The following is a 909,333-nucleotide window of genomic DNA, read 5'->3' as shown; positions in this document are numbered from 1 at the left end:
GGCCCGTGTCGCTGGTCGCGGCCCCGACACCTATTCCATCGGCTTCGACGCCGACGGCTTCGACGAGATGGAGTTCGCGCGCATCGCGGCCGGTCATTTCGGCTGCACCGCGCACGAGTATTACGTCACCCCGGCCGACGTTGCCGAGGCGATCCCGAAGATCGCAGCCATCTACGACGAGCCCTTCGGCAACGCTTCGGCGGTGCCGACCTACTTCTGCGCCCGCATGGCGCGCGCCGACGGCCGGACGCTGATGCTGGCCGGCGACGGCGGCGACGAGATCTTCGGCGGCAATGCGCGCTATGCCGATCAGGAAGTGTTCGAGCGCTACGGCCGTGTGCCGGCGCCGCTGCGCGCGATACTGAATGGCGTGCTCGGTCACCTGCCTGACGCGCTGGCGGTGGGCGTGCTACGCAAGGGCCGCAACTACGTGCAGCGCGCGAGCATTCCGCTGCCGGACCGGATGGAAGTGTTCAACCACGTCGAACGCGAGGGCGCGTCGCGCATCCTGCCCGAGCGGCTGCTGCGCGGCATCGACCCGGACCACCCGCGCGCGATCGCGCGCGAGGTATACGGCCGCACGCGATCAAACGCGATGGTCAATCGCATGATGCATCTGGACCTGAAGCAGACGCTGGCCGACAGCGACCTGCGCAAGGTGTCGCGCATGTGCGAACTGGCCGACATCGAGGTGCATTACCCGCTGCTCGACGAGCGGCTGATGGACTTCTCGGCCATGCTGCCGGCCGACTACAAGGTGCGCGATGGTCAGCTGCGCTGGTTCTTCAAGGACGCACTGAAGGACTTCCTGCCGCAGGCGACGATCACCAAATCGAAGCACGGCTTCGGCCTGCCCTTCGGCCTGTGGATGCAACAGGACCCGCAACTGAGCCGCATGGCACACGACGCACTGGACGCGCTGGCGCAGCGCGGCGTCGTGCAGCCCGCCTTCGTCAAACATCTGCTGGAGCGCCACCGCAGCGAGCACGCCTCCTACTATGGCGTGATGATCTGGGTGCTGATGATGCTCGAACACTGGCTGGCCGCGCATCCGAATGCGCGACTGGACGGGTGAGGCGATGAACGCGCCCGACGCCCGCTTTCTGGTCATCACCGAACTGTTCCAGCCCACCAAGGGCGGGACCGCCGTGTGGTTCGACGAGGTGTACCGCCGCATGGGCGGCGCCGGCACGCACATCCTGACCGCCGACGTACCGGGTGCCGAAGAGCACGACCGTGCCAGCCCGAACACCATCCATCGCCTCGGGCTCAAGCGCTATCCATGGCTACGGCCGGAATCGCTGCCGGTCTATCTCGAATTCTTCGTGAAGACGCTCAGCGTGGGCTGGCGCCATCCGGTCACGCAGATCCACGCCGGCCGCGTGCTGCCCGAAGGTCTGGTCGCCGTGCGTGCAGGCAGATTGCTGCGCCTGCCGGTCGTCATCTACGCACACGGCGAGGAAATCACCACCTGGCGTCAGCCGCGCCGGGTCAAGGCGATGCGCGAGGCCTACTGCGGCGCCCAGCTGGTGATCGCCAACAGCGAATTCACGCGCGGCCTGTTGCTCGACATGGGTGTGCAGCCGGAACGCGTGGTCATCATCAACCCGGGCGTGGACACCGAGCGCTTCCGCCCGGGGCTGGATGGCTCGAAGCTGCGCGCCTCGCTCGGCCTGAAGCCCGACGCCAAGCTCATCCTGTCGGTCGGCCGGCTGTCGCGGCGCAAGGGTTTCGACTACGTGATGCAGTCGGTGCCGGAACTGGTGCGCCGCGGACTGGATGTGCATCACGCGGTGATCGGCAAGGGCGAGGACGCCGAATACCTGGCCGGCATCCGTGCCGCATCGGCAATGCCGGAACGCATCCACCTGCTCGGCGGTGTCAGTGCCGAAGACCTGCCCCTGTGGTACGCGGCGAGCGATCTGTTCGCGATGCCCAACCGCGACATCGGCGCCGACACTGAAGGTTTCGGCATGGTCTATATCGAGGCGGCGGCCTGCGGCCGGACCTCGCTGACCGGCATGGCCGGCGGCACCGGCTCGGCCGTGCTCGACGGCGAAACCGGCCTGCGCTGCGACGGCAATTCATTGCCCGCGGTGACCGAGGCGCTGTTCAGGCTGCTCGACCCGACGACTGGCTTCGGCACCGCCTGCGCTGCCCGCGCCGAAACGCGGGCGCATCGGGATTTCTCGTGGGCGGCGGTGATGCAACAGACGGTCGAACACACGCGCGACCTGAAACGCTGATACCGGCCCGCTGGTCAGTGCGCCTGTTGCCAGAAGCGCCCGACGGTCAGGTCCCATTCGTCCGGGCGGAAACGCATGCGCCCGCCCAGCGGTGTGAAGGTCATCTCGCCGAAATAGACCTGTCCGTGCACGTTGTACAGATCGACACGGACGAAATCGAAACCCTCGGACAAGCGGGCACCCACTTCGAGCAAGCGGTCCAGATTGGCCGGTCGCGGCATGTTGAAGTCCTTCTGGTTGTCACGGTAGCGGAAGGGCAGCAACGTCCAGTCCCGATCGTACAAGGCGTTGATACCGTGCCGACAATCGTCGACCTGGACCAGCTGCGGCACGCCGTCGAAACACCACAGCTTGTAGTCGAGCGGACCGTTCTCCTGGCCATCGTCGAGATAGGCCTCGATCACGACGCGCGGCTTGATCTTCGCGTAGTGATACTCGTGGTCGATCCAGTAGTAGTCCTTGCCCAGCCACTCGGTCAGGCGGGCGATCACGTCATCGCGGTCACAGGCACCGTCGATCAGAATATTGCCGCCGGAGCCATTGTTCGTCTTGATGACGCATTTCGACGGCAGCGTGTCGAAAGGAATGCGCCGCGGGTCGGTACCCGACCAGATCAGATCGACCAGGTGTTCCGCACCAACCTTCTCGCGCACATAGTCGCGCACCGCGTACTTGTCGCTGAGGCGCGAATAGAGTGCATTGCCGCGCCTGTTCACGACGAGCATGCGCTGCAGCACCTTTTCGGTGAAACGCTCGACGTGCGCCGGGTCGAAAGGACGACCATGCACCTTCTCGTAACGCTTCATCAGTTGCAGCTCGCCGATCGCGCGTCTGTTCAGTCGACGGCGCAGCGCGCGCCAAGCCGCTTTGATATCCATGTCGTGTCTTCCCGTGTCACCCGGACGAGCCGGATCGCGCTGGATCCGGCTTCGCCTTCCAGGGCCACAGGTGCGGAATGCGGCCGCCAGCGAAAAGCCCGGCCGGTCGCGCGCGGGCCCAGTCGTCATCCGGCAGGCCTGCGAGACGCCGCCTGATCAGCCAGGTCGTCGCGACAACGACCACGATGAGCGTGTAGTAGTAGTCGAAGTAGGCCAGGCCGAGGAAGAGGCCGGCCGTCGCGTAGGCGATGAGACTGACCTGGACCATGCGCATCATGTCCGCCACCCAGGCGATGTCCGGCATCTTGCGCGCCCGGCGGGCGCTCCAGCCGGCGCTGAGCCAGGTGAACAGGCCGAGGGTGAAGAACAGACCTAGCCCGATGTAACCGTGTTCGCCCAGCACTTCGAACACAACGCTATGCACGTCGCGCACATTGGTCGGATCGGGCGCGTACATCGCGAACACCTGTCGCTTCCAGCACTCGAAACCGCCGCCGAAGATGCGGTCGTTCGCCATGTTGAAGCTGGTCCACCATGCGTTGACGCGCCCCTGTGCGGACTTGTCCTCCTCGTGCGTCTCGATCGTGCTCATGCGGTCGTACCACGACTGCGGCATGAAGTTCGCGATCGCGTAGCCGGTCACCGCCAGCAGGAGGGCGGTTTGTATCTTCTTGCGGCTGTTCAGCCAGATGAACACCGTCATCGATGCCATGCCCAGCATCGCGCCCCGCGACTGCGTGCCGATCGCCGCAAAGGCGGTCAGCACCACCCAGGTGGTCAGGAAGAGCTTGAGCAGCGGATTGGCCGCCCGCGACCGCATGAAGTAGAGCAGCGGCACCGTCATCGCCAGCGCGAGACCGATCTCGTTATTGCCGCCGATGAAGGTGCCGGGCGGTCCCTGCACGCGGAACACGCCGCCGCGCAGGATGGTGAAGATGCCGCCCTTGAATCCATAGAAGCCGATCGACGCCGCCGACACCCAGAGCAAGGCCTCGATGCGGTCGAAACTGCGCATGATCATCAGGGCCACGAAAATCATCAGCTGGATCTTCAACACCTTGTCCAGCTGGATCTGCGCGTCGGCCGGGTAGATCGCCTGTGTCGTCGTGATGCACATCCAGATGACGAACAGCGCGAGGATGATGCTTTCCCGCGTCCAGATGATCTTCTTGATCTCCTTCGAGAACAGCAGCGCCACCAGCGTGGTCAGTGCAACGATCATCGCGAACGGAAAGCTCAGCGAAAAACCGTAGGCCAGCCGGTGCGGGTTCATCAGGCTGAGCCACGTGAACACCAGGATGCCTATCCAGGGCGTACGCAGGATGAAGGGCAACATGCCGAATACGGCGATGGTGACGACGATGTCACGCACGGCGCGTCACCTCGATCATGCAGCCACCTTGCTGACGACGTAGCGGAACTTGCCCGAGCCTTCGGCGGCGATCTGCGCGACGTGCTCGACCACGACCTCGACCGATTCGCCGAGCCGCGCCTTCATGCCGGCGCGGATGCGCGCATCGCCGTCGGCCGGGAAGCCGGCCTCGGTCACCACCTTCACCCGGGTCAGATCGAGACTTTCCTGCTCGATGCGGAAGCCGGCCACGCCGGGCATGTCGCGCACGATGTAGATCAGCGCCAGGCCATGCATCACCGTGCCATCCCTGGCGACGATGAAGTCGGTGCTGCGGCCCTGCACTTCCTTCAGCACCGGCAGCGTACGACCGCAGGCGCAGGGCACGTCGTCCGGCGCTGCCAGCACACCGACGTCGCCGGTGCGGTAACGCACGAAGGGGAAATCACGGGTGGCCAGATGGGTGACGACAATCTCGCCGGATTCGCCCGGCGGCAGCACCCGCCCTTCCCGATCGACGATTTCGACGATCACGTCTTCGGCGGTGATGTGCAGCGAGCCGGACGGGCATTGGTGCGCGATGAAGCCGGCGTCACGGCCGCCATAGCCATTGGCCACCGGCGCACCGAAACTCTGTTCGATCAGCGTGCGCTGATGGTCGTACAGGCGTTCCGACGTGACGAACACCACCTTGATGCCGAGATCGTCCAGGCGCACGCCCTGTCGCTGCGCGTGGCGGGCGATGTGGGCGAACGCCGACGGGTAGCCGAACAGCATCTTCGGCCGCAGCGTGCGGATTTCGTCGATGAAGCCGTCGACCTTCGCATCGGACATTTCGAACGCCGGCAGCAGCCGGGTACGCATCAGGCGATCGCGCAGCAGGCGCACGCGGTCCTGCGCGCCCAGTTCGATCGGGCTGCCCCACAGCACGATTTCCGGGTCACCGATATCGACGCCCCACCAGCGCGTGGCCCGCCATTTGGCGGCAACGTCACGACTGACGCGTTCGAGGCCGATGTAGAAGATGAGCGGCACGCCGCTCGACCCGCCGGTATTGAAGCGCGCCAGACCACGTGCGTCGTCGGCTTTCAGCGCATCGGTGTGAGCGCGGATCAGCGGCTTGTCGAGGAAAGGCAGGCGCTGCAGGTCGGTCAGGCTGGACACCGCAGCCGGATCGAAACCGATGCGCGCGAACAGATCGCGGTAGTAAGGAACGTGTGTCGCCGCATGCGTCAGCAGCGCGCGCAGGCGTTGCACGCGCAGCGCTTCCAGCCGCTCGCGCGGCCACCACTGGCTGTCCTCCATCGCGCGGCGGTCGGCCACCGTGCTGTGCTTCTTCAGCCTTTCCTGCAGCGGAAAGACGAGACCGGACACCAGACGGGTACGCAGATCAGGCATGCGTCCCCCGCACGGCGGCGAAGCGCGCCATCAGTTCGTCGCACAACTGGGCCACGGCCGGTTCGACCGGCGGCGGCGCCTTCTTGCTGATCGAACTGGCGAACACCTTGCGCGTGATGAAAGGCGTGAACGGCAGGTCGATGAAGCGGAACGCCGCCTCGCATTCCTCGACCGGGTGCGTTACCAGCGACTCGTAGGACAGCAGCTTCACTCGCGCATTGCGGTCCAGCTTCATCTGGAAGAACAGCAGATTGCGGAAATACCAGATCAGCGCGGCCGCGGTCGCCTCGTTCATGTCCGGACGCCACAGCTCGCGCACTAGGCGCAGCGTGTCGTCTGACATGCCGCCGGCGAACCACTCGCCGTCAGCCTTTCCGCGCACGATGCGGTCGATCTGCTGCGAAAAGCGGCCGAAGGACACCAGCGCGGAATTCACCGCATCGCGGTACTCACGCACGATCCACAGCGCCTTCGACGGCTGGAACTCGCTCATCAGCGCCGGCAGGCGATCGAGTTCGCACAGGCACTTGATGACGAAGTGCGGCGCACGCGACTGCTCGACCAGCCGGCGGATCACCGGCAGCTCGCGCATCATGTAGTTGTCGAAGGCGCGCGGGTCGCGCTCGTGATAGACGTCGGTCAGCATGCTGCGCTCGATCAGGTCCATCAGCATATTGGTGCCCGAACGCTGCATGCCGGCGACAAACACGTGACGGCGTGCGCCGGCGGCACGCGGCAGGCGCTGCACGCACCACTTGGACGCGAGCAGGGTCCGGTACTCGATCTGCTCGCGCACATGCGCCCATTTCGATGCTTCAGCCAACTCGTCTGACTCCTTCGTCGGTGGCGACGACCGCTCCGCTGCGGCCCAGTGCCCTGAACGCGGCGACCAGCATGGCCACCCGTCCATCCCATTCATTGTCCCGCGCGTAGGCGAGGATGGCATCCCGGTCCCAGTCGCGTGCGAGCGCGGCGGACAGCGCCGTCTGCAGCGCGGCGGCGTCGCCGAAGGGTACGACGGTACCCAGTTCGTCGCGACAGACGACTTCCCGGTTGCCGCCGACGTCGGTCGTCACGACCGGCAACCGGCAGGCCATCGCTTCGAGAAACACATTGGCCCAGCCCTCGTTGCGCGTCGCCAGTACGAACACATCGGCCGCCGACAGCGGCTGCTTGAGCGCCTCCGGCGGCATCGTGCCGAGAAAGCGCACGCAGTCCTCCAGTCCGAGTTCGCGCACCTGTTGCCTGAGCTGCGGCCCCCAGTCGCCTTCGGCGCTGGCACCGCCGATGATCAGGAAGAGCAGCTTCGGCACTTCGCGGCGCAAGGCGGGCAGCAGTTCGATCACGCGGTGGAAGCCCTTGCGCTCGGTCAGGCCGCCGACGCTGATCAGCACCGTAGCGTCGGCCGGAATGCCCAGCGCACGCCGGGCCTCGTCGCGGTCGACCGGATGGAACTTGCGCGTATCGACGCCATTGCCCACCACCTGCAGCTTGTCGCGGGCGATGCCGAGGCCGGCGGCGATGTCGGCCAGCGAAGCGGACACCGAGAACACGCGGTCGGCTCGTTCGAGCGCAGCGTGCAGGCGTTCGCGCAGTCCCGGCGTACGCGCGTGGCGGGTTTCCGTACCGCGCAGCGTGATCGTGAACGGCACGCGCAACCAGCGCGCCAGCAAACTGGCCGCATAACCATCGGGATAGCCGAAATGGGCGTCGAGCACGTCCAGACGACCCTCACGCTTCAGGCGTGCCAGCGTGCCGCGCGCGCCGAGCGCAAGCAGCACACCGTCGAGATTCTTGAACAGACCGGGCACCGACAGGAAACGCGGATGCAGCACGGTCACGCCCTGCTGCACTTCGACCCGCGGCACGTCCGGCCGGAAGTGCGGCCGTATCAGTCGAAGCAGCGACTGGAACGGAAACCAGGGCATCGGTGCGACCACGGTGAGCGGCAGTTCGGCGCCGACCCGGAACATGCGCTCGCGAATGAACACGCCGGCCTGCGGCTGCGCGCCGTTGGGGAACAACGTCGAGAATACGACGATGTGCGGCCCACGCTGCGTCATGCAGCCGCGCGGCCGGTCAGCCGGCCATAGACGTCGCGATAGCGCGCGACCGAGTTCGTCCAGTTACGCTCGGTTTCGACATAGCGACGCCCGGCTTCGCGCAGCTGCGGCCAGCGGTCCTGCATGGCCAGCAGGCGCAGCACGCTGCGCGCCAGATCGTCGGCGTCGCCGGCACGGAACAGCATGCCGGTCTCGCCGTCGCGGATCAGTTCCTTGTGACCACCGACGTCGGACGCCACCAGCAGCAGGCCCTGCGCCATCGCTTCAAGCGGCTTGAGCGGCGTCACCAGATCGGTCAGGCGCATCGAGTGACGCGGATAGACCAGCACGTCGACCAGGCTGTAATAGCGCTGAACCTGCGCGTGCGGCACGCGGCCGGTGAACTTCACGTGTTCCTGCAGGCCGAGTTCCTGCGTCAGCTTCTTCAGGTTCTCCTCCTGCGGCCCGCCGCCGGTCAGCAGCAGCGCGATGTCCGGCGCCTGCTGCAGGATGGCCGGCAGCGCACGCAGCAGCAGGTCCAGTCCTTCGTAGGCGTAGAACGAGCCGATGAAGCCGAGCACCCGCTTGCCGGTCAGCCCCAGTTCGGCACGCAGCGCATCATCGCCCGGAACGCCGAAGGCGAAGTTGTCGATATCGACCGCGTTGGGGATGACGGTGATCTTCGACTCCGGCACGCCGCGCGCGACCAGGTCGCGGCGCAGGCCTTCGCAGATCGTCGTGACGGCATCGACCTGTTGCACCGCCCGCGTCTCCATTGCGCGCGTCGCGCGGTAGCGCAGGCTGCCTTCGGTGGTGGTGCCGTGATCGACCGCGGCATCCTCCCAGAAGGCGCGGATTTCATAGACGACCGGAATGCCCAGCCGACGCCCGACGTTCAGCGCCGGGAAGGCATTGAGCACCGGCGAATGCGCGTGCAGCACGTCCGGCTGCAGTTCGCGCGCGACCTCGAACAGACGCGCTTCGAGCGCGCGCATCTGCGCCCGCTCGCGCAGCACCGGTACGCGGTCGACGGCTCCGGGTGTCCACGGCGTGCGATGGAAGGTGAGGCCATCGACCTCTTCCACCAGCGGGCCGGGCGCGGTGTGCTTGACGCTGGTGACGTGGTGCGTGTCCCAGCCGAGCTTGCGCTGCTCGCGCAGGATGGCGGCAGTGCGGAAGGTATAGCCGCTGTGCAGCGGAATCGAGTGATCCAGTACGTGCAGGATGCGCATCGGTATCGGTGTCTCTTTCAGGCGGCGGCACGGATGGCCGACGCTTCCTGGTTGCGCAGGAAGGCGTCGAACATGAGCAGGGTCCACAGCGACGCGCTGTAGTCGCGCAGGCCGGACTGGTGCGCGTCGACCAGGTGTTCGAGATAGGGGCGGTTGAACCAGCCGGTGTCGGCCAGACGGCTGCCGAGCACGGCGTCGCGCACACGCTGTTTCAGCGGGCCGCGGAACCAGCGTGCCAGCGGCACCGAAAAGCCCATCTTCGGGCGGTACATGATGTCGTGGGGCAGGTGCGGTTCGAGCGACTTCTTCAGCAGGTACTTGCCTTCCTGTCCGCGTATCTTCAGCGACGCCGGCAAGGTGGCCAGCCATTCGACCAGCGGATGGTCCATCAGCGGTTCGCGCACTTCCAGCGAGTGCGCCATGCTGGCGCGATCCACCTTGGTGTTGATGTCGCCGACCAGATAGGTGTTCAGATCGAGGTACTGCACCAGCGACAGCGGTTCGTCCGAGGTATGGCGCGCGGCGTGGCGGTGGAACACTTCGACCGCGTTGTAGCCGCCGAGCGCCGCCTTCATCCGCGGGCTGAACAGCTGCGCACGCATCGGGTCGCGCAGGATGGACACCGAGTGGAAATAGGCTTCCACCGAAGTGCGCGCCAGCGATTCGAAGGTGCTCTTGGCGCGGAACACGCGCGGCGCCCAGTCGGCCTTCGGGTAGATCTGGCCCAGCGTGCCGAACAGCGGCTTGCGCACGCCGAGCGGCAGGCGCGAACGCAGACGCTCTTCCATCAGGTGCATGCGGTAGCGGCGGTAGCCGCCGAAGCTTTCGTCGCCGCCGTCGCCGGACAGCGCCACGGTCACGTGCTTGCGCGCCAGCTGGCACACGCGGTAGGTCGGCAGCGCAGAGCTGTCGGCGTAGGGCTCGTCGTACAGCCAGGCCAGCGTGTCGATCAGGTCGAAGTCGTCGGACGCGACCATTTCAACGCGGTGGTTGGTACGGTAGCGGTCGGCCACCTGCTGGGCGAACTTCGATTCGTCGAAAGCCGGATCGTCGAAGGCGATGGCACAGGTGTTGACCGGCGTGTCGGAGGACTGCGCCATCATCGCCACCACCGCCGACGAATCGACGCCACCGGACAGGAAGGCACCCAGCGGCACCTCGGAAATCATGCGCAGGCTGACCGATTCGCGCAGCCGGCGGATCAGTTCTTCCTCGGCCTGCACTTCGTCGATCTGCTCGACGTGGCCGAAGTCGACGTCCCAGTAGCGGCGCGGTGCCGGCGGCGTTTCACCGCGGCGGATGCGCAGGCTGTGCGCCGGCTCCAGCTTGAAGGCGTGGCGGTAGATGGTGCGCGGGTCGGCGACGTAGCCGAGCGCGAAGTACTCTTCGACCGCCAGCGGATCGAGATCAAGGTTCAAGCCGCCGTGCGCGGTCAGCGCCTTGAGCTCCGAGCCGAAGATGAGCTGGCCGTCGGGCAGCAGCGAGTAGAACAGCGGCTTCACGCCGAGGCGGTCGCGCGCGAGGAAAAGGATGTCCTGATTGCGGTCGAACAGTGCGAACGCGAACATGCCGCGAAAGCGCTCGACACAGGCTTCGCCCCACTGCTCCCACGCATGCACGATCACTTCGGTGTCGCTGCGCGTGCGGAAGGTGTGGCCCAGCGCGGTCAGTTCCGGAATCAGCGACTGGAAGTTGTAGATCTCGCCGTTGAACACAACGATGACCGAACCGTCCTCGTTGGCCAGCGGCTGCTGGCCGCTCGCCACGTCGATGATGGACAGCCGGCGGTGACCGAGACCGACGCCGGGTTCGAGATGGAGGTCGCCCTCGTCCGGGCCGCGGTGATGCTGCGCCTCGTTCATCCGGTGCAGCACGTCGCGACCTACATCACGCCGGTTGCGCGTGTCGAAAATGCCAACGAAACCGCACATGCGGGAAATCCTGTCAGGTGGTGGAGCCGTCCGGGCGACCTTGCTTCGCGGACAGCGCAAGATAGGCGTCGCGATAGGCGGCAACCATGGCTTCAATGCTAAAGGAGGCCTCGATTTTCTGCCGTGATGCACTTCCGTGCGCATTCCGCAGCGCAGCGTCGGATGCGTATTCCTGCACGCAGGTCGACAGCGCTGCGACGTCGCCGGGCACGAACAGCCGACCGTTGATGCCGTCGTCCACCAGTTCTGGCGTACCGCCGACGGCGGTGGACACGATGGGCAGGCCACAGGCCATCGCTTCGAGGATGGTGTTGGAAATGCCTTCGCCCAGCGAGGGCAGCACGAACAGATCGAACGCCTGCATCAGCTCGGGAATGTCCTTGCGCTCGCCGGTGAGCCAGGCACGGTCGGCCACACCGGCTTCGTCCAGCAGCGCCTGACAGCGGGCGCGTTCGCCACCGTCGCCGACGATGACCAGGCGCAGGCGCTCGCCACCCGGCCGCCGCGCGGCATCGATGAAGGCGCGCACCAGGGTCGGGTAGTCCTTCACGCCGACCATGCGGCCGACGCTGCCGATCACGAAGGCGTCGCCGCGGAAGGATTCCGGCAGCACGCTGCGAGTGGTGTCGGTGCGCGGGCAGAAGCGCTGCTTGTCCACGCCGTTGTAGATCTGCGTGACGCGCGCCGCATCAACGCCGATGGCCTCGCGCAGCCAGTTCTGCAGGTCTCGACTGACGGTCAGATAGCGGTGGACGAAGGGACGCACCAGCCGGCGCAGCCGGTTGTAGCGCGCGTTGCTGCCGTCGAGATCGAACACGTCGCGCCCGTGCTCGCCGTGGATGCGCACCGGCACGCCGGCCAGCCAGCCGATCAGCACCGCTTCCAGCGCCGACAGATTCCGCGTGTGCAAGATGTCTGGTCGCAGCGTGCGCAGCATCTTCCACAGTCGCAGGTAATGCGCCGGATCTTTGCCCGGCGTCTTCTTCACGTCGTGGAAGGTGACGCGGCCGTCGCGTATGCGCTCGACGAAATGCGAATACCCCTGCAGGCAGACCACGTGGTGCTCGAAGTCACCTGGCGGGAAATTGTTGAACAGGTTCACCATCCCGTTCTCCATACCGCCGGTGCCGAAGTGATGCACCACGTGAACGACGCGCTTCACGGCGCGGTCGCCTTGCCCAGATGCGGTTCGATCACGGCGGCGAACCCAGCCAAGCGCGCACGCGCCGCCGGATCCTCGCCCTGCTGCGGCGTCCACAGCACCACGGCGTAGCCGCTGTCCTCGCCGTCGAGCAGCAGCGACCGTACGAACATGAGCTTGGCGCGCACGCTGCTGACGGTGGGTTCACCGTCGACGACGAACCAGTCGTGAATCAGCAGGCGCAGCGCGGTCGAGCGCAGACGCGTCTCGCGCACCGGATGCGCCGGCGTGTCGATCACGCGCTCACCGACGTTGGACCATACGTCGTGCTCCTGCCGGATCATGAAGTTGCGCGAGTTGATCAGTTCGGCGTCCTGTCGCTGGCGGCCGTACCAGGCCAGATGAAGCACCACGACCTCGTCGCCGCGACGGTACTGCACCGTGCGCTCGCGGTCCGGGTTCTGGAAGGTGGGCCGCCAATCGGTCAGCGCCGGCCCGGCATCGAGCGCCCAGCCGTCGCCGGCTTCGGCCGGCAGCGCCAGTTGTGGCGAGGCCGGCAGTGCGCGCTGCGCCAGTTGTGAGGCGTAGAGCGGTGGCAGCGTGAGCAGCACTGCCGCGGCTGCGGCCGTCAGCGCCGTACGCAGCATCGGGACCGGCCGCAGCGCGATCGAGCCGGCGCCGGGCGCGACATCGTCGGCTTCCTTCTCCTGCCAGAACGAGCCAACCCAGAACAGCAGCAGCATGATGACGCCGAAGAACACCCAGCCGTAGATGATGTGGTCGACACCGGTCGCCAGCTTCATGTCCGAATAGTGCGCGAGCAGCACGATCATCAGCGCGCGGAAGCCATTGGCGACAATGGGCACGACGAAGGACGCAACGATGAAGGCGGCACGGCGCCACAGCGTGCGATAGCTCAGGTAAGCGAACAGGGCGCCGACGGTCAGCGAGGCGATCAGGTAGCGCAGCCCGCTGCAGGCCTCGATCACCGACCAGCTGCCGGACGGCAGTTCGAAGAAAGTGCCTTCGCGATAGACCGGGAAACCGAGCAGTTGCAGCGAGGCAACGGTGAAGTCCGCCGTGTAATTCATCAGCGGCACCATCAGGCCTTCGCCCATCGGTACGCCGAGGAAAAGGAAGGCCAGCGGATAGGCGATAACCCAGGCGACACGCCAGCCGAGAACGGCGACGACCAGCGACGGAATGCTGGCGACGAAGGCCAGCTGGCGCACCACCTGCACGCCGGCGACGTCGGCCACCAGCCAGCCAGCCAGCGACGCGGCCAGCGCGGCCAGCCCCCACACGCTGGGCTGCGGCACGTGCGCCGCCAGCGCTACGCGCTTGCGCCACACCAGCCAGAGGAAGATGGGCGGCACGATGAGGCCGTGAGCGAAGGTTTCCGAACGCCACCAGATTTCCGCCATCGATACGGCGGTGCCCCAGTAGAGCCACAGCAGCAGTGCGAACAGCAGCAGGAATACCGGCCCGGCTGTCCGCCAGGGCGCAGCACTGCGTCCGGTATCAGCCGCGGGCATGGAGGACGTCGGGTTGTACATCGGGCGTGCTTCCGTGTGGGGTTGAACGCGCCGGAGCCGGCGCATCGAGCCAGGCATCGAGCGCGGCCAGTGCGCTGTCCCAGCGATAGACTTTGTCGATCCGAGCACGCGCGGCATCGCCGATCGCCTGCGCGCGTGCAGGGTCGAACAATGCCAGCACGCGCTCGGCGTAGCTGGCCGCGTCAGCGGCGATGAAATCGCGCTCCGGCGACGCGTCGAGGCTGGCGGCCAGCGTGTGCCATACGACCACCGGCCGGGCCATCGCCATCGCTTCGAGCACCTTGTTCTGGATGCCGCGTGCCACGCGCAGCGGCGCCACCGCGCAGGCTGCGTGCGCGACCCAAGGGCGCACGTCGTCGACGCGGCCGGTCACGGTGACGAAACCCGTCTTCTCCAGTTCGCGCACGGCAGGCGCCGGATTCATGCCGACGACGAAGAAATGCGCGGCCGGTTCGACGGCGCGGATGCGCGGCATCACTTCGTTGGCGAACCAGCAGGCGGCGTCGATATTGGGCCAGTAATCCATCGCGCCGGTGAACACGACCGGCTTGACGCCGTCTGCATAGGGATTCGCGCCAGCGTTGGCCGGGTTGAAGAAGTCGACATCGACGCCATTGGGCAGCGCCTCGACACGGCCTTTCTGCGCTGGCGCCAGCGACTCGAACAGCGCGACCTCGGCCGGCGTGACCAGCAGGCTGCGGTCGGCCGCAGCGACAACACGCGCTTCGAAATCGAGCAGCGTGCACGCTTCACGCCGGTACAGCCAGGACATGGGCCAGCGGTGGCGCGGCGCGTACTCCGACCACTTGGCCGAATCGACATCGACCAGATCGACGATGCGGCGCACCTGCGGATGGCGATCGAGGTACTGCGCCATGGTCGAGCAAAACACGACGGCCTTGGTGATGTCGTGACGAGCGATGGTGTCATCGACCCAGCGCTGCATCGCTGCCGACCGGTAATAGACGACGCTGAGCGCCTCGCCGGTCGCCAGCGCGCGCAGCGACAGCAGCTTGCGGCTGCGCGGGGCGATGGTTTCGGTGTGCAGCTGCGCGCACATCGCCTGCAGTGCCGTTACATGCGGCAGATCGGCGGCATCGTCGATGAAGGCACCGACGTGCAGCGCATGGCCGCGCGCCAGATGCTTCAGCAGATGGAAGGAGCGGATCTTGTCGCCCTTGTTGGGCGGAAAGGGCAGCCGATGGGCAAGGAAGAGCAGCGGCTCCACGCCGGTCAGCCCAGGTTGCGGACGATGAAGGGCCCGATCGTGTTCGCGAAGCTGCGCGGCATGCGGCGCCACACTTCGATCATCAGCTTGTACTTCGGGTTCGACGGGTTGTTGCGCGGCAGGCTGTCGCGCTTGTACAGGCAATACTCGTAATGCAGCGGTGTCGGTTCGAAGCCCCAGTTCTTCTTGAACGAGTAGGAACCGGTGCCCTGCTTGCTGCGACCGTAGTCGAACACGCGGATGCCGCGTTCGCAGGCGTGGCGCATCAGTTCCCAGTACTTGAAGTCGTTCGCCGCGAGATCGCGCGCCGCCACCGCATCGCCGGCGTAGTAGGGCAGGATTTCGTCGCGGAAGTAGAAGCTCATGACTGAACTGAGCAACGCGCCGTCCGGACCTTCGACGGTCATGACCGAACAGCGCTCGCCGAAAGTGCGGCGCAGCGTGTCGAAATAGCGGCGCGACATCGCCGGCGTGCCGTGGCGATGCACGTTGTCCGAATACAGTTCGAAGAAGCGGCTGTTGTCGGCGTCGAACACCGCCTTCAGGCCGTTGTTGATGCCCTTGCGCACCATCGCGCGCTGCTTGCGCGGGATGGCTTTCATGTTTTCCTCGACGTCCGGGGAAATCTGCTTGCGGAAGGTGACGTACAGGTCTTCGGTCGGCCAGTCGGTGTGGCGCGCATTCACATTGCGGAATTCGAGGTGATCAACGCCGAGCGACTGCGCGATGCGCTGCGCCTCGGTTTCGAGCGCCAGCGCCGCCTCTTCGTCGTCGGTCGCGACGCCGCCATAGACGCCAAAGGGCAGCGACACGAGGGAATGGCCGAACAGCCGGCTCTTCACCTGGGCCAGCGGCAGCACGCCGCAGATGCGCCCACCCCGTTCGGCCAGCAGGTAGTGCGTAGCATGGCCGAACACGTCGCGCATGATGTCGCGCCACTCGAACAGGTGAAAGAAGCTTGCCGCCGGGCAGGCTTCGACGAAGGCGTTCCAGTTCGCGCGGTCGGCATCGACCGGCGCGCGCACGCTGACTGCAGTCATGAATTCCGCCTCAGGCCGCACGGGCGATCTCCGGAAACACCTCGTCCATCCGGCCCCAGCGGAAATCACTCATCAGGCGCGCCAGCCGGCCTTCGGTGCGGTGCAGATTGATGTAGTGGCGGAAGCGCGACTTGGCGTCCACGCCCTGCACGCGCGGCTGCTCCGCATCGATTTCCCACGGGTGGCAGTAGAACATCGCCGGCTTGCCATCGCGCTTGTTCACCTGGCTCAGCAGCCAGCGCGAGGTGGCGTAGGGCAGCAGACGGAAGTAGCCGCCGCCGCCGGCCGGCAGGTTGCGGCTGCCCATGCGCACGGTGGTGACCGGGACCTCCATCAGGCCGTCGCGCGACGCGAACGGGAAGCGCGGCGCGTCCGGCATGCCATAGTGGTCGTGCTTGACCGGGTAGATGCTGGAACTGTAGCGGTAGCCGGCTTGCGCGACGCAGTCGAGCGCCCACGGATTGGTGTGGCCGATCGAGAAGCTGGGCGCGCGGTAGCCGCGCACCTCGACACCGGTGATGTCTTCCAGCACCTTCTTGGCGCGCGTGATGTCGTCGAGGAATTCGGCTGGCGACTGTTCGGTCGCGCGCAGGTGAGCGGTGCCGTGGCTGGCGATCTCGTGCCCCGCGGCGGCGATGCGCTTCACCATGTCCGGATGACGTTCGGCGATCCAGCCCAGCGTGAAGAAGGTGGCCCGGTTGCCGCTGTCGGCCAGCAGCGCGAGGATGCGGTCCACGTTGCGCTCGACGCGGCACTCGATCGAATCCCAGCGGCTGCGCGCGATGTAGGGCGCCAGCGCCGACACCTGGAAGTAATCCTCGACGTCGACGGTGAAGGCGTTGCGGATGTCGGTCCGGGCGTTCATGTCAGTGCGCGCTCCGCTGCAGCAGCCAGTCGTGCAGGTCGGCGGCGATGCGCTGGGCGGCATTGCCGTCCCAGTACTCGGGCACGCGACCGCGCTTGCCGCCGGTGGCAAGGATGTCGTCGAGGCTGCGCACGAACAGCGCCTCGTCGGCGCCGATGACGGTGTTCGTGCCCTGCTCCACCGTGATCGGTCGCTCGGTGTTCTCGCGCAGCGTCAGGCAGGGCACCGACAGCGCCGTCGTTTCCTCCTGCAGACCGCCGGAGTCGGTGATCATGACGGTCGCGCCACTCATCAGGCCGAGCATTTCGAGATAGCCCAGCGGCGGCAGCAGCGCGATGCGCGGATTGTCGAGCAGCGCACCGAGGCCGAACTTCTCCAGATTGCCACGGGTACGCGGATGGATCGCAAACAGCAGCGGCAGCCGTGCGGCCGCCTGCGTCAGCATCGCGGCCAGCCGCTTCAGCTGTTCGGGGTCGTCCACATTGCTCGGACGGTGCAGCGTCACCACGCCGTAGCGGCCGTCGGCGATCAGCGCCGGGTCGATGTCGTGCTCGGCCAGCGTCTTCGCCGGCGGCACTGCCAGCGCGCGGCTGGACAGCAGCGAATCGATCATCACGTTGCCGGCGAAATGGACCCACGAGGCGTCGACGCCTTCGCCGCTCAGATTGCCAAGCGCGCTGCGCTCGGTGGTGTACAGCCGGTCAGAAATGCGGTCGACCAGGATGCGGTTGATCTCCTCCGGCATCGCGCGATCGCCACTGCGCAGGCCGGCTTCGACATGCACCACCGGCACGTGCTTCTTCACCGCCACCAGCGCGCAGGCCAGCGTCGAATTGACGTCGCCCACCACCAGCACGCAGGACGGTTGGAGCTCATCGACCAGTGGCTCGAAGCGCTTCATGATCTCGGCGGTCTGCACCGCGTGCGTGCCGGAGCCGACCTCGAGATTGTGATGCGGCGTCGGCAGACGCAGACCGCTGAACAGGCGCTCGTTCATCGCGTGGTCGTAGTGCTGACCGGTATGCACCAGCACCCACGGAATCGCCGGCACGTGCTCGTCGAAGGCGCGCAGGATGGGCGCCATCTTCATGTAGTTCGGCCGTGCGCCGACGACGCACAGCACCGGAGCGATCACCTGGGCAGCGCTCATTCCGCCTCCTTGTCCGCCGGCTCGGTCGAGCGCTCGGCGATTTCATACAGCAGGGCCAGTGTCTGTTCGAGCGTACGCTCCATCCGTGACAGGCGTTCTTCGAGATTGCCCGCCTGATGCGCATTCACGTAGTCGCGCACACGCTGAGCAGAATCGGCGTCGAGACGGAACTGCGACATGTCGAGATCGAACAGCGCCGGCGAACTGCGCAGACCGGCGCCGTTGAAAGCGGCGTGTGCCGCGGTGTCGGACGGCATCGGGCCGTCCGGTCGCTTGGCCATCGCCGCGGCCGCGGCCGCGTCACCCGCTTCATCCTTGATTTCGCTGACCACGCCGGCGACGTCCTGCGCGGTGAAGGCGGTCGCACCGCCGAGGAAGCCGGCCAGCATCAGGCGGTCACACAAGGTGTTGATGCGCCGCGGCACGCCCTCGGTCGCCTTGAAGATGGCTTCGTGCGCACCGGACTGGAAAGCGGGCGAACCGCGCCAGCCGACGTGCTTCAGGCGGTGCTCGATATAGGCCTCGGTCTCGGCCGCGTCCATCGGTCCGAGGTGGTAGGACGCGATCACCCGCTGGCGCAGCTGCTCCATGTGCGGGCTCTGCATCGTTTCACGGAACTCCGGCTGACCGACCAGGAAGCTCTGCAGCAGCGCATGCTCGCCGAGCTGGAAGTTCGACAGCATGCGCAGTTCCTCGACCGCGCGCGGCGTCAGGTTCTGCGCCTCGTCGACGATGAGCAGTGCGCGCTTGCCGGCAGCGGTCAGCGACAGCAGGAACATTTCGATCGACAGCAGCAGATCCGCCTTCTTCAGCTGCTTGTTCGGCAGGCCGAACGCGGCAGCCACCAGACGCAGCGTGTCCTCGGCGTCGAGGTGGGTGCTGACCAGCTGGGCCGCCACCACCTTCTTCGAATCGAGCTTCTGCAGCAGGCTGCGCACCAGCGTGGTCTTGCCGGCGCCGATCTCGCCGGTGATGACGATGAAACCTTCGCTCTGATGCAGCCCGTACTCGAGGTAGGCGAGCGCGCGCCTGTGGCCCTTGCTGCCGAAGAAGAAGGACGGATCGGGATTGAGCTGGAAAGGTTTGCCGGAAAGACCGTAGAAGGACTCGTACATGGATCTCGATCGTTGGGTACCCGCCCCTCAGGGCGTCGGTGGCGCTGCACGGTTCTGCAGCATGCGCATCACGGCGCCCGCGTCAGAAGAAGCGTGTACTCACCGTGGCGATCAGTGCATTTTCGTCTACATCGCCGGCGGCGACTGTGCCACGCATCATGCGCAGACCAATGGAGCCGCTGGTGTAGGCACCAAGCGCTGTGGAATATGTCGCATTGAACACGTTGCGCTCGGTCGTCGTGCGGGAGGTCACACGACCACTGGTGTCGAAGGAGTTCAGCGAAAAGTTCAGCGAACTGACCGGGGAGAGCCGGTGCGACAGACCGATGGTCCAGCCCTTCTGGACAATGACCGAAGCCTCGGCGAAATCGCCGGTAAGGGAGCCGCCAACGGAGCCGATTCCGCTGTCGTTGGTCGACTGGTACATCGTGAACGACAGCGTGTTGCGGGCTCCGGTATGCACCACGCCGAGCGACCAGCGCGAGCGCCGGTATTCGCGGTCGGTCAGGATGGGCGAATCGAGCGAACCGTAGCCCGGGATGCGCCCGGCCAGCGCGTCGGCGCGGATCGCGTCGCGCCGTTCGTCCGGATCGGCGATGCTGGCGTAGGGCTCGACGAAGGCCAGCGTTTCGTAAAGATCTTCCAGGCCCGATCCTTCGAGCAAGGTGTCGATCCGGCTCACGATGTTGCGCGTGTAGGCCGCATTGAAAGCCGTCCTCGGCAGTCGGTGCGACAGCTTGTAGTTGGCGGTACTGCCGTACGGCCGCTCGTCGTAATCGAGCGACAGCGCAGTGCGCTGTGACGGACGCCAGTCAAGGCCGCCGCCATAGGTGGCGCCGTCCCGCCGATTGCCTATCGTCGACTTCTCGAAGCCGTAGCGGCCGGTCAGTTCGATCTGGACATCCGGCTTGTAGATCAGCGAGCCGACGATGCTTTCGCGTTCGCTGTTGTTGGCATTGCCCGAGTCGGTCACGCGCGAACTGAGCACGCCCTTCCAGCTCAGCGTCGCCGGAGCGCCCTGCAGCGTCCCGGAGAACGTACGGCTGGTCAGTGCGCCCTCGCGGCGCGACGATTCACTGCGTGCAATGGTGTAGCTGGATTTCCATGTCGCGATATCGCCGAGCCGGACCGTGCCGCGCATCGACGGCGACAGCGAAAATACGCGCGTCTCGGTCGAATCGCCCAGCGTGCTGTTCAGCAGATTGGGCTGGGCATTGAAGACCGATCGCCGACGCTGCGTCTGACTGGCTTTGGCGTCGAGGAAGAAGAGGTCATCGACGACCTCGAACGACCCGTTCGCGCTCATGTTGTTCGCGATGCGCGACGGGAAGGTGTCGTCCGCGTAATACATCATCCGCGGCGAGTAATTGGCGTTGAGCTTCAGGCGCGGGCTGCTGCGCCGCAGATCGATGGTCGGCGTGACTTCGGTCAGCACATCGCTCGACGGCGCCACCGGCGAGAAGTTGATGTTGTCGGACGAGATCACCTGCACCGACGCGCTGGTCGACAGACGCCAGCCTTCGGCGTGCGCCGAACCGAAACTGCTGGCGATGCCCAGGATGGCCAGGGAGATCGGGCGAAGCATCGGTCGTCCTGTCCTCATTCAACCCGCCTTGGCCGTGTCGCGATAACCGGTTTCGGAGCCATAGCCGTAACCGTAACCGTAGTAACCGTAGTAGCCGTCGGTACGGGCATAGCGCGCCTTGTTCAGCACCAGCATCTTGACCGGGCAGCCCTGCACCTTGGCCAGCGCCTGCTTCACCATCGCGTGCGTGGTGCGTCCGGCCTCGACCACCATCACCAGTTGCCCCATCGATTGCGCGAGCACCGGCGCCTCGGTGGTCACCATCAGCGGCGGCGAATCGAAAATGATGATGCGGTCCGGGTAGCGATGCGCCAGTTCAACCAGCAGCGAACGCATCGCACCGCTGGCCAGCAGTTCGGTCGCGTTCTTGTGCGGCATGCCTGCCGGCAGCAGCGTGAGCTTCTCGACATTGGTACGGAGCAGCACGTCGGGCAGACCGACGTCCTCGTCGAGCAAAACGTCCATCAGCCCCTTGGCCGGCGGCAGGCCGAGCAGGTTCAGGATGGAAGGGCGCGCAACGTCGGCATCGACCAGCAGGACACGGTTGTCCAGTTCCATCGCGATGCTCATCGCGAGATTGATCGAGTTGAAGCTCTTGCCCTCACCCGGCACCGAACTGGTCACCATGATGAGGTTGCCGTTATCGACCGGCGCCGCGCCTTTGCCGTGGGCGTTGGCCAGGATGGGGCGCTTGATCACGCGGAATTCTTCGGCGATCTGCGAACGCGGGGCCGACGGCACGACCAGACCCATCCCGTCGAGACGCGCCAGGTCGAGTTCGACGTAGCGGGATGAATCAATGGCGGCTCCGCCCGCCACCTGCACCGGCGCGGCAGCCACTTGCGGCACGGCCTCAGCCGCTGGCGGCACGGCGGCGACGGGCGCCGCAGGAGCGGGCGCAGCCGCTGGCGGCGCCTCGGGCGCTGCAGCCGGTTCCTCGCCGATATCGACGCCCGCCCGCTTCAGATGGGCCATTCGTTCGATTGCTTGTTCGATGATGCTCATGATCTATCCTCAGGCGCTGCGCATCACGAGCGACACGAAAGCCAGCATCGCCACATAGGCGGCCACCAGCCCACCAAGACCGCCGAAGAACACGACGCTGCGGCGACGCTCGTAACGCTTGCGCTCGTTCGCGAGCAGCATGGACACCGAACCCAGCACCGGTACGCCGGCCACTTCGGCCAGCATCCGGCCGTCGTGGAACACCGGTCGCAGTTGCGATACGGCGAACGATGCAGCACCACCGACGATGATGGCCGCCGCCAGTACAACGGTCAGCAGGATGAGCCGGTTGGGCGCCGCCGGCTTGGGATCGACACGCGGCGGCTCGATCAGGCGGAATTCCGCCACCCCGGTCGCGTCCATCTCCTCCGAAATCGAGGCCGATTCGCGACGCGATACCAGGTTGTTGTAGTTGGTCCGATGCACCTCGTAGTCGCGGTTGAGCTGGCTGAACTCCGCCTCCAGTTCCGGCACCAGTCGCGACGACTGCTTCAATGCGTCGAGACGCGCCTGATACTCGCCGACCCGCGCACTCAGCGACGCGACCGAGGCCTCGGCCGACGCCAGTGCGACCTTGATCTGCTGGTACACCGGATTGGGCATCTGCGCGCCGCCAGCCACGGGCTTCGCCTCGGGCTTGGCATCGGCCGGCTTGCTATCGGCCTCCTTGGCCGCTTCGGCCGCGTGCTTCTCGATGATCTGCTTGCGCTCTTCCTCGAGGTTACGGATACGCGCTCGCAGCTGGAGAATGTCCGGATGCTTGTCGGTGTAGCGCTGCAGCAGGCCTTCGACCTCGTTCTTCATGCCGGAGATGCGCATGTCGATCTCGGCAGTCGACGGGCCACCGGGGCCGGAGGGTGCGAAGACCATCGCCGAGTTGTCAGCGCTGATGGTCGGCTCCTCGCCCAGCAACTGGCGCTTCAGCGCGTCACGCGAATTGGTCGCCTCGCGCAGGTCGAGCTGCGCCTGGTTGAGCTGAGCCTGCACCTCGCCCAGGCTGCCGAAGTAGTCCTTCTGCCCGCCGCCCGGTCGCTCGAGATTCTTGAGCTTGAACTCCTTGAGACGGTTTTCCGCCTCCAGAAGCTTGGCCTCGTAGGCCTTGATCTGCTCTTCGATGAACTTGCGCGCCTGATCCGCATCCTGTCGCTTGCTGCCCAGACCCGACTCGACGAACAGCGTCACCATGGCCTGCACCACCTTCTGCGCCCGCGCCGGTTTCTGATCGCGATAGGACACGATGTAGAGGTTGTCGCGGCCGGAACTGGTGAGCTTCACACTGGCGATCAGATCGTCGATCAGCTTTTCGCGCTCGGTCTTGGTCTTGGCCTCGAGATCGAGGTCAGCCATGCGGATCAGCTTCTCGATGTTCGGCCGGCTGATCAGCGTGCGGCTGAGCATGTTGATCTGCTGGTCGAGATTGGGCTGAACGGCCAGACCGGACATCAGCGGGCGCAGAATGGACTGGGTGTCGACATAGATCTTCGCCGACGCCTGGTACTGGTCCGGCAGCACGAGCACCACGCCCATGCCGATGATGCCGACCACCCAGGCGACCAGCAGGCCTATCCAGCGATAGCCCCACGCCGACCTGAGATAGCCAGAAAACTGGCGCAGAAAATCATCCACAGCTACACGATCCTTCCGGCGGACGCCTCATGACTGAGCTGATCAGAACCAGCTCTGCGGAATGATGAGAATGTCGCCCGGCTTGACGTCGACATTGGCCGTCACGTCGCCGCGACGAACCAGGTCCTTCAGGCGCACGTTGTACTGCTTGTCGCCCTCGGAGGTGCGCAGGATGGTGGCCGCGTTGCCATCGGCAAATTCGGTGATGCCGCCAACCGCGATCATCACGTCGAGCAGCGTCATCTTCTGCTTGTAGGCCAGCGCCTGCGGCTTGGCCGCTTCGCCGATCACGCGGATCTGCTCGCTGTAGGGACCGATGCCGCCCGCCACGATGACCGTCACGATGGGGTCACGGATGTACTTCGACAGCACCTGCTCGATCTCGCGCGCAAGCGTCGTGGGGTCGCGGCCAGCCGCCGGCAGATCCTCGAACAGGGTGCCGGTGATCTTGCCGTCCGGGCGGATGGTGACCGTGGACGAGATTTCAGGATTGCGCCAGACGACGATGTTCACCGAGTCACCGGGACCCAGGATGTAGTTGTAATCGTCGCTGTAAGCCTGAGTCGGCGCGGCCGGATAGGGCGACGACGAGCAGGCCGTGAAGGCAAGCGGCACGAGCAGCAGCGCAAGCACGCGCAGTGCGGACATCAGACGGTCAGAACTCAACATTGCATCCTCCACAGGACAGCAGCCAGACAAGCCGCGAATCATAGCCAACGCATCCGGACGCGCGCTCTAATGCGTCACGGCCGGTCAGATGTTGTACCGCAACGCATCGACGATGGGCGTACGCGAAACCTTGCGTGCCGGCAGCAAGGCCGCCACCACGGTCGCGCCCAATCCCACCGTAAAGGCCAGCAGCACGGTTTCGGGCAGCACACGTATCGACGCCGTGTACCCCACGTTCGAGTTCGGCGGCGGCGGCATCGGAATGCCCACCTCGCTGATCGCCAGCGCGACGAGCACCCCCACCACCACACCGATTGCCGCGCCGGTCAGTCCGAGCAGGGCATTTTCGGCGAGCACGAGCCGGAATACGTATCCTCGCGAATTTCCGAGCGCCATCAGCGTTCCGAATTCACCGACCCGCTCGAAGACACTCATGTTTACAGTATTGAAGACGCTCAGCAGCACCATGATCAGCACGATCCATTGCAGCACGCCGAACTGGGTGCGGTAGAGCTCCACGGTCTTCGAATAGAAATCCGAAAGCTGCACCCAGTCGCGGATGTCGAACCCCAGCGACGCCAGCTTGGGCACCAGCAGATCCTTCACCCGCCAGGTGTCGGCCGTCCGGTGCAGCAGGAGCACGATGGCGTTGGAGCCGTCACGCGCAACCAGATTTCGAGCCGCCGCAATGGGAATCCTTACGGCACGGGCGTCGAAATCTTTCGAAAAGCTCTGGAAAACCCCGACCACCGCAAATTCCGTTGTGTTCAATGCGCCGTCGGCAGTGTTCATGATGAGCGTGACGGTATCGCCTGGCGCAAGCGCCAAGGCCTTGGCGACGCCATCGCCGATCAGGATGCCGCCGGTGTCGCTGTCGCGCAGCGCACGGCCGGCGGTGATCCGTACGAAGGTGCCGAGCCGGTTTTCCTTGTCCGGCTCCACGCCCTCGCCCATGACCGCCCAGTCCGCCTTGCCGTTGTTCAGCAGGCCAGTGAAATTGACACGCTGCAGCACCGCATCCGCCTCCGGCATGCGGGCGGCGAACTCGGCGACCTTGTCGGCGTCGTCGATCATGAACTTCTCGGGCGAACGCGCGCCCTGCTCGTAGAAACCGTTGCGGAACACCTGCACGTGGCCGAGCTGGCTGTGTATCGTCGCTTCACCGAGCTGCGTCAGCACATCTGCCACGAAACCGCCGCTCAGGATCAGTCCGGCAACGCCGAAGATGATTGCGGCCAGCGTCATCGCGGTCCGCGATTTCTGCCGGAGGATGTTGCGGAGTGCGAGCTTGAACATGGCGTTCAGCGACTCTGCCGCAGTGCGTCGACGATATTCATGCGCGACGCTCGCCAGGCAGGGTAGAGACTGGACACGAAGGCACTGACCACGGCAATCGCCAGCGCCTTGGCGACGATGCCGAAAGTCAGCCGGATTTCGCCGTTGAACCCCTGTTCCATGCCGGGCGGCGGCGGAAGAGGAATACCGACGGCGGAAATCGCCAGCGCCAGGATGCAGCCGACGACAACGCCCAGCCCACCGCCGACCAGACCGAGCATCACGCCCTCCGACATGAAGATGCGCCGTATCCGCGCCCGCGTCAGACCCAGCGCCATGCAGGTGCCGATCTCACTGACGCGCTCCATCACGCTCATCGACAGCGTGTTGGAAATACTGAGCACGATGATCATCAGGATGATGAACTGCACGACATTGACCTGACTGGCGAACAGATCGCGCGTCTTGTTGTAGAAGTCGGACAGGCGATACCAGGGCACCAGTTCGAAGTTCGCGGCCGGCAGCACCTTGCCCAGTTCGGCCAGCTTGGCGTCGGTCTTGTCCGTGTCGTCGAGCAGCACCAGCCATTGCTGCGCGCCATTCACTCGCACCAGTTGCTGCGCCAGCGCCAGCGGCATGCGCAGCGCCGAATCATCGTATTCCTTGCTGACCGAGATGAAGATGCCGACGACCGGCGCCTCGACTGCATTGACGTTGCCGGCGGCAGTCGTCGTCATGAGCACCACGGTGTCGCCGACATTGACGCCCAGATTGGCCGCCAGGCCGCGCCCCATGATCATTTCGTTGACGCCGTCGGGCGACAGATTGCGCCCGCGCGATATCGTGACCGAACTCGACAGCACCGCCTCCGCCTTCGCCGAGACCCCTTGGCCGAGGAAGGCCAGCGTGTTGTCGCCCTTGCTGGCGAGGCCGTTGAAGCTGAGACGCGGCGCGACGACCTTGACGCCCGCGCCCTGCTCGACCTTCGTGCGCGCCGCATCTTCGCCGTCAATGACGAAACCGAAGGGATCGGAGGTGCCCCGTTCCACATACCCCGGTCGAACCACCTGAACGTGGCCCAGTTGCGACTTGATGGTGGATTCGCGCATACCCTCCATCAGCCACTCGATGAACCCGGCCGACAGGATCATCGCAATCACGCCGAAGCTCACCGCGCCAATGGCAATCAGCGTGCGTCGCCCCTGGCGGAGCACGCTGCGCATCGCAAGCCAAAGGTCGAGCAGCCAAAACTTCATGCGAATTCAAGACTTCAGATGCTAAGGTATTGCCAGCATAACAGTTTTTACCTCACCATCCGATGTCCCGGAAGCGTGCCCCGCAGCCAACGGACATACAAGGCGACGCCATGAGTTCTGCTTTCAATTACGACGAGGCCTTCAGCCGCAACCTCGGCTGGTTCACCGAGGCCGAACAGGCCAGACTTCGGCGCAGCACGGTCGCCATCGCCGGCCTCGGCGGCGTCGGCGGCGCCCACCTGCTGACGCTGGCCCGGCTTGGCATCGGACGATTCCGCATCGCCGATTTCGACACCTTCGGTGTACACAACTTCAACCGGCAGGTCGGGGCCATGATGAGCACGGTCGACCGGCCCAAGATCGAGGTGCTGGCCGAACAGGCGCGTGACATCAATCCCGAGGCCGACATAACCTGCTTTCCGGAAGGTGTGTCGCCGGAGCAGCCGGATGCCTTCCTGCAGGGCTGCGATGTCTATGTAGACGGCCTCGATTTCTTCGCCTTCTCCGCTCGCAGGTCCACCTTCGCAGCCTGCCATCGCCTGGGCATCCCGGCGGTGACGGCAGCGCCGCTCGGGATGGGCGCCGGATTGCTCGTGTTCTCGCCGCGCGGCATGAGTTTCGAGGACTACTTCCAGCTGGAGGGCCACGACGAGACCGAACAGGCGTTGAGATTCCTGGTCGGCCTTGCGCCTGCCGGACTGCATCGCCCCTATCTGGTCGAGCCCTGGCGGATCGACCTCGCAGCGCGCAAGGGCCCATCGACGATGATCGGCTGCAACCTGTGCGCAGGCGTCGCCGCCGCCGAAACGGTCAAGCTGCTGCTCGGTCGCGGCGAAGTCCGCGCGGCACCTTGGGCGCTGCAGTTCGACGCTTACCGCAACCGGATGGTGCGCACCTGGCGCCCGGGTGGAAACCGGCACCCGCTGCAGCGGCTCATTCTCGCCCTCGGTCGGCGCCAGTTGCTGAAACAGATCAACGCCCGCTGAACACGCAGCTCACCGGAGAGACGAATGCGCACCGTAGACAAGATCCTCGACCTCGCGCGCTGGGCGCCGAGCGGCGACAACACCCAGATCTGGCGTTTCGAGGTGCTCGCCGACGATCACGTGCGGGTGCATGGCTTCGACACCCGGCACTGGTGCGTCTATGACCTTGAGGGGCACGCGAGCCAGATTGCGGTCGGCGCGATGCTGGAAACACTGTCCATTGCAGCAACAGCCCACGGCCTTCGCGCCGATATCGCTCGCCGGCCCGACACGCCGGACACGCATCTGCAGTTCGACGTCCGGCTGATCGCCGCCCCATCAGTCGCACCCGACCCGCTGCTCCCGTGCATCACGACGCGCTCCGTGCAGCGACGTGCGATGGGCAGCCGACCGTTGACGGACGAGGAGCGGCAGGCGCTCCAAGCAGCCGTGTTTCCCTACCGCATCGTCTGGTTCGGAAAATTCCGGGATCGCCTGCGCATCGCCAAACTGAATTTCGACAGCGCGCAGATCCGCCTGACCATTCCGGAAGCCTTCCAGACCCACTGCCGGGTGATCGAATGGGGCGCGCGTTTCAGCGAGGACCGCATCCCCGAGGCCGCCGTCGGCGTTGATCCGCTCACCGGCAAGCTGATGCGTTTCGTCATGGCGAGCTGGAGTCGCGTCGAATTCTTTAACAGGTGGCTTTTCGGCACTTTCGCACCGCGACTGCAACTCGACCTGATTCCGGGCATCGCCTGCTCGGCGCACGCCTTCATGATCGCTCCGACCCGCCCCGACCGCATCGACGATCACGTCGCAACGGGCCGTGCCATGCAACGGCTCTGGCTGACCGTCGAAAAACTGGGGCTGCAGTCACAGCCCGAGATGACGCCGCTCATCTTCAACCAGTACGCGCGGGCCGGGCGTCGATTCACGCAGAACGGCGACGCACTCGCCCGCGCCGACGATCTGGCGCAAAGACTGGGCAGCCTGCTGCCGGGAGAGGACGTGGGACGAGCGGTCTGGGCATGCCGCATCGGTCGCAGCCGAAACATCCCCGGCCGCTCACTGCGCCTGCCCCTCGAACGACTGCAGAACCACGAAGCGTCTTGAAACCAGACTGTCGGTGGACTTTACACGCGGCGGCAGAGCGCATCCGCCAACCGCCAGAAACCATCAGGACACAGATTTTTCTTATTTAAATTCAAAGAAGTAAAACGCAACACAAAAACTGGCCCGCCGATTGCTTATAGCCAACCGTGGTTCTCCCAAGCCAACAAACGGAGTCAATGAAATGATCAAGTTCAAGCAAATTGCAGTCGCAGTGGCACTGGCAGGCACTTTCGCTGCCGCGCACGCTGCCCCGGTTTCGATCACCACGCCGAACGGCAACGTGAACGGAATCACCGCCTTCGACTGGGCACCGTCCCCGGTTCTGGCGCAAGGCGGCAACCAAGCCTTCGTCAACTTCATCAACAACCCGGCCGGTGGCACCGTTGAAGGCATGAACGGTGGCAAGGGCTACGGTTTCAACGTGTTCTCGCAAGGCCGCCTGGCCGTGCTGCAGGGCGGCACCGGTGCCGCAGCCAGCAGCCTGTACAACGGCTCGGGTTCGACCGCCGGCAAGTACGAAATCACCTTCGAACTGGCTTACCAGGAAGTCGTGACGACCGCCGTGTCCGTGCCGGGCGCCAACATCGCCGTGTTCGACTTCGCCAAGGTCCAGACCAACAACTACTTCCGCGTCTATGTGAAGGATCTGGATTCCGACGCCGCTGCCAACTACGCGGCCGGCACCGGCTTCAACACCGGCACGCTGGTGTTCGACGGCACGATCGCTCCGGGCAGTGCAGGTTCGGTGTCCAACTTCAACGCGAACACCGGCGCCCTGGGCACGGTCGGCAGCGATGGTCAGCCGCTCAACGGCACTTCGCCGCTGTCGGGCACCCCGTCGGTGACGGGTTCGGGCGCAACGCCTGAGTTCGACCTGCTGACCGTTCTGCCGAACTTCATCGACACGGATTTCTGGAATGAAGAGCTGATCTCCTTCCTGGTGACCAACATCAGCCAGAACCTGCCGTTCCAGTCGGTTGATCCGTCGGCCATCATCGCCGGTCAAGTGCCGAACATCGGCGCGGTGAACGGTGGCACGGTCTGCGGCCCGACGGGTTGCGTTGCAGCCGGCCCGGACATCATCTTCCAGACCGACTTCAACGGTCCGGTGCAGGGCATCCCCGAGCCGGGCACGCTGGCTCTGGCCGGTCTGGCACTCGGTGGTCTGGCTCTGGCCCGCCGTCGCAAGGCCTGATTCAGGTAGTCGAAGCAGCATGAAAAACGGGAGCGAAAGCTCCCGTTTTTCTTTTGTGCGTTCGAAAGCGCACGTTCCGAATCCGTCGTTGCCCGGTCAGCCCGCCTTTATGCGGATACAACCAGCCCGTTCAGAATCGAGCAGGTATTGAAACTGGCGAAGTCCTGCTGGACCGTCTTTGCGGCACGCCTGAAGCCCTCAGCTTCACCCCCGACCATGCGTCTGAGTGCGATCCGCAGTTGTTCGTAGCTCACGCTGCCCGCACGCAGTGAAATCCCCGCACCGGCATCGACCACACGCGACATGGTGAGGAACTGATCCATGTTCGAACACAGACCGACGACCGGCGTGCCGGTCGACAAGGCCTGATAGACCGTCGCACTCCCGCCATTGCAGATGACGAAATCTGCACGCGCAGCGGCTTCGAGCCCCGGCAGATAGTCGGCGACGAAACAGTGCGGTCCGGGCGAAGCCACGTCCGAGCGCCCCGCCGTGGCCGTCATTGCGTTGACCTGCGCGTCGGCCAGCGCGCGAAATACCTCCGGCAGCAGATCGACCCGTCCAGTGGAGCCCAGCGTGACGTAGGCAAGCGGCCCCGGCGGCATCGACGTCCACCAGTCCGGCAGCGGCATCGAGGGCGACCAGATGATGGGCCCGATGAAATGGTGGTTGGGCGGACAGTCCGGACGCACCGGCACCAGACCCGGCGTATCGGCGTAAAGCGTCAGATCGCCGTCGGTGTAGGCATGACGCACGTCGGGAAAACCACTCATGCCGTTCTTCCTGCGTACCGCGTTGAGCGGGCCGGCGTGCAGACGAAAGGCGAGCGGCTGCGCCAGCCGGAAGATCGGCTCAGCGAGTGCCGGCCCGAGCACCTTGGTCAGCGTAATGTCGGGCAAGGGAAAGCGTGAATGGGCAGACCAGGGACTCCAGTGCGCGTTGCACAGCGCGAAGTAAGGGATGCCGACAAGCCGTGCCGATACGCTCAGGGACAGACGGAAATCACCGATCACCACGTCGGGACGTTCGCGCTGCAGCAACGCAACATCGGCCTCGACATAGCGCTCCAGCTCGGCGCGGGTGTAGAGCGGTGCGCCGGCCGCCAGGCGATCGAGAAAAAGCTTGGCTGGAATGCTCTCCAGCCCGAGCCTGCGAAGATCCGTTCCGCGGAAACATAGATCGAAGGCCGGAGCGGTCGCGACCGACACGTCATGATGCGCTGCGAGCCCCGACGCCAGCACGACCGGCCGGGCGACATGCGCGAGGGATACCGCTTCCGCCACGAACAGAACGCGGCGGCGGGTCGACATCAGGCGCCCCCGGCGCGACCGAACAGGCCGAAGCGCGTCAGTTCGGCGACGGTCTGCTGATAGCGATCCTCCGACGGCTGCCCGCCCGCCCAAGCGGCGAATTCCGCCATGCCCTGATCAAGCGTACGCGCCGGCTCATAACCGAGCACTGCGCGCGAGTGCGCCAGATCGGCAACGCATCCGAAGATGTCGCCGACACGGTACTCCCCCTTGTCCTCCATCGTCACCGGCTTGCCGACTGCACGTGCGAGCGCGTTGGCGATGTCGGCGATCGTGCTCGCCTCGCCGGCGCCGACGTTGAACACCGAGCCAGGTGCCACGTCTGCGACCAGTGCTCGCATATTGGCCGCAACGACGTCGGATACATGGACGAAGTCGCGCACCGGCAGGCCGCCCTCGTACACCGAGATAGGCTGGCCGGCGCAGATGCGCGAATAGAAGATCGACACCACGCCGGTGTAGGGATTCTTCAGCGACTGACGCGAGCCGAAAACGTTGAAGTAACGCAGCACGACCGCAGGAATACCGAAGGTGTTCGCCGCGTAGCGAACGTAATCTTCCTGATGCTTCTTCGTGATCGCATAGACCGAGAACGGCTCTGACACCTTGTCTTCCGGCGTCGGCACCGCGTCGAGATCATCGCCGCAGACCGGGCAGGGCATCGCGAACTTGCCCGCCTGCAGGCGCTCGCGCGAACGGGCGCCCGGATATTGGGCGCCATGCTCACGGCAGACATAGGCCCCCTCGCCGTAGATCGCACGCGACGATGACAGCACCAGACGCTTCAGCGCGTGGCCACCCTTGACGATGCCTTCGATCAGGGTGGTCGTGCCCAGACCATTGACCCGCGCGTAATGGGTCATGTCGTACATGCTCTGACCCACACCGGTCAGCGCGGCAAAATGGTAGACCGCGTCGATGCCGTCGAGCGCGCGCGCGACGTCGTCGGCATTGCAAACGTCACCGATCTGCAGTTCCACCTCGGGCGCGAGATAGGCCGGCCGCTGGCGGCTTTCGCCATGTATCTGCGGATCGAGAATGTCCAGCGCACGCACGCTGTGACCAGCGGCCAGCAGCGCGTCCGCCGTATGTGAACCGATGAAGCCGGCACCGCCCGTGATCAGCACTCGCATGTGGCACCTCCGCCCGAATCAGAAGGAGTAGCGCAGCTCGCCGTAGTAGCGGTCCGAGTTGCCGAAACGCCCGAAATAGCCATTTGAATTGCCGCCGAACAGATCCGCACCGAACTGCGCGCGCCAGTTGGACTGCACGCGCCAGATCAGCTTGGGGCGGAACATGTAGTCGTTGCGCACCAGCGACTGCACCCACAGAAGCTCGCCCTCGAGACGTTCGTCGAACTTGTGGTTGTACAGCACCGCCATGCCGTTCTCACGCCGGTTCGCCAGCAGGTCGGGCGCCTTGTCCATGTGCGCCCGCTCGAAGTACTGGAGATTGAGCCGCGACTCGGACATGAAGGGAATGTCGATACCGATCGCATAGTCAACCATGTCCTGACGGACCAGTCCGTCGGGCCGTGTCGACAGCGGCGACACTGGAAGGTAGCGATCGTAGGTGAGCACCGCTTCGGCCTTCAGCAGGAAGCTGCCGAAATCCTTGGTCAGCGTTGCACCATACTGATGAATCCAGTCGTGTCGCGGCGTATAGACCACCGCGGTCGGGGCGACGAACCGACGACTGAAGGTCGGATTCACGTCCAGGCTGCGGTAGTAGAAGGCAGCCAGATCCCAACCCTGTACCAGGGTACCGACGCGCAGGCCGTAGTTCGAGTTGCTGAGCTTGCGGTCCGGCCGCTCCTGCGCGTCGTAGGTCGCGCTGATACCCGGGAGATCGGGTTGCGTCAGATAGAAGTCGCCGCCGAAGCGGCCGATATTGTCGACGCTGACGTAGGGCACCCAGATCAACTCGGCGCGCCAGTCGTTCCTGAAGTACTCGGCGCGGGCCGCCCACTGCGGAATGCGCTGCTGGTCGAATTCCTGCGTGAAGAACTCGCGCATGTCGCGCGCCGACACCACGTCGGCGAAGAACAGGCCGACCATTTCGCCCCACACGATGTGCTGGCGCCCAAGGCGCAGTTCGACATCGCCGACCGGCATGTCGAGATAGACCTCGCGCCACGCGAACTCGCTGCGCCGGTCGTCGCGTACCGCGGCCGGGTAAAAGTCGCTCTCCCAACCGTAGGCGAAGTCGTAATCGACGCGGCCGACAGCCTTCCACTTGATGCCCTGACCGAAACTGCCGCTGCGGCCGAGCTCGTTGCGCCAGCGCGCCTTCGACCAGTGGCTGTTACCGGCAACCGTGCGCGCCAGTTCGAACTGGCTGAAGCCACGCCAGCCCGACATCGACGACGAGCTCTGCTCATCGGCCTTCGGCTTGCCCTGCTCATCACTGGCGGCTTCGGGCGCCGGTTCGACGAACAGATCGTCGAGCGCGTCGGCTGCCGGCGCGGCCCGGACCCCAAGCAGCAGTGCCAGCGTCAGCGCCGCCAAGGGCAGGCGGCGCAGGGCGGAAAGGAAATCGAAGTGCGTCATGAAGCAGCCTGCAGAGTGGCGGATTTCGGGGGTTTGACGTAGGCCCATTCGCCCGGCGATTTCTGTACACCGAGCGCGGTCAGTTCACCGTCCTCGATGCGCACCAGACGGTCGGCCATCGACATCACGCGCTTGTCGTGGGTCGAGAAGATGAAAGTGGTCTTCATCGTGCGGTTGATCTCGCGCATCAGCTCGAGAATCGAATCGCCGGTCTTGCGGTCGAGGTTGGCGGTCGGCTCGTCGGCCAGCACGATGGCCGGCTGCACCGCCAGCGCGCGGGCAATCGCGACACGCTGGCGTTGCCCCCCGGACAACTGGTTGGGCCGATGATGCATCTTCGGGCCGAGCCCGACGATGTCGAGAAAGTACTTCACCCGCTTCGCGCGCTCGTCCTTGCTGACTTCGGGCAACTGCAGCAGCGGATACTCGACGTTCTCGTAGGCCGACAGGACGGGCAGCAGATTGAAGGTCTGGAATATGAAACCGATGGTGCGCGCGCGCAGACTGGCCAGTTGGTCCGGCGTCTGCCCCGACACGTCCTGACCGTTGATCAGGATCTGCCCCGAAGTCGGTGTGTCGATGCAACCGATCAGGTTCAGCAGGGTCGACTTGCCACTGCCGGAGGGCCCCGCAATGGCAATGAACACGCCGTCCTCGATATCCAGCGTGATATTCTTCAAGGCATTGACCTGCTGTCCGCCGAGCATGTAGCTGCGGCTCACATTCCGGATCTGGACGACGTTGTTCATCAGGAAGCCCGGTTCAGAAGACGGGTCATGCGCCCGGTGCTGGAGACAAAAAAATGAATGTTCCGAACACCCCGCTCGGCATGCGCGAAGCCACCACCACCGGCCGATCGTCGCCCCGGCGCAAGACGTTCGCGCGGATCCTTGCAACTGTTGCAGCTCTTGCGGCACCGTTCTGCATTGCGCCGTCCGCCTTTGCCCAAGATGCCGCGAGTATACTTGAAAAGGCCGACACCATTCGCTTCCCGCGGGAGCCCTTCCAGGTCGAGGTCAGCGTCACCTCGACCACGTCCAGCGGCGAAGAATTCCGCAAGTACCGCATCCTGTCCAAGGGTAACGAGAACACCATCGTTCAGACGGTCGAGCCGGCTTCCGAGCGCGGCCAGATCCTGTTGATGAAGGCGCGCGACCTGTGGGTATTCCTGCCCACCGTATCGCAACCGGTGCGGCTGTCGCTGGCGCAGCGCCTGACCGGCCAGGTCGCCAACGGTGACCTGGCGCGCGCCAACTTTTCCGGCGACTACACCCCGAAGCTTCTGCGTACCGAAAAAGTGGATGGCAGCGATCATCACGTGCTCGAACTGACGGCGGTCGATCGCGGCGTGACCTACTCGCGCGTGCTGCTCTGGGTGCGCACATCGAACAACGCGCCGCACAAGGCCGAGTTCTACTCCCTGTCGGACAAACTGCTGAAGACCTGTGTCTATGATGAATACAAGACGCTGGGCGGCAAACTCCGCCCGACCCGTCTGGTCATGCAGGACGCACTGAAGCAGGGCGAGCAATCGACGCTCGAGTACGCATCGATGCAGTTGCGCGACATCCCCGACAAGGTGTTCGACAAGGAATACCTGAAGAAACTACAGTAAGGTCAGCAGGCCACGCACGCGGGATGCACCCGCGGCGTCATACACGGTCGGACAACATCATGTTTCTGCTTGAAGTCGGAAACCTCAAGGAAAATTTCGCCAAGTACTTCGCGGTGGAAGCCGCGGTCGATGAGGCGATGAAGCACGAGGTCTATCGCGTCCGGCACGAGGTGTATTGCCAGGAACTGGGCTACGAAGCCACCAACCCCGACCATGAGGAAACCGACGGTTTCGACGCGCACGCGCTGCAGATCGCGTTGCGCGCGCAGACAAGCGGTCGCATCGTTGGTTGTGTGCGGCTCGTGCAGCCAGACCCGGACGACCTTGCGAAACCGCTCCCGTTCGAACACCTGTGCGAGACGGCAATCGACCGCAGCATCATCGACCCGGCCTGCATCGACCGTCGGCGCATGGTGGAGATTTCACGCCTCGCGGTGCTGTCGGATTACCGCAAACGTAAGGGCGACAGCGGCGGCCCGATCGCCATTTCAGAAGAGGACATGGGAACGCGGGACCAGCCCCGCTTCCCCTACATTCCGGTCGGCCTCTACCTCGGCCTGCTGGCCGCCGCCGAACTGCACGACATCGAACATCTTTTCACGCTGACCGAGGCGCGACTCGCCCGGCATCTGAGTGCACTGGGCTTCCGCATCCACCTGATCGGTCAGGCGGTGGAGCACCGCGGCAAGCGCGTGCCGTCGGTCATCTACCGCAGGGAACTGATGGCGCACCTGCCACCGTTCATGCAGCCGCTGTACGACCAGTTGCTGGAGGAGATGCGAGGGAAGTACCTGGCGCGAAACGCCGCGTGAGCGGATGACGGTTTCGGAGGGAGAAAAACAAAAAGGGCCGCGAGGCCCTTTTTGTTTGCGCGCAGACTGCGCGCGGAGAATTCTGGTGGCCAAGGGCGGAATCGAACCACCGACACGCGGATTTTCAATCCGCTGCTCTACCAACTGAGCTACTTGGCCAAAGAGCCAGCGATATTAGTATCTGATCGCGTTTCTGTCAAAGGTTTTGCGTCGATCATTGCGCGCGCAGCATCGTTTCGGCGACCAGCGATATCTTGGCGATGATGAGTACGAGTTCGACCAGCAGCAGTCCGAAAAAGGCAACGAACGGCAGGTGGCGGTCGGGCACGAAGCGCGGCGTGATGTAACGGAACAGGCGGAAAACGCGCGCACCGACCTGGTTGAATGCGTTGTAGATCAGGTTGCCATGACGACGGCTCCCGGCAAGCAGGTAAAGCGCCGCCTGACCGATCAGCGTCAGCAGCACGATTTCGTTGAGTCCCTTGAGGACGATGACCGCGCGCAGTCCGATATCCAGCATGTCCATGCCTGCCCTCAGACAGGCCACGGCAGCGCCGCGGCGTCGGTCGGAACCTGTTCCACCACGCGCGGAAAGGACACGCGCACGATCAGTCCGCCGTTGCCGGGTGCGTCTAGCAGTTCGACCTCGGCGCGATGCAGCTCCGCGATCTCGCGCACGATGGGCAGACCAAGCCCGGAGCCTTCGACCTGAGTCCCGAGCACCCGATAGAAGCGTTCGAATACGCGCTGCCTGTCTTCGACCGGAATGCCGGGCCCGGTGTCCTCGATTTCCAGGATCGCACGGATGTCTGCTTTCAAGCGCACGGTCACGATGCCGCCGTAGGACGTGTACTTGATCGCGTTGTCGATCAGGTTCTTGAACATTTCGCCGAGCAGCACCGGATTAGCGTCGATGTACAGCGCGACGTGCGCCCGCTCGAAGCCGAGGTCGATGTGGCGCCTGCGCGCAGCCGGCACCCAGTCGGCAATCAGCGATTCGAGCAGCGCATTCAGCTCTACCCGCTCGACCGCGTGCACCTTCTCCGTACTCGCTTCTGCGCGCGCCAGCGCCAGCAGCTGATTGATCAGGTGTCCCGCACCAGTGGCGCTGACCAGTATCTGCTCCATGCAGGCGCGGATCTGCGCCGGATCGTTTTCGAGCAGCGCCAGTTCGGCCTGACTCTTGAGCCCGGTCAGCGGCGTGCGCATCTGGTGCGCCGCGTCGGCGATGAAGCGCTGCTGCGCCGCGAGGTTCAGTTCGAGCCGCAACATCATGTCGTTCAGCGCATTGATCAGCGGGCGCAGTTCCTCAGGCACACGGCGCACGTCGATCGGTGACAGGTCGGTCGGTCGCCGCTTCTCGATCACCGCCTGCAGCCGCTTCAAGGGCCACAGCCCGCGGCCCAGACCGAAATAGACCAGCACGACGGCGATCGGGATGATGACGAACTGCGGCAGCAGCACGCCGGACAGGATGCGCGAGGTCAGCGCCTCGCGCTTGTTCAGCGTCTCGGCCACCTGCACGGTCACGTAGGAACCGGGGATGGTGGTGACCGGCTGGAACATGTAGGCGATGCGCACGTCCTCGTTGTTCACGCGGCCGCCGCGGAAGTAGAGCTCGCCGGCCTTCCACGGCTTGTCGTCGGGCACGTCCGGCACTTCGCTGTCACCGGCCAGCAGCTCTCCAGCACCGCCCAGCACCTGGTAGTAGATGATGTCTTCGCCGTCGATGTGGAACAGATCTCGCATCTGCGGCGGCTTCACGAAGATGGCGCCGACCGGCGTGAAGCGCACCTGCCGGCTCAGCTCATAGACACTGTCGCCCAAGACCTTGTCATAGGGCGCGTGTGCAATGTCGTCCGCCACGTTGTGGATGATGGCGATGCTGATCGGCCACACGAACATCAGCGGCGCGAGCATCCAGTCGAGGATTTCGCCGAACAGCGAGTTGTACTCGCCGGTCCTTTCGCCTGATTTGTCGCGACGGTTCTTCAGCTTGTCACGCGGCGGCATCCGGTCTTTCCAGGCAGTAGCCCAGGCCGCGCAGCGTCACGATGCGCAGGCCGCTGTGCTCGATCTTCTTGCGCAGCCTGTGCACATAGACCTCGATGGCGTTGTTGCTCACTTCTTCGCCCCAGCCGCACAGATGGTCGACCAGCTGTTCCTTGTTGACCAGCCGGCCGGCGCGCAGCAGCAGCACCTCCAGCAACGCGGTCTCGCGCGCCGACAGTTCGATCGCCTGGCCATTGACGCTGGCCACGTGATCGGTCTGATCGTAGGCGAGGCTGCCGATCTCGATACGGGTGGGCATGCCGGTGCCGCGGCGCGTCAGCGCACGCACGCGCGCTTCCAGCTCGGGCAGTGCGAAGGGTTTGCACATATAGTCGTCTGCGCCGGCATCGAGCCCGCGCACGCGGTCGTCGATGCCGTCCTGCGCGGTCAGGATCAGTACCGGTGTCGTGCACTTGCGCGCGCGCATGCGCTTGATCACCTCGATGCCGGACAGCTTGGGCAAACCGATGTCGATGATGGCCAGATCGAAGCCCTGTCCATGCAGCGCCGCGTCGGCCTCACCACCTGTGGCCACGCTGTCCACAGCGTAACCGGCGCGCCGCAGCGCGCGAACCACGGCATCGGAAATGACCGGATCGTCCTCGGCAAGCAGGATATGCATAGCAAATCAGCCTTGCGGCCGCCTCCTCCATGAACGTCTTCTGCGTTCGCATTCGGGTTTGGGGTTTGAATAACCCCACCGGACGTCAGTGTAAGGGAGATGTAAGCGCTCAAGAATAGTCTGCGCAGCGCTGTTCTTCTTTTGGTCCTCGGGGGCAAACCGGTCAGTCCGGCGCGCCCCGGGGAGCACCCTTCCCCTGCACGGGGTGCTCCCCACCCATTTTTCGGGCGCCCGTCCGAATCGCTCCCCCAATCCCGATCGTTCTCGTTGCACCGTCACACATTCGCCGCGACTGCTGCCCGTGGACGAAAAAAGCCCGCACCGAAGTGCGGGCTTTTTTTGTCTGGCAGACCGGGCCCGGTCGCCTCGCGGCGACCGGAGCGGACATTACATGTCCATGCCCATGCCGCCCATGCCACCCATGCCGCCCGGCATGCCGCCGGCAGCCGGCTTGTCTTCGGCCAGCTCGGCCACCATGCAGTCGGTGGTGAGCATCAGCGAAGCAACCGAAGCGGCGTTCTGCAGTGCGGTGCGGGTGACCTTGGTCGGGTCCAGCACGCCCATTTCGACCATGTCGCCGTACTCGCCCGAGGCGGCGTTGTAGCCGAAATTGCCCTTGCCTTCCTTCACCTTGGCCACGACCACGCTCGGCTCGTCGCCGGCGTTGGCGACGATCTGGCGCAGCGGCTCTTCGGCAGCGCGCATGATCAGCTTGATGCCGGCGTCCTGGTCGGCGTTGTCGCCGCGCAGGTCACCGAGGTTCTGCAGTGCGCGCACCAGGGCGACGCCGCCGCCGGCCACGATGCCTTCTTCAACGGCAGCGCGGGTGGCGTGCAGCGCGTCTTCGACGCGTGCCTTCTTTTCCTTCATTTCGACTTCGGTCGCGGCACCGACCTTGATCAGTGCAACACCGCCGGCCAGCTTGGCCTTGCGTTCCTGCAGCTTCTCACGGTCGTAGTCCGACGTGGCGGCGTCGATCTGGGTGTTGATGTTGGCAACGCGTGCGGTGATCGCGTCTTCGGTGCCGGCGCCGTCGATGATGGTCGTTTCTTCCTTGCCCACTTCGATGCGCTTGGCCTGGCCGAGATCCTGCAGCGTGGCCTTTTCCAGCGACAGGCCGACTTCTTCGGCGATCACCGTACCGCCGGTCAGGATGGCGATATCTTCCAGCATGGCCTTGCGACGGTCGCCGAAGCCCGGGGCCTTGACGGCGACGGTCTTCAGGATGCCGCGGATGTTGTTCACCACCAGGGTAGCCAGCGCTTCGCCTTCGATGTCCTCGGCGATGATCAGCAGCGGACGACCGGCCTTGGCGACCTGTTCCAGCACCGGCAGCAGATCACGGATGTTGCTGATCTTCTTGTCGTGCAGCAGCACGAAGGGGCTGTCCAGGACGGCGATCTGGCGGTCAGGGTTGTTGATGAAGTAGGGCGACAGGTAGCCGCGGTCGAACTGCATGCCTTCGACCACTTCCAGCTCGTCGTTCAGCGACTTGCCGTCTTCAACCGTGATGACGCCTTCCTTGCCGACCTTGTCCATCGCTTCGGCGATGCGGGCACCGACCGAGGTGTCCGAGTTGGCCGAGATCGAGCCGACCTGGGCGATTTCCTTGCTGGTCGAGCAGGGCTTCGAAATCTTCTTCAGCTCGCCGATAATGCCGGTCACGGCCTTGTCGATGCCGCGCTTAAGGTCCATCGGGTTCATGCCGGCAGCCACGTACTTCATGCCTTCGCGCACGATGGCCTGGGCCAGCACGGTGGCGGTGGTGGTGCCGTCACCAGCGACGTCCGAAGTCTTGGAAGCGACTTCCTTGACCATCTGGGCGCCCATGTTCTCGAACTTGTCCTTCAGTTCGATTTCCTTGGCGACCGACACGCCGTCCTTGGTCACGGTCGGGGCGCCGAAGGAGCGCTCCAGCACCACGTTGCGGCCCTTCGGGCCCAGGGTCACCTTGACTGCATTGGCCAGCACATTGACGCCGGCGACCATGCGTTCGCGGGCGGAATCACCAAAACGTACCTCTTTTGCGGGCATATCTAACTCCTTGAGTATTCAGAAATTCAGGACAAAGGAGGCGATCAGGCCTCGACCACGCCCATGATGTCTTCTTCACGCATGACGAGGAATTCCTCGCCATCGACCTTGACCGACTGACCGGAATACTTGCCGAACAGCACGCGGTCGCCAGCCTTGACGGCCATCGGGCGAACCTTGCCGTCGTCCAGGATCTTGCCGGCGCCGACGGCGATGACTTCACCCTGGTCCGGCTTTTCTGCGGCTGCATCGGGAATCACGATGCCCGAAGCGGTCTTGCGCTCTTCTTCCAGACGCTTGACCAGCACGCGGTCGTGCAACGGACGGATTTTCATGCAATGACTCCTTGAGATTGAAGGCGCGAACCCAGTCGCGACGTTTGACGATATTCGGGGCGATGCGACACAGCGCACCGCCGTGTTAGCACTCACTGCCAACGAGTGCTAATAGTAGTGGCGGGTTGTTTCGATTTCAAGAGCGCGCGAACAATGACCGGCCGGATCAGCCGTCGGCCGTCTGCGCCTGTTCGCTGACCAGGCGGTTGCGGCCGGCGCGCTTCGCCTCGTAAAGCATGGCGTCGGCGAGGCGGACTGCGGCGTCCTCGTCCTCGTGCTCGGGCTGCGCCATGGCAAGGCCTATGCTCATCGTGACGACGCCGACCGCCGCCGTGGGCGAAGCCTCGACCGCTCGCCGGATCTTCTCGCCGACACGACAGGCGTCGGCGAAGCCGGTCGCCGGCAACAGCAGCAGAAACTCCTCGCCGCCGAACCGGGCAACGAAGTCGCTCTCCCGCAGCGCCGCCCTGAGCACCGCCGCGACGTGACGCAGCACCGCGTCGCCGGCCGGATGGCCATGACCGTCGTTGATCCGCTTGAAGTGGTCGATGTCGGCCACCAGCACCGCATAGCCCTTGCGCGATCGCCGCATGCGGACGAATTCGTCGCGCAGGCGCTCGTTCGCGGCCAGCCGGTTGGGCAGACCGGTCAGCGCGTCGCGTCGCGCCTGGTCGCGCAGCTCGTCGTTCAGCCGCGCCAGTTCTGCCGTGCGTTCGGCCACCTTGTGTTCGAGGTCGCGGTTGCTCGCTTCGAGTGCCTCGCGACGCTGTATCAAGGTCGCCGCCATGCCGCGCAGCGCATCGACCAGATGGCGCAGTTCGACCGCGCCGGCACCCACTTCCAGCGTGACCCCCTCGTCGCCCTTCTCGATCCGGCGCGCCAGCGTCGCCAGCCGCTCGATCGGCTGGCTCAGTCGCGACGCCGCCAGCCAGGACAGCAGCAGCAGGATCGCGACCGCCAGCAGCGCGAACACCAGCACCACCTTGCGCAGCGCCTGCACGTCTTCCATCACGCGATCGAGCGGCTGGCGGATGACGACCTGCCAGCCCAGCGGGCTGGTCGGAACGACCTCCCGCACCGGTACCACAGCCGTTACGTAGGGCTCGGTGCCCGACCAGTTGTCGATGAAGAACCCCGCACGCGCAGGCGGATCGCCCAGGCGCGGCAGCGCCAGCGGGCTGTCCTCCGGAAAGATCACGTCGCCCTGTCCGTTGATGATGAGGATGTCCATGCCCACACGCTCGGCGTTGCTCGGCCGCAGCACCTGCAGTACGGAGCCGGCCCAGTCCCAGTGCACATGGGCGGCCAGCACGCCGCGCACCTGGCCATCCTCACCGGACACCGGCACCGCGATATCGATGAAGCGCATCGGGCCGGCACCCTTCTTCGGCAGCAACTTGGCCAGCAACAGGGCCTCGTGCAGATCGCCGATGAACACCCCGTCGAGCCCGCCGGCAAACCACGGCCTCTGCGCCACGTTCTGACCCAGCAACAGATCGTGTGTGGCGGCCTGCACCACGCCGTCGAGATCGGCAACGCCAATCCACGAATACTGCGGATAGGAGTTCTGCAGCCGCTCCAGGCTGCCGCGGAAGGCGCTGTCGTCCAGCGGTTCGCGACGGAACAGGCGGGTGTCGGACAGCAGTTCGATCTCGCGGCGGCGCTCGTTCAGGCTTTCGGCCAGCACCGCGGACATTGCGGTCGCCAGTTCGTGTATCGCGTGGCCGCGCTCGTTCAGCAACTGTTCCGCGTAGACGTGGTTGATGTACAGATAGGCGGGAAGGCCCACGATCAGCGCCAGGCCACCACACAGCAGCGCAAGGCGGTTGCGGAAACTGCCAGGTATCAGCGTCATCGGACTCGCTGTCTCGTACGTGCGGGAACCGGAACGATACGCCAAGCGGCATGCGTACCCCAAGCGGCATGCTTACCCGAATGCGCGCCGGTAACCGCCGACTCGCAATACACTCCCGGCACACTTGAACACCGCACCGGACCCGATCCCCGACGGAGCCCCCATGACGACCCATCTCGAATCGCTGAAACAGCATTCCATTGTCGTCGCCGACACCGGCGACATCGAATCCATCGCCCGGCTTAAGCCACAGGACGCCACCACCAACCCGTCGCTGTTGCTGAAGTCGGCGCAGGACGCGCGCTACCGGCCGCTCCTGGACGGCGCGCTGGCGCAGGCGAAGGCGGCCGGCGAAGACCTGCACGGCGCGATCGACCGGCTGTTCGTGGCCTTCGGCTGCGAAATCCTGAAGCACGTGCCCGGCCGGGTGTCGACCGAGGTCGATCCGCGCCTGAGCTTCGACACCGAGGCGAGCATCGCCAAGGCGCGCCACCTGATCGCGCTGTACGAAGCGGCCGGCATTTCACGCAGCCGCGTGCTGATCAAGCTCGCCACCACCTGGGAAGGGGTGCGCGCAGCCGAAAAGCTGGAGCGTGACGGCATCCACTGCAACCTCACGCTGCTGTTCGGCATGGCCCAGGCCATCGCCTGCGCCGACGCCGGCGTCACGCTGATCTCGCCCTTCGTCGGTCGCATCTACGACTGGCACTGCGCGCAGCAGAAGGTGGCCGACATTCCGCTGGACCAGGACCCGGGCGTCGCGTCGGTCACCCGCATCTACAACTACTACAAGCAGCACGGCTACCACACCGAAGTGATGGGCGCGAGCTTCCGCAAGGTGGGTCAGGTCGAGGCGCTGGCCGGCTGCGACCTGCTCACCATCGCCCCCGACCTGCTGGACCAGATGGCCGCCCTGCCCGGCGAACTGGAGCGCCGGCTCGACCCGACGCGCACGACGCCGGCCGAGCGCGTCCTGCTCGACCAGAAAGCCTATCAATGGCTGCACAACGAGGACGCGATGGCGGTCGAAAAGCTGTCGGACGGCATTCGCCGCTTCGACGTCGATGCGCGCAAGCTCGATGCCTTCGTTGCCGGCCTGATGCAATGAGCGAGCAGTCGCCGGCCGACGAGCCGGACACGCCCTGCGTCGCCATCTGCAGCACGCTGTTCGACGAGGTGTGCCGCGGCTGCGGCCGCACCGTGATGGAAGTGGCGAACTGGGTGTTCATGACGCCGGACGAGAAGCGCGCGGTATGGACGCGGATACGCGCCGAGGGCTACCCCCGGCGCGACATCCAGGGCCTCACCGACCGGCCGGAGCGCAGATAGCCGCTCAGGTGTGCACGTTCAGGAAGGCCTCGTTCAGCTTGCGGTCGTGATAGAAGATGGCGCGCCCGAGGTCTTCCACCTTCCACGTGATGACCGGCTTGTCCGGATAGTGGATGTAGCCGCCGGCGAACACCTCGTTGCGGTTGCCCGACGGATCGAAGAAGTAGATGGTGGCGCCGCGCGTGATGCCGTGGCGCGTCGGGCCGATGTCCAGCGACACGTCCTTGCGCGAAATGATGTCCGCCGCGCGCAGCACGTCATTCCATGTGTCGAGGATGAAGGAGCAGTGATGGAAGCGCCCCTTCTCGGGGTTGCGGATGAAGGCGATGTCGTGCGGTTTCGTTGAACAGGTCAGGAAGGCACCGACCAGTGCGTCGCCGGCCATCACCTGTTCCGCCATCTTGAAACCCAGCACTTCGGTGAACAGCTTGACGGTGCCATCGACGTCGTCGCCGTACAGCAGGCAGTGGTCGAAGCGGGTCGGCTGTATACCGATCAGGCCATCCGGCCACGGGTCCGGATTCACGTCCGGCAGGCCGTTGCCCACCTTGTCCTTGCTCGCGAACAGCTCGATCGCGTGCCCGGTCGGCACCGTGAAGCGGAAGCGGCGGCCGGTGTGCAGATGTTCGCCGGCGGGAATCCACTGCAGATCGGTCGCCAGCCGGCTGCCTTCCACCTCCGCCGCCAGCCTGTCCAGCGTCGCCTCGCTGTCCACACGGAAGCCCATGTAGTCCATGCCCGGCGCGTCCGCCTTGCGCAGCACCACGCTGTGGTGATCGTGTTCATCCCAGGCCTTGAAGTACACGCGACCTTGCGCATCGCGTCCGGTTTCGATCAGGCCCAGCACTTCTCCGTAATGCTTCACCGCGGCATCCAGGTCGGTCACGCGTAGCGCGACATGGCCCGGGCGCAGCACGCCGGTCATCGGCATATCTCCATCCTCCATCTGTTTGTCGTGGCCCGGTTCGTGACCGGGCACGCAGACAGTGCAATCGCCGTACCAGTCGTCGCACCCCGGACAAGCCCCTGTTTATTCGAAGATTCAATAAAAATCTCGACATTTTCGGGCGCTGATTTCATGATTTGACGAAACCGTACTCGCCGCCGCCTGCGGCTTTTCCGGCAAACCGACGACTGGAATCCGCCATGCCCCGTCCCTCCCGCGGCCCGCTGACCGCCATCACCGACGCCATCGACGACCGCACGCTGGCGAAGAACGTCCATTTCGCGCCGGACAGCGGCCATATCCTGCTGTTCGACCAGCGCATGCTGCTGATGCACGGCTTTTCGGTCGCCGCGCTGCGGCACGAACTGGTCGAACGGCTGGGACTGGAGCGCACGCGCGAGCTGTTCACCCGCATGGGCTATCAGCAGGGCGTCGAGGACGCGCGCTGCCTGCGCGAAACCGAAGGCGGCGACCTGACGCGCACGCTGGCGCTCGGGCCGCGCCTGCGCGAGATCGAAGGCTTCGTGCGCAATCAGGCGGTCGAACGCATGCAGTTCAACACCGACAGCGGCGAGTTCTGGGGCGACTACTACTGGCAGGCGTCGTGGGAGGCCGAGGCGCATCTGAAGCACTTCGGCATCAGCGGATCGCCGGCCTGCTGGATGATGACCGGCTACGCCAGCGGCTTCACCACGACCATGATGGGCCGGCCCATTCTGTGGCGCGAGCTGGAGTGCGTCGCGATGGGCCACGCGCGCTGCCGCGTGATCGGCCGCCCGCTGGAGGAGTGCGAGGACAGCGCCGACGATTTGCGCTTCCTGCGCATCGAGGAATTCGTGTCGGCGCCGCGCGGTCGCCAGCCTGCGGGCGATGGCGCCGGCTCGGGACTGCCCGATCTGGTCGGCGCCTCGGCCGGCTTCAACGCCGTTGCCCACCTGATACGTCGCGTCGCGCCGACCGACGCCACCGTGCTGCTGCTGGGAGAAAGCGGCGTCGGCAAGGAGCGCTTCTCGAAAACGCTGCACGCCATCGGCCCGCGCGCGAAAGGGCCTTTCATCGGCGTGAACTGCGCCGCCATTCCGGCCGAACTGGTGGAAGCCGAACTGTTCGGCGTCGAACGCGGCGCCTTCACCGGCGCCCACGCGTCGCGGCCCGGCAAGTTCGAGCGCGCCCACGGCGGCACCCTCTTCCTCGACGAAATCAGCAGCCTGCCGATGCCGGCCCAGGGCAAGCTGCTGCGCGCGCTGCAGGAAGGCGAGGTCGAGCGGGTCGGCGACACCCGGGTGCGGCCAGTCGATGTGCGCATCGTCGCCGCTGCCAACCGCGACCTGCGCGCCGAGGTGGCGGCCGGGCGCTTCCGCGAAGACCTGTTCTTCCGCCTCAACGTGTTCCCGATCGAGATTCCGCCTTTGCGCGAGCGGCGTGAGGACATTCCGCTGATGCTCAACGTGTTCGTCGAGCGCTACGCCAAACGTTTCGGCAAGCACATCGCCGGCCTCACCCAGCGCGCCGCGGAAGCGCTGTGGGCCTACGACTGGCCGGGCAATGTGCGCGAACTGGAGAACATCGTCGAGCGCGCGGTCATCCTCGCCGACGACGGCGGCAATCTGGACGTGCAGCATCTCTTTTCCGGCGGCGAGCGACTGACCCAGCCGATGTTCAACCTGTCGGCCGGCGGCCGGCTCACGCGCGCAGCCGAGACCACGACTTCATCATCCGACGCACCGCCGGACGGTGTGGATGCGCACATTGCGTCACTGGTCGACGCCGGCCTGCGTTTCGACGAACTGGAACAGCGCCTGCTCGACCACGCGATGACGCGCACCGGCGGCAACCTGTCAGCCGCTGCCCGCCTGCTCGGCTTGAGGCGGGGGCAGTTCGAGTACCGCGCGAAGAAGCGGGAGACAGGGCCCGCCTGATGCCGCGCCGCTGGTCGAGCTGATTCGGTTCTTGTGGGAGCGACCTCTGGTCGCGATGCGGCTTCAACGGGCCGCGGCTTCGCTTCAGGCTGCCATCGCGAGCAAGCTCGCTCCCACCAAAGCCTGGCCGTAGCGGCTTATCAGGTCTGTTCCCGTGGGAGCGGCCTTGGCCGCGATGCGGCCAAGGCACTCCGCCGGCTTCGATTCACGCTGCAGTCGGGGTCAGAAGCCCCCTCCCACAGAACCCCGGCTCCGACCACGGATCAGGCGTGCGTCCTGGGGGAACGGCCTTGGCCGCGACAGGGCTGTCGCGAACCGTGCCTTCGTTTCAAGAGCTGCTGTCGCCAGCAAGCACGCCGCCGTCAGACAGCGACGAGACGCCTGTCACCTCCACCCGATACCCCGCCGCCTGCCAGCCCTCGATGCCGCCACGCAGCGGTCGGGCGTGCCGGAGGCCGGCGGCGTGCAGCTTGAGCGCAGCGCGCACCGCCGACACGTCGTTCGGGCAGGCGCAATAAGTCACCAGCACGCCGTCCTTCGGCAGGCGGTGAGCGTGCGCGTCGATCTGTTCCAGCGTGATGCTCAGCGCGCCGGGAATGCGCACCGGCTCGGCATCGACGATGAGGCCCGAGCGCACATCGACCACCGTGACCAGGTCGCCGCGGTCCAGCATGGCCAGCAGCTCTTCCGGCGCCAGTCGCTCCGACTGCAGCTGGCGCAGCGCGCGACGCCGCTCCAGCCAGCGCCAGCCGATGTAGAGCGCCAGCAGCACGCCGACCAGCGCCGCGGCGTAGGCCCCCAGTTCGGCCAGCGCATCGAGTACCGCTTCGATCTGCGTCGCGAACAGCAGGCCGATCACCAGCGCGGCGCCAGCCCACAGCACGGCGCCCAGCGTGTTGAACAGCATGAAGGCGGACGGCCGCATGCCGAGCGCGCCAGCGAGCGGCGGCGCGATCGTCGACAAACCGGGCACGAATTTGGCGATCACCAGCGTGGCGATGCCGTAGCGGGTGAAGGTCGATTCGCTCTGCCGCACGCAGGTATCGGGCGACAGCGAAATGCGGCACAGCAGGCGCAGCACGCGGTGCCCCTGCAACCTGCCGGCGAGATACCAGGCGACATCGCCTAGGGAGGATGCGGCCACCGCCACCAGCAGCGCGAACACGCCGTACATCGGCTCGTCGGCCACCCGTGCGCCAGCCAGCATGACCAGCGGCATCGCCGGTATCGGCAGGCCCAGCTGTTCCGCCAGCACCACCAGGAAAATCAGCCACAGCCCGTAATGGGCCAGCAATTCGGTCACGCGCTTCTCCGGTATGAATTTCGGCCGTCACGATGACATGGAATCGTGACGGCCGAAAAGTCGTTCCGGTCAGATGAGGGCGATCGCCGGCGATTTCCAGCGCGTAGCCGCGTGGTACCCCGCTTCAGCCGACTGCGCGCAGCGCGCCGTTGCGCTCGGCGTCGATCAGCTTCGTCAGCAGCTTGCGCACGCGCACAGCGGCGATGTCATTGCTCATCAGCACCGGGTTCAGAGAGAAGAAGTCGGTCGTGCCCATTTCATCCTGCGTCGCCTGGATGACCGGGCCGTCCTCGTTCTCGAAGGCGGCGTGCATGGCACGTATCTTCATCGCGTTGTATTCGGCGTTCTCCACGTCGTGATTGCGCCGGGTAGCGAAGTAGTAGTGCGTCTTCGTCGCCGACTCGGGCGTGCAGGTATGCAGGTCGTACTGGCCGGTGCAGTGATCGAGATCCAGCGGCCCCTCGCCCTGGATGGCGCCGACCGACAGCTGGATGTTCGCCGGTGGCGTCCAGGTGATGTCGAAAAAATGCCGCGCCGGTGCGGCCGGGTCAGGCAGGAAGTTCGCGAAGATGAGCATGGCCGGCGTCTGCGACCACTGCCAGCGCGCATTCACGCTGTCCGCGCCCTCCTTCACCGCCGGCACCAGCGGTGACAGCTGGCCGCGGGTGCTGATGATTTCGCTGTGCACATGGTCGATGTGACTCAGGTCCATCACGTTGTCGATGATGAGCTCATAGTTCACGTCCATGCGCATATAGGTATGCGCCAGCGCGTTTGGATGCCCCTCGTCCAGCGGTCCGAAGTCCGGCAGCCGGGTCGGGTCGGCCAGTGCGGCGTCGCCCATCCAGATCCACACGAAGCCGTACTTCTCCAGCAGCGGAAAGCTGCGCACCTTCGCCGCCTTCGGGATCAGGCCATTGCCGTGCGGGTTGTGCGTGCAGGCGCCGCTGCAGTCGAAGCGCAGCGCGTGGTAGGCGCACACCACGTCGTCGCCGATGCGCTTGCCCAGGTGCAGCGGCGCGAAGCGGTGCGGACAGCGGTCGTGCAGCGCCACCGGCGCGCCATCGGCCTTGCGGTAGATGAGCACCGAGGTGTCGAGTATCCGGCGGTGGAACATGCCCTCGGCCGGCACCTCGCTCGACAGCGCCGCGACGTACCAGCAGTCCTTCAGGAACTCGACCTTCTTCTCCAGTGCCTTCGTTTCCATCTTGTTGTCTCCTCCGTCTTGTCGTGATGCGCCCGGCGGACACCGGGCGGTCCTGCAGGCCGGCAGGTGGCGATCAGAGATCGAGCACCAGCACGGCGGATTTCGAGCGCGAACAGCAGGGCGTGAAGCAGTCGTTCGCCGCCCGCTCGGCGTCGCTGAAATACATGTCGCGGTGATCCGGCTCGCCCTCCAGCACGCGGGTGACGCAGGTGCCGCAGATGCCCTGCTCGCAGGACAGCGGCACTTCGACGCCGTGCGCGGCGAGTGCGGCGACCACGGTCTGCCCGGCGGCCACCGGCACGACGCGGCCGCTGCGTGCGAGCTGCACGGCGAAGCCCTGGTCGCCGCTGCGCGCGCCGTCGGTCGCAGCGAAGGATTCGGCGTGGATGTTCGCGTCGGCCCAGCCGGCCGCACGGGCGCTGCCGATCACGTGATCCATGAAGCCTGTCGGCCCGCAGACGTAGAGGTGGGTGTCCGGCGCCGGTGCGGCCAGCACGGCAGCGGCGTCCAGCTTCTGCCGCGGGTCGCCGTCGTCGAAATGCAGGCGTACGCGGTCGGCCCAATGCGCGTCGCGCAGCCGGTCGAGGAAGGCGGCGCGCGCCGGCGAGCGAGCGCAGTAGTGCAACGTGAAATCGGCCTGCCCGTGCGCCAGCTGCTGCGCCATCGCCAGCATGGGCGTGATGCCGATGCCGCCGGCGAACAGCAGCGACCGGCGCGCCGGCACCAGCGCGAACAGGTTGCGCGGTGCGCCGATGCGCAGCTGCATGCCGGCACGCAGATCGTCGTGCGCGCTGCGCGAGCCGCCGCGGCCGGCCGCTTCGCGCAGCACGCCCAGTTCGTACTGCCGCGTCTGCGCCGGGTCGCCGAGCAGCGAGTACTGGCGCACCAGACCGTTCGGCAGTTCGACGTCAATGTGAGCGCCAGCGGTGAAGGCCGGCAGCGGCGTACCGGCCGGCGATTCGAGCACGATGTGGGCAATGTCGTCGGCGACGCGCGCGTGGCGGGTGACGACGACCGGGATGTTCGGCGCGCTCATGCGTCGGCGCCTTCGCTGTGGGCGGGCGACGGGCGCGCGCCATGCGGACAATGCTGCATTCTTCCTCCGGATATTCTTGTGGTGCGCGGGTTCAGCGCCGCGCAGACTCCGGATTTGCAACGACTGTGCCAAGCGGTTTTGAACCGCCAAGCCATTGATTCGATGAAAGTGTTTTGAAACCGACGCGCTGACTCGGGGGCCGCCCGTACCGCTTTCCGGATATCGGAAATCCGGAATTCTTCAAATGCCGAAACGGCGCCGGCGAGTTCGCTGTCGCCGCAAGCGGCAAGGGCGAAAAAAAGCCCCGACACGGGGGGTCCGTGTCGGGGCGTGTCCCGGCTGACCGGGAACGAGGAGTACCGCTCACACCATCGTTGGCCTCACGCGGACACGCGTGAGGGGGCGGGCGTCAGTTGCCGCCGCGCATGTTCTGCACCTGGAACAGGTTGGCCGGGCTCAGCTTGGGATCGACCTTGCCCTTGAACTGGCCGGTCGTGCAGTGCTTGGCCTGCACGTCCACCATCGAGAAGGAGTCGTCGAGCGCGACACCGGTGCCCTTGTTGATCGGCAGGTGGAAGTCCGGGTGGGCCTTGCCGATGGTCCAGCTCTTCCACAGTTCGCCCTTGCGGTCATACACCAGCGTGCGCGACGCGCCATAGACCTGGGCGTCGAAATGCATGATGCGCTTGCCGACCGGATGGTTGCTGTTGACCGGCACCGCCTCGACGACGTGCACCTTGCGCAACTGCCAGGTGATGTCGGGGAAGCACTCGCCCTGGCCGGTGAAGCTCACGTACTTGTAGCCGTCCTCTTCCTTGAATTCGTCCGACAGCTTCATGTCGTTGTGCTTGTAGTAGGGCATCAGCAGGTTCTTCGTGCCGACGAATTTCCACTGCATGTCGGACACACGGCTTTCATAGCCTTCGAAGTCCTCGATCATCAGGTCGGAGCCGAGGAAGGAATCGGTCACCTGCCCTGCCGCCAGCCGGCGCACGCGGCGCTGGAAGCCGAGGTAGAGGTAGGCATCGTCGAACTTGGTGTCGTCCTCGTACTTCTGGATGAGCAGCTGCGTGTTCTTCAGATCCTGCGGCTCCAGCACCTGGGCGTAGATGGCGCGATAGAGGTTGGCTGCGTTCGGCGTTACTTCAGGCGTCGGCGCGTGGTCGGTACGGTGTTTGAAGTTCAGGAAGAAGAAGTTGAACTTCAGCGTCCGCTCGAGCTGGCCGGTCGTCATGTTGCGGTACTTCCAGTAGAACGGGTGGATGGCGGCGTTGTCGCCCCAGTTCGCGCCGTACTTGAAGTTCCACGCCACCTTCTCGCCGGCGCGCGGGTCGGAAGTGCTCGGCTCTTCCGGGAAGGGACGGCCGCCGGCGAAGCCTTCGATTTCGCCCGTCTTGGCGCCCAGCTTGGTCTTGTTCAGGTTCTTGCGGGTGGCCTCGACATAGCCCTTGGGGTTCGGAAAGCTCAGCGTCTCGCCGACCTTGATCTGGTACCAGCCGTTCTTGATCACCATGTACATGCCGGCGTCCAGAGCGTCCTTGAACTGGTCGACGTTGTCCTTGTTGATGGTCATGCCGGCACTGAGGCCGGGGAAGGTCGGAAAGCCCTTCTTGTACGGCTCGAAAGCGCTTTCGACATCGGCTTCGCTGGCGGCGAAGACCTGGGTGCACAGTCCGGCTGCGAGCAGGCCGGCGGCGAGTAGCTTGTTCATTGCGTGCGTCTCCTGTGAAGCCGGGGCGCGCGCCCCGGCACTGCGGTGGATGGTCAGAACTTGTAGCGGAGGGTTGCGTAGATTTCGTCTTCGGCCCAGGCGGCGCCGATCGGGCCGGCGCGGAAGCGGCCCAGCGGTTCCAGCCCGGCGAGGCCGCGCGAGTAGGCTTCGAGCGGATTGCCGCCGTAGTTGCCCGAGGTATTGGGCGGCCACGGGTTGCAGGCCCGGCAGTCGTCGAACTTGTAGCGGTCGTTGTTGCTGCCCAGCTTCACGTTGGCGCCGATGGCGAACTTCAGGTTGTCGCTGAGCAGCCATTCGACCTGCGGCGCGGCAACCGTCGCCTGCGCGCGGAAGTCGTGGGCGAAGATGATCTGCGGACTCAGGCGGTCGTTCTTCAGGAAGGCCTTGATCAGCAGCGTGCCGATCACGTTGTCCTCCCAGTCCGGAATGCCCATCAGGCCGCCCATCGGACCACGCTTCAGATCGTGGTTGAAAATGTGCTGGTAGAACAGCTGACCGGAAATGAGCGTGGTCCGGCGCGGATTGATGAAGGGAATGAAGGTCGGCCGGTCGATGCCGATCACCGCGCGGAACACGTTGTTCTCCGAATACAGCTCGGGCTTGGACGTGTTGGCGAATTCCTCGCCGTCGGTCAGCGCCGCCTCAATGCGTACCGCCGCGTTGGCGGCTTCCCATTCGAAGTCCATCGAGCCGCCGATCAGGTTCACTCGCGGGAAGTGCATGTCGAACGAGATCAGGTAGGGCCAGGCGTTCTGGAACTGTCCGGTGAAGCCGTTGGTGCCGCGCTTGCCGCCACGCAGGCTGGGCAGCTGCGAACGGTAGGTCAGCGCATTGAGCGAGAAGGACAGGCCGCCTTGTGTAACGCCTTCGTACTTCACGCCCAGCTGCGTGTTCTTGAGCTTCCAGCCCGGCAGATGAACCTCGTCCAGACCGATCTGGCCGGGGCCGAAGTCGGTGGCCAGATAGGAGCCAGGCACGCCCGGAATGTTGGCGAAGTTGGCCACCGTGCCGCCGTTGTCCCACAGGTTCTTCATGCCGCGGAAGAAGCAGCCTGCATCCAGGATGACGTTGGCGGTGCCGCACTGGCCAAGGTTGTTCGGGCGGAACTTGTCGAAATTCCACACCACCTGCAGGTTGCGTTCCTGCATGGTTTCGCTGCCGCCCATGCGGTATTCGGCCTGCACCATCCACATCGGGATGCGGATGTCTTCCAGCTCGTCGTAGATGTTGTTGCGCGAGTAGTCGACCGGGTTGATCACGTCGAGCACGCGGAACAGGTCGGTGCGGCCCCACACCACCTGCTGCTTGCCCACCTTCAGGAAGATGGAGCGCTGATCGTCCAGTGCGAAGGTTTTCTTGACGTAGGCTTCGCGCAGGAAGTCGAGCCGCGAATTGAACTCCGGCGATTCCAGTTCCGAGCGCTTCTTGTCGCCATAACCGCCGAAGTCGGCGCAACCGCGATTGTCGTAGTCGCAGGGGCGAACCGGCACACCGAAAGCGGCACCGCCCTCGACGTCGTGCCAGCGGTCACCGAGCACGCGCAGGCCCTCATTCGGATTGCGGTTCAGGTCGAAACCGAGGAAGGGTGTGTCGATCAGGCCGTTGTCGCCGACCACGCCCTGGCCGTGCGGCGTCGAGCGAGTGCCGCCGAATGCTCCGGCCGGGTCGGTGGTGTCCAGATTGATCGCGCCGCCCGCCTCCTTGCCGTACTGGTCGTCGTTGAGGCGATAGACGCCGTCCCAGGTTCCGCGCAGCACGCCGTGCAGTTCCCAGCCGTTGCCCAGATCCTTGTCGGCCTCGACCTGCACCGTGTTGCGGAACTTCGACAGCCCGACCGTGCGCTCGGTGTTGTCCTTGCCGCGGAAGCGGGTGTCGTTCTCGTAATAGACGTCCACCTTCCACTTGCTGTTGCTGCTGCCCAGGTCGGGCAGATTGTCCTGCGCGATCGCGTTCAGTGCGGCGAGTGCGCACAGTACCCCTCCCAGCCCGACACGGGCCGCGAGGTGGCTCCTCTTCTTGTATGTGTCCACCTTGTCCTCCTCCTGTTTGTCCTGCTATCGCACTGCTGACTCTCTCGGTTGCTGCCGGGCGGACGGACACCCGCCCGGCGGGTTGAAGCTTTCGGTCAGGCCGCCGCGCGGGCGACCTCGCGCGGGGCGTCGTCCTCTTCCAGCACGCCGTCTTCGTCGTAGTGGGTGGCCACCACGAAGTGCGGGCGGAACACCACGCACCAGGCCGGCACGATGAGCATCGCGGCCAGCGCATTGACGACCAGCATGAAGGACAGCAGGACAGCGGCATCCGACTGGAAGCGCAGGTCGGACATGAAGATCCACATGACGACGCCGGCGATCAGCGTCGCGGCGGTGAAGGACACCGCGTAGCCGGTGGTGGCGACCGCATTGACGACGGCGCGGTGGATGTTGCGGGTGACCGCCATTTCCTCGCGGATGCGGTCCATGAAGTACACCGCGTAGTCGATGCCGACGCCAACGCCGACCGCGATCACCGGCACCGTGTTCACGCTGATGCCGATGTTGGCCCAGCCCATATAGGCGTAGGTCATGACGGTGGCGAACAGCATGGGCAGCACCATCAGCCAGCCGGCGTGCAGCGACTGGTAATAGGCCATCACCAGGAAGAAGGCCAGCAGCATCACCGCCGGAATGATGATCATGTGATCGGTGTGCAGCGCCTGGTTGGCCGCCGCGGTGACGCCGATGATGCCGCCGCCCAGTTCTATCTTCAGGCCCGGCACCTCGGCCTCGATGCGCGCCTTGCCCTCCTCCGCAAGCGCGACCACCCGGTTGATCGTTTCCGCCTGGTGGTCCTTGTAGAAGAACACCATGTTGGCTTCGTTCTCGTCCGGGCTGATGTACTCCTTCAGCGCACCCGGAATCGGGCTGGACGCCATGTAGGCGAACATCAGGCCCCCCACCTCGTCGGCGTTATCCGGGATCTGCGCCCAGCGCGGATCGTCGTTGTGGGTGAGCTGGTTCACCACCCGCACCACGCCCGGCAGCGCACGCGCGCCGCCCAGCGTCGGATCGGACAGCATGTGCGCCTGGAAGCGCTCGATCGCGTGCATCACCTCGGGTCGCTTGATGCCACCCTTCTCTTCGGTGCGGGCGACGATGTGCAGCTCTTCCGAGCCCGGGAACAGCGTGTTGATGGCCGCCGTCGACACGTTGTAGTCGTGGTCGCGGTTCAGCAGCGGGCTGCCCGGCTCGGACTCGCCGAGCTGCACCTTGGCCACGTACCAGCTGCCGACCACCACGCAGGCAAGCGAGGCGAACAGGATGGCGCGCGCGCCGCCGTCGGTACCGCCGGTACGCGCCATCGCGTTGCCGAGGAAGTTGCGCACGCCCTCGTTAGCGTTCTCCATCGTCTTCGGCTGCGGCAGCACGGTCAGCGCCAGCGGCACCATGAAGTGCACAGTGAAGATGACCGAGAAGCCCCAGAAGCCGGCGGCCAGGCCGAGCTTGTAGTTGAACGGCGCGGCACCGAGCACCAGCACGGCAATGCCCACCGCATCGACGATGATGGCCAGCGAGCCCGGGCGGAACAGCGCATCGAGCGCGTTGCGCGCCGCCTGCCTGCCGTTCTTCACGATGGCCAGTTCTTCGTAGTAGCGCACCACCAGTTGCACGCCGTGCGAAGTGGCGCGGGCCGCGATCAGGAAGGGAATCGGCAGCGACAGCGGTTCGAGGTTGATACCGGCCAGCGCCATGAAGCCGAGGCCCCAGATCGACGACAGCGCGATGCCCAGAAGCGGCAGCGCGATGCCGTACAGCCGGCGGAAGTAGACGATCAGCAGCGTCGCCAGCAGTGCCAGCGTCCACGCCAGGATCTGCACGATCTGGTCGAGATAGGTGTAGACCCAGCCGGTCAGCACCGGATTGCCGGTCACGTGCACCTTGTGGCCGTCGCGCGCCAGCGTGTCGCGCACCTTCTGCAGCGCGGCGAAGGTTTCGACGTAGTCGAGCTCGCTCTCGTTGAGCTGCGCCTTGATCAGCGCCGCCTTGAAGTCCGGCGACACCATCAGGCCGAACAGGTTGGGGTTGGCGATCACGTCGCGCTGCATCTGCGCGAGCTCGTCGGCCGAATAGGTCTTCGCCGGGTCGTAGTAGGGCTGCGACACGAAGCTGCCCTCGGGGCTGAGAAACACCTTGCGCGCGGTGCGGTGGGTCAGCGACGACACCAGGTTGTGGTTCACGCTGGGCAGGTTGTCGACGCCCTGCGTCGCCTCATGCACCAGTTTCAGCGTGTCGTTGTTGAAGATCGTGCCCTGCTCGACCTCGATCGCCATCACGATCATGTTGGCGCCGCCGAAGTTCTCCTTGATGCGGTTGTAGGTCTGGATGTAGCTGTGCTCCTGCGGCAGCAGGTCGGAGAAGTCGGAATAGATGCGCAGCTTGGGCAGCGCGGCGGCGAAGGCCAGCGTGACCAGGAAGATCAGGCTGAGCACGATCTTCGGATTGGCGAAGATCCACTCTTCGGCCTTGTGCAGCGTGTGGGTGATGGACTTGCGGATCGGGGCGATCATTTCGCTGCTCCGGGTTTGGATGAGCCACCGTCGGCGATGGCACGCAGCAGGCCACCCGGCCCGCCGATCAGAAGGGTGTTGTTCGCGGCAACCGAGGTGCCGGCGGCGAGCGGCACCGGTCGGGCGTCCGGGTAGGCCACGGCCACCCATTCCTCGCCCTGCAGACGCACCACCGCGCCGCCGGCGCCGACCGCGTGCGGTGCGCCGGCGTGCATGAAGATGCGGTACAGCGGCGCGTTGGCGCGATTCACCTGCGCGGTCCAGCTGAGGCCGCCGTCCGTGGTGTGCACCACCTGTCCGGCCAGTCCGGTCACCCAGCCTTCGCTGGCCGACACGAACAGCGCCGCGTAGGGATAGAACTCCTCGGGCAGCGCGCCGCGCTTCGCCCAGGTCGCGCCGCCGTCGGTGGTGACCACGACGGTGCCGAATTCGCCGGTGGCAAAGCCGTTCAGCTCATCGACCATCCGCACCGTGGTGATCTGCAGGTCTTCCTGCAGGTCGGTCTTCGCCCAGGTCTTGCCCTGGTCGTCGCTGCGCACGATGAGGGCGCCGCTGCCGGCCACCCACCAGCGCCCCTGGCGGTCGCAGTGCACGGCCAGCGCGGTGTGCGGTGCCTCCAGTGGCTGGGCGGTCCAGGCGGACAGCTGGGCGTCGGCCGTCCATAACTTCCGGTAGAAATCGATGGCAATGAAGCGACCGTCCGGGCACACGTCCATGCCGGTGATCGACGACGGCCCGGCGATGGGCTGTCGATTCCAGCTGCGGCCGCCGTCCGAAGACACCAGCACCGCACCGCTGCGGGTACCGGCAGCGACCTTGTCGCCGTGCGCGGCCAGCGCCTGGATGGCGTCGTAGCGCTGCACCGGCTTCTGCGCCTCGGCGCGCGCGGCCGACAGGTCGGGCGCCTGGGTGCAGCCGGTTGCGAGCGAGGTGAGCGCGGCACAGACGGCCAGCGCCCTGAATCCGTGATGGTTCATGTATTTCTCCTCCTTGCCCGGCTCTGCGGCCGGGTCATCGATCGGGTATGTGGTGTGACGCCGGGTGGCTAGCGCCCGCGGTCCTTGGCGCTGACGCCGCCGATTCCCCAATGCGAACTGGGTACCTCGACGATCATCACGCGCACCGTTTCACGCGGCGCGCCGACCGCCTCGACCAGCGCCTGCGTCACCTTCTCGATGACGGCGCGCTTCTGGTCTTCGGTGCGACCTTCGATCATGTTGATCTGTGCAAATGGCATTTTTCGGTTCTCCTGAAGGGCGAAGGTCGGTCAGACAAAACGGACGCTGGTCGCCCCGAGCGACTGGATGCGCAGCGACACGCTGTCGCCGGCCGCGACAGCCACCGCTTCGGTGATGCCGCCGGACAGGATGAGCGTGCCGGCCGGGATCTCTTCGCCGCGCCGGCCCAGCATGTTGGCCAGCATGGCGATGGCCGCCGCCGGGTGGCCGAGCACCGCGGCACCGGCGCCGAGCGCCACCGGCTGCCCGTTCTTTTCCAGCACCACGCCCAGCGTGCGCAGGTCCAGGCCCTCGACCGGCGTCGCGGTACCGCCGACCACGAAGCGCGACGACGAGCAGTTGTCGGCGACCACGCTCTTCAGGTCGAACTTGAAATCGCGGTAGCGCGAATCGATGATTTCGATGGCCGGAACGACGAAGTCGGTGGCGGCGAGCACGGCGGCGATGTGGCAGCCCGGGCCCTTCAGCGGCGCCTTGGTGACGAAGGCGATTTCCGGCTCGACCTTGGGGTGGATGAGCTTCGTCGTATCGATGTCGCCGCCGTCGGCGACCGCGAAGTCATCGACCAGGAAGCCGAATACCGGGTCTTCGACGCCCATCTGCTTCATCTTGGCGCGCGAGGTGAGTCCGGCCTTCAGGCCGACGATGCGTGCGCCGCGCGCCAGCTTGCGGGCGCGTATCGCGTCCTGCACCGCGTAGGCGTCCTCCCAGTCCATGTCCGGGTGGTCATCGGTGATCTTGGTGGTGTCGCGCGCTTCCAGCTCGCAGTTTTCGAGGCGCTCGGCGAGCAGCGCGATGGTGGTGCGGTCGAGATTCATCGCTCAGACCCCCGCCACAGCAGCGGCGCGCTCGCGCGCCATCGTGATCGCTGTGTCCTCGATCATGTCCTCCTGCCCGCCCACCATGCCGCGGCGGCCCAGTTCCATCAGGATGTCGCGCGGCGCGATGCCGTACTTGGCGCCAGCGCGCTTGGCGAACAGCAGGAAGGAGGAATAGACGCCGGCATAGCCCAGCGTCAGCGAATCGCGGTCGATACGCACCAGGTGTTCCATCATCGGCAGCACCAGGTCTTCGGCCACGTCCATGATGCGGTAAAGGTCGACACCGGTTTCGATGCCCATGCGGTTGGCCACCGCGACGAACACTTCCAGCGGCGTGTTGCCGGCACCGGCGCCCAGACCGTTGGTCGAGCCGTCGATGCGGCTGGCACCGGCTTCGATCGCCGCCAGCGAGTTCGACACGCCCATCGACATGTTGTGGTGGCCGTGGAAACCGATCTCTGTTTCAGGCTTCAGCGCTTGGCGCACCGCGCTGACGCGCGCCGTCACGTCGTCCGGCAGCATGTAGCCGGCGGAGTCGGTCACGTACACGCAGTTGGCGCCGTAGCTTTCCATCAGCTTCGCCTGCGCGACGAGTTTGTCCGGCTCGATCATGTGGGCCATCATCAGGAAGCCCACGGTGTCCATCTCCAGCTTGCGCGCCAGACCGATGTGCTGTTCCGACACGTCGGCTTCGGTGCAGTGGGTGGCCACCCGTATCGTGTGCACGCCCAGTTCGTGCGCCATGCGCAGGTGATCGACGGTGCCGATGCCCGGCAGCAGCAGCGCCGACACCTTGGTGTTCTTCATCGCCGGGATGACGGTGCTCAGATACTCCTCGTCGCTGTGCAACGGGAAACCGTAGTTCACCGAGGCGCCGCCGAGGCCGTCACCGTGGGTGACCTCGATCAGCGGCATGCCCGCCTCGTCGAGGCCGCGCGCCACCGCCAGCATCTGGTCCAGCGTGATCTGGTGGCGCTTCGGATGCATGCCGTCGCGCAGCGTGTTGTCGTGCAGCGTGACCTTCTTGCCCTTGAGATTCATGGTCGTGTCCTTTGCGCTCAAGCGGGGACGGGCTCGAGCGAGAGCGAGCCGTTCAGGATTTCTTCGGCGAACATCTCGGCCGTGCGCGCGGCGGCGGCGGTCATGATGTCGAGATTGCCGGCGTACTTCGGCAGGTAGTCGCCGAGGCCGGCGACCTCCATGAAGATGGACACGCGGTGGGTGTCCATGTCGATCACCGGGCCATTGACCAGCCGGTAACCGGGCACGTAGGCCTGCACCTGGCGGATCATGTCGTGCACCGATTCCTCGATTTCGGCGGCACGCGGCGCCGATTCGGTGATGCAGTGGATGGTGTCGCGCATGATCAGCGGCGGCTCGGCCGGGTTGATCACGATGATGGCCTTGCCCTTGGCGGCGCCGCCGACCCGCTCGATGGCGCCCGAGGTGGTGCGGGTGAATTCGTCGATGTTCTTGCGCGTGCCCGGACCGACCGAGCGGCTGGAGACGGTGGCGACGATCTCTCCATAGCTCACCTTCTGCACGCGGCTCACGGCGGCAACCATCGGGATCGTCGCTTGGCCACCGCAGGTGACCATGTTCACGTTCATTTCGCGCTTGCCGACGTGTTCCTTCAGATTCACCGGCGGCACGCAGAAGGGGCCGATGGCGGCCGGCGTGAGGTCGATCATCATCACGCCCAGCGCATTGAGCTTGCGCGAGTTCTCGGCATGCACGTAGGCGCTGGTGGCGTCGAAGGCGATCTGTATGCCGTCCGCCATGACGTGCGGCAGCAGGCCGTCGACGCCGTCGCTGGTGGTCTTGATGCCCATGTCGCGGGCGCGCGCCAGACCTTCGGACGCCGGGTCGATGCCCACCATCCAGACCGGTTCCAGCACCGGGCTGCGCTTGAGCTTGTAGAGCAGATCGGTGCCGATATTGCCCGGCCCGATCAGTGCGCACTTGATCTTGTTCATGCGGGGATGTCCTTGTCTCCGGCGGCATGCTTGCCGGCCGTCCAGCCGGTGTTCGCGAGCACGCTGCCGGCGGTTTGAAGGGGCTCGGACTCAAGCGTCGTTGCCAGTGAATCGTTCCAGCGGTTGAAGAAGCCGAACAGCGCGATCACGCCGAGCAGCTCGACGATCTGGCCTTCGCTCCAGTGCGCACGCAGGCGGGCGAACAGTTCGTCGCTCACGTCGTTCGGCTGGCTGGCGGCAGCCAGCGCGAAGTCGAGCGCCACGCGTTCGGCATCGGAGAACAGCGGGCTGGTCCGGTAGTCGGCAACCGCCGCCATCTTTTCCGCGGCGACACCGTGGCGCAGCGCGCTGGTGGCGGTGTGCGCGCGGCAGTACAGGCAGCCGGCCGCCATGCTGGCGACGTGTCCGACCAGGCGCTTGAAGCCCAGGTCGACCTCGCCCGCCGGGTCGTACACGCCGCGGCTCAACGCGATCAGGCCCTTCGCCAGCGCCGGCCGCCAGGCCATCGTGCGCAGGCTGTTCGGCACGAAGCCCAGCGTGCGTTCGAAGAAGGCGAAGTCGGCCGCCATGTCCGGCGTGGACTCGATCGGAAGGGGTGCGATGCGTGCCATGGAGTGACTCCTAGACGAAGCGCACCGAGCAGCCGCCGAGGCCGCCGATGGCGATGCGCAGGCTGTCGCCGGCCTTGACCGGAATGAGGGCGGCGAGCGAACCGGACAGGATCACTTCGCCCGCCTTGAGCGGAATGCCGAGACGGCCCAGCGTGTTGGCGAGCCAGACGACGGCGTTGACCGGATGGCCGAGGGCGGCGGCACCGGCGCCGGTGCCGACGATGTCGCCGTTCAGCTCCAGCACCATGCCGCACAGGCCGAGGTCGAGATTGCGCGGCGACACCGCGCGGTCGCCGAGCACGAACACGCCGCACGATGCGTTGTCGGCCACGGTGTCCTGGATGCGGATCTTCCAGTCGGTGATGCGCGAATCGACGATTTCGAAGCAGGGCATCACGCACTCGGTGGCGCGCAGCACGTCGGCGCCGGTGACGCCGGGGCCCATGATGTCGTGCTTGAGGATGAAGGCGATCTCGCCCTCGGCGCGCGGCTGGATCAGCGAGTTGGCAGCGATCGACTCGCCCTCGTTGTAGATCATGCCGTCGAGCAGGTAGCCGAAGTCCGGCTGGTGCACGTTCAGCATGTTCTGCACGACTTTCGACGTAACGCCGATCTTCTTGCCGACCACGCGCTCGCCGGCGTCGAGCCGGCGCGCAATCATGCGCTGCTGGATGTGGTAGGCATCCTCGATCGTGATGTCCGGTTCGCGGCTGGTCAGCGGCGCCACGGTTTCGCGGGTAGTGAGCGCGGCGTACAGCTCGTCGCCGTAGCGCTGGATCTTGTCGGCTTGCATCATCATCTGCTCCATATCGTTATCGACCGCACCGCGCCGCCCGCCGGGCCGCCCCAGGGGCGAGCGCAGCCCCCGTGGGGGGCAGCGAGCGGAGTGAGCGTGGGGGCCTCATTCAGTAAGGAAGTCGCCGACCAGACGCGCGAAGCGCGCGGCGTGCTCGATCTGCGTCCAGTGGCCGCACTTGCCGTACACGTGCAGCTGGGCGTTCGGTATCCACTGGGCCAGCGTGAGCGAGGTATCGAGCGGGATGACCTGGTCCTCGCGGCCGTGGATCACCAGCGTTTCGTGCGGCAGCGCCTTGATGTCCTCAACATTGCTGGCCATGGCATCAACCCAGCGCTGGCGCGGCGCCGGAAACATGGACGCGAAAGACTCCTGGAAGCCCGGGCGGATGGTGGCTTCGTAGCGCAGCTTGGCCAGATCGTCATTCACCAGCGAACGGTCGTAGGCGAACAGGTCGAGCAGGCCGCGCATGGTTTCGATCGACGGCGTGTAGCCCCATACCGCGTCGAGCGCCGGCGTGATGTCGAAGCGCACGCCGACGCTGCCCATCAGCACCAGACGGCGGATGCGCTGCGGGTGACGGATGGCAACCTGCAGCGCCAGTCCGCCGCCGAAGCTGTTGCCCACCAGATCGGCCTGTTCGATGCCGAGCGCATCCAGCATGCCGACGGCCTGGGCGACCCAGGTGTCCATGTCGTAGCGGAGGTCGGGGCGACGCTCGGTGTAGCCGAAACCGGCCATGTCCGGCGCGATCACGCGGGCGCGTTCGGCAAGCTGCGGCATCACCAGCCGCCAGTTCGCCCAGGCGCTGACGCCGGGACCGGAGCCGTGCAGCATGAGCAGCGGAAAGCCGCTGCCCAGGTCGTGGTAGTTGGTCTTGATGCCGGCGGCGACGATGCTGCGGGCGATTTCCGGATTCAGTGGTGCGTTCATGTCGTCGGTCCTCACAGCTTCACGCACACGTTCTTCAGCTCGGTGTAGAACTCGAGCGAATGCACGCCGCCTTCGCGGCCGATGCCCGACTGCTTGGCGCCGCCGAAAGGCGTGCGCAGGTCGCGCAGGAACCAGGCGTTCACCCACACCAGACCGGTTTCGAGCGAGGCGGCGACGCGATGGCCACGGGTGAGGTCCGATGTCCAGACGGATGCCGCCAGGCCGTACTGCGTGTCATTGGCCATGCGGATCACGTCCTCTTCGCGGTCGAAGGGGGCGATGTGACAGCAGGGCCCGAAAATTTCCTCGCGCACGACAGCGGCGCTTTCCGGCAGACCGGTCCAGATCGTCGGCTGCACCCAGGCGCCGTTGGCCAGTTCGCCCTGCATGTCCGGTACGCCGCCGCCGGTGACGACGGTGGCGCCCTCTTCCACCGCGCGGCGGTAATAGGACAGCACCTTCTGCTTGTGCTCGGCCGAGATCAGCGGGCCCATGCCGGTGGCGTCGTCCTCCGGCCGGCCCATGACCAACGCCTCGGCACCCTGCTTCAGCGCGGCGACGAAGCGCTCGAACAGCGGGCGCTCGACATAGACGCGCTCGGTACCGAGGCAGACCTGACCGCAGTTGGCAAAGGCCGAACGCAGCGTGCCGGCGATGGCGGCGTCGAAGTCGCAGTCGGCGAACACGATGGCCGGGTTCTTGCCGCCCATTTCCAGCGACACCGGCCGCGCGCCGCCGGCGGCGGCCTTCATGATGGCTTCGCCGGTGCGCGTCTCGCCGGTGAAGGTGATGGCATTGACGCCCGGGTGGGTGGTCAGGAATTCGCCGGCCGAATCCGGCCCGAAACCGTGCACCACGTTGTAGACGCCGGGCGGCACGCCGACCGCGTTCATCACCTCGCCGAGCAGCGCCGCCGTCTGCGGCGTCTCTTCCGACGGCTTCACCACCACGGTATTGCCGCAGGCCAGCGCCGGGCCGACCTTCCAGGTCATCAGCAGCAGCGGCAGGTTCCACGGACACACGACGCCGACCACGCCGACCGGGCGGCGCAGCGCGTAATTGATCGCGCCGCGGCCGTCCGGCGTCGCCATTTCGAAGAACTCGCCCGGCACGTTCTTGACCACGTCGGCGAAGATCTTGAAGTTGGCCGCACCGCGCGGAATGTCGAGATGGCTGGCCAGGCTGACCGGCTTGCCGGTGTCGGCCACTTCGGCCGCGACGAAGTCGTCGAAGCGGCGGTTGATCTCATTGGCGACCGCGTACAGCAGTTCGGTGCGTTCGGTCACCGTCATGCGACCCCACGGGCCATCGAGCGCGGCGCGCGCAGCGGCGACCGCGGCATTCACCTCGTCGCGTCCCGCTTCGCTGACCGAGGCGATGACGCGGTTGTCCAGCGGCGAGCGCTTGTCGAAGCGACGGCCTTCGCGGCCGGCAACGAACTCGCCGTTGATGAAGTGGCTGATCTGTTTCATCGATCTCTTTCTTGTTGGAGCGGCGCGTCAGCGCGCCGAGGTCAAATCAAGCGCCGCGAGCGCGGCGCGGGCGCAGTCTTCGTCCTGCGCCTCGGAGCCGCCGGAAATGCCGATGCCGCCGATGCGTTCGCCGGCCACCACCAGCGGCAGGCCGCCGCCGAACATGACCATGCGCGGGCGCAGCGGCAGCCCCTGGCGGACTGCGTCGGAATGGGATGAGAAGGCGGCCGCCCAGTCGCCGGTCGGCAGGCCGAAGCTGGCGGCGGTATAGGCCTTGTCGATCGCGATATCGACCGAGTGCAGCGGGGCGCCCGGCATGCGCAGGAAGGACACCAGCTGGCCGGCGCGATCGACCACCGCTGCATTGACGCAGGCGCCGACGGACGCTGCGTGCGCCACGGCCGCGATGACCGCCGCCGATGCCGCCTCCCAGCTCACTGTCGATTGCCGCGCTGCCACGTCCATGTCGTCTCCTCCGCCGGGTCGCTGTGTCGCGACCTCACGCTCATCGATATTCGATGGACTTAACGATATAAAACGATTATCTCGACGTCAACGTTTTTTCTCGAGATTTTTGGCTTTTCACGGAGAAAGTTCGGAACTAGAATGGCGACATGCCCGCCCAACCGGCGTGGGCATTCAGGGAAACATCAAATGGATCAGCTGATTACCGGCGACTTCCAGGTCAACGGCGACGCCTACGAGCCGAAGACACTGGTCGATGGCGCCTACCGGCAACTGCGGCGCGACATCATCGAAGGCCGCCACGCCCCCGGCGCGAAGCTTCGGGTCGAGCACCTGAAGGACGAGTACGAGGTGGGCGCCGGCACGCTGCGCGAGGCATTGGCGCTGCTGGTGAGCGACTCGCTGGTGGTCGCTCAGGGTCAGCGCGGCTTTCGCGTGGCGCCCATATCGCTGGCCGACCTCGAGGACATCACGCGCACCCGGGTGATGCTCGAAAGCGAGGCGCTGCGGCAGAGCATTGCCCACGGCGATGAGGCGTGGGAAGGCAATCTGGTGAGTGCCTTCCACCTGCTGACCCGGGCCGAGGAAAAGCTGGCTGGCGACCTGGATGGCAGCGTGAACGAGTGGGAGGAGCGTAACCGCGTGTTCCACGAAACGCTGATCGGCGCCTGCGGCTCGCGCTGGATCCGCCACTTCCTGGCCATCCTGTACCGGCAGTCGGAACGCTACCGTCGCATATCGGTGCTGAACCGGCCGGTGCCGCAGGATGTGCACGAAGAACACGAACAGATTTTCAAGGCGGCCATCGCGCGCGACGCCGACGAAGCCAGCCGCCTGCTGTCCGGCCACATCTGGCGGGCCTTCCACACGGTGTCCGCAGTTCCGGAGTTCGCGCAGGAATCGGCAAGCCGCAAGGTAGCGAACGGGCGCTGACGGCGGGCGTAGCCGGACCTCGACCGCCCCGTCGCGGCCAAGGCCGCTCCCACAAGAAGCACTCCTTGTCGGCGGCACGAGCAAGCCTCCCGTGGGAGCGAGCTTGCGCGCGATCTCGGCGGCGATCGAAGCACGCGGCGTGCAGCGGCCCTGTCGCGAGCAAGCTCGCTCCCACAGGGCCTCGCCACTTCAGCCCTTTTTCGCCGCCTCCTGCTTCAGCGCCTCGACGCTGCGCGCCATCTTGCCGACCACCTTGAGCCGCAGGTCGCTGGTCGGATAGATGCGGCAGGCAAGCACGCACCGGCGGCCCTCCTCTTCCTCGCTGATCTGGCTGCGGCTCATGACGCCGGCGGTGTAGGTGCCGGACAGCACCTCCACCTTGCACACGCCGCAGCCGCCCTGACGGCAGCCGACCGGGATGCCGCGGCCGCCCAGCGCCTCCATGCCGCGCAGCGCGTTCTGCGTGTCCGCACACAGGTATTCGCGGCCGATGCCGTCGAGCACGATGCTGTACGAACGCCCCATGGTCAGATCTTCCTGAACAGCGGGCTGCGCACCTGCTGCGCATCGGCGGCCGAGAAGAACTTCTCGGTGTAGATGTCACGCTCGAACAGCCGGCCCTGCATCAGCGCGTTGATGCAGGCGTCGATCATGACCGGTGGTCCGCACAGATAGGCCTGGTGGCCGCGAAAATCCTCGCGGAAGTGGGCCAGTGCGGCCTCGTGCGCGTAGCCGCGGAAGCCGGCCCAGTCGCTGCCCGCCGGTTCGTCGGACAGCGCCGGAATGTAGCTGAAGCTCGGATGCGCCGCCGCCAGTGCAGCGAAATCGTCGTGGTAGTACAGCTCGGCCCGGTTGCGCGCGCCATACACCAGCGTGATCGGCTGCGCGTAGCCCTTGGCCAGCAGGTCGAGAATCATCGAGCGCGGGCTCGAAAGCCCGGATCCGCCGGCCATGAAGATGAGCGGTTTCTCCGCCGACGCGCGCACGAAGAAGCGGCCGTAGGGACCGGACAGCTTCACCCGGTCGCCCGCATTCAGCGCCTCGTGTATCCAGGTGGTGCCGCGACCGCCGGGCACGATGCGGATGTTCAGTTCGACCTCGTCGCCGGTGGAGGGCGGATTGGCCAGCGAGAACGCGCGCGACATGCCCGGCTCGGCGCCGATGTCGAGGTTGATGTACTGACCGGCCTGGAAGTCGAGCGGCCGCTCGAGGCGAATGAACAGTCCCTTGATCGTCGGCGTCAGCTGTTCGATGCGGCTCACCGTGCCGTGGAAATCCTCGACCGGAATATTGCGCGCGTCCGGTTCCTCGTCGATGTCCGCCTCTATCGTCACGTCGCTCTGCAGCCGCGCGCAGCAGGCCAGGGTCTTGCCTTCTTCCCGCTCGAAATCCATCAGCGCGAAGTCGGACGCCTCGCCGTGGTCCACCTCGCCGTCGGTCACCTGCACCTTGCAGGTGGCGCACAGGCCGTGACAGCAGGCATGCGGCAGCCAGATGCCCGCCCGCAGGCAGGCATCCAGCACCGTCTGGTCGTCCTCGACCTCCAGCGTCTGGCCGAGCGGTTCTATGGTCAGCGCGTAAGCCATCAGCTGCACGATCCCTTGATGCCGGTCAGGCCGGGCGTACGGAAGCGCAGCGCGTCCTTGTGGCCGATGCCGTTCTCCGCCAGCGTGCGGTTAAAGTGCGGCGTCCACGGCTCGCCGGACTTCATCCACTCGACCTTCGACCAGTCGATCTTCGACCAGTCCGGGTGGTAGCCGTAGGCGCCGGGCAGCACCTTCTCGACGATGTCGCCGAAGCGCAGGGTCGGCGGGAAGGGGAAGGCCAGCGGTGCGGCGAACATCAGGTGATCATCCCAGCCGATATAGACGAGCTGGTTGCCGTGGAAGTTGTCGACCACGTCGCGCGGCACGCCGACGTAGTCCTTCACTGCTGCGACTTGCATGTCTTTGTTCCCCTCAGTCGTTGCGCTTGGCCATGCCGCGCCAGGCTTCGAAGTTGCGATGGTCTTCCGAACCTTCGAACTCGCCGTTGTCGTGGCCGACGTTGAGCCGGTAGTACTCCAGCACGGCGGCCAGCGGATCGAAGCCAGGCGCGGTCGGGTCGGCGCCCTCGGGGAAGCAGTTGCCCTGGTAGATCTGGTGCACCGGCAGCCAGGCCTGTACGTACTTCTCCGGCTCGTTGTCGAAGATGTGCTGGCAATGGTCGGAGCAGAAGTGGTACTTGTTGCCCTTGTAGCTGCGCTCGCGGTAGCAGATCTTCGTCGGGTCGCCGGGCTCGGTGAACAGCATCGGGATCTGGCAGGTCTGGCACAGCATGGGCAGCGTCTTGTTGTAGAAGCGATTGCCCTTTTCCTGCTGTTCGCGCCAGAACTCGAAGCGCGGCCGGTAGTACTTGTCGAAGGTGTCCGGGTACTTCTGAGACAGCCACTGCATTTCGTCTTCGGTCGGCATCCAGGTGTGGAAGTCGGTGGCGCCGCCGTAGTTGTAGAAGGTGGCCCACACCTGGTGCGACAGGTGATCCTTCTCCTGGCGGATCTGTTCGGCGCAGGCCGGCATCTTGATGCCGTAGCGCGCGAGGTCCTTGAACAGCGCGCCGCCGTTTTCCTCGAAATAGATCTCCCAGGCTTCCTTCCAGCTCATGACGCGCTTGGGCAGCATGTAGTCCATCATCATCGCGACGATGGACAGCAGGCGCACGCCGCGCCAGCACCACTTGTCTATCCAGCGCTGCACGATGGGCAGGTTGGCCGGGTCCTGTTCGAGGATGAACTTGATGCACTCAAGACCCAGCGTCATGTGGCGCGCTTCGTCGGACTGCGCCGAGAAGCCGAAGGTCATGGTGCCCATGTCGCCGTTGTAGGCCGCTCCCGACACGAAGGGCACGAACAGCAGGTTGGTCAGTACGTACTCGAAGGAAAAGCCGACCGACACGATGAATTCGAAGGGGCCGGCGGTGATCGCGTCGTCGAAGAAGCTCTTCGGCACCGACAGGTACCAGACGCGGTCGAACATGTGCGGCGCGTCGTGGAAGCCGTTGTAGTACTTGTTGTAGTTCGACAGCGAATGGATCTGCGTCTGCGCGTGGCGCATCTCGTCGATCGCCTGCATCTGGCAGGCCACGCGCGCACCGGCGCCGGGGAAGGCGCGGCCGACGTGAGCGAAACCGCGATGTGCCATGTATTCCAGCGGCGTGACCGCTGTCAGGAAGATCTTGATCGCGTTCAGGTAACGCGCGTCGGTCACGCCTAGATGGCCGTTGCTCTGGCTGTAGGCGTCGATGATGGCGTAGAGCTTGCGTTCCTTCTCCGCCTGATACTTCCAGTAGGCGTCCATGGTCAGCCGGAACGGGTCCTCCCACTTGTCCCAGTCATGAATCTTGATGCCTTCGTAGTCGGCGTACGGATACACCTTCTCCTTGGTCTGATAGGTGGTGTCCCACGCCAGATCACGGGTCATCAGCGTGTAGCGTTCCTTCAGGCCCAGCTTCTTCTTCGGTACCTGCATGTCCATCTGTACTTCTCCTCAATGACAGATCCGGGTGCGGCCGTTCATGCGGCCGTCTGTGTCCCGGGTTCTCGCTCGGCGCGTGCGCCGGAACTCAGTTGTCCCAGTGCAGCGTGAACTCGTCGTCGCTCTCGTCGATATGGCCGGACAGCGATATCAGGTGCGTGTGCAGTTCCTGCAGGTCGAAGTCGCGGCCGATCAGTTCGGAGATCGACTCGCGCTTCACCGTCAGGTGACCTTCGGCGTCGATCTTGATCATCGCCGGCGACTCGACCGGCACGGCGTGCGGGTTGTCGGCGAGGATGGATTCGATGATCGGGCGCGTGTCGTCGTTGGTCTGCAGTGCGATGAATACCTTGGACATGGCGCGACCTCAGGCCGGCACGCCGCACTTGGCGACGCGGGCAGTGAACTGCGTGGCGAGATCGTCGAGCGCCGCGCCGGCACGCTCGCCGAGCGCGCGTTGTGCCAGCGGCATCACGGCCTCCAGCGCGCGCGCCTGCCAGGCGCTGACCCAGCCGCGCACCAGCGCTGCGTTGTCGGGCGACTCGGCGCAGGCGGTCTTCACCTGAGCATCGACCCACTTCGCGGTTTCGGCGTACCACTCGGTCATGAACTGCGTGAGCATGGCGACCGCGGTGCCGCCGCGCAGCGACAGTTCGTCCTCGACGACGGTCTTGTAGAACAGCGGATACACGAGGCCGTCGAGCACGAGGTTCTGCGCAATGAACAGCTCGAACCAGTCCTGCACCACCAGGCAGTCCTCGACGTAGCGGCGCAGGCCCTGCCAGTCGGCGGCGTACAGCCAGTGTTCCTTCGCGGTGGCCAGCGAGGCGGCGTCGCCCAGCAGCAGGCCGATGCGCGTCAGGTACTGCGCGATGGCCAGGTTGTCCATCGCATGGAACATGCAGGGCTGGGTGATGGCCGTGCCGTAACCGTAGGCGCAGATGGCGGAGTTGTTCATGTTGGCGCCCCAGGCCACGTGGCGCAGCGGCAGCAGCAGGTCGAGCGCCTGCTGTCGTACGTCGTCGCTGAGCAGGGCACCGAGGTTGCGCGACTCGACGAAATCGAAATTCGATTCGGCCGTGTCCTGCTGACGCGCGCGCGCCAGCGTCCAGGCACCGTAGTAGTACTGGCGCGGGTCCTTGAACGCGTACCAGTCCCTCATCGTCAGCCGGGTACGCGAGGTGTCGAAGATTTCGCGGTCCGGGTCCCAGGTCGGGCGGTAGTGGAAGTTGGCGGTCGGCTGCTGGTCGAAAGTGCCTTCCTGGTAGCGCGATGCCGGCTTGTCGCCGAAGCGCCGCGCGATGTGGCCATAGGTCTGGCGCAAGGGCTTGATTGATACGGTACGCAGATCGATCTGCATGCCTGTCTCCTCTGATGTGTTCTCGTGCGGCCGCTCAGCGCGGACCGCCGTTCAGGACTTCGTTGAGCCGCGCCGACACCGGCGATGCCGGGTCGGCACCGGCGGCGTCGAGCAGCACCACGTCCTGCGCCGCGCAGAACTCTTCGAAGGCGGCGCGCGTGAGCATCATTTCGGCGAACAGTTCCGGCTCGCCGAGCGCGAAATCGAACTCGACGAAGCCGTCTTCGCGCTCGCCGGTGACGCGCACGTACTTGCGGAAGGGGTCGAATGCCGACGCCATGACGCTCGCCTCAGGTGTACACATTGAGGAAGGCGTCGTTGAGCTTGCGGTCGTGATAGAAGATCGCGCGCCCGAGGTCCTCGGTGGTCCAGGTGATGACCGGCTTGTCCGGGTAGTACTGGTAGCCGCCCGAGTACACCTCGTTGCGGTTGCCGGATGGGTCGAAGAAGTAGATGGTGGCGCCGCGCGTGATGCCGTGCCGCGTCGGGCCGATGTCCAGCGACACGTCGTTCTTCGAAATCAGGTCGGCCGCCCTGAGCACGTCGTTCCACGTGTCGAGGATGAAGGAGCAGTGGTGGAACTTGCCCTTCTCCGGGTTGCGGATGAAGGCGATGTCGTGCGGCTTGGTCGAGCAGGTCAGGAACACGCCCACCATCAGATCGCCGGCCATCACCTGTTCGGCGATCCGGAAGCCCAGCACTTCGGTGAACAGCTTCACCACGCCATCGACGTCGTCGCCGTACAGCAGGCAGTGGTCGAAGCGGGTCGGCTGCATGCCGATCAGGCCATCCGGCCACGGGTCCGGATTCACGTCCGGCAGGCCGTTGCCCACCTTGTCCTTGCTCGCGAACAGCTCGATCGCGTGACCCGTCGGCACCGTGAAGCGGATGCGGCGGCCGGTGTGCAGATGTTCGCCGGCGGGAATCCACTGCAGATCGGTCGCCAGCCGGCTGCCTTCCACCTCCGCCGCCAGCCTGTCCAGCGTCGCCTCGCTGTCCACACGGAAGCCCATGTAGTCCATGCCCGGCGCGTCCGCCTTGCGCAGCACCACGCTGTGGTGATCGTGTTCATCCCAGGCTTTGAAGTACACGCGACCTTGCGCGTCGCGCCCGGTCTCCAGCAGGCCCAGTACCTGTCCATAGTGTTTCACCGCCGCTTCCAGATCCGTCACCCTCAGGGCGACATGACCCGGGCGCAGCACGCCGGTCATTGCCATCGCTTTCCTCCTCCTTTTTGTGGTGCGTGCTGCGGCGCATCAACACCTCGGAAGAAACGGAAGCTGGAGAGCTTTCGCCGAAGCAGCGGATGCAGCCGTCAGCCGCACCCTCTCCTATCCAAGAAGCGTGCCATACTCGATAATCGATAAAAATCTCGATATTTGGCGGTTCTGGACGGGCAGGAGTACAGTCGCCGCGTCCACCGGTTGACGAGGTGGTGAAGCGCCCGAAGAGGTGTTCACCAACTGATGAACGATTCGACCGGAAGAAGACCGGCCACGCCATGCAGCCGGGATCGCGCACGCGGTCCGCTGCAGAAGACGGAGGCCGAACCGCTGTGCAGCGCAACATGAAGCACCGGTCTGGAGGAGGCACGGGCAATGAGTACGTTCAAATACCCGCACAACAGCGATCTGCGTCGACTGGTCAGGTTCTCGGCCGACGACGGACTGATCTGGCTGGCGGAAAATCGCATGCTGCTGATGCATTGCGCCGCGATGTCGGCGCTGCGCACGCAGCTCATCAAGTCGGTCGGGCCGGAATCGGCGCGCCGCATCCTGACCCGCATGGGTTACGAATCCGGCATGCGCGACGCCGAACTGGCGCGCACGATACGGCCGGACCAGAACCCGATCGAATCCTTCTTCGTCGGCCCGCAGCTGCACATGCTGGAGGGCAGCGTGCAGGTGACGCCGGTGCACATCCATATCGACGTGCGCAGCGGCGAGTTCGACGGCGAGTTCCTGTGGGAACACTCGTGGGAAGCGGAATTCCACCTGCGCGAATTCGGTCAGGCCGCCGACCCGGTGTGCTGGATGCAGATCGGCTACGCCTCGGGCTACACCTCGGCCTTCATGGGCCGCATGGTGCTGTTCAAGGAAACCGAATGCGCCTGTTGCGGCGCCAACAACTGCCGCATCATCGGCAAGCCGGTCGAGGAATGGGAGAACGGCGAGCAGTACGCCCGCTACTTCGAACCGGACAGCCGCATCGCCCACCTGCCCTCGGCCGCCTGGGCCGGCGTCGCCCAGATCGACAGCACGCAGGAGGCGCCGACGCCGACCGACCTGATCGGCAGTTCGGCCAGCTTCCGCCGCGCCTATGAACTGATGCTGCGCGCCGCCGGCACCACGGTGACCGTACTGCTGCTGGGCGAGACCGGCGTCGGCAAGGAACGCTTCGCCCGCGTGCTGCACCAGATGAGCCCGCGCAAGGACGCGCCCTTCGTCGCCGTCAATTGCGCCGCCATCCCGCACGACCTGATCGAGTCCGAACTGTTCGGCGTCGAGAAAGGCGCTTTCACCGGCGCTCACGCCTCACGCGCCGGCAAGTTCGAGCGCGCCGAAGGCGGCACCCTCTTCCTCGACGAGATCGGCGAAATGCCGCTGGCCGCCCAGGCCAAGCTGCTGCGCGCGCTGCAGGAGGGCGAGATCGAGCGGCTCGGCGACGAGCGCACGCGCAAGGTGAATGTGCGGGTGGTCGCCGCCACCAACGTCGATCTGGCGCAGGCGGTGAAGGAAGGCCGCTTCCGCCCCGACCTGTACTACCGCGTGCATGTCTATCCCATCCACATCCCGCCGCTGCGCGACCGGCTGGCCGACCTGCGCCAGCTGGTCGATTCGCTGGTCGCCAAGTTCAACCGCCAGCATGGCAAGCACGTGCAGGGCGTGTCGGACAAGGGCTTCCAGGCCCTGCACGCCCATCATTGGCCGGGCAATGTGCGCGAACTGGAGAACGTGATCGAGCGCGGCGTCGTGCTGGCGCCGCAGCAGGGCTGGATCGAGGCGCACCATCTCTTCCTGTCGCTGGAAGCGGTGCTGGCGCGCGAATCCGGCATTTCCGCCTGCGGCAAGCTGGAAGAAGGCTGCGGTGACGCGGTGCGCGAACAACTGGTCGAGCAGATCCTGCGCGCCGGCATTCCACTGGAGGCGCTGGAGCAGCAGCTGATGAAGGTGTGCGTCGATCAGGAGGGCGGCAACATCGCGCGCGCCGCGCGCCGGCTCGGCATGTCGCGGCCCAAACTCAGTTACCGGCTGCAGCGCACCGAGGGCGAAGCCGAAGCGGCTGATTCATAGCGCGTGTTCAGAGCAGCTGGAAAGCCAGGATGGCGACGATGGTCGGCGGCAGCGCGGTCACGAACAGTCCCAGCGGATTGATCGCCTCGTCGTCGAAATGGCCGCGCAGGATGGCGAACCCGGCCGGATTGGGCGCGTTGGCGATCACCGTCAGCCCACCGCCGGTCACCGCACCGGCAACCAGCGAGTACTTGAAGGCCTCGTCTGTGCCTTCGACCAGCGAACCGAGGTAGGTCAGTGCCGCGTTGTCGGTGATCGCGGTCAGCGCGGTGGCACCGAAGTAAAGCGCCGTGCTGTCCATGCCGGCGAGCGCGGCCTGCAGCCACCCCTGCTGCAGCGCCCCCAGCGTGACCAGGCCGGCGAGGAAGAAGCCCACCATCAGGCCCTCGCGCAGCATCAGCCGGTCGTGGTAGTGCCGGTAGGCCTCGGCCACACCGAGGAAGAGCAGGAACAGTCCGACGAACACCACCGGATGGTGCGCGAAGTAAACGATGCCGGCGAGAAAGAACACATGCAGAAGCATCAGTGCGCGCGGCACGGTGCGGTCGCTGCGGCGCGTATCCACGTGCAGCGACTTCAGCTCGCGCGCGAACAGCAGCGTCGCCACACCGGCGTTGACGAACACGGCGATCGCCGACTTCCAGCCGAAGTGGCCGAGCATGTACCACATGTCCCAGTTCCACTTGCCGGCCACCATCAGCACCGGCGGCGCGGCGAAATGACTGAGCGTGCCGCCGATCGACACGTTCACGAACAGCGCGCCCAGAGTGACGTACTTCAGGCGGTGCGAAATCTTCCTGCTGTAGACGTTGTCACGCAGCATCAGCGCCGCCAGCGTCATCGCAGCCGGCTCGGTGATGAAGGAACCGAGCAGCGGAAGCACGGACAGGCAGACGAAATGGAAGGCGACACTGTCGGGCGCAGGGATGTAGCGCGCCAGCGTGCGAGCGCCCGCCTTGCACAGTTCGAGCACCGGCCGGCTGGCCGCCACCACCATGATGACGAACACGAAGGCCGGCTCGGTGTAGTCCAGCGCTTCCAGGTAGCCGGCGGCGCTGCCGGCACCACTGGTGAGCGCCATGAAGGCCAGCAGCACGAAGGCCCAGAAGCCGAACACCACTTCGACCTCGCCGAGCAGATGCCAGATGCCGGCGTGACCGGGCTGCAGATGTGCGAGGTGCTCGAAATATCGGGTCAGGAAGGTGTGTGCGACGGCCACCGCGAACAGCGCAGTGCCGACCGCCTGGAGCGTGCCCGGAGTCATCGGGAATCCTTGCTTCGGCTGGGTTGGAATGAAGGCGGGCGTGTGCGTCGCGCGGTGACGCCGGGAGCTGCCTTCGTCGGGCTGCTCATGCGACGGTGTGCCGCAGCAGCTTGAGGCACTCGACGGTCGAGGCAAGATCGGCGGCGAGATAGTCGTCGTCGGTGCGCAGCAGCGGGTTGGCGCCGAGATCGAGCAGCAGCGCAAGCATCGCGTGCCTGCCGCTGGAGGCGCAGTACATCAGCGCGGTGGCGCCGGTGTCGTTGCGGTTGTCGAGGTCGATGCCGGCGCCGGCCAGCGCACGCACGATGTCGGCGTCGCCGCCGACACAGGCCAGCCACAGCGCGTTGTTGCCGTCGGCGTTGCGGCAGCCGACGTCGGCGCCGGCCGCCAGCAGTTCGTCCACCAGTGCCGCGTCGCCGTCGAGCGCGGCGCGCATCAGCGGCGTCAGCCCGTGCGCGATCGCGCCGTCCAGATTGCGCGGATCGAAGCCATTCGATTCGATCAGCGCGCGCAGCGCCGGTGACGCGTCCGGCGGCAGCGCGCAACCGTCGCGGCCGACCGCCAGCCGGTCGAGCGCGTTGGCCAGCGGTGCGTGGCCACCATCGACGCTGTACACCTCGGGGTAGCGGAAGTCGCTGAAGCGCTCGGCCCAGCTCTGGCTGGCATTGCCGTGGTAACAGTAGATGAGCACCGGCGTCGGCCGAGTCACGGTCTGCAGCACCTCGCCGAACACGGCGTCGCTCAGGTGACGTGCGCCGTCGATGTGGGCACGCTCGAAACTGGCGCGGTCGCGCGTATCGAACAGCGCCAGCGCCGGCAGGCGGCCGCTGCGGTGGCGGGCGATCAGATCGGCCGCCTGGGCGGCGGAAATGCGGTGGTAGGTCGTGCTCACTGTTCAGCCCTCCAGCCGACGCGCCGACGTCCTGATGGACCTCATGCCGCCATCGGCTCCTGTTCGGCGCCCGCGTAGGCAGGCGTGGTTTCGATGCGCGCGTCGTCGACGGCGCGGCCCATCGTGAAGTGATAGATCGTGCGGAAGCGCTCGTCTTCGAGGCCGAGCAGTTCGTGCACCGCGTCGTCGAAGAAGCAGCCGATGCCGGTGCCGCGCAGACCCAGCGCTTCGGCTTCGGTATAGAGCTGCTGGCCGATCAGGCCGGCCTGACGGTGCAGCGCGCGGTAGGCCGCCGGCGATGCATCGAGCGCGGCGTCGAACTCGCACAGCATGCCGAGCGCAAAGCAGGAGGTGGACGCGATGTCCTGGTGGCAGTGCAGGCTGCGCGCCAGCCGCGCCAGCGCCGGCGGCGCCATCGTGGCGAGCAGGCGCAGGTCACTGCGCAGCCCGTCAACGGGCGTCAGCGGATACAGCGCAGCGAGCAGCGGCAGCACCCCGCCCCCGGCCGGACCGCGTGGCAACAGATAGACGCCGGGCGCGAGGCCGTCGACCCGGTGCACGAACAGCAGCAGATCGATGCGGCGGTCGTCGGGCAATGCGTCCCACGGCGCGGCGCGACAGGGCTGCAGCCGTTGCAGCAGGCCGTCGAAGTCGTCGCGCGCCATCAGGTGACGACCGTCGAAGCGTTGCGCGCTGCGCCGGCCGAGCAGCACATGACCGACCGAGCGGCCGCAGGGCGCGGCCACCGCACGCATCGGCGCCGGCAGTTCGCCACGCGGCAAGGCGTCGCGCGTCGCTTCGGCGATGTCGCCGATCACCGGCCAGCGGTACATCGGATGCGCGTCTATCGTGCTCGCCCGCCCGTGCCAGCGCTCGACAGTGCGCACCGGCAAGGGCCCGGGTACGTGGCCGACGCCCACACCGAACAGCAGTTCCGCCTCTTCCACCTCGGTTGCCTGCTCGCGTCGCGCCGGAAAATCCGGCAGACGATCGAGCCCCAGCGCTGCCGCCAGCAGGTCGACGCGAACCGGCTGCACGGCGAGCGACCAGCCGAGCACGGCGGCCGCGTTGCGCAGTGCGGCGGTCGCATGGCCCACGTCGAGCTGGCAGTAGCGGAAGGCGCGCTCGCCGTACTTCCACGCCTCGCGCCACATGACGGAACTGAGCGCGAGGTGCAGCCCGGGCGCACCACCCGGCTCGAAGGCGGCGCGCAGTTCCAGCGCGTGCACTTCGGGCAGGTAGTGCCAGAGGCCGTCCGCCAGCCCCGGCACGCCGACCGCGAACAGCCAGCCCTCGACCGGATGCAGATTGCCGCTCGACGGATTGGCACGCACAGCCCAGCGGTCGGGGCCGGTGGACTTCCAGGCGGTCAGGCCCAGTGCCAGATGCAGCAGCGCACCCAGCGCGGACGGTGTGCAGGGCACCGGCGGCAGACCGGTGTCGAGCATGCGCCAGTCCAGACGCAAGCGCGCGGCGACCGGGCTGTCGTCGTCGGTGGCCAGCGGCAACGCCACCCGCGGCGCGCCCTCGTAGTGACGGAAGGGCGACGGCTGCGCGTCCCAGTCCAGCGTTTCCGGGCCAGCGGCGTAGGCCGCATAGCGGTGCATGGTGCGACGGTGGTAGTCACGCACGCGGCTGCGTGCGCTCACCTCTTCATTCGTCATCGTCGTCGTCGGCACCGTTGCGTCGCGGCACCGTTTCCGGATCGCAGATGATGGGACGATAGATTTCGACACGGTCGCCCGGACGCAGCGCCGCGTCCTTCTTCACCACCTTGCCGAACACGCCCACCTTGGCGTTGTCGATGTCGATGTCAGGGCAGCGCTCCAGAATTCCGGAACGCGCGATGCCATCGGCCACCGTGCAGCCGTCCGGCACCTCCACCTGCATCCACACGCGGTCGGTCGGCCCGACCCACGCCACGCCTATCTTCATCGCGTCGTCCTCATCCGGTCCTCACTGCGCAGCCGCTGCTGGCACGCCAGCCGGCTGGCGCGATTCCGACCAGTGCTGCAGACGGCGCCGCGCGGCGATCAGCAGCCCCAGCACAAGGAAGCCGCCGGGCGGCAGGATCATGAACAGCGCGCCGGCGTCCGCCACCTTCGTTTCGAGAAAGGCGAACTGCGGACCGAGCAGCAGCGACGCACCGGCGAACAGCGTGCCGGCACCGGAGACTTCGCGCACCGCGCCCATCAGCGTCAGCGCCAGCGTGAAACCCAGCCCGGTGGCCAGGCCATCGACCGCCGACAGCGCGACCGCGTGGCGCGACGCGAACGCTTCCGCCCGTCCGAGCACCGCGCAGTTCACGACAATGAGCGCGATGAAGATGCCGAGCACTTTGTACAGATCGTGGAACCACGCGTTCAGGCACAGATCGACCAGCGTCACCATGCCGGCGATGAGCACGATGAATACCGGTATGCGGACCTCGTCGCTGACCCAGTGCCGCAACGACGAGATGAGCGCGTTCGACATCAGCAGCACGGCGGTCGTCGCCAGCCCCATGCCGAGTCCGTTGGTGGCGCTGCTGGTCACCGCCATGGTCGGGCACAGGCCCAGCATCTGCGCGACCACGACATTGTTGTCCCACAGTCCGTCGCGCATCACGGCGCGTGCTGCCGGCTGATCGCTCATTTCCGCTCTCCTTCCACTGTCGCTCCGTCGCCGGACAACACCGCCTTGTGCGCGGCAAAGAACTCAAGACCCTGTCGCACCGCGGCGACCACCGCGCGCGGCGTGATGGTGGCGCCGGCGAACTGTTCGAAGTCGCCGCCGTCCTTCTTCACCGCCCAGCGCGCCGGCGGCGGATCGCCGAGCGTGCGGCCGTCGAAGCTGCGTATCCACGGATTGCGCGCCAGCTCGATCTTGTCGCCCAGACCGGGCGTTTCGTTGTGCCGCGTCACGCGCACGCCGACCACGCGGCCGCTCAGGTCGACCGCCATCAGCAGCACGATGCGACCGCCGTAGCCCTTGCCCGACACCTCGTACAGCACCGCCTTCAGCGTGCCGCCGTGGCGTGCGCGATAGACGGTCATCGGCGCACCGGACGGTCCGTCCAGCTGCAGCGTGTCGTTCAGCAGATTGTTGTCGGCATAGCCGGGCGGCAGGATCTGCGTCAGCAGCTGGCGCGTGTCCTCGGCCTGCGCGTGTTCGATCGCGTCGCGCGTGGCGCCCTGGGCGAAGGCCAGCACGGCGGTCGTGACCAGCATCACCACACCGAGAGTCACGCCCGGAAACCACGGTGCGTCGGGTAGCGGTCGGCTCATTGCAGTGGCTCCTGTGCGCGCCGCGCCGCCAGCGGCTTGCCGCCGACGCGACGGCCGAAGATGCGCGGCCGTGCCCACAGGTCGAGCAGCGGCGTGGCGGCATTCATCAGCAGGATGGCGAACGCCACCCCCTCGGGGTAACCGCCCCAGGTACGGATGAGCCAGGTGAGCAGCCCGGCACCGAGCGCGTAGATCCACTGCCCGAAGGGCGCACTCGGCGAGGTGACGTAGTCGGTCGCGATGAAGAAGGCGCACAGCAGTGCACCGCCGGACAGCAGGTGGGCCCCCGCCGGCATGAAGGCGTGGGGTGCTGCGGCGTGCGCGATGGCGGCCGGCAGACACAGGCCGGCCATGTAGCCGATCGGTATGCGCAGGCCGATCACCCGCTTGAACACGAGGAACAGGCCGCCGGCGACGATGGCCAGCGCCGACGTTTCGCCCAGGCTGCCAGGCCGCGCGCCGGCGAAAGCCTGTTCCGGCGCGAACGCGACCATCGCACCGGCGAGGTCGATGCCGCGCCCGAGCTCGGTCTTCACGTGGCCGAGCAGCGACGCACTGGTCATCGCGTCAGTGGCGACGCCGTGCAGGCCTATGCTCACCGCCTGCGCCAGATCGGTGCCCTGCGCGATCAGCGCCGGGCTGACCCACTGCGTCATCTGCACCGGGAAGGACACCAGCAGCACGGTGCGTCCGACCATGGCCGGGTTGAACACATTGCAGCCCATGCCACCGAACACCTGCTTGGCCAGCACGATGGAGAACACGCCGCCGAGCACGCCCAGCCACCACGGCGCCCAGGGCGGCAGCGACATCGCGAGCAGCCAGCCGGTCAGCGCGGCCGAGCCATCGGCCAGCACCGGCGCCACCGGCTTGCCGGCCCACTGCAGGCACAGCGCCTCGGCCAGCACGCAGCTGGCCACGGTCACCAGCCACAGACAGAAGGCCGGCCAGCCGAACTGCCAGAAGCCGGCCAGCGTGGCCGGCAGCAGCGCCAGCATGACCAGCGCCATGATGCGGCCGCTGGTGCGCTGGGTCAGCGCGTGCGGCGAAGCCTGGACCGGATTGTTCATGCCGAAATCTCCTCGTCCCGGGCCTTGGCCGCCGCTTCCTTCGCCTGCGCCGCGGCGCGCTCGGCCTTGCGTTTCGCATGCGCCTCGGCCTTTTCGCGCGCCTCGCGTTCGACCCGTTCGGCGCGTGCCTCGGTCAGCTCGCGCACGTGATCGAGGCGATGGCGTTCGCGCTCGCGCGAAGCGAGTTCGCCGCGTGCGTGGGCGAAGTACTGGACCAGCGGAATGCGCGACGGACAGACGTAGCCGCAGGCGCCGCAGGTCAGGCAGTCGCGCAGGCCGATGTCCTCGGCCTGACCCAGTTCGCCGGCGTGGATGCGGTTGGCCATTTCGAGCGGCATCAGGCCGACCGGACAGGCGGTGACGCAGCTGCCGCAGCGTATGCAGGCACTCGGCTCGCGCTCGCCCACCTCGGCCGAGGTGAGCGCCAGCACGCCGCTGGCGCCCTTGCCGATCGGCGTGTCGAGGTCGCTCACCGCGACACCCATCATCGGGCCGCCGACCACCATGCGCGCCGGCTCGCGCGTCAGCCCACCGGCGCGTTCGATCAGCCAGTACAGCGGCGTGCCGATGCGTGCGCGTACATTGCGCGGTGCCGCCAGCGCACCACCCGCCACCGTCACCACGCGCTCGATCAGCGGTTCGCCGTGGCGCAGCGCGCGCCACACCGCCGCTGCCGTGCCGACGTTGTGCACCACCACGCCGACGTCGGCGGCACGACCGCCGGCCGGCGGCTCGACCCCGAGCAGCGTGTAGATGAGCTGGCGCTCCGCGCCCATCGGATAGCGGCTCGGAATGCGCACCACCGCCACCTCGGGATACGGATGCGCAGCCACCTTCATCGCGTCGATCGCTTCCGGCTTGTTGTCCTCGATGCCGGCCAGCACGCGCCGCGCGCCGGTGGCGCGCATGATCAGGCGCGCACCCTCGATGATGTCGGCCGCGTTCTCGCGCATCAGCCTGTCGTCGCAGGACAGGTAGGGCTCGCATTCGCTGCCGTTCAGGATGACGGTGTCGATCGCGCTGCGCTGACCGAGCGCCAGCTTGACCGCCGCCGGAAAGGCGGCGCCACCCATGCCGACGACGCCAGCTTCGGCGACCCGGCGGGCGATTTCCTCCGGCGCCAGCCGGATCGGATAGGGTTCGCCGGCACGCTCGATCCAGCGGTCCTCGCCGTCGGGGCGCAGGGTGATCGCCAGCCCGGGCAGACCGGACGCATGCGGCATCGGCGCCTCGCCGATCGCGATCACCGTGCCCGAGGTGGATGCGTGCACCGGCGCCGAAATCGGTCCGGCCGCTTCGGCCACGCACTGGCCACGCAGCACGTGGTCGCCGATACGCACGATGGGACGCGCCGGTGCGCCGGCCTGCTGCGCCAGCGGCAGCACCAGCAAGGGCGGCAGGCCGGCGTCGACGATGTCCAGACCGGCGGCCGGATGCTTGCGCGCGTCCGGATGGATGCCCCAGCGGGTGAGCAGCCGGCGTATCGGTGGAATGACGATGTGTGCCATGGCTCAGGCCGCCAGCGCAGGTTTCGGCATGACCCAGGTGCCGGCGGTCAGCGGCAGCGGCTGCATCGTGATGGCGCCGGTCGGGCATTTCTCGGCGCACTGGTTGCAGCCGGTGCAGGCGTCCTCGAACACGCCGTGCAACTGCTTCATCGCGCCGATGATGGCGTCCGACGGACACAGCCGGTAGCACTTGGTACAGCCTATGCACAGCGCGTCCTCGATCACCGCGATCAGCGGCACGTCGTCGACCTCGTCGGCGTCGAGCGCGATGCCCAGATGCTCGGCAATCGCCAGCGCCACCACCTTGCCGCCGGGCGGGCAGCAGGTGGGCGACGCAGTGCCGGCGACGATGGCCTCCGCCGCACCGGCACAGCCGGGAAAGCCGCACTGACCGCAGTTGGCGGCCGGCAGCATGTCCTCGACTTCCTTCACCCGGCTGTCGCCTTCGACGGCGAAGCGTCGCGCCGCCACACCGAGCACGATGCCGAGCCCGGAGCCGATCGCGGTCAGACTCATGACCGCGGTAATCATCTGTTCCATCGTGCTCTCTCCCCTTCGGTGCGACGCATCAGCCGCCGCCTGCCGGCACCAGGCCGGTGAAACCCATGAAAGCCAGCGCCAGCAGGCTGGCCGTGATGAAAGCGACCGGCGGTCCGGCGAAGGTCTGCGGCACGCGCATCAGCGCCAGTCGTTCGCGCAGGCCGGCGAACAGGATCATCACCAGCGTGAAGCCGGCACCCGAGCCGAAGCCGCCGAGCACGCTCATGCCGAGGCCATGACCGGCCTGTGCGTTGAGCAGCGGAATGCCGAGCACCGCGCAGTTGGTGGTGATCAGCGGCAGGTAGATGCCGAGCACGCGGTGCAGGTCGGGCAGCGTCTTGTGCATGGCCATTTCGACGAACTGCACGACGGCGGCGATGACCACGATGTAGGCGAGGATGCGCAGGTAGCCGAGCCCGAACGGCAGCAGCAAGGCGTGTTCGAGCGCCCAGGCGGCCATTGCCGACAGCGTCATTACGAAGGTGGTGGCCAGACCCATGCCGAAGGCGCTGTCGATCTTCTTCGACACGCCCATGAAGGGGCACAGCCCGAGAAAGCGGACCAGCACCACGTTATTGACCAGCACTAGGCCGATCAGGGTCATCAACACTTCGCTCATGGCGACCTCCTGACCGGCTTCAATGCATGCGCTGTGCCAGATGACGCCGTCACGGGCGGCTGGTGCCCTGCGCGGCGAGCCAGTGCTGTTGTGATCGCACGCGACCCGCCCCCGCGTGTACACGTGCGCACGCATGCGCACACGGCGACCGCGTCGGCAACGCGACAAACTCGACAGGCGCTGTCGCGACAGCCGGACATGCGCCTGTCCAAAATCCACAAGTGGTTGATCCAGATCAATTTTCAAAACCGGCCCGCAACTTGCTGAGAGGGATGCAACCCCCTCATGCAGGAGAAGCCGACATGAATCGCCCGATCTATCTGGACTACGCCGCCACCACCCCGGTCGACCCGCGCGTGGTGGGCAAGATGCTGCCCTGGCTGTTCGACAACTTCGGCAACCCGGCCAGCCGCTCGCACGCCTACGGCTGGGCTGCCGAAGAGGCGGTCGAACTGGCACGCGAACAGGTGGCCGCGCTGGTCGGAGCCGACCCGCGCGAAATCGTCTGGACCTCGGGTGCCACCGAGTCGAACAACCTCGCCATCAAGGGCGCGATGCAGTTCCACGCCGGCCGCGGCAAGCATGTCGTCACCGTGAAGACCGAGCACAAGTCGGTGCTCGACACGGTGCGCGAACTGGAACGCAGCGGTTGCGAAGTGACGCTGCTCGACGTGCAGGAGAACGGCCTGATCGACATCGAGGCCTTCCGCGCGGCGCTGCGGCCGGACACCGTGCTGGCCTCGGTCATGTTCGTGAACAACGAAACCGGCGTCATCCAGGACGTGGCGGCGCTGGGTGCGATCTGTCGCGACAAGGGCGTGCTGTTCCACGTCGATGGCGCGCAGGCGACCGGCAAGGTGGCCTTCGATCTGGACGAGCTGCCGATCGACATGATGTCGCTGTCGGCGCACAAGACCTACGGCCCGAAAGGCATCGGCGCGCTCTACGTGTGCCGCAAGCCGCGCGTGCGCATCGAAGCGCTGATCCACGGCGGCGGCCACGAGCGCGGCATGCGCTCGGGCACGCTGCCGACGCACCAGATCGTCGGCATGGGCGAGGCCTACTGGCTCACCCGCGAGAACATGGGCGCCGAGAACGAACGCATCCGCATGCTGCGCGACCGCCTGCTGAGCGGGCTCAGCGCACTCGACCAGGTGTTCGTCAATGGCGACATGGAACGTCGCGTACCGCACAACCTGAACATCAGCTTCAACTTCGTCGAAGGCGAATCGCTGCTGATGGGCATGAAGGACATCGCCGTGTCGTCCGGTTCGGCCTGTACCTCGGCCAGCCTGGAACCGTCCTACGTGCTGCGCGCGATGGGCCGCAGCGACGAACTGGCGCACAGCTCGATCCGCTTCTCGATCGGCCGCTTCACCACGCAGCAGGAGGTGGATTCGGCAATCGAGCAGGTGTCGACCGCGGTGCGCAAGCTGCGCGAGCTGTCGCCGCTATGGGACATGCACAGCGCCGGCATCGACCTGTCGACCGTGCAGTGGGCTTCTCACTGAACACCTTCCTCCACAACGACTGAACGGAGAACAACCATGGCATACAGCGACAAGGTGCTGGATCACTACGACAACCCGCGCAACGTCGGTTCCTACTCGACTGACGAGGAAGGCATCGGCACCGGCATGGTCGGCGCGCCGGCCTGCGGCGACGTGATGCGGCTGCAGATCAAGGTCGGCGCCGACGGCGTCATTGAGGACGCCAAGTTCAAGACCTACGGCTGCGGCTCGGCCATCGCGTCGAGCTCGCTGGTGACCGAATGGGTCAAGGGCAAGACGCTGGACGAGGCGCTGGCGATCAAGAACACCGAAATTGCCGAAGAGCTGGCGCTGCCGCCGGTGAAGATCCACTGCTCCATCCTCGCCGAAGACGCGATCAAGGCAGCCGTGGCCGACTACCGCACCCGGCAGACCGCCCCCGACACCGTCGAAGCCGCCTGAAAGGACACGCCATGAGCACGCTTGCCGAAAGTACCGTCGCCCCGACCGCCACCTTGCCGCTGCCGTCGCCGATCAAGTTCTGCGAAGCCGCGGCCGCCAAGGTCGCCGACCTGATCGCCGAAGAAGGCAACCCGGCGCTGAAGCTGCGCGTCTATGTCACTGGTGGCGGCTGTTCCGGCTTCCAGTACGGCTTCGCCTTCGAGGAAGGCGTGAACGAGGACGACACGCCCATCGTCACCGACGGCGTCACGTTGCTGGTCGACCCGATGAGCATGCAGTACCTGATGGGCGCCGAGATCGACTTCGAGGACGGCCTGGAAGGTTCGCGCTTCGTCATCCGCAATCCGAACGCGACCTCGTCCTGCGGCTGCGGCAGCTCCTTCTCGATGTGAGGTGACGGACATGACCATCACGCTCAGCGAAGCCGCCGCGCGGCACGTGCAGAAAAGCCTGGTCAAGCGCGGCCAGGGCGTGGGCCTGCGGCTGGCGGTCAAGACCAGCGGCTGTTCGGGCCTCGCCTACGCAATCGAGTTCGCCGACGCGCTGCAGCCCGAGGACATCCAGTTCGCCAGCCACGGCGTCACCCTGCTGGTCGACCCGAAAAGCCTGCCCTTCCTCGACGGCACCGAGCTCGACTTCGTACGCGAAGGCCTGAACGAAGGCTTCAAGTTCAACAATCCCAACGTGAAGTCGGCCTGCGGCTGCGGCGAAAGCTTCGGCGTCTGACGCCGGTCCACGAATCAACCGGAGCACGCCGACATGGCCCTGCTGCAGATCGCCGAACCGGGCATGAGCGCCGCACCGCACCAGCACAGGCTGGCCGTGGGCATAGACCTGGGCACCACGAATTCGCTGGTGGCGACCGTCGCCAGCGGCCTCACCCGCGTGCTGCCGGACGACGACGGCCGCATGCTGCTGCCCTCGGTGGTGCGCTACACCGAAGACGCCGTCGTCGTCGGCCACGCTGCGCAGTCGGCGCAGACCGAGGACCCGCGCAACACCATCGTGTCGGTCAAGCGCTTCATGGGCCGCTCGCTGGCCGACGTCGACGCGTCCGCCACGCCCTACGCGCTGGTCGACACGCCGGGCATGCTGAGTCTGGACACGCGCGCCGGCGTGCGTTCGCCGGTCGAGGTGTCGGCCGAGATACTGCGCACCTTGCGCGACCGCGCCGAAGCGTCGCTCGGCGGCGATCTGGTCGGTGCCGTCATCACCGTGCCCGCCTATTTCGACGACGCGCAGCGCCAGGCCACCAAGGACGCCGCGCGTCTGGCCGGCCTGAACGTGCTGCGCCTGCTTAACGAACCTACCGCAGCCGCCATCGCCTACGGTCTGGACCGTGCCGCACACGGCACCTTCGCCATCTACGACCTCGGCGGCGGCACCTTCGACATCTCCGTGCTGAAGCTGTCACAGGGCATGTTCGAAGTGCTGTCGACCGCAGGTGACTCCGCCCTTGGCGGCGACGATTTCGACCACCGGATCGCCGACTGGCTGCGGCAGCAACTGGCACTCGCAGCGCCTTCCCCCGGCGAGACGCGCATGATGCTGGCGCGGGCGCGTAGCGCCAAGGAGGCGCTGTCGAGTGCCCCGGTCACCAAGATCGCATTGACGCTGGACGATGGCCGCAGCGTTTCCTTCGATCTGTCGCGCGAACAGTTCGAGCTGCTGACCGGCGACCTGGTGTCGCGCAGCATGGCGCCGGTGCGCCGCGCACTGCGTGACGCCGGCGTCGCCGCCGACGAGGTCGACGGCGTGGTGATGGTGGGCGGCTCGACGCGCATGCCGCAGGTGCGCGCCGCGGTGCGCAAGCTGTTCGGCCAGGAGCCGCTGACCGACCTCGACCCCGATCAGGTGGTGGCCATCGGCGCCGCGATACAGGCCGACGTGCTGGCCGGCAACAAGCCGGCCGGCGAAGAGAGCTGGCTGCTGCTCGACGTATGCCCGCTGTCGCTCGGTCTGGAAACCATGGGTGGCCTGGTCGAGAAGGTGATTCCGCGCAACTCGACGATACCGGCGGCACGCGCGCAGGAATTCACCACCTACAAGGACGGCCAGACCGCGATGGCCATCCACGTCGTGCAGGGCGAACGCGAACTGGTGAGCGACTGCCGCTCGCTGGCGCGCTTCGAACTGCGCGGCATCCCGCCCATGGTGGCCGGTGCGGCGCGCATCCGCATCACCTTCCAGATTGACGCCGACGGCCTGCTGTCGGTGTCGGCGCGCGAACAGACCAGCGGCGTCGAAGCGCACATCGAGGTCAAGCCGTCCTACGGTCTCAGCGACGCGCAGATCGCCGACATGCTGATCGACGCCTACGGCAAGGCCGACAGCGACATGGCGGCGCGCATGCTGCGCGAGGCCCAGGTCGAGGCGCGCCGTCTGGTCGACGCCACCGAGGCGGCACTGGCCGAAGACGGTCACGCACTGCTGACGCACGACCAGTTCGTCGCCATCCAGGCAGCGATGTATGCGCTGGCCGAAGCGCTGGAAGCCGGCGACGACAGCACCAAGCTCAAGCTGCTGAGCGAAGCGCTGAACGCCGCCACCACCGAGTTCGCCGGCCTGCGCATGAACGCCGGCATCCGGCGCGCGCTGTCGGGCACCCGCGTGTCGGAGCTGCAGCCGTGAGCACGCTGACCGTACTGCCGCATCCGCAGCTGTGCCCGGACGGCGCCCGCATCGAGGTCGCCGCCGGCACCTCGATCTGCGACGCGCTGCTGGCGCACGACATCGCGATCGAACATGCCTGCGAGAAGGTCGCCGCCTGTTCGACCTGCCACGTCTATGTGCGCGCCGGCGCCGCCTCGCTCAATGAAGCGGACGACGACGAGGAAGACCAGCTCGACGACGCCTGGGGCGTACAGCCCGCCTCCCGCCTCGCCTGCTGCGCCCGCCTCGGCAACGCCGACGTGACGGTCGAACTGCCGCTGCACACGCGCAACCTCGCCCGCGAGTAAGCAGCCCCCTGCCAGCAAGGGTTCTGTGGGAGGGGTCTTCCGACCCCGACGGCAGCCTGGATCAAAGCCGGCGAACCGCACCAGCCGCATCGCGGCCAAGGCCGCTCCCACAAAAAGCATGCCCTGTCGGCGACACGAGCGAGGGTTCTGTGGGAGGAGTCTTCTGACCCCGACAGCAGCCTGGATCAAAGCCGGCGAACCGCACCAGCCGTATCGCGGCCAAGGCCGCTCCCACAAAAGCACGCCCTGTCGGCGACACGGGCGGGGCTTCTGTGGAAGGAGTCTTCTGACCCCGACAGCAGCCTGGATCGGAGCCGGCGGACCGCGGCGGCCGCGTCGCGGCCAAGGCCGCTCCCACAAACGCATGCCCTGTCGGCGGCACGAGCGAGGCTTCTGTGGGAGGGGTCTTCTGACCCCGACGGCAGCCTGGATCGAAGCCGCAGGACTGCAGCGGCCGCATCGCGGCCAAGGCCGCTCCCACAAAAAGCATGCCCTGTCGGCGGCACGAGCGAGGCTCCTGTGGGAGCGAGCTTGCTCGCGATGACGGCCTGTATCGAAACCCCAAGGCAGAACACCTGTTGCAAACGAAACATTCACGACAGCCTCGCCACGGCCGACGGACATGTCGCATGCGCGACATCGCGATGCGCGCGAAACCGCCATCAACATCAATCACTTGCGCCAACGAAGCTCCGTGGCACAGCGCTTGCTGAATGCTCTGCAGGAGGTCCGACGACATGGCAGCCGCATTCATCATCAACGACACCACGCTGCGCGACGGCGAGCAGACGGCCGGCGTGGCGTTCACCGCCGACGAGAAGTGCGCGATCGCCGCTGCGCTCGATGACGCCGGCGTGCCGGAGATGGAGATCGGCATCCCGGCCATGGGTGAGGCCGAGCTCGACGTGATCGAGCGCATCGCGATGCTGGGCCTGAACGCGCGACTGATGGTGTGGGCGCGCATGACGGACAGCGACCTCAGGGCGGCCCTGCGCTGCCCGGTGGACATCGTGCACATGTCGCTGCCGGTGTCGGACCTGCAGATCGCCGGCAAGCTGCGGCGCAATCGCGACTGGGTGATCGAGCAGATCCGTCCGCACGTCGAGCGCGCACTCGACGCCGGTGTCGAGGTCAGCGTCGGCATGGAAGACGCGTCGCGCGGCGACATCGACTTCCTGTGCCGCGTTGCCGAAGAGGCGCAGATGGCCGGCGCCCGCCGCATCCGCATCGCCGACACGCTGGGCATACTCGACCCCTTCGGCACCTATGTGCTGGTGTCGCAGCTGCGCCGGGCGGTCGACCTCGAAATCGAGATGCACGCGCACAACGACCTCGGTCTGGCCACCGCCAATACGCTGGCCGCCTTCCGCGCCGGCGCGACGCATGCCAATACGACGGTGAATGGCCTCGGCGAGCGCGCCGGCAACGCACCGCTGGAAGAGGTGGTGATGGCGCTGCGCCACATTCACGGCATCGACAGCGGCGTCTCGTCGCAGTCGCTGCTGCCGATCTCGCGCCTGGTCGAACGCGCATCCGGCCGCGCCATCGCCGCCAACAAGAGCATCGTCGGCGACGCCGTGTTCACGCACGAATCGGGCATCCACGTCGATGGCCTGATCAAGAACCCGCGCAACTACCAGAGCTTCGACCCGGCCGAACTGGGCCGCGCCCATCGGCTGGTGCTGGGCAAGCACTCCGGTTCGCACGCGGTGCTCGAAGCGTGTGCGCGGCTCGGGCTGTATCCGTCGGACATCGAGGTGGCGCACATCATCGAGCGCATCCGCGCCTACGCGACCGCCAACAAGCAGTCGCCGGACGCCACCCAGCTGAAGGCCTTCTACCTCGAAGCGGCGCAGCCGCTGCCGGAGGCGTCATGAGCGGCGAACAAGGCACGGCGGGCGCGCTGTCGCCGGCGGCAACAGCCGCACCCGGGCTGTTCGCGATGCTGCGCGAGGACGTGAACTGCGTGTTCGACCGCGACCCGGCGGCGCGCAACAAGCTCGAACTGCTCACCATCTACCCGGGCATACAGGCGCTGGTGGCGCACCGCTTCGCGCACGCGATGTGGCGGCGCGGCCTGCGCTATCTGCCGCGACTGCTGTCCTTCCTGTCGCGACTGTTCACCAATGTCGACATCCATCCGGGTGCGCGCATCGGCCGCCGCTTCTTCATCGACCACGGCGCCTGTGTCGTGATCGGCGAAACCGCGGAGATCGGCGACGACGTGACGCTGTATCACGGCGTGACGCTGGGCGGCACGACCTGGAATCCGGGCAAGCGTCACCCGACGCTGAACGACGGCGTGGTGGTCGGCGCCGGCGCCAAGATACTGGGGCCGATCACCGTCGGCGAGAACGCCCGCGTCGCCGCCAACTCGGTGGTGATCGAGGACGTGACGCCCGGCATGACCGTGGTCGGCATCCCCGGCCGCATGGTGCTGCCGAAGAGCCAGCGCCGCATCACCGCCGGCGGCATCGACCTCGACCACCACCAGATGCCCGACCCGGTGGGCAAGGCCATCGCCTGCCTGCTCGAACGCATTGCCGACCTGGAGCGCGACGTCGTGCGCCTGGCCGGCGAACGCAGTACCGCGCAGGGCATCTGCAGCGACTGCGACGACACCTGTTCCCAACCCGCATTCGACGGCAGCACCCACGCGGCCGCCGCACACATAGGAGTGACCCGTCATGGATGATCTGACCCAGCGCCTGGCCAAGCTGTCGTCGGCCGAGGACTTCCTGGAATTCTTCGCGCTGCCCTTCGATCAGGGCGTCGTGAACGTGAACCGCCTGCACATCCTGAAGCGCTTCTACCAGTACCTGCGCAGCGAGAAAGGCCTGGCCGACGGCGACGAGGGCGTGGTCTATGCGCGCTACCGCAACCTGCTGTCGCGCGCCTACGAGGACTTCGTTACCTCGACGCCGGCGCAGGAAAAGGTGTTCAAGGTATTCCAGGAAGCGGACGGACAGCAGCGCGTGTCGCTCGACAGCCTGCGCGCCACGCTGCCCTCGGTCGCCTGATCGGGAGGACGCACCATGCACGACAGCGACATGTTCCTCGCCAGCGTCAACGCGCTCGAAAGCGAAGCGGCGCTGCATTACGAGAAGGCCGCACGACACGCGCTCGATGCCGGCGACACCGAGCTCGAAGCCTTCTTCCAGAATCTGGCCGAACTGGCGCGCATGGAAGCGCACGAGGCGCTGTCCGGCAAGCCGCTGCCGGTGGCCGCCAACCTGCCGCGCATCCGGCCGATCGAGATCGAGAAGCCGCGCACCGCCGTGAAGGTGATCAGCGACGAAATGCTCGACCTGCACATGGCGCTCGAACGTGCGCTGGACCTGAAGCGGCGCAGCCACAGCTACTACGCAATGATGGCCATCCTCGCGCCCGACCCCGGCCTGCGCAAGATGGCGCGCGCCTTCGAGCACGACGACGCGGCCCATCTCGGCGAGATCGAACGCTGGATCGCCCGCCTCACCGCCTGACCCCATCCGGAGAACCGCATCATGCCGAAGCCGCAGAAACACGTTTTCGTCTGTTCACAGCAACGCCCACCGGGCCACCCACGCGGCTCCTGTGCGCACAAGGGCGGCGCCGAAGTGCTGCAGACCTTCTGGGCGGAACTGCAGAAACGCAACTGCTTCGACCGCGTCGCCATCACCTACTCGGGCTGCCTCGGCCCGTGCGACCAGGGCATCAATGTCGTGGTCTATCCGGACGCGGTGATGTATTCGAACGTGAGCAAGGACGACGTCGGCGAAATCTTCGACAGCCACCTGCTGGGCGATGCGCCGGTCGAGCGCCTGCGGGCACCGGAGATGGTCTGGTGAATCTGTTTACCGGCGAAACGTCGGACGAATACTTCGGCGGCACGGTGCCGCAATCGGTGCGCCGCCTGTTCGACGAGGCGGCCGGCGCGCCGCCGCAACGCATCGAAGCACTGCTGTGGACGGCACAGGCAAGCGCACCGGAGTGCCTGCCGGTGTACTACATGCTGTACAAGTTCCACGCCGGCCGTCGCCAGTTCGATCTGGCCGAGAAGGCGGCCACGCGCGGCATCACGGTGGCCGGCCGGCAGGCCGGGCTGGACGCCGACTGGCGCCGCGTGCAGCCGGGTGACGCCGATTTCGCGGCCACCGGGCCGGCGCGCTTCTGGCTGTTCAGCCTGAAGGCGCTGGCTTTCATCTGCCTGCGCAGCGGTCGCAGCGACGACGCGCGCACGCTGGTCGAACACATCGGCCGTCTGGATCCGGGGCACGGTCTCGGCGGCGAAGTGATCGCCTCGCTGCTCGACGGCAGCACCGGCGCACGCTGATCAGCGCGCGAACACCAGACAGCGGTTGTTGGCCGGCATCTCCTCGTCGGCGAACAGCGACAGCCCGGCCAGCCGCGCCAGCGCCTCCACCGTTTCGAAGTCGCGGATGCCGCGATGCGGCGCGCCTTCGCGCAGCGAACGGTCGAAAGCCTCGTTGCTGTCGCTGGTGAAACGTCCGCCATAGTTGAACGGGCCGTAGATGACCAGCGTGGCCGACGGCGCGAGCACCGCCGGCAGGGCGGCGAACATCTTCTCGACTTCGTGCCAGGCCATGATGTGCAGCGTGTTGGCAGTGAATACCGCATCGAAATGCGCGACCGGCCAGCGGCCGCAGACGTCGAGTTCGATCGGCGGCGGCGTGTTCGGCAGCGCCGCGTCGTCCAGCCACATGCGCAGACCGGGCAGCGCCTCGGCGCGCTCGCTGCACTGCCATTGCAGATGCGGCAGCGCGGCGGCGAAATGCACCGCGTGCTGACCGGTGCCGCTGCCGATCTCCAGGACCTGACGACGGCCGGCGAAATGCACGCGCAGGCGTTCGAGAATGACGTCGCGGTTGCGTTCGCAGGAGGGTGCAAAGGGCTTTTCAGGATTCATCTGCGCACTTTCGCATGAAGCAGCACGTCGCGCGGCTCAGGCGACAGATTGGGGTGCAGGATGTAGCGGCCGAGCCGCGCCTCCAGCGGCAGGCCGGCGCGCGCCAGCGTGCGCGACGAGCGCGCGTTGTCGGCGTCGCAGACGGCATCGACGCGGCACACTGCCGCATGACTGAAAGCTTCGTCCACCACCGCCTGCAGCGCCTCGCACGCCAGTCCGCGGCCCCACAGCCGGCGCGCCAGCGCGAAGCCCAGGCGCAGCGCGTGGCCCTGCCCGATCAGCTGGAACAGCCCGCCGGCCTCGCCGTCGTCGGCCAGCAGCACCCAGCTGCGGGCGACGTCGCGCTGCCAGCGCGCCAGGTCGTGCGAAATCTGTCGCCGCGTCTGCGTCAGTTCGGTGTGCGTGGTCCAGCCCAGATAGCGCGTCACCTCGGCGTCGCCGCTGATGCCGGCGAACAGCGCCGGCGCGTCGCCCGGCTGCGGCTTGCGTAGCAGGCAGCGGGCGGTGCGCAGTTCTTCCGGCCATGTGCTCATCGTCGGCTCAATGCGCGCGCAGCGCGCGCTGCAGCACGCAGGCGATGTGCTCGCCCTCGCGCTGCGCGCCGTCGCGTATCTGGTGGCGACAACTGCTGCCATTGGCGATCAGCAGCGTATCGGCATCGAGCGCTCGCACCGCCGGCAACAGCGCCAGCTCGGCCATGCGCATCGACATGTCGTGGTGTTCCGCCTCGAAGCCGAAACTGCCGGCCATGCCGCAACAACCGGATTCGATGACACTGCTGTCCAGTCCGCGGACCAGCCCGAGCACCTTGCGCATCGCCTTCATCGCACCGAAAGCCTTCTGGTGGCAGTGGCCGTGCACCGCGGCGCGCGTGCCGGCGGGCAGTTGCAGATCGAGCGCGAGCCGCTTCGCGTCGTGCTCGCGGGCGATGAACTCCTCGAACAGCAGCGCCGCCTTCGCCACCGGCGCCACGCGCTCACCCAGCCCCAGCGCGTGATACTCGTCGCGCAGCATCAGTAGGCAGGACGGCTCCAGCCCGATCACCGGCATGTCGCGTGCGACCAGCGGCGCGAGTACGTCGAGCAGACGGCCGGCTTCGCGTCGTGCGTCGGCGACCAGGCCCTGCGACAGCCAGGTGCGGCCGCAGCACAGCGGCGCTTCGCCGGCCGCGGGGCGCACCACATGTACGCGACAGCCGGCGGCCACCAGCACATCGACCGCCGCTTCGGCGATCGCCGGATCGATGCGATTGGAGAAGGTGTCGACCAGCAGCGCCACCTCGCGCCCGCCCTCGGCACCGTAAGCCGGCAGCGTATGCGGCGCGAGAAAGGGCCGCGCCGCGATCCGCGGCAGCGAGCGCCGACGGGCGATGCCGCTCAGGCGTTCGATCAGCGCACCCAGCCCGGGCACTGCAGTGGCGAGCTGCCACGGCCGCTGCAGCCAGCGCATCAGCCCCAGCCAGCGCGGCAGCGTGGCGAACAGGCGCTCGCGCAGCGGCACCCGCCCCTGCGCCCGCCAGCGCTGCGCGCGCGCCTCGGTACGCAGCAAGGCCATGTCGGTGCCGTTCGGGCACTCCCGCTTGCAGCCCTTGCAGCCAATGCACAGATCCATCGCCGCCGCCAGTTCGGCGCCGACGAAAGGATGCGTCCCCAGCTCGCCGTTCAGTGCCGCCTTCAGCGTCTGTGCGCGGTGGAAGGTCGAATGCACCGGATCGCCGGTGACGCGAAAGCTCGGGCACATGACGCCGTTGCCGTCGCGCTGGCACTGGCGGTTGCCGATGCACACCGACGCCGCCTTGCCGAAGCCACCGCCCTGCGCCGGCAGCTGCGCATAGGCGTCGCCGGCACCGTAGCTGTCGTAGGCCGACCAATCGAGTTCTGTCTGCACTGTCGCTTCTCCGTTCTTCAACGACCCAGTGCAAGACCGGTGCCAAGCCGTTGGACCCGGACCTGTTCTTGCTTTTGCGGGATATCGATACCGAAACGGAGTCCCTGCCATGCCTCTGCACGACTTTCACTGTCGCAAATGCGACAAGACCTTCGAACGCCTGGTGCGAAGCGACACGCAGATCGTCTGCCCGGCCTGCGGCAGCGATCAGGTGGACAAGCTGCTGTCGGCGCCACAACCGCCGGGCCGCAGCAAAGCCATCATCGCGGCCGGCCGCGCGGCGGCGGCGCGCGAAGGACACTTCAGCAACTACTCGGCGGCGGAGCGGGCGAAGGTGAAGTAGAGGCGGCGCCGGCGGTTCTGGGCGGCCTCGGCCGGCCGCTATCGCGAGCAAGCTCGCTCCCACAACAGCGCATCCGGGCCTCGGTGTCTGTGGGAGCGAGCTTGCTCGCGATGCGGCATGTGCAGGCCTCGCTTCCGAACACCGCCGCTGTCAGGTACTCACTCCTCCGGACCGAAGCACTTCGCGTAGTCGGTGCACACGCCGCAGCTCGGCGCCTTGCAGACACGGATCTCGGCGCGCTCGCACAGCTGCTTGTAGAGGAATTTCTTCCACTTCATGTCCTGCGTGTTGCGTTCGGCCAGCGAGGTGAAGCGGCCGTGCATCAGTTCGGACAGCATGGCGCGCGAGGTCAGGTCCATGTCCTGCCACAGGTGGTCGGCGCCGAGGCAGCCGGTGGCGACCGCGTGCGCCAGCCACACGTGGTCCTGATCGTCGATGGACAGATGCTCGCGCAGCAGCGCCACCACGTCGTCCATCTCGATCGCTTCTGCGAACTCGGCGGGCGTCGTCGCGTGCAGCGCCGGCAGCCACTCGGCACCGGGGAAATGGCGCGCCAGCAGGCGGCGTGTTTCCGACACGTCGATGCCATACAGCGGCAGGCACTGCAGCCCGCGCTGCGTCCAGCTGCGGCCGATGACGCCGGCGAGCACCTGAGGCACCAGATCGTCGGGCCGGCGCGCCAGCTTCAGCAGCAGGCCGCGGAAGCCGCCGGGCCCGGCTGGCAGTGGCCAGTCGGGCCGCAGCGGAGCGGTCGGAAAGAGCGTGGGCATCGCCGTCGTCCCGCGCTCACACCTCGACCGGCGCGTGCGTGTAGCACTTCTTCGGGCAGACCTTGGAACACGCCTGACAGCCCACGCAGTTCACCTGGCGCGAAATGGTCATCACCTTGCGCTCGTATTCCTCGTCGTCGTCCTCGTTGTCCGGATCGACCACGACGATGTCGCCGTCCTCGGTGACGCCGGCGAGCTGCAGCACGTCATTGGCACAGACTTTCACGCAGCGCGCGCAGCCGATACAGGTGTCCTGGTTCAGACTGGACACGAACTTCGGTGTCCAGATTTCGCCGCTGGGCAGCGTGACGGAGAATGCAGCCATGGTGCGTCCTTCCTCAGGCGGTCGCGGCCGCCAGTTCCTTGCGCGCAGCCATCAGGGACTGGTGCGCGTCGTAGGCGACCTGCGCGACTTCGAGGATCTTCTCCCAGTTGGTCGGCAGTTCTTCCGACAGGTCGTGCAGGTCCATCTTGGCCTGCGTGGCCTGCGCGTTGAGCTTCTTGACACGGGTCTTCAGTGCGTCGACGTCTTCCATCGTTTCGTCCTCAGCCCCAGTTGGCCACTTCGTTGTACTTGTTCACCATGCCGACGCCTTCGTCGACGAACTTCTGCCCCGCCTCGGCCAGCTTGGCGTAGGTCGGAAAGCCGAAGCGGTGGGCGTCGCGCAGCTGCTTGTTCACCGCGATCAGGCGACCGGCGATCAGCACCATGCGGCCGAAGCCTTCGTGCGACATCTTCATCATCGGCGTCACCATCACCTTGGTGGCGCGCTCGATCGACAGGCCGACCGCGTTGTAGAACAGCTCGATGCGCCACAGCGTTTCCGGGTCCGGGTCGCCCATGATGGGCAGCGCGCGGCGCGCCTCGGCACTCAGGATGTAGGGTTCGAGCAGCTGCGCGTCGCTCTTGCCTTCCCAGGCGCCGTGCATGTCCTGCGCGCGGTACTGCTTGATCAGTTCGCTCAGGAAGGGTGATGCCAGCGCTGCGCTGTCCTCGGCGCTCAGTTCCAGTGTTTCAGCCATGTTCTTCCACCTCGTCTTCGAAATCGAAACTGCGTGCTTCGTCCTTCTGCAGGGCCTTGCGCAGCCAGGGCGGCGGCGTGCCGCGCAGCACTTCCTGCAGCTTGTCCAGGATGTCCATGATGGGTTCCGGCTGATTCACCTTGATCGGGTGAATCTTGCTGGCGACCACGCGTGCCGCCGCCGAGCCGCCGATGGCGGCGACATAGACGATGGCGACGTCCTTGATCGCGTCCAGCTTGGGCGCGAGCTTGTCCTCGTCGCCGTCCTCGTCCAGCTTGCCGCCGAAGTCGAAGTCCTCGACAAGGTGGTAGCCGGCCTTGTCGATCTCGTACACCGCGAGGTGTTTGGCCCAGCCGAAGTGCGCGTCTACGCGCTGCTTGTCCTGGGTGGCGAAGGCGATCTTCATGCGCTGCTCCTCGGTGGATGGGCGACCGGCTCAGGTGCCGGCCGCAACGGTTTCAGGAATTTCGGCGGACGATGCGCAGCCACAGCCGCCGCTGCCGCAACCGGATGCCTGACTGCCCTCGCTCGCCGCGAGGATGCTTTCCTGCGGCAGCGGCCAGTCCTCGGGCGTGTTCACGTGCTCGTCGGCGAGGAAGGTGTTGGCCCAGCCGAGGATCAGTTCGCGCGTGCCGCGGTAACCGACGCGCAAGACGTGCGCCGCGCCCAGCCGGTCGAACATCGGCAGGCCTTCGCGCAGCAGCGGAATGCCCAGCCGTGCCGCCGACTGCCGGCCGTGCGCGTGCGTGATCAACAGCTCCGCACCGGCCGCCTTCGCGCGCGTTTCCAGATCTTCCAGATCGCCGAGCAGCACTTCGGCACAGGGCACCGCTTCGAGCACACGCGACGGCGTGGTGCTGACGGCGGCCACCACTTCGGCGCCCATTTCGGCGGCGGTGGTCGACAGCGCGTAGAGCAGGTCCGGTTCGGCGCCGATGGCCATCTTCCGACCACCGACCCAGAAGTGGGCGTCCAGCATCACGTCTAGCAACTGGGTACGCGCACGGCGGAATTTCGGCGGCACCGGACGACCGGACAGTTCGGACAGGTACTGCAGGAAGTCGTCCACCGCGGCCAGTCCGGTCAGCCGGTCGAATACGCGGAAGGGCACGCCGCAACGCTCCTCGATCGCGGCTGCCGCCGCGTCCATGCGGGCCCCGACGGCGACCGTGGCGGCCGCTGCGCCGACCCGACGCAGCGTATCGACCCGGGTGCCGCCCAGCGTGGTCGGCGTGAAGTTGTCCGGAATGTGACCGTCGAGCGAGCCGGAAATGTCGGGCAGCACCTGCACGCGCAGGTCGAAAGCCTCGATGGTTTCGCGCAGTTCCTCGATGTCGGCCGGTGTCAGGTGCGCGCCCGGCAGCAGGTTCACCAGGCCGGCGTCGCGGTCACAGGGCTGGGCGTAGGCGTCGATCACGGCCAGCACCGCCTTGCCCCAGCCGTCTTCGAAGGCGCCGACGTAATCGGGCGTCGATACGTAGACGATTTCGGTACCGGTCAGCGCCTCGCCGTGCTTGCGGCGGATCAGGTTCAGGTAACCATCGACGTCGTCGCCCTTGGTTTCGGTGAGTCCGGTCGAAGCGATGGCGATGATGGACGGATTGGCGCGCTTCTTGATGTTCAGCACCGCCTGTTCGATGTTGTCGAGCCCGCCGAGGATGGTGCTCACCTCGTTCATCGCCGTGGTCTGCATCGGGATCGCCTCCTTGAAGTGGCGAACCAGCAGTACCAGGCCGAACGAGGTGCAGCCCTGCGAGCCGTGCATCATGGGCATGCAGTTGTCCAGCCCCATGAAGGCGTAGCACGCGCCCAGCGGCTGGCTCATCTTGAGCGGATTGACCGTGCAGGCCTTCTTCGATTCGATGACGGTGGCCATGGCGTGATCCTCAGGCGGCGACCACGTCCCAGGGCGCCGGCCGGCGCACCTGTTCCCAGATCGGGTTGTACAGCGCCTTGTCGATCTCGCGCACCAGATCGACCATGCCTTCGTAGCCGGCGTAGGCGTGGTGGCGTTCCTGGTTGATGTCCAGCCAGGGCATCTTGGCCTTCAACGCAATGAACTGGCTGCGACCACCTGAAAGCATGATGTCCGCCTTGGCGTCCTTCAGCATCGCGTACATTTCGCGCGGCGTCATGTCGTCGATCATGTGCGCGTCCTGGCCCATCAGCTCCTTGATCTTTTCCTTGTCTTCCTTGGTCGACTTCTTGACGCTGGTGCCGACGATCTCAAGCCCGGCTTCCTGCAGCGCGGCCACCACCGACCAGCTCTTCACACCGCCGGTGATCAGCAGCACCTTCTTGCCTTCGAGCCGCGGGCGGTAGGCAGCGATACGCTCGAAGGCGCGCTTTTCCTCGACCGCGATCAGCGCTTCGGTGCGTGCCTTCAGCTCTTCCGGTGCGCCCTTCTCGACCAGCAGGCGGGCGATTTCGCGCAGCGTTTCCGACATGTCGCCGATGCCGTAGAACGAACCTTCGAAGAAGGGGATGTCATAGCGCTCGTCCATCTTGCGCGCGATGTTGATCATCGACTTCGAACACACCATCATCGCCGCCTTGGCGCGGTGGCTGTAGGCGACTTCCCGGTAACGGCCGTCGCCGGAGATACAGGACAGGATGCGCACGCCGAGCGCGTCGAGCAGCGGCTTCACCTGCCACAGTTCGCCGGCCAGGTTGTACTCACCGATGATGTTGATGTCGTAGGGGGTGACGAAGTCCGGCTCTTCGGTGCCGATCACGTAATCGAGCAGCGCCTCGGCGCCCAGCTTGTTGCCGAGGTTCTTCGGCCCGACGAAGCCCGGTGAATTGACCGGGATGACCGGCTTGCCGAACTTCTCCGAGGCCTTCTTGCACACCGCCTCGATGTCGTCGCCGATCAGCGCGGTGACACAGGTCTGGTAGACGAACACGGCCGGCGGGTCATACTTCTCGATGATTTCCTTGACCGACTTGAACAGCCGCTTCTCGCCGCCGTAGATGACATCCAGTTCGTTGATGTCGGTGGTGAAGCCGGTGCGGTAGAGCTGCGAAGTGCTGGACGACGAGTTGCGGTTGTCCCAGGAGTTGCCCTCACAGGCGATCGGGCCGTGCACCAGGTGAGCGACATCGACGATGGGCTGCAGCGCGACCTTGGCGCCGTCGAAGGCACAGCCGCCGGCGGCAGCGCCCGGAGAGAGCTGCTTGGTACAGCCCTTCTTCTTTTCCTTGGCCGACTTGTTCTGGTTGTGCTCGCAGGCGGGTTCTTCGAACACGTCCTGGATCTTTGCCGATACGCGTGCATCCATGGCCCACCTTCCTTCCTGTCAGGGTCGGCGCGCAAGGCGCTGTCGGAGCTCACTCAGCAGGATTGATGCCAGAGCCGGCGCACAGGGCAGAGGCCCGGGAAATCAGTCATCTGCGGTCCGCCGGGTCGCCTGGGGGCATCCCGGTCCGACAAAGGCTGGTCGTTTTGCGACACGCAATGTCGGGTTTGGCGGACCGCCGCGACGCCGGCGCTACTCGATGCCCTCCATGCGCGCCTTGTTGTGGATGGCCGACTGCAGCCGCTTGGCGATACCCATCGGGCTGGCGTCGAAACTGCGTTGCGCCTCGGTCAGCGCGTCCTGCGCGACCTGCGCTTCTTCCAGCGTCAGTGGAATGCGCCCGGCCACGTGCGTGGCGCCCGGCACCGCTTTGGCGATGGCCTGGCGGTTCGGATGTTCGGACAGCGGAACCAGCCCGCCCGCTTCCGGCTTGCCCTCCAGACAGACCACGCCCTCGATCACCTCGACCCGCCGTCCGTCCATCGTCGTCTTGATCAGTACGCCCATTGCGACCTCCTTCGAATGAATGACGAAGGCGGAGAAGCGAAAGCCATGCCGCGTTTGGAACGAAGCTTGCTCCGGACCTGCTGACGACAGACAGGGAGAACCCTCATGCAGATCGGCGTAGACAGTCAGCGCGCAGTCGAGAACAAGCGCGTGTTCGTGGTCGATGACGACGACGTGGTCGGTACCGCCTTGCAGTTCATGCTGGCCGACGAGATGGAAACCCATGTGTTCGCCGACCTCGCGTCGGCACTCGCGGTGGCCGCGGCAACACCGCCCGACCTGGTGCTGCTCGGCGCCGGACTGCTGGCGGGCGACGCGGTGACGCGCCTGCGGGCGGCGCTGCCGCAGGTGCGCATACTGATCGTCTGCAGCGATGCCGACGACGACGCTGTCCGCCAGGCATTGGCCGCCGGCGCGCAGAGCACGCTGCTGCGTCCGCTCAAGGTCGAGAACGTGCGGCGCAAGGTGGACGCCCAGCTCGGTCGGCGCGCGGCGCTGGAAATTCCGGTCGTCACCCGCTGAGGGCGTGGCGATGAAGGTGACCATAGAGGCGCCGCAGATCGAGTCGATGGCGGACGCCTTCCCCGATCTGGCCAGCCTGCGCGACCAGCTGCAGTACTGCGACAAGGTCGAGGTGCCGGTGTCGCGGCTGTCCATCGACGCGCTGCGCTTCCTCGGCCGGCTCTACGCCGACGCCGGCCCGACCATGCTGGAACGCGCGACCGCGCTGACCACGCTGGCCGATGCGCTGGAAGGCGATGGCCGCCGCTTCGAAGGCAACGATCTCGAACAGCTGGTGCCCGCCCTCGCCCGCCATCTGGCCGAAGGCGCCATCCGCGGCTGGCTGTTCACCGCCAATCAGCTCACCCGGCCGCTGCCCTGGGTGGTGAGCCGGCTCGACTACACGCCGGCCAACAACGAAGAGACCGGCAAGGTTTTCATCGAGCTGAAGGCCAATGTGAAGGCGACGCTGGCGACTTCCGTCATCCGCATCTACGGTGCCGACATCACCGGCAAGACGGTGGGCGAAGTGCTTGCGGCCAAGGGTTTCCTGAAGGAAACGCCGGCGCTGATCGCCGCCTGCGACACCGTGACCGCGCGCTACATCGAGTGGCGCGCGCGCTACGGCGAGCAGTTCTCGGCCAGCGGCACCGGCTTTCACGCCGAAGACCCGAGCGCCACCCACCGCGACACCGACTGGTCGCGCAAGGACCAGGTGGTGCTGTCGGCGAGCGGCGGCATGGCCCGCCTGGTCAATGACGAAGCCATCCTGCCCGCGCGCACGCTGCTGCTCGAAGCGCCGGGCGACATCCTCGGTCCCTATCTGCGCAAGGCGGCCAAGAGCAATCGCTACGAGGCGGAAGACGAGGTCGAGGCCTCGCGTGACGCCATGCCTGACGGCCTGTTCTCGCAGCTGCCGGTGCATCCCTATGTGCTCATGTTCCACCTCGATCTGCACCAGCATCTGTGGGTGCACGTGGACGACATGGCGCCCTATGCCTACCAGCCCGCACTGAAGCAGAAGCTCGTTCTGCCGCCGGAACAGACCGACCTGATCGACATCCTGACCGCCGAGATGGACGTGCTGATGGACGACATCGTCGCCGGCAAGTCGGGCGGCACCACCGTGCTGTGCGCAGGCCCTCCGGGTGTCGGCAAGACGCTGACTGCCGAGGTGTACTCGGAAATCATCCGCCGGCCGCTCTACCGCGTGCATTCCGGCCAGCTCGGGCTGAACGTGGCGCAGATGGAAGGCGCGCTCAAGCAGGCGCTGACGCGCGCCCAGCGCTGGGGTGCGGTGATGCTGATCGACGAGGCCGACGTCTACATCAAGCGGCGCGAGGACGACATGACGATGAACGCCGTGGTCGGCGTGTTCCTGCGCGTGCTCGAGTACTTCAACGGCCTGCTCTTCCTGACCACCAACCGCGTGGACGACATCGACGAAGCCATCGTGTCGCGCTGCATCGCGCTGATCCGCTACCACGCGCCTGACGAAGCCGCGCGGCGTCGCATCTGGCAGGTGATGGCAACGCAGTTCGGGCTCGCGCTGGACGAAAGCATGGTCGAGGCACTGGCCGTGCTGTTTCCCGACGCCTCCGGCCGCGACATCAAGGGTCTGGCCAAGCTGGCGGCGAAGTACTGCCAGCACAAGGCCTGCGCGCCAACGCTGGAGGTATTCCAGCGCTGCGCCATCTTCCGCGGCATGGACGCCGCATACACCTCCCCCGCAACACTCAACTGAATGGATCTGTCATGGCACGCATCGGACTTTTCTTCGGCACCAACAGCGGCAGCACGCGCAAGATCGCGAAGCAGATCAAGAAGCGCTTCGACGACGACACGATGGCCGAGCCGGTCAACATCAACAAGGCAACGGTGGACGACCTGCTCGCCTACGACTATCTGATCCTCGGCACACCGACGCTGGGCGACGGCCTGCTGCCAGGCATCGAGGCGGAATGCGACGACGAGAGCTGGGCCGAAGCGCTGGTCAAGTTCAAGGGCACCAGCTTCGCCGGCAAGACGGTGGCGCTGTTCGGTCTGGGCGACCAGGACACCTACGGTCACGAGTTCGTCGATGGTCTGATCCTGCTGTACGACTTCTTCAAGGACGCCGGTGCAAAGATCGTCGGCGCCTGGCCCACCGACGGCTACGACTTCACCGAGTCGCAGTCGGTCATCGACGACAAGTTCGTCGGCCTGGCCATCGACCAGGACATCCAGCCCGAACTGACGGCCGAACGTGTCGACGGCTGGCTCAAGCTGATCGCTCCCGAGTTCGGTTTGAGCATCTGAGCGCAACAGGGCGTCGGTCGGTATCAGCGCCGACTGACGCCCTGTCGTGGCCAAGGCCGCTCCCACAAGGAACGCGCCCGATCCACCAGCGGAGCCAGAGCCAAGCCCCGGTGGGAGGGGTCTTCTGACCCCGACAGCCGCCTGTAACGAAGCCTGCGGACTGCAAAGGCCCTGTTGCGGCCAAGGCCGCTCCCACACGAACACTCGCTGTCCACGGTCAGAGCCTGCGTTTGTGGGAGCGAGCTTGCTCGCGATTGCAGCCTGAATCGGAGCCGGCGACGTGCCAAGGCAGCATCGCGGCCAAGGCCGCTCCCACGAGGAACGCGCCCGACCTACTGCCCGAGCCGGGGCAGCGGTTCTGTGGGAGGGGTCTTGACCCCGACAATAGCCTGTATCGAAACCTGCGGACTGCAAAGACCCTGTCGCGGCCGAGGCCGCTCCCACACGAACACTCGCTGTCCGCGGTCAGAGCCTGCGTTTGTGGGAGCGAGCTTGCTCGCGATTGCGACCTGAATCGGAGGCGGCGACGTGCCAAGGCCGCTCCCACAAGGAACGCGCCAGAGCTGCTGCCGGAGCCCGAGCCGATGCCTGCCCCCCAAAAAAAACGCCGCGCCGGCACGAGGCGTGCCGGCGCGGCGCGAGAGGACGCTGTATCAGCGGATGATGTCGTACGAGTAGTCGGTCTTGCCCGGAACGATGGTGTTCACGTCGATCGACTCGAAGAACTCGTCGAGCAGCATCACCAGCACGCGCATGCCGCCTTCGTAACCCCAGATCGGGTAGCGATGGTAGTGGTGGCGATCGAAGATCGGGAACACCATGCGGATCAGCGGGGTGCCGGTGTCACGTTCCAGATACTTGCCGTAGGTGTTGCCGATCAGGAAGTCGACCGGCTCCGTGTAGAGCAGCGAACGCATGTGCCACAGGTCGCGCTTCGGGTACACCTTGCAGCCGGCGCCGTAGGGCGAGGCATCCAGCACCTTCTGCACCCGTGCTTCCCACTCCTTCTCGCCATTGGTGGCCAGGATGTGTGCCGGCTCGGCACCCAGTTCCAGCAGGAACTCGGTCAGGCCCAGCATCATGTCCGGGTCGCCGTACATGGCGTAGCGCTTGCCGTGCAGGTGAGCCTGCGAGTCGGCCATCGCGTCGACCAGGTAGCCGCGCTCCTTCTCCAGCACCTCGGGGATGGGCTTGCCGGTGAGGCGCGACAGTTCCATCAGGAACTTGTCGGTGCCGGCGACGCCGATCGGGCTGTTCAGCAGCACCACTTCCTGACCATGCTCGGCGATGAACTTCGCGGTCTTTTCGCAGCAGAACTCCTGGAAGATGACCGTGGCCTTGGCGTTGATCGCGCGCTCGACCGTTTCCTTGGTGGTGCCGCCCTCGTACATGCGGAACTCGCCATCGGTCGGCGTATTCCAGACCTCGGACGGATCGCACAGGATGTTGTAGTCGATCTCGAACAGGTCGAGGATGCGCTTCATTTCCTTCATGTTGCCGACGACGAAGCCGTCGAAGCCGAAGATGAAGTTGATCGACTCGTCCGCCTTGCGCTCGAGCTTGGCGGCGGTGTCGGCCTTGCCGTCCCAGAAGTGACGCAGGATGCCGAGCAGCGCGTTGTCGTAGCCGGTGATGTGGCTGCCGACGAAGGCCGGCGTGTGGGCGAACGGAACGTCGAACTCGGCCGGTACGCTGCCCTTTTCCTTCGAGGTCTTGATGAAGGCGTTCAGGTCGTCGCCGATCACTTCCGCCATGCAGGTGGTCGACACCGCGATCATGTCCGGCTTGTACAGGTTGTACGAGTTGGCGAGGCCGTCGATCATGTTGTTCAGGCCACCGAACACGGCCGCGTCCTCGGTCATCGACGACGACACGCAGGAGGTCGGCTCCTTGAAGTGACGCGAGAAGTGCGAACGGTAGTAGGCGACACAGCCCTGCGAACCATGCACGAAGGACAGGGTCTTGTGGAAGCCGTTGGCGACATAGACGGCGCCCAGCGGCTGGCAGGCCTTGGCCGGATTGACCGTAAGCGCTTCACGGGCGAAGTTCTTCTGCTTGTAGTCCTCGGTCTTGGTCCACTCGACGATCTCCTGGATCTTGGCGTCGGCGTGGTTGAACTCGAACTGGGACTTCTTGTCCGCCAGCATCTGCTGGTATTCCGGTTCGCGGAACAGCAGTTCGTGGTCGAGGATCTTGTCGGCTGATTGAGGCATGTTGAACACTCCTGAGTGTAGGGTGGGCAGGGGCTGCGCCCCGCCCTGCGACACGGATGTCGGGAACGGTGGGTTTCGGTGCCCTCAACCCACCCTACGTTGCACTGCGCTTACTTCTTCCACGGAGCCTTGGTCAGGCCCCAGATCGGCGAGCTGATCGCCATGTCCATGTCACGGGCAAAGATGGCGAAGCCGTCGTAGCCGTGGTACGGACCGGAGTAGTCCCAGCTGTGCATCTGACGGAAGGGCACGCCCATCTTCTGGAACACGTACTTTTCCTTGATGCCGGAACCGACCAGATCGGGCTTCACCTTCTCGACAAACTTCTCGAATTCGTAGCCGGTGACGTCGTCATAGATCAGCGTGCCGTCCTTGACGTAGTGCGTGGTGCGCTGATAGTCGTCGTTGTGGCCGAATTCGTAGCCGGTGCCGACCACTTCCATGCCCAGATCCTCGTAGGCGCCGATGACGTGACGAGGGCGCAGACCGCCGACGAACAGCATCACTTTCTTGCCTTCCAGGCGCGGACGGTACTTGTCGATCACCGCCTGCATCAGCGGCTTGTACTTGGCGATCACCTTCTCGGTGTTCTCCTTGATCTTGTCGTCGAAGTGCGAGGCGATCTCGCGCAGCGACTCCTCGATCTTGGACGGGCCGAAGAAGTTGTATTCCACCCAGGGAATGCCGTACTTCTCTTCCATGTGCCGCGAGATGTAGTTCATCGAGCGGTAGCAGTGCAGCACGTTGAGCTTGGCCTTGGGCGTGTTCTCCAGTTCGGCGATGGTGCCGTCGCCGGACCACTGGGCGATCACGCGCAGACCCATCTCTTCCAGCAGGATGCGGCTGGACCAGGCGTCGCCACCGATGTTGTAGTCACCGATGATGGCCACGTCGTACGGGGTCGACACGAAGTCCGGGCGCTTGTCTTCGGTCTTGTCGAACACCCAGTCACGGATGGCGTCGTTGGCGATGTGGTGACCCAGCGACTGGCTGACGCCGCGGAAGCCTTCGCAGCGCACCGGCACGATGGTGTGGCCGTCGTATTCCTTCGACTTCTTCTTCGACACCGCTTCGATGTCGTCACCGATCAGGCCGATCGGGCACTCGGACTGCACCGAGATGCCCTTGTTGAGCGGGAACAGCTGCTGGATCTCGTCCATGATGACTTCCAGCTTCTTGTCGCCGCCGAACACGATGTCCTTCTCCTGGAAGTCGGAGGTGAACTGCATCGTGACGAAGGTATCCACACCGGTGACGCCGATGTAGTAGTTGCGGCGAGCCGCCCACGAGTACTGACCGCAACCGACCGGGCCGTGGGAAATGTGGATCATGTCCTTGATCGGACCCCACACCACGCCCTTTGAACCTGCGTAGGCACAGCCGCGGATGGTCATCACGCCAGGCAGCGACTTGATGTTCGACTTGACGCCGCAGTCGGGCTTGCCTTCCTCGTGCACGTTGAGGTGCTTGGCGCGCTTCTTCGCGGTCTTCTCGGGATAGGCCTTCAGCACTTCTTCGATCAGCGCTGCGTTCTGGGCCTTCTTTTCGTCTATGGTCATGCTCATTTGATCACTCCTTGTCGAGAGCTGAGGGTAGAGAACCACGGTTGTCGCCGGCGGAGGCCGGGAGCCTGCGGGCGACGCCCGCGGCTCCCGACCCTCGACTCTCGGGTGCTCAGGCGGCAGCGGCTGCCTTGCCGACTTCCGATTCGTCGACCTGCTTCATGATCCCGTGCTCCATCAGCAGATCTTCGAGCTGGTCCATCGTGATCGGCGTCGGAATCGTGCCGTTGCCCGCGTTGGCGTGAACCTTCTGCGCCAGGTCGCGGTACTCGTTAGCCTGCTTGGAATCCGGCGCGTACTCGAGCACCGTCATGCGACGCAGCTCGGCGTGCTGGACGATGTTGTCGCGCGGCACGAAATGGATCAGACGCGAACCCAGCATCTTGGCCAGCGACTCGGCCAGTTCCAGTTCCTTGTCGGTCTGGCGCTCGTTGCACACCAGGCCGCCCAGGCGCACGCCACCCGAATTGGCGTACTTCAGAATGCCCTTGGAGATGTTGTTGGCGGCGTACATGGCCATCATTTCGCCGGACATGACGATGTAGATTTCCTGCGCCTTGTTTTCGCGGATCGGCATCGCGAAGCCACCGCACACCACGTCGCCCAGCACGTCGTAGGACACGTAGTCGACGCCGTCATAGGCGCCGTTCTCTTCGAGGAAGTTGATCGAGGTGATGACACCGCGACCGGCGCAGCCGACGCCGGGTTCCGGGCCACCGGACTCGACACAGCGGATGTCGCGGTAGCCGATCTTCATGACGTCCTCGAGTTCCAGGTCCTCGACCGAACCGGCTTCGGCGGCCAGCGACAGGATGGTGTCCTGTGCCTTTGCGTGCAGGATCAGGCGGGTCGAGTCGGCCTTCGGGTCGCAGCCGACGATGAGGATCTTCTGACCCATTTCGGCCAGAGCGGCCAGGGTGTTCTGGGAGGTGGTCGACTTGCCGATGCCGCCCTTGCCGTAGAAGGCGATTTGTCTGAGAGATGCCATGTTTGATTCTCCTGAGTCGATGAACAGTTGATTGCCGCTGACCAAGCGATCATTGGCCACGTACCGCGCCACCGGATGCAGCCCCTTGTGCCCATTGTTGGTCTTCGTGGTCAGCCATTGGCGGCAAGTCATGGTCGGTGCATGGCCTGTTCAGCAACTGCCGTGCCATTCATCATGCATTCTCTATAAACGGCTTGCAGACGTCGTTTCAGAGATTCACATCGACGTTTCCATGAGTCGCCGGGCGGTACGACAAACGCGACAATCAGCCCAGCGCTGTGAGGATTGACCGGGCTGCGACAGAGCCGACACAGGGCCACATGAGCTGTGTGGTCAATGCGTCATCGGGCGCACCGGCGGGCGTTCCGGCGCGCAGTCAGGCCTGATGCCGGACAAGGACGACGCAACGGGTACGGCACTTGCTGTGGTCACGCATCCGCCCAGCAAAGACACGTCCATGTCCACGCAAGAACCTGTCGTTCCAGTCGCCGCGCCTTCGGTCAGTTCGACCGCAGGTACGCAGAACCCGCACTTCGCCCGCATCGGTGGCGAAGCGGCGATCGTTCAACTGGTCGACCGCTTCTATGCGCACATGAGCGAACGCCCGGACGCACAGGGCATACGCGCCATGCACGGTGTCGACCTCACCGACGTCAAGCGCGTGCTGGTGAATTACCTCGTCGAATGGATGGGCGGTCCGCAGCGCTACTCGGTCGAACGTGGCCATCCGCGTCTGCGGCGCAAGCACCTCGCATTCGCGATCGGCCCGGCCGAACGCGACGCGTGGATGAACTGCATGCGCACCGCCCTGCAGGAAGTCGTCAGCGACGGCGAACTGCGCATGCAACTGGAGCACGCCTTTTTCAAGACCGCGGATTTCATCCGCAACGATCAGGGGAATCACCATGAGCATCACCATCGCTAGCTCCGCCTTTGCCGCACTGGAAAACGAGAAGCGGCTGCTCAACGCCGTGTTCAAGGGACCGACGCACAAGCCGGGTCGTGTCGGCTTCCGCGGCGACATCGCGCTGAAGTTCGCGCAGCAGTTCGCCGACGAAGCCCGTCCGCCCGAAATCAGCAGCGACCAGGTGATGGCTGCGGCGCACGAGGGCGAAACGCACATCGCCTTCCTGACCTGCTTCCTGCTGTCCTTCGAGTACCTGAAGATGCTGGCCGAAGTACTGGGCGATGCGCTGTCGCCGCAGGGCAAGTACATCGTGTTCTGCGACAACATCGACCTGTCGAAGAAGTACCAGGTGCAGTACGGCGGTGCGACCTTCCACGTGCTGCCGATCGACGAAGCCACCGTCTATAACGAGACGCTGGAACTGCTCTATCTGGAGAAGAACGACCTGAAGAAGCTGGACACCGCCGGCAAGCTGGACGCGGTCGTCGACGCCGCGATGAAGTTCACCGGCAAGTTCCCGGAGATCAGCTACGAAGAGGGCCTGAAGCTGATGGGGCCGGTGCGCAATCTGTACGAAAACCGCCCGGTCTGAGTGTGGGCCCCCACGCTCGCAGCCCCCATGGAGGCTGCGCAGTTCCACGGTCGGCTTTGCACAGCCGACCGGTTACGCGGGCGGCGCGTCGCACTGATGGATCGGTGAAATGGCACACATTGTCTTCTTCGAAAAGCCCGGCTGTGCCGGCAACGCGCGGCAGAAGCAGTGGCTGCGCGATGCCGGCCACCAGCTTTCGGTGCGCAGTCTGCTGACCGAGCCATGGACAGCGGCGTCATTGCTCGACTTCCTCGACCCCTTGCCGGTGGCCGACTGGTTCAACCGCGTTGCGCCGCGCGTGAAGAGCGGTGAGGTGCAACCGGAGCAGCTTGGCCGGACAGAGGCGCTGGCGCTGCTGCTGGCCGAGCCGCTGCTGATACGGAGGCCACTGCTGCAGGTGGGCGCGGAGCGGCGGGTCGGCTTCGATCCACCGGCAGTGGACCGCTGGATAGGCCTGACGCCGGACGCCGCGGCACGGCTGCGTGAAACGTCGGAAGGCTGTGCCGCCGGCAGCATGGCTTCGTGCCGCCCGACGGAATGAAAAATCGCCGCTCAGTCCGGCGTCATGTCCGGCTGCAGCACCACTTCGTCGGGCAGCACGCCTCCGTTGCCCAGCAGTTCCAGCGAGCCGAGCGGGGAATAGCCGTCGTCGCCCTCCAGCAGCACGGTGGCGTCGGCCGGCAGCCCCTGCAAGGCCACGATCAACTGTTTCACTGTCATCGACATCCGCTCACCCATGTCCTCGCCATCGCGCTCCCCTTCGCCCTCGACGACCACCCGCTACTTCCTCACCTACCGCGGCGTGAAACTGCCGCTGCAGTTCGCCGAAGAGTTGCAGCCGGACGCGCTGCGCAACCGCAACACCTGGTTCCAGGTCGACTACGACACGGCTGGCCGCATCGTCCGCGCCGAGAAGAAGGTCTACGGTGAAACCGAGATGCGTCACGAATACAGCTGGAGTGCCGACGGTCGCCTGCTGCGTGCCTGCATCGTCATCGGTGACGAAGAACCGCAGGTGGTCGACTTCCCCGCCTGATCGACGCCGCCTCAGCCGGCGAACGCGAACAGCGCCGGCTCGCGCTGGCGGTAGAGCCGCAGCCACATCAGCGTGGCCGGCACCAGCGAGGTGAGGGCGAACCACAGCGTGTCGTCGCTGGCCGGCCCCTGGTCGGGCAGCGTGCGCGTCAGCAATGACCAGCCGGCCCAGTCGATCTCCGGCAGGCGGCGGCTGGCTTCCGCCGGCAGGCCGTTCATCAGCCGGGCGATCACCAGCAGCAACCGGCCCACCTCGGCGCGGGTCAGCCGCGACGACAGAAACTCGTCGCGCTCCAGCCCTTCGCCGAGGATGAGCACGCCGCTGCAGGCCTCGTCCAGCATGGCCAGCGAGGCGGCACTGAACAGCGCTTCGGTCATCGCAGTCGAGCCTCGCGACTCAGGCACCGATGCGGTATTCGTAGTTCAGCCGCGTCATCTTGCCCACAGCGCCGCACTTGACGCAGCGCCAGCCGGCCGAGAAGGCCTGTCCGGTGCAGCTGTCGTCATAGGTCTGGCGGCAGCCGACATGGCCGCATTCGCACTGGAAGGTCTGGCCATTGCACTTGCCGGCTGCGCCGAGGCGGTTGCCGGTACAGAGGCCGCGATCGGCCTTGATTGCGTCGTAACTCATGATGATGTTCTTCCCGTTGTCCGGTTCTTGTCGGGGTGGCGTGGACGCGATCAGACGAAGCTGAGCAGCTCGACCGTCACGTTCTCTTCGCCCATCTGCGCCTGACAGGCCAGGCGCGATTTCGAGCTGACGCCGACCAGCGCGTCGAGCTTCTCGTTCTCGGCGCGCGTCGTCTTCGACAGGCTCTTGCGCCCCTCGTTGACCGCGATGTGACAGGCACCACACTGGGCCTGACCGCCGCACTTGCTGATCAGCTTCTCGCCGGCGGACAGGATGGCGGCGAGCAGGGTGGTTCCCGGTGCGACTTCGAGTGCCGTTCCGGACGGCATGATGGTGAGCTGTGGCATGGCGCTTCTCCTTGTCGGTGTGTGTGTGAAATCGATGGGCGAGGCGCTGCGCTCAGGCCGCCTGCGCCGACACGGCGGCGAGGCTGTCCAGCGGCAGCGCGATGCGGGTGATGTTCTGCTCGGCCAGGAACTTCGCTTCCATCCGCGTCGGCTCGTCCGGCAGCAGCGCCCAGTGACGGTCGCTCGAGCGCTTCATGATCTGGCGCGCGAACGAACGGGTGAGCTGGTCGTTGAAGCGGCAGCCGAGGAAGAGGAAGCTGCGGCCGCTGCGCAGCGCCTGCACTTCCTGCGGAATCGGCGTCTGGATGTCGATTTCGGTCAGCACCTCGACATAGTCGGAATCCGATACCAGGTAGTTGCCAGCCGGGCTGGTCGAGCCGATCGGCTTGTACAGCAGCGTTGCCCAGTCGGGCGCGCGGTCGGGTAGCGGATTGCCGTCGCGGTCGTACCAGCCGGTCCAGCTGCCGAAGTGTTCCGACTGCGACAGGCCCTGCACCTCGCCCCACTTGACGCCGGCCTCGTGCAGCGCGGTCGACATCGCCTCGTCGTACCAGGTGTCGACGATGAGCGGCAGATTCAGGCTGGCCAGCCAGGCATGCAGCGGCGAGGCGGAGGGTGCTGCCGCGAAGGCGTTGTTCATCAGGTCAACCACCGTCTTGCGGTGCTTGAAGTTCTCGATGAACTGCGCCGCCTGGGTCAGCCGGCCGCGTATCTTGTGCGGCACCGACACCTTGGCGGTGAGCAGCGCGACCAGCGCCTCGGGCGTACCGGGCACCGCGTACTGCGGCACCAGCGACAGCATGCCGGGGCCCAGATAGGGCACGACGCGGCCGGCGCGCAGCCCTGCTTCGATCTCGGCCGGCAATTGGGTCAGGGGGGATGTCATGACTCGTCCTCGTAACGCGGTTCAGTAGATGGCGGCGCCAGCGCCGACGTTGGTGGCGGCGTCCTTCAGCGTCTTCACCACGAAGCGCACTTCGTCCTGCTCGATGAAGCCGTGGAAGGGCAAGGCCAGCGAGCGGTCGGCGATGCGGTCGGTGTTGGCGAGCTGGCCGCGCTTGTAGCCGTAGCTCTGGTAATGGAACTGCTGGTGCAGCGGCCGGCTGTAGGCGGCCGCCTCGATCGCCTCGGTGTCGAGATCCTCGATCAGCTGCGCGCGCGCGCTGGCGGTGAAGCGCTTGCCCAGATGCACGACGTAGAGCATCCAGTGCACCTCATCGACGTCCTGCGCCAGATAGGGCGGCTTGATGCCCTCGAAGGTCTGCATCTGCTCGTGGTACCAGACCTCGACCTGCTTGCGCCGCGCGTGGATTTCGTCGATGCGCTCGGCCTGGGCGATGCCGATGGCCGCGGTGACGTCGCTCATGTTGGCCGAGAAGGGCACGCGGCTGCCGACCGACACCGAATTGCGGTCGCTCAGCCCGTGCGCGCGCAGGTAGCGCAGTTCGCTGGCCAGGCGCGCGTCGTCGGTCAGCACCATGCCGCCCTCGCCGCAGTTCAGCGCCAGCGGTTGCGAGAAGTCGAAGATGGACAGGTCGCCGAAGGTGCCGACCAGCTCGCCGAGGTAGCGCGAGCCAATGGCTTCGGTCGAATCCTCGATCAGCGCCAGCCCGTGCGCGTCGGCGATGTCGCGCAGCGGCTTCCAGGCGGCCGGATGACCGTTGCAGTTGTTGCCGATGATGGCGCGCGTGTTCGGCGTGATGCGCGTCAGCACCGATTCCGGCGCCACCGCACCGGACCAGTAGTCGATGTCGGCCAGCACCGGCGTCGCGCCCGCATGCACGATGGCGTGCGCGATGTGGTGCCAGCTGTAGGCGCTGGCGATCACTTCGTCACCGGGGCCGATGCCGAGCGCGCGCAGCGCCATCCAGGCACCCGCCATGCCGCTCGACACGGCCACCGCGTAGCGGCGCCCGTGCAGGTCGGCGAACACCGACTCGAAGGCTTCCACCATCGGGCCGCCCGACAGCCGGCCGGAACGCATCACCTGCTCCACCAGCTGTGCTTCGCGTTCGCCGACGTCGGCGAGTGAAAGCGGTATCCAGTCGCTGTCCATGTTCATCTCCCGGTTCAGGTGTGCTGGGTCAGCACGATGCCGTGCGCTGCCAGCGGGTCGGGCGTGACCGACCAGCAATGTCCGTCGCTGTGCATCAGGAACAGATCGCGGTCGCCGATGCGCAGCGCCGGCGTCTCGCCACGCATGTCGAAGGCATCGACCGCCGAGGCGCGCACGCCGGGCAGAGCGAGGCGCACGCCGGCGATGGCCTCGCCCAGCGTCGGCGCCGCCAGCGCGATGCGGGCGATCTCGCCCAACTGATCTGCACTCAGCGCCACGTCACTCGCGTCCGCCGGTCAGGCGGGCCTCCACCGTGATCGGCAGCCGGGTGTCGGCGGCCATCTCGGGCAGGTCCAGCGTCCACCCGTTGGCGAGCGTGATCTGGCCGCCCCACATGTCCGGGCGCTCCATCTGCACGATGGGTTCTTCCAGGTCCTTCTTCGGCACGTAGAGCGACAGTTCGCCCTTGCTGCTCTTGCGGATCATGACTTTCATGGCGGACTTCCTCGTGGTGACGTGTCGAGTTCAGGCCGCGGCAGCGGCCGTTTCGGATTGCAGACTGCGCAGTACATGGACGGCACGGGCGAGGTGTTCGCCGTCGGTGTCGCGACCGAGCGACAGGCGGATCGCCTCGCGTGCGAGCGTCGGCGGCACGCCCATCGCGGCCAGCACGTGCGACGGCTCGCTGCCGCCGGACGAACAGGCCGCCCCCGACGCAGCGAGGATGCCTTCGCGCTCCAGCCGGCCCAGAAGTCGGTCGGCCGACTGGCCGGCGACGGCGATGAACAGCGTGTTGGGCAGGCGCGGCGCGCCTTCGCCGAACACCGTCAGGCCGGTCAGCGTTTCGCGCAGCGCGTCTTCGAGCGCGTCGCGCAGCGCACCCAGGCGCAGCGCTTCGGCCTGCATCGAGGCGCGCGCATGAGACGCCGCGACGGCAAAGCCGGCGATGCCCGGCATGTTCTCGGTACCGCCGCGGCGCCCGCGCTCCTGCTGGCCCGGCAGCAGCGCCGGCCAGGTCAGGCCCTTGCGTGCGATCAGTGCGCCGCAGCCCTTCGGGCCGCCGAACTTGTGGGCGGACATCGACATCAGGTCGACGCCCCAGCCGGCGAAATCCAGCGGCAGGCGGCCGGCCTGCTGGGTGGCGTCGACATGCAGCGGCACGCCGGCCGCGCGCGCGGCGGCGGCGACCTCGACCACCGGCTGCAGCACGCCGGTCTCGTTATTGGCCGCCATCACCGACAGCAGCGCGGCCGGGCGTTCGAGCGCGGCGTGCAGTGCGTCGAGGCGCAGCACACCGCGCCCATCCACCGGCAACAGTTCGACCTCGACACCGAAGTCGCGCATGCGTTGTGCCGCCTTCAGAAAGCCGGCGTGCTCGACCGCCGACAGCAGCACCCGCGGCGGCACGCCGGGACGCGACAGCGCGCCGGCAAGCACCTGGTTGTTCGCCTCGGTGGCGCCGCTGGTGAACACCACTTCGGCCGGCTGCGCGCCGGCCAGCGCCGCCACCTCTGCACGGGCGGCCGCCAGCGCCGACTTCGCGCGCTGACCGAAGCCGTGCTTGGACGAAGGATTGCCCCAGTCATCGCGCAGGCACGCGGTCACCGCCTCGATCACCTCGGGCAGCGGCGGTGTGGTCGCGTTGTGGTCGAGGTAGATCATGGCCAGAACACCCGGTGCGGGTCGTGCACGATCAGGTCGAGCAGGCGATCGAGGCTGTTCGAGCGCGAGTGCTGCACCCAGCCGCCCAGCAGGTGGTCGCAGGCATAGAGCACCCAGCTCGCGTCCTCGTGGCGGATGCGCGCGATGTCTATCGTTCCGCCCTCCGGATCGACATTGCGCGAACAGCAGGGGCTGGTGATGATCCAGCCGTCGTCGGTGTCGTGCAGCGCCGGATGCACGTAGCGATAGCGCTCGCGGGCAGCCAGCGCGCGCAGCACGCGCCGGCGCAGCAGTTCGGTCTCGGCCACGACCACGCTGCCGACGGGCGCCGGCGCGTTGCGGAGCGGGCTCAGGGCATGGACGTTCATCGCGCGCGCACCGGTCAGACCGGTGCGATCTCCTCTTCGAGCACGCCGATCACGCAGGGGCGCGGCGCGCCATCGACGCCGCTCGGACCGTCGGCGAACTCGACCATATAGATCGGAATGTTGGCTTCTTCGTGGTGGCCGATCTGCACCACCTCGCCGGCCGCACCCTCCGCCACCAGCAGGGCGTCGACCGGCACCTCGGGATGGGAGCCGTCGTTGTACAGATCGATCAGCGCCGCAACGCGCTGACCCCAGCGGAACTTCGGTTCGCGCAATTCAAACACCGTCGCCTCCCACCTTGATGGCTGCCAGTTGATGGACGCGCTCGCCCAGCACCTCGACCACGTGCGGCGGCAGGTTGTCGAGCGACACCAGTTCGCGCCCGCGCATGCCGACCCGGTGGCCGGTGCCGAGGAATTCGACGGCGTAGATGTAGTACTGCTGCAGGAAGGTGCCGATCGAGGTGACGAAGCCGACGTCACCCTTCTTCGCCAGCACCTCGCCGATGTCCTTGCCGCAGTAGGTGCCGTCGTTGCGTATCGTGTAGCGGCTCACCACGCGCTCGCCGTACTTGAATACCGGCGGCGCGGTCAGTTCGACGGTATCGCTGTCGCGACTGATGTCACCCATGTCGATCTCCTTGTTCCCGATCCAGTTCGTTCAGGCGCGCGCACGCTTCGGCGCGCACATCCGCTTCCTCGTCGCCCGCCGACATCTGCAGCGCGAGCGCCCGGCCTGCACGTCCGGCCACGATCCAGCGCACCTCCCACGCGGGGTCGTGCGCCATGCGGTAGAGCTGGGCCGTCGGCAACCGCTGCGCCACGTCCTTGCGTATCGATATCTCCGGGTCGTCGCACATGCGCAGCAGTGCCGGCATGTCCAGCCGCCGCACCGCCTCCAGCCTGACTTCGGGATCGCTGTCGTCGAGCATGCGCGGCAGCAGTGCTGCGGGCAGGCGCTGCGCCACCAGCTTGCGCACGTAGTAGTCCTCGTCGCCGGCCATGGCGAGCAGTTCGCGCCCTTCAAGCCGCATGGCGACGCGGATGCGCACCTCGCGGTGCGGGTCGTCGCGCAACTTCACCACCTGCGTGAGCGGCAGCCGCACCGCCACCGACAGGCGCACCGTCTCGTCCTCGTCGTCGATCAGCGACTGCAGGCGGAACACGTCGGCGCGGCGACAGGCGATGGCGCGCACTTCGAAATAGGGGTGGTGCAGGAAGGTGTCGCTGAGGTCCGGGTTCCAGCGGAAGAAGCGGTCGATGCGCTTGGCGTAGCGGTCCTGCACGCAGGCGTGTCCGCGTTCGCAGCGCGCAGCCAGCGACGGCGCGTCGCACTGAGAACAGTCCAGTTCCTCGCCGCTCCAGGCCAGCGGCGGGATATCGTCCGACGGGTCGTGGGAGGCCTGCGGCAAGGTGCTCATCATGGCGTGACCCCGACCGGTTCCGCGATGTCCGGACAGTCCTCGTAGCCGAGGTCGTCGCGTCCCATGCGCGCGAGCACGTCGCCGATCACCCGGTGACCGACCTTGTCCTCGGGATCCATCACCGCCAGCCTCGCCAGTGCGGCGCGCCCGACGTCGAGTTCGCCCAGGCGTGCGCTCAGATAGGCGTAGCCCTTGAGCGAAAACAGCCAGAAGCGGGGCATCGGCTCCAGCGCGCGAAAGCGCGCATCGGCCTCGACCCGCCGCCAGTCCGCCGACAGGCCGAGCGCCGCCGCCGCACAGGCGATGGCGCGCTCGCCAACGTCGCGCGCGGCACGCAGCCGGTTGCCGTAGAAATGAAAGCGGTAGAGCGCGATCAGCGTCGCAGGGTGCGACGGTGCGAGCGCGTGCGCCTCGTCGAGCAGGGCCTGCGCCTCGGCCACGCGGTTGCGGATCAGGCCGGCGCGCGCAATCAGCGCCTCGGCCTCGGGTGGGAGGCCGCGACCGAGCACGGCGAGGCCGGGGTCGGCCATATCGTCGTGGGCATCGATCGCCTGCATGGCCGCCTCCTCAACCGCGACGGATGGCGTCCAGGCCGACCGTCGCGACGCCGGGCATCGCGTGGCCATGGCCGTGTCCATGCGCGTGCTGCTGCACGCCCGGCGCGCCGGCGGGTGCGCTGCTGCTGCATGCGCACGGTGCCTGGTTCGGGTTGATGAAGGTGAGCCCGCTCTTGGTCGGCGTGTCGGCGAAATCGACCGTCACGCCTTCGAGCAGCAGTCGCGATTCGGCCGGCAGGAACAGCCGTACGCCGGAGGCCTCGACCACCGAGTCGCCGCTCTGTGGCGCCGCCACGACCGAGAACTCGGAGTTCAGGCCGGAGCAGCCGCCGGCGCTGACCAGCAGGCGGAAGCCGGCACCTTCCGGTTCGCCGGAGAAGCGCACCATGCGCTGGATGAATTTCGCCGCAGCCGGCGTCAGGGTCAGTTGGGTCATGTTGTCCTCAGGCAGCCTGGGTCTGGAGTGGGAGGATGCAGTCGTCGATCGGGCACACCGCGACGCACTGCGGGGTGTCGTAATCGCCTTCGCATTCGGTGCATTTGTCGGGATCGATGACAAACAGGTTCTTGAGCTCGCTGATCGCCTCGTTCGGGCATTCCGGCTCACAGGCCGAACAGCCCGTACAGAGGTTGGCAATGATCTTCAGTGACATGGTTCTCTCCTTTCGCTCGGACCGCGGCGCTCGCCGCGGTCCATCCGGAAACGTCAGGCGGCGGCGGTGAAGGCGCCCTGGCGGATCGACGCGTCGCCGCGCTCGGCGTGCGCGATCTCGCCGCGGGCGACCCGCCCGGTGTAGTCGGCGAACCACGACAGCGCGGCCTTCTCGATGAACTCGTCGGCATAGGCATCGACCGGCTCGATGCCCGCGCCTTTCAGCTCGTCGCGCGGGCAGGCGCCGATCTTCGACACCAGCACGGCGTGGCAGTCGTTGATCGCATTGACGATGGAGGGCAGCTGTTCGTCCTCGCCATAGCCGCCCTGGCAATACAGGTCGACCCGACGGTGACCGACGAACAGCGCTTCGCCCGCCGACACCTCGAAGATCTGGAATTCGTCGGCGTGACCGAAGTGCTGGTTTACCCGGCCGCCGCCCGTCGTGGCGACGGCGACCAGCACCTTGATGTCCTTCGCCGCGTCGTTGCCTTCGGTCGCCGCCAGCGCTTCGACCTTGGCGGCGTGCTGGGCCTGACGCTCGGCCTCGACGCGCTCCTGGTAGGTGCGGCGGCGGTCGAGGTCATAGACCACTTCCATCTCTTCGATCTTGTCGAGCGTGAATTCCTCGCTGCGGTCCTCGCCCAGCAGGCCGACCGCGTCAGCGCGGCACTGGCGGCAGTGGCGCATCAGGTTGGCGCCCCCCATGCAGGCGTCCTGGACCGCCTTCAGCTCCTGCGCCGTGGGGCCGCGCTGGCCGGTCAGGCCGAATACGGTGCCGTGCTCGGCTTCGGAAATGAGCGGCATGATGTTGTGCAGGAATGCGCCGCGCGCCTTGACCGCCTTGTTCACCTCGATCATGTGCGCGTCGTTGATGCCCGGGATGAGCACCGAATTGATCTTGGTGAGTACGCCACGGGCCGTCAGCATCTCAAGACCCTTCATCTGCTGTTCGTGCAGGATGCGCGAGGCCTCGACGCCGGTGATGCGCTTGTGGTCCCAGAAGATCCACGGATAGATCTTGGCGCCGATCTCCGGGTCGACCATGTTGATCGTGATGGTCACGTGGTCGATGTTGTACTTGCAGATCTCGTCGACCAGATCGGGCAGCGCCAGACCGTTGGTGGACAGACAGAGCTTGATGTCGGGTGCCTGCTCCTGGAGCATGCGGAAGGTGTCGAAGGTCTTCTTCGGGTTGGCCAGCGAGTCGCCGGGACCGGCCACGCCGAGCACCGTCATCTGCGGGATTTCGCTGGCCACCGCGACCACCTTCTTGACCGCCTGTTCCGGCGTCAGCTTCTGCGACACGACGCCCGGGCGCGACTCGTTCGAACAGTCGTACTTGCGGTTGCAGTAGTTGCACTGGATGTTGCAGGCCGGCGCCACCGCGACGTGCATGCGGGCGTAGTGGTGATGGGCCTCTTCCGAATAACAGGGGTGGTTCTTCACCTTCTCCCACACGTGGGCCGGCATGTCGTCGGGACCGGCGGAGGTACCGCAACTGGCCTTGCCTTCGCCGCCGGAGGTGCCACAGCCGACGTGAGCCGGCGCTTCCGCCGGGGTGGCCAGCACGTTGTGGCTGGACTTCAGGTCAGCCAGGCTGACATAGCTCGCTGCTGCACTTTCCATGACCTACTCCTTGTTCTGCTGACGCGCGATGTGGGCTGGCAAACGAGGGATAGCCATTTCCGTGCCAAAGTGATTTCGTCATTCGATTCATTGACTTGGCGCAATCCGGGCAGGATTCGTCCGGTGGTCGGAAACCTACGCTTGCGACAAAGCACACAAAGCGGCGTCAGCCACGCACCGGCATGCGGTCGATCAGCATCTGGTTCAGCGACTGGGCGAAGGCGCGCCAGGCCAGCGCAAGATCGACACGGATGCGCGCGACGTAATCGGGCGACGGCGCGTGTTCGTCCGGAAAGTTGGAAAGTGCACAGGACGTGCGGTTGTGCTGCAGCGCCTCGCCGACCAGCCAGTCGCTGAAGCCGGAAAAGGGTGCCAGCAGCGATGGCGTCAGCGCGCAGCGGCCGCGCTCGATGGCGACGCCGCTCAGATCGAAGTCCAGCGCATCGATGCGGCGCAGCGCCTCGGCATACACGTGGTCGATCACCGCACACAGCACGGCGTGCGTCATGTCGATGCTGCGCTGTGCGCTCAGTGCGCGCACCACGCTCTGCCGGTAAAGCTCTCCGGCCTGATTGCGCTGCGCGCCCACCCAGTCGACGAAGTCGGCGACGCTGCTGTCGTTGGCCGACGACGGCGGCAAGGCGAGCGGCACCGCGATCAGCCGGTTGGCGACGCGCGCCGCGGCGTCCAGCGCGCCTTCGAGATAGCCGGCACCGCGCGCGGCCGTCTCGCTGCCGGCCAGGTGCAGGCGGCCGGACCAGTATGGCGCTGCAAGCAGCGACACGTCGTCTTCCGGATGTCCGCCGGGCGCGGCCAGGTCAAGCGCGCTGCAGGTCAGCGGCTCGCTTGCCCAGTCGCGCAGATGCAGTTCACCCGCCTCCACCGCCGGGCCGAAAAGCTGCGCGAACTGGCTGCGCACCATCAGTTCGAGCGCCGGTGCGCTGGCCGTACGCAGCGCCGGCGACAGTGCGACAAAGCCGCCCAGCGCGGCTGCTTCGCCGGCGGCGTCGCAGGCATCGAACACCTCGCCGAGCACGGCCTGCGGATGCGACACGAAGGCGTTGCCGGACAAGCCGCCGCGACGCCAGTGCGCGCTGTCAGAGCGAACGAAGGCCTTGGCCTGCGCCGCCATCCAGGTCGGCTGGTCCTGCATGGCCTGCACCAGCGATGCGTCGAGCGCCGGCTCGAACACGATCTGTTCCGCCGCGATCCGCGGCGGCAGCGCTAGCACGACGCTGCGCGCGGCGATGACGAAGGACTCGCCGCCGCCACTGCAATGCACCTCGACGCGGTCGCTGCGCGCGACCAGCCGGCGGACCGTGCAGCCGGTACGCAGGCGGTCGTGCGACAGCCGGCGCAGCAACGCACCGGTCAGCGCCGCCATGCCGCCCACCAGTCGCCGCGCGCCATTGTGTATCGCCTCGCTGCCCAGCGTTTCCGGATCGTCGTCGGGCTGCCGCAGATGCAGCACGACGCCTTCGTCATGCTGGGGAAAGGTTTCCAGCCCCAGATCCGCGATCAGCCGGACCATGCGCGGCTGCGACTGCGGCCAGTACCAGCCGGGGCCGAGGTCGAGGGCGGCGGCACCCGCCGCGGCAGGCACCGTGTCCACACGGCCACCGGCGCGCTCCCGGGCCTCGACCAGCAGCACGCTGCGCCCAGCCGCTTCCAGGCGGCGAGCGATTTCCAGACCACAGAGACCGGCGCCTACGATGAGGGTGTCGAGCATGGGGCGCTCCTTTCGGCTTCAGATCGGTTCATCGGATGGGTGGCGCTGTTCAGCAAACATCGAGCCACCGGCGATCTCGCCCACGCCGCCCCGGCCTCGCCGCTGCCGGCACGACATCCACGTCGCGTTTGTCGCAGATGCAACAGCGTGTCGGCCGACAACCGGCGTGCTGCGAGACCTCCGGCGCATGCGCGCGCACCGCTGGCGGCCGGGCGACGACGGCCGACGGCGGCGCGGGCCGCTGCTTGCCCGATTCTTGCTGCGCACTTCCGCAACCGCGGAACGCCACCATGAATGCACCTTTGCCCACGCCACCGCTGTCGGCGCTCGAATCGCTGCGCCTGAGCAACAGCTACGCCCGGCTGCCGGCCGCCTTCCACACGCGGCTGCCTCCCGCGCCGCTGCCGGCGCCGCATCTGATCGCGGTCAGCGAAGACGCCGCGTCGCTGATCGGACTCGATCCGCAGGAGGCCGCGCGCGCGGAGTTCGTCGAACTGTTCGCGGGCAACCGTCTGCCGCCGGGCGCCGAGCCGCTGGCGGCGGTCTATTCCGGCCATCAGTTCGGCAGCTGGTCGGGCCAGCTGGGCGACGGCCGGGCTCATCTGCTGGGCGAGGTCGATACGCCGCACGGCCCGCTTGAACTGCAGCTGAAAGGCGCCGGCCCGACGCCCTACTCGCGCTTTTCCGATGGGCGCGCCGTGCTGCGTTCGTCGATCCGCGAATTCCTCTGTTCCGAGGCGATGGCCGCGCTCGGTGTGCCGACCACACGCGCGCTGTGCGTGATCGGCTCGCCGCTGCCGGTGCAGCGCGAAAGTACGGAGAGCGCCGCCGTCGTCACGCGCATCGCGCCCAGCTTCGTGCGCTTCGGCACCTTCGAGCACTTCAACGCCGCCGACGACGTTCAACATTTGCGCTTGCTGGCCGACTACGTGATCGACCGCTTCCGCCCGCAGCTGCGCGACAGCGCTCGTCCCCATGCCGCACTGCTGGCCGACGTCGCGCAGCGCACCGGCAAACTGGTGGCGCGCTGGCAGGCGATCGGCTTCATGCACGGCGTGATGAACACCGACAACATGTCGGCGCTTGGGCTGACGCTGGATTACGGACCGTTTGCCTTCATGGATGACTTCGATGCCGGCCGCATCTGCAATCACTCGGACACTTTCGGCCGCTACGCCTTCCGCGCCCAGCCGCGCATCGCGCAGTGGAACCTCTACGCGCTGGCCGATGCACTCGGCCCGCTGATCGGCCACCCCGATCTCACGCGCGCGCTGGTCGACGAGCACTTCCAGCCGGCTTTCGACAGCCGCTTCGCTGCGCTGATGCGACAGCGCCTCGGCTTCGCCGTCGCACAACCGGGCGACGACGACTTCATCGGCGCGACGCTGGGACTGCTGCAGCTGCAGCGCGTCGATTACACCCGCTTCTTCCGCGCGCTGAGCGAGCTGCCGGGGCGCGTCGCGCGCGAGCAGCGCGGCAGCAGCGACGCGCCGTTGCGTGACCTGTTCGCCGACCGCGAGGCATGCGACGCCTGGCTGCTCGGCTGGCGCGCCCGGCTGGCCGGCGAAGGTAGCGTCGATGCACAGCGCCAGCCGGCCATGCGCGCGGCCAACCCCTGCTACGTGCTGCGCAACTGGATGGCCGAGTCGGCGATCCGGCGCGCCCGCGACGGCGATTTCGGCGAGGTGCGGGCGCTGCTCGACTGCCTGCGCCACCCCTTCGACGAACGTCCGCAGTACGCGCACTACAGCGCGCCGCCGCCCGAGTGGGCGGACGGACTGACCGTCAGCTGTTCGAGCTGAACACTTCGATCACCACTCACCGGGAGCTGTCATGGACCTCATCTACAAAACCCGCGTCTTCAGCCAGGGCGGCCGCAACGGCCGCGTGCAGAGCGAAGATGGCCTGCTGAAACTGGACCTCGCCGCGCCCGCCGAAATGGGCGGCAAGAAGGCGGGCGTCAATCCGGAACAGCTGTTCGCCGCCGCTTACGCCGCCTGTTTCGAAAACTCGGTGCGCCACATCGTGCGTGCCGACCGACTGCCGGTGAAGGGCTGCATGGTCGAAGCCGAGGTGTCGCTGTTCAAGAACTTTGAAGAGGCCTACCGCATGGCCATCCGTTTCACCGCCGTGCTGCATGGCATCGACCAGCCGACCGCCGATTCGCTGGTGGAGCGCGCGCTCAAGGTGTGCCCCTACACCGACGCGACCAAGAACAACGTGAGCGTCAGCGCCGCGGCGGTGCTCGAAGATCCGGCGCTGGCGTGAAGGGATCGGTCATGACGTCGGAAACCGGATACTTCATCGACTGGAACGGCAACGCACGCAGCGTGCAGGACGCCGGCGGCAATTTCACGGTCGAGGTCGACATGCCGTCGAAGTACGTGGCGCTCTACTCGAAGAGCGGCACGCTGATGCACGAGGCGACCTTCTACCGGACGCTGGAGGACATCGCGAAAAAGGGCATCACCGCCGAACTGGTGCCCGGCTCACACCCGTGGGGCATGCGCAACGAATGGTGATCAGGCTGCGCGGAAAATGCCCCGCAGCCCCGTCAGAAGCGCCGCACCTCGATGTCGTACTTCTTCAGCGCATAACCCATCTGCCGCGGCGTGATGTTGAGCAGGCGGGCGGCTTTGGCCTGCACCCAGCCGCACTGTTCCATCGCCCACACGAGACGGTCGCGCTCGCCGTCGGGCTTGTCATCGGACGGCGCCGGGCGCGAAACCGGCGCCGCGTCGCCCGGCGGGCTACAGGACTCCACCTCGGCCGCGGCGGAGTCCACCGCCGGCGACACAGCGTCGTCCTTCTTCACGAAGTGCAGCACCTGCGTCAGGCAACGATTGGCCGAACAGGGGAAATCGGACGCCTCGATCGCGTCGTGGTGGGCCATCGTCGCGGTGCGCTCGATGCAGTTCTCCAGTTCGCGCACATTGCCCGGCCAGTAGCAATGCATCATCACCGCCTGCCCGCCCTGGGTGAGCTTCATGTTGCGGTCGTTCTCGCGGTTGAAGCGCTCGAGGAAATGCTGCGTCAGTGCCGGAATGTCCTCGCGCCGCTCGCGCAGCGCCGGCAGGAAAATGCTCACCACATTGATGCGGAAGTACAGGTCGGCGCGGAAGGTGCCCGCCGCCACCATCTTTTCGAGGTTGCGGTTGGTCGCGCAGATCAGCCGCACATCGACCTTGATCGGCTTGCTGCCGCCGACGCGCTCGAACTCGCGTTCCTGCAGCACGCGCAGCAGCTTGGTCTGGAAAGCCGGCGAAATGTCGCCGATCTCGTCGAGGAAGAGCGTGCCGCCGTCGGCCAGTTCGAAACGGCCCTTGCGTTCGCCGGTGGCGCCGGTGAAGGAGCCCTTCTCGTGGCCGAACAATTCCGATTCGAGCAGTGACTCGGACAGCGCCGCGCAATTGAGTTTGATGAAGGGGCCGGACTTGCGCGTCGACAGTTCGTGGATGGCGCGGGCGATCACTTCCTTGCCGGTGCCGCTCTCGCCGCGCAGCAGTACGGTGGACCGCGACGGCGCAACCTGGTGCGCCTCGGCGAACACCTCCTGCATGCGCGGCGAGGCACCGACCACGTTGTCCAGCTTGAAACGGCCGCGCGGGGCGTCGCGCCGTGCCTGCTTGGCCTGATGCAGCAGACGTTCGTGCTCGTCGGTCACCACGCGCTGCAGCGCCACCGACTGCCCCATCAAGTTGGCGGCCATCGACAGCACGCGCACGTCGCTGCCGAAGCCGCCGCGGCGCGATACCACGCGGTCGGCACACAGCACGCCCAGCATGTCGGCACCGGCGCGGATCGGCACGCCGATGAAAGCGATGGTTTCGTCACCGGCGTCGTCGAGCGCGCCGGTGCGGTTCAGGAACAGCGGTTCGACCGAAATGTCCGGCACCACGACCGGCGAGCCGGAGGCGAACACGCGGCCGATGATGCCCTCGCCCGACCGGTAGCGCCCGCTCGACCACTCCTTGACCGACAGGCCGACCGCCGCGGCCAGGCTGAGCGCCTCACCGTCGTCCTCGACCAGCGCGATCATCATGCGTCTGAAGTCGAGGTAGTGCGACAGCACGTTCAGTGCTTCGCGCAGGGTCTTCGTTACGTCCAGCGACGAGCTGAGTATCTTGCTCAGCTCGTACACGGTCACCAGTTCAACATTCGCGCGCGCATTCGTTTCGATGCCGTTCGCAGTCATGACAGCCCCCGATTGCTTCCCGAGGCGATTCCGGTCGTGCCGTTACGCCCTTCCTTTCAGTGGCCCCTGCGTCTTTTCTTATTGTCGGGGATCGGCCGGCAGTGCTGCCGGCCACGGCGGAAATCCGCATGCGCTTCTCCACGCCTTGCAGCATCAAGCAAGGCGCGTACCCAGTGTCACAAAGCGGTCAATCGCAGGACGCCCGCGTAACGGCGCGCAGGAAAGCCGTTTGCGGGCAGGCACTTGGAAACGGAACTGGCGACGCACCGACGGGCGTGTCCGCTTTGGTGCAAGACGTCACAAAACGGTGCCGCGACAGCGCTTGTCGGAGTTGTCGCAAACAGCACAGGACGGCTCCCGCGCCGCGGCAGCGATCAACCGCGGCAAAGGCGCACCGGAGCGGCGTCGACGGCGGCAAGTGGATCGCTACCCGGCGGCTGGCACGAGGATTGCGAGACAGCCGGCGGGAGGGAAGAGACATGACGGTCAGGGATACCCGGGTGGTGCAGGTCGACGGCACCCGCGTCACCGTCGGCGTCGACAGCGCGCCGGCCTGCAGCGGCTGCCGCTCGCAAACCGTCTGTGGCAGCGCGCCGAACACCCTGCACCAGTTCGAACTGCCCTCTGCGCAGGCCGCTTCACTGCGGCCCGGCGATCTGGTTGCGCTCGGCATCGACGACGACGCGCCGCTGCGCGCCGTGATGCTGGCCTATCTGCCGCCGCTGGCCGGCCTGCTCGCCGGCATCGGCGCCGGCAGTGTGGCCGGCCTGCCGGAGGTCGCCGTGCTCGCCTGCGGCGGCAGCGGCCTCTGCTTCGGTGCGGTCATCGCCCGCCTGCTCGCCGGCCACTGGCGGGAGAGCTGGCGGCCGACGGTCTGCAACGGCGTCGAGTGAAGCCCGCGTTCAAGCCAGCGCCGGCGGTCTGATCGACGCGAGAAAGTCCCGCCGCGCTGCCGGATCGAGCTTGGCGCAGGCGCGGTTAAGCCCGCTCAGGATGGCCAGCACCGACGCCGTCACGATATTCCGGTGCATGCCGGCGCCGAAGGTGCTGCCGGGCAGCCCGTCAATGACGAATTCGGCAAAAGCCACCGCCGCCGCGTCTGCGCCGTGGCCGATCGCGCGTTCCTCGTAGTCGTGCAGGCGGGCCGGCACCTTGAGCGCGTCGATCACGGCAGCGATCGGGCCATTGCCGCGGCCCGACAGCGTGCGTTCGACGCCCTCGGCCTTCACCACCAGTTCGATGCCCTGCTCGTCGCCGATCTCGCTCAGATGATGGGTGACATACTCGAACGGAAGCGCTGGTTCGAAGTACTGCTGCGCGAACAGCTTCCAGATGTCGGCCGCGCGCACTTCCTGCCCGCTGGCGTCGGTGAGCTGCTGCACCGCGGTGCTGAACTCGACCTGGAGGCGACGCGGCAAGGTGACGCCGTATTCGCTTTCGAGCAGGAAGGCCACACCGCCCTTGCCCGACTGGCTGTTCACGCGAATGATCGAATCATAGGTGCGGCCGACGTCGGCCGGGTCGACCGGCAGATAGGGCACCTCCCAGATCGCGTCCGGCCGCTGCGCGGCAAGGCCCTTGCGGATCGCGTCCTGATGCGAGCCGGAAAAGGCGGTGAACACGAGGTCACCGGCGTACGGATGGCGGGCGTGCACCGGAATCTGCGTGCACTGTTCGACCGTGCGTGCGATGTCGTTGATGCGCGAGAAATCAAGTCCCGGATCGACACCCTGGGTGTAGAGGTTGAGCGCCAGCGTCACGAGATCGACGTTGCCGGTGCGCTCGCCGTGGCCGAACAGGCAGCCTTCGATACGGTCGGCGCCGGCCATCACCGCCAGTTCGGCCGCCGCCACCGCGGTGCCGCGGTCATTGTGCGGATGCACGCTGAGGATGACCGATGCGCGGTTGCCCAGATTGCGGTGCATCCACTCGATCTGGTCGGCGTAGTGGTTGGGCGTGGCGATCTCCACCGTCGCCGGCAGGTTGAGGATGACCGGCCGCTCGGGCGTACCGCCCCAGGCCTCGACCACCGCGTCACACACGTCTTTCGCGAAATCGAGTTCGGTCGCGGTGAAGGTTTCCGGGCTGTACTGGAAGGTCCACTCGGTTTCCGGCTGCGCGTCGGTGAGGCGCTTGATGAGCAGGGTGCTGTCGACCGCAAGCTGCTTCACCTCGTCGCGGCTCATGTCAAACACGACGCGGCGGAAGGTGGGCGAGGTCGCGTTATAGACATGCACGATGGCGCGCTTCGCGCCGCGCAAGGATTCGATGGTGCGTTCGATCAGGTGCGGTCGCGCCTGCGTCAGCACTTCGATGGTCACGTCGTCCGGGATGTGGCCGCCTTCGATCAGCGTACGCACGAAGCTGAAGTCGGTGTCCGACGCCGACGGAAAGGCGACCTCGATCTGCTTGAAGCCGATGTCCACCAGCATCTTGAACATGCGCATCTTGCGTTCGCCGTTCATCGGCTCGAACAGGGCCTGGTTGCCATCGCGCAGATCGGTGGACATCCAGACCGGCGCGCGCGTGATGGTTGTCGACGGCCACTGGCGATCGGCGAGCGCGATCGGGGTGACGGGACGGTACTTCGTATTCGGCTGCTTCAACATGATGTGCTCCGGCAAATGGGAAGGATGCGTGGCCGGAATGCAGGGCTGTCAGGCGGCCACGGGTTTCCTGGCCTGACAACCGCTGCGCAGTCGCAGCATCGGGAAGGTTTGAAACAGCTCGAACATGATGGGAACGCTCCGGGAAAACGGAATTCACCTCCCGGTCCATCGACCGGAGGCAGGCACTGCACGACAGGAGGGGGAGTTTTATGTGCGCGCGGGGCGCAGCAGCAGACCCGACGCGAGCAGCGTCGAGGAGAGGAACAGCAGTTGGGTCTGGTGCGAGAGCATGGGCTCGACCATAGGCAAGCCGTGAAAAGCTGTCAACCCTGAATTTCGCCGGCAAGCGGCTAGAATTGTGTTCTTTCGCCAGACCGCGGTCTGGCCCAAGCATGAAGCGGGCATCCTGCCGGCTGCCGCTCATGCCCTGGCAACGACACTCATCCTCAGGTTTCTCTGCTGCCCACCATGTCCGAACGCAACGCTACCGCACCGGCTTCAAATTTCCTGCGCGCCGTCATCGAGAAGGATCTGGCCAATGGCACCTACGCCAGCCGCCGCTGGGCGCGCAGCCCGGGCGACGCCGCGCATCACGCCGCCGGCGAGCCCGACCCAGCGAAGATCCGCACCCGCTTCCCGCCGGAGCCGAACGGCTATCTGCACGTCGGTCACGCCAAGTCGATCTGCCTGAACTTCGGCCTGGCGCGCGATTACGGTGGCGTTTGCCACATGCGCTTCGACGACACCAATCCGGAAAAGGAAAGCGTCGAATACGTCGAATCGATCAAGGACGCGGTGCAGTGGCTGGGCTTCGGCTGGGACGCCTTCGGTGCGTCGCAGCTCTACTTCGCCAGCGACTATTTCGACTTCATGTACCGCGCGGCGGAATACCTGATCACCGCCGGCCACGCCTACATCGACCAGCAGACGCCGGACGAGATGCGCGCCAACCGTGGCACGCTGACCGAGCCGGGCAAGGATTCACCGTGGCGCAATCGTCCGGCCGACGAATCGCTGGCGCTGTTCCGCGAAATGCGCGACGGCAAGCACGCTGACGGCGCCATGGTGTTGCGCGCGAAGATCGACATGGCCAGCCCCAATATCAACATGCGCGACCCGGCCATCTACCGGATCAAGCACGCGCATCACCACAACACCGGCGACACATGGTGCATCTACCCGATGTACACCTACGCCCACCCGCTGGAAGACGCGGTCGAAGGCATCACCCATTCGATCTGCACGCTGGAATTCGAGGATCAGCGGCCGTTCTATGACTGGGTGCTGGAACGTCTGGCCGAAGGCGGCCTGCTGGCTCATCCGCTGCCCAAGCAGTACGAGTTCGCACGGCTCAACCTGACCTATGTCGTCACCAGCAAGCGCAAGCTGATGCAGCTGGTGACGGAGAAACACGTCAGCGGCTGGGACGACCCGCGCATGCCCACCATCGTCGGCCTGCGCCGCCGCGGCTACACGCCGGAGGCGCTGCAGCTGTTCGCCGAGCGCATCGGCGTGTCCAAAGCCGATTCGTGGATCGACTATTCGACGCTGGAGGGTGCGCTGCGCGACGACCTCGACGGCCGCGCCGCCCGTGCGATGGCGGTGCTCGATCCGCTCAAGCTCAAGCTCACCAACTGGGATGCACTGTTCGCCGGCAAGGAGGCCGAGCCCTGCTCCGCGCCGGTGCATCCGCACCACCCGGAACGCGGCACACGCAGCTTCAACCTCACACGCGAAGTGTGGATAGAGCGCGAAGACTTCATGGAAGAAGCGCCCAAGGGCTACCACCGCCTGTTCCCGGGCAACAAGGCGCGGCTCAAGTACGGCTACGTGATCGAATGCACCGGCTGCGAGAAGGACGCCGACGGCCGAATCACCGCGGTACTGGCCACGCTGGTTCCGGACACCAAGAGCGGCACGCCAGGCGCCGACAGCGTCAAGGTGAAGGGCGTCATCACCTGGGTCAGCGTGGCCGAGGGACTGGCGACCGAAGTGCGGCTGTACGACCGGCTGTTCACCGAGGCGCACCCGGACGCCGGCGGCCGCGACTTCCTCACCGTGATGAATCCGGATTCGGTGAAATCGGTACAGGCCTTCGTCGAACCCGGCCTGGCCACCGCCGCGGCCGACGACAAGTTCCAGTTCGAACGTCACGGCTACTTCGTCGCCGACCGCGTCGATTCGGTCGAAGGCCGCCCGGTGTTCAACCGGGCCGTCACATTGAAAGACAGCTGGAGTCGTTGAGGTCGGGGCAACCCGGCGGCGGCACCCGGCGCAGCGTCGGTTTTTTTTACATCCGGCTCGACCCGCCCAAGGACCGGATCGGCTGCAAGGCAGGCTGCGCCCCGATGCGTGCCGATGCAGCGATGCAGGCACACGGCTTGCTAACAGTTTTTGACATTTATGAATCCGTCGGCCGGTCCGGCTTGCGACGGGTGACGACAACCTTCGTGCAGGGAGTGTCCCGATGAAATCGATACGCAGCCTCTTCGCCGCAACGCTGTTTGCCACCGCCCTGCCGGCGCTCGCCGTGATCCCCAACGTGACCGACCAGGAGTCGTCAGAGCGCAACAACCTGATAGCAACCTTCGGCCAGAGCGGACTGGCGCAGTCCTTCAAGCAGATGGCAGACAACGTGTCCGGCGCCGGGATCTACCTCCTCCTCGCCAGCCCGGAGGAGTCGGCGAACGTGACCATCGAACTGTGGAGCAAGCTGCCGAACCAGGGCGGCAGCCTGCTGGCCGGCGGCTCGGCACTCGGTCTTGGTCCGGGCTGGGTGGACGTGTTCTGGACGCCCGTAACAGTTACGCCGGGGGACACCTACTTCCTGGTCTTCTCCGGCCCGTCCGCATTGGGTCTGGCGGGCAGCACGCTGAACCCCTACCCGAAAGGACAGACATTCGCGACCTCGGGCTATGCAGGCTTCCCCAACTTTGACTACACCTTCCGCACTTTCGCTGCGGCCGTACCCGAACCCTCGACCTGGGCTTCGATGGTGGGTGGTCTCGGCTTGCTCGCGCTGCTTGCAGCGGCCCGCCGCCGCGCCTGATCCTTCCGGGGAGCGCGCCGCAGCGCTCCCTTGTTAAATGTCGATCCAGGACGTCCCCCTCCCGCAGGCTTACCGGCTGCTCAACCACGGTCCTACCGTGCTGGTGAGCAGCGCAGCCGGCGCGCGCCGCAACGTGATGGCGGCGGCCTGGTGCATGCCGCTCGATTTCGACCCACCCAAGATCGTCGTCGTGATCGACAAATCGACCTTCACGCGCGAACTGATCAGCGCCTCGGGAGAATTCGCGATCAACGTTCCGCCTCGCGCGCTGCTCGACGCCACCGTCGCAGCTGGCAGCGACAGCGGCCGCGACACAGACAAGTTCGCGGCTCTGGGCCTCGTCACTTTCGCGGCGACACAGATCGCCGCGCCGCTGGTCGCCGGCTGCGTCGCCTGGCTCGAATGCAAGGTCGTGCCGGAAGCCCACAACCAGGACCGCTACGATCTGTTCATCGGCGAGGTGGTGGCGGCGCGCGCGGACGGTCGGGTGTTCCGCAACGGGCGCTGGCATTTCGACGACGACGCGCTGCGCACGCTGCATCACGTCGCTGGCGGCGCCTTCTTCACGACCGGTGGGGCGGTCGGCGGCAGCTGAACTTTCGCGCCTGTAGCGCGCTCCCAAGACGGCTGTTCACACAACCCCGTCGATGGAGCCCGCCATGCGCCGCCTGCTCGCCTCCTCCTGCTGTCTGCTGGCCCTGAACGCCCACGCCGGCGGTTCGGCCAGCGAATTCGGATCCGCCTTCTATACCGGCCTGTCGATCAGCGTGGTGCAGGTGCGCGTTGCCAATGAGGCAGGCAAGGGTTTCTTCGGTTCGGGGGTGGTGGTCGCAGAGAACGAGGTGATCACCAACTGTCACGTCACGCGTCAGGGCGTGCGCATCGAGGTTGCCAAGGGCGCGCTGGTATTTCCGGTGTTCGGCCAGAAAGTGGATATGGCCAACGACCTCTGTCTGCTGCGTACCGGGCCAATGCCACTGCGCACCGTCGCGCTGCGCGACGCAGCATCGGTTCGGCCGGGTGAAAAATCGTTCTACTACGGCTACTCGGGAGGGATAGAAGCCTTCTTTGCGCCGGGGCGGGTCGCGACGCTGCATCCGCACGACGGCAGTGCGGTGTTCGAAACGTCCAGCGGTTTCGCGCTCGGTGGCAGTGGCGGCGGGCTGTTCGACGCTGACGGTCGCCTGATCGGCATCACCACCTTCCTCGCCTCCGGCCACTCGGGTGGCTACTTCGCGATGCCGGCCGACCTGATCCACCGGCTGCGCAAGCAACCCGAATCCGACATCGCGCCGATCTCGGGTCTGGCGCTGTGGGAAAAGCCGGACGCGGAACAGCCCTGGTTCCTGCGGGTGGCGCGCCTCGGTGCGCTGTCGCGGTGGCAGTCCGCCGCCGATCTGGCGCTGGAATGGACGCGCGCAGAACCGGACAACGCCGATGCCTGGCATCAGGCCGGCGTCGCGCTGCTGCGCGACCAGCGGCCAGTCGAGGCAAACGAGGCGCTGCAGCGCGCCCGCATGCTGTTGCCGGACCACCCGGACGTGCTCTTCCATCAGGCACTGGCGCTGGCGCGAAGCGGCTCGACCGAGGCCGCCCGCGAAGCGCGGGACCGGCTGGCCCTCGCGGACGCCGAGCTGCTGGGCAAACTGGATCAGGCCTTAGACTGTTCGGCCTACTGCTAAAGACATACAAACGCACTAAACTCCGTCGGATACAAGAACTTGAAGATCGACGGGGTCATCGGTGTCGCCCAGACTTTCCCTGCTGCTCTGCATCTGTGCAGTCCAGTTGTCGTTCGCCGACGCGCGCGCGGAGGAGAGTGCCGACGGCCCTCGCTTCGAGGTGCGCGCCTACTCGCTGGCCGGCGGAACGGTTTTCCGGCCGGGGGAAATCGACGCCATGCTGTCGCCCTACACCGGCGCCGAAGTGGGTTTCGGGCAGCTCGAAGCGGCGCGCGCCGCACTGCAGGCCGCCTACCACCAGCGCGGCTTCGGCGCCGCCCAGGTCAGCATTCCGGAACAGGAACTGAGTGGCGGCACCGTCGTGCTGGAGGTGCTGGAGCCGAAGCTGACCGAAATCACGCTGCAGGGCGCCAAACACCACGACGAAGAAAACATCCGCGCCAGCCTGCCCGCTCTGGCAGACGGTCGCATGCCGAACACGACCGACGTGGCGCGCCAGCTGTCGCTGGCCAACGAGAATTCGTCAAAGCAGACCGATGTGACCTTCAAGTCCGGCCGCAAGCCGGGCGAGATCGCGGCGACGATTTCGGTGGCGGACGACAAACCGCTGCGCCGCTTCGTCACGGTCGACAACAGCGGCACGCCATCGACCGGCACCCACCGCGTCGCCATCGGGCTGCAGCACGCCAATCTGTTCAACCGCGACCACGTCGCGACCTTCCAGTACACGACTTCGATAGAGAGGCCGTCCGAAGTGACCATCTTCGGCCTCGGCTATCGCATTCCGCTGTATAGCAGTGGCAATTCGATCGACCTTGTCGCCGGTTACTCGAGCGTGAATTCGGGCCAGGTACAGGTGCTGAACTCAACGGCGAGCGTGTCCGGCGCTGGCCGCATCTTTTCCGCCCGCTACAACTGGCACCTGCCGCGCGATGGCGAACTGACGCAGCGCGTCAGCCTCGCAGCCGACTGGCGCGATTTCGACAGCAGTTTTGTCCTGGAGAACGTGCCGGGCAGTCTGGTCCCGCGAGTGATCACCCATCCGGTCAGCCTGTCGTGGAGCGGCAACTGGCGCAACGACCTGCGCGAAGCGGGTCTGAACGTCAGCTATGCACGCAACCTGCCCGGCGGCGAACACGGCCGCGACAGCGATTTCGCCGCCTCACGCGGCGGCGCCAACGCGCGCTTCGCGGTGATCCGGGCCGGTGCCTCATGGCTGCAGTTGCTGTCCAGGGACTGGCGCGTGCGCCTGCAGGCACAGGCGCAGTACACCAACGACGAACTGGTTTCGGGCGAACAATTCGGTATCGGCGGCGCCGATTCGGTGCGCGGCCTGCGCGAGCGCGTGCTCGCCGACGACCGCGGCTGGCGTGTCAGTGCGGATCTCGATACGCCGGCCTGGGTGCACGACACCTGGGTGATGCGCGGCGTGCTGTTCGCCGACACCGCCCACCTCTATCGCGTACGGCCGCTGACCGGCGAAGAGGCCAGTCAGGCAGTTTTTTCGGCAGGCGTGGGTCTGCGCGTCAACTTTTCCACGTGGCTATCTGGGCGGATCGACTACGCTCAACTTATTGACGGAGCAGGAAGATACGACTCCGGAAGTCACCGCGTGCACGCAACGTTCAGCCTGAACTTCTGACCGCCTGAAGGCCACCTCCCGGTGGCGCGCGGCCGGTTCCGGCGAAACACCCCGAATCGCGAAAAATTCGCGCATGCAACGTCTGTCTGCGCGACACGAAGCAGCTGCATCACGGGCACCGGACTTTGCGTTGCGAACATACCCGCATCCTGTTTTCGGCCCGTTTCAGCAGAACTTGAGGCCGAAATGAACAAGGGTCGCTACAGACTGGTTTACTCCGACGAACACCGCAGCTATGTGCCGGTGCCGGAAGAAACCTGTGCGCGCGGCAAGAACAGCGGCGGTCGCGCACTGCGCCGACTGGTTGCTGCCATGGCGGCAGCGCTGCCCGGCCTGGTCATCGCCAATCCGACCGGGCACCAGATCGTGCAGGGCCAGGTCGGCATCCAGACCCAGGGCAACACGCTGAACATCACGGCCAGCGACCGCGCCATCATCAACTGGAAGCAGTTCTCCATCCAGCCGGGCGAAACCACCCGCTTCATCCAGCCGCACTCGACCGCCACCGTACTCAACCGCGTGGTCGGGCAGGATCCGTCGCAGATACTGGGCAATCTGATCGCCAACGGGCGCGTGTTCCTGATCAACCCGAACGGCGTGCTGTTCGGCGCAGGCGCCAAGGTCGACACCGCGGGGCTGGTCGCCTCGACACTGAACATCAGCAACGAGGACTTCACCGCCGGGCGGCTGAAGTTCAACGCCGAAGGCGCGGCCGGCAAGCTGCGCAACGAAGGCACGCTGAAGACCACCGGCGGCCCGTTGCTGCTGATCGCCACCGATATCGAGAACACCGGTCTGATCACCGCCGACAACGGCGACATCGTGCTCGCCGCCGGCAAGAGCGTCGAAATCGCCGATCCGCATCAGCCGGCGCTGCGGGTACGCGTCGAAGCAGGCGGCGAGGCGATCAACCTCGGTCAGCTGATCGCCCGTGGCGGCAACGTCGGCATGTTCGGGGCGGCGCTGACCCAGGCCGGCAAGATCAGCGCCACTGGTGCCCACCGCACCGCCGACGGCCGCATCGTGCTGCGCGGATCGAAGTCGGTCACGCTTACCGCACAGTCGGAAACGACGGCAAAGACCGCCGACGGCGCCGGCGGCGATATCGACATCGCCGCACCGGAGGTGAAGGTCGAGGCCGGCGCGCTGGTGGAGGCCAGCGGCACCCAGGGCGGCCGCATCGATATCGCCGCCACGCAGAAGGCAAGCGTCGACGGCACGCTGCGCGCCACCGGCACGCTGCCCGCGGCTCCCGCTCCTGCACCGACCCCGGCAAGCACGGCCGAGGACATCGAACTGCCCGCGACCGCGGCCGGCCCGGCGCCGGTCACGACCCCGGTCGAGACGGTCGGCAAGGGCGGTCAGATCGAAATCACCGCCGACACCGTGCTGGTCGGCGGCACGGCCACGCTGGATGCCTCGGGCGACACCGGCGGAGGCTCTGTGCTGGTCGGCGGCGACTGGCAGGGCGCCAATCCGCAGGTACGCAACGCCCAGGTGAGCTGGATAGGCAGCGGCGCCCGCCTGCTGGCCGACGCGCTGTTCGAGGGCGACGGCGGCAAGGTGGTCGTGTGGGCCGATCAGGCCACCGCCTTCCACGGCAACATCTGGGCGCGCGGCGGCGAGCGCGGCGGCAATGGCGGCCAGGTCGAGGTGTCGGGCAAGGTCGCCCTGCTCTATCGCGGACGTACCGACACCTCGGCGGCGCGTGGTCGCAACGGTGTGCTGCTGCTCGACCCGCTGGCGATGGTGATCCAGGGTGGCAGCGGCGACGGATCGAACGATGGCAGCCTGAGCTTCAACGGCGGCGCACCGGGCACCCTCACCGCCGAGGCGCTGGGCCCGACGGTGATCTACGAAAGCGAAATCGAGGAACAGAGCAAGACCACCGACATCATCCTGCGCGCGCAGCGTTCGGTGACGGTGGGCAACTCGCAGTTCAGTTACACCGGCAGCGGCAACGCCGCCGGCGAAACGACGGGCCAGCTCACGCTGGCCGAAGGCAGCAGCCTGCTGATCGAAACGCGCAACCTCGGCGCGGGAGAGGGCGGCGCCAGCGCCGGCATCGATCTGGTCACCGGCGGCTGGCATGGCGCGGGCCTGCGCGTCGTCACCCAGGGCGACGGCAGCATCACGATGCAGACCGGCTACAGCAATGGCAGCGCCGTCGGCGACCAGCGCGCCGACATCGTCCTGCCGCTGCTACAGGCGGCAGACGGCGGCATCCTGATCCGCGCCGGCGGCACGTCCACCGTGGACCTGCGCGGCAGCAGCTACAGTTCGGGCGCGGGCATCGACATCGAAGCGGGCACCGTCGCCGGCGGTGTCAGCTTCGATGCGACAGACGGCACCCATATAAGCGGCGACTACAGCGCCACGTCGGGCACGCTCAGCTTCAACGGCGGCGCCTCGGCGATCAACGGGCGGCTGACGCTGGCCGCCAACCTCGGTGGCAATGCCGCGCTGACGCTGGGCGGCCTGCTGTGGCAGGGCGGCCAGATGCTGAGCGGTGCGACGACGACGTTGACCGGCAATGGCCTGATCGACAACAGCAGCGCCTACCGCTACCTCGACCGCCGGCTGGATGTCGCCGGCCAGCTCGAGTTCGCCAACAACAACGGCTACGACCTCTACGTGCGCGACGGCGGGCGACTGCACATCAAGGCGACCGGCAGCGTCGGTACCGCGGGCAGCAGTGGCGTCCTGCGGCTCGCCGCATCGTCCGGCACCGCGATGTTCAGCGCCGAAAGCGGCGCCCGCATCACCTTGGGTGACGACACCACGTTCAGCCTGTCGTCCGACAACGCCGCCGGCAACCTCATCGCCGGCAGCTTTACCACCACCGGCAACGGCGTGCTGCTGCTGGCGGCAGGGCGCATCAACACCGGAGCCGATACGACCTTCAGCGGCAGCGGCTCACTGCAACTGGCGAACTCCGGCGTGATCGGCGGCAGCCACGTACTGACGCTGGGCACACTGTTCGACTGGCGTGGCGGCAGCATGGACGGCAGCGGCAGCACGGTGCTGAGCGGTAGCGGCCTGATCGACAACAGCAACGCCTACCGTTACCTGCAGCGCACGCTGCGCGTCGATGGCACGCTGACGCTGGACAACCCGACCGGCTACGACCTGCGCATCGGCAACGGCGGCCATCTGCACATCGGCTCGACCGGCGCACTCGCCACCGGCACGACGAACGGCTTCATCTACATGCAGGCCGGCACCGGCGGCACGGCCACGTTGAGCGCCGATGCAGGTGGCCGGATCGCGGTGGCCGACGGCACACTGCTCACGCTGCGCAGCGACAGCAGCAGCGGCAACCAGCTTTCGGGCACCTTCGATCTCGACGGAGCCGGCGTACTGCACCTCGACAGCGGCGCGCTCAACGTCGACGGCACCGCCACCTTCGGCGGCGACGGCCTGCTGCGCATGAGCGGTGGCGCGACCATCAACGGCAACGGCACGCTGACGATCGCCAGCGATTTCGACTGGCGCGGCGGCCGCTTCGGCGGCAGCGGTACCACCCGCCTGACCGGCGATACGGTCATCGACAACACCTCCGCCTACAAGTACGTGAGCCGCCGACTCGAAGTTGCCGGCAACCTCACCTTCGGCAACTCGACCGGCTACGACCTGCGCCTCGAGAATGGCGGCGCGCTGCATCTGGCGGCGGGCGGACGGCTGACGACCGCCAGCAACGGCCTCATCTACCTGCAGGCGTTCAGCGGCAGCGCGGCTTTCTCGGCCGCCGCCGGCTCGGCGATCACGGTCGGCGACGGCACCACGCTCACCTTGCGCAGCGACGGCAACGCCGGCAACACGCTGGGCGGGCAGTTCGTGCTCGACGGCGCCGGCGCGCTGCACATCGATTCCGGCCTGTTCACGACGGCCGCTGCCAGCACTTTCGGCGGTACCGGCCTGTTGCGCATCAGCGGCGGTACGACCCTGAACATCGATCACGCCTCGACCATTTCGACGCAGTTCCGCTTCGAAGGCGGCACGCTGGGCGGCAGCGGCAATCTGCTGATCAGCGGTCCGATGACCTGGGCGGGTGGCACGCTGGCAGGCAGCGGCACGACCACGGTCAGCGGCACCACAGTCATCGACAACACCTCGGCCTACAAATACCTGTCGCGTCGTCTGGTCATCGCCGGCAACCTCGAATTCGGCAACAGCAGCGGCTACTACCTGCAGATCAACAACGGCGGCACGCTGCACCTCGGCGCCACCGGACGCCTGTTCACCACGGCGGCAAGCGGTCTGATCTATCTGGCTGCGGGCGGCGGCGGCACCGCCACCTTCAGCGCCGACGACGGCGCGCGACTCGATGCAGCGGCCGGCTTCGACATGACGCTGCGCAGCGATGGCAACAGCGGCAATCGCATTACCGGCAGCTTCGAATTGGGCGGTGGTGGCGATCTGCACCTCGATTCGGGCGTGATCGGCACTGGCAGCGCCACCCGCTTCGACGGCGTTGGCCGCTTGCGCCTCAGTGGTGGCGCCACGTTCAACGCCAATCACGCACTGACCATCGATTCCGCCTTCCGCATGGAAGGCGGCACGCTCGGCGGCAGCGGCAACGTCGACCTCGGCGGTGTCTTCACCTGGTCCGGCGGCACGATGACCGGCAGCGGCACGACCACCGTCGGCGGCAGCGGCACGATAGACAACACCAGCGCCTACAAGTATCTGGGGCGGCGGCTCGACGTCACCGGCAGCCTGGTGTTCGGCAATACCAGCGGCTACTACCTGCAACTGAACAACGGCGGCCACCTGCACGTCGCCGCGGGCGGGTCGCTGGGCACCGTCACCAGCACTGGTCTCATCTATCTGGCCGCAGGCAATGGCGGCAACGCACTGTTCAGCGCCGACGCGGACGGCGACATCGTGCTCGGCGCCGGCACCGAACTCGTGCTGCGCGCCGACGGCAACGTCGGCAACCGTTTGGCGGGCAGCTTCGACCTGAATGGCGAAGGACGGCTGCACCTCGATTCCGGCATGCTGAGCATCGATACCGACAGCGCATTCACCGGCGACGGCCGCCTGCTGCTGTCTGGCGGCGGTAACTTGGCCGGCAGCGCGGTGCTGTCGATCGCGTCGGCCTTCGACTGGACCGGGGGCGGATCGATGAGCGGCAGCGGCACCACCCGCCTGCTGCGCGACGTGACGCTGTCCGGCAGCGGTACGCGAATCCTCAACCGCACGCTGGAGATTGCGGCCGGTCGCACGCTGGCCGTCGGCGACGGCGTCACGCTGCAGCGCTCCGTCAGCAACGGTGGCAGCGGCGGCATCGTCGCTCTGGGCCTGTTCACGAAGTCCGCCGGCACCGGCACGGCCTATGTGAACTACCTCGACATCAGCGGCAACCTGTCGGCCAGCAGCGGCATCCTGTCGCTGACCGGCAACACGCAGGGCACCAGCCTCGGCAGCGCGGTGTTCTCGACCAGCGACAGCGGTTCGCTGCGCCTCGACTCGGGCCTGTTCACGCTGACCAACGGTCAGCAGGCCACCGTTTCCGCCGGTAGCCTTGAGTTGCACGGCGCCACGCTGTCGACCGCTGGCAACGCATCCATCGTCGGCAGTGGCACTTTCCGCCAGGTGGCCGGCACGCTGGACGGCGCCGGCACGCTCACCATCGCCTCGGGTTTCGACTGGACAGGCGGCACCATGGCCGGCAGCGGCACCACGCGCCTGGCCACATCGGCCAGTCTCACCGGCAATGCCACACGCACCCTGAACCGCACACTGGAGGTCGCCGCCGGCCACACGCTTCACCTCGGCGACGACGTGCTGATACAGCGCTCGACCAGCACTGGCGGCAGTGGCGGCATCGTCGCTCTGGGCAACGTATCGAAGTCATCCGGCAGCGGCATCGCCTACCTCCGCTATCTTGATCTGCGCGGCAACTTCACCGCAGGCAGCGGCGTGCTGTCGATCTACGGCAACACTGCCGGCAGCAGCATTGCCGGCGCCGTGTTCTCGTCTACCGGCAGCGCACGCGTGCGTGCGGACTCCGGTCTGCTGACGCTGAACAGCGGCGAGTCGGCCAGCATCTCCAGCGGTCTGTTCGAACTGTCGGGCGCGACGCTGAGCACGAGTGGCAACAGCGCGATCAACGGATCGGGTCTGCTGAGCTTCACCTCCGGTGCGATCAATGGTGTCGGCACGCTGAGCGTGAACACCGGATTCGACTGGAGCAGCGGCAGCATGGGCGGCGGCGGCATCACGCGCCTCAATGGAAGCAGCCGCTTCCTGACCACCAGCGCCAAGACGATGTCACGGACGCTGGAAATCGCCGGTACCACACGGACGACCTCGGGCACCAGCGGTCTGCAGATCCAGGACGGCGGCCGCCTGTCCGTGCTGGCGTCCGGCGAGTTCGAGGTCGTCGGCGGCACCGGCTTCACCTTCAGCGGCAGCGGACGCATCGACAACGCCGGCCTGCTGCGCAAGACCGGCACCGCGGCCGTGACACTTGCGATGCCGCTGACCAACAGCGGCACGCTGCGGGTGGAAGAAGGCGTGCTCACCGCCAGCGACTTCCCGGTCAATGCCGGCACGCTGGACGTGTTCAACGGCGCCACGCTGATCGCTGGCGCCTTGCAGAACGACGGCATCGTCCAGGGCAGCGGCACGATCAATCTCGGCGGCGCCACGCTGACCAATGCCGGCACGCTGCGCCCGGGCGGCGACGGCAGCGCCGGCACGCTCACCCTCACCGGCCACTACGCCCAGACCGCCGGCGGCGTCATCGAAGCGGACGTGCTCGGCACGCTCGCCGCCGAGCAGGACCATCTGGTCGTCAGCGGCAACGCCGCACTCGACGGCGACCTGCGCCTGGCGCCAGCCGCCGGTCTAAGCTTCGGCACGCAGGATCGCTACACGGTACTGTCCTGCGGCGCCGACGGTTGCCTCAGCGGCACGTTCGACACTGTGGACAGCGGCACGCTGGGCCTCACGGCCACCAGTTTCTCGAACGCCATCAGCTTCGCCACCGGCAGCATCGCGAGCACCTGGATCGCGCAGTCCTCCGGTTTCTGGGACGTCGCGTCGAACTGGGCCGGCGGCTTCATTCCGGGCGCACAGAACGACGTGGTGATTGATCAGGCAGGCGACCTGACGGTCACGGTGCGCAGCACCTCACCGGCCAGCAACTTCGTCGTCAACAGTCTTTATTCAAACGAGAACATCGTCATCAGCGGCAGCACGCTGACGCTGGTCGACGACTCGGTCATCAACGGCCGCCTGACCATGTCGGGTGGCACGCTGAACATCGGTACCCAGCTGGAAACCGGCGCGCTGACGCTGAGCGGCGGCACCATCGCCGGTGGCCGCCTCATCACCGCCGGCAGCGGCAGCGCGATGAGCGGCGGCACGCTGAGCGCACTGCAGTTGATGCTGGGATCGCAGCTGCGGGCGACCGGCGGCACGATGTCCAATGTCACGCTGTCGCGACTGGGCGGCGCTGCAGATGCCGGCAAGGTACTGATCGCCAACAATGGCGATCTGAACATCGTCGGCGCGCTCACGCTCGACAACGCCGAAGTCACCCTCGCCTCCAGCGGCAACTCGACCTTCCTGCGCGGCACCTCCGGCGCCTGGTCCATCGGCGGCAACGGCTCCATTCTCTTCGGCGGATCGCACAACGCCGTGCGCGCCTCCAACTTCATCGGCTACGGCTCCGGCTCCTACTCGCTCTCCATCGGCGCCGGCGTCACCGTCGCCGGCTCCAACGGCGGCCACATCTATTTCGGCAACAACGGCTCCAACGCCGGCACCATTTCCGCAAACACCGCCGGCAAGGAAATTTCGCTGAACAGCTGGGCCAGCACGGACGTGTGGACCAACACGGGCACCCTGCGCCTGGCCGGCGGCCAACTGCATTCCGGCGACAGCTTCATCAACAGCGGCTCGGTGCGCGGCGCCGGTGCGCTGAACATGGGCAGCACAACGCTGACCAACAGCGGCACGATATTCGCCGAGGGCGGCGTGCTGAACCTCACCGGCAATCTGGTACTGACGGCGAGCGGAACGCTGCGCTTCGACATCGGCGGCGTCGAACGCGGGACGGGGCACGGCGCCCTCGACGTCAATGGCACGCTGACCTTCGGTGGCACGCTGCAGGTCGCCCATACGAACGGCTTCACGCCGGACAGCAACGAAGCCTTCCCGCTGATCCGCTACACCACGCGTTCGGGCACTTCGGAATTCACCGCGCTGAACGTGCCCGCCGGCTTCGGCTACGACAGTTTCTACGGCGTCGGCACCTATCTGCTGGCCACCGGCGAGGCGCTGCCGGGAGAGGTGAACGAGTGGGTGTCCAACAGCAACGGTGACTGGAGTACCGGCACCAACTGGTCGCTCGGCTTCGCCCCGAACAGCGCGTCGATGTCGGTGCTCATCGACCGCGTCGGCTACACGCCCACGGTCACCCTGTCGTCCGGCACCTGGACCGTAGGCGAACTGATTTCGCAAGAACACCTGAACATCAACGGTGGTTCGCTGACGGTAATCGGCGAAACCATGGTCGCCGGCAACCTGACGCTCAACGGCAGCGGACAGCTGATCACGCAGGGGCCGCTCGATCTCAACGCGGTGACGCTGAACAGCAGCAGCGCCTTCACAGCGAACGCAGCCGGTCACATCGCCAGCTTCGTGCAGAACAACGGCACCAGCACCTTTGCCGGCGCCGGGCTGGCGTTCGACGCGATCGACATCCGCGGCGGCACAGTGAACTACAACGCGGCACTCGCGCTGCCCTCGTCTCTGCTGCGCGTGGCCGGCCATACCGCCAATCTGAACGCCGACCAGGGACAGACGCGGATCGAGGTGGTGTCGGGCACCTTGAACCTGAACCTGAGCAGCGTGAGTTCCGACATCGCGCTCAGCGGCGGCACCCTGAACGTTGCCAGCTCGACCGCAGCAAGCGGCGACTTCGACTGGACCGGCGGCAACATCGGCGGTGGCGGTACGCTGACGCTGTCGGGCGTGCTGGACATCGGTGGCGGCAGCGCTTCCTTCGGCTTGAACGACACGACGCTGGTACACACCAATGCCAGCGGCAACAGCCGCATCGCCAAGACCGGCGGCTATTTCTACCTGAGCGGAGGCAGCGAACTGCGCAATGCCGCCGGCGCCGTGCTGACGGTGGATACCAGCGGCGGCAACTTCGGCACCTACTACAGCAGCGGCGCAGGCGGGACCTTGCACAACCAGGGCACGCTGAACAAGACCGGCAGCGGCGCCCTCTACATCTACAACCCGACCCGCCTGCAGCAGGCCGGTCAGCTCAACCTCCTGCAGGGCAGCATCATCGTCCAGGGCGGCAGCGGCCATCTGCTGTCCGGCAACACCACACTGGCGGACGGTACCGCGCTGCAGCTCACCAGTTCGCACGCCAGCACGATCAGCGCCACGGCGCGCTTCTCCGGTGACGGTCAGTTGTTGCACGAGAGCGGTACGCTGACGCTGGCCGATGGCGCCCGCATCGACGTGGACTTTACGCAGGCATCCGGCACGCTGTCGCTGACCGGCTCGGCAACGATGAATGACGACTTCGTCTGGAACAGCGGCACCGTGCGCGCCGCCGATGTCGCCACTGCCGGCACGCTGACGCTGAATGGCGCATTCATCCAGAGCGGCAACACCACTGTCTATCTGCGCGACGGCCTGCAGATGCTGCACACCAACACGGCCGGCGACAGCCGCATCGCCAACGCGTCGAGCAGCGGTTTCAACGTCGAGAACGGTGCCCTGTTCCGCAATACCGGCGTGCTCACGCTGGATACCGCCGGCGTCGGCAGCATCATGTACATCGATCACGACTCGGGCAGCGGCGGTCGCTTCGAGAACGCCGGCACCCTGGTCAAGAGCGGCAGCGGACGCGTGGATTTCGGCAGTTACGGTTCACTCGCCTTCAACCAGAACGGCAGCTTCGCGGTGAACGCCGGCACGGTGGAGTTCGGCGGAACGGCGATCGCGCTCGGCGGCAGCATGACGATCGCCGACAACGCACGCGTTCTGGTGCGCGCCGGGAGCACGACCACCGCCAGCGGCTTCGCCGTCAATGGCGATGGCGTACTGGCCGTCAGCGGCGGCACGCTGGTGCTGGGCCACGGTACGACGGTCGCAACCGACCTCGAACTGAGCAGCGGTACGCTGTCCATCGGCAACGCCAACGCCGCAGAGGTGACTGGCGACCTGAGCTGGACCGGCGGCACGATCAACGGTGGCGGCACGCTGACGCAACGTGGCCGCTTCACGCAGACCGGCAACACGACGGTCTATCTGCGCGACGGCACGCTGCTCGACCACGTCAATGCAAGCGGCGACAGCCGCATCGCCAACACTTCGGGCAGCGGCTTCAATCTCGAGAACGGCGCAGTGTTCCGCAACAGCGGCGTGCTGCGGCTGGACGTCGCCGGCAGCGGCAGCATCACGTACATCGATCACGACTCCGGCAGCGCCGGCAGCTTCGTGAACACCGGCACGCTGATCAAATCGGGTAGCGGTCGCCTCGACTTCGGCAGCTTCGGCCTGGTGGCGCTGACGCAGAGCGGCACGCTGCAGATAGAACAGGGGCGGGTCACGCTGGGCGTGACCAGCACGGGCTCACCGGCCCACCTGCTCACCGGCAGCCATGTCATCGGCGGCGCCGGCAGCCTTGAAATCGTCACCGCGCCCGGCACCACTGTCACGGCCAACGCCGCAGCGACGGCGACCTTCTCGGGCAGCGGTCCGCTGGTGATCAGCGGCGGCACGCTGATGCTGGCCGACGGCCTCGATCTCGGCATCACGGTGCGCCAGAGCGGCGGCTATCTCGCCGGCAGCGGCGACAACGAACTGTCGGGTCGCTACGAATGGACCGGCGGCGACGTGAGCGGCAGCGGCACGCTGACCGTGAGCGGCATCCTGCAACTTTCCGGCGGCAACTCCTTCGGCCTCAACGGGCGCTCGATGGTGCACACCAATGCCTCCGGCAACAGCAGCCTCTACAAGCCGGGCGGCTATTTCTACCTCGGTGGCAACGCCACCTTCACCAATGCGGCCGGCGCGACGCTGTACGTCGATACCGCCAGCAATACCAACGCCGGCGCGTGGTACCAGAGCGGCAGCGCCGGCAGTTTCGTCAATGCCGGCACGCTGGTGAAGCAGGGCAACGGCACCTTCAACTTCTGGAGCCCGGTCCGCTTCATCAACACCGGCAGCTTCACCGTGGCCCAGGGCGCTGTCATGGCCGAGGGTTTCGCGAACAACCCCGGTGTGTTGCACCTGCTGTCCGGCACCAGCTTCAGCACCAGCGGCAGCGCACTGACCAGTACCGGCACGATCGCCGGCCACGGCACATTGATCGTCGGCAGCACCGGTCTGCTCAATCGGGGCATCGTCGCGCCGGGCGGCGCGGACGCCATCGGTACGCTGCGCATCACCGGGCAGTACGTGCAGGCCGCCGACGGCGCGCTGCAGATCGAGCGCGGCAGCGCCGGCACCGACGCGCTGGTCGTCAGTGGCGCGGCCACGCTGGGCGGCACGCTGGCTGTCACCCAGTTGGCCGGCTACCAGCCGACTGCGCTGCAGACCGACATCGTCAGCGCCAACACACTGAGCGGCAGCTTCGCCAGCGTCACGCTGCCATCGGGCTACAGCACGCTGACGGTCGGCAACCGTCACGTGCTCAGCTACGCCGGCGCGATCTGCGGCGGCATCTGCTGGGACGGCGGCGCCGGCACGCTGTTGTGGACCGACGCCGCGAACTGGACCACCGATCTTCTGCCGGGCACCACCGACCTCGTTTTCATCGACCTCGAGAACGGCGTCAACGTGCAGCTCACCGGCGGCACGCACACCATTGCGTCGCTGACGACGACGGCCGGCAACACACTCAGCCTGACCGGCGGCACGCTCACGCTGAGCGGCGGCGCCTCGGGGCAGACGGCCTCCGCGCTGGCCGGTGATCTGGTCATCGGTGGCGGCAGCTTCAATGCGAATGCACAGACCTCGATCGCCCGCCTGCTGCTCTCCGCCGGCAGCTTCGGCGGCAGCGGCGCGGTCACCTTTACCGGCACCGGTTCAAGCTGGACCGGCGGTGACATGGTCGGCAGCGGCAGTTCCATCTTCGCCGCCGGGTCGACCTTCGAATACGCCGCCGGCACGCGCAGTTCGACGCGACGCGTCGACATCCGCCAGGGCGCGACCGTACGCAACGCGAGCGGATCGATGACGCTGACCGGCGGAGCGACCAACGCCGGCGTCATCGACGTCGCGCTCGGTGCCACCGTGCGTTATGGCGGCAGCGCGAACTACCTGCTCGACACGACCGGCCAGTTCGACGGCGGTGGCCGCATCGAATTCGTCGACTCGGCCATGGCCACCGCGGCATCGACCGCACCGGCCATCGCCGACGGCAGCTTCACCGTGCGCGTGCAGGACTCGGCCCGCTTCACGATGACCGCGCCGACCGCGATCGCCAATCTCGAACTGGCGGGCAACGCGCAAGTGATCGCCCAGGCCGGCTTCCAGGCGGCGAACCTGACGCAGACCGGCGGCACGCTGACGGTGAACGCCGCATCCGCCATCGGTCGCTACGACTGGAACGGCGGCACCTTCGCCGGCAGCGGCAGCGCCACACTCACCGGACAGAGCAGCTGGACGCGCGGCACGCTGACCGGCAACCTCGTCATCGCCAATGGCGCCACGCTCACCCTCAGCACCACCGGCAGCGACGACGTGCAGGGCACCAGCTACAAACGCTTCGGCGCCGGTTCGCTGAGCAACTTCGGCACGCTGGCCTGGCAGGAAGGCCACATCGACGTCGTCGGCAACGCCCGCGTCGACAACGCGGGGCTGGTCGACATCACCGGCAACTTCAGCTTCGGCGACCGCTCGGTCGGCGTCGGCACGCTGACGCTGAACAACCTCGCCAGCGGCACCATCCGCAAGAGCGGCGGCGGCGAAACCAGCATCGGCACCCTCGGCATTCCCGGCGGCACGGCGAACTACGCCAACGTGATCAACGATGGCGACATCATGGTGGAGAGCGGCAGCCTGCGCTTCGGCATCGGCTATTCCGGCGCGCCGGGCGGCGGCACCTTCGTGCATAACGGTCGTCTCGACGTGGTCGCCGGCGCCCTGCTCGAATTCGGCGGCAGTCTCACGCATAACGGCAGCAGCTTCATCGACAGCGGTGCGACGCTGCGCCGGATCGGCGGTTTCACCAACGCCGCCAGCGGCCTGATCGAAGGCTTCGGCACGGTGGACGTCGGCGCGGGCAACACCTTGCGCAACGACGGCACGATGCGCATCGGCGATCTGTTCAATGGCGTCTACACGCACGGCACGATGCGGGTGACCGGCAACTACGTGCAGGGCAGCGGCGGCCAGTTGCTGATGGCGGTCGGCGGCAATGCGGCCGGCGAATACGACCAGCTCGCGGTCAGCGGCAGCGCGACACTGGGCGGCGCGCTGATCGTTTCGGAAGCGCCGGGCTACGTTCGCGAAACGGTGGCCATCGACCTGATCACCGCTGGCGCCGGCCTGAGTAACAGCTTCGCCACGGTGACGCTGCCCGATGCCGGCTACGCGACCGCGATTGCCGGCAATGCCTTCAGTCTCAGCTACAACGCGCTCGTGTGCGGCGGCATCTGCTGGGATGGCGGCGCCGGCACCAGTCTGTGGACCGACGCCGCCAACTGGACCGGCGACGTGCTGCCCGGCGTGAACGATCTGGTGTTCATATCGCTCAGCGGCGGTTCGAACGTGTTGCTCGGCAGCGGCTCGCACGCGATCGGCGGCCTGCAGACCGGCAGCGGCAACAACCTGACCATCAGCAACGCTTCGCTCACGCTGTTCAGCGCCGACTCGCTGCTGGAAGGCAACCTGACGCTGTCCGGCAACGCGCGTCTGGCGATGAACAACGGCGTGCAGGCGAATATCGCCGGCACCTTCAACTGGACCGGCACGTCGTCCCTTTCGGGCGCGTTCGGGCTGCTGGCCGGTGCCACTGCACTGATCGACGGGCGCTCGTCCGCCGGTCATCTGGTGCTCGACGGCGCCGCCTTCACCAACGAAGGCACGGTCAATTACGCCGCCGGCACCTACCAGTTGCTCATCAACAACAGCAGCGTGTTCGACAACCGCGGCAGCTTCAACTTCATTACCGACGGTGTGATCAGCGAGAACTCGGGCTTCGGCGGCAACTTCAACAACAGCGGCACCGTCGCCAAGACCGGCGGCACCGGCAGCAGCGGCTTCGCCAGCTTCGCCCGCTTCAACAATCTCGACGGCGGCACGCTGCAGGCCAGCGGTGCCGGCACGCTGCTGCTGCAGACGGCCGGCGTGCACACCGGCACGATGAATATCGTCGGCGACAATGTGCGCATCAGCGGCGCCACGCAGCAGTTCGCCGATGGCAGCGTGATCCACGGCGTGCTGAACCTCACCGGCGGCAGTGCCGTCCTGCAAGGCACCCTGGACATCGCCGACACGCTGCGCTGGACCGGCTCCTCGACGGTGACAGGCGGCGTGCTGACGCTGCGCGCCGGTGCCACCGCGCTGATCGACGGCCGCGCCTCGGGCGGCCATCTGGTGCTCGACGGCAGCACCTTCATCAACGAAGGCACCGTCGATTACGCCGCCGGCACCTATCAGCTTCTGGTGAATAACGGCAGCGTGCTCGACAACCGCGGCCGCTTCAATTTCATCACCGACGGCATCGTCAGCGAAAACTCGGGCTTCGGCGGCAACTTCAACAACAGCGGCACCGTCGCCAAGACCGGTGGCACCGGCAGCAGCGGCTTCGCCACGCACGTCCACCTGAACAACCTGGATGGCGCGACGCTGCGCGCCGACAGCGGCACTCTGCAGATGTCGTCCAGCGGCAGTCATCAGGGCGCGCTGAACATCGTCGGCGACAACGTGCATATCAGCGGCGGCACGCAGCAGTTCGCCGATGGCAGCGTAATCAACGGCACGCTGAACCTGAGTGGCGGCACGGTCGCCCTTGCCGGCACGCTCGACATTGCCGACAACCTGCGCTGGAGCGGGACTTCGACCATCTCTGGCGGCGTGCTCCATCTGCGCTCCGGCGCCACCGCGCTGATCGACGGCCGCGCTTCGGGCGGCCATCTGGTGCTCGATTCCGCCACTGTCGACAACGACGGCACCGTCAATTACGCCGCCGGCAGCTATCAGCTGCTCGTGAACAACGGCTCGGTGTTCAACAACGAGGGCCGGTTCAACTTCATCACCGACGGCATCGTCAGTGAGAACGCGGGCTTCGGCGGCGACTTCAACAACTCGGGTACGGTTGCCAAGACCGGTGGCACCGGCAGCAGCGGCTTCGCCACGCACGTCCGCCTGAACAACCTGGACGGCGCGACGCTGCGCGCCGACAGCGGCACGCTGCAGATGTCGTCCAGCGGCAGTCATCAGGGCACGCTGAACATCGTCGGCGACAACGTCGCCATCAGCGGCGGCACGCAGCAGTTCACCGACGGCAGCGTGATCAATGGCACGCTGAACCTGACTGGCGGCATCGTGGACATCGCCGACGGCGGAGCGCTGAACATTACCGGCACGCTGAACTGGACCGGCAGTTCGACCCTGACCGGCGGCACGCTGAACCTGCTCGCCGGCGCCACGGCGAACATCGACGGCCGCGCGTCCGGCGGTCACCTCGTCCTCGACGGACTTACCGTCAACAACGCCGGTACCGTGCACTACAGCGCCGGGACATACCAGCTGCTGGTCAATAACGGTGCCGAGTTCAACAACAGTGGCCGCTTCAACTTCGCCACTGACGGCAACGTCGTGGAGAACGCCGGTTTCGGCGGCACCTTCAATAACAGCGGTACGGTCGCCAAGACCGGCGGTACGGGCAGCAGCGGCTTCGCGACGCGGGTGCGTCTGGCCGACGACGGCGGCAGCTACCGCGCCGATACCGGCACGCTCAACGTTTCGTCGCTGACCGCCCTGTCCGGCCGCATGGACATCGCGTCCGGCGCACGCATCGTCGCCAGCGCGGGCGGACTGACCAGCACCGGCACCATCGCCGGCAGCGGTACGCTGGATCTGGGCGGCGGCACCCTCACCAACCGGGGCGTTCTGCAACCGGGCGGCGCTGGCAGCGTCGGCACGTTCAATGTCGTCGGCGCACTCACGCAGGGCGCCGCGGGCCGCATCGAGGTCGATTTCAGCGGCACGGCGGCCGGCCAGTACGATGTGGTCGCCGCCACCGGCAGTACGCTGCTCGACGGCGTGATCGCCATCCAGGCGCTGGGCAGCGCGCAGCCCGTCGAAGGCATGCAGCTCGAAGTGGTGAGGTCGGGCGGCACCCTGTCCGTCGACACGCTGCAAGTGAATGCCCCGCTGAGCGGGTACACGACGCAGGCCAGCGGCGGCACATTGCGCATCGGTTTCACCCAATGCACGGTAGGCATCTGCTGGGACGGTGGCGCCGGCACGGGCAACTGGCTGGATGCCGCCAACTGGACCGGCGACGTGCTGCCGGGCCTGACCGATCTGGTGTTCATCAACCTGGCAAGTGGCGCCGACGTGGCGCTTAACGCAGTGCCATCGGTCACCATCGGCGGACTCACGATAGGCAATGGCAACGCGCTGACGCTCACCGGGGGCGTGCTCAACGCACCGACCACCGTGCTCAGCGGCGGCACGCTCACACTCGATGGCGGTACGCTGGACTTCGGCAGCGGGCTGTCCAACGCGGGCACGATCAATCTGAGCGGCGGCGCTCTCATGGGTACGCAGCTGGACAACAGCGGCCTGTTCGCAGTCAGCTCGGCCACGTCGCGGACCGACATTGATCGCTTCATCAATACGGGCACTGTGCGTGTGGATGTCGATGGGGTGTTCACACTGGGCCAGGACGGCGAGTCCTTCGCCAACAACGGTACGGTGGATGTGGCCAGCAGCAGCACGCTGGTGATCGCCGCCGACGATATCGATGGCGCCGGAGCGCAGGGCGATACCGGCCAGTATCTGGTGGCCTCTGGCAGCACGCTGGTGTTCGAAGACGCCGTGCGCGACTTCAACAACGGTTCGCGCATCAGCGGCGCAGGGGATGTGAATTTCGACGGTGGCGACTACGACATCAACGGTATCTACGCAGTCGGTGGCACCACCCGCGTCAGCAGCAACACGCTGGTGAGCTTCAACAGCACGGCCAGCATCGGATCGCTCGAGCTCGCCGGCACCGTCGATGGCAACGGCGCGCTCAACATCGCCAACGACCTGAACTGGACGGGCGGCACGATCGCCGGCACCGGACGCAACGTCAATGTGGGCGGCGACACCACGATGAACGGTTCCGGACTGTCGCTCGCCGGCGCACGCCTGAACATCACGGGCGACGGCGTGGTCGATGCCGGCACCTCGCTCGCACTGAGCGGCGGCGCGCAGGTCATCGTCGGCAGCGGCGCGACGCTGGGCATCGGCTCCGGTGCGTCGATCGGCGGCAGCGGCAGTTTGGTGAACCGCGGCACGCTCGAAGGCACGGTTGGCGGCGGCAGCTCGAACATCGGCGTGCTGCTGTCCAACTTCGGTGAAGTGAGCGCCAGTTCGGGCAATCTGGGCCTGACCGGCGGCATCGCGAATACCGGTGCCGGCAGCTTCGTCATCGGCGCCGACGCGACGATGGAACTGGGCGGCGACCTGCCGCCGGACATCTTCGACCGCATCGGCGGCGCCGGCACGCTCAGCTTCTCGCCGACCTCGCAGCCGGTGATCAACCGCAGTTACGCTGCACAGGGCGGCACGCCATTCAGCTTCAGTCTGCGCTCGGGCGCCGTGCTGACCGGTCTGCCGCAGAACGGCACGGTCGGTGGAGAAGCCGCCGGCTGGATCTATACGGCGAACGCGGGCTTCAACGGCACCGACAGCGCCCGCTTCACGCTGAGCCTGGGCAGCGGCACGGCCGTGTTCAACATCAGTTTCGCCGTCACCTCGGAACCGGCCGTCACGCAACCGCAGGTGCAGGTGATCGCCACCACGCTGCTGCCGGAAGTGTTCCAGCCGCCGCGTATCGTGCTGCCGTCAACGCCGCCGCAGGTCAGTGCCCCGATCAATGTCGCGAGCGTAGACGCGCTGAGCGACATCGCCACCGCGTCGGGCCCGCAATTCGACCAGCCGCTGCGCGATTTCCGCGCCAGCCGCCTGCAGTGCCGCTAAGGAGTCCGTCCATGAACGTCCGCATTCCCAACCCCCGAATGCTCATGCTGGCCGCGGCATTCGTCGCTGCACCGCTGGCTGCGCAAACCACGCCGACGCCGGCCGCCGGCCGCGTCAGTTATCTGTCCGGCACCATGTACGTACAGACGGCTGACAACAAGACGCGCATCCTCGGGCGCGATTCGTCGATCTACACCGGCGACGTCATCACCACCGAAAAGACCACGGTTGCGCGCATCGAATTCGGTGACGGCTCATCGCTGGCGCTGAAGCCACGCAGCCAGGTGAAGATCGACGGCTACGCCTTCGACGAGGCGAAGCCGGAGAAGGACAGCCTGCTGTATAGCCTGGTCAAGGGTGGCCTGCGTGCAGTGACCGGCCTGATCGGCAAGCGCAATCGCGAGGGCTACCGCGCGAGCACGGTGACCGCCACGATAGGCATCCGCGGCACGCGCTTCGGCATGCTGTTGTGCGACGAGAACACCAAGGACGACCCCGCCTGCATCAAGGCGCTGGAGGAGGCAAAGGACGGCAAGCCGGGCGAGCCGGCGCTGGTGTTCGACGTCGAGGAAGGCAGCATCGAAGTGAAGAACGATGCCGGCAGCAAGACCTTCGATGTCGGTCAGGCCGGCGTCGTGTCGAGCAGCAAGTCGGCGCCGCAGCCGCTGCCCGAGAATCCGGGGCTGAACGAGTCGTTGCCCTCGTCCACCGCGGCCCGCCCCGGTCCGGCCGGCATGAATGGCAGCACCGGCCTGGGCAGCGATTCGGACGCCTCCTGCACGGTGCAGTAAGCATCCGGCACGGGGCCGACGGCCCCGCCGGTAGCGGGCTGCCTTACTTCACGCCCGCCATGCGCTTTTCGAGCTGCGCCACCGGCACATAGCCCGGAATGCGCTCGCCATTGCTGAGGAAGATGGTCGGCGTGCCGCGCACGCGATACTTCTCGCCCAGCGCGGCCGACTTCTGCAGACCGGCGGTATCGCACGAAGCAGTTGCGGCGGCCGGCGCGACATTGGCCGTCATCCAGTCGCTCCACGCCTTCTGGCGGTCACCGGCACACCAGATCGCTTCCGACTTCTTCTGCGAATCCGGGCCGAGAACCGGCGTCAGGAAGGTGTAGACGGTCACGTCGTTCAGCGTCAGCAGTTCCTTCGCCAGCTTCTTGCAGTAGCCACAGTTCGGGTCTTCGAAAGTGGCGATGACACGCTTGCCGTTGCCGCGCACCTGCTTGATCGCGACGTCCAGCGGCAGCTCGGCGAAGTTGATCGCCGACAGCTGGTTCACGCGCGCCTGCGTGATGTTCTGGCGCGTCTTCGCGTCGAGGATTTCGCCTAGGATGAGGTAGTTCGCCTTCTCGTCGGTGTAGAGGATTTCTCCGCCGACGCGCACTTCATACAGACCCAGATAGGGCGTCTTCGTCACGCCTTCGACCTTGGCACCGGCGCCCAGCGTGGACTCGACTGCGGCCTTGATCGTGTCTTCCGGCCCCGCCCAGGCGGTGGATGCAGCCAGTGCGCACAGCAGCGCTGCGGTGTGCTTGATGGACATGTAGTTTCCTTGTGAGGGCGCGCATCGTTGCGCGCCGGTTGTGAGTACTCAGCCGAGTGCGTAGCGTACCAGCGCATTCCTTACGACAGGCAGGCGCCGGGTCAGGTTCAGTCCGCTGTTGCGCAACCAGGACAGCGCCGGCCACTGCGGCCGGAACAGCTCGTGCAGCGCGTGCGTGGTGAGTTGCATCGCATTCACCTCTTCCGCCCGCTTGCGCTCGTAGCGGCGCAGCAGACGCACGTCGCCGAGCACGCTGCGGTCGGCGTCCGCCAGCACTTCGGCCAGCACGCGCACATCGGCAAACCCCAGATTGACGCCGTGGCCGGACAGCGGATGGATGGCATGCGCGGCGTCGCCGACCAGCGCCACACCGGGCGCAACCACCTTCGGCACCTGCATCAACCGAAGCGGAAACCCGGCCGCCGGCGTCACCACTTCGAGCGCACCGAGCACGTGATCGCCGGCAGCGGCTACCTGAGTCGCCAGCGTAGCGGCGTCGTATTGCAGCAATTCGCGCGCGGTCGCTTCCGGCGCGGACCACACCATGGACATGTGCTGGTCAGGCAAGGGCAGGAAGGCGAGCACGCCATCGGGCCTGAACCACTGCCAGGCCGTACCCAGATGCGGCTTCTCGCAGCGGAAGTTGGCGACCACACCCTGCTCCTGGTAGTCGGTGAAGCGTGCCTCCAGCCCGCTCTGCGCGCGCACCCAGGAGTTGACGCCATCGGCACCGACCACCAGCGCAGCGTCGAGCACCCGGCCGTCCTCCAGCGCCAGCCGCGAGCGACCGTCGGCGACAGTCAGCGACAGCGGCCGCGCCGGACACAGCAGAGTCACGTTGGCCTGCCGCTTGACGCCTTCCCACAATTCGCGCGCGATCAAGCTGGATTCGGCGATCCACGCCAGTTCGCCGACACCGACGTCGAAGGCGGAAAAGTCGAGCCGCGCGCCGCGGTCGCCGAACACCTCGATGCGCGTCATCGGCTGCAGGCGGCCGCTGTCCAGATGCGCCCAGGCGCCGACCGCATCGAGAAAGCGCGCGCTCGACGGACTGACTGCATACACCCGCGCGTCCCAGCCACCGACCGGCCACTCGGGCATGCGCCCCTCGACCAGCGCCACCGACAGCTGCGAACGGCGCAAGGCCGCGCACAGCGCCAGGCCGGGCAGCCCCGCGCCCACCACAACCACGTCGAACTCCATATCCCGCTGCATCGTGGCGAACCCGCTCAAGTCCAATCAACCCGCGATTGTCCGGCCGCTGCGCCGTCCTTGACAAGTACCGGTGTCTAAACGACAATCCGCGTCCTTTCGCGTGGTGATGTAGCTCAGCTGGTTAGAGCGACGGATTCATAATCCGTAGGTCGAGGGTTCAAGTCCCCCCATCACCACCACTCCGGTTGCAGAAAAAAGCCCGATCCGCGGATCGGGCTTTTTTTCGTCCAGCTGACGCGATCAGGCGCTCAGCACTTCGTCCTGCAACAGACTGTTGGCGTCCGACAGCTCGCCGCGGACCTGGTCGCGCAGCATGTCGTACAGCGCGTCGAGGTCGAGTGCGGACACCAGCGGGCGGTCGCGGCCGGTGATGATGAGACGGTCGAGCCAGCGGAAGCGCCCGGCGACCATGTCGGGTACGGGCCGGACGTCGTTCGGGCCACATTCGGTCACGCTGATCAGATCGTCCACCACCAGCCCCAGACGACCACGCGCACAGTGCGTGACCACGACGTGACCGCGACTTTCGGCGCGCGGCAGCTCGAAGAAGGCACGCAGATTGACGACCGGCACATGTTCCAGCCCGCCCGCGTCGTCGAGCGGCAGCACGCCAGCCACCAGCCCGTCGCCACTGCCGATCCGGCGCACCCGATCGATATCGGCCGCCTCCAGTACTTGGCCCGCGCTGACCGCGAGATGCCGGTCGTCGAGGCGGAATACCGCAAACTCCTCACCCTCGCCCGGGCGCACGCTGCTCTCGGCCTCGCCCATGCCAGCCGCGTTGTCACTGCGGCCCCCGGAGACCTCCGGTAGCGCCAGCGCGACAACGGCGACCAGATCGTTGCGGTAATCGCCGGTGGTCTTGTATTCGCGATAGCCCGCCGACAGCGCGACACCGGCCATATGGCGCACGCCGTCGAAATCGATCAGCGCGTGACGACTGGCGCCGGCGTCGAGACCGACCGCGAGTTCGCCCAGATCCAGCCGGCTTCCCGGCACGAGATCCGGTCGCGTGCTGGCGACGACGCAGCCATCGCGCTCGCAGAAGGCGGCCCACACGCCATCGCGCGCGGGCAGCAGTTCGCTCAGCATGGCCCTGAATTCGCGCGCCGATTCGAACACGATGCCGATGCCGCCAACCACGCGCGTGTCGTCGGCCGGCGCGCGGATGGCCGCATGGTAGATGTAGGTCGGCGCGTCGCGATGCAGCGGACTGGCTGCGAAGGGCGAAACCGCGTAGCTCTGTGTGCTGGCCAGCCGGTTCACCGCATCGACGATGCGGCCGTCGACCTGCCGGCCGACGGTGTCGTCCGCCGCGCCGGACAGCGTGCTGCAGGCCACGATGCGCCCGTCCGCGCCATAGACGAAGAGCCGGTCGTACACCGTGTAGAGCCTGTTGATGTCGTCGAGCAGTGCGCCAAGCGATGCGCCGCCGCGACCACTGGCGAGCGCCTCGCGCAAGGCCGGCGCCAGCGCCCACCAGCGGCAGTCGTTGGCGCGCTCGTACAGATTGCGGTCCATCACGTCCATCATCAGTCGCGACACGAACTGCAGATCCTGCAGCGTCGACGACATGATGGTGTCGGACAGCGCGGCCAGCGCACGCGAGAACACCGCCCGCATGCGCTCGCCGGTTTCGCTGATCTGCTGCAGCATGGACTTCAGCTTCAGCGAATCGCCACGACGACCGCCCGCCATCACCTGACCATTCCAGACGACCCGGTTCAGCGCGTCCTTGATCGCCCCCGCCTGCGCCTCGATAGCCGCCAGTTCGCCGCAGTTCAGGCCTGACGACTGTGCCCCTGCCCCCTGCAGCACGACCGCCTCTTCGCGAAAGGCCGATTCGGCCGGCACCATGACGTGACCGCGCCAGCCCGGACCTGCGTAGCCCTGGTAGCCGGTCGCCTCGCAGGTGCAGGCGACGTATTCGCGACCGCCGAAGTCGATCAGCGCCCCGTCGGCACCGGCAGCGGCCTCCGGCGTGCGGCCAAGCGGCACGTGGTCCGGGTCGCTGCTGGCAATGACATGTCCAGCGGCATCGAGCAGCAGCATGACCGCCCGATCGCGCGGGCGACGGAAAGTACGGAAAATGCCGGCCATTTCGTCGTCGAAACGGAAGGACAGACAGAGCACGCCGAGCGCCCGGCCATCCGCGTCGTCGATGCGTCGCGCGTAAACCAGCGCGCGTTCGCGTCCTGGCAGCAGCGCGCAGTGCCCGAAGTGTTCAACGTAGCCCGGTGCCGCGAGCGCGCGTTCCAGCAAGGCCGGATCGCCGGCCGTCGCGTCGGGCGAGGCACCGATGGCTGCGCGCACCTCGCCGCGCAGATCGAGCACGAAGATGGCGTCGTACACCGAATACTTGCGGATGTACTCGTGCAGACGCGCCTCAAGGCACTCTTGGCCGTGACCGCCGGCGCGCAGGAAGCTGCGGATGTCGCCGTCGGTCGCGAGAAAGCCGACGTCGGCCGTGCGCTCGTACAGGTTGCGCACCACCACATCGACGACCGCGCGCGCCCGTGCGCGCATCTGCAGCACCACCTTGTTCACATTCTCGGCGGCCAGCGCGCGAACCAGTTCGGTTTCCAGCTTCCCGAATGCCTCGCGCGTGCTGGCCATGGCCGGCAGGATGGTTTTCGCCTCGGCCGGGCAGACCATCTTGGCCGTGGTCTCGATCAGTCGCCAGGTGAAGCGCAGTTCCGACAGCTCGCGCTCGCAGGCAAGCACGCTGCGCATATGTGGAAGGAGGGATTGCGGACAGTACATCGGACGCTCCGTTCTGATGGTTTTCAGTTCAGAACGGCAACGAACACAAGAAGTTAAGCGATTGATTGAAAATCACTTTTCCGGTGCATCGATGCACCACTCAGGCGCACCCCCAGCACCTCGAAGGGGCCGCACGCCCCGTTGCAGGGCGAAAAAAAGGGCGGTGCGAACCGCCCTTCTTTGTTCAGGCCCGCGCCGCGGACCTGCCGACCGGCATCACTCCTTGCCGATCTGCCACTTCTCGTCCGACTGCGACACCACTTCGCCAGACTCCGTATCGACTTCCAGCTTCACTTCCTTCCCGTCAGTAGTCTTGATGTCGAACTCGTACGAGCCCTTGCCGTCCGGTTCGATCTCGTACTCGACCTCGACGATCTCGCCCGGCACCTTCTTCAGCGCGATCTCGCGGGCTGCTGCCTCGCTGACCTTGGCGCCGGAGAACTTCGGGTGTTCCTTGGTCACTTCTTCCTCGACCTCGACCACCTTGCCCGACTTGCCCGCGCACTCGACATCCCACGCCTTGCCATCGGGCGTCTCGATATCGAATTCGTAGATGTAACCTTCGCCCGCTTCCTTCTTCAGTTCGACCTTGACGATCTGGCCGGCCTTGGCCTTCAGAGCCGCCTTCATGCACTTTTCGAGGCCTGCCGAGGTCTTCGGCATGTGATGTTCCGCGAATGCCGGTGCGGCGACGCCGGCAGTAATGAGCAGGGTAGCCAGCAGGTGAGCGCTCTTCATGGTGTGTTCTCCTTTTTCGGTATGCCAGAATGGGGTCCGCAGCGTGTTGCGCTGCAGTATCCGAAGTCTAGCCCCGACCCGGGAAAGTTTCCCGGAAGTCATCCGGAAGAGTGACATATTGGGATATTTTCCCGTCGAGATCGGGAAAATATCCCTGTTACCCGGGACACAGTGCTCCCCGGTCGAACAGTGTGCACCCGCACCAATCAATCGCGCCCCCGGCCGTTTCCGTTGCCCGGACCGCCGCCGTGCCCACGACCGCCCTTGTCGGGCTTGCCGCCGCGGTGATCATCGTAGCCGCCACGGTGGTGATCGTCGCGGTCGTGCCGGTCGTAATGCCGGTGCCCGTCGTGATGATCGTGGCGCACCTCACGATAGGCGTGGCGCTCGCGGTAGCGCGGCACATAGACGTCGTTGTACCAGCTGTCCTGCACGAAATAGACCGGGCGGCCACAGGCCTCGTAACGACCGCAGTACTTGCGCCAGTTCTTGGCATGGCCCGGCGGCACATGCATGTAGACCGGCGGCGGCAGATGCGGGCCCGACACGATGACCACCGGCTGCGGGTAGATCAGACGCGGCCGCGGGTAGTAGTCGCCAATGTCGATATGGCCATAGAAGCCGGGCTGTCCGATCGAGATCGACACACCGACGTCGGCGGCCAGCGCCGGCAGTGCGGACAGGGCCAGAGCGGCCGTCATCATCATCTTCTTCATCGTCTTGTCTCCGCATGATTCACAGTGATTCCAACGGGTGCGGAGGGCTGGGCGCAGACGGCCACGTGTAATCGACATGCTTCAAATCGTTACCGGACGCGCGCCAGACAACGGACCCGCTGTCACAGCCTGAATCTTGGTCGCGGGCCGTCGCCCGGCCTGTAGGAATCGACGAAACGGGGCGGAGGTGCCGGCCGACGCGGGTCGTCCGCGTGGCCCGACCGGCAAGGAGACTAGACAGCTGTCAGCGATGCCGCGCGGCGCGGAAACGCGCCAGTTCGCGCGCAGTGTGCGATGTGGCGGCCTGCGGCAGCAGATCGACCGGCGCACCGGCCGCGACCACGCGGCCACCGCCGTCGCCGCCTTCCGGACCGAGGTCGATGATCCAGTCGGCTTCGGCCATCAGATCGAGATCGTGCTCGATCACCACCACCGAATGACCGGCATCGACCAGCCGGTGCAGTACGCCGATCAGCTTGGCGATGTCGGCCATGTGCAGACCGGTGGTCGGCTCGTCCAGCACGTACAGCGTGTGCGGATTGCCGCGGCCGCGCCGCGCATTCGCCGGATCGCTCGCGTCGGCCGGCGACTTGGCCAGTTCGGTCACCAGCTTCATGCGCTGCGCCTCGCCGCCTGACAAGGTCGGGCTGTGCTGGCCCAGCGTCAGATAGCCCAACCCGACCTCCTGCATCAGCTTCAGCGTGTCAGCCAGCTTGCGGTGGGCAGCGAAGAACTCCACCGCCTCGTCCACGCTCATCGCCAGCACGTCGGCGATGCTCTTGCCGCGCCAGATGACGGCGCGCGTCTCCGAGTTGAAACGCGCACCGTTGCAGGCTTCGCACAGCACCCGCACGTCCGGCAGGAAGGACATTTCGATCTGCCGCAGGCCCTGCCCCTCGCACACCGGGCAGCGGCCGGGGCCGGTATTGAAGGAGAAACGCGCAGCGGTAAAGCCGCGTTCGCGCGCGTCCTGGGTGTCGGCGTACAGCTTGCGTATCGCGTCCCAGAAACCGATATAGGTGGCCGGGCAGGAACGCGGCGTCTTGCCGATCGGCGTCTGGTCCACTTCGAGCACGCGGCCGAGCGCACCCCAGCCTTCGACGTCGCTGCAGCCGGTCAGCGCGGCCTTCGGGTCGTTCAGCCGCGCAGCCACGCCGTCGCGCAGCACGTCGCGCGCGAGCGACGACTTGCCGGAGCCGGACACGCCGGTCATCACGACCAGACGGCCCAGCGGCACACGCACGTCCATGCCTTTCAGGTTGTGCAGCGTGGCGCCGCGCACGAGCAGCGAGGGCGTGTCGTCAGTGACCGGCCGGCGCGCAGTGAAACTATGGTCCAGCGGGCGGGCCAGGAAACGGCCGGTGATCGATTCCGGCTGTTTCGCCAGATCGCTGGCGTGGCCTTCGGCGATCACCTCGCCGCCGAGCCGGCCGGCGCCGGGGCCAAGGTCGATCACGTGGTCGGCGCGCAGGATGGTGTCTTCGTCGTGTTCGACCACCAGCAGCGTGTTGCCCTTGTCGCGCAGCTTCACCAGCGTGTCGAGCAGCACCTGGTTGTCGCGCGGATGCAGGCCTATGGTCGGCTCGTCCAGCACGTAGCAGACGCCGCGCAGGTTCGAGCCAAGCTGGGCCGCGAGCCGGATGCGCTGCGCCTCGCCACCCGACAGCGTGGGTGCGGCACGGTCCAGCGACAGATAGCCGAGACCGACTTCGCTGAGGAAGTGCAGCCGGCTGTTCAGCTCCGCGATCACGTCGCGCGCGATCTCGCCTTCGCGGCCTTCGAGCGACCAGCCGGCAATCGCCGTCTGCAGCGCCGACACCGGCTGCGCGCTCAGCTGCGCGATGGACTGGCCGAACAGCTTCACGTTGCGCGCGACCGGGTTGAGCCGCTCACCGTGGCAGGCCGGGCATTCTTCCGGCTCGCCGTCCTGCCACTCGTTCCAGGTCGCTTCCTCGCCAGTCTGTTCCGCGTCGAAGCCCTGCAGCTTCAAGCCGGTGCCCATGCACTTCGGACACCAGCCGTGCTTGGAATTGAACGAGAACAGGCGCGGATCGAGTTCGGCGAAACCGGTGCCGCAGCTCGGGCAGGCGCGCTGGGTCGAGTACACCTCGACGGTGGGCAGCGGTGCGTCCGGCTGGCCCAGTCGGTCCAGCGGCGACATCAGGTGCAGCACGCCCTTGCCGTGTTCGAGCGCCTGGCGCACCGCGTCGCGCAGCGTGCGCTCGTCGCGTTCGTTCACGACGAAATCGCGGATCGGCAGTTCTATCGTGTGTTCCTTGAAGCGGTCCAGCCGCGGCCAGGGCGAGGTCGGCAGGAATTCGCCATCGACCCGCAGATGGGTGTGGCCGTGCGACTTCGCCCAGCGCGCCAGTTCGGTGTAATAGCCCTTGCGGTTGATCACCAGCGGCGCCAGCAGGCCGATGTGCTGGCCGCGCCGCTCACGCAGGATGCGCGCCACCATCGCGTCCTCGCTCTGCGGCGCGATCGCGCAGCCGCAGTCCGGGCAGTGCTGCACGCCCAGCTTCACGTACATCAGGCGCAGGAAGTGGTAAATCTCGGTCTGCGTCGCGACCGTGCTCTTGCGGCCGCCGCGACTGGTGCGCTGGGCGATCGCCACCGCCGGCGGAATGCCGAACACGCCATCGACGTCCGGCTTGCTCTCCGGCTGCACGAACTGGCGGGCGTAGGCATTCAGCGATTCGAGGTAGCGGCGCTGCCCCTCGCCGAACACGATGTCGAACGCCAGCGTGGACTTGCCGGAGCCGGACACGCCGGTCACCACGGTGAAGCGCTCGCGCGGAATGTCGACCTCGATGTTCTTCAGGTTGTGCTCGCGCGCGCGGTGCACGACGATGCTGTGCGCGGCGCGGGCGCGCAGCGCGCTGTGCGCTGCGTCCTGCTGCTCGACCGGCACCGCCTCGTGCGCGGCCAGCGAGAAGGTGTCGGCCAGCCGGTACTCGGCCAGCGCGCGACCGGTATGCGATGCCGCGCAACCGATGACCTGCGCCGGCGTGCCTTCGAATACGAGCTGGCCGCCGTCCTCGCCCGCTTCCGGGCCGAGGTCGATCAGCCAGTCGGCCGCCGAAATCACGTCGAGGTTGTGTTCGATCACCAGCACCGTGTGGCCGGCGTCGAGCAGCTTGGCGAACGCGCCGAGCAGACGTGCGATGTCGTCGAAGTGCAGGCCGGTGGTCGGTTCGTCCAGCAGGAAGAGCTTGCCGCTGTCGGCCTTTTTGTCGGCCCTCGTGCCCGCCTTCGCGCCCTTCACGTTCGCCGCCTCGGCGAGGAAGCCGGCCAGCTTGAGCCGCTGCGCCTCGCCGCCGGACAGCGTGGGCACCGGCTGGCCCAGCGTCACGTAGTCGAGACCGACATCGACCAGCGCCTGCAGGCCGGCCACCGCGTTGTCGGCGTGGCGGCGCAGCTTGGGTTCGAGGTCGGCCAGATCGCGCAGCCAGTCCAGCGCGTCGCGCACCGTCATCGCCAGCACGTCGGAAATGCTGCGGCCGTCGAGCCGGATTTCGCGCACCTCGGCGCGATAGCGGGTGCCGTCGCAGTCCGGGCAGCGCAGGTACACGTCGGACAGGAACTGCATTTCGACGTGTTCGAAACCGGTGCCGCCACAGGTCGGGCAGCGTCCCTTGCCGGCGTTGAACGAGAAGGTGCCGGCGGTGTAGCCGCGCTGCTTCGCCTCGGCCTGCAGCGCGAACAGTTCGCGTATCGGGTCGAAGGCGCCGACATGGGTGACCGGGTTGGAGCGCGCGCTCTTGCCGATCGGCGACTGGTCCACCATGACCACGTCGACGATGTGCTCCAGCCCCTCGAGCGCGTCGTGCTCTCCGGCCGTTTCGGTCGGCCGGCCGTAGTGCTTCAGCAGCGCCGGGTGCAGCACGTCCTGGATCAGCGTGGACTTGCCGGAGCCGGACACGCCGGTCACCGCGACCAGACGGCCGAGCGGGATGGCGATATCGACGTTCTTCAGGTTGTGCGCACGGGCGCCGCGCAGCACAAGGCGCGGCGTAGCGGCATCGACCGGCCGGCGGCTGCCGAGCGCGGCGTCCACCTTGCGGCGACCGGCCAGATAGTCGGCGGTCAGCGTGTCGGCGCCGGCCATGGCCGCCGGCGCGCCGTCGAACACGATCTGCCCGCCGCGCGTGCCTGCGCCCGGGCCGATGTCGAGCAGGCGGTCAGCATGACGCATGATCTGCGGGTCGTGCTCGACCACCACCAGCGTGTTGCCGGCGTCCTTCAGCCGCTGCATCACGCCGATCACCCGCTCCATGTCGCGTGGGTGCAGGCCGATCGACGGCTCGTCCAGCACGAACAGCGTATTCACCAGCGAAGTGCCGAGTGCCGTCGTCAGGTTGATGCGCTGCACCTCGCCGCCGGACAGCGTGCGCGACTGGCGGTCGAGATTCAGATAGCCCAGACCGACCGTGCACAGATAGCCGAGCCGGGTACGGATTTCCGCCATCAGCTCTTCGGTGGCCGAATCGAGCGGCGGCGGCAGGTCGAGGGCGTCCATCATCGCGCGCAGCTTCACCACCGGCCACCGCATCAGGTCGTGTATCGACTGCCCGTCGATCCTCCACAGCGCCGCGTCGGGCTTGAGCCGGCTGCCGCCGCAGGCCGGGCACTCGGTGTAGGCCCGGTAGCGCGACAGCAGCACGCGGATGTGCATCTTGTAGGCCTTGGTTTCCAGCCACTCGAAAAAATGACGCACGCCGTACCAGGTGCCGGGCCAGGACTTCTGCCAGCTCTTCCACTTCGGGTCGCCTTCGAGCACCCACTGTCGGTGTTCCGGCGACAGCTCGTTGAACGGTACATCGAGCGGCACGCCGTACTTTGGCGCCAGCTTTTCCAGATCGGTCTGGCACTCGTTGTAGGACTCGGTCTGCCACGGCTTCACCGCACCACCGCGCAGCGTCTTGCGGCCGTCCGGAATGACCAGGCCGAAATCGATGCCGATGACGCGGCCGAAGCCGCGGCAGGTTTCGCAGGCGCCGATCGGCGAATTGAACGAGAACGTGGCCGGCATGGCCGGGCTGTAGGCGATGTCGCAGTCGGCGCAGTGCAGCGTGTTCGAGAACGCCCAGCGCTCGCCGCCTTCGCTGTCGAGCAGTTGCACGTGCATGCGGCCGTGACCCAGCTTCAGCGCCGCCTCGACCGCCTCGGCGATGCGCGATTCACCGGCGTTGCCGGCGCGGAAGCGGTCCTGCACCACCTGCAGCACATTGCCTTCGCGCGCGTGGATACGGGTATAGCCCTGGCGCTCCAGCCAGCCCTGCACCTCGGCGTCGGTGAAGTTGTCCGGCACCGTCACCGGCGCGGTCACCGCCAGTCGCGGATCACCGGCCGCGGCGGCGCGTTCGGCGATCCGCTGCGCGATGCGGTCGGCGCTGTCGGCCTGCACCGGCTTGCCGCAGCAGCGGCAGTGCAGCGTGGCGACGCGGGCGAACAGCAGCTTCAGATGATCGTTCAGCTCGGTCATCGTGCCGACCGTCGAGCGCGAAGTGCGCACCTGATTGGTCTGGTCGATCGCGATCGCCGGCGGTACGCCTTCGATGCGGTCCACCTGCGGCGCGTCCATGCGGTCGAGGAACTGCCGCGCGTAGGGCGAGAAGGTTTCGACGTAGCGGCGCTGGCCTTCGGCGTACAGCGTGTCGAACACCAGCGAGGACTTGCCGGAGCCGGACACGCCGGTCACCACGGTCAGCTTGCCGAGCGGAAAGTCGACGTCGAGGTTCTTCAGATTGTTCTGCCGCACGCCGCGCAGGCGGATGGCGGCTTCGGGCGCGGCGGCCACGGGACGATAGCTTTTGCGGGACACGATGGACGGAGTTCGGTAAGTTGGTCGCGAGCTTAGCAGCGACGACGGATTCTGCAGGCGCGGCGCCGCCGGCGATGGCCCACCGACCGCGCGTCGCCGGTCGGAACCGCGTGCAATCAGCGTTCCCGCGGCCGCAGGAAGTCCGGCATGTCGGCCGGATCGGCCTTCCAGAACGGCACCGTCTTGGTGGCGTCGATGTCGGCGTCCAACCATTCGATCGGAATCGCGTAACGCTCCTCGCCCGCGGTCTTGGCGACGAAGGCAAGTATGCCCACCAGTTCGCCGGCCACGTTGAACAGGCCGCCGCCGCTGTCGCCGATGGCGAAGGGCACGCTCACCTGCATCACCGGCGCGCCGTCCATGTGGAAGGTCTTGTCCAGCGCGCCGACCAGCAGACGCACATCGACGCCGTAGGCGCCATTGAAACCGAGCAGCCGGTCGCCCGACTTCAGGTCGCCGGCGCGGGCGATCTTCGCCGCCGGTGCCGCCAGTTCGGGCACCGACAGCACGCACAGGTCGCGCCAGTCGTCGCGGCGCAGCACGCTGGCCGGTTTCGCCACGTACTGGTAGCTGGCTTTCAGAGACTTCGCGCCAGCGATCACGTGACAGGCGGTCGCCACGCGCTGCCCCGGCAGCACGACGCCGCTGCCGATCGAGATCGATCCATCCGGCTGCTCCGCCTGCACGCGCACCGTGGTCTGGATGGCGGTGGCGATGTTCATCGCCTGCGCAGGGCCGGCGGCGAAGACGAGTCCAAGAGGGAAGACGAGGGCGGCGATCGTTGTTCTCATGGCGGGCTCCGGTCGGCAGGCTGAAACGCTGGCTGCGTTTCCGACTGCGGCTCACGCACTTGGTTTCATCGGTGGACGCCAATGGTATGGTCGCGAAAAATCGCGGAGAAAAAGCGCATGCGGCTGACGATGAACACGCAAATCCTGCTCGGCGCATTGATCGGCGCCGGTCTTGGCCTTGCCCTCGGCGCACTGCCGGACGATGCCGCGACGCGTGTGCAGGGGCTTTACCTCGCCGGGCTGATCGGCGGCATCTTCATCGCGCTGCTCAAGATGGTGCTGGTGCCGCTGGTGTTCTCGTCCATCGTGGTCGGTGTGGCCCACCTGCGGCAGCACGGCAACATCCGGCGCGTCTGGGTGACCACGCTGCTGTTCTACCTGCTCACCGTCACCATCGCGGTCATTCTCGGCATCACGGCGGCGAATGTCTTCAAGCCGGGAGCAGGCATGCACCTCGACATGTTCGCCGACGCGCTGGCCGGCTTCCAGGCGAAGCAACTGCCCTTCCCCGACTTCGTGCAGCAGTTCCTGACCGGTCTGTTCAAGAACCCGTTCTCCGCGCTGGCCAACGGCGAAATCGTCGCGCTGGTCGTGTTCGCGCTCATCCTCGGCATCGCGCTGGTGCAGGCTGGCGACCGCTACCCGATCATCAATCGCGGCATGGAAGAGATGCAGGACCTGTCGCTGCGCATCGTCGGCGCCATCATGAAACTTGCCCCTTGGGGCATCGCCGCGCTGCTGGCCAGACTGATCGCCACACAGGATGTCGCCTTGCTCGAAACGATGGCCCGCTTCGTCGCGGTCGTGCTCGGCACCACACTGTTCCACGGCATCGTCGTGCTGCCCGGACTGCTGTGGCTGATCACCCGCGTGACGCCGCTGGCACTTTGGCGCGGCGGTCGCGAATCCTTCATCACCGCGTTGGCCACCAGCTCCAGTTCGGCGACGATGCCGATCACGATGCGCGTGACACAAACGAACTTCGGCGTGCGCCCGGCCACGGTCGGCTTCGTCGTACCGGTCGGCACGACGATGAATATGGACGGCACGGCGCTGTACGAGGCGGCCGCCGCGCTGTTCATCGCCAGTCTGGTCGGCATCGAACTGAGCGCCGGCCAGCAGATCGTCGTCTGCGTGATGTCGATGCTGGCGGCGGTCGGGGCGCCGGGCATTCCGAGCGCCGGCATGGTCACCATGGTGATGGTCTTGCAGTCGGTCGGCCTGCCGGCCGAGGCGATCGCCATCCTGCTGCCGATAGACCGGCTGCTCGATGCGGTCCGCACGGTGGTCAATGTCGAGGGCGACATCGTCGGCAGCATCGTGGTCGATCACGTGGCCGGGGGGGGACACCCCCCGGGATCAAGCGAATCTTGAGGTGCGCGCCTGATGCCCGCATTTATGATGCGGTGCACGAACACGCCTTCGCGATGACCGCCATGGACCCGACCCCCGCCACCTCGCCGGGCGCACCGCGCCCCGGCCCGCTCTTCCCCTGGCTGCGCCTGGACCCGGCGCTGCAGTTCCTGCTGATGATCGGGCTGGCGGCGGTGCTGGCCCTGCTGTCCTGGGCCTTCGCCGAGTCGCGCACGCCACAGGCCATGCACCTGGGCCTGCTGGCCGGGCTGGCCGGCTTCGCCGCCACCGCCGTCGGCGCAGCGCCGGCGCTGGGCCTGCGCTCGCTCGGCCAGCGCGGCTCCGACGTGCTGCTCGGTTTCGGCGCCGGCATGATGCTGGCCGCCTCCTCCTTCTCGCTCATCGTGCCTGGCCTGGACGCCGGCGAAACGATGACCGGCTCGCGCAGCCTGGGCGCAGCGGTGGTGGTCACCGGCATGGCGCTCGGCGTCTGGCTGATGATGATGCTCGACGCGATGACGCCGCACGAACACGAGCACTGCGGCAGTTGCGGCCCGGAAACGCGGATGGGCCGCGTCTGGCTGTTCGTGAACGCCATCGCGCTGCACAACCTGCCGGAAGGCATGGCGATGGGTGTGTCCTTCTCGCAGGCCGACATGGCGGTCGGCCTGCCGCTGTCGACCGCGATCGCGATACAGGACATTCCGGAAGGCCTCGCCGTCGCGGTCGCGTTGCGCGCGGTCGGCATGTCGCCGCTGAAGGCGGTCGGCATCGCGGCGCTGAGCGGTTTCATGGAACCGCTGGGCGCGCTGATCGGCGTCGGGCTGTCGAGCAGCTTCGGACTGTTCTACCCCGGCGGGCTCGGCCTCGCCGCCGGCGCGATGATTTTCGTCGTGTCGCACGAAGTCATCCCGGAAACCCACCGCAACGGCCACGAGAAAGCGGCCACGCTGGGGCTGATGGCGGGTTTCATGGTGATGATGGTGCTGGATACGACCCTGGGCTGAGGGCCTTCGTCCAGCCGCGATCGGGCGTGTTTGTTGTGGGAGCGACCTCTGGTCGCGATGCAGCCTCGGCAGGCCGCAGGCTTCGATTCAGGCTGCTATCGCGAGCAAGCTCGCTCCCACAGAGGCTCTCGCTCCGGCCCGCTCAGTTCCCCGGCGTCACACCATTCGGCAGCAGCACCCACATCCTGCCCTGCTGCTTCATCTTGCCCGCCTGGGCGCCGGCTTCCGGTCCGAAACCCCAGAAAAAGTCGGCGCGCACGCCGCCCTTGATGGCGCCGCCGGTATCCTGCGCCATCATGAGCCGGCGCAGCGGCTGGCTGCTGTTCGGGCGCGTCGTATCCAGCCACACCGGCGCACCGAGCGGCACGCTGCGCGGATCGATGGCGATGACGCGGCCGCCGGCGATCGGCACGCCGAGCGCACCGAGCGGGCCTTCGGGCAGGCCGGGCGCCTGCTTGCCTATCGGCAGTTCGCGGAAGAACACATAGCTCGGATTGGCCGCCATCATCGTCGCGACACGCGACGGATTGGCGCGCGCCCACTCGCGTATGCCCTGCATCGACGCCTGTTCGAGCTTCAGCTCACCCTGGTCCACCAGCCAGCGGCCGATCGACTGGTAGGGGTGGCCGTTCTGGTCGGCGTAGCCGACGCGCACGCGACTGCCATCCGGCAGTTCCACCTGCCCGGAGCCCTGCACCTGCAGGAAGAACACGTCGATCGCGTCGGCCGCCCAGAACAGTGCCTTGCGGTCGAGTTCGGCGGCGCGGGCATCCAGTTCGGCGCGCGTCCAATAGGGCACGACCTTGCGACCGTCCAGCCGGCCGCGCAGCCGCATGTTCTTCAGGTCGGGATGCACGCTGGCCAGATCGATCACCAGCAGATCGTCCGGCACGGCATGGATCGCGTACTTGTAGGCGCCGCCGCGCGTGCGGTTCGCCTTCAGCAGCGGTTCGTAATAGCCGGTGACCAGGCCCTGGTCGCTGCCGTCGCCATTGAGCAGCTGCCAGGGGCGGAAGAAGGATTCGTAGAACGCCCGCACCGCAGCGCGGTCTGTCGCATCGAGCATGACGAGCGCGGCACAGGGCTCCGCCCAGCCCGGCTTGTTCGCCACCGCGCTGCATGAGGCGCGCAGCGCCGGCAACGATTCACGCAGGTCATCGTCGCTCCAGCCTTCGAGCGCGGCCCAGTCGGCCGCCACCAGCTTCGGTGGCAGCGGCTTCGCCTCGGGCGCCGGCGGTGGCGGGCACACCGGGCAGGCGGCACAGGCCGGGCATGCCGGACAGCTCTGCGGCACGGGCGGCGGCGCAGGCGGACACACCGGGGCGGCGACCGGCGCCGGCTCCACGCGGGGCGCCGGCTTCGGCGTGCCGGCACAGGCCGCCAACAGCAGCGACACACACATCAGAACACCTGCGCTGCGCAGGCGGATTTGCTGGAACATCGGGATTTATTTAGATTGGTGCGCCCGCGAGCGCCGAGTGCGCAATGATAACGAGCACCCGCCCGACAGGCGGGTGCGACGACAACGAAAGCTTCATTCCCATGTGGTTATTCCTGCTCGAAGCCGGCACCGCGCTGGCGCTTTTCCTGTTCATCCTGTGGTGGACCCTGCCCAAGAAGGAAAAGGACTCCGCCGACGACAGCGGCGCCACCCCGTCCAGCGACAAGGAGGGTGACCGTGAACAGCCGTGATGGTTTCGAAAGCCTGATCGCGCGTGCGCACGCGCTGTTCGACCGGCTGGAGCAGATCCTGCCGCCGCCGCCGGTCGAACCCGACTGGAAGGCGATCGCCTTCCGCTGGCGTCGCAGCAACGGCCGTGGCCGGCTGGAGGCGGTCGCCCATCCGCACAAGCTGCGTCTGACCGACCTGCGCGACATCGATGTGCAGAAGGCGCGCATCAAGGCCAACACGCAGCAGTTCGTCGACGGCAAACCGGCCAACAACGTGCTGCTGACCGGCGCCCGCGGCACCGGCAAGAGCTCGCTGGTGAAGGCGCTGCTGAACGAATACGCGAAGAAGGGCCTGCGCCTGATCGAGGTGGACCGCGACGACCTGACCGATCTGCCGGACATCACCGACCTGATCGCCAGTCGGCCCGAGCGCTTCATCATCTATTGCGACGATCTGTCCTTCGAATCCGGCGAACCCGGCTACAAGGCGCTGAAGAGCATTCTCGACGGCTCGGTGTCGGCGGTGCTCGACAACGTGCTCATCTACGCCACGTCGAACCGTCGCCACCTGATGCCCGAGTACTTTTCGGAAAACCGTGAGGCGAAGCACGTCGACGGCGAGGTGCATCCGGGCGAAGCGATCGAGGAAAAGGTGTCGCTGTCCGAACGTTTCGGGCTTTGGCTGTCCTTCTACCCCTTCGACCAGGACGCCTACCTGAACATCGTGAACCATTGGCTCAAGAGATTCGGCCTGAGCGCGGCCGACATCGAAGCGGCGCGCAGCGCCGCGCTGCTGTGGTCGCTGGAGCGCGGCGCCCGCAGCGGCCGCGTCGCCTGGCAGTTCGCGCGCGACTGGGCCGGCCAGCACGCCGCGCGGGGCAAGTAATGAGCGAACGCAAGCAGGTGGCCGTGGCGGCCGCCGTCATCTTCCGTGACGGGCCTCAGGGCCACACTGAGGGCCGTGAGTTCCTGCTCGGCCAGCGCGCACCCGGCACCTTCTACCCGGGCTACTGGGAATTCCCGGGCGGCAAGGTGGAAAAGGGCGAGGCGCCGGTCGACGCGCTGAAGCGCGAACTGGACGAGGAACTGGGCATCCGCGTCGAGCACTGCACGCCGTGGATCACGCTGACTCACGAATACGAGCACGCCCACGTGCGGCTGCATTTCTTCCGCGTCGAACGCTGGAGCGGCCGCGTGCATGACCACGTGCACAGCGCACTGGCCTGGCAGACGGCCGATGCGCTCACCGTGGCGCCGATGCTGCCGGCCAATGGCCCGGTGATGAAATCGCTGCGCCTGCCGTCGCGTATGGCGGTGACGCACGCCTTCCAGATCGGCACCGCCGCCCAGCTCGACGCGATCCACCAGGCCTGCCGCCGTGGCCGGCTGCTGCTGCAGATCCGTGAGCCGGTGCTCGACGCGCCGGCGCTCGGCTTCGCGCGTGAGGCGATACGGATTGCGCACGAGCATGGCTGCCCTGTCGTGCTGAACGGCAGCATCGATATGGCGAAGGAGCTGGGCGCCGACGGCGTGCACCTGAAGGCCGCCCAGCTGTCGGAGCTCGCCGCGCGGCCCGATTTCGACTGGGTCGGTGCCTCCTGCCACACGGCGGACGAGCTGGCGCTGGCGGTTCGCCTGGGCCTGGACTACGCGGTCGCCGGTTCGGTGCTGCCGACCGCCAGCCACCCCGGGGGCGACACCTTGGGCTGGGACGGCCTCGCGGCGCTGATCGCCGGCAGCCCGCTGCCGGTGTTCGCCATCGGCGGCCTCGACGACAGCCACCTCGCGCGTGCCCAGGACTGCGGCGCGCACGGCATCGCCGCGATACGCGGCGCCTGGGTGCTGTAAACAATGGATCGCCGCCGCTTCCTGCTGCAGCTGGCCGCGCTCGCCGCCCTGCCGTCGCGACTGCGCGCGGCGGAAGCGGATTATTCGCACGGACTGCTGTGGGCGGTGCACAGCGGCGACGCGCCGGTGAGTCACCTGTACGGCACGCTGCACAGCGGCGATCCGCGGGTGCTGGCACGCGCGGCACCGCTGCGCGCGCGCATTGCCGAGGCACGTCTTTTCATGCCGGAACTGGTGACCGACGCCGAGGCGGTGTCCATCTACCAGGCGGCCAGCGTCTATGGCAGCGACGACCTGCCGCGTCGGGTCGGCCGGGCGAAGTGGCCGCGCATCGAAAAGATGCTGGCGCTGCACGGCGTCGATTCGCGGGTTGCCGTGCGCCTGCGCCCTTGGGCGGCGCTGCTGACGCTGCTGCAGCCGGTGGCCGCGCAGCAACCTTCGCTCGACGAAGCGCTGATCTCGCTGGCGCGCGCGCAGAAGGTGGCCGTGCGGCCGCTGGAACAGGTGCAGGAACAGATAGACGCCATCGCGCTGCTGCCGGAGAAGACCCAGATCGCGCTGCTGATCGACGCCGCGCGCCGGCACGACCGCCTGCAAGCCGCCATCGAACCGATGACCGTCGCCTGGCTGGCCGGCGAGGTGGGCGAACTGTCGCGCATCAACAGCGGGCTGATGTCCGAAGACCTGGCGCTGCGCGAGCATGCCCGCCTGTTCATGCAGTCCCTGCTCGGCGCACGCAACGCCCGCTTCGCCGAGCGGCTGCTGCCGGAAATTCAGGTCGGCGGCGTGTTTTCCGCCTTCGGCGCCTCCCACCTTGCAGGCCCCGACGGCGTGCTCGCGCGCCTCGCTGCGGCCGGCTGTCAAATTGAATCAGTGACTTGACGCTCCAGTTTTCCTCAATCGTGCCGTAATCCACACACGATGAATCGTTCGGCCGGGTATTCCGCCCGGCACGGATGCACAGGAGACGAGCCATGATTTCATTCAACCGGATGTCGGTTGTCAGCCAGCTCTCGATATCGATCGGTCTGCTCTGCGCGGTCATTTTCGTCGCACTGATTGCAGTCGTATCGGTCTCAAGCAATCGCGCTGCGATGGAGCAGACACAGAGCGTCCTCGGCGATCAGGCCGACGCGACCGCAAAACTGCTCGATCTGAGCTTCGAGAACGCGCTTGCCAATGCCGCCAAGGGCATGGCTGCCCTGAGGGGCGCGCTGGGCACGGTCACCATCGACGAAGACACGGTGGCCATGGGCAAGTACCCGGCGGTACGCGTGGCGCGTGCGGGCGGCAACGTACTCAACGGCGACGAAGCCCGGATGAAATCGACGCGCGACCTGATCGGCGCCGATCCGGCCGTGATGGTGCGCGTCGGCGACGAATTCGTGCGCGTAGCGACACTGCTCAAGGACGCCGAGGGCCGTTCGCAGGCCGGCGTCGCGATCAAGAACGGCCCCGACACGGCGGCGCTGCTGAAGGGCGACAGCTACCAGGGCGTGGTGATGCGCAACGGCCGCTTCTACATTTCCTCGCTCGAACCGATCAAGGACGCCGCCGGACGCGTGGTCGGTGCGCTGTCCGCGCGGGTCGACGTGCAGCAGGGCATCGACCATCTGTTCGAATCGCTGAAGTCCATCCGCGTCGGCGAAACCGGCTACATCCACGTGCTCCGGCCGGGCGAAAGCGCCGAAGACTCGACCATGCTGTTCCACCCGAAGCACGCGGGCAAGACGCTGAAGGAGATCGGCAACGACACGCTGACCCGCATCATCGGCGAACAGATCAGCAAGAAGAATGGCGACCACATCTACGACTGGCCGAGAAACGACGGCTCGATCGCACCGAAGATCGCAGCCTACCGGCTGTCGGACAAGTGGGGCTGGATCGTTTCTTCCGGCGCTCACGTCGAAGAATTCACGCGCTCGAACATCCAGCTGCGCAATCTGCTGATCGGCATCTGCGTCGCCTCGGCGCTGATGTTCGCCGCCTTGACCTGGTGGCTGGCACGCAGCCGGCTGAGCCGCCTGAACAAGGTTTCTGCCGCGATGACCCGGCTCGGCAACGGCGACTTCAGCCAGCGTCTCGACGTGGTGAGTGGCACGACGCACAACGAACTGGACCTCATCTCGATCCAGATGAACGAGGCGACGCGCAAGACCGCGGCGCTGATCACCGCCACCGCCGAGGCAGCGCGGGCGGTCGGCAATGCGGCGCGCGAACTGCGTGCCGGGTCGAGCGAGGTGGTGAGCGGTTCGACCGAACAGAGCAGTGCGGCCGCCGGCCTGGCCGCCGCCATCGAGGAACTGTCGGTCAGCATCACGCATGTGGCCGACAGCGCCGGCGTCGCCGACGGCATCACGCGCGAGGCACGCAGTGCGGCGACGCAGGGTGAGCAGAAGCTGGCCAGCATGGTCGACGGCATGCAGCGCATCGCCGCCGAGATCGGCGACGCCTCGTCGGCAGTGACCGATCTGGCCGGTCGCACGCGGGAAATTTCGAACGTCGGCCGCATCATTCAGGAAATCGCCGAACAGACCAATCTGCTGGCGCTCAACGCGGCAATCGAAGCGGCGCGCGCTGGCGAATCCGGCCGCGGCTTCGCGGTCGTCGCCGACGAAGTCCGCAAGCTGGCCGAGCGCACCGCGGCGTCGACGCAGGAGATCGCCAATATGGTGAGCAGCGTCCAGGCCGACGCTGACAAGGTGGTACGCCGCATCGGCGAGGTCAGCGGCCAGGTCGGCGCCGGCGTGACGCTGGCCACCGAAGCGGGCGAAGTGCTGCGCGTAATCAGCGAACAGAGCGAGCGCACCGCCGAGGCGATGAAGGAAATCGCCGCTGCCACGCGCGAACAGAGCAGCGCCAGCCAGTCGGTGGCGCAGGGCGTCGAGCGCATCGCCGGCATGGCCGAGCAGAACGCCGACATCACCCGTCGCGCCGACGGCCAGACGCACGGCCTCGAAGTGCTGGCCGGCCAGCTGCAGGACAACGTCGGCCGCTTCGTGGTCTGACGTCCCGCCCGGTCCGCCGCGTCGTGTCCAGCCTGCTTCAATCCAGCCTGCGCCGACGCGGTGTCATCTGGATATTCTGCCTGCTCGTCATCGCGGGCAACTCGGCCTGGGTGCTGCAGAGCATGGACACCCTGGTCGAGGCCAAGACCCCGGTCGAGCACGTACAGAACCGGCTGCGCACCAGCCGCGTGCTGCTGGAAACACTGCTCGAAGCGGAATCCAGCCTGCGCGGCTACCTGCTCACCGGTGACCGCCGCTTCCTGCAGCCTTACCACAGTGCACTGACCACGCTGCAACGGGTGCGCGGCGAGGTGTCGCGGCTGATGCTGGAAGATCCGGCCCACGCACGTCGGGTGCCCGAACTGGACCAGGCCATCGACGACAAGCTGGCCGAACTGGACGAGAAGGCGACGCTGTTCAGCCAGGGTGACCGCGACGCGGCGCTGATGCGCGTGGCCGAGGGTCACGGCCGCGAACGGATGGAACGGGTACGCCGGTTGATGGACGATTACCGGACCGCCGAGCAGGCCATCCTCGACGTGCACTTCGGCCGGCAGGCCGAAGCCATCCGCCATGCCTATCTCACCTTCACCATCTCCACGGCAATCAGCGTGCTGCTGGTCGTGCTGGTTGCCTGGCTCATCCGCAACTCGGCACGCAGCAGCGCCCAGGCGGAAGCTGAACTGCAGTCGCGCAACCATGCCCTCGCTGAAGCACTGGACAGCACGGCACGGCAGAGCACGCACAGCAACGCGCTGTCCGAACTCGGGCGCTTCCTGCAGTCCTCGCGCGACATGGACGAGGCGATGGCGCTGCTCGATCACTACCTGCCCCAGGTCTTCGCGATACCGGCCGGCGCGCTCTACCTCACCGCCGCATCGCGCAATCAGCTGCGACTGGCCTGCCAGTGGGGCGACATTCCGAATGACGAATTCTTCGAGCCGGGCGACTGCTGGGGCCTGCGCCGCGGCCAGCCCTACACGCAGCCCGAGTCCGCCGCACCGACCCGCTGCACCCACCTGCACCGGCCCGAGAACGCCGGCAGCCGCTGCCTGCCGATCACCGCGCACGGCGAGGTGATCGGTCTGATCAGCCTGCATGGCCGCGGTCACGAGCACGCACTCAGCGAAGAACAGCTGGCGCAGACGCTGGAGCAGGTCGCACTGTCGATCGGCAATCTGCAGCTGCGCGAAACGCTGCGCCAGCAGTCGGTGCGCGACGCACTGACCGGCCTGTCCAACCGGCGCTACCTGGAGGAATCGCTGGCGCGCGAATGCGCGCGTGCGCAACGCAAGAACCTGCCGGTCGCGGTGTTCATGGTCGATGTCGATCACTTCAAGCAGTTCAACGACAGACATGGCCACGAAGCCGGCGACGCGGTATTGCGAACCGTCGGCAGGCTGCTGCGCGACCACGCACGTGACTCGGACATCGCCGCTCGATACGGTGGCGAGGAATTCACGCTGGTACTGCCGGAAGCCGACCGCGACACCGCGCTTGCCCGTGCCGAAACGTTGCGCACCGCCATCGAGAACCTCGAACTGAGCTTTCATGGCAACGCGCTAGGCACACTGACCATTTCGATCGGCATCGCACTCTATCCGCGACACGGTCACTCGCCGACCGATCTGATGCGGGCCGCCGATCAGGCCCTGTATGTCGCCAAGCGCAACGGACGCAACCGCGTCCACCTGGCGGAAAGCGGCAACCCGGCCATCGCCGCCTGAGTGTCGGCGGCGCAGCGTATACTCGCGCTCGCCCACACACCGACACGCCATGCTCAGCTACCGCCACGCCTTCCACGCCGGCAATCCGGCCGACGTACTGAAGCACTTCGTACTGGTCGAACTGCTTCAGTACCTGAACCAGAAGGACAAGCCCTACTGGTACATCGACACGCACGCCGGCGCCGGCGGCTATGCGCTGGACAGCGGCTACGCGGCAAAGAACGCCGAGTACGCCGAAGGCATCGGCAAGCTGTGGGCCGCGCCCGACCTGCCTGCCCCGCTCGGCACCTATGTCGACGTCGTGCGCGCCTTCAATGAGGGCGATGCGCTGCGCGCCTATCCCGGCTCGCCGATGATTGCGCGCGCTCTGCTGCGCGAGCACGACCGGATGAAGCTGTTCGAGCTGCACACGACCGACAACAAGCTGCTCAACGCCGCCTTCGCCGACGCCGGCCGCAGCGTGCGCATCGAGAAGCTGGACGGCTTCTCCAACCTGCGGTCGCTGCTGCCGCCGCCGCCACGGCGCGCGCTGGTGCTGATCGACCCGCCCTACGAAATGCGCGAGGACTACCGCTACGCCTTCGAAACGCTGCGCGACGCGGTCACCCGCTTCTCGACCGGCACCTACTGCCTGTGGTACCCGCAGCTGCAACGCATGGAGTCGCGCGACCTGCCGGCCAAGCTCAAGCGCATGAAGATAGACGCCTGGCTGCACGTGTCCCTCACCACGCGCACGCCGTCGCCCGACGGTTTCGGCATGCACGGCAGCGGGCTGTTCATCGTCAATCCGCCGTGGACGCTGCCGGCCACGCTGAAGGCGACGATGCCCTGGCTGACGAAAACGCTGGCAGCCGATGCGAGCGCGAAGTTCGAACTCGATTTCAAGATTCCGTAAGACCCGTCCATGGTGCTGCAGACCTCGATCGACGCCATCACTCACGCCATCGGTCTCGCCGTGGCACCGGTGTTCCTGCTTACCGCCATCGCCACGCTGATCACCACGCTGAACAACCGGCTCGGTCGCATCATCGACCGCCGCCGCGTCGTGCTGGCGCGCGGCGGCCAGCAGTGCGAGGACGAAACGATGAGCAACGCGACCGAGCTGGAACTGCTGTCGCGGCGGGCCCGGCTGGTCTATCTGGCCATCCTGTTCGCCGTGGCGTCGGCGCTGATGGTCTGTCTGGTGGTGTCGTGCGCCTTCTTCGGCGTGCTGTTCACGGTGGTGCTGGCCGACCTGCTGGCCGGCTTCTTCGTGCTTGCCATGCTGGCGCTGATCACGTCGCTGAGCCTTTTCCTGCGCGAAGTGTTTGTCGCGGTCTTCACCGCCACCCACGCCAACCGCTGACACCCCGACACAATCGGTATCTAAAGCCCCCTCGGGCGCCCGCCGTTGACCCTGCACAAGGTCGATGGAGGGCCCCATGGCGATCAACACCTGCTACGGCGTCAGTACGTCGCCCGACCCGGTCCGCGCAGTGGCCGAACTGGCGGCACAGACCGGCAGCACCGACAAGGACGGACTGCTGTTCTTCTGCTCGTCGGATTTCGATCTCGCCGCGCTGGGTCGCGAACTGGCGCGCACCTACAAGTGCCCCACCGTCGGCTGCACCTCGTCCGGACACTTCGGTCCAACCGGCTTCCAGCGCACGGGCATCCTCGGCGTCGCCTTCTCCGGCGGCGGACTGCGCCTGCGCACCTATCCGGTCACCCCTCTGGCCGCCTATGCGGACCAGGTGGGCTGCATTGCCGAAGACATCCGCAGCCGATCAGACGCCACGCCTGATCTGAACCGCTTCGGGCTGCTGCTGGTAGACGGCCTGTCGATGGCCGAGGAGAGGCTGGCGGCGGCGCTCTACCAGCAGGTCGGCGACCTGCCGCTGATCGGCGGCTCGGCCGGCGACAACCTGAAGTTCGAACACACCTTCGTCTATGCAGACGGCCTCTTCCTCGACGACGCGGCCGTCTTCACACTGTTCGAAACGAGCCACCCGGTGGCCGCCGTCAAGACCCAGCATTTCGCGGCCGGGGACATTGAGCTGGTCATCACCAGCGCCGACCCGGAACGACGCATCATTCACGAAATGAATGGCGAACCGGCCGCCACCGCCTATGCTGAAGCGATAGGCCAGCGTATCGAGGCGCTGACGCCGGCCGTGTTCTCGCGCCACCCCCTGGTGCTGCAACTGGGCGGCGATGCCTACGTGCGCTCGATCCAGAAGGTGAACGATGACCTGTCGCTGTCGTGCTACTGCGCCATCGACGAAGGGCTGATCGTATCGATCGGCCGCGCGCTCGATCCGCTGCAGACCATTGCGAGCGCGATGGCCGAACTCCGGCGCGACGTGCCCGAACCGGCGCTGGTGCTCGGCTGCGACTGCATCCTGCGCCGGCTGGAGTTCGAGCAGGCAGCAATCGATGCCGACATGAGCCGCCTGATGGCCGCCAACCTGCTGTTCGGCTTCTACACCTATGGCGAGCAGTACAACGGCCTGCACGTGAACCAGACGCTGACAGCCGTGGCGATCGGAGGATAGACATGCCCACCCTGCCGCAAATCGACATCGAGGCGCGCGTGAGCGAACTTGAGCACAAGCTGCTCGCGCGCGACAAGACGATAGATGCACTGAAGCGGCGCCTCGCCCAGCAGGACGAAGGCATGCGCAACTCGCCGTTCGCGCTGCTCGAACAGAACATCAGTCTGGCCAATGTGGTCGCCCGCAAGACCGGCGAACTGGAGCAGGAAAGACAGGCGCTGCAGAAAACGCTGGGCGAGCTGCGACAGACGCAGACCCAGCTCCTGCAGTCGCAGAAGATGGAATCGATCGGCCAGCTCGCCGCCGGCATCGCGCACGAAATCAACACCCCGACGCAGTACGTGGCCGACAACATGAGCTTCATCGACATGGCCACCACTTCGCTGCTGGCGCTGGCCGACCGCAGCATCGCGGTGATTGCGGCCCTGCGTTCCGGCGAACCGGACCCGGCGCTGCTAGTGGAGTTCGACGCTGCCCTGCGTCGCACCAAGCTCGACTACCTGCGTCGGCAGATCCCGGACGCGCTCGCCCAGTCGAAGGAGGGGCTGGAGCACATCGCACGCATCGTCAGCGCGATGAAGGCCTTCTCGCATCCGTCGGGCGTCGACAAGGTGGCGGTGGACATCCGCGAGGTCATCGCGACCACGGTCACCGTCGCCCGCAGCGAATGGAAGTACGTGGCCGAGATCGAGACGCAGGTCGACGACGATCTGCCCGACCTGCCGTGCCGGCGCGACCTGATCGGTCAGGCGCTGCTGAACCTGGTGGTGAACGCCGCGCATGCGATTGCCGACACGCTGTCCGAGGGCGTGCGCGACAAGGGGCTGATCCGCATCACGGCGACACGCTTCGGCGACAGCCACATCGACCTCAGCGTCACCGACGACGGCCCAGGCATCCCGCCGGACATACGCGAACGCATCTTCGAGCCCTTCTTCACGACGAAGCCGGTCGGCAAGGGCACCGGGCAGGGGCTGGCCATGGTCTACACCACAGCGGTCGACCAGCACGGCGGCGAAATCCTGTGCGAATCCGAGCTCGGTCGCGGCACCCGCTTCACGCTGCGCCTGCCACTGTGCACCGACGAGGACGAGGCGGCGCCATGCAGGTAGTTTTCGTGGACGACGAAAGCCGTGTGCTGGCAGGCATCGAGCGCACGCTGGTGATGCGTGAAACCGACTGGTCCTGCCGTTTCCTCACCAGCGGCCAGGCGGCGCTCGACGCACTGGAGACCGAGCCGGCCGACGTCGTCGTATCCGACATGCGCATGCCCTTCATGGACGGTGCCGCGCTGCTCGGCGCCGTGCGCGACCGCTGGCCGGGCACGCTGCGCATCATCCTGTCCGGCCAGTGCGACACCGCATCGACGCTGCGCATGCTCGACGTCGCCCACCAGTTCGTGTCCAAGCCCTGCGACAACGCTGTGCTGCTGGCCGCGGTCCAGGCCGCGCTGTCGCTGCGTGCGATGTTCCGCGACGCCTCGGTGATCGACGTCATCGGCCGCGTGAACCGCCTGCCGAGCGCGCCGCGCATCTTCGCCGAACTGACCCGCCTGCTTGCCGACCCGGCCAGCGACAGCCGTCACGTCGCCCGCCTGCTGAGCAGCGACCCCGCGCTCAGCGCGCGCATCATGCAACTGGCCGGCTCAGCCTACTTCACGCTGGGCGCGCGCATCACGAGCATCAACGACGCCATCACCCGGCTCGGCATCGATCAGGTGCGGCTGCTCGTGCTCGCCTCGCAGATATTCGCCGACGCCGCCACCGACCCCTTCGTCGACCATCTGCAACGGCGCGCACTGCAGGCGTCCTGCCTGGCCGACCGCATCACCGCCGGCCGCCGCGGCGGCGTCGCCGCCACGGCCGCGTTGCTGGCGCGCATCGGCCTGCTGGTGGAGCCGCTGCGCAGCGAAACGATGCAGGACGCCACCACTGTCTGCGACACGCCGCTGCACGCCGCGGTCGGCGCCTATCTGCTGGGCCTGTGGGGCCTGCCGATGGACATCGTCGACGCCGTCGCGCGGCACACCCATCCGGACCGCGCGGCGGCGAACGGTTTCGGTCTGGCCGGCACCGTGCACGTCGCCGTCGCACTGGCCAATGGCCAGACGCCCGACCTCGCCTATCTGGAGCGCGCCGGCGTGATCGATCAGTGGCCGCAGTGGCAGGCCTTCCACGCAGCACTCACCACGGACCATGACGATGACTGAAGACACCCTGCCTCGCGTGCTGTGCGTGGATGACGAACCCAATCTGCTGGCCGCGATGGAACGCACGCTGCACGGCCGCTTCGACGTCGTGACCGCCAACGGGGGTACTGCCGGGCTGGACGCCATCCAGCTCGGCGAGCCGTTCGCCGTCATCGTGTCGGACATGCGCATGCCGGGCATGGATGGCGCCACCTTCCTCGCACACGCGCGCGAACAGGCGCCCGATGCGGTGCGCATTCTGCTCACCGGCCAGGCTGACGTCGAATCGTCGATCGCCGCCATCAATCGCGGCGCCATCTTCCGTTACCTGTGCAAGCCCTGCCCGTCCGACGTGCTGATCGCCACGCTGGACGACGCCGTGCGCCACTACGACCGCGTGCGCGCCGAGCGCGAACTGCTCGAAACCACGCTCACCGCAGCGGTGAACACACTGACCGAAGTGCTCGCCATGGTGGCGCCCTGGGCCTTCCAGCGCGCCACTTTCGCGCACTCGGCAGTGCAGCACGCGCTGTCGCGGCTGGACTGGTCGGACGGCTGGATCTACAGCATCGCCGCCGCACTGAGCCAGCTCGGCTGCGTCGGCATCCCGCCCGAACTGATGCAGGCCGATGCCGCGCAACGTCATCTCGGTCCCGACGAAAAGAAGCTGCTGCGCGAACACCCTGAGGTGGCGAGCCGGCTGGTCGCAGCGATTCCGCGGCTGGACCTGGCCGCCGAGATCATCCGCTACCAGTCGGACAATCCGCCGCCCGACGCGCCGCTCGAAGTGATCCGCGGCGCGCCGCTGCTGCGCGCTGCGCTCGAACTGGAGCGCGACTGGTCGCGTACCAAGGCGGCGCGCAGCCCGCGTGACGTGCTGCGCACCGTGCAGCCACCGGTGCCCGACTACATCGTCAGGGCACTGGCCGACTTCCGCAGCGAGGTGAACCACCACCGCGCGGCGCGCGTGCGCGACCTGGTGCCGGGCTGGGTAGTGGACGAGGACGTGCGCTGCACGAACGGCATGATGGTGCTGTCGCGCGGCCACGAACTGACCGATACCGCAATCGCCGCGCTGAGCCGCCTGCTCGCCGCGCAGGCCATCCGCGAACCGATACGGGTGCGCAGCCGCGCCGACTGAGGCGCCGGCCTGCCCACACCACGGATCGCCCGCCGGCGCATTAAGAACGGTTAACAAATCATGCGCCGATCGGCGCAGTGCGCCAGCCGATCTGCATCACGGGAATTGAACGCGCGCTGACTACCCTGACGAGCACCTTGTCGTTCGCAAGGCATTCAATCAGGGAGTTCAACCATGCAGCCCCGCAAGCTCGCCATAGCCGCCGCCATTGGCCTGATGGGCGTTTCCGCCCAGCAGGTTTCCGCGGCTGACAACACCTATTTCGACAACTTCACCGCCCTGCCCGGCAACGTCGCGGCCGGCTCGCTGCCGGAAAGCGCGCCGCTGCAGCTGTCGTCGCCCCTCTTTTCGCAGAAGGTGCTGGCCGACCGCGTCACGCAACTTGCCAACGGCCAGTCCAACAGCGGCAACTGGGACATGATCACCGCCAACGAGAACGGCACCGACGCCGGTCGCTACCTGTTCATGCCCTTCGAAACCGGCGCTGGCGGCGTGCAGCGCACCGACCTGTGGACCGGCGTCACCAAGACCATCGTACAGTCGGGCACCCAGGGCTTCGTGGCCGGCGATTTCTCGCGCTGGACGCCTTGGGGCACCTACATGACGGCCGAAGAGTCATGGGGCACCAACAGCACCTACGGTCGCCTGTTCGAAGTGACCAATCCGCTGGCCGACACCTCCAGCGCAAGCTTCATCCACCGCAACGTGGTGCCGCGCGTGTCGCACGAGGGCGGTGCGTTCGACAAGAACAAGAGCTTCTACTTCATCGACGAATTCAACGGCGGCTCGATCTACAAGTACGTGTCGGCCGCGCCGGGCGCCACCACCGGTGACAGCTACTTCGACAAGGGCCAGACCTTCGTGCTGAAGGCCAATGGCGGCAACAACGCCAACGCGGTCGGCGCTGCCAGCTGGGAAGCCATCACCACGGCGACCGGCACCCCGCTGGCCAGCACCGTGAACGCCATGGTGAACGTCGGTGGCGGCACCTTCTCGATGGACGGCCGTGCCGCAGCCGACATGGTCGGCGGCACCAACTACCAGCGTCCGGAAGATCTCGAGCTGCAAGTGCTGGCCAATGGCGACGAAGTGCTCTACATCGCCACCACGACCACCAACGAGGTGTATTCGCTCAATCTGGCCACCAACGAAATGAAGCTGTTCGCCAGCCGCGCCACCTTCGACTCGATCACCGGTGCCGCCGTCGGCAGCGAATTCACCAGCCCGGACAACCTGGCCATCGATGCGAACGGCAACATCTACATCGTCGAAGACCAGCCGGGCGGTCGTGCCGACATCTGGTTCGCGCAGGATGCAGACCGCGACGGCGTGGCCGAATCGCTGAGCCGCTGGGCTTCGCTGTCGACCGAAGGTGCCGAGCCGACGGGCCTGTACTTCGACAAGTTCAACCCGAACGTCGCCTACGTGAACGTCCAGCACCCGAACAGCGGCAACGACACGCTGCTGCAGATCACCGCGGTGCCGGAACCGGAAAGCTACGCCATGTTCCTCGCCGGCCTCGGTCTGCTGGGCATGATCGCGCGCCGTCGCACCCGCGTCTGAGCCTTGCTGCCGGGGTCGGCCGACACCCGATCCATGCGTCGCACGCGGAGGAACGCGGCGTGAGGCAAGGACCGGACATTGGTCGATCCCCGCACGCGGGACATGGGGAGGGCTTCGGCCCTCCCTTTTTTACGCCTTCAGCAGATCCTCGCGCCCGGCCAGCCAGCGTTCGAGATGACGATCGGCGGCCGCGACGTGGTCACGCAGCAGCGTGTCGGCCGCTTCGCGCGCCAGCTCGACCAGTGCCTCGTCGATCACCAGGTCGGCGAAGCGCAGCAGCGGCTGACCTGACTGACGGCTGCCGATGAATTCACCGGGCCCGCGCAGCTTCAGGTCCTCGGCGGCGATCATGAAACCGTCGGTATAGGCGTGGATGACGCGCAACCGCTCACGCGCGGTCTGCGACAGCGGGCCTTCGTACAGCAGCACGCAGGCCGATTCGCGGCTGCCGCGGCCGACCCGGCCACGCAGCTGGTGCAGCTGCGACAGGCCGAAGCGCTCGGCGTGTTCGATCACCATAAGGCTGGCATTGGGCACATCGACACCGACCTCGATCACCGTGGTGGCGACCAGCAGATGGGTGTCGCCAGCGACGAAGCCGGCCATCACCGCCGCCTTCTCGTCCGGCTTCATGCGGCCATGCACCAGCCCCACCTTCAGTTCCGGGCAGGCGGCGAGCAATTGCGCGTGGGTGTCGATCGCCGTCTGCAGCTGCAGCGTTTCCGACTCCTCGATCAGTGGACACACCCAGTAGGCCTGGGCGCCGGCGGCACAGGCGTCGCGCACGCGTTCGATCACCTGTTCGCGCCGTGCCGCGGAGATGAGCTTGGTCAGCACCGGCGTGCGGCCGGGCGGCAGTTCGTCGATCACCGACACGTCGAGGTCGGCGTAGAAACTCATGGCCAGCGTGCGCGGTATCGGTGTCGCGCTCATCATCAGCTGGTGCGGGCTCACGTCGCCGGCCTTGGCGCGCAGCGCGAGCCGCTGGCGCACGCCGAAGCGGTGCTGTTCGTCCACCACCGCGACGCCCAGGCGCGCGAAATCGACCGCGTCCTCGATCAATGCGTGCGTGCCGACCGCGATCGGTGCCGCACCGCTGGCGATGGCCTCCTTCATCGCCCGCTTGTCGCGCGCCTTCAGGCTGCCGGACAGCCAGGCCACCTGTATGCCGAGCGGGGCCAGCCAGTCGGCAAGCTTGCGGAAGTGCTGCTCGGCGAGGATTTCGGTCGGTGCCATGAAGGCGGCCTGGTAGCCGGCCTCGACCGCACGCAGGCAGGCCAGCGCCGCCACCACCGTCTTGCCGGAGCCGACGTCACCCTGCAGCAGCCGCTGCATCGGATACGGCTGCGCGAGGTCGGCGGCGATTTCCGCCCAGGCGCGTGCCTGCGCGCCGGTCAGCGCGAACGGCAGCAGCTGCAGGAAACGGGCGATCAGCGAACCGTCGGTCTGCGCGGGCTGCGGCAGCACCGGCGCGTCGCGGCTGCGCCGGGCGGCGTGCGCGCGCTTCAGGCTCAGCTGCTGCGCCAGCAGTTCGTCGAACTTGATGCGCCGCCAGGCCGGCGCCAGCCGCTCGTCGAGGTCGCGCAGCGATTCGCCCGGCCGCGGCCGGTGCAGCGCCTGCACCGCGGCACCAAAAGGCACCAGCGCGTAGTGGCGACGCAGCGCGTCGGGCAGGCTGTCGGCGAGGTCGGTACGTTCCAGCGCGTCGTCGATGGCACGGCGCAGGCTGGCCTGCGACAGGCCGGCGGTGGCCGGATAGACCGGCGTCAGCCGGTCCGGCAAGGGCGTGTCGTCGCCGACGTTGCGCACCCGCGGGTGCAGCATTTCGGCGCCGAAAAAACCGGGGTTGATGTCGCCGAACAGGCGCACCCGTTTTCCGGGCACCAGCTGCTTCTGCTGCGACGGGTAGAAATTGAAGAAGCGCAGCGTGACGGTGCCGCTGTCGTCGGCGGCCGTCACCACCAGCTGGCGGCGCGGGCGGAATTTCACTTCCGCCTGCGTCACCTCGACCTCGACCTGCACCGGCTGGCCGGCGCGCGCCAGCGCCACCGGCGTGATGCGCGTCTCGTCCTCGTAGCGCAGCGGGAAATGCAGGACGAGCGCGGCATCCGAGCCGAGGCCCATCTTGTCGAGCGCGGCCGAGAGCGCTTCGCTGCGGGTACTCATGCGGAGGGAATGATGGCCGGGGCGGGCCCGGCCAGAATATGTCAGTTCCGCACGGCCGTTCCGAAGGAACTGACCTCCCCCTCGGGGGGAAACGAGCGCAGCGAGTAAGGGGGCTGTTTCATTTCAGTCGATCACCAGCACGGCATCGACCTCGACCAGCGCACCGCGCGGCAGTGCGGCCACGCCGACCGCGGCGCGCGCCGGGAAGGGCTGGTTGAAGTAGCGGGTCATCGCCTCGTTCACCTTGGCGAAGTTGCCGAGGTCGGTCAGGAACACGTTCACCTTCACCGCGTTGTCCAGCGTCGCGCCGGCGGCGGCGGCCACCGCCTTCAGGTTGTCGAACACGCGGGCGATCTGCGCGTCGATGCCGTCGGCCATGGTCATGGTGGTCGGATCGAGGCCGATCTGGCCCGACATGTAGACGGTGTTGCCGACCTTGACCGCCTGCGAATAGGTGCCGATGGCGGCGGGTGCGTCGGGGGTCGAAACAATGGTGCGCAACATGCGAAGTCTCCGGAAACGTTGTGGGTGAATGCTGGGCGGCACACCTGCCATCGAGAGCCCGTGTGCCGGACGTCGCCGGATTATCGCGGATTCGGCGCCCGCGGTGGCGGGCGCAGTCGATCAGGCGTGAGCGTGTCCCTCGGCGGCGGCATCGCTCATGCGGTCGAGCTCGCCGATCACGTCCAGGCTCAGCGTCTCCATCCGTGCGATCGCCGCCAGCGCCTGTTCGTGACGACCGTCGCGCGCATGCTGCAGCGCCTCGATGCCGACCCGGTGGAAGGCCTCGTGCGGCGCATCCAGCTCGCGGAAACCCGGCAGATGGCTGTGGCAACGCCGGCCTTCGCCCTCGTGATACCACTTGCCCAGGCGGCAGGCGGTGTGCGAGGCGAAGCTGTCGGGGGTGCGGTCGGAATGGCCGGACACCACCTGGTAGATGTCCATCTTGTAGGCCAGGTGGTCGACCTTGGCCAGTTCGGCGAATGCACGCAGCGAGGTGGCCGCCATGTGCTCGCCGTTGGCGCTCGCCTGCTGGCTGAGCGCGTCGAGCCGAGCGCTGGCACCGAGACCGTCCTGTGAATAGCCGGCCGCATCGGCGGCATTCGTCTGCATGCGCTCGGTCGCCTGACCGGTGTCCTCCTGGATGCCGCTCACCAGCGTCGCGATCTCCGTGGTCGCGGCACCGGTACGCTCGGCCAGCTTGCGCACCTCGTCGGCGACGACCGCGAAGCCGCGGCCCTGTTCGCCGGCGCGCGCCGCCTCGATCGCCGCATTGAGCGCCAGCAGATTGGTCTGGTCGGCAATTTCACGGATCAGGCGCACGATGCCGCCGATGCGCTCGGCGCGGTCGCGCAGCGTGTCCACGCTGTGCGCCGTTTCGGTCAGGCGGCCGGAATACGCGGACAGATTGCCGGCCACGGCCCGACTGTCGCGCGCCGTCGCGGCGCAGCGCTCAGCGGTTTCGGCCGCACGCCCGGCCTCGGTGGTGACGATTTCCGCCAGTCCGGCGAGGGTCGTGCGGAAACGCTGGAAGGAACTCGCGTAGGCGGTGAGGCTGGACAGCAGGCCGGCGTTGAAGGCACAGCGCTTTTCCGTCTGCTGGCGCGCATCATCGAGTGTGCGGCACTCGTCGTGCAGTCGCGACACATCGGTGCGCAAGGCACCGACCTCCTCCTTCAAGCGGTCACGCTCCGACGCCAGTGCGTCGAATTCCGCTCGGCTCACCCACCCCATGAAGGCCATTTCGCGACTCCGGTTCTTGTGTGTTTGGATCACACATAACGACCGGGCACAGACGTCTCTTGAGCAGGATCAGCGCTGCACCGCGGCAGGTTTCAGGGCGGTCGGCGGGGCGCTGTCCATGCCGAGCGCGCGCAGGCGCTGGCGCGCCTGATCGGCCTCGGCGCGCGACTTGAACGGGCCGATGTGCACGCGCGCCTCGATCTGCGACGGGATGCCGTTCAGCGCAAGCCGGGCGCGCACTTCTTCGGCGTTGGCGACGTTGCTGAACACGCCCACCTGCACGACGTAGCCGGCGCCGGCAACCGCCGGCGAACGGGCGATGGCCGGTGCCGGCCGCGGCGCTGCGTCGGCCGGGGCGGGCGCCGCCGCGGGGCGGGCGGGCGCTGCAGCGGAGGGCGCTGCGCGGGGCGGCAGCGGCGCGTCCGGTCGGGCGGTCGATTCGGGTACCGCCGGGGCCGACTGCGCCGCAGGGGCGGGCTCGGCGCCCGCCGCCGCATCGGGCAGCGGCGGCGGCGCGTCCTGCAGCGATGCCGTCGAGGCATCGACCGCCGGGGTTTCCTCCGGCGGCAGCGTGGGCAAGGGCGTCGCCTCCTCGGCCGCCGGCGTCTCGGCGGGCGGCGGCGTGACCGCGGCCACCGGTTCGTCGTCGGGCTCGGGCGCGCGGCGGCTGGCGTCGAACAGGGCCAGGCCGCCGATCAGCATCGCGATCAGCCCGCCGGCGACAATCACCCGGCGCAGCAGCGCGTTGCGCTGTTCGGCCGCCTCCTCGTTGCCATGCACGGTCACGCTGTCGGTCGCACTCATGTCCTGTCTCCCATGCCACGGCTTTGCGCCAGCGTACGTACCAGTTCGGCTTCGCCGACCGACATGTCGCACTGCTCGGCGATGTCCTCGGCACTGAGGCCGCGCGCTGCCAGCGACAGCGCCTCGCTGTACTGCGGCGCCACCGGTGGCAGCTGATTGACGGTTTCGAGCCGGCGGCTGACGCCATCCAGCCTGTCCTCGATCAGATCAAGCCGCGTTTCCAGCGCCTGCATCAGCGGCGCCAGCCGGGCGTCGAGCAGCATGTCGAGTTCGGCCTGCAGGTCGACCGGTGGCGCCTGCACCTCCGCCGGCGCGGGCGGGGGCGGCGCGACGGGCGCGGCTTCGGGTGTGCGGCGGGCATTGAGCATGGACAGGCGCACCAGCGCATAGCCCATGTAGGCGGCGAGAATGACCAGCGCGAGCAGCGCCGCTTCCTTCCAGCCGAGTGCCGACAGATCGATCAAATCCCCGCTCCGTGTGGTCTGCGCGCGCGTCCTGCGCTTGCAGCGTGCATGCAACGCCGCCGTGCGGCGTGTTGGCCCGGATAATAAGGCTTTTTCACTGGCACGCGCCCATGCCGAGTTCTCTGCTGTTCCTGCTGAAGAAGACCGTGTCGGTCGTGCTGCTGCCGCCGACCAGCCCGCTGCTGATGGCCGTGCTCGGCCTGCTGCTGATGCGCCGCTACCGCCGCACCGGCATGGCGCTGGCCGCCACCGGCGTACTGACGCTGTATGCGCTGTGCCTGCCGGCGCTGGCCGGTTGGCTGGAGCGCACGACCTATTACAGCGGCCCGGCGCAGCCATTGACGGGGGCCGGCGCCATCGTCGTGCTCGGTGCCGGCACCGCCGACAACCTGGTCGACTATGACGGCCAGACGGTGAATGGCTGGGCGCTGGAACGCGTGCGGGCCGGCGCGCGGCTGGCCAAGGAGAGCGGCCTGCCGGTGCTGGTCAGCGGCGGCGTGGTGTGGGACGGTCGCCCGGAAGGCGAGCTGATGCGCGAAGCGATGAGCGAGTTCGGCGTGGACGTGCGCTGGGTCGAATCGGCCTCGCGCGACACCGCCGACAACGCGCGGCTGTCGGCGCTGCTGCTGCGCGACGCCGGGATCACCCGCGTCGCACTGGTAACGCATGCGATGCACATGCGTCGCTCGATGGAGGAATTCCGTCGAGCCGGGCTGAACCCGGTCGCGGTGCCGACAATGATCCGCCGCCCGGCCGCGTGGTCGTTCAGCGACTTCGTCCCGTCGTCGCGCGCGCTGCAGCAGTCCGGCTGGGCGCTGCACGAGTGGCTGGGCTGGCTGGCGCAGAAACTGCGCCCCAGCCCCTAATCCCTAATCCCAAGTCCCTGACTAAAGCTTCGTCCCGCCGCTGACGTCGATCACCTGACCGGTGGTCCATGCGCCATCCGGCCCGACCAGGAAGGACACGACGCCGGCCACGCGGTCGGGCGTGCCCACGCCGGCCAGTGCCTGCATCGACTGCACAGCCTCCGCGCCGCCGTTTTCCAGCAGGCCGGTGGTGAGCCGAGTTTCGATCACGCCGGGCGCCACCGCATTGACCGTGATGCCGCGCGCGCCGAGCGACGCCGCCAGTTGCAGCGTCAGCACATCGACGAAACCCTTGGTCGCCGAGTAGGCCGGTATGCCGGGGAAGGCGGTACGGGCAACGATGCTCGACAGGTTAACGATGCGGCCACCGTCACGCAGCTTGGGCAGCAGATACTTGGTGACGAAGAACACCGAGCGCATGTTCACGTTCGACAGGCGATCGTAACTGCCCTCGCTCATGTCCTCGATGGCTTCGAAAGGCGCAATGCCGGCGTTATTCACCAGCACGTCGATGTGCGGCTCGGTCAGCGTATCCGCCAGGTACTGCGGCCCGTCGGACATCGACAGATCGGCCTGCAGCAGCGAAGCGCTGCCGCCTGCGCGCTCGATCGCCGCGCATACGTCGCGCGCCTCTGCGGCACCGTGGGCGTAATGAACGATCACATGAAAGCCGTCGCGCGCCAGGCGCTGGGCGATCGCCGCGCCGATGCCGCGCGAGGCGCCGGTGACCAGCGCAACGCGGCGCTTCTTCGATGCAGACATGGTGACTCCTCCTTTATTGGTTATTGAATGAGGCCGGTCTGCGGCGACGAAGCCGCGGCCCGGTAAGGCAGCTTTTCCATGCGGCCGGCGAGGAAGGCTTCGCGGCCGGCGATGACGCCGTGACGCATCGCCGCGGCCATGCGCACCGGGTCGCGCGCGTGCGCGATGGCGGTGTTCATCAGCACGCCGTCGCAGCCCAGTTCCATCGCCACTGCGGCGTCCGACGCGGTGCCGATGCCGGCATCGACGATGACCGGCACCTTGGCGTCATTGATGATGATTCCGATGTTCCACGGGTTCAGGATGCCCATGCCGGAACCGATCAGGCTGGCCAGCGGCATGATGGCCACACAGCCCATGCTCTCCAGCACGCGCGCCTGTATCGGATCGTCCGAGCAATAGACCATGACGCGGAAGCCGTCGCGGATCAGCGTTTCGGCAGCGCGCAGCGTTTCCGGCATGTTCGGGTAGAGCGACTTCGGATCGCCCAGCACTTCGAGCTTGATCAGGTCGTGGCCGTCGAGCAGTTCGCGCGCCAGGCGCAGCGTGCGCACCGCGTCGTCGGCGGTGTAGCAGCCGGCCGAATTGGGCAGCAACGTGTAGCGTCCGGTCGGCAGCACGTCGAGCAGACCGGGTTCGCCGTTGTTGCGGTTCAGCGGCGTGCGCCGGATCGCCACCGTGACGATGTCGGCGCCGCTGGCGTCGAGCGCACGGGCGGTTTCGTCCAGCGTGCGGTACTTGCCGGTACCGACCAGCAGGCGCGACGCAAAGGGCTGACCACCGATCACCAGCGGATCGGTCAGCGGCGTATCAAGGGGTGCATTCATGGTCTAGCCGCCTCCGACGGCGATGACGATTTCGACGCGGTCGCCCGGGCTCAGCGCCGCATGGTCGAACACGCTGCGCGGCACGATTTCGCCGTTGCGCTCGACCGCGATGCGCTTGCCGCGCAAGGCCATGCGGTCGAGCAGATCGCCCACCGTGCGCGCGTCGTCGAGCGGCTCGTGCTGGCCGTTCACGATGACGGTGTGGGCGCTGGCGTCAGCCATGGTTCTCATGCGCGGCGTGCAGCACGTCGGCACGATAGGACGAGCGCACCAGCGGGCCGGCGGCAACTTCGCTGAAACCCAGTTCGAGCGCGATGGCACGCAGCGCGTCGAAGCGCTCCGGCGTGATGTACTCGATCACCGGCAGATGGGCCGGCGACGGACGCAGGTACTGACCCAGGGTCAGCAGGTCGCAGCCGTGGGCGCGCAAGTCGCGCATCACTTCGACCACTTCCGCCTCGGTCTCACCGAGACCCAGCATCAGGCCGGTCTTGGTCGGCACGCCGGGGAAGCGCTGGCCGAAGTCGCGCAGCAGCCTGAGCGAACCTTCGTAGTTCGCGCCCGGCCTGACCTCGCGGTACAGGCGGGGCACGGTTTCCATGTTGTGGTTGAACACGTCCGGCGGCGACACCGCCAGCGCGTCCAGTGCGGCCGCCTCGCGACCGCGGAAATCGGGGGTGAGCACCTCGATCGTGATGTCGGGGCTCAGTGCGCGGATGTCGGCCATGCACTGCGCGAAGTGCGCAGCACCACCGTCGCGCAGATCGTCGCGATCGACCGACGTGATGACCACGTAGCGCAGCTTCATCGCCGCCACCGTGCGCGCCAGTCGTTGCGGTTCGTCGGCATCGGGCGGCAGCGGCCGGCCGTGCGACACGTCGCAGAAGGGGCAGCGGCGCGTGCAGATGGCGCCAAGAATCATGAAGGTCGCCGTGCCGCGGCCGAAGCACTCGCCGATGTTCGGGCAGGCCGCTTCCTCGCACACGGTGTGCAGCGCGTGGTCGCGCAGCACGCCCTGCAGCGCGCGCACCGCCGGCGTGTCCTGATCGCGGCCGCGCAGCCAGGCGGGCTTGGTCGGCGAGGCGACATCCTCGCGCACCTTGACCGGAATGCGGGCGAGCTTGTCGCGTCCGCGCAGGCCTTCGCCTGCAACAGCTGTGCTCATGATGGAATCCGTAAAAATGGCCGCCGCAGGAGAGGCTGCGGCGGCCGGTGGTGCATCAGCCGATGAACTCGCCGATCAGCTTGTTCACTTCGCCTGCCGCTTCGAGCTGGACCATGTGGCCCTGGCCCGGCATCACCTTCACGGTCGCGCCCGGGATCGCCGTAGCGTGAGAGGACGGGATGACACGGTCGTTTTCGCCCCAGATCACCAGCGTCGGCTTGCCGGCCGCGGCCGAAGCAAGCTGCTCGGCCTGACGGCCGCCGGCAAACAGGCCGCCGGCCAGCGTGGCGAGCGCGCTGTCGACACCTTCGAGGCGCTTGAACTTGAGCATGTCGTCGATCATCGAGCGAGTGACCAGCGACTCGTCGGAGTACAGCTGCGCCAGCACCGGCTTCAGCGCGTTGCGCGAAGCGGCGGCGACGAAGCCGTCGATGTAGGCACCGTTGATCTCGTTGCCCAGACCGGCACTGGCGATCAGCGACAGCGACTTCACCTTGGTCGGCGCGCGCTTGGCGACCGCCAGGCAGACGCCACCGCCCATCGAGTGGCCGGCCAGGTGGGCGCATTCGAGACCGACGGCGTCCATGAAGCCGATCACCACTTCGGCCAGACCGTCGAGCGAGGCGATGCCGGTCACCTTGGTGGTGCTGCCGTGACCCGGCAGGTCGAGCGCATACACGGCACGCGACTCGGACAGCGGCGAGTGGTTGAACAGCCAGTTGTTCAGATCGCCACCGAAGCCGTGGACCAGCAGCAGCGGGTCCTTGCCGGCAACGTCCTCACCCAGCTTCAGGTAACGCACTTCGACGTTGCCGACCTTGACCGTCTGCGTCTGCGGACCGGAGTCGGCGTCGTCGGCGGACGGCGGCACGAACTCGGCCTGGAAGCGGGCAATCACCGCGTCGATGTCGTCATCGGACGCGCCCTTCTCGGCGACGATGCCGAGCAGCGCGCCGACCGGCAGCACTTCGTCCGGCTGGGCAACCTGACGGCGCAGCACGCCCGACACCGACGCCTCGACGGCACCGGAAATCTTCTCGCTCTCGACCTCGATGATTTCCTCACCCGGGTCGATCGTGTCACCGACTTCCTTCAGCCACAGGTTGACCTTCCCCTCCTGCATGGAAAGGCCCCACTTGGGCATGGTGACGGTATGGATTGCGGACATCAGCGATACTCCTTGACCTTCATCACGGCTTCTTCAATGCGTGCCGGACTGGGGATGTAAAGATCTTCAAGCGAAGCGGCGAACGGCACCGGAACGTGCGGTGCAGTCACCATCTGGATCGGCGCCTTCAGTGCGCCGAAAGCTTCCTGGGCAACGAAGCTGGAAATGTCCGACGCCATGCTGCAGCGCGGGTTGGATTCATCGACGACGACCAGACGGCCGGTGCGCTCGACGCTTTCCAGAATCGTGTCGGTGTCGAGCGGCGAGGTCGTACGCGGATCGATGATTTCGCACTGGATGCCCTTCTTGCGCAGGTTGCCGGCGGCTTCCTTCGCGTAATGGACCATGCGACCCATGGCGACGATGGTCACGTCGTCGCCTTCCTGCACCACGGCGGCTTCGCCGAAGGGGACGATGTAGCTCTCGGCCGGCACGTCGCCTTCCATCGTGTAGAGCGCCTTGTGCTCCAGGAAGATGACCGGGTCGTTGTCGCGGATCGACTGGATCAGCAGGCCCTTGGCGTCGTACGGGTTCGACGGGATGACCACCTTCAGGCCGGGGATGTGCGTGAACACGTTGTACAGGCACTGCGAGTGCTGGGCGGCGGCACGGAAGCCGGCGCCGTACATCGCGCGGATGACGACCGGAGTCTTGGCCTTGCCGCCGAACATGTACTTGAACTTGGCGGCCTGGTTGAAGATCTGGTCGAAGCAGACGCCCATGAAGTCGATGAACATCAGTTCGGCGACCGGGCGCAGGCCGTTGCAGGCGGCACCGACGGCGGCGCCGACATAACCCGATTCCGAGATCGGCGTATCGAGCACGCGGCCCGGATGCTTCGCGTACAGGCCCTTGGTCACGCCGAGCACGCCGCCCCAGGCGTCCTGCTCGCCGGGCGAACCCTCGCCGCCGGCGACGTCCTCACCCATGATGATGACGCTCGGGTCACGCGACATTTCCTGATCCAGCGCCTCGTTGATGGCCTGCTGGTAAGTGATCTTTCTTGCCATTCTGTTTTCTCCTGTCGGCGTATGGCGCGGGTTCAGTACGAGATGTAGACGTCGGCCATCAGGGCCTCGGGCGGCGGCAGCGGGTCAGCCTTCGCCTTCACCACCGAGTCGTCGATCATCGTCTTCACTTCGCGGTCGATGGCTTCGATGTCAGCCATGGTCAGTTCGCCGCGCGAAGTGACGCGCTTGGCGAACTGCATCAGGCAGTCCTTGGTTTCGCGCAGCTTCTGCACTTCGCCCGGCGCGCGGTAGGTCTGCTGGTCGCCTTCGAAGTGGCCGTAGTAGCGCGACAGCTTCACTTCGAGCAGGGTCGGACCGCCGCCTTCGCGGGCGCGCTTGATCGCCTCGCCGGCCGCTTCGTAAACCGCGAAGAAATCGAAACCATCGACGATGACGCCCGGCATGCCGAAGGCGCTCGCGCGGTCAGCGATGTTCTCGACAGCCACCGAGAAGTTGCTGGAGGTCGCTTCGGCGTAGCCGTTGTTCTCCGCCACGAAGATGACCGGCAGCTTCCACACGGAAGCGAGGTTCATCGCTTCGAAAATGGTGCCCTGGTTGGACGCGCCGTCACCGAAGAAGCACACGCCGACGTTGTTCTCGCCGCGAATCTTGGACGCCAGCGCGGTACCGCAGATCAGCGGGCCACCGCCACCGACGATGCCGTTGGCGCCGAGCATGCCCACCTCGAGGTCGGCGATGTGCATCGAGCCGCCCTTGCCCTTGCAGGTGCCGGTGGCCTTGCCCCAGATCTCGGCCATCATGCCGACGGGATCAACACCCTTGGCGATGCAGTGGCCGTGACCGCGGTGGGTCGAGGCGATGTAGTCCTTGCGGTTGAGGTGCATGCAGATGCCGGTCGCCGAAGCTTCCTCGCCTGCATACAGATGGACGAAACCGGGGATTTCGCCGGTGGCGAAATCAACGTGCACGCGCTCTTCGAAATCGCGAATGACGCGCATGGTCCGGTAAGCCTGCAGAAGGGCTTCCCTGTTCAAAGGACTGGTCATGAGTGCTCCTCTTTGTTGTGGACAGAAATGCCCGCGGTTCTCCGGCAGCTGCGGGCGGATGGCTGATCGAGCCTGGGGCGGAGCGCGGCGCCGCCGTTGGCGCCGGCTCCGTGGAGAGCGATGAGCGGGAGCGCGCGCGTCATGCGGCACCTCCCGCGTAGTGGCGCAGCAACCGGTGCTGCGCCGCATGGGTGAGCGTGGCGGCGACGTCGATGGTCTGCGGGCCGTTCGGGTCGAGGCTGATTTCGATGCGGCTGCCGGTGTGGAACTCGATCTCGCGCTCACCATCGAGCGCGATGGTTCCGCTGCGACCGGTCAGCACCACCGGCTCGTGTGGCGACAGATGCGCGTAGTCGCGCACGCCGACTTCGGCCACCAGGCCGGGTGCGATCGCCGCATGCACGCGGCGCGGCGTGTCGTCGGTCGGCGCGCAGCGCACGTGCAGGCCGTGCGGCGCAGTGCGCGTGACCGGTTCGAGCTGGCCGGCGATGGCCGACAGGCCGATGCCGTCGGCGGCGGCGAAGGTGACGAACAGTTCCTCGACCAGCGCGCTGTCCCAGACGGCGCGCGAGCCCACGTACTCATGGCCGGTGAAACAGGCATCGACCAGCGCGATGTCGTCGCGCTCGTCGCAGCGCACGCGCAGCAGCTTGTTGCGGCGCAGGCCGGCCGCGGCCGGCACCGCGCCGGTGGCGATCAGGCCGGCGGCCAGCCCGGCCACCGTGGCCTCACGCATCTCCGGAAAGGCGTTGTTGGTGCCGGTCGACAGCGCCAGCAGCGGCACCTGGCCGCAACGCTTGGCCACCGCGCGATGGGTCCCGTCGCCGCCGAGCACGATGATGGCGGACACACCCGCCGCGCACATCGCCTCGGTGGCATGCAGCGTGTCGTCGATCGACTCGGACACGGTCATGTCGATGAAGCGCACGCGACGCCCTTCGGTCGACCGGCCGTCGAGGCCGAGCGCGCGATACACCAGGCCGGAGATCGAGCCCTTGTCCGGCATGAGCAGCACGTGCTCGACGCCGGCCGCTTCGAGGCCGGCGATGGCGCGCACGATCATGCTGGCCTTCTCCGCGTTCGGGAACACCGAAGCGCGTGAGGTCAGACGACGGATGTCCCTGCCCGATGCCGGGTTGGCAATGATGCCGACGCTGACCGGGGGGGAAGAACTGGGCGACACGACGATGCGACTCCTGAACGAGGTTTGAGCCCTCATTGCATCTGTCGTGCCAGCGCCTCGTCGCCAATCGGTGTTTCGGCGACAAGCCGATGATTCGTAAGAGGTCTGTCACGCCCATCGTCATAGGCCGTCGTTGAACGACCGGCACGCGCCGGCCGATGAGACGCCGGACACCCGGCGCACTGAGACAGCTGTCTCAGTTTTCGGAGACATTCGTCGCGTTGCTTTCGGACGCCGCAGGGCCTAACCTCACGCAACAAAAAGGAAACCTTCCCGCGTACGGCAACAGCTGGCGACGGGGGGTTCGAAAGTCCACCACGGAGGAGACGGACATGAGACACGGTCGAGAAATCGCCGACCATGTCGGACGCGTGATGAACATCGTCGAAGGACGATCGCGCCCGGCACAGACTGACCCGGCTTACGAGCGCCTCGCGCGCTCCTGGCGCAGGTCCCTCAACAAGCACTCCATCGACCCGGGCCTGTCATCGGTCCCCAAGGTCGTCACCGCCTACGAACTGCGCGAGCACCGCGAGCGCATCGAAACCTTCATGCGCATCGCCCGCGAGGGCGTGGAGCGGCTGCACCACGAACTGCTGCCGGCCAACTACTGCGTGCTGCTGACCGACGCCACCGGCGTCACCGTCGACTACCGCACGGTGCCGGCGCTGGAGAAGGAGTTCAAGGACGAAGGCTTCCGCAACGGCACCTGCTGGGCGGAAGAGCACGAGGGCACCTGCGGCGTCGGCACCACGCTGGCCGACCGTCAGCCCACCCTGGTCCACCGTGGTGAGCACTTCCGTTCGCACAACACGCAATTCACCTGCAGCTCGGCGCCCATCCTCGGCCTGCAGGACGAGCCGATCGCCGTGCTCGACGCCTCGGCGCTGTATTCGCCGGACGCGCGCGAAAGCCAGCTGCTGGTGTTCCGCATGGTGTGCGACAAGGCGCGCCTGATCGAGGACGCCTACGCGCATTACAGCCTGCGCACCTACTGGACGCTGCAGCTCGGCCAGGTCGCCGAATTCATGCCGGTCGAAACCGACTACCTGATCGCCTTCGACGACGACGGCCGCATCGTCGGCGGCAACCGTCGCGCGCGCCAGGAACTGATCAATCACAACGGTCGCCACGCCGAGTTCCTGCACGACCTGTTCGAGTGCACCGCCAGCGACATCATGGTGTCGGCGCACGCCAGCCCGGGCACGCCCTTCCCGCTGCGCATGATGGCCACCGGGCGCCGCCTGTTCGCCGTGCTGCGCGCGCCGAACGCTCGCTCGCTCGCCCAGGTCACGCAGGCCAAACCGGTCATCACCGCCGACGACGTGACCGCACCGCGCGGCTTCCGTCACCTGGCGCTGGGCGATCCGCGGGTCAAGGCCAACGTGGCCTGTGCAGTGAAGGTGGCCAACCGCGACATCCCGGTCATGCTGCTGGGCGAGACCGGCACCGGCAAGGAAGCGTTCGCGCGCGCCATCCACGACTTCAGCGACCGCGCCAAGCAACCCTTCGTCGCGCTGAACTGCGCAGCGATTCCGGAAAGCCTGATCGAGAGCGAACTGTTCGGCTACCGCGACGGCGCCTTCACCGGTGCCCGCAGCAAGGGCGCCAAGGGCAAGATCCTGCAGTCGGACGGCGGCACCCTCTTCCTCGACGAAATCGGCGACATGCCGCTGTCTCTGCAGAGCCGCCTGCTGCGCGTGCTGGCCGAAGGCGAAGTGGTGCCGCTGGGCGCCGAACAGCCGACGCCGGTGAACCTGCACGTGGTCTGCGCCACCCACCAGGATCTGCCGGAACTGGTGCGACAGGGCCGCTTCCGCGAAGATCTTTTCTATCGTCTCAACGGCGCCAGCTTCATGCTGCCGCCGCTGCGCAACCGCGAGGACAAGCGCGAGCTGATACAGCTGGTGCTGCGCGAAGAGTGCGCCGCGATGGGCCGCGAAGAACTGCGCATACCGGAAGAGACGATGTCGCGGCTGCTGAGCTACGACTGGCCGGGCAACATCCGCCAGCTGCGCCACGCCATACGCTACGCCTGCGCGATCGCCGACGGCACGCAGGTCACCATCGAGCACTTCCCGCAGGAACTGCGCACCAACAACCACAGTCCGCGCGTCGCCCTGCAGCCGCCACCGCAGCAGCAGATTCCGCAACCGGCACAGCAGCAGACGCCCGCGATAGCGTCACCGCATCCTGCCGCGCCGCGCAGCGTCGGCAGTGCAGTGCCCGATCCGTGCGAACTGCGCGACGGCGAGCCGCTCAACGAGGCCTGCCTGCAGCTGCGTCAGAAGATGCTCGATGCGCTGCGCCGCAATCACTGGCGCGTGACCGAAACGGCGCGCCAGCTCGGCATGTCGCGCGCCACCTTCTACCGCAAGATGGCCCGGCTGCGCATCGTCGCGCCGAACTATCTGGACGGTGAGGAGCGGATGGTCGAGAACGGCTGAGTCCGCGGCATGGACAAGAAAAGGGGCGCATCAGGCGCCCCTTTTCTTTTGCATCTGGGTGAGTAGCGCCTCACTGCTTCATGCGTCAGAGGACCGCTCCAGCATGACATCCGAGTTGGCGGACGTGCTCCTGTGGGAGCGGCCGTGGCCGCGATGCGGCGATTGCGAGCCGCCGGCTTCGGTATTGGCCGCATTCGGGGTCAGAAGACCCCTCCTACAGAATCCTGACCAGGGCTCCGGTCGCGGATCAGCGGCGACCCCTGTGGGAGCGGCCTTGGCCGCGATGCGGCGCTTGCGGGCCGCAGTCCTGGATGCCGCGCGCTGTCGGAAAACCGTCCGCAGATTCGGCGACCGCTTCCACAGGTTCTCGCGTTCCGTGAACGCCGGCGATTACTGCGTGCCGAGGAATTTGATGTAGGCGACCAGTTCCCAGATCTGGTCCGTCGAGAAGGCCTGACCCCAGGGCGGCATGATGTCGGAGCCGCGACGACCGTGGAAGATGGTCTTGAATGCCTCTGCGTCCGGCAGGTCCTTGCGGCCCTTGAAGTCGGGCGCCCGCCCGCCGACGCCTTCGGCGCCGTGACAGTAGCCGGCACAGGTCTTGTTGAAACGCTTCTTGCCGGCGGCAATGCGCTCGGGATCGGTCAGTTCGAACGACGGCTGCGGCAGCGCCTCGGCGGCACCTTCGGCATTGGCGAGCACCGGTGCACTGCTGACCTGCAGCACGAGGGCGCTACCGACGAAGACGAGCGCCCGCACACCGGCGGAGATGGAGAAGGCACGGGTCGTGCCGCTGAGCTTGCGTGTAGTCATGGTTCTGCTTTCCTGCCCGGTTGAAACAATGGTTCTGATTTTCATGCGCACATTGAACCCACCCGTCCCGAAGCCGGGATGCGCCATCCGCTCGAACCTGTCTGCAGGCTCAACGCGCGGAACGGCGGGAGGGTTGAATCTGGGCATGCGACGAGGGAGTCTGCACAAAAAAAGACAGGCGGTCACTCCCGTTACCGCCCGTAAATGAGGAGACTTACAACACCCCGCCGTGTGTCCGCACGACGGGGTGGGTGACGCACTTACTTCCTTACTCCAGCGTGAAGGCCACCATCGCCGCACCGCCCGGCAGATCCTTGATCTGCGGGAAGGCGCCGGCCAGGAAGCCCGGGGCATGCGAACCAAGACCGGTCGGGAAGACGATGTACTGCTTGCCCTTGACCGAGTAGCTGACCGGGCCGCCACGCAGGCCGGAGCCGGCGTTGAAGGTCCAGAGCTCCTTGCCGGTGTCGGCGTCGTAGCCGTAGATCTTGCCTTCCATGTCGCCGGTGAATACCAGGCCACCGGCGGTGGTCAGCACCGACGACAGCGGCGGCAGGTCGTACTTGATCGACCACTTGCGCTTGCCGGTGATCGGATCACGCGCGTCCAGACGACCGTGCGGCTTGCTGCCCGGAGGCGACACCAGCTTGATCGACTCGATACCGAGCGACAGCGAGGACACGGCCTTCAGGTTGTCCGGGTCGTCCTTGCCCGCGACCACTTCGTTGCACACTTCCATCGCGTGCGAGTACCACAGGCCGGTGCCCGGGTTGTAGGCGCCGTGGTTCCAGCTGCGCGCCCCGAGCAGGTTCGGGCAGAAGGTCTTGGTCTTGTCGATTTCCGGGTAGATCGGATCGATCAGCGCACCGGTCTTCGGGTCGATGCCCTTGACCCAGTTCACGTTCTCGGCGAACTGCCACACGTTTTCGAGCTTGCCGTCCTTCTTGTCCATCACGAACACGAAGCCGCCCTTGTTCAGGTGCACGATGACGTCCTTGCCGTCCTTCTGCACCACCAGCGCTTCGTACGCCGAGTCGTAGTCCCACGAATCGTTCGGCACTTCCTGGCGATGCCACTTCACCTTGCCGGACTTCGGATCGAGTGCCAGCAGCGTCGCGGTATAGAGGTTGTCGCCCTTGCGGTCGTAGTTGTAGTAGTCGGGTGCGGCGTTCGACGTACCGATGTAGATGGTGTCGGTCTTGGCGTCGTAGGTGCCCGGCATCCAGGCGCTGCCGCCGCCGACCTTGCCGCTGTCGCCCGGCCAGCTCTTCGGATCGTTCTTGATCACGTCGAAGGTCCACACCGGCTTGCCGGTGTCGGCATTGACCGCGTAGATCTTGCCCGAGATCGGCTGGTCGCCGCCGGTGGTGCCGCCGAACAGCACGTTGCCGGCCAGCTGCGGCGGCGCCGAGAACAGCGCGCCGTACTGGTTCTTCGGATCGGTCAGCTGGGTCGACCACACTTCCTTGCCCGTCTTCTGGTCGAGCGCGATGAAGCGGCCGTCCAGCGTGCCGACGTACACCTTGCCGCGACCCACGGTCACGCCGCGGCTGGCGGCGCCGTAGAACACCTGGTCGACGATCTTGTCGAGCTTGGGCGCGTATTGCCAGATGGTCTTGCCAGTGGCGGCGTCGATGGCCCACACATTGTTGTTGGCCGAGATCGAGTACATCACGCCGTCGATCACGATAGGCGTGGCCTGCAGACCGTGCGTGATGGTGCCCGGCTGGTGGATCCACGCCACCTTGAGCTTCTTCACGTTGTCACGGTTGATCTGGTTCAGCGGGCTGAAACGCCAGGCGTTGCTGGTGCGGTGGTACTGCGGCCAGTTGTTCGGGTCTTCGAAGCCGGGGCCGCTCTGCGCAACGGCCGGGCTCACTGCAAACACCGACAGCATCGACGCAGCGGCTACGGCGGCGGCGGATGCGGTCAGGCGGAACTGCTTGCGAATCGAATTCATCGATCAGGTCTCCTTGGTTTTTAGAATGCGGCGGCGGGCTTCCACACCCTGCCGCCGTTTACTGCAGACGCGAGCGTCTTAGAACATGAAGTTCAGACCGACGTTGAGCAGCGTGCTCTTCTCACCCGCCGTCACGCCCGCTGCGACGATGCTGGTGCGCAGGGTTGCGCCCGGGTCGGCATCGGCGAAGGCGGCCTGAATGTACAGCGTGGTGTCGGGGCGCCACTGGTAGTCGTTGCTGATCACGATGAACTTGGTTTCATCGCTCTTGTTGGCGTCGTCCTTGTTGAGATAGAAGGCGAGCGTAGCCGAGTTCTTGGCGCTCCACTTCCAGTCCAGACCGGTACCGAAGCCATTCACGTCGAACAGCTGGTTGCCCGCCGTGTTGTCGTTCTTGGCGTTCATCCAGTTGTTCTTCCAGGTGAAGTCGCCGAACGGAATGGCGAAGCCGAGCGAGGTGTGATCGACCACCTTCTTGCCCGACTGCTCGTCGTGGAAGGCCTGGTAGGAGCCGGACAGCGTGATCGGACCGTTGTAGGTCAGGCCCAGCGCGTAGGCGCTGTTGTCCTTGAAGTCGCCAGCCTGGCCGCCGAAGGAATACAGCACACCCATGGTGACCGGACCCCAGGTGTTGCGGTACTGCACGGCGTTGTTCATGAAGATGCCAACGTCGTTGTTCGTGTTGCGACCGCTGCCGTTGTTCGGGTTGAAGGTCGTGAACAGCTGACCGTAGGCCCAGGCGTACAGGTTGGAGAACTGTTCCTTGAACGCGCGCGGTTCGGTGCCGATGTGGGCCAGCAGCGCCGGGCCGTATTGGCGGCCGAGGGTCAGGCTACCCCAGTCGCCGCGCACACCCAGGTTGGCCTGACGACGGAACAGCGGGGTATTGACGCCGCCGGGGCCGGTGCCGTTCGCGTCGCCGGTGCCGTGCAGGAAACCGTTGTTGGTGTCGAAGTGCGATTCGAGGTTGAAGAAGGCAGTCAGGTTCACGTCGAGCTCGCGCTCGCCCTTGAAGCCGATGACCGTCTGACGCAGGCCGCTGGTTTCCATCGACGTCTTGCTGTCGCCGGTCGCGTTCGCATCGCTGTTGTAGAGCATGCCGACGTCGATGATGCCGAACATCGACAGTTTGGTACCGCCAAATTCGCCGATGACGATGTCGGCCATCGCCGGCGTCGACATCACACAGAGTGCGGCCACGGCGGCAGCGCCGGCCGTGAGCTTACGGGTTTGGGTAAAGGTGCTGTTCAGCGACTTGCGTCCAGTTCTTGTCATGTTCCCCTCCTAGGTGATGCTGTTGATTGGTCCTGGTTGAATGCGGCGCCTGCATGTTCGGGTCACCGTCGGAGGGCTTAAGGCAGCATTCATGCCACTGAAGCAATTGCCCGCAAACCCGCATGGATACTGGGGTTATGCCCTGGAGATCGCGGAGGGCTGCGACAGATGTACGGGTGAGACGCCGGAAAGCTGCGACAGCTGTCTCGACATCGGGAGGGGTGGCGGTGAGATAGTTGAGACAGCCGGCGCACGCGCCGCAGGCTGGGGCTTACGGGCACGACCGCCCGGTCACGTTGCGTGGCCTGGAACTTGCGTTGTCGTTCCGACGAAGTGCGATCCACGCACCCCTCGCATACCCAGACGAAGAAAACCGGACTGCAGCAAGAACAGGAGTTTCAATGAACGCCAAAGACACCTTCCTCGCCGACCAGGCACACGTGGACGAAGCGGCGATCGCGCCGCTGCCCAACTCGCGCAAGATCCACATCGAAGGCTCGCGCCCGGACATCCGCGTGCCGATGCGCGAAATCTCCCAGGCCGATACGCCCACCGGCTTCGGTGGCGAGAAGAACCCGCCGGTCTTCGTCTACGACTGTTCCGGCCCCTACACCGACCCCAAGGCCTCGATCGACATCCGTCGCGGCCTGCCCGCGCTGCGCGCCCGCTGGATCGAGGAACGCGGCGACACCGAACAGCTCACCGACCTCTCGTCCGAATTCGGCCGCATCCGCGCAGCCGACAGCACGCTCGACGACCTTCGCTTCCCCGACCTGCACCGCCACCCGCGCCGTGCCAAGGCCGGCCGCAACGTGACCCAGATGCACTACGCCCGCCAGGGCATCATCACGCCGGAGATGGAGTTCATCGCCATCCGCGAAAACATGAACCGCGCCGCCTACGTCGAGAGCCTGCGCGCGACCGGCCCGACCGGCGAGAAGATGGCCAAGCTGCTCACCCGCCAGCACCCGGGCCAGAGCTTCGGCGCGTCGATCCCCGCCGAAATCACGCCCGAGTTCGTGCGCTCCGAAGTCGCCCGCGGCCGCGCCATCATCCCGAACAACATCAATCACCCGGAAAGCGAGCCGATGATCATCGGCCGCAACTTCCTGGTGAAGATCAACGCCAACATCGGTAACTCGGCCCTCGGCTCCTCGATCAACGAGGAGGTCGACAAGATGACCTGGGCCATCCGCTGGGGTGGTGACACGGTGATGGATCTGTCCACCGGCAAGAACATTCACGAGACGCGTGAGTGGATCATCCGCAACTCGCCGGTGCCGATCGGCACCGTGCCCATCTACCAGGCGCTGGAAAAGGTCGACGGCAAGGCGGAAGAGCTCACCTGGGACATCTTCAAGGACACGCTGATCGAGCAGGCCGAACAGGGGGTGGATTACTTCACCATCCACGCAGGGGTGCTGCTGCGCTACGTGCCGATGACCGCCAACCGCATGACCGGCATCGTCAGCCGTGGTGGTTCGATCATGGCCAAGTGGTGTCTGGCTCACCACAAGGAAAGCTTCCTCTACACCCACTTCGAAGAGATCTGCGAAATCATGAAGGCCTACGACGTGGCCTTCTCGCTGGGCGACGGTCTGCGCCCGGGCTCGATCTACGACGCGAACGACGACGCGCAGCTGGGTGAGCTGAAGACGCTGGGCGAGCTCACCGACATCGCCTGGAAGCACGACGTGCAGGTGATGATCGAAGGGCCGGGTCACGTGCCGATGCACCTGATCAAGGAGAACATGGACCTGCAGCTCGAGTACTGCAAGGAAGCGCCCTTCTACACGTTGGGCCCGCTGACCACCGACATCGCCCCGGGCTACGACCACATCACCAGCGGCATCGGTGCGGCGCAGATCGGCTGGTACGGCACGGCCATGCTCTGCTACGTGACGCCGAAGGAGCATCTGGGGCTGCCGGACAAGGACGATGTGAAGGAAGGCATCATCACCTACAAGCTGGCTGCCCACGCCGCTGACCTCGCCAAGGGTCACCCGGGCGCGCAGATCCGCGACAACGCATTGAGCAAAGCGCGCTACGAGTTCCGCTGGGACGACCAGTTCAACCTCGGCCTCGATCCGGACAAGGCCAAGAGCTTCCACGACGAGACGTTGCCGAAGGAGTCAGCCAAGGTGGCGCACTTCTGCTCGATGTGCGGCCCGCACTTCTGTTCGATGAAGATCACCCAGGACGTGCGCGACTTCGCCGCCAAGCAGGGCCTCAACGAGGAGGACGCGCTGGCCAAGGGGATGGAAGTGAAGGCGGTCGAGTTCGTGAAGTCGGGCGCGGAGATCTACCAGAAGGTGTGAGGCGGAGGGCCACCGCTGCGAGAGCGAGCTTGCTCGCGATGCAGCGGTGATCGCAGGCGCCCACTCCGCTTCAGGCCGCTATCGCGAGCAAGCTCGCTCCCACAAAAACGGGCTCCGGTGACGGGTCTCGAGCGATCCTCGTGGGAGCGGCCTTGGCCGCGATGCGGCCACTGCGGTCCGCGGGCTTCGGTACAGGCTGCTGTCGGGGTCAGAAGACCCCTCCCACAAAATCCCGGATCCGGCCAAGGATCGGGAGCGCTCGCACCTGCGAACCAGCAGCGATGGCGAGGCGGCCTGATACAGACGAGACAGGTCGACCGGTCAACTGTCTCACCGGCGTCTCTGTCTCAACCGGGCGCACAGGCCCGGCGAGGTGTGCGATCGCTTACTGCAGCGCCTTGATCTGCTCCGGCGTCAGTCCTTTCAATGCGTCCGCGGCCGACTTGCGGGCGAGGTCGCGGTCGGTTTCGATGATGGCGTGCACGGAATTCATCACCTTGTCATTGGCCGCTGCGGCCTCTTCCTTGGTGATCTGGCCTGCGGCCAGGCGCTCGCAGGTGCGGTACAGCGATTCGCGCAGGAAGGACAGCATCTGCGCACGCTCGGCCAGGCGGACGACATTGGCATCGACCTGCCCGTTGCCCGCGGCCTTGCCGGAGGCTTCCAGCTGCGCGATCAGCTTGAGCGTGCTGTCGGTGCCGGGTTCCGTGCAGCCAGGCCCCATGCGTGCGGCACGCGAAGCGGCGACCGTCTTTTCGTCGGACGTACCGCCGCCGCCAAAGAGAGGCTTGGATTCGGACGAGGCGGGCATCGAGCTGCGGGAGTGTTCGTACTTGGCCCAGTAATTCTTGTGGGTCTCCGTCGAGTTGTCGCGAGCCTGCGTCGACGCCAGGCCGGAACAGCCTGCCAGCAGCACGGCGACACAGCTCGCGGTCATCAGCGAAGATTTCATGGTGACTCCTTTGTTTTCGAGTAATAGGTAATGTGACCCGTCGCCGGCCTCAGGCCGCTTGCCGGAACGCTCCTCTACGTCACGGCAGGCAACGCGTCGATCACTACCTGCAAGATGCGGGCCAGCAACCCGGTCATCGCAGGGCAGCGTTGGCAGTGCAGAATGCGCACCTGATCGACATTCCGCGCCCGTCCTCCTGCTGCCGATGACCCCGTCCCGCCCCGCCAGCATTCCATTCCGCGAAGCCTTCATGTTCTGGCTCAAGCTGGGTTTCATCAGTTTTGGCGGACCGGCCGGCCAGATTTCGATCATGCATCAGGAACTGGTCGAGAACCGGCGCTGGATTTCCGAGCGCCGCTTCCTGCACGCGCTGAACTACTGCATGGTGCTGCCGGGCCCGGAGGCGCAGCAGCTCGCGACCTATATCGGCTGGCTGATGCATCGAAGCTGGGGCGGCATCGTTGCCGGCGCGCTGTTCGTGCTGCCTTCGCTGTTCATCCTGATCGCACTGTCCTGGGTGTACATCGCCTTCGGCGACGTGCCGCTGGTGGCCGGACTGTTCTACGGCATCAAGCCGGCGGTCACCGCCATCGTCGTGCAGGCGGCCTGGCGCATCGGCGGGCGGGCGCTGAAGAACCGCACGCTGTGGGCGATCGCCGCCGCGTCCTTCCTCGCCATCTTCGCGCTGAACATTCCCTTCCCGGCCATCGTCGCCGGCGCCGCATTGATCGGCTACATCGGCGGCCGCGTCTCGCCGACGACTTTCCGCACCGGCGGCGGACACGGCGCGGCGCACGCCTCCTACGGCCCGGCACTGATCGACGACGACACACCGACGCCGGAACACGCGCGCTTCCGCTGGACGCAACTGGCGCGCGTCGCCATCGTCGGCGCGCTGCTGTGGGCGGTGCCGATGAGCCTGCTGGCGGGCCTGCTCGGCTGGTCGCACACGCTGACGCAGATGGGCTGGTTCTTCACCAAGGCCGCGCTGCTCACCTTCGGCGGCGCCTACGCGGTGCTGCCCTATGTGTATCAGGGCGCGGTCGGCCACTACGGCTGGCTGACGCCGACGCAGATGATCGACGGCCTCGCGCTCGGCGAAACCACGCCCGGTCCGTTGATCATGGTGGTGGCCTTCGTGGGTTTCGTCGGCGGCTATGTGAAAGCGGTGTTCGGACCAGACAGCCTCTTCCTCGCCGGCGCCGTCGCGGCCACGCTGGTGACCTGGTTCACCTTCCTGCCCTCCTTCCTGTTCATCCTCGCCGGAGGGCCGCTGGTCGAATCGACGCACGATGACCTCAAGTTCACCGCGCCGCTCACCGCCATCACCGCCGCCGTGGTCGGCGTCGTGCTCAATCTCGCGCTGTTCTTCGGCTACCACGTGCTGTGGCCGCAGGGCTTCGGCAGCGGCTTCGAGTGGATGTCGGCGCTGATCGCCGTCGGCGCTGCCGTCGCGCTGTTCCGCTTCAAGGCGAACGTGATCCATGTGATCGGCGCCTGCGCGGTGATCGGTCTGCTGCTGAGGCTCACCGTCGGCGGCTGACGAGCCCTTTGTGGAAAGCAGCCCTGGCCGCAACAGGGCTGCTGCGGTCTGCCGGCTTCGATACAGGCCACTGTCGGGGTCAGAAGACCCCTCCCACAAACCCCTGCCTATAGCTTCGGCGGGCGGATCGAGCGCACGCCTTGTGGGAGCGGCCCTGGCCGCGACACGGCCACTGCGGTCCACTGGCTTCGATACAGGCCGCCGTCGGGGTCAGAAGACCCCTCCCACAAAACCCTGGCTCTCGCTTCGGCGACGGATCAGACGCACTCCCTATGGGAGCGGCCTTGGCCGCGACACGGCCTCTGTAGTCCGCCGGCTTCGATACCGACTGCTGTCGGGGCCAGAAGACCCCTCCCACAAAACCCTGGCTCGAGCTTCGGCGGCGGATCGAGCGCACTCCTTGTGGGAGCGGCCTTGGCCGCGACACGGCCCCGGCGCGCCGCGGACTTCAAGTCCTGCCGCCGTCGCGAACACGCCCTGCTTGCTCAGCCAATGTGAACGTCCCGCTGCACGCGCATCCCGTTTGCGCTGCATCAAACCGGCGCGCCGTCCGCCTTCGTACAGTGGCACGCAGACCCTATCCGCCCGGAGTGCGCACGCCATGACCGCCGACGACGACAACCTGCGATTCTTCCGCGCACGTCACGCGACCTTTTCACAGATCCTGGCGTCGCAACGCGACGACGACGCGCTACTCGCGCAATTGCTGGGCGAAGCCTTCGACAATTTCGAAGCCGCGCTGCAGGCGCGAATGGACGCCGGTGCGCCAGTGGCCTGCGACCGCGGCTGCGCGACCTGCTGTACGGTGCGTGTCACCGCCACCGCGCCCGAGGTGCTGCACATCGCACGCCATCTGCGCGAAGCCGACCCCGCCGTCTGCGCGCGGCTGGTACGTCGTCTCGCCGCCGCCGACGACGACACGCGCGATGCCGATGCCGACGACCGCGTTGCGCTGCGGGCAACCTGCCCCTTCATCGACGACGACGGTGCCTGTGCGATCTACGCGGTGCGCCCGCTCGCCTGTCGCGGCCACGCCTCGCACGACCGCGCCGCCTGCGACCGCGCAGCCTGCGGCGAGATCGACGACATTCCGTACTCGGTCGCCCACCGCATGGTGCGCAGTCTGGTGCAGAACGCGCTGCAATCGGCGCTGCGCGACGCCGGCTGCAGCTGGGCGTCGTACGAACTGAACCACGCGCTGATGCTGGCGCTCGCCGCACCGGAATCGGAAGCCGACTGGCTGGCCGGCGACGACGTGTTCGCCGACTCACAGGTGAACGACGTCAGCCCGGCCGAGATGGCGCGCACCTTCGACTGGCTGAAAACGCCGGGCGTACGCATCCCGGCCGGCTAGTTTCGTCCGCGCAAGGCTTTGCCGAGCGGCGCCGCTTTGTTCATCATGTGCGGGCGATACGCCATCGCACCTATCCAACGGGAGAGATCGACATGAACAAGATGATCATCGCCGCACTGACCGCACTGCTCGCCTGTGGCAGCGCTCTGGCCGCCGACGCCAGCCCGAACGCCGCTGCCGACGCGAAGTGCGAAGCGGCCGCCATCGACAAGAACGGCAAGCCGCTGGTCGGCGCCGCCAAGTCCTCCTTCATGCAGAAATGCCACCGCGAAGCGATGCACAAGACCGACTGCGAAGCGCGTGCGCTGAGCAAGGACGGCAAGCCGCTCGCCGGCGCAGCGAAGAACTCCTTCATGCGCAAGTGCGAAGAAGACATGAAGCAGGGCGCACCGGCCGCCCAGTGAGCATCGATAGACGTCCGAGCGGAGCCATCACACAGTGAGCGAACAGAAGAAACCGGGCGTGCAGGTGCGCCGTGAAGTCATGGGCGACGATTTCGTCGACCGGGCATTGGGCAATGCAACTGAATTCAACCAGCCCCTGCAGGACTTCATCAACGAACACGCCTGGGGTGCGGTGTGGAACCGCGACGGCCTGGATCGCCGCACCCGCAGCCTGGTCACGCTGGCCGCGCTCACCGCGCTGAAAAGTCCGCACGAGCTGAAAGGCCATGTGCGCGGCGCGCTGAACAACGGCTGCACGGTCGAGGAAATCCGCGAAACGCTGCTGCACTGCGCGGTGTACGCCGGCGTCCCCGCCGCCGGCGAAGCCTTCCGCGCGGCGCAGGAAGTGCTGGATTCGTATCGGCTGTGAACCGCTGAGGTCTGATCGACCGCCCGCTCGCGAGCAAGCTCGCTCCCACAAAAGCGCTGCTCCGGCGACGGTCCGGGAGTGCTTCTCGTGGGAGCGAGCTTGCTCGCGATGCGGCCGTTGCAGTCCACAGACTTCGATACAGGCCGCTGTCGGGGTCAGAAAACCCCTCCCACTGAACCCTTGCCGTGACACCGGCCGTGACCCCTGTGGGAGCGAGCTTGCTCGCGATGCAGCCGCTGCAATCCGCCGGCTTCGATACAGGCCGCTGTCGGGGTCAGAAGACTCCTCCCACAGAACCTTGGCCCTGGCTCCAGCTGCGATTCAGCGCAGCGCCGCAGCCGGCAGGATCAGCCCGCCGCTTCGATCTGTTCCGACACCTCGAGCCAGCGCATTTCCTGCGCTTCGAGTTCTTCGTCCACCTTCTGCAGTTCGACGCCGACTTCGCCGATTTCCTTCGGCGGCAGCGCGCTGGCGAGCTTGGCGGTCAGTGCGTGCTTCTTCGTCTGCAGTTCGAGGATGCGCTGTTCGAGCTTGCCCAGTTCGTTCTTCAGCGCCTTGAGGTTCACCGGCGCCTTCTTCACCGGCGCGGCGATCGGCGCTGCCTGCACGACCGGCGCGACCTCGGCTGGAGCGGCCTTCATCGAATCCTTCAGCACTTCGCGCGCGCGCTTGGCTTCGTCCAGCAGGTAGCGCTGGTAGTCGTCGAGGTCACCGTCGAACGGCTCGATGCCGCCGCGCGAAACCAGCCAGAATTCGTCGCACACAGAGCGCAGCAGCGAGCGGTCGTGGCTCACCAGCATCACCGTGCCCTCGAACTCGTTCAGCGCCACCGCCAGCGCCTCGCGCGTGGCGAGGTCGAGGTGGTTGGTCGGCTCGTCCATCAGCAGCAGATTGGGGCGCTGCCACACCAGCATGCACAGCACCAGGCGCGCCTTCTCGCCGCCGCTCATGGTGCCGACCGCCTGCTTCACCATGTCGCCGCTGAAGTTGAAGGTGCCGAGGAAGTTGCGCAGGTCCTGCTCGCGGCCGCTCTGCCCGGCCGGCAGGCCTTCGCGCGCCATGCGCGTCATGTGTTCGAGCGGATTGTCCTGCGGGCGCAGCACGTCCAGTTCCTGCTGCGCGAAATAGCCGATGGTCAGACCCTTGCCTTCGGTCACGCGACCGGCGATCGGCGCCAGCGCGCGGGCGATGGTTTTGACCGCGGTCGACTTGCCCTGACCATTGGCACCGAGTATGCCGATGCGCTGGCCGGCCATGACCGACTTGTTCACGTTGCGCACGATCACCGTCGGCGGCGTGCCGGCGGGCGCGTCGGCCGGCGGCGGGTAGCCGAAGCTGGCGTCTTCCATCACCAGCATCGGGTTGGGCAGATTGGCCGGTTCCTTGAACTCGAAGTTGAAGTCGGCCGTGGCCAGCATCGGCGCCAGCTTTTCCATGCGGTCGAGCGCCTTGACCCGGCTCTGCGCCTGCTTGGCCTTGCTCGCCTTGGCCTTGAAGCGGGCGATGAATTTCTGCAGGTGGGCGATCTTGTCCTGCTGCTTCGCGTAGGCGTTCTGCTGCAGCTCCATCTGCTGCGCGCGCATGTCCTCGAAGGTGCTGTAGTTGCCGCCGTAGCGCGTGAGCTTGCCGGCGTCGATATGCAGCGTCACGTTGGTGATGGCGTCGAGGAATTCGCGGTCGTGGCTGATCACCACCAGCGTGCCCTCGTAGCGCTTGAGCCACGATTCCAGCCAGACCAGCGCGTCCAGATCCAGGTGGTTGGTCGGTTCGTCGAGCAGCAGCAGGTCGGACGGACACATCAGCGCGCGCGCCAGTTGCAGGCGCATGCGCCAGCCGCCGGAAAAGCTGTTCACCGGATTGCACATCTGGTCGGCGGTAAAGCCCAGGCCGAGGATGAGCGCCTGCGCCCGCGACTGCGCGTCGTGCGCGCCGGCGTCGTGCAGCGCCATGTAGGCGTAGGCCATGCGCTCGCCGTCGTCGGTCGCTTCGGCAGCGTGCACTTCCTTCTGCGCGGCGAGCAGCGCGGTGTCGCCCTCGATGACGAAATCGGTGGCCGGCTGGTCGGTTTCCGGCATGTCCTGCGCCACCTGTGCCATGCGCCACTGCGCCGGCATCACGAACTCGCCGCCGTCCTCGTGCAGCGTGCCGTTGAGCAGCGCGAACAGCGTGGATTTGCCGGCGCCGTTGCGGCCGACCAGGCCGACCTTCTCGCCGGGGTTGATGGTGGCGGTGGCGCCATCGAGCAGCACCTTGGCGCTGCGGCGAAGGACGACGTTTCTGAGCGTGATCATGCGGGTGAAACTCCAGCGGGTTCTCCCGCAGGGCAAACGGCGGCAGGACGTGGGGATGAGCGGATGCGCGGGCGGCCCGGCGCGGATCGCCGGCTGCCGGAGCAGCGGCGGGGCGACGCATATATATATGGCGTCACCGGGGGCGGAGTATCGGGGGCGGCGGGGGTGGCCGTCAATCGAGGGGCGGCCTGCCCGCTCAGGCCAGCGACACCCCGATCAGCGCGCCGGTGCCGTAGGTGACGCCGGCCGCCGCGGCGCCGATCAGCACCTGACGCAGCACCGAAAACAGCGGCCCGCGCCCGCTGAACAGCGAGGTCGCCAGCCCGATCGCGGCCAGTGCGGCCGCCGACAGGCCGGCGCTCCACAGCATGCCGGGCAGGCCGGCGGTGAAGAAGAAGGGCAGCACCGGGAACAGCGCGCCAGCGGCGAACAGCATGAAGGAGAAGCCGGCCGCGCTCCAAGGGTTACCACCCAGTTCGGCCGGATCGATGCCCAGTTCCTCGCGCATCAGCGTATCCAGCGCCGCTTTCTTGTCGCGCATCAGTTCGGTCGCCACGCGTTGCGCGTCGTCACGCGCCAGCCCCTTCGCCTGGAAGATGAGCGCCAGTTCCTTGCGCTCGGCCTCCGGCGTCTCTTCCAGTTCGGCCGCCTCGGCTGCCATCTGCGTCTGCGCGAACTCGCGCGAATTGGTGACCGACAGCCACTCGCCCAGCGCCATCGACACCGCACCGGCGATCAGCCCGGCCAGCCCGGTCAGCAGTATGGTCTGCGCCGGCGCACCGGCGCCGGCCACGCCCATCACCAGGCAGAGGTTGGACACCAGACCGTCGTTGGCGCCCAGCACCGACGCGCGCAGTTCGTTGCCCGAGCCGCCTCGGTGCCAGCGCTCGCCCTTGGCGATGGCCGCGCCGCTCATGCCGCGCGACTTGCCTGCAGCCGCCTCCAGTACCGCCGCGTGCGAACGCTCTTCCGCCGACAGCGACGCGGCGTCGGCCTGACCGGCGTACTTGTCGCGGTCAGCGAATTCCGCGGTCGCCACCGAAGGCAGCACGAAGGACGGCCCGAAGCGCTTCGCCAGCGCCGCCAGCACGCGCGTGCGGAAGCTGGGCCGGAAGGCTTCGGGCCTGACACCGGCGGCCTCCAGCTTGCTGCGCCACAGCTGCGCGTGCGCCGCCTCGGCTTCCGCCAGCTGGCGGAACAGGTCGCGCCGCACGGGGTCTTGCTCGGCCTCGGCCAGCGCGGCGTACAGCGCCGCGCCGTCGAGTTCGTCGCGCAGATTGGACTGGTAGCGGTCAGCGGCAGCGGTCATGGCATGCGAAGCGGAAGCGAAGCCGCGATGGTGCCCGATCCGCGCGCCGGTGTGCGGCGCAGCGGTCGCCCCGGCGGCGGGAACCCGGACAGGCGCGCGCCCGTCAATGCCGCGTAACGCGTGGCGCCGGCGGCAGACGACCTTCGCCGCCTCCGCGCCCAATCACCCGGAGGAACCGCCTTGAACGCGCCCGAACCGCCGGACACGCTGACCGTGCTCTACGACGGCGGATGCCCCTTGTGCCGGCGCGAGATCGCGCACGTGAAAGGACTGGCAGACCAGCGGCCGGAGAGCGCGCTGTGCTTCGTCGACATCAGCACCGACGCCCCCGCCGGCGCCGCTTTCGCGGCCGACCGGACCGCCCTGCTCGCGCGCTTCCACGTGCAGCGCGCCGACGGCTCGCGGCTGGACGGCGCCGCCGCCTTCGTCGCCATGTGGGTCCGCCTGCCCGGCTGGCGCTGGCTGGCCCGACTGGCGCGGCTGCCCGGCATGCTGCCGCTGCTGGAATGGGCCTATCGCGGCTTCCTGCGCGTCCGCCCGTGGCTGCAGGCGCGCGCCCGCCGTTTCGATCCGGCAGCGGCGCAGGCCTGCTCATCGGGATGTCTGCCGCGCACCGACGCCACGCCACCGGGTCCTGCGTCGCCCGGGAAAGCGCACGAGGGACACCGCCGTGCTTGAAACGGTCAGTCTGCTCACGGTGGCGCTGCTGTTCGGCGGCATGACGCTGTACACCTTCGGCTTCGCCGCGGTGCTGTTCGCCGCCCTGCCGGTCGACATGGTCCGGCTCACCCTGCGTCGCGCCTTCCCGCACTTCTACCTGTTCGTGATCGCGACCGCCGCCGCCGGCGCGGCACTGCTGTGGTCGCAGAACCGCGGCTCGGCGCTGCTGCTGGCGCTGGTCGCGCTCAGCACGGTGCCGACCCGGCAGTACCTGATGCCGGCCATCAACGCGGCCACCGATGAGGGCCGGCACACGCGCTTCAAGGCATTGCACGGACTGTCGGTGCTGGTGACGCTGGCGCACATCGCGCTGTCCGCCGTCGCGCTTGCGCGCTTCATCTGAGCGGCGCTGAAACGCCGAGCCCGTCGATCAGGTCGGCCTGATGGCGGCCGTGCGTGGAACTCATGCTATGTTCATCGCGCAAGGCGCCCGACGGCAGGGCACTGCGGGCGGGCGAGCATGCATGCGCCGCTCACCGCCATCGGCCGCGAAACCGGGAGCGCGCGACCGAACCGTCACGGCCATCCGCAGTCGACCTGCATGCAGACGGTGCGCCCCGTGGCCGCAATGCCCGACACCCATCCCCTTCAATGCATGCTTGCATTGACTCACCCGACCGGAGAACTTCATGGCCCACACCCCTGGCAGCACCTTCAGAGCACGATGTCTGGTCGCCGCGCTTGCGGCACTGACGTCGGCAGTCGCCCTCGCCGCCGAGCCGAACAGTGCGGAACCGCCCGCGCAGCGCACCGGCGCCGTGCTGAAGGAGATCACCGGCCTCACCATGCCGGAATCGGCGGTCGCCCACCCGGACGGCCGCATCTTCGTGACCGAGATCGGCGAATTCAACAAGGCGGGTGACGGCAAGGTCACCGTCGTGCATCCGGACGGCCGCACCGAAACGCTGGTCGGCGGGCTGAACGATCCAAAAGGCATGGCCCTGTCCGGCGAACACCTCTACGTCGCCGACATCGACCGCGTGCTGCGCATCGGCCTCGACGGCACGGTGACCGAACTGGCAAAGCCCGGCGACTTCCCGCACAAGCCGGTGTTCCTGAACGACGTCGAGATCGGCGGTGACGGCGTGGTCTATGTGTCGGACAGCGGCGACGACAAGGGCCAGGGCGCCGGCATCTACGCCATTGCGCCGGACGGCGGCATCCGCACCGTGCTCGGCGCGAATGCCGGCATCGTGCGCCCGAACGGCCTGCTGGTCGACGGCGCCGGCGCGCTGCTGGTCGCCGACTTCGGCACCGGCAAGCTGTACCGTCTGGTGATGAAGAAGGCCGGCGGCAAGCCGGCGCTCAAGCTGCTCTACAGCGGCTTCGGCGGCGCGGACGGACTGGTGCGCGATCGCGACGGGGCGCTCTACGTGAGCGACTGGAAAGGCGGCAAGGTGTGGCGCCTGAGCACGCCGCGGTCAGCGCCGCAGCTCATCGCCGAAGGCCACAAATCGTCGGCGGACATCGCGCTGTCGGCGGACGGTAGCTACCTGCTGATGCCGGACATGATGGCCGGCAAGCTGGTGTTCCTGCCGCTGAAGTGACCGCGCTGCTGGTCGCTCAACGGCCGCGGAACGGCTCGCAGCCGATTCCGTCGCCGTCACGGTCGAGGTGCGGGCCGTAACCGGGCTCGCCAGCGCGCACCGGACAGCCAGCGGACGGAACAGGGGAGGCAAGGCATCACTGCGCCACGAGAAGGAATGGACCGCCACAGTCTAGCCGCCTGTGCAGTGCCTGATGTCCTGGCGCCGCGGCTCAGGCCCGCCGCGCCCGCACCGCGTCGCGCGAGCAGGCTGGGCCAGTGCGCCGACGCAACGATGCAGGCATCCGGAAACGCCGCCACCGACGACGGACAGAAGGCCCGCTTCAAGTGGCTGCACGGCCTGTCGGTACTGGTGTCGCTGGCACATGTCGCCGCCTCAGGCGTGGTGCTCGCGCGCTTCGTCTGAAATCGCACGGAGCGCTATCCGCTGCGCATGCGGACTGCTTTAATGGATGCACTTTGCGTGCTGCGCGAAGCCGGCCGCCCGGCGTCCGCCCCGATGGCCGTCACCCACTCGACAGGGAGATTTCCATGCGCGTTCCGACACCGTTCCGCCCCGTACTGATGGCCGCCTCCGTCGCGCTTGCGCTGTGCGCAGGTCAGGCGCAGGCGGGTTTCGACTACTTCCTGAAGCTGGACGACATCAAGGGCTCAAGCACCGCCGAGAAGCACGAGAACTGGAACGAGATCGATACCTTCAACTGGGGCTTCGGCATCGAAACGATCAGCGGCGGCCCGACCAGCGACATCACCATCCGCCGCCCGGTGTTCCGCGACTTCGAATGGACGCAGGCGCTCGACACCAGCGTGGCCAAACTGTTCGAGCGGGCCAGCCGCGGTGACGCGCTCGACACCGTGACGCTGCACGCGACGACCGACATCGAAGGCAGCCGCGCCACCTTCTTCGAGATCGTGTTCACCGACGCCTTCGTCACCACGCTCGACCTGACCGGCAGCAGCGGCAGCGCTCCGGCTCTGTCGGCGGCCCTCGAATACCGCACCGTCACGCTGAAGTACATCACCCTGAAATCGTCCGGCGCCGTCGGCGAAGAATTCGTCAGCAGCTACGACCTGTCGACGCGGACCGGCTCGGCCGACGCGCTGGCCGCGGTCTATGCGATGGGGCTGTCCGGACCGACTGTGCTCATGGTGCCCGAGCCGGAAAGCTGGGCGCTGCTGCTCGCCGGCTTGGGGCTGACCGGTTTCGCCGCGCGGCGGCGGGGCGCTGGCGGCGCGGCGACTCAACGGCCGCGGTAAGGCTCGCAGCCGATGCCGTCACCGTCGCGGTCGAGGTGCGGGCCGTAACCCGGTTCGCCTGCGCGAACCGGCGCGGCGCCCGCTGCACGCGCTTCGGCACAGTTGAGGAAGGCGCGTCCGGTCGGCACCGCAGCCGCCTCTTCCGTCGCTGACGATGACGTGCGCGCCGGCGCGCCGCGATGGCAGTGGTAGTCCCCGGTCTTGCGGTTGTTGTGGCAGCCCTCGGCGTTCAGGCCGCCGGGGTGCGCAGCCACCGTCGCGGCGGCCGCCAGCGACAGCGCGCCGTAAAGCCATCGAGCGGAACGGGGACAGCAACGCATCGCGAAGGCATGGAAGAGGATCGAGCACCCAGTCTAGCCGGCGATGCGGGCGTTGACGCCAGCGCGCAGACGCTCCGTGCGCGCACCGCACACTGCCTTACTTGAGTTGGACAACGACCTTGCCCCTGGCGCGCCCCTGGGCGAGATAGTCGAGCGCCTCTTTGGCCTGGTCAAACGGAAACACCTTGTCGATCACCGGCCGGATATGCCCGGATTCGAGTAAGGCGGCGATTTCGGACAACTGAGCGCCATCGGCGCGCACGAACAGAAACGAGTAACTGACATCCCGCTTGGCAGCGAGCCGCGTGATCCTTCGGCTCATCAGGCTGAAAACAAACTTCAGGACGAAATTCAGTCCGCGCGCACTGGCGAACGCAGCGTCCAGCGGTCCGATGAGCGAAACGATCTTGCCTCCGGGCTTGAGAATGCCGATGGACTTCTCGATCTCCTTGCCCCTCAACGTACCCAGCACCAGGTCATAAGCGCTCAGCACGTTCTCGAATTGCTGCGTCTTGTAGTCGATGACCTCGTCCGCACCCAGACTGCTGACCAGCGGAACGTTGCCCGTACTGGTCGTCGTGCCGACCTTCGCACCAAGATGCTTTGCCAGCTGGATCGCGAAAGTACCGATCCCGCCTGACCCGGCAGGGATGAATACCTTCTGCCCCTTCTGGACTTTCGCGCGTTCCTTCAGGGCTTGCCAGGAGGTCAGCGCGACCATCGGAATCGAGGCTGCCTGCACGAAGTCCAGATTGGCCGGCTTGTGGGCCGCAACACGTTCCGGCACCGCGGCGAATTCGGCAAGCGAGCCGGTGCCGAGGTCGAAGAGGCTGGCGAAAACGGCATCTCCTTTCTTGAAACGCGTCACCCGGCTACCGACCGCAATCACCACGCCCGCCAGGTCGCTCCCCATCGTGGCCGGCAGCGCGAACTTCAGGACCGGCTTGAACAGGCCCGTGGGAATCATGTTGTCGATCGGGTTCACGCCCGCGGCATGAATTTCGACCAGCAGTTCGTCCGGCTTCAGCGCCGGCATGGGGAGGTCCGCGAACCCGACCCCGGGAGACTTGCCGTAGCGCTTGAACGTAAGTGCTTTCATGTTTTTCTCGTTCCGAGGTGGGTCGGGCCATCCAGGATGCGCAGTCGGGGATTGCGTCAACTGAGCTGTGAATCGTGGCAGTGCGTTCTCCCGCATACCTCAGCCCAGACCGAATTGCCTGTGCAGCACCTTGTCGAAAAGACCACGAGGAAGAAAGCGTCGAGCGAATGCTCCCTGACGCGCCACCTTGCCGGAGGGATAGCGCAGGCGCGGCGTCCTGTCGGTGGCAGCCAGAACGATGGTTTCGGCCACGCTATCGGCGCTGTCCGCAACAGCGATCACGCGCTCGTATGCGCTGAGGTACTTCTGGCGGCTCGCGTGGTGCATGCGCGACGCTCGACACTCATGCAGTGCGGTAGCGTTCTGCGGCATGCGCCTGCCGGATATCGGCAAGCAGGCCGTGGCGCGCACCTTCCAGCGCATCCCAGCGCTCGGCGACGTGAAGCGGCGGAATCGTGACCAACTCGCGCCGGTCGAAGCCGGCCAGCGCCGCGTCGACCAGTTCGCCCACCTCCATCACTTCCGGCAGGGTATTGACGTCAATGCCGGCACGTTCCCAGATCTCGGTGCGGGTCGCCGCCGGCAGCACCGCCTGTACGTAGACGCCCTTGGACGACAGTTCGAGGTGCAGGCCCTGAGACAGGAACAGCACGAAGGCCTTGGTGGCGCCGTAGATCGACATGCCGAACTCGGGCGCGAAGCCGACGACCGAGCCGATGTTGACGATCGCGCCGCTACCGGACCGCACGAAGCGCGGAGCGACCGCGGCGGCGAGTCGCGTCAACGCCGTGGTGTTGAGCGCGATCAGAGCGTCGATGCCCTCCGCGGTCTGCTGCAGAAAACCGCCGGACTGCGCCATGCCGGCGTTGTTGATCAGAATGCCGATCTTTTCGTCGTATCCGAGACGGGTTTCCAGCGTGGCGAGATCGGAGAGCTGCGTCAGGTCGGCAGGCAGTACGTCGACGGCCACTCCGAAGTCTTCGCGCAGGCGCGCGGCCAGCGTGTTCAGGCGGGCCTCGTCGCGTGCGACGAGCACGAGGTCGTGGCCACGGCGGGCGAAACGCTCGGCGTAGGTGGCGCCGATGCCGCTGGAGGCGCCGGTGATGAGGGCAGTCGGAAGCGTGGTCATGCGTGTTTTCCTTTGATCGAGTCGGTTTGGTCGGCCGGTCCGCCAGGCTCGCGCCCGGAGCGTGTCTCCCGGTCGTCAGGCGCTGGCTCCAGACCTTGGAGGCGAAACAATGATGTCGATCATAATCTAAACTGTCAACAATTTGATTACGGTCGTAATCAATATATAGTCCGCCTTTCACGCAGGCACAGCCTCACCATGGAAGAGACATGAAGGTCAGCAAGGCACAGGCGCAGGCCAACCGGGCGCGCGTCGTCGAAACGGCGGCAACCCTGTTTCGCGAGCGGGGTTACGACGGGGTGGGTGTTGCCGATCTGATGGCCGCCGCAGGCTTCACGCACGGCGGCTTCTACAAGCACTTCCGCTCCAAGGCCGATCTGATGGCGGAATCTGCGGCGTGCAGCATCGCCCAGACCGCTGCACTGTCGGCTGGCGCTGACATCTCGGATTTCGTGAAGGCCTATCTGTCACGCGCGCACCGCGACACCCGCGCAAGCGGCTGCACGATGGCGGCGCTGGGAGCCGATGCCGCGCGTCAGCCGGAAGCCGTTCGGGCTACGTTTGCGGCCGGCATCGAAAGCCTGCTGGCTGCGCTGAGTACCGCGAGTAACTCGCCGGATCCGGCAGACGCGGGTGAAACGCGGGCCAGATACCTCGACACGCTGGCGCACGCGGTCGGCGCCATTGTCATGTCGCGAGCCTGTCCGGACGATTCGCCGCTGGCCGACGAAATCCTGGCGATCTGCCGCGACAGGATCCTTGCCTCGCTGAATGCGTCCGCAACGGAGCACCCGCCTGTGCAAGACCGCGGCAGCACTGACGGCCAGCATCCGTAAGACGTACAGCGATCGGGCCCGACGAGGCCACGACGGCATCAAGGAGGTCCATCCAGGACGTCGAGCCGACCATGCGGCTCATCACGCGACCACCCGGCCGCTCAGTGCGCCCGCCGCGCCAGCACGTCGTCGCGCGGGCCGGCGTCGACCACGCGGCCGGCCACCACCACCACCACGGTGTCGAAGCGCGCGAGCAGGCTGGGCCGATGCACCGACGCAACGATGCAGGCCTCCGGAAACGCCGCCACCATGCGGTCGAACACGCGGCCTTCGGCCTGCGGGTCGAGCGCGCTGGTGGGTTCGTCGAGCAGCAGCAGCGAACTGCCCTGCGCCGCCAGCGCGCCGCGGGCCAGCGCCAGGCGCTGCCGCTGACCGCCGGACAGATTGCCGCCGCGTTCGCTCAGACCACTCTGCAGCCCGTCCGTCAGGCGCTCGAGCACTTCGTCGAATACGCCGGCGTGCATCGCCGACTGCAGCGCCGCCGGGTCGGCTGGCTGGCCGAAGGTGAGGTTCTCTTCGACGCTGGCTTCGAACACTTCGGCTTCCTGCGGAATCAGTGTGGCAAGCGTGCGCAGTTCAGCCCACGGCACCGGCACGCCGTCGCGCAGCAGTTCGCCCTGCTGCGGCCGGTAGAGGCCGGCCAGCGTGCGCAGCAGCGTGCTCTTGCCGCCGCCGCTCGGGCCGATCAGCGCGACACGCGAGCCGCGCCGCAGTTCGAGATCCACGCCTCGTAGTCCCCCCCGCTCGCCACCGCGCGCGTCGTCGCCGTAGCGCAGCGTCGCACCGCGCAGTGACAGCGTCTGCCACGACGCGTCCGCCTGCACCGCGGGCACTTCTGCATCCGGCTCACCGGGCGCGGCCCAGATGGGCTCGGCGCTGCAGTAGTCGGTGTGCATGCGCGCGAAGCCCTGGAAGTTCGACGCCAGCGAAGCCACCACGCCGGCCGCCTGCTGCGCGTACTGGTAGATCATGAACACCGTGCCCAGCGCCACCGCCTGCCCCGGCGTGCGCACCTGCATGACATACACCACCACCAGCACCCAGGTGAGCCCCATGCCGAGCAGATCCACCGCGAACCACTTGCCCTCGTTCACCATCACCGCGCGCCGCAGCGGCGCCATCACCGCCTCCATGCGCCTGCCCAGCAGCACGCGCGACGCGGCCTGCAGCCGCAGCCCAATCACCGTGCCGGCGTTGCCGACGAAATCGAGCAGCGCCGCGGCATAGCGGCGGTCGGCATCGTTCTCGGCGCGCGCGAGCTGCATCAGCGTGCGGTCGAAACGCAGGATGATGAGCGCGATCACCACATAGCCGCTCACCGCGATCGCCCCACTGGTGCGCGACAGCAGCGCCAGCGCCACCAGCGGCCCGACAAAGTTGAACGCGCTCTGCAGATAGTCGAACTGGTTCTGCGCGAAGTCCGACAGCGCCCTGCTCGCCTGCATCACGCGGTGCTGCAACTCACCCGAATGTCGCCCGTCCCGCCACGCCAGGGGTGCTGCCGCGATGCGCGCATACAGCGCATCCGCCAGCCGCACGCGCACCCGCACGCCGACATTGCGCTCCAACACCCGCCCCGGCCCGTGCAGCAGCCAGGACAGCAGATAGATGCCGACCAGATAAAGAATCCACCGCCCCGCCGTCGCCATGTCGCCCTGCTGCAAGGCATTGATCGCCTGCGCGGCGAGCCAGGGCATGGTGAGGCGCAGCAGCTGCGCACCCGACAGCAGCGCAGCCGCGCCGACCATCTGCGCGCGTGCGCCCTGGGCGTGGAGCCAGAGGGCGCGGTAGAGGTCGCGGGCGGCGGAGGGTAGGGTGATTCTGTGGGCGGTCGAGTCTGTCATACGATCATTGCAGCGTCGCCCCGAAGCGGCGGGAGCCCGATGTCCACGATATGTTTGCCGAGCGCACGAAAGCTCGCGTGCTCAAAGCGCCGGATCATCATCGGATTCGGCACGCAACAGGCTTTCGTAATCCCGACCGCCATAGTAAATGCCGAGTATGCACACCTGCTAGACATCTACTGCGAACGCAATCACTGCCCCCTTGCGGTAATGCGTGATGCGCAATCGAAGGCGGACGTCTCTCGCCACACACCATGGTTCAGAAACACATTCAGACTTTCGCAGGACGCGGCGATCAAATCCATATGGAATAAATCGTTGCGTGGAGACACCACGCACGCGATGTATGCGTAGAGGTCGCGAAGCTGATCGGCGGCCTCCGGCGGAAGTATGGGAGTTGAACGCATCCCGTCTGCGAGTGTTCGACCGGCTGTCTTGCGGGAACCGCTCAGGTCCGATCCGTGCTCCCCCGGATGCGATAAACGGCGCAATTTCCCGTTTTACGGGCGTTGCGTGTGTGCTTTCGCCGGGGTCATCCCATTAGCGCCGGGCCACAGCACTTCTTGAACTTCTTGCCTGAGCCGCAAGGGCAAGGCTCGTTTCGCCCAATACGTCTACGCGTTTTGATCGCCTTCTTAAGCCGAGCTCTCCTAAGAACCTCTCCCTTCGCTTGATATGCCGGCAGTTCGAAGACCGTGATGTCTGCGCTTCGCAAGAAGTGCCATTCGGCATCATGGACTGCCCCAGCGTCATCGTAGGAGAGCGCAAGTAGTACCCGATCCGGTTCTTCATGCATCACCATGATTGCCCTCACGTGATCGCGCATCTTGTCTGCTGACGGACATGTACGCCCGGGCGCACATGCGAACGCAGTCAGGCGCACCTCTCCATACGTCGAAAAGGGTCGTGGTGGCTCCGCGCCTGACTGTCTCGCCTCTTGGGCAAACATGTTGAACAGGCTATCTCGCCATTCTCCGCTCAAGTCGAGAAGGTAGGCTGCGATCGCTGAGCGACCGGTCTTTCCGCTTAACGTCAAGAACTCCAGCAGGGCCGCCATGCCCGTAGGCATCCTTTGACGGAGAGGCGATGGGAGCGCTGGGTCCGCCAATCGCGCAGCGAAAAACCTGTCAATCTCTTGTCGGTAGCCGATGAACTGGAGGTGCGCCTTTGCTCCGCCGTGAAGTTCGTCCGCGTATTTGGGGTAGTGATTGTGTTGAAGGTATAGCCCCAAATGGTCCAGTTCGTCGTCGAGTTGCACGATGTCCGATTTGAGCGCTCTCGTGCGCACCTGGACGTAATGAAGGAACTCAAGCGGATTCACAAAGACGTCTGAGTACACGCGCAGGTCGTCAAGAGACAATGACCACACGGGTACATCCCCCACGTCAATGCCGATAGGCGATAGATGCTGAACCTGAGCGGCGATCTCCGTGAAAGGATCAAGGGTGATAGCGCAGATCGTGACTTGACGATAGTCACTAAGTCTCAGGCGGGCAGTCTCATTACCAGAGTGGTCGAGCAACGGCACCTCATCGGCTGATTGCAGGTATCGAAGGAACCGGTTGCCTTGTTTGGCGGGCGCGGAAACGAGGTTCTTGATCGACTGTACGTGCGCATCGACATCGGTCGCGGGTGACGTATATGTAAACGAACCTGACTTGATTTCGACGATGAACAGGTGATCGTCAATCACAAGTACTCCGTCCGTTTCATACCGAGCAGCGGCAGTCCCAGCCTCGCCAAGCCAGTAGTAGATCTCCTTAAAGCAGATTGCGCCAGGCAAGAGCCGTTGCATGTACACGAACGGTAAGGTCTCGGTGACCTCCTTGCGGGCTTCGATCCACGCTTGCTTGAGGCGTTGGCCCTCAGCGAACATGCGCTTTTCGAGCTGCCTGTAGAAATGGTCGAATAGGCCGCTCAAATCGAAGCAGTAATACCTTCCGTCCAGCTTGATAAAGGGCCGCTTAAATATGGGCCACACACGCAGCGGCCACCCTTTGAAGGGTCCTTCGGCAAAGAACTCTTTATCCTGGCCCGGCGCCCAAGAAAAGTCGTCAAGGAACGCAAGCGGCAGGTCCGTCACCTTCTGCAGGTCAAAGAGGTCGTAGAAAAAAAAGAGGCCGACTGCCCGGTTATGTTCAGCTTCAAGCTCATGACGGACGAGTGATTCGTTAAATAACTCCTCTAGCTCGCCGTCTAGTACGACCCCAGCATTGATGTCTGCGTCCAGCGCTGCCAGAGACTTTAGTCTGAACGCATCCATGGCATCAAAGGCATCGAAGATGCCCTTGGTAAGTGAGTGCCAAATCTTCTCCAGCTCGTCGCAGAGCTGAGCGCTACTCAGCCCATAGAGTTGTTGGAGCGCATCGGTCTGTGGTGCTAGTAGCTCGCGGAGTGCTTGGACGTGATGGTTCTGATACTGCTCTCCCCTGACATTGCACCAATAGAGCTGAGTCAGAAAGTGAAACTCCTCGAATGCGCTGTCAACTTCTGCGCCGCTCTGTCGGCGCTTTGCTGTAGTGCATAAGAAGTACTCCGAGTTCAGCTTCTGAAAAATGGCCTCAACCAACTGTTGGAGATTGTTCCAAGCTTCGTCGGTCAGCTCGTTTGGTGGGAATGCGATAGGCGGCGTTCCGGCAACGAGGCTCTGAACGTAGTCGAGCATTCGCGCAGCCTGCGCATGCTCTGGCCCTAGCTCGACCTCACTATCAATCCCAATAGTAGCTGCGCTTCTCTCCCACCATGCGCGGTGCAAAATTGCCAGCGGGTCTAGAGTTGCGACCAACGCCGAAGCGTCGGCTATGTCTCGGTCAATCGCTTGCACAACTGAGTCATAGTCCGCAACGAGGCGTGCCTGAAATTTGTCGAACTCTTTAGGTGACCAGTCGGTCTGCGAAACGAGGTGGCGCCCGAAGCGCATCATGCGAAAGGGGCCGAAGCTGAAAGCCTCATCGGGACGTTGAACTGCATTGCGAACACGAAGTCCCTTTTGCTTACCGCGTTTCATATGTTGACGTTCAACGCATGTCTTTCGAATATTTTCCGTTGGACAGGCCGAACGAGCTCTACGCCAGCACTTGCTGCTGAGCCGAGGTCCAGTCCTTGGGTGTGTCCTGCAGGCCAGTCCACGCTGGCTGACACCCGCTTTAATGATGCCAGTGGGATAGCAAAGTTCTATCTCTGCGATGTGACAATAGCAAATTGCTGTCGCAGCTGAACACCATTGCAATGCGGCCCAGCAACGTATCCGGCACGCAGGCGTGCGAAATCATCTCGACCTCGGCTACCAAATGCACGACGAAGGTCAAACGACTGACTCCGATGACAAGCGTCATTCCAAAGCCCTGAGTATCGGCCGCAGCCTGTCCAAAGCGGCCCCAGATCTAGAGCTGGTACCTGCGGGTTGCCTATCAGGACGCAGAGGCTCATTAGTCAGAATAGCCCGTTCACTCTCACTGATTGGAAAACGCCCAACCGACTTCATTCTTCACCGGCTGACTGTATTTGTGTCAGTCATTTACTATGGACCGACTCACTCCACCGTCACGCTCTTCCCCAGATTCCGCGGCTCGTCCACATCGTTGCCCTTCACCAGCGCTGCGAGGCAGACGAGCAGCTACAGCGCACGACGTGCAGCACGGGTGACAGTCGGCCGTAGTTTTCCGGGATGCTCAGGATGTGGGCGCCCCCGCCTTCGACCATTTCGGTGCCGGCGTCGGCGATGACATAGAGCTCGCCGCCGCGGGCGTGGACTTCCTGGATGTTGCTCTTGAGCTTTTCGATTAGCGCGTCGTTCGGCGCGAGCGCGATGACCGACATGTGGCTGCCGACCCGTGCCTGCGAACCGTACTCAAGCGCGGCACTACGTGATCAGACTGCAACTCAGCGACGCCGTTGCTCTGCGCTCAACTTCCCGCCGGCCAAAGCCCCGCAAAATCGAACGACAACTGCCGATGGTGGCGGATGGTGAGGAGGTAGACCGTCGCCAATTCGTCGACCACGGTGTAGAGCATGAGGTAGTCGCCGTGCAGATACTCGCGAAGGGAATCGGCGGCCGCTGTCGGCATGGCGGAAAGCAAGCTGAGCGCTTCGGCGGATTGGGGCGGGTGGTCAAGGTAGCGCCGACCGATGCGAGGAAAGCGGGCCAGATTGGGGATGACCGTGCTGCGCAACTGATCGAGCAGGTCGTCGAAGGCCGCGCCCGCATCGGCTTCTATCAGAAAGGTTTCGATGGCTTCGAGGCGCGCCAGAAAACTGTCGGTCAGCTCAACCCGGTGCAGGGTTTCAGCCATGTGTCTTCGCGCGACGCTTCTGGAGACTGGCGATTGCGGCATCAGCCGGCTGGGTCCGGCCTGCTGCAATGTCGTCCAGACCGCGACGGGCGTCTTCAAGCAGAAGCAGATGGATGCGTTCGCGTTCCAGCCGGTGGTAGTAGTCCAGCCGGTCGGCGTCGATCAGCGCGACATAGCTTTCGCCGTTCTTGGTGATGATCTTTTCGGCGCCAGCCTTGGCCTGCTCGGCCAGCTCCGAAAGGTTGGCACGTGCCTGGGTGAAGGGCACCACGTCGCGCGCTGAAAAACCCATGGCAGGCTCCCGATGGAAGGTGACAGAATTCTGTACAGTCTATCGAGTCAAGTGCGGTGACGCTACAGGGGTCTGTTCATCTGCTGCGAGCGTGCGATGCATGGACGCAAATACGGAGGCTGATCCGCGAACCGGCGGATAGAACAAGGCGCTGGTCCATCTCCGTGCTCTGAAACAGCACCACGTCAGGCAGACGTGTTCAAGATACGCATGGGAGAAATTGCAGAAAAAGTGCCGAAATTTTCAAGATATTTTTCCTTGATCCATATTTCAGGCGTTTGTTCTGACTGAACTTTTCTCGCTCTATTGAAGATACCAAGATCGTCGATTACAGATAATCTACGGCTTTGCCCTCACTTCGGCACAGAGGCCGCTCATGCCTGCCTTCCGCCATCATGATCTGAGTCTGCTCAACACCACCTTCGACTCACCCCTGGTCGATGTGGTGACCGAGCTCGAACATCTGCGCCGTCTCCGGCTGGAGGGCAGCACGCCCGCGCCGGTGTTCTTCCAGCTCAAGCAGATCTTCCACATGCTGGAAAGCCTGGGGTCGGCCCGCATCGAAGGCAACCACACCACGCTGGCCGACTATGTCGAGAGCCGGCTGGAAGACGTTGCGGCAAGCGTGAGTGACACGCTGCGTGAAATGGCCAATATCGAAGAGGCCATGGCCTTCATCGAGGCGCATTTCGCGCCCGGCGACGACATCACCGAACATCTTGTGCGCGAGTTGCATGCGCTGACGGTGCGCGACCTGCAGCGGGAGGGCGACGCCACCCCCGGCGCCTACCGCCAGGGGTCGGTGCGGATTTCGCAGTCCGACCACCTTCCACCCGAGGCGCTGCAGGTGCCGCAGTACATGAGCGAGCTGGTGGCCTTCATCAATCAGCCTGACCCGCCCAAGTACGACCTGATCAAGGTCGCGCTCGCCCACCACCGCTTCGCGTGGATACACCCCTTCGGCAACGGCAACGGGCGTGTGGTCCGGCTGCTGACCTATACCTTGATGATCAAGTACGGCTTCGACGTCAGGGCAGGCGGGCGGGTGCTGAATCCGACCGCGGTGTTCTGCAACGACCGCGACCGCTATTACGCCATGCTCAGTCAGGCGGACACCGGCACGCAGGAAGGACGCGAGGCGTGGTGCATCTACGTGCTGTCCGGCGTGCGCGACGAACTGGACAAGGTGGCCCGGCTGACCGATCAGGGCTATCTCATCGACCGCATCCTCACGCCGGCCTTGCGCCATGCGCGCGAGCGCGAATCATTGACGCAGATGGAAGAGCGGGTGCTCATGGCGACGGCCCACACAGGGATCGCCAAGGCGGGCGACCTGAAAGCGGCGATGCCCGGGATGACGGAAGCCCAACGCACCTACCAGATCCGCAAACTGGTGGAGCGCCGGATGCTCGTACCGATCCACGACGGTGCACGTCAGTACACCGTGGGTTTCAGCAACAGCGTGCTGCTGCGCGGCGTGATCCGCGCACTGACGGCGGAAGGGTTCATCCCCGAGGCGTTGAACCGCCCCGGTTGATCGACATTCAAGCGCGCGTGGTGCGCCCTCACTCCACCGTCACGCTTTTCGCCAGATTCCGCGGCTTGTCCACGTCGGTGCCCTTCACCAGCGCCGCGTGGTAGGCGAGCAGTTGCAGCGGCACGACGTGCAGTACCGGTGACAGCAGGCCGTAGTTCTCCGGCATGTTCAGGATGTGCACGCCTTCGCCTTCGACCATTTCGGTGCCGGCGTCGGCGATGACGTAGAGCTCGCCGCCGCGGGCGCGGACTTCCTGGATGTTGCTCTTGAGCTTTTCGATCAGCGCGTCGTTCGGGGCGATGGCGATGACCGGCATGTCGCGGTCGACCAGCGCCAGCGGGCCGTGCTTCAGTTCGCCGGCCGGGTAGGCTTCGGCGTGGATGTAGGAAATTTCCTTGAGCTTGAGCGCGCCTTCGAGCGCGATCGGGTAGTGCTGGCCGCGGCCGAGGAAGAGGGCGTGGTGCTTCATGGCGAAGCGTTCGGCCCAGGCCTGGATCTGGGGCTCAAGCTCGAGCACGCGTGTGACCGCGCCCGGCAGGTGGCGCAGCGCGCCGAGGTATTTCTCTTCCTGCGCGACGCTGAGCGTGCCGCGGGTCTTGGCCATGGCCAGCGTGAGCAGCGCGAGCGCGGCGAGCTGAGTGGTGTAGGCCTTGGTCGAGGCAACACCGATTTCCGGGCCGGCGCGGGTGATGAAACGCAGTGACGATTCGCGCACGATGGCCGATTCCGGCACGTTGCAGATCGCAAGCGTGCGGGTCATGCCGAGCGACTTGGCGTACTTCAACGCGGCCAGCGTGTCGGCGGTTTCGCCGGACTGCGAAATGGTGACGACCAGCGTGTCGGGGTCGGCCACCGGCTTGCGGTAGCGGTATTCGCTGGCGATTTCGACCGAGCATTCGATGCCGGCGATGTCTTCCAGCCAGTAGCGGGCGACCAGACCGGCGTGGAAGCTGGTGCCGCAGGCGAGCACGAGCACGCGGCGCACCGAGCGGAACACGTTGTCGGCTTCGACGCCGAACAGGTTGGGCGTGATCGAGCGCGCCTGGGCCAGCATTTCGAGCGTGTTCGACAGCGCGGCCGGCTGCTCGAAAATCTCTTTCTGCATGTAGTGGCGGTAGCTGCCCAGTTCGACCGCGTCGGCCGACAGCTGGCTCACCTGCACCGGGCGGTCGACCGGCGTGCCGTCGAGACGCATGACGCGCATCGAGTTGCGGGTGAGTTCGGCCATGTCGCCGTCTTCGAGGTAGATCATGTTGCGCGTGACCTGCAGCAGCGCCGAGGTATCGGAGGCGGCGTAGTTGCCGTTGTCCGACTGGCCCAGCACCAGCGGCGAGCCGTGGCGGGCGACGACGATGCGCGAGTCTTCGCCTTCGGTGACGATGGCGATGGCGTAGGCGCCGATCAGTTCGCCGCAGGTGGCGCGCACGGCGTCGAGCAGGTCGGGCGTGGTCTTCAGATGGTGGCGCACCAGGTGGGCGATGACCTCGGTGTCGGTTTCCGACGTGAAGGTGTAGCCAAGGCCGGTGAGGCGGGCGCGCAGCGGTTCGAAGTTCTCGATGATGCCGTTGTGCACGACGGCCAGACCGTCGCTGATGTGCGGGTGCGCGTTGCGCTCGGACGGCACGCCGTGCGTGGCCCAGCGGGTGTGGGCGATGCCGATGGCGGCGTCGAGCTGCTGTTCGCTGGCCTGGGTGGCCAGTTCGGCCACGCGGCCGACCGAGCGCAGGCGGCGCAGTTCGGTGCCGTTGGCGCCATTCAGCACGGCGAGGCCGGCCGAGTCATAGCCGCGGTATTCGAGCTTGCGCAGCCCTTCGAGCAGTACGGGAACGATGTTCTGGCCGGCGATGGCCGCGACGATGCCACACATGGGAAATCCTTTGCCGTTGCGATGCGTTGTGTGTCGGTTACTGCCCGGTCATTTCTTTTTCTTCACCGGCCGGGTCCAGCCGGTGATGGTGGTCTGGCGCACGCGCGAGATGGTGAGCTCGCCCGGCGGTGCGTCCTGCGTCAGCGTGGTGCCGGCGCCCAGCGTGGCGCCACGGCCGACGGTGACCGGCGCAACCAGCTGGGTGTCGGAGCCGATGAACACGTCGTCTTCGATGATGGTGCGGAACTTGTTGGCGCCGTCGTAGTTGCAGCAGATGGTGCCGGCACCGATGTTCACGCGGCTGCCCACGGTGGCATCGCCGACGTAGGCTAGGTGGTTGGCCTTGCTGTGGGCGGCGATGTCGCTGTTCTTCACTTCGACGAAGTTGCCGATGTGCACGTCTTCCGCCAGGTTCGCGCCGGGGCGCAGACGCGCGTAGGGGCCGAGCTGGCAGCCGGCGCCGACCACGGCGTCGTCGAAATGGCAGAAGGGCGCGATGACGGTGCCGGCGGCGACGGTGACGTTGCGCAGCACCGAGTGCGCGCCCACCTTGACGCCGTCGCCCAGTTCGACGCGACCTTCGAAGATGCAGCCGATGTCGATCTCGACGTCGCGGCCACAGACCAGCTCGCCGCGCACGTCGATGCGTGCCGGGTCGCGCAGCGTGACGCCTTCGGTCAGCAGTCGCTCGGCGTTTTCGCGCTGGTGGATGCGTTCGAGTTCGGCCAGTTGCGCCTTGTCGTTCACGCCCAGCGTTTCCGACACGCGGGCCGGCTGCGTGCTCACCACCGGCACACCGTCGCGCACTGCGGCGGCGACCACGTCGGTCAGGTAGTACTCGCGTTGGGCGTTGTCGTTCGACAGCTGGTCGAGCCAGCCGGCGAGCTTGCCGCCGGGCACGACCATGATGCCGGTGTTCACTTCGCGGATGGCGCGCTCGGCCTCTGAGGCATCCTTCTGCTCGACGATGCGCACGATGCGGCCTTCGCCGTCGCGCACGATGCGGCCGTAGCCGGTGGGTTCGTCGAAGCTGACGGTGAGGATGGCGAGCTTGTCGTTGCCGGCCGCTTCGGCCAGCTTGACCAGCGTGTCGGCGCGCAGCAGCGGCACGTCGCCGTAGAGGATGAGCACCGGCTCGTCGCGCGACAGATGCGGCAGCGCCTGGCGGACCGCGTGGCCGGTGCCGAGCTGTTCGGCCTGCAGCGCCCAGTCGACCGCGAGATCGGGGAAGGCCGCGCGCACTGCGTCGCCACCGTGGCCGTACACCACGCAGGTGTGCGACGGGTTCAGAGACGCTGCGGTGCGCAGCACATGCCCGAGCAGCGGGCGGTCAGACAGGGGTTGCAGCACCTTGGGCAGGGCGGAGCGCATGCGCTTGCCTTGCCCGGCTGCCAGAATGACGATCTGCATCGGACACCATATGGCGGAAAACCGCGTGGATTCTAGCATTCGGGGTACGACGGCCTGCTGCGCAGCAGTTCTCGCCCACCGCGTGTTTGCAACCTGCCGACGTGCGCGTTGCCATAGATTTAACAATTCAACCGGGAGGTCTACGACATGAAAGCCGCCGCCCTTTACGCCGCTCTCTGCATGCTGCCCGTGACGCTGTTCGCGGGCGACACGGTTCACCGCTGGGTCGATGAACGCGGCGTCGTGAATTACGGCGACGCACCGCCAGAGGGGCGCAAATCGACGCCGATACGCACGGTCGATCCGCTCACCGTGACCGGGTCACCGTCCCCGGCCCGCGCCGCGACACCGCCAAGCCCCGCCAGTGGCATGGCAGACCGCGACGCGGTACAGCGCGAGGTTGAATCGGCGCTGCAGCGGGAACGTACGTCGGTCGCGCAAGAGAGTGCGGCAAGGCAGGAGGCGGCGATGGCGGAAGCACGCAAGCGCTGCCTGGAACAGCGGCGTGTGGATTGCGACGATCCGGCGGTGCTGGACGACACCCTGTACGGCGTACCGCCGCGCATCATCCGTCGCCACCCTCCCCTGTACCCGCCGATCGCCCGTCCGCCCGCACCGCCGCCGGAGCGGCCGATGCTGATGCGCAAGTTGCCGTAGGTGGATTGCTCAGAAGGACGCGCCCTATCCGCGGCCGGAGCTCGGTGCCGGGCTTTGTGGGAGGGGTCTTCTGGCCCCGACTGCGGCTTGGATCGAAGCCGGCGGACTGCAGCGGCCGTGTCGCGGTCAGAAGACCGCTCCTACAGGAGGGGCGCGCCCTATCCGCGGCCGGAGCCCGGTGCGGGGTTTTTTGGGAGGGGTCTTCTGACCTCGACTGCGGCCTGAATCGAAGCCGGCGGACTGCAGCGGCCGCATCGCGGCCAAGGCCGCTCCCACAGGGGTGGTGCGCCTGATCCACGGCCGGAACCTGGGGCGGGATTCTGTGGGAGGGGTCTTCTGACCCCGACAGCGGCTTGGATCGAGGCCGGCGGACTGCAGCGGCCGCGTCGCGGTCAGAAGACCGCTCCTACAGGGGTGGTGCGCCCGATCCACGGCCGGAGCCTGGAGCGAGGTTTTGTGGGAGGGGTCTTCTGACCCCGACCGCGGCTTGGATCGAGGCCGGCGGACTGCTGCGGCCGCGTTGCGGTCAGAAGACCGCTCCTACAGGGGTGGTGCGCCGGATCCACGACCGGAGCCTAGGCGAGGATTCTGTGGGAGGGGTCTTCTGACCCCGACAGCGGCTTGGATCGAAGCCGACGGGCGGCAGAGGCCGTGTCGCGGCCAAGGCCGCTCCCACAGGGGTGGTGCGCCTGATCCACGGCCGGAGCCTGGGACGAGGTTTTGTGGGAGGGTTCTTCTGACCCCGACTGCGGCTTGGATCGAAGCCGGCGGACTGCTGCGGCCGTGTCGCGGTCAGAAGACCGCTCCTACAGGGGTGGTGCGCCTGATCCACGGCCGGAGCCTGGGCGAGGATTCTGTGGGAGGGGTCTTCTGACCCCGACTGCGGCTTGGATCGAAGCCGGCGGAGCGCAACGGCCGCGTCGCGGCCAAGGCCGCTCCCACAAAGGTCGCGTCTGACCCGTGGCCCGAACTGCGCATTTGTGGGAGCGAGCTTGCTCGCGATTGCGGCCTCACTGCAACACGGGCCGTTGTTCGCCCCTCTTCCCGCCTGTGAGCGGTCAGAGAGGAGCGGAACGATCAGCGCGGCAGGGTGGTGGAACCCATGAGGAACTGGTCAACTTCACGAGCGCACTGACGGCCCTCTCTGATCGCCCACACCACCAGCGATTGCCCGCGGCGCATGTCGCCGGCGGCGAATACCTTGGGCACGTTGGTGGCGTAGCAGCCTTCACCGTCGGTGGTGGCGCGGGCGTTGCCGCGGCCGTCCTTCTCGACGCCGAAGCTTTCGATGATGCTGCCGGCCGGGCTGACGAAGCCCATCGCGAGCAGTACGAGGTCGGCCTTCAGCAGTTGCTCGGTGCCGGCCACTTCCTGCATGCGGCCGTCCTTCCACTCGACGCGCACCGTCTTGACCTGGGTGACCTTGCCGTTCTCACCGATGAATTCCTTGGTGGCGATCGCCCAGTCACGCTCGCAGCCTTCTTCGTGGCTGGACGAGGTGCGCAGCTTGATCGGCCAGTAGGGCCACACCAGCGGCTTGTTCTCGGCTTCCGGCGGCTGCGGCATCAGTTCGAACTGGATGACGCTGGCAGCGCCGTGACGGTTCGAGGTACCGACGCAATCGGAACCGGTGTCGCCACCGCCGATCACGACCACGTGCTTGCCGGTGGCCATGATCTGGTCGGGCACGGTGTCACCGGCAACGACGCGGTTCTGCAGCGGCAGGAAGTCCATCGCGAAATGCACGCCGGCCAGCTCACGGCCCGGCACCGGCAGGTCGCGCGGCTGTTCCGCACCACCGGCGAGGATGACGGCGTCGAACTCGGCCTTCAGCTGCTCGGGGCTGACCACGGTCGCGGCATCGCTGTGCACCGGCGAACCTTCGGGCAGCGGACCGACCTGCACACCGGTGCGGAAGGTCACACCTTCGGCTTCCATCTGCGCGATGCGGCGGTCGATGTGCGACTTTTCCATCTTGAAGTCGGGGATGCCGTAGCGCAGCAGACCGCCGACGCGGCTGTTCTTTTCGAACACGGTCACGTCGTGACCGGCGCGCGCCAGTTGCTGCGCGGCGGCCATGCCGGCCGGGCCCGAACCGACGACGGCGACCTTCTTGCCGGTCTTCGTCGCCGGCGGCTGCGGCACGACCCAGCCGTTTTCCCAGGCCTTGTCGATGATGGCGTGCTCGATCGACTTGATGCCCACCGCGTCGCTGTTGATGTTCAGCGTACAGGCGGCTTCGCACGGCGCCGGACAGATGCGGCCGGTGAATTCCGGGAAGTTGTTGGTCGAGTGCAGCACCTCGATCGCCTGCTTCCAGTCCTGGCGGTAAACCAGGTCATTGAAGTCGGGGATGATGTTGTTGACCGGGCAGCCGCTGTTGCAGAACGGGATGCCGCAGTCCATGCAGCGCGCGCCCTGGATCTTCGCCTCTTCGTCGCTCAGGTGGAGCACGAACTCCTTGTAGTTGCGCACGCGCTCGGCGACCGGCAGCGAAGCTTCGGACAGACGCTGGTACTCAAGAAAACCGGTGGACTTTCCCATGTTCGATTCTTTTCCTGTTACTTGGCCATCGCTGCAGCAGGCGCATCCGCCTTGGCAGCCATTTCACGCAGCGCGCGGCGGTACTCGACCGGCATCACCTTGACGAACTTGCCGCGGGCATTCGCCCAGTCGGCGAGGATGTCGGCAGCGCGCTTCGAGCCCGAGAAGGCGGCGTGACGCGCGATCAGGCGACGCAGAATGGCTTCGTCGCTCATCGTCAGGTGGTTGATCGCCGCCTCGCCGATGATGTGATCGTCGGCGTCGTTGGCCAGATCGCCACTGATCGTGTCGAGTTCGACCATCGACATGTTGCAGCGCTTGGCGAAGCTGCCGTCCTCGTCATAGACGTAGGCGACGCCGCCCGACATGCCGGCTGCGAAGTTGCGACCGGTCTGGCCGAGCACGACCACGGTGCCGCCGGTCATGTATTCGCAGCCGTGGTCACCGGTACCCTCGACCACCGCGATGGCGCCCGAGTTGCGCACGGCGAAACGCTCGCCGGCCACGCCGCGGAAGTAGCACTCGCCTTCGGTCGCACCGTAGAGCACGGTGTTGCCGACGATGATGTTCTTCTCCGATGCGCCGCGGAAGGCGTCCGACGGCTTGATCACGATGCGGCCGCCGGACAGGCCCTTGGCGACGTAGTCGTTGCCCTGGCCGGTCAGTTCCAGCGTGATGCCGCGCGCGATGAAGGCGCCGAAGCTCTGGCCGGCGGTGCCGCTGAGCTTCACCATGATGGTGTTGTCGGGCAGGCCCTTGTGGCCGTAACGCTTGGCAACTTCATGCGACAGCATGGTGCCGGCGGTGCGGTTCACATTGGTGATCGGCGATTCAACGACGACCGACTTGCCGGTTTCGATGGCGTCCTTCGCCTTGGCGATCAGGCTGTGGTCGAGCGCGCGGTCGATGCCGTGGTCCTGCGTTTCGCTGTGCAGGCGCGACACTTCGGCCGGAACCGGCGGCATGTAGAAGATGCGCGAGAAGTCGAGGCCACGCGCCTTCCAGTGTTCGATGCCGGCGCGGGTGTCGAGCAGGTCGGCGCGGCCGACCAGATCGTCGAACTTGCGCACGCCCATCGAGGACATCAGTTCGCGCACTTCTTCGGCGACGAAGAAGAAGTAATTGACCACGTGTTCCGGCTGGCCGGTGAACTTCTTGCGCAGCACCGGATCCTGGGTGGCGACGCCGACCGGGCAGGTATTCAGGTGGCACTTGCGCATCATGATGCAGCCCTCGACCACCAGCGGTGCGGTGGCGAAGCCGAATTCGTCGGCGCCGAGCAGCGCGCCGATCAGCACGTCGCGGCCGGTCTTCATCTGGCCGTCGGCCTGCACGCGGATGCGACCGCGCAGGCGGTTCAGCACCAGGGTCTGCTGGGTTTCGGCCAGGCCGAGTTCCCACGGCGTGCCGCAGTGCTTGATCGACGAGATCGGGCTGGCACCGGTGCCGCCGTCATGGCCGGCGATCACCAGGTGGTCGGCCTTGGCCTTGGACACGCCGGCGGCCACGGTGCCGACGCCGATTTCCGACACCAGCTTGACCGAGATCGAGGCGGTCGGATTCGAGTTCTTCAGGTCGTGGATCAGCTGCGCCAGATCCTCGATCGAGTAGATGTCGTGGTGCGGCGGCGGCGAGATGAGGCCGACGCCCGGCACCGAATGGCGCAGGAAGCCGATGTATTCCGACACCTTGTGGCCGGGCAGCTGACCGCCCTCGCCCGGCTTGGCGCCCTGGGCCATCTTGATCTGGATCTGGTCGGAGTTGGCCAGGTATTCGGCGGTGACGCCGAAACGGCCGGACGCGACCTGCTTGATCTTGGAGCGCAGCGAATCGCCCTTCTTCAGCGGCAGCGCGACTTCGACGCGCGACGAGCCGATGAGCTTGTCGAGCGTGGTGTCTTCGGTCACCGGGTTGAAGCGGATCGGGTCTTCACCGCCCTCGCCGGTGTTCGACTTGCCTCCAATGCGGTTCATCGCGATGGCCAGCGTGGTGTGCGCTTCGGTCGAGATCGAGCCGAGCGACATCGCGCCGGTGGCGAAGCGCTTGACGATTTCGGTCGCCGGCTCGACTTCCGACAGCGGCACCGGTGCGCCCGCCGGCTTGATGTCGAACAGACCGCGCAGCGTCATGTGACGCTTGGTCTGGTCGTTGATGATGCGGGCGTATTCCTTGTACGTGTCGTACTTGTTGGTGCGCGTCGAGTGCTGCAGCTTGGCGATCGCGTCCGGCGTCCACATGTGCTCTTCGCCGCGGATGCGGAAGGCGTACTCGCCGCCGGCATCGAGCGCATTGGCCAGCACCGGGTCGTTGCCGAAGGCCTGGGCGTGCGTGCGCAGCGCCTCTTCGGCCACTTCCTGCAGGCCGATGCCTTCGACCTGGGTGGCGGTGCCGGTGAAGTAGCGGGCGACGAAGGCCGAGTTGAGGCCGATCGCTTCGAAGATCTGCGCGCCGCTGTAGGACTGGTAGGTCGAAATGCCCATCTTGGACATGACCTTGTTCAGACCCTTGCCCACGGCCTTGATGAAGCGCTTCGACGCGTCCTTGGTCGACAGACCGGACGGCAGCTCATTCGAGATTTCGGCGATGGTGTCGAACGCCAGCCACGGACAGATCGCTTCGGCGCCGTAACCGGCGAGCAGCGCGAAATGGTGGGTTTCACGCGCCGAGCCGGTGTCGATGACGAGACCGGTCAGCGTACGCAGGCCCTTGCGCACCAAGTGGTGATGTACGGCCGAGGTAGCGAGCAGCGCCGGGATGGCGACGCGATCGCGCGAAGCGGCGCGGTCGGACAGGATGACGATGTTGAAGCCGTCGGCCACCGACTTTTCGGCTGCTTCCTGCAGGCGCTTGATCGCCCCTTCGCAGGCCGCGGCGCCGTTAGCCGCCGGGTAGGTGATGTCGAGCACCAGCGAACGGTACTTGCCGCCGGTCAGGCGCTCGATGTCGCGCAGGCGCAGCACGTCTTCGTTGGTGAGCACCGGCTGGGTGACTTCGAGGCGCGGCGTCAGGCCGTCTTCGTTGTCGGCCACACCCATCAGGTTCGGGCGCGGACCGATGAAGGAGGCGAGCGACATCACGATCTCTTCGCGGATCGGGTCGATCGGCGGGTTCGTGACCTGGGCGAACAGCTGCTTGAAGTAGGAATACAGCGGCTTGTTCTTGTCCGACAGCACCGGCAGCGCGGAATCATTGCCCATCGAGCCGATGGCTTCTTCGCCACCGGCCGCCATCGGCGCCAGGATGAACTTGATGTCTTCCTGCGTGTAGCCGAAGGCCTGCTGCGTATCGAGCAGGGTTTCGCTGCGCTCGGTGGCGTACTTGATCTCTTCCAGTTCGGTCAGGAAGAAACGCGAATCGGTGATCCACTTGTCGTACGGGTATTCGGTGGACAGCTCGTGCTTGAGCGCGGCGTCTTCGATGATCGCGCCCTTTTCCAGGTCGATCATGAACATCTTGCCCGGCTGCAGACGCCACTTCTGCACGATGCGCTCGTCCGGAATCGGCAGCACGCCCATTTCGGAGGCCATCACGACCATGTCGTCGTCGGTGACCAGGAAGCGGGCCGGGCGCAGGCCGTTGCGGTCCAGCGTGGCGCCGATCTGGCGGCCGTCGGTGAAGGCCACGGCGGCGGGGCCGTCCCACGGCTCCATGATGGCGGCGTGGAATTCGTAGAAGGCGCGACGCTCTTCGTCCATCAGCGGATTGCCGGCCCAGGCTTCGGGGATCAGCATCATCATGGCGTGGGCCAGCGAGTAGCCGCCCATCACCAGCAGTTCGAGCGCGTTGTCGAACGAGGCCGAATCGGAGCCGCCTTCGACGATGAGCGGCCACAGCTTGTCGAGATCGTCGCCGAGCGCGGCCGACTTCATCGACTTCTGACGCGCCTTCATCCAGTTGATGTTGCCGCGCACGGTGTTGATTTCACCGTTGTGGGCAATCATGCGGAAGGGGTGGGCCAGATCCCAGGTCGGGAAGGTGTTGGTCGAGAAGCGCTGGTGTACCAGCGCCAGCGCGGACTGCGCGCGCGCGTCCTGCAGGTCGAGGAAGTATTCACCGACCTGGTGCGCCAGCAGCATGCCCTTATATACAAGGGTGCGCGAGGACAGCGACGGAATGTAGAACTGCTTCACGTCGGCCAGCTTCAGCGCGCGCACTGCGTGCTCGACACGCTTGCGCACGACGAAGAGCTTGCGTTCGAAGGCGGTCTGGTCGGCCACGGTATCGGGGCGGGCGATGAACACCTGGCGCATCTGCGGCTCGATGGCTCGCGCGGCTTCGGCCAGGATGCTGCTGTCGCGCGGAACGTCGCGCCAGCCGAGGAAGGTGAGGCCTTCTTCGTGGATGATGCGCGCCACGACCGACTCACAGGCGGCACAGCCATTGGCCGATTGCGGCAGGAAAACGGTGCCACAGGCGTAATCGCCAGCGGGCGGCAGCGTGATGCCGATCTTCTCAGCCTCGGCACGCAGCAGCGCGTCGGGCATCTGGATCAGAATGCCGGCGCCATCGCCGAGCAGCGGGTCGTAACCGGTTGCGCCACGGTGATCGAGGTTCTTCAGGATCAGCAGACCCTGTTCGATGATGTCGTGCGATTTGCGATTCTTGATGTTCGCAACGAAACCCACACCACATGCATCACGCTCGTTTTCGGGGTCGTACAGACCCTGAGTATGGGGAAGACCCATTGCTTTCGTCCTCGAAACTCGTTTGCCAACCGCGCGCGGCATCGCTCTGATCGCTCGCCACTGCGGGAATTCGCACCGCCGCATCCACGAAAAAGCCGGTTTCCGCGGTCATCCTCTAAAGGGGATTTGGCGGGCACCGGCTCGGGTGGCCTCGCCGACTCGTCGGTGAGACCGGCACAGGCACTTTGGGGGTGGACGACGGAGTATAAAACCTTGATCCGCTGCGTACAACACCCGTGCGGCGGCGCATCAAACAGCGCCCACCGAAGGGATCAGATCTCGCCGACCGCGAACAGGCGGCGATGCTCGCGCATCGCGTAACGGTCAGTCATGCCGGCGATGTAGTCGGCGATGGCACGCGGCTTGTCGTCGCGGGCCATGAGCTGATACTGCGGCGGCAGCAGGCGCGGATCGTCCATGAAGGCGCCGAACAGTTCGGCGATGATGCGGCGCGCCTTGGCCGTCATGCGCAGCACCTGATAGTGGCGGTAAAGATTGTCGCGCAGGAACTGTTTGAGCTTGAGCTGCTCGGCCCGCATCGTTTCGCTGTAGGCAACCAGCACCGGGCCGGCACGCACGTCGTCGATGGAGCGCAGCGCGGCGGCTTCGATGCGACTCGTCGTTTCCCCCACCAGATCAATCACTTGCGCATTGATCATGCGGCGGATCGCCTCGTGGATCAGACGCCGGCCGGCGATCTGCGGGTACAGATCGACCACCTCGCGGCGGAAGCGGGCGAAGATCGGCACCTCTTCCAGCTGTTCCAGCGTGATCAGGCCCGAGCGCAGGCCGTCGTCGACGTCGTGATTGTTGTAGGCGATTTCGTCGGCCAGATTGCAGATCTGCGCTTCGATGGTCGGCTGCGTGCGGTCGAGGAAGCGCTGGCCCAATTCGCCCAGTTCGCGCGCACGCGCCGGCGAACAGTGCTTGAGGATGCCCTCGCGCGTTTCGAAGGTGAGGTTCAGGCCGTCGAAAGCGCCGTAGCGCTCTTCCAGCAGATCGACCGTGCGCAGGCTCTGCAGGTTGTGCTCGAAACCGCCGTAGTCGCGCATGCATTCGTTCAGCGCGTCCTGACCGGCGTGGCCGAAAGGCGTGTGGCCGAGGTCGTGGGCAATCGACACCGCCTCGGCCAGATCCTCATTCACCCGCAGGGCACGCGCGATCGAGCGCGCGATCTGCGCGACCTCGATGCTGTGCGTGAGCCGGGTGCGGAAGAGATCGCCTTCGTGATTGACGAAAACCTGGGTCTTGTACTCGAGCCGGCGGAAGGCCGTGCTGTGCACGATGCGGTCGCGGTCTCGCTGGAACTGGCTGCGCCCGTGCGGCGAATCTTCCGGAAAGCGGCGTCCGCGCGAATTCTCGTCGCAGGCGGCGTAGGGTGCGAGCTCAGGCATTCGCGCAGCAGTGCTCGATGGAAGCAGCGATGTCGGCCGCCGGGGCATCGCCGTACACGACCGCCTCGCCGATGCGCTTGAGCAGCACCAGCCGCAGCTTGCCGGCTTCGACCTTCTTGTCGTGCGACATCAGTTCGAGATAGCGATCGACGCCCAGCTTCGGCCCGCGCAGCGCCAGGCCGGCGGATTCGTGGATGCGGCGGATGCGGGCGATATCGTCGTCGTTCAGCCAGCCGAGCCGACGCGACAGTTCTGCCGCCATCAGCGTGCCGGCCGCTACCGCCTCCCCATGCAGCCATTCGCCGTAGCCCAGCCCGGTTTCGATGGCGTGGCCGAAGGTATGGCCGAGGTTGAGGTGGGCGCGCACGCCGGCTTCGGTTTCGTCCTCGATCACCACCTCCGCCTTGTTGCGGCAGGAGCGCTCGATGGCGAAGGCCAGCGCTTCGGTGTCGCGCGCCAGCAGGCGCGGCATATTGACTTCCAGCCAGTCGAAGAATTCGCGGTCGCGGATCAGACCGTACTTGATCACTTCGGCCAGACCAGCCTTCAGTTCGCGGTCAGGCAAGGTGTCCAGCGTATCGATGTCGGCCAGCACCAGTTTGGGCTGGTAGAAGGCGCCGATCATGTTCTTGCCGAGCGGATGGTTGATCGCGGTCTTGCCGCCGACCGACGAATCGACCTGGGACAGCAGCGTCGTCGGCACCTGGATGAAGGGCACGCCGCGCTGGTAGGTCGCCGCGGCGAAACCGACCATGTCGCCGATGACACCGCCGCCGAGCGCGATCAGCGTGGTCGAGCGCTCGACGCGGGCGCCGAGCAGCGCGTCGAAAATAAGGTTCAGCGTTGCCCAGTCCTTGTGCGCCTCGCCGTCCGGCAGCACGACCAGCTGATGGGCGACGCCGACCGAATCCAGTGCATCGAGTACGCGTGCCGCGTAGAGCGGCGCAACGATGTCGTTGCTGATGACCACGGCGCGCTTGCGCTTGAGCACCGACGCGAAGAGGTCGCCGCGGTCTATCAGGCCGCGACCGATATGGATGTCGTAGGCGCGCTCATCGAGCGCCACGTTCAGGCTGCGCATCGGTTCAGGTATTCCCGTTCAAGTTTCCGCACGATGGACAGCGGGCTGCCCTGGCCACTTTCGGCGATGAAATCAGCGACCTCCCGGTACAGAGGGTCGCGCAGGCCGTGAAGTTCGCGCACGCGGGCGCGCGGATCGTCGACCTGCAGCAGCGGCCGATTGCGATCGCCGCGGGTACGCGACCACAGTATGTCGGGCGGCACGTCGAGATAGACCACCCAGCCACCGGCCTTCAGGTTCTGTCGATTCATCGGATCGAGCACCGCACCGCCGCCGGTGGCCAGCACCAGCCCGGTTTCGTGCGCCAGCGCTTCGATGGTCGCCGCCTCACGCCGACGAAAGCCGGCTTCGCCCTCGATCTCGAAGATGGTCGGGATGCTGACGCCGGTGCGCGCCTCGATCTCGTGATCGCAGTCGACGAAGCGCTTGCGCAGCCTGCGCGCGAGCTGACGCCCGACGGTCGTTTTGCCGGCGCCCATCATGCCGACCAGAAAAATGTTGTCGCTATGTTCCACCGGCCGGATTCTAGCAGCGCAAAAAGAAAGCGGCCCCGTCGCCGGGGCCGCCCGATGCCAAGTCGATGAGGTCGCTCAGCGCAGCGTCAGGTTGTCGCTGACGATGCGCGGCGTCACGAAGATGAGCAGTTCGGCGCGGTTGTCGCGGGTTTCCGTGCTGCGGAAAAGGAAGCCGACGTAAGGCAGGTCGCCGAGGAAAGGCACGCGCGTCTGCGTGCGGCGCTCGTCCTGCGTGTAGATACCGCCGATGACCACCGTGCCGCCGTTTTCGACCAGCACATCGGTCTTGACGTGCTTGGTGTCGATCGCGACGCCCGAGCCGGTAGACAGCTGGGTGTTCGGCGTGTCCTTGTTGATATCGAGCGCCATCTGCACCCGACCGTCCGGCGTGATCTGCGGCTTCACCTGCAGCTTGAGGTTGGCCTTGCGGAAGGACACGCTGGTCGCACCAGAACTGGTTGCCTGCTGGTAGGGAATTTCGACGCCCTGCTCGATCAACGCCTCGTTCTGGTCGGAGGTCATGACACGCGGGCTCGAAATCACCTTGCCCTTGCCGTCCTGTTCCAGTGCCGACAATTCAAGGTTCAGGAAACGCGTCGCCGCCGAATTGAACAGCACGAAGGACAGCTGACCCGGCGTACGCGGCGTGATGTTGTTTGCACGCAGATTCGTGCTGAGGGAATCGGTCAGGAAGTTCGGCTGGGTCTGCACCTGACCGGTCTGAAAACCGGTCGCTGCAGCCGATCCGCCGATGTTCAGGCCGGCGCGGCCAAGTTGCACCGAACCCGCCGCCGACTGATTGATACCGAGACGCGCGCCGAGGTTCTTCGCGAAGTCCTCGTTCGCTTCGACGATACGTGCTTCGATCAGGACCTGGCGGGTCGCCACGTCGAGCTCGATCAGGATGCGGCGGATGTCTTCAAGTCGCGACGGGATGTCGGTCACGATGAGCTTGTTGGTGCGCGTGTCCATCACGATCGATCCGCGCTTGGACAGAAAGCGCTTGTCCTTGTCATCGAGGATGGATTTGTACAGGACTTCCGCCTTGTGATAGTTCAACTGGAAGGTTTCGGTGCGCAGCGGCTCAAGCTCGCTCACCTGCTGCTGGCTTTCGAGCGCCAGCTTTTCCTTCGCCGTCAGCTCGTCGCGCGGTGCGATCCAGATGACGTTGCCGGTCTTGCGCTTGTCCAGACCCTTGGCGTCGAGAATGATGTCAAGCGCCTGGTCCCACGGGACGTCCTTCAGTCGCAGCGTGAGCGAACCACCGACGGTATCGGAGGTGATGATGTTGTTGTCGGTGAAGTCGGCAATCACCTGCAGCACCGAACGCACGTCGATGTTCTGGAAGTTCAGCGACAGCTTCTCGCCCTGGTAGCCCGGCTTGCTGCCCTGAACCAGCTTGTTCGGATCCTCGACCAGACGCTTAACTTCAAGAATGAACTGATTCTCGCTCTGGTAGGCGTTGTGCTCCCACAGACCGGTCGGGGTGACCGTGAGGCGGGTGTTGGCACCCGAGCGCACGACTTCCATCTGCGTGATCGGGGTGCCGAAGTCGGTCACGTCGTAACGCTTAAGGAACTCTTCGGCCACCGAGGCGCGCAGGAATTCGACCACCAGCTTCGTTCCCTGCTGGCGGATGTCGATGCCGGTGTTCGGATCCGACAGTTCGACCACGACGCGACCTTCACCGTCCTTGCCGCGACGAAAGCCGACGTTACGCAAGGTCTGCGTACCTTCGTTCGCAGTCGGCTCGGCGAATCGGGACGTCTTGTCCGATTGGGCGACCGCCTCGGCATTCGTCGGCATCGCCAGGCTGATGTAAAGGTCACGCCCGGACAGCCGGGTATTGAAGGTGGACAGCTTGTTGAGGTTGAGCACCAGCCGCGTGCGGTCACCGACCTCGACGATGTTGAAGCTGCGCAGGTGCGCTTCGTTCAAGGTCTGGGACGAGCGGCCGAGCGCATTGCCGGTCGCCGGGAAGTCAAAGGCGATGCGCGCCGGTGAGGCAACGCTGAAGTTGGCGGGTACCCCTGCAAGTTCGGACTTGGTCGTCACCTTGACGAGCACCTCCCCTCCCTGCTGCGACACCAGGATGGACTCGATGCTGTTCGGCTGCGCCTGTGCGACGGCAAGTGCCGGTATCGAAGCGACGGCGAGCGCGCACAGCAGGCCGGCGAGTTTGCGGACGAAATTCATTTCTTTGCCTCCTGCTCCTGCAACTGGAGCGTACTGGTACGTTCGACCCATTCGCCGTCCGCGTCCTGAACGATTTCCTTCAAGGTGATGCCATCGCCGGATATCGACGTGATGACACCGAAGTTCTGACCCATGTAATTGCCGCTGCGCACGCGATGCAAGGTCGTGTCCGCCTTGATCAGCGCATAGGTGACCCGCCCCTGCTCGAGCAGACCGACCATGGCCAGCGTGTCGAGCGGGTACTGCTCCAGCGGCTCCTTGCGCCGGTCGAGGTCGGGCGTGATGCCACCACCGCCACCGCCACCCTTCTTCCGCTCCGGTTCGATCTTCTGCACGCTGAACGGATCGAGCAGATTGCCCGCTTCGTAGGCAACGATGATCGACGGCTTGATTTCCGGCAGCGGCTTCACCTGCCCCTTCAGGCCCTGCGTGTTCTCTTCCATCCAGGCCCGGAGATCCTCGTGGTTCTCGCCGTCGCAGCCCGCCAGCGCCAGCGCGGCCGCCAGCATCGTCAGGAGGCGCTTCATTTGTTGCCTCCCTTGGCCTTGTCGGCCTTCGCCTTCTTGATGCGGGCGATCTCTTCGTCGTCGAGATAGCGGTAGGTCGTCGCCACGGCATCCATCTTCAGACCGTCCTTGGTGGAATCGATGACGATGGAACCGAGTGTCACGATGCGCGAGAGCTTGGCGACGTCACCAGCGAAGTTGCCGAGGTCGTGGTAGCCGCCGGTGACGCGGATGGTGATCGGCATCTCGGCGTAGAAATCCTTGACCGCTTCGCTGCCCGGCTTCCAGGTTTCAAACTGCAAGCCACGGCTCAGGCCGGCCTGGCTGATGTCGACCAGCAGCGACTCCATCTCGGCCCTGTTCGGCAACTGCTTGAGCAGCGCACCGAAGGACTTGTCGATGTCAGCCAGCTGCTGCTGGTACTGCTCGAGATTCACCGCCTGCTGCTTCTTGTTCAGCCACTCATCCTTCAGCGTCTGTTCCTCGAGCCGCTTCTGCTCGAGCTCGACGCGCAGCGGATCCCAAAGGAACCACCAGCCCGCGGCCAGGGTGGCGACCAGCACACCCAGCAGGACCGCAGCTTTCGGCGCGGTGGCCCAGTTGCCGACGTCCTTCGGGTCGAGATTCTTGAAATCGTCCGCGATGCGCGTGAAATCGATCTGGGGCATCTGGATCTGCTTCATGTCTTGCGCCCCTTCGCCGTCTTGCTGTCGGTCTCATCCGCCGCACGCGTGATGAACAGATCGAGGCTGAATTCGTTCATGCGGCGCTTGTCGACGGTGGCGCCCTTGATTTCGATGAGGGTCGGGCGCTCGAGCAGCGGCGACGACTCCAGATTCCGCATCAGGCTGGACACCCGCGCATTCGATTGGGCATACCCGACCAGATTGATCTTGTTCGCCTGCTGCGAAACCTTCTTGATGTAGACGCCTTCCGGCACGTTCTTCGCGAGTTCGTTGAACAGGCCGACCGCCTCTGACCGGTTGCCCTGCAGCGACTCGATCACCCGCTTGCGCTGCAGCAGCGCGTCAGTCTGCTCGCGCAGCCGCTTGATCTCGTCGATCGACTTGTCGAGGGCGGCGATTTCGGTCTTCAGGAAGGCGTTCTTCTCGTCCTGAGCGGACACGTAACCGCTGATGATGCCGTTGCCCAGTGCCACGATCAGCCCGCCGAGCACCAGCGTCAGGCCGGTCAGCGCATAGAACTGCTGGCGCCGCGCCTTGCGCTTCTCCTCGCGATGGGGAAGAAGGTTGATGCGTATCATGCGTCGAACCTCCTGAGCGCAAGGCCGCAGGCCACCAGCAGCGACGGCGCGTCCTGACTGAGACGCTTGGCGGTGACCGTCTGCGACAGCTGCATGTCGACAAAGGGGTTCGCGATACGGGTTTCAACCTGGGTGCGGTTGGCAACCACTTCGTCCAGACCGGGGATCACCGAGCACCCGCCGGCGAGCACGATGTGGTCGACGCTGTTGTACTGGGTCGAGGTGAAGAAGAACTGGAGCGCACGCGACACCTCGAGCGCGAGGTTGTCCATGAAGGGGCGCAGCAGGTCGTTCTCGTAATTCTCTGGCAACGTGTTGGTGCGCTTCGCGGCTTCCGCTTCTTCCGGGCTCATGCCGTAGTTGCGCATGATGTCCTGGGTCAGCTGGTAGCCGCCGAACGCCTGCTCGCGCGAATAGACTGGCTGGTCGTTGCGCAGGATGATCACGTTCATCACGTTGGCGCCGACGTCGACCAGTACGATGTTGGTGTCCTTGCCGCCGTCCGGCAGCTGCTTCTCGACCAGTTCGAATGCCGCCTGTGCCGCGTAGGACTCGACGTCGACCACGACCGCGCGCAGGCCGGCCGCTTCAGCCACCGCAACGCGGTCCTCGACCTTTTCCTTGCGCGACGCGGCGATCAGCACCTCGACCTCGTCCGGGTTGCCGGGCGCCGGTCCGACCACCTGAAAATCGAGATTCACCTCGTCGAGCTGGAAGGGGATGTACTGATTGGCTTCCGACTCCACCAGCACCTCGAGCTCCTGCTCGCGCTGATTGGCCGGAACGATGATCTTTTTCGTGATGACAGCCGCCGCCGGCAAGGCCAGCGCGACATTGCGCGTCGATGTACCCATGCGCTTCCAAGCCCGTCGCACGGCGTCGGCGACGTCCTCGAGTTTGGCGATGTTGCCATCCACCACCGAATCGCGCGGGAGGTTCTCGATGGCGTAGCGCTCGATGCGGTGCTCGCCCTTCGCTGTCCGGGACAGCTCGACCAGCTTGACCGCCGAGGACGACACGTCCAGCCCCATCAGGGGACGCGCTCCCGGGTTAAATACCGACAGGTCGAAAGCCAAGCTTTTTCCTTTTAAGACAGTGAATTAGGCCCAATACGCACAAATTACATTAAGATGCTAGCAGCAAGGTATCGACAAGTAAACAAATTTTGGGTAGGCGTAACGAGAAGCTTCACACGGTCGGCCGGCTATACTTTCGGCCTCAAACCCCCTCCGGAAACCCATTCTCTTGCTCTCCAAATTCCGCTGGCTGCTCTACCCGTTGACCGCCCTCACCGGCCTCGCACTGATCGGCGCGGCCCTCGCGCTGATCGTCGTACTGCTCGCCTACCCGCAGCTGCCGTCGCTGGACATCCTGACCGACTACCGTCCGAAGATCCCTCTTCGCGTCTATAACGCCGACGGCCAGCTGATCGGCGAATTCGGCGAAGAGCGCCGTTCGGTCGTGCCGATCGAACAGGTGCCGGACGCACTCAAACACGCCATCATTGCCGCCGAGGACGAGCGCTTCTATCAGCACTCGGGCATCGACTACATGGGCATTGCCCGCGCCGCACTGGCCAATCTGACCAGCGGCGGCCGCAGCCAGGGCGCCAGCACCATCACCATGCAGGTGGCGCGCAACTTCTTCCTGTCGAGCGAACGCACCCTGCGCCGGAAAGTCTATGAAGCCCTGATGGCGTTCAAAATCGAGAACAGCCTGACAAAAGACCAGATACTCCAGCTCTACATCAACCAGATCTATCTCGGTCAGCGTTCCTACGGGTTTGCTGCCGCCTCCAGAGCCTATTTCGGCAAAAACCTGAAGGACATTAGCGTCGCCGAAGCGGCGATGCTTGCCGGCCTGCCGAAAGCGCCTTCCAAGTACAACCCGGTAGTCAACCCGAAGCGCGCCGCGCTGCGCCAGTCCTACGTACTGCGGCGCATGCAGGAGCTGGGCTACATCGACGAAGCGACGCGCGCTCGCGCGGTCGAGGAAGAACTGGTCGTGCGTCGCGACAGCAGCAGCACCGCCAGCGGGCCGAAACCAGCCGATTTCGTCGCCGAGATGGCGCGCCAGATGGCGGTCGAACGCTTCGGCGAAAACGCCTACTCGCTCGGCCTGCGCGTGGTCACGACGATACGGCGCGCCGACCAGGACGCCGCCATCGAGGCCGTCCGCAAGGGCGTGTTCGACTACGACCGTCGGCACGGCTATCGCGGTGCGGAGTCCTTCGTCGACATGAAGGACGTCGGCGCCGACGACGACGAACTGCTCGACGACCTGCTGCAGGACGTGCCGGACGCGGTGGGTCTGCACGCAGCGGTGGTGCTCGCTGCGAGTCCGACCGCGGTGAAGGTGTACAAGCGCGGCGGCGAAGTGCTCAATCTGGGCGCCGACGCGATCAAGTTCGCCAAGGCGATGCTGGACGACAAGGCGCCGCCGGCGCGCAAGCTGCGACGCGGCGCGGTGGTGCGCGTGATGCAGGACGCCAAGCTCGGCTGGACGCTGGCGCAGATGCCCGAGGTCGAGGCGGCGCTGGTCGCCGTCGACAGCGACGACGGCGCCGTGCGCGCACTGGTCGGCGGTTTCGACTTCAATCGCAGCAAGTTCAACCACGTCACCCAGGGCTGGCGACAGCCCGGTTCGGCGTTCAAGCCCTTCATCTACTCGGCAGCGCTGGAGAAGGGTTACGGGCCGGCTACCGTGGAAGAGGACACGCCACTGGTGGTGTCGGCCGGCGAAACCGGCAGCCAGAGCTGGCAGCCAAAGAACTACGACGGCAAGTACGACGGCCCGATCTCGCTGCGCACCGCGCTGGCGAAATCGAAGAACATGGTGTCGATCCGCATGCTGCGCTCGATCGGCCCGCGCTATGCGCAGGACTACGTTTCACGCTTCGGCTTCGACGCTGCGCGCCACCCGCCCTACCTGACGATGGCGCTCGGCGCCGGTTCGGTCACCCCGTGGCAGATGGCATCCGCCTACGCCGTGTTCGCCAACGGCGGCTACCGGGTCGAGCCTTATGTGGTGAGCGAGATCACTGACAGCGAGGGACGCGTGCTGGCGCGCTTCACGCCGCGCAAGGCCGGCGATGAAGGTTTGCGCGTCATCGACGCGCGCAACGCTTACCTGATGGACAGCATGATGCAGGACGTCGTGCGCCGCGGAACCGCCACCCGCGCGCTGGCCCTCAAGCGCGGCGACCTCGCCGGCAAGACCGGCACCACCAACGACTATCTCGACGCCTGGTTCTGCGGCTACCAGCCCTCGCGCGTTGCCGTCGCCTGGATAGGTTTCGACAACCCGCGCACCCTGGGTCGTGGCGAAACCGGTGGCTCGGCGGCGCTGCCGATGTGGGTGGATTACATGCGCCACGCACTGAAGGACGTGCCCGAACAGCGGCTGCCACTGCCCGACGGCCTGATCAGCATCGATGCCGGCGAGGACAGCAAGGGCAACCCGCGCACCGATCTGATGTACGAGGAACACCTGCCACCGCCGCCCGAATCGCTGCCGGAAGAGCCGGAGACGCCGGCGTCGGAGGGCGAACTGCAGCCCGGCCCGCCGCCGCAGTCGCCGGCACCGATTCCGACACCGCCGCGCTCGCCGACCGGACATATCGTGCCGAGCGAGTCGCGGCTGACGGTGCCGGATACGCTCAGCCGCGCAGCTTCACCGGCTCGCCCGCCTGCTGGCTGAGCAGTTCTTCCAGTGCCTGCATCAGTTCCTTGCCGTCGCGCGTGCCTATCCAGCGGCCGCCGTCGGCACGGAAGTGGAAGCCGCCCGAGCGCGCCGCCACCCAGATTTCCTGCGCGACGCCGTGCCGGTTGATCACCATTTTCGAACCGTCGTCGAACTCCAGTTCCAGCACGCCGCCGGCCTGCAGTTCGTAGTCGATTCCGGCGCCGCTGCGTTCGATGGCCTGCTCGATCGCAGCCAGCGTCGCATCGGCCAATTTGTTAAATTCACTCTCGTTCATATTCCGGCCATCCGACATGTTTTCCAGCCCGCTCGTGCGCATCGCCGCACTGACCCTGACGCTCGCAGCCTGCGGCACCAAGGGACCGTTGACGCTGCCGCCCAAGCAGGGCGCCCAGCCGGCGGCCGCGAAGCCCGCGCCCGCACCTGCTCCGCAAGATACTAACAAGGCCGACAAGCAATGAAGCATTTCGAAACCCGCGACGGCGCGCTGTACGCCGAAGGCGTCGCACTCGAGCGCATTGCCGCCGAGTACGGCACGCCTACCTTCGTCTACAGCCGTGCGGCGCTGACCGAGGCGCACGCTGCATACGCCGAAGCATTGTCCGGCCACGACGCCATGCTGTGCTACGCGGTGAAATCGAATTCCAACCTGGCGATCATGAATGTGTTCGCGCGGCTGGGCACCGGCTTCGACATCGTGTCCGGCGGCGAACTGGCGCGCGTGATCGCCGCTGGCGGCGACCCCGGCAAGGTGGTGTTCTCAGGTGTCGGCAAGACGCGCGACGAAATGCGCGCCGCGCTGACCCACGGCATCTATTGCTTCAACGTCGAATCGGAAGCCGAGCTGCACCGTCTGGCCGAAGTGGCGGCCAGCCTGGGCAAGCGCGCACCGATCGCGCTGCGGGTGAATCCGGACGTCGATCCGAAAACCCACCCCTATATCTCCACCGGCCTGAAGTGCAACAAGTTCGGCGTGCCCATCGCCGACGCACACCGCATTTATCTCGACGCGGCAAAACTGCCGCAGCTGGAGATCCGCGGCATCGCCTGCCACATCGGCTCGCAGCTGCTGGACCCGGCGCCGGTCGCCGAAGCGGCCGCCAAGGTGGTGGCGCTGGCCGAGGCACTGAACCGCGACGGCATCGAACTGCGTCATCTCGACCTCGGCGGTGGCCTCGGCATCCGCTACGACGACGAAGAGGTACCGGCGACGCGCGACTACCTGGCACCGCTGCTGGCCGTGCTGGCCGGCCGCAAGGAAAGACTGCTGCTCGAACCCGGCCGCTCTCTGGTCGGCAACGCCGGCGTGCTGCTGTCCAAGGTCGAGTATCTGAAGCGTGGCGAAGAGCGCAATTTCGCCATCATCGACGCGGCGATGAACGACCTCGCCCGCCCGGCGCTGTACGACGCCTACCATCGCATCGCCGAAGTGCGGCCGCGCGGCAAGGCCGACACCTACGACGTGGTCGGCCCGGTGTGCGAAAGCGGCGACTTCCTCGGCCGCGCACGCGAACTGGCGGTCGAGCCGGAAGACCTGGTCGCCATCTTCTCCGCCGGCGCCTACGGCATGACCATGAGCTCGAACTACAACACGCGGCCACGCGCCGCCGAAGTGATGGTCGATGGCGACAATGTGCACCTGATCCGCGCACGCGAACGCATCGCCGACCTTTACGCCGGCGAACGCCTGTTGCCGTGAGCCACGAGGACGACGCCGCGCGCGAACGGCTGCGGCTCGACAAATGGCTGTGGGCGGCGCGCTTCTTCAAGACGCGCACGCTGGCGTCCGACGCCATCGACGCCGGCCGCATCCAGCTGAACGAGGCACGCGCCAAGCCGTCGCGCGAAGTGCGCATCGGCGACCGGCTGGACATCCAGACCGGCGAAGTGCGTTACACGGTGATCGTGCAGGCGCTGTCCGGCAAACGCGGCCCGGCCGAAGAGGCGCGCAAGCTTTACGAAGAGACCGCCGACAGCATTGCGCGGCGCGAAGCGGAACGTGAACGGCGCCGACTTGCTCCGGAACCGTCACACATGCTGCACGGACGGCCGACGAAGACGCAGCGGCGTGAAATCGACCGCATGCGCGCTAAACTTCGCGGCGGCTGAGCCCTGCGCGCCAACGAATTGAAAACACTGTCAAAAGGAATCGAACCATGTCCGAACGTATCGTGATGAAGGTCGGTGAAGCCACCGTCTTTGCCAAGGAAGGTCAATACACCGACGCCATGCCGGAAATCGTCATCGGCTCGATCGACGGCCCGGTCGGCCAGGCCTTCGCCCAGATGATGGGCCAGACCGCCGGTCACACCCGCATGCTGGCCGTGCGCGACTGCAACCAGATGGCCAAGCCGGCCACGATGATGGTGCCCAAGGTCACGATCAAGAATTCGCGCACCGTCGAACTGCTGGGCGGCGTGGTGCAGTCGGCCACCGCTGACGCCGTCGTCGACTGCGTGTCGGAAGGCATCATCCCGAAGGAACTGGTGGACGAACTGGTCATCATCGACCTGGTGTGGCTGGACCCGAACGCGGTCAAGGACCCCAATCTGGACATGAAGGATCTGTACCGCACGAACTACGAAGCAACCAAGATCGCGATACAGCGCGCAATGACCGGCAAGCCGACGATCGACGAGCTGATCGCCAACCGCCACAAGATCAAGCACTGCATGTACGACCCCGAAGCCTGATCGCAGCGCAAAGCCACAGCCAAAGCCCCTGCCAACCGCAGGGGCTTTTGTTTTTGGTGCAATCGCAACGAAGGGCAACACAACCTTGTGTCGATGCAAGGCGCCATCCAGAATGAATGAGCCCGGAATATGTGCGGGCTCATGGAGGATGGCCGATGGATATCCGCGCCGAGGGTACGGCCGGGCACGACGCCCCGCCGATGCCGCAGATGAACGACGACGCCTTCCGTCGCGTCGTCGAGTACGCCCCCAGCGCGATGGTGCTGGTCGATGGCCGCGGCATGATGGTGCTGGTCAACGAACAGACCGAAAGGCTGTTCGGCTACCCGCGCTCCGAACTGATCGGCCGCTCGGTCGATATGCTGGTGCCGTCGGCCGCGCGCGCGCACCACGCCGACTTCCGTCACAGCTTCCTGTCATCCCCCAGCCCTCGCCCCATGGGTGGCGGTCGCGATCTGTTCGCCTGCCGCGCCGACGGCAGCGAGTTTCCGGTCGAAATCGGTCTGAATCCGATGGACACCGGCGAAGGCGTCATGGTGCTGGCATCCATCGTCGACATCACCGAGCGACGCCGCGCGCAGCAGGTGCTGGAACAGGCGCTGCAGGAAAAGACGGTGCTGCTCAACGAGGTCCACCACCGGGTCAAGAACAATCTGCAGGTCATCACCAGCCTGCTCAATCTGCAGGCCAACAATGTCGACGACCCGCGCGTGCGCGACATCCTGAACGAGAGCCAGAACCGCGTGCGGGCGATGGCGCTGACCCATCAGCTGCTGTACGAGCGCAAGGATTTCTCGCGCATGGATCTCGGCGACTACCTGGACCGTCTGGCCCAGTTGCTGCGCGGTGCCTATCGCAGCAGCGCGAGCGGCGTCGAGTTGCAGCTCGAACGCCCGGAGCGGCCGGTGTACCTCGATCTGGAACGCGCCATCCCGTGCGGGCTGGTGGTGAACGAACTGGTCACCAATGCGTTCAAGCACGCCTTCCCTGGCCAACGCACGGGCATCATCACCATCGCGCTGTCCAGCGGCAGTGACCGGCTGACCCTGGCCGTGCGCGACGACGGCGTCGGCCTGCCCGAGGGGTTCGACTTTGACAACGTGAAGTCGCTCGGCCTGCAACTGGTGCCGCTGCTGGTGGATCAGCTGCACGGGACACTGCAGATGGTGCGCGACGGCGGCGCACACTACCTCATCACCTTTCCGGCAATGTTCAACGTACGAGGCACGCCATGAACGCTCCGCTCCCGATCAACCTGATGCTGGTCGAGGACGAACGCGTGATCGCCTTCGACCTGAAGAACCAGTTGCAGTCCTTCGGCTACAAGGTGGGCGCGGTGCTGGCCAGCGGCGAGCAGGCGGTGCGCCGGGTCGGTGAGGTGGCGCCCGACCTGGTGCTGATGGACATCCACCTCGAGGGTCCGCTCGATGGCATCGATGCGGCGCTGCAGATCCAGTCACTGCATCGCGTACCCGTGGTGTTCCTGACCGCCTACGCCGAGGACGACACGCTGCGCCGTGCGCTCGACTGCCGGCCCTTCGGCTATCTGGTCAAACCCTGCGAAGCGCGCGAACTGCATGCGACGATACAGATGGCACTGGCGCGCCGCGAGGTCGAGGTGCTCGTGGAGCGCAGCGAGCAGCTGTTCAAGCAGGCGCTCGATGCCGCCTCGCTCGGCGTACTCGAATGGCAGGGCGATTCGATGCAGCTGCACGGCGACGGCCACTTGCGCAGCCTGTTCGGCGACCGCCCGGTTCCACTGGACGAATCTTGGAATCTCTTTCTGTCACGCGTCGATGCCGGCGATCGCGAGCGCGTGTCGGCGGCGCTGAACGCGGCACTGCAGCGCGGCGATCCGGTGCGCATCGAATTCCGCACCGCAGGCAATGGTGGCGCACGCAATCTGGAAGCGCACGCGCGCGCTTATGGCGACCCGGCGGGCGAGCAGCGCATCGTCGGCATCCTGCAGGACGTGACGCAGCGCCGGCGCGACGAGGAGCGCCTGCGCCAGTCCAGCGTCGTGTTCCACACCACGGCCGAAGCCATCGTGATCGCGGATGCGCAGCGCCGCATCGTCGCCGTCAACGCGGCCTACACACGCATCACCGGGCACGACGAGACCCAGGTACTTGGCCTTGACCCTGACGCGGTGCTGGGAACCGGCCACGGCGACGATTTCTACGCGGCGCTGATCGCTCCCTCGGGTACCGGCTACTGGCAGGGCGAGGTGCTGTGCCAACGCGCGTCTGGCGACAGCTTCCCTGCCTGGGAAAGCATCAGCGCCGTGCGCAACGACATCGGCACGGTCACCCATTTCGTCGCCGCCTTCTCCGATTTCAGCGCCATCCACCAGGCAGAGGAGAAGCTGAATCATCTGGCGCATCACGACGCGCTGACCGGCCTGCCCAACCGCCTGCTGTTCGACGACCGTTTCGAGCGCGCGATCGAGCAGGCGCGTCGTGCGCAGCAGCGCTGCATCCTGCTCTTCCTCGACCTCGACAGTTTCAAGGGGGTGAACGACACGCTGGGTCACGGCATGGGCGACGAACTGCTGCGCGCAGTGTCGGTGCGCCTGCGCGACACGCTGCGCCGCAGTGACACGCTGGCCCGCCTCGGCGGCGACGAATTCGTCGTACTGACCGGCAGCGCGCAGCCTGAAGACGCCTCGCACCTGGCGATGAAGCTGCTCAATGCACTGCGCGATCCGTTCGCGCTCGGCGACGAGCAGATACGCATCACCGGCAGCATCGGCATCGCTGTCTTCCCCGATCACGGCAGCGACCGTACCGTGCTGATGCGTGCCGCCGACATCGCGATGTACTCGGCCAAGTCGCAAGGACGCAACCGCTATCAGTTCTTCACGACCGACATGTCGGAGCGCACCCAGGAACGCATGCAGATGGAACAGGGCCTGCGTCGCGCGATCGACAACGACGCGCTGGAGGTGCATTACCAGCCGCAGCTCCGGCTGTCCGACGCGCACGTAATCGGCGTCGAGGCACTGGTGCGCTGGCCGCATCCGGAACTGGGCATGATCTCGCCCGCCCGCTTCATCCCGGTCGCCGAAGAGAGCGGCATCATCGAAACGCTGGGCATGTGGGTGCTGCGCCGCGCCTGCCACGACATCGTCGGCCTGCCGGACAACGACGGGCGACAGATGCGCCTCGCCGTCAACGTGTCGGTCAGGCAGTTCATGCGCGAGGATTTCGTCGCCCACGTGCTGGAGGTGCTGACCGAAACAGGCTTCCCGGCCGAATCGCTGGAGCTCGAAATCACCGAGTCCACGCTGCAGGTAATCGAACACAGCGCCGGCATACTCGACGCGCTGAAACGTTTGGGCGTCTCGATCAGCATCGACGACTTCGGCACCGGCTACTCGTCGCTGAGCGTACTGCGCGGCCTGCCGATAGATCGCATCAAGATTGACCGTTCATTCATCATCGACCTGACAGAGAGCGACGACGCTCGTGCAATGATAGAGGCCATGCTGGCGCTGGGTCGCTCGCTGCGCATGACCACCATCGCCGAGGGCATAGAGCTGTCGGAACAGGCTGAACTGCTGTTGCGGCTCGGGTGTTCGGAGGGTCAGGGCTATCTGTTTGCCCGCCCGATGTCGGCAGACCAGTTGCGACAGTCGCTGGTGCATCCGTCCGAATAGCCCGGGCGCCACGCATCATGATGCCGGTCTCTGCAGGACGACGTGATCAGCGTCGCCCCATCCGCAGGATGTGCCGTCAGCTGACGACGGTCTCGATCGCGTCTGCCGGCAGCCCTTCGAGGTGGCGGCGCAGGATGCGATAGTGGTCGTAGTCGAAGCGCGCGTCGCGCTGCGGTGGCGCAGCGTCGTCGCTGCCCTCCGGCGCGCTGCCGAGGTAGCACCAGTGCGCCAGCCAGTGTCGATCACCGCGTTCGGCGCCCGGACGGCGCTCGCGCACCGCCACGGCGTCGGGCCACGGCCAGTCGGGCATGCGCAGGCCGTCGAGCGCACTCATCAGCCGCATATCGTGCTGCCGCGGGTCTTCGCGACCGCAACAGACACCGCGGCAGCGCTTGATCTGCACATTGACGCAGGCGGCGGTGCGCCGCTCGTAACCCTGCAGACCGATGCGCTTCGGACACAGCTGCCAGGCGGTCGCCAGTTCGCGCAGCGTGGTCAGACAGTCGCGGCGGGAACGGAAGGGGCCGTACAGCCCCGCCAGCTGACGCGGCGTGACGCGGTCGAGATCGACCAGCGTCAGCGCTGCTTCGCCGGCCGCCACCTCGTTACCGGGGCCGCCGCGCAGCGCCAGTGCCACCGCGGGGCCGCCGGCCCGCAACTGCTTGTTGTAGAGCGGCTGCAACTGCTTCACCAGCTTCGCTTCGAGCAGCAGAGCACCGAGTTCTCCCGCTGTCTCGACCCAATCGACGCGCTTCGTCTCGCGCAGCATGCGCGCCGCCTGTCCGCCCTTGTGCGAACCGGTGAAGTGCGCCAGCACGCGCGAACGCAGGTTACGGCTCTTGCCGATGTAGAGCGGCAGCTCTGCCGGCGCCGGCAGCAGATCTGTCGACTCCGGCGCGGCACCGTAGAACAGGTAGACGCCGGGCGCCTCCGGCACGTCGTCGAGCGCGCCCGGTGTCATGCCGGGCGGCGCAGCCGCGGTGCGCCCGGCCTTCTCCATCGCCGGAGCGATCACCGCCGGCGGAAAGTCGCGGGCGACGATGTCGAGAAAGTCGCGCACCAGTCGCGCGTCACCGATGGCGCGGTGGCGAGCGTCGCAGACCAGCCCGAAGCGCTCCATCAGCGCGTCCAGCCCGTGGCGCGAAAAGTGCGGATAGAGCGCGCGCGACAGCTTGACCGAGCAGAGCACACGCGGCGCGAAATTCAGGCCGACGCGGGCGAACTCGTTGCGCAGGAAGCCGTGGTCGAAGCGCGCGTTATGCGCCACGAACAGGCGGTCGTGCAGCAGCGCCGCCAATTCCTCCGCGATCTCGGCAAAGCGCGGCGCGCGGGCGACCATGTCGTCGGTGATGCCGGTGAAGCGCTGGATGGACAGCGGAATCGGCACGCCCGGATTGACCAGGCTGGACCACTCGCTCCGCTGCGGCCCGTCGATCAGCACGACGCCAACCTCGGTCACGCGGTCGGCGCGCGGGTCGCCCCCTGTTGTTTCCAGGTCGACGATGGCCAGCGGCTGATCGAACACGCTCATGCGATGGACACCACCCTGCGCGCCGGCTCAACGGCGCGGCGCACAGGGCGGTCGAAGGAAGGACGGTGCAGCTTCAGTGCGCGTCGGTGGGCGTCAGGTCGGTCTGGTAGGGATAGGCCTTCTGCGCGACGCGTGCTTCGTTGAAGCGGCGCTGCGCTTCGAAGTCCTGCGGCTTGTCCCACCACAGCGCGCGACCGCGACGCTGCTCTTCGACCTGCTCGGGATGCTTTTCGAGGTACTCGCGCATGAAGCGCGTGTGATCGGATTCGTAATCAGCCAATTGAAACTCCGTTGGAAACGACTCAATGTGTCTTGCCGCGCGACTCGTCGGCCTTGTCGCAAGCCCGCACACGGGCAATGCGCACGACTTCCGGCACGCGGCGCAGGCCCTTCATGATGCGCGCCAGATGGACGCGATCACTGACCTGCAGCGTGAAATGGATCTGCGTATAGAGGCTGCCGTCCTCTTCCATGCCGACATTCTGGATGTTGGCGCCGCATTCGGCGATCTCGAAGGCGACCTTGGCCAGCACGCCGGGACGATTGGCAGCGATGACGCGGATGCCCACCTCGAACACGCGGCTGTTGTCGCGCTCCCACTCGACATCGACCCACTGGTCACCGTCCTTGCGGTTGCGGCGCAGCGTCGGGCAATCGTGCGCGTGGATCATCAGGCCGGAACCGACGCGCAGCTGGCCGACGATGGGGTCGCCCGGTATCGGCTGGCAGCAACGTGCGATCTGCACCGCCATGCCCTCGGAACCGCGGATCAGCAGCGCGCTCTCCGGCGCCGGCAGCGGCGTGCCCTGCTGTTCGCTGGCGGTCTGCAGCTTGAGCAGGCTGCGCGCGACGAAGGTGGCCGAGCTCTTGCCCTGGCCGATGTCGGCCAGCGCTTCCTTGCGGCTCTTCACTTCGGCGGTCTCCAGCCACTGCGCCCACGAGGCGTCACCGATCTCGTCCGGCGTGACGCCGAACTGCCGCAGCGCCTGGGTCAGCAGCCGTTCGCCCAGCTGCGCAGATTCCTCGACCTGCATGGTCTTCAGGAAGTGGCGGATCTGCGCGCGCGCCTTGCCGGTCTTCACATAGCCCAGCCAGGCCGGGTTGGGGTTCGGGTGCGAGGCGGTGATGATTTCGACCTGATCACCGCTGCTCAGCTCGCTGCGCAACGGCATCAGTTCCTGGTTGATGCGACAGGCCACACAGCAGTGGCCGACGTCGGTGTGCACCGCGTAGGCGAAGTCGACCGCGGTCGCGCCGCGCGGCAGCGACATGATCTTGCCCTTGGGCGTGAACACGTACACCTCGCCCGGGAACAGGTCGATCTTCACGTGTTCGAGGAACTCGGCCGAATCGGGCGCCGAGCTCTGCAGTTCGAGCAGCGACTGCAGCCAGCGGTGGGTATTGGCCTGCAGATCGTCGAGCGACTGTTCGCTGTCCTTGTACAGCCAGTGCGAAGCCACGCCGTTCTGCGCGATCTGGTGCATTTCGGCGGTGCGAATCTGCACCTCGACCGGCGTACCGAAGGGGCCGATCAGCGTGGTGTGCAGCGACTGGTAGCCGTTGGCCTTCGGGATCGCGATGTAGTCCTTGAACTTGCCCGGCACCGGCTTGTACAGCGCGTGCAGCGCGCCGAGGGCCAGATAGCAGGCCGCCACGTCCTTCACCACGACGCGGAAACCATAGATGTCGAGCACCTGCGAGAAAGTCAGGTGCTTGTCGCGCATCTTGCGGAAGATCGAATACAGGCTCTTCTCGCGGCCGAACACGTCGGCTTCGATGCCGCGCTCCGGCAGGCGGGTGCGGATCGCCTCGGTAATCTTGCCCACGACCTCGCGCCGGTTGCCGCGCGCCGACTTCATCGCGCGTTCCAGCACGCGATAGCGCATCGGGTGCATGGCGTGGAAGGACATGTCCTGCAGTTCGCGGTACACCGCGTGCAGGCCGAGGCGATTGGCGATCGGGGCGTGGATTTCCAGCGTTTCGCGGGCGATGCGGCGCTGCTTGTCCGGCCGCATCGAACCGAGCGTGCGCATGTTGTGCGTGCGGTCGGCCAGCTTGATCAGGATGACGCGCACGTCGCGCGCCATCGCCATCAGCATCTTGCGGAAGTTCTCGGCCTGCGCGTCTTCCTTCGACTGGAACTCGATCTTGTCGAGCTTGGACACGCCATCGACCAGCTCGGCCACCACCTTGCCGAAGCGTTCGGCAATCTCCGCCTTGGTGATGGCGGTGTCTTCCATCACGTCGTGCAGCAGCGCCGCGCACAGCGCCTGCGAATCGAGCTGCCAGCCGGCGAGGATTTCGGCGACCGCCAGCGGATGCGACACGTAAGGCTCGCCGCTCATGCGGAACTGCCCGGCGTGCGCACTGGCCGACAGCGCATACGCGTCGCGCACGCGCTGCACGTCTTCGTCGCGCAGATAGGTGGAGATGTCGGCGATCAGGCGTTCGAGATCGGCGACCGTGGAACAGGGGGGCGCCGGCGTACCGGCGTCGGGGTCGTTGTCAGCCGGGCCGAGGCTGACGATGGGCTGTGCAGGCGTAACGTGGGCGACCGGGGTGGGCATGATGAGGTCGTCCACCGGTCGGTTCATTCAGTTCAGCGCTGACAGCCCGGCCTCATCAGGCCTGGCCTCGATTCAGGATTTCCAGACCGACCTTGCCGGCGGCGATTTCACGCAGCGCGACGACGGTGGGCTTGTCCTTGTCGCCATCGACCTGCGGCGTGCTGCCGGCGGAAAGCTGGCGGGCACGGTAGGTGGCAACCAGCGTCAACTGGAAACGGTTCGGAATGCGCTTCAGACAATCTTCGACGGTAATGCGTGCCATATCAGTTAACACCCAGGGAATGGAAAAATTCGGGATGTCGGGCCATCTGGCTCGAGCGGAGCAGCCGCGCAGCGCGTGCGACGGTGACCATTTCGTCCAGCGCCTGACTCAGTATGTTATTGATTATAACGAAATCAAACTCGCGAAGATGACTGATCTCTTCGCGTGCCGCGGCCAGCCTTCGTTCTATCACCTCCGGCGCGTCCGATCCGCGGCCGGTCAGGCGCTGCGCCAGTGCCTCGAACGACGGCGGCAGGATGAAGATGCTCACCGCCTCCGGAAACAGCGCACGCACCTGCTGGGCGCCCTGCCAGTCGATTTCCAGCAACACGTCATGGCCGGCATTGAGCCGTTCTTCGAGCCAGCGACGCGAGGTGCCGTAGTAGTTGCCATGCACGTGCGCCGACTCGATGAAGTCGCCGGCCGCGCGCATCGCGTCGAAGGTGTCGATGCTGACGAAGTGATAGGCAACGCCATCCACCTCGCCCGGCCGCGCCGCCCGGGTAGTGTGCGACACCGACAGTCCGATCTGCGGGTCGCGTTCGAGCAGACCACGCACCAGCGTGGTCTTGCCTGCACCGGACGGTGCGCTGACGATGAAAAGTACGCCGCGTTTAGCCATGTCTTGCAATGAAAAGGACGAAATACGCCGGAACCGCGTCAACGGCAGGCCGGCGTGAATCTGGAGCTGCCAAGCGACTCCCGCGGGCTCACTCGATGTTCTGCACCTGCTCGCGCATCTGTTCGATCAGCAGCTTGAGCTCCATCGCGACGCCGCCGACGTCCTGCGCGACCGACTTCGAGGCCAGCGTGTTCGCCTCGCGGTTCAGTTCCTGCATCAGGAAGTCGAGCCGTTTGCCGGCGCTGCCGCCCTTGGCGAGGATGCGCTCCACTTCGTCGAGATGCGCCGACAGCCGGTTCAGTTCCTCGGCGACGTCGATGCGCACCGCGAACAGGCCGACTTCGGTACGGATGCGTTCGTCGTCCGCGCTGCCGATGGCTTCCTGCAGCTTCTGCACGAGCTTGGCCTGGTATTCGCGCACCACTTCGGGCACACGCGGCGTGACCTGAGCCACCAGTTCGCGCATGCGGGTGACGCGCTCCATCAGCATGCCGGCCAGTCGCACGCCTTCGCGGCTGCGCGACGCGGTGAGGTCGGCCAGCGCCTGCCGCACCGCACGTGCGCCCGCTTCGGTCAGCGCCTCGGCCGGTATCGTGTCGTCGCCCAGCATGCCGGGCCAGCGCAGTACCTCAGCGACCGACAGCGAGGCGGCCTGCGGCAGTGCCGCGCGCACGCCGGCTTCGAGTGCCACCAGCTGGGCCAGCAGCTGCGGGTTCAGCGCCAGTTCGCGCGCCGATTCGCCGCTCGCCTGCAGCCCGGCACGGCAATCGACCTTGCCGCGCGACAGCGCGCCGGTGATCTGCTCGCGCAGCACGGGCTCGATCACGCGCAGTTCGTCGGGCAGCCGGAAATGCAGGTCGAGGAAACGCGAATTAACGGTTCTGAGCTCAAGGTTCAGCGTCGCTGCGCCGACACTGACTGCAGCCGTCGCGAAACCCGTCATGCTGTGTATGCTGCCTGCCACGCGTTCTTCCCCTGTTGATCCATCGGTCATCAACGCGTGCAAACGCCGCCGACAGCACCTGTCGGGCAGCTTTACAGCCTGTGGGCAAACGCCCAGAATCGCGCCGAAACAAGGATCATAGCGGCCCGCAGAATGCCCCCACAAGTCAATTGCGCCCTGCCGCCGGGCTTTGAACTGGACCAGTACCGCATCCACAGCCAATTGAGCCTGGGCGGGTTTTCCATCGTCTATCTGGCGCACGACCGCGACAACACGCCGGTCGCGATCAAGGAATACCTGCCGAACGCGCTGGCGCTGCGCGAGGAAGGCCATATCCAGCCGAAGATTCCCGAGGAATTCCTGCCCGCCTTCCGCTACGGCATGAAGTGCTTCTTCGAGGAGGGGCGCACGCTGGCCGGGCTGAATCACCCGAACGTGGTGCGCGTGCTCAACTTCTTCCGCGCCAACGACACCGTGTACATGGTGATGCGCTACGAACGCGGACGCACGCTGCAGGACTACATCACGCGTCGCCGCGGCGAAATCCGCGAGAGCTTCATCCGCTACGTGTTCACACGCCTGCTCAACGGCCTGCGCGAAGTGCATTCGCACAAGCTGCTGCACCTGGACATCAAGCCGTCGAACATCTACCTGCGCAACAACGGTTCGCCGGTGCTGATCGACTTCGGCGCCGCGCGCAACACGCTGATGGTCGACACGCCGATGCTGAAACCGATGTACACGCCCGGCTTTGCCGCCCCCGAGCACTACCGCAACCGCGATCTGCTCGGCCCGTGGAGCGACATCTACAGCATCGGCGCCAGCATGTACGCCTGCCTGTCGGGCGGACCGCCGCAGGCGGCCGACCAGCGCATGGAGAACGATACGGTCATCCTCGCGTCCGAGCGCTGGATAGGCCAGTACTCGAAGCAGCTGCTCGAAACCATAGACCTGTGCATGCAGCTCAATCACCTGAAGCGGCCGCAGAGCGTTTTCGCCCTGCAGCGGTCGCTGGCCACCTGGGACCGCGAGAACGAAGAGGCGGAACTGGCGGCCGCCGCCGCTGCCGCCGCCAGCACAAGCGCTTCCGATCACTGGCTCAACCGCGTGCGCGCACAGTTCAGCCGCTTCAGCACCTGGATGAGCAAATGAGATTCACCATCTTTCAGGACAGCCGCGTCGGCAAGCGCAAGTCCAATCAGGACCGCATGGCCTACTCGTATTCACGCGACGCACTGCTGTTGGTGGTGGCCGACGGCATGGGTGGCCACTTCCAGGGCGAAGTAGCGGCGCAGATCGCGGTGCAGTACCTGGTCGAGTCCTTCCAGCGCGAAGCCAAGCCGCGGCTGAACGACCCTTTCCTGTTCCTGTCGCGCGGCCTGACCAACGCGCATTGCGCCATCCTCGACTACGCCGACGAGCGCGACCTTGAGGACGGGCCACGCACCACCTGTGTCGCCTGTGTGATCCAGGATTCGGTCGCCTACTGGGCGCACGCAGGCGATTCGCGGCTGTACGTGCTGCGCGCCGGTCACGTGATGACGCAGACGCGTGACCACTCGCGCGTGCAACGCATGATCGATCGCGGCCTGCTGGACGAGGACGGCGCGATGACCCACCCGCACCGCAACCGCATCTACAGCTGTCTCGGCGGTCCGATCGCGCCGCAGATCGAGTATTCGCGCAAGACGCCCCTGCTCGCCGGTGACACCGTCCTGCTGTGCAGTGACGGCGTGTGGGGCCCGCTCGGCAATGACGTGCTGCTGAAGACCTTCGAGAACCCGGACGTGATGACAGCGGTGCCGCGCTTGATGGATCAGGCGGAGGCCGCGGGTGGAGAAACCGCCGACAACCTGACCACGGTGGCGATCAATTGGCACGACAACTACGCCGACGAGCCGCAGGGCTCGGTCACCACCCGCACGCTGCCGCTCGACCGTCACACCACGGTGATCGAGAGCTTTGGTGACCGCGCGTCGATGCGCGAGGAGTGGGATGAATCGGCGATCGAATCCGCCATCGCGGAAATCAATTCCGCGATCAACAAGTACTCGAAGGGACAATGACGTGACACGACCCAGCGGCCGCCGGCCCGACCAGGCGCGCGACCTGCGCATCACCCGTAATTTCACCTGCCACGCCGAAGGTTCGGTGCTGATCGAGATCGGCAACACGCGCGTGCTGTGCACGGCCAGCGTCGAAGAGAGCGTGCCGCCTTTCCTGCGCGGCAAGGGTCAGGGCTGGGTGACCGCCGAATACGGCATGCTGCCCCGCTCCACCCACACGCGCAGCGCGCGCGAGGCGGCCAAGGGCAAGCAGACCGGCCGCACCCAGGAAATCCAGCGCCTGATCGGCCGCAGCCTGCGCTCGGTCACCGACCTCGCAGCGCTCGGCGAACGCCAGATCACGCTGGACTGCGATGTACTGCAGGCCGACGGCGGCACCCGCTGCGCCTCGATCACCGGCGCCTGCGTCGCGCTGCACGACGCGCTGAGCGGTCTGGTGAAGAAGGGCCTGCTGCCGGCGAACCCGTTGCGCGAACTGGTCGCCGCGGTATCGGTCGGCATACACGAAGGCACGCCGGTGCTCGACCTCGACTACGATGAGGATTCGAACTGCGACACCGACATGAACGTCGTCATGACCGCCTCCGGCGGCCTGTGCGAAGTACAGGGCACGGCCGAAGGCGTGCCCTTCACCCGCAGCGAACTGAACGCGCTGATGGATCTGGCCGAAAGCGGCATCAACGGGCTGATCGCCGCCCAGCGCCGCGCACTGGAGATCTGATTCCGATGCCGATCGAACGCCTGGTACTCGCAAGCAACAACGCCGGCAAGCTGCGCGAGCTGTCGGCCATGCTGGCGCCTCTGGGCATAGAGGTGGTCACCCAGAGCTCGCTCGGCGTCAGCGAAGCCGACGAGCCGCACGCCACTTTCGTCGAGAACGCGCTGGCCAAGGCGCGCCACGCTGCGCGCGAAACCGGGCTGCCGGCACTGGCCGACGATTCCGGCCTGTGCGTGACGGCGCTCGGCGGCAAGCCGGGCGTGCTGTCGGCGCGCTACGCCGGCGAGCCGAAATCCGACCTCGCCAACAACGCCAAGCTGATCGCCGATCTGCATGGCGTCGACGACCGTCGCGCCCACTTCTATTCGGTCATCGTGCTGGTGCGCTCGGCCGACGACCCGCAGCCGCTGATTGCCGACGGCGAATGGCACGGCGAAATCATCGAGCAGGCGCGCGGTGACGGCGGTTTCGGCTACGACCCGCACTTCTTCGTGCCGTCGCTCGAACAGACCGCCGCCGAACTTGCATCCGAACTGAAGAACACGCTGTCGCATCGCGCAGCGGCGATGCGCCACCTGCTCGACCGGCTGAAGAGCGCCGCATGACCCGCGTCATCCCGCTGAAGCCGGCGCGCGCCGCGCAGCCGGTGGCGGCGGGCGCCACATCGCCGGCCAACACGAACTCGCCGGCATTCACCGTTTCACCGCCGCTGTCGCTGTACATCCATTTCCCTTGGTGCGTACGCAAGTGCCCGTACTGCGACTTCAACTCGCACACGGTGCGCGACGGCATTCCCGAAGCCGCCTACATCGACGCACTGATCGCCGACCTGGAATCGTCGCTGCCCGACATCTGGGGCCGCCGGGTGCAGACCATTTTCTTCGGCGGCGGCACGCCCAGCCTGATGACACCTGAGGCGCTCGACCGCCTGCTCACCGCGGTGCGCGCACGGGTAAATCTGTCGCCGGAAGCGGAAATCACGCTCGAGGCGAATCCGGGCACGGTGGAAGCCGACCGCTTCAAGGGTTTCCGCGACGCTGGCGTGAACCGTCTGTCGATCGGCGTGCAGAGCTTCGACGACCGCCAGCTCGCCGCACTCGGCCGCATCCACGACACGCGTGAAGCGCAGCGCGCGATCGAGCTCGCGCTGCACACCTTCGAACGGGTGAACATCGACCTGATGTACGCGCTGCCGCAGCAGACGCTGGCCGAGGCGCTGGCTGACCTCGACACCGCGATCGCCACCGGCGTGAGCCATCTGTCCTGTTACCACCTGACGCTGGAGCCGAACACGCCCTTTGCCGCGCAGCCGCCGGAATTGCCGGACGACGACGTATCCGCCGACATGCAGGAGGCGATCGAAGCGCGTCTGGCCGACGCCGGCTTCATGCACTACGAAACGTCGGCCTTCGCAAAACCGGGCCAGCAGTGCCTGCACAACCTGAATTACTGGCAGTTCGGCGACTACCTCGGCATCGGCGCCGGCGCCCACGGCAAGCTGAGCTTCCACGACCGCATCCGGCGCGACATGCGACACAAGCATCCCAATGCCTACCTCGAAGGCGCGGCGCGCGGCGATTTCGTGCAGGAATCGCGCACGGTGGGTGCCGACGAACTGCCCTTCGAATTCATGATGAATGCGGCGCGGCTGAACGACGGTTTCCACGTCGACCTGTTCGCCCGCCACGCCGGCCTCCCGCTTGAACAGCTCATGCCGCGCCTGCTCGAAGCGCGCGAAGCCGGTTTGCTGGAACTGGACAGCGGACGGGTGAAGCCGACGCCGCAGGGGCGGCGCTTCCTGAACGAGCTGCTGCAGCGTTTTCTGGACTGAGCTGCCTGCGGGCGGGCGCTCCGCCTGCAGCTGGTTACGCCTCAGCCCCTGCGCCGGAAGATCACATCCCACACGCCGTGGCCCAGCCTGAGGCCGCGCGCTTCGAACTTGGTCAGCGGACGATAGTCCGGCCGCGGCGCGAAGCCGTCGGCGGTGTTTTCCAGCAGCGGCTCGGCGCTGAGCACGTCCAGCATCTGCTGACCATAGTCCTCGATGTCGGTCGCGCAGTGCAGATAGCCGCCGGGTGCGAGCTTGGTGGCGAGCTGGGCGACCAGCGGCGCCTGGATCAGGCGGCGCTTCAGATGGCGCTTCTTCGGCCACGGGTCGGGGAAGTACACGTGCACGCCAGCCAGCGAGCCATCGGGAATCATGTCGCGCAGCACCTCGACCGCGTCGTGCTGGATGACGCGTACGTTGGCAAGCTGCTGTTCGGCGATCAGCTTGAACATATTGCCGACGCCCGGGCCATGCACCTCGATGCCGATGAAATCGGTGTCCGGCCGCGCGGCAGCGATTTCGGCGGTGGTGAAGCCCATGCCGAAGCCGATCTCCAGCACTACCGGCGCGCGGCGACCAAATGCCGCGGCGTAGTCGATGGCCTGCGCCGCGTACGGAATGCCCCAGCGCGGCATGCCTTCTTCGATGTTGCGCACCTGGCCGGGCGACATGCGGCCCTGTCGCAGCACGTAGCTGCGGATGTGGCGTTGCGGGCGCGCGTCGTCGGCGCCCTCCGAGGTGTCCGGCGTGTTGTCGTCGTTCATGCGAAAGGTCCTGCTGCGCGACGCATCAGGCGCCGCGCGAAGTGGGTTCAGCCGGTGATCAGGCCGCTGGTCGGCGAACTGGGCGCGCCGCTGTAGAGCTTGCGCGGCATGCGGCCGGCGAGGAAGGCTTCGCGGCCGGCCTCGACGCCCTTCTTCATCGCGCTGGCCATCAGCACCGGATTCTGCGCCTTGGCGATGGCGGTGTTCATCAGCACGCCGTCGCAGCCCAGTTCCATCGCGATGGCGGCGTCCGACGCGGTGCCGACGCCGGCATCGACGATGACCGGCACGCGCGCGTTGTCGATGATGAGGCGCAGATTCCACGGATTCAGGATGCCCATGCCGGAGCCGATCAGGCTGGCCAGCGGCATCACCGCGACGCAGCCGGCCTCTTCCAGCCGTTTGGCCATGATGGGGTCGTCCGAGCAGTAAACCATCACGTCGAAGCCGTCCTTGACCAGCGTCTCGGCCGCGGCCAGCGTCTGCGTCATGTCCGGGAACAGCGTGTCGGCGTCGCCCAGCACTTCGAGCTTGACCAGGTTGTGGCCGTCGAGCAGTTCGCGCGCCAGCCGCAGCGTGCGCACCGCGTCGTCGGCGGTGTAGCAGCCGGCGGTATTGGGCAGCAGGGTGTAGCGGTCCGGCGGCAGCACTTCCAGCAGGCTGGGCTGGCCCGGCTCCTGGCCGATATTGGTGCGGCGGATGGCAACGGTGATGATTTCGGCGCCAGAGGCCTCGACCGCTTCGCGCGTTTCGTCGAAGTCGCGGTACTTGCCGGTGCCGACCAGCAGGCGCGACGAGAACTCGCGCGCGCCTATCTTCAGGATGTCCTTGCTCATGGGAATGGTCCGGTTTCAGCCGCCGCCGACGGCGACGACGATTTCGAGGCGGTCACCAGCGCTCAGCACGGTCAGCGCATGCGCCGCACGCGGCACGATCTCGCCGTTGCGCTCGACCGCGATGCGTTTGCCGGTTAGCGCCAGCCCGGCAACCAGATCGGCCACGGTCTGACCGGGGGCGATCGGATGCGGCTGGCCGTTCAGATGGATGGATAAGTTGGATGCGCTCACCCCGGAAGTTTACCGGTATTGCGGCGCAACGCGCGCCGACCCGGGCAGAGGCGCCGCCGCGGCTCGGGATTTAGTCCCTTAACAATTAGCGCACTACTGATCATAGTCGCGGCGCGCTCGACGTCGGCCCCATGCACCCGCAAGAAGGTGCGCCCGGGCGCACAACAAAGCCACCCCGTGCCGTCTGCCGGTGCACTCGCATGCACAGGCGTTCGCGCGCGACAACGGAGAAATCAGAGACGTGAGAACCAGAAGAATCGCGAGGAGCCCCGCCCCCACCCTGATCGCGCTGGCCATCGGCTGCATTGGCGCAACCGCCCATGCCCAGAGCAGCCCGACCGCGCTGCCTGCGATCACCGTGATCGAAGCGCTGCCCGACCGGCTCGAAGCCATTCCCGGCTCGGTCCATGCAATCGGTCCCGAACAGCTCGAAGCGCAGCGCCCGCTGTCGATCATGGAAGCGGTACGCGAAGCACCGGGCGTGCATGTGGTCGGCGAGGACGCCTTCGGCCTGAACCTGAACATCGGCGTGCGCGGCCTCGATCCGCGCCGCAGCAGCCGCACGCTGCTGCTGGAGGACGGCGCCCCGATACAGCTCGCGCCCTACGCCGACCCGACCACGCACTACCACACGCCGCTGGAGCGCATCCGCCGCATCGAAGTCATCAAGGGCTCGGGCCAGATCGTGCACGGCCCGCAGACGGTGGGCGGCGTGATCAACTTCGTCACCCAGGACGTACCGCGCACCTTCCAGGGCTCGGTGCAGGCGTCGGCCGGCAGCCGCGACTTCTACGGTCTTTCAGCCAGCGTCGGTACCGGCGGCGACTGGGGTGGCGTGCTGCTCAGCGCCACCCAGAAGGAAGGCGACGGCACCCGCCGCGGCAACGAGCACAAGATGACCGACGTTTCGATCAAGGCGCTGCTGAACCTGAATGCGCGCAACACGCTGATGCTGAAGTACGGCTACTTCGAGGAAGACTCGAAGTTCGGCGAAGCCGGCCTCGATCAGGCCCGCTACGAGCGCGACCCCTACGCCAATCCCTTCCGCGACGACCGCTTCAAACTGGAACGCAACGCCGCGCAGGCGGTGCATACCTTCCAGATCAACGAGGAGGCGAAGCTGACCACCAATATGTATTACAGCAAGGTGGATCGCGCCTCCTACCGCCAGCTCGACGCCATCGCCGAAGAGGACGAACTGGAAACGCTGCGTGACGGCGATCCGGTGCCGCTGTCCGGCGCCTGCCCGGCGAACATCGATTACACGGTGCCGAACGGCTTTGAGGATTTCGCCCGCCTGTGCGGCAACAACATGCGTCCGCGCAGCTACGAAACCTTCGGCATCGAGCCGCGGCTGGACCTGAAGCACACCACCTTCGGCATCCAGAACGAACTGGTGATGGGCGTGCGCCTGCACTGGGAAGACGTGAGCCGCAAGCGCTACAACGGCGCCTTCTCGACCGCGCGCGAGAATTCGATCGGCACGCTGCTGCGAGACGACTTCCGCATCAAGACCGACGCGCTGTCCGGCTATGTGCAGAACACCTTCTACGTCGGCAACTGGTCGCTGACGCCGGGCGTGCGTTACGAACAGTACCGGCAGACCTTCAGCGCCTCGACCGAGGACTTCAACCCGGTCAATGCCCGCCTGTCCGACAAGAACGACAAGGTGCTGCCCGGTTTCGGCGTGACCTGGTTCGGCCTGCCCGACACCACGGTATTCGCCGGCGTGCATCGCGGCTTTGCGCCGCCGCGCCCGGACGCCACGCTGTCGCCGTTCGACGCCGACTACGTGGCGGTGAGCCCGGAGCTGAGCACCAACTACGAGCTGGGCATGCGCTCGGCGCCGCTCAAGGGTGTGCAGCTCGAAGCGACGCTGTTCCGCATCGACTTCAAGAACCAGATCGTGCCCGGCCAGTCGCTCGGCCTCGGCCAGACCTTCGCCAACGGCGGCGAAACCCGCAAGGAAGGCCTGGAACTGGGCGGCCGCATCGACTTCGGCCGCATGAACGGCAGCGCGCACAACGTCTATCTGAAGGGCTCGTACACGCATCTGTGGACGGCGCGCTTCGAGAACGACGTGCTGAACACCGTTTATGACGCCGCGCGCAACGAAATCGGCGAGGTCAATGTCAATGGCAACCGCACGCCGTACGCGCCGCGCCACCTGCTGGCGGCGGCGATCGGCTACGAGCACGCGTCCGGCTTCGACATGCGGCTGGGCGTCGAGCACATCAGCGAGCAATACACCGACGGCCTGAATTCGAAGACGCCGCTGCCGGACGGCCAGTCGGGCGAGATCGATGCGCAGACCATATTCAACGCATCGGCCAACTACCGCCTGAAGCCGCAAGGCATGACGTTGTTCCTCAGTGCCGCCAACCTGACCGACCGCACCTATATCGTGAGCCGCGTGAACGGCATCCACGTGAACCGGCCGCGGCAGGTGATCGCCGGCGTGCGCTGGGACTTCTGATCCAGTTCCGTCACGGTCCGGAAATGCCCGTCCGCGCGAGCGGACGGGAACTGCCTGCGCTGGCACGACTCTCTGCGACAGTCCATCCACGGAGTGCCCGATGAACCGATACTGCATCGCCGCCGTACTTTTCCTGTCGCCGCTTGCCGCCCTTGCCGCCGGCGATCTGGGCAAGCAGGAAGCGACGAACGTCACCATCCAGATGGGCATCGACAAGGGCCAGCACCGCTTCACGCCGGACACGCTGACGCTCGAAACCGGCCGCCTCTACGCCATGCGCATCGAGAACACCGGCAGCGAGCCCTATTACTTCGGCTCGAATGGTCTGGCCGATGCCGTCTACACCCGCAAGGTCGTCGCCAAGGACGCCGCCGGCAAGGTGGTGGCCGAAATCTACGGTCCGATCCGGCGCATCGAGGTGGCACCCGGTCACAGCGTCGAGTGGTGGTTCCTGCCGATACGCACCGGCAAGTTCGACGACGTAATGTCGAAGCGCTCGCAGGCCGAAGCAGGCATGCGAGCGACCATCGAGGTGAAGTAGACACGCATCCGGCGTACAATCCGCAGCGCTCCGGCACCTGCCGGAGCAGCGATGCGGGTGTAGCTCAATGGCAGAGCTGAAGCTTCCCAAGCTTAAGACGAGGGTTCGATTCCCTTCACCCGCTCCACCCCACCTCTGCGATCCCCGCTTCCCCTTCTCCTACAGCCGTATGGCAGTTGCGCCGCTAGACTGGCTTGCCTGTTGAACCGCACCCCCTCGTAACACCCCCGCTGTAACGGATCGCCTGATCCATCCATCGCCGCCGGCCGACGCCGTTCGCCGGCATGCACGCCACACAATCCGGGAGAACCCACCATGCGATTGCGCCGCCTGCCGCACTGCCTTTCCATCCTGATTCCGGCGCTGCTCGGCGCCACCTCCGCCAGCGCCGACGAGGTGCTGCTCGCCAACGGTGACCGCCTGAGCGGACGCATCGTCAGCAAGGCGGACAACGAACTGATCATCGCCACCGAATATGCCGGAGAGGTGAAGCTGCGCTGGGACCAGGTCACCAGCGTGCGCACTGACGAAGCGCTCACCGTGATGACGCGCGACGGCGACCTGCTCAACAAGGCCCAGCTGTCACCGAGCACGCCGGACAAGGTCGAGGTGTCGAGCGCCACCGGCAGCGCGCCGGTGGCACGCGACGACATCGCCTACATCAATCCGACGCCGGAACAGTCGGGCAACGGCGTGAGCTACAACGGCCGGGTGAACCTGTCGGCGGCCATGGTGCGCGGCAATTCAGAGAACGACCGGGTGTATGGTGACGCCGGCCTGAATGCGCGGGCCAAGGGCTACGCCTGGGGACTGGGCATGAAGGTGGACCGGCGCAAGGACCGCGGCGTGCGGACCGCGCAGCAGTGGCTGTTCGACGGCAACTATGACCACTTCGTCGATGACGACAACTTCATCTACGCTCGCCTGTCGCTGGAACAGGACAAGTTCAAGGACATCCAGCTGCGGACGACGACCGGTGCCGGTTACGGCTGGCAGCTGTACAACGACGACACGACGAGGCTGTCGCTGCGTGCTGGTCTAGACCACGTCAATCTCGATCGCGACGTCGGCATGGACGAGGACTATCCGGCCGCCGGCTGGGGCGTGCGCGCCTCGCACTGGGTGTTCGACCGGCGGGCCGAACTGTTCCACGACCAGGACGGCTTCTGGAGCCTGTCCGACGACGACTTCCTGACCATCCGGACCAAGACCGGCGTGCGCCTGCCGATCGCCGGTGGCATCACCGCCTCGGCCCAGCTCAACGCCGACTGGGAACGCACGCCGGCGCCCGGCCGCAAAGCGACCGACTCGACGCTGCTGCTGGGTCTGGGCTACGTCTGGTGATCAGGGCTGGCGGATGCCGCGGTAGCCGCCACCGAAATACAGCAGCGGATCGCCCGCGCTGCGCTCGAAGCGCTCGACGCGACCGACGAAGATGAGGTGGTCACCGCCGGCGTACTGGATGTCGTTGCGGCATTCGAAGCGCGCCAGGCAGCCTTCGATCAGCGGTGCGCCGCCAAGGCCGTCGGTCGTCTGTACACCGGCGAAGCGCTGTTCGCGGCTGCTGGCGAACTGACGCGACAGCGCCTGCTGGCTTTCGCCCAGCACATGCACCGCGTAGTGCGAGCAGGCGCGGAACGCCGCCTCGCTCGGCGAACCGAGCGACAGGCTCCACAGCACCAGCGGCGGATCGAGCGACACCGAGTTGAAGGAATTGACGGTCAGGCCTACCGCTTCGCCGCCCGGCGCGCGCGTGGTAACCACCGTGATGCCGGTCGCGAACAGGCCCAGCGCATCGCGGAAGGCACGGCTGTCGTGCGCGGGATTGCTCATCGCACCGCTCCATGCGGACGAACGGAGACGGGCACCGGACGGCGCGGGACGGGGACGGCGGGAAGATTCATCGGGCGGGCTGCATGCAAGTGAGCACGGATTATCGCCGCTTTTGCATCACGGCCTACAATCCGCGCCCATGAATACTCCCTCAGAGGTAGCCGTCAGCGACGATTTCGCTGCCACGCTGGTGCGCTGGCAGCGCCTGCACGGCCGGCACGACCTGCCCTGGCAGACCGGCGACGCCTACGGCGTCTGGGTGTCGGAAATCATGCTGCAGCAGACACAGGTGCAGACGGTGATCGGCTACTACGGCCGCTTCATGCAGCGCTTTCCGACGCTGGCCGCACTGGCGGCCGCCGACGAAGCGACGGTGATGGAGCACTGGAGCGGCCTCGGCTACTACGCCCGCGCGCGCAACCTGCACCGCGCCGCGCGCGAGGTGATGACGCGCTTCGGCGGCCGCTTTCCCACCACCGTCGAGGACATCGAAAGCCTGCCCGGCATCGGCCGCTCGACCGCCTCGGCCATTGCCACCTTCTGCTTCGGCGCGCACGCACCGATACTCGACGGCAACGTGAAGCGCGTATTCGCCCGCGTCTTCGGCATCGACGGTTTCCCCGGCACGCGTGCAGTCGAACAGCGCATGTGGGGACTGGCGCACGCGCTGATGCCGACGCGCGACGGCGGAGTCTATACGCAGGCGCTGATGGATCTGGGTGCCACCGTATGCACGCGCAACCGGCCGCGCTGCGAGGCCTGTCCGGTCGCGGCGCGCTGCGAAGCGCGCCTGCAGGGCCGACAACGCGAACTGCCGTCGCCGCGCCCGGCGAAGCTGCGTCCGCAGCGACTGCGCCACGCGCTGCTGGTGACGACACCGGACGCGGTGCTGCTCGAACGCCGGCCCGGACACGGCATCTGGGGCGGCCTGCTCAGCCTGCCCGAACTGGCTGCGCAGACCTTGCCCGAAGCGCTGAACGAAGCGGCGCAATGGCTGGCGTCGCACGGCATCGCCGGACGCGCGGTGCAGACGATGGCGCCGGTGATCCACGGCTTCACCCACTTCGAACTGCATCTGGTCCCACTGCGCGTCGAGGCCGACGCGCGCAGCGCCTTCGTCGCGGACTCGTCGCTGCACTGGCAGCCACGCGCCGACGCTACCTCTGCGGCTTTGCCGGCGCCGGTGCGCCGCCTGCTGGAGGCGCTCGATGACTGAGGTGCTGCGGTGCCGGGACGGCTGTGGCGCCTGCTGCATCGCGCCGTCGATCTCCAGCCCCATCCCCGGAATGCCGGACGGCAAGCCGGCCGGCGTGCGCTGCGTGCAGCTGACCGAAGACCTGCGCTGCGCCATCTTCGGTTCGCCCGAGCGCCCGGCCTGCTGCGGCGGGCTGCAGGCGTCGGCGGAGATGTGCGGAGGCGACCGCGTGCACGCGCTGCACTGGCTGCAGAAGCTGGAAGAAGCCACCCGCAGCTGACGCCAAATCGCGGGAATGCGGGTCATTGCGCGCGCTAATCGTTGGCTGCGCCCGCCGCGTCTCGGCTACTGTAAGGGCATCGACTTCCCGCACGGCGGCCTCGCTATGCACCTGTTCCGCGCCCTCGCCATACAGCTCGTGTCCTGGATCGTTGCCGTGTTCGCGCTACGCTACACGGTAACGCCACCAGCCGGCATCGGCGCCATCGTCGTCATGCAGGCGGGCATCGCGGCCGCCTTCGCGCTGACCCTGAAGGCACCGCGCTGGTGGGTGGTGATCCACCTGCTGTTCTCGCCGCTGGTGGTCGGCGCCCGCATGCTGGACATCGCACCGGCCTGGTATCTGTTCGCCTTCCTGCTGCTGTCGGCGGTGTTCTGGTCCACCTTCCGCAGCCGGGTGCCGCTGTTCCTGACCAACCAGGCGACCGCCCGCGCGCTGCTGCAGGCGCTGCCGCAGGAGCGCGCCATCCACCTGGTCGACCTCGGCTGCGGTACCGGCGAACTGCTGCGCCGGCTCGCCATGTCGCGGCCCGACTGCCATTTCACCGGCGTCGAGAACGCGCCGCTGCCCTGGCTGATCGCCCGCTGGCGCAACCGCCATCTGCCCAATGTGACGATACGGCGCGACGACCTGTGGTCGGTGCCGCTCGGGCAGTTCGATATCGTCTATGCCTTCCTGTCGCCGGTGCCTATGCCTCGGCTGGGTCGCAAGGCGGCGCTGGAAATGAAGGCGGATGGGCAGCTGATTGCCAACAGCTTCGAAATTCCCGGCATGGCGGCCGACCGCGTCATCGACGGCGATCCGGCCGCGCGTGCGCTATATGTGTACACATTTGCCGGACGACGCGGCAAGAATGGCCGCCCGGTCGCGGAAATGGAACCGGTTTCGACTGCAGTTCCCGCCGATGGCGCACGCCTGATCGCGGAATAATCGTTGCTCGAACCCCGGTAGGTGGAGAACACGAAATGGCTGAAATCATCTGCGTGATCGGCAACAAGGGCGGCACCGGCAAGACCACGCTTTCACACATGCTGTGTCAGGGTCTGGGGCTGCTGAACCAGCGCTCGGTCTGCGTGCTGACCGACATCGGTCGCGAGCCGCTGGACCCGGAAGGCCGCCGCTATCTGACCGCCGACGCGCGTTCGCGCGATGCGCTGGCCAAGGTGGTGGACAAGATACGCGGCCTGAACAAGTGGATAGGCGTGATCGACGGCGGCGCCAACCGCAGCGAAATGGACCGCCACCTGTACGGACTCGCCCATCTGGTGCTGCTGCCCTTCCGCGACTCGCACGAGGACATCCGCACCGTGCAGCAGGATCTGGAAACCTTCCCGCGCGCACTGGCCATCCCGACCCAGTGGCCGACCAATCCGTGGGCGCGCGAAGCGGCCGACAAGCTGATCGAAAGCCAGCTCGGTCAGTACCGCACTCGCATCCTGGAACCGGTGTTCGCGATCTCGTCGTCGAAGCAGCTGCTGCAGAAGCGCATCCCGGACAGCCTGCCGTCGCCGCTGGCCAACGCCTGTCGCCGTGTCGCCGCACCGGTGCTGGACATCCTGCGCATCGACCACGAAGAAGTGGATATCGACGCCGAGGACGCGATGGAACATGCGCTGCCGGCCCAGTCACGGAGCAGCGTCGAAGCGACGATGGGCAGCACCACCACACACTGAACCGGTCGCTGCGGGACGCGCCCTGCGTGCGGCCCGCGCTCAGTTCTCGCGGCGCGTACCGCGCTGTGCCAGCGCGATCAGTACCTGCGCACGAGACGTCACCTTCATCGCCTTGAAGATGCGCGTCACGTGCACCTTGACCGTACCTTCGGCCAGGCCGAGCGACTCGGCGATCTCGCGATTGGAACGCCCCTCGGCCAGCAGGTGCAGCACCCGCGTCTGCGCCTGTGTCAGACCGTAGTCGTCGGCCGGACTCGGGCGTATCGTCGCCGACGTGCGCCCGGCCCGCGCGTTGGGCGGGCGACGCTCGGGCGGGGTATAGAGGCCGCCGTCGAGTACCAGGCGGACCGCCTGTACCAGCTGGTCGCCCGAATCGCCTTTCGACACGAAGCCCGACGCGCCCTGGCGCATCGCACGCGACACCGTCGCCTTGTCGCTCAGCGCGGACACCACCACCACCGGCAGCGACGGATCGCGTTCGCGCAGCGTGGCGAGCAGAGAAAAGCCGTTCATGCCGGGCAGCATCAGGTCGGTCAGCACCAGATCGACCTCGGCACCGCCGTCGATCACGGCCAGCGCCTGCGCCGCGTCGGACGCCTCGATCACGCACCACTCCGCACCCAGCCGCGCCAGCGTCTGGGCCATGCCTTCGCGCACCAGCGCATGATCTTCGACGATGAGCAGACAGCCCAAACAGCACCTCCCGATGACGTGTCGATGTGCTCCGCCTCGGCACGGTGTGAGCCAGCGGCGGGCTGCCTGAGTGTAATTGCGCACCGTCGCGGTGCAGTTCATCCAAGCGGACTACGACTAAAGTAATAATACAGATCCCGAGTTGCGCTACTTTCCGCCATCATTGACGTCTCCGATGCGCGAAGCACTTTCAGGCGCTGACGATGTGATGGCCCCGGACACCCATGAAGATACTGATCGTTGACGATCACCCGCTGATACGCGAAGCGCTGCGCCACGTGCTGCCGGGCCTTGCGGCCGACATCCGTCTGTACGACGCGCCAGATTGCGAAGGCGGTCTGCGGCTGGCCGACGAGCACCCCGATCTCGACCTCGCCCTGCTCGATCTGACGCTGCCGGGCTGCCGCGGCATGAGCGCGCTGCAGACCTTCCGCGGCGCACATCCGGCGCTGCCCATCGTCGTACTGTCGGGTTTCGACGATTCGGACACGGTTCTGGCGGCGCTCGACGAGGGCGCGATGGGCTTCATTCCGAAATCGAGCACCAACGAAGTACTGCTCGGCGCGCTGCGCCTGGTGCTGTCCGGCGGCGTCTACGTGCCGCGCCAGGCCATCGTCGGCGAACTGGGCCTCGGTGCGCCGCGCCAGGAAGAGGCGCCACGGCGACCGCAGACCGCTTCCGACATCGGCCTGACCGAGCGTCAGGCGGAAGTGCTGACTCTGATGGTGCAGGGCAAGCCGAACAAGGAAATCTGTCGCGAACTGAATCTGGCCGAAGGCACGGTCAAGGTGCACATCACCGCCATCCTGAAGGCGCTTGGCGCCAGCAACCGCACGCAGGCGGTGCTGGCTGCGAGCCGCATCGGACTGAAGCTCGGAACGCCGGGCTCGACACCATGAGCCAGATGACGCCTCCGGTCGTGCTGCCCGAAGACACGACCATCGAGTCGCTGACGCGCGAGCGCGGCGACGCGGCGGCGCGGCTGGAGCCGGGCGAACAGGCCCAGCTCGACCGTCAGGTCGTGGCAACGCAGATCCAGATGCTGTACGCCAACCTGGGCACTGCCTTCGGTGGTCAGATCCTCGGCACGCTGCTGGTCGCCTGGACGGTATATGACACCGCCCCGCTATGGACGGTCGCACTGTGGTTCGTGCTGTCGATGGCCAACCAGGTGTCGCGTCTGGTGCTGCTGCGCCAGTACAGACGTGCCGCACCGGACGCCGCCAGCGCGCCGCGCTGGGGCACCTACTGGCTGATCGGCGCCGCCATTTCCGGCGTGCTGTGGAGTTCGACGCTGTGGCTGTTCTTCAGTCCGGAAGCGCCGGAACAGCAGATCGTGCTGATGTCGCTGCTGGTGTCGGTGTGCGGCGTCGCGGCCGCGCTGACCTCGATGCACCTGCCCAGCTACTACACCTTCCTCGGTGCCACGCTGCTGCCGGTGATCGCGCGCTACATCTGGGAGGGCAGCCGACACGACCTGCTGGTAGCCTTCATCGTGTCCGTGCTGATGATCGCGCTGTGGCGGGTCGGCAAGAATTTCAACGCACTGATCGAGCGTGCGCTGCGCAGCCGTTATGCCAACGAGGTGCTCAGTCGCCGCCTTGAGTCACAGAACATCGAGCTGTCGGAAGCACGTGACCGCGCCGACCAGGCCAGCCGCGCCAAGAGCCAGTTCTTCGCCGCGGCCAGCCACGACCTGCGCCAGCCGCTGCACGCGATGGGCCTGTTCGCCGCCGCGCTGTCGGCCAAGGCGCACGAGCCGGAGGTGGCGAATCTGGTCACCAGCATCAGCAGTTCGGTCGAGGCGCTGGAAGGACTGTTCAACGAGCTGCTCGACATTTCGAAGATCGACGCCGGCAAGGTGAAGCCGGAAATCACCGATGTGTCGGTCAGCGCCCTGTTCGACCGGCTGCGCATGGATTTCGAACCGGAAGCCTTCGATCGTGGCCTGGCCTTCCGCATCCGCTCGCGCGCCGCCTGGGTGCGCAGCGACCCGGTGCTGCTCGAACGCATCCTGCGCAACCTCATTTCGAACGCGATGCGCTACACGCCGGCGGGCGGCGTGCTGGTCAGCACGCGCGTGCGCCGTAACGGACTGCGTTTCGAGGTGTGGGACACCGGCATGGGCATCGCACCGGACGACCAGAGCCGCATCTTCGAGGAGTTCGTGCAGCTGGCCAATGCCGAACGCGACCGGCGCAAGGGCCTGGGCCTCGGCCTGTCCATCGTGCAGAGATTGTCGGCCCTGCTGGGGCATCCGGTCAGCCTGGCGTCGCGCCCCGGTCGAGGCACCGTGTTCCGCATCGACGTACCGATGGGCCGCGCCCCGGTAGTCCGCGCCACCGCAGTGCGCACCGAGCGCAGCCAGGCCGACCTCGGCGGTCGTTGCATCCTGGTCATCGACGACGAGGCCAGCATCGTCAATGGCATGGCCGCGCTGCTCGGCAGCTGGGGCGCGCAGACGCTGATCGCCAGCAAGCACGAGGAAGCGATGAACAGCGTGACCGAACGCGGCACACCGCCCGACCTCATCATCGCCGACTACCAGTTGCGCGACGGCGAAGTCGGGCCGGATGTGGTGGCGGCGGTGCGCCGGCATTTCGGCGTCGACATTCCGGCCATCCTGGTCACCGGCAGCGCAACACCGGAGCGCCTGGAAGAGGCGAAGGACCTCGGCCATCACCTGCTGCTCAAGCCGGTGATGCCAGCCAAGCTGCGCACGCTGATCCAGTTCAAGCTGAAGGAGCAGGTCGCTTCGGCTTAAGCCGAACGGACGATTGCCGCTGCCAGCGCCGCTGCACAAGAATGAAGGCGTTGTGCACGTTGTGTCTCCCTTCACGCGGCCCGCAGTGGCCGCGTTTTCTTTTGTGTCCCCCGGCGAGGCACGGCGCGCTATGCTTGGCGCACACAGACCGACACAGGTGATGCCATGGCCAGCGACTCCTCACAGTACGACCCGATGGAATTCCTGCGTTCCGTATGGGGGCAGATGCCCTTCCCGGTACCCGGTTTCGTCACCCCGACGCTCGACGTCGGCGAACTGGACAAGCGCATCACCGACCTGAAGGCGGTCGAAGGCTGGCTGCGCATGAACCTCAGCATGCTGCAGACCAGCATCCAGGGCCTGGAGGTACAGCGCGCGACGCTGGCCACCATGCAGGCGATGGCGGCCAGCGCCACCAGCGCAGCGGCCGCTGGCGCAGCGCATGCACAGGACCCGGCACAAAACCCGATGCAGGCATTCGGCAACGCCGCCATGTGGCCGTGGACGCTGATGCAGAACGCGGGTGCCGCACATCCGTCGTCGACCGCAGCGGGCGACGACACGCCGCCGCCCTCCGGCGGAGGCTGAGGTACTGCGGATGGCCCGATTCGCTGCCAGTTCGGCCTTCCACGAAGACTGGCCGGTCGCGATGGACCTGGCACTGTCGGCGCTCGACATGCCTGAGGACGCCAACCTCGGCTTCGTCTACTTCGCCGATCACTACGGCGGCGACCTGCAGGAAATGTTCGAGCGCCTGACCCGGCTCACCGGCATCGAGAACTGGGTCGGCACCAGCTCGGTCGGCGTCATCGGCCGCGCCATCGCGGCACAGGACCGGCCTGGCCTTTCGCTGCTGGTGGGCAGCCTGCCGGAGGGCAGCTTCCGCGTGTTCTCAGGCCGCGAGCGCCTGCCCAACGCGCTGGGCACCGACGCCGCCCCCGAGCAGCCCTACTTCGCCGTGGTGCACGCCGATCCGGCAACGCCGGACATGGCGGATCTGGTCGCCGACATGGCCACCAAGGTGTCGAGCGGCTTCGTCACCGGCGGGCTGGCGCTGGCGCGCGGACAGGCACCGATGATCGCCAACGGTGCCCTGCGCGGCGGCATCAGCGGCGTCGCCTTCAACGAGCAGGTTTCCATCATGACGCGCCTGACGCAGGGCTGCTGCGCGGTCGGCGAAACCCATGTCGTCACCGCCTGCGACCAGAACGTCATCACCGAAATCAACGGCCGCCCCGCGCTGGACGCCTTCCTCGAAGCGGCCGGCACCTCGCTCGGCCAGGATCTGCGGCGGGCGGCGCGCTACATCCTGCCCGGACTGGGCGTGACTGGACGAGACGAGGCCGAATTCCGCGTGCGCAACGTGATCGGCCTCGACCCCGGCAACGGTCTGATCGCCATCAACGACACGGTCGAGGTTGGACAGAGGCTGCGCTTCTACCGGCGCGACGCCGACTGTGCGCGCGCTGACATGCAGCGCATGCTGAACGACCTGCGTGCGACACTGGAGCAGCCGCCGCTCGCGGCGCTTTACATCTCCTGCGCCGCACGCGGCGCGCACATGTTCGGCGACGACAACACCGAGCCCGAGATGCTGGAGGAGGCATTTCCCGGCATGCCGGTAGCCGGTTTTTTCGCCGGCGGCGAAATTTCGCACGACCAGCTGTATGGCTACACCGGCGTGCTGACGCTCTTCCTCTGATCCCATGCCCCGCCAGCGGCCCGATCTCCACACCTTGCCGGAAGTCGCCGGCGGCGGCCTGCTCGATCGCCGGCTCTTCCTGCGTCGCGGGCTGGCACTGGCAACGGCCGCGGCTGCGGCGGAGACGCAGGCCGCTGACGAGCTTCCCTGGCTGCACACGCCGGGCGCACCCTTCACGCCCTATGGCCAACCCTCATCGCACGAGCGCCTGACGGCGCGACGCATCGGCGCCAATCGCGCGGTCGCCGGCAACGGCGTGTCCTTTACGCCACTGGAGGAACTCGAAGGCATCATCACGCCGAACGGCCTGCATTTCGAACGCCATCACAACGGCGTGCCGCAGATCGACCCGGCGCGCCACAGACTTGTCGTGCACGGTCTTGTGCGCCAAGCGCTGAGCTTCGACGTGAAATCGCTGCTGCGCTACCCGATGCGTTCGCAGATGCTGTTCATCGAGTGCGGCGGCAACAGCAACGCAGGCTGGCATGGCGAGCCGATACAGCGATCGGCCGGCTCCGTGCATGGGCTGCTGTCCTGCGCCGAATGGACCGGCGTGCCGCTGTCCATTCTGCTCGACGAGGCCGGTGTCGATGCCGGCGCGTCGTGGGTGATCGCCGAAGGTGCTGACGCGGGTGCGATGAACATGAGCATCCCGCTGACCAAGATACGCGACGACTGCCTGATCGGGCTGTACCAGAACGGGGAACGGCTGCGTCCGGAGAACGGCTACCCGATGCGCCTCATCGTGCCTGGCTGGGAGGGCGTGCTGCACGTCAAATGGCTGCAGCGGCTCGAAGTGACCGACCAGCCGGTGATGTCGCGCAACGAAACGTCGAAGTACACCGAATTGCAGCCCTCCGGCAAGGCGCGCCAGTTCACCTTCACGATGGACTGCAAGTCGCTCATCACGTCACCGTCGCACGGCCAGACACTGCCGCGCCCCGACGTCTATCAGGTGAGCGGGCTGGCGTGGAGCGGACACGGCCGCATCCGGCGGGTCGAAGTGTCGGCGGATGGCGGCAAGAGCTGGGCCGACGCCGCGCTCGAATCGCCGGCGCTGCCACGCTGCCTGACCCGTTTCCGCATACCGTGGCGCTGGGACGGCAAACCTGCGGTGCTCAAGAGCCGCGCCACCGACGAGCACGGCAATCTGCAGCCGGAGCGCGCGGCACTGGTCGCCGAGCGCGGGCGCGCCGGTTATTTCCACTACAACGCAATCGTTGCCTGGGCAGTCGAGGACGATGGGCTGGTCACGCACACATACTGAACGCGCAGCAGCACTGCTGTCGTCGCTGCTGCTGAGTGCCTGCGTCGCGACGCCGAACGCGGTCGAGGCGCCGCGGCTCGGGCAGGCGGTCGACGGCGCCGCACTCGCCCGGCAGCAACTGAACGTATTCCCGGACGGTCGCGGCCTTCCGCCCGGCCGCGGAACGGTGAGCGAGGGCGCCGCGCTGTTTGCCCGCCACTGCGCTGCCTGCCACGGCAAGGACGCGCGCGGCGGCAGCGCCGAGGAACTGGCAGGCGCGACACGCCCGCTGAACACACCGGCGGCCGACAAGACAATAGGCAGCTACTGGCCCTACGCAACGACGCTGTTCGACTTCATCCGTCGCGCCAAACCAATGACCGCGCCCGGCACACTGAATGCCGACGAGGTGTATGCGCTGAGCGCCTGGCTGCTGCACATCAACGGCGTGGTTGGCGCAGACGCCGTAATGGACGCGCGCACCCTGCCGGCCGTCCGGATGCCGAACCGCGACGGCTTCATCCGCATCGAGGCTGAGTGACGTCCGGCGGCGGCTCGCTCAGCGCACGCGGGCGCGCATCGCCATGCCGCCCAACAGCAGTGCTGCCAGCGCGAGACTGGTTCTGGATTCCGAAGGATTTTCGAACAGGTGCGCCAGCGGATAAGCGGACCGCGCATGCGCCGCACACGACTCCGCAGCCAGCGGATCCTGGCTGCTCGCACGGCAATCGGGTGCTGCCGACCAGACAGTCAGCGGTTGTGTCAGCGCGCAGGCGACGACGAAAAGGAGTGGTCGAATGTTGCAACGCATGATGCCCTCCCAGCTTCAATAACGAAGTCAGTGATGCACTATGCAATATCCAGACCAACGACCTATTGGCGACAAACCGTTGTTTTAAATAGATTCAGGCATGCATCCTATCGTCGGGCCTGCGTCACATCGGGGCACGAAGCCGACAAAGCACTATTGCAGTGCAATATGCCCTTAGTCGAAGCCCGAGATCAACTCGACAAGAGAGTCGCCGTAGCGCTCGACCTTGCGTGCACCAAAGCCCGGTATGTCGGTCAGGTCATCGAGATCGGCCGGGCGTTTGCGCGCCAGTTCGATCAGCGTGCTGTCGTGCAGGATGACGTAGGCCGGAACCGATTGGGTTTTCGCCTCGTCCAGCCGCCACGCTTTCAGCGCCGCCAGCAGATTGGCGTCGACGCCGTCCATCGACACCGGGGTGACGCTGCGCGTGCGCCGCGCCACCGATTCACGGGCCTTCTCGGCGATGCGCCGCATCATCACCGGCTGTTCGCCGCGCAGTACCGGGCGGGCGGCCTCAGTCAGCACCAGTGCACCATAGGATTCGTGATCGACGCGCGCCAGTCCGAGCGCGACCAGCTGACGGAAAACGCCGCGCCACAGGTTGTCGTCCTCGGCCTTGCCGACGCCATGCACGCTCAACTTGTCATGCCCCCATTGACGGATGCGCTCGGTGTCCTTGCCACGCAGCACGTCGATCAGGTGGGTGACGCCGAAGCGGTTGCCGGTGCGATAGATCGCTGACAGCGCCTTCTGTGTGGCCACCGTCGCGTCCCAGGTTTCGGGCGGCGTCAGGCAGTTATCGCAGTTCCCGCAGGGTTGTCCCTGCTCACCGAAATAGGCAAGCAGATGGACGCGCCGGCACTGAGCGGTTTCGCACAGGCCCAGCAGCGCGTCGAGCTTGCTGCTTGAGATGCGGCGGAAGGCTTCGCTGCCCTCCGACTGATCGATGAATCGGCGCTGCTGCACGACGTCGGCCAGACCATAGGCCATCCAGGCGTCGGCGGCGCCGCCATCGCGGCCGGCACGTCCGGTCTCCTGGTAATAGCCCTCGATCGAACGTGGCAGATCGAGGTGGGCGACGAAGCGTACGTCCGGCTTGTCTATGCCCATGCCAAAGGCGATGGTGGCAACGACCACGATACCCTCCTCTCGCTGGAAGCGGGCCTGATGCGTTGCACGCGTCGCCGCGTCCATGCCGGCGTGGTAAGGGAGCGCCTTGATGCCCTGCGCGAGCAGCCATTCCGCCGTCTCGTCCACTTTCTTGCGCGACAGGCAATAGACGATGCCGGCATCGTCCGGATGCTCGTTACGGATGAAGCGCAGCAACTGCTTGCGCGCGTCGTCCTTGTCTACGATGGTGTAGCGGATGTTTGGCCGGTCGAAGCTGGACACGAACACGCGTGCGTCGTGCAGCGCGAGACGGTCGATGATTTCGGTGCGCGTCGCCGGATCGGCGGTGGCGGTGAGCGCGATGCGCGGCACTTCCGGGAAGCGCTCGTGCAGCACGGAAAGCTGCAGGTACTCCGGACGGAAGTCGTGCCCCCATTGCGCGACGCAGTGCGCCTCATCGATGGCAAACAACGCCGGCCGGATATGACTCAGCAGATCGAGGCAGCGCGGGGTGTTGAGCCGCTCAGGGGCGACGTAGAGCAGATCGAGCGCTCCATCGAGCAGGCTGCGCTCGACCGCGCGCACCTGATCGAGATCGAGCGTGGAATTGAGGAAGGCGGCGCGTACGCCCAGTTGGGTCATCGCGGCGACCTGGTCCTGCATCAACGCGATCAGTGGCGACACGACGACTGCCGTACCTGGGCGCAGCAGCGCCGGCACCTGGTAGCACAGCGACTTGCCGCCGCCTGTCGGCATCAGCACCAGGGCGTCGCCACCGGCCGCGACGTGCTCGACGATCTCGCCCTGCGCACCGCGGAAACCGGGATGGCCGAAGACGTCCTTCAGCACTTTCAGTGCATCGTCACGCACGCGGTCGCCCCTAGCCCTTCATGCAAATGGCGTGATGTTATCGCTGTCCGCTGCGGTTGCGCGAGAACAGCGCCGGCTGTTGCGGACGTCGCGCCTCGTTGCCGCGCGGCATCACGTTGCCATTGACCTCACGCGGCGGCTTGGCCGCCGGCTGGATGCGATTGCCGCGATTGTCGTCGTCATCGTCGTGCGAGCGCACCGGCGCGCGGTTGCCGTTCGCAACGTTGCCATTGGCGCCGCCACTCCTGCTCTGCGGGCGGCCCGGATTGCCGTTGCCACGTGCAGCCGGCTTGTTCTGCGGAGTACGCGCCGGACGATCACCGGCAGGCCGCGGTTGCTGACCCTGACGCGGCGGCTGTCCGTTGCCTGATGCCGGCTTGCTGCGTGCCGCGCCGTCTCCACGACCACCTCGCCCCTGCGGACGGGGGCCGCGATCCGGCTCCTCGCTGGCGCCGGCGACCGGCACGAAACCCTCAGCCGTCACGCGCGGAATCGACTGCCGGGTCACCTTTTCGATGGCTGTCAACAGCTTTACTTCTTCGCGATCGACCAGCGACACCGCGGCGCCGCTGGCGCCGGCTCGACCGGTGCGACCGATGCGGTGCACGTAGTCTTCGGGTACGTTCGGCAGTTCGAAATTCACCACGTGCGGCAGCTGGTCGATGTCCAGACCACGCGCCGCGATATCGGTAGCGACCAGCACGCGCAGCGTATTCGTCTTGAAGTCAGCCAGCGCTTTGGTGCGGGCGTTCTGGCTCTTGTTGCCGTGGATGGCAGCGGCGGTGATGCCCTGTTTGTCGAGCTGTTCGGCCAGACGGTTGGCACCATGTTTGGTGCGCGTGAACACCAGTACCTGTGACCATTCGCCCTTGTTGATCAGATGCGCCAGCAGATGACGCTTCTGCTTCTGCTCAACCATATAGACGCCCTGATCGACGCGCTCGGCGGTGGTGTTGCGCGCCGCAACCTCCACCTCGGCGGCATCGTTCAGCATGCCGTGCGCGAGTTCGCGGATCTCGGGCGAAAAGGTCGCCGAAAACAGCAAGGTCTGGCGCGCCTTCGGCAGCGCAGCGATCACCTTGCGGATGTCACGGATGAAACCCATGTCCAGCATGCGATCCGCTTCGTCGAGCACGAAGATTTCAACGCCGGACAGATCCAGCGTCTTCTCGCCAAGGTGGTCAAGCAAACGACCGGGCGTGGCAACCAGGATGTCGACGCGCTGCTTCAGCGCCTGCAACTGCGGGTTCATGCCCACGCCGCCGAACATGACCATGGAACGCAGCTTGGCGTGCGCGCCGTAGGTGCGGACCGACTCCTCGACCTGAGCCGCGAGTTCGCGCGTCGGCGTAAGGACCAGTACGCGTGGCCGTCCCGCCGGAATGCTGGCCGGACGGTTGATCAAGGTGTGCAGGATGGGGAGGGTGAAACCGGCGGTCTTGCCGGTGCCGGTCTGTGCGGCAGCGAGCAGGTCGCGCCCGGCCATCACGAGCGGAATGGCTTTCTGCTGGATCGGTGTGGGCTGCGTATAGCCTTCTTCGGAAATGGCGCGCAGCAGGGGCTCGGCCAGGCCAAGCCCGGCGAAATCGACTTCAGTGTTCAAACAGTTCTCCAGCGACGGCCCGTCGCTCAAGCTGAGTGACACCAATACAGGCAGACAGGGTGTGGATTCCGGAAGGGAGGCTCATGCCTCCTCTTGTCAGGGAGACAAGGGAAAGCGCCTATTGGCACGGCGCAGGCGCAGTGTAGCGGTGTTTCCGCTTGAAGTGTTGCGCTCACTGTTTCAGCAGATGTTCTATCGCGCGTGCAGCCAGCGCGAAACCGAAGCCGGCTGTGACACAGACGCTGGAACCGTAACCAGCGCAGTTCAGCCCCTGTGGCGCGGCGCCCGCATCGCAGGCCTCCGCCACCGGCTTGCGCATCGCTTCCGCCGAATAGACGGCTTCGATACCGAAATGCTCTTTGCGCGACACGTTCATCCGCGCGTTACGGCGCAACAAAGCGCGCACGCGTGCGAGCAATGCATCGCCCTGAGTGGCGCCGAGATCGGCGTGACGGATGCGCGTCGGATCGGTACGTCCGCCTGCGGCTCCAGCCATGAACAGCGGGATGCCCGCCTGATGACAATATTCCGCCATCGCCACTTTCGCTGCCGTCCGATCCGTGCAGTCGATCACCGCATCGGGTTTCGACGACAGCAAGTCGCCTGCATTGTCCGGCGTCAGGAAATCCTCGACGCATGCCACGCTGGATTCCGGATTGATCAACGCGATGCGCTGGGCGATGGCATCGACCTTGGCCATCCCGAGGGTCGATTGCAGGGCCTGCAACTGCCGGTTGATATTCGACTCGGCGACGTTATCGAGGTCGATGATATTGATGTTTTGTATTCCGTGTCGTGCGATGGCTTCGGTGGTCCATGAACCGACGCCGCCGACACCGACGATGGTGATGCTGGATTTTCTGAGTTTTGCGTAGGCGCCGTTGCCGTACAGCCGGTCGATACCGGAGAAGGCGCGTGGTGTGTTTTGGTCGGCCATGTGACGGATTGTGGTCCGGATTTGGTCGTTTGAGGGGTTGTTGGGATGTACGGGAGTGAGTCTGGAAGCACAAACGCCCGATCACTGGGGTGTGATCGGGCGTTGTGTTGTGGGGTAGCCTGGCGCTGACCTACTTTCGCGAGCGAGGTGCTCACTATCATTGGCGCGGCTGCGTTTCACGGTCCTGTTCGGGATGGGAAGGGGTGGTTCCACAGCGCTATGGGCACCAGGCTGAAGCTTTTCATGCAGGCGCGAGGTGCATCGGGCCGACATGTGGAAGAAGTAAAGGATATGGGGTGATTGTGTGCGCGAGGCACTTGGATCACACCGGTGCTGATTCAACGGTTCGTTGAGCACACGGTTATAGGGTCAAGCCGCACGGGCAATTAGTACTGGTTAGCTTAATGCATTACTGCACTTCCACACCCAGCCTATCAACGTGGTGGTCTTCCACGACCCTTCAGGGGGATCGAGTCCCCGGGAAGTCTCATCTTGAGGCGAGTTTCGCGCTTAGATGCTTTCAGCGCTTATCTCTTCCATACTTAGCTACCCGGCGATGCCACTGGCGTGACAACCGGTACACCAGAGGTATGTCCACTCCGGTCCTCTCGTACTAGGAGCAGGCCCCCTCAAACTTCCAGCGCCCACGGCAGATAGGGACCAAACTGTCTCACGACGTTTTAAACCCAGCTCACGTACCACTTTAAATGGCGAACAGCCATACCCTTGGGACCGGCTACAGCCCCAGGATGTGATGAGCCGACATCGAGGTGCCAAACTCCGCCGTCGATGTGAACTCTTGGGCGGAATCAGCCTGTTATCCCCAGAGTACCTTTTGTCCGTTGAGCGATGGCCCTTCCATACAGAACCACCGGATCACTATGTCCTGCTTTCGCACCTGCTCGACGTGTCAGTCTCGCAGTCAAGCTCGCTTTTGCCATTGCACTTTAGGTACGATGTCCGACCGTACCAAGCGAACCTTCGAACTCCTCCGTTACCTTTTAGGAGGAGACCGCCCCAGTCAAACTGCCTGCCATGCACGGTCCCCGACCCGGATTCACGGGCCTAGGTTAGAACCTCAACGACACCAGGGTGGTATTTCAAGGATGGCTCCTCGTGATCTGGCGACCACGTCTCACAGCCTCCCACCTATCCTACACAAGTCCCGTCAAAGTCCAATGCAAAGCTACAGTAAAGGTTCATGGGGTCTTTCCGTCTAGCCGCGGGGAGATTGCATCTTCACAAACATTTCAACTTCGCTGAGTCCCAGGAGGAGACAGTGTGGCCATCGTTACGCCATTCGTGCAGGTCGGAACTTACCCGACAAGGAATTTCGCTACCTTAGGACCGTTATAGTTACGGCCGCCGTTTACCGGGGCTTCGATCAAGAGCTTGCACCCCATCACTTAACCTTCCGGCACCGGGCAGGCGTCACACCCTATACGTCCACTTTCGTGTTTGCAGAGTGCTGTGTTTTTATTAAACAGTCGCAGCCACCGATTCTCTGCGACCCCGTTCAGCTCCATCCGCGAGGGACTTCACCTACTAAGGGCATACCTTCTCCCGAAGTTACGGTATCAATTTGCCGAGTTCCTTCTCCTGGGTTCTCTCAAGCGCCTGAGAATTTTCATCCTGCCCACCTGTGTCGGTTTGCGGTACGGTCAATCCATGACTGAAGCTTAGAGGCTTTTCCTGGAAGCGTGGTATCTAGCACTTCAGAGCACGTGGCTCCTCGTCATCACATCTCGGCTAAGCCGCGCGGATTTGCCTACGCAGCACGCCTACCTGCTTAAACCGGGACGTCCAACACCCGGCTGCTATAACCTTCTCCGTCCCCCCATCGCATCATGGATTGGTACAGGAATATTGACCTGTTTCCCATCGACTACGCCTTTCGGCCTCGCCTTAGGAGCCGACTCACCCTACGCCGATGAACGTTGCGTAGGAAACCTTGGGCTTTCGGCGAGCGGGCCTTTCACCCGCTTTATCGCTACTCATGTCAGCATTCGCACTTCTGATATCTCCAGCATCCGTTACCAGACACCTTCGCAGACTTACAGAACGCTCCCCTACCATATGTCTTACGACATATCCGCAGCTTCGGCTCGTGGCTTGAGCCCCGTTACATCTTCCGCGCAGGACGACTCGACCAGTGAGCTATTACGCTTTCTTTAAAGGATGGCTGCTTCTAAGCCAACCTCCTGGCTGTCTATGCCTTCCCACCTCGTTTTCCACTTAGCCACGCATTGGGGGCCTTAGCTGGCGGTCTGGGTTGTTTCCCTCTTGACGATGGACGTTAGCACCCACCGTCTGTCTCCCATGCTCGCACTTCTCGGTATTCGGAGTTTGCTATGGCGGGGNAGATCGCAATGACCCCCCCAACCATTACAGTGCTCTACCCCCGAGAGTGATACATGAGGCACTACCTAAATAGTTTTCGGGGAGAACCAGCTATTTCCAGATTTGTTTAGCCTTTCACCCCTATCCACAGCTCATCCCCTAATTTTTCAACATTAGTGGGTTCGGACCTCCAGTACCTGTTACGGCACCTTCATCCTGGCCATGGATAGATCATCTGGTTTCGGGTCTACGCCCAGCAACTGAATCGCCCTATTCAGACTCGCTTTCGCTACGCCTCCCCTATTCGGTTAAGCTCGCTACTGAACGTAAGTCGCTGACCCATTATACAAAAGGTACGCAGTCACCCCTTTCGAGGCTCCCACTGTTTGTATGCATGCGGTTTCAGGATCTATTTCACTCCCCTCCCGGGGTTCTTTTCGCCTTTCCCTCACGGTACTGGTTCACTATCGGTCGATCACGAGTATTTAGCCTTGGAGGATGGTCCCCCCATCTTCAAACAGGATTTCACGTGTCCCGCCCTACTTGTCGCACGCTCAGACCCGCCATCTACTTTTCGCATACGGGACTATCACCCTGTATCGTCGGACTTTCCAGACCGTTTTGCTAAGTAAATGGTTTAGTCGTGCAGGCTACTCCCAGTTCGCTCGCCACTACTTTGGGAATCTCGGTTGATTTCTGTTCCTCGAGCTACTTAGATGTTTCAGTTCGCTCGGTTCGCCTCCTCTGGCCTATGTATTCAGCCAGGGATGACCCTTACGGGCCGGGTTTCCCCATTCGGACATCTGCGGATCAAAGCTTCATTGCCAGCTCCCCGCAGCTTTTCGCAGGCTTGCACGTCCTTCATCGCCTGTGATCGCCAAGGCATCCACCACATGCACTTATTCACTTGACCCTATAACGCTGTGCTCGACTTGCGTCTCACACCGCACTACAGGATAGTTCTCAAGCGCTCGCGCTATCTATCCCACCGCTGGTTCAAAGAGGTGGGACGATGCAATCACTACCCATGAGATGCCGACGCGGTTGAAACGCCGACATCCCTTTACTTCTTCCAAATTTTTAAAGATCAAACTTCGCACCCTTGCGGGTGAGGTCTGGGCAGCATCTCTGCACCCCACGCCTCACACTCAAAGCTACGGCAACAAGAACAACCGACGTCCCATCAAAGGAAGTGGTGGAGGATGACGGGATCGAACCGACGACCCCCTGCTTGCAAAGCAGGTGCTCTCCCAGCTGAGCTAATCCCCCAAAGACTGCACTTACTCATGCAGGCAATCTGGTGGGTCTGGTTGGGTTCGAACCAACGACCCCCGCCTTATCAAGACGGTGCTCTAACCAGCTGAGCTACAGACCCGGTCCTTCCAGGGTCGGGTGCTCAACGCGGGCTCGTCATCGCTGACTTGCCCGAGCTCCTTGCCCTTGTTGCTTCTTTAACAGCCGATAGGTTGTGGACACGACCTGATTGTGACTCTAGAAAGGAGGTGATCCAGCCGCACCTTCCGATACGGCTACCTTGTTACGACTTCACCCCAGTCATGAATCTCACCGTGGCGACCGCCCCCCTTACGGTTAGGCTAGCCTCTTCTGGTGAAACCCACTCCCATGGTGTGACGGGCGGTGTGTACAAGACCCGGGAACGTATTCACCGCGGCATGCTGATCCGCGATTACTAGCGATTCCGACTTCACGCAGTCGAGTTGCAGACTGCGATCCGGACTACGATCGGCTTTCTGGGATTGGCTCCACCTCGCGGCTTGGCAACCCTCTGTACCGACCATTGTATGACGTGTGAAGCCCTACCCATAAGGGCCATGAGGACTTGACGTCATCCCCACCTTCCTCCGGTTTGTCACCGGCAGTCTCATTAGAGTGCTCTTGCGTAGCAACTAATGACAAGGGTTGCGCTCGTTGCGGGACTTAACCCAACATCTCACGACACGAGCTGACGACAGCCATGCAGCACCTGTGTTACGGCTCTCTTTCGAGCACCCCCACCTCTCAGCAGGGTTCCGTACATGTCAAGGGTAGGTAAGGTTTTTCGCGTTGCATCGAATTAATCCACATCATCCACCGCTTGTGCGGGTCCCCGTCAATTCCTTTGAGTTTTAATCTTGCGACCGTACTCCCCAGGCGGTCGACTTCACGCGTTAGCTGCGGTACTCAATGAGTCTCCTCACCGAACACCTAGTCGACATCGTTTAGGGCGTGGACTACCAGGGTATCTAATCCTGTTTGCTCCCCACGCTTTCGTGCATGAGCGTCAGTATTGGCCCAGGGGGCTGCCTTCGCCATCGGTGTTCCTCCACATCTCTACGCATTTCACTGCTACACGTGGAATTCCACCCCCCTCTGCCATACTCTAGCCGTGCAGTCACAAGCGCAGTTCCCAGGTTAAGCCCGGGGATTTCACACCTGTCTTACACAACCGCCTGCGCACGCTTTACGCCCAGTAATTCCGATTAACGCTCGCACCCTACGTATTACCGCGGCTGCTGGCACGTAGTTAGCCGGTGCTTCTTCTTCAGGTACCGTCATTAGCGAGCTATGTTAGAGCTCACCGTTTCGTTCCTGCCGAAAGAGCTTTACAACCCGAAGGCCTTCTTCACTCACGCGGAATGGCTGGATCAGGGTTGCCCCCATTGTCCAAAATTCCCCACTGCTGCCTCCCGTAGGAGTCTGGGCCGTGTCTCAGTCCCAGTGTGGCTGATCATCCTCTCAGACCAGCTACAGATCGTTGCCTTGGTAGGCCTTTACCCCACCAACTAGCTAATCTGACATCGGCCACTCCAATCGCGCGAGGTCTTGCGATCCCCCGCTTTCTCCCTCAGGACGTATGCGGTATTAGCACTTCTTTCGAAGTGTTATCCCCCACGACTGGGCATGTTCCGATGTATTACTCACCCGTTCGCCGCTCGCCGCCAGTCCGAAGACCGCGCTGCCGCTCGACTTGCATGTGTAAAGCATTCCGCCAGCGTTCAATCTGAGCCAGGATCAAACTCTTCAGTTTAATTCCCAAAACTCGTCAGAATTCACAGGTATAAGCTTTCGCTTAAAACCTTTGATTCGTATGAGCACTTCAATTTAGTTGTCATGCGATCAACCACCACCCCAGGAATCCCTGAAACGACAGCTGCTCGCCGTTACAACCACGCCGTGCCCACACCTATCGGCTGTTTGTTTTGTTAAAGAACGTTCGCTGCTGAGCAACGAGAGGTGCGCATTCTACGGATAATTTCGAGGTGGTCAACACTTTCACCAAAGATTTTTTAAGTTTTTTTGGCGCACCTCTTTCAAGCGACTGCGGGAAAGTACGAATGAATAAAAACATCCCGAAAAATCAAGCTCGAGACGAGCACCTCTCAACGCACGACGAGGCGAGAAAATTTTCGCTTGCCCACCTGCGCCACGGCTGTCGTGCCTGCCGCGAGCACAAGCCCGCGATCGGAAACCTTGTCACCATCGAGCCGAACCCCGCCCTGATCGATCATCCTCAAGGCCTCCGAGGTGGTGGCGGTGAGGCCAGCCGCCTTCAACGCCTGCGCAATACCGATACCTGCCCCCGCACTGTCGAGCACCACCTCCTCGATGTCCTCCGGGATGCCGCCCTGACGGAAACGCGATTCGAAGTCGACCAGCGCTGCTGCCGCTGCCGCCGCGCCATGAAAACGACCGACGAGTTCCTGCGCCAGCATCACTTTCACGTCTCGTGGATTGCGCCCTGCGGAGACTTCTGCACGCAGGCCCTCGATCTCGTCGAGTCCGCGGAAGGACAGCAGTTCGTAGTAACGCCACATCAGTTCGTCGGACACCGACATGACCTTGCCGAAAATTTCGTTCGGCGGCTCGGACACGCCGATGTAGTTGCCCAGTGACTTCGACATCTTGTTGACGCCATCCAGTCCCTCCAGCAGCGGCATCATCAGCACAACCTGTTGCGCCTGGCCGTACTGCTTCTGCAGTTCGCGCCCCATGAGCAGATTGAAGCGCTGATCCGTGCCGCCGAGCTCGACGTCGGCCTTCAGCGCAACCGAGTCGTAGCCCTGGCACAGGGGATAGAGGAATTCGTGGATGGCGATCGGCTGGTTGCTGGCATAGCGCTTAGCGAAGTCGTCGCGTTCGAGCATACGGGCAACCGTGTGTCGGGACGCCAGCCGGATCATGCCGTCTGCGCCGAGCTGGTTCATCCAGGTCGAGTTGAACACGACCTCCATGCGCGAGGGGTCGAGGATCTTGCCCACCTGTTCGCGGTAGGTTTCAGCGTTCTGCAGCACCTGCTCGGGCGACAGCGGCGGCCGGGTCACGTTCTTGCCCGACGGATCTCCGATGGCGCCGGTAAAGTCGCCGATCAGGAAAAGGATCTGGTGACCAAGATCCTGGAAGTGCTTCAGCTTGTTCAGCAGCACGGTGTGACCGAGGTGCAGGTCCGGTGCGGTAGGATCGAACCCCGCCTTGATGCGAAGCGGTCGCCTCGACTTGAGTTTCTCGACCAGATCCGCTTCGGGGAGCAGTTCTTCGACCCCCCGCTTGATCAACGCCAACGCCTGTTCCACTTCAACCATGACCGAACCCCGAATACACGCGCCTCGCGCAGGCAGGTGCCACGCGACGACCGACAAAGCGCTCGATGTTAGCGCAAGCGGGTCGGCAGGCAGAAGGACGAGCCGATGAGCGCGCTGTACATCGGGCTGATGTCGGGCACCAGTCTGGACGGAGTGGATGCGGTGATTGCGGACCTGGCCCGCCCGCGACCGCAGGTGGTGGGACATGCGCACCTGGCCTTTCCAGCCGCCTTGCGGGAGGAATTGCAGGCGCTCTGCTCAAGCGGCGACGATGAAATACACCGGTCGCAGGTCGCGGCGATCGAATTGGCGCGCGTCTATGCAGGGCTGGTCCGCACGCTGCTGAACCAGACAAGTGTTGCGGCAACTTCAATCAAGGCCATCGGTTGCCACGGACAGACTGTCCGCCACATGCCCGCCCACGGCTACACCGTTCAGCTGAATGCACCAGCCATCCTGGCCGAGGAGACGGATATTTGCGTGGTGTCGGATTTCCGCGCGCGCGACCTGGCGGCGGGCGGACAGGGCGCCCCTCTCGTCCCGGCGTTCCACGCGAGCCTGTTCGGATCGACGGACCGGGCGCGCGCGGTACTGAATCTGGGCGGAATGGCGAACCTGACGCTACTGGAATCCGCTCGTCCCGTGCGCGGCTTCGACAGCGGTCCCGCGAACGTGCTGATGGACGCCTGGATCGCGCATCGTCGCGGCCTTGACTACGACAGGGACGGCGCCTGGGCGGCGAGCGGTCAGGTCGACGCGGCACTGCTTGCGAAACTGCTTGCACACCCCTTCTTCGCCGCGCCGCCCCCGAAAAGTTGCGGGCGCGAGCAATTCAATCTGGAGTGGCTACTCGAACTGCTGCCGGAGCAGATCCGCGACGAGGACGTCCAGGCCACGCTGGCGGAGCTGACCGCGCAGTCGGTCGCCGACGCACTGAACACCGGGGGTTTTCGCCCGGACGATGTCGCGGTGTGCGGCGGGGGCGCGTTCAATCATCACCTACTGCAGCGGCTCGCCTTGCACGTCGGGCGCCCGGTGCGGAGCTCGGCCGATGAGGGCGTACCGCCCGAGCAGGTGGAGGCGCTGGCATTCGCGTGGCTGGCACAGCGCACGCTCAACCGCGAGCCGGGCAACCTGCCGGAGGTGACCGGGGCACGCGGCTTGCGCGTGCTCGGCGCGGTCTGGCCCGCCTGAGGCAGCGATCGATCAGACCGAGAACGACGATCCGCAGCCGCAGGTCGAGGTCGCGTTCGGGTTCTTGATCACGAACTGCGCACCTTCCAGGCCTTCGCTGTAGTCGATCTCTGCTCCGACCAGATACTGGTAGCTCATCGGGTCGATAAGTAGCGTTACGCCATTCTTCTCGAGCGCGGTGTCGTCCTCGTTGGTCACTTCGTCAAAAGTGAATCCGTACTGGAAGCCGGAACAGCCACCACCGGACACAAAAACGCGCAGCTTCAGATCCGGGTTGCCCTCTTCGAGGATCAGTTCCTTCACCTTGTTGGCGGCGCTTTCGGAGAAGACCAGCGGAAGGGGCATTTCAGTCACTGCATTCATGAGTATGTACTCCTGGTTGACGCTTCGCCGGCATCAGCTTCCGCTGGCCAGCTTCAATTCGACCGCGCGCGGCGCAGTCTCCTGATGTTCGAGTTGCCCCTTGACGATGGCGCCGAGGTGCACCTCCAGACGGTTATAGACCACGTCACCGGAAATTCGTGCCTGGGGCTGCAATTCCAAGAACTCGGTCGATACGATCGGACCTTGTACGGCCCCGTTGATCATCGCATGAGTCACGGTGACCGCACCTTCGATACGCGCATGCTCGCTCAACACCAGCGTACTCGGCGCGTTGTCATCAGCACGTACGTTGCCGATCACCTCGCCATCGACACGCAGGCCGCCGCGGAAATGGATGTCGCCATTCACGCGCGTGCCTGCACCAATCAGGCTGTCGATGCGCTTGCTGGGTTTCTCAGACTTCTTGCCGAACATGTCCCCTCCGATTCCGGCAACCGTCACAAGGATGCGGTCGCTCTTGCCCTGATCTGTCCATCCTGCAGGAAGCGAGCCTCGATGGAGAGCAACCTCGCCTCCTTCGGCACGGCAAGCACGCCGTCGACACGCTGGAAATGCCGGAAAGTCAGCCGACTGTTCTCGGCACCCGAATCCGGCGGGAAAGTGATGGTAGCACCCTGACCGGCACGGTCAATCGACGCCACGATCTGGTAAGAACCCTTCGTATCTGCATCGGCCTTGCCTCCTTGGCGGACGATGAGCATGCGATAGCGGTACCGCCCCGCCTCTCCGTCCGGCTCCAGCACCAGCCGATTTATCTTGAAACCCTGCTCGATACCGCTGGAGCCCGCCCCAGCCAGGCTTTCGAAAATCAGAGCGTCTTCCCGCAAGCGTGCGTTCTCGCTCTCCAGCGAACGTATCCTGGCTGCCAGCTGTTCCTGTGCCGTACGTTCGATCTGCAGGCTGCTGTGTGCGGAATCCGCCTGCTGTCGCATGCTCGCAAGTTCGGCATCGACCACGGCCAGACGTTCACGCAACGAAACGACCTCGGCTTGCATGTCATCGACGTCCAGCCCGACCCAACCTCGCCCCGCGTCGTAGATTCCGCGGGCAGCCGCCAGCGCCAGTGCCATGACGCCGGCCGCGACGAGAAGCTTGAGCCACCAGGGCGCGTGCGAACGGATCGCCACCTGCCGGGCGGCGATACCGTGGCGAAAACGCCAGCGGCGCGCCCTCAGGGCAAGACCGGAACGAGTTCTAGCCCACACGACTCGTCAAATCCGAACATCAGATTCATGTTCTGCACCGCCTGCCCGGCAGCCCCCTTGACCAGGTTGTCGATCACCGACAAGACCACGACCGTGTCGCCGCCCTGCGGACGATGCACCGCGATCCGGCAAGTGTTCGACGCACGCACCGAACGCGTCTCCGGATGGCTGCCGGCGGGCAGTACATCCACGAAGCGCTCACCACGATAGCGGCTCTCGAACAGGGCCTGCAGGTCGCAGTCCTTGGTCAGTCGCGCGTAGAGCGTCGCATGGATGCCGCGGATCAATGGTGTCAGATGAGGCACGAATGTCAGACCCACATCGGCGCCGGCCACGGCGGCCAGCCCCTGGCGTATTTCGGGCAGATGCCGATGTCCGCCGACACCGTAAGCCTTGAAGTTGTCTCCAGCCTCGGCAAACAAGGTGTGCACTTCGGCCTTGCGACCGGCGCCGGACACACCCGACTTCGCATCGGCGATCAGTGTCGCGCGGTCGATCACCCCCGCCTCGATCAGCGGAATGAATCCGAGTTGCACCGCCGTCGGATAGCAGCCGGGATTGGCCACCAGCTGCGCCGAGCGCACCTGCTCACGATTGACTTCTGGCAACCCGTAGATCGCGGTCTTCAGCACGTCGGGACAGGCGTGCGGCATGCCGTACCACTTTTCCCATGCCGCTTCGTCCTTCAGCCGGAAATCCGCGGCCAGATCGACCACTTTCACCCCGGCGTCGAGCAGCGCCGGTACTTGTTGCATTGCGATGCCGTTCGGCGTGGCGAAGAAGACGACGTCGCAGCTCTCCAACCCGGCTTGGGCCGGGTCGGAAAAAGCGAGATCGACGTGACCGCGCAGACTGGGGAACATGTCCGCCACCGGGCGCCCTGCATCGCCGCGCGAAGTGATGGCCGACAGCTCGACCTCCGGGTGGCGCGCCAACAGGCGCAGCAATTCGACCCCGGTGTAGCCGGTTCCACCAACGATACCCGCCTTGATACCCACTTCGCCCCTCCTCCGCTCAGCCGCACCGACCCTGCCGGATCGATCACGGAAAAAGCGGAATGATGCCAGAAATGAAAAAAGCCGCCCGAAGGCGGCCTTTCCCGTACGCCGGAGCGCGGTGTATCAGCGCTTCGAGAACTGCTTGCGACGACGCGCCTTGTGGAAGCCGACCTTCTTGCGCTCGACTTCACGGGCATCGCGGGTAACGAAACCAGCCTTGCTCAGCGCCGGCTTCAGCGTCGCGTCGTAATCGATCAGCGCGCGGGTGATGCCATGACGCACCGCACCGGCCTGACCCGATTCACCACCACCGGTGACATTCACGAGGATGTCGAAGGTGCTGACGTGTTCGGTCAGCTCAAGCGGCTGACGGACGACCATGCGGCCGGTTTCGCGCGAGAAGAACTCGTCCACCGGCTTGTCATTGACGACGAAGGCGCCCTTGCCCGGACGCAGGAACACGCGGGCAACTGCAGTCTTGCGACGGCCGGTGCCATAGTAATAATCAACTTTGAATGCCATGACCGTTCCGTCCTCAGATGTCCAGAGCCTTGGGCTGCTGCGCGGCGTGCGGATGCTCGGCGCCGGCGTAGCACTTCAGCTTCTTGATCATCGCGTAACCGAGCGGACCCTTGGGCAGCATGCCCTTGACGGCCTTCTCAAGCACGCGCGCCGGGAAGCGCTGCTGCAGCTTGGTGAAATTGGTTTCGTAGATACCGCCCGGGTAGCCCGAATGGCGGTAGTACTTCTTGTCCTGCGCCTTGTCGCCGGTCACACGCAGCTTCTCGACATTCACGACGACGATGTAGTCACCGGTATCCACGTGCGGGGTGAAGACAGGCTTGTGCTTGCCGCGCAGACGGCGTGCGATCTCACTGGCGAGGCGCCCGAGTACCTTGTCAGAGGCATCGACAACGTACCAGTCGCGCACGACTTCATGCGGCTTGGCTGAAAAGGTTTTCATCTCGAACGTCCTGTGATTCTGGGCGATCTCGCCCAAAAGCCCGCGAATTTAACTCGCGAGTTCGAGCGTGTCAATCCCTGATAGACAACAAAAAAAGCGCGACTCCTGGGAGTCGCGCTGAATCCACACCAAAGGAGGAGGGTGGAGGAGACACCTGCGGCAGACGTCGCACTGAACGACGCCCGCGAAACCTGACTTGATTATTGATCACGCTCAACACAAAGGCAAGGATTTTTTGCATCGCACAAAGTTTGCGTCGCCGCCAAACCCGGCTTGTTCGTCGGAGAGTCCACAGCAAACAACCATTCAAATCATGTGGATAAGAAAAACACTTGCGTCGTTCTCCCAGAAAGCCCGCCGGTCTCGTCGGCACACACGCGTTCAGCGATCGCACAAGTGCCGCAGCGCACCAAAGCCAATCAACGGCGCGCCGGCCGACACCTGATTACAATCGCGCATCACTGAAGGGAGTGCGCAATGGACTGTGTGGTGAAGTGGGTGGACAACATGAGCTTCCTGGCCGAGACCGGCTCGGGACACATGATCAATATGGATGGCGCACCCGAAGCAGGCGGCCGCAACCTGGCGGCGCGCCCGATGGAACTGCTGCTGGCGGGCACGGGCGGCTGCACCGCATTCGACGTCATGCTCATCCTGAAGAAGAGTCGTCAGCAGGTCACGGGTTGCGAGGTTGCGCTGAAGGCGGATCGCGCGAGCGAGGACCCCAAGGTATTCACCCGCATCGGTTTTCACTTCAAGATCAGCGGCCGCGGCCTCAAACCCGAGGTGGTCGAGCGCGCAATCCACCTGTCGGCCGAGAAGTACTGTTCGGCGTCCATCATGATCGGCAAGACCGCGAAGATGGAGCACACATGGGAGATCGTCGAAACAGGCGGCTGACGCCGCCTGTTCAGACGTAATAGGCGACGCCGGTCATGACCCGGGAGGCTGCCCGCATCGCGAGTCGGACGGGCGCCGGCAGTTGCGCGGCGCCGAGACGTTCGGCCGTGTGTGCGTGCTCGCGTTCGTCCTGACGCATCTGTTCCAGTATCCGCCAAGATTTCTGATCGGCCGGCGGCAGGCGATCGAGGTGCCCTTGCAGGTGAGCTTCGACCTGCTTCTCGGTCTCGGCAAGGAAGCCCAGATTCCACTTGTCGCCGACTAGCCCGGCTGCGACACCCATCATCAGCGCACCGCCGTACCACAGCGGGTTCAACAGGCTGGGACGACTGCCCAGTTCGGCCATGCGCGAAGCCGTCCAGCTCAGGTGCTCGGTTTCCTCGACAGCCGCACGGCGCAGGGCGTCGCGCACGGCGGGTTCGCGGCAAGTCAGGGACTGCCCCTGGTAGAGCGCCTGAGCGCAGATCTCGCCGACGTGGTTGATGCGCATCAACGCACCAACATGACTGCGCTGCGTCTCGTCGAGTTCGGCCTCGGGCAGGTCGCCGCCGGGCAACGGCCGTCCGGTGCGCGCGGGTGCGGCCAGCGTGCGCAAGGCGCGGTCAAGTTCGGTAATCAGGCGGTCGAGCATGGATGCCTTCGATGAAAGTCGGGATGTTCAACGATAGCCGGTGAGCGGCGTGCCGGTGCGTGAATTGAAGCTGTTGGCCAGCATTTCGAGCACCTTCTTCGGCTGCAGCGCGAATCCGTCGGCGCACATATAGTCCGAGTAGAGCATGAAAGGGTATGAATTCAGACGGTTTCCGCCGCCGATCGGAATCCAGCGGCTGCCGCGTGTCAGCGCCCACTCGCGGTTCGAACGCAGGGTCGCGTACACCTTGCGTTCGCCGGTGCCGCAGCGCAGTGCCTCGGCCGCGATGTTCTCGGTCCCGCTCGGCGCGACGACGCGGGATATGTAGCGGATGGCGCCGTCCTTGCCGACCGTCAGCGGTGCGCGTGCGATGTAGTAGCGGTTGCGGGTCGACGCGTTCAGGTAGAACTCCTCCCACTCGACCTTCTCAGGAAGCGGCGGCACCTCGTAATCGTCTTCGGTCACCTTGGCCGCGGGATCGACGGTTTCGCCACGAAAGGGCTCCGGCTTCTGCCAGTCGGTGATCTGAGCCGGGGCTGCAGACACACCCGCCAGGAAGATCAGGCCGGTCAACAAACGGCCGACAGAAAAAAACGGCATTTCAATTCACCAGGTCAGCGCACAGCGAAGCCCGCAGCGCTGCCGGCACGGGCGACACCCCCGCACTGTAATGCGGATGGTCGACGCCCACCGACAGGGCCGCGCCCTCGGCGAGCGCGTGTTTCATTTCGGCAGTCAGCTCGAAGCGGAGGAAATGCACCGCCGACGTCTTGACCGCGTTCTCGCGTTCAAGATCCTCGTCGGCAATCGCAGTTACCGGAGAGTATCCATCGACACGTACCCATACCGTGTCCTCGATGCCGATCAGGCGGGCGAGGCTCTGCTTGCGCTGGTGCTCGTCCGGGTACTCGATCAACATTGTCGCCTTGAAGTTACTGCCATCGGGGATGAGCGGATTGTAAGCGCCCAGTTCGTCGAGAATGCCCGCTTCCTCGAAAGTGCGTTCGATCCGCAGCATTTCCTGCACCTGATAGCGGATGGTGAGCTCGTCCTCGAACACCAGCGTCACGTGTTCGCCGAGGTGAAGCGTGCGCTCGCGCTTGTGCGCGATCACGCGCGCGCGGAATTGCGGGCGCTCGCGTGCGTACTGTTCGAGACTCATCAGACTGTCGCGTGCGATCGCCGGCATGTTCATCCCTCCTCAGTCCAATCCGTAGGCGATGCACAACAGCGTCAGCGGATGCGCCTTCTGCGCGCGCGTGCCGCCCTGACTGTCGGCGATGCCCTGCATGATGTGCCGACCGGCGATCGGGCAGTCCGAACTGACGAAGTCGGGGTCGCTGACTTGCATCTGCCGGAACACCGGCCTGCCGATCTTCATCGACAGATCGAAGAACTCCGCCTTCACGCCCCAGGTGCCGTCGTGACCTGCGCAGCGCTCGACCGTGCTGACCTGCGTGCCGGGCACCAGTTGCAGCGCCTCGCGCGTTTTCTGGCCGACGTTCTGCACGCGCGAGTGGCAGGGGATGTGATAGGACACGCGACCGAGCTCGCGCCGGAAATCGTTCTTCAGCAAACCGTCCCGGTGTCGCAGCACGAAGTACTCGAACGGATCGAACATCGCGTCGGCCACCGCGCGAACATCGGCGTCGTCGGGGAACATCAGCGGCAGCTCCTGCTTGAACATCAGCGTGCATGACGGCACCGGCGTCAGGATGGCCCAGCCTTCGCGCGCCAGTCGCGCCAGCGGAGGAATGTTGATCTCCTTCAGCTTTGCCACTTGCTCCAGGTCGCCCAGTTCGAGCTTGGGCATGCCGCAGCAGGCTTCTTTCTCGATCAGTGTGGCCGGAATCTCGTTGTGGGCCAGCAACTTGAGCAGATCGACGCCGATACCCGGTTCGTTGTAGTTGACGTAGCAGGTGGAGAACACCGCCACCTTTCCGGGTGTACGCTGTCCGTCACGCATGGCGAAACCGTCGGCTGGCTCCGCGATTCCGCGAAAGCGGTACGGTGCATAGGGCGGCAGCTGACGATCCTTGTGCACGCCGAGCACTCGCTGCATCAGCGAACGCGCGGCGCCGTTGCCGTTCACCGCGTTGACCGTCTGCGCCACCACCGGAATGGCGGCCAGCTTGCCGATGGCGTCCGTGCTGGTCAGCAGGCGATCGCGGAAGCGCGTCTCGCCCTTCCTGAACTTGATCGCCTTGGCTCGCAGCATCAGATGCGGGAAATCTAGATTCCACTGATGTGGCGGCACGTAAGGACACTTGGTCATGAAGCACATGTCGCACAGATAGCACTGGTCCACCACCTCCCAGTACCGGTGCTTCGGGATCGCATCCACTTCGCCGCTGTCGCCCTCGTCGATCAGGTCGAACAGCTTGGGGAAGGCGGTACACAGGTTCACGCACCGGCGGCAGCCGTGGCAGATGTCGTAGGTGCGTTCGAGTTCCTGCATCAGCGCCGCCTCGTCGTAGTAGGCGGCGCTTTTCCAGTCTATCGGGTGGCGCTTCGGTGGCTCCAGACTGCCTTCGCGAACGGTCATCGCACATCCTCCGGTCGACGCACGGGGTGGCGGACGCGGGCTGGTCCCGCGCCCACCTTGTCGGAGCGGTGCCGGCCCAGGGCCGGCGCGCACTCAGTCGAGCAGTCCGTCTAGCGCCTTCTGGAACCGATTTGCGTGCGAGCGCTCGGCCTTGGCCAGCGTTTCGAACCAGTCGGCAATCTCCTCGAACCCCTCGTCGCGAGCGGTCTTGGCCATGCCCGGATACATGTCTGTGTACTCGTGCGTCTCGCCAGCGATCGACGCCTTCAGGTTGTCACGCGTACCGCCAATCGGCAGACCGGTGGCGGGATCGCCACAGGCTTCGAGATATTCCAGATGCCCGTGTGCGTGACCTGTCTCGCCCTCGGCCGTGGAACGAAAGACGGCGGCGACGTCGTTCTGTCCCTCGACATCGGCCTTGGCCGCAAAGTACAGATAGCGGCGGTTCGCCTGCGACTCTCCGGCAAACGCACACTTCAGATTGTCCTCGGTCTTCGAACCCTTGAGTTGCATGGACGCCTCCTTCAACAATGGGTGAGGGATGCCCCGGAGGGCAGGGCCGCGCCGGCAACAGGCGAAGAATCGGTGCGGCTTAGACCCAGTATAAACAGGCATTCAGCCGCTTCAAGGACGACGGGGCGGAGGCGTCGCGCGGTCAGGATGACGAGTGCAGAGGATCCTGCAGCGCACCAGAACCCGGGAGGACGTGTTCGCCTGCATCGCTGCCATCCGGCTGACGCATCGCACCACGCGGGCGCGGCGGTCGGAAAGCCAGCCGCGCGAGTTCGGTCAGCGCCTGCTGATAGACCTGGCGCTTGAACTCGATCACCGAGTCGAGCGGAATCCAGTAGTCGCTCCACCGCCAGGCGTCGAATTCCGGGTGGTCGGTGGCGCGCAGGCAGACGTCGCAGTCGCGACCGACCATGCGCAGCAGATACCAGATCTGCTTCTGGCCGCGATACGCGCTGCGCCATTCGCGCCGCACCCAGTTGCGCGGCACGTCGTAACGCAGCCAGTCACGCGTGCGGCCGACGATGCGCACATGCTGCGGACGCAGCCCCAGTTCTTCCCAGAGCTCGCGATACATCGCCTGCTCCGGCGATTCGCCGTGGTTGATGCCCCCCTGGGGAAACTGCCAGGCGTGCTCGCCTATGCGCTTGCCCCAGAAGACCTCGTTGCGCCCGTTGATCAGAATGATGCCGACGTTCGGGCGGTACCCTTCCCGGTCGAGCATGGTTGAACCTGCTGTGTAAGATTTTCCGTGGATTCTTCCACATTTCGCCGCCGAATTGAAGCAAACGACCCGGCGCGGGCCGATCCGCGCGAAACGGCTAGAATCAGAGGTTTATTGACCGATCCGCAGCGGATTCCACACCCTCCATGTACGCCAGCAAATTCTTCATTTCCACGCTCAAGGAAGCCCCCTCGGACGCCGAGGTCGTGTCGCACAAGCTGATGACCCGCGCCGGCATGATTCGCAAGCTCGCCGGCGGCATCTACAACTACATGCCGATGGGGCTGCGGGTGATCCGCAAGATCGAGGGCATCATCCGCGACGAGATGAACCGCGCTGGCGCCATCGAACTGCTGATGCCGCTGATCCAGCCGGCCGAGCTGTGGCAGGAAACCGGCCGCTGGGACAAGATGGGTCCGGAAATGCTGCGCGTGAAGGACAGGCACGACCGCGACTTCATCATTCAGCCGACGTCGGAAGAGGTGGTGACCGACATCGCCCGCGCCGAAATCCACAGCTGGCGCCAGCTGCCGAAGAATTTCTATCACATCCAGACCAAGTTCCGCGACGAGCGCCGACCGCGCTTCGGCGTCATGCGCGGCCGCGAATTCACGATGAAGGACGCCTACTCCTTCGACCGTGACGAAGAAACCGCCGGCCGCAGCTACGACATCATGTTCGACGCCTACATGCGCATCTTCCGCCGCCTGGGCCTTGAATTCCGCGCCGTCGCCGCCGACACTGGCGCCATCGGCGGCTCGCGCAGTCACGAATTCCAGGTGATCGCCGACACCGGCGAAGACCTGATCGCCTGGTGCCCGGATTCCGACTACGCCGCCAACATCGAACTGGCGCAGGCCACCGCGCTGATCGCCGACCGCGCAACGCCGACCCAGGCGCTGGAAAGAGCCCCCACACCGGGCACCGTGCGCTGCGAGGACGTCGCCGCCCTGCTCGGCTTGCCGATCGAACGCACGGTCAAGTCCGTCGTGCTGGCGACCGATAGGGAAGGCAAGACCGAACTGTGGCTGCTCATGCTGCGCGGCGATCATGAACTGAACGAGGTGAAGGCATCCAAGCTGGCCGGCCTGAAGGACGGCTTCCGCTTCGCCACCGAAGCCGAGATCGTCGAGCACTTCGGCTGCAAGCCGGGCTATCTGGGTCCGGTCGGACTGAAGAAGCCGGTGCATGTGATCGCCGACCTGACGGTTGCCAACATGAGCGATTTCGTCACCGGCGCGAACGAGGTGGACGCCCACCTGACCGGCGTTAACTGGGCGCGCGACCTGCCGGAACCCGAGGCCGTCGCCGATCTCCGCAACGTGGTCGAGGGCGATCCGTCACCCGACGGCAAGGGCCGGCTGTCGATACAGCGCGGCATCGAGGTCGGACATGTGTTCTTCCTCGGCACCAAGTATTCGGAAGCAATGAACTGCACCTATCTCGACGAAACCGGCAAGCCGCGCACCATGGTCATGGGCTGCTACGGCATCGGCGTGACCCGTCTGGTGGGTGCCGCGATCGAACAGAACCATGACGAGCGCGGCATCATCTGGCCGCAGTCCATCGCCCCCTTCGAAGTAGTCATCTGCCCGGTGGGCTGGAGCAAGTCGGAACAGGTGCGCGCGACTGCAACGCAGCTTTACGACGAGCTGTCTGAGGCCGGCTTCGACGTCATCCTCGACGACCGCGACGAGCGCCCGGGCGTCATGTTCGCCGACTGGGAACTGATCGGTGTGCCGCACCGGATCACGGTCGGCGAGCGCGGCCTGAAGGAAGGCGTGATCGAGTACCAGAACCGGCGCGACGCGGCGGCGCAGAAAGTGGCGCCCAACGCTGTGCGCGCACTGATCGGCGAGCCGGTCTGACGATGAAGCGGCTGGCTGCGCCCCTCGCGCTGACGCTGGCCCTGGCGGCCGGCGGCGCACGCGCGTCGCAGCAGTACGAGCCGCTGGCGGACAGCGTGCGCGCGGCGCTGCATCTGGCCATCAGCGACCGCGCAGCCCCCGACCTGCCCGCGTTCTCTTCGCCACAGAAGCAGTTGTGGCTCGGCACGATGTCGGAACGCCTCGCCAAGCGCATGCCGGACGAGGCCGGGCGCATGGAGTTCCTGAAGACGGTGCATTACGAAGCCACGCGCGCCGGCCTGGACCCGCAGCTGGTGCTGGGCCTGATCCAGGTCGAGAGCGGCTTTCGCAAGTACGCGGTCTCCAGCGCGGGGGCGCGCGGCTACATGCAGGTGATGCCGTTCTGGGTGAAGCTGATCGGCAGCGAAGAAAGCAACCTTTTCCACCTGCGCACCAATCTGCGCTTCGGCTGCACCATCCTCCGTCACTATCTCGACATCGAGAAGGGCAACCTCTTCCGCGCGCTCGGCCGCTACAACGGCAGCCTGGGCAAGGCGGAATATCCGAACATGGTGCGCGGCGCGTGGGAGCGCCACTGGTCATGGCCAGCCATCACGTCGGCCAGCAACCCCTGATCAGACCGACTCCGACAGCACCCGCCACTCGGTCACGCGCGCGACCAGTTCGGCCAGCGACGCAGCGCGCATCTTGTCCATCACGCGGGCCCGGTGCTGTTCCACGGTTTTCGCGCTGATGCCCAGTTCACCGGCGATACCCGCGTTCGACAGGCCGCGCAAGACACGGTCGAGTACCTCGCGCTCCCGCGCAGTGAGACTCGCCAGCGCGTCGGCGACCTGCTGCACGCGCTGGCGCCGCGCGTCCGCAGCGGCGGCACGAGCCAGCGCTTCGGCGACCCGCAAGCGCAACACCGCTGCTTCGATTGGCATCAGCATGAAATCGAGTGCGCCGGCACGCAGCGCGCGCACGGCGACGGTCACGTCGCAGGGACCGGACACGAAGATGACCGGCGCACGACTGCCGACTACCCGCAGGCTGGACTGCAGGTCGAGCCCGCTGATGCCGCGCAACGCGGCGTTCAGCAGCACGCAGGCGGCACGCGACAGCGCCTCGCGGTCCTGAAGCAACACCCCGGCGCCGGAAAAGCCCTGCACATCCGCGTCGACCCCGGTCAGCGCCTGGCACAGCGCACGCCGCATCGCGGCGTCGTCATCGACCACGCAGACCAGCGGACGCGTCATCGGATCGCAGGCGACTCAGCGCATGCCGGGCAGCATGCCCTTCATGCCGCGCATCAGCTTCTGCATGCCGCCCTTGGAGAACTGCTTCATCATCTTCTGCGTCTGCTCGAACTGATTCAGCAGGCGGTTTACCTCCTGCACCGAGGTACCCGAACCCGCCGCGATACGACGCTTGCGGTTGGCCTTGATCAGTTCAGGCTTGGTGCGCTCGGCCGGTGTCATCGAGTTGATGATGCCTTCGATGCGGCGGATCGCCTTTTCGTCCTGCCCGCCCTGCAACTGCTGCGCCGCACCGGCGAACTGCGCCGGCAGCTTGTCCATCAGCGCCGACAGTCCGCCCATCTTGCGCATCTGCGCGATCTGCGCCTTGAAGTCGTTCAGATCGAAGCCCTTGCCGCTCTTCAGCTTCTGCGCGAATTCCTTGGCCTGGTCTTCGTCGACCTGGCGACGCGCTTCCTCGACCAGGCCCATGATGTCGCCCATGCCGAGAATGCGCGACGCCATGCGCTGCGGATGGAACTCCTCCAGCCCGGTCAGCTTTTCGCCGACGCCGGCGAACTTCAGCGGCGCACCGGTGACGTGGCGCACCGACAGTGCAGCGCCACCGCGCGCATCGCCGTCGAGCTTGGTCAGCACGACGCCGGTCAACGGCAGCGCATCCTTGAACGCCTTGGCGGTATTGACCGCGTCCTGGCCCAGCATCGCATCGACGACGAACAGCGTTTCGATCGGGTTGAGCGCCTGATGCAGCGCGCGAATCTCGTCCATCATCGCCTGATCGATCGCCAGCCGGCCGGCGGTATCGACCAGCAGCACGTCGAAATAGCGCGTCTTCGCGAATTCGACAGCGGCGCGGGCGATGTCGACCGGCTTCTGCTCCGGCGTCGACGGGAAGAACTCGGCGCCGGCCTGGCCGGTGACGGTACGCAGCTGTTCGATGGCGGCTGGACGATAGACGTCGCAGGACACCGTGAGCACCTTCTTCTTCTGCGTTTCCTTCAGCCATTTGGCCAGCTTGCCGACCGTGGTGGTCTTGCCGGCGCCCTGGAGACCGGCCATCAGCACGATGGCCGGCGGCTGCGTCGCAAAGTTGAGGCTGGCGGTGGCGCCGCCCATCAGCGCCGCCAATTCGTCGTGCACTACGCCGACCAGGGCCTGGCCCGGCGTCAGCGAGCCGACGACCTCCTGGCCGACCGCCTTCTCGCGGATGCGGGTGACCAGTTCCTTCACCACCGGCAGGGCGACGTCCGCTTCAAGAAGCGCCATGCGCACTTCGCGCAGCATGTCGGAAATGTTCTCGTCGGTCAGTCGCGCCTGTCCGCGCAGCGTCTTGACGACCTTGGCGAGCCGTTGGGTGAGGTTATCCAGCATGAAAGAGCGGCGTGCGCCTTGGGTTAAACTGAAGCCGATGATTCTAATCGAACTGCTTCCTTCCGCCCTCTACGCCGCGCTCGCCTTCTGGTTCATGCGCCCGGCGCGGGCAGGCGCACACACCGCGGCCGGTGGCGTGCGCCCGGCAGCACTGGCCGCAGCACTGCTGGTGCACGCCGCCGTGCTGTCGGTACAGATCTTTCCGGAGGGCCGCATGCGCTTCGGCGCAGGCGACGCGCTGGCGGTGATGACCTGGCTGGCGCTGGTGTTCTACTGGATTGAAAGCCTGTCGTCGCGACTCGATGGTCTGCACATGCTGGCCCTGCCGGCCGCAGCCCTGTGCGCCGCGGTGCCGGTCATCTGGCCCGGCCGGCACGACATCGGCAACGCAGACAACCTTCTGTTCCGCGCCCACTTCGTGATGGCGATGACGGCTTACAGCCTGTTCACGCTGGCGGCACTGCACGCGATGCTGATGTCGGCGGTCGAGCGCAACCTGCACCGCGGCCGCCTGATCCGTCTGCTGGAGAACATGCCGCCGCTGCTGGTGATGGAAGGTCTGCTGTTCCGCCTGATCACCATCGCGTTCGTGCTGCTGAGCGCCACGCTGATCACCGGCATCGCCTTCTCGGAACAGGTGTTCGGCAAGCCTCTCGCGTTCAGCCACAAGACGGTGTTCGCCATCCTTGCGTGGGTGGTTTTCGGCACCCTGCTGGTGGGGCGTCACTTCCGCGGCTGGCGCGGACGGCTGGCGCTGCGGTGGACGCTCGGCGGCTTCTTCGTCCTGCTGCTCGCCTATATAGGTACGCAATTCGTGCTCGAGGTCGTGCTCGGCCGCGCCTGACCGATGGATTCGATCCCACTTTCCACCCAGCTGATCGTGCTGGGTGTGCTGCTCGTGCTGTCCGGCTTCTTCTCGATGGCCGAGACGGCGATGATGGCCTCCAACCGCTTCCGCCTGAAGGCAGCTGCCCAGAATGGCTCGCGCGGCGCGCAGCGCGCCCTCGATCTGCTGGGGCAAACGGACAAGCTGCTCGGCGTCATCCTGCTGTTCAACAACCTGGTCAATGCCGCGGCCGCGACGCTGACCGGAGTGATCGCGATCAATCTTTTCGGCGAGGGCGAACTGGCGCTCGGGCTGGGCACCGTGCTGATCACCTTCCTGATCCTGGTGTTCTCGGAAATCACCCCGAAGGTGGTGGGCGCCGGCTACGCGAACGCGATCGCGCCCGTGGTGGCCTTCGTGCTGACGCCGCTGCTCAAGGTGTTCTATCCGGTGGTGTGGACGGTGAACCTGTTCGTATCGGCGCTGCTGCGCATCACACGGCTGCAGCCGGGCAACACGGACGAGGGGCAGACGCTGTCTGCCGAGGAATTGCGCGCGCTGATGACGGAATCCGGCCACTTCATCCCGGCCGCCCACCGGCGCATCCTGATCAATCTGTTCGAACTGGAGGACGTGACGGTCGAGGACGTCATGACGCCGCGCAACCAGATCGAGGCCATTGATCTGGAGCAACCGCTGAACGTGATCCAGCACCAGATCGCCACCAGTCATCACGGCCGCGTGCCGGTGTTCGAAGGCGACCTCGACCGCGTGCTCGGCGTGCTGCCGCAGCGGCGTGTGGTCAGCGCGCTGTCGGCCGGCGAACTGGATCAGGACGAAATCCGCGGCCTGCTGACCCGGCCCTACTTCGTGCCATCAGCAACGCCGCTGTACAGCCAGCTGCAGTTCTTCCAGGAGAACCGGCAGCGTCTGGCGCTGGTGGTGAACGAGTACGGCGAGGTCGAGGGGCTGGTCACGCTGGAAGACATCATCGAGGAAATCGTCGGCAAGTTCACCACCGGCGTGCCGGGCAGCGGACAGTCGCTGAGCTGGAACGGCGACAACAGCGTCATCGTCGACGGCGGACGCAGTCTGCGCGAGCTGAATGGCAAGCTCGGGCTGGCCCTGCCGCTGGACGGACCGAAGACCTTGAACGGCCTGCTGCTCGAACACCTGCAGGACATTCCGGAATCCGGTCTGTCGGTGCGGATCGGCACTGTCGCGATGGAAATCCTGCACACCGAGGACCGCATGGTGCGCAGTGTGCGTCTGTTCAAACCACAGGACGCAGCCTGAGCCGGCGCTCAAGATACGCCGGCCACAAACCGTTTACAGATCAAGCCTGAATCGTCATCATCGAAGACGACACTTCAACACCGCTCGCTGATTCCCCCTAATGCGCCATGGCCGCCACCGCTAAGAATGCACTGTCGGGTCTTGCCCGCGCGCTGGCGCAGAGCGGGCGGCTGACCGAGACCGAAGCTGAGAGCCTGACACGCGAGGGCGCGCAATCTGGCCACGGTTTCATCGCGCAACTGGTCGCCAGCGGCAAGATGAGCGCACGCGACGCAGCCGCCTTCGCCTCGGAAACCTTCGGCTATCCGCTGCTGGACCTCGCGCAGTACGACCCGGACCAGTTCCCGGCGGACGCGATCGACAAGAAGCTGATGCGCACCCACCGCGTGCTGGCGCTGAAGAAGCGCGGCAACCGGCTGGCGGTGGCGATCGCCGATCCGTCCAACCTGCGCGCCATCGACGAGATCCGCTTCCAGACCGGTCTGGCCGTGGACCCGGTCGTCGTCGAGACCGACAAGCTCGCCACCCTCGTCGACAAGCTGTCGGAAACCGTTGAGAAGGCTTTGGAATCGATCGCTTCGGTCGACTTCGATTTCGACGGTGAAATGGCGCCTGAGGAAGACGCCGCCGCCAGCAACGACGCCCAGGTCGAGATCGACGACGCACCGGTGGTGCGCTTCATCCAGAAGATTCTGCTCGACGCGATCAACGAAGGCGCCTCCGACGTCCACTTCGAGCCCTACGAGAAGTACTACCGCATCCGCTACCGTACCGACGGCGTACTGCGCGAGATCACCCAGCCGCCGCTGGTGCTGCGCGAGAAGATCGCGTCGCGCATCAAGGTCATTTCCCGGCTGGACATTTCAGAGAAGCGGGTGCCGCAGGACGGCCGGATGAAATTCGTGCTGTCCAAGACCAAGGCGATCGACTTCCGCGTCAGTACCTTGCCGACGCTGCACGGCGAGAAGATCGTCATGCGTATCCTCGACCCGAGTTCGGCCATGCTGGGCATCGACGCGCTCGGTTACGAGCCCGAGCAGCGCGCCTCGCTGATGCATGCGATCGAGCGCCCCTACGGCATGATTCTGGTGACCGGTCCGACCGGCTCCGGCAAGACGGTGTCGCTCTATACCTGCCTGAACATCCTGAACAAGCCGGGCGTCAATATCTCGACCGCCGAGGATCCGGCCGAAATCAACCTGCCGGGCATCAACCAGGTCAACGTCAACGACAAGGCGGGCCTCACCTTCGCTGCCGCACTGAAGTCCTTCCTGCGGCAGGATCCGGACGTGATCATGGTCGGTGAAATCCGCGACCTCGAAACGGCCGAGATTTCGATCAAGGCCGCCCAGACCGGTCACCTGGTGCTGTCGACGCTGCACACCAACGACGCGCCGACCACGCTGGACCGCATGCGCAACATGGGCATCGCCGCCTTCAACATTGCGTCCAGCGTCATTTTGATCACTGCCCAGCGACTGGCGCGCCGGCTATGCTCCTGCAAACAGCCGATGGACATTCCGGTCGAGGCGCTGCTGGAGGCCGGATTCACCGAAGCGGACCTCGACGGCAGCTGGCAGCCCTATGCGCCGGTCGGTTGCGAGCGCTGCAAGGGAAGCGGTTACAAGGGTCGGGTCGGCATCTATCAGGTGATGCCGATCTCCGACGAGATTGCGCATATCATCATGACCAACGGCAATTCGATCGACATTGCCGCGCAGGCACGGCGCGAGGGCGTCAAGGACCTGCGCCAGTCCGGTCTGCTGAAGGTCAGGCAGGGCGTCACTTCGCTGGCCGAAGTGCTCGCCTGCACCAACGAATGAGCGACGCCGCGCACGGCGTCGCCGCATGAGCGGACTCACCCCGCAAGGAGCTTGATTTGGCCACCGCAACCCGCCCCGTACGCAAGGACAGCGGTTCCAAGGAAACGGTCTTCAACTGGGAAGGCAAGGACAAGAGCGGCAAGCTGGTGCGCGGCGAAATGCGCGCCGGCGGCGAAGCCATGGTCCAGGCCACGCTGCGTCGCCAGGGCATCCTGGTTACCAAGGTCAAGAAGCGCAGCTTCGGCCGTGGCGGCAAGGTGACCGAAAAGGACATCACGCTGTTCACCCGGCAACTGGCGACGATGATGAAAGCGGGTGTCCCCCTGCTGCAGGCCTTCGACATCGTCGGCAAGGGCGCCGGCAATCGGGCGGTATCGAAGCTGCTCGGCGACATCCGGCTTGAGGTCGAATCCGGCTCCAGTCTGAACCAGGCTTTCCGCAAGTATCCGCAGCACTTCGACCAGCTGTTCTGCAACCTCGTTGCCGCCGGTGAGCAGGCCGGTATTCTTGACGGCCTGCTCGACCGTCTGGCCACGTATCGCGAAAAGATTCTGGCCATCAAGGGCAAGATCAAGTCGGCGATGTTCTACCCGATCGCGGTCATCGTGGTGGCCATCGTGATCACCGCCGTGATCATGATTTTCGTCATTCCCGAGTTCAAGAAGGTGTTTTCGAGCTTCGGTGCCGACCTGCCGGCGCCGACGCTGTTCGTCATCGCAATCTCCGACGCCTTCGTCGAGTACTCATGGCTCATCTTCGGCGGGGCCTTTGCGGCAATCAGCGCCTTCTTGTACATGCTGAAGCGATCGGTACCGCTGCAGATCGCCGTGGACCGCCTGTCGCTCAAGCTTCCGGTTCTCGGCGAAATCCTGCGCAAAGCCACCATTGCGCGCTGGGCGCGCACCTTGTCGACGATGTTCGCCGCCGGCGTACCGCTGGTCGAGGCGCTCGACTCTGTGGGCGGCGCGGCCGGCAACCACATCTACAAGACGGCGACGCGACAGATCCAGAACGAAGTCAGCACCGGCACCAGCCTGACCGTCGCGATGCAGAACACCAATGTGTTCCCGGTCATGGTGATCCAGATGGCGTCAATCGGCGAGGAATCCGGTCAGCTCGATTCGATGCTGTCCAAGGTGGCCGACTTCTTCGAACAGGAGGTCGACGATTCGGTCGACGCGCTGTCCAGCCTGCTCGAGCCCATCATCATGGTGGTGCTCGGCACGCTGATCGGCGGTCTGGTGGTCGCCATGTATCTGCCCATCTTCAAGGTCGCCCAGTCGGTCTGACACCGGAATCGTGAGCGGACTCGAATCGCTGGCCGAGAGCGGCCTGCTGCTGCCGCTGGTCGGCCTGCTCGGCTTGGCCGTCGGCAGCTTCCTGAACGTGGTGATCCACCGCCTGCCCATCATGATGGAGCGGGAGTGGGCGGCACAGTGCGCCGATCTGCGCGGCGAACCGGCGCCGGAGTTCGAGACGCTGTCGCTGCTGGCGCCGCGTTCGCGCTGTCCCAAGTGCGGCCACGGCATCGGTGCGCTGGAGAACATCCCGGTGCTGTCATGGCTGCTGTTGCGCGGCCGGTGCAGGGGCTGCGGTACCGGCATCAGCGTCCGCTATCCGCTGGTCGAACTGCTGACCGGGCTGCTGAGCCTGGCCTGTGCCTGGACATTCGGACCGACACTGCTGCTGATCGGCGCCCTTGCGCTGGTATGGGCGCTGATCGCGCTCACCTTCATCGATCTCGACACCCAGCTGCTGCCGGACAGCATCACGCTGCCGCTGATCTGGGCTGGGCTGCTGCTCAATCTTGTCGGCGGCTTCACCGATCTGCAGTCGGCCGTCGTCGGTGCCATCGCCGGCTATCTGGTGCTCTGGAGTGTTTACTGGGCGTTCAAGCTGGCCACCGGCAAGGAGGGCATGGGCTACGGCGACTTCAAGCTGCTGGCCGCGCTCGGTGCTTTTCTCGGCTGGCAGATGCTGCCGGTGATCATCCTGCTGTCGTCGCTGGTCGGTGCGGTGGTCGGCATCGCGCTGATCGTGCTGCGCTCGCACGGTCGCGACGTGCCGATTCCGTTCGGGCCCTATCTGGCCGCCGCCGGCGTGATCGCGCTGTTCTTCGGCGCCACGATCAACCGCACCTATCTGGGGCTGATGTAGGCATCGGCCGGGGCTTGAATCCCCAGAATGGGCGCCCCATTTCTCCAGCGCAGCGTCCATTTCGCGCACCCGCTCCCGCCATGCGCAGGGCTGGCGATTTCCTGGCGCGAAATGTGCATGTGCAACAATGCCTTAGTCTATAATTTCGCGTTTTCTGGAGCTCGACATGCCGATCTACGGTTACCGCTGCTCGTCCTGCGGTTTTGAAAAGGACGTGATGCAGAAGATCAGCGCCGCGCCGCTGACCGATTGCCCGTCCTGCGGCGCATCGACCTTCACCAAGCAGTTGTCCGCAGCCGGCTTCCAGCTCAAGGGCAGCGGCTGGTACGCCACCGACTTCAAGGGCGGCGGCTCGGGCAGCAGCACCACGACGCCGAAGGCGGACACGTCCGCATCGACCGCGTCCTCGTCTTCCGGTGACAGCGCCGCCGCACCCTCGACGCCCTGTGGCGGCTCTTGCGCCTGCCATTGATGAAGCGTTACTTCATTACCGGGCTGCTGATCTGGATTCCGCTGGCCATCACGATCTGGGTGCTGGCCTGGATACTGGGCACGCTGGACCAGACCATGCTGCTGGTGCCCTGGCAGTGGCGGCCGGCACAGCTGTTCGGCTTCGACGTGCCTGGCCTGGGCGTCATCCTGACCGTGCTCATCATCGTGGTCAGCGGCATCATCGGCCACAACATCATCGGCCAGCGCCTGCTGCGTTACTGGGAGGGCCTGCTGTCGCGCATCCCGGTCGTGAAGTCGATTTACAACGGCGTGAAGCAGGTGTCGGACACGCTGTTCTCCAGCTCCGGCGAAGCCTTCCGCAAGGCGCTGCTGGTCCAGTATCCGCGCCAGGGCAGCTGGACCATTGCCTTCCTGACCGGCCAGCCGGGCGGAGACGTGGTCAATCACCTGCCCGATCACGTCAGCGTCTACGTGCCGACCACGCCGAACCCGACCTCGGGCTTCTTCCTGATGCTGCCGCGCAGCGAGGTAATCGAGCTCGACATGACGGTGGATGAAGCACTCAAGTACATCGTGTCGATGGGCGTCGTCCCGCCGGCCAGAAAACCGAAACCGCATGCGGCCGCCGTGCCCGCACTCGACAACTGAACCGGGGTTTCCGACCCCGCACTTTCCCGGAATCACACCATGCGCACGCAATACTGCGGCCTGCTCGACGCGGGCTATCTCGACCAGACCGTCACCCTGTTCGGCTGGGCTCACCGTCGTCGCGACCACGGCGGCGTCATCTTCATCGACCTGCGTGACCGCGAAGGTCTGGTGCAGGTGGTGTGCGACCCGGACCGTGCGGAAACCTTTGCCGTGGCCGAGTCGGTGCGCAACGAGTTCTGCCTGAAGGTGACCGGTCGCGTGCGCCGTCGCCCGGAAGGCACGACCAACGCCAACCTGGTGTCGGGCGAGATCGAAGTGCTGGCCCATGAAGTCGAGGTGCTGAACGCCTCGGTCACGCCGCCCTTCCCGCTGGACGACGACAACCTGTCGGAAACCGTGCGCCTGACCCACCGCGTGATCGATCTGCGTCGCCCGGCGATGCAGAAGAACATGATGCTGCGCTACAAGACGGCGATGGCTTTCCGCCGCTTCCTCGACGGCCAGGGCTTCATCGACATCGAAACGCCGATGCTCACCAAGAGCACGCCGGAAGGCGCGCGCGACTACCTGGTGCCGAGCCGCGTGCACGACGGCCAGTTCTTCGCGCTGCCGCAGTCGCCGCAGCTGTTCAAGCAGCTCTTGATGGTGGCCGGCTACGACCGCTACTACCAGATCACCAAGTGCTTCCGCGACGAGGATCTGCGCGCCGACCGCCAGCCGGAATTCACCCAGGTCGATATCGAAACAAGCTTCCTGAACGAGCACGAAATCACCGCGATGATGGAAGACATGATCCGCTATGTCTTCAAGGAAGCGCTGTCGGTCGAGCTGCCCGCGCCCTTCCCGCGCATGAGCTACGCCGAGGCGATGAGCCGCTTCGGTTCGGACAAGCCCGACCTGCGCGTGACGCTGGAACTGGTGGACGTCGCCGACGCGGTCAAGGACGTCGCCTTCAAGGTGTTCTCCGGCCCGGCCAACGATCCGGCCTGCCGCGTCACCGCGCTGCGCGTGCCTGGCGGCGCCTCGCTGTCGCGCGGCGAGATCGACGGCTACACCGAATTCGTCAAGATCTACGGCGCCAAGGGCCTGGCCTATATCAAGGTGAATGACGTCACCAAGCTGAACGAGGAAGGCCTGCAGTCGCCCATCGTGAAGAACCTGAGCCCGGAATCGCTGGCCGCCATCATGGCGCGCACCGGTGCGCAGAGCGGCGACGTGATCTTCTTCGGCTCCGACAAGGCCAAGGTGGTGTCGGACGCGCTCGGCGCGCTGCGCCTGAAGATCGGTCACGAGAAGGGCTATGTGACCGGCGACGCCTGGCGGCCGCTGTGGGTGGTCGACTTCCCGATGTTCGAGTACGACGAGGACGAGAAGCGCTGGAACGCCTGCCACCACCCCTTCACCAGCCCGAAGGACGAACACATCGCGCTGCTCAAGACCGATCCGGGCAAGTGCCTGGCCAAGGCCTATGACCTGGCGCTGAACGGATGGGAAATCGGCGGCGGCTCGGTGCGTATCCACCAGGCGGCGGTACAGGAAACCGTGTTCGAAGCGCTCAACATCGGGCCGGAAGAGCAGCAGCTCAAGTTCGGCTTCCTGCTCGACGCGCTGAAGTACGGTGCACCGCCGCACGGTGGCCTCGCTTTCGGTCTGGACCGCATCGTCACGATGATGACCGGCGCCGAATCGATCCGCGACGTGATTGCCTTCCCCAAGACCCAGCGCGCCCAGTGTCTGCTGACCCAGGCGCCGAGCCCGGTGGACGAGCGTCAGCTGCGCGAACTGCACATCAAGCTGCGCAATACGCCGAAGGCCGACGCCGGCGCCTGAGTCCGTGACGACCCGTCTGCTCCCGGCGCCACTGCTGGCGCCGATCCTGGCCCTGTGGCTGTTGCTGACCGGTTTCGCCTCGCCCGAGGTGGAGCTGGCGCAACTGCCGCCGGAAGCGGCGCAGACGCTGGCGCTGATCCGCCAGGGCGGGCCTTTCCCGTACAAACGCGACGGCGTCGTGTTCCACAATCGCGAACGCCGTCTGCCGATGCAGAAACGCGGCTATTACCGCGAATACACGGTGCCCACACCCGGCCTGAACCACCGCGGCGCCCGTCGCATCGTCGCCGGCAGCGGCGCCGACGGCGACGTGCGCAGTTCCGGCGAATACTGGTACACGGCGGATCACTACCGCAGCTTCCGCCGCATCAAGGAATGAACGATGTCCGCACTGCCCCCTGATTCGATGCAGGCACGCCTCGGCGACGCCGCCCGCAGCGGCGTGTTCTCCGCCCAGCCGACCGCCGCCGCGCGCGCAGCACGCTTCGCCGAGCCGGCCGGCCTGCTGCTGATCGGCCTCGACCTGAAAGACACGCGCGACCAGGCGTCGCTGCTGCAGCTGTTCGCCGAAACGATGGGCTTTCCCGACACCTTCGGCCACAACCTCGACGCGCTCGGCGACTGCCTCGGCGACCTGTCCTGGTTGCCGGCCAGCGGCGGCTACCTGCTGCATCTGAGCAACTGCGCCAAGCCGGTCGAGCGCTGCAAGGACGATTTCGACGCGCTGGTGGCCGTGCTGAACGACACCGCCGACGAGTGGCGCGGCCGCGGCACCCCCTTCTGGGTGCTGATCGACCAGCCGCACACCCGCGCCCGCCCCTTCATGGCCAGCGCATGAAGCGCCCGCAGTCGGTCCTGGTGCTGATCCACAGCGACGGCGGCGACATCCTGCTGATCGAGCGGGCAAAACATCCGGGCTACTGGCAGTCGGTGACCGGCAGCATCGAAGCCGGTGAAACACCGGAACAGGCGGCGCAGCGCGAAGTCGAGGAAGAGACCGGCATCGTCGCGCCAGCCGCGGCCTTCGACCGCTGGCACCACAGCAGCCGCTTCGAAATCTATCCGATCTGGCGCCACCGCTATCCACCGGGCGTTACCCACAACACCGAGCACGCCTTCAGCCTCTGCGTGCCGCGCGACACGCCGATCCGGCTGGCGCCGGACGAACACCGCGACTGGCGCTGGCTGCCCTGGCGCGAGGCACTCGATGCGGTGTTCTCATGGACGAATCGCGATGCGATCCGGATGTTGACCCAGCGCAAGCGCCTGAACGGGCGGTCTTGAAATCGTTTTTTTCCAACCCTAGTTTGGGTGTACGCGGATACCCGCACCCGACATGGAAAGGACGAAACGATGAATCAAGTGACCCGCTGGGACCCCTTCGAAAATCTGTTCAAGGACTTTCGCGGCCTCGTGCTGCAGCCGGTCGATCTCGCCGGCAACCCCGACGTACCGGCGCTCAAGGTCGACGTGAAGGAAGACAAGGACGCCTACACCGTGCACGCCGACCTGCCTGGCGTGGCGAAGGACGACATCCACGTGAACATCGAGGGCTCTGTGGTGTCGATCAGCGCCGAAAAGAAGCGCACGGTGGAGAACAAGGAAGGTGAGCGTGTGCTGCGTTCCGAGCGCCACTACGGCAAGGTGTCGCGCAGCTTCCAGCTCGGCCAGGACATCGACGAAGCACGGGCCCAGGCCCGTTTCGCCGACGGTGTGCTGGAACTGACGCTGCCGAAGAAGGTTGTCGCCGCCTCGAAGAAACTCACCATCCAGTAAGCCGTTCGCACCCCGGCAAAAGCGGACACCCTGCCGGTGTCCGCTTTTTGTTTGTGCGGTGCAAGGCTAGAATCCGGCCTCATCCTCACACCTCGCGCGAGCCCGGAAAATGCCCCTGACCTCTGACCTCACCTCCGGTATCACGCCGCACGCCAAGGCCGCGGTGCTGTCCGAGGCGCTGCCCTACATCCGCCGCTTCCAGGACCGCACCATCGTCGTGAAATACGGCGGCAACGCGATGACTGACCCGGCGCTGAAACTGGGCTTCGCACGCGACGTGACGCTGCTCAAGCTGGTCGGCATGAACCCGGTAGTGGTGCATGGCGGCGGCCCGCAGATCGACGACCTGCTCAAGCGCGTCGGCAAGCAGGGCACCTTCATCCAGGGCATGCGCGTCACCGACGAAGAGACCATGGACATCGTCGAAATGGTGCTCGGCGGTCATGTGAACAAGGACATCGTGAACCTGATCAACCAGGCCGGCGGCAAGGCCGTGGGCCTGACCGGTCAGGACGGCTCATTCATCCGCGCCACCAAGCTGATGATGCCGAACAAGGACAAGCCGGACGAAATGCTCGACATCGGCCTCGTCGGCGACATCGTGTCGATCGATCCGACCATCATCAACTTCCTCGACAGCGGCGACTTCATCCCGGTGATTGCGCCGATCGGCGTCGGCCCCGACGGCGAGAGCTACAACATCAACGCCGACGTGGTCGCCGGCAAGCTGGCGGAAATCCTGAAGGCGGAAAAGCTCGTGCTGCTCACCAACACGCCGGGCGTGCTCGACAAGGAAGGCAATCTGCTGACCGGCATCACGCCGCGCGACGTCGACGCGATGATCGCCGACGGCACGCTGTCCGGCGGCATGCTGCCGAAGATCGGCTCCGCGCTGGACGCGGCGCGCAGCGGCGTCAAGAGCGTGCACATCATCGACGGCCGCGTGCCGAACGCGCTGCTGCTCGAAGTGCTGACCGACGACGGCGTCGGCACGCTGATCAAGAGCAAGTGAACGTGCCCCCTGGGCCGGGCGACGCCCGGCCCGTCCCCCGGAGGGGGTAAAACATCAGCCACCCGATTCACGCGCGACGCCCGGACACGGGCAGGCAGCCAGTCTGGATCTTCGATCTGGACAACACGCTGCACGACGCCAACCCGCACGTCTTTCCGCATCTGAACCGGGCGATGACCGCATGGTTGATGACGGAGCTGGGGCTGGCGCACGCCGAGGCCGACCGTCTGCGCGAGCACTACTGGCATCGCTACGGCGCCACGCTGCTCGGCCTGATGCGGCACCACGGCACCCGCCCCGCACACTTCCTGCACGGTACGCACGACGTCGAGGCACTGCGCCCGGGCATCGTGTTCGACCGCGCGCTGCTGCACGTACTGCGCCGCCTGCCCGGCCGCAAGATCGTGTTCACCAACGGCCCACTGCACTATGCCGAAGCGGTGCTCGACGTGATGGGCATGAGCGCGCTGTTCGACGGCATCCACGCGATCGAGCACTCGCGCTATGCGCCGAAGCCGCGGCTGAAGGGCTTCCTGCACCTGCTGCGCGACTACCGGCTCACGCCCGCACGCTGCATCATGGTCGAGGACACGGCGGCCAATCTGCGCACCGCCAAGCAATTAGGCATGCGCACGGTGTGGATCAGCCGCGACGCCGCCCATCACGGCTACGTCGATCTGCGGCTGAGTTCGGCGCTGCAGCTGCGCCGCGCGCTCAAGCTTCTTTGAGCCAGCGCGCCGCGTCGAGCGCGTAATAGGTGAGGATGCCGTCGGCGCCGGCGCGCTTGAAGGCGAGCAGCGCTTCCATTGCAGTGGCGCGCTCGTCCAGCCAGCCGTTGGCGACCGCCGCCTTCAGCATCGCGTACTCACCGCTGACCTGATAGGCGTAGGTCGGCACCGCCAGTTCCGCCTTCACCCGGCGCACGATGTCGAGATAGGGCATGCCCGGTTTCACCATCACCATGTCGGCACCTTCGGCGATGTCGAGTGCGACTTCGCGGATCGCCTCGTCGCTGTTCGCCGGGTCCATCTGGTAGGTGTACTTGTTGCCCTTGCCGAGGTTGCCGGCCGAGCCGACCGCGTCGCGGAAGGGGCCGTAGAAGGCCGACGCGTACTTCGCCGAGTAGGCGAGGATGCGGGTGTGGATCAACTGATGCGCGTCCAGCTCGAAGCGGATGCGGCCGACCCGGCCGTCCATCATGTCGGACGGTGCCACCACGTCGGCGCCGGCCTGGGCGTGGCACAGCGCCTGTTTCGCCAGCGCCTCCAGCGTTTCATCGTTCATGACGTAACCGGACGCGTCGATCAGGCCGTCCTGGCCATGGCTGGTGTAGGGATCGAGCGCGACGTCGGTGATCACGCCCAGTTCGGGAAAACGCTGCTTCAGCGCACGCACGGTGCGCGGCACCAGACCTTCCGGGTTCCACGCTTCGGCCGCGTCGTCGGTCTTCAGACCAGCGTCGATGACCGGGAACAGCGCCAGCGCCGGCACGCCCAGCGCCACCGCCTGTTCGGCCACGCCGAGCAGCAGATCGACGCTGACCCGATTGACGCCCGGCATCGACGCCACCGCCTCGCTGCGGCTCGGCCCGTCGAGCACGAACACCGGGTAGATAAGGTCGTCGGCGCTGAGGCGGTTCTCGCGCATCAGGCGGCGCGAAAAGTCGTCGCGGCGCATGCGGCGCATGCGGGTCGAGGGGAAGTGGCTGGCGGAAGAGGACATCGTCTGGACCTGCGAAAACGGAAGCCGCGATGATAGTACGCGGCGCCCTCCCGCTCGCTCCGCCGCCACTTCAATTCGCGCACGAAGAGAACGGAACTTTGAAAAAGCGCCCCCGGTCAGAGCGTGCGACGGTGCGAGCCGTCACCCGCTTCACCTCCCTGAGCGGGTGCCTTGCGTGCGAGGCGTTTCGAGCCCACGGCTTCATCCCCTTTAGCCGTGGGCTTTTTCTTTTTTCAGGCCGCGGGCGTGTCGGGCGCCGGCAGCGCCGCGTTCAGCCACGGCGCGACCACCTGCTCGACCTCGTCGACGCCGGTCTTCTTCAGGCTGGAGAACAGTTGCACCGTCACCTGCTCACCCATCCCCGAAAGCTGGCGGCGCACGTCGGCCAGCGTGGCCGCCTGTGCGCTGCGCGTGAGCTTGTCGGCCTTGGTGAGCAGCACGTGCATCGGCTTTCCGCTCTGCGAGAACCACTGGATCATGTTCCAGTCGAGTTCGGTCAGCGGGTGACGCGAATCCATGATGAGCACCAGCCCGACCAGACTTTCGCGTTCCTTCAGGTAACGCTCGATCAGCCCCGCCCAGGCGCGACGCACCTCGACCGGCACCTGGGCGAAGCCGTAGCCCGGCAGATCGACCAGGAAGCCACCCTTGACCAGCTTGAAGTAGTTGATCAACTGAGTGCGGCCCGGCGTCTTGCTGACGAAGGCCAGTCGCGTGTGACCGACCAGCGTATTGATCGCACTGGATTTGCCGGCGTTCGAACGCCCGGCGAAAGCGATCTCCGGGCCGATGGGCGCTGGCAGGCCGGATGGCTTGGCAACGGAGATATGGAAGGAGGCGCCGCGGAAGAGAGAGGACAAATCAGAATCGCGCAATGCGCGCCCGGGAAAACACGGTAAAATGAGGAGTTTAGCGTATCACCGAAATTTTCCCGGACCTTTGCCCGGCATCACCGCTCAAGGAAAGTCATGCGCCACCTCACCGCTCTTGGTTTCGCCCTGTCCCTGACCCTCGTTTCGGCCAGCGCGCTGGCCTCCGAAGAAAAAGCAGCCCCGAAGGCCGACGCAGCCGCGGGCAAGACCATTGCCACCCAGGTGTGTGCAGCCTGTCATGGCGCCGATGGCAACAGCGCCATCCCGGCCAATCCGAAGCTCGCCGGCCAGCACCCGGAATACCTGTACAAGCAGCTGATGAACTTCAAGGCCAAGGACGGCAAGCCGGCCGAGCGCGTCAATGGCGTGATGGCCGGCATGGTGGCCGGCCTGTCCGATCAGGACATGCGCAACCTCGCCGCCTACTACTCCAGCCAGAAGCCGACCGGCGGCGAAGCCAAGGGCTCGCGTGAAAGCATCGAACTGGGCCAGAAGCTGTGGCGCGGTGGCGACCAGAGCAAGGGTCTGCCCGCCTGTGCCGGCTGTCACGGCCCGGCCGGCGCCGGCCTGCCGGCGCAGTACCCGCGCATCGCCGGTCAGCACGCCGACTACACCGAAGCGCAGCTGAAGACCTTCCGCGTCGGCGAACGCGCCAACGACCCGGCCAAGATGATGCGCATGATCGCGGTGAAGATGACCGACGCCGAAATCAAGGCGGTGGCCGACTACGCAGCCGGCCTGCGCTGATTCGCCAGCGTTTCGATCTCGCTCTCGGAAAAGCCCGCCTCCAGGCGGGCTTTTTCGTTGACCGGCGGCTGCAGCCGCGGCGCATCGAAGGTGTTGAACAAGTGCAGGAAGGTCGCCTCCGGCGCCAGCCCGCGCTGCGCGCACAGGTGACGGAACCAGCGGTCACCGACCGCCACGTGGGTGATTTCGTCGCTCAGCACGATGTCCAGGATGTCCAGCGCCGCCTGATCGCCGATCGCGCGCAGCTTGTCCATGATGGGCGGCGTCGCGTCCAGCCCGCGCGCTTCGAGCACGCGCGGCACCAGCGCCATGCGCACCAGCGCATCGTGCGCGGTGCGGCGCGCCATGTCCCACAGACCGGCGTGCGCCGGAAAATCGCCGTAGTCGTAGCCCAGCGTACGCAGATGGGCACGCAGCAGCCCGAAGTGACGCGCCTCGTCGGCGGCGACACGCAGCCAGTCGCCCAGATAGTCGTCCGGCAGTTCACGGAAGCGCCAGGCGGCGTCGAGCGCCAGATTGATGGCGGTGAATTCGATGTGGCAGATGGCGTGAATCATCGCGCCGTGGCCCTCGCGGCTGCCGATGCGGCGCGAGCGCAGGGCCGACGGTTCGACCAGTTCGGGCCTGGTCGGCCGGCCCGCGTCGTCGATCGCATGCGGCGGGGCGGCCGCCCGGTCGAACACGGCGCCGGCCTGCCAGTCGCGCCACAGGCTCGCCACCTGTGCGCATTTGTCCTCGGGGTGGGCGCACATCAGCGCATCGTGCAGTGCGTCGAAAATCTTTCTGCTCATTTGCGGTCTTCGGTAAGGTCTGGCGACCTGACACGGTCTGCACAGACATGAAGCCAGGAGTGTACCCATGCTGATCAAACGCCAGACGGACATCGTGCCGTCCGAAATCACCCCGCGCGCGCTGTTCGACAGCCGCCGCGACTTCATCCGCGCCGCCGGTCTGGGTGTCGGCGCCGCGCTGCTCGGCGCCGGCCTGTCGGGCGAGGCGCGCGCCGCCGGCTACGGCGGCCAGTCGCTCGGCCCGCTGCTGAAAAGCCCGCTGTCGACCGACGAAAAGCTGAACGACTACAAGGACATCACCAGCTACTGCAATTTCTACGAATTCGGCACCGACAAGAGTGACCCGTCGCGCAACGCGCACCGCATGTCGACCCGACCGTGGACGGTGAGCATCGAAGGCATGGTGCAGAAGCCGAAGACGCTGGCGATCGAGGACGTGCTGAAGCTGGCGCCGCTGGAAGAGCGCATCTACCGGCTGCGCTGCGTCGAGGCGTGGTCCATGGTGGTGCCCTGGGTCGGTCTGCCGTTGTCGGCGCTGCTGAAGCAGGTCGAGCCGCTCGGCGGTGCGAAATACGTCGAGTTCACCACGCTGGCCGATCCGAAAACCATGCCCGGCGTGCGCAGCGCCGTGCTCGACTGGCCCTATGTCGAGGGCCTGCGCATCGACGAAGCCATGCACCCGCTGACGCTGCTCGCGGTCGGCCTGTACGGCGAGGTGCTGCCGAATCAGAACGGCGCGCCGATGCGCCTCGTCGTGCCATGGAAGTACGGCTTCAAGAGCGCGAAATCGATCGTGAAGATCCGCTTTACCGACAAGGAGCCGCTCAGTTCCTGGACCCGCGCCGCCGCCCGCGAATACGGCTTCTATTCGAACGTAAATCCGGAAGTCGATCACCCGCGCTGGAGCCAGGCGCGCGAGCGGCGCATCGGCGAATTCACCAAGCGCAAGACGCTCATGTTCAACGGCTACGGCGAGCAGGTGGCATCACTGTATGCCGGCATGGATCTGAAGAAGCACTTCTGACGATGCGCGAGCGCGGCTTCACCCCCGACCGTCTGCAGTTCGCCTGGATCTGGCGCGCGGTCTGGGCCGCCTGCCTGCTGCCGCTGGTGCTGCTGGTCGCGGGCGGTCTGCGCGACGCGCTGGGCGCCAATCCGATCGAATACATCACGCGCGCCACCGGCGACTGGACGCTGCGCCTGCTGCTGCTCACGCTGGCGGTGACGCCGCTGCGCCAGCTCACCGGCTGGCACTGGCTGGTGCGGCTGCGCCGCACGCTGGGGCTGTACGCCTTCTTCTACGGCTGCCTGCACCTCACGACCTATGTCTGGCTGGACCAGTTCTTCGACTGGCCGGGCATCGTCGCGGACATCGTCAAGCGCCCCTTCGTCACGCTGGGCTTCGCCGCCTTCGTGCTCATGCTGCCGCTGGCGATCACCTCGACCAACGGCATGATCCGTCGCCTCGGCGGCCGCGCCTGGCAGCGCCTGCATCGCGCCGTCTACGCGGTCGGCGTGCTCGGCGTCGCGCACTACTGGTGGCTGGTGAAAAAGGACCTGACCGAACCCATCACCTACGCGCTCGTACTGGCTGCGCTGTTCGCGCTGCGACTGTGGCACGGCCACCGCATGCGGCGCACGCTGGAGGTACAGACCGCCTGAGACGGATGCACGCAGGCCGCCCGCCGGGCGCCGGTATCATGGCGCCCGATCCATTCACGGAACGTTCCGGGTGAACATCTTCTCTCCGCTGTACACACGCGCCATGCAGTGGGCACGCCACCGCCGCGCACCCTGGTTTCTCGGCGCGATGAGCTTCGCCGAATCGTCCTTCTTCCCGATCCCGCCCGACGTGATGCTGGCGCCGATGAGCATGGCGGCACCGCGGCGCGCGATGTTCTACGCACTGATCACGACGCTCACCTCGGTGGCCGGCGGCCTGTTCGGCTATCTGATCGGCGCCTTCGCCTTCGACCTGATCGAGCCCTGGCTGCGCGAGAGCCGCTACTGGGCCAGCTACGAAACAGCGCAGCAGTGGTTCGGCGACTGGGGCTTCTGGGCCATCTTCGTCGCCGGCTTCTCGCCGATTCCGTACAAGGTGTTCACCATCGCCGCCGGCGCCATCTCGATGGCGCTACTGCCCTTCACGCTGGCCTCCTTCATCGGTCGCGGCGCGCGCTTCTTCCTGGTGGCCGGGCTGATGGCCTGGGGTGGCGAAAGGATGGAGGCGACGCTGCACCGCTACATCGATCGCCTCGGCTGGGCCACCGTGCTGCTGGTGGTGATCGGTGCAGCGGCCTGGAAGATGACGCGCGGCGCCTGAGCTCAGGCGCGACGGCGGGCGCTGGCGACGATGACGCCGAGGCCGCCGAGCAGCAGCGCCCAGCCCGACGGCTCGGGTACCGGCGTAATGCTGAGGTTGTCGATCGCCAGTGCGCTGGTCGCCGTGTAGTCGCCGACATCGACGATGCCGAAACCGAGGCGGACCGCACCCGACTGCGTGAACACGTATTCGAAGGTCGACAGGTTGCTCTCGCGACGGAAAGGCGTGGTCGGCGGAAACGGCGCGTCCGACTCGTCGGCGATGCGGATGACCTGATCGCCGACCAGCAGGAAGGCGTAATCCGGCAGCGGATTGACATAGGGCTCGGAGGTGGCGAACAGCCAGTCGAAGCGCAGCGTGTCGCCGGCGCTCACCGTCAGTTCGCGCCACATCGCCGAACCTTCGTAGGCGAAGCCGTCGGCGGTATCGAGAGCCCCGGGAGCGAGACCGATGCGGCTTTCCAGCCCGTCGGCGACGCCGACCTCGACCGCAGTGACGCCGGAGAAGTTGAACACGCCGGCGGGCAGCGGATCGTCGTCCACCTCGGTCAGCGAGGCGGTGGTCAGGGCGATGAAGCCGCCGGCGTCGGCCACATCACCTGCGGTGAACCAGCCATTGAGGCCGCTTTCGAAATTGTCCGCGAAGGCGGCGGCGCTGGCAGCGCCGCTCGCCAGCACGAGGCCGGCCGCGATCAGGTTGCGCACGAGGGCGTGGGTTTTCATGCTGTGTCTCCTGCAGGTATTCGGGAAAGGACTCAGTAGGCGAAGTTCTGGCCGCTCAGTTGGCCGGGCTGCACGCCGCTCAGCGTGACCAGCGTGCGCGGCACACCGGCGCCGGCGAAGCCGTCGCTGTCGATCTGCACCAGCGTGCCGGCCGCGTTCGCAACGAGGCGCAGGTGGCCGGACTGCCGCGGATCGCCGACGACGCCCAGGCCGGCCAGCAACGCACGCAGATCCAGCACGTCCTGCGCTGGCGCGAAGTCGGTGATGACATCGGCCGCGTCGCGCATCGACTGATAGACGAAGGTGTCCGCACCGGCACCACCGGTCAGCGTGTCCGCACCGGCGCCACCGGTGATCACGTCGTCACCGGCGCTGCCATTCAGGCGATCACGGCCGGCCGTGCCGGCAATCTTCTTCTGCAGCGACAGACCGATCACCACCGGGTCGTGATCCGACGAGCGGTAGGCGTGCGGCGCGTACAGATCCTGCGGCTTGAACTCGGTGTTGTAGTCGATGACGAAGGGCTCGTCGGTATTGATGTGCCAGTGCGCGACGCCGCTGGTCCTGGTCGCCAGCGCCGGCGTGGCCAGCGCGTGGTCGAGCGCGCCGCTCTCTCCATCGAAGGTGTAGCTATAGGCCAGATCGATGCCGGCCGCCAGATTCACCATGCCGGCCGCAGTCAGCGCATTGACCGGGTCTTCCTTCCCGTAGGCGTTCAGATCGCCGATCACCAGTACGTCGGCGGCGCCACTGCTCGTCGTCAGTTGCTGCACGAAGGCGCTCAGCGCCGCGGCCTGCTGCACGCGCAGCGGATTCCAGCAGCCCTGACCGTCGCCCTGGTCGGCCTCGACACCGGCCGCGTCGCCGCAGGACTTCGACTTGAAGTGATTGACGACGACGCTGAAGCGCTCGCCGTTGGTGGCGGCGAAGGTCTGCGCCAGCGGCGGGCGGTTGTGGATGGCGGCGGTATCGCTGATCGCCGCGCCCACCGTCGCCACGCGCGCCGGCTTGTAGATCATCGCCTGGCGGATGGCATCGCCGCCCCTGCCGCCGACCGGCACGCCGACCGCGGCGTAAACATTGGCGCCGTAGGTCGCGTTCAGCGCCGACACCAGATTGTTCACCGCGGTCTGGCCATTGTTCTCGATCTCGATCAGCCCGACCACGTCGGCGTCGATGGCGCGCAGCGCGGCGACAATCTTGGCCTGCTGGCGCGAAAATTCGAGCGCGCTGTCGGCACCGCGGCAGTCGCTGCGCGTGCCCGACGGGAAGCAGGACGCGCCGGCCTGATCGACTGTCGTGAAGTAGTTCAGCACGTTGAAGCTGGCCACCTTCACGTTGCCGCCGACCGGCGCCGGCGCGGCGGTACGCGGGTTGCTGCGCTCGAACACCGGGGCGACGGTGGGGTGGATCTTGTAGTCGCGCGGGCCGTCGCCGGCAGCGGTGATCAGGCCGTGGTCGATCACGCCGGTCAGCAGCTGCACCGTATCGCCGGCGCGCAGCGTGTCGTCGGCGCCGATGAAGGGAATCGGATTCGGATTCTGCGCAGTCGAACCGTCGTCGAGCACGATGCGGCGGCGTGCATTGGCGTCACGCAGGGCGAGCGCTTCGGCGCTGCCGGCGACGTGGCGGTTGGTCGGAATTTCCAGACGCCCCTCGGCGGACAGCGTCACCTGGCCGTAGCGCCCCTGGAAGTAGTTCTGCGACACGGTGAGCGGCGACACGATGCGCACCAGCATGCCTTCGTAGCGCTCCAGCTCGCCGTCGAACGCTTCCGGCAGCACGACGTCGGTCGGCTGCACGCTGACGCCACTGCCCAGCACCTGAACCGCGGTCGGCGACACCAGTTCGGTCACCGTATTGAACTCGGTCACGCCGGCGCTCAGGCGCAGCCGCTGACCGACCTGGGCTGTGTTGCCCGGCGCGTAGACGAAGATGCCGTCCGAGGTAGCGACGTCGCCGTCGCCCGCTTCGTCCTGCAGGTAGTAGCCGGACAGGCCGGGAAACACGGCTGTGACGACGCCCTCTGTGGTGACCGTCTGACCGTTCAACGGACTGGCGTTGCCGCTGCCCTGGATGGCCGGAATCGGCGTGATCGCCGCGGCTGTGGCGACGGTGATGTTGACCGTGCAGTCGGCGCTCTGTGCATCGTCATTGGCGAAACGCAGGCCGATGGCATAGCTGCCGGCGGCGGTACCCGCAGCGACGGTGACGCTGGCCGACGCGCTGGCGCCGTCGCCGGCGGCGGGCGTCAGCGCGCCGAGCGTGATGCCGGCCGGCAGGCTGCCGTTCAGGCTCAGCGCATTGACCGTGCTGTCGGCGTCGCTGGCCGACACATTCACGCTGCCGCCTTCGCCCGCCTGCAGGCTGAGCGCCGGGCAGCTGGTGACGATGGCCTGATTGACGCCGCCACCGTTGCCACCATCGACCACGATGTTGTCGATGCCCACCCATTCGTCGTTGCCCACGGCGTTCGTCGTGATGATGCGCAGCTGCAGCAGCGGCTGGTTGTCGGCCGCAGCCGGCAGCGTCACCGACACCGGCGTCACCTTGCCGGCCAGCGACGGACCTTCGGTCGCATCGGCGACGAAGGCGGCCGGCACATTGACGAAGCTGCCGCTGTTGCCGACGCGGTACTGCAGCGCCACCGGCTGGACCGCGTTGTCGGTCGAACCGTCGAGGTCGCGCAGGTCGTAACGCACCGTGATGCCGCTGCGGCCGCTGGTGTCCAGCGACAGCAGCAGGAAGGGCGCGTCGGCGGTGCCGGAACCGGTCAGCGCGAGCACCGGATCGGCCAGGTGAAATTCGGTCACACCGCCGGTGGTGAAGGTGTCCGGACTGGTCTGGTTGGCATTGACGTCGATCGGGGTGCTGCCACCGTCGGCGACGAGGGTCTGCGGATCGGTACCGGTGGCGCCGGTCAGACCGTCACCGCGGTAGCCGGCGACGCCCGGTACGGCCGACCAGTCGTCGTTGCTGACGACGAGGCCGATGTCCGACCAGTCCTGAGCAAAGGGCAGCGTTTGCGGCGTGCTGTCGGCGAGTACCGGCTGGCTCAGCAGACCGGCGGCGGCAAGCGCGAGAACGAGGGTGCGCGGCAGCGCCGGGCGTACACTTTTCGATGACATGTGGAAATCCGGTCGAGATGTCTAGCGTAGCCCAAGCACCCGCGACATGCGGACCCTGGACACGGAAGGACATCAGACTAGAGCGCCAGCATGACCGTCGCGTGGCTGCGAAAGCCCGCTGAGATGATCCGAAGGAACTACGCCGACCGGCGTCCGAACATCGCCCACAGCAGACAACCCGCACCCAGCGTGCCAAAGCCGAACATCCATGCCAGCGGGACCGTCGTACCGCCAGCGAGATCGAGCGCGGCACCGAATACCAGCGGCGCGACGAAGCCGGCGCCGAAGCCACCCAGCGAGTACAGCGCCATCGCCGCACCGCGCTGCGCCACCGGCGCGGCGTGCACCAGCCCTGCGGTCAGCGAGGCCGAATCGGCCATCACGGTCACGTTGTAAAGCGACAGCAGGATGAGCAGCAGCCACCACGGTCCGCCGGCCGCGGCCCCGGCGACCCAGCACATGAGGCCGGAGGCGATCATCATCCAGACGATCCAGCGCTGGCGACCGATGCGGCTGGCCGCCTCGTTGCCCAGTATGCTGGCCGGCTGCCCCAGCAGCATGACCAGCGCCGCCGCCTCGGTCGGCGAAAGCCAGGGCGCGCTCGCCGACAGCGTCCAGCCAAACGCGATGAAGGCGACCAGCCAGGAGCGCAGGCCGAACAGTTCCCAGCAATGCACGGCATAGCCGCTGACCAGGCTGCGCACGCGCGGATGCGCCAGCACCGGACCGAAGCGCGGCAACCAGCGCGCCTCGTGAGCGGCCGGCGGCGCGACGTGACCAACGCGCAGCCAGACCAGCGCGGCCGCCAGCAGCGGACCGATCGCCATCAGCGCCACCGCGATGTGCCAGCCGAAGTGACGGCCAAGCACGCCGGCCAGCAACAGCGCCGCGCTGGTGCCGATGCCGAAGCTCGACGTGTAGAAGGCGATGTGGCGGGTACCGGCGTCGTGCGGCACCCGGTCGGCCAGCACACGCAGGCCCGGCATGTAACAGCCGGCCAGCCCGGCGCCGCTGAGCGCCTGGAAGAAAGCCGCGCTCCACAGCCCGTGCGCGGCGAAGGCGAAGCCGATCATGCCGAGCGCCATCAGCAGATTGGACAGCACGAACACCCGGCGCGCGTCGACGCGGTCGGTCGCGCCGGACAGGAAGGGTACGGCCACCATGTAGCCGAAGAAGAAGGCACCGCCGATGAAGCCGGCCTCGGCGCCGCTGAGCGTCCACAGCGCCGACAACTCGGTCAGGAAGGACGGATAGGCGGCAAGGCTGGTCATGCCCAGCACCTCGGCCGCGCACATCAGCAGCGTCAGGCGCGCGGTGCCGGCGGTCGCACTCACTCGTCGCGCGATTTCAGCCAGGCCACCTTCTGGCGGGCACGGCCGGCCTTCTTGTCGGTGCGCGCGTGCTCGCCGCCCTTGCGCATCAGCGCCGCCGTGGCAAGCGGGTTGCGCGGCTTCAAGGTGCGCCGCTTGCTGCTCAGCCGGGCAGCCGACTTCTCGTTCATCGCCGGCCTCCGCGCTCGAACTTGATGATGGCGCGCCCGTCTTCGGTCTGCTTCGGCTCGCCGCGCCAGGCGTGTCCGTAGATGATTTCCATGGTCGCCGGCAGACGGCCGTCGTCGAGCCGGCGCAGCAGCGCCGCGTCCAGCTTCTGCCGCGCGCGCGGCGTCAGCAGACCGCGCGGGCGCGCGGCCAGCGCGGCCAGGCTGCCGGTGTCGACCAGATCGCGATAGAGGTCGGCCGGCGACGCGAAGGTGAGCGTGATGTGCTCCATGTCCATCACCGGCTCGGCGAAGCCGGCCTCGACCAGCATGTCGCCGACGTCGTGCATGTCGATGAAGCGATGCGCCCGCCCGGGCAGTCCCGCCTCGACCAGTGCCGCGCGCAGTTCCTGCAGCGTGTCCGGGCCCAGCATCGAGAACATGAACAGGCCGCCGACGCGCAGCGTGCGCTGCACCTCGCGCAGCGCGCCCGGCAGGTCGGGCAGCCAGTGCAGCGCCATGTTGGACCACACCATGTCGTGGCTGCGCGGCGCGATAGGCAACCGCGCGATGTCGGCCTGCAGCACCGCGGTCTGGCTGCCGCCGAGCACGCCCGGCAGCCAACGGCGCCAGCGTGGCGTGCGCACCGCCGCCTGCGCCAGCATCGCCGCCGAACGGTCGAGACCGGTCATCAGCGCGTCGGGGTAGCGCGCCCGCAGCGGCTGCAGGTCGGCGCCGCTGCCGCAGCCCAGATCGAGCAGGCGCTGCGGTTTCAGCGTGACCAGATCGAGCCGCTCGGCCATCCGGCGCGCGACTTCCCGGTGCAGCACCGCGGCGCTGTCGAAACGTCCGGCGGCACGCTCGAAACCGCGCGCAACCGCGCGGGCATCGAGCGCGAAATCAGGCGGAACGGAGGTGATTGCCGACTCCCGATCAGACGGAACGTATGCCCAGCCGCTCGAACAGCCTGCGGTCGTTCTCGGCTTGCGGGTTGCCGGTGGTGAGCAGCTTGTCGCCGTAGAAGATCGAATTGGCGCCGGCGAGGAAGCACATCGCCTGCATTTCGTCGCTCATCAGTTCGCGCCCGGCCGACAGGCGGACATAGCTCTTCGGCATCGTGATGCGGGCGGCGGCGATGGTGCGCACGAACTCGAACGGATCGAGGTCGGGCGTATCGGCCAGCGGCGTGCCCTCGACCTTGACCAGATTGTTGATCGGCACCGATTCGGGCGGCGTGTCCATCGACGCCAGCGTGGCGATCAGGCCGGCGCGCGCGCGGCGCGATTCGCCCATGCCGACGATGCCGCCGCAGCACACATTCATGCCCGCTTCGCGCACCGCTTCCAGCGTATCGAAGCGGTCTTCCTGCGTGCGCGTGCCGATCACCTCGCCGTAGTAGTCGGGCGCGGTGTCGATGTTGTGGTTGTAGTAGTCGAGACCGGCTTCCTTCAGCTTCTCGGCCTGCCCCTCGCGCAGCAGACCGAGCGTGGCGCAGGTCTGCAGGCCGAGGCCCTTCACTGCCGAAATCATTTCGGCCACCTTCTCGACGTCGCGGTCCTTCGGGCCGCGCCAGGCCGCGCCCATGCAGAAGCGGGTGGCACCCGCGTCCTTGGCCGCGCGGGCCGCTTCGAGCACCTCGTCTATCGGCATCAGCTCCTGACTGGCGACGCCGGTGTCGTAGCGCACCGACTGCGGGCAGTAGCCGCAGTCTTCCGGACAGCCGCCGGTCTTGATCGACAGCAGCGTCGACCGCTGGATGGCATTGGCATCGAAGTTCTCGCGATGTACCGTCTGTGCGCGGAACATCAGATCGGCAAACGGCAGTGCGTACAGCGCCTCGACCTGTTCGGTGGTCCAGCGCTGGGGCGCTTGCGAACGGGAGGACGGCGGCAGATGGATGACCTGGGTGTGCATGAGTACAAGACGGGCGCACGCGAATGCGCCGGAACGGCGAAGCCGCCATTTTCTTCGAAAACAGGCCCTTCATGTTGCAGCGCGTAATCGGTACCGCGACCGGTCGTGTGCTCGACCTGCTGCTGCCACAGGACTGCCGGCTGTGCGGCCTGCCCGCCGGCAACGCACTGCTGTGCCCCGGCTGCCATGACGATCTGCCGCGGCTGCCGGCCGCGCACTGCCCGGTGTGCGCGCTGCCGGTGCCGACCGCGCAGGTGTGCGGCCGCTGCCTGAAGCACCCGCCGGCCTTCGACGCGACGCTGGCCGTATGGGCCTACGCCGAGCCGGCGGACGGGCTGATCCACGCGCTGAAGTTCCGCGCCCAGCTGCCGCTGGCCGGGCTGTTCGCCGACGCACTGCAGTCGCTGGGCCTGCCGCCGGCCGACCTGCTGCTGGCGATGCCGCTGCATCCGCGGCGGCTGGCCGAACGCGGCTTCAACCAGTCGGTCGAGATCGGCCGCGTGCTGGCTCGGAATGCAGGGCTGCGCTTCGACGCCTTCGGCCTGGAACGCCTGCACGACACGCCGCCACAGCGCGACCTCGCCTGGTCGCAGCGCCGGCGCAATGTGCGCGGCGCCTTCGCGCTGCGCGCCGAGGTCGCCGGACTGCATGTGGCGGTGATCGACGACGTGCTCACCACCGGCGCCAGCCTGCACGAGGTCGCCCGCGTGCTGAAGGCGGGCGGCGCGCTGACGGTGACCAATCTGGTGCTGGCGCGCACGCCCAGACTGCGCGGGCGCTAGCGGACCGTCAGAGCCTGCCGTGAGGACACGCTAGCGCGCCTCGTTGGCCTGCTGGAAGTAGTCGATGAAGGCGCGCAGGCGTTCAGGCATCTGCGCCCGGCTCGGGAAATACAGGTGTATCGCCGACATCGGCATCGCGACGTCGCTCAGCACCGCGCGCAGCGTGCCGCGCGCGAGATCGTCGGCGACCAGCGAATCCAGTGTCTGCACCATGCCCAGGCCGCGGCGCGCCAGATCGATTTCGGCGTCGGCGTCGTTGACGATGTAGCGACCATCGACCTCGACCTCGAGCGGCCGGCCGTCGCGCTGGAATATCCAGCGCATCGTGCGACCGCTGGACGCGTAGCGGTAGCGCACGCATTCGTGGCGACCGAGATCGTCCACCGACAGCGGCGGCGGACGCTGCGCCAGATAGTCCGGCGCGGCCACGGTGATCATGCGGTTGGGCCCGCCGATGCGCACCGCCACCATGTCGGCCTCTATCGTGTCGCTCATGCGCATGCCGGCGTCGAAGCGCTCGGCCACGATGTCGGCCAGGCCATCATCGAGCGCCAGTTCCAGTTGCACGTCCGGATGACGCACGGCGAATCCGGCCAGATGCGGCGCGATCAGCACCCGGTAGGCCGGGCGCGGCATATTGATGCGCAAGGTGCCGGTCACCCGGCCCTGCGACTGGGCCAGGCTGTCGAGCGCCGCCCCCAGTTCATCCAGCCCCACGCGCACGCCGTCATAGAAGCGCTCGCCCTCTTCGGTCAGCGACACGCTGCGCGTCGTGCGAGTGAGCAGGCGCACCCCCAGCCGCTGTTCAAGCGTGCGCACGCTCTGCGACAGCGCCGATGCCGACACGCCCAGTTCGGCCGCCGCCCGGGTGAAGCTCGCATGCCGCGCGACGCATTCGAAGGCGCTCAGCGCCGGCAGCATGGCCGGCTCCAGTTTGAAGTTCTGCTTCATATGGCTTGAAAGATTACCCAGTCGATCTAAAAAAACAAAGCGACTATGTTTCGCACTGTGTCGTGCGCAAAGCAAGCGCACACCCTGCCCCGGTGAACGAGCGCAACGACGCCTCGCTCCGATGCGTCGCTCGATTCGCCCGCGGGCTTCCGCGGTACGGAGGGATCCCCATGAACATGATTGCCCCCAGCACCGGCCTGAGCCGGCGCAGCTTCCTGAAGCTGGGCGCGGCCGCCGGTGGCGGCCTGCTGATCGAACTGAGCCTGCCGGGCGCACGCGCGCTGGCCGCCGACGGTGCCCGTTTCGAGCCGAATGCCTTCATCCGCATCGATCGCGACGGCGTGGTCACGCTGGTGATGCACAAGGTCGAAATGGGCCAGGGCACCTACACCGCCATTCCGCAGCTGATCGCCGAAGAGCTGGACGTGCCGCTGGACGCGGTGCGACTGGAGCATGCGCCGCCCGATCCGAAGTACGCCGACCCCATCATCGGCGCCCAGATCACCGGCGGCTCGACCTCGATACGCGGAGCCTGGAAGCCGATGCGCGAAGCGGGCGCCACCGCGCGCACGCTGCTGGTCCAGGCCGCCGCGAAGAAATGGAATACCGACGCCGCGAAACTGCTGGCGCGGGACGGCGCGGTGATCGACAGCGCCGGCGCCCGCCGTGCCGGCTACGGTGAACTGGTCGATGTCGCGGCCACGCTGCCGCTGCCGACGGCGGTCACGCTGAAGGACCCGAAGGATTTCCGCCTGATCGGCAAACCCGTGCGCCGCATCGACGCCGCCAGCAAGGTGAATGGCAGCGCGCGCTTCGGCATCGACGTCGTGCTGCCCGGCATGAAGGTGGCCACCGTCGCCGCTTCGCCGGTGTTCGGCGGCACGCTGGCCGGTGCCGACGAAGCGGCCGCGCTGAAGGTGAAAGGCGTGCGCCAGCTGGTGAAACTGGACAATGCCGTGGCGGTTGTGGCCGACCACATGTGGGCCGCCAAGCAGGGCCTCGCCGCCTGTGCGCCGCGCTGGAAGGACGGCGCGCACGCCAAGCTCGATACCGTGCAGATCTTCGCCCACCTTGAGAAATCGTCGGAAGGTCCGGGCGCGGTCGCTCACAAGACAGGCGATGCGGCGGCCGCGATGAAGAGCGGCGCCCGGCGCATCGACGCCATCTACCGCCAGCCCATGCTGGCGCACGCGACGATGGAACCGATCAACTGCACGGTGGACCTGAAAGCCGACGGTCTGGACGTCTGGGTCGGCACCCAGGTGCCGGGCATCGCGCAGGCGGTGGCCGCGCAGACCGCCGGCCTGAAGCCGGAACAGGTGCGCATCCATAACCACCTGCTGGGCGGCGGTTTCGGCCGCCGGCTCGAAGTCGATTTCATCGCCCAGGCGGTGGCCATCGGCAAGCAGGTGCGCGGCCCGGTCAAGGTCGTATGGACACGCGAGGAAGACATCCAGCACGACATGTACCGCCCGCCCTATCTCGACCGCATCAGCGCCGCGGTCGATGCGAAGGGCACGCCGGTGGCGTGGACGCACCGCATCGCCGGCTCGTCCATCATGGCGCGCTTCTTCCCGCCGGCCTTCAAGGACGGCGTCGATCCCGACGCGGTCGATGGCGCGGTCGAACTGCCCTACGCCATCCCGGCGATGCAGGTCGAGTACCAGCGGGTCGAGCCGCCCGCAGTGCCGACCGCCTTCTGGCGTGGCGTCGGACCGACCCGCAACGGCTTCGTGGTCGAAGGCTTCATCGACGAGTTGGCCGCTGCCGCCGGACAGGACCCGGTGGCCTATCGCCGCGCGCTGATCAAGGACGCCCGCACGCGTGCCGTGCTCGACCTGGCGGCACAGAGGTCCGGCTGGGGCACGCCGCTGAAGGCGGCCGCCGGAGCGCGTGCCGGCCGCGGCGTCGCGCTGATGCACGTGTTCGGCAGCCGCGTCGCCCAGGTGGCCGAGGTCGAGGTGAATGCCGACAACGAAGTGCGCGTGCGCCGCGTCACCTGTGTCATCGACTGCGGCTTTGCGGTCAATCCGCTCACCGTTGCGGCGCAGATGGAGGGCGGCATCATGTTCGGCCTCACCGCCGCGCTGTGGAACGAGATCACGCTGGCCGACGGCCGCGTGCAGCAGAGCAATTTCCACGACGTGCGCATGATGCGGATGAACGAAGCGCCGCAGATCGACGTCCACATCGTGCCCAGCGCCGAGGCGCCCGGCGGCGTCGGCGAACCCGGCACCTCGGTAGCGATTCCGGCCGTGGTGAACGCGGTGTTCGCCGCCACCGGCCAGCGCGTACGCACGCTGCCGATCGCCGGGCAGCTGAAGACCACCTGATTTCCATTTGAACTGCGGGCGCCGCCCGCGCATTCCAACCACCACCGGCGGCCCGACCGCCATCGATGAGGGCTCAACCATGGCAACGATCAACCTGAATGGCCGCGACGTCGCGGTCGACCTGCCCGACGACACCCCGCTGCTGTGGGCGCTGCGCGACGGCCTGAACATGACCGGCACCAAGTTCGGCTGCGGCATCGCCATGTGCGGCGCCTGTACGGTGCACGTCGACGGCCAGGCCACGCGCTCCTGCGTGACGCCGATCTCGGCCGTCGCCGGCAAGAAGATCACCACCATCGAATCGGTCGGTGAAGCCAAGGTCGGTGCCGCCGTGCAGGCCGCCTGGCAGAAGCTGGACGTGGTGCAGTGCGGCTACTGCCAGTCCGGCCAGATCATGTCGGCCACCGCGCTGCTCGCTTCGAACCCGACGCCGACCGACGCCGACATCGACGCCGCGATGAGCGGCAACGTGTGTCGCTGCGCCACCTATGTCCGCATCCGCGCGGCCATCCACGAAGCCGCCAAGTCCCTGGCCTGAGGAGCGCACAGATGAATTTCCGCATCGAGAATGCATTCCAGACCACCCGCCGCGGCTTCCTCAAGGGCGGCGCCGGATTGGCGCTCGCCATCGTCGCGCCGACCGTCGCACTGGCCGAGGTCGGTGGCCCCGGTCACGCCGGCAGCGCGATGGTCGATGGCGAGTTCTCGCCGAACGCCTTCCTGCGCATCGGCACCGACGGCACGGTCACCGTGGTGTCCAAGCACCTCGAAATGGGTCAGGGCGTGTACACCGGCCTGGCCACGCTGGTGGCCGAGGAGCTGGACGCCGACTGGTCGCGCGTGACGGTCGAGGGCGCACCGGCCGACGCCAAGCGTTACAGCAATCTGTTCTGGAAGGCGCAGGGCACCGGCGGCAGCACCGCCATCGCCAACTCCTACGAACAGATGCGCCGCGCCGGCGCCACCGCGCGCGCCATGCTGGTTTCAGCCGCCGCGCAGCAGTGGAAGGTCCCGGCGTCGCAGATCACGGTGAAGAACGGTGTCGTGTCGCACGCCGCCAGCGGCCGCAAGGCCGGCTTCGGCGAACTGGCCGAGGCGGCGGCGCAACTGCCGGTGCCGGCCAACGTGAAGCTGAAGAATCCGAAAGACTTCACGCTGATCGGTCGCAGCGCACCGCGCGTGGACAGCGTCGCCAAGACCACCGGCCGCGCCACCTTCACCCAGGACGTGAAGCTGCCCGGCATGCTGGTCGCCGTGGTCGCCCACCCGCCGCGCTTCGGCGGCCGCGTGAAGTCGGTCGACGACAAGGCTGCGCGTGCGGTCAAGGGCGTGAGCGACGTCGTCGTCATCCCGAACGGTGTCGCGGTGCTGGCCGCCGACTACTGGACCGCGAAGAAGGGCCGCGACGCGCTCAAGGTCGAGTGGGACGAATCGCAGGCCTACCGCGGCAGCAGTGATGCCATCGTCGCCGACTACCGCGAACGCGCGAAGACGCCCGGGCTGAACGCGCGCAACGACGGCAATGCCGAAGCGGCGCTGGCCAAGGCCGGCAAGGTGATCGAGGCGGAATACGTGTTCCCCTATCTGGCGCACGCGTCGATGGAGCCGCTGAACTGCGTCATGAAGCTGGAGAACGGCCAGTGCGAGGTATGGAACGGCGAACAGCTGCACACGGTCGATCAGTTCTCGCTGGCCAAGACGCTGGGCATCGAAGCCGACCGCGTGAAGCTGAACATGGTGTATGCCGGCGGCAGCTTCGGTCGCCGCGCCAATCCGCAGTCGGACTATCTGCTCGAAACCGCGCAGATCGTGAAGGCGATCAACGGTCGCGCGCCGGTCAAGCTGGTGTGGAGCCGTGAGGACGACATGCGCGGCGGCTTCTACCGCCCGATCTACCTGCACCGCGTGCGCGCGGCAGTCGACGCCAAGGGCATGCCGGTCGCCTGGCAGCAGCGCATCGTCGGCCAGTCCATCATCGCCGGTTCGCCGTTCGAACCGATGCTGGTGAAGGATGGCGTCGACATCACCTCGGTCGAAGGCGCGTCCACGCTGCCCTACGCCATCCCCAACCTGAACGTCGATCTGCACACCACCAATGCCGACGTGAAGGTGCCGGTACAGTGGTGGCGCTCGGTCGGCTCGACCCATACCGCCTACGCGACCGAACTGTTCATCGACGAGCTGGCGCTGAACGCCGGCAAGGACCCGGTGGCCTACCGCATGGCACTGCTGAAGAAGCATCCGCGCCACGCCGGCGTGCTCAAGCTGGCCGCCGACAAGGCCGGCTGGAACAAGCCGCTGGCGCCGGCCGCCGACGGTGCGAAGCGCGGCCGCGGCGTCGCCGTGCATGAGTCGTTCAACAGCTTCGTCGCCGAAGTGGTCGAGGTGACGGTGCAGAAGGACGGCAGCTTCAAGGTCGACCGCGTGGTCTGTGCCGTCGATTGCGGCGTCGTCGTGAATCCGGACGTGGTCAAGGCGCAGATGGAGGGCGGCATCGGCTACGCGCTGGCCGCCGCGCTGACCGGCGCCATCACGCTGAAGGACGGCGTGGTCGAGCAGTCCAACTTCAACGACTACCCGGTGCTGCGCATCAACGAAATGCCGAAGGTTGAGGTGCACATCGTCAAGTCGGCCGCCGCGCCCACCGGTGTCGGCGAACCAGGCGTGCCGCCGCTGGCGCCGGCACTGGCGAGCGCGCTGCGTGCGGCGACCGGCAAGGTGATCCACACGCTGCCGATCGGCGAACAGCTGCAGGCCTGAGCGAAGCATCGCCCCGCGGGCGGCCGCTCAGGCGCGCCGTCCGCGTCATGAAGGAATGACATATGGACAGCCTTGATCTCGAAGTACTGACCCGCGCCCGCGACTGGTTGCGCGACGGCCACCGCGTCATGCTGGCGACGGTGGTGCGCACCTGGGGCTCGTCGCCGCGCCCGCCCGGCGCGCTGCTGGCGCTGCGTGACGACGGCCGCGCGGTCGGTTCGGTGTCCGGCGGCTGCATCGAGGACGACCTCATCTTCCGGCTGCGCCGCGACGGCCTGCCGACCGAGGCACACGCGGTGAGCTACGGCGTCACCGCCGACGAGGCGCGCCGCTTCGGCCTGCCCTGCGGCGGCACGCTGCAGCTGGTGCTGGAACCGCTGGCCGATGCCGGTGCGCTGGACGATCTGCTGACGCGACTGGGTCGCGGCGAACTGCTCACCCGCCGCCTCGACCTTGCCAGCGGCCGCGCCGCGCTGCACGCCGGCCACGCCGACCAGGCGCTGCATTTCGACGGTCACACGCTGATCAGCGTGTTCGGCCCGCGCTACCGGCTGCTGCTGATCGGCGCCGGCCAGCTGTCGGGCAGCCTCGCGCGTATCGCCAGTTCGCTCGATTTCGCGGTCACCGTGTGCGACCCGCGCGAGGAATACAGCGAGGAGTGGAGCGTGCCCGGCACCACGCTGACCCGCGACATGCCGGACGACGTGGTGATCGCGATGCAGCCGGACGCGCGCACCGCGGTGATCGCGCTGACGCACGACCCCAAGCTGGACGATCTGGCGCTGATGGAGGCGCTGAAGTCGCCCGCCTTCTACGTCGCCGCGCTCGGCTCCCGCCACAACAACGATGCACGTCGCGAACGGCTGAAGGAATTCGACCTCAGCGAGGCGCAGATCGACCGCCTGCGCGGCCCGGCCGGGCTGTACATCGGCAGCCGCACACCGGCCGAGATCGCGGTATCGATCGCCGCCGAACTGGTGGCGATGAAGAACGGTGCCGCCGCCGACACGCTTCTCAATGTGCGCGAGGCCAAGGTCGCGCTCGACATCGCGGCCGACACGCTGTCGTCGTGCGTGCTCGGCCCGAACTGAATCTCGCGCCCGCCACCGCGGGCGCGACCATGAACGGCGTACGGCCGCCGGGCAGACGACACCCCCCTCCGTCGTCGGTCCGGCGCGCCGGCACGCCGTACCCCGGCCATCCGCCGATCAGGCAATGATCCAGGGCATCCTGCTCGCCGCCGGCTACGGCCGGCGCTTCGATCCGAGCGGCCACAGCAACAAGCTGCTGGCCACGCTGCCCGACGGCCGCAGCGTCGCCTGGCACGCTGCGCGTGCACTGTGCACCGTGCTGCCGGGCAGCATCGCGGTCATCCGCCCCGGCCATGAAGCGCTGGCGGCGGACCTGCGCGACGCCGGCTGCCGAGTGCTGGAAAGCCCCGACGCCGAAGCGGGCATGGGCAGCGCGCTCGCGCATGCGGTAGGCGACAGCGCCGGCGCCGATGGCTGGCTGGTGACGCTGGCCGACATGCCCTGGCTGCCGGTCGACGCCATCCGCGCGGTCGCCGCCGCCATCGACCGGCCGGAGCGCATCGCCGCCGCGGCCTTCGCCGGCCAGCGCGGCCACCCGGTCGCTTTCGGCGCCGCACACGGCGCGGCACTGGCTGCGCTGCACGGCGACAGCGGTGCGCGCGAGCTGCTGCGCACGCATCCGGTACAACTGATCGAAGCCGGTGACGACGGCGTGCTGCGCGACATTGATCTGCCGGAACATCTTCAGCGCGTGCGCTGAAACAATTGTTCATACCCACAGCCGCATGACAGATGCACAGCGCACGGTGTAGGCTGCGCACGTCGACGCGCACACGACGCGCGGCAGACCCAGACGACGAACGAGAACGCGGCGCCAAGGCCACCGCGCATTCCGGAGCACGGCCATGAACGACACGGTTTCATTCGAAACCCTGGATGACGACAGCGGCGGATCGCTGACCGCTCAGATGCAGTGGTTGCACGCGCGCGTGCGTCAGCATCACCCGCAGGTGCACCGCATCGCCATCACGCTGTACGACGCGCGCCACGACGTGCTGAAGACCTATGTGAACAGCAGCGACGTGGACGACCCGCTGTCGCTGTACGAGCGGCCGCTGGCACAGGTGCCGTCGCTGCTCGAACTGGCCGGCAAGCGCGAAACGCGCGTCATCCATGATTTCACCCAGCTGCCGCTGCCGCACGGCGAACACACCGCATGGCTGCTGGCGCACGGCTATCGCAGCAGCTACACGGTGCCGCTCTACCAGTCCGGCACGCTGCTCGGCTTCCTGTTCTTCGATTCGCGCAAACCCGGTGCTTTCGACGGCCGGCTGCCGGGCGAACTGCAGATCTACGTTCAGCTGTGCCGGCTGTCGGTGCTGAACGTATTCAGCCTGTCGCACGCAGTCGAAGGCATGGTCAAGGTGGCGCGTGGGCTGGCGCATCTGCGCGACATCGAAACCGGTCGCCACCTCGACCGCATGTCCAGCTACAGCCGGCTGATCGCGCAGCGCGTCGCGCCGCACTTCGGCCTTGGCGACGAGTTCGTCGAACACGTGTACCTGTTCTCACCGCTGCACGACATCGGCAAGGTGGGCATTCCGGACAACGTGCTGCTGAAACCCGGCCGCCTGACCCCGGACGAGCGGCTGAAGATGCAGGGCCACGTGGAACTGGGCGTGCAGCTGATCGACGAGGTGATGCAGGAAGCCGGTCTGGCCGAAACGCCCTATCTGTCCATCCTGCGCAACATCGTCAGCCACCACCACGAGTGGCTGGACGGCAGCGGTTACCCGCGCGGCCTGCGCGGCGCTGCGATCCCGCTCGAAGCGCGCATCGTCGCCGTCGCCGACATCCTCGACGCGCTGACCTCGGAGCGACCGTACAAGAAGCCCTGGAGCAACGAGGACGCGCTGGCCGAACTGCGTCGCATGGCCGACGATGGCAAGCTCGACCCGGTCTGCGTCGATGCGCTGGCGCAATCGGCCGAGGAATTGCGCGCGATCCAGGCCCTTTTCGGGCTGGACGACTGACGACGGAGCGGCATCAGCGTCACCAAGCCGGCATAGAATCCGGCCATACATTCAGGGACCGGACCGGATGAAAACCTCCACTAAACATCGCCGCCCGGTCGCACAGCGACTGTTGCGCGCCCTGGTCGCCGGCATCGTCGCGGCCGTCACCCTGCTGGTGCTGCTGATCGCCATTGCCTGGCTGCTGCCGGACGCCACGCGCAGCGCGCCCGCGCAGGCCCTGCTCGACGCGCCCCCCGCCATCGGCGGAAGCGGCAATGGCGCGCTGCTGCTCGAAGGCCTGCGCGCGCCGGCCGGCAGCGACAGTGCGGCCTTCGGTCGTGCGCGGCTGGCGCACGCGCGCGAACACTTCGCCCGCGCCGACGCCGGCCCGTATCAGCCGCCCGAACTGCCGGCCGACGCCTTGCCGCTGCCCGACACGCAGGCGCTGTGCGACCCGGCGCACGGCGCCTGCGTCGAGCGCTGGCTGGCCCAGGCGGCGCAGATCGTCGCACTGTCCGACGCGCACCGCGCCGCACTCGACCGGCTCGACACAATCGTCGCGCAGCCGCGCTTCCAGGCGCAGATGCTGGCGCACCCGGACGCCCCGCTCACCGCCTACGGTCCGCTGGCCGGTCTGCTGCGCCTGCGGCTGGCCGAAGCGACGGTGGCGATGGAGAACGACGACAGCGCACGCGCGCTCGACATCCTGGCCGCACAGGCGACTTTCCTGCGCCGTCTGCTGGCCGTCCCCGACGCTTCGCTGATCCAGAAGATGGTCGGCACCAGCCATCTGCGCATGCACCTGACGGTGCTGGGCGAATGGCTGCACCGCTGGCCCGACGCGGTGAAGGACGCGCCGCAGCTCGCTGCGCTGCTGGCGGATGCCAGCGACGCCGAGCTCGACTTGCGCGGCGCCATCCGGCAGGAAGCCGGCTGGATGGCCGCCACGATGAACACTCTGCGCAGCGGCCAGGCGAACGCCGTGTTCGCCGACGGCAACTCGCCGTCGCTGCTCGAACAGCTGCTGCTGCCTGCCTTCTACAAGCGCGATGCGACGCTGAACGACTGGGCGACGCACGCGGCAGCGCTCGACGCTGCGCTGGCCGGTCCGCACGACGCGCGACTGGCGGCGCTGCAGGCGCAGAACCGCGCCTTCCTGCAGGGCGCTGCCGACTACGGCGACCTGTCGCGCGTGCTGTACAACCCGGCGGGCCGGCTGCTGCTGACCCTGGCGGTCGCCGACTACGGCGACTACCTGCTGCGTCTGTACGACACGCAGGCGGTCGGTCGCATGGTGGCGCTGCAGGCCGCGCTGATCCGCGACGGCGCGCGTGCAGACGACATCTCCGCACGTCTCGTTGTCGGCACGCCGGCTTCGCCGCAGCGCATCGGCTACGACGCGAACGCGCACGCACTGACCTGGGCGCCGCTGGGCAGCCAGGGCATCGTGCAGAAGCTGGACGGCGGCCTCTACATGGCCCGGCTGCCGCGCTGATCAGCGCGGCGCACCGCCCGCGCGGGCCAGCGCCTGTTCAAGCGTATCGCGCGCCTCCACCGCGTCCGGCTCGCGCGCCAGCCACAGCTGCGCATGCTGCGCCAGCGCATCCCAGCGACCTTCGTGTTCGTACTGCACCGCCTGCAGGAAGGGCAGACGCGCGTCGGTGGCGTCGGCCCAGAACGGACGCGCGTCGGCCGTCTTCGGTTGCACGCCGCGCGCCAGCACCTCCGGCACCCAGTCGGCCGGAATGGCGAAGAACATGCTCTTGTCGGCGCTCAGCTTGTAGAAGGTGAGGATGCCGACCAGCCGCCCTTCGGCGTCGAACAGGCCGCCGCCCGAGGCGCCAGCGGCGAAGGCGGCGCTGCCGCGCAGCACGCGGCTGCCGTCCATCGCGTACAGCTGGCGTACCTCACCCAGGTCGTAGGCGAAGCGACCGCCGGTGAAGCCGAGGCTGAACACGGTGTCCTTCTTGCGCACCTGGCTGGCCGGAATCAGCGGCGCCGCGCGCGTGGTAATGATGTCCGACTTCAGGATGCACAGGTCGCGCCGCCAGTCGGCGGCAACCAGCGCCACCTGCAGCGCCTCGCCGGTCTGCACCACCACCGCGTGCGTGGCGTCGTTCAGCACGTGGCAGCTGGTGGCCAGCAGACCGGGCCCGACCATGACCGCCGAACCGCTGGCGGTGCCGCGCTCGCTCTTCGCGTACAGCTGGAACACGGTGCGCGCCGCCACCGGCACGCGGTCGAGCAGGCCGGGCGGCGTGTCGTCGTCGGCCGCGGCCGGCACGGCACAGAAGGCGAGCAGCGCCAGCAGCGGCGCGCACAGTCTGCAGGCAGGGGTCGGTCGGCTCATCGAAGCTCCTTGCAATCACTTTGGCGTCGGCGTTCGGCACACGTCGTGCTTTGTGTCGGCAAAGCGGTGGCCGGTTCCGGCCGTGCCGCGATTTTTGACACGTCCTCATGCACACCCCGACACCAGACGCCGGCAGCGACGCCGGCTGGCAAGCCCGCATCGCGCTCGGCTACCGCGCACTCGACGGTCGCACCGTGCTGGCGCGGCGCGAACACAGCGGCCCGCTGCGCGTGCAGAAGCCGCTCTACCCGGAGGGCGACGCGGTCTGCCACACGCTGCTGCTGCACCCGCCCGGTGGCATCGCCGGCGGCGACGCGCTGCAGGTCGAGCTCGACGCCGGCCCCGGCACGCACGCGCTGATCACCACGCCGGGCGCCACCAAGTGGTACCGCAGCGCCGGTCCGCTCGCCCGCTCGGACCTGCATCTGCGCGTCGGCGCCGGCGCCGTCGTCGAATGGCTGCCGCAGGACGCCATCGTGTTCGACGGCGCGCGAGCGTGCGCAAGCAACCACATCGACCTGACGAGCGACGGTCGCTTCATCGGCATGGACCTGTGGTGCCTGGGCCGCACCGCCAGCGGCGAGCGCTTCGAGCGCGGCGCGCTGGCGCTGGACAGCCGCATCACCCGCGACGGCCGCACGCTGTGGCTGGAACAGGCGCGACTGGCTGCCGGTGCGCCGCTGCTCGCGTCGGCCGCCGGACTGGCCGGCGCCCCGGTGTTCGGCACGCTGGTCGCCGCCGGCATCGACGCCGACGCGGCACTGCTGGCCGCCTGTCGCGCGGTGCCGGCCCCGCCCGGACACTCCGGCGTCACGCGATTACCCGGCGTACTGCTGGCACGCTACCGCGGCGACTGCACGCAGGCGGCGCGGGCATGGTTCGTGCATCTGTGGGCGCTGATACGCCCGGCCATGACCGGGCGACCGGCGCAGACGCCGCGCATCTGGAACACCTGACGAGCACACAAAACAAAAATGGAACTGACACCGCGCGAGAAGGACAAGCTGCTCATCTTCACCGCCGCCCTGCTGGCCGAGCGCCGCCGGGCCCGCGGGCTCAAGCTCAACTACCCGGAAGCGGTCGCCTACATCACCGCCGCCATCATGGAAGGCGCGCGCGACGGCCGCAGCGTGGCCGAACTGATGAGCCACGGCACGACGCTGCTCAGCCGTGACGACGTCATGGAAGGCGTGGCCGAAATGATTCCGGACATACAGGTGGAAGCCACTTTCCCGGACGGCACCAAACTGGTCACCGTTCATCATCCGATACCCTGAAAGCCGCCCGTGAGTGACGACGACATGGAACTGGCGCGCCGCCTCGCGCGCTTCAAGCTGGGCGTGCGGCGCAGCCTCGGTGAGTCGGTGAACCTCGACGCGCTGCGCACCGATCTCGATTACCGCACGCGCACGCTGGCCGACATCGAAGAGCGCGCCGACGACGAAGAACTGCTGGTCAGCCTGCTGCTGGTGCGCGAAATGCTCGATCGCCGCAGCGACGCCGACGTGACCGGCGATGGCACCAAGCCCGGGCGCGATTACCGTTTTGGTGCGCGTTCGGGCTGACCGGCACGGGAAGGAACACGATGATTCCAGGACAGATGCAGGTCGCCGACGGCGACATCGAACTGAACGCCGGCCGTGACACCGTCACGCTGGACGTGCGTAACAGCGGTGACCGGCCGGTGCAGGTCGGCTCGCACTACCACTTCGCCGAAACCAACGACGCGCTGCTGTTCGACCGCGCCGCGGCGCGCGGCTTCCGCCTCGACATCGCAGCCGGTACCGCGGTGCGTTTCGAGCCGGGCCAGATGCGCACGGTGACGCTGGTCGCACTGGCCGGCGAACGCAGGGTTTTCGGATTCAAGGGACGGGTACAGGGCCCGCTCGATACACAGGGAGAACAGCAATGATGCAGGCACTGATGACTTTGGCACTGGCATGGAGCAGCGTCGCGTGGGCCCATCCGGGCGAGCACCACGGCAACGTCGGCGACGCTTTGCTGCATCTGGTGAGCGAGCCGGACCACGTGGCGCTGCTGATCGCGGCGGCGGTGATCGGCGGCCTCGGCGGGCTGATGATGCGCCGTCGCGCGAAGGCCGCGCGCCGCATGTTCAAGGACTGATGGACGCATGAGCACGCGCATCAGCCGGCAGGCCTATGCGGAAATGTTCGGCCCGACCACCGGCGACCGCGTGCGTCTGGCCGACACCGAGCTGTGGATCGAGGTCGAGCGCGACTACACCGTCTATGGCGAGGAAGTGAAGTTCGGCGGCGGCAAGGTGATCCGCGACGGCATGGGCCAGAGCCAGCGCTGCGCGGCGGAGGTGATGGACACCGTCATCACCAATGCGCTCATCGTCGACCACTGGGGCATCGTCAAGGCCGACATCGGCCTGAAGAACGGCTTCATCGCAGCCATCGGCAAGGCCGGCAATCCGGACATCCAGCCCGGTGTCGGCATCGTGATCGGCCCGGGCACCGAAATCATCGCCGGCGAAGGCATGATCGTGACCGCGGGCGGCATCGACAGCCACATCCACTTCATCTGCCCGCAGCAGATCGAAGAGGCGCTGATGTCCGGCGTCACGACCATGCTGGGCGGCGGCACCGGCCCGGCCACCGGCACCTTCGCCACCACCTGCACGCCGGGCCCGTGGCACATCCACTCGATGCTGGCCGCGGCCGACGCCTTTCCGATGAACCTCGGTTTTCTCGGCAAGGGCAACGCATCGCAGCCGGCACCGCTGCGCGAACAGATCGAGGCCGGCGTGATCGGCCTGAAGCTGCACGAGGACTGGGGCACCACGCCGGCGGCGATCGACACCTGCCTGTCGGTGGCCGAAGAGATGGACGTACAGGTCGCCATCCACACCGACACGCTGAACGAATCGGGCTTCGTCGAAACGACGATGGACGCGTTCAAGGGCCGCACCATCCACACCTTCCACACCGAAGGCGCGGGCGGCGGTCATGCGCCGGACATCCTGCGCGCAGCCGGCCTGCCCAACGTGCTGCCGTCATCGACCAACCCGACCATGCCCTACACGGTGAACACCATAGACGAGCACCTCGACATGCTCATGGTGTGCCACCACCTCGACGCCGCCATCGCCGAAGACGTCGCCTTCGCCGAGAGCCGCATCCGGCGCGAGACGATCGCCGCGGAGGACATCCTGCACGACCTCGGCGCCTTCTCGATGATGTCGTCCGACTCGCAGGCCATGGGCCGCGTCGGCGAGGTGATCATCCGCACCTGGCAGGCGGCGCACAAGATGAAGATCCAGCGCGGCACGCTGAGCGACCCGGACGGCCGCTCGCCGGCCGCCGACAACTTCCGCGTGCGCCGCTACATCGCCAAGTACACGATCAACCCGGCGATCACGCACGGCATCGGCCACATCGTCGGCTCGGTCGAGCCGGGCAAGCTCGCCGACCTGGTGTTGTGGCGCCCCGCCTTCTTCGGCGTCAAGCCCAGCTTGATACTCAAGGGCGGCATGATCGCCGCTGCCGCGATGGGCGACCCGAACGCCTCCATCCCGACACCGCAACCGGTGCACTACCGGCCGATGTTCGGCAGCTACGCCGGCGGCCTGAAAACCTCACTCACCTTCGTGTCGCAGGCCGCGCTGAACAACCCCGCCGTGCGCGACCTGGGGCTGAGCAAGCGCCTCGAACCGGTGCGCAACACGCGCGCCATCCGCAAGTCCGACATGGTGCTGAACGGCTGGCAGCCGCAGATCGACGTCGACCCTGAAACCTACGAAGTGCGCGCCGACGGCGAAGCCCTGGTCTGTGAACCGGCCGAAGTGCTGCCGATGGCGCAGCGCTATTTCCTGTTCTGAAACTGCGGGCCGCGCCCGCACACGACATGCTGCTGATCGAAACCTTCGCGCCGGCCGACGCCGTGCCGGCCGATACGCTGACGCTGAGCTTCGAACTGCGCGCCAAGTGCAGGCTGCGCACGCGCCTGGATTCGGGCGAGGAGGTCGGACTGTTCCTGCCGCGCGGCACGATACTGCGCGGCGGTGATCGGCTGGCCGGCAAGGACGGGCGCGTCGTTGCCGTGCGCTCGACGCCGGAGACGGTGATCGAGGCACGTAGCGCAGACGCGCTGCTGATCGCGCGCGCCGCCTACCACCTCGGCAATCGCCACGTCGCTGTCGAGGTGCAGCCCGGCCTGCTGCGGCTGGCGGCCGACCACGTGCTGGCTCAGATGCTGGTCGGCCTCGGCTTGGACGTGAGCGAGACGCAGGCGCCGTTCGAGCCTGAAGCCGGCGCTTACGGCGGCCACCCTGCCCACCACACGCACGCGCACACCGAGGACACCGGCGCGAAGCTCCACCTGTTCGCGGGCAGCGCATGAATCCGCTCGCCCTCGTCCGCCTGCTGCAGCTGGCGAGCCCGACGCTGCCGGTGGGTGCCTTCAGCTATTCGCAGGGGCTGGAGTGGCAGGTCGATTGCGGCGCCATCCGGACCGAAGCGGACGCCGGTGACTGGATTGCCGCAGTGTTCGACGCCGGCATCGCCTCCTTCGAGTTGCCGCTGCTGGCGACGCTGATGCGTGCCTGGGCGGCTGACGACGTCGCGGCGATACTCGAACTGAACGACGACTACCTGGCCAGCCGCGAAGCGGCCGAACTGCGCGCCGAGACGGTGCAGATGGGCTATTCCTGCCTGCAGCTTCTGAAGGCGCTGCCCGAATGCGGCGCGGTCGCGGCGCGGCTGGCGGACGGCGGGGACATGGCTTACCCGACCGCGTGGTCCGGTGCCGCGGTGGCGCTCGGCGTGCCGGTCGAACCGGCGCTGACCGCCTGGGCCTGGGCCTGGGCGGAGAATCAGGTGATGGCGGCGATCAAGGCGGTGCCGCTGGGCCAGACCGCCGGCCAGCGCCTGCTGATGACGCTGGGCGCCGCCATCCCGGCGCGCGTAACGGAGGCGCTGACACTGCCGCGCGCGGACTGGAGCAATTTCGCGCCCGGCCTGGCGATCGCCAGTTGCCGGCACGAAACGCAGTATTCAAGGTTGTTCCGCTCATGAAACGCCGCTCTGGGAGCGCGCGCCGCTCGCGATGCGGCGGCGAACATCCGCCGGCGACGGCACTCCGCAAATTCGCGAGCAGAGCCCGCTGCCACGGGGCCGCGCGCAAATGCCTCGCGCATCCGCTGAACTCACCACTGAAAGAAGGACGATGACGACATCCACTCCCCGCCCGCCGCTGCGCGTGGGCATCGGCGGCCCGGTCGGCTCCGGCAAGACCGCGCTGACGCTGGCGCTGTGCCGCGCGCTGCGCGACCGCTACAACATCGCCGCGGTCACCAACGACATCTACACCGAGGAGGACGCGCAGTTCCTGGTGCGCAACGAGGCGCTGCCGCCGGAACGCATCATCGGCGTCGAAACCGGCGGCTGCCCGCACACGGCAATCCGCGAGGACGCGTCGATCAACCTCGAAGCGGTGGCGCGGCTGAGCGCACGCTTCTCCGGACTGGAAATCATCCTGATCGAATCCGGCGGCGACAATCTGGCGGCCACCTTCAGCCCGGAACTGTCCGACCTGACGCTGTACGTGATCGACGTCGCCGCCGGCGACAAGATTCCGCGCAAGGGCGGGCCCGGCATCTGCAAGTCCGACCTGCTCATCATCAACAAGATCGACCTGGCACCGATGGTCGGCGCCTCGCTCGACGTGATGGAACGCGACGCGAAGAAAATGCGCGGCGAGCGGCCCTTCCTGTTCTCGAACATGAAGACCGGCCACAACCTCGACGCCATCATCGCCTTCATTGAGCGCGAAGGCATGCTGGGCGCCGGCTGACGCGTATCGTGTTGCGGCGCCACACTTGACGCTACACTTCCGCGACTTTCCACAGCGGGCAGGCGCGTGAAGATCATCATTCTCGGGGCCGGACAGGTCGGCTCCTCGGTGGCGGAAAACCTGGTGTCGGAGGCCAACGACATCACCGTGGTCGATACCGACATCCCGCGCCTGCAGGCGCTGCAGGACCGGCTCGACCTGCGCGTGGTGGCCGGCAACGGCGCCAGCCCGGCGGTGATGCGTCAGGCGGGCGCCGACGACGCCGACCTGCTGATCGCGGTCACCGCGTCCGACCAGACCAATCTGTGCGCCTGTCGCATCGCGCAGACGCTGTTCAACCTGCCCACCCGCATCGCCCGGCTGCGCTCGATCGACTACGCCGACTATCCGCAGCTGCTCGACGACGACAATTTCGCCGTCGATTTCTCGATCTGCCCGGAACAGGAGGTCACCGACTACCTGAAGCGGCTGATCGCCTTCCCGGAAGCGCTGCAGGTGATCGAGTTCGGCAAGGGCCGGGTGAGCATGGTGGCGGTGCGCGCGGTCGGCGGCGGGCCGCTGGTCGGCCGCCAGATCAAGGCGCTGCACGAGCATCTGCCGGACATCGACGCCCGCATCGCCGCCATCTACCGGCGCGACACCGCCATCATCCCGGATGGCGACACGGTGATCGAGCCGGGCGACGAAGTGTTCTGCGTCGCCGCGACCGAGCATATCCGCGCCGTGACCGCAGAACTGCGCCGGCTGGACAAGCCGATGCGCCGCATCATGATCGCCGGCGGCGGCAACATCGGTTACCGCCTCGCCTCGTCGCTGGAAAACCGCTACGAACTGAAGCTGATCGAGCACTCGCGCACGCGCGCCGAATTCCTGTCCGGCAGCCTGCACAAGACACTGGTGCTGGCCGGCGACACCACCGACGAAATGCTGCTCGAAGCGGAAAACGTCGACGACATGGACCTGTATCTCGCGCTGACCAACGACGACGAAAACAACATCATGTCGTCGCTGATGGCCAAACGTATGGGTGCGCGTCGCGTGGTGGCGCTGATCAACCGCCGCGCCTACGTCGATCTGGTGCAGGCAGGCACCATCGACATCGCCATCTCGCCGGCCCAGGTGTCGATCGGTTCGCTGCTGGCGCACGTGCGCCGCGGCGACGTGGTGGCGGTGCACAGCCTGCGCCGCGGCGCGGCCGAAGCGCTCGAACTGGTGGTGCACGGCGACCGCAAGACATCGAAGGTGGTCGGCCGGCGCGTCGACGAGATCAAGCTGCCCGAGGGCGCGATGATCGGCGCCATCGTGCGTCACTCGGACAAGCCGATCCGGGTCGAGGTGACCGAGCTCGCGGTGCGCGAGACGCACGAGCAGGTGATCATGCCGCACCACGACACGGTGATCGAGCCGGAGGATCACGTGATCGTGTTCTGCTCGACCAAGCGGGTGGTGGCGCGGGTCGAGAGGCTGTTCCAGGTCGGGTTCGGGTTTCTCTGATGCTGGCCGTACTGAATGTGCTGGGCCGCCTGCTGGCGGTGTTCAGCCTGACCTATCTGGCGCCGATCATCTGTTCGCTGGTGTTCCACGACGGCATGCTGTGGCATTTCATAGACAGCATGGCGATCAGCGCGGCCGGCGGCGTGCTGCTGTACATGGCGACACGGCGCCATTACCGGGAACTGAAGCCGCGCGACGGCTTCCTGCTGGTCACGCTGTCCTGGGTGCTGATGTCCACCATCGCCGCCGTACCGCTCATGCTGTCCTACGACACGATGAGCTTTACCGACGCCTTCTTTGAAACGATGTCGGGCCTGACCACGACCGGTGCCACGGTCATGACCGGTCTCGACCACGCTCCGCAGTCGATCAATCTGTGGCGCCACCTGCTGAACTGGATAGGCGGCATGGGCATCATCGTGTTCGCAGTCGCCATCCTGCCGCTGCTCGGCGTCGGCGGCATGCAGCTCTACAAGGCGGAAACGCCGGGGCCGATGAAGGACGGCAAGCTCACCGCACGCATCGCCGACACCGCCAAAGCGCTTTACCTGGTCTATTTCGGCATCACGGTCGTGTGCGTGCTGTCGCTGCGCGTCGCCGGCATGGACTGGTTTGACGCGCTCTGTCACGCCTTCGCCGCGATGGGTCTGGGCGGACTGTCCACACGCGACGCCAGTATCGGCGCCTTCGATTCGCCCTGGATCGAGGGCGTCCTGAGCTTCTTCATGCTGGTCGCGGCGATGAACTTCGCCACCCACTTCCTGGCCTTCCGCGGCCGCTCGTTGCGCGTCTACACGCAGGATTTCGAGGCCCGCGGCGTGCTGATCGCCTGTATCGGCAGCAGCGTGCTGCTGGCGGCCTATCTGGTCGAACAGGGCACGTACGCCAGCTACTGGACGGCCCTGCGACACGTGAGCTTCAATCTCATCTCGATTGCGACCGACTGTGGTTTCGTCAGCACCGACTACGCGCAATGGCCGTTGTTCGTGCCACTGTGGATGCTGTTCCTGTCCAGCATCACGGCCAGTTCGGGATCGACCGGCGGCGGCATCAAGATGGTGCGCACACTCATCCTGATCGGTCAGGCGCGGCGCGACATGCTCAAGCTCATTCATCCAAACGCCGTACGGCCGCTCAAGGTCGGCACCACGTGCGTGTCGGGCACGGTCGCCCAGTCGGTGCTTGGCTTCATCTTCCTGTACTTCATGAGCATCGTGCTGCTCACCTTCGTACTGCTGCTGTCCGGCCTGGACTTCATGTCCTCGTTCACCGCGGTCATCGCGATGATCAACAATGCCGGCCCCGGTCTCGGCGTGGTTGGCCCGGCTGGCAACTACCAGGGGCTGTCCGACTTCCAGACCTGGGTGGGCAGCTTTGCCATGCTGCTCGGCCGCCTGGAGGTGATGTCCATCCTCATCATCCTCACCCCGGGCTTCTGGCGCAAATAGGCCCGATCGTCGCCTGCCCGGGCAGGCAGCGGGGCGCATCGGCTATCCTTGCGCCCTGCACTTCAAGGATTCCCCATGTCCGCACTCCGCAACGACACCTTCCTGCGCGCGCTGCTGCGCCAGCCCACCGACTACACGCCGATCTGGCTGATGCGCCAGGCCGGCCGCTACCTGCCGGAGTACTGCGCGACGCGCCGCCGCGCCGGCAGCTTCCTGCAGCTGTGCAAGTCGCCGGCCATGGCCTGCGAAGTGACGCTGCAGCCGCTGGAACGCTTCCCGCTCGACGCCGCCATCCTGTTCTCCGACATCCTGACGGTGCCGGACGCAATGGGTCTGGGCCTCTACTTCGCCGAAGGCGAAGGCCCGAAATTCGAGCGCCCGCTGCGCTCGGAAGAGGCGATCCGCGCGCTGGCCGCCCCCGACCCCACGGCCGAGCTGGGCTATGTCATTGACGCGGTGAGTGAAATCCGTCGCGCACTGGACGGTCGGGTGCCGCTGATCGGCTTTTCCGGCAGCCCATGGACGCTGGCCTGCTACATGGTCGAAGGCGGCGCCTCGGACGACTACCGTCACCTGAAGACGCTGATGCTGGACCGTCCGGAACTGCTGCACCACATGCTGTCGGTGACTTCGAAGGCGGTGACCGATTACCTGAACGCCCAGATCGAAGCAGGCGCGCAGGCGGTGATGATTTTCGATTCCTGGGGCGGCGCACTGTCGGCGCACGGCTATCGCGAATTCTCACTCGCCTACATGCAGCGCATCATCGCCGGCCTGACGCGGGAAAGGGACGGCCAGCGCGTGCCGGTCATCATGTTCACCAAGGGTGGCGGTCAGTGGCTGGAGGCGCAGGCCGAAGCCGGCGCCGACGCACTCGGCCTGGACTGGACCACCGATATCGGACTGGCCCGCCAGCGGGTCGGCGACAAGGTCGCGCTGCAGGGCAATTTCGACCCGACCGCGCTGTTCGCACACCCGGAAGGCATCCGCGGCGAGGCGCGCCGCATCCTCGACAGCTACGGCAATCATCCGGGCCATGTGTTCAACCTCGGCCACGGCATTTCGCAGCACACGCCGCCCGAACACGTGGCCGCGCTGGTGGACGAAGTCCATCGCCACAGCCGCGCGCTGCGGGCCGGCTGACATGAGCGGCCGGCACGCGCGGCCGGCCTTTTTTGCACAGATCGCATGCCGCAGGGGGTTGACTTATGCACAGTCGGCCGCTCAGGCCGACTACAAGCCGAAGGGCCGGTCCACTACAAGAGCCCTCCGCGCAAGTCACTGATAAGCAAGGAAGTATTTTTTTCTTGACGCCTGCCGGAAAATTTGGTGGCCGTTGATGTCAGGTTCGTGACGAACGGACACGAAGTTTCCCACAAAGTTATCCACAGCTTTTGTGGCACTCAAAACCTTGCCGGATGAGTGCGTTGCGGACACAAGCAGCCAGTCTTGTTGAACGAGATGCCGCAAGTCACTGAATCCATTAAAAGCCCGCATCAGAGCTTGGAAAGCACCGCAGCAATTCTGCCGTCGCGTCTGTTGCAGGTCGCGCTTTCGCGACCGATTCCCACGCTGTTCGACTATGACGCCTCGGCCTTCCCCGATGTCGAACCGGGACAGCGCGTGCGCGTGCCCTTCGGCCGCAGCGAACTGTGGGGCATCGCCTGGGGCTGGCGCGAAGCGGGCGACGTCGACGCCGCACGCATCAAGCCGCTGCTTGCCGTCGATGCCGGCAGCCCGCCGCTGCCGGCCAGTTGGCGGGCGCTGGTCGAGTTCGTCGCCCACTACTACCAGCAGCCGATAGGCGAAGTAGCGGCGATGGCGGCCCCACCGGCGATCAGCGCCACCCGCGCCGAGCGGGCCAACCGGCGCTTCCGCGCCACCCCGGCCGGCACCGCCGCGCTCGATACGCTGCCGGCGCGCGACGTCCGGCGCAAGCTGATCACCGCGCTGACCGAGGCCGGCGACCTGAACGAGGCGGAACTGCGCGCGCTGTCATCGCGCGCCGCCGTCGCCCTCGAACGCCTGCTGACCGACGGTCTGATCGAGCCGGCCCTGCCTCAGGCGCCGGCCGAAGCCGCCCACGTGCTAAGCGCCGATCAGGCGGCGGCGCTGGCCGCACTGCACTCGACCGCGGGCTACGCCGCCAGCCTGCTGCACGGCGTAACCGGCAGCGGCAAGACCGAGGTCTATCTGCGACTGATCGAGGATCAGATCGCCGCCGGCCGGCAGTGCCTGCTGCTGGTGCCGGAGATCGCGCTGACGCCGCAGTTGCAGGCGCGGGTTGCCGCCCGCTTCCCGCGCGCCTGCCTGCACGTGATGCACAGCGAAATGAGCGACGGCGCCCGCGCGATGGCCTGGGCGGCGGCGCAGTCGGGCGAGGCGGACATCCTGCTCGGCACCCGGCTGGCGGTGTTCGCGCCGCTGCCGCGTCTGGGCTGCATCGTGCTCGACGAGGAACACGACCCCTCCTTCCGCCAGACCGAAGGCGTGCGCTATTCGGCGCGCGACGTCGCCATCTGGCGTGCGCGCAACGAAGACGTGCCCATTGTGCTGGGCAGCGCCACGCCGTCGCTGGAAACGCTGCGCCACGCGATCGACGGCCGCTATCGCTGGCTCAGACTGACCACGCGCGCCGGCAGCGCCCGCCTGCCCGAGGTACATCTGGTCGACACGCGGGTGTTCCGCGCCACCGACGGGCTGAGCCAACCCATGCAGCGGGCCATCGAAAGCCGGCTGGCGCGCGGCGAACAGACGCTGCTGTTCATCAATCGCCGCGGCTACGCGCCAGTGCTGAGCTGTCCGGCCTGCGGCTGGGCGGCCGGCTGCACGCAGTGCACCGCCAATCTGGTGCTGCACGCCGCCGACCGCCGGCTGCGCTGCCACCACTGCGGCGCCGAAGGGCCGGTGCCGCAGGCCTGCCCGAAATGCGGCAACCAGGACATCCAGGGCTACGGCCGCGGCACCCAGCGGCTGGAAGAAACGCTGGCCAGCCGCTTCCCGACCGCACGTCTGCTGCGCATCGACCGCGACAACGTGCGCGGCCGCGAACACTGGCAGGAACAGCTGGACCTGATCCGCCGCGGCGAGGTCGATCTGGTGGTCGGCACCCAGTTGCTGGCCAAGGGCCACGACTTCCCCGGCATCACGCTGGTCGGCGTGATCGGCGCCGACGCCTCGCTGCACGCCGCCGACTTCCGCGCGCAGGAACGGCTGTTCGCGCAGCTGATGCAGGTCGGCGGCCGCGCCGGTCGGGCCGATACGGCGGGCGAAGTGCTGATCCAGACCGCGCAACCCGAACACCCGCTGTTCGCCGCGCTGAAGGCGCACGATTTCGACGGCTTCGCGCGCAGCCAGCTGGCGGAACGCGCCGCGCTCGGCCTGCCGCCACACGGCTTCCAGCTCATGCTGAGCGCCGACGCGCCGGAACTGCAGGCTGCCCTCGACTTCCTCGAAGCGGCGCGGCGTGCCGCGCTGGCACTGAACGTGGACGGCGTGCAGATCTACGACGTCGTGCCGATGCGCATGGTGCGTCGCGCCAACCGCGAACGCGCCCAGCTGGTGGTCGAATCGCGCAGCCGTCCGGCCCTGCGCACGCTGCTGCTGCCCTGGGTCGCCAACCTCTACCGTCTGCGCATCGCCCGCGGCCTGCGCTGGCATGTCGACGTGGATCCAGTCGAGGTGTGACCGGGCGGTGACGTGCTGGCGTTGCGGCCGATCGGCTGTCGCGAGCCCGCTCGCTCCCGCAGCACCCCATCCTGCGCCGCGCACGGCCCTCCGTTGCCGTCGGGGTCAGAAGACCCCTCCCACAGAACCCCGGCTCCGGCGACGGTTCGGGCGCACCCCCTGTGGGAGCGGCCTTGGCCGCGACGCGGTTGTCGCTGGCCGGCGGCTTCGATCAAGGCCGCTATCGCGAGCAAGCTCGCTCCCACAGCACCCATCCGGCGCCGCGCACGGCCCACCGCTGCTGCGGGCGTCGACGGGCTATCCCACACAGTCACCGCCCCGACGAAAAGCTCGGCCGAGCTTGCAGCGCCCGCCTTTCTCGGTTCTCATCCGCGCTCTTCCCTCGCCGAACCCCCATGAGAGCCGACCAGACCCTCGTTGCCCGCAATCTCGCCCGCTCCCGCACCGTTGCCCAGGCGCTGATCGCGGCCGGGCGGGTTCGCGTCGCCGTTGGCGCTGGCTGGACGGTGGTGACCAAGCCGGCCCAGGACATCCCGGACGGTGCCGAGCTGCAGGTCGAGCTGTCGGACGACGACCGCTATGTGTCGCGCGGCGGGCTGAAGCTGGCCGGGGCGCTCGATCGGGCCGGGCTGGACGTCGCCGGCCTGAGCTGCCTCGACGTCGGCCAGAGCACCGGCGGCTTCACCGACTGCCTGATCCAGCGCGGCGCCGCGCGCGTGGTGGGCGTCGAGGTCGGCCACGGCCAGCTGGACCCGCGGCTGCGCGGCGACCCGCGCATCGTCTGCATCGAACACCTCAATGCGCGCACGCTGGACGCCGCCACGCTCGGTATACATATGGCGGCCGGCGGCTTCGACCTGCTGGTGTGCGACGCCAGCTTCATTTCGCTGACGCTGCTGCTGCCGCAGTGGCCGGCGCTGCTGGCCCCGGGCGGACGCGTGCTCACGCTGGTGAAGCCGCAGTTCGAACTGGGCCCGGATGCACTGGGGAAAGGCGGCATCGTGCGTGATGCGGCACAATACCCGGCCCTGGAGGTGCGCATGCGGACGTTTGCCGAAGCGAACGGTCTCAACGCACTGGATTACTTCGACAGCCCGATCAAGGGCGGCGACGGCAACCGCGAATTCTTCCTGTACGCGGCCCGGCGCGACGCGACCGACCACCATGACAGACAACCCCACGCGCATCTGCAGCGTCGAATTCTTCCCGCCGGCCACCGAAGAGGGGGCCGAAAAGTTGCGCGCCACCCGCCGTCAGCTGCGCCAGCTCAACCCGTCCTTCTTCTCGGTCACCTACGGCGCCGGCGGCACCACGCGTGATCGCACGCTCGAAACCGTGCTCGAAATGAAGGCCGAAGGCCTGAACGCGGCACCGCACCTGTCCTGCATCGGTTCGACCCGCGACAACCTGCGGCAGACGCTGGAGCGCTACAAGGAGGAAGGCATCCACCACATGGTGGCGCTGCGCGGCGACCTGCCCTCGGGCGTGGTCGACCCGGGCGATTTCCGCTACGCCAACGAACTGGTGGAGTTCGTCCGACAGGAAACCGGCGACTGGTTCCACATCGAAGTGGCCGCCTACCCGGAAGTGCATCCGCAGGCGCGCAACGCCGCCAAGGACCTGCAGAACTTCGTGCGCAAGATGAAGGCGGGCGCCGACTCGGCCATCACCCAGTACTTCTACAACACCGACGCCTACTTCGCCTTCGTCGACGACGCGCGCGCGATGGGCGTCGAGGCGCCGATCTACCCGGGCATCATGCCGATCGCCAACTTCTCGAAGATCGCGCGCTTCTCGGAAGCCTGCGGCGCCGAAATCCCGCGCTGGATGCAGCGCAAGTTCGAAGGTTTCGGCGACGACGCCGCCTCGGTCAAGGCCTATGGCCTGGACGTCGTGACCACGTTGTGCGAGCGCCTGCTGGCCGGTGGCGCACCGGGTCTGCATTTCTACACGCTGAACCAGGCGGGGCTGACCTCGACCATCTGGCAGCGGCTCGGTCTGTAATTTCACCCGCCCCTTTCCCGGAGAACGGCATGCGCATCTTTTCCGTCCTCGCCCTGCTGCTGGCGCTGTTCGGTGGCTACACCTGGCTGGTGCTGAACTGGAGCTATTCCACCGGCGAACGTGCCGGCTACGTGCAGAAATTCAGCAACAAGGGCTGGTTCTGCAAGACCTGGGAAGGCGAACTGGCGATGGTCACCATGCCCGGCACGCTGACCGAGAAGTTCGAGTTTTCGGTGCGTGACGAGAAGGTGGCGCAGAAGCTGAACCAGAGCATGGGGCAGCGCGTGTCGCTGCACTACGCGCAGCACATCGGCGTGCCGACCTCCTGCTTCGGCGAGACGCAGTATTACGTCAGCGACGTGCGCGTGGTCGATGTGCCGGACGCCGAAAAGCGCGCCCTCGAAGCACTGCCGGCGGTACCGGCCGTCGCGCCGCCGCCCGCGGCCGCGCCCGCCCAGTGAGCCGCTCACCGCGCAGCCTGGCCTTCCTGCTGGCGGGCCTGTCGGCCATCGGTCCGTTCGCGATCGACACCTACCTGCCGGCTTTTCCGGCGATCGGCGCCGATCTGGGCGCGACCAAGCTGGAAGTTCAGCAATCGCTGACGATCTATCTCGGCTTCTTCGCGTTGATGACGCTGTGGCACGGCGCCGTCGCCGACGCGCTGGGCCGGCGGCGCGTCGTGCTGTGGTCGCTGGTCATGTTCTTCCTGACCTCGGTCGGCTGCGCGCTGGCGACGCAGATCGAGCACCTGTGGATCGCCCGCGCGCTGCAGGGCATGTGCGCCGGCGCCGGCATGGTGGTTGGCCGCGCCGTCGTGCGCGACCTGTTCGAAGGCGCCGAGGCGCAGCGGCTGATGAGCACGATACAGCTGCTGTTCGCGCTGGCGCCGGCGGCCGCCCCCATCATCGGCGGCTGGGTGTTCGGCCTGTTCGGCTGGCGCGCGGTGTTCTGGTTCCTCGCCGCCTATTCGGCGCTGATGTGGCTGCTCTGCATGCTGCGCCTGCCGGAAACGCTGGACCCGGATCACCGGCGCAGCCTGCATCCGGTCAAGCTGGCGCGCGACTACGCCCACATGTTCGCCCGCCCGGCCCTGCTGGCGCTGGTGATCGCGGTATCGATGAATTTCGCCGGTTTCTTCCTTTACGTGATGTCGGCGCCGGTGTTCCTGATGGAGCACCTGGGCGTGTCACCGCAGGGTTTCGCCTGGCTGTTCGGCCCGACCGTGGCCGGCATGATGACCGGCTCCTGGCTGGGTCGCCGGCTGGCCGGCAAGATGGCGCCGCAGCTGCAGCTCAAGCTGGCCTACACCATCATGCTGACGGCCGCCTTCGGCAACGTGCTACTGAACGTGCTCACGCCGGCCAGCCTGCCCTGGGCGGTACTGCCGATCGCGCTGTACAACATCGGCCAGGCGCTGGCCATGCCGATACTGTCGCTGTTGGCGCTGGAGCTGTTCCCGCGGGCGCGCGGCATGGTGTCGTCCTGCCAGGGTTTCGCGCAGTCGCTGACCAATGCGATGGCCGCCGGCCTGGTGGTGCCGGTGCTGTGGGGCGAACCGCTGCATCTGGCCGCCGGCATGGCCACTTTCGTCTTCGTCGGCTGGCTGGCCTGGCTGCGCTACCGGAGCATGCACGCATGAGCGACAAGCGCTACCAGGTACGCAGCCGCAGCGAGCACAACTTCTGGCTGCACGAGGTGTTCGACAGCACGACCGGCCAGGCCGTGCTGGAACCGAACACCGACCTGTCCTGGTGTTTCGACGGCGCCGCGCTGCTCGAATCCGGACTGAGCATCGACGAGACGCTGGAACTGCTGGCAGTGCGACCGGTGATCCGCCAGTGCGGCTGCTGAAGCGCCGGCCCGCCACGCCTACCCATTAGGGATTACTCCCTCCTGAGAATTGCCGCTCGCCGTGGCCGCCCCGAATAATGCACAGGCCGGCGCACCGACGTGCGTCACCTATCGGGAGAGAACAATGAAAGTGGTGGTGGCCTACGACGGTTCGAAACACGCGCACAAGGCGATCGATCAGCTGCAGATCCTGAACGGTCCGCTCGATGCGGTCATCGTGTCGGTGGTACGCGGCCCCGCGCTGGGCATACGCGGCACCGCGGTGGAAGTGGACCAGGCCGAGATCGACCACGCGCGCGCGGCGCTCGACAAGGTGGCGGCCGAACTGGCGGCCCGCGGCGTGACCGCACGCACCCGGCTGGCGATGGGCGAACCGGCCGACGTCCTGGTCGATATCGCGGAAGAGGAGAACGCCGAACTGATCATCCTCGGTACGCGTGGCCTGAGTCTGGCCAAGCGCATCGTGATGGGATCGGTCAGCAGCAACGTGCTGCACCACGCACCGTGTGCGGTGCTGGTGGTGCGCTGAACCGGCAGGCGACTCGCGGTCGTGGTCGCGGTCTGCTGACCGCGGCCACTTGAACCCGCCGCGGCGCCGACGCCCGCTCAGACCAGATCGAGTCCCGAGGTCACGTTCAGGTTGCGGTCCTGCGCTTCCTTGCTGTTCAGCTTGATCTGCAGGCGCAGATCGTTGACCGAATCGGCATTGCGCAGCGCGTCCTCGTAGTTGATGCGGCCGGCTTCGTAGAGGTCGAACAGCGCCTGGTCGAAGGTCTGCATGCCCAGCTCGCGCGAGCGCTTCATCACGTCCTTGATCTCGCCGACATTGCCCTTGAAGATGTGATCGGCAATCAGCGGCGAATTCAGCATCACCTCGATCGCCGCCGCCCGGCCCTTGCCTTCCTTCAGCGGCACCAGACGCTGGGAGATCATCGCCCGCAGATTCAGCGACAGGTCCATCAGCAGCTGTTCGCGCTTGTTTTCCGGGAAGAAGTTGATGATGCGGTCGATCGCCTGATTGGAGCTGTTGGCGTGCAGCGTAGCCAGGCACAGGTGGCCGGTCTCGGCGAACTGGATCGCGTGCTCCATCGTTTCGCGGTCGCGGATTTCGCCCATCAGGATGACGTCCGGCGCCTGCCGCAGCGTGTTCTTCAGCGCGATTTCCCAGTCAGCGGTATCGAGTCCGATCTCGCGCTGCGTCACCACGCAGTTCTTGTGGTCGTGCACGTACTCGATCGGGTCCTCGATCGTGATGATGTGGCCGTAGCTGTTGGTATTGCGCCAGTCGACCAGCGCGGCCAGCGAGGTGGTCTTGCCGGTGCCGGTACCGCCGACGAAGATGACGAGGCCGCGCTTGGTCATCGCCACGTCCTTCAGCACCGGCGGCAGGCCCAGTTCGTCCAGCGTCGGAATCTTGGCGTTGATGGTGCGCAGCACGCAGCCTATCTTGCCCTGCTGCACGAAGGCATTGACGCGGAAGCGGCCGATGCCGGCCGGCGAGATCGCGAAATTGCACTCCTTGGTCGCCTCGAATTCGGCCGCCTGCCGGTCGTTCATGATGGCGCGCGCCAGTTCGGCCGTGTGCTGCGGCGTCAGTGACTGGTTGGACTGCGGCACGATGCGGCCGTCCACCTTGATCGCCGGCGGAAAACCGGCAGTCACGAACAGGTCGGAACCGCGCTTGGTCACCATCAGGCGCAGCAGGTCGTACATGAATTTGAGGGCCTGATCTCTTTCCATCTGCGCTCTCCGCGGCGGTTGTCGTTGTCAGTGTAGCGGCAGGCGCGGCACTCAGCCGGCGAACATGTCCTTGTTTTGCGCACGGGTGCGCGCTTCGGCCGGCGAAATGACGTTGCGGCGCACCAGTTCCTGCAGGTTCTGGTCCAGCGTCTGCATGCCCATGCTCTGACCGGTCTGGATGGCCGAATACATCTGCGCGATCTTGTTCTCGCGGATCAGGTTGCGGATGGCCGGCGAGCCCACCATGATCTCGTGCGCGGCGACCCGGCCGGTGCCGTCCTTGGTCTTCAGCAGGGTCTGCGAAATGACCGCGCGCAGCGATTCGGAAAGCATGGCCCGCACCATTTCCTTTTCCTCGGCCGGGAACACGTCGACGATACGGTCGATGGTTTTCGCCGCGCTGGAGGTGTGCAGCGTGCCGAACACCAGGTGGCCGGTTTCGGCGGCGGTCAGCGCCAGCCGTATCGTTTCCAGGTCGCGCATTTCACCGACCAGGATCACGTCCGGGTCTTCCCGCAGCGCCGAGCGCAGCGCGTTCGAGAAGCTCAGCGTGTGCGGGCCGACCTCGCGCTGATTGATCAGGCAGCGCTTCGATTCATGCACGAACTCGATCGGGTCCTCGACGGTCAGGATGTGGCCGTACTCGTTCTCGTTGATGTAATCGACCATGGCCGCCAGCGTGGTCGACTTGCCGGAGCCGGTCGGGCCGGTCACCAGCACGATGCCGCGCGGCGTGTTGGCGATGTCCTGGAAGATCTTCGGCGCCTTCAGATCCTCCAGCGTCAGCACCTTGGACGGAATGGTCCGGAACACCGCACCGGCGCCACGGTTCTGCACGAAGGCATTGACCCGGAAACGCGCCAGGTTGGGCACCGCGAACGAGAAGTCGGCTTCAAGGTGCTCTTCGTACACCTTGCGCTGGGTGTCGTTCATGATGTCGTAGATCATGCCGTGCACATCCTTGTGCTCCATCGGCGGCAGATTGATCCGGCGCACGTCGCCATGCACGCGGATCATCGGCGGCAGACCGGCCGAGAGGTGCAGATCGGACGCCTTGTTCTTGACGGAAAACGCGAGCAGTTCGGTAATGTCCATGACGGGCCTCGGGCAATAAATGGGGTGTTGTGCCGAATATAATTCGAAGAAATTCAGGGCATTATGATGAGCATTTCAGACAACCTGCAAGCAATTCGCCACCGCATCGCCGACGCCGCCCGCGCCTGCGGCCGCGACCCCGCAGACATTCTTCTGCTGGCGGTGAGCAAGACCAAGCCGGATGCGGACATCATCGCCGCGCATGCCGCCGGTCAGACCGCCTTCGGCGAGAACTATGTGCAGGAAGGCTGCGACAAGGCGCAGCGCCTCGGTGAAGCCGGCATCACGCTCGACTGGCATTTCATCGGACCGCTGCAGAGCAACAAGACGCGCCAGGTCGCGACCTGGTTCGACTGGGTGCATTCGATCGACCGCGAGAAGATCGCCGCGCGACTGTCCGAACAGCGCGACCCGCATCGGCCGCCACTGAATGTGTGCCTGCAGGTCAACGTCAGCGGTGAAGCGTCGAAGAGCGGTGTCGCACCGGAACAGGTCGCGGCGCTGGCCGACGCCATCGCGGCGCTGCCGCGACTCGCACTGCGCGGCCTGATGGCCATTCCCGAACCGACCGATGATGTCGCCCTCCAGCGTCGCCGTTTCGCTCATTTACGGCAGTTGAAGGACGATCTGAACGCGCGCGGACACCGTCTCGACACGTTGTCGATGGGCATGTCACAGGATCTTGAAGCGGCGATCGCCGAAGGTGCCACCATCGTGCGTGTCGGCACGGCGCTGTTCGGGGCGCGGAACTGACATCGCATGCCCGGCACGTCACGTGACGTTCGTGGTGCCCTGGCAACATGTCGCCCGATCACTCCAGACCCTGCCTCTCTCGCCATGCTCCGAGCCACCCGAATCGCCGCACTGATCCTTCCCACCGTCGTGCTGGCCCCGACGACGCACGCCGCTCGGCCGATGGTGACCGACGATGCGCGCATCGTTGATCCGCGCAGCTGCCAGCTGGAAACGTGGACCCAGCGGACTTCAAGCGCAGCGGAGTACTGGCTGCTGCCGTCGTGCGCCATCGGCAGCAATTTCGAGCTGATCCTGGGCGGCGCCCGCACCGGTGGTGACGGCGCAGCGCATGCGACCAGCGACCGCGTCGTGCAGGGCAAAACCCTGCTGCGCACGCTCGCCAACGATGGCTGGGGGCTGGGTCTGGTGGCGGGCGGCAATCTGCGCCCTACGGGCGGAGATGACGCCTTCGCCTATGTTCCCGCGACCTTTGCTTTCGCCGACGGCACGCGTCTGCTGCACCTGAATGCCGGCTGGCTGCACGACGGTACGAGCCGGCGCAGCCGTGCCACCTGGGGCATAGGCGGGGAAGTACAGGTCAGCGACCGCCTCTGGCTGATCGGCGAAAGTTACGGCGAAGGCAGCAACGACCGCTACTATCAACTCGGGCTGCGTCTGTGGCTGATACCGAATCGGGTACAACTGGATGCCACCCACGGCAATCGCTGGAACAATCCCGAGGGAGAGCGCTGGATATCGATCGGCCTGCGCCTGCTGTCGCCGGCCTTCCTGCCTTGAACCGCCGCGTCCGTACATCTGCCAATGATTCACGTCTACACGCTGCAGGACGGCCGACTGACCCGCACGGCCGAAGAACACCACGACACGGTGCCCGATCAGGACATCGCCTGGATCGACGCGCTCGATCTCGATGGCGACGAGAAGGCCTGGCTGCGCCAGCGCTTCCGCATCGACGTCGAGGCGCCCGATGACGATGCCGACATCGAAGCGAGCGCGCGGGTGTTCGTCGATGCACAAGGCAATCTGAACCTGCGTGCCGATTTCCTGATCGGACGCGGCCACGAGTACGTGACCGAGGCGCTGCGCTTCGTGATCGGCCCCAACATGCTGATCAGCCTGCACGATGACGAACTGCCCATCATGCGCCTGCTGCGCATGCGCAACCGCGCACAGCCGGGCAAGCTTGCACAGCCGACCGACATCCTGATCGAACTGTTCGCGCTGGACGTCGAACAGTCCGCCGACGCGCTGGAGCACATCTACACCGAACTGGAATCGGTCAGCGCCAGCGTGCTGGGCGAGCAGCGCGGTTCGGACGACGCAGCGGCCGACAGCATCACCCGCATCGCCCGCAACGAGGACCTGAACGGCACCATCCGGCGCAATCTGATGGACACGCGACGCGCCCTGTCCTGGCTGATGCGCGAACACCGGCTGGGCAAGGCACAGACCGACAAGGTGAAGCAGATCCTGCGTGACATCGAATCGCTCGACGGCCATACCGCCTTCATCTTCGACAAGATCAACTTCCTGATGGACGCCATCATCGGCTTCATCAACCTGAATCAGAGCAAGGTGGTGAAGATCTTCTCGGTCGCATCGGTCGCCATGCTGCCGCCGACGCTGATCGCCAGCGTCTACGGCATGAACTTCGCGCACATGCCCGAACTGGGCTGGCGCTGGGGCTACCCGTTCTCGCTCGGCCTGATGGCACTGAGCGTGGCGCTGCCGTTCTGGTACTTCCGCCGCAAGGGCTGGCTCAAGTAGTTCGCCGGGCGACGGCAAAGCTAAACTGTCGGACTGCGTATCCACCACTCCTCTCCCGTGCCCCTCCACGACTACCTGATCCACCCCACCATCTCCCCGATCGCCTTCAAGATCGGCCCGCTGGCCGTGCGCTGGTACGGACTGATGTATCTGGTCGCCTTCGTCGCCTTCATGCTGCTCGGCCGCGTACATGCGAAGCGGCTGGCGGCCGCCGGTGCGCCATCGCTGGATGCAAAGCAGATCGACGACCTGCTGTTCTACGGCGTGCTGGGCGTGGTGCTGGGCGGGCGGCTGGGCTATGTGCTCTTCTACAAGCCGGCCTACTACCTCGAACACTGGACCGAAATCCCGGCCATCTGGTCGGGCGGCATGAGCTTTCACGGCGGCTTTCTCGGTGTGCTGGTGGCCGTCGCGCTGTTCGCGCGGCGCGCCGACTGGCGCTTCTTCCAGCTCACCGACTTCATCGCGCCGCTGGTGCCGCTGGGTCTGGCGGCCGGGCGCATCGGCAACTTCCTGAACGCCGAACTGGTGGGCCGCGTCACCGACGTGCCGTGGGCGATGATCTTCCCGACCGTGGACATGCTGCCGCGCCACCCGTCGCAGCTCTACCAGTTCGCCGGCGAGGGGCTGGGGCTGTTCGTGCTGCTGTGGTGGTTCTCGCGCCGGCCGCGACCGATGGCAGCGGTCAGCGCGATGTTCCTGATCGGCTATGGCGGCTTCCGCTTCCTCGCCGAATTCGGCCGCGAGCCGGACGATTTCCTCGGCCTGCTGGCCGGCGGGCTGTCGATGGGCCAGTGGCTGAGCATGCCGATGATCCTCGCCGGCATCGCGATGATGATCTGGTCCTACCGACGCAACACAGGAGTGAACACATGAGCCGTCCCTTCCGCATCCTCGGCCTGCAGCAGATCGCCATCGGCGGCCCCGACCGCATGAAGCTGCGCCGCCTGTGGGTTGAGCTGTTCGGCCTCGGCCTCGAAGGCGACTTCACGTCGGAGCGCGAGAACGTGGTCGAGGACATCGCGGTGCTGGGCAGCGGCCCGCACCGGGTCGAGGTCGATCTGATGCAGCCGCTCGATCCGGCGAAGAAGCCGCGCGTCGACGAGCCGCCGCTGAACCACATCGGCCTGTGGGTGGACGACCTGCCGACTGCGGTCGAATGGCTCACCGCCCAGGGCATGCGCTTCACGCCGGGCGGCATCCGCCGCGGCGCGGCCGGGCACGACATCGTGTTCATCCACCCCAAGGGCAACGAGGTTTTCCCGCTGTGCGGCGAAGGTGTGCTGATCGAGCTGGTACAGGCGCCGCCGGAGGTGATTGCGGCGCTGGGGTGAATCGGCGCCCGGGTACATCGACGCAGTCGTCTGGAACGGGAGAGCGTCGCGGCGATGCACGGGCCGCATCGCGAGCAAGCTCGCTCCCACGGACGTCGCGGCGGCTCTGCAGCGCCGCCCCTTATTCCAGCAGCGCGTTGACCGCCTCGATTTCCGGCTCTGCCAGCTGGCCGGCCGCCGCCTTCAGGCGCAGCTGGGCGAGCAGCGTGTCATAGCGCGCCTTGGCGAGGTCACGGCGGGTGACGTAGAGCTGCTGCTGCGCGTTGAGCACGTCGATGTTGATGCGCACGCCGACCTCGTAGCCGAGCTTGTTGGCATCGAGCGAGGACTGTGACGACACCTGCGCGGCGCGCAGTGCAGCAGTCTGGGCGATGCCGTTGGCCACGCCCAGCCAGGCCTGCCGCGCTTGCTGCGCAGCGTTGCGCCGCGCGAAATCGACTTCGGCGCGGGCGCGGTCGAGCAGGTGGGCCGATTCGCGCACGCGCGATTCCTGCCCCAGGCCCTGGAACAGCGGTACCGACACCTGCACGCCAACGGTACCGGTCGTGCTCTCGTTGTTCAGCGGCGCACCGGCGAAAGTGATGACCGTCTTGTTCTGACCGTAGGTCGCGACCAGATCGACCGTCGGGTAGTGGCCAGCGCGCTGACGCTCGATTTCGCGGTTGGCGATTTCCTGGTTCGCCAGCTGCGCCAGCACCGTCAGGCTCTCGGTCTGCGCGCGATCGACCCACTCCTCCATGCGCGCCGGCTCCGGCAGCGTGAACGCGACTTCGCTGCGCAGACCGCGCAGCGCCTCGGGTGCGCGGCCGGTGATCACCGCCAGCGCGTGCCGCTTCACCTCGATGTCGCTGCGCGCTGCGATTTCCTGCGCGGTGGCGAGATCGAAGCGCGACTGCGCCTCGTGCACGTCGGTGATGGTGACGGTGCCCACCTCGAAGCTCTTGCGCGCCAGTTCGAGCTGCTCGGAGGCGGCTGTCTTCTGCGCGACGATGGAGGTGAGCACGTCCTGCGCGTACAGCAGGTCGAAATAGGCCTGCGCCGCACGCAGCAGCGTGTCCTGCCGCGCCTGCGCGAGCTGCGCGTCGGCCGCGGCGACCTGCAGCTTGCCCTGTTCGAACTGCACCCAGTTGGCCCAGCGGAACAGCGGCTGGGTCAGCTGGAAGCCGAAGTTGTGCGAGTTGTACTGCGTGCTGCGATCAACCGGCTTGCTGATTTCGACGTCGTTCCACTGCGTCGTACCGTTCAGCGTCAGGCTGGGCAGCAGTCCGGCGCGCGCCTGCGGCAGCTTTTCCGAAGTCGCCTCGCGCTGAGCACGCGCCGACTGGAACTGGGCATCGTTGGCCAGCGCCGCTCGCGCAACGGCCAACAGGTCTTCAGCCGCCAGCGTGCCGGTCGATGCCAGCAGGCCGGCGATCAGTGCAGCCGTCCGCGAAAGGCGCATCGCTCAGTACCGTGCCATCGTGTTGTCGACCTGCAGCGCCCAGGCGTCCACGCCGCCGCTGAGGTTGAATACATTCGAGAAGCCATTGCGTTCGAGGAAGATGGCGACCTGCATCGAACGGCCGCCGTGGTGACAGACGCACACCAAAGGTCGCTCCGGATCGAGTTCCTGCAGCTGCGCCGGCACCGTGTTCATCGGCATCAGCTGGCTGCCCTCGATGCGGCAGATGGCCCACTCATGCTTCTCGCGCACGTCCAGCAGTTGCGGTTTCGGACGGCTTTCGTCGGCCAGCCAGGCGGCGAGGTCGGTCACGCTCAGTTGCTGCATCGCGCCCGCCTCAGAACACGAAACGCTGCGCGCCGCGCGCGTTGCGCAGCGTCGGCACCACCGTTTCGAACAGCACTTCCTGCGACTGCGTGCCGTCGGCGTTCAGCTTCACCAGCACGCAGTTCATCAGCGGTTCTTCGCCGATGAAGGCGATCAGGCGACCGCCCGGACGCAGCTGGGCGACCAGCTCCTGCGGCAGCACCGGCAGGCCGCCGGACACCACGATCACGTCGTAGGGCGCGTGCGTGGCCCAGCCCTGGGCGGCATCGCCGACTTCGACACGCACATTCAGCGCGCCGGCAGCGACCAGATTCTGGCGAGCCATCTCGGCCAGCGCCGGTTCGATCTCGACCGTCGTCACCTGGCTGGCACGGGCGCCCAGCAGGGCCGCCATGTAACCGGAGCCGGTACCGATTTCGAGCACGGTATCGGTGCTCTTCAGCTTCAGTTCCTGCAGCACGCGCGCCTCGATCTTCGGCTCCAGCATTGCGGCGCCGTGGCCGAGCGGGATCGCCGTGTCGGCGAAAGCGAGCTGGCGCAGCGGCGCCGGGACGAAGGTTTCGCGCTTGACGACAAACAGCAGGTCGAGGATGTCCTGGTCCAGCACGTCCCACGGCCGGATCTGCTGTTCCACCATATTGAAGCGCGCCTGTTCGATATCCATTTTTCGGTCCCCTGAAAGAAGCGGCGATTGTACCGTGATGCAGTGCGTCAGAAACTTGAGCGAAGTCGTGTGCGTGCAGTGCGCGGGCGCATGCAGGCGATGTAGAGGGCGGGCATCACGAACAGCGTGAGCACGGTGGCGACACCGAGCCCCCACACGATGGCGCCGGCCACCGGCCCCCACAGCAGCGAATAGCCGCCGATGCCGGCGGCCAGCGAGAACAGTCCGCCGACGGTGGTGCTGGTGGTGATGATGATGGGCACGACGCGGCGGCGGGCGGCGTAGATCGCTGCGTGCAGCACGCTCATGCCGGCGGCCAGACGCTCGTTGGCGGCGTCGATCAGCACGATGGCCGAATTGACGACGATGCCGGTCAGCGCGATTACGCCGTACAACGTGTACAGCGACAGCGGCGAACCGCTGACCAGCAGGCCGAAGGCGACGCCGGTAAAGGCAAGCGGCACGGTGACCAGAATCATCAGCGGCTGCCAGTAGCTGCGGAACTGCGCCGCGAGAATCAGGTAGATCAGTCCGACACCGAGCAGGAACAGCACCTTCATCGCCTGCAGGCTTTCCTCGACGTCTTCCAGTTCGCCGGAGAAGTCGAGGTCGGTGCGCGGGAAACGCGTGCGCGCCTCTTCCCACGCCGCCTTCAGCGCGTCGGTCACCTGCAGCGCGTTCAGCTTGTCCTTGTCGAGGTCGGCCTCCACCGTGATCGTGCGGCGCAGGTTGTAGTGCTTGATCACGCCCGGCCCACGCGTGGTGTCGGCGGTGACCAGCGCGCGCAAGGTGGTGGCTGCACCGCCGGGCAGCGCGATCGGCGCATCGAGCACACGCATCACGTCGTCATCCGGGTGGCCGGCCGCGGCGACACGCACTTCGAGCTTGGCACCCTGGTCGCGCGTGATGGCAACGATCTCGCCCTCCACCTGCAGGCGCACCGCGCGCGCCACCTGATCGGCGGTCAGGCCGGCGTCGCGCAGCGCGTCGCGGTCGAGCTGCAGCGCCAGCTGCGGCCGGCCCGGAATGTCGTCGTCGACGATGTCGCGCGTGCCGTCGATGGCGCCGAGGATGCGTTTGACCTCGGCGCTGGCGGCGCGCAGTTCGACCAGATCGTCGCCGCGCACCCGCACCTTGACCGGCTTCTGCACCGGCGGCCCGCCGGACAGCTGGGTGAAGCTGATCGTGCCGGCGCCGGGCAGCCCGACGACTGCTGCGCGCATGCCGTCGACGATGGCACCGACCTCGCGCCCCTCGTCCGAGCGCGGCAGCAGCGCCACCACGACCTGGCCGTAGGCGTCGCCGAACAGCGCCTCGGCGTCGGTGAACTTGGCGCCGGCCAGCGCCGCCACGCGCCGCGCCTCGCCGTCCTGCAGATGGCGGCGTACCTCGCCCTCGATCTGCTGCACCCGCGCCAGCGTCGCCGACAGCGGACTGCCGGCCGGCATGTCGATGTTCACGTAGAAGATGCGCATCGGGTCGAAGGCGAAGAACTGCACACGCACCAGACCGGTCGCCATCGCGCCGACCGCGCCGGCGACCAGCGACAGAACTATCACGCACAGCACGATCCAGTGGCGTACCGCGAACGCCAGCACCTTGGCGTAGCGATGGCGCAGCACGCGGGTGAAGCGGGTGCGCGTGGCCTGCAGCCGCGACGGCCGCTCGGCCTTACTGCCCATCGACAGCACGTGGGCGGGCAGCATCCAGTAAGCCTCGATCAGGCTGATCGCCAGCGCCAGCGTGACGACGAAGGGGATGACGAACATGAACTTGCCGACGATGCCTGGCAGCAGCATCAGCGGCAGGAAGGCGGCCATCGTCGTCGCCACCGAGGCCAGCACCGGTGCCCACACCTCCTGCACGCCGCCGACCACGGCATCGAGCGTGGCGGCGCCGCGCTGCAGCCGGTAGTAGATGGCCTCGACGATGACCACCGCGTCGTCGACCAGCATGCCGAGCGCGATCACCACACCCAGCAGCACCGATATGTTCAGCGTGAAGCCGGTCGCATGCAGGATGGCGAAAGTGCCGGCCAGCGAGAACGGAATGCCGAGGCCGACCAGCAGTGCGATACGCGAGCCGAGGAAGACCCAGCACAGCAGGATGACCATGATCAGACCGACCAGCGCATTCGATTCCATGATGGCAATCGCCTCGCGCGTCGGCACCGTCTGGTCGTCCATCAGTTCGAGCTTGAGCCCCTGCGCCGCCAGCACCGCGTTCTTGCGCTCGACGTATTCATTGACGCGCTCGATCAGCGCCAGCGTGTTCACGCCCGGCTTCTTGGCCAGCGAGAACAGCACGCCGGGCTGGCCGTCGGACGACACCTGCTGCGTCGGCCGCGCGCGGGCGCGCACCACGGTCGCCACCTCGTCCAGCTTCACCATGCTGCCCGGGCGAGTCCGCGGCGCAACGCCGACGTCGGCCAGCCAGCCGGGATCGGCGTCCTGGCCGACCACGCGCACCAGCCACTCCTGCTCGCCGGCGCGCTGCCGGCCGGCGAACACGTCGCGGAACCAGGCGCCGACGCCGTCGGCGATGTCGGTCGGAAGCAGACCGCGCGCCTGTGCCGCCTGCGCCGAGTATTCGACGCGCAGTTCGGGGTCGTGCAGACCGAGCGAGAACACGCGATCTACGCCCTTCATGCGCTCGAGGTCGGTCTTCATTTCCCGGCCGAGCGCGCGCAGCACCTCGTCGTCGGCGCGGCCGGTGAGCAGGATCTGCGCGGTCGGAAAGCCGTTCGAACTGGTGATTTCGATGATCTGCGCTTCTTTCGCCTCGACCGGCAGCTCGGCGCGCGCCTTGTTCTGGATTTCGCGCCGCAGGTCGTTTACGCGCTTGTCGAAGGTGCTGACCGGCACTTCGTCGAAGCGCACCAGGATGCCGGCCAGACCGTCGCGTGCGGCCGACGAGATGAAACGGATGTCGGACACGTTCTGGATCGCGTCCTCGAGCGGCTGCAGCACCCGCTTCTCGACGTCCTCGGGCGAGGCGCCAGGCAGCGCGACGGTGATCTGCACCCAGTTGAAGTTGATTTCCGGGTCCTGTTCGCGCGGCAGGCCGAGATAGGCCATCAGGCCGAGCAGCAGCACCACCATGAAGGTGATGTTGGCCAGCGGATGATTGCTGATGAAGCGCGAATAGAACTGCATGCGGTGCTTCATTTCAGCGACTGTCCGTCGACCAGGCTGTTGCGGCCGTCGACCGCGATGCGCGTGTCGGCCGGCAGGTCGGTACGCGCCGGGCGGCCCTCCTGCGCGCCGTCCAGCGGCATGAAGCGGGCGCTGCCTTCGCGTACGACGAACACGCCGAGCGCAGGACCGCGGCGCACCAGCAGTTCGCCCGGCACGTGCGGCGCCGGGTCCTGCCACACCAGCCGCCCCTCGGCGCCCGAGGGCGCACGCTCTCCGGTGAACACGGCGCGCACCTCGTGCGTACGGGTGGCGTCGTCGATCGCCGGCGAGACGCGGGCGATGCGCAGCGGCTGGCGGCCGGCCGGCGACACGAAGGCAAGTTCGCGGGCGGCGCGCAGCGCGTCGAGATCGCGCGGCGCCACGCGCGCCGACACCTCCACCTTGCGTGCGTCGTCCAGCGTCATCAGCAGCGTACCGACGCCGGCCAGCGAGCCGGCCGAAGCCTCGCGCGTGCGCACCACTGCGTCATAGGGCGCGCGCAGCACGCACTTGTCGACATTGCGCCGAGCCAGATCCACCGCGTTGGCGGCGACGGCCACATCGGCGCGGACCACCTCGACTTCGGTCTCGCGCTGCGTCAGCGCTTCCGGCGAAACGAAGTTCTGGTCACGCAGGGCACGCGTGCGATGCAACTGCGCGTCGGCCTGCGCCAGCCGCGCCTGCGCCGCGGCGAGCTGCGCCTGCGCACGCTCCAGCGCGAGCTGGTAGTCGCGCGCATCGAGGCGAACCAGCACCTGCCCCTTCTTCACGTACTCGCCCGGTTCGGCGTGCGTGGACGCGACGCGCGCACTCAGTTCGGCGGCAAGCTGGGTGCGGTTGAGCGCCACCGCCTGCGCCGGTGCATCGCGCTGCGGATAGATGGCGATTTCGGACAGCGGCTTGAAGCCGACGGCGGGCGGCGTCTGCGCCGATGCCGGCAGGACCGGCAGCAGCGCGGCGAAGCAGAACGCGAACAGCTTGATCATGGGAGCAGGGCCTGAATGGAGAATTCGATGCGGAAACGGATGTCGTCGGCTTCGGAGCCGCCACGACAGGCGTCGGCAATCGAACCGAAGGAATGTTTCATCAACACGTAAAGCAGCAGCGGTGCCATCACCGCGTCGACGGTGCGCGCGTCGCCGGGCGAGCGGAATTCGCCGCGCGCGTGACCGTAGTCGATCGCCCGCGCGACCAGCGCGCAGCCGCGCTGCATCACTTCGCGGTGGTAGAGCTCGGCGATGTCGGGAAAATTGCGCGCCTCGGCGATCATCAGCTTGGGCAGGCCGCCGAGCGGCGTCTCGCCGATCAGCTGCCACCAGCCGGCCAGCAGCTGGCGCATCAGATCGGGACCGCTGCCAGTCCAGCCGGCCACCAGCGTCTCGCCTTCGGCCAGCGCCGGCACCAGACCTTCGCGTACGACGGCGGCAAACAGCGCCTGCTTGGAATCGAAGTAGAGGTAGAGCGTGCCCTTGGACACGCCGGCCGCGTGCGCCACGTCCTCCAGCCGGGTGGCGGCGTAGCCGTGCTCGACGAAAAGATCGAGCGCGCAGCGGATCAGCGCGGCCGGATCGACCAGCGCGGGACGCCCGCGGCGAACCGGAGCGTTCATCGTGCGGTCATCCTGTCAGGGGCGGAAAGGCTCACTGTCACGGCAGACAGGACATGCAGTTTTTAATGACCAGATGTTCAGTTAATAACTTTCCGTCGTCAAGGCGCAACATCGGTGTCGTCGACGCGTCGACCGCTGTTGTTGCATGGCATCATGCGCGCCCTTGCCCGCCCACCCGGCGGGCCGGACACGCGCCATGCGCCGGTCACCCTCCGACCGCACGGCAGGAAAGGATCCAATGATGGACACCCCGAACACCGCGGCCCTGCGCCGCACCCAGTTTCATCCGCTGCACCTGGCCGCGGGCGCGAAGATGGTCGCCTTCGCCGGCTGGGACATGCCCATCCAGTACGCCCCGGGCATCCTGCAGGAACACCTCCATACGCGCGCCCACGCCGGCCTGTTCGACGTGTCCCACATGGGGCAGATCGAAGTCAGCGGCCCCGGCGCCTGCGCCTGGCTGGAATCGCTCACCACCGCCGACCTGGTGGCGCTGCCGGACGGCCGTCAGACCTACTCGCTGCTGCCCAACACCGCCGGCGGGCTGATCGACGATCTGATGATCCAGCGCATGGGCGACACCTTCCACGTGGTCTGCAACGCCTCGCGCCTGGCCGACGTGCTCGCCCAGTTCGATGCCCACCCGCCCGGCAACGACTGCAGCTGGCGCCTGCGCGACGACCGTGTGCTGCTGGCGCTGCAGGGCCCGGACGCCGAAGCGGTGCTGCAACCCTACGGCGACCTGACCGGCATGCGCTTCCTCGACGTGCGCGAATTCAACGACGGCGCGCGGGTCAGCCGCAGCGGCTATACCGGCGAGGACGGCTTCGAGATTTCGCTGCCGGCCGAAACCGGTCCCGCCTTCGCCGAACGCCTGCTCGAACATCCGCACGTGCGCTGGATCGGTCTCGGCGCGCGCGACACGCTGCGGCTGGAAGCCGGCATGTGCCTGTACGGCAACGACATCGACGCGACGACGACGCCGGTGTCGGCGGCCATAGGCTGGGCGGTCGCGCTGGCGCGGCGGGCCGGTGGCGTACGCGCTGGCGGCTTCCCGGGGGCGGCGGTCATCCTCGGCGAATTCGCCGCGCCGCCGGCGCGGGTGCGCGTCGGCCTGCTGCCGGAAGGCCGCGCGCCGCAGCGCGCAGGCGCCGTAGTGGTCGATGCCGACGGTCGCCAGATCGGCGTCATCAGCAGTGGCAATCACAGCCCGACGCTGGGCCGGCCGATCGCGATGGCCTATATCGAGCGTGCCGCGAAACTGGCCGGCACGCCGCTGTTCATCGAATCACGCGGGCAGAAGGTGCCGGCCGCACCCGCCACCATGCCCTTCGTACCGAACCGTTACAGGCGCTGACGCCCGACCGCACACAGCGACGCTTCTTTTTTCTGCTGAACCTCGACTCCGGTCAGACGTCGACATGACGCGAGACCGGTACCTTCACCAAAGGACCGCCAGAAGCGGCCCGGAAAGGACTGTTGAACCATGGACAAGCGTCCCTCCCTCGAAGCGCTGGAAGACCGCGGCGACTTCATCCGCCGTCACATCGGCCCCGACGAACGCGACCTCGCCGTCATGCTGGCTGCGCTCGACGTCGCCAGCCTGGACGAACTGATCGCCCAGACCATACCCGCCGACATCCAGCTCGACGCGCCGCTGAACCTGCCGGCGCCGCGTTCGGAACGCGTGGTCGACGACGCGCTGCGCCGCATGTTCGCGCGCAACGAACTGCACACCAGCCTGATCGGCATGGGCTATTACGACACCATCACGCCCAATGTCATCAAGCGCAACGTGCTGGAAAACCCGGGCTGGTACACCGCCTACACGCCCTACCAGGCCGAGATTTCGCAGGGACGTCTGGAAGCGCTGCTGAACTTCCAGCAGATGGTGATCGACCTGACCGGCCTGCCGGTGGCCAACGCCTCACTGCTCGACGAAGCCACCGCCGCCGCCGAGGCGATGACGATGGCGCACCGCATTTCGAAGGTGAAGACGCCGCGTTTCATCGTCGATGCCGACACGCACCCGCAGACGCTGGCGGTGGTGCGCACGCGCGCCGAGCCGCTGGGCATCGAAGTGGTGGAATGCGATCCGTGGGCCGGCATCGACGGCGAGTACTTCGGCGTGCTGCTGAGCTATCCCGGCTCCAGCGGCCGGCTGCGCGACCCGTCGCCGGTGATCGCGGCGGCGCGCGCCGCTGGTGCGCTGTCGGCGGTGGCGGCCGACCCGCTGGCGCTGGTGCTGCTGAAGGAGCCCGGCGCCATGGGTGAAGTCGGCGCCGACATCGTGTTCGGCAGCGCCCAGCGCTTCGGCGTGCCTATGGGCTACGGCGGCCCGCACGCCGCCTTCTTCGCCTGCCGCGACGAACACAAGCGGCAGATGCCGGGTCGCATCATCGGCGTATCGACCGACGCCAACGGCCGGCCGGCGCTGCGCATGGCGCTGCAGACGCGCGAACAGCACATCCGCCGCGAAAAGGCGAACAGCAATATCTGCACGGCGCAGGTGCTGCTGGCGGTGATCGCGTCGTTCTACGCGGTCTATCACGGCCCCAAGGGTCTGCGCACGATTGCCGAGCGCACGCACCGGATGGCCGTGCTGTTCGCGCAGGGCCTGCGCGAACTGGGCTTCGACGTCGTGCATGAGCGCTTCTTCGACACCGTGCAGGTGCGGGTGCCGGGCATCGCCCGCCGCATCGCCGCCCGCGCGCGTGAAGCCGGCTTCAATCTGCACGTGATCGACGCCGATCACCTGTCGGCCGCCTTCGACGAAACCTCGCGCCGCAGCGAGCTGAAGCGCCTGCTCGCCTGCTTCGCCACGCGCGCCGACAGCGTGCTCGACCTGGCGGAGATGGACGGCCGCGTGGCCGACTGCATCCCGGCGGAGCTGCGCCGCGAGTCGGCCATCCTGACCCACCCGGTATTCCAGCGCTATCACTCGGAAACCGAAATGATGCGCTACATGCGCCGGCTGGCCACGCGCGACATCGCGCTCGACCGGGCGATGATTCCGCTCGGTTCGTGCACGATGAAGCTGAACTCGACCACCGAAATGACGCCGGTCACCTACCGGCTGTTCGCCGCGCTCCACCCCTTCGTGCCGCTGGAACAGGCACAGGGCTACCAGCAGCTGTTCGAGGAGCTGGAAGAGCGGCTGTGCGAAATCACCGGCTTCGCGGCGATGTCCTTCCAGCCGAACGCCGGCTCGCAGGGCGAGTACGCCGGTCTGCTGGTGATACGCAAATACCACCAGACGCGCGGCGAAGGCCACCGCAACGTGTGCCTGATCCCGGCCTCCGCGCACGGCACCAATCCGGCGAGCGCGGTGCTGGCCGGCATGGAAGTGGTCGTCGTCGCCTGCGACACGCTGGGCAATGTCGACTTCGCCGACCTGAAGGCCAAGGCGGAACAGCATGCCGACCGACTGGCCGCGCTGATGATGACCTACCCGTCCACGCACGGCGTGTTCGAGGAAGGCGTGCGCGACATCTGCGCACTGATCCACGCGCACGGCGGCCAGGTCTACATGGATGGCGCCAACATGAACGCGATGGTGGGCCTGGTGCGTCCGGGCGACATCGGCTTCGACGTGTGCCACCTGAACCTGCACAAGACCTTCTGCATCCCGCACGGCGGCGGCGGTCCCGGCATGGGCCCGATCGGCGTGGCGCCTCACCTCGCGCCCTTCCTGCCGGACCACCCGGTGGTGCAGGGCGTGAATCCAGTGGCCGGCCCGGCCGGCACCATCGGCGCGGTCTCTGCCGCGCCCTGGGGCTCGGCCAGCATCCTGCCCATCGTGTGGGCCTATATCGCGCTGATGGGCGCAGCCGGTCTGAAGCGCGCGACCCAGGTTGCGATACTGAATGCCAACTACATCGCGCAGAAGCTGGCGCCGCACTACCCGGTGCTCTATACCGGCAAGCACGGCCGCGTCGCGCACGAGTGCATCGTCGACCTGCGACCGCTGAAGGACGCGAGCGGCGTGACGGTCGAGGACGTGGCCAAGCGGCTGATGGATTACGGCTTCCACGCACCGACCGTGTCCTTCCCGGTGCCGGGCACGCTGATGATAGAACCGACCGAGAGCGAGAACCGCGCCGAGATCGATCGCTTCTGCGACGCGATGATTGCCATCCGCGCCGAGATCGCCGACATCGAGGCGGGCCGTGCCGACCGCGAGAACAATCTGCTGAAGCACGCGCCGCATACGCACGAACTGCTGATCGCCGACGAGTGGACGCGCCCCTACAGCCGGCGCGCCGCCTTCTTCCCGAGCGAATCGGTGGACCGCGACAAGTACTGGCCGCCGGTCGCGCGTGTCGATAACGTTGCCGGCGATCGCAATCTGGTGTGCACCTGCCCGCCGCTGTCGGAGTACCAGTAGGCGCGGGCTGCGTCCGCGACGGGGCGGTCGATCGGGCGCCACCCTGCCTGCAGGGCGGCGCCCGATTGCAAAACTGTGTCATGTCATCGCGGCGTAACCTTGTCGAAACATCCTGTTGCTGTGATTGCGCGTCCGCAAGACGCGTTTCGCCCAACAACAACAGGAGTTCGTCATGGTCAGAAAAATCACCGCCGCGGCCATCGCCGCGCTGTTCGTTCCGGTCGCCCAGGCAGCCGATGCCGTCAGCTGGGAAAAGCTGTGGACCTTCACCCACGGCGCCGCTACCAGCGTCGCCGGGCAGACCTCGGAAATCGTTGCCTTCGACAGCCTCAACAACGAACTGTGGGTGGCGGGCCTGAAAGGCATCGACATCCTGAGCGCAGCGACCGGCAGCTTCGTGCAGCACATCGACACCACCGCATGGGGTGAGCTGAACAGCGTCGCCGTCCGTAACGGCGTGGCCGCCTTCGCCATCGCGGCACCGGTCAAGACCGCCGCCGGCACCGTGCTCACCTTCGACACGACCAGCCGCAGCATGCTCAACAGCTACTCGGTCGGCGCCCTGCCGGACATGGTCACCTTCACGCCCGACGGTCGCATCATGACCGCCAACGAAGGCGAACCGCTGGCGCTGACCGCCTCCACCACGCAGGAAGCACGCGGCTCGATCAGCATCATCGACACCACGCGCGATGCCGTCACCACGCTGGGCTTCAGCGCCTACGACGGCACCACCGGTCTCGGCCGCATCGTCACGCCGGGCAGCAAGCCCTCGCTCGACTGGGAGCCTGAATACATCGCGGTGGCGAAGGACGGCAAGAGCGCCATGGTGACGCTGCAGGAGGCGAATGCGGTGGCGATGGTCGACCTGACGACGAATTCGATCACCCAGGTGAAATCGCTCGGCCTGAAGGACTTCAGCCTGCCGCAGAACGCGATCGACACCTCGGATCGCGACGGTGCCGGCAATACGGCACTGACCGGCAACTACCGCACGGTGCCGGTCAAGGGCCTGTACATGCCGGACGCCATCGCCGCCTACAGCAGCGGCGGCAAGACCTATTACGTCACCGCCAACGAAGGCGACTCGCGCAACCTCGCCGACTTCGTCGATGGCGCCTTCAACGAGGAAGTGCGCGTCGGTTCCGGCAGCTATGTGCTCGATCCGACCGTCTTCCCGGACGCAGTCGACCTGAAGAAGAACGCCAACCTCGGCCGCCTGACCGTCACCACCTCAGGTGGCGACCTCGACGGCGACGGCGATTACGACGAAATCCACACCTTCGGCGGTCGCTCCTTCTCCATCCTGGACGACAACGGCAACCTGGTGTTCGACAGCGGCAACCAGCTCGAAGCGCTGTTGCTGGCCCAGTTCCCGGCGCTGATCGACGACGGTCGCAGCGACAACAAGGGCATCGAACCGGAAGGCGTGACGCTGCTCGAAGTCGGCGAGCGCACGCTGGCCTTCATCGGCTTCGAACGTTCGCTGCAGAGCGTGATCGCGATCTACGACGTGACCGACCCGACCGCCGCCACCTTCCTCGACTTCATCGTCGACGCCGACTCTCTGTCGCCGGAAGGCCTGAGCGCTTTCGAATACGACGGCAAGCTCTTCCTCGCCGTTGCCAACGAAGTGTCGGGCACCACGTCCATGTTCTCGATCAGTGCCGTGCCGGAACCCGAAACCTACGCCATGCTGCTGGCCGGCCTCGGCATGATCGGCCTCGCCGCGAAGCGCCGCATGCGCTGATCGCCTGGCGCCCCGAGTCGCGGCCTCGACCGCGACTCGGCCGCTGCAGTCCGCAGTCAGGCCGCGGTCGGGGTCAAGACCCCTCCCACAAAACCCCGGCTCTGGCCGCGGATCTGGCGCGATCCCTGTGGGAGCGGCCTTGGCCGCGACGCGGCCGCTGCAATCCGCAGGCTTCGATTCAGGCTGCAGTCGGGGTCAGAAGACCCCTCCCACAGAACCCTCACCCGAGCCCGGGCCGTGGGTCTGGCGCACTTTACGGATGGGAGCGGTCTCGGCCGCGACGCGAGCGTCGTCATCCGGTGACCGGCTTGACCTTGCTCAAGCCGGCTCCGCCGGCGGGCGGCTATGGTGTCGCCCACACTCCGCCGGTCCGTACACCATGATGCAGTCCCCTTCCGAAGTTTCCGCCGTCACGTCGGCGGCCTCTCCGCACGCCGAGCAGTTCGCCCGCAGCGGCCTGCAGCCGTTGAAGCTGGGCGGCCGTACGCTGCTGCCCATCGTGCAGGGCGGCATGGGCGTCGGCGTGTCGGCACACCGGCTGGCAGGCACCGTGGCCCAGCACGGCGGCGTCGGCACCATTTCATCGGTCGACCTGCGCCGTCATCACCCGGACCTGATGGAACGCACGCGCGGCCTGCGCGGTGAAGACGCCAAACAGCAGATCAACGCCGCCAACGTCGAAGCCCTGCAGCGCGAGATCGCCGCAGCAAAGGAAATTTCGGGTGGTCGCGGCATGCTGGCGGTGAACGTGATGCGTGCCGTCAGCGCCTACGCCGAACATGTGAAGACCGCACTGCAGGCCGGCATCGACGCCATCGTCGTCGGCGCCGGCCTGCCGCTGGACCTTCCCGAGCTGGCGCGCGAACACCCGAAAGCGGCGCTCATCCCCATCCTGTCCGACGCGCGCGGCGTGCAACTCATCGTGCGCAAGTGGGAGCGCAAGCAGCGCGCACCGGACGCCGTGGTGCTCGAACATCCGGGCTGGGCGGCCGGCCACCTCGGCGCCGCCAAGGTCGAAGACACCAGCGACCCGCGCTTCGATTTCGAACGCGTGGTGCCGGAAACGCTGGAAGTGCTGCACAAGGCCGGTCTCGGCGGACAGGTGCCGGTCATCGTCGCCGGCGGTCTGCGCACCCACGAGGACATCCGACGCATGCAGGCGCTCGGCGCCTCGGCCGTGCAGTTCGGCACCTCGTTCGCGGTGACCGAGGAATGTGACGCCGACGACGCCTTCAAACGCGTACTGGCCGAGGCGCGCGACGAGGATCTGGTCGAATTCACCAGCGTGGCCGGTCTGCCGGCGCGCGCGGTGCGCACGCCCTGGCTGCAGAAATACCTGTCGCTGATCGACAGGACGCAGGCGGTGGCACACGCCAAGTCGCGCTGCGCCAAGAGCTTTGACTGCCTCGCCCAGTGCGGGCTGCGCGACGGCCTGATCGGATGGGGCCAGTTCTGCATCGACCACCAGCTGGCGGCCGCGCTGAAGGGTGACCTGAAGACCGGTCTTTTCTTCCGCGGCCGCGGCACCCTGCCCTTCGGCAACCAGATCCGCAGCGTGCGCGCGCTGTTCGACTACCTGCTTACGCCGGCGACCGCGGCCGCGTAAGCAGCGCGTGGATCGCCATGCCGGCGATCATCGCGGCCACGAACACCACCGCCGTCATCGACCCCATCGTCAGCGACACCAGCGCCGGCCCCGGACAGTAGCCGGCCAGCCCCCAGCCGACGCCGAATGCGAGGCTGCCCAGTAGCAGCGGCGCGTCGATGCGCGTCGCTGTCGGCAGCGCCACATCGCAGCCGGCCCAGCACTGCCGGCGCGCCTTTGCCAGCGTGAATGCCGGCAACGCGGCACCGATCGCCCCGGCCATGACCAGCGCCAGCGACGGATCCCAGTTGCCGGCCAGGTCGAGAAAGCCGACCACCTTGGTCGGGTTGGCCATGCCGGACATCAGCAGGCCGATGCCGAACAACAGCCCGGCGACGAGTGCGATCAGCGCTTGCATGATCAGGCTCCCAGCAGGTGGCGAACGACGTAGACCGTGGCGAAACCGGCGCCCATGAAAGCCAGCGTCGCCACCAGCGAGCGCGGCGACAGGCGCGACAGGCCGCACACACCGTGGCCGCTGGTACAGCCCGAACCGTAGCGCGTACCGATGCCGACCAGCAGTCCGGCGACGACCAGCATGCCGCCGCCGGCCACCGGCTGCGCCTCGGGCAATGCGGCGAACAGGCGCCACAGCAAGGGCGCGACCAGCAATCCGCCGAGGAAAGCCAGTCGCCAGGTCGTATCTGGACCACCCGGCTTGAGCAGGCCGCCGACGATGCCGCTTATGCCAGCCACCCGCCCGCTGCCCAGTATCAGCAGGGCGGCCGACAGGCCGATCAGTACGCCACCGGCCAGCGAGCTCCAGGGCGTGAAGGCGTCCCAGGCGATGCTCATCGTGTTTCTCCGTCAGGGTGGGCGCAGAAGCGCGCGTGCAGGGTCTGCATGACCGCCAGCGCGTCGTCACTGGCAATGCGGTAGTGGATGTACTTGCCGTCGCGCCGCGTATCGACCAGCCCTTCGCGGCGCAGCACGCCCAGCTGCTGCGACAGCGTGGGCTGGACGATGTCCAGCGCCTGCGCCAGCTCGCCCACCGTGTGCTCGCGCTCGGCCAGCCGGCACAGCAGCACCAGCCGGTCTTCGTGCGCCAGCACGCGCAACAGCGCGCAGGCACGCGAGGCAGAGATACGCAGGTCGTCGAGCGTGGGTGTGTCCATGGCTAACAATATATCCTTTGATATATTGTTTTTCAATAGAACGTCAGCGTCGACCCTGCGCGGGGTACTCAGCCGCCGGGCAGGTTGCGCTCGATCTGCTCGCGCAGCCGGTCCTCCTGCGCGCGCAGTTCGGGCGTCATCGCATCGCCGAAGTCGTCGGATTCGAAAATCTGCCGGATCTCGATTTCCGACTCGCCCGGCATCGGGTTGGGACAGCGTTTCACCCAGTCGATGGCCTCCTGCAGCGATGCGCATTGCCACACCCAGTAGCCGGCGATCAGCTCCTTGGTCTCGGCGAACGGGCCGTCGGTCACCTCGCGCGCGGTGCCGGAGAACCGCACGCGGGCCCCGCGCGAACTCGGGTGCAGCCCTTCGCCGCCCAGCATGACGCCGGCCTTGACCAGTTCTTCGTTGAAGCGGCCCATCTCGGTCAGCAGCGCCTCGTCCGGCATCACGCCCGCCTCGCTGTTCGCGTCGGCCTTGATCAGCACCATGAATCGCATGTCGGTCTCTCCTTCAAGTGGGTGATTGAGGGGTCTGTCGGGACGACGAAGCAGCCGCGCAGGAATCGACAACGCCGGCGCATCCGGTGAACGACTTATTGCCGGCGTCGGCCGGCGCGCCGAGCATCCGCTCATTCCTCACTTCCCCGGGCGCCACCATGATCACGCTCCGTCAGCTCTACCGCTACCCCGTAAAGGGCCTTTCCGCCGAACCGCTCGAGCGCGTCGAGCTGCGCGCCGGCGAGGGCATGCCGCTGGACCGCCTGTACGCGCTCACCAACGGCAGCTGGGACTTCGATGCCGGCAGCTACCAGCCCCGCCCGAAAACCGACTTCATCGCGCTGATGGACCACCCGGCGCTGGCCGCCCTCACCACTCACCTCGACGACGATGCGCGTCGCCTCACCGTGCGCACGCCGGATGGCCGCACGCTGCGCATCGACCTCGACGACGGCGATGCCTGCGGCTGCTTCGCCGACTTCGTCGCCCGCCACCTCGACGCCCGTTTCGAGGGCCCGCCTGCCTTCGTCGCAGGCGAGGGCTTCCGCTTCACCGACGTGAGCGTGCTGTCGCACGGCATGATGAACGCGGTATCACTGATCAACCTGGCCACGGTGCGCCGGATGAGCGAGGAATGGGGCGTGGACATCGACCCTATGCGCTTTCGCGCCAACCTCTATATCGACGGCGCCGAGCCCTGGGCGGAAGCCGGCTGGCTGGATCGCGAACTGACCATCGGCAACGTGCGCCTGAAGGCGGTCATGCGCACGCCGCGCTGCGCCGCCACCGGCGTGAACCCGCTGACGGCCATCCGGGACATGACCATTCCGGCGACCATGATGGAGCGCTACGGGCACCGCGACCTCGGCGTGTATCTGGAGGTCGTGGCGGGCGGAACGCTGGCGCCCGGTGCGGAGCTGATCGTGCCGTAGCGGCGCCAGAGCCACGGGGCTTGCGTCCGGTCAAGGCGGCGGCGACGATTGCAGGCATGCTTGCGTTATCTGCCCTGCCTGCGGAGCCCCGGACGCGATGACCGATTCCTACGAGATGCGCCTGCGTAACGCACTGCCGACGCAGCGCGCCCTTGCCTTGCTGGACGACAGCGCCCGCGACGCGCTGGCCGCTGCTGCCCGTGTCGTCGCCCTCGACGGCGAGGCGGCGGTCGATGCCGACGCGCTCTACCTGCTGCTCGACGGCCACATCGACCTGATCGATGCCGACCACGGTGGGCGCGTCGCGCTCGCGCCGGGCGAACTGTTCGGTTACGGCACCGCCGCCCGCGTACCGGAGCCGTGGACTGTGCGCGCCGACCGCGGTGCCACGGTCGCCCGCTTCGCCGCCGCCGACATCGACGCCGCCTGCGCCGCCCACCCGGCGCTGCGCGCCTTCATCGTGCCGGGCGGCAGCCCCGGCGCCGCGCCGCGCAGCAGCGACCCGCACCTGAACCTGATGACAACACCGGTGCGGGCACTGGTCAAGCGCGCGCCGATCACGCTGGCACCGGACACCACCATACGCGCGGCGGCGCAACTGATGCGCGAACAGCGCGTGTCCTCGGTGCTCATCGTCGACGAAGCCGGCCATCTTTACGGCCTGGTGACCGACCGCGACCTGCGCAACCGCGCCGTCGCCCAGGGGCTGGACATCGAGCGCCCGGTGATCGACATCGCCACCGTCGCACCGATGACGATGGACGTGCGCAAGCCCGCCTTCGACGCGCTGCTGCTGATGGCGCGCCACAACATCCACCACGTGCCGGTGGTGGACGGTGATCGCGTGGCCGGCATGATCACCGCCACCGACCTGACCGAACAGCACAGCACCTCGGCCGTCTATCTGGCCGGCGACATCTACAAGCAGACCACCGTCGAAGGACTGGCCGCCGCCGCCTCGCGCGTGCGCCAGCTGCAGCAGAACCTCGCCGCCGCCGGCGCCACCGCCTACAGCACCGGCCACATCATCACCGCGGTGACCGATGCCATCACCTGCCGGCTGGTGCAGCTGGCCGAGGCGAAATTCGGCCCGGCGCCGGTGGACTACGTGTGGGTCGCCGCCGGCTCGCAGGCGCGCAGCGAACAGACCGCGAAGTCGGATCAGGACAACTGCCTGGTGATCGACGACCGCTACGACGCGGCACTGCACGGCGACTACTTCAAGGCCTTCGCCACCTGGGTATGCGACGGCCTCGACGCCTGCGGCTACATCCACTGCCCGGGCGAAATGATGGCGATGACCGACCAGTGGCGGCAGCCGAAGGCGCGCTGGATGCAGTACTTCCGCAAATGGGTGGACCAGCCGGAGCCGAAGGCGCTCATGCTCACCTGCGTGTTCTTCGACCTGCGCGCCATCTACGGCAAGAGCGCGCTGCTCGACGAACTGCGCCGCGACGTGCTGGCGCACACACGCGACAACCGCATCTTCCTCGCCTACATGGTGGGCAATGCGCTGAGCCACACGCCACCGCTGGGTCTGTTCCGCAGCCTGTCGACGATACGCAGCGGCGACAACAAGGGCACGCTGGACCTCAAGCACAACGGCATCGTGCCTGTGGTCGACCTCGCGCGCGTCTATGCGCTGGCCGGCGGCCACGACGCGGTCAACACGCACGACCGTCTGGCCATCGCCGCCGCCAGCGGCGAAATCAGCGAACAGGCCGCACGCGACCTGCGCGACGCACTCGAATTCATCGCCACGCTGCGCATCCAGCACCAGGCCCGCCAGTTGGCCGCGGGCCTGAACGCCGACAACTTCCTGCGCCCGGACGAGCTGTCGAACTTCGAACGCAGCCAGCTGAAGGACGCCTTCAGCGTCGTGCAGTCACTGCAGAACGTGCTCGGGCAGCGCTATCAGGCGGGGCGATTCTGAACGTTACTCGAGGTTAGGTCCGCTATCCGCGGGGCGACGAAGGATCAGCAGCGGCGCGTCCAACGACGAACTGCATTTACTTGCGACCAACGTAAAGCCACGAGTACGCCAGAACCCCTCCGAACTGCGTGGAGCGCACTTGACCTCAATGAATTCGGCGCCCATCGCAAACAACCGTTGGGTGACATCGTCGGCTAGCAACTTGCCAAAGCGGCGCCCACGCAGATCGGGCCTGACTTCGAGAAGATCTATTGCAGAGCCGATCTGTTTTCGGTTGTGCACAACGAACCCGGCAACCTCGCCCTCACTGAGCGCGCAGTAGACTTCCCCATCCTGAAATGATGAGGCGATTACATCTCGGTGACAGTAAAAGCCTTCACCGAACCGCTCCTCCTCGGCCCGGAGCCAATCTAGTACTTCCGCAAGATGCTCTTTCCTAGCTTCAACGATCTTAATGTTCAATGTCTATGTCCCTGCTTCGCTTAAATGATCAGTACTTGATCCGCGCGTAATACGTTTCCTGCGCCGCCTCCATCGCCTGCCCCAGCGTGTGGATGCCCTTCTCGGCGAGCAGCGGTATCAGCTTCAGGAAGACTTCGGCGGTGACGATGGCGTCACCGAGCGCGGTGTGGCGGCCGATCACGGTGATGTTGAAGCGCTCGGCGATGGCCTCAAGCCGGTGCGACTCCTGGTTCGGGTGCACCAGCGCCGACAGCAGCAGCGTGTCGAGCACCGGCTGCTCGAAGCGCACGCCGGTGCGCGCCTCCTTCAGCTGCAGGAAACGCATGTCGAAGGCGGCGTTGTGGGCGACCAGCACGGTGTCCTGGGCGAAGGTGTGGAAGGCGGGCAGCACGCGGTCTATCGTCGGCTGGCCGGCCACCATGTCGGGCGTGATGCCGTGGATCGGGATCGATGCCGCCGGAATGCCGCGCTGCGGATCCACCAGCTGTTCGAAACTTTCCTGTCGCAGCAGCTTGCCGTTCACCACGCGGGCGGCGCCGATCTGGATGATTTCGTCGCCCTCGCCCGGGTTCAGGCCGGTGGTTTCGGTGTCGAACACGGTGTAGGCCAGTTCGGTCAGCGGACGGTCGGCCAGTTCGCGGCTCGATTCGGTGGCGCGGAACAGGTCGAAGTCGTAGTACTCGGGCCGGCTGCCCTGCGGCACGAAGGTCGCAACGTCGAGCTGTTCGCGTTCGCTGGCCAGCGGCAGCAGGAAGCGGAAGAAGGCGCGGTGGCGCACCCGTTCGCGTTCCAGCCAGAACTCGCCGCCGTGCCGCTCGACCACGTCGCGCACCGACAGCGGCGAGCGCTCGCCGCCGGCCGTCATCGCATCCATCTGCCAGCTCATGACGGTTTCGGTACTCATGGTCTGACCCTGCCAGATCAGGTCGAGGTGGGCGCGGTTGTCCTGCGGCGCGGCGGCCAGCCTGAGCATGACGACGCGGATGTCGTACTCGTCGGCCAGCCGCTCGGCCAGACAGGCCAGCGCCTGCAGCAGTGAAAAGCTGTCGACCTTGAGCCACAGCGTCGTGTCGATGTCGTCCAGTTGCACGCGCGGACCCTTCACCGCCTCGATGCGGCGCATTGCCGCCGACAGCAGATCGGCGCCCAGCATGTCCTCCAGCGGCCAGCGCGCCTTCAGACCGCGCGTCGCTTCGTCGGCCAGATCGCGGATGCGCTGGCTCATCGCACCGACCTCGTCGCGGATGACGCCGTGGAAGCGCTCGCGCATGGACGGCTCTAGGTCGGGGTAGTCCAGCATGTCGATCGCCGCCTGCATATTGGCGAGCGAGGCGCGACTGCCTTCGGTCAGCCCGAGCAGCAGGCGGTCGCGCACGGAATCCTCCTCGAAGTCGCGCGTGATGTTGTCCAGCATCAGCACGAAGCCGCTGATCGCACTGTCGCCGTCGTCGCCGCTGCGCACCGGCGTCATCTGCGCGCGCAGCAGCTGGCCGGCACGCGTGGTGGTGACGAACTGCGCCGACGGACTGGCCACCCCGCGCTGCATGCGCTGGCCGATGTTCTCCAGCGCGTGGGCCACCAGTTTGCGGTCGAACACGGTGTAGATCGAGCGGCCGAGGCCGATCAGTTCGGCGCCGTCGGCCAGGCGCGGCGCATCGGACAGCGCACGGAACTGCAGCCGCGCGCGGTTGTTGTAGAGCAGGATGCGACCGTCGAGATTGCACACGACGACCGACTGCGTCAGCTCCGACATCAGCGCGGCGAGCCGGCTGCGTTCCTGTTCGACGTTGCGGCTGGCGGCGCGCACCTGTTCGGCGATGTCGGCGCGCAGCCGCGCACGCTGCTCGACAAAGCCGGCGATGACGTCGGCCAGCGCACGATTCTCGGCGTCGCCCTGCGGCGTCAGCGTGCGTTCGGCATCGGTGCCGAGCACGATGCGCGCCTCGTCCACCAGCCGCGCCGGCGCGACGATGTAGCGGCGGTAGAGCTGGTTCAGCCCGGCCGCGGCCAGCATCAGCACGAACAGCAGCGTCATCAGCGCCAGCGGCATGCGCCCGCCGAGCAGGGCCAGCACGGTGTCGCGTTCGGCGGCGTCCAGCGTGGACAGCAGCAGCAGACAGGTCACCACCGCCCACAGCAGCAGCAGGCCGGCCAGCGCCGCCAGCACCTGCCAGAAGCGGCGGTCGGGACGGCGGTTCGGATTCATCCGAGCATCTCGCGCACCTTCTGCACCAGTTCCCGCGTGGAGAAGGGTTTGGTCATGTAGGCGTCGGCGCCGAGCGCGAGGCCCTTGGCGACGTCGGTGTCGCGCCCCTTGGCCGTCAGCATCAGGATGCGCACGCCGCGCAGCGCGTCGTCGGCGCGCACTTCCTGACACACTTCGAAGCCGCTCTTGCCGGGCATCATCACGTCGAGCAGTACCAGTTCGGGCTGCTGTTCGCGGATGGCGGCCAGCGCCTCGACGCCGTCGCGCGCCACGCTGACGTCGAAGCCTTCGCGCTTCATCAGGAATTCGAGAGAGACGAGGATGTTCGGCTCGTCGTCGGCAATCAGTATCTTGCTGCTCACTGGGGAGCTCCTCCTTGCTGTCCGCCCTGCACGGGGTTTGCGGTCGGATTGTCGGGTGCCTTCGGGCCCTCTTGTATCTGCCACGGTAGATGGAAGGCGAAGCAGGCGCCTTGGCCTGCATCAGATTCCAGCCACATTCTGCCGCCGAAGTGCTCGACGATCTGCCGGCTGATCGGCAGGCCGAGCCCGGTGCCCTGCGGCCGGTTCACCCCGTCGCCGCCCTGACGGAACTTCTCGAACACCAGCGCGTGCTCGGCCACCGGCACACCCGGACCGTTGTCGCGCACTTCGACCGTGATACCGCTCTCGTCGCTGCGCATGCGCACGTGGATGCGACCGCTGCCGCGCGGCACGAACTTGGCGGCGTTGGACAGCAGGTTCAGCAACACCTGGGTGAGTCGATCGGGGTCGGCCCGCAGCGTCGCCACGGCGGCTGGTGCCTCCAGCGTCACTTCGGCGCCGCGCTCGCGGAACACCTCGTGCGTCGTTTCGATCGCCTTCACCACCAGCGCCCGCAGATCGACGTCGGCGGTATGCCATTCGGCGTGGCCGGATTCGATCTTGGCCATGTCCAGCACCTGGTTCACCAGACGGCTCAGGCGCTCGGTCTCGGCCACCACGATGCCGAGGAAGTGCTGGCGCTGCGCGGTGTCCATCTGCGGGTCGTCCACCATCAGTTCGGACAGTGCGCGGATCGAGGTCAGCGGCGTGCGCAGTTCGTGCGTGACCGAGGACATGAAGTCGTCCTTCAACCGGTCCAGGCTCTTCAGCTGCTCGTTGGCGGCGCGCAGTTCGGCGGTAGCGCGCTCCAGCGACTGCGACTTCTCCTCCAGCGCATGCGAATACGCGCGAAGCTGCGACGCTTCGTCGAGGATGCGCATCACGTCGTCGAGGTCCAGCGCCTCTTCCTCCACCACCGACGCGACCATCACGCGCGCAGAGGCGCTGCCGATGGCGCCGGCGAGCTGGGTTTCGACGAACTGCACGAGGCGCGCATCCGGCTTGATCTCGTCCACGCCGGCCACGCCGCTGGCGGCGGCGTAGTCCTCGAACAGCTTCTGCGCGCGCGCCGCACCAAGAAAGCGCGCGACCAGCGGCAACAGGTCGGCCACCTGCGCGCGCCCGCGCCAGAACACCGGCCGGCTGCCTTCGGTCCGTTCGAACACATCGACGAACAGCAGCGCCTGGCTGGTTTCCGCCGCCGACGGCGTGCGCCACAGCGACACGCCGACATAGGCGCCGATATTGGCGAGAAGGCTCCAGAACAGCGAATGCGTCAGGTTGTCGAGGCCGGCCAGGCCGAACAGCTGTTCCGGCTTCAGCAGCTCGATGTCCCACGGACCGTGCGCGATGAACCCTGCATCCATCCAGCCGGACTTGGCGATGGACGGCAGCATCAGCGTCCATGCCCACAGCGCGAAACCGGCGGTCAGCCCGGCGAGCGCGCCGCCGCGAGTGCCGCCCTTCCAGTACATGCCACCGAGCGCGGCCGGCGCGAACTGCGCCACCGCGGCGAAGCTGATCAGGCCGATGCTCACCAGTGCGTAGGCCTCGCCGGCGACGTGGAAGTAGATGTAGCCGAGCAGCATGACGCCGACGATGGCTGCGCGCCGGATGCCGAGCAGGATGCCGGTGAGGTCACCGGCGGCGCGGGCGCCGAAGCGACGGGTGCGCAGCAGCAGCGGCATCACCAGGTCGTTGCACACCATGGTCGACACCGCGGTGGTTTCGACGATGACCATGCCGGTCGCCGCCGACAGCCCGCCGATGAAGGCGAACAGTGCGAGCGCGTGCCAGCCGCGGTCGAGCGGCAGCGACAGCACGAAGCTCTCCGCATTCATGTTGCCGGCGCCGAAGTGCAGCAGGCCGCCGAGCGCGATCGGCAGCACGAACACATTGATCAGCAGCAGGTAGAGCGGGAATACCCACACGGCGCGGCGCAGGTGGCGCTCGTTCACATTCTCGACCACCATCACCTGGAACTGGCGCGGCAGGAACACGACCGACAGCATCGACAGCACGGTCAGCGCGAACCACTGTTCGTAGGCGAAGGGGCGGCCCTGCTGCTCCAGACCGAGCAGCGGCGCGAGGTCCGGGTTGTCGAGTGCGCGCCCGAACAGGTCGGCCGGGCCGTCGAACAGCGACCAGCAGACGAAGCTGCCGACGGCGATGAAGGCGATCAGCTTCACCACCGATTCGAAGGCAATGGCCGCCACCATGCCCTCGTGACGTTCGGTGGTGTCGAGGTGGCGGGTACCGAACACCATGGTGAAACCGGCCAGCGCGAGCGCGACGTAGAGCGTGCTGTCGCGCCACCAGTCGGACGGGCTGCCGACCGCCTCGCCCGGCACCGTGGTCATCACCGCGTAGCCGCTTGCGATGGCCTTCAGCTGCAGCGCGATATACGGAACGATGCCGACCACGGTGATCAGCGTCACCAGTCCGGCCAACGTCGGGCTCTTGCCGTAGCGACTGGCAACGAAGTCGGCGATCGACGTGATGCGGTAGCTGCGCGCGATGCGGATCATCTTGCGCACCACCATCCAGGCCAGAATCATCGCCAGCGTCGGGCCGAGATAGATGGGCAGGAACCACACGCCTGAGGTCGACGCGCGGCCGACGCTGCCGAAATAGGTCCACGCGGTGCAATAGACCGCCATCGAGGCGGCATACACCCAAGCGTTGTCGATGACCGAGCGCCCCTGTTGCGCGCGGTGGTCGCCGTACCAGGCGACCGCGAACAGCAGCAGCAGGTAGGCGAAGGACGCACCGACCAGCAGCGGCGCAGACAGCACGGCTAGCGCTCCGTGCGCTCGATCACCAGCGCGAGCAGCGCGATCAGCGCACCCCACACCAGGAACAGCGCGGTCGGGAACAGCGGCAGGCCGAACAGCAGCGCGTGCCGGTCCCACAGTGCCAGCAGCGGGAAGTTGAACAGCAGCAGGGCCGCGGCGAACAGCCCGATCAGTCGCTGCGAACGGATCGGCGTGTTCATGGCAGAGCGGCTCAGACCGCCTTTTTGGTGCCGTTCATGTGTGCGTGCCGGCCCAGTGCGAAACTCGTGAAGAACTTGCACCAGATGGTCGTGCCAGCGATGGCGCTCCACTGTTCATAGCTCAGCGTGCCGGTGACGACGCCGCCGATGACGAACAGGATGACGATGCCGCCGATGCCGTTGATCGTCAGCTCATAGGGCGCCCAGCGGGCTGCGTCGGGCGGCGGTTCGCCGCGCTTGAGCGCGACCTCTGAAAAATCCCGCTTGACCAGGATGCGCCAGCAGCGGCGCAGCCAGAAGAAAGCGATCGGGAACAGCGCGAGAAAAAGTATCCACGTCATTGCGACGCCGATGTCGAACACCATGCTGTGTCTCCTCCCCCGCCTCTGCCGCGCGCAACGGCACGACGGGTGTATCAGTGAAAAGGCCCCGCCAGAACGGCTGGCAGGGCCTCTCATTAAACCACCGGCGCGGCGGCGCCGCGCCGGTTTGTGCTGCGAGTGGTCGGAACTCAGTGAGCGCCGTCCACCACCTTCGAACCGCGCGGGATGCGCACGGATTCGACCATGTGCTGGATGTGCTCCGGCGGCTCCTTGGTCACCTTGTCGACCAGGAAGGCGACGATGAAGTTCACCAGCGCACCGACCGCACCGAAGGCTTCCGGCGTGATGCCGAAGAAGGCATTCGCGCCACCGATCATGTCGACGAAGTCCGTGCCCTTGATGAAGAAGATGCCCTTGTGCGCGAACACATAGAACAGCGTGACCGCGAGACCCGCCAGCATGCCGGCGATGGCGCCTTCCTTGTTCATCTTCTTCGAGAAGATGCCCATCATGATGGCCGGGAACAGCGACGATGCCGCGATACCGAAGGCCAGCGCCACGGTACCTGCCGCGAAGCCCGGCGGATTCAGACCGAGATAGCCCGAAATCACGATGGCCACCGCCATGGCGATCTTGCCCGCCAGCAGTTCGCCCTTCTCACTGATGTTGGGATTGAACACGCCCTTGACCAGGTCATGCGACACGGCGGACGAAATCGCCATCAGCAGACCGGCAGCGGTCGACAGTGCGGCAGCCAGACCACCGGCAGCCACCAGCGCGATCACCCAGTTCGGCAGCAGCGCGATTTCCGGATTGGCCAGCACGATGATGTCGGCGTTCACCGTCAGCTCGTTGCCCTTCCAGCCGGCGGCTTCGGCCTTGGCCTTCGCCTGGTCGCTCTTGGTCTTGTCGTCGTAGTACTGGATGCGGCCGTCGCCGTTCTTGTCTTCCCACTTCAGAAGACCGGTCTTTTCCCAGCGCTTCATCCAGTCCGGACGGTCCTCGTTCTTGATGCTGGACTCGACGGCGTACAGGTCGCCATTGGTCTTCACCGCGGTATTGACCGTGCCGTGCAGGTTCATCTTGGCCATCGCGGCAACGGCCGGAGCGGTCGTGTAGAGGATGGCGATGAACACCAGCGCCCAGCCGGCCGACGAGCGTGCGTCCTTGACCGTCGGAACGGTGAAGAAGCGCATGATCACGTGCGGCAGACCGGCGGTACCGATCATCAGCGACAGGGTGTAGACGAACATGTTGAGCGTCGAGCCCGCTGTGGTCGTCGTGTATTGGCCGAAGCCCAGTTCGGTCACCACCTGGTCGAGCTTGGCCAGCAGCGACACGTCGGTGCCGCTCAGCGTGCTGCCCAGACCCAGTTGCGGGAGCGGGTTGCCGGTGAACTGCAGCGAGATGAAGATTGCCGGGATGGTGTAGGCCAGGATGAGCACGATGTACTGCGCCACCTGGGTGTAGGTGATGCCCTTCATGCCGCCGAACACCGCGTACAGGAACACGATGGCCTGGCCAACGTAGATACCGGTGTCGCTGGACACGTTCAGGAAGCGCGAGAACGCCACACCGACGCCGGTCATCTGACCGATGATGTAGGTGGTCGAGGCGGTCAACAGGCAGATCACGGCCACGGTCGAGGCCGACTTCGAGTAGAAGCGGTCGCCGATGAACTGCGGCACCGTGAACTTGCCGAACTTGCGCAGGTACGGCGCCAGCAGCATGGCCAGCAGCACGTATCCGCCGGTCCAGCCCATCAGGAAGAGGCCGCCGCCGTAACCCATGTTGGCGATCAGGCCGGCCATCGAGATGAAGGACGCAGCCGACATCCAGTCGGCGGCGGTTGCCATGCCGTTGGTGATCGGATGCACGCTGCCGCCGGCGGCGTAGAACTCGCTGGTCGAACCGGCACGCGCCCAGATGGCGATGCCGATGTAGAGCGCGAAGCTCAGACCGACAACGATGTAGATGGTTGTTTGAAGGTCCATGTGATCAATCCTCGTGAACGTCGAACTGGCGGTCGATGTCACCCATCTTTTTCGCGTAGTAGAAAATCAGCGCGATGAAGATGTAGATCGAACCCTGTTGGGCGAACCAGAAGCCGAGCGGGTAGCCGCCCAGGTGGATGCCGTTGAGTGCGTCAGCGAACAGGATGCCTGCGCCGAACGAGACTGCGAACCAGATGATCAGGATCCTGGTCAGCAGTCCCAGCGTGGCTTTCCAGTAGCCTTGGCTGTTACTGTCCATGGGTACTCCTCCTCCTGTGTTTATGAACAACCCGGTTTATCCAGCCTGCCGGATGGTGTCCGGCAGCCCCGCGCCCGGGCGCCTTGAGTGCAGCGTGGCGGATGCTAGGGAGCGAACCTTACGGCAAGCTTATAAATGCACCGCCCGCAGCCGCTTATTTTTTGTGCACCGCAACCTGCGAGCCGCGTCGGCGCTGGGTTCCGCGCCACCCCTCGAATACGCCGCGGAATACGCACGTCATCAAGGCAGCCCTCTTCCCCTCAGGCAGGCCGCTGTTATCGATGCGACGAGGCGACGGCGACCTTGCGGCCGCGAAGATGTCCGGCGTGCCGACGGAACGACCGCGCGCGCACTTGTCCGAAGTCATGTGCAGTGCAACAGGAACGCCGTAAGATTGGTCGCGTAAGGTTTCCCGTTCACCCGAAGTGCTTCCGGCAAGGCCATGACCGCATACATCCCTCCGCTCTACGGCAAGAAAGGCCTCGTCGTCGGTCTCGCCAACGATCGCAGCATTGCCTGGGGCTGCGCCCAGGCGGCGCACGCCCAGGGCGCCGATCTGGTGCTGTCCTGCCTCAATGACAAGGCGGCGCACTACGTTGCGCCGTTGGCCGACCGGATCGCGTCGCCGCTCTTTACCTGCGACGTGGAGAAGGACGGTGACCTGGAAGCATTGGTCGCCGCCACGATCGACCACCTCGGTCGCCTCGATTTCGTCATCCACTCGATCGCCTGGGCGCCGCTGCAGGACCTGCACGGCCGCGTGATCGACAGTTCGAGCGCCGGCTTCGCGCGGGCGATGGATATTTCCTGCCACAGCTTCGCCGCCCTGGCCCGCCTGTGCGCACCGCACATGGGCGCTGGCGGCAGCCTGGTCACGATGTCCTATCTCGGCGCCGACGAGGCGGTGCCGAACTACGGCCTGATGGGGCCGGTCAAGGCCGCGCTGGAATCCATGGTGCGCTACATGGCGATGGAACTCGGCCCGGCCGGTATCCGCGTGCATGCGGTGTCGCCCGGCCCGATCCTGACGCGCGCCGCCTCGGGCATCGCCGACTTCGACGAACTGATGGACAGCGCCGTGCGCAAGTCGCCGCTCGGCCGCCTGGTCACGCTGGAAGAAATCGCCGGGCTGACCACCTTCCTGTGTTCGGACGCCGCCTCCGGCATGACCGGGCAGACTCTCTACGTCGATGCCGGCTATCACGCCGTCGACTGAACCGCCATCCGACAGGGCTTCCGCATGGACACCGCACAGCACGACACGCCGCAACCCGAGTGGATCGAGAACATCACCTACGACGAACTGACGATAGGCCAGAGCGCGCGCCTGCTGCGCACGCTGACGCTGGCCGACATCCAGGCCTTCGCCGCGGTGTCCGGCGACACCAACCCGGCCCACATGAATCCGGAATACGCCGAGGAAACGCTGTTCCACGGCGTGATCGCGCACGGCATGTGGGGCGGCGCGCTGATTTCGGCGCTGCTCGGCACGCAGTTCCCCGGCCCCGGCACCATCTACCTCGAACAGGTGCTGCATTTCACCAAGCCGGTGCGCATCGGCGACACGCTGGCGGTGACCGCCACCGTGATCAGCAAGGACGACGCAAAGAAGCGGGTCGAGCTTGACTGCCAGGTGGTTAATCAGAAGGGTGACCGTGTGCTGCATGGCACCGCCCGCGTGCTGGCGCCGACGCAGAAGGTTCGGCTGGAGCATGTGCGCGCACCGCAGATCCGGCTTTTCGATCCGGAAGCGCGCTTCCGCGAACTGCTGGCGCTCGGCGACGGCATTCCGCCGGTGCGCTGCGGCGTGGTGCATCCCTGTGACGTCGAGTCGCTGAGCGGCGCGATGGACTCCGCCCGCCACGGCCTGATCATTCCGGTACTGATCGGGCCGGAGGCGCGCATCCGCCACATCGCGGCCGAAGCAGGCATCGACCTCAATGCCGCCGAGATCGTTGGCGTGCCGCACAGCCACGCGGCCGCCGACAAGGCCGCCGACATGGCGGCGGCGGGCGAGGTCGACATCCTGATGAAGGGCAGCCTGCACACCGACGAAATGATCCACGCCGTGCTGTCGCGCCCGGCGCTGCGCACCGGTCGCCGCATGTCGCATGTGTTCCGCTTCGATGTGCCGCTGTACAGCAAGCCGCTGCTGATCACCGACGCCGCACTGAACATCCGGCCGTCGCTGATCGAGAAGGTCGACATCGTGCAGAACGCGATCGACTTCGCGCGCATCCTCGGCGTGAAGCAGCCCAAGGTGGCCGTGCTGTCGGCGGTCGAAACAGTCAATCCGAACATCCCGTCGACGCTGGACGCCGCCGCGCTGTGCAAGATGGCCGACCGCGGCCAGATCACTGGCGGTCTGCTCGACGGTCCGCTGGCTTTCGACAACGCCATCTCCGCGCGCGCGGCGCAGGTGAAGCACATCCAGTCGCCGGTCGCCGGTGATGCCGACATCCTCGCGGTGCCGGATCTGGAGAGCGGCAACATGCTGGCCAAGCAGCTGGAATACCTCGGCGGCGCCAGCGGCTCGGGCCTGGTGCTCGGCGCCCGCGTGCCGATCGCGCTGACCAGCCGCGCCGACGGGCCGATGACCCGCGTCGCCTCAGCACTGCTGGCGCTGCTCGCCGCCCACAACGCGCGTCGCGACCATCCGCGCGAAGCGTGGTCGCAACACTGAGCGAGGCAAGCACGATGGCCATACTGTCGGTCAACGCCGGCTCGTCCACGCTGAAGTTCTCCATCCACCCGCTGCGCGACGGCGAGGTGCAGGCCAGCCTGCTCACCGGCAGCATCCAGGGTCTGGAGCCTGGCGGCACGCCGGACATGGGCTGGACGCTGAACGGTCAGCGCGACCGGCGTTCGCTTGAGGCCAGCGACGCGCCCTTCACCGCCGCGCTGGCCGGGCTGCGCGAGCTGCTGGACGGCGAAGCCGGCCTCCCGGCGATCGAAGCGGTGTCGCACCGTGTGGTTCATGGCGGGCGCGATTTCCGCGACAGCGTCGTCGTCACCGACGACATCCTGGCCCGGCTGAGCCGGCTCGATTCGCTGGCGCCGCTGCACCAGCCGCACAATGTCGCCGGCATCCGCGCTTTCCGTGAGGCCTTCCCGACGCTGCCGCAGATCGCCTGCTTCGATACCGCCTTCCACGCCGACCTGCCCGAGGTGGCCAGCCGCTTCGCGCTGCCGCGCGCACTGCACGACGACGGCGTGCGCCGCTACGGCTTTCACGGCCTGTCCTACCAGTACATCATGGGCACGCTGCAGCGGCACTCGCCACGCGCAAGCGGCCGCGTGCTGATGGCCCACCTCGGCAACGGTGCCAGTCTGTGCGCCGCCGTCGGCGGCCGCAGCCAGGCCACGACCATGGGCTTCTCTGCACTGGACGGTCTGATGATGGGCACACGCAGCGGCGCGCTCGATGCCGGCGTGCTGCTCTATCTGATGGAACAGGGCTGGGACCACGACCGGCTGCAGTCACTGCTGTACCGGCAGAGCGGCCTGCTCGGCGTGTCCGGCCTGTCGGCCGACATGCGCCGGCTGCGCGCCGACGGCGGCACGGCTTCGCGCGAGGCGGTCGAGCTGTTCACCTACCGCATCGTGCGGGAAGCGGGCGCGATGGCCGCCTGCATTGGCGGCCTCGACCTGATCGCCTTCAGCGGCGGCATCGGCGAACACGACGCGACGCTGCGCGCCGACGTGTGCGCCGCGCTCGCGTGGATGGGCGTACGCGTGGATGACGGACGCAACGCCGCGGCCACCGGCGACGCGGTAAGGCGCATCGACACCGGCGACGGCGGCATCGAAGTGTGGGTCGTGCCGACCGACGAAGGCCGCGTCGCCGCACAGGCGGCTGCGGCCCTGATCGCGGCGCGCTGACTCAAGAAAACGCTGGGCCGCTCCCGAGTTTTCTTGCCCCCCTCGGGGGGCCTGACGCGAAGCGGCAGGTCTGGGGGCGCTCAGCCGCGCTGGCGGAAGGTGACGTAATAGACGCCGGCCACCAGGATGCTGCCGCCGACGATGTTGCCCAGCGTGGCGGCTAGCAGGTTGGACAGCATGCCATCCACGGTGAGGCCGGACAGGTCGACACCCGCCGGCGCAACGCCGCCGGCATGCAGCAGCATGCCCATCGGGATGAAATACATATTGGCGATGCAGTGCTCGAAACCGGCGGCAACGAAGGCCGACACCGGAAAGACGATGGCCAGCACCTTGTCGGTCACGCTGCGCCCTGCGGTAGCGAGCCACACGGCGAGGCAGACCAGCGCGTTGCACAGGACGCCCTTCATGAACACGGTGGTGAAGGAACTGCCGGTCTTGCCGGCCGCCACCTTCACATAGGCTTCGGCCACCGCGCCGCCATTCATGTCGGTGTGGTGCGACAGCATCACCAGCGCCACCATGCCCAGCGCACCGACCGCGTTCGTCACGTAGACGATGGCCCAGTTGCGCGCCAGCAGGCTGAACGGAATGCGCCCCTCGGCCCAGGCCATGACCAGGAAATTGTTGCCGGTGAACAGTTCGGCGCCAGCCACCGCCACCAGTATCAGGCCGAGCGAGAAAGCCAGGCCGCCGAGCAGCCGGGTCAGCGCGAAGCCGAGCGAGGCGTCGCTGGCGACCAGCGTGAAATAGAGCGCGCCGAAGCTGATGAAGGCGCCGGCCAGGATGCCCAGCATGGCCATCGTGCGCAGCGGCAGATTGGCCTTGACGACGCCGATGTTCTCGACCTTTTCCGCGATCTCCTTCGGCGAGTACAGATCGATACCCAGATTGCTGGCCATGCGGATGCTCCTCTCTGTTGTTCTCTGTGCGTTCTGACCCGTCTCCTGCGGGCAGCCGACAGTGTAGGATGTGGTCCTTGCTGCCGGTAGAGCCGGCAGTCGTGGACAGCCCGTCTGTACCGCGAGCGGAACACCCTCCAGCCGAATCAGCCTGACGCACAGTGCGCGCGAACAACCTTCCGCGCCTGCGCCCCGCCGGACCACCCGTCACGGCCAAGCGTCGCCGGGGAATCGCAATACCGCGTGCGCACGCACCGGGATTCCTCGTCAGCCCAAGAACCTGACGGAGACAACCGAATGAAGAGCCGCCTCACCCTCACGCTCGACGACGCGAAGCAGATCGCTGCCGCCGCCGAGGCCGAAGCACTGAAACGCAACTGGCCGGTCACCATTGCCATCGTCGACGACGGCGGCAACCTGATGTGGCTGCAACGGCTCGACGGCGCACCGCCGATGAGCACCCAGATCGCCCCCGAGAAGGCCCGCACCTGCGCGCTGGCGCGCAAGCCGAGCAAGGCAATCGAGGACGTCGTGAACAGCGGCCGTCTGGCCGCGCTGCGCATGCCGGTACTGCCGCTGGAAGGCGGCGAAATGATCATTGTCGATGGGGAATGCGTCGGCGGCGTCGGCGTATCCGGCGTCAAGTCGAGCGAGGACGCCATCGTCGCCCGCGCCGGCATCGCCGCCATCGGCGCCAGCTGGGAAATTCCGCTCTGACCACCGGGCGCTGGCCCGCCGGCCCCACGGCCGGGCGTCAGCGCCCGAGCAGGCCCTTCAGCTTGTCGCCGACCTGCTGCTGGACCTTCTCCTTCGCCTTTTCCTGCAGCTTCTGCGTCTGTTCCTCAACCTTGGCGCGCGCGGCGTCCTTGACCAGATCGCCGAACTCGATCTTGTAGTCCAGGCTGGCGAACGGCCCGTACAGGCGCACCGGCACGGTGACGCCCCTGAGGTCGGCCGCCGCCTTGCCGTCCTGACCCTTGCTGGTTGCCGCAAGCGTCACCTTCGCAAGGTAGTCGAGACTGGACTTCGGCAGGTCGATGGTGCCGGCACCGGCCAGGCGCAGGAAGGGCGAGCTGGCCGTCAGATCGTCATTGCGTGCGATGCCGTCCTTGATGCGGAAGCTGGCGCTCATTTCCGAAAAATCGGTCTTTTCGGTCGTGTTCGCCTTCTGCGCCGCCGACGTGCCGCCGCCCAGCGCCGCCTTCGCCTCGCGCAGACTTTTCGCCAGATTGATGCCGCGGATGGCGCCATCGCGCAACTTCAGCGAGGCGCTGCCGTCGAGCGCCTTCTTCAGCGCACCGACCGTGCCGCCGGCCGTCACCAGATCGAGCGACACGTTGCCGCGGCCTTCCAGCAGGTCCTTGTCCGCCGCATCCTTGAGCAGCGGATGGATGTCGATGTCGGCCAGGGTCTGCTTCAGCGCAATGCGGTTGCCGTCGGCGTTCAGGCTCAGCGCGCCGCTGGCGGTGCCGCGGTAGAGCGCCGCCGACAGCGGTGCGACATCGACCTTGCCATTGGCCGCCTTCACGGTCAGCCGCACATTCGTCATCCGAACGCCGGACACCTGCAGTTCGCCCACCTTGACGCTGCCGCTGGCGTTGAGGTCGCGCAGCGCCGACAGGTCGACCGGCGTGTCGTCGGCATTGCCGGCCGGCTTGGCGTCCGCCTTCGCCGGCGGCAGGTAGCGGTCGACATCGAGGCGATCGATGTCGACATCGAAGTTCAGCGCCAGCGGATCGAACCGGGTGGCGCCGAGCTTCAGCTTGATCTGGCTGTCGTCGAGCCGGGTGGCGAGGTCGAGCGCCGCGATCTGCTTGCCGACGTCGGCCTGCAGCGCGCCCTTGACCGGCAGCTTCACCGTCTTCATCGGCAGCGCCGGGTGGGCGACATCGACGGTGCCGTCCAGCGCCGGCAGATCGATGGCCGGGCCATCGATGCGCACGTTCAGAGGCGTCTGCAGCGAGGCCTTGACGGTGGCGTCGTTCATGCGCGCATCGACGTTCAGCAGCAGACCGCTGGCGCTGACCGCCTCCGCGCTGCCCTCAAGCCCCTTGAACTGCAGCGCCAGATCCGCGGCGCGCGCCTTCGATTCGAGCCGCGCGCTGAAGCTGACATCGCCGCCGCGCAGTGTGCCGTCCGCCAGCTGAACCGCCGGCGCCGCAAGCTTGGCGCTCAGCGCCTCGCCATCGCGGGTCGCCACGGCGTCGAGCTGCAGCTTCTGCAGCTCCAGCTGTCCTTCGCCCGCCAGCGCGATGCGGGAAGCACCCAGCGTCGCCTTCAGCGCCTGCAGATCGAGCGCTTCGCCATCGACCCTCGCGCTCAGATCGTCGAGCGCATAGCGCTGGGCCGGCAGATCGTAATCGTAGGTGGCGGCCAGCACGATGCGGCTGTCGATGGCCGGTTGCGTGGACTTCAGGTGCGCCGCCAGATCGAGTTTTCCGCGCGCGGCATTGGCCAGCTTGCCGAGCGACAGTTCGATCTCTTCCAGCTGGTGCGCGGCACCCGAGGCCTCATCGCGGAAGGCCAGCGCGGAACGCGACAGTTTCAGTCCGGCGACGTCGAACCTGACCGGCGAACTGTCATCGCTGTCGTCGGACAGCAGGTCGCTGAAGTTGAAGCTGCCGTCCTTGTGCCGCGTGATCTGGATGTAGGCCCCTTCGATGCGGATTTCGTCCACCACCAGTGAGCCCGACAGCAGCGGCATCACCGCGACCGACACGCGTGCAGCGTCGACCTGTGCGAAACGTTCGGTATTGCTGTGCTCTGACAGCGTGGTGCGACCCAGACGTAGACCGAGATTGGGGTAGAAGGACAGGTCGACATCACCTTCGATGTCCAGCGTGCGCTGCTTCTGCTCCTGTACGACGCGCTTCAGTTCGTCCTTGAGCTTCGCCGCATCGAACGTGATGGCGACGTAGAGCACGACGGCGGCCAGCAGCGCTGCAATACCGCCCAGCGCGAATGCTGCGTATTTCAGTACTTTCATGCCTTCTCCATGCGAAACAGGCGGACCGGGGTCGCCGACCTCCGGCCACGCCGCGGCGCGCGCCGCCAGGCGGGCGCACTTCAGGACATGGCAGGCGAATCAGGTAACGACGAACCGCGGCGCGCGATGGCGACCGTTCAGGATGACAGCGCCCGAGCGGACACTCGATGAGCACGATGGTCCGCGAGCGTAACAGAGAAGCCTGCGCGCCGGCCGGGGCGCAGCGCACACAGTCGCCTGTGCTATCTTCGCGCTGGCTGCATACGTCAGACATCCCCACCGAAAGAGGAGAACCGCATGAGCTTCATGTCCGAATTCAAAGCCTTCGCCATGAAGGGCAATGTGGTCGACCTGGCGGTCGGCGTCATCATCGGCGCAGCCTTCGGCAAGATCGTCGATTCGGTGGTCGCGGACCTGATCATGCCCATCGTCGGCGCCCTGTTCGGCGGCCTCGATTTCAGTCAGTTCTTCATCGTGCTGAAGGACGTGCCGCCGGGCGTGCCGGAAACACTGGCCGAGCTGAAGAAAGCTGGCGTGCCGGTGTTCGCCTGGGGCAGCTTTCTCACCGTCGCACTGAATTTCGTCATCCTCGCCTTCATCATCTTCATCATGGTGAAGCAGATCAACCGGCTGAAGCGCGAGGAGCCCGCCGCGCCGGCGGCGCTGGCCGAGCCGCCGGAAGAGGTCGTGCTGCTGCGCCAGATCCGCGACTCGCTGCAGAAGTAACAGGCGGTCATCAAAAAGAAAAAAGGAGCCGCGAGGCTCCTTTTTTTCTTTGGTGCGCCTAGGGCTCAGGCAGCCGGCTGTTCTTCCGCCCGCTTGCCGTCGTCGGCGACGCGCTCCAGCCGATAACCGTAGTTGTAGGTGGAGGCGAGGCGGTAGCCATTCTCCGGCCGCAGCGCGAGCTTGGAGCGCACGCGCGACATGTGGGTGTCTACGGTGCGCGTCGGCACGTCGCCCTTGCGGCCCCACAGCGATTCAAGCAGGTGGCCGCGCGACACCAGGCGACCGACGTTGCGGAACAGGAAAACGGCCAGTTCGAACTCGCGCTCGGTCAGGTCTATCACCTCGCCGTTGAGGCGGGCGGTGTGCGAATTCATGTCGAACTGGTAGGGCGCGGCGTCGATCACCGGCTGATCGGCCGGCGGACGGCTGCGTCGCAGCACGGCTTCGATGCGGGTGAGCAGTTCCATGCGCCGGGCCGGCTTGACGATGTAGTCGTCGGCGCCGGCTGCCAGCGCGGTCACGATGTCGTTCTCGTCCTGCCGCGCGGTGACGAAGATGACCGGGGTCGTCAGCCCGCGCTCGTTGCGCAGCCAGCGCAGGACATCTGCGCCAGGCAGATCGGGCAGCTCCCAGTCGATCAGCAGCAGGTCGTAACTTTCCCGCACGGCTTCGCGCATCAGGTCGCGCGAGCGCATGAAGGTGTGGATGTCATGGCCGGCGGCACGCAGCCAGCTGCCAAGGATTTCGACCTGTACCGGGTCGTCTTCGAGCAATGCTATTCGGGCGGTCTGCACGGCGATTCTGTATCCGTAGGAAATAACCGGTTCAGAAAGCGTTCACGGCACGCGCAACGCGGACTGAAGGGTGACTGTGTAATTTCGTGACCTCCGGCCTGCAGGGCAGTATGCCCCAGTACGCGGGTCAGCGCATCCGTTCGCCATCGAACAGACTGTGCATCCAGTCCAGCCAGCGCCGCGCCGGCTCGCCCTCCGCCGGTGCCCAGGTCGCGAATTCCGCCTCGGTCAGCGCACGGTAGGGTCCGGCTTTCGCCTCGAACATGACAGAACCGGGTTCGAGTGCCACCAGACTGTGAAATTGACCGTGCGCGATATCGACACCGAAGCGCTCGCCATCGGGCGCCAGCACGCAGGTTTCCTGCACGGCACCGCTGTCGTCGAAAAGGATGCAGCCCAATCGACCCTTCACGCACAGGATGGTTTCATCCTTCAGCGGATCGAGATGTCGGTGGGGTCTGACATAGCTATCGGGTTCGATCGCATTGAGCAGGCGGTGCGCCGGATGATCGTCGTGTGGATGGAAGTTGCGGTTCATCCGCCGGCGCGGGCTGCGCTGCGCCTCGGCTACCACGGCGTCGAGCAGTGCCCGGTCGAGCCAGCGCGCGCTCATGCGACGGCCCTCCGGTCACTGCGTGACCACCTCCCCGAGGGAGGACGAGCGCCCTCTTCGGGCGGCCGGGCGAGGGCGCTCATAAACCGGCACTCATGCGTAGGCCACCGATACCGCGTCGGCCGGCAGCCAGTCGCGCAGACCGTCGAACAGCGCGTCGTCGAGCCTAACCCGCCACGGATCGCCGAAATCGAGCGGCGCGACGGCGTCGTCGCTGCGGTAGTGCAGGCGAACAGCGCAACCGCTTTCGGCGCGGAAAGGTTCGAGCAGACTGCGCAGCCGCGCGCAGGCGGCGTGCGCGCCGAGCGCGGCCACTTCGCCGTTCAGCTTCAGTTCGAGCCGGCGCGCGAAGCGGGCACGCGCCTCGCCGGCACTGAGCAGGCTGTCGGCCACCACGCGCATCGAATTCGAATATTCATCGAACTGCGCCCTACCCTCGACCACCAGCACCTCGTCCTCGCGCAGCTTGTTGCGCGAGGCTTCGTACAGTTCGTTGAACACCGACACCTCGATCTGCGCCGTGCCATCGTCGAGCGCCACGAAGGCCATCTTGCCGCGACGCGTCATCTGCACGCGCGAACTGACGACCAGGCCGGCGACCACGGTCGGGTCGCGCGACGATTCGAGTTGGGCCAGCTTGCGCCGGGCGAAGCGCGAGAATTCCTGCGCGTAGCTGTTGTACGGGTGGCCGGACAGATAGAAGCCGAGTGCCTGCTTTTCGTTGGCCAGTTTTTCGCGCTCGCTCCACGGCTTGACCTGCACATACTCCGGCGCGCGCGCGCCGGTGCCGCTTGGGGCGTCGTCGAACAGGCCGCCCTGGTGCGCGTTGGCCGCCGCCTGTTCGGCCGCTTCCATCGCCAGCGCGACGCTGCTCATCAGCGTGTTGCGGTCGTGCGGCGTGCCGGCGATGGTCGCGTCGAAGGCGCCGGCGCGGATCAGCGCCTCGATGGTGCGGCGGTTCACCATGCGACGGTCTACGCGCAGGCAGAAATCGAAAATGTCCTTGAACGGCCCGCCCGACTTGCGCGCTTCGAGGATGCAGTTCACCGCCTGTTCGCCGGTGCCCTTGACCGCGCCGAGGCCGTAGCGGATTTCGCTGCGCGACACCGGCACGAAGCGGTATTCAGACTCGTTGACGTCCGGCGGCAGGATGGTGAGCCGGTTCTTCTTCGCGTCGAGGTAGAAGATGTTCACCGTGTCGGTGTTGTCCATGTCGGACGACAGCGACGCGGCCATGAAGGCGGCGCAGTGGTGGGCCTTCAGCCAGGCGGTGTGGTAGGTGACGACGGCATAGGCGGCGGTGTGCGACTTGTTGAAGCCGTATTCCGCGAACTTGGTCATCAGGTCGAACAGCTGTTCGGCCAGTGCCGGGTCGTAGCCCTTCTCCTTCGCACCGGCGGCGATGGTTTCGCGGTGCTTGGCCATCTCCTCGGGCTTCTTCTTGCCCATGGCCCGGCGCAGCATGTCCGCGCCACCGAGCGTGTAGCCGCCGATGATCTGCGAAATCTGCATCACCTGTTCCTGGTACACGATGACGCCGTAGGTCGGCGACAGGCAGGCTTCCAGGTCCGGGTGAAAATAGTCGATCGCCTGCTGGCCCTTCTTGCGCAGGATGAAGTCATCCACCATGCCCGAGCCGAGCGGCCCCGGGCGGTAGAGGGCCAGCACGGCGATGATGTCTTCGAAGCGGTCGGGCGCGAGCTTGCCGAGCAGCTTCTTCATGCCTTCCGATTCAAGCTGGAAGATGGCGGTGGTATTGGCGTCCTTCAGGATCTGGTAGGCGGCCGGATCGGTGAAGGGCAGGCTCAGCAGGTCGGGCCGTTTGCCGGTCATGCGCTCGATGTAGTCGACCGCCAGCTCGATAATGGTCAGGTTGCGCAGGCCGAGAAAGTCGAACTTCACCAGGCCGATGGCTTCGACGTCGTCCTTGTCGAACTGGCTCACCGGCGAGGCGTCGTCGCCGTCCTGTTGGTAGAGCGGGCAGAAGTCGGTCAGCTTGCCCGGCGCGATCAGCACGCCGCCGGCGTGCATGCCGACACCGCGGGTGAGGCCTTCCAGCGGTTCGGCCAGGCGCAGCAGTTCGCGCACCTCCTCTTCCGCCTGTTCGCGCTCGGCCAGCTGCGGCGCCTGTTCGCGCGCCTCGGCCAGCGACAGCGGCTTGTTCTGCACCACCGGGATCAGCTTGGACAGCTGGTCGCAGAAGTTGTAGCCCATGTCGAGCACGCGGCCGACGTCGCGGATGACCGCGCGCGAGGCCATGGTGCCGTAGGTGGCGATCTGGCTCACCGCGTCGGCGCCGTACTTCTGGCGCACGTACTCGATCACCTTCCAGCGGTTGTCCTGGCAGAAGTCGACGTCGAAGTCGGGCATGGACACCCGCTCCGGATTCAGGAAGCGCTCGAACAGCAGCGCGTAGGCCAGCGGATCGAGATCGGTGATGCCGAGCGAATAGGCGACCAGCGAACCGGCGCCCGACCCCCGTCCGGGGCCGACCGGCACGCCGTTCTTCTTCGCCCAGTTGATGAAGTCGGCCACGATCAGGAAGTAGCCGGGGAAGCCCATCTGGATGATGGTGTCGCACTCGAACTTGAGCCGCGCCTCGTATTCCGGCCGCTTCTGTTCGCGCAGCGTCTCGTCCGGATAGAGCTGGGCCAGCCGCATTTCCAGGCCCGCCTTCGCCTCGGCGATCATGAACTCGTCGATGGTCATGCCGGGCGGCGTCGGGAACTGCGGCAGGTAGTTCTTGCCCAGGGTCAGCGTCAGATTGCAGCGGCGCGCCAGTTCGACCGCGTTGTGCAGCGCTTCCGGAATGTCGGCGAACAGCGCCGCCATTTCGGCCGAGGTCTTGAAGTACTGCTGCTCGGTGAAATCACGCGGCCGGCGCTTGTCGCTCAGTACATAACCCTGGGCAATGCAGACGCGCGCCTCGTGCGCCTTGAAGTCGTCCGGCGACATGAACTGCACCGGATGCGTGGCCACCACCGGAATGTCCATTTCGGACGCCAGCGCGCAGGCGTCGGCAATATAGGTTTCGGTGTTCGGGTGGCCGGCGCGCTGCAGTTCGATATGGAAGTCGCCATCGAACAGCCGCAGCCATTCGGCCGCCGCACGGCGTGCCGAATCCATATTGCCGGCCAGCAGCGCCATGCCGACGTCGCCCAGCATGCCGCCGGACAGCGCGATCAGGCCGGCCGTGCCCTCGCCGTCGCGCTCCAGCCACTCGCGGCGCAGCTCGGCGCGGCCGCGGTACTTGTTTTCCAGGTAGGCACGGGTGAGCAGCCGGCACAAGGTGCCGTAGCCCTCGCGGTTGCGCGCCAGCAGCAGCAGGCGATGCGGCTTGTCGCGCTCGGCGTCGTTGCTGACATAGACATCGACCGCGCAGATCGGCTTCACGCCCTTGCCGCGCGCCGCCTTGTACAGCTTGACCAGGCCGAACACGTTGGCGAGATCGGAAATGGCGATCGCCGGCATGCCGTCCTTCGCGGCGGCCTTGACCGCTGCATCGACGGTGACGATGCCATCGACCACCGAGTACTCGCTGTGGATGCGCAGGTGGACGAAAGGTGTGGGGGCCTCGGCGGCCGGGGAGAGGGTGGTGCTGTCGGAGCTCATCCCGCGATTTTACTCGGCCACGCCGAACGTAACGACTGCAGGGGTGACTGCGCTAGCATCGTCGCTTTCCGTCACCGCCGGACACCATGCGCCGCCACCTCCTGACCCTCGCGCTGCTCGCGCTCGCCCTGCCCGCCGCCGCACAGAAGGACCGCGACTGGCCCACCTTCGGCCTCGACCACGCCAACACGCGACTGGCCGACGTGCCGGCCATCACGCCGAAGACGGTGAAAAAGCTGTTGCCGAAGTGGATCTACCAGAGCGGCGTCGCCGCCACCTTCCAGGCGACGCCTATCGTCACCGGCGGCAGGATGTATGTGTCGCTGCCCGGTTCGCACGTGGTCGCGCTGGATGCGCGCAGCGGCGCCGAGCTGTGGCGCTATACGCACCGAAAGCGCACGGAGAAGCTGTGCTGCGGCCCGGCCAATCGCGGCGTCGCGGTGGACGACGGCCGCGTGTTCGTCGCCACTGTCGATGCCCGCCTGGTGGCGCTCGACGCGGCCACCGGCAAACCGGTCTGGGACATCGAACTGGCGCGGCCGGACGAAGCCATCACCGAAAGCGGCGAAGGCATCAAGGGCGAAGTCGGCGGCGGTTCAGGCGTCGGTGCGGCCGCGGCGCCGCTGGTGGTGGACGGCAAGGTGATCGTCGGCATCAACGGCGTCGGCTACGGCCTGCACATCGACGCCCAGGGACGCGCCGGCCAGCTGGCGGCGGTGGTGGGCATCGCCGGCAAGTACGGCGGCATCGGCTTCCTCGCCGCCTTCGACGCGAAGACCGGCAAGCGCGTGTGGCAGTTCGACACCGTGCGCAAACCTCAGGACGGCGGCTGGGAGGGCGATTTCGTCGAGCGCACCGCCGATGGCCTGCCGCTGAACCGCAATATCGCCGAGGAACGCGCCAATGCCGGCAAGTACGCCGACGCCTGGGAATACGGCGGCGGCTCGGTGTGGAACGCGCCGGCCTACGACGCGAAGACCGGCCTGCTCTACTTCGGCACTGGCAACCCGAGCCCGCAGATCAATGACAGCACTCGCCCGGGCGACAATCTCTATACCGCCTCGCTGGTCGCCATCGACGCGAAAACGGGCCGCCACGCCTGGCACTTCCAGCAGATTCCGCACGACAAGTGGGGCTACGACGTGGCCAGCCCGCCGCTGCTGTTCGAGCACCGCGAGGCGGACGGCCGCGTCGTGCCGGCGGTCGGCCAGGCGTCCAAGCTGGGCTGGTTCTACGTGCACGACCGGGCCAGCGGAGCCCTGCTCTACAAGTCCGACGCCTTCGTGCCGCAGGACAATCTGTTCGCCGCCGCCAGCCGCGAAGGCACACGCATCACACCGGGCGTGGCCGGCGGCGTGAACTGGTCACCGGCCGCGCTGGACACGCAGCGCGGTCTGGCCTTCGTCGCCGCCATGCACATGCCGATGCGCTACTGGATCAAGGAAAGTGCGGCCACCGCCGACAAGCCGGCGCAACGCTACGACAGCATGGAACCGGCGGACGAGGCGCAATGGGGCGTGCTGGCGGCGATCGACCTGAAGAAGCGCGGCCGGCTCAAGTGGACGGTGAAGACCGGTCAGCCGCTGATCGGCGGCGTGCTGGCGCTGAAGTCCGGCGTCGTGTTCACCGGCGAAGGCGACGGACATCTGTCGGCCTTCGACAGCCTCTCGGGCAAGCGGCTGTGGCGCTTCCAGACCGGCGCCGGCGTCAACGCGCCGCCGATCGCCTACGTGCTCGACGGCAAGCCCTACGTCGCGGTGGCCGCTGGCGGCAGCGCGATCTGGGGCTACCGCCAGGGCGACGCGGTCGTCGTGTTCGGGCTGCCCGACTGACCGCGCCGCGCAGGCTCAGGACGTCTTGAGCAGACGCCTGAGCGCCGGTGGATCAAGCCGCATCACGTACTCCAGCCCGTCGACCTCGTCGATGAAGGAGGCGATGCGGCGGAAACCGGTGCTGGCCAGCAGCGAGCACGAGGCGAGATTGTCCGGCCGCACCGAGGCGATGAAGCGCGGCACGCCCTGATCGAGATGTGTCCAGCGCAGCAGCGCGACCAGCGCCTCGCGCCCGTGACCGCGGCGGCGGTGCGGCGGATAGATGGTGTAGCCGGTCTCGACGCCATCCGGCGCATAGGGCAGCAGATATTCCGGCGCCGGCCGCGTGTGGAAGCCGGCGTGACCGATCATTTCACCGCTGTCGCGCAGGGCGATGGCGCGCACCGACCACGGCGCGTAGTCCGGGTCGGCTTGCAGGTCGGCCAGGCGCAGTGCCGCCAGATCGGCCTCGGCGAGCCAGTCCTCGGCCACCGTCAGACCGATCAGCGCCGACAGGTGCGGCACCCCGCAGCCGTCGGCCGACGCCTGCAGGAAATCCGCGCTCATCGGTCGCAGCAACAGTCTCGGGGTCAGGATATCCACGGTCGGGCAGCATCGGACGTTACGGGGCGAAGAAGATAGCCGGTCTGACGACGCCCTTCCAGCCCGACTGGAAATGGTGCATTGCGTTCACAAATTTTTCCCCTAAAGAAACTTTCTTGATCGTCGTCAACCCCTTCTCACTCCAGAACGAGGTCGATCATGAATCTGCACGCCCTGAGTCTGCGCACCAAGCTGCTGGCATCCACCGTCATCACCGTCCTGCTCTGCTTCTCGGTCACGCTGGGTGTGCTCGCCTGGCGCAGTCACCAGGCGGTGCTGGAACAGGGTCTGGCGCGCGCCGAAAGCGTGGCGGCCTCGGTCGCCCACGACGTCGGCGCCGATCTGGACGAAGCGATGGCGGTGTCGTCCACGCTGGCGCTGTCGCTCGAAGGCCTGCACGCCAAGGGCACGCCCGACCGCGACGCGGTCAGCCGTCTGCTGCGTCGCACGCTGGAAGGCCGCCCGGCATTGCTGGGCGTCTACACCGGCTGGGAAGCCAACACCTTCGACGGTCGCGACGCCGACTTTGCCAGCAGCCCCGGTCATGACGCCAGCGGCCGCTTCGTGCCCTACTGGAGCCGCAGCGGCGACAAGCTGTCGGTCGAACCGCTGGTCGATTACGACAAGCCGGGCGCCGGCGACTACTACCAGCAGCCGAAGAAGACCGGTCGCGCCTATCTCGCCGAACCGTACGAATACGTGGTCGGCGGCAAGAAAATGCTGATCACTTCGCTGGTCAAGCCGCTGGCCGTCAACGGGCGCTTCGCCGGCATCGCCGGCGTCGATATGGCGCTCGGCCAGCTGGCCGAGGATCTCGGTCGCATCAAGCCCTTCGACGTCGGTACCGTTGCGCTGTATGCGCCGTCCGGCCTCGTCGTCGCACACGCCGACGCCGCCCGCATCGGCAAACCGGCCGCCGATCTGCCGGCCGACGCACTGGCCGCACTGGGCGAAGGTCGCAGCCTGCAGTGGCGCGACGCCGCCGGCGTGCGTCATTTCCTGCAGCGCGTGTCGCTGAGCGACGGCGACGCCTGGTGGGGCAGCGTGGTGTCAGTGCCGGAAGACGTGATCACCGCATCGGCCAACGCACTGCGCAACACCGCCATCGTCATGGGCATCGTCAGCGTGCTGCTGACCGCCGGCGTGCTGTTCGCGCTGCTCGGCGCGATGACGCGGCCGCTGGAAACCCTGGCCGACGCGATGCAGGCGCTGGCCAGCGGTGAAGGCGACCTGACGCGCCGCCTGCCGGAGACCGGTAGCCGCGACGAGCTGGGTCGTGTCGCCACCTCGGTCAACGCCTTCCTCGGCAGCCTGCAGCGCATGTTCATCGAAGTGCGCGACCAGAGCCACACGCTGGTCGGCGGCATCCGCGAAGTGTCGGACGCCACCAGCCACATCGCCGGCAGCTCGCGCTCACTGGCCGGCACCACCGGCGACAACGCGGCAACGATCGAGGAAATCACCGTGTCGATCGGCCATATCGCCAGTCACGCCAATGACGCCAATGGCGTCATGCTGGACACGCACACCGCGTCGCAACGCAGCGGCGAGGCAGTGCGCGGCATGCAGACGCATATGCGCGACATCGCCGGCAGCATGGAAACGTTGGCCGGCTCGCTGACCGGCCTGGCCGAACGTTCGGTGCAGATCAACGGCATCGTGCAGGTGATCCGCGAGATCGCCGACCAGACAAATCTGCTCGCGCTCAACGCCGCGATCGAAGCCGCCCGCGCCGGCGAACAGGGCCGTGGCTTCGCCGTGGTGGCCGACGAGGTACGCAAGCTGGCCGAGCGCACCAGCAACGCCACCACCGAAATCCGCGACATGATCGCTGCCATGCACAGCGAAACCGACCGCGCGGTGGAGAGCATGAACAGCACGCGCGAGGCGGTCGAATCGGGCGTCGAACGCGCCGCCCGCGTGGCCGAGGAAATCGGCGGCATCGAAACCGGCATGCAGCGCGCCGCCGAACGGGTACGCGAGATCGCTGAAGCGACGCAGGAACAGTCGGCCGCCACCACCGCGCTGGCGCAGTCGGCGGAACAGGCGTCCGAAGTGGTGCAGAACACCGACGAGGCGATACAGCGCACCTCGGCCACGTTGTCGCAGATCGGCCGCGCCTCCGATCACCTGGGCGAACTGGTCGGGCGCTTCAAGCTGTAATCCACGGCGCGGGCGGGAAGATATCCCGCCCGGGTCGGCGCAGGACTACGCTGTCCTACGCCGGACACCCACAGCCCTCATGGCAGCGCACACCTAGGATGAGGACTCGGCGGCAAGTCGCCGCACTCATTACCGAGGAGACGTCATGAGCAATCGCACTGTCATCGAAGTCCTGAACACCCTGATCGAAACCTGCAAGGACGGCGAGTACGGCTTCAACGAATGCGCCGAACACGCCCAGGCCGGACAGCTCAAGGCGCTGTTCAGCAACCGCGCGCTGGAATGCCGTGCGGCCGCACTCGAACTTCAGCAGATCGTTGCCGCGTCCGGCGGCGAACCCGATACCAGCGGCACCGTGAGTGGCGCCCTGCATCGTGGCTGGGTGTCGCTGCGCAGCGCATTGCCAGGCGACGACAACGTCGCCATGCTGAACGAGGCCGAACGCGGCGAGGACAAAGCGCTGCAGCGCTACCGCGAAGCGCTGTTCCAGCCGCTGCCGTCCGACGTGCGCATCGTGGTGCAGCGCCAGCTGGCCGGTGTGCAGCGCAACCACGACCAGATCCGCATGCTGCGCGATCAGTACCGCGCCGTGGCCTGACCGGCCGCGTCCCCCGCAACGGGGACCGCCTGCGGGCGGTCCCGCTTACCACCTCTTCCATCCCCTTCCGCAGCAGTCAGCGCTTCAGCATCGACCGCGGCGTAGCGGTTCTCAACGCGACAGCATGGTCGCCAGCGCGATGACGACGAACACCAGCAGCCCTGTCCCGGCGATGGTGATGACGCTGACGCGCAACCTGAGCGCACCGATCTCGCCCACCAGTTGCGCGTTCTGTTCGGCCAGCGTGCGGATGAGCTGGGACGAGGCGAGCGCCTCCTTCTGCAACTCCGTCACCGCCTGTTCCAGCGCAGCGATGCGCACGTCGTCGCTGGCGCCGGGCGGCGCGACGACGGATGGCTCCTCACCCTTCTTCCGCTTCTTCGCGACACGCTCCCACAGCGCGTTGGCGCCCTGTACGACAGACGGTGCGGCGGCAATGACGTCGCCCCAGGGGACCGCCTTGACGGCGCCGAGCAGACTGATGGACATGGATGGACCTCGACGGATAGCTGGAGCGTCAGCCTACGTTCACCACTTCGCCAGATCAATGCCGAAGGTGAACATGACGCCGGCGGTGCCGAGCAGCGCCACCTGTGCATTGAAACGGTCGACCTGATAGCCGAGCGCCGGAATGACGGCGAAGGCAACGCCATTGTGGTTGAACGGAATCTTGTCCTCGTAACGGCCGGTGTAGCCGAGCAGTGCACCGGCGGTCACCTTCACATAGAGATTGGAGCTGATCGAATCCAGATCCCAGCGCTTGCCGGCGTAGTAGTACTCGGTCGGCTGGTCGAAGGAGTTGCGCAGGAAGGAGGCGCCGGCCAGCCACTGCGACGGCGCCATGTATTCGAGGCCGATCAGGCCGGGCGTGTTCTTGTGGTCCGGATCGTGGTCCCAGTGGTGAACGTAGGGACCGAGCTGCAGGCTCAGCACATGGTTGCCCTCGTCGGCGAAAGCCGGTGCGGCAACGATCAGACAGGCGCTGGCGAGCAGCGCGTACCGCGTATTTTTTTTCGATTGCACGATGCCTTGCCCTGGATGGAATATGAATGGGGCAGGCATGGTGCCGGTCATGTTCCCGCAAACGATGAACGCAATGTTGCCGGATGTTTCACCGCGCGTCGCGCCGACGGCCGATCCAGTGATCAACCGACAGCATGCCCGGTCCGAAGGCGAGCACCGCCAGCAGGCCGGCACCCCACCACAGGTGCGATTGCACCGCGGCCGGGCAGTCGAAGGCCCACAGCGCAGGGTATGCCAGCAGCGCCATCGCGTTCACCACGGTGAGGCCGAGCGCGGCGAAGCGTCCGGCCAGTCCGATGGCGAGCAGCGGCGGCAGCAGCAGTTCGCCGGCCGTACCGAGGAAAGCGGCCAGCGCCGGCGGCAGCAACGGCACCGAATACTCCTCGGTGAACAGGAAGAGCGTGGTGTCCCAGTCCTCGATCTTGGTCAGACCTGCCTTGAAGAAGATCGACGCAATGTAGAGCCGCAACGCGAGCAGCAGCAGTGGGCGCCCGAAATCGGCCAGACGTGCGAACGGCGCGGCAAAGTCGTAGAGGCGGATGACGGCATTCATGTGGGCTCTCCCTGAGCGTCGGGTGCGCGCAGCCAGCCACAGGCGATGGCCTGCGACACGGCGGCGGCGAGGTTGAATCGAAAGTCGCTTGCGCTGGCAGCAGCCCAGGCTTCGCCGAAGGGCATGTCATCGAGCACGGCCTGCCAGAGCGCATGCGTGGCCGGGTCCAGTGCACAGACGCGCACGCGGTAGCCGTCGCGCCAGACGGCAGCGCACTGCGGCCGGCCGAGATCGATGTCGAAGGTGTCGCCGGCGTCCGCCTGGTGCTGCAGCCAGATGTCGGCCACCGGCCAGCGGCTGGCCTGCAGCGCGAAACCCGGCGTCATGTGCAGGCGCAGGTCGGCCAGTGCCTCAGTCGCCAGTCCGGCGAACAGTTCGCCGCCGGCCGGCCGCACATCGGCGGCCATCGTCGCCTGGTGCACCAGCCATTCGAGGCGGGCGACGTCGGGCAGATAAGGCAGTTCGCGCACCGGTTCGAAATCATCGAGAAAGTCAGCGAAGCGCTCGCCGTAACGGTTCAGATCGCCGTCACGCGACGGCTGATCGTCGCGATAGCGGCGCGCCAGCGCGTCGAAATAGTCGTCGCCGGTGATCAGTCGGCAGACCGGATAGGCCAGCCGCAGCGCCGCCGTGACGTTGGCGATCGAGGTGGCGCGGTAGATTGACAGCAGCGCGAGATTGCGAACGTCGTTGCCCGCCAGCAGCGGCAGCGCATCGTGCTCGCCATCGACCGAAGACAGCGCGGCGCCGAAGCGGCGCTGGACTTCAAGCAGCGCGGGCACGAGGGTGCTCCGCATGATGGCCACCGATGAGGTCGGCCTGTGCCGCCTCGGCCAGCAGCACGTCGAGATCGGGCAGGTCGGTGTCCCACTCGATCAGCGCCGGCGCGATAACGCCGCGCGCCCGCACGTCGCGCAGCAGCGCCCATACGTCATCGCAGACGCGGCTGCCGTGGGTGTCGATCAGGCCGTGTTCGGTCACTGCGTGACCGGCCAGATGGATTTCGCCGACCGCGTTCATCGGCAGGCGGTCGAGCGCGTCCAGAGGGTCGCCGCCGAAGTTGCGCGCATTCACGTACAGATTGTTCAGATCGAGCAGCAGACCGCAGCCGGTCAGGCAGACCAGCTCGGCCAGGAAGTCGGCTTCGCTCATCGTGCTGTCACGGAACTGCACGTAGGCGGACAGGTTTTCGAGCAGCACCTGCCGCTTCAGCCTGTCCTGCAGCGCGGATACGCGGACGGCAACCAGCGCCAGCGCCTCGCTGGTGTAGGGAAAGGGCAGCAGGTCGTTGTAGTGACGGCCGTCGATGCGCCCCCAGCACAGGTGTTCCGACACCAGCGCCGGCTCGAAGCGATCCACCAGCGCGGCCAGCCGCTCGACGTGCGCATCGCCGCCGCCGTCGGCCGACGCCAGCGCCAGACCGACGCCGTGCAGGCTCAGCGGGTAGCACTCGCGCGCTCGCTGCAGCACCTGCAGCGCAGCGCCGCCGTCGTGAAAGAAGTTCTCGCTGTGCACTTCGACGAAGCCCAGCGGTGGGCGCTCTTCGAGCACACGTGCATAGTGCGGCTGGCGCAGGCCGATGCCGGTTGGGGAGGACATGATCATGATCGACTGCCGGCGCGGCGGGCGCGCCGGCTGCGCTCCGATTACTTGCCCGGCGCCATCGTCTTGCCGCCCATCTTCTCGCAGGTGCCGGCGGCGACGAACTTCCATTCGTTCGGGTCGTTGTCCATCTTGGCCTGTCCGGCGCAGCTGTGGCTGCCGTTGGCCGACGCGCAATCGTTGGCGCCCTTCTTGGCGACGCCGTAGCACTTCTCCTTGCCCTTGTCATCGGCGGCGAAAGCCGGGTTGGCGACCACGCCCAGTGCGAGGACGGAAGCGAGTGCGGCATGCAGTGCGACGGATTTGCTCATTGATGTACTCCTCTGAAGTGACAGGCTTTAAGCCGCCTGAATGGCTTTGCACGGCAGTAGACCTGCGGCCGGCGACAACCTTACCGCCGCCGTCGTGAAATATTTCGCGGTGCGCTCACCACAGCCAGGCAGCACCGCGCACGCCCGACGAATCGCCGTGCAGCGGCGGCCGCAGACGGGTGACGAAGCGGTCGGAAAACACATGCGGCACCCACATCCGCGGCACCTGTTCGTACAGCCGCCCGATCGAGGACAGGCCACCGCCCAGCACAATCACGTCCGGATCGAGCAGATTGATGAGACCCGCCAGCGCCCTCGCCAGCCGCGCTTCGTAGCGCTGCAGCGTCGCCTCGCAGGCGGCGTCGCCGTCTGCCGCGCGGGCGACGATGTTCTCCGGCGTTGCCGTGTCGCCGCTGATCCGCAGATGATCGGCCGCCAGCGCCGGACCGGACAACCAGGTTTCGACGCAACCGTGGCGGCCGCAATAGCAGGCCGGCGCCAGACCACCGGTGTCGTCGCCCGGCGGCAGCGGGTTGTGCCCCCACTCGCCGGCCACGCCATTGGCACCCTGCAGCACGCGACCGTGGACCACGACGCCGCCCCCGACGCCGGTACCGAGGATGACGCCGAACACGACGTCGGCACCACGGCCAGCGCCATCGACCGCCTCGGACAGCGCGAAACAGTTGGCGTCGTTCGCCAGCCGCACCTCACGACCGAGCGCCGCTTCGACGTCCTGCTTCAGCGGCTGGCCGTTGAGACAGGTCGAATTGGCGTTGCGCATGCGGCCGTCGACTGGCGACTGCGAACCCGGTGTGCCGATGCCGACGCTGGCGCGCACGCCCAGTTCGCGCTCGGCCTGCGTCACCATCCCGGCTATCAGCGCCACCGTCGCCGCGTAGTCGCCGGCAGGTGTGGGCGCGCGCCGGCGCAGGCACACGGCGCCGTCATCGTCGATGGCGATCAGCTCGGTCTTGGTACCGCCGAGATCGACGCCTATGCGCATGGCGCCGCCACCGCTTTCCGCGCGACAATCGCGTTCGCCTTCAACAGGATTCCCGCTCTCATGATCATCACTTTCAAGTCACGTGCAACCGCCGACACCCTCATGTTCGGCGACAACGCAAAGCAGCTGCTGTCGCTGATGGGCAAGTCATTCGACACCAAGGGCATTATCACGCTGGAGCAGCTGCCGGCCGCGATCGATGCGCTGAAACAGGCCGCCGCCGCGAGCCGGGACGCCGAGCGCGCCCAGCCGCAGGACGACGACGGCGCCGACGAAAAGCCGCCGGCCATGGTGATGCCGGTGTCGCTGGCGCAACGCGCCGCACCGCTGATCGAACAGCTCGAACGTTCGCTGAAGGCGAAACAGCCGGTGATCTGGGAAAGCTGAGGACACTCAAGGCGCGGCGGCGCCGGTCGTTGATGTGTGCGATACCGACTGTTCACCCGACGACACCCTCAGCACATCATGCCGACCACCACAGCCCCCCCGGTACTCGACGACGCACGATTGGCCGAATTGCAGGACATGCTCGGACCAGTCATCGGCGAAGTACTGCGTGCCTGGCTGAACGACACGCCGCGCACGCTGCAGACCGTGCGCCGGGCAATGCACGACGGCGAACTCGGTAACGCCATCTGCGCCGCGCATGCGCTGAAAGGCAGTTGCAGCAATGTGGGTGCGGCCAGCCTGTCGGCGAGCGCCCAGGCGCTGGAATGCGCGCTGCGAGAGGGCGGCGCCGATTGCAGCGCAGCAACGATCGCACTGGCGCAGCTCGACAGCGAGTACGACAATGCGGCCCGTCTCATCACCGCCCGTTTCCGCCTATGACCGAAATGCTGTCGGCTGCATCGCTCGACGAGGATGTCGCCCCCGTTCCGCCCACCATGCCGATGGACTCCGAGTGCTGCGAATCCGGTTGCGAGCGCTGCGTATGGACCGTCTATCAGGAAGAAAAGCTGGAGTACGAACGCCGCTACGCAGCCTGGCTGCAGCGGCATCCGGAAGAACGCCCGCGCCTTTAAGCGGCGCGGGCGCAGGTTGGATCAGCCCTGCGGCGACCCGATGGTGGTCTTGTTGATGAATACCGCCCGGTCGATCGGCACCACCCAGACCAGACCGTCGCCGGTCTGGCCGGTGCAGGCAATGCTGATGATGCGACGCACGATGTCGTCGACCTTCTCGTCGGGCGCGACGATTTCGATGCGCACCTTGGCGGAGTAGTCCGTCAGCTCCTCCTTGATGTTGTGCGGCGTGTGTTCGCTCGGCGCACCGAAGCCCTCGACCTTGCTCACCGTCATGCCCGGAAAGCCCGGCATTTCACGCAATACGGTGCGCAGTTTCGGCAGCTTGTTCGGCCGGATGATGGCGCGAATTTCCTTCATGTCGTCTCTCCGTCTTCGATGTTCGCTCAAGCTTCAAACGGCTTGTCGTCGAACCAGGTGTACAGCGCCGGTACCACCACCAGCGTAAGCAGCGTGCAGGTGATCAGACCGCCGATCACCACGATGGCCAGCGGACGCTGGACTTCGGAGCCGGGACCGGTGGCGAACAGGAAGGGCACCAGGCCAAGCAGTGCAACGGTGGCCGTCATCATGACCGGCCGGAAGCGCATCTTGGCGCCCTGCACCACCGCCTGCATCAGCTCCATGCCCTCGTTGCGCAGACCGCGGATGTAGGACACCAGTACCACGCCGTTCAGCGTCGCGATACCCCACAGCGCGATGAAGCCCACCGACGCCGGCACCGACAGGTACTCGCCGCTGACGAACAGGCCGATCACGCCGCCGATCGAGGCAAAGGGCAGCACGGTGATGATGAGGGTGGCGAAACGCAAGGACCCGAACAGCAGGAAGAGCAGGAAGAAGATGGCCGCCACGGTGATCGGCACGATGACCGACAGGTGGCCGAGCGCGCGTTCCATGTTCTGGAACTGGCCGCCCCATTCGAAGTAGTAGGCCTCCGGCAGCTGCACCTGGTCCTTCACCTTCTGCTGCAGTTCGGCCACGAAACCGCCGAGGTCGCGGTTGGCCACGTTGATGCCGATGACAATGCGGCGCTTGCCGGTTTCGCGCGAAATCTGCGCCGGGCCATCGCGTACGTCGATGGTCGCCAGGCTGGACAGCGGGATGGCTGCGCCCTCCGGCGTCGGCACCAGCATGTTGCGGATGGCCTCGATGTTGTCGCGGAAGCGCTCCGGCAGACGCACCACCGCGGCAAAACGCCGCTCGCCCTCGAACACGTCGGTCACGTGACGGCCGCCGATGGCCGCTTCGATCAGGTCGTTCACGTCGCCCACATTGAGGCCGTAGCGAGCGATGGTCGGGCGGTCGATCTCGACCGTCAGATACTGCTGGCCGGTCACGCGTTCGATCTTGATTTCGCTCGCGCCCTGCACACCGCGCGCCACGCGCGCGATCTCGTCAGCCTTCGACTTCAGCAGGTCGAGGTCGTCACCGAAAATCTTCACCGCGACGTCGGCGCGTACGCCGGTCACCATCTCGTCCACGCGGTCGGAAATCGGCTGCGCCATGATGATGTTCACCCCGGGCAGCGCCTTCAGCTTCTCGCGGATCTGCTCCTGGATGGTTTCCTGCGTCCAGCCCTCTGGCCACTCGTCACGCGGCTTCAGCGACACGATGGGCGTCGACTCGTTCTGCGACTGCGGATCGGCCGGCGACTCGCCGCGACCGACACCGGACACCGCGGACTTCACACCCGGCACTTCCATCACCAGGCGCATCGCCTCGCGCTCCATGCGCAGCGATTCCTGCAGCGAAATGTTGGGCACGCGGTCCATCGCCGGCACCACCGAACCTTCCTTCATTTCCGGAATGAAGGCGGTACCGAGGAAGGGCAGCAGCAGGATTGCGCCGATGAAGGCCGCCACTGCCAGCGACACCGTCTTCTTGCTGTTGGCGACCGCCCACTCGAGCATCGGCACATACGGCTTCTTCATCATGCGGATGAGCCAGGTGTCGTGATCGGCACCGCCCTTGAGCAGATAGCTGGACAGCACCGGCGTCAGCGTCAGCGACAGCACCAGCGACACGAACAGCGCGATGGCGATGGTATAGGCCAGCGGCGCGAACATCTTGCCTTCCATGCCCTGCAGCGTCATCAGCGGCAGGAACACCAGAATGATGATGCCGATGCCGAAGATGACCGGTGTCGCCACCTCCATCACCGCCGACAGGATGACGCGGATGCGGCTTTCGCCTTCCTCCTTCGCGTGGCCGAGGCGCTCGAAGGCGTTCTCGACCACCACCACCGAACCGTCCACCATCAGACCGATGGCGATGGCCAGACCGCCCAGCGACATCAGGTTGGCCGACAGCCCGAGCTGGTTCATCGCCATGAAGGTGACCAGCGGCGTCACCACCAGCGTGGCGATCACGATGACCGACGAACGCAGGTCGCCGAGGAAGAGGTAGAGCACGATGACGACGAAGATGACACCTTCGATCAGCACCTTGATCACCGTGGCCAGCGCCGCATCGACCAGTTCCGAGCGGTCGTAGTAGGGCTCGATCTTCAGGCCGCCGGGCAGCATGTTGTTGTCGTTGATGTCGGCCACCTTCTTCTTGATGTCCGACACCACGGCCTTGGCGTTGCCGCCGGCCATCATCATGACGACGCCGCCGACCGCTTCGGTGGTGCCGTTCTTCACCACCGCGCCGACGCGTACCGCGTGACCGAAGGCCACCTCGGCGACGTCGCGGATGAACACCGGCGTACCGTTGATCTCCTTGACGACGATGAGGCGGATGTCGTCCAGATCCTTCACCAGACCAACGCCGCGGATCAGGTACTGCTCCGCGTTCTGCGGCAGCACGCCGCCACCGGCATTGGCGTTGTTGCGCGCCAGGGCCTCGTACACGTCCTTGACCGTGAGCTGGTAGTGACGCAGACGATCCGGATTGACCAGCACCTTGTACTGCTTCTGGTAGCCGCCCTGCGAGTTGATTTCCGCCACGCCGCGCGTCGAGCGCAGCAGCGGACGCACCACCCAGTCCTGGATGGTGCGGCGCTCGGTCAGTTCGGCCTGCGTCAGCTCGCGCTCGCCGTCGTCCGGACGCACCAGCGTGTACTGATAGACCTCGCCCAGACCGGTGGACACCGGGCCGAGCACCGGCACCACGCCGGACGGCATGCGGTCACGCACTTCGAGCAGCCGTTCCATCACCAGCTGGCGCGCGAAATAGACGTCGGTCTTGTCGGTGAACACGAGCGTGATCAGCGACAGGCCCGGCTTGTTCAGCGAGCGCATTTCGGTCAGGCCGGGCAGACCGGTCATGCCGATTTCGATCGGCACGGTGATGAAGCGCTCGACCTCCTCCGGCGAACGGCCGGTGGCGTCGGTGGCGATCTGCACCTGCACGTTGGTCACGTCGGGGAAGGCATCCACCGACAGCTTGCGCGCCGCGTCGAGGCCGAAGGCCAGCAGACACAGCGCGACGACGACGATGACGAGGCGCTGTTTGAGCGCCCCGCGCACGAGGGATTCAATCATGGCGTCTCCAGTTCATCCGTTCAGCGTTGGCGCGAAGTCGTGCGGTTCTCATTCGAGTTCCTTGCGCTTGCGCTCGTTGTTCAGATGAAAGGCGCCCTCGGTCACCACCTTCGTGCCTTCGGCCACGCCGCCCAGCACCGGCCGCATGGTGCCGATCGCCGGGCCGAGCGCGACTTCGGTCAGCTTGAACTGCTGCGGACCGACCTCAACGAACAGATAGTCCTTGTTGTTCTCGCGCACGATGGCGGTGTCGGGCACGACCAGACGCGCGGTCGGCCGTCCCTGGATCAGCACCGTCGCCAGCATCGCCGGCTTCAGCGAACGGTCGCTGTTGTCCAGCTCGCTGCGCACCATGATGGTCCGCGTCATCGGATTGACGGTGTCGGCGATGAAGATGAGCTTGGCCGTCAGCTGCTGGCCGAGCGCCGGGATCTCGACCTGGATGGTCTGGCCCGGCCGCACCGCAGCGGCCTGCTGTTCAGGCACTTCCGCCTCGACCCAGACGCGCGACAGGTCGGCCACCGTGAACATGACCTCGCTCGGCTGCACCACCTGACCCTGGGCGACCAGGCGTTCGACCACGGTGCCGGCCATCGTCGCCACCACCGGCGACACCGAATTGATGGCCCCGGTCGACGTGAGCTTCTCCAGCGACTTCGACGACACGCCGAGCACGCGCAACTGGTCGGCGGCGGCGCGCATTTCGGCGCGCGAAATCGACAGTTCGCTCTCGCGGCGCTGCAGTTCGGCGCTGCCGATCACGTCGGCGGCGAACAGCTGCTGCGCGCGCTCGACATTGCGTTCGTTCAGCTGCGCCTGCGCACGCGCCTTCATGTAGGCGAGCTGGGCGGCACCCAGCTCGGTGCTGTTGAGCACCGCCAGCGTGTCGCCCACCTTCACCTGCTGGCCCAGCATGGCGGTCAGTTCGGTCACCCGGCCGGTCACCGTGGCGCCGATGCGGGTCACGCGCTGTTCGTCGAAATCGACCTGGCCGGCCACGCGCAGCGTGTCCGACAGCTCCATGCGGCTGACCGTGCCGAGCTTGATGATGTTGCCGAGGTTGTCACCGGCCTGGACCAGATTGGGGTCGACCGGCGCCGCGGCGGCCGTCGGTGCCGCGGTATCGGATTCTTCGGAGCAGGCGCCGAGCAGAAGGGAAGCGCCGAGCAGTCCGGCGCACAGCAGGGGACGTTGGATAAGTTTCATGACGGATCGGAATGTGGATGAATTCGTTGTGCGTGAGCCGGATCAGCGCAGGGCGCCAAGGCGTTCGATTTCGGCGACGGCATTGATCAGTTCGTAGCGGGCGCTGATCAGCTCGTTGCGGACGGCGCGGAAGGTGCGCTGCGCATCCAGCACTTCGAGGATGCCGCGCTCGCCGAACTTGTAAGCCGCCTCGGCCACCTTCAGCGCCGCCTCGGCCTGGCGCACGATGCCGCTCTCCAGTGCCGACACCTGGGTGCGCGACAGGTCGTACTGCCGGTAGGCGGCGTCAAGCTGCTGCTGCAGTTCGAACATGCGCCCTTCGAGTGCCATCCGATTGCGTTCGCCGATCGCGCTGGCCTGGGCGATCTGTCCCTGGCGGCGGTCGAACAGCGGAATGCTGACGGCGACGCCGATGCGGTTGGCTTCGTATTCCGGATCCTGATCACGACCGAGCTTGAACGACAGCTCCGGCATGCGGCGCAGTTTCTCCAGTTCGATCTGTTCCTTCGCGCGCTCGATCTCGGCGCGCAGACGGGCGATCTCCGGATTGCGCGTCAGCATGTCCTCGCGCAGCTTTTCCAGCGGCGGCAGCTCGACGTCGTTCACCAGGTCGCCCTGCAGTTCGTAGTCGAGCGGCAGCACGCCGCCGACCAGTCCGCGCAGCCGCGCCTTGGACTGCGCAATGCGCAGCTCAGCCGCGTCGGCGTTCTTCTGCGCGCTCAGCAGTTCGGTATCGGCGCGGATCAGTTCGTAGCGCGGTGCTTCCCCGGTATTGACCCGCACCTCGACACGGTTGCGGATGGCCTTGGCCAGTTCGAGGTCCTCGCGAGCGGCGCCCAGTTCGCGCTCGTGGCGAATGACTGCATAGAAGCTCTGCTTGAGGCGGGTCAGCAGATCCACCTCGTATGCCTGGGCACCCGACATGGCCGACGAGATGCCCGCTTCGGCCACGCGCAGGCGGGCGTCGCGCTGCGACGGGTAGTCGAAGCGCTGCGACAGCGTGATCGAACCGAGCGAACCCGGCGCCAGATTGGGACCGCGCGAATTGCGGTCACCGCCCATCACTTCGAGTTCCGGATTCGGATAGGCGCGGGCGGTCAAGGTGTCGGCGCGGCTGACATCGACGTCGGCACGTGCGGCGCCGAGCGATGCGTTGGACTGCAGGGCCAGCGTCTGCAGCTGGCCCAGGGTGTAGCGCTCGGCGGCCCCTGCCGCGTGCGCACACAGGCCGAGGGCGGCCAGAAGGGCGATGGCTTTTGTTTTCATGAGTCTGATGCCCTGACGGGAACGATGAAACAGGCGAACACGCCTGCGCGCACGGCATGCCGCGCAGGTCGTGAAGAAACGGATATGGACGGCGCCCGCGATGACGGGCGGCCGCGCCTCAGCCCAGCCTGGGCGGGCGCAACGGAACCCGGTCGGGCTCGGGGTCCTGCAGGACGAGGGCAGAGGCGATCTGTTCGGGGCGCGCCTGACCGCGCGCGCGCTGCGGCACTTCGGCGACGAAGGGGTCCGGCGGATCGCCCGCCAGGTCCAGACGGTGCATCAGCGCACCGTAGGCATCGGTCGGGGTCGCGTCGGGAAATTCGAAAGACGCACAGCTCACGCACTGTTCCGGTGCATCGGCGAGCGCACGCTGCCCGGCCCATAGGGCAGACAGCGCAAACAGCAGGACACCGATCAACAGGAAGGCTCTGGCGGAACTCATGAGGCGTTCGGACGCGCGGCACAGAATTTAAGTTCCCTTTCATGAAACCACTGTTTCAACTCGCGGTGCAACATGAAACATCACGAAGCAGCTTCCATGCCGGTGGCCGCCCCTGCTTTGGTAGACTGCGCACGCTGTTCTGACCACCGGTAACTTTCATGCTCAAGCTGTTGCGCTGCACCGCGCTTCTCGTGTCCGCCGCACTTCCGTTCGCCGCTTCCGCCGACCTGATCCCGCCACCCCAGCCCGACGCCAAGGCCTGGCTGCTGATCGACCACGAATCGGGCGCCGTGCTGGCGCAGTCGCGCCCGGACGACAAGGTCGAACCAGCGTCGCTGACCAAGCTGATGACCGCCTACCTGACCTTCAAGTCGCTCAAGAGCGGGCAGTTGAAGCCCAACCAGGCGGTGCCGGTCAGCGTCGCCGCGTGGAAGACCGGCGGCTCCAAGATGTTCATCGCTCCGGACAAGCCGGTCACCGTCGACGAACTGATCCGCGGCATGATCATCCAGTCCGGCAATGACGCCTGCGTTGCACTGGCCGAGGCGATCGCCGGTTCGGAAGCCGCCTTCGCCCAGATGATGAATGCCGAGGCGAAGCGGCTGGGCATGTCGGGCACGCAGTTCCGTAACTCGACCGGCCTGACCGAGGACGGCCACTACACGACGGCACGCGATCTGGCCATCCTGGCGCGCGCGCTGATCCACGACTTCCCCGAGTACTACCCGCTGTACTCGACGCTGGACTACACCTACAACGGTATCAAGCAAGGCAACCGCAACCGCCTGCTGACGATGGACCGCAGCGTGGACGGCATGAAGACCGGCCACACCGATGCGGCCGGCTGGTGCCTGGTGTCGTCGGCCAAGCGCGAAGACCGCCGCGTCGTGTCGGTACTGCTCGGCGCGCCGAACGAAAAAGGCCGCATTGAATCGTCGGCCACACTGCTGAACTACGGCTTCAACGCCTGGGAGAACGCCCGTCTCGCCAGCGCCGAGGAAGTGCTGGCCACGCCTGCCGTCTACAAGGGCGCGGCCGCCAGCGTGCAGGTCGGCGCCGCCGAGGACGCGGTGGTCACCGTGCCGCGCGGCCAGGCCGGCAAGGTGACGCGGGAGATCGTCATCACCACGCCGGTGATCGCGCCAATCGCCGTCGGCCAGCAGCTCGGTACGCTGAAGGTGGCGATCGACGGCAAGCCGGCCGGCGAATATCCGCTGGTGGCCAAGGTCGCTATCGACGAAGGCGGTTTCTTCCGCCGCATCTGGGACACGATCCGGCTCTGGCTGGGTCTCTGAGGAAAAGGCCCCCACGGGGACTGCGTCATCCGCGGTCGGCTTTGCACAGCCGACCGGTTACGCGGGCAGCGAGCGGTGCTCGCTGAAATCCCCGCTCCACCCCTTGGGGTGGCCCGGCGGGTGGCGCGTGGCGCACTGGAAAACTGAAATGATGCACGCCAAGGACGAATCACATGGCCGCCGATCAACGTAAGGACACGCTGCTCGAGTTTCCGTGCGACTTCCCGCTCAAGATCATGGGCGAGCGCCACGACGATTTCGCCCAGGTGGTGGTCGAGGTGGTGCTGCGCCACGCGCCCGACTTCGATCCGGCGACGCTGGGCATGCGCCCGTCGTCCGGTGGCCGCTACATCGGTCTGACCGCGACGATACGGGCGACCTCGAAGGATCAGCTCGACGCGCTGTACAGCGAGCTGAGCGGCCATCCGATGGTGAAAGTCGTCCTGTGACCGCACTCGTCCGCGCGCTCGGCCGGGTGGACTACACGCCGGTCTGGCAGGACATGCAGGCCTTCACGGCGGCGCGCGGCGCCGACACGGCGGACGAGTTCTGGCAGGTCGAGCATCCGCCGGTATTCACGCTGGGCCTGGCCGGCAAGCGCGAACACCTGCTGCGCGACGTCGGCGTGCCGGTGGTCGACAGCGACCGCGGCGGCCAGGTGACCTACCACGGCCCGGGCCAGGTCGTCATCTACACGCTGATCGACCTCAAGCGCGCCGGCCTCGGCGTGCGCGAAGTGGTGAACCGCATCGAACAGGCGGTGATCGACCTGCTGGCGACGCACGGCGTCGACGCGCAGCGACGCCCCGGCGCGCCCGGCGTCTATGTCGGCGCGGGCGACGACGAAGCGAAGATTTCCGCGCTCGGCCTGCGCATCCGCAACGGTCGCACCTACCACGGCGTTTCGCTGAACGTCGATATGGACCTGACACCGTTTACCGCGATCAACCCCTGCGGTTACAGTGGGCTGCGCGTCACACAGACGCGCGATCTGGGCATCGCACTCCCACCGGAGGCGATCTGCCTGCAACTGACCGGCGCGTTACAGCGCGCCCTCTACGAATAGGTAAACAGCAGCCATGAGCGACACCGCCTACGACCCGACCGAAAAACAGAAAGGTTCGCTGAAAACCGCCCGCATCCCGATCAAGGTGGTGCAGGCCGAAGCCCTGCGCAAGCCGGACTGGATACGCGTGCGCGCCGCGCGCCACGACAGCCGCTTCGGCGAAATCAAGCAGATCCTGCGCGACAGCGGCCTGCACACCGTGTGCGAGGAAGCCAGCTGTCCGAACATCGGCGAGTGTTTTGGCGGCGGCACCGCCACCTTCATGATCATGGGCGACAAGTGCACCCGCCGCTGCCCCTTCTGCGACGTCGGCCACGGTCGGCCGGACCCGCTGGACGCCGGCGAGCCGGAAAAGCTGGCGAAGACCATCGCCGCGCTGAAGCTGAATTACGTGGTCATCACCAGCGTGGACCGCGACGACCTGCGCGACGGCGGCGCCCAGCACTTCGTCGACTGCATCCGCGCGGTGCGCGAACACTCGCCGCGCACGCAGATCGAGGTGCTGGTGCCGGATTTCCGCGGTCGCCTCGACATCGCGCTGTCGATACTCGACGCCGCGCCGCCGGACGTCATGAACCACAACCTGGAAACCGTGCCACGGCTGTACAAGATGGCACGCCCCGGCTCCGACTACGCGCACTCGCTCGACCTGCTGCGCCAGTTCCGCGCCCGCCACCCGGAGGTGCCGACCAAGAGCGGCCTGATGCTGGGGCTGGGCGAAACCGACGACGAAATCCTCGAAGTGATGCGCGACATGCGCGCGCACGACGTGCAGATGCTGACGCTGGGTCAGTACCTGCAACCCTCGGGCGGTCACCTGCCGGTGCTGCGTTACGTGCATCCGGACACCTTCGCCATGTTCGAACGCGAAGCGACGGCAATGGGCTTCAGCCACGCCGCATGCGGCCCGCTGGTGCGCTCCAGCTACCACGCCGACCGCCAGGCGCACGCGGCCGGGGTCGCCTGACGGTTCCCGCAGCGGCGGCGGCACGGCGGACCTCGCCGGCGCCGCCGCGCCTCAGTCGTCCTTGAGTTCCGGGTGGGCCGACACGAAGGCGCGCAGGATGGTCAGCGCCTCGGGAAACTCGAAGGCCTCGATCAGGCGGGTCAGCGGATGCACCGCCGCTTCGCCGAACTGCGCCACCAGTGCCGGCTTGAGTTCACGCCAGACGGCGCCCGACTTCATGTCGTCGTGTTCGAGCAGCAGGCAGAGCTGGCTGACCAGACTGCGCACGCGCGCGGCCGGCAGGCTGACTGCATCCGCCGCGGCGCGCGGCAGCACGCGTATCTCGTCGCACACCGCGCCTATCTGCACCGCGCAGGCGGCGATGTCGTCGGCGATGGTCTGCACCGGCGCGCCGGCATGCAGGGCCTGTTCGAGCGCGAGCGCACGGTCGCGCAATGCGTGCGCACCGATGGTCGCCGCGACGCCTTTCAGGGTGTGCGCGACGCGTTCGGCGAGCACCCTGTCGCCGTCCGCGATCGCCTGTCGCAGCCGATCGATGTCGCCGCTGTGGTTCTTCAGGAACATGTCCAGAATCTGACGGTAGCCGTCGGCATCGCCACCGAGCGCGCGCACGCCGACGTCGCGGTCGATGACGGCGGGCACCGCCGGCGTCCTTGGCGATGCGGCGGCATGTTCGCCTTCCGGAATCCACTGCGCCAGCGCGGCGAACATGCGCTCCGGATCGACCGGCTTGACCAGGTGACCGTTCATGCCGACCTCTTCGCAGCGACGCCTGTCCTCCTCGAAGGCATTGGCGGTCATCGCCACGATGGGCAGCATGCGTCCGGCGTCGGTCGCGCGGATGCGGCGTGTCGCCTCGACGCCGTCCATCACCGGCATCTGCATGTCCATCAGCACGATGTCGTAATGCGAGCGGGCGACCTTGTCGACCGCCTCGGCGCCATTGGCGGCGACATCGACCATCAGCCCCGCGTCTTCGAGCAGTTCGCGCGCCACCTCCTGGTTGATCGCGTTGTCCTCGACCAGCAGCACGTGAGCGCCAGTCCGCACGCGACGCCGGGGAGCGATCGGTTCCGGCGGCTGCGCGGCATCGCCGCGCCGCAGGCGCACGGTGAACCAGAAGGTGCTGCCTTCACCCGGCACGCTGGTCACACCGACGTCGCCGCCCATCAGCCGTGCCAGGCGACGGCTGATCACCAGGCCCAGCCCGGTACCACCGTACTTGCGCGTGGTCGCCGCCTCGGCCTGTTCGAAGGCCTCGAACAGCCGTGCCTGCTTCTGTGGCGCGATGCCGATGCCGGTGTCTTCGACCTCGAAGCGCAGCACGACCGCGGTCGGCTGCTCGGCCAGCACCCGCACGCGCAGCGTAATGCTGCCGCGTTCGGTGAACTTCACCGCATTGCTCAGGTAGTTGATCAGTATCTGACCGATGCGCATCGGGTCACCGAGCAAGGACAGACCGGCCAGACGCGGATCGACGTCCTCCTGCAGCAGCAGCCGGCGGGAGGCGATGCGGTCGGCCATCATGCTGCGCACGCGGTCCAGTGTCGCCAGCACGCTGAACGGTACCTCCTCCAGCAGCAGGCGCTCGGCCTCGATCTTCGACAGATCGAGCACGTCATTGATGATGCCGAGCAGATGCTTGGCCGAGCCGGCGATCTTCTCCAGCTTGTCCAGCTGTGACGGCGCCGTCAGTTCGCGCCGCAGCAGGTGGGTGAAGCCGATGATGGCATTCATCGGCGTGCGGATTTCGTGGCTCATGTTGGCGAGGAAGGTGCTCTTCGAGCGGCTTGCCGCCTCGGCGTCCATGCGGGCGCGCTCCAGTTCGGCGGTACGGCTGCGCACCAGTTCCTCCAGGTGGTGGCGGTGCGCATCGAGTTCCGCCTCGGCCGCCTTCTTCGCCGTGATGTCGCGGGTGACGCCCTGCAGGAAGGTGATCTGTCCGTCGGCGCCGGTGCGCAAGGTGGTCACCACCTCGGTCATCACGACGCGCCCGTCGCGACAGGGCTGCTCGATTTCCAGCGTCTGCGTGCGCATCGATTCGTCGCCCGCCCTGAAGGCGGCAAGTCGCGCTGCGAACGCCTCGCTGACGCGGCGGTAGCTGTCCGGCGTCATGGTGTCCTGCATGCTCTGCCGGAGCACCTCGTCGACGGTATAGCCGCGCAGCCGTTCGATCGCCTGGCTGACATAGACGAAGCGCTCGGCGCGCAGGTCGTACAGCCAGATCACGTCGCTCGAATTTTCCGACAGCAGGCGGTGACGCTCCTCGCTCTCGCGCAGCCGCCGCTCCGCTTCGCGACGGTCGGTGACGTCGCGCAGCACGACGTGCAGCAGCGCGCGCCCGTCGTGCTCGATCGCGGTGGCCAGCACCTCGGTCGCCAGCATTTCGCCGTCGGCGCGCTGCATCAGCCACTCGAACTGGTGCGAACCACCGGCGTCCAGCCGGTGCATGATCTGCTCGAAGGCCTGCGCCGAGCGGACGCCTTCGGACTGGAATTCGGGCGCGACATCGACCGGCGAGCGCCCGATCAGCTGCGTCGCGTCCTGCATGCCGAGCAGGTCAAGGGCGGCGCGATTGACGTCGATGAAACGCCCCGCTTCCATCAGCACCACGGCCTCGCGCGTGTCCTCGAACAGTTTGCGGAAGCGTGCCTCGCTCTCGCGCAGGCGTTCTTCCGACTGCCGGCGCTCGGTCACGTCGATATGGGTGCCGCTGATCACCAGCGGGCGCCCGTCCAGCGTGCGCTGCGTCACCCGCCCGCGATCGGCGATCCACACCCAGTGGCCGTCGCGATGACGCATCCGGACGTCACACTCGTAATAGTCGGTTTCACCCGCCAGATGCCGTGCGAGTGCTTCGTTCGCCCGCCGCAGATCGTCCGGATGAACGAAGCGTTCCCAGCTATCGACGGTGAAGGGTTCAAGCTCGGTCAGCGCGTACCCGAACATGCCGGCCCAGCGCTCGTTGAACACCGCCTCGCCGGTCTGCAGATTCCATTCCCAGGTGCCGGCGTGGGCGCCGTCGATGATGTCCTGCAGCCGCTGCCGCTCGCGGTCGAGCTGGGCCTGCACCTTGGAACGATCGGTCACGTCCCACCAGATGTCCGATACATAGACCCGCCCCTGCACACGCACCGGCTGCACGCTGACCCGCACATCGGTCTGCGATCCGTCCTTGCGCCGGCGGCGGGTGTCGAACTGCGCCCCGCCACGCGCGACCACCTGGCGCATGGTCGCGAGCAGCGCATCGCGGTCGAGGTCGGCGTTGATGTCGGCCAGCGTCAGCGACGCGAACTCTTCGCGCGTGTAACCCAGACCATTGCAGGCCGCGTCGTTGAATTCGACGAAGGCCAGCGTTTCGGCGTCGATCAGCGTGATCGAATCGGACGCCTGAGACACGATGGCGCGGTAGATGTCCTCGCGCTGCGTCGCCCGCGCCTCGTCCTCGCGGCGGACGATGACGCTGGCGATGCGGTCGGCCAGCGCCTCCAGCAGCATGCGCTCTTCGTGCAGGAAGGGACCTTCGTCGCGCGGGGGCATGGCGGTCCGGTAGGCGACGCAGATCCGCCCGCGCACTTCGCCGCGCAGCAGCAGCCGTGCGTGGATGGACTGCACCGTGCCATCGAAGCCGGCGGTGGCGACAGTGTCGCCATCGAATTCGATGGCGGCCTCCGCCTCCTCCACATGCATGAAGCCGCCGGGCAGCAGGCCCACCACTTCGCGCAGCGTGTCGGGCAGCGGCCGGCGCAGGTCCTCGGTGGCGCGGAACACCGCGTACAGGCAGCGCTGTTCCTTCACCCGCTCGGCCAGCGCCCGTTCGATCTCGCGCATCGACGTCACTTCGCGCGCCAGACCGAGCACGCCGACCAGCTGTCCGGCGCTGTCGGTGACCGGCGTCTTCGTGGTCTGGAAAAGACCCTGCTGGCCGCCGGTGCGGAAAGTGAGCCATTCCTCGTTGATCAGCGGCCGACCGGCATCGATCGCCGCGCGGTCGTGGGCGCGGAAGAAGTCGGCCAGTTCGCGCTCGACGAAGTCGTAATCGGTGTGTCCGATCAACTGCGCTTCGGTCACCCCGTACAGTTGCCCGAAGCGGGGGTTGCAGAAGCGATAGACGCCGTCCGCATCCTTCAGCCAGACGAGGTCGGGAATCGCGTTCAGCAACATGCGCAGGCGACTGCGCTCCTGCTCAAGTTCGGCCGCATGGCGGTCGGCCAGTTCGCGCGCGCGACGCAGACGCCCGGCGTGTCGCCGCTGCAACAGCAGCAGCGCGCACACCAGCAGCAGGCTGATGCCGAGCACCAGCAGCAGAACACGGTGGTCACGCCACAGTCCGGACAGCCCGGCGACAGGTTCGTCCTGGGCGATTGCCGGCGCGGCGCAGGACAACAGACAGGCGATCCGGGTGGCCGACCGCAGCACACGCGCGGCAGCGCGATTCAGGACGGATATCATCTTCGGCAAGGTTCAGACGATCGCATTCGGGGTCGGTGCGGCCAGATCGGCGTAGCGCGCGGCGATCGCGGCGAACGCGTCGAGGTGGGCGACATAGGCGTCGACGACGTCCGGATCGAAGTGCCGGCCACGCCCCTCGATGATGATGGCGGTCGCCTGGTCGAGCGGGAAGGCCGGCTTGTACGCGCGCTTGCTGATCAGCGCGTCGAACACGTCGGCCAGTGCCATCAGGCGCGCCGGCAGCGGAATGGCCTCGCCGGCCAGACCTTCCGGGTAGCCGCTGCCATCCCACTTCTCGTGGTGGTAGTGCGCGATGTCCATCGCGATGTAGAGGAAATCCAGCGCTTCGCGCTCCTCCTGGTCGCAGATGGCGCGCCAGATCGCGTCCGCCCCCTGCCTGGCGTGGGTCTTCATGATTTCCCACTCGTCGGGCGTGTGCTTGCCCGGCTTGTGCAGGATGTGGTCGGGAATCGCCACCTTGCCGATATCGTGCAGCGGCGCCGCCTTCGTATAGGTGTCGACCAGCGCCGGCGTCAGTTCGCCGGCGTAACGCGGCATCGTCGCCAGCGCGCACGCCAACACGTTCACGTAAGCCTGCGTGCGCAGAATGTGATTGCCCGTCTCGTCGTCGCGCGCCTCTGCAATGCTCGCCAGTGCGCGCATGCTCACGTCCTGCACCACCTGGTTCTGCCGCATCCGGCGGGCGATCTCGGCTTCCAGCCAGGCGTTCTGGTCGCGCATGCGATCGCGCGCCTCTTTCAGTTCGAGCTGGCCGCGCACACGCGCCAGCACGATGGCCGGACGCACCGGCTTGGTGATGTAGTCGACGGCACCCAGTTCGAGTCCGCGCGCCTCGTCTTCGGTACTGTCGAGCGCGGTGACGAAGATGACCGGCAAGTCGCGTGTGCGTGGGTCTTCATGGAGACGGCTGATCACCTCGTAGCCGTCCATCTCCGGCATCATCACGTCAAGCAGCACCAGATCCGGTCGCGGATCGGTGATTGCGGCCGCCAGCGCACGTGCCCCCGAGCTGGCGACGCGGACGCGGTAGTGGGGCATCAGGATTTCGCCGAGCACGGTCAGATTTTCCGGCGTGTCGTCGACCAGAAGCAGGGTCTTCTGCGGGGTGGTCGCCGCGCCCTGGTGTGGGTTCACTGGGTGTCTCCCGTGTTGTGTCCGGGGCGCAGGCACCGGTCGGACGCCCGCGCCACTTCTGCCGATGATCTTACTCCGGCCCCCTGCGGCCGACAGCAAAACAGTGTGCCGGCGCGGCTTTGCGGCGCGTACGACGACGAGGACAAGACGATGAAGGCCATACTGACCGGTCACACCCACGGACTGGGCGAGGCGCTGGCCGCCACGCTGCGCGCACGCGGCATTCCGCTGCTCGGTCTCGCACGCGGCCGGTCGCCGCAGCCCGACGACGACGGCTTCACCCAGGTCGCGCTCGACCTCGCCGACGCGGCGGCGCTGGCGCGCTGGCTGGCGAGTGACGCGCTTGCGCGCTTCGTCGCCGCGGCCGACCGCGTGCTGCTGATCAACAACGCCGGCACGCTGGGACCGGTGGCGCCGGCCGGCCGCCAGGGCGCGGCGGCCATCGCGCAGGCGGTGGCGCTCAATGTCGCCGCCCCGCTGGCGCTGACCGACGCGCTGATCGCCGTCGCGGCGCACGCGAGCGAACGGCGCATCGTGCACATTTCGAGCGGCGCCGCGCACACGCCCTATGCCGGCTGGTCCATCTACTGCGCCACCAAGGCCGCGCTGGACCAGCACGCCCGCGCGGCGGCGCTCGACGCCCCGGCCGGCACGCGCATCGTCAGCCTGGCGCCGGGCGTCATCGACACCGCGATGCAGGCGCAGATCCGCGCCACGCCGCTGGCGGACTTCCCGAACCGCGCCCGCTTCGAGGCACTGCAGCGCGACGGCGCACTGCTGTCGCCGGCCGACTGCGCGCGCCGCCTGGTCGACTACCTGCTGTCCGAGCGCTTCGGCCTCGATCCGGTGGCCGACCTGCGCAGCGCTCTGCCGTAATCGCGCGTCGCCGTCACCCGTCCATGCGCACTGCGCGCACGGCGTCGATGGCGAGCGCGCGGCGGGCACCGATCAGTGCGGCGACGGTGGCGGCCGCCAGCATGGCCAGCACGATGCCGGCGAGCAGACTCCAGGGCACCACCCAGTCCATGCTCCAGTGGAAGGACTGCCGGTTCACCACTTCGATCAGCAGCGCGCTCATCGCGAAGCCGGCAAGCAGACCGAGCAGCAGGCCAGGCACGGTCGACAGCAGGCCCTCGGCGGCGAGCTGCGCAGCAATCTGCCGGCGCGTGAAACCGACATGGCGCAGCAGGCCGAATTCGCGCACGCGCGCCGCGGCCGACGCGGCGAAGGCGGCGGCGATGCCGGCCAGACCGATCAGCGCCGACGCCGCCTCCAGTGCGTAGGTGGCGGCGAAAGTGCGGTCGAACACACCCAGCGACAGCCGGCGGATGTCCTCGCTCGACGTGAGTTCCAGCGCATCGCCGGCGCCGCTGGCGTCGCGCAGTGCCGCGGCGACCGCGCTCGGGTCCGCGCCGTCGGCCAGCCAGAGGCCGAAGTCGTCGGCCAGGCGGTCGCCGGTCAGCGCGCGATAGCGTTCGAGGTCGATCACCAGCGCGCCGTGCTGCCGCGCGTAGTCGCGCCACAGGCCGGCCACCTGCACACGCAGCGCGCGCCCGGCCAGCGGCAGTTCGACCTCGCTGCCGGCACGCCAGCCGTACAGATCGGCCATCGCCTCCGACGCCCACACGCGCGGCAGGGCGCCCGGCGGCGCCACCGGTCCGACGCGCGGCAAGGTCCGTCCGGCGTCCTCCGGCAGCGCGCGCGCGATCAGCGCCACCGGCGGCAGGTCGGCGCGCAGCAGCAGCGACTGGTGGCGCAGTACGTCGACGCGGGCGACGCCGGGCACCGTCGACAGGCGCCGCTCGATGTCCTCAGGCCACGGCCGGTCGCGGTCGCCGCGGATGTAGAGCTCGGCCGGCAGCACGTCGCCCAGCCAGCGATCGACCGACGCGCGGAAGGACGACACCATGACGGCCATCGCGACGATGAGCGCGCTGGCCGCCAGCACACCGGCCGCGCTGCGCGAGGCGAAACCCGGCTCGGCGCGCAGCCGCGCCGCGGCCAGCGTCAGCGGCAGGCGGCTGCCTTCGGGCAGCGCCCGCGCCAGTGCCGCGGCGAGCGGCGGCACCGCCAGCACCGCACTCGCCAGTACGCAGCCGATCGCCAGATAGCCGCCCAGAGGCAGCCCGCCGATCGCCGGCTGTGCCGCGGCGACGGCGCCAAGCCCGAGCAGCGCCAGCAGGCCGACGGCCCGGCGGCGGTTACCCAGCAGGCGCAGCGGCGGCGTGAACACCCCGCCGCGCAGTGCCTGCGCCGGCGTGATCGCCAGCGCGTCGCGCGCCGGCCACGCCGCGCCGGCCGCCGCCGACGCCACGCCGAGCAGGCCGAAACCGACGCTGGCGGCGACATCGAAGCCGAGCTGTGGTGCTACACCGGCGATCAGGCCGGCACCGAGGTCGCTGCCGATCAGGTGCAAGGCAAGTGCCGCCAGCGCGTGACCCAGCGCGATGCCGATGGCGGCACCGGTGGCGCCGAGCAGCGCGCCTTCGCCGATCAGCAGCCGCATCAGCTGGCCGCGCGTCAGCCCGGCCGCGCGCAGGAAGGCGATCTCCGACACGCGGCGGGCGATCGCCGCCGCCTGCGTCGCCGCCACCAGAAAGCTGCCGACCGCCAGCGCGATCAGCGCCAGCAAACCCAGGTTGACGCGATAGGCGCGCGACAGCCGGTCAGCGCGCTCCAGCGCCTGCGCCGGCGTCTGCAGCGTCACGTCGGCCGGCAGTGCGGCGGCGATGCGCGCGATCGCATCGGCGCGCACCACGCCCGCGTGCAGGCGCAGCGCGACGCGATGGATGCGGCCGGCGCTGCCCAGCCGCCACTGCGCGTCGCCGATGTCGGTCACCGCCAGCACCGCGCCCTCGCCGGCCGCCGGCAGCCAGCCGGCAACGCGGAAGGCATGACCGCGCAGCGTCAGCGTGTCGTCCGGCTGCAGGCCGAGTGCGCGACCGGCCGCATGGCTCAGGTAGAGCGTGCCTGGCTGCATCAGGCGGCCGATGCCGTCAGCCGGCGGCAGCAGCGTCGGCTGCACCGCGGCAGCGCGGAAGGCGTCGATGCCGATCACGCGCAGCTTCAGCGTGCGACCGGCGCGTTCGACCTCGATCTCGCGCTCGACCAGCGGACTGGCCGCCGCCACGTCGGGCAACGCAGCCAGCCGCGGGTAGAGCATTTCGTCCATGCTGCGCGGCGCCACCGCCTCGACGTCGGCGCTGCCGGACACGCTGCGCAGGCCGGATTCGAACTCGTCCAGCGCCGCCCGATGGATGGCTGACACGGCAACACCGAGCGCCACACCGAGGGCGATGGCGAGCAGCGCCAGCGCGCTTGCACCGCGCCGCGCCGAACGCCACAGCAACTCAAGCATCGTGCAGCCGACCGTCGCGCGCCAGCCGCAGCACGCGGTCAGCGCTGGCCGCCATCGCCGCCGAATGCGTCACCAGCAGGCCGCAGGCGCCGCTCGATTTCACCGCGTCGCGCAGCAGCGCGGCGACGCGCTCGGCGTTGTCGGCGTCGAGGTTGCCGGTCGGTTCGTCGGCCAGCAGCAGGCGCGGGCGATGCACCAGCGCACGGGCGATGGCCACCCGCTGCAGCTCGCCGCCGGACAGCCGGGTCGGGCTGTCGCCGGCGCGCTCGCCCAGACCCACCGCGTCGAGTTGCGCGCGGGCGCGGATTGCGCGCTCGCGAGCCGGCAGGCCGGCCAGCGCCAGCGGCAGCGCGACGTTGTCGGCCAGACTGAGCCAGGGCAGCACGTGGAAGGACTGGAACACGAAACCGACCTCGACCCGCCGCCACAGCGTGGCCGCGTCGTCGTCGAGCGCGGACACCGCGTGCGCGCCGAAATGGACGCTGCCGGCATCCGGCCGGTCGAGGCCGGCGACCAGATTGAGCAGCGTCGACTTGCCGGCACCGGATTCGCCGATCACGGCGACGTATTCGCCCGGCGCGACGCTCAGGTCGACAGCGTCGAGCAGCAGGCGCGGCGGCGTGCCCGGCAAAGTCTTGCGGAGTGAATGAAGGGTGAGCACGGCCGATGGACTGCGCGCCGCGCGCCGGGTTCAGCCGCGCGTGGCGAGGAAGTGGCGGAACTCGCTGGCGTCCATAGGCCGCGCGTACAGATAGCCCTGCGCGATCTCGACGCCCTGCTCGCGCAGATAGTCCGCCTGCTGTTCGGTTTCGACGCCCTCGGCCACCATGTGCAGGCCGCGCGTGCGAGCGATCTCGGCAATGTGCGGCACCAGCGGCGCGTGCGGCGTTTCGGAACCGATGGTGCCGACGAAGGCGCGGTCTATCTTCAGCGCATCGACCGGCAGGTCGTGCAGATAGGACAGGCTGGAATAGCCGGTACCGAAGTCGTCCAGCAGCACCTTGTGGCCGGCTTCGCGCAGCCGCGCCAGCACCGCGCCGGCCGAGCCGGCCTGGATCAGGTTGCGCTCGGTCAGTTCGAGTTCGATCTGGCTGCGGCGGATGCCGTTGCCGTCCAGCGCGTCGGCCAGCAGTTCGGTCAGGTCGCCGCGCTCCAGATCGTGCGAGGCAAGGTTGAGCGACACCGTTAGCTCCGGCCGGCGCTGCAGCAGGTCGCCGATTTCGGAAATGGCGGTGCGCAGCACGCGGGCGGTGATTTCGTGCTCGAAGCCGGAATGCTCGGCCAGATGCACCAGGTCGTCGGTGCTCATGACCGGCTCGTTCTGATCGGGCCAGCGCACCAGCAGCTCGGCGCCGACGCAACGACCGTCGGACAGCCTGATCTGCGGATGGTAGGCCACGCGCAGTTCGCCGCGACGTATCGCCGACAGCAGCGCGCTGGCCGGCGAGAAGTATTGACGCGCGAAGCGGCGCACCGCCCACATCAGCATCGTGCTCACCAGCACGCCGAGCAGCGTCATCATGACCAGCGGCTCGGTCCATGCGGCCATCAGCTGGGCGCGCGACTGCGCACCGACGGCGACGATGGGCAGCTGCGCCGACTGCGCGACGGCATACAGACGGTCGCCCTGGATGCGCTCGCGACCGGTCACCGCGGTATCGATCATGCTGGGCAGCAGCGGCTGGTCGAGGTGGGCGAGCGGCAGCCAGTCGGTGGTGCTGAGCACTGCCAGCTGGGTGTCGCCGACCGCGCGCGCCTGGAAGTGGCTGGCGTGGATCAGTGCGATATGGCTGCCGCGGCCGATGGCCACCGACGGTCTGACGTCGTCCAGCGTGTGCGTGACGCGGAACCAGATCTGCCGCCCCTTGCCGTCCGACCAGTCGGCCGCCGGCAGCACGCGGTGTGCGTCGCTGCCCATGCTGCTGCAGGCGATCTGGCCGTTCTCGACATAGGCGATCTCGCGTACGAAGGGCGTGCAGTAGGCGATCTGCCGCAGCCGCTCGATATGGGCCGGCGAGCAGGCTGGCTGCGGGAAACTCTGCAGGCCGCCCAGTTCGGACTGCGCGTCGTCGAACACCTGCTCGGCGCGTGCCAGCGCCTGCTGCGCCAGCGCATCGAGGTGCTGGGATTCCACCCGCAGCGTGTAGGCCCAGGAGAAATAGAGCGCGGCCGCCACCGGCAGCAGCCCGGCAAGCAGGGCGGCCACGGTCAACAGCGTGGTCAATGCGCGACGTCGCATCGGAAGCGTTCTTCGATTATGGCGGCCGCTCGGGCGACCTTATTCTTGATGTGCACAGAAGCGGAAGTTTAAGCGCTTGCGACCCGGTCGCAGCGCGCCGACGGCGCAATCTTCGTGCTTTTTTGTGAATGCCCGGCGTCAGCGCAGGGTGAGCAGCAGTTCGACGCGTGCCTGCACCGGCGTCAACGCGCCGGCCGACGGCAGCGCCTGCGCCGTCGTCTCGACGATGCTGCCGCGGCCGATGCGGGTGGCGCGCAACACCGCGACGCCCGCCGCCTGCGCGCGCAGCAACGCGCTTTCGAGCGCAGCGGACAATGTGCCGTTGCCGGTGCAGGCGGCGACGATGCCGCGCGCGCCGAGCGCCACCAGCGCATCGACCAGTGCGCCATCGACCCCTGCCGCGCTGACGACGATGTCGACGCGCGGCCAGTCCTCGCGCTGCGTACAGGCCAGACCGAGCGCCTCGCCCGCCGGCCAGTCGCGCAGTTGCCGCAACCGTCCCTCTTCCATATGGCCGAGCGGGCCGGCGTCACCGGAATCGAAGGCGTCGGTGCGGTAGGGGTGCACCTTGCGCACGTCACACCCGGCATGCACCGCGCCGGCGACGCAGGCGAGCACGCCACGCGCGCCCGGCAGCGCGGCGAGCCGCACCGCGTCGAGCAAGTTCTGCGGTCCATCGGCCGCCAGCGCGGTGGCCGGGCGCATCGCCGCGGTCAGCACCACCGGCTTGGCAGGTGCCAGCACGCGATGCAGGAAGTAGGCGGTTTCCTCCAGCGTGTCGGTGCCGTGCGTGATGACGACACCGGCCACCTCGTCGCGCGCCAGGTGATGCGCGGTGCGCTGCGCCAGCGCACGCCAGATGGCGAAGGACATGTCCTTGCTGTCGACCTGCGCCACCTGTTCCGCTTCCAGCGCGAAGCCGGCCAGTGCCGGTATCGCCGCCAGCAGGTCGCCGACGGCGATCTGCGCGGCGGTATAGCCGACGTTGTCGCCGGCCTGCCGGGCCTGACCGGCGATGGTGCCGCCGGTGCCGAGGATGACGATGCGTTTCATCGTGTCGGTTCGCGAGTGAAGTTGCCGCATTCTCGCGGAGCGCTCGCGGCACGCGCAAGCGCGCGCGTGGTCGAAGCCGGCGACGCGGCTTCACAGGTCGCCGCCGCTTCGGACACAATGCAGGCCGCCGGGCACCCGCGGCGGCTTGCCCGCCGCCGGCGCTGCGCCGCCTCTCACTGGATCTCATTCATGCGCGTACTGTTCTTCTTCGCCGCCCTCGGCTTCGCCATCGTCGGCATGTCCGGGGTGACGCTGAGCCTGCTCAACCTGATCGACGAAAGCCAGACCGGCGGCTGGCCGCTGTGGCAGTCGCTGATCATGACCGCGGTCGGCGTCGCCGGCTTCCTGTTCTGCCTGATCAAGGTGATACGCGGCGTGCGCGAGGAAACACCGCCCGCGCCGCCGAAGCAGGTCGACTGACACAGCGCCCGCACGGCGGAGGACGACGGCATGGCCCTGGACGTAATGGCGGTCGTGCTGTTCGCGGCACTGCTGCATGCCGGCTGGAATGCGCTGGTGCGCAGTTCGCAGGACACCTTCGGCGACACCGTGTTCATGGTCGGCGGCGCCGCGCTGTGGGCGGCCTGCCTGCTGCCGCTGCTGCCCTTGCCGGCGCCGGCCAGCTGGCCCTGGCTGAGCGCCTCGGTGCTGATCCATGTCGCCTACTTCTCGCTGGTGGCACTCGCCTACCGTGGCGGCGAACTGGGTCTGGCCTATCCGCTGATGCGCGGTTCGGCACCGCTCCTGACCGCACTGGCGGCGACGCAGCTGCTCGGCGAACGGCTGTCGCCGGGTGCGTGGACCGGCATCCTGCTGATTGGCGGCGGCATCCTGCTGCTGGCCGGCGACGCCCGGCGCCGCGGCCACCTGCACCTGGGTTCAGCAGCGCTGGCGCTGGTCAACGGCGCGGTGATCGCCGGCTACACGCTGATCGATGGCCGCGGCGCGCGCCTGTCCGGCTCCGCCTTCGGCTACACCGCGTGGATGCTGCTGCTGACCGGTCTGGCGCTGGCTCTGATCTTCTGCCTGCAGCGTGGTCGAACCGGCCTGGCCCGGCTGCACGGCAGCGGCCGGCGCGCGCTGATCGGCGGCGCCGGCACGCTGGCGTCCTACGCGCTGGTGCTGTGGGCGATGACGCGCGCGCCGATCGCGCTGGTGGCGGCACTGCGCGAAACATCGGTGGTGTTCGCGCTGCTGATCGCCGCTCTGGTGCTGAAGGAGCCGGTCAGCCGGACGCGCGTCATCGCCATCGTCGTCGTCGGCACCGGCGCAGTGGCGCTCCGGGTGCTGCAGTAAGCGGGCGCTAGCCGCGCGCCGCGCGCAGCTTGGCTGGCGTGGTGCCGAGCCGTGCGCGCAGCACGCGCGTCATGTGCGCCTGATCGGAAAAACCGCAGCTGGCCGCCACCTCCTTGACCGCCAGGTCGCCGGCGGCGAGCAGCTGGCGCGCGCGTTCGACACGGCGGTCGATCACGAAGGCATGCGGCGCCCGCCCCTGTGTCTCGCGGAAGCGGCGGTGGAAGGTGCACACGCCGAGGCCGGCCGCCTCGGCCATGTCCTCCAGCGTCAGCGCCTCGTGCAGGCGGCTGTCTATCAGGTCGAGCACGCGGCGCATCTGCGCCGGCGACAGGCGGCCGCCCGGCAGGTCGTGGCGGAAGGTGACCTGGGCGTACTTGCGCAGCAGGTGCACCGCCAGCTGCGTGCCCAGCGTTTCGGCATACAGCGGGCCGCCCATTTCGGGCTGCACCGCCTCCTGCGTGATGGCATCGGTGATCGCGAGCAGTGTCGGGTCGCGCGCGCACAGCACGTCGTGCAGCCGCACCTCGGCCACCGGTCTGTCCATCACCTCGCCGGCCACGCGCGACATTAGGCCGTTCGACAGATAGACGTGCGACACGTCGATCTGCTGGGTCCAGTGCCAGTGCGAGGCCTCCGACATGGTGAGCAGCGAGGCGTCACCCGGACGGCAGTCGGCGCGCGACCAGCGCTGGTCGAAGCAGCGATCCATCGGCGTCTGGCCGGCGGCGTAGCGCACGACCATGAAATGATCCAGCGGCGGGATCGGCACATCCAGCCCGGCATAGCGATAGGAGCGGTGGCCCACGCCCTTCCAGCCGAGGTTGTCGCTCGACGAAAGCACCTCGCCGGGCACCCACTGGGGCAGTTCTTTCGGCGTGATGATGTTCGGCATGTCGTTCTCCCCCGACGAGAAGGCCGGACGCGGTCCGCTGCGCCGCCGGTCACGCCTGCCGGCACAAGCCGGCAGGCAGGGGCAGCTTAGCAGAGCGTCCGGCGCGCCGAGGTTGCAGCGCAGCGAAACCGCCACGCGCTCAGCCGGCAGGCGTGGCGAGCAGCTCCGCGAGGTGGACATCCACCTGCGCCACCATCGCCGGGTCGGTGCCCAGCAACGCGAAGTGGCCGTCGATGCTGTCCAGCACGCGCAGTTCGCTGCCGGCCACCAGACGCTGTTCGCGGCGGCAGTCCTCGGGCGGGAAGAACATGTCGTGGCTGATCGGCATCACATACATCTTCGCGCGCACGCGGGCGAGCGCGGCCGCGAGATCACCGCCGGCGTGGCGGCTGACGTCGCCGCGCTGCCACTTCCACGCCATGCACAGCAGGTCGTTGGCATCCATCGGCCCGAAGTAGCCGACCATGAAACGATCGACGAAATCGGCGACCGACTCGAAACCGAGCACGCGGTGCCGCCCTTCGCGGAAGAAGTCGACACTCCAGCCCATCACCGTCCACAGCTTGGCGTGCCGGCGCAGGCCGTCGATCACGTCGTACGAGGCGGCGTAGCGACCGCCCTTGAAGTTCGGATCGGTGACGATGGCCTCGATCAGTGTCTCGGCGAACAGGTAGTCGTGTTCGCTGTTCTTCGCCGTGCCGGCCAGCGGCGCCGCGCGCAGCACGCGGTCGGGAAAGCGCACCGCCCATTCCCAGGTCTGCTGCGCGCCCATCGAACCGCCGACCACCAGCGCCAGCTTCTCGATGCCGAATTGCTGCGACAGCAGGCGCTGCTGCGCACGCACGTCGTCGCCGATGCGCACGCGCGGAAAGCGCTCCATCGCGATCGCGCCATCGCTGTTGTGCGGCGAGCTCGACAGCCCGCTGCCGATCTGGTTGATCTGGACAATGAAGTACTTGTCCGGATCGAGCGCGTGGCCCTTGCCGATGTAGACCTGCTCGATGATCTTGCTGGTGCCCGAGTACCAGGTGGGCACCAGGATGGCGTTGTCCTTGCGCGCGTTCAGCGTGCCGTGCGTGACCACGGCCAGCCTGCAGTCGGGAATCGTGCCGCCCTCTTCCAGTTCCAGCGCACCGATGCTGATGAGCTCGTAAGGGCCGTGCATGTCCTGGCTGTAATAGTCGTTCTGGATCATCTTCCTGCTCCTCCGTCGTCGCCGTCACCGGGCGGTGCGGCGCTGTGTCCGGGTCCGGCCGGCGATGCCGGCCGGGTGCATCGCCGATCAGGCGAAGGTGAAGCCGCGATAGCCGCTGGCCGCGACCTCGTCGCACTTCTGGCGGTAGGTGCCGACGCCACCGATATAGGACAGCAGACGGCGCGGCTTGCCCGCGACGTTGGTGCCCATGTACCAGGAGTCGGTCTTCACCACGAGCGTCCTGTTTGCCGTCTCGTCGTGGTGGGCGACCCACTGGTCCTGCAGCGCCTTCGACGGCTCGATCACCTGCTGGCCCTTGTCGCGCATCGAGCGTATGCAGGCGGTGATCCAGTCGACCTGCTGCTGCAGGCAGGTGGTCATGTTGCACAGCGCGGCCGACGGCGCCAGCGGCGCGCCGGTGGTGAACATGTTGGGATAGCCGTGCACCTGCAGGCCCATCGTGGTGCGGATTTCCTGTCCCCACTCCTCCTTCAGCGAACGGCCGTCACGGCCGCGGATGTCGATGCGGGTGAGCGCGCCGGAGCCGGCGTCGAAGCCGGTGGCGAGCACCAGAATGTCGAGTTCATGCACGGTGCCGTCGGCGGTCATGACGCCCTCGGGCACGATGCGTTCGATCGGCGCCTGCTTCACGTCGACGATGTCGACGTTCGGCTGGTGGAACACCTCAAGGTAATTGCTCTCCAGCGGCACGCGGTGGGTGCCGAAGCCGTAACTGGTCGGGATGAGTTTTTCGCACAGTGCCGGGTCCTTGATGCGCGCGCGCATCTTGTCGCGCACGAATTCGGACACGACGTCGTTCACCTTCTCGTCGAAGAACATTTCGGCGAAGGAGGCCAGCCACAGCGCCAGCGAGCCGTCGGCCCACAGCCGCTCCAGCACCTCGGTGCGCTGCGCCGGCGTGAGGTCGGCCCAGGCGCCGTTCTCGAAGTCGTACTCGAAGCCGGAAAAGGTGCGCGCCACGCGGTCGCGGATCTGCGCGAAGCGCTCACCCTGCCTGGCCCAGTCGGCCGGGCTGTACTTCGGGTTGCGCATCGGTATCACGTACTGCGGCGTGCGCAGGAACACCTTCAGGTGGCCGACCTGCGGCGCGATGGTCTGGATCACCTGGATGCCGGTGGCACCGGTGCCGACCACGCCGACGCGCTTGCCGACGAACTCGACCCGTTCCTTCGGCCAGCGTGCCGTGTGGAAGATCTGCCCGCGGAAGCTGTCCTGCCCCGGAAACACCGAGGTCAGCGGCGCCGACAGCATGCCGGTGCAGCAGATCAGGAAGCGCGCCGTCACCGTATCGCCGGCGTCGGTAGTGATCGCCCACTGCCGCTTCGCTTCGTCGTAGCGCGCCGCGGTGACGCGGGTGTCGAAACGGAAGTGCTTGCGCAGGTCGGCACGGTCGGCGACGTAGTTCAGCCAGCGTTCGGTTTCCGGCTGCGCCGGGAAGCGCTCGCTCGGCTGCCAGTTCTTGAACATGGCCTCGTCGAACCAGTACTGGTAGATCTCCGCCTCGGAATCGAAGCGCGCGCCCGGATAGCGGTTCCAGTACTAGGTGCCGCCGACGCCGGAGCCGGCTTCGAAGCCCTGCACCGACATGCCCATCTCGCGCAGCCGGTACACCTGGTACAGCCCGGCCACGCCGGCGCCGATCACCACCGCGTCGAAGGTGTTCGCGCCCTCGGTCGCTCCCGCCGCTTTTGCGGCCACAGTTGCTTCGCCCATCTTCCCCTCCGTCATTTTGACTGTGTGCAGAACCCGGAATGTCCCCGCGCGGGGCGGGACCATCTGGCGCTGACTGTAGGGATGGACGAACGGACGGGCTTGAACGATTCCGGCGATCTTTTGAATGAAACCGGAAGACCGTCAGGGTGCGAGGTTGACGAAGGGGATGGCGTCAGACCCTGACCACGATCTTTCCGACCTGACCGCCCGATTCCATGTATCGGTGAGCGTCGGCGATGTCGGCGAACTCGAACACCCTGTCGATGACAGGCGAGAGAGCGCCCGACGACAGCCCCTCCGAAATGAACAGCTTCGCAGCGGCAAGTCGCTCCGGTACGGTCGTGATCTCGAAGAGTTCGTAGCCTCGCAAGGTCAGATGCCGCGACAGCACGTCCATAACCGGTACCGGAATATCCGCAGCACTCAGAGCCCCGTACTGATAGTAGATGCCTTGATCGGCCATCGCACTGAACAACGCACGCGCTCCAGGGCCGCCGACGGGATCGAATACCAGACGCGCACCCTGACCACCAGTGACTGCCCGGATCTTCTCGGGCAGTTCGGGATCGCTGCTGGCAAACACGTGGGCCGCGCCGGCAGCCCTGAGCTGTTGTTCCTTGTTGAGGGTGCGCGTCAATGCAATCGGCGTCGCACCCACCATGTTCGCCATCTGGATTGCGGCGAGGCCGACACTGCTGGTCGACGCGCCCAGCACAACCGTGTCCCCGGCACGCATCCCACCCATGGATACGAGCGCGCCATAGGCGGTGACGAACTGCATCCAGGTGGCCGCAGCCTGCTCGTAGGAAATGCCGTCCGGAATCTTGACCACGGCATGGGCCGGCGCATTCACCCGCTCGCCGTACATGCCGTAGTCGGCGAACGAGAAGGCTGGAATGACGCTCACGCGATCCCCGACCCGGACTTCGGTCACGTCGGATCCGACTGCCAGCACGTCCCCTGCCGCCTCATAGCCAAGGGTCGCGGGGAAGACAGGGTCGATGACATATTCGCCGTTGCGGAACATGATCTCCGCCCGGTTGATGCCCAGAGCCCTGACGCTGATCTGAACCTCGCCAGCGGTGGGGGCGGCAACATCGACCTCCGCGAACTCGAGCACCTCTGCACCACCCGTGCGGTTGAAATGAATGACTTTCGACATGAAACGAATACCTCCAGGAAAGCGGGAAATCGCAAATGCGCGATGTCGCAAATCTAGGAGGCCCCGGCGATCTCAGATAGCCGCCCCGGGTTAATTCACTGTTGCCGCTCCAGTAACAGTCACCCGGCGCAGGACTTCCCGATGAGCTCGGTCAGCCACTCGATGAACACGGTCGTCTTGCCCGGTAGGTGTGTGCGGTGCGGATAGAGAATCGAGATCGGCTTCGGGGACGGCGGCAGGTGCGGCAGCACCTCGATCAACCGGCCCGAGTCCAGGTAGGGCTGGAGCGACGGACGAACCCCCTGAATGACGCCCATCCCGGCCAGGGCACATGTCAGCAGTGAATCCGAACTGTCCGTCACGATCGCGCTGGGCAGTCTCAGCCGGGTCTCGCCCCTGCGCTCGTTGAATGTCCAGTCGACAAGACGCCTGCTTCGTCCACTGACGAAATTGATGGCCTTGTGCGCCCGCAACGCGTCGATCGTAAGCGGCATTCCGTGCTGCTCGATATAGCGACGTGACGCGCACGTGACCATGCGGACCTGTCCGACGCGCCTGGCCACCGCGCTCGAATCATGAAGCTCACCCAGGCGGACAACGCAATCGATACCGTCATCGAAGATATCGACCGGCTGGTCCGAAACACCGAGGTGAATTTCGATCAGCGGATGAGCGCGCTGAAAATCGGGCAGAGCGGGAATGACGATGGATCCGGCGATCGTGGCCGCCAGACTGACCTTGAGCTTTCCCGTCGCGCTGCGTTGGGCACCCGAGTAGCTGGCAAAGATGTCTTCGATGCCGGAGAGAAGCTGCACGGTCTGCTGATAGAAGTACTCGCCTTCGTCCGTGACGCTCAACTTGCGGGTCGTGCGGTTGAGCAGCCGGATTCCGAGCTCGCGCTCCAGACCCTGGACTGCGCGCGTGGCAACCGGTCTGTGGAGCTGCAGGTGCTCTGCCGCCGCGGAAAAGCTCCCCTTCTCGACAACCTGCACAAAGATGCGCATCGCCTCTATACGATCCATATTGCCGCCCTCCTTTTCGGCGTTGCGTCGGGCCGCCAGGCCGGTAACGGAACGCACAGTGCGGCAGGTCCGGAACCGAAGCAAGCGATGGGCCCTTGCGTGGTCACGGGGTCAGAACTCGATGACCATCTTTCCGAAGTGCTTCCCCGCTTCCATGCGCTGGAATGCCTCTGCCGCGCGTTCAAACGGCGTCACCGAATCGATGACCGGCACGATGTCATGCGCCTCGATCGCCCGATTCATCGCCTCGAACTGATTCCTCGATCCGACCGCGATGCCCTCGACGCGGATCATTCTTTCAATCATCGGCACGATGCCGACCGTTGCCGAGAACCCGCCGAGAAATCCGACGACACCCACGAATCCGCCGAACGCGACCGCCTTCAGTGATTCGGACAGCGTGTTGCCGGCCGTCTCCACCACGATGTCGACACCGCGACCATCGGTGGCCGACATGACAGCGGCCGCCCACTCCGGCGTGGTGCGATAGTCGATGACGTGATCCGCACCCAGTGAAACTGCACGAGCGGCCTTCTCCTCATTCGAAGTCAGCAGGACGACGCGCGCGCCCATGCTCCTGGCGAGCTGCAGTGCGAACAGAGACACGCCCCCCGTACCCTGCACCAGCACCCAGTCACCGGCCTTGATGTTCCCGGCGCGCAGAGCGGACCACGCAGTCACCCCCGCAATCGACAGCGTCGACGCCTCGAAATGGTTCAGGTTTCGCGGTGCGAGGACGGCGTCATCGGCCGGCACGACGATGAACTCCTGAAGCACCCCGGTTCGCGGCCAGCCAAGCGTCCAGTTCGCTCGACGCTCCGGGATGGGGAGTCCGCCGTACCATCCCTGAATAAAGGTGGGAATCACGCGATCGCCCACACGGAAACGGGAAACCGCAGAGCCGACCTCGGCGACTTCTCCGCTCGCATCCGACAGCGGCACGAAGGGAAAACCGATGTCAGGCTTGTAGACGCCCTTCATCACGACGAGGTCGCGATAGTTGATGCTTGCCGCCTTTACCCGTATCAGTACCTCATCCGGACCCGGTCTGGGCACGGCGAGGGTGGTCATGTGCAGATCGGCAAGACCGGCCGAGTTGAGCGTGATCGCACGCATGGTGGTGGATGTCATTGAACTCCCTTTCCGGTGGACTTTTCGCCGTCTTCAGGCAACCGTGTAGCCACCATCGATCACCACGCCCTGACCGCTGAAGAAGGTGGCGCGAGCGGACGCCAGGAAGAGCACGAGATCGGCCACTTCCTCGCTCGTCCCGATGCGACCGGGCGGCGTGCTCTTCGCAAAGCCCTGCTTGGCCTCCTCGCTGCCCCAGACGCGATCCTGGAAAGGTGTATCGATGATGCCCGGGCACACGGCATTGATCCGGATGCCCTTCGGGAAGTACTCGAGCGCAGCGGTGCGCGTCAGTCCAAGTACGGCATGCTTGCTCGCGATATAGGGGGAAAGGTTCTGGAATCCGATGAATGACCCCATGGACGCGTTGTTGACGATGGCGCCACCACCGGATTCGAGCATCGCGGCGATTTCATGCTTCATGCTGAAGAAGACACTCTTCACATTGGTGCTCATCACCCGATCGAAGTTGTCGATGGGCTGTTCATGCAGGGGCGCGGCAAGCCCTTCTGTACCGGCGTTGTTGAAGGCGACATCCAGCCGGCCGTAGCGCTGGACGGCCTGATCGATGACGCGACGGACGTCCTCTTCGCGTGTCACGTCTGCCTGGACGAAGACGGCCTCGGCTCCGAGCGCGCGTGCGGCCGCGGCCACTGCTTCGCCTTCCTCGCTTCGGCGAGCCGCCAGGACCAGGCGTGCTCCTTCGCGTGCAAAGGCCAGCGCAGCTGCCCGGCCCATGCCTGACGAAGCTCCGGTAATGACAACTGATTTGTTCTGCAGATCAAAGGTGTTCATTTCGCTCTCCTGAGTTGATTAGGAACGGGTGAGCGAAGTATGAAAATCAGAATTGGTCCCGTATATGGATCAATATGCGTTTTAAAATTACAAAATATGGAATTATTGGATCAAGACTCGCGAGGCGGCTTGAAATGGAACGTCTGGAACTGCTGAAGGTACTCTGTGCGGCGTCGGAATCGACCAGCTTCCGAGGCGCGGCGATGAAGCTCGGACGCTCGCCTCAGGACATCACACGCGCCGTACAGGAGCTGGAGCGGGAGCTCGGTGAGGTGCTGTTCCACCGGAGTACCCGCAAGATCCAGATCACGCAGTTCGGCGAACGGTTCGCGATGCGAGCCCGCGATGCCCTGGCGGCAGTTGACGGGTTGTTCGACACACGGGTGTCCGCACCCGATTCGGACATGCAGGGGCGCGTCCACATTACTGCGCCGGGTGCGATCGGCCGGCGATTCCTGGCACCCGTGATATCGCGCCTCGCCGGCGCGCACCCCGGCCTGATCATCGAACTCAGCCTCAGCGAAAAGGTCGCCGACGTGGTAGACGAGCGAATCGATATCGGGATTCGAATCGGGTTCATGCGTGACCAGCGCTTCGTCGCACGGCCGGCCGCGCGGATCGGTTTCGAGGTCGTTGCGGCGCCTTCGTTGATCGACGAGCATTCCAGACCGGAATCGATCACCGACCTGCAGGCCCTTCCCGTCACCGCGCTCATGGACATCAATTCCGGGAAGGCGTGGCCGTGGCATTTCAAGAGTGGCCAGCAATTTCTGCCCCACCGGGCAAACTTCATCACCGACGACCCCGAAACCGAGTGTGAGGCGGTGCTGAACGGAATGGGCTTCGGGCAACTGCCGTGGTATCTGGCCCTCCCCCATATCCGCAGCGGACGACTTGTGCCGGTGCTGCAAGTACATGCGCCGGACCCGTGGCAAATCTGCGTCTATCGGCCCCAGCGATCGCCAGTACCCAGGAGAGTCCGCATCGTCTTCGACGAAATCATGCGCACCCTCTCCGATGACACGCTGTTCCCCCAATCAGGACCCGCGGACGAATCACGCTGAGCCCAGGATGCCGGCAGAGCGCCGGGTGAGAAGGACGGAAGCCGGCGGTCAATAGTGCCCTGCTTGATGCGCGACTTCTGATGTTGACGCCGGCGCCCCCCCCGGACCAGTCGATCGAGCGGATGACGCGACTGATCGGGGGAAGTAGGCGAGATCCAGGCCACACGCACGTTGCGACGCCGCAAAAAGAAAAAGGCCAGTTCCGGAGAACTGGCCTTTTGCTCAATGCATCTGGTGGGTTGTGAGTGGCTCGAACACTCGACCTACGGATTAAGAGTTGATCCACCCAGGCCTTCCGGGTACTTGCCGGGGTTTTCAACCCCTTGTTTCATCAGAAGTTTCTCCGAACTCGTCCGAAGTGCTCCGCAGTCAGACGCGGGCCTCCGAACACTTCAATGCTACCACTTGCGCTAACACCATTTGTCATAAAACGTGGCGACAAAAGGTTGAAGCGCGTCTTGGCATCAAGCCGATCCCGCGCCGAACTGATCTGAGGCCGGGGTTTCGCCGATCACTCAGCGGCAAGCCATCAGCGGGCGTCCGTCGCTCCGCGCCCCAGCCAATCACTGCCTTGCGCACCTGATCCCGGTATGGACAAGCGCGCTGCGCTTTTTGGGAGAGAGGACTCGCTCGTATCAACATGAGTCGACGTGACAGCTGACTCGCTAGACCGGTAAAGCAGCGTTCAGCCTGCACACGAAAAGAAAGTTTTCTTAAAACGTGTACTTTCAAGTGAAAGATTTCTATATTCACACCTGAAACCGAAGATAGCTTGCGCGACTGCTCACTGGTTTCTGTTGAAATCAACCGCGCTGAAATGGAGCGAACTACATGACCACCAATGAAGAAGTAGTATCCGCCGCCGAATTAGGCCGGCACCTGATGCAGGTACGTGAGCGCAGCGGCATGAAGCAAGCGGAACTCGCTAAGCGCGTCTCGCTTAGCCCTGCGGTGCTGTCGCGCATCGAGAGCGGCGACCGTACTGTCACCCTCCAGGAAGTCCAAGACATCCTCGACCAGCTCGACACGCCCGAGGCAGCAGAGCTCGCGAAGGCGCTCCATCGGACGTGGCAGGTGCTTCCAAGACCCCCCCTAGACCATCCCAACCAAGACATGCTCTGGGAAGCCGAGCAGGTTGCTCGTGAGCTCGCGCAACTCCGAGATCAGCCTGACACGCCGCATGCCTTTGAGCGTCGGCTGTCGGAGTACACCGACGAGCTGAACCGTGGAGCGGCGATGCTGCTTAAACGTGAGCACCAGATCGCCTTCATTGGCAGCATCGGCGTCGGCAAGTCCACGGCCATCTGCAAGATGACTGGCCTCGAAATCCAGAAAGAGGATGGGTCGATGACGCCAGTCCTTGAGGTCGGTGGCGGAGGCATCACGGTGTGCGAAGTTCATCTACGCACAGGCCCCCAGTTTGGCCTCATTGTGGAGCCCAAGGACGACAACGAATTACGGCAGGACGTCTTGGATCTGGCTGACAGCATTCTTAAGGGGGCCGTCGCTTCCGAAGAGGAGGGGCCTACTGGCCAAGAATCGCAGGGCATCTCCAAGGAAGTCGCCCGGGCACTGCGCAACATGGCCGGCCTCGCCGTCCAACGTACCAAGGGCCCAGACGGCAAGCGAACGACGACAGACCCCGCCAAACAGCTGGCGCAGGAGTTCCCCACGCAGCGCGAATTCGCAGTCGAGTTTCTCAGCCGCATGAACCTGCATCGTCGTGACAAACGGGACATCTGGTATGACAGTGCCTGTGGCAAGTCACCAAAGGCTTGGTTGCGCGACATTTTCAGCGCCATCAACAACGGACGGAGCCCCGACTTCACTCTGCCGCGCCGCATCGAAGTTGTGGTCCCTGAGAGGTTGCTACAGGTGGCGGACCTTACGGTGCGCTTCATTGACACCAAGGGGATCGACCGGAACGCCGCGCGCGAGGACATCGAAGTCCACTTCGATGACCCACACACGCTGGCTGTCATGTGCTCTTACTTCAACAATGCCCCCGGCGCGGAAGCACGGCTCCTGCTCGAACGAGCGAAGGATGCCGGCGTTCGCACATTGGACACAAACGCAGCCCTTATGGTGCTGCCTCGTCCAACCGAAGCACTCGCAATGAAGGACGACGCCTCAAGTGCCCCTGTCGAGAGCGTCGAGGAGGGCTACGAGCTGAAGGCCGAGCAGATCGCCCTTGCTCTCGAACCCCTCGGCCTGCAAACGCTAAGCGTAGCCTTTTTCAACGCCAATGAAGACGCGGCGTCATCAGCGCAGGCGTTTCTGCTCGAACGACTGACGCGCGCGCGCGCGGCGTTCTGCACACGCCTTGGCGAGGCCATTAACGGTGCGCGCACTTTGCTACACAATCACGGCGAGGAACGCATACAGGCGGTACTTCGGGACGCTGGCGAAACAATGCACACGTGGGCAGCACAGAACGCCACTGTTCCGCCTCCACAAGGCCACGTCCAGGAGAGCCTGCTGGCACAAATTCAAGTCGCCTATGCCAGCACAGTGCGGGCGGCTGTGCGCCGCGAGGGCGAATGGCCGCAACTGAGCTATGCGCACCATATTGGCTACAGCGCCAGACGCCTCGCTGTAATGGCCCTCGAAAAGCCAGTGCAGCAGTTTACGGGTCACTGCAAGCTCTTGGCAGCAACACCGCGATATGCAGAGGCAGCAGAGCTGCTGGCTCAAGCTGAGCGCGTGCTGACCGCCTCCTACGAAGAACTGCTGCGAAAGGTCCAGTTGATGGCCCAAACAGTTTTCAGGGATGCGCTGAAGGCGGACCCCTTTCTGTGGCAAGCCTGCATGGACGAGTGGGGTCAAGGCCCTGGTTATAAGAGCCGCGTCGCCGAGCACAATCGCGAGTGGTTCGGAAATGAGGCCCGACTGAAGCTGGAAGACGAGCTTAAGTCTCTCATCGCACGCGAATGGGCACGGGCCTTGGCGAACGTAACCACGTTGCTCGAACCTCAGCAGACAGCGGCCAGGTGATTCCCGTTATCGAAATCGAGGGCGATAATCGTAAAGGTTGCCTTGCGTGCTCCGTGTTTGACCTGAGGACGCCATCGACCAGCGCGCGCCGGGCACCCAGCGGTTGGTCCTTCGTCACGCGCTGCTCTAGGAGCGCGTCGTGGAACATCGACGCCAACGGCTTTACTGGCTGCGCACGAGAAATTGGGAAAGTAGGAAGGACTCCTATCTGGAGTCCCCCCCGAACCCTAGGCCGAGACCACTTGCGCCACCGCTTCTCACACGGTGATTCAAAGCCAAGAAGAGCCAAAGTAAAAATACTACTGCTCAGCATTGCGCAAAAATACCTTAGCCTTGCCAACTTTGACATGACTGTCTGCACCGTCCGGTGCCGGGTAAGGAAGCGACGAAGGACGAGCCAGGACAGATACTGATCCTTGATGAGGTGGCTGCCTACCTGAAGGTGGGCAAGCGCACAGCCTATCGCTTGGCTGCTGCCAAAAAATCCCTGCCTTCAAAGTGGGAGGTGCTTGGCGCTCTCCCGCGCGGGCTTAGACGGCTGGATAAGGCAGCAGTCGGCGCAGACATTGGGTAACGGCTCGTGGTCAGCATGGCACCGGAGAGCTCAGGGCTATTCGCCAGTGATATTGCTGCCTTTTTTATGGACAACTGCTCAACAGGGGCGCAATGCGGATTTTGGGAATGTTGTAAATGGCCGTGTCAAAAGCAATTCGACGAAAGATCGCCCGGCTCAGGGGAGGAAATCCGCCACGGTTTATGGACCTGTTCGCCGGATGTGGCGGCATTTCGCTTGGGTTTGCCACGGCAGGCTTTGAGCTAGCTGCCTCAGTAGAGCTGGACCCATGGGCCGCCGAGTCCCATGGGGCCAACTTCGCGGCGATCAGCCAAGGGAATAACCTGCAAGCCCACTTCAAGGCCCGCGACATAACTCAGGAGGATCCCGGCTCCATCTTCCGGGACCTGGGCATCGCCGGCCGAGTCGATGAGCAAGTGGATGTGCTCGTGGGCGGACCGCCCTGTCAGGCCTTTGCGCGTGTCGGGCGCGCGAAACTTCGTCACGAGGCTTACCGCCGCGACGAGGATGACGCGGACATTGCATTTCTGGTCGACGGCCGGGTGAACCTCTGGCAGCGTTATCTGCACTACGTCCGCGAAACAAAGCCTCTCGCTCTTCTGATGGAGAACGTGCCGGATATCCTGAATCACGGGGGTAAGAACGTCGCCGAGACCGTGGCCGAGCACCTCCGCGAAGAGGGCTATGTGGTCCGCTACACTCTGCTCAATGCTTCGTGGTTCGGCGTCCCCCAGACAAGGGAGCGGATGTTTCTGATTGGTGTTCACGAAAGCCTGGATGCTGACGTCGTGTTTCCCACTCCCACTCATTTTACGGTGCTGCCCGCTGGATATGAGGGAACCCGCGCGACGGCCCGGAAGCTGATCCCGCAGCACACTAGGCACAGCCGGGAGGTCGAGCACAGCCACTGCTGGATTAGCGATCCGTCCGAAGAGGACGGCCTGCCGCCGGCTACCACTGCTGGCGAGGCGCTCGCCGACCTGCCCCCGATCTTCGCCATGGATCTGTTAGAGCGCGGACAGATCGCGCGCGGCCGGAAGGATCCTGCCGAACCCGTGTTCTACACCTCCCGTCAACCGACCACCGCCTGGTCCCGATTGATGCGGCAATGGCCGGAATTCGGCACTACCGATAACACCACCGGCCACGTCATCCGCTACCTTCCCCGCGACTACAAGATCTTCCGCATGATGGAGGAGGGCTGGCAATACCCGGAGATCTGGCGCTTCGTCGAGGAAAAGCGCCAGCAACTAATGAACAAACGGTGGCGGTCGGGCGAAAGCAGAGGAGCTGACGCTGACGAGATGCAGGCCTTCATCAAGAATTGGACGCTGCCCTACGACCCCGGGAAGTTTCCGAACAAGTGGTGGAAGTTGTACCGAGACAAGCCCGTGCGCACGCTAATGGCGCACCTCGGCAAGGACTCCTACAGCCACATTCATTTTGACAGCGAACAGGCGAGAACCATTTCGGTCAGGGAGGCGGCGCGGCTGCAGTCCTTCCCTGATGGGTTCGTGCTGCGTGGAAGTATGAATCCTGCCTTCAAGCAGATTGGCAATGCCGTACCACCGCTCGTTTCCTACGCAATCGCCATTGAGATACGCTCGATGATCGGCTGCCAGCCGATTCCGGACATGCGCAGGGAATTGATGGGCTTGAAACAGCAGCCGGCAGTGATCGCCGAGAGGAGTGAAAAGAAGAAATGCGTTTCCTGATTCTGCGAGTCCTTACCCACAGCGAACTAGGGATGTTCCACGAGTACCGCCGCCAGGGGAAGGAGGGGTCCAAGCAGAGGGCCGTGAATTTTGACTGGGACGTGGTTGACCGGGTCTTCCCGGCCGCCAAGGATTCCGATCAAGTCGAAATGGACCTGATGTACGACACGGACAGCGGGGTGCACACGGCGAGGCAGTGGCTGAAGCGCCAGGAGAAGAACTGGCGCCTTGAAGGCAACTGCCCGAAGGACAAGCTCTACCAGTTTGTAGCTCCTGGTTGCCTGTTCGCCATGGAGATCGAGGCCGGAGCGACCCCTGCCTCCGGCTCATGGGCGGTGTTTCCGAAGGACGACCCGGTAACCCGCGCGATTCTGGCGGACGGCGAGAGCAGCAAGCTTGCAAACTCGGGCATGATTGCGCTGCACGGCGAGGAGGGTGAGCGGACTTGGCGAATCCTCAGCGAAGCCCGCCCGGATCTATTCTTGGCTCCCCGGGAGGGAGCTGGGACTGCTCCGGCCTCGTTCATTGCGAGACCGAATGGTGTAGAACTGCCCCCCAACCCCGCCCGGCTGGTGAATATCCTGGCCGCGGTGGGCCACACGATGTCCTCGGCTGTCGCTGACCTAGTGGACAACGCTATCAGTGCCGATGCAACCCGGATTGATATCACCTTCGGGCGGCCGGACGGCGGGCACGGCCGGTGGATGAGCATCGCCGACAATGGTTGTGGAATGGAGCGAGCCAGATTGGCCGAGGCCATGCGGATCGGCAGCGATTCCGAGTACGAGGACAACAGCCTCGGAAAATACGGCTACGGCCTGAAGGGCGCCTCCTGGTCCCAGACCAGGGTCTTCACAGTTGTGAGCAAACGCGATGGGGCGCCAGCACACCACCTGACCTGGGACGCCAAGGATATGGAGGGATGGATTGCCAAGTCCGACCCTCTGGAACCATGGGAGGAGGAGGCGACTGTGCTCGGAAACCAGGGGACGGTGGTTCTCTGGAAGGACATGCGTCCGCCGCAGAGCATGCCGAACACCCGTGGGCTGGACCCTTTTTCGTTTGAGGTCATGCTTCTGGAGCGTCATCTCGCGCTGGTCTTTCACCGCTTCCTGGAAGGTAAGGCGGCAGGCAGGAAGCGGGTCAACATCACCATCAATGGCAACCACGTCGAGCCGAACAATCCGGTTGGCCACCCGTTGGCCGTCGCCTACGACGAGAAGACAGTTCGCATCCCCACTGAGGCGGAAGATGGCAAGGTTCTGGTGCAGGCCTATCTGCTGCCGACCGAGGACGAGATCGCGGCATATCACGAGGCCGACGGTGCCGATGCCGCACGACGGGCACGTGAGCTGATCAGTCTGCACGGCAATTGGAACGATACTCAGGGGCTCTTCATTTACCGCCACGACCGCCTTATCAAGTGGGGCGGCTGGCATCAGATGTGGAAAACCAACGACGAGAAGACCAAACTCGCCAGAGTAATCGTCGAGTTCGACAGGGCGCTAGACGACGCCTTAAAGATCAACATCAGCAAGCAGATCGTCCAGCTTCCCATGCAGCTTCAGACCGAGATTAAAAGTCTCGCCGATATTGTTCGCAAAGACAGCCAGAAGAAGTACCGCAAGCCACGGCAGACACTAGCCACTCCGCCGGTGCCGTCTCCTGCCAGCGGCAGTGCGGGAGCCAGCAGCGCCGCAGGGAATAGCACCCGAAAAGCGCCCGCGCCCGCTGTATCACCTGCCGGGTCGACGAGGGAGGCGCCCGCTCCAGCGCCGCGGATCGGGGTGAAGGAGGTAAAGACGGACAAGTTTTTGTGGAAGGTGACGAAGGGGCTGACCGGTTCTCTCGACATTCAGGTCAGTGAGCTCAACCCGGGCCTGTCCGCCCTGGTGAGGCAGATCCGCTCCGACCCTCATGCCCTCGCGCACTTGGCAGACTTTCTCTGTGGCCTGGATGAGATGGAAGTCCAGAAGCACCTGATGGCTGAACGAGACAACTGATGGAGACAGTCCGTATCGTTGGGGCGGTACCGCCGAAGCCGGTCTGGACGGATCGCCTCATCACCGGATCATGGACCCATTGGGGCCGCCTGGATGCGCTGCTACGCGCCGACCCAAAGTGGGAACCGCAGCAGGTCGACTCGGTGGCCGCCGAGTCACTCAGAGTTCTGCGTCATCTCCCGGATCCACAGCAGGGCTCTCCGTTTCAGGGACGCGGTCTGGTCGTCGGTTATGTCCAGAGCGGCAAGACAGCGAACTACACCGCTGTCGCGGCGCGTGCTGTGGACGCGGGGTACCGGATGGTAATCGTCTTGTCCGGCATCCACGATTCCTTACGGAGCCAGACGCAGAACCGCCTGGAACGGGAGCTGATCGGGGCGCAGGCGGACGGTCTGCCGGGGGAAAGATGCGGAGGGGAATGGTGCACGCTGACAACGCCCACCGAGGACTTCACATCGCAGGATGAGCACGTCCTCCAGTTCCCGGGACCCTTTCTTGCTGTCGTGAAGAAGAACGTCGCCGTCCTGCAGAAGCTGGATCGCTGGTTGGAGTCTGCCTCGAGTTACCTTGATGACATGGCCGTGCTGGTCATCGACGATGAGGCGGACCAAGCGTCAATCAACACGAAGGGTAACCGGCCGTCGGACCCAGCCGTCGGCGAGGACGACGACAACGATGAGAATCTGGCGCCATCCAAGACCAACGCCCTGATCCGCTCGATACTAACGCGGGCAGCGAAAGCGGCCTACATCGCCTATACGGCCACTCCGTTTGCCAATGTCCTGATCAACCCGGAGGCTGTCGACCGGAGGGTTGGCGTCGACCTCTTCCCCAAGGATTTCGTCATCCAGTTGCCCCGTCCGAAGGGCTACACGGGAACCGAGGAACTCTTCGGAGTGACCGCCCAGGGGCGTGATGTGCTCCGCACGGTGTCAGAGGCGGATGTGAAGGCGTTGCGGGGTTCCCGCAAACGCAGAAGGACCGAGATCGTCCTGGGCTTCGCCAGAGACACGCTGCCGGATTCGCTCGCCGACGCCCTCATCTCGTTCTGTCTTGCCGGTGGCGTGCGGAACCTCCGCGGGTTCGCCGGAAAACCCCACACCATGCTGGTGCATGTGAGCCAAAGGACGGATGACCAGAGGCGCATCGCCGATGCCATCCGTGAACAGTTGGATTTGTGGCGCGAGGCCGAGCGCCAGGGCCAACGGATCGAGATGATCTTCGGCCCGGTATGGGAAAACATAAAAACCGGCGTCGATATTCCCGCGAACGACGAGACCGTGCTAAAAGCCGCCGTTGCAGTGCTTCGGGAGCTCGTGGTTCTCGAGCTCAACAGTATCAGCGGTGAGAACCTGGAGTATGACGAGAAGCCCGGACGGCATATCGTAGCGGTAGGCGGCAACCGGCTGTCCCGGGGGTTGACGCTGGAGGGGCTGACGGTCTCCTATTTCCTGCGCACCGCCTCCATGTGCGATACCCTGCTGCAGATGGCCCGCTGGTACGGCTTCCGTCGCGGTTATGAGGATCTCATCCGTATCTGGACCACCGACGGGATCGCCCGATGGTTTTCAGAACTTGCCCTTGTCGAACAGTCGCTGCGGGATTCCATCATCGCACTGGCCCACGCCGGACGCAGACCGGATCAGATGGCCATCCGGCTCCGCGCGCACAGCGATCTTCTTCTGACGGCACGTAACAAGTCCCGCACTGAACAAGCGCGGCAGGACTCCTGGTCGGGTGAGCACCCGCAGACCGTTTTGCTTCCCCTGTCCGATCCGTCGAAATTGCAGGCCAACTTCACCTTGACGGACCGCTTCATTGCAGAAGTTTCGCCCAGTGTGCAGCGCAACGGGGGACTACTGGCGCGCGACGTTGCTCCAGAGACCATCGCGACATTCCTTCGTGGCTACCGAATCAACGAGGACATTGTCGTCTTCCGCAACGATCTACTGGCCGACTGGATCATGGAACGGGCCGCAGTTGGGGAACTGACCGACTGGTCTGTATTTGTTGCGTCGCCCGGTAGCGAACGAACCATTTCCCTTGGCGGTAGAGAGGTCGGCCTTGTCCGCCGTAAGCGTGTCAGCAGCGAGAGCATCGGCATTCTGACTGACCCCGCTCATGAAGGAGTAGACCTGCCAAACGGTCCGGATGCCTACAAACGGGACAGTGGCGCCTACGACGCAGAGGCCATGCGAGCCGCCAGACCGTCGACCCAGGGGCTTCTTATCGTCTATCCGTTGGATCCTGAGTACCTCGATGTTCCGCACGCAAAGCCCGTGATCGCCTTGGCTTTGAGTCTGCCGCAGACGACGGACGCGGGGACAACATGGATTGTGAACAGCATGGTGTCCAATGATTGAAGGCATCACCCCAATGCATTGGGCTCAGCTCCGTTCCATGCGGCCGCAGAGCGAGGACGCTTTGGCCACCATACCGGTCAAGGTGAACGGAAGCGGTACTTCACTGTCTTTAGCCATGGACCAAGGCGGCCACCTGCACCTGTTGATCCCTGTGGACCATGGTCCGACTGGGGCTCCACCGTCTGATCTGAACGGACTCAAAGTACGACACCGGAGCCTTGAGCCGGGAGAAGTGCTTGCACTCTCGGCACCGCCGTCGCATGAGCAGGTGTTCACCCCCTTCTGCAGGGATATTGTGGCTGCGGTTGTGCAGGAGGCACGGGAGCCTTGGAAGGCAGTGGCTGCGACGATCCGAGCGTGGCAGTCGGCGTGGAAGCCGGTGCGTCCAGCGATGGACAAGACCGTCCAGATCGGACTCTTCGGTGAATTGCTGGTGCTGCGCTCCTTGATGATTCCGGTGCTCGGACCGTCCGCCGTCGACCATTGGAGCGGGCCGGATGCGGAGCGCCACGATTTCGTCGGTGAGCGGTTGCGTATCGAGGTGAAGACGACACGCAAGAGCCGCCCCGAACATGAGATCTCACGCCTGGATCAGCTTCGGGCGCCTGCCGGATGCCAGCTGTTGTTCGTCTCTGTCCAATTGGAGGAGAGCATCGCAGGCGACGAATCGTTGGCGACTCAGGTGGATGCGATCGTCGACCTACTTCGCACCGATGCTGCGGCGTTGGACTGGTTCATGACGAAGATGGCGAACCTGGGGTGGTCTGAGGAGGTGCGGAGCTCTGGAGAGCTTCTGCGCTTCCTCGTGCGGGGTGCGGAGGTATACGTCGTCGACGAGGAGTTTCCCCGAATACCTGACGACTTCCTGCCCCCATCGGGCGTAGTGTCGGTGAAGTACACGGTTGATCTTGCAAATCTCCCCTCACTTGGGCTGGACGAGGTAACCAGTGTCATCAAGAGCGCAACCCGGTGCAATGAGTCCTGATCAGCGCGGCTCAGATCCGAAAAGCACAGGACGGAAGCGGCGGAACCCCAAGACCGGACCGCTGACGCGATCTGAGAATATGTCCAGGATACGTGGCAGGGATACGAAGCCCGAACTAATAGTGCGCCGTGCGCTCTGGGCTTCCGGGCTCCGTTATCGCCTATATGACGGGCGACTGCCCGGTCGCCCCGATCTGGTTTTTGCTGGGCCACGCATGGTGGTTTTCGTTCACGGCTGCTTCTGGCATTGTCATGAAGGATGCATTAATTTTCGCATCCCGAAGACCCGCTCGGAATGGTGGGCTGCAAAGCTGGCAAGAAACAAATTGAGGGATGCCAAAGTCCGGGCCGATCTCGAGGCGGGGGGATGGCAGGTGATAGTGATTTGGGAATGCGAAGTGGAGAATCAGGCAGTTCTCGCTTCGATCGCCAAGGCATTGAAATCTTTTCCCAAGCTTCTAAGGCATCGCGTTCGGGAGTCAGCTATCGGATAGTGCTCCGCCGAGGAGTTGGTTCTTTACGAGAGATCCGATTGATCCAGAAAAGGTCAATACAGTTTTCTTGAGCAAAAACGAGATTTGTTATTCAAAGGTACGTTGATAGCCGAGCGCGGACGTTTAAGGCACCGCCCCCGAGTAGATATAAAAAACTGAGTCCACGAGAAAAGTGATGTACGGCGCCCAACCTTCCCGTTAGCAATGCAAGTGCATCGAGAATTGAGGCGCTGACGCTTCAGCGTTTGCCACCATTATAATTTCGGACAAAAACCCATGGAATTTCATACGGTATCTCCTGACAAAGTAATCTCAGGATACGTGGTAAATGCAACAGCCACTTATGCGGAAGCCCTGGAGCATTTTTTTCCCTTGATAGGGCGCCTCGACATGCAGCGAGATCCCTTACAAACCCGGTTTTACTCGCGCCTTGAAGACGACATCGTTCGAGGCTGCGTGATGCCCCCGATAACGATAGCTCTGATCCATCGAATGAGTGACGAAACTGCGGCATCAATTGAAAACGCTGCCAAGTACATCTCTGACCACATTCACCATGGATTCGTACTCGACGGAATACAACGCCTGACTACGCTCGAGCGCGCCTCGCGAAAAGCCGAGTTCAACTCTTGCCGCCCTATCCATGTCAGCTTTGTACTTACTGATTCGCGAGACCGGCTTTTGTACCGGATGATTACCCTAAACAATGGCCAACGCCCTATGTCGGCGAGACATCAAATTGAGGTTTTAGCCGATTCATTTTTTGACTTTGGGGCTCTCGACATTAACTTGATCACAGAAAAAGGCGCGGGACGGGTGCGTGCGTCAAGTTCATTCAAAAAAGGGGATTTCGTTAAGGGGTATGTTGCTTACTTAAGCAATTCCGTGAACATTGACAATCAGAAAATCATCGAAGAAAAAATGGATGAGCTGATCGCAAGTAGAATTATAGAATCAGACATCCCAACAACAAACATTGAATTTTCAGACGTCGTAGAGCTCGTCAATTTTTTGAGCGAAGATCCGGAGCTCGGGATTTGGCTCCGGGTACAGAATAACTTCATCGGATTCTGCGTCGGCATCAAATCATCTCTGCACGCTATCGAGTCCGCCACGCTGGGTGAATTTGCAGCGGCAGTCAGAACTTTTGAAGCCGCCTTTTCTTCAATTAATGTCAGCAAAGTAAATCTTGGGAAACTTCGACGAGAGCTCGTGTCTAAATTCATTGGCAACTACGGCGAGCTGAAAGAACTTGAGGAATACGCCCTTCTAGATCGCATTACCGACTGGATCTAGACATGCCGATAACGGTTTCCGGGATCGACTACACCTTTGACACCAGGCTACCAACCGGTGCTGATCGATCGTACCAATACCTCCTTATAAAGACACTGATCGGCTCGAGTGCTCTGACGTACCGCGGGAAACAATTACGCCAAATTGTGAACTACTCTGTACTTCCTCAGAGCACACGTACGAAACGCGGGCGCGACGCATTCGCTGACTTTCTTCGCAGATTCGGCGTCGACCTCAATGAGAGAGAGTTTATTAGAAAAACAATTCCGCTGAATCGAAACTTCTATCAAGACATTCTGATCGAGTTTTCACACTACTTTTTACAAACCCACCGTAATTGCCATGCCGCCGCTTTCACTCATCTTTATCGTCTCCTGGAAAGGATAGCATTTAGCGCCCCACTCTTATACTGCCGATCCTCCTCCGATTACTACGGCACATTCGACGACCTCAAGACTCTCTTTGCCGGAAACGACAAGACCGGAGAAATGGGCTTCCTTAAGAAATTCGTCGCCCAGGGAAAGTTCATTGACGCAGTACTACTTGACTTTGTGTACCGGCTCGACTTCTCCTCGTACACGGACAAGACTCTTCATTGGAGCTCTCTTTCCAATCACTTCAACGGATTTACTACAAAAGACATCGCAACCCACCAATTCGACATCAGGTTTCGTGACATTTGCAGTCTAACGACTACGATTCGCAATCGTTTTTTTCATTCACGCACTGGAGACGGCCAGAACAACATTTCCATTCAAAGCCTTGGCGATCCAAACGATTTTTTTTCCGAGATAAACAAGGTCGCGAGCAGCTTTATCGCCATGCTGTCTCTGCATTGCGCAGCGCAAGCATAACTACACCATTCAATTGAATGAAATTATTTTGTGATTACGTAGCCGACCAGTAAATCGCGGTGGCCTACCCTGTTTCTTAGGATCGCAACCCTGTGGCGTGCCGTATCAGTGCCGAGGCGGTCCGGTGAAATCGGTTGATCGGCCAGCACGATCCGAATGTGCTGCTTTCCGCCTGCCGACAGCCTTCATTCGGTCGAACCCGTCGGAAGCTTTACATTGGCTTGTCCTCCCGAGTGATCATTCAGGCGCAGCCCTCCGCTTTCCGGTAGGCATCCGACAACCGACGTGTTGTGCGTTCGCATTCAGCGTGGCGCGTTGATCCCGTCGGCGACTTCGCCTTCGTCCCATGCGCAGCCAAATGCATCAGGCGCGCCATCAGATGCTTAATGCACCGATCATCCATGTCTTCCGGGTCCGAGCCCTCCTTGCGACCGTCACACACTGGCCGCCGCCGCCCCAACTCCGGCTGATCAACGCGGAAACACGCGTCCTACCGTTGCCAATCGTTATCACCGGCCTTCCCGATCAGATCGATCTTGCAAATCCAAAGTGCCACAACGCCACATCCGGCGATCGCGCCCCCCGTGCAATTACAAATTTTCAAAATGGGAGCCCGGACATCTTCTCAGCCTGAATCAACGGGTTGCAATAGGTTCTGCTCCTTGAAAAAAATCAAGATTTAAATTGGTTTAAATTGACGAGAAAATTTGCAATTAAATTGCAAGCTTGACTCGGCAGCTCATCATCCAAGACGAGGTTGCCGACCACGGTATTCTTGACTACATTTCGTAGTTTTGTACAGAGAAACCATGGAGCAAACCTCCCCTCTCGAACACTTGAGTAAGGATGAGTTGTCGGATCTGATTCGTCGCTACTACTCGGGTGAGAACGTCTTATCGCTGATACGCGAGTTCAATATCCATTGCCATGTCAGCATGTTGCATCAATTCTTTCCGCCGCAGCCAACCAACGAGTCGTGCCGTCGATGTGGTTCGGCAATGGTGCGACAGTTGCTCAGCAAATCTCGGCTAGTACGTGAGAGGTTGTGTTGTATCGCCTGCAATCACGAGGATACGCCCTCTTGCGGCTGCGCCGGATGCCTAAAGGCCGCTTCGGAGAGCAACGCGAGGCTTGTTCGCGAGAGAAGGAAAAGAGCGGTTGAGTTTTGTTCAGAAAATTGGAGCTATTCACCAACTCATGTTGAACCCCATAACCTGTCCGTCCGCACAGCCGTATCACTTTTGACTCTCGTGCGTTGTTGCGGATGGATCGACGATCGCCGGCTGGGCGGGATTACCTCTTCGGGAATACGTTTTGCGCCAGGAGGCGCCGACTACGAATACCGCCTAATTAAATGCCTGATTGACCTGGGAATAATTTCTCCAGACCCAGAATACTTTCCATATGAACTAACTCAAAAAGAACTGCTTTTTATTGGAGAACATCTAACACGTGTACGATGGACTTTAAGAGTTCCCAGCGCGCCAGAGTTCATCAGGAAAACAGAGGAAGTAATGCGCTCAGCCGCTCGACCAGCCGGGTGGAAGGCCGAGTGCATCGAATTTGCGCGCGAACTTGCGTCCGAAGAATGCAAGGAGTTCTTCATTCATGCAGCAAGTGAACGCCGCTTCGGCACCCCGAGTTTAAGATCGCTCGAATCTCTTATCGATAACTTACTCAAAGAGTATTCAGTATCTCAGTGCTATCAAATAATCCTGACCGGTGGGCGTATGGCATCCGATCGTCGTACAACCAAGGGGATGTGCTCGCCTCACGCAGCCAACTACATGGTCGTGGCGTGCCAAACGCATGCTGACCGGGCACGTGTAGAAGGATGGTCAATAAAAGGCTATCGCAGACCGCCTCACCTTGAGCGCACTCAGATCAGCCATGTGTTACACGATGTCTTAATGGGCGACGGGGATTCAGGTGCGTTTTATTCGACCATTCCAAAACAGGCAACGTGATTTCCCATTTTTAAAGGCCACGTCGCATCTTCAGGCCTTCGGCGGCCGGAGCACTACCATTCGGTATATCTATGGCCAATCACGCATTTACACCAGTCCGCGACTTTGTAGACCTGTTGGACCACCTGCGCGACAAGGAAGCAGGCCCGACGGTGCTCTCAACAATCCGATTCTGCGAGCTGCTGGGTATTGACGCCGAGCGGCTCGCCGAGTTGGCCGCGGTTTACGGCAACGCCACAGGTATGGTGTCAGCTTCGGAGGGGGCGCAGTGCCTCATTCGAGCTTCGCTGCGTGTATTACAGGCCGCCAGCGACTTGAACGGCGACCTCGGACGGACAATCCTCTGGTTCCGTAACGAACCGTTGGCACCCTTCGGCCACCAGACGGCCGAGCATTTGGTGGCAGAAGGGCGTGTCGAGGACGTGATTAGATATCTCATGGCACTCGAAGGAGGCGTCGCAGGGTGAATTCGATTCGGCAGTCGGTGGCGGTAGTGGCCCTGACCGCCCTTGCTTCTTCAGCCAACGATTCCACATGCTCTCCGTATCGGTGCCACGGCTGTCTGGCTAACGCTGTTGATCGGCCAGCACAATCCGAAGGTGGTGCTTCCTTCCAGCCGACAGCCTCCATTCTGCGGCCCCCGCCGAAAGCGTTACATCCGCTTGCCTCACCGGCTCTCCATCAAGACGAAGGCCGCCCCCCTCAGCGAGCCGGCGAGCGGCACTTCTCGAGTTCGCGAGCCCGCCTTCGACCGCCAGTTCAGCGAGGGAGACACCGGCGACCAAGCGCTCATGACTCAGCAACACGGTTGGGAGACCCTCCGCATCGTCGGCTTGGCCAAAGACACCACCGGCCGCACGTGCTGCCACCCCGGCCGCCTCCGCCCCGTGAGCCAAGCTGGTCGCTTCGTTTGCGAGAACGACCTTTGCTTCGTTGAGTTCGGCACCCTGTAGGGCAGACAGCCTGCGGACGTCATCGATCGGTAGCTCCGTGAAGAGAGCGAGGAAGCGACCCACATCGCGGTCATCCGTATTTCTCCAGAACTGCCAGAAGTCGAACGAAGTGAGCCGCTCCGCGTTCAGCCACACCGCCCCCTGTGCTGACTTTCCCATCTTTCGGCCGTCAGCGGTGGCCAGCAGCGGCATCGTGAGCCCGAACAACGCTGGTCCTCCCTTGCGCCGAGAAAGCTCGATGCCATTGATGATGTTCGCCCATTGATCGGCCCCTCCCACCTGCAGTGTGCAGCCATGCCGCCTCGCGAGCTCGGTGAAGTCGTGAGCTTGCAGCAGCGTGTAAGCGAACTCCTGGACGGACAGCGAGTGCTCGAGCCGGGAGCGGATCGCATCGAGACCGAGCAACCGATTGACGGTGAAATGTCGGCCGACTTGATCCAGGAACTCGAGGTAACCGAGGCCGTCCAGCCACTCCTCGTTGTTCACGACGAGCGCTCCATTGGCACCGCCATCAAACGTGAGGTACCGCGTGAAGGCGCTCGAAATGCCCCGAATGTTCGCCGCGATCGTTGCCGCATCAAGCATAGGGCGACTGCTGTCCCGGAAGCTCGGATCGCCGATCCGGGTGGTGGCACCACCGATGAGCAGGATGGGACGGTGGCCCGCGCGCTGAAGCCAGCGCATCAACATCAAGCCCTGCAAATGACCCACATGGAGGCTGTCGGCGGTTGCATCGAAGCCCAGGTACGCGGTCAGGGTGCCCGAGGCGAAAGACCGACGAAGTCCTTCAACGTCGGTACATTGGTGGACGAAGCCGCGCTCTTCGAGCAGCTGAAACAGGTCTGAAAAATTGGGGGGCATTGCAGTCTCCTCGAGGGGGCAAAAGCCCGAGGGAGACTGCGTTTTCAACGTCCCAGTCCGCCTCGGGCGGAATGGACGCGCGTGCGCCTACCGCCTGGGAAGGCAGTAGCCGCTATACGAGACGCGATTGACGAAGTGCGAGCACATAGTGTTAGCGTAGCAGAGTCGAGCAGCCCCGTGCGCTGCAACGATGCACGCAAGGGGAGAGCTGTCGTGATTCGGAAGGCGAAGAATTCAGTAGATCGGTGCCGGAACATCCAGCGCTTCCAGGAAGCGAGTGCCGCAAGCTGGGGCGAACTGGCGGTTGCGGTCCACCAAGGGATCCCCGCGAAAGAAGTCGAGGATTTGGCGGCTCTGCTTGGCCTGCCGTTTGACGAACTCTGTCGTGCGCTAGGCTTGCCCCTCTCGACGATCCGCAGAAAAGCCAAGAACCAGGAACTGCTGCCGGCGGTTCAAGGCGAACGCGTACTGGGCTTGCAGCGAATCGTCGGGCAGGTCCAGACGATGGTCGAGGAGTGCGGCAATCCGACGAACTTTGACGTGGGCGTCTGGATCGGAAACTGGCTGCTCAGCCCGCAACCAGCACTCGGCGGAGGCAGCGGCATGGACTTTCTGGGGACAGTCACCGGCGAGCAGCTTCTCTCTGACCTGCTCATGAGAAACGTCAGCGGCGCATACTCTTGAAGAGCACAAAGTGCGAAGGATCCGCCCCCCCGTTGCCTGCGTCAGCCGCTCGTCCAACTGCCTCGATCTACCCCTGGGGTTCGATGCTTCAGCATTCTCCTTTTCCCCGCAGCCGCCATCCGTCGACACCGTGAATTGACCCCTGAGCGAAACGACGAATCGTCCCCTTTTCCCGGCGAAATCCTTCCGTCCGGCTCCGCCACATACAGTGCGTCGCGAGTTCGGTAGATCCTCCTCGACAATCCCTATTGCACGGGGCTTTCGCACCCGGTCGGCCGCCACTTTTCCGTAGATCAGCGGCACAGTCTCGCGACTCGCGGAGTCGCTTCGATGCAATCTGCAGGCGAGCGAGTTGAGCGCTCCGAGGAGAGAAAAACCTCTCATCCGCGACACCGATCTCAAGCGCAACGGGTGCCGCGAAACGGGGACAAGGGCCGGCGCCCGCAGTCCCACCAGCCCCACGGGCTGGTGCAGGGGGGAGCCGGAAGCGTAGCGCCGGACAGGACGCATGCGTCCGTCGTCCGAGCGCAGGCCGCGCCCACGCGGCCGTAGCTTCTGGGGGGCGAAGCCCCGGGCGCCGAGCAAAGCGCGGCTACCCGCTTCGTGCCCCGCAGGGGTGAGGCCGAACGGCCGAAGGTCGAGCAGGGCCCCGCAGTCCGAGCCGCGAAGCGGGCGGGCTGAGGGCAAGCGAGAGCGCGCAGCGCCGATCGAGCGCACCGGGCAGCGCCCGATGCGTGAGAGAAGCCCGCGAAGCGGGTAGCCGCGCTTTGCGCGCGCCCCCGCGAGGTGACGGCACGTCACCGCTGCAGCCCGCCAGGGCGGGAAGGCAAGGTCCGGGAGGCAGAGGCGGCGTCCAGCCGCGTCAGGCAAGGGAATCGGCCCCAGCCGACGCTCCGCAGGAGCGCCTTGCCGGTGCCTCTCGGGCCGCGCAAGCAGTCGCCCCCGACTGCTGCAGCCCGTCACCGACATCGTCGGTCCCTTCGTACCCATCCGGACGAAGGGACCGACGATGCTCACCCAACTCCAAAGCCCCCCTCAAGCCAGACGCAGCCCATTGGCAGCGCCTCACCCATGCCTACCCACAGGGCCTTAGGGACCGATAAATCGGGGCACTACATCGAGAACACCACCTCACTTTTGGAGAACTCGATGACACAACACCCCGCATCCCCCGTCACCAGGAAAACACCGAGCGCCGCCGAATATTTGAACGGCCAAAGCCCTCGCGCACGCGGCGAAGAAAAGCGCAAAGCCGCCCTGGAATGGATCTACCTGAACGGCTGGACAAGTGCCGACCTGCTGCGCAAGGTCGTTGGACAGGCCGCGGGCGGTTACGCCGCAAAACTCGTACGTTCCGGACTCCTGGTTGAGACCCGAACTCAGTCCGGCGGCGTGCAGAAAGGCGTACCGAAATCAGTACTGACTTTGAGCAGGATCGGGCTCGAAGAAGCGGAACGATTCCGTACCGAGTCGTACCCTTACATTGAGATCAATCCGCTGCGCATCAGCCAGCACCTGATCCGGCACAACCTGCTTGCGCAACAGCTCACGCTCACCGCCCTCCAATCCGGTCACGCGAGTGCGTACTTTACGGAGCGCATGCTGCAGCGTGCTGGCGACAAAAAGGATGAGAAGAAGCCGGACGTCGTATGGAAACTGTGCTCGTCCGGAAACCTGGCGGCGGTCGAAGTCGAACTGAGCGGCAAATGGGGCCGGGATCTGGACGATTTCATACTGAAGATCTGCATCGCCCTTGATGATCGGAAGGGACCGCCACGGTACGACAAGTTCTTCATCTTCTCAGACAGCCCGGCGATCGTCGCCAAGTATGAAAAAGCGCTCGCCCCGGGATCAAGGTACACGCTCTGGCGATCCGATCCGATTGCGCGGAAGTACTATGAAGACAGGGCTTTGACAGTCCCCGATTACGTGCGTAACCGTATCCAATGCTCGCTTCTGAGGGACGCATGAAACGCGTCGCATTGATCCTCGCCGCGTTACTCGTTGCGGCTTGCGAGGCCCCCCCGCCGCCAGACCCTCGGCCGCCCGCTCTTCTGGCTGAACTTGCAACAACGTGGCCTGCAGAAGCGAACCTTCAGCGACTGGCCGAGGCCGCCGCACAATGTGATCAGAAGGACTGGGCGGGCTGTTACCTGATACGTGAGCGACAGGCGCAGGTCTCGAGATCGGTTTCCGCGTGCTGGGACGACGAACGCAGGATGTGCTTCGCCCTGCGCAAGCACGTTCTTCAGGTCGCAAATCCGGCGAAACACTTTCCGCTCGATAGCCAGGTTTTGCTCCCTGAGACGCCCTTTTACTGGCGTTTAGACAATCCCTATCTCGACCAGCTCTCTGACGTGCATTCGTACCGCATCGAGGTCGCAAAAGCATGGTTTGGCCGGATCTACTGGTACGTTGCCCTGGCTGTGCTCTGCACAATGGTCTTGTCGCTGGTTTTTGAGCGCATCTGGCGCTGGCTTCGTCAGTTCAACGCGATCAATAACCTCGTTCGGCGTCTGCGCGGAGAGAAGCCCGTCAAAGTGCTCAAGTTGGGTGGGCGGCGCGCACGATCTGCAGCGACCCGCGAAGAGGCCACCGTCACTGACTCGAACACGTCGTCCCGAGCGGATACGAACCAATTGGATCGCCCCTTTCAGCCGGAAGTCCGGTGCGCGTCGCACGTGGAAAGCGAGGCGGCTCAGACCTCCTATACGCCCGAGATGGAACCTGAAATCGCACCCGGCTCAGACACCGCGTTGAACGTGGCCGACTCCACCCTGACTCATTCGACTGACTTCGAGGAGTTGGCGCAGGCGGCGCCACCGGATGAGAAGACTGTGCGTGCTCCGGTACGAAAAAATTACGATGAAGATCCGGATCTCAAAGCGCTTACCGAGCTGTTTTCGGGACGACCGAAGCAAATTAATGCGTCTATGCGCGCGCGAGCTCACGAATAGAGCTTTCGCCGGTGCGCAGGGCGAATTTACGCCCAAAAGCGTCCCGGTCCAGTTGCGGGCGCGATCCCGGCGGCGGGACGGCGCGGTCACGATGTCCAGCCCCTGCCGCTCATCTGATTTGTGTCGATCAACCGCAAACCACCAGTCAGAAAGGCTCTCTGGCGTAGGCACTGAGGATTTCGTCGACGAGTCGCTCTTCGATCACGTCCTTCAGCGCGTCGGCAGTGAGTGCTGGCGAGACAAAATCGTACCGATCAAAGCCGTTGCTCGAGATACGCAGAACAGCGACCTGACCGATCCGCTGGTGCTCGATCTTGAATCGGAGGTCCAGTGCCGGGGTGTTCGCCGTCCAGCGACCGCGCCCCTCGTCCCGAAGCGTGAGGCTGGTACGAAAGGCCCGCTGGTAATCCCAAGTGTCTGTCGTCGCGGTCAGCATCTCTCTCCGCCTTTGATTTCTCTGTGCATCGACCGACGAAGGCTAGCGCGCGCGATTTCGCGGCTTGTCTCCATTGGGACGACCGCTGCGGCTACTTTTTCAGTCTAGTCCATGTGCGGTTACGCGATAAACGGGCTCGCTAAACCTTGAACACCATTTTCGACGTACCGCGATGCAAATTAAACTTCTGACCAAAGCCGAGGTGGCGGCACAACTCCGTATCAGTGAGCGCCAAGTTGAACTGATGGTTCGCTCGAAGCGCCTGCCCCACGGCGTGAGGATGGGAAAGCAGGTCTTCTGGGATGCAGCCGTGGTCGATGCGTACTGTCGATCCCTTTTCGCGCACCAGGCTCGATGGCTGGCGGCACGCGAGGCAAAAGGGCGACCGAGACTGCCTGCCTCGAAAGACAATACCCCATCGCCCTGAAAGCCATCCTTCGACCATTGGGGCGCCTACCCGCCATCTTGCCCGGGCAGGCGCCCGAGTCTCGCTTACGAGGCGCGCGCAATCCGACGAATCTGGGCAACCCCACTACGCCTCAAACATTTAACAGAGCTTTGCGAAGAAAGGCCGAAATCTGGGCATATCCAAACGCGGGGCGCTACACCGTTTAGCAGGTTGGTGAGAAACCCCGCGCCCAGAGCAGGGGACGGGGTTTCTCACCAACCTGTCAGAGGTCGTCAATGTCCACTTCGATGGCGCAGGACTTGTCGGCCAGCCGACTCGCTGCCTTGCGGTAGAGTTCTTGGTGGGCAAGCTCGTCCATCAACGCCTCGAACAGACGTGGTTCGACTATGTAGAAGGCGGCGCGATTGTGATTGAGCACCACCACCGGGCGGTGATTGGCCTCTCTGAGCACTGCCGCCGGGTTCTTCTTGAACTCGGACATGCTCACGGTGACTTCAGCAAGAATGACTTCGATGATCCGCTCCAACGTCGGAGCCCAATACAGCTACAAGCCTGCCGAGCGTAATTGTGCAATCTGCCACCGGCCCAGCTGCACTGACGTGCGACCGGCGCCTCGAGAGAGATCCCGCCATTTCTGGCTCACGATGGATCTCCGAAACCGAGTCGTGCTTGGCGCATCTTGTACCGTCAAGTCAAGTTCGGGAGAGCCGGCGAGGACGGCGCGCAGTCATCGCTTCTGGTGCTCGACATCACGTTTGGAATCGCCAACTGTAATGGCTTGGGTCTGTGGTCCATTGCGCAGAGTCTCCCGGCTTTAGTGGTCAGACCATGCGACGGCGAGCGACGGCGCCGATCAGGCCGAGGCCGGCGGCGAACAGGGCAAGGGTCTCCGGTTCCGGTACGGCTGTGACCCGAAAACTTACTGCGCGGTCCTCATAGCGCGTTTCAATGGACCACCCGGAAGGCGCGACCACGTCGGCGAACTGCCCGTTGATCTTGCCGACAGCCGCCCACATTCCCGTGTACCAAACGCCGATCTCCGGCGGCGCGTCGAACATCAGTTCGGCCGTGCCGTCGAGTGTCGCGTCATAAACGCGCATGATGCCTTGGTCGCTCGGCACGGTGTCGTCGAAGTGGAAGACGAGCCGGCCGGCTGCGGTCTGCACAAAGCTGCCGCGGGTCGTACTGCCAACATAGAGGCCCCATGCGCCGTCCGAGTCTGTGATGTCCATGATGCCTTCGTTGACAACGCTCTCGGCGTTGATGGTCAGACCATCGCTTCCAGTACCGGCGATGAGTCGCCCCTGATTGACGACGTTCTCCGACGTAATCCCACCATAGCCCTCGAGCGTCGTGCCATTTGCGAGCGTAAGCGTGTACCGGTCCCCAAGCGTCTGGACGATCCGTCCACCTACCAGGCGGTAAGTACCGCCGCCATCGAGCTCGAAATCGCTGGCGAATCTCAGTTCCGAAGCGCCGCCGACGCCGTAGATGGTCATCGAATCTTCGACGGAGAGGCGATCCCGCATTGTGGCGCTGGTCGAACCTTTCCTGATTTCCCAGTCGCCTGAGAATCGGGCATCAGCCAGCGTGCGACCGGAAAAGCTTGCCGTGCCACCCGAGGCGACGAAATGCTGGCCGGAGATGATCTCATCACTGTCCAGTCTGAGCACGCCGCTGGACTCGACTTCGATCGCCTTGCTGCCGCTGGCGATGTTGCCGACGTTGAGCGAGAAGTCGGTACCCGACGCCACAAGCAGACGACCGTTCTGCTGCAGGATGCCGGAGACGGTGAGGCTGGGGCCCTCGGCCCCCTGTGCACGATAGTCGCCACGGATGTTCAAAGCCTGGAATCGTGTGAAGCCCTCATTGAACAGGGTGACGCCAGCGCCCAAGGTAATCTGCTCGCCAACAAAGCTGTTCGAACGATTTTCGATTGCGCCTGACCCGGCGATGGCGGAAACACCTGCGCGCATGCGGAAAGAACTCAGGTTTCTAAGCGTGCCGCTGACCGTAAGCGCGTCGTAAAGGGTCAGCGTGCCAGCAACGACCTCCACGGTATCGCCCGAGTCGATGAAGAGCGACGAGGCCGACTGATTGTTATCGAAGCGATCGATCCGTACCTGAACCAGAGACGCGACGCCATCTTTGCCGCCATCGACGAACACGACCGCAGCGTCATCGTCCGGGGCGCCGGTACTGGTCCAGTTCAATTCGTCCCAATAGCCGTTACCCCCTCCCCAAGTAAAGGTTTCTGCGACGGCATGGCTCGAGACAAGCGTGAGCGCGATCAAGGCGGAGAGTGGAATCAGGCGGCTGCAGGTGGGGGCTGGCATGACGAAGGGCTCCGAAGATGGTGTCTGGCTTGAACGTCGCAACGAGCGAAATCGGGTTATGGAAACACGGCTTTACCTTTGGCTGACCATGGAGGCTACTGAGGTCACTCGGCGTCAGACGCAGAGGCCATATTCACCCATCGTGGATATCGTGCAGCCGAAATATGACCAGCGTCTTGCAGGCCGGTCAAGCACTTCGCATCAGCGTTCTCACGAAGCAGGGAGGCAGGTGGACTGGGACAATGCTGTCAACTGAGCATCCCCACTCATTGTGTCCGACGTCATGGGAGCTGGCAGCCGGAGCACGCATCCTTCGGCTTGACGTTGCAGCCTTGGTGGAGGCTACCCGATCAGCCGGGGTTGGACACTCGCCGCTCCGGATTGGACATAAACACCCTTATGAGCCGAGTCCGCCGCCGAAGGGTGTTGTACTCACATGATGCTAGCGCGGCAACCGCAGAGGTGCTCCGCAATGGCCGCCAGGTCAATCGCAAAACGGAGGTTGTCCTACATGCGAAAAGCTCCTTATCGACTAAGGATCTGCGGATTAACAGTCCGCAGACGCGAGCGCACCTGCAGGATGCTGGCGAAGCGACTGATCATCGGATTGGCCGATGTGTCAAACAGAACTCAAACACGGCACTGACGTTTGACATGAGAGGCGCTGACCGGCTTGCCGGGCAGCGTCCTCTCGATGGAAGGGTTAGGGCGCTACCCGAGAAGACTCTGCATGTCTTCCTGGTACGCCGCGAACGACAGCCAGCCGAGTTGCTCAACAACGGCTAGCGCCAGATTTTCTCCTGCTCGTGAGTTGAGCAAGGCTGCGTTGCCACTGTTGTGTCCCATACGATGCAAATAGTCCTGCGTCTCGTCGTTGATCATTCGAGGCTCTTCATAGTGAAGCGCCTGATTGCGACCAGCCCAGATCACCCACTTCAGAGGCACACCACATACGGCCCGCCCATCTGGACAACTCGCCGGATGTCGCCGCACTACCGAAATGCCTTGTTTGCCGATTTGAAGCAATGCGCTGGCAAGAGCTGAAAGGGAGAACTTCTTGTCTAGGAGTCGCGCTTCGATCCGAGCGATCTCTGAATCTAAAGCGTTGCGTTGGCCTTGCGCTTCTCGGAGCTGACCATACCAATAGTTGGCCGAGGGGTGCATTTGCCGCTGCATGAAAGCAATGTCGAAGTAGGCCTCTTTAGAGAGAGCGGCAGCTTGCTCAGCTTCAAGTTGAGCGAGTTCTGCTCGGTCGGTGACTAGCGCCGCAGTAAGGTGTGAGACTGCGAACTCGGTGTCTGAGATGTATGAATGCATCAGTAGCGCTCTAACGTTTGAACTGAGCCGCGAGCGCCACGCCGGTGCGAGTCGGCTCGAGCGAAAGGTTAGGCGTCACGGCACTTGACTCGAGTCTCCGTAGCGACAGTACGGTGGGCCCTGCTCGAATGGAGGGTCTACAACTCCTTCCGTTACGAGGTATGCCCGATACGCTGGCCACGCCATGTTCGGATCGTACGGGCGCAGGTACTTCTCGGGAAGGACGCGAGGTAGCTTGTTTGCGCGTTCCGTGGCGTTGTCTCGCCAAGGACCTGCCCCGCCCAGATTGACGCCTTGGTAGACAGCGAACTCGTCAAACTTCCCGACGTTGCTCTCCTTCATTGCGATAAGGAGAAGTCGGTCTGACTGTTCCCGCGTGCAACCTTGCGCCCAGTAAAGGTAGTCGTGAATAACTGCCGCCCGACTGTACTGCCCGTGAGGGCTCAATCCGAGTGACCATAGTGACTGTGGAATTGAAGCAAAGTCAGTGACGAAGCCCTGCGGTACGACGATGCGATCGCTCGTCTTGCCAATCACATACTCCAAGGGCTCTACAATGACCCAGAACTTGTTGTCTCCAAATGGTCGAACCGTTGGGGCGGGAGGGGCTTGGCACCCACCGAGAATTGACGCTGCAGCAAGCAGCTTAAAGAGACCCTTCGCGGAACTCATGCGCATTCTCCCCATGTGACGACTAACGGCAGATGAAGTGTTTACTCTCGGCGATATGCGACAGCAAAACCGGACAGAGCATGCTTGCGTTCCAGCCACATGCATCGACGCAGTGCACTGTTCATGATGCCATTTGCGTGCGCGACTATAGACCGCCGCAGCGCGACTTGGAATCCCTCGCAAACTCCAGATCGATCTCCGCTGCATACCGCGCATTGACAGACGGGGACAGGTGCGCATAGCGCCGTACCATCTCGGCCGACTTCCAGCCGCCCAGCTCCTGCAGGACGAACAGATGCACACGACGCTGTGCCAGCCAGCTCGCCCAGGTGTGGCGCAGGTCGTGCCAGCGGAAGTTCGTGATGCCGGCGCGCTTGAGGGCCTTGCGCCAGCTTCTGGGTTTGAACATATTCCAGACGCAGACTCCTGCTCCTCGAAGATCACTCGGCTGAGTTGCCACCACAGCGGCCTTGACCCGCTCTGCCCGCCGCCCATATTGCGATAAGGCAGACGCCCTCTTGGCAGAACCAGTTTGTTGGAACGGAGATGAGCGCGCGTTGAGCCTGCAAATCGCCCCCCCCCCGGTTTCTCGCGATGGTGACGTTTCGCCTGTGAGCCGAGCGATTCGTCAGCCGATCTGGCTCATCCGTCGTCTGGCGGCAATTGAATGTCGAGTTCTACCGAGACGCCGCTGACCAGGGATTGAACACTTCGCACGAGTTCGGCAGTGATGGGCTGCAACCTTTCAGGGTGCACGATGATGTCTCGATCAAGGTGATCCAGAACCGCCTTCTCGACCACACTGATGGCTGCAGTCTCTTCGTCGTCGACATCATCAATCATGCATTTTCCCCCGCTAGAGACTCAATCAGTAACCGGCTAGTGCCACGCCCGCCTGAGTCCGATTTGCGCAGCACACCTCACGCAAGCAGATCTTTGATGTCGCGCGGCGCTGTGTCTGGCGAAGACTAGGAAGTGGCCGCCCACTTGCTCCCCGTGAGCTTACCTTCGAAGCCATCGAGCACGCATTTGAGTAGCCTCATCTGACGCTCGTTAAGGGGGGGGCCGCTCGAGACTGCCACGGCACACCTCGGTCAGATCAGTGCCCAGAGCCTGTTGCGTCTGATCGACGGTGCGATGAGGGGCGTGCCCAGGAACTTGGCGAACCGCTCGATCACCCCCCTCGACCGTTTCGGAATCCTTTCCTGAATGCCAGAGTAGGCCGAGCACTCCCGCTGAATCTGCGCCTCCTGACTGCGGGAGCGCCAGGCTGTCGGCCCGCGCCGGCAGCAGCAGTTGGCCAAGGGCACGAGCGGTACAGTCACCGTCGAATGGAGGCCCAGTTACGAACAAAAGATGCCCGGAACCAGCGTACTCAGCGTCAGCTCGCCTGATGCGCTGAGGAGCCAGTCCGGGAATCGACCTCTTTCAGCCGCCTGCGGCCCGCCGGACGCGCGCTGCTCCAAACTGGACATGCACGACGTTGTCAGCCGACTCCGGCGCTGACGCGGCATCACTCTCACCCGGGGCCAGCGTGGCGTCTGAAACGCGCCCTCCACCATGCTTGCCGCGGGCCTCCGCCTGGTGGGTATTGACAGCACTTTGCGGCGCCTGCTCAACGGCAAGTTCGGCATCCGACACGGCGTTCTCGTTGTCACGCCGCTTTCCATCGACGAGACGAATCGTTTTTCTCGTCTGCCGGGCTTTCAGTGCGTCGGCGGCATTGCGCGGCGGCAACTCAATGATGTCGCCGTCTCGCTGCAATTTGTCGAGTTCACCATGCATGTCATGCTGGGTGAGATTGATGTAGATGTTCGCCATCGTTGAGGTCTTGTGCTGGAGGAAGCGGCGCAGGAACTCGCTCGATGCGCCCTTCTTTGCCAAGTCCGTCGCGGCGATGTGCCGCAGATCTCGAAACTGAAGATCGGGGCGCCCGATCTTTTCGCGCACACGCTCCCAGCACATGTTTACGGCGTTACCGCTGATCGGGAAGACAAACCCCTTGCTTTGATCGCCAGGAACACTTTTCAGCACGTCGACGAGCGTCTGGCTCATGGGCACTGTGATGAACCCGGTTTTCGAACCCACGCGGGCAACGCGGTGCTCGAAGTCGATCTGCTCCCAGCGCAGCGAGAGCAGGCTCAGGCGGCGCAGAGAAGTGAGGAGAGCCGTCTTGATCAGCGGCCAGAAGTAGAGGTTGTCGCACTCCGCCAGTGCCTTGAACAAGGCTTCGCGCTCGTCCCTGGACAGAATGACGAACCGGGGGACGGACCCGCCAAGCTTGATGCCCGCGCAAGGATTCTTGAATGTCGTCCACTCCCACTCCTCGATGGCCTTGTTGAACATCGCTTTGATGAGGGCGATTTCCTTCTGAATGGTGCTTGCCGAGAGCCCCTCCTGAGCCATGGTCGCCATGAACGCACGAATATCGGCTTTGGCGATTCGGCCGCAGGGCTTCCGAGCAAGCTCCGCGAGTTGTGCGTAGGTCTTGGCGCGCTTTTGCGTCCGTTCTTCCCGATGCGCGGCGAAAGAGCGCGGCAGGGCGCGACGTGGCTTGGGCGCGATCCTGAAACCGCCCTCCTCCCTCACGAGTTGCAGCGGTTGCAGCCCACCGGCCTCGAGATAGTGATTGATGCGGGTGAGTTCAGCCGGAGCCCCACCCTTGAGGATCGTATAGAGGTGTGCGTAAAGCTCGAGGGCCTGCGCAAGCGTGGCTTGTGTCGGACCGCCCAGTTGTGGCTCGTGCGCCGAGTCGGCATTGGCGCGCTGCTCCGCGAGCCAGCGCACCGCTTCGTCGTGTTGCCCGACCGGAAAATCGCGGGTCAGGCGCTGCCCGTTTTTCAGGGTCAGTTGGGCACGCCACTTCTCGCGGTACTTGAAGGGTTTTGCGGGCTTAGCCATGGCGGCCTCCCTTCGCGCAAAGGGGGACCGCGGCAAGCCAGCAGGGGAGGTGCGCCGAGGTAGCCATCAGGCCGGGCGCAAAACGCAGGGTGTGACGCATGGGCAAAGCTCCTTGTCGTTTGGTGACAAGGGGTGTAGCCCCGGCAGTTATCCCGTCAGCGCGGTCGTTTTCGTCTGTCCGGACGCATTCTGGTGGTGTTCTGGCAGGATGACCGTCGTGCGCACATCGCTACCATTTTTGCTACCAGAGCACGTCCCGGGGACGTAAACGACAAAGGCCTTCCGAAGAAGGCCTTTGTTTTCAACTACTTGAATCTGGTGGGTTGTGAGTGGCTCGAACACTCGACCTACGGATTAAGAGTCCGCTGCTCTACCAACTGAGCTAACAACCCGGAAACCTGCTTCGCATACTGCTTCGGCCCACCGAGTGGTGGGTCGGGCGAGACTCGAACTCGCGACCAACGGATTAAAAGTCCGCTGCTCTACCGACTGAGCTACCGACCCTCGCCTTGCGAAGACCGCGGACTATAGGTGAGCGAAAGGGCTCTGTCAACCCGGAATTTTCCGCCCGGTGCCGCGCGCAGCTCAGTCGCGCATCAGCCACCACATGGTCGCCTTCATGGTCAGCGCCGAGCCGGCGATGATGGCGAGCAGCGCAATGGCCGAACCCAGCGCCAGCGTCGATACGCCGGTGATGCCCTGACCGATGCTGCAGCCGGAAGCGAGCACGCCGCCGATGGCCATCAGCGCGCCGCCGATGCCGTGACGCACGACGTCGGCGGTGCCGCGGAACCACTCGACGCGGAATTTTCCGCTGGCAAGGGCATGGATGAAGGCGCCGACAACGACACCGGCCAGCGCCATCAGGCCGAAATTGAGCAGCGCGGTATTGGTCGGATCGAGCAGCCAGCGCGCACCGTCGGCCATCGGGCCGACGAAGGTGTAGGACTGCGCCTCGACCCGGCTCGGCACGACGTCGGCGAATTCGGCCCACTCCTTCCACGCCGCGGCGCGCGGGCCGGCGGTCAGCCACCAGCCGGCCAGCACCGCCAGACCGAAGCCGATGCCGCCGGCCACGTGGTCGATGTTGCGGCGGAAATCGGCCGAGGCGAAAGCCCACACGGCCAACGCAGCGGCGATGATCCAGGCCAGGGCACGATTCAGCGTGGCGGCGTCGCCGCCGACTGCACCGGCGACGACGGAACCGAGCGCCTGCGAGTCGATGCCGCGGGCGTCAAGCGACAGCGTCCAGTCGTTCATCCAGCCGAAGGCGCTGGCGTAGAAGTCGGTGAAGATCATCAGGTAGGCGAACACGGCGCCGACCGCCAGCACGAACAGCGACTTCAGGTTGCCGCCGCCAATGCGCACCAGGGTCTTGTTGCCACAGCCGCTGGCCAGCGTCATGCCGACGCCGAACATCAGGCCACCGACGATGTAGCGCAGCCAGGCGAGCTGCGGCGTGCGGTAGGGCGGATAGGTGGTGCTGAGGTCGACCACGCCGGCCGATTCGAGCCCGACCAGGCCGGCCATCGCCGTGGCAATCGCCAGCATCCACGAGCGCATGCGGCCGAGGTCGCCGATATTGATCCAGTCGGACACCGCACCCATGGTGCAGAAGCCGGTGCGCGAGGTGAGCGCGCCCAGCGCGACAGACAGCGCGAACACGGCTGCCAGTGTTTCGGTGTGGATGTTCAGTTCCATCGTCGTTCCGGAGCGGTAACGCCGCCCCGGAATGCGGGACGACGGTTCAGCGGTAGCGCGTCGGGTCCGCCACCCCGGCTGCCGCGAATCCCTCGCGCCGCAAGCGGCAGGAGTCGCACACACCGCAGGCGCGGCCTTCGTCGTCGGCCTGGTAGCAGGACACGGTCAGCGCGTAATCGACGCCGAGCTGCGCGCCGGCACGGATGATACCCGCCTTGGTGAGGCTGATCAGCGGCGCGTGCACGGTGAGCCGCGCGCCCTCGACCGCTGCCTTGGTCGCCAGGTTGGCCATCGCCTCGAAAGCCTTGATGTACTCCGGGCGGCAGTCGGGATAGCCGGAGTAGTCCACCGCATTGACGCCGCAGAAGATGTCCTGCGCGCCAAGCACTTCGGCCCAGGCGAGCGCCAGCGACAGCATGATGGTGTTGCGCGCCGGCACGTAGGTGACCGGTATGCCCGGCGCCACGCCGCCGGTCGGCACCTCGATCGCGCTGTCGGTCAGCGCCGAGCCGCCGAAGGCACGCAGGTCGAGCGCAATGGTGCGATGGCCGGCCGCACCGAGCGCCTTGGCGACGCGCTCGGCCGCCACCAGCTCGGCCCGGTGACGCTGGCCGTAGTCGAGCGACAGGCAGTAGCAGTGCAGCCCCTGCGCACGCGCCATCGCCAGCACGGTGGCCGAATCCAGACCGCCGGACAGCAGAACGACTGCGGCCCTGCCGCCCGCACCCTGCCCGCTCACTTCTTCTGCGCTGCCTGCTTGATGCGCTGGCGCGCCACGTCGGCCGATGGCGTGCCCGGATACTGGGCGATCACCATGTCCAGCGTCTTCTTCGCGCCCTTGGCGTCACCCTGGATCTGCTGCGTGTTGGCCAGTCCGATCAGCGCTTCCGGCGCCCGCACGTCGGCCGGCCACTGCGCATGCACCTGCTGATAAAGCTCTGCGGCACGCGAGTAGGCCTTGGTCTGGAAGGCGGCGCTGGCGGCCCAGTAGTGGGCAGCCGGCTGGAAGCTGCTCTTCGGCCAGCTCTTGATGAAGGCTTCGAACGCCAGCTGCGCCTCGGCGTACTTGCCGCCCTTGAGCAGGTTCAGCGCCGCCTCGTAGTCGCGCGGCTCGGCGGCCGGATCGACCTCGGGCTCGGCTGCGGCGACCGGCTTGGTTTCCAGCGCGCGCAGTCGGGTGTCGAGATCGAGGTAGAAGTCCTTCTGCCGCTTGGTGGACGCCTCCAGCTCGTAGGTGAGCACCTCGACCTGGCCGCGCAGCTTGGCGATTTCGCCGCGCAGCGTCTCGATCTGGTTGCTCAGATCGAGTTGCGTGCGCTGCGACTGTTCGAGCTGCGTTTCGAGCTTGCCGATGCGCGCCTTGGTATCGGCGCGCAGGTCCTCGATGCGCTGGCGCGCGATCTCGTCATCGAACAGCGCGGCCCGCGCCGGAGCCGCGACGATGAACAGCGCGGCGAGCGCCGCCGCGACCCCGTTGCGGGCCTGCATCAGAACTCACCCGAGTAGAGCATTTCCGAACGACGGTTCTCGGCGTACGACGCTTCGTCGCTGCCCACCATGCGCGGCTTCTCTTCGCCCAGGCTGACCGACTCCAGCTGCGCTTCCTGAACGCCCAGCAGCATCAGCGCGCGCTTGACCGCTTCGGCACGCTTCTGGCCCAGCGCCAGGTTGTATTCGCGTGAACCACGCTCGTCGGTGTTGCCCTGGATGAGCATCTTGAACTTCGGGTTGGCGGTCAGGAACTTGGCGTGCGCCGAAATCAGGCTGGCGTAGCTGTCCTTGATGACGTAGCTGTCGTAGTCGAAGTAGATGATGCGCTTGGACAGCGGGCTGTTCGGGTCCTTCAGCTGGGCGAGCAGCGCCTCTTCGGCGGTCATCTTCTTGCCGTCGACCGACGGCGGCGTGACCGGCGAAACGGTGGGGCCGGTCGGTGCGGTCGGGGACTTGTCCTCGGTCGGCGCGGCGGGTTGCTCCGGACCGGTGGACGAGCAGCCGGCCAGCACGGCCAGCGTCAGGGCTGCGATGGAAAGCTTGGTATGGGTGCGCATGGTGTTGGCCTCTCTGGTTTCGCTACTGCGTGGGGTTGTGACGGTACTTACGGTTTGTTGAACGGGCCCCAGGCCGGCTCGCGGACATCGCCGCCAGCCTGCCCGGACAGTTTCTGCTTGACGCGGCCGTCGGCCGACACCGCCGACAGCACGCCGCGTCCGCCAATCTCGGAGGCGTACAGGATCATCCGGCCGTTCGGCGCGAAGGACGGCGACTCGTCGCGCGACGAGTCGGTCAGGATCTGCGTCTGCCGCGTCGCCAGATCCATTGCCGTGATCTGGAAGCGGCCGCCATTGCGCGACACGTAGGCCAGCGTCTTGCCGTCCGGCGACAGGCGCGGCGTCACGTTGTAGCTGCCTTCGAAGGTGATGCGCTCGGCGTTGCCGCCGCTGGCCGGCACGCGATAGATCTGCGGGCTGCCGCCGCGGTCGGACGTGAAGTAGATGTACTGGCCATCGGGCGAAAACTGCGGTTCGGTGTCGATCGAGCTGGAACCGGCCACGCGCGTCAGGCCGCTGCCGTCGGCGTTGATCGTGTAGATCTGCGACGAGCCATCCTTGGTCAGCACGACGGCCAGACGCTTGCCGTCCGGTGCCCAGGCGGGCGCCGAATTCGAGCCTTTGAAGTTGGCCACCACCGAGCGCGAGGTCGTGGTCAGCGAATGCACGTAGATGATGGGCTTCTTCGCCTCGAAGGACACATAGGCGAGGCGCGTGCCGTCCGGCGACCAGGTCGGCGAGATGATGGGGTCGGCCGAACGCAGCGCGATGCGCGGGTTCTGCCCGTCGGCGTCGTCGATGGTCAGTTCGAAGCGTGTGCCCTTCTTCACCACGTAGGCAATCTGCGTGTTGAATACGCCGCGCTCGCCGGTCATCTTCTCGTAGATGAAGTCGGCGATGCGATGGCCGGTTTCCCGCACGGTAGCCGGCGCGAACACGAAAATCATGCCGTCCGGTTTGCCCTGGCGCGCGATGTCATAGAGGCGCATGCGCACTTCGTAGCGACCGCCCGGCACCGGCAGGATGCTGGCCAGCGCCAGCGCGTCGGCACCGCGTTCCTTCCACTGGTTGAGGTCGACGGCGGCGTCCTGGTGCACCGGGCTCGAGCCCGGGTCGACCAGCTTGAACAGACCGCTGCGCTCCAGGTCGGCGCGCACGACGCCGACCAGCGCCTGCGGCAGCAGGCCCTCGCCGGCGAAATTGGCGATGGCGATCGGAATGCGGTTGGCACCGGCACCGGTGATTTCGACCGTGAGCTGGGCGTGGGCCAACTGCGCGGCGAACAGCAGCGCGGCGGCCATCAGTCTGAAGAGCTTGATCATCGGATCCTTTCCGTAAAGTGTCTGCAGGCGCCGGTCACTCGGCCAACGGCCGGAATTTCAGTTCCAGGTTGCGCTCGAATACGGCCGGGTCTTCCGGCTTGGGCAAGGGCGACGACTTCACGATGGCGCGCAGTATCGCCGCATCCAGTGCCGCATTGCCGGTCGACTGTCTCAATCTGGGCTCGCCGACCACCGAACCGTCGGGCAGCAGCGAAATCGCCACCACCGCTTCCGGATTGCCGGACACGCCGGGCGGCACCACCACGTTGGGCTTCACCTTGGCGCTGATGCGGCCGGCCCAGGTTTCGCGCGCCTTGCTGCGCGCGCCGTCGGCTGCCAGCTTGGCCATCAGATCGGCTTCCTGCGCGGCCTGGCGGCGCATCTGGTCGGCGCTTTCGCGCGCCAGCGATTCCTTCAGCAGCTTGTCCTGCAGCTCCTGCTCCAGCCGGTTGTCCGGCTTGGGCGGCACCTTGGGCTCCGGTTTCTTCTCGACCTTGGGCTCGGGCTTGGGTTCCGGTTTCTTTTCCACCGGCTTGGGCACAGGTTTCGGCTCGACCTTGGGCGGCGTCTTCGGTTTCGGCGGCTCCTTGATCGCAATGTCCGGCTTGGGCGGCGGCGGAGGCGGGGGCGGTTCCACCACCGGCTCCGGCTGCTTCTCGACCACCGGTTCCGGCGGCGGCGGGGGCGGACGCACGGGTGCCTCGATCGGCGGCAGGCTGCCCACCAGTTCGACCTGCACCGCAGCCGGCTGGCTGGTCTGCCAGCGCACGCTGTAGAACAGGAACAGACCGAGCAGCAGGTGCATGCCGGCGGCCAATGCGGCCGACTGCCACTTGCCGGGCTGCGGACGGTTCAGGGCGAAATCACGCATCAGCGGGCCGGTTTCGCGTTCTGCCCGGTCTGCACCAACAGGCCGATGCGGGTGAAACCATTGCCCTGCAGCGTATCCATTACGCGCAGGATTTCCTCGTAGCGCACCGCCTTGTCGCCGGCCACGACCAGCGCGCGACTGGCGTCGCCACCCTGCATGTCGCGCAGGCGGCTCACCAGCGTATCGCGCGTGACCGCCTCTTCCTTGCCACCCTTGTCGCGGTCGCGCAGCGCGAGCTTGCCGTCCGCCTTGACCATCACCTCAATCGGCTGCGCCGGCGTCTGCGAGGCCTGGCCGACGCTGGGCAGTTCGATGCTGCCAGTCGGCGTGGCCTGCGGCGCGACCATGAAGATGACGAGCAGCACCAGCATCACGTCGATGTAAGGCACGACGTTGATCTGGTTCATCATGCGGCGCTGTCTTCTCATCGCGGCTTACCGGGCCTGACGCTGCAGGATGTTGGAGAACTCTTCCATGAAGCTCTCCCAGCGGATGGAAATGCGGTCGATGTCGTGCGCGAAGCGGTTGTAGGCGACCACCGCGGGAATGGCGGCGAACAGGCCGATCGCGGTCGCGACCAGCGCTTCGGCGATGCCCGGCGCCACCTGGGCCAGCGTGGCCTGACCGACGTTGGACAGGCCGCGGAAGGCATTCATGATCCCCCACACGGTGCCGAACAGACCGATGTAGGGGCTGACCGAACCGGTCGAGGCGAGGAAGGCGGTGTGCGATTCCAGCTCGTCCAGCTCGCGCTGGTAGGTGGCGCGCATCGCGCGCCGGGCGCCGTCCACGGCCGTGGCGGTGTCGATGTTCTGCCGCCCGCGCAGCTTGGTGAATTCGCGGTAACCCGCCTCGAAGATGCGCTCCATGCCGCCAGCGTTGTGGCGGTCGTTGGCCGCGCTCTGGAACAGCGCATTGAGGTCGCCACCGGACCAGAACTCAAGCTCGAACTTGTCCGAACTGAGGCGGGCCGCGCGGATGGCGAAGGACTTGCGGAAGATCCAGTACCAGCTCATGAAGGAAATGCCGACCAGCAGCGCCATCACCAGCTTGACCAGCAGACTGGCGTGCATCACGAGCGAAATGATCGAGAGGTCTTCGGAAAGATTCATGTGAGGGTGGAGGCGGAAGGCTGGATGGAAGGAAGCAGACGCTCACGCAGCGCCGCGGGCAGCGATACCGGACGGTTCTTCGCCATGTCGATCGACACCACACGGACCGTGCCGTCGAACAGCAGTTCGTCGCCGCGGTAGAGGCGCTGCACGAAATCGACCGCGGCACGGGTGGTCGACGCGATGTGGCTGCGTACTTCGAGCATGTCGTTGAAGCGGGCCGGTTTCAGGTATTCGCCCTGCACCGAACGCACGACGAAGCCGACGCCCTGGGCCGCCATTTCGACCTGGTCGAAACCGAGCGCGCGCAGCCATTCGGTGCGCGCTCGTTCGAGAAAGCGGAAGTAGTTCGCGTAGTACACCACGCCGAAGCTGTCGGTATCTTCGTAGTAGACGCGTACCGGCCACGAAAAGCCGGCAACGTGCTGCGCTGGTGAAGTCATGGCGCGGGATTTTACCCGACCCGCGCCCCCGGCTTTGCGCAGGGCAGCAAATTCGCTTGGAAAGGGGATGTAACAGCCTGGCGGCGGAGAGACCTGCACCCTGGAATCGGGCCCGACGGCGGCATGGAGCGCTTCTGTGGGAGCGACCTCTGGTCGCGATGCGGCTTCCGCGGGCCTCGAACTCCGATCAAGGTTGTCATCGCGAGCAAGCTCGCTCCCACGCAACCCCGACCCTGCCAGATCGGCGCGTCCGGCAAGAAACCTGCTCCGAGCCGTGACCGGGAGCACTCCTGTTCCTAGCGGGAAGGACCTGTCAGCCGCATGCTCACAGATCGTCGAGCTTCTCCAGCATCTGCCGGGCGCGCTCGCCTATCGCCGCCCGCTCGGCCGGCGCGAGCTTCTGCAGATTCTTCGCCATCAGTGCGGTGCGCGGGTTGGCGGCGAATTCGGCCTCGTGGCGGTCGAGGAAATGCCAGTACAGCACGGTCACCGGACAGGCCGCCTCACCGCTGCGCGCCGACGGGCTGTAGCGGCAACCGTCGCAGTAGTTGCTCATGCGCTGGATGTAGGCACCGCTGGCAACGTAGGGCTTGCTGGTGAAGCGGCCGCCATCGGCGTACAGCGCCATGCCGGCCACGTTCGGCAGTTCCACCCACTCGACCGCGTCGACATAGACCGCCAGATACCAGTCCTCGACCTGCCGCGGGGCAATCTCCGCCAGCAGCGCGAACTGGCCGGTCACCATCAGGCGCTGGATGTGGTGGGCGTAGCCGTGGCGCAGCGTCTGGCCGATGGCGGCGCGCATGCAGTTCATGCCGGTGTCGCCGGTCCAGTACCAGCGCGGCAGCGCGCGGGCGTGGCCGTAGTGATTGGCGTCGCGCAGGCGCGGCATGTCCAGCCAGTACATGCCGCGGATGAATTCGCGCCAGCCGATCACCTGGCGCACGAAGCCCTCGACCGACTGCAGCGGCAGGCCGCGCTCGCGCCAGGCGGCCACCGCGGCGGCGATCACTTCGCGCGGCGACAGCAGCTTCAGATTCATCGCCGCGCTGATCCGCGCGTGCCAAAGCCAGGGCTGGCCGGTCCACATCGCGTCCTGGTGGTGGCCGAACAGTTCGAGCCGGTGCTCGACGAAGTCCGACAGCGCGGCCAGCGCCTGTTCGCGCGTGACCGGCCAGTCGAAGGCGTCGGTCGAGCCGGGATGACCGGCGAAACGCGCCTCGACCTCGGCGATCACCTCGCGGGTGATCGCGTCGGGCTCGAAGCGCAGCGGCGGCGGCACCAGCCCGGGCCCCTTGCGGCCGAAGCCGCTGCGGTTGTCGGCGTCGAAGTTCCAGCGGCCGCCCGCCGGCTCGCCGCCTTCCATCAGCACGCCGTGGCGTTCGCGCATCATGCGGTAGAAGAACTCCATGCGCAGCTGCCGGTACTTCTTCGCCCAGTCGGCGAAGCCGGCGCGGGAGATCATGAAATGCAGGTCATCGCGCTGGTCGAGCACCACCCGCTCGCGTTCGCACAGCGCGCGGATGGCCTGTTCCAGCCGCCATTCGCCCGGCTCGACCAGCACCACCTTGCGCGGCGCGTAGCGGCGCAGCCGGGCGGCAAGGATGTCGACCAGATCCTCGCTGTCACCGTCGCCCAGCGCGCGGTAATCGACCGTCCAGCCGCGGCCGCGCAGCCCGTCGGCGAAGTGGCGCATGGCCGACAGGAAGAGCGCGCTGCGCGCCTTGTGGCTCCAGACATGGGTCGATTCGCCCGCCGCCTCGATCATCAGCACGCGATCGCGGGCCGGATCGAAGCCTTCGAAGGCGGCCGACGCGTGATCGAGCTGGTCGCCGAGCACCAGAACCAGATGGCGGACATCAGTCATCTGCGCATCCTTTGCGGCGGCAGGCCTCGGAGCAGTACTTCACCTCGGCCCAGTTGTTCCGCCAGGCGCGGCGCCATGTCATGTCGCGGCCGCAGACCGCACACGGCTTGCTTGGCAGGAAGGATTTGTTGCCCTTGTGTCGGGACTTCATCGACGTTCTCGCGGTCTTGGTGCCCGCCTCTGGACAGTCTGCCCGCCTGCGGGTTTCATCCGCTGCGCCCGTAACCGGAATTCACTCAAGCGAACCGTACACCTGCCCGATAGAGCGTTGATGAAGACAGCCCCTTTCCCGGATGACGAGGCGCAACGCCTGCAGGCCTTGCGCGACCTGTGCGTGCTCGACACGCCACCCGAACCTGCCTTCGACGCGCTGACCGCGCTGGCCGCCCAGCTGTTCGACATGCCGGTGGCGCTGGTAAGCCTGATCGACGAGTCCCGCCAGTGGTTCAAGTCGGCACACGGACTGTGCCTGCGGGAGACGCGGCGCGATGCCGCGCTGTGCACGCACACCATCGTCTCGCCACGGGGCCGCATGGTGATCGAGGACACCCTGCGCGATCCGCGCTTTGCCGACAACCCGCTGGTGGTCGGCGAGCCGGGCATCCGCTTCTATGCCGGCATTACCCTGCTCAACCCGGACGGTCTGCCACTGGGCACCTTCTGTCTGATCGATTTCAAGCCGCGCAGCCTGGACGTCCGCCAGATGGACCAGCTGGGCGCGCTGGCGGCACAGGCGGAGGCGCAGCTGCACCTGCGCATGCGTGTACAGCAGCTGCATGCGCTGACGCGGGAACTGCGCCAGCAGCACGAACTGCTGGAACGCCAGCGGCAGGCGTTGCAGACGCGCTGCGATGAACTGGCGACCGAAGTCCATGTGGACGCGCTGACCGGCAGCGGCAACCGCCGCGCCGGTGAAGCGCGACTGGGCGAGGAGTTCGCGCTCGCCAGCAGGCTGCAACTGCCGCTGTCCGTCTGCCTGATCGACGTCGATCACTTCAAGGACGTGAACGACAGCTACGGCCACCCGCACGGCGACGAGGTGCTGCGTCGCGTGGCCCGGCTGATCGGCGAGGCGCTGCGCGCCAGTGACTACGTCGCGCGCTTTGGCGGCGAGGAATTCCTGGTCGTGCTGCCGGGCGCCGAACCGGCGACCGCGCGCGCCGTCGCCGAGCGCATCCGCACGCACGTCGCCGACGCGCCGTGGGAGCGCCCGCCTGTGCTCACCATCAGCGCCGGCGTAGCCAGCCGCAGTTCGACCACCACGTCGCCCGAGCACCTGCTGCAACAGGCGGACAAGGCGCTCTACCGCGCCAAGGCCGGCGGGCGCAACCGGGTCGAATGCGGGCCGGCGCCGGCCAGCACGCACGGCGACTGAGGCCCGGTCTGCCGACCGGGCGGCTTCAACGCGCCGGCGCGGCCGTGCGCTGCACCATCTGCGGCGTCATGTCCACCGAACCGTCGGCATCCACCCGCAGCGCCATCGCGATGCCCATGCGTTCCGCCAACGCGCGCCAGCCGTCGCGGCCGACGATGAACAGCGGCTTGCTGTCGGCGTCGGAACGGGCGCCGGCGTGCGGGCCTGCCGGCATCAGCACGGTCAGCGACTGGGTGTGACGCACCGGCTCGCCGCTGCGCGGGTCGATCAGGTGGCACAGGCGCTCGCCGTCCAGTTCGAAGAAGCGCTGGTAGTCGCCGGAGGTGCCGATCGCCTCGCCGTCGTGTAGTTCGACCGTGGCCAGCGCCTCCGGCTTGCGCGGGTGCTGGATACCGATGCGCCACGGCGTGCCGGCCTTGCTGCCGAGCGCCATCACGTTGCCGCCGATGTTGACCAGCGCACAACAGACGCCGCGCGCGCGCAGGATGGCGGCGGCGCGGTCCAGCGCATAACCCTTGCCGTAGCCGCCGAGGTCGAGCTGCACCGCCGGGTTGCGACTGGACACCGTGGCGCCGCCGTCCGGCCGGGGGGTAATCACGAGATCGGCCATGCGCGGTTTCGCTGCCACCAGCGCGTCGCGTCGTGCCGCTTCGGGCCGCCTTGGCACGAACTCGTCGGCATGGAAGCCCCAGGCCTCGACCAGCGCCCCGGCGGCCGGGTTGAACAGATCGTCGCCACGCGCCGCTGCCGCCTGCACATCGACCAGCAGCGCGGCCATTTCGGCGTCGACGTCGGCCGGCTGTCCGGCCGCGAAGGCGGTGTTCAGCCGCGTCAGGTCGGACGGCTGCCAGGCGTGCAGTTTGTGATGCAGGCGGTCGAACTCGCGCAGCACCTCGCCCAGCGCGTCGCGTGCCTGCGCACGGTCGAGGCCGTACACGACCACCTCGACCCGGGTGCCGAAAACGAAGGACTCCTGCCGCTCGATCCGCTCCCCTGCCCCACAGCCGGCGAGCAGCGCAAGCAGCAGCAGGGCGGCGGCGAAACGCTCAGCGCGTCGTCGCACGTTCGAGCGCATCGACGAACATGGCGGCGACGTCGAAGCCGGTCTGTTCGGTGATCTCGACGAAACAGGTGGGGCTGGTGACGTTGATCTCGGTCAGCCGGTCGCCGATCACGTCCAGCCCGACCAGCAGCAGACCACGCGCGGCGAGGATGGGCCCGAGCTTGCGCGCAATCGCGAGGTCAGACTCGGTCAGCGGCTGGGCGACGCCGCGACCGCCGACGGCCAGATTGCCGCGCGTCTCGCCGGCCTTCGGGATGCGTGCCAGGCAGTAGGGCATCGGCTCGCCGTCGATCAGCAGCACCCGCTTGTCGCCCTGCGCGATCTCCGGGATGAAGCGCTGCGCCATCAGCGTGCGCGCGCCGTCCTCGGTCAGCGTTTCGATGATGACGTTGCGGTTGGCGTCGTCAGCGCGCACGCGGAAGATGCGCGAACCGCCCATGCCGTCGAGCGGCTTCAGGATGCAGTCGGCGTGCGTGTCGATGAAGGCATTGATGGCGGCGACGTCGCGGCTGACCAGCGTCGGCGTGATCAGCTCCGGAAACTCGCAGATCGACACCTTCTCCGAGTGATCGCGGATCGCGCGCGGATGGTTGAACACGCGCACGCCAGCGGCGGCCGCGCGCTCGAGCATCCAGGTGGCGGTGATGTACTCGAAGTCGAAGGGCGGGTCCTGACGCATCAGCACGGCGTCGAATTCGCGCAGTGCACGCGGCTGCGTCTCCAGCGCAACGTACCAGGGCACGTCGCTGCGCTGCGGCTGGATGCGGGTCGCGGTCACCATCACCTCGTCGCCGTGCAGGCTCATGCTCGGGCGCTGGATGGTCCAGATTTCGTGACCGCGCCGCGCCGCCTCGCGCATCATCGCGATGCTCGAATCCTTGGCCGGCTTGAGCTTGTCGAGCGGATCGACGATGAAGGCGAGGCGCAGGTTCATGTCCGCTTCAACCCCTCAGTTCCGCTTCGAGCGCCTCTTCCGCCGCACTCATCGGCAGGCCGCGCTCGAGTTCCAGGCTGGCCGCGACCAGCGCGAGGCGGGCCACCACGCCGTAGGCATAGAAGCGGTTGGGCGGCGCGTCCGGCGCGCAGCCCGGGTCCGGCATCGAGCAGCAGGACTCGAAAGCCAGCGGCTTGAAGTGCATGCCCGGCGCATTCAGGTTCTCGTCGATGCCACGCTCGCCATGCACGCGATAGAAGCCGCCGACGACGTAGCGGTCCATCATGTAGACCACCGGTTCGGCCGCGCCGCCATCGACGCTTTCGAAGGTGGGCACGCCTTCCTGGATCAGCACCGAGCTGACTTCCAGCCCCTCCTTCACCACCGCCATCTTGTTGCGCTGCTTGCGGTTCAGGCCGACCACCTCGGACGGGTCGCGCACCGTCATGATGCCCATGCCGTAGGTGCCGGCGTCGGCCTTGACGATGACGAAGGGCTCGTGATCGACGCCGTGCTGCTGGTACTTCTCGCGGATGCGGGCGAGCAGCGCACCGACCCGGGTCGCCAGACATTCCTCGCCGCTGCGTTCCTGGAAGTTGATGTCGCCGCACACGTCGTACAGCGGGTCGATCAGCCACGGATCGATGTCCATGACCGACGAGAAGCTGCGTGCGACTTCGCTGTAGGCGTCGAAGTGCTGCGACTTGCGGCGCGTCGTCCAGCCGGCGTGCAGCGGCGGGATGAAGGTCTGCTCATTGACGTTCTGCAGCAGCTCGGGGACGCCGGCCGACAGGTCGTTGTTGAGCAGGATGGCGCACGGATCGAAACCGGCGACGCCAATGCGGCGACCGCCGGGCAGGCGGATCAGCGGTTCGACCGTCAGCGTCTGGCCATCGCCGAGGTCGAGCGGCGTCGGGCCGGCGAGGTCGGGAATCAGGCTGCCGATACGCACGTTCAGACCGGCCAGCTTCAGGATCTGCGCCAGCCGGGCGACATTGCGCAGATAGAACAGGTTGCGCGTATGGTTTTCCGGCACCAGCAGCAGGTTGCGCGCTTCCGGGCACAGCTTTTCGACCGCGGTCATCGTCGCCTGCACGCACAGCGGCAGGAACTCGGCGTTCAGGTTGTTGAAGCCGCCCGGAAACAGATTGGTATCGACCGGCGCCAGCTTGAAGCCGGCATTGCGCAGATCGACCGAGGCATAGAAGGGCGGGCTGTGCTCCAGCCACTGCGAACGGAACCACTGTTCGATATCGGTCTGGCGTTCGAGAAATCGGCTCTCCAGCGCGAGCAGCGGGCCGGTGAGCGCGGTGGTCAGGTGAGGCACCATGGGCGTGAGCGGGCGCGATCCGCAATGAGGTTCAGGCGCGCGGATTCTACACCCGCAGCCGGGGTCGCCTCCCCGGTCCGGTACAATCCCGGCTTCTTGCGCATCCGCGCATGCCACACCCTAGTGAATTCCATGCTGTCCGCTTCCAACATCACCATGCAGTTCGGCGCCAAGCCGCTTTTCGACAACGTCAGCATCAAGTTCGGCGACGGCTATCGCTACGGCCTGATCGGCGCCAACGGTGCCGGCAAGTCGACCTTCATGAAAATCCTCGCCGGCGTGCTCGAACCGACCGCCGGCAACGTATCGATCGACGCGCACGAGCGCATGGCCTTCCTGCGCCAGGACCAGTTCGCGTTCGAGGACCAGCGCGTGCTCGACGTGGTCATGATGGGCCACGCCGAAATGTGGACCTGCATGAAGGAAAAGGACGCGATCTACGCCAATCCGGACGCGACCGAAGAGGACTACATGCGTGCCGCCGAACTGGAAGGCCAGTTCGCCGAATACGACGGCTACACCGCCGAGGCGCGCGCCGGCGAACTGCTGCTCGGCGTCGGCATCCCGACCGAACAGCACAACGGCCCGATGAGCCAGGTCGCCCCCGGCTGGAAGCTGCGCGTGCTGCTGTGCCAGGCGCTGTTCGCCAACCCGGACATCCTGCTGCTCGACGAACCGACCAACAACCTGGACATCAACACCATCCGCTGGCTCGAACACACGCTGAACGAGCGCAACAGCACGATGGTCATCATCAGCCACGACCGCCACTTCCTGAACCAGGTGTGCACCCACATGGCCGACCTGGACTACGCCACCATCCGCCTCTACCCGGGCACCTGGGACGACTACATCGAGGCGTCGACGCAGGCGCGCGAGCGGGCGTCGGCAGCCAACGCGAAGGCGAAGGAACGGGTGGCCGAACTGCAGAGCTTCGTGCGCCGCTTCTCGGCCAACAAGTCGAAGTCGAAGCAGGCGACCTCGCGTCTGAAGATGATCGACAAGATCAAGATCGAGGAATTCAAGCCCAGTTCGCGCCAGTACCCGTGGATACGCTTCGACTACGACCCGAAGGAGAAGCTGCATCGGCAGGCGGTCGAACTGGACAACGTCGTGTTCGGCTATGACGGCGGTCCGCAGATCCTGAAGGGCTTCACCGCCACCTTCGACGGCGGCGACCGCGTCGCCATCATCGGCGAGAACGGCGTCGGCAAGACCACCTTCCTGAAGCTGCTGGTCGGTGAACTGACGCCGCAGCACGGCTCGATCAAGTGGGCGGAAAAGGCCCGCCTCGGCTACTTCGCGCAGGACCACTCCGCCGATTTCGACAGCGACGCCAACCTGACCGACTGGATCAGCGGCTATGTGCGCGAGGGCGGCTACGAGGGCGACGACGCGATCACGCTGATCCGCGGCACGCTCGGCCGTCTGCTGTTCGGTGGCGACGACGTGAAGAAGGCGGTGCGCGTGCTGTCCGGCGGCGAACAGGGCCGCATGATGTTCGGCCGGCTCATGCTGCAGCGGAACAACGTGCTGCTGCTCGACGAACCGACCAACCACATGGACATGGAATCGATCGAGTCGCTGAACGCCGGCCTCGACGCTTTCGACGGCACGCTGTTCTTCGTGTCGCACGACCGCGAGTTCGTGTCCACGCTGGCCACCCGCGTGCTCGAAGTCCGCGGCGACGGCGAGATCGTCGATTACCGCGGCGGCTACGAGGACTACCTCGCCAGCCAAGGCATCGACGACTGAGCCTGTCTGTGAGCAATACGCCGAACGCCTGCCCCATCTGCGACGACGCGCCCGGCCATCACTGGCTTTGGCGCGACGACCGCCTGCGCGTGATCGACGCGCGCGACGCCGATCACCCGGCCTTTCTGCGCGTGATCTGGAACGGTCACGTGCGCGAAATGACCGACCTCAACGACGTCGACCGCGATCACCTGATGCACGTGGTGTGGCAGGTCGAGCGCTGCGTGCGCGAGATCGCGCAGCCGGAAAAGATCAACCTCGGCAGCCTCGGCAATATGGTGCCGCACCTGCACTGGCACGTCGTCGCGCGCTGGCAGGACGACGCCCACTTCCCCGGTTCGGTGTGGAGCACGAAGCAGCGCGACGGCGCGCCTCGTCCGCGCGTACCGGCGGCGCTGTGGCGCGCCACGCTGCTGGCCCGCCTTGGCCTGCCGACGGTGGCCGTCAGCGACGCGCTGACCGGCGCCTACGAGGGCACCGACTACGCCGTGGCCCTGCCCGACGGCGAAACGACACTGCATGTCGGTGCGCCCTCGCCGGCGCTGGACCGCTGGCTGGCGACGCAGAACGCAACACAGTGGGCGCTGCTGGCGGCCGCCAATCCGTGGTCCGCACGCAGCGACGACGACGCCAACCGCGCCGCCCACGCTGCACTGCGCGCGTTGCTGACGCAGCGCGGCCTGCCGCTGCTCGACGCCGAGAACCGCACGACCGAAACCGGCTGGACCGAACCTTCGCTGCTGTGCGCCGGCCTGACCGCCGAAGAGGCGCTGCGCATCGGCGCCGCCTTCGGCCAGAACGCGGTGCTGACCGGCGATGCCGGCGGCACGGCCCAGCTGCGCTGGTGCGTGCGCCGGCAGGCCGACTGACTCAGCGCCCCTTCATCCGTCTGCGCGCCACCGCGCCGACCGCCGCCAGCCCGGCCAGCAGCATCGCGGCGCTGGCCGGTTCCGGCACTGCTGCGGTGATGCCCAGCCGGTAGCTCGCGTCGGCCAGCGTGTTGTCCACGCCATCGACGGTCACCAGGAATTCGGTGCCCGTGGCGAACGGAAAGGTGCTGCCACCGCCGGTGAAAGGTCCCCACGCGAAGGTGAGATTGCGGCCGAAGGTGCCGACGATTTCGTTGCCGTTCAGGAACACCGACAACGAGGCACGTGACCCCAGCCCGAGGTTGGAGAAATCGAGCGTGAAATCGACCGGCTCACCGACGGTGAAGCTGAAGCTGTCGGCGAAGTTGCCGAGCTGCTGTTCGAAGCTGAAGGACTGGCCGGCGACCAGAGTGCCGAGATCGACGCTGGCGGCACTGGCGTGCGCGGCGGGCAGGACGGTCAGCGCGGCGATCAGTGCGGTGCGGATGGAAGTGTTCATGACGGACTCCGTAGGATGAATGAAGGATGAAAGCGTCTGCTTTCATTCGTCATCTACGGAGCCCGGGCCTCAGCGGAGACAGCCGGGCGACGAAGGACTTGCCGGCAGCGTGACGGATGTCACCGTCGCTGCTGCAGAACCGTCAGATCACCACAGCTTCACGCAGTGACCTCGCAGCAGGAAGTCGCCCGACGGCTGCGGTGCAGTGGCGCCGACCGGCTCGATCGACACCGCCAGTTCGCCCACCGCGGACAACAGCGCTTCCGACGTGCCGGCCATCGTGATCACCTGTTTGGCGTCGGTGCGCAAAACGCCGAGCCGGAAGGGCGCTGCGTCTTTCGGAAGTGCCCACAGCACCGCCTGGGCACCCTGCGGCACGACGAGCGGCTGCAGCAGCTTCACGCTCAGTTCCACCCCGTGCCGGCGCGACGACGCGAGTGCGGCCGGCTTGCCGGCGGCATCCAGCATCAGACCGACATAGCTGGCGGGCAGTACCGCGTGCTCGGGCAGGTCGGACGGCAGCACCCACTGCGGCTGCTCGCGCACCACGCCGACGGCCACCAGCAGGCCAAAGGCGAAGCCGAGCGCCGGGCGCAGCCAGTCGCGCCAGCGCCGCTGCGTCACCGGCCTGACACGCGGCGCCCCGCCGGTGCGCTGTTCGATCTCCGCCCACACCGCGGGCGAGGGCTGCACCGGCGGCACGGCCGCCGCCAGCGCGGCACCGTGCATTTCCCAGGTGCGCAGCGCGCGCGCCGCCGCTTCGCTCGACCGCACCAGCCGTTCGAAGCGGCGCCGCGGTAGCCGGCCCAGCGTGCCGAACACATAGGCGGCAGCCAGTCGGTCGAGCAGTTCCGGGTGGTCGTACTTCATGTCAGCCGCTCCATGCAGCGGCGCAGCCTGTCCAGGCCCCGGCGCAGCCACACCTTGACGCTGCCGATCGGCGAGCCGAGGTGTTCCGCCAGTTCCGAGTGCGACAGGCCGTGGTAGTAGGCCAGCGCCAGACACTGGCGCTGCGGCCCGTCGATGTCGTCGATGCAGCGGCGCAGATGCAGCGCGTCGGCCGCCTGTTCGAGCAGACCGAGCGGGCTGGGACGGTCGTCGCCCAGCGCGGCGACACCGCCCTGCCCGTCTTCGTCGTCGTCCAGCGACTCGGTCCGCCGTACGGACTCCGCGCGGAGCAGGTCGAGTGCCCGATTGCGCACGATCGAGGTGAGCCAGGTCATCGGCTGACTCGCGTCGGCACGGTAGCTGTCGGCGCGGTGCCACACGCTGGTGAAGGCATCCTGCAGCACGTCTTCGGCCAGGTCGCGCCGGCGCAGCAGACGCAGCGCGACCCCGAGCAGCTGCGGCGCGCAGGCATCGTAGAGCTGACGGAAGGCCTGCCGGTCGCGCAGTGCGACGCGCGCCAGCAGCCTTTCAAGCTGGACCGGATCGAGCATCGCCGCATGATGCCATGCTCATCGACGGGTCGCAGCCCATCAGTAGTCCCGCGGCCGGTAGCTGCCGGCCTCGGCCGGCGCTTTGCCGCTGTCGCGCACGACATGCCAGACGCCGCCGCGCCCGTCGCCGGTGGTCTGTCCGGCTTCGCTGTCGCCCACGTAGTAATAGAGCGGCTTGCCGCGGACCGCCCATTGCCGGCTGCCGTCGCTGCGCGTGACCAGCGTGTGCTCGCCCGACGCACGCGCATCGGCCGCTGCGACGAAGGGCGGCCACAGCGCGGCGCACTGCTCGTAGCAGGCACTTTTCCCGTCGCTGTCCTTGTCGAAGGTGTACAGCACGCGGCCGGCGGCGTCGGTCAGCAGTCCTGCCGAACCGACGACAGACTGGGCATGGACAGCGCAGCAGACCGCACCCAGCAGCGCGGCACAGAGGGCATTCCTGATCATCGTGATTCTCCTTCCTTGCAGAGGTTCGACACCCGGATATCGTGTGTCCGGATCGATATACGGACGGATGAGCACATCGGAGACAGCGCCGGCTGAAATTTGCTGTCAAAAAGAATGTCCGCCGTGCCGGCCTGCCGCGCGCAAACTGCGGCGTACACATAGAATTGGTTACATTGGCTTACATCGCCCCCCGCTTTCATGCACGCCTTCGCTCTGCCCGCCATCAGCCACAGCACGCACCTGCCGGAGTTCTCCGACGCGCGGGCTGCACGCGACTGGCTGCAGGACATCGACAACACGCAGCCGCTCGCCACCCAGGCGCGTCTGCTCGGCCAGCTCAATCTGCTGAATCGCTGCGGCATCGGCGCCGGCGAGCGTCTGCGCATCGCCGAAGAGCTGCGCGACACGGTGCTGGCGGTGCAGGCCGCCACCGCCAACCGTTTCGTCGGCCGTCCGCTGCCGCTGTCCGCCGGCGAACGTGCGGCCTTCGATGCCAATCAGGGCATGTGGGATACCCTGGTCACGGCCTATCTGCATTCCCTGTCTGCGGCACTCGACGGCGACGGCGCAGTGGTCGGCCAGGCCGGCCTGATCGCCCATCGCGCGCTGAGTGCGCTGGCACTGATGCAGCTCGACGCGCTGCGCACCGCGCATCTGCCGCCGCCCGGCTACTGGCGACGCGTACACGCCTGCTATGACGCCGCCGCCCGGCTCGGCGCGGCGGAGCGCAAGTTCCGTGACGACGCGATCCATGACGAACGTCCGACCAGCGTGCGTGCCGCCTACGTGCTGTGCGTGCTGCTGCACACCTCCAGCCCTTTCGGTCTGACCCACCGCCAGCTGCGCGTGCTGCACCGCTGGCTCGGCAAATGGGCTGGCAAGGTGGCGCTGTTCGATACGCCGGTGCCGCACAGCGCGCTGCCCCCCTTGATGCTGGACCTGAGCACCGACGAGCCGGTCGCCCGCACACCACAGCCGGACAGCCGCCTGCGCTGGCTGGTGCTGGACGAGTTCTCGCACAGCGTGCGCAAACGCATGGCGCTTCTCGCGCAGGGCGAAACCCCGCTGGCACTGCGTCTGGGCGACGAACTGAGCCCGGCCCAGGCGGACCGCCTGCTGCGTCACCTGCACGCGCACTGCTGCCGCGGCGGCCTAACCCGCGCCGAAGCGCGCCGGCCGCTGCAGCAGAACGCGTCGGTAGTGATCGGCATGGGCGCGGTGCAGCAGTTTCTCGGCGGCGCCGAGGGCGACGTCGGCGATGCCGGCAACCGTCCGGAAACGCTGGCAGCCGGCTATCTGGTCGAAGACTGGCGCATCCTCGACGACAGCCCGACCGGCCTGCGCCTTGGCCGCCGCGCCAGCACGGACGGCGCGCGCATCGGCAACGGCATGTTGCTGGCGGTGCGACCCGACAACAGCCCGCATTTCATGCTCGCCCACGTGTGCTGGATCATGGCGGTCGAAGGTGAGTTGCAGATGGGCATCAGCATGCTGGCGGGCGCGCCGCGTCTGGTCGATCTCGCGCGTGCGCCGGACGGCAGCGGCGAACACGAGGCGCGCGGCGTGCTGATGCCGGAAGTGCCGCGCATCGGTCAGCCGGAATGCGTCGCGCTGCCCAGCGGCTGGTACCGCAAGGCACGCGACATCCTGCTCACCGCCGACGACGGCAAGCGACGGGTGCGGCTGGTCGAATCCATCGAACGCGGGGCCGACTTCGACCTCGCCCGCATCGAGCCGGCGGCATGAACGCGCCTGCCCCCACGCCCGGCATGCTGAACTACCGCGACGCGCAGCAGTGCCGCGCGCTGATCGCCGAGCTGCCGCTGACCAACGTTCCGCGCGTGCGTGACACGCTGACGCGCATGCTCTACGGGCTACGGCAGACGCCGCCGCGCAGCGCAGATTACCTCGACGTGCTGGAGGCGATGCGCGCGCCGCTGCACTTCCTGCAGGAAAGCCTGGGCAAGCGCTACAGCAGCCGGCCGGTCGCGCCGGGCAGCACCGAGGACGGCGTGCTGCGTCAGGTGGTCGCGCTGTGGATGGCCATGGCGCAGGCGTACGCGCAGGCGGCCGAGAAGGCCGACCTGCACCCGCTCACCGACGCCCAGCTGGCGCTGGTGTGCCAGCGCTGCGTGCTGTACGCGAGCCGCGCGGTGATCGAGTATTTCCGCGCCCGGCGCACGCTGCCGCGCGGCCTCTGGCTGGAGCTGCACGGCTACTACAGCACGGCCGAGGAATGGGGCTTCGCCACCCAGCCGGTGGCCGACAGCCTGAAGGAAGGCGGCTACCCGCAGAGCGCGGCCGAATCCTACTGCAGCGTGCTCTTGGTCGATCTGGCCAACCCCTACGGCCGCAGCCCGCGCGAATTCGAGTGGGTGTGCCGCTGGGCCGACCAGTACGCCGGCCTGACCGAAATCATGCCGGTGTTCGGCGGCACCGACGCCCGCACCTATGCCGTCGATCTGAATCTCGATAGCGGCGCCAAGCCGCTCGAAGTGTTCGCCCGCACGCCCAATCTGCGCCGGCTCGGTTCGGCCCGGCTGGCCAGCGAAATCGAGCGCGTGGTGGCCGGCCTGAAGCAGGGCCTGTCGCCGGAAACACTGGGCCTGGGCGCCGACTGCCACCCGGTTTCGGCCGGACGCCTGCTGCTGCAGCTGTACAAGCCCTGGTGCCACGCGGCCAACCCGCGCCGCTTCCAGCGCCGCAACGGCGACGGCGAGATCGACATCGCGATCAGCCAGGAGGCGATGCACTACCTGATCGCCGGCGAAGAATTCGTGCAGCCGCCGCCGGCACGCATCTACAGTCACAGCGACTTCGTCGACATCGCCACTTTCGGCGAACGGGCGACCGACGGCGCCGGACTGGCTGTGCGTCAGGCCAGCGCGCGCGCGCAGTACCCGACCCAGCACTGGGCGGTGCTCGATCACAGCGTGATGGGTTATCGCCTGCGCGCCCCGCGCGAAACCGGCGCGATCGAGTATTCGCAGATGCTGGCGGTGTTCGGGGCGGATTCGGAACACTGGCGTCTGGCGCGCGTGTCCTGGCTCATGTACGAGCACGATGGCCACCTGCTGACCGGCCTGCACGTGCTGCCGGGCACGCCGCGTGCGCTGTCGGTGCGGCCGCTGGCCGACGAAGGCATGCCGGCCGAGCGCTTCAGCCGCGCCTTCCTGCTGCCGGCGGTGCAGGTGATGGGCGAAGAAGCCTCGCTGGTGCTGCCGCGGGGCTGGTTCCAGGCCGATCGCAGGCTGGAGATCTATCTGAATGGCACGCTGCGCGCTGTGCGCCTGACCCGGCTGATCGCCTTCGGCGTCAATTACGAACGCGCCGCCTTCAGCGAGGACGCACCGGCAAACGGCGTCTGAGCGACGCCGCTCAGAGTGCGGGCAGCGTGCGGCGGGCGGGAAAGCGGACGGTGAAGCGGCTGCCCTGACCGGGCTGGCTGTCGATCTGCAGCGTCGCCTGATGCCGTTCGAGCACGTGCTTGACGATGGCCAGGCCGAGACCGGTACCGCCGGTCTCGCGCGAGCGGCCGCGGTCGACGCGGTAGAAGCGTTCGGTCAGTCGCGGAATGTGCTGGGCGTCGATGCCGATGCCGTTGTCGGTCACCGAATACTCGCCGCAGCCATCGACCACGCGCCAGGCGAGCTTCACGCTGCCGCCGTCCGGCGTGTAGCGCACCGCGTTGCTGGCGAGGTTGCCGAGCGCGCTGCGCAGGTCGCGGGCGCAGCCGAGCAGCGCACCGGGCGCACCGTCGACGTCCAGCGTCACCGTGTGCCGGCCGGACGACAGGGCCCGCGTCTCGACCAGCACGATGTCCAGCAGGTTGCGCATGTCCACCGGCTCTTCCGGTGTCGGCGTGTCGGTCTCCAGCGCCGACAGCGTCAGCAGGTCATCGACCAGGCGCTGCAGGCGCACCGACTGCTGCTGCGCCATGCGGATGAAGGACAGCGCCTGCTCCTGCGGCAGTTCGGGCAGCGCATCTTCCAGCGTTTCGAGGAAACCGTGGATCACCGTCAGCGGCGTCTTCATTTCGTGCGACACGTTGGCGACGAAGTCGCGCCGCATCGTTTCGAGCTTTTCGAGCTGGGTGATGTCGCGCGTCAGCAGCAGCTTCTGGTCGTCGCCGAAAGCCACCACCCGCAGTTGCAGCGTGCGGCCGGGCTGACGCGGTGAGGGCATCGACAGCGGCTCGCCGTAGTCGCCGGACTGCAGGTATTCGGCGAACTCGGGCTGGCGCACCAGGTTGAGGATGGGCATCGCGATGTCGCGCCGGCCGTCGAGCCCGAGGTGTTCCTCGGCCATCGGATTCAGCCACTCGATCAGTTCGTCGCGCGACATGATGAGCGTGCCGTCGGGCATCGCGCGGCTGGCTTCGCGCATGCGCTCCAGCCGGCTGCGCAGGTCCTCGCGCTGCTGGCGGGCGTTGCGCTCGCGCCGCGCCAGCTTGGCGAACAGGAATTCCCACTGGCCGGCACCGTCCGGCAGTTCGGCGTCGCTGGTCGAATTGAGCCAGCGGTCGAAACGGCCGATCTCGTACTGGTCGCGCAGGCTGCCGGCGAGCAGCAGCGCGCAGGCCAGCGTCAGCGCCGGCACCAGCGCGTCGGCCGCCAGGCCGATCAGCACGCAGACGAGGATGAGCGCGACGCGCAGGGCGGCGCGGAACCAGAATTCACGCATGGAGTACGCAGCGGGTGTTCACGGCGCCGGATTATGGGCGCTCACGCGCAAAACGGCTCACTCCTTCTGGCAGGACAGGCGATAGCCGCTGCCGCGCACGGTCTGGATCAGCGCGTCGTGTCCGCTCGCTTCCAGCGCGCCGCGCAGGCGGCGGATGTGCACATCCACCGTGCGCTCCTCGACGAACACATGGTCGCCCCACACGCTGTCGAGCAGTTGGGCGCGCGAATGCACGCGCTCGGCGTGGGTCATGAAGAAGTGCAGCAGGCGGAACTCGGTCGGACCCAGCACCACCGCCTGGCCGCGCGCGGTGACGCGGTGGGTGGCCGGATCGAGACGCAGACCGTCGATCTCGACCGGGTCTTCGGTCGCCTGCGGCTTCTGCCGGCGCAGCACGGCCTTGATGCGGGCCGCCAGTTCGCGCGGCGAGAAGGGCTTGGTGACGTAGTCGTCGGCGCCGGTTTCCAGACCGGTCACCTTGGACTGTTCGTCGCCGCGCGCCGTCAGCATGATGATGGGCACGCCACGCGTGCGTTCGTCGGCGCGCAGCCGGCGCGCCAGATCGATACCGCTCTGGCCGGGCAGCATCCAGTCGAGCAGCACCAGATCGGGCAGTTCGGCCTGCAGCAGGCGCAGCGCGGTTTCGGCGTCCGGCGCGCGCAGCGGATCGTGGCCGGTGCGGGTGAGCGTGACGCTGATCAGTTCCTGGATGGACGGTTCGTCCTCGACGACGAGTATGCGGGCCATGACGGTATGCGAGCGTGGGATGACGGGAACGCGACGCAGTCTATTTCAGTATGGTGACGGTTTAGTGACAGCGCCTCCGGTCTGTCCACAGGGCCATCCTGACGGGCGCGGGGTATCATTCCGGACTCTTCGCAGCGGACACGGCACATCATGGCAGGACTGGACAAGGACACCCCCATCCCCACCGAGATCAAGGTGCAGCAGAAGTCGAAAGTGATGGAAGTCAGCTTCGACAACGGCCGCAGCTTCAGCTTCAGTTTCGAGTTCCTGCGCGTATGCTCGCCGTCGGCCGAAGTGCGCGGCCACGGGCCGGGACAGGAAACGCTGCAGATCGGCAAGCGCGACATCGACATCACGCGCGTCGAACCGGTTGGCGCCTACGCGATCAAGCCGGTGTTTTCCGACGGCCACGACAGCGGCATCTACTCGTGGGACTACCTCTATCTGCTGGGCGAGAACCAGGAAGCGCTGTGGGCCGACTACCTCGCCCGCCTGAACGCCGCGGGCGCCAGCCGCGATCCGGCCCTGGTGCCGCCGCCGGCCGCCAAGGGCGGCTGCGGCAGCGGCGGTTGCGGTCACCACCATTGAGCCTGCGATGAGCGACAACTCCACCGATTTCGGCTTCGAGCGCGTACCCGAAGCGGCCAAGGCCCGCCGTGTGGCGAGCGTGTTCTCGTCGGTTGCGCGCCGTTACGACATCATGAACGACCTGATGTCGGCCGGCCTGCACCGTGCCTGGAAGGCGTTCGCGATCGAAATGGCTGGCGTGCGCCCGGGCCAGCGCGTACTCGACGTCGCCGCCGGCACCGGCGATCTGACGCTCGCCCACGCGAAGCGCGCCGGCGCCAGTGGCGAGGTGTGGCACACCGACATCAATCCGGACATGTTGCGCGAAGGCCGCGACCGCCTGCGCGACGCCGGCTTCGTGCTGCCCAGCCTGCTGTGCGACGCCGAGAAGCTGCCTTTTCCAGACAACCATTTCGACTGCGTCACTGTCGCCTTCGGCCTGCGCAACATGACGCACAAGGACCGCGCGCTGGCCGAGTTCCGCCGCGTGCTGAAGCCGGGCGGCCGCGCGCTGGTGCTCGAATTCTCGCGCGTCGCCAAGCCGCTCGAAAAGGCCTACGACCTGTATTCGTTCAAGGTGCTGCCCTGGCTGGGCAAGCGCGTCGCCAACGACGAGGCGAGCTACCGCTACCTCGCCGAATCGATCCGCATGCACCCCGACCAGGAAACGCTGGCCGGCATGATGCGCGAGGTCGGCCTGGGCCGCGTCGAGTACTTCAACATGAGCGCCGGCGTGGTGGCGCTGCATCGCGGCTTCAAGCTCTGAAATCCAGGTGGAGAGGCGAACGATCCGCGCATATCGCGGTCAATTCGTGTGCTAAGTTTCGCTCTCGTCGAATTTTCGCTCTCGCGTTTTCGCCCCACCTTTGATGGAGACATATAGATGAAGAATTTCCTGTGCGCGCTGTGCGTGGCCGTCGTCGGCCTCGGCGGTGCCATGCATGACGCCGAAGCCGCCAAACGCATGGGCGGCGGCAAGTCCTTCGGTTCGCAGCGTGATTCGACCACGATGCAGCGCGATGCCACGCCGACCGCGCCGACCCAGAACGCCACCACCGCCCAGCGCCAGGCGCAGCCTGCAGCGTCCGCTGCCGCACAGCCGGCCAAGCGCTCGTGGATGGGCCCGCTGGCCGGTCTGGCCGCCGGCATCGGTCTGGCCGCACTGGCGTCCCACCTCGGCTTCGGCGAGGAAATGGCGTCCTTCATGATGATCGCGCTGCTGGTCATGGCCGCGCTCTTCGTCTGGCGCATGTTCGCCGCACGCCGCAGCGCGCCGCAGCAGCAGCAGGGCATGCAGTACGCCGGCGCGACCGCCGGCCCGGGTACGGCCCCGCAGCGCTTCGAAGCAGCGGCCCCGCTCGCCGCCTCGGCGGCACCTGCTGCGGCAGCGGCGAGCGCCGGCAACATCCCGTCGGATTTCGACGTCGACGGTTTCCTGCGTCAGGCCAAGCTGAATTTCGTGCGCCTGCAGGCAGCGAACGACAAGGGTGACGTCGAGGACATCCGCCAGTTCACCTCGCCCGAGGTGTTCGCGGAAATCCGCATGCAGCTGCAGGAACGCGGCGGCGAAACCCAGCACATCGACATCGTTCAGCTCGACGCAGCGCTGCTCGATCTGGTCACCGAGAACGACCAGTACATCGCCAGCGTCCGCTTCAGCGGCCTGCTGCGCGAAGAGGTCACTGCCGCGCCGGCGCCGTTCGACGAGGTGTGGCATCTGGCCAAGCCGGTTTCCGGCAACCGCGGCTGGGTGATCGCCGGTATCCAGCAACTGCAGTAATCATGCTCTCGACGGCCGCGCTCCCGCTACTGAACCACCTGCTTGATCAGGCGCCGGGCGCTCACGCCCGGCTGGCCCGGCATGCGGGCGCGCAGGCACGGCTGGAACTGGGCGCGCTCGGCGTCGCCTTCAAGGTTGGCGAAGACGGCCGGCTGGGCGCGGCCTCCGATGAGCCCTTGGCGGTCACGCTGCGGCTGCCGGCGGATGCCGCGCTGCGGCTGGCACATGAAGGCGACGCGGTGCTGCGCGATGCGCGCATCGAAGGCGATGCGGCGCTGGCCGAGACCCTCGGCCAGGTGCTGCGCGGCCTGCGCTGGGACGCTGCGGAAGACCTGAGCCGGCTTATCGGTGACGCGGCCGCCGAACGTGTGGTGGGCGGTGCACGTGCGGCATGGGCCGGCGGACGCGACCTCGGCGCGCGGCTCGCCGCGTCGGCCAGCGAATACGCGGCTGACGAGGCGCAACTGCTGGTGCGTCCGGCCTCAATGACGGCCTTTGCCGACGAGGTGGATACATTGCGCGACGATCTGGCGCGCCTGCAGAAGCGCATCGAACTGCTCGAACGCAAGGCTCAGCCGATACGCTGATCCCCCCACCAGCGCGCGAAGGTGTCGCGCTGCGCAGCACTCATCCCGACCCCGCATTTCGTACGGCGCCACAGCACGTCGTCGGCGTTGTGTGCCCATTCGTACTGTGCGCACCAGCGCGCTTCCGCCTCGTACAGCCCGCCCCCGAAATCGCGTCCGGGTCCGCCTGTTCGCGCCACCTGTTCGAGCAGCCGCGACGTCGTGCTGCCGTGGCGCCCGACCAGCGCAGCGATCCATCCTGACGGCAGTGCGGGATGGCGCTGCGCCAGCCTGCGCACGAGTTCGGAACGCTGTGTCGGGCCGGCGGCCTCGGCGCCCGGCAGCAGACGATCTGCGGTCACGCTGCGTGCATTCGATCCGAGGAATGAGGCCAGCCTGTCGACCGCCCGTTCGGCGAGGCTTCGATGCGTGGTGAGCTTGCCGCCCTGTATCGACATCCAGCCGCGGCCGCCGCGCTCGCCGTCCATCGTCATCCGGTACTCGCGGCTGGCCGTGCGCGCGCTGCCGCCGCCGTCGATCAGCGGTCGCATACCGCTGAACTCCCAGTGAATATCGTTCTCGACCGGCGCGCGCCGAAAGGCACGCCGCAGGGCGTCGAGCAGGTAGCGACGCTCCGCCGCCGTGGCGCCCAGCCTCTCGGGCGAAGGCAGATCGGTTTCGGTGGTGCCCACGAGATGGAAATCGTCGGCGAACGGAATGACGAACACGACGCGGCGGTCCGGCTGCTGCAGCAGCCAGGCGTCGTCGCCGGCGTGCAGGCGCGGCACGACGAGGTGTGTGCCCTGCACCAGACGCACCGGTGCCGCCGCCGCACCGCGCAGGGCCTCGACCGCGTTCATCCATGGCCCGGCGACATTGACGACGCAGCGCGCGAGCACCGTTCGATTGCCCACCGCGCAGCGCCAGTGCGCACCTTCGGCAGCCACCGCGCTCAGCGCGCTCTGCGGCAGCACGCGTGCGCCGTGCGCCTGCGCGTCGAGCAGGGTGCATAGCGTCAGCCGCGCATCGTCCACCCACAGGTCGTAATAGGCGTGCGCCGCGCTCACTGGCGGCTGCATCTGCTGCAGCAGGGGACAGTCGGCGCGCAGACGCCGCGATCGCGGCAGTGTGCTGCGCCCGGCCAGCAGGTCATACAGCAACAGTCCGGCAGCGAGCATCCAGGCCGGCCGTTCACCCGTGTGCGGCACGACGAAGCGCTGCGGACGCACAAGGTGGGCCGCGATGCGGCCCAGTGTCTCGCGCTCATGCAGGGATTCCCTGACCAGGCCGAAGGCGCCCTGTTCGAGGTAGCGCAGCCCGCCATGGATAAGCTTGGTGGAGGCTGACGAGGTGGCGCCGGCGATGTCGCCGCGCTCACAGACGATGACGTCCAGACCGCGCAGTGCGGCGTCGCGGGCGATGCCGGCACCGTTGATGCCGGCCCCGACGATGAGCAGGTCGCAGGATTCCCGGTTCATGGGCGGATTCTGCGCCGGGCGCGCCAAAAACAAAAAGGCACGCCGAGGCGTGCCTTTCCGGACCTGCTCGAAACTGCGCTCAGTGACGCTTGCGCAGCTTCTGGATTGCCGCCAGCTGGGCGATGGCCGAAGCCAGTTCCGCCTGTGCTGCAGCGTAGTCGACACCTGCCTGACGGTTGGCCAGTGCTTCTTCGGCCAGACGCTTGGCTTCGTTCGCCTTCGCTTCGTCCAGGTCGGTACCGCGGATGGCGGTATCCGCCAGCACGGTCACCAGACCCGGTTGCACTTCCAGCAGGCCGCCGGCCACGAAGATCAGCTCATCGGCCGCCTGATTCGGCAGCTTGATGCGGACCTCGCCCGGGCGGATGCGGGTGATCAGCGGCGTGTGGCCAGGCAGGATGCCCAGCTCGCCGCTCTCGCCCGGCAGCGCGACGAATTCTGCGAGCCCGGAGAAGATCTTCTCTTCCGCGCTGACAACGTCGACATGTACGGTCATAGCCATGATTACTCCGTGAATGCTGCCCGCGAGCCGCGCCGGACCGGAGTCCGTCACGGCTCACGCTTGCCGCGTCACTGCAGCGTCTTCGCCTTTTCGAACGCTTCCTCGATGCCGCCGACCATGTAGAAGGCCTGTTCCGGCAGGTGGTCACATTCGCCATTGACGATCATGTTGAAGCCCTTGATCGTGTCCGCCAGCGGAACGATCTTGCCCGGCGAGCCGGTGAAGACTTCAGCCACGTTGAACGGCTGCGACAGGAAACGCTGGATCTTGCGGGCGCGAGCCACGGCCAGCTTGTCTTCCGGCGACAGTTCGTCCATGCCCAGAATCGCGATGATGTCGCGCAGTTCCTTGTAGCGCTGCAGCGTCGATTGCACCTTGCGGGCGACCGCGTAGTGCTCTTCGCCGACGATCAGCGGATCCAGCTGACGCGAGGTCGAGTCGAGCGGATCGACCGCCGGGTAGATGCCCAGCGAAGCGATGTCACGCGACAGCACGACGGTTGCATCCAAGTGCTGGAAGGTCGTGGCGGGCGACGGGTCGGTCAAGTCATCCGCAGGCACATACACAGCCTGGATCGACGTGATCGAGCCGACCTTGGTCGAGGTGATGCGTTCCTGCAGGCGGCCCATTTCGTCGGCCAGCGTCGGCTGGTAGCCCACGGCGGACGGCATGCGGCCCAGCAGCGCGGACACTTCGGTACCGGCCAGCGTGTAGCGGTAAATGTTGTCCACGAAGAACAGGATGTCGCGGCCTTCGTCGCGGAACTTCTCGGCCATGGTCAGGCCGGTCAGCGCCACGCGCAGACGGTTGCCCGGCGGCTCGTTCATCTGGCCGAACACCATCGCCACCTTGTCGAGAACCTTCGACTCTTCCATCTCGTGGTAGAAGTCGTTGCCCTCACGGGTGCGCTCACCCACACCGGCGAACACGGAGTAACCACCGTAGCTCTTCGCGATGTTGTTGATGAGTTCCATCATGTTCACGGTCTTGCCCACACCGGCGCCGCCGAACAGACCGATCTTGCCGCCCTTGGCGAACGGGCAGATCAGGTCGATCACCTTGATGCCGGTGGGCAGCAGGTCAACCGACGGGCTCAGTTCGTCGAACTTCGGTGCCTTCTGGTGAATGGCACGACGTTCTTCGGTGGCGATGTCGCCCGCTTCGTCGATCGGACGGCCAAGCACGTCCATGATGCGACCCAGCGTGGCGGTGCCGACCGGCACGCTGATCGCTGCGCCGGTACCCTTCACCTTCATGCCGCGGCGCAGACCGTCGCTGGAACCCAGCGCAATCGTACGCACCACGCCGTCGCCCAGCTGCTGCTGGACTTCGAACGTCAGACCCGCTTCGGCCGTGTGCGAACCATCGGCCTCGTCGAGCTGCAGCGCTTCAAACACTTTCGGCATCGAGTCGCGCGGGAACTGGATATCCACCACGGCGCCGATACACTGAACGATGTTTCCGGTATTCATCGTCTATCCCCAATACAAAAATTCGTTTGCGCGATCAGACTGCCGCGGCGCCGCCGACGATCTCGGACAGTTCCTTGGTAATCGCCGCCTGGCGGGTCTTGTTGTAGACCAGCTGCAGTTCGCCGATGACATTGCCTGCGTTGTCAGACGCGGCCTTCATCGCCACCATACGTGCGCTCTGTTCGGACGCCATGTTTTCGGCGACCGACTGATACACCAGCGCTTCAACGTAACGAACGAGCAGCTCGTCGATCACCACCTGCGGGTCCGGCTCGTACAGGTAATCCCAGGTGCCTTCCGGCGTGCCCAGACGATCGCCCGTGAGCGGCAGCAGTTGCTCAAGCACCGGCTCCTGCTTCATCGTGTTGATGAAGCGGGTGAAGGACAGATAGACCGCGTCGAGCTCGCCGGCCTGGAAAGCGTCGATCATGACCTTGACCGGTCCGATCAGCTTTTCCAGATGCGGCGTATCGCCCAGCTGCGTCACCTGCGACACCACCTTGGCGCCCATGCGCTGCATGAAGCCCAGACCCTTGTTGCCGATGGCGGCAACGCGGATTTCGGTGGCGCCCTTGCCTTCCCACTCCTTCATCGTGTTCAGCGCCAGACGCAGCACGTTGGTGTTCATGCCGCCGCACAGACCTTTGTCCGTGGTGACGACGATGATGCCGACGCGCTTGATCTGACCGACGGTGGCGAGGAACGGGTGCTTGTAGTCGCTGATCGTGGCGGCAGACAGGTTGGCAGCAAGACGGCGGATCGTGTCGGCGTAGGGCCGGGCGGCCCGCATCCTGTCCTGCGCCTTGCGCATCTTGGATGCAGCCACCATCTCCATCGCCTTGGTGATCTTCTTCGTGTTTTGCACGCTCTTGATCTTGGAACGGATCTCTTTTCCGCTGGCCATGGTTATCTCCTGTCCGCGCGCTTACGCCCAGCTCTTCTTGAACTCGGCCACCGCGGCAGCAAGCGTCTTTTCCGATTCACCGTCGAGGTCCTTGGAGGACTCGATCTTGTTCATCAGATCGGAATACTTCTGCTGCAGGAACTGGTGCAGGGCCGATTCAAAAGCGAGCACGCGGGACACTTCGACGTCGTCGAAGTAGCCGTTGTTGGCGGCGTACAGCGAAACACCCATCTGGGCGACCGACAGCGGCGAGTACTGCGGCTGCTTCATCAGTTCGGTCACGCGGCGGCCACGCTCGAGCTGCTTGCGGGTCGCTTCGTCCAGGTCGGAGGCGAACTGCGCGAACGCAGCCAGCTCACGGTACTGGGCCAGTGCCAGACGGACACCGCCGCCCAGCTTCTTGATGATCTTGGTCTGAGCCGCACCACCGACGCGGGACACCGACACACCGGCGTTGATAGCCGGGCGGATACCTGCGTTGAACAGGTCGGTTTCCAGGAAGATCTGGCCGTCGGTAATCGAGATCACGTTGGTCGGAACGAAGGCGGACACGTCGCCGGCCTGCGTTTCGATGATCGGGAGCGCGGTCAGCGAACCGGTCTTGCCCTTGACTTCACCGTTGGTGAACTTCTCGACGTAGTCGGGGTTCACGCGAGCGGCGCGCTCGAGCAGACGGCTGTGCAGGTAGAACACGTCGCCCGGGTAGGCTTCGCGGCCCGGCGGACGGCGCAGCAGCAGCGAAATCTGACGGTAGGCAACGGCCTGCTTCGACAGATCGTCATAGACGATCAGCGCGTCTTCGCCGCGGTCCCGGAAGTATTCGCCCATCGTGCAACCGGCGTACGGTGCCAGGAACTGCATGGCGGCCGAGTCGGAGGCGGTGGCGGCGACGACGATGGTGTATTCCATCGCGCCGTACTCTTCCAGCTTGCGCACCACGTTGGCGATGGTCGAGGCCTTCTGGCCCACCGCAACGTAGATGCAGGTCATGTTCTGACCCTTCTGGTTGATGATGGCGTCGACGGCGACCGCGGTCTTGCCGGTCTGACGGTCACCGATGATCAGCTCGCGCTGGCCCCGGCCGACCGGCACCATCGAGTCGATCGACTTCAGGCCGGTCTGCACCGGCTGCGAAACCGACTGACGTGCGATCACGCCCGGAGCGACCTTTTCAACCTTGTCGGTCAGCTTGGCGTTGATCGGGCCCTTGCCGTCGATCGGCTGGCCGAGCGAGTTCACGACGCGACCGATCAGCTCGGGGCCGACCGGCACTTCGAGAATGCGGCCCGTGCACTTAACGGTCTGGCCTTCGGAAATGTGTTCGTAGTCACCCAGAACCACGGCGCCGACGGAGTCGCGCTCGAGGTTCAGCGCCAGACCGAACGTGTTGCCTTCGAATTCCAGCATTTCGCCCTGCTGGACATCGTCCAGGCCGTGCACGCGCACGATGCCGTCGGTCACCGAAACCACGGTGCCCTCGGTGCGCGCCTGCGACGACAGCTGCAGGTTCTGGATCCGGCTCTTGATCAGGTCGCTGATTTCAGACGGATTGAGGTTCATCAAAAAACTCCTAGTTCTGTAGCGCAGTGGCCATGGCGGCAAGCTTGCCGCGGACCGAGGCATCGATCACTTCGTCACCGACCGCAACCTTCACACCGCCGATCAGTTCGGGATCGAGCGTGACCCGGGCTTCCAGGCGACGGCCGAAACGCGGCTCGAGGTCGGCCAGCAGGCGCGACACGGTGGCGTCGTCCATCGGGAAGGCGGAACTGATATGGGCGACGGCGCAGCGCTCGTGCTCGTTCTTCAGCTCGGTGAAGAGCTCCGCGATTTCGGGCAGCACGGCCAGACGGCCGTTCTGCGCCAGCACGCGTGCGAAGCTGCGATGCGCCTCGGCAAGTTCGCCGGGCACTGCGGTGAGGAAGAGGAAACCACGGTCGGTCGAGGTGCGGGTCGGATCGGCCAGCAGCTTCTTGACCTGCGGCTCGGCGGCAGCGGCGGCCATCAGACCGAGGGCGTCAGCCCAGGCTGCCAGCGAGTTGCCTTCCTTGGCCAGCTGGAACGCGGCTTCGGCGTAGGGTCGCGCGATGGTGACGTTCTCTGCCATGGTGTCAGCTCAGTTCCTGCTTCAGGTTGGTGAGCAGATCGGCGTGGACTTGGGCGTTGATCTCGCGACGCAGGATGCGTTCTGCACCCGCGACCGCCAGCGTGGCGACCTGGTCGCGCAGGGCATCTTTCGCCTTCTGCGCTGCAGCCGCAGCTTCGGTGGTCGCTGCTTCGCGGGCCGCCGCGACGATGCGATTCGCTTCCGCGCGCGCATCCTCGACCAGCTTGGCCGCCTGCTTCTCTGCACCCGAACGGAGCTCGGCCGCGGACTCGCGCGCTGCGCGCAGTTCCTCGATCGACTTCTTCTCCGCGTTGGCCAGATCCGCCTTTGCCTTGTCCGCAGCCGCCAGCCCGTCAGCGATCTTCTTCGCGCGTTCGTCGAGAGCCTTGACGATCGGCGGCCACACGAAGCTCTTCGTGAACCACACAAAGGTCAGGAACACGACGATCTGGATGATGAGCGTTGCGTTCAGATTCACGGCAACTTTCCCTTCAATAAATCGGTGTTGGGGCGGATGCCGTTCTTACTTCAGGAAGGTCGAAGTGGCGAACCAGAGGGCGATACCGGTACCGATAATGAAGGCGGCGTCGATCAGGCCGGCCAGCAGGAACATCTTGACCTGCAGCGCGTTCATCAGCTCCGGCTGGCGAGCCGAGGCTTCGAGGTACTTACCGCCCATCAGCGCGATACCGATACAAGCACCAATTGCACCCAGACCGATGATCAGACCGCAGGCGAGGGCGACGAGACCGAACACTTGTTCCATAACAGCTCCTTAGATTTAAAAGAAAAACGAAAACAACAAACCGGACTGCAACTGCAAACTCAGTGACCTTCGTGTGCCTGACCGATGTACACCAGCGTCAGCATCATGAAGATGAATGCCTGGAGCGCGACCACGAGGATGTGGAACACCGCCCATGCGAAACCCGCGACGATGTGGCCGAACGCGAGCAGGAAGCTCGGCGCGTTGGCACCCGTCCAGGCGGCACCCATCAGCGCGATCAGCATGAAGATGAGTTCGCCGGCAAACATGTTGCCGAACAGACGCATGCCGTGCGACACGGTCTTGGCAAGGAATTCGATGACGTTCATCGCGAAGTTGAACGGCGCCAGGATGAGCTTGTCGCCGAACGGCGCCGAGATCAGTTCGTGCGCCCAGCCGCCGGCGCCCTTGATCTTGACGTTGTAGTACAGACACACCAGCAGCACGGCGATCGACATGCCCATGGTCGCGTTGATGTCGGCGGTCGGCACGACACGCATGTAGGCATGGTGCGGGTCATGACCGGCGGAGGCGTAGATGCCTTCCCAGATGCGCGGCAGCAGATCCAGCGGCAGGAAGTCCATCGCGTTCATCAGGAAGATCCAGACGAAGACGATGAGGGCGAGCGGTGCCACGGTACGGCGCGACTCTTCGCTGTGGATCAGACCCTTGGCCTGATCGGCGACCATTTCGACCAGAATCTCGACTGCGGCCTGGAAGCGACCCGGCACGCCGGACGTCGACTTCGCCGCAGCGCGGTAAAGCACGAACAGCGCGAGGACGCCAAGCAGCACCGAATAGAAGACGGTATCGAGGTTGACCAGATTCCAGTTGATCAACTCGACCTGCTTCTCGCCGGTGTTGTTCAGGAAAGTCAGATGGTGGGCGATGTATTCGCCGGGGGTCGGGCCGTGGGCCACTTCAGTCGCCAGTTCGGTTCCAGATGCCATGTCAGTGTTTGAACAAGAAAGCAAAAAAACCTGCCTGCAGCGCCGCGCCCAGACCTCCCAAGAACCAGCCCCACGACAATCCGGGCACGAGGTAGTGGCACAGCAACAGCAGCCCAATCGTCGAGACGACCTTGATCGCCTCGCCGAGGAAGAATTCAAGCGGGTACGACACCGCGGCCTGCGCCCCAGGGCGCGCCAGACGACCGAGACGTATCGCGAACAGGAGACTCGGCACCGCATAACTCAGGCCACCGAGCAGAGCGGACAGTCCAGCCATCCAGCCCCCGACGAACAGCGCGATGCCCGTCACCACGAGCACCAGCGAAAGCTGCAGCATGATCGCTTTCAACATGCAGCAGGCCTTCCACGCATCCGTACCACCCAAAGTCCGCGAACCTCGAATCTTCTATAAGACACAAGTGTTCGCACTGCGACGAGCTGAACCGGCACAGCTTCGCGCGCAAAGCCCTTGACGATACATACGCTTACAGCCGCCGTCAAGAAGTTCCCGGATTTTGCCCCGGAACAGTGCGTGTGCATCGGATCGGGCGAAAAGAAAACATTTCGCACGTTCCGCTCGCGGACGACGCTTGACCTCGACTCAAAAATAGTCGATATTTTTCGACATGAGAAACGACTACGCCCAGACCATTCCTGCCGACTGGCAGGACTACTCCCGTCTGTTCGCCGCGCTCGGCGACCCGGAGCGGCAGCGCATCCTGCTCACCTTCGAGCCGGGAGAAAGCCTCAACGTGACCGAATTGACCCGCGCCTCCTCACTGAGCCGGCCCACCGTGTCGCATCACCTGAAACTGCTGTGCGAGGCCGGCGTGCTGGAACGAACGCGCCATGGCCGCGAAATCCACTTCCGGCTGCAGGCCGACACGCTGATACAGCGGCTGCAGACCGTCATCGACTACCTGGACGCGCACCGGTGAGCAGGCCCGCTCCCCGACTCGCGGCAGACGAACTGTCGGCGCTGGCGCAGCGCGCCGGTCGCACCCCCTTCTATGCAATCGACCGCGCTGCCGTAGACGCCCGGATCGACGCCTTGCGCGCCGCGCTGCCCGCCAGGTTGCAGCTGTGCTACGCGGTGAAGGCCAACCCCCTGCCGGCGCTGTTGCAGTGCATCAGCGCTCGGCTCGACGGCGCCGACGTCAGTTCGGGTGGAGAACTGGCGCGCGCGCTCGACGCCGGCTTTTCCGCGGCGCACATCGGCTTCACCGGTCCGGGCAAGCGTGACACCGAACTGGCGGCCGCGATCGAAGCCGGCGTGCGCATCTGCGCCGAATCGGTCGGCGAAATCGAGCGCATCGCGCGCATCGCCAGGCAGCAGGGACGCCAGGCACGCGTCGCGCTGCGCGCCAATCCGGACTTCGCGATCGCCGGCTCGCGCGTGCGCATGAGTGGCGACAGCTTCTTCGGTATCGACAGCGCGCAACTGGGTCGCGCCATCGCGGCCGTGCGCGGACACGGCCTCGAGTTCGGCGGCCTGCATTACTACTGTGCCTCACGCATGCTGGACGCGGCCGAGATCGTCGCGCTGCACGCCCGCTGCTTCGCCGAAGCCATGCAGATCGCCGACGCGGCCGACATCGCACTGCCCTGGCTGAATCTGGGCGGCGGCTTCGGCGTTGCCATCGCCGACGACGAACGGCCACTCGACTTCGCGCCGGTGGCGGCCCATCTGCACGCGCTGGACGAGGCGCTGCGGGCGCGTCATCCGCAGGCCCGGCTCGCACTCGAACCGGGCCGCTACCTGGTGGCCGAGGCCGGCATCTACGTCTGCAGCGTGATCGAACGCAAGACGGTGCGTGGTCGTACCTGGCTCATCGTCGATGGCGGCGCGCACCAGCACCTGCACGCGACGCTGCAACCGGACCGGCTGCAGCCGGCGAACTTCCCGATGACGCTGCATCCGCAGACGCCGACCGACGCGGTCGAGCGGGTGAGCATCGCCGGCCCGCTGTGCGCGCCCTTCGACGTGCTGGCGCGCGACATCGACCTGCCGCGCGCGCAAGCCGGCGATCTGCTGGTCGTGCATTGCTCCGGCGCCTACGGCGCCAGCGCCAGTCCGCTCGACTTCCTCGGCCATCCGCATCCGGCCGAACTCCTTTTCTGACCTCGCGGAGCGTCCATGCTGCGTAGCCTTGTCCGTCCCCTGCTCACCTTCGTCTGCCGACTGCTGTTCCGCATCAACCCGCCGGCGTCGCTGCCCGGGCAGCACGAGCGCCTGCTGGTGGTCGCCAATCACGAGTCTTTTCTCGACGGCCTGCTGCTCGGCCTCTTCCTGCCCATCGATCCGGTGTTCGTGGTGCATACCGGGGTCGCTCGCAACCCCTTCTTCAGGCTCCTGCTGTGCATGGTGGACTACCTCGCGGTCGATCCGACCAGCCCGATGGCGATGAAAAAGGTGATCCGCCTGCTCGAATCGGGACGGCCGGTCGTCATCTTTCCGGAGGGGCGCATCACCACCACCGGCAGCCTGATGAAGGTGTACGACGGCCCCGCCTTCGTCGCCGCGAAGACCGGTGCCACCGTGTTGCCGGTACGGCTGGACGGCGCCTCGCGCAGCTATTTCTCGCGCGTATCCGGGCGCTACCCGAAGTCGCTGTTCCCCCGCATCGCGATCACCGTGCTGCCGACCACGAAGATCGTCATGCCGGAAGCGGGCAGCGCGAAGGAACGCCGTCGCCGCGCCGGTGAAGCGATGCGCCGGCTGATGCAGGAAATGATCTTCGCCTCACGCCCGCAGCAGACGCTGTTCGGCGCGCTGTGCGACGCCGCCGAGATCCACGGTCGCAACCGTCGCCTGGTCGAGGACATGAAGCAGATCGAGTATTCGTATGGCGACCTGCTGAAGATGGCGCTGGCGCTCGGTCGCATCGTCGCCCGCATCACGCGGCCGGACGAGCGCGTCGGCGTGCTGCTGCCCAATCTCGCACCTACGCTGGGTCTGGTGTTCGGCCTGAACGCGCACCGCCGGGTGCCAGCCATGCTCAATTACACCGCCGGCGTCGACGGCATGCAGGCCGCCTGCACCGCCGCCGAACTGCGCGTCATCGTCACCTCACGCGCCTTCGTCGACCAGGCCAAACTCGGCGACAAGCTGGCCGCGCTGCAGGGTGTCGAACTGCACTACCTGGAAGACCTGCGCGAACGCGTCACGCTGGCGGACAAGCTGTGGCTCGTGCTGTGGGCGCTGCGGGCACCGCGGCTGGCGGCCGAAACCGTGTCGCCGGAGGCGCCTGCGGTGGTGCTGTTCACCTCGGGCTCGGAAGGCAAGCCCAAGGGCGTCGTGCTGTCGCACCGCGCGCTGCTCGCCAACATCGCGCAGATCCGCGCGGTGATCGACTTCTCTGTCGACGACAAGATCCTGAACGCGCTGCCGCTGTTCCATTCCTTCGGCCTGACCGCCGGCGGCCTGCTGCCGGTGCTGACCGGCGCCAACGTATTCCTCTATCCGTCGCCGCTGCACTACCGCGTCATTCCGGAACTGGCGTACGACCGCAACTGCACCGTGCTGCTCGGCACCAGCACCTTCCTCGGCAACTACGCGAAGTTCGCCCACCCTTACGACTTCTACCGACTGCGCTACGTCATCGCCGGCGCCGAAAAGCTGTCGGAATCGGTGCGCAGCGCGTGGTTCGAGAAGTTCGGCCTGCGCATCTTCGAAGGCTACGGCGCCACCGAAACCGCGCCGGTGCTGGCGGTGAATACGCCGATGGCCTATCGCAGCGGTACCGTCGGCCAACTGCTGCCGGGCCTGCACGCGAAGCTGATGCCGGTGGCCGGCATCGACCGCGGCGGCGTGCTGCATGTGAGCGGCCCCAACCTGATGAGCGGCTATCTGAAGTGGGACAGGCCGGGCGTGCTGCAGGCGCCGTCGTCGGAAGCGGGCGAAGGCTGGTACGACACCGGCGACGTGATCGAATTCGACGACGACGGCTTCGTGCGCATCGTCGGCCGCGTCAAGCGCTTCGCCAAGGTGGCCGGCGAAATGATCTCGCTGGAAACGGTCGAGAAACTGGCCACCGCCGCCAGCCCGGTAGCGCAGCACGCAGCCTCGACCCAACCCGACCCGGCGCGCGGCGAAACCATCGTGCTGTTCACCACCGACGCTGCGCTCGGCCGCGACGCGCTGCAGGCAGCCGCCCGCGAGCGCGGCGCGCCGGAAATCGCCGTGCCGCGCAAGATCGTCGTCGTCGATGCGCTGCCGCTGCTCGGCACCGGCAAGACCGACTACGTGACGCTGAAGCGGATGGCGGAGTCCGCATGACCATGGATGCCCGTCGTCGTCGCCTGCTGAAGACCGGCCTCGTGCTCGGCGGTGCCGCGGCCGGCGGCTGGGCACTGAGCACGGTCGCGCGCAGCCAGCTGATGAACCCCTGCCTCGCCGCGCTGCCGCCTGAACTGGCCGGTCACGAACTGATCGCGCAGACCTTCGACGGGCTGGACCCGACGCTGCTGCGCGACGTCCACGTGCACCTTGCCGGCACCGGCGATTCCGTTCGCGGCATCGAAATGACGCCGCGCATGCTGAGCCCGCTGCATCCGGCCGAATACGTGCAGCGCCTGTTCTATCTGAACGCCGGCTGTGCGCACGAAGACCCGGGCCGCGTCGATGCCAGTTACGTCGACCGCCTGCACAACCTGGTCGAAGCGCTGCCGGCCGGCTTCAAGCTGATGCTGTTCGCCTTCGAGCGTGCTTACGACGAAGCCGGACGCCACCTGCCCGAGCACACCGCCTTCCATGTGCCGGACGCCTACGCGCGTGACGTCGCCCGCGGCAACCCGGACCATTTCGAATGGGTGTGCTCGGTCCATCCCTACCGCGAAGACGCGGTCGACGCGCTCGAAGCGGCGGCACGCGACGGCGCCCGCGCGATCAAGTGGCTGCCGCCGGCGATGGGCATCGACCCGTCCTCGAAACGCTGCGACCGCTTCTACGGCGCGGCCGCCCGACTCGGCCTGCCGCTGATCAGCCACGCCGGCGAGGAGAAGGCCGTGCATGGCGCGGGCGGGCAGGAGCTGGGCAATCCGCTGCGGCTGCGCCGCGCACTCGAGCATGGCGTCACCGTCATCGTCGCCCACTGCGCAACGATGGGTCGCGACGTCGATCTCGACGCCGGGCGGAACGGACCGATGCGCAGCAGCTTCGACCTGTTCGCGCGACTGATGGGCGAGCGCCGCACCGGTCGTCTCTACGGCGACATTTCGGCGATCACGCTGCGCAATCGCGAGGTCGAGGTCGTCCGCGCGCTGCTGCGCCGCGAGGACTGGCACGACCGCCTGCTCTACGGTTCCGACTATCCGCTGCCGGGCATCCTGCCGCTGATGTCGCCCGCCTCGCTGGCGCGCGACGGCCTGCTCGATGCGACCACGGCACCGGTGCTCGAACAGGTGCGCGACCACAATCCGCTGCTGTTCGACTTCATGCTCAAGCGCCTGCTGCGCGACGGCCGCCATCGCTTCGCGAACAGCGTGTTCGAAGCAGCGCGCGCCTTCCCCACCATCTGATCCACTGTCCCGACCGACTCCACAACGCATGCGCATTCCCGCCGCCCTCCTTACACTGGCACTCATGACGAGTGCCCTTCCCACGCACGCTGCACCGCGCGACGCGCTGGCCGACAGCCGCGTCGGCCTGTACGCCGGCAGCGACTTCCGTCTCACGACCGGACGCTGTAACGATTGCCCGGCGCCAGCGCAGGCGCTGTGGTACTTCACCGACGACACCGTCGCCGTGCCGCTGGCCGACGCCGCGGGCTTCGTCGCCACACTGCCGGCGCAGGACGACGTGCGGCAGTGGGCCTACGCAAACGAATGGCAACCGGACGCGCAGAAGCCTGCGCTGATCTGGCTCGGCTCGCCGCTGATCGCGCACGACGCCCGGCTCGACGCCGACGGCCGCACGCTCAGCTTCGCCGACGGCACGCGCGCCAGCTTCACGCTGGTGCCGCAGTTGCCGTCCAATGTGTCCTGGTTCAATGCCGACAGCACCGCCTGGCTGCAGGGCCAGCGACTCGCGCTGCGCGGCGCGCAGTCCAGCGACAGCTTCACCGCGCGCACGGTCTGGCCGTCGTCCTTCGACATCGACCTCGCTGCACTGACGCCGTCGCCGCTGCAGGACGGCGAAACGCTGGCCACACTGGTACGCGCCGACGACGGTGGCGCACGCACGCCGGCGTCGACGCGACTGCTGTGGGAGCGCACGCCGGGCGCTGCGCGCACGGCCGCCGGCAAGCCGGTTCTGGCCATCATGCTCAATGGTGCGCAGGGCGACGATGACGAGGCGCACGGCGGCCACTTCGCGATCGCCACCGGCCTGATGGGCGCGCGCGGCGAATGGAGCGACTGGCTGGTCGCCAACTTCTACAACCTCGACGCGCACAGCGAAAAGGGCATCGTCGCCTCGATGCTGACGATGGACGCCTACCTGACCGACCTCAACGGCGGTCAGAGCTGGTACCGCCCGTCCTACATGCTGGTCGCGGTGCTGCGCGAGGACCGCGCGGCGCGACTGTACGACCAGGGCATCGCACGCGTGTTCAACCACTTCTACCGGCACGATTTCAGCTACCGCCACGCCAGCGCGAACTGCGCCGGCATCAGCCTGGACACGCTGCGCTCACTCGGCTGGAGCATCCCGACGCTGGGCCCGACCTCGAAGGCGAAGGCCTGGCTCGGCCTGCCCTACATGGCGATCAAGGACATGAGCGTGAACAGCGGCCTGCAGGCCTTCGACTACATGATGGCGGAGCGCAGCGGCCTGTTTCCCTTCGTCGCCTTCAACGTCGCCGGCAGCGACCTGCTCGGCCGGCTGACCCAGGGCAAGGTGATGGACCAGGGGCTGGAACGCCTGCTGGCCGACGACGTCGAGTCCCTCCTGTTCGTGCGCGTGCCGCAGATCCCGTCCTCGCGCGCCTTCGGCAGTGCGCCGGTCGCCAGCTACGAGGAATACATGGCGCGCGTGCCGGCCGACCGCAGCCAGTGGGTGGTGCGCCCTGCACCGCCGCGCCCCTTCCCCGACGAACTGCGCGACCCGCAGGCACCGAGGGAGCCGCTGCCGGCGTCGCGTCGCGCGCTCATCGTGTGGCTGGTCGGCGCCGCCGCGGTGATCGCCTTCGTCGCGTACCGGCTGCTGGGGAGGACGTCATGAGCTCGCAATTCCACCTGCTGAAGGAAACGCGCTTCCGCCCCTTCTTCCTGACCCAGCTGCTGGGCGCGCTGAACGACAACGTGTTCAAGACCGCGCTGATCACGCTGCTCACCTTCCGCGCCGGCAGCATCACCGACGTATCGCCGGCGCTGCTGGCCACCGTGCTGCCCGGCGTATTCATCCTGCCCTTCTTCCTGTTCTCCGCCACCTGCGGCCAGATCGCCGACAAGTACGACCGCGCGATGCTGGCGCGGCTGTCCAAGGTGATCGAGATCGCGGTGATGGGCCTGGGCGCCATCGGCTTCGTCGCCGCCAGCCTGCCGGCGCTGGTGCTGGCCCTCTTCCTGATGGGCACGCAATCGACGCTGTTCGGACCGGTCAAGTACGCCTACCTGCCGCAGCACCTGCACGACGGCGAACTGGTCGGCGGCAACGGCCTGGTCGAATCGGCCACCTTCGTCGCCATCCTGCTCGGCCAGATACTCGGCGCATGGCTGGTCGGCGTGACCGACGCCTGGGGCCTGTCGGCCGCCGTGCTGCTGCTGGCGCTCGCCGGCTGGTGGACCAGCCGCGGCATTCCGCGCTCGCCGGCACCGGAGCCGGCCATGCGCATCGACTGGAATCCCGCCCGCTCGACCCGCGACAACCTGCGCTTCGCGGTCGGCAACCGCACGGTCTGGCTGTCGCTGCTCGGCATATCGTGGTTCTGGTTCTACGGCGCCACGCTGCTGGCGCAGTTCCCGGTCTATGCGTCCGACGTGCTGGGCGGCGGCGAGAACGTGTTCATCCTGCTGCTGGCGGTGTTCTCGGTCGGCGTCGGCACCGGCTCGCTGCTGTGCGAAAAGCTGTCGGGCGGCCGCATCGAGATCGGTCTGGTGCCCTTCGGCGCCATCGGCCTCACGCTGTTCGGCGTCGATCTGTTCTTCGCCACGCCGTCCGCACCGCTGCCGGGCGACGGCAGTGTGAGCGCCTTCCTGCAGCACGCGGCGCACTGGCGCATGCTGATCGACATCGCGCTGCTCGGCGCCGCCGGTGGCCTCTACATCGTGCCGCTGTACGCGCTGATCCAGACCCGCTGCGAAAGAAGCCACGCGGCACGCGTGATCGCCGCCAACAACATCCTGAACGCGGGCTTCATGGTCGCCTCCGCCGGCGTGAGCCTGCTGCTGTTCGAGGCCGGGCTGAACATTCCGCAACTTTTCCTGGTGGCCGCGCTGTTCAACGCCGCGGTGGCGGTGTTCATCTACACGCTGGTGCCGGAGTTCCTGATGCGCTTCATCGTGTGGTTGCTGGTGCACACGGTGTACCGGCTCGACACGAAAGGTCTGGACAACATTCCGGCCGACGGCCCGGCGGTCATCGTGTGCAACCACGTGAGCTTCGTCGACGCGCTGGTGATCACCGCCGCCTGCCCGCGGCCGATACGCTTCGTCATGCACCACGCCATCTTCCGTCTGCCGGTGCTGCGCTTCGTGTTCCGCACCAATCGCTGCATCCCGATCGCATCGGCCAAAGAGGATCCGAAGCTGCTGGAGCGCGCCTACGACGACATCGCTGCCGCGCTGAAGGCGGGCGAACTGGTCGGCATCTTTCCGGAAGGACAGATCACCGACACCGGCGACATCCACCCCTTCAAGCCCGGCATCACGCGCATCGTCGCGCGCACGCCGGTACCGGTGGTGCCGCTGGCGCTGCGCGGCCTGTGGGGCAGCTTCTTCTCGCGCAAGGATGGTCCGGCGATGACGAAGCCGCTGCGTCGCGGGCTGTTCAACCGCATCGAACTGGTCGGTGCGCCGGCAGTGACGCCGGAGGCGGCGACACCGGACGCACTGCAGGCCATCGTCGCCGGCCTGCGCGGCGACCGCCGATGAACGCCCCCGGCCACGACGGAGCGCGCCAATGCTGACCGCCATCCTCTGTGTTCTCGGTCTGATCGCGGGCGCCGCGCACGGCGAAATCGAAGCCTTCTTCGGCGCCCTTGCCGGTCTGGCTGGCGGCCTGTGGGTGTCGGCGCGCGCCGCCGCGCGCGAACGCGCAGTGCAGGAACGGCTGCGCGAACTCGACGACAAGACACGCTGGCTTTACGAGGCACTGAAGAGCCGGCCGACAGCACCGGCCAGCGCCGATGTCACGCCTGCAACCGCCAAGACGGACACAACGCCGTCCGCGACGGAACCGCCGCCGGCCGACGCCACGCTGACCGAACCGCCCGCGGTCAGCACGCAGGCCGCACCGCTCGATGCATTGCACGCGGAAGGCGTACGCATCGCCGCTCGACCGCAGCCGTCGGCGGCCGAGCGCGACGACATCACCCGGCCGCTCGCCACGCTGTGGTCGCGCCTGATGGGCAGCAATCCGCTGGCGCGCATCGGCGTCATCGTGCTGTTCTTCGGCGTCGCGTCGGCGCTTCGCCTCGCCGCCCAGGCCGGCTGGCTGCCGCCGGAGCTGCGGCTTGCCGCCGCCGTCGCCACAGGTGCGGCGATGATCGGCTTCGGTCTGCGCCTGCCGGGCGACGGGCCGCGCCGCATGTTCGCGCTGGCGGTACAGGGCGGCGGCTTCGCGCTGCTCTACCTGGCGGTCTATTTCGCGCTGGCGCGCTACGGCTTCATCGGGCCGGCCCCCGCCTTCCTGCTGTTCGCCGCGCTCGGCGTCGCCTGTGCGGTTGCCGCCGCGCGGCAGAGCTCGCAGGTGCTGGCGCTGCTCGGCCTGTCCGGCGCCTTCGTCGCACCGATGCTGGCGTCCAGCGGGCAGGGCCAGTACGTCGTGCTGTTCAGCTACTACCTGCTGCTGGACGCCTTCATCATCGCGCTGAGCTGGCGGCGCGCCTGGCGCGCACTCATCTTCGCCGGCTTCCTGTTCACCTTCGCGGTCGGCGCCGGCTGGGGCCTGCGCAGTTATGTGGCGGACGACTACCTCGTGGTGCAGGGCTTCCTGATCGCCTTCTTCGTGCTGTTCACCGCCACCCACGTCGCGCAGACCGTGCTGCGCGCGCCGGGCGCGGCCGGCTGGCAGTCCGGCAGCCTGCTGTTCGGCCCGCCGCTGGCGGCCGGCGTGCTGCAGGCGGCACTGGTCCAGCCCTATGAATACGGCGCGGCGATCAGCGCCGCGCTGGCCGGCGTTTACTACCTCGGGCTGGCCAGCCTGCTGCGCAGCCGCGCACCCGACGAAGTGCTCACCTTCCGCGCCCATGCCGGCATCGGCGCCGCGCTGCTGACGCTGGCGGTGCCGCTCGCCTTCGATCTGCAGATGACCGCCGCGATCTACGCGGTCGAAGGCGCGGCAGCGCTGTGGTACGGCTGCGCCCGCGCCTCCCGCCTGACGTTGTGGGCAGGTGCTGCGCTGCAGGTCGCAGCCGGATTCTGGCTGGCCGCCTCGCTCGATACGCTGACCGTCGCCTGGCCGCTGCTCAACGGCCGCACCCTGGGCTGCCTGTTGCTGGCCGGCGCGGCGCTGTCCTCGGTACGCGTGCTGCGGCAGAGCGGCGCTGGCGCCGACTGGCTGCCTAAGGCGCTCACGCTGTGGCTGGCCGGCTGGTGGCTGTTCGGCGGTCTGGCCGACATCGATGACTTCGTGCCTTACAACCTGCAACCGGCGATCGCGCTGCTGTTCGGCGTGGCCAGCGCCGCCTTCGCCGAACAGCAGGGCCGCACGCGCGACTTCATCACCGCCCGCGCGCTGGCCGCGCTGACCTTGCCGGTACTGTGGGCCGGCAGCCTGCTGGCCTGGGACCAGCACGACCATCTGCTGTACGGCGCGATGGCGCTCGCGTTGCCGCTGGCCTGGGCGACCCATCTGTGGGTGCTGCGCCGGCAGGACGAGGACGGCGCAGCGCTGCTGAACACGCCGCGCCACATCGCCACCGCGTGGACGCTGCTGCTGTCGGTCGGTATCGAAGCCGGCGGCTGGCTGGCCGACTGGCTGCCCGCACAGGACCTGTGGGGCTGGCTGGTGTGGATCGCCGTCTGGCTGGCGGCCGGCCGCACGCTGCAGGCGGCGCTGTCCGCCGACGGCGAGCGCACGGATGCCTGGCCTTGGGCTGCCGCACCCGAGGCCTACGCGCGCGCCGTGCTGTGGCCGGTTGCCGGCCTTTTGCTGCTGACCGTCGTCGCGCTGCAGTTCGGCCACGACGGTGGCTCCGCCCTGCCCTACCTGCCGCTGGCCTCGGCGCTCGATCTGGCCAGCATGGCTGCGCTGCTGTGGCTGGCGCGCAGCCGCCTGCTGCCGCGACCGCTGGTCGGCGCGGCCGGTCTGCTGTGGGTGTCGGCACTGGCGGCGCGCGGCGTGCACCACCTCGCCGGGGTGGCGTGGTCGGCCGCCGCCATGTTCCAATCCACGCTTCTGCAGGCGACGCTGTCGCTGACCTGGGCGCTGACCGCGCTGGCGCTGATGGTGTACGCGACACGAAGCGGTGCACGCACGCTGTGGTTCGCCGGTTTCGCGCTGCTCGCCGCCGTTGGCGCCAAGATGCTGATGATCGACCTGGCCGGTGCCGGCACGGTCGAATGGACCGGCTCGCTGCTCGGCATCGGCGCGCTCATCCTGATCGCCAGCTACGTCGCACCGGTGCCACCCGGCACGCTTCCAGATGAAGAGGACACCCGATGAAAAGACTGCTCGTTCCTGCCGCACTCGCGCTGGCCGCACTCGGCCCTGCGCACGCCGCCGACATCAAGCCCGGCCTGTGGGAATTCAAGTCGGCGATGAGCATGCCGGGCATGCCCGACATGTCGGCGCAGATGGCGCGCATGCAGGAAGAAATGAAGAAGATGCCGCCGGAAGCGCGCAAGATGATGGAACAGCAGATGGCCGCGCAGGGCGTGGCCATGGGCAGCGGCGGTGCGGTCCGCGTCTGCATCACGCCGGACGACGCCAAGCGCAGCGACATCTACTCCGGCAAGAACGACGGCAGCTGCACCTACAGCAACGTCACCAACACCGCGAAATCGGTCAAGGGCAAGATCAGCTGCACCAACCCGAAAGCCAGCGGCGACTTCGAGGCAGTGATCGACAGCCCGACCCATTTCACGTCGAAAATGAACATGCAGTCGGCCGAGGGGTCGATGAAGGCTGATACCGATGCGCGCTGGATCGCCGCCGACTGCGGCGCGGTCAAACCGACCGCCCGCTGACCCGCCGACTGTCCGACCCGACGCTTCACCCGATTGCAGACCCAACGCTGAACAGGAATGAAGGATTCACTGCTGCGGACGCCACTGGCGGACGCGACCGGACAGCCCGCCCGTCCGCAGCCGCCTGAACAGCCCATGCACGCCGCACACCCCGAACACCCGCGCAACCGCCGCCGGGCCGACAGCCTCGCACCGTTCTCGCTGAGCGTCGAGACCAGTCCGCTCGGCGACACCAGCCTGCACTTCCGCGTCCGCCCGAGCGGTCTGATCGCCCTCGTGCTGGCGCTGCTGATCCACGCGCTCGCGCTGTGGTGGGTGATGCGGCCGAAGGCGGAGCCGGAACAGCCGCTCGGCGCCAACCAGCCGATCAGCGTACGCATGATCGCGCCGGAGGCGCCGCGCCAGGCGGCGTCGGAACCACCGCCCGCCGCGGCGCCGACACCCCCGGCACCGCGACCGAAAAAGCAGCCGCCGAAGAAGCAGCGCGAAAAGGCTCGCAAGGCGCCACCGCGGCCGACAGAACCGCCGGTCGCCCGCGTGCCGGTGCCCGAACCCGCCCCTGCACCCCCGCCGCCCAAACCAGCCGTTGCACCGGACGCGCCCACGGACATGGCGTCCTTCGTCGCCGCCCAGCGCGAAAAGCGCCGTCTGGCCGAAGAGGCCGCCGCCGGTGAGAACGCCGCCGCACGCGCCCGCGAACAGGGCCCGTCGGCCGACGACATCGCAGCCGCCAACATCAAGCGCAACCTGCAGCAGCCGGGCACCAACGGCGTGTTCCAGATCACCCGCAAGAGCGTGCGCACCGCCGCTTTCGTGTTCCGTGGCTGGACCACCGACGCCGGCAATGCGCGACGCGAGTTCATCGAGGTCGACGCCGGCCTGAACGGCGACATCGAGCGCGCCGTCGTGCAGCGCATGATCGAACTGATACGCCGCTACTACAGCGGCAACTTCAACTGGGAATCGCTGCGCCTCGGCCGCACCGTCATCCTGTCGGCACGGCCGGAACACCAGAAGGAACTGGAGGATTTCCTGATCAAGGAGTTCTTCCGCGTCGGTGCGCAATACCCGCCGTAGTCGCGCCGAGCGCATGCCGTGCCGCAGCGCAGCTTGGTGACGGCATGGCGGACGCCCGATAATCCGGGCGCACACGGAGGATTTCACGATGCCGCGCCACCCCGCACTGCCGGACGACGACGAGAACGGAATGACGGACGCCGAACCTTTCCGCGGTCTCGCCCGCTATGAACGGCAGATGCCCATCCACCAGATTTCCTACTATCTGTGCGGCGAAATCCGCGAACCGCACCACTACACCGACCTGTTCTACACGCTGCGCACCGCGGCCGAGACCGACCTGATCTATCTGCACCTGAATTCGCCGGGCGGCGAGTTCGACACCGGCCTGCAGATCATCAACAACATCCGCGCCTCCGAGGCGCATGTGGTCACCGTACTCGAAGCGCGCGCCTTCTCGATGGCCGCCTTCATTTTCCTGAGCGGCGACGAACTGGTGGTGCACGACAACTGCCAGCTCATGTTCCACACCTATTCCGGCAGCCTGGACGGACGCGGCAGCGAACAGCAGGCACAGGTCGCGGCGGTCAGCAGCTGGTTCGAGAAGATGATGACCCGGCTCTGCTCACCTTTCCTCAGCGACAGCGAAATCAGCCGCATCCTGAAGGGCAGCGACGTGTGGATGGATTCCGACGGCGTACGGCAACGGCTGATGCGGATGCAGCGCGCGCAGGCGCAGGCTGCGCGGCGCAGGGTGGCGAAAAAGGACTGATCGGCGGCCCGAGCGCAGGTAGTTGCCCTAAGGCAACGCGCCTGAAGATGGGTCCTGGTCTGAATGCTGGGCTGGCACGCGAATCAGGGGAGACTTGGCGTGCCGGTCTCGGTCTACGTGCCATGCAAGGGGCCGTGGCGAGAAGGCGACGGCGCGGCTGCTATGGTTCAGTGCATAGCCCGATGCCAAAGGAGCTTTTCCGTGAAGCCCTCCAGCCTTGAAGCAATTGAGGCAACCCTGATGCAATTACCGCAGGCGGACCGCGTCGATCTTGCCGAACGTCTGCTGGCCAGCCTCGACGAAGAGGATGAAACCCTCGCCGAGTGGTTTGCAGAGGCGGAGCGTCGCGCCGATGCCCATGATCGCGGTGAAATCGGGGCGATCAGCCTCGAAGATGCGCTGACCCGCTTGCGAGCTGGCCTTCCCGGTCAAGCCGCCGGGTGAAGGTCATCCTGCTTGAACCCGCACTGCACGAACTCACCGAGGCACGCGATTACTACCTGAAGCAGGCCAGCGCACGCATCGCGTGCCGCCTTCGTGGAACAGTTCGACAGCACGGCCTCCCTGATTCTGGCGCATCCCAAACTGGGTAAGCCGGTTTCCTCGCGCGTGCGCGCCCTGCCGATCAGCCGTTTTCCGTATTCGGTCATCTACCGCATCACGCCCGAAGCGATCATCGTGCTGGCGGTCGCCCACCAGCGCCGCCGCCCTGCCTATTGGGCGCAGCGACGCTGACCCACGGTTTCACCCGCGGCCGAACACCCTCTCCAGCGCCGGCTGCAGCATCGCGCCGTCGTCGCCCAGCCAGATCTGCCCTTCCTGCACGATGCACTGAAGGTCGGCACCGCGCTGGGCGAGGCTGGCCAGCGCCTGGCTGTCGGCGGTGGACAGGCGGTAGACGGTGAGATTGGCCAGCTTGGCCAGCGTGCCCTTCGACTGTTCCCACCACTGTCCGGCGGTGCGGCCGTAGTTCAGCACCACCACCTGGTCGGCGCGGGCGGCGGCCTTGCGCACCAGGCGCTCGTCCGGCAGGCCGACGTCTATCCACAGCCGGATGGCGCCGGTCAGGTCCTGGGCGTACAGGTCGGCTTCGTCCTCGGTGCTGAGGCCGCGGCCGAAGCGCAGGTCTTCGTCGGCGTGCAGCGCGAAGGCCAGCACGCGCACCATCATGCGTTCATCGCTCTCCGACGGGTGGCGGGCGACGGTCAGGGCGTACTCGCCGTAGTGTGGCCGGTCCATGTCGGACACGTTCAATTTGATCTTGTAGATGGTGGATTTCAGGGCCATGGCCGACAATGTGCGCGATTCGAAAGACCGCACAGGATACCGACGTGAAGAAAACCGATCTGTACAAGAATGAAAGACTAAAGGTGGTGGCACAGATGAAGCACGCCGCCGGGGCAAAAAGCGCACTGGGCGCTGCGCCGGTCGTGGACCGCAAGGAACAGCGCCGGCTCGACGCCGAACGCGGCCTGGTGCCCTTCGCCGTGAAGATTCCGGCCGAACTGGCGGCGCGCCTGCGCGACCTGGCGACCGAGCGCCAGGTGTCGCTGAACGATCTGGTGGACGAGCTGCTGCGCAAGGCGCTCGACTGACGCGGCCGTGCTGCGCGCCATCTTCGTCCTCAATCTGGTGACGGTCGGGCTGTTTTATCTGCCCGGCTGGCTTGCGCTGCGCGTGCTGACGCTGGGCCGCTACCCGCCGCCGCGTGGCGAGCCGCACAGCGAGGAGGCGGTGGCGCTGTTCGGCTTCTTCGTCGCGCTGGCACTGCTGCTGTGGTGGCTGGCGTGAGCATGACGCCCGCCATCTGGGTCGATGCCGACGCCTGCCCGGCACCGGTCAAGGACATCCTGTTCCGCGCCGCAATGCGCACCAGCCTGCAGCTCACGCTGGTCGCCAACAAGCTGCTGCGCGTGCCGCCGTCGCCGCACATCCGCGCGGTGCAGGTGGCGCACGGCTTCGACGCGGCCGACCGCTACATCGAAGAGGCGGTGGGCGCCGGCGACCTGGTGATCACCGCCGACATTCCGCTGGCGGCAGCGGTGCTGGCGCGCGGCGCACACGCGCTGGAACCGCGCGGCGAGTGGTTCGCGCCCGGCACCATCCACGAGCGGCTGCAGATGCGCGCGCTGATGAACGATCTGCGCGACAGCGGCGTCATGAGCGGCGGGCCGGCCGCATTCTCGAACGCCGACAGCCGCAGCTTCGCCGCCGCGCTGGACGGCTTTCTCGCCCGGCTGAAGCGGCGCTGAGCGGCTGCACGCCGCCGCTCCGCAGCGCGTCCGGCATAAGCCGAACGCAATGCACGGCGCAAAAAATCAAATTTCAAGTCGCCCGGTCGCTTTCCTAGAGTGATTCAGCATCCGTGTCCGCGGATGCCGAAACCGGGGGAGATCGACATGACAACAAAGAGCTGGGCAGGCATCGCGGCGGTGGCCGCATCGACATTCATGTTCGCCGGCAGCGTTCAGGCGGCCGAAGGCGACTGGCTGGTGCGCGTGCGCGCGCTGCACATGGACCCGTCGAACGACAACTCGACCACGGCGGTGGTACCGGCGCTGGGCGAGGTGAAGGCCGAGGACAAGCTGTTCCCGGAAGTCGACATCAGCTACTTCTTCACGCCCAACATCGCCGCCGAACTGATCCTGACGGTGCCGCAGAAGCACGACGTCGAACTGGGCGGTGTGGACATCGGCTCGGTCAAGCACCTGCCGCCGACGCTGACCCTGCAGTACCACTTCAATCCGGCCGGCACGATACGCCCCTACGCCGGCATCGGCCTGAACTACACGCGCTTCTCCAGCGTGAAGCTGGACGCCGGCACGGTACTCGGCGGCAGCGTGCCGCTGAGGGTGGACCGCGGCAGCTTTGGCTGGGCAGCGCAGATCGGCGTCGACATCCAGCTCGCGCCGCAGTGGTTCCTGAACCTCGACGCCAAGTACGTGAAGATAGACACCGACATCGCGGTCAAGGGCGCCGGCATTCCGGTCACCAAGCTGGATATCGACCCGCTGCTGCTGTCGGTCGGTCTGGGCTATCGCTTCTGATCGGCGCCGGCCGCGTCGAGGCAGGCTTCCAGCGCGGCCAGCCCGTCGGTCAGCGCAGCGATGCCCGGCGCCAGGATCAATGGCGACTTGATCTCGTACAGCCGGTCGTGCGCGACCGCCGGCACGTCGGCCCAGCCCGGTCGCGCACGCAGGTGATCGGGCTGGAATTTCTTGCCGCACCACGAGCCGATGATGATCTCCGGAGCGCGGGCGACCACGGTCAGCGGGTCTTCGATGCGCCGCTCCTTCGCGCTGTGGCGGCTGGCGAAATCGGCGAACACGTCCTCGCCGCCGGCCAGTTCGATCAGCTCGGACACCCAGCGGATGCCGGAAATGAGCGGTTCGTCCCACTCCTCGAAATAGACGCGCAGCCGGCGGCCGTGGCGGGCGACGCGCGCTTCGCCGCGAACACGCGCGTCATCGAGCCCGCGCCGCAGACCGGCTACCAGCGCCTGCGCCTCGGCCGCGCGGCCGACCAGCGCACCGGTCGTCACGATCATGCGCAGGATGCCGTCTATCGAACGCTGGTTGAACACATGCACTTCGACACCGGCGCGCACCAGGTCGCGGCACATGTCGGCCTGCAGGTCGGAGAAGGCCAGCACCAGATCCGGCTCGACCGCGAGAATGCGTTCCAGCTTGCCGGACGAGAAGCCGCTGATCTTCGGCTTGTCGCGGCGCGCCTCCGGAGGCCGCACGGTGAAACCGGAAATGCCGGCGATGCGGTCGGCCTCACCCAGCGCGTACAGCACCTCGACCGCCTCGGTGCACAGGCAGGCGATGCGTTCGGGATACAGCCCGCCTGCGCTCACTTGCGGCCTGCTTTCTGGCGCGCCTGTTCCAGCTGCTCGCACAGCTTCTGCGCACCGTCGAGGATGCGCGGCGTGTGCCGCTGCAGGATTTCCGGCGGAATGAAATAGAGGTTGTCGCCCTTCACCGCCGGCAGAGCGGACCAGCGCCGCCAGGCGTCCAGCCACTCCGGCCGCGACTCGCCCATGCCGCTGGCGACGATGACTTCGGGTGCCGCCGCCAGCACCGCCTCCTCAGTCACCGTCGGCGCCAGTATCGGCAGGCCGGCGAACACATTGCGGCCGCCGCACAGCGCCATCACGTCGGAAATCAGGTGCTGGCCGTTGATGGTCATCAGCGGCTTGTTCCAGATCTGGTAGAACACCGCGACCGGCGGCCGCGCCGCGTACTGCTTCGCCAGCGCGTCGCGCCGCGCGCGGAAGGCGCGCGCCGCCTCGTCCGCCTCGCGCGGCGTGGCAGCGATGCGGCCGAAAGCTTCGATCGCGCGCGCCACGTCGTCCAGACTGCGCGGCTCGTTCACGAACACCGGTATGCCCAGCTTTTCCAGCTTGTCGTACTGCTGGTTGCGGTTGCCGCTCTTCCAGACGATGACCAGGTCCGGCTTCAGCGCGACCACCGCTTCCATGTCCACCGAGGTGTAGCCGCCGACGCGCGGAATCGCCTTCGCCGCGTCCGGGTAGTCGCTGTATTGGGTCGCGCCGACCACCTTGGCGCCGGCACCGGCGGCGAACAGCAGTTCGGTCACGTGCGGCGCGAGACTGACGATGCGCTGCGCCGGCGCGGCCAGCACAACGGTGCGGCCGGCGTCGTCGGTCAGCCGCAGTTCGGCTGCCGCGGGCAGCGCCAGCGCGGCGAACAGCAGAAACAATGCCTTCTTCATTCCTTGATTCCTCATCTACCGCACAGGAGCGGTCGGAAGACCACGCCTACTGGACTGCTCTTCGTATTTCGTCGATCGCCTGTTCCAGCCTCTGCCACTGCGCCTCGTCCGCCGGCAGGCCGAAGCGCAGCGCGGCCGGGGCGTCGAAATGGCGCAGCAGGATGCCGCGCCGGCAGAAGGCGTCGTTCAGCGCCGCGGCCTCGGCGGTCAGCACGCGCTGGAACAGCGCGCAGCCGCTCACTTCGCCCCAGCCGGTGGCGCGCAGCAGCGCTTCGAGCCGTAGGCTTTCGGCCGCCAGCCGCGCACGCTGCTGCGTCTGCCAGTCGCGGTCAGCCAGCGCGCGCTGCGCCACCCAGCGCGACGGGCCGGCCACCGGCCACGGCCCGAGCCGCGCCGCCAGCGCGTCACGCAGCGACTGTTCGGCGAACATGAAGCCGACGCGTGCGCCCGCCAGGCCGAAGAACTTGCCGAGCGAGCGCAGCACGATCAGACCGGGCCGGCCGGCGTGATGCACCACGCTGGCGTCCGGCGTGGCGTCGATGAAGGCTTCGTCCACGATGAGCGTGCCGCCGCGCGCCGCCAGCCGCGCCTGCCAGTCCATCACCTGCGCCGGCGGAAAAAGCGTGCCGCAGGGGTTGTTCGGCTGCACCAGCAGCAGCACGTCGGCATCGCCCACCGCCGCCTCGACCTCGGCCGGCGCGACCGCACGCACGCTGTGCCCGGCCTGGGTCCAGCCGTGCGGGTGCTCGTTATAGGTCGGCGAAAGAATGGCCACCCGGCTGTGCGGGAACAGCACCGGCAGCAGCTGTATCGCCGCCTGCGAGCCAGCGAGCGGCAGCAGCGCGTCGCAACCGAAATAGGCCGCCGCAGCGTCCTCCAGCCCGTCGCCCTCCTCCGGCAGCCGCTGCCACACCGATTGCGGTACCGGCGGCACCGGCCAGGGTTGCGGATTGATACCGGTGGACAGGTCCATCCAGTCCGGCAACGCAATGCCGTAGCGCTCGGCGGCGACCCGCAGACGGCCGCCGTGCAGCGGGCGGGCGGGTGTCATGACAGATGCACGCCGAGCGCGAGCAGCAGCGCCACGGTCAACCACAGGCGCAACGCGGCGGCCACCAGCGCGACCGCGCGGTCGATGTCGGCGGCGCCCGGCGCCGCCCCTTCGCCCAGCGGCGGACGCTGTTCGACTGCGCCGTGATAGACCGCCGCGCCACCGAGCGACAGATGCAGTGCGCCAGCGCCAGCGGCCATGACCGGGCCGGCGTTCGGGCTGTCCCAGGCGGGCGCCTGCGCGCGCCAGCAGGTGAGCGCGCTGCGCGTGGCGCCGCACAGCGCATAGCTCAGTGCGGTCAGTCGCGCCGGCACGAAGTTGAGCACGTCGTCGATGCGTGCGGCCGCCCAGCCGAAATAGCGCAGGCGCGGCGTGCGGTAGCCCCACATCGCGTCCAGCGTGTTGGCCAGCCGGAACAGCAGCGCACCCGGCCCGCCCAGCAGCAGGAACCAGAACAGCGCGCCGAACACCGCGTCGTTGCCGTTCTCGAGCACCGATTCGGTGGCGGCGCGCGCCACACCCGCTTCGTCCAGCTGCGAGGTGTCGCGGCTCACCATCCAGCCGACGCGCCGCCGCGCCTCGACCAGATCGCCAGCGGCCAGCGGACGCGACACCGCGTGTGCGTGCTCGCCCAGGCTGCGCGCGCCGAGCGCGAAGTAAAGCAGCAGCAGGTCGGTCGCCACCTGCCAGAGCAGGCCCAGGCTGCGCAGCCACAGCGCCAGCGACAGCAGCGGCAACACCGCCAGCGCCCACGCCAGCAGGCCGCTCAGCCGGGTCAGCGGATGGCCCTGACGTGCGATCACATTCATGCGCGTCTGCAGCCAGCCGGCGAGGTGGCCAAAGCCGACCAGCGGATGCAGGCGGCGCAGCTCGCCGAAACGTCGGTCGAGCATGACGCCTGCACAGGCGCACAGCGCCAGCACGACGAAGGGGTGCAGCGTGTTCACGGCGCGCGTTCCGGCCACACGTTGTCGCCGATCAGCAGATCCTCGGGCAGCCGGCTGGCCCAGCCTTCGAGTTCGAGCATCGGCGCTTCGTAGAAGGCATCGACGTGGCCGATGCACAGCACGGCCAGCGGTCGCGCGCCGTCCGGCATCTGCAGCAGCGCCGCCAGCTTCAGCGGGTCGAAGATGGACACCCAGCCCATGCCCAGCCCTTCGGCACGCGCCGCCAGCCACATGTTCTGTATCGCGCAGGCGCAGGAGGCGACGTCCATGTCGGGCATCGTGCGGCGGCCGAACACGTGCTGCTCGCGCCCGCCGCACAGCGCGACCACCAGCAGTTCGCCGCTGTCGAGCACGCCTTCGACCTTGAGCCGCATGAATTCGTCCTCGCGCTCGCCGAGCGCGCGCGCGGTGGCCAGCCTCTCCTCCTCGACCAGTCCGTGGATGGAGCGGCGCAGCGCTGGGTCGGTGACGCGCACGAAACGCCAGGGCTGCATGTAGCCAACGCTGGGCGCGTGATGGGCCGCCCACAGCAGGCGCCGCAACACCGCCGGATCAACCGGATCGGGCCGGAAATGGCGCATGTCGCGCCGCTCGGCGATGGCGCGGTAGAGCGCGTCGCGGGCGTCGTCGGGGTAACGGTGGGCGTCGTTCGTTGCAGTCATGGTTCAGCGTCCGAACAGCGCGGCGACCGCGGCCGGAGCGGACGGGAAATAGAGGTGCAGATAGCTCGCAGTAAGCCGTCCCCGACGATACACCGCCTCGCCCTCGCGGTCGTACGCGGTGCGGGCGCGCGCCAGCGGCGACAGCGGCGTATCGGCGGTTGAATAGTGGAAAGTGTGGCCGCGCAGCCGGCCTTCGGGCAGCTCGACCTGCTGCAGGCCGAGCGCGGCCAGCCGTGTCTGCATGCGCACCGCGCCCGGCAGCAGGCCGGCGCCGGCGTGGCTGACGCCGGCCTTGTCGGTCAGCGTGTCGAACAGGCTCATCATGCCGCCGCACTCGGCCAGCAGCGGCCGGCCGGCGTCGACGTGGGCGCGCAGCGCGGCGTGCATCGCGGTGTTGGCGGCCCAGCGCGCGGCGTGCAGTTCGGGGTAGCCGCCGGGCAGCCAGACGGCATCGCAGGCGGGCAGCGCGGCGTCATTGAGCGGCGAGAACTCGACCAGCTCGGCGCCGAGTGCGCGCAGGCAGTCAAGGTTGGCCGGGTAGATGAAACAGAAGGCGTCGTCGCGCGCCAGCGCGATGCGCACGCCGTCGAGCAGGCGCGGCGGCGGCGTGCGCTCGACCGGTGCGAACGCCACCGCCGGCGGCAGGTCGGCCGCGGTCGATGCGCCGAGCAGTTCGGCAGCGATGTCGAGCCGGGCGTCCAGCCCTTCGATCTCGGCCGCCGGCAGCAGGCCGAGGTGGCGCTCCGGCAGCGCGATGCGCTCGTCGCGCGGCAGGCCGCCGTACCAGGCGATGTCGGCCGGCAGGCTGTCGCGCAGCATGTCGATGTGGCGGGCCGAGCCGACGCGGTTGGCGATCACTGCCGTCAGGTTCACGCCGTCCCGGTAGTGCTTCAGGCCGTGCGCCAGCGCGCCGAAGGTCTGCGCCATCGCGCGCGCGTCGATCACCGCCAGCACCGGCAGATTGAAGCGACGCGCAATGTCTGCACTGGACGGGCTGCCGTCGTGCAGGCCCATGACCGACTCGACGAGGATGAGGTCGGCTTCGCCCGCCGCGTCGTACAGCCGCGCGGCGATGTCGGCGTCGCCGGTCATCCACAGGTCGACATTGCACACCGGCGCGCCACTGGCCAGCGCGTGGATCTGCGGATCGAGGAAGTCAGGCCCGCACTTGAACACGTGCACGCGGCGACCGCGCGAACGGTGCAGCCGTGCCAGTGCGGCGACCACCGTGGTCTTGCCCTGACCGGACGCGGGCGCGGCTACCATCAGCGCCGGACAGCGACGGACTGCGGAAGACAGGCTCACCACTCCAGCCCCGGCATCGCCTTCACGCCGGCCTTGAAGGCGTGCTTCACCATGGTCATGTCGGTCACCGTGTCCGCGACCTCGACCAGCTCCGGCGGCGCCGCGCGGCCGGTCACGATGACGTGCTGCATGGTCGGCCGCGCCTGCAGGTCGGCGATGACGGTGGCGACGTCGAGGTAGTGGTACTTCAGCGCGATGTTCAGTTCGTCCAGCACCACCAGGCCGATGGCCGGGTCGCGCAGGAAGCTGCGCGCCTGTTCCCAGGCCGCTTCGGCGGTGGCGACGTCGCGCGCGCGGTTCTGCGTTTCCCAGGTGAAGCCCTCACCCGACACATGCCACTGCACGTCCGGCTGACGGCGATAGAAGGCTTCCTCGCCAGTGTCGGAACGCCCCTTGATGAACTGCACCACGCCCACCTTCATGCCGTGGCCGAGCGCGCGCGCGACCACACCGAAGGCGGCGCTGGACTTGCCCTTGCCGGTGCCGGTATTCACCACCAGCACACCGCGCTCGACCTGCGCCGCGGCAATGGCCTGGTCCACCACGTCCTTCTTGCGCTTCATGCGTGCTTCATGGCGTTCGTCAAGATCGCTCATCACATCCTCCACTCATTCTGTCCTCACGCCGGCACGAAGTAGCGCCGGCCATCGTCGCGCAATTCCTTCAGCGGATGGCAGAAGGCGCGCGACAGCACCTCCGCCTGCAGTACCTCGTCGACCGGCCCGCATACCCATTCGCCGCCGCCGGTCAGCAGCAGCGCGCGGTCGGCGAAGCGCAGCACCTGGTTCAGATCGTGCAGCACCGCCACGACTGCCCGCCCTTCGTCGCGCGCAAGTCGTGCGAACAGCTCGAGCGTTTCGATCTGGTAGTCGAGATCGAGGTGGGTGACCGGTTCGTCCAGCAGACAGACCGGCGCCTGCTGCGCCAGCAGCGCGGCGATCGCCACGCGCTGCCGCTCGCCGCCGGACAGCGTGCGCACCTCGCGCAGTTCGAAGCCGCGCAGCGACACCGCCGCCAGCGCGGCCAACGCGATATCGACATCGGCGTCGCTCTCGTCGGCCCAGCGGCCGATGTGCGGATGCCGGCCGACCAGCACGGTGTCGAGCACGGTGGAGGCGAAGTGGTCCTCCTGCGACTGCGCCAGCAGCGCCCGCCGCTTCGCCAGATCGCGCGCAGGCCAGTCGGCGAGCGCGCGGCCGGCCAGCGTCAGCGTGCCGGCGGCAGGCGGACGCAGCCCGGCCAGCGTGGTGAGCAGCGTCGACTTGCCGATGCCGTTGCGGCCGACGATGGCCAGCAATTCGCCCGAACGCACATCGAGGTCGAGCCCGGTGCACAGCGCGCGCCCGGCCACCGACACATCGAGTTCGCGAGCGCGCAGGATGGCGTTATCGCTCATCGGTGGCGGTTCAGCAGGAACAGGAACACCGGCACGCCGAGCAGCGCGGTCAGCACGCCGACCGGTAGCTGGGCCGGCGCGATCACGGTGCGCGCCGCCGTGTCCGCCAGCAGCAGCAGCGTGGCGCCGGCCAGTGCACTGGCCGGCAGCAGCAGGCGCTGGTCGTTGCCGAAAGCGAGCCGGATCAGGTGTGGCACGACCAGACCGACGAAGCCGACCGACCCGACGGTGGTGACCGCGATCGCGGTCAGCGCCGACGCTAGCAGATAGACGACCAGACGCAGACGCGCCACCGGCACGCCCAGCACCTGGGCCGTGCCATCGCCGCGCGCCAGCAGGTTGAGGTCGCGCGCCAGCGGCGCACAGGCGACCAGGCCGGCGACCAGCGCGCCAACCGCGACGCCGGGACGGCTGGCCGTACTGGCGTCGCCCATCAGCCAGAACAGCATGCCGCGCAGCGATTGTTCGCTCGCCACCGCGAGGATGAAGGACACCGCCGCGCCACAGCCGGCCGACACGATGACGCCGGTCAGCAACAGACGGGTCGGCGTGCGGCTGCCCTCGCCGTGCGCCAGACCGAACACCAGCGCCATCGCCGCCAGCGCACCGGCGAAGGCCGAAAGCTCGAGCAGCAGGCCGGCGGCGCCGACCAGCATGGCGAGCAGGGCGCCGACCGCGGCGCCGCCGGAAATGCCCAGCACATAGGGATCGGCCAGCGGATTGCGCAGCAAGACCTGCATCAGCGCGCCGGCCAGCGCCAGCAGGCCACCGCAGGCGGCCGCCGCCAGTGCGCGCGGCAGGCGCAGCGAGCGCACGATGTCACCCGCCATACCGGCGTCGCCGCCGGTCGCGATCTGCCACAGCTCGGCCGCGCTCACCGCCACGCTGCCCACCGCCAGCGCCAGCGCGAAGGCCGCGCCCAGCGCCAGCAGCAGCGCCGGCAGCACCCAGACACGGCGCCGCTGCGCGCGCAGTGCGACAGGCGACGGCAGGGTGGTGGCGGGCGGGTGGCTGCTCATCGCGTGAGTTTACCGATCAGCTCGGCCGCGTTCAGAACTGCGGCGTGTAGCGCAGGCCGGCGAACACGCTGCTGCCGGCCATGTTGTAGCCGAACACGGTGGTGTAGTCCTTGTCGGTCACGTTGTTCACGCGCGCTTCAAGTGCCACCTCGGGTGACAGCTTCCAGACGGCGAACAGGTTTAGCAGCGTATAACCGCCGAGCCGGCGCGTTTCGTCGGCGTTCGAGTAGCGGTCGCCGGTGGTCTGGATCTCGATGCCGACGCGGCCGCGCATCATGTGCTGGATGACGCGCAGCTGGCCGGTCTGCACCGCGCGCCGCTGCAGCCGGTCGCCGGTGTCCTGGTCGGTCGCGTCCAGCAGATCGATCGAGCCCTGCAGCTCGGTATGGCCGAACAGATAGGTCGAGCCGTCGAAAGTCAGGCCGCGCAGACGCGCTTCGCCGACGTTGCGGGCTTCGGACACACCGGGCGACACGGTGACCGTGTTGATCAGGTTGCGCACCTTGTTGTCGTAGGCGGTCAGCGCCGCGCGCGAGCCCTTGCGCTGCCACACCACGCCGGCTTCCTTGTTGCGCGACGACTCCGGCGCCAGATCCGGATTGCCGAAGCCGGGGAAGAACAGCTGGTTGAAGGTGGGCAGGCGGAAGGCGGTGCCGTAGCCGCCGTGCAGCCGCCATTCATCGGTCAGCCGGTAACCGTAGGCGACGTTGCCGGTGGTCTTGTGCTGCGAGCTGGTGCTGTAGCGGTCGTGGCGGGTGTTCAGCTGCAGGCTGTGGCGGTCGATGGCGCCGGACCAGCCGAGCTGCAGCGAATCGATCTTGCGTTCGGTGTCGATGTTCACCGCGGTCGGCGTGGTCGACAGCACGTCCTGCTCCAGCCGCTCGACACTGCCGAACAGCGTGCCCAGAGGCAGCTTCACGCGTGCTTCGAGCGCGTGGCTGTACTGCTCGGTGCGGAAGTGGTTGCCGAGCGGCGAAGTGCGCGCGTAGCTGATGAAGTCCTCGACCGAGCGGCCGCTGCGCAACGTGGTCGACACGGCGTCGTTCCACGCGTGGGTCAGGTAGACGCTCGCGCTGTCGTTGTCGAAATCGTTGCGCGTGTTCGGAAAGCTCAGCCCGGAATCGAATTCGTTGTAGCCCTTGCTGGCCAGCGCACTGACGCCGATCTCGGTGCCGGCGTGCGGCGTGAAGCTCAGGCTGCCGCTGAAGTTCTGGTTCAGATAACCGTCATGGTCCGGGTTGTAGGCGCGACGCGCCACCGACACGCCTTCGTTGATGCGTGGGTTGGTCGAACTGAAGCCGCGGCTGCTGGTCACGCCGGCACCCAGCGCGAAGCGCCAGCGGCCGTCGCCGCCGCGCAGGCTGGCGCTGCCTTCGGACGTGCCGTAACTGCCGCCGCCGGCGAACACCTCGCCCTGCAGGCCGTCGTCGCCGCGGCGGGTGAAGATCTGGATCACGCCACCAATGGCGTCGGCGCCGAACACGGCAGAGGCCGGACCGCGCAGCACTTCGATGCGCTCGATCTGCGACAGCGGCAGGTACTGCAATGAAGCCGTGCCGCTGGAACCCGAGCCGACGCGCACACCGTCGATCAACACCACGGTCTGGCGCGAGTCGGTGCCGCGGATGAAGTAATCGACGCTGGCGCCGGCACCGCCGTTGCCGCTCATCTGCACGCCCGGCTGGCGCGCCAGCAGTTCGGTCAGCGTGGACTGGCCCGCCGCCTCGATCTGTTCGCGATCGATGATGCTGACGTCGGACAAGGTGTCCGACACGCGCTGTTCGACGCGGGTGGCGGTGACGACGACCGGCTCCAGCTCATGCGTCTGGGCGGAAACGGAGGAGGAAAGAAGGCCGGCGCCGGCAAGCAGCGCGGCGACCGTGGTACGGCTGTGCATTGTTATGTGCTCCCTGCAGCCATCGCCCGTCCCCGAACGACGGCAGTCTCATGAAGTCATGGCACAGGGGACAACAACGCAGGCAGCCTGCAGCGGGCCGCATCCGTCGCGATGCCGCACCCCGGGCATGACCGCTCGTGCATTCGTGGCCGGTATCCGGGCTCGCAGCTGCGACGACGGGCGGAGTGCCGCGTGTCGCGATGCACGGCCTTCCCAGGCGCGGGGCCCAGTGGCATGAACGTGCATCGAATCTGCTTACCGTTGCGGGGGCAGCGCAGGCCTTGCGAGCGGGGCTCGCTCACCTGCTTCCCGTTTAACCCTGAACCGCGGTACAGGGCACCTCGAACGCAGTGCCGCAGCAGCGGCACCGGCGCGCACGATACCACCGGGCGGCGGAAGGCCCAAACCGTCGGGCGGTATCGAGATCCAGAGCAGGTTTCGGCCGCATCGCGGCCACGGCCGCTCCCGCAGAAGTCAGGCGCGCCAACGCTGAAGACGGGGTGTCCCGACCTTGGGAGCGTTCAGCGGAAACCGCACATCCGGTCGACGTCGATCTCCGCCTCGATGCAGTCGGCCAGCCGGTCGAGGCTGGTTTCGCGCAGCGCCTGCAGGTCGAGCGGCTCGGCCGCGTCGAGGCCGGCCCAGGCGAGCAGTGCGGCGCACGCTTTGGGCGCGTCGAACAGTCCGTGCAGATAGGTCGCCATCAGCTGCCCGTCGGCCGAGCGGGCACCGTCCGGGCCATGCGCCAGTTCGACCGCCGGCCGCGCCAGCGCCGGGCCTGTGCTCACGCCCATATGGATTTCGTAGCCGCGCACCGGCTCGCCGCCCGGCTGCAACCGGCCTTCGACGACGCGCAGCTGCTTCTCCGCCTCCAGCGTGGTGTCGTAGTCGAACAGGCCGAGGCCGGCGACGCTGCCCGGTGCGCCTTCCAGACCCTGCGGGTCGTGCAGCGTGCGGCCCATCATCTGCATGCCACCGCAGATGCCGAGCACCCGGCCGCCGTAGCGCAGGTGGCGGGCGATCTGCGCATCCCAGCCGTGCGCGCGCAATGCGGCGAGGTCGCCCTGCACGCTCTTGCTGCCAGGCAGGATGACGAGGTCGCAGGCGGGCAGCGGTCGGTCCAGCGGCACGAACATCAGGTCGACCTGAGGATGCGCGCGCAGCGCGTCGAAGTCAGTGTGATTGCTGATGCGCGGAAATACCGGCACGGCCACGCGCAAGCTTGCGGCCTCACCCGCAGCAATCTGCTGCGTCTGTATCGCGTCCTCGGCGTCGAGGTGCAGACCTTTCAGCATCGGCAGCACGCCGAACACCGGCAGACCGGTGCGCTGCTCCAGCCACTCCTCACCGGAGCGCAGCAGCGCGCGGTCGCCACGGAAGCGGTTGATGACAAAGCCGCGCACCAGCGCGCATTCGTCGTCGGACAGGCAATCCAGCGTGCCGACCAGGTGGGCGAACACGCCGCCGCGGTCGATGTCGGCGACGATCACGACCGGACAGCGGTTGGGCAGCGCGAAACCCATGTTGGCGATGTCGCGATCGCGCAGATTGATTTCCGCCGGACTGCCGGCGCCCTCGACCACGACGAAGTCGTACTGCGCGGTGAGCCGCCGCCAGGACTGCATCACCGCGTCCATCGCGACGCGCTTGTAGTCGTGGTAGGCACGCGCTTCCATATTGGCCAGTGCGCGGCCATGCACGATGACCTGGGCGCCGGTGTCGGAATTGGGCTTCAGCAGCACCGGGTTCATGTCGGTGTGCGGCGCCAGCCCGCAGGCCTGCGCCTGCAGCGCCTGGGCGCGGCCGATCTCGCCGCCGTCGGCGGTGACCGCGCTGTTCAGTGCCATGTTCTGCGGCTTGAACGGCGCCACCCGCACACCGCGCCGGTGCAGGCTGCGGCACAGGCCGGCGGCGACAGTGCTCTTGCCGGCGTCCGACGTGGTGCCCTGGATCATCAGCGCGTGGGGTGTCGCCGCGCTCACGGATGCGCACCCAGCTTGTCGCGCAGCTGCGCGGCGGCGCGTTCGCTCGCCACCAGCACCAGCTTCATCATCGCCCGCGTGGCGCCGACGAAGAGCTTGCGCAGCGTGCGCTCGTCCAGCGTTTCGAAATCAATTTCGGCGAGGATGACCGCGGGCGCCGACTGCCCCTTGAAGCGGTACACCGATTCGATCAGCACCTCACCGCCCGAATACTCCGGCTGGCCGAGCAGATCGTACTGGCCGGTGAAGCTGCGCAACGCGTTGGCGCCGAGCCGGTCGTGACGCAGCAGTTCCGACTGTTCGCGGCCGCGCCAGCTGATGATGGCGACGTCCTGCGCATGGAAGCCGGCGGCGAAGCACAGCCGGATCGCTTCCTTGACCCGCGTGGTCAGCGGATGGGCCGCGTCGTAGCTGAGCAGCTCGACCTCGTCCGCCTCGAACGGCGACGCCGCCTCGATATGCTCGGCGGCCGGCAGCAGCGCCTGCAGCATGCGCACCACCGGTCGCGGGCTACGGAAATTGCTGTGCGCGCGCAGCGTCACCCAGCCCGGCAGCTCGATAGGCGGGCGCGCATACAGATTCTGCATCGGGTCTTCGAGCCAGATGCGGCGCGCGTCGTCGTCGGCGTGACGCCACAGCTGCTGCGCCCAGTCGGCGGAGAAGTCCTGACCTTCGTCGACGATGATGGAATCGAAGCGCAGGTCGTCCGGTACGTCGAGCTCGCCGGCGCGCGCGATCAGCGCGTCGAAGGCATCCGGCTTCGCGTAGTCCGGCCGCTCGCCGTGCGCCGCGAGCACGCGTTCGCACAGGTGGTGGAAGGTGCAGGCGAGGCCGCCTTCCGGCGCGATGTGCGCGAGATGGTCGGCCAGCGGGCGGTTGAAACAGACGTAGAGCGGGCGGCGGCCTTCGGCGATGGCCGCGCTGTATTCGGCCAGCGCCAGCTGGGTCTTGCCGGAGCCTGCGGTGCCGACCACACGCAGCCGGTAAGGATCGAAATCGAGCGCACGCGCCCACTGCGACAAGCCGCCGGCAACGCGCGTGATGCGCTCGCGCGCGATACCCAGCCGCGCGGCAACGTCCGGCTCCAGCTTGATTTCGTCGCGCAGGAAACGGTGCACCTCGGGCGCGTGCCCGCTGTGCTCGCCCGGCGGCAGGATGGCGCGGATGCGCGGTATCAGCTGGTCGCGCACCGCGGCGTCGACGATGCGTTCCGGTTCGATGCCGGCGGTATGCGCCTGCCGCACGAAGTAATCGGGGCAGTACAGCAGGTATTCGATGCGCGGCGCCGGCCCGCCCAGACGCGCGGCCAGACGCGCCTGCAGCGCAGTGCGCGAGCGGGCGATGCCGACCGCGACATTGCGGTCGCGACCACGCCGGCGCGAACTGAGACCATGCGGGCCTTCTTCAAGAAAGCCGCTGCGCTGCTCGATGGCCAGCAGCTCGCCAGCGGCATTCACCACGACGAAATCGATGTCGCCGTAGATCGAGAAGCCGCCCTCGTCGAGCCGCGTCCAGTGCACGCCGTGATAGACGGTATAGGCCGCGGGCAGCCCGCGCTCGAGCAGCGCCAGTGTCGCCAGTTCGCGTTCGGCCGCGCCACCGGCCTCGCCCGCCGCGAGTTCTCGCCAGCCGTCGGGAATGACTTTCGCCACTGCAGGATCCTGGATCGGAAAGCCGCGAGCTTACACGGCCGGCGCGCTGTTCTTATCCACAACATCTGTGGACAAGATGCATCGCGTCGTCACGACAGCCGCACTGGCAGAGGGTGTCAATAGGGTTGCCTCATTTTTGGGCAGGCAGGCCGAAGCCGGGGGATTCTCCTGCGGCGGCATCGCGCAGCGATGACCACGACATGGATCGAGGCTCGCTGCGTTGCGTCATCCACAGCATCTGTGGACAAAGGTGTGAGCGAAAGATGTATAGACGCCGCAATCGCCCGGCCGGGGCCGGTGTCAACGGTGTTGCCTGTTTTTTAGGCAGCGGTAACGAAATAGTTTTTCGCGCGCTGCGTGGATATCAATCCGGGCCGCGCGCACCGAGCAGTTCGTCGTGGTTCTCGGCCACCATTTCCTCGTAGCCGGTGAGCGGGTCGACCTCGCGCCGGATCTCCCAGCCGCTGGCGATGCCGAGCACCAGTTCCATCGTCGTGCGCACGATGCTGCCGGCAAGCAGATGACCACCGGTCACCTGGCCGTCGGCGTCGGCCACCGACAGGTGCAGATGCGCGCCCTGCGCACTGATCGTCCCGGACAAGGTCAGCAGTTCGCTGTCGCCGTCGATCACCGTCGGGGTGTCGCGCCCGGCCAGCCGCAACATGGCCGGCGACAGGCTGCCGACCGCCGACAGCACGAAGGCGGCACCGAGGTCCTGCCGCTTCGCCCAGGTTTCGAGGCTGCGCCGCAGGTCGTCACCCGGACGCAGGCGCTCGATATGTACGGTCATCATTGCCGTTCTCCTCAGCCGAAGGGCCGCACGCCGATCAGCGGGCCGTGCAGCCAGAACGCGAACGCGGCCCAGCCAGCGATGCCGGCCAGCACCACCTTCAGGTCACCGGCGGCCGAACCGGGCGGCACCGGCAGATGCGCCTCGCGCCGACGCAGCAGCGTGAAGGACAGCACCGCCCACACGAGGAAGCTGCCGAACATGAGCAGGTCGGCCAGCGTGCCGTTGGCCAGCAAATGGGCGAAGGCCCAGATCTTCACCGAAGCCGCCAGCGGCTGGCGCAGCCGGGCGGCGATGCGCGAGCCCGGCAGCAGCGAAGCCGCCAGCAGCACGAATGAAGGCAGCATCAGCAGCGCAGCGGCGTGGCGCGACCACACCGGCGGTATCCACAGCCACACCGGCTCCGCCCGCGCCTCGCCGTAGCCCCAGATCAGCAGCACCAGGCCGACCAGCGAAGCGCCCGAATGCAGCAGGCGCCAGCGCATCGCGCCATGGCGCGCAATCACCCGCTCGCGCAGGCCGGGCGCCACCAGCCGCAATGAGTGCACACCGATCACCAGCAACAACCCCGCAATCAACCAGATCATGTCCGTCCTCCTCGACCAGACGCGAGGGTAACTGAAGCGCGCCTGCCGGATTTGTCCTACACGCGCCCACCGCGACGGATGACAGGCGCACACGCACCTGCTGCCCATACTGGGCTCGTGTCATGCAGACGGAGATAGCCACCATGACGGGACGCATGCTGATGTCGGCACTGGCCGGCGCACTGACCGTGATCGCCCTGCTCGCCGCCTATGAACTGGGGCGCACCGGACGTATCGACGCGTCGCCGTCTGGCGCCGCCGTCGCGCTGTCGGCGCTGGATGGCCGCGAAGTGTTCGACACCGAGGGCGCGACCGTCGGCGTGGTGGAACAGACCATTTCGGCCCGTCACGGCGAGCGCTCCGCCCGTTACGCCATGGTGCGCATTTCGCGCGGCAGTGACGCCGGTCTGCGTCTGGCGGTGCCGGATTACCGGCTGCAGCCGGTCGAGGACGGCCTGATGCTGACGCTGGACGTCGATGAAGAAGGTGACTTCCAGCCGACGGTTGCACAGCTGCGCAACCGCACCTGAATCCCACCACACCGAACGACAGGAGACGACCATGAACAGACTGATCACCCTGATGCTGATGTGCGCCGGCCTCGCGCTGGCGGGCTGCAACACGATCGCCGGCGCCGGCAAGGACATCGAATCCGGTGGCGAGAAGGTTCAGGACACCGCACGCGACGTCCAGCAAAAGATGTAGTCCTGCTGTTGATGCTGTTGAAGTAGCTGCTCCGTTTCACTCCTCCTTGCGCTCGCCCGGTCCGTTCGCGGAACCGGGCGTTTTTTTGTAAACGCGCGGTCAGCGGAGAAGACGAGTGGCGGTCGGTGCGACGCCGGACTCCTGGTACTCGACGTCGCCGTCCTTCGCCCACACCCAGTGCGGCACGCCGGCCGGCGCTTCGTAAATGGCACCGGCCGGCACCGCCACCACGGCGGTCTCGTCGACGCGTTCACCGAAGCCGACGTACAGCGTGCCGCTGAGCACCGTCGTGTAGCGGGTGTCCGGATGAGTGTGCGGCGGGAAGCGGCCGCCTGCCACAAGGCGCACGCGCAGCAGATAAGGGCCGGCCGCCTGTTCGGCGCCGACCAGCCAGGCGGCCCGCAGCGCCGGAACCGCCGGTGGACTGAACCAGCTGGCCTGTTCCGGCAACAGCGGCTGCGGCTGAACCTGTGCCGCAACGAAGCCGCTCAGCACGAAGCCACCAAGCATGGCGGCGGTGAGCGCGATCATCGACGTACGCATGGGCGCGCGTTTCATTGCTGCGCGCGATCGGTGCGGAGCGGCGTGTGAGCGCTGTGCCGGGCGCGCTCGCTCTCGGCCGCATCGAGTGCCGCGGCCGCCAGCCTGCGGCCATAGTCGATCAGCGGCGCAGCCAGATGGAATTCATGGAACTGGCAGGTGTTCTTCGGCACGCTGATGACGACGTCCGGCCAGAACACCGCGAGGTGCTGGCGGGTGATCGCCGCCTGCATGGTTTCGAGCGAGCGCATCAGCACGTCGGACATCGCCAGACCGGTCTCGACCGGTTTCGCATCGCCGTTGCCGCCCGGCAGATAGCCGCGCAGCCGCGCCAGCAGCCCGGGAGACACTTCGGCCGGCAGCTTCTGCAGCGGCGGCGGCTCGACCGATTCGCCATTCAGGTCGACCACGACGGTGAGATCGGTCAGCGTGCGCTGGGTCGGCGCCACCGGCACCGGATTGAGCAGGCCGCCATCGACCAGCGTGCGGCCGCGGTAGGCGTGCGGCGTGAAGATGGACGGCACGGCGAACGAGGCACGCATCGCTTCGAACAGCGGGCCGTCGGTGAACCACACTTCACGCCCGCGTTCGATGTCGACCGCCACCGCGGTGTAGTCCAGCGGCAGGGTTTCGATGTCGCAGTCGCCGATCAGCTCGCGCAGCCTTGTCATCAGCACGGTGCCGCGGATCAGGCCGCCGCCGGAGAAGGTCCAGTCGAGCAGGCGGAACACGTCGGACTGGGCAAGGCCGGTCACCCACTGTTCGTAGGCGTCCAGCCCGCCGGCGGCATGGACGCCACCGACCACCGCGCCCATCGACGAACCGGAAATGGCGCGGATGTCGTAGCCGCGCGCCAGCAGTTCGCGGATGACGCCGATGTGCGCGAGGCCGCGGGCGCCACCGGAACCGAGCACGAGGGATACGGTTTTCTTCAGTTCGCTCATCGGCCGCAGTGTAGCGCCGCGCGGCTCACCGGCTACGCGGACTTGCCGGCGATATCGAGGCAGGTCAGATGCAGCCGCAGGTCGAACTCGTACTGGTGGTAGCGCGGCTCCATGTGCTCGCACAATGCGTAGAAGCTCTTGTCGTGCTCGCGCACCTTGAGGTGGGCCAGTTCATGCACGACGATCATCTTCAGGAACTCCGGCGCGCAGTCGCGGAACAGCGTGGCGACGCGGATTTCCCGCTTGCTCTTGAGCTTCGAACCCTGCACCCGCGAAATCGTGGTCTGCGTGCCGAGCGCCTTCGCCACCAGTCCGAGGCCGCTGTCGTAAGCGACCTTGGCGACCGGCGGCGCGGTGCGCAGGTGGCGGTTCTTCAGTTCGAGCACGTAGTCGTACAGCGCGGAATCGCTGCGTACGTCGTGACGCTCCGGGTAGCGCACGCGCAGGGTTTCGGCCAGCCGGTCCTGCTCGATCAGCGTGCGCACCTGGTCCTGGATGTGGGCCGGATAGGCTGACAGGTACTTCAATGTCGTCATCAGGCGACCTGGTTGGCCGCGGTGCGCGGGCGCTCGGCCGCCAGCACGCGCTCGGCGTCGAGCGACGAGATGGCGATGCGGGTGTCGGCCGGTATCGCACCGGCCAGCTGCAGCGCCATGTAGCGGCCGCAGCACACGCGCAGGAAGGAGGTGAAGTTGGCCGGCAGCAGGTGGGCGCCGTCGCCACCGCCCGCCTCGGCCAGTTCGTCGTACAGCTTGGAGATCAGACGCGGCAGCGTCAGGCCGTCGCGTGCGCCGATCTCTTCCAGCACGTCCCAGAACTGGTTCTCCAGCCGGATGCTGGTGGCGACGCCGCGCAGCCGCAACGAACGGCTGCGCATCACATAAAGTTCGGGGTCGGCGCGAATGAAGATCTGGCACATGGGTGACACCTCCTGCGCCTATTGTAGACAGCGCGGGGCGCGCCGGCGCCCCGCGTCGTTCGCTTATTCGATGCGCGTGCCGAGCACCGTGAGGAACTGCGAGATCCACGCCGGATGCGCCGGCCAGGCGGGCGCGGTGACGAGGTTGCGGTCGGTCACCGCGCCGTCGATGGCGATGTCGGCATAGCGGCCGCCCGCCAGTTCGACCTCGGCGCGGCAGGCCGGGTAGGCCGAGCACAGGCGCCCTTCGAGCACCTTGGCGCCGGCCAGCAGCTGGGCACCGTGGCAGATCGCGGCGATCGGCTTGTCGGCCAGCGCGAAGTGACGGACGATGGCCAGCACCTTGTCGTCCATGCGCAGGTATTCAGGCGCGCGACCGCCCGGGATGACCAGCGCGTCGTAGTCCTCGGCCTTCACCGTATCGAACGTGGCGTTCAGCGTGAAGTTGTGGCCGCGCTTCTCGGAATAGGTCTGCTGACCCTCGAAATCGTGAATCGCGGTAGCGATCTGGTCGCCCGCCTTCTTGTCCGGACACACCGCGTGCACGGTGTGGCCCACGGCCAGCAGCGCCTGGAAAGGCACCATGATTTCGTAGTCCTCAACGAAATCGCCGGCCAGCAACAGGATTTTCTTCGCCTTCATGTCCGTCCTCCTCACGTGGATGCGCGCGGTGCGCGCAGGTCGCTAACGTGCTACGGACGGAAGGGTTCGGGGTGGTATTCGGTTAACACATGCGGGGCGGCGGGCAATGTCTGATCGCCGGCCGGGTCGGGGTCGGAAGACCCCTCCCACAGTACCCCGACCCAAGCGCAGGGCGCATCACCCCTGTGGGAGCGGCCTTGGCCGCGACGTGGCCGCGGCAGTCCGGAGGCTTCGATTCAGGCTGCTGTCGGGGTCAGAGGACTCCTCCCACGGAGCCCCGCGCCGGGTTCCGGCGGCGCCTCAGTCCTTGAACGCCTCGACCGGGATGTTGATCACCACGGTGTCGCCGATGCCCGGCAGGTACTTGGTCATGCCGAATTCCGAGCGCTTGAGCGTGGTCGAGATGTCGGCGCCGCACAGCGCCTTCTTGTTGATCGGGTGGGTGCCGCAGGCAAAGCCCTTCACATCGAGGCGCACCGGCCGGGTCACGCCGAGCAGCGTGAAATCGCCTTCCGCGCCGACCAGCTTGTCGCCTTCGTAGATCAGCTTGGTCGACTTGAAGGTCATGTTCGGAAACTTCTCGACGTTGAAGAAATCCTCGCCGCGCATGTGCTTGTCCCAGGCTTCGAGGCCCATGTCGACGGAGGCGCTGTCGATCGTGACTTCGATGCTGCCGCTCTGCTGCGACGGCACCAGCATGATCTTGCCGGTCACGTTGTTGAAGCGGCCGCGCTGGGTCGAAAAACCGAGATGGTTCACCTCGAACACCGGATAGGTGTGGCGGCTGTCGATGGTGAAGCTGTCGGCGGCCATCGCGCCGGCGGTCATGGACAGGCCGGCGAATGCGCCGAACAGGGCAACAGCGATCTTCTTCATGCAGCAACTCCTTCTTATTGATGTTCAGGTGCGCCCCGGGGCGCGCCCGGAGACTTACTTGCCGGCGACGGCGAGCCGGAAACGGATCTGCACCTCGTCGGCGACCACCGAGGTGTCACCCCAGGCACCGGTACCGACCCCGTAGTCGAGGCGCTTGAGCGGGAAGCTGCCTTCGAGCACCGCACCGGCGCCTTCCGGCTTCAGCGTGAAGGGTGCCGCCACTTCGTGTGTCTTGCCCTTGATGCTCATCTGGCCGCGTACTTCGTACCTGTTGTTGCCCAGCGGCTTGACCGAGGTGGACACGAAGCGCGCGGTCGGAAACTGCTTCACGTCGAACCAGTTCTTGCCCTTCACTTCGTCGTTGGCTTCCGGTCCGCCGGCATCGATCGAGGCCAGTTCGATGTCCAGCGTGGCCTTGCCGGCCTCGGGTTTCGACGGATCGAAATCCAGCGTGGCGGCGAACTTGCGGAAGGTTCCGTCGACCGACACGCCCATCTGCTGCGACACGAAGGCCAACGTACTTTTCTCTGGCAGCACGCGGCTGTAGGTGCCAGCCGCCAGCGCCGGCAAGGCCAGCGCCAGACCTGCGGCGATCACGGTCGACCGGCACGCGGCCGTGAAATTCGGAAACGTCATGAGCTCTCCATATAAGTCGCACATCGTCGTTGATGCGCGGAGGCGGGAAAAATTCCGCGGCGGCGGTCAGCCCTCGCGCTGGGCCATCCTGCTTTCGAGCTCGGCGACGCGCGCCTCCAGCGCTTCGAGCTGGGCGCGGGTGCGGGCCAGCACCTCTTTCTGCACGTCGAATTCCTCGCGCGTGACCAGATCGAGTCGGGAAAACATGGCACTGGCCATCGCCTTGGCGTTCTTTTCCAGATCGCGGGCCGGGCTGGCGGCGATCAGTTCGGAAAAACGGCTGGACAGCTCTTCGAGCATCTTGGGATTGAGCATGGCGACCTCCTGCAGTTAGGAATTCAACGCGGCGCCCCTGCGGGACGCCGACGCGACGTACGTTCGCCGCGCATTGTGCCGGCAAGCAGCAGCCGGCGCGACCATCGCGGCGGCGTCATTCATGACATCGCGGTGCATTTCCGGGCATGCGGGCACCGAATTCGCGCACGGAGTGTAAGGCCATGTATTCACGCACCGACTTGGTGCGAGTCGGATTTGTCGCGCGTGAACTTGGGGCAAGGCCGTTGTATGGATCACGGCATCGCCGTGGGACACGATCGCAAGCCATTGAAATTATTTATGTTTGACTGCTGGCACGGTCCGTGCAATGGAGGCTGAGCAGTTTTCCCTAACATCAAGGAGTGAACACTCATGCAAAAGACTCTGATCGCCGCCGCCCTCGCCAGCGCGCTGGCCGTGCCCGCCTTCTCCGCCCACGCCGAAGAGCCCGCCAGCCCGCACACCTTCACCGGCAACGTCGGTCTGTTCAGCCAGTACGTGTTCCGCGGCATCAGCCAGACCAACGAAGACATCGCACTGCAGGGCGGCTTCGACTACTCGCACGCCAGCGGCTTCTACATCGGCACCTGGGCATCGAACATTTCGTGGCTGAAGGATGCGCCGGCAGGTGTGGATCCCGCCTACTCCAGCTCCAGCATGGAAATCGACGTCTACGGCGGCTACAAGTTCGCAGTAACCGAAGACATCGGCATGGATGTCGGTATCCTGCAATACATCTATCCGGGCGACCGAAACCCCGGCATAACCAAGGCCGACACGACCGAAGTCTATGTTGCCGCCAGCTGGAAGTTCCTGTCGGCCAAGTACTCGTACAGCCTGGGCGACACCTTCGGCGTGAACAACGCCGACGGCACGTGGTATCTGGACCTGCAGGCCAACTACCCGATCACCGACGCGCTGACGCTGAACCTGCACTACGGTATCCAGGAATTCGACGGCTCGAACGCTGGCGTCAAGAACGACTCCTTCGCCTCGTATGAAGACTGGAAGATCGGCCTGTCCTACGCGCTGCCGCAGAGCTTCACTGTCGGCGCCTTCTATACCGACACCAGCATGAACAGCACGGAAAAGGCCTTCTACACCAATCTGAAGGGCAAGTACCTCGGTGACGACCAGTACGTCGTATTCGTTTCCAAGACCTTCTGATTTACACAAACGCTTCGCGGCATCTGCCAGGGGAATGTCATGAAACTAGTCACTGCCATCATCAAGCCGTTCAAGCTTGACGAAGTGCGTGAGGCGCTGTCCGCCATCGGCGTGCAGGGCATCACCGTCACCGAGGTCAAGGGTTTCGGTCGTCAGAAAGGCCACACCGAGCTGTACCGCGGTGCCGAGTACGTCGTCGATTTCCTGCCGAAGGTGAAGATCGAAGCGGCGATCAGCGACGAGCTGGTCGACAGCGTCGTCGAAGCCATCGAAAAATCCGCCAGCACCGGCAAGATCGGCGACGGCAAGATTTTCGTATTCGATCTCGAACAAGTCGTCCGCATTCGCACCGGTGAAACCGGCGTCGATGCGCTTTAAGGGAGAACGGGAGATGAAGCGCTTTTTGAGCATCCTGTGCGCAACGCTGGCCATCGGCCTGGCAGCGCCTGTCATGGCAGAAGACCCCCCGGCAGCGCCGGTCGCGGCCGAAACGGCCGCGCCGGCCGCCGACGCCCCTGCAGCGCCCGAGGCGGCACCGATGGCAGCCGAAGCCGCACCGGCTGAAGCGGCACCGGCAGAAGAAGTGAAGGCCGAAGTCCATAAGGGCGACGTGGCCTGGATGCTGGTATCCACCGTCATCGTGCTGTTCATGGCCCTGCCCGGCTTGGCGCTGTTCTACGGCGGCATGGTGCGCGCAAAGAACATGCTGTCGGTGCTGATGCAGGTGATGGTGGTGTTCTCGCTGATCGGCGTGCTGTGGGTCATCTACGGCTACAGCCTGGCCTTCACCGAGGGCACGCCCTTCATCGGTTCGCTGGACAAGCTCTTCCTGAGCGGTGTCTCGGTCGAATCGCTGGCTGACACCTTCAGCCCGGCGGTCAAGCTGCCCGAGTACGTGTTCATCATGTTCCAGCTGACCTTCGCCGGCATCACCGCCGCGCTGATCGTCGGTTCGTTCGCGGAACGCGCCAAGTTCTCGGCCGTTCTGCTGTTCTCGGTGCTGTGGTTCACCTTCTCCTACATCCCGATCGCCCACATGGTGTGGGGTGCTGGCGGTTACCTGCTGGGTCACGGCGCGCTCGACTTCGCCGGTGGCACGGTGGTGCACATCAACGCCGGTGTCGCCGGTCTGGTGGGTGCCTACATGGTCGGCAAGCGCATCGGCTACGGCAAGGAATCGATGGCCCCGCACTCGCTGGTACTGACCATGGTCGGTGCGTCGATGCTGTGGGTGGGCTGGTTCGGCTTCAACGCCGGTTCCAACCTCGAAGCCAACGCCAACACCGCACTGGCCGCCATCAACACGATGATCGCCGCCGCCGCCGCGACCGTCGCCTGGATCGCCGCCGAAGCCATCTTCAAGGGCAAGCCGTCGATGCTGGGTGCCGCCTCGGGCTCGATCGCCGGTCTGGTCGCCATCACCCCGGCCTGCGGTACCGTCGGCCCGATGGGTGCGCTGGTGATCGGTCTGCTGGCTGGCGTGATCTGCCTGTGGGGCGTGAATGGCCTGAAGCACATGCTCGGTGCCGATGACTCGCTCGACGTGTTCGGCGTGCATGGTGTCGGCGGCATCGTCGGCGCCATCCTGACCGGCGTGTTCACCGCCCCGTCGCTCGGCGGCACCGGTGCCGAAGACTTCGCGATGGGTGCCCAGGTCGGCATCCAGGCGATGAGCGTGGTGATCACCATCGTGTGGTCGGGCGTCGTGTCCTTCATCGCCTACAAGCTGGTCGACATCTTCATCGGCCTGCGTGTGCCGGAAGACGAAGAGCGCGAAGGTCTGGACGTGACCGCCCACGGCGAAACCGCCTACCGCCTCTGATACGAACACTCCTCCAGCAATGGTTCGGGCGCCTTCGGGCGCCCGTTTTTTTTGAGCGTGCGCCCTGTCACCGAAGCCCCGGTTGGCGCGTGCTGCCCGTCGCCAGCCAGGCTGACGCGTTGATCGATCTCGTGCCCGACCCGCGGTTGCGGGTTAGCATCGGGGCCCCTGCCGCCATCGGCGCCGCAGGGGACGGCAACGAGGGCGCCCGCCGAGGCGCCCCGGACTGAACGAGGACACCGCACGTGAACACCTTTGCCCTGCGCAGCATGGCTGCGCTGATCGCCCTGAGCGCGAGCACCTTCGCCGCTGCGCAGGAGGACAGCTTCCCCGCGGAGGAGCGCGCACGGCTGCGCGACCAGGCCGCTGCGCTGAAACAGCAGGCGCGTACGCAACAGGAAGCCGCCCGCATCGCGCGCGACGAAGGCTATGCCGCCTGCTGGCAGCGCACGCTGGTGTCGTCCTGCATCGAGGACACCGACGAGGCCTATCGCCGCAGCCTCGGAGAGGCCCGCAAGCTGGAAATCCAGGCCAGCGACATTGAGCGCGACATGCGCACCCGCGCCGCCGAAGTGCGCCGTGCGGAAAAGCAGCGCGCGGCCGAAGCGCGGCGCGACAAGTCGATCGAAATGAGCGTCAAGACGCGTGAACAGGAGGCGCAGCGGGCGCAGGATGCCGCCGCCCGTGCCGACAAGGACGCCGAAATGGCGACCCAGGCCGCGGCGCGTGAACGCGCTCAGGCCGAGCGCGACGCCGCACAGGCGGCCAAGCGCAAGCGCGAAGACGCGCGGGCCGCCGAGCGCGCCGCCGAACAGCGGCGCAAGGCGGCGAAGATCGACGAACGCGTGCAGAAGCGCGAAGAGCAACGCGCCCGCCGCGAAGCCGAGGCGGCAGCGAAGCAAGCCGCAAAGGACGCCAAGGAAGCGACCGAGGCGGGCGCGAAGCCCTGATCAGTTCGGCGTGTGGTGACTGCCGGGTGCGGCGTGATGCGTACCGGACGCGGCATGGTGATGCAGCATCGCGTGATCCGGTTCGTGCGGCAACCGGTGACCCACCCACTGCGGCAGCAGCGAACCGGCCACCATGCCGACCATGCTGACGGCCAGACCGATCAGCTGCGGCGGTACCAGACTCGCTTCACCGACCAGGATCTCGATCAGCAGCCAGGACATCAGCCCGCCGATGATGGCCGCCAGCGCGCCCTGGGTGGTCGCGCGCTTCCAGAAGGCGCCGAAGAACAGCGGCACGAAGGCGCCGGCCAGCGTCACCTTGTAGGCGTTCTCGACCATGCCGAAGATGCTGGTTTCGGAATTCAGCGCGACCAGCAGCACGACGCTGGCGAAGCCGACGATGGCGCCGCGCATCACGAACAGCAGCTGACGGTCGCTCATGCGCGGGTAGAAGCCCTTCACGATGTTCTCCGCGAAGGTGACCGAGGGGGCCAGCAGCGTCGCCGACGAGCAGCTCATGATGGCCGACAGCACGGCGCCGAAGAACAGGATCTGCGCGATCAGCGGCGTGTGCTGCATCACCAGCGTCGGCAGCACGCGCTGCGAATCCTCCTCGATCAGCGCACCGAAGGTGGCCGGGTCGATCAGCGTCGCCGAGTAGGCGATGAACATCGGCACGAAGCAGAAGCAGAAGTAGATGGTGGCGCCGAGCACCGAGCCGCCGACGGCCACCTTGGCGCTCTTCGCCGAGGTGACGCGCTGGAACACGTCCTGCTGCGGAATCGAACCGAGCATCATGGTTAGCCAGGCACCGATGAAGGTGATCCACAGCCAGGGGTCGGCCGGCGGGAAGAAATCGAGCTTGCCGGCCGCCGATGCGTGCTCGATCACCGGCGCCACGCCGCCGGTCAGGCCGCTGATGATGTACGCGATGTAGAGCAGGCCGCCCATCGACACCGCCATCTGCACGAAGTCGAGAATGGCCACCGAAAACATGCCGCCGAAGGTGGTGTAGGTGAGCACGATGACCGCGCCCAGCACCATGCCCGCCTCCTGGCTCACGGCGCCGTTGGTCACCATGAAGAAGATGAGGCCCATGGCCTTGATCTGCGCCGCCACCCAGCCGAGGTAGGACACGACGATGCACATCGAGGTGATCGCCTCCACCGTGCGGTTGTAGCGCATGCGGTAGTAGTCGCCGACGGTCAGGATGTTCAGCTTGTACAGCTTCGAGGCGAAGAAGAAGCCGGCGATGATGAGGCACATCGACGAGCCGAAGGGGTCGGCGACCACGCCGCCCAGACCTTCGGTGACGAACTGCGCCGACACGCCGAAAACCGCCTCGGCGCCGAACCAGGTGGCGAACACGGTGGCGGTGACCACCGGCAGCGGCAGGCTGCGCCCGGCCACAGCGAAGTCCTTCGCGTTATGAACGTTCTTCGACGCGTACAGGCCGATGCCGACCGACACCATCAGATAGAGGACTACGAACCAGATCAGCATGAACGCCCCGGTGGAACATTGCGCGGCGCGGCACGACGCCGCGCGAGCGCAATGATAACGGCGCGCAAACGCTGATGGGCAAAGGAAAGCGGCTGTTTTTCGATCAGGCCGAAAGTGGATAGGGCGAGGCGGCCGGCAGCGCCGTGTCGGCCACCATTTCGAGCACCACACGCCCTTCGACCCGCAGGCCGGACAGGTGGATGTGCAGGTGGGTGACCAGCGCGTTCTGCAGCGATTCGTCGACGCCGAAGCCGCAGTCACGCGACGACAGCGCGACGCGCGGTTGCGTTGCTTCGACCTTCCAGCCGAAGGCGCCGGCGAGGCCGCCGCTGCAGGCATCGATGACGATGCTGCCGGCTTCGGCCAGCGCGTCCTGCTCGAGTTCGGTCAGTTCGTCGGAGACGTCGGCCAGACCGAGCATGCGCCGCACGATGAGCAGCGCGCCCTCCTCCGGCAGCGCCAGCAGCGCTTCGGCCGCCTGGCCGTCGGCGGTGCGCATGCGCTGCGCGACCACGCACAGGCGGCCGCCGCTGAACTCGTCGAGCGCGCACAAGCTGCGCTGCAGCGACTCGCGGTCCGCCAGCGCGACATGCGACACCGACATGCCGACGCGTTCGGACACGATCTGCGAAAAGGTCATCGCCGCGCCGCGTACCGAGCGGGTCATCGACCCGGCCAGCGCGCCGAGGCGTGTGGGGTGCGTCGGCGTCATCGCGCGTCCTCCCGGTGGGACGCCGTGCAGCCGTGATGCGTATCTACCGTGGTCGTTTTCATCGTTGTGATCTCGCGGCATGAAGGATCACTAACGACGGCTGGGGCGCCGACTTGAGGGCGCCCTTTCGGGCGTTTTTCCCTACAGGCCGGCGGCGATGCGCCAGATTTCGAGGCCGATCAGCACGGCGACCAGTGCGCTCAGTATGCGCAGCCAGCGCAGCTGGCGACGGCTGCGTCGCTCGATGATGATGGGGTCATGCAGCGCATCGTGCGCAGCGGCCTGACTCAGCACGCGGTGCGCCAGTCGGGGCAGCTCGGGCATGGTCAGCGCCCAGCCCGGCGCCTCTTCGACCAGCTTGCGGCGCAGCGCGCGCCAGCCCATCTGTTCGCTCATCCAGCGTTCGAGGAAGGGCTTGGCGGTCTTCCACAGATCCAGTTCCGGATCGAGCTGCCGGCCCAGGCCTTCGATGTTGAGCAGCGTCTTCTGCAGCATCACCAGCTGCGGCTGGATTTCGACGTTGAAGCGGCGCGACACCTGGAACAGGCGCAGCAGCGTGCGGCCGAACTCGATTTCCTTCAGCGGCTTGTCGAAGATGGGTTCGCAGACGGCGCGGATCGACGCTTCGAATTCATCGACCCGGGTACCGCGCGGCACCCAGCCGGCGTCGACGTGGGCCTGCGCGACGCGCTTGTAGTCGCGCTGGAAGAAGGCGAGGAAGTTCTGCGCCAGGTAGTTCTTGTCGACGTCGGTCAGCGTGCCCATGATGCCGAAGTCGAGCGCGATGTACTGGCCGTCCGGCGCGACGAAGATGTTGCCCGGGTGCATGTCGGCATGGAAGAAGCCGTCGCGGAACACCTGGGTGAAGAAGATTTCGACGCCGGCGCGCGACAGCGCAGCCATGTCCACGCCTTGGGCGCGCAAGGCATGGACCTGCGAGATCGGCAGGCCGTACATGCGCTGCATCACCATGGCGCCGGGACCGCAGTAGTCCCAGTACACCTCGGGCACCGCGAGCAGCGGCGAATCGCGGAAGTTGCGGCGCAGCTGCGAACAGTTCGACGCCTCGCGCATCAGGTCCAGCTCGTCGCCGAGATGCTTGGAAAACTCCGCCACCACCTCGCGCGCCTTCAGCCGGCGGCCTTCCGACCACACGCGTTCGAGCAGCGTGGCGGCGGTTTCCATCAGCGCGATGTCGTTGGCGATGACGTGCTCGATGCCCGGTCGCAGCACCTTGACCGCCACGTCCTCGCCGGTCGGCAGCACCGCGAAGTGCACCTGGGCGACCGAGGCGGAGGCCACCGGCTGTGTTTCGAAGCTGCGGAAAACCTGCGCCAGCGGCTTGCCGTAGAAGGCTTCGAGGCGGGCGATCGCCTGCTCCGACGGGAAGGGCGGCACGCGGTCCTGCAGCTTGGCCAGCTCGTCGGCCAGATCGGGCGGCAGCAGGTCACGCCGCGTAGAGAGCATCTGGCCGAACTTGACGAAGATCGGGCCGAGCGCCTCCAGCGCCTGGCGCAGACGGACCGCCCGCGGCGCGTCGAAGCGGCGGCCGAGCCGGGTGACGCGCAGCAGACCGGCGAAGCGCAGCTTGCTGCCGGCGTCGATCAGCATCTGGTCGAGCCCGAAACGCAGGCTGACGGTGACGATCTTGAGCAGTCGCAACCAGCGCATCGGTTCAGCCCTTCACCGCGGGCAGCGGATCGGCAGGGGTCGGACGGGCGGCGTGAAACGTCATGTTGCTCAATTCGGCAGCGGCGCGGGAGCGCGCACTGTACAAGAAGGCCTGCCGCCCCGGAAGCCGCGCGCGGCGGGCCTCCACGGGCTCGCGTTATACTTCGCGGTCTTCAAATGCTTCTGCGCTTCGCGCCCTCGTTCCATTCATGACCCCCGAACTGCGCCAGGAACTGACCCGTCTGCTGCATGCCTCGCTCGCCAGCGTGGCACCTGACCTCGCCGCGCCCGACATCATTCTCGATCGCCCGAAGCAGGCCGCGCACGGCGATCTCGCCTGCAACGTCGCACTGCAGCTGGCCAAGGCGCTGAAGCAGAACCCGCGCGTGATCGCCGAACGCATCGTGCGCGAACTGCCGCCGTCCACCGTGATCGAGCGCGCCGAGGTGGCGGGTGCCGGCTTCATCAACTTCTTCTTCAGCGCCTCGGTGAAGCAGGCCATCGTCGGCCGCATCCTCGCCGAACGCGAACGCTACGGCCGCTCGGACAGCGGCGCCGGCCGGAAGGTGCAGATCGAATTCGTGTCGGCCAATCCGACCGGCCCGCTGCACGTCGGCCACGGCCGCGGCGCAGCCTACGGCTCGGCGCTGTCGAATCTGCTGGAAGCGGCCGGCTATGCGGTCACCCGCGAGTTCTACGTGAACGACGCTGGCCGTCAGATGGACATCCTGGCCGTGTCGGTATGGCTGCGCTACCTCGAAACCCAGGGCACGGCGGTCAAGTTCCCGGCCGACGGTTACCGCGGCGACTACGTGCGCGACATCGGCTCCGAACTGTTCGTGCAACAGGGCACCCGCCTGAACCGCCACACGGCCGACCTGCCCGACGCCTCGGTACCGGGCGACACCGCCGACGCCATGCTCGACGCGCTGATCGCCGCCGCCAAGAAGACGCTCGGCGACGACTGGTGGACGGTGCACCGCTTCGCGCTCGACGCGATGCTGGCCGACCAGCGCAACGACCTCGGCGAATTCCGCGTGCACTACGACGTCTGGTACTCGGAGCAGTCGCTGCACACCAACGGTGCGGTCGATCGCGCGGTGAAGCGCCTGCAGGACGCCGGCCACATCTACGAACAGGACGGCGCATTGTGGTTCCGCTCCACCCATTTCGGTGACGAGAAGGACCGCGTGGTCCGCCGCGACAACGGCGCGTACACCTATTTCGCGTCCGACATCGCCTATCACGCCGAGAAATTCGCCCGCGGTTTCGATCTGGTGATCGACGTCTGGGGCGCCGATCATCACGGTTACATCCCGCGCGTGAAGGGCGCACTGGCCGCACTCGGCGAGAATCCGGACAAGCTGGAGATCGCGCTGGTGCAGTTCGCCGTGCTCTATCGCGGTGGCGAAAAGGCGGCCATGGGCAAGCGCTCGGGCGACTTCGTCACGCTGCGCGACCTGCGCGCGGAAGTCGGCAACGACGCCGCCCGTTTCTTCTACGTGCTGCGCAAAAGCGACCAGCACCTCGATTTCGACCTCGATCTGGCCAAGTCCGAATCGAACGACAACCCGGTCTATTACATCCAGTACGCGCACGCGCGCATCTGTTCGGTCATCCGCGAGGCGGTCGCCAACCATGCGCTCGACCTGTCCTTGCTGCAGGGCGTGCCGGTGGACAGTCTGTCCGGCGAGAAGGAACTGCTGCTGGCACAGCGCCTGGCCGAATTCCCGGACGTGATCACTGCGGCGGTGGCCGACCGCGCGCCGCACTCGGTCGCCTTCTACCTGCGCGACGTGGCGTCCGATTTCCACGCCTTCTACAACGCCTCGCGCATGCTGGTCGACGATCTGGCCGTGCGCGAAGCCCGCCTCGCACTGGCAGCGGCCACCCGGCAGGTCATCGCCAACGGCCTCGCCCTGCTCGGCGTGTCCGCTCCGGAAACCATGTAAATGGCCAAGGCCCCAGCGAAGAAATCATCTGCACGCAAGAGCCGCGGCGGCACCGTGGTCGGCATCTTCATCGGCCTGGTGCTCGGTGTGGTGCTGAGCGCCGGCGTCATGTGGTACATCAACGGCTCTTCGCTGCCGCTGCAGGTCCGCGGCAGCGCGCCGCCGCCGGCGCAGCCCCCGGCCGAGCCGGCCGCACTGCCGGGCAAGCCTGGCGACAAGGCCCCAGCGAAGCCACGCTTCGACTTCTACGAAACGCTGCCCGGCAACACGCCGGCGCCACCCACCGCGCCGGAAGCGAAGCCGGCTGCTGCCGCGGAGCAGCCAGCGGCCGCCCAGCCGCCGGCCTCGCTGCTGCTGCAGGCCGGAGCATTCTCGTCGGAAGAAGAAGCGGACAACCTGCGCGCCCGTCTTGCGTTGATCGGTCTGGAATCTTCGGTGCAGAAAGGTACCGTGCCCGGCAAGGGCACGCTGTACCGGGTGCGCTTGGGCCCCTTCGCCAACGCGGAAGACATGCAGCGCGTACGCGCTGACCTTGCACAGAACGGAATCGACGCCTCGATTGTCCGATGACGTCGATTCAGAATAAGGAGACAGCATGAAATTCGGATTCAAAGCCCTTGCCGCGCTGGCCGTCGCCGGCTTCATGTCCATCGGCACCGCCACCGCCGCGCCGCTGACCGACAAGGACTACCGTGAAATCAAGCCGGCGCAGTCCACCGAGCCGGGCAACAAGGTCGAAGTGATCGAGTTCTTCTGGTACGGCTGCCCGCACTGCTTCGACCTCGAGCCGACGCTGAAGAAGTGGCTGACCAAGCTGCCGGCCGACGTCACCTTCAAGCGCGTACCGGCGATCTTCCGCCAGTCGTGGGTGGCCGGCGCGCAGACCTACTACACGCTGGAAACCATGGGCGAGCTGGATCGCATGCACGGCAAGGTGTTCGACGCCATCCACGTCGAACGTCAGGCCTTCAATGACATCGGCACCATTGCGACCTGGATGGGCAAGAACGGCATCGACGGCAAGAAGTTCGAAGACACCGCCAAGTCCTTCGCCGTGTCCGGCAAGGTGCAGCGTGCGCAGCAGATGAGCGCCGCCTACCAGCTGACCGGCGTGCCGGCGCTGGTGGTCGATGGCAAGTACATCGCGCTGGGCAACACCTTCGACGGCATGCTCGCCAACCTCGACGCGCTGATCGAGCGCGCCCGCGCCGAGCGCGCTGCTGCCGGCAAGAAGTGAAACCGGACGTTTCGACGATGACGACGGGTGCCCGCGCGGCACCCGTTGTTTTTTTGACCGGCGCATCGACCGGCATCGGCGAGGCGCTGGCGCGCCATTACGCGGCACAGGGCGCCACACTCGGTCTGGTCGCGCGCCGCGCTGAGCTGCTCGAAAAGGTGACGGCCAGCCTGCCGGGCCAGCACCTTCATTACACCGCCGACGTGCGCGACACCGACGCGCTGCGCGCCGCGGCCGAAGATTTCATCGCCCGCGTCGGCGTGCCCGACATCGTCATCGGCAACGCCGGCGTATCGGTCGGCACGCTGACCGGCGAGCAGGAAGACCTGCCGGCCTTCGAAGCGGTATTCGACATCAATGTGCTGGGGCTGGTGCGCACCTTCGCGCCCTTCGTGAAGCCGATGCAGGCGCGCGGCTCGGGCACGCTGGTCGGCGTCGCCTCGGTCGCCGGCATCCGCGGTCTGCCCGGTGCCGGCGCCTACAGCGCATCGAAGGCGGCGGCGATCAGCTACCTGGAAAGCCTGCGCGTCGAACTGCGCGGCAGCGGCGTGCGGGTGAAGACGCTGTGCCCCGGCTACATCGACACGCCGATGACCGAGAAGAACCCCTACCCGATGCCCTTCATGCTCGAAGCGGCCGACGCCGCCGAACGCTTCGGCCGCTTCATCGACGGCCCGCGCAGCTACGCCGTCATCCCGTGGCAGATGGGCATCGTCGCCAAGTTGATGCGGCTGCTGCCCAATGCGGTGTATGACGCGCTCGCGGCGAAGTCGGGGCGCAAGCCGCGCGGCACGCTGTAGGGCTGATTCAAGATTCAGACTGCAGGATTCGAGGGGACGGCGTTGCCGCCGGGGCGAAGCGTCGGCCGGTTATTTCCACAGCGCGTGAAAGTGATGAACCGGCCCGCGTCCAGCACCGACGTCCAGCTCACCGGCTGCGGCCAGCGCCGCATTGAGATAATCCTTCGCCCGGCGCACCGCGCTCACCACTTCGTTTTCCGCCAACAACGCTGCCGCCGCGGCAGCAAGCGTGCAGCCGGTGCCGTGATCGCGGGTGGTGTTGATGCGCTGCGCCGGCAGTTCGAGCACGCCATCCGGACCGCCCAGCAGATCGGTGCTGTGCGGCGCACGCAGATGTCCGCCCTTCAGCAGCACCCACTGCGGCCCGAGCGCATGGAGCGCTTCCAGCATGGCGCGCATGTCGTCCAGCGACTGCGGCGGCGGGCAATCGAGCAGCACCGCCGCTTCCGGCAGATTGGGCGTGATCAGTGTGGCCAGCGGCAGCAGTTCGTCCCGCAGCGCGGCCACCGCGTCCGGCAGCAGCAGATGGTCGCCGCTCTTGGCCACCATGACCGGATCGACCACCACCGGGCAGCGCGCATGCCGGCGCAGCCGGTCCGCCACCACGCGGGCGATCGCCGCGTTGGCGATCATGCCCACCTTCACCGCATCGACCCGCACATCGTCGAACACCGCGTCGATCTGCGCGCCGACGAAATCCGGCTCCAGCGCCACGAAGCTGCGCACGCCGCGGGTGTTCTGCGCCACCACCGCGGTGATCGCACTCATGCCGTAGGCGCCAAGCGCGGAAAAGGTCTTCAGGTCGGCCTGTATGCCGGCGCCGCCGGTCGGGTCGGTACCGGCGATGGTGAGGACGTTGGGAATCATGTGGCGAGTTTCTGCGAGGGTACGGTCATGATGGCGCAAGCGAGGCGCAGCGGCGACCAGTGCGTATCTCGTGCTGGCTGTGGGACGGTTTTCGTGGAGAGTGCCCCCCCATCGCCAACGGCGACTTCCTGATCGAGCGCACACGCCAGAATCAGTTGGCACGCATCCGTTGTAAGTCTTGTCCCGCTCCATTGCCCAATCCCGTCTCGAGTCAAAGTCGGGGCGCGAGCCGAGTCGGCGCTGCAAGCGGCGAGCCAATAGCGCGCCCATCCATGCCGGGGCGCCGGACCGGCGTGTCCTCGTGGTTCACAAAGTTTCACAAGTCATGCCTGCCTATGTGAGCCGGGTACTCATGTCATACTTGAAATGAATGCGACGCATCGACTGCCGTCGCCATCACAACAAATAGATGACCGTTTCGACATGATGAATTCAGTCCGCGTTTGGCTGTCGGCTTCTGCTCTGGGTCTGCTGGGTGCAGGCTGCGGCAATTTTCCCGCTCCTCACTACACGGGTTCGATCGAGAACGTCCAGCGTCTCAAGGCCATTCCATTCTCCGCCAAGGTTGGCCGCGTCGACGCGCCGGTCACCAAGGCTGCGCCCTATCCAATCACCCTGCGGGCCTCTCCGCTCGTGTCGCCGTACGAGAACTCCTTCGGCAATTACCTCGCCGAGGCGATCCGGACTGAATTGAAGCTGGCCGGCCGTCTTTCACCGGACAGCGAGGTCGAAATCACTGGAACGGTGCTGCGGAACGACGTAGACGTCTCCGGCTTCAGCGTCGCTTTCGGCGATATCGAAGCGCGATTCGTCGTGAAGAAGGGTACCGATGTCCGTTATGACCAGGTGAAATCGGTGCATCACGAGTGGGAGTCCGCATTCGCGGCCGCCATCGCGATTCCCCAGGCAGTCAATGAGTACCCGCGTCTGGTGCAGAAGCTGCTCGCAACGCTCTACGCGGATAGCGCCTTCCTGGCCGCTCTCCAGTAATCCTCGTCCCCCTCACTTCCCAGTTCAAGGAACCCCCTCATGGGCCACACTCGCCTGCTGACCGCCCTGCTGTTCGCTCTCGTTCTGGGGGCCTGCAGTCACCCCATCGTGATCACGCCCGATGCCGACAAGATTTCGGCCGTGTCCGACGACAGAAAGATCAACAAACGCGTCGGCTATTACATGACGCTGGCGCAACGGGATGCCCCCGTCGTCACGCCCGGCGGTGGCGGTGATTCGATCAAGTACTACCCCTATCGCGACATCGAAGGCGGCTTCTACCGCGTGCTGAGCAACGTCTTCAGCGACGTCACGCTGCTCAAGTCAGCCAGCGATCAGGAGGCTCTGGACAAGTACGAGGTTGTATTGATCATCAAACCGGAGATCCGCACCACGTCGCAGTCGTCCAGCATCGTCACCTGGCCGCCGACCGACTTCTCGGTCGAGCTCAGCTGCCAGATCACCGACCGCTCGGGCAAGGAGGTCGCCGCAACGCGGGTCACCGGCCAGGGCAAGGCCGAATTCAGCGAATTCGTCTCCGATTTCTCGCTTGCCGGGAAACGGGCGTCCTTCGACGCTCTGGTGAAAACGCAGGATGCATTGCTGAACCTTCAGGAACTGCGCGCAGATCGCTGAGCGCAAGGGGTTGAACCCCTTGCGAGCGACACTCAGGCGGCAACGCGTACAAACGCCGATCGGGCCTTTTCCACCGTCTGCGCCACATCGTCCTCGCTGTGCGCACCCGACACGAAGCCGGCTTCGAAGGCCGATGGCGCGAGGTAGACGCCGGCGTCCAGCATGGCGTGGAAGAAGCGGTTGAAGCGCTCGCGGTCGGACTGCATCACCTCCGCGTAGCTCGCCGGGCAGCCGTCGCGGAAGTAGAGGCCGAACATGCCGCCGACCGACTGGGCGGAGAACGTGACGCCGGCGTCCTTCGCGGCGGCGACCAGGCCGTCGCAGAATTGCTTGGTGCGGGCGGCGAGGCGGTCGTGGAAGCCGGGGGCGTTGATCAGTTCCAGCGTTTTCAGGCCGGCGGCGACGGCGACCGGGTTGCCGGACAGCGTGCCGGCCTGATAGACCGCGCCCAGCGGGGCGATCGCGGACATGATGTCGCGCCGGCCGCCGAAGGCGCCGACCGGCATGCCGCCGCCGATCACCTTGCCCAGCGTGGTGAGGTCGGGCGTGATGCCGAACAGGCCCTGGGCGCCGACCGGGCCGACGCGGAAGCCGGTCATCACTTCGTCGAAGATGAGCACCGAGCCGTGCTTCGTGCACAGCGCGCGCATGGCGTCGATGAATTCGCGGCTCGGCATGATGAGGTTCATGTTGCCGACCACCGGCTCGACGATGACGCAGGCGATGCGCTCACCGTGGTTGCGGAAGCAGTCTTCGAGCTGCTGCACGTCGTTGTAGTCGAGCACCAGCGTGTGCTTGGCGAAGTCGTCCGGCACGCCGCCCGAACTGGGGTTGCCGAAGGTGAGCGCGCCGGAGCCGGCTTTCACCAGCAGGCTGTCGGCGTGGCCGTGGTAGCAGCCTTCGAATTTCACGATGGCGTCGCGGCCGGTGAAGCCGCGCGCCAGACGGATGGCGCTCATGGTCGCTTCGGTGCCGGAGCTGACCAGGCGCACCTGCTCGATCGACGGCACGCGGGCGCACAGCGTTTCCGCCATCAGGATTTCCGCTTCCGTCGGCGCGCCGAACGAGAGGCCGCCGACCGCCGCCTCCTGCACTGCGCGGATCACGTCCGGGTGCGCGTGGCCGACGATGGCCGGGCCCCAGGAGCCGACGTAGTCGATGTATTCCGCGCCGTCGGCGTCCCACAGCCGGCTGCCCTGGCCGCGGGTGAAGAAGCGCGGCGTGCCGCCGACCGAGCGAAAAGCGCGCACCGGCGAATTGACGCCGCCCGGAATGCTGCGCTGGGCGCGTTCGAAAAGTTGTTCGTTGCGGGTGCTCATGGGGAATTCCTTCAGAAAAGCTTGGCGTAGGCGCGGGCGCGCGCCGCGATGTCGGGCGCGTCGAACAGGTCGGACACCACGGCCAGCAGATCGGCACCCGCGGCAATCAGTTCCGGCGCGCGCGCCAGCGTGATGCCGCCGATGGCGCAGCACGGCAGTCCGAGGTCGGCCACTTCGGCGAAACGGCCAATCGCGGCCGGCGGTGCGGCGGGCTTGGTGCTTGAGGCATACATCGAGCCGAAGGCGACGTAATCGGCGCCGTCACGCGCGGCGGCCCGGGCCAGCGCCGGGTCGTCATAGCAGGACACACCGATCAGCGCGTCGCTGCCGAGCGCCTTGCGCGCCTGCGCCGGCCCGCCGTCGTCGCGACCGACGTGCACGCCGTCGGCGCCGCAGGCCTTCGCCAGTTCGATGTCGTCGTTGATGACGAACAGCGCGCCGCAGACGGTGGTGATGGCGCGCAGCGCGTCGGCGTCGGCGCGCCTTCGTTCGATGTCGGTGGATTTGTTGCGGTACTGCAGCACGACCGCGCCGTTGCCGCAGGCGGCCTCGGCGGCACGGTAAAGCGCAGCGCCGCTCAGCGCTTCCGGCGTCACCGCGTACAGGCCGCGCAGCGGCTTACGCGTCATCGTCGGACTCCCGATCGGCGGTCGCGGCATTGTGTTCGCGCAGGAAGAAGAAGCGGTCCGGCAGGTGCTGGCCCATGCCCGGCCGGAAACCGGCCTGTAGCGTGCGCCATGTGTACTCCTGCGCAGCGTGCGCCGCTTCGCCAACGTCGAGGCCGTGCGCCAGCCAGGCGGCGAGCGCAGACGCCAGCGTGCAGCCGGAGCCGTGGTAGCTGCCGGGCAGGCGATCCCACTCGTCGCGGCGGACGACACCGCTGCGCCCGTACAGCACGTTGGCGACGCGGGTGGTCGATTCATGCGTGCCAGTCAGCAACACGTGACCGCAGCCGGCGGCGATGAGCTGACGCGCGCACTGCTCCAGCGTCGGCGCTGCAGCGCCTGCGTCGTCGTCCTGCTCGTCCTCGTCGTCGTCGCTTTCGTCGTCCTCGTCAGCGAAATCGTCACCGTCGTCGTCCTCGTCGTCGGTCTGCGCCAGACGCCGGGCTTCGAGGCTGTTCGGGGTCAGCACGGTGGTCAGCGGCAGCAGCAGTTCCTGCAGCGCGATCACCATGTCCTCGTCGGCCAGTTCGTCGCCGCGGCCGGACGACAGCACCGGATCGAGCACGACCGGCACGTCGGGGTAGTCGGAAATGATTTCGGCGATGGCCGCGATGTTCTCGATGCTGCCCATCACGCCGATCTTGAACGCCGCGACCGGCATGTCGGCGAGCAGCACGCGCGCCTGGTCGACCAGCAGGTCGTCGTCCATCGGCACGACCTCCTCGACGCCCGCGCTGTCCTGGACCGTGACAGCCGTCACGACCGTCAGCGGATGACAGCCAAGGGCCGACAGCGTCATCAGATCGGCCTGCATGCCGGCCCCGCCAGTGGGGTCGGTCGCCGAAAAACACATGACAAGCGGAGGATGCGCCCGCACATCAGAATTGACCATAAAGCGCGCGCCCGGATTGTCGTTACAGATGGTTAATTACGGTAATATCGACCGGATTCTAACAAACCAACCTGCCATGAGTTCCACTGTCACGGCCGAATTCCAGACTTACATGTGTCTCATCTGCGGCTTCATCTACGACGAAGCCGCCGGTCTGCCGGAAGAGGGTATCCCCCCCGGCACCCGCTGGGCGGACGTTCCGCCCAACTGGACCTGTCCTGAGTGCAGCGCACGCAAGGACGATTTCGAGATGGTCCAGATCTGAAACACGCATCGGTCGCGGACCTGTCGGGCCGGTGCATCCGCCTCATGAAGACCAACCGGATGCCGTCGCCGCGCAGTCCTGCGGCAGAGCGGTGTGCGGACAACAGGGGAGAACATCTTGGCTGAATCGGGTGGCAATACCGGCGTCAAGGTGATGGTGATCGACGACAGCAACACCATACGCCGCAGTGCCGAAATCTTCCTGGTCCAGGCCGGGTATCAGGTGGTCCTCGCCGAGGATGGCTTCGACGCTCTGTCGAAAATCAGCGACCACCACCCCCAGGTCATCTTCTGCGACATCATGATGCCGCGCCTCGACGGTTACCAGACCTGCGCGCTCATCAAGAAAAACCCCCGTTTTGCCGCTACTCCCGTCGTGATGCTTTCGTCACGCGACGGCCTGTTCGACCGCGCACGCGGCCGGATGGTCGGTTCCGACGAGTACCTCACCAAGCCCTTCACGAAGGACAGCCTGCTGCAGGCGGTGTCGCGTCACGCGCGCAACGGCGCTGACTGAGACGCCTTACACCGTATCCACCGAACGCGGAGCCGACGATGGCGATCAAGCGCATCATGGTGGTGGACGACTCGCCCACCGAACGCCATGTTCTGAACGACTTCCTGACCCGCAAGGGCTTCGAGGTCATCATCGCCGAGAACGGCGAACAGGCCATCGAGAAGGCCAAGGCCGAAAAACCCGACCTCATCCTGATGGACGTGGTGATGCCGGGCATCAACGGTTACCAGGCCACCCGCACGATCACCCGCGACGACAGTACGCGCGACATCCCGGTGATCATGTGCACCAGCAAGGACCTGCCGACCGACCGCATCTGGGGCATGCGCCAGGGTGCGCTCGACTACATGGTCAAGCCGGTCAATCTGGAAGAACTGCTTGGTCGCATCACCCAGCTCGGCGCGGCGAACAACGATGGCTAAGCTTTCGCTGCGCGAGTTTCAGGAAGAACTGGCCCGCAAGCTGTCGGACACCTCCGGCGCCACCGGCACGCGGGCACTGCTCGGCCTGCAGTCTGGCGCCGAGCTGTGGCTGATCGATCTGGCCGAGTCCGGCGAAATCCTGCCGGTGCCGGCGCTGACACCGGTGCCGCTGGCCACCGGCTGGCTGCGCGGCGTCGCCAACGTGCGCGGCGTGCTGTACGCGGTCAGCGATTTTTCCGCCTTCCAGGGCAATGCGCCGACCGCAGTGACCGGCGACGCCCGGCTGTTGCTGCCGCACGCCAAGTTCGGCTGCAACAGCGCACTGCTGGTGTCGCGCGTGCTCGGCCTGCGCGCACTCGAAGATTTCGAACCCGCCGACGCGGCGCCGGATCCGCGACCCTGGGTTTCCGCGCAGTTTTCCGATACCCAGGGCCGGCTGTGGCGCCGCTTCGATCCGCGCAAGCTCTATACCGACGCGCGTTTCCTCGACGTCGCCGCCTGATTGCAGCAGAGGCTGACAGCACACCGTCCTCCAAGAACCGAACAGCCCTCCAGGAATAGCTCCGATGGCACTGAACATCCCAGGACTGAAGTCCGCCCGTCCCGCCGACGGCGGCAGCGCACCCACCGCGCCGCGCGGCACCCTCGGTTTCCTGCGCGGGCGGCTGCCGCTGATCGGTCACCTGCCGCTCGAACAGCAGGTGCGCGTACTCGGTACGCTCTTCCTGTTCTTCATAGTGATCGCCGCCTTCCTGGTCTGGCAGGACTTGCGCATCACCCGCTACAACGCGAGCTACGTGTCGGCTGCCGGGCAGATGCGCACGCTGAGCCAGAGCATGGCCAAGTCAGCCCACCAGGCGCTGGCCGGCGAATCGGCCGCCTTCGCCGAACTGGCTGCCTCGCGCGACGCCTTCTTCCGGCTGCTCGACCGCGTCACCCAGGGCGGCGAGATCGACGGTGTCGACGTGCCGGCCAGTTCCGGTGCGGTGCAGGGTTCGCTGCAGCAGCTCGACGCGGCCTGGTCCGGTTTCGATCAGAACGTATCGTCCGTGCTGGCGCAGGAGAAGGCGCTGCGTGCGCTGGGCGACGCCGCCCGCGCGCTCGACCAGCAGGCGCCGGCGCTGGCCGCCGCCGCGGCGCAGACTGCCGTCGTGCGGGCCGGCAAGGACGGCAACCTGTTTCACGGCTTCGCCACCGTGCTCAGTCAGGTTCAGGCCGGCACGCACGCGACCGCAGCCGACGCGCCGGCGACGCTCGCCCGCAACGTGCCCGCGCTGCGCGACGCCGCACAGCAGATCGAGACGCTGGCCGAAGGCGCGGCGCGCGACACCTTCAGCAGCGCGCGCGCGGTCATCGACGGCCCGCTTGGCGTGCTGGCCGGTGAGCTCGACAAACCCGAAGCGCTGGCCGGCGCACGCAAGGCCGGAGCCGCCGTGATCGCCGAGGCGGCGACGCTGTCGAAACTGACCGACGAACTGGGCGCCGGCTATGTCGCCGAGCGCGAAGGGCGGCTGGCGCTGGCCGGTGCCGGCGCGCTGTGCGTGCTGCTGGCCCTGATCAGCGTGTTCCTGATGGTGCGCGCCTACAACGAGGACCAGAACGAACAGCGGCTGCAGGCCGAAGGTTCGCGCGAGGAAGCCAAGCGCGAGAAGGACATGACGCAGCAGGCCATCCTGCGGTTGATGAACGAGATGGGCGACCTCGCCGACGGTGACCTGACCGTGCGCGCCACGGTGTCGGAAGACATTACCGGCGCCATCGCCGACTCGGTCAATTACACGATCGAGGAACTGTCGGTGCTGGTGAAGCGGATCAACGACGCCGCCGGCCGCGTGACCGAGGCGTCGGAAACCGCGCAGCGCATCTCGACCCAGTTGCTGACGGCGGCGGAAAAGCAGTCGCGCGAAGTGACCGAATCCGGCCAGTCGGTACTGGCGATGGCGCAGTCGATGAACACGGTATCGCAGGAGGCGACCCGCTCGGCGCAGGTGGCGCGCCAGTCACTGGCCGCCGCGCAGAACGGCTCGACCGCGGTGTCGAACTCGATCCGCGGCATGAACGACATCCGCGAGCAGATCCAGGAAACGTCGAAACGCATCAAGCGGCTGGGCGAATCCTCGCAGGAGATCGGTGAAATCGTCGAGCTCATTTCCGACATTACCGAACAGACCAACGTGCTGGCGCTGAACGCCGCCATCCAGGCAGCGAGCGCGGGCGAGGCCGGCCGCGGCTTCACGGTGGTGGCCGAAGAGGTGCAGCGGCTGGCCGAACGCTCGGCCGAGGCGACCAAGCAGATCGCCGCCATCGTCCGCACCATCCAGACCGACACCCAGGACGCCGTGGCGGCCATGGAAAATTCCACCCGCGGCGTGGTCGAGGGGGCACGCCTGTCAGACGCCGCCGGTCAGGCACTGGGCGAGATTTCGACCGTGTCGTCGGAACTGGCGCAGCTGATCGAACGCATTTCGTCGTCCGCCCAGGTGCAGGCGGAACAGGCCACACGCGTGGCGCAGGGCATGCAGGGCATCCTGCGCATCACGGAGCAGACCACGGTCGGCACCAAACAGACCGCGGTGTCCATCGGCCAGCTGGCGGACCTCGCCGCTGAACTCAAGGGCTCGGTCGCGGGCTTCAAGGTATGAGCACCTCCACCAGCGAACAGGATCTGGGCCCGCTGATCTGGGTCCGCGGCGAGATCGACCTCGCCCTCGTGCGTGCAGCAGAAGCGCTCGGCGACGGGCAGCACGGCAGCGGTGCAGAGGCGCTGAAATTCGCCCAGACCCATCTGCACCAGGCGCGCGGCGCACTGGCCATCGTCGGCCTCGACGGCCTGACCCATTTCTGCGACGCGCTCGAACAGACGCTGGCCGACTGGCACGGCGGCCGGCTGGTTGATACCGGCACCGCCGGCGCCGTCGCGCAGCGCGCGATCGCCGCCATACGCACCCACCTGGACGAACTGGTGGCCGGCGGCAGCGACCAGCCGATGCGACTGATGTCGCTCTACCGCGACCTGATGGCACTTCGTGGCGAAGCCGTGGTGGCGCCGTCGGAGCTGTTCTTCCCCGATCTGACACTGCGCCCGCCGCCTGCCCCGTCGGCTGCCGCCGCATTGTCGCCGCTGGACCGCGCGCGCGCATTGCGCAGCGCGCGCAGCCAGTTCGAACGTGGCCTGCTGCGCTTCCTGCGCGACGACCGCGACGGCCTGCTGCAGATGCGCCAGGCCGTCGGCGCGATCGAACAGACGCAGACCGCACCGGCCACGCGTGCCTTCTGGTGGGTGGCCGGCGCGCTGTTCGACGGCATGGCGCAGGGCGCCATCCAGAGCGACTTCTTCATCAAGCGGCTGTGCGCGCGCATCGACGTGCAGATGCGCCGCCTGCTCGAAGGCTCGCGCGGCGTGGCCGAGCGGCTGATGCGCGACTCGCTGTACTTCATCGCCACCGCCGAGCACCCGACGCCGGCGCTGCGCGCGGTGCGCGACACCTACCGGCTGGACGCCCTGGTGGCCACCGACGCCGACGCGCGCGACGACATCGCCGCGCTGCGCCCGGCGCTGGCCGCACTGCGCGAGTCGCTCGGTCAGGCCAAGGAGGCGTGGACGCGCTTCTCGTCCGGCGCCGCCGTTGCGCTGCCGCAGTTCCACGAACAATGTGAATCCATGGTCGCGTCGGCGGCGCGGGTCGGCCAGCCCGACCTCGCCCGGCTCGCCGCGGCACTGCTCGACCTCGGACAGTGGCTGCGCCGCGACCCGCTGCAGCACCAGGAGAACCTGGCGATGGAAGTCGCCACCGCACTGCTGGTGATGGACGCACTGGTCGAACAGTTCAGCCGCGCCCAGAGCGATGACCTGCCGGCCCAGGTCGATACGCTGATCGACCGACTGACGCGCGCCCGGCGCGGCGAAACGCTGCCGGCGATGCAGATTCCGCTGTTCGACGAAATGTCGCGCCGCGCCCAGGAGCGGCTGTTCATGGGCCAGGTCGCGCGCGAAATCCTGGCCAGCCTGACCGAGGTCGAACAGCAGCTCGACGCCTATTTCCGCAACCCCGCCAAGGCCGCCGAACTGGCGGCGCTGGCTGCGCCGCTGAAGCAGGTCGAAGGTGCCCTGAACATGCTGGGCCAGGACGCCGCGGTGTCGCTGGTGCGGCGCTGCACGCAGCAGATCGCCCGCATGGCGCAACCTGACCACATCGCCGCCGACGGCGAATTCGAGGCGCTGGCGCACCAGCTGTCCGGCCTCGGCTTCTTCGTGGACAAGCTGCAGTACGGCCCGGCCGATCTCGACGCCATCCTGAACCCGCGTGGCAGCGCACCGGCGGCCGGCGACACGCCGATCGAGGCGGACGAAGCCAGCGTCGAGTCGGAACTGGCGGCGCGGCGAAACGAGGCGACCCAGCTGCTCGACCGGCTGGCGCACGGCGACGCCGACGAGCGTACGCGCGACGAGCTGCGGCAGTCGCTCGAAACCATCCGCCAGGACGCCAAGCTGCTGGCTGACGAAAAGCTGGAAAAGCGAGTCGGCGAAGCCCTCGCCGCATTGAAGGCCGGCGACGACGCGGTTGGCGAGGCGGTACAGGCACTTGCCGAAACGCCGATGGAGTCGCTGGCGCCGTCGGCCGACACGGTACGTCTCGCCGAAGCGAGTCAGGAAGAATTCGATGCCGAACTGCTCGAAATATTCATCGAGGAGGCGCGCGAAGTCCTCGACAGCATCGCCGCCGGCACCGCCGCCGCACGTCAGGCGCCGCACAGCCAGGAGCTGCTGACCGCGCTGCGCCGCGGTTTCCACACGCTGAAGGGCAGCGGCCGCATGGTCGGCCTGCGCGACCTCGGCGAAAGCGCCTACGCGATCGAGCAGGTGATGAACCGCTGGCTGTCCAGCGAGCGCGACGGCACGCCCGAACTGTTCGACCTGCTCGACCGCGCGCGCGACCTGTTTGCCGGCTGGGTCGAACAGCTGGCCGACGGCAACACCGCCACGCCCGAACACGGCTGGCTGCCGCCCGCCTGCGCGGCGCTGTTCGGTGGCGAGCCAGACGACAGCGAAGCCGCCCCGGCCACGCCGGTCGCCATCGAGGCGGCGGCCGCACCGGACGATAGCGCGCTCGACATCGAGCTCGACATGGACCTCGATTTCAACCTCGACGAGGCCGACACACCGTCCGGCGTCATTGAACTGGACGAGGCGCCGCAGGTGGTCGAGGCGACCGCGCCGGATTTCGATCTCGATCTGGACCTCGGCCTGCCCGTCGCCAGCGAAGCCGAGGCCGTCATCGACAGCCCGGAAGCAATCGACATCACGGCTGACATCGACGCCGAGGACCTGGCGCTGGACGCCGGCACCGACCGCACGCTGTTCGACCTGTTCGTCGCCGAGGCGCGCGGACATCTGGCGACGCTGCGGCGCGAACTTGCCCGTCTGCACCTGAACCCGTCGCTGCTGCCGACGCAGGACAGCCTGATCGCCGCACACACGCTGGGTGGCATTTCGCTGACCGTCGGCCAGCCCGACATCAGCGCGCTGGCAAAGGCGCTCGAGCACGCACTGAGCCGCTGCGAAGCGCACGGCGAGCCGCCGGCCGACCATGAGTCGGCGCTGCTGAACACGGCCGCCAGCACGCTTGAAAGCCAGGTCGGCGCGATCGCCGACGGTGGTCAGGCGCACGCCGCGCCGGCCCTGGTCGAACAGCTCGACGCGCTGTTCTTCCACACCCGCCCGGCCGTCGAGTTGCCGGTGCTGGAGATGCCGGCCGGCAGTCACGACATCCCTTCCGCACCGGATCTGGACGTCGGCACCGCCGACATCGACGAAATCACCCCGGCCGACAGCGGCGCCCGTTCGGTACTGAGCGACCGCGACGGCTTCCGCTGCGGCCTCGACGCGGACGGCAACACCCAGCCCGAGCCCGAACCGGCTCCCGAGACGACCGACGACGACGTTCTGGCGGTCGAAGCCCCGCTGCTCGAGGAACCGTCGCTGGAACTGCCGCCCGAGCAGGCGGCAGAGGACATGACGGTCGCAGACGACGAGACCGAGCTTGGCCAAGCGCTGACGGACGACGACATGCGCTTCGAGAAGGTGGCGCTGCCGGACGAATACGTGCTGCCGCAGACCAGCGACCTGCCGCCGTCGGCCGACATCCTGCGCGGCGCAGCGCCGCGAAACACGGCCGAGGCCGCGGACACACCGCGCGTCGCCGACGACATCGACCCGCAGCTGCTGCCCATCTTCATCGAGGAAGCGCACGACCTGCTGCGCGACATCGGCCACGAACTGCGCGCATGGCGCGAACAGCCGGAGCAGCTGTCGGCTTCCGACATGCTGCGCCGCCAGCTGCACACGCTGAAGGGCAGCGCGCGCATGGCGGGCGTCATGCGCTTCGGCGACCTGGTGCACAGCATGGAGGGCGTGATCGAAGCGCCCTGCAGTGCGGACGAACGCCCGGCCGTGCTCGACGAACTCGAAATGGCCTACGACCGCTGCGAAGAACTGGTCGCCCGGCTGGAACGGGGCGAGACCAGCGAGCCGCAGGAAGCCCTGTCAGCTGGCGACGGCGCTGCGCAACCCGCGCCGGCGGCCGGCGACGACGAGGCCGGCACCGTGCGCGAGCGGCCCACCGTGCGCGTGCGCTCCGACATGGTCGACCGCTTCGTGAACGAGGCCGGCGAAATGAGCATCGCGCGCACCCGCATCGAGGGCGAACTGCGCGCGCTACGCGGCTCGCTGAACGACCTGACCGAGAACGTGCAGCGCCTGCGCGGCCAGCTGCGCGAAATCGAGATCCACGCCGAAAGCCAGATGCAGTCGCGCATGGCGGCGGCCGAAGCCCATCACGAACAGTTCGACCCGCTGGAAATGGACCGCTTCACGCGGCTGCAGGAACTGTCGCGCCTGATGACCGAAAGCCTGTCCGACGTCACCACCGTGCAGTACAACCTGGTGCGCAACCTCGACGCCGCCGACACCGCCATACAGTCGCAGGCGCGCCTGAACCGCGAACTGTCGCAGGCGCTGATGTCGGTGCGCATGGTGCCCTTCTCGACGCTGGAAGACCGGCTCTACCGGGTCGCCCGGCAGTCGGCCAAGGAGCTGGGCAAGAAGGTGAACCTCGAACTGCGCAACACGCAGATCGAACTGGACCGCGAAGTGCTGGAGCAGATGACCGGCCCGATCGAGCACCTGCTGCGCAACGCGGTGGCGCACGGCATCGAGTCACGCGAAGCACGCGCGGCCTCCGGCAAGTCGGAAACCGGCGAGATCGTGATCACGCTGACCCAGCAGACCAACGAAGTGGTGATCGAACTGGCCGACGACGGTGCCGGCCTCGCCTTCGACCGCATCCGCGCACGCGGCGTCGAGCGCGGCCTGATCGCGCCGGACGAGGTGGTCGACGAACGTCGCCTGACCGGGCTGATCTTCGAACCGGGCTTCTCGACCGCGGCGGCGGTGTCCGAGCTGGCCGGCCGCGGTGTCGGCATGGACGTGGTGAAGAACGCGACCACCGCGCTCGGCGGCCGCATCGAAACCACCAGCGAATCGGGCCAGGGCACGCGCTTCCGGCTGTCGCTGCCGATGACGCTAGCGGTGACGCAGTCGGTGCTGGTGAGCAGCGCCGGCAAGACCTACGCGATTCCGTCGTCGATGGTGCAGCACGCACGCGAACTGAAGGGCGACGCCGGCGAGGCGCTGCGCGAGGCGGGCGGACAGGAGTGGCTGGGCACGCATTACCGCTACCAGTACCTGCCGCGCCTGCTCGGCGACGGTCACAGCCAGCCGGTGCCCGGCAGCTGGGCGCTGCTGATCAACAGCGGCCACGAATTCATGGCGCTGGAGGTCGATGCGCTGCGCGGCAACCAGGAAGTGGTGGTGAAGCCGGTCGGCCCGCAGCTGTCGAAGCTGGTCGGCATTTCCGGTGCCACGGTGCTGCCCGACGGCGAAGTGACGCTGATCATCAACCCGGTGGCGATCGCTGCGCGCAACCGCAGCGAACTGCTGCGCGCGACCTCGGCCGACGAGCCGGTGCGCACGATGGCACCGGTGGCGCAGGCGGTGGAAGCGCCGCTGATCATGGTGGTCGATGACTCGCTGACCGTGCGCAAGGTTACCAGCCGTCTGCTGGAGCGCGAGGGCTATCGCGTGGTGACCGCGAAGGACGGCGTGGACGCGCTGGAAAAGCTGATCGACACCGAGCCGGCGGTGATGCTGGTGGACATCGAAATGCCGCGCATGGACGGCTTCGATCTGACGCGCAACGTGCGTGCCGATGCGCGCACGAAGGCCATCCCCATCATCATGATCACCTCGCGCACGGCGGAAAAGCACAAGACCTACGCGCGCGAGATCGGCGTAAACCACTACCTCGGCAAGCCCTACAACGAGGCCGAACTGCTGGAACTGATCACCGGCTACGCCCCGCCGCCCGAGACCCTCTGATCAGGCGCCATCGCTGTGCGAGCGGCCCTGGCCGCGACGCGGCGGTTGCTGGCCGCCGGCTTTGATCCAGGCCGCAATCGCGAGCAAGCTCGCTCCCACGGTTTCTGCTCCAGGCCTGAGCGAAGCGGCCACTGAGGGAGGCAGCGATTGCTGCCGACAGAGCCCGAAACCGGCGCCCCGCCCTACCCACCGCCGTAGTCGGGGTCAGAAGACACCTCCCACAGAACCTTCGCCCGGGCACAGGTCGTGGATCGGGCGCTCCACCCCTGTGGGAGCGGTCTTCTGACCGCGACGCGGCTGTCGGAATCCGCCGGCTTCGATCCAGGTCGCTGTCGGCGTCAGAAAACCCCTCGCACAAACCCGCCTCCGGCGACCGCCCGGGCCCGTGACCTGCACGCGCAGCGTCGGCTTCAGGCCCGGTCAGGCGCGCGGCAACGCGATCACTTCTTCATCGTGTCCAGGCGCAGCTTGGCAAAACGGCCCGGCGCGTCTTCGAGCGGCTTCAGCTTGCCCTTCGCCGGGTCCCGTGCCGGCACGGTGTCCGCGTCCTGCGCGGTCACCCATTCCTGCCAGTCGGTCCACCACGAACCCGGGTGCTGGGTGCAACCGTTGAACCACTCGTCGGCGTCTCCCGCCAGCTTCACGCCGGGGTTGGTCCAGTAGCCGTACTTGTTGGCGGCCGGCGGATTGACGATGCCGGCGATGTGGCCGGAACCGCCGAGCACGAAGCGCACGGGGCCCGACACCAGCTGGGCGCCGAGATAGGTGCTCTTCCACGGCGCGATGTGGTCCTCGATGGCCGACACGAAGTACACCGGCACCTTGATCTTGCGGATGTCGATCGGCTCGCCCAGCACGGTGATGCCGCCCGGCTCGCGCAGCTTGTTCTGGATGTACATCTGGCGCAGGTAGAAGCTGTGCATGCAGGCCGGCATGCGGGTCGAGTCCGAGTTCCAGTACAGCAGGTCGAACGGGAAGGGTTCGCGACCCATCAGGTAGTTGTTGACGACGAAGGACCAGATCAGGTCGTTCGAACGCAGCATGTTGAAGGTGCCGGCCATTTCGGTGCCTTCGAGGTAGCCGCGCTCGAACATCTTCTTTTCCAGGCCCTCGACCGCCTTCTCGTCGATGAACACGCCCAGTTCGCCCGGCTCGGAAAAGTCGATCAGCGTGGTGAAGAAGGTCGCGCTGGCGATGCGCTTCTGCTTCTTGCCGGCCAGATAGGCCAGCGTGGTCGCCAGCAGCGTGCCACCCAGGCAGTAGCCGGCGGCGTTCACCTCGGTCTCGCCGGTGTGCTTCTCGATCATGTCGAGCGCAGCCAGCGGGCCCTGATGCACGTAGTCTTCGAAGGTGAGCTGGGCCAGCTTCTCGTCCGGGTTCACCCAGGAAATGACGAACACGGTGTGGCCCTGGTCGGTGGCCCACTTGATGTAGCTGTTCGATTCGCGCAGATCGAGGATGTAGTACTTGTTGATCCACGGCGGCACGATGAGCAGCGGACGCTTGAATTGCGTGTCGGTGGTCGGGTTGAACTGCAGCAGCTGCATCAGTGCGTTTTCGGCCACCACCTTGCCCGGCGTTGTGGCGACGTTGCGGCCCAGTTCGAAGGCCGAGGTGTCGGTCATGCGCACGCGCAGCTGGCCGTCGCCGTCCTCGATGTCGCGCAGCAGGTTGTTGAAGCCGCGCAGCAGGTTCTGGCCGTGGCTGCGCACGGTTTCGCGCAGCACTTCCGGATTGGTCAGCGCGAAGTTGCTCGGGCTGAAGGCGTTGATGGTCTGGCGGGTGAAGAAATTGACCTTCTGCAGCGTGTGGTCGTCCATGCCCTCGACGTTGCTGACCACGTCGTGGATGTGACGGGCGGCGATCAGGTAGCTCTGCTTGAAGAAGTCGAACAGGAAGTGGCTTTCCCATTCCTCGCCACGGAAGCGGTTGTCGCCCTTGACCGGAGTGACCACCGGCGCGGCGTCGACACCCATGAACTTCAGCATCGACTGCTGCCACAGCGTGTAGTAATCCCACACCAGGCCCATCTGCGCCTGCGCCAGCTTGTACGGGTTGGACAGCAGACGCGAGGTCATGTCCATGAAGGCCTGGGCGATGCCCAGTTCGTCGGCCGGCGGCGTCACGCCACGCTTCAGTTGCCGCTGCACGTGTTCGCCGAGCAGCTTGCTCGCGCGCTCGGCCACTTCGGCGTAGGTCTTCGCGACTTCGGCCGGGTCCGGCAGGGTGGCGGGTTCTGCGGGCTTGGCGTCTTTGGCGGCTGGCTTGTTCATGGTCTCCCCCTGGGCTGGTTCAAGGCTGGGTAAATCGGATCACGCCGTCCTGCCCGGGCAGGCGGCGCAGTTGTCCGGCTTGCCACAGATGGTTCAGGTGAGCGATCACCTCTCCCATGGCAAACCGGGTCTGGAAACTGTCGAGTTCGCGCTTGAAAAGGCGCGGCAGCAATTCGAAGGCGTGTCTCGGCTCTTCGCACAGCGCGGCGATCTGCGCCAGGCGCTTGTCGTGATGCAGGCGCAGCGCCTCGACCCGGGCAACCACGCCGCGATACGGGTCGCCGTGAGCCGGCAGCACGACGGTGGCCGCCGCGAGCGAGCGGAAACGTTCGATCGAATCGAGGTACTGACCGACGGCGTCGGTCTCGGGTTCGAAAGGCAAGGTCGGCGTGTTCGGCGAAATGGTGGGCAGCAGCATGTCGCCGGCGATCAGCACCGGGTCGTGCGCGCGATAGAAGGACAGGTGCTCGGGCGAATGCCCGTGGCCAACCAGTGCCTCCCAGGCGTCGTCGCCGATGGTGATCACCTCGCCCGGCAGGATGCGGCGCATCGCCACCGGCACCGAACCTACGGTGCGCCGATAGCGCCGGCCTTCGAGCTGCATCGCTTCGGTCTGCGCAGGCGGCAGACCATGCTGACGGAAGAAATCGGCCATCAGATCGATGCCGGATGCCGGCGTGTCACCGAACCAGGCCTGCGCGGTCAGGTACTCGCCGAGCGACATCCAGATGCGGGCGCCGGTCTGTCCGGCGAGCCAGTCACCGAGACCAAAATGGTCCGGATGGCAATGCGTGATCAGGATGCGCCGCACCGGGCGACCGGCCAGATCGCCGGACAGCGCCTGCAGCCAGTTTGCGCGCGTGGCGTCGTCAGGGAAGCCGGCGTCGACCAGGGTCCAGCACGGGCCGTGCTCGTCCTGGTCCTCGATCGCCCAGACATTTACATGACCGGGCGCGAAGGCGACCGGCATGCGTAGCCAGTGCACGCCGCGCACCACCGGCGCGAGCCGGCCGGGTTGCGGCGCGGTTGCGGGATGCGGTTCGAGAACGGGATCGTGGGCGGACACGGCGGTCGGTCTGGGCCAGGATGCTGAAGTCCTTGAATGGTAACCCGAAACGCGGGTCATTGTGCAGTGCAATATCAAGGGCGACGTCAGCCTGTTGCTACACTCGCGCGTCGGCGGCGGAACGCCCGGTGCGTTACCGCATCACAGACCCATGAGCCGATAACGGAGGAGACCCATGCGCGCTGCGATCACCCTGCTGGCCTTGCTGATGACCCTGCCTGTGCGGGCAGAGGATGAGGATCCGACCAAGTTCGTCACCTTCAGCCAGGATTTCGCCGCCAGCTGCGTGTCGCGCAATTCGGTGCAGTTGCTGGTCGGCAACAGCCACCCGAGTCGCACCGTGATGGTGTGGCTGGACCGCTACCACATGGGCGTGGGCACCGGCGACCGCTCCAAGACCGAAATGAAGCCGGGTGCCGAACCGGTGCCGCTGGGCTGTTCGCGCACGCTGGACGGCCCGCAGGAATGGCGCGTCGTGAAGGCGAAGTTCATGGACTGAGTCATCGAGCGAAGCGGCAATCCACCCTGCCCGTACGCGCGCCGCGCGTGCATACTTCGCTCTCCCGATTTCCGACTTCCGGTTGCACACATGCGTGTCTGTGTCTTCTGCGGTTCACGCAGCGGTGATTCCCCGATCTACGCAGAAACGGCGCACATCCTCGGCACGCTGCTCGCCGTGCGTGGCCTTGGCCTGGTCTATGGCGGCGGCAACATCGGCCTGATGGGTCTGATCGCCGACGCCGCACTCGACGCCGGCGGCGAGGTGATCGGCGTCATTCCGCAGCATCTGCTCGAACGCGAGGTGGCGCACGCCAACCTGACGCAATTGCACGTCGTCGACAGCATGCATACACGCAAGGCGTTGATGGCCGATCTGTCCGATCTGTTCATTGCCGCACCCGGCGGCTTTGGCACTCTGGACGAACTGTGCGAAATTCTCACCTGGGCGCAGCTCGGGCTGCACCACAAACCCTGTGGACTGCTCAACGTGGCCGGCTATTTCGATCCGCTGCTCGCCATGTTCGACCAGGCGACCCGCGAGGGCTTTCTCAGCGCGCCGCACCGGCAGCTGATCATTTCAGACGAAGATCCGATCCGCCTGCTCGACCGGCTGGCGGCCGGCGTGACGACCGGGAGTGAAGCCGCATGAAGTCTGACTGGAACCGCCCGCTGCTGACCTGCATCGCCGCGCTGCTGCCGTGCACCGTCCATGCTGCAGAGCCGACCGCCTGGTTGCGGCCGGTCGACCTGATCGAGGCGGTACCGTTGCTCAACGAAGGCGGGCGTGCAGGTTACGGTCGCTTCCTGCAGGTCACGCTGCGCCCGCGCGCGTTTGCGCTGAACATGAATGGCGACTGGGCGTGGAACGCCGGCGATGACGCGGCCAGCGAAGCGATCGCCGCCTGCGAGGCACAGGGTCTGCCTTGCCAGCTGTACGCGGTCGACGACGAGGTGGTCATGCCGGGCTTCGAACTGGGTGCGCCGCTGCGCGCACTCGGCGGCCATCTGGTGCAGGGTGCGGCGCCTTGATGCGGGACCCGAATGCGCTGGTGCTGACCGAAATCGTCGACGGCATCGGCATCGTTACGCTTAACCGGCCGGACCACCACAACCTGCTCGATGCGTCGCTTGCCGAATCGCTGATCGCGGCTATCGACGACATGGTCGCGCATGCCGACGTGCGCCTGCTGGTGCTGTCGGCGCTGGGCGACAGCTTCAGCATCGGCGCCGACCCGATGGAACTCGAACGCAGCGGTCTGATGGCGGTCGAGCCTGCGCTGGCGGCGCGGCTGATGCGCACGCTCAGCGAGTGCATACGCCCGGTGGTGGCCCGCGTGCAGGGCCCGGCAATCGGACTCGGGGCCGGTCTGATCGCCGCCTGTGACGTCGCCATCGCCAGTTTCGACGCGCACTTCGCCTTCGACGAGGTGCGCACCGGCCAGGTGCCGGCGGTGATCGCGCCCTATGTGATGGCGGCCATCGGCCCGGCACGGGCACGCCGCTACTTCCTGACCGGCGAGCGCTTTTCCGCGTCCGAGGCCTACCGTATCGGCCTGCTGTCGGAAATCGTCGCCTCGGCCGAACACCTGGACGACGCGGTCGGCGAGGTGGTCGACGCGCTGCTGCTCGGCGGCCCGCGTGCGCAGCAGCAGATCAAGCTGCTGGTGCGCGCACTCGGCCGGCCGCGCGCCGACGAAAAGACGCTCGATCACGCCGTCGAGATGGAAAACCGTATCGATACCGGCGCCGAGGCGCAGGAGGGGCTGGACGCGCTGTTCGCACGCCGCCGTCCCGGCTGGGTGCCGGCCGGACCCGCGTGATGGGCTTGTTGCCCGCGCGCGTGCGCATCGTCGAGGTCGGACCGCGCGACGGTCTGCAGAACGAGCGCGTCGCACTGTCCATCAACGACCGGCTGACACTGATCGCGAAACTGACCGACGCCGGCCTGGTCGATATCGAAGCCGGCGCCTTCGTGTCGCCCAAGCGCGTGCCGAACATGGCAGGCAGCGGCGAACTGATGAAGCGTCTGCCGCGCAGCAATGGCGTGAGCTACCCCTGCCTGGTACCGAACGACACAGGGCTGGACGCCGCGCTCGAAGCCGGCTGCCGCGACATCGCCGTCTTCGCCGCGGTGTCGGAAACGTTTTCGCAGCGCAATACCGCCTGCAGCATCGCCGAATCGATGGCGCGCCTGCGTGCGGTAGCCCGGCGCGCGCTGGACAGCGATGTGCGGGTGCGCGGCTACCTGTCCTGCGTGATCGGCTGTCCGTACGAAGGGCCGGTCGCCGCCGGCATCGTTGCCGACATGGCGCTGCAGCTGATCGACATGGGCTGTCACGAGGTCAGTCTGGGCGACACCACCGGCATCGGCACACCGGAGCAGATCCGGCGACTGATCGACGCGGTGTCGGCGCGGGTGCCGGTGCATCTGCTCGCGGGTCACTTTCACGACACCTGGGGCATGGGCGTGGCAAATGTTTACGCCGCGCTGCAATCCGGCGTGGCGGTATTCGACGCCTCGGTCGGCGGACTGGGCGGTTGCCCGTTCGCGCCAGGTGCGAGCGGCAATGTGGCGACCGAGGACGTGGTGTATATGCTGGAGGGTGCCGGTGTCGATACCGGCGTGGATCTCGGGAAGCTGGTCGGCGCTGCGCGCTGGGTCAGCGCCCGGCTGGACAGACAGGTGGCGTCGCGCGTTGCGCGCGCCTACAGGACGGAATAGATGGTTGCTTCACCTTGCACCGGCGTGTGCACACTCGACCGACAACTCGGCATCTGTGTCGGCTGCCTGCGCACGCGCGACGAAATCGCCTGCTGGGGCTCGACCACTGATGAAGTGCGGCTGCAGATACTCGAGCGCATCCTCGAACGCGAAGCGCAGGGCCACCGGCGCGTGGCGCCGGCAGCAGAGTGAGCGACAAACCGACCCTCAGTTTTCGCGTCGCCGCCGCGGCTCGCTGGTGCTGCCGTCGGGCGCCGGCGCATCGCGCGAACCCGGAGCCCCCTGGGCCGGCTGGGAGCGCGACTGGAGTGCGGCTCGCTCGGCTTCGCGCTCGGCACGGCGACGGTTGGCCTGGCTGCGCTGGAGTCTGAGATATCGCATGATGAACACCTCCGGTCGGATTGCCCTGCTACACGCCACATCCTGAATCGGATGCAGTCGGGCAGCACATGAGGCAGCATTCGGATGCTGCGTGCCGTCGGACCGCACTCATTCAGCGTAGTTTCCACAGACCCAGTGTCAACTATGTTGTTTGCATGAACACGCTTTTTCGCAGGTAAGCCACGTGAATGAAACGCGACGCGGCGCAATGCGCCTGGTACTGATCAGCGGCATGTCCGGCTCGGGCAAGAGCGTTGCGCTCAACGTGCTGGAGGACGCCGGATTTTTTTGTGTCGACAATTTGCCGGCTCCCCTGCTGCCGCAACTGGTCGGCCATCTGCGTGACGCCGGCTACAGCCGCGTCGCGGTGGCGGTCGACGTGCGCTCGGGCAAGAGCATGAGCGCTCTGCCGCCGATGATGGGCGTGCTGCGCAACGGCACCGAACTGCAGACGCTGTTTCTCGACGCGCGCGACGACGCACTGATCGCGCGCTTTTCCGAAACGCGGCGGCGCCACCCGCTGGGCGACGACCAGACCTCGCTGGCCGAAGCGATCCGCCGCGAACGCGATCTGCTCGAACCCATCGTCGCGCTCGGTCACCGCATCGACACCAGTGACCTGCCGTCGGCGGTGCTGCGCAAATGGGTGCGCGAGCTGGTACAGATCGACGAGGGCTCCGGCCTGACGCTGATGTTCGAGTCCTTCGGCTTCAAGCATGGCATCCCGCTCGACGCCGATCTGGTGTTCGACGTGCGCTGTCTGCCCAATCCCCACTACGACCCGGTTCTGCGTCCGCAGACCGGCTGTGATCAGCCGGTGATCGACTATCTGGAGCGCAGTCCGGACGTGCTGCGCATGCGCGACGACATTGCGCGTTTCGTGCACGACTGGCTGCCCTGCTACATCAAGGACAGCCGCAGCTATCTGACGGTGGCCATCGGCTGCACCGGCGGCCAGCACCGTTCGGTCTACATGACGCAGTGGCTGGCCGAACACTTCCGCAAGGAAGCCCGCGTGCTGTTGCGTCACCGTTCGCTGGCTTCGAGCGGCAAATGACGCGGCTGCGGCCCGGTGACTGGCTGATGATCGCAGCCGGCCTGGCCGCAACTGTCGCCACCACGGCGGCGCAGTGGGGCCGGGCCGCGCCGACGCTGGCTCAGGTGCGCCTTGATGGCCGCATCGTCGCCGAAATACCACTGAACGGCACGCATCGCGTCGCCATCGCCGGCGCGCTGGCCGCGCAGGGCGAAACCGTGATCGAAGTCGAACCGGGTCGCGCGCGGGTCGCCGCCGACCCAGGCCCGCGTCAGTACTGCGTACACCAGGGCTGGCTCACCCGCGCCGGTGCGGTCGCCGTCTGCGCACCCAGCCACATTTCGCTGCAACTGGCCGGACCGGACAGCGCGCAGGACACGGTGGCGTTCTGATGAACGCCGCGGTCGACGTCGAGCCGAGTGCACGCGACCGCCGCCTGGCGCGCTATGCCGCCGCAGCGATCGCCGCGTCGCTGATCGAGGCGGCGATTCCGAGCCCGCTGCCCGGCGTCAAGCCGGGGCTGGCCAACATCGTCATCCTCATCGTGCTGGCCCGCCACGGCTGGCGCGACGCCGCCTGGGTCAGCGTGCTGCGGGTGATCGCCGGCAGCCTGCTGGCCGGGCAGTTCCTCGCGCCCGGCTTCTTTCTCGCCGCCACCGGCGCCGTGACCAGCCTGGCGGTGCTCGGCGCACTGCAGACACTGCCCTGGCGCTGGCTGGGGCCAGTCGGCCGCTCGGTCGCAGCGGCCTTCGCCCACATCGGCGGCCAGCTCGTGCTGGCGCGGCTGTGGCTGGTGCCGCACGACGGCCTGTTCAATCTGGCGCCGGTGTTCTTCGCCGCCGCGCTGGTGTTCGGCATCGTCAATGGCGTGGTCGCCGACCGGCTGTTGCGGGACAATGCGGCATGACCTCGACGCCCCGATCACCCACCATACTCGTCGCGCTGACCGGCGCCTCCGGCATGCTTTACGGCCTGCGCCTGACCGAAATGCTGCTGGCCGCAGGTTGCCGCGTCTGGCTGGTGTACTCGCAGGTGGCGCAGATCGTTGCCCGACAGGAAATGGATGTCGTGCTGCCGCCCAATCCTCAGCAGGCGGCGCGTGAGCTGTCGGCGCGCTTCAACGCCGCACCGGGCCAGCTCGAAGTGTTCGGCCGTGAGGACTGGAACTGCCCGCCGGCCTCCGGCTCGAATCCGCCCGATGCGATGGTGGTCTGCCCCTGTTCGATGGGCACGCTGGCGTCGATCGCGCACGGTCTGGCGTCCAACCTGATCGAACGTGCCGCCGACGTGGTCATGAAGGAGCGCCGCACCCTCATCCTGGTGCCGCGCGAAACGCCTTTCTCGACGCTGCACCTGGAAAACATGCTGAGCCTGTCGCGCAACGGCGTGGTCATCCTGCCGCCCTCGCCCGGCTTCTATCAGCAGCCGCGCGAGATCGGCGACCTGGTCGATTTCGTGGTCGCCCGCATCCTTGACCAGCTGCGCGTTCCACACACGCTGCTGCCGCGCTGGGGCGAATCGCGCGATGCCGACTGACGCTGTCACACGCCTGACATGCAGATGAAACAAGCTGAAGGGCTTTCCGGTCGTGCCGCCGCAGGCGACCGGACACCTCGGGAGCACGCACATGAAGATGGACAGCCAGCCGCTGGACGGCGGCATCACCCTGATCCGGCTCGACGGTCGCCTCGACATCGAAGGCGCGGAAACGCTGGACCAGCCGCTCACTTACGCCACCAGCACGCACCCGGCCAAGATTGCGGTCGATCTGTCGGAAGTGAGCTTTCTCGCCTCGATCGGCATCCGCACGCTGCTGTCAGCAGCGCGCGGCCAGGCCTCGCGCGGCGGCAAACTGGTCATGTTCGGTGCGCAGCCGATGATACGGCGCGTGCTGCAGACGGCCGGCGTCGACCAGCTGCTGACGCTGTGCGACGACCTCGACGCCGCGCGCAAGGCGCTGGCCGACTGAACGCCGGGGCAGATCTCCGCGGAGTGCGCGGTGCATAGCGCACACGCACGCCGCAGCCTGCGCCTGATCAACGACAGCGGCGCCATTTCCGCTGCGAGCGCCTGGTTGCGCACGCTCGGAGACAGCTTCGATCTGGGCAGCGAGCTGGTGTTCCGGCTCGACCTGTGCGCCTCGGAACTGGTCGCCAACATCGTCAGCTACGCCTTCGACGACGAGGCGCCGCACACCATCGCGCTCGACCTGATCCTGGAGCCGCAGTCGGTCAAGCTGGTGGTGGCCGACGACGGCCGCGAATTCGATCCACTGGAACTGCCGGAGCCAGTGACCCCGGCCACGCTGGAAGAAGCCAGCGTCGGCGGACTGGGCGTGCACCTGGTGCGCCAGTTCGCCGATCAGGTCAGTTACGAGCGCGCCAGCGGCCGCAACCAGCTCACGCTGGCGTGGACCCGACCGGGCCGCAGCAGCCCGAGCGGCAGCCGCACCCCGGTGCGCCGCGGCGTCGAGCGCCGGCGTCGCCAGGCCGCCGTGTTCCCGCTGATCCGCGCCGACGGCCGTCGTGTCAGCCACGACGCACGCGTCAGTGGCGAGCGCCGTGCCCTCGGTTTCATCTCCCGGCTGGATCTTTTCCGCGACGTGCCTTACGCGCTGATCGAAGGCCTGCTCGCCCACTGCGCCCAGCGCGACTACCCGGACGAGTACGTGGTGCTGGCGCCGGGCATGCAGAACGATCACGTCGCGCTGGTGCTGGCCGGACGGCTGCGCGTGCACCTCGACGATCCGGCGGGCGAGAGCCCGGGTGGCTACACGGTGATCGGCAACGGCGAGTGTGCGGGCGAACTTTCGATCATCGACGGCGAACCGGCGTCGGCATGGGTGGTGGCCGAACCCGGCACACGGCTGCTGCTCATCGACGCCCACACCTTCTTTTCCGAACTGCTGCCGCTGCCTCAGGTCGCCCGCAACCTGCTGCGCCTGATGGCGGCGCGCATGCGCCAGGCCAATCACCAGGTGGTCGAACAGGTGCGCCGCTCGCTGGTACTGGAGCGCCTGCAGTCGGAACTGCGCACCGCGCAGGAAATCCAGTCGGGCATGTTGCCGCTGCGCTCGCCGATGTTCGCCGAACACCCGGAAATCGAGTGCGAAGCGAGCATCCAGCAGGCGCGCGAGATCGGCGGCGACTTCTTCGACGCCTTCTTCATCGACGAGAACCGCCTGTTCGTCGCCATCGGCGACGTTTGCGGCAAGGGCATGCCGGCCGCGCTGCTGATGATGCGCACACTGACCACGCTGCGCGCCGAGGCGGCACGCAAGCAGGGGCAGAAGGGGCATCTGGAAAGGGTGCTGGAACGCACCAACCGCAAGCTGGCGCTGAACAACGAACGCCTGCTGTTCGCCAGCCTGTTCATCGGCCTGCTGGACACCCGCGACGGCAGCTTCCGCTACGCCAACGCCGGTCATCTGCGGCCGGTGCTGCTGCGTCGCGGCGACGCGCCGGTACTGCTCAAGGTGCCGCGCAACCCGATCGCCGGCATCGACCCGACCATCGATTACGCACTCGGCGAAACGCGGCTCGGCACGGGCGACCAGCTGCTGCTCTACACCGACGGCGTGACCGAGGCGCTGAACGCACGCGGCGAACTGTTCGGCGAAACGCGGCTGCTGGCGACCTTGACCGGGCTGCGTGCGGGTGCTGCCGGCGCCATCGAAGCGGTGCGTGACGCGATGCGCCTGTTCTGCGACGGTCAGGCGCCGTCGGACGACGTGACGCTGCTGGCGCTGCGCTACATCGGCCACGCGTAGGCACGCCTGCATCCTCCGTGCCCTTTCGGGACGCGGAGGATGCCCGGGCACTTACTGCACCTTGGCCTTCGACATCAGCGATTCGATGTGGCTCTGCACAGCCTGCTGCTGCATCGATTCGATCACGCGGTCCTTCACCTCCTCGAACTTCGGCGCTTCGGCGCGACGGATGTCGTCGAGCTGGATCACGTGGAAGCCGTAGGCGGTCTTGACCGGCTCGGTGGTGAACTGGCCCTTCTCCAGCTTCTGCAGCGCGGCGTCGAATTCCGGCACGAAAGAGCCCGGGCGTGACCAGCCCAGCTCACCACCGCGCTCCTTGCTGCCGGGGTCGTTCGATACCGACACCAGATCTGCGAACGGCGTGCCGGCCTGCAGCTTGGCGATGATGTCGCGTGCGGCCTCTTCCGAATCGACCAGGATGTGACGCGACTGGTATTCGTTCGGGCCGCCTTTCGCGACCACGCGCTCGTACTCGGCGCGGGCCGCCGCCTCGGTCACCGGGTTCTTCTCGACCCAGCGCTCCAGATAGGCGTTGGCCAGCAGCTCGCCGCTGGAATAGGCGATGCGCTGCTGCACCTCGGGCACCTTGTCGGTACCGGCCTTGCGTGCCGCCTGCAGCAGCACCTCGCGGCGCACCAGGTGCTCGCGCACGCGGGTGCGCAGTTCTTCGTTGTCCGGCGCGCCCTGGGCGACCTGCTCGCGCACCAGCAGATCGGCCAGCGCGGCGGGCACGGCCACGCCATTGACCTTGGCCAGCGCGGCACCGGCTGCCGGCGCCTTGGTTTCGGCCAGCGCAGAGGTGGCAACACTCATCATCAGGGCGGCAGCGAGCGCGCCGATACGGTGGTTCATCAGTACATCCTCGTGGGTTGTGTGGGGCTCGATCGAGCGGAATGCTTATACCGCCCTTTTGGCCGGCGTGGCGAGGGCCGCTGTAACCGTGCTGTCGCCGCGACGTCATATGTGCTGAACACGCGCTGCATATCTTGAAGCAGGACCCTTGATGGAGACGGGAATGCTTCAGATCGATTCGGCACGCGAACGGCGTGCCCAGCGCAACCTCAGCGTCACGCTGGCGGCCTGCGAATCCGAGGTGCTGGCGGCGCAACAGCTGCGCTGGCGGGTGTTCGCCGACGAGCTCGGCGCACGGCTCGACAGCCCGGTGCATGGCGCCGACATCGACCGCTTCGACGCCCACTGCGAGCACCTGATCGTGCGCGACGAAGACAACGGCCGCATCGTCGGCTGCTACCGCATCCTGCCGCCCGAGGCCGCACGGCGCACCGGCGGCTACTACTCGGAAACCGAATTCGACCTCGGCCGGCTTGACCATCTGCGGCCGCAGATGGTGGAGATCGGCCGTTCCTGCATCGACGCCGACTACCGCAACAACGCGGCGGTGATCGCGCTGCTGTGGTCCGGTCTCGCGCGCTACATGCTGGACAGCGGCCACCAGTACCTGATCGGCTGCGCCAGCATCGGGCTGGCCGACGGCGGCCACAACGCAGCGGCGATCTGGGCCGGGCTGAGCGCGCACATGGCGCCGGCCGAATACCGCGTGTTCCCCAAGGTCCGCCTGCCGCTGGAACGGCTGACGCCGAACGCCGCCAGCGTCGTGCCGCCGCTGGTCAAAGGCTATATCCGCGCCGGCGCCGAAGTGTGCGGCGAACCCGCCTGGGACCCGGACTTCAACACCGCCGACCTGCCGCTGCTGCTCACCATGGCCAAGCTGGACGCGCGCTACGCGCGCCACTTCGTGCAGCGCGCCGCCTGATCCGCGAACCGGGGAGGACGTAAGATGTCTGTCATCAGTCTGTTTGCCGACCTCGATCTTCCCTTGTCGCATCCTCATCCGCACCACCCCGTGGCGGCACGCGCTGCCGCGGCCACGCACCACACATCCGGTCTGCGCGCACAGGCGCGCATGAGCTGGCGCATCGCCCGGCTGGCCCTGCATCTGGCCGCAGGCTGCTCGCGCGTCGCCCTGCTCTATCCGCTGGTCGGCGAGCGCACGCAACGCAAGATGCGCGCACGCTGGTCGCGCCAGCTGCTCGGCGTGCTCGGCGTCGAACTGCAGGCGCAGGGACCACTGCCGCGGCCCGGCCAGCTGCTGGTGAGCAACCACATCTCGTGGGTGGACGTGTTCGTGATCAACGCGATATCGCCGCTGTCCTTCGTCTGCAAGGACGAGGTGCGCAGCTGGCCCTTGCTCGGCTGGCTGGTGGCGCGCAACCACACGGTGTTCATCCGCCGCGCCAGCCGCAGTTCGGCGGCCGAGGTGCGTGACCGGCTGGTCGGTTCGCTCAGCTGCGGACGCAGCGTGATGGTGTTCCCGGAGGGCACGACCACCGACGGCCGCAGCGTGCTGCCCTTCCGCGCCGCGCTGTTCCAGGCAGCGATCGACGCCGGCCGTGCGGTCAAACCGGTGCGCCTGCGCTATGTCGATCATCGCGGCGAGCACTCGGACGCGGCCGCCTACATCGACGACGTGAGCTTCTGGCAGTCGGTCTGCATGCTGGCGCGCGCGCCGCGCACCGTCGCCCGCGTCGAACTGCTGCCGGCCCTGCCCTCGCACGGCCTGACGCGGCAGGATCTGGCGCAGGTGACGCACGCCCAGGTGAGCGCGACCGCCTGAACAGTTGATTCGGATCAACGGCCGCGCAGCACGGCGGCGTACCGTGGAATCGGAGGCTGCGGCACGGTGCCGCAGACCGGACGGTACGAGGAGAACCGCATGATCCGAGAAGTCACCGGCGACATTCTATTTACGCAGGCCCAGGTCATCGCGCACGGTATCGCCGTGCGCGAACGCTTCGACCACGGTCTGGCGCTGGCGCTGCGCGAGCGCTGGCCGTCGATGGCGCGCGACTACCGGCACGCACAGCACGGCCGCCACATGACGCCGGGCGAGGTGTGGTCGTGGGCCGGCGTCGATAACGACGGCAGCACGCGCAACATCGTGAACATGCTCACCCAGGACATGGTGGGCGAAGGGCCGGCCGCGAAACCGGGCAAGGCGACGGTCGAACACGTGCATCACGCGCTGAAGGCACTGGCCCGTCACCTGCAGGCGATCGGCGCCACCAGCGTGGCCCTGCCGCGGCTGGCCACCGGCGTCGGCGGTCTGGACTGGGCCGAGGTGAAGCCGCTGATCGAACAGCATCTGGCGCCGCTGGGCATTCCGGTCGTCGTCTACGAAACCTATCGCAAGGACGTGGTGGCGGACGAGAAGCTGCACTGATGCCGTCGGCGCGGCGGGTTTCAGCGTCCGTCGCGCAGGCTGTCGATCAGCGCCATATTGTGTTCGAGCAGGCGATTGCATTCGTCGTCGTGCTGTGCGAACGCGTCGTCCAGCCCCTGCGCCTGCGCCGGGTCGGCGCGGCGTTCGGCCAGCGCCTTGCGCTCGCGCGCCAGCACGGCCGCGACCTGCGGCCGTTCGCCCAGGCGCATGGCCAGCGACAGATAGTTCTTCGCCGCGTACTGGACACGCACGGTGCGGCTGGCTTGCGGATGGGCGGCGGCGATGTCGCCGTAGATGGCCGAGCAGGCGGCCAGCCGGTCGGCCAGCGTCGACCGGTCGAGCACCTGCGCCGGTGCGCTGGCAGCGACCAGCGCCACAGTGATGCCGACTGCTGCGTGTTTGATGATCATGTAAGCGCCTCCATGTCCGGCCCCGCAGCGTAGACAGCACGCGGTCGCCGCTGCAGCGGCGATGACGCGATGAGGACGAGCGCCCCGCACGATCGGGGATGGGTCCCCGCCTCCGCGGACGCCGACACCCGTGTCGGCGGGTAGACTTCCCTCTTTGTGCCTAGGTGTGAAGAGTCAAGAGGTTGTTCTGCGAATTTGAGAGACGGGACATAGGGACGTTGCAAGCGATGCCGTGATGAGGTCGGTGCCAGTTGTAGAAGTGGTTCCAGAGAGGCAAAGCGGCTTTGCGCAGGTCGGAGTTGGGATAGGAATGGCCGTAGGCCCACTCGCGCAGAGCTGACTGGATGAAGCGCTCGGCCTTGCCATTGGTCTGTGGCCGATAGGCTCGTGTGAACTTGTGTTTGATCCCCAGCTCGTTGCAGGCCTGAGCGAAGGCGAACGAGTGGAAGGCGGGTCCGTTGTCGGTGAGCACGCGCTGTACGGTGACACCGAGCGTTGCGTAATAGGCGACGGCATTTCGCAGGAAGCTCACGGCGCTGTCTTTGCGCTCATCGGGGTGCATGTCGGTGAAAGCAATGCGCGAATGGTCGTCAATGGCCACAAACAAGTGTTCCCAGCCTACGCCGCGGGTGCGCTTGCGATAATCGGCCGTGATTCGATGACCCACAGCGGTGAAGCGGCCCAACTTCTTGATGTCGATGTGGAGCAGTTCGCCGGGCGTCTGGCGCTCGTAGCGCTGTATGGACTCAGTCGGGGCCAGATCGCTGAACCTTGAGAGGCCGGCTCGTCGGAGCACCCGGCTGACCGTTGCTTTGGATACGCCGGTGTAGGAGGCGATCCGGGATTGAAGAAAGAGTTTGCGGCGCAGCTCGATGATGGTCAGCGCGACTTCTGGGGCAATGCTTCGGGGAGAACGGGCGGGACGGGACGACTTGTCTGCAAGTCCAGCCGGACCTTCGGCCAGGTAGCGCCCCAGCCATTTGCGGGCAGTGACACTGCTGACGCCGCTACGCTTCGCCGCATCAGAGGCCGACAGACCTCGCTCAAGCATGTCCAACACCATTTCTAGGCGACGAAGGTAGGTCAATCGGGCATTCTTGTGGGTGTTCATCCGGAATCCTGTTCGAGAGAGCTTGGGGGTTTGGCGATTTCCAGTCTCTCAGAACTTCTCCGGGTGAACACCCGAAACAACCTATTGAAGCTTCACACCTAGGGCAGCAGCCGCTCGCGCAGGAAAACCGGAAAGCGCGGCTGCCCGCGCGGTGTCAGCTCGCGATAGCGGTAGGTGACGACGGCACCGATGGCTGGCGGCGCCGCGCGCTGGGCGTCGGTAAAGCCGCTGCCGATGCGGAAATGCCGACCCGCTGCATCGACCACCTCGAGCGCACCCAGCCGGCCGCGATGACGGCCCTTGCCCGGCAGGTGGGCGAGCACGGTCGCTTCGGCATCGAGAAAGGGCGTGAGCTTGAGCAGTGCGTCGCTGCGACCGGACGTCCAGTGCGCGTCGACCCGGTGCAGCATCAGGCCCTCGCCACCACCGGCGACGACCGCGTCGAACAGTGCCTGCAGCGCGGCGCGGTCGGCGAGTCGCTGCTGCGGCACTGCGCGTATCCAGTCGACACCGATCACCTCGACCAGCTGCTGCATGCGCGTCAGCCGCTGCGAAAAATCGCCGTCGGCATCCGGCAGGTCGAACAGCATGTAGCGCACCGCGCGCCAGTCGGCGTCGGTCGAGCGCTCACGGCGAACGATGCCTGACAGTTCATCGAAGCGGCCGCGCCCCAGCCACAGCTCGCCATCGAGCGGGTATCCGGGCAGCGGCGCGACGAACCACGCCGGCGCGGCGATGGCGGCACCATTGCGCAGGCGCAGCGCCTGCCCGTCCCAGTGCGCGCGCACGCCATCGAGCTTTTCGCTGACCCAGTAGGGCGTGGGGTCGATGTCCGCGGGCGCGCGCTGCGCCAGCATCGGCGGCAGCGGGTCGGCGAACGTGGAGGACGACAGCAGAACGCAGAGCAGGAGCAGCAAGGCGCGCACGGCGGAACTCCGATGACGGAGCCGCGATTATCACGCGCAATGACGATGGCAAGAATCGAGACGCCGGGCCGACGCGACCTTCAGCGTGCTTCGCCGGCTTTTTCGCGCTCGCGTCGGTAACGTTCGTACTCGAGGTTCGCGGTTTCGAGACAGCGGCTGCGCTCGGTCGCATCGACGATGCGGTCGCATTCCTGCTGCCGCCAGCTGGCAGCGCTGTCATAGAGCTGCCGGCTGCTGCACCCGACCAGTCCGCAGGTCAGCGCGATGATGACAATAAGATGGCGGATCACGGCTTCACTCCCCCAGATAGGCGGCGCGCACCGCCGGGTTGTCCAGCAGTTCGGCCGCCGGTGCGGTCAGCGTTATTTCGCCGCCATCCATCACGCAACCGCGATCGCACAGCGACAGCGCGAGCCGCGCGTTCTGTTCGACCAGCAGCAGCGTGACGCCTTCGCGCGCGACTTCGCGGATCACGTCGAACACGGTATCGACCATGATGGGCGACAGGCCCATCGACGGCTCGTCCAGCAGCAGGATGCGCGGCCGGCTCATCAGCGCGCGGCCGATCGCCACCATCTGCTGTTCGCCGCCGGACAGCGTGCCGGCGGTTTGGCCGGCGCGCTCCTTCAAGCGCGGCAGCAGGCCGAACACGCGCTCGATGTCGGCTTCGATCGCCGCCTTGTCGTCGCGCACGTAGGCGCCCATTTCGAGGTTTTCCAGCACCGACAGCCGGGCGAACACGCCGCGACCTTCCGGTACCAGCGCCAGACCCTTGCGCACCAGCAGGTGCGGCGGCGCCTGCTCGATCGCCTCGCCACCCAGCTTGACGCTGCCGCGCGCCGGCAGCATGCGGGCGATGGCTTTCAGCGTGCTGGTCTTGCCGGCGCCGTTGGCACCGATCAGCGCCACCTTCTCGCCGGTGGCGACATCGAGGTCGACGCCGCGCACGGCGCAGATGCCGCCGTAATGCACTTCCAGTCCGCGCACCTCAAGCATCGACCGCCTCCGTGCCGAGATAGGCGGCAATCACGCGCGGGTCGCGCCGCACCACGTCCGGCACGTCCTCGGCGATCTTCTCGCCGTAGTCGAGCACCGCGACGCGGTCGCACAGACCCATCACCAGTTTCACGTCGTGCTCGATCAACAGCACGGTCAGGCCATCGCCGCGCAGCTTTTCGATCAGCGCACGCAGACCGGCGGTTTCGGTCGCGTTCATGCCGGCGGCAGGTTCGTCCAGCGCCAGCAGCTTCGGTTCGGTGGCCAGCGCGCGGGCGATTTCCAGCCGGCGCTGATCGCCGTAGCTCAGGTGGGTAGCCTGCTGGTTGGCCAGCCGGTCGATGCCGACATAGCGCAGCAGCGCATGCGCGCGCGCCTCGGTGTCGGCCTCCTCGCGCCGTGCCGCCGGCGTGCGCAGGATGGCGCCGAGCACGCCGGTACGCAGCCTGATGTGGCGGCCGACCATCACGTTCTCCAGCGCGCTCATCGCGCCGAACAGCCGGATGTTCTGGAAGGTGCGGGCGATGCCGACGCCGGCGATGCGGTGCGGCACGCCCAGCGGCAGCGGCTGGCCGTTGAAGCGCACCTCGCCCTGGTCGGCGCTGTACAGACCGGTCAGCACGTTGAAGAAGCTGGTCTTGCCGGCGCCGTTCGGGCCGATCAGGCCGTACACCTCGCCGGCGCGGATAGCCAGCGACACGTCGCGCAGCGCCTGCACGCCGCCGAAACGCTTGCTGACGCCGCTCGCTTCGAGCAGGGGCGTACTCATGCCGCCTCCCCGTGCGCCGCCAGTTCGCGCTTGCGCAGCGCCGACGGCCACAGCCCGGCCGGCCGCCAGCGCATCACCACCACCAGCGCGATGCCGAACAGCAGCAGACGCAGCGACTCGGGGTCGATCAGCACCTTGCCGAACAGCGTCTGCTGCAGCGGCACCGCGCCCCAGCGCAGCGCCTCGGGCAGCAGCGCCAGCAGCACCGCACCGAGGATGACGCCGGCGATATTGCCCATGCCGCCGAGCACCACCATGCACAGCACCATGATGGATTCGAGCAGGCCGAAGGATTCCGGGCTGACGAAGCCCTGGAAGCCAGCGAACAGTCCGCCGGCCACGCCGCCGAAGGTGGCACCGAGGCCGAAGGCCAGCAGTTTCACGTTGCGCGTATTGATGCCGCAGGCGCGCGCCGCCACCTCGTCCTCGCGGATGGCGACCCAGGCACGACCGAGCCGCGAATCCTGCAGCCGTACGCAGACGAAGATGACGAGCAGGGTCAGCGCGAGGAAGAAGTAGTACTGCAGGTACACGCCGGGCAGCGTGACGCCGAACAGTTCCAGCGGCCGGTTCAGCGCGTGGCCGCCGATCTGCGCCGCAGCGATGTTGTTGATGCCTTGCGGCCCGTTGGTGATGTTGGCCGGCGCGTTCAGGTTGTTCAGGAAGATGCGGATGATTTCGCCGAAGCCCAGCGTCACGATGGCCAGGTAGTCACCGCGCAGCTTCAGCGTCGGTGCGCCGAGCATGACGCCGAACAGCCCCGCCACCAGCGCGCCGAGCGGCAGCACGGCCCACACCGGCCAGCCGGGCGCGGCGGCGAAAAGCTGCGGAAAGGCGATCGCCAGATGCGGGCTGGACAGCAGCGCATACAGATAGGCGCCGACCGCGTAGAAGGCGATGTAGCCGAGGTCGAGCAGGCCGGCGAAGCCGACCACGATGTTCAGCCCGAGCGCCAGCATGATGTAGAGCAGCGCGAAATCGATGATGCGCACCCAGGAATTGCCGAAGCCGGCACCGACGACGAAGGGCAGCACCGCCAGTGCCACGCCGATCAGCACGACGCCCAGCCTGGCCTTCAGTTTGGGATCGACGCTCATGCCCGCTCCGCCACCTTTTCGCCCATCAGGCCGGACGGCCGGAACACCAGTACCAGGATGAGCACGAAGAAGGCGAACACGTCCTTGTAGTGGCTGCCGAGGAAACCGCCGGTCAGATCGCCGATGTAGCCGGCGGCCAGGCTTTCGATGATGCCCAGCAGCAGCCCGCCCAGCATGGCACCGCCGAGGTTGCCGATGCCGCCCAGCACCGCCGCGGTGAACGCCTTCAGCCCGAGCATGAAGCCCATCGCGTAGTGCGCGATCGAGTAGTTGGCCGCCACCATGACGCCGGCCACCGCCGCCAGTGCCGAGCCGAGCACGAAAGTGAAGGAAATGACGCGGTCGACATCGACGCCCATCAGCCGTGCCACCGCCGGGTTCTCGGCGGTGGCACGCATCGCGCGGCCGAGCCGGGTGCGGGTGATCAACCAGACCAGCGCCGCCATCAGCGTCGCTGCCGTGGCGATGATGATGATCTGCAGATCGGTGATGGCGGCACCCAGGAACTGGTGCGGTGCTGCCGGCAGCAGCGGCGGGAAGGTGTGGTAGTTGCGGCCCCAGCCGATCATGGCCAGCTGCTGCAGCACGATGGACACGCCGATGGCGGTGATCAGCGGCGCCAGCCGCGGCGCGTTGCGCAGCGGCCGGTAGGCGACGCGCTCTATCGTGAAGCCGACCGCCATGCACACCGGAATCGCGATCAGCAGACCGCCGAGCACGACGGCGGGGCCGGGCAGGCCGCTCGGCACCAGCAGGCCGATGGCGGTGAGCGCGGTCAGCGCGCCGATCATCACCACTTCGCCGTGGGCGAAATTGATCAGACCGAGGATGCCGTAGACCATCGTGTAGCCGAGCGCGACCAGCGCGTAGATGCTGCCGAGCACCAGACCGTTGATGATCTGCTGGATGAAAATGTCCACGTGGTGTCGAGGGAAGCCGGGAGAAGGTGGAGGCGCCGATCAGGCGCCGGCGGTGCGCGCCGCCCGGCCCGGGGCCGGCACGGACGCGCAAGACTGCATTGTGCCGCTCAGTTGGCCGCTCAGCTCAGCGGGCTGATCGGTTGTGCCGCTCAGTTGTTCGGCTTGCCGCCCATGGTTTCGAGCGCCGACCAGGCGCCGCCCTTGGCCTGATAGAGCGTGACCGCGCCGTCCTTGATGTCGCCCTTCTCGTCGAACTGGATCTGCGCGCTCAGGCCCGGGTAGTTCAGCGCCGCCAGCGCAGGCAGGAATTTCGCCGTTTCGGTCGAGCCGACCTGCTTCATCGCCTCGGCCACCACGCGTACCGCGTCGTAGGCGTAGGGCGCGTAGAGCTGGATGTCGGTGTTGTACTTCGCCTTGTAGCGGTCGCGGAAGGCGGTGCCGCCGGCCATCTGGTCCAGCGGCACGCCGGGCAGCGAGCAGTAGTGGCCTTCGGCGCCCTCGCCTGCCAGCTTGTGGAATTCAACCGTGCAGGCGCCGTCGCCGAACAGCATCGGCGCGCTGATGCCCAGCGTCTTCAGCTGACGCGCCATCGGACCGGCCTGGGTGTCCATGCCGCCATAGAACACGAGGTCGGGCTTGGTCGACTTCACCTTGGTCAGGATGGCGGCGAAGTCCGTTTCCTTGTCGGTCGTGTATTCGCGGGTGACCACCTCGGCACCGGCCGCCTTGGCCGCCTTCTCGAATTCGTCGGCGAGGCCCTGACCGTAGGCAGTGCGGTCGTCGATGATGGCGATCTTCTTCGCGCCCAGCTTGCTCATGGCGAAGCTGCCGAGCACGCTGCCTTGCTGCACGTCGTCGGCGAACACGCGGAACGCCGTCTTGTAGCCCTGCCGCGTGTAGGTCGGATTGGTGGCGGACGGCGACACCTGGACGATGCCCGCGTCGTGATAGATGCGCGACGCCGGAATCGTCGTGCCGCTGTTCAGGTGACCGATCACCGCATGTACGTGCGCATCGGCCAGCTTCTGCGCCACCGTGGTGCCCTGACGCGGATCGGCCTGGTCGTCCTCGCCCAGCAGTTCGAACTTGGCCACCTTGCCGCCGATCAGGATCTTCTCGGCATTCAGGTCGTCGATGGCCAGCCGCGCGCCATTCTCGTTGTCCTTGCCGAGGTGGGCCTGCGGGCCGGTCAGCGGCGCCACATGACCGAGGCGGATGGTGATCGTCGCCTCGCCGGCATCGGCGGTCACGGCCGGCACGGCGGCCTCTTCCTTCGGACCGCAGGCGGCGAGCAGGCAGGCCGACAGGGCCACGAGTGCGGACAGCGGGCGCGACGGGGTGATCAGGGTCATGTGGAATCTCCGCGAGGGACTGAAAAGGTTGTCAGCCCCGGATTTTGCGGGCGGGCGCGCGGAGCGTCAATTTGCCGGGCCCGAAATGACGACGCCGGCGTGCTGAGGCAGGCCGGCGTCGTCGGGTGACATCGGAAAACCGCGATCAGCGTGCCCGACGGCGGCGCGCCGCGGCGATCAGGCCAAGGCCGGCGAGGAACATGGCGTAGGTTTCCGGCTCCGGCACCGGCACCGTCACGACGATGGGGTTCTGCGACATCGACACCGGGCCGGTCTCGCTGAAGGTCAGGCCGGTCACGAAGGCGGTCGGGTTCAGCGGGTCGAGTGCTGCGCCCTCTTCGATGCCGAGGATGCGGAAGCGGGTGACCGCCTCGTCGAAGGTGAAGGTGACGCCGCCGCTCAGCACGTCGCCACTGGCCACCCAGGCGTCGCCGTTCCACAGCCACAGGTCGTACAGGCCGTCGCCGAAGGTCGGCAGCAGTACCGAGGTGATCGACGGACCGCTGTTGACGATGTAGTCGTAGCCGATGGCGATGTCCGGATCGATGAACACCGGCGTACCGGCGACCACGTTGAAGTCGAAGTTCCAGCCTTCGTCGCTGGCCACCGGCATCAGCGGGTTGGACGCCGACGAACCGGGCAGCTGGCCGTTGCGGATCGCGAACGACCACAGGCCGGCTTCGCCGCCTGCCACGTTGGTGGTGTTCTGCAGGTTCAGCACGTCGCCGGTACGCGAACCGGGCAGCGTCAGGTAGTTGACGCCGTCGCCGGCGTCATAGCCTGCCTGTGCCGGAATGCCGCCCAGGCCGTTGGCACCGTCGCTAGCGTCACCGGTCGTCCACTCCAGGCGCTCGTAGCGGAAGTCGACGTCGAAATTGCCGCCGCCCTGGTTGCGCAGCACCAGCTGGAAACTGTTGGTCTTGTCGGTCGCGGAGCTGTAGTAGCCGACGGCATCCCAGGTGACTGCAAGCGTGTTGGCGTTCGGCGAATGGATCCACACATTGCCGGTGCCGCGCGTGTCGACGTCACCCCAGAAGGGCGCAATCATCGGCTGGCTGGAGATCGGAAAGGGGTCGGGCGTGTAGGTGCCGATCGCCGACAGGAAGCTGATGTTGCCGTTGTTGTTGACGAAGAAATTGCTGAAGGTCTGACCGAAGAAATCGATGTCGAACGGCAGCGGCAGCTGGTTGGTCGAGCCGTCGTCGTTGGCGGCCAGAAACTGCGTACCGTAGCCACGGTCGCCCACGCCGAAGTCGAGCATCGAAACAGCCTGCGCGCCGCCGGACAGCGTGGCGATCAGCGCGGGCAGGAGAAGGGTGCGGAATTTCATCTGTAACGCTCCGGTAATGTTCGTCCGGGCGTCAGCAAGTCATGTGCCAAAACATATGACTTTAGTATTAGTCCTTTCGGATCATCGACCTACGATAGGTGGCGGCGGCACGCCGTTTCAGCGGTGTAAGGCCGGCCGACACGACCGTCCGGAAGTGCCTAGCACAACACCGCTCGAAACGGCCTGATGTGAGCTGAGGCGATGCGTGATGCGGGTCACGGCTGACGCATTGTGCGTGATCGCTCAGCTGCGCACCTTGTCGCCGGCCGGCAGCGGGCTCAGCCCGCCCTCTTCGCGCACGTCGTCCGGCAGACGTTCACGCAGATCGCTGATGATGCCGAGTGCGGCCATCGCCTTCAGGATGTAGAAGGTGACGTCGATTTCGTACCAGGCGAAGCCGGCACGCGCGCTGGCGCCGTAGCGGTGGTGGTTGTTGTGCCAGCCGCCGCCGAAGGTGAGCAACGCCAGCAGCGGGCGGTTCACCGAATCGTCGTCGGTGTCGTAGCGGCGGTAGCCGCCCGGCATGAAGCGGAAGTGACCGACCGAGTTGACCATGGACACCGTCTGGACGCCAAGCGCGGTGGGCAGGAAGAAGCCCCACATCAGCGCCGCACCGCCGCTGACCGTCGGGCCGAAGGCACCGGCCTGCGCCAGCAGCCAGATGAAGAAGGCGCCGGACAGCATGAGCAGCGTGTAGTGCTTGTTCACCCAGAGGATTTCCGGGTAGCGCGCGAAGTCGGGCACGACGTCGAGGTCGGTGTCCTTGTAGCGCTCGCACCAGACCCAGCCGACGTGCGAATGGAACAGGCCATGCTGGCGCGGCGAGATCGGGTCGTCCGGCGTTTCGACGTTCTGGTGGTGGTGGCGATGCACCGACGCCCACCACAACGGACCGTGCTGGCCGCACTGCGAGGCGATCACCGCGAGGATGAACTGCACCGGGCGCGAGCACTTGAAGGCGCGGTGCGAAAAGTAGCGGTGGTAGATGCCTTCGACGCCGAACATGCGCAGCGCGTAGCTGGCCAGCGCCAGCCACACCAGCGGCCAGGTCGGCGGATAGACGAAGGGGGTGGCGATCGCGGCAGCGAACAGGATGACGTAGCGCACCCGTGTCTGGTTGATCGACTCGGTGACCTGCTTGCCGTACTGGGTGCGGGACGCTGTTGCGCTCATGCTCGACCTTCTCCGGGAATGGGGATGCCCGGCGCGAGTCTAGCAAGCGGGGTATTGCAGCCGATGCGTCGAATACAGCCCGTGCCTGGCCTCAATTCGACCGGTGAACGAAAAAAGCCGGCCATGCGGCCGGCTCTTCCCGTGCGCGACAGACTGCTTACTTGGCGCCGCCGAGCACCCAGGCAGCCAGCGTCTTGGCGTCGGCGTCCGACAGACCCGGCTGCGCCGGCATCGGCATCGGGCCGCCCCAGGACGGCTTGGTGCCGGCCGGCGTGCCGGCCTTGATGAAGGCGGCGAGCTTGGCTTCGGCGTCCTTCTGGCCGGCGTACTTCTTCGCGACTGCCTGGTAGCCCGGGCCGATCTTCATGTCGGTGCCCTGCGAATGACAGGCCAGACAGCCCTTGGCGGTGGCCAGGTCCTTGCTGGCGAAAGCCGGCGCGCTCACAAGCGCAGCGGCGCAGACGACGGCGGAAATCAGGGTTTTCATGGTGTTCCTCGACGGAGTGGTTGATCCAACGTTCAGTGGGTCGCGGGGCCGGGCAGATCCGGCGCAGGCTCGGCGGCGCGGCCCGCAAGTCTAAGCCAGCCGACAGCGGGTGAACAAGAGTGCGCCGTGCAGCCTGCCCCGGATACAACGGTGGCTCGCCGCCGCACGTTGACCGGGATCAGCGCCCGGACGTTCGCCGCCAGCCGAGGCTGAGTGCCGTACCGACAAGGATGACGACGGTGCTCGCCAGCATGGCCAGCGTCGGCCGTTCGTCGAACAGCAGATGGCCCCACAGCATGGCGAAGGGCGGGATCAGGAAAGTGACGCTGAGCGCCTGCGTCGCCCCCATGCGGCCGACCAGGCGGAAGTACAGCGCATTGGCCAGCGCGGTGGATACCAGACCGAGCACGGCGACCGCCAGCAGCGCGCGGCCGGACGGCAGATGATCGGGCAGCGACGTCAGCGCACACGGCAGCAGCAACAGCGCCCCGACCAGCGAGAATCCGGTCGCCACCGCCGATGCCTCGACATCGTGCAGGCGGCGCTTCACCCACTGCACGCACAGACCGTAGGACGCGGCGCCGGTCAGTCCCAGCGCCACCGCGTCCATGCCCACTCGCAGCGTGCCCACCTCACGCAGCGTGGCCAGCACCGCCACGCCGGCAAAACCGAGCAGCAGACCGAGCTGCTTTGAGCGCGACACCGCCTCGCGCCATACCCACACGCCCAGCAGCGCTGAGAACAGCGGCGAGGTCGCATTCAATACCGCGGCAAACCCGGCGCTGGAGCGCATGACGGTTTCGGCGAACAGTACGAACGGCAGCGCAGTGCTGCCGGCGCCAGCCAGCAGCAGCCAGAACAGCACGCGACCGCGTTCGGGCGGAGCGACCGCCCGCAGCGGCCAGCCGAACACCGCAAGCAAGGCCGCCGATGCCAGCGCGAGGCGCAGCCCGACCGTCAGCGGCAGACCCAGTTCAGGGATGGCGACACGGTAGAGCGCGAAGGACGCGCCCCAGATCAGCGCCAGCAGCAGGAATTCGACACGGGTACGCACGGCGGGGCGAGGTCGAAGCGGGCCGCCATTGTCGCCGGCCGGCGTCCGGTCCGCCAGCCGGCTAAACTGCCGGCCTGCATCTGCCGCCGCCGGAACATCATGACGCCCCGCTTCGACCTCGCACTGCCCGCCCCCGACCTGTCCGCCGTGCTGCAGGCCTGCCTCGACAACAAGACCAAGCCGCTCGGTGCGCTCGGCCGGCTGGAGGCCCTGGCGCTGCAGGTCGGACAGGTGCTGGGTTCGACCGCACCCGAGCCAGGGCAGGCGCACCTGCTGGTGTGCGCCGGCGACCACGGCACGCTGCGCGACGCGCGCGGCCGCGGCCTGTCGGCCTACCCTGCCGACGTGACCTGGCAGATGGTCGAGAACTTCCTCGCCGGCGGCGCCGCCATCAACGTGCTGGCGCGCGAGGGCGGCATGGCGCTGCACATTGCCGACTGCGGCGTGGCGCACGACTTCGGTCCGCGCGACGGCCTGATCGACGCCAAGATGGCGCACGGCACCGCCAGCTGGTTCGACGGCCCGGCGATGACGCCGACGCAGTGCGCGCAGGCGCTCGGGAACGGCGCCCGCATCGCCCGCGACATCGCGGCTGGCGGCGCCCGCGTGCTCGGCTTTGGTGAGATGGGCATCGGCAATACCGCGTCCGCCTCGCTGATCACCCACCTGCTGACCGGCGCTGCGATGGACGACTGCGTCGGCCGCGGCACCGGTCTGGGCGACGCCGCGCTGGCCGACAAGAAACGCGTGCTGGCCGGACTGGCTGCCGGCTATGACGGTCCGCGCGACGCGTTCTCCGTGCTGGCCGCATTCGGCGGCTTCGAGATCGCGACCATGGCCGGCGCCATGCTGGGCGCCGCACAGTCGCGCATGCTGCTGCTGATCGACGGCTTCATCAGCTCGGCCGCTGCGCTGGTCGCGCAGGCGCACGCACCGGCGCTGCGTCACTACTGCGTGTTCTCGCATCGCTCGCAGGAGCGCGGCCACGCCATCCAGCTCGAGCACATGCAGGCGCTGCCGCTGCTCGATCTCGACCTGCGCCTCGGCGAAGGCACCGGTGCCGCGTTGGCCTGGCCGCTGGTGCGCGCGGCCGCCGCCATCCTGCGCGACATGGCCAGTTTCGAATCGGCCGGGGTGTCGAAGGCGTGAGCGGCGGACAGCGGTGACGCAGCGATGATCCGCCGCGAACTCGAACTGTTCTTCAACGCGCTGCGCTTCTTCACGCGGCTGCCGGTGCCGGCCTGGGTGGGCTGGTCCACAGACCTGATGAACGCCAGCGCGCGCTGGTTTCCGGCGGTCGGCTGGCTGGTCGGCGCCGTCGGCGCCGCCGTGCTGTGGACCACCGGACAGCTGCTGCCGGCGGCACTCGCCGCAGTGCTGTCCACCGCTGCGACGATAAGGCTGACCGGCGCCTTCCACGAGGACGGCTGGGGCGACGTGTGCGACGGCTTCGGCGGTGGCTGGTCGCGCGAACAGATCCTGACCATCATGAAGGACTCGCGCATCGGTGCCTACGGCGCGATCGGCATCGTGCTCATGCTGGCCGGCAAGCTGGCGGCGCTGTCCGCACTGCCGCTGGCGAGCGCGGTCATAGCACTCCTGGTCGCGCACCCGCTGTCGCGGCTGTGCGCGACCGCATTGATCTACCTGATGCGCTACGCCCGCGACGAGGACCCGGACGGCGTATCGCGCGCCAAGCCGCTGGCGGTGAAGCTGTCGGGCGGCGGCATGCTGTGGGCAGCACTGTGCGGTCTGGCACCGCTGTCACTGCTCGCACCGGTACAGATTGTCGCAGTGATCGCGCTCGCGCTGCTCGTCACCGTCGTCGCGGCCCGCCACTTCCAGCGCCGCATCGGCGGCTACACCGGCGACTGCCTGGGCGCCGTGCAGCAACTGGCGGAGCTGGCGGTATATGTCGCGCTGTGCGCGCGGATCTGACCGCGGTTCGGCCTGGTGGTGGTGAGCTTGCTCGCCCGAGTAGCCTGAACCGAAGCTTGCGGCCCGTCGCCGCCCTGTCGCGGCCAAGGCCGCTCCCACAGGAGCGGGCGCCCGATTCACGGCTGGAGCCAGTTTTTGTGGGAGCGAGCTTGCTCGCGATAACCGCCTGCATCGAAGCCCGCGGACCAAGGCCGCGCTGACGAGCTTGCGTCAGCCGCGCAGCCGCGCGATCAGGCCATCCAGCTGGTCGAGGTCGTTGAAGCGGATGACCAGCTTGCCGGCGCCGCGCGCGTTGGCGGCGATCGCCACCGGTGCGCCGACGATGTCAGACAGTTCCTCTTCCAGTCGAGCCAGATCGCGCGAAGGTTCGGCTTTTGCCTTGGTACCCTGTTCGGCCAGACCGCCGCGCGCCACCAGCTTTTCGGTGTCGCGCACGGTCAGGCCCTGGGCGACGACACGGTTGGCGAAGGCTATCTGATCGGCCTTGGGCAGGCTCAACAGCGCGCGCGCGTGGCCCATATCGAGGTCGCCGGTCACCAGCTGTTCCTGCACCGGTTCGGCCAGCTGCAGCAGGCGCAGCAGATTGGTGGTGGCCGAGCGCGAACGGCCGATGGCGTTGGCCGCCTGTTCGTGCGTCATGCCGAATTCGTCGATCAGGCGCTGCACGCCGGCCGCCTCTTCCAGCGGATTCAGATCCTCGCGCTGGATGTTCTCGATCAGGCTCATCGCCAGCGCGGCGTCATCCGGAATGTCGCGCACCAGCGTCGGCACTTCACTCAGGCCGGCCAGCTGCGCCGCGCGCCAGCGTCGCTCGCCGGCGATGATTTCGAAGCGCCCGCCGCCGACGCTGCGCACGATGATGGGCTGCATGATGCCCTGCGACTTGATCGACTCCGCCAGCTCTTCGAGCGAGCCCGGATCCATGCGGGTGCGCGGCTGGTACTTGCCCGGCTGCAGCACGCCGACTTCCAGCGTGCGCAGTTCGCCCGAATTGCCGGATTCACCGGTGTTGCCGGCCAGCAGCGCATCGAGGCCGCGGCCGAGGCCCTTGAGTTTGGGAGGAGTCATGGCGTTCGGTATTGTTGTCGTGGGTCGATCAGAAGCTCTTCACGCGCTCGATCATTTCCTGTGCGAAGGCGCTGTAGGCCTGCGCGCCCTTGGCGTTCTTGTCGAACAGCACACCGGGAATGCCGTAGCTGGGCGCTTCGGCCAGCCGCACATTGCGCGGCACCAGCGTACGGAACACCTTGTCGCCGAAATGCGATTCGAGCTGGCCGGACACCTGCTGCGACAGCGTGCTGCGCGGGTCGAACATGACGCGCAGCAGGCCGATGATTTTCAGGTCGCGGTTCAGGTTGGCGTGCACCTTCTTGATCGTGTTCACCAAGTCGGACAGACCTTCGAGCGCGTAGTACTCGCACTGCATCGGGATGATGACGCCGTGCGCCGCGCACAGGCCATTCAGCGTGAGGAGGCTGAGGCTGGGCGGGCAGTCGATCAGCACGAAGTCGTAATCGGCTGCGTGCTCGGCAATCGCCTTTTTCAATCGATTTTCCCGATTCTCCAGCCCGACCAGTTCGACTTCGGCGCCGGCCAGATCGCGGTTAGCCGGCAGCACATCCAGCCCGGCATGCGGACTGGTCACGCGCGCGTCGGCCAGCGAAGACAGGCCAACCAGCACCTGATAGACGCTGGACTTGAGCGTGCGCTTGTCGACGCCGGCGCCCATCGTGGCGTTGCCCTGCGGATCGAGGTCAACCAGCAGCGTGCGCTGGCCGGCCTGACCGAGCGCGGCGGCGAGGTTCACGCTGGTGGTGGTCTTGCCCACCCCGCCCTTCTGGTTGGCGACTGCGAAGATGTACGGCATGCCGGCTCAGCCGTCCGACTGAAGTTCGCGCGCGAGCCACAGCAGGTGGCGCGCACCCTCGACACCGGGCACCTGCAGCTCTTCCGAGCGCAGCAATGCCCAGCCCTTCGGGATCGCGCGCACTTCCTCGTCCGGGTAGACGCCCTTCATCGCCAGCATGTGGCCACCCGGCTTCAGCAGATGGCCAGCCACCTTGATGAAGTCGGCGAGGTCGCCGAAAGCGCGCGAAATGATGAAGTCGCACCCTTCCGGCAACGTCACCTGCTCGGCACGCGCCGTCTGTACGTCGAAATTCTCCAGGCCGAGGTCGATGCGCACCTGCTGCTGGAAGGACGCCTTTTTCGAGTTCGGCTCGATCGACACCACGTCCAGATCGCTGCGGGCGATGGCCAGCGGAATGCCGGGCACACCGCCACCCGAGCCGATGTCGGCCAGCTTCGCGCCTTCCGGCAGGAAGCGTTCGACCGACAGCGCGTCGAGCAGGTGGTGGGTGAGCATGCGGGATTCTTCGCGTATCGCGGTCAGGTTGTAGACCGCGTTCCACTTGGCCATCAGCGCGATGTAGCGCAGCAGACGGGTACGGGCTGTCGCGGTGAGCGGCAGGTCAAGTGCGGCAAGGCCGGCGTCGAGTTCGGTTTGCAAGGTCATGGGCGGATGGTTTCCGGGTGCTTCGAATCTGTCCGGCCTGGCGGCCGGGGTGTTCAGGCGGCGCTGCGCACGGCGGCGCGCTTCTTCAGGTACACCAGCAGCAACGAAATTGCCGCCGGCGTGATGCCCTGGATGCGCGACGCCTGGCCCAGCGTTTCCGGCCGGTGCAGCGTGAGCTTCTGCTGCACTTCGCGCGACAGGCCGCCGACCGCAGCGTAGTCGATGTCGTCCGGCAGGCGCGTGTCTTCGGTCGCGCGCAGCTTGTCGACCTCGTTCTGCTGGCGGTCGATATAGCCCTGGTACTTGGCCAGGATGTCGAGCTGTTCGATCGCCTGTGCATGCTCGATCGGCGCCGGCGCGCCGGGCAGCGTCATCAGGGATGCGTAGCTCACGTCGGGGCGGCGCAAAAGGTCGAACAGCGTGTATTCGCGCTCGATCGCCTTGCCCAGCACGCGCTGCGCGTCCTCAGCCGGCAGCGTGTCCGGACGGATCCACGTGGAACGCAGTCGCTGTTCCTCGGCGGCGATGGCGTCGCGCTTGCGGTTGTAGGCATCCCAGCGCTGGTCGTCGATCAGGCCCATGGCGCGGGCGACGTCGGTCAGGCGCAGGTCGGCGTTGTCTTCGCGCAGGCTGAGGCGGTATTCGGCGCGCGACGTGAACATGCGATAGGGCTCGGCCACGCCACGCGTGATCAGGTCGTCGACCAGCACGCCCAGATAGGCTTCGTCGCGGCGCGGGCACCAGGCGTCCAGCCCCTTGGTCTGCCGCGCCGCATTCAGTCCGGCGAGCAGGCCTTGCGCCGCCGCTTCTTCGTAACCGGTGGTGCCGTTGATCTGGCCGGCGAAGAACAGGCCGTCGATCGCCTTGGTTTCGAGCGACGATTTCAGGCCGCGCGGATCGTAGTAGTCGTACTCGATCGCATAGCCCGGGCGCAGGATGTGCGCGTTTTCCAGACCGGGAATGCTGCGCACCAGATCGACCTGCACGTCGAAGGGAAGCGAGGTCGAAATCCCGTTCGGGTACACCTCGTGCGTGGTCAGGCCTTCCGGTTCGAGGAAGATGTTGTGACTGTCGCGGTCAGCGAAGCGGTGGATCTTGTCTTCGATGCTCGGGCAGTAGCGCGGGCCGACACCTTCGATCACGCCGGTGTACATCGGCGAGCGGTCGAGGCCACCGCGGATGATGTCGTGCGTGCGCAGCGTCGTGTGGGTCATCCAGCATGGCAGCTGACGCGGATGCATGTCGCGCGAGCCGATGAAGCTGAACACCGGCACCGGATCGTCGCCCGGCTGCGCCTGCATCACCGAATAGTCGATCGTCCGTCCGTCGATGCGCGGCGGCGTGCCGGTCTTGAGCCGACCCTGAGGCAGCGCCAGCTCTTTCAGCTTTTCCGCCAGACGGATGGCCGGCGGATCCCCTGCCCGACCCGCCGAATGATTCTGCAGGCCGACGTGCACGCGCCCATTCAGGAAGGTGCCGGCGGTCAGCACGACCGCCTTCGCGTGGAAGCGGATGCCCACCTCGGTCACCACACCGGCGACGCGCTCGCCTTCCATGATCAGGTCGGCCGCCGCCTGCTGGAACAGGTCGAGATTCGGTTGATTTTCGAGCCGGCTGCGGATCGCCGCCTTGTAAAGGATGCGGTCCGCCTGGGCGCGCGTGGCGCGCACGGCCGGACCCTTGCTCGCATTGAGAATGCGGAACTGGATGCCGCCCTCGTCGGTGGCCAGCGCCATCGCGCCGCCCAGCGCATCGACCTCCTTCACCAGGTGACCCTTGCCAATACCGCCGATCGACGGATTGCAGGACATCTGGCCAAGCGTTTCGATGTTGTGCGTCAGCAGCAGCGTGCGCGCGCCGACCCGTGCGGCAGCGAGCGCGGCTTCGGTGCCGGCGTGGCCGCCACCGATGACGATCACGTCGTAACGGGTCGGGAAATCCATGTTCGCTGCAATGCAAAAGAAGCCGAAGGGGCTGAATGATACGACCTTGGGCGCGCAACATAAAGGCAGAAAGGTTGACACCGTTTCACTGACTTACAGTTGCTTACGGCGCAAAGTGTTTCCGCAATCTAGCCTTGCAGCGTGTTCCCCACACGAGAATGATCATGAAAGCGCTTGGCACTGCACTGGCTGCACTGACGCTGGCCTTCAGCGGCAACGCGATGGCAGATCGCGACGATCACCGACGCCACGGCTATCACGGTGGTCATCACCACAAGCATGGTGGTCACTGGAAGCACCGCGATCGACACCATCACCACCATCACTACCATGGCCCGAGCGTGCGCTACGGCTACTACCCGGCGCCGGTCTATGCGCCCGCACCCTATTACGGTTACGCGCCACGCCCGCACTACCGTCACCACGATGGCGTGACCATCATCCTGCCACCGGTGCGCATCGGCTTCTGAAGTCGTGATGTTCCACGTGGAACATCACGATGTTCATCCGGCAAAGGTGTCCCACACCAGTCGCGCGATCAGTACCGACACAACGACGATGAATACACGGCGCACGAAAGCTGCGCCGTTCTTTATTGCGAGGTGGGCACCGACCCAGGCGCCCGCGAGATTGGCAACTGCCATCGCCGCAGCCACCTTCACCATGATGGCGCCGACCGGTACGAACCAGGCCAACGCTGCAAGGTTGGTGCTGACGTTCACGACCTTGGCCGCCGCCGATGCGCGCAGGAAATCCCAGGCGTAACAGCGCACGAACAGGAAGATCAGGAAGCTGCCGGTGCCCGGCCCGAAGAAGCCATCGTAGAAACCGATGAGCGCGCCGAGCACCAGCGCGAGTATGGGCTTCGGGCGATGCGCCGCCGCCTCGGCACGAAGCACACCGAAATCCTTCTTCTTCAGCGTATAGGCGAGTACCGCAACCAGCAGCACGATCACGACCGGCCTCAACATCTGCGGCGGGAACATGCCGACCGCCGCCGCGCCGGCGAACGACGCAACGAAGGCGGCAAGCGCTGCGCGCCACAACACCTTCCAGTCCATCTCGACCCGGCCCAGATAGCGGCGCGCGGCAAAGGTCGTCCCGACGATGCTGACCGCCTTGTTGGTGCCGAACAGTGTTGCCGGTGCGGCCCCTGGAAAGACGTTGAACAGCAGCGGCACCTGCACGAGGCCACCGCCGCCGACCATGGCATCGACGAGCCCGGCGAAGAAGGCGCCGGCGCACAGGATGACCAGTTCGGTCAGCATGACGCTTCCTTGCGATGTTTCACGTGAAACACCTCGGCCTCAATTTGCTGAACAATCAATGACGTGATGCTATTCTGCGGCGACATTAGTTAGAACGCTCTCACCAGCATGGTTGATCAAAAGACCGATAAGCTGTCGTCAGAAATTACCGATTACCTGCAGCGAAAGCGGGGAACCAAGGGCGGCCTGACAGAGGCCGCATGCGGCCTTCGCCACAAGACACTCCCCCGAATAATCGGATCCACACAAAGCCTAACGTTCCTCGGTGTAAGCGCACTATTGCTAAGACTGTCCATGTTCCTCGGAACCGCAAGTCTTCCTGTGCTTGTCAGGAAGTTAATTGCACCGAGCAAAGCACAAGCCGCAGATAACGCTCACCCAAACCTCGGGCCATCCGTTGCCAGCAACGATATCGAACACGCTTACAAGCTGCTGGAATCCCTAGACATTGTTGATCTGACCTTGATCGGCCTAATAGCGTTTCTGACCGGTATGCCAAAGCTGATGGATGCAATGGCGAAAGCCCGGGAAACGTCAGTCGATCGCACACCGCACTCCGATCTGGACGCAGCGATCCGCTTCATGCCCAGCCTAGTTGCAGAGCACTCCGGCACCGGGCGAACAGAAGCCCTACGGCACTGTCTCACGGCACTCAAGCTTGAGATTAGCCATCTCATCGGAGAGCGCGCTCACGATTCGGTTACAGAGGTCACGCTTCTTCAGTTCTGCCCACCTGACGGATCGACTATGCAAGTCGTTGCTAGGACAACCACGGAAGCGACACACCGACCATGTGAATCACGAAAGTTCTTCGCTTATCACACTGCGATGACTGGTCGTTGGTTCGCTGAGCACGACTTCCAAGACAAAGAAAACCCGTGCCCGAAGACAAGGCTTACAGTCCTTGGGAGTGAAGCCGTTAATTATCGCAGTGTGCTCTATCTACCGATTTTCACGTCAAAGGAAGAAGTTGGACCTGGACTCCCTGGAGGCCAGCATGGCGCTACGAAACTCGTGGTGGACTACTGCATCGGCGTGATCTGTGTTCATAGCCCCAAGCCATACAGGTTTTGGCGATGGGGCGACCACAGGAAGGTTGCGACTAGTTCATCTCAAACGGGGATGGGAGACTTTGCGTACAAGCGTTCCCTACCCTATATTTCGCTCATTACGCGTCTTATTGAACATGACGCTACCCGAGTACAACTGGGGGTGATATGAGTCAGTTCAACAACGTAGCAAAGCACGGATCCGATGATAGTAAGGATGAAATTGATTCTCTGACCAAGACTATCGAGGATATTGGTTTAGCGCGTTTCATTGGGCGCATCAATGCAGGCGTTGTGGATCCAGATGCTGGACTAACGGCCCTGAATAGCTTCGTCGAAAAGGAAGCAGCCCGTCCGCTGATAAGCCGGGTTGCGCACTTTTTGCTGTGTAAAGAAGATTCTTATAAGAATCAATAGGATACTTACTTTCCAATACAGAAGCGCGAGAAGATTTCGCCGAGCAGATCGTCCGGTGTGAACTCACCGGTAATGTCCCCGAGCGCGCGGTGCGCCAGCCTCAGTTCCTCGGCGAACAGATCGAGCTGGAGCACCTCGCCGGCAATGCAGCGCGCCGCCATATCCAGATGTTCAACCGCCCGATCAAGCGCGTGCAGGTGACGGGTGCGTGCGGCCAGCGCATCCTCAGCCCCGCCGTGCCAGGCGACCCGATCGAGCAGCGCGCGCCGCAGCAGATCGAGACCTTCACCGACGCGCACCGACAGCCAGACCGTCAGCACGCCGGCCTGCTCCTCCGCCCTCGCCTGCTCGCCGGTCAGATCGATCTTGTTGAACACGCGGATGCGGGGAAGACCCGCAGGCAGCGCAGCATCGATCGCCTGGGCTTCGGCATCGAAGCCGCTGCGCGCATCGACCAGATGCACCACCGCGTGTGCGCGTTCGAGCTCGCGCCGGGTGCGGGCGATGCCCGCCTGCTCCACCGGGTCGTCGGTCTCCCGCAGGCCGGCCGTATCGATCACATGCACAGGCACGCCATCGATGGCGACCAGCTCGCGCAAGGTGTCGCGGGTGGTGCCCGCGATGTCGGTGACGATGGCGCGATCCTCACCGGCCAGCGCATTGAGCAGACTGGACTTGCCCACATTGGGCGCACCAGCCAGTACGACGGTCAGCCCTTCGCGCAACACCGCGCCGCAGCGGGCGCGCTCGCGCAAGGCAGTGAGCGCAGCCATGACCTCAGCAAGCTTGTTGCGTGCGCCGGCCTGTTCGAGGAACTCGACATCCTCTTCCGGAAAATCGAGCGTCGCCTCGACGAACATGCGCAGATTGACCAGCGCATCGCCGAGCGCGTGCACGTGGCGCGAGAACTCGCCGTCGAGCGAGCGCATCGCCGAGCGCGCGGCCGAAGTCGTCGTCGCCTCGATCAGATCGGCCACCGCCTCGGCTTGCGCGAGATCGATGCGATCGTTGAGGAATGCGCGTTCGGTGAATTCACCCGGTCGCGCCGGTCGCGCCCCCAGTTCGAAGCAGCGGGAGAGCACCGCCTGCAGCACCGCTGTTCCGCCGTGACCGTGCAGTTCGAGCACATGCTCGCCGGTATAGGACGCCGGCGCCTCGAACCACAGCGCGATGCCATGATCGATGATGGTGCCATCCGCCGCGACGAACTTCGCGAAGGTCGCGTGCCGCGCCTCGGGCAGGCGTCCGAGCATGCCGCGGGCGACCGCCGCCGCCCCCTGCCCGGACACCCTGACCACACCGATGCCACCGCGACCCGGTGCGGTAGCGATGGCGGCAATGGTGTCGGTCGGGCGAGCGGACATGGCGATCGGTCAGGTCAGGTTTTCGGGGCGCTGTCGTGGCGAGGGCGCCGCCCCTGCGGCGATCCGGCCATCATCATCGCCGGAATTCCGCAGGAGCGGCGCCCTCGCCGCAGTACAGCCGTCAGTCAGGCGGATGTCAGGCCTTGGCCGTCTTCCCGCTCTCGATCATGCGCGTGATCTGCCACTGCTGGGCGATCGACAGGATGTTGTTCACCGTCCAGTAGAGCACCAGACCGGCCGGGAAGAACAGGAACATGCCGGTGAAGATGACGGGCAGGAACAGCATCACCTTGGCCTGGATCGGGTCCGGCGGCGTCGGGTTCAGCTTGGTCTGCACGAACATCGTCACGCCCATGATGATGGGCAGCACGAAGTACGGGTCCTTGATCGACAGGTCGGTGATCCAGCCTATCCACGGCGCGTTGCGCATTTCGACGCTGCCCAGCAGCACCCAGTACAGCGCGATGAACACCGGAATCTGGATCAGGATGGGCAGGCAGCCACCGAGCGGGTTGATCTTCTCGGTCTTGTACAGCTCCATCATTTCCTGCTGCATGCGCACGCGGTCGTTGCCGTGGCGCTCCTTGATCTGCTGCATGCGCGGCGTGACCAGGCGCAGCTTGGCCATCGACTTGTAGCTCGCGGCCGACAGCGGGAAGAAGATGGCCTTGATCAGGATGGTGAGCAGGATGATGGCCCAGCCCCAGTTGCCGACCAGCGCGTAAAGCTTTTCCAGCACCCAGTGCATCGGCGAGGCGATGATCTTCAGCCAGCCGTAATCGACCACGTGATCCAGGCCCGGCGCCATCGCGTCGAGGTTGGACTGGATCTGCGGGCCGGCGTACAGCGGTACATCGACGGTGGACGTCGCACCGGCCGCCGCAGCCGGGACCGGCACGATGACGCCGGCCGTGTACAGATTGTCACCGACCTTCTTCGCGAAGAACTCGCGCTCGACGCCAGCAGCCGGTACGAAGGTGCTGACGAAATAGTGCTGCACCAGCGCCACCCAGCCGTCCGGCGCCTTGGTGACGAACTTGGCCTTGCCCTTGTCGATGTCGCTGAAATCGACCTTCTGGTACTTGCCCGCCTCTGTATAGAAGGCTGGGCCGGTGAAAGTGCTCAGCATGCTGGTGCCGGCCGATACCGCCTTGCCGTCACGCAGCAGCTGGAAGTAGGCGTGTGCCGCAACCGGCGCGCTGCCGTTGTTGGCGATTTCGAAGCGGGTGTCGATGCGGTAGCTGCCGCGGGTGAAGGTGAGCACCTTGGTCACCGCCACGCCGTCCGGACCGGCGGCGGTCATGCGCAGTTCGACCTTGTCCTGCCCGTCGGCCAGCTTCAGCTCGCCCTCCGGAAGCTGATACACCGTCTTGTGCGTCGGCATGCCGTCGCCGATCAGACCGCTCTGTGCGTGGTAAAGATTGGCGCCACCGTTGTCCAGCAGCACGAAATTGCCTTCGGACTCGGGACCGGCGTGATGCTTGAGCAGTTCGAGGCGGATGATTGAACCGCCCTCGGCCGACACGTCAGCGATGAACAGATCAGTCACGACACGCGCGGCAGCGGTCTGCGCGACAGCCGTCGTCTGCGGCACGTCGGCCGGTGCGGCGGCGCTGCTGACTGTGGGCACCGGCGCCTGGGCGCCGGCCGACAGCGCAGCCGTCGCGTCGGTCGCCACGGCCGGTGCGGCCGGCGGCTGGTTGAAACGCTGCCAGCCGTCCCACAACATGAACAGCGAAAACAGGAAAACGATCAACAGGGCGGAGCGTTGGGTATCCATCGTCGGAATCGTCTTGAAAGTAATTGAGGGTGTGCGTGCTCAGGGCACCGGGTCGTAACCGCCCGGATTCCATGGATGACAGCGCAGCACGCGGCGCAGCGCGAGCCAGCCGCCGCGCACGCTGCCGTGGCGGTGGATGGCTTCGCTGGCGTATTCGGAACAGCTCGGCATGAAACGACAGTTGCGGCCGAGCATCGGGCTGATGGCGTAACGGTAGACCGCAATCAGTCCGAGCAGCAGGGATTTCATCGTCCGGTCTCCGCGGCAGGCGCTGCGGCGCGTCGCACGCGGCCGAGCAGTGCGTCGATCTCTTCGCGCAACACGCGGCGGTCGAGCACGGCCGGCCGGGCGTTCAGGCGCAGGATGATGTCGAGCGGCTTGAGTTCCGGACGCATGTGGCGGAAAGCTTCGCGCGCCAGGCGCTTGACCAGATTGCGGGTGTTCGCCCGCTTCAGGAAGCGCTTCGCGATCACGACGCCCAGACGAGCGCCATCGCAGCCAGACGGACCGTGATGGATCACGAAATGTCGACTGCGCTGGGTACGCCGCAAAGCAAAAACGGATGAGAACTCATCCGTTTTTCTGAGCCTGTATTCAGGTCGGAAAGCAAAGCGGCCGGCGGGCTGCGCGGCGATCTGCATTCCGGGCCGTGTCTCGGGGTTCACCTTCGGGGGTTCCCCTGCCAACCGGCCGGAAAAACTGCTGTCTGCGTCAGACGGCCAGACGGGCACGGCCCTTGGCACGACGGGCGCGGATGACTGCACGACCACCGCGGGTGCGCATGCGCTCGAGGAAACCGTGGGTGCGGGCGCGGCGGATCTTCGACGGCTGGTAAGTACGCTTCATGGCCTGCTCACTGTGTATTGGCGAAAACGCGCGATTACAGCGTAAAAGGCCCCGCCTGTCAATCGCCGCCAGGCTCCGCGCCGATGTCCAGACGGCACGCCGAAAAAATATTTCGCTGGCGTGAATACGTGATCACAGCGCGAAACGAGCGCCAAGCCGGCCTGCCTTGCGGGTATGCGTCACCGCCTCGGCGGTGGATAAGAGGGCCTGAAGTCGCTAGAATCGAGTCCCTAAAAACAGCACATAAAGCTGCTCCGACCCGGCGCCCCCGATCACGCATCGGTCCACGCGCGTCAAATTCTGGGTCAGGACGCATCCCGCTACGCTGTCCCGCAACCTCACGACATCGACCCGGCGACCACGCAGACCATGATGCAACAGTTTTGGGAAGTCTGCCTCAGCCGCTTCGAACAGGAACTCCCCGCACAGCAGTACCAGACCTGGATCAAGGGTCTGCGCATCGGTCAGAGCGACGACGATTCGCTGGCGCTGGTCGCGCCGAACCGGTTCGTGCTGCAGTGGGTCCGCGAGCGCTATCTGGCGCGTATCGAAGCACTGGGGCTGGAGTATTTCTCCCAGCCGCTGTCGGTCAGGCTCAGCCTGCCCGACCCGGCAACGAAGGCCGCAGCCGCCGACGACACCCCGATGGTCGCTGCCCGCAACGGCACGCCGGCCGACAACGACGGCGAACGTCCGGCCCGTGCCGCACTGCGCGCCGCCGGCGAGCCCGACAGCACGCGCGTTGCCGCGCCGGCACTCATCGTCCGTCCGTCTGCCGGCAACAACGGTGGCGAACGCGACCGTTCACGTCTGAACCAGAGTTTCACCTTCGACAATCTGGTCACCGGCCGCGCCAACGAACTGGCCCGCGCCGCCGCGATACAGGTCGCGCAGAACCCGGGCATGTCCTACAACCCCATCTTCATCTACGGTGGTGTGGGCCTGGGCAAGACCCATCTGGTGCATGCGCTTGGCAACGAGGTGATGAAGCACAATCCGGATGCGGTCATCCGTTATGTGCACGCCGACGACTACTACGCCGACGTAGTGCGCGCCTACCAGCAGAAGAGCTTCGACGCCTTCAAGCGCTACTACCGCTCGCTCGACGTGCTGCTGATCGACGACATCCAGTTCTTCAACAACAAGACGCGCACGCAGGAAGAGTTCTTCTACGCCTTCAATGCGCTGACCGATGCGAAGAAGCAGATCGTCATCACCTGTGACACCTATCCGAAGAACATCCAGGGCGTCGAGGAACGCCTGACGACGCGCTTCGGCTGGGGCCTGACGGTGCAGATCGAGCCGCCCGAGCTGGAAATGCGGGTGGCCATCCTGAAGAAGAAGGCCGAGATGGAACGGGTGAAGGTGGGCGAAGACGTCGCCTTCCTGATCGCCAAGAACATCCGCAGCAATGTGCGCGAGCTCGAAGGGGCGCTGAAGAAAGTGATCGCCTTCGCCCACTTCCACACGCTGCCGATCTCGCTCGAAGTGGCGCGTGAGGCGCTGAAGGACCTGCTCGGTGCGCACAACCGGCAGATCACGCTGGAATTCATCCAGAAGACCGTATCCGACTACTACAAGATCAAGGTGTCGGAGATGTATTCGAAGAAGCGGACGCGCGCGATCGCGCGGCCGCGGCAGGTGGCGATGTGGCTGGCCAAGGAACTGACACCGGAGAGCTATCCGGCCATCGGCGAATCCTTCGGCGGCCGCGACCATACGACCGTGCTGCACGCCTGTCGCACGATCGCCGACCTGCGCCTGAAGGACGAAGTGCTGAACCATGACCTGCACGTGCTGACGCAGACGCTGCGCAAGTAAATAGAGGTCGGTGCAGAAGCTGTTGAAGCTGTATGGATAAACAGGCCGGCAAATCTGTATGAACACTGTGGATAACCAGGGCTTTTTCCACCTGGTCGACTTTCACCCACATTTGTTCATGCGTTGACCAGGCCCTTATACAGACAACGATACATACTGCAGGTCATTGAAGTTCATTGTTTTTTTGATGTTCTCCACAGAAATCGGTCGACGTTAACGGTTTACAGAGGTTTATAAAATGCTCTTAATGAAGATAGAACGCGAACAGCTGCTGCGACCGCTGCAGTCGGTCAGCGGCATCGTCGAGAAGCGTCACACCCTGCCCATCCTGTCCAACGTCCTGATCGAAACCGAGGGCGATGCGCTCACCCTGCTCGCCACCGACATCGAGATCCAGATCCGCACCCGTTCGACCGGCAGCATCAGCGGCGCCCAGCCGGCGGCCCTGACCGTCGCCGCCCGCAAGCTGCAGGACATCCTGCGTGCGCTGCCCGAAGGCCAGGAAGTCAGCCTCGACGCCGACGACCGCAAGCTCACCGTACGTGCCGGCAAGAGCCGCTTCACGCTGCAGACCCTGCCGGCGCAGGACTACCCGCGCATGCAGCTGGCCGACGGCGAAACCGTCAAGCTCAGCCTGTCGCAGAAAAAGCTGAAGCGCCTGCTGTCGCTGGTGCAGTACTCGATGGCCCAGCAGGACATCCGCTACTACCTCAACGGCCTGCTGCTGTCGGTTGGCAACGAGGAACTGCGTCTGGTCGCCACCGACGGTCACCGCCTGGCCTACGTGTCGGAAGCGATGCCCGGCGTGACCGACAAGCTCGACGTCATCCTGCCGCGCAAGACCGTGCTCGAACTGGCCCGTCAGCTGGCCGACATCGACGACCCGGTCGATATCGAACTCGGCTCCAACCAGGCCCGCCTGCGCTTCGGCGCGGTCGAGCTGATTACCAAGCTGATCGACGGCAAGTTCCCCGACTACGAACGCGTCATCCCGAAGGACCACCCGAAGGAACTGATGCTGCAGCGCTCGACCTTCCTGCCCGCACTGCAGCGCGCCGCCATCCTGACCAACGAGAAGTTCAAGGGCGTGCGCGTCGTGCTGTCGGCCGGCACGCTGAAGCTCATCTCCAGCAACGCCGAGCAGGAAGAGGCGGTGGAAGAGCTCGAAGTCGATTACGACGGCGACGGCCTCGACATCGGTTTCAACGTGAGCTACCTGCTCGACGTGCTGAACAACGTCGGCGGCGACACGCTGAGCCTCAGGCTCAACGACGGCAACAGCAGCGCGCTGATCACCCTGCCCGGCACCGACGCCTTCAAGTACGTCGTGATGCCGATGCGCGTGTAAGCCGCGTCGCCCGCACGACCGCCCGGCCTGCGCGCCGGGCTTTCTGCTTTTTTGATGGACCCCGCGCACAGCGTGCGCAGCACCGGAATACGCCATGTCTGACGAAGCACAGAGCCCGAATACACCCAACCCCGACGCTTACGGCGAAGGCAGCATCCAGATCCTCGAAGGTCTGGAAGCCGTCCGCAAGCGGCCGGGCATGTACATCGGCGACACCTCGGACGGCACCGGTCTGCACCACCTGGTGTTCGAAGTGGTCGACAACTCGATCGACGAAGCGCTGGCCGGCCACTGCGACGACATCGTCATCACCATCCACACCGACAACTCGATTTCGGTCACCGACAACGGTCGCGGCATCCCGACCGGCATCAAGTTCGACGACAAGCACGAGCCCAAGCGTTCGGCCGCCGAAATTGCGCTGACCGAGCTGCACGCCGGCGGCAAGTTCAACCAGAACTCGTACAAGGTGTCGGGCGGTCTGCACGGCGTCGGCGTGAGCTGCGTGAACGCGCTGTCGAAGTGGCTGCGCCTCACCGTGCGCCGCGACGGTCAGAAGCACTTCATCGAATTCGAGCGCGGCGTGCCGCTCGACCGTCAGATCGAAGTGCAGAACGGCGTCGAAGTGTCGCCGCTGAAAGTGATCGGCCCGAGCGAGAAGCGCGGCACCGAAGTGCACTTCCTCGCCGACGAAACGATTTTCGAGAACATCGAGTTCCACTACGACATCCTGGCCAAGCGCCTGCGCGAGCTCTCCTTCCTGAACAACGGCGTCAAGATCAAGCTGATCGACCAGCGCAACGCCAAGGAAGAGGACTTCGCCTTCGCTGGCGGCGTAAAGGGCTTCGTCGATTACATCAACCGCAACAAGACAGTGCTGCACCCGAACGTGTTCTACAGCGCCGGCTCGTCGGTGCTGAACGGCGTGCAGATCGACGTCGAAGTGGCGATGCAGTGGAACGACAGCTATGCCGAACAGGTGCTGTGCTTCACCAACAACATTCCGCAGTCCGACGGTGGCACCCACCTGACCGGCCTGCGTGCGGCGATGACCCGCATCATCAACAAGTACATCGAAGAAAACGAGATCGCGAAGAAGGCCAAGGTCGACATCACCGGCGATGACATGCGCGAAGGCCTGGCCTGCGTGCTGTCGGTGAAGATGCCGGATCCGAAATTCGCGTCGCAGACCAAGATGAAGCTGGTGTCGTCGGAAGCGCGTCCGGCGGTCGAGGAAGTGGTGGCGCAGAAGCTCGCCGACTTCCTGCTCGAGCGCCCGAACGACGCCAAGACCATCTGCGGCAAGATCGTCGAAGCCGCGCGTGCGCGCGACGCCGCCCGCAAGGCGCGCGACATGACGCGGCGCAAGGGCGTGCTCGACTCCTTCGGCCTGTCGGGCAAGCTCGCCGACTGCCAGGAGAAGGACCCGGCCAAGGCCGAGCTCTACCTGGTCGAGGGTGACTCCGCCGGCGGCTCCGCCAAGCAGGGCCGCGACCGGAAGTTCCAGGCCATCCTGCCGCTCAAGGGCAAGATCCTGAACGTCGAGAAGGCGCGCTTCGACAAGCTCATTTCCAGCCAGGAAATCGTCACGCTGATCCAGACGCTCGGCACCGGCATCGGCAAGGACGAATACAAGCCGGAAAAGCTGCGCTACCACCGCATCATCATCATGACCGACGCCGACGTCGACGGCGCCCACATCCGCACCCTGCTGCTCACCTTCTTCTACCGCCAGATGCCCGAGCTGGTCGAAGGCGGCCACATCTACATCGCCCAGCCGCCGCTGTACAAGATCAAGCACGGCCGCACCGAGCTGTACGTGAAGGACGACCACGAGCTGAACCAGTACCTGCTCAAGCTCGCCTTCGACGACGCCAGCCTGCTGCCGCGCGCCGGCGCCGAGCCGCTGTCCGGCAGCGCCTTCGAAGAGATGGCGCGCGAATACCTCACCGCCGAAGCCATCGTCGAACGCCTGGCCGAATACGCCGACGGCGAACTGCTGCGCACCCTGCTCGAACACAACATCGCGCTCGACCTGACCGACGAAGCTGCCGCCCGCGCCAGCGCCGCCCGCCTCACCCAATCGCTGCCGGCCAACGTCACGCTGGCCGCCGAGTACAACGACAAGACCGAAAGCTGGCAACTGCGCGTCGAGCGCATGCACCACGGCAACCGCAAGGTCGGCCACGTCGACGTCGAATTCCTGCTGTCCGGCGACTACCAGCGCATCCGCCACGCCGCCGAACTGGTGGCCGGCCTGATCGGCGAAGGCGCCACCGTCAAGCGCGGCGAGAAGTCACAGGAAGTGAAGTCCTTCTCCGAAGCGGCCCGCTGGCTGCTGAACGAAGTCGAACGCAACCTTGGCAAGCAGCGCTACAAAGGCCTGGGCGAAATGAACCCCGAGCAGCTGTGGGAAACCACGATGGACCCCACCGTGCGCCGCCTGCTGAAAGTGCAGATCGACGACGCCATCGCCGCCGACGAAATCTTCACCACGCTGATGGGCGACAACGTCGAACCGCGCAGGGCATTCATCGAGAGCAATGCGTTGAATGCACGGAATATTGACGTGTGATCGTGTGGGATCCCGCCATTGTCTAGATTTTTCCTAAAAGTCTAGATCTCGGAGGGTCGTTCGCAAAAAAAGGCTACTCGTTTAGGGTGGCTTTTTTGATTCCATGGGTCAAGTTCAGCTGGCTTCTACTCGGCCTGACCTGACCGTCGCTGACGGAAATTTTCTGGGGCTCCTTCCCAGGCGAACCCGCCGTTCAGGCGCTACTTTGCCACCGCTGGCAGACCTATCAGATCTTCGACCGCTCCGCATTGGATAGTGCGGCGTCGACTGTTCAATGCTGGTGTGCTCTTTGGACGAAGCGGTGCGGTGCGTCCAATGTCTTCGGGAGTGTCCGTGCTTGCGGATGGGCCGGAAGCTTCCTATGCTTTTCTCATTCTCTATGCGAAGTTCTGGAGGGGGCGATGAGAAGAGTCCGTCACGACGTCAATCAGGGTGGGACAGTCTGGAACGACACCCTGATCTGGTACGCCAAGGCCGTTGAACGCCTTTACGCCCGACCCATTACAGACCGGACCAGTTGGCGCTACCTAGCGGCAATTCATGGCATCGACCAGCTAGGGTGGGTCCAAGCAGGAATCTTAGAGACAAGCGATCCCGTTCCGCCCACCTCTGAGACCACCGAGACGTGGAACCAGTGTCAGCATGGCACTTGGTATTTCCTGCCGTGGCACCGGGGCTATCTTGCGGCGTTTGAGGCGATTGTCGCCAAGGCAGTGAAGGATCTCGGTGGCCCGGACGAGTGGGCCTTGCCCTACTGGAACTACCTAAACGCCTCTGACCCTACTGCGCGGAATATTCCAAAGGCTTTCATGGAGGAGAATTTACCCGATGGATCGCCAAATTTCCTCGCGAAAACGTTTCGAAATGGCGAAATTCGGCTCGGTCCCACGTTGGACGTTCCGCGAGACATCACCCTCGATTGCCAAAGCCAGCATCGATACACAGGCGCTCCGGGCACGCTGAGCTACGGTGGCGGCGAAACTTTATTTTCCCACGGTGGCAACAGGGCCGGTGCCAATGAAGGGAACCCACACAATCTGGTCCACGTCATGGTGGGTGGGATCAAGCCACCTTACGGATTCATGTCTGATCCGAACTATGCTGCCCTCGACCCGATTTTCTGGGTCCATCATTCCAATATCGATCGGCTTTGGGCCGCGTGGCTGACGAGTCCAAAGAGTATCCAAGAAAACAGTGCGGCGTGGCGCGGCGGACCGGTCGGTCGTGGCTTTGTCATGCCGGACACCTACGGACAGCTTGCGTCATTTACACCAGACGAGACACTTTCTGGAGGACCGTTGGAGCCGGCTTACGACAATCTGATAAGCGGAACTGGGATTTCCACGCTCGCTGTCGGGGCTAAGAGCATCACCCTGGAGGTAGCCATGCCCGCCATATCTTCGGATAGCCAGCCACCTGAGTCGCGTGTCCTTGGCTCCAATGCCGAGAAAATCATAGTGGGTCAGACAGCAAGACTGACCACCATTTCGATAGGCGATTTAGACGCCGGCTTATTAGCGGATCTGAAATCGCGTGTGTCGCGACCCCAGCGCTATTTTCTCAACCTGGAAGGAATCCGTGGTGAAGCCCCAAGCGGCGTGCTTAAAGTTACCGTTAGCTCGGAAGGCGGCCAAACACAGATGGCCGACTCGGTTGCGCTTTTCGGCCTAGCGAAGGCTTCTGCAACCGACGGGCCGCACGGTGGAAATGGGCTGGGTGCAACGATAGATATCACCCAAGCTACGCAAGCTATCCTTGCCGCTGAAGGCAACTTGGAAAAGTTGACTGTAAGCATCGAGCAACCTGGCGCTGGCCCCGGGAGTGAGATCATGGTTGAACGTGTGAGTTTGGTGGCGCAGGACGGCGAGTAATGCATGTACTCGCTAGTGAGGGAACTCAGGACTAAGCCGGCGCCCTCTCTGATGGCGCTGTCAGCGGCAGGATTCACTATCCTTGCGATAACGAGCCCGCCCGACGCGCCGGGCTTTTCGCTTTGTGGCTCGCTTTCGTCCGTCACGCGAGCCGACCTGCATCTGCTGGTGCCAGACGGACGGACACTAAGCATTTTAACCGTAGCGTGGCTGGTAATGGTCGCAGCCATGATGCCGCTGCTTATCGTGCAGCAAGTGCGCCATGTCATGCAGTCGAGCATCGCCAGGCGAAGTAATATTGCAGCACTCCTATTTTTGGCTGGATACGGTTTGATCTGGATGGTGGCGGGGCTAGCGATGATCCCCATTGCTGCCGTAATCCACGCCTTCGGTTCACCTTCCATAGCAATCATTGCTGTCGCTATCGCGTTCGTGTGGTCCGCTTCGCCGGTCGGGGGGTGGGCGCATAATGCCTGCCACAGGCTCTACTCCGTGGCTGCCAGCGGCCCCACAGCAAACCAGGATTGCCTGGTCCATGGCGTACGAACGGGAATGGCCTGCACCGTCGCCTGCTGGCCTTGGATGATTATGTCATTCGGGTTTCCTGTAGCATTGCACCTTTCCGCCATGGCCACCGCAACGGTTGTCCTTTTTTTCGAGCGCCTTGGGCCAACGCTGAAGCCCGCCTGGCGCATGCCGTATGTGTTCCGATTAGTATTTCGCGGTAAGCCCCACAGGTCGCTTGGTCGTCCATAGGAGCCACAGTGGTGGCAATGAAAGACCGCAAACACCTCACCGCGCTCGAGGTCGAGCGCCTGATCACGGCCCCCCCGCGGCAGCCGCACCGAGCTACGCGACCGCTGCCTGATCCTCTTGATGTTCCGCCACGGACTGCGGGTATCCGAGACCTGCGCACTGAAGTTGCACCAGGTCGATCTCGAGAGCCGGGTGCTGCACGTGATCCAGCTGAAGAAGGGTGAATCGCCCTGAGTTTTCTAGACGGTTCTTCTGTTGTTCAAAAAGTATTGCCGTTCGAACTCTATCGGGGATAGCAGGCTGGTGCATCCGTGACGATGTTTCGGGGTGTAGATCATTTCGATGTAGTCGAACCCCTCCGAGTGCCTGAGCGCGCGCTTTCGGAGAACTGCAACGGACCCACTACCGATGTTGAACGCGTTTCCTCACAAGCCAGCGCCGCAATCAGGTTGACGATTTCTATAGTTTATATAGGTTGTCAACCTGGGAGGCCGCAATGATCCATGACCGCATCCGCCGTGCCCGTGTGCTCCGGGGTTTGAGCCTCGAACATCTTGCACAGAGGCTGGGCGATATCAGCAAGCAGGCATTGAGCAAGTTCGAGAAGGGCGCCGCGGTGCCGAATTCGGCGCGCCTGCTGCAACTGGCACGAGCGTTGGACGTGAAGCCCGAGTACTTCTTTCGTCCGGACGCCGTGACGCTGGCGCCGCTGGAATTCCGCAAGCTTGCGAAGATGCCGAAGTATCGACAGCAACAGGTCGAGGAGCAGATGCGTGAGCACCTGGAGCGTTACATCGCGCTGGAAAGATGCTTCGACGCGGCACATATCGCATTGGTCCCCGTTCCTGCTCGCTCCATACCCGTCACGTCCGTTGATGCCGCCGAGGATGCGGCCCGGAAGCTCAGGGAAGATTGGGCCATCGGTGGCGATGCGATCGCCAATCTGACCGAACTGCTCGAAGACCATGGAATCAAGGTCGCGCTGCTTGACGGGCCGGATGACTTCGACGGCGCTTGCGCCGCTACCCAGGACGAGCAGCACGTGCTGATTGCCCTGAACCGCACCCGCCCCGGCGAGCGCATGCGCTTCACCGCAGCGCATGAGCTGGGGCACTGGATCATGGCACTGCCGGACTCGATGCCGGAGAAGGACAAGGAGTCCTGCTGCCATCGCTTCGCCGGCGCCTTCCTGTACACCCGGGACCAGGTCGTCCTGGATTTCGGCAGCCATCAGCGCTCCAGGGTTCACATGATGGAATTGCTGAACGCAAAGCGGCGTTACGGCGTGTCCATGCAGGTCGCTCTGCGTCGGCTGAAGGATCTGGATCTGCTGAGCGACCCGGGCTATCGGTCGGCGTCGATCCAGTTCAGCACGAATGGCTGGCGTTCTTCCGAGCCGGAACCTCTGCTCGCCGAGCAGCCCCGCCGCTTCGAATCTCTGGTGTTCTGGGGTTTGGCCGAGGGGCTATTCACCCCGTCCCGCGCGTCCGAATTCCTGCAGCGGCCGATCGATCAGCTTGAGCCCACGATGGCGGTGTAGGCCGTTTCCGCATGAGCCGGATCTACATCAGCGGCACCAATATCTGGATTGATTTCAACAACGCTGGCCTGCTCGACGAGTTGTTCCAGCTGCCGTTTGCGCTCTGCTGTACCGATTTCGTACTGGAAGAGCTCAAGGACTTCGATCATGCCGCCCTGCTTACGCGAGGCCTGATTGTCGAGGGGATGGACGGAACGGCAATCGTCGAACTGCACAGCATGATGATCGCGCACAACAACAGTTCCCTGCCTGATGTCTCCTGCTACTTTCTGGCTCGGCAGACCGCGCGACCGCTGCTCACCGGTGATGGCCGACTGAGAAAGCAGGCACAGAAGGACGGCCTGGAAGTGCACGGCGCCCTATGGCTTCTGGATCGTCTGGTCGAGCACGCGGTGATCCCGCCGGCTCGCGCCGCGGACGGGCTCGAGCACATGTTGCGGAGGAACGCGCGTTTGCCCCATGTCGAATGCCAGACTCGACTGAAGCAGTGGCGAGAGTAGATTGAAAGCCGGTTTTCTATACACGTCGCCAGAACATGTATAGAAAACGGCGATTTTCTATACATGTCGCGCATTGAGCTGACGGCAATGATCGCCGCTGAAGCGGCACGGTGAGTGCAGCAGAACGCATACCGCAGAAAACATCATGAGCGAACTGATTCTCTACGCCACCGAAGACGGACGCAGCCAGATCAGGCTTTGGGCCGAACAGCAGACGGTCTGGCTTACGCAGCTGGAAATGGCCGAGTTGTTCGATGCCACGAAGCAGAACATATCGCTGCACCTGAAGAACGTCTTCAAGGAAGGCGAGTTGATCAAGGAATCAGTTGTCAAGGAATCCTTGACAACTGCGGCTGACGGCAAGCGGTATCGGACGCAGCTCTACAACCTCGACGCCATCCTTGCCGTCGGCTACCGGGTGCGCTCACCGCGCGGGGTGCAGTTCCGCCGCTGGGCGTCCACGGTGCTGAAGGAATACCTGCTCAAGGGCTTCGTGCTGGATGACGAGCGCCTGAAGAATCCGGATGGCCGGCCGGACCACTTCGATGAAATGCTGGCGCGCATCCGGGACATCCGTGCCTCGGAGAAGCGTTTCTACCAGAAGGTGCGCGACCTGTTCGCCCTGAGCAGCGATTACGACAGGACCGACCAGGCGACGCAGACCTTCTTCGCCACCGTGCAGAACCTGTTGCTGTACGCCGTGACGCAACAGACCGCAGCCGAGCTGATCACGGCGCGCGCCAACCCGGACGATCCGCACTTCGGCCTGCTGAACTGGCAGGGCGCCCGGGTGCGCAAGCAGGACATCCTGGTCGCCAAGAACTACCTGACCGAAGACGAAATCGACACCCTGAACCGTCTGGTGGTGATCTTTCTGGAAACGGCCGAACTGCGCACCAAGCGCCGCGAGGAAATCCGCATGAGCTTCTGGCGCCAGAACGTGGATCAGATCATCGCGAGCAACGGCTTCCCGGTGCTCGCGCATGCGGGCACGGTGAGCCACGCACAGATGGAGCGCAGCACGAGCGCGCTGTACGACGACTACGACCTGCGCCGCCGACAGGAGGAAGCACGTCAGGCCGACGCGCAGGACGATGCCGAGTTGAAGGCGCTGGAGAACGCCCTGAAGAAACGCGCGAAGCCGTGACTGAAACCGGGCAACCGGCCGCAGTCGGATCCAGTGGGGCAATGGAATCCTGCGAAGCGGCGGAGCACGCGGCTTCCGATCATCTTCGTGGCGTCACGAAACTGATCGAGCCGGGCACGGTGCCTGTGTTGAGCGGAACAGAACAGCGCTGCCGCAACATCGTGCCGATGTACGCGCCGTAGGCGCGGTTCAGCCGACCGGGCCCCCACCCTCACGCATGCACGATCCCGAAGATCATGTAGTAGATCATCGCCGCCATCAGTGCCGAGGCGGGTACGGTGACGATCCAGGCGGCGGCGATCTTGAACAGGGCTGAGCGCTTCACCAGTTCGTGCCGGTGCGTGCGCTTGATCGCCTTGCGCTCGTGCTTGGACAGCTGCGCCTGCGCGGTGTGCGCCTTCAACGCGTCGAGCATCGCGCGCTTGCCCTTCTTGTCGGCTTTCTCGAAGTCGTTCAGGAAGGCTTCGACGACTTCCTTGTCGGCGCCCTGGTGGTGGCTCTTGATCTCGGCAAGGGTCTGCGCGTAGCTGGTCTTGATGTACTCGCGCAGGAAGCCGACGCCGAACACGCCGCCCAGCGCGATGTGGGTCGAACTGACCGGCAGGCCCAGTTGCGAGGCGATGATGACGGTGAGCGCGGCCGCCATCGCGATGCTGAATGCGCGCATCGGGTCGAGCTCGGTGATTTCGTGGCCGACGGTGCGGATCAGCTTGGGGCCGTACAGCGCCAGACCGATGGCGATGCCGATGGCGCCGATCATCATCACCCACAGCGGCACGGCGGCCTTGGCGGACACGGCGCCGTGCAGCACGGTGTCGGTGATCGCGGCGAGCGGGCCGATGGCGTTCGCGACGTCGTTGGCGCCGTGGGCAAAGCTCAGCAGCGCGGCGGCGAACACGAGCGGCAGGCCGAACAGGGAATTGATGCTGGCCTTGCTGTTGTTCAGCCGGTGCGCGGTGCGCTGCAGATGGGCGCGCACCAGCAGCCAGGTGACGATGCCGAGGCCGGCACCGATGGCACAGGCGGTGGTGAAGTCGACCTTCCACACCTTGTTCAGCCCCTTCAGGATGAGATAGGTGGAGAAGGACGCGGCCATGATGCCCATCAGTACCGGCACCGTGCGCTGCGCGGCGGCGACCATGTCGCTGCGGTAGGTGATGGCGCGCTTGATCCAGTACAGGAAGCCGGCCGCCACCAGACCGCCCAGCACCGGCGACACCACCCAGCTGGCGACGATGCCGCCCACCATGTCCCACTTGCCGGCCGCCATGCCGCCGGCGGCGACGCCGGCACCCAGCACCGCGCCGACGATGGAGTGCGTGGTCGACACCGGCGCGCCGACCGCGGTGGCGATGTTGAGCCACAGCGCACCGGCCAGCAGCGCGGCCGTCATCACCCAGACGAAGCGGTTGCTGTCGGCGATCGCGGCCGGGTCGATGATGCCGCCGCGTATGGTCGAGGTGACGTCGCCGCCGGCGATCAGTGCGCCGGCCACTTCGAAGATGGCGGCGATGACGATGGCGCCGGTCATGCTCAGCGCGCGCGAGCCGACCGCCGGGCCGACGTTGTTGGCGACGTCGTTGGCGCCGATGTTCATTGCCATGTAGCCGCCTATCATGGCCGCCACCACCAGCATGATGCCGCCCGGGCCCTGCAGGCCCACGCCGAGCGCGGCGTAGATCATGGTGCCGACGACGAACAGCAGGCCGATGCCCAGACGGAGGATTTCGCGGCGGCTGCGCTGCACAGCCTTTTCAATATCGGAATAGTTTTCGAGTTCCATGCGCTTTCGGGGCGGTCTGACCGCCAGATCCGGAGGCACTCGCGGCGATTGCCGGCGAGGGCGGATTCCGGGGAGCGCGAAGTTTATTACACGTCACATTCGCACCCCGGCCTGTTTGCGCAAACTTCGGTCAGGCCGCATCGCGGCCCAGTTGCAGTGCGCAACGCACCCCTTCCGTGCGCTTCCCTGGCATGGAGCCATTGATTTTCAAGGCTTTTCCTTCCGGCACGATTGATGCACCGCCGCACGCGGTGTTTCACATCCCCACTGACCAGAAGGAGAACGCCCCATGTCTGCCTGCACCCATCCCGCGCACCAGCACTGCAGCTTCTGCGATCCGAACGGCCGTCTGACGGTGAAGGTGGACGGAAACGGCGAGCCCGAACTGCGCACGCCAGCGCCACCCGATCCGGCGAGGCGCGGTCTGCTCAAGGGGTCACTGGCGGCGGGGTTCGGTACGCTGAGTGCCGGCTGGGTCGGTCAGTCGATGGCGCGCGAGGCCGACGGCTCGATGAAGACGCGCAACCACTATTACATCGCCGCCAGCGCCGACACCGTGCACTGGGGCTATTTCTCGAAATCGCTGAAGCCGCAGGTCGAAATCAACCCGGGTGACTTCGTCACCATCGAAACGCTGACCCACCACGCCGGCGACGATTACGAACGCATGATAAAGGGCGACCCCGGCGCCGAAAGCGTCTTCTACTGGGACAAGAAGAAGAAGGGCGTCATCCGCCGTGGTGCCGGTCCGATGGACGCCAGCCTGTTCGGGCGCGGCGCCGGCGAAGGCCTCGGTGTACATATATGCACCGGCCCGGTGTACGTGAAGGGCGCCGAAGAGGGCGACGTGCTCGAAGTGCGCATCGTCGACGTCGCACCTCGGCCGAGCGCCAACCCGAGCTACAAGGGCAAGAGCTTCGGCGTCAACGCGGCCGCCTGGTGGGGCTTTCACTACAAGGACCTGATCACCGAGCCGAAGAACCGCGAAGTGATCACCATCTACGAAATCGACGCCGGGCTGGACCGCAACTGGGCGCAGGCGGTGTACAACTTCCAGTGGACGCCGCAGACCGACCCCTTCGGCGTCGTGCACAAGACCATCGACTACCCGGGCGTCGTCGTCGACCACTCGACGGTGAAGGAGAACCACGGCGTGCTGAAGAACATCCGCGTGCCGGTGCGGCCGCACTTCGGTGTCGCCGGCGTCGCGCCGAAGGAGGCGGACATGGTCGATTCCATCCCGCCCAGCTACACCGGCGGCAACATCGACAACTGGCGCATCGGCAAGGGCGCCACGATGTACTACCCGGTCGCGGTCAAGGGTGCGCTGTTCTCGGTCGGCGATCCGCACGCCGGCCAGGGTGACTCCGAACTGTGCGGCACCGCGATCGAGTGTTCGCTGACCGGCACCTTCCAGTTCATCCTGCACAAGAAGGCCGACCTCGCCGGCACCTCGCTCGCCAAGCTCGAATACCCGCTGCTCGAAACGCAGGACGAGTGGGTGATCCACGGCTTCAGCTTCGCCAACTACCTGGCCGAACTGGGCGACAAGGCGCAGAGCGACATCTACGCCAAGTCCTCAGTGGATCTGGCGCTGCGCGACGCCTTCCGCAAGAGCCGCGCCTTCCTGATGGACACCCAGGGCCTGACCGAAGACGAAGCGATTTCGCTGCTGTCGGTCGGCGTCGACTTCGCCGTCACCCAGGTGGTCGATGGCAACTGGGGCGTGCATGCGGTGATCAGGAAGGCACTGTTCTCCGGCGGCAGCCTGTAGCGGCTTCGGCGCCAGGGTCTGTTGTGGGAGGCCGCGCGAGCTGCCGACAGAGCCTGGGCCGGGCGCGATCCCTGTGAGAGCGGCCTTGGCCGCGACGCGGCTGCCGCAGTCCGCCGGCTTCGATGTACGTCGCTGTCGGGGTCAGAAGGCCCCTCCCACAGAACCCCGGCTCCGGCCACCGTTCGGGCGCAACCCCTGTAGGAGCGGTCTTCTGACCGCGACACGGCGGAGGCAGGCCGCTGACTTCGATACCCGCCGCTGTCCGGGCCAGAAGACCCCTCCCACAAAACCCCAAGTCACCCGGCACGGTCGGGCACTCGTGATGCGCTGCGCATGTCATCGCGCCCTGCCCGCTTCATCATGCGCGGCTGCCGACAACTGCCTCGCTCCATGTCCTCCCCTTTCCCGCTCGACACCTACCTCGCACGCATCGACTGGACCACCGCTGCCCCGGCGTCCTGTGACGCTGCGACACTCGATGCGCTCATCCTCGCGCACACCATCGCCATCCCCTTCGAGAACCTCGACCCGCTGCGGCGCAAGCCGGTCGCCGTGGATGCGGCAACGGTCGCCGCGAAGCTGATCGACGCCCGCCGCGGCGGCTTCTGTTTCGAGCACGGCCGGCTGTTCGCCGATGCGCTGCGCGCGCTGGGCTACCCGGTGCGCGAACTGGCGGCGCGCGTCATGTGGATGCAGCCGGACGACGCGCTGACGCCGCAATCGCACATGCTGCTCGATGTCGATACGCCGGACGGCGCACGACTGGTCGACGTCGGCTTCGGTGGCCTCACCGTCACCGCCGGTCTGCGCTGGGAAGACGGGCTGGAGCAGCGCACGCCGCACGGCGCCTACCGCCTGCTGAAGCGCGACGACTACTGGTGGCTGCAGTCACTGATCGCCGGCGAGTGGAGGAGCCTGTATCGCGTGCGTCGCGTCGACATGCACGGCTGCGACTACGAGGCGTCCAGCTACTTCCTGTCCACCCACCCGCAGTCCCTCTTCACCGGCAACCTGATGCTGGCGCGCGCCGGTGTCGATCGCCGGTGGACGCTGTTCAACCGCGACCTGTCCGAATATCGTGCTGACGGCAGCGTGGCGCGCCGCACGCTGGCCGACGGCGACGCGCTGATCGCGACGGTGCAGGATCTGTTCGGTCTGCCGGTCGCCGACCAGCCCGACCTGCTCACCCCGCTGCGCGCAGTGGCCACGGACTGAGCCGACCGCGCGATCAGCCGTTCGAGGTCCGGCTGCCGCCGACCAGCCCGAAGGCGCGCGAGAACTGTTCGGCCGACAGCGCCTGCCCGAACAGATAGCCCTGCCCGTGCACGCAGCCCTCGCGGAACAGGCGTATGCGTTGCACGTCACGCTCGATGCCTTCGGCGATGCTGTCCAGCTCGAAGCTGCGCGTGATGTCGAGTATGGCGCGCACGACCGAGGCGTCCCGCTCCGACTCCAGCATGCCCTCGACGAAGGAACGGTCGATCTTGATCCGCGTCAGTGGGTAGCGCTTGAGCAGGCTCAGCGACGCGTAGCCGGTGCCGAAATCGTCGAAGGACACGCCGACGCCGAGCGCCCGCACGCGCTGCAGCGTGTCCAGCACCAGATCGTCGTGGTCGAGCACGATGTTCTCGGTCACTTCCAGTTCGAGCGCTTCCGGCGGCAGGCCATGCTTGTCGAGCGCCGCCTGCACCTGCGCGGCCAGATCGCCGACGCGGAACTGGGCGCCGAACAGATTCACCCCCATGCGGAAATCCGGCGCGCCGTTGCGTCGCCAGTACGCTGCCTGCGCGCAGGCCTCCTCCAGTGCCCAGGCGCCGACGGTGGCGGCGAGCGGCCCACCTTCGAGCGCCGGCAGGAAGGCGGCCGGCGACAGCAGACCGCGTTCCGGATGCAGCCAGCGTATCAGCGCCTCGGCGCCGGTCAGCGCACCGTCGTACAGCCTCACCTGCGGCTGGTAGAACAGCAGGAACTCGCCGGCGTGCGCCGCCCGGTGCAGCTCCATGCTGTACAGCCGGCGCGCCACCGCCTCCATGCGCAATGCGGGCTGGAAGGTGAAGCACTGCGCGCGGCCTATGCTCTTGGCCTTGAACAGCGCGAGGTCGGCATTGCCTATCAGTTCCAGCGCTTCGTCGGCCTGCTGCGGCGCCACCGCAATGCCGCAACTGGCGGCGACACGCACCTCGTGGCCGTCGGCGACGATGGGCATCTCGATCGCACGCAGCACGATCTGAGACACCATCGCAGCGCTTTCCGGGTCATCGGTGCCGGCCAGCAGCAGCGCGAATTCGTCGCCACCGATGCGCGCCGCGAAGCCCTGCATGCCGGCGACCGCCTCCAGCCGGCGGCCGACTTCCTGCAGGATGTTGTCGCCGATCGCGTGGCCCAGCGTGTCGTTCACGTCCTTGAAGCCGTCGAGGTCGATCATGATGACGGCGGCGGGCAGAGGTCGTGCCAGCGTGTCTTCGACGCGGCGGAAGAAGCCGGCGCGGTTGGCCAGGCCGGTCAGGCCGTCGGTGCTGGCCATGCGGCGCAGCGCGTTCTCCCGCTCGCGTCGTTCGGTGCAGTCCTGCAGGTGGGCGCTGAAGGTGACGCCCGCTGCTTCGCGGTGCATGAACAGCGTCAGCCCGAGCAGCAGTTCGACGCCGTCGCTGCGCAGTCCGATGATGTCCTTCGGCACGTCCAGCCCTTCGAGCGAGCCCTGTGCAACGGCGCGGGCGAGCAGGTCGCGGAAGGCGGCCCGGTCGCGTTCGGGCAGCAGCGCGTCGACCGGTTCGCCGAGGCCTTGCGTCGGCGTGCGGCCGAGCAGCGCGGCAGCGGCGCTGTTGCAGCCGATCAGCTTCGCTGTCGCGTCGAAGGCGATCAGCGGGTTCGGTGCGTTGCGGGCGAAGTCGTCGAAAGCAGGGCGGCTGTGTTCGGGTGACACCTCGATGCGGCGCAGTTCCATGCGGTCGGCGGCCATCTTCGCCAGTTCGCGCAGCCGCTCGCAGTCGTCATCGGTGAAATCGTCGTGCGGCCGGCTGTCGATCACGCACAGCGCGCCGAGCGCGTGGCCGTCCGGCGCCAGCAGCGGCACGCCGGCGTAGAAGCGCAGACTCGCGCTGCCGGTGACCAGCGGATTGTCGTGGAAGCGTTCGTCCAGAAGCGCATCCGGCACCACCATCACGTCGTGCTGATTGATCGCGTGCGCGCAGAAGGACACGTCGCGCCGCATATCGACCGCTTCGTCGATGCCGGTGCTGGCGGCGAAGAACACGTGATCGCTGCCGATCAGGTTCACCGCGGCGACCGGCATGCCGAACATGCGTGCGGCGATGCGCACCACCGGGTCGAGGCTGGGTAGCTGGTGGTCGCTGTCCAGCCCGTAGGCCGACAGCGCTTCGAGCCGCTCGGGCTCGGTCGGAAAAATCGAAGGGCATTTCATCGACACCTCCTGCAAGGTACCGGGGCCGTGGGGCATGACGCGTACGCAATGCCACGGCGAGACGGGTCCGGCATGGACGACCCGTTCAGGGCGCCCTGCTTGATGCGATCACAGTGAATGGAAATTGTTTCATCGAATGCGCCGGCATCGCCGTGCTGAAATTGCCGATTACATATATGCAAAGCGAAAGCGGGAAATCATCACAGCTCGTTGGCGCGCGCATCTGTACCGCACAATCTGTACTTGCTGTGCCGGTCCGTCGGTTCAGGTCGCTGCAGTTTTCGACAAGACAGGCCGGCACCGGCGGCTGCAGACTGCGTTCTTTGTTCTGTCAGTGACGCCGTGTCCGCGCTGTTCGCACCTGCCCTCTTCGTCCTCGTCTGGTCCACCGGTTTCATCGTCGCGCGGGCCATCGACGGCGTGGCCGACCCGGCCCTCTTCCTGCTCGCCCGCTTCACGCTGACCACGCTGCTGTACAGCGCCATCGCGCTGGCGCTGCGCGCAGCCTGGCCGGCGCGCGAACAGTGGCCCAAGCACCTGCTGGCCGGTGCCTTGCTGCAGGGCGTGTATATGGGTGGCGGCTACTGGGCAGTGGCGCACGGGCTGTCGCCGGCGGTGATGGCGCTGCTCGCCACGCTGCAGCCGATGTTCACCGCGCTGATCGCGCAGCGCCTGTTCGACGAACCGCTGGGCCGCCATTTCTGGGGCGGTCTGCTGGCCGGCGCGCTCGGTGTCGTGCTGGTGCTGGCGCCACGGCTGGCCAGCGTCGGCGCGGAGGCGTTGTCGCCGCTGGTGGTTGGCGTGGCGCTGGTGGCGGTGGCCGGCATCACCGCTGGCACGCTGGTGCAGAAAAGCTCGATCGCCGCCGCCGACCTGTTCAGTTCGAGTGCCATCCAGAACGCCGGCGGTGCGCTGGTCTGCCTGCTTATCGCGCTGGCGCTCGGCGAGTCGCTGTGGGTACCCGGCCTTGCGCTGTGGGCGGCGCTCGCCTGGGCGGTGTTCGGCCTGTCGGCCATCGGCAGCACCTTGCTTGTGTGGATGGTGCGTCGCGGTTCGGCGGCGAAGGTGAGCGTGCTGGTGCTGCTGGCACCGCCGCTGGCCGCGGCGCAGGCGGCGCTGCTCTTCGGCGAGCGGCTGGCGCCGTTGCAGATGGCCGGCTTCGCGCTGGCGCTGGGCGGCGTGCTACTGTGCCGGCGTCGCTGAAAGTCATGTCATGCACGCTGCCGATCCCAACGTCGATACCCGCTGCTACGCGGCCGAACCGGCCGGGCACGCGCACGACTTCCACCAGGTCGTGCTGGGCGGCGACGGCGGTACCGAGCTGGAGCTCGACGGTCACTTGCACCGGGTCGATGCCGGCGCCGGGCTGCTGATTCCGGCCGGCACCCGGCACGACTACCGCGGGCTGGACGCGGCCAACCGCCAGCTGGTGGTCGACCTGCCGGCAGCGTCGGTCGCCTTGCCGGCGTCGCTGTTCCGCCGTCCGCGCGCTTTCGCCATCGACGCCGCGCTGCGCCGGCGCGTGCAGCCGCTGCTCGGGCTGGCCGGAGAGCGCGTGTCGCGGCCGCGTCACTGGCTGCTGGCGACCCGTTTTGCCGACGATCTGGCGCAGCGTCTGCACGCCGCACCGACCGACGACGACGCGCGCCGTTTCCCGGTTGCCCGCATCGACGGCTGGCTGCGTCGCCACGCCGGCGACGCACCGCCGCTGAAGGAACTGGCAGCCCGCTTCGGCTATGGTCCGCGCCGCTTCCACGATCTCTTCGTCGACGCCTTCGGCGAGCCGCCGCACCGCTACCTGATCCGCCTGCGCCTGGATGCCGCGCTCGCGCTGCTCGACGACAGCACGCGCGCACTCGGCGACATCGCGCTCGACACCGGCTTCGCCGACCAGTCGGCGTTCACCCGCCGTTTCACCCAGCGCTTCGGCCTGCCGCCCGGTCACTGGCGACGCGCCGCCGGCCGCAGCGCCCGCTGACCCTGGCGCCGCCACGATGACCGACCTGCCCAAGCCCGCCGACACCGACGCCCTGATCGCACGCGCCCACATCGAAGGCGTGGACGAATCGACCTGGCTGGACGTGATCCAGCGCATGGACGAGGTGTATTCGCAGCTGGTCAGCGACGAAATCGCGCTCGAACAGAAGAACGTCGAGCTGGAGCAGTCGCAGCAGTTCATCTTCAGCGTCATGTCCGCGATGTCGGACGTGCTGCTGGTGTGCAACGAGCGCGGCGAGATCGAGGAAACCAACGCCGCGCTGTGCGAACTGGTCGGCCGCAGCGACGACGAACTGCGCGGCACGCCGGTGTTTGCGCTGCTCGCCGACGACGACAGCCGCGCGCGCATGCGCAGCGTGCTCGACGACGCCAACCCGTCGCGCCGCGGGCAGGCGGTCGAACTGAATCTGCGCGACGGCGAGGGCCGCCCGGTGCCGGTCGACACCAATCTGACGCCGCGTTTCGCACGCAACGGCAAGCGCGCCGGCACCGTGTTCGTCGGCCGCCCGACGGCCGAACTGAAGCGCGCCTACCACGAGCTGCGTGAGGCGCACGAGGCGCTGAAGCTGGCGCAGCAGCAACTGCTGCACTCGGAGAAGATGGCCTCGCTCGGCCGTCTGGTGGCCGGCGTTGCGCACGAACTGAACAACCCGATCAGCTTCGTGCTCGGCAATGTTCATGCGCTGAAGAAGTACAGCGAGCGCATGGGCCGCTATATCGACGCGGTGCATGCGGGCGCTTCCGACGAGGAACTGGGTGAACTGCGCACCAAGCTGCGCATCGAGCACCTGCTGAAGGATCTGCCCTCGCTGATCGAAGGCACGATGGAAGGCGCGCAGCGCACCGCCGACATCGTGAACGGCCTGAAGCGTTTCTCGGCGGTGGACCCGGAAGGTCGCACCGCGGTCGACCTGAATGCCGTGATCGAGCGCGCCATCCACTGGATACGCAAGGGCACCACCGCCGCCGTCGACATGTACTGGGATGCCGGCGCGCCCTGCGTCGTCATGGGCAGCGCCGGCCAGCTGCAGCAGGTGGTGATGAACCTGCTGCAGAACGCCTGCGACGCCGCCGGTGCCGACGGCCGCGTCGCCGAACTGTCCATCGATTGCGGCGTCGCAGGCGACCGCGTCCGCATGACCCTGCGCGACAACGGCCCGGGCATTCCGGACGAATACCTGTCGCGCATCTTCGAACCCTTCTTCACCACCAAGCCGGTCGGCAAGGGCACCGGCCTCGGCCTGTCCATCAGCTACGGCATCGTCGAACAGCACGGCGGCACACTGGTCGCCCGCAACCACCCGGACGGCGGCGCCGAATTCGTGCTCGAACTGCCGGCGGCTGCCTCGCTTACCTGATCGCGCTTGCATCGATGTCGGAAGGGGTTTTCCGACCCCGACTGCATCGTGGATCGAAGCCGGCGGACTGCGAGGGCCCTGTCGCGGCCAAGGCCGCTCCCACAGAAAGTGCGCCCGACCCGCGGCCGGGGTTCTGTGGGAGGGGTCTTCTGACCCCGACGCGGCCTGTGATCAAGCACCGCCTCCCGCTCATGCGCCGCGGTCGCGGTCAGAAGACCGCTCCTACAAGGGGTCTGCTCTCGACCCGCGGCCCGAGCCTGGACCGGGGTTCTGTGGGGGGGGTCTTCTGACCCCGACGCGGCCTGTGATCAAGCACGGCCTCCCGCTCAGGTGCAGCGGTCGCGGTCAGAAGACCGCTCCTACAAGGGGTCTGCTCTCGACCCGCGGCCCGAGCCTGGACCGGGGTTTTGTGGGAGGGGTCTTCTGACCCCGACGGGGCTTGTGATCGAGTGCTGCCTCCCACTCAGGCGCCGCAGTCGCGGTCAGAAGACCGCTCCTACAGGGGGCGTGCTCTTGTTCCGCGGCCCGAGTCTGGACCGGGGTTCTGTGGGAGGGGTCTTCCGACCCCGACGCGGCCTGTGATCAAGCACGGCCTCCCGCTCAGGCGCAGCGGTCGCGGTCAGAAGACCGCTCCTACAGGGGGTCTGCTCTCGACCCGCGGCCCGAGCCTGGACCGGGGTTCTGTGGGAGGGGTCTTCCGACCCCGACGGGGCTTGTGATCAAGCACCGCCTCCCGCTCAGGCGCCGCAGTCGCGGTCAGAAGACCGCTCCTACAGAGGGCGTGCTCTTGTTCCGCGGCCCGAGCCTGGACCGGGTTTTGTGGGAGAGGTCTTCTGACCCCGACGGGGCTTGTGATCGAGTGCTGCCTCCCAGTCAGGCGCCGCGGTCGCGGTCAGAAGACCGCTCCTACGAGGGTGTGTTTTCGCGATGATCAGGCCGCCTTGCGCAGTACGATGCGCCCGGCCATGCCGGCGCAGCCGAAGGCTTCGAAGCGTTCGATGCAGAGGTCGCGGGCGGCGGTCATGGCGTCCTTCATGAACTTGCGCGGGTCGAACTCGGACGGGTCCTTCGCCATCGCGCGGCGCATGGCGCCGGTCATGGCGAGGCGGATGTCGGTGTCGATATTCACCTTGCGCACGCCGTGGCGGATGCCTTCCTGGATTTCCTCGACCGGTACGCCATAGGTTTCGCGGATGTCGCCGCCATGCTCGCGGATGATGCCCAGCCAGTCCTGCGGCACGCTGCTGGAGCCGTGCATGACCAGGTGGGTGTTCGGGATGCGTGCGTGGATGGCCTTGATACGGTCGATGGCGAGGATGTCCCCGGTCGGCTTGCGGCTGAACTTGTAGGCGCCGTGGCTGGTGCCGATGGCGATGGCCAGCGCGTCGACGCCGGTGGCGGCGACGAAGTCGGCCGCCTGTTCCGGGTCGGTCAGCATCTGTTCATGGGTGAGCACGCCGGCCGCACCCACGCCGTCTTCCTCGCCGGCGGTGCCGGATTCCAGCGAGCCGAGGCAGCCCAGTTCGCCTTCGACCGACACGCCGACCGCGTGCGCGATGTCGACCACGCGGCGGGTCACGTCCACGTTGTACTCGTAGCTGGCGGGCGTCTTCGCGTCCTCCATCAGCGAGCCGTCCATCATGACGCTGGTGAAGCCGGAGCGGATGGCCTGCACGCACACCGCGGCGCTGGCACCGTGGTCCTGGTGCATGACGACCGGGATGTCCGGATACATTTCAGCCGCCGCTTCGACCATCTTGCGCAGGAAGGGCTCGCCGGCGTACTTCCGCGCGCCGGCCGAGGCCTGCAGGATGACCGGCGCATTCACCTTCTGCGCCGCCTGCATGATGGCCTGTATCTGTTCCAGGTTGTTGATGTTGAAAGCGGGCACGCCGTAGCCGTGTTCGGCGGCGTGGTCGAGCAGCTGACGCAGGGAAATCATGGGCATGGTCTTTTCCTTAGGGGCTAGGGATTGGGGATGAGGGGCTGGGGGTCAGAGGCGGTGCATGGCGCGGGCGGTGTCGACCACGCGGTGGGCGTAGCCGAGGTCGCCGCGGTAGCCGGCGCACACTTTGACGACGCGGCCAGACACCTGGGTCCAGCCGGATTCGAAGATGCAGGAGCGGGTGTCGCGCTCGGACAGCGCGGTGGTGAAGGGCGTGTCGCCGTAGCGCACGATGTCGGCCCAGTCGCCGAAGGCGGCAGCCTGCATCAGCGTGTTCACCTCTTCCACCGAGGTGGTGCGCTCGGCGACGAACACCATGCCGATCAGCGACGCGTGCACGCCGGGGATGCGCATCGGTTCGGTTTCGTCGAAGCAGTGGTCCAGCTCCGGCAGCACGCGGTGCAGGTGTTCGGCCGCACCCGTGCGTTGCGGCAGGCCGCCCGCATCCACGTCGTGCGGCCGGCTGTGTACGGCGGTCAGCATCGCGTTGGAAATGCCGAGCGCATCGTGCAGCACGCGTGCCACCGGCGCGATGCAGTGCGTGGCCCGGCAGGCGCTGTGCACGCGCCGGTGGCTGTCGCGCAGCGCGCCGTGGTTGATGCCATAGACGACGGTGGCGTCCGCCGCTGCCCCGGCCGGCGCGCAGCTCAACACCTTGCGCGCGCCGGCCTGCAGGTGCGCCCGTGCGTCGCCGCCGGCACAGTCGAGCACGACGTCCACCGCGTGCCGCTTCCACGGCAGGCGGCGGGTGTCGCGCTCGCGCAGTCGCGGAACGTCGGCACCCCCGACGTCCGCATCGGCGTCGCTGCTGCCGGGCGGCGCGTTCAGCGCGACCAGTTCGAAATCGTCGCGGCCGGCCAGCGCGCGCAGCACGCTGGCGGCGAGACGGCCGCTGCCGTCGATGGCGATGCGGGTCGGCGTCACGATCAGCCGGCCGTCAGCGCTTCGCGCTCGGCGTGCGCCGCGCCGTGCGCCGCCACCAGTGCGCGGGCGCGCGCGGCCACCGCTTCCGGCGTGATGCCGAAGTGCTTGAACAGCAGGCCGGCCGGCGCCGACTCGCCGAAGCGGTCGAGGCCGACGACGTCGCCGCTGACACCGGCCTCGCCGACATACTTCCACCATTGCGCGGTGCAGCCCGCTTCGATGGCCAGCCGCGGCAGCTGGCGCGGGATGACCTCGTCGCGCCAGCGCGCGTCCTGCCGCTCAAAAGCCTCGACGCAGGGCATGGATACCACGCGCGCCGCGATGCCTTCGGCCGCCAGCAGTTCGGCGGCCAGCAGCGCGATGCCGACCTCGGAGCCGGTGGCGATCAGGCACAGCTGTTCGTCGCGCGGCTGGCGCAGCACATAGCCGCCGCGCGCGATGTCGTCGATGCGCACGCTGCCGTCACCGGCGTGCGGCAGCGCCTGGCGCGACAGCAGCAGGCAGGCCGGGCCGGGCTGCGTGCTGGCACCGCGGCGAAGCGCCTCGCGCCAGGCGACCGCGGTTTCGGTGGCGTCGCAGGGCCGCCACACGTCGACGTTCGGAATCAGGCGCAGGCTGGCCGCGTGCTCGACCGGCTGGTGGGTCGGGCCGTCCTCGCCGAGGCCGATCGAGTCGTGCGTGAATACATAGGTGACCGGCAGATGCATCAGCGCCGACATGCGTATCGCGTTGCGCGCGTAGTCGGAGAAGGTGAGGAAGGTGCCGCCGTAGGGCCGGTAGCCGCCGTGCAGCGCTACGCCATTCATCACCGCCGCCATGCCGAACTCGCGCACGCCGTAATGCACGTGGTTGCCGGTACCATCACCCTTCAACGGACGGTTGCCCTTCCAGTCGGTCAGGTTGGAGCCGGTCAGGTCGGCCGAGCCGCCGAGCAGCTCGGGCATCGCCGGGGCGATGATGTGCAGCGTGTCCTGCGAAGCCTTGCGTGTGGCCACCGAGGCGGCGCGCGCCTCGGCCGCTTCGCAGGCGGCTTCGAGCGCGCGCAGCGCGGCGGACGACAGCGTGGCGTCGCTCTTCAGCCGGCGACGCAGCTCGGCCGCCAGTTCGGGGAAGGCCTTGGCGTAGTTGTCGAGGCGCTGCTGCCAGCTGCGGTGTGCCGCGGCGCCGCGCTCTCGCGCCGACCAGGCGGCCTGCAGCGCGGCGGGAATCTCGAACGGCGCGGCGGTCCAGCCCAGCGCTGCGCGGGTGAGCGCGATCTCCGCCTCGCCCAGCGCCTCGCCGTGCGCCTTGGCGGTGCCGGCGCGATTGGGCGAACCCTGGCCGATGCGCGTTTCGCAGCAGATCAGCACCGGCTTGTCGCTGCCGAGCGCGGTTTCGATCGCCGCGTCGAGTGCGACCGGTCTGTGGCCATCGACGTTGCGGATGACCGTCCAGCCATAAGACTCGAAGCGCGCCGGCGTGTCGTCGGTGAACCAGCCGCTTACGTCGCCGTCGATCGAAATGCCGTTGTCGTCATAGAACACGACCAGCTTGTTCAGCCTCCAGGTGCCGGCCAGCGAGCACACTTCGTGACTGATGCCTTCCATCAGGCAGCCGTCGCCGACGAAGGTCCAGGTGCGGTGATCGATCACGTTGTGGCCGGGCCGGTTGAACTCGGCGGCGAGCAGCTTCTCGGCGAGTGCCATGCCGACCGCGTTGGCGATGCCCTGGCCGAGCGGGCCGGTGGTGGTTTCCACACCCGGCGTGATGTCGACTTCCGGGTGGCCCGGCGTGCGCGAATGCAGCTGGCGGAAGCGGCGTAGTTCGTCCATCGGCAGGTCGTAGCCGCTGAGGTGCAGCAGCGCGTACAGCAGCATCGAGCCGTGGCCGTTGGACAGCACGAAGCGGTCGCGGTCCGGCCACTGCGGATCGGCCGGGTCGTGCTTCAGGTGGTGGCGCCACAGCGCCTCGGCGATGTCGGCCATGCCCATCGGCATGCCCGGGTGACCGGAGTTGGCGGCCTGCACGGCGTCCATTGCCAGTGCGCGGATGGCGTTGGCGCACTGGGTGCGGAGAAAGAGGTTCGCGTCGTTCATGGGAAGTCCTCGGAATCTGTCAGGCGGCGCGCAGCTGACGGCGGCGTTCGATCAGGCGCAGGATCATCGGCGTGAAGATGAGCTGCATCGCCAGTTCCATCTTTCCGCCCGGCACCACCAGCGTGTTGGCGCGCGACATGAAGGAGTCGTGCAGCATGCTGAGCAGGTAGGGGAAGTCGAAGCCGCGCGGGTTGGCGAAGCGGATCACCACCAGGCTTTCGTCGGCGGTGGGTATCGTCCGCGCGATGAAGGGGTCGCTGGTATCGACCACCGGCACGCGCTGGAAGTTGATGTGGGTGCGCGTGAATTGCGGGCAGATGTAATGCACGTAGTCGTGCATGCGGCGCAGGATGACGTCGGTCACGGCTTCGGTGGAATAGCCGCGGGTGCTGCGGTCCCGGTGGATCTTCTGGATCCACTCGAGGTTGATGACAGGCACCACGCCGATCAGCAGATCGGCGTACCGGGATACATCAACATGTTCTGTCTTCACGCCGCCGTGCAGGCCCTCGTAGAACAGCAGTTCGCTGTCCGGCAGCGGTTCCCAGGGCGTGAAGGTGCCGGCCGGCTGCTTGAACGGTGCGGCCTCTTCGTCGTTGTGCAGGTACTTGCGGCTGTGGCCGGTACCGCTTTCCGAGTAGTCGCGGAACAGCTGTTCGAGCTCGGCGAACAGGTTGGCGTCTTCGCCGAAGTGGCTGAAGTGCGGACGGCCGCCGGCTTCCGCTTCGGCCATGGCCTTCTTCATTTCGGCGCGGTCGTAGCGGTGGTAGCTGTCGCCTTCGATGATTGCGGCCGACACGTTCTCGCGGCGGAAGATGTTCTCGAAGGTGCGGGTGACCGACGAGGTGCCGGCACCGGACGAACCGGTGATGGCGACGATGGGGTGTTTCGCGGACATGGAAAACCTCGCGGAAGGATGCGGAATCGGGTGTGCGTTCAGACGATGTCGGCGAACAGGCCGCGCTTGCCGAACAGCGGCGACTGGAAGCTGTCGGGCGGCGGTTCGCGGTGGTAGGCCTCGATGCGCTCGACCTCGTCGGCCGAGCCGAACACGAAGCCGATGCGCTGGTGCAGCGCGTCCGGCTGCACGTCCATCAGCCGGCTGCGGCCGGTGCTGGCGCGGCCGCCGGCCTGTTCGATCAGGAAGGAGATCGGGCTGGCTTCATAAAGCAGGCGCAGGCGGCCGGGCTTGGCCGGATCCTTGTTGTCCTTCGGGTACAGGAAGACGCCGCCGCGCATCAGGATGCGGTGGGTTTCCGCCACCAGCGAGGCGATCCAGCGCATGTTGAAATCGGCTTCGCGCGGGCCGGTGCGGCCGGCCAGGCATTCGTCGACGTAACGGCGTACGGCAGGCTCCCAGAAGCGGCTGTTCGACGCGTTGATCGCGAATTCGCGGGTGGCCGAAGGCACCTTCAGGTCCGGGTGGCTGAGCACCCATTCGCCGAGCACCGGGTCCAGCGTGAAGCCGTGCGTGCCGCTGCCCAGCGTGATCACCAGCATGGTGGACGGGCCGTAGATCGCGTAGCCGGCGCACACCTGCTCGCGGCCCGGCTGCAGGAAGTCGGCGGCGGTCGCTTCGCGCGCCGGATCGGGCGCGCGGGTGATCGAGAAGATGCTGCCGACCGACACGTTCACGTCGATGTTGGACGAGCCGTCGAGCGGGTCGAATGCGAGCAGGTACTTGCCGCGCGGGTACTGGCCCGGCGGCAGCGATATGTCGTCCAGCTCCTCCGACGCCATCGCGGCGACGTGGCCACCCCATTCGTTGGCGCGCAGGAAGATCTGGTTGCTGAGCACGTCCAGCGTCTTCTGTTCCTCGCCCTGCACATTGCCGCTGCCGGCCGAGCCAAGAACGCCGGCCAGGCCGCCGAAAGCCACCTTGCGTGAGATCGCCTTGCAGGCGAGCGCCACGTCGGTGATCAGCGCGTTGAGGTCGCCGGTCGCCTCCGGATGACGGCGGCGTTCTTCGATCAGGTACTGGACCAGCGTGGTGCGTCCGCCTGTGGGCATGAGACTCTCCTCCCTTGATGTGAATGCGTGGATGCGTGCGCCGTCTGTGCGGCGCTGCGCCGGTATGCCTGTGTTGCCTATTCGGTCTCTTCCTCGAAGCGCGCGCTCATCTGCGCGAGCAGCTGCGACGGCGAGCCGACCGGCCACGGCGTGACGCCGGGTGCGCTGGCGTGCGCCCCGTAGCCCCAGCCGACCAGCGCCACCGGGCAGCCGGCGGCCTGCGCCGCCAGCAGATCGGCTGCGCTGTCGCCGACCATCAGCAGTTGCGCCGGCTTCACGGCGAGGCGCGCGGCGGCGGCGTCGAGCATGGCCGGCGAGGGTTTGAGCAATTCACTGCGGTCGCCGCCATACACCGCGGACATGAAGGGCAGCAGGCCGGCGGCGGCGAGTACCGCGCGCGCCAGCGGCGTCGGCTTGTTGGTCACCACGACCAGCGGGCAGATGGCGTACAGGCCCTCGACCATTTCCTCTATGCCGTCATAGACCATGCCGTGATCGAGCGGCGCCTGCAGCGTGGCGCGGTCGAAGTCGGCGCGCAGACGCGCGTGCAGCGTGCCGTCGCTGTGCGCGAGGCCGAGGTGGTCGATCGCGCGCGAGATCAGCTTGTCCGGCCCGCCGCCTATCCAGCCGCGCACGGTGACGAGGTCGACATTGGGCAGGCCGGCCTGCGACAGGCCGAAGTTCAGCGCGTGCCAGATGTCGGCGGCACTGTCGACCAGCGTGCCGTCGAGATCGAAGGCGATGGCGTGGATGCGGCTCAGGTCGGGGATGTTCTTGTCAGGCATGGGAGGACTCGTGGGCGAAGGTCTGCGCGCGGCCGGCGAGGGCGCGTTCGCGCAGCGTGCGGATGGAATCGGCATAGCGGCCGCCGGTGAATACGGCGGAGCCGGCGACCAGCGTGTCGGCGCCGGCGGCAGCGACGCGGTCTGCGTTGTCGGCATTGACGCCGCCATCGACTTCGAGCCAGATGTCGCGGCCGCAGGCGTCGATGCGCCGACGCACCGCCTCGATCTTCGGCAGTGCGGACTCGATGAAGCGCTGGCCGCCGAAGCCCGGGTTCACCGACATCAGCAGCACCAGGTCGAGCTGATCCAGCACATGGTCGAGCACGCTGAGCGGCGTCGCCGGGTTCAGCACCAGCCCGGCCTTCACGCCGTGGCTGCGGATGAGCTGCAGCGTGCGGTCGATGTGCTCGCTCGCTTCTGGGTGGAAGGAAATGATGGAAGCGCCGGCGTCGGCGAACATCGGGATCAGTGCATCGACCGGCTTCACCATCAGGTGCACGTCGATCGGCACCGTGGCGTAAGGTCTGATCGCGTGACACACCAGCGGCCCGACCGTCAGGTTGGGCACGTAGTGGTTGTCCATCACGTCGAAATGGATGAGGTCGGCGCCGGCTTCGATGACCGCCGTGACCTCTTCACCCAGCCGCGCGAAATCGGCCGACAGCAGGCTGGGTGCGATGCGCAGTCCGCTCATGACAGCGCGCCTTCGCGCAGACCGTTCAGTTCGCCGAAGGTGAGCCAGGCGCGTTCGCGCAGCCGCGTGCCGGGTTCGCCGGCCAGCGGCGTCGTCGGGTCGCCCAGCTGCGGCAGCAGCAGTCCGGCGTCGTCGAAGTTGTGGTCCTCGGTCCAGAAGGTGGGCGTGACCACGGTCCACAGACCGGCCGCCGTCGCGGCGCGCAGGCCATTGGCCGAATCTTCGAAGGCGATGGCGTGGTCGGCGCGCACGCCCAGGTGCTGCAGTGCCAGCAGGTAGATGTCGGGCGCCGGCTTCTTCGCGGCCACCTGGTCGCCGCAGGCGATGACGCCGAACAGGTCGAGCGCCCGCCCGCCCAGCGTGGCGTGCAGCAACGCGTCGATATTCACCGCGGTGGTGGTGCTGGCGATGGCCAGGCGGCAGCCGGCTGCCGCCGCTTCGTCGAGCAGCCGTGCGATGCCGGGGCGCAGCGGCACCGCGCCGTCGCGCACCACCGAACTGTAGAAGCGGGTCTTGGCCGCGTGCAGCTGCGGAATGCGCGCGATCAGTTCGGCGCGCTCGCCGTCGGTCAGGTCGAGCGAGGCGATGTGGCGCGCGATGCGTTCTTTGCCGCCGGTGGTCGACAGCAGACGGCGGTAATCGGTGCGCGACCACTTCCAGCCGGTGCCGAGCTGTTCGAAGGCGAGGTTGAAGGCGGTGCGGTGGGCTTCTTCGGTGTCGGCCAGCGTGCCGTCGACGTCGAAGATGAGGGCATCAAGACGCATGGAAATCATCCTTTCCGTTGGCGGCGAAAACGCGGCTGGCCAGCACGTCGCCCGCTTCCAGCGTGCACAGCGCGTCGCGCGTCGGCGCCGCGTCGAGATCGAACAGCCGGGTGGCGTGGCGCAGGCGGATGCGGTCAAGCGCGTTGCGCACCGAGCGCGCGTTGGCGAAGTGGGGCTGCTGGCGGCGCAGCCGCACGTAGCGCGCGAAGGCCTCGTGCGCCTCGCCGTCGAAGCGATAGTTCAGGCCGGACAGCATCAGTTCGGCGATGCGCATCAGCTCGTCTTCGCTGTAGTCCGGGAAATCGATGTGGTGCGCGATGCGCGAGGCCATTCCGGGGTTGCTGGAGAAGAAGGTGTCCATGCGGTCGCGGTAGCCGGCGAGGATCACCACCAGGTCGTCGCGGTGGTTCTCCATCACCTGCAGCAGGATTTCGATCGCCTCCTGTCCGTAGTCGCGTTCGTTCTCCGGCCGGTAGAGGTAATAGGCCTCGTCGATGAACAGCACGCCGCCCATCGCCTTCTTGATCACTTCCTTGGTCTTGGGCGCGGTGTGGCCGATGAACTGGCCGACCAGGTCGTCACGCGTCACGGCGACCAGATGGCCCTTGCGCACGTAGCCGAGCTGGCGCAGTACCTCGGCCATGCGCAGCGCGACCGTGGTCTTGCCGGTGCCGGGGTTGCCGGTGAAGCACATGTGCAGCGACGGCGGCTGCGACTGCAGGCCCTGCTGCGCGCGCAGCCGGTCTATCAGCAGCAGCGCTGCGATGTCGCGGATACGGCCCTTGACCGGCGCCAGCCCGACCAGCTCGGCGTCGAGCTGTTCAAGCAGCGCCTGCACGCCGGACGAGGCGAACATCGAACGCGGCGAGCTGGCCGCTTCGAGTCCTTCCGCGGCGGTGGCGAGGGTGGCGGTGTCCATGGTGTCTGCCTCTCAACTCAAGAAGTGCGGGTCCGCGAGCGCGGGAAGGCGCGGGCCTTCCGCGGCGCTGCGGATGCATGCAGCGGCGCTCAGTAGCGCGCGCCTTCCGGGTGCGCCTGCACGGCGTAGCTCTCGATCGAGTAGCGCACGGTGCGGCCCGGTTCTTCGGTACGGATGAGACGGAAGCCCGGCTCGGCGTCCGGGCGATTGACGATGAAGGACAGCACGACCGACTCGGTGCCGTGCGTCGAGTCGAAGGCGGTGACGCGGATGTAGCGCTGCGGGAAGGTGTCGCGGCAGGCCTTCACTTCCATCATGATCGCCGCCGCGTCATGCACGTCGAACATGGGATTGCCGAACATGTCCCAGAAGGTGTTGCGCGGGTGCGGATCGTCGGTGTACTCGATGCCGATCGCCCAGCCGTTGGCCAGGCAGTACTCGACCTGGGCGCGGATCTGCGCGTCGGTCAGGTCGGGCAGGAAGGAAAAGGTGCCTTGGGTGATGCGCATGGTATTTCTCCTGAATTCGGTGACGTAGCGGTTCCGTGGGAGCGCGCTCTGCTCGCGATGCGGTCGGCATCGATCTTCCGGCGGCGATTCGAGGCCGGAATCGCGAGCAAGCTCGCTCCCACAGGGGAGGGCGGGTCAGACGACGGACGGCGTCGGCACGAAGTCCGAGGTGTCGGTCGAGGTGTAGTTGAAGGTGATGTCGCCCCAGGTATCGAGGGCGGCCGCGAGCGGCGTGCACCACTTGGCTGCGTCGCGCAGGATCTGCGGGCCTTCGGCCTTGATGTCGCGGCCTTCGTTGCGCGCCAGCACCATCGCTTCCAGCGCCACGCGGTTGGCGGTCGCACCGGCCTGGATGCCCTGCGGATGACCGATGGTGCCGCCGCCGAACTGCAGCACGACGTCATCGCCGAACAGGTCCAGCAACTGGTGCATCTGGCCGGCGTGGATGCCGCCGGAGGCCACCGGCATCACCTTGCGCAGCGCGCCCCAGTCCTGGTCGAAGAAGATGCCGCGCGGCAGGTCGACCTTGGTGTGGGTGTCGCGGCACACGTTGTAGTAACCCTGCACGGTGAGCGGATCGCCTTCCAGCTTGCCCACGGCGGTGCCGGTGTGCAGGTGGTCGACGCCGGCCAGACGCAGCCACTTGGCGATGACGCGGAAGCTGACGCCGTGGTTCTTCTGCCGCGTGTAGGTGCCGTGACCGGCGCGGTGCATGTGCAGCACCATGTCGTTCTGGCGGCACCAGTGCGACATCGACTGGATGGCGGTCCAGCCCACCACCAGGTCAACCATGACGATGACCGAGCCCAGTTCCTTCGCGAATTCGGCGCGCCGGTACATCTCTTCCATCGTGCCGGCGGTGACGTTCAGGTAGGAACCTTTCACCTCGCCGGTCGCGGCGGAGGCCTTGTTCACCGCGTCCATCACGAACAGGAAGCGGTCGCGCCAGTGCATGAAGGGCTGCGAGTTGATGTTCTCGTCGTCCTTCATGAAATCGAGACCGCCCTTCAGGCCTTCGTACACCACGCGACCGTAGTTGCGGCCGGACAGACCCAGCTTGGGCTTGGTGGTGGCGCCCAGCAGCGGGCGACCAAACTTGTCCAGGCGCTCGCGCTCGACCACGATGCCGGTCGGCGGGCCGGAGAAGGTCTTCACGTACGAGACCGGGAACTTCATGTCCTCCAGCCGGGCGGCCTTCAGCGGCTTGAACGAGAACACGTTGCCGATGATGGAGGCGGTCACGTTGGCGATCGACCCTTCCTCGAACAGCGACAGGTCGTAGGCGACGTAACAGAAGTACTGACCCGGGGTGTTGGGCACCGGATCGACCCGGTAGGCCTTGGCGCGGTACATGTCGCAGGCGGTCAGGCGATCGGTCCACACCACGGTCCAGGTCGCGGTGCTCGACTCGCCGGCCACGGCGGCGGCGGCTTCGATCGGGTCCACGCCGTCCTGCGGCGTGATCCGGAACAGCGCCAGGATGTCCGTGTCCTTCGGCTGGTAATCGCCGTCCCAGTAGCCCATCTGCGCGTATTTCAGGACGCCGGCCGAATAGCGCTTCTTGGCGTCGGTGATCTGCTGCGGCGTGTTCATGTCGCCCATGTCTTCCTCCTGTTGGATGCGGTCGTTGGCCGGTGGGAGCCCGGCTTTGAATCCAGTCTGGGGAAGGGTTATGGATAAGAAAAGTTTGTTTTTTTCCTTGTTCGATTAAGTTAGGCTTATGTCAGACGGGGGCTGGAAAGTGGATGCTGCGCTGCCGCATCGGTCGCGTTCACTGCAAGCGCCGCTTGCGGTGCGGGGCTGCGGCTGCAATGCACGTTGTCGGGCCGGCCCGCTGCGGCGCTGCCGCAGTGCATATATCAGCTTTTGTTTATCAATGACTTGGCATTCATGAGGCGCACTTTTGCGCGCCCGTGACCAGGCTGGCGCGCAACTTGTAATGGTCCGGATGTCCCTTTCCGGCCCGCAGGAGATTGCCCATGCTCAAGAACGCCACGCTACGCCAGCTTTCAGCGCTGCACGCGGTCGCCCGTCTGGGCAGCGTGTCGCGCGCGGCCAGCGAAATCCACCTGACCCAGCCCGCGGTGTCGATACAGCTCAAGCTGCTGGAAGAATCCGCCGGCACGCCGCTGCTGGAACGCGAGGGGCGTGGCATCCGCCTGACCGGCGCCGGCGAGCTGATGGCCGAGTACGCTGCGCGCATCCTCGACCTGTGGCGAGAGGTGGGCGACGAAATGGCGGCCTATCGCGGCGTGGTGTCGCGCCGCTTGCGCATCGGCGTGGTCACCACCGCCGAATACCTGGTGCCGCGCATGCTCGTCGTGTTTGCGCGCGAACAGCCGAATGTCGAGGTGAAGCTCAAGGTGGGCAACCGCGACGAGATCGTGCGCCTGCTCACGATGCAGGAGGTCGATCTGGTCATCATGGGTCGGCCGCCGAAGGACCTGAAAACGGTGGCCACGCCCTTCGCCCGCCACACCATGGCCTTCGTCGCCGCACCGACCCACCCGCTGATGGCGCGCAAGCGGCTGGTGCTGCGCGATCTGGCGAAAGAGGATCTGCTGGTGCGCGAACGCGGCTCCGGCACCCGCACTACGCTGGAGCAGCTGTTCCGCGAGGCGGATCTGAGTCTGCGCATCGGTTCCGAGCTGTCGAGCAACGAGGCGATCAAGCAGATGTGTGCCGCCGGCTTCGGCCTCGCCTTCATGTCGCAGCACATCTGCCGGCACGAACTGGAATCGGGCGAACTGGCGCTGCTGCCGGTGGCCGGCAACCCGATAGAACGCGAGTGGTATGTGATCCGGCTGGCGTCGCGCCAGCTCACCCGCATCGGCCAGGAATTCGAGCGCTTCCTGATCGACCACGGCCAGCAGCACGTGCAGGACCAGCTTTCCCGCGCACCGGGACTGGCGATGCAGGTGTGTGCGGCAGGTGCCGGGGCGGACCTTCCGCCTCTGTCGGGCTAGGGACGGTCCAGCCCCGCGACCCGGAAGTGCTTGTGTGGGAGCGGCCTTGGCCGCGATGCGGCCGCCGCTGTCCGCCGGCTTCGATGCGGGCCGCTGTCGGGGTCAGAAGACCCCTCCCACAGAACCCCGGCCCAGACTCAGTCGTGGATCGGGCGCATTCCCTGTGGGAGATTCTATGTTCCGCCGCAAGCGTTTTCATGCTGTTTCGGGACATAGTCGGCAGCGTTCTTCATCAGTGAGAAGGCAACGCGCGCGAGCTTTCGGGCCAGCGCAACGAGCGCCTGGGTGCGGCTGAATCCGCGCTCGAGCATGCGCTGGTAGAAGGGCTGCCAGGTCGAGGACCGGCTGGCCGCCATGGCGGCGTTGTAGAGCAGGCGACGCATCTCCGAATCGCCCTTCTTGCTCAGCGCTCGGCGTCCGGTCTTCTTGCCCGAATCGCGCACGCTGACGTCCAGGCCGAGGAAGGCGATGAAGGCGTCCGCGCCGCTGAAGGGAGCGCGATGGAAGGCCGCGCACAGGCCAGCGGCGGTCAGCGCGCCAACACCTTCGATCTTCAGGATGCGCCGGTACGGCTCCGTCCATCCGCTTTCGTTGATCAGCGAGGCGATGCGCTGTTCGAACCGTTTGATCAATGCGGTGAGCCGCGCCAGGGCCACGCGCACTTCGCGACCAAAGCCGGGCAGATCTTCCATGCTCTGACGGATGCGACCCAGGCTGCGCACTACGGTTGCGCGCCGACGCAGCAGGCTGCGCAGCGCGGTGACCGCGGGCGCCGGGAGCGAGAACGGGCGCAGATCCGTGCCCTCGTGCGCGAGGTAGCGGGCGATTAGGCGTGCGTCGTGCCGATCGGTCTTGGCGCGCTGGCCCACGGTGTCGCGGTACCGGGACAGCTTGAAGCCGTCGATCAGAAACACCTGATGTCCGGCGCCGATGAGCAGCTCGACGAGCGTGCGGTGATAGGTGCCGGTCGATTCGCAGGCGATGCGCTGGCTGCCTTTCGGTAGCGTACGCAACCAGCCGCGGATGGCCGCAGCCGTGTTGTCGATGCGCGTCACCTGCGCGCTGGGGTGCTCGGCGATGTCCAGCCAGTGCTTGGAGATATCGATGCCAAAGCACACTGCCTCGTTCTGACTTGTCACGATGGGGCCCTCCCGACTAAGGTTCAAAAGGCTTGTCGGGATTCACCACAGCACTGGCTTGCAGGGTATGGACGGTACCGCGGCAACACGGTCCGATGGATTCCTGATCGGTGCTTGGGGTGAGGGCGGGACATCTCTCCCACTGTCTGTACGTACTTGCCGTCAGATCCGGACTCGGTCCCTCCGCCCGACAAGCTATTCCTACGCTTGCCACGGCAGAACATACAAGCGGCCTTGGCCGCGACACGGCCGTCGCTGTCCGCCGGCTTCGATGCAAGCCGCTGTCGGGGTCAGAAGACCCCTCCCACAGAAGCCGGCCTCGCCGGCTGCCGGGTTCTCAGCCGGCGACCTTGTCCAGCGCCGCCTTGAAACTCTGCACGGTGCGCTCGACGTTCTGCAGTTTGTCCAGACCGAACAGGCCGACGCGGAAGGTGCGGAAGTCGGCCGGTTCGTCCACCTGCAGCGGCACGCCGGCGGCGATCTGCAGGCCCTGGGCGGAAAACTTCTTGCCCGACTGGATATCCGGATCGCTGGTGTAGCTCACCACCACGCAGGGCGCCTTGAAGCCTTCGGCGGCAACGCTGTCGAAGCCCTTGGCTTCCAGCAGCGCACGGATCTGGCGGCCCAGTTCGATCTGGTTGGCCTTCACTTTGTCGAAGCCGTAGCGCTCGGTTTCCAGCATCACGTCGCGCAGCTTGGTCAGCGCGTCGGTCGGCAGCGTCGCGTGATAGGCGTGGCCGCCGTTCTCGTAGGCTTCCATGATCTGCAGCCACTTCTTCAGGTCGGCGGCGTAGCTGGTGCTGGTGGTGCCGTCGATGCGCGCACGGGCGCGTTCCCCCAGCATGACCAGACCGGCGCAGGGCGAACCGCTCCAGCCCTTCTGCGGAGCCGACACGACGATGTCGATGCCGAGCGCGCCCATGTCCACCCACAGCGTGCCGGCGGCGATGGCGTCGACCACGAACAGGCCATCGACCTCGCGCACCGCGGCGGCGACTTCACGCAGGTAGTCGTCCGGCAGCAGCATGCCGGCCGAGGTTTCGACCTGCGGCGCGAACACCACGGCGGGCTTCTGTTCGAGGATGGCGGCGACGACTTCCTTGACCGGCGCCGGCGCGAACGCCTTCTGCGAACCCGGCTCCGGCTGGCGCGCCTTCAGCACGATCTGCTCCGACGGGATGCGGCCCATGTCGAAGATCTGCGTCCAGCGGAAGCTGAACCAGCCGTTGCGGATCACCATCACCTTCTGGTCGGTGGCGAACTGGCGCGCCACGGCTTCCATGCCGAAGGTGCCGCTGCCCGGCACGACGACGGCCAATTTGGCGTTGTAGACCTGCTTCAGTACGCGCGAAATGTCCTTCATGACGCCCTGGAAGGCGGCGGACATGTGGTTCAGCGCGCGGTCGGTATAGACGACCGAATATTCGAGCAGTCCTTCGGGATCGACATTGGGCAGAAGGCCGGACACGGTGATCTCTCCGTTTCAGTGGGGTAGACGACAGATTTGCACCCCCGCTTGTGGCGGCGGCTGGACAGAACCTGCGGGTGTTCCGGGCGGACGGGTCCGTTCGGAGGGTCGGGATTCTAATCCACCCAGGCAACTTGCCGGTATGTCGGGTTTCCGCTGTCGCCGCTTGGGCATGGATTCTGTGGGAGGGGTCTTCTGACCCCGACAGCAGCCCGCATCGAAGCCGACGGATTAAGGCGGCCCTGTCGCGGCCAAGGCCGCTCCCATAAGGGCTGCGCCCGACCGTCCCGCGGCCGGTGGAAGCGTGCTTGCCAGACGCGGGCGGAAATCGGCAGATGTGCTTGCACCACGGTTCGTCGACGCACCCGCGCCCCACCCTCGCTTCGCATATCTTTTCCGATGCAGATCAATGCCTTGATCTACATCAATATTTTTGCTGCGGCGCAGAAAACCCGGCTGGCCCGCAACTTGTTAGTAGCCACCACCCACCCGTGCGAATCGACGGTTCGTCCGCGGTGTTTCGAGGTCCGTGAGCACACGGCTCGCCGGAAACATGGCGTGCGGCGCAGGCGAGGGGCCCAAGACAACAAGAAGCACAGGAGAGAGACCAGGATGGAAACCTTCTATGAGGTGATGCGCCGGCAGGGCATCTCGCGCCGCAGTTTCCTGAAGTACTGTTCGCTGACGGCCACCTCGCTCGGCCTCGGCCCGGCCTTCGTGCCGCAGATCGCCCACGCGATGGAAACCAAGCCGCGCACCCCGGTGTTGTGGCTGCACGGTCTGGAATGCACCTGCTGTTCCGAATCCTTCATCCGCTCGGCCCACCCGCTGGCGAAGGACGTGGTGCTGTCGATGATCTCGCTCGACTACGACGACACGCTGATGGCCGCCGCAGGGCACCAGGCCGAGGCGATCCTCGAAGAGATCATGACCAAGTACAAGGGCAACTACATCCTGGCGGTCGAGGGCAACCCGCCGCTGAACCAGGATGGCATGAGCTGCATCATCGGCGGCAAGCCCTTCATCGACCAGCTCAAGCACGTTGCCAAGGACGCCAAGGCCATCATCTCCTGGGGTTCCTGTGCCAGCTGGGGCTGCGTGCAGGCGGCCAAGCCGAACCCGACGCAGGCCACCCCGGTGCACAAGGTCATCTTCGACAAGCCCATCATCAAGGTGCCGGGCTGCCCGCCGATCGCCGAGGTGATGACCGGCGTCATCACCTACATGCTCACCTTCGACCGCATCCCCGAGCTGGACCGCCAGGGCCGGCCGAAGATGTTCTACAGCCAGCGCATTCACGACAAGTGCTACCGCCGTCCGCACTTCGACGCCGGCCAGTTCGTCGAAGCCTGGGACGACGAGTCCGCGCGCAAGGGCTACTGCCTCTACAAGGTCGGCTGCAAGGGCCCGACCACCTACAACGCCTGCTCCACCGTGCGCTGGAACGAAGGCACGAGCTTCCCGATCCAGGCTGGCCACGGCTGCATCGGCTGCTCGGAAGACGGCTTCTGGGACAAGGGTTCGTTCTACGACCGCCTGACCGACATCCACCAGTTCGGCATCGAAGCCAACGCCGACCAGGTCGGCGCGACCGCCGCCGGTGTGGTCGGTGCGGCCGCGGTGGCGCACGCCGCGGTATCGGCGATCAAGCGCGCCTCGCACAAGCACGACAACGGCTCGACGACGACGGTCGATCACTGATCGCGAACCCTGCCCCCGCGCCAGCGCTGAGGGCTGGCGTCGATGAGGGCAGTCCCTGCTCCAGCAAAGGATACGAAGATGGGTGCTTACGAAACACAGGGTTTCAATATGGACAATTCGGGCCGGCGCATCGTCGTCGACCCGGTCACCCGCATCGAAGGTCACATGCGATGCGAGGTGAATGTCGACAGCAACAACGTCATCCGCAACGCGGTGTCGACCGGCACCATGTGGCGCGGCCTCGAAGTGATCCTGAAGGGTCGCGATCCGCGCGATGCCTGGGCCTTCGTCGAACGCATCTGCGGCGTCTGTACCGGCTGTCATGCGCTGACTTCGGTGCGCGCGGTGGAAGACGCGCTGGGCATCAAGATTCCGCTGAATGCGCACCTGATCCGCGAAATGATGGCGAAGACGCTGCAGGTGCATGACCACGCGGTGCACTTCTATCACCTGCACGCGCTCGACTGGGTGGACGTGGTGTCGGCGCTGAAGGCCGATCCGAAGAAGACCAGCGAACTGCAGCAGATGGTGTCGCCGTCGCACCCGCTGTCCTCGCCCGGTTACTTCCGCGACATCCAGAACCGGCTGAAGAAGTTCGTCGAAAGCGGCCAGCTTGGCCCCTTCATGAACGGCTACTGGGGCAGCAAGGCCTATGTGCTGCCGCCGGAAGCCAACCTGATGGCGGTCACCCACTACCTCGAAGCGCTCGACCTGCAGAAGGAGTGGGTCAAGGTGCACACCATCTTCGGCGGCAAGAACCCGCACCCGAACTACCTGGTGGGCGGGGTGCCCTGCGCCATCAACATCGACGGCGACGGCGCGGTCGGTGCCCCGATCACGATGGAACGCCTGAACTTCGTCGAGGCGCGCATCAAGGAGATGATCGAGTTCAACAACAACGTCTACGTGCCGGACGTGCTCGCCATCGGCACGATCTACAAGCAGGCCGGCTGGCTGTATGGCGGCGGCCTCTCCGCCACCAACGTGGCCGACTACGGTACCTACGAGAAGGTGCCCTACGACCACAGCACGCACCAGCTTCCGGGCGGCGTCATCCTCAACGGCAACTGGGACGAGATCCACGAAATCGACCCGCGTGACCCGGAGCAGGTGCAGGAGTTCGTCAATCACAGCTGGTACAAGTACGCCGACGAATCCAAGGGTCTGCACCCGTGGGACGGCGTGACCGAGCCGAACTACGTGCTCGGCGACAAGACCAAGGGCAGCCGCACCAACATCGAGGAGATCGACGAGAGCGCCAAGTACTCGTGGATCAAGTCGCCGCGCTGGCGCGGCCACGCGGTCGAGGTCGGCCCGCTGTCGCGCTACATCCTCGGCTATGCGCACGCCGCCAAGGGCAACAAGTGGTGCCAGCGCGTGAAGCAGCAGGTCGATGAGTCGGCAGTCGCCATCAACAGCGCCATCCCGAAGGCGCTCGGCCTGCCGGAAACCAGCTTCAGCGCCAAGCAGCTGCTGCCCACCACCATCGGTCGCACCCTGGCCCGCGCACTGGAAAGCCAGTACGCCGCCGAAATGATGATGGACGACTACAAGCAGCTGATCGGCAACATCAAGGCCGGCGACACCAGCACCGCCAACGTCGAGAAGTGGGACCCGAAGACCTGGCCGAAGGAAGCCAAGGGCGTCGGCACGGTGGCCGCGCCGCGCGGCATGCTGGGCCACTGGATCCGCATCAAGGACGGCCGCATCGAGAACTACCAGTGCGTCGTGCCGACCACCTGGAACGGCAGCCCGCGCGACACCAAGGGCCAGATCGGCGCCTTCGAGGCCAGCCTGATGAACACGCCGATGGTGAACCCGGAACAGCCGGTCGAAATCCTGCGCACGCTGCATTCCTTCGACCCCTGCCTCGCCTGCTCGACGCACGTGATGAGCGAGGACGGCCAGGAACTGACCACGGTGAAGGTGCGCTGAAGCGCGCACCACGACAACAACACATCCGGAGGAAACACTGTGAATACGAAAATGCTCCGTCGCGGCGCTGCCGTGGCTTTGATGCTGGCAGCCGGTGCGGCCCAGGCGCATGAAGGTCACGGCGCACACGGTCTGGCGGCGGGTCTGGCGCATCCCTTTGCCGGTGTCGATCACCTGCTGGCGATGATTGCGGTCGGCGTGTGGTCGGCGGCGGCCCTGCCGGCCGCGCATCGCCTGGCCGGCCCGGCCTTCTTCCTGCTCGCATTGCTGGCCGGTGCCCTGATCGGCGTGCAGACCGGTGCCGGCGCTTTCGTCGAAGCCGGTGTCGCACTGAGCGTCGCGCTGTTCGGCGTGCTGCTGCTGGCACGTCGTCAGCTGCCCGCAGTCGCCGGCTTCGCGCTGCTTGCGGCCGCCGGTGCGCTGCACGGCGTGGCGCATGGCGCCGAGTGGGCGGCAGGCAGTTCCTTCGCTGCCTACGCTGCGGGCTTCATGTTCGGTTCGGCCCTGCTGCACGCGGTCGGTCTGGTCGCCGGCAGCTGGCTGGCGCGCGTGCCGGCCTGGGTCTGGCGCGTGCAGGCGGCAGGTGTCGGCGCCGCCGGCCTGTTCATGTTCGCGTCGCGCATCTGAAGCACCCAACCGCGGGAGACGACAGATGTCCGCAACTACTGAAAAGCTGTCCCACGCCACCGGTATTGACGAGGGGGCGGTTGCCCACGGCCGCTCGATCAAGTCGGTCTACGTGTATGAAGCCCCGGTGCGCATCTGGCACTGGATCAACGCGCTGGCGATCACGGTGCTCGCGCTGACCGGCTACTTCATCGGCTCGCCGCTGCCGACGCAGCCGGGTGAAGCCAGCGCCAACTTCCTGATGGGCTACATCCGCTTCGCCCACTTCGCCGCCGGCTACGTGCTGGCGGTGGGGCTGCTCGGCCGTACCTACTGGGCCATCGTCGGCAACCACCACGCACGCGAGCTGTACTGGGTGCCGCTGCTGACCAAGGCCTACTGGGTCGAAGTGCTCGGCATGCTGAAGTGGTACGCCTTCATGAGCCCGCGTCCGGGCCGCTACGTGGGTCACAACCCGCTGGCGCGCTTCGCGATGTTCTTCGGCTACCTGGTGCTCACCGTGTTCATGATCTGCACCGGCTTCGCGCTGTACGGCGAAGGCGCGCAGATGGGCTCGTGGCAGGAGCGGCTGTTCGGCTGGGTGATTCCGCTGATGGGCCAGTCGCAGGACGTGCATACCTGGCACCACCTCGGCATGTGGGCGCTCATCGTGTTCATCATCCTGCATGTCTATGCGGCCATCCGCGAAGACATCATGGGCCGCTCCAGCGTGGTGAGCACGATGATTTCCGGCCACCGCACCTTCAAGGACTGACGCCATGTCCGCCGCCACCTCGCTCGCAGCACGCGCCGCAGCGGCGGACATGCCCACCGCCTCCTCAAGCGAAAGCAGGCTCGTTGTGCACCCCTTGCGTCCCGGACTGTCACCGCTGCAACGCGTACCCGCCGGCATCCCGGTGCGTGCGCCGTGGCATCCGGGACGATTTCTTTCGCGCAATTTCCTCGAACCGCTCGGCATGTCGCAGAGCGAAGCTGCTCGCGCGCTCGGCATGTCGCGCCGCCGTCTGCACGAGATCGTGCACGGCCAGCGCGCGATGACGCCCGACACCGCCATCCGCTGCGCACTGCTGTTCGGCACCGACGCCGCCTTCTGGCTGGCGCTGCAGTCCGCCTGGGACAGCTTCCACGCCTGGAAGGCGCTGCGCGCCGCTCCTCACGCCACGCTTCCGCGCGGCGCTCACTGATTTTTTCCGAAGGAAGGTCCGACCATGAACCCGAATCCGTCCGGATGCAGCTGTCACCCACTCCGTGACAGCATCGTCGTGCTCGGCATCGGCAATGTGCTGTGGGCCGACGAAGGCTTCGGCGTGCGCTGCGTCGAAGCGCTGCAGCAGCGCGTCGAGTTCGACGACGGCGCCGCTGACGCCCCGGAAGTGCAGCTGATCGACGGCGGCACCCAGGGCCTCTATCTGGTGCAGCACGTGCAGGCGGCCGACTGCCTGCTCATCTTCGACGCCATCGACTACGGCCTCGAGCCGGGCACGCTCAAGTGCATCGCCAACGACGACGTGCCGCGCTTCATGGGCGCGAAGAAAATGAGCCTGCACCAGACCGGTTTCCAGGAGGTGCTGATGCTGGCTCAGCTGACCGGTCAGTACCCGCGCGAAGTGCTGCTGATCGGCTGCCAGCCGGAAGAGCTGGAGGACTACGGCGGCAGCCTGCGCCCCTCGGTGCGCCGGGCGATGGACGAAGCGCTGGCGCTCGGGCTGGACACGCTGCGTCGCTGGGGCGCCCGGCCGGTGCCGCGCACCACGCCGCTGACCGAGCGCGAGTGCATCACCTTCGCCGAGCTCGAACTGACGCGCTACGAAGGCGAGCGCCCGCCGGAAGACGTCGCCTGCCGCAGCGGCGATGCCCGCTTCTTTCCGTCGCTGGAGGGCTGAGCCGTGTGCCTGGGCATTCCAATGCAGGTGATGGCGGTCGAGGCCGGGCACGCGCAGTGCGTCGGCCGTCTCGGCCTGCGCCGCGTGCGTACCGCGCTGGTCGGTGACGTGGCGATCGGCGAATGGCTGCTGGTGTTTCTCGACAGCGCGCAGGAACGCATTGCGGTCGAGCGTGCGCGCGAAGTCGACGCCACGCTGGACCTGATCGAAGCCGTCATGCAGGGCGAAGGTGGCGACGGCGCTGCCGCCTTCGCACTGCCGTCGGCGATGAGCAGCGAACAACTGCGGGCGCTGTCCGGCGCCCGCCCGGAAGTGCAGGACAACTCGCACGACAACTCGCACGACACCACGCAGGGAGAAATCGCATGAGCATCGAAGCCGCATCATCCGAAGCGCTCGTCACACTGCCGGTCGCCGCGCCGGCAGCGGTGTCGCCGCTGATCGACCGCCTGGTCAGCGCGCACGGCGCGACCTGGCTCACCGCCGACAACGTCGCCGACTGGGCGGCCGCCGGCGGCGACCGCGTCATCCTGCTGGCCGGCGACCCGGTGCGCTTCCCGGAAGCGCTCGACGTCGCGGTGGTGCTGCCCGAACTGCGCCAGCACTTCGCGCAGCGCTTCGCCGTCGGCGTCGCCGTCCGCGAACACGAGGACGCCATTGCCAAACGCTACGGCTCGATCCGCTGGCCGGCGCTGGTGTTCGTGCGCGACGGCCAGTACGTCACCGTGCTGTCCGGCATGCTCGACTGGGACGTCTATGTCGAGCGCGTCGCCGAAGCGCTGGCGATGGCCGCGTCGCGTGCGCCCACCATCGGTATCCCGGTGCGCAATGGCAGCGCATCCGATTCTTCCTGTCACTGAGCGGAGTACAGCACGTGAAAGAATTTCCCGCATTCCCGATTCCGGTCGCCGTCATCGGCCCGGGCACCCAGGTCGAGGACGAAACGCTGCAGTACATCAACATGCCGCAGGGCATGGAAACCTTTCGTCCGCCCATCCTGCCGGAGCCGGAAGAGCTGGTCGGCCACGAACAGGCGCATCTGGCGCTGCGCGACGTGCTGGCCTGTCTCGATGCCACCCGCAACGACGGCCGCAACCGTAGCATCGACCTGACCCGGCTGCCGCCCGAGGACCTGAAGCTGATCAACCAGGTCATGGGCGAGGGCGAAGTGAGCGCGCAGGTGCGCACCGAAGGCGACGCCGCGCACCACGTGGCGGTGCAGGAGTCCGTGTTCGCCGGCGTCTGGCGCGTCATCGTCAGTGACGACGGGCGGGTGGTGTCCGACACGATGGAGGTCGGCGCGATACCGCAAGTGCTGCGCACCTCGGCCGCCGACGACCTGTGGTTCACCGTGCCGCGCTGGCAGGGCGCGCTGCCGCCCAATGTGCAGAACGCGCCGGCGCTGCTGGCCGAGATCGAGGACCAGTGGCGCGGCTGGAAGCCGGGCAAGCCGGCGCACGTCGTGAATCTGACCCTGCTGCCGATGTCGAACGAGGACATCGGCTTCATGGACCACCACCTCGGCACCGGCCGCGTGCTCATCCTGTCGCGCGGCTACGGCAACTGCCGCATCACCAACACGCGCGTGCCCAATACCTGGCGCGTCGTCTATTACAACTCGCAGGACGTGGTCATCCTGAACACGGTCGAAGTGACGGCGCTGCCGGAGGTCGCGATGGCGGCGAAGGAAGACCTGGAGGATTCGTTCGAGCGCCTGACCGAGGTGCTGGCCTGGGTGGAAGGCAACTGATCATGCCGGCGAACGCGCGCTTCGAAGGCAGCTATCTCGGCGATGCCGGCAAGTTGCCGGACAATGCGAAGCTCGAATGCAAGATCTGCTGGTGGGTGTACGACCCGCAGCAGGGCGACCCGGTGTGGCAGATCGCGCCGGGCACCGCGTTCGCCGACCTGCCGCCGCACTGGCGCTGCCCGCAGTGCGACGGCGATGCCGACCAGTTCATGGTGATCGACTGAGGTCGATCGCCTCACGAGACCAGCAGACATGACCGACCCGATGCTCGCCTACCGCCTCAGCGCCCTCGAAGCGCTGTTCCGTCAGATCGCCGACACCCGCATGGCCGGGCTGCCGATCATGAACGCGGCGCTGCGCGTCGAGCTGGTCGGTTTCGAGCTGTGCGCATCGGAACCCGATCTGCCGGCGGCCGCGAGCGGCGTGCTGGTGACGCCGTGGTTCATGAATCTGTTGCGCCTGCCGCTGGCGCGCGAGGACGACTTGGGGCGCGTCGGCGTCACGCGCCGGCTGGCACTCGGGCGCGAACGCTTCGATTTCATCGGCGCGCACGAAGCGGCCATCGGCACCTTCGATGCCTGTTCGCTGTTTTCGCCGATGTTTGATTTCGCGTCGCAGGACACCGCCGTCGCCACCGCGCAGGCGGTGCTGGCGCGACTGCGCGAACCGCTGCCCGAGGTGGCGAAGGATGTGGCCGAACAGCCGGAACGCCCGGCCCGCCGTGGCTTCCTGTTCGGGCGGAGCCGCACGCCATGATGTCGCTCGACGCACTGGCCGGTGTGCTGCGCGTGCATCCGGGTGCGCCGCGCCCGGCCGCGTTGAGCGGCCAGCGTCCGGACTGGGCGGCGCGTCTCGCCACTGGTCGCCCGGCCGCGTCGCTGCCCGATCTGCTCGGCGCCGTGTTCAGCCTGTGCAGCCACGCGCACCGGCTGTGCGCCCGCGCCGCGGTCGACGCCGCGCAGGGCCGCGATGCGCCGCTGCCGGACACCTTGCGCGGCGAAACGCTGCGCGAGCATCTGCGTCGCATCCTGCTCGACTGGCCGGCGCTGCTGACCGCCGAGCCGTCGGCCGATGCCGCGCGCGCGCTGGCCGCCTGTCCGGTGCTGCGCGACGACGCGTGCACCGACAACATGGCGGGCTGGATGGAGTGCCACCTGCTCGGCGTCGAACCGGCACACTGGCTGGCCGCCTTCGAGCGCGCGCCGCAGCAGGCCTTTGCCGACTGGCGCGACGCGGGCCAGACCTGGCTCGCCCGCGGGCTGCGCGACAGCGCCGCACTGACCGATGCACCGATCGCCGCGGCGCCGGCGCTGCACGTGCATGCCAGCGAAACGGCACTGCGCGAACTGGCCACCGCGATGACGCAGGACCCGGCCTTCACCCGTCGCCCGCGCATCGACGGGGCCTGTGCCGAAACCGGCTGCTGGACGCGGCTGGCCGATTCCGCGCCGGAGCGCTCGGCGTCCGATCGCTTCGCCGCGCGGCTGGCCGAACTGGTGCGTCTCGCGCTGCCGGGCGGCGAAGGCCACCTGCGCAGCGGCCGCGTCGCGCTCGGGCCGGGCGAAGGTCTGGCCTGGGCGGAAATGGCGCGCGGCCTGCTCGTGCATCACGTGCAGCTGGACGGCCAGGGTGACCACGCTCGCGTCGCCGCCTGCCACGTGCTGGCGCCGACCGAATGGAATTTCGATGCGGAAGGTGCGGTGGCGGCCGCGCTCGAAAGGCTGGACCCGACGGCGCCCGATTGCGCGCGCCGTGTCGCGCTGTTGATGGCGGCTTACGACCCCTGCGTGCGCTACGAGGTGGTCGGCATCGGGGAGGTGGCGCATGCATGAAGCCAGTCTGGCCGGCGGCATCCTGCAACTGGTCGAACGCACCGCCGAACGCGAGCGTTTCGCCCGCGTCACGCATCTGCGGCTGGAGGCGGGTCAGCTGGCCGGCGTCGAGTCGCGCGCGCTGCGCTTCGCGCTCGAAGCCATCGCCCCCGGCACGCTGCTCGACGGCGCGCGCATCGATATCGACGAACCACCGGGCGAAGCCTGGTGCATGGACTGCAGTCTCACCGTGCAGATCGCGCAGCGCGGCGACGCCTGCGCGCATTGCGGTGGTTACAGGCTGCAGCCGACCGGCGGCACCGAACTGAAGGTGATCGACATGCAGGTAGAGGATTGAGAGCCGGTCTGGATTCTGTAGGAGCGGTCTTCTGACCGCGACCGGGCGGTTGATCATGAGCCAACTGCCGCTCCGTCGCCGCAGTCGCGGTCAGAAGACCGCTCCTACAACAAGGTTGGCGCGCGGGCGATCGCGCGGAGCAGGATTGCATGACCCGGCTCAGACCGGGCAAGGACTGAGGAGACCGATATGTGCGTAGTGTGTGGATGTGCCGGTGACGGCAGCCAGGTGACGATGGAGGGGCATGGGCACGCCCATCCGCCCAGCCCCTATTCACCCGCGGCGCGCCGGGTGAAGCCCGGTGCGCCGGCGATCCGCCGGACGGACGCGGTACAGGCCGAGGCCTCGCACGTCGCGGTCGACCCGACCAGCGGCGACCTGCATTTCGGCGCCGGCGCGGCGAAGGTATCGGTGCCCGGCATGAGTCAGGCGCGCGCGATACGGCTCGAAACGGACATCCTCGGCGAGAACGACCGCGTGGCCGCGCAGAACCGCGCGCACTTCGCCGCGCACGGCGTGACCGCGCTGAATTTCGTGTCCAGCCCCGGCTCCGGCAAGACCACGCTGCTGTGCGCCACCATCGAGGCACTGAAGACGCGGGCGCCCGGACTGCCGGTGGCGGTGATCGAGGGCGACCAGCAGACCTCTTTCGACGCCGACCGCATCCGTGCCACCGGCGCGCCGGCGCTGCAGGTGAATACCGGCAAGGGCTGTCACCTCGACGCACCGATGGTGGCCGAAGCCTTCGCCCGCCTGCACCGGCACGATCACGAACGCAGCCTGCTGTTCATCGAGAACGTCGGCAACCTCGTCTGCCCGGCTATGTGGGATCTGGGCGAAGCGGCCAAGGTGGCCATCCTGTCGGTGACCGAGGGCGAGGACAAGCCGCTCAAGTACCCGGACATGTTCGCCGCCAGCACGCTGATGCTGTTGAACAAGATCGACCTGCTGCCCTACCTGAACTTCGACGTCGAGCGCTGCATCGACTTCGCGCGGCGCGTCAATCCGGCCATCGAGGTGATCCGCGTGTCGGCCACCACCGGCGAAGGCATGGGCGACTGGCTGACCTGGATCGAAGCGCGACTGAAGGCCGACGCCGTGGCCGGTCTGAGTGCCGGCATCGACGACGTCGTGCGGAGCACCGCGTCATGAGCCCCCGGCTCCCCACCGTGCTGGCGGCCGGCGCCTGGCTGAAGAACGCCGCCTGCCTGTTCGAGGACGGTCGCGCGGTCTGGTCGCCGATGCACGGCGACCTCGGCGACCCGGCCGCCTGCGTCGCGCTGGAACAGTCGCTCGACCAGCTGCGCGCGCAGTCCTGTACGCCGATCGAAGCGATCGCGCATGACCTGCACCCCGATTTCTACAGCACGCAGCTGGCGGTCGCGCTGGCCGACCGACTGCGCGTGCCGGCCGTCGGCGTGCAGCATCACCACGCGCACATCGCCGCCGTGATGGCCGAGCACGGCCTGACCGAACCGGTGGTCGGGCTGGCGCTGGACGGCGTCGGCCTCGGCACCGACGGCGTGGCCTGGGGCGGCGAACTGCTGTGGGTGGCGCCCGGCGACTGGCGCCGGCTCGGCCACCTGTGGCCGCTGCGACTGGCCGGCGGCGACGTCGCCGCGCGCGAGCCCTGGCGCATGGCCGCCGCGGCGATGCAGACGCTGGGTCGCGGCGCTGACATCGAAGCGCGTTACACCGCGGCGGTCGGCGCCCAGGCCGCACGCACCGTCGCCCGCATGCTGGACAGCGGCCTGAACAGCCCGCCCACCACCAGCACCGGCCGCTGGTTCGACGCCGCGGCCGGCGCGCTCGGTTTGAGCGTGCGCCAGTCGCACGAGGCCGAAGCCGCCATCGCGCTCGAATCGGCCGCCAAGCGCTGGTTTGCCGCGCACGGCGAGCCGACGCTGGACAGCGTCGTCGAGGTCGCCGGCGACAGCATGCTCGACCTGCGTCCGCTGCTCGCCCGCCTGCTCGACTGGCCGGACGGCAATGCCGACGAAGCCGCCGCCTGGTTTCATGTGGCGCTGGCCGACGGCCTCGCGCAGTGGGCGATCGCCGCCGCGCAGGCCACCCAGGTCGATACCGTCTGCCTCGGCGGCGGCTGTTTCATGAATGCGCTGCTGACGCGCCGCGTCACACTGCGGCTGCAGAGCCGCGGCCTGCGCGTACTGCGGCCGCAGGCCACTTCCTGTGGCGATGCCGGTCTGGCCCTCGGCCAGGCCTGGGCGGTCGCGCAGCAGATCCATCTCGCACCCGGCGTGCTCACGGAGTCCCTGTCATGTGTCTAGCCATCCCCGCCAAGCTGGTCGAACTGCGCGAGGACGAACGCGCGGTGGTGAACCTCGGCGGCATCCGCAAGGAAGTGTCGATCGAACTGGTGCCCGAGGCGCAGGTCGGCGACTACGTCATCGTCCATGTCGGTCACGCCATCGGCATGATCGACCCGGAAGAAGCCGAGCGCACGCTGGCACTGTTCGGCGAAATGTCGGCGGCGATGGCCGCGACGGAGTCGGCGTCATGAAGTACATCGACGAGTTCAGGGATGGTGATGTCGCCCGCAAGATCGCCGACCGTCTGGCCACTGAAGCGCGTGGCGACCGTCAGTACAGCTTCATGGAGTTCTGCGGTGGCCACACGCACGCCATCTCGCGCTACGGCGTGAGCGAACTGCTGCCCACGAATGTGCGCATGATCCACGGCCCCGGCTGTCCGGTCTGCGTGCTGCCGATCGGCCGCGTCGACATGGCGATCAAGCTGGCACTCGAACACGACGTGATCGTCTGCACCTACGGCGACACCATGCGCGTGCCGGCCTCCGACAGCCTGTCGCTGACGAAAGCGAAGGCGCGTGGCGGCGACATCCGCATGGTGTATTCGGCGGCCGACGCGCTCACCGTCGCCCGCGACAACCCGGAGCGTCAGGTGGTGTTCTTCGCCATCGGCTTCGAAACGACGACGCCGCCGACCGCGCTCGCCATCCTGCGCGCGCAGCGCGAGGGGCTGAAGAATTTCAGCGTGCTGTGCTGCCATGTGCTGACGCCGTCCGCCATCACCCACATCCTGGAATCGCCGGAAGTGCGCCAGTACGGCACGGTGCCGATCGACGGCTTCATCGGCCCGGCGCACGTGAGCATCGTCATCGGCGCCGCGCCCTACGAGCATTTCGCCGAGGAATACCGCAAGCCGGTCGTGATCGCCGGCTTCGAGCCGCTGGACGTGATGCAGGCCATCCTGATGCTGGTGCGTCAGGTGAACGACGGCCGCGCCCACGTCGAAAACGAATTCACCCGCGCGGTCGACCGTGACGGCAACCTCGCCGCGCAGCAGAAGGTGTCCGAGGTGTTCGAGCTGCGGCCCAGCTTCGAATGGCGCGGTCTGGGCGAAGTGCCGTACAGCGCGCTGAAGATACGGCCGGCCTTCGCCGAGTTCGACGCCGAGCGCCGCTTCGACGTCGGCTACAAGCCGGTGGCCGACAACAAGGCCTGCGAGTGCGGCGCCATCCTGCGCGGCGTCAAGAAGCCGACCGACTGCAAGATTTTCGGCACCGTGTGCACGCCGGAAAACCCGATCGGTTCCTGCATGGTGTCGAGCGAAGGCGCCTGTGCGGCGCATTACGCGTATGGAAGATTCAAGGACATTCCGGTGAAGGTGAGCGCATGAACGCGAGAGACGACAGCAAGGGCGGCACCGTGCGCGCCGGCTATGTCCGGCCGCTGGACATCCGCAACGGCCGCATCGACATGGGCCACGGCGCCGGCGGTCGTGCCGCGTCGCAGCTGATCGAGGAAATCTTCCTCGCCGCCTTCGACAACCCCTTCCTGCGCCAGGGCAACGACGGCGCATCGCTGGCCATTCCGCAGGGTAGCCGCCTGGTGATGGCGACCGACGCGCACGTCATTTCGCCGCTGTTCTTTCCCGGCGGCGACATCGGTGCGCTCAGCGTGCACGGCACGGTGAACGACGTGGCGATGATGGGCGCCACGCCGCTCTGGTTGTCGGCCAGCTTCATCCTCGAAGAGGGCTTTCCGCTGGCCGACCTGAAGCGCATCGTGCAGTCGATGGCCGCCGCCGCGCGCGAAGCCGGCGTCGCGGTGGTGACCGGCGACACCAAGGTGGTGGAGCAGGGCAAGGGCGACGGCGTGTTCATCAGCACGACCGGGGTCGGCGTGGTGCCGCACGGCATCGACGTATCGGGCGCGAACGCGCGGCCGGGCGACGTCATCCTGCTGTCGGGCACGGTGGGCGACCACGGCGTGGCGGTGCTGTCGCAGCGCGAATCGCTGGAGTTCGAAACGACCATCGTGTCGGACACCGCGGCGCTGAACGGTCTGGTCGCCGACATGCTGGCGGTGTGTCCGGCCATCCGCACGCTGCGCGATCCGACGCGCGGCGGTGTGGCCACCACGCTGAACGAGATCGCCCGCCAGTCCGGCGTCGGCATGCTGCTCGACGAAGCGGCGATCCCGGTCAAGCGGGAAGTCGATGCGGCCTGTGAACTGCTCGGGCTGGACCCGCTCTACGTCGCCAACGAGGGCAAGCTGCTGGCCATCGTGCCGCCGGAGCACGCCGACGCGGTACTCGCCGCAATGCGCGCGCATTCGCACGGCGCCGACGCGGCACGCATCGGTGTCGTGCAGGAGGACGCGCACCACTTCGTGCAGATGAACACCCGCTTCGGCGGCCGGCGCGTGGTCGACTGGCTGAGCGGAGAGCAGCTGCCGCGCATCTGCTGAACCCCGATGAGCGCCGACCGCGTCTATGCCAAGACCGACCAGGGCCGCGCCGAACTGCTGTCGCGCACCGGCACGCTGCGCGGCCGGCTGCGCGCGGCGCTCATCGTCGTCAATGGCCAGGCACCGCTGTCGGCGCTGCAGGAGGTGATCGGCGACGGCGCAGCCGATCTACTCGAAGAACTGCGCACGCTGGGCCATGTCGAGGCGGTCGAACCGGCAGCGCTTCCGGCCGCCAACGACAGAACAACGCCGGCCGACGCGCTGCTCGAAATGCGCCGCGCCGACGCGATGCACAGGCTGGCACCGCACTTCGGCCCCGACGTCGCGCTGGTCGCACGTCCGATGCTGGCGGCCGAAGACGCGACCGCCTTCAACCGCGCGCTCGACGCGATCGAGAGCAAGCTCGCGCTCTACATGGGCCGCCGCGACGCCGCGCGCACGCTGGGCGGACTGAGGCTGCCGACATGACGGCGCCACTGCGCATCCTGCTGCTGTGCCACAGCTTCAACAGCCTGAGCCAGCGCCTGTACGCCGAACTGACGGCGCTCGGCCACACGCTGTCGGTCGAGCTGGACATCGCCGACGCGGTGACCGGAGAGGCGGTCGCGCTGTTCCAGCCTGACCTCGTGCTGGCGCCCTTCTTGAAGCGGCGCATCCCCGAGTCGGTGTGGCGCACCGTGCCCTGCTTCGTCGTGCACCCGGGCCCGCCGGGCGATCGCGGTCCAGCCGCGCTCGACTGGGCCATCGTCGAGGGGCAGCGCGAATGGGGCGTCACCGTGCTGCAGGCGGACGGCGATTTCGACGCCGGCCCGATATGGGGGGCCGCCACCTTCCCGCTGCGTGCGGCGTCCAAGGGCGCGATCTACCGGCGCGAGGTGACCGAGGCGGCGGTGGCGGCCACGCTGCAGGCGCTGGCCCGCTTTACTGCCGGCGACGCGCCGCAGAGAAGTGTGCCCGCCGCCGACGGCTGGCGTGGCGTGCTGCCGCAGGCGCGTCGCGCCATCGACTGGTCGCGCGACGACAGCGCAACGGTGCTGGCGAAGATACGCGCGTCCGACGGCCAGCCGGGCGTGGTCGATGCGCTGTTCGGCCAGCCCTGCCGGCTGTTCGACGCGCACCCCGCGACGCTGGAGGCGCTGGCCGGTTTCGGTGGCGCGCCGGGCGACGTATTGGCGCAGCGCGACGGCGCGCTGCTGCGGCGGACCGTCGATGGTGGCGTCTGGATAGGCCGCGTGTCGGTCGCGCTCGGCGACGCCGCGTCGCCGATCAAGCTGCCGGCGACGCAGGCCTTTGCGGCGGAGGCAGCGACGCTGCCCGAGCGCGCGGTGCCGCTCGCGCGGGCAGCCGACGAGTGGGGCGAGCTGCGCTACGCCGAACACGGCGAGCACGGTGCCCGCGTCGGCGTGCTGAGTTTCGACTTCTGCAATGGCGCGATGTCCACCGCGCAGTGCCAGCGCCTGCGCGACGCGCTGGTCGAGGTGAAGCGGCGCGACACGCAGGTCCTGCTGATAGCCGGCGGCGACGGCTTCTTCAGCAATGGCATCGACCTCAACTGCATCGAGGCGGCGGCGCACCGCGACGGCGACAGCGCGGCCGACGAATCGTGGCGCAACATCAACGCGATGAACGACGTCGCGCTGGAAATCATCACGACGACCGACCGCCTCACCGTGTCGCTGCTGCGCGGTAACGCCGGTGCCGGCGGCGCCTTCCTCGCGCTGGCGGCGGACGAGGTGTGGGCGCAGCGCGGCGTCATGCTGAACCCGCACTACAAGAATATGGGCAATCTGTACGGCTCCGAGTACTGGACCTACCTCGCGCCGCGCCGGCTCGGCGCCGACGGCGCGCGTGCGCTGATGCAGAGCCGGCTGCCGCTGTCCGCACCCGAGGCATTGCGCATCGGCTTCGTCGACCGCTGCCTCGACGTGCCGGCCGGCGATGCCCTCGATGCGGCGGTGCAGGAAGCCCGGCTGCTGGCCGCGTCGTACAATCTGCGCGATCGCGTCATGCGCAAGCAGACCGAGCGCGCGGCCCACGAAGCCGAACGACCGCTCGCCGATTACCGCAAGGAAGAACTGTCCCGCATGCACCGCAATTTCTACGGCTTCGATCCCAGCTACCACGTCGCGCGCCACCACTTCGTGCACAAGCTTCCGCATGCCTGGACGCCGCGCCACCTGGCCGTGCACCGTGAGGTGGCTGCGCGATGAACGCGAGCCTGCGCGTGCCCACCGTGCTGGTGGTCGATGACGAGGTCCGCTCGCAGGACGCGATGCGCCGCACGCTGGAAGAGGACTTCACCGTACTCACCGCCAGCGGCGCCGACGACGCGCGCCAGCAGCTGGAGCGGCACGAGGTGAATGTCATCCTGTGCGACCAGCGCATGCCCGGCCTGACCGGCGTGCTGTTCCTGAAGGAGGTGCGCGAGCGCTGGCCCGACGTCGTGCGCATCGTCATTTCCGGCTACACCGATTCGGAAGACATCATCGCCGGCATCAACGACGCCGGCATCTACCAGTACATCCTGAAGCCCTGGGTGCCCGACCACCTGCTGGCCACCGTGCGCAATGCCGCCGAGGCGCAGACGCTGCAGCAGGAAACCGCCCGCCTCGACCTCGAACTGCGCACCGCCACACCCGTGCTGCGCCAGCGCGCCGCGCACAAGCTGGAGCGCGCGCGTCGCACCTTCGGCTTCGATCGCATAGAGCGCTCGACCGGCAGCCCGCTCGATTCGGTGTGCGAAATGGCCGCGCGTGTCGCCCGCTACGACCTGTCGGTGCTGGTGCTCGGCGAATCCGGCACCGGCAAGGAGTTGCTGGCGCGCGCCATCCACTACGCCAGTCCGCGCGCCAATGGCGCCTTCGTCGTCGAGAACTGCGCGGCGATACCGGAAACCCTGCTCGAATCCGAACTGTTCGGCCACAAGCGCGGTGCCTTCACCGGCGCCTACGAGGACCACATCGGCCTCTTCCAGCGCGCCGACGGCGGCACCGTATTCCTCGACGAGATCGGCGAAACCTCGCCCGCCTTCCAGGTGCGCCTGCTGCGTGTGCTGCAGGAAGGCGAGGTGCGCCCGGTCGGCGGCACGCGCGCGGTACCGGTGGACGTGCGCGTCATCGCCGCCACCCACCGCGACCTCGAACAGCGGGTGCGCGAAGGGCTGTTCCGCGAGGATCTGTATTACCGCATCGCCGGCGCCACCTTCACCGTACCGCCGCTGCGCGAGCGCGTCGGCGACATCGAGCCGATCGCCCGCCGCGTGGTCGACGAGGTGGGCATCGAACTGGGCCGCCCCGGCGCCTCGCTGACCGACGAGGCGATGGCGTGTCTGATGGGCTATCCGTGGCCCGGCAACATCCGCGAACTGCGCAACGAACTGGCGCGCGCACTGGCGCTGAGCGACAGCGAACGGATCGAGGCGCAGTCGCTGTCGCTGCGCGTGCTGCACGGTCAGGCCGGCCTCACCGCCACCGCCAGCGCCACCCCGTTGCCGGCGAGCGGCACGCTGGCCGAGCGGCTGGACGCGATCGAAGCCATGGTGCTGCGCGAAACCCTGCTCCGCCACCGCTGGAACAAGACGCGCGCCGCCAAGGAACTGGGTCTGTCCCGGGTCGGTCTGCGTGGAAAGATGGTGCGCTTCGGGCTGGAGGGGTGATGGTCGATGCTGCGACAGTCGCGGGTGGGGTCGATGCGGTGCTCGGCCGCTGGCAGCGCGATCCGCACGCGCTGGTGCAGATCCTGCGCGAAACGCAGGCGCTCACCCACTGGCTGCCGCGCCCGCTGCTCGCCCACATCGCCGCCGCACTCGGTCTGACGCTGGCCCACGTCGAAGGCGTGGCCGGCTTCTACCGCTTCTTTCACACCCGTCCGGTCGGCCGCACGCGAGTGCTGTTCTCCGACAACATCACCGACCGCATGCTGGGCAGCGAAACGCTGCTGGCGCAGCTGTGCGCACGCCTCGGCGTCGCACCGGGCGAGGTCGACGCGCAGGGCCGCTTCAGTGTCGACCGCTGTTCCTGTACCGGACTGTGCGATCAGGGGCCGGCGCTGCTGGTCAATCACCACCCGGTCGTCACGCGACTGGACGCAGCGCGCGTCGATGCGCTCGCCGATCTGCTGCTCGCCGACACGCCGGTGGAACAGTGGCCGGCGGCGTGGTTCGACGTGATCGACGGTGTGCAGCGCGCCGACGTGCTGCTGAGCGGCCTGGCCGCCGACACGCCCGCCTTGCCGGCGGTGCTCGCGCAGTCGCCGCAGGCCCTGCTCGACGAGGTGGCGACATCCGGCCTGCGCGGCCGCGGCGGCGCGGGCTTCCCGACCGCGCGCAAGTGGCAGGCCTGTCGCGACGCGGCAGGCGACCTGCGCGTCGTCGTCTGTAACGCCGACGAGGGCGAGCCCGGCACCTTCAAGGACCGCGTGCTGCTGGCGAGTCACGCCGACGCCGTGTTCGACGGCATGACGGTGGCGGCGCGCGCGGTCGGCGCGCAGCAGGGCTTTCTGTATCTGCGTGGCGAATACCGTTTCCTGCTGCCGCAGCTCGAACAGGTGCTCGCGCGCCGCCGCGCGCAGGGCCTGCTCGGCCGTGACGTGGGCGGCGTCGCCGGCTTCGGTTTCGACATCGCCATCCATCTGGGCGCCGGCGCCTATGTCTGCGGCGAGGAATCGGCGCTGATCGAATCGCTCGAGGGCAAGCGCGGCACGCCGCGCATCCGCCCGCCCTTTCCGGTGCAGGCTGGCTACCTCGGCCGACCGACCGTGGTGAACAACGTCGAAACCTTCTGCGCGGTCGCCCACATCGCCCGCCGCGGCGGCGCCTGGTGGGCCGGCATCGGCACCACGCAATCGACCGGCACCAAGATCCACTCGGTGTCCGGCGACTGCGCGCGACCCGGCCTGTACGAATATCCGCTGGGCACGCCCATCGCGCAGATCCTGGCCGATTGCGGCGCGCGCGACGTGCAGGCGGTGCAGGTCGGCGGGCCGTCCGGCGCCTGCGTGCCGGCGTCGGAAGCGGGCCGCGCCATCGCCTTCGAGGACGTGCCGAGCGCCGGCGCCTTCATGGTGTTCGACCGCACGCGCGACCTGTTCGAGGTGGCGCGCCACTTCGCCCGCTTCTTCGCGCACGAGAGCTGCGGCCTGTGCACGCCCTGTCGCGTCGGCACCGAACTGGTGGTGCGTCGGCTGGACAAGCTGGCGCACGCGCGCGGCGCCGGCAGCGCGTCCGCCTTCGACATCGACCGCCTGCACGATCTCGATACGGTGCTGCACAGCGGCACCCACTGCGGCCTCGGCGCCTCGGCCTGCAATCCGCTGCGCGACACGATGCGTCATTTCGGCGCCGCCTACGCGCAGCGCGCGACCGCGCCGCAGTTCCAGCCGGATGTCGACCTCGACGCCGAACTGTCGTCGGCGCGCCGCGCCACCGGCCGCAGCGACGCCGGCGCGCATCTGCACACGGACACGCCGGCATGAGCGCTGTCGATCCGACCTTCGACCTCGACGGCCAGCCGGTCGCGCTGCAGCCGGGCGACACGATACTGAGCGCCGCCGCGCGCGCCGGGCTGGACATTCCGCACCTGTGCTGGAGCGAAGAGGTGTCCGGCAGCGCGTCGTGCCGGCTGTGCACCGTGCTGGCCGAAGGCCGCCCGGTGGCCGCCTGCGTGACGCCGGCGGTGGCCGGCCAGAAGGTCGAGTGCCGCACGCCGTCGCTGGCTACGCAGCGGCTGCGGCTCTTGCAGATGCTGTTCGTCGAGGGCAATCACTTCTGCCCCGGCTGCGAAAAGAGCGGCAACTGCCTGCTGCAGGTTCAGGCTGAACGCGCCGGCATGACCGACCTGAACTTCGAGGTGCTGAACCCGGAGCGTCCGGTCGATGCCAGCCACCCGGACGTGCTGTTCGAACCGAACCGCTGCATCCTGTGCCAGCTCTGCGTGCGCGCCAGCGACGAGATCGACGGCAAGCGGGTGTTCGCCATCGGCGGCCACGGCATCGCCACCCGGCTGCTGATCGACAGCCCGAGCGGCCGCCTCGGCGACAGCGCGCTGTCGGTGGACGACCGCGCCGCCCACATCTGCCCGGTCGGCGCACTGCTGCCCAAGCGGGTCGGCTTCGCGGTGCCGATCGGCCAGCGCCGCTTCGACACAGAGGACACGCGCGGATGAACGCGAGCTCCCCGTCGCCGCGCAAGCTGCGCGTCGCCACCGTGTCGCTGGCGGGCTGTTTCGGCTGCCACATGTCGCTGCTCGACATCGACGAGCGGCTGTTCGATCTGGTCGAGCGGGTCGACTTCGACCGCTCGCCGCTGACCGACATCAAGACCGTCGGCGAGCACGACCGATGCGACATCGGCCTGGTCGAAGGCGGCCTGTGCAACGCCGAGAACGTCGAGGTGCTGCGTGCCTTCCGCGCCCGCTGCACCGTGCTGGTGGCGGTCGGCGCCTGCGCCATCACCGGCGGCCTGCCGGCGCTGCGCAATCATCTGGACGTCGGCGACATCATGCAGTCGGTGTATGGTCGGGTGCCTGACGACCCGGAACTTCCGCTGCCGCTGAACCGCGTGCTGCCGATACACGAGGTGGTGCGCATCGACCACGCGCTGCCCGGCTGCCCGCCGCCGGCCGACGCCTTCTGGCAACTGCTGCAGGACCTGATGGCCGGCCGCACGCCGGTGCCAGCGCCCGGTCTGATCCGCTACGACTGAAGCCATGGATACGCGCCCGCTCGAAACCGCTGCAGACTCCAAAGGATTGCGTCGCATCGCGATCGACCCGCTGTCGCGCGTCGAGGGCCACGGCAAGGTGACGCTGCTGCTCGACGACGACAATCGCGTGCGCCAGGCGCGGCTGCACATCGTCGAATTCCGCGGCTTCGAGAAATTCATCGAAGGCCGGCCCTACTGGGAAGTGCCGGTCATGGTGCAGCGGCTGTGCGGCATCTGCCCGGTGTCGCACCATCTGGCCGCGTCGAAGGCGTTCGACCGCGTGGTCGGCGGCTGGCCGGTGCCGCCAGCGGCCGACCGCATCCGCCGGCTCATGCACTACGGCCAGATCGTGCAGAGTCACGCGCTGCACTTCTTCCACCTCGCCTCGCCCGACCTGCTGTTCGGCTTCGACGCCGAGGTCGACCGCCGCAACATCGTCGGCGTGGCCGCCGCCTTCCCGGACGCCGCGCGTCAGGGCGTCATGCTGCGCAAGTTCGGGCAGGAGGTGATCCGCATCACCTCGGGCAAGCGCATTCACGGCACCGGCGCTATACCCGGCGGCATGAACCGCGCGGTCGATCCGGCCGAACGCGACGCGCTGCGCGCCGAACTGCCGCAGGTGCTGGCCTGGGCGCAGGACGCGGTGACGCTGGCCCGCCGCCTGCACGAAAGCCTGCCGGCGCGCTACGCCGACTTCGCCGACACGCCGGCGGCCATGATGTCGCTGGTCGGCCGCGACGGCGCGATGGAGCTGTACGACGGCGTGCTGCGCTTGCGCGAGGCCGACGGCCGCATCGCCATCGACGGCTTCGACGACCAGCGCTACCGCGAACTGATCGCTGAAGCGGTCAAGCCCTGGACCTATATGAAGTTTCCCTACCGCCGCGACCTCGGCGTCGATGACGGCTGGTACCGCGTCGGCCCGCTGGCGCGCGTGCAGAACTGCGATTTCATCCCGACCCCGCGCGCCGAAGAGGCGCGCCAGGCCTTCGTCGCCGCGCACGGCGGCCGGCCGGTGCACGCGGTGCTGGCCACCCACTGGGCGCGCATGATCGAACTGCTGCACGGTGTCGAGACAGTCGCCGCGCTGCTCGACGACCCACTGATCACCGGCGGTCCGCTGCAGGCCGAGGGCACGCGCCAGCACTCGGGCGTCGGCATCATCGAAGCGCCGCGCGGCACGCTGATCCACGAATACGAAGTCGGCGACGACGATCTGGTCACGCGCTGCAATCTGATCGTGTCGACCACGCACAACAATCAGGCGATGAACGAGGCCGTGCGCGCGGTGGCGCTGCGCTACCTCGACGGCGAAACGATTACCGAAGGTCTGCTCAACCACATCGAAGTGGCGGTGCGCGCCTACGATCCCTGCCTGTCCTGCGCCACGCACGCGCTCGGCCAGATGCCGCTGGCGGTGAGCCTGCGCGCCGCCGACGGCCGCGTGCTCGACCACGTACTGCGCAGCTCGACCGGCGAACTGCTGCGCGACGGCCCGACGCACGACGCCGAGGCGGCGCAATGACGGCGCCGCTGCTGGTGCTGGGCTGGGGCAACCCGAGCCGCGGCGACGACGCGCTGGGCCCGATGCTCGTCGATGCGCTGGCGGCGTATGCGGGGCGCGCCCTGCCCGCCGGCAGCGTGGACTGCCTCAGCGACTACCAACTGCAGATCGAGCACGCGCTCGATCTGGTCGGCCGCGAACGCGTGCTCTTCGTCGACGCCGCGCGCGGGCTGGATGCCGCCTGTCAGATGCGCAGGGTCGAGCCGCAACGCGAGCGCCGGATCACCAGCCACGCGCTGTCGCCGGAAGCGCTGCTGCAGGTATTCGTCGATCTGCAGCAGCGCGAACCGCCGCGCTGTGATGTACTGGCCATCCGCGGCCGCCGCTGGGAACTGGGCGAGCAGCCGGATGCGCAGGCCGTGGCCGATCTCGAACAGGCGCTCGTCCGGGCGCGCGAATGGCTGCACGACGCCGTCGCTCGCGGCGCGCACACCGAAGGAGTAAATGCATGAACATGCTCTGGTTGCAGTCCGGCGGCTGCGGCGGCTGCAGCATGTCGCTGCTGTGCGCCGACACCGACGATTTCCACGGTCAGCTGCGCGACGCCGGCATAGCTCTGCTGTGGCATCCGTCGCTGTCGCTGGACAGCGGCACTGAGGTGACCGCGCTGCTCGGCCGCATTCTCGACGGCGATCTGCCGCTGGACGCGCTGTGCGTCGAAGGTTCGCTGCTGCGCGGGCCGAATGGTACGGGCCGGTTCCACATCATGGCCGGCACCGGTCTGCCGATGATCGAATGGGTGCGCAAGCTCGCCGCGAAGGCGCGCCACGTGATCGCCATCGGCAGCTGCGCCGCCTGGGGCGGCGTCACCGCCGGCGGCGACAACCCGACCGACGCCTGCGGCCTGCAGTACGAGGACGACGTGCGCGGCGGCCTGCTCGGCGGCGACTTCCGTGCTCGTGGCGGCCTGCCGGTGATCAATATCGCCGGCTGTCCGACCCACCCGAGCTGGGTGCTCGACACGCTGATGGCGCTGGCCGCCGACGGCTTCACCGAAGCCGACCTCGACACGCTGGGCCGGCCGCGCTTCTACGCCGACCAGCTGGTGCACCACGGCTGCACGCGCAACGAGTACTACGAATTCAAGGCCAGCGCCGAAAAGCCCTCCGACCTCGGCTGCATGATGGAACACATGGGCTGCAAGGGCACGCAGGCGCACGCCGACTGCAACACCCGGCCGTGGAACGGCGAGGGCTCCTGCACCCGCGGCGGCTACGCCTGCATCAGCTGCACCGAACCCGGCTTCCAGGAACCGGGCCACCCCTTCCACGCCACACCCAAGCTCGCCGGCATCCCGATCGGCCTGCCGACCGACATGCCCAAGGCCTGGTTCGTCGCGCTGGCCTCACTGTCGAAGTCGGCGACGCCCAAGCGGGTGAAGGTGAACGCGGTGTCCGACCACGTGGTGGTGCCGCCGGTGGCGAGACGGACGAGGTTGAAGTGACGGTGAGAAGATGAATGTTGCGGTAGCCATCGAGCTTTTCGCTGCTTCACTCGGATTGTTTAGCAGCGCTTTTTTCTGTGTTGGAGTCCTTCACTTGAAGGACTCCACCCTTGAGTCGATTGCAACACGTATGTGGGGCAAGGGCGAACTAATCGCGGTCGAATTGGCGCAACAGAAATCAGATTTTGTGTTCGGTGCATTGCTCCTCTTTTCGGCATTCACGGCGCAGTTCGTGGCTAGACTCGGCCCCCCAGAAATGTCTTCTCATCGGGTTGCGGACTCTGTAGTCGTGGGCGCTCTTGGAGCATTCGGTCTTGCCGGTCTGTTCGTGCTCTTGCTGTACTTCCCATATCGCCGTCACCGCAGAATCGCAGTCGACCGATTAAATAGGTCTACTGAGGGCAAGCTGTGAAAGGGGCTTACGCATGACCCGCCTCCTCGTCGGCCCCTTCAACCGCGTCGAGGGCGATCTCGAAGTGACGCTGGACGTCGCCGACGGTCGCGTCGCATCGGCGCACGTCAATGCGCCGATGTACCGCGGCTTCGAGCAGATCCTGCGCGGGCGCGAGCCGCATGACGCGCTGGTGTATGTGCCGCGCATCTGCGGCATCTGTTCGGTGTCGCAGTCGGTGGCGGCCGCGCGTGCGCTGGCCGATCTCGGCGGCATCACGATGCCGGCCAACGGCCAGCACGTCACCAATGTGATTCTCGCCACCGAAAATCTGGCCGATCACCTGACCCACTTCTACCTGTTCTTCATGCCGGATTTCGTGCGCCCGGTGTACGCCAGCCGGCCCTGGCATGCCGAGGCGGTGCGCCGCTTCACGCCGCAGACCGGCGAACGGGTACGCGCCGCGATCGCCGCGCGCCAGCGCTGGTTCACGCTGCTCGGCACGTTGGCCGGCAAGTGGCCGCACACGCAGAGCATCGACCCCGGTGGCTCGACGCGCGCCATCGACGCCGCCGAACGCGTGCGCCTGCTGGCCCGCGTGCGCGAATTCCGCCGCTTCCTCGAAACCCACACCTATGCCGCGCCGCTGGAACAGGTGGCCGCGCTCGATTCGGAAGCCGCGCTCGACGCCTGGCACGCCGCCGACCCGCTGAACGGCGACCTGCACTTCTTCCTGACCGTCGCCCGCGACGCGACGCTGGCCACGCTCGGGGTTGGCTCCGGCCGCTTCCTCAGCTACGGCGCCTACCCGCAGCCTGAGGGCGGCACCGCGCTGGGCGCAGGCGTCTGGCACGCCGGCGCGCTGTCGCCGCTCGACCCGGCCGCCATCCGCGAAGACGCCACGCACGCCTGGCTGAGCGATGCCGGCGGCCCGCAGCATCCGCGCAGCGGCGTCACGCGGCCGGAACCGGACAAGGCGGGCGCCTACACCTGGAACAAGGCGCCGCGGCTGGCCGGCGAGGTGGTCGAAACCGGCGCCATCGCGCGCCAGCTGGCGAGCGGCCATCGGCTCATCGTCGATCTGGTCGGCCGTTACGGCGGCACGGTCTACACCCGCGTCGTCGCCCGCCTGCTCGAACTCGCGCGCGTCGTGCTCATGATGGAAGACTGGCTGCGCGCCGTGCGGCCGGGCGAACCCTTCTGCACGCCGGGCCGGTTGCCGGACGAAGGCAGCGGCGCCGGCCTCGGCGAAGCGGCGCGCGGCAGTCTGGGTCACTGGATTTCGGTGCGCGATGGCCGCATCGCCAACTACCAGATCGTCGCGCCCACCACCTGGAACTTCTCGCCACGCGACGCCGCCGGCCGCCCCGGCGCGCTGGAGTCGGCACTCGAAGGCGCGCCGGTGCGCGAGGGCGAAACGACGCCGGTGGCGGTGCAGCACATCGTGCGGTCTTTCGATCCGTGCATGGTGTGTACGGTGCACTGAGTCGTTGGCGGCAAGCGGCGCGTATCGAATCGCGCCATATCCCGGTTGGCGCGATATTGCTTTTTGTGCCAATATTGTGGCGCGATAATTGAATTGCGCCACTGAAATGACCCGGCCCCGCTCATCCATCGATCCGCACACGCTCGCCGCACTGATCGCCCGCCACGCGGAGGGCGTCGGTGTGGATGGTTTGATGCGCGCGCTCGGCGAAGGGGTGGCGCGGCGCACGTTGCAGCGCCGGCTGGCCGAGCTGGTCGCTCAGGGGCGTGTCCTGACGCGAGGCGAGGCGCGGGCGCTGAAGTATTTCCCGGCGCCTGCCGGCTCCGTGCTGGCGGCGATGGAGCCTCTGCCGGCCGCCGCCCCGGCACCCTATGTGACGCTGTCCGCCGAGGGCGCCGAGCTGCGCGATCTGGTGCGCCGGCCGCTGCATCTGCGTCGCCCGGTCGGTTACGACATCGGATTCGTCGAGCGCTATCGCGCCAATGACACCTTCTATCTGCCAGAACCGCTGCGGGCGCAGCTGCATGTGCTCGGTCGCTCACCGGTCGGCGAAGCGGCTGCGGGCGCTTTTGCCGGCGACATCCTGAACCGGCTGCTGATCGACCTGTCCTGGGCCTCGTCGCGGCTGGAGGGCAACACCTATTCGCGGCTCGATACCGAACGCCTGATCGAACTGGGCGAAATCGCCGAGGGCAAGGACGCGCTCGAAACGCAGATGATCCTGAACCACAAGGCGGCCATCGAGTACCTGGTGCATGGCGCAGGCCGCATCCGCGTCGATCGCGAAACGCTGCTGTCGCTGCACGCGCTGCTGTCGGACGGCCTGCTGCGCGATCCGCAGGCCGGCGGCCGGGTGCGCAGCCGGGCGGTCGAGATCAGCGGCAGCGTGTATCGGCCGCTGGCGCTGCCGCAGCAGCTCGACGAACTGTTCGGCATCGTCACCGACATTGCCGCCGACATCGAAGACCCGTTCGAGCAGGCCTTCTTCCTGATGGTGCACCTGCCCTATCTGCAGCCCTTCGAGGACGTGAACAAGCGGGTGTCGCGGCTGGCCGCCAACATTCCGCTGATCCGCACCAATCTGTGCCCGCTGTCCTTCATCGATGTGCCGCAGCAGGCCTATGTCGATGCGATGATCGCGGTCTACGAGCTGAACCGCATCGAGCTGCTGCGTGACGTGTTCGTGCAGGCCTATGCCCGTTCGTGCCAGCAGTATGTCGCCGTTACGCAGCAACTGGTGCCGCCCGACACCTTCCGCCTGCGCCATCGAAAGGCGCTGACCGAAGCGGTACGCGCCATCGTGCTGGGCGGGCTGCCGGCGAATGCATCAACGGCACGCACGGTGATGCCGGCCGCCGTGGCGGAAGCCGACCAGGCGCGCTTCGCCGAGCTGGTGCTGCAGGAGTTCCGCTCGCTGCACGAAGGAAACGCCGTCCGCTTCGGACTGCGCCCGCTGGAATTTGCCGACTGGCTGGCCGCGCACGGCGGGTCGATCAACACGAGCTCATCGGAGTCATGACATGCAGCGTTTCACCATTTCCCTCGACGACCAGCTGGCCGCCCAGTTCGACGACTGGATCGCGCAGCGCGGCTACGGCAACCGGTCGGAGGCGGTGCGCGACCTGTTCCGCGCCGAACTGGACCGCACGGCACAGCAGACCGGCAAGGCGACGCACTGCGTGGCCTGCCTGTCCTACGTGTTCAACCACCACGAACGCGACCTGGCCGAGCGCATCATCAGCCTGCAGCACGCGCACCACGACCTGACGGTGTCGTCGATGCACGCCCACCTCGACCACGACTACTGCCTCGAAACCGTCATCCTGAAAGGCGAGATCGCCACCGTGCGGCAGTTCGCCGACGCCGTTTGCGCTGAGCGCGGCGTGCACCACGGGCAGATCAATCTGATCAGCGTCGAACTGGACGCCGGCCATCATCACGCCGGGCCGGGCGGCCATCGCTACACGCGGCGGCACGAGCGCGGCGGCCACGGCCACGTGCACATCAAGCCCAGCACCTGACGTCAGCACCGCAGCCGCAGCATTGATCGAAACGGCAGCGCACTGACCACCGTGCAGCCGGCCGTCGCGCCGGAACGCTTGCCCGGCTTAGCGCCCTGGCTGGCACGCTTCTCGCGTATGAAGACTGTTCCACCTCTTCATACAAAAAGATGAACACGAAAAAAGGCTGTTCAGGGAAGGTGCTGCGGGCGCCGTCGTCGTCCGTGTCAGGACTGCTGCCGCTGCTGTGCGTGCCCGTCATCGGGGCGTCGGGCACCGCGCTGGCGCACGAAGCGGCGCCGTCGGCCCACCATCTCGACGCGGTGACCATCGAGGGCCACTACGACAACGCGGTCGGCACGTCCGATGCCGCCAGCCAGGGCCGCGTCACCGCGCGGCTGATCGAGAACCGGCCGACGCTGCGTCCGGCCGAGGTGCTGGAGTTTGTGCCGGGCGTCATCGTCACGCAGCACAGTGGCGGCGGCAAAGCGAACCAGTACTTCCTGCGCGGCTTCAACCTCGACCACGGCACCGACTTCGCCACCTATATAGATGGCATGCCGGCCAATATGCCGACGCACGCGCACGGCCACGGCTACACCGACCTGAACTGGCTGATCCCGGAGCTGGTCGGTCGCATCGACTACCGCAAGGGGCCGTACTACGCCGAAGAAGGCGATTTCGCGTCGGCCGGGTCGGCGCGGCTGCGGCTGGTCGACCGGCTCGATTACGGTACCGCCGAAGTGACCATCGGTCAGGACGGCCACCGACGCGGCCTGCTGATGAATTCGCACGCGCTCGGCGCCGGCACGCTGCTGTACGCGCTCGAAACCTCGCGCAGCGACGGCCCCTGGGACAACCCGGAAGACTTCCGCCGCATCAACGGCGTGCTGCGCTACACGCTGGGCGAAGGCGCCAACCGCACCGCGCTGACCGCGATGGCCTATACCGCGCGCTGGGACTCGACCGACCAGATTCCGCTGCGCGCCGTGCAATCGGGCCTGATCGGCCGCTACGGCACGGTGGACCCGACTGACGGCGGCAAGACGCAGCGCTACAGCCTGTCGGTCGATCACCAGCGCGCCTACGACGACGGCGCCTTCCGCTTCAATGCCTACGCCATCCAGTCGGAGCTGGACCTGTGGTCCAACTTCACCTACTTCCTCGAAAACCCGGCCGACGGCGACCAGTTCCGCCAGTCCGAACAGCGCACCGCGCTCGGCATGGCGATGAGCCGCAGCTGGGACAGCCAGTTCGCCGGCCGGCCGATGACCAATACGCTGGGCGTGCAGCTGCGGCACGACAGGCTGAGCCCGGTCGGGCTCTACTCGACGGTCGCGCGCAGCACCACCGGTGTGATCCAGCAGAGCCGCGTGCGCCAGACCAGCGTTGGCCTGTACGGCGAGAACAGCGTGCAATGGACGCCCTGGCTGCGCAGCCTGGCCGGGTTGCGCCTCGACCGCTACGACTTCGACGTCGCCAGCTCGATCGCCGCCAACAGCGGCGACGCGTCCGACCACATCGCCTCGCCCAAGCTGTCCTTCGTGTTCGGGCCGTGGGCGCGCACCGAATACTTCGTGAACTACGGCTACGGCTTCCACAGCAACGACGCCCGCGGCACCACGGCGCGCGTCACCGCCAAGGGCGGGCTGCCGGCCGATCCGGTCGATGCGCTGGTGCGCACCAAGGGCGGTGAAGTCGGCGTGCGCACCGAGTGGGTGCCTGGTCTGCAGAGTTCGCTCGCGGTATGGACGCTGAAGCTCGATTCGGAACTGCTGTTCGTCGGCGACGCCGGCGAAACCGAACCCAACCGCGCCAGCAAGCGCAGCGGCATCGAGTGGAACAACCGGTGGACGGTGCGCCCCTGGTTGCTTCTGGACCTCGACGTCGCCGCGTCGCGCGCTCGCTTCACCGAGGACGACCCGGCCGGCAATCACGTGCCGGGCGCCGTCGACCGCGTCGTCGCTGCAGGCCTCAGCCTGACCGAAGACAACCCGCTGGCCAGCGGCTGGTTCGGTCACCTGCAGATCCGGCACGTCGGCCCGCGCCCGCTGGTCGAAGACAACTCGGTGCGTTCCGACTCGACCACGCTGGCCTACCTGCGCATCGGCCACCGTCTCACCCGCGACCTGCGGCTGATGCTGGATGTGTTCAACCTGTTCGACAGCGGCGACAACGACATCGAGTACTTCTACACCTCACGCCTGCGCGGCGAAGCGGCAGGTGGCGTCGATGACCGTCACTTCCATCCGGTCGAACCGCGCAGCGTGCGGCTGACGCTGAATGCACGGTTCTGAGCCCGATTCGCGGGCTGAGCTTGGGCGGGCTTCTGTGGGAGGGGTCTTCTGACCCCGACAGCGGCCTGAATCGAAGCCGAGCAGCCTGCCAACGCCGCATCGCGACCAAAGGTCGCCCCCACAGGGACTGAGCCCGATCCGCCGTCGAAGCCTGGGCGGGGGGCTGTGGGAGGGGTGTTCTGACCCCGACGGTGGCTTGAATCGAAGCCTGCGGACTGCCACGGCCGCGTCGCGGTCAGAAGACCGCTCCCACAGGGGGGTGCGCTTGATCAACGATCCGAGCCCGGGCCCGGGTTCTGCAGGAAGAGGTGTGCCCGATCCGCGGCTCGGGCGGGGCTTCTGTGGGAGGGGTCTTCTGACCCCGACAGCAGCCTGAATCGAAGCCGGCGGACTGCAGCGGCCCTGTCGAGGCCAAGGCCGTTCCCACAGGGGCTGAGTCTGATCCGCGGGCTAAGCCTGGACGGGATTCTGTGGGAGGGGTCTTCTGACCCGACAGCGGCCTGCATCGAAGTCGGGCGGTTTGCCAACGCCGCAATCGCGACCAAAGGTCGCTCCCACAGGATCGCACCCTGTTCGCCGCCTGAGCCGGGTTTTGTGGGAGCGAGCTTGCTCGCGATGCAGCCAGTACCGTACGCGCCTACTCCTCGACCAGCTTCACCTTCACATACCGCCCCTTCACCATGCCGCCATCCAGCCGCAGCACCGCCTCCTTCGCGATGCTGCGGTCGACGGCGACGAAGGTGAGGTAGTCGGTCACGTCGATGCGGCCGATCTGTTCGCGGGTGAAGCCGGCGTAGGCGGTGAGCGCGCCGAGTACGTCGCCGGGGCGCATCTTTTCCTTGCGGCCGCCCAGTATCTGCAGCGTGGCCATCGGCGGTACCAGCGGGGCGTCGCTGCTGGCTTCGAGTTCGGCCAGCGTGCCCCACTCCAGCGGGCGACCCTGCGCTTCCTCGATGCGCTGCGCGCGCACCTTCTCGAACGGGGCCGCCAGTGCCCATGCGGCACCTTCGGCGTCGCCGCGACCGGTGCGGCCGATGCGGTGCACGTGCACCTCGGGGTCGGGCGTGACCTCGACGCTGATCACCGCGTCCAGCGCGTCGATGTCCAGCCCGCGCGCGGCGACGTCGGTCGCCACCAGCACCGACACGCTGCGCTGGGCGAAGCGCAGCAGTGCGCGGTCGCGGTCACGCTGTTCGAGGTCGCCCGACAGCTCGATGGCCTCGATGCCGGCTTCACGCAGTGCCGCCACCACCTCGCGGCAGCGCCGCTTGGTGTTGCAGAAGGCGATGGTGCTGACCGGCCGGTAATGGCGCAGCAGGCGCAGCACGGCCTCCGGTCGTTGCGCCTCGTCGACCTCGAAGAAGCGCTGGCGGATCTTGTGTTCGGCGTGCTGCATCTCGACCGTGATGCGCTCGGGCTTGCGCAGGAACTGCGCCGCGAGGCGCTCGATGCCCTCGGGAAAGGTGGCCGAGAACAGCAGCGTCTGCCGCTCGCGCGGGCACTGGCGCGCGACGTGCGTGATGTCGTCGAGGAAGCCCATGTCGAGCATGCGGTCGGCTTCGTCGAGCACCAGCGTATTCACGCCACGCAGGTCGAGCGTGGCGCGCTCCAGGTGGTCGATGATGCGGCCCGGCGTGCCGACGATGACGTGCGCGCCGTGCGACAGGCTGTCGACCTGCGGGCCGATCTTGCTGCCGCCACACAGCGTGAGTACCTTGATGTTGTCGGTGCCGCGCGCCAGGCGGCGGATTTCCTTCGCCACCTGGTCGGCCAGCTCGCGCGTCGGGCACAGCACCAGCGCCTGCGGCGAGAACCAGCGCGGGTTCAAGCGGGCCAGCAACGGCAGCGCGAAGGCGGCGGTCTTGCCGCTGCCGGTCTTGGCCTGCGCGATCAGATCGCGCCCGGCCAGCGCCACGGGCAACGCGGCGGCCTGCACCGGCGTCATCGCGTCGAAACCGAGCGTGCGCAGGTTGGCGAGGGTGTCGGGCGACAGCGGCAGGCTGTCGAAGGCGGTATCGGGGGAGGGGGAAGCGGCAGAGGTCATGCCGGATTATCCGCGATCCGGCGCTGTGGCGCCCCTGGTCAACTGTCGCAGCCCTGCCTCATGCGGCCGGGCTGCGACCCAATCAGCGGCAATGCGGTTCAGCGAATCACGCCGCAGGCCACGCGCGCGCCGCCGCCGCCGAGCGGGGCTGGGTGGTCGGCGTGGTTGTCGCCGCCTGCGTGCACCATCAGCGAGCGCCCGGTCAGGTCAGCCGTCTTCAGGCGCGGTGCCAGCACCGGGTTGGTCGCATTGCCCGACGCATCGACGTAGAGCGGCGGCAGATCGCCCAGATGGCCGTCGCCCCACGGCGTGCCGTGCTTGTTGCTGCCCGCCGGATCGTAATGGCCGCCCGCCGCCAGCGCCGGCACCTTCTTGCCATCCTTGTCCATCGGCTCGCAGCTCGGGTTCTGGTGCACGTGGAAACCGTGCAGTCCGGGCGGCAGGCCCTGCAGCGCCGGGGTGAACACCAGGCCGTAGCGGCTTTCCGAAATCGTCACATTGCCGACTGGCGTGCCGACGCCCTTTTCATCAACCACGCTGACCGGCACCACGACATCGGCGCTGGCCGCGCCGCTCGCGGCCATCATCAACGCAACAATCATCTTTTTCATTTGACATCCTCCTTGAGCTCGTCTTTCGGATGCGACGCAATCGCGCGCGCGTCGTGCGACAAGCATATCGTCATCACGCCGCAAGGCGGACGACAATCTTTCAGGCGCGGCCGGCGACGATGTCGGCAAAGCCCGCCGCGGTGAGCGAGCGCGCCTGCGCGAAGCCGCCGACGAAGCGCGCCGACAGCACTGAAATCACGAACAGCGAAAAGTCGCCGAAGGAGAACAGCTCTTCGCTTTCCGGCAGCCGTGCCAGATAGGCGGCGCGCGCCACATCGTGGTCGGGCGCGCCGACCGGGCAGACCTCGGCCCGGCCGCGCACGCTCAGCCGCGGCAGCGCCAGCGGCGACTCGCCGGCCGCCAGCGGCGCGGTGATCAGCAGCGCGACCTCGGGGTGGTCGCGCATGTCGGCGGTATGGCTCGCCAGCGCGCTGACGTGGATGACGAAGCGCCCGTCCGGCAACAGCGCACAGGGCACCATCGAAACGGCCGGCTCGCCCTCGTGCAGTGTCGCCAGCGCTGCCACCGGCTGCCGGGCGAGCAGATCGCGCAGTGCCTGGGCCTGTTCGGGCGTCATCGTGTTCAGGCGCGCCAGGGCAGGTTCATCACCGTGCCGTCGGGCAGCGTGACCGTGTCGCCCAGCGGCATCGCCGATACGAACTCGCTGTCGCATTCGGCGAAGATCTGGTGCACCGCATTCGCCGGCAGGATGAGCGTGTCGCCGGCCGTATAGCGAACCTCCTGCCCCTCGACCGTCGCCCGCCCGCTGCCGCTGAGGATGAGCACCACCTCTTCGCCGCTGTGGCGGTGCGGCGGTGTCGCCGCGCCCGCTTCCATGCGCCCGCGCCACATTTCGATCTGCCGCGCGCCGCTGGCGGGTGTGGCGACGCCCGCGATGTGGTTGCCCTGCATCGAGTGGGTCTGGTTCCGAGCGAATGAAAAGACGGCCACGGCGGTTCTCCGTAAGTGGGGCGGGAAAGCGGCGCCAGTGTGCCCCTCGGCGACCTGCGCTGCCGTGAAGCTCGCCACGCCCCCGATCAGGCCGGGCGCCAGGGCTGCACCTTGTCCTGTTCCGCCGGGTCGTTGCGCGCCACCACCGCGCGCGCCGGCTGCGTCGCGCTCAGGTTCACCGCCTCGTGCGGCACGCCCGGCGGCACGAACAGGAACTCGCCGGCCCGGCTGATCACCTCGTTCTCCAGCGCCTCGCCCCAGCGCGTCAGTACCTCGCCCTCCAGCACGTAGATGCCGGTCTCGTAACCGACATGCAGATGCGGCTCCGAGCGTGCGCCGGGCGGAATCACCACCAGGTGCATCGACAGGCCGCGGGCGCCGACGGTTTGCCCGGAAATGCCGACGAAGTAGGGCAGGCGCTGCGCGGTGGACACCTCCGTCGTCGGTGTGACTGCGTGTACGCGCGGGTTCTCTGCGGCGTGCATGGCATGCTCCTTCCGTGTGCCGCTTCCGGTAGTGCGCGGCGAATGGCGCCGAGCGGCGCCGGTCGTCGACGGCCCGTCGCTAGCGATAGCGTGCGGCGGTGATGAACTGGTTGAAGGTTTCGCACCACACGATCACCGATGAATAGTCGGACGGGTTGATCGAAGCGGGCACTGGCACAACGAAGTTGCGGAAGGTGCGAACGTCGCCGACCCTCACCATGCGGTCCTTGAGTCGCAGGAAATCGGCTTCGGTCTCGACGAACTCCGGCGACAGGTAGAGCTTGTAATCCGGGCCGGGCGCCAGCTCGCCCTCGAACACGATGGCTTCCGCGCCGATCGACACCTTGCCTTCGCCCCAGTGCAGCGCATCGCTGTCCTTCAGATCGCGGCGGAAGTGAGCCTCATGGCTTGCCGCCGTCGCCTGTGCGGCCACCTCTTCGCCAGAGGGTGCAGGCGGCGCGATCAGGATCGGCAGCGCGTAGATGCCGAGCGCGAAGCCGACGGCGGCCGACAGGGCATGCGTCAGGGCGAGGAGCAGCGATTTTTTCATGGCGTGTCCGTCATCAGGGCGGCGGCGTCACGGAGCCGTCAGCGGCGTCAGCGCCCGCAGCCGCATGGCGTGCGGCCGCGGCCGTTACAGAAAGAGCAGGGCACGAACCGGCCGAGCACCAGGCCGGCGCTGCCCGGCCCTTCTCCAGAGCCATGGCAGGCGCCGCAGAGGACAGAGCCGCTGTTGCCGCAGCGCGTGCAGTTCGGGGCGCCGACTGACGCGCTGCGCCGGCGGCGGCCGGTCTGCGTGCGCTCGCCGAGCCGCAGGCCAAGCTTCTCGGCAATCAGGCCCAATACCGCCAGCAGTGCGACGGTGAGTACGCCCTTCAGCCAGACGGGCGGCATGTCGGCCGACCAGATCAGTCCGAGGCCGCAGAACGCTGCGCAGACGATCAGCAACTCGAGCAGGGTGCGCCAGAACAGCAGGATCAGGCACGCGCCGACAAGGGTGAGGACGACGAGGGCTTCGGGCGTCATGATGACCTCCGTCAGGGAACGGGTCGCGTGGCGGGCACGCTGCGCTATTCGTCCTTCGTCGGCTCCAGCACGAACACCATGCCCAGTGCCCCCACCGATACCGTGCGCTCATTCACCGTCGTGTAGGACGCGATGCCCAGGGGATGATGCGTCGACGTGAACGCCGTCAGCGCCCCGATGCCGAGCACGCTGGCCAGCGGGCTGCGTTCGGCGATGACCTCCTTGATCTTGGCGCGGTGCTGCTCGGGCGACGGATTGAGCAGAAACGCGGCGGCGGTCACTGCCGTCGCGACCACTGCGGAAATGACTGCGGTCTTGGCCATGGCGTAATGGGCAGAAAGTGCCTGACGATTGAGAGGAAGGGGCAAGGCAGTGCATCGACCGGTGAGCGCGTGCAGGGTCAGAAACAGCGCGGAAGAAGCGAACGAGCGCTCGAGTCACCTCCGCTCCGGTGCTCTGGTTTGCGGCACTGCATGCCGGTGAACCTTACCGCGCAGCTGATCCGGTGTCTCCCCTCACACCGTCCGCCGATACCGACGGCTCGACGACTGGCGTTCCCGGGGGGGCGCCGCTGCAATCGGGCACTACCGCCGGAAAGAAGGCCCCGCTGGCGCCCTTGCCCGGGCGCGGACTTCTGCCGCCTCGACGCCGCCGCTCACCCGCGGTCCGGTTGCCCCGAAGGGGCGGGGGTCGCCGCGGCGGAAACGACAGTCACACGGCAATTCACGTCGAGCGCCTTGCGCACCACGCATGGACGAAACCTGCCTGGTAGAACCGGACAGGAGGGCTGAAACCACCGCGTCCGATAATGGCTTCGACCTCGCCCGGCGGGAGAATGGCCACGTCCTTCGCCCATGCCGCGTGCGTCCTTTCGATTGCGTCAGCGGGCACCTTGGCTGCGTGGAGCATGCTCACCCATGCTTTCAGCAAGGTGTCGTACTCGGGTGAGCCCACCGTCGACGACAGATCCGCGCTGGCCAGAATACCCCCGGGGCGCAACCTCGCAGCGATGCACCGGAAAAAGCGGGCGCGTTCGTCCTGATCAAGAAAGAACTGCGAAACCATGAAGCAAGTGGCTGCATCGTGAGGCTCGATGTCGGGTAAGGACTCCAGATAGCCTTCGTGAAACGTGCAGCGCGAGGCGAACGACTCCTTCTCCGCTCGCTGGCGACAGACATCGAGCATCGCGCCGGAAGGCTCCACTGCCGTGAAGCGCCAATGCGGAAACTTCCTGGCCAGGTAGGAAAGCTCCGCGCCCGCGCCCAATCCGACACACAGTATCCGGGCACTGTCAGGCAGCTCGGAAAATATCCATTCGAGCTGAAAATGAAGGCCTTCGTGAACAGGCGCAAGTTTCCTTTGCTGATGTTCATAGCCGGAAGCCTGCCGATCAAACACGGCTTTGAGTTCGTCCTGGTTCATGCGCGGGGGCCCGATAAAGTCTGACGACGCTACAGAAACACCCCGTCGCGAGGCAAGTGATTGCGTCCGGCCTTCGCCGGCACGAGGTTGTTCACCGTCTGACAGATGGGTTGGGCCTGGAGAAGTTCATCGTCCACGCGGGAGATGTCGGGTGCGTGACAACGCCGTGCCGCGCCCACCGAGCCCGCGAAGGCGGGTTGCGCATGACGAAGCCGTTGCCCTCACCGTTGATCTGAACTGAACCAGGCCAGCGGAGCTTGCAACGGCCCACGCCCTCAATGTCCCGAAAAACCAGCACACGGGCATGACGCGACAAGGGGCTGTCCCACGCGTGAGCGGAGTGCGCAGCGACTGCTACCGCTGCCCGCTGCATTCGCGGGTTCGTGCGCCGGACGCCGGCTTGGGCCGCCCGCCAGAATCACAAGAACCGTCGCCTGGAGTCCATTGTCGGGCGGCCGGCTAATCGTTGCATGCCCACGGCGTTGATTCGGTGCGCTGGCAAATAAGCCAGGCCGGAGCAGGGAACGCCAATCCGAAATCTTTCGTGCCGTTCAGTCGGTAGGTAAAGGGGATCTCGTAAAGAGCAGACATGGTGCTGTGTGGGATTTCCGTGAGGTACTTCGGCACTAGCTCGCGAAGAGAGTCGGGGTAGCGGTTGTGCTCGGCGCGAAAAGAAGACAGAGCGGTCACAATCACGTCGCCGCGACGGAAGCTCTCGGCTTTGCGATGGGTGCCCTCTACCCGCACAACCAGAGCGGTGAATACAACCAAGGCGAGCGAATACACACCAGCGATTAGCATGGTGCGACGTCGGCCGAAGAAGCCCCAGAGAAGTGCCCCAATACCGAAAGCGGCAAAGGAGATTAGCGTGAGACCCAGTAGTGCTGCGGCGCCAACACCGAACGACCACTCGAGGTAGGCGAGCGAGAAAGCGGTTGTGCTGATTACGAGCGCGGGGACTAGGCGAGGGTCGATCCAGCGGAGGGTGCTCATGCCTTCCGGCCGCCTAGCGTTTGACGTGAGTGGCGGCCGCAGCCGAAGGCGCAGGGAACCCAAAGCGGAGCTCTTGGCGGTCCCTGCTGATGGAGGAGTTAGGCCTTAGAGGCATGCTGAAGCAGAGGTAGCGCAACCGCCGTGATGACGCCAAGAGCGAGAACGAGCCCGTATACGACAAGCGCAAGTAGCGCTCCGCCTTTGAACTGCAAAGAGACGCCCTCAGGAGACTTCGCTCGAGGCCCCAGATACCAGCCACCAAGCAGCAGGGGAACAGCAAGGCTGAGGAGGAGAGTAAGAGGTACTGGAAAAGGATGCCCGGCCAACAAATTGAGGACCGCGCCAGCCCCGCTAACCAAGAACACTAGGAGGCCAAACACCAACGCATGAGGCCAACTCAGACGCGTTCGACGGAACAAGAATGCCGCGGCCTTCGTGAGTAGTGCATAGAGCAGGGGCGCAAGAAGCAGGGGCAGGAACTGAAGAATCATCGGACGTTATCCGCGTGAGGTCGGTAGGAGGTGGGTAAAGGCCTAACGACGCTGTAGAAATACCCCGTTCCGGGGAGAGCGGTTGCTTCCGGCGCATGCCGGCTCGAAGTCGTTCATCATCGTTTCAGCCTTCCGATCTTCGCTTCATCATCGTCCCCTGACGTCAGCGCCGGCCGCTGCCCGGCGCGCTCGAAATGGCGCCGGCCTCTCCCGCCAGCTTACCTAATTCGCGTATCCATGGTGCCCGAGCTTTTCGATGTTGTGCACCTGGCGGTACAGCTTCCATTGCCCATCCACCTTCTCCCGCCCGCGCAGCGTGAAGCGGGTGAGCCGCTTGTTGTGCCGCTCTTGGCCTTCGACGCGTTCGACGGCAGCTTCACGCCGTCGATGGCGAAGAGCTCGCGCTCGATCAGTCCCTGGCGGTCGCACACCAGCAGCACCTCGGTGAAGAGCGCTTGGGCCTCATTGCCGAGACTGCTGATGAAGTGCGCGACGGTGGTGAAGTGCGGCGCACTGTCGCCGGAGACGGCCATGAACAGCACGTTGGTGCGGCAGGCGGTGGCGATGGAGCGGGAGCTGATCAGCCCGCGCGAGTAGCCGAGCAGCACGATCTTGAGCAGCACGGCCGGATCGAAGGCCGGAGCGCCGCCAGCGTCGTTGGCGTAGCGGGCACGCAGTGCAGTGAGATCGAGGTCGTGGTCGACCAGGTGGCAGAGCGCGAACTCGAAGGTACCGGGCAGCACCTGCTGCGCGAAATCGACCGGGATGAGCTTCAGGCCGTAGTCAGGTGTCTTGAATCGCGCCATCGCAGGGCTCCGGAGAGGCGATGCGGAATCATAACAACGGCATGTGAACGAAGGTGGGGAGGGGTTTTCTACAGCCTCAACACCTGAATTAAGCCGCGCCGCGAAGCGGCGTCGGCTTGAATGAATTGTTAGCTCCCCTGCGAGGAGAGCGGGATGACAACGCTCGAAACTGTGGAGGTCTCACTACTGACTTTGGCCGATCGCAAGCTGTGAAAGACAAGATTGATGCGAAAGCGATCAGTCTCGATCTCAGCCTCGTACATGGGGCAGCCTAGCCGAGTAGCCCAGGCAGCGGCCTTGGCGGATGGCTCAATTGCCCGAATGCCTGGCCATGCCAGTGACCAACAAGTACCCCACACATAACCGTCCGGCTCGCCGGCATCTAGCCAGGACTGATAGTCAACAAACGCCTCGCCCCATGATCTTGCCCAGACGTCGTCGGCTACGGCCGTGGCGTAACTCAACTCGACTACATGGGTGAACTGCACTTGGTGCCGCCCCGGATCTTTGCCTATCGAGGACTCGACCAAGAAGGAATAGTCCCTGCCATGAGGGATGAAACCATGATCCATGACTCCGAAATCGCAATCGGGTAGCCAGTCAAGGAGGGCGATCAGAGGATGCATGTGGGGAGCTAACGTTGAAGCTCAGCGGGCAGCGTAGCCGTCCGCTGCAGCGACTGGTTAGGTATCAGTCGCCACCTCGTCCCATGGAGAGCCCCCGTAGCCGATGGCCCAATTTATTCCATGGTGACGCTCCTGGATGATGCCGATATGAACCTCTGGACATTCACGGCCATTGATTGACGCATCACGCGCCTCCCAGTGCAAGTTCAGAATTTCGTCTGCCATTTCCACCAAGACCTCATCCGATCTTCTTCGGGCGGACGCAATAAATTCGTTCACCGACACCGACGTACGCGGTGGAAGGAGGTCCCGGAACAACGCTGGGTTGCAAGTTTCAGAGGGGGCGGGAATGGCTTCCACCAAGCCAAGCGACCACAGCAGAAGCAAAAGTGCTTCACTCCGCCACGAAGCGTTGAAAACCTGCCGTTCACTAGGCGTCTCTGACGTTATGAAGTCCAGTTCTTCCGGCGAAAGCTCGGCCCATAAGTCCTCCGCTCGCAGCCAATCAATCAACTTCTGCTTGTCGTCGCCGAACGCAATTGAAATGACGGCGAACAGCGCCAGCGCCCGTCGCGCAATGGCACCGGCATCTCGGATTTCGTCTTCCGGTCCTTCGTCGAAATAAGGTTCTTCCATTTGATATCTAACGTTCAAGGTCACCGGACGCTGGCAAGCGCAGCTTGCCGGAGGTCCGGTGGACCGGATTGTTGGGCGGCGCGGTCATTTAGTGCGATAGGCGATACCATCACTGCCGCTCATTTTCAAGAAGGCGCAGAAATTCGTGATACGCCTCCCGTTCGTATTCCAAGACACGGTCCAGCAAAGAATTGGCTAACAGAAGGCCATGGAACACTCCGTTCATAGCATTTGCGGTTCTGTGGAATACGAAGTGCGCACCGAGTTGAGCGTCAATCACTTCTGCTTCAGTCTCGCAGATCACGTTGAGCGCAGAGTCTACGTGGTTCAAGCAGCAGAAATAGGTACGGTCAGCGTGCCAATAGACTCCGAACACCTCAAACACGTTACCGTACTGCTTCTCGCGGACCCTCATTGGGAACCTGCCCCCAGTGACGCCCAACGTTGTAGGTAAGGGGCGCTGCGCGGCGGTTTATCGCGCAGCGTCCAGCGACCGGAGGGAGCGGCCTTGACTGCAGGGTTGGGCCTCACCGCGCTCAGCCCGTTGATAGAAGCAGAAAACAGTTAACTGCCGCAGCCAATAGTGCGAGGCCAACCAAATAGAATGCATATAGGCGATCGATCACCTGTCGCTCGTTTGCCAAGGCTTTCTTGATGTTCTTCCGCTCATCAACAGCGAAGACGATCAGGACGATGGTTCCCATCCAGCCAAGAAAAGAACTCCAACCCCACAATGGGGAAATGGCCAGAACAAAGTTCAAGCCCATACCCAGTGCAAAGAGCGAGAGAACGAGGGCTTGGACCGCCGGTGGCAAGTTGAAAGTTTTCCTCATCGGTTCAGCGAACTCTCGCTTGTGCGGCCCAACGTTTGAATTCAGCGGACGGTGAAATGCGCAGCATTCTGCCGGTCCGCTGGAATGATTGGTTCGGCGTCATGAGGACAGCGTCTTCCCGTGCACGAAAGTGATGACGTCGTGGACAGTTTTGGTGTCTTCCGCCTCCTTGTCCGAGATCGCAATTCTGAAGCGCTTCTCAAGTGCTTCGACAAGGGCGACGTCAACCATTGAGTCGGTGTCCAAGAGGAACCGTAAGTTACGCGAGAAGTCATCACCGGGGATCATCCTGGACACATCACCTTGGAGTTCGTCTGCAAGGACTTGCCGTACTCCGGTTACTACCTCGCGAGACATGCCAGAGTCTTGATAAAACGCTGCATAGAAGTCGTCATCCGATAGCGACTCTCTACCGCGAAACGTGTTTTGGAACTCCGTATCCACTCGTCGCTTCTCAAAGAAGAACCAGACCCCAACAGTGAGAGCGAGGACGGCAATTCCGAGTGCAGTATTCATGACGCCGAACGTCGTAGTTGTGCGGACGCCGGAGCGGCGCAGCCGCACAGGGTACCCAAGGCGCAGCTTTGGGCGGTCCGCTCGAACGCAGTGTTGGACGACACCGAGACCGTCAGCGAAGGCAGGTTGTGCATGACGAAGCCGTTGCCCCTCAAAGTTGATCTGAACTGAACCAGGCCACCGGCGCTCGCGATGGCCCGCCGCCCTCAATGCCCCGAAACACTAGCACAAGAGCATGGCGCAACAAGGGGCGAACTCACGCGTGCGCCGAGTGCGAAACGACCACTCTCGCTGACCGCCGCAGCCGCTAGCTCGGGCGCTGCACGCAGGCTTGGACCGCCCGCCAGAAACACCAAGAACCGGTGACGTTCAACGCCGATGCTCAGCCGCGGATCCGCCGAAGGCGGATACGTCGGCTGGAGCTACTTGTTGGGCGACAACTACGGGACAAGAGACCACTTGAACTGCTCCTTGAAGTCTCGGAAGCACTCAGGACATATCCAGTGATACCTGTCCTCTGTGCAATATCCATTTTGGATTGAATCCTTGGTGCGAGGCGACGCGAGCTTTGCCCAGCAGAATTCGCAGTGATCATGATCGTTGTCAGGATGCCTCGGTTCCCACTGCATATGGCTCAGCGTTACGCCCTGCAGGTAACGCTCTTGACCAGAAAGCCGCCAGTCGTTTGCTGAGACAGAGGCCATATTCTTTTACGCCCAACGGTTGAGTTGAGCGGCGCGCACGCCGGCAATTGCGAGTGTCACTTTATATCTCACGCGTCCGCTCGAACGAGGTGTTAGACCGCATTCCACTAGCCAACCACCTTGATTTCGCCGCCAAACTCGCGCTCAGGCAACTCAACGCGCCTATCGGCACCGCAGCTGGAGCAGACGAAGCTCGAACCGGCACTCCGAGCGAGGATCGTCGATGCCTCAAGTTGTTCGAGGAGCCGATAGAAGTCTGCGCGGCAAGCCAAGGATGCAGTCGGGAACGACCATGGAAGGTCGGAGCACTCTGGGCAGGGAGCCAAGAATTGAAGTCTCTTCCGCGCGATTCCGCGATCTCCATGTTTGAGCTTGAGTAGCTCCCCACGACTTGTGGCAGCTTCGATTGAAGCTGAGTGCAACTCGCACCATTGAGAAAATGCGGCTTGGTCGCCACCGGCGAGAAACGTGCGCAAATGACGAACGAGGGATGAGCTATCCATGCGGTCTAACGTAGAGCTAACCGGCGCTGCGCGGCCTTATCGCGCAGCGTCCAGCGACCGAAGGAAGGGAGGTTGAGCGCCGGGTTAGATTTACTCATTCGCAGGCTTTTGATGGCTAGAAATGAAAAACAGAATGCTCGCCCAGATAACCCAAGCTCCCCATAGGAAAATTGTTACGAGTAAGACGGCAAATGATATTTCATCGCCCTTGCGATCACATGGTGCGTAACCGGATAGATAGCTTGAAAAGAACGCAAGGCAGGAGAATAGAAAAATTATTGACGCGACGAAAACAGACAACACTCGGACAGACCGATTGACGGAAGCGAAGTACGAAACAACCCCAAGGGACAGTATTGGCATGGCTATTTCTAGTGCGAGCTTCAAGCCCTTTTCATGGCTGAAAACCCAAGAGTAGTCCGGGCCACACCCAGTGGATGCTCGCAATTCATTGAAGTAAGCGTTGGAACCGCCAAGCACAGCGCTGATAGTTAAAAGGCAGAGAGTGACGATGCGCAGCATGCAAATCTAACGTTCGACATGAACGGCAGTTGGCGGCTTGCCGACAACGGTCCGCTCGATGGAGGGGTTAGGCAGCTCAAGGGCGCCAAACATTGAGTTCCCCCGAAGGGGCAACAGAAACCAGGAGCATCTGGGAGCGCCAGTCAACGAGGATGAGCTTGTACGCCCTATTCAGCGTTGTGAACGCTCGAGTAAGTTGCGTGTCGTCACCACCACGCTCAACCATCGCGGCCAATACGCCGACGCCTCCATCGTTGGTGAGCCCGTAAAGAAATACGCCCCCGTTGAGCCCGAGTGTGAAGCCACCTTTGACCTGCCCAAGAGGCCGAGAGGTAGTAGTGAGGATCGGCGCGGGATTTCGCTTACCCCCGACGGCCTGCTCGACCTGCGCCAGTGCGCCTTTGCCAGATATGACATTCGAATAGCCGAGGCGCCTCGCGTAGATTTCTGTCCATCCGTTTGGAGTGCGATGAGCTCGCTCGAACACCTTGTACTCGGACAGCTTCTGCTTGATTTCCGCGAGCCTCTCCGCTGGAAAGAACTCCAACTGTCGCCATTCATCTTCGTGGAACTGAGGAGACCCATCGAAGGACTCCTTCGTTGGCATGACGAACTCGATTTGATCCGCGGCTACCGTCGGCATCGTGAAGCGAATGGACTTCACGTCGACGGTCTCGACCTGCGCGGCTTGCGCCGAGGACGCCACGCCAAGCGCCGCAAGAGCTGATGTGATGAGCTTTTTCATTGAATATGCGTAAGGGGCCTAACGTCTGAAATGAGCAGCCTCGCGCGGCTTTATGCGCGATGTCCGCTCGATTGATGGGTTGGGCGGGCGGCTACGCATGGTATGACAACGCCAACACCGCAGGCTCACCCTGCTGAATGCGACGCCAGTTAACAAACGCCGAGCACTCAACAATTGCAGCGTATTGCTCGGGACATCTAGCCATAAACGGTTTGACGTTCTCAAGCTCAACGGTCAGAACCGTACCCGGCTCACAGTGTATGGAAGTCATTTCTTCTTCGGGCGCATCAAGACTCGACTGCAGTCAATCCACGCATTCATGTTTCGTCCATAGAACGCCGGAAACTGAAACACGCGGTTGAATTCGTCGTGGAATGACGGCCAGTCGGTGATTCGGTCGCATTCGATCTTTGCGAGAGCTACGAGCATCTTCGTTAAGCCGCCCAACGTCGTAGTTGTGCGGACGCCGGAGCGGCGTAGCCGCGCAGGGCACCCAAAGCGCAGCTTTGGGCGGTCCGCTCGAACGCAGTGTTGGACGACACCGAGACCGTCAGCGAAGGCACGTTGTGCATGACGAAGCCGTTGCCCCTTTAAATTGATCTGAACTGAATCAGGCCAGCGGTGCTTGCCACGGCCCGCCGCCCTCAATGCCCCGAAACACTAGCACATGGGCATGGCACAACAAGGGGCGACCTCACGCGAGTGCGGAGTGCGAAGTCGCCACTCTCGCTGGCCGTTGCAGTCGCTGGCTCGGGCGCTGTACGCCGACTTGGACCGCCCGCCAGAAACACCAAGAACCGGTGACGTTCAACGTTGAAGCTGAGCCGCGAGCGGCGGCTTGCCGACGCGAGTCGGCTCGAGCGACTGGTTAGAGCGCATCTTGTGCACGCGCCTACCTAGCCTGACGTTCAAGCTGTTCTAGCCCCGCACCAATGGCAGATTCGAGTGACTCATAGATCGCCGGTCCCTCCCAGCCGCACCATTTGCCATCACGGCTCTCGTAGGTGCTCAGCCGAAAGAGCCCGTCGTGCGCTTGAACCACTCTGGACATTCGTCTCGAATTTTCAGAAATCTGGACCCATCGCTCAGGCCACTTCAGATTGGTCTCCAGGAGCACGGCCTCGCCAATTTCAATCCATGCCTCGTACTCTCGGGAGTCGACGCGTTCTTAGCCATAAGCACGCGGATCGACTTTACCTGCGCGTCGCTCGGCTAGGCTCGCACTCAGCTCCAGCAGCCACCGTATTGGATTCATGCGCTCTAACGTTTGAGATGAGAGGCTTGACCCGGCTTGCCGGGGCAAGTCCTCTCGATTGAGGGGTTGGGCGTCATGTGGCACGGTTGAAGAGGCCAGATGCACGATACGACGCATAGAAGCTTAAGGCAGCCAAGACACCAAGCCCTCCTACGGCGAGGACAACAAAGATTGCCTCTGGCCCGGCTCTGCTGGCAGCTAGTGCGGCTTGGCACTCAGAGTTTGACTGGCAAACAAGGCTCAGGCTTGGCTCAGTGACCCACTGAATGAGCAACAGACTTGCCGTCGGAAGCACACCGATTGAAAAGCCAGCCGCAGCTAAAGAACCAAAGGTAAGAAGACCGGTTCGGTGAAGCACGAATGCGGCAGGAAGCCCCAGTGCCACGGTATGGCACGCAGACACGAGAAACGCACCGAAGAAGTTGAGGATGAAGAGCTTGAACGTAAGGTTCTGATCAAGCAGTGGTGATACCAGCGCAAAGGCCGCTGCTGGCGCAGCAGAAGCTAGGAACACTGACCGAGCTAGCACCCAGGCTCTGTTCATGACGCCCAACTTTGTTTTCTGGCGCAGTTTTGCGCCATAAACACGGAAGCTGCCGGGTAAACAGGCTGGGGTGATGGCCCGGAAACAGCCTTGCCATAGGGGTTTCGTCGACCTATGCTATATATTCATACAGCATTAAACGGCGATGAAAAACCTTACCCCTTCGCTTCCGCCTCTGAAATCCGTTCGCTTGCTCGATCAGCTACGCGAGCGGATACGCTACCTTCATTACACCATAAGCACCGAGAGGACATATGTTCATTGGGTGAAGGCCTTCATCCGGTTCCACCGGCTGCGTCATCCGTCCACGATGGGGCGGGCGGAGATCGAGGCTTTTCTGTCCTGGCTCGCCAATGAGCGCAGTGTCGCGGTATCGACGCACAAGCAGGCGCTATCGGCGCTGCTCTTTCTTTACAAGCAGGTCCTCGGCATTGATCTGCCGTGGATGAATGAGATCGGACGGCCGCGCACGACGCGCCGCCTGCCGGTCGTGCTGTCGCCTGACGAGGTAAAGCGTCTGTTCGCGCTGATGGAAGGAGAACATCGCCTCTTCGCCCAGCTGCTGTACGGCACCGGCATGCGGCTGACCGAGGGCTTGCGGCTGCGGGTGAAGGATGTCGACTTCGAGCACCTCACGCTCATCGTGCGTGAGGGCAAGGGGCGCAAGGACCGCGCACTGATGTTGCCGCAGTCGCTGGTATCGCCGCTGCGCGATCAGATGGCGCGTGCACGCGTGCTGTGGGACGAAGACCGACGATCCGGGCGGGCGTCGAGATGCCCGATGCACTCGCCCGCAAGTATCCGCGTGCGGATGCGTCGTGGGCGTGGTTCTGGGTGTTTCCGCAGGCCGAACACGCGGTCGACCCGCGTACTGGTGTGGTCCGCCGCCATCATATGTATGACCAGACATTCCAGCGCGCCTATCAGCGCGCGAGTAGGAGGGCGGGCCTGCACAAGCCCGCCACGCCTCATACGCTGAGACACTCCTTCGCCACGGCGCTGCTGCAGTCAGGCTACGACATTCGCACGGTGCAGGAGCTTCTCGGTCATGCGGACGTGTCGACCACGATGATCTATACGCATGTGCTCAAGGTCGGTGGGGGTGGGGTGCGCAGTCCGCTCGACGCACTTCTTTCAGCGGTGTGAGCGGGAAGGCGTGCGCCTGATCCGTTGCGATGCTGCATGCGCAGCGTCCCCGATGCGGACGACGGGGCGCGCGGGCAGATCTTCGTGCAGCGAGCGGTGCGTCCCCTGCGCCTCGACTGCCACTGTGCGCCACCCTCACCCGCTGACGCGGGTGAGGGCAAAACCGCGCTGCACCTTACTCAGCCGCCCAGCTTCTTCTTCAGCAGCTCATTCACCTGCGCCGGGCTGGCTTTGCCGCGGCTGGCTTTCATCACCTGACCGACCAGGGCGTTGAAGGCCTTTTCCTTGCCGGCGCGGTATTCCTCGACCGATTTCGGGTTGGCGGCCAACACCTCGTCGATGATGGGTTCGATGGCTGAGGCGTCGGTCACCTGCTTCAGGCCCTGCGCGTCGATGATGGCGTCGGCGTCCTTGCCTTCGCCGTTCCACAGCGCGTCGAACACCTTCTTGGCGATGCTGTTCGAAATCGTGTTGTCGGCGATGCGGGCGACCAGACCGGCGAGCTGGGCCGGGCTGACCGGGCTTTGCGCGATGTCGCGCTCTTCGCGGTTCAGGCGCGCGGCCAGTTCGCCCATGACCCAGTTGGCGAGCGGTTTAGCCAACTGAGTGGCCTGCGCCGCGCCAGCGATGGTGAGCGCGTCGGTGAAGTACTGGGCGGTTTCGCGGCTGGCGGTGAGGCCGGCGGCGTCGTAGGCGGAGAGGCCGTAATCCGATTGCAGGCGCGCGGCCAGCGCGGCCGGCAGTTCGGGCATGGCGCGGCGCACTTCGTCCACCCACTCGGCGGCGATCACCAGCGGCGGCAGGTCGGGGTCGGGGAAGTAGCGGTAGTCGTGCGCGTCTTCCTTGCTGCGCATCATGCGGGTCTCGCCGGTGTCCGGGTCGAACAGCACGGTGGCCTGCTGGATCTTGTGGCCGTCCTCGATCTGTTCGATCTGCCACTGGATCTCGTAGTCGATGGCCTGCTGCAGGAAGCGGAAGCTGTTCAGGTTCTTGATTTCGCGGCGGGTGCCCAGCGGCTCGCCGGGGCGGCGCACGCTCACGTTGGCGTCGCAGCGGAAGCTGCCTTCCTGCATGTTGCCGTCGCAGATGTCGACCCAGCGCACCAGCGCGTGCAGCGCGCGCGCATAGGCCACCGCTTCGGCGCTCGACGACATGTCCGGCTCGCTGACGATTTCCAGCAGCGGCGTGCCGGCGCGGTTCAGGTCGATGCCGGACATGCCATGGAAATCTTCGTGCAGGCTCTTGCCGGCGTCTTCTTCGAGGTGGGCGCGGGTGAGGCGCACCACTTTTTCGTAAGCCTTGTCGCCCTCGCCGACCCGTATCGTCAGCGTGCCGCCCTGCACCACCGGCAGTTCGTACTGGCTGATCTGATAGCCCTTCGGCAGGTCCGGGTAGAAGTAATTCTTGCGCGCGAAAACTGAGCGCGGCGCGACGGTGGCGCCGATGGCGAGGCCGAAGCGGATGGCGCGCTCGACGGCGGCGCGGTTCATCACCGGCAGCACGCCGGGCAGCGCCAGGTCGACCGGGCTGGCCTGCGCGTTGGGCGCGGCGCCGAAGGCGGTCGAGCTGCCGGAGAAGATTTTCGACGCGGTGTTCAGCTGGGTATGCGTTTCCAGCCCGATCACCACTTCCCAGTTCGATCTGCTCATGGTGCGTTCTCTCTGTGCTTTACCGGCAGTTGCCGGTCCTGCGACTCACCAGCGTGGGCCACAGGTAATCGTGCGCGCCGGGCGTGCAGTACGCGGCGCAGTTGCGGTAGGACACCGTCACTTCGTCCTTCTGTTCCCACATGCTGATGGTGCAGGCACCGGCGACCAGCGTGGGCGTGTGATCGAAACTCGTCTGCCGGAAGGCTGCCAGGTCGAAGCTGCAGCGACCTTTGCTGCCCATGTTCACGTCGGACGCGAAACGTTCGACCTTCGAATTCTTCACTTCCAGCTGCAGCCGGCCTTCGGTGCCGACGTCGTCGCGGTAGCTGCAGTCGGCCTTCGCCTGCAGCGGCCGCGCCGGGATGGGCAGCGGCTTGGTGCTCTTGATTGGCGGCTTAGGGCGCCCCGCTTCCGGCATCTGTGCCGGCGGCAGCGGTCGCTGCGGCGCCGGCGTCTGCTGCAGCGGTGCGCAAGCGGCCAGCAGTGCCAGCGCCGCGATCAGCGGCAGCGCGAAACGAAAGGTCAAAGCAGTTCGTCCCGCTTCTTGCGCAGACCGTCGGGCATCTTCAGCGAGGCCTTGTCCCAGCCCTCGATATCGAGCACGCGGTCGAGCGCCTCTTCGAGCAGCGCGTGCGCACGGAAAACGGCGTCAGCGATGGTGCGATGGCTGTCGGCCATGTCAGGCATTTCGCTCATGCAGTTCATCTGGTACTGGTGCAGGGTGCGCAGTTCCATCATCTGCGCGGCCAGCTGGGCCGGGCAGGCGCACATGTAGATGCCGGCCTCGTCGAGTATCAGTTGCAGCTGCGTGCTGCTGTAGCGAAATGTCTGCATCGTGTCAGGTCTCCGGTGTGCGCAGGTGCCAGTCGGTCGCCTGCTGGAACTGGTGGGCGGCGCCCAGCATGCGCGCCTCGTCGAACCAGCGGCCGACGATCTGCAGGCCGACCGGCAGGCCGTCGGCGCCGAAGCCGGCGGGAATGCTCATGCCGGGCAGGCCGGCCAGATTGATCGACGTGGTGTAGATGTCGCCGAGGTACATCGCCAGCGGGTCTTCGTCGTTCTGGCCGATGCGGTAGGCGGTGTTCGGCGTGGTCGGCCCCATGATGAGGTCGCACTGCGCGAAGGCCGCTTCGTAATCTTCGGCGATCAGCCGACGCACTTTCTGCGCCTGCAGGTAGTAGGCGTCGTAATAGCCGTGCGACAGCACATAGGTGCCGATCAGGATGCGCCGCTTCACCTCGGCGCCGAAACCCTGGGCGCGGGTCTTCGCGTACATGTCGTCGAGGTTGCCGTAGTCCGGTGCGCGGTAGCCGTAGCGCACGCCGTCGAAGCGGCTGAGGTTGGAGCTGGCTTCGGCCGGCGCGATGACGTAGTAGGCCGGCACCGCCATGCCCGAACGCGGCAGACTCACCTCGACGGTGACCGCGCCGAGCGTGCGGAAGGTGGCGAGCGCGGCCTCGACCGCGGCGCGCACGTCGGCCGACATGCCGTCGCCGAAGAACTCCTTCGGCACGCCGATGCGCAGGCCGGCCAGCGGCTGCGCCAGCGCGCGGGTGTAGTCCTCGGCCGGGCGCTGCAGGCTGGTCGAGTCGCGTTCGTCGAAGCCGGCGAAGGCGTTCAGAAGCAGTGCGCAGTCTTCCGCGGTGCGCGCCATCGGGCCGCCCTGGTCCAGGCTGGAGGCGTAGGCGATCATGCCCCAGCGCGACACGACGCCGTAGGTGGGCTTGATGCCGGTGATGCCGCAGAAGGCGGCCGGCTGACGGATCGAGCCGCCGGTGTCGGTGCCGCTGGCGGCCGGCGCCAGACCGGCGGCGATGGCGGCAGCCGATCCGCCGCTGGAACCGCCCGGCACGTGCTCCATGTTCCACGGGTTGCGCACCGCGCCGTAGTAGCTCGATTCATTGGTCGAGCCCATCGCGAACTCGTCCATATTCGTGCGGCCCAGCGTCACCAGCCCGGCGGCGCGGGAACGCTCGATCAGGCCGGCGTCGTAGGGCGCGGCGAAGCTTTCCAGCATTTTCGAGCCGCAGCGCGCATGCCAGCCGGTCTGGCAGAAGATGTCCTTGTGCGCGATCGGCACGCCGGTCAGCACGCCGGCCCGGCCTGCGGCGCGCAGCGCGTCGGCGCCGCGGGCTTCGGTCAGCGTCTGGTCGTCGTTCAGTTCGACATAGGCGTTCAGCGTCGCGTTGGCGTCGCGGATGCGCGCCAGGTAGTCCTGCGCCAGCTCGACGGCCGACGCTTCGCCTGCCGCCAGCTTTGCGGCCAGCGACTTCACGGTTTCGGGGGCGCTCATACGATCACTCATTCGATGACTTTGGGCACGAGATACAGGCCGTCCTCGACCGCCGGGGCGACCGCCTGATAGGCGGCGCGGCGGTCGCTTTCGGTCACGCGGTCCTCGCGCAGGCGCAGCACCAGATCGGTCGCGTGCGCCATCGGCTCGACGCCGGTGGTGTCGATGGCCTGCAGCTGCTCGATCAGGCCGAGCATGGAATTGAGGTGGCTGCGCGTGCGGTCGAGTTCGGCGTCGGGCAGTTCGATGCGCGCCAGCTTCGCGATGTGGCGGACTTCTTGGTCGGTCAGGGACATGGAATGCAGATCCGGGGTGTCGGGCGCCAGGGGCGTCCGCATGCAAAGATGTTTCGGTTCAAGGAGCTTATGCACTGTTGGGTTATCATTATGAACCATTCAGGCTGCCCGCCCGGCAGCCGGCCCGAACGTCCGGCCGCCATCCGCGGCCCGGGTCCGACGAAAGCTGCCGCCGGGTCGCCCGCCGCAACACCGCTGCTGACCACATCCGACCCGATTCCTGTTCCGGCCGCTGAGCGGCCGCTTTCATATAAGACCATCCATGTTCGGTTTCCTGCGTTCCTATTTTTCCAATGATCTGGCCATCGACCTCGGCACCGCCAACACGCTGATCTACGTGCGTGGCCAGGGCATCGTGCTGGACGAACCTTCGGTTGTCGCCATCCGCACCGAAGGCGGCCCCAACGCCAAGAAGACCATCCAGGCCGTGGGTCTGCAGGCCAAGCTGATGCTCGGCAAGACGCCGGGCAACATCACCGCCATCCGGCCGATGAAGGACGGCGTGATCGCCGACTTCACGGTGACCGAGCAGATGCTCAAGCAGTTCATCAAGAAGGTGCATGACTCGCGGCTGTTCTCGCCTTCGCCCCGGATAATCATCTGCGTGCCCTGCGGCTCCACCCAGGTCGAACGTCGTGCCATCCGTGAATCGGCGCTGGGCGCCGGTGCCAGCCAGGTGTACCTGATCGAGGAACCGATGGCCGCCGCGATCGGCGCCGGCCTGCCGGTGTCGGAAGCCACCGGCTCGATGGTGGTCGATATCGGCGGCGGTACTACCGAAGTCGGCGTGATCTCGCTGGGCGGCATGGTGTACGCCGGCAGCGTGCGCGTCGGCGGCGACAAGTTCGACGAAGCCATCATCAATTACATCCGCCGCAACTACGGCATGCTGATCGGCGAAACGACCGCCGAGGCGATCAAGAAGGAAATCGGCTCCGCCTTCCCCGGCTCCGAAGTGAAGGAGATGGAAGTGAAGGGCCGCAACCTGGCCGAAGGCATCCCGCGCAGCTTCACCATTTCGTCGAACGAAATCCTGGAGGCGCTGACCGAGCCGCTGAACCAGATCGTGTCGGCGGTGAAGAGCGCACTCGAACAGACCCCGCCGGAACTGGGCGCCGACATCGCCGAACGCGGCATGGTGCTGACCGGCGGCGGCGCGCTGCTGCGCGACCTCTACCGTCTGCTGATGGAAGAGACCGGCCTGCCGGTGGTGGTGGCCGACGACCCGCTCACCTGCGTGGTGCGCGGCTCCGGCACCGCGCTGGAGAAGATGGACCAGCTCGGCAGCATCTTCGCCAACGAGTGATTTCCGGCTGATGTCACGGTCACAGGTTGCGCCCGGCTTTGTGGGAGCGGCCTTCGGCCGCGATGCGGCTTATGCCGACCGCGGAGCTTCGATGCAGGCAGCTATCGCGAGCAAGCTCGCTCCCACAAACCACCCGGCTCTGGCCGCGGATCGGGCGCCTGCTCCTGTGGGAGCGGCCTCTGGCCGCGATGCGGCTCATGCCGACCTTGGAGCTTCGATGCAGGCAGCTATCGCGAGCAAGCTCGCTCCCACGAAGCCGGCGCGGGCCTGGTGGGAGCGGCCTATGGCCGCGATGCGGCGGTGGTGCGGCGCAACGCGGGCGTTACTTGCTCCCGTACGGCAGCACGGTTCCCGTCTTCCTCTTCGACAAGCGATTTCCTGATTCATGGCTTCACCGGTCGCCGGACATTCCCCACCGCCGTTCTTCCGGCGCGGCCCGGCGCCGCTCGTGCGCCTCGTACTGCTGGCCAGTGCCTCGCTCACGCTGATCGTGGTCGACTACCGGCTGCACTACCTCGAACTGGTGCGGCAGGCGCTGTCGGTGGTGACCACGCCGCTGCAGGTCGCCGCCGGCATGCCGGTGGCCGGCGTCCGTTCGGCCGGTGAGTACTTCGCCGACCTCGCCCGGCTGCAGGCGGAAAACGCGCAGCTCAGGCGCGAACACACCGAACTGGCGACGATACGGCTGCGCCAGGAGCAGCTGGACCAGGAAAACACCCGCCTGCGCGCGCTGCTCGACATGCGCGATCGGGTGAAGGTCGATGCGCGCGTGGCCGAGGTGATCTACGCGGTGCGCGACCCGTTCTCGCGTCGCGTCGTCGTCGACAAGGGCCTCACCCACGGCATCGAGCCGGGCAGCCCGGTGGTGGACGACGTCGGCGTGATCGGCCAGGTCACCCGCGTCTATCCGCTCAATGCCGAGGTCACCCTCATTTCCGACAAGGACCAGGCGCTGCCGGTGCAGGTCGCCCGCACCGGCGTGCGCGCCGTCATGTTCGGCGCCGGCAGCGGCACGCTGGAACTGCGCTACCTGGCGGCCGACGTCGATCTGCGCGAAGGCGACCGCATCGTCACCTCCGGCCTCGACGGCGTGTTCGTGCCGGGCCTGCCGGTGGCGCGCGTGAAGTCGGTGGACCGTGACGGCGACGGCGGTTTCGTGCGCATCCTCTGCGTGCCGATCGCCGGCGTCGAGGCGCATTCGGCCGTACTCATCATGGCGCCGGGCAAGCCGGTGCAGCCGGAGAGCGTGCTGCCTGCCGACGCTCTGCCGCAGGAGGCGAAGAAATGAACCAGCCCTCCTTCAGTTCGCGTCGCATCCTGCGTCCGGTCCGTCCGTGGTTTGTCTGGCTGTCGCTGCTGGTGGCGCTGGTGCTGAACCTGATGCCGCTCGGCCGCGCCTTCTGGCTGCCGGACTGGGTGGCGCTGGTGCTGTGCTTCTGGTGCGTGCGTGAGCCGCTGCGCGTCGGCATGGGCAGCGCCTTCGTGATGGGCGTCGTGATGGACGTCGGCTACGGCAGCCTGATGGGTCAGCACGCGCTCGCCTACGTGCTGCTCGCCTATGCGGCGACCACCTTCTCGCGCCGCATCCTGTGGTTCGGCCCGCTGCGCCAGTCGCTGCACGTGCTGCCGATGCTGGTCGGCGCGCAGTGCGTGATGCTGCTCGTGCGGCTGGCCGGCGACGCCGAATTTCCCGGCCTCGAATACTTCGCCGGCGCGCTGATCGCCACGCTGCTGTGGCATCCGATCAGCTTCGTGCTGCTGCTGCCGCAGTACCGGCCGGAGAACAAGGACGAGAACCGGCCGATCTGATGAATGTGCCTATGCTCACTTCCTGCGCACATATCGGACCACGTAGCGTCTCCCTGACCGGTCGGCGCCGCGCGTCGACCTTCGCGGGCTGGTCGGCGCCATGACCGACCTGAACAGCCCGGAACTGCAGCTCGTCCGCTTCCGCCGCCGCGTGTATTTCGCCGGCGCGCTGGTGCTGGTGTGCTTCGCGCTGCTGTTCTCGCGCTTCTTCTGGCTGCAGGTGGTCCGGCACGACTATTACGCCACCCGCGCCGAGGACAACCGCATCGCGCTGCTGCCGGTGACGCCCAATCGCGGTCTCATCGTCGACCGCAACGGCGAGGTGCTGGCGCGCAACTACTCCGCCTATACGCTGGAAATCCAGCCCTCGCGCGTGGACGACCTCGAAGCGACGATAGACGAGCTGGCGCAGCTGGTGAATATCGAGGCGCGCGACCGTAAGCGCTTCCGCAAGCTGATGGACGAGTCGCGCAACTTCGATTCGCTGCCGATACGCACCCGGCTGACCGACGAGGAGGTGGCACGCTTCATCGCCCAGCGCTACCGCTTCCCCGGCGTCGAGGTGCGGGCGCGGCTGTTCCGCCAGTACCCGAACACCGAACTGGCGTCGCACGTGCTCGGCTACATGGGCCGCATCAACCGGCGCGACGCCGAGCGCATCGACGAAGCCGGCGTGGCCGACAACTACCGCGGTACCGACCACATCGGCAAGAGCGGGCTGGAGCTGTCGTACGAGAATGACCTGCACGGCGTCACCGGCTTCGAACAGGTCGAGGTGACCGCCGCCGGTCGCGCGGTGCGCGTGCTGTCGCGCACGCCGCCGCAGAACGGCAACAATCTGCGGCTGACGCTGGACGCCGGCCTGCAGCGCGTGGTCGAGCAGGCCTTCGGCGAGCGGCGCGGTGCGCTGGTGGCGATCGAACCTTCGACCGGCGGCGTGCTGGCGCTGGTGAGCAAACCGACCTTCGACCCCAATTTGTTCGTCGATGGCATCGACAGCGCCAACTGGGAGGCGCTGAACACCTCGGCCGACCATCCGCTGCTGAACCGCGCCATCTATTCCGCCTACCCGCCCGGCTCGACCTTCAAGCCCTTCATGGCGCTCGGCGCGCTGACCGCCGGCAAGCGCACGCCGCAGTTCGCCATCGCCGATCCCGGCCACTTCGACTTCGGCGGTCACCGCTTCCGCGACGACAAGGTGGGCGGTCACGGCTCGGTCGACATGCACAAGTCCATCGTCGTGTCGTGCAACACCTATTACTACCGTCTGGCGGCCGACTGGGGCATCGATGGCATCGCCGGCTTCATGGCGCAGATGGGCCTGGGCAGCCGCACCGGCATCGACATCGAGGGCGAGGCGACCGGCGTGCTGCCGTCGCCCGAGTGGAAGAAGAAGCGCTTCAAGAAGCCGGAGCAGCAGAAGTGGTACGCGGGCGAAACGATTTCGGTCGGCATCGGTCAGGGCTACAACGCCTACACGATGCTGCAGATGGCGCATGCGGTGTCGATCCTGGCGGCCGACGGCGTCGTGTACAAGCCGCATCTGGTGAAGCAGGTCGAGAACGTGCGCACCGGTGCGGTGCGGCAGATCGAGCCGCAGCCGACGCGGCGGGTGAACCTGAAGCCGGAGCACATCGCCGTGATCAAGCAGGCGATGGAGGACGTGAACAAGGCCGGCACCGGCGCCCGCGCCTTCGCCGGCGCGCCCTATGTCGCCGCCGGCAAGACCGGCACCGCGCAGGCCTTCTCGCTGCGCGGCGCGCAGTACCGCGGCGGCAAGCTGGCCGAGAAACTGCGCGACCACGCGCTGTTCATCGCCTACGCACCGGCCGACGACCCGAAGATCGCGCTCGCAGTCATCGTCGAAAACGCCGGTTTCGGTGCGCAGTCGGCGGCGCCGATCGCGCGCCAGGTGTTCGATTACTACCTGCTGGGCAACAAGCCGGCGGGCCCTGCACCGGAGGATGCCGATGCAACTGACAGCGAATAGGTGGTCGGCGCTGCGCGAGCGCATCTTCGGCCTGCTGTCGGCGCTCGACCCGCCGCTGCTGGCGATCACCGCCCTGCTGCTGTCGCTGGCGACGCTGGTCATGGCCAGCGCCACCGCGGACTTCTCCTTCCGCTTCGACGCCCACCTGGTCAATCTGGCGGTCGCCCTCGGCGTCATGCTGGTGGTGGCGCAGATTCCGCCGCTGCGCCTGATGCAGCTGGCGCTGCCCTTCTACGTGGTCGGCGTGGTGCTGCTGATCGGTGTCGAACTGTTCGGCGAAACGTCGAAGGGCGCGCAGCGCTGGCTCAACATCGGCTTCACCCGGATACAGCCGTCGGAAATGCTGAAGATTTCGGTGCCGCTGATGCTGGCCTGGTATTTCCACCGGCACGAGGCGCAGCTCAGGGTGCGCGACTTCATGGTGGCGCTGGTCATCCTGCTGATACCGGTCGCCCTCATCTTCCACCAGCCGGACCTCGGCACCGCCATCCTGGTGCTGGCAGCGGGCGTGTTCGTCATCTTCTTCGCCGGCCTGTCGTGGAAGCTCATCATCCCGGTGCTCGCCATCGGCGTCGTCGGCATCGCCACGCTGGCGGTCGAGGGCGACGCGATGTGCGCCGAGGGGGTCGAGTGGCCCGGTTTCAAGGCCTACCAGCGGCAGCGCGTGTGTACCCTGCTCGATCCGACTTCCGACCCGCGCGGCAGCGGCTTCCACATCATCCAGTCCAGCATCGCCATCGGCTCCGGCGGCGTGTTCGGCAAGGGCTGGAAGGAGGGCACGCAGACCCATCTCGAGTTCGTGCCGGAGCGCCACACCGACTTCATTTTCGCCGTGATGGCCGAGGAGTTCGGACTGGCGGGGGCGGTTGTGCTGCTGCTTATATATATGGCGATGATAGGGCGCGGCCTGATGATCGCCGCCCGCTCGCCACTGCTGTTCGGTCGCCTGCTGGCCGGCGCGATTTCGCTGTCCTGCTTCACCTATGCCTTCGTGAACATGGGCATGGTGACCGGCGTGCTGCCGGTGGTCGGCGTGCCGCTGCCCTTCGTGAGCTACGGCGGCACCGCGCTGGTGACGCTGTGCATCGGCCTCGGACTGCTGATGTCGATCGAGGCGCACCGGCGCCGGCGGCGGGAGCGCTGATCGTGCGCATCCGTGGCCTGCTCGCGCTGCTGTCGGCCGCCGCGGCGCTCGTCGGCTGTGCCGGCGCGCCGCCGGTGACCGAGATCGAGCCGGATCCGGCGCCCGTTGTGCGCACACCGCCGGGCGAACCGGTTCGCCCGGCGCCGCCGGCGACCCGGCGCGGCGGCGGCTACTACCTGGACGACGGCCCGGGCGACAACGCGCCGGACGCCGCCACGCTGGCCGCCATTCCCGATGCCGTGCCGCGCGACGAACCGCTGCACCGCTTCGCCAACCGGCCGTACTCGGCGCTGGGCATGCGCTTCGTGCCGATGACCGAGGCGAAGCCCTTCCGCCAGCGCGGCCGCGCTTCCTGGTACGGCCGCAAGTTCCACGGGCAGAAGACCTCCAGCGGCGAGGTGTACGACATGTACGCGATGACCGCTGCGCACGCGACACTGCCCATCCCGAGCTACGCTCGCGTCACCCACCTGGCCAGCGGCCGCTCGGTCGTCGTGCGGGTGAATGACCGCGGTCCGTTCAAGCCGGGCCGGGTGATCGACCTGTCATGGACCGCCGCCGCCAAGCTCGGTTACGTGAACGACGGCAGTGCCGAAGTCGAGGTCGAGGCGGTGTTCGCCGAAGGCAGCCCGGGCGATCTGCTGGCGCGTCGTGCCGCCGGTCGGCCGGAAGTGCAGCGCACGCCGCCGGTCGAGCGTGCCGCCGCCGATCGGGATGTGATCGCCGCGCTGTCGACCGAAGCGGCGCCTGCCGACGCCGGTCACTGGCTGCAGCTGGGCGCATTCTCCGGCCTCGACAACGCGCAGGCGCTGAGCCGTCGCGTCGTCGACGGGCTGGTCGAACTGGCCGACCGCGTGCGGGTGAACAGCGACGGCAGTCGCCACCGCGTGCAGGCCGGCCCCTTCGCCAGCCGCGAAGCGGCCGAATCGGCCGCCCGCCTGCTGCGTGACCGGCTCGGGCTGGACGCGCTGCTCATCGCGCGCTGAGCGCGCACACCCGGGTCCATTGCGTCTGCGCCGGCCACTGGCCGCGCGCACTGGCGCGTCCGTCCTTGATCACCACCCAGCCCTGCTGACCGTAATGCGGCAAGGCGCGCCGGGCCGCCGTCAGCGCGTCGGCGTCGCGTGCGGCGACCAGCGCCAGCGTGCCGCCAGCGGCGCTGCGTACGGCCCACGCGACGACGTCGCCGTCGCGCGGGCGGGCCGGCAGGCCATGCCGCGACAGCCAGCGGTCGATGTCGGCACCGCGGCCGATCACCATGCGGGCGCTGCGCCCGGGTGCGACGTCGGCGGCGAGCCGCGGCGGCGGTGCGTCCAGCCAGTCGCCGACCAGCGCGTCGGCCGCCGCAGTGAAACGCGCGTCGCCGCCGTCGAGCACGGTCAGCGCCAGCGTGCCGTCCAGCGTCGCTTCGCGCAGGATGGGGGGTGCCTCGCCCGGGCGCAGTCGGCGCGCGGTGCGGAAATCCGGGTCGAGCGTCAGTTCGACGCAGCCCTGCAGCGGCAAGGTGAAGGACTGCTGCGGCCGGTCGAGGGCCAGCGTTTCGACGCGCAGCGCTCCGCTGTCCGGGTCGCGCAGGTGCAGCGGCAGGGCGGGCAGATAGGGCGGTGCCGGCTGCGCCAGCGTCAGCGTGACGCTGTCGGCGCCCGGCGTGACCGCGTCCAGCCGCGGCTCGGCCAGACCGCGGCCGTCCACCCATTCGGCGAAGAAGCGGCGCAGGTCGCGGCCGGACGCCTGCTCGAAGGCGGCGCGCAGATCGTTCCAGCCGGCGCGGCGGTGACGGTGGGTGGACCAGAAGGTGCGCAGTGCGCGGTCGAAGGTGGCCGCACCCAGCGTGTCGCGCAGCATCAGGAACAGCAGCGCCGCCTTGTGATAGCCGATGGCCTGCGACGCGTCGTGCGTGCGGCCGCCGAAGTCGGCCAGGCTGTCGTGCGCCGACGGCGCCAGCGCCGACAGGCCGCGCAGCCAGTCCAGGCGCAACGTGCGCGCCGCGTCGTCGCCCTGTGCTTCGCGCTGGGCGTAGTCGGCGACGAAAGTGGTCAGGCCTTCCGACCAGTTGCCGCTGTCCAGCGCCAGATGCACGCCGTTGCCCCACCAGTTGTGCGCGATCTCGTGCGGCAGCGAGGTGTGGCGGATGAAGGGCAGGCGCAGCACGTCGATGCCGAGGTAGGTCAGGCCGGCCATGCCGAAGCCGGTCGGCGTCGGCGACGAGGCGATGCTGAAGCGGCTGTACGGGTAGTCGCCGAAGCGCGCCTCGAACTGCGTCAGTGCCTGCGCCGCGGCGTCGAGATAGCCTTCGGCTTCGGCTGCCAGCTGCGGATGGAACAGCGTGACCAGCGTCAGCGTGCGACCGTCGCGGGCACGCAGCGCGCGCGTCGTCTGCTGCCACGGGCCGGCCATCAGGTCGGCGCCCTCGCCGTCCTGGCGCGCGTCGAAGCGCTGGCTGCGCCGGCCGTCGCGCACCGTGTCCTGCGTCAGGTCGCCCGGCGCCAGCGCGCGTTGCGTGGCGGGCAGGTCGACGGTGAGCGCGTAGCGGTGCAGCAGCGGCCCGGCGCTGTCGTAGGGCAGCGGGTACCAGGCGCCGCCAGCCGGCAGGAAGCTGCCTGCTTCGCCGATCTGCGGCGCGAAGGCGGTCAGCGTGTCGCGGTGGCGGGCGGCGCTGTCCGGGGCCTGCGCGCGGATCTGCCAGCGCAGTTCGAGCTGGCGTTCGCGCGCGGCGGCCGCGAGGTCGATGCGCCATTGCCCGCCGTCGCGCGCCGCGGCCAGCGGGCGGCCGTCGAGCTGCAGCGATTCGATGCGGTGGGCGCCGTCCATGCGCAGCGCCACTGCTTCGCCGGCCGGCAGCACGATGCGGGCGGAGGCGTCCAGCGTGCCGCTGGCCGGCGCAAGGCGCGCGGTGATCGCGTACTGCGGTGCCGCCAGCGCGCTGCCGCAGCACAGCGTGCAGGCGACGGCCAGCCAATGCGGCGCGCGCATCAGCGCCGCGTGTCCTGCACCGTCGGCACGATGCCGAACACGGCGTCGGCGACGCCAGCGACCAGATCGGCGCAGTCGGCATCGCTGTCCCACGGCAGCAGGCTGCCGACGTCGGCCACGCCGAGCGCGCGCAGCTGGTGTTCGACGCCGTGGCCGTGGATGACGTGGCCGCTGCCCATCAGCCCGACCACCAGTGCCTGCGGGTAGTCACGCGCCGCGGCCACCAGTGCCTCGGCCATCGCGCGGTCCCACAGCAGCTGGCCCTGCATGAAGCGCACGAAAGCCTCGTTCGACGCCGCCTGCGCCTGCGGCATGTGATCGCTCCAGATCTGCTTGAGCCAGTTGCGGTAGTTGTCGGGGGCGTCGGCCGGGTCGCCGACGCCTTCGCGCCGGGCGGGTGGCACGCCGGCAAGACCCAGCTTCGACACCTCGCGCACCACCTGGCGTTCGATGTTCAGCGCGCGCATCGGCAGCCGGTGCTCGCGCGCGAAGCGGAAGATGCCCGCGTACAGCGCCGGCGGTACGCCCCAGGTGCGCGTCCAGCCGGTGCGCTCGAACAGCGCCGTCTCGTCGAGGTCGCCACGCACCCAGGCGTCGAGCACCGGCTGGGCGTTGCGCGGCAGCATTTCCAGGCCGATCACCATCTGCGGGCGCCGTGCGTGCAGTGCGCGCAGCGTGTCGAGCTGCCAGTCATGGTGAGCGGCGACGTCGTGCGTTTCGCCGAGCAGCAGCACGCTCTGTGCGCTGGCGCGGGCGAGCACGCGGCCGGCGTCGAGTTCGCCCTTGCCTGGCGCGATCCAGCGGCCGGGTGGCACGCACTGGGCGGCGAGGGCGGGTTGCATCAGCGCGGCGAGGATGAGGCCGAGGCGTATCAGGCGTGTCATCGTGGTCGACGAGGGTTGACGGGCTGGGCGGTGGACGCCGCGCCGCGTCCATCGTTCCTTGTGCCGATAGGTCGCGGCGCCGGAAGAACGCTAAGATGCGCCGACCATTCACTGCCGCAGCATATCGTGTCTGCATCTCCGCGCGCCTCGTTGCACCCGCTCCGCTACGTCGCCAGCGCGGCGGCCTGTGCACTGGCGACCCAGGTCGATCCGCTGCTCGGCCTGTCCGAGGGCCAGCCGCCGGTGCTGCAGATCGGCCTTGGCGTCGCCTTCGCCGTGGTGTTGCTGTTCGGCCTTGCGCACGCGGTGCCGGTCATGCTGGTGACGCTGGTGCAGGGTGTGCTGGCCGGGCAGACGCCGCTGGCAGCGACGCTGAATGCGGCACTGACCGGCGTCCTGGTCTGCGTCGGCACGCAGGTGCTGCGCACCTTCCCGCTGCAGCCCTACCCGCGCATGCGCGCCGACCACTACGCCTGGTTCATTGGCGTCGCGCTGCTGTTGGCCGTGGCCCGTGGCGCCAGCGACGCCTGGTCGTCCGGCGCGCCTTTCTACCTGTCGGACTGGACGCTGCACGCGGCCGCCCATTTCGCCGGCACGCTGCTGGTGGTGCAGCTGGTCGCCGGCTGGATCGGTCGCCTGCAACTGCAGCGACTGGTGGCCGACCTGCTGACCGTGCTGCCCTGGCTGCTGCTGACGCTGGGCGTGACGGCCGCCCTCTTCCTGCGCCTGCTCGATGGTCCCGAGCCCTACATGCTGGTACTGCCGGCGGTGCTGGTGTGGTCGGCGATCCGCCTCAAGGTGCGCTGGATGAGCCTGCTGCTGGTGCTGATGAACGGCGTCGCGCTGTACGGCACGCAGACCGGCCTCGGCCCCTTGGGCAGCGAGACGCCGCTGCGCGCGCTGCTGTTGCTGCAGGCCTTCGTCATCACGATGTCGATCGCGCCCTATTCGCTGTCGATCACGCTCAATGAGCGCGCCGCCGCGTCGCGCCGCGCGCGCACCCGCGAGGCACAGCTGCTCGACCTGTTCGACGGCTCGATCCAGGGCATCCTGATCCACCGTCAGTTCCAGCCGCTGTACGCCAACCGGCGCGCGGCCGAACTGCTGGGCTTCCAGTCGGTGGCCGACCTGATGGGGCAGCACTCGCTGGCCGACATGGTGGTGGCCGACGACCTGCCGGTCATTTCCAGCGACAGCAACCGCCGCCTGCTGGCGTCCGGCCGGGTGCTGCCGATGCAGCTCGACGTGGTGCGCACCGACGGCCAGCGCCGCACGCTGGATTCGGTCATTCGCCAGGTCAGCTGGGACGGCGCCCAGGCCATACAGGCCACCTTCATCGACGTGACCGACGATCTGCGTGCGCGGCGCGAACAGCGCGACCGGCTCGAACGGCAGGACGGCCAGCTGGCCGCCGTCATGCGCCTCAGCGTCGATCATGCGCTGTCGGCCGGCGACGACGCGGCGCTCGCCACGCTGACCGAAGTGGTCGCCGACGCGCTGTCGGTGAGTCGTGCCAGCGTCTGGCGGCTGGACGTCGACACCGGCCGGTTGCGCTGCATGGACCTGTACGACCGCCGCCGGATCGACGTCGATCGCGGCCATGTCTCCGGCGCCGTGCTGGCGGCGTCCGCCTTCCCCGACTATTTCGCCGCGTTGCGCAGCGGCCGCACCATTGCCGCCGCCGACGCGCGCCGCGATCCGCAGGTGCGCGAATTCACCGGTGGCTACCTCGACGCCGAGGGCGTCAGCGCCATGCTCGACGCGCCGGTCTTTCTCGACGGCCGGCTGGCCGGTGTCGTCTGTCTCGAACACACCGGCGACGTGCGCGAGTGGGCGCACGACGAGCAGCGCTTCGCCGGCGAGGTGGCGACGCTGCTCGGCCGCTTCCTGGTCGCGCGCGAGCGCCACCGCGCGCAGGCGGAGCAGGTCAGGCTGTCGGCCATCCTCGACGCGACGCCGGACTACGTGTCAACGGTGGACACCGATCTGCGCATCACCTACCTGAACCTGTCCGCGCGGCGCACCGTCGGCCTGACCGGCAGCGCGCTGCCCGACAATCTGCTGGTCGCCGACCTCTATCCGCCGGACGCCTATCGCCATTACCTCAAGGTCGAACTGCCGGCGGTGATGACGGACGGCATCTGGGTCGGCGAGACGCGGCTGCGCGCGGCGGGCGGTAGCAGCGTGCCGATGTCGGCGGTGCGCGTCGCGCACCGCGGCGCCGATGGCGAGGTGCAGTTCATTTCCAGCGTGCTGCGCGACATCAGCGACATCAAGCGCAACGAACAGGCGCTGCGCGTGGCCAACGAAACGCTGGAACAGCGGGTGAGCGAACGCACCGCGGAACTTGCGCAGGCCAACGAGCGCCTGAAGGATCTCGACCGGCTCAAATCGATGTTCATCGCTTCGATGTCGCACGAACTGCGCACCCCGCTCAATTCCATCATCGGCTTCACCGGTGTGGTGCTGGCCGGCATGGCGGGCGAACTGAACACGCGCCAGCACGACCAGCTGACCCGCGTCTATGGCTCGGCCCGGCACCTGCTGGCGCTGATCACCGACGTGATCGACATATCGAAGATCGAAGCCGGCTTCATCGACGTGTTCGAGGAGCGCTTCGAGGTCGAGGCGGTGATCGACGAGGCGGTGCAGTCGGTGCTGCCGGCGGCGCGCGAGAAGAAGCTGGACATCGAGGTGCGCGTGCCACCGGGCATCCTGGTCCAGGCGGACCGTCGGCGGCTGCTCCAATGCATACTGAATTTCGTGAGCAACGCGGTAAAGTACACCGTCGAAGGAACCATCACTGTGGAGGCGAGCGTGCGTGGCAGCTGGCTCGACATCAGCGTCGAGGATACGGGCATCGGCATGGACGATGCCGGACTGTCCCGCCTTTTCCAGCCCTTCGAACGCATCGATTCCCACCTGCGCGTGAAGACGCCCGGCACCGGGCTCGGCCTCTACCTGACGCGCAAGATCGCCACCGAACTGCTGTCGGGCAGCGTTGACGTGCAGAGCACGCCGGGCGTGGGCAGCCGCTTCACGCTGCACCTGCCGCGCGAAGGCTCGGGCCGCGCGACGGAGGGCGGCCGCCCGTGAAGACCGCGCTGGTGATCGAGGACAACGAGAACAACCTCGAACTGATCACATTCATCCTGCACGCCGGGGGTTACGGTACGCGCTGTGCGATGACCGGGCTGGAGGGGGTCGCCGAGGCGCTGCGCGAGCGCCCGGATTTCATCCTGCTCGACATCCAGCTGCCGGACATCGATGGCATCGAAGTCGCCCGTCGCATCCGCGCGGCCGAGGGCTGGCCGCCGATTCCGATGGTCGCGATCACCTCGTTCGCGATGGCCGGTGACCGCGAGCGCGTGCTGGCCGCCGGCTGCAACGGCTACATAGAAAAGCCCATCGACCCGCTGCGGGTGATGAAACAGATCGAAGACGTACTGGCCCAAGCCTGATGGACATCCTGATCGCCGAAGACGACGAGAACTCCCGCCTGATGCTCAGTGCTGCGCTGGAATCGCGCGGCCACGCGGTGCGGGCCGCCGCCGACGGGCGCGCCGCGCTTGAACTGGCGAAAGCGCAGCCGCCCGACCTCATCGTGTCCGACATCCTGATGCCGGAACTCGATGGCTACGGCCTGTGCCGCGCGGTGCGCGCCCACCCGCAGCTGGCCGCCATCCCGTTCGCTTTCTATACCGCCACCTTCACCGACCGCCGCGACGAGGAGCTGGCCTACCGGCTGGGCGCCGACCGCTTCCTGGTCAAGCCGTGCGAGATCGGCGCCCTGATCGCCGAGCTGGAAGCGCTGGGCAGCCGCGGCCCGCAGCGGCCGGTGGTCGGCGACGCCGACGCGCTGTACGCCGAGCGGCTGCGCGACAAGCTGGACAAGAAGATCAATGAGCTCGAAGCCGAACGCACGCGGCTGCGCGATTTCGCCGAGGCGGCGGCCGACTGGTTCTGGGAAACCGATGCCGCGCGCACCATTGTGTACACGTCGGACGGCGCCTGGCCGTTGCGCGGCCTGTCGCTGAACGCGCTGTTCGCGATGCGCCGGCCCGGCCCGCAGCGGCACGACGACATCGCGCTGCTGACGCAGGAATTCCGTCCCTTCCGCGACATCGTGATCGACTGGCGACAGCAGGACGGCGGCGTGCGCATCATGGCGCTGTCCGGCCGGCCGTGGCGCGATGCCGCCGGCCAGATCGCCGGCTACCGCGGCAGCGCGCGCGACGTCAGCCGCCAGGTCAAGGCGGAGGAAGACCTGCGCGCGCTCAACCACGAGCTGGACGAGCGCGTGCGCAGCCGCACTTCCAGCCTGAAGGCGGCGTTCGAGGAACTGGAAAGCTTCAGCTACTCGGTGTCGCACGACTTGCGCGGCCCGCTGCGCGCCATTCACGGCTTCGCCAGCGTGCTCGAATCGGAAATGACACGGCCGGACGTGAGCGGCCTGGGCAAGGCGAGTTTCGACGCGCTGTCACGCATCCTGCGCGCCGCGTTGCGCATGGAGCATCTGGTCGACGACCTGCTCGAACTGTCGCGCGTGACGCGGATGCCGCTGCAGCGCCAGCCGGTCGACCTCAGCGCGCTGGCGCAGGAGATCGCCGACATGCTGCGCGCCGGTGATCCGCGGCGCGACTGCACCTTCGTCATCCAGCCCGGCATGCTGGTGGCTGGCGACGTCGGCCTGCTGCGCATCGCACTCGACAATCTGCTGCGCAACGCGTGGAAGTTCTCGTCGCCGGTACCGCACGGCAGCATCGAGGTCGGCGCCGAAGGCCGCGGTCAGCAGGCGGTGATCTACGTGCGCGACAACGGCGTCGGCTTCGACATGGCGCACGCCGACAAGCTGTTCAATCCCTTCATCCGGCTGCATCGCGAAGGTGAGTTCGAAGGCACCGGCATCGGCCTGGCGCTGGTCCAGCGCATCATCCGTCGCCACAATGGCCGCGTCTGGGCGCGCGCCGAGCCGGGCAAGGGCGCCACCTTCTGTTTCACGCTGGGCGAGAGCGACGCCGAACTGCCGCCAATCGCTGCCTGAGGCCGCCTGAGGTTCAGCTTTTGCCGTCCAGCGGCAGCGCCTCGACACCCAGCGCGCGGATGCGCTTGCGCCAGCCGCGGAAGGCTTTCGCGCCCAGCGGCACCACGTGCAGCGAGACCGGATAGTCCGCCGCCGCTAGCGTGCGCGCCAGCTTGCCGAGTGCCTCTTCGCTGCGCAGCCAGCGTCGTGTCATGTCGAAAGCCAGTACGTAGGCACGCGCCCGCGGGTCGGCGGCGATCGGCCGGCGCAGCAGGAAAACGCGGGCCAGACGATCGGCGTGCGGCAGCACGGCGCGCACGATGTCGGCCTCGACCTCCGGCGGCAGATCGTGCCGACCGAGTTCGCACTTCGGGTCCAGCGTGTCCATTTCGTGCTGCACGCCGGCCAGGTGTGCCTGGCGTTTTTCCCAGCGTTCGCGGTACAGGTCGGCGCGCACCGGATCGCGCGTGCGCAGCCAGCGCCAGATCGTTTCGCAGCCGGCGAGTATCGCGTCGGCGTCGGCCTGCATCACCGCCTCGATGTCGTCGATGCCGCCGGCGTCGTCGGCGTCCAGCTTCAGGTCACCGAGCGCGAAGCGGGCCGCGAGGTGGTCCGGCGCCCGCGCGAGCAGCGCCTCGACGGCCGGGCGACGGTCGACGTCCGGCTCCAGTTCGGCGGTGAGTTGCAGCAGCATCCACTCATCCTCGACGCTGCGTTCGCCGTTCTCACGCAGCGTCTGCAACTGCTGCAGACGTTCGGCCAGATAGCTGTTGCGCTCCTGCCAGCGCGTGCGTACGTCGTCGCGCCAGCGCGTGTCGAGTACGCCGGCCAGCCGCGGCAGCGCGTCGCCCAGCCAGCGCTCGGCCGCCGTCGTGCCGACCGCCGGCAGCACGGGCGACGGCGTTTCGCCCAATGCGCGCAGGCGGTCGTTCAGACTGGGGTGGGTGTCGCCGTAGCCGGTGCTTTCCTGCAGGACCTCGTCGCGGTAGGCGCAGGCGCGCGCTTCGTCCAGCGACGACAGCGCGCGTCGCCATTCGCCGCTGAGTGCGGCCGGCGGCTCCGCCTGTGCGCGGGCCAGGCGGTCGATGCCCGGCCAGAAGTCCTGCGCCTCGAAGCGTGCGGCGATGCCGACCCGCTGCAGCGCGCGGGCAGCCGCGGCGGCGCCGACCAGTTCGGCCGACGAGCGGTCGGCCTGGTATTCGTTGGCGCGCGCCATCACGAAGGAGTAGGCGTTGAACCAGGGCGCGTACCAGCCGAACAGCCGGGCCACGAGGCGGCTGCCCCAGTCGTCCCAGGTCTGCGCCATCGCCTGCATCTGGCCCCAGGCGCCGCGCAGCCGGTAGATGAAGGCACCGAATCGGCCGTGGTTGCCGGCCAGGTGCCCGTATTCATGGGCGACCACGGCCAGCGCTTCGTCCTCGTCCAGCGTCTGCAGCAGCGGCAGGCCCAGTATCAGGTAGTGCCGGTTCCAGCCGAACAGGCCCAGCCGCGGGTGCTGCACGACGGCGGCATTGAGCTGGTCGACCAGCAGCACGTGATGGAAGGCGGGCCCGTTCATCCGTCGCTGCATGTCGTCCAGCCGTTCGAACAGGCGAGGCGCATCCGCGCGCGTGATCTCCAGGCCCTCCGGTGCCGGAAAGCGCGCCAGCAGCATGCGGAAAGAGGTCTTCAGCAGCAGCCACAGCGGCAGCGCGAGCAGGATGAGGGCCTTGCCCAGCTTCAGCGCGATCAGCGCGACCACACCACCGCCCTTGAACAACAGCATCACGACGCCGGCCAGCGCGCCGACCATCAGCAGGGCCATGCCGAGCACGACGGCCAGGATGACGAAACCGAGCAGCGCCACCGCGGCCACGCGCGCCCGATAGCCTGACGGGTTGCGCGCGGCCACCGCTTCGAGGCGGTGGATCAGCTGTTCGAAACGCGATACGTCCATCTGTGCATCCCCGTACCCGGAAAAGGGGATGAAATTAGCATGGCCCTGTTTTTCTGCCGTGACCGGCTTCTCAGCGCCGCCCCACCCAGAGCACACCGGCGATCACCAGCACGGTGCCGGCGATCTGCAGCGTCGACACCGGTTCGGCCAGCATCCACCAGGCGAGGAAGACGGTGATGACCGGACCGGTGCTGCCGACCAGTGCGGCGGTCTGTGCGCCCATGCGGCGGATCGCCGCCGACTGCAGGAACACCGGCAGCACGGTCGAGAACAGCGCCATCGCCACCGCCAGCCACAGCACCGGCGCCGGCTGCGCCAGCGCGTCGAGCGGGCGCACGGCGACGAAGTGCAGGCTGACCGCCACCGTCGACACCAGCGTGGCGAGCGCCGAAAAGCGTGTCGCGCCGAGCTTGCGAATCGGCGCCGCAGCGCCGGTCAGGTAGATGGCGAAGCTGAGCGAGGAGCCGAACACCAGCGCGCAGCCCAGCGCAATGACCGCCGCCTCGCCGCTCACCTCGATGTCGTGCACCACGGCCAGCGCGATGCCGCCATAACAGAGCAGGCTGGCGACGATTTCGCGCCGCGTGATGCGCCGGCCGTGCGCCATCCAGCCGATCAGCAGCGTCAGTGTCGGGTAGGTGAACAGCACCAGCCGTTCCAGACCGGCCGAAATGTAGAGCAGGCCGTAGAAGTCCAGCATGCTGGCGCCGTAGTAGCCGAACAGGCCGAGCACGCTGACGGTCGCCCAGTCACGCGCGGTCAGCGGCGCGCCGCGCCGGGCTTCGCGCCAGGCGACGACGACGAATACCGGTGCGGCCAGCAGCATGCGCAGCGCTACCAGCGTGACCGGATCGACGCCGTGCGGATAGGCGAGCTTGGCCAGGATGGCCTTCAGCGAGAAGCCGGCCGAGGCGATGACCGCGAGCCAGATGCCGAGGCGCGCGTCGGCGGCCGGTGCGGACATCGCTATTTCCGTCGTCCGCCGAGGATGGAACCGAGCACGCCACGGACGATTTCGCGACCGACCGAACTGGCGATGGTGCGCGCCACCGTCTTGGCGGCGGTCTGGGCCAGACCGTCACGCTGGCCGCCGCGCGGGCCGGTCGAACCGAACACCAGATCCTGCAGCCCGCCGAGCAGGCCGCCGTCACCGGCCGGCGCGTCGGTGGCACCGGGCTGTGCGCCCGGCACCGGCTTCCCGGTGGCGACCGGATTCGCATTCACCGCCGCGGCCAACATTTCGTAGGCCGATTCGCGATCCAGCGTCTGTTCGTAGCGGCCGCGCATCGGCGAGTGCTGGATCGTCGCGCTGCGTTCGTCGGCGGTCAGCGGGCCGAGGCGGGACGCCGGCGGCAGCACGAAGGCGCGCTCGACCATCGACGGCCGCCCCTTTTCGTCGAGGAAGGAAATGAGTGCTTCGCCGGTGCCCAGTTCGAGGATGGCCTGTTCGGCGTCGAACTTCGGGTTCTGCCGCATGGTCTGGGCAGCGGTCTTGACCGCCTTCTGGTCGCGCGGCGTGAACGCGCGCAGCGCGTGCTGAACGCGGTTGCCGAGCTGGGCGAGCACGGAATCCGGCACGTCCAGCGGGTTCTGCGTCACGAAATAGACGCCGACGCCCTTCGAGCGGATCAGCCGCACCACCTGTTCGATCTTCTCCAGCAGCGCCGGCGGCGCCTCGTTGAACAGCAGGTGGGCCTCGTCGAAGAAGAACACCAGCTTGGGCTTGTCCATGTCGCCCACTTCCGGCAGCTGTTCGAACAGTTCGGCCAGCAGCCACAGCAGGAAGGTGGAGTAGAGCTTGGGCGAGTTGTACAGGCGGTCGGCGGCCAGGATGTTGATGGTGCCGCGGCCGTGCTCGTCGAAGGTCATCAGGTCGGCGATGTCCAGCATGGGCTCGCCGAAGAAGCGGTCGGCGCCCTGCTCCTCCAGCTGCAGCAGGCCGCGCTGGATGGCGCCGATCGATGCGGTGGAAATGTTGCCGTACTGGGTCTTGAACTGCGCCGCGTTGTCGCCGACGTGCTGCACCAGCGCGCGCAGGTCCTTCATGTCGAGCAGCAGCAGGCCGTGGTCGTCGGCCACCTTGAACACGATGGTGAGCACGCCGGCCTGCGTTTCGTTCAGGCCGAGCAGACGGGAAAGCAGCAGCGGCCCCATGTCGCTGACGGTCGCGCGTATCGGGTGGCCGGACTCGCCGAACACGTCCCAGAAGCAGACCGGGCTCGGGTAGGGCACGAAATCGGCGATGCCCAGCATGTCGAGGCGCTGTTGCAGCTTCGGGCTGACGGTGCCGGCCGCCCCCATGCCCGAGAGGTCACCCTTCACGTCGGCCATGAAAACCGGTGTGCCGATATAGGAAAAGCGTTCGGCCAGCGACTGCAGCGTGACCGTCTTGCCGGTGCCGGTGGCGCCGGTGATGAGCCCGTGGCGGTTGGCCATATTGGGCAGCAGGGCGAGCGAGAGGTCGCCGGCGCGGGCGACGTGGAGCGGTTCGGCCATGGCTTCTTCCTCGGAGGGGATGGCGCGATGCTACCAGCGCGGCGCCCGCCGGGCAGTGCGGAAAACCGACCCTAGGATGCGAAGCGGTACTGCGACTTGCCGGCGCGCTTGGCTTCGTACATTGCCTCGTCGGCACGGCGCATCAATGCGTCCGGTGCGTCTGCTCGCGAGTCGGTGTAGGCGATGCCGACGCTGGCGCCGATCTGCACCAGCTGGTTGCCGCCGGCGTCTATCGGCCGCGCCAGTGCGCTGACGATCTTGGCGGCGATGAAGCGCGCGGTGTCGGGGCTTTCCAGCGCGCACAGCACGACGACGAATTCGTCGCCGCCCAGTCGCGCGACCAGATCGGTGCGCCGCACAACCGCTTCCAGCTGTCGCGCCACCCAGCTGAGCACGCGATCGCCGGCCTCGTGGCCCTGCGTGTCGTTGACCTGCTTGAAGCCGTCGAGATCGACCAGCATCAACGCCAGACCACTGCCGTGCAGGTTTTCCAGGGCGCTGCTGAGCCGGTGCTCGATGCCGCGCCGGTTCAGCAGACCGGTCAGCGGGTCGCGCTCGGCCATCGCCAGTGCGCTCGCCTCGGCCCGCTTGCGTTCGGTCACGTCGTTGGCAATGCCCTGCAGCAGGCCGTCGGGCAAGGGGTTGAGCACGACGTGCAGCCAGAGCACGCCCGATTCACCGTACTGCACGCCGAAATCGGCCGAGGTCGGCCGCTGGTCGCTCAGTGCGCGCACCATCAGCGTATCGAGCCGCGACGAGGCGTCGCCGAGCAGGGTGCCCAGCGCATAGCTGCGATCGCTGCCCTCGCGTGCCGGCAGGCCCAGCTTGGCCGCCAGCCAGGGGTTCCAGTCGTGCAGGCGACCGGCGTTGTCGACGGTGAAGATACCTGTTTCCGCGCTTTCGAAGATGAGCCTGAACTTGCGCTCGGACGCTTCGAGCTGCGCCCGCGTGTCGCGCTCGGCGGCGAGCAGATCGTCCATCCGCGTGATCAGCGTGTTGACGTCGCCGGCCAGCCGGCCGATCTCGTCGCCGGCGTGGCCGGTCGGCACCGACACATGCTTGCCGACGCCGATTTCGAGGTGATGCAGGTCGTCCGACAGCTTCTTCACCGGGCGCGTGAACACGTTCAGCACCACCCAGGCCACCGACAGCACGACGAACACCAGTTCGATCAGCAGGATGATGGCGATGAAGCGTGAGTAGGAACCCGCGGCCTGCGCGATCTTCGAACTGGCCGGCCACACCCTCAGCTCGCCGACCTGCTGGTCGGGCGAGAATGGCGAGGTCAGCGGGCGTGCCAGCACCGGCAGCCGCAGCACGCCGGCCTCGTCGTCGGCTTCGCCCACCGAAGCCAGCACGTGGTCGGTTTCGGTGATGACGACGCGGGCGACCGCATCGTTGAGCAGCAGGCCCTGGGCTACCTCGTGCGCCAGTTGTTCGTCGCGCGCGAAGGCGGCGACGCTAGCGGTGCGTTCGACGGTGGCCATCAGTTCCACCAGCTGCCGCTGCATGCGGTTCCGCTCTTCCCGCCCGACCATGACGGTGCTGACCAGCGCGACCAGAACACCGACCAGCCCGCCGAAGAAAAGCATCAGCAGCATGGTCCGCCAGACCACGCTGGTCTGCAGCCGACGTGGCGAGTGCGCTGCGTCGGGTATGCCGGGGGGACGGAAAGCCGGTTCAGTACTCAAGGAGCAGCACCACCCGGACGCGCTTGTCCACCCGCGCAGCGTCGACGTAGCCGATCGCGCCGCGCTCGGCCGCGACGCGACGCAGCACCGACTCGGCGTCGTCGATCTGCTCCGGCGGCTGGGTCCGTCCGGAGAACTTCAGGCGCGCCCAGTAGGCGCTGATCTCGTTCATTTCGCGATTGACCAGTGCGCGGTAGAAGTCCGCGCGCAACGATTTCGTATCCAGAACGACGGCGGGCGTGCCGGACGGCAGGTGCTTGATGCGACCAAGGAACAGATGGCTCACTTCCTCCCTGCTCAGGCTGTCCACCCCGCTCGATGGGTGAACGATGACCGCCAGCGCTTCCGCACGCGCCCATCCGCTCACGAACGCGAGAACGAGCGTGAGCAAGGTCCGTCGGGTGAACAAGTGCATCAGCGGCATCAGAAAACGAAATCCAGCACGACGGTGAACAGCGTCAGACTGGCATCGCGGACCGGCAGACCGCTGGGGGTGATCAGTATCGACGACGATGAGGCATTGATCTTTTCGATTTGTACCTTCAAGGCGTAATCGGTGGCGAAGTCATAACGCACACCGGCGCCGAAAGTGCGCTGATTCATCGTCAGCCGGTCGACGACGCGGTCGTAGACGACCTGCAGTGCCGCTGCCGGCGCCGGCAACGTCAGCGCACTGTCGTCCGGCTCGAAGGAGATGCGTCCCCAGGTCAGATAGGGCTTCCACGCGCCGATGCGATAGCCGGCGACCACGCTGGAACCCCAGCCCGAATAGCGCGGAAACTGAGAGAAGGTTTCCCGCGCGAGAATGCCCTGCAGCGACCACGGACCGTTTTCGTAGCGCGCGCTGAGGCCGGCGAAGGTGATGTGGTGCGAAGTCTGTATCTGCGACGCCCGCAGCTGGGCCTGGGCCAGCGGCACCGAGGCCAGTGCGTCGCGCAACTGCACCAGCGACAGATCGCCGCGCGCGTGGATGTCGGCCCAGGCCGCCTTCAGCGTCAGCGTGTCGCTCATCCACTCGATCGTCGCGCCCACGGTGGTCGCGTCGTCCTGCGTCACCCGCTGGCCGTACAGGTAGAAGTCGCCGCGCGACTGTCCGCCATAGAACTTGATGCTGCCCAGCCCGTCGCCGACGGGTGCGCGCAGCGTGAGGTCGGCGCCGTCGAAGCGGTCCTGCGTCACCACGCCGTACACCTCGGTCGGCGGTCGCGCCGCGGTGTAGGCGTAGCCGACGTGGCGCGAGTCGCCTTCGAGATAGATGTCCGCACCCAGCCGGCCGGCACGCAGTTCCAGCCAGTCGGTCGGGGCATAGCGCACGAAGCCCCAGCTCAGCATCGGCGTCCAGTTGCCTTCGCTGTTCAGGCGGCTGACCGCCTGTATCGTCGTCGACCAGCGCGGATTGAAGCTGGCGCTCGCTTGCAGACCGATGCGGGTGTCCAGACGGAAGCCGAGCTTGTCGCCCTCGATGCCTCCGGCCTGTTCGAGGTCACGCCGATAGACGACGTTCTCCTGGCTGTGATAGCCGGCGCCCAGCGTTCCGAAGCCGCCGAACTGCCACAGCTGTTCGGTGGCCGGGTCGTCCGCCAGGGCGCCGCTGCTGGCGCTGACGGCCAGCAGAGCGATCAGAAGTCTTGTATTTGTCACGATTGCATTCACCCGCCGGCCACGGGTGCCGGAAAATTCCCATTCGGAATTAACGGAGCCGCGCGCGACGCTCTTGAGCCCGTCATCGGCGCTCTCGATTAAAATCGTGGCTTGCACATTTCCAACGGAAGCACTCTTTCATGGCCGGTCATTCCAAGTGGGCCAACATCCAGCATCGCAAGGGGCGTCAGGACGCCAAGCGGGGCAAGGTGTTCACCAAGCTGATCAAGGAAATCACCGTGGCGGCCCGCATGGGCGGCGGCGACCCCAACTTCAACCCGCGCCTGCGCATGGCGGTGGACAAGGCGAAGGGCGAAAACATGCCCGGCGACAACATCGATCGCGCGGTCAAGCGCGGGACCGGTGAGCTCGACGGCGCAAGCTACGAGGAAATCCGCTACGAAGGGTACGGCATCGGCGGTGCCGCTGTCATGGTCGACTGCCTGACTGACAACCGTACCCGCACCGTGGCCGACGTGCGCCATGCCTTCTCCAAGTATGGCGGCAACCTCGGCACCGACGGCTCCGTGGCCTTCATGTTCAAGCACTGTGGCCAGTTCATCTTCGCCCCCGGGACGTCCGAGGACGCGCTGATGGAAGCGGCGCTGGAAGCCGGCGCCGAGGACGTGCTGACCAACGACGACGGCTCGATCGAGGTGCTGAGTCCGCCGGCCGATTTCGTGGCGGTCAAGGACGCGCTGGAAAAGGCCGGCTTCAAGGCCGAGTTCGCCGAAGTGACGATGAAGCCGCTGAACGAAAGCCCGCTGGCCGGCGACGACGCCGCCAAGATGCAGAAACTGCTGGATGTGCTGGACAGTCTGGACGACGTGCAGGAGGTCTACACCACCGCGGTGATGGACGAAGAGTAAAGTTGCCGGGGTCAGGTCGCCAGGGTCTTTCGCCCAGGTTGTTTCGCATATTCACCGGAGAACGCCAATGCTGCTCACCACCACGCCCACGCTCGAAGGCCGGCCCATCCGCCAGTACCACGGCGTGGTGACCGGCGAAGCCATCATCGGCGCCAATATCTTCAAGGACCTGTTCGCCAGCATCCGCAACGTGGTCGGCGGCCGCGCCGGCGCCTACGAAAGCACGCTGGCCGACGCGCGTGACGCCGCGATGCAGGAAATGAGCGAGGCGGCGGCGAAGCTGGGCGCCAACGCGGTGGTCGGCATCGACATCGACTACGAAGTACTGGGCGCCGACAACGGCATGCTGATGGTGTGCGTGAGCGGTACGGCGGTCAGCACGTGACGCGCCGCACGATTGACAAACCCGCCTGATTCGCCAGAATGCAGGCAGTTTCCCCTGTTTCATGGCGCCGATTTGTCTCAGCTTGCGGGCGCCCGGGTTCCTCCGGCGGTGTGCTGCCGGATCTCCCTTACAAATTCGGCTAAAGCGAGGGCGAACCCGGTCCTGGCTTTGGTCAACCGGGTTTTTTCATGGCCAACGAAATATCCATTCCTGAAGACAGCGTCGGCATCGTCAGCCCGCTGTGCGCGCGCTTCGACACGCCGCTGACGCTGAAAAGCGGCGCCGTGCTGCCGGGTTTCGAGCTGATGTACGAAACCTACGGCGAACTGAACGCCGCCCGCTCGAACGCCGTGCTGGTCTGTCCGGCGCTGTCCGGTCACCATCACGCGGCCGGCATCCATGCCGACGCGCCGAAGAACACCGGCTGGTGGGACAACCTGATCGGCCCGGGCAAGCCGCTCGATACGCGCAAGTTCTTCGTCATCAGCGTGAACAACCTCGGCGGCTGTCACGGCTCGACCGGCCCGATGAGCACCAATCCGGAAACCGGCAAGCCCTGGGGGGCGGATTTCCCGGTGGTGACGGTGGAGGACTGGGTGGCGGCGCAGTCACTGCTGGCTGATCGCCTGGGCATCGACTGCTGGGCGGCCATCATCGGCGGCAGCCTGGGTGGCATGCAGGCGATGGCGTGGTCCATCCACCTGCCGGCGCGCGTGCGCCATGCGCTGGTGATCGCGTCGGCGCCCAAGCTGACGGCACAGAACATCGCTTTCAACGAAGTGGCGCGCCAGGCCATCATCACCGACCCGGATTTCCACGGCGGCCACTTCTACGAACACAACACGCTGCCGCGCCGCGGTCTGCGGCTGGCGCGCATGCTGGGCCACATCACCTATCAGTCGGACGATCTGATGGCCGAGAAATTCGGCCGCCGGCTGCGCGAAGGCGGCCGCAAGTTCAGTTTCGAGGTCGAGTTCGAGGTCGAGTCCTATCTGCGTTACCAGGGCGACAAGTTCGCCGGCAGCTTTGACGCCAATACCTATCTGCTGGCCACCCGCGCGCTCGACTACTTTGACCCGGCGCATGACGCCGGCGGCGATCTGGCTGCCGCCTTCGCGCCGGCCACCGCCGACTACCTGCTGGTGTCCTTCTCGACCGACTGGCGCTTCGCGCCGTCGCGCTCGCGCGAAATCGTCGATGCGCTGATGCGCAAGGGGCGCAACGTGAGCTACGCCGAAATCGAATCGTCGGCCGGCCACGACTCCTTCCTGCTCGACGACCCGCACTACCATGCGGTGCTGCGTGCGTATTTCGACAACATCACGGTGTGAGGCTGGGTACCGACATGACTGCACTGGACGGACGCATAGACTACGACGTGATCGCCGGCTGGGTGAGCCCAGGCGCGCGCGTGCTCGACCTCGGCTGCGGCGATGGCGCGCTGCTGCGCCACCTGAAGGACAGCCGTGGCGCCAGCGGTTACGGCGTCGAGATCGACATCGAGCGCGTGATCAGCTGCATGCGCAACGGCATCAACGTGCTGCAGATCGACCTGGAGAAGGGGCTGTACGACTTCGTCGACCAGAGCTTCGATCTGGTCATCATTTCGAACGCGCTGCAGACCCTGCACCGCACCGAAAAGCTGCTGACCGAAATGCTTCGGGTGGGCCGCGAGGCAGTGGTGAGCTTCCCCAACTTCGCCTTCTGGAAGCACCGCATGGCCATCATGGACGGCCACATGCCGGTGTCCGACCGCCTGCCCTACCAGTGGTACGACACGCCCAACGTCCGCTTCTTCACCATCGCCGACTTCGAGGCGCTGTGCGAAAAGCTGGGTATCGAAATCCGTGAGCGCCTGGTGCTCGACGATGCCGGCCAGCCGGTGAAGGAAGAGCCCAATTTCCTCGGCAGTTTTGCGCTGTATAGATTGGGAGGGGCTAGAGGCTAGGGGTCAGGGGTCAGGGGAAGCATGCGGGCGGCTTCGCCGCCCGGAATTCGCTAGCCCCTGGCCCCTCCTCCCTGGTCCCTGCCCCTCGCCCGCCCCGCAAGCAGTACCAGCCCCAGCACCGGCACGCCGAGCAGCGCGGTGGCGGTGAAGAAGGCTTCGTAGCCGTGGGCGTCGACATAGACGCCGGAGAAGCCGGCGATGAACTTCGGCAGCAGCAGCATCAGCGAACTGAACAGCGCGTACTGGGTAGCCGAGTAGGCCACGTTCGTCAGCCCTGACAGATAGGCGACGAAGGCCGAAGAGGCGATGCCGGCCGACAGGTTGTCGGCGGAGATCGCGAAGATGAGCCCGTTCACGTCGTGGCCGCGGCCGGCCAGCCAGACGAACAGCAGATTGGTGGCCGACGACAGCGCGGCGCCGAGGAACAGCGTCTTCATGACGCCGATGCGCGCCGTCAGCACGCCGCCGATCACTGCGCCGACGATGGTCATGCCGACGCCGTACACCTTGGCCACATTGGCCACTTCGTCCTTGGTGTAGCCCATGTCCACGTAGAAGGCATTGGCCATGATGCCCATCACCACATCGGAGATGCGGTAGGTGCCGATCAGCGCCAGCAGCAGTACCGCGTGCCAGCGATAGCGGCGGATGAAATCGACGAAGGGCGACACCACCGCGCCATGCACCCAGGCGGCGGCGGCCAGCAGCGGGCCGTGTAGCCCCTCGCGCGCCAGCCACTCGCGGGTGCGCGCCTCGCGCTGCACGGTGTCCGCCGACACCGGCGCATCCGGCTCGCGTATCAGCAGCGTGGTAAGGATGCCGACGCCCATGCTGGCCGCCATGATCAGGTAGGCGAAGCGCCAGGGCGCGTGTTCGTAGGCGGTATCGGTGGCATCGACCGAGGCGGCCAGCCACAGCACACCGGCCGAGGCGGCAATCATCGCGATGCGGTAGCCGCCCTGGTAGGTGGCGGCCATTGCGCCCTGAAGCCGTTGCTCGACCGCTTCGATGCGGTAGGCGTCGAGTGCGATGTCCTGGGTGGCGGAGGCGAAGGCCACCGCCAGTGCGCACCACACCATGCGTTCCAGTGCCTGCGCCGGGTCGGTGTTGGCCATGCCGAACAGCGCGCCGGCGATCGCCAGCTGCGACAGCAGCAGCCAGCTGCGCCGACGCCCGAGCAGTCGTGTCAGGCCGGGCAGCGGCAGGCGGTCTACCAGCGGAGACCATACCCACTTGAAGCCGTAGGCCAGTCCTATCCAGCTGAAGTAACCGATGGTCGAACGGTCGATGCCGGCCTCGCGCAGCCAGTAGGACAGCGTGCCGAGCACCAGGATGAGGGGCAGACCGGCGGAAAAGCCGAGGAAGAGCATGCCGACGACGCGCGGGTGCGCATACACCTTCAGGCTGTCGAGCCAGCCGGCGGCAGGAGATGTGGGGATCAAGGGCGGACGGAGTGAGACGGCAGGTAAGCGGGAAGATACCAGTGCCCGCGCCTTCCGTCCGGTCTGCGACGGGTCGCGATGCGCCGATCAGGCGACTACGCGTACTCGGAGAAGAACAGCCCCATCACCGCCGCCAGCGAGCTGCCCGCTTCGGCGCAGGCGCCTTCGAAGGCCTGCGGCTCCAGCCGGGTGATCTGCCAGGCGGCCGGCGAGGCCGAGGCGACGATGCGGGCCGAATCGATCAGTTCCGCGTCGTAGCCGACCGCGTGCCGCGCCAGATGCAGCAGCGAAGCTTCGAATTCGTGCGGCGCGCCGTGCGCCGGATCGATCTGGGCGCCGATGGCGACAGCAAAGCTGCGTGGCAGCCGCCATTCGGTCAGCAGGGCTTCGCCCACTGCGGCGTAGTCGCAGCCAACGATTTCGCGTTCCAGATGCTCGATCGGTGCGCCGGTTGCACGGCTGTCGACCAGCGCCTGTTCCGACTCCTGCGGTGTGTGCATGTACATGACCATGTGGCCGATGTCGGCCAGCATGCCGCCGACAAACAGCCGCTCGGCGTCGAGCAGGCCGCAGCTCTTGGCGGCCGCGCGCGACAGCAGGCCGCGCATCGCCGAGGCCCGCCAGAAGCGGGCGACATCCATGCGTTCCGGGCGCATGCCGGCGAATACGGCGGTCACCGTCGTCGCCAGCACGATGTCGTGCACCTGCTGCATGCCGAGCACGCTCACCGCGCGCTGCATCGTTTCGATCTTGCCCGGGAAGCCGTAGAACACGCTGTTGACGACGCGCAGCACGCGCATCGTGATGCCGGGGTCGGCGGCCACCACCTTGGCCAGTTCGATCACCGAGCCATCCGGGTCGTCGATGACCTGCTTCACCCGGTGGTAGATGGCAGGCAGCGTGACCAGCTCGGTCGTTCTGCGCGCCAGTTCCTGTGCGGAGTGTGTGGTCATCGGAGGAGCGGGGATTCGGTGGTAATGAGCTGAATTCGGCGTCCTGCCGGAAAACTTGAGCGCCCGTCGCTCAGCGGGAGGTCAAGCGGTGCTGCAGCGTGCCGAGCAGCCGCCAGGCCCCCCACAGCCGCAGGCCCCAGCGCCAGACGCGCCGCGGGCGCACGAGCGCGAACCCGACCAGCGCAGCCGCCAGCGCCTCCGGGTGACCGCGCACCCAGGCGGCTCCAGCGCGGATCTGATCGCCGACGTTCAGGACCGGGTCGAGAACCGCCGATTGCGTTGCCGCTTCGACGCGCAGACGGCGTGATCGTTCGACCAGCCGCTCTCGCGCAAGGGCCAGACGCAGGCGCCGTTCGTTCATCGGCCCAGCGCGTCGCGGTCGCGCTTCAGCTCGTCAAGCGTGGATGCGAACAGCCGCGTGCCTTCGGCCATGCGCGCGCGGGCGATGACCGCGGCGACCACGCCCAGCGTAATGAACAGCGTCGAAAACAGCGTCAGCACCAGCAGACGGTGGCTGTCCCACAGCAGCACCGTCAGCAGCACCGCCAGGAAGGCGATGCCGAAGGTGAGGAAGGCGATGGCCAGCGCGCCATAGACCAGCAGTTCGGTCAGGCGCAGCGCTTCGTCGCGCGCTTCGACGGTGATCAGTTCCAGCCTGACGTGAACGATCTCGATCAGGCTGGAAACGAATCCCTTCAGCGATACGGCGAGGCGCTCAGGCCGGGGCGATGCGGCCATCGCGAGCTCAGCGGCGGCCGATCAGCAGACCGACCAGCAGACCTACGCCAGCGGCGACGCCGATCGACTTCCACGGGTGTTCATGCACGTAGTCGTCGGTGGCGCGGGCCACTTCGCGCGACTTTTCCTTCAGCGCCGCTTCCGCATCGGCCAGTTTGTGACGTGCGGAGGTGAGATTTTCCTGCATGCGCACGCGCAGTTCGCCCACCTTCTCGCCGGCCTGGTTGGCGGTCACACGCAGCAGTTCTTCGGCGTCGGAGATGACCACCTTCAGGTCTGCAACCAGCTTTTCCTTGGTGACGGTGTTCTGATCGATCAGTTCGGACATTGCTCTTCTCCTTTGCGAGTGAAGTCATTTCGGGGCAGACCCCGAAGTTAGCCGTTCAGGTTGCGGGCCGCAACGCAACGGTGTCGTCGGCCGGGCGCTTCCACTGTAGGCGACGGGCTACACCGAGCAGGCTCAGGCCGGCCAGCAGCATGGCCCAGCGCTCTGCCTCCGGAACCAGGGCCGCGGCGAGAAACGCGGTCGCCACGGCCTGATGACCGGCCGTTGTGATGTGGACGTCGTCCCAGAACAGATAGCCCGCCGGATTGGCCGGGCAGCCTGCCAGTGTCTGGCAGGGTGTATCTATATTGGTGAAGCCGTACTGACTGGGATCAAGCGCCACGTCATTGAGCAGGCCCGATACGTCGACCGTGCGGAAGCGGGCATCCGCCAGATTCAGGTCGAGCTGCTCGAGCATCAGCGCGAGCGCGGCGTTGTGGGCGGCCGACACCGAACTGGCCAGACCGGCCGCCAGCGGACCTTCCTCGACAAAGGAGGGCGTCAGGCCGAGGTCGGGCATGTTGGGAATCAGGAAATCACGTGCGCCCGCCGCGTACAGCGAGGTGATCGCCGTCTGCAGATTGCCCACCGCATTGCCCACGGTGGCGGGCGTGGTCAGCGAGGCGGGCAGGAAATAGTCGTTCGGGCCACCCCAGATGAAGTAGAGCTTGTCGGCGCCACCGCCGCCTCCGGCTACGTAGTCAACCACCTGGGCGCTGATGCCGGTGCCGTTCAGCCAGCCCGGAGATTTCTGCAGCAGGCTTGCAAGCTGTGCGCCCTGGCTGGTGTCCTCGACATAGTTGTCGGAGCCGCCGCCAGTCGGCGTGCCGGTGCGCGCGCCGCCCACCGCATGGTTGTCCAGCGGCAGGTTGAGCCAGGCGGCCAGGTACTCGACCGCCACCGGGCCGTTGGAAAAGCGCCCCGGCGCGTAGCCGAACAGCGCGGACGGGAAGAGACCGGAGCTCAGCGTCTGGAAGTTGCCAGTGTCCGACAGGCTGTCGCCGAACACGACCAGTTCGTTCCATTCAGCCGCGGCCGGCAGCGAAAGACCCAGAGCGGCGGCGAGAGCGAGACTGCGCAGAGCTTTCATGACGGTCCTTTCGACGGACGGGCGATGACTTCGGGATTCACGCGATATCGACATCGTAGTCGACAATGAGTGGAGCATGATCGCTGAAGCGTACGTCCTTGTAGACGCTTGCCGCACGGGCCTTTGCCGCGATGCCCGGAGTGGCGATCTGGTAGTCGATGCGCCAGCCCACGTTCTTCGCGCGGGCCTGGCCGCGATTGCTCCACCAGGTGTAGCAGTCGTCGGTGGCGTCCGGGTGCAGCGTGCGATAGACGTCCACCCAGCCGCCCGCGCCCAGCAGCGCGGTCATCCAGGCGCGCTCTTCCGGCAGGAAGCCCGAGTTCTTCAGATTGCCCTTCCAGTTCTTCAGGTCGATTTCCTGGTGCGCGATGTTCCAGTCGCCACACACCACGATCTCGCGCCCACTGGCCCGCAGCGCGGCCAGATGCGGCTGGAAGCGGTCGAGGAAGCGGAACTTGGCCTCCTGGCGTTCGGGCGCACTGGAACCGGAGGGCAGGTAGAGCGAAATCACCGTCACATCGCCGAAGTCGGCCTCGACGTAGCGGCCTTCGTTGTCGAATTCCTCGACGCCGAAGCCGGTGATCACCCGCGACGGCTGTCGCCGCGCGTACAGGCCGACGCCGCTGTAGCCCTTCTTTAGCGCATAGTGGAAATGCCCGTCGCGACCGCCCATCGCCACCGGTGCGCGCATCGACGCATCGAGGTCGGCCTCCTGCGCCTTCAGTTCCTGCACGCACAGCACGTCCGGCGCCGTGCCGGCGACCCAGTCCCACACGCCCTTGGTGGTGGCCGAGCGGATACCGTTGAGGTTGAGCGACACGATACGTAACATGGCCGGTTTGTCCGTTCTGATTGGAAAAGCCCGTGGATTCTAGACGTGAATTCGTGAAGTTCGCCGTCGATACCGGCGTGCTGCGCTTCGGCAGCTTCACCACCAAAGCGGGGCGCGAATCCCCCTACTTCTTCAACGCCGGGCTGTTCAACAGCGGTGCTTCGGTGCTCAAGCTTTGCAGCTTCTATGCCGATACGATCATCAGTCGTGCGCCGCAGTTCGACATGCTGTTCGGACCGGCCTACAAGGGCATCGTTCTGGCCGCAGGTACCGCGATGCAGATCGCGCAGCACGGTCGTGACCTGCCCTTCGCGTTCAATCGCAAGGAAGCCAAGGACCACGGCGAAGGCGGCACGCTGATCGGGGCGCCGCTGAAGGGACGGGTGCTCATCATCGACGACGTGATCAGCGCGGGCACCTCGGTGCGCGAGTCGGTCGAACTGATCCGCGCCGCCGGCGCCGAACCGGCCGGTGTGGCGATTGCCCTCGACCGCATGGAGCGGGGCACCGGACAATTGTCAGCGGTTCAGGAAGTGGAACGTTCTTACGGCATGCCGGTGGTTGCCTGCGCCACGCTCGACGATCTGGTCGGCTATCTGCAGGAAAGCCCGGGCATGCAGGGCAATCTCGACGCGGTGCGTGCCTACCGCGCGAAATATGGAGTGAATGGCTGAAGATGAAACCCGGGAATCTGCGTCACCTCGTGCCGGGCCTGCTTGCGCTGGCCCTGCTGCACGTGCCGGCGAGCGAGGCGCGCGTCTATTGCTGCAAGGACGCGCGCGGCCAGCAGGTGTGCGGTGACGTGCTCCCGGCTGCCTGTGCCGACCGTGGCTATCGTGAGCTGAACAGCCAGGGCGCGACGGTCAAGCAGGTCGAGGCGCCGATGACCGAGGCGCAACGGGCCAAGCGCGATGCCGAGGCGAAGAAGGCGCGCGACGAGGACATGGTGCGCCAGGAGCAGCGCCGCCGCGACACCACGCTGCTGAACACCTACACCAGCGAACGCGAGATCGATGCCGCGCGCGACCGTCGTATCGCCGATATCGAGGAACTGCTGGCCCGCCTGCGCGAACAGCAGCAGACCTTGAGCGAGCGCCAGAAGAAGCTGGAAAAGGACGCCGCCGGATTCACCGCGAAGAGCAAGCGCGTGCCGTCCGGACTCAAGGACAGGCTGGACACCAACGGCGAGGATTTGCGGCAGATCGGCGAGAACATCGCGCAGAAGGAGCGCGATCTGGCCGACACCAAGAAGCGCTTCGAAGAGGACCGCGTGCGCTTTCGCGAGATCGCCGGCAACCGCTGAGCGTCCGCCCTCACCCGGCCGGTGCGTCGAGCGCGCGCCGGAACTGCACTGCTTCGGCGACCTCGTTCGCCGCAATCACTTCCCGGCCGTTCAGATCGGCAATCGTCCGCGCCACCTTCAGGCAGCGGTGATAGGCCCGCGCAGACAGCCTGAGGCGATTCATCGCCTGCGCCAGCAAGGCGCGCGCCGCGTCGTCCAGCGGGCAGTGACGGTCGATGTCCGCCGCCTCAAGCCGCTGGTTCGACTTTCCCTGACGCTGCTGCTGCAGCGCGCGCGCCGCGCACACCCGCCGCCGCACTTCGGCACTCGCCTCGCCGGGGCCGGCGCGCAGTTCGTGCTCCGACAGCGGCGGTACGACCACCGTCAGGTCGATGCGGTCGAGCAGCGGTCCCGACAGGCGTCCGCGGTAACGCGCAATCTGGTCCGGCGTGCAGCGACAGCGCGCCGACGGATGGCCGAGGTAGCCGCAGGGGCAGGGATTCATCGCCGCGATCAGCTGGAAACGGGCCGGAAACTCGGCGCGGTGCGCGGCGCGCGAGATGGTCACGTGGCCGGTCTCAAGCGGCTCGCGCAATGCCTCCAGCACGCGGCGGTCGAATTCGGGCAGCTCGTCGAGAAACAGTACGCCGTTGTGCGCGAGCGATATTTCGCCCGGCCGCGGGATGGCGCCGCCGCCGACCAGCGCCGCTGCGCTGGCGGAGTGGTGCGGGGCGCGAAAGGGGCGGCGGCCCAGCGCCACCGGGTCGAACAGGCCGGCGCCTGACAGCACCGCGGCCGTTTCGAGCGCCTCGGCTTCGTCCATGTCCGGTAGCAGGCCGGGGAAGCGGGCGGCCAGCATCGATTTGCCGGTGCCCGGCGGCCCCGACATCAGCACCGAATGATTGCCGGCGGCGGCGATTTCCAGTGCGCGGCGGGCGCCGAGCTGCCCGCGCACGTCGGCCAGATCCGCGCAGGCCGCCCGCTCGGGCGCGCTGGCCGGCTCCGCGCGCGGCAGCGTCGACTGCCCACACAGGTGTGCACAGACGTCGAGCAGCGAGGTCGCGGCGCGCACGTCGATGCCGCCGGCGATCACCGCTTCCGGCGCCGACGCGGCGGGCAGCACGAAGGTGCGGCCGGCGGCGCGGGCGCCGAGCGCCATCGGCAGCGCGCCGCGCACCGGGCGCAGCGCACCGGTCAGCGACAGTTCGCCGGCGAACTCGATGCCGTCGATGTCCGTTGCTTCGAGCGAACCGGCGGCGATCAGGATGCCCAGTGCGATCGGCAGGTCGAAACGGCCGGATTCCTTCGGCAGGTCGGCCGGCGCCAGATTGACGGTGATGCGTCGCGCCGGAAAGTCGAAGCCGGAACTGAGGATGGCCGCCCGTACCCGGTCGCGTGCCTCGCGCACTTCGACGTCCGGCAGGCCGACCAGCGAGAACGCGGGCAGGCCGTTCGACACGTGGACTTCGACCGCAACCTCCGGCGCCTGCATGCCGGCAAGCGCACGGCTGCGCAGGATGGCGAGAGACATCTCTATGTCATGGAATGGGACGCCACGAAGTCTAACGGCAAATTCGAATGGCATGTTTGCATGTGCTGCAAGGGCATGCCGCACCGGATCGGGCACACCACCCCTGTGGGAGCAGTTTTCTGACCGCGATGCGGCCTCTGCAATTCGCCGGCTTCGATACATGCTGCTGTCGGGGTCAGAAGACCCCTCCCACAGAACTCCACCCCAGCTTTGGGTCGCGGATCTGGCGCGCAGAGGCAGGGCCGGGCCAGGTCGCGCTCGCCGCGTGGCGCGCCTCAGTCGTGGTGTTCGCCGCGCCGTCCGATCGGCAGCCCGAGCTGCTTCAGCTTGCGGTACAGATGGGTGCGCTCCAACCCCGAGCGTTCGGCCAGGCGGGTCATGTTGCCGCCCTCGCGTTCCATGTGGTGTTCGAAGTACATGCGCTCGAAGGCCTCGCGCGCTTCGCGCAGTGGCTGGTCCAGGCCGGGCAGCACCGGAGTGCCGGCCGGGCGCAGCAGCGCGCGCAGCGCGCTCGCGTCGACCTCGTCGTCGAGCGCGGCCAGCGCGGCCGAGCGCAGCACCGATACCAGCTCGCCGTAGCCGCCGGGCCAGCCGTGCTGACGCAGCAGCGGGCGTGCCGACTCGGCCAGACGCCGTGCCGGCACCTCGCCCGCCTCGATCAGGTGCTTCAGCACGTCTTCGGCCAGATCGGCCACTTCGTCACGCAGTTCGGCCAGCGCCGGCAGCGGGAGCACGATTTCGAACAGTCTGGCCAACACGCTCTCGTCCCAGCCGGCGGCCTGCAACTCCGGTGCGCTCTGCGCACAGCAGCCGACCAGGCGCGCGTCGAGGCGGTCGAGCCGCTCCAGCGCGAAGGCGAGGTTCTTCTGCTGCATGCGCGACAGGTGACTGATGTCGCCAGTGTGGATGACGCCGCCGCGGGCGGCATCGAGCTGCTCCTGCGTGATCGGTCCGCTGATCGATGCAAGTTCGAGCCAGCGCCGGCCGGGTGCGGCCAGCGTGCGCGCCGCCAGTTCGCCGAAGCTGGACGGGCCGCAGCGCAGCAGGACAACGCGCGAACGGGCGGCCATCTGTTCTATCTTGCGTCGCAGGTCGCGCAACGCGCCGCTGCGTCCGACCGCGCTCAGTGACGGTGCGCTCGGCCGCTGCTCCGGCGAGGCGCCGCGCGCCAGCGCGCGCTTGACCGCGCTCAGCAGCTTGGCCAGCGCGATCGGCTTCTCGAGGAAATCCATCGCGCCGATGCGGGTCGCCTCGACCGCCGAATCGATGGTGCCGTGGCCGGACATCATGATGACCGGCATCGTCAGCTGTCCGCCCGAAGCCCATTCCTTGAGCAGCGAAATGCCGTCGGTGTCGGGCATCCAGATGTCGAGCAGCACCAGATCGGGCCGCTGCGCCGTGCGTGCAGCGCGTGCCGCTGCAGCGTTCTCGGCGAGCGTCACGTCGTGCCCTTCGTCCCGGAGGATTTCCGACAGCAGTTCGCGGATCCCCATTTCGTCATCTACGACCAGTATGCGAGCCATTCTTCCCTGATTCCTTCATGCCGCCAGTGGCAGCGAGATGCGGATTTCCGCGCCATGCGGCGCGACGTTCTCTATTTCTATGCGTCCTTCGTGCTCATCGACGATCTTCTTGACGATGGCCAGTCCGAGCCCGGTGCCACGCGCCTTTGACGTGACATAGGGTTCGAAGGCGCGCGCCAGCACCTGCGGCGGAAAGCCGCTGCCGTTGTCGCGCACCGCCAGTTCCGCTCGCCCCCCCCGGCGCCGCGTCTGGATCTGTATGCAGGGTGCGTCGGCCTCGGCAAGCGCGTCCTGCGCGTTCTGCAGCAGATTGTGGATCACCTGCCGCAGCTGTCCGACATCGCCGGCCACGTCGGGCAGGTCCGGCGACAGCTGGCGCTCGATGCGCGCGGCCGATGTTTCGTACAGGCCGAGCACTTCGTCGACCAGCCGGTTCAGGTCGAGCGGCGCCAGTGCCGGCGCCGGCAGTCGCGCGTAGTCGCGGAAGGCGTTCACCATGTTCTTCATTGCCTCGACCTGGTCGACGATGGTCGAGGTGGCGCGCGCCAGCATCTTCTGGCCGTCCGCGTCGAGCTTGTCCGACAGCTTGAACTGCAGCCGCTCGGCCGACAGCTGTATCGGCGTCAGCGGGTTCTTGATTTCGTGCGCCAGTCGCCGCGCGACCTCGCCCCAGGCGGCGCTGCGCTGCGCGGAAATGAGCTGCGTGATGTCGTCGAACACGACGACGAAACCGCCGCCGCCGGCCGCCGGCAGTTGCGAGCCACGGATCAGCAGCGTCTTGCCCGGACCGAAGGGGTCGGGGATGTCGATCTGCCGGCTCCACGATTCCTGCGCCTCGTCGATCGCGGCGACGATGGTGTCGCGCAGTTCGGCGTGCCGCGGCCACTGCGCCAGCGTCAGCGTTTCCCACCCCTCCAGCGTGTCGCCGAGGATGGCCATCGCACCCTGGTTGGCGGCGCGCAATTTCGTCGACGGGCTGAAGGCCAGCACGCCAGTCGACAGGTTGCCCAGCACGCCTTCGAGATAGGTGCGCGCCGCTTCGGTTTCGGCGCGGCTGCGCTCGGCCTGCGCGCGCGCTTCGTTCAGCTGTTCCGTCATGCGGCGGAAGGACTGGGTCAGCGTGCCCAGTTCGTCGCGCGAGGCGACCGCCGGGATCGGGCTGAAGTCGCCCTGCATCACCGCGTCGGTGCCACGCGCCAGGATGGACAGCGGCGCCGACATGCGCCGGCTTATGACGAAGGCCACCGCCAGCGCCGACAGCAGCGCGAGCAGCAGCGCCAGCGTCAGCGTCAGCGCGAAAATGCGCTTCAGCCCGGCGCGCGCCAGCGACAGCTCTTCGTAGTCGCGGTAGGCGCTCTGCACCGCTTCGGCGTTCTGCGCGAGCGACGCCGGCAGCGGTTGCGTCAGTTGCAGCACCGGGGCGTCGGAGGCGAGCGCGCCGCTGCCGACGAACACCAGCGCGCGCACCGTCAGTCCGGCATCGACGTCGCTTTCGACTGCGGCGAAACCGGCGCCCTGGCGCGCCTGGCGCAGTTGCGACGGCGACGGCAGCGGCGGCACCAGCCGGGTGGCGGCCGAACTGGTCGACAGTACGCGGCCGGCGGACGAGAACAGTGTCGCGCTGGCCGCGCCCGACTGTTCGCGCAGCTCGTCCAGCCGCGCGCTGCGCCGGATCAGCGGCGTGTCGCCCAGTTCGCGCGCCATCGCGCGGGCCTTTTCCAGCAGGTCGGCGGAGACATAGTCCAGCGTGTTGCGGCCGAGGTTGAGGCCGCCTTCGAGCGCCTGTTCGATGCGCACGTTGAACCAGGAATCGACCGAGCGCGACACGAAGTTCACCGACAGCACGTAGATCAGCGCGCCCGGCGCCACGGCGAGCGCGGCGAAGGCGGCGAACAGCCGCAGCTTCAGACGGGAGCCGAACACGGCGGCGCGGTGCTCGCGCAGCAGCTGCGTCACCAGCCAGGCGACCAGCGCCAGCAGGCCGACCGCGACCGTGATGTTCATGCCAAGCAGCAGCGGGTAATTGCGCGCGAACAGTTCGGTGTTCTCGCTGGCCAGCGACAGCAGCAGCAACAGCACGCCACTGATCGCCGTGGTGGCGACGATGAAGGCCCTCATCGCGCCTCCTGCGGCTGTGCGGTGAAGCCCCAGCGCTGCCATTCCGATTCCAGCGTCCAGTCGCGGTTGCTCATCGCGCTGAGCTGGAAGGGCTTGGGCAGCTGAGTCACGTCGAGGCGCAGGCGCAGCGCGGCGACATAGCTTTCGCCCGGCGTGAGGCGGCTGTAGTCGACCACGTGCCAGTTGCGCAGACGGCCGATCAGCTTCAGCGCCTCGTCCAGCGTGTCGAAGCTCTGATGCAGCGCGCCGGTCGATACGCGGTATTGACGCGTCAGCGCGTGGTAGCTGACGCGATAGGTCTGGCTGCGTTCGACCACGTCTTCGTCCAGCCAGTACCAGCGCGGGCGGCTGATCTCGAACTCCAGCACGAAGTACAGCGCGACGCCGCGCGTGACCGCCTCGGCCAGCCGCGGCGACAGCGTGACCGCAATGTCGGTCGACAGCTGGTAGCCGTCGTCGCCGTGATCGAGGCGCACGTCGCGCATCGTGACGCCGGCGGCCGACGCGTGGCCGGCCAGCGTCGCGATCAGCAACGCCAGCAGCAGCGCGCGCGCGCGCTCAGCCAGCGTGCGGAGACTTCTGCAGCAGTGCGTAATAGAAGCCGTCATGCTCGGCGGTCGGCAGCAGTTGCAGATCGGGCGCACCACATGGGCTCAGGCGTAGGCAGTCGGGATGGCGGGCGGTGAAGGCGGTCACCTGATCCTGATTTTCGGCGCGGAACACCGAACAGGTGGCGTAGAGCAATTTACCACCCGGAGCGAGCACGCGCCAAAGCGCATCCAGTATCGCGCGTTGCTGGGCGGCGAAGCCGGCGATGTCCTGCGGACGGCGCAGCCATTTCGCGTCCGGGTGGCGACGCACGACGCCGGAGGCGCTGCACGGCACGTCGGCCAAGATGCGGTCGAACGGCGTGCCGTCCCACCAGTCGTCCGGCCGGGCAGCGTCGCCGACCGCGATCCGGCCGCGCAGCCCCAGTCGCTCGAAGTTTTCGGCGATGCGTCGGGTCCGTGGTTCGCTGTGGTCCAGAGCCAGCAGGTCGAGCTCGGCACGTTCGAGCAGGTGCGACGCCTTGCCGCCCGGTGCGGCGCAGGCGTCGAGCACACGCTGGCCCGCAGCGACATCGAGCAGTGCGGCCGCGCGCTGGGCGCCGAGATCCTGCACCGACAGCTCGCCGTCGGCGAAGCCGGGCAGGCGCGACACCGGGCAGGGTTTGTCGAGCAGCAGGCCGTCTTCGCCGCGGATCTGCGCCACGATACCGGCCGCCTGCAACTGCGCCAGCGCCTGTTGTGGCGTCGTGCGGCGGCGGTTCGCGCGCAGCGCCATCGGCGGGTGGACATTGCCCTGCGCGGCGATGTCCTGCCAGTGGTCGGGATGGTCGTGACGCAGCATGTCCAGCCACCACTGCGGGTGCTGCAGCCGGGCGGCCGGGTCGGCGGCCACCGCCGCGTCGAGTTCGGCATGACGGCGCTGCGCGTTGCGCAGCACCGCATTCATCAGCCCGCCGAAGCGATCGCCGCCGAGCGCGCGGGCGGCCTCGACCGCCTGGTTCACCGTGGTGTGCGCCGTGTCGGGCCGCGCTTCGAGCCGGCACAGCGCGACCAGCAGCAATGCGCAGCGGTCGGTTTCGCGCAGCGGCTTCGGCACCAGCACGGCCAGCCGGCGTTCGATGCCGGCGTGAGCACGCAGGCACTGGTATGCGAGGTCACGCACGGCGGCGCTGTTGGCCGACTGTGCGGCGACATGGCCGAAGGCGTCGTCGAGCGCTTCGCCCTGCAGCACGCCGGCTACGGCGAGCGCAGCGTCGAGCAGCGATGCTGCGAGCGAATCAGCAGGAAGCGTCCTGGTAGGGCGGGAAGTGGAATTCAATCTTGGATGCGGAGGATGGCCGGGCGCGGGAGCGCGATTGTAAGCGCTGTGCTCAGCCCGCCCACGCATGGGCCTTCAATGCGTCGAGCGGCGCATGGCGCAGAGCCGACTCGTGCGTGGCGACCAGCACCACCTGCGGCGCCTGGCCTGCCTCGTAGGCCTCGCGCCAGCGCATCGCGCACAGGCACCAGCGGTCGCCGGCGCGCAGACCGGGGAAGTCGTACTCGGGGCGCGGCGTCGACAGGTCATTGCCGCGCGAGCGTGAGAAGTCGAGGAAGGCGTCGGTCATGACGGCGCACACGGTATGTGAGCCGAAGTCGTTCTCGTCGGTGTTGCAGCAGCCGTCGCGGAAGAAACCGGTGATCGGCTTGAACGAACAGGGCTCCAGCGGTCCTCCGAGTACGTTGCGCGCGCCGCCGCCGCCGTTCCAGCCTCGATCCATGTCGGGATCTCCACGTTGTGCCGATGAAAAACGAAACCCGCAGCGCGCGCCGGGAAAGTGGCGCGCGCTGCGGGCATGATGCCGCAATGACGAAGGTGTGTGTCAGCGACCGGTGGCGAGTGCGCGCAAGCGCGCGATGCGTTCCTCGGTCGCCGGGTGGGTGCTGAACAGGCCGCGCAGGCCGCCGCCGGACAGCGGGTTCATGATCATCATCTGGCCGGTTTCCGGATGCGCTTCCGCGGTCGGCATCGGAATCCCGCGGGCGTAGGCGTCGATCTTGGCCAGCGCGCTGGCCAGTGCTTCCGGGTCGCCGGAGATGGCCGCACCTTCGCGGTCGGCGCCGAACTCGCGGGTGCGCGAGATCGCCATCTGGATCAACATGGCGGCGATCGGCGCCAGGATGGCGACGGCGATGCTGAGCACCGGATTGGCCGGGCGACCTTCCGAGTCACGGCCGCCGCCGAAGAACATCCCGAACTGCGCCAGTGCGGAAATCGCGCCGGACACCGTGGCCGAAATGGTCGAGATCAGGATGTCGCGGTTCTTCACGTGCGCCAGCTCGTGCGCCATCACGCCGCGCAGTTCGCGTGCCGACAGCATCTGGATGATGCCGGTGGTCGCGGCTACCGCGGCGTTCTCCGGATTGCGGCCGGTGGCGAAGGCATTGGGCTGCGCTTCGTCGATGATGTAGACGCGCGGCATCGGCAGCTGCGCGCGCTGCGCCAGCTCGGCCACCATGTTGTACAGGTAGGGCGACGAGGCGGCGTCGACTTCGCGCGCGTTGTACATGCGCAGCACCATCTTGTCGGAGAACCAGTAGGCCCACAGATTGGTGGCGCCGCCGAACAGCAGTGCGATCAGCATGCCCTGCTGACCGCCGATGGCCGCACCGACGACGCCGAACAGCGCGACGATGCCCGCCATCAGTATCGAGGTCTTGAGCCAGTTGCCGAACATTCGAATACCTTTCAGTAAGGAAGGATGCGCACTATAGATCGTGCGCGAAGCAAGAAATTCAAGCGGCGCTGCCGGTGAAAACTACGCTTACAAGGAAACGTCAGCGGACATGACCTTGCCTGCGGGTCAGACGTCCGCCTGTTGCCCCACCGCCAGCGGGTGCCCGTGCAGGAAATCGGCGGCGGCCAAGCGCTTGCCGCCCGGCTTCTGCAGTTCGGTCACGCGCAGCGCGCCCTCCCCGCAGGCGATCACGACACCGTCGTCGCCGACCGCGAGGATGCGCCCGGGCTCGCCGCTCGCCGGCTCGACGCGGGCGCGCCACAGCTTGATCGGCGTGCCCTCCACCGTCATCAGCGCGCCCGGGAAGGGGTTGAAGGCGCGGATCGCGCGGTCGAGTTCGACCGCCGGACGGCGGAAGTCCAGCGCCGCCTCGGCCTTGCCGATCTTTGCCGCGTAGCAGGCGCCGTCGGCCGGCTGCGGCACCGGTCTGATGCGCCCGGCCAGCAGCTCGGGCAGCGTGTCGATCAGCAGTTGCGCGCCGGTCGCCGCCAGCCGGTCGTGCAAGGTCGCGGTGCTGTCGTCGGCGGCGATGTCGACGCTGCGCTCGGCCAGCATCGGGCCGGTGTCCAGGCCTTCGTCCATCTGCATCAGCGTGATGCCGGTGCGGGCGTCACCCGCCTCGATCGCGCGATGAATCGGCGCAGCGCCACGCCAGCGCGGCAGCAGCGAGGCGTGGATGTTGATGCAGCCGAGGCGCGGAATGTCGAGCACGGCGCGCGGCAGCAGCAGGCCATAGGCGACCACCACCAGCAGGTCCGGCGCGGCCTCGACCAGCGGCGCGCGCAGTTCGGCCGTCTTCAGCGTGTCCGGCTGGGCAACGTTGAGTCCGTGCGCCAGTGCGCGCTGCTTGACCGGGCTGGGCATCAGTTTCATGCCGCGCCCGGCCGGCCGGTCGGGCTGGGTCAGCACCAGCGGAATGTCGCAGTCGAAGCCGGCCAGCGCGTCGAGCGTGCGGGCGGCAAATTCAGGGGTGCCGGCGAAGGCGATGCGCGGCCGCATCAGGCGGTTTCGCGCGCCTGTTTCGCGAGCTTGGTCTTGATGCGGGTCTGTTTCAGCTGCGACAGGTGGTCGACGAATACCTTGCCCTGCAGGTGATCCATCTCGTGCTGGATACAGACCGCCAGCAGGCCGTGCGCGTCGATATCCTGCTCGCTGCCGTCCAGCGTCAGCGTGCGCACCTTCACGTGTTCGGCGCGGGTCACCTTGTCGTAGATGCCGGGCACCGACAGACAGCCCTCTTCATAGACCTGTTCGCCGTCGCGTTCGACGATGCGCGGGTTGATCAGCGTAAGCAGGCCGGACTTGTCTTCGCTGATGTCGATCACGATCACCTGCTTGTGCACGTCTACCTGTGTTGCGGCCAGCCCGATGCCCGGCGCGGCGTACATGGTTTCGGCCATGTCGGCGGCGAGCCTGCGGATGGAATCATCCACCGCGGTGACCGGCGCCGCCTTCTTGCGCAGGCGGGGGTCGGGGAATTTCAGAATCGGGAGCAGGGCCATAAAAGTCGTGCTGATTTAATGGATTAGCGGTGAATTTTCATGCAGACTGTCATTACATGACGCCGCTTGCTACACTTCGGCATGCAGTTGGCGTGCCGCCTTGCCAAGTCACCGCTTCGACGGTGCAGGGCACTCAAGGTGGAGCCGGTTCGTAACGATATTGAAAGGCAAACCCCCGGCAGGTTCCTGCATGCGCAGGCGCTGCCCGTGCGAGGCCACACCATGCGCAAGATTATATGCTCCCTGCTGGTCGCCCTTTCAAGCGCGACCGCCTTTGCCCAGTCAGCGCCGCCGGCCATCGCCGGCAACGCGCCGGACCGGCACGTCGTCAAGCCGGGCGACACGCTGTGGGGCATCGCCGGCCTCTTCCTGAAGGAGCCCTGGCGCTGGCCCGAGGTGTGGCGGCTCAATCGCGAGCAGATCCGCAATCCGCACCTGATCTATCCGGGCCAGATCGTCTATCTCGATGATTTCGGCGGCTCGCCGCGGCTGCGCGTCGGTCAACCGGTCAAGCTGAGTCCGCAGATCTACGAGGAGCCCGTCAAGGAGCCGATCGCTTCGATCCCGCACAAGGCGATCGAACCCTTCCTGACCAAGCCCATTGCGGTCGAAGCCGGCTTCAACGAGACTGCGCCGCGCATCGTCGGTACCGAAGAAGGGCGCGTCTATCTGAGCGCTGGCGATACCGCCTACGTGAGCGGCGTCACCGAAAACAAGCCGCTGTGGAATGTGTACCGCCCGGCCGCACCGATCCGCGATCCGGAAACGAAGCAGGTGATCGGCTATGAGGCCGAATACCTCGGCGACGTGAAACTGGTACGCGAGGGCGAACCGGCCACTTTCCAGGTCGTGTCGGCGCAGTTCGAGATCGGCAAGGGTGACCGTCTGGTGCCGGCACGCCTGCCCGAGGTCGTCGCCTACGCTCCGCACGCCCCCGAACAGGACATCCAGGGCAGCGTTGCGCGCATCGTCGGCGGCGTGGCGTCGTCCGGCCGGCACAATGTCGTGCTGCTCAACCGTGGCTCCAACGACGGCGTCGAGATCGGCCACGTGTTCGCCGCCTATCTGGCCGGGACCAAGGTCGATATCCGCCAGGATCAGAAGATCGACACCTACCAGCTGCCGGACGAACGCTCCGGCCTGGTGTTCGTGTTCCGCGTCTACGACAATATTTCCTACGCACTGGTGATGGACGCCAAGCGTCCGATCACCGTCGGCGATCGTTTCCGCAAGCCGTAAGGCGTGCCGGTCGCCAGTGACGCCTCGACCGCAGCCTGGCTGCGGCTGACGCTGACCCGCGGCGTCGGGCTGGAAACGCAGCGCCGTCTGCTGTCGGTATTCGGCCTGCCCGAGCACATCTTCGCCGCGTCCGGCACCGCCGTGCGGGCCGCCGTCGGTGAGCGCGCGGCGCGCGCGCTGGCTGCCTTCGACAGCGACGAACAGGTCGCGCGTACGCTGGCCTGGGCGTCACAGCCGGGCAACCATCTGATCACGCTGGCCGACGCGGCCTACCCGCAGGCCCTGCTCGAAATCGCCGATCCGCCGACACTGCTCTACGTGAAGGGACGGGCCGAGCTGCTGAACAATCGGGCCCTCGCCATCGTCGGTGCACGCAACGCCACCGCGCAGGGTGCGTCCAACGCCGAGCAGTTCGCGCGTGAGTTGTCGCGCGGCGGGCTCACCATCGTCAGCGGACTGGCGCTGGGCTGCGATGCGGCAGCCCACACCGGCGCGCTCGACGGCGTCGGCAGCACGGTGGCCGTGGTCGGCACCGGCGCCGACCGCATCTATCCGCCGCGCAATCAGGAACTGGCGCGGCGCATCGCCGAGCACGGCGCCATCGTCAGCGAATTCCCGCTCGGCACGCCGGCGCTGCGCGACAACTTCCCGCGCCGCAACCGCATCATTTCCGGCCTTGCGCGCGGCGTGCTGGTGGTCGAGGCGGCGGCGCGCAGCGGCACGCTGATTACCGCCCGGCTGGCCGGCGAACAGGGGCGCGAGGTGTTCGCGATTCCCGGCTCCATCCACTCGCCGCTGTCCAAGGGCTGCCACCAGCTCATCCGCCAGGGCGCCAAGCTGGTCGACGATGCGCGCGACATCCTGTCCGAGCTGCAGCCGGCGCCGCCGCCTGAAACTGCCGTGGAAGCACCCTCCGACGACGGCGACCCGTTGCTCGATGCCATGGGATTCGACCCGGTCGGAATCGATGTGCTGTCGCAACATACCGGCTTGACGGCGGACACCCTCTCCGCCATGCTGCTCTCGCTGGAACTCGAAAACCGGGTGGCGCTGCTGCCCGACGGACGCTACCAGCGCATCAGGTAGTACGGCAGTGCGCGTCGCGCGCTGCCGGGTTACAAACCCGCCGGTAGGCACGCCTGCCGACCGGCTCGCGCGGAGCCGAATCATGATCGACGTTCTGGTCTATCTTTTCGAAACTTACGCGCACCTGGACAGTTATCCCGAGCCCAACCAGCTCGCACGCAAGCTCTCGGCCGCCGGTTTCGAGCAGGACGAAATCGAGGAAGCCATGGGCTGGCTGTCCGGTCTCGAAAGCGCCGGTGGCGCCGAGAAGCCGCTCATCGCGGCTGAAAGCCGTTCCATCCGTCTGTACTCGGCCACCGAGCAGTCGCGCCTCGATACCGAGTGCCGCGGCTTCCTCGCCTTCCTCGAAGAGGCCGGCGCGATCAACGCGCTGACCCGTGAAATCGTGGTCGAGCGCGCGCTGGCGCTGGAAGACGAGGAAGTGTCGCTGGCCCAGCTCAAGGTGATCGTGCTGATGGTGCTGTGGAACCAGCAGGTCACGACTGACACGCTGGTGCTCGAAGAGCTGCTGTCGGACGACGACGAGCCGCGCGCGCCGCACTGACAAGTGCGGTCCCGCTGCCGCGGCGCAGGGCCTGCCCGGCCGGATGAATCGCAGTCCGCGTTTCGTCCGCCGGGTCAACTTGTCTTGCCTGTTCGGATTTTTTGTCCCTATCATGCGCCGCTTTCACGCCGCTTGAACCGGCGCGCATCCTGCGCGCGCAAGCCGGCGGCAGGTATCGTGCAGGCATGGGCAAGAAACTGATCATCGCGGAAAAGCCGTCGGTCGCGCAGGACATTGCGCGTGCCGTGGGCGGTTTCACGCGCGAAGGCGATTACTTCGAGAGCGAGGACTACGTGCTGTCCTCGGCGGTCGGCCACCTGCTCGAACTGGCAGTGCCGGAGGAATACGAGGTCAAGCGCGGCAAGTGGTCGTTCGCGCACCTGCCAGTCATTCCGCCCCGCTTCACGCTGAACCCGATAGACAAGACCGCCGAGCGGCTGCGTCTGCTCACCCGGCTGATCAAGCGCAAGGACGTCGACGGCCTGGTGAACGCCTGTGACGCGGGGCGCGAGGGCGAGCTCATCTTCAATTACATCGTCGAGCACAGCAAGACGAACAAGCCGATCGAACGGCTGTGGCTGCAGTCGATGACGGCAACCGCAATCCGCGACGGCTTTGCCGGTCTGCGTTCGGCGCAGGAAGTCGAAGGCCTGCGTCAGGCGGCGATGTCGCGCGCCGAGAGCGACTGGCTCATCGGCATCAACGGCACGCGGGCAATGACCGCGTTCAACTCCAAGACCGGCGGTTTCCATCTGACCACGGTCGGTCGCGTGCAGACGCCGACGCTCGCCATCGTGGTACGCCGTGAAGAGGAAATCCGCCGCTTCAAGTCGCGCGACTACTGGGAAATCGAAGGCCGCTTCGGCGTCGCCGCCGGCGAATACCCCGGCCGCTGGTTCGACGAGAAGTTCAAGAAGCCGGAGGGTGACGAACACGCGCGCGCCGAACGGCTGTGGGACGAGGCGAAGGCCAAGGCCATCCAGGCCAAGTGCGCCGGCAAGACCGGTACGGTCGAGGAAGAAGCAAAGCCGTCGACCCAGCTGTCGCCGCTGCTGTACGACCTCACCTCGCTGCAGCGCGAAGCGAACGGCCGCTTCGGCTTCTCAGCCCGCGTGACGCTGCAGATCGCACAGGCGCTGTACGAGAAGCACAAGGTGTTGACCTACCCGCGTACCGACGCGCGCGCGCTGCCGGAGGACTACCTGCCGACGGTGAACGACGTGCTGGCCCGCCTGCCGCAGACCTACGCGCCGCACGCCAACGAAATCGTCAAGCAGGGCTGGGTGCGCCCGAACAAGCGCATCTTCAACAACGCCAAGATTTCCGACCACTTCGCCATCATCCCGACCGGCACCGAGCCGAAGTCGCTGTCCGAGGCGGAAGCGAAGATCTACGACATGGTCACCCGCCGCTTCCTGGCGGTGTTCTTCCCGGCGGCCGAATACCGCATCACCACGCGCATCACGCGGGTCGAGGGCGAAGCGTTCAAGACCGAAGGCAAGGTGCTGGTCAATGCCGGCTGGTTGGCCGTGTACGGCAAGGAAGCGGCGATTGCGGACGACGAAGGCAAGGAAAAGGGCGAAACCGCGTCCGCCAGCCTGGTGCCGGTCAAGCCGGGCGAAAGCGCCCGCGTCAATGACATGATCGTCAAGGCGCTGCAGACCAAGCCGCCCGCGCGCTACTCGGAAGCGACGCTGCTGACCGCGATGGAAGGTGCGGGCAAGACGATCGACGACGAGGAACTGCGCGCCGCGATGGCCGGCCGCGGCCTCGGCACGCCGGCGACGCGCGCGCAGATCATCGAGAACCTGATACTCGAGAACTACATGCTGCGCGAGGGCCGCGAGTTGATTCCGACGGCCAAGGGCTTCCAGCTGATGATCGCGCTGCGCGGCCTGAAGATCGACGAACTGAGTTCGCCTGAGCTGACCGGCGAATGGGAGTACAAGCTGTCGCAGATCGAGCGCGGCGAACTGTCGCGCGATGCCTTCATGCGCGAGATCGCCGACATGACGCAGCACATCGTGCATCAGGCGAAGAGCTACGAAAGCGACACCATTCCGGGCGACTTCGCCACGCTGGACGAGAAGTGCCCGCGCTGCGGCGGCGTCGTGAAGGAGAACTACAAGAAGTTCCAGTGCCAGAGCTGCGACTTCTCGCTGTGGAAGATCGTCGCCGGCCGTCAGTTCGAGACGCACGAGATCGACACCCTGCTGCGCGAGCGCCAGGTCGGCCCGCTGACCGGTTTCCGCAACAAGATGGGCCGGCCGTTCAACGCGGTGATCAAGCTGAACGACAAGCTGGAACCGGAATTCGATTTCGGCCAGCCGCGCGAGGACGAGAATGCCGAGCCGGTCGATTTCTCGCAGCAGACACCGCTCGGCCCCTGCCCGAAGTGTTCGGCGCGGGTGTTCGAACAGCCGATGTCCTATATCTGCGAGAAATCCGTCGGGCCGGAGAAGAGCTGCGACTTCCGCTCCGGCAAGATCATCCTGCAGCAGCCGATCGAGCCCGAACAGATGCAGAAACTGCTGGAAGCGGGCCGCACCGACCTGCTGAAGGGCTTCGTGTCGTCGCGTACCAAGCGCAAGTTCTCGGCTTTCCTGGTGCGCCAGCCGGACGGCAAGGTCGGCTTCGAATTCGAGCCGCGCGCAGCGAAGCCGAAGGCGGGCGCGAAGACGGCCAAGGCCGCGGCAGCCGACGCTGCGCCGGAGGCCGAAGCCGAGGCGCCGGTGAAGAAGGCGGCGGCGAAGAAGAGCACTGCGGCCGCGAAGAAGCCGGCTACCAAGGCGACGGCGGCGCGCAAGAAGTCGGCCTGATCAGGTCCGGTCGGTGGCCACCCGGGCTTCGTCGCCCGTGTGGCCGCCGTCGGCGCCTGTCCTAGGCTGATGAGCCGTCCAGCCACACCTCCAGCCCCTGCGCATTCAGTTCGATGTCCAGCCCCCACACGTCGACCGCCTGGTCGTGCGTGAGGCGGCTGCCGTGGGCGCGCAGTTCGTCGATCAGATAGGCGGTCAGCGCCGCCAGCAGGGCCTGTTTGCGGCCGTCACCGGCCGTCGCGGCAGCCTTCGCGATGGCGACGTGGGCGTCGATGCGCGACAGCAGCGCACGGCCCAGCGCCGGCACGCCGGTCACCTTGCCGTAGTGCGTCAGGAACATCGCTTCCGGCTGCCGCGACAGCAGGCGCTCGACCGACGCGCGCATGGCCACCGGGTCGAACTGCACTGGCGAGGTGGTCGGGAACACGAAAGCGCGTCCATCGACCGTGCATTCCGGATAGGCCAGGCCGAAAGTGTCACCGGTGAACCAGCTTTTCGACTGCGCGTCCCAGATGCAGTGGTGGTGCTTCGCATGGCCCGGCGTATCGATGAATTCGAGCGGGCGGCCGTTGAAGTCAAGCACGAAGCCGTCCTGCGTTTCGATAACGCGCGCCGCGTCGACCGGCAGGATGTCGCCGTACATCTCGGCCATCGCCTGTTCGCCATAAACCGCGGTGGCGCCGGCGATCAGTTTTGACGGATCGATCATGTGGCGCGCGCCGCGCGGGTGCACCACCAGCTGCGCGTTCGGGAAGGCGCGCATCGCCGCACCTGCGCCGCTGGCGTGGTCCAGGTGCACATGGGTCAGGATGATGTAACGCAGCGCCTCCGGCGCGATGCCCTTCTGCGCCAGCGCCGCCTGCACGTTGCGCAGCGAGTGGCCGGTGCCGCAATCGACCAGCGCCGCCTGGTCGCCGGCGCGGACGAGATGGATGGACGCCATGCCGTGGCGGATCAGGTCGGCGTCGATGGCCGAAATGTCGTGGTCGTAGTCGATCATGCAGCGCGCTCCGGGTGGGACTCGGTGCACAGTATGACGCACGGCCGCAGACGATTCCGCCGCCGGGGTGCTCAGGGGCGTCTAGGCGCCGCGGCCCGCCTTGGCCTGCTCTTCCTGCATCAACTCCTCGAAGCGGGCATCGAATTCCCTGCGCAGCTGGCGCCGCACCTGAGCGGCGGTGTGACGCCGTTGCTCGTCCGGCGTTGACGGTGTCAGCGTCGGCACCGGGCAGGGCCGGCGGTCGGCGTCCATCGCCACCATGGTCAGGTAGCAGGTGTTGGTGTGGCGCGTCGTGTGTTCGCGGATGTTCTCGGTCACCACCTTGACGCCAACCTCCATCGACGTGGTGCCGGTGTAATTGACCGAGGCGAAGAAGGTGACCAGCTCGCCGACGTGGATGGGGCAGCGGAAGATGACCTGATCGACCGACAGCGTCACCACGTAGGACTGCGCGTAGCGCGCCGCACAGGCGTAGGCGACCTGATCGAGCAGCTTGAGCAGTGCGCCGCCGTGCACGTTGCCGGAAAAATTGGCCATGTCGGGCGTCATCAGCACCGTCATGGTGAGCTGGTGTTTGGGCAGTTCGTTCATCGTTGTCTACCGTGCGCCGGCGAGGCCGGCGCGGGGGATGTCCGTCGGTGCCCGCGACCCTGTGTGACGTTCACTCGCGCCGTTCGATGCGCCAGCCCGGTCTGTCGTAGTCGCGGACGTTGCTGTAGGGCACGGTCGGATAGACGCTGGTACCGTACGCATCTTCCTCGATGCGTACGCCGGGTCTGGAGTAGTCCCGGATCTGGGTGCCGCGCAAGGTCGGGTAGACGTCGGTTGTGCGGCTGCGCGCGTTGGGCCGGATCAGCTCGCGCGGGTGCTGTCCTATCATGCCGCCGGGGCTGGCGCCGATGCCCTGTCCGTATGGATTGCCGCCGATGGGCGACACCGGTACGTGACCGCTGCCGCCACCCAGTGCGAGGGGCGAGGCGAGCAGTGCGGACAGTGCGAACAGGGTGCGGATATTCATGGCGACCTCCCGGTCCTGCGACATGAGTGAACGTTTTGAGTGTAGTGCGAAAGCGCCGCCGCGCAGCGCGCAGCCCGACACGGCCCGGTACATCGTGACGGAGTGTGGATTGGACGCCACAGCCTGCGACGCCAGCGTGAACACCGTGCCGGCTTGTGGAATGATGCAGCCATGACGACCGACGACCGCAATCCCTTCGAAGCCACCCCGCCACCGGGCGGCAACACGACCGCTCCCCTCGATGGCGGCGAGCCCAATTCGCGCAGCGTGGCGGCTGGCCAGGGCGTCGAGTGGCTGCGCCAGGGCTGGCAGGCCTTCATGGCGGCGCCCGGCGTCTGGGTGGTGATCACGCTGCTGTGGGTGGTCGCCGTCGTGGTGCTGAATCTGGTACCGCTGTTCGGCATGATCGCCGCCACGCTGCTGGCGATGGTGACGGTGGGTGGGCTGATGGGCGGCTGCCGTGCGCTGTCACGCGGCGAGCCCTTCGGTGTCGCCCATCTGTGGGCCGGTTTCGGCGAGCGCATCAATCCGCTGCTGGCGCTGGGCGGCTGGTATCTGCTGGCTTCGCTGGCCATTGGCATGCTGGTCGTGCTGCTGTCGGCGATCAGCGCCGGCCTGGCCGGCGTCGCCGCAGTCGCGGGTCTGGCGGTGCTGATGGCCGCCATTCCGGCCATGCTCATCATCGCCGTCATGCTGATGGCGCCGGTGCTGATGGCGGTCTGGTTCGCGCCGGCCCTGGTGGTGTTCCACGACATGAAGGCGCTGGACGCGATGCGCACCAGTTTCTTCGCCAGCCTGCGCAATGCGCCGGCCTTCGTCGTGTTCGCGCTGCTCTACGTCGTGCTGGCCGTGCTGGCTTCGATCCCCGCCATGCTGGGCTGGCTGCTGCTGCTGCCGGTCACCTTCGGCGCGATGTACGCCAGTTACCGCGACGTGTTCGACCAGCGCTGATCAGCCCTCCAGCGCCTCGCCTGCCCCCTTCACCACCTTGAAGCGCGCCAGCGTCGCCTCGCGCGCCGCGGCGTGATCGACGATGGGCGTCGGGTAGTCGCTGCCGATCACGCAGCCGGCCATCTTCTGTTCCAGCGGCGTCGCCAGCCAGGGCGCGTGGATGCGCTTCTTGTCGAATTTCGCCAGTTCCGGGCAGTAGCGGCGGATGAACTGGCCGTCGGCATCGAACTTTTCCGACTGCGTGACCGGGTTGAAGATGCGGAACCAGGGCTGGGCGTCGCAGCCGGTCGAGGCCGCCCACTGCCAGCCGCCGTTGTTGGCCGCGAGGTCGAAATCGTTGAGCTGGCGGGCGAACCAGTGTTCGCCGCGGCGCCAGTCTATGCCCAGGTCCTTGGTCAGGAAGGAGGCGCTCACCATGCGCAGCCGGTTGTGCATGTAGCCGGTCTGCGCCAGCTGACGCTGCGCCGCATCCACCAGCGGATAGCCGGTGCGACCTTCGCACCAGGCGCGGAACTTCGCTTCGTCGTCTACCCAGCGCACCGCGTCATACTCGGGCCGGAAGCTCGCGCCGACCACGTGCGGGTTGTGCCACAGGATCTGGAAGTAGAAATCGCGCCAGATCAGTTCCGACAGCCAGGTTTCGGTACCGGCGCCGCCGCGCGCGTGCGCCTCGCGCGCCAGCCGGCGGATCGATATCGTGCCGAAGCGCAGATGCACCGACAGATAGCTCGGGCCCTTGGCCGCCGGAAAGTCACGCAGCACCTTGTAACGGTCGATGCGGTCGAGGAAGGCGTCGAACAGCGTGTCGGCGCCGCTCATGCCGGCCGGCAGCTTCAGTGTCGACAGGTTGGTGGGGCGGAAGCCCATGTCGGCCAGCGACGGCATGTCGCCTGCCGGCAACGCTGCCAGCGCGCCCACGTAGGTGTGCACCGGATAGGCCTTCAGGTGGAAGGGCGTGAGCTTCTTCAGCCAGGCGTTCTTGTAGGGCGTGAACACCGAGAACGGCTTGCCGCCCTGGGTGAGCACCTCGTCGCACTCGAACACGACCTGGTCCTTGTACGTGTCGAAGGCGATGCCGTCGCGCGCCAGCGCGTCGTGCACCGCGCGGTCGCGCGCAAATGCGGCGGGTTCGTAGTCGCGGTTGGCGACGACGCCGGCCACGCCCAGTTCGCGCGCCAGTTGCGGGACGATTTCGCGGGCGCGGCCGTGGCGCACGATCAGTCCGCCGCCCAGCGTGCGCAGCGCCGCATCCAGCTCGGTGACCGAGGCATGGATGAATTCGACCCGGCGGTCGGCGTTCAGGCCTTCGGCCAGCAGTTCGTCGAGGATGTCGGTGTCGAACACGAACACGCACCACACCGGGCCGCCGGCGCGCAGCGCGTGGTACAGAGCGGCGTGGTCGTCGATGCGCAGGTCGCGGCGGAACCACACCAGGCGGGATGAAGGACGGTCGGGCATGCGGGATTTCCGTCAAAAAGTCGGCGCTTTGAGCGTGATGTCGCGCCGCGGTTCGCGGCCGGCGTCCAACACGGATAAAATCATCCCATGTCCGCACACGCCATGACCCCTTCGGTCGACCTGACCGGCCATTTCCTGATCGCCATGCCCGCCATGGCGGACAAGAATTTCGCGCGCACGCTGACGCTGGTGTGCGAGCACAACGAACAGGGCGCGCTCGGCGTCATCGTCAACCGGCCGATCGACATGTCGCTCGAAGACCTGTTCGAGCGCATCGACATGTCGCTCGAATCGCCGCGCTTCCAGGGCCAGCCGGTGTATTTCGGCGGCCCGGTGCAGACCGACCGCGGCTTCGTGCTGCATCGCCCGGTCGGCGACTGGCAGTCCAGCATCGACGTCGGCAACGGCCTCGCGCTGACCTCGTCGCGCGACGTGCTGCAGTCGCTCGGCCACGACGGCGAACCGGACGACGTGCTGGTCACGCTCGGTTATGCCGGCTGGCAGGCCGGCCAGATCGAGTGGGAACTGGCGCAGAACGCCTGGCTCACCGTGCGCGCCGACCCCGAAATCATCTTCGGCCTGCCGCCGGAAGAGCGCCTGATCGCCGCAATGCAGCTGCTCGGCGTCGACTTCGCGTCGCTGTCCGACGTGGCCGGGCATGCCTGAGCCGGTCGCGCTGCCCGCGCGCGGCACCGTGCTGGCTTTCGATTTCGGCGAGAAGCGCATCGGCGTCGCTGTCGGCGAGTGCGAACTGCGCAGCGCCTCCGCACTGACCACCTTCGATGCCGAGACCAACGACGCCCGCTGGTCGGCGATCGGCCGCCTGCTCGACGAATGGAAACCCGCATTGCTGGTGGTCGGTCTGCCGCTGTCGCCGGACGGCGAGGCGCACGACATGACCGCCCGCGCGCAGCGTTTCGCCCGTCAGCTCGAAGGTCGCTACCGGCTGCCGGTGGCGCTGCAGGACGAACGATTCACCTCGGCCGAGGCCGACACGCAGCTGCGCGACCGCGGCCAGCACGACTGGCGCGAACGCAAGAAGCACCTGGACGCACACGCGGCCCAGCTCATCCTGAAGGACTATTTCGATGTCACTGCCTGACGCAGAAGAACTGCTGGCCGATCTGGCGGCGCAGATGCGCCCGCAGGTCACGCCGGACACCGCGCTGGTCGGTCTGCATACCGGCGGCGTATGGCTGGCGCAGCGCCTGCATGCGCTGCTCGGCCTGAATCAGCCGGCCGGCTCGCTCGACGTGAGCTTCTACCGCGACGACTATGCACAGCGCGGCCTTTCGCGCGACACGCGCTCGTCCAGCCTGCCTTTCGACGTCGAAGGACGCCACCTCATCCTGGTCGACGACGTGCTGCACACCGGCCGCACGATACGTGCCGCGCTGAACGAACTGTTCGACTACGGCCGCCCGGCGAAGGTGGAGCTTGCGGTGCTGATCGATCGCGGCGGCCGCCAGCTCCCGGTGGCGCCGACCTACTGCGCGACGCGGCTGGATCTGCCCGAGGGCTCGCGCGTCAAGTTGGCGCAGGACGGCGAGCGGCTGGCGCTGCGTCTGCTGCAGGAGCAGGAGTGACCATGGCCCGCAATCCTCAACTGAACAAGCACGGCGAGCTGCAGCACCTGCTCACCACCGAAGGCCTGCCGCGCGACGTGATCACGCGCATCCTCGACACCGCCGAGCCCTTCGCCGGCGTAGCCGAGCGCGAAGTGAAGAAGGTGCCGCTGCTGCGCGGCAAGAGCGTGTTCAACCTGTTCTTCGAGAACAGCACGCGCACGCGCACCACCTTCGAGATCGCCGCCAAGCGGCTGTCGGCCGACGTGATCAACCTGAACATCGCGACCAGTTCGACCAACAAGGGCGAAACCCTGCTCGACACTGTCGACAACCTCGCCGCGATGCAGGCCGACATGTTCGTCGTGCGCCACGCCTCCAGCGGCGCGCCCTACCTGATCGCGCAGCACCTCGAAGCGACCGGGCGCGACCACATCCACGTCGTCAACGCCGGCGACGGGCGCCACGCGCACCCGACCCAGGGCCTGCTCGACATGTACACCATCCGCCACTACAAGCGCGACTTCACGCAGCTGTCGGTGGCCATCGTCGGCGACATCCTGCATTCGCGCGTCGCGCGCAGCCAGATTCACGCGCTGACCACGCTGGGCGTACCCGACCTGCGTGCCATCGCGCCGAAGACGCTGCTGCCGCACGACATCGAGCGGCTCGGCTGTCGCGTCTACAACGACATGCGCGAAGGTCTGCGCGGCGTCGACGTGGTGATGATGCTGCGTCTGCAGAACGAACGCATGCAAGGTTCGCTGCTGCCCAGCGCGCAGGAGTATTTCAAGTTCTTCGGCCTGACCGAAGACAAGCTCGCCGTGGCCAAGCCGGATGCCATCGTGCTGCACCCGGGGCCGATGAACCGCGGCGTCGAGATCGACTCGGCGGTGGCCGACGGCCGCCAGGCGGTCATCCTGCCGCAGGTCACCTTCGGCATCGCGGTGCGCATGGCGGTGATGGCCATGCTGGCCGGAGGAAACGCATGAAGATCCACATCAAGGGCGGCCGGCTGATCGATCCGGCGCAGGACATCGACGCGCCGACCGACGTCTATATCGCCGCCGGCAAGGTGGTCGCGCTCGGTGCGGCGCCCGACGGCTTTCACGCCAACCGCGTCATCGACGCCAGCGGTCTGGTCGTCGCGCCGGGTCTGATCGACCTCTGCGCGCGGCTGCGCGAGCCCGGCCTCGAATACCGTGCGACGCTGGAATCGGAAGTGGCGGCGGCGGTGGCGGGCGGCGTCACCAGCCTGGCCTGCCCGCCGGATACCGACCCGGTGCTCGACGAACCCGGCCTGGTCGAAATGCTGAAGCACCGCGCGCGCATGCTCAACCTCGCCCACGTCTACCCGCACGGCGCGCTTACCGCCGGCCTGAAGGGCGAGCGGCTGACCGAAATGGGCGAACTGCACGATGCCGGCTGTATCGCCTTCTCGCAGGCCAACGTTCCGGTGGCCGACACCCAGGTGCTGTTCCGCGCGATGCAGTACGCGGCCACCTTCGGCTACACCGTGTGGCTGCAGCCGACCGACATGCATCTGGCGGCCGGCGGCGTGGCGCACGAAGGCGAAGTGGCGGCGCGGCTTGGCCTGACCGGCATTCCGGTGCTGGCGGAGACGCTGGCCATCGGCCTGATGCTGCAACTGGCGCGCGCCACCGGCTGCAAGCTGCATCTGGCGCGCATTTCCAGTCGCGCCGGCCTGATGCTGATCGACCAGGCGCGGCTGGACGGCATGCAGGTGAGCTGCGACGTCGCCATCCACGCGCTGCATCTGTGCGACGTCGACATCGGCTATTTCGATCCGCAGTGCCGCACCGTGCCGCCGCTGCGCGCCCAGTTCGACCGCGAGGCGCTGCGCGCCGCGCTGGCCGACGGCCGGATCGACGCGCTGTGTTCCGACCACACCCCGGTCGATGACGACGCCAAGCAGGTGCCGTTCGCCGAAGCCGAGCCGGGCACCACCGGTCTCGAGTTGCTGCTGCCATTGACGCTGGCCTGGGCGCGCGAAATGCGCCTGCCGCTCAAGGTCGCGCTGGCGCGCATCACGAGCGACGCCGCCCGCGTGCTCGGCCTGAACGCCGGCCATCTGCGGGTGGGCGGTGCGGCCGACGTGTGCATCTTCGATCCGGAGGCGCCGGTGCGCATCAGCCGCGAATCGCTGCGCAGCCAGGGCAAGAACACGCCCTATCTGGGCCGCGAACTGCCGGGCCGCGTCAGCGCGACGCTGGTGTCGGGCCAGGTGGTGTACGAGGCGCCGGCCCGCCATTGAGGCCTTCGGGTGCGGCGTCGAGCCGCACCTCGAATTCGACCGACTGCAGCTGCAGTCCCTGCGCGTCCTCCAGTGCCAGCCGGTGACGGCCGAGGCGCGGGCTCCACAGCGCGCGCCCTTCGACCGCCGGCAGGCGCTCGTCGTTGATCACCCAGTGCAGGCCCGGCCAGCCCGGCCGCGCTTCGAACAGCATGGTCTGGCGGCCGGCCGGAAGCGCGGCGCTGACCAGCTTCACGCCTGTCGTCGGCTGCACGATGCGCGGCCGGCCGAACAGGTCGCGCACGGTCGCGTCGGCGAAGGCCTGTTGCGTGCCGGGCAGGAAGTACTCTTCGCGCTCGGCCTCGATGTCCGGTTCGAAACGCAGGCGCACGCCTTCGAGCCCGGGCGGCGGCGGGGGCGCCTCGGCCGGAATCGGGTCGATGGCGGCGGCGACCGACAGCCAGGTGGCCGCCACCGGGCGCGCTGCCCGCAGCGCGATCGTGTAGCGGCGCGTCCAGCCGACCGACCAGTGCGTCGTACGGTCGGTCGAGCGCCCGTGCATGACGGCGTGCCAGTCGTACGTGTCGCGCGTCGTGCGGGTGGACAGCAGATCGCCGGTCAGCCAGACCACCGGCGACGACCACAGCCGCTTGCCGCTGCGGTCCACGCTGCGCCATTGCGAGGTTTCCAGCGCCCACGGTGTCCAGACGCCCTCGTTGGCCAGCGTGCGGAAGGCGTTGGCCATGTCGGGCAGGCTGGCGCGGCTGCCGTTGGCTGCCGATGCGTCGATACCGTGTGCACGCAGCAAGGCCACCAGCGCGTCGTCGCCGACCAGCGCGCGCACGCGCAGTGCCGGAATCTCCGCCGCCTGCGCCAGTGCCGCGCGCGTGCTGAGCGGCTGGCCACCGCCCTGCAGGCCGGGGGGCAGTGGCCGGGCGACGAAGGCGGGGCTGTCGTCGAACACCGACGCCGCGCTGATCCAGCGCTGGTCGAGGGCGAGCCCGTACAGGAAAGGTTGCAGCGTGCTGCCGGCGGGCAGCCGGCGCACCGCCGCATCGGTGTCGTCCGGGCCGCCGGCCCACACCAGCGCCTCGCCGCTCGCGTTGTCCAGCACGACGACAGTGACGTCGGCGCGTTCGCGGCCGAGTGCGTCCAGCGTGCGTCGTTGCAGTCGCCCGTCCAGCGTGGTGGCGCGCTGTTCGCCCGGTTCGCGCAGCAGGCGGCGGGCCAGCGGCTGTGCTTCGGTCCAGCGCGGTTCCAGCCGGTAGCGCTGGGTGAGCACCTGATTGGCGAGGGCACGCAGTTCGCTGCAGGCGGGCGCCGGTTTGAGCTTCAGCGCCACCGCGCAGGCACGTTGCGCGACCCGTTCGGCCGGCGCGTTCGGGCCGCGCAGCAGTGCGGCCAGCAGCAGCGCCTCGCGCGCATCGACCGTATCCGGATCCTTGCCGAACAGGCCGCGGGTGGCGGCCGAAATGCCGCGCAGCTCGCCGCGGAAGGGGGCGAGATTGAAATAGGCTTCGAGGATCTGCGCCTTGTTCCAGCGGCGCTCGATTTCGCGCGCCGCGGCCGCCTGGTCCCATTTCTGGCCGACGCTGCGACGGGTGCCCTGCAGGCGCAGCGCCGGGTCGATCAGACCGGCCAGCTGCATGGTCAGTGTCGATGCGCCGCGCGGTCGGCGGCCCTCCAGCGTGCGCCACAGATTGTCCCAGGTGGCGCCGGCGAGCGCGGTCCAGTCCACGCCCGAATGTTCGAGAAAGCGCTTGTCCTCGGCGATCAGCAGCGCGCGCACCAGTGGCGGCGACAGCGTGCGCGCGCCGACCCAGTCGAGCCGGCGCTCGTCGAAATCGACGCGCACCTCGGCCAGCGGCTGGCCGTAGCGGTCGAGCAGGCGCGCTTCCGACGAGCGCCAGCTGTCACGGACGGTTTCGAATGATGGCGCCTGGGCGTGGGCGGCGAACGCGCCGAGCAGTGCGAGACAGGCCAGCGCGTGACGTGCGCGCTTGCCCATGCTCGCCTTCATCGGCCGCCGATGCACGCGCGTGTCAGCTCAACACGCACTCAAGGTGCATTTGTCGCCCGAGGCCTGACGCTCGACCGTCACCCGCGCCAGCTGAGGCAGCTGCGGGGCGAGCTGTCGCCACAGGTAGTGGCAGAGGTTCTCCAGCGTGGCCGGGCCGATGCCCTCGACCTCGTCGAGGAAGCGGTGGTCCAGCTTCTCGCGGACTCCGGCCAGTGCGGCACGGAACACCGCCAGATCCAGCAGCATGCCGCTGGCCGGGTCCGGCTCGCCGCGCAGCGTCACCTCGGCGTGATAGGTGTGCCCGTGGATGCGCAGGCTGGATTCGGTTTCCACCTTGCGGCGCAGGGTGTGGGCAGCTTCGAAGAAGAAGCGCTGGCTCAGTTCAACAACCATCTCGATACGTCCAAAAAGGGCAGCCCGCGGAATGCGACGCTGCCCTGGGTCAGCGACGGTCAGCGTATGCCGACCGCCTTGTGCGTCTGGAAGCTGAGCCGCCAGCGCGGGTGCTGCATGCACCATTCGATCGCCCAGCGGGCGTTGTCGGCCGCAGCCGCATTGTCCATCGGCTGCACCAGGAAGTGCTCGAAATCCCAGTCTTCCATCGCGGCGAGATCGAGGCCGGCCTGCGGCACGACCACTTTCAGTTCCTGACCGCGGCGCTGCACCACCGCGTTGCCGGCTTTCGGGCTGACGCACACCCAGTCCAGCCCGGCCGGCGCTTCCAGCGTGCCATTGGTTTCGACGGCGATTTCGAAGCCGCGTGTATGCAGCGCGTCGATCAGCGCGGCATCGACCTGCAGCAACGGTTCGCCGCCGGTCAGCACGACGAAGCGTGCACCGCCGGCGCCGGTCCAGCTCGCCGCAATGGTGTCGGCCAGCGCGTCGGCGCTGTCGTAGCGGCCGCCCAGCGTGCCGTCGGTGCCGACGAAATCGGTGTCGCAGAAGCGGCACTGCGCGCTGGCGCGATCCTGTTCGCGGCCGCTCCACAGGTTGCAGCCGGCAAAGCGGCAGAACACCGCGGCGCGACCTGCGTTCAGGCCCTCGCCCTGCAGCGTGTAGAAGATTTCCTTGACCTGATAAGCCACGACAGATGCCAGTAACGGCGAAAAACACGCTAGGGTATCGCGTTTGAAGGATTTTTCCACCTGATGAGCGACGCCACCACCCAGCAGCCTTACGCCGATCTGAACCCGGACACCGTGCTCGACGCACTTGAAGCGGCCGGCTTCGTGGTCGATGGTCGTCTGCTGGCGCTGAACAGCTTCGAGAACCGCGTCTATCAGGTCGGTGTGGACGACGGTCCGCCGGTGATCGCCAAGTTCTACCGGCCGGCGCGCTGGAGCGACGACGCGATCGCCGAGGAACACGCCTTCTGCCGCGAACTGGCCGAGCACGAGATTCCAGTCGTTGCGCCGCTGGAGCTGCCCGGCGGCGGCACGCTGGCCCGTCACGCCGGCTACCGTTTCGCGGTGTTCCCGCGCCGCGGCGGCCGTGCGCCGGAGCTGGACCGCAGCGACACGCTGGAATGGATAGGCCGTTTCATGGGCCGCATTCACGCGCTCGGCGCGGTCAGACCGTATGAACACCGGCCAACGCTGGACATTGCCAGTTTCGGCGACGAACCGGCCGCCTATGTGCTCGATGGCGGCTTCGTGCCGCCGGAACTGGAGAAGGTCTATCGCGGCGTGGTCGCGCAGGCGCTCGACGGCGTGCGCGCCGCCTTCGAACGCGCCGGCGAGGTGAAACGCATCCGCACGCACGGCGACTGCCACGTCGGCAACATGCTGTGGGTCGACGGCCAGGGGCCGCACTTCGTCGACTTCGACGACAGCCGGATGGCGCCGGCCATCCAGGATCTGTGGATGCTGCTGTCGGGCGACCGCGCCGACCGCGCGCGCCAGCTGGGCGACGTGCTGGCCGGTTATGAAGAATTCTGCGACTTCGATCTGCGCGAACTGCACCTGATCGAAGCGCTGCGCACGCTGCGGCTGATCCACCACAGCGGCTGGATCGCCCGCCGCTGGCAGGATCCGGCCTTCCCGGTCGCATTCCCGTGGTTCGACACGCCGCGCTACTGGGAGGCGCGCATTCTCGAACTGCGCGAACAGATCGCGGTGATGGACGAAGCGCCGCTGTGGCTGGTGCCGGGCATGCGCTGAGACGCAGGCGCTACGGCACCTGCGAATAGTGCATGCGCCCGGCGATGCGCGCCGCGTGCGCGGCCAGCCGCGGGCCGAAGGTCTTTTCGTACTTGCGCGGGTTGGGCAGCATGACGGCCAGCCGCGCCGCCTGGTCGGGGCCCAGCTTGGCCGCCGGAATGCGGTAGTAGCGCTGCGCCGCCGCCTCGGCGCCGAACACGCCGTCGCCCCACTCGACCACGTTCAGATAGATTTCGAGGATGCGCCGCTTGTCCATCACCGCTTCCATCATGAAGGTGATGGCTGCCTCCTGTGCCTTGCGCACATAGCTGCGGCTGGGGCTGAGGAAGAGGTTCTTCGCCAGCTGCTGGCTGATGGTCGAACCGCCGGCCACCGCGCGGCCCTTCTTGCGGTTCTTTTCCATTGCCTTCTGGATGCCTTCCCAGTCGAAGCCTTCGTGATCGACGAAGCCGTCGTCCTCGGCGGCGATGACGGCGCGCTTCAGGTGTACCGAGATGCGCTCGTACGGCACCCACTGGTGACGCAGCTGCGCATCCGGCTTGCGCTCGCGCATCTCGTCGAGGCGCAGCGACATGAAGCGGGTCTGCGACGGATTGAACTGCGTCCACCACAGCAGGTGGCCGAACACCCACACCTGATAGGCGAGCACCAGCAGCACCGCACCGGCGAGCAGCCACTTCAGCGTGCGCAGCACACGACGCATCGGGCGCTCCGTTTCAGGCCAGCGGCGGCAGCGCGGCGCGCAGCGTCGCGCGCACGGCGGCGGTGTCCGGCCGCACACCGCGCCACAGCGCGAAGGCCTCGGCCGCCTGCTCGACCAGCATGCCCAGGCCGTCGGCCAGTCGCGCCGCGCCCTGCTCGCGCGCCTGCTTCAGATACGCGGTGAGGCCGCGGCCATAGACCATGTCGTAAGCCAGGCTGTCCGGCGCGTACAGGCCGGCCGGCAGCGGCGGCGCCTCGTCGCTGAGGCTGGCGCTGGTGGCGTTGATCACCACGTCGTAGGGTGCGTCGGCCGCGTCCTGCCAGCCGCCGGCGGCGAGGGCGCCGCGCCTGTCATGGCTGGCGAACTGCGTCTGCAGCGCGCGCGCCTTGTCGGCGGTGCGGTTGGCGATGAACAGCCGGGCGACGCCGGCGTCGAGCAGAGGCAGGATGACGCCGCGCGCCGCGCCGCCGGCGCCCAGCAGCAGCACGCGCGTGCCCGTCAGCCGGCAGCCCAGCGTTTCGAGGTCGCCGACCAGCCCGGCGCCGTCGGTGTTGTCGCCCAGCACGTCGTCGCCGAACACGAAGGTGTTCACCGCGCCGGCCAGCCGCGCCCGCTCGGTCAGCCGGTCGGCCAGGCGCCAGGCCTCTTCCTTGAAAGGTACCGTGACGTTCATGCCGCGCCCGCCACCGGCGCGGAATGCGGCAACCGCGTCGGCGAAGCCGTCGAGCGGCGCCAGCAGCGCCTCGTAGCTCAGGTCCTGCGCGGTCTGCGCGGCAAAGGCGGCGTGGATGGCCGGCGACTTGCTGTGTGCGATCGGGTTGCCGATGACGGCGTAGCGGTCGGTCATGGGGGTATCAGCGTGATTCGAGCTGGTCGCCCTGGGTGAAGCTCCAGGTGCGGGTGATGGACAGGATTTCGTATTCGCGCCGGATGTCCGGCGGGAAGGCGGCGTAGGGTGCGGCCATGCGCACGATGCGGATGGCGGCGTCGTCGAGCACCTTCTGGCCGGACGAGCGGTTCAGGTCGATTTTCTCGATCTCGCCGTCGGCGCGGATTTCGACCGTCAGCGTCAGATTGCCGTAGAGCTTGCCGCGCGCCGCCGGCGGGTAGTTCAGGTTGCCGATGCGCTCGACCTTCTGCCGCCAGTCCTCGATGTACTGCGCGAAGCGGTATTCCTGCGTGCGCGCGCCGACGAACTTCTTGCGCGGACGCTTGTTGTAGTCGTCCACGTCGCGCGCGATTTCCGCTTCCATGCGCGCCATCGCCATTGCCCTGGCGGCGAGGTCGGCGCCGCTCAGGGCCTGCAGCGGCTGCGGCGACGGGTCGGGCTGCTCCAGCCGTCGTTCTTCCGGACGCAGTTCGGTCTTCGCCTGCAGTTCGGCCAGCAGTTTCTGCTGCTGCGCCTCCATCTCCTGCACGCGGCGCTGCGTTTCGACCAGCTGGTCGCCGGCCTTGTCGCGCCGGCTGGCCGGCAGCGGCGTCTTCGCACGACGGTCCTGGTCGGTGTTGCCGCCGCCGTCGAGGTTGGCCTGGGCCAGCGCCTGCGGATCGACCGGTTTCTGCTTGCTGCGCGCATTGACCAGCACCACTTCGAGCGGCTGGTCCTTCGCCTTCTGCTTCGGTTTCAGGTCGGGCGCGAAATTGATCGCCAGCACGAAGGCGTGGATCAGGATGGACAGCGCGATACCCAGGGCCAGCGGCGGTACGCCGGCGGGGGCTGCCGACACCATGGCGCCGGCGGCCGATGGTGCGGACGCTGCGGCAGCAGGGGGACGGGCACGGACGGCGGCGCTTTTCTTCGACATGGCGCGGGATTTTACAGGCGGGCGGTGAAATACCGCCGCCCGTGCGCTAATCTGCGCCGAAGGCAGACCGGAGCCGTCATCGACGTCGCCTATACTCGGGCGCCTGACCTGTTTCGCTGCACTGCAACTTCATGGATCTGCTGCTGATCAAGGCCGTCATCCTCGGCATACTCGAAGGGCTCACCGAATTCCTGCCGATCTCGAGCACCGGCCACCTCATCATCGCCGGCAGCCTGCTCGGCTACACCGACGAAACCAGCCGGGTGTTCAAGATCGTCATCCAGCTCGCCGCCATCCTGGCGATCTGCTGGGAATACCGGCGCAAGCTGATCGACGTGACCGCCGGCCTCGGGCGCGAGCCGGCAGCCAACCGCTTTGTGCTGCACGTGCTGGTCGCCTTCATGCCGGCCGCGGTACTGGGCTTCCTGTTCCACGGCATCATCAAGACCTATCTGTTCAACCCGCTCACCGTGGCCGGCGCGCTGATCGTCGGCGGCGTCATCATCCTGGTGATCGAGCGGCGCAATCACACGCCGCGCTACGAAACCACCGACGACCTCGACTGGCGGGCTGCGCTGAAGGTGGGTTTCGCGCAGGCCATCGCGATGTTCCCCGGTGTGTCGCGCTCCGGAGCGACCATCATGGGCGGCCTGGTGTTCGGCCTGTCGCGCCGCGCCGCCACCGAATTCAGCTTCTTTCTCGCCATCCCGACCATGATCGCGGCGACGGCCTACGACGTGTACAAGAACTGGGCGCTGCTGCGCGTCGAGGACCTGCCGGTCTTCGCGGCCGGCTTCGTGTCCTCCTTCCTCGCCGCCTTCTTCAGCGTGCGCTGGCTGCTGCGCTACATTTCCAGCCATACCTTCGAGCTGTTCGCCTGGTACCGCATCGTATTCGGCCTGTTCGTGCTGGCGAGCGCCTGGTTCGGCTGGGTGGACTGGGCCGATCACTGATGCAGAAACTGCTGTACTTCCACGGCTTCCGTTCCGGACCGCAGTCGGTCAAGGCGCAGCAGTTGCGCGCCCACCTGGTCCGACAGGGGCGGGCGGACGATCTGTGGTGTGAACAGCTGCCGCCCGGGCCGCAGGACGCGATCGCGCTGATCGAATCGGTGCTGCGGCCGGCGCTCGACGCCGGCACCGAGGTGGCGTTGGCCGGCTCGTCGCTGGGCGGCTTCTACGCATTGCACCTGGCCGAGAAGTACGGCCTGCGCGCCGCGCTGATCAATCCCGCCGTGGTGGCACCGCTGTCGCTTGGCGATTACGTCGGCGAGCACACGCATATGTATACCGGCGACAGCTTCCTTTTCGAACAGCGCCACGTCGATGAACTGCGCGCGCTCGACGTGGCCGCGGTGACGCGGCCGGAGCGCTATCTGCTGCTGCTGGAAACCGGCGACGAGGTGCTGGACTGGTGGCAGGCGGTGCTCAAACTGCGCGGCGCCAACATGATTGTTCACGCTGGCGGCGATCACAGCCTGCAGAGCTTCGCGACGGAACTGCCGCGCCTCACCGACTTCCTGCTGCCCGAGCCGGGCAGCAGCGGGGTCAGCGGAAGTCGCTGACGCGGAAGCGGGCGAGGTCGAAGTTGGTGCCGCGCTCGATCAGTTCGACCGGGTCGAGCCGCACATGGCGGCCGTTGATCGACGCGTGCAGCGGGTACTCGGCCGAATAACCGGTGCCATTGATGGCCAGGCGCACCACCGCGCCGCTGACCGGATCGTCGAGCGCCACCGCTTCTCCGCTCTGTCTTTCGGAAAAGACTTCGAGCGGGCGGGCGGTCGTCGACAGCGTTTCGATGCCTACCGTGCCGCGCGCATCGCGCCCGCGCAGATAGCGGCGCACGACACCGACCAGCCAGTTGTCGCCGCCCGAGGGCTGCATGCCGACCAGCGAACCGACGCGCACCCATTCCGCACTGGCGGTCGGCGCGGTGGCCCCGATGCCGCCGAGGCTGGCGTCCGACATTTCCCAGCGGTAGATCACCGCCTCGTCGCGCGCGCCACGCAGCACGTGGTGCAGGTGCTTGATGCCATTGGCCACCGCCAGCGCGCCGCCGAGCGAGTGGCGACGGTACTGGCGGGTCGGCGGGTCGAGCGCCCAGTTCATCGCCAGATGGCGCAGCAGCTTCGCCAGCTGGTCGCGCTCCGGCATGTCGTCGAGACTGAGCGCGTCCGGCAGGTCGCCGCCCTCGACGCGACGGGCCAGCGCCAGCGCCGCGTCGGCCGCGGCGATGCCGGAGAAGAAGCGGATGCCATCGACCTGCTGTGGCGCGCGCACCAGACGCAGCGGCGGTGCCGGTTGGTTGGCGTCGAGCCAGTGCGTGCTGCCCCGTTCGATGGTCGGCGACATCGAGTAGCGCGCGGCGAAATAGCCGGTCAGCTGTTCGGCCAGACGGACGCTGTCCGGTACCAGACCTTCCGGCGCTGCCACGTGCAGTGCGATGAGTCGCAGGTATTCGCGTTCGACCGAGGTCGGCACTTCGTCGGCCGCATTGACCACCTCGCGCGCCTCGGCACCGGAGGCCTGCGCCAGCAGATAGGCCTGGCCGGCCACCTGCCACAGTCCGGCGTCGACCGGACCGTTGTGATAGACGTCCCACTTGAAGCGCTGGCGGCAGGCGCGCACCGTGCGCGAAGCGAGACGCGACAGGCCGCTCAGCACCGACGCATGCGTCGGGTCGGAAATGTAGCGATCGAGCGCCACCTCGTAGGCGGACGACAGGATGGACCAGAAGTCGCGGCCGGTGCGCCACACCACGTCCTTGCCTTCAGGGTCGTCGGCGTAGATCTGGTCGAGTTTGCGCAGATGAGGCTGGGCGCTGGAATCAAACTGGTAAAGCAGATTGACGTGGTGCGCCAGATCGATATTGGTGGCGTCGCCGACCGATTCGACCCAGCCGGTCAGTTCGTTGATGGCCAGATCCGGCTGGGCGGCGGCGATTTCGGCCAGCACGCGACGAAGCTCGGCCGGATTGCCGAGCACGCTTGCCGGGGATGAAGAGAACACGCCGAACATACCTGCCACCTCCGCCACTCAGGGCTGTACCTGACTGACACCTGTATGAATGTTTTGTGCCGCGCGGCGATCCGCTGCCGCCGCGTCACGGGATGGCCGACCGGAGTGGTCTAGAATCCCGACCCTGTAGCGTAACGCGACTGCGCAAACTTTGCCATGCAGCAATATCTCGATCTCATGCGACACGTGCTGGAACACGGCACGGTCAAGACCGACCGCACCGGCACCGGCACCCGTTCGGTGTTCGGCTGGCAGATGCGCTTCGACCTCGCGCAGGGCTTTCCGGTGCTGACCACCAAGAAACTGCACCTGCGTTCCATCATTGTCGAACTGCTGTGGTTCCTGCGCGGCGACACCAATATCGCCTGGCTGAAGGAACACGGCGTCAGCATCTGGGACGAATGGGCCGACGAAAACGGCGACCTCGGTCCGGTCTACGGCGCCCAGTGGCGCAGCTGGCCGACGCCGGACGGCCGCCACATCGACCAGATCAGCGAACTGCTGGCCGGCCTGCGCAACAACCCGGATTCGCGCCGGCACATCGTCAGTGCATGGAACCCGGCGGAAATACCGTCGATGAAGCTGCCGCCCTGCCACGCACTGTTCCAGTTCTACGTTGCAGACGGTCGATTGTCCTGCCAGCTGTACCAGCGCAGCGCTGACATATTTCTCGGTGTGCCTTTCAATATAGCGAGTTACGCGCTGCTGACGATGATGGTGGCGCAGGTGTGCGGCCTGCAGCCGGGCGAATTCGTCCATACGCTGGGCGATGCCCACCTCTATTCGAACCACCTGGAACAGGCCCAGTTGCAGCTCACGCGCACGCCGCGGCCGCTGCCCACCATGTGGATCAACCCTGAAGTAAGCGATCTGTTCGCCTTCCGCCCGGAAGATTTCCGGCTCGACGGCTACGACCCGTGGCCGCACATCCCGGCGCCGGTGGCCGTATGAAGCTGTCGCTGATCGCCGCACTGGCCGCCAACGGCATGATAGGTCGCGACAACGGCATGCCGTGGCACCTGCCGGAGGACCTGAGGCGCTTCCGCGCACTGACCATGGGCCACCCCATCATCATGGGGCGCAAGACCTGGGACTCGCTGGGCCGGCCGCTGCCCGGGCGCACCAGCATCGTGGTGAGCCGGCAGGACGGGCTGGACATCGCCGGCGCGCGGGTGGTGCCGTCGCTCGACGCGGCGGTCGAGCTGGCGGCGACGGTGGAGGGCGGCGACGAAGCGTTCGTGATCGGCGGCGCGCAGCTTTACGCGCTGGCGCTGCCGCGGGTCGATCGTCTGCTGCTGACCGAAATCGCCGACGCCTTCGACGGCGACACGCGCTTCCCCGACTACGACCACAGCGCCTGGCAGGAAACGGCGCGCGAAGAAGCGGTCAGCGCCGCCGGCCTGCGCTACGCCTTCGTTGATTACGCGCGGCGCACGGCGCAGCCGCGCTAGGCGCGTCGCCGATCGCCTTCAGTCGCGCACGCAGTCGACCGCGTAATCCAGCGCGTCGCCTTCGCCGGTCCCGACCAGACCGTGGATGTCGGTTTCGAAGCCGGGGAAGGCGCGGTTGAACTCACGCGCGAAGCGCAGGTAATTGACGATGGTGCGGTTGAAGCGCTCGCCCGGAATCAGCAGCGGGATGCCCGGCGGATAGGGCGTCAGCAGCACGCTGGTGATGCGGCCTTCCAGTTCGTCGATGGCCACGCGGTCGATCTCGCGGTGGGCCATGCGTGCCCAGGCGTCGGCCGGCTTCATCGCCGGCTCCATCGGCGACAGGTACATTTCCGTGGTCAGGCGCGCGATGTCGTGCTTCTTGTACATCTCGTGGATGCGCACGCACAGGTCGCGCAAGCCGACCCGCTCGTAGCGCGGGTGGGCGGCGACGAATTCGGGCATCACGCGCCACAGCGGCTGGTTGTTGTCGTAGTCGTCCTTGAACTGCTGCAGCTCGGTCACCATGGTGTTCCAGCGGCCCTTGGTGATGCCGATGGTGAACATGATGAAGAAGCTGTACAGGCCGGTCTTCTCGACGATGATGCCGTGCTCTGACAGGTAGCGCGTCAGGATGCCGGCCGGGATGCCCCAGTCGGCGAAGTCTCCATCGACGTCCAGGCCCGGGGTGATCACCGTTGCCTTGATCGGGTCCAGCATGTTGAAGCCGTCGGCCAGGTCGCCGAAGCCGTGCCAGCGTTCGCCGGCGCGCAGCGTCCAGTCCTCGCGCGTGCCCAGACCCTCGTCGGCGAGGTGGTCAGGGCCCCACACCTTGAACCACCAGTCGGCACCGAATTCGGCGTCGACCTTGCGCATCGCGCGACGGAACTCGACCGCCTCGGCCAGTGACTCCTCGACCAGCGCGGTGCCGCCCGGCGGCTCCATCATCGCTGCCGCCACGTCGCACGAGGCGATGATGGCGTACTGCGGGCTGGTCGAGGTGTGCATCAGGTAGGCCTCGTTGAACACGTCGCGGTCGAGCGAGCGCGTCTGCGAGTCCTGTACCAGGATCTGCGAAGCCTGCGACAGGCCGGCCAGCAGTTTGTGCGTCGACTGGGTCGAGAAAATCATCGACTCCTTGCAGCGCGGACGGCCTTCGCCGATCGCGTGGTAGTCGCCGTAGAAGTCGTGGAAAGCGGCGTGCGGCAGCCAGGCTTCGTCGAAGTGCAGCGTGTCGATCTCGCCATCCAGCACATCCTTGATCGCCTCGACGTTGTACAGCACGCCGTCGTAGGTCGATTGCGTGATGGTGAGGATGCGCGGCTTCTTGTTCACCGCCTCGCGCGCGAACGGGTTGGCTTCGATCTTCGCGCGGATCACGTCCGGGCTGAACTCGGACTGCGGGATCGGGCCGATGATGCCGTAGTGGTTGCGGGTCGGCGTCAGGAAGACCGGAATCGCGCCGGTCATGATGATGGAGTGCAGGATGGACTTGTGACAGTTGCGGTCCACCACGACGATGTCGCCCGGCGCCACGGTTGAGTGCCACACCATCTTGTTCGACGTGGACGTGCCGTTGGTGACGAAGTACAGATGGTCGGAATGGAAGATGCGCGCCGCGTTGCGTTCCGATGCCGCCACCGGGCCGGTGTGGTCGAGCAGCTGGCCCAGTTCCTCGACCGCGTTGCAGACGTCGGCGCGCAGCATGTTCTCGCCGAAGAACTGGTGGAACATGCGACCGACCGGGCTCTTCAGGAAGGCCACGCCGCCGGAGTGGCCGGGGCAGTGCCACGAATAGGAACCGTCCTGCGCGTAGTGGGTGAGTGCGCGGAAGAAGGGCGGCGGCAGCGAATCGAGGTAGGCACGCGCCTCGCGCACGATGTAGCGGGCGACGAACTCCGGCGTGTCCTCGAACATGTGGATGAAGCCGTGCAGCTCGCGCAGGATGTCGTTCGGAATGTGGCGCGTGGTGCGCGTCTCGCCGTACAGGAAGATGGGGATGTCGGCGTTGCGGCGGCGGATCTCGGCGACGAAATCGCGCAGATTGGTCAGCACCGCCTCGATCTCGGCTTCGCTGCCGCTGCCGAATTCCTCATCGTCGATCGACAGGATGAAGGTCGAGGCCCGGCTCTGCTGCTGCGCGAACGAGGTCAGGTCACCGTAGCTGGTGACGCCCAGCACGCCCGGACCTTCCTTCTCGATCGCTTCGGCCAGCGCGCGTATGCCGAGGCCGGAGGCGTTTTCCGAGCGGAAGTCCTCGTCGATGATGATGATCGGAAACTCGAAGCGCATGGCACCCAACCTTCAAAGTAAAAGAGGGCACCCGACTCGGCGCCCCCGGACTGCAGCAGGACTGCAGGCTTGAAGCGCGCGATGGTATCAGTTCGAGATTGCAAAACAATCGGGGCCGCACAAGGCGGCCCCGCAGGGTGAAACAAGGTGTAAGGCGTGCTCAGCCGATGCGGCGGCGTGCAATCGCGCCGACCACCGCCAGACCGGCGACGATGAGCGCCCACGACTCGGGTTCCGGCACTGCCGCGACCGCGTAGCTGTCGAGGAATTCGACGCGCACGCCGGTGGCGTTGCCGACCTTCTGCGCGATATTGCTGACGAAGAAGTCCAGCGTGTTCACACCGTTCAGGAAGCCGGCGGTGGCCGAGAAAGAGGTCCAGGAATCCAGCGCCGATCCGCTCGAAATCGTCGTGCCGTTCAACTGGATGTAGCCATTGTTGTCGGCGGCCCAGCGGCCGGTGATCCAGGCGGAGGTGATGTCCAGACCCGTCAGGTCGAAGGAGATGGACCACTTGTACAGGCCCGGCTCGGTCGGGTCGTAGCTCTGACGTGCATTGGCGGTCGGCGTCAGCCACTTCGAGTCGGCGGTGTTGTCCAGCCAGGCGTAGAACATCGAGTTCAGGCCGGTCTGGCGGGTGGTGACGCCGTGGCCGTCGGTACCGACGGCGGTGCCGCTGATCGCTTCGAAGCTGTAATGCGTGTCGATCTTGCCGGAGGCCAGGCCGGCGCCGGTGTTGTAGAGGCCGTCGATCTGGTTCGACTCGACCGCGGCTGCGCCGAAGGACGCCAGCGCGATGCCCGACGCCACGAGAATGCTCTTGAACATGTGAATCTCCGCCTGAAATCTGAAAGTGAGGCGGAGTGTAGGCAGGGGCGCGGTGCACGACCGTTCATAAAGTCACGCTTTCGCCGGCCCCCGGCGGACGCTCTTTGCTGCTATGCACACAAGTCCTTGAAAGCGCGGGACTTGACCGATTTTTGCAGACCGCTCGCGCGGTCGATCGAGACAATCCTTAACAGTCAGATCTTGGGCAGCGTCACACCGGTCTGGCCCTGATACTTGCCGCCGCGATCCTTGTACGAGGTTTCGCACGGCTCGTCCGACTCGAAGAACAGCATCTGCGCGACGCCTTCGTTGGCGTAGATGCGCGCCGGCAGCGGCGTCGTGTTCGAGAACTCCAGCGTCACGTGGCCTTCCCATTCCGGCTCCAGCGGCGTCACGTTCACGATGATGCCGCAGCGCGCATAGGTGCTCTTGCCCAGGCAGACCACCAGCACGTTGCGCGGAATGCGGAAGTACTCGACCGTGCGCGCCAGCGCGAACGAGTTCGGCGGGATGATGCAGGACTCGGCGTCCATCTCGACGAAGGAGTTCGGGTCGAAGGTCTTCGGGTCGACGATGGTCGAGTTGATGTTGGTGAACACCTTGAATTCGGACGCGCAGCGCACGTCGTAGCCATAGCTGGAGGTGCCGTAGGACACGATGCGCCGGCCGTCGATGTGGCGCACCTGACCCGGCTCGAACGGGTCGATCATGTGGTGCTCCTGCGCCATGCGGCGTATCCAGCGGTCGGACTTGATGCTCATCTGCGTGCCCTCGATTGCGTGCGCGGCCCCGGCAAGGGCCGCAAAAGGACGCAATTGTTGCAAGTTCGGCGCTGAAAAGCACGCGCTGCCTCGCCCCGTCGGCCAGCACAGGGCGGGCTGCCGCTCAACGCCCGTGTGCGGCGGTTGGCGTAGGACCGGACTCGGTGATCGGGTTCAGCGTGGTCATGAAGGTCGATTGGCGCAGACCTTCGTCGACCCAGCGCTGGTGTTCGCCGGTCAGCGTCTTCAGGAAGGCGACCAGTGCCGCCTTCTCGTCGTCGCCCAGATGCAGCGGCGCGATCAGCGGACTCTGGTCCGGCGCGCCGCCGCCGCCGCGGTCGTAGAAGTCCACCACCGCTTCGAGCGTCGATAGCGAGCCGTCGTGCATATAGGGTGCGGTCAGCGCCACGTTCCGCAGCATCGGTGTCTTGTAGGCCCAGCGGTCGTCCGGGTCGAGCGTGATTTCGAAGCGACCGACGTCGTTCGGTACCTTTTCGCCGATCGAATCGATGCGCTCGGCACTCATCGTCGTGCGCAGGCCGGGAATCAGCTGGACCTCGACCAGCGGCTGCGGCAGTCCGCGCAACCAGCCGATGCCGGTGTTGTGGTAGCGGAAATCGGAGAACAGCGCAGATTGCTCGCCCATCGTGTGACAGGTGGTACAGCGTCCCTTGCCGGCGAACACCGCCAGCCCCTGTTGCTCCTGCGCGGTCAGCGCCGTTGTGTCGCCGCCGTAGCGATAGCGGTCGAAGCGGGAATTGGCCGACACCAGCGATCGCTGGTAGCTCGCCAGCGCCTGGCCCACGGTCTCGACCGTCGGTCCGCGGCCGTCGAAGGCGCGTTCGAACGCGCCGCGGTAGTCGGGCAGCGCGCGCAGCTTGTCGAGCACGTGGCCGATCGACGGGTTGGCCATTTCGTTGTGCGCGAGGAAAGGCCCCCACACCTGGGCTTCCAGTTCGCCCTCGCGGCCGTCGTGGAACAGGCGCGGGTGATAGCCCACGTTGAGCACGGTCGGCGCATTGCGCCTGACCGTGGCGCCCTCGTTACCGATCGCCATGCGCAGCTCGTTGGCGGTGAAGCCGTGGTCAGGCACGTGGCACATGCCGCAGGACATGGTGCCGTTGAAGGACAGCCGGCGGTCGAAGAAGAGCTTGCGCCCCAGTTCGATGCGCGCCGCGGTGGGCGGGTTGTCCGGCGGATGCGGCATCACGGGAAGGCCCAGCGGCACACTGACGGCCGCCGTGACCGCATCATGCGCCACCTCGCCGGCGCAACCGCTCAGCGCGAGCGCTAGCGCAAGCGCGTGTTCAGGGCGCACGCGGCGTTTCGAGGAGGAGTGTTTCGATGTCATTGAACATGACCTCAGGCATCAGGAAGGCGGTGGTGTAGATCTCGCGGACACGGCCGTCGCGATCGATCAGGAAGAGCTTGAGCATGTGGTTGAGTACCCGCGTCGGCCGCCCTCGCGCGTCCAGTTCGACCGACACGTCCTGGCCGAGGTCGTCGAGCATCGGCTTCAGATCGGCGACCGAGCGCGTGGTGAGGAAATGCCAGCGCACCGGGCTCTTCGGATCGGCCAGTGCGCCGGCATACATGCGCATCGATGCCGCATCGTCGTGCGACGGATCGAAGGACAGGCTGACCAGCCGGACCTGGCGCGCCAGATCGGGCCGGCGCAGCAGGCGCTCGCGCAGCTGCGTCAGCGTCGCGTAGGCAAGCGGGCAACCCACCGGATCCACGCAATAGGTGTACATGAAGGACAGCAGCGTGACGCGATCCCGCGTGTAGCGGGCGAGCGCGTAGGTACGGCCGTCGATGTCCACCACCCGCCCGTTCGGCGCGTGCTGGATCGGCGGCAGCCGGTAGCTGCCCGGGGCGGGGGCGACGAAATCCTGATGCGGCGTGCTCGGCGCGAGTTCGGCATTGGATGCGCCCTGCGAGCCATCGGCCAGCAGGGCGCCCAGCACCAGCGCGGTCGCCGCCGCACGGACGCGGCGGAGGATCGGCATGTGCCTGTCTCGTCTCAGCGGTTCGAGGCGAGTTCGGCGAAGCGCTCCTTCAGCCCGGCGGTGTTCGCCGGCTTGGCCGAGAACTTCATGTGGTGCGCACGACCGAGCTTGAGCGCGTAGAAGTCGATCGAGAACTTCTCGCTGAGCGCCTTGCCGTCCCAGTGGAACAGCTTCAGGAACTGCTGGTCGTCGCCGCCCTTCTTGTCCCAGTTGCCGAGCAGACTGGTGGTGAAGTAGACCCGCTTGCCGTCCCAGCTCTGGCTCACCATATTGACCTGCGAACCGATCACCTTCTGGTACACCTCCTTCGGCGCCTCCGGATTGGAAATGTCGAAGTAGCGCGCGGTGCCGTCGAGGAAGGTGTTTACCCACAGCCCCTTCGCATCGGCGGTGATCGAAATGTCGACCGGCAGCGGCACCTTGGACGGGTCACCGACCGTACCGACCTCCTTCGCCTGCCACTCGCCCTTCGCGTCCTGCTTGATCAGCACGAGTTTCGAGGTGAGCGCGGTGGCCGTGTAGGCCCAGTTGTCGCCGTTCTTCAGCGACCAGCGGATCTCCAGCGGTGCGCCGGGCACGTTCATCACCTTCTGCGGCTTCATCGACTTCAGGTCCCACATGACCATGGTGTTGCCGAAGTGCTTCATCGCATCGGCATCCTTCACCATCTTGCCGAAATCCATCATGTAGTTGTTCCAGCCGGTGAAGCTGGAGGTGAGCAGTGCGTTCTTCTGCGGATTGATGCCGATGTCGTAGCCGTAGCCGTCGGCCATCACGTCGCCGTGCTTGCCGGTCGGCATGTCGTACTTTTCGACGAACTCGCCCTTGTTGTTGTAGATGACCAGCCCGGTACGGCCGCCGTGGTCCTTGTCGTTGGACAGGGCCTGCACCATCATCCGGCCGGGCAGTGCGTAGAAGGTGTGCGGGCCGACGTAGCCGGTCTTCTGCGTGAAGTCGGTAATCGTGTGCACCAGCTTCGGCTTCGCCGGATCGCTGGCGATGTCGAACACGAAGATGCGGTTGTCGTCGAGACGGCCTGCCCACAGGAAGCGGCGATCATCGGTGAAGCCGGTGTGATGCGCCTCGCCGCGGCCACCGACCGTCACGGAGTGGACCACCTTGCCGTAGTCCTTCGACTTCGGATTCACGTCCACCGTAACCAGCTTGTCGGATTCGTCACCCATCCCCTTCACGCCCAGCGTCCACACATGGACGAAATCCTCCTGCCCCTTGATCAGATTCGTCGTGTAGGGCGAATTGCAGGTTTCGTCGGCCCGCGCTGGCAGTGCGCCGCCGAACGCGGCGGCAAGGGTGAGTGCAAGTACGGCGGCTTTCATCGTTTTCATCGGTTTCTCCATCCTCTGGCTATCGGTGCGCACCGCTCCGCAGCATGGCGTCGCGCATTTTTTTTGCGCCCGACATGCGGCATTTTGACGCACCATTTGGTATGTTTGCATTCGCGACAAAGGCGAACGCGCATTCCTGCGACAACGTCATCGTTCCGCTGCAACGCAGCAGCCCGGAGCACTGGATCAGCCACCATGAAGATTGCCGATCACCGTTCCACCCCGGCCACCCGACAGTCCGATGCGGCCTTTGCTCCGGAGCGGACTCAACGCTACCGGCGGTACGGCGGCGCGACCATCCGGACGAACTCCGGCGCAAGCGAGGGATTTCCCTTAGCTGACGGTGAAAGCGGGGTTGCCCGGACATGAACGCGCTGAGCGGCATCGCCCTGCTCGCCCTGCTGGCGACGGCAAGCTCATCGATCTGGGCCTTGCGTACGCACAGGCAGCAACTGGCAGAGGCGACGCGGACGATACGTACGCTGCAATCGGAGCGCGATGCGCTGGTGACGGCGCACGGCGAGGCCGAGGCGCGCCTGACCTCGAGCGAGCAACGGCTGCGTCTGCTGCTCGAATCCGAGCCGGAATGCGTGAAGCTGCACACCTGTGACGGCAGCGTGCTGGAAATGAATCCGGCGGGTCTCGCCATGATGGACGCGCGCTCCGCCGATCAGGTGATCGGTCGCTCCATCTTCTCCTTCATCGCCGAAGAGCATCGTCAGCCCTACATCGAACTGACCGAGCGGGTTTTCCGCGGCGAAAGCGGTCGACTGGAATTCCGGCTCAACAGCCTGCAGGGGCGTGCGCGCTGGATGGAAACGAGTGCGGCACCGCTGCGCGACGAGAATGGCGACATCATCGCGTTGCTCGGCGTGACCCGCGACATGACCGAGCGGCGCGCCGCCGAGGAGCAGGATCGGCAACACCTTTCTGCGCTCGCCCATGTCGTGCGTACCTGCACCATGGGCGAGATGGCCACCAATCTCGCACACGAGCTGAACCAGCCGCTGGCGGCCATCGTGAACTACACGCGCGGATCACTGCGTCGCCTGCGCACTCAGGCCGCCGCCGCACCCGAGGTGCTCGAATCGCTCGAACATGTGTGCACGCAGGCGGAGCGGGCCGCCGGCATCATCCGCAATCTGCGCACCTTCCTCGGCAAGCGTGAACCGGCGCTGACCGCGCTCGATCTGAACGACATCGTACAGACCACCAGTGCGCTGATCGGCTCGGAAGCGCGCGCGCACGGCGTCAGCATCCTGTTCTCGCCGGCCGCCGATCTGCCGGCTGCGCGCGGGTCGCGCATCGAAGTCGAGCAGGTGCTGCTGAACCTGATGCGCAACGCGATCGAGGCGATGACGACCGCCGCATCGCCGTGCCGCGAAATCCGCGTGTCCACGGGTCACGGAGACGATGGTTTCGCCTTCGTGGACATCGCCGACTCGGGGCCCGGCATAGACGGCGCCGACCCCGCACGCATCTTCCAGCCCTTCTTCACCAGCAAGGACGAAGGCATGGGCATGGGTCTGCCGATCAGCCGCTCCATCATCGAAGCGCACGGCGGACAGCTCTGGCTCGCACGAAACAACAACGACGGCGCGACCTTCCGGTTCACGCTGCAAACGGGGGAGACACTGCATGGACGGAAGCGGACCGACGGTCTACGTGGTTGACGACGACGACGCGGTGTCGTCGTCGCTGTCCTGGTTGCTGGAGTCCATCGGGCTTCGCGTCCGGACCTATCGCAACGCGCTCGACTTCATCGCCGCGATGGACCCCGATCCATGGGGCTGTCTGGTGCTCGATGTGCGCATGCCGGGCATGAGCGGCCTGGAACTGCAGCAGCGCTTGCGTGATCGCGATGTCGGGCTGCCGGTCATCTTCATCACCGGTCACGGTGGCGTGGCCAACGCGGTGAAGGCGATCAAGGCCGGCGCCTTCGACTTCCTGGAAAAGCCTTTCGACGACCAGACCCTGCTCGACCGCGTGCAGCAGGCCATCGGGGTCAACAGCGAAACGCGCCGCTGCCGCAGCGCCCGCGCAGCGCTGCTCGACCGCTACGCCAGCCTGACGCCGCGCGAGCGCGAGGTGATGGAACTCGTGGTCGAGGGCCGGCCGAACAAGGTGATCGCACAGGTGCTCGGGCTGTCGAGCAAGACGGTGGAGGCGCACCGCGCGCACGTGATGGACAAGATGGCGGCGCGCTCGCTGACCGAACTGGTGAAACAGTCGCTGTGCATCCAGTCGCCTGATTCCGGTTGGATCAGCACCGGCCCTGGCGCGCCGCACGGCCGTGCGGGAAACCCCTTGCCGGAGCGGGGGATCGACCGGATTTCCGCCTCCCGTGCCGCTCGGCCATAGTGGCGACATCCCGCGACCGAGCGCCCGGCCCTCCGCGCCGGTCGCGGGCACAAGAGTCGCGGCTCCGGTGCGTGCGTGCCCGCACCTGCCGGCCGACCGCACCGTATCGCGCGCCGCGCCGCCCCCGCGTGGCGTCGCATCTCGACCGGGAAGAAGGGGAAACTTCCGCGGCGCGTGCGCCATTTCGCTTCCGGTGGCGCACGCCCCTGTTTTCGCCGCGGCACCCGCCATGTGGCCGGGACCGCCACGCGGTCGCGTCTCGTGCTAGAAAGCGCTTGTCTCCGCAATCCGCGCCGCCCGCATGAGCCGCCCCTCCCGCAAGAACGAACTGCTCGACACCGCTCGCGACCTGGTCATGCGCAAGGGCTTCTCGGCGACGTCGGTGGATGAGATCTGCACGCTGTCGCAGATGACGAAGGGCGCCTTCTTCCATCACTTCAGCGACAAGGAAGGGTTCGGCCTGGCCCTGCTCGACCATTTCGAACAGGAGGGCCGGCTGCGCATGCAGGCCCATCTGCCCCTGCGCAAGCGCAGCGCACGCAGCCAGTTGCACGCCTACCTCGACCTGCTCGGCGACATGTACGGCGAAGACGCGCGCTTTCGTGAAGGCTGCCTGTTCGCCATCCTCGCCTACGAGTCGTCCGATCCATCCTCACCGCTGAGGCGGGCCTGCGCAGCGGCGCTGGAACGCTGGATGGAGGGCGCCCGCGCACAATTCGCGCAGATCATCACGCTGCTGGACACGCCACCTCCGGTGCGCGCCGAAGATCTGGCCGAGCACCTGCTCGTGGTGATCGAGGGCGCGCTGGTCATGGGCCGCGTCCGCGACCCCGCCGTCGCGATCGCACGCGCACTGGCGCAGTTCCGGTCCTACGCCGAAGCCGTGCTCGGTCTCGGCGGGCGCTGAGTTCAGGCGCCGCGCGCACTGCGCGCCACCGCGGCCAGCCAGTGCAGCGCATCCTGAGTGTCCGGTCGTATCAGCAGCCGGAACAGCGAAGCCGTTCCACCGGAGGACGCAGTGCCGGCGGCGCGCACCGACCCGTCGTTCAGGGCCTGCAGCAGCGTCAGCAGAGCAGAGCGCTCCAGTCCGTCGTCGCGCGATGCCGCGCGCTCAAGACGATCGAGCAGACGGACCACGCCCGGACTGTTCAGCAGATGCAGCAGGCGCAGTGCGCCGCCCGCCAGATCGGCGGCGTCGGACACCATGTCGGGCGTGAAGCCGTCCTGCAGCAGTTCGAACACCTGCTGCAGGCCGTCCGCTTCTGCCTGCGCAGGCACATAGTCGGCAGTGGGCCGGGCGGCGTGCTGCCGCCAGACGCGGACCGCGTCGGCCGCCAGTCGATCCAGCGCACCGCTGCGCGCCATGTCGGCCAGTATGCGAGGGGCCTCGGTCAGCCCGGCGCGTTCGCACCAGTCCTCGAGCGCGCGCCAGTCCTCTTCGCGGATGCTCACGGAAAACCTCTCAGCGACGACCAGTAAAGACGGTGATAGAAGGTTTTCGCCATGTGAATGGCGCGGCTGGGTGCGCGCGGGCGTGGCGGTTCCGCGTAATTGAAGGCGGCGTAGGTAGCGCGGTCACGGCTGGTTTCGATGAAGCACAGCACCTTGCCATCGTAGCCGTGGGTGTCGCCGCCACCGCGCACGCGCGAGGCCAGGTTCGCGGCGATCACCTCGGCCTGGAAGCGCGCCGTCGAGCCCGCCTTGCTCACTGGCAGGTTGGTGGTGTCGCCGAGCACGAACACGTCGTCGCGCCCCTGCATGGTGAGCAGCCGCCGATGCGTCGGCACCCAGCCGCGCGGCCCCAGCCCGCTGCGTTCGATCGCCTCGGCGCCACGGTGCGGAGGAATGGCGATCAGCAGATCGTAGTCGACGCTCAGCCCTTCCTCGCTGTGCAGCGTACGTGTGGCGCCATCGACCGACGCGATGTTGAAATAGGTTGCGCTGCGTATGCTGCGGCGGGCGAACTCGACGCGCGCCCACTCGGCCACTGCCTCGATCGAATGCAGGCGGCCGATCGGGTAGGTGTAGAGCAGGTCGACGCGCGGCGCGATGCCCCGGCGCACGAACAGGTCATGCAACAGAAAGGTCATCTCCAGCGGTGCCATCGGGCATTTGTGCGGCACGCCGGTGGTGACCACGACGCGGCCGCCGTCGAAGTTCTGCAGTGCCCGCGCCAGCCGGAGCGCCGCCGCCTCGGTGTAGAAGCCGTGTGCATGCTCGGCCAGGCCCGGCACCTCTTCCGGCGTTACCCGTGATCCGGTGGCGATGACCAGCCAGTCATAGCTGTAGGCATTGCCGCTGGTGCCACGCACCTGCTTCGAGTCCGGCGCGAAGGCAATCACCTCGTCGATCAGCAGTGCGACGCGCGGGTCGAGCAGCGTGCGCGGGTCGCGATGAAGCGCGTCCACCGTGGTCTGTCCGAGCGCGAGATGCAGCAGGCCGGGCTGGTAGAGATGGGTCCGTGACGCGGACAGCACCACCACATCGACCTCGCCGCGCTGCAGCTCCGGTGCCAGCAGTCTTGCCAGCCCGTTGGCCAGTATCGTGCCACCGATACCGGCGCCGACGATCATGATGCGCATGCAGTCCGCTCCTCCGGCGTCGCCCCGCCTTGATCCGGACGCATCGGGATGCGCGCGCGGCCCGCGATCCAATGGCAACACACCCTAGCCACGTGTCTTCTCGACCATGATGTGCAGAATCCCCTGCTCGCTGCGGGTGGATACGTGACGTTGCCCCACCTTGGACAGCCACTCGGGAATCTCCCGCGCCGAACCCGGGTCGTCCGCCAGCACCAGCAGGAAGTCCCCGCGTCGCGCGTGCTTGAGTGCCACGATCAGTTCCATCAGCGCACCGGGGCAATGGCTGCCCCGCGCGTCGACGACGACGGCCACGCCGTCTGGCACCGGAGGGTCATCCTGCATGGCCGTCGTCGCCGCTCAGAAGCGCATGCCGAACGCAAGACTGAACACGTCGGGATCGAGGCCGAGGCGTTCCACGCGGGCGGGCGCTCCGGAGAAGCGCACGTCGGTTTCCAGATAGAACTTCTTGTAATCCAGGTTGATGAAATAGCGCTCCGACACCGACCAGCTGACACCCGCCTGCAGCACGAGGCCGGTATCGGACTTGAAGCGGGCGAGCTGGTCGAAGACCGGGCCTTCCTGGTCGAAGAACAGCGTGTGGTGGACGCCAACGCCGACATAGGGACGGAAGCGTCCTTCGGGCAGGAAGTGCCACTGCGCCACCAGATTCAGCGGCGCCATAGAAGCCCGGCCCAGCGTCGCGCCGCCGAGGCTGAAGCGATGTCGCGCAATGCCGGCAGCGGTATTCAGCGCGATCTGACGGGTCAGGAAATAGCTTGCGTTGATCACCGGCGTGACCCGGTCAGAGGCGTCGACGCCCAGCACCGGCGAATCCATGTCCGCGTTGACCGACATCAGTCCCAGACTGAGCTCCCAGTCGCCGGCGGCCGCCTGCACCGCCACCGGCAGCGCCAGTGCGACGACCGCCATCGTCCGCTTGATTACACGGCTCATTCATCTTCCTCCTTGTCCTTGTTGTGGGCATGACTGCCTTGTTGTCCGTCGCGCGTGCGCCGCTGCGGGCGCATCGCGTGACGACGACAGTTCTACGCGGCGAGGAGGACGGGGAAAATCCGGACGAGCACGCCCGGCATCGAGGGTTTCTACCCGGTCAGGAGCGGGATCGCGGAGGACGACGGGACATGAAAAAGGGGCGGCTCCCCGTTTCGGAGAGCCGCCCCCGGCAGGGGAAGAAGTCGCGATCAGGTGAGCATGTCGGCCCAGATGTTCTTCGCCCAGGCCAGCGCGAACTTGCCTTCCATCTCGGTCGGGCCCGCCGACAGACCACCGGCGCCCTTCACCGGTTGCGGCTGCTTGGTTGCGGCATCGAATGCATGCACCGACGCCACGTGCACGACATTGGTCGCATCGACGAAGCTGTAGCAGGTGTTCATCACCAGCGGCGCGTCCGACGGCGGCTGGCCGGCCATCAGGTTCACGATGGCGGCTGCCGCCAACTTGGCGTGCTGATTCGCCATGTGGCCCGACTTCGGCATGGTCGGTGCCGGGAAGATGGCGTCGCCGAGCACGTGGATGTTCGGCGTGCTGGTCGATTCCATCGTCAGCCAGTTGATGTCCACCCAGCGGTTGTTGATCAGCTTCAGCCCCGACTTCGCGGCGATGTCACCGGCGCGCTGCGGCGGCACCACGTTCAGCACGTCCGCCTTCACCTGATCGAATTCCAGGATGGCCGTGCGGTTGGCCGCATCGACGTCGCGCAACTCGTTCTGCGGCCGGTACTCGATGATGCCCTTGTAGTTGTCGGCCCAGGCCTTCAGGAACAGGCCCTTCTTCGACACGATCTCCTCGTTGGCGTCGAGCACCAGCACCTTGGACTTCGGCTTCTTCGTCTTGAAGTAGTGCGCCACCATGCAGGCCCGTTCGTACGGACCCGGCGGGCAGCGGTAAGGCGCCTTCGGAATGGTCATCGCGAACACGCCGCCATCGGGCATCGCTTCGAGCTGCTTGCGCAGCGCCACCGTCTGCGGACCGGCCTTCCAGGCGTGCAGGATGGACTGCTGCGCCGACGCCGACTGCAGTCCGGGCAGGCCGTCGTACATGAAGTCCACGCCCGGTGACAGCACCAGCCGGTCATAGGCGAGATCGCCGCCCTTGGCCAGCTTGACCACGCGCTTGTCGGCATCGACCGCGGTCACTTCGTCCTGCACCACCTTGATGCCGTACTTGGCCAGACCTTCGTAGCCCACCGTGATGTCCGACAACTGCTTCTCGCCAGCCAGCACCAGATTGGAGATCGGGCACGACACGAAGGCGGCGTTGCGCTCGACCAGCGTCACGCGGATGCCGCCATTGCTCCACATCGAAATGTACTTGGCGGCGGTGGCGCCACCGTAGCCGCCACCGACCACCACCACGTGACCCTTGCCCTTGCCGGCACCGGCGCAACCGTAAAGTGCCGCCATGGCCGACACGCCGAGCGTGCCCTGTATGAAACCGCGACGTCCGATGCTCATTTGCCACCTCCGGTCGGCGTGCGCGACGAGAAATAGTCCGCGATCAGTTCCAGCTGAGCGTCGGTATAGCCCTTCGAGATCTGGTGCATGATGGTCGCCGGCTTTTCGCCATTGCGGAAAGCCTTCAGCGAATTGAGCATCTTGCCCTTGGGCATGCCCGCGAGCACTTCCATGCCGCCGACACTGTTGCCGTCGGTGCCGTGGCAGTTGGCACAGGTCGCCGCAAGATTTCGGCCCAGATTAGGGTCCGCTGCATGCACTGCAGTCGCGCTCAGCGACAGCAGTGCCAGAGCCAGCCCTGGCATTGTCTTGTTCAAGATTCTTTTCCTCCTCGGTATCTGCACTGGGGGTTCCGTTGCGTCCGTTCTGGCGCAGGCGCTCGTTGCGGACTATCGACACGCTAGACAAAAAAGCTCGCACCCTCAAGTCAAAAGATCGATAAATTTTTTCTTGCAGATATGCGCAATCGCGCATATGCTCAATTCAAACGATATGAGGAGCAGCGATGGAACACGATCCGGAGCTGGACAAGGTATTCGAGTCGGTGGCCGATTACTTCGGACTGCTGGCCGAGCCGGCAAGGCTGAAAATCCTGCACTGCCTGTGCGATGGCGAGCGCTCTGTCGCCGACGTCGTCAGTCAGTCCGGACTGAGCCAGACCAACACGTCCCGCCATCTCAACATGCTGTACCGCGCCGGCATCGTCGGCCGCCGCAAGGACGGCAGCATGGTCTTCTACAAGCTGATCGACCCCAACTTCCCGTCGATCTGCCGCACCGTCTGCATCCAGATCGCGTCGGGCAGCGCACTCAATCTGCCCAGCAAACCCAGCAAGGCCTCGCTGAAGAAGGTCGGCCGCGCGCTCGAAATCGCGTCCGAATAGTCACGGAGAAGACATGTCCCAGCCACCCGTCCGTCCGGGGCGCATCCGTCGCGCACCCGAAGGCTTTCTCACACCCGAACAGATAGGCGAGGTCGCCGCCGGTCGGCGCGATTTCCTGCGCAACGCCTTCGTCGCCGCGACTGCGGTGGCGGCCGGCAGCGGCGTTGCGCGCGCTGCCGACGGTGATCCGGCCATCCTGACCCTGCCCGAGCACAGCACCACACTGGGCCGACCGGTGGCCGAGCGGCCTTACGGCACACCGTCGCAGTACGAAGCCGGACTGAAGCGTCGCGAAAGTCCCGGCCTGACCCGGGTGGCTGCCGCATCGGTGTCGTTCGCGCCGCTGCAGGGTCTGTTCGGCATCATCACGCCGTCCGGCCTGCACTTCGAGCGCCACCACCAGGGCTGGCACGACATCGACCCGGCACGTCACCGCCTGATGGTGAATGGTCTGGTGAAGGAAGCGCGCGTCTATACGATGGACGACCTGATGCGCCTGCCTTCGGTGTCGCGCATCCACTTCATCGAGTGCGGTGCCAACACCGGCATGGAGTGGGGCAATGTCGCGGTGCCCACCGTGCAGTACACGCACGGCATGCTGTCCTGTTCGGAATTCACCGGTGTGCCGCTGTCGGTGCTGCTCGACGACTGCGGCATCGACATGAAGCGCGCGAAATTCGTGCTGGCCGAGGGCGCCGACGGTTCGAGCATGACGCGCACTATTCCGCTTGACCGCGCGCTCGACGACGTACTGGTCGCCTGGGGTCAGAACGGCGAAATGCTGCGCCCCGAGAACGGCTACCCGCTGCGCCTGGTGGTGCCGGGCATCCAGGGCGTGTCCTGGGTCAAGTGGCTGCGCCGCATCGAGGTGGGCGACCAGCCCTGGGCGGCCAAGGACGAAGCCATCCATTACATCGATCTGCTGCCGGACGGTACCCACCGCCAGTACACGTCGATCCAGGAGTGCAAGTCCGTCATCACCACGCCGTCCGGCGGCCAGACCCTGCTCGACCGTGGTTTCCACAACATTTCCGGCCTCGCCTGGTCGGGTCGCGGAAAGATCAAGCGGGTGGACGTATCGACCGATGGCGGCAAGAACTGGCGCACCGCACGGCTGGAAACGCCGGTGCTGTCGAAGGCGCTTACGCGCTTCAACATCGACTGGGTGTGGGACGGCAGCCCGGCCATCCTGCAGTCGCGCGCGATGGACGACACCGGCTATGTGCAGCCCAACTATGCGCAGCTGCGCGAGGTGCGTGGCACCCGTTCGATCTATCACAACAACGCCATCCAGTCGTGGAAGCTGGCGGAAAGCGGAGACGTGAGCAATGTCCAGGTTTACTGAACTCGCCCTCGCTGCCGCACTCGCCCTGAGCGCCGGCGCCACCCTTGCCGCCGGCAAGTACGAAGGCATCGGCCGCAGCGCCACCCCGGCCGAGGTGAAGGCCTGGGACATCGACGTGCGCCCCGACTTCACTGGCCTGCCGCCCGGTTCCGGCTCGGTCGATCGCGGCATGGAGGTCTGGGAGAGCAAGTGCGCGTCCTGTCACGGCACCTTCGGCGAAAGCAACGAGGTGTTCACGCCCATCGTCGGCGGCACGACGAAAGAGGACATCGAGAAGGGCCGCGTCGGCGCCTACATCCGCGGTGATGCACCGCAGCGCACGACGCTGATGAAGGTGGCCACGGTGTCCACGCTGTGGGACTACATCCATCGCGCGATGCCGTGGAATGCGCCGAAGTCGCTCAGCGCCGACGACACCTATGCGGTGCTCGCCTACATCCTGAATCTGGGCGAGATCGTTCCTGCAGACTACGTGCTGTCGGACAAGAACATCGCCGAAGTGCAGAAGCGCATGCCCAACCGCAACGGCATGACGACGAAGCACGGGCTGTGGGACGTCAAGGGCAAGCCGGACGTGAAGAACGTCGCCTGCATGAAGAACTGCAAGACGCAGATCACGCTCGGTTCCAGTCTGCCCGACTACGCGCGCGACGCGCACGGCAACCTGGCCGAGCAGAATCGCGTGGTCGGCCCGGTGCGCGGACAGAAGACAGGGGCGCCCGCAGCGCCTGCCGCCAAGCCGCATCCGGCGCTCGAACTGATGAAGAAACACGGGTGCAGTGGCTGTCACGGTGTCGGCAGCAAGATACTGGGGCCGGCCTTCCGCGACGTGGCGCAGCGCTACAAGGGCGACAAGAGTGCAGAATCGGGCCTCGCGGCCCGCATCAGGAACGGAGGCAGCGGCGCCTGGGGCGACGTCCCGATGCCGCCGCAGGCGCAGGTCAGCGATGCCGACGTCGATGCGTTGGTGAAATGGATCTTGTCGGGTTCGCCCGAAAACTGAGGAGGAAGTAGATGAACTCGCAGCGAAGAGAAGCCCTGAAGTCGGGGGGCGCACTGGGATTGTTCGGCGTGCTGGTCGCCGCCGGCCTGATCACGCCGGAAGTGGCGCAGGCTGCCTGGGACAAGGCGGCGTTCGACGCCAAGACGATGGACGACGCGCTCAAGGCACTGGGCGCAGGCAAACCGGCCGACTCGAAGGACGTGCAGATCAATGCGCCCGACATCGCCGAGAACGGCGCCGTCGTGCCGGTCGCCGTCAAGAGCACGCTGCCGGGCACCGAGTTCATCGCCATCCTGATCGAGAAGAACCCGAGCATGCTGGCCGCCAGCTTCACGCTGCCTGAAGGCACGGCTGCCGACGTCAGTACGCGCGTCAAGATGGGTCAGACCTCGAACGTGTTCGCGCTGGTCAAGGCAGGTGGCAGCTTCTACATGACCACCAAGGAAATCAAGGTGACGCTGGGCGGTTGCGGCGGCTGAGCCCCGGACGTCCCCAACACCCGTACATTCAAGGAGCAAGACATGGCAGCAGGTCCGATGCGCATCCGCGCCGCCAGCAATGGCACCGAAACCGAAGTGAAGATCCTGATGAGCCACGACATGGAAACCGGCCAGCGCAAGGACGCGTCCGGCGCCCTGATTCCGGCCCATCACATCACCGAAATCACCGCCACCCACAACGGCCGCGTCGTGCTGGCCGGTCAGTTCGGTCCGGCAGTGTCGAAGAACCCCTATCTGCAGTTCAAGTTCAAGGGTGGGGCCAAGGGCGACAAGGTCAGCGTGAGCTGGGTGGACAACAAGGGCGAAAAGCGCACCGACGAAGTCGTCGTGTCCTGACGCTCCGCCCGGCGCGACGCCACCAAAAGACAGGACGACCTCACGAAGGTCAGTCCCGCACACAGTCGAGTCATCACACGCAGGACTGGAGGAAGAGATATGAATGGCACCCGATACGCCGCATGCGTTGCCGCATCGGCCCTGGCGCTGATGCTGCCGGCGATGCCGGCAGGCGCTGACGCCACCGCCGAAGGCATCGCCAAGTACCGCGAGGCGCTGGCTGACGGCAATCCCGCGGAACTGTGGGAAATGCAGGGCGAGGAACTGTGGCGCACCGCGCGCGGCCCGAAGAACGCCTCGCTGGAAAAGTGCGACCTGGGTCAGGGCCCGGGCGTGGTGAAGGGGGCCTTCGTCACGCTGCCGCGTTACTTCGCCGACACCAAGCGGGTGCAGGACCTCGAATCCCGACTGCTCACCTGCATGGAAACGCTGCAGGGCATCCCCGCCGACGAAGTGGCGAAGACGCCCTTCGGCAAGGGCGAGCAGAAGAACATCGAGGCGCTGGTGGCGTGGATTTCCGCAGAGTCGCGCGGCATGAAGTTCAACGTGCCGACCTCGCATCCGGAAGAGAAGCGCATGTACGAGATCGGCAAGCGCGCCTTCAACTACCGCGGCGGTACGCACGACTTCGGCTGCGTCACCTGTCACGGCGAGGACGGCAAGCGCATCCGCCTGCAGGATCTGCCCAACCTGACCAAAGGCCCGGATGCCGCGCGTGGTTTCGGCGCCTGGCCGGCCTACCGCGTGTCCAGCGGCGAGCTGTGGAGCATGCAGCGCCGGCTGAACGACTGCTTCCGCCAGCAGCGCTTCCCCTATCCGCTGTATGGCTCGGACGTGACCATCGCGCTGTCCACCTATCTGGGCGTGACCGCCAACGGAGCCGGCGAGAGCACCGCGCCCGCGATCAAGCGCTGAGGAGACGACGACATGAACAGCACCTTGCGCAATACCGCACTCGCTCTGGCCGCCCTCGCCACCGTCGCCGGCTGTGCCGGTGGCCGCCCCAGTGCAGAACAGCAGGCGGCGTATGACCGCGACACCGCCGAAGTGATGGCACGTTCGTTCCGCGAACAGGGCATCGTCAAGACCGACCGCCTGCAGCAGGACGAGGTGATGACCGCCTGCTCCAAGCACGGTCACCACATCGACGACGATCTGCGCGACCGCATCCAGGAAAGCGCGATGGCCGCCATCAAGTGGCCGTCCGACGGCAACTACCTCGGTGACTGGAAAGAAGGCGAGAAGATCGCGCAGAGCGGTCGCGGCCTGACCTGGAGCGACAAGCCGGGTGATCCGAACGGCGGCAACTGCTACAACTGCCACCGCATCACGAAGAAGGAAATCTCCTTCGGCACCATCGGCCCCAGCCTCTACCAGTACGGCAAGCTGCACGGCAACACCGAAGCGACGCAGAAGTACGTGTGGGGCAAGATCTGGAATCCGAACGCGTACACGGCGTGCACCAACATGCCGCGTTTCGGCGCGCACGGCATCCTCGACGAGAAACAGATCCGCCACATCGTGGCGCTGCTGCTCGACCCGAAGTCGCCGGTCAACGCGGAGTGATGCGCCGATGAGCATGCACCGCCGCGAATTCCTCCAGTTGCTGGCGCTGGCCGGCGCTGGCGGAATGACCTTGCACAGCGACTTTGCCCGCGCCGCGGCTGCGGCCGGGCAGATGTACGAGTTGCCGCGCTTCGGCAACGTGAGCCTGCTGCACATGACCGACTGCCATGCGCAGCTGATGCCCATCTACTTCCGCGAACCGGACGTGAATCTGGGCATCGGCGACATGGCGGGCCGCGCGCCGCATCTGGTGGGCGACAAGCTGCTGAAGCAGTTCGGCATCGCGCCCGGCACGGCGCAGGCACACGCCTTCACCTACCTCGACTTCGCGCAGGCGGCGAAGACCTACGGCAAGGTCGGCGGCTTCGCCCACCTTGCGACGCTGGTCAAGCGCATGAAGGCCAGCCGGCCCGGTGCGCTGCTGCTCGACGGCGGCGACACCTGGCAGGGTTCGGGTCTGTCGCTGTGGACGAAGGGCCAGGACATGGTCGATGCCTGCAAGCTGCTCGGCGTCGACGTGATGACCGGCCACTGGGAATTCACCTACGGCGCCGAGCGCGTGAAGCAGATCGTCGACGGCGACTTCGCAGGCAAGATCGACTTCGTCGCGCAGAACGTGAAGACCACCGACTTCGGCGACCAAGTGTTCCCGCCCTTCGTGATCAGGCAGATCAATGGCGTGCCGGTGGCCATCGTCGGCCAGGCCTTCCCCTACACGCCGATCGCCAATCCGCGTTACTTCACGCCGGAGTGGAGCTTCGGCATCAACGACGAGTCGATGCAGGAGCATGTCGACGCCGCCCGCGCCAAGGGCGCGCAGGTGGTGGTCGTGCTGTCGCACAACGGCATGGACGTCGACATCAAGATGGCTTCGCGCGTGCGCGGCATCGACGCCATCATGGGCGGCCACACGCACGATGGCGTGCCGGCGCCGGTGATCGTGAAGAACGGCGGTGGCCAGACGCTGGTGACCAACGCCGGCTCCAACGGCAAGTTCCTCGGCGTGCTGGATTTCGACGTCAAGGGCGGCAAGGTGAGCGACTTCCGCTATCACCTGCTGCCGGTGTTCTCCAACCTGATTCCGGCCGACGCCGACATGACGGCGCTGGTGAAGAAGATGCGCGCGCCGCATGAGGCCAAATTGAACGAGAAGCTGGCGGTGACCGAGGGCCTGCTGTATCGCCGCGGCAATTTCAACGGCAGCTTTGATCAGCTCATCCTCGACGGGCTGATGAAGATGAAGGATGCCGAGATCGCGTTCTCGCCGGGCTTCCGCTGGGGTACCAGCCTGCTGCCGGGCGATGCCATCACGATGGAAAACCTGCTCGACCAGACCGCCATCACCTATCCGTACACGACGCTGACGCCGATGACTGGCGAGTTCATCAAGACGGTGCTGGAAGACGTCTGCGACAACCTGTTCAACCCGGATCCCTACTACCAGCAGGGCGGCGACATGGTGCGCGTCGGTGGGCTGCAGTACCGCTGCGATCCGACCGCGAAGATGGGCAGCCGCATCAGCGGCATGACGCTCAACGGCAAGCCGCTGGAGGCATCGAAGACCTACCGCGTCGCCGGCTGGGCGCCGGTGTCGGAAGAGGCGAAGAACGCCGGCGGCGAACCGATCTGGGATCTGATGGCACGCTATCTGAAGGACGTGAAGACGGTGAAGCCGGTCAAGCTCAACCTGCCCGAACTGCAGGGCGTGGCCGGCAACCCGGGGATGGCCTGACCATGCGCCCGCTGCGTCGCCCGCCGCTCCGGCAGCTGCTTGCAGCCTGCGCACTCCTCCTCGCGCAGTTCGCAGCGGCGGGCGACGCACCCGCCTTGCGTGCGGCGTTGAAGCCGGTACAGGTGGGCACGCACAGCTGGTACGTGCAGGGCGAATCCGGCCCGGCCAGTCTGGCCAACGAGGCGTTCAACTCGAATGCCGGCTTCGTCGTCACCGGTGACGGCGTGGTCGTGATCGACGCGCTCGGCACACCTGCGCTGGGTCAGGCGCTGATCGCCGCGATCCGTTCCGTGACTGACCAGCCGATCAAGCGCGTGCTGGTGACCCACTACCACGCCGACCACTTCTACGGCCTGCAGGCCTTCAAGGCGATCGGTGCCGATGTGTGGGCGCATCGCGCAGGACGCGAGTACATCGAGGGCGAAGAGGGGCGCGCACGGCTCGAACAGCGGCGGCGCGACCTCGACCCCTGGGTAGACGCCAACACGCGGCTGGTCGCTGCCGACGTGTGGCTGGAGGGCGACACCAGCTTCCGCATGGGCGACATCACCTTCGAGCTGGTCTATCTCGGCCCGGCGCACGCGCCGGACGACATGGTCATCGTCGTGCGCGAGGACCGCGTCATCTACTCGGGCGACATTCTGTTCATCGGCCGCATTCCGTTTGTCGGCGACGCCGACAGCAAGCGCTGGCTCAGCACGATGGAACAGCTGCTGGCGATGAAGCCGGGCACGCTGGTGACCGGTCACGGTCCGGCCTCGACCGACCCGGCGCGCGATCTCGGCATGACGCGCGACTACATCGCCTATCTGCGCGAACAGATGGGCCGCGCGGTGGCCGATTTCATGCCTTTCGACGAAGCCTACGCGCGCACCGACTGGAGCCGCTGGGAAAAGATGCCGGCCTTCGATGCCGCCAACCGCATCAACGCCTACGGTACCTTCCTGCGCATGGAACAGGAGGCGCTCGGCAAATGAAGTGGCGCGCCCTGATTGCTGCCGCTGCGCTGGTCGTCTGCCCGGCGCTGGCCGCCAAGCCCGCGCGCACGGCCGGCGCGGCGCTGCCGGTGCTGGTGCACGCGGCGAACGACGCGCGCGAGGCGGCCAACCCGGGTGTGGTGTTCGTCGTGCTGTTCTCCTTGCCCGGCTGCCATTACTGCGAAGAGGTGCGCAGCCACTATCTCGCACCGCTGGCGCGCGACGCCGCACAGCGCGGCCGGCTGGTGATCCGCGAGGTCGATCTGAACAGCGCGCGTGCGCTGACCGATTTCGACGGCTCGGCCACCACGCAGGCCGCCTTCGCGAAGCGGCTCAAGGTGCAGTTCGCACCCACCGTGCTCTTCCTCGACGCGCGGGGCCAGCAGGTCGCGTCGCCGCTGATCGGTGCCGGCAAGGCGGATTTCTACGGCGCCTACCTGGACGACGCGATCGCCACCGGGCTGAAGGCTGCTGCGCGATGAACGGTCGGGCAAAGACGCACTGGGAAGAGGTGTATGCCCAGCGGACGCCGGACAGCGTGAGCTGGTTCCAGCCGCATGCCGAACACTCGCTGGAACTGATCGCCCGCGCCGGCCTCGCGCGCGATGCGGCGATCATCGACGTCGGCGGCGGCGCTTCGACCCTGGTCGACGATCTGCTGGCGCGTGGCTATCACGACCTTACCGTACTCGACCTGTCCGCTGCCGCACTCGCTGCGGCGCAGACGCGGCTCGGCGACAACGCGCAACGGGTGAGCTGGGTCGAGGCGGACATCACCGCCGTCGATGTGTCGCGCCAGCGCTACGACCTCTGGCACGACCGCGCGGTCTTCCACTTTCTGACCGATGTGGCGCAGCGGCGAGCCTATGTCGAACGGGTGCTGCAGTCGGTGAAGCCGGGCGGTCACGTCATCGTCGCCACCTTCGCCGAGGATGGGCCGGATCGCTGCAGCGGACTGCCGGTCATGCGCTACGGCGCCGACGCGCTGCACGCCGAATTCGGCGCGCCCTTCGAACTGCTCGAACACAGCCGCGAAACGCACCACACGCCGGGTGGCGCCGTGCAGCAGTTCGTCTATTGCTACTGCCGGCGTTCGGTGAGTTGAACCAGGGTCTGTAGCGCCTATCTGAACTTGTAGAAGCGCTTGTTCAGATAGGCGACGACGTGCGCCTCGTCTTCCGGGAACCAGCCGGTATTGAGTTGCGAATTGCATACGCTGACCTGGGTGGCCAGCTGCGCCAGTGAATTGACGCGGCGGTCGCTGCGCAGGTAGATCTGGGTTCCGTCGCCGCCGCCGTAACGATCGTCGTGGCAGCTTTCGCACTGCGCTTCGGTCACCAGTTCTCCGCCCTTGACCGGGTCGGCCGCCTGCAGATAGGCGGGCAGCGCGCTACAGGATGCAAGTACAAGCAGTTTCAGCAGCTTCATCCGGACTCTCCCCACGCGACCGCCCGGCGGGCGGCTCGATCAGGTGTTCTGCACGACGATGCTCGGGAACTTGGCCGTCATGTCCTTCGCCTTGTCGGCGATCTTGACGGCCACCTTGCGTGCGATGTCGCGATAGATTTCGGCGACGCGGCCGTCCGGGTCGGACACCACGGTGGGCTTGCCGGAATCCGCCTGCTCGCGGATCTGCATCGCCAGCGGCAGCGAGCCGAGCACGTCGAGGTCGTAGTCGGCCGCCATCCGCGCACCGCCGCCCTCGCCGAAAATGTGTTCTTCGTGGCCGCACTTCGAACAGGTGTGCAGGCTCATGTTCTCGACGATGCCGAGGATGGGGATGCCCACTTTTTCGAACATTTTCAGACCCTTGCGCGCATCGAGCAGCGCGATGTCCTGCGGCGTCGTGACGATGACGGCGCCGGTCACCGGCACCTTCTGCGCAAGTGTCAGCTGGATGTCGCCGGTGCCCGGCGGCATGTCGATCACCAGATAATCGACCTCGTCCCAGCGGGTTTCGGTCAGCAGCTGTTCCAGCGCCGAGGTCACCATAGGGCCGCGCCACACCATCGGCGTTTCAACGTCGATCAGGAAGCCGATCGACATCGCCTGGATGCCGTAGGCCGTCATCGGCGCCAGCGACTTGCCGTCCGGCGATTCGGGACGGCCGGTGATGCCCAGCATCTGCGGCTGCGACGGGCCGTAGATGTCGGCGTCGAGCAGGCCGACGGTCGCACCTTCGGCAGCCAGCGCCAGTGCCAGGTTCACTGCGGTGGTGCTCTTGCCGACGCCGCCCTTACCGGAGGCGACGGCGATGATGTTCTTGACGCCGGGCAGCAGCTTCACGCCGCGCTGCACCGCGTGCGACACGATCTTCTGTGTCACGCTGACGCTGACGTTGCCGACACCCGGAATCGCGCGCAGACAGGCGATGGCGAGGCGGCGCAGGTGGTCCATCTGACTTTTCGCCGGATAGCCCAGTTCGATATCGACCGACACGTCGGCGCCGTCGATGCGGATGTTCCGCGCGCTGCGCGTGCTGACGAAATCCTTGCCGGTATTCGGGTCTATCAGTTCCTTGAGCGCGCTCTGGACCTGGGCTTCGGTGATGGACATGGACAACTCCGTACGCTGGGTAGCCGCCGTCGCGCCTCGTGCGCGCCTGTCGCGGAATACCCGATCAATTTACTAAAGTATAACCGATACACCCGCGCACCGTGGCGCAGCCGCGTGCGGGCAGTAGAATTGCGGGTTTCCCCGCTTTGGCTGTCACTTCGCCCTCCATCATGTCCCGCCGCCGCCTGCTCGTCACCAGCGCCCTGCCTTACGCCAACGGCGCCATCCACCTCGGCCATCTGGTCGAATACATCCAGACCGATATCTGGGTGCGCTTCCAGCGCATGCGCGGGCACGAGGTGCATTACGTCGGCGCCGACGACCAGCATGGCACGCCCATCATGCTGCGCGCCGAGAAGGAAGGCATCACGCCGCGCCAACTGGTCGAGCGCGTGCTGCACGAACATGCCCGCGACTTCTTCGGCGGCCTCGACGTGCAAGCCGCGTGGAAGAAGGGCGCCGGCGAACTGGGCGGCTTCCTGGTCAGTTTCGACAACTACCACCAGACCGATTCCGACGAGAACCGCGCCTTCTGCGAAGACATCTACGCCAAGCTGAAGGCCGGCGACCTGATCGCCCAGCGCTCGGTCGAGCAGTTCTACGACCCGGTGAAGGAGATGTTCCTGCCGGACCGCTTCATCAAGGGCGAGTGCCCGAAGTGTTCGGCCAAGGACCAGTACGGCGACTCCTGCGAAGTGTGCGGCGCCACCTATGCGCCGACCGAACTGAAGAACGCCTATTCGGTGGTGTCGGGCGCGGCGCCAGAGCGGCGTGCCAGCGAGCACTACTTCTTCCGGCTGTCGGCCCCGCAGTGCGAGAACTTCCTGCGCGACTTCACCCAGGGCTCGAACCGGCTGCAGCCGGAAGCGGCGAACAAGATGAAGGAATGGCTGGGCGAGCCGGGCGACAACCGCCTGTCCGACTGGGACATTTCGCGCGACGCGCCCTATTTCGGCTTCCGCATCCCGGGTACCGATAACAAGTTCTTCTATGTCTGGCTGGACGCGCCGGTCGGCTATTTCGGCAGCTTCCGCAACTACGTCGCTAAGCAGAAGGCGCTCGGCCACGACATCAGCGAGGCGGACTTTCTCGACGCCGCGGGTGCGAAGGCGGCGGGCACCGAAATGGTCCATTTCATCGGCAAGGACATCCTGTACTTCCACGCGCTGTTCTGGCCGGCCATGCTGGAGCACTCCGGCTACCGCACGCCGACCCAGATCAACGCGCACGGCTTCCTCACCGTGAACGGCGAGAAGATGAGCAAGAGCCGCGGCACCTTCATCACCGCGCAGAGCTACCTCGACCTCGGCCTGAATCCGGAATGGCTGCGCTATTACTATGCCGCCAAGCTGAACGGCTCGATGGAAGACATCGATCTGAACCTCGACGACTTCGTCGCGCGCGTCAATTCGGATCTGGTCGGCAAGTACATCAACATCGCCAGCCGCTGCGCGGGTTTCATCACCAAGCGCTTCGGCGGCGTGCTGTCGGCGCCGACCGTACCGTTTCACTGGCACGAGGCGTCGATCCGCGACGCCTACGAGTCGCGCGACTACGCGCGTGCGCTGCGCGAGGTGATGGCCTGCGCCGACCAGGCCAACGTGTTCGTGAACGACCACGCCCCGTGGGTGCTGGCCAAGCAGGACGGGCAGGACGACAAGCTGCAGTCGGTGTGCAGCACCGCGCTCGAACTGTTCCGCCAGCTGTCGGTGCTGCTCAAGCCGGTGCTGCCGCACCTGGTGGCCGAGGTCGAGCGCTTCCTGAACATCGCGCCGCTGGGCTGGGACGACTTCGGCTCGACCCTCACGGCCGGTCACACCATCAACGAATACAAGCACCTGATGACCCGCATCGACCCCAAGCAGGTGGTCGCGCTGGTCGACGCCAACAAGGAATCCCTGGTGAACACGCAAGCCCCCGCTGCCGCGCCGGCCAAGACCGAAGCACCGAAGAAGGTTGAAACCCCGGCCGCCGACGCCGGCGCACACATTTCGATCGACGATTTCTCCAAGGTCGAACTGCGCATCGCGAAAATCGTCGCCGCCGACCATGTCGAAGGTGCGGACAAGCTGCTGCGTCTGCAACTGGATATCGGTGAGGAAAAACCCCGCCAGGTGTTCGCCGGCATCAAGTCGGCCTACGACCCGGCGGCGCTGGTCGGGCGGCTCACCGTGATGGTGGCCAACCTCGCGCCGCGCAAGATGAAGTTCGGCATGTCGGAAGGCATGGTGCTGGCCGCCTCCGACGACAAGGGCGAAGTGCCGGGGCTGTTCATCCTGTCGCCGGATTCCGGCGCGCAGCCGGGCATGCGCGTCAAGTAAGCGCGCGGCGATGGACGAGAGCGAGGTCGAAGCCCTGCATTTCGCGATCAGCGGTCGCGTGCAGGGCGTGTTCTTCCGCGCGTCCATGGTCGAGCAGGCGCGTCGCCTCGGACTGACCGGCTGGGTGCGCAATCGCCGGGACGGCTCGGTCGAGGCTTATGCCGTCGGTCGTCCGGCGGCACTCGATGCACTGGTGGCGTGGGCCGAGACCGGCCCGCCGGCCGCCCGTGTCGACGCCTGCGTCGTGTCGCCGGCAGAGGCCGACGCCGCACTGCACGACTTCACGCAAGCCGCCACGGCCTGAGCTTTCGCCCGCAAACCACCCGGCAAACCCGCGCCACTTGGTGCACTGCCGCCATGGCAGCGCGTCATGACTTCCTTTCCGCACAGGTCTAGCTTTCACATCAGGCGCGCACATGGACGCGACCCACACATGTGGAGGAGACAACCATGCTGCCAACGGAGGAAGCGTGTTTCCGCGCTGTGTTGCGCGCCTGCCAGGATCACGCCGACGCGATGCTCGCGTGCGGCAGCCCGCCGCGACCGACTGCGCTGATGGCGCAGCTGGATCACGGGCGCATCACCGACGCCGCGCTGGCCCGCATGGACATGCTGGACGAGGCGTCGGTGGTGCGTTTCGTGCAGGAAACCATCGCCGAGCCGGGCATCGACCTGATCGGCCTGAGCTGCGTGCTGCGGCTGGCCGAGTTCGACGATGACGCGCCGGATTCGCCGCCGGTCACGCGCGACGTGGTGCTCATCTACCTGGTGTCCAAGGAGCGCGAAACCTGGGTCGCCAACGACATCGACGGCGACAGCCGCCGCCTCGCCCGCGGCACGCTGGACCTCAGCCGCGGCAGCAACACCTTCATTGCAGCACCGGTGCTGATGCACTGAGTGCACGCGGTCTGCACGGCATCCGCCATGAGCGCGGGTGCTCATCTGCCTCGCATGTTCTCTTACCCTGCGGCGCCCGCCGCAGCGGCCGTAAATCTGTGTATCCGCCCGGAAAGTGAAGCGCACGCGCGGCTGACGCCCTGCCTCGCGCAGGGTGCGGCGATACCGCCCGACTTGCTGTCAGGTGCGACGCTGCCAAGCCGCCCGATGGTCGGTACGGACGCTTGCAGGCACGCCTGCAAGCGTCGCCGACTGCACGTGGGCACGTGCGCGCGCTTCACTTTCCGGGTGGCACATCGAGGTCAGAACCCAGGAGGCACAGAACCGTGAAGGTCGCCGCCAGCACCGTACAGCTTGAGTCCTCGCACGCCGAATCGCGGCGTCTGCAGGTATCCGAACGACTTGAAATGTGGACCGGTGAGCGTCGCCGCCCGCCCACCGACGGCCCACCCCCGTCGCGCAGCGAAGCGCGCATCAGCCTGTCGCCAGCGGCGCTCGCCGCACAGCAGGCCGATCCGGTCGAGGCGCCGGACGGCATCGAGGAGGCCGTACGCAACGATCCCCGGCTGTCGCTGCTCATCATGATGATAGAGAAGATCACCGGCCAGCCGGTGCGCTGGCTGCGCAGCGCGGACATGCCGACCGAAGCGCCGCCCGCTTCGTCCGGTACTGCGGCTGCGGCGCAGTCGCAGGCGCCGCAGCGCGCCGGCTGGGGTATCGAGTACGACTACCACGCCGAATACAGCGAATCGGAAACCACGCGCTTCGCCGCCGAAGGGACGGTGCGCACCGCCGACGGGCGCGAGATCGCCTTCAAGCTCGAAAGCGAGATGTCGCGCAGCTTAAGCATGAGCGTCAGCGAATCCTTCCGCGCCGGCGACGCCGTGCTGAAAGACCCGCTGATGCTGGACTTCGCCGGTCCGGCGGCGGCGCTGTCCGACGTCCGCTTCGCCTTCGATCTCGACGCCGACGGCAGCAAGGAGCAGGTGCCGTTGGCCGGCGGACGCGGCATGCTGGCGTTCGACCGCAATGGCAACGGTCGCATCGACGACGGCCGCGAACTGTTCGGACCGACCACCGGCAATGGTTTCGAGGAACTGGCCGCGCTGGACGAGGACGGCAACGGCTGGATCGATGAAGCCGACAGCGGCTTCGCGCAGCTGCGGCTGTGGCGCCCGGACGCGGAAGGCCCCGGCACGCTGCAGACGATGAAGCAGGCCAACGCCGGCGCCTTCTATCTTGGCCGCGTCGACACGCCGTTCAGCCTGCGCAATGCCGCCAACGAAACACTGGGCGAAATGCGCGCGACCGGCGTCTACCTGCGCGAGGACGGCACTGCGGGTAGCGTGAGCCAGGTCGATATGAGCGTCTGAACGCGTTTCCGCCGCTTCGGCGGCGGCGTCAGACCAGCAGGCCGAACAGCTGCCGCGACAGCGCGTCGATCAGGTAGAGCACGATCTGCAGGATGAGGATGAGCACCAGCGGCGACAGGTCGACGTTGGCGATCGGCGGCATCACGCGCTGTATCGGCTGCAGGAAGGGGCGGGTCAGCGCGTTCATCATGCTGCCGATCGGATTGCCCGGCGACACCCAGCTCATCACCGCGGAAATGATGAGCACGATGATCAGGAACCACACCGACAGCCGCGCGATTTCGATCACGCCGCGCAGCAGCGCGAGCGGTATCAGACCGTCGGCACCGATGCTGCCGTGCAGCAGCGCGCCGACCAGGATCAGCGCCACCTGGATCAGCCAGGCGACCACCAGCGTCGCCATGTCCAGTCCGAACATCGCCGGTATCACGCGCCGAGCCGGCAGTACCGCCCAGTCGGTGGTCTGGATCACGAAGGCGCCGATCTGGTTGCGGAAGCTCACGCGCGCCCACTGCATGTAGAAGCGGGCCAGCAGCAGCGTGGTGATGAAACTGGCGACGGCGTTGAGGACGAGCAGGGTCAGGTCGGTCAGCATGGGTTCGTGTCGTTGTCGTATCGCGTGAAGACAGTGTTGGCCGGGCGCCGGTTCAGGCGGCGCCGAGCTGGTCGCCCAGTTCCGCGCCGCGCGCGGCAGCGGCGGCCAGCGCACGCACGATGGCGTCGCCGACGGCGTCGGCATTCATCGACTTCAGTGCCGCTTCGGTGGTGCCGCCCTTCGACGTGACGCGCTCGCGCAGCGTGGCCGGCGATTCGGGGCTCTGTGCCGCCAGCGCCGACGCGCCGGTGAAGGTGGCGATGGCCAGCTCGCGCGCCTGATCGGCGGTGAGCCCCAGTGCCTCGCCGCCGCGCACCATCGCCTCGATGAAATAGAACACGTAGGCCGGGCCGCTGCCGGACACCGCGGTGACGGCGTCGATCAGCTTCTCGTCGTCCACCCACACCGTACGGCCCACGGCCGACAGCAGCTCTTCGGCGCGGGCGCGTTCGGCGTCACCGACCGATGCGTCGGCATACAGGCCGGTCACGCCGCGACCGATCAGCGCCGGCGTATTCGGCATTGCACGCACCATGCGCGCCCGCCCGCCGAGCCAGCGACCGATGTCGCTCGCGCGCAGGCCGGCGGCGATGCTGAGTACCGTCTGTCCGTCGATCAGAGGCGCAATGCTGGCGCACACTTCGCGCATCTGCTGCGGCTTCACCGCCAGCACCAGCAGGTCGCAGCCGGCCGCACTGGCGTCCAGCGCCTCGACCGCACGCACACCGAATTCGCGCGCCAGCCGGTCGCGACCGTCGGCCTGGAGTTCGACCACGGCAATGTCGGCAGCGATGGCGCCGCGCTTCAACATGCCGCCGATCAGCGCGCTGGCCATATTGCCGCCGCCGATGAAAGTGATCCGCATCAGACTGCCCCACAGAAAGTTGACCCGCACGTCGGGTCGCAGGGCGCTATGGTAACCGCGCGAGCCGTACGGACGCCGGATGCTCAGCGCACGACGAAGTTCTTCTTCTTTTGCGCGGCCTTGACTGTCGTCAGCAAGAGATTCGCCGGGCGCACACTGCCGACGGTCGGCTGCGGCGTGATGACGCCGCTCCAGCCCCAGGGCACGGTGCAGGCGTAGGCGCCCGTGCGGCCGCTCGCGGTGCAGGTCGCGCCATCGGTTGCGCTCATCGTGACGTTCGCAAGCGGCCTGCCGCCGCGCGAGATGGTGCCCGATACCTGATAGCTGGTGGGCACCGTCGTCGACCGCCATGACGACACCGCCGCGCGGTTGTTGCTCAAGGCCTGGGCGTTGTGTGCGCTGGCCGGATCGGTGACCGGAACGCCACAGGCGAAGCTGCCGCCACAGTCCGTCAGATCCGGGTTGGAGAAGCGACCGATCACCGGCGAGATGTAGCTCATGATGGAGCCGAAGCTTCCGCTTCGGCCGTGACCGAAGGCGTAGGGGTGGCTGCCGCTGCCCCCGCCCTGGCGCGCGACCGTAGCGCGATCGTGCATCAGGCCCATGTTGTGGCCGAGTTCGTGGGTGAAAGTGTAGTCGGTGCAGTAGTAATAGCTGCCGGCCATGTCACGGCCGTCGCTGACCACGGAGTATGCGTAGTTGCCGTAGTAGGCAATGTTGCTGCCGTTGTAGCCGCCGACGTAGCCCACGCCGCAGCTGCCACCCTGTGCCGTCATGTAGAAGGGGCGCACGACGGCGACCAGATCGGCGCCATACTTCTTGCGCAGTGCCGGCACCGTCCTGTAGGCGCCGGTACCGCGCGCCAATGCGGACAGGGTGGTCGAATTGCTGGTGGTGTCGCTGTCATTCACCTGCGCGCTGGCGACGAGGCGCAGACGCATCGGCACACCGCTGTCGACGTAGGCTTGATTGGCCAGCGCGACCAGTTGGGCGATTCGTGTGCCGAATACGCTGCCGTGCTTCTTCTTGAAGCCCGGCGTATAGAGCACCAGCAGATCGATCGTCGTTTCGCTGCCGTTGGCCGCGCTGCCGCTGCCGGCCGTCGTGGTGCCAGTGGTGCCCGCATCCGCCGCGGCCGAGGTGCCGCCCATCGCCGTAACGCCACCGGCTGCTGCAGGTACATCCTCGCCCACGGCGTCGGCATGCTCGGATTCGAATTGCGACAGTCCGGAGCGCACCGGGTCGACCAGCCATTGCGTGCCACCGCTATCTACCAGCATCAGTTCGCCAGAGGGCGTCAGGATGTTGCCGACACTGCCGTTCGGCCCAGACGTGACGATGACGCGGAATTCGCTGCCGTAGTCGGCCAGATGGCCGACCCAGGTCGTGGTGTCGGCATCGCCGGCATCGGTACGGTCGTAGCGAACGCGATAGTCACCGTGCTCTGGGATCGACAGCGTCACGTTCTCGCCCGGCTCAAGTGCTGAAAGCGCGACCAGATTGAAGCTGACCGGATGGGCGACATCAGCCGGCCGACGTGCGGCGCGCGCTTCGGGGCCCTGCGTGCTGTCGTCCGGCGTCACGCTGTCGGCGCTCAGGAACATCGAAGGCAGACCATCCAGCGCAACGGGATTCGCTGCCGCCGACAGATCGGGACCCATCAGTTGAGCGCCGTCCACGTGGCCCAGTACGAAACCGCCGTCTGGAGTGCGGATGACCCCTGCGGCCAGTTCGCCATCGATGCGCAGCCGCACCGCGTATTGCCTGCCGGCGGTGTGGTGACCGATCCACTGCAGGCCGTCGGTGCCACCCAGCGTCGAATCGAACACGACGTCGACATGATTGCCGTCGGGCAGCGCGAACCGGAGCACTTCGCCTGGCTGGGCTGAGCGCAGGCGTGCCACGTCCAGCCGCACGGGCCACATGCCACCCTCGGCTCCGGACGTCGGCAGCGGCTGCATCACCGATACCGCTGTTCCGGCCGCCGGCAGCGCGCGCGGGGAAGCGGCAGCAGGGGCTGCCGACAGCGCGAATGCGCACATCAGTGCGGTGCAGACGGGGGATGCGGCGTGGCGCAGGGCGATCATCGTGAAACTCCGGCTCGGATGTCTGTCGTGTCGTCACCGTCTGGCGCGCCCCGGACCTGCATCGAACAGGAGGGAACTGGCGGCCCCGCCGTCATCCCGCGTGCGCGGATTAGACCGGTGACTTTGCGTCCCCGCCTTTCGGACGGGTTTGCCTTTTTTCAGCTTCGCCGGTGTTAGCGGCAAACCGCCGACGGAGCTTGAATGTGCGCCAGCATGTTTCGTGATGTGAGTCACAAAACATGCTGGCGCACAGTGGGGTTATGCTTTTTCACTGTGATGCATAGAGGACTCATCACATGCAGACCCAGAGCACGACCCCGAGTGCATGCAGTAGATCCGGTGAACTGCCTGGCGACCAGATGCTTTTCGCCATTCGCGACAGCGTGGCGAGCTCCGCTCCATTCGAGCATCTGTACATGCGAGAGGTATTTTCTCCAAGGTTCTATTCAAGGCTTCTGGCCATGATGCCGGCGCGCGACCGTTTCCACGAGCTGCGTCACAAGGATGCGATGCGTGCCGACGGCAGCAGCGCGCGACTGCGCATGTACCTGTATCCGGAACAGCTTTGGCGCTTGCCGGCCGAGCAGCGCGCAATGTGGACGGCCGTATCGCGCACACTGCGTTCGCGGGCGTTGCAGGACGCGTTCAAGCAGAAGTTCCGGCATTCGCTCGAAACCCGCTTCGGCTGTTCCATCGGCCAGCTGGATTTCTATCCGATTCCCATCCTGGTCCGTGACCAGCCGGGCTATCGCATCGGCATTCATGCCGACGTGCCGGCCAAGGCGATCACCGTGCAGTTCTACCTGCCGCGGGACAGCGCGCAGCGCCACCTCGGCACCGTGTTCCACCACGGGAGGAGCGGTCCGGACGCGGAGCGGACGGTGGCCATGGATTTCATGCCGGCCAGCGGCTACGCCTTTGCTGTCGTCGAGAAGGAAAGCTGGCACAGCGTGCGTCAGACCACCGAAGCCGACGGCGAGCGTGTGTCCATCATGCTCACCTACTATGTGCAGGACACGCCCAGGGCCTGGTTCAAGCGCCGCTGGGACCGTTTCCGCAGTTTCTTCGGCGTGGGGCCGAAAGGCTGAGCGGAGATGTGACAGGCCCTCGGGTACTGCCGTGATCGGTGGGAGCTCGCTCGCGATAGCAGCCTGAAGCGGAGTCGGTGCCTGTGATGACCGCCCCGTCGCGGCCAAGGCCGCTCCCACGAGGTTCGCACCCGACCCGTGGCCGGAGCTGGATTCTGTGGGAGGGGTCTTCTGACCCCGACAGCGGCCTGCAGCGAAGCCGGCGGACGGCGACGGCCTTGTCGCGGCCAAGGCCGCGCCCGCAGGGCCGCTCTCACAGAGCAGAGAGGCGGCCCTCCGCCTCACACCTTCTGATAGATCTCCGCGCCCGACTTCACGAACTCGACCGCCTTCACTTCCATGCCCTTGGCCAGCGCCTCGTCCTCGTTGAGGCCCTGCTTGGCGGCGAAGTCGCGCACGTCCTGCGTGATCTTCATCGAACAGAAGTGCGGGCCGCACATCGAGCAGAAGTGCGCCACCTTGGCTGACTCCTTCGGCAGCGTCTCGTCGTGGAAGCTCTTGGCCTTGTCCGGATCGAGGCCGAGGTTGAACTGGTCGTCCCAGCGGAACTCGTAGCGCGCTTTCGACAGCGCGTTATCACGGATCTGCGCGCCCGGGTGACCCTTGGCCAGATCGGCGGCGTGGGCGGCCAGCTTGTAGGTGATGATGCCTTCCTTCACATCGTCCTTGTCCGGCAGCCCCAGATGCTCCTTGGGCGTCACGTAGCAGAGCATGGCCGTGCCGTACCAGCCGATCTGCGCCGCACCGATGCCGCTGGTGATGTGGTCGTAGCCCGGGGCGATGTCGGTGGTCAGCGGGCCCAGCGTGTAGAAGGGCGCTTCCTTGCAGTACTCGAGCTGCAGGTCCATGTTCTCCTTGATCAGGTGCATCGGCACGTGACCCGGCCCTTCGATCATCACCTGCACGTCGTGCTTCCAGGCGATGTCGGTGAGCTCGCCCAGCGTCTTGAGCTCACCCAGCTGCGCGTCGTCGTTCGCGTCGTAGATCGAACCCGGACGCAGACCGTCGCCCAGCGAGAAGGCCACGTCGTAGGCCTTCATGATTTCGCAGATCTCTTCGAAGTGGGTGTAGAGGAAGCTCTCCTTGTGGTGAGCCAGACACCACTTGGCCATGATCGAACCACCACGGCTGACGATGCCGGTCATGCGGTTGGCGGTCATCGGCACGTAGCGCAGCAGCACCCCTGCGTGGATGGTGAAGTAATCCACCCCCTGTTCGGCCTGCTCGATCAGCGTGTCCTTGAAGATGTCCCAGGTGAGCTCTTCCGCCTTGCCGTCGACCTTTTCCAGCGCCTGGTAGATGGGCACGGTGCCGATCGGCACCGGCGAGTTGCGGATGATCCACTCACGCGTCTCGTGAATGTTCTTGCCGGTGGACAGATCCATCACCGTGTCACCACCCCAGCGGATGGCCCAGGTCATCTTGTCGACCTCCTCGTTGATCGAGGAGCCGAGGGCCGAGTTACCGATGTTGGCGTTGATCTTCACCAGGAAGTTGCGGCCGATGATCATCGGCTCGCTTTCCGGGTGATTGATGTTGTTCGGGATGATGGCGCGGCCGCGGGCGACTTCGGAGCGCACGAACTCGGGCGTGATTTCGGCGGGGATCGACGCGCCGAAGCTCTGGCCCGGGTGCTGGCGGGTGAGCAGCTTGGCCATCTTCTCGCCGGTCGGGCCGGTCGCGCGCAGGCTCTCGACGTAGGCGGCGCGGTTCATGTTTTCGCGGATGGCGATGAACTCCATCTCCGGCGTGATGATGCCCTGGCGGGCGTAGTGCATCTGGGTCACGTTGCGGCCGGCCTTGGCACGGCGCGGGTGGCGGTGCAGGTCGGGGAAGCGAAGGTCGTCGAGCGTGCTGTCGGCTGCGCGGATGCGGCCGAATTCGGACGAGAGGTCGGTGAGCTGTTCGGTGTCGCCGCGTTCCTCGATCCAGCGGGCGCGCAGCGCGGGCAGGCCGCGACGGATGTCGATCGAGGCCTTGGGGTCGGTGTAGGGGCCGGAACAGTCGTAGACGAAGACCGGCGGGTTCTTCTCGCCGCCGAAGCCGGTGGGCGTATCGGCCTGGGAGATTTCGCGCATCGGCACGCGGATGTCCGGGCGCGAGCCTTCGATGTGGATCTTGCGCGAGTTGGGCAGCGGCGCGATCGCCGCTTCGTCCACGTGTGCCTGGTCGGCGAGGAAGGTGTGCAGGGGGTCTTTGGCGTTCATGGAAGCTCCTGTGCTTGCAGCGTCGGCGCGGGGAACGCCGGCTTCCATGTCGAGAAGTCGCCCGTTTCCCTACGCCGGCATGATCCGGATCAGGTGTTGAGGGTGTGTCTCAGCCGGCTGCCATGCTTCAGGTCACCGGCACCCCTAACGTGTGCATCGCCACGGTAACCCGCCCGCGACGGCAACGCAAGGCGTGCCGTTCAAGCCAACGGGCCCCTCTGCCGTAGACCGGTCATCGCCCGGATGCGGGCAGAGCCTGAACGAGACCGGACATGACGCAGCTTTCCATCTTCCGACCGACCTTGATCGCGCTGGCGATCGGCTGCGCCTGTGGCGCGGTGCAGGCGGCCGACTGGCACACGATTTCGACCGACCGCGGCAAGAAGATCGAGATCGATCGTGACAGCGTGCTGCGCGCCGAGGGCGGCAAGAAGGTGGCCTGGGGCCGTCTGGTGCTGACCGAGGCCGACGCCGAAAAGACCGGCTACGCGATGGTGCAGGCGCTCAACCGCTACGACTGCCAGAGCCTGCGTTTCGCCACCATCAAGCGCGTCTATCTCGACGCCAACCAGAAGATCCTGCGCGAGGAGCGCACTGGCTCGGACAGCGAGATTTCGTTGCTGCCGGGCACGCTGGACGAAAAGCTGTTCCGCGAAGTGTGTCAGCCGCCGGCCGCCGAAGAACTCCGTCAGGTGGCCGAACAGGCTGGCCGCGCTGCGCGCACCGCCGCCAACGCGGGCGATCTCGGCAAGGTCGAGCGCACCGAAATGGTGAACATCAAGCCCGATCTGCGCGAAGCCGCGGCACAGGCGCGCGAGGAAATGAGCAGCGCGAAGAAGCCTGCAGGCGCTGCGGGCAAGCCGGAGGCGGCGAAGGCTGAGGCCGGCAAGGCCGAGCCGGCAAAGGTGGCCGATGCCGGCGCGAAGAAGCCGGACACCCACGACGCCGCGCCGGCGGCGACCAAGCCGCCGGTGATGCGCAGCGAAATCCCGTTGCCGCCGCCGGCTCCGAAGCCGCGGCCGCGCCCGGTCATGGCCGCCGTGGCGCCGACTGCACATGCTGCGCCGAAGAAGCCGGCGGTTGAGGCTACGCCCGTCGCGCATGCGCACGGCGACATCCACTGGAGCTACGAGGGCGAATTCGGCCCGCAGAACTGGGGCCGGCTGAAGCCGGAATGGACGAAATGCGCGACCGGCCAGACGCAATCGCCGATCGACATCCGCGACGGCATCAAGGTCGATCTGCCGCCGATACAGTTCGACTACCGGACCACCTATTTCACCGTCGTCGACAACGGCCACACGGTGCAGGTGAATGTCGGCGAGGGCAGCACGATCACGCTGGTCGGCAAGCGCTACGAACTGGTGCAGTTCCATTTCCACAAACCGGCGGAAGAGCGCGTCAACGGCAAGACCTATGACATGGTCGCCCACCTGGTGCACAAGGATCTGGACGGCAATCTGGCCGTGGTGGCGGTGCTGCTCGACCGCGGGACCGAACATCCGTTGTTCAATACGCTGTGGGCCTACCTGCCGCTGCAGAAGAACGTCGAGTCGCGCCCGGACGTGAGCATCGATCTGGCGAAACTGCTGCCGGAGAAGCGTGACTACTACACCTATATGGGTTCGCTGACGACGCCGCCCTGCTCGGAAGGCGTGACCTGGCTGGTGATGAAGGAGCCGCTGCAGCTGTCGCCGGAACAGATCGGCATCTTCGGCCACCTGTACCGGAACAATGCGCGGCCGGTGCAGGCGGCCAACAGCCGCCTGATCAAGCAGTCGCGCTGATTCGCAAAGACGCAAAAAAAGGCCATCCCGCGGGATGGCCTTTTTCATTGGCGCGACCCGAGGGGCGCGCCAACCGCGAACCGGACACTCAGTAGCGGTAGTGGTCCGGCTTGTACGGGCCTTCCTTCTGCACGCCGATGTAGCGGGCTTGCGCGTCGGTCAGCTCGGTCAGCTGCGCGTTCAGCTTCTTCAGCTGCAGGCGCGCCACCTTCTCGTCGAGGTGCTTGGGCAGCGTGTAGACGCCGACCGGGTACTTCGAGGTTTCGGTGAACAGCTCGATCTGCGCGATGGTCTGGTTGGCGAAACTCGACGACATCACGTAGGACGGGTGGCCGGTGCCGCAGCCAAGGTTCACCAGGCGACCCTTGGCCAGCAGGATGATGCGCTTGCCGTCGGGGAAGATGACGTGATCGACCTGCGGCTTGATCTCTTCCCACTGGTACTTCTCGACCGAGGCGACGTCGATCTCGTTGTCGAAGTGGCCGATGTTGCAGACGATGGCCTGGTCCTTCATCTTCGCCATGTGATCGTGCGTGATCACGTGGTAGTTGCCGGTGGCGGTGACGAAGATGTCGGCGTGTTCGCAGGCGTAGTCCATCGTGACCACGCGGTAGCCTTCCATCGCCGCCTGCAGCGCGCAGATCGGATCGACCTCGGTCACCCACACCTGGGCCGACAGCGCGCGCAGCGCCTGCGCCGAACCCTTGCCCACGTCGCCGTAGCCGGCGACCACGGCCACCTTGCCGGCCACCATCACGTCGGTCGCGCGCTTGATGCCGTCGACCAGCGATTCGCGGCAGCCATACAGGTTGTCGAACTTGGACTTGGTGACCGAATCATTGACGTTGATGCCGGGGAAGGCGAGGCGGCCTTCCTTGTGCATCTGGTACAGGCGGTGCACGCCGGTCGTCGTTTCTTCGGTCACGCCCTTGATGTGCTTGATGCGCTTGGAGTACCAGTTCGGGTCGCGCGCCAGCGTGGCCTTGATCGCGTTGAACAGGCAGATTTCCTCTTCGCTCGCCGGGTGGTGCAGCGCGGTCGGATCGGTTTCGGCCTTGGTGCCCAGGTGCAGCAGCAGCGTCGCGTCGCCGCCGTCGTCCAGGATCATGTTGCTGTAGCCGCCGTCCGGCCATTCGAAGATGCGGTGGGTGTAGTCCCAGTACTCCTCCAGCGACTCGCCCTTGACCGCGAACACCGGTGTGCCGGCGGCGGCGATCGCGGCGGCGGCGTGGTCCTGGGTCGAGAAGATGTTGCACGAGGCCCAGCGGACTTCGGCGCCGAGCGCCTCCAGCGTCTGGATCAGCACGGCGGTCTGGATGGTCATGTGCAGGCTACCGGTGATGCGGGCGCCGCGCAGCGGCTGCTGCGTCGCGAATTCCTCGCGGATCGCCATCAGGCCGGGCATTTCGGTCTCGGCGATGGCGATTTCCTTGCGTCCCCAGTCGGCCAGCGACAGGTCGGCAATGACGTAATCCTTCAGTTCGGCGGGTGCATTCATTACGGGCTCCTTTTGATGCGGCAGGCGGTGTCTCACCTGCCATCCGCGGCCGGATTGCTGCCCGGGCGGCGGGTTCAGGTGAGCGCCGTTGCAAAAGTGCCCGCGACCGTGACGGTCTGGCGGGGTCCGAGCCTGGGGGCCTTGCGGCACCTTGCAGCGCTCCTCGGAAGCTTTGGATTATAGCGTCGCGTCCCGCGTCTGCCGGGTGAAGTACCCGGTTTCACGTTCAGCGCCCGTTACAGAGTGCGGCAACGGATAATCCGTTCCCGACCTCCGCACGATTTACGGCATCCGACGATGGAACTGGAACCGACGCCACCCCGCTCGCCTCTGGCCGACCTCGCCCGCAACCTGGGCGCCGGTCTGCGCGCTCTGCTGCTGTGGAAGGCCGCGCCAGCACTGCGCGCCGGCGCGGCGGCCTGGATCGCGCTCGAACTGCTGTCGCTGGCGCTCGATTTCGGTTTCGACTTCGCGAGCGCCGGTCCGGATGGCCGGTTCATGGCCGACGCGCTGGCCGGCAAGCTGTTCCACCTGCCCTGGCTCATGCTCGCCGTGTGGGCGGCTGCCCGTCTGGCCGGCCGTCCGGAGGCCTGGCTGCGTGGCGTGGTCGGCATGGCGGCGCTGTGGATCTGGCTGTCGCTGCTGTGGAATGCGCTCGCGCTGCTGCCGGCCGAGGTATGGGCGGAACTGGGCGATGCGGTGACGCTCGTCTGGTGGGCTCCGGCCGCCTGGGGGCTGATCGCCTCGGCCGTGCTGCTGGGCGAGGTGTTCGACGCGAAGCCGGCGCGGCGGCTCGGCATGCTGGCCATCGTCGGCCTGTGCTACCTGCTGCCGACCGCGATGCTGGGCACGCAGATGCCGCTGTGGGTGGCGACGCAGACCGATGACGACGACGCCGAAACGGCGCGCTGGCAGGCCGCCCGCAGCGAAGCGCTGATCTACCGCCAGCCCTTGCTGCTGACCGAAGCGATCGCGCGCGTCGAGCCGGGCGAAGCGGGGCGGCCGGAACTGTTCCTGCTGGCCATCGCCGGTCACGGCGCGCAGGACGTGTTCCTGCGCGAGGTGGACAAGGTCGAACGCCTGTTCGCCGAGCGCTTCGGCACCGGCGGGCGCAGCATCGTGCTGGCCAACAACCCGGCCACCGTGCTCGACCGGCCGCTGGCCACCGTTAGCGCGATGGAAGCCAGCCTGCGCGCGCTCGGCGAGCGGATGAACCGCGAAGAGGATGTGCTGTTCGTGTTCCTGACCTCGCACGGCGCCGAGGACCACCGCTTCGACCTCAGCCTGTGGCCGTGGGAACTGGAACAGCTGACGCCGCAGCGCCTCGGTGCCCTGCTCGACGCGGCCGGCATCCGCCACCGCGTCATCCTGGTGTCGGCCTGCTATTCGGGTGGCTTCGTCGGGCCGCTGGCCGGGCCGGATACGCTGGTCATGTCGGCGGCGCGCGCCGACCGCAGTTCGCACGGCTGTTCGCACGAAGCCGACTGGACCTTCTTCGGTCGCGCCTTCTTCGACGAGGCATTGCGTGAAACACCGTCCTTCACCGAAGCCTTCGCCCGCGCCCGCGCCGCGGTCGGCACGCGGGAAGCGGCGGAGGGGCTGGAGCCGTCGGAGCCGCAGATCGCCGTCGGCGAGGCGATCAAGGCGCGGCTCGATGCGATGGTCGCCGACTGGCCGCGCACGCTGCAGGCGCAGCAGGGTGGTGACGCACTGCGGCCGGCCGACGCCGCGACCGCGTCGTCACCGTGCAGCGCGGCGCGCTGCTGAGCCCGCCGTTCAGACGCCGCTGCTGAACCACCACCAGCCGCCGGCCGCGAACACCGCGATGACGACGGCGATGGCGATGTTCCGCTGCAGCGGATAGCGCTCCAGCTTCACCAGCGGCGTGCGGTAGGAAATGTAGAGGAAGCCGCCACCGAACAGCGCCAGCACGGCCAGCAGCGACCAGCGGTTGCCGGTGCGCGCGGCCAGCCGCAGCAGCGTGCCGCAGACCAGGATGAGCGCGAAGTAGCCGAACAGCGACAGCGGCGTGATGCCGGTGCACGAGCGCCCGCCGCATTCCGGACACACGGCCGGCGCCTTGGCGCGGGCGGTCAGCTTGATCAGACGCGCGATGGTGTCCCGCCCGCAGTGCGGGCAGCGGTTCATGGCTGCCATATCACTTGCCGGCGAGGAAGGCGGCGCGCTGCACCGGGTCGGGGATGTCGCGCGACAGCTCGTCGAGCAGCGCCTGTTCGTCGCTCACCCGCTTCAGCGCGCGGCCGACCAGGATGCGCGCCATCGGCCCGATGCGCCGGGCCAGACGGTGTTCGATGTCAGCGATCAGCGCGTCGTCCAGCGGCCGCGGGCCGAACGCGCTGCTGCGCGAAGTGGTGGTGAGCGGTGCGCTGCGGCGCGAGGCGCTGACCGTGTCGATCGACGCGCTGCGCACCGTCGACGACACGCCGGTGGTGCCGGCGATGTGCCGCTTGGCCTCGATCAGGAAACCGGCGCGCTGCGCGTCGCCCGGAATGTGCGTCGCCAGCTGTTCGATCAGCAGCACCGGGCTGGCCACCTTGGGTCCGATGCGCGTCACCAGCACGCGCGCCATCGGTCCGATGTGGCGGGCGAGCAGCGCTTCGAGCACCGGCGTCAGCGCGTCCTGCGCCAGGCCGGGCTGGGCATCGTCGACGCGGCGGGTGATGCCGCTGCGCGCATCCAGTTCGAACACCTCCTGGCTGCGCGAGGCGATTTCCGCGCGCTGGCCGGTGGCGTGCAGGCCGACCGGCGCGCCGCTGCCCAGCGCCGACACCGTTTCGAAATAGGCGCGCGACACCAGCACCTGACCGGCGCGCGCCAGACTGGCCAGCGTGCGCGCGGCATCGAGGCCGTCGCCGTGCACGTCGAGCGCGCCGGTGCCGGCGCGGGTCACCCGCACCGGACCCAGATTGATGCCCTGGCGCAGGCCGCCGCCCTCGTCGCCGAGATCGAGCGCGCGCAGCCGCTGCGCCACCACGCAGGCGTCCTCGGGCTGGCCGAGCAGGCACAGCGCGGCGCCGTCCTCGGTGTCGTGGATGAGTCGGCTGTCAGCGTCGACCGAGCGCGCGGCGCGCGCCAGTGCGTCGTCCAGCTCAGACTTGCAGGCCAGCCGCTGCGCCGTATCGAGATCGACGCTGCGGTCGATCTGCGCGTACAGCACGCTGCAGACGATGGTGCGCCGCTCTTCCGACGCGCCGCTGGCGCGCACCGCCGGCGCCGGCGGCGTGCCGGACGCAAGCGGGCCGCGCGCCGCCGGCACTGGCATGAACACGCGGCGGAAGTCGGCCACGCTGCGCGGGCGCCGGGTTTCGTGCGGTTCGAGCGCCCAGTCGATGGCGCGCAGCAGCGAAGCGCCGAAGGTGGCTGCGTCGGCGGCCTTGGCGGCCGGCCGCAGCGGATCGTTGTGCACGCGGGCGGCCGATTCGACCGGGCGCTGTCCGGTCACCAGCCAGTACATGACGGCGGCCAGCGAGTAGATGTCGGTCCACGGCCCCTGATTGCCGTGCGAGTGGTACTGCTCGAACGGCGCGAAGCCGGGCGTCACGATGGCGGTCAGCGTGTGCTCGGTGTCGTGATAGCGGCGCGCCGCACCGAAGTCGAGCAGCACCGGCGTGCCGTCGTCGCGGATGCAGATATTGGCCGGTTTGATGTCGCGGTGCAGGAAGCCGCCGTCATGCACCACCTGCAGGCCGTCGAGCAGCGGCTTGACGATGGCCAGCAGTGTCGTGCGGTCGATCGCGTCGTTGCGCTCGCGCACCCACTGGTTCAGCGTGCGCCCCTGCACGTAGTCCATCACCATGTAGGCGGTGCCGTTGGCTTCGAAGAAGCGGCTGACGCGCACGATGTTGGGGTGACGGAAGGTGGCCAGTGCGCGCGATTCGTCGAGGAAACGGCGCAGGCCCTGCTCGAACATCTCGACCGCCGGCCCCGCCCGAGGCAGCACGCGCTGCGCGTCGCCGCGCACCGCGATGTCGGTGGGCAGGAACTCCTTCACCGCGACCTTGCAGTCAAGCAGCGTGTCGTGCGCCAGATAGGTCAGGCCGAAGCCGCCGCCGCCGAGCAGCGATTCGATGCGGTACTCGTTCAGCGCCCAGCCGACCGGCAGCGCTCCGGGGCTGGCGTTGGCCGTCGGCAGAAAGCCGCTGCCGGCCAGCACGTCCGAGTTCACGCTGTCTTCGGTGAACGCCTCGTCGTCGTCGCCGAAAGGAGTGGAGCTCACGCCGCGCTCAGCTATCTATCATGCGCATCGCCGTTTCCAGGCTGCGTCGCATGCGGTTGAAGGAGGCGCCGAGCACCGATACCTCGTCGCGCCCGCCGTCGCCGAATTCCGGCACCGAGAAGTCACCGGTGCTGATGCGGTCGGCGGCGGCCGACATGCGCGCGACCGGGCGGATGATGAGCCACTCCAGCATCAGGTTCAGCGCCACCATGACGAACACGAACACGCCCACCAGCGAGGCCATGAAGGTGGTGAAGGCGCGGTCGGCGTTGCTCACCGGCACCGTCATCGGCACCGACACCACCTGGGCGCCGATGATTTCGTTCAACTTCCAGCCGAAGCCGTTCGCTTCGCCATACACCTTGACCATGCTCGGCGGCGCGGTCGCCGGCGTGTTGTGGCAGGCGAGGCAGGCCGGATTGGTGATCTGGATCGGCCGCGCGATATACATGTGGCGACCGGTCGGCGTGTCGCGCTCGCCGGTCAGCTCCTTCACGTCCATCGCGTTGCGGAAGCTGGCCACCAGGTCGGCTTCCCAGTCCGACGCGCGGTCGCGCGGGTTGGACGGGTTCAGCGTCGCTTCCTTGTAGGCGTATTCCGGGTGGTTCTTGCGCAGCTCGTTCAGCGTTTCGGTCGCCGCGTACGCCGGCACCGTCTGCGGCAGGAACTGCTCGGCCAGCATCGGATCGAGGTGGGGCTTGATCTGGCTCACCGTGTAGGCGCGGATGGCGAGCGCGGTTTCCATCATCAGCCGGGCGTTGCGCTCGACCTCGGCGCGCGCGTTGTCATGCAGCAGCCGGTGCGACAGCGCCGCACAGGCGGCCAGACCGATCGCGAACACGCCGATCAGCACGAGGTTGAATTTGAGTCTGAGTCCCATCGCAGGCACCGGTCAGTTTTTTGCCGCGGCCTCTTGCGGGGCCGCTCTGATTGCGGCCCGATTGTAAGTCATTGACGGGATTGCAAGGAATTGTGTCAGCGCAGGCCGGCGCAGCCTGTCACGCTGCCGGGCTCCGGTTCATCCACCACCAGGCGATGGCGGCGATCGATGCCGCCCACAGCAGCAGGATGAAGATGCCGGCCGCCCAGTTGGCCGGCAGCTTGCCGGCGCGGGCGCGGGCGCGGGCCGCCTCCATCACGTCGGGCGGGATCATGCGCACCGCCAGCCAGATGCCCAGCGGCAGCAGCACCACCTCGTCCAGCATGCCGAGCACCGGGATGAAGTCCGGAATCAGGTCGATCGGGCTGGCCGCGTAGGCGAGCAGGAAGAGCAGCAGGATCTTCGCGCGGCGCGGCGTGCGCGTGTCCTGCGCCGCGACGGCGAGCGCCATCACTTCGAGCTTGATCGCGCGTATGCGCTCTTTCAGTCCGGATCCGGTCATGATGGCCTGCGATTTGTTGTGATCGATTTGCATTCAATCAGACCACAAAAACGCCGTGTCCGTCAGCCTCGCGTTGTCACGCGACGGCCGCGCTCCCGGGACTCAGAGCAGCACGATGTCGAACTGCTCCTGCGAATAGCTCGACTCGGCGTGCAGCGAGATCGGCTTGCCGATGAAGTTGGACAGCATCGCGAGCCCTGCAGGCTACTGAGATAGCTCCGGTTGCTCTCATGGGCGAAAGGATGAGCTCCTGCGTTCAACGCACAACCTACCGCGGCCAGATATCTCATCGGCAATAAGAACGCCACACAGAACGCCACACTTGCTTACGCCAAGCAACTCACTTGACATCTCGCAGCAGTGGTCTAGGTATATAGCATGATGGCTTTACAATTTCTCACATTTTGACGGTGCCCGTGTACCGAGCTCTACTCGAGAGGAGTCACGCGATGAAACGGAAAATCTACGCATCGGTTCTCATGGTGGCACTGACGGTAATCAACAAGAGTTTCGTATATGGAGCTGAGTCCGACGATACCTCAGCAGCGTCAAATATTGCCAACAGGACAACATCGGCATTGGCTACTGACGAAGCGCTACGAGCAGCAATCGAAAACTGCAAGACGGTTGTCAATCGATATGAAAAGCGAGCAAGCGCAGCGGTACAGTTCTCTTTCTGGACAGCAACTACAGGAGCAATTGCGGGACTGCTTGGGTCTGCGCTGTCGGGGCATACGTCTGCCGTTACGACTGCTCTGCTCAGCGGCACCGCAGGTGTTATGAATACCGCCCAACAACAACTTGTGGGCGTTGGGTACGATTATGCGGGGCAACAAAGAACGCGCAATGAAATAATCGACAATACGTCAAAATATCTGAACGATTACATTGCTGCAGGAGGCGATCAGGCCAAAAGAGATGCGGCGATAACGCGAATAATATTCTCTTGCGAGCTATACAAATCCGATGACAAAGGTACAACGGGACAAGGAGGTCAGGAATGAGGGCGCTAAATGCGATTCCTGGCGTGCCGGGACGGAGAGAACGATTTCGAAAGCGCATTCTTAAGCATGCGGTAGTGCTTTTGATGTTTGTGACTTTCAGCCCTGCGAATTCATACGAATTGCACCCAAAGCCATCTGATACGGAAGTGCGGCGAGCAAAAAGCTACGATATATCCTTTAGGTCGCACTTTCCTGTGTTCGATCTCGGGGTTCACCTTTATTCAAGTCCTGTGCATGAGCAATTAAGCGCTCACGCACATGGGTGCGATTTCAATCTTTGCTCAAGAAGCGACGTGTCCGCGGCGATTTTGGCCGGCGTAGTTTGGAATGACGATCCACCGTTCTCTTTCGACGAGTCAAAGAATAGCTACATTTATCGAAACGATCACAAGGCATGCAGAAGAAAAAAAGATAGAGAGGGCAACTTTGTTCCTGTTGGGACAATCAGCTTCTCGTTGGCGCCTGACTGCTGGATTGCCCACTTTAAACACGTTCAAAAAGTCGCCAAAAAGTCCCCTCTTGCATACTCCGGTGGCAAGGGGTCATTGCTAGCAAGAAGTCATTTTGGCGATCTTCAATTTTTACACTCAATGGCCACGAGAAAGGACGAGGCGGCGGAGGAAACACGTGGAAAAATATTAATGTGGGCAGAGCTTATGTGGAGAATTGACGGAAGATCTCCCGATGACTGGAAAGTAAGCCGAGCAGATAGGTTGTCCGCGGTAAAAATCGTCGGAATCAACGATCACTTTCGGCTGGGGGAATCGCGCACCATAGAAGAATTATTTGCATTGGGGCGTCCTTGGTTTAGGAATAATATGGATATCGAAGACATGGCATTTGGCAGTCTTCTTCACATGGTTCAGGATAGCTTTTCTGGGTCTCATGCGATTCGAGAGGGAGAATCAACTGACGACTCCGATATGAATTGTCGAACCAATCCAATCAGGGAATTCCAGACGTATGCAGGTCAAAAATCACATACCCATTCGCTGTATGACCAACGCGAACAAGCGAGAACATCGCTGGAAAAGATCCATATGGCCACTCAAAAACTTATTAACCTGCGATCAGAGAGGGCGAGTTGGGAACAGGTCGAGATCTTTTTGAAAAAATGTGTTTTTCCGCTCTCGAACCAAGTGCAACCAGCCGGCAAGACGGATTTGGCCCCACTGAGAACGGCGCATGAGCAGCATCTTTATTAGCTATTCGCTCTGACTCGTCTCTCGATTTCTATAGCAGCACGATGTCGAACTGTTCCTGCGAATAGCTCGATTCGGCGTGCAGCGAGATCGGCTTGCCGATGAAGTCCGACAGCATGGCCAGCGCCTGCGACTCTTCTTCGAGGAAGAGGTCGACCACCTTGGGGTGGGCCAGGATGCGGAATTCGCGCGCACTGAACTGGCGCGCTTCACGCAGCAGTTCGCGCAGGATGTCGAAGCTCATGGTCTGCGCGGTCTTCACTTCGCCGCGGCCGCCGCAGGTCGGGCAGGGTTCGCACAGCACGTGGGCCAGCGATTCGCGGGTGCGCTTGCGCGTCATTTCGACCAGGCCGAGCGAGGTGAAGCCGCTGACCGAAATCTTCGTGTGATCGCGGCCGAGCGCCTTGTGCAGTTCGGCCAGCACCTGGGCGCGGTGTTCCTCGCTTTCCATGTCGATGAAATCGATCAGGATGATGCCGCCGAGATTGCGCAGGCGCAGGTGGCGGGCGATCTGGTGCGCCGCTTCGAGGTTGGTCTTGAAGATGGTTTCGTCGAAATTGCGCGAGCCGACGAAGCCGCCGGTGTTCACGTCTATCGTCGTCATCGCTTCGGTCTGGTCGAAGATCAGGTAGCCACCGGACTTCAGGTCCACGCGGCGCGCCAGCGCCTTCTCGATTTCCTCCTCGACGCTGTGCAGTTCGAACAGCGGGCGCTCGCCGGTGTAGTGCTCCAGCAGCTTGGTCAGCTGCGGCATGTATTCCTCGGCGAAGCTGCGCAGTTTCACGTAGTTCTCGCGCGAGTCGACCTGGATGCTCTGCGTGTCGGCGCAGGCGAGGTCGCGCAGCACGCGCTGCGCCAGCGTCAGGTCCTCGAACACCAGCGTGGGCGGTTTGGCGGTCTTGGCACGATTGCGGATCTCCTGCCAGGTCTTGCGCAGGTAGGCGATGTCGGCTGCCAGTTCCTCGTCGCTGGCCGACTCGGCCATGGTGCGCACGATATAGCCGCCCGGGTCCTCCAGCGGTAGCAGCGCGTGGATGCGCGCGCGCAGCGCCTCGCGTTCCTCGGTCGATTCGATGCGCTGCGAAATGCCGACGTGGCGGTCCTGCGGCAGATGGACCAGCAGCCGGCCGGCGATGCTGATCTGCGTCGACATGCGTGCGCCCTTGGTGCCTATCGGATCCTTCAGCGCCTGCACCAGCACGCTCTGCCCTTCGGTCAGGATGCGTTCGATCGGCTTCGGCGGCTCGCCGTTCTGCCGCGCTTCCCAGATGTCGGCGACGTGCAGGAAGGCGGTGCGTTCGAGGCCGACGTCGATGAAGGCCGACTGCATGCCGGGCAGCACGCGCACGACGCGCCCGAGATAGATGTTGCCGACGATGCCGCGCGCGCTGCTGCGCTCGATGTGCAGTTCCTGCACCGCGCCCTGCTGCAGCAGGGCGACGCGCGTTTCCTGCGGCGTGAAGTTGATGAGGAACTGGTCGTTCATGATGCGGACCGGAAAGTGGGAAATCGGATCAGATGTCCATGCCGAAGCGGCGCAGCAGCTGCCAGGTTTCGTTCAGCGGCAGGCCGACGATGCCGGTGTAGGACCCTTCGAGGTGTTCGACGAAGGCACCTGCGCGGCCCTGTATGCCGTAGGCACCGGCCTTGTCCATCGGTTCGCCGCTGAGCACATAGCGTTCGATGTCGCGCGGTTCGAGTTTCGCGAAGCGCACGGTTGAAATGGACAGCGCGTGCTCCAGCCGCCGGCCGTCGCTGACGGCGACCGCGGTCAGCACGCGGTGCGTGCTGCCGGACAGGCGGGTGAGCATGGCGGTGGCGTCGGCGGCGTCGGCCGGCTTGCCGAGGATGTCGCCGTCGATCTCGACCGTGGTGTCGGCCGACAGCACCAGCCCGGCCGACATGCGCCGCCAGGCCAGACGCTGTTCGCCGCCCAGCGCCTTGGCACGGGCGACACGCACGACATAGGTTTCGGCGTCCTCGCCGTCGCGCACGTCTTCCGACACGTCGATGTCTTCGCGCGGCAGGCCGCGGAAGGGAAGCATCAGGAAGCTCAGGCCGATCTGGGTGAGCAGTTCACGCCGGCGCGGGCTGCGCGACGCGAGATAGAGGACGGGCGGAACGGTGTTCGAAAGGCTCATTCGCGGTGATAGGGGTGATTTGCTTCAAGGCTCACCGCACGATACAACGCTTCGGTCAGCAGCAGGCGGGCCAGCGCGTGCGGCAGCGTCAGGCTGGACAGGCGGATCAGCTCGTGCGCACGCGATTTCAGCGCCGGTGACAGGCCGTCCGGCCCGCCGATGAGGAGCGCCACGTCGTCGCCCTCGGCGCGCCAGCGGCGCAGCCGCGCGGTCAGTGCGACGGTGCTCAGGTCGTCGCCACGCTCGTCGAGCGCCACGATGCGGGCACGTGGCGGAATCGCCTGTTCGATGCGTGCGCGCTCCGCCTCCATCAGCACCTCGACCGGCTTGCCCTGGGTGCGCGGTTCGGCTTTCACTTCGACGATCTGCATGGCCGAGTCGCGCGGCATGCGGCGGGCGAACTCCTGCACGCCGGCGTCGACCCAGTCGGGCATGCGGTGCCCGACGCAGATCACCAGCAGTTTCAACGCGCCGCCGTTCCGCGTGCGCGGGCTGCAGCCGACTTGTCGGTCGACGGCTTGGCCGAGCCCGACCACAGCTCTTCGAGGTTGTAATAGGCGCGTACCGCCGGCTGCATCACGTGCACGACCAGGTCGCCGAGGTCGACCAGCACCCATTCGCCGGTGTCCTCGCCCTCGACGCTGATTACCGTGCCGCCGGCTTCCTTCACCTTTTCCTGCACGTTGCGCGCCAGTGCGCGTGTCTGCCGGTTGGAGTCGCCGCTGGCGATGACCAGGCGGTCGAACAGCGCGTTGAACTTCGAGGTGTCGATCACCTCGATGTCCTTCGCCTTGATGTCTTCCAGCGCGTCGATGACCAGCGCCTGCAATGCATTGATATCCATGTAAAACCTTCAGTAGAGCCGGTTAAGGCGGATGTATTCGAATACCTGGTCGGGCAGCAGATAGCGGCAGCGCTCGCCGCGCGCCAGCCGCGCCCGGATGTCGGTCGCCGACACCGCCAGCGGCGTCATGTCGAAACGTACGATGGCGCCGGACGGCCGCTCGCGCAAGACCTGCGCATCACGCCCGCCGCGCGCCGCCAGTTCGGCCGCCAGCGCCGGATCCAGCGCCGCGGCATCGACCGCCTGACCGGCGCGGGTCGCCAGGCCGATATGGGCCAGCGCGAACAGATCACGCCAGCGGTGCCAGGTGTGCAGCAGGCTGAATGCGTCGGTGCCCAGAATCAGCACCAGCGGCAGCGCCTCGCCCAGTTCGGCGCGCAGCGCGGTGAGCGTATCCACCGTGTAGCTCGGCCGGCCGGACGCGACTTCGCGGCCGTCGACCTCGAACGCCTCGTTCGATGCCACCGCCGCCTCGACCATGGCCAGCCGGTGCGTCGGCGAAGTCCGCGGCGCCGCGCGGTGCCAGGGCTGACCGGCCGGAATCCAGCGCACGCGACCGAGCTGGAGTGCCTCGCGCGCCTCTTCCGCCAGTCTCAGGTGGCCGACATGCACCGGGTCGAAGGTGCCGCCGAACACGCCGAGCGGCAGCGCTTCACTCATCGGCGGGCTCGGGCGCCGGCGCTTCGTCCGGCGCGAACACCTGGCGGAAGCTCACGTACAGGCTGGCGGCCAGCGTCGGCACCAGCACGAACAGCAGTGCGATGCGCAACAGGAAGCGCAGCGCACTGGCCAGGCTGCCGTCGCCACCGAGCGCCTGCACCACCAGCATCGGCAATCCGACACCGAGCAGCGCCGCGCCGGCGAAATAGACGATGAAGGCGCCGGCGTTGCGCAGCACGGCGACGGCGCCGAAGAACAGCGACTTGCCCAGCGGCATGTTCTGCGTCGCGATCAGATAGGGCGGGAACCACATGATCAGGATGAGCGGCAGCACCAGCGGCAGCAGCTGCATCAGCGTGCGCATGAACAGCTCTTCGTCGGCGTCGGCCGCTGTGCCCTCCGGCATCTGGAAGATGAGCGTGTGGATCAGCACCACCACCAGCGACCCACCGAGGTGCACGAAACCCAGTTGCACCAGCGTGCGCGCGTTCGCCATCAGCCCCTGCTTGAGGCCGGCGGCGTCGATGTCTCGCTTCTCGTCGAGGATGCGGGCACCGTTGAACACGATGACCGACATCACCGGCAGGCACACCGCGACCAGCACTGGCCCGAGCAGCGGCACGATGTTCAGGAACACCATGACCAGCAGATAGGTCATGGTGAGCGCCGTCATCAGCGGCGGGTTGCGGCGGAACAGCGCGAAGCCGCCGCTGATCCACGACCAACCGGCGAGTGCGGGCAAGGTACGCGCCTGCAGGCTCACCGCCATGGCAGTGCGTCACCGGCGCCGATGCGCGCGCGCAGCACGTCGCGGAAGCGGGCCGGATCGTGCGTGTGCACCATCTCGCCGCCGCGCGGCATGTGGAAGTCGTACAGCCGCGACATCCAGAAGCGCAGCGCAGCGCCGCGCAGCATCGCCGGCCAGGCACGGTGCTCGGCGTCGGACAGCGGGCGTTCGGCGTGGTAGGCCTTGATCAATGCGTCGGCCTTGTCCGCCACCAGTTCGCCGGAGGCGTCGGAACACCAGTCGTTCAGCGTCACCGCGAGATCGAACAGCAGGTAGTCGTCGCCGGCGAAATAGAAATCGATGATGCCGCCGATGCGTTCGCCATCCATCAGGCAGTTGTCGCGGAACAGGTCTGCGTGCACGACGCCGAAGGGCAGGTCGCGGCACAGCCCCTGTTCACGGGCTTCGCGCTGGAAGGCGATTTCGGTTTCGAGCAGCGCGCGCTCGTCGTCCGGCAGGAAGCCGAGCAGCTTGGGCGCCGTCTCGAGCCACCAGCCGTAGCCGCGCGGGTTGTCGAAGCGGCGGCCGTAGCTCTGGCCGGCCACGTGCATGGTGGCCAGCATGCCGCCGATGGCGGCGCAGTGCGCCGCGCCCGGTTCCATCTGCGAGCGGCCGGCAAGCCGGGTGGCCAGCATGGCCGGCTTGCCGTGGATCGTGCCGAGGTATTCGTTGTCACGGTCGGCGATCGGCGCCGGACAGGGAATGCCGTGGCGTGCCAGATGCGCCATCAGATGCACGTAGAACGGAAGTTCGGTGCGCGTCAGCTTCTCGAACACCGTCAGCACGTAACGACCGTGCGAGGTGTCGACGAAGTAATTGGTGTTTTCGATGCCGGCCGGAATTCCCTCCAGCGACACCAGATGGCCGATGGAGTAATTCTTCAGCCAGTCGCGCAGCTCATCTGCGGTGACGGTGGTGAAGACGGACACGAGTCAGAACGGATGGTTGGGCACGCGCCGGCGGCGCGCGCGGGTCAGTCGAACGAGAAGATCACCCACTTCGGCACGCGCAGGCCCGAATCGAGATCGTCATAGCGCGTCATCGCGCCGGAGCCGTTCTCGTCCATCAGGTAGTAGGGCACGCCGTGACGCGGCGTCACCTTGATCATGTAGAGCTTGCCGTTCACACGGTGCTCTTCCACCGTTTCCTCACCGCGCTGGATGATGGTGATCTGCGGCTCGACGGCCACTTCGCCTTCCAGCGGCTCGGGCGGCGGCGGCGGTTCGGGAATCGGCTGCAGGTCAGGCGGACGACCGGCCTGGGCATACACCGCAGGCGCCACACTGCCCAGCGCGGCTGCGAAAACTGCTGCAAAAAGTAGCGGACGCATCGAAAATCCTTCGTAATTCCGGCAGTTTAACAGAGGCAGGGCGGGGGGCAGCGAGGCGGGGGCTAGAGGCTAGGGGTCAGGGGCGAGCGAACAGGCGCGGCGGTCGCCGCGCGAGATTTTCGCTAGCCCCTAGTCTCCAGCCCCTAGCCCCTGCTCCTCAAAGATTCAACATCGCCTCGTGTTCCTCAGGCAGCGGCATGAAGCTGCGGTTCTCGTAATGCCGGAATATCGCGTCCACGATCTGCGCCGGGTCGTCGATGATCTGCACCAGGTCCATGTCTTCCGGCGAAATCATGCCTTCGGCCACCAGCGTGTTGCGGAACCAGTCGATCAGGCCGGCCCAGAACGGCGTATGCACGAGGATGACCGGAATGCTGCGGCTCTTGCGCGTCTGGATCAGCGTCAGTGCTTCCATCAGCTCGTCCACCGTGCCGAAACCGCCGGGCATCACGACGTAGGCGGCGGCGAAGCGCACGAACATGTACTTGCGGGCGAAGAAGTGCTCGAAGGAATGCGAAATGTCCTGGTAGACGTTCGCGTGCTGTTCCATCGGCAACTGGATGTTCAGGCCCACGCTCGGCGACTTGCCGTGGAAGGCGCCCTTGTTGGCCGCTTCCATGATGCCCGGGCCGCCGCCTGAGATGACCGAAAAACCGGCGTCCGACAGCTCGCGCGCGACGCGTTCGGTGAGTTGGTAGTAGGGGTGGTCGACCGGCGTGCGGGCGCTGCCGAAGATGCTGACCGCCGGCCGGATCTGTTGCAGCCGCTCGGTCGCCTCGACGAATTCGGCCATGATGCCGAACACGCGCCAGGCCTCGCGTGCGCTGCTGGTACGTGCCGCTTCGCCCGGGTCGATCATGCCCGGCAGTTTGTCTTTTGCGCTCATGGGGAAAAGTATCCGGTGATTGTGACGGCCGGGAGCGGGTGCGGCGATAATCGCGGGCCGACTGAATGTCCCCACGCGGAATCCGCCATGCCCACGCTGCTGCTCGTCGATGGATCGTCCTACCTTTACCGCGCCTTCCATGCGATGCCGGATCTGCGCAACGCACAGGGCGAGCCGACCGGCGCGCTGCGCGGTGTCATCAACATGCTAAGGCGGCTGGCAAGCGACTACAAGGCGGACTATCGCGCTGTCGTGTTCGACGCCAAGGGCCCGACCTTCCGCGACGACTGGTATCCGGACTACAAGAGCCACCGGCCGCCGATGCCGGAAGACCTGGCGGCGCAGATCGCGCCCATCCACGAGGCGGTACGCGCGCTCGGCTGGCCGCTGCTGATGGTCGAGGGCGTGGAGGCCGACGACGTGATCGGCACGCTGGCCGCGCAGGCGACCGAGCGCGGCATCGACTGCGTCGTATCGACCGGCGACAAGGACCTCGCCCAGCTGGTGAACAAGCACGTGACGCTGGTGAACACGATGAGCGAGGAAAAGCTGGACGAGGCCGGCGTGCTGGCCAAGTTCGGCGTGCCGCCGTCGGCCATCGTCGACTACCTCGCACTGATCGGGGACAGCGTGGACAACGTGCCGGGCGTGGACAAATGCGGCCCGAAGACCGCCGTGAAGTGGCTGCAGCAGTACGGCGGCACGCTGGATTCCGTCGTCGCCAACGCGGCCGACATCGGCGGCAAGGTGGGCGAGAACCTGCGCGCCCACCTCGACTTCCTGCCGCTGGCGCGCAAGCTGCTGACGGTGAAGTGCGACGTCGAACTGCCGCAGCCGCTGGAATCGCTGACCTCGGACGGCGAGAACGCTGAGGCGCTGCGCCCGCTCTACGAGCGCTACGGTTTCAAGGGCCTGCTCGACGATCTGGCCAAGGGCCCGCGCAAGACGGTGAACGCACCGGCGCCGGCCGAGGACGCCGCGCCGTCGACCGCACCCGAAGGCAGCCACCGCGCCGACTACGAAACCCTGCTCGACTGGGCGGCCTTCGATCGCTGGCACGCGAAGCTGATGGCGGCGCGGGTGGTGTCGCTGGACACCGAAACCACCAGCCTGGAGCCGATGGAAGCGCAGCTGGTCGGCATGAGCTTCGCGCTGGAACCCGGCGTGGCCGCCTACCTGCCGCTGGCCCACGTCTATCCCGACGCACCGGCTCAGCTGCCGCGCGACGAGGTGCTGGCGAAGCTCAAGCCCTGGCTGGAATCGGCGACGCACGGCAAGCTCGGCCAGAACCTGAAGTACGACCGCCACGTGTTCGCCAACCACGGCATCCGGCTGGCCGGCGTGGTCGATGACACGCTGCTCGAAAGCTATGTGCTGGAGGCCGACCGCAACCACAACCTCGACACCCTGGTCACCCGCCACCTCGGCCTCAAGGTGATCAGCTACGACGAGGTGACCGGCAAGGGCGCGGCGCGCATCGGTTTCGAGCAGGTGGCGATCGATCGCGCCGCCGCCTATGCCGCCGAGGACGCAGACGTGACGCTGCGCGTGCACGAAGTGCTGGCGCCACGCGTCCAGGCCGACAGCAAGCTCGCATATATATATCGCGACATCGAACTGCCGGTGTCCGACATCCTGTTCCGCATGGAGCGCACCGGCGTGCTGCTCGACAGCGCCTCGCTGGCCGCGCAAAGCAACGAGCTGGGCCAGAAGATGCTGGAACTGGAACAGCGCGCGCACACCGCCGCCAAGCAGCCGTTCAACATCAATTCGCCGAAGCAGCTGGCGGAAATCCTGTTCGAGCGGGAGAAGCTGCCGGTGATCAAGAAGACGCCGTCCGGCACGCCGTCCACCGACGAGGAGGTGCTGTCGCAGCTGGCGCTGGACTACCCGTTGCCGGCGCTCATCCTCGAATACCGCGGCATGGCCAAGCTGAAGGGCACCTACACCGACAAGCTGCCGCGCATGGTGCGCGCCGACACCGGCCGCGTGCACACCAGCTTCGGTCAGGCGGTGGCGGTGACCGGCCGGCTGTCCTCGGTCGATCCCAATCTGCAGAACATTCCGGTGCGCACCGCCGAAGGCCGGCGCATCCGCTCCGCCTTCATCGCGCCGCCGGGCCACGTGCTGGTCAGCGCCGACTATTCGCAGATCGAACTGCGCATCATGGCCCACCTGTCGCAGGACGCCCGCCTGCTGCAGGCCTTCGCCGACGGCGAGGACGTGCACCGCGCCACCGCGTCGGAAGTGTTCGGCGTGCCGCCGGACGAGGTGAGCAGCGAACAGCGCCGCTACGCCAAGGTGATCAATTTCGGCCTGATCTACGGCATGAGCGCGCACGGCCTGGCGAAGAATCTGGACATCGAGCGCAGTGCGGCACAGAGCTGGATAGACCGCTACTTCGCGCAGTACCCGGGCGTCGCCCGCTACATGGACGAAACGCGCGCGCTGGCGCGCGAGCAGGGCTATGTCGAAACCGTGTTCGGGCGCCGGTTGCAGCTGCCGGACATCCGCGCCCAGCAGGTCGGCCGTCGTCAGGGCGCCGAGCGCGCCGCGATCAACGCGCCGATGCAGGGCACTGCGGCCGACCTGATCAAGCTGGCGATGATCGCGGTCGACGGCTGGCTCACCGCCGAAGGCCTGAAGACGCGGCTCATTCTGCAGGTGCACGACGAACTGGTGCTCGAAGTGCCGGAGGCCGAACTGGCCCTCGTACGCGAGCGTGTGCCGGCGCTGATGGAAGGTGTGGCGCAGTTGTCGGTGCCGCTGAAGGTCGAAGCCGGCGTCGGTCGCAACTGGGACGAGGCGCACTGAGCACCTGCGGCGTGGCGGGCATCTTGCCCGCGCGGCGCTCCCTATCATGGATGCACGCGCACGTTCGATGCGCCGGCGAGCTGGTCCGCCCGGTTCGCCGCAATCCAGCCGAGGAGAACCGCCATGACTTCCCTGTATTCGGACCATCATCGCGCACTGCAACAGGCCTACGGCACCACCGGTCTGGCGGAGATGCTCGACACCGGCTGGGTGCATGAGCAGATCTCGGATGCCGAGCGGGACTTCATCGCGTCGCGCGACATGTTCTTCCTGTCGACGGTCGATCCCGACGGCAACCCCACGGTGTCCTACAAGGGCGGCCCGACCGGTTTCGTCAAGGTGCTCGACGCGCAGACGCTGGTGTTTCCGGGCTACGACGGGAACGGCATGTTCTACTCGCTGGGCAATATCGTCGGCCAGTCGCGTGTCGGCCTGCTGTTCATCGATTTCGAGAACCCGCACCGCGTGCGCGTGCAGGGCGTCGCCGAATTCCTGGCCGAGCACCCGCTGCTGGCCGACTATGACGAAGCCAAGTACCTGGTGCGCGTGACGGTCAGCAAGATCTGGGTGAATTGTCCGCGCTACGTGCACCGGTACCGCAAGCTCGAACAGTCGAAATACGTGCCGAAGGCGGAGTGCGTGACGCCGCTCGCGTCGTGGAAACGGCTGGACATGGTGCAGGACGTGCTGCCGGAACACGAACGCCGGCAGGCGATGCAGGAAGGTCTGATGGATCTTGCCACCTACGAGGCGAAGGTGGCGCGCGGCGACGGCTGACGCTGCCGGTCTTGAATTCGGGGCAGCGGCGTGCACAATGCCGGGCTTCGCCCTGGAATCCCCCGCAATGTACGCCCCGACGGCCGGCACCGATGCCCGCTTACGCGCCGACCGACGCGACGACACGTCGCGCCTCGCGGCGTTCGACACGCTGAAGGCGGTCGCGTCGCAGCTTATCGTGCTGCATCACCTGGTCGCCTACGGTCCGCTGGCCGATGCCTTCCGCAGCCGCTTCCCCAAGCTGGCCGACTGGCTCTACTACGACGGGCGGCTGGCGGTGCAGGTGTTCTTCGTCATCGGCGGCTTCCTCGCCGCCCGCGCGCTGGCGCCGGCGCTGCAGCCGCGACCGCTGTCGCTGCCGGCGGTGCTGTGGAAGCGCTATCGCCGGCTGGCGCTGCCCTGCATGGCAGCCGTGCTGATCAGCGTCGCCTGCGCGGCGATCGCGCGCGCGCTGATCGACGATCCCAGCCTCCCCGCCGAGCCCTCGGTCGGTCAGCTGCTCGCGCACGCACTGCTGCTGCAGGACATCGTCGGCGTCGAGGCGCTGTCGGCCGGTGTCTGGTACGTGGCGATCGACTTCCAGCTGTACGCGATGGCGGCGCTGCTGGTCTGGCTGGCCTCGCGCACCGGCCCGCTAAGGGCTACCGCGGTGCTCGCCGCGATCACCGCCGGTGTCGCGGCCGCGTCGCTGTTCGTGATCAATCGCGACACCGGTTGGGACGTCGCCGGTCCTTACTATTTCGGTGTCTATGCTCTGGGGGCTGCCGTCTGCTGGCTGTCCAGACCAGGCCGCTCGCTGCTGTGGGGCGTGGCGGTTGCCGCCGCCGTGCTGCTGGCGCTGACACTCGAACACCGCGAACGCGTCGCCTTCGCCGGCTGCGTGGCGCTGCTGTTGTGGGGCGGGCTGCGCAGCGGGCTCCTGGCGCGCTGGCCGGACATTCCGGCGCTCGCCTTCCTCGGCCGGATTTCGTTTTCAGTTTTCCTGATCCACTACCCGGTGGCCATGCTGGTGAACGCCGTCGTCACCCGTCTGTGGGGCGCTACGCCGGACACCGCGCCAGCGGCGCTTGCCTTCGCGTGGGCGGCCAGCGTGGCGGCCGGTGCGCTGTTCCATCGCCAGGTCGAACAGCGCTGCGCCGGATGAACCGCCGCCGCGCCGCCGCTGTCTTCGTTTCGGCGCGGCGCCGGGGCAACACTGCGCAGCCCGGCCGTGCGCTGCCATGCTTCGCCTCCGTGCCCACTTCGATATGGATTTCATGACCGCCGCCGCCCCGGAACACGATGACGTCGTTTTCGACGGTCGCCCGCTCGACATCGAGGCGATCGCCGCGATCGCCGAGGGCGGGCGACGCGCCGTGCTGTCGACCGAGACAGCCTTCCGCGCCCGCATCGACGCCGGCGCCCGCGTCGTGCTGCAGCTGCTCGCCGACGACGGCGTGATCTACGGCGTCACCACCGGCTACGGCGAGTCGTGCACGGTGGCGGTGCCCGCCGCGCAGGTGGCGGAGCTGCCTCAGCACCTCTACACCTATCACGGCGTCGGCATGGGGCGCCTGCTGGAGGCCGACGAGACACGCGCGGTGCTGGCCGCGCGGCTGGCCTCGCTGTGCCAGGGCATGTCCGGTGTGCGCTACGAACTGCTGCAGCATCTGGCGGCGCTGCTGGAGCACGACATCCTGCCCTGCATTCCGGCCGAAGGCTCGGTCGGCGCCAGCGGCGACCTGACGCCGCTGTCCTACGTCGCCGCCGCGCTGTGCGGCGAGCGCGACGTGCGGTGGCGCGGGCGGCGCATGCCGGCGCGCGAGGCGCTGGCCGCAGCCGGCATCCAGCCCCTGTCGCTGCAACCGAAGGAGGGGCTGGCCATCATGAACGGCACCGCCGTCATGACCGCGCTGGCCTGTCTCGCCTGGCAGCGGGCGCAGCGCTGCAGCCGGGTCGCCACCCGCCTGACCGCGCTGAACGTGTTCGCGACCGCCGGCAATCCGCATCACTTCGACGCGCTGCTGTTCGCCGCCAAGCCTCACCCCGGACCGCAGGCAGTGGCCCGCCGGCTGCGTCGCGACCTCGCCTGCGACGCTGGCGCGGCACGCAATCCGGCACGGCTGCAGGACCGCTATTCCCTGCGCTGCGCGCCGCACGTGATCGGCGTGCTCGAAGACGCGCTGCCCTTCACGCGGACGCTGATCGAGAACGAACTGAACAGCGCCAACGACAATCCGCTGATCGACCCGGACAGCGGGCGCGTGCTGCATGGTGGACATTTCTACGGCGGTCACGTCGCGTTCGCGATGGACAGCCTGAAGACCGCGGTCGCCAATGTGCTCGACCTGCTGGACCGCCAGCTCGCGCTGCTGGTGGACAGCCGTTTCAGCCAAGGCCTGCCGGACAACCTGAGCGCCGCAACCGGCGAACGCGGCGCACTGAACCACGGCCTGAAAGCGCTGCAGATCGCCGTGTCGGCGTGGACCGCCGAGGCGCTGAAGACCACCCTGCCGGCGTCGGTGTTCTCGCGCTCGACCGAATGCCACAACCAGGACAAGGTGAGCATGGGCACGATCGCCGCGCGCGACTGCCTGCGCGTGCTCGAACTGGGCGAACAGGTGCTGGCGGCGATGCTGGTGTCGGCGCGGCAGGCGGTCGCGTTGCGCGGCCGCATCGACGCTGGTGCGCTGCCGCCGGTGCTGGCGCACACCCAGTCGTGGCTCGAGTCCCGCATTCCGCTGGTGGTCGAGGACCGCGCGCTGGACCATGAACTGACCCGGCTGGTGGGCGTGCTGCGCGCAGGCAGCGCAGGCGACGTGCTGGAGTCGGACGGATGAGCGCCCCTTGGCACGCCGACGGTCCGGCGCTGGAACGCGTGCTGGCCGACCTGATCGCCGACGAGGTGCGACGGCTGCGGCCCGGTGGCTCGCCCTTGCCGCCGCCGCCGTGGCCGGCTTCGATGGCGTTCGACGACAGCGGTTTCGGACTGGATTCACTGGAGCGCTACACGCTGGCCGCCGCCATCGCCGAACTGCTGCAGCTGCACGACAGCACGGTGATCGACGCGCTGCCGGCGGCAAGTACTTTCGGCGAGTACTGCGCGCTGGCCCGCGAAGGGCTGGCGCAGGACGGCCGCCGCCTGACCTTCCGCACGTCAGGCAGCACCGGCACGCCGAAGGCCTGCACACACGCGCTGGCCATGCTGGAAGAGGAGGCCGATGCGCTGGCCGCCCGCATCGGGCCGCGCCGGCGGGTGCTGGTCGCGGTGCCGGTCCATCACATCTATGGCTTCATCTTCGGCGTCCTGCTGCCGCCCCGTCTGGGTACATGCGATGTCGTCGATGTGCGGCCGCTGCCGCCGCAGGCGCTGGCCGCCCGGCTGCAGCCGGGCGACCTGCTGGTGAGTCACCCGGCGCACTGGTCGCTGCTCGCCCGCTTCGGTCCACAGCTGCCGGCCGACATCATCGGTACCAGCTCCACCGCGCCCTGCCCGGATGCGCTGGCCGACGCGCTGGTTGCGCAGGGGTTGGCGCGATTGCTGCAGATCTACGGCAGTTCGGAGACGGCCGGCATCGGCTGGCGCGACACCGCCGGCGCGCCCTACACGCTGATGCCGCACTGGCGCCGCGCGGTGGCCGACGACGCGGCACTGGTGCGCCCGACGGCGGACGGTGGCGAGTGTCGAGCTGCATTGCAGGACGTGATCGAGTGGTTGCCCGACGGGCGGTTCCGGCTGGCCGGACGGCGCGACGAAGCGGTGCAGGTGGCTGGCGTGAACGTGTTTCCGGCGCGGGTGCGCGACGTGCTTCTCGAGCACCCGCAGGTCGAGGCGTGCGCGGTGCGCCTGATGTCGCCGGCCGAAGGCGAGCGGCTGAAGGCCTTCGTCGTGCCGAGCGCCGGCATCCCCGCGTCAGCACTGTTGCCGCAGCTCGAAGCGTGGGTAAGGGAACGTCTGTCGGCGCCCGAATGTCCACGCGCCTGGTCGTTCGGCGACCGGTTGCCGCTAGACGCCCGCGGCAAGTCCGCCGACTGGCCGATCTCGCCCTGAGCGCCTTCTCAAGTTCGCGGGCGCATGTCCCGATAACTGCTTCGTCATCCGGAGTGTCCACTGCCTCCGCCTTGCCATCCGGCGCACCTCAGGGTGTCCGTTGATACCGACCCAGGGAGCCCCATGAACACGGAACAGACCATCGCTTATTCCGACGCCGCACTGTTTGACTATCTCGACCGCGCCAGCGACGCCGAACTCGACAGCCTCGACTTCGGCGTCATCGCCATGGACGACGCGACCCAGGTCCGGCGTTACAACCGCTTCGAATCGGCCGCCGCCGGCCTGTCGCCCGATCGGGTGATCGGGCACGCGCTGTTCACCGTGGTGGCGCCGTGCATGAACAACTTCATGGTTGCCCAGCGCTTCGAGGACGCGCAGCAGGACGGCAGCGTGCTCGACGACACCATCGACTACGTGCTTACGCTGCGCATGCGCCCGGTCAAGGTGAAGCTCAGATTGCTCGCCCGACCCGGCAGCAGCTTGCGCTATGTGCTGGTCCACCGTCAGACCTGAGCCGGAGCAGGCATGAGCGCACCGGTCGAAGAGGAATACGAAGCGCTGTTGCAGTTCATGTACATGGCGCCGATAGGCCTTGTACAGACGCTGGCGGACGGCGAGATCACGATGATCAATCCGCTGTGCGCGCAGCTGCTGATGCCGCTCTCCCCGGACGGCCAGCTGGCCAATCTGTTCACCGCGCTGGAAGCCGTGGTGCCTGACCTGCGACAGCGGGTGCAGGATTTCCCGGACGCGCACGGTACGGTGTGCGACGCGCTGCAGGTGCCGATCGCGACCGGTCAGCCCGGTCGTCGGCAGAGCCAGGTGCTGGCGCTGACGCTGCTGAAGCTCGACGCCGAGCGGCTGATGGCCGTCATTTCCGATGTCACGCAGTCGGTCCGCCGGGACCGCGAACTGCGCCAGAGCCAGGCCTGGATCAACACGCTGGCGATCGGCCTGACCGACTACGCCCTGGTGTCGCTCGACCACCGCGGCTGCGTGCAGGACTGGAACCCGAGCATCGCCCGCATCACCGGCTTCACCGAGGAGCAGGTGAGCGGCCGCAGCCTGTCGATGTTCTACCCTGAAGACGCGATTTCCGAACAGCGCGTGCTCGACCGGCTGCACGAGGCCGACCGCACCGGCTGGAGCCTGGACGAAGGATGGTGCGTGCGCGCCGACGCCGGTCGCTATTGGGGCAGCTGCCTGATCGCGCCACTGCATGACCGCGATGGCGAGCTGTCCGACGAACGTGCCTACAGCCTCATCATCCGCGACGTGTCCGACCGGCGCGAGGCGGCGGAAGCGCTGCTGAAGGCGGTGTCCTGCGATCACCTGACCGGCCTGCTGAACCGCCGCGCCTTCGTCGAGGCGGTCGAGCTGGAGATGCAGCGCTGGGCGCGCTTTCCGCGGCCGCTGTCGCTGGTGATGATCGATGCCGACCACTTCAAGCGGATCAACGACCAGTACGGTCACGCCGCCGGCGACGCCGTGCTGCGTCATCTCGCCGCCGGCATGACCGCGACCTTCCGTGCGATGGACGTGCTGGCGCGCTTCGGTGGCGAGGAATTCGTCGTGCTGTTGCCGGACACCACGCTGGAGGGTGCTGCGGTCGTTGCCCAGCGCCTGTGCCAGCTGCTTGCGACGCAGGCGGTGGAGGTCGGCGGCCAGGCCGTGCGCTACACCGTCAGCGCCGGCGTCGCGGCGATGGACGCCGACGTGAGCGATTTCGACGCGCTGATGCAGCGTGCCGACGAGGCGCTGTATGCGGCCAAGGCGGCAGGACGCAATCGGGTCGAGCGCTGGCAGCCCGCGCCGCAGTCGGTGGCCGCCCGATGAAGCCGGACAGCGACCCAGAGGTTCTGCAGCCGCCCGCCTACGAGGCGCTGATCCAGTTCCTCTATCAGGCGCCGATCGGCCTGCTGCAGGTGCGGCCCGACGGCACGGTGACCATGCTGAATCCACGTTCGGCGCAGTTGCTGATGCCGCTGGCGCGGCAGGGCAATCTGGACAATCTGTTCGAGGTGCTGGCCGAGGTGGCGCCGGATCTGCGCGCCATGGCTGACGCTGCGGTCGAGCCGGGTGCGCTGGTGTGCGAGGGGCTGCGCATGCCGGTGCGCTCGACCGCCGGCGGCAGGCGCGTGCTCGGCATCAGTCTTCTCCGGCTCGACCCCAACACCATCATGGGCTGCGTCAACGATGTGACGCACGAGGTCGAGCTGGAACAGCAGCGCCTGGCGTCGCGTATGCGCGACGCCTCGCGCACCGACAGCCTGACGCTGATGCCCAACCGCTCCGCCGTGCTGGAGCGGATACAGCAGGCGCTGGCGCGCCCCGATGCCGGCGGAGCGCCCACCTTTGCCGTGCTGTTCATCAACTGCGACCGCTTCAATCGCGTCAATCTGACGCTCGGGCAGGCAGGTGGCGACCGGCTGCTGCGCATGGTGGCCGAGCGGCTGAATGGCACCGTGCGTCAGCGCGATGCCGTCGGCCCTGCGCAGGAGCCGCTGCACACGACGGCCCGCCTCGGCGGTGACGAATTCGTCGTGCTGCTCGACGGCCTGCGTGGGAGCGAGGACGTGCACAGCATCGCGCAGCGGCTGATCGACACGCTGTCCCGCCCCTATCTGATCGATGACGTCGAGGTGCACATTTCCGCCAGCATCGGCGTCGTCGCCGGTGTTCATGCCGCCGCCGAGGCGAACGCCGTGCTGCAGGACGCGAGCCTCGCCATGCAGGAGGCGAAGCGTGCCGGCGGCGGGCGCCACGTGCTGTTCACGCCGTCGATCAAGGACATCGCGACCCGTCGCGGCGCACTCGAACTGGAACTGCGGCGGGCGCTCGAACAGGGCGAACTGTTCGTCGTCTACCAGCCCATCGTCGAGCTGGCCGACGGTCGCGTCGCCGGCTTCGAGGCGCTGGTCCGCTGGCAGCATCCGCAGCGCGGTCTGGTATCTCCGGTCGAATTCATCGAAATTGCTGAGGAGTGCGGCCTCATCGGCGCCGTCGGCGAGTTCGTGCTCGATTCGGCCTGCCGGCAGCTGGCTGCCTGGCAGCGCTGTTTCGGCGCACAGGCGCCCGGAATGATTTCGGTCAATCTGTCGCGCGCACAGTTGCAGGACGCCGCGATCGCCGCCCAGGTCGCGCGCGTGCTCGAATCGAGCCGTCTGCCGGCGCAGGCACTGCAGCTGGAGGTGACGGAGAGCATGGCGGCCCAGGGCGACGACATCCGCGCCCGCCTGCTCGAACTGAAGGCGCTCGGCCTCGCGCTCGCGCTGGACGATTTCGGCACCGGTTATTCCTCGCTGGCCTGTCTCGGCCAGCTGCCGATCGACACGGTCAAGATCGATCGCTCCTTTGTCGCCGACGCGGAGAGCAATCTGCACAAGCGGGTACTGATAGAAGCCACCGTGCGCGTTGCCCGCAGCCTCGGCATGAGCACGACCGCCGAAGGCATCGAAACCGAAGGCCAGGCGGCGCTGCTGGCGACGCTGGACTGCAACAAGGGTCAGGGCTATCTGTGGTCGCGCCCGCTGGCCGCGAACGACGCCACGCAATGGCTCGCGGAACGCATCGGGGCGACCGACCTGCTGTCGGACCAACCCCATCCTTCCGCCGCGCCCTTGCGCGCCGCCGCCGGCTTCCCGGGCTGACGGCTGCTTCGTCCTGTCACTGCGGCGCGCTTCGCCCCCTAACAGCGACCGGCGCACATTAGCCGGTCGGCTGGCCGCCAAGCTTCAGCACGGCGCGATCCCGTCCTCCGTGCTTCGCCTCGTAAAGTGCCCGGTCGGCACGCAGGAAGGCCGATTCGAAACTGTCGTCGCCGGCACCGAGCACGGTCGCACCGATGCTCACGGTGATGTTCAGCGTATGGCCGTCGTGTTCGATCCGGCGCTCGCGTACCGCCTGCAGCAGTCGCTCGCCGACCTCGTGCGCGCCGGTGGCATCGGTTTCCGGCAGCACGATGCCGAACTCCTCGCCGCCGAGACGGCCGAGCACGTCGCTGGTGCGCAGCGCCTGTGCGAGCGTGAGCGCGAGCGCCTTCAGCACGGCGTCGCCGGTCGGGTGGCCGAACACGTCGTTCACCTTCTTGAAGTGGTCGGCGTCGATCACCATCAGGCTCAGCGGCCGCCCGTGGCGCAACGCGACCGATATCAGCCGCTCGCTTTCTGCGGTGAAGGCGCGGCGATTGAGCACGCCGGTCAGACCGTCGGTCGACGCCTGTCGCTGCAGTTCGCGCTCCATGACCTTGCGTTCGCTGATATCGCGAATGATGCCGACGTGGACGCTCTGCGGACCTTCGCCTGCGCTGCCGACGGTAACGTCGATCGGGAATTCGTGGCCGTCCTTGTGACGGCCCGTCACCTCGCGCCCCCGGTTCATCGCGCGCGCGTCGACCGATGCATTCGCCGCCTGCACATGCTGGCGGTGCGCCGGCGCCTGGGCGGGCGGCATCAGCATGTCGAGACGACGCCCCGCGACCTCCTCTGCGCGATAGCCGAACAAGGCTTCGGCCGCGCGATTGAACTCGACGATGCAGCTGTTGCTGTCGATCACGACGACGGCATCACGTGCCGTGTTCATGAAGGTCCGAGCGCGATCTTCGCTGCGTCGCAGCTGATCCGTGCGGCGGGCGACGCGGTTCTCCAGTTCCTGGTTTGCATCGGCCAGTTGCTGCAGCGCCAGTCGGCGGCGCCGGAACTGACGGAAGGCGAACCAGGCCAGCCCCGCGAACGCGAGGTTGCTCGCTGCCGCCAGCGTGACGTAACTGCCCAGATTGCGCCGCCACGACTGCAGCAGCACGCGCTCATCCGCGGTCGCGGCGACGATGATTCCATAGGCATTGGAGGTGGCGTAGGCAGCCGGACCGGCGGGCTCGTCGAGCAGGCGCTGGCGCGCGAACAGACCGTCGGCGGCTGCGGGCAGAAGCGTGCGGAACAAGGGCGTGTCGGCGGCTGTGCTCTCGACGCAGTCGGCGCGGCGAGGCAGGCAGGCAAGTCGATGCCCATCGCGCAGGAAGACCGACAGCGTGTAGCCGGCCGGCAGTCCCTGCTCGATCAACAAGGTCGTCAGCAGTTCCGGATCGACGGCAGCGGCCGCTACGCCGAGAAAGCGGTTGCCATCGTTCTCGACCCGCCGGCTGAGCGGAAAGATGTGCCTGCCGGTCAGCTTGCTGATGATGGCCGGCCCAACGAAAAGGCGGTGCTCGTCGGCGCCCGATCCCGATTGCGCCTGAAAGTAGTCCCGCGCCGATACATCGAGTTGCGGTGCCGGAAAGCTGAGCGACATTGCTGCCACGGTGCCGTCGTGCCGCACCAGGAACAGCGACCGCAACTCCGGATTGAGGGCGTGTCGCCTGACCAGAAGCCGGTGCAGGGCAAGATCGGGGGCGGTCGACATGCCGCCGTGAAGCCGGACACCCTCGGCAATGCCGGACAGAAGCCGGTCGTAGGTGGCCAGGTGCTGATCCATGCGCCGCGCGACCACTTCGGCGCTCACGTGCAGCGTATCGAGCGCGCGCTCCAGCGTTTCCGTGCGTGCCGCATCGACGAACATGAAAAGCCGGATGTCGAGCACGCAGACAGCGAGCAGCGCGAGCAGGATCCACCGCCCTCCCGAGAGGCCCTCTTGGCTGCCACTCATTCGTATCCAGACTCCGTTCTGAAGACCCGTCGCCCGGATGGTAGCGCACGCGTGTGGCGCGCCATCGGCGACGCCGTGCGCCGACTGTGTCCGCCAGACCGACTTGCCCTCGCCTTGGCGAGGGGCGGTGGACACAGTCGCTGACAAAGTTCCGACCGCGACGGCCGTAAATCGCGTCAGGCCGGTGAGCGCCTGCACCCTCGATGAATCGCAAATGCGTTCGGTTCGCCCTGTTCATGATGGCCCGGCCGTCTTAGCGTAGTGTCCGTATTAAGCAGGGCCCCCTCCGCCCACTTCGTGGCCGTAGCACGCATTCGCCTTACTGACCGATGAAAGCAGCCCCTCCCGCCAACGAGTCGGCGCGTATCCGTGCTCTGTGCGAACTCGATATCCTCGACTCGCCGCCGGAGGCGGCGTTCGACAACATCACACGCCTGGCCGCCGAGCTGTGCGGGACGCCGGTCGCCCTCGTGTCGCTGGTTGACGGTACGCGCCAGTGGTTCAAGTCGCGCGTCGGCATCGAGGTTACGCATACGTCGCGCGACATCGCGTTCTGCGCCCATGCCCTGCACGCCCCCGATCTGCTGGAGGTCACTGACGCGACGCTCGATCCGCGCTTCGCCGACAATCCGCTGGTCACCGGCGAGCCGGGCATCCGTTTCTACGCAGGTGCTCCGCTGCTCACGCCCGATGGTGAGGTGCTGGGTACGCTGTGCGTGATCGACTGGATGCCTCGCCGCCTCGATGACCGTCAGCGGCGTGCGCTGCGCACGCTGGCTGACCAAGTGATGACGCAGATGCGGCTGCGCCGCCAGCTGGACGTGCAGGCCCGGACCGAAGCCGCACTGAAGGCGCTGGAGGAGCGCTGGCAGTTCGCCCTCGAAGCCAGCGACGAGGGTGTGTGGGACTGGAATCTGCTGACCGACGAGGTGTACTTCTCCGACCGCTGGTGCACCATGCTCGGCCACGCGCCGGAGGACATTCCACACACGCTGCAGGCCTGGTCGTCGCGCGTGCACCCGGATGATCTCGAACCGACGCTGCACTGCGTAGGCGAGCACCTGGCGGACCGCACTCCTTTCTACGAAGCCGTGTTCCGGATGCGGGCAAGCGACGGCAGCGATCGCTGGATACTCGATCGCGGCAAGGTAATGGTGCGCGATGCCGAGGGCAAGCCGCTGCGCATGGTCGGCACACATACCGACATCACCGTCCAGAAGTGTGCGCAGCGTCAGGCGGAGCGCATGCGCGTTCAGCTCGATGAGGCGCAGGCGATCGCCTCCATGGGCAGCTGGGATTTCGACTTGGCGAGTGGCCGCCTGACCTGGACGCAACAGACCTGCCGGCTGTTTGGCATCGCACCCGAGGCGTTTGCCGGGACAATGGATGCCTTCCTCGAGATGGTGTTGCCCGAAGACCGTGCACGCGTGGCCGGCGCGAACACGGATGCGACGCCCGAAGCGCCGGTGATCGAGAACACCTATCGCATCCGCCGCCCCGATGGCGAAATCCGCTGGATGTACGAGCGCGGCAAGGTGCTCTTCGACGTCGAAGGTCGCCCCGAGCGCCGGCTTGGCATGGTGATGGACATCACCGAGCGGGAGCGTGCGCGCGAGGCGATCGCGGCGACCGAAGCACGCTTTCGCAAGGTGTTCGAGGACGCCGCGACCGGCATCGCGATCACCACACTGGAGGGCCGCTTCATCGCCACCAACGCGGCGTACCGGCGCATGCTGGGGTACAGCGAGGAGGAACTGCAGGCGCGCACCTTGTTGTCGATCACGCACGCCGACGACCTGGCACGCAATCGTGCGCTGATGGACGAGGTTCATGGCGGCGTGCGTGACAGCTTCGTCATCGAGAAGCGCTGCATCGCCGCCGATGGCCGTATCGTCTGGGTGCGCATGAGCGTGTCCATGCAGCGCGACGCGGACGGTACCGCGCACAGCATCATTGGTGTCGCAGAAGACATCACACAGCAGCGCGAAGCCGAGGCGCGGCTGCGGCAGAGCCAGGCCCTGCTGGCGATGGCCTCGCGCGTCAGCCGGATGGGTGCGTGGACGATAGACGTACCGGGCCTTGCGATGATCTGGTCGGACGAGGCGCGCGACCTGTTCGGGCTGCAGTCGTCGCAGATGCCGGTGGCGGCCGAGGGGCTGAAGCTCTACGTCCCCGAGCACCAGCCGCGGATCCGCGAGGTGTTCGAGCGCTGCATGCAGACCGGCGTGCCGTTCGACGTCGAGCTGCAGGCGGCCGGCCGCGACGGGCAGGTGCTCTGGGTGCGCACGATAGGTGAGGCAGTGCGCAACGAGCGCGGCGAGATCGTGCGTGTGCAGGGCGCCTTCCAGGACATTTCGGAACGCAAGCGGGCGGACGAAGCGCTGCAGGAAAGTCGGCGCGAAATGCTGACTCTGATGAGCAACCTGACCGGCATGGTCTATCGCTGCCGACCCGATGCCGGCTGGACAATGGAATTCGTCAGCGATGGTGCCCATGCGCTGACCGGTTATGCGCCGGCCGAACTGGTCGGCATCGAGCACAGGCGTTACGTTGAACTGATACACCCGGCCGACCGCCTGCGGGTCCAACAGGACGTGTCGCGCGCGCTGGACGAGCGCCGGGCGTTCGAACTGACCTACCGCATCTTTGCCGCCGATGGCGGCGAACGCTGGGTGTGGGAACGCGGGCAGGGGATACGCGATACCGACGGCCAGGTGCGGAGCATCGAGGGCGTCATTTTCGACGTGTCGCAGCGGCACAAGGACGAGGAGCAGTTGCGCCTGCTCGAAATGTGCATCGCGCGCATGGGTGACATTGTCATGATCACCGGCACCGATGGGATAGGCACGCCGGACGGGCCGCGCATCCACTTCGTGAACGAGGCCTTCGAACGCATCACCGGTTTCACGCGCGAAGAGGCGCTCGGCATGACGCCGCGCATGCTGCAGGGGCCGGCCACCCAGCCCGAGGTGCGCAGCCGTCTGCGCGATGCGTTGGCGCAATGGCAGCCGGCACGCGAGCAGGTGATCAACTACCGCAAGAACGGCGAGATGATCTGGCTCGAGCTGGACATTGTGCCGATCACCGACGAACACGGCTTCTATACGCACTGGCTGGCGATCGAGCGCGACATCACCGAGCGCAAGATGACCGAACAGGCGGTGCGCGACAGCGAGGAGCGCTTCCGTCGGCTGTCGCGCGCGACCAACGATGCCATCTGGGACTGGGATCTCCGCTACGACACGCTGTGGTGGAACGACGGTTTCGAGAAGCTGTTCGGCTACGACCTTCTGACGATCGAGAAGGCCATCTCGTCGTGGACTTCGCGCATTCACCCGGATGACCTCGATCGGGTAACCGAAGGTATTCATCGTGTGATCGACGACGGCGGTGAGCGGTGGTCGGACAGCTACCGTTTCCGCCGCCTCGACGGCAGCTACGCCTACGTCGTCGATCGCGGCTACGTCATCCGCGACCCGGACGGTCATCCGACGCGCATGCTGGGAGGCATGACGGACATCAGCGAACGCAAGCGCGTCGAGGACGAGCTTCGCACCGTCGCCACGCGCCTGAGCCATTACCTGAGCGTGAGCCCGGGCGTTACCTATGCGCTGGCGGTCGAAGGCGAACGGGTAGAGCCGGAGTGGGTGAGCGACAACATCGAGTGGCTGTTCGGCTACTCGGTCGAACAGACACGCACGCCGGACTGGTGGCGCGGGAATGTGCACCCGGACGATCGCGAAGCAGCGATTGCCCACACGCGAGAGGTGTTGCGCACCGGGCACGTCGTGCACGAGTACCGCTTCCGCGGCGCTGACGGGCGCTGGATCTGGATTAACGATCACATGAGGGTGGAGCGCGACGCCGACGGCGAACCGATGCGCATCGTCGGTGCGTGGACGGACGTGACGAGCCGGCATGAGGCGGAGAACGAGGTGCTCCGCTACAAGGATCACCTGGAGGAGCTGGTGGTCGCTCGGACCGCCGAACTGCGCGTCGCCCAGCAGCAGGCGGAGGAGGCAAGCAGGGCAAAGAGCGCCTTCCTCGCCAACATGAGCCACGAGATCCGCACACCGATGAATGGTGTGCTGGGCATGCTGGAGGTGATGGCGCATAGCCCGCTCACGGCACAGCAGGCCGACATGATCCGCACCGCACGCGAGTCCGGCCAGACCTTGCTGGGGCTGATCGACGACATCCTCGATTTCTCGAAGATCGAGGCTGGGCGGCTGGAGATTTTGTCCGAGCCGCTGTCGGTGGTCGATCTCGCCGAGGGGGTGTGCGATGCCTTGCTACCGCTGGCCGAACGCTCCGGAGTCGAGCTCCGCGTGATCGTCTCGCCCGAGGTGCCTGAGTGTGTGCTCGGTGATGCGGTGCGCCTGCGCCAGGTGCTGTACAACCTGGTCGGCAATGCGATCAAGTTCTCGGCGGGCCGAAGTGCGCCGCAGGGGCAGGTCGCATTGCGGGTGACGCGGGCCGAGGCGTCGCCGCTTCGGCTGGCGTTCACCGTGGTCGACAACGGCATCGGTATGACGCCGGAAACGTTGCAGCAGCTGTTTCGTCCGTTCAACCAGGGCGAGAATTCGGCCTCGCGCCGCTACGGCGGGACCGGTTTGGGACTGACCATCTGTCGGCGACTGATCGAGCTGATGGGCGGCGACATCCAGGTGGTCAGCGCACCCGGTCGGGGCTCGACCTTCGTTGCCTGTCTTCCTTTCCTGCTGCCGCCGGAGATGCCGGCGCCGAACTATCCAGACCTGCGCGGCACGCACTGCATCGTTGTCGACCGGGTGCTGAACGACCCCGGCTTCGCCGACTACCTGCTGCATGCAGGAGCCCGGGTGGACGATGTGGCCGACGAATCCGAAGCCGTGCTCCGGGCACGCGACGGCGGCCTGGACGTGGTGGTCGTCCGGGCGGTCGAGCGAGCGACCCTTCCGCTGGACGTCGGCGATGGTACGAAGACGAAGGTGCGTCAGCTCCTGATCACCCGCGGTCGTCGCCGTCGTGCGCGCATTGCGGACGCCGACAAGGTGAGTCTCGACTACTCGGCGCTGCGCAGGCGCTCGCTGCTGCAGGCGGTGGCGATAGCCACCGGCCGGGAGTCGCCCGAGGTGCTGCACGAGCAGCAGGCCAGCGGCGTGCCCGACGCACCTGCGGCGCCGACGGTCGAGCAGGCGCGTGCCAGTGGCGAGCTCATCCTGGTGGCCGAGGACGATGCGACCAGCCGCAAGGTCATCTTGCAGCAGCTGGCATTGCTCGGGCGAACGGCCGAGATCGCGCAGAACGGCGCCGAGGCGCTGGCGATGTGGCGGCGTTCGCGCTACGCGATGCTGTTGACCGATCTGCACATGCCCGAGATGGATGGTTATGCCCTCGTGCGTGCGATCCGTGCCGAAGAGGCGGCGGCCGGGCGAGATGCGCAAGGAGGGCGCATACCCATCATTGCGCTGACCGCGAACGCATTGCGTGGAGAACACGAGCGTGCACGGGCGGTGGGCTTTGACAACTATCTGACCAAACCGCTCAAGCTCGAACAGTTGCGTGTGGCGATCGAACAGGTCATTGTGGGCACCGAGCCGGAATCGGATCAACCGGTCGACTTGCCGGTGTTCGACGTGGATGCGATGCGCGCCATCATCGGCGACGACGACGAGTCGATCCGCGACCTGCTCGCCTTCTATCTCGATACGACCTTGCCGCAGTGGGGCGAGCTTCGTCAGGCCTGCGAAGTGGGAGATTGCGCGCGGGCTGCACATGTTGCGCACAAGCTGAAATCGTCCGCCCGCTCGGTCGGTGCGCTTGAGCTGGCCGAGTGCTGCGGTACGTTTGAGCGGGCAGCGAGGAGCGGGCGCATCGCTTACCTCAAGCAGGGCGTGAAGCGACTGGATTCGATCCAGGCTCGCGCCGAAGAGGCAATACGCAATCACCTCGACGACACACTTTCGGGGAGGCCGCAGGCATGAGGGTGCTGATCGTCGACGATGACCGCTTCACGCTGCGATTGCTGACGCGCCAGCTGACCCAGCTGGGGGTTGATGGGGTGCTTGCCTGTGAGAGCGCGAGCGCCGCGCTGACGCTGATAGACGGGCAGATCGACAGTGTGGATGTGCTGTTCTGCGACCTCAACATGCCGGGCATGGATGGTGTCGAGTTCCTGCGCCACCTCTCCCGGCACGGCTATCGCGGTGGTCTGGTCCTGATCAGCGGCGAGGACGTGCGTGTGCTCGATTCGGTCCGTCGCCTGGCGAGCGCACGTCAGCTACAGGTCTTGGGCACGCTGCGCAAGCCGGTGGCGCTGGAATCGATCCGCGCGCTGCTGCAGCCGGCGGCGGCCGGTGCCGCTCGGGCCGAGCCCGAGTTTCGCAAGCGCTATGAGGCGGCCGAACTGCGTCAGGGCGTGCGGCAGGGACAGCTCGTCAATCACTACCAGCCGAAGGTCGCCTTTTCCGATGCACGGGTGGTGGGCGTGGAGACGCTGGTGCGGTGGGCGCATGCGCAGGATGGGCTGGTGTTTCCTGACCAGTTCATCGCGGCGGCCGAGAGCGGCGGCGTTATCGAGGAGCTGACCGATGCCGTGCTGCACGTTGCGCTGCGCGACACGCGCTCGTGGAATGAGAGCGGGCTCGATCTGCGCTGCGCGATCAATGTGTCGATGGACAATCTGGTCGCGTTGGACTTCCCCGACCGGGTGGCCGGTGCCGCCGCGCGCGCCGGCGTGCCGATCGCGCAACTGGTGCTGGAAGTGACCGAGAGCCAGTTGATGCACGACACGCTGTCCTTGCTCGACATCGTGTCGCGGCTGCGCCTGAAGCGCATCGGGCTGTCGATCGACGATTTCGGCACCGGCTTTTCGTCGCTGGCGCAACTGCGGGACATTCCGTTCGACGAACTCAAGCTCGACCGTAGCTTCGTGCGTGGCGCCGGCGAGAACGCGGAGCTGCTCGCCATTCTGCGCGCGAATCTGGGCATGGCCCGCCAGCTCGGCCTTCGCAGTGTGGCGGAAGGCGTCGAGACGGCGGGCGACTGGGCTTGTCTGCGCGATCTTGGCTGCGACGTCGCGCAGGGCTATTTCATCGCACGACCGATGCCCGCCGATCGCCTGCCGGAATGGATGGCCGAATGGGAGGCTCGACGAACGCACCTGGTGAACAGATCTTGAACAAGGAAGACGTCCGCATTCTGGTGGCGAGCGATATCGTCAGCGACGCCGAACTGGTGCGCAGGCTGCTGCGCGACGAGTTCGAGAAGATATTCCTGTCGACCGATCCGGACCGCAGCATCGAGGACTTCGAGCGGATCAAGCCCGACGTGCTGCTGCTCGCGTTCAACTCGTTGGAGAAAGCCGAGCGCTATTACCTCGGCCTCTATCGCCTGAGCACGGTGGTGCAGGCGATTCCTCACCGCACTGTCATCCTCTGTGACAAGGACGACCTGAAGCGGGTCTACGAACTGTGCAAGCGCGAGTACTTCGACGACTACATCCTGTTCTGGCCGCTGACCCACGACACGCCGCGGCTGCCGATGTCGGTCTTCCACGCGCTGCGCCAGATCGAGTTCGAGCGTTCGCTGCCGATCAGCCAGAGCGAGCTTGCCGAGCACATGCGGCGCATCGCGGAACTGGAAACGACGCTCGAACGTTACATGTCGCGCGGACAGGACCAGATGAGTCAGGTCAGGCGCTCGCTCGACGAGGCGGGCGACCGCATCGGCGCCGCGCTGGCGCGATTCCCGAAAACGCTGGCCGACAGATCGGTCATCCAGGCGGGCGACATCCCGAAGGTCGCGCACGAGGTCGATCAACTGCGCAGCGAAGGCATCGACCCGCAGTTGCGCAGCGCTACCGAAACGATGGGGCAGGCGGTGGATTGGGTGACCGAGTACAGGCAGGCGCTGTCGCCGCAACTGGAGTCGGCGCAGGTCCTGTCCGAGGTCATCGGTCAGCTTCGCCCGGTCGTCCTGATCGTCGATGACGACGAGTTCCAGCGCAAGCTGATCGGCGACTGGCTGGTCAGGAACGACATGCAGGCGCTATTCGCCGCTTCCGGACCGGAGGCGCTGGGTATGGTGCACAGACATCATCCGGATCTCATTCTGATGGATATCGAACTGCCCGGTCTGAGCGGCATAGAGGCCATGCGCCACCTCAAGTCCGTCGAGCAACTCGCGGGCATTCCGATTCTCGTCATGACCGGGCACAGCGAGCGCGGCATTGTGATCCAGTCGAAAGAGGCCGGTGCGCTTGACTTCATCGTCAAACCGGTCGATCAGGCACGCCTGCTGGCCAAGGTGCGTCGCTGCCTCGATCCCGCCGCCGAAGCGTCGTAGCGCAGGTGTGAAGAAGGGTGATGGTCTCCGCTGGCAGCGTATCGCGGCGGTTCTCGGTAGGTGACCTGTGCGTTTCGGGCGGCCGCGGCGCGACGGGCGAGAGGGCGGTATCCGTCGGTCCGGCGCAAACGGCGCCCGGGCAGCCGGCCGGCCCAAAACAAAAGGGCCGGATCGAGGTGATCCAGCCCTTTCGGAGAATTGGCGCGCCCGGCGCGATTCGAACGCACGACCCCTGCCTTCGGAGGGCAGTACTCTATCCAGCTGAGCTACGGGCGCATTGCGGGCGGTGAAACAGCCCGCAGGCGGCGAAGGATAGCCGCTTTGGGCCCGCGCGTCCATGCGGGCCGTGCGTTTGGGGCGCAGGCGGCGCCGGCTGCCGCTATAATGGCGCGTTCTGTTTTTCCAACCCTATCCAGGTCATCAGAGGAAGGCACCATGTCGGACGCGCACGAAGAGCACGAAACTCTCATCAAGACGCCGCAACAGCTGATCGCGGTGGTCGTACTGTCATTTGTGGTGTTTGTCGGTCTGGGCGTGCTGGTGGCCCAGTACGTGTCGTCCGGCTATAAGGGCGCCAGCAATCCTGATCCGGAAGTGGTGTCGCGTGCGATCCAGCCGGTTGCGCAACTCGCGCTGGGCGAACCGGAAGCCAAGGGCCCGAAGACGGGCGAGCAGATCTACAAGGGTGCCTGTGCCGCCTGTCACGACGCCGGCATGGCCGGCGCGCCGAAGCTGGGCGACAGCGGCGCCTGGGCCAGCCGCATTGCCACCGGCCTCGACGCGCTGGTGAAATCGGCGATCAACGGCAAGGGCGCAATGCCGGCCAAGGGCGGCAACGCCTCGCTGAGCGATGAAGAGATCACGCGCGCGGTCGCCTACATGGGCAACAAGGCGGGTGCGAACTTCGCCGAGCCGAAGGCGGCCGATGCAGCCGATGCCGCTGCTGAGCCGGCTGCCGATGCCGCCGCTGCTCCGGCTGCGCCGGTCGAAGCCGCCGCCATCGCAGCGCCGGCTTACGAAGAGAAGAAGTAAGCGCAGCGCTGCTGCAATGAAAAAGCCCGCCGATCGGCGGGCTTTTTTTCGTCCGTGGCGGACGATATGAGCGGATAGCGGTGCGCCAGGCCCACGACCGGAGCCCTGTGGGGAGGGCGCCTCCGACCACGGCAGCGGCCCGTATCGAAGCCTGAGAATGGCAGCGGCCGTGTCGCGGTCAGGAGACCGCTCCCACAGGGGGGGCGCCGGATCCACAGCCCGGGCGTGGGCCGGGCTTCTGTGGGAGGGGGCCTCCGACCACGGCAGCGGCCCGTATCGAAGCCTGAGAGTGGCAGCGGCCATGTCGCGGTCAGAAGACCGCTCCCACAGGGGTGGTGCGCTCGATCTACGGCCTTAGCCTGCGCGCGGGTTCTGTGGGAGGGGTCTTCTGACCCCGACAGCGGCCTGGATCGGAGCCGGCTGTCTGCAGCGGCCGCGTCGCGCGCGAGATGAGCGCGACGCCGCTCAGCCGCCCGCCGGGCCCTTGCCGGCCAGCAGTGCCTTCATCGCCTCCAGCCGCGCGACGTTGGTGGCGCGGTCTTCGGCGGTCGGGGCGGCACCGTCCTTTTTCGGCCGCTGCACGTCCTCGCCCATTTCGGAAATGAAGCGCGACGGCTCGCAGTCGCGCGATTCGCGGCCGCTCTTGCGGCGCTCGCAATGGCTCAGCGTGAGCGTGCGCTGCGCGCGCGTGATGCCGACATACATCAGCCGCCGCTCTTCCTCGATCTTGCCGCCGTCGATGGATTCGCGGTGCGGCAGGATGCCTTCCTCCAGGCCGATCAGGAACACGTGCTTGTACTCCAGGCCTTTCGACGCGTGCAGCGTCGACAGCTGCACCGCGTCGCGTTCCTCGCCGTCGTCGCGCTTGTCCAGCATGGTGATCAGCGCAACGGTCTGTGTCAGTTCCAGCAGCGTCTTGCCGTCTTCCTCGCCCTTGCGGCCCATCCAGTCGACGAACTCGCGCACATTGTTCCAGCGCGCTTCCGCCTCTTTCGGCTCGAACTGTTCGAACAGCCAGGTTTCGTAGCCGATGCCGCGCAGCAAATCCTCCAGCAGCAGGCGCGGTGCCTCGGTGCGGGCGCGCCATTCGAGCCGGTTGATGAAGTCGCCGAATTCGCGCAGCGGTGTCAGTGCGCGTGCAGGCAGCGCGTGCTCGGCGCCGGTTTCGAACATCGCGGCGAACAGCCCGATGTGGCGCTCGCCGGCGTAGCGGCCGAGCGCTTCCAGGCTCATGCCGCCGATGCCGCGCTTGGGCGTCGTCACCGCGCGGATGAAGGCCGGGTCATCGTCGCCGTTGGCGATTAGCCGCAGATAGGCCATCACGTCCTTGATTTCGGCGCGATCGAAGAAGCTCTGGCCGCCACTGATGACATAGGGAATCTTCTGCTCGCGCAGCGCCGTTTCGATCACCCGTGCCTGGTGATTGCCGCGGTAGAGCACTGCGTAGTCGCTGAACTTTCCGCGGTGTTCGAACTTGTGCGAGGCGATGCGCATGGCCACGCTCTCCGCCTCGTGCTCGGCATCGCGCGCGACGAACAGCGTGATCGGGTCGCCGCGCCCCATGTCGGACCACAACTTCTTGTCGAACAGCTTTTCGTTGCGCGCGATCAGCGTGTTGGCGGCCGACAGGATGCGCTGCATCGAACGGTAGTTCTGTTCGAGCTTGATCACCTTCAGCTTCGGGTAATCGGTCTGCAGATTGCGCAGGTTCTCGACGTCGGCGCCGCGCCAGGCGTAGATGGCCTGATCGTCGTCGCCGACCGCGGTGAAGGCGCCGCGATGGCCGGCCAGCAGTTTGACGATCTGGTACTGGCAGCTGTTGGTGTCCTGGTACTCGTCGATCAGCAGGTAGCGCAGCCGGCGCTGCCAGCGTTCGAGCAGTTCTTCGTCGCTGGCGAGCAGGCGCGCCGGGATGCCGATCAGGTCGTCGAAATCGACCGCCTGGTAGGCGCGCAGCGTGCGTTCGTACTCTTCATAGACGCGGGCGGCCAGCGCCTCCATCTCGTCCGCGGCGTGCGAGGCGGCGGCCGACGGCGGCAGCATTGCGTTCTTCCAGCCCGATATGCGCGACACCAGCGCGCGCAGCCGCGACTTTTCGGTTTCCTTCGAAATGTCGGACACGATGGCCGTCGCATCCGACGAATCGAGTATCGAGAAGGCGGGCTTGAGCCCCGCCGCCTTCGCTTCGGTGCGCAGCATCTTCACGCCCAGCGCGTGGAAGGTCGAAATGTTGAGCTGCTTGCCGGCGCGCCCTTCGAGCAGGTGCGAGGCGCGCTCCTGCATTTCCTTGGCCGCCTTGTTGGTGAAGGTGATGGCGGCGATGTTGCGCGGGTCGAAGCCGCACTCCTGCACCAGATAGGCGATCTTGCGCGTGATCACGCGCGTCTTGCCCGAGCCGGCACCGGCCAGCACCAGCAGTGGGCCGTCGAGATATTTCACCGCCTCGCGCTGAGGCGCGTTCATGTCGGACAGCATGTGGATCGCGGCATCGCGCGGACGGCGATGCCCAAGAAAGGTCAGGCCGCATTTTACCGGCTTGCGGCCGCCGCCTCGCGTGGGTATGGTTCGCGCCTCCCGTTGTCCATCCTGCCCGCTTCAAATGCTCCCACCGATCGAACAGCGGCTCGCCGCAGAACTGGGCGCACGCCCGCAACAGATCAACGCCGCCGTCGCCCTGCTGGACGAAGGCGCGACCGTGCCCTTCATTTCGCGCTACCGCAAGGAAGCCACCGGCGGCCTCGACGACACGCAACTGCGCCTGCTGGAGGAACGGCTCGGCTACCTGCGCGAGCTGGAAGAGCGCCGCGTCGCGGTGATCGCCAGCATCGACGAACAGGGCAAGCTCACGCCAGCGCTGCGCGCCGAGATCGAGAACGCCGACAGCAAGCAGCGGCTGGAAGATCTGTATCTGCCCTACAAGCAGAAGCGTCGCACCAAGGCGCAGATCGCGCGCGAAGCGGGCATCGAGCCGCTGGCCGACGCGCTGCTGGCCGACCCGACACTGACGCCGGAAGCCGAAGCCGCGAAGTTCCTGAACGCCGAAGCCGGCTTCGCCGACGCCAAGGCGGTGCTCGACGGCGCGCGGCAGATCCTGATGGAACGCTTCGCCGAGAGCGCGGAGCTCGTCGGCGCGCTGCGCGACTACGTGACCGAGCATGGCGTGGTCGTCGCCACGGTGGCGGACGGCAAGGACAACGACGCCGAAGCGGCCAAGTTCCGCGACTACTTCGCCTACCGCGAAAAGCTGGCCGACATTCCGTCGCACCGTGCGCTGGCGCTGTTCCGCGGTCGCAACGAAGAGGCGCTGCGGGTGAAGCTGGCGCTCGATACCGACCCGGAAGACGGCAGCCGCTCGCCCGAGCCCAACCCCTGCGAACGCCGTGTCATGACGCATGCCGGCATCCGCGACCAGGGCCGTGCCGCCGATCGCTGGCTGGTCGACACCGCGCGCTGGACCTGGAGCGTCAAGCTGTCGGTGCACATCGAGCTCGACCTGATGGGTGAGCTGCGCAGCCGTGCCGAACTGGAAGCGATCCGCGTGTTCGCCAAGAACCTGAAGGACCTGCTGCTGGCCGCACCGGCCGGCCCGCGCGTCACCATGGGCCTGGACCCCGGCATCCGCACCGGCGTGAAGGTGGCGGTGGTGGACGCCACCGGCAAGCTGGTCGATACCGCCACCATCTACCCGCACGAGCCCCGCCGCGACTGGGACGGGTCACTGCATGTGCTATCCGCACTCGCGCAGAAGCACGGCGTGCAGCTGATCGCCATCGGCAACGGCACGGCCAGCCGCGAAACCGACAAGCTGGCGGCTGACCTCATCAGGCTGAAGCCGGAACTGGCGATGACCAAGATCGTCGTGTCGGAAGCGGGGGCGTCGGTGTATTCGGCGTCGGAACTGGCGGCGAAGGAATTCCCGGGCCTGGATGTGAGCCTGCGCGGGGCGGTGTCCATCGCCCGCCGGCTGCAGGACCCGCTGGCCGAACTGGTGAAGATTGACCCCAAGGCCATCGGCGTCGGTCAGTACCAGCACGACGTCAGTCAGACCAAGCTCGCGCGCTCGCTCGACGCGGTGGTCGAGGACTGCGTCAATGCCGTGGGCGTCGACGTGAACACCGCGTCCGCCCCGCTGCTGGCGCGCATTTCCGGCCTGAACTCGACGCTGGCGCAGAACATCGTCGCCCATCGCGACGCGCACGGCGCTTTCCCCTCGCGCAAGGCCCTGCTGTCGGTGCCGCGCCTGGGCGACAAGACCTTCGAACAGTGCGCCGGCTTCCTGCGCATCATGAATGGCGACAATCCGCTGGATGCTTCGGCGGTGCATCCGGAAGCCTATCCGGTGGTCGAGCGGATACTGGCCGATGTGCAGAAGAGGGCGCGCGAGCTGATCGGCGACGCCGCCACGGTGAAGAAGCTGTCGGCGCAGAAATACACCGACGAGCGCTTCGGCCTGCCCACCGTGCAGGACATCCTGCGCGAACTGGAAAAGCCGGGCCGCGACCCGCGGCCGGAGTTCAAGACGGCCAGCTTCCGCGACGGCGTAGAGGACATGAAGGACCTCGAACTGGGCATGCAGCTCGAAGGTGTGGTGACCAACGTGACCAACTTCGGCGCCTTCGTCGACATCGGCGTGCACCAGGACGGGCTGGTCCACGTGTCGGCCATCGCCAACCGCTACGTGAAGGACCCGGCCGAAGTGGTGAAGGCGGGCGACATCGTCAAGGTGAAGGTGGTCGAGGTCGACCTGGCGCGCAAGCGCATCGCGCTGACCATGCGGCTGGGTGACGAGGTGGTGAAGAAGCCGGCCGGCGGAAGCCGCGACAACCGCGGCGCCCGCCCCGACTCGCGGGCGATGGCAAAGGCCAAGGAAGCACCGGCCGCCAACAACGCGCTGGCCGCAGCATTCGCGAAGGCCGCGAAACGCTGAAGACGTCGCCGGCGCGTCGTCCGAGAGTGCAGTCTCGATCGAAGCCGGCGGACTGCGGCGGCCGTGTCGCGGTCAGAAGACCGCTCCCACAGGGGCGGTGCGCCCGATCCACGACCTGAGCTCGTGCCGGGGTTCTGTGGGAGGGGTCTTCTGACCCCGACAGCGGCGGGGGATCGAAGCCAGTGGTCTGCGACGGCCGCGTCGCGGCCAAGGCCGCTCCCACAGGAACGGCGCCTGTCGCTCATCAGGGCAAGCGTTCTGTGGGAGGGGTCTTCTGACCCCGACAGCAGCGGGGATCGAAGCCAGTGGTCTGCAACAGCCGCGTCGCGGCCAGGGCCGCCCCCTCTCGGCAGATGCGCCCGATCCGCCATCGGGGTGGGGTTTCGTGGGAGCGAGCTTGCTCGCGATAGCAGCGTCGAGCGAAGCCGGCGTTGGGCGAATGCCGCATCGCGACCAGAGGTCGCTCCCACGGGTCCGCCCGGACCGTGCCTAGCGCAGCGCGCCGAACACCTTCTTCGCCAGGCTGCCGGCGGCGCCGACCGGGTTCTTGCGGATCGCCTTCTCTTCCTCGGCCACCATCGTGAACAGGCCGTCGAGCGCCTTCTCCGTCACGTAGTTGTCGAGGTCGGCGTCTTCCTTGCTGATCACGCCGTACTTCGCGCCCTTGGACGCGAACTTCTCGTAGGTCTTGGCCAGCCCTACCTTGTCCATCGCCTTCTGCACGATGGGCTTGAAGCGTTCCCTCAACTGGGCCGAGGTCTTGCCCTTGAAATACTCGGTGCCGGAGGTGTCGCCACCGGTCAGTATCTTCTTCGCGTCGTCGACGCTCATGTCCTTGACCGCGCCGACCAGCAGTTCCTTCGCTTCCGGTACCGCCGCCTCGGCGGCGCGGTTCATCGCGGTGATCAGTTCGTCCGCCTGCTTCTTCATGCCGAAGGTGCGCATCAGCTTCTCCGCCTGGCGCAGGCCGTCGGGCATCGGAATCTTCACCTTGGCGTTCTTCAGGAAACCGTCCTGCTTGCCCAGCAGATCGACCGCCTTCGATGCGCCCTGGGTCAGCGCCTCCTTCAGGCCACCTCCGGCGTCCTTGTCCGACAGGTCGGACAGTGACAGTGCCCAGACCTGGGTGCACATGACAAGACACGCCACAAAACCGACAATCGCACGCATGGTCGAAGCCCTCTGTGTTTGAACGAATGAAGATTATGGATCGCAAATGGGTATCACCGTTAGTGTTGCTGGCGCTGATTGCAGTGGTGTGGCTGCTGCGCGGCACCGGTCATCCGGAGCAGGTGCCGGCGCTGCAGGTCGCGCTGCTGGACGGCGGCCGCATCGACTTCGGACACGCCGACGGGAAGGTGCGCCTGGTGAACTTCTGGTCGACGTCCTGTGGCCCCTGCATCCGCGGCATGCCGGGCCTGGCCGATACGCACCGCCGGCACGCGGCGCGCGGTTTCGAGGTGGTGGCGGTTGCCATGTCCTACGACGCGCCGAGCCATGTGCAGGATTTCGCGCAGCGCGAAAAGCTGCCGTTTCGCGTAGGCTTCGACCCGGTCGGCGAGCTGGACCGCGGTTTCGGCGGCATCCGGGCGACGCCGACCAGCTTCCTGGTCGACCGCGATGGCCGCATCGTCAAACGCATCATCGGTAACCCGGATCACAGACAGCTCGACGCGCTGATCGACACACTGCTCCCGCCCGCTTCCTGACCCCTTCAATGAAAACCCGTCACCTGATCGCACTGCTGCTGGCCGCAGCGGTGCTCGTCGCATGGCTGTTCTGGCCACGCGGCATCGCCGTCGATGTCGTCAAGGTCGAGCGCTCGCCGCTCACCCAGAGCGTGGTCGCCACCGGCCGCATCGCCACGCCGTCGCGCATCGAACTGGGCACGCAGATCACTGCCATCATCGACGAGGTGACCGTGCGCGAGGGCGCGGCGGTCAAGGCGGGTGACCTGCTGGTGCGACTGCGCGCGACCGACGCCGACGCGGCAGTCGAACAGGCGCGCTCGCAGATCGCCGAAGCGCAGGCGCGTTTCACCCAGCTCGATGCGGTCGGCCTGCCGGTGGCCGAACAGGCGGTGAAGCAGGCCGAAGCCAATCTGCGCGTGGCCGAGGCCGAGTATCAGCGTGCACAGGCGCTGGTGGCGCAGCAGTTCTTCTCGCCGTCGAAACTCGACGAGGCGGCGCGCCAGCTCGATACGGCGCGCGCCCAGCTGCGCACCGCGCAGGCCCAGCGCGACGCCAACACGCCGCGCGGTGCCGAACGCATCAGCGCACAGGCGCGGCTGGCGCAGGCGCACGCCGCGCTCGAATCGGCACAGGCGCGACGCGACCTGCTGACGCTGCGCGCGCCGGTCGATGCGCTGGTGATTGCGCGCGACGCCGAGCCGGGCGACGTCGCCCAGGCCGGCCGCGCGCTGCTGACGCTGGCCGAGAATGGCGAAACGCGCATCTACGCGACGCTGGACGAGAAGAACCTGCGCTATCTGCGGCTCGACGCCCGCGCGCAGGCGGTGGCGGACGCTTTCCCCGGTCAGCCCTTCGACGCCGTCGTCTATTACCTGTCGCCCGCCATCGACGCCCAGCGCGGTACGGTCGAGGTGAGGCTGCGCGTGCCCGAACCGCCGGCCTTTCTGCGGCCCGACATGACGGTGTCGGTCGAGGTGGTGATCGGGCGCAAGGATCAGGCGATGTCGCTGCCGCTGGAGGCGGTGCGCGAGGTCGACAGCGCCGCGCCCTGGGTGCTGCTGGCGCGCGACGGCGTGGCGGCGAAGGTGCCGGTGAAGGTCGGCCTGCGTGGCGTTGGCCGCGTCGAGATCACCGACGGGCTGAGCGAGGGCGACGTCGCCATCATGCCGGCCGGCGGCGCGCTCGACGGCGACCGCATCCGCATCAAGCCGGCGCGCGGCGCGCCGGGCCCGACGCCCAATCTCGGTCGTTGACGATGGCGCGGCCCAAGCTTCCATTCGAATTCCTGGTCGCGCTGCGCTTCCTGCGCGAGGGCCGCATGCAGACCGCGCTCATCCTGCTCGGCGTGACCGGCGGCGTCGCCGTCATCGTGTTCCTGTCGCAGCTGATATCGCAACTGCAGGCCACCATCATCGACCGCGTGCTGGGCAGCCAGGCGCACGTCGTGATGCGCCCGCTGGAAGAGGTGAATCTGCGCGCCTCGACCGACCCCGCCAGCTCCGTGCTGATCGAGCCGCGCGCGCAGCGACTGCGCTCGATCGACCAGTGGGAAGCGATGGTCAAGCTGGCCGAAGCGCAGCCGCGCGTGGTCGCGGTGTCGCCGGTGGTCAGCGGCCCGGCTTTCGCGTTGCGCGGGCGGGCCAGCAAGTCGGTCGCGCTGGTCGGCGTCGAGCCCGACCGCTATCGCCGCATCGTCAAGATGGATACCTATATGACGCGCGGGCAGTTCCAGGTCGACGGCACGAACGCCATCATCGGCATCGAACTGGCCAAGGACCTCGGCGTCACGGTGGGCGACAAGATGTTCCTGCGCGCTGCCGGCGGGCGCGACGAACTGCTGCAGATCACCGGCCTGTTCGACATCGGCAACAAGGACCTGAACCGGCGCTGGGTGTTCACGACGATGAAGCTGGCGCAGTCGTTACTGGACCTGCCGGGCGGTGTGTCGAACATCGACATCACGGTGGCCGACATCTTCGACGCGCAGGAGGTGAGCGAACGTCTGCAGGCCGGCAGCGGCCTGACGGTCGACAGCTGGATGACCACCAACTCGCAGCTGCTCGCCGCCTTGCGCAACCAGACCGTATCGAACAACCTGATCCGCGGCTTCGTCATCGTCATCGTTGCGCTCGGCATATCGAGCGTGCTGGTGGTGAGCGTGGTGCAGAAGCAGAAGGAGATCGGCATCCTGCGCGCGATGGGCACCAGTTCGAACCGCGTGATGGGCATCTTTCTGCTGCAGGGCGGGCTGGTCGGTTTCGTCGGTGCGCTGTCCGGCGTTGGCCTCGCCTGGGGTCTGCTGCAGTTCTTCTCCAGCGTCTATCGCACCGGCGACGGCGCGCCCTTGTTCCAGCCGCAGCTGGACACCGGCATCGCGGTGTCGGCCGCGCTGATCGCGCTGGTGGTGGGCGTGCTGGCGGCGCTGATTCCGGCGCGGCGGGCGGCCAAGATGGACCCGGTGCAGGCGATTCGTGCATGAGGAGCGGCGCATGAACGCCATCGTGTCGCTGCGTGGTCTGCGCAAGTCCTATGGCGTCGGCACGCCGGTCGAGACCGAAGTGCTGCACGGGCTCGACTTCGAACTGGCCGAGGGCGAGTTCTGTGCGCTGATCGGACCCAGCGGCTCGGGCAAGAGCACGCTGCTCAATCTGATCGGCCTGCTGGAGCGCCCGACCGCCGGCGATCTGGCGATTGCCGGCACCGAAACCCGCGGCCTGAGCGAACAGGCGCTGACCGTGCTGCGTGGCCGTCATATCGGCTTCGTATTCCAGTTCCATCATCTGCTGCCGGCCTTCAGCGCGCTGGAAAATGTCATGATGCCGTCCATCATCGAGCACGGTGTCGCCACCGCGCAGGCCGAGGCGGTGGCTTTCGACCTGCTGGACCGCGTCGGTCTGAAAGGGCACGAGCACAAGAAGGCCAACCAGATGTCCGGCGGCCAGCAGCAGCGGGTGGCGATCGCGCGCGCGCTGTCGCTGTCGCCGCGGCTGATACTGGCCGATGAACCGACCGGAAATCTGGACACTCACACGGCGGATGATATTTTTGCGCTGCTGCGCGAATTCAATCGCGAACGCGGCAGCGCCTGCCTCATCGTGACGCACGATCCGCGTCTGGCGGCGCGCTGTGACCGCCGCATCGAACTGGTCGATGGCCGCATCGCCCGCGGCGACTGAACGCCGCGCGGGGCGGTGCGCCGACCCCGATCCACATTCCGTTTTTCCGCTTCAACCATGACGACACATAGCACTGCCTACGTCGCCGAACTGACTGCGCTGCTCGAAGAGGTGGCGCGCAACACCAACGACACGTCCGGCGAGCGGCTCGCCCGGCTGATCGCGCTGATGCGCCCCGGACGCCGCGACGGCGTCGAGGTCGCCGAATCCCGCTTCCGCGCGCTGCTGCGGCTGCTGGGCACGCGCGCCGAACTGGCCGCTGCGCTGTCCGCGCACCTGAACGCGGTGCTGGCGGCGCGCATGCACCGCACGCTGTATGCCGAGTCCGGCGTGCTGGCCAACCAGGGCTTCTTCAGCGGCCTGAGCAGCCGTCTGCTCGGTCGCATGCTGCCGCCGGCCGTCGACGATGACTTTCTGCGCGACCTGTTCAGCGAGGTGTTCGACGATGCCGGCGACGGCGCCTGGATGAATGCCATCCCGGCCGAGGACTGGCAGGCGCTGCTCGACGCGCTCGCCGTCGAGGGCGAAGCCTTCGCCCCCGCCCGCCGGCAGATGCGGCACGAGCTGTACGAAGGCATGCGTATGGCCTCGCACCGTCTTGCCGCGCTCGGCATGGAACCGGCGCTGCTGCGCTACCAGCCGGCGCTGGCCCGGCACGAATCGCCCTTCCTCGCGCAGAGCGACGAGGTGCGCGCTTTCATCGAGCGCCACAGCCACGGCGAGGGCCTGCAGCCGCACGATGGCCACCTCGAGGTGCTGCTGGACCAGTGCGTGAGCTATGTCGATACCATCCGTCGTCGTTCGCGCGAGGCGGGCGTGGGCGTGAACCTGGTGTTCCTGCTCGCGCGCATCGAACAGATCGTCGCCCGCCTGCGCCTGCTGCGCATGCTGGTGCTGCCCGATCCGGCGGTCGATGCGCCAACCTTGCGCGCCCGCGCGATCGATTTCTTCCTCTGTCTGGTGCGTCAGGAAACCCGCCGCAACAGCGTACGCGACCTGTTCTCGGGCACCACCGAACTGCTGGCGCGGCGGGTGACCGAACAGGCCAGCAAGTCCGGCGAGCACTACGTGACCGAAAGTCGCGGCGAGTTCTTCGGCATGTTCCGTGCCGCCGCCGGTGCCGGCCTGATCATCGGTTGCATGGCACTGATCAAGATCGTGACCGGCAAGCTCGGCCTGCCCCCGGTCTGGGAGGCCGTGGTGCACAGCCTGGACTACGGTCTGGGCTTTGTGCTGATCCACATCCTGCACCTGACGGTGGCGACCAAGCAGCCGGCGATGACCGCCGCCACGCTGGCCGCCGCGCTCGACGGCAAGCAGAACCGCGACGCGCGACTCGGTGTGCTGGCCGATCTGGCGGCGCAGGTGAGCCGTACGCAGTGGATATCGATCGCCGGCAACGTATTGATCGGCTTCCTGACCGCGATGTCGATCGCGATGGTCGGCGGCACCTTCCTCGACTGGCACCCGGTCGATCCGGTCAAGGGTGCACACCTGCTGCACGACCTGCATCCGCTGCTCAGTCTGGCCATTCCGCATGCGGCGATCGCCGGCGTTTTCCTCTTCCTCAGCGGTCTGATCTCCGGCTACTACGACAACCAGTCGCTGTACCACCGGGTGCCGGAACGCCTGCGCCGCGTGAAATGGCTGCGTTCGCTGCTCGGCGAGACGCGACTGAACCGCTTGTCCGACTACATCGAACACAACCTCGGGGCGCTGATGGGGAATTTCCTGTTCGGCTGCATGCTGGGCTGTACACCGATCATCGGCCAGTTGCTGGGCCTGCCGCTCGATATCCGCCACGTCGCCTTCGCCTCGGCCAACCTCGCCTACGGCACGCACGCGCTCGGCTTCGACCTCGACTGGCACGCCATTGCCGTCGGCGTGTTCGGCGTGATGCTGATCGGCCTGACCAACCTCATCGTCAGCTTCAGTCTGGCGATGAAGGTGGCGCTGCGCTCGCGCGGCATCGAGCCGGAAGATACGCGCGGGCTGTCGGTCAAACTGGCTCGTCGCTTCCTGACGCGGCCGCGCGACTTCTTCTGGCCGCCGCGGCAGGACCCGGCCGCAGAGGAAGAAGCGCGCGGCTGAGGCGGGCGCTCAGGACTGCGGCGCTTCGCCTTCCGGTTTGCGGGTGCGGCTGCGGCGCGGTGCCCGCGGCTTGGCGGGCTTGACCTCGGTTGACTCGACCGCCGCTTGCACGGCAGCGGCGGGCGTTTCGGCCGGCGCGGGCGCCACCGTCTCGGCGGCCGGCTTCGTCTTGCGTTGCGGGCGGCTGCGGCGCGACTTGGCCGGCGCCTCTGCCGTCGTTTCGGGCGCGCCGTCCGCTGCCGGTTCCGGCAGCAGTTCGAGTTGCTTGTCGGCCGCACGCTCGATCAGCTGCACCTGCGCCTGACCGTTGTCGCCCTTGCGCAGGCGGAACAGTTCCGGATGGCTTTCGAGCAGGCCGGACAGGCTGGCGTGGCCGTAGTCCTTGTGGCTGAAGCCGGGTTCGTATTGGCGCACGATCTGGCCGACGCGGCCGATGCCGGCCCAGCCGCTGTCCTCGTCGGTCGCCGAGCGTATGCCTTGCGACAGCAGTTCGAGGATCTGCGCGTCCGGCTGCGTATTGCGTGGCCGGCGCGGCGTCTGTTCGGGGCGTGCGGCGGCGCTGCCGGACGATGCCGCAGGTTTCTTCTTCTGCGCCGAAGCCGGCGGTGACGCACGCATGTCGTCGGTGAACACGAACTCCTCGCAGGCGCGCTGGAAGGCGACCGGTGTCGTGCGGCGGCCGACGCCCATCACGAACAGGCCGCTTTCCTGGATGCGGCGTGCCAGCGAGGTGAAGTCGGAGTCGCTGGAGACGATGCAGAAGCCATCGACCAGGCCGGAGTGCAGCAGGTCCATCGCGTCGATGATCATCGCGCTGTCGGTCGCGTTCTTGCCGCCGACGATGCGGAACTGCTGGATCGGCCGGATCGAGTGATCGAGCAGGTGCGCCTTCCAGCTGGTCATGTTGGGCGAGGTCCAGTCGCCGTAGATGCGGCGCACGGTGACGCGGCCACGCGAGGCGGCGGCAAGCAGGACGGGCTGTATCAGAGAGGGCTGCGCGTTGTCGGCGTCGATGACGAGCGCGAGGCGGCGCGGCTGGGAGGAGTCGTTCATGCGGGATGCGATGCTGGACGGGAAAGCGGCATGCTACGCCAATCGGCACCCGGCCGTCGCGCGTGGGCGAGGTTCTGTGGGAGGGGTCTTCCGACCCCGACAGCGGCCTCAATCGAAGCCTGCTTAGTGCAGCGGCCGAGTCGCGGCCAAGACCGCTCCCACAGGGAGTGCGCCGGATCTGCGACCTGAGCCTGGGCCTGGGTTCTGTGGGAGGGGTCTTCCGACCCCGACAGCGGCCTTTATCGAACCCTGCTTACCTCGCGGCCGAGGCCACGCCCACAAGAGCGCGCTCAGCCCTCGATGGTCAGATACACCAGCGTCTGGTTCAGCAGCTGGTAAGCCACTTCGCCGAAGGTCATCGGGCCGAGCATGGCCGGTACGCGCTTGCCTTCGAGCTCGCTGTACAGATAGTTCAGCACGCAGTTGCAGCTGAAGCCTATCGGGCCGGTCTGCCCCGGCAGCGCGGTGTGGAAGGCGCTGACGTAGTCCGGCACCGGCGCGGCGAAGCGGTACTCGATGTCGTCGAACACCGGCGCGTAGAAATCGACCGTGCCCTTGCCGGCATCGACCGACTTGATGCTCACGTTGATCATCGCGCCGCTGTAGTCGGCGACCAGCGGCAGCTTGGTGTCGATCGCGCGCGAACTCACGTACTGGGCGAAGTTGCCGGGCTGACCGTTGATCAGGCATTCGGTCGCGCTGAAACCCTTGGCCGGGAAGCGGATGCGGTCGCCTTCGCCTTGGGTGAACAGGTTGATGATGTCGATCTGCGCGTACTTGTTCTCCGGCAGCGGCACATGCATCACCAGCGCACGCTCGCCGTCGAATTCCAGCGTTTCGCCATTGACCACCAGCGGGCTGGCGCGGCCGAGATCCGACAGGTGAATGCCGGAAATCCAGCCGACCAGCGGCTTCAGGTACATGTCTTCGTAGCCCGGCGCGTTGCGCGCGAACAGCGAATGCACGGCCGAGAAGGCAGGCATCACGATGATGGAAAAACCATTCTCCGGCGCGTCGGCGCAGACGCGTTCGAGGCTGATCTGGTCGTAGAAGCGGATCATCGGCAGGCCGTTGATCACCGGCACCTGCGCGACATAGAGCTGGTCGCGCGTGGTGACACCGCCGTCCTGGCCCATGAAGTAGGGAATGGTGCCGCCTATCCAGTGGCCGCGCGGCAGCTGGCGCAGCAGCGCCTCGTCGCCGGCGACGCTGAAGTGACCACCGCCGCGGATCAGGGCCGTCGCTTCGGACAGCCCCATCATGCGTCCGCTCACCGCGGGCGTGTTCTGAGTCGTCATGTAAGTCCGTCCGGGAATCAGTGCGTGCGCAGTTGCGCCAGTTCGTGACCGAGCATGCGGGCGTTCTTGACGAAGTAGCGGTGCAGCTCGCGCAGCTTCAGCATGCGCACCTCGTCGTCGGTGATCACTTCCATCTGGCTGCGCAGGCGGGTCATCAACAGCTTCAGGCTGAGCGCACGGATGTCGATGTCGCGCTGGCCTTCGATCAGCTGCAGCCAGACCGGATCGGCCACGTCGGGAATGTCGTCGTCGGACGCCGCTGCGGGCGGCGCACCGGGATCAGCGGCGGGCTGCATGCTTGGCGTGGCGGAGGCCTTCGACGGTTCGGCGATCGCCGCCTTGCCCTGGTCGAGCGCGAACTTGAACTTCCACAGTTCCTGCAGCGGAATGCCGGTGATGGCGCAGATGCCGTTCAGCGAAACACCTTCGTTGAACAGTGCGAACACCTGTTTGGACAGTGCCTGCGAGAAGGGCATGTCGGCCGGGCCGGCCCACGGCAGCGAGCTGAGATCGGCGTTGGGCGGCGCCAGCACGCGCAGATGACAGCGCCAGCCGGCAAGATCGATGTGACGCCAGACGCGCTCTGCCGCCTCCGGCTCCTGCTTGCGCGCCAGACCGAACCAGCCGCGCTGAACTTCGAGCCCTATCCATGCGTCGATGCGGCGGGCACCCGGGTCGAAGCGGAAATCGCGTACCGTCCACGGTTCGTTCAACTGCAGCAAGCGTCCCAGCAGGACCTTGTCCAACGCCATCGCTGTCTCCTTCTCCGACCTCGTCCGCCTCCTGCTCGTAGTCAGGAAGTCTTGATTTGGGTTGATTGGCTCGGAATTGCGACGCGCATAGTAGCAAAGCGCGTGGAACGGCAGCAGCGCACTGCAGCACGGAAGGCTGCGGGCAATTTGAATGACATGAAACAATCCCGATCCGGACGGTTCGGGATGCGCACCGGAAGGTGCTGAAGGTGTGGTGCGCGGAGAGAGACTCGAACTCTCACGCCTTGCGGCACTGCCCCCTCAAGACAGCGCGTCTACCAATTTCGCCACCCGCGCACTTGGGTAGGGGCGCGAATATACAACAAAAAGGATGATTCTGCGTGAGTGATTTGAGTCGTGCCAGGCAGGTGATGTGGGAACTTGTGAGGCCGCACCGCGGCCGTCTTGCGCTGGCGGCGCTCGGGCTGGTGCTCGCTGCCACTTCGGCGCTGGCGCTCGGCCAAGGCCTGCGCAGCGTGATCGACCAGGGTTTTGCCGCTGGCGACCCGCAGTGGCTGGACCGCGCGCTGGCCGGCACGCTGGGGCTGGTCGTGCTGCTCGCTGGTGCCACCTGGCTGCGCTTCTACAACGTGTCCTGGCTGGGCGAACGGGTGGCGGCCGACCTGCGCACGCGGGTGTATGCCCACCTGCTGACGCTGCCGCCCTCCTTCTTCGAAGCCGGTCGCACCGGCGAGGTCATTTCCAGGCTGACCAATGACACCGCGCAGATCGAGAACGTGGTCGGATCGACCCTGTCGATCGCGCTGCGGAACACGCTGATGCTGGCCGGCGGCTTGGTCATGCTGGGGCTGACCAGTGGCCGGCTGACGCTGCTGGTGCTGGCCGGCGTGCCGGTGGTGGTGGCGCCCATCGTCATCTTCGGCCGCCGCGTGCGCGGGCTGTCGCGTGAGCGACAGGCACGGGTGGCCGACCTCGGCACTCATGTCGATGAGAGCGTGCACGCCATCCGCATCGTGCAGGCCTGCGGTCACGAGGCGGCCGACCGCACGCATTTCGCCGCGCTGGTCGAGCGCAGCTTCGACACCGGCGTGCGCCGCTATCGCCATACGGCAGTCATGATCGTCATGGTCATCCTGCTGGTGTTCGGCTCGGTCGCGCTCATCCTGTGGGTGGGCGGTCATGACGTGCTGGCCGGGCGGCTCAGCGCCGGCGAGCTGTCGGCCTTCGTGTTTTACGCCGCCATCGTCGCCAGTTCGGTCGGTGCGCTGTCCGAGGTGTGGGGCGAACTGCAGCGCGCCGCGGGCGCCACCGAACGGCTGATCGAACTACTCGATACCCAGCCGGACATCGCCGCCCCGGCCGACCCGCAGCCGCTGCCGCAGCCGTCGCGCGGCGACATCGCCTTCCGCGGCGTGCGCTTCTGCTACCCCAGCCGGCCGGACATTCCGGCGCTGGACCGCTTCGACCTGACGGTGCGTGCTGGCGAGACGGTGGCGCTGGTCGGCCCGTCCGGCGCCGGCAAATCCACGCTGTTCCAGCTGCTGCTGCGCTTCTATGACCCGCAGGCCGGCAGCGTCGAGATCGACGGCGTGCCGCTGGCGCAGGCCGACCCGGCCGCCGTGCGCGCGCGCATCGCGCTGGTGCCGCAGGAGGCGGTCATCTTCGCCGCCAGCGTCGCCGACAACGTGCGCTACGCGCGACCGGAGGCGAGCGACGAGGAAGTGCGCGCAGCCTGCGAGGCCGCTTTCGCCGACGCCTTCATCCGTCAGTTGCCCGGCGGCTATGACAGCCCGCTCGGCGAGCGCGGCGTGCGCCTGTCCGGCGGCCAGCGCCAGCGTCTCGCCATTGCCCGCGCCATTCTCGCCGACCGCCCGATATTGCTGCTGGACGAAGCCACCTCGGCGCTCGACGCCGAAAGCGAACGCATGGTGCAGGCCGCGCTGGCGCCGCTGATGGCCAGCCGCACTACGCTGGTGGTGGCGCACCGCCTGGCCACCGTGCAGCGCGCCGACCGCATCGTCGTGCTCGACCACGGCCACGCCATCGAATCCGGCACGCACGCAGAACTGCTGGCGCGCAACGGGCTATACGCACAGCTGGCACGGCTGCAGTTCATCGACGACGGCGCTTGAGAAAAAATGGAGCGCACGCGGCGCTCCATCAAACACCGGGCCGCGCCCGGGTCAGTGGGGCACTTGGGCGTGGCCGGCACGAGGACGTCGGGTGTTCAGCCGCTGGCGGTTGCCGGCTTCAGGTAACGCTCTGCCTCTCGATATCGCGCCACGCGGCTCAGGTGCGGCACCAATGCGTCGGTCGACAGGGGCGGCGTCGCCGGCGCAGCGCCGGGCAGGGAGCGGTAGGCGGTCTGCATCGCCTCCAGCGCGGCGAGCATGCCGTGATGTCCGTCGAGATGCAGGCGTGCGCCGTGGCTCGCCAGCGTGTCGAGCCTTGCCGGATCGGAGCCTGCGTAGCCGATCAGCAACCATGGCAGGCGGATGTGCGCGGATATCTTCGCCAGCCGTTCATCATTGTCGGAGCCGACGATGCACAGCGCGTCGACACCGGTGTCGGCGTAACGCGTTAGGCGCTCGATCAGTTCGTCGTCCGATCTGCAGGCGCGCGCCGAGGTGCGCGCGAATAACACGAAGGACGGATCGCGCCGCGCGGAAACCGCGGCGCGCAGCTTGTCGGCCGCCTCGTCTATCGGTATCAGCGGGTCGGTGTGCCGGCCGTAGGCCTGCGGCAGCCAGCTGTCCTCGATCGACAGGCCAGCGGCGCCTGCTGCCTCCAGCTCGCCCACCGTGCGCATCACATTGAGCGCGTTACCGTAGCCGCCGTCGGCATCGACGATCAACGCGACGTCGCTGGTGTCGGTGATGCGGCGCGTCAGCCCGCTCAGTTCGGTCAGCGTGATCAGGTTCAGGTCGGGCAGACCGAGCAGGGTCAGCGCTGCCGCCGAGCCGCCGAGGATGCCGATACCGAAGCCGGCAGCCTCGGCCAGTCGTGCCGACATCGGATCGAATACCGACGGGCAGTTCAGGCATTGCGTCCCGGCGAGCGCGTTGCGCAGCCGCGTGCGGCGGGCGCTCATGCCGGAAAAAGCCATGGTTCGAGCGTGCACCGCCGCTGCTCGTAGGCGCGGATGTCGTCCGCCTGCTGCAGCGTCAATGCGATGTCGTCCAGACCATGCAGCAGACAGTGTTTTCGATAGGCGTCCACCTCGAAGCCCAGCCGTTCGCCATCTGGCAAACGCAGCGTCTGTTCTGCCAGATCGACCGTCAACCGGTAGTCCTCGCGTCCGTCGCCGACGTCGGCGAACAGGCGGTCGATCTGTGGGGTCGGCAGCACGACGGGCAGCACGCCGTTCTTGAAGCAGTTGTTGAAGAAGATGTCGGCGAAGCTCGGCGCCACGATGACGCGGAAGCCATAGTCGGCAAGTGCCCACAGCGCGTGTTCGCGGCTGGAGCCGCAGCCGAAGTTGTCGCGTGCGAGCAGGATCTGCGCGCCTCTGCAGGACGGCCGATTGAGCACGAAATCCGGTTCGGGTTCGCGCGCCGATTGCGGCTTGCCGGGATAGCCCGGGTCACGGTAACGCCAGGCGTCGAAAAGGTTGTCGCCGAAGCCAGTGCGCGCGATCGACTTCATGAACTGCTTCGGAATCAACGCGTCGGTATCGACGTCGGCGCGGTCCAGCGGCGCGACGTGCGAGGTCAGTGCGGTGAAAGGCTGCATGTCAGGCCTCCGCGCCGATATCGACGAAGTGGCCGGCCAGTGCCGCGGCGGCAGCCATTGCCGGGCTGACAAGATGGGTGCGGCCGCCGGCGCCCTGGCGACCTTCGAAGTTGCGGTTTGAGGTCGAGGCGCAGCGCTCGCCGGGCTGAAGGCTGTCGTCATTCATGCCCAGACACATTGAACAGCCAGGCTCGCGCCACTCGAAGCCGGCCTCGATGAAGACGCGATCAAGCCCTTCTGCTTCCGCCTGTGCCTTGACCAGACCGGAGCCGGGCACCACCAGCGCCTGACTGACCGAGGCTGCGACGCGGCCACCGCGCGCGATGGCTGCAGCCGCGCGCAGATCCTCGATGCGCGCATTGGTGCAGGAACCGATGAATACGCGGTCGGGCCGGATATCAGTGACGGCGGTGCCCGGTTCGAGCGCCATGTAGTCAAGTGCGCGCTGCATCTGCGCGCGGCGCACCGGGTCGGCCTCGTCGCGCGGGTCCGGCACGCGGCCGTCGGCCGGCACCGTCTGCGCTGGCGACGTACCCCAGCTCACCATCGGGCGCAGCGTGCTGGCGTCGATCTGCAGCCGCGCGTCGAACACTGCGCCATCGTCGCTGACCAGCGTGCGCCAGTATGTGCAGGCGGCGTCCCACTCGGCGCCGCGAGGTGCCAGCGGCCGGCCTTCGAGGTAATCCAGCGTCACCGCGTCGACCGCCACCAGCGCGACGCGCGCACCGGCCTCGATCGCCATATTGCACAGGGTCATCCGGCCTTCCATCGACAGCCCGCGCACGGTGTCGCCGCCGAACTCGATGGCACAGCCGGCGCCGCCCGCAGCGCCGAGGCATCGGATCAGGTCGAGCACCAGGTCCTTTGCGGTCACGCCACGTGGCAGCGTGCCGCTGACATCGATGTACAGCGTCTTCATGCGGTCGACCGGCAGGCACTGCGTAGCCAGCACGTGCTCGACCTCCGATGTGCCGACGCCGAAGGCCAGCGCGGCGAAGGCGCCGTGCGTGCTGGTGTGCGAATCGCCGGCTACCACCGTCATGCCGGGCAGCGTGGCGCCCTGTTCCGGCCCGATCACGTGGATGATGCCCTGCCGGCGGTCGCCGAGCGGGAACAGCGTGATACCGAACTCACGACAGTTGTGCCCGAGCTGCTCGACCTGCGCGCGCGACAGCGGGTCGCGGATCTCGCCGGCGTGCGAAGTGGTCGGCACGTTGTGGTCGGCCGTGGCCAACACCGTGTCGCGACGCCAGGGCGTGCGACCGGCAAGCCGCAGACCCTCGAAGGCCTGCGGGCTGGTCACCTCATAGACCAGATGACGATCGACGTAGAGCAGCGCCGTGTTTTCGCCGCGCATGGCGACGACGTGGCGCGTCCAGAGTTTGTCGAACAGAGTGCGCGGCTGCATCAGCGCGTCGCCGCCTGGGCGGCTTCCATGTCGCGGGCACGGGCGATCAGCGCCGCGTCCTTCTTCAGCAGATGCTTGGCCACGCGCTGCGTCGGTGTCTTCGGCAATGCATCGGCAAACACCAGGTAGCGCGGCACCTTGATCGCCGCCATGTGGGCGTGGCACCACTCAATCACCGCCTCGTGCGTCGGCGTGGCGCCGTCCCGCGCAACGAGCACTGCCAGGATGTCGTCCTCGCCCAGTTCGGACGGCACCGCGATGGTCGCCGCCTCCGCCAGCTCCGGATGTCGGCCCAGTAAGACGTCGAGCTCGGCGCCGGATATGTTTTCGCCGCGCTTGCGGATGATGTCCTTCTTGCGCGCAACGAAATAGAAATAGCCGTCGGCGTCCATGCGCACCAGATCACCGGTGGCGAACCAGCCGTCGCGGAACGCCTCGGCGGTCTGCTGCGCATCGTTCAGGTAGGCAACGAACAGGGTCGGTGTCTGCACCAGCAATTCACCGGCTTCGCCCACCTCGACGTCGCGGCCGTCATCATCGACCACGCGCAGCTGTGCAAACGCGCCGTCGAAGCGCGGATGCACACCGGCGCGGCCGATGCTTCCGGGCTTGTGCGGCCCTTCGTAGGGGTTGCTGCAGGTGGACGGAATCTCCGACATGCCGTAGCCCTCGATCAGCAGCGGCACGCCGAATTCCTGCTGGAACAGCCGGAACATGTCGACGCTGATCGGACCGCCGTAGATCTTGCGGATGCGGTGCGCCGGATTGAATTCGGAACGCGGCCGCAGGCCGAGGATGGAGCCCAGCGCCGCCAGAATGTTGAGCTGGGTGGCACCGGTGTCGACCGCGGTCTGCCAGAAGGTCGACGCGCTGAATTTCGCCGCGGTGATGAAGGTGCCGCCGCAGGCCAGCGCACCGGCGAAGGAATAGAACAGCGCGTTGACGTGGAACAGCGGGAACACCGTGAGCATGCGCTCGCGCGGCTGCAGCCTCAGCCGGCCGACAAAAACCTCGGCCGACCACACCACCGTGCGCTGACTGTGCACCACGCCCTTCGGGAAGCCGGTGGTGCCGGATGTGTAGATGACCACCGCCGGATCATCTGGCGAGGGCATAGGCAGCGGCGGTGCGTCGGCCGGCGACTCGCCGGCAATGCATGCCAGCGCGGCGGCGGCGCTGGCCGCGTCGAGTCCGCAGGGCTCCAGCGGTGCCACGCGTGCCGGGCGGGCACACCGGGTGGCGATCTGCTCGACGCGCGCGCACAGCGACTGTGGCGCATAGGCGGCGACGGCCTGCGAGTGCTGCAGTTGGTAGTGCAGCTCGTCGTCGGTCAGCGCCGGATTGAGCGGTACGAACACGGCGCCGATGCGCGCCAGCGCCAGGAAGAGCAGGACGGCCACGTCGCTGTTCGGCGCCACGTGCGCGACCAGGTCGCCAGCGCGGATGCCGTGTGCGTTCAGCGCGGCGGCCAGCGTCTCCACCGCTTCGCTCACCTGGCGGTAAGTCCAGCTGCGCGTCTGGAAAAGCACGGCTTCGGCATCCGGCATGACGGCGGCGCGCGAGGCGAGGAGCGAGGGCAGGGTGTCGTCGTGCTGCGGGAAGAGGGCAAACACCTGCGCCGGCGTCAGCTCGGTCGCGGGTTCTGCGGGCAGTTCGTCTGGAATCATCGTGTCCGGCATTCAGAGATCGATCACCAGCAGCGGGCTCAGCGAGCGCGAGCAGCAGGGCGTGAACTGGTCGTTCTTCGTCTGTTCCGCCGGGGTCATGTACATGTCGCGGTGGTCAGGCGTGCCGTCAATGACGCGTGTCAGGCAGGTGCCGCACACGCCCTGCTCGCAGGACACCGGCAGATCGACGCCAGCCGCGGCAAGCGCCTGCGCCACCGTCTGTTCGCGCCGCACCGGAATGACACGGCCGGAACGGGCCAGCTTCACGTCGAAGTCGGCGTCGGCGTCCGTCGTCACCACGGTCGCCCCGAAGAACTCGTAGTGGATGCGGTCTTCCGGCCAGCCCTGCGCGCGCGCGGTCGCCAGCACAGCGTCCATGAAACCCCTGGGGCCGCATACGTAGAGATGCGTGCCCGGCTCGGGGGTCGCCAGCACGCCCTTCATGTCGAAGGACTGGGATGCGTCGCCGTCGTCGACGTGAATCTGCGTACGCGCCGCCCAGCCGGCGGACGCGATCCGCGCGCGGAAGGCGGTGCGATCGAGCGAGCGGGTGCAGTAGTGCAGCGTGAAATCGGCGCCGTCGGCCGCCAGCTGCTCCGCCATGCACAGCAGCGGCGTGACGCCGATGCCGCCGGCCAGCAGCAGATGGTGGCGCGCATCGGCCGCCAGTTCGAAGTGGTTGCGCGGCGCGCTGATCGCAAGCGTGGCGCCCTCTGCCAGCGCGTGCATCGCACGCGAGCCACCGCGCGACGCCGGGTCAAGCAGCACGCCCAGCTGGTAGCGGCTGCGATCGGCCGGATGGCCGCACAGCGAGTACTGCCGGGTCAAACCGTCGCCCAGCAGCACATCGACATGGGAACCCGCGGTGAAGGCGGGCAGTGGTGCGCCGTCCGCACTGACCAGCTCGAAGCGGGCGATGCCCTCGGCCTCGGCTTCGCGACGCGCGACGCGCACCTGCAGCGTCTGGACCGTAGCCATCAGACCGCCTGTTCCTTGCGGATGAGACTTTCAAACAGCCGCCGTCCGCGCACGCAGGTGGCATCGGCCTTCAGCAGCACCTCCGGCGGCGTCGTGCCCAGCGTGGTGAGCATGGACTCGATTTCGCGGGTGGCCAGCATGTCCTCCTCGATCACCGCATTGAAGCTGGCCAGCATGGCCTTGCCGAAAGCGTCGTCGTCCTGCTTGAACGTGCGGCCGTAGGCGAAGAAGTAGTGGGCGGTGTTCTTCGTGGCGGGCGTGATCGCGTGATAGACGCGCACCTTGCCAAGCACGGCACCCGGGTCGTCGCTGTCGGTCCTGGACTTGCACAGGAAGTCGTAGCCGGCATGCAGCGAAGGCAGGAAAAGTTTCATGCCGAAAGCGCGGTCGACCTTGCCCTCGTAACCGAACACCTGCGCATAGAGCGGCGGGCACTGGATATTCGGGAACTCGCGCTGGCTGCTGATCCAGTTGTCGCCGTTGTCCCGCTGCTCGTCGACCACGCTGTAGTCGCCGGCACCGATGCTGGTCTGATGCAGGAAGCCGAGGTGGGTGAGGTCGAACAGGTTGTCGTGCATCAGCATGTAGCGGCCGGGCACTGCGTGATAGGTGCCGGACTCGACCGTGAAGGCCGGGTCGGTCAGACCGATCTCGTGGTGATCCGGAATCAGCGATTCGTCGGCCAGCGCCGGATCGCCCATCCAGATCCACAGCCACTTCCAGCGCTCGACCAGCGGATAGGCCTTCACCTTGCAGCTGGCCGGCACCATGCCCTGCGACGGGATGCGCACGCAGTCACCCTTCGGCGAGAAGGTGATGCCGTGGTACATGCATTCGATGTTGTCGCCGATCAGCCGGCTCTTGCCGAGCGGGAAGTGGCGGTGCGGGCAGCGGCCTTCGAGTGCGACCGCGCGACCGTCTTCGGTGCGGTAGAAGGCAATCGGCTCGTTCAGGATCCAGCGTTCCATCGGCTCGCGCCTGATCTCGTCCGCCCAGGCGGCGATATACCACTGGTTGCGGGGGGCGAAGCAGCCTTCGGGTAGCGGGTACATGGTGTCTCCTCTGATGTTCTGTATGGTCTTGCTCAGCCTTGCCGCGCGACCGCGCGAGCGGTGCGCCGGCAGGGCGGCGGATCGGTGATGAAATCCAGCAGTTCGCGAGTGAAGCGCGCCGGGTCGTCGCGGAAGGGTGCATGGCGTGCACCGGCGTGGATCGATGTGCGGCTGTCGGGCAGCAGTTCGCGGAACACTTCGGCACGCGAGGCCAGCACGATGTTGTCGTGCTCGCCGTTCACCCACATCAGCGGTAGGTCGAGGCCGCCGATCAGTGCGTCGTAATCCAGCCCGCGCTGGCGCATCCAGCGCCGGTGCTCGACCGGACAGCGCGCCGCGACCGCGGTCAGCGCGGCGAAGTCGGCGCTGTCGCGCGGCACGCCCAGCACGTCGCCGATGAAGCGCGCGGTCGCGTCGGCAACAGTGGTTTCGTCCTCCGAGCACAGCGCCTCGAGAACGACGTGATCCGGTCCTGCCGAGGCGAAATGCGCGAGACTGGCAGCCGCGACGAACTGGATGCCGTGCAGCCCGTCGGTGCCGTAGCGGCGCGCATAGTCGAGCACACTGCGACCACCGAAGGACCAGGCGACCACGCTCGGCTGCACCACGCCCGAGGCGCGGATGACGGAGTCCAGGTCGGCTGCCCAGGCGTCGCCTGAGGTGTAGTGGGCCGCTGTTTGCATGCGGTCCGATGCACCGTGACCGCGTAGATCGGGCATGACCAGGTGGCAGCGTTCGAGCAGTGCCGGCTGCGCATAGAGCGGCGCCCACACCGAGTGGTCGAGCGCGAAGCCGTGCAGCAGTACGATCGGAGATCCGTCCGGATTGCCGGCCGACCACCAGGCGATCCGGCATCCGTCCTCGGACACGCAGTCGTGGCGCAGGAAGGCCGGGCGTGGGGTGTGTTGCGTCATGTCATCCACCGTCGGCGCTTCAGGCCTTCGCGGCCTCGCCGAAATGCTGTGCGCGGATCTTCTTCCACTGCGCCATGTCGGCATCGACCGACTGATACTTGTCGGCGAAGAAGCGTTCGGTCACCGTCACGTTGGTGGCGAATTCGACCCGCATGCCGTTCGGATCGTAGAAGTAGATCGAACGGCAGTAGCCATGGTCGATTTCCAGCACGTCGATGCCTGCGTCCTGGAGCTTCTTCTTGTAGCCGTCTATGGTTTCGTGGCCGCCGCTCACTTCCATCGCGATGTGGTGGCCGAACTGGTCGACTTCGGGAAAGTCTTCCGGCCTGAAGTGTGCCGGGTAGTCGAAGAAGGCCAGTGCGCTGCCATCGGCCAGTTCGAAGTACAGGTGCATGTAGGGTTTGGGCTCGTTGGTCAGCGGATCGATGGGCTCGATGCAGGCCGCCACCAGCGGAAAGCCGAGGATGCCCTCGTAGAAGGCGCGCGTCTCCTCCGCGCTGCGGCAGCGGAAGGCGTGGTGATGCAGCATCTTCACCTTGTTTGCGGCACGCCGCTCGCTGGCGACTTCGCGTGCGCGGTCAAGATCGATTTCGCTCGGGGTCCAGTTTTCAAGACTCATGGTGTGCTCCTCCTCGGTGGGGCGATGTTGGTACGGTCAGCAGGTGGCGGGGGTGGCGGGCGATGCGGCAGGGGGCGACGCATCGGCGGCGCGGGCATTGCGGGCCGACTCGTCGGCAATGAGCTTGGCCAGCACGCGACGGGCGCGCACGCCTCCCGCGTCGCCCGCCAGCAGCACCGGCTTCAGTGACCAGAAATCGGCGCCCTTCATCATTGCGGACTGGGCTGCGATCATCGGCTTGTCCTCGTTCTCGAACGCGGCTTCGAGACCGGCCTGGATGGCTGCTGTCAGTGCGGCGTCGTCGCGGCGGTAGTTGCGGCAGTTGGCCCAGAAGTACAGGGTGCTGTCCGCGGTTTCCGGGGTCATGATGTGGCAGCCCCTGTCCGTCCATTTCGCCGTTTCGCGGCTGCCGCCGACCTCATCGACGTACAGCGTCAGTTCCATCGACGCCGGCGGGTCCCAGCGCACATCCACCCACCAGTCCAGGCGGCGCCCTTCGAGCTGCTTGATCGCGGCATGCAGGGGCGACAGTTCCGAGTCGAGGCTGGCCACGTTGGACCACACCGTACTGCCCCGCTGGTAGATGTCCCGCGGACCTTGCGTGAAGGCGGGCGCACCCAGCCCCGGATGCAGGAATTCGGCATGGCCCAGATCCATGATGTTGTCGCTGTACAGCTCGTAGTGACCGGCCCCGCGCAGCGTGCCTCTGTTGGTCACCAGCGCCGGATCGGACAGGAAAGCAAAGTCCGGAATGAGGGTGCTGTCCGCGCGCGCCGGATCACCCATCCAGATCCACACCAGCGAATGCCTTTCCTCCGTCGGGTAGCTGCGCAGCACGGCTGCCTTCGGAATGGCGCCGTCGCCGTGCGGGTTATGCACGCAACGGCCGTCGCCGTCGAACTGCAGGCCATGGTAGGGACACTGCACGCGGTCGTTGCACAGGGTGCCCATGTGCAGCGGCGCGAAGCGATGCGGGCAACGGTCGCTCATCGCCCGCACCCGGCCGGCGCTGTCGCGGAAGAACAGCAGCGGCTGGTCGAGCAGCGTGAGCGGCTTCATGTCCGCGCCGAAGTCGTCGCTCCAGCCCGCGGCGTACCAGGTGTCGAGCAGGTAGGGGGTCATCGTGGTCTCCTCAATGTTCCGGTCTCAGGCGGCGAGGCTGTGCTCGACCGGCGCCGGTTGGTGTGCGGCATCCTGCTGGACATCGCGGCGCAGCAGGAAGTAGGCAAGGGCGGGCAGCAGGATGAGGGCGCCGAGCATGTTCCAGACGAACATGAAGGCGAGCAGCACACCCATGTCGCCCTGGAACTTGATCGGCGAGAAGGCCCAGGTGGCGACCGCGATGCCCAGCGTGACGCCGGTCAGCACCACCACCTTGCCGGTGAACAGCAGGGCGCCGTAGTAGGCCTGCGACAGCGTGCGGCCCGCCTTCAGATTGGCCAGCGTCACGCTGAGCACGTACAGCGCGTAGTCGACGCCGATGCCCACGCCCAGCGCCACCACCGGCAGCGTGGCCACCTTCACGCCGATGCCCAGCGCCACCATGAGCGCCTCGCACAGGATGGAGGTGAGCACCAGCGGCACCACGGCGCACACCACGGCACGCCAGGAGCGGAAGGTGACGAAGCACAGCACCACCACCGCGGCGTACACCATGGCCAGCATTTCGCGGTTGGCCTGCCGCACGACGATGTTGGTGGCGGCCTCGATGCCGGCGTTGCCGGCCGCGGACAGGAACTGCGCATCCGGGCCGTTGTACTCGGCACCGAAGGCATCGACCACCGATGACACGGCATCCAGCGTGTCCGCCTTGTGGTCGCGCAGGAAGGTCTGGATGGTGAGGAAGCTGCACTGCGCGTCCAGCGTTTCGCGCGGTGCGTACTGCGTCACCGAGTTGATGCTGGCCTGGTCGCGCGACAGTTCGTACCACTTCGGATTGCCTTCGGCGAAACCCACCATGCCGCTCTTGGCCGTACCGACGAAGGACACCGTCGACTCGACGCCGGGCAGGGCGCGCAGCCGGGATTCCAGTTCGTTCACCCGCAGCAGCGTGCCGTACTTGGAACAGCTGTCCTTGGGCGTCGGAATCATGACCGTATAGACGTCGCTGCTGGCGGCGTAGTGGCCGATCACGTAGGCGTTGTCCACGTTGTAGCGTGAATCGGCGCGCAACTCGGGCGCCCCCGGATCGAGATCGCCGATCTTCAGGTTCAGGCTCACCACGAATCCGGCCACGCCCAGCACCGCCGCACCGATGACGGCCCGCGTCGCCCAGCGACGTTGCGTGAACAGATCGAGGAAGGCCCAGAACGCGTGCTTGTTGCCGTCCTCGCCGGCCTGTTCGGCGCGCAGGCTGCGCGCTGCGGCAACCGGACTGACGCCGGTGTAGGACAGCAGCACCGGCAGCAGCACCAGGTTGGTGAAGATGAGCACCGCCACACCCAGACTGGCGGCCAGCGCCAGATCCTGGATGACCGGGATGCGGATGATCATGAGCACGGCAAAGCCCACCGCGTCCGCCAGCAGTGCGGTCAGTCCGGCGAGGAAGAGACGGCGGAAGGTCAGTCGCGCCGCCACCCACTTCGGCGCACCGCGACCGATGTCCTGCATGATGCCGTTCATCTTCTGCGCGCCGTGGCTCATGCCGATGGCGAACACCAGGAAGGGCACCAGTATCGAGTACGGGTTCAGTTCGAAGCCGAGCAGCGGGAGCAAGCCCAGCAACCACACCACGGCGACCAGCGAACAGGCCATCACCAGCCCGGTACTGCGCACGCAGCGCGTGTAGCCATACAGCACCGCACTGCAGATGCCGATGGCGACGGCGAAGAACACGAGGATCTGCCGCATGCCGTCGATCAGGTCGCCCGCGACCTTGGCAAAGCCGGTGATGTGGATGTGAATGCCGTCGGATGCGTACTTCGCACGCAGATCCTCCAGCTTCGCGTTCAGCGCCTGGTAATCCAGCGGCCGTCCGCTGTTGAAATCGCGATCGATCAGCGGCACCTGCAGCACGCTGGACCGGAAGTCCGCCGCCACCAGCTGACCGATCTGCCCTGACCGTTCGATGTTGCTGCGCAGCTCCGCCAGCTTGTCCGGAGATCCGTCGAATCCGTCCGGCATGACCGGCCCGCCCTCCAGCCCCTGGTCGGTCACCGCCACCCAGCGCACCGCCGACATGTACAGCGACTTCATGTAGGCGCGATCGACACCGGGCAGCAGATAGACCTCGTCGTTGATCCGGCGCAACGTGTCCATGTAGGCCGGATCGAGAATGCTGTCGCCTTCGGTGGCCACCACGATGCGCAGCACGTTGCCGGAGCCGGCGAGCTGCTTCTCGTGGGCACGGAAGTTCTGCACATACGGGTGATCCGTCGGCAGCATGCGCTCGAAGCTCGCCGCCAGCTGCAGGCGCGTGGCCTGATAGCCGAGCAGCAGCGTGGCCAGCGCGCACAGGGCGATCACCAGCAGCCGGTTGTTGAAGAACAGGCGCTCGGCCCAGCTGCCGGACTGCGCATCGAAGCCCTGCCCGGTCGCGTCGAAGGCGACCGCATCCTGCGGAGGCGTCGGCATCACGGTTGTTCACTCCCCTGTGTGGCCGCAGCCGTTTCGATCACATGCACGCCACGCGGCCCCACCGCCACCAGCCGCCCGTCCGGACCGGCCGCCACCGCTGACAGCGGCGGTTGTTTGCCCGTCCATCCGTCAAAGCGTCCGCCTGCCGCCTGCTGCAACCGGACGTCGCCCGCCTGGCCGACCAGTACCATCCGGCCATCGTCCAGCGTGGCGCCACCGGTCCAGGCGCTGCTGCCGTCGCCGCCCACGTCGTTCCAGTGCACACCGTGATCGGTCGACACGAAAGCCCGCCCCTGCAGCCCGAACACCACGACGGCACCGTCGGCGTTGCCGGCAACGCCGAAGAAGCTGCCTTCATACGGCGTCTTCAGCGCCTCGAAGCGCGCGCCGCGGTCAGACGACACGAATACCGCGCCGCGTTCGCCCACCACATACAGGCGGTCGCCGATCAGGCGGATGCCGTACAGGTGATTGCCATCCGGATTGGGCAGACGTGCGGATGCCCGCGTCCAGTGCGCACCGCCGTCGGCGGTGTGCAGGAACAGTCCGAACGCACCGATGGCGAAGCCTTCGTTCGCATCGAGGAACAGCACGTCGAGCAGCGGATCGCCCGCATTGGGCAGCAGTGGCGGATCGCCATCGTCCGCGCCTGCGGCTGCTTCTTCCGGCAGGCCGGCGATGGCACGGCCATCGAGCTGACGCGTCCAGGTCCGGCCGCCATCGGTGGTGGCCAGCACCACACCACTGTGGCCGACAGCCCAGCCCCGTTCCGCATCCGCGAAGCTCACTGCGGTCAGCGTGACGCTCACCGGCACCGCAGCCTGCTGCCAGTGCGCAGCCGCGTCGTCGCTGAACAGAACGATGCCGTTCTCACCGGCGACGATCACACGCTGATCGGCACGCGTTGCGGCAATCAATACGGAAGCCGGCGCGTTCGGCACCACGGCGGCCTTTCGCGACAGCGGATCAAGCGGATCGAGCGAACCGGCCGCGTTTCCCGCCGTTGCCTGGATCGCCGCACCGGCGCCGGCAATCAGCGCCAGCAGCGCGCAGCCGCCTGCGCCGCATCGCACTGCCGTGCGGAGAAAACTTCCGTTCATCGATGCTCTCCTGAACCGGCGGTCCGCACGGCATCGAGATGCTCCACATACTCGACCACCAGGCCGTCCGGATGCTTCATCACCATCACCTTGCCGGTGACCACGTCCGTCAGCGCTTCGAGTGTTTCGCACCCCTGTGCGCTCAGGGCTGTCCGGAAGGATTCGATATCCCGGACCAGATAGACGGCGCCTGCCATTGAGATCGCGGACGCGATCTGCGGGTGATAGCCCACCAGGACCATCTTTCCGACCTGCACGACGCGCAGCCGGCCGTCCAGCAGATCCAGATCCAGTTCGACCGGCGCGGCAAGCAGACCGCAGTAGAAGTCGACGGCCGCCGCCAACCGGTCAAGGGTCATGTTGTGTCTGACCAGAATGTCCAGAACCTTCATGTGCTCTCCCGCGCACTGAACGCGTGCCGTGCGGAACCGGTGCTCATGCCGCGCATCCGCTGACTGGCCGGAACCACTGTTCGAGGTAGCCGAGCATGGCCGCCGCCTCCTCCGGCACGCAGCTCATGCCGACATACAGGTCCGGGCGAACCAGGATGAGCCGGCCTTCGGGACCGATGCCATAGCGCGCCAGGATTTCGCCCGTTTCGTCACATACCCGATGGTCGAAATCGAATCCCGTGTCATCGCCACGGCCTTCCGGCGAGACCGTCGCCTTGGTCGCCCGGTCGGGGTCCGGATGCTCGGACATCCGTGTGTTCCCCTGCGGAACCAGGCAGGCCACGACCTGGGACGGATAGCGCCGCTCCAGTTCGTCGCGCAAGGCACGCCCGGCGGACAGATGGCTGTCCACATCAGCGCCCGGCACCACGAGCAGGGTGAATCGCGGATGTCTGAACACGTCGTAAAGGCGCTTCCGAGGTTCGCTTACCAGCAGTGCGTCCGGTGCCCGCTCGCCTGCCCGGGGGCCTGCCACGGCATGAATCACCGGCGGCACGAGCGCCACGTCGCGGTAGTTGTGCGACAGCCCGGACACGAGCTGTATCGTGCGTGCCTCCCAGCCGGGTTCCTGCGTGTAATGCAGGCGCTCCTCCGGTGCGATGCCGAAACCCATCACGATTTCGTGCGTCGCCATCGCCCCTTCGGTGATCTGCTCACCGATCGGTTTGCGCTCGCGCTCGTAACTGTCGAGCACGGCTTCGGCCGCCAGCCCCTTGAAGACGGCCGCAAGCTTCCAGCCGAGGTTGAAGGCGTCCTGCATGCACCCGTTCATGCCCTGGCCACCCGAAGGCGAGTGCACATGCGATGCATCGCCGCAGATGAGCATGCGACCGTTTCGATAGCGGTCGGCGATGTTGTTCCGGATCGCCCAGGCCGTCGCCCACTCGGGCTCTCCGATCTTCATGCCGATGCCCAGCCGGTCCGCCACGGTCTGAAAGGCGGCGCGTGCATCATCGGCATGGACCAGCGCACCTGTCGGCTCGCTCATGTAGATGCGCCAGCACCGGCCCGGCAGCTTGGTGCAGTTCATGAACAACTCCTCGTCAAAGAAGTAATTCATCCAGTGGTCGTCAAAGTTCACGTCGGTGAGCTCGACGTCCATCATGGCCATTGCGGCCACTTCTTCGCCGGGGAAGTCGATGCCGGCGGCGCCGCGTACGAAACTGCGTACGCCGTCGCAACCGACAACCCATGAATGCCGGCGGGTGTCGACCGTTCCGTCCGGCCGCATGATCCGGGCTTCAACCGACCCTGCATCCTGGCTCAGCCCCACCAGCTCCGTCCTGTACTCCGGCTTCAGGCTGTACTGGGAGAACAGGTGCTCGCGCAGGACCTGTTCGAAGTCGTTCTGGTTGATCTTGTAGTAGAACGCGAAGCGCGTCGGCAGCACGCGGTAGTCAGTGCGCGGCTGCTCGCTCTCCGGCAGATGGGGAAAGTGATAGATGTTGCCCGGGCACTGGAGGCAGACCTCCTCGAGTCGGTGCGCAATGCCCATGTGCTCGAACATTTCCATCGAGCGCGCGTGCACCGTCATCGCCCTCGTCGTGTGTGAAGGCCCCTTTCTCTTTTCGATCAGGCGTACCGGCACGTTTCGGCGCAAAAGTTCATGCGCAAGGATCAGGCCGGTCGGTCCTGCCCCGACGATCAGAACGGATTCTTCAATGCTGCTCATGTTGCACTCCCCGGGTCGTCACTTGTTGTCCTGTTCCACAGCCGCCCGGCGACCGTAACCCTCCTGCAGACGGGCCGACCGGTCGCGGGCATGGCCGGCTCGCCTCACCGCACTCCGCGGCGAGACAGCGATTCCGGCGTGTAGTAGCTGGGAGGAAGTGGATCGATGACCTGGATCTGGTTGTGCTGATCGCTCATCGTCGTGTAGGAGTACGTGCCCTTGATAAGGTCCAGCGTCGTGTAGGTTTCCTGACCGACAGCCGGTATCTCGTACTGCATCCACGGGAAACCATAGCTGGTGTGCCACAGGGTTCCCTGTGCATCCCAGGTGTTGCCGATCGCGGCGATGTACGTGTCCTCGTCGAGGTAGAGCCGGCGCTTCGGACGCACGTCACGCTTGCCGGGACGGACGGTCCCTTCGAGCACCCAGACGCGGTGAACCTCCCAACGGACGAGCTCGGGATTCACGAAGTGCTTGCTCATCGCGTCCTCCGGCTTCGATGCAACGAGCCGGTTGTTGTTGTAGGGAATGATCAGTTCCTTCTTGCCGGCGATCTTCCAGTCATAGTTGGTCGCAGGGCCGAACCAGACGAACACCTGATCGAAGAAATCGACACCGGAGGCCACGAAATTCGGTGTGTCGCAGCAGATGGTCGGCGCGCGACGGACACGGCGCTGACCGACGAGGTACTGCCAGGCCGGTCGCGTGTTGTCCAGCTGGTCGTAGTACATCAGCATTTCCCCTGCGCGGATCGAAGGCGATTCGACCGACTGGAGGTTCTGGTAGTACGCGCCACCGTTGTTCTTGATGTGCTCCGGGGACAGACCTTTCGTGTAGTACGGAATCGTCACCTCGTTCACCGCGCCGCTTGCCAGCGAAGAAGTGCCGTTCGTATCGATGGTGTAGGTACGGAAGGCCTGGCGATAGCCCTGCGAACGCACGCGCAAGGAGTGATTCCACAGCAGCTCCGCGCCGGTTTTCGGAATCGGGAAAGGAATGCCGCCGTATGCATCGATGACCGAATCGCCATCCATCTTTGCGCGCGTGGCGTTCTTGAACGTTTCGTCATACACCCATTGCGGCGCGGCCGCGCTCCGGTGCGTGGGGTAGACGTTGATCTTGTAGTCCGGGTACTTCTTGAGCAGGTATTGCTGCCCTTCGTCCAGCTTGTCCGCGTACTGCGCCATATTGGCCGCCGTCACGGTGTACAGCGGCTTCTCGTCGGCGAACGGATCGGGCCGCGGCTGGCCGCTCTTGTAGCCGGCCGGAACCTTGGTGTAGCCACCGTTCCACGCAGGAATGCTGCCGTCCTTGTTGCCCGCCTTCTCTCCGCCCAGCGGTGTCAGTTCCGACTTGAGCTTTGCGGCTTCATCGGCGGTCACGGCCGCCCAGCCCGTACTCGCCAGCGATGCGGCCACCAGCGCGGCCGCGAGGGTTTTCATCGAAATCATGTGCCGTCTCCGGTGTTCTTAGAAGGTGCGCTGCAGCGAAACCGAGATGAAATCGCGGTCCGCGTAGTTCTGTCGGAAGGTGAGGTTGGCGTCGGTGCCCAGTGCGTTGCCGGCACGGCCGATGTAGTGCGTGTAGTTGATGCCGCCGCGCCACACCTGCTGATAGACACCCTTGACGCCAATCGACACGTCGCCGCCGTGCTCGACGCCGCCGTTGAACAGCTGCACCACGGACGAATTGCCCTTCGGGTTGTAGCCAAGGCCGATGGGCATCGACAGATCGAGGCCCGGCGCGGCCTGGAACCACTGCGGTTCGAACACGAAGCGCAGACCCCAGGCGTCACGCGAGGTGTTCGGGTCCAGCTCGGCAGCGTTCTTCGTGATGCTGGTACGCCGGTTCCAGGCGATTTCGCCCACCAGCGAGGCGTTGTCCCAGAACTTCGACCGGTTCAGGAAGAAGATGGCCGACAGGTTGGCGTGTGCGGAATTGCCGATTGCATAGAGCGCATTGCTGTCGTTGTCGGCCACACCGGTCGGGCTCATGTCGACCACCGGCCCGCTGACCAGCGGCGTGTTGCGGCGGACTGAAAACTCACCTGCAAGATTGAAGTCGGCGATCTCTGTACTGAAGCTCACACCATAGGCGCGCACGTCCTCCGGATAGACCATCTGCAGGTCGCCGGCGACCGGGCGCAGATACACCTGGAAGTTCTTGTCGTGGTAACGCACGGCGTAGAAGCCGAACTCGATGTCCGTGCCTTCCGGACGCCAGCGCAGCTGCACACCGCCCTGTCCGGAATCCGGCGCATTGCCGTCTTCGACACGCGGCACACCGACGCCCGGTGCAAACAGGAAGCGCTCGGTGCCCGACCCCAGCACGTCGGCGCCGGAGAAGTAACTGCCGACACCCGGAATGCGGTTCTTGCGGAATTCGAACTGGTAGTAGGCGCCGAGCGAAACCGTGTCGGTCAGCTGGATCTGGCCGGACACCTGGTTCACCGGCAGGATGATCTCCTTGAACTGCGAGTTCGGTACCGACAGCAGTTTCACGATGTCGGTCGGCGATTGCGCAGCGGCAATGCCGTTGGCGCCGAAGAACAGCGTCTCGCCGTACAGGATGGAGTGGCGGCCGAGACGGACGTTGCCGCGCTCGCCGTTGGCATAGACGAATGCATCCAGCCATTCGGCGCGGCCGCCGTGCAGGTCGCGTGTCGCGTCGACGAACTCGTCCGACGGGCGCGATAGCTGGTTGATCGTAGCCGGCGAATTGTTGTCGTTCGAGCGCTGGTACACCGTGTCGTACCAGCCGGCGCCGCTCAGCCGCAGGCCGTAACTGCCCTTGTAGCTGAGGTCGAATTCCGACAGCAGGTCGATACGGTTGGAAATCAGGCCGCGGCCGAAATTGCGGTTGCCGTCGTCCTGGTTGATGTCGCTGGTCAGCGTGCGCGAGCGGTCTTCGAGGCGCCAGGCATTCGAGTACTTCACCGTGTTGTCCCAGCGCATCTTCACGTCCGGATTGCCGGACTCGATCTCGAACGCCACGGCCGGCGCCGAGCCGCCCAGTCCGGCCATGGCGGCGATGGCCAGCGGCAACGCCTTGCGGCATGAGCGCCTGTTCCTGCCCGGCTGCGGTGCGTGTTTCTTTTTCATGTCTCCTCCTTCTTGGCATGTGCGGCTCCGGACGAGCGGGGCCTTGCGTCGTGTGTCTGCCTTCCTTCAGTCGCTGCCCTTGTGCGACGGGCCGTCGTCGTTCTGCTGCAAGCTCTTGCGGATGTCGTCGGCGTGCTCGTCGAGCAGCGGCGGCGGCTGCACGTCGAAGGCGCGACGGCCGTCGAAGGACACCGGGAAGCGGATGGTCCGGAACGGGCCCATCTGCGGATGGCGCGCGCTGACCTCGAGTTCGAGATGGCGCACCTGCGGGTCGGTCAGCACTTCGTCGGTGTCGTACATCGGCGCGTGCGGCACGTCGCGCTCGGCCAGCCGTATGCACCAGGCGGCACGCGTGTCGGTCGCGAAGATTTCGCGCATCAGCGCGATCAGTTCTTCGTAGTGATTGATGCGCGCCTCGCGCGAGCAGAAGCGCGGGTCGCTGAAGATGTCCGGCCGGCCCATGGCGTCGGCCAACCCCTGCCAGAACTTCTCCGGCGAAGACATGTGCAGCGCCAGCCATTTGCCGTCACTGCAGCGCATGACGTAGGACTGGGAGACGCTGGGGCGGCTGAACGGCCCCATCACCTCGCCTTCAGACAGCAGGTGGGTGAAGGCGTCGAGATTGAAGTGGCACATCGCCTCCAGCATCGACACCTCGACCGTGCGGCCGATGCCGGTGCGTGCGCGCTCGTACAGCGCGCCGAGGATGCCGAAGGCGGCGTAGTAGCCGGTCATCGCGTCGGCGACGGCCGGCCCCACGACGCGCGGATCCGCCGGGTTCACCAGCAGCTTCAGATATCCGCTTGCAGCCTGGGCCACCGTGTCATAACTCGGCCGTTGTGCAGCCGGGCCGGTCTGCCCGAAGCCACTGATGGCGCAATAGATCAGTCGCGGGTTCAGTGCCCGCAGTCGGGCTTCGCCGGCGCCCAGACGCTCGGCGGCACCCGGACGGAAGTTCTGGATGTACACGTCGGCGCTGCGGATGAGATCGTCGAATACCGCAAGGTCGTCGGCGTTCTTCGGATTCAGCGCAATGCTGCGTTTGTTGCGGTTGTAGGTCTGGAAGTGCGGGCTGTAGAGGCCGCCCTTAAAGGCGCGGAAGGGGTCACCCGATTCCGGCTGTTCGACCTTGATCACGTCCGCGCCCAGATCGCCCAGAATCATCCCGGCTGCGGGGCCGGTGATGAAAGTACCCTGTTCGATCACGCGCACGCCGGACAGCACGCCGCTCATTCCGCTGCTCCGTCGCGTGCCGGTTCGCCGTCGTACTGCGCTTCGCGCGTCGCCTGGTAGGACAGCGCGAAGCCGATCGAGCGCTGCAGTTCTTCGGTCAGGTGGGCGATCAGCCCGGCGGTGCGCGCCAGTATCGGCACGCCCTTCAGCGCGTCCAGCGGAAAGCCCACGCCCAGCAGCAGCGCCGGAATGGCGGCCGACACGTTGAGCTTCAGGTCTTTGCCGATGACATCTGGAATCGCCCGCTCGACCGCTTCGGCGATCGCCACGTAGCGCAGGTCGATGGCCTGCTCACGCGCCACTGCGAACAGTGCATCGACGCGCGGGTCGCGTGCCTTGTGCTGCGGATGTCCGTAACCCGGAATCGCATTCTTTGCCGCGCGCCATTCCTGCACCACCTCGCGCGCCGCGACGTCGATGTCACCACCGGCTGCGTGCTGCTCGATTTCATGGAACAGCCGACCGGCTGTTTCCGACGCGCCGAGGATGACCGAGCCGCAACCCAGGATGCCGGCCGCTACCGCGCCCTGCAGCGCATCGGGTGCCGCGGCCAGCGTCATCCGGCTGGCCTGCACGCTGGGCACCAGCCCATGCTCGGCGATGGCGACCAGCGTCGCGTCGATGATGGCGGTCGCTGCCGGTGTGGCGCGGCGGCCGGTCACCAGCAGATGGAAATACTCGGTGAAACCGATGCGGCCGATCAGGTCCGCGCACAGATCGGCACCGCGCACGGTGATGGAGTGCTCGTCCGAGGTCGAGATTGCCGTTCTCGGAATCACTTCCTTGCCTATCTTCATTGTTCTGTCCTCGTGAGGCCGCACCGAAGCGCGGCGGACGCCTACCCCGCGAGCGGGGCGAGGCGGAAGTCGTAGTGGGCCGACCAGTAGGGCCGGTCGAGCAGGCGGCCGTCCGGTGCTTCGCCCGGCCCGTGCGCGTCGAAATCGACGATCAGGCTGTCGCGCACACCAAACACGGCGTCGGAATCGAGATAGAGGCTGTCTGCGACAAAGAGATGGGTGGTCACCGGCACGAAGCCGGTCGCTGACACCTTCATGTGGATGTGGCCGGGGCGGTTCGGATGGCTGCCCATGCGTTCGAGCATGCGGCCGACCGGGCCGTCCATCGGCACCGGGTAGTGGCCCGGACGGATGGACCAGAACCAGTAGCGGCCCTGGTCGTCGGTGCGGAAGCGGCCGCGCGCCGGCATGCCGCGCCGTCCACCGGCCGCCATGTCGTACACCCCTTCGCCGTCGCCGGACCAGACGTCGAGCAGCGCACCTGCGATCGGATTGCCCTCGGTGTCGGTGACGCGGCCGGCGTAGAAGGTCGGCTCGCCTGCAAGGCCCTCGCCGATGTCGGCGCCCAGGGGGCGATCGGGTGCGCAGTCCAGGTAGTAGGGGCCCTCTACCGTCGCTTCGGTCGCCTCCGTCGCGCCCCGGCCACTGCCGATGGCACGCGCCTGCTGCAGTGCCACCGCGAGCATGGACGCGCCGAGGGTGTCCGACAGCAGGATGAACTCCTGACGCTGCGCGTCGCACGCCCGTCCGGTCGCAGTCAGGAATTCGATGCCGGCCATCCACTCCTCGGGCGTCAGGTCGACCTCGCGCATGAAGGCGTGCAGGTGCGCCACCAGCGCACTCATCACTGCCTTGAAGCGCGGGTCGCTGCAGCTGTCCAGTCGGGCCAGCACGGCCTGTGTCAGGTCCGCGCCCACGGGGTGGGTCATCTCTTCTCCTCCGGTTCCTGTGCGTCATCCGCCTCGGTTGCGGGTCGGTGACGCTTTGTTGAGTGGAGGATAGAGAGCGCTTACAAGATGTAGAAATGATGAATTTTCATCGTTACCATCTATGGCATCGATAGTTGTGTGCGAGGTACCTGAGCATGGAGTTGAGACATCTGCGCTACTTCGTCACCCTCGCCGAATGCCTCAATTTCACCCGGGCGGCTGAGCGGGTTCATGTCACGCAATCGACGCTGTCGCACCAGATCCGCCAGCTGGAGGAGGAACTGGACAAGACGCTGTTCGAGCGCGTCGGCAAGAAGGTGCTGCTCACCGACGCCGGCGAACTGTTCCTCGAATACGCCAGCCAGGCGCTGGGCGCGGTCGACCAGGGCATCGGCGCGCTGAAGGAGGCGTCGGGTGACCTGGCCGGCGAGGTAAGGGTGGGTGCCACGCACACCTTCAATCTCGGTTTCATACCGGAGTGCGTCGCCATCTTCCTGACCCGTCATCCGACCGCGCGCGTCATCGTCGAGGAACTGTCGGCCGACGACATCAGCGCCAAGGTGAAGTCGGGCGAACTGGACCTGGGCATCGCCTATCGCCCGGCGGCGCCGGACGATCTGTGGTTCGAGCCGCTGTACAACGAAGAAATGGTGCTGGTGGTCGCTGATGATCACCCGCTGGCCAACCGCAAGAAGGTACGGCTGGTCGAACTGCACCGGCAGCAGCTGGTGCTGCTGCCCAAGGAGTTCGCAACCCGCGTGATGCTCGACGAGTGCTTCCGCGCCTGCGGCGCCGAACCTCAGGTGGTGGCGGAGATGAACACGATCGCTCCGATGCTGGGCCTCGTGGCGCGCACGCAGATCGGCTCGGTCGTCGCGGCGAACGCGGTGACGCCGCAGTCAGGGCTGAAGCGTGTGCTGCTGGAAAGTCCGACACCGATCCGCACGCCGGGCATCCTGTGGAAGCGCGGCAGCCGGCAGCAAGCAAGCCAGATGCGTTCCTTCTCGTCCATCGTGCGCAAGCTGGCGCTGAGCCGCAGCCTGAAACCGCAGCTGACTGCGCGCTGAGCGGCCGGCGCTCAGCGCCGACGCTTCGCCGCGTACATCGCGGCGTCGGCGATCAGCAGCAGATCCTTCGCGCTGTCGCCGTTTTCCGGCCAGCGGGCGATGCCGATGCTGGCGCCGACGGTGAGTTCGTGGCCGTCCATCGTCACGGGTCGTGCCAGCACTTCGCGGATCTTGTCGGCCACCGTCTCGGCGTCCTCCATGCGGCGCACGTCGGCCAGCAGCACGACGAACTCGTCGCCGCCGATGCGCGCCACCGTGTCGGCCTCGCGCACGCACAGGCGCAGGCGCTGCGCCACGTCATGCAGCAGCACGTCGCCAGCGGCGTGGCCCAGTGTGTCGTTCACTTCCTTGAAACGGTCGAGGTCGAGGTAGAGCAGGGCGAGCCTGCCCTTGGTGCGCCGCGCGGCGGCGATCGCCGTTTCGATGCGGTCATGCAGCAGCGCTCGATTGGGCAGGCCGGTCAGGCCGTCGTACTGCGCCATGCGGCGCAGCCGCGTCTGCAGTTGCATGCGCTCGAGCGCGGTGGCGATCTGGGTGGCGACGAAATTCAGCAGTTCGCGGTCGCGTTCGGTGAACACTGCGGCGCCCGGGGCGCGTTTCAGCGCCAGCGCGCCGAGGCAGCCGTCGGCCGACACCAGCGGCGCGCCGAGCCAGGTTTCGCCGCGTTCGCCGGCCATCAGTCGGGTTTCGCCGCGCGCCACCACGTCGGCACAGAAATCGATACACCGCGACGGCAGACCGTCGACCGGATCGCCGTGCGCGTCGGCCGCGTAGGCGATGTTGAGCGCGCCGTCGATCTCATTGCGCACGCCCACCATCAGGCGCTCGGCCGGCAGCAGGTCGGCGACGATGCGATGCGCGCGTGCCAGCAGGTCGAACAGGTCGGTCGCCACGTGCGCCGCCTCGGACATCGCGTACATCGCCGCCTGCATGTCGCCAGCACGCTTGCGTGCAGTGATGTCGTGCGCGATCGCCACGCGCAGCCGTTCGCTTTCCGACCAGCGCGCCGACCACAGGATGTGCACGATGGCGCCGTCCTTGCGCACGTAACGGTTCTCGAAGCTGAGCTTGGGGTCGCCCGACATGATTTCGGCCGCCGCGCGCAGCGTGCGTTCGCGGTCTTCCGGCAGCACCAGGTCGATCATCCGGCGGCCGATCACCTCGTCGCAGCTGTAGCCGAAGATGCGCTCGAAGGCGGCGCTGACAAATACGAAGTGCCCGAACTCGTCCACGACGCATACGGCGTCGAGCAGGAGGTCCATTACGGCTTCGAGTGGGGCGGTGCGTCGTCTGTCCATGACCGGGAAAATACCGCGGGCGGCCGATGCGGCGCACGATTTTCGGTCAATTTGCGCAAACCGGGTGAACGATGTGCGCCGTCGCCGCCGATAGTCTGAACGGACCACGAGCGGCGGCGTCGCGCAGATGCGGCCTGTAATGTCGGCAAACAACACTGTGCGGCCTTCGCATTTCCGTATCGCGCCGACCGTACATGACCACGTCCCCGACCAGCCGCCGCAAGTTCATCGGCACCCTCGGCGCCGCCGCGCTCGCCGCGCCGGCCCTTCTTTCCGGCTCGACCGCGCAGGCCGCCGCCGCGCCCTTCGTTCATGGCATCGCCAGCGGCGACCCGCTGGCCCGCCGCGTCATCCTGTGGACCCGCATTACCGCGCCGGGCGACGCCCAGCCGCGCGTGTTCTGGGAAGTGGCGATCGATGCCGCATTCAGCCGTGTCGTGCGCAGCGGCCTGTTCCGCACCAATGCGACGCGCGACTTCACGGTCAAGATCGACGTCGATGGCCTGCGCCCGGACACGCGCTACCACTACCGCTTCACCTACGGCAGCCAGCGCTCGCCGGTCGGTCGCACGCGTACCTTGCCCGAGGGCGCGGTCGACCAGGTGAAGCTCGCCGTTTTTTCGTGCTCGAACTTCCCGGCCGGCTACTTCCACGCCTACGCCGAAGCGGCGCGCATGGACGACCTCCATGCCGCGCTGCATCTCGGCGACTACATCTACGAATACGGCCGCAGCGGGTATGCCACCGACGACGCCGCAGCGCTTGGCCGCGAAGTGCTGCCGGCGGGCGAGTGCATCACGTTGGCCGACTACCGCACCCGTCACGCGCTGTACCGCGGTGATCCCGGCCTGCAGGCGCTGACCGCCGCGGTGCCGCTGATCGCGGTCTGGGACGATCACGAGGTGTGCAACAACACCTTCGTGTCCGGCGCCGCCAATCACACCCCGGCCACCGAAGGCCCTTACGCCGACCGTCGCGCTGCTGCGCTGAAGGCCTATCACGAGTGGCTGCCGGTGCGTACGCCGGACACCGCCGACCTGCGCCGCATCTACCGCTCCTTCGACTTCGGCGACCTGCTGTCGCTGCACATGCTGGAAACCCGCCTGCTGGCGCGCACCGAACAGCTCGCCTTCGGCGATTTCGTCGGCCCCGACGGCATCAATGCCGACGCACTGCGCGCGGCGATTGGCGACGACAGCCGGCAGATGCTGGGCAGCGTGCAGCAGGCCTGGCTGGAACAGCAGATGGCCGATTCGACCGCGACCTGGCAGGTGCTGGGCCAGCAGGTGCTGATGGCGCGCGCCGAAATTCCGGCTGCCATCGCGCTCGACCAGATCTCGATCGCCAACTGGATTGCGCTGAACGACAAGGCGGCGACGCAGCCGGAGGCGCTCACCCGTGCCGAGCGCTACATCCTTGGCCAGCCGTCGATCCCGCGCAGCACCGACGCTTGGGGCGGCTACGAAGCAGCGCGCGAGGCGGTCTACGCTGCTGCGCGCCGGCTCGACAAGAACCTGGTCGTGGTCGCCGGCGACACGCACAACGCCTGGGCGAGTGACCTGGTCGACGCCGCCGGCAACCGCATCGGCGTCGAGTTCGCCACACCTGGCGTGTCCTCGCCCGGCATGGAAGTCAGCCGCCGCACCGACGCGCCGGAAGTGGTCGCGCAATGGATGGTCGACACGATTCCCGACCTCAAGTACGCCGAAACCGCTCACCGCGGCTTCATGGTGCTGACCGCCACGCGCGACGAGTGCCGCTCCACCTGGTACTTCGTCAGCACCGTCAAGTCCCGCCAGTACACGCTCAGCGAAGGCGCCACCGTGCGCACGCTGCCCGGCAGCGCCCAGCGCGCGCTGTTGCCGCTCGCCTGAATCCGAACCCACCGCACCTCACGGAGAACCTCACCATGATCCACCGCACCCTCGCCACCGCTCTGGCCGTCGCCTTCGCTGCACTGGCCGCCCCGGCTCACGCCGCCGTCAGCGTCACGCTGGAACGTGACGCCTCGGGCCTGTTCGACAGCTTCGAGTACTTCCAGGACTTCGACATGCTGGCCTCCGCCAACGGCAGCAGCAACGTCGCCTGGAGCAATGACAGCACCCTCGCCGGCTGGTCGCTGTTCGATTCGGCCAAGGTCGCCAAGACCTTCTACCGCGCCGGCAACGGCAGCGACGCCGGTGGCTACTTCTACAGCTACGGGCAGAACGCCGACAGCGACCGCGCGCTGGGAGCGCTCGGCTCCGGCGGCGCCTACTGGGGCTCGCCCGCTTCCAGCGCGCTGTCCGGCTATGCCGCGGCCGCCTTCCGCAACGACAGCGGTGCCACCATCGAAGGCGTCAGCGTGTTCTGGGATGCCGAGCAATGGCGCGTCGGCGAATCCAACCAAGGCAGCGACACGCTGGACTTCCGCTACGGCTTCGGCGACAGCTTCGCCAGCGTGGGCACCTGGATCAATCCGGGCAGCGCGTTCAAGTACAACTCGACGGTGACCAACGCCGCCTCGACCGCAGGCTTCGCCTCCGACGGCAACGCTAATGCCGTGCTGCGCGGCGGTGACATCGCGCTCGAGTGGGAGGCCGGCCAGACGCTGTGGATCACCTGGATCGACTACAACAGCGCCGGCTTCGACCACGGCCTGGCCATCGACAACGTGTCGCTGAGCGTCGCCATCCCGGCGGTGCCGGAACCGACCTCGATCGCGCTGCTGGCCGCCGGCCTCGGCATCGTCGGCGCAGTCGCGCGCCGCAAGCGCGCCTGAGCGGACGGTGGCGATGATCTCGATACGTGCTTTCCTGCTCGCAGCCGCACTCGGCGCGGCTGCGCTGCCGGCCACGGCCGACATCGCGGTGGCGCCGGACGCCACCGGGCGCTTCGTCTACGTGCAGGACTTCGACACGCTGGGCGCCACCAGTCGCGCCTTCGACTGGCGCGACAACGACACGCTGCCCGGCTGGCGCCTGCTCAACTTCGTCGAACAGCCGCTGGTGACGCCGACCTACCGCGGCGACACCGGTGACGACGCAGGCGGCAGCTTCTACAGCTACGGCCTCGAAGGCGACGGCAACCGCGCGCTCGGCGCGGTCGGCACCGGCGGCAGCTACTTCGGCACGCCGGCCGCCGGCCAGCTCGCCGGCTACATCGCCGTGTCCTTCCGCAATGCGGGCGGCCGCGGCATCGACGCGGTGCGCGTCGCGTTCGAAGGCCAGCAGTGGCGGCAGGGCGCCAGCGACGACCTGAACGTGCTGGTGTTCGAGTACGGCGTCGGCGAGGAATTCGGTCATGTCGACTGGGTGCGCCCGGGCGCCGGCTTCGATTTCGACTCGCCGTCGCCGCTGATCGTCACGCCGAGCGGCGCACCGGTGTTCGGTCGTGACCCGCTGGCCAAACAGACACTCGGCGGCGTCATCACGCCGGCATGGACGGCCGGCAGCCGCCTGTGGCTGCGCTGGTCCGTGCGCAACAACTTCAGCTTCGATCACGGTCTGGCGATCGACGACGTGAAGGTCGAGGTGGAGCGCTTCTGATCGCGGATGCGTGCCGGTCGTCGACCGGCGCGCACGGCCGCACTCAGGCCTTCTTCACGAACTCCGACTTCAGCTGCATCGCGCCGAAGCCGTCGATGCGGCAGTCGATGTCGTGGTCGCCTTCGACCAGGCGGATGGACTTCACCTTGGTGCCCACCTTCAGCACCGACGACGAGCCCTTCACCTTCAGGTCCTTGATCAGCGTGACGCTGTCGCCGTCGGCCAGCACGTTGCCGTAGGCGTCCTTGACGACGCGCGCCTGATCGGTGGTTTCGGCGGCCAACTGCGGCCACTCGTGCGCGCATTCCGGACAGACGTACATGCTGCCGTCCTCGTAGGTGTATTCGGAACCGCACTGCGGACATTTCGGAAGTGAACTCACGGCCTACCCATTCATGATTGATCGCCCGCGGACTGCGGGGGCCGCCATTGTGCACTGCCGGTGCGTCGGGCCCGTTGCGCCAGCGCAAACGGGCCTGGGTGCGCTCAGCCGCCGCGCACCATTGCCATGATCTGCCCGGCGTCCAGGCCGGACGCGCGCTCGCGCATCTGCGGCAGGTAGTCGGCCTGCAGCTTCTTTGCCGGTTCCAGCATCTGCTGGAAGCCCTGTTGCAGCGCCGCTGCGCTCATCTGCCGGCCGCCCGCGTAATAGCGTTTTGCGATGTGGCCGAGCGCATAGGTGCTGGCGAACGAGAAGGCCATGCCGGTGGCGGCGCGGCCGAGGCCGCCGACGGTCTTGCCGGCCATCTTGCCGAGCAGGCCGCCGAGCAGCTTGCGGCCGAATTGTTCGAGGTACTGCGAGGTGAGGCCGACGCCGACCGTGGCGAGGAATTCCTTGATGTGGCCCTGATCCAGTTCGTAGCCGTGCGCGCGGCCGATGCGATAGACCATCTTGATCTGCAGCGGAATGATGGCGACCGAGGCCCAGCTCTGCGGCAGCAGTTCGAGCGCGCCGTTGAGGATGGCGTAGTTCAGGATGGTCTTGTCGAGCTCGGCGTCCGACGGCGCCGGCTGCGTGGCCGTAACCGGTGCGGCGACTGCAGGGACCGTGGCGGGCGCGTACTGGTCGAGGTCGGCCAGCGCGTCGGCCTTGCTCTCGGCATCAGCCACCCGCGCGTCGCCGTCGAGACAGAGCTGACGCTTCAGGTCGGCGAGGAAGGCGCGTTCGGTGTCGCACTGGCGACCGTCGGCGTCACAGATGCACAGCGCCATTTCATAGGCGAACTGGCGCTGGCCGAGATCGCCCAGCGCCGAGGTCGCGTCGCGCAGCGTCACCCGCTTGAGCAGCACGTCCTGGTAGAGGCGCGGCAGATCGGGCGCCTGCGCGCCGAGCGAGTCGGCGAAGCGGCGCACGTGTTCGCGCTCGCGGTCGTCCTTGACGCCATCGGCGAAGGCGGCGAACAGGGCAATGGTGAGCAGGGCGTTGTCAGGATTCATCGGCACTCCGTCGGTTGGCGGCAATGCTGCTCCGATCCGGCGCCGCGCAGGCAGTTCCGCCGCTGGCCGGTGACGCAAACCCCGCTTACAAAGCGGCTTCCAGTGTACGCACCGGCACGCCCATGTCGCGCCACTTGTCCGGATGACAGGTGAACAGCAGCACCTGGTGGCGCAGTGCGGCGTCGAACAGCACGCGCTTCATCCGTTCCAGCCGCGCGTCGTCGCTGTGCACCAGCGCGTCGTCGAGGATGATGAGCGTCGGCTTTCCGGCTTCCTTCAGCAGATCGGCATAGGCGAGGCGGGCGATCACGCCCATCTGTTCGCGCGCGCCGAAGCTCAGCTCGTCGACCTCGCCGCTTTCGCTGCCGGCGGTGCCGTCGCGTGTCAGCGGACCGGGGCTCAGGCTGTCGTCGAGGGCGATGCGCGCACCCGGGAAGAGCAGGCCGAGATAGTGGTTCAGATGCGTCTGCAATGGCGCCTGCAGCCGCTGCGTCAGCGCGTGCCGCTTGTCGCGCAGGCTGCGCAGCAGCAGGTCGAGCGCGCGGGCCCGCCGTGCCAGCTGGCCGGCGCGGCGCTCGGCTGCGGCGTGGTCGCGTGCCAGCCCGGCGCGGCGTTCGTCCAGCCCCTGCGCGCCGGCCGCCTGCAGTTCGACTTCGAGCACGGTGAGCGCGTCGCGCCGCTGCGCGAAGCTGCGTTCGATCTGCTCGGCGCTGCGCGTGTAGCGCTCGACGTCCTGCGCCAGCGCCTGCGGGCGGGCGGCGTCGAGCTGGCGCGCCAGATCGGCGATGCGCAGCGCGGCCGCTTCCTGCTGCGCCAGCGCGTCGGTCAGCGCGACGCGGGTGTCGGCCAGCTGCTGCGCGCGCGTCGGGTCGTCGAGCCGGGCGCGGGCCGCGCCGAGTTCGCGCTGCGCGGCGTCCAGCGCCGCCTGCGCAGCGGCGCAACGGTTGCGTGCGTCGGCCAGTCGGCGGGTGGCTTCGGCCAGCGCGTGGCGTGCGGCGTCTTCGGCGGCTTCGGCTTCGGCGACCGGCGGGAGCGTGTCGTCGCCTTCGTCCGCCGGCGCCGTGAGTCGCTGCGTCAGTTCGGCCGCTCGACCGGCGAGCGCCGCGCGTTCGGCACGCAGCGCATCGACGCCCTGCGGCGCCAGCGCCTTCAGCGTTGCCTGCGCCGCCTTCAGATCGGACAGCCTGTGCGCGTGCTGCTGCTGGCGTGCCTCGGCGGCGTCGAGCGAGTCGACGCCGAGCCGGGCCAGCGCGCTGGCGTGGCGGTCCTGCACTTCGGCCGCTTCGCGCGCCAGCGCGGCGAGGTCGCCGCCGCCGGGTTCGATGCGCAGCCGGCCGTAGCCGGGCAGCGTCAGCGTGGTGGCATCGAGCAGCAGGCGTTCGCCGTCGCCGCTGAGCACGTCGTCGCCAATGCGCAGTTCGCGCCCGGCGTCGAGCGCGAAGCGCAGCCGGGTGGCGATCGCCGTACGCCGGATGTCCAGTTCGCGCAGCTGCCGCGCCTGGTCGCGCAGTGCGTTCAGATCGCCCGCCCTGATTTCGCTGGCCGCCACTTCGGCCTGCAGCGCGAGCTGGCGCGCCTGTTCCGCTTCGGCCTGCGCCAGCGTGGCGGCCAGCGCTTCGCTCTTGCGGCGGAGCTCGTCCAGCTCGCGTACCAGCGCGCGCCGGTTGTCGCGTGCGCGCGTCAGCGCCAGCGTGCGGCGTGCGGCGTCGTGCTGCGTCTGCGCATCGCGTTCGCGCTGCTGCCAGGGCGCGGCCAGCGCGGTCGCGTCGTCGAGCGCGCGCTGTGCCGCACTCACCGCTTCGGCGCGCGCCTGGGCGTCGCTCGCCTCGGCCGCCCAGCGGTCGAGCTGCTGGCGCAACAGATCGGCGCGCTCCTGCAGTGACTGCGCCGAGCGCTTCTCGACGAGCAGGCGTTCCTGCAGCGACTGCGCCTCGCGCAGCGTCGCGGCAGCGGCGGCGGCACGCGCGCGCAGGTCCTCCCATGGCCGCTGTGCGGCGTCGGCGTCGTGCTCGCGGCGCAGTTGTGCCAGCCGGTCCACCTTCTGGCGGACGGCGAGCAGATCGTCGTCCACTTTCGTCAGCGCTTCGTGCAGCGATTGCTCTGCCTGCAGCGCCTCGGCGTAGGCGCCGCGCGGACGGTCGGAGGACGGCGTCAGCAATTCGTTGCGCAGCCGTTCCACCTCGTTCGTCACGTCGTCGCCGTCGCCGCCGGCGATCTCGCCGAGCGAGGCGTTCAGCGCGGTGCGCAGGTGATCGGTGGCGTGCGTGACGGCGGCGCGAATGTCCTGCGCGCTGCCCTGTTCCATCCACAGCAGACCAGGAATACCCCAGTGCTCGGCCTTGCTCGACCCCTTGGCAGCGAAGGCGAAGCCCAGCTGTTCGGCGATGAAATCCTCGGCTTCGGCGCCGTCGTAGGTGCGCGTGCCGAACTGCAGCGTGCAGCGCTTCTTGCCGAGGAAGCGCTTGGACAGGCGGCAGGGCGTGCCATCGAGTTCGAAATCGAGTTCGACCTCGGGGGCGGCGCCGGTGTCGCCCCACGGGCGCAGGTGCTCGACCGTGCCGGAGCGGTGACGCTCGAAGAAGGCGGCGC

The 909,333-nt window shown here is 66.6% G+C and carries 844 protein-coding genes, 10 tRNA genes, 3 rRNA genes, 5 pseudogenes and 4 riboswitches (2 of these 866 running past the window's edge); of the genes and pseudogenes, 380 read left to right on the top strand and 482 right to left on the bottom strand.

Going from position 1 to position 909,333, the window contains the following annotated elements; genetic code table 11:
- Positions 1–1,075, top strand: the 3' portion of a protein-coding gene (locus tag METFAM1_RS0117445; RefSeq protein WP_019916748.1) for an asparagine synthetase B family protein. Its footprint begins 794 nt before the window's first position; only the last 1,075 of its 1,869 coding nucleotides appear in the window; its start codon lies off the left edge, out of view; the stop codon is at positions 1,073–1,075.
- Positions 1,056–2,246, top strand: coding sequence for a glycosyltransferase family 4 protein (locus METFAM1_RS0117440; protein WP_019916746.1), 1,191 nt, complete (start codon positions 1,056–1,058; stop codon positions 2,244–2,246). The genes METFAM1_RS0117445 and METFAM1_RS0117440 overlap by 20 nt, the downstream gene beginning before the upstream one ends.
- A 14-nt stretch (positions 2,247–2,260) precedes the next feature.
- Here METFAM1_RS0117440 and METFAM1_RS0117435 read toward each other — a convergent pair whose 3' ends face one another.
- The 20 genes from METFAM1_RS0117435 to METFAM1_RS0117340 all read right to left on the bottom strand — a co-directional run bounded on the left by METFAM1_RS0117435 (position 2,261) and on the right by METFAM1_RS0117340 (position 26,589).
- Positions 2,261–3,124, bottom strand: coding sequence for an ATP-grasp fold amidoligase family protein (locus tag METFAM1_RS0117435; RefSeq protein ID WP_019916745.1), 864 nt, complete (start codon positions 3,122–3,124; stop codon positions 2,261–2,263).
- Positions 3,125–3,140: 16 nt separating this feature from the next.
- On the bottom strand, positions 3,141–4,496 hold the full coding sequence (locus tag METFAM1_RS0117430; RefSeq protein WP_019916744.1) for a putative O-glycosylation ligase, exosortase A system-associated: 1,356 nt from the start codon (positions 4,494–4,496) through the stop codon (positions 3,141–3,143).
- Between the two features lie 15 nt (positions 4,497–4,511).
- On the bottom strand, positions 4,512–5,873 hold the full coding sequence (locus METFAM1_RS0117425; RefSeq protein ID WP_019916743.1) for a phenylacetate--CoA ligase family protein: 1,362 nt from the start codon (positions 5,871–5,873) through the stop codon (positions 4,512–4,514).
- Complete coding sequence (locus METFAM1_RS0117420; RefSeq protein WP_024300806.1) at positions 5,866–6,696, bottom strand: sulfotransferase domain-containing protein; 831 nt, start codon at positions 6,694–6,696, stop codon at positions 5,866–5,868. The genes METFAM1_RS0117425 and METFAM1_RS0117420 overlap by 8 nt, the downstream gene beginning before the upstream one ends.
- Positions 6,689–7,936: a glycosyltransferase gene (locus tag METFAM1_RS0117415; protein WP_024300805.1), complete on the bottom strand. Its 1,248-nt coding sequence runs from the start codon at positions 7,934–7,936 to the stop codon at positions 6,689–6,691. The genes METFAM1_RS0117420 and METFAM1_RS0117415 overlap by 8 nt, the downstream gene beginning before the upstream one ends.
- The gene (locus METFAM1_RS0117410) at positions 7,933–9,147 is read right to left on the bottom strand and encodes a TIGR04063 family PEP-CTERM/XrtA system glycosyltransferase (RefSeq protein WP_019916739.1); all 1,215 of its coding nucleotides are present in this window, start codon (positions 9,145–9,147) and stop codon (positions 7,933–7,935) included. The genes METFAM1_RS0117415 and METFAM1_RS0117410 overlap by 4 nt, the downstream gene beginning before the upstream one ends.
- A 17-nt stretch (positions 9,148–9,164) precedes the next feature.
- Entirely contained in the window at positions 9,165–11,078 is a 1,914-nt protein-coding gene (locus tag METFAM1_RS0117405) for an XrtA/PEP-CTERM system amidotransferase (protein ID WP_019916738.1), read from the bottom strand.
- Between the two features lie 13 nt (positions 11,079–11,091).
- Positions 11,092–12,240, bottom strand: coding sequence for a TIGR03088 family PEP-CTERM/XrtA system glycosyltransferase (locus tag METFAM1_RS0117400; RefSeq protein ID WP_019916737.1), 1,149 nt, complete (start codon positions 12,238–12,240; stop codon positions 11,092–11,094).
- A complete protein-coding gene (gene xrtA, locus METFAM1_RS0117395; RefSeq protein ID WP_019916736.1) occupies positions 12,237–13,754 on the bottom strand; it encodes an exosortase A in 1,518 nt (505 codons plus the stop codon). Before xrtA ends, METFAM1_RS0117400 begins: the two co-directional genes overlap by 4 nt.
- On the bottom strand, positions 13,741–15,003 hold the full coding sequence (locus METFAM1_RS0117390; protein ID WP_019916735.1) for a TIGR03087 family PEP-CTERM/XrtA system glycosyltransferase: 1,263 nt from the start codon (positions 15,001–15,003) through the stop codon (positions 13,741–13,743). Before METFAM1_RS0117390 ends, xrtA begins: the two co-directional genes overlap by 14 nt.
- Before the next feature lie 5 nt (positions 15,004–15,008).
- Positions 15,009–16,064, bottom strand: coding sequence for a FemAB family XrtA/PEP-CTERM system-associated protein (locus METFAM1_RS0117385; protein WP_019916734.1), 1,056 nt, complete (start codon positions 16,062–16,064; stop codon positions 15,009–15,011).
- The gene (locus METFAM1_RS0117380) at positions 16,054–16,908 is read right to left on the bottom strand and encodes an XrtA system polysaccharide deacetylase (RefSeq protein WP_019916733.1); all 855 of its coding nucleotides are present in this window, start codon (positions 16,906–16,908) and stop codon (positions 16,054–16,056) included. The genes METFAM1_RS0117385 and METFAM1_RS0117380 overlap by 11 nt, the downstream gene beginning before the upstream one ends.
- Before the next feature lies 1 nt (position 16,909).
- Complete coding sequence (gene wecB / locus METFAM1_RS0117375; RefSeq protein WP_019916732.1) at positions 16,910–18,058, bottom strand: non-hydrolyzing UDP-N-acetylglucosamine 2-epimerase; 1,149 nt, start codon at positions 18,056–18,058, stop codon at positions 16,910–16,912.
- Positions 18,055–19,173, bottom strand: a complete 1,119-nt coding sequence (locus METFAM1_RS0117370; RefSeq protein ID WP_019916731.1) for an XrtA/PEP-CTERM system-associated ATPase — start codon at positions 19,171–19,173, stop codon at positions 18,055–18,057. The genes wecB and METFAM1_RS0117370 overlap by 4 nt, the downstream gene beginning before the upstream one ends.
- An 82-nt stretch (positions 19,174–19,255) precedes the next feature.
- The gene (locus METFAM1_RS0117365) at positions 19,256–20,758 is read right to left on the bottom strand and encodes a TIGR03016 family PEP-CTERM system-associated outer membrane protein (RefSeq protein ID WP_019916729.1); all 1,503 of its coding nucleotides are present in this window, start codon (positions 20,756–20,758) and stop codon (positions 19,256–19,258) included.
- Between the two features lie 18 nt (positions 20,759–20,776).
- A complete protein-coding gene (locus tag METFAM1_RS0117360) occupies positions 20,777–21,763 on the bottom strand; it encodes an XrtA-associated tyrosine autokinase (protein WP_019916728.1) in 987 nt (328 codons plus the stop codon).
- Positions 21,764–21,772: 9 nt separating this feature from the next.
- Complete coding sequence (locus METFAM1_RS0117355; RefSeq protein ID WP_019916727.1) at positions 21,773–23,389, bottom strand: XrtA system polysaccharide chain length determinant; 1,617 nt, start codon at positions 23,387–23,389, stop codon at positions 21,773–21,775.
- 42 nt (positions 23,390–23,431) lie between these two features.
- Positions 23,432–24,058, bottom strand: a complete 627-nt coding sequence (locus METFAM1_RS0117350) for an XrtA/PEP-CTERM system exopolysaccharide export protein (RefSeq protein WP_019916726.1) — start codon at positions 24,056–24,058, stop codon at positions 23,432–23,434.
- An 84-nt stretch (positions 24,059–24,142) separates the two neighbouring features.
- On the bottom strand, positions 24,143–25,354 hold the full coding sequence (locus METFAM1_RS0117345; RefSeq protein WP_019916725.1) for an ABC transporter permease: 1,212 nt from the start codon (positions 25,352–25,354) through the stop codon (positions 24,143–24,145).
- Positions 25,355–25,359: 5 nt separating this feature from the next.
- Complete coding sequence (locus METFAM1_RS0117340; protein ID WP_019916724.1) at positions 25,360–26,589, bottom strand: ABC transporter permease; 1,230 nt, start codon at positions 26,587–26,589, stop codon at positions 25,360–25,362.
- Between the two features lie 110 nt (positions 26,590–26,699).
- Between METFAM1_RS0117340 and METFAM1_RS0117335 the strand changes: the two genes are divergently transcribed.
- From METFAM1_RS0117335 to METFAM1_RS0117325, 3 genes are all read left to right on the top strand, one after another.
- Positions 26,700–27,575: a ThiF family adenylyltransferase gene (locus tag METFAM1_RS0117335; protein ID WP_019916723.1), complete on the top strand. Its 876-nt coding sequence runs from the start codon at positions 26,700–26,702 to the stop codon at positions 27,573–27,575.
- 24 nt (positions 27,576–27,599) lie between these two features.
- Positions 27,600–28,670, top strand: a complete 1,071-nt coding sequence (locus METFAM1_RS0117330) for a nitroreductase family protein (RefSeq protein ID WP_019916722.1) — start codon at positions 27,600–27,602, stop codon at positions 28,668–28,670.
- 181 nt (positions 28,671–28,851) lie between these two features.
- Positions 28,852–29,865 carry a PEP-CTERM sorting domain-containing protein gene (locus tag METFAM1_RS0117325; protein ID WP_019916721.1) on the top strand — a complete coding sequence of 338 codons (1,014 nt, stop codon included), beginning with the start codon at positions 28,852–28,854 and terminating at the stop codon, positions 29,863–29,865.
- Positions 29,866–29,972: 107 nt separating this feature from the next.
- Here METFAM1_RS0117325 and METFAM1_RS0117320 read toward each other — a convergent pair whose 3' ends face one another.
- From METFAM1_RS0117320 to METFAM1_RS0117305, 4 genes are read right to left on the bottom strand one after another with little or no spacing between them, the layout of a single operon-like run.
- On the bottom strand, positions 29,973–31,175 hold the full coding sequence (locus METFAM1_RS0117320; protein ID WP_019916719.1) for a glycosyltransferase: 1,203 nt from the start codon (positions 31,173–31,175) through the stop codon (positions 29,973–29,975).
- A complete protein-coding gene (locus METFAM1_RS0117315; RefSeq protein WP_019916718.1) occupies positions 31,175–32,308 on the bottom strand; it encodes an NAD-dependent epimerase/dehydratase family protein in 1,134 nt (377 codons plus the stop codon). The genes METFAM1_RS0117320 and METFAM1_RS0117315 overlap by 1 nt, the downstream gene beginning before the upstream one ends.
- Positions 32,309–32,326: 18 nt before the next feature.
- On the bottom strand, positions 32,327–33,724 hold the full coding sequence (locus METFAM1_RS0117310; protein WP_019916717.1) for a DUF1302 family protein: 1,398 nt from the start codon (positions 33,722–33,724) through the stop codon (positions 32,327–32,329).
- Entirely contained in the window at positions 33,721–34,473 is a 753-nt protein-coding gene (locus tag METFAM1_RS0117305; RefSeq protein ID WP_019916716.1) for an ABC transporter ATP-binding protein, read from the bottom strand. The genes METFAM1_RS0117310 and METFAM1_RS0117305 overlap by 4 nt, the downstream gene beginning before the upstream one ends.
- Before the next feature lie 53 nt (positions 34,474–34,526).
- On the opposite strand from METFAM1_RS0117305, the gene METFAM1_RS0117300 reads away from it, so the two are divergent.
- Positions 34,527–35,339: an outer membrane lipoprotein-sorting protein gene (locus METFAM1_RS0117300; RefSeq protein WP_019916709.1), complete on the top strand. Its 813-nt coding sequence runs from the start codon at positions 34,527–34,529 to the stop codon at positions 35,337–35,339.
- A 59-nt stretch (positions 35,340–35,398) separates the two neighbouring features.
- Positions 35,399–36,151, top strand: coding sequence for a PEP-CTERM/exosortase system-associated acyltransferase (locus tag METFAM1_RS0117295; protein ID WP_019916708.1), 753 nt, complete (start codon positions 35,399–35,401; stop codon positions 36,149–36,151).
- 83 nt (positions 36,152–36,234) lie between these two features.
- Here the strand turns inward: METFAM1_RS0117295 and METFAM1_RS0117290 are convergent.
- The 7 genes from METFAM1_RS0117290 to METFAM1_RS0117260 all read right to left on the bottom strand — a co-directional run bounded on the left by METFAM1_RS0117290 (position 36,235) and on the right by METFAM1_RS0117260 (position 43,049).
- Positions 36,235–36,310 (bottom strand) — tRNA-Phe (locus METFAM1_RS0117290).
- Between the two features lie 55 nt (positions 36,311–36,365).
- A complete protein-coding gene (locus METFAM1_RS0117285) occupies positions 36,366–36,677 on the bottom strand; it encodes a hypothetical protein (RefSeq protein ID WP_019916707.1) in 312 nt (103 codons plus the stop codon).
- 8 nt (positions 36,678–36,685) lie between these two features.
- Positions 36,686–38,164, bottom strand: a complete 1,479-nt coding sequence (locus tag METFAM1_RS0117280; RefSeq protein WP_019916706.1) for a sensor histidine kinase — start codon at positions 38,162–38,164, stop codon at positions 36,686–36,688.
- Positions 38,151–38,825: a response regulator gene (locus tag METFAM1_RS0117275; protein WP_019916705.1), complete on the bottom strand. Its 675-nt coding sequence runs from the start codon at positions 38,823–38,825 to the stop codon at positions 38,151–38,153. Before METFAM1_RS0117275 ends, METFAM1_RS0117280 begins: the two co-directional genes overlap by 14 nt.
- Positions 38,826–39,212: 387 nt before the next feature.
- Positions 39,213–40,859 carry a chaperonin GroEL gene (groL, locus tag METFAM1_RS0117270; RefSeq protein WP_024300804.1) on the bottom strand — a complete coding sequence of 549 codons (1,647 nt, stop codon included), beginning with the start codon at positions 40,857–40,859 and terminating at the stop codon, positions 39,213–39,215.
- A gap of 44 nt (positions 40,860–40,903) precedes the next feature.
- Positions 40,904–41,194, bottom strand: a complete 291-nt coding sequence (gene groES, locus METFAM1_RS0117265; protein WP_019916702.1) for a co-chaperone GroES — start codon at positions 41,192–41,194, stop codon at positions 40,904–40,906.
- 166 nt (positions 41,195–41,360) lie between these two features.
- Positions 41,361–43,049: a sensor domain-containing diguanylate cyclase gene (locus METFAM1_RS0117260; protein WP_019916701.1), complete on the bottom strand. Its 1,689-nt coding sequence runs from the start codon at positions 43,047–43,049 to the stop codon at positions 41,361–41,363.
- A 163-nt stretch (positions 43,050–43,212) separates the two neighbouring features.
- On the opposite strand from METFAM1_RS0117260, the gene tal reads away from it, so the two are divergent.
- Together tal and METFAM1_RS0117250 are read left to right on the top strand one after the other, a co-directional pair.
- Positions 43,213–44,157 carry a transaldolase gene (tal, locus tag METFAM1_RS0117255; protein ID WP_019916700.1) on the top strand — a complete coding sequence of 315 codons (945 nt, stop codon included), beginning with the start codon at positions 43,213–43,215 and terminating at the stop codon, positions 44,155–44,157.
- Positions 44,154–44,378: a DUF1289 domain-containing protein gene (locus METFAM1_RS0117250; protein ID WP_019916699.1), complete on the top strand. Its 225-nt coding sequence runs from the start codon at positions 44,154–44,156 to the stop codon at positions 44,376–44,378. Before tal ends, METFAM1_RS0117250 begins: the two co-directional genes overlap by 4 nt.
- A 4-nt stretch (positions 44,379–44,382) precedes the next feature.
- Here METFAM1_RS0117250 and METFAM1_RS0117245 read toward each other — a convergent pair whose 3' ends face one another.
- Positions 44,383–45,309 carry a catechol 2,3-dioxygenase gene (locus METFAM1_RS0117245; protein ID WP_024300803.1) on the bottom strand — a complete coding sequence of 309 codons (927 nt, stop codon included), beginning with the start codon at positions 45,307–45,309 and terminating at the stop codon, positions 44,383–44,385.
- Positions 45,310–45,524: 215 nt separating this feature from the next.
- On the opposite strand from METFAM1_RS0117245, the gene METFAM1_RS0117240 reads away from it, so the two are divergent.
- Positions 45,525–47,243 (top strand): sigma-54-dependent Fis family transcriptional regulator, encoded by a 1,719-nt coding sequence (locus METFAM1_RS0117240; RefSeq protein ID WP_019916697.1) that lies wholly within the window; start codon positions 45,525–45,527, stop codon positions 47,241–47,243.
- 328 nt (positions 47,244–47,571) lie between these two features.
- Here METFAM1_RS0117240 and METFAM1_RS0117235 read toward each other — a convergent pair whose 3' ends face one another.
- The 16 genes from METFAM1_RS0117235 to METFAM1_RS0117155 all read right to left on the bottom strand — a co-directional run bounded on the left by METFAM1_RS0117235 (position 47,572) and on the right by METFAM1_RS0117155 (position 65,379).
- Entirely contained in the window at positions 47,572–48,546 is a 975-nt protein-coding gene (locus METFAM1_RS0117235) for a VTT domain-containing protein (protein ID WP_019916696.1), read from the bottom strand.
- A gap of 124 nt (positions 48,547–48,670) precedes the next feature.
- The gene (locus METFAM1_RS0117230; protein ID WP_019916695.1) at positions 48,671–49,753 is read right to left on the bottom strand and encodes a Rieske 2Fe-2S domain-containing protein; all 1,083 of its coding nucleotides are present in this window, start codon (positions 49,751–49,753) and stop codon (positions 48,671–48,673) included.
- 73 nt (positions 49,754–49,826) lie between these two features.
- Positions 49,827–50,789: a PDR/VanB family oxidoreductase gene (locus tag METFAM1_RS0117225; protein WP_019916694.1), complete on the bottom strand. Its 963-nt coding sequence runs from the start codon at positions 50,787–50,789 to the stop codon at positions 49,827–49,829.
- Between the two features lie 409 nt (positions 50,790–51,198).
- Positions 51,199–52,500, bottom strand: coding sequence for a DUF1329 domain-containing protein (locus METFAM1_RS0117215; RefSeq protein WP_019916693.1), 1,302 nt, complete (start codon positions 52,498–52,500; stop codon positions 51,199–51,201).
- Positions 52,501–52,553: 53 nt separating this feature from the next.
- Positions 52,554–54,551 (bottom strand): DUF1302 family protein, encoded by a 1,998-nt coding sequence (locus METFAM1_RS0117210; RefSeq protein ID WP_019916692.1) that lies wholly within the window; start codon positions 54,549–54,551, stop codon positions 52,554–52,556.
- A 95-nt stretch (positions 54,552–54,646) separates the two neighbouring features.
- Positions 54,647–57,067, bottom strand: a complete 2,421-nt coding sequence (locus METFAM1_RS0117205; RefSeq protein WP_019916691.1) for an efflux RND transporter permease subunit — start codon at positions 57,065–57,067, stop codon at positions 54,647–54,649.
- Complete coding sequence (locus METFAM1_RS0117200; protein WP_019916690.1) at positions 57,064–58,044, bottom strand: WD40/YVTN/BNR-like repeat-containing protein; 981 nt, start codon at positions 58,042–58,044, stop codon at positions 57,064–57,066. The genes METFAM1_RS0117205 and METFAM1_RS0117200 overlap by 4 nt, the downstream gene beginning before the upstream one ends.
- 68 nt (positions 58,045–58,112) lie before the next feature.
- Complete coding sequence (locus tag METFAM1_RS0117195; RefSeq protein WP_019916689.1) at positions 58,113–58,304, bottom strand: 4-oxalocrotonate tautomerase; 192 nt, start codon at positions 58,302–58,304, stop codon at positions 58,113–58,115.
- Positions 58,305–58,334: 30 nt separating this feature from the next.
- Positions 58,335–59,123, bottom strand: coding sequence for a 2-oxo-3-hexenedioate decarboxylase (gene dmpH, locus METFAM1_RS0117190; protein WP_019916688.1), 789 nt, complete (start codon positions 59,121–59,123; stop codon positions 58,335–58,337).
- 3 nt (positions 59,124–59,126) lie between these two features.
- The gene (dmpG, locus tag METFAM1_RS0117185) at positions 59,127–60,167 is read right to left on the bottom strand and encodes a 4-hydroxy-2-oxovalerate aldolase (RefSeq protein ID WP_024300801.1); all 1,041 of its coding nucleotides are present in this window, start codon (positions 60,165–60,167) and stop codon (positions 59,127–59,129) included.
- Positions 60,168–60,184: 17 nt separating this feature from the next.
- The gene (locus tag METFAM1_RS0117180; RefSeq protein ID WP_019916686.1) at positions 60,185–61,102 is read right to left on the bottom strand and encodes an acetaldehyde dehydrogenase (acetylating); all 918 of its coding nucleotides are present in this window, start codon (positions 61,100–61,102) and stop codon (positions 60,185–60,187) included.
- Positions 61,099–61,713 (bottom strand): carboxymuconolactone decarboxylase family protein, encoded by a 615-nt coding sequence (locus tag METFAM1_RS0117175; RefSeq protein WP_019916685.1) that lies wholly within the window; start codon positions 61,711–61,713, stop codon positions 61,099–61,101. Before METFAM1_RS0117175 ends, METFAM1_RS0117180 begins: the two co-directional genes overlap by 4 nt.
- 10 nt (positions 61,714–61,723) lie before the next feature.
- On the bottom strand, positions 61,724–62,509 hold the full coding sequence (dmpE, locus tag METFAM1_RS0117170; protein ID WP_081627212.1) for a 2-oxopent-4-enoate hydratase: 786 nt from the start codon (positions 62,507–62,509) through the stop codon (positions 61,724–61,726).
- Positions 62,510–62,614: 105 nt separating this feature from the next.
- The gene (locus tag METFAM1_RS0117165; RefSeq protein ID WP_024300799.1) at positions 62,615–63,442 is read right to left on the bottom strand and encodes an alpha/beta fold hydrolase; all 828 of its coding nucleotides are present in this window, start codon (positions 63,440–63,442) and stop codon (positions 62,615–62,617) included.
- Between the two features lie 11 nt (positions 63,443–63,453).
- The gene (locus METFAM1_RS0117160) at positions 63,454–64,914 is read right to left on the bottom strand and encodes a 2-hydroxymuconic semialdehyde dehydrogenase (RefSeq protein WP_019916682.1); all 1,461 of its coding nucleotides are present in this window, start codon (positions 64,912–64,914) and stop codon (positions 63,454–63,456) included.
- Between the two features lie 27 nt (positions 64,915–64,941).
- The gene (locus METFAM1_RS0117155; protein ID WP_020647602.1) at positions 64,942–65,379 is read right to left on the bottom strand and encodes a GlcG/HbpS family heme-binding protein; all 438 of its coding nucleotides are present in this window, start codon (positions 65,377–65,379) and stop codon (positions 64,942–64,944) included.
- Positions 65,380–65,568: 189 nt separating this feature from the next.
- Between METFAM1_RS0117155 and METFAM1_RS0117150 the strand changes: the two genes are divergently transcribed.
- A complete protein-coding gene (locus tag METFAM1_RS0117150) occupies positions 65,569–66,312 on the top strand; it encodes a GntR family transcriptional regulator (RefSeq protein WP_019916680.1) in 744 nt (247 codons plus the stop codon).
- A gap of 189 nt (positions 66,313–66,501) precedes the next feature.
- On the opposite strand, the gene METFAM1_RS0117145 is transcribed toward METFAM1_RS0117150, so the two are convergent.
- The 8 genes from METFAM1_RS0117145 to METFAM1_RS0117110 form a co-directional block, all read right to left on the bottom strand.
- Positions 66,502–66,837, bottom strand: a complete 336-nt coding sequence (locus tag METFAM1_RS0117145; protein WP_019916679.1) for a 2Fe-2S iron-sulfur cluster binding domain-containing protein — start codon at positions 66,835–66,837, stop codon at positions 66,502–66,504.
- Between the two features lie 2 nt (positions 66,838–66,839).
- Positions 66,840–67,898, bottom strand: a complete 1,059-nt coding sequence (locus METFAM1_RS0117140; RefSeq protein ID WP_024300798.1) for an NADH:ubiquinone reductase (Na(+)-transporting) subunit F — start codon at positions 67,896–67,898, stop codon at positions 66,840–66,842.
- Positions 67,898–68,257 (bottom strand): phenol hydroxylase subunit P4, encoded by a 360-nt coding sequence (locus METFAM1_RS0117135; protein ID WP_019916677.1) that lies wholly within the window; start codon positions 68,255–68,257, stop codon positions 67,898–67,900. The genes METFAM1_RS0117140 and METFAM1_RS0117135 overlap by 1 nt, the downstream gene beginning before the upstream one ends.
- 13 nt (positions 68,258–68,270) lie before the next feature.
- On the bottom strand, positions 68,271–69,824 hold the full coding sequence (locus tag METFAM1_RS0117130) for an aromatic/alkene/methane monooxygenase hydroxylase/oxygenase subunit alpha (RefSeq protein WP_019916676.1): 1,554 nt from the start codon (positions 69,822–69,824) through the stop codon (positions 68,271–68,273).
- An 88-nt stretch (positions 69,825–69,912) separates the two neighbouring features.
- Positions 69,913–70,182 carry an MmoB/DmpM family protein gene (locus METFAM1_RS0117125; RefSeq protein ID WP_019916675.1) on the bottom strand — a complete coding sequence of 90 codons (270 nt, stop codon included), beginning with the start codon at positions 70,180–70,182 and terminating at the stop codon, positions 69,913–69,915.
- 9 nt (positions 70,183–70,191) lie between these two features.
- Complete coding sequence (locus METFAM1_RS0117120; RefSeq protein WP_019916674.1) at positions 70,192–71,184, bottom strand: aromatic/alkene monooxygenase hydroxylase subunit beta; 993 nt, start codon at positions 71,182–71,184, stop codon at positions 70,192–70,194.
- Positions 71,185–71,218: 34 nt separating this feature from the next.
- Positions 71,219–71,464, bottom strand: coding sequence for a phenol hydroxylase subunit (locus tag METFAM1_RS0117115; RefSeq protein ID WP_019916673.1), 246 nt, complete (start codon positions 71,462–71,464; stop codon positions 71,219–71,221).
- Between the two features lie 10 nt (positions 71,465–71,474).
- On the bottom strand, positions 71,475–72,401 hold the full coding sequence (locus tag METFAM1_RS0117110; RefSeq protein ID WP_024300797.1) for a catechol 2,3-dioxygenase: 927 nt from the start codon (positions 72,399–72,401) through the stop codon (positions 71,475–71,477).
- A 381-nt stretch (positions 72,402–72,782) separates the two neighbouring features.
- Between METFAM1_RS0117110 and METFAM1_RS0117105 the strand changes: the two genes are divergently transcribed.
- Positions 72,783–74,477, top strand: a complete 1,695-nt coding sequence (locus METFAM1_RS0117105; RefSeq protein ID WP_019916671.1) for a sigma-54-dependent Fis family transcriptional regulator — start codon at positions 72,783–72,785, stop codon at positions 74,475–74,477.
- A 7-nt stretch (positions 74,478–74,484) separates the two neighbouring features.
- Here the strand turns inward: METFAM1_RS0117105 and METFAM1_RS0117100 are convergent, their stop codons facing one another.
- The 10 genes from METFAM1_RS0117100 to rsxA all read right to left on the bottom strand — a co-directional run bounded on the left by METFAM1_RS0117100 (position 74,485) and on the right by rsxA (position 83,636).
- Entirely contained in the window at positions 74,485–75,741 is a 1,257-nt protein-coding gene (locus METFAM1_RS0117100; protein WP_019916670.1) for a putative Na+/H+ antiporter, read from the bottom strand.
- Positions 75,742–75,826: 85 nt separating this feature from the next.
- Positions 75,827–76,633, bottom strand: coding sequence for an ankyrin repeat domain-containing protein (locus tag METFAM1_RS0117095; protein ID WP_019916669.1), 807 nt, complete (start codon positions 76,631–76,633; stop codon positions 75,827–75,829).
- Between the two features lie 41 nt (positions 76,634–76,674).
- On the bottom strand, positions 76,675–78,297 hold the full coding sequence (locus METFAM1_RS0117090) for a nitroreductase family protein (RefSeq protein ID WP_019916668.1): 1,623 nt from the start codon (positions 78,295–78,297) through the stop codon (positions 76,675–76,677).
- A complete protein-coding gene (locus METFAM1_RS0117085; protein WP_019916667.1) occupies positions 78,287–78,568 on the bottom strand; it encodes an RnfH family protein in 282 nt (93 codons plus the stop codon). The genes METFAM1_RS0117090 and METFAM1_RS0117085 overlap by 11 nt, the downstream gene beginning before the upstream one ends.
- A 21-nt stretch (positions 78,569–78,589) precedes the next feature.
- Positions 78,590–79,267 (bottom strand): electron transport complex subunit E, encoded by a 678-nt coding sequence (locus tag METFAM1_RS0117080; RefSeq protein ID WP_019916666.1) that lies wholly within the window; start codon positions 79,265–79,267, stop codon positions 78,590–78,592.
- Positions 79,264–79,899, bottom strand: coding sequence for an electron transport complex subunit RsxG (rsxG, locus tag METFAM1_RS0117075; protein ID WP_024300796.1), 636 nt, complete (start codon positions 79,897–79,899; stop codon positions 79,264–79,266). Before rsxG ends, METFAM1_RS0117080 begins: the two co-directional genes overlap by 4 nt.
- On the bottom strand, positions 79,896–80,969 hold the full coding sequence (locus METFAM1_RS0117070; RefSeq protein ID WP_019916664.1) for an RnfABCDGE type electron transport complex subunit D: 1,074 nt from the start codon (positions 80,967–80,969) through the stop codon (positions 79,896–79,898). The genes rsxG and METFAM1_RS0117070 overlap by 4 nt, the downstream gene beginning before the upstream one ends.
- Entirely contained in the window at positions 80,966–82,477 is a 1,512-nt protein-coding gene (rsxC, locus tag METFAM1_RS0117065; protein WP_019916663.1) for an electron transport complex subunit RsxC, read from the bottom strand. The genes METFAM1_RS0117070 and rsxC overlap by 4 nt, the downstream gene beginning before the upstream one ends.
- A gap of 3 nt (positions 82,478–82,480) precedes the next feature.
- Positions 82,481–83,017, bottom strand: coding sequence for an RnfABCDGE type electron transport complex subunit B (locus METFAM1_RS0117060; RefSeq protein WP_019916662.1), 537 nt, complete (start codon positions 83,015–83,017; stop codon positions 82,481–82,483).
- Between the two features lie 28 nt (positions 83,018–83,045).
- Entirely contained in the window at positions 83,046–83,636 is a 591-nt protein-coding gene (gene rsxA, locus METFAM1_RS0117055; protein WP_019916661.1) for an electron transport complex subunit RsxA, read from the bottom strand.
- A 302-nt stretch (positions 83,637–83,938) separates the two neighbouring features.
- Here rsxA and METFAM1_RS0117050 point away from each other — a divergent pair, with 302 nt between their 5' ends.
- The 12 genes from METFAM1_RS0117050 to METFAM1_RS0116995 all read left to right on the top strand — a co-directional run bounded on the left by METFAM1_RS0117050 (position 83,939) and on the right by METFAM1_RS0116995 (position 92,863).
- Positions 83,939–85,147: an IscS subfamily cysteine desulfurase gene (locus METFAM1_RS0117050; RefSeq protein ID WP_019916660.1), complete on the top strand. Its 1,209-nt coding sequence runs from the start codon at positions 83,939–83,941 to the stop codon at positions 85,145–85,147.
- Positions 85,148–85,183: 36 nt separating this feature from the next.
- Positions 85,184–85,588, top strand: coding sequence for a Fe-S cluster assembly scaffold IscU (gene iscU / locus METFAM1_RS0117045; RefSeq protein WP_019916659.1), 405 nt, complete (start codon positions 85,184–85,186; stop codon positions 85,586–85,588).
- A gap of 11 nt (positions 85,589–85,599) precedes the next feature.
- Positions 85,600–85,980 carry an iron-sulfur cluster insertion protein ErpA gene (gene erpA / locus METFAM1_RS0117040; RefSeq protein ID WP_019916658.1) on the top strand — a complete coding sequence of 127 codons (381 nt, stop codon included), beginning with the start codon at positions 85,600–85,602 and terminating at the stop codon, positions 85,978–85,980.
- 10 nt (positions 85,981–85,990) lie between these two features.
- Positions 85,991–86,314 carry an iron-sulfur cluster assembly protein IscA gene (iscA, locus tag METFAM1_RS0117035; RefSeq protein WP_019916657.1) on the top strand — a complete coding sequence of 108 codons (324 nt, stop codon included), beginning with the start codon at positions 85,991–85,993 and terminating at the stop codon, positions 86,312–86,314.
- A 33-nt stretch (positions 86,315–86,347) separates the two neighbouring features.
- A complete protein-coding gene (gene hscA / locus METFAM1_RS0117030) occupies positions 86,348–88,219 on the top strand; it encodes a Fe-S protein assembly chaperone HscA (protein WP_019916656.1) in 1,872 nt (623 codons plus the stop codon).
- On the top strand, positions 88,216–88,548 hold the full coding sequence (fdx, locus tag METFAM1_RS0117025) for an ISC system 2Fe-2S type ferredoxin (protein ID WP_019916655.1): 333 nt from the start codon (positions 88,216–88,218) through the stop codon (positions 88,546–88,548). The genes hscA and fdx overlap by 4 nt, the downstream gene beginning before the upstream one ends.
- 737 nt (positions 88,549–89,285) lie before the next feature.
- A complete protein-coding gene (gene nifV, locus METFAM1_RS0117020) occupies positions 89,286–90,425 on the top strand; it encodes a homocitrate synthase (RefSeq protein WP_019916654.1) in 1,140 nt (379 codons plus the stop codon).
- Positions 90,422–91,243: a serine O-acetyltransferase gene (gene cysE / locus METFAM1_RS0117015; protein ID WP_019916653.1), complete on the top strand. Its 822-nt coding sequence runs from the start codon at positions 90,422–90,424 to the stop codon at positions 91,241–91,243. Before nifV ends, cysE begins: the two co-directional genes overlap by 4 nt.
- The gene (gene nifW / locus METFAM1_RS0117010) at positions 91,236–91,568 is read left to right on the top strand and encodes a nitrogenase stabilizing/protective protein NifW (RefSeq protein ID WP_019916652.1); all 333 of its coding nucleotides are present in this window, start codon (positions 91,236–91,238) and stop codon (positions 91,566–91,568) included. Before cysE ends, nifW begins: the two co-directional genes overlap by 8 nt.
- Positions 91,569–91,583: 15 nt before the next feature.
- Positions 91,584–92,033: a ferritin family protein gene (locus tag METFAM1_RS0117005; protein ID WP_019916651.1), complete on the top strand. Its 450-nt coding sequence runs from the start codon at positions 91,584–91,586 to the stop codon at positions 92,031–92,033.
- 21 nt (positions 92,034–92,054) lie between these two features.
- Complete coding sequence (locus tag METFAM1_RS0117000; RefSeq protein WP_019916650.1) at positions 92,055–92,378, top strand: (2Fe-2S) ferredoxin domain-containing protein; 324 nt, start codon at positions 92,055–92,057, stop codon at positions 92,376–92,378.
- Complete coding sequence (locus METFAM1_RS0116995) at positions 92,375–92,863, top strand: hypothetical protein (protein WP_019916649.1); 489 nt, start codon at positions 92,375–92,377, stop codon at positions 92,861–92,863. The genes METFAM1_RS0117000 and METFAM1_RS0116995 overlap by 4 nt, the downstream gene beginning before the upstream one ends.
- Here the strand turns inward: METFAM1_RS0116995 and METFAM1_RS0116990 are convergent, their stop codons facing one another.
- The 3 genes from METFAM1_RS0116990 to METFAM1_RS0116980 are packed head-to-tail and all read right to left on the bottom strand — an operon-like array spanning position 92,864 to position 95,344.
- Positions 92,864–93,457, bottom strand: coding sequence for a DUF938 domain-containing protein (locus tag METFAM1_RS0116990; RefSeq protein WP_019916648.1), 594 nt, complete (start codon positions 93,455–93,457; stop codon positions 92,864–92,866).
- Complete coding sequence (locus tag METFAM1_RS0116985; RefSeq protein WP_019916647.1) at positions 93,454–93,990, bottom strand: GNAT family N-acetyltransferase; 537 nt, start codon at positions 93,988–93,990, stop codon at positions 93,454–93,456. Before METFAM1_RS0116985 ends, METFAM1_RS0116990 begins: the two co-directional genes overlap by 4 nt.
- A 7-nt stretch (positions 93,991–93,997) precedes the next feature.
- On the bottom strand, positions 93,998–95,344 hold the full coding sequence (locus METFAM1_RS0116980) for a (Fe-S)-binding protein (RefSeq protein WP_019916646.1): 1,347 nt from the start codon (positions 95,342–95,344) through the stop codon (positions 93,998–94,000).
- 109 nt (positions 95,345–95,453) lie between these two features.
- Between METFAM1_RS0116980 and METFAM1_RS0116975 the strand changes: the two genes are divergently transcribed.
- Positions 95,454–95,687 (top strand): FmdB family zinc ribbon protein, encoded by a 234-nt coding sequence (locus METFAM1_RS0116975; RefSeq protein ID WP_019916645.1) that lies wholly within the window; start codon positions 95,454–95,456, stop codon positions 95,685–95,687.
- Between the two features lie 158 nt (positions 95,688–95,845).
- Here the strand turns inward: METFAM1_RS0116975 and METFAM1_RS0116970 are convergent, their stop codons facing one another.
- The 8 genes from METFAM1_RS0116970 to METFAM1_RS0116935 all read right to left on the bottom strand — a co-directional run bounded on the left by METFAM1_RS0116970 (position 95,846) and on the right by METFAM1_RS0116935 (position 101,286).
- Positions 95,846–96,457: a nitrogen fixation protein NifQ gene (locus METFAM1_RS0116970; RefSeq protein ID WP_019916644.1), complete on the bottom strand. Its 612-nt coding sequence runs from the start codon at positions 96,455–96,457 to the stop codon at positions 95,846–95,848.
- 16 nt (positions 96,458–96,473) lie between these two features.
- Positions 96,474–96,782: a ferredoxin III, nif-specific gene (gene fdxB, locus METFAM1_RS0116965; RefSeq protein WP_019916643.1), complete on the bottom strand. Its 309-nt coding sequence runs from the start codon at positions 96,780–96,782 to the stop codon at positions 96,474–96,476.
- A 13-nt stretch (positions 96,783–96,795) separates the two neighbouring features.
- The gene (locus METFAM1_RS0116960) at positions 96,796–96,993 is read right to left on the bottom strand and encodes a CCE_0567 family metalloprotein (RefSeq protein WP_019916642.1); all 198 of its coding nucleotides are present in this window, start codon (positions 96,991–96,993) and stop codon (positions 96,796–96,798) included.
- Between the two features lie 10 nt (positions 96,994–97,003).
- Positions 97,004–97,480 carry a NifX-associated nitrogen fixation protein gene (locus METFAM1_RS0116955; RefSeq protein WP_019916641.1) on the bottom strand — a complete coding sequence of 159 codons (477 nt, stop codon included), beginning with the start codon at positions 97,478–97,480 and terminating at the stop codon, positions 97,004–97,006.
- Positions 97,473–97,886, bottom strand: coding sequence for a nitrogen fixation protein NifX (gene nifX / locus METFAM1_RS0116950; protein WP_019916640.1), 414 nt, complete (start codon positions 97,884–97,886; stop codon positions 97,473–97,475). Before nifX ends, METFAM1_RS0116955 begins: the two co-directional genes overlap by 8 nt.
- 30 nt (positions 97,887–97,916) lie before the next feature.
- On the bottom strand, positions 97,917–99,356 hold the full coding sequence (nifN, locus tag METFAM1_RS0116945; protein ID WP_019916639.1) for a nitrogenase iron-molybdenum cofactor biosynthesis protein NifN: 1,440 nt from the start codon (positions 99,354–99,356) through the stop codon (positions 97,917–97,919).
- A 10-nt stretch (positions 99,357–99,366) separates the two neighbouring features.
- On the bottom strand, positions 99,367–100,761 hold the full coding sequence (gene nifE / locus METFAM1_RS0116940; protein ID WP_019916638.1) for a nitrogenase iron-molybdenum cofactor biosynthesis protein NifE: 1,395 nt from the start codon (positions 100,759–100,761) through the stop codon (positions 99,367–99,369).
- Between the two features lie 210 nt (positions 100,762–100,971).
- Positions 100,972–101,286: a hypothetical protein gene (locus METFAM1_RS0116935; protein WP_019916637.1), complete on the bottom strand. Its 315-nt coding sequence runs from the start codon at positions 101,284–101,286 to the stop codon at positions 100,972–100,974.
- 105 nt (positions 101,287–101,391) lie between these two features.
- Here METFAM1_RS0116935 and METFAM1_RS0116930 point away from each other — a divergent pair, with 105 nt between their 5' ends.
- From METFAM1_RS0116930 to METFAM1_RS0116920, 3 genes are read left to right on the top strand one after another with little or no spacing between them, the layout of a single operon-like run.
- Positions 101,392–101,808 (top strand): response regulator, encoded by a 417-nt coding sequence (locus METFAM1_RS0116930; protein WP_019916636.1) that lies wholly within the window; start codon positions 101,392–101,394, stop codon positions 101,806–101,808.
- Between the two features lie 10 nt (positions 101,809–101,818).
- A complete protein-coding gene (locus METFAM1_RS0116925; RefSeq protein WP_019916635.1) occupies positions 101,819–103,531 on the top strand; it encodes an ATP-binding protein in 1,713 nt (570 codons plus the stop codon).
- An 11-nt stretch (positions 103,532–103,542) separates the two neighbouring features.
- Positions 103,543–104,085, top strand: coding sequence for a flavodoxin (locus tag METFAM1_RS0116920; protein ID WP_019916634.1), 543 nt, complete (start codon positions 103,543–103,545; stop codon positions 104,083–104,085).
- A 653-nt stretch (positions 104,086–104,738) separates the two neighbouring features.
- Here the strand turns inward: METFAM1_RS0116920 and nifK are convergent.
- From nifK to nifH, 3 genes are all read right to left on the bottom strand, one after another.
- Positions 104,739–106,298 (bottom strand): nitrogenase molybdenum-iron protein subunit beta, encoded by a 1,560-nt coding sequence (gene nifK / locus METFAM1_RS0116915; RefSeq protein WP_024300794.1) that lies wholly within the window; start codon positions 106,296–106,298, stop codon positions 104,739–104,741.
- A gap of 110 nt (positions 106,299–106,408) precedes the next feature.
- Positions 106,409–107,863, bottom strand: a complete 1,455-nt coding sequence (gene nifD, locus METFAM1_RS0116910) for a nitrogenase molybdenum-iron protein alpha chain (protein WP_019916632.1) — start codon at positions 107,861–107,863, stop codon at positions 106,409–106,411.
- A 109-nt stretch (positions 107,864–107,972) separates the two neighbouring features.
- Positions 107,973–108,848 (bottom strand): nitrogenase iron protein, encoded by an 876-nt coding sequence (nifH, locus tag METFAM1_RS0116905; RefSeq protein WP_024300793.1) that lies wholly within the window; start codon positions 108,846–108,848, stop codon positions 107,973–107,975.
- Between the two features lie 457 nt (positions 108,849–109,305).
- Here nifH and METFAM1_RS0116900 point away from each other — a divergent pair, with 457 nt between their 5' ends.
- The 3 genes from METFAM1_RS0116900 (at position 109,306) to METFAM1_RS0116890 (ending at position 110,888) form a co-directional block, all read left to right on the top strand.
- A complete protein-coding gene (locus METFAM1_RS0116900; protein WP_019916630.1) occupies positions 109,306–109,773 on the top strand; it encodes a group II truncated hemoglobin in 468 nt (155 codons plus the stop codon).
- Positions 109,754–110,347, top strand: coding sequence for a hypothetical protein (locus METFAM1_RS0116895; protein ID WP_019916629.1), 594 nt, complete (start codon positions 109,754–109,756; stop codon positions 110,345–110,347). Before METFAM1_RS0116900 ends, METFAM1_RS0116895 begins: the two co-directional genes overlap by 20 nt.
- 109 nt (positions 110,348–110,456) lie before the next feature.
- Positions 110,457–110,888 carry an ArsC/Spx/MgsR family protein gene (locus METFAM1_RS0116890; RefSeq protein ID WP_024300791.1) on the top strand — a complete coding sequence of 144 codons (432 nt, stop codon included), beginning with the start codon at positions 110,457–110,459 and terminating at the stop codon, positions 110,886–110,888.
- An 11-nt stretch (positions 110,889–110,899) separates the two neighbouring features.
- On the opposite strand, the gene METFAM1_RS20275 is transcribed toward METFAM1_RS0116890, so the two are convergent.
- The gene (locus METFAM1_RS20275; RefSeq protein ID WP_198291452.1) at positions 110,900–111,061 is read right to left on the bottom strand and encodes a hypothetical protein; all 162 of its coding nucleotides are present in this window, start codon (positions 111,059–111,061) and stop codon (positions 110,900–110,902) included.
- Between the two features lie 22 nt (positions 111,062–111,083).
- Between METFAM1_RS20275 and METFAM1_RS0116880 the strand changes: the two genes are divergently transcribed.
- On the top strand, positions 111,084–111,383 hold the full coding sequence (locus tag METFAM1_RS0116880) for a DUF6156 family protein (RefSeq protein WP_024300790.1): 300 nt from the start codon (positions 111,084–111,086) through the stop codon (positions 111,381–111,383).
- Between the two features lie 11 nt (positions 111,384–111,394).
- On the opposite strand, the gene METFAM1_RS0116875 is transcribed toward METFAM1_RS0116880, so the two are convergent.
- The 17 genes from METFAM1_RS0116875 to METFAM1_RS0116795 form a co-directional block, all read right to left on the bottom strand.
- On the bottom strand, positions 111,395–111,760 hold the full coding sequence (locus tag METFAM1_RS0116875; protein ID WP_019916625.1) for a ribonuclease HepT family protein: 366 nt from the start codon (positions 111,758–111,760) through the stop codon (positions 111,395–111,397).
- Positions 111,761–111,779: 19 nt separating this feature from the next.
- On the bottom strand, positions 111,780–112,013 hold the full coding sequence (locus METFAM1_RS0116870; RefSeq protein WP_019916624.1) for a hypothetical protein: 234 nt from the start codon (positions 112,011–112,013) through the stop codon (positions 111,780–111,782).
- Between the two features lie 50 nt (positions 112,014–112,063).
- Positions 112,064–112,360 (bottom strand): 2Fe-2S iron-sulfur cluster-binding protein, encoded by a 297-nt coding sequence (locus tag METFAM1_RS0116865; RefSeq protein ID WP_019916623.1) that lies wholly within the window; start codon positions 112,358–112,360, stop codon positions 112,064–112,066.
- 52 nt (positions 112,361–112,412) lie between these two features.
- A complete protein-coding gene (locus tag METFAM1_RS0116860) occupies positions 112,413–113,246 on the bottom strand; it encodes an SIR2 family NAD-dependent protein deacylase (protein WP_024300788.1) in 834 nt (277 codons plus the stop codon).
- Positions 113,247–113,267: 21 nt separating this feature from the next.
- The gene (locus METFAM1_RS0116855; RefSeq protein WP_024300787.1) at positions 113,268–114,416 is read right to left on the bottom strand and encodes a DegT/DnrJ/EryC1/StrS family aminotransferase; all 1,149 of its coding nucleotides are present in this window, start codon (positions 114,414–114,416) and stop codon (positions 113,268–113,270) included.
- A gap of 14 nt (positions 114,417–114,430) precedes the next feature.
- The gene (locus METFAM1_RS0116850; protein ID WP_024300786.1) at positions 114,431–114,694 is read right to left on the bottom strand and encodes a hypothetical protein; all 264 of its coding nucleotides are present in this window, start codon (positions 114,692–114,694) and stop codon (positions 114,431–114,433) included.
- A gap of 1 nt (position 114,695) precedes the next feature.
- On the bottom strand, positions 114,696–114,911 hold the full coding sequence (nifT, locus tag METFAM1_RS0116845; protein WP_019916619.1) for a putative nitrogen fixation protein NifT: 216 nt from the start codon (positions 114,909–114,911) through the stop codon (positions 114,696–114,698).
- A gap of 30 nt (positions 114,912–114,941) precedes the next feature.
- Positions 114,942–116,078, bottom strand: coding sequence for a cysteine desulfurase family protein (locus METFAM1_RS0116840; protein WP_019916618.1), 1,137 nt, complete (start codon positions 116,076–116,078; stop codon positions 114,942–114,944).
- On the bottom strand, positions 116,075–116,446 hold the full coding sequence (locus tag METFAM1_RS0116835) for a DUF3024 domain-containing protein (protein ID WP_019916617.1): 372 nt from the start codon (positions 116,444–116,446) through the stop codon (positions 116,075–116,077). The genes METFAM1_RS0116840 and METFAM1_RS0116835 overlap by 4 nt, the downstream gene beginning before the upstream one ends.
- A 14-nt stretch (positions 116,447–116,460) precedes the next feature.
- The gene (locus METFAM1_RS0116830; RefSeq protein ID WP_019916616.1) at positions 116,461–116,730 is read right to left on the bottom strand and encodes a nitrogen fixation protein NifZ; all 270 of its coding nucleotides are present in this window, start codon (positions 116,728–116,730) and stop codon (positions 116,461–116,463) included.
- Positions 116,723–117,076 carry a nitrogen fixation protein NifZ gene (locus METFAM1_RS0116825; protein WP_019916615.1) on the bottom strand — a complete coding sequence of 118 codons (354 nt, stop codon included), beginning with the start codon at positions 117,074–117,076 and terminating at the stop codon, positions 116,723–116,725. Before METFAM1_RS0116825 ends, METFAM1_RS0116830 begins: the two co-directional genes overlap by 8 nt.
- Entirely contained in the window at positions 117,069–117,869 is an 801-nt protein-coding gene (locus METFAM1_RS0116820) for a 4Fe4S-binding leucine-rich repeat protein (protein WP_232419798.1), read from the bottom strand. The genes METFAM1_RS0116825 and METFAM1_RS0116820 overlap by 8 nt, the downstream gene beginning before the upstream one ends.
- Positions 117,866–118,426 (bottom strand): tetratricopeptide repeat protein, encoded by a 561-nt coding sequence (locus METFAM1_RS0116815; protein WP_019916613.1) that lies wholly within the window; start codon positions 118,424–118,426, stop codon positions 117,866–117,868. The genes METFAM1_RS0116820 and METFAM1_RS0116815 overlap by 4 nt, the downstream gene beginning before the upstream one ends.
- A 10-nt stretch (positions 118,427–118,436) precedes the next feature.
- Positions 118,437–118,862, bottom strand: a complete 426-nt coding sequence (locus METFAM1_RS0116810) for a HesB/IscA family protein (protein WP_019916612.1) — start codon at positions 118,860–118,862, stop codon at positions 118,437–118,439.
- 7 nt (positions 118,863–118,869) lie between these two features.
- Positions 118,870–119,079, bottom strand: a complete 210-nt coding sequence (locus tag METFAM1_RS0116805; RefSeq protein ID WP_019916611.1) for a 4Fe-4S binding protein — start codon at positions 119,077–119,079, stop codon at positions 118,870–118,872.
- Positions 119,080–119,132: 53 nt separating this feature from the next.
- Entirely contained in the window at positions 119,133–120,707 is a 1,575-nt protein-coding gene (gene nifB, locus METFAM1_RS0116800; RefSeq protein ID WP_019916610.1) for a nitrogenase cofactor biosynthesis protein NifB, read from the bottom strand.
- Positions 120,708–120,873: 166 nt separating this feature from the next.
- Positions 120,874–122,436: a flavin monoamine oxidase family protein gene (locus METFAM1_RS0116795; RefSeq protein ID WP_019916609.1), complete on the bottom strand. Its 1,563-nt coding sequence runs from the start codon at positions 122,434–122,436 to the stop codon at positions 120,874–120,876.
- Positions 122,437–122,726: 290 nt separating this feature from the next.
- Here METFAM1_RS0116795 and METFAM1_RS0116790 point away from each other — a divergent pair, with 290 nt between their 5' ends.
- Genes METFAM1_RS0116790 through METFAM1_RS0116780 form a run of 3 tightly spaced genes read left to right on the top strand, consistent with a single transcriptional unit; the run spans position 122,727 to position 124,958 of the window.
- Complete coding sequence (locus tag METFAM1_RS0116790) at positions 122,727–124,238, top strand: protein adenylyltransferase SelO (protein ID WP_019916608.1); 1,512 nt, start codon at positions 122,727–122,729, stop codon at positions 124,236–124,238.
- Positions 124,239–124,269: 31 nt separating this feature from the next.
- Positions 124,270–124,704: an Ohr family peroxiredoxin gene (locus METFAM1_RS0116785; RefSeq protein ID WP_019916607.1), complete on the top strand. Its 435-nt coding sequence runs from the start codon at positions 124,270–124,272 to the stop codon at positions 124,702–124,704.
- Positions 124,705–124,715: 11 nt separating this feature from the next.
- Positions 124,716–124,958, top strand: a complete 243-nt coding sequence (locus METFAM1_RS0116780; protein ID WP_019916606.1) for a hypothetical protein — start codon at positions 124,716–124,718, stop codon at positions 124,956–124,958.
- 32 nt (positions 124,959–124,990) lie between these two features.
- Here METFAM1_RS0116780 and nifA read toward each other — a convergent pair whose 3' ends face one another.
- A complete protein-coding gene (nifA, locus tag METFAM1_RS0116775; protein WP_019916605.1) occupies positions 124,991–126,631 on the bottom strand; it encodes a nif-specific transcriptional activator NifA in 1,641 nt (546 codons plus the stop codon).
- 479 nt (positions 126,632–127,110) lie between these two features.
- Here nifA and METFAM1_RS0116770 point away from each other — a divergent pair, with 479 nt between their 5' ends.
- The gene (locus tag METFAM1_RS0116770; protein ID WP_019916604.1) at positions 127,111–127,524 is read left to right on the top strand and encodes a SoxR reducing system RseC family protein; all 414 of its coding nucleotides are present in this window, start codon (positions 127,111–127,113) and stop codon (positions 127,522–127,524) included.
- 9 nt (positions 127,525–127,533) lie between these two features.
- Here the strand turns inward: METFAM1_RS0116770 and leuA are convergent, their stop codons facing one another.
- The gene (gene leuA, locus METFAM1_RS0116765) at positions 127,534–129,240 is read right to left on the bottom strand and encodes a 2-isopropylmalate synthase (RefSeq protein WP_081627211.1); all 1,707 of its coding nucleotides are present in this window, start codon (positions 129,238–129,240) and stop codon (positions 127,534–127,536) included.
- Positions 129,241–129,708: 468 nt separating this feature from the next.
- Here leuA and METFAM1_RS0116755 point away from each other — a divergent pair, with 468 nt between their 5' ends.
- The 7 genes from METFAM1_RS0116755 (at position 129,709) to METFAM1_RS0116725 (ending at position 154,587) form a co-directional block, all read left to right on the top strand.
- Positions 129,709–131,484 (top strand): glutamine--tRNA ligase/YqeY domain fusion protein, encoded by a 1,776-nt coding sequence (locus tag METFAM1_RS0116755; protein WP_019916601.1) that lies wholly within the window; start codon positions 129,709–129,711, stop codon positions 131,482–131,484.
- A 223-nt stretch (positions 131,485–131,707) separates the two neighbouring features.
- Entirely contained in the window at positions 131,708–132,289 is a 582-nt protein-coding gene (locus METFAM1_RS0116750; protein ID WP_019916600.1) for a PEP-CTERM sorting domain-containing protein, read from the top strand.
- Between the two features lie 37 nt (positions 132,290–132,326).
- Complete coding sequence (locus tag METFAM1_RS0116745) at positions 132,327–132,884, top strand: flavin reductase family protein (protein ID WP_019916599.1); 558 nt, start codon at positions 132,327–132,329, stop codon at positions 132,882–132,884.
- A 64-nt stretch (positions 132,885–132,948) separates the two neighbouring features.
- Positions 132,949–133,971 (top strand): S1 family peptidase, encoded by a 1,023-nt coding sequence (locus METFAM1_RS0116740; protein ID WP_024300784.1) that lies wholly within the window; start codon positions 132,949–132,951, stop codon positions 133,969–133,971.
- Positions 133,972–134,077: 106 nt separating this feature from the next.
- Positions 134,078–135,613: a ShlB/FhaC/HecB family hemolysin secretion/activation protein gene (locus METFAM1_RS0116735; protein ID WP_019916597.1), complete on the top strand. Its 1,536-nt coding sequence runs from the start codon at positions 134,078–134,080 to the stop codon at positions 135,611–135,613.
- Positions 135,614–135,799: 186 nt separating this feature from the next.
- The gene (locus METFAM1_RS20270; protein ID WP_024300782.1) at positions 135,800–153,796 is read left to right on the top strand and encodes a two-partner secretion domain-containing protein; all 17,997 of its coding nucleotides are present in this window, start codon (positions 135,800–135,802) and stop codon (positions 153,794–153,796) included.
- Positions 153,797–153,807: 11 nt separating this feature from the next.
- Complete coding sequence (locus METFAM1_RS0116725; RefSeq protein WP_232419796.1) at positions 153,808–154,587, top strand: FecR family protein; 780 nt, start codon at positions 153,808–153,810, stop codon at positions 154,585–154,587.
- 43 nt (positions 154,588–154,630) lie between these two features.
- Here METFAM1_RS0116725 and METFAM1_RS0116720 read toward each other — a convergent pair whose 3' ends face one another.
- Both METFAM1_RS0116720 and METFAM1_RS0116715 read right to left on the bottom strand, forming a co-directional pair.
- Positions 154,631–155,344 (bottom strand): DsbC family protein, encoded by a 714-nt coding sequence (locus METFAM1_RS0116720; RefSeq protein ID WP_019916595.1) that lies wholly within the window; start codon positions 155,342–155,344, stop codon positions 154,631–154,633.
- A 48-nt stretch (positions 155,345–155,392) separates the two neighbouring features.
- Positions 155,393–156,559 carry a UbiH/UbiF family hydroxylase gene (locus METFAM1_RS0116715; RefSeq protein WP_081627169.1) on the bottom strand — a complete coding sequence of 389 codons (1,167 nt, stop codon included), beginning with the start codon at positions 156,557–156,559 and terminating at the stop codon, positions 155,393–155,395.
- Positions 156,560–156,661: 102 nt separating this feature from the next.
- Between METFAM1_RS0116715 and METFAM1_RS0116710 the strand changes: the two genes are divergently transcribed.
- A tRNA-Met gene (locus METFAM1_RS0116710) sits at positions 156,662–156,738 on the top strand.
- A gap of 61 nt (positions 156,739–156,799) precedes the next feature.
- Here METFAM1_RS0116710 and METFAM1_RS0116705 read toward each other — a convergent pair.
- The 5 genes from METFAM1_RS0116705 to METFAM1_RS0116685 all read right to left on the bottom strand — a co-directional run bounded on the left by METFAM1_RS0116705 (position 156,800) and on the right by METFAM1_RS0116685 (position 167,394).
- On the bottom strand, positions 156,800–159,292 hold the full coding sequence (locus tag METFAM1_RS0116705) for a chemotaxis protein CheW (RefSeq protein ID WP_019916593.1): 2,493 nt from the start codon (positions 159,290–159,292) through the stop codon (positions 156,800–156,802).
- 246 nt (positions 159,293–159,538) lie between these two features.
- Positions 159,539–160,060 (bottom strand): PepSY domain-containing protein, encoded by a 522-nt coding sequence (locus METFAM1_RS0116700; RefSeq protein ID WP_019916592.1) that lies wholly within the window; start codon positions 160,058–160,060, stop codon positions 159,539–159,541.
- A gap of 206 nt (positions 160,061–160,266) precedes the next feature.
- Positions 160,267–160,776 (bottom strand): hypothetical protein, encoded by a 510-nt coding sequence (locus METFAM1_RS0116695; RefSeq protein ID WP_019916591.1) that lies wholly within the window; start codon positions 160,774–160,776, stop codon positions 160,267–160,269.
- A 244-nt stretch (positions 160,777–161,020) separates the two neighbouring features.
- Positions 161,021–166,603, bottom strand: coding sequence for an excinuclease ABC subunit UvrA (gene uvrA, locus METFAM1_RS0116690; protein ID WP_157256641.1), 5,583 nt, complete (start codon positions 166,601–166,603; stop codon positions 161,021–161,023).
- Between the two features lie 116 nt (positions 166,604–166,719).
- Positions 166,720–167,394, bottom strand: coding sequence for a S1 family peptidase (locus METFAM1_RS0116685; RefSeq protein ID WP_024300781.1), 675 nt, complete (start codon positions 167,392–167,394; stop codon positions 166,720–166,722).
- 117 nt (positions 167,395–167,511) lie between these two features.
- Between METFAM1_RS0116685 and METFAM1_RS0116680 the strand changes: the two genes are divergently transcribed.
- Together METFAM1_RS0116680 and METFAM1_RS0116675 are read left to right on the top strand one after the other, a co-directional pair.
- Positions 167,512–168,768, top strand: a complete 1,257-nt coding sequence (locus METFAM1_RS0116680) for a dicarboxylate/amino acid:cation symporter (RefSeq protein ID WP_051102807.1) — start codon at positions 167,512–167,514, stop codon at positions 168,766–168,768.
- A gap of 62 nt (positions 168,769–168,830) precedes the next feature.
- On the top strand, positions 168,831–169,754 hold the full coding sequence (locus METFAM1_RS0116675; RefSeq protein WP_024300780.1) for a ZIP family metal transporter: 924 nt from the start codon (positions 168,831–168,833) through the stop codon (positions 169,752–169,754).
- Positions 169,755–169,896: 142 nt separating this feature from the next.
- Here METFAM1_RS0116675 and mltA read toward each other — a convergent pair whose 3' ends face one another.
- The gene (gene mltA / locus METFAM1_RS0116670) at positions 169,897–171,195 is read right to left on the bottom strand and encodes a murein transglycosylase A (RefSeq protein WP_019916584.1); all 1,299 of its coding nucleotides are present in this window, start codon (positions 171,193–171,195) and stop codon (positions 169,897–169,899) included.
- Positions 171,196–171,239: 44 nt separating this feature from the next.
- Here mltA and METFAM1_RS20965 point away from each other — a divergent pair, with 44 nt between their 5' ends.
- The 13 genes from METFAM1_RS20965 to METFAM1_RS0116605 all read left to right on the top strand — a co-directional run bounded on the left by METFAM1_RS20965 (position 171,240) and on the right by METFAM1_RS0116605 (position 185,434).
- Complete coding sequence (locus METFAM1_RS20965) at positions 171,240–171,446, top strand: hypothetical protein (protein ID WP_157256640.1); 207 nt, start codon at positions 171,240–171,242, stop codon at positions 171,444–171,446.
- The gene (locus tag METFAM1_RS0116660) at positions 171,433–172,311 is read left to right on the top strand and encodes an ATP-binding protein (protein ID WP_024300779.1); all 879 of its coding nucleotides are present in this window, start codon (positions 171,433–171,435) and stop codon (positions 172,309–172,311) included. Before METFAM1_RS20965 ends, METFAM1_RS0116660 begins: the two co-directional genes overlap by 14 nt.
- Positions 172,311–173,273, top strand: a complete 963-nt coding sequence (locus METFAM1_RS0116655) for a Nudix family hydrolase (protein WP_019916581.1) — start codon at positions 172,311–172,313, stop codon at positions 173,271–173,273. Before METFAM1_RS0116660 ends, METFAM1_RS0116655 begins: the two co-directional genes overlap by 1 nt.
- Before the next feature lie 3 nt (positions 173,274–173,276).
- A complete protein-coding gene (locus tag METFAM1_RS0116650) occupies positions 173,277–174,155 on the top strand; it encodes a TraB/GumN family protein (RefSeq protein WP_019916580.1) in 879 nt (292 codons plus the stop codon).
- 92 nt (positions 174,156–174,247) lie between these two features.
- Positions 174,248–176,281 (top strand): methyl-accepting chemotaxis protein, encoded by a 2,034-nt coding sequence (locus METFAM1_RS0116645; protein ID WP_019916579.1) that lies wholly within the window; start codon positions 174,248–174,250, stop codon positions 176,279–176,281.
- 23 nt (positions 176,282–176,304) lie between these two features.
- Positions 176,305–178,008: a diguanylate cyclase gene (locus tag METFAM1_RS0116640; RefSeq protein ID WP_019916578.1), complete on the top strand. Its 1,704-nt coding sequence runs from the start codon at positions 176,305–176,307 to the stop codon at positions 178,006–178,008.
- Between the two features lie 49 nt (positions 178,009–178,057).
- Positions 178,058–178,903: a 23S rRNA (adenine(2030)-N(6))-methyltransferase RlmJ gene (locus METFAM1_RS0116635; protein WP_019916575.1), complete on the top strand. Its 846-nt coding sequence runs from the start codon at positions 178,058–178,060 to the stop codon at positions 178,901–178,903.
- Between the two features lie 9 nt (positions 178,904–178,912).
- Positions 178,913–179,353 (top strand): DUF2721 domain-containing protein, encoded by a 441-nt coding sequence (locus tag METFAM1_RS0116630; protein WP_019916574.1) that lies wholly within the window; start codon positions 178,913–178,915, stop codon positions 179,351–179,353.
- A 76-nt stretch (positions 179,354–179,429) separates the two neighbouring features.
- The gene (locus tag METFAM1_RS0116625) at positions 179,430–180,542 is read left to right on the top strand and encodes an FIST N-terminal domain-containing protein (protein WP_019916573.1); all 1,113 of its coding nucleotides are present in this window, start codon (positions 179,430–179,432) and stop codon (positions 180,540–180,542) included.
- 2 nt (positions 180,543–180,544) lie between these two features.
- Positions 180,545–181,654 carry a sensor histidine kinase gene (locus METFAM1_RS0116620; protein ID WP_019916572.1) on the top strand — a complete coding sequence of 370 codons (1,110 nt, stop codon included), beginning with the start codon at positions 180,545–180,547 and terminating at the stop codon, positions 181,652–181,654.
- On the top strand, positions 181,645–182,751 hold the full coding sequence (locus tag METFAM1_RS0116615) for an HDOD domain-containing protein (RefSeq protein ID WP_019916571.1): 1,107 nt from the start codon (positions 181,645–181,647) through the stop codon (positions 182,749–182,751). Before METFAM1_RS0116620 ends, METFAM1_RS0116615 begins: the two co-directional genes overlap by 10 nt.
- The gene (locus METFAM1_RS0116610) at positions 182,744–183,871 is read left to right on the top strand and encodes a response regulator (RefSeq protein WP_024300778.1); all 1,128 of its coding nucleotides are present in this window, start codon (positions 182,744–182,746) and stop codon (positions 183,869–183,871) included. The genes METFAM1_RS0116615 and METFAM1_RS0116610 overlap by 8 nt, the downstream gene beginning before the upstream one ends.
- Before the next feature lie 174 nt (positions 183,872–184,045).
- Complete coding sequence (locus tag METFAM1_RS0116605) at positions 184,046–185,434, top strand: alkaline phosphatase PhoX (RefSeq protein WP_019916569.1); 1,389 nt, start codon at positions 184,046–184,048, stop codon at positions 185,432–185,434.
- A 129-nt stretch (positions 185,435–185,563) separates the two neighbouring features.
- On the opposite strand, the gene recG is transcribed toward METFAM1_RS0116605, so the two are convergent.
- The 6 genes and pseudogenes from recG to METFAM1_RS0116580 all read right to left on the bottom strand — a co-directional run bounded on the left by recG (position 185,564) and on the right by METFAM1_RS0116580 (position 190,611).
- Complete coding sequence (recG, locus tag METFAM1_RS0116600) at positions 185,564–187,600, bottom strand: ATP-dependent DNA helicase RecG (RefSeq protein ID WP_019916568.1); 2,037 nt, start codon at positions 187,598–187,600, stop codon at positions 185,564–185,566.
- 123 nt (positions 187,601–187,723) lie between these two features.
- Positions 187,724–188,104, bottom strand: a complete 381-nt coding sequence (locus METFAM1_RS0116595) for a deaminase RidA (RefSeq protein ID WP_019916566.1) — start codon at positions 188,102–188,104, stop codon at positions 187,724–187,726.
- Positions 188,105–188,224: 120 nt separating this feature from the next.
- Positions 188,225–188,755: a CZB domain-containing protein gene (locus tag METFAM1_RS21430; protein ID WP_408630426.1), complete on the bottom strand. Its 531-nt coding sequence runs from the start codon at positions 188,753–188,755 to the stop codon at positions 188,225–188,227.
- Positions 188,752–188,950, bottom strand: a pseudogene (locus tag METFAM1_RS21425) (methyl-accepting chemotaxis protein); the annotation flags it as partial. The gene METFAM1_RS21430 and the pseudogene METFAM1_RS21425, both read right to left, overlap by 4 nt.
- 462 nt (positions 188,951–189,412) lie before the next feature.
- The gene (locus METFAM1_RS0116585; protein ID WP_019916563.1) at positions 189,413–190,147 is read right to left on the bottom strand and encodes an SPOR domain-containing protein; all 735 of its coding nucleotides are present in this window, start codon (positions 190,145–190,147) and stop codon (positions 189,413–189,415) included.
- The gene (locus tag METFAM1_RS0116580) at positions 190,144–190,611 is read right to left on the bottom strand and encodes a DUF2802 domain-containing protein (RefSeq protein WP_019916562.1); all 468 of its coding nucleotides are present in this window, start codon (positions 190,609–190,611) and stop codon (positions 190,144–190,146) included. The genes METFAM1_RS0116585 and METFAM1_RS0116580 overlap by 4 nt, the downstream gene beginning before the upstream one ends.
- 110 nt (positions 190,612–190,721) lie before the next feature.
- On the opposite strand from METFAM1_RS0116580, the gene METFAM1_RS0116575 reads away from it, so the two are divergent.
- Positions 190,722–191,477, top strand: a complete 756-nt coding sequence (locus METFAM1_RS0116575) for a YdcF family protein (RefSeq protein ID WP_019916561.1) — start codon at positions 190,722–190,724, stop codon at positions 191,475–191,477.
- A 21-nt stretch (positions 191,478–191,498) separates the two neighbouring features.
- Here METFAM1_RS0116575 and METFAM1_RS0116570 read toward each other — a convergent pair whose 3' ends face one another.
- The 8 genes from METFAM1_RS0116570 to METFAM1_RS0116535 form a co-directional block, all read right to left on the bottom strand.
- Positions 191,499–192,239 (bottom strand): SDR family NAD(P)-dependent oxidoreductase, encoded by a 741-nt coding sequence (locus tag METFAM1_RS0116570; RefSeq protein ID WP_019916559.1) that lies wholly within the window; start codon positions 192,237–192,239, stop codon positions 191,499–191,501.
- 20 nt (positions 192,240–192,259) lie between these two features.
- Positions 192,260–193,066: a thiazole synthase gene (locus METFAM1_RS0116565; protein ID WP_019916558.1), complete on the bottom strand. Its 807-nt coding sequence runs from the start codon at positions 193,064–193,066 to the stop codon at positions 192,260–192,262.
- Positions 193,067–193,069: 3 nt separating this feature from the next.
- Positions 193,070–193,288 (bottom strand): sulfur carrier protein ThiS, encoded by a 219-nt coding sequence (gene thiS / locus METFAM1_RS0116560; protein ID WP_019916557.1) that lies wholly within the window; start codon positions 193,286–193,288, stop codon positions 193,070–193,072.
- Positions 193,281–194,231 carry a lipoyl synthase gene (gene lipA / locus METFAM1_RS0116555; protein ID WP_019916556.1) on the bottom strand — a complete coding sequence of 317 codons (951 nt, stop codon included), beginning with the start codon at positions 194,229–194,231 and terminating at the stop codon, positions 193,281–193,283. Before lipA (METFAM1_RS0116555) ends, thiS (METFAM1_RS0116560) begins: the two co-directional genes overlap by 8 nt.
- A 55-nt stretch (positions 194,232–194,286) precedes the next feature.
- Positions 194,287–195,399, bottom strand: a complete 1,113-nt coding sequence (locus METFAM1_RS0116550) for an acetoin dehydrogenase dihydrolipoyllysine-residue acetyltransferase subunit (protein ID WP_019916555.1) — start codon at positions 195,397–195,399, stop codon at positions 194,287–194,289.
- Positions 195,399–196,409 carry an alpha-ketoacid dehydrogenase subunit beta gene (locus METFAM1_RS0116545; protein ID WP_019916554.1) on the bottom strand — a complete coding sequence of 337 codons (1,011 nt, stop codon included), beginning with the start codon at positions 196,407–196,409 and terminating at the stop codon, positions 195,399–195,401. The genes METFAM1_RS0116550 and METFAM1_RS0116545 overlap by 1 nt, the downstream gene beginning before the upstream one ends.
- Before the next feature lie 32 nt (positions 196,410–196,441).
- Entirely contained in the window at positions 196,442–197,416 is a 975-nt protein-coding gene (locus METFAM1_RS0116540) for a thiamine pyrophosphate-dependent dehydrogenase E1 component subunit alpha (RefSeq protein ID WP_024300776.1), read from the bottom strand.
- Between the two features lie 139 nt (positions 197,417–197,555).
- Entirely contained in the window at positions 197,556–198,635 is a 1,080-nt protein-coding gene (locus tag METFAM1_RS0116535; protein ID WP_232419794.1) for an ATP-NAD kinase family protein, read from the bottom strand.
- 296 nt (positions 198,636–198,931) lie between these two features.
- On the opposite strand from METFAM1_RS0116535, the gene METFAM1_RS0116530 reads away from it, so the two are divergent.
- The gene (locus METFAM1_RS0116530) at positions 198,932–201,046 is read left to right on the top strand and encodes a sigma-54-dependent Fis family transcriptional regulator (protein ID WP_024300775.1); all 2,115 of its coding nucleotides are present in this window, start codon (positions 198,932–198,934) and stop codon (positions 201,044–201,046) included.
- Positions 201,047–201,436: 390 nt separating this feature from the next.
- On the opposite strand, the gene METFAM1_RS0116525 is transcribed toward METFAM1_RS0116530, so the two are convergent.
- The 3 genes from METFAM1_RS0116525 to METFAM1_RS0116515 all read right to left on the bottom strand — a co-directional run bounded on the left by METFAM1_RS0116525 (position 201,437) and on the right by METFAM1_RS0116515 (position 205,094).
- A complete protein-coding gene (locus tag METFAM1_RS0116525) occupies positions 201,437–201,859 on the bottom strand; it encodes a c-type cytochrome (protein WP_019916549.1) in 423 nt (140 codons plus the stop codon).
- Between the two features lie 268 nt (positions 201,860–202,127).
- Entirely contained in the window at positions 202,128–203,819 is a 1,692-nt protein-coding gene (locus tag METFAM1_RS0116520) for a pyrroloquinoline quinone-dependent dehydrogenase (RefSeq protein ID WP_019916547.1), read from the bottom strand.
- A 78-nt stretch (positions 203,820–203,897) separates the two neighbouring features.
- Entirely contained in the window at positions 203,898–205,094 is a 1,197-nt protein-coding gene (locus METFAM1_RS0116515) for a porin (protein WP_081627168.1), read from the bottom strand.
- Positions 205,095–205,495: 401 nt separating this feature from the next.
- Here METFAM1_RS0116515 and thiC (METFAM1_RS0116510) point away from each other — a divergent pair, with 401 nt between their 5' ends.
- Positions 205,496–207,412, top strand: a complete 1,917-nt coding sequence (thiC, locus tag METFAM1_RS0116510; protein WP_019916543.1) for a phosphomethylpyrimidine synthase ThiC — start codon at positions 205,496–205,498, stop codon at positions 207,410–207,412.
- A 385-nt stretch (positions 207,413–207,797) separates the two neighbouring features.
- On the opposite strand, the gene METFAM1_RS0116505 is transcribed toward thiC (METFAM1_RS0116510), so the two are convergent.
- Entirely contained in the window at positions 207,798–208,364 is a 567-nt protein-coding gene (locus METFAM1_RS0116505; protein WP_019916542.1) for a hypothetical protein, read from the bottom strand.
- 205 nt (positions 208,365–208,569) lie between these two features.
- Here METFAM1_RS0116505 and chrA point away from each other — a divergent pair, with 205 nt between their 5' ends.
- The 4 genes from chrA to METFAM1_RS0116485 all read left to right on the top strand — a co-directional run bounded on the left by chrA (position 208,570) and on the right by METFAM1_RS0116485 (position 212,074).
- A complete protein-coding gene (gene chrA, locus METFAM1_RS0116500) occupies positions 208,570–209,907 on the top strand; it encodes a chromate efflux transporter (protein WP_024300774.1) in 1,338 nt (445 codons plus the stop codon).
- Positions 209,908–210,508: 601 nt separating this feature from the next.
- Positions 210,509–211,261 carry a YkgJ family cysteine cluster protein gene (locus tag METFAM1_RS0116495; RefSeq protein ID WP_019916539.1) on the top strand — a complete coding sequence of 251 codons (753 nt, stop codon included), beginning with the start codon at positions 210,509–210,511 and terminating at the stop codon, positions 211,259–211,261.
- Between the two features lie 92 nt (positions 211,262–211,353).
- Positions 211,354–211,665, top strand: coding sequence for a hypothetical protein (locus METFAM1_RS0116490; protein ID WP_019916537.1), 312 nt, complete (start codon positions 211,354–211,356; stop codon positions 211,663–211,665).
- A gap of 34 nt (positions 211,666–211,699) precedes the next feature.
- Positions 211,700–212,074, top strand: a complete 375-nt coding sequence (locus tag METFAM1_RS0116485; protein WP_019916536.1) for a carboxymuconolactone decarboxylase family protein — start codon at positions 211,700–211,702, stop codon at positions 212,072–212,074.
- Positions 212,075–212,421: 347 nt separating this feature from the next.
- Here METFAM1_RS0116485 and METFAM1_RS0116480 read toward each other — a convergent pair whose 3' ends face one another.
- Entirely contained in the window at positions 212,422–214,365 is a 1,944-nt protein-coding gene (locus METFAM1_RS0116480; RefSeq protein ID WP_019916535.1) for an ABC-F family ATP-binding cassette domain-containing protein, read from the bottom strand.
- 196 nt (positions 214,366–214,561) lie between these two features.
- Entirely contained in the window at positions 214,562–215,674 is a 1,113-nt protein-coding gene (locus METFAM1_RS0116475) for a VIT1/CCC1 transporter family protein (protein ID WP_019916534.1), read from the bottom strand.
- Positions 215,675–215,854: 180 nt separating this feature from the next.
- Between METFAM1_RS0116475 and METFAM1_RS0116470 the strand changes: the two genes are divergently transcribed.
- The 3 genes from METFAM1_RS0116470 (at position 215,855) to METFAM1_RS0116460 (ending at position 217,941) form a co-directional block, all read left to right on the top strand.
- A complete protein-coding gene (locus METFAM1_RS0116470; RefSeq protein ID WP_019916532.1) occupies positions 215,855–216,352 on the top strand; it encodes a thiol-disulfide oxidoreductase DCC family protein in 498 nt (165 codons plus the stop codon).
- Positions 216,345–216,737: a DUF4149 domain-containing protein gene (locus tag METFAM1_RS0116465; RefSeq protein ID WP_019916531.1), complete on the top strand. Its 393-nt coding sequence runs from the start codon at positions 216,345–216,347 to the stop codon at positions 216,735–216,737. The genes METFAM1_RS0116470 and METFAM1_RS0116465 overlap by 8 nt, the downstream gene beginning before the upstream one ends.
- Positions 216,738–217,023: 286 nt before the next feature.
- The gene (locus METFAM1_RS0116460; protein WP_019916530.1) at positions 217,024–217,941 is read left to right on the top strand and encodes an SMP-30/gluconolactonase/LRE family protein; all 918 of its coding nucleotides are present in this window, start codon (positions 217,024–217,026) and stop codon (positions 217,939–217,941) included.
- Positions 217,942–217,957: 16 nt separating this feature from the next.
- Here METFAM1_RS0116460 and METFAM1_RS20700 read toward each other — a convergent pair.
- Positions 217,958–218,044 (bottom strand): annotated as a pseudogene (locus METFAM1_RS20700) (excalibur calcium-binding domain-containing protein); the annotation flags it as partial.
- Positions 218,045–218,214: 170 nt separating this feature from the next.
- On the opposite strand from METFAM1_RS20700, the gene METFAM1_RS21340 reads away from it, so the two are divergent.
- Entirely contained in the window at positions 218,215–218,346 is a 132-nt protein-coding gene (locus tag METFAM1_RS21340) for a hypothetical protein (protein WP_019916529.1), read from the top strand.
- 125 nt (positions 218,347–218,471) lie between these two features.
- Positions 218,472–219,197 carry an Hcp family type VI secretion system effector gene (locus METFAM1_RS0116450; protein WP_232419792.1) on the top strand — a complete coding sequence of 242 codons (726 nt, stop codon included), beginning with the start codon at positions 218,472–218,474 and terminating at the stop codon, positions 219,195–219,197.
- Here the strand turns inward: METFAM1_RS0116450 and METFAM1_RS0116445 are convergent.
- From METFAM1_RS0116445 to METFAM1_RS0116430, 4 genes are all read right to left on the bottom strand, one after another.
- On the bottom strand, positions 219,182–219,517 hold the full coding sequence (locus METFAM1_RS0116445; protein WP_019916527.1) for an excalibur calcium-binding domain-containing protein: 336 nt from the start codon (positions 219,515–219,517) through the stop codon (positions 219,182–219,184). The two genes, METFAM1_RS0116450 and METFAM1_RS0116445, sit on opposite strands and share 16 nt — an antisense overlap.
- A gap of 97 nt (positions 219,518–219,614) precedes the next feature.
- Entirely contained in the window at positions 219,615–220,616 is a 1,002-nt protein-coding gene (locus METFAM1_RS0116440) for an NADP-dependent oxidoreductase (RefSeq protein ID WP_024300773.1), read from the bottom strand.
- A gap of 99 nt (positions 220,617–220,715) precedes the next feature.
- Entirely contained in the window at positions 220,716–220,943 is a 228-nt protein-coding gene (locus METFAM1_RS0116435) for a Rossmann-fold NAD(P)-binding domain-containing protein (RefSeq protein ID WP_019916524.1), read from the bottom strand.
- 16 nt (positions 220,944–220,959) lie between these two features.
- Positions 220,960–221,745 carry an SDR family NAD(P)-dependent oxidoreductase gene (locus tag METFAM1_RS0116430; RefSeq protein WP_019916523.1) on the bottom strand — a complete coding sequence of 262 codons (786 nt, stop codon included), beginning with the start codon at positions 221,743–221,745 and terminating at the stop codon, positions 220,960–220,962.
- 209 nt (positions 221,746–221,954) lie between these two features.
- On the opposite strand from METFAM1_RS0116430, the gene METFAM1_RS0116425 reads away from it, so the two are divergent.
- Entirely contained in the window at positions 221,955–222,581 is a 627-nt protein-coding gene (locus METFAM1_RS0116425) for a TetR/AcrR family transcriptional regulator (protein WP_019916520.1), read from the top strand.
- 101 nt (positions 222,582–222,682) lie between these two features.
- Here the strand turns inward: METFAM1_RS0116425 and METFAM1_RS0116420 are convergent, their stop codons facing one another.
- From METFAM1_RS0116420 to METFAM1_RS0116395, 5 genes are all read right to left on the bottom strand, one after another.
- A complete protein-coding gene (locus tag METFAM1_RS0116420) occupies positions 222,683–224,329 on the bottom strand; it encodes an ATP-binding cassette domain-containing protein (protein ID WP_024300772.1) in 1,647 nt (548 codons plus the stop codon).
- 628 nt (positions 224,330–224,957) lie between these two features.
- On the bottom strand, positions 224,958–227,432 hold the full coding sequence (locus METFAM1_RS21245; RefSeq protein WP_088178172.1) for a YecA/YgfB family protein: 2,475 nt from the start codon (positions 227,430–227,432) through the stop codon (positions 224,958–224,960).
- Between the two features lie 581 nt (positions 227,433–228,013).
- Positions 228,014–228,244, bottom strand: coding sequence for a hypothetical protein (locus METFAM1_RS0116405; protein WP_019916513.1), 231 nt, complete (start codon positions 228,242–228,244; stop codon positions 228,014–228,016).
- An 86-nt stretch (positions 228,245–228,330) separates the two neighbouring features.
- On the bottom strand, positions 228,331–228,717 hold the full coding sequence (locus METFAM1_RS0116400) for a type II toxin-antitoxin system RelE/ParE family toxin (RefSeq protein ID WP_019916512.1): 387 nt from the start codon (positions 228,715–228,717) through the stop codon (positions 228,331–228,333).
- Positions 228,710–229,009 carry a type II toxin-antitoxin system Phd/YefM family antitoxin gene (locus METFAM1_RS0116395; protein ID WP_019916511.1) on the bottom strand — a complete coding sequence of 100 codons (300 nt, stop codon included), beginning with the start codon at positions 229,007–229,009 and terminating at the stop codon, positions 228,710–228,712. Before METFAM1_RS0116395 ends, METFAM1_RS0116400 begins: the two co-directional genes overlap by 8 nt.
- 376 nt (positions 229,010–229,385) lie before the next feature.
- On the opposite strand from METFAM1_RS0116395, the gene METFAM1_RS0116390 reads away from it, so the two are divergent.
- The gene (locus METFAM1_RS0116390; RefSeq protein ID WP_019916509.1) at positions 229,386–230,546 is read left to right on the top strand and encodes a Fic family protein; all 1,161 of its coding nucleotides are present in this window, start codon (positions 229,386–229,388) and stop codon (positions 230,544–230,546) included.
- Positions 230,547–230,574: 28 nt separating this feature from the next.
- Here the strand turns inward: METFAM1_RS0116390 and glmS are convergent, their stop codons facing one another.
- Both glmS and glmU read right to left on the bottom strand, forming a co-directional pair.
- On the bottom strand, positions 230,575–232,413 hold the full coding sequence (glmS, locus tag METFAM1_RS0116385) for a glutamine--fructose-6-phosphate transaminase (isomerizing) (protein WP_019916508.1): 1,839 nt from the start codon (positions 232,411–232,413) through the stop codon (positions 230,575–230,577).
- Positions 232,414–232,461: 48 nt separating this feature from the next.
- Positions 232,462–233,823, bottom strand: coding sequence for a bifunctional UDP-N-acetylglucosamine diphosphorylase/glucosamine-1-phosphate N-acetyltransferase GlmU (glmU, locus tag METFAM1_RS0116380; RefSeq protein WP_019916507.1), 1,362 nt, complete (start codon positions 233,821–233,823; stop codon positions 232,462–232,464).
- A 147-nt stretch (positions 233,824–233,970) separates the two neighbouring features.
- Between glmU and METFAM1_RS0116375 the strand changes: the two genes are divergently transcribed.
- Entirely contained in the window at positions 233,971–234,480 is a 510-nt protein-coding gene (locus METFAM1_RS0116375) for a DUF4124 domain-containing protein (protein WP_019916506.1), read from the top strand.
- A gap of 1,077 nt (positions 234,481–235,557) precedes the next feature.
- Here METFAM1_RS0116375 and METFAM1_RS0116370 read toward each other — a convergent pair.
- From METFAM1_RS0116370 to METFAM1_RS0116325, 10 genes are all read right to left on the bottom strand, one after another.
- The gene (locus METFAM1_RS0116370) at positions 235,558–237,024 is read right to left on the bottom strand and encodes a glutamate synthase subunit beta (protein ID WP_019916505.1); all 1,467 of its coding nucleotides are present in this window, start codon (positions 237,022–237,024) and stop codon (positions 235,558–235,560) included.
- Between the two features lie 17 nt (positions 237,025–237,041).
- Positions 237,042–241,709: a glutamate synthase-related protein gene (locus METFAM1_RS0116365; protein WP_027490944.1), complete on the bottom strand. Its 4,668-nt coding sequence runs from the start codon at positions 241,707–241,709 to the stop codon at positions 237,042–237,044.
- Positions 241,710–241,981: 272 nt separating this feature from the next.
- Positions 241,982–243,103 (bottom strand): deoxyguanosinetriphosphate triphosphohydrolase, encoded by a 1,122-nt coding sequence (locus METFAM1_RS0116360; RefSeq protein WP_019916503.1) that lies wholly within the window; start codon positions 243,101–243,103, stop codon positions 241,982–241,984.
- Complete coding sequence (aroB, locus tag METFAM1_RS0116355; RefSeq protein WP_019916502.1) at positions 243,096–244,184, bottom strand: 3-dehydroquinate synthase; 1,089 nt, start codon at positions 244,182–244,184, stop codon at positions 243,096–243,098. Before aroB ends, METFAM1_RS0116360 begins: the two co-directional genes overlap by 8 nt.
- Complete coding sequence (locus tag METFAM1_RS0116350; RefSeq protein WP_019916501.1) at positions 244,172–244,699, bottom strand: shikimate kinase; 528 nt, start codon at positions 244,697–244,699, stop codon at positions 244,172–244,174. The genes aroB and METFAM1_RS0116350 overlap by 13 nt, the downstream gene beginning before the upstream one ends.
- A 75-nt stretch (positions 244,700–244,774) precedes the next feature.
- A complete protein-coding gene (locus METFAM1_RS0116345) occupies positions 244,775–246,895 on the bottom strand; it encodes a type IV pilus secretin PilQ (RefSeq protein WP_019916500.1) in 2,121 nt (706 codons plus the stop codon).
- A complete protein-coding gene (locus METFAM1_RS0116340; RefSeq protein ID WP_019916499.1) occupies positions 246,892–247,422 on the bottom strand; it encodes a pilus assembly protein PilP in 531 nt (176 codons plus the stop codon). The genes METFAM1_RS0116345 and METFAM1_RS0116340 overlap by 4 nt, the downstream gene beginning before the upstream one ends.
- Positions 247,419–248,084: a type IV pilus inner membrane component PilO gene (locus METFAM1_RS0116335; RefSeq protein ID WP_019916498.1), complete on the bottom strand. Its 666-nt coding sequence runs from the start codon at positions 248,082–248,084 to the stop codon at positions 247,419–247,421. Before METFAM1_RS0116335 ends, METFAM1_RS0116340 begins: the two co-directional genes overlap by 4 nt.
- On the bottom strand, positions 248,081–248,665 hold the full coding sequence (locus METFAM1_RS0116330; RefSeq protein ID WP_019916497.1) for a PilN domain-containing protein: 585 nt from the start codon (positions 248,663–248,665) through the stop codon (positions 248,081–248,083). The genes METFAM1_RS0116335 and METFAM1_RS0116330 overlap by 4 nt, the downstream gene beginning before the upstream one ends.
- Complete coding sequence (locus METFAM1_RS0116325) at positions 248,662–249,741, bottom strand: pilus assembly protein PilM (RefSeq protein ID WP_024300771.1); 1,080 nt, start codon at positions 249,739–249,741, stop codon at positions 248,662–248,664. The genes METFAM1_RS0116330 and METFAM1_RS0116325 overlap by 4 nt, the downstream gene beginning before the upstream one ends.
- A 169-nt stretch (positions 249,742–249,910) precedes the next feature.
- Between METFAM1_RS0116325 and METFAM1_RS0116320 the strand changes: the two genes are divergently transcribed.
- Positions 249,911–252,364, top strand: coding sequence for a penicillin-binding protein 1A (locus METFAM1_RS0116320; RefSeq protein WP_019916494.1), 2,454 nt, complete (start codon positions 249,911–249,913; stop codon positions 252,362–252,364).
- Here the strand turns inward: METFAM1_RS0116320 and cyaY are convergent.
- Positions 252,324–252,644: an iron donor protein CyaY gene (cyaY, locus tag METFAM1_RS0116315; protein ID WP_024300770.1), complete on the bottom strand. Its 321-nt coding sequence runs from the start codon at positions 252,642–252,644 to the stop codon at positions 252,324–252,326. The two genes, METFAM1_RS0116320 and cyaY, sit on opposite strands and share 41 nt — an antisense overlap.
- Positions 252,645–252,660: 16 nt before the next feature.
- Here cyaY and lptM point away from each other — a divergent pair, with 16 nt between their 5' ends.
- From lptM to METFAM1_RS0116285, 6 genes are all read left to right on the top strand, one after another.
- Positions 252,661–252,828, top strand: coding sequence for an LPS translocon maturation chaperone LptM (lptM, locus tag METFAM1_RS20690; RefSeq protein ID WP_019916491.1), 168 nt, complete (start codon positions 252,661–252,663; stop codon positions 252,826–252,828).
- Entirely contained in the window at positions 252,825–254,066 is a 1,242-nt protein-coding gene (lysA, locus tag METFAM1_RS0116305) for a diaminopimelate decarboxylase (RefSeq protein WP_019916490.1), read from the top strand. Before lptM ends, lysA begins: the two co-directional genes overlap by 4 nt.
- A complete protein-coding gene (locus METFAM1_RS0116300) occupies positions 254,063–254,476 on the top strand; it encodes an Hsp15 family ribosome-associated heat shock protein (protein WP_019916489.1) in 414 nt (137 codons plus the stop codon). Before lysA ends, METFAM1_RS0116300 begins: the two co-directional genes overlap by 4 nt.
- Positions 254,477–254,523: 47 nt before the next feature.
- Positions 254,524–255,060, top strand: coding sequence for a formaldehyde-activating enzyme (gene fae / locus METFAM1_RS0116295; RefSeq protein ID WP_019916488.1), 537 nt, complete (start codon positions 254,524–254,526; stop codon positions 255,058–255,060).
- 155 nt (positions 255,061–255,215) lie between these two features.
- Entirely contained in the window at positions 255,216–256,295 is a 1,080-nt protein-coding gene (locus tag METFAM1_RS0116290) for a sensor histidine kinase (RefSeq protein ID WP_019916487.1), read from the top strand.
- On the top strand, positions 256,292–258,718 hold the full coding sequence (locus tag METFAM1_RS0116285; protein WP_019916486.1) for a two-component system response regulator: 2,427 nt from the start codon (positions 256,292–256,294) through the stop codon (positions 258,716–258,718). The genes METFAM1_RS0116290 and METFAM1_RS0116285 overlap by 4 nt, the downstream gene beginning before the upstream one ends.
- Before the next feature lie 76 nt (positions 258,719–258,794).
- On the opposite strand, the gene METFAM1_RS0116280 is transcribed toward METFAM1_RS0116285, so the two are convergent.
- The 6 genes from METFAM1_RS0116280 to METFAM1_RS0116255 form a co-directional block, all read right to left on the bottom strand.
- Positions 258,795–260,249 (bottom strand): 3'-5' exonuclease family protein, encoded by a 1,455-nt coding sequence (locus tag METFAM1_RS0116280; RefSeq protein ID WP_019916485.1) that lies wholly within the window; start codon positions 260,247–260,249, stop codon positions 258,795–258,797.
- Between the two features lie 73 nt (positions 260,250–260,322).
- The gene (locus METFAM1_RS0116275) at positions 260,323–260,529 is read right to left on the bottom strand and encodes a DUF3460 family protein (protein WP_019916484.1); all 207 of its coding nucleotides are present in this window, start codon (positions 260,527–260,529) and stop codon (positions 260,323–260,325) included.
- A gap of 22 nt (positions 260,530–260,551) precedes the next feature.
- Positions 260,552–262,816 (bottom strand): RelA/SpoT family protein, encoded by a 2,265-nt coding sequence (locus METFAM1_RS0116270; protein WP_027490943.1) that lies wholly within the window; start codon positions 262,814–262,816, stop codon positions 260,552–260,554.
- 55 nt (positions 262,817–262,871) lie between these two features.
- Positions 262,872–263,078 carry a DNA-directed RNA polymerase subunit omega gene (gene rpoZ, locus METFAM1_RS0116265; RefSeq protein ID WP_019916482.1) on the bottom strand — a complete coding sequence of 69 codons (207 nt, stop codon included), beginning with the start codon at positions 263,076–263,078 and terminating at the stop codon, positions 262,872–262,874.
- A 1-nt stretch (position 263,079) separates the two neighbouring features.
- Positions 263,080–263,700, bottom strand: a complete 621-nt coding sequence (gene gmk / locus METFAM1_RS0116260) for a guanylate kinase (protein ID WP_019916481.1) — start codon at positions 263,698–263,700, stop codon at positions 263,080–263,082.
- An 88-nt stretch (positions 263,701–263,788) separates the two neighbouring features.
- Positions 263,789–264,643: a YicC/YloC family endoribonuclease gene (locus tag METFAM1_RS0116255; protein WP_027490942.1), complete on the bottom strand. Its 855-nt coding sequence runs from the start codon at positions 264,641–264,643 to the stop codon at positions 263,789–263,791.
- Between the two features lie 153 nt (positions 264,644–264,796).
- On the opposite strand from METFAM1_RS0116255, the gene METFAM1_RS0116250 reads away from it, so the two are divergent.
- Genes METFAM1_RS0116250 through hemW form a run of 5 tightly spaced genes read left to right on the top strand, consistent with a single transcriptional unit; the run spans position 264,797 to position 269,258 of the window.
- Positions 264,797–265,795, top strand: coding sequence for a serine/threonine protein kinase (locus tag METFAM1_RS0116250; RefSeq protein WP_024300767.1), 999 nt, complete (start codon positions 264,797–264,799; stop codon positions 265,793–265,795).
- On the top strand, positions 265,792–266,709 hold the full coding sequence (locus METFAM1_RS0116245) for a PP2C family protein-serine/threonine phosphatase (protein ID WP_019916477.1): 918 nt from the start codon (positions 265,792–265,794) through the stop codon (positions 266,707–266,709). The genes METFAM1_RS0116250 and METFAM1_RS0116245 overlap by 4 nt, the downstream gene beginning before the upstream one ends.
- A 1-nt stretch (position 266,710) precedes the next feature.
- Complete coding sequence (gene rph, locus METFAM1_RS0116240; protein ID WP_019916476.1) at positions 266,711–267,430, top strand: ribonuclease PH; 720 nt, start codon at positions 266,711–266,713, stop codon at positions 267,428–267,430.
- 5 nt (positions 267,431–267,435) lie between these two features.
- Complete coding sequence (gene rdgB / locus METFAM1_RS0116235) at positions 267,436–268,032, top strand: RdgB/HAM1 family non-canonical purine NTP pyrophosphatase (RefSeq protein WP_019916475.1); 597 nt, start codon at positions 267,436–267,438, stop codon at positions 268,030–268,032.
- The gene (gene hemW / locus METFAM1_RS0116230) at positions 268,029–269,258 is read left to right on the top strand and encodes a radical SAM family heme chaperone HemW (protein ID WP_019916474.1); all 1,230 of its coding nucleotides are present in this window, start codon (positions 268,029–268,031) and stop codon (positions 269,256–269,258) included. The genes rdgB and hemW overlap by 4 nt, the downstream gene beginning before the upstream one ends.
- A 41-nt stretch (positions 269,259–269,299) precedes the next feature.
- Here hemW and trmB read toward each other — a convergent pair whose 3' ends face one another.
- From trmB to thiS (METFAM1_RS0116215), 3 genes are read right to left on the bottom strand one after another with little or no spacing between them, the layout of a single operon-like run.
- Positions 269,300–270,019, bottom strand: coding sequence for a tRNA (guanosine(46)-N7)-methyltransferase TrmB (gene trmB, locus METFAM1_RS0116225; protein ID WP_019916473.1), 720 nt, complete (start codon positions 270,017–270,019; stop codon positions 269,300–269,302).
- A 47-nt stretch (positions 270,020–270,066) separates the two neighbouring features.
- Positions 270,067–270,855 carry a thiazole synthase gene (locus METFAM1_RS0116220; protein WP_019916472.1) on the bottom strand — a complete coding sequence of 263 codons (789 nt, stop codon included), beginning with the start codon at positions 270,853–270,855 and terminating at the stop codon, positions 270,067–270,069.
- Between the two features lie 15 nt (positions 270,856–270,870).
- Entirely contained in the window at positions 270,871–271,086 is a 216-nt protein-coding gene (thiS, locus tag METFAM1_RS0116215) for a sulfur carrier protein ThiS (protein WP_019916471.1), read from the bottom strand.
- Between the two features lie 241 nt (positions 271,087–271,327).
- On the opposite strand from thiS (METFAM1_RS0116215), the gene METFAM1_RS0116210 reads away from it, so the two are divergent.
- The 4 genes from METFAM1_RS0116210 to METFAM1_RS0116195 all read left to right on the top strand — a co-directional run bounded on the left by METFAM1_RS0116210 (position 271,328) and on the right by METFAM1_RS0116195 (position 275,447).
- The gene (locus METFAM1_RS0116210) at positions 271,328–273,562 is read left to right on the top strand and encodes a TonB-dependent receptor family protein (protein WP_024300766.1); all 2,235 of its coding nucleotides are present in this window, start codon (positions 271,328–271,330) and stop codon (positions 273,560–273,562) included.
- A 100-nt stretch (positions 273,563–273,662) separates the two neighbouring features.
- The gene (locus METFAM1_RS0116205) at positions 273,663–274,103 is read left to right on the top strand and encodes a cupredoxin domain-containing protein (RefSeq protein ID WP_019916468.1); all 441 of its coding nucleotides are present in this window, start codon (positions 273,663–273,665) and stop codon (positions 274,101–274,103) included.
- Positions 274,104–274,156: 53 nt separating this feature from the next.
- Positions 274,157–274,230, top strand: a tRNA-Gly gene (locus METFAM1_RS0116200).
- A 188-nt stretch (positions 274,231–274,418) separates the two neighbouring features.
- Positions 274,419–275,447, top strand: a complete 1,029-nt coding sequence (locus METFAM1_RS0116195; protein ID WP_019916467.1) for a DUF481 domain-containing protein — start codon at positions 274,419–274,421, stop codon at positions 275,445–275,447.
- Here the strand turns inward: METFAM1_RS0116195 and METFAM1_RS0116190 are convergent, their stop codons facing one another.
- Positions 275,448–275,936: a flavin reductase family protein gene (locus tag METFAM1_RS0116190; RefSeq protein ID WP_019916466.1), complete on the bottom strand. Its 489-nt coding sequence runs from the start codon at positions 275,934–275,936 to the stop codon at positions 275,448–275,450.
- Between the two features lie 139 nt (positions 275,937–276,075).
- Between METFAM1_RS0116190 and mutY the strand changes: the two genes are divergently transcribed.
- The 4 genes from mutY to METFAM1_RS0116170 all read left to right on the top strand — a co-directional run bounded on the left by mutY (position 276,076) and on the right by METFAM1_RS0116170 (position 279,084).
- Positions 276,076–277,152, top strand: coding sequence for an A/G-specific adenine glycosylase (mutY, locus tag METFAM1_RS0116185; RefSeq protein WP_019916465.1), 1,077 nt, complete (start codon positions 276,076–276,078; stop codon positions 277,150–277,152).
- Positions 277,145–277,411, top strand: coding sequence for a YkgJ family cysteine cluster protein (locus tag METFAM1_RS0116180; RefSeq protein ID WP_027490941.1), 267 nt, complete (start codon positions 277,145–277,147; stop codon positions 277,409–277,411). Before mutY ends, METFAM1_RS0116180 begins: the two co-directional genes overlap by 8 nt.
- Before the next feature lie 105 nt (positions 277,412–277,516).
- Complete coding sequence (locus METFAM1_RS0116175; protein WP_019916463.1) at positions 277,517–278,341, top strand: class I SAM-dependent methyltransferase; 825 nt, start codon at positions 277,517–277,519, stop codon at positions 278,339–278,341.
- A 35-nt stretch (positions 278,342–278,376) separates the two neighbouring features.
- Positions 278,377–279,084: a P-loop NTPase family protein gene (locus METFAM1_RS0116170; RefSeq protein ID WP_019916462.1), complete on the top strand. Its 708-nt coding sequence runs from the start codon at positions 278,377–278,379 to the stop codon at positions 279,082–279,084.
- Between the two features lie 39 nt (positions 279,085–279,123).
- Here METFAM1_RS0116170 and METFAM1_RS0116165 read toward each other — a convergent pair whose 3' ends face one another.
- A complete protein-coding gene (locus METFAM1_RS0116165) occupies positions 279,124–279,777 on the bottom strand; it encodes a response regulator (protein ID WP_019916461.1) in 654 nt (217 codons plus the stop codon).
- Positions 279,778–280,001: 224 nt separating this feature from the next.
- Between METFAM1_RS0116165 and METFAM1_RS0116160 the strand changes: the two genes are divergently transcribed.
- The 6 genes from METFAM1_RS0116160 to METFAM1_RS0116135 all read left to right on the top strand — a co-directional run bounded on the left by METFAM1_RS0116160 (position 280,002) and on the right by METFAM1_RS0116135 (position 286,030).
- On the top strand, positions 280,002–280,676 hold the full coding sequence (locus METFAM1_RS0116160; RefSeq protein WP_019916460.1) for a response regulator: 675 nt from the start codon (positions 280,002–280,004) through the stop codon (positions 280,674–280,676).
- Complete coding sequence (locus tag METFAM1_RS0116155) at positions 280,673–282,541, top strand: ATP-binding response regulator (protein WP_019916459.1); 1,869 nt, start codon at positions 280,673–280,675, stop codon at positions 282,539–282,541. Before METFAM1_RS0116160 ends, METFAM1_RS0116155 begins: the two co-directional genes overlap by 4 nt.
- Before the next feature lie 165 nt (positions 282,542–282,706).
- Complete coding sequence (locus METFAM1_RS0116150) at positions 282,707–283,129, top strand: PhaM family polyhydroxyalkanoate granule multifunctional regulatory protein (RefSeq protein WP_020647601.1); 423 nt, start codon at positions 282,707–282,709, stop codon at positions 283,127–283,129.
- A 10-nt stretch (positions 283,130–283,139) separates the two neighbouring features.
- On the top strand, positions 283,140–284,243 hold the full coding sequence (locus tag METFAM1_RS0116145) for an FIST signal transduction protein (protein ID WP_019916455.1): 1,104 nt from the start codon (positions 283,140–283,142) through the stop codon (positions 284,241–284,243).
- A 4-nt stretch (positions 284,244–284,247) separates the two neighbouring features.
- A complete protein-coding gene (soxC, locus tag METFAM1_RS0116140) occupies positions 284,248–285,510 on the top strand; it encodes a sulfite dehydrogenase (RefSeq protein WP_019916454.1) in 1,263 nt (420 codons plus the stop codon).
- A complete protein-coding gene (locus tag METFAM1_RS0116135; RefSeq protein WP_019916453.1) occupies positions 285,485–286,030 on the top strand; it encodes a c-type cytochrome in 546 nt (181 codons plus the stop codon). The genes soxC (METFAM1_RS0116140) and METFAM1_RS0116135 overlap by 26 nt, the downstream gene beginning before the upstream one ends.
- A 444-nt stretch (positions 286,031–286,474) precedes the next feature.
- Here METFAM1_RS0116135 and recQ read toward each other — a convergent pair whose 3' ends face one another.
- The 9 genes from recQ to tyrS (METFAM1_RS0116085) all read right to left on the bottom strand — a co-directional run bounded on the left by recQ (position 286,475) and on the right by tyrS (METFAM1_RS0116085) (position 297,740).
- Positions 286,475–288,280 (bottom strand): DNA helicase RecQ, encoded by a 1,806-nt coding sequence (recQ, locus tag METFAM1_RS0116125; RefSeq protein ID WP_019916451.1) that lies wholly within the window; start codon positions 288,278–288,280, stop codon positions 286,475–286,477.
- Between the two features lie 37 nt (positions 288,281–288,317).
- The gene (locus METFAM1_RS0116120; protein ID WP_024300765.1) at positions 288,318–289,883 is read right to left on the bottom strand and encodes a DEAD/DEAH box helicase; all 1,566 of its coding nucleotides are present in this window, start codon (positions 289,881–289,883) and stop codon (positions 288,318–288,320) included.
- A 172-nt stretch (positions 289,884–290,055) separates the two neighbouring features.
- Complete coding sequence (locus METFAM1_RS0116115; RefSeq protein ID WP_019916449.1) at positions 290,056–290,820, bottom strand: tRNA threonylcarbamoyladenosine dehydratase; 765 nt, start codon at positions 290,818–290,820, stop codon at positions 290,056–290,058.
- Between the two features lie 117 nt (positions 290,821–290,937).
- Positions 290,938–291,051, bottom strand: a 5S ribosomal RNA gene (rrf, locus tag METFAM1_RS0116110).
- 134 nt (positions 291,052–291,185) lie between these two features.
- A 23S ribosomal RNA gene (locus METFAM1_RS0116105) occupies positions 291,186–294,073 on the bottom strand.
- Positions 294,074–294,353: 280 nt separating this feature from the next.
- Positions 294,354–294,429: transfer RNA gene (locus METFAM1_RS0116100), tRNA-Ala, on the bottom strand.
- Positions 294,430–294,458: 29 nt separating this feature from the next.
- Positions 294,459–294,535 (bottom strand) — tRNA-Ile (locus METFAM1_RS0116095).
- A gap of 120 nt (positions 294,536–294,655) precedes the next feature.
- Positions 294,656–296,188, bottom strand: a 16S ribosomal RNA gene (locus METFAM1_RS0116090).
- The 16S, 23S and 5S rRNA genes sit together here with 2 tRNA genes alongside, the layout of an rRNA operon.
- Before the next feature lie 352 nt (positions 296,189–296,540).
- Positions 296,541–297,740, bottom strand: coding sequence for a tyrosine--tRNA ligase (gene tyrS / locus METFAM1_RS0116085; protein ID WP_019916448.1), 1,200 nt, complete (start codon positions 297,738–297,740; stop codon positions 296,541–296,543).
- A gap of 105 nt (positions 297,741–297,845) precedes the next feature.
- Here tyrS (METFAM1_RS0116085) and METFAM1_RS0116080 point away from each other — a divergent pair, with 105 nt between their 5' ends.
- Positions 297,846–298,934: an anhydro-N-acetylmuramic acid kinase gene (locus METFAM1_RS0116080; protein WP_019916446.1), complete on the top strand. Its 1,089-nt coding sequence runs from the start codon at positions 297,846–297,848 to the stop codon at positions 298,932–298,934.
- 12 nt (positions 298,935–298,946) lie between these two features.
- On the opposite strand, the gene erpA (METFAM1_RS0116075) is transcribed toward METFAM1_RS0116080, so the two are convergent.
- The 6 genes from erpA (METFAM1_RS0116075) to rplM form a co-directional block, all read right to left on the bottom strand.
- A complete protein-coding gene (erpA, locus tag METFAM1_RS0116075; protein ID WP_019916445.1) occupies positions 298,947–299,297 on the bottom strand; it encodes an iron-sulfur cluster insertion protein ErpA in 351 nt (116 codons plus the stop codon).
- 33 nt (positions 299,298–299,330) lie between these two features.
- The gene (locus tag METFAM1_RS0116070; RefSeq protein ID WP_019916442.1) at positions 299,331–299,732 is read right to left on the bottom strand and encodes a bactofilin family protein; all 402 of its coding nucleotides are present in this window, start codon (positions 299,730–299,732) and stop codon (positions 299,331–299,333) included.
- Positions 299,733–299,755: 23 nt separating this feature from the next.
- Positions 299,756–300,445 (bottom strand): DUF6776 family protein, encoded by a 690-nt coding sequence (locus METFAM1_RS0116065; RefSeq protein WP_019916441.1) that lies wholly within the window; start codon positions 300,443–300,445, stop codon positions 299,756–299,758.
- 44 nt (positions 300,446–300,489) lie between these two features.
- Positions 300,490–301,521, bottom strand: a complete 1,032-nt coding sequence (gene argC / locus METFAM1_RS0116060; RefSeq protein ID WP_024300764.1) for an N-acetyl-gamma-glutamyl-phosphate reductase — start codon at positions 301,519–301,521, stop codon at positions 300,490–300,492.
- 123 nt (positions 301,522–301,644) lie between these two features.
- Positions 301,645–302,043, bottom strand: coding sequence for a 30S ribosomal protein S9 (rpsI, locus tag METFAM1_RS0116055; RefSeq protein ID WP_019916439.1), 399 nt, complete (start codon positions 302,041–302,043; stop codon positions 301,645–301,647).
- A gap of 13 nt (positions 302,044–302,056) precedes the next feature.
- Positions 302,057–302,485: a 50S ribosomal protein L13 gene (gene rplM / locus METFAM1_RS0116050; RefSeq protein WP_020166122.1), complete on the bottom strand. Its 429-nt coding sequence runs from the start codon at positions 302,483–302,485 to the stop codon at positions 302,057–302,059.
- Positions 302,486–302,962: 477 nt separating this feature from the next.
- Here rplM and METFAM1_RS0116045 point away from each other — a divergent pair, with 477 nt between their 5' ends.
- A complete protein-coding gene (locus tag METFAM1_RS0116045) occupies positions 302,963–303,385 on the top strand; it encodes an OsmC family protein (RefSeq protein ID WP_019916437.1) in 423 nt (140 codons plus the stop codon).
- A gap of 10 nt (positions 303,386–303,395) precedes the next feature.
- On the opposite strand, the gene coq7 is transcribed toward METFAM1_RS0116045, so the two are convergent.
- From coq7 to METFAM1_RS0116015, 6 genes are all read right to left on the bottom strand, one after another.
- Positions 303,396–304,016 (bottom strand): 2-polyprenyl-3-methyl-6-methoxy-1,4-benzoquinone monooxygenase, encoded by a 621-nt coding sequence (gene coq7, locus METFAM1_RS0116040; RefSeq protein WP_019916436.1) that lies wholly within the window; start codon positions 304,014–304,016, stop codon positions 303,396–303,398.
- Between the two features lie 27 nt (positions 304,017–304,043).
- A complete protein-coding gene (locus METFAM1_RS0116035) occupies positions 304,044–304,616 on the bottom strand; it encodes a CNP1-like family protein (protein WP_019916432.1) in 573 nt (190 codons plus the stop codon).
- A gap of 1 nt (position 304,617) precedes the next feature.
- Positions 304,618–305,205 carry a DUF3501 family protein gene (locus METFAM1_RS0116030; protein WP_024300763.1) on the bottom strand — a complete coding sequence of 196 codons (588 nt, stop codon included), beginning with the start codon at positions 305,203–305,205 and terminating at the stop codon, positions 304,618–304,620.
- 12 nt (positions 305,206–305,217) lie between these two features.
- Positions 305,218–306,561 carry a heterodisulfide reductase-related iron-sulfur binding cluster gene (locus METFAM1_RS0116025; protein ID WP_019916430.1) on the bottom strand — a complete coding sequence of 448 codons (1,344 nt, stop codon included), beginning with the start codon at positions 306,559–306,561 and terminating at the stop codon, positions 305,218–305,220.
- 93 nt (positions 306,562–306,654) lie between these two features.
- Positions 306,655–307,074 carry a rubrerythrin family protein gene (locus tag METFAM1_RS0116020; RefSeq protein WP_019916429.1) on the bottom strand — a complete coding sequence of 140 codons (420 nt, stop codon included), beginning with the start codon at positions 307,072–307,074 and terminating at the stop codon, positions 306,655–306,657.
- Between the two features lie 142 nt (positions 307,075–307,216).
- Positions 307,217–307,795 carry an RNA pyrophosphohydrolase gene (locus tag METFAM1_RS0116015; RefSeq protein WP_019916428.1) on the bottom strand — a complete coding sequence of 193 codons (579 nt, stop codon included), beginning with the start codon at positions 307,793–307,795 and terminating at the stop codon, positions 307,217–307,219.
- A 146-nt stretch (positions 307,796–307,941) separates the two neighbouring features.
- On the opposite strand from METFAM1_RS0116015, the gene METFAM1_RS0116010 reads away from it, so the two are divergent.
- Positions 307,942–309,663 (top strand): proline--tRNA ligase, encoded by a 1,722-nt coding sequence (locus METFAM1_RS0116010; RefSeq protein WP_019916427.1) that lies wholly within the window; start codon positions 307,942–307,944, stop codon positions 309,661–309,663.
- A 2-nt stretch (positions 309,664–309,665) separates the two neighbouring features.
- On the top strand, positions 309,666–310,277 hold the full coding sequence (locus METFAM1_RS0116005) for a lytic transglycosylase domain-containing protein (RefSeq protein ID WP_019916426.1): 612 nt from the start codon (positions 309,666–309,668) through the stop codon (positions 310,275–310,277).
- Here METFAM1_RS0116005 and METFAM1_RS0116000 read toward each other — a convergent pair whose 3' ends face one another.
- Together METFAM1_RS0116000 and ffh are read right to left on the bottom strand one after the other, a co-directional pair.
- Entirely contained in the window at positions 310,278–310,901 is a 624-nt protein-coding gene (locus METFAM1_RS0116000) for a response regulator transcription factor (RefSeq protein ID WP_019916425.1), read from the bottom strand.
- Between the two features lie 15 nt (positions 310,902–310,916).
- Complete coding sequence (gene ffh, locus METFAM1_RS0115995; protein ID WP_019916423.1) at positions 310,917–312,272, bottom strand: signal recognition particle protein; 1,356 nt, start codon at positions 312,270–312,272, stop codon at positions 310,917–310,919.
- A 37-nt stretch (positions 312,273–312,309) separates the two neighbouring features.
- Here ffh and METFAM1_RS0115990 point away from each other — a divergent pair, with 37 nt between their 5' ends.
- The 14 genes from METFAM1_RS0115990 to METFAM1_RS0115925 all read left to right on the top strand — a co-directional run bounded on the left by METFAM1_RS0115990 (position 312,310) and on the right by METFAM1_RS0115925 (position 324,824).
- Positions 312,310–313,116, top strand: a complete 807-nt coding sequence (locus tag METFAM1_RS0115990; RefSeq protein ID WP_019916422.1) for a cytochrome C assembly family protein — start codon at positions 312,310–312,312, stop codon at positions 313,114–313,116.
- 3 nt (positions 313,117–313,119) lie between these two features.
- Positions 313,120–314,394, top strand: a complete 1,275-nt coding sequence (locus METFAM1_RS0115985) for an HlyC/CorC family transporter (RefSeq protein WP_019916421.1) — start codon at positions 313,120–313,122, stop codon at positions 314,392–314,394.
- Positions 314,395–314,501: 107 nt separating this feature from the next.
- Positions 314,502–316,217, top strand: coding sequence for a type IV-A pilus assembly ATPase PilB (pilB, locus tag METFAM1_RS0115980; protein WP_019916419.1), 1,716 nt, complete (start codon positions 314,502–314,504; stop codon positions 316,215–316,217).
- A gap of 56 nt (positions 316,218–316,273) precedes the next feature.
- Entirely contained in the window at positions 316,274–317,506 is a 1,233-nt protein-coding gene (locus METFAM1_RS0115975) for a type II secretion system F family protein (RefSeq protein WP_019916418.1), read from the top strand.
- A gap of 10 nt (positions 317,507–317,516) precedes the next feature.
- Positions 317,517–318,374 carry a prepilin peptidase gene (locus METFAM1_RS0115970; RefSeq protein WP_019916417.1) on the top strand — a complete coding sequence of 286 codons (858 nt, stop codon included), beginning with the start codon at positions 317,517–317,519 and terminating at the stop codon, positions 318,372–318,374.
- Positions 318,375–318,540: 166 nt separating this feature from the next.
- Complete coding sequence (locus tag METFAM1_RS0115965) at positions 318,541–318,846, top strand: FmdB family zinc ribbon protein (protein ID WP_019916416.1); 306 nt, start codon at positions 318,541–318,543, stop codon at positions 318,844–318,846.
- Positions 318,846–319,475 carry a DUF502 domain-containing protein gene (locus METFAM1_RS0115960; RefSeq protein ID WP_019916415.1) on the top strand — a complete coding sequence of 210 codons (630 nt, stop codon included), beginning with the start codon at positions 318,846–318,848 and terminating at the stop codon, positions 319,473–319,475. The genes METFAM1_RS0115965 and METFAM1_RS0115960 overlap by 1 nt, the downstream gene beginning before the upstream one ends.
- 39 nt (positions 319,476–319,514) lie before the next feature.
- Positions 319,515–321,308, top strand: a complete 1,794-nt coding sequence (gene aspS / locus METFAM1_RS0115955; RefSeq protein WP_019916414.1) for an aspartate--tRNA ligase — start codon at positions 319,515–319,517, stop codon at positions 321,306–321,308.
- A gap of 4 nt (positions 321,309–321,312) precedes the next feature.
- Complete coding sequence (locus METFAM1_RS0115950) at positions 321,313–321,687, top strand: guanyl-specific ribonuclease (protein WP_019916413.1); 375 nt, start codon at positions 321,313–321,315, stop codon at positions 321,685–321,687.
- Between the two features lie 3 nt (positions 321,688–321,690).
- On the top strand, positions 321,691–322,146 hold the full coding sequence (locus METFAM1_RS0115945) for a barstar family protein (RefSeq protein ID WP_232419790.1): 456 nt from the start codon (positions 321,691–321,693) through the stop codon (positions 322,144–322,146).
- Positions 322,143–322,592: a dihydroneopterin triphosphate diphosphatase gene (gene nudB, locus METFAM1_RS0115940; RefSeq protein WP_019916410.1), complete on the top strand. Its 450-nt coding sequence runs from the start codon at positions 322,143–322,145 to the stop codon at positions 322,590–322,592. Before METFAM1_RS0115945 ends, nudB begins: the two co-directional genes overlap by 4 nt.
- Positions 322,593–322,661: 69 nt before the next feature.
- Complete coding sequence (locus METFAM1_RS0115935) at positions 322,662–323,084, top strand: Hsp20/alpha crystallin family protein (protein ID WP_020647599.1); 423 nt, start codon at positions 322,662–322,664, stop codon at positions 323,082–323,084.
- A 109-nt stretch (positions 323,085–323,193) separates the two neighbouring features.
- Positions 323,194–324,096: an acetylglutamate kinase gene (gene argB / locus METFAM1_RS0115930; RefSeq protein WP_019916408.1), complete on the top strand. Its 903-nt coding sequence runs from the start codon at positions 323,194–323,196 to the stop codon at positions 324,094–324,096.
- Between the two features lie 128 nt (positions 324,097–324,224).
- Positions 324,225–324,824, top strand: a complete 600-nt coding sequence (locus tag METFAM1_RS0115925) for an HAD-IA family hydrolase (RefSeq protein ID WP_232419886.1) — start codon at positions 324,225–324,227, stop codon at positions 324,822–324,824.
- Here the strand turns inward: METFAM1_RS0115925 and hemB are convergent.
- Both hemB and yihA read right to left on the bottom strand, forming a co-directional pair.
- Positions 324,811–325,818, bottom strand: a complete 1,008-nt coding sequence (gene hemB / locus METFAM1_RS0115920) for a porphobilinogen synthase (protein ID WP_232419788.1) — start codon at positions 325,816–325,818, stop codon at positions 324,811–324,813. The two genes, METFAM1_RS0115925 and hemB, sit on opposite strands and share 14 nt — an antisense overlap.
- 233 nt (positions 325,819–326,051) lie before the next feature.
- Positions 326,052–326,678, bottom strand: a complete 627-nt coding sequence (yihA, locus tag METFAM1_RS0115915; RefSeq protein ID WP_019916405.1) for a ribosome biogenesis GTP-binding protein YihA/YsxC — start codon at positions 326,676–326,678, stop codon at positions 326,052–326,054.
- A 108-nt stretch (positions 326,679–326,786) separates the two neighbouring features.
- Here yihA and METFAM1_RS0115910 point away from each other — a divergent pair, with 108 nt between their 5' ends.
- Positions 326,787–327,437, top strand: coding sequence for a c-type cytochrome (locus METFAM1_RS0115910; RefSeq protein WP_019916403.1), 651 nt, complete (start codon positions 326,787–326,789; stop codon positions 327,435–327,437).
- Here the strand turns inward: METFAM1_RS0115910 and METFAM1_RS0115905 are convergent.
- The gene (locus METFAM1_RS0115905; RefSeq protein ID WP_019916401.1) at positions 327,416–328,228 is read right to left on the bottom strand and encodes a ferritin-like domain-containing protein; all 813 of its coding nucleotides are present in this window, start codon (positions 328,226–328,228) and stop codon (positions 327,416–327,418) included. The two genes, METFAM1_RS0115910 and METFAM1_RS0115905, sit on opposite strands and share 22 nt — an antisense overlap.
- 67 nt (positions 328,229–328,295) lie before the next feature.
- On the opposite strand from METFAM1_RS0115905, the gene msrP reads away from it, so the two are divergent.
- The 3 genes from msrP (at position 328,296) to METFAM1_RS0115890 (ending at position 330,551) form a co-directional block, all read left to right on the top strand.
- On the top strand, positions 328,296–329,252 hold the full coding sequence (gene msrP / locus METFAM1_RS0115900) for a protein-methionine-sulfoxide reductase catalytic subunit MsrP (protein ID WP_019916400.1): 957 nt from the start codon (positions 328,296–328,298) through the stop codon (positions 329,250–329,252).
- A gap of 2 nt (positions 329,253–329,254) precedes the next feature.
- Positions 329,255–329,890 (top strand): protein-methionine-sulfoxide reductase heme-binding subunit MsrQ, encoded by a 636-nt coding sequence (locus METFAM1_RS0115895; RefSeq protein WP_019916399.1) that lies wholly within the window; start codon positions 329,255–329,257, stop codon positions 329,888–329,890.
- A 70-nt stretch (positions 329,891–329,960) separates the two neighbouring features.
- A complete protein-coding gene (locus METFAM1_RS0115890; protein WP_019916398.1) occupies positions 329,961–330,551 on the top strand; it encodes a YqaA family protein in 591 nt (196 codons plus the stop codon).
- 2 nt (positions 330,552–330,553) lie between these two features.
- Here METFAM1_RS0115890 and METFAM1_RS0115885 read toward each other — a convergent pair whose 3' ends face one another.
- The 6 genes from METFAM1_RS0115885 to bioB all read right to left on the bottom strand — a co-directional run bounded on the left by METFAM1_RS0115885 (position 330,554) and on the right by bioB (position 337,792).
- Positions 330,554–331,273: a PEP-CTERM sorting domain-containing protein gene (locus METFAM1_RS0115885; RefSeq protein ID WP_019916397.1), complete on the bottom strand. Its 720-nt coding sequence runs from the start codon at positions 331,271–331,273 to the stop codon at positions 330,554–330,556.
- Between the two features lie 32 nt (positions 331,274–331,305).
- Positions 331,306–334,401, bottom strand: a complete 3,096-nt coding sequence (locus METFAM1_RS0115880) for an ExeM/NucH family extracellular endonuclease (protein ID WP_019916396.1) — start codon at positions 334,399–334,401, stop codon at positions 331,306–331,308.
- 137 nt (positions 334,402–334,538) lie between these two features.
- Positions 334,539–335,735, bottom strand: coding sequence for an MFS transporter (locus tag METFAM1_RS0115875; RefSeq protein WP_019916395.1), 1,197 nt, complete (start codon positions 335,733–335,735; stop codon positions 334,539–334,541).
- Positions 335,732–335,902, bottom strand: a complete 171-nt coding sequence (locus METFAM1_RS20950) for a hypothetical protein (protein WP_019916394.1) — start codon at positions 335,900–335,902, stop codon at positions 335,732–335,734. Before METFAM1_RS20950 ends, METFAM1_RS0115875 begins: the two co-directional genes overlap by 4 nt.
- Positions 335,899–336,708: a methyltransferase domain-containing protein gene (locus METFAM1_RS0115865; protein WP_019916393.1), complete on the bottom strand. Its 810-nt coding sequence runs from the start codon at positions 336,706–336,708 to the stop codon at positions 335,899–335,901. Before METFAM1_RS0115865 ends, METFAM1_RS20950 begins: the two co-directional genes overlap by 4 nt.
- Before the next feature lie 103 nt (positions 336,709–336,811).
- Entirely contained in the window at positions 336,812–337,792 is a 981-nt protein-coding gene (gene bioB / locus METFAM1_RS0115860; RefSeq protein ID WP_019916392.1) for a biotin synthase BioB, read from the bottom strand.
- Positions 337,793–337,863: 71 nt separating this feature from the next.
- On the opposite strand from bioB, the gene METFAM1_RS0115855 reads away from it, so the two are divergent.
- Positions 337,864–338,574, top strand: a complete 711-nt coding sequence (locus METFAM1_RS0115855; protein WP_232419786.1) for a ComF family protein — start codon at positions 337,864–337,866, stop codon at positions 338,572–338,574.
- Between the two features lie 30 nt (positions 338,575–338,604).
- Here METFAM1_RS0115855 and METFAM1_RS0115850 read toward each other — a convergent pair whose 3' ends face one another.
- A complete protein-coding gene (locus METFAM1_RS0115850) occupies positions 338,605–339,525 on the bottom strand; it encodes a LysR family transcriptional regulator (protein WP_019916389.1) in 921 nt (306 codons plus the stop codon).
- A 170-nt stretch (positions 339,526–339,695) separates the two neighbouring features.
- Between METFAM1_RS0115850 and METFAM1_RS0115845 the strand changes: the two genes are divergently transcribed.
- The 7 genes from METFAM1_RS0115845 to METFAM1_RS0115815 all read left to right on the top strand — a co-directional run bounded on the left by METFAM1_RS0115845 (position 339,696) and on the right by METFAM1_RS0115815 (position 349,159).
- The gene (locus tag METFAM1_RS0115845) at positions 339,696–341,858 is read left to right on the top strand and encodes a xanthine dehydrogenase family protein molybdopterin-binding subunit (RefSeq protein ID WP_019916388.1); all 2,163 of its coding nucleotides are present in this window, start codon (positions 339,696–339,698) and stop codon (positions 341,856–341,858) included.
- Positions 341,859–341,937: 79 nt separating this feature from the next.
- The gene (locus tag METFAM1_RS0115840) at positions 341,938–342,396 is read left to right on the top strand and encodes a (2Fe-2S)-binding protein (protein ID WP_019916387.1); all 459 of its coding nucleotides are present in this window, start codon (positions 341,938–341,940) and stop codon (positions 342,394–342,396) included.
- Between the two features lie 11 nt (positions 342,397–342,407).
- The gene (locus tag METFAM1_RS0115835; RefSeq protein WP_019916386.1) at positions 342,408–344,618 is read left to right on the top strand and encodes a xanthine dehydrogenase family protein molybdopterin-binding subunit; all 2,211 of its coding nucleotides are present in this window, start codon (positions 342,408–342,410) and stop codon (positions 344,616–344,618) included.
- A 62-nt stretch (positions 344,619–344,680) separates the two neighbouring features.
- Complete coding sequence (locus tag METFAM1_RS0115830; RefSeq protein ID WP_019916385.1) at positions 344,681–345,709, top strand: XdhC family protein; 1,029 nt, start codon at positions 344,681–344,683, stop codon at positions 345,707–345,709.
- A 124-nt stretch (positions 345,710–345,833) separates the two neighbouring features.
- Complete coding sequence (locus METFAM1_RS0115825; protein ID WP_019916384.1) at positions 345,834–346,409, top strand: nucleotidyltransferase family protein; 576 nt, start codon at positions 345,834–345,836, stop codon at positions 346,407–346,409.
- A gap of 145 nt (positions 346,410–346,554) precedes the next feature.
- The gene (locus METFAM1_RS0115820; protein WP_019916383.1) at positions 346,555–347,682 is read left to right on the top strand and encodes an HD-GYP domain-containing protein; all 1,128 of its coding nucleotides are present in this window, start codon (positions 346,555–346,557) and stop codon (positions 347,680–347,682) included.
- 67 nt (positions 347,683–347,749) lie between these two features.
- Complete coding sequence (locus METFAM1_RS0115815; RefSeq protein ID WP_024300761.1) at positions 347,750–349,159, top strand: hypothetical protein; 1,410 nt, start codon at positions 347,750–347,752, stop codon at positions 349,157–349,159.
- Here the strand turns inward: METFAM1_RS0115815 and METFAM1_RS0115810 are convergent, their stop codons facing one another.
- Positions 349,160–350,014, bottom strand: a complete 855-nt coding sequence (locus METFAM1_RS0115810) for a S1 family peptidase (protein WP_019916381.1) — start codon at positions 350,012–350,014, stop codon at positions 349,160–349,162.
- Between the two features lie 107 nt (positions 350,015–350,121).
- Here METFAM1_RS0115810 and METFAM1_RS0115805 point away from each other — a divergent pair, with 107 nt between their 5' ends.
- The 19 genes from METFAM1_RS0115805 to METFAM1_RS0115710 all read left to right on the top strand — a co-directional run bounded on the left by METFAM1_RS0115805 (position 350,122) and on the right by METFAM1_RS0115710 (position 366,844).
- Entirely contained in the window at positions 350,122–350,970 is an 849-nt protein-coding gene (locus METFAM1_RS0115805; protein WP_019916380.1) for an urease accessory protein UreD, read from the top strand.
- Between the two features lie 18 nt (positions 350,971–350,988).
- Positions 350,989–351,291, top strand: coding sequence for an urease subunit gamma (locus METFAM1_RS0115800; RefSeq protein ID WP_019916378.1), 303 nt, complete (start codon positions 350,989–350,991; stop codon positions 351,289–351,291).
- A 9-nt stretch (positions 351,292–351,300) separates the two neighbouring features.
- A complete protein-coding gene (locus METFAM1_RS0115795) occupies positions 351,301–351,579 on the top strand; it encodes a hypothetical protein (RefSeq protein WP_024300760.1) in 279 nt (92 codons plus the stop codon).
- Positions 351,580–351,599: 20 nt separating this feature from the next.
- On the top strand, positions 351,600–351,926 hold the full coding sequence (locus tag METFAM1_RS0115790; protein WP_024300759.1) for an urease subunit beta: 327 nt from the start codon (positions 351,600–351,602) through the stop codon (positions 351,924–351,926).
- Positions 351,923–352,138 carry a hypothetical protein gene (locus METFAM1_RS0115785; protein ID WP_019916375.1) on the top strand — a complete coding sequence of 72 codons (216 nt, stop codon included), beginning with the start codon at positions 351,923–351,925 and terminating at the stop codon, positions 352,136–352,138. The genes METFAM1_RS0115790 and METFAM1_RS0115785 overlap by 4 nt, the downstream gene beginning before the upstream one ends.
- 7 nt (positions 352,139–352,145) lie before the next feature.
- Positions 352,146–353,858: an urease subunit alpha gene (ureC, locus tag METFAM1_RS0115780; protein WP_019916374.1), complete on the top strand. Its 1,713-nt coding sequence runs from the start codon at positions 352,146–352,148 to the stop codon at positions 353,856–353,858.
- A gap of 26 nt (positions 353,859–353,884) precedes the next feature.
- Positions 353,885–354,379, top strand: coding sequence for an urease accessory protein UreE (ureE, locus tag METFAM1_RS0115775; protein ID WP_019916373.1), 495 nt, complete (start codon positions 353,885–353,887; stop codon positions 354,377–354,379).
- Positions 354,376–355,053: an urease accessory protein UreF gene (locus METFAM1_RS0115770; RefSeq protein ID WP_019916372.1), complete on the top strand. Its 678-nt coding sequence runs from the start codon at positions 354,376–354,378 to the stop codon at positions 355,051–355,053. Before ureE ends, METFAM1_RS0115770 begins: the two co-directional genes overlap by 4 nt.
- A gap of 151 nt (positions 355,054–355,204) precedes the next feature.
- The gene (gene ureG / locus METFAM1_RS0115765; RefSeq protein WP_024300758.1) at positions 355,205–355,831 is read left to right on the top strand and encodes an urease accessory protein UreG; all 627 of its coding nucleotides are present in this window, start codon (positions 355,205–355,207) and stop codon (positions 355,829–355,831) included.
- Between the two features lie 66 nt (positions 355,832–355,897).
- Positions 355,898–357,325 (top strand): Trk system potassium transporter TrkA, encoded by a 1,428-nt coding sequence (gene trkA, locus METFAM1_RS0115760; RefSeq protein ID WP_019916370.1) that lies wholly within the window; start codon positions 355,898–355,900, stop codon positions 357,323–357,325.
- Positions 357,325–358,773: a TrkH family potassium uptake protein gene (locus METFAM1_RS0115755; RefSeq protein WP_019916369.1), complete on the top strand. Its 1,449-nt coding sequence runs from the start codon at positions 357,325–357,327 to the stop codon at positions 358,771–358,773. The genes trkA and METFAM1_RS0115755 overlap by 1 nt, the downstream gene beginning before the upstream one ends.
- A gap of 75 nt (positions 358,774–358,848) precedes the next feature.
- Positions 358,849–359,916: a uroporphyrinogen decarboxylase gene (gene hemE / locus METFAM1_RS0115750; RefSeq protein ID WP_019916368.1), complete on the top strand. Its 1,068-nt coding sequence runs from the start codon at positions 358,849–358,851 to the stop codon at positions 359,914–359,916.
- Between the two features lie 360 nt (positions 359,917–360,276).
- Positions 360,277–362,460, top strand: a complete 2,184-nt coding sequence (locus METFAM1_RS0115745) for a primosomal protein N' (RefSeq protein ID WP_019916367.1) — start codon at positions 360,277–360,279, stop codon at positions 362,458–362,460.
- A gap of 395 nt (positions 362,461–362,855) precedes the next feature.
- Positions 362,856–363,779: a TlyA family RNA methyltransferase gene (locus METFAM1_RS0115735; protein ID WP_019916364.1), complete on the top strand. Its 924-nt coding sequence runs from the start codon at positions 362,856–362,858 to the stop codon at positions 363,777–363,779.
- Positions 363,697–364,464 (top strand): methylenetetrahydrofolate reductase [NAD(P)H], encoded by a 768-nt coding sequence (gene metF / locus METFAM1_RS0115730; protein ID WP_019916363.1) that lies wholly within the window; start codon positions 363,697–363,699, stop codon positions 364,462–364,464. The genes METFAM1_RS0115735 and metF overlap by 83 nt, the downstream gene beginning before the upstream one ends.
- 29 nt (positions 364,465–364,493) lie before the next feature.
- Complete coding sequence (locus tag METFAM1_RS0115725) at positions 364,494–364,925, top strand: DUF8785 domain-containing protein (protein WP_019916362.1); 432 nt, start codon at positions 364,494–364,496, stop codon at positions 364,923–364,925.
- A complete protein-coding gene (locus METFAM1_RS0115720) occupies positions 364,922–366,103 on the top strand; it encodes a multidrug effflux MFS transporter (protein WP_019916361.1) in 1,182 nt (393 codons plus the stop codon). Before METFAM1_RS0115725 ends, METFAM1_RS0115720 begins: the two co-directional genes overlap by 4 nt.
- Positions 366,100–366,315 (top strand): hypothetical protein, encoded by a 216-nt coding sequence (locus tag METFAM1_RS0115715; RefSeq protein ID WP_019916360.1) that lies wholly within the window; start codon positions 366,100–366,102, stop codon positions 366,313–366,315. Before METFAM1_RS0115720 ends, METFAM1_RS0115715 begins: the two co-directional genes overlap by 4 nt.
- Before the next feature lie 124 nt (positions 366,316–366,439).
- Positions 366,440–366,844 carry a universal stress protein gene (locus tag METFAM1_RS0115710; RefSeq protein WP_019916359.1) on the top strand — a complete coding sequence of 135 codons (405 nt, stop codon included), beginning with the start codon at positions 366,440–366,442 and terminating at the stop codon, positions 366,842–366,844.
- Between the two features lie 77 nt (positions 366,845–366,921).
- Here the strand turns inward: METFAM1_RS0115710 and METFAM1_RS0115705 are convergent, their stop codons facing one another.
- Together METFAM1_RS0115705 and METFAM1_RS0115700 are read right to left on the bottom strand one after the other, a co-directional pair.
- The gene (locus tag METFAM1_RS0115705; protein ID WP_020166184.1) at positions 366,922–368,055 is read right to left on the bottom strand and encodes a PilT/PilU family type 4a pilus ATPase; all 1,134 of its coding nucleotides are present in this window, start codon (positions 368,053–368,055) and stop codon (positions 366,922–366,924) included.
- Between the two features lie 51 nt (positions 368,056–368,106).
- Entirely contained in the window at positions 368,107–369,150 is a 1,044-nt protein-coding gene (locus METFAM1_RS0115700) for a type IV pilus twitching motility protein PilT (RefSeq protein ID WP_019916355.1), read from the bottom strand.
- A gap of 63 nt (positions 369,151–369,213) precedes the next feature.
- On the opposite strand from METFAM1_RS0115700, the gene METFAM1_RS0115695 reads away from it, so the two are divergent.
- The 5 genes from METFAM1_RS0115695 (at position 369,214) to METFAM1_RS0115675 (ending at position 373,007) form a co-directional block, all read left to right on the top strand.
- Positions 369,214–369,903 carry a YggS family pyridoxal phosphate-dependent enzyme gene (locus METFAM1_RS0115695; RefSeq protein ID WP_019916354.1) on the top strand — a complete coding sequence of 230 codons (690 nt, stop codon included), beginning with the start codon at positions 369,214–369,216 and terminating at the stop codon, positions 369,901–369,903.
- A gap of 84 nt (positions 369,904–369,987) precedes the next feature.
- Positions 369,988–370,683, top strand: coding sequence for a PA4824 family protein (locus METFAM1_RS0115690; protein ID WP_036271743.1), 696 nt, complete (start codon positions 369,988–369,990; stop codon positions 370,681–370,683).
- A gap of 24 nt (positions 370,684–370,707) precedes the next feature.
- The gene (gene corA / locus METFAM1_RS0115685) at positions 370,708–371,673 is read left to right on the top strand and encodes a magnesium/cobalt transporter CorA (RefSeq protein ID WP_019916352.1); all 966 of its coding nucleotides are present in this window, start codon (positions 370,708–370,710) and stop codon (positions 371,671–371,673) included.
- A 57-nt stretch (positions 371,674–371,730) separates the two neighbouring features.
- Positions 371,731–372,549: a prolipoprotein diacylglyceryl transferase gene (lgt, locus tag METFAM1_RS0115680; protein ID WP_019916351.1), complete on the top strand. Its 819-nt coding sequence runs from the start codon at positions 371,731–371,733 to the stop codon at positions 372,547–372,549.
- Positions 372,546–373,007, top strand: a complete 462-nt coding sequence (locus METFAM1_RS0115675) for a VOC family protein (RefSeq protein ID WP_019916350.1) — start codon at positions 372,546–372,548, stop codon at positions 373,005–373,007. Before lgt ends, METFAM1_RS0115675 begins: the two co-directional genes overlap by 4 nt.
- Before the next feature lie 121 nt (positions 373,008–373,128).
- On the opposite strand, the gene METFAM1_RS0115670 is transcribed toward METFAM1_RS0115675, so the two are convergent.
- The 6 genes from METFAM1_RS0115670 to METFAM1_RS0115645 are packed head-to-tail and all read right to left on the bottom strand — an operon-like array spanning position 373,129 to position 380,224.
- Positions 373,129–374,448 (bottom strand): TolC family outer membrane protein, encoded by a 1,320-nt coding sequence (locus METFAM1_RS0115670; protein WP_019916349.1) that lies wholly within the window; start codon positions 374,446–374,448, stop codon positions 373,129–373,131.
- 3 nt (positions 374,449–374,451) lie between these two features.
- Positions 374,452–374,775, bottom strand: coding sequence for a rhodanese-like domain-containing protein (locus METFAM1_RS0115665; protein ID WP_019916348.1), 324 nt, complete (start codon positions 374,773–374,775; stop codon positions 374,452–374,454).
- Positions 374,776–374,785: 10 nt separating this feature from the next.
- Positions 374,786–375,439 carry a protein-L-isoaspartate O-methyltransferase family protein gene (locus METFAM1_RS0115660; RefSeq protein WP_019916347.1) on the bottom strand — a complete coding sequence of 218 codons (654 nt, stop codon included), beginning with the start codon at positions 375,437–375,439 and terminating at the stop codon, positions 374,786–374,788.
- A gap of 47 nt (positions 375,440–375,486) precedes the next feature.
- Positions 375,487–378,606, bottom strand: coding sequence for an efflux RND transporter permease subunit (locus tag METFAM1_RS0115655; protein ID WP_019916346.1), 3,120 nt, complete (start codon positions 378,604–378,606; stop codon positions 375,487–375,489).
- Positions 378,603–379,601 (bottom strand): efflux RND transporter periplasmic adaptor subunit, encoded by a 999-nt coding sequence (locus METFAM1_RS0115650; protein WP_019916345.1) that lies wholly within the window; start codon positions 379,599–379,601, stop codon positions 378,603–378,605. Before METFAM1_RS0115650 ends, METFAM1_RS0115655 begins: the two co-directional genes overlap by 4 nt.
- Positions 379,598–380,224: a TetR/AcrR family transcriptional regulator gene (locus METFAM1_RS0115645; protein WP_019916344.1), complete on the bottom strand. Its 627-nt coding sequence runs from the start codon at positions 380,222–380,224 to the stop codon at positions 379,598–379,600. The genes METFAM1_RS0115650 and METFAM1_RS0115645 overlap by 4 nt, the downstream gene beginning before the upstream one ends.
- A gap of 238 nt (positions 380,225–380,462) precedes the next feature.
- Here METFAM1_RS0115645 and gcvT point away from each other — a divergent pair, with 238 nt between their 5' ends.
- The 4 genes from gcvT (at position 380,463) to METFAM1_RS0115625 (ending at position 387,967) form a co-directional block, all read left to right on the top strand.
- Positions 380,463–381,581 (top strand): glycine cleavage system aminomethyltransferase GcvT, encoded by a 1,119-nt coding sequence (gcvT, locus tag METFAM1_RS0115640; protein WP_019916342.1) that lies wholly within the window; start codon positions 380,463–380,465, stop codon positions 381,579–381,581.
- A gap of 129 nt (positions 381,582–381,710) precedes the next feature.
- Complete coding sequence (gene gcvP / locus METFAM1_RS0115635) at positions 381,711–384,611, top strand: aminomethyl-transferring glycine dehydrogenase (RefSeq protein WP_019916341.1); 2,901 nt, start codon at positions 381,711–381,713, stop codon at positions 384,609–384,611.
- 172 nt (positions 384,612–384,783) lie between these two features.
- Positions 384,784–386,361, top strand: a complete 1,578-nt coding sequence (locus tag METFAM1_RS0115630) for a choice-of-anchor I family protein (RefSeq protein WP_024300755.1) — start codon at positions 384,784–384,786, stop codon at positions 386,359–386,361.
- A 379-nt stretch (positions 386,362–386,740) separates the two neighbouring features.
- Positions 386,741–387,967, top strand: a complete 1,227-nt coding sequence (locus METFAM1_RS0115625) for an NAD(P)H-dependent flavin oxidoreductase (protein WP_019916339.1) — start codon at positions 386,741–386,743, stop codon at positions 387,965–387,967.
- On the opposite strand, the gene METFAM1_RS0115620 is transcribed toward METFAM1_RS0115625, so the two are convergent.
- The 4 genes from METFAM1_RS0115620 to METFAM1_RS0115605 form a co-directional block, all read right to left on the bottom strand.
- Positions 387,942–388,364 carry a DUF6691 family protein gene (locus tag METFAM1_RS0115620; RefSeq protein ID WP_019916338.1) on the bottom strand — a complete coding sequence of 141 codons (423 nt, stop codon included), beginning with the start codon at positions 388,362–388,364 and terminating at the stop codon, positions 387,942–387,944. The genes METFAM1_RS0115625 and METFAM1_RS0115620 overlap by 26 nt on opposite strands.
- Before the next feature lie 2 nt (positions 388,365–388,366).
- Positions 388,367–388,801 (bottom strand): YeeE/YedE family protein, encoded by a 435-nt coding sequence (locus tag METFAM1_RS0115615; protein WP_019916337.1) that lies wholly within the window; start codon positions 388,799–388,801, stop codon positions 388,367–388,369.
- The gene (locus tag METFAM1_RS0115610; protein WP_019916336.1) at positions 388,798–389,121 is read right to left on the bottom strand and encodes an ArsR/SmtB family transcription factor; all 324 of its coding nucleotides are present in this window, start codon (positions 389,119–389,121) and stop codon (positions 388,798–388,800) included. The genes METFAM1_RS0115615 and METFAM1_RS0115610 overlap by 4 nt, the downstream gene beginning before the upstream one ends.
- A gap of 68 nt (positions 389,122–389,189) precedes the next feature.
- Positions 389,190–389,624 (bottom strand): YciI family protein, encoded by a 435-nt coding sequence (locus tag METFAM1_RS0115605; RefSeq protein ID WP_019916335.1) that lies wholly within the window; start codon positions 389,622–389,624, stop codon positions 389,190–389,192.
- Between the two features lie 158 nt (positions 389,625–389,782).
- Here METFAM1_RS0115605 and METFAM1_RS0115600 point away from each other — a divergent pair, with 158 nt between their 5' ends.
- Both METFAM1_RS0115600 and METFAM1_RS0115595 read left to right on the top strand, forming a co-directional pair.
- The gene (locus METFAM1_RS0115600) at positions 389,783–390,556 is read left to right on the top strand and encodes an MOSC domain-containing protein (protein WP_019916334.1); all 774 of its coding nucleotides are present in this window, start codon (positions 389,783–389,785) and stop codon (positions 390,554–390,556) included.
- Positions 390,557–390,653: 97 nt separating this feature from the next.
- The gene (locus METFAM1_RS0115595; RefSeq protein ID WP_019916332.1) at positions 390,654–392,489 is read left to right on the top strand and encodes a putative nucleotidyltransferase substrate binding domain-containing protein; all 1,836 of its coding nucleotides are present in this window, start codon (positions 390,654–390,656) and stop codon (positions 392,487–392,489) included.
- A gap of 3 nt (positions 392,490–392,492) precedes the next feature.
- On the opposite strand, the gene METFAM1_RS0115590 is transcribed toward METFAM1_RS0115595, so the two are convergent.
- The 8 genes from METFAM1_RS0115590 to METFAM1_RS0115555 all read right to left on the bottom strand — a co-directional run bounded on the left by METFAM1_RS0115590 (position 392,493) and on the right by METFAM1_RS0115555 (position 401,090).
- The gene (locus tag METFAM1_RS0115590; protein WP_019916330.1) at positions 392,493–392,951 is read right to left on the bottom strand and encodes a GNAT family N-acetyltransferase; all 459 of its coding nucleotides are present in this window, start codon (positions 392,949–392,951) and stop codon (positions 392,493–392,495) included.
- Positions 392,952–392,979: 28 nt separating this feature from the next.
- On the bottom strand, positions 392,980–395,157 hold the full coding sequence (locus METFAM1_RS0115585) for a 3'-5' exonuclease (protein ID WP_019916329.1): 2,178 nt from the start codon (positions 395,155–395,157) through the stop codon (positions 392,980–392,982).
- Positions 395,154–395,519 (bottom strand): response regulator transcription factor, encoded by a 366-nt coding sequence (locus METFAM1_RS0115580; RefSeq protein ID WP_019916328.1) that lies wholly within the window; start codon positions 395,517–395,519, stop codon positions 395,154–395,156. The genes METFAM1_RS0115585 and METFAM1_RS0115580 overlap by 4 nt, the downstream gene beginning before the upstream one ends.
- Positions 395,516–398,314 carry a sensor histidine kinase gene (locus tag METFAM1_RS0115575; protein WP_019916327.1) on the bottom strand — a complete coding sequence of 933 codons (2,799 nt, stop codon included), beginning with the start codon at positions 398,312–398,314 and terminating at the stop codon, positions 395,516–395,518. The genes METFAM1_RS0115580 and METFAM1_RS0115575 overlap by 4 nt, the downstream gene beginning before the upstream one ends.
- Before the next feature lie 2 nt (positions 398,315–398,316).
- Positions 398,317–398,514, bottom strand: a complete 198-nt coding sequence (locus tag METFAM1_RS0115570; protein WP_019916326.1) for a hypothetical protein — start codon at positions 398,512–398,514, stop codon at positions 398,317–398,319.
- A gap of 11 nt (positions 398,515–398,525) precedes the next feature.
- A complete protein-coding gene (locus METFAM1_RS0115565; protein ID WP_019916325.1) occupies positions 398,526–398,879 on the bottom strand; it encodes a hypothetical protein in 354 nt (117 codons plus the stop codon).
- A gap of 146 nt (positions 398,880–399,025) precedes the next feature.
- Positions 399,026–400,831, bottom strand: coding sequence for a sodium:solute symporter family protein (locus tag METFAM1_RS0115560; protein WP_019916324.1), 1,806 nt, complete (start codon positions 400,829–400,831; stop codon positions 399,026–399,028).
- A gap of 4 nt (positions 400,832–400,835) precedes the next feature.
- Positions 400,836–401,090 carry a DUF4212 domain-containing protein gene (locus METFAM1_RS0115555; protein ID WP_019916323.1) on the bottom strand — a complete coding sequence of 85 codons (255 nt, stop codon included), beginning with the start codon at positions 401,088–401,090 and terminating at the stop codon, positions 400,836–400,838.
- Positions 401,091–401,532: 442 nt separating this feature from the next.
- Between METFAM1_RS0115555 and fabI the strand changes: the two genes are divergently transcribed.
- The 3 genes from fabI to METFAM1_RS0115540 are packed head-to-tail and all read left to right on the top strand — an operon-like array spanning position 401,533 to position 404,972.
- Positions 401,533–402,306 (top strand): enoyl-ACP reductase FabI, encoded by a 774-nt coding sequence (fabI, locus tag METFAM1_RS0115550; protein WP_019916322.1) that lies wholly within the window; start codon positions 401,533–401,535, stop codon positions 402,304–402,306.
- Positions 402,307–402,330: 24 nt separating this feature from the next.
- The gene (locus METFAM1_RS0115545; RefSeq protein WP_019916321.1) at positions 402,331–403,773 is read left to right on the top strand and encodes a bifunctional enoyl-CoA hydratase/phosphate acetyltransferase; all 1,443 of its coding nucleotides are present in this window, start codon (positions 402,331–402,333) and stop codon (positions 403,771–403,773) included.
- Between the two features lie 14 nt (positions 403,774–403,787).
- Positions 403,788–404,972, top strand: a complete 1,185-nt coding sequence (locus METFAM1_RS0115540; RefSeq protein ID WP_019916320.1) for an acetate/propionate family kinase — start codon at positions 403,788–403,790, stop codon at positions 404,970–404,972.
- Positions 404,973–405,052: 80 nt separating this feature from the next.
- Here the strand turns inward: METFAM1_RS0115540 and METFAM1_RS0115535 are convergent, their stop codons facing one another.
- On the bottom strand, positions 405,053–405,874 hold the full coding sequence (locus METFAM1_RS0115535) for a formate/nitrite transporter family protein (protein WP_019916319.1): 822 nt from the start codon (positions 405,872–405,874) through the stop codon (positions 405,053–405,055).
- Positions 405,875–406,171: 297 nt separating this feature from the next.
- Between METFAM1_RS0115535 and METFAM1_RS0115530 the strand changes: the two genes are divergently transcribed.
- Positions 406,172–406,591, top strand: coding sequence for a GlcG/HbpS family heme-binding protein (locus METFAM1_RS0115530; RefSeq protein WP_019916318.1), 420 nt, complete (start codon positions 406,172–406,174; stop codon positions 406,589–406,591).
- A 37-nt stretch (positions 406,592–406,628) separates the two neighbouring features.
- Here the strand turns inward: METFAM1_RS0115530 and METFAM1_RS0115525 are convergent, their stop codons facing one another.
- Positions 406,629–408,860, bottom strand: a complete 2,232-nt coding sequence (locus METFAM1_RS0115525) for an AsmA family protein (protein ID WP_019916317.1) — start codon at positions 408,858–408,860, stop codon at positions 406,629–406,631.
- 297 nt (positions 408,861–409,157) lie between these two features.
- Between METFAM1_RS0115525 and mscL the strand changes: the two genes are divergently transcribed.
- Positions 409,158–409,586, top strand: a complete 429-nt coding sequence (gene mscL, locus METFAM1_RS0115520; protein ID WP_019916316.1) for a large conductance mechanosensitive channel protein MscL — start codon at positions 409,158–409,160, stop codon at positions 409,584–409,586.
- A 65-nt stretch (positions 409,587–409,651) separates the two neighbouring features.
- On the opposite strand, the gene METFAM1_RS0115515 is transcribed toward mscL, so the two are convergent.
- The 3 genes from METFAM1_RS0115515 to dnaE form a co-directional block, all read right to left on the bottom strand.
- The gene (locus METFAM1_RS0115515; protein ID WP_232416092.1) at positions 409,652–410,380 is read right to left on the bottom strand and encodes a response regulator transcription factor; all 729 of its coding nucleotides are present in this window, start codon (positions 410,378–410,380) and stop codon (positions 409,652–409,654) included.
- A 127-nt stretch (positions 410,381–410,507) separates the two neighbouring features.
- Complete coding sequence (locus tag METFAM1_RS0115510; RefSeq protein WP_019916314.1) at positions 410,508–410,993, bottom strand: WbuC family cupin fold metalloprotein; 486 nt, start codon at positions 410,991–410,993, stop codon at positions 410,508–410,510.
- Between the two features lie 93 nt (positions 410,994–411,086).
- Complete coding sequence (gene dnaE / locus METFAM1_RS0115505) at positions 411,087–414,605, bottom strand: DNA polymerase III subunit alpha (RefSeq protein ID WP_019916313.1); 3,519 nt, start codon at positions 414,603–414,605, stop codon at positions 411,087–411,089.
- 86 nt (positions 414,606–414,691) lie between these two features.
- Between dnaE and METFAM1_RS0115500 the strand changes: the two genes are divergently transcribed.
- Positions 414,692–416,437, top strand: coding sequence for a pyrroloquinoline quinone-dependent dehydrogenase (locus METFAM1_RS0115500; RefSeq protein ID WP_019916312.1), 1,746 nt, complete (start codon positions 414,692–414,694; stop codon positions 416,435–416,437).
- 15 nt (positions 416,438–416,452) lie between these two features.
- On the opposite strand, the gene METFAM1_RS0115495 is transcribed toward METFAM1_RS0115500, so the two are convergent.
- A complete protein-coding gene (locus METFAM1_RS0115495; RefSeq protein ID WP_269745027.1) occupies positions 416,453–417,019 on the bottom strand; it encodes a GNAT family N-acetyltransferase in 567 nt (188 codons plus the stop codon).
- A 159-nt stretch (positions 417,020–417,178) separates the two neighbouring features.
- Between METFAM1_RS0115495 and METFAM1_RS0115490 the strand changes: the two genes are divergently transcribed.
- Both METFAM1_RS0115490 and METFAM1_RS0115485 read left to right on the top strand, forming a co-directional pair.
- On the top strand, positions 417,179–419,182 hold the full coding sequence (locus METFAM1_RS0115490) for a methyl-accepting chemotaxis protein (protein WP_019916309.1): 2,004 nt from the start codon (positions 417,179–417,181) through the stop codon (positions 419,180–419,182).
- A 145-nt stretch (positions 419,183–419,327) separates the two neighbouring features.
- Positions 419,328–419,780 carry a PA2169 family four-helix-bundle protein gene (locus METFAM1_RS0115485; protein WP_019916308.1) on the top strand — a complete coding sequence of 151 codons (453 nt, stop codon included), beginning with the start codon at positions 419,328–419,330 and terminating at the stop codon, positions 419,778–419,780.
- Positions 419,781–419,891: 111 nt separating this feature from the next.
- Here METFAM1_RS0115485 and METFAM1_RS0115480 read toward each other — a convergent pair whose 3' ends face one another.
- From METFAM1_RS0115480 to METFAM1_RS0115450, 7 genes are all read right to left on the bottom strand, one after another.
- A complete protein-coding gene (locus tag METFAM1_RS0115480) occupies positions 419,892–420,269 on the bottom strand; it encodes a hypothetical protein (RefSeq protein ID WP_019916307.1) in 378 nt (125 codons plus the stop codon).
- Positions 420,270–420,308: 39 nt separating this feature from the next.
- Positions 420,309–420,803: a hypothetical protein gene (locus METFAM1_RS0115475; RefSeq protein ID WP_027490935.1), complete on the bottom strand. Its 495-nt coding sequence runs from the start codon at positions 420,801–420,803 to the stop codon at positions 420,309–420,311.
- Positions 420,804–420,891: 88 nt separating this feature from the next.
- Complete coding sequence (locus METFAM1_RS0115470) at positions 420,892–421,356, bottom strand: DoxX family protein (protein WP_019916305.1); 465 nt, start codon at positions 421,354–421,356, stop codon at positions 420,892–420,894.
- A complete protein-coding gene (locus tag METFAM1_RS0115465; RefSeq protein ID WP_024300754.1) occupies positions 421,353–422,138 on the bottom strand; it encodes an HvfC/BufC N-terminal domain-containing protein in 786 nt (261 codons plus the stop codon). The genes METFAM1_RS0115470 and METFAM1_RS0115465 overlap by 4 nt, the downstream gene beginning before the upstream one ends.
- Positions 422,122–422,955, bottom strand: a complete 834-nt coding sequence (gene bufB, locus METFAM1_RS0115460) for an MNIO family bufferin maturase (protein WP_232419784.1) — start codon at positions 422,953–422,955, stop codon at positions 422,122–422,124. Before bufB ends, METFAM1_RS0115465 begins: the two co-directional genes overlap by 17 nt.
- 47 nt (positions 422,956–423,002) lie before the next feature.
- Entirely contained in the window at positions 423,003–423,269 is a 267-nt protein-coding gene (locus METFAM1_RS0115455; RefSeq protein WP_019916302.1) for a BufA1 family periplasmic bufferin-type metallophore, read from the bottom strand.
- Between the two features lie 115 nt (positions 423,270–423,384).
- Positions 423,385–424,275: an ROK family protein gene (locus METFAM1_RS0115450; RefSeq protein WP_019916300.1), complete on the bottom strand. Its 891-nt coding sequence runs from the start codon at positions 424,273–424,275 to the stop codon at positions 423,385–423,387.
- Between the two features lie 60 nt (positions 424,276–424,335).
- Between METFAM1_RS0115450 and METFAM1_RS0115445 the strand changes: the two genes are divergently transcribed.
- The 3 genes from METFAM1_RS0115445 to METFAM1_RS0115435 all read left to right on the top strand — a co-directional run bounded on the left by METFAM1_RS0115445 (position 424,336) and on the right by METFAM1_RS0115435 (position 425,297).
- A complete protein-coding gene (locus METFAM1_RS0115445; protein WP_019916299.1) occupies positions 424,336–424,662 on the top strand; it encodes a DUF1840 domain-containing protein in 327 nt (108 codons plus the stop codon).
- A gap of 78 nt (positions 424,663–424,740) precedes the next feature.
- Positions 424,741–425,103, top strand: a complete 363-nt coding sequence (locus tag METFAM1_RS0115440; RefSeq protein ID WP_027490934.1) for an Hpt domain-containing protein — start codon at positions 424,741–424,743, stop codon at positions 425,101–425,103.
- The gene (locus METFAM1_RS0115435; RefSeq protein WP_019916297.1) at positions 425,100–425,297 is read left to right on the top strand and encodes an oxidoreductase-like domain-containing protein; all 198 of its coding nucleotides are present in this window, start codon (positions 425,100–425,102) and stop codon (positions 425,295–425,297) included. Before METFAM1_RS0115440 ends, METFAM1_RS0115435 begins: the two co-directional genes overlap by 4 nt.
- Positions 425,298–425,318: 21 nt before the next feature.
- On the opposite strand, the gene METFAM1_RS0115430 is transcribed toward METFAM1_RS0115435, so the two are convergent.
- From METFAM1_RS0115430 to METFAM1_RS0115410, 5 genes are all read right to left on the bottom strand, one after another.
- Positions 425,319–425,657, bottom strand: coding sequence for a P-II family nitrogen regulator (locus tag METFAM1_RS0115430; RefSeq protein WP_019916296.1), 339 nt, complete (start codon positions 425,655–425,657; stop codon positions 425,319–425,321).
- 26 nt (positions 425,658–425,683) lie between these two features.
- Entirely contained in the window at positions 425,684–428,785 is a 3,102-nt protein-coding gene (locus METFAM1_RS0115425) for an efflux RND transporter permease subunit (RefSeq protein WP_019916295.1), read from the bottom strand.
- Between the two features lie 48 nt (positions 428,786–428,833).
- Positions 428,834–429,991, bottom strand: coding sequence for an efflux RND transporter periplasmic adaptor subunit (locus tag METFAM1_RS0115420; RefSeq protein ID WP_019916293.1), 1,158 nt, complete (start codon positions 429,989–429,991; stop codon positions 428,834–428,836).
- 42 nt (positions 429,992–430,033) lie between these two features.
- Positions 430,034–431,257: a TolC family protein gene (locus tag METFAM1_RS0115415; RefSeq protein WP_019916292.1), complete on the bottom strand. Its 1,224-nt coding sequence runs from the start codon at positions 431,255–431,257 to the stop codon at positions 430,034–430,036.
- Positions 431,258–431,375: 118 nt separating this feature from the next.
- Positions 431,376–431,699, bottom strand: a complete 324-nt coding sequence (locus METFAM1_RS0115410; RefSeq protein WP_019916291.1) for a hypothetical protein — start codon at positions 431,697–431,699, stop codon at positions 431,376–431,378.
- 158 nt (positions 431,700–431,857) lie between these two features.
- Between METFAM1_RS0115410 and METFAM1_RS0115405 the strand changes: the two genes are divergently transcribed.
- The 4 genes from METFAM1_RS0115405 (at position 431,858) to lipA (METFAM1_RS0115390) (ending at position 435,027) form a co-directional block, all read left to right on the top strand.
- Entirely contained in the window at positions 431,858–432,994 is a 1,137-nt protein-coding gene (locus METFAM1_RS0115405) for a D-alanyl-D-alanine carboxypeptidase family protein (protein WP_019916290.1), read from the top strand.
- A 173-nt stretch (positions 432,995–433,167) separates the two neighbouring features.
- Entirely contained in the window at positions 433,168–433,443 is a 276-nt protein-coding gene (locus tag METFAM1_RS0115400) for a YbeD family protein (RefSeq protein WP_019916289.1), read from the top strand.
- Positions 433,440–434,060: a lipoyl(octanoyl) transferase LipB gene (lipB, locus tag METFAM1_RS0115395; RefSeq protein WP_019916287.1), complete on the top strand. Its 621-nt coding sequence runs from the start codon at positions 433,440–433,442 to the stop codon at positions 434,058–434,060. Before METFAM1_RS0115400 ends, lipB begins: the two co-directional genes overlap by 4 nt.
- 13 nt (positions 434,061–434,073) lie before the next feature.
- Complete coding sequence (lipA, locus tag METFAM1_RS0115390; protein ID WP_019916286.1) at positions 434,074–435,027, top strand: lipoyl synthase; 954 nt, start codon at positions 434,074–434,076, stop codon at positions 435,025–435,027.
- A gap of 51 nt (positions 435,028–435,078) precedes the next feature.
- Here lipA (METFAM1_RS0115390) and METFAM1_RS0115385 read toward each other — a convergent pair whose 3' ends face one another.
- On the bottom strand, positions 435,079–439,479 hold the full coding sequence (locus METFAM1_RS0115385; RefSeq protein WP_019916285.1) for a PAS domain-containing hybrid sensor histidine kinase/response regulator: 4,401 nt from the start codon (positions 439,477–439,479) through the stop codon (positions 435,079–435,081).
- A gap of 12 nt (positions 439,480–439,491) precedes the next feature.
- Positions 439,492–440,634, bottom strand: coding sequence for a response regulator (locus METFAM1_RS0115380; RefSeq protein WP_019916284.1), 1,143 nt, complete (start codon positions 440,632–440,634; stop codon positions 439,492–439,494).
- A 150-nt stretch (positions 440,635–440,784) separates the two neighbouring features.
- Here METFAM1_RS0115380 and METFAM1_RS0115375 point away from each other — a divergent pair, with 150 nt between their 5' ends.
- On the top strand, positions 440,785–441,510 hold the full coding sequence (locus tag METFAM1_RS0115375) for an SDR family oxidoreductase (protein WP_019916283.1): 726 nt from the start codon (positions 440,785–440,787) through the stop codon (positions 441,508–441,510).
- A gap of 13 nt (positions 441,511–441,523) precedes the next feature.
- Here METFAM1_RS0115375 and METFAM1_RS0115370 read toward each other — a convergent pair whose 3' ends face one another.
- The 4 genes from METFAM1_RS0115370 to METFAM1_RS0115355 form a co-directional block, all read right to left on the bottom strand.
- Positions 441,524–443,992 carry an ABC transporter permease gene (locus METFAM1_RS0115370; RefSeq protein ID WP_019916282.1) on the bottom strand — a complete coding sequence of 823 codons (2,469 nt, stop codon included), beginning with the start codon at positions 443,990–443,992 and terminating at the stop codon, positions 441,524–441,526.
- Entirely contained in the window at positions 443,985–444,653 is a 669-nt protein-coding gene (locus METFAM1_RS0115365; protein ID WP_024300753.1) for an ABC transporter ATP-binding protein, read from the bottom strand. Before METFAM1_RS0115365 ends, METFAM1_RS0115370 begins: the two co-directional genes overlap by 8 nt.
- 30 nt (positions 444,654–444,683) lie before the next feature.
- A complete protein-coding gene (locus tag METFAM1_RS0115360; RefSeq protein WP_019916280.1) occupies positions 444,684–446,216 on the bottom strand; it encodes an EAL domain-containing protein in 1,533 nt (510 codons plus the stop codon).
- A 153-nt stretch (positions 446,217–446,369) separates the two neighbouring features.
- The gene (locus METFAM1_RS0115355; RefSeq protein ID WP_019916279.1) at positions 446,370–447,284 is read right to left on the bottom strand and encodes an asparaginase; all 915 of its coding nucleotides are present in this window, start codon (positions 447,282–447,284) and stop codon (positions 446,370–446,372) included.
- A gap of 189 nt (positions 447,285–447,473) precedes the next feature.
- Between METFAM1_RS0115355 and METFAM1_RS0115350 the strand changes: the two genes are divergently transcribed.
- Both METFAM1_RS0115350 and METFAM1_RS0115345 read left to right on the top strand, forming a co-directional pair.
- Entirely contained in the window at positions 447,474–447,704 is a 231-nt protein-coding gene (locus METFAM1_RS0115350; RefSeq protein ID WP_024300751.1) for a hypothetical protein, read from the top strand.
- 30 nt (positions 447,705–447,734) lie between these two features.
- Positions 447,735–448,580 carry an EamA family transporter gene (locus METFAM1_RS0115345; protein WP_024300750.1) on the top strand — a complete coding sequence of 282 codons (846 nt, stop codon included), beginning with the start codon at positions 447,735–447,737 and terminating at the stop codon, positions 448,578–448,580.
- Positions 448,581–448,587: 7 nt separating this feature from the next.
- On the opposite strand, the gene METFAM1_RS0115340 is transcribed toward METFAM1_RS0115345, so the two are convergent.
- From METFAM1_RS0115340 to METFAM1_RS0115310, 8 genes are all read right to left on the bottom strand, one after another.
- Positions 448,588–449,472: a helix-turn-helix domain-containing protein gene (locus METFAM1_RS0115340; RefSeq protein WP_019916275.1), complete on the bottom strand. Its 885-nt coding sequence runs from the start codon at positions 449,470–449,472 to the stop codon at positions 448,588–448,590.
- Positions 449,473–449,611: 139 nt separating this feature from the next.
- On the bottom strand, positions 449,612–450,667 hold the full coding sequence (locus tag METFAM1_RS0115335; protein WP_019916274.1) for an alpha/beta fold hydrolase: 1,056 nt from the start codon (positions 450,665–450,667) through the stop codon (positions 449,612–449,614).
- 87 nt (positions 450,668–450,754) lie between these two features.
- Entirely contained in the window at positions 450,755–452,155 is a 1,401-nt protein-coding gene (locus METFAM1_RS20255) for a flavin-containing monooxygenase (protein WP_232419782.1), read from the bottom strand.
- A 72-nt stretch (positions 452,156–452,227) separates the two neighbouring features.
- Complete coding sequence (locus METFAM1_RS21240) at positions 452,228–452,401, bottom strand: NAD(P)-binding protein (RefSeq protein WP_232419780.1); 174 nt, start codon at positions 452,399–452,401, stop codon at positions 452,228–452,230.
- 172 nt (positions 452,402–452,573) lie between these two features.
- The gene (locus tag METFAM1_RS0115325) at positions 452,574–453,563 is read right to left on the bottom strand and encodes a zinc-dependent alcohol dehydrogenase family protein (RefSeq protein ID WP_019916272.1); all 990 of its coding nucleotides are present in this window, start codon (positions 453,561–453,563) and stop codon (positions 452,574–452,576) included.
- A 119-nt stretch (positions 453,564–453,682) separates the two neighbouring features.
- Positions 453,683–454,642, bottom strand: coding sequence for a LysR family transcriptional regulator (locus METFAM1_RS0115320; RefSeq protein ID WP_019916271.1), 960 nt, complete (start codon positions 454,640–454,642; stop codon positions 453,683–453,685).
- A 54-nt stretch (positions 454,643–454,696) separates the two neighbouring features.
- A complete protein-coding gene (locus tag METFAM1_RS0115315; RefSeq protein WP_157256639.1) occupies positions 454,697–455,716 on the bottom strand; it encodes a zinc-dependent alcohol dehydrogenase family protein in 1,020 nt (339 codons plus the stop codon).
- A 33-nt stretch (positions 455,717–455,749) separates the two neighbouring features.
- The gene (locus METFAM1_RS0115310; protein WP_027490932.1) at positions 455,750–456,511 is read right to left on the bottom strand and encodes an SDR family NAD(P)-dependent oxidoreductase; all 762 of its coding nucleotides are present in this window, start codon (positions 456,509–456,511) and stop codon (positions 455,750–455,752) included.
- Positions 456,512–456,645: 134 nt separating this feature from the next.
- Here METFAM1_RS0115310 and METFAM1_RS0115305 point away from each other — a divergent pair, with 134 nt between their 5' ends.
- On the top strand, positions 456,646–457,575 hold the full coding sequence (locus METFAM1_RS0115305; protein WP_019916267.1) for a LysR family transcriptional regulator: 930 nt from the start codon (positions 456,646–456,648) through the stop codon (positions 457,573–457,575).
- A gap of 232 nt (positions 457,576–457,807) precedes the next feature.
- On the opposite strand, the gene METFAM1_RS20945 is transcribed toward METFAM1_RS0115305, so the two are convergent.
- Positions 457,808–457,897: transfer RNA gene (locus METFAM1_RS20945), tRNA-Lys, on the bottom strand.
- A 509-nt stretch (positions 457,898–458,406) separates the two neighbouring features.
- On the opposite strand from METFAM1_RS20945, the gene METFAM1_RS0115300 reads away from it, so the two are divergent.
- The 10 genes from METFAM1_RS0115300 (at position 458,407) to METFAM1_RS0115260 (ending at position 473,286) form a co-directional block, all read left to right on the top strand.
- Complete coding sequence (locus METFAM1_RS0115300; RefSeq protein WP_024300746.1) at positions 458,407–460,569, top strand: helix-turn-helix domain-containing protein; 2,163 nt, start codon at positions 458,407–458,409, stop codon at positions 460,567–460,569.
- Positions 460,570–461,325: 756 nt separating this feature from the next.
- Complete coding sequence (locus tag METFAM1_RS0115295) at positions 461,326–462,858, top strand: DNA cytosine methyltransferase (RefSeq protein WP_019916265.1); 1,533 nt, start codon at positions 461,326–461,328, stop codon at positions 462,856–462,858.
- Complete coding sequence (locus METFAM1_RS0115290) at positions 462,846–464,861, top strand: ATP-binding protein (RefSeq protein ID WP_019916264.1); 2,016 nt, start codon at positions 462,846–462,848, stop codon at positions 464,859–464,861. Before METFAM1_RS0115295 ends, METFAM1_RS0115290 begins: the two co-directional genes overlap by 13 nt.
- Entirely contained in the window at positions 464,861–467,224 is a 2,364-nt protein-coding gene (locus METFAM1_RS0115285) for a Z1 domain-containing protein (protein WP_019916263.1), read from the top strand. The genes METFAM1_RS0115290 and METFAM1_RS0115285 overlap by 1 nt, the downstream gene beginning before the upstream one ends.
- On the top strand, positions 467,217–468,209 hold the full coding sequence (locus METFAM1_RS0115280) for a PD-(D/E)XK motif protein (protein WP_024300744.1): 993 nt from the start codon (positions 467,217–467,219) through the stop codon (positions 468,207–468,209). The genes METFAM1_RS0115285 and METFAM1_RS0115280 overlap by 8 nt, the downstream gene beginning before the upstream one ends.
- Complete coding sequence (locus METFAM1_RS20685) at positions 468,199–468,702, top strand: very short patch repair endonuclease (protein WP_019916261.1); 504 nt, start codon at positions 468,199–468,201, stop codon at positions 468,700–468,702. Before METFAM1_RS0115280 ends, METFAM1_RS20685 begins: the two co-directional genes overlap by 11 nt.
- Before the next feature lie 276 nt (positions 468,703–468,978).
- A complete protein-coding gene (locus METFAM1_RS20940) occupies positions 468,979–469,998 on the top strand; it encodes a hypothetical protein (protein ID WP_029644373.1) in 1,020 nt (339 codons plus the stop codon).
- 2 nt (positions 469,999–470,000) lie between these two features.
- Positions 470,001–470,852: a hypothetical protein gene (locus tag METFAM1_RS20415; RefSeq protein WP_020647596.1), complete on the top strand. Its 852-nt coding sequence runs from the start codon at positions 470,001–470,003 to the stop codon at positions 470,850–470,852.
- Positions 470,853–471,661: 809 nt separating this feature from the next.
- On the top strand, positions 471,662–472,819 hold the full coding sequence (locus METFAM1_RS20935) for a hypothetical protein (RefSeq protein ID WP_157256637.1): 1,158 nt from the start codon (positions 471,662–471,664) through the stop codon (positions 472,817–472,819).
- Positions 472,820–472,890: 71 nt separating this feature from the next.
- Positions 472,891–473,286, top strand: coding sequence for a hypothetical protein (locus METFAM1_RS0115260; protein ID WP_019916258.1), 396 nt, complete (start codon positions 472,891–472,893; stop codon positions 473,284–473,286).
- Positions 473,287–473,385: 99 nt separating this feature from the next.
- Here the strand turns inward: METFAM1_RS0115260 and tyrS (METFAM1_RS0115255) are convergent, their stop codons facing one another.
- A complete protein-coding gene (gene tyrS, locus METFAM1_RS0115255; RefSeq protein ID WP_024300742.1) occupies positions 473,386–474,633 on the bottom strand; it encodes a tyrosine--tRNA ligase in 1,248 nt (415 codons plus the stop codon).
- Between the two features lie 213 nt (positions 474,634–474,846).
- On the opposite strand from tyrS (METFAM1_RS0115255), the gene METFAM1_RS0115250 reads away from it, so the two are divergent.
- From METFAM1_RS0115250 to METFAM1_RS0115240, 3 genes are all read left to right on the top strand, one after another.
- A complete protein-coding gene (locus METFAM1_RS0115250; RefSeq protein WP_019916254.1) occupies positions 474,847–475,317 on the top strand; it encodes an antitoxin Xre-like helix-turn-helix domain-containing protein in 471 nt (156 codons plus the stop codon).
- A 1,149-nt stretch (positions 475,318–476,466) separates the two neighbouring features.
- Positions 476,467–477,288, top strand: coding sequence for a hypothetical protein (locus tag METFAM1_RS20245; protein WP_157256636.1), 822 nt, complete (start codon positions 476,467–476,469; stop codon positions 477,286–477,288).
- Entirely contained in the window at positions 477,285–478,274 is a 990-nt protein-coding gene (locus METFAM1_RS0115240; protein ID WP_157256635.1) for a hypothetical protein, read from the top strand. The genes METFAM1_RS20245 and METFAM1_RS0115240 overlap by 4 nt, the downstream gene beginning before the upstream one ends.
- A gap of 145 nt (positions 478,275–478,419) precedes the next feature.
- Here METFAM1_RS0115240 and METFAM1_RS0115235 read toward each other — a convergent pair whose 3' ends face one another.
- From METFAM1_RS0115235 to METFAM1_RS21230, 21 genes and pseudogenes are all read right to left on the bottom strand, one after another.
- Positions 478,420–478,710 carry a hypothetical protein gene (locus METFAM1_RS0115235; protein ID WP_019916249.1) on the bottom strand — a complete coding sequence of 97 codons (291 nt, stop codon included), beginning with the start codon at positions 478,708–478,710 and terminating at the stop codon, positions 478,420–478,422.
- A 671-nt stretch (positions 478,711–479,381) separates the two neighbouring features.
- Positions 479,382–479,645 carry a type II toxin-antitoxin system prevent-host-death family antitoxin gene (locus tag METFAM1_RS0115230; protein WP_019916248.1) on the bottom strand — a complete coding sequence of 88 codons (264 nt, stop codon included), beginning with the start codon at positions 479,643–479,645 and terminating at the stop codon, positions 479,382–479,384.
- Between the two features lie 295 nt (positions 479,646–479,940).
- Positions 479,941–481,455, bottom strand: coding sequence for a PEP-CTERM sorting domain-containing protein (locus METFAM1_RS21235; protein ID WP_019916247.1), 1,515 nt, complete (start codon positions 481,453–481,455; stop codon positions 479,941–479,943).
- Between the two features lie 711 nt (positions 481,456–482,166).
- A complete protein-coding gene (locus METFAM1_RS20930; RefSeq protein WP_157256634.1) occupies positions 482,167–482,772 on the bottom strand; it encodes a hypothetical protein in 606 nt (201 codons plus the stop codon).
- 75 nt (positions 482,773–482,847) lie between these two features.
- Positions 482,848–483,444: a DUF1353 domain-containing protein gene (locus METFAM1_RS21415; protein WP_157256633.1), complete on the bottom strand. Its 597-nt coding sequence runs from the start codon at positions 483,442–483,444 to the stop codon at positions 482,848–482,850.
- A gap of 145 nt (positions 483,445–483,589) precedes the next feature.
- Positions 483,590–483,841, bottom strand: a pseudogene (locus METFAM1_RS0115210) (tyrosine-type recombinase/integrase); the annotation flags it as partial.
- Positions 483,842–484,086: 245 nt separating this feature from the next.
- Positions 484,087–484,287, bottom strand: a complete 201-nt coding sequence (locus METFAM1_RS0115205; protein ID WP_019916244.1) for a type II toxin-antitoxin system PrlF family antitoxin — start codon at positions 484,285–484,287, stop codon at positions 484,087–484,089.
- Between the two features lie 585 nt (positions 484,288–484,872).
- Positions 484,873–486,345: a tyrosine-type recombinase/integrase gene (locus METFAM1_RS20410; RefSeq protein WP_019916241.1), complete on the bottom strand. Its 1,473-nt coding sequence runs from the start codon at positions 486,343–486,345 to the stop codon at positions 484,873–484,875.
- Between the two features lie 316 nt (positions 486,346–486,661).
- Positions 486,662–486,737 (bottom strand) — tRNA-Lys (locus METFAM1_RS0115190).
- Between the two features lie 36 nt (positions 486,738–486,773).
- Positions 486,774–486,849: transfer RNA gene (locus tag METFAM1_RS0115185), tRNA-Lys, on the bottom strand.
- Between the two features lie 81 nt (positions 486,850–486,930).
- Positions 486,931–488,046, bottom strand: coding sequence for a YeeE/YedE family protein (locus METFAM1_RS0115180; RefSeq protein WP_019916240.1), 1,116 nt, complete (start codon positions 488,044–488,046; stop codon positions 486,931–486,933).
- Positions 488,047–488,092: 46 nt separating this feature from the next.
- Positions 488,093–488,785, bottom strand: coding sequence for a 7-cyano-7-deazaguanine synthase QueC (gene queC / locus METFAM1_RS0115175; protein WP_019916239.1), 693 nt, complete (start codon positions 488,783–488,785; stop codon positions 488,093–488,095).
- Positions 488,782–489,534 carry a tol-pal system protein YbgF gene (gene ybgF / locus METFAM1_RS0115170; protein WP_019916238.1) on the bottom strand — a complete coding sequence of 251 codons (753 nt, stop codon included), beginning with the start codon at positions 489,532–489,534 and terminating at the stop codon, positions 488,782–488,784. Before ybgF ends, queC begins: the two co-directional genes overlap by 4 nt.
- Positions 489,534–490,094: a peptidoglycan-associated lipoprotein Pal gene (pal, locus tag METFAM1_RS0115165; protein ID WP_019916237.1), complete on the bottom strand. Its 561-nt coding sequence runs from the start codon at positions 490,092–490,094 to the stop codon at positions 489,534–489,536. Before pal ends, ybgF begins: the two co-directional genes overlap by 1 nt.
- Before the next feature lie 47 nt (positions 490,095–490,141).
- Entirely contained in the window at positions 490,142–491,416 is a 1,275-nt protein-coding gene (tolB, locus tag METFAM1_RS0115160) for a Tol-Pal system beta propeller repeat protein TolB (RefSeq protein WP_019916236.1), read from the bottom strand.
- Positions 491,417–491,450: 34 nt separating this feature from the next.
- Positions 491,451–492,287: a cell envelope integrity protein TolA gene (locus tag METFAM1_RS0115155; protein ID WP_019916235.1), complete on the bottom strand. Its 837-nt coding sequence runs from the start codon at positions 492,285–492,287 to the stop codon at positions 491,451–491,453.
- The gene (locus METFAM1_RS0115150; RefSeq protein WP_019916234.1) at positions 492,287–492,697 is read right to left on the bottom strand and encodes an ExbD/TolR family protein; all 411 of its coding nucleotides are present in this window, start codon (positions 492,695–492,697) and stop codon (positions 492,287–492,289) included. The genes METFAM1_RS0115155 and METFAM1_RS0115150 overlap by 1 nt, the downstream gene beginning before the upstream one ends.
- 24 nt (positions 492,698–492,721) lie before the next feature.
- The gene (tolQ, locus tag METFAM1_RS0115145; RefSeq protein ID WP_019916233.1) at positions 492,722–493,399 is read right to left on the bottom strand and encodes a protein TolQ; all 678 of its coding nucleotides are present in this window, start codon (positions 493,397–493,399) and stop codon (positions 492,722–492,724) included.
- Positions 493,396–493,842, bottom strand: a complete 447-nt coding sequence (gene ybgC / locus METFAM1_RS0115140) for a tol-pal system-associated acyl-CoA thioesterase (RefSeq protein WP_019916232.1) — start codon at positions 493,840–493,842, stop codon at positions 493,396–493,398. Before ybgC ends, tolQ begins: the two co-directional genes overlap by 4 nt.
- Positions 493,843–494,167: 325 nt before the next feature.
- On the bottom strand, positions 494,168–495,709 hold the full coding sequence (locus METFAM1_RS0115135) for a cryptochrome/photolyase family protein (protein ID WP_019916231.1): 1,542 nt from the start codon (positions 495,707–495,709) through the stop codon (positions 494,168–494,170).
- Positions 495,702–495,791: a DUF2256 domain-containing protein gene (locus tag METFAM1_RS21230; RefSeq protein ID WP_232419883.1), complete on the bottom strand. Its 90-nt coding sequence runs from the start codon at positions 495,789–495,791 to the stop codon at positions 495,702–495,704. The genes METFAM1_RS0115135 and METFAM1_RS21230 overlap by 8 nt, the downstream gene beginning before the upstream one ends.
- Before the next feature lie 189 nt (positions 495,792–495,980).
- Here METFAM1_RS21230 and METFAM1_RS0115125 point away from each other — a divergent pair, with 189 nt between their 5' ends.
- The gene (locus METFAM1_RS0115125; RefSeq protein WP_020647595.1) at positions 495,981–497,084 is read left to right on the top strand and encodes a sensor domain-containing diguanylate cyclase; all 1,104 of its coding nucleotides are present in this window, start codon (positions 495,981–495,983) and stop codon (positions 497,082–497,084) included.
- 25 nt (positions 497,085–497,109) lie between these two features.
- Here the strand turns inward: METFAM1_RS0115125 and METFAM1_RS0115120 are convergent, their stop codons facing one another.
- From METFAM1_RS0115120 to gshA, 3 genes are read right to left on the bottom strand one after another with little or no spacing between them, the layout of a single operon-like run.
- Positions 497,110–498,159: an FAD:protein FMN transferase gene (locus tag METFAM1_RS0115120; protein ID WP_019916227.1), complete on the bottom strand. Its 1,050-nt coding sequence runs from the start codon at positions 498,157–498,159 to the stop codon at positions 497,110–497,112.
- A complete protein-coding gene (gene gshB, locus METFAM1_RS0115115; RefSeq protein ID WP_019916225.1) occupies positions 498,131–499,081 on the bottom strand; it encodes a glutathione synthase in 951 nt (316 codons plus the stop codon). Before gshB ends, METFAM1_RS0115120 begins: the two co-directional genes overlap by 29 nt.
- Before the next feature lie 7 nt (positions 499,082–499,088).
- Complete coding sequence (gene gshA / locus METFAM1_RS0115110; RefSeq protein WP_019916224.1) at positions 499,089–500,411, bottom strand: glutamate--cysteine ligase; 1,323 nt, start codon at positions 500,409–500,411, stop codon at positions 499,089–499,091.
- A 132-nt stretch (positions 500,412–500,543) separates the two neighbouring features.
- Here gshA and METFAM1_RS0115105 point away from each other — a divergent pair, with 132 nt between their 5' ends.
- Positions 500,544–502,166, top strand: a complete 1,623-nt coding sequence (locus tag METFAM1_RS0115105; protein ID WP_019916223.1) for an ABC-F family ATPase — start codon at positions 500,544–500,546, stop codon at positions 502,164–502,166.
- Positions 502,167–502,174: 8 nt separating this feature from the next.
- A complete protein-coding gene (locus METFAM1_RS0115100) occupies positions 502,175–503,035 on the top strand; it encodes a DUF3293 domain-containing protein (protein WP_019916222.1) in 861 nt (286 codons plus the stop codon).
- Between the two features lies 1 nt (position 503,036).
- Here METFAM1_RS0115100 and METFAM1_RS0115095 read toward each other — a convergent pair whose 3' ends face one another.
- From METFAM1_RS0115095 to METFAM1_RS0115080, 4 genes are all read right to left on the bottom strand, one after another.
- Positions 503,037–503,534: an FxDxF family PEP-CTERM protein gene (locus METFAM1_RS0115095; RefSeq protein ID WP_019916221.1), complete on the bottom strand. Its 498-nt coding sequence runs from the start codon at positions 503,532–503,534 to the stop codon at positions 503,037–503,039.
- Between the two features lie 147 nt (positions 503,535–503,681).
- Positions 503,682–504,404, bottom strand: a complete 723-nt coding sequence (locus METFAM1_RS0115090; protein WP_019916220.1) for an anti-sigma factor — start codon at positions 504,402–504,404, stop codon at positions 503,682–503,684.
- A complete protein-coding gene (locus tag METFAM1_RS0115085) occupies positions 504,401–504,973 on the bottom strand; it encodes a sigma-70 family RNA polymerase sigma factor (RefSeq protein WP_019916219.1) in 573 nt (190 codons plus the stop codon). The genes METFAM1_RS0115090 and METFAM1_RS0115085 overlap by 4 nt, the downstream gene beginning before the upstream one ends.
- A gap of 39 nt (positions 504,974–505,012) precedes the next feature.
- Positions 505,013–505,420: a COG4315 family predicted lipoprotein gene (locus METFAM1_RS0115080; protein ID WP_019916218.1), complete on the bottom strand. Its 408-nt coding sequence runs from the start codon at positions 505,418–505,420 to the stop codon at positions 505,013–505,015.
- A gap of 198 nt (positions 505,421–505,618) precedes the next feature.
- On the opposite strand from METFAM1_RS0115080, the gene METFAM1_RS0115075 reads away from it, so the two are divergent.
- Both METFAM1_RS0115075 and METFAM1_RS0115070 read left to right on the top strand, forming a co-directional pair.
- A complete protein-coding gene (locus METFAM1_RS0115075) occupies positions 505,619–507,166 on the top strand; it encodes a cyclic-di-GMP receptor FimW-related protein (protein ID WP_019916217.1) in 1,548 nt (515 codons plus the stop codon).
- Positions 507,163–508,788, top strand: coding sequence for a cyclic-di-GMP receptor FimW-related protein (locus METFAM1_RS0115070; protein WP_019916215.1), 1,626 nt, complete (start codon positions 507,163–507,165; stop codon positions 508,786–508,788). Before METFAM1_RS0115075 ends, METFAM1_RS0115070 begins: the two co-directional genes overlap by 4 nt.
- Positions 508,789–508,798: 10 nt before the next feature.
- Here the strand turns inward: METFAM1_RS0115070 and phoR are convergent, their stop codons facing one another.
- Both phoR and phoB read right to left on the bottom strand, forming a co-directional pair.
- Complete coding sequence (gene phoR, locus METFAM1_RS0115065) at positions 508,799–510,103, bottom strand: phosphate regulon sensor histidine kinase PhoR (protein ID WP_019916213.1); 1,305 nt, start codon at positions 510,101–510,103, stop codon at positions 508,799–508,801.
- Between the two features lie 57 nt (positions 510,104–510,160).
- Positions 510,161–510,850 (bottom strand): phosphate regulon transcriptional regulator PhoB, encoded by a 690-nt coding sequence (phoB, locus tag METFAM1_RS0115060; RefSeq protein ID WP_019916212.1) that lies wholly within the window; start codon positions 510,848–510,850, stop codon positions 510,161–510,163.
- Positions 510,851–511,000: 150 nt separating this feature from the next.
- Between phoB and METFAM1_RS0115055 the strand changes: the two genes are divergently transcribed.
- The 4 genes from METFAM1_RS0115055 to METFAM1_RS0115040 all read left to right on the top strand — a co-directional run bounded on the left by METFAM1_RS0115055 (position 511,001) and on the right by METFAM1_RS0115040 (position 513,784).
- A complete protein-coding gene (locus tag METFAM1_RS0115055) occupies positions 511,001–511,438 on the top strand; it encodes a gamma-butyrobetaine hydroxylase family protein (RefSeq protein WP_019916210.1) in 438 nt (145 codons plus the stop codon).
- A 7-nt stretch (positions 511,439–511,445) separates the two neighbouring features.
- Entirely contained in the window at positions 511,446–512,183 is a 738-nt protein-coding gene (gene ubiE / locus METFAM1_RS0115050) for a bifunctional demethylmenaquinone methyltransferase/2-methoxy-6-polyprenyl-1,4-benzoquinol methylase UbiE (protein WP_019916209.1), read from the top strand.
- 117 nt (positions 512,184–512,300) lie between these two features.
- Positions 512,301–513,197 (top strand): Tim44 domain-containing protein, encoded by an 897-nt coding sequence (locus tag METFAM1_RS0115045; protein WP_019916208.1) that lies wholly within the window; start codon positions 512,301–512,303, stop codon positions 513,195–513,197.
- A gap of 2 nt (positions 513,198–513,199) precedes the next feature.
- Complete coding sequence (locus METFAM1_RS0115040) at positions 513,200–513,784, top strand: ubiquinone biosynthesis accessory factor UbiJ (protein WP_019916207.1); 585 nt, start codon at positions 513,200–513,202, stop codon at positions 513,782–513,784.
- On the opposite strand, the gene glpD is transcribed toward METFAM1_RS0115040, so the two are convergent.
- The 10 genes from glpD to METFAM1_RS0114990 form a co-directional block, all read right to left on the bottom strand.
- On the bottom strand, positions 513,769–515,241 hold the full coding sequence (glpD, locus tag METFAM1_RS0115035; protein ID WP_019916206.1) for a glycerol-3-phosphate dehydrogenase: 1,473 nt from the start codon (positions 515,239–515,241) through the stop codon (positions 513,769–513,771). The genes METFAM1_RS0115040 and glpD overlap by 16 nt on opposite strands.
- A 79-nt stretch (positions 515,242–515,320) precedes the next feature.
- On the bottom strand, positions 515,321–515,743 hold the full coding sequence (locus METFAM1_RS0115030) for a F0F1 ATP synthase subunit epsilon (RefSeq protein WP_024300738.1): 423 nt from the start codon (positions 515,741–515,743) through the stop codon (positions 515,321–515,323).
- Positions 515,744–515,811: 68 nt separating this feature from the next.
- Positions 515,812–517,215, bottom strand: a complete 1,404-nt coding sequence (gene atpD, locus METFAM1_RS0115025) for a F0F1 ATP synthase subunit beta (RefSeq protein ID WP_019916204.1) — start codon at positions 517,213–517,215, stop codon at positions 515,812–515,814.
- Positions 517,216–517,249: 34 nt separating this feature from the next.
- A complete protein-coding gene (gene atpG / locus METFAM1_RS0115020) occupies positions 517,250–518,119 on the bottom strand; it encodes a F0F1 ATP synthase subunit gamma (RefSeq protein WP_008063739.1) in 870 nt (289 codons plus the stop codon).
- A gap of 21 nt (positions 518,120–518,140) precedes the next feature.
- The gene (gene atpA / locus METFAM1_RS0115015) at positions 518,141–519,679 is read right to left on the bottom strand and encodes a F0F1 ATP synthase subunit alpha (RefSeq protein WP_019916203.1); all 1,539 of its coding nucleotides are present in this window, start codon (positions 519,677–519,679) and stop codon (positions 518,141–518,143) included.
- Between the two features lie 10 nt (positions 519,680–519,689).
- Positions 519,690–520,226 (bottom strand): F0F1 ATP synthase subunit delta, encoded by a 537-nt coding sequence (locus METFAM1_RS0115010; RefSeq protein WP_019916202.1) that lies wholly within the window; start codon positions 520,224–520,226, stop codon positions 519,690–519,692.
- Between the two features lie 4 nt (positions 520,227–520,230).
- A complete protein-coding gene (locus METFAM1_RS0115005) occupies positions 520,231–520,704 on the bottom strand; it encodes a F0F1 ATP synthase subunit B (RefSeq protein WP_019916201.1) in 474 nt (157 codons plus the stop codon).
- Positions 520,705–520,749: 45 nt separating this feature from the next.
- Positions 520,750–520,992: a F0F1 ATP synthase subunit C gene (gene atpE / locus METFAM1_RS0115000; protein ID WP_008063733.1), complete on the bottom strand. Its 243-nt coding sequence runs from the start codon at positions 520,990–520,992 to the stop codon at positions 520,750–520,752.
- A gap of 59 nt (positions 520,993–521,051) precedes the next feature.
- Positions 521,052–521,942: a F0F1 ATP synthase subunit A gene (gene atpB / locus METFAM1_RS0114995; protein ID WP_019916199.1), complete on the bottom strand. Its 891-nt coding sequence runs from the start codon at positions 521,940–521,942 to the stop codon at positions 521,052–521,054.
- A gap of 1 nt (position 521,943) precedes the next feature.
- Positions 521,944–522,294 carry an ATP synthase subunit I gene (locus tag METFAM1_RS0114990; protein WP_019916197.1) on the bottom strand — a complete coding sequence of 117 codons (351 nt, stop codon included), beginning with the start codon at positions 522,292–522,294 and terminating at the stop codon, positions 521,944–521,946.
- Positions 522,295–522,568: 274 nt separating this feature from the next.
- Between METFAM1_RS0114990 and METFAM1_RS0114985 the strand changes: the two genes are divergently transcribed.
- The 12 genes from METFAM1_RS0114985 (at position 522,569) to METFAM1_RS20230 (ending at position 536,757) form a co-directional block, all read left to right on the top strand.
- Positions 522,569–522,880, top strand: coding sequence for an ArsR/SmtB family transcription factor (locus METFAM1_RS0114985; protein ID WP_019916195.1), 312 nt, complete (start codon positions 522,569–522,571; stop codon positions 522,878–522,880).
- Positions 522,877–524,064 (top strand): alanine racemase, encoded by a 1,188-nt coding sequence (locus tag METFAM1_RS0114980; RefSeq protein WP_019916194.1) that lies wholly within the window; start codon positions 522,877–522,879, stop codon positions 524,062–524,064. The genes METFAM1_RS0114985 and METFAM1_RS0114980 overlap by 4 nt, the downstream gene beginning before the upstream one ends.
- A 15-nt stretch (positions 524,065–524,079) precedes the next feature.
- Positions 524,080–526,221, top strand: coding sequence for a bifunctional acyl-ACP--phospholipid O-acyltransferase/long-chain-fatty-acid--ACP ligase (gene aas, locus METFAM1_RS0114975; protein ID WP_019916193.1), 2,142 nt, complete (start codon positions 524,080–524,082; stop codon positions 526,219–526,221).
- Complete coding sequence (locus tag METFAM1_RS0114970; protein ID WP_019916192.1) at positions 526,218–527,462, top strand: amidohydrolase family protein; 1,245 nt, start codon at positions 526,218–526,220, stop codon at positions 527,460–527,462. Before aas ends, METFAM1_RS0114970 begins: the two co-directional genes overlap by 4 nt.
- Before the next feature lie 64 nt (positions 527,463–527,526).
- Positions 527,527–529,104: a hypothetical protein gene (locus METFAM1_RS0114965; protein ID WP_019916191.1), complete on the top strand. Its 1,578-nt coding sequence runs from the start codon at positions 527,527–527,529 to the stop codon at positions 529,102–529,104.
- Positions 529,101–530,975, top strand: a complete 1,875-nt coding sequence (locus METFAM1_RS0114960) for an MFS transporter (RefSeq protein ID WP_019916190.1) — start codon at positions 529,101–529,103, stop codon at positions 530,973–530,975. The genes METFAM1_RS0114965 and METFAM1_RS0114960 overlap by 4 nt, the downstream gene beginning before the upstream one ends.
- Before the next feature lie 28 nt (positions 530,976–531,003).
- Entirely contained in the window at positions 531,004–533,709 is a 2,706-nt protein-coding gene (locus METFAM1_RS0114955; RefSeq protein WP_019916189.1) for a DUF2339 domain-containing protein, read from the top strand.
- Positions 533,706–534,233 (top strand): DUF3617 domain-containing protein, encoded by a 528-nt coding sequence (locus tag METFAM1_RS0114950; RefSeq protein ID WP_019916186.1) that lies wholly within the window; start codon positions 533,706–533,708, stop codon positions 534,231–534,233. The genes METFAM1_RS0114955 and METFAM1_RS0114950 overlap by 4 nt, the downstream gene beginning before the upstream one ends.
- A 57-nt stretch (positions 534,234–534,290) precedes the next feature.
- Positions 534,291–535,310, top strand: a complete 1,020-nt coding sequence (locus tag METFAM1_RS0114945) for a hypothetical protein (RefSeq protein ID WP_019916185.1) — start codon at positions 534,291–534,293, stop codon at positions 535,308–535,310.
- A gap of 88 nt (positions 535,311–535,398) precedes the next feature.
- On the top strand, positions 535,399–536,022 hold the full coding sequence (locus tag METFAM1_RS0114940; protein WP_019916184.1) for a Clp protease ClpP: 624 nt from the start codon (positions 535,399–535,401) through the stop codon (positions 536,020–536,022).
- Between the two features lie 201 nt (positions 536,023–536,223).
- Positions 536,224–536,466 (top strand): addiction module protein, encoded by a 243-nt coding sequence (locus METFAM1_RS20670; RefSeq protein WP_232419778.1) that lies wholly within the window; start codon positions 536,224–536,226, stop codon positions 536,464–536,466.
- A 93-nt stretch (positions 536,467–536,559) separates the two neighbouring features.
- Positions 536,560–536,757 carry a type II toxin-antitoxin system RelE/ParE family toxin gene (locus tag METFAM1_RS20230; RefSeq protein WP_019916182.1) on the top strand — a complete coding sequence of 66 codons (198 nt, stop codon included), beginning with the start codon at positions 536,560–536,562 and terminating at the stop codon, positions 536,755–536,757.
- Positions 536,758–536,766: 9 nt separating this feature from the next.
- Here METFAM1_RS20230 and METFAM1_RS0114925 read toward each other — a convergent pair whose 3' ends face one another.
- Complete coding sequence (locus METFAM1_RS0114925; RefSeq protein WP_019916181.1) at positions 536,767–537,309, bottom strand: YaeQ family protein; 543 nt, start codon at positions 537,307–537,309, stop codon at positions 536,767–536,769.
- 44 nt (positions 537,310–537,353) lie between these two features.
- On the opposite strand from METFAM1_RS0114925, the gene METFAM1_RS0114920 reads away from it, so the two are divergent.
- From METFAM1_RS0114920 to METFAM1_RS0114905, 4 genes are all read left to right on the top strand, one after another.
- Positions 537,354–537,617 carry a hypothetical protein gene (locus METFAM1_RS0114920; protein ID WP_020166296.1) on the top strand — a complete coding sequence of 88 codons (264 nt, stop codon included), beginning with the start codon at positions 537,354–537,356 and terminating at the stop codon, positions 537,615–537,617.
- Positions 537,618–537,624: 7 nt separating this feature from the next.
- Positions 537,625–537,813: a hypothetical protein gene (locus tag METFAM1_RS0114915; protein WP_019916179.1), complete on the top strand. Its 189-nt coding sequence runs from the start codon at positions 537,625–537,627 to the stop codon at positions 537,811–537,813.
- A gap of 2 nt (positions 537,814–537,815) precedes the next feature.
- Positions 537,816–538,274: a YaiI/YqxD family protein gene (locus METFAM1_RS0114910; RefSeq protein WP_024300736.1), complete on the top strand. Its 459-nt coding sequence runs from the start codon at positions 537,816–537,818 to the stop codon at positions 538,272–538,274.
- 147 nt (positions 538,275–538,421) lie between these two features.
- Positions 538,422–539,069 (top strand): OmpW/AlkL family protein, encoded by a 648-nt coding sequence (locus METFAM1_RS0114905; protein WP_024300735.1) that lies wholly within the window; start codon positions 538,422–538,424, stop codon positions 539,067–539,069.
- Here the strand turns inward: METFAM1_RS0114905 and METFAM1_RS0114900 are convergent.
- From METFAM1_RS0114900 to METFAM1_RS0114835, 14 genes are all read right to left on the bottom strand, one after another.
- Positions 539,057–539,881 (bottom strand): cobalamin-binding protein, encoded by an 825-nt coding sequence (locus METFAM1_RS0114900; protein WP_019916176.1) that lies wholly within the window; start codon positions 539,879–539,881, stop codon positions 539,057–539,059. The two genes, METFAM1_RS0114905 and METFAM1_RS0114900, sit on opposite strands and share 13 nt — an antisense overlap.
- Complete coding sequence (locus METFAM1_RS0114895) at positions 539,878–540,759, bottom strand: cobalamin-binding protein (protein ID WP_019916175.1); 882 nt, start codon at positions 540,757–540,759, stop codon at positions 539,878–539,880. Before METFAM1_RS0114895 ends, METFAM1_RS0114900 begins: the two co-directional genes overlap by 4 nt.
- Positions 540,760–540,805: 46 nt before the next feature.
- A complete protein-coding gene (gene cobD / locus METFAM1_RS0114890) occupies positions 540,806–541,810 on the bottom strand; it encodes a threonine-phosphate decarboxylase CobD (protein WP_019916174.1) in 1,005 nt (334 codons plus the stop codon).
- Positions 541,807–542,775 (bottom strand): adenosylcobinamide-phosphate synthase CbiB, encoded by a 969-nt coding sequence (cbiB, locus tag METFAM1_RS0114885; RefSeq protein WP_019916172.1) that lies wholly within the window; start codon positions 542,773–542,775, stop codon positions 541,807–541,809. Before cbiB ends, cobD begins: the two co-directional genes overlap by 4 nt.
- A complete protein-coding gene (bluB, locus tag METFAM1_RS0114880) occupies positions 542,754–543,419 on the bottom strand; it encodes a 5,6-dimethylbenzimidazole synthase (RefSeq protein ID WP_019916171.1) in 666 nt (221 codons plus the stop codon). Before bluB ends, cbiB begins: the two co-directional genes overlap by 22 nt.
- A gap of 3 nt (positions 543,420–543,422) precedes the next feature.
- The gene (locus METFAM1_RS0114875) at positions 543,423–544,685 is read right to left on the bottom strand and encodes a cobyrinic acid a,c-diamide synthase CobB (RefSeq protein WP_019916170.1); all 1,263 of its coding nucleotides are present in this window, start codon (positions 544,683–544,685) and stop codon (positions 543,423–543,425) included.
- A gap of 35 nt (positions 544,686–544,720) precedes the next feature.
- Entirely contained in the window at positions 544,721–545,320 is a 600-nt protein-coding gene (gene cobO / locus METFAM1_RS0114870; protein ID WP_019916169.1) for a cob(I)yrinic acid a,c-diamide adenosyltransferase, read from the bottom strand.
- A gap of 23 nt (positions 545,321–545,343) precedes the next feature.
- A complete protein-coding gene (locus tag METFAM1_RS0114865; RefSeq protein WP_019916168.1) occupies positions 545,344–546,120 on the bottom strand; it encodes an ABC transporter ATP-binding protein in 777 nt (258 codons plus the stop codon).
- Positions 546,117–547,139: a FecCD family ABC transporter permease gene (locus tag METFAM1_RS0114860; protein ID WP_019916167.1), complete on the bottom strand. Its 1,023-nt coding sequence runs from the start codon at positions 547,137–547,139 to the stop codon at positions 546,117–546,119. The genes METFAM1_RS0114865 and METFAM1_RS0114860 overlap by 4 nt, the downstream gene beginning before the upstream one ends.
- Positions 547,140–547,170: 31 nt before the next feature.
- A complete protein-coding gene (locus tag METFAM1_RS0114855; RefSeq protein WP_019916166.1) occupies positions 547,171–549,036 on the bottom strand; it encodes a TonB-dependent receptor domain-containing protein in 1,866 nt (621 codons plus the stop codon).
- Between the two features lie 130 nt (positions 549,037–549,166).
- Positions 549,167–549,395: riboswitch (cobalamin riboswitch) on the bottom strand.
- 162 nt (positions 549,396–549,557) lie between these two features.
- Positions 549,558–550,991: a cobyric acid synthase gene (locus tag METFAM1_RS0114850; protein WP_019916165.1), complete on the bottom strand. Its 1,434-nt coding sequence runs from the start codon at positions 550,989–550,991 to the stop codon at positions 549,558–549,560.
- Between the two features lie 23 nt (positions 550,992–551,014).
- Positions 551,015–552,670 carry an ATP-binding domain-containing protein gene (locus METFAM1_RS0114845; protein ID WP_019916164.1) on the bottom strand — a complete coding sequence of 552 codons (1,656 nt, stop codon included), beginning with the start codon at positions 552,668–552,670 and terminating at the stop codon, positions 551,015–551,017.
- A gap of 364 nt (positions 552,671–553,034) precedes the next feature.
- Positions 553,035–553,463, bottom strand: a complete 429-nt coding sequence (locus tag METFAM1_RS0114840; protein WP_019916163.1) for a PPC domain-containing DNA-binding protein — start codon at positions 553,461–553,463, stop codon at positions 553,035–553,037.
- 11 nt (positions 553,464–553,474) lie between these two features.
- A complete protein-coding gene (locus tag METFAM1_RS0114835) occupies positions 553,475–554,047 on the bottom strand; it encodes an NnrU family protein (protein ID WP_019916162.1) in 573 nt (190 codons plus the stop codon).
- Positions 554,048–554,190: 143 nt separating this feature from the next.
- Here METFAM1_RS0114835 and METFAM1_RS0114830 point away from each other — a divergent pair, with 143 nt between their 5' ends.
- Positions 554,191–554,577 carry a hypothetical protein gene (locus METFAM1_RS0114830; protein WP_232419776.1) on the top strand — a complete coding sequence of 129 codons (387 nt, stop codon included), beginning with the start codon at positions 554,191–554,193 and terminating at the stop codon, positions 554,575–554,577.
- A 31-nt stretch (positions 554,578–554,608) separates the two neighbouring features.
- A complete protein-coding gene (locus METFAM1_RS0114825; protein ID WP_019916159.1) occupies positions 554,609–554,752 on the top strand; it encodes an entericidin A/B family lipoprotein in 144 nt (47 codons plus the stop codon).
- A gap of 99 nt (positions 554,753–554,851) precedes the next feature.
- On the opposite strand, the gene METFAM1_RS0114820 is transcribed toward METFAM1_RS0114825, so the two are convergent.
- The 8 genes from METFAM1_RS0114820 to METFAM1_RS0114785 form a co-directional block, all read right to left on the bottom strand.
- Positions 554,852–555,310 carry a cupin domain-containing protein gene (locus METFAM1_RS0114820; RefSeq protein ID WP_019916157.1) on the bottom strand — a complete coding sequence of 153 codons (459 nt, stop codon included), beginning with the start codon at positions 555,308–555,310 and terminating at the stop codon, positions 554,852–554,854.
- Positions 555,307–556,236 carry a patatin-like phospholipase family protein gene (locus METFAM1_RS0114815; protein ID WP_019916155.1) on the bottom strand — a complete coding sequence of 310 codons (930 nt, stop codon included), beginning with the start codon at positions 556,234–556,236 and terminating at the stop codon, positions 555,307–555,309. The genes METFAM1_RS0114820 and METFAM1_RS0114815 overlap by 4 nt, the downstream gene beginning before the upstream one ends.
- A gap of 32 nt (positions 556,237–556,268) precedes the next feature.
- Positions 556,269–556,772, bottom strand: a complete 504-nt coding sequence (locus METFAM1_RS0114810; RefSeq protein WP_019916154.1) for a YgjP-like metallopeptidase domain-containing protein — start codon at positions 556,770–556,772, stop codon at positions 556,269–556,271.
- Complete coding sequence (locus METFAM1_RS0114805; RefSeq protein WP_019916153.1) at positions 556,772–557,155, bottom strand: ribbon-helix-helix domain-containing protein; 384 nt, start codon at positions 557,153–557,155, stop codon at positions 556,772–556,774. The genes METFAM1_RS0114810 and METFAM1_RS0114805 overlap by 1 nt, the downstream gene beginning before the upstream one ends.
- 63 nt (positions 557,156–557,218) lie before the next feature.
- Positions 557,219–557,797, bottom strand: coding sequence for a DJ-1/PfpI family protein (locus METFAM1_RS0114800; protein WP_019916152.1), 579 nt, complete (start codon positions 557,795–557,797; stop codon positions 557,219–557,221).
- 300 nt (positions 557,798–558,097) lie between these two features.
- Complete coding sequence (locus METFAM1_RS0114795; RefSeq protein ID WP_019916151.1) at positions 558,098–558,673, bottom strand: YceI family protein; 576 nt, start codon at positions 558,671–558,673, stop codon at positions 558,098–558,100.
- A 54-nt stretch (positions 558,674–558,727) separates the two neighbouring features.
- On the bottom strand, positions 558,728–559,309 hold the full coding sequence (locus METFAM1_RS0114790; protein WP_019916150.1) for a YceI family protein: 582 nt from the start codon (positions 559,307–559,309) through the stop codon (positions 558,728–558,730).
- Positions 559,310–559,375: 66 nt separating this feature from the next.
- Complete coding sequence (locus tag METFAM1_RS0114785) at positions 559,376–559,624, bottom strand: accessory factor UbiK family protein (RefSeq protein ID WP_019916149.1); 249 nt, start codon at positions 559,622–559,624, stop codon at positions 559,376–559,378.
- Positions 559,625–559,996: 372 nt separating this feature from the next.
- Between METFAM1_RS0114785 and METFAM1_RS0114780 the strand changes: the two genes are divergently transcribed.
- The 4 genes from METFAM1_RS0114780 to METFAM1_RS0114760 all read left to right on the top strand — a co-directional run bounded on the left by METFAM1_RS0114780 (position 559,997) and on the right by METFAM1_RS0114760 (position 563,563).
- The gene (locus tag METFAM1_RS0114780) at positions 559,997–560,791 is read left to right on the top strand and encodes a TorF family putative porin (RefSeq protein WP_019916148.1); all 795 of its coding nucleotides are present in this window, start codon (positions 559,997–559,999) and stop codon (positions 560,789–560,791) included.
- A gap of 39 nt (positions 560,792–560,830) precedes the next feature.
- Positions 560,831–561,169 (top strand): P-II family nitrogen regulator, encoded by a 339-nt coding sequence (gene glnK / locus METFAM1_RS0114775; protein WP_018412627.1) that lies wholly within the window; start codon positions 560,831–560,833, stop codon positions 561,167–561,169.
- Positions 561,170–561,182: 13 nt separating this feature from the next.
- Entirely contained in the window at positions 561,183–562,613 is a 1,431-nt protein-coding gene (locus tag METFAM1_RS0114770; RefSeq protein ID WP_019916145.1) for an ammonium transporter, read from the top strand.
- Between the two features lie 245 nt (positions 562,614–562,858).
- Positions 562,859–563,563 carry a hypothetical protein gene (locus METFAM1_RS0114760; protein ID WP_024300730.1) on the top strand — a complete coding sequence of 235 codons (705 nt, stop codon included), beginning with the start codon at positions 562,859–562,861 and terminating at the stop codon, positions 563,561–563,563.
- On the opposite strand, the gene METFAM1_RS0114755 is transcribed toward METFAM1_RS0114760, so the two are convergent.
- The 3 genes from METFAM1_RS0114755 to ubiB all read right to left on the bottom strand — a co-directional run bounded on the left by METFAM1_RS0114755 (position 563,564) and on the right by ubiB (position 567,449).
- Complete coding sequence (locus METFAM1_RS0114755) at positions 563,564–565,066, bottom strand: high affinity choline transporter 1 (protein ID WP_019916142.1); 1,503 nt, start codon at positions 565,064–565,066, stop codon at positions 563,564–563,566.
- A 103-nt stretch (positions 565,067–565,169) separates the two neighbouring features.
- Positions 565,170–565,778, bottom strand: coding sequence for a hypothetical protein (locus METFAM1_RS0114750; protein WP_019916141.1), 609 nt, complete (start codon positions 565,776–565,778; stop codon positions 565,170–565,172).
- A gap of 141 nt (positions 565,779–565,919) precedes the next feature.
- Positions 565,920–567,449, bottom strand: a complete 1,530-nt coding sequence (ubiB, locus tag METFAM1_RS0114745; RefSeq protein WP_019916140.1) for a ubiquinone biosynthesis regulatory protein kinase UbiB — start codon at positions 567,447–567,449, stop codon at positions 565,920–565,922.
- Positions 567,450–567,658: 209 nt separating this feature from the next.
- Here ubiB and argS point away from each other — a divergent pair, with 209 nt between their 5' ends.
- Genes argS through METFAM1_RS0114725 form a run of 4 tightly spaced genes read left to right on the top strand, consistent with a single transcriptional unit; the run spans position 567,659 to position 571,438 of the window.
- Entirely contained in the window at positions 567,659–569,401 is a 1,743-nt protein-coding gene (argS, locus tag METFAM1_RS0114740) for an arginine--tRNA ligase (protein ID WP_019916139.1), read from the top strand.
- Positions 569,402–569,971 carry an SPOR domain-containing protein gene (locus METFAM1_RS0114735; protein ID WP_019916138.1) on the top strand — a complete coding sequence of 190 codons (570 nt, stop codon included), beginning with the start codon at positions 569,402–569,404 and terminating at the stop codon, positions 569,969–569,971. It begins immediately after the preceding gene.
- A 25-nt stretch (positions 569,972–569,996) separates the two neighbouring features.
- Positions 569,997–570,638 carry a thiol:disulfide interchange protein DsbA/DsbL gene (locus METFAM1_RS0114730; protein ID WP_019916137.1) on the top strand — a complete coding sequence of 214 codons (642 nt, stop codon included), beginning with the start codon at positions 569,997–569,999 and terminating at the stop codon, positions 570,636–570,638.
- Between the two features lie 17 nt (positions 570,639–570,655).
- Entirely contained in the window at positions 570,656–571,438 is a 783-nt protein-coding gene (locus METFAM1_RS0114725) for an SDR family oxidoreductase (RefSeq protein ID WP_019916136.1), read from the top strand.
- A 69-nt stretch (positions 571,439–571,507) separates the two neighbouring features.
- Here the strand turns inward: METFAM1_RS0114725 and thiD (METFAM1_RS0114720) are convergent, their stop codons facing one another.
- Positions 571,508–572,305, bottom strand: a complete 798-nt coding sequence (gene thiD / locus METFAM1_RS0114720) for a bifunctional hydroxymethylpyrimidine kinase/phosphomethylpyrimidine kinase (protein ID WP_019916135.1) — start codon at positions 572,303–572,305, stop codon at positions 571,508–571,510.
- A gap of 423 nt (positions 572,306–572,728) precedes the next feature.
- Here thiD (METFAM1_RS0114720) and METFAM1_RS0114715 point away from each other — a divergent pair, with 423 nt between their 5' ends.
- A complete protein-coding gene (locus tag METFAM1_RS0114715) occupies positions 572,729–573,295 on the top strand; it encodes a hypothetical protein (RefSeq protein WP_019916133.1) in 567 nt (188 codons plus the stop codon).
- Between the two features lie 108 nt (positions 573,296–573,403).
- Positions 573,404–573,931, top strand: a complete 528-nt coding sequence (locus METFAM1_RS0114710; RefSeq protein WP_232419774.1) for a hypothetical protein — start codon at positions 573,404–573,406, stop codon at positions 573,929–573,931.
- A 32-nt stretch (positions 573,932–573,963) separates the two neighbouring features.
- On the opposite strand, the gene hemL is transcribed toward METFAM1_RS0114710, so the two are convergent.
- From hemL to thiD (METFAM1_RS0114695), 3 genes are read right to left on the bottom strand one after another with little or no spacing between them, the layout of a single operon-like run.
- Positions 573,964–575,250 carry a glutamate-1-semialdehyde 2,1-aminomutase gene (gene hemL, locus METFAM1_RS0114705; protein WP_019916130.1) on the bottom strand — a complete coding sequence of 429 codons (1,287 nt, stop codon included), beginning with the start codon at positions 575,248–575,250 and terminating at the stop codon, positions 573,964–573,966.
- A gap of 11 nt (positions 575,251–575,261) precedes the next feature.
- Positions 575,262–575,879 carry a thiamine phosphate synthase gene (thiE, locus tag METFAM1_RS0114700; RefSeq protein WP_019916129.1) on the bottom strand — a complete coding sequence of 206 codons (618 nt, stop codon included), beginning with the start codon at positions 575,877–575,879 and terminating at the stop codon, positions 575,262–575,264.
- Positions 575,869–576,807 carry a bifunctional hydroxymethylpyrimidine kinase/phosphomethylpyrimidine kinase gene (thiD, locus tag METFAM1_RS0114695; protein ID WP_408630419.1) on the bottom strand — a complete coding sequence of 313 codons (939 nt, stop codon included), beginning with the start codon at positions 576,805–576,807 and terminating at the stop codon, positions 575,869–575,871. Before thiD (METFAM1_RS0114695) ends, thiE begins: the two co-directional genes overlap by 11 nt.
- A 76-nt stretch (positions 576,808–576,883) precedes the next feature.
- On the opposite strand from thiD (METFAM1_RS0114695), the gene METFAM1_RS0114690 reads away from it, so the two are divergent.
- The 6 genes from METFAM1_RS0114690 (at position 576,884) to METFAM1_RS0114665 (ending at position 586,447) form a co-directional block, all read left to right on the top strand.
- A complete protein-coding gene (locus METFAM1_RS0114690; protein WP_019916127.1) occupies positions 576,884–577,072 on the top strand; it encodes a rubredoxin in 189 nt (62 codons plus the stop codon).
- A gap of 117 nt (positions 577,073–577,189) precedes the next feature.
- A complete protein-coding gene (locus METFAM1_RS0114685) occupies positions 577,190–577,588 on the top strand; it encodes a response regulator (RefSeq protein ID WP_020166340.1) in 399 nt (132 codons plus the stop codon).
- A gap of 38 nt (positions 577,589–577,626) precedes the next feature.
- The gene (locus METFAM1_RS0114680; RefSeq protein WP_019916125.1) at positions 577,627–578,010 is read left to right on the top strand and encodes a response regulator; all 384 of its coding nucleotides are present in this window, start codon (positions 577,627–577,629) and stop codon (positions 578,008–578,010) included.
- Positions 578,003–578,512 (top strand): chemotaxis protein CheW, encoded by a 510-nt coding sequence (locus METFAM1_RS0114675; RefSeq protein ID WP_019916124.1) that lies wholly within the window; start codon positions 578,003–578,005, stop codon positions 578,510–578,512. The genes METFAM1_RS0114680 and METFAM1_RS0114675 overlap by 8 nt, the downstream gene beginning before the upstream one ends.
- A gap of 64 nt (positions 578,513–578,576) precedes the next feature.
- Positions 578,577–580,652, top strand: a complete 2,076-nt coding sequence (locus tag METFAM1_RS0114670) for a methyl-accepting chemotaxis protein (RefSeq protein ID WP_019916122.1) — start codon at positions 578,577–578,579, stop codon at positions 580,650–580,652.
- Positions 580,649–586,447 carry a FimL-related protein gene (locus METFAM1_RS0114665; RefSeq protein ID WP_019916121.1) on the top strand — a complete coding sequence of 1,933 codons (5,799 nt, stop codon included), beginning with the start codon at positions 580,649–580,651 and terminating at the stop codon, positions 586,445–586,447. Before METFAM1_RS0114670 ends, METFAM1_RS0114665 begins: the two co-directional genes overlap by 4 nt.
- Positions 586,448–586,887: 440 nt before the next feature.
- On the opposite strand, the gene METFAM1_RS0114655 is transcribed toward METFAM1_RS0114665, so the two are convergent.
- The gene (locus METFAM1_RS0114655) at positions 586,888–588,720 is read right to left on the bottom strand and encodes a PHA/PHB synthase family protein (RefSeq protein ID WP_019916120.1); all 1,833 of its coding nucleotides are present in this window, start codon (positions 588,718–588,720) and stop codon (positions 586,888–586,890) included.
- A gap of 19 nt (positions 588,721–588,739) precedes the next feature.
- Positions 588,740–589,786 (bottom strand): MBL fold metallo-hydrolase, encoded by a 1,047-nt coding sequence (locus METFAM1_RS0114650; protein WP_019916118.1) that lies wholly within the window; start codon positions 589,784–589,786, stop codon positions 588,740–588,742.
- Between the two features lie 175 nt (positions 589,787–589,961).
- Between METFAM1_RS0114650 and METFAM1_RS0114645 the strand changes: the two genes are divergently transcribed.
- From METFAM1_RS0114645 to METFAM1_RS0114620, 6 genes are all read left to right on the top strand, one after another.
- Positions 589,962–590,285, top strand: a complete 324-nt coding sequence (locus METFAM1_RS0114645) for a hypothetical protein (RefSeq protein WP_019916116.1) — start codon at positions 589,962–589,964, stop codon at positions 590,283–590,285.
- Positions 590,286–590,375: 90 nt separating this feature from the next.
- Positions 590,376–590,936, top strand: coding sequence for an LOG family protein (locus METFAM1_RS0114640; RefSeq protein WP_019916115.1), 561 nt, complete (start codon positions 590,376–590,378; stop codon positions 590,934–590,936).
- Positions 590,933–591,316, top strand: a complete 384-nt coding sequence (locus METFAM1_RS0114635) for a hypothetical protein (protein ID WP_019916113.1) — start codon at positions 590,933–590,935, stop codon at positions 591,314–591,316. Before METFAM1_RS0114640 ends, METFAM1_RS0114635 begins: the two co-directional genes overlap by 4 nt.
- Entirely contained in the window at positions 591,316–592,107 is a 792-nt protein-coding gene (locus tag METFAM1_RS0114630; RefSeq protein ID WP_019916111.1) for an enoyl-CoA hydratase-related protein, read from the top strand. Before METFAM1_RS0114635 ends, METFAM1_RS0114630 begins: the two co-directional genes overlap by 1 nt.
- Positions 592,107–593,009 (top strand): hydroxymethylglutaryl-CoA lyase, encoded by a 903-nt coding sequence (locus METFAM1_RS0114625; protein ID WP_019916110.1) that lies wholly within the window; start codon positions 592,107–592,109, stop codon positions 593,007–593,009. Before METFAM1_RS0114630 ends, METFAM1_RS0114625 begins: the two co-directional genes overlap by 1 nt.
- The gene (locus METFAM1_RS0114620; protein ID WP_024300728.1) at positions 593,010–593,201 is read left to right on the top strand and encodes a DUF1289 domain-containing protein; all 192 of its coding nucleotides are present in this window, start codon (positions 593,010–593,012) and stop codon (positions 593,199–593,201) included. It begins immediately after the preceding gene.
- Positions 593,202–593,216: 15 nt separating this feature from the next.
- Here the strand turns inward: METFAM1_RS0114620 and METFAM1_RS21070 are convergent, their stop codons facing one another.
- Positions 593,217–593,390, bottom strand: coding sequence for a hypothetical protein (locus METFAM1_RS21070; RefSeq protein WP_020166353.1), 174 nt, complete (start codon positions 593,388–593,390; stop codon positions 593,217–593,219).
- A gap of 208 nt (positions 593,391–593,598) precedes the next feature.
- Here METFAM1_RS21070 and rapZ point away from each other — a divergent pair, with 208 nt between their 5' ends.
- The 6 genes from rapZ (at position 593,599) to METFAM1_RS0114585 (ending at position 598,195) form a co-directional block, all read left to right on the top strand.
- Positions 593,599–594,447 carry an RNase adapter RapZ gene (gene rapZ / locus METFAM1_RS0114610; protein ID WP_024300727.1) on the top strand — a complete coding sequence of 283 codons (849 nt, stop codon included), beginning with the start codon at positions 593,599–593,601 and terminating at the stop codon, positions 594,445–594,447.
- Positions 594,444–594,818, top strand: coding sequence for a NusG domain II-containing protein (locus METFAM1_RS0114605; RefSeq protein ID WP_019916105.1), 375 nt, complete (start codon positions 594,444–594,446; stop codon positions 594,816–594,818). Before rapZ ends, METFAM1_RS0114605 begins: the two co-directional genes overlap by 4 nt.
- Positions 594,818–595,333, top strand: coding sequence for a Gx transporter family protein (locus METFAM1_RS0114600; protein ID WP_019916104.1), 516 nt, complete (start codon positions 594,818–594,820; stop codon positions 595,331–595,333). The genes METFAM1_RS0114605 and METFAM1_RS0114600 overlap by 1 nt, the downstream gene beginning before the upstream one ends.
- The gene (locus tag METFAM1_RS0114595; RefSeq protein WP_019916103.1) at positions 595,330–595,962 is read left to right on the top strand and encodes a flavin prenyltransferase UbiX; all 633 of its coding nucleotides are present in this window, start codon (positions 595,330–595,332) and stop codon (positions 595,960–595,962) included. The genes METFAM1_RS0114600 and METFAM1_RS0114595 overlap by 4 nt, the downstream gene beginning before the upstream one ends.
- 91 nt (positions 595,963–596,053) lie before the next feature.
- Positions 596,054–596,395, top strand: coding sequence for an STAS domain-containing protein (locus METFAM1_RS0114590; RefSeq protein WP_024300726.1), 342 nt, complete (start codon positions 596,054–596,056; stop codon positions 596,393–596,395).
- A gap of 30 nt (positions 596,396–596,425) precedes the next feature.
- Positions 596,426–598,195, top strand: coding sequence for a SpoIIE family protein phosphatase (locus METFAM1_RS0114585; protein ID WP_019916101.1), 1,770 nt, complete (start codon positions 596,426–596,428; stop codon positions 598,193–598,195).
- Positions 598,196–598,246: 51 nt separating this feature from the next.
- On the opposite strand, the gene METFAM1_RS0114580 is transcribed toward METFAM1_RS0114585, so the two are convergent.
- Entirely contained in the window at positions 598,247–599,047 is an 801-nt protein-coding gene (locus tag METFAM1_RS0114580) for a peptidylprolyl isomerase (protein ID WP_019916100.1), read from the bottom strand.
- Positions 599,048–599,210: 163 nt separating this feature from the next.
- Here METFAM1_RS0114580 and METFAM1_RS0114575 point away from each other — a divergent pair, with 163 nt between their 5' ends.
- From METFAM1_RS0114575 to METFAM1_RS0114565, 3 genes are all read left to right on the top strand, one after another.
- Entirely contained in the window at positions 599,211–599,969 is a 759-nt protein-coding gene (locus tag METFAM1_RS0114575; protein WP_019916099.1) for a GNAT family N-acetyltransferase, read from the top strand.
- Between the two features lie 24 nt (positions 599,970–599,993).
- Positions 599,994–600,830 (top strand): lysophospholipid acyltransferase family protein, encoded by an 837-nt coding sequence (locus METFAM1_RS0114570; RefSeq protein WP_024300725.1) that lies wholly within the window; start codon positions 599,994–599,996, stop codon positions 600,828–600,830.
- Between the two features lie 99 nt (positions 600,831–600,929).
- A complete protein-coding gene (locus METFAM1_RS0114565) occupies positions 600,930–601,436 on the top strand; it encodes a macro domain-containing protein (protein ID WP_024300724.1) in 507 nt (168 codons plus the stop codon).
- 20 nt (positions 601,437–601,456) lie between these two features.
- Here the strand turns inward: METFAM1_RS0114565 and METFAM1_RS0114560 are convergent, their stop codons facing one another.
- The 13 genes from METFAM1_RS0114560 to METFAM1_RS0114500 form a co-directional block, all read right to left on the bottom strand.
- Positions 601,457–601,846 carry a hypothetical protein gene (locus METFAM1_RS0114560; RefSeq protein ID WP_019916096.1) on the bottom strand — a complete coding sequence of 130 codons (390 nt, stop codon included), beginning with the start codon at positions 601,844–601,846 and terminating at the stop codon, positions 601,457–601,459.
- Between the two features lie 160 nt (positions 601,847–602,006).
- Positions 602,007–602,957, bottom strand: a complete 951-nt coding sequence (locus tag METFAM1_RS0114555; RefSeq protein ID WP_019915355.1) for an IS481 family transposase — start codon at positions 602,955–602,957, stop codon at positions 602,007–602,009.
- A 98-nt stretch (positions 602,958–603,055) separates the two neighbouring features.
- A complete protein-coding gene (locus METFAM1_RS0114550; protein WP_019916095.1) occupies positions 603,056–603,883 on the bottom strand; it encodes a DNA ligase in 828 nt (275 codons plus the stop codon).
- Between the two features lie 80 nt (positions 603,884–603,963).
- Positions 603,964–604,173 carry a hypothetical protein gene (locus METFAM1_RS0114545; RefSeq protein WP_019916094.1) on the bottom strand — a complete coding sequence of 70 codons (210 nt, stop codon included), beginning with the start codon at positions 604,171–604,173 and terminating at the stop codon, positions 603,964–603,966.
- Positions 604,174–604,177: 4 nt separating this feature from the next.
- Positions 604,178–604,879, bottom strand: coding sequence for an ABC transporter ATP-binding protein (locus METFAM1_RS0114540; protein ID WP_019916093.1), 702 nt, complete (start codon positions 604,877–604,879; stop codon positions 604,178–604,180).
- The gene (locus METFAM1_RS0114535; RefSeq protein ID WP_019916092.1) at positions 604,872–605,648 is read right to left on the bottom strand and encodes an ABC transporter ATP-binding protein; all 777 of its coding nucleotides are present in this window, start codon (positions 605,646–605,648) and stop codon (positions 604,872–604,874) included. The genes METFAM1_RS0114540 and METFAM1_RS0114535 overlap by 8 nt, the downstream gene beginning before the upstream one ends.
- Positions 605,645–606,745, bottom strand: coding sequence for an ABC transporter permease subunit (locus tag METFAM1_RS0114530; protein ID WP_019916091.1), 1,101 nt, complete (start codon positions 606,743–606,745; stop codon positions 605,645–605,647). The genes METFAM1_RS0114535 and METFAM1_RS0114530 overlap by 4 nt, the downstream gene beginning before the upstream one ends.
- The gene (locus METFAM1_RS0114525) at positions 606,742–607,665 is read right to left on the bottom strand and encodes a branched-chain amino acid ABC transporter permease (protein ID WP_019916089.1); all 924 of its coding nucleotides are present in this window, start codon (positions 607,663–607,665) and stop codon (positions 606,742–606,744) included. Before METFAM1_RS0114525 ends, METFAM1_RS0114530 begins: the two co-directional genes overlap by 4 nt.
- A 149-nt stretch (positions 607,666–607,814) precedes the next feature.
- Complete coding sequence (locus METFAM1_RS0114520) at positions 607,815–609,017, bottom strand: branched-chain amino acid ABC transporter substrate-binding protein (protein WP_019916088.1); 1,203 nt, start codon at positions 609,015–609,017, stop codon at positions 607,815–607,817.
- A 145-nt stretch (positions 609,018–609,162) separates the two neighbouring features.
- On the bottom strand, positions 609,163–610,347 hold the full coding sequence (locus METFAM1_RS0114515; RefSeq protein WP_019916087.1) for a nidogen-like domain-containing protein: 1,185 nt from the start codon (positions 610,345–610,347) through the stop codon (positions 609,163–609,165).
- Between the two features lie 243 nt (positions 610,348–610,590).
- Positions 610,591–611,520 carry an acyl-CoA desaturase gene (locus tag METFAM1_RS0114510; RefSeq protein WP_019916086.1) on the bottom strand — a complete coding sequence of 310 codons (930 nt, stop codon included), beginning with the start codon at positions 611,518–611,520 and terminating at the stop codon, positions 610,591–610,593.
- A gap of 157 nt (positions 611,521–611,677) precedes the next feature.
- Complete coding sequence (locus METFAM1_RS0114505; RefSeq protein WP_019916085.1) at positions 611,678–612,007, bottom strand: c-type cytochrome; 330 nt, start codon at positions 612,005–612,007, stop codon at positions 611,678–611,680.
- Between the two features lie 178 nt (positions 612,008–612,185).
- The gene (locus METFAM1_RS0114500) at positions 612,186–613,061 is read right to left on the bottom strand and encodes a DMT family transporter (protein WP_019916084.1); all 876 of its coding nucleotides are present in this window, start codon (positions 613,059–613,061) and stop codon (positions 612,186–612,188) included.
- Between the two features lie 99 nt (positions 613,062–613,160).
- On the opposite strand from METFAM1_RS0114500, the gene cobT reads away from it, so the two are divergent.
- Both cobT and METFAM1_RS0114490 read left to right on the top strand, forming a co-directional pair.
- Positions 613,161–614,210 carry a nicotinate-nucleotide--dimethylbenzimidazole phosphoribosyltransferase gene (gene cobT, locus METFAM1_RS0114495; RefSeq protein WP_019916083.1) on the top strand — a complete coding sequence of 350 codons (1,050 nt, stop codon included), beginning with the start codon at positions 613,161–613,163 and terminating at the stop codon, positions 614,208–614,210.
- A gap of 24 nt (positions 614,211–614,234) precedes the next feature.
- Entirely contained in the window at positions 614,235–614,999 is a 765-nt protein-coding gene (locus METFAM1_RS0114490) for an adenosylcobinamide-GDP ribazoletransferase (protein WP_019916081.1), read from the top strand.
- Between the two features lie 210 nt (positions 615,000–615,209).
- Here the strand turns inward: METFAM1_RS0114490 and METFAM1_RS0114485 are convergent, their stop codons facing one another.
- Genes METFAM1_RS0114485 through mnmG form a run of 4 tightly spaced genes read right to left on the bottom strand, consistent with a single transcriptional unit; the run spans position 615,210 to position 619,457 of the window.
- Positions 615,210–616,067 carry a ParB/RepB/Spo0J family partition protein gene (locus METFAM1_RS0114485; protein WP_019916080.1) on the bottom strand — a complete coding sequence of 286 codons (858 nt, stop codon included), beginning with the start codon at positions 616,065–616,067 and terminating at the stop codon, positions 615,210–615,212.
- Between the two features lie 28 nt (positions 616,068–616,095).
- The gene (locus METFAM1_RS0114480; RefSeq protein WP_019916079.1) at positions 616,096–616,866 is read right to left on the bottom strand and encodes a ParA family protein; all 771 of its coding nucleotides are present in this window, start codon (positions 616,864–616,866) and stop codon (positions 616,096–616,098) included.
- A 6-nt stretch (positions 616,867–616,872) separates the two neighbouring features.
- A complete protein-coding gene (rsmG, locus tag METFAM1_RS0114475; protein WP_019916078.1) occupies positions 616,873–617,514 on the bottom strand; it encodes a 16S rRNA (guanine(527)-N(7))-methyltransferase RsmG in 642 nt (213 codons plus the stop codon).
- A 53-nt stretch (positions 617,515–617,567) separates the two neighbouring features.
- Entirely contained in the window at positions 617,568–619,457 is a 1,890-nt protein-coding gene (gene mnmG / locus METFAM1_RS0114470) for a tRNA uridine-5-carboxymethylaminomethyl(34) synthesis enzyme MnmG (protein ID WP_019916077.1), read from the bottom strand.
- A 164-nt stretch (positions 619,458–619,621) separates the two neighbouring features.
- Between mnmG and METFAM1_RS0114465 the strand changes: the two genes are divergently transcribed.
- Positions 619,622–619,927, top strand: coding sequence for a hypothetical protein (locus METFAM1_RS0114465; RefSeq protein ID WP_198291407.1), 306 nt, complete (start codon positions 619,622–619,624; stop codon positions 619,925–619,927).
- A 33-nt stretch (positions 619,928–619,960) separates the two neighbouring features.
- Here the strand turns inward: METFAM1_RS0114465 and METFAM1_RS0114460 are convergent, their stop codons facing one another.
- Positions 619,961–620,725, bottom strand: a complete 765-nt coding sequence (locus METFAM1_RS0114460; RefSeq protein WP_019916074.1) for a sulfite exporter TauE/SafE family protein — start codon at positions 620,723–620,725, stop codon at positions 619,961–619,963.
- A 294-nt stretch (positions 620,726–621,019) separates the two neighbouring features.
- Here METFAM1_RS0114460 and METFAM1_RS20925 point away from each other — a divergent pair, with 294 nt between their 5' ends.
- Together METFAM1_RS20925 and METFAM1_RS20920 are read left to right on the top strand one after the other, a co-directional pair.
- Positions 621,020–621,946 carry a hypothetical protein gene (locus tag METFAM1_RS20925; protein ID WP_157256632.1) on the top strand — a complete coding sequence of 309 codons (927 nt, stop codon included), beginning with the start codon at positions 621,020–621,022 and terminating at the stop codon, positions 621,944–621,946.
- Positions 621,943–622,191, top strand: coding sequence for a hypothetical protein (locus METFAM1_RS20920; protein WP_157256631.1), 249 nt, complete (start codon positions 621,943–621,945; stop codon positions 622,189–622,191). The genes METFAM1_RS20925 and METFAM1_RS20920 overlap by 4 nt, the downstream gene beginning before the upstream one ends.
- A 5-nt stretch (positions 622,192–622,196) precedes the next feature.
- On the opposite strand, the gene mnmE is transcribed toward METFAM1_RS20920, so the two are convergent.
- From mnmE to rpmH, 5 genes are all read right to left on the bottom strand, one after another.
- On the bottom strand, positions 622,197–623,555 hold the full coding sequence (gene mnmE, locus METFAM1_RS0114455; RefSeq protein WP_019916073.1) for a tRNA uridine-5-carboxymethylaminomethyl(34) synthesis GTPase MnmE: 1,359 nt from the start codon (positions 623,553–623,555) through the stop codon (positions 622,197–622,199).
- A 136-nt stretch (positions 623,556–623,691) separates the two neighbouring features.
- Entirely contained in the window at positions 623,692–625,335 is a 1,644-nt protein-coding gene (gene yidC, locus METFAM1_RS0114450; RefSeq protein ID WP_024300722.1) for a membrane protein insertase YidC, read from the bottom strand.
- A gap of 39 nt (positions 625,336–625,374) precedes the next feature.
- Positions 625,375–625,584, bottom strand: a complete 210-nt coding sequence (gene yidD, locus METFAM1_RS0114445; protein WP_019916071.1) for a membrane protein insertion efficiency factor YidD — start codon at positions 625,582–625,584, stop codon at positions 625,375–625,377.
- A complete protein-coding gene (gene rnpA, locus METFAM1_RS0114440) occupies positions 625,581–625,976 on the bottom strand; it encodes a ribonuclease P protein component (RefSeq protein ID WP_081627160.1) in 396 nt (131 codons plus the stop codon). Before rnpA ends, yidD begins: the two co-directional genes overlap by 4 nt.
- A 70-nt stretch (positions 625,977–626,046) precedes the next feature.
- On the bottom strand, positions 626,047–626,181 hold the full coding sequence (gene rpmH, locus METFAM1_RS0114435; RefSeq protein WP_019916069.1) for a 50S ribosomal protein L34: 135 nt from the start codon (positions 626,179–626,181) through the stop codon (positions 626,047–626,049).
- A 372-nt stretch (positions 626,182–626,553) separates the two neighbouring features.
- On the opposite strand from rpmH, the gene dnaA reads away from it, so the two are divergent.
- The 9 genes and pseudogenes from dnaA to METFAM1_RS0114390 all read left to right on the top strand — a co-directional run bounded on the left by dnaA (position 626,554) and on the right by METFAM1_RS0114390 (position 637,739).
- Complete coding sequence (gene dnaA / locus METFAM1_RS0114430; protein ID WP_232419881.1) at positions 626,554–628,002, top strand: chromosomal replication initiator protein DnaA; 1,449 nt, start codon at positions 626,554–626,556, stop codon at positions 628,000–628,002.
- Between the two features lie 247 nt (positions 628,003–628,249).
- Positions 628,250–629,350, top strand: a complete 1,101-nt coding sequence (dnaN, locus tag METFAM1_RS0114425; RefSeq protein ID WP_019916067.1) for a DNA polymerase III subunit beta — start codon at positions 628,250–628,252, stop codon at positions 629,348–629,350.
- 94 nt (positions 629,351–629,444) lie between these two features.
- Positions 629,445–631,925 (top strand): DNA topoisomerase (ATP-hydrolyzing) subunit B, encoded by a 2,481-nt coding sequence (gene gyrB, locus METFAM1_RS0114420; protein ID WP_019916066.1) that lies wholly within the window; start codon positions 629,445–629,447, stop codon positions 631,923–631,925.
- A 401-nt stretch (positions 631,926–632,326) separates the two neighbouring features.
- Positions 632,327–633,796 (top strand): tyrosinase family protein, encoded by a 1,470-nt coding sequence (locus METFAM1_RS0114415; RefSeq protein ID WP_029644370.1) that lies wholly within the window; start codon positions 632,327–632,329, stop codon positions 633,794–633,796.
- 3 nt (positions 633,797–633,799) lie between these two features.
- A complete protein-coding gene (locus METFAM1_RS21410) occupies positions 633,800–634,552 on the top strand; it encodes a copper chaperone (RefSeq protein ID WP_024300720.1) in 753 nt (250 codons plus the stop codon).
- A 99-nt stretch (positions 634,553–634,651) separates the two neighbouring features.
- A pseudogene (locus METFAM1_RS21065) lies at positions 634,652–634,786 on the top strand (tyrosine-type recombinase/integrase); the annotation flags it as partial.
- A gap of 262 nt (positions 634,787–635,048) precedes the next feature.
- On the top strand, positions 635,049–636,092 hold the full coding sequence (locus tag METFAM1_RS0114400; protein ID WP_019916062.1) for a helix-turn-helix domain-containing protein: 1,044 nt from the start codon (positions 635,049–635,051) through the stop codon (positions 636,090–636,092).
- An 11-nt stretch (positions 636,093–636,103) separates the two neighbouring features.
- A complete protein-coding gene (locus METFAM1_RS0114395) occupies positions 636,104–636,592 on the top strand; it encodes a PIN domain-containing protein (protein WP_019916061.1) in 489 nt (162 codons plus the stop codon).
- A 145-nt stretch (positions 636,593–636,737) separates the two neighbouring features.
- Entirely contained in the window at positions 636,738–637,739 is a 1,002-nt protein-coding gene (locus tag METFAM1_RS0114390) for a virulence RhuM family protein (protein ID WP_019916059.1), read from the top strand.
- 211 nt (positions 637,740–637,950) lie between these two features.
- Here METFAM1_RS0114390 and METFAM1_RS0114380 read toward each other — a convergent pair whose 3' ends face one another.
- Positions 637,951–639,522, bottom strand: a complete 1,572-nt coding sequence (locus METFAM1_RS0114380; RefSeq protein WP_019916057.1) for an inorganic phosphate transporter — start codon at positions 639,520–639,522, stop codon at positions 637,951–637,953.
- Positions 639,523–639,811: 289 nt separating this feature from the next.
- Here METFAM1_RS0114380 and METFAM1_RS0114375 point away from each other — a divergent pair, with 289 nt between their 5' ends.
- Together METFAM1_RS0114375 and METFAM1_RS0114370 are read left to right on the top strand one after the other, a co-directional pair.
- Entirely contained in the window at positions 639,812–641,296 is a 1,485-nt protein-coding gene (locus METFAM1_RS0114375; protein ID WP_019916056.1) for an acetamidase/formamidase family protein, read from the top strand.
- A gap of 390 nt (positions 641,297–641,686) precedes the next feature.
- Complete coding sequence (locus METFAM1_RS0114370; protein ID WP_019916055.1) at positions 641,687–642,511, top strand: arylamine N-acetyltransferase family protein; 825 nt, start codon at positions 641,687–641,689, stop codon at positions 642,509–642,511.
- Between the two features lie 13 nt (positions 642,512–642,524).
- Here the strand turns inward: METFAM1_RS0114370 and METFAM1_RS0114365 are convergent, their stop codons facing one another.
- Positions 642,525–644,717 carry a putative bifunctional diguanylate cyclase/phosphodiesterase gene (locus METFAM1_RS0114365; protein WP_024300719.1) on the bottom strand — a complete coding sequence of 731 codons (2,193 nt, stop codon included), beginning with the start codon at positions 644,715–644,717 and terminating at the stop codon, positions 642,525–642,527.
- Positions 644,718–645,059: 342 nt separating this feature from the next.
- Between METFAM1_RS0114365 and METFAM1_RS0114360 the strand changes: the two genes are divergently transcribed.
- From METFAM1_RS0114360 to METFAM1_RS0114350, 3 genes are read left to right on the top strand one after another with little or no spacing between them, the layout of a single operon-like run.
- On the top strand, positions 645,060–645,920 hold the full coding sequence (locus METFAM1_RS0114360) for a DMT family transporter (protein WP_019916053.1): 861 nt from the start codon (positions 645,060–645,062) through the stop codon (positions 645,918–645,920).
- A 10-nt stretch (positions 645,921–645,930) separates the two neighbouring features.
- Complete coding sequence (locus tag METFAM1_RS0114355) at positions 645,931–646,695, top strand: helix-turn-helix transcriptional regulator (protein ID WP_019916052.1); 765 nt, start codon at positions 645,931–645,933, stop codon at positions 646,693–646,695.
- Positions 646,696–646,711: 16 nt separating this feature from the next.
- Positions 646,712–648,073: a sensor histidine kinase gene (locus METFAM1_RS0114350; protein ID WP_019916049.1), complete on the top strand. Its 1,362-nt coding sequence runs from the start codon at positions 646,712–646,714 to the stop codon at positions 648,071–648,073.
- 931 nt (positions 648,074–649,004) lie between these two features.
- Here METFAM1_RS0114350 and fba read toward each other — a convergent pair.
- From fba to METFAM1_RS0114295, 11 genes are all read right to left on the bottom strand, one after another.
- The gene (fba, locus tag METFAM1_RS0114345) at positions 649,005–650,021 is read right to left on the bottom strand and encodes a class II fructose-bisphosphate aldolase (protein WP_024300718.1); all 1,017 of its coding nucleotides are present in this window, start codon (positions 650,019–650,021) and stop codon (positions 649,005–649,007) included.
- Between the two features lie 45 nt (positions 650,022–650,066).
- Positions 650,067–650,942, bottom strand: a complete 876-nt coding sequence (locus METFAM1_RS0114340) for a hypothetical protein (RefSeq protein WP_019916047.1) — start codon at positions 650,940–650,942, stop codon at positions 650,067–650,069.
- Positions 650,943–650,944: 2 nt separating this feature from the next.
- Positions 650,945–653,017, bottom strand: coding sequence for a transketolase (gene tkt / locus METFAM1_RS0114335; protein ID WP_019916046.1), 2,073 nt, complete (start codon positions 653,015–653,017; stop codon positions 650,945–650,947).
- Between the two features lie 19 nt (positions 653,018–653,036).
- Complete coding sequence (locus METFAM1_RS0114330) at positions 653,037–653,915, bottom strand: phosphoribulokinase (RefSeq protein ID WP_019916043.1); 879 nt, start codon at positions 653,913–653,915, stop codon at positions 653,037–653,039.
- Positions 653,916–653,953: 38 nt separating this feature from the next.
- Positions 653,954–655,027, bottom strand: a complete 1,074-nt coding sequence (locus METFAM1_RS0114325) for a class 1 fructose-bisphosphatase (RefSeq protein ID WP_019916042.1) — start codon at positions 655,025–655,027, stop codon at positions 653,954–653,956.
- A 77-nt stretch (positions 655,028–655,104) separates the two neighbouring features.
- On the bottom strand, positions 655,105–655,812 hold the full coding sequence (locus tag METFAM1_RS0114320) for an HAD-IA family hydrolase (protein WP_019916041.1): 708 nt from the start codon (positions 655,810–655,812) through the stop codon (positions 655,105–655,107).
- The gene (gene rpe / locus METFAM1_RS0114315; protein ID WP_019916039.1) at positions 655,805–656,506 is read right to left on the bottom strand and encodes a ribulose-phosphate 3-epimerase; all 702 of its coding nucleotides are present in this window, start codon (positions 656,504–656,506) and stop codon (positions 655,805–655,807) included. Before rpe ends, METFAM1_RS0114320 begins: the two co-directional genes overlap by 8 nt.
- Complete coding sequence (locus tag METFAM1_RS0114310; RefSeq protein ID WP_019916037.1) at positions 656,503–657,270, bottom strand: HAD-IA family hydrolase; 768 nt, start codon at positions 657,268–657,270, stop codon at positions 656,503–656,505. The genes rpe and METFAM1_RS0114310 overlap by 4 nt, the downstream gene beginning before the upstream one ends.
- Positions 657,260–658,189 (bottom strand): CbbX protein, encoded by a 930-nt coding sequence (gene cbbX, locus METFAM1_RS0114305; RefSeq protein WP_019916036.1) that lies wholly within the window; start codon positions 658,187–658,189, stop codon positions 657,260–657,262. The genes METFAM1_RS0114310 and cbbX overlap by 11 nt, the downstream gene beginning before the upstream one ends.
- An 89-nt stretch (positions 658,190–658,278) precedes the next feature.
- Positions 658,279–658,698, bottom strand: coding sequence for a ribulose bisphosphate carboxylase small subunit (locus tag METFAM1_RS0114300; RefSeq protein WP_019916035.1), 420 nt, complete (start codon positions 658,696–658,698; stop codon positions 658,279–658,281).
- A 135-nt stretch (positions 658,699–658,833) separates the two neighbouring features.
- The gene (locus METFAM1_RS0114295) at positions 658,834–660,300 is read right to left on the bottom strand and encodes a form I ribulose bisphosphate carboxylase large subunit (RefSeq protein WP_019916034.1); all 1,467 of its coding nucleotides are present in this window, start codon (positions 660,298–660,300) and stop codon (positions 658,834–658,836) included.
- A gap of 377 nt (positions 660,301–660,677) precedes the next feature.
- On the opposite strand from METFAM1_RS0114295, the gene METFAM1_RS0114290 reads away from it, so the two are divergent.
- On the top strand, positions 660,678–661,664 hold the full coding sequence (locus tag METFAM1_RS0114290; protein WP_019916033.1) for a LysR family transcriptional regulator: 987 nt from the start codon (positions 660,678–660,680) through the stop codon (positions 661,662–661,664).
- A gap of 173 nt (positions 661,665–661,837) precedes the next feature.
- On the opposite strand, the gene METFAM1_RS0114285 is transcribed toward METFAM1_RS0114290, so the two are convergent.
- Positions 661,838–662,782 (bottom strand): IS110 family RNA-guided transposase, encoded by a 945-nt coding sequence (locus tag METFAM1_RS0114285; protein WP_019916032.1) that lies wholly within the window; start codon positions 662,780–662,782, stop codon positions 661,838–661,840.
- Between the two features lie 358 nt (positions 662,783–663,140).
- Positions 663,141–664,271 (bottom strand): aminotransferase class V-fold PLP-dependent enzyme, encoded by a 1,131-nt coding sequence (locus METFAM1_RS0114280; RefSeq protein ID WP_019916031.1) that lies wholly within the window; start codon positions 664,269–664,271, stop codon positions 663,141–663,143.
- A gap of 612 nt (positions 664,272–664,883) precedes the next feature.
- Between METFAM1_RS0114280 and METFAM1_RS0114275 the strand changes: the two genes are divergently transcribed.
- The 32 genes from METFAM1_RS0114275 (at position 664,884) to METFAM1_RS0114125 (ending at position 694,951) form a co-directional block, all read left to right on the top strand.
- Positions 664,884–665,972 carry a hydrogenase small subunit gene (locus METFAM1_RS0114275; RefSeq protein WP_019916030.1) on the top strand — a complete coding sequence of 363 codons (1,089 nt, stop codon included), beginning with the start codon at positions 664,884–664,886 and terminating at the stop codon, positions 665,970–665,972.
- Positions 665,973–666,050: 78 nt separating this feature from the next.
- On the top strand, positions 666,051–667,907 hold the full coding sequence (locus METFAM1_RS0114270; RefSeq protein ID WP_019916029.1) for a nickel-dependent hydrogenase large subunit: 1,857 nt from the start codon (positions 666,051–666,053) through the stop codon (positions 667,905–667,907).
- Between the two features lie 81 nt (positions 667,908–667,988).
- Positions 667,989–668,534: a HupE/UreJ family protein gene (locus METFAM1_RS0114265; RefSeq protein WP_232419879.1), complete on the top strand. Its 546-nt coding sequence runs from the start codon at positions 667,989–667,991 to the stop codon at positions 668,532–668,534.
- A gap of 25 nt (positions 668,535–668,559) precedes the next feature.
- Positions 668,560–669,288, top strand: a complete 729-nt coding sequence (gene cybH / locus METFAM1_RS0114260; protein ID WP_019916027.1) for a Ni/Fe-hydrogenase, b-type cytochrome subunit — start codon at positions 668,560–668,562, stop codon at positions 669,286–669,288.
- A gap of 4 nt (positions 669,289–669,292) precedes the next feature.
- Positions 669,293–669,718: a HigA family addiction module antitoxin gene (locus METFAM1_RS0114255; protein ID WP_019916025.1), complete on the top strand. Its 426-nt coding sequence runs from the start codon at positions 669,293–669,295 to the stop codon at positions 669,716–669,718.
- A 24-nt stretch (positions 669,719–669,742) separates the two neighbouring features.
- Entirely contained in the window at positions 669,743–670,417 is a 675-nt protein-coding gene (locus METFAM1_RS0114250) for a HyaD/HybD family hydrogenase maturation endopeptidase (RefSeq protein ID WP_019916024.1), read from the top strand.
- 3 nt (positions 670,418–670,420) lie between these two features.
- Positions 670,421–670,786 (top strand): HypC/HybG/HupF family hydrogenase formation chaperone, encoded by a 366-nt coding sequence (locus METFAM1_RS20215; RefSeq protein ID WP_024300714.1) that lies wholly within the window; start codon positions 670,421–670,423, stop codon positions 670,784–670,786.
- A complete protein-coding gene (locus tag METFAM1_RS0114240) occupies positions 670,783–671,277 on the top strand; it encodes a thioredoxin domain-containing protein (protein WP_019916022.1) in 495 nt (164 codons plus the stop codon). The genes METFAM1_RS20215 and METFAM1_RS0114240 overlap by 4 nt, the downstream gene beginning before the upstream one ends.
- Before the next feature lie 14 nt (positions 671,278–671,291).
- Positions 671,292–672,167, top strand: coding sequence for a hydrogenase expression/formation protein (locus tag METFAM1_RS0114235; RefSeq protein ID WP_019916019.1), 876 nt, complete (start codon positions 671,292–671,294; stop codon positions 672,165–672,167).
- A gap of 2 nt (positions 672,168–672,169) precedes the next feature.
- Positions 672,170–672,391 carry a rubredoxin gene (locus METFAM1_RS21060; protein ID WP_019916018.1) on the top strand — a complete coding sequence of 74 codons (222 nt, stop codon included), beginning with the start codon at positions 672,170–672,172 and terminating at the stop codon, positions 672,389–672,391.
- Between the two features lie 28 nt (positions 672,392–672,419).
- Positions 672,420–672,923, top strand: coding sequence for a [NiFe]-hydrogenase assembly chaperone HybE (hybE, locus tag METFAM1_RS0114225; protein ID WP_019916017.1), 504 nt, complete (start codon positions 672,420–672,422; stop codon positions 672,921–672,923).
- Positions 672,920–673,999, top strand: a complete 1,080-nt coding sequence (locus METFAM1_RS0114220) for a hypothetical protein (RefSeq protein ID WP_019916016.1) — start codon at positions 672,920–672,922, stop codon at positions 673,997–673,999. The genes hybE and METFAM1_RS0114220 overlap by 4 nt, the downstream gene beginning before the upstream one ends.
- Entirely contained in the window at positions 673,992–674,336 is a 345-nt protein-coding gene (hypA, locus tag METFAM1_RS0114215) for a hydrogenase maturation nickel metallochaperone HypA (RefSeq protein ID WP_019916015.1), read from the top strand. Before METFAM1_RS0114220 ends, hypA begins: the two co-directional genes overlap by 8 nt.
- Positions 674,337–674,525: 189 nt before the next feature.
- Entirely contained in the window at positions 674,526–675,488 is a 963-nt protein-coding gene (gene hypB, locus METFAM1_RS0114210; protein ID WP_024300713.1) for a hydrogenase nickel incorporation protein HypB, read from the top strand.
- Positions 675,485–676,624, top strand: coding sequence for a Kae1-like domain-containing protein (locus tag METFAM1_RS0114205; protein ID WP_019916013.1), 1,140 nt, complete (start codon positions 675,485–675,487; stop codon positions 676,622–676,624). Before hypB ends, METFAM1_RS0114205 begins: the two co-directional genes overlap by 4 nt.
- Positions 676,615–676,857: a HypC/HybG/HupF family hydrogenase formation chaperone gene (locus METFAM1_RS0114200; RefSeq protein ID WP_019916012.1), complete on the top strand. Its 243-nt coding sequence runs from the start codon at positions 676,615–676,617 to the stop codon at positions 676,855–676,857. The genes METFAM1_RS0114205 and METFAM1_RS0114200 overlap by 10 nt, the downstream gene beginning before the upstream one ends.
- Positions 676,854–677,996 carry a hydrogenase formation protein HypD gene (gene hypD / locus METFAM1_RS0114195; RefSeq protein WP_019916011.1) on the top strand — a complete coding sequence of 381 codons (1,143 nt, stop codon included), beginning with the start codon at positions 676,854–676,856 and terminating at the stop codon, positions 677,994–677,996. The genes METFAM1_RS0114200 and hypD overlap by 4 nt, the downstream gene beginning before the upstream one ends.
- A complete protein-coding gene (gene hypE / locus METFAM1_RS0114190) occupies positions 677,993–679,069 on the top strand; it encodes a hydrogenase expression/formation protein HypE (RefSeq protein ID WP_019916010.1) in 1,077 nt (358 codons plus the stop codon). Before hypD ends, hypE begins: the two co-directional genes overlap by 4 nt.
- A 6-nt stretch (positions 679,070–679,075) precedes the next feature.
- Complete coding sequence (locus tag METFAM1_RS0114185; RefSeq protein ID WP_019916009.1) at positions 679,076–679,537, top strand: hypothetical protein; 462 nt, start codon at positions 679,076–679,078, stop codon at positions 679,535–679,537.
- A complete protein-coding gene (locus tag METFAM1_RS0114180) occupies positions 679,534–681,279 on the top strand; it encodes a hydrogenase maturation protein (protein ID WP_019916007.1) in 1,746 nt (581 codons plus the stop codon). Before METFAM1_RS0114185 ends, METFAM1_RS0114180 begins: the two co-directional genes overlap by 4 nt.
- The gene (locus METFAM1_RS0114175) at positions 681,276–682,724 is read left to right on the top strand and encodes a sigma-54-dependent transcriptional regulator (RefSeq protein ID WP_019916005.1); all 1,449 of its coding nucleotides are present in this window, start codon (positions 681,276–681,278) and stop codon (positions 682,722–682,724) included. Before METFAM1_RS0114180 ends, METFAM1_RS0114175 begins: the two co-directional genes overlap by 4 nt.
- Positions 682,724–684,541, top strand: coding sequence for an NAD(P)H-dependent oxidoreductase subunit E (locus METFAM1_RS0114170; RefSeq protein ID WP_019916004.1), 1,818 nt, complete (start codon positions 682,724–682,726; stop codon positions 684,539–684,541). The genes METFAM1_RS0114175 and METFAM1_RS0114170 overlap by 1 nt, the downstream gene beginning before the upstream one ends.
- The gene (locus METFAM1_RS0114165; RefSeq protein ID WP_019916003.1) at positions 684,538–685,230 is read left to right on the top strand and encodes a 2Fe-2S iron-sulfur cluster-binding protein; all 693 of its coding nucleotides are present in this window, start codon (positions 684,538–684,540) and stop codon (positions 685,228–685,230) included. Before METFAM1_RS0114170 ends, METFAM1_RS0114165 begins: the two co-directional genes overlap by 4 nt.
- The gene (locus METFAM1_RS0114160) at positions 685,227–685,769 is read left to right on the top strand and encodes an NADH-quinone oxidoreductase subunit B family protein (RefSeq protein WP_019916002.1); all 543 of its coding nucleotides are present in this window, start codon (positions 685,227–685,229) and stop codon (positions 685,767–685,769) included. Before METFAM1_RS0114165 ends, METFAM1_RS0114160 begins: the two co-directional genes overlap by 4 nt.
- A 4-nt stretch (positions 685,770–685,773) precedes the next feature.
- Positions 685,774–687,294: a Ni/Fe hydrogenase subunit alpha gene (locus METFAM1_RS0114155; RefSeq protein WP_019916001.1), complete on the top strand. Its 1,521-nt coding sequence runs from the start codon at positions 685,774–685,776 to the stop codon at positions 687,292–687,294.
- Positions 687,291–687,785, top strand: coding sequence for a hydrogenase maturation protease (locus tag METFAM1_RS0114150; protein ID WP_019916000.1), 495 nt, complete (start codon positions 687,291–687,293; stop codon positions 687,783–687,785). The genes METFAM1_RS0114155 and METFAM1_RS0114150 overlap by 4 nt, the downstream gene beginning before the upstream one ends.
- Positions 687,782–688,777 carry an NADH-quinone oxidoreductase subunit B family protein gene (locus tag METFAM1_RS0114145; RefSeq protein ID WP_019915999.1) on the top strand — a complete coding sequence of 332 codons (996 nt, stop codon included), beginning with the start codon at positions 687,782–687,784 and terminating at the stop codon, positions 688,775–688,777. Before METFAM1_RS0114150 ends, METFAM1_RS0114145 begins: the two co-directional genes overlap by 4 nt.
- 10 nt (positions 688,778–688,787) lie before the next feature.
- A complete protein-coding gene (locus tag METFAM1_RS20915; RefSeq protein WP_157256630.1) occupies positions 688,788–689,189 on the top strand; it encodes a hypothetical protein in 402 nt (133 codons plus the stop codon).
- Between the two features lie 13 nt (positions 689,190–689,202).
- Positions 689,203–690,654, top strand: a complete 1,452-nt coding sequence (locus METFAM1_RS0114140; RefSeq protein WP_019915998.1) for a nickel-dependent hydrogenase large subunit — start codon at positions 689,203–689,205, stop codon at positions 690,652–690,654.
- A 106-nt stretch (positions 690,655–690,760) separates the two neighbouring features.
- Positions 690,761–692,173 (top strand): Fic family protein, encoded by a 1,413-nt coding sequence (locus METFAM1_RS0114135; protein ID WP_019915997.1) that lies wholly within the window; start codon positions 690,761–690,763, stop codon positions 692,171–692,173.
- A 1-nt stretch (position 692,174) separates the two neighbouring features.
- Positions 692,175–692,675, top strand: a complete 501-nt coding sequence (gene nikR / locus METFAM1_RS0114130) for a nickel-responsive transcriptional regulator NikR (RefSeq protein ID WP_019915996.1) — start codon at positions 692,175–692,177, stop codon at positions 692,673–692,675.
- Between the two features lie 149 nt (positions 692,676–692,824).
- A complete protein-coding gene (locus METFAM1_RS0114125; RefSeq protein ID WP_019915995.1) occupies positions 692,825–694,951 on the top strand; it encodes a TonB-dependent receptor in 2,127 nt (708 codons plus the stop codon).
- Between the two features lie 637 nt (positions 694,952–695,588).
- Here the strand turns inward: METFAM1_RS0114125 and dbpA are convergent.
- From dbpA to METFAM1_RS21405, 18 genes and pseudogenes are all read right to left on the bottom strand, one after another.
- Positions 695,589–696,995: an ATP-dependent RNA helicase DbpA gene (gene dbpA / locus METFAM1_RS0114120; protein ID WP_019915994.1), complete on the bottom strand. Its 1,407-nt coding sequence runs from the start codon at positions 696,993–696,995 to the stop codon at positions 695,589–695,591.
- Between the two features lie 98 nt (positions 696,996–697,093).
- On the bottom strand, positions 697,094–697,606 hold the full coding sequence (gene sodC, locus METFAM1_RS0114115) for a superoxide dismutase family protein (protein ID WP_019915992.1): 513 nt from the start codon (positions 697,604–697,606) through the stop codon (positions 697,094–697,096).
- Positions 697,607–697,706: 100 nt separating this feature from the next.
- Positions 697,707–698,183, bottom strand: a complete 477-nt coding sequence (locus METFAM1_RS0114110; protein WP_019915991.1) for a HugZ family pyridoxamine 5'-phosphate oxidase — start codon at positions 698,181–698,183, stop codon at positions 697,707–697,709.
- Between the two features lie 5 nt (positions 698,184–698,188).
- Entirely contained in the window at positions 698,189–698,557 is a 369-nt protein-coding gene (locus tag METFAM1_RS0114105) for a cupin domain-containing protein (protein ID WP_024300711.1), read from the bottom strand.
- Positions 698,558–698,643: 86 nt separating this feature from the next.
- Positions 698,644–699,042 (bottom strand): cupin domain-containing protein, encoded by a 399-nt coding sequence (locus tag METFAM1_RS0114100; protein ID WP_019915989.1) that lies wholly within the window; start codon positions 699,040–699,042, stop codon positions 698,644–698,646.
- A 79-nt stretch (positions 699,043–699,121) separates the two neighbouring features.
- Positions 699,122–699,592 carry a DM13 domain-containing protein gene (locus tag METFAM1_RS0114095; RefSeq protein ID WP_019915988.1) on the bottom strand — a complete coding sequence of 157 codons (471 nt, stop codon included), beginning with the start codon at positions 699,590–699,592 and terminating at the stop codon, positions 699,122–699,124.
- Between the two features lie 47 nt (positions 699,593–699,639).
- Positions 699,640–700,068, bottom strand: a complete 429-nt coding sequence (locus METFAM1_RS0114090; protein ID WP_019915987.1) for a hypothetical protein — start codon at positions 700,066–700,068, stop codon at positions 699,640–699,642.
- Between the two features lie 44 nt (positions 700,069–700,112).
- Positions 700,113–700,391, bottom strand: coding sequence for a hypothetical protein (locus METFAM1_RS0114085; RefSeq protein WP_019915985.1), 279 nt, complete (start codon positions 700,389–700,391; stop codon positions 700,113–700,115).
- A gap of 400 nt (positions 700,392–700,791) precedes the next feature.
- Positions 700,792–701,490: a class I SAM-dependent methyltransferase gene (locus tag METFAM1_RS0114080; RefSeq protein WP_019915984.1), complete on the bottom strand. Its 699-nt coding sequence runs from the start codon at positions 701,488–701,490 to the stop codon at positions 700,792–700,794.
- 459 nt (positions 701,491–701,949) lie between these two features.
- Positions 701,950–702,483 carry a hypothetical protein gene (locus METFAM1_RS0114075; RefSeq protein ID WP_019915983.1) on the bottom strand — a complete coding sequence of 178 codons (534 nt, stop codon included), beginning with the start codon at positions 702,481–702,483 and terminating at the stop codon, positions 701,950–701,952.
- Positions 702,484–703,312: 829 nt separating this feature from the next.
- Positions 703,313–703,780 (bottom strand): annotated as a pseudogene (locus tag METFAM1_RS0114065) (transposase); the annotation flags it as partial.
- A 128-nt stretch (positions 703,781–703,908) separates the two neighbouring features.
- Positions 703,909–704,352 carry a YxiG-like protein gene (locus METFAM1_RS21455; RefSeq protein ID WP_456297513.1) on the bottom strand — a complete coding sequence of 148 codons (444 nt, stop codon included), beginning with the start codon at positions 704,350–704,352 and terminating at the stop codon, positions 703,909–703,911.
- A 111-nt stretch (positions 704,353–704,463) separates the two neighbouring features.
- Entirely contained in the window at positions 704,464–705,066 is a 603-nt protein-coding gene (locus METFAM1_RS0114055; RefSeq protein ID WP_269745026.1) for a DUF4272 domain-containing protein, read from the bottom strand.
- Between the two features lie 85 nt (positions 705,067–705,151).
- Complete coding sequence (locus METFAM1_RS0114050) at positions 705,152–705,427, bottom strand: hypothetical protein (RefSeq protein ID WP_157256629.1); 276 nt, start codon at positions 705,425–705,427, stop codon at positions 705,152–705,154.
- Between the two features lie 151 nt (positions 705,428–705,578).
- Entirely contained in the window at positions 705,579–705,875 is a 297-nt protein-coding gene (locus METFAM1_RS0114045) for a hypothetical protein (RefSeq protein WP_019915975.1), read from the bottom strand.
- Between the two features lie 99 nt (positions 705,876–705,974).
- Complete coding sequence (locus METFAM1_RS0114040) at positions 705,975–706,391, bottom strand: acyl carrier protein (RefSeq protein WP_019915974.1); 417 nt, start codon at positions 706,389–706,391, stop codon at positions 705,975–705,977.
- Between the two features lie 1,805 nt (positions 706,392–708,196).
- On the bottom strand, positions 708,197–708,865 hold the full coding sequence (locus tag METFAM1_RS0114035; RefSeq protein WP_019915973.1) for a hypothetical protein: 669 nt from the start codon (positions 708,863–708,865) through the stop codon (positions 708,197–708,199).
- Positions 708,866–709,132: 267 nt separating this feature from the next.
- Positions 709,133–709,294 (bottom strand): barstar family protein, encoded by a 162-nt coding sequence (locus tag METFAM1_RS21405; protein ID WP_198291405.1) that lies wholly within the window; start codon positions 709,292–709,294, stop codon positions 709,133–709,135.
- A 1,515-nt stretch (positions 709,295–710,809) separates the two neighbouring features.
- Between METFAM1_RS21405 and METFAM1_RS20210 the strand changes: the two genes are divergently transcribed.
- Both METFAM1_RS20210 and METFAM1_RS21450 read left to right on the top strand, forming a co-directional pair.
- Positions 710,810–711,643, top strand: a complete 834-nt coding sequence (locus METFAM1_RS20210; protein WP_456297510.1) for a phage integrase N-terminal SAM-like domain-containing protein — start codon at positions 710,810–710,812, stop codon at positions 711,641–711,643.
- Positions 711,541–711,810: a tyrosine-type recombinase/integrase gene (locus METFAM1_RS21450; protein ID WP_456297509.1), complete on the top strand. Its 270-nt coding sequence runs from the start codon at positions 711,541–711,543 to the stop codon at positions 711,808–711,810. The genes METFAM1_RS20210 and METFAM1_RS21450 overlap by 103 nt, the downstream gene beginning before the upstream one ends.
- A 179-nt stretch (positions 711,811–711,989) precedes the next feature.
- Here the strand turns inward: METFAM1_RS21450 and gatB are convergent, their stop codons facing one another.
- The 5 genes from gatB to gatC are packed head-to-tail and all read right to left on the bottom strand — an operon-like array spanning position 711,990 to position 716,048.
- Complete coding sequence (gatB, locus tag METFAM1_RS0114025) at positions 711,990–713,459, bottom strand: Asp-tRNA(Asn)/Glu-tRNA(Gln) amidotransferase subunit GatB (RefSeq protein ID WP_019915972.1); 1,470 nt, start codon at positions 713,457–713,459, stop codon at positions 711,990–711,992.
- A 19-nt stretch (positions 713,460–713,478) separates the two neighbouring features.
- Positions 713,479–713,985, bottom strand: coding sequence for a hypothetical protein (locus METFAM1_RS0114020; RefSeq protein ID WP_019915971.1), 507 nt, complete (start codon positions 713,983–713,985; stop codon positions 713,479–713,481).
- Positions 713,982–714,293 (bottom strand): hypothetical protein, encoded by a 312-nt coding sequence (locus METFAM1_RS0114015; protein WP_019915970.1) that lies wholly within the window; start codon positions 714,291–714,293, stop codon positions 713,982–713,984. Before METFAM1_RS0114015 ends, METFAM1_RS0114020 begins: the two co-directional genes overlap by 4 nt.
- Positions 714,294–714,297: 4 nt before the next feature.
- Entirely contained in the window at positions 714,298–715,752 is a 1,455-nt protein-coding gene (gene gatA / locus METFAM1_RS0114010; RefSeq protein ID WP_019915969.1) for an Asp-tRNA(Asn)/Glu-tRNA(Gln) amidotransferase subunit GatA, read from the bottom strand.
- Positions 715,753–715,760: 8 nt separating this feature from the next.
- Positions 715,761–716,048, bottom strand: a complete 288-nt coding sequence (gene gatC / locus METFAM1_RS0114005; protein WP_024300710.1) for an Asp-tRNA(Asn)/Glu-tRNA(Gln) amidotransferase subunit GatC — start codon at positions 716,046–716,048, stop codon at positions 715,761–715,763.
- Positions 716,049–716,310: 262 nt separating this feature from the next.
- On the opposite strand from gatC, the gene METFAM1_RS0114000 reads away from it, so the two are divergent.
- The 6 genes from METFAM1_RS0114000 (at position 716,311) to METFAM1_RS0113975 (ending at position 723,283) form a co-directional block, all read left to right on the top strand.
- The gene (locus METFAM1_RS0114000) at positions 716,311–717,354 is read left to right on the top strand and encodes a rod shape-determining protein (RefSeq protein ID WP_019915967.1); all 1,044 of its coding nucleotides are present in this window, start codon (positions 716,311–716,313) and stop codon (positions 717,352–717,354) included.
- A gap of 385 nt (positions 717,355–717,739) precedes the next feature.
- Positions 717,740–718,642 carry a rod shape-determining protein MreC gene (mreC, locus tag METFAM1_RS0113995; protein ID WP_019915966.1) on the top strand — a complete coding sequence of 301 codons (903 nt, stop codon included), beginning with the start codon at positions 717,740–717,742 and terminating at the stop codon, positions 718,640–718,642.
- Positions 718,639–719,163 (top strand): rod shape-determining protein MreD, encoded by a 525-nt coding sequence (mreD, locus tag METFAM1_RS0113990; protein WP_019915965.1) that lies wholly within the window; start codon positions 718,639–718,641, stop codon positions 719,161–719,163. Before mreC ends, mreD begins: the two co-directional genes overlap by 4 nt.
- A 100-nt stretch (positions 719,164–719,263) precedes the next feature.
- On the top strand, positions 719,264–721,153 hold the full coding sequence (gene mrdA / locus METFAM1_RS0113985) for a penicillin-binding protein 2 (protein WP_019915964.1): 1,890 nt from the start codon (positions 719,264–719,266) through the stop codon (positions 721,151–721,153).
- The gene (gene rodA, locus METFAM1_RS0113980; RefSeq protein ID WP_020647594.1) at positions 721,134–722,297 is read left to right on the top strand and encodes a rod shape-determining protein RodA; all 1,164 of its coding nucleotides are present in this window, start codon (positions 721,134–721,136) and stop codon (positions 722,295–722,297) included. The genes mrdA and rodA overlap by 20 nt, the downstream gene beginning before the upstream one ends.
- A gap of 2 nt (positions 722,298–722,299) precedes the next feature.
- Complete coding sequence (locus METFAM1_RS0113975; protein WP_019915962.1) at positions 722,300–723,283, top strand: septal ring lytic transglycosylase RlpA family protein; 984 nt, start codon at positions 722,300–722,302, stop codon at positions 723,281–723,283.
- On the opposite strand, the gene METFAM1_RS0113970 is transcribed toward METFAM1_RS0113975, so the two are convergent.
- On the bottom strand, positions 723,270–725,270 hold the full coding sequence (locus METFAM1_RS0113970; protein ID WP_019915961.1) for a M1 family metallopeptidase: 2,001 nt from the start codon (positions 725,268–725,270) through the stop codon (positions 723,270–723,272). The genes METFAM1_RS0113975 and METFAM1_RS0113970 overlap by 14 nt on opposite strands.
- A complete protein-coding gene (locus METFAM1_RS0113965; RefSeq protein WP_019915960.1) occupies positions 725,270–726,154 on the bottom strand; it encodes a ChaN family lipoprotein in 885 nt (294 codons plus the stop codon). The genes METFAM1_RS0113970 and METFAM1_RS0113965 overlap by 1 nt, the downstream gene beginning before the upstream one ends.
- Before the next feature lie 126 nt (positions 726,155–726,280).
- Here METFAM1_RS0113965 and METFAM1_RS0113960 point away from each other — a divergent pair, with 126 nt between their 5' ends.
- From METFAM1_RS0113960 to METFAM1_RS0113950, 3 genes are read left to right on the top strand one after another with little or no spacing between them, the layout of a single operon-like run.
- Complete coding sequence (locus METFAM1_RS0113960) at positions 726,281–729,250, top strand: ATP-binding protein (RefSeq protein ID WP_232419770.1); 2,970 nt, start codon at positions 726,281–726,283, stop codon at positions 729,248–729,250.
- The gene (locus METFAM1_RS0113955) at positions 729,247–729,615 is read left to right on the top strand and encodes a response regulator (RefSeq protein ID WP_019915958.1); all 369 of its coding nucleotides are present in this window, start codon (positions 729,247–729,249) and stop codon (positions 729,613–729,615) included. The genes METFAM1_RS0113960 and METFAM1_RS0113955 overlap by 4 nt, the downstream gene beginning before the upstream one ends.
- Complete coding sequence (locus METFAM1_RS0113950; RefSeq protein WP_019915957.1) at positions 729,615–731,198, top strand: sensor histidine kinase; 1,584 nt, start codon at positions 729,615–729,617, stop codon at positions 731,196–731,198. The genes METFAM1_RS0113955 and METFAM1_RS0113950 overlap by 1 nt, the downstream gene beginning before the upstream one ends.
- Before the next feature lie 13 nt (positions 731,199–731,211).
- Here the strand turns inward: METFAM1_RS0113950 and METFAM1_RS0113945 are convergent, their stop codons facing one another.
- From METFAM1_RS0113945 to METFAM1_RS0113920, 6 genes are all read right to left on the bottom strand, one after another.
- Complete coding sequence (locus tag METFAM1_RS0113945) at positions 731,212–733,113, bottom strand: M48 family metallopeptidase (RefSeq protein WP_019915956.1); 1,902 nt, start codon at positions 733,111–733,113, stop codon at positions 731,212–731,214.
- 70 nt (positions 733,114–733,183) lie between these two features.
- Complete coding sequence (locus METFAM1_RS0113940; protein WP_019915955.1) at positions 733,184–734,077, bottom strand: DMT family transporter; 894 nt, start codon at positions 734,075–734,077, stop codon at positions 733,184–733,186.
- Between the two features lie 2 nt (positions 734,078–734,079).
- Positions 734,080–735,609, bottom strand: a complete 1,530-nt coding sequence (locus METFAM1_RS0113935) for a helicase HerA-like domain-containing protein (protein WP_019915954.1) — start codon at positions 735,607–735,609, stop codon at positions 734,080–734,082.
- 71 nt (positions 735,610–735,680) lie between these two features.
- The gene (locus tag METFAM1_RS0113930) at positions 735,681–737,300 is read right to left on the bottom strand and encodes a sensor domain-containing diguanylate cyclase (RefSeq protein WP_232419768.1); all 1,620 of its coding nucleotides are present in this window, start codon (positions 737,298–737,300) and stop codon (positions 735,681–735,683) included.
- Complete coding sequence (locus tag METFAM1_RS0113925; protein ID WP_019915951.1) at positions 737,290–737,724, bottom strand: type 2 periplasmic-binding domain-containing protein; 435 nt, start codon at positions 737,722–737,724, stop codon at positions 737,290–737,292. The genes METFAM1_RS0113930 and METFAM1_RS0113925 overlap by 11 nt, the downstream gene beginning before the upstream one ends.
- Positions 737,724–738,941 (bottom strand): signal protein, encoded by a 1,218-nt coding sequence (locus tag METFAM1_RS0113920; protein WP_232419763.1) that lies wholly within the window; start codon positions 738,939–738,941, stop codon positions 737,724–737,726. The genes METFAM1_RS0113925 and METFAM1_RS0113920 overlap by 1 nt, the downstream gene beginning before the upstream one ends.
- Before the next feature lie 140 nt (positions 738,942–739,081).
- Here METFAM1_RS0113920 and METFAM1_RS0113915 point away from each other — a divergent pair, with 140 nt between their 5' ends.
- The 4 genes from METFAM1_RS0113915 (at position 739,082) to metW (ending at position 742,143) form a co-directional block, all read left to right on the top strand.
- Positions 739,082–739,810 carry a YebC/PmpR family DNA-binding transcriptional regulator gene (locus tag METFAM1_RS0113915; RefSeq protein WP_019915949.1) on the top strand — a complete coding sequence of 243 codons (729 nt, stop codon included), beginning with the start codon at positions 739,082–739,084 and terminating at the stop codon, positions 739,808–739,810.
- A gap of 67 nt (positions 739,811–739,877) precedes the next feature.
- Positions 739,878–740,195: a heavy metal-binding domain-containing protein gene (locus tag METFAM1_RS0113910; RefSeq protein WP_019915948.1), complete on the top strand. Its 318-nt coding sequence runs from the start codon at positions 739,878–739,880 to the stop codon at positions 740,193–740,195.
- Positions 740,196–740,383: 188 nt separating this feature from the next.
- Positions 740,384–741,526 carry a homoserine O-succinyltransferase MetX gene (metX, locus tag METFAM1_RS0113905; RefSeq protein ID WP_019915947.1) on the top strand — a complete coding sequence of 381 codons (1,143 nt, stop codon included), beginning with the start codon at positions 740,384–740,386 and terminating at the stop codon, positions 741,524–741,526.
- 14 nt (positions 741,527–741,540) lie between these two features.
- On the top strand, positions 741,541–742,143 hold the full coding sequence (metW, locus tag METFAM1_RS0113900; RefSeq protein ID WP_019915946.1) for a methionine biosynthesis protein MetW: 603 nt from the start codon (positions 741,541–741,543) through the stop codon (positions 742,141–742,143).
- A 50-nt stretch (positions 742,144–742,193) separates the two neighbouring features.
- Here metW and METFAM1_RS0113895 read toward each other — a convergent pair whose 3' ends face one another.
- The 7 genes from METFAM1_RS0113895 to METFAM1_RS0113865 all read right to left on the bottom strand — a co-directional run bounded on the left by METFAM1_RS0113895 (position 742,194) and on the right by METFAM1_RS0113865 (position 747,523).
- Entirely contained in the window at positions 742,194–743,585 is a 1,392-nt protein-coding gene (locus METFAM1_RS0113895) for an AmpG family muropeptide MFS transporter (RefSeq protein ID WP_019915945.1), read from the bottom strand.
- A 95-nt stretch (positions 743,586–743,680) separates the two neighbouring features.
- Positions 743,681–744,538 (bottom strand): HDOD domain-containing protein, encoded by an 858-nt coding sequence (locus METFAM1_RS0113890; RefSeq protein WP_019915944.1) that lies wholly within the window; start codon positions 744,536–744,538, stop codon positions 743,681–743,683.
- A gap of 70 nt (positions 744,539–744,608) precedes the next feature.
- Positions 744,609–744,899 carry a YqjK family protein gene (locus tag METFAM1_RS0113885; RefSeq protein ID WP_019915942.1) on the bottom strand — a complete coding sequence of 97 codons (291 nt, stop codon included), beginning with the start codon at positions 744,897–744,899 and terminating at the stop codon, positions 744,609–744,611.
- Complete coding sequence (locus tag METFAM1_RS0113880; RefSeq protein WP_019915940.1) at positions 744,896–745,276, bottom strand: phage holin family protein; 381 nt, start codon at positions 745,274–745,276, stop codon at positions 744,896–744,898. Before METFAM1_RS0113880 ends, METFAM1_RS0113885 begins: the two co-directional genes overlap by 4 nt.
- A gap of 7 nt (positions 745,277–745,283) precedes the next feature.
- Positions 745,284–745,604: an ElaB/YgaM/YqjD family protein gene (locus tag METFAM1_RS0113875; protein WP_019915939.1), complete on the bottom strand. Its 321-nt coding sequence runs from the start codon at positions 745,602–745,604 to the stop codon at positions 745,284–745,286.
- 55 nt (positions 745,605–745,659) lie between these two features.
- Entirely contained in the window at positions 745,660–746,691 is a 1,032-nt protein-coding gene (locus METFAM1_RS0113870; protein ID WP_019915938.1) for an SGNH/GDSL hydrolase family protein, read from the bottom strand.
- Between the two features lie 37 nt (positions 746,692–746,728).
- The gene (locus METFAM1_RS0113865) at positions 746,729–747,523 is read right to left on the bottom strand and encodes an exodeoxyribonuclease III (RefSeq protein WP_019915937.1); all 795 of its coding nucleotides are present in this window, start codon (positions 747,521–747,523) and stop codon (positions 746,729–746,731) included.
- Positions 747,524–747,576: 53 nt separating this feature from the next.
- On the opposite strand from METFAM1_RS0113865, the gene pyrE reads away from it, so the two are divergent.
- Positions 747,577–748,197, top strand: coding sequence for an orotate phosphoribosyltransferase (gene pyrE / locus METFAM1_RS0113860; protein ID WP_019915936.1), 621 nt, complete (start codon positions 747,577–747,579; stop codon positions 748,195–748,197).
- Positions 748,198–748,199: 2 nt separating this feature from the next.
- Positions 748,200–748,826 carry a coiled-coil domain-containing protein gene (locus tag METFAM1_RS0113855; protein WP_019915935.1) on the top strand — a complete coding sequence of 209 codons (627 nt, stop codon included), beginning with the start codon at positions 748,200–748,202 and terminating at the stop codon, positions 748,824–748,826.
- Positions 748,827–748,836: 10 nt separating this feature from the next.
- Here the strand turns inward: METFAM1_RS0113855 and METFAM1_RS0113850 are convergent, their stop codons facing one another.
- The 9 genes from METFAM1_RS0113850 to def form a co-directional block, all read right to left on the bottom strand.
- Positions 748,837–750,336: a YifB family Mg chelatase-like AAA ATPase gene (locus METFAM1_RS0113850; RefSeq protein ID WP_019915934.1), complete on the bottom strand. Its 1,500-nt coding sequence runs from the start codon at positions 750,334–750,336 to the stop codon at positions 748,837–748,839.
- A gap of 275 nt (positions 750,337–750,611) precedes the next feature.
- Positions 750,612–751,859, bottom strand: coding sequence for a sigma-54-dependent transcriptional regulator (locus METFAM1_RS0113845; RefSeq protein WP_019915933.1), 1,248 nt, complete (start codon positions 751,857–751,859; stop codon positions 750,612–750,614).
- Between the two features lie 15 nt (positions 751,860–751,874).
- Positions 751,875–753,977: a sensor histidine kinase gene (locus METFAM1_RS0113840; RefSeq protein WP_019915932.1), complete on the bottom strand. Its 2,103-nt coding sequence runs from the start codon at positions 753,975–753,977 to the stop codon at positions 751,875–751,877.
- On the bottom strand, positions 753,974–754,585 hold the full coding sequence (locus METFAM1_RS0113835) for a DUF4390 domain-containing protein (protein WP_027490923.1): 612 nt from the start codon (positions 754,583–754,585) through the stop codon (positions 753,974–753,976). The genes METFAM1_RS0113840 and METFAM1_RS0113835 overlap by 4 nt, the downstream gene beginning before the upstream one ends.
- Positions 754,536–755,756: a 16S rRNA (cytosine(967)-C(5))-methyltransferase RsmB gene (gene rsmB, locus METFAM1_RS0113830; protein WP_019915930.1), complete on the bottom strand. Its 1,221-nt coding sequence runs from the start codon at positions 755,754–755,756 to the stop codon at positions 754,536–754,538. Before rsmB ends, METFAM1_RS0113835 begins: the two co-directional genes overlap by 50 nt.
- Before the next feature lie 139 nt (positions 755,757–755,895).
- A complete protein-coding gene (locus METFAM1_RS0113825) occupies positions 755,896–756,285 on the bottom strand; it encodes a DUF2237 family protein (protein WP_019915928.1) in 390 nt (129 codons plus the stop codon).
- Positions 756,286–756,387: 102 nt separating this feature from the next.
- Positions 756,388–757,242, bottom strand: a complete 855-nt coding sequence (gene htpX / locus METFAM1_RS0113820) for a zinc metalloprotease HtpX (protein ID WP_019915927.1) — start codon at positions 757,240–757,242, stop codon at positions 756,388–756,390.
- 126 nt (positions 757,243–757,368) lie between these two features.
- Positions 757,369–758,301, bottom strand: a complete 933-nt coding sequence (gene fmt / locus METFAM1_RS0113815) for a methionyl-tRNA formyltransferase (protein WP_019915926.1) — start codon at positions 758,299–758,301, stop codon at positions 757,369–757,371.
- Positions 758,301–758,804, bottom strand: a complete 504-nt coding sequence (def, locus tag METFAM1_RS0113810; RefSeq protein ID WP_019915925.1) for a peptide deformylase — start codon at positions 758,802–758,804, stop codon at positions 758,301–758,303. Before def ends, fmt begins: the two co-directional genes overlap by 1 nt.
- Before the next feature lie 222 nt (positions 758,805–759,026).
- Between def and METFAM1_RS0113805 the strand changes: the two genes are divergently transcribed.
- The 4 genes from METFAM1_RS0113805 (at position 759,027) to METFAM1_RS0113790 (ending at position 764,492) form a co-directional block, all read left to right on the top strand.
- A complete protein-coding gene (locus tag METFAM1_RS0113805; protein ID WP_019915924.1) occupies positions 759,027–760,043 on the top strand; it encodes a LysM peptidoglycan-binding domain-containing protein in 1,017 nt (338 codons plus the stop codon).
- 3 nt (positions 760,044–760,046) lie between these two features.
- The gene (gene dprA / locus METFAM1_RS0113800; RefSeq protein ID WP_019915923.1) at positions 760,047–761,129 is read left to right on the top strand and encodes a DNA-processing protein DprA; all 1,083 of its coding nucleotides are present in this window, start codon (positions 760,047–760,049) and stop codon (positions 761,127–761,129) included.
- 82 nt (positions 761,130–761,211) lie between these two features.
- Positions 761,212–761,673, top strand: coding sequence for a Smg family protein (locus METFAM1_RS0113795; protein WP_019915922.1), 462 nt, complete (start codon positions 761,212–761,214; stop codon positions 761,671–761,673).
- A 185-nt stretch (positions 761,674–761,858) separates the two neighbouring features.
- The gene (locus tag METFAM1_RS0113790) at positions 761,859–764,492 is read left to right on the top strand and encodes a DNA topoisomerase III (protein WP_019915921.1); all 2,634 of its coding nucleotides are present in this window, start codon (positions 761,859–761,861) and stop codon (positions 764,490–764,492) included.
- Between the two features lie 61 nt (positions 764,493–764,553).
- Here METFAM1_RS0113790 and METFAM1_RS0113785 read toward each other — a convergent pair whose 3' ends face one another.
- The 3 genes from METFAM1_RS0113785 to METFAM1_RS0113775 all read right to left on the bottom strand — a co-directional run bounded on the left by METFAM1_RS0113785 (position 764,554) and on the right by METFAM1_RS0113775 (position 766,510).
- Positions 764,554–765,492 carry an MBL fold metallo-hydrolase gene (locus METFAM1_RS0113785; RefSeq protein ID WP_019915918.1) on the bottom strand — a complete coding sequence of 313 codons (939 nt, stop codon included), beginning with the start codon at positions 765,490–765,492 and terminating at the stop codon, positions 764,554–764,556.
- A gap of 81 nt (positions 765,493–765,573) precedes the next feature.
- Complete coding sequence (locus METFAM1_RS0113780; protein ID WP_019915917.1) at positions 765,574–766,083, bottom strand: acyl-CoA thioesterase; 510 nt, start codon at positions 766,081–766,083, stop codon at positions 765,574–765,576.
- Positions 766,084–766,153: 70 nt separating this feature from the next.
- Positions 766,154–766,510: a hypothetical protein gene (locus tag METFAM1_RS0113775; RefSeq protein ID WP_024300705.1), complete on the bottom strand. Its 357-nt coding sequence runs from the start codon at positions 766,508–766,510 to the stop codon at positions 766,154–766,156.
- A 171-nt stretch (positions 766,511–766,681) separates the two neighbouring features.
- Between METFAM1_RS0113775 and METFAM1_RS0113770 the strand changes: the two genes are divergently transcribed.
- Positions 766,682–767,461: a BPSS1780 family membrane protein gene (locus tag METFAM1_RS0113770; protein WP_019915915.1), complete on the top strand. Its 780-nt coding sequence runs from the start codon at positions 766,682–766,684 to the stop codon at positions 767,459–767,461.
- On the opposite strand, the gene METFAM1_RS0113765 is transcribed toward METFAM1_RS0113770, so the two are convergent.
- Positions 767,462–768,919: a cryptochrome/photolyase family protein gene (locus METFAM1_RS0113765; protein WP_019915914.1), complete on the bottom strand. Its 1,458-nt coding sequence runs from the start codon at positions 768,917–768,919 to the stop codon at positions 767,462–767,464.
- Between the two features lie 87 nt (positions 768,920–769,006).
- Between METFAM1_RS0113765 and METFAM1_RS0113760 the strand changes: the two genes are divergently transcribed.
- From METFAM1_RS0113760 to METFAM1_RS0113740, 5 genes are read left to right on the top strand one after another with little or no spacing between them, the layout of a single operon-like run.
- Positions 769,007–769,585 carry a YqgE/AlgH family protein gene (locus tag METFAM1_RS0113760; protein WP_019915913.1) on the top strand — a complete coding sequence of 193 codons (579 nt, stop codon included), beginning with the start codon at positions 769,007–769,009 and terminating at the stop codon, positions 769,583–769,585.
- Positions 769,578–770,021, top strand: coding sequence for a Holliday junction resolvase RuvX (gene ruvX / locus METFAM1_RS0113755; RefSeq protein ID WP_019915912.1), 444 nt, complete (start codon positions 769,578–769,580; stop codon positions 770,019–770,021). Before METFAM1_RS0113760 ends, ruvX begins: the two co-directional genes overlap by 8 nt.
- The gene (gene pyrR / locus METFAM1_RS0113750; protein ID WP_019915911.1) at positions 770,008–770,505 is read left to right on the top strand and encodes a bifunctional pyr operon transcriptional regulator/uracil phosphoribosyltransferase PyrR; all 498 of its coding nucleotides are present in this window, start codon (positions 770,008–770,010) and stop codon (positions 770,503–770,505) included. The genes ruvX and pyrR overlap by 14 nt, the downstream gene beginning before the upstream one ends.
- 2 nt (positions 770,506–770,507) lie before the next feature.
- Positions 770,508–771,476, top strand: a complete 969-nt coding sequence (locus tag METFAM1_RS0113745; protein WP_019915910.1) for an aspartate carbamoyltransferase catalytic subunit — start codon at positions 770,508–770,510, stop codon at positions 771,474–771,476.
- Positions 771,473–772,759, top strand: a complete 1,287-nt coding sequence (locus tag METFAM1_RS0113740) for a dihydroorotase (RefSeq protein WP_019915909.1) — start codon at positions 771,473–771,475, stop codon at positions 772,757–772,759. The genes METFAM1_RS0113745 and METFAM1_RS0113740 overlap by 4 nt, the downstream gene beginning before the upstream one ends.
- Here METFAM1_RS0113740 and METFAM1_RS0113735 read toward each other — a convergent pair.
- From METFAM1_RS0113735 to queE, 3 genes are read right to left on the bottom strand one after another with little or no spacing between them, the layout of a single operon-like run.
- Complete coding sequence (locus METFAM1_RS0113735) at positions 772,704–774,746, bottom strand: transglycosylase domain-containing protein (protein WP_232419761.1); 2,043 nt, start codon at positions 774,744–774,746, stop codon at positions 772,704–772,706. The two genes, METFAM1_RS0113740 and METFAM1_RS0113735, sit on opposite strands and share 56 nt — an antisense overlap.
- Before the next feature lie 39 nt (positions 774,747–774,785).
- Positions 774,786–775,151 carry a 6-pyruvoyl trahydropterin synthase family protein gene (locus tag METFAM1_RS0113730; RefSeq protein ID WP_019915906.1) on the bottom strand — a complete coding sequence of 122 codons (366 nt, stop codon included), beginning with the start codon at positions 775,149–775,151 and terminating at the stop codon, positions 774,786–774,788.
- Between the two features lie 59 nt (positions 775,152–775,210).
- On the bottom strand, positions 775,211–775,843 hold the full coding sequence (gene queE, locus METFAM1_RS0113725; protein WP_019915905.1) for a 7-carboxy-7-deazaguanine synthase: 633 nt from the start codon (positions 775,841–775,843) through the stop codon (positions 775,211–775,213).
- Positions 775,844–775,906: 63 nt separating this feature from the next.
- Here queE and METFAM1_RS0113720 point away from each other — a divergent pair, with 63 nt between their 5' ends.
- A complete protein-coding gene (locus METFAM1_RS0113720; RefSeq protein ID WP_019915904.1) occupies positions 775,907–776,917 on the top strand; it encodes an SrkA family protein kinase in 1,011 nt (336 codons plus the stop codon).
- 10 nt (positions 776,918–776,927) lie between these two features.
- On the opposite strand, the gene mtgA is transcribed toward METFAM1_RS0113720, so the two are convergent.
- The 3 genes from mtgA to METFAM1_RS0113705 are packed head-to-tail and all read right to left on the bottom strand — an operon-like array spanning position 776,928 to position 779,350.
- Complete coding sequence (gene mtgA, locus METFAM1_RS0113715; protein WP_019915902.1) at positions 776,928–777,620, bottom strand: monofunctional biosynthetic peptidoglycan transglycosylase; 693 nt, start codon at positions 777,618–777,620, stop codon at positions 776,928–776,930.
- A gap of 13 nt (positions 777,621–777,633) precedes the next feature.
- Complete coding sequence (gene aroE / locus METFAM1_RS0113710; protein ID WP_019915901.1) at positions 777,634–778,467, bottom strand: shikimate dehydrogenase; 834 nt, start codon at positions 778,465–778,467, stop codon at positions 777,634–777,636.
- A gap of 7 nt (positions 778,468–778,474) precedes the next feature.
- Positions 778,475–779,350: an energy transducer TonB gene (locus METFAM1_RS0113705; protein ID WP_019915900.1), complete on the bottom strand. Its 876-nt coding sequence runs from the start codon at positions 779,348–779,350 to the stop codon at positions 778,475–778,477.
- 206 nt (positions 779,351–779,556) lie between these two features.
- Between METFAM1_RS0113705 and METFAM1_RS0113700 the strand changes: the two genes are divergently transcribed.
- Complete coding sequence (locus METFAM1_RS0113700; RefSeq protein ID WP_019915899.1) at positions 779,557–780,378, top strand: undecaprenyl-diphosphate phosphatase; 822 nt, start codon at positions 779,557–779,559, stop codon at positions 780,376–780,378.
- A complete protein-coding gene (locus METFAM1_RS0113695) occupies positions 780,378–780,989 on the top strand; it encodes a YqiA/YcfP family alpha/beta fold hydrolase (protein WP_019915898.1) in 612 nt (203 codons plus the stop codon). Before METFAM1_RS0113700 ends, METFAM1_RS0113695 begins: the two co-directional genes overlap by 1 nt.
- On the opposite strand, the gene METFAM1_RS0113690 is transcribed toward METFAM1_RS0113695, so the two are convergent.
- Entirely contained in the window at positions 780,973–782,442 is a 1,470-nt protein-coding gene (locus tag METFAM1_RS0113690) for a cyclic-di-GMP receptor FimW-related protein (RefSeq protein WP_029644367.1), read from the bottom strand. The two genes, METFAM1_RS0113695 and METFAM1_RS0113690, sit on opposite strands and share 17 nt — an antisense overlap.
- Before the next feature lie 156 nt (positions 782,443–782,598).
- Here METFAM1_RS0113690 and METFAM1_RS0113685 point away from each other — a divergent pair, with 156 nt between their 5' ends.
- Both METFAM1_RS0113685 and METFAM1_RS0113680 read left to right on the top strand, forming a co-directional pair.
- Positions 782,599–783,393, top strand: a complete 795-nt coding sequence (locus METFAM1_RS0113685) for a thymidylate synthase (protein WP_019915896.1) — start codon at positions 782,599–782,601, stop codon at positions 783,391–783,393.
- Positions 783,390–783,893 (top strand): dihydrofolate reductase, encoded by a 504-nt coding sequence (locus METFAM1_RS0113680; protein ID WP_019915894.1) that lies wholly within the window; start codon positions 783,390–783,392, stop codon positions 783,891–783,893. The genes METFAM1_RS0113685 and METFAM1_RS0113680 overlap by 4 nt, the downstream gene beginning before the upstream one ends.
- 18 nt (positions 783,894–783,911) lie before the next feature.
- Here METFAM1_RS0113680 and METFAM1_RS0113675 read toward each other — a convergent pair whose 3' ends face one another.
- The 6 genes from METFAM1_RS0113675 to mtoX form a co-directional block, all read right to left on the bottom strand.
- Entirely contained in the window at positions 783,912–786,164 is a 2,253-nt protein-coding gene (locus METFAM1_RS0113675) for an arginine/lysine/ornithine decarboxylase (protein ID WP_019915893.1), read from the bottom strand.
- Between the two features lie 160 nt (positions 786,165–786,324).
- Positions 786,325–786,990 (bottom strand): PEP-CTERM sorting domain-containing protein, encoded by a 666-nt coding sequence (locus METFAM1_RS0113670; protein ID WP_019915892.1) that lies wholly within the window; start codon positions 786,988–786,990, stop codon positions 786,325–786,327.
- A 194-nt stretch (positions 786,991–787,184) separates the two neighbouring features.
- Entirely contained in the window at positions 787,185–787,751 is a 567-nt protein-coding gene (gene dcd, locus METFAM1_RS0113665) for a dCTP deaminase (RefSeq protein WP_019915891.1), read from the bottom strand.
- A 124-nt stretch (positions 787,752–787,875) separates the two neighbouring features.
- Complete coding sequence (locus METFAM1_RS0113660; RefSeq protein ID WP_051102763.1) at positions 787,876–789,069, bottom strand: cytochrome-c peroxidase; 1,194 nt, start codon at positions 789,067–789,069, stop codon at positions 787,876–787,878.
- On the bottom strand, positions 789,059–789,760 hold the full coding sequence (locus METFAM1_RS0113655) for an SCO family protein (protein WP_051102761.1): 702 nt from the start codon (positions 789,758–789,760) through the stop codon (positions 789,059–789,061). The genes METFAM1_RS0113660 and METFAM1_RS0113655 overlap by 11 nt, the downstream gene beginning before the upstream one ends.
- A gap of 14 nt (positions 789,761–789,774) precedes the next feature.
- On the bottom strand, positions 789,775–791,106 hold the full coding sequence (mtoX, locus tag METFAM1_RS0113650) for a methanethiol oxidase (protein WP_024300704.1): 1,332 nt from the start codon (positions 791,104–791,106) through the stop codon (positions 789,775–789,777).
- A gap of 365 nt (positions 791,107–791,471) precedes the next feature.
- Between mtoX and METFAM1_RS0113645 the strand changes: the two genes are divergently transcribed.
- From METFAM1_RS0113645 to METFAM1_RS0113635, 3 genes are all read left to right on the top strand, one after another.
- The gene (locus METFAM1_RS0113645; protein WP_019915889.1) at positions 791,472–792,779 is read left to right on the top strand and encodes a two-component system sensor histidine kinase NtrB; all 1,308 of its coding nucleotides are present in this window, start codon (positions 791,472–791,474) and stop codon (positions 792,777–792,779) included.
- Complete coding sequence (locus METFAM1_RS0113640) at positions 792,745–793,467, top strand: response regulator transcription factor (RefSeq protein ID WP_019915888.1); 723 nt, start codon at positions 792,745–792,747, stop codon at positions 793,465–793,467. Before METFAM1_RS0113645 ends, METFAM1_RS0113640 begins: the two co-directional genes overlap by 35 nt.
- Before the next feature lie 301 nt (positions 793,468–793,768).
- Complete coding sequence (locus METFAM1_RS0113635) at positions 793,769–794,374, top strand: TetR/AcrR family transcriptional regulator (protein ID WP_019915887.1); 606 nt, start codon at positions 793,769–793,771, stop codon at positions 794,372–794,374.
- Between the two features lie 2 nt (positions 794,375–794,376).
- Here METFAM1_RS0113635 and METFAM1_RS0113630 read toward each other — a convergent pair whose 3' ends face one another.
- From METFAM1_RS0113630 to METFAM1_RS0113605, 6 genes are all read right to left on the bottom strand, one after another.
- Positions 794,377–794,919, bottom strand: a complete 543-nt coding sequence (locus METFAM1_RS0113630; RefSeq protein ID WP_019915886.1) for a hypothetical protein — start codon at positions 794,917–794,919, stop codon at positions 794,377–794,379.
- Complete coding sequence (locus METFAM1_RS0113625; protein ID WP_019915885.1) at positions 794,916–796,049, bottom strand: NAD(P)/FAD-dependent oxidoreductase; 1,134 nt, start codon at positions 796,047–796,049, stop codon at positions 794,916–794,918. Before METFAM1_RS0113625 ends, METFAM1_RS0113630 begins: the two co-directional genes overlap by 4 nt.
- Positions 796,050–796,133: 84 nt before the next feature.
- On the bottom strand, positions 796,134–796,391 hold the full coding sequence (locus METFAM1_RS0113620) for a sulfurtransferase TusA family protein (protein WP_019915884.1): 258 nt from the start codon (positions 796,389–796,391) through the stop codon (positions 796,134–796,136).
- 15 nt (positions 796,392–796,406) lie between these two features.
- Positions 796,407–797,003 carry an OmpW/AlkL family protein gene (locus METFAM1_RS0113615; RefSeq protein WP_024300702.1) on the bottom strand — a complete coding sequence of 199 codons (597 nt, stop codon included), beginning with the start codon at positions 797,001–797,003 and terminating at the stop codon, positions 796,407–796,409.
- A gap of 248 nt (positions 797,004–797,251) precedes the next feature.
- On the bottom strand, positions 797,252–798,523 hold the full coding sequence (locus METFAM1_RS0113610; protein WP_019915882.1) for an NAD(P)/FAD-dependent oxidoreductase: 1,272 nt from the start codon (positions 798,521–798,523) through the stop codon (positions 797,252–797,254).
- A complete protein-coding gene (locus METFAM1_RS0113605) occupies positions 798,520–798,840 on the bottom strand; it encodes a c-type cytochrome (protein WP_024300701.1) in 321 nt (106 codons plus the stop codon). The genes METFAM1_RS0113610 and METFAM1_RS0113605 overlap by 4 nt, the downstream gene beginning before the upstream one ends.
- 188 nt (positions 798,841–799,028) lie before the next feature.
- On the opposite strand from METFAM1_RS0113605, the gene METFAM1_RS0113600 reads away from it, so the two are divergent.
- The 11 genes from METFAM1_RS0113600 to METFAM1_RS0113550 all read left to right on the top strand — a co-directional run bounded on the left by METFAM1_RS0113600 (position 799,029) and on the right by METFAM1_RS0113550 (position 807,970).
- Positions 799,029–799,406 carry an ArsR/SmtB family transcription factor gene (locus tag METFAM1_RS0113600; RefSeq protein ID WP_019915880.1) on the top strand — a complete coding sequence of 126 codons (378 nt, stop codon included), beginning with the start codon at positions 799,029–799,031 and terminating at the stop codon, positions 799,404–799,406.
- Between the two features lie 13 nt (positions 799,407–799,419).
- On the top strand, positions 799,420–800,751 hold the full coding sequence (soxC, locus tag METFAM1_RS0113595) for a sulfite dehydrogenase (protein WP_019915879.1): 1,332 nt from the start codon (positions 799,420–799,422) through the stop codon (positions 800,749–800,751).
- On the top strand, positions 800,735–801,754 hold the full coding sequence (locus METFAM1_RS0113590; protein WP_019915878.1) for a c-type cytochrome: 1,020 nt from the start codon (positions 800,735–800,737) through the stop codon (positions 801,752–801,754). The genes soxC (METFAM1_RS0113595) and METFAM1_RS0113590 overlap by 17 nt, the downstream gene beginning before the upstream one ends.
- An 11-nt stretch (positions 801,755–801,765) precedes the next feature.
- Positions 801,766–802,233, top strand: coding sequence for a thiosulfate oxidation carrier protein SoxY (gene soxY, locus METFAM1_RS21225; protein ID WP_020162951.1), 468 nt, complete (start codon positions 801,766–801,768; stop codon positions 802,231–802,233).
- A gap of 42 nt (positions 802,234–802,275) precedes the next feature.
- Complete coding sequence (gene soxZ / locus METFAM1_RS21220) at positions 802,276–802,590, top strand: thiosulfate oxidation carrier complex protein SoxZ (RefSeq protein ID WP_020162952.1); 315 nt, start codon at positions 802,276–802,278, stop codon at positions 802,588–802,590.
- A gap of 99 nt (positions 802,591–802,689) precedes the next feature.
- Positions 802,690–803,505: a sulfur oxidation c-type cytochrome SoxA gene (soxA, locus tag METFAM1_RS0113575; protein ID WP_019915875.1), complete on the top strand. Its 816-nt coding sequence runs from the start codon at positions 802,690–802,692 to the stop codon at positions 803,503–803,505.
- Between the two features lie 12 nt (positions 803,506–803,517).
- Positions 803,518–804,156 (top strand): sulfur oxidation c-type cytochrome SoxX, encoded by a 639-nt coding sequence (gene soxX / locus METFAM1_RS0113570; protein ID WP_019915874.1) that lies wholly within the window; start codon positions 803,518–803,520, stop codon positions 804,154–804,156.
- A gap of 7 nt (positions 804,157–804,163) precedes the next feature.
- A complete protein-coding gene (gene soxB / locus METFAM1_RS0113565) occupies positions 804,164–805,888 on the top strand; it encodes a thiosulfohydrolase SoxB (RefSeq protein ID WP_019915873.1) in 1,725 nt (574 codons plus the stop codon).
- A 2-nt stretch (positions 805,889–805,890) separates the two neighbouring features.
- Positions 805,891–806,865: an MBL fold metallo-hydrolase gene (locus tag METFAM1_RS0113560; RefSeq protein WP_019915872.1), complete on the top strand. Its 975-nt coding sequence runs from the start codon at positions 805,891–805,893 to the stop codon at positions 806,863–806,865.
- Positions 806,862–807,347: a thioredoxin fold domain-containing protein gene (locus tag METFAM1_RS0113555; RefSeq protein WP_019915871.1), complete on the top strand. Its 486-nt coding sequence runs from the start codon at positions 806,862–806,864 to the stop codon at positions 807,345–807,347. Before METFAM1_RS0113560 ends, METFAM1_RS0113555 begins: the two co-directional genes overlap by 4 nt.
- Positions 807,344–807,970: a class I SAM-dependent methyltransferase gene (locus METFAM1_RS0113550; protein ID WP_019915870.1), complete on the top strand. Its 627-nt coding sequence runs from the start codon at positions 807,344–807,346 to the stop codon at positions 807,968–807,970. Before METFAM1_RS0113555 ends, METFAM1_RS0113550 begins: the two co-directional genes overlap by 4 nt.
- 17 nt (positions 807,971–807,987) lie before the next feature.
- Here the strand turns inward: METFAM1_RS0113550 and METFAM1_RS0113545 are convergent, their stop codons facing one another.
- On the bottom strand, positions 807,988–808,293 hold the full coding sequence (locus METFAM1_RS0113545) for a hypothetical protein (RefSeq protein ID WP_019915869.1): 306 nt from the start codon (positions 808,291–808,293) through the stop codon (positions 807,988–807,990).
- Between the two features lie 39 nt (positions 808,294–808,332).
- Positions 808,333–809,421 carry an iron-sulfur cluster carrier protein ApbC gene (gene apbC / locus METFAM1_RS0113540; protein WP_019915868.1) on the bottom strand — a complete coding sequence of 363 codons (1,089 nt, stop codon included), beginning with the start codon at positions 809,419–809,421 and terminating at the stop codon, positions 808,333–808,335.
- Positions 809,422–809,591: 170 nt separating this feature from the next.
- Between apbC and metG the strand changes: the two genes are divergently transcribed.
- The 4 genes from metG to METFAM1_RS0113520 all read left to right on the top strand — a co-directional run bounded on the left by metG (position 809,592) and on the right by METFAM1_RS0113520 (position 814,012).
- Positions 809,592–811,742 carry a methionine--tRNA ligase gene (gene metG, locus METFAM1_RS0113535; RefSeq protein ID WP_019915867.1) on the top strand — a complete coding sequence of 717 codons (2,151 nt, stop codon included), beginning with the start codon at positions 809,592–809,594 and terminating at the stop codon, positions 811,740–811,742.
- A gap of 10 nt (positions 811,743–811,752) precedes the next feature.
- Positions 811,753–812,046: an acylphosphatase gene (locus METFAM1_RS0113530; RefSeq protein ID WP_019915866.1), complete on the top strand. Its 294-nt coding sequence runs from the start codon at positions 811,753–811,755 to the stop codon at positions 812,044–812,046.
- Between the two features lie 146 nt (positions 812,047–812,192).
- On the top strand, positions 812,193–812,639 hold the full coding sequence (locus tag METFAM1_RS0113525; protein ID WP_051102759.1) for a hypothetical protein: 447 nt from the start codon (positions 812,193–812,195) through the stop codon (positions 812,637–812,639).
- A gap of 326 nt (positions 812,640–812,965) precedes the next feature.
- A complete protein-coding gene (locus METFAM1_RS0113520; RefSeq protein ID WP_019915864.1) occupies positions 812,966–814,012 on the top strand; it encodes an SPM autocatalytic domain-containing protein in 1,047 nt (348 codons plus the stop codon).
- 28 nt (positions 814,013–814,040) lie between these two features.
- Here METFAM1_RS0113520 and METFAM1_RS0113515 read toward each other — a convergent pair whose 3' ends face one another.
- From METFAM1_RS0113515 to METFAM1_RS0113505, 3 genes are all read right to left on the bottom strand, one after another.
- Entirely contained in the window at positions 814,041–814,607 is a 567-nt protein-coding gene (locus METFAM1_RS0113515; RefSeq protein WP_019915863.1) for a YggT family protein, read from the bottom strand.
- A gap of 52 nt (positions 814,608–814,659) precedes the next feature.
- Entirely contained in the window at positions 814,660–815,472 is an 813-nt protein-coding gene (gene proC, locus METFAM1_RS0113510) for a pyrroline-5-carboxylate reductase (protein ID WP_019915862.1), read from the bottom strand.
- A gap of 83 nt (positions 815,473–815,555) precedes the next feature.
- On the bottom strand, positions 815,556–817,559 hold the full coding sequence (locus tag METFAM1_RS0113505) for a reprolysin-like metallopeptidase (RefSeq protein ID WP_019915861.1): 2,004 nt from the start codon (positions 817,557–817,559) through the stop codon (positions 815,556–815,558).
- 75 nt (positions 817,560–817,634) lie between these two features.
- Positions 817,635–817,722: riboswitch (cyclic di-GMP riboswitch) on the bottom strand.
- Between the two features lie 298 nt (positions 817,723–818,020).
- Between METFAM1_RS0113505 and METFAM1_RS0113500 the strand changes: the two genes are divergently transcribed.
- The gene (locus tag METFAM1_RS0113500; RefSeq protein WP_019915860.1) at positions 818,021–818,647 is read left to right on the top strand and encodes a hypothetical protein; all 627 of its coding nucleotides are present in this window, start codon (positions 818,021–818,023) and stop codon (positions 818,645–818,647) included.
- 281 nt (positions 818,648–818,928) lie between these two features.
- Here the strand turns inward: METFAM1_RS0113500 and thiC (METFAM1_RS0113495) are convergent, their stop codons facing one another.
- A complete protein-coding gene (gene thiC / locus METFAM1_RS0113495; protein WP_019915859.1) occupies positions 818,929–820,854 on the bottom strand; it encodes a phosphomethylpyrimidine synthase ThiC in 1,926 nt (641 codons plus the stop codon).
- A gap of 49 nt (positions 820,855–820,903) precedes the next feature.
- Positions 820,904–821,010: riboswitch (TPP riboswitch) on the bottom strand.
- A gap of 116 nt (positions 821,011–821,126) precedes the next feature.
- On the opposite strand from thiC (METFAM1_RS0113495), the gene METFAM1_RS0113490 reads away from it, so the two are divergent.
- Entirely contained in the window at positions 821,127–822,641 is a 1,515-nt protein-coding gene (locus METFAM1_RS0113490) for a carbonic anhydrase (protein WP_019915858.1), read from the top strand.
- 88 nt (positions 822,642–822,729) lie between these two features.
- Here the strand turns inward: METFAM1_RS0113490 and ahcY are convergent, their stop codons facing one another.
- Positions 822,730–824,139, bottom strand: a complete 1,410-nt coding sequence (ahcY, locus tag METFAM1_RS0113485) for an adenosylhomocysteinase (RefSeq protein WP_019915857.1) — start codon at positions 824,137–824,139, stop codon at positions 822,730–822,732.
- Between the two features lie 73 nt (positions 824,140–824,212).
- Positions 824,213–824,310: riboswitch (S-adenosyl-L-homocysteine riboswitch) on the bottom strand.
- A 126-nt stretch (positions 824,311–824,436) separates the two neighbouring features.
- Here ahcY and METFAM1_RS0113480 point away from each other — a divergent pair.
- Positions 824,437–825,906, top strand: a complete 1,470-nt coding sequence (locus METFAM1_RS0113480; protein WP_019915856.1) for a C13 family peptidase — start codon at positions 824,437–824,439, stop codon at positions 825,904–825,906.
- Positions 825,907–825,915: 9 nt separating this feature from the next.
- Here the strand turns inward: METFAM1_RS0113480 and METFAM1_RS0113475 are convergent, their stop codons facing one another.
- From METFAM1_RS0113475 to METFAM1_RS0113460, 4 genes are all read right to left on the bottom strand, one after another.
- The gene (locus METFAM1_RS0113475) at positions 825,916–826,296 is read right to left on the bottom strand and encodes a hypothetical protein (protein WP_020647593.1); all 381 of its coding nucleotides are present in this window, start codon (positions 826,294–826,296) and stop codon (positions 825,916–825,918) included.
- 1 nt (position 826,297) lies between these two features.
- The gene (locus tag METFAM1_RS20405) at positions 826,298–828,376 is read right to left on the bottom strand and encodes a protein kinase domain-containing protein (RefSeq protein ID WP_024300699.1); all 2,079 of its coding nucleotides are present in this window, start codon (positions 828,374–828,376) and stop codon (positions 826,298–826,300) included.
- 7 nt (positions 828,377–828,383) lie between these two features.
- Complete coding sequence (locus METFAM1_RS0113465) at positions 828,384–829,256, bottom strand: Tll0287-like domain-containing protein (RefSeq protein ID WP_019915854.1); 873 nt, start codon at positions 829,254–829,256, stop codon at positions 828,384–828,386.
- Positions 829,257–829,374: 118 nt separating this feature from the next.
- Entirely contained in the window at positions 829,375–829,758 is a 384-nt protein-coding gene (locus tag METFAM1_RS0113460; RefSeq protein ID WP_232415935.1) for a YkvA family protein, read from the bottom strand.
- Positions 829,759–830,207: 449 nt separating this feature from the next.
- Between METFAM1_RS0113460 and METFAM1_RS20910 the strand changes: the two genes are divergently transcribed.
- Complete coding sequence (locus METFAM1_RS20910) at positions 830,208–830,762, top strand: hypothetical protein (RefSeq protein ID WP_157256628.1); 555 nt, start codon at positions 830,208–830,210, stop codon at positions 830,760–830,762.
- Positions 830,759–831,967 carry a hypothetical protein gene (locus METFAM1_RS20905; protein WP_157256627.1) on the top strand — a complete coding sequence of 403 codons (1,209 nt, stop codon included), beginning with the start codon at positions 830,759–830,761 and terminating at the stop codon, positions 831,965–831,967. Before METFAM1_RS20910 ends, METFAM1_RS20905 begins: the two co-directional genes overlap by 4 nt.
- Before the next feature lie 28 nt (positions 831,968–831,995).
- On the opposite strand, the gene rng is transcribed toward METFAM1_RS20905, so the two are convergent.
- The 9 genes from rng to METFAM1_RS0113410 all read right to left on the bottom strand — a co-directional run bounded on the left by rng (position 831,996) and on the right by METFAM1_RS0113410 (position 838,612).
- On the bottom strand, positions 831,996–833,450 hold the full coding sequence (gene rng, locus METFAM1_RS0113450) for a ribonuclease G (protein ID WP_019915852.1): 1,455 nt from the start codon (positions 833,448–833,450) through the stop codon (positions 831,996–831,998).
- 28 nt (positions 833,451–833,478) lie between these two features.
- Positions 833,479–834,105 carry a Maf family protein gene (locus METFAM1_RS0113445; protein WP_019915851.1) on the bottom strand — a complete coding sequence of 209 codons (627 nt, stop codon included), beginning with the start codon at positions 834,103–834,105 and terminating at the stop codon, positions 833,479–833,481.
- Positions 834,102–834,572 carry a 23S rRNA (pseudouridine(1915)-N(3))-methyltransferase RlmH gene (rlmH, locus tag METFAM1_RS0113440; protein ID WP_019915850.1) on the bottom strand — a complete coding sequence of 157 codons (471 nt, stop codon included), beginning with the start codon at positions 834,570–834,572 and terminating at the stop codon, positions 834,102–834,104. The genes METFAM1_RS0113445 and rlmH overlap by 4 nt, the downstream gene beginning before the upstream one ends.
- A complete protein-coding gene (gene rsfS, locus METFAM1_RS0113435) occupies positions 834,569–834,949 on the bottom strand; it encodes a ribosome silencing factor (protein ID WP_019915848.1) in 381 nt (126 codons plus the stop codon). Before rsfS ends, rlmH begins: the two co-directional genes overlap by 4 nt.
- Positions 834,950–834,958: 9 nt before the next feature.
- Positions 834,959–835,609 carry a nicotinate-nucleotide adenylyltransferase gene (nadD, locus tag METFAM1_RS0113430; RefSeq protein ID WP_019915846.1) on the bottom strand — a complete coding sequence of 217 codons (651 nt, stop codon included), beginning with the start codon at positions 835,607–835,609 and terminating at the stop codon, positions 834,959–834,961.
- Positions 835,602–836,378, bottom strand: coding sequence for a BPSS1780 family membrane protein (locus METFAM1_RS0113425; protein ID WP_019915845.1), 777 nt, complete (start codon positions 836,376–836,378; stop codon positions 835,602–835,604). Before METFAM1_RS0113425 ends, nadD begins: the two co-directional genes overlap by 8 nt.
- Positions 836,369–837,325, bottom strand: coding sequence for a homoserine kinase (locus METFAM1_RS0113420; protein ID WP_019915844.1), 957 nt, complete (start codon positions 837,323–837,325; stop codon positions 836,369–836,371). The genes METFAM1_RS0113425 and METFAM1_RS0113420 overlap by 10 nt, the downstream gene beginning before the upstream one ends.
- Before the next feature lie 44 nt (positions 837,326–837,369).
- Complete coding sequence (locus METFAM1_RS0113415) at positions 837,370–837,726, bottom strand: DUF2782 domain-containing protein (RefSeq protein WP_019915843.1); 357 nt, start codon at positions 837,724–837,726, stop codon at positions 837,370–837,372.
- Positions 837,727–837,883: 157 nt separating this feature from the next.
- Positions 837,884–838,612, bottom strand: coding sequence for an LOG family protein (locus METFAM1_RS0113410; protein ID WP_019915842.1), 729 nt, complete (start codon positions 838,610–838,612; stop codon positions 837,884–837,886).
- Between the two features lie 87 nt (positions 838,613–838,699).
- Between METFAM1_RS0113410 and polA the strand changes: the two genes are divergently transcribed.
- The 8 genes from polA (at position 838,700) to METFAM1_RS0113370 (ending at position 849,886) form a co-directional block, all read left to right on the top strand.
- Complete coding sequence (gene polA / locus METFAM1_RS0113405) at positions 838,700–841,426, top strand: DNA polymerase I (protein WP_019915841.1); 2,727 nt, start codon at positions 838,700–838,702, stop codon at positions 841,424–841,426.
- 123 nt (positions 841,427–841,549) lie between these two features.
- A complete protein-coding gene (locus METFAM1_RS0113400; RefSeq protein WP_019915839.1) occupies positions 841,550–842,203 on the top strand; it encodes a pyridoxamine 5'-phosphate oxidase family protein in 654 nt (217 codons plus the stop codon).
- 67 nt (positions 842,204–842,270) lie between these two features.
- Positions 842,271–843,347 (top strand): acyltransferase family protein, encoded by a 1,077-nt coding sequence (locus METFAM1_RS0113395; protein ID WP_019915838.1) that lies wholly within the window; start codon positions 842,271–842,273, stop codon positions 843,345–843,347.
- A gap of 112 nt (positions 843,348–843,459) precedes the next feature.
- Positions 843,460–845,022, top strand: a complete 1,563-nt coding sequence (locus METFAM1_RS0113390) for an HAL/PAL/TAL family ammonia-lyase (RefSeq protein ID WP_024300697.1) — start codon at positions 843,460–843,462, stop codon at positions 845,020–845,022.
- Positions 845,019–846,233 carry an AMP-binding protein gene (locus tag METFAM1_RS0113385; protein ID WP_019915836.1) on the top strand — a complete coding sequence of 405 codons (1,215 nt, stop codon included), beginning with the start codon at positions 845,019–845,021 and terminating at the stop codon, positions 846,231–846,233. The genes METFAM1_RS0113390 and METFAM1_RS0113385 overlap by 4 nt, the downstream gene beginning before the upstream one ends.
- A gap of 123 nt (positions 846,234–846,356) precedes the next feature.
- Positions 846,357–846,749: a phosphonate transporter gene (locus METFAM1_RS0113380; protein WP_019915835.1), complete on the top strand. Its 393-nt coding sequence runs from the start codon at positions 846,357–846,359 to the stop codon at positions 846,747–846,749.
- Positions 846,750–846,761: 12 nt separating this feature from the next.
- The gene (locus METFAM1_RS0113375) at positions 846,762–848,072 is read left to right on the top strand and encodes a sensor domain-containing diguanylate cyclase (protein WP_019915834.1); all 1,311 of its coding nucleotides are present in this window, start codon (positions 846,762–846,764) and stop codon (positions 848,070–848,072) included.
- A complete protein-coding gene (locus METFAM1_RS0113370) occupies positions 848,069–849,886 on the top strand; it encodes a putative bifunctional diguanylate cyclase/phosphodiesterase (RefSeq protein ID WP_019915833.1) in 1,818 nt (605 codons plus the stop codon). Before METFAM1_RS0113375 ends, METFAM1_RS0113370 begins: the two co-directional genes overlap by 4 nt.
- 58 nt (positions 849,887–849,944) lie before the next feature.
- Here METFAM1_RS0113370 and METFAM1_RS0113365 read toward each other — a convergent pair whose 3' ends face one another.
- Positions 849,945–851,876, bottom strand: coding sequence for a sensor domain-containing diguanylate cyclase (locus METFAM1_RS0113365; protein ID WP_020647592.1), 1,932 nt, complete (start codon positions 851,874–851,876; stop codon positions 849,945–849,947).
- Between the two features lie 329 nt (positions 851,877–852,205).
- Here METFAM1_RS0113365 and METFAM1_RS20400 point away from each other — a divergent pair, with 329 nt between their 5' ends.
- Genes METFAM1_RS20400 through METFAM1_RS0113350 form a run of 3 tightly spaced genes read left to right on the top strand, consistent with a single transcriptional unit; the run spans position 852,206 to position 860,204 of the window.
- Positions 852,206–857,842 carry a PAS domain-containing protein gene (locus METFAM1_RS20400; protein WP_024300696.1) on the top strand — a complete coding sequence of 1,879 codons (5,637 nt, stop codon included), beginning with the start codon at positions 852,206–852,208 and terminating at the stop codon, positions 857,840–857,842.
- A complete protein-coding gene (locus METFAM1_RS0113355) occupies positions 857,839–859,038 on the top strand; it encodes an EAL domain-containing response regulator (RefSeq protein WP_019915830.1) in 1,200 nt (399 codons plus the stop codon). The genes METFAM1_RS20400 and METFAM1_RS0113355 overlap by 4 nt, the downstream gene beginning before the upstream one ends.
- Positions 859,035–860,204: a response regulator gene (locus tag METFAM1_RS0113350; protein ID WP_019915828.1), complete on the top strand. Its 1,170-nt coding sequence runs from the start codon at positions 859,035–859,037 to the stop codon at positions 860,202–860,204. Before METFAM1_RS0113355 ends, METFAM1_RS0113350 begins: the two co-directional genes overlap by 4 nt.
- Before the next feature lie 199 nt (positions 860,205–860,403).
- On the opposite strand, the gene METFAM1_RS0113340 is transcribed toward METFAM1_RS0113350, so the two are convergent.
- A tRNA-Arg gene (locus METFAM1_RS0113340) sits at positions 860,404–860,480 on the bottom strand.
- Positions 860,481–860,639: 159 nt separating this feature from the next.
- Between METFAM1_RS0113340 and METFAM1_RS0113335 the strand changes: the two genes are divergently transcribed.
- Positions 860,640–861,236 (top strand): c-type cytochrome, encoded by a 597-nt coding sequence (locus METFAM1_RS0113335; RefSeq protein WP_019915826.1) that lies wholly within the window; start codon positions 860,640–860,642, stop codon positions 861,234–861,236.
- Positions 861,237–861,701: 465 nt separating this feature from the next.
- Here the strand turns inward: METFAM1_RS0113335 and METFAM1_RS0113330 are convergent, their stop codons facing one another.
- Positions 861,702–863,711, bottom strand: a complete 2,010-nt coding sequence (locus METFAM1_RS0113330) for a UvrD-helicase domain-containing protein (protein WP_019915824.1) — start codon at positions 863,709–863,711, stop codon at positions 861,702–861,704.
- 124 nt (positions 863,712–863,835) lie between these two features.
- Here METFAM1_RS0113330 and METFAM1_RS0113325 point away from each other — a divergent pair, with 124 nt between their 5' ends.
- Positions 863,836–866,163 carry a Tex family protein gene (locus tag METFAM1_RS0113325; protein WP_019915823.1) on the top strand — a complete coding sequence of 776 codons (2,328 nt, stop codon included), beginning with the start codon at positions 863,836–863,838 and terminating at the stop codon, positions 866,161–866,163.
- A gap of 489 nt (positions 866,164–866,652) precedes the next feature.
- Here the strand turns inward: METFAM1_RS0113325 and METFAM1_RS0113320 are convergent, their stop codons facing one another.
- The gene (locus METFAM1_RS0113320; RefSeq protein WP_024300695.1) at positions 866,653–867,333 is read right to left on the bottom strand and encodes a DUF4197 domain-containing protein; all 681 of its coding nucleotides are present in this window, start codon (positions 867,331–867,333) and stop codon (positions 866,653–866,655) included.
- A 26-nt stretch (positions 867,334–867,359) separates the two neighbouring features.
- On the opposite strand from METFAM1_RS0113320, the gene METFAM1_RS0113315 reads away from it, so the two are divergent.
- From METFAM1_RS0113315 to METFAM1_RS0113295, 5 genes are read left to right on the top strand one after another with little or no spacing between them, the layout of a single operon-like run.
- On the top strand, positions 867,360–867,872 hold the full coding sequence (locus METFAM1_RS0113315) for a TlpA disulfide reductase family protein (RefSeq protein ID WP_232419759.1): 513 nt from the start codon (positions 867,360–867,362) through the stop codon (positions 867,870–867,872).
- An 8-nt stretch (positions 867,873–867,880) separates the two neighbouring features.
- Positions 867,881–869,107, top strand: a complete 1,227-nt coding sequence (locus METFAM1_RS0113310; RefSeq protein ID WP_019915820.1) for an efflux RND transporter periplasmic adaptor subunit — start codon at positions 867,881–867,883, stop codon at positions 869,105–869,107.
- A gap of 2 nt (positions 869,108–869,109) precedes the next feature.
- Positions 869,110–870,333 (top strand): ABC transporter permease, encoded by a 1,224-nt coding sequence (locus METFAM1_RS0113305; protein ID WP_019915819.1) that lies wholly within the window; start codon positions 869,110–869,112, stop codon positions 870,331–870,333.
- 10 nt (positions 870,334–870,343) lie between these two features.
- Positions 870,344–871,030, top strand: coding sequence for an ABC transporter ATP-binding protein (locus tag METFAM1_RS0113300; RefSeq protein WP_019915818.1), 687 nt, complete (start codon positions 870,344–870,346; stop codon positions 871,028–871,030).
- Positions 871,031–871,087: 57 nt separating this feature from the next.
- Positions 871,088–873,121, top strand: a complete 2,034-nt coding sequence (locus METFAM1_RS0113295) for a site-specific recombinase (RefSeq protein WP_019915816.1) — start codon at positions 871,088–871,090, stop codon at positions 873,119–873,121.
- 9 nt (positions 873,122–873,130) lie between these two features.
- Here METFAM1_RS0113295 and METFAM1_RS0113290 read toward each other — a convergent pair whose 3' ends face one another.
- The 4 genes from METFAM1_RS0113290 to METFAM1_RS0113275 all read right to left on the bottom strand — a co-directional run bounded on the left by METFAM1_RS0113290 (position 873,131) and on the right by METFAM1_RS0113275 (position 876,521).
- Positions 873,131–874,174 carry an NYN domain-containing protein gene (locus METFAM1_RS0113290; RefSeq protein ID WP_019915814.1) on the bottom strand — a complete coding sequence of 348 codons (1,044 nt, stop codon included), beginning with the start codon at positions 874,172–874,174 and terminating at the stop codon, positions 873,131–873,133.
- A 290-nt stretch (positions 874,175–874,464) separates the two neighbouring features.
- Entirely contained in the window at positions 874,465–875,472 is a 1,008-nt protein-coding gene (locus tag METFAM1_RS0113285) for a DUF6976 family protein (RefSeq protein ID WP_019915813.1), read from the bottom strand.
- Between the two features lie 17 nt (positions 875,473–875,489).
- Positions 875,490–876,224, bottom strand: a complete 735-nt coding sequence (locus METFAM1_RS0113280; protein WP_019915812.1) for a hypothetical protein — start codon at positions 876,222–876,224, stop codon at positions 875,490–875,492.
- A 212-nt stretch (positions 876,225–876,436) separates the two neighbouring features.
- Positions 876,437–876,521: transfer RNA gene (locus METFAM1_RS0113275), tRNA-Leu, on the bottom strand.
- A 74-nt stretch (positions 876,522–876,595) separates the two neighbouring features.
- Here METFAM1_RS0113275 and METFAM1_RS0113270 point away from each other — a divergent pair.
- Positions 876,596–878,317 carry an ABC transporter transmembrane domain-containing protein gene (locus METFAM1_RS0113270; RefSeq protein WP_019915811.1) on the top strand — a complete coding sequence of 574 codons (1,722 nt, stop codon included), beginning with the start codon at positions 876,596–876,598 and terminating at the stop codon, positions 878,315–878,317.
- Positions 878,318–878,412: 95 nt separating this feature from the next.
- Here the strand turns inward: METFAM1_RS0113270 and METFAM1_RS0113265 are convergent, their stop codons facing one another.
- The 18 genes from METFAM1_RS0113265 to METFAM1_RS0113180 all read right to left on the bottom strand — a co-directional run bounded on the left by METFAM1_RS0113265 (position 878,413) and on the right by METFAM1_RS0113180 (position 899,415).
- Positions 878,413–879,276 (bottom strand): isocitrate lyase/PEP mutase family protein, encoded by an 864-nt coding sequence (locus tag METFAM1_RS0113265; protein WP_019915810.1) that lies wholly within the window; start codon positions 879,274–879,276, stop codon positions 878,413–878,415.
- Positions 879,273–879,917 carry a 3-isopropylmalate dehydratase small subunit gene (gene leuD, locus METFAM1_RS0113260; protein WP_019915809.1) on the bottom strand — a complete coding sequence of 215 codons (645 nt, stop codon included), beginning with the start codon at positions 879,915–879,917 and terminating at the stop codon, positions 879,273–879,275. Before leuD ends, METFAM1_RS0113265 begins: the two co-directional genes overlap by 4 nt.
- Position 879,918: 1 nt before the next feature.
- Positions 879,919–881,325: a 3-isopropylmalate dehydratase large subunit gene (gene leuC, locus METFAM1_RS0113255; protein ID WP_019915808.1), complete on the bottom strand. Its 1,407-nt coding sequence runs from the start codon at positions 881,323–881,325 to the stop codon at positions 879,919–879,921.
- Positions 881,325–882,992, bottom strand: coding sequence for an AMP-binding protein (locus METFAM1_RS0113250; protein WP_232419757.1), 1,668 nt, complete (start codon positions 882,990–882,992; stop codon positions 881,325–881,327). The genes leuC and METFAM1_RS0113250 overlap by 1 nt, the downstream gene beginning before the upstream one ends.
- Positions 882,993–883,004: 12 nt before the next feature.
- Positions 883,005–883,970, bottom strand: a complete 966-nt coding sequence (locus METFAM1_RS0113245) for a PDR/VanB family oxidoreductase (RefSeq protein ID WP_019915806.1) — start codon at positions 883,968–883,970, stop codon at positions 883,005–883,007.
- Entirely contained in the window at positions 883,970–885,022 is a 1,053-nt protein-coding gene (locus tag METFAM1_RS0113240) for a Rieske 2Fe-2S domain-containing protein (RefSeq protein WP_019915805.1), read from the bottom strand. Before METFAM1_RS0113240 ends, METFAM1_RS0113245 begins: the two co-directional genes overlap by 1 nt.
- Positions 885,023–885,054: 32 nt before the next feature.
- Positions 885,055–885,936: an alpha/beta fold hydrolase gene (locus METFAM1_RS0113235; protein WP_029644363.1), complete on the bottom strand. Its 882-nt coding sequence runs from the start codon at positions 885,934–885,936 to the stop codon at positions 885,055–885,057.
- A 19-nt stretch (positions 885,937–885,955) separates the two neighbouring features.
- Positions 885,956–886,555 (bottom strand): VOC family protein, encoded by a 600-nt coding sequence (locus METFAM1_RS0113230; RefSeq protein ID WP_019915803.1) that lies wholly within the window; start codon positions 886,553–886,555, stop codon positions 885,956–885,958.
- 36 nt (positions 886,556–886,591) lie between these two features.
- Entirely contained in the window at positions 886,592–887,677 is a 1,086-nt protein-coding gene (locus tag METFAM1_RS0113225; protein ID WP_019915801.1) for a Rieske 2Fe-2S domain-containing protein, read from the bottom strand.
- Positions 887,678–887,701: 24 nt separating this feature from the next.
- Positions 887,702–890,128: an efflux RND transporter permease subunit gene (locus tag METFAM1_RS0113220; RefSeq protein ID WP_019915799.1), complete on the bottom strand. Its 2,427-nt coding sequence runs from the start codon at positions 890,126–890,128 to the stop codon at positions 887,702–887,704.
- On the bottom strand, positions 890,128–891,231 hold the full coding sequence (locus METFAM1_RS0113215) for a YCF48-related protein (protein WP_019915798.1): 1,104 nt from the start codon (positions 891,229–891,231) through the stop codon (positions 890,128–890,130). The genes METFAM1_RS0113220 and METFAM1_RS0113215 overlap by 1 nt, the downstream gene beginning before the upstream one ends.
- On the bottom strand, positions 891,228–891,623 hold the full coding sequence (locus METFAM1_RS0113210) for a VOC family protein (RefSeq protein ID WP_019915797.1): 396 nt from the start codon (positions 891,621–891,623) through the stop codon (positions 891,228–891,230). The genes METFAM1_RS0113215 and METFAM1_RS0113210 overlap by 4 nt, the downstream gene beginning before the upstream one ends.
- A gap of 43 nt (positions 891,624–891,666) precedes the next feature.
- Positions 891,667–893,355 carry an FAD-dependent monooxygenase gene (locus tag METFAM1_RS0113205; protein WP_024300692.1) on the bottom strand — a complete coding sequence of 563 codons (1,689 nt, stop codon included), beginning with the start codon at positions 893,353–893,355 and terminating at the stop codon, positions 891,667–891,669.
- 104 nt (positions 893,356–893,459) lie between these two features.
- Entirely contained in the window at positions 893,460–894,806 is a 1,347-nt protein-coding gene (locus tag METFAM1_RS0113200) for a DUF1329 domain-containing protein (RefSeq protein ID WP_019915795.1), read from the bottom strand.
- A gap of 18 nt (positions 894,807–894,824) precedes the next feature.
- Positions 894,825–896,456, bottom strand: a complete 1,632-nt coding sequence (locus METFAM1_RS0113195; RefSeq protein WP_157256625.1) for a DUF1302 domain-containing protein — start codon at positions 896,454–896,456, stop codon at positions 894,825–894,827.
- 66 nt (positions 896,457–896,522) lie between these two features.
- The gene (locus METFAM1_RS0113190) at positions 896,523–897,689 is read right to left on the bottom strand and encodes a CaiB/BaiF CoA transferase family protein (RefSeq protein WP_019915793.1); all 1,167 of its coding nucleotides are present in this window, start codon (positions 897,687–897,689) and stop codon (positions 896,523–896,525) included.
- The gene (locus METFAM1_RS0113185) at positions 897,686–898,486 is read right to left on the bottom strand and encodes a citryl-CoA lyase (protein WP_019915792.1); all 801 of its coding nucleotides are present in this window, start codon (positions 898,484–898,486) and stop codon (positions 897,686–897,688) included. Before METFAM1_RS0113185 ends, METFAM1_RS0113190 begins: the two co-directional genes overlap by 4 nt.
- 41 nt (positions 898,487–898,527) lie before the next feature.
- Positions 898,528–899,415 (bottom strand): dioxygenase family protein, encoded by an 888-nt coding sequence (locus tag METFAM1_RS0113180; protein ID WP_019915791.1) that lies wholly within the window; start codon positions 899,413–899,415, stop codon positions 898,528–898,530.
- Positions 899,416–899,570: 155 nt separating this feature from the next.
- On the opposite strand from METFAM1_RS0113180, the gene METFAM1_RS0113175 reads away from it, so the two are divergent.
- Entirely contained in the window at positions 899,571–900,482 is a 912-nt protein-coding gene (locus METFAM1_RS0113175) for a LysR substrate-binding domain-containing protein (RefSeq protein WP_019915790.1), read from the top strand.
- 11 nt (positions 900,483–900,493) lie between these two features.
- On the opposite strand, the gene METFAM1_RS0113170 is transcribed toward METFAM1_RS0113175, so the two are convergent.
- A complete protein-coding gene (locus tag METFAM1_RS0113170; RefSeq protein ID WP_024300691.1) occupies positions 900,494–901,780 on the bottom strand; it encodes a sensor domain-containing protein in 1,287 nt (428 codons plus the stop codon).
- A gap of 194 nt (positions 901,781–901,974) precedes the next feature.
- Between METFAM1_RS0113170 and METFAM1_RS0113165 the strand changes: the two genes are divergently transcribed.
- Genes METFAM1_RS0113165 through METFAM1_RS0113155 form a run of 3 tightly spaced genes read left to right on the top strand, consistent with a single transcriptional unit; the run spans position 901,975 to position 905,307 of the window.
- Positions 901,975–903,654 (top strand): alkaline phosphatase D family protein, encoded by a 1,680-nt coding sequence (locus METFAM1_RS0113165; RefSeq protein ID WP_019915787.1) that lies wholly within the window; start codon positions 901,975–901,977, stop codon positions 903,652–903,654.
- A gap of 35 nt (positions 903,655–903,689) precedes the next feature.
- Complete coding sequence (locus METFAM1_RS0113160; protein ID WP_019915786.1) at positions 903,690–904,541, top strand: PEP-CTERM sorting domain-containing protein; 852 nt, start codon at positions 903,690–903,692, stop codon at positions 904,539–904,541.
- Positions 904,542–904,554: 13 nt separating this feature from the next.
- On the top strand, positions 904,555–905,307 hold the full coding sequence (locus METFAM1_RS0113155; protein WP_019915785.1) for a hypothetical protein: 753 nt from the start codon (positions 904,555–904,557) through the stop codon (positions 905,305–905,307).
- A gap of 43 nt (positions 905,308–905,350) precedes the next feature.
- Here METFAM1_RS0113155 and METFAM1_RS0113150 read toward each other — a convergent pair whose 3' ends face one another.
- The 3 genes from METFAM1_RS0113150 to METFAM1_RS0113140 form a co-directional block, all read right to left on the bottom strand.
- Complete coding sequence (locus METFAM1_RS0113150; protein WP_019915784.1) at positions 905,351–905,689, bottom strand: zinc ribbon domain-containing protein YjdM; 339 nt, start codon at positions 905,687–905,689, stop codon at positions 905,351–905,353.
- 104 nt (positions 905,690–905,793) lie between these two features.
- Complete coding sequence (locus METFAM1_RS0113145) at positions 905,794–906,744, bottom strand: YcjF family protein (protein WP_019915783.1); 951 nt, start codon at positions 906,742–906,744, stop codon at positions 905,794–905,796.
- An 85-nt stretch (positions 906,745–906,829) separates the two neighbouring features.
- A protein-coding gene (locus METFAM1_RS0113140) for an AAA family ATPase (RefSeq protein WP_019915782.1) crosses the window boundary here: on the bottom strand, positions 906,830–909,333 show its 3' portion. The gene runs 136 nt beyond the window's last position; the window shows 2,504 of its 2,640 coding nt (coding positions 137–2,640); its start codon lies off the right edge, out of view — the gene reads right to left on this strand; it ends in the stop codon at positions 906,830–906,832.

The organism is Methyloversatilis discipulorum, from assembly GCF_000527135.1.
Lineage (GTDB): Bacteria > Pseudomonadota > Gammaproteobacteria > Burkholderiales > Rhodocyclaceae > Methyloversatilis > Methyloversatilis discipulorum.
The sequence above is the reverse complement of the archived record's forward strand: the minus strand, read 5'-3'. Positions and strand labels throughout refer to the sequence as shown.

Bases quoted from the DNA above. Each gene is read 5' to 3' on its own strand.
- METFAM1_RS0117415 (WP_024300805.1), bottom strand. From the start codon at position 7,936: ATGACGCAGCGTGGGCCGCACATCGTCGTATTCTCGACGTTGTTCCCC.
- METFAM1_RS0114925 (WP_019916181.1), bottom strand. From the start codon at position 537,309: ATGGCCCTGAAATCCACCATCTACAAGATCAAATTGAACGTGTCCGAC.
- METFAM1_RS0116960 (WP_019916642.1), bottom strand. From the start codon at position 96,993: ATGGAAGACGTCGACGCACTGAAGACCCGTGTCAAGAAGCTCAACGCG.
- METFAM1_RS0114370 (WP_019916055.1), top strand. From the start codon at position 641,687: ATGTCCTCCCCTTTCCCGCTCGACACCTACCTCGCACGCATCGACTGG.
- METFAM1_RS0114110 (WP_019915991.1), bottom strand. From the start codon at position 698,183: ATGACGCCCGAACAGGCCCAGGCACTGCGCGATCTGCTCGCCCGGCAG.
- METFAM1_RS0114630 (WP_019916111.1), top strand. From the start codon at position 591,316: ATGCGGGACCCGAATGCGCTGGTGCTGACCGAAATCGTCGACGGCATC.
- METFAM1_RS0115945 (WP_232419790.1), top strand. From the start codon at position 321,691: ATGTCCGCACTGCCCCCTGATTCGATGCAGGCACGCCTCGGCGACGCC.
- METFAM1_RS0114830 (WP_232419776.1), top strand. From the start codon at position 554,191: ATGACGGGACGCATGCTGATGTCGGCACTGGCCGGCGCACTGACCGTG.
- fba (WP_024300718.1), bottom strand. From the start codon at position 650,021: ATGCCCATGATTTCCCTGCGTCAGCTGCTCGACCACGCCGCCGAACAC.
- METFAM1_RS0116925 (WP_019916635.1), top strand. From the start codon at position 101,819: ATGAAGGTGACCATAGAGGCGCCGCAGATCGAGTCGATGGCGGACGCC.
- METFAM1_RS0113785 (WP_019915918.1), bottom strand. From the start codon at position 765,492: ATGATCGACTACGACCACGACATTTCGGCCATCGACGCCGACCTGATC.
- METFAM1_RS0116025 (WP_019916430.1), bottom strand. From the start codon at position 306,561: ATGACCGTTCGCGAAGGCAGTCTGGAGCCACCGAAGCGCCACCCGATA.
- METFAM1_RS0117150 (WP_019916680.1), top strand. From the start codon at position 65,569: ATGGATCAGCTGATTACCGGCGACTTCCAGGTCAACGGCGACGCCTAC.
- METFAM1_RS0115785 (WP_019916375.1), top strand. From the start codon at position 351,923: ATGATGCAGGCACTGATGACTTTGGCACTGGCATGGAGCAGCGTCGCG.
- METFAM1_RS0113970 (WP_019915961.1), bottom strand. From the start codon at position 725,270: ATGCGCGCGCCGCATTGGCTGGCCGTCGCCTGCACGCTGTGCTGCGGC.
- METFAM1_RS0113165 (WP_019915787.1), top strand. From the start codon at position 901,975: ATGACCACGTCCCCGACCAGCCGCCGCAAGTTCATCGGCACCCTCGGC.
- METFAM1_RS0117315 (WP_019916718.1), bottom strand. From the start codon at position 32,308: ATGCGAGTGCTGATCACGGGCGGTGCCGGCTTCATCGGTTCACATACG.
- METFAM1_RS21455 (WP_456297513.1), bottom strand. From the start codon at position 704,352: ATGGATCATGGTTTCATCCCTCATGGCAGGGACTATTCCTTCTTGGTC.
- METFAM1_RS0114085 (WP_019915985.1), bottom strand. From the start codon at position 700,391: ATGGCCAAGACCGCAGTCATTTCCGCAGTGGTCGCGACGGCAGTGACC.
- METFAM1_RS0115350 (WP_024300751.1), top strand. From the start codon at position 447,474: ATGCGCGTACTGTTCTTCTTCGCCGCCCTCGGCTTCGCCATCGTCGGC.
- METFAM1_RS0115450 (WP_019916300.1), bottom strand. From the start codon at position 424,275: ATGCGCATAGGCGTCGATCTCGGCGGTACCAAGACCGAGCTGATCGCC.
- gatA (WP_019915969.1), bottom strand. From the start codon at position 715,752: ATGAGCGCCCCCGAAACCGTGAAGTCGCTGGCCGCAAAGCTGGCGGCA.
- ffh (WP_019916423.1), bottom strand. From the start codon at position 312,272: ATGCTGGATAACCTCACCCAACGGCTCGCCAAGGTCGTCAAGACGCTG.
- METFAM1_RS0114735 (WP_019916138.1), top strand. From the start codon at position 569,402: ATGGCCAAGGCCCCAGCGAAGAAATCATCTGCACGCAAGAGCCGCGGC.
- METFAM1_RS0115850 (WP_019916389.1), bottom strand. From the start codon at position 339,525: ATGAAGCAGAACTTCAAACTGGAGCCGGCCATGCTGCCGGCGCTGAGC.
- METFAM1_RS0116150 (WP_020647601.1), top strand. From the start codon at position 282,707: ATGGCCAGCGACTCCTCACAGTACGACCCGATGGAATTCCTGCGTTCC.
- METFAM1_RS0114560 (WP_019916096.1), bottom strand. From the start codon at position 601,846: ATGATCATCAAACACGCAGCAGTCGGCATCACTGTGGCGCTGGTCGCT.
- METFAM1_RS0116340 (WP_019916499.1), bottom strand. From the start codon at position 247,422: ATGAAGCGCCTCCTGACGATGCTGGCGGCCGCGCTGGCGCTGGCGGGC.
- METFAM1_RS0117160 (WP_019916682.1), bottom strand. From the start codon at position 64,914: ATGAAACAGATCAGCCACTTCATCAACGGCGAGTTCGTTGCCGGCCGC.
- METFAM1_RS0117435 (WP_019916745.1), bottom strand. From the start codon at position 3,124: ATGGATATCAAAGCGGCTTGGCGCGCGCTGCGCCGTCGACTGAACAGA.
- tyrS (WP_019916448.1), bottom strand. From the start codon at position 297,740: ATGGTTGAAGTGGAACAGGCGTTGGCGTTGATCAAGCGGGGGGTCGAA.
- METFAM1_RS0114380 (WP_019916057.1), bottom strand. From the start codon at position 639,522: ATGGAACTCGAAAACTATTCCGATATTGAAAAGGCTGTGCAGCGCAGC.
- nifK (WP_024300794.1), bottom strand. From the start codon at position 106,298: ATGCCTCAATCAGCCGACAAGATCCTCGACCACGAACTGCTGTTCCGC.
- METFAM1_RS0116495 (WP_019916539.1), top strand. From the start codon at position 210,509: ATGACCGCCGACGACGACAACCTGCGATTCTTCCGCGCACGTCACGCG.
- METFAM1_RS0116650 (WP_019916580.1), top strand. From the start codon at position 173,277: ATGGATCGCCGCCGCTTCCTGCTGCAGCTGGCCGCGCTCGCCGCCCTG.
- METFAM1_RS0113685 (WP_019915896.1), top strand. From the start codon at position 782,599: ATGCAGCAATATCTCGATCTCATGCGACACGTGCTGGAACACGGCACG.
- METFAM1_RS0116045 (WP_019916437.1), top strand. From the start codon at position 302,963: ATGGACTGTGTGGTGAAGTGGGTGGACAACATGAGCTTCCTGGCCGAG.
- METFAM1_RS0115935 (WP_020647599.1), top strand. From the start codon at position 322,662: ATGAATCAAGTGACCCGCTGGGACCCCTTCGAAAATCTGTTCAAGGAC.
- METFAM1_RS0114290 (WP_019916033.1), top strand. From the start codon at position 660,678: ATGCTCAAGAACGCCACGCTACGCCAGCTTTCAGCGCTGCACGCGGTC.
- htpX (WP_019915927.1), bottom strand. From the start codon at position 757,242: ATGTTCGGCAACTGGCTCAAGACCTCGATACTGATGGCGGGCATCGTC.
- METFAM1_RS0116750 (WP_019916600.1), top strand. From the start codon at position 131,708: ATGAAATCGATACGCAGCCTCTTCGCCGCAACGCTGTTTGCCACCGCC.
- METFAM1_RS0113655 (WP_051102761.1), bottom strand. From the start codon at position 789,760: ATGCCGATCCTCCGCCGCGTCCGTGCGGCGGCGACCGCGCTGGTGCTG.
- METFAM1_RS21230 (WP_232419883.1), bottom strand. From the start codon at position 495,791: ATGACATGGCGCCGCGCCTGGCGGAACAACTGGGCCGAGGTGAAGTAC.
- METFAM1_RS0115385 (WP_019916285.1), bottom strand. From the start codon at position 439,479: ATGATATCCGTCCTGAATCGCGCTGCCGCGCGTGTGCTGCGGTCGGCC.
- METFAM1_RS0116810 (WP_019916612.1), bottom strand. From the start codon at position 118,862: ATGACCCAACTGACCCTGACGCCGGCTGCGGCGAAATTCATCCAGCGC.
- METFAM1_RS0114540 (WP_019916093.1), bottom strand. From the start codon at position 604,879: ATGCTTGAGGTGCGCGGACTGGAAGTGCATTACGGCGGCATCTGCGCC.
- METFAM1_RS0116180 (WP_027490941.1), top strand. From the start codon at position 277,145: ATGACTGAGGTGCTGCGGTGCCGGGACGGCTGTGGCGCCTGCTGCATC.
- METFAM1_RS0114910 (WP_024300736.1), top strand. From the start codon at position 537,816: ATGACGCCCGCCATCTGGGTCGATGCCGACGCCTGCCCGGCACCGGTC.
- METFAM1_RS0116420 (WP_024300772.1), bottom strand. From the start codon at position 224,329: ATGGTCGGCGCGGCTGCGCTGCTGTCGGGTGCGCAGCTGCTGCGCCTC.
- METFAM1_RS0114785 (WP_019916149.1), bottom strand. From the start codon at position 559,624: ATGCTCAATCCCAAGATGCTCGAAGAGCTGTCCAGCCGTTTTTCCGAA.
- METFAM1_RS0117305 (WP_019916716.1), bottom strand. From the start codon at position 34,473: ATGAACAACGTCGTCCAGATCCGGAATGTGAGCCGCAGCTACATGCTC.
- METFAM1_RS0115540 (WP_019916320.1), top strand. From the start codon at position 403,788: ATGGCCATACTGTCGGTCAACGCCGGCTCGTCCACGCTGAAGTTCTCC.
- METFAM1_RS0116395 (WP_019916511.1), bottom strand. From the start codon at position 229,009: ATGGGTTTTTCAGCGCGCGACGTGGTGCCCTTCACCCAGGCACGTGCC.
- METFAM1_RS0117320 (WP_019916719.1), bottom strand. From the start codon at position 31,175: ATGTCGACCCGCCGCCGCGTTCTGTTCGTGGCGGAAGCGGTATCCCTC.
- polA (WP_019915841.1), top strand. From the start codon at position 838,700: ATGCCCACGCTGCTGCTCGTCGATGGATCGTCCTACCTTTACCGCGCC.
- METFAM1_RS0114950 (WP_019916186.1), top strand. From the start codon at position 533,706: ATGAAAAGACTGCTCGTTCCTGCCGCACTCGCGCTGGCCGCACTCGGC.
- METFAM1_RS0116695 (WP_019916591.1), bottom strand. From the start codon at position 160,776: ATGAAGAAGATGATGATGACGGCCGCTCTGGCCCTGTCCGCACTGCCG.
- METFAM1_RS0113720 (WP_019915904.1), top strand. From the start codon at position 775,907: ATGAGCGACGCCACCACCCAGCAGCCTTACGCCGATCTGAACCCGGAC.
- METFAM1_RS0117425 (WP_019916743.1), bottom strand. From the start codon at position 5,873: ATGCCTGATCTGCGTACCCGTCTGGTGTCCGGTCTCGTCTTTCCGCTG.
- METFAM1_RS0117195 (WP_019916689.1), bottom strand. From the start codon at position 58,304: ATGCCATTTGCACAGATCAACATGATCGAAGGTCGCACCGAAGACCAG.
- METFAM1_RS0115885 (WP_019916397.1), bottom strand. From the start codon at position 331,273: ATGAAAACCCACGCCCTCGTGCGCAACCTGATCGCGGCCGGCCTCGTG.
- METFAM1_RS0114100 (WP_019915989.1), bottom strand. From the start codon at position 699,042: ATGCACGCCGCAGAGAACCCGCGCGTACACGCAGTCACACCGACGACG.
- METFAM1_RS0116570 (WP_019916559.1), bottom strand. From the start codon at position 192,239: ATGTCTGCATCGAAGAAGCGCCGCGTTGCGCTGGTCACCGGCGCCTCG.
- pilB (WP_019916419.1), top strand. From the start codon at position 314,502: ATGGCCGCCACCGCTAAGAATGCACTGTCGGGTCTTGCCCGCGCGCTG.
- METFAM1_RS0114770 (WP_019916145.1), top strand. From the start codon at position 561,183: ATGAAGCGCTTTTTGAGCATCCTGTGCGCAACGCTGGCCATCGGCCTG.
- METFAM1_RS0114825 (WP_019916159.1), top strand. From the start codon at position 554,609: ATGAACAGACTGATCACCCTGATGCTGATGTGCGCCGGCCTCGCGCTG.
- METFAM1_RS0114715 (WP_019916133.1), top strand. From the start codon at position 572,729: ATGATGAATTCAGTCCGCGTTTGGCTGTCGGCTTCTGCTCTGGGTCTG.
- METFAM1_RS0116250 (WP_024300767.1), top strand. From the start codon at position 264,797: ATGCCCCCACAAGTCAATTGCGCCCTGCCGCCGGGCTTTGAACTGGAC.
- METFAM1_RS0113365 (WP_020647592.1), bottom strand. From the start codon at position 851,876: ATGAGTGGCAGCCAAGAGGGCCTCTCGGGAGGGCGGTGGATCCTGCTC.
- tkt (WP_019916046.1), bottom strand. From the start codon at position 653,017: ATGAACGACGCGAACCTCTTTCTCCGCACCCAGTGCGCCAACGCCATC.
- lysA (WP_019916490.1), top strand. From the start codon at position 252,825: ATGAAGCATTTCGAAACCCGCGACGGCGCGCTGTACGCCGAAGGCGTC.
- METFAM1_RS0114040 (WP_019915974.1), bottom strand. From the start codon at position 706,391: ATGAATACTGCACTCGGAATTGCCGTCCTCGCTCTCACTGTTGGGGTC.
- METFAM1_RS0115260 (WP_019916258.1), top strand. From the start codon at position 472,891: ATGGCCAATCACGCATTTACACCAGTCCGCGACTTTGTAGACCTGTTG.
- METFAM1_RS0116175 (WP_019916463.1), top strand. From the start codon at position 277,517: ATGCACCTGTTCCGCGCCCTCGCCATACAGCTCGTGTCCTGGATCGTT.
- hypB (WP_024300713.1), top strand. From the start codon at position 674,526: ATGTGCGTAGTGTGTGGATGTGCCGGTGACGGCAGCCAGGTGACGATG.
- METFAM1_RS0116630 (WP_019916574.1), top strand. From the start codon at position 178,913: ATGGTGCTGCAGACCTCGATCGACGCCATCACTCACGCCATCGGTCTC.
- METFAM1_RS0115125 (WP_020647595.1), top strand. From the start codon at position 495,981: ATGAAGACAGCCCCTTTCCCGGATGACGAGGCGCAACGCCTGCAGGCC.
- METFAM1_RS0116005 (WP_019916426.1), top strand. From the start codon at position 309,666: ATGAAGCGGCTGGCTGCGCCCCTCGCGCTGACGCTGGCCCTGGCGGCC.
- METFAM1_RS0115090 (WP_019916220.1), bottom strand. From the start codon at position 504,404: ATGAAGTACGACCACCCGGAACTGCTCGACCGACTGGCTGCCGCCTAT.
- METFAM1_RS0116635 (WP_019916575.1), top strand. From the start codon at position 178,058: ATGCTCAGCTACCGCCACGCCTTCCACGCCGGCAATCCGGCCGACGTA.
- METFAM1_RS0116715 (WP_081627169.1), bottom strand. From the start codon at position 156,559: ATGCAGCGGGATATGGAGTTCGACGTGGTTGTGGTGGGCGCGGGGCTG.
- METFAM1_RS0114125 (WP_019915995.1), top strand. From the start codon at position 692,825: ATGAACACGAAAAAAGGCTGTTCAGGGAAGGTGCTGCGGGCGCCGTCG.
- bluB (WP_019916171.1), bottom strand. From the start codon at position 543,419: ATGACTGCAACGAACGACGCCCACCGTTACCCCGACGACGCCCGCGAC.
- METFAM1_RS0116755 (WP_019916601.1), top strand. From the start codon at position 129,709: ATGTCCGAACGCAACGCTACCGCACCGGCTTCAAATTTCCTGCGCGCC.
- METFAM1_RS0114365 (WP_024300719.1), bottom strand. From the start codon at position 644,717: ATGAAATGCCCTTCGATTTTTCCGACCGAGCCCGAGCGGCTCGAAGCG.
- METFAM1_RS0114815 (WP_019916155.1), bottom strand. From the start codon at position 556,236: ATGAGCGAACTGAAGAAAACCGTATCCCTCGTGCTCGGTTCCGGTGGC.
- METFAM1_RS0116525 (WP_019916549.1), bottom strand. From the start codon at position 201,859: ATGACTACACGCAAGCTCAGCGGCACGACCCGTGCCTTCTCCATCTCC.
- cobD (WP_019916174.1), bottom strand. From the start codon at position 541,810: ATGACACCCGCCCGCCCGCTGCACGGCGGCCGTCTGCGGGTCGCCGCC.
- METFAM1_RS0113675 (WP_019915893.1), bottom strand. From the start codon at position 786,164: ATGCGCTTCGAGTTTCCGATCATCATCATCGACGAGGACTTCCGCTCG.
- METFAM1_RS0113320 (WP_024300695.1), bottom strand. From the start codon at position 867,333: ATGCGTGCGATTGTCGGTTTTGTGGCGTGTCTTGTCATGTGCACCCAG.
- METFAM1_RS0115800 (WP_019916378.1), top strand. From the start codon at position 350,989: ATGGAACTGACACCGCGCGAGAAGGACAAGCTGCTCATCTTCACCGCC.
- METFAM1_RS0114135 (WP_019915997.1), top strand. From the start codon at position 690,761: ATGACCCGGCCCCGCTCATCCATCGATCCGCACACGCTCGCCGCACTG.
- METFAM1_RS20940 (WP_029644373.1), top strand. From the start codon at position 468,979: ATGGAATTTCATACGGTATCTCCTGACAAAGTAATCTCAGGATACGTG.
- METFAM1_RS0113560 (WP_019915872.1), top strand. From the start codon at position 805,891: ATGCGCCCGCTGCGTCGCCCGCCGCTCCGGCAGCTGCTTGCAGCCTGC.
- METFAM1_RS0116030 (WP_024300763.1), bottom strand. From the start codon at position 305,205: ATGCCGGCGATCGCACGCGACAGTCTGATGAGTCTCGAACAGTACGCA.
- METFAM1_RS0115910 (WP_019916403.1), top strand. From the start codon at position 326,787: ATGCGCCACCTCACCGCTCTTGGTTTCGCCCTGTCCCTGACCCTCGTT.
- METFAM1_RS0116545 (WP_019916554.1), bottom strand. From the start codon at position 196,409: ATGGCAAGAAAGATCACTTACCAGCAGGCCATCAACGAGGCGCTGGAT.
- METFAM1_RS21410 (WP_024300720.1), top strand. From the start codon at position 633,800: ATGTACTCGCTAGTGAGGGAACTCAGGACTAAGCCGGCGCCCTCTCTG.
- METFAM1_RS0116425 (WP_019916520.1), top strand. From the start codon at position 221,955: ATGAAGGTCAGCAAGGCACAGGCGCAGGCCAACCGGGCGCGCGTCGTC.
- METFAM1_RS0114270 (WP_019916029.1), top strand. From the start codon at position 666,051: ATGGGTGCTTACGAAACACAGGGTTTCAATATGGACAATTCGGGCCGG.
- METFAM1_RS0117115 (WP_019916673.1), bottom strand. From the start codon at position 71,464: ATGGCGTCGGCATTCGACCCCTTCCGCAAGTACGTGCGCGTCACCGGC.
- argB (WP_019916408.1), top strand. From the start codon at position 323,194: ATGCCCCTGACCTCTGACCTCACCTCCGGTATCACGCCGCACGCCAAG.
- METFAM1_RS0117280 (WP_019916706.1), bottom strand. From the start codon at position 38,164: ATGCCGCCGCGTGACAAGCTGAAGAACCGTCGCGACAAATCAGGCGAA.
- METFAM1_RS0114690 (WP_019916127.1), top strand. From the start codon at position 576,884: ATGAGTTCCACTGTCACGGCCGAATTCCAGACTTACATGTGTCTCATC.
- METFAM1_RS0114570 (WP_024300725.1), top strand. From the start codon at position 599,994: ATGTCTGTCATCAGTCTGTTTGCCGACCTCGATCTTCCCTTGTCGCAT.
- METFAM1_RS0114355 (WP_019916052.1), top strand. From the start codon at position 645,931: ATGCACGCTGCCGATCCCAACGTCGATACCCGCTGCTACGCGGCCGAA.
- METFAM1_RS0114035 (WP_019915973.1), bottom strand. From the start codon at position 708,865: ATGAAAAAGCTCATCACATCAGCTCTTGCGGCGCTTGGCGTGGCGTCC.
- METFAM1_RS20905 (WP_157256627.1), top strand. From the start codon at position 830,759: ATGAGGGCGCTAAATGCGATTCCTGGCGTGCCGGGACGGAGAGAACGA.
- METFAM1_RS0115705 (WP_020166184.1), bottom strand. From the start codon at position 368,055: ATGGAAAGAGATCAGGCCCTCAAATTCATGTACGACCTGCTGCGCCTG.
- METFAM1_RS0114780 (WP_019916148.1), top strand. From the start codon at position 559,997: ATGCAAAAGACTCTGATCGCCGCCGCCCTCGCCAGCGCGCTGGCCGTG.
- METFAM1_RS0113185 (WP_019915792.1), bottom strand. From the start codon at position 898,486: ATGAAGATAGGCAAGGAAGTGATTCCGAGAACGGCAATCTCGACCTCG.
- pal (WP_019916237.1), bottom strand. From the start codon at position 490,094: ATGCGCACCCATACCAAGCTTTCCATCGCAGCCCTGACGCTGGCCGTG.
- argS (WP_019916139.1), top strand. From the start codon at position 567,659: ATGACCCCCGAACTGCGCCAGGAACTGACCCGTCTGCTGCATGCCTCG.
- METFAM1_RS0114180 (WP_019916007.1), top strand. From the start codon at position 679,534: ATGACGGCGCCACTGCGCATCCTGCTGCTGTGCCACAGCTTCAACAGC.
- METFAM1_RS0113280 (WP_019915812.1), bottom strand. From the start codon at position 876,224: ATGGCGTTGGACAAGGTCCTGCTGGGACGCTTGCTGCAGTTGAACGAA.
- METFAM1_RS0115735 (WP_019916364.1), top strand. From the start codon at position 362,856: ATGAGAGCCGACCAGACCCTCGTTGCCCGCAATCTCGCCCGCTCCCGC.
- METFAM1_RS0114960 (WP_019916190.1), top strand. From the start codon at position 529,101: ATGAGCTCGCAATTCCACCTGCTGAAGGAAACGCGCTTCCGCCCCTTC.
- tolB (WP_019916236.1), bottom strand. From the start codon at position 491,416: ATGATCAAGCTCTTCAGACTGATGGCCGCCGCGCTGCTGTTCGCCGCG.
- METFAM1_RS0117200 (WP_019916690.1), bottom strand. From the start codon at position 58,044: ATGAACCATCACGGATTCAGGGCGCTGGCCGTCTGTGCCGCGCTCACC.
- METFAM1_RS0115155 (WP_019916235.1), bottom strand. From the start codon at position 492,287: ATGCGTGATTTCGCCCTGAACCGTCCGCAGCCCGGCAAGTGGCAGTCG.
- dnaN (WP_019916067.1), top strand. From the start codon at position 628,250: ATGAAGATAGAACGCGAACAGCTGCTGCGACCGCTGCAGTCGGTCAGC.
- METFAM1_RS0113390 (WP_024300697.1), top strand. From the start codon at position 843,460: ATGACCGCCGCCGCCCCGGAACACGATGACGTCGTTTTCGACGGTCGC.
- METFAM1_RS0115400 (WP_019916289.1), top strand. From the start codon at position 433,168: ATGGCCGCCGATCAACGTAAGGACACGCTGCTCGAGTTTCCGTGCGAC.
- METFAM1_RS0116010 (WP_019916427.1), top strand. From the start codon at position 307,942: ATGTACGCCAGCAAATTCTTCATTTCCACGCTCAAGGAAGCCCCCTCG.
- gatC (WP_024300710.1), bottom strand. From the start codon at position 716,048: ATGTCCCTGACCGACCAAGAAGTCCGCCACATCGCGAAGCTGGCGCGC.
- METFAM1_RS0116955 (WP_019916641.1), bottom strand. From the start codon at position 97,480: ATGGCTGAAACACTGGAACTGAGCGCCGAGGACAGCGCAGCGCTGGCA.
- METFAM1_RS0114330 (WP_019916043.1), bottom strand. From the start codon at position 653,915: ATGTCCGCGAAACACCCCATCGTCGCCATCACCGGTTCGTCCGGTGCC.
- METFAM1_RS0114090 (WP_019915987.1), bottom strand. From the start codon at position 700,068: ATGACGCCCGAAGCCCTCGTCGTCCTCACCCTTGTCGGCGCGTGCCTG.
- METFAM1_RS0116970 (WP_019916644.1), bottom strand. From the start codon at position 96,457: ATGCCCACGCTCTTTCCGACCGCTCCGCTGCGGCCCGACTGGCCACTG.
- METFAM1_RS0116435 (WP_019916524.1), bottom strand. From the start codon at position 220,943: ATGCACCACGCGAGCCGCCAGAAGTACCTCAGCGCATACGAGCGCGTG.
- METFAM1_RS0113530 (WP_019915866.1), top strand. From the start codon at position 811,753: ATGGACGAGAGCGAGGTCGAAGCCCTGCATTTCGCGATCAGCGGTCGC.
- METFAM1_RS0113950 (WP_019915957.1), top strand. From the start codon at position 729,615: ATGGACATCCTGATCGCCGAAGACGACGAGAACTCCCGCCTGATGCTC.
- ybgF (WP_019916238.1), bottom strand. From the start codon at position 489,534: ATGCAGGCCCGCAACGGGGTCGCGGCGGCGCTCGCCGCGCTGTTCATC.
- ubiE (WP_019916209.1), top strand. From the start codon at position 511,446: ATGAGCGACAACTCCACCGATTTCGGCTTCGAGCGCGTACCCGAAGCG.
- proC (WP_019915862.1), bottom strand. From the start codon at position 815,472: ATGCGGATCACTTTCATCGGCGGCGGCAATATGGCCAGCGCGCTGATC.
- METFAM1_RS0113500 (WP_019915860.1), top strand. From the start codon at position 818,021: ATGATGCCGGCGCGCGACCGTTTCCACGAGCTGCGTCACAAGGATGCG.
- METFAM1_RS0114145 (WP_019915999.1), top strand. From the start codon at position 687,782: ATGAACATGCTCTGGTTGCAGTCCGGCGGCTGCGGCGGCTGCAGCATG.
- METFAM1_RS0113680 (WP_019915894.1), top strand. From the start codon at position 783,390: ATGAAGCTGTCGCTGATCGCCGCACTGGCCGCCAACGGCATGATAGGT.
- METFAM1_RS0114640 (WP_019916115.1), top strand. From the start codon at position 590,376: ATGCGTGTCTGTGTCTTCTGCGGTTCACGCAGCGGTGATTCCCCGATC.
- METFAM1_RS0116820 (WP_232419798.1), bottom strand. From the start codon at position 117,869: ATGATGAGCACCTTGCCGCAGGCCTCCCACGACCCGTCGGACGATATC.
- leuC (WP_019915808.1), bottom strand. From the start codon at position 881,325: ATGCAGCCGCGCACTCTGTTCGACAAACTCTGGACGCGCCACGTCGTC.
- METFAM1_RS0113480 (WP_019915856.1), top strand. From the start codon at position 824,437: ATGGAACTGGAACCGACGCCACCCCGCTCGCCTCTGGCCGACCTCGCC.
- METFAM1_RS0115080 (WP_019916218.1), bottom strand. From the start codon at position 505,420: ATGATCAGGAATGCCCTCTGTGCCGCGCTGCTGGGTGCGGTCTGCTGC.
- METFAM1_RS0115770 (WP_019916372.1), top strand. From the start codon at position 354,376: ATGAATCCGCTCGCCCTCGTCCGCCTGCTGCAGCTGGCGAGCCCGACG.
- METFAM1_RS0115095 (WP_019916221.1), bottom strand. From the start codon at position 503,534: ATGAACACTTCCATCCGCACCGCACTGATCGCCGCGCTGACCGTCCTG.
- METFAM1_RS0116440 (WP_024300773.1), bottom strand. From the start codon at position 220,616: ATGAAAGCACTTACGTTCAAGCGCTACGGCAAGTCTCCCGGGGTCGGG.
- METFAM1_RS0117260 (WP_019916701.1), bottom strand. From the start codon at position 43,049: ATGACGCTGATACCTGGCAGTTTCCGCAACCGCCTTGCGCTGCTGTGT.
- fdxB (WP_019916643.1), bottom strand. From the start codon at position 96,782: ATGGCTGCATTCTCCGTCACGCTGCCCAGCGGCGAAATCTGGACACCG.
- METFAM1_RS0116145 (WP_019916455.1), top strand. From the start codon at position 283,140: ATGGCCCGATTCGCTGCCAGTTCGGCCTTCCACGAAGACTGGCCGGTC.
- rsxC (WP_019916663.1), bottom strand. From the start codon at position 82,477: ATGGCACACATCGTCATTCCACCGATACGCCGGCTGCTCACCCGCTGG.
- METFAM1_RS0113410 (WP_019915842.1), bottom strand. From the start codon at position 838,612: ATGAGCGCAAAAGACAAACTGCCGGGCATGATCGACCCGGGCGAAGCG.
- METFAM1_RS0115435 (WP_019916297.1), top strand. From the start codon at position 425,100: ATGACCGAAATGCTGTCGGCTGCATCGCTCGACGAGGATGTCGCCCCC.
- METFAM1_RS0113245 (WP_019915806.1), bottom strand. From the start codon at position 883,970: ATGGCTACGGTCCAGACGCTGCAGGTGCGCGTCGCGCGTCGCGAAGCC.
- METFAM1_RS0116705 (WP_019916593.1), bottom strand. From the start codon at position 159,292: ATGCGCAGCGTGCTTGCCTGCGAGCGCGAGCTGTCGGAACTGCGCTTC.
- METFAM1_RS0116880 (WP_024300790.1), top strand. From the start codon at position 111,084: ATGTCCTCGCCATCGCGCTCCCCTTCGCCCTCGACGACCACCCGCTAC.
- hemB (WP_232419788.1), bottom strand. From the start codon at position 325,818: ATGTCCTCTTCCGCCAGCCACTTCCCCTCGACCCGCATGCGCCGCATG.
- atpB (WP_019916199.1), bottom strand. From the start codon at position 521,942: ATGGCATCTGGAACCGAACTGGCGACTGAAGTGGCCCACGGCCCGACC.
- METFAM1_RS0113645 (WP_019915889.1), top strand. From the start codon at position 791,472: ATGAACGCGCTGAGCGGCATCGCCCTGCTCGCCCTGCTGGCGACGGCA.
- METFAM1_RS0116805 (WP_019916611.1), bottom strand. From the start codon at position 119,079: ATGTCACTGAAGATCATTGCCAACCTCTGTACGGGCTGTTCGGCCTGT.
- METFAM1_RS21340 (WP_019916529.1), top strand. From the start codon at position 218,215: ATGCAGGCATCCGGAAACGCCGCCACCGACGACGGACAGAAGGCCCGC.
- METFAM1_RS0114160 (WP_019916002.1), top strand. From the start codon at position 685,227: ATGAACGCGAGCTCCCCGTCGCCGCGCAAGCTGCGCGTCGCCACCGTG.
- METFAM1_RS0113460 (WP_232415935.1), bottom strand. From the start codon at position 829,758: ATGACCGGATCCGGACTGAAAGAGCGCATACGCGCGATCAAGCTCGAA.
- METFAM1_RS0117275 (WP_019916705.1), bottom strand. From the start codon at position 38,825: ATGCATATCCTGCTTGCCGAGGACGATCCGGTCATTTCCGATGCCGTG.
- METFAM1_RS0117120 (WP_019916674.1), bottom strand. From the start codon at position 71,184: ATGCAGATCGATCTGCGTACCGTATCAATCAAGCCCTTGCGCCAGACC.
- METFAM1_RS0114530 (WP_019916091.1), bottom strand. From the start codon at position 606,745: ATGAGCGTCGATCCCAAACTGAAGGCCAGGCTGGGCGTCGTGCTGATC.
- METFAM1_RS0115820 (WP_019916383.1), top strand. From the start codon at position 346,555: ATGAACGACACGGTTTCATTCGAAACCCTGGATGACGACAGCGGCGGA.
- METFAM1_RS0114840 (WP_019916163.1), bottom strand. From the start codon at position 553,463: ATGATGACCGTACATATCGAGCGCCTGCGTCCGGGTGACGACCTGCGG.
- METFAM1_RS0113590 (WP_019915878.1), top strand. From the start codon at position 800,735: ATGTCCAGGTTTACTGAACTCGCCCTCGCTGCCGCACTCGCCCTGAGC.
- METFAM1_RS0114750 (WP_019916141.1), bottom strand. From the start codon at position 565,778: ATGACGCCGACGCACCCCACACGCCTCGGCGCGCTGGCCGGGTCGATG.
- METFAM1_RS0114170 (WP_019916004.1), top strand. From the start codon at position 682,724: ATGGTCGATGCTGCGACAGTCGCGGGTGGGGTCGATGCGGTGCTCGGC.
- METFAM1_RS0114755 (WP_019916142.1), bottom strand. From the start codon at position 565,066: ATGCTGATCTGGTTCGTAGTCCTCTATCTGATGGTGTCGGTCGGCATC.
- dmpE (WP_081627212.1), bottom strand. From the start codon at position 62,509: ATGATGCAAGCCGACAAGATCCAGCGCTACGGCGACGAGCTGTACGCC.
- METFAM1_RS0113695 (WP_019915898.1), top strand. From the start codon at position 780,378: ATGCAGAAACTGCTGTACTTCCACGGCTTCCGTTCCGGACCGCAGTCG.
- METFAM1_RS0114945 (WP_019916185.1), top strand. From the start codon at position 534,291: ATGAAGGATTCACTGCTGCGGACGCCACTGGCGGACGCGACCGGACAG.
- soxC (WP_019916454.1), top strand. From the start codon at position 284,248: ATGCCCCGCCAGCGGCCCGATCTCCACACCTTGCCGGAAGTCGCCGGC.
- hypA (WP_019916015.1), top strand. From the start codon at position 673,992: ATGCATGAAGCCAGTCTGGCCGGCGGCATCCTGCAACTGGTCGAACGC.
- groL (WP_024300804.1), bottom strand. From the start codon at position 40,859: ATGCCCGCAAAAGAGGTACGTTTTGGTGATTCCGCCCGCGAACGCATG.
- METFAM1_RS0113375 (WP_019915834.1), top strand. From the start codon at position 846,762: ATGAGCGCACCGGTCGAAGAGGAATACGAAGCGCTGTTGCAGTTCATG.
- METFAM1_RS0113925 (WP_019915951.1), bottom strand. From the start codon at position 737,724: ATGCCGCTGATGCACTTGTTCACCCGACGGACCTTGCTCACGCTCGTT.
- METFAM1_RS0116625 (WP_019916573.1), top strand. From the start codon at position 179,430: ATGGCGATCAACACCTGCTACGGCGTCAGTACGTCGCCCGACCCGGTC.
- hemL (WP_019916130.1), bottom strand. From the start codon at position 575,250: ATGAGCACCCGCAACGAACAACTTTTCGAACGCGCCCAGCGCAGCATT.
- METFAM1_RS0115290 (WP_019916264.1), top strand. From the start codon at position 462,846: ATGCGTTTCCTGATTCTGCGAGTCCTTACCCACAGCGAACTAGGGATG.
- METFAM1_RS0115985 (WP_019916421.1), top strand. From the start codon at position 313,120: ATGGATTCGATCCCACTTTCCACCCAGCTGATCGTGCTGGGTGTGCTG.
- METFAM1_RS0115345 (WP_024300750.1), top strand. From the start codon at position 447,735: ATGGCCCTGGACGTAATGGCGGTCGTGCTGTTCGCGGCACTGCTGCAT.
- METFAM1_RS0114255 (WP_019916025.1), top strand. From the start codon at position 669,293: ATGTCCGCCGCCACCTCGCTCGCAGCACGCGCCGCAGCGGCGGACATG.
- METFAM1_RS21070 (WP_020166353.1), bottom strand. From the start codon at position 593,390: ATGCGATATCTCAGACTCCAGCGCAGCCAGGCCAACCGTCGCCGTGCC.
- METFAM1_RS0116270 (WP_027490943.1), bottom strand. From the start codon at position 262,816: ATGCCCACCCCGGTCGCCCACGTTACGCCTGCACAGCCCATCGTCAGC.
- METFAM1_RS0115530 (WP_019916318.1), top strand. From the start codon at position 406,172: ATGAAGAGCCGCCTCACCCTCACGCTCGACGACGCGAAGCAGATCGCT.
- METFAM1_RS0115070 (WP_019916215.1), top strand. From the start codon at position 507,163: ATGAACGCGCCTGCCCCCACGCCCGGCATGCTGAACTACCGCGACGCG.
- METFAM1_RS0113965 (WP_019915960.1), bottom strand. From the start codon at position 726,154: ATGACACGCCTGATACGCCTCGGCCTCATCCTCGCCGCGCTGATGCAA.
- METFAM1_RS0113160 (WP_019915786.1), top strand. From the start codon at position 903,690: ATGATCCACCGCACCCTCGCCACCGCTCTGGCCGTCGCCTTCGCTGCA.
- mltA (WP_019916584.1), bottom strand. From the start codon at position 171,195: ATGTTCCAGCAAATCCGCCTGCGCAGCGCAGGTGTTCTGATGTGTGTG.
- METFAM1_RS0114390 (WP_019916059.1), top strand. From the start codon at position 636,738: ATGAGCGAACTGATTCTCTACGCCACCGAAGACGGACGCAGCCAGATC.
- METFAM1_RS0113385 (WP_019915836.1), top strand. From the start codon at position 845,019: ATGAGCGCCCCTTGGCACGCCGACGGTCCGGCGCTGGAACGCGTGCTG.
- METFAM1_RS0114240 (WP_019916022.1), top strand. From the start codon at position 670,783: ATGAGCATCGAAGCCGCATCATCCGAAGCGCTCGTCACACTGCCGGTC.
- METFAM1_RS0114000 (WP_019915967.1), top strand. From the start codon at position 716,311: ATGTTCGGTTTCCTGCGTTCCTATTTTTCCAATGATCTGGCCATCGAC.
- METFAM1_RS20685 (WP_019916261.1), top strand. From the start codon at position 468,199: ATGAGTCCTGATCAGCGCGGCTCAGATCCGAAAAGCACAGGACGGAAG.
- METFAM1_RS0117105 (WP_019916671.1), top strand. From the start codon at position 72,783: ATGAGTACGTTCAAATACCCGCACAACAGCGATCTGCGTCGACTGGTC.
- METFAM1_RS0115240 (WP_157256635.1), top strand. From the start codon at position 477,285: ATGAAACGCGTCGCATTGATCCTCGCCGCGTTACTCGTTGCGGCTTGC.
- METFAM1_RS0113700 (WP_019915899.1), top strand. From the start codon at position 779,557: ATGGATCTGCTGCTGATCAAGGCCGTCATCCTCGGCATACTCGAAGGG.
- METFAM1_RS0117145 (WP_019916679.1), bottom strand. From the start codon at position 66,837: ATGGGGCGTTCGTACAGCATCGTGCTCGACGGCATCGGCCGCGAATAC.
- METFAM1_RS0113490 (WP_019915858.1), top strand. From the start codon at position 821,127: ATGACGCAGCTTTCCATCTTCCGACCGACCTTGATCGCGCTGGCGATC.
- METFAM1_RS0114645 (WP_019916116.1), top strand. From the start codon at position 589,962: ATGCGCGCTGCGATCACCCTGCTGGCCTTGCTGATGACCCTGCCTGTG.
- METFAM1_RS0116895 (WP_019916629.1), top strand. From the start codon at position 109,754: ATGAGCATCACCATCGCTAGCTCCGCCTTTGCCGCACTGGAAAACGAG.
- metG (WP_019915867.1), top strand. From the start codon at position 809,592: ATGTCCCGCCGCCGCCTGCTCGTCACCAGCGCCCTGCCTTACGCCAAC.
- soxC (WP_019915879.1), top strand. From the start codon at position 799,420: ATGTCCCAGCCACCCGTCCGTCCGGGGCGCATCCGTCGCGCACCCGAA.
- METFAM1_RS0116565 (WP_019916558.1), bottom strand. From the start codon at position 193,066: ATGAATGCACCCCTTGATACGCCGCTGACCGATCCGCTGGTGATCGGT.
- METFAM1_RS0114250 (WP_019916024.1), top strand. From the start codon at position 669,743: ATGAACCCGAATCCGTCCGGATGCAGCTGTCACCCACTCCGTGACAGC.
- METFAM1_RS0116430 (WP_019916523.1), bottom strand. From the start codon at position 221,745: ATGACCACGCTTCCGACTGCCCTCATCACCGGCGCCTCCAGCGGCATC.
- METFAM1_RS0114985 (WP_019916195.1), top strand. From the start codon at position 522,569: ATGAGAAACGACTACGCCCAGACCATTCCTGCCGACTGGCAGGACTAC.
- METFAM1_RS0115430 (WP_019916296.1), bottom strand. From the start codon at position 425,657: ATGAAGGAAATTCGCGCCATCATCCGGCCGAACAAGCTGCCGAAACTG.
- METFAM1_RS0113465 (WP_019915854.1), bottom strand. From the start codon at position 829,256: ATGGGACTCAGACTCAAATTCAACCTCGTGCTGATCGGCGTGTTCGCG.
- metW (WP_019915946.1), top strand. From the start codon at position 741,541: ATGACTGCACTGGACGGACGCATAGACTACGACGTGATCGCCGGCTGG.
- METFAM1_RS20915 (WP_157256630.1), top strand. From the start codon at position 688,788: ATGAATGTTGCGGTAGCCATCGAGCTTTTCGCTGCTTCACTCGGATTG.
- tyrS (WP_024300742.1), bottom strand. From the start codon at position 474,633: ATGCCCCCCAATTTTTCAGACCTGTTTCAGCTGCTCGAAGAGCGCGGC.
- METFAM1_RS0116700 (WP_019916592.1), bottom strand. From the start codon at position 160,060: ATGAAGAGCGCTCACCTGCTGGCTACCCTGCTCATTACTGCCGGCGTC.
- soxY (WP_020162951.1), top strand. From the start codon at position 801,766: ATGAACTCGCAGCGAAGAGAAGCCCTGAAGTCGGGGGGCGCACTGGGA.
- METFAM1_RS0116740 (WP_024300784.1), top strand. From the start codon at position 132,949: ATGCGCCGCCTGCTCGCCTCCTCCTGCTGTCTGCTGGCCCTGAACGCC.
- METFAM1_RS20210 (WP_456297510.1), top strand. From the start codon at position 710,810: ATGAAAAACCTTACCCCTTCGCTTCCGCCTCTGAAATCCGTTCGCTTG.
- METFAM1_RS0114655 (WP_019916120.1), bottom strand. From the start codon at position 588,720: ATGAACAAGCCAGCCGCCAAAGACGCCAAGCCCGCAGAACCCGCCACC.
- dbpA (WP_019915994.1), bottom strand. From the start codon at position 696,995: ATGACCTCTGCCGCTTCCCCCTCCCCCGATACCGCCTTCGACAGCCTG.
- METFAM1_RS0117155 (WP_020647602.1), bottom strand. From the start codon at position 65,379: ATGGACGTGGCAGCGCGGCAATCGACAGTGAGCTGGGAGGCGGCATCG.
- corA (WP_019916352.1), top strand. From the start codon at position 370,708: ATGATTCACGTCTACACGCTGCAGGACGGCCGACTGACCCGCACGGCC.
- METFAM1_RS0114675 (WP_019916124.1), top strand. From the start codon at position 578,003: ATGGCTAAGCTTTCGCTGCGCGAGTTTCAGGAAGAACTGGCCCGCAAG.
- gcvT (WP_019916342.1), top strand. From the start codon at position 380,463: ATGATGGACACCCCGAACACCGCGGCCCTGCGCCGCACCCAGTTTCAT.
- METFAM1_RS0116770 (WP_019916604.1), top strand. From the start codon at position 127,111: ATGACGGTCAGGGATACCCGGGTGGTGCAGGTCGACGGCACCCGCGTC.
- dcd (WP_019915891.1), bottom strand. From the start codon at position 787,751: ATGAGCATCAAGTCCGACCGCTGGATACGCCGCATGGCGCAGGAGCAC.
- METFAM1_RS0117350 (WP_019916726.1), bottom strand. From the start codon at position 24,058: ATGTTGAGTTCTGACCGTCTGATGTCCGCACTGCGCGTGCTTGCGCTG.
- nikR (WP_019915996.1), top strand. From the start codon at position 692,175: ATGCAGCGTTTCACCATTTCCCTCGACGACCAGCTGGCCGCCCAGTTC.
- METFAM1_RS0116070 (WP_019916442.1), bottom strand. From the start codon at position 299,732: ATGTTCGGCAAGAAGTCTGAGAAACCCAGCAAGCGCATCGACAGCCTG.
- METFAM1_RS0115880 (WP_019916396.1), bottom strand. From the start codon at position 334,401: ATGTCATCGAAAAGTGTACGCCCGGCGCTGCCGCGCACCCTCGTTCTC.
- METFAM1_RS0114510 (WP_019916086.1), bottom strand. From the start codon at position 611,520: ATGAGCGCAACAGCGTCCCGCACCCAGTACGGCAAGCAGGTCACCGAG.
- METFAM1_RS0114670 (WP_019916122.1), top strand. From the start codon at position 578,577: ATGGCACTGAACATCCCAGGACTGAAGTCCGCCCGTCCCGCCGACGGC.
- METFAM1_RS0115965 (WP_019916416.1), top strand. From the start codon at position 318,541: ATGCCGATCTACGGTTACCGCTGCTCGTCCTGCGGTTTTGAAAAGGAC.
- METFAM1_RS0114565 (WP_024300724.1), top strand. From the start codon at position 600,930: ATGATCCGAGAAGTCACCGGCGACATTCTATTTACGCAGGCCCAGGTC.
- METFAM1_RS0115715 (WP_019916360.1), top strand. From the start codon at position 366,100: ATGAGCGACAAGCGCTACCAGGTACGCAGCCGCAGCGAGCACAACTTC.
- hemE (WP_019916368.1), top strand. From the start codon at position 358,849: ATGTCCGCACTCCGCAACGACACCTTCCTGCGCGCGCTGCTGCGCCAG.
- glnK (WP_018412627.1), top strand. From the start codon at position 560,831: ATGAAACTAGTCACTGCCATCATCAAGCCGTTCAAGCTTGACGAAGTG.
- METFAM1_RS0116475 (WP_019916534.1), bottom strand. From the start codon at position 215,674: ATGACCGCTGCCGCTGACCGCTACCAGTCCAATCTGCGCGACGAACTC.
- METFAM1_RS0114895 (WP_019916175.1), bottom strand. From the start codon at position 540,759: ATGAAGAAGGCATTGTTTCTGCTGTTCGCCGCGCTGGCGCTGCCCGCG.
- METFAM1_RS0116505 (WP_019916542.1), bottom strand. From the start codon at position 208,364: ATGAAATCTTCGCTGATGACCGCGAGCTGTGTCGCCGTGCTGCTGGCA.
- METFAM1_RS0115615 (WP_019916337.1), bottom strand. From the start codon at position 388,801: ATGAGCATCGCCTGGGACGCCTTCACGCCCTGGAGCTCGCTGGCCGGT.
- chrA (WP_024300774.1), top strand. From the start codon at position 208,570: ATGACCCCGTCCCGCCCCGCCAGCATTCCATTCCGCGAAGCCTTCATG.
- METFAM1_RS0115610 (WP_019916336.1), bottom strand. From the start codon at position 389,121: ATGGACACACCCACGCTCGACGACCTGCGTATCTCTGCCTCGCGTGCC.
- gyrB (WP_019916066.1), top strand. From the start codon at position 629,445: ATGTCTGACGAAGCACAGAGCCCGAATACACCCAACCCCGACGCTTAC.
- METFAM1_RS0115285 (WP_019916263.1), top strand. From the start codon at position 464,861: ATGGAGACAGTCCGTATCGTTGGGGCGGTACCGCCGAAGCCGGTCTGG.
- METFAM1_RS0116825 (WP_019916615.1), bottom strand. From the start codon at position 117,076: ATGGGTGACATCAGTCGCGACAGCGATACCGTCGAACTGACCGCGCCG.
- METFAM1_RS0114465 (WP_198291407.1), top strand. From the start codon at position 619,622: ATGAAAGCGCTTGGCACTGCACTGGCTGCACTGACGCTGGCCTTCAGC.
- METFAM1_RS0116190 (WP_019916466.1), bottom strand. From the start codon at position 275,936: ATGAGCAATCCCGCGCACGACAGCCGTGCCTTCCGCGATGCGCTGGGC.
- METFAM1_RS0114350 (WP_019916049.1), top strand. From the start codon at position 646,712: ATGACCGACCTGCCCAAGCCCGCCGACACCGACGCCCTGATCGCACGC.
- METFAM1_RS0114460 (WP_019916074.1), bottom strand. From the start codon at position 620,725: ATGCTGACCGAACTGGTCATCCTGTGCGCCGGCGCCTTCTTCGCCGGG.
- metX (WP_019915947.1), top strand. From the start codon at position 740,384: ATGGCCAACGAAATATCCATTCCTGAAGACAGCGTCGGCATCGTCAGC.
- METFAM1_RS0114605 (WP_019916105.1), top strand. From the start codon at position 594,444: ATGACGCGGCTGCGGCCCGGTGACTGGCTGATGATCGCAGCCGGCCTG.
- METFAM1_RS0117090 (WP_019916668.1), bottom strand. From the start codon at position 78,297: ATGACGAATGAAGAGGTGAGCGCACGCAGCCGCGTGCGTGACTACCAC.
- METFAM1_RS0114265 (WP_232419879.1), top strand. From the start codon at position 667,989: ATGCTGGCAGCCGGTGCGGCCCAGGCGCATGAAGGTCACGGCGCACAC.
- METFAM1_RS0116815 (WP_019916613.1), bottom strand. From the start codon at position 118,426: ATGCAGGCGATCGATGCCCACGACGATATGGCCGACCCCGGCCTCGCC.
- rpoZ (WP_019916482.1), bottom strand. From the start codon at position 263,078: ATGGCACGCATTACCGTCGAAGATTGTCTGAAGCGCATTCCGAACCGT.
- METFAM1_RS0116785 (WP_019916607.1), top strand. From the start codon at position 124,270: ATGGACCTCATCTACAAAACCCGCGTCTTCAGCCAGGGCGGCCGCAAC.
- METFAM1_RS0116405 (WP_019916513.1), bottom strand. From the start codon at position 228,244: ATGTCGGTCATCGCGCTCGCGCCGAACGACGCGCTAATCGAAAAGCTC.
- METFAM1_RS0115055 (WP_019916210.1), top strand. From the start codon at position 511,001: ATGGCAGGACTGGACAAGGACACCCCCATCCCCACCGAGATCAAGGTG.
- METFAM1_RS0115675 (WP_019916350.1), top strand. From the start codon at position 372,546: ATGAGCCGTCCCTTCCGCATCCTCGGCCTGCAGCAGATCGCCATCGGC.
- rplM (WP_020166122.1), bottom strand. From the start codon at position 302,485: ATGAAAACCTTTTCAGCCAAGCCGCATGAAGTCGTGCGCGACTGGTAC.
- METFAM1_RS0114940 (WP_019916184.1), top strand. From the start codon at position 535,399: ATGCCGCGCCACCCCGCACTGCCGGACGACGACGAGAACGGAATGACG.
- METFAM1_RS0117140 (WP_024300798.1), bottom strand. From the start codon at position 67,898: ATGGCTTACGCGCTGACCATAGAACCGCTCGGCCAGACGCTGGAGGTC.
- METFAM1_RS0114165 (WP_019916003.1), top strand. From the start codon at position 684,538: ATGAGCGCTGTCGATCCGACCTTCGACCTCGACGGCCAGCCGGTCGCG.
- METFAM1_RS0115075 (WP_019916217.1), top strand. From the start codon at position 505,619: ATGCACGCCTTCGCTCTGCCCGCCATCAGCCACAGCACGCACCTGCCG.
- METFAM1_RS0113445 (WP_019915851.1), bottom strand. From the start codon at position 834,105: ATGAGCCTTTCGAACACCGTTCCGCCCGTCCTCTATCTCGCGTCGCGC.
- fmt (WP_019915926.1), bottom strand. From the start codon at position 758,301: ATGCGGCCGCGCATCGCCTTCGCCGGCACCCCTGAATTTGCCGCCCGC.
- METFAM1_RS0116655 (WP_019916581.1), top strand. From the start codon at position 172,311: ATGAGCGAACGCAAGCAGGTGGCCGTGGCGGCCGCCGTCATCTTCCGT.
- METFAM1_RS0116675 (WP_024300780.1), top strand. From the start codon at position 168,831: ATGGACCCGACCCCCGCCACCTCGCCGGGCGCACCGCGCCCCGGCCCG.
- METFAM1_RS0115040 (WP_019916207.1), top strand. From the start codon at position 513,200: ATGCTCTCGACGGCCGCGCTCCCGCTACTGAACCACCTGCTTGATCAG.
- METFAM1_RS0116480 (WP_019916535.1), bottom strand. From the start codon at position 214,365: ATGATCACGCTCAGAAACGTCGTCCTTCGCCGCAGCGCCAAGGTGCTG.
- METFAM1_RS0113790 (WP_019915921.1), top strand. From the start codon at position 761,859: ATGGGCAAGAAACTGATCATCGCGGAAAAGCCGTCGGTCGCGCAGGAC.
- thiD (WP_408630419.1), bottom strand. From the start codon at position 576,807: ATGGTCAATTCTGATGTGCGGGCGCATCCTCCGCTTGTCATGTGTTTT.
- gmk (WP_019916481.1), bottom strand. From the start codon at position 263,700: ATGGCTAAACGCGGCGTACTTTTCATCGTCAGCGCACCGTCCGGTGCA.
- leuD (WP_019915809.1), bottom strand. From the start codon at position 879,917: ATGCAGCCTTTCACCGCACTGACCTCGCACGTCGCGCCGCTGGACCGC.
- METFAM1_RS20245 (WP_157256636.1), top strand. From the start codon at position 476,467: ATGACACAACACCCCGCATCCCCCGTCACCAGGAAAACACCGAGCGCC.
- METFAM1_RS20920 (WP_157256631.1), top strand. From the start codon at position 621,943: ATGAGTCAGTTCAACAACGTAGCAAAGCACGGATCCGATGATAGTAAG.
- cobO (WP_019916169.1), bottom strand. From the start codon at position 545,320: ATGAGCGATCTTGACGAACGCCATGAAGCACGCATGAAGCGCAAGAAG.
- METFAM1_RS0116720 (WP_019916595.1), bottom strand. From the start codon at position 155,344: ATGTCCATCAAGCACACCGCAGCGCTGCTGTGCGCACTGGCTGCATCC.
- METFAM1_RS20950 (WP_019916394.1), bottom strand. From the start codon at position 335,902: ATGAACGAGAAGTCGGCTGCCCGGCTGAGCAGCAAGCGGCGCACCTTG.
- aroE (WP_019915901.1), bottom strand. From the start codon at position 778,467: ATGACCGACCGCTACGCCGTCATCGGCAACCCGATCGCACACAGCAAG.
- METFAM1_RS0116290 (WP_019916487.1), top strand. From the start codon at position 255,216: ATGGATATCCGCGCCGAGGGTACGGCCGGGCACGACGCCCCGCCGATG.
- METFAM1_RS0115105 (WP_019916223.1), top strand. From the start codon at position 500,544: ATGCTGTCCGCTTCCAACATCACCATGCAGTTCGGCGCCAAGCCGCTT.
- cbbX (WP_019916036.1), bottom strand. From the start codon at position 658,189: ATGGACACCGCCACCCTCGCCACCGCCGCGGAAGGACTCGAAGCGGCC.
- METFAM1_RS0115855 (WP_232419786.1), top strand. From the start codon at position 337,864: ATGTTGCAGCGCGTAATCGGTACCGCGACCGGTCGTGTGCTCGACCTG.
- METFAM1_RS0116585 (WP_019916563.1), bottom strand. From the start codon at position 190,147: ATGAGTGCGACCGACAGCGTGACCGTGCATGGCAACGAGGAGGCGGCC.
- METFAM1_RS0114555 (WP_019915355.1), bottom strand. From the start codon at position 602,957: ATGAACACCCACAAGAATGCCCGATTGACCTACCTTCGTCGCCTAGAA.
- METFAM1_RS0115620 (WP_019916338.1), bottom strand. From the start codon at position 388,364: ATGCAAGCGCTGATCGCACTCGTCGCCGGGCTGTTGTTCGGCATCGGC.
- wecB (WP_019916732.1), bottom strand. From the start codon at position 18,058: ATGAGCGCTGCCCAGGTGATCGCTCCGGTGCTGTGCGTCGTCGGCGCA.
- ybgC (WP_019916232.1), bottom strand. From the start codon at position 493,842: ATGACTTCACCAGCGCAGCACGTTGCCGGCTTTTCGTGGCCGGTACGC.
- METFAM1_RS0116335 (WP_019916498.1), bottom strand. From the start codon at position 248,084: ATGAAGCAGATCCAGATGCCCCAGATCGATTTCACGCGCATCGCGGAC.
- groES (WP_019916702.1), bottom strand. From the start codon at position 41,194: ATGAAAATCCGTCCGTTGCACGACCGCGTGCTGGTCAAGCGTCTGGAA.
- METFAM1_RS0114505 (WP_019916085.1), bottom strand. From the start codon at position 612,007: ATGAAAACCCTGATTTCCGCCGTCGTCTGCGCCGCTGCGCTTGTGAGC.
- METFAM1_RS0113865 (WP_019915937.1), bottom strand. From the start codon at position 747,523: ATGTTACGTATCGTGTCGCTCAACCTCAACGGTATCCGCTCGGCCACC.
- rng (WP_019915852.1), bottom strand. From the start codon at position 833,450: ATGAACGACCAGTTCCTCATCAACTTCACGCCGCAGGAAACGCGCGTC.
- METFAM1_RS0116550 (WP_019916555.1), bottom strand. From the start codon at position 195,399: ATGTCCGCAATCCATACCGTCACCATGCCCAAGTGGGGCCTTTCCATG.
- atpA (WP_019916203.1), bottom strand. From the start codon at position 519,679: ATGAACCTCAATCCGTCTGAAATCAGCGACCTGATCAAGAGCCGGATC.
- METFAM1_RS20935 (WP_157256637.1), top strand. From the start codon at position 471,662: ATGGAGCAAACCTCCCCTCTCGAACACTTGAGTAAGGATGAGTTGTCG.
- METFAM1_RS0113330 (WP_019915824.1), bottom strand. From the start codon at position 863,711: ATGCTGTCCGACATGAACGCGCCTCAGCGCGAGGCGGTGAAATATCTC.
- METFAM1_RS0114795 (WP_019916151.1), bottom strand. From the start codon at position 558,673: ATGAAGAAGATCGCTGTTGCCCTGTTCGGCGCATTCGCCGGCCTGTCC.
- METFAM1_RS0116390 (WP_019916509.1), top strand. From the start codon at position 229,386: ATGCCTGCCTTCCGCCATCATGATCTGAGTCTGCTCAACACCACCTTC.
- METFAM1_RS0113850 (WP_019915934.1), bottom strand. From the start codon at position 750,336: ATGTCTCTCGCCATCCTGCGCAGCCGTGCGCTTGCCGGCATGCAGGCG.
- METFAM1_RS0114625 (WP_019916110.1), top strand. From the start codon at position 592,107: ATGGGCTTGTTGCCCGCGCGCGTGCGCATCGTCGAGGTCGGACCGCGC.
- METFAM1_RS0116990 (WP_019916648.1), bottom strand. From the start codon at position 93,457: ATGAATCCTGAAAAGCCCTTTGCACCCTCCTGCGAACGCAACCGCGAC.
- METFAM1_RS0114665 (WP_019916121.1), top strand. From the start codon at position 580,649: ATGAGCACCTCCACCAGCGAACAGGATCTGGGCCCGCTGATCTGGGTC.
- METFAM1_RS0116285 (WP_019916486.1), top strand. From the start codon at position 256,292: ATGAACGCTCCGCTCCCGATCAACCTGATGCTGGTCGAGGACGAACGC.
- METFAM1_RS0116780 (WP_019916606.1), top strand. From the start codon at position 124,716: ATGACGTCGGAAACCGGATACTTCATCGACTGGAACGGCAACGCACGC.
- coq7 (WP_019916436.1), bottom strand. From the start codon at position 304,016: ATGCTCGACCGCCTGATTACCGAACTTGACCGCGCCTTGCGCACGCTG.
- METFAM1_RS0115305 (WP_019916267.1), top strand. From the start codon at position 456,646: ATGGAACGTCTGGAACTGCTGAAGGTACTCTGTGCGGCGTCGGAATCG.
- yidD (WP_019916071.1), bottom strand. From the start codon at position 625,584: ATGAAATCCCTGCTGCTCGGACTGATTGCGGTCTACCGTTACGCCATC.
- METFAM1_RS20410 (WP_019916241.1), bottom strand. From the start codon at position 486,345: ATGGCTAAGCCCGCAAAACCCTTCAAGTACCGCGAGAAGTGGCGTGCC.
- ureC (WP_019916374.1), top strand. From the start codon at position 352,146: ATGAGCACGCGCATCAGCCGGCAGGCCTATGCGGAAATGTTCGGCCCG.
- METFAM1_RS0117240 (WP_019916697.1), top strand. From the start codon at position 45,525: ATGCCCCGTCCCTCCCGCGGCCCGCTGACCGCCATCACCGACGCCATC.
- METFAM1_RS0114965 (WP_019916191.1), top strand. From the start codon at position 527,527: ATGACGAGTGCCCTTCCCACGCACGCTGCACCGCGCGACGCGCTGGCC.
- METFAM1_RS20255 (WP_232419782.1), bottom strand. From the start codon at position 452,155: ATGTTCAAGAACTGGCAGCCGAGCGAGCGCTTCCCGGCGCAGCCGGAA.
- METFAM1_RS0115960 (WP_019916415.1), top strand. From the start codon at position 318,846: ATGAAGCGTTACTTCATTACCGGGCTGCTGATCTGGATTCCGCTGGCC.
- dmpG (WP_024300801.1), bottom strand. From the start codon at position 60,167: ATGAATCTCAAGGGCAAGAAGGTCACGCTGCACGACAACACGCTGCGC.
- METFAM1_RS0115510 (WP_019916314.1), bottom strand. From the start codon at position 410,993: ATGAGCGCGCGCTGGCTCGACCGGGCACTGCTCGACGCCGTGGTAGCC.
- METFAM1_RS0114800 (WP_019916152.1), bottom strand. From the start codon at position 557,797: ATGAAGGCGAAGAAAATCCTGTTGCTGGCCGGCGATTTCGTTGAGGAC.
- METFAM1_RS0116450 (WP_232419792.1), top strand. From the start codon at position 218,472: ATGCGCGTTCCGACACCGTTCCGCCCCGTACTGATGGCCGCCTCCGTC.
- METFAM1_RS0115670 (WP_019916349.1), bottom strand. From the start codon at position 374,448: ATGCGCCTTTCGCGGACGGCTGCACTGATCGCCGGCCTGCTGGCATCG.
- METFAM1_RS0115335 (WP_019916274.1), bottom strand. From the start codon at position 450,667: ATGATCCAGAACGACTATTACAGCCAGGACATGCACGGCCCTTACGAG.
- nifE (WP_019916638.1), bottom strand. From the start codon at position 100,761: ATGGATGCACGCGTATCGGCAAAGATCCAGGACGTGTTCGAAGAACCC.
- METFAM1_RS0117005 (WP_019916651.1), top strand. From the start codon at position 91,584: ATGCACGACAGCGACATGTTCCTCGCCAGCGTCAACGCGCTCGAAAGC.
- METFAM1_RS0117165 (WP_024300799.1), bottom strand. From the start codon at position 63,442: ATGAACGCACCACTGAATCCGGAAATCGCCCGCAGCATCGTCGCCGCC.
- METFAM1_RS0114835 (WP_019916162.1), bottom strand. From the start codon at position 554,047: ATGATCTGGTTGATTGCGGGGTTGTTGCTGGTGATCGGTGTGCACTCA.
- hscA (WP_019916656.1), top strand. From the start codon at position 86,348: ATGGCCCTGCTGCAGATCGCCGAACCGGGCATGAGCGCCGCACCGCAC.
- METFAM1_RS0114095 (WP_019915988.1), bottom strand. From the start codon at position 699,592: ATGAAAAAATCGCTGCTCCTCGCCCTGACGCATGCCCTGTCGGCCGCC.
- METFAM1_RS20965 (WP_157256640.1), top strand. From the start codon at position 171,240: ATGATAACGAGCACCCGCCCGACAGGCGGGTGCGACGACAACGAAAGC.
- mreC (WP_019915966.1), top strand. From the start codon at position 717,740: ATGGCTTCACCGGTCGCCGGACATTCCCCACCGCCGTTCTTCCGGCGC.
- atpG (WP_008063739.1), bottom strand. From the start codon at position 518,119: ATGGCCAGCGGAAAAGAGATCCGTTCCAAGATCAAGAGCGTGCAAAAC.
- METFAM1_RS0116195 (WP_019916467.1), top strand. From the start codon at position 274,419: ATGCGATTGCGCCGCCTGCCGCACTGCCTTTCCATCCTGATTCCGGCG.
- METFAM1_RS0115295 (WP_019916265.1), top strand. From the start codon at position 461,326: ATGGACCTGTTCGCCGGATGTGGCGGCATTTCGCTTGGGTTTGCCACG.
- METFAM1_RS0114075 (WP_019915983.1), bottom strand. From the start codon at position 702,483: ATGAGCACCCTCCGCTGGATCGACCCTCGCCTAGTCCCCGCGCTCGTA.
- METFAM1_RS0114155 (WP_019916001.1), top strand. From the start codon at position 685,774: ATGGATACGCGCCCGCTCGAAACCGCTGCAGACTCCAAAGGATTGCGT.
- METFAM1_RS0113325 (WP_019915823.1), top strand. From the start codon at position 863,836: ATGCTCCCACCGATCGAACAGCGGCTCGCCGCAGAACTGGGCGCACGC.
- METFAM1_RS0115315 (WP_157256639.1), bottom strand. From the start codon at position 455,716: ATGACATCCACCACCATGCGTGCGATCACGCTCAACTCGGCCGGTCTT.
- METFAM1_RS0116835 (WP_019916617.1), bottom strand. From the start codon at position 116,446: ATGAACGTCCATGCCCTGAGCCCGCTCCGCAACGCGCCGGCGCCCGTC.
- METFAM1_RS0113230 (WP_019915803.1), bottom strand. From the start codon at position 886,555: ATGAGTCTTGAAAACTGGACCCCGAGCGAAATCGATCTTGACCGCGCA.
- METFAM1_RS20930 (WP_157256634.1), bottom strand. From the start codon at position 482,772: ATGCATTCATACATCTCAGACACCGAGTTCGCAGTCTCACACCTTACT.
- METFAM1_RS0115405 (WP_019916290.1), top strand. From the start codon at position 431,858: ATGCTCAAGCTGTTGCGCTGCACCGCGCTTCTCGTGTCCGCCGCACTT.
- thiC (WP_019916543.1), top strand. From the start codon at position 205,496: ATGAACGCCAAAGACACCTTCCTCGCCGACCAGGCACACGTGGACGAA.
- mrdA (WP_019915964.1), top strand. From the start codon at position 719,264: ATGACCGACCTGAACAGCCCGGAACTGCAGCTCGTCCGCTTCCGCCGC.
- nifH (WP_024300793.1), bottom strand. From the start codon at position 108,848: ATGGCATCTCTCAGACAAATCGCCTTCTACGGCAAGGGCGGCATCGGC.
- METFAM1_RS0113875 (WP_019915939.1), bottom strand. From the start codon at position 745,604: ATGTCCGAACTGATCGATCAGAACACCGTCACCAAGGAAAAGCTGGTT.
- METFAM1_RS0115280 (WP_024300744.1), top strand. From the start codon at position 467,217: ATGATTGAAGGCATCACCCCAATGCATTGGGCTCAGCTCCGTTCCATG.
- METFAM1_RS0113475 (WP_020647593.1), bottom strand. From the start codon at position 826,296: ATGGCAGCCATGAACCGCTGCCCGCACTGCGGGCGGGACACCATCGCG.
- thiS (WP_019916557.1), bottom strand. From the start codon at position 193,288: ATGGCTGACGCCAGCGCCCACACCGTCATCGTGAACGGCCAGCACGAG.
- METFAM1_RS0114490 (WP_019916081.1), top strand. From the start codon at position 614,235: ATGATCCGCCGCGAACTCGAACTGTTCTTCAACGCGCTGCGCTTCTTC.
- METFAM1_RS21245 (WP_088178172.1), bottom strand. From the start codon at position 227,432: ATGAAACGCGGTAAGCAAAAGGGACTTCGTGTTCGCAATGCAGTTCAA.
- METFAM1_RS0117335 (WP_019916723.1), top strand. From the start codon at position 26,700: ATGAGTTCTGCTTTCAATTACGACGAGGCCTTCAGCCGCAACCTCGGC.
- METFAM1_RS0115030 (WP_024300738.1), bottom strand. From the start codon at position 515,743: ATGGCTATGACCGTACATGTCGACGTTGTCAGCGCGGAAGAGAAGATC.
- METFAM1_RS0114860 (WP_019916167.1), bottom strand. From the start codon at position 547,139: ATGAGCAGCCACCCGCCCGCCACCACCCTGCCGTCGCCTGTCGCACTG.
- METFAM1_RS20910 (WP_157256628.1), top strand. From the start codon at position 830,208: ATGAAACGGAAAATCTACGCATCGGTTCTCATGGTGGCACTGACGGTA.
- METFAM1_RS0115645 (WP_019916344.1), bottom strand. From the start codon at position 380,224: ATGAACGCTCCGGTTCGCCGCGGGCGTCCCGCGCTGGTCGATCCGGCC.
- METFAM1_RS0117310 (WP_019916717.1), bottom strand. From the start codon at position 33,724: ATGACGCACTTCGATTTCCTTTCCGCCCTGCGCCGCCTGCCCTTGGCG.
- METFAM1_RS0113175 (WP_019915790.1), top strand. From the start codon at position 899,571: ATGGAGTTGAGACATCTGCGCTACTTCGTCACCCTCGCCGAATGCCTC.
- METFAM1_RS0113235 (WP_029644363.1), bottom strand. From the start codon at position 885,936: ATGACGCAACACACCCCACGCCCGGCCTTCCTGCGCCACGACTGCGTG.
- METFAM1_RS0114485 (WP_019916080.1), bottom strand. From the start codon at position 616,067: ATGACTCCTCCCAAACTCAAGGGCCTCGGCCGCGGCCTCGATGCGCTG.
- METFAM1_RS0114580 (WP_019916100.1), bottom strand. From the start codon at position 599,047: ATGAACCACCGTATCGGCGCGCTCGCTGCCGCCCTGATGATGAGTGTT.
- METFAM1_RS0113740 (WP_019915909.1), top strand. From the start codon at position 771,473: ATGAAGATCCACATCAAGGGCGGCCGGCTGATCGATCCGGCGCAGGAC.
- METFAM1_RS0115045 (WP_019916208.1), top strand. From the start codon at position 512,301: ATGAAGAATTTCCTGTGCGCGCTGTGCGTGGCCGTCGTCGGCCTCGGC.
- nifB (WP_019916610.1), bottom strand. From the start codon at position 120,707: ATGGAAAGTGCAGCAGCGAGCTATGTCAGCCTGGCTGACCTGAAGTCC.
- METFAM1_RS0113855 (WP_019915935.1), top strand. From the start codon at position 748,200: ATGAAACCCGGGAATCTGCGTCACCTCGTGCCGGGCCTGCTTGCGCTG.
- METFAM1_RS0116400 (WP_019916512.1), bottom strand. From the start codon at position 228,717: ATGGCTGAAACCCTGCACCGGGTTGAGCTGACCGACAGTTTTCTGGCG.
- METFAM1_RS0113765 (WP_019915914.1), bottom strand. From the start codon at position 768,919: ATGCCCGACCGTCCTTCATCCCGCCTGGTGTGGTTCCGCCGCGACCTG.
- atpE (WP_008063733.1), bottom strand. From the start codon at position 520,992: ATGGAACAAGTGTTCGGTCTCGTCGCCCTCGCCTGCGGTCTGATCATC.
- METFAM1_RS20400 (WP_024300696.1), top strand. From the start codon at position 852,206: ATGAAAGCAGCCCCTCCCGCCAACGAGTCGGCGCGTATCCGTGCTCTG.
- METFAM1_RS0113355 (WP_019915830.1), top strand. From the start codon at position 857,839: ATGAGGGTGCTGATCGTCGACGATGACCGCTTCACGCTGCGATTGCTG.
- METFAM1_RS0113885 (WP_019915942.1), bottom strand. From the start codon at position 744,899: ATGAACGAACGGCGCCTGCGTCTGGCCCTTGCGCGAGAGCGGCTGGTC.
- METFAM1_RS0116870 (WP_019916624.1), bottom strand. From the start codon at position 112,013: ATGAGTTACGACGCAATCAAGGCCGATCGCGGCCTCTGTACCGGCAAC.
- METFAM1_RS0113285 (WP_019915813.1), bottom strand. From the start codon at position 875,472: ATGACGACTCAGAACACGCCCGCGGTGAGCGGACGCATGATGGGGCTG.
- hypD (WP_019916011.1), top strand. From the start codon at position 676,854: ATGAAGTACATCGACGAGTTCAGGGATGGTGATGTCGCCCGCAAGATC.
- gatB (WP_019915972.1), bottom strand. From the start codon at position 713,459: ATGAGCAGATCGAACTGGGAAGTGGTGATCGGGCTGGAAACGCATACC.
- METFAM1_RS0114320 (WP_019916041.1), bottom strand. From the start codon at position 655,812: ATGCCTGACAAGAACATCCCCGACCTGAGCCGCATCCACGCCATCGCC.
- METFAM1_RS0116610 (WP_024300778.1), top strand. From the start codon at position 182,744: ATGACTGAAGACACCCTGCCTCGCGTGCTGTGCGTGGATGACGAACCC.
- rsfS (WP_019915848.1), bottom strand. From the start codon at position 834,949: ATGGATATCAATGCATTGCAGGCGCTGGTCATCGACGCGCTGGAAGAC.
- METFAM1_RS0113525 (WP_051102759.1), top strand. From the start codon at position 812,193: ATGCTGCCAACGGAGGAAGCGTGTTTCCGCGCTGTGTTGCGCGCCTGC.
- METFAM1_RS0114680 (WP_019916125.1), top strand. From the start codon at position 577,627: ATGGCGATCAAGCGCATCATGGTGGTGGACGACTCGCCCACCGAACGC.
- METFAM1_RS0113270 (WP_019915811.1), top strand. From the start codon at position 876,596: ATGTGGGAACTTGTGAGGCCGCACCGCGGCCGTCTTGCGCTGGCGGCG.
- METFAM1_RS0117340 (WP_019916724.1), bottom strand. From the start codon at position 26,589: ATGAAGTTTTGGCTGCTCGACCTTTGGCTTGCGATGCGCAGCGTGCTC.
- METFAM1_RS0116605 (WP_019916569.1), top strand. From the start codon at position 184,046: ATGCAGCCCCGCAAGCTCGCCATAGCCGCCGCCATTGGCCTGATGGGC.
- METFAM1_RS0116860 (WP_024300788.1), bottom strand. From the start codon at position 113,246: ATGACATCCCCCCTGACCCAATTGCCGGCCGAGATCGAAGCAGGGCTG.
- METFAM1_RS0117360 (WP_019916728.1), bottom strand. From the start codon at position 21,763: ATGAGCATCATCGAACAAGCAATCGAACGAATGGCCCATCTGAAGCGG.
- METFAM1_RS0113305 (WP_019915819.1), top strand. From the start codon at position 869,110: ATGGCGCGGCCCAAGCTTCCATTCGAATTCCTGGTCGCGCTGCGCTTC.
- aspS (WP_019916414.1), top strand. From the start codon at position 319,515: ATGCGCACGCAATACTGCGGCCTGCTCGACGCGGGCTATCTCGACCAG.
- METFAM1_RS0115325 (WP_019916272.1), bottom strand. From the start codon at position 453,563: ATGTCGAAAGTCATTCATTTCAACCGCACGGGTGGTGCAGAGGTGCTC.
- def (WP_019915925.1), bottom strand. From the start codon at position 758,804: ATGGCCCTGCTCCCGATTCTGAAATTCCCCGACCCCCGCCTGCGCAAG.
- METFAM1_RS0116515 (WP_081627168.1), bottom strand. From the start codon at position 205,094: ATGACAAGAACTGGACGCAAGTCGCTGAACAGCACCTTTACCCAAACC.
- METFAM1_RS0116000 (WP_019916425.1), bottom strand. From the start codon at position 310,901: ATGACGCGTCCGCTGGTCTGCGTGGTCGATGACGACGCCGCGATGCGG.
- METFAM1_RS0117365 (WP_019916729.1), bottom strand. From the start codon at position 20,758: ATGCTTCGCCCGATCTCCCTGGCCATCCTGGGCATCGCCAGCAGTTTC.
- mscL (WP_019916316.1), top strand. From the start codon at position 409,158: ATGAGCTTCATGTCCGAATTCAAAGCCTTCGCCATGAAGGGCAATGTG.
- METFAM1_RS0114295 (WP_019916034.1), bottom strand. From the start codon at position 660,300: ATGGGCGACATGAACACGCCGCAGCAGATCACCGACGCCAAGAAGCGC.
- METFAM1_RS0116490 (WP_019916537.1), top strand. From the start codon at position 211,354: ATGAACAAGATGATCATCGCCGCACTGACCGCACTGCTCGCCTGTGGC.
- cobT (WP_019916083.1), top strand. From the start codon at position 613,161: ATGACGCCCCGCTTCGACCTCGCACTGCCCGCCCCCGACCTGTCCGCC.
- METFAM1_RS0113370 (WP_019915833.1), top strand. From the start codon at position 848,069: ATGAAGCCGGACAGCGACCCAGAGGTTCTGCAGCCGCCCGCCTACGAG.
- METFAM1_RS0116615 (WP_019916571.1), top strand. From the start codon at position 181,645: ATGCAGGTAGTTTTCGTGGACGACGAAAGCCGTGTGCTGGCAGGCATC.
- METFAM1_RS0113670 (WP_019915892.1), bottom strand. From the start codon at position 786,990: ATGTTCAAGAGCATTCTCGTGGCGTCGGGCATCGCGCTGGCGTCCTTC.
- METFAM1_RS0114575 (WP_019916099.1), top strand. From the start codon at position 599,211: ATGCTTCAGATCGATTCGGCACGCGAACGGCGTGCCCAGCGCAACCTC.
- rpmH (WP_019916069.1), bottom strand. From the start codon at position 626,181: ATGAAGCGTACTTACCAGCCGTCGAAGATCCGCCGCGCCCGCACCCAC.
- METFAM1_RS0117245 (WP_024300803.1), bottom strand. From the start codon at position 45,309: ATGCCGATGACCGGCGTGCTGCGCCCGGGCCATGTCGCGCTACGCGTG.
- pyrR (WP_019915911.1), top strand. From the start codon at position 770,008: ATGTCACTGCCTGACGCAGAAGAACTGCTGGCCGATCTGGCGGCGCAG.
- METFAM1_RS0115415 (WP_019916292.1), bottom strand. From the start codon at position 431,257: ATGAAAACAAAAGCCATCGCCCTTCTGGCCGCCCTCGGCCTGTGTGCG.
- METFAM1_RS0114820 (WP_019916157.1), bottom strand. From the start codon at position 555,310: ATGAAACGCGCGCCCATGCGTACGTCGATGATCGCGCTCACCGCCGCC.
- METFAM1_RS0114185 (WP_019916009.1), top strand. From the start codon at position 679,076: ATGAGCGCCGACCGCGTCTATGCCAAGACCGACCAGGGCCGCGCCGAA.
- iscU (WP_019916659.1), top strand. From the start codon at position 85,184: ATGGCATACAGCGACAAGGTGCTGGATCACTACGACAACCCGCGCAAC.
- METFAM1_RS0115440 (WP_027490934.1), top strand. From the start codon at position 424,741: ATGCCGACCACCACAGCCCCCCCGGTACTCGACGACGCACGATTGGCC.
- METFAM1_RS0115755 (WP_019916369.1), top strand. From the start codon at position 357,325: ATGCTGGCCGTACTGAATGTGCTGGGCCGCCTGCTGGCGGTGTTCAGC.
- METFAM1_RS0117205 (WP_019916691.1), bottom strand. From the start codon at position 57,067: ATGATCGCCCCGATCCGCAAGTCCATCACCCACACGCTGCACAAGGCC.
- aroB (WP_019916502.1), bottom strand. From the start codon at position 244,184: ATGCGCAGCCTGAACGTGGCGCTCGATGAGCGCGCCTACGACATCCAT.
- mtoX (WP_024300704.1), bottom strand. From the start codon at position 791,106: ATGAAAACGATGAAAGCCGCCGTACTTGCACTCACCCTTGCCGCCGCG.
- gcvP (WP_019916341.1), top strand. From the start codon at position 381,711: ATGGACAAGCGTCCCTCCCTCGAAGCGCTGGAAGACCGCGGCGACTTC.
- ahcY (WP_019915857.1), bottom strand. From the start codon at position 824,139: ATGAATGCACCCGCCGAACTGAAGGATTACGTCATTGCCGACCTGTCG.
- METFAM1_RS0117370 (WP_019916731.1), bottom strand. From the start codon at position 19,173: ATGTACGAGTCCTTCTACGGTCTTTCCGGCAAACCTTTCCAGCTCAAT.
- METFAM1_RS0115555 (WP_019916323.1), bottom strand. From the start codon at position 401,090: ATGGACAGTAACAGCCAAGGCTACTGGAAAGCCACGCTGGGACTGCTG.
- cysE (WP_019916653.1), top strand. From the start codon at position 90,422: ATGAGCGGCGAACAAGGCACGGCGGGCGCGCTGTCGCCGGCGGCAACA.
- METFAM1_RS0113195 (WP_157256625.1), bottom strand. From the start codon at position 896,456: ATGAAAAAGAAACACGCACCGCAGCCGGGCAGGAACAGGCGCTCATGC.
- METFAM1_RS0113315 (WP_232419759.1), top strand. From the start codon at position 867,360: ATGAAGATTATGGATCGCAAATGGGTATCACCGTTAGTGTTGCTGGCG.
- mnmE (WP_019916073.1), bottom strand. From the start codon at position 623,555: ATGTCCGCTCGCCCGACCGACACCATTGCCGCCATCGCTACCGCACCG.
- METFAM1_RS0114955 (WP_019916189.1), top strand. From the start codon at position 531,004: ATGCTGACCGCCATCCTCTGTGTTCTCGGTCTGATCGCGGGCGCCGCG.
- METFAM1_RS0116795 (WP_019916609.1), bottom strand. From the start codon at position 122,436: ATGCTCGACACCCTCATCGTAGGCGCCGGTCTCTGTGGTCTGGAAATC.
- METFAM1_RS0115525 (WP_019916317.1), bottom strand. From the start codon at position 408,860: ATGAAAGTACTGAAATACGCAGCATTCGCGCTGGGCGGTATTGCAGCG.
- METFAM1_RS0117085 (WP_019916667.1), bottom strand. From the start codon at position 78,568: ATGAAGATAGGCGTGGCGTGGGTCGGGCCGACCGACCGCGTGTGGATG.
- METFAM1_RS0114310 (WP_019916037.1), bottom strand. From the start codon at position 657,270: ATGCGTCTTGATGCCCTCATCTTCGACGTCGACGGCACGCTGGCCGAC.
- bufB (WP_232419784.1), bottom strand. From the start codon at position 422,955: ATGTCCTCCCCAACCGGCATCGGCCTGCGCCAGCCGCACTATGCACGT.
- nifA (WP_019916605.1), bottom strand. From the start codon at position 126,631: ATGACTGCGAACGGCATCGAAACGAATGCGCGCGCGAATGTTGAACTG.
- nifD (WP_019916632.1), bottom strand. From the start codon at position 107,863: ATGAGCATGACCATAGACGAAAAGAAGGCCCAGAACGCAGCGCTGATC.
- METFAM1_RS0114635 (WP_019916113.1), top strand. From the start codon at position 590,933: ATGAAGTCTGACTGGAACCGCCCGCTGCTGACCTGCATCGCCGCGCTG.
- nadD (WP_019915846.1), bottom strand. From the start codon at position 835,609: ATGAGTGAAGCGCTGCCGCTCGGCGTGTTCGGCGGCACCTTCGACCCG.
- METFAM1_RS0114990 (WP_019916197.1), bottom strand. From the start codon at position 522,294: ATGTTGAAAGCGATCATGCTGCAGCTTTCGCTGGTGCTCGTGGTGACG.
- METFAM1_RS0115560 (WP_019916324.1), bottom strand. From the start codon at position 400,831: ATGGACCTTCAAACAACCATCTACATCGTTGTCGGTCTGAGCTTCGCG.
- METFAM1_RS0115340 (WP_019916275.1), bottom strand. From the start codon at position 449,472: ATGCCGAACATCATCACGCCGAAAGAACTGCCCCAGTGGGTGCCCGGC.
- fae (WP_019916488.1), top strand. From the start codon at position 254,524: ATGTCCGAACGTATCGTGATGAAGGTCGGTGAAGCCACCGTCTTTGCC.
- soxA (WP_019915875.1), top strand. From the start codon at position 802,690: ATGAATGGCACCCGATACGCCGCATGCGTTGCCGCATCGGCCCTGGCG.
- METFAM1_RS0113225 (WP_019915801.1), bottom strand. From the start codon at position 887,677: ATGACCCCCTACCTGCTCGACACCTGGTACGCCGCGGGCTGGAGCGAC.
- METFAM1_RS0115120 (WP_019916227.1), bottom strand. From the start codon at position 498,159: ATGCGCTCGAACGTGCGACGACGCGCTGAGCGTTTCGCCGCCGCCCTG.
- METFAM1_RS0116160 (WP_019916460.1), top strand. From the start codon at position 280,002: ATGAAGATACTGATCGTTGACGATCACCCGCTGATACGCGAAGCGCTG.
- METFAM1_RS0116370 (WP_019916505.1), bottom strand. From the start codon at position 237,024: ATGGGAAAGTCCACCGGTTTTCTTGAGTACCAGCGTCTGTCCGAAGCT.
- METFAM1_RS0115665 (WP_019916348.1), bottom strand. From the start codon at position 374,775: ATGCAGCAACTGAGCGTGACCGACCTCGCCGCCTGGCTGGCCGACGAA.
- METFAM1_RS0113870 (WP_019915938.1), bottom strand. From the start codon at position 746,691: ATGAAAGCTCTGCGCAGTCTCGCTCTCGCCGCCGCTCTGGGTCTTTCG.
- METFAM1_RS0116345 (WP_019916500.1), bottom strand. From the start codon at position 246,895: ATGAATTTCGTCCGCAAACTCGCCGGCCTGCTGTGCGCGCTCGCCGTC.
- METFAM1_RS0115825 (WP_019916384.1), top strand. From the start codon at position 345,834: ATGATCCAGGGCATCCTGCTCGCCGCCGGCTACGGCCGGCGCTTCGAT.
- METFAM1_RS0115565 (WP_019916325.1), bottom strand. From the start codon at position 398,879: ATGGTGTTCGACATCGGCGTCGCAATGACGTGGATACTTTTTCTCGCG.
- METFAM1_RS0116035 (WP_019916432.1), bottom strand. From the start codon at position 304,616: ATGCCGTTTTTTTCTGTCGGCCGTTTGTTGACCGGCCTGATCTTCCTG.
- METFAM1_RS0113945 (WP_019915956.1), bottom strand. From the start codon at position 733,113: ATGGACGTATCGCGTTTCGAACAGCTGATCCACCGCCTCGAAGCGGTG.
- leuA (WP_081627211.1), bottom strand. From the start codon at position 129,240: ATGTTGAAGCAGCCGAATACGAAGTACCGTCCCGTCACCCCGATCGCG.
- METFAM1_RS0115205 (WP_019916244.1), bottom strand. From the start codon at position 484,287: ATGATTGATGATGTCGACGACGAAGAGACTGCAGCCATCAGTGTGGTC.
- METFAM1_RS0113735 (WP_232419761.1), bottom strand. From the start codon at position 774,746: ATGGGCAAGCGCGCACGTCACGCGCTGGCCTGTCTCGCACTGCTCGGC.
- METFAM1_RS0113400 (WP_019915839.1), top strand. From the start codon at position 841,550: ATGACTTCCCTGTATTCGGACCATCATCGCGCACTGCAACAGGCCTAC.
- METFAM1_RS0114790 (WP_019916150.1), bottom strand. From the start codon at position 559,309: ATGACGTTTCCGAATTTCACGGCCGCGTGCCGGTCGACCGTGATCGCC.
- glpD (WP_019916206.1), bottom strand. From the start codon at position 515,241: ATGAACCGGGAATCCTGCGACCTGCTCATCGTCGGGGCCGGCATCAAC.
- METFAM1_RS0115815 (WP_024300761.1), top strand. From the start codon at position 347,750: ATGAAAACCTCCACTAAACATCGCCGCCCGGTCGCACAGCGACTGTTG.
- METFAM1_RS0113730 (WP_019915906.1), bottom strand. From the start codon at position 775,151: ATGGTTGTTGAACTGAGCCAGCGCTTCTTCTTCGAAGCTGCCCACACC.
- METFAM1_RS0117440 (WP_019916746.1), top strand. From the start codon at position 1,056: ATGCGCGACTGGACGGGTGAGGCGATGAACGCGCCCGACGCCCGCTTT.
- METFAM1_RS0114275 (WP_019916030.1), top strand. From the start codon at position 664,884: ATGGAAACCTTCTATGAGGTGATGCGCCGGCAGGGCATCTCGCGCCGC.
- METFAM1_RS0115710 (WP_019916359.1), top strand. From the start codon at position 366,440: ATGAAAGTGGTGGTGGCCTACGACGGTTCGAAACACGCGCACAAGGCG.
- METFAM1_RS0113910 (WP_019915948.1), top strand. From the start codon at position 739,878: ATGCTGCTCACCACCACGCCCACGCTCGAAGGCCGGCCCATCCGCCAG.
- METFAM1_RS0115600 (WP_019916334.1), top strand. From the start codon at position 389,783: ATGATCACGCTCCGTCAGCTCTACCGCTACCCCGTAAAGGGCCTTTCC.
- cyaY (WP_024300770.1), bottom strand. From the start codon at position 252,644: ATGAACGAGAGTGAATTTAACAAATTGGCCGATGCGACGCTGGCTGCG.
- METFAM1_RS0117410 (WP_019916739.1), bottom strand. From the start codon at position 9,147: ATGCGCATCCTGCACGTACTGGATCACTCGATTCCGCTGCACAGCGGC.
- METFAM1_RS0115990 (WP_019916422.1), top strand. From the start codon at position 312,310: ATGATTCTAATCGAACTGCTTCCTTCCGCCCTCTACGCCGCGCTCGCC.
- METFAM1_RS21240 (WP_232419780.1), bottom strand. From the start codon at position 452,401: ATGGGCGAAGCAACTGTGGCCGCAAAAGCGGCGGGAGCGACCGAGGGC.
- rsxA (WP_019916661.1), bottom strand. From the start codon at position 83,636: ATGAGCGAAGTGTTGATGACCCTGATCGGCCTAGTGCTGGTCAATAAC.
- METFAM1_RS0116520 (WP_019916547.1), bottom strand. From the start codon at position 203,819: ATGAATTCGATTCGCAAGCAGTTCCGCCTGACCGCATCCGCCGCCGCC.
- bioB (WP_019916392.1), bottom strand. From the start codon at position 337,792: ATGCACACCCAGGTCATCCATCTGCCGCCGTCCTCCCGTTCGCAAGCG.
- atpD (WP_019916204.1), bottom strand. From the start codon at position 517,215: ATGAATACCGGAAACATCGTTCAGTGTATCGGCGCCGTGGTGGATATC.
- METFAM1_RS0116685 (WP_024300781.1), bottom strand. From the start codon at position 167,394: ATGAGAACAACGATCGCCGCCCTCGTCTTCCCTCTTGGACTCGTCTTC.
- METFAM1_RS0114200 (WP_019916012.1), top strand. From the start codon at position 676,615: ATGTGTCTAGCCATCCCCGCCAAGCTGGTCGAACTGCGCGAGGACGAA.
- METFAM1_RS0116330 (WP_019916497.1), bottom strand. From the start codon at position 248,665: ATGATACGCATCAACCTTCTTCCCCATCGCGAGGAGAAGCGCAAGGCG.
- METFAM1_RS0115835 (WP_019916386.1), top strand. From the start codon at position 342,408: ATGAATTTCCGCATCGAGAATGCATTCCAGACCACCCGCCGCGGCTTC.
- METFAM1_RS0117300 (WP_019916709.1), top strand. From the start codon at position 34,527: ATGAATGTTCCGAACACCCCGCTCGGCATGCGCGAAGCCACCACCACC.
- METFAM1_RS0117285 (WP_019916707.1), bottom strand. From the start codon at position 36,677: ATGGACATGCTGGATATCGGACTGCGCGCGGTCATCGTCCTCAAGGGA.
- METFAM1_RS0116135 (WP_019916453.1), top strand. From the start codon at position 285,485: ATGGGCTGGTCACGCACACATACTGAACGCGCAGCAGCACTGCTGTCG.
- METFAM1_RS0113880 (WP_019915940.1), bottom strand. From the start codon at position 745,276: ATGGCCGCATCGCCCCGGCCTGAGCGCCTCGCCGTATCGCTGAAGGGA.
- METFAM1_RS0113145 (WP_019915783.1), bottom strand. From the start codon at position 906,744: ATGAATCCTGACAACGCCCTGCTCACCATTGCCCTGTTCGCCGCCTTC.
- METFAM1_RS0116975 (WP_019916645.1), top strand. From the start codon at position 95,454: ATGCCTCTGCACGACTTTCACTGTCGCAAATGCGACAAGACCTTCGAA.
- METFAM1_RS0117225 (WP_019916694.1), bottom strand. From the start codon at position 50,789: ATGAGCGCGCCGAACATCCCGGTCGTCGTCACCCGCCACGCGCGCGTC.
- METFAM1_RS0117325 (WP_019916721.1), top strand. From the start codon at position 28,852: ATGATCAAGTTCAAGCAAATTGCAGTCGCAGTGGCACTGGCAGGCACT.
- METFAM1_RS0113250 (WP_232419757.1), bottom strand. From the start codon at position 882,992: ATGATTCCAGACGAACTGCCCGCAGAACCCGCGACCGAGCTGACGCCG.
- METFAM1_RS0113240 (WP_019915805.1), bottom strand. From the start codon at position 885,022: ATGTACCCGCTACCCGAAGGCTGCTTCGCCCCCCGCAACCAGTGGTAT.
- METFAM1_RS0114865 (WP_019916168.1), bottom strand. From the start codon at position 546,120: ATGAGCGATAACGCCATCCTGCGCGCTCGCGAACTCGATGTGTCGGTG.
- METFAM1_RS0115585 (WP_019916329.1), bottom strand. From the start codon at position 395,157: ATGAATCCGAACCGCCGTCCCGACCGCCGCTTCTGGCAGGTGCTGGCG.
- METFAM1_RS0116900 (WP_019916630.1), top strand. From the start codon at position 109,306: ATGTCCACGCAAGAACCTGTCGTTCCAGTCGCCGCGCCTTCGGTCAGT.
- METFAM1_RS0115135 (WP_019916231.1), bottom strand. From the start codon at position 495,709: ATGACTGATGTCCGCCATCTGGTTCTGGTGCTCGGCGACCAGCTCGAT.
- METFAM1_RS0115375 (WP_019916283.1), top strand. From the start codon at position 440,785: ATGAAGGCCATACTGACCGGTCACACCCACGGACTGGGCGAGGCGCTG.
- METFAM1_RS0114415 (WP_029644370.1), top strand. From the start codon at position 632,327: ATGAGAAGAGTCCGTCACGACGTCAATCAGGGTGGGACAGTCTGGAAC.
- METFAM1_RS0113780 (WP_019915917.1), bottom strand. From the start codon at position 766,083: ATGAACGAACTGCCCAAACACCAGCTCACCATGACGGTGCTGATGACG.
- soxZ (WP_020162952.1), top strand. From the start codon at position 802,276: ATGGCAGCAGGTCCGATGCGCATCCGCGCCGCCAGCAATGGCACCGAA.
- METFAM1_RS0115690 (WP_036271743.1), top strand. From the start codon at position 369,988: ATGCTCCGAGCCACCCGAATCGCCGCACTGATCCTTCCCACCGTCGTG.
- METFAM1_RS0117100 (WP_019916670.1), bottom strand. From the start codon at position 75,741: ATGACTCCGGGCACGCTCCAGGCGGTCGGCACTGCGCTGTTCGCGGTG.
- rsmG (WP_019916078.1), bottom strand. From the start codon at position 617,514: ATGACCTTGCAAACCGAACTCGACGCCGGCCTTGCCGCACTTGACCTG.
- METFAM1_RS0114015 (WP_019915970.1), bottom strand. From the start codon at position 714,293: ATGCAGACATTTCGCTACAGCAGCACGCAGCTGCAACTGATACTCGAC.
- METFAM1_RS0113620 (WP_019915884.1), bottom strand. From the start codon at position 796,391: ATGCAGGATGACCCTCCGGTGCCAGACGGCGTGGCCGTCGTCGTCGAC.
- METFAM1_RS0116790 (WP_019916608.1), top strand. From the start codon at position 122,727: ATGAATGCACCTTTGCCCACGCCACCGCTGTCGGCGCTCGAATCGCTG.
- METFAM1_RS0116015 (WP_019916428.1), bottom strand. From the start codon at position 307,795: ATGCTCGACCGGGAAGGGTACCGCCCGAACGTCGGCATCATTCTGATC.
- METFAM1_RS0115725 (WP_019916362.1), top strand. From the start codon at position 364,494: ATGCGCATCTTTTCCGTCCTCGCCCTGCTGCTGGCGCTGTTCGGTGGC.
- dnaE (WP_019916313.1), bottom strand. From the start codon at position 414,605: ATGAGCTCCGACAGCACCACCCTCTCCCCGGCCGCCGAGGCCCCCACA.
- METFAM1_RS0116280 (WP_019916485.1), bottom strand. From the start codon at position 260,249: ATGAGCGTGTTCGATCAGCCGCTGGCCATCGTCGACCTGGAAACAACA.
- METFAM1_RS0114850 (WP_019916165.1), bottom strand. From the start codon at position 550,991: ATGATCCAGGGCACCACGTCGGACGCCGGCAAGAGCACTGTCGCCGCC.
- METFAM1_RS0116115 (WP_019916449.1), bottom strand. From the start codon at position 290,820: ATGGCCGACCAAAACACACCACGCGCCTTCTCCGGTATCGACCGGCTG.
- METFAM1_RS0113200 (WP_019915795.1), bottom strand. From the start codon at position 894,806: ATGATTTCGATGAAAACCCTCGCGGCCGCGCTGGTGGCCGCATCGCTG.
- thiE (WP_019916129.1), bottom strand. From the start codon at position 575,879: ATGACGCGTAAGCCGCTGCGCGGCCTGTACGCGGTGACGCCGGAAGCG.
- METFAM1_RS0115470 (WP_019916305.1), bottom strand. From the start codon at position 421,356: ATGAATGCCGTCATCCGCCTCTACGACTTTGCCGCGCCGTTCGCACGT.
- METFAM1_RS0116680 (WP_051102807.1), top strand. From the start codon at position 167,512: ATGCGGCTGACGATGAACACGCAAATCCTGCTCGGCGCATTGATCGGC.
- ubiB (WP_019916140.1), bottom strand. From the start codon at position 567,449: ATGCGCTGGTTGCGACTGCTCAAGATCGTCACCGTCAGCCTGCGTTTC.
- METFAM1_RS0115010 (WP_019916202.1), bottom strand. From the start codon at position 520,226: ATGGCAGAGAACGTCACCATCGCGCGACCCTACGCCGAAGCCGCGTTC.
- METFAM1_RS0115830 (WP_019916385.1), top strand. From the start codon at position 344,681: ATGGACAGCCTTGATCTCGAAGTACTGACCCGCGCCCGCGACTGGTTG.
- METFAM1_RS0113290 (WP_019915814.1), bottom strand. From the start codon at position 874,174: ATGAACGACTCCTCCCAGCCGCGCCGCCTCGCGCTCGTCATCGACGCC.
- nifT (WP_019916619.1), bottom strand. From the start codon at position 114,911: ATGAAAGTCATGATCCGCAAGAGCAGCAAGGGCGAACTGTCGCTCTAC.
- METFAM1_RS0113845 (WP_019915933.1), bottom strand. From the start codon at position 751,859: ATGGCTCGCATACTGGTCGTAGATGACGAAATGGGGATCCGCGAACTG.
- METFAM1_RS0113770 (WP_019915915.1), top strand. From the start codon at position 766,682: ATGACGACCGACGACCGCAATCCCTTCGAAGCCACCCCGCCACCGGGC.
- METFAM1_RS0116080 (WP_019916446.1), top strand. From the start codon at position 297,846: ATGAGCGCGCTGTACATCGGGCTGATGTCGGGCACCAGTCTGGACGGA.
- METFAM1_RS0114810 (WP_019916154.1), bottom strand. From the start codon at position 556,772: ATGACGACATTGAAGTACCTGTCAGCCTATCCGGCCCACATCCAGGAC.
- METFAM1_RS0116935 (WP_019916637.1), bottom strand. From the start codon at position 101,286: ATGGGCGTACTGATCAAGACGACGATGGACGGACGGCGGGTCGAGGTG.
- METFAM1_RS0113210 (WP_019915797.1), bottom strand. From the start codon at position 891,623: ATGAAGGTTCTGGACATTCTGGTCAGACACAACATGACCCTTGACCGG.
- fabI (WP_019916322.1), top strand. From the start codon at position 401,533: ATGACCGCATACATCCCTCCGCTCTACGGCAAGAAAGGCCTCGTCGTC.
- METFAM1_RS0114220 (WP_019916016.1), top strand. From the start codon at position 672,920: ATGATGTCGCTCGACGCACTGGCCGGTGTGCTGCGCGTGCATCCGGGT.
- METFAM1_RS0113425 (WP_019915845.1), bottom strand. From the start codon at position 836,378: ATGGCGGTGAGCCTGCAGGCGCGTACCTTGCCCGCACTCGCCGGTTGG.
- METFAM1_RS0114970 (WP_019916192.1), top strand. From the start codon at position 526,218: ATGACCATGGATGCCCGTCGTCGTCGCCTGCTGAAGACCGGCCTCGTG.
- yidC (WP_024300722.1), bottom strand. From the start codon at position 625,335: ATGGATACCCAACGCTCCGCCCTGTTGATCGTTTTCCTGTTTTCGCTG.
- rodA (WP_020647594.1), top strand. From the start codon at position 721,134: ATGCAACTGACAGCGAATAGGTGGTCGGCGCTGCGCGAGCGCATCTTC.
- METFAM1_RS0113610 (WP_019915882.1), bottom strand. From the start codon at position 798,523: ATGAGCATCGGACGTCGCGGTTTCATACAGGGCACGCTCGGCGTGTCG.
- METFAM1_RS0113795 (WP_019915922.1), top strand. From the start codon at position 761,212: ATGATCGACGTTCTGGTCTATCTTTTCGAAACTTACGCGCACCTGGAC.
- METFAM1_RS0117080 (WP_019916666.1), bottom strand. From the start codon at position 79,267: ATGAGCGATCAGCCGGCAGCACGCGCCGTGATGCGCGACGGACTGTGG.
- nifW (WP_019916652.1), top strand. From the start codon at position 91,236: ATGGATGATCTGACCCAGCGCCTGGCCAAGCTGTCGTCGGCCGAGGAC.
- METFAM1_RS0113840 (WP_019915932.1), bottom strand. From the start codon at position 753,977: ATGAGGGCCTTCATCGTCGCCACCACGGCGATCAGTGGCGTGCTGTTG.
- METFAM1_RS0113295 (WP_019915816.1), top strand. From the start codon at position 871,088: ATGACGACACATAGCACTGCCTACGTCGCCGAACTGACTGCGCTGCTC.
- erpA (WP_019916658.1), top strand. From the start codon at position 85,600: ATGAGCACGCTTGCCGAAAGTACCGTCGCCCCGACCGCCACCTTGCCG.
- METFAM1_RS0117000 (WP_019916650.1), top strand. From the start codon at position 92,055: ATGCCGAAGCCGCAGAAACACGTTTTCGTCTGTTCACAGCAACGCCCA.
- rpe (WP_019916039.1), bottom strand. From the start codon at position 656,506: ATGAGCGGACTGCGCATCGCACCCAGCCTGCTGTCGGCCGATTTCGCG.
- METFAM1_RS0116745 (WP_019916599.1), top strand. From the start codon at position 132,327: ATGTCGATCCAGGACGTCCCCCTCCCGCAGGCTTACCGGCTGCTCAAC.
- METFAM1_RS0115410 (WP_019916291.1), bottom strand. From the start codon at position 431,699: ATGAGTTCCGCCAGAGCCTTCCTGTTGATCGGTGTCCTGCTGTTTGCG.
- METFAM1_RS0114875 (WP_019916170.1), bottom strand. From the start codon at position 544,685: ATGGTAGCCGCGCCCGCGTCCGGTCAGGGCAAGACCACGGTGGTCGCC.
- METFAM1_RS0114175 (WP_019916005.1), top strand. From the start codon at position 681,276: ATGAACGCGAGCCTGCGCGTGCCCACCGTGCTGGTGGTCGATGACGAG.
- METFAM1_RS0115595 (WP_019916332.1), top strand. From the start codon at position 390,654: ATGACCGATTCCTACGAGATGCGCCTGCGTAACGCACTGCCGACGCAG.
- METFAM1_RS0115235 (WP_019916249.1), bottom strand. From the start codon at position 478,710: ATGCTGACCGCGACGACAGACACTTGGGATTACCAGCGGGCCTTTCGT.
- METFAM1_RS0115650 (WP_019916345.1), bottom strand. From the start codon at position 379,601: ATGATCAAGCTGTTCGCGTTCTGCTTCGCCGCGCTGCTGCCGGTCCTG.
- ruvX (WP_019915912.1), top strand. From the start codon at position 769,578: ATGCCTGAGCCGGTCGCGCTGCCCGCGCGCGGCACCGTGCTGGCTTTC.
- METFAM1_RS0115085 (WP_019916219.1), bottom strand. From the start codon at position 504,973: ATGCTCGATCCGGTCCAGCTTGAAAGGCTGCTGGCGCGCGTCGCACTG.
- METFAM1_RS0114620 (WP_024300728.1), top strand. From the start codon at position 593,010: ATGGTTGCTTCACCTTGCACCGGCGTGTGCACACTCGACCGACAACTC.
- METFAM1_RS0113600 (WP_019915880.1), top strand. From the start codon at position 799,029: ATGGAACACGATCCGGAGCTGGACAAGGTATTCGAGTCGGTGGCCGAT.
- METFAM1_RS0115535 (WP_019916319.1), bottom strand. From the start codon at position 405,874: ATGGCCAGCAATCTGGGTATCGATCTGTACTCGCCGAAGGAGATCGCG.
- METFAM1_RS0113505 (WP_019915861.1), bottom strand. From the start codon at position 817,559: ATGATCGCCCTGCGCCACGCCGCATCCCCCGTCTGCACCGCACTGATG.
- rsxG (WP_024300796.1), bottom strand. From the start codon at position 79,899: ATGAGCCGACCGCTACCCGACGCACCGTGGTTTCCGGGCGTGACTCTC.
- METFAM1_RS0115570 (WP_019916326.1), bottom strand. From the start codon at position 398,514: ATGAACACGCCGATCCGTTCGCAGCGACTGATCGGGCTGTTCGCCGCG.
- METFAM1_RS0114595 (WP_019916103.1), top strand. From the start codon at position 595,330: ATGACCTCGACGCCCCGATCACCCACCATACTCGTCGCGCTGACCGGC.
- METFAM1_RS21415 (WP_157256633.1), bottom strand. From the start codon at position 483,444: ATGAGTTCCGCGAAGGGTCTCTTTAAGCTGCTTGCTGCAGCGTCAATT.
- METFAM1_RS0115790 (WP_024300759.1), top strand. From the start codon at position 351,600: ATGATTCCAGGACAGATGCAGGTCGCCGACGGCGACATCGAACTGAAC.
- METFAM1_RS0116170 (WP_019916462.1), top strand. From the start codon at position 278,377: ATGGCTGAAATCATCTGCGTGATCGGCAACAAGGGCGGCACCGGCAAG.
- lptM (WP_019916491.1), top strand. From the start codon at position 252,661: ATGTTTTCCAGCCCGCTCGTGCGCATCGCCGCACTGACCCTGACGCTC.
- METFAM1_RS0115625 (WP_019916339.1), top strand. From the start codon at position 386,741: ATGATGCAGTCCCCTTCCGAAGTTTCCGCCGTCACGTCGGCGGCCTCT.
- METFAM1_RS0116535 (WP_232419794.1), bottom strand. From the start codon at position 198,635: ATGAGGGCTCAAACCTCGTTCAGGAGTCGCATCGTCGTGTCGCCCAGT.
- METFAM1_RS0116985 (WP_019916647.1), bottom strand. From the start codon at position 93,990: ATGAGCACATGGCCGGAAGAACTGCGCACCGCCCGCTGCCTGCTACGC.
- METFAM1_RS0116205 (WP_019916468.1), top strand. From the start codon at position 273,663: ATGAACCGATACTGCATCGCCGCCGTACTTTTCCTGTCGCCGCTTGCC.
- METFAM1_RS0116875 (WP_019916625.1), bottom strand. From the start codon at position 111,760: ATGACCGAAGCGCTGTTCAGTGCCGCCTCGCTGGCCATGCTGGACGAG.
- METFAM1_RS0115485 (WP_019916308.1), top strand. From the start codon at position 419,328: ATGAGCAATCGCACTGTCATCGAAGTCCTGAACACCCTGATCGAAACC.
- iscA (WP_019916657.1), top strand. From the start codon at position 85,991: ATGACCATCACGCTCAGCGAAGCCGCCGCGCGGCACGTGCAGAAAAGC.
- METFAM1_RS0113705 (WP_019915900.1), bottom strand. From the start codon at position 779,350: ATGGTGTCGGCAGCCCCCGCCGGCGTACCGCCGCTGGCCCTGGGTATC.
- METFAM1_RS0115425 (WP_019916295.1), bottom strand. From the start codon at position 428,785: ATGATTGAATCCCTCGTGCGCGGGGCGCTCAAACAGCGCCTCGTCATC.
- mutY (WP_019916465.1), top strand. From the start codon at position 276,076: ATGAATACTCCCTCAGAGGTAGCCGTCAGCGACGATTTCGCTGCCACG.
- METFAM1_RS0115545 (WP_019916321.1), top strand. From the start codon at position 402,331: ATGGACACCGCACAGCACGACACGCCGCAACCCGAGTGGATCGAGAAC.
- cybH (WP_019916027.1), top strand. From the start codon at position 668,560: ATGTCCGCAACTACTGAAAAGCTGTCCCACGCCACCGGTATTGACGAG.
- METFAM1_RS0113170 (WP_024300691.1), bottom strand. From the start codon at position 901,780: ATGGACAGACGACGCACCGCCCCACTCGAAGCCGTAATGGACCTCCTG.
- METFAM1_RS0113805 (WP_019915924.1), top strand. From the start codon at position 759,027: ATGCGCAAGATTATATGCTCCCTGCTGGTCGCCCTTTCAAGCGCGACC.
- METFAM1_RS0114395 (WP_019916061.1), top strand. From the start codon at position 636,104: ATGAGCCGGATCTACATCAGCGGCACCAATATCTGGATTGATTTCAAC.
- lipA (WP_019916556.1), bottom strand. From the start codon at position 194,231: ATGAGCACAGCTGTTGCAGGCGAAGGCCTGCGCGGACGCGACAAGCTC.
- soxX (WP_019915874.1), top strand. From the start codon at position 803,518: ATGAACAGCACCTTGCGCAATACCGCACTCGCTCTGGCCGCCCTCGCC.
- METFAM1_RS0115370 (WP_019916282.1), bottom strand. From the start codon at position 443,992: ATGCTTGAGTTGCTGTGGCGTTCGGCGCGGCGCGGTGCAAGCGCGCTG.
- METFAM1_RS0113515 (WP_019915863.1), bottom strand. From the start codon at position 814,607: ATGCTGACCGACCTGACCCTGCTCGTCCTCAACGCCGTCGCCAGTTTC.
- METFAM1_RS0117110 (WP_024300797.1), bottom strand. From the start codon at position 72,401: ATGGCAATGACCGGCGTGCTGCGCCCGGGTCATGTCGCCCTGAGGGTG.
- METFAM1_RS21060 (WP_019916018.1), top strand. From the start codon at position 672,170: ATGCCGGCGAACGCGCGCTTCGAAGGCAGCTATCTCGGCGATGCCGGC.
- recG (WP_019916568.1), bottom strand. From the start codon at position 187,600: ATGAGTACCCGCAGCGAAGCGCTCTCGGCCGCGCTCGACAAGATGGGC.
- METFAM1_RS0115845 (WP_019916388.1), top strand. From the start codon at position 339,696: ATGAACATGATTGCCCCCAGCACCGGCCTGAGCCGGCGCAGCTTCCTG.
- ureE (WP_019916373.1), top strand. From the start codon at position 353,885: ATGCTGCTGATCGAAACCTTCGCGCCGGCCGACGCCGTGCCGGCCGAT.
- METFAM1_RS0114045 (WP_019915975.1), bottom strand. From the start codon at position 705,875: ATGAGGAAAACTTTCAACTTGCCACCGGCGGTCCAAGCCCTCGTTCTC.
- METFAM1_RS0113300 (WP_019915818.1), top strand. From the start codon at position 870,344: ATGAACGCCATCGTGTCGCTGCGTGGTCTGCGCAAGTCCTATGGCGTC.
- thiD (WP_019916135.1), bottom strand. From the start codon at position 572,305: ATGATTCCCAACGTCCTCACCATCGCCGGTACCGACCCGACCGGCGGC.
- METFAM1_RS0117405 (WP_019916738.1), bottom strand. From the start codon at position 11,078: ATGTGCGGTTTCGTTGGCATTTTCGACACGCGCAACCGGCGTGATGTA.
- METFAM1_RS0114855 (WP_019916166.1), bottom strand. From the start codon at position 549,036: ATGCACAGCCGTACCACGGTCGCCGCGCTGCTTGCCGGCGCCGGCCTT.
- METFAM1_RS0113835 (WP_027490923.1), bottom strand. From the start codon at position 754,585: ATGACGGCTTCTATTACGCACTGCTGCAGAAGTCTCCGCACGCTGGCT.
- METFAM1_RS0116255 (WP_027490942.1), bottom strand. From the start codon at position 264,643: ATGACGGGTTTCGCGACGGCTGCAGTCAGTGTCGGCGCAGCGACGCTG.
- xrtA (WP_019916736.1), bottom strand. From the start codon at position 13,754: ATGCCCGCGGCTGATACCGGACGCAGTGCTGCGCCCTGGCGGACAGCC.
- METFAM1_RS0117180 (WP_019916686.1), bottom strand. From the start codon at position 61,102: ATGAACAAGATCAAGTGCGCACTGATCGGGCCGGGCAATATCGGCACC.
- glmS (WP_019916508.1), bottom strand. From the start codon at position 232,413: ATGTGTGGCATCGTCGCGGCCATCGCCGGCCAGAACATCGTTCCCGTA.
- METFAM1_RS0113940 (WP_019915955.1), bottom strand. From the start codon at position 734,077: ATGTCCGCACCGGCCGCCGACGCGCGCCTCGGCATCTGGCTCGCGGTC.
- METFAM1_RS0113380 (WP_019915835.1), top strand. From the start codon at position 846,357: ATGAACACGGAACAGACCATCGCTTATTCCGACGCCGCACTGTTTGAC.
- METFAM1_RS0113625 (WP_019915885.1), bottom strand. From the start codon at position 796,049: ATGCGCATCATGATCGTCGGCGCCGGTATCGGTGGCACGATACTGGCC.
- METFAM1_RS20925 (WP_157256632.1), top strand. From the start codon at position 621,020: ATGTTCCTCGGAACCGCAAGTCTTCCTGTGCTTGTCAGGAAGTTAATT.
- METFAM1_RS0113205 (WP_024300692.1), bottom strand. From the start codon at position 893,355: ATGAGCAGCATTGAAGAATCCGTTCTGATCGTCGGGGCAGGACCGACC.
- METFAM1_RS0116575 (WP_019916561.1), top strand. From the start codon at position 190,722: ATGCCGAGTTCTCTGCTGTTCCTGCTGAAGAAGACCGTGTCGGTCGTG.
- METFAM1_RS0113550 (WP_019915870.1), top strand. From the start codon at position 807,344: ATGAACGGTCGGGCAAAGACGCACTGGGAAGAGGTGTATGCCCAGCGG.
- METFAM1_RS0117215 (WP_019916693.1), bottom strand. From the start codon at position 52,500: ATGAACAAGCTACTCGCCGCCGGCCTGCTCGCAGCCGGACTGTGCACC.
- METFAM1_RS0116840 (WP_019916618.1), bottom strand. From the start codon at position 116,078: ATGATCTACCTCGACCACAACGCGACCACACCGCCGCTGCCCGAGGTG.
- METFAM1_RS0113825 (WP_019915928.1), bottom strand. From the start codon at position 756,285: ATGGATCGAGGCTGGAACGGCGGCGGCGGCGCGCGCAACGTACTCGGA.
- METFAM1_RS0117250 (WP_019916699.1), top strand. From the start codon at position 44,154: ATGAGCGAGCAGTCGCCGGCCGACGAGCCGGACACGCCCTGCGTCGCC.
- METFAM1_RS0115810 (WP_019916381.1), bottom strand. From the start codon at position 350,014: ATGAGCCGACCGACCCCTGCCTGCAGACTGTGCGCGCCGCTGCTGGCG.
- gshA (WP_019916224.1), bottom strand. From the start codon at position 500,411: ATGGTGCCTCACCTGACCACCGCGCTCACCGGCCCGCTGCTCGCGCTG.
- METFAM1_RS0113935 (WP_019915954.1), bottom strand. From the start codon at position 735,609: ATGGCCGAACCGCTCCACGTCGCCCGCGCCGGCGACCTCTCGCTCGCC.
- METFAM1_RS0117345 (WP_019916725.1), bottom strand. From the start codon at position 25,354: ATGTTCAAGCTCGCACTCCGCAACATCCTCCGGCAGAAATCGCGGACC.
- erpA (WP_019916445.1), bottom strand. From the start codon at position 299,297: ATGAATGCAGTGACTGAAATGCCCCTTCCGCTGGTCTTCTCCGAAAGC.
- METFAM1_RS0116155 (WP_019916459.1), top strand. From the start codon at position 280,673: ATGAGCCAGATGACGCCTCCGGTCGTGCTGCCCGAAGACACGACCATC.
- hybE (WP_019916017.1), top strand. From the start codon at position 672,420: ATGACCGACCCGATGCTCGCCTACCGCCTCAGCGCCCTCGAAGCGCTG.
- METFAM1_RS0116365 (WP_027490944.1), bottom strand. From the start codon at position 241,709: ATGGGTCTTCCCCATACTCAGGGTCTGTACGACCCCGAAAACGAGCGT.
- METFAM1_RS0115630 (WP_024300755.1), top strand. From the start codon at position 384,784: ATGGTCAGAAAAATCACCGCCGCGGCCATCGCCGCGCTGTTCGTTCCG.
- msrP (WP_019916400.1), top strand. From the start codon at position 328,296: ATGCTGATCAAACGCCAGACGGACATCGTGCCGTCCGAAATCACCCCG.
- METFAM1_RS0115895 (WP_019916399.1), top strand. From the start codon at position 329,255: ATGCGCGAGCGCGGCTTCACCCCCGACCGTCTGCAGTTCGCCTGGATC.
- phoB (WP_019916212.1), bottom strand. From the start codon at position 510,850: ATGGCCCGCATACTCGTCGTCGAGGACGAACCGTCCATCCAGGAACTG.
- METFAM1_RS0115660 (WP_019916347.1), bottom strand. From the start codon at position 375,439: ATGGATATCGAACAGGCGCGCTTCAATATGGTGGAACAGCAGATCCGG.
- METFAM1_RS0113760 (WP_019915913.1), top strand. From the start codon at position 769,007: ATGTCCGCACACGCCATGACCCCTTCGGTCGACCTGACCGGCCATTTC.
- METFAM1_RS0115695 (WP_019916354.1), top strand. From the start codon at position 369,214: ATGATGAGCATTTCAGACAACCTGCAAGCAATTCGCCACCGCATCGCC.
- dmpH (WP_019916688.1), bottom strand. From the start codon at position 59,123: ATGAATCTCGACCGCACCACCATCGCGCTGCTCGCCGAGCGCCTCGAA.
- METFAM1_RS0113265 (WP_019915810.1), bottom strand. From the start codon at position 879,276: ATGAGCGCCCGCCGCACGCGGCTGCGCAACGCGCTCGCCGGGACGCAA.
- METFAM1_RS0113215 (WP_019915798.1), bottom strand. From the start codon at position 891,231: ATGAACGGAAGTTTTCTCCGCACGGCAGTGCGATGCGGCGCAGGCGGC.
- METFAM1_RS0114725 (WP_019916136.1), top strand. From the start codon at position 570,656: ATGACGACGGGTGCCCGCGCGGCACCCGTTGTTTTTTTGACCGGCGCA.
- METFAM1_RS0115355 (WP_019916279.1), bottom strand. From the start codon at position 447,284: ATGAAACGCATCGTCATCCTCGGCACCGGCGGCACCATCGCCGGTCAG.
- sodC (WP_019915992.1), bottom strand. From the start codon at position 697,606: ATGAAAAAGATGATTGTTGCGTTGATGATGGCCGCGAGCGGCGCGGCC.
- METFAM1_RS0113635 (WP_019915887.1), top strand. From the start codon at position 793,769: ATGAGCCGCCCCTCCCGCAAGAACGAACTGCTCGACACCGCTCGCGAC.
- METFAM1_RS0116220 (WP_019916472.1), bottom strand. From the start codon at position 270,855: ATGAGCAAGGACATCCTGAAGATAGGCGCGCGCGAGTTCTCGTCGCGC.
- METFAM1_RS0114300 (WP_019916035.1), bottom strand. From the start codon at position 658,698: ATGCGCATCACCCAAGGCACCTTTTCCTTCCTGCCCGACCTGACCGAC.
- METFAM1_RS0116645 (WP_019916579.1), top strand. From the start codon at position 174,248: ATGATTTCATTCAACCGGATGTCGGTTGTCAGCCAGCTCTCGATATCG.
- lipA (WP_019916286.1), top strand. From the start codon at position 434,074: ATGAGCGACACCGCCTACGACCCGACCGAAAAACAGAAAGGTTCGCTG.
- rapZ (WP_024300727.1), top strand. From the start codon at position 593,599: ATGCGCCTGGTACTGATCAGCGGCATGTCCGGCTCGGGCAAGAGCGTT.
- gshB (WP_019916225.1), bottom strand. From the start codon at position 499,081: ATGAACCTGCGCCTCGCCTTCATCGTCGATCCGCTCGACAAGCTCAAG.
- METFAM1_RS0113180 (WP_019915791.1), bottom strand. From the start codon at position 899,415: ATGACCCACCCCGTGGGCGCGGACCTGACACAGGCCGTGCTGGCCCGA.
- METFAM1_RS0113745 (WP_019915910.1), top strand. From the start codon at position 770,508: ATGGCCCGCAATCCTCAACTGAACAAGCACGGCGAGCTGCAGCACCTG.
- phoR (WP_019916213.1), bottom strand. From the start codon at position 510,103: ATGCGTGAATTCTGGTTCCGCGCCGCCCTGCGCGTCGCGCTCATCCTC.
- METFAM1_RS0113690 (WP_029644367.1), bottom strand. From the start codon at position 782,442: ATGTTCGGCGTGTTCTCTTCATCCCCGGCAAGCGTGCTCGGCAATCCG.
- glmU (WP_019916507.1), bottom strand. From the start codon at position 233,823: ATGCAGATCGTCATTCTGGCAGCCGGGCAAGGCAAGCGCATGCGCTCC.
- METFAM1_RS0113775 (WP_024300705.1), bottom strand. From the start codon at position 766,510: ATGAATATCCGCACCCTGTTCGCACTGTCCGCACTGCTCGCCTCGCCC.
- METFAM1_RS0115700 (WP_019916355.1), bottom strand. From the start codon at position 369,150: ATGGACATTACCGAACTGCTCGCGTTTTCCGTCAAGAACAAGGCGTCC.
- METFAM1_RS0117175 (WP_019916685.1), bottom strand. From the start codon at position 61,713: ATGGCACGCATCGCACCCCTTCCGATCGAGTCCACGCCGGACATGGCG.
- METFAM1_RS0114375 (WP_019916056.1), top strand. From the start codon at position 639,812: ATGTCTGCCTGCACCCATCCCGCGCACCAGCACTGCAGCTTCTGCGAT.
- rdgB (WP_019916475.1), top strand. From the start codon at position 267,436: ATGCCGATCGAACGCCTGGTACTCGCAAGCAACAACGCCGGCAAGCTG.
- METFAM1_RS0116920 (WP_019916634.1), top strand. From the start codon at position 103,543: ATGGCACGCATCGGACTTTTCTTCGGCACCAACAGCGGCAGCACGCGC.
- METFAM1_RS0113310 (WP_019915820.1), top strand. From the start codon at position 867,881: ATGAAAACCCGTCACCTGATCGCACTGCTGCTGGCCGCAGCGGTGCTC.
- hemW (WP_019916474.1), top strand. From the start codon at position 268,029: ATGACCCGCGTCATCCCGCTGAAGCCGGCGCGCGCCGCGCAGCCGGTG.
- METFAM1_RS0115310 (WP_027490932.1), bottom strand. From the start codon at position 456,511: ATGAACACCTTTGATCTGCAGAACAAATCAGTTGTCATTACCGGAGCT.
- METFAM1_RS0115605 (WP_019916335.1), bottom strand. From the start codon at position 389,624: ATGCGATTCATGGTGCTGATCAAGGCCGACGCGAACAGCGAGGCGGGC.
- METFAM1_RS0117295 (WP_019916708.1), top strand. From the start codon at position 35,399: ATGTTTCTGCTTGAAGTCGGAAACCTCAAGGAAAATTTCGCCAAGTAC.
- METFAM1_RS0117230 (WP_019916695.1), bottom strand. From the start codon at position 49,753: ATGGAAACGAAGGCACTGGAGAAGAAGGTCGAGTTCCTGAAGGACTGC.
- trmB (WP_019916473.1), bottom strand. From the start codon at position 270,019: ATGAACGACGACAACACGCCGGACACCTCGGAGGGCGCCGACGACGCG.
- METFAM1_RS0117125 (WP_019916675.1), bottom strand. From the start codon at position 70,182: ATGTCCAAGGTATTCATCGCACTGCAGACCAACGACGACACGCGCCCG.
- METFAM1_RS0113220 (WP_019915799.1), bottom strand. From the start codon at position 890,128: ATGCCGACGCCTCCGCAGGATGCGGTCGCCTTCGACGCGACCGGGCAG.
- METFAM1_RS0113335 (WP_019915826.1), top strand. From the start codon at position 860,640: ATGTCGGACGCGCACGAAGAGCACGAAACTCTCATCAAGACGCCGCAA.
- METFAM1_RS0116375 (WP_019916506.1), top strand. From the start codon at position 233,971: ATGAAAGCCGCCGCCCTTTACGCCGCTCTCTGCATGCTGCCCGTGACG.
- rnpA (WP_081627160.1), bottom strand. From the start codon at position 625,976: ATGCAGATCGCCGCGCAGCCCGCCGGCCGCTTTGCTTTCCGACCTGAA.
- METFAM1_RS0116460 (WP_019916530.1), top strand. From the start codon at position 217,024: ATGGCCCACACCCCTGGCAGCACCTTCAGAGCACGATGTCTGGTCGCC.
- METFAM1_RS0114905 (WP_024300735.1), top strand. From the start codon at position 538,422: ATGACAACAAAGAGCTGGGCAGGCATCGCGGCGGTGGCCGCATCGACA.
- METFAM1_RS0114535 (WP_019916092.1), bottom strand. From the start codon at position 605,648: ATGAGTACGCCCCTGCTCGAAGCGAGCGGCGTCAGCAAGCGTTTCGGC.
- METFAM1_RS0117330 (WP_019916722.1), top strand. From the start codon at position 27,600: ATGCGCACCGTAGACAAGATCCTCGACCTCGCGCGCTGGGCGCCGAGC.
- METFAM1_RS0115655 (WP_019916346.1), bottom strand. From the start codon at position 378,606: ATGAAGCACCGCATGCAGTTCTATTCGCGCTTCATCAGCAATCATCCG.
- METFAM1_RS20270 (WP_024300782.1), top strand. From the start codon at position 135,800: ATGAACAAGGGTCGCTACAGACTGGTTTACTCCGACGAACACCGCAGC.
- METFAM1_RS0114140 (WP_019915998.1), top strand. From the start codon at position 689,203: ATGACCCGCCTCCTCGTCGGCCCCTTCAACCGCGTCGAGGGCGATCTC.
- METFAM1_RS0114520 (WP_019916088.1), bottom strand. From the start codon at position 609,017: ATGACCCTGATCACCCCGTCGCGCCCGCTGTCCGCACTCGTGGCCCTG.
- METFAM1_RS0115480 (WP_019916307.1), bottom strand. From the start codon at position 420,269: ATGTCCATCAGTCTGCTCGGCGCCGTCAAGGCGGTCCCCTGGGGCGAC.
- METFAM1_RS0113640 (WP_019915888.1), top strand. From the start codon at position 792,745: ATGGACGGAAGCGGACCGACGGTCTACGTGGTTGACGACGACGACGCG.
- METFAM1_RS0117070 (WP_019916664.1), bottom strand. From the start codon at position 80,969: ATGAACAATCCGGTCCAGGCTTCGCCGCACGCGCTGACCCAGCGCACC.
- METFAM1_RS0114515 (WP_019916087.1), bottom strand. From the start codon at position 610,347: ATGAAATTCCGCACCCTTCTCCTGCCCGCGCTGATCGCCACGCTGTCC.
- METFAM1_RS0116530 (WP_024300775.1), top strand. From the start codon at position 198,932: ATGAGACACGGTCGAGAAATCGCCGACCATGTCGGACGCGTGATGAAC.
- METFAM1_RS0116620 (WP_019916572.1), top strand. From the start codon at position 180,545: ATGCCCACCCTGCCGCAAATCGACATCGAGGCGCGCGTGAGCGAACTT.
- METFAM1_RS0113555 (WP_019915871.1), top strand. From the start codon at position 806,862: ATGAAGTGGCGCGCCCTGATTGCTGCCGCTGCGCTGGTCGTCTGCCCG.
- METFAM1_RS21235 (WP_019916247.1), bottom strand. From the start codon at position 481,455: ATGCCAGCCCCCACCTGCAGCCGCCTGATTCCACTCTCCGCCTTGATC.
- dnaA (WP_232419881.1), top strand. From the start codon at position 626,554: ATGCAACAGTTTTGGGAAGTCTGCCTCAGCCGCTTCGAACAGGAACTC.
- METFAM1_RS0117380 (WP_019916733.1), bottom strand. From the start codon at position 16,908: ATGAACGCCCGGACCGACATCCGCAACGCCTTCACCGTCGACGTCGAG.
- METFAM1_RS0115180 (WP_019916240.1), bottom strand. From the start codon at position 488,046: ATGGAACTGAACATCCACACCGAAACACTGGCAGCCGTGTTCGCGCTG.
- nudB (WP_019916410.1), top strand. From the start codon at position 322,143: ATGAAGCGCCCGCAGTCGGTCCTGGTGCTGATCCACAGCGACGGCGGC.
- nifN (WP_019916639.1), bottom strand. From the start codon at position 99,356: ATGGCCACCGTCATCGAATCGAAGAAGGCCTGCACGGTCAATCCGCTC.
- METFAM1_RS20415 (WP_020647596.1), top strand. From the start codon at position 470,001: ATGCCGATAACGGTTTCCGGGATCGACTACACCTTTGACACCAGGCTA.
- tal (WP_019916700.1), top strand. From the start codon at position 43,213: ATGACGACCCATCTCGAATCGCTGAAACAGCATTCCATTGTCGTCGCC.
- METFAM1_RS0113395 (WP_019915838.1), top strand. From the start codon at position 842,271: ATGTACGCCCCGACGGCCGGCACCGATGCCCGCTTACGCGCCGACCGA.
- METFAM1_RS0113190 (WP_019915793.1), bottom strand. From the start codon at position 897,689: ATGAGCGGCGTGCTGTCCGGCGTGCGCGTGATCGAACAGGGTACTTTC.
- METFAM1_RS0115455 (WP_019916302.1), bottom strand. From the start codon at position 423,269: ATGAGCAAATCCGTCGCACTGCATGCCGCACTCGCTTCCGTCCTCGCA.
- thiC (WP_019915859.1), bottom strand. From the start codon at position 820,854: ATGAACGCCAAAGACCCCCTGCACACCTTCCTCGCCGACCAGGCACAC.
- METFAM1_RS0114590 (WP_024300726.1), top strand. From the start codon at position 596,054: ATGAAGATGGACAGCCAGCCGCTGGACGGCGGCATCACCCTGATCCGG.
- METFAM1_RS0114730 (WP_019916137.1), top strand. From the start codon at position 569,997: ATGAAATTCGGATTCAAAGCCCTTGCCGCGCTGGCCGTCGCCGGCTTC.
- METFAM1_RS0113155 (WP_019915785.1), top strand. From the start codon at position 904,555: ATGATCTCGATACGTGCTTTCCTGCTCGCAGCCGCACTCGGCGCGGCT.
- METFAM1_RS0115445 (WP_019916299.1), top strand. From the start codon at position 424,336: ATGATCATCACTTTCAAGTCACGTGCAACCGCCGACACCCTCATGTTC.
- METFAM1_RS0117130 (WP_019916676.1), bottom strand. From the start codon at position 69,824: ATGGACATGCAGGTACCGAAGAAGAAGCTGGGCCTGAAGGAACGCTAC.
- METFAM1_RS0115490 (WP_019916309.1), top strand. From the start codon at position 417,179: ATGAATCTGCACGCCCTGAGTCTGCGCACCAAGCTGCTGGCATCCACC.
- METFAM1_RS0116930 (WP_019916636.1), top strand. From the start codon at position 101,392: ATGCAGATCGGCGTAGACAGTCAGCGCGCAGTCGAGAACAAGCGCGTG.
- METFAM1_RS0117060 (WP_019916662.1), bottom strand. From the start codon at position 83,017: ATGGAACAGATGATTACCGCGGTCATGAGTCTGACCGCGATCGGCTCC.
- METFAM1_RS0115840 (WP_019916387.1), top strand. From the start codon at position 341,938: ATGGCAACGATCAACCTGAATGGCCGCGACGTCGCGGTCGACCTGCCC.
- METFAM1_RS0115500 (WP_019916312.1), top strand. From the start codon at position 414,692: ATGCGCCGCCACCTCCTGACCCTCGCGCTGCTCGCGCTCGCCCTGCCC.
- METFAM1_RS0116540 (WP_024300776.1), bottom strand. From the start codon at position 197,416: ATGACCAGTCCTTTGAACAGGGAAGCCCTTCTGCAGGCTTACCGGACC.
- METFAM1_RS0113545 (WP_019915869.1), bottom strand. From the start codon at position 808,293: ATGAAGCTGCTGAAACTGCTTGTACTTGCATCCTGTAGCGCGCTGCCC.
- METFAM1_RS0116855 (WP_024300787.1), bottom strand. From the start codon at position 114,416: ATGGACAGCGACTGGATACCGCTTTCACTCGCCGACGTCGGCGAACGC.
- METFAM1_RS0114325 (WP_019916042.1), bottom strand. From the start codon at position 655,027: ATGCCCACAGGCGGACGCACCACGCTGGTCCAGTACCTGATCGAAGAA.
- METFAM1_RS0113890 (WP_019915944.1), bottom strand. From the start codon at position 744,538: ATGACCACACACTCCGCACAGGAACTGGCGCGCAGAACGACCGAGCTG.
- rpsI (WP_019916439.1), bottom strand. From the start codon at position 302,043: ATGGCATTCAAAGTTGATTATTACTATGGCACCGGCCGTCGCAAGACT.
- METFAM1_RS0115905 (WP_019916401.1), bottom strand. From the start codon at position 328,228: ATGAGCAGAAAGATTTTCGACGCACTGCACGATGCGCTGATGTGCGCC.
- mreD (WP_019915965.1), top strand. From the start codon at position 718,639: ATGAACCAGCCCTCCTTCAGTTCGCGTCGCATCCTGCGTCCGGTCCGT.
- METFAM1_RS0114600 (WP_019916104.1), top strand. From the start codon at position 594,818: ATGAACGCCGCGGTCGACGTCGAGCCGAGTGCACGCGACCGCCGCCTG.
- METFAM1_RS0116865 (WP_019916623.1), bottom strand. From the start codon at position 112,360: ATGCCACAGCTCACCATCATGCCGTCCGGAACGGCACTCGAAGTCGCA.
- tolQ (WP_019916233.1), bottom strand. From the start codon at position 493,399: ATGAATCTTTCCGAAGACCTCTCGATCATTTCGCTCGTGATGCACGCC.
- METFAM1_RS0116445 (WP_019916527.1), bottom strand. From the start codon at position 219,517: ATGCGTTGCTGTCCCCGTTCCGCTCGATGGCTTTACGGCGCGCTGTCG.
- METFAM1_RS0116245 (WP_019916477.1), top strand. From the start codon at position 265,792: ATGAGATTCACCATCTTTCAGGACAGCCGCGTCGGCAAGCGCAAGTCC.
- METFAM1_RS0114205 (WP_019916013.1), top strand. From the start codon at position 675,485: ATGAGCCCCCGGCTCCCCACCGTGCTGGCGGCCGGCGCCTGGCTGAAG.
- soxB (WP_019915873.1), top strand. From the start codon at position 804,164: ATGAGCATGCACCGCCGCGAATTCCTCCAGTTGCTGGCGCTGGCCGGC.
- METFAM1_RS0116725 (WP_232419796.1), top strand. From the start codon at position 153,808: ATGAACGTCCGCATTCCCAACCCCCGAATGCTCATGCTGGCCGCGGCA.
- mtgA (WP_019915902.1), bottom strand. From the start codon at position 777,620: ATGCGTCGTGTGCTGCGCACGCTGAAGTGGCTGCTCGCCGGTGCGGTG.
- METFAM1_RS0113615 (WP_024300702.1), bottom strand. From the start codon at position 797,003: ATGAGCCGTGTAATCAAGCGGACGATGGCGGTCGTCGCACTGGCGCTG.
- METFAM1_RS0116360 (WP_019916503.1), bottom strand. From the start codon at position 243,103: ATGCCTGAGCTCGCACCCTACGCCGCCTGCGACGAGAATTCGCGCGGA.
- METFAM1_RS0117050 (WP_019916660.1), top strand. From the start codon at position 83,939: ATGAATCGCCCGATCTATCTGGACTACGCCGCCACCACCCCGGTCGAC.
- METFAM1_RS0115150 (WP_019916234.1), bottom strand. From the start codon at position 492,697: ATGATGAACCAGATCAACGTCGTGCCTTACATCGACGTGATGCTGGTG.
- METFAM1_RS0114805 (WP_019916153.1), bottom strand. From the start codon at position 557,155: ATGTGCCAGATCTTCATTCGCGCCGACCCCGAACTTTATGTGATGCGC.
- aas (WP_019916193.1), top strand. From the start codon at position 524,080: ATGCTGCGTAGCCTTGTCCGTCCCCTGCTCACCTTCGTCTGCCGACTG.
- METFAM1_RS0116020 (WP_019916429.1), bottom strand. From the start codon at position 307,074: ATGCAACTCAAGGGTTCGAAGACCGAGGACAATCTGAAGTGTGCGTTT.
- ureG (WP_024300758.1), top strand. From the start codon at position 355,205: ATGACGACATCCACTCCCCGCCCGCCGCTGCGCGTGGGCATCGGCGGC.
- METFAM1_RS0115420 (WP_019916293.1), bottom strand. From the start codon at position 429,991: ATGAAACTTATCCAACGTCCCCTGCTGTGCGCCGGACTGCTCGGCGCT.
- apbC (WP_019915868.1), bottom strand. From the start codon at position 809,421: ATGTCCATCACCGAAGCCCAGGTCCAGAGCGCGCTCAAGGAACTGATA.
- hypE (WP_019916010.1), top strand. From the start codon at position 677,993: ATGAACGCGAGAGACGACAGCAAGGGCGGCACCGTGCGCGCCGGCTAT.
- METFAM1_RS0114150 (WP_019916000.1), top strand. From the start codon at position 687,291: ATGACGGCGCCGCTGCTGGTGCTGGGCTGGGGCAACCCGAGCCGCGGC.
- METFAM1_RS0114400 (WP_019916062.1), top strand. From the start codon at position 635,049: ATGATCCATGACCGCATCCGCCGTGCCCGTGTGCTCCGGGGTTTGAGC.
- mnmG (WP_019916077.1), bottom strand. From the start codon at position 619,457: ATGGATTTCCCGACCCGTTACGACGTGATCGTCATCGGTGGCGGCCAC.
- METFAM1_RS21405 (WP_198291405.1), bottom strand. From the start codon at position 709,294: ATGCTCGTAGCTCTCGCAAAGATCGAATGCGACCGAATCACCGACTGG.
- METFAM1_RS0113915 (WP_019915949.1), top strand. From the start codon at position 739,082: ATGGCCGGTCATTCCAAGTGGGCCAACATCCAGCATCGCAAGGGGCGT.
- METFAM1_RS0115300 (WP_024300746.1), top strand. From the start codon at position 458,407: ATGACCACCAATGAAGAAGTAGTATCCGCCGCCGAATTAGGCCGGCAC.
- METFAM1_RS0117135 (WP_019916677.1), bottom strand. From the start codon at position 68,257: ATGCAAGTCGCAGCAGTGAAGGACTACGTCGGCGTGCCGCGCGACGTG.
- METFAM1_RS0113415 (WP_019915843.1), bottom strand. From the start codon at position 837,726: ATGCGTCCGCTACTTTTTGCAGCAGTTTTCGCAGCCGCGCTGGGCAGT.
- METFAM1_RS0115805 (WP_019916380.1), top strand. From the start codon at position 350,122: ATGCACACCCCGACACCAGACGCCGGCAGCGACGCCGGCTGGCAAGCC.
- METFAM1_RS0116595 (WP_019916566.1), bottom strand. From the start codon at position 188,104: ATGTTGCGCACCATTGTTTCGACCCCCGACGCACCCGCCGCCATCGGC.
- METFAM1_RS0114480 (WP_019916079.1), bottom strand. From the start codon at position 616,866: ATGCCGTACATCTTCGCAGTCGCCAACCAGAAGGGCGGGGTGGGCAAG.
- nifX (WP_019916640.1), bottom strand. From the start codon at position 97,886: ATGAAGATCGCCTTCGCCACCCAGGACAAGCAGCGCGTAGACGCGCAC.
- METFAM1_RS0114080 (WP_019915984.1), bottom strand. From the start codon at position 701,490: ATGAACCAGGACGAACTCAAAGCCGTGTTTGATCGGCAGGCTTCCGGC.
- METFAM1_RS0116890 (WP_024300791.1), top strand. From the start codon at position 110,457: ATGGCACACATTGTCTTCTTCGAAAAGCCCGGCTGTGCCGGCAACGCG.
- nifV (WP_019916654.1), top strand. From the start codon at position 89,286: ATGGCAGCCGCATTCATCATCAACGACACCACGCTGCGCGACGGCGAG.